Annotated in this window: 817 protein-coding genes, 9 tRNA genes, 1 other RNA gene, 8 pseudogenes and 2 riboswitches (1 of these 837 only partly in view); of the genes and pseudogenes, 432 read left to right on the forward strand and 403 right to left on the reverse strand. The window is 63.7% G+C overall.

Annotated features, from left to right (window positions below):
- Nucleotides 1–1,558 carry the 5' portion of a sensor histidine kinase gene (locus tag KIT02_RS13385; protein ID WP_297578483.1) on the reverse strand. 158 nt of this gene lie to the left of the window's left edge, so only the first 1,558 of its 1,716 coding nucleotides appear in the window; it begins with the start codon at nt 1,556–1,558; its stop codon lies off the left edge, out of view.
- A 242-nt stretch (nt 1,559–1,800) separates the two neighbouring features.
- Here KIT02_RS13385 and miaB point away from each other — a divergent pair, with 242 nt between their 5' ends.
- The gene (gene miaB, locus KIT02_RS13390) at nt 1,801–3,210 is read left to right on the forward strand and encodes a tRNA (N6-isopentenyl adenosine(37)-C2)-methylthiotransferase MiaB (RefSeq protein ID WP_297578485.1); all 1,410 of its coding nucleotides are present in this window, start codon (nt 1,801–1,803) and stop codon (nt 3,208–3,210) included.
- On the opposite strand, the gene KIT02_RS13395 is transcribed toward miaB, so the two are convergent.
- Nucleotides 3,192–4,010: a hypothetical protein gene (locus KIT02_RS13395; RefSeq protein ID WP_297578486.1), complete on the reverse strand. Its 819-nt coding sequence runs from the start codon at nt 4,008–4,010 to the stop codon at nt 3,192–3,194. The genes miaB and KIT02_RS13395 overlap by 19 nt on opposite strands.
- 244 nt (nt 4,011–4,254) lie before the next feature.
- On the opposite strand from KIT02_RS13395, the gene KIT02_RS13400 reads away from it, so the two are divergent.
- From KIT02_RS13400 to KIT02_RS13410, 3 genes are all read left to right on the forward strand, one after another.
- A complete protein-coding gene (locus tag KIT02_RS13400) occupies nt 4,255–5,319 on the forward strand; it encodes a PhoH family protein (protein ID WP_297578488.1) in 1,065 nt (354 codons plus the stop codon).
- 138 nt (nt 5,320–5,457) lie between these two features.
- A complete protein-coding gene (ybeY, locus tag KIT02_RS13405; protein WP_297578489.1) occupies nt 5,458–5,937 on the forward strand; it encodes an rRNA maturation RNase YbeY in 480 nt (159 codons plus the stop codon).
- 199 nt (nt 5,938–6,136) lie between these two features.
- Complete coding sequence (locus KIT02_RS13410) at nt 6,137–7,057, forward strand: hemolysin family protein (protein ID WP_297578491.1); 921 nt, start codon at nt 6,137–6,139, stop codon at nt 7,055–7,057.
- Between the two features lie 46 nt (nt 7,058–7,103).
- Here the strand turns inward: KIT02_RS13410 and KIT02_RS13415 are convergent, their stop codons facing one another.
- Both KIT02_RS13415 and KIT02_RS13420 read right to left on the reverse strand, forming a co-directional pair.
- Complete coding sequence (locus KIT02_RS13415) at nt 7,104–10,019, reverse strand: FAD-binding and (Fe-S)-binding domain-containing protein (protein WP_297578493.1); 2,916 nt, start codon at nt 10,017–10,019, stop codon at nt 7,104–7,106.
- A gap of 17 nt (nt 10,020–10,036) precedes the next feature.
- Nucleotides 10,037–11,014 (reverse strand): LysR family transcriptional regulator, encoded by a 978-nt coding sequence (locus KIT02_RS13420; protein ID WP_297578495.1) that lies wholly within the window; start codon nt 11,012–11,014, stop codon nt 10,037–10,039.
- 422 nt (nt 11,015–11,436) lie between these two features.
- Between KIT02_RS13420 and KIT02_RS13425 the strand changes: the two genes are divergently transcribed.
- The 17 genes from KIT02_RS13425 (at nt 11,437) to KIT02_RS13505 (ending at nt 32,682) form a co-directional block, all read left to right on the forward strand.
- Nucleotides 11,437–12,723, forward strand: coding sequence for an extracellular solute-binding protein (locus KIT02_RS13425; protein WP_297578497.1), 1,287 nt, complete (start codon nt 11,437–11,439; stop codon nt 12,721–12,723).
- Between the two features lie 3 nt (nt 12,724–12,726).
- Nucleotides 12,727–13,668, forward strand: coding sequence for a sugar ABC transporter permease (locus KIT02_RS13430; protein WP_297578499.1), 942 nt, complete (start codon nt 12,727–12,729; stop codon nt 13,666–13,668).
- Between the two features lie 112 nt (nt 13,669–13,780).
- Nucleotides 13,781–14,554, forward strand: coding sequence for a carbohydrate ABC transporter permease (locus tag KIT02_RS13435; protein WP_297585289.1), 774 nt, complete (start codon nt 13,781–13,783; stop codon nt 14,552–14,554).
- 4 nt (nt 14,555–14,558) lie between these two features.
- Nucleotides 14,559–15,578, forward strand: coding sequence for a Gfo/Idh/MocA family oxidoreductase (locus tag KIT02_RS13440; RefSeq protein ID WP_297578501.1), 1,020 nt, complete (start codon nt 14,559–14,561; stop codon nt 15,576–15,578).
- Complete coding sequence (locus tag KIT02_RS13445; protein ID WP_297578503.1) at nt 15,575–16,654, forward strand: Gfo/Idh/MocA family oxidoreductase; 1,080 nt, start codon at nt 15,575–15,577, stop codon at nt 16,652–16,654. Before KIT02_RS13440 ends, KIT02_RS13445 begins: the two co-directional genes overlap by 4 nt.
- A gap of 19 nt (nt 16,655–16,673) precedes the next feature.
- Nucleotides 16,674–17,729 carry a sn-glycerol-3-phosphate ABC transporter ATP-binding protein UgpC gene (ugpC, locus tag KIT02_RS13450; protein WP_297578504.1) on the forward strand — a complete coding sequence of 352 codons (1,056 nt, stop codon included), beginning with the start codon at nt 16,674–16,676 and terminating at the stop codon, nt 17,727–17,729.
- Nucleotides 17,730–17,806: 77 nt separating this feature from the next.
- The gene (locus KIT02_RS13455; RefSeq protein ID WP_297578506.1) at nt 17,807–19,207 is read left to right on the forward strand and encodes an L-serine ammonia-lyase; all 1,401 of its coding nucleotides are present in this window, start codon (nt 17,807–17,809) and stop codon (nt 19,205–19,207) included.
- 117 nt (nt 19,208–19,324) lie between these two features.
- Nucleotides 19,325–20,344 carry a LacI family DNA-binding transcriptional regulator gene (locus tag KIT02_RS13460; protein ID WP_297578508.1) on the forward strand — a complete coding sequence of 340 codons (1,020 nt, stop codon included), beginning with the start codon at nt 19,325–19,327 and terminating at the stop codon, nt 20,342–20,344.
- 445 nt (nt 20,345–20,789) lie between these two features.
- A complete protein-coding gene (locus tag KIT02_RS13465; RefSeq protein WP_297578510.1) occupies nt 20,790–22,697 on the forward strand; it encodes an ABC transporter substrate-binding protein in 1,908 nt (635 codons plus the stop codon).
- 228 nt (nt 22,698–22,925) lie between these two features.
- On the forward strand, nt 22,926–23,918 hold the full coding sequence (locus KIT02_RS13470; protein ID WP_297578512.1) for an ABC transporter permease: 993 nt from the start codon (nt 22,926–22,928) through the stop codon (nt 23,916–23,918).
- 1 nt (nt 23,919) lies between these two features.
- Complete coding sequence (locus KIT02_RS13475; RefSeq protein ID WP_297578514.1) at nt 23,920–25,053, forward strand: ABC transporter permease; 1,134 nt, start codon at nt 23,920–23,922, stop codon at nt 25,051–25,053.
- Between the two features lie 171 nt (nt 25,054–25,224).
- Nucleotides 25,225–26,241, forward strand: a complete 1,017-nt coding sequence (locus KIT02_RS13480; protein WP_297578516.1) for an ABC transporter ATP-binding protein — start codon at nt 25,225–25,227, stop codon at nt 26,239–26,241.
- Entirely contained in the window at nt 26,238–27,269 is a 1,032-nt protein-coding gene (locus tag KIT02_RS13485; protein WP_297578518.1) for an oligopeptide/dipeptide ABC transporter ATP-binding protein, read from the forward strand. The genes KIT02_RS13480 and KIT02_RS13485 overlap by 4 nt, the downstream gene beginning before the upstream one ends.
- Nucleotides 27,270–29,123: a DUF2264 domain-containing protein gene (locus KIT02_RS13490; RefSeq protein ID WP_297578519.1), complete on the forward strand. Its 1,854-nt coding sequence runs from the start codon at nt 27,270–27,272 to the stop codon at nt 29,121–29,123.
- On the forward strand, nt 29,120–30,130 hold the full coding sequence (locus KIT02_RS13495) for a hydroxyacid dehydrogenase (protein WP_297585291.1): 1,011 nt from the start codon (nt 29,120–29,122) through the stop codon (nt 30,128–30,130). The genes KIT02_RS13490 and KIT02_RS13495 overlap by 4 nt, the downstream gene beginning before the upstream one ends.
- 155 nt (nt 30,131–30,285) lie before the next feature.
- On the forward strand, nt 30,286–31,917 hold the full coding sequence (locus tag KIT02_RS13500) for an acyltransferase (RefSeq protein WP_297578521.1): 1,632 nt from the start codon (nt 30,286–30,288) through the stop codon (nt 31,915–31,917).
- Between the two features lie 117 nt (nt 31,918–32,034).
- Nucleotides 32,035–32,682: a ThuA domain-containing protein gene (locus KIT02_RS13505; RefSeq protein WP_297578523.1), complete on the forward strand. Its 648-nt coding sequence runs from the start codon at nt 32,035–32,037 to the stop codon at nt 32,680–32,682.
- Nucleotides 32,683–32,742: 60 nt separating this feature from the next.
- On the opposite strand, the gene KIT02_RS13510 is transcribed toward KIT02_RS13505, so the two are convergent.
- The 8 genes from KIT02_RS13510 to KIT02_RS13545 all read right to left on the reverse strand — a co-directional run bounded on the left by KIT02_RS13510 (nt 32,743) and on the right by KIT02_RS13545 (nt 42,776).
- A complete protein-coding gene (locus KIT02_RS13510) occupies nt 32,743–33,453 on the reverse strand; it encodes a class I SAM-dependent methyltransferase (protein ID WP_297578525.1) in 711 nt (236 codons plus the stop codon).
- Nucleotides 33,454–33,533: 80 nt separating this feature from the next.
- Nucleotides 33,534–35,165: a hypothetical protein gene (locus KIT02_RS13515; protein ID WP_297578526.1), complete on the reverse strand. Its 1,632-nt coding sequence runs from the start codon at nt 35,163–35,165 to the stop codon at nt 33,534–33,536.
- On the reverse strand, nt 35,162–36,220 hold the full coding sequence (gene ugpC / locus KIT02_RS13520; protein ID WP_297578528.1) for a sn-glycerol-3-phosphate ABC transporter ATP-binding protein UgpC: 1,059 nt from the start codon (nt 36,218–36,220) through the stop codon (nt 35,162–35,164). The genes KIT02_RS13515 and ugpC (KIT02_RS13520) overlap by 4 nt, the downstream gene beginning before the upstream one ends.
- Nucleotides 36,221–36,235: 15 nt before the next feature.
- Nucleotides 36,236–37,120 (reverse strand): carbohydrate ABC transporter permease, encoded by an 885-nt coding sequence (locus KIT02_RS13525; protein WP_297585294.1) that lies wholly within the window; start codon nt 37,118–37,120, stop codon nt 36,236–36,238.
- A gap of 226 nt (nt 37,121–37,346) precedes the next feature.
- The gene (locus KIT02_RS13530; protein ID WP_297578530.1) at nt 37,347–38,240 is read right to left on the reverse strand and encodes a sugar ABC transporter permease; all 894 of its coding nucleotides are present in this window, start codon (nt 38,238–38,240) and stop codon (nt 37,347–37,349) included.
- Between the two features lie 130 nt (nt 38,241–38,370).
- A complete protein-coding gene (locus KIT02_RS13535; protein ID WP_297578532.1) occupies nt 38,371–39,660 on the reverse strand; it encodes an ABC transporter substrate-binding protein in 1,290 nt (429 codons plus the stop codon).
- A 453-nt stretch (nt 39,661–40,113) separates the two neighbouring features.
- Nucleotides 40,114–41,415, reverse strand: coding sequence for an FAD-binding oxidoreductase (locus KIT02_RS13540; protein WP_297578534.1), 1,302 nt, complete (start codon nt 41,413–41,415; stop codon nt 40,114–40,116).
- On the reverse strand, nt 41,415–42,776 hold the full coding sequence (locus KIT02_RS13545) for a glutamine synthetase family protein (RefSeq protein WP_297578536.1): 1,362 nt from the start codon (nt 42,774–42,776) through the stop codon (nt 41,415–41,417). The genes KIT02_RS13540 and KIT02_RS13545 overlap by 1 nt, the downstream gene beginning before the upstream one ends.
- A gap of 101 nt (nt 42,777–42,877) precedes the next feature.
- Here KIT02_RS13545 and KIT02_RS13550 point away from each other — a divergent pair, with 101 nt between their 5' ends.
- Nucleotides 42,878–43,648 (forward strand): gamma-glutamyl-gamma-aminobutyrate hydrolase family protein, encoded by a 771-nt coding sequence (locus tag KIT02_RS13550; protein ID WP_297578538.1) that lies wholly within the window; start codon nt 42,878–42,880, stop codon nt 43,646–43,648.
- Nucleotides 43,645–45,072, forward strand: coding sequence for an aminobutyraldehyde dehydrogenase (locus KIT02_RS13555; protein WP_297578540.1), 1,428 nt, complete (start codon nt 43,645–43,647; stop codon nt 45,070–45,072). Before KIT02_RS13550 ends, KIT02_RS13555 begins: the two co-directional genes overlap by 4 nt.
- A gap of 54 nt (nt 45,073–45,126) precedes the next feature.
- Here KIT02_RS13555 and KIT02_RS13560 read toward each other — a convergent pair whose 3' ends face one another.
- Genes KIT02_RS13560 through KIT02_RS13570 form a run of 3 tightly spaced genes read right to left on the reverse strand, consistent with a single transcriptional unit; the run spans nt 45,127 to nt 48,615 of the window.
- Complete coding sequence (locus tag KIT02_RS13560; RefSeq protein ID WP_297578542.1) at nt 45,127–46,674, reverse strand: extracellular solute-binding protein; 1,548 nt, start codon at nt 46,672–46,674, stop codon at nt 45,127–45,129.
- A 37-nt stretch (nt 46,675–46,711) separates the two neighbouring features.
- Nucleotides 46,712–47,671, reverse strand: a complete 960-nt coding sequence (locus KIT02_RS13565) for a carbohydrate ABC transporter permease (RefSeq protein WP_297578545.1) — start codon at nt 47,669–47,671, stop codon at nt 46,712–46,714.
- On the reverse strand, nt 47,668–48,615 hold the full coding sequence (locus KIT02_RS13570; RefSeq protein WP_297578546.1) for an ABC transporter permease subunit: 948 nt from the start codon (nt 48,613–48,615) through the stop codon (nt 47,668–47,670). The genes KIT02_RS13565 and KIT02_RS13570 overlap by 4 nt, the downstream gene beginning before the upstream one ends.
- A gap of 157 nt (nt 48,616–48,772) precedes the next feature.
- Here KIT02_RS13570 and KIT02_RS13575 point away from each other — a divergent pair, with 157 nt between their 5' ends.
- The 4 genes from KIT02_RS13575 (at nt 48,773) to ugpC (KIT02_RS13590) (ending at nt 52,861) form a co-directional block, all read left to right on the forward strand.
- Nucleotides 48,773–49,789 (forward strand): LacI family DNA-binding transcriptional regulator, encoded by a 1,017-nt coding sequence (locus tag KIT02_RS13575; RefSeq protein WP_297578548.1) that lies wholly within the window; start codon nt 48,773–48,775, stop codon nt 49,787–49,789.
- Between the two features lie 71 nt (nt 49,790–49,860).
- Nucleotides 49,861–50,904 carry a hydroxyacid dehydrogenase gene (locus KIT02_RS13580; protein ID WP_297578550.1) on the forward strand — a complete coding sequence of 348 codons (1,044 nt, stop codon included), beginning with the start codon at nt 49,861–49,863 and terminating at the stop codon, nt 50,902–50,904.
- A complete protein-coding gene (locus KIT02_RS13585; protein ID WP_297578552.1) occupies nt 50,901–51,833 on the forward strand; it encodes an alpha/beta fold hydrolase in 933 nt (310 codons plus the stop codon). The genes KIT02_RS13580 and KIT02_RS13585 overlap by 4 nt, the downstream gene beginning before the upstream one ends.
- Nucleotides 51,821–52,861 carry a sn-glycerol-3-phosphate ABC transporter ATP-binding protein UgpC gene (gene ugpC, locus KIT02_RS13590; protein ID WP_297578554.1) on the forward strand — a complete coding sequence of 347 codons (1,041 nt, stop codon included), beginning with the start codon at nt 51,821–51,823 and terminating at the stop codon, nt 52,859–52,861. Before KIT02_RS13585 ends, ugpC (KIT02_RS13590) begins: the two co-directional genes overlap by 13 nt.
- 16 nt (nt 52,862–52,877) lie before the next feature.
- On the opposite strand, the gene ugpC (KIT02_RS13595) is transcribed toward ugpC (KIT02_RS13590), so the two are convergent.
- The 11 genes from ugpC (KIT02_RS13595) to KIT02_RS13645 all read right to left on the reverse strand — a co-directional run bounded on the left by ugpC (KIT02_RS13595) (nt 52,878) and on the right by KIT02_RS13645 (nt 63,766).
- Nucleotides 52,878–53,876, reverse strand: a complete 999-nt coding sequence (gene ugpC / locus KIT02_RS13595) for a sn-glycerol-3-phosphate ABC transporter ATP-binding protein UgpC (RefSeq protein ID WP_297578556.1) — start codon at nt 53,874–53,876, stop codon at nt 52,878–52,880.
- 4 nt (nt 53,877–53,880) lie between these two features.
- Nucleotides 53,881–54,252, reverse strand: a complete 372-nt coding sequence (locus KIT02_RS13600; protein ID WP_297578558.1) for a hypothetical protein — start codon at nt 54,250–54,252, stop codon at nt 53,881–53,883.
- A complete protein-coding gene (locus KIT02_RS13605) occupies nt 54,194–55,252 on the reverse strand; it encodes a hypothetical protein (RefSeq protein WP_297578560.1) in 1,059 nt (352 codons plus the stop codon). The genes KIT02_RS13600 and KIT02_RS13605 overlap by 59 nt, the downstream gene beginning before the upstream one ends.
- Complete coding sequence (locus KIT02_RS13610; protein ID WP_297578562.1) at nt 55,245–56,573, reverse strand: glycoside hydrolase family 32 protein; 1,329 nt, start codon at nt 56,571–56,573, stop codon at nt 55,245–55,247. Before KIT02_RS13610 ends, KIT02_RS13605 begins: the two co-directional genes overlap by 8 nt.
- Before the next feature lie 3 nt (nt 56,574–56,576).
- Complete coding sequence (locus tag KIT02_RS13615) at nt 56,577–57,419, reverse strand: carbohydrate ABC transporter permease (RefSeq protein ID WP_297578564.1); 843 nt, start codon at nt 57,417–57,419, stop codon at nt 56,577–56,579.
- Nucleotides 57,416–58,303 carry a sugar ABC transporter permease gene (locus KIT02_RS13620; RefSeq protein ID WP_297578566.1) on the reverse strand — a complete coding sequence of 296 codons (888 nt, stop codon included), beginning with the start codon at nt 58,301–58,303 and terminating at the stop codon, nt 57,416–57,418. The genes KIT02_RS13615 and KIT02_RS13620 overlap by 4 nt, the downstream gene beginning before the upstream one ends.
- A 71-nt stretch (nt 58,304–58,374) precedes the next feature.
- Nucleotides 58,375–59,652 (reverse strand): extracellular solute-binding protein, encoded by a 1,278-nt coding sequence (locus KIT02_RS13625; protein WP_297578568.1) that lies wholly within the window; start codon nt 59,650–59,652, stop codon nt 58,375–58,377.
- Nucleotides 59,653–59,848: 196 nt separating this feature from the next.
- Entirely contained in the window at nt 59,849–60,844 is a 996-nt protein-coding gene (locus KIT02_RS13630) for a LacI family DNA-binding transcriptional regulator (RefSeq protein ID WP_297578570.1), read from the reverse strand.
- A 111-nt stretch (nt 60,845–60,955) separates the two neighbouring features.
- On the reverse strand, nt 60,956–61,876 hold the full coding sequence (locus KIT02_RS13635; RefSeq protein WP_297578571.1) for an iron-siderophore ABC transporter substrate-binding protein: 921 nt from the start codon (nt 61,874–61,876) through the stop codon (nt 60,956–60,958).
- Between the two features lie 51 nt (nt 61,877–61,927).
- A complete protein-coding gene (locus KIT02_RS13640; protein ID WP_297578573.1) occupies nt 61,928–62,836 on the reverse strand; it encodes an iron-siderophore ABC transporter substrate-binding protein in 909 nt (302 codons plus the stop codon).
- Between the two features lie 21 nt (nt 62,837–62,857).
- Complete coding sequence (locus KIT02_RS13645) at nt 62,858–63,766, reverse strand: iron-siderophore ABC transporter substrate-binding protein (RefSeq protein WP_297578575.1); 909 nt, start codon at nt 63,764–63,766, stop codon at nt 62,858–62,860.
- 134 nt (nt 63,767–63,900) lie between these two features.
- Between KIT02_RS13645 and KIT02_RS13650 the strand changes: the two genes are divergently transcribed.
- Genes KIT02_RS13650 through KIT02_RS13660 form a run of 3 tightly spaced genes read left to right on the forward strand, consistent with a single transcriptional unit; the run spans nt 63,901 to nt 66,747 of the window.
- Nucleotides 63,901–64,914: an iron ABC transporter permease gene (locus KIT02_RS13650; protein WP_297585299.1), complete on the forward strand. Its 1,014-nt coding sequence runs from the start codon at nt 63,901–63,903 to the stop codon at nt 64,912–64,914.
- Nucleotides 64,911–65,951 carry an iron ABC transporter permease gene (locus tag KIT02_RS13655; RefSeq protein WP_297578577.1) on the forward strand — a complete coding sequence of 347 codons (1,041 nt, stop codon included), beginning with the start codon at nt 64,911–64,913 and terminating at the stop codon, nt 65,949–65,951. Before KIT02_RS13650 ends, KIT02_RS13655 begins: the two co-directional genes overlap by 4 nt.
- The gene (locus KIT02_RS13660; protein ID WP_297578579.1) at nt 65,944–66,747 is read left to right on the forward strand and encodes an ABC transporter ATP-binding protein; all 804 of its coding nucleotides are present in this window, start codon (nt 65,944–65,946) and stop codon (nt 66,745–66,747) included. The genes KIT02_RS13655 and KIT02_RS13660 overlap by 8 nt, the downstream gene beginning before the upstream one ends.
- A 126-nt stretch (nt 66,748–66,873) precedes the next feature.
- On the opposite strand, the gene KIT02_RS13665 is transcribed toward KIT02_RS13660, so the two are convergent.
- Nucleotides 66,874–66,963: transfer RNA gene (locus KIT02_RS13665), tRNA-Ser, on the reverse strand.
- Between the two features lie 217 nt (nt 66,964–67,180).
- On the opposite strand from KIT02_RS13665, the gene KIT02_RS13670 reads away from it, so the two are divergent.
- Nucleotides 67,181–67,504 (forward strand): hypothetical protein, encoded by a 324-nt coding sequence (locus KIT02_RS13670; RefSeq protein WP_297578581.1) that lies wholly within the window; start codon nt 67,181–67,183, stop codon nt 67,502–67,504.
- A 52-nt stretch (nt 67,505–67,556) separates the two neighbouring features.
- Nucleotides 67,557–68,213: a peptide-methionine (S)-S-oxide reductase MsrA gene (gene msrA / locus KIT02_RS13675; RefSeq protein ID WP_297578583.1), complete on the forward strand. Its 657-nt coding sequence runs from the start codon at nt 67,557–67,559 to the stop codon at nt 68,211–68,213.
- A gap of 92 nt (nt 68,214–68,305) precedes the next feature.
- Here the strand turns inward: msrA and KIT02_RS13680 are convergent, their stop codons facing one another.
- Entirely contained in the window at nt 68,306–70,093 is a 1,788-nt protein-coding gene (locus KIT02_RS13680) for a hypothetical protein (RefSeq protein ID WP_297578585.1), read from the reverse strand.
- A 130-nt stretch (nt 70,094–70,223) separates the two neighbouring features.
- Between KIT02_RS13680 and KIT02_RS13685 the strand changes: the two genes are divergently transcribed.
- The 3 genes from KIT02_RS13685 (at nt 70,224) to KIT02_RS13695 (ending at nt 72,407) form a co-directional block, all read left to right on the forward strand.
- Entirely contained in the window at nt 70,224–70,559 is a 336-nt protein-coding gene (locus KIT02_RS13685) for a metalloregulator ArsR/SmtB family transcription factor (protein WP_297578587.1), read from the forward strand.
- Entirely contained in the window at nt 70,556–71,041 is a 486-nt protein-coding gene (locus KIT02_RS13690) for an SRPBCC domain-containing protein (protein ID WP_297578589.1), read from the forward strand. The genes KIT02_RS13685 and KIT02_RS13690 overlap by 4 nt, the downstream gene beginning before the upstream one ends.
- A 619-nt stretch (nt 71,042–71,660) precedes the next feature.
- Nucleotides 71,661–72,407 carry a hypothetical protein gene (locus tag KIT02_RS13695; protein ID WP_297578591.1) on the forward strand — a complete coding sequence of 249 codons (747 nt, stop codon included), beginning with the start codon at nt 71,661–71,663 and terminating at the stop codon, nt 72,405–72,407.
- 161 nt (nt 72,408–72,568) lie between these two features.
- Here the strand turns inward: KIT02_RS13695 and KIT02_RS13700 are convergent, their stop codons facing one another.
- Nucleotides 72,569–73,321, reverse strand: a complete 753-nt coding sequence (locus tag KIT02_RS13700; RefSeq protein ID WP_297578593.1) for a TetR family transcriptional regulator C-terminal domain-containing protein — start codon at nt 73,319–73,321, stop codon at nt 72,569–72,571.
- Nucleotides 73,322–73,495: 174 nt separating this feature from the next.
- Between KIT02_RS13700 and KIT02_RS13705 the strand changes: the two genes are divergently transcribed.
- The 11 genes from KIT02_RS13705 to KIT02_RS13755 all read left to right on the forward strand — a co-directional run bounded on the left by KIT02_RS13705 (nt 73,496) and on the right by KIT02_RS13755 (nt 84,933).
- The gene (locus tag KIT02_RS13705; protein ID WP_297585301.1) at nt 73,496–74,776 is read left to right on the forward strand and encodes an aspartate aminotransferase family protein; all 1,281 of its coding nucleotides are present in this window, start codon (nt 73,496–73,498) and stop codon (nt 74,774–74,776) included.
- Nucleotides 74,776–76,272, forward strand: coding sequence for a CoA-acylating methylmalonate-semialdehyde dehydrogenase (locus tag KIT02_RS13710; RefSeq protein ID WP_297578595.1), 1,497 nt, complete (start codon nt 74,776–74,778; stop codon nt 76,270–76,272). Before KIT02_RS13705 ends, KIT02_RS13710 begins: the two co-directional genes overlap by 1 nt.
- A 182-nt stretch (nt 76,273–76,454) precedes the next feature.
- Nucleotides 76,455–76,841: a DUF559 domain-containing protein gene (locus KIT02_RS13715; protein ID WP_366520603.1), complete on the forward strand. Its 387-nt coding sequence runs from the start codon at nt 76,455–76,457 to the stop codon at nt 76,839–76,841.
- 5 nt (nt 76,842–76,846) lie between these two features.
- Nucleotides 76,847–78,097: a Zn-dependent hydrolase gene (locus KIT02_RS13720; RefSeq protein ID WP_297578599.1), complete on the forward strand. Its 1,251-nt coding sequence runs from the start codon at nt 76,847–76,849 to the stop codon at nt 78,095–78,097.
- A gap of 26 nt (nt 78,098–78,123) precedes the next feature.
- Entirely contained in the window at nt 78,124–79,005 is an 882-nt protein-coding gene (locus tag KIT02_RS13725; protein ID WP_297578601.1) for a hypothetical protein, read from the forward strand.
- 67 nt (nt 79,006–79,072) lie between these two features.
- Complete coding sequence (gene hydA / locus KIT02_RS13730; RefSeq protein ID WP_297578603.1) at nt 79,073–80,524, forward strand: dihydropyrimidinase; 1,452 nt, start codon at nt 79,073–79,075, stop codon at nt 80,522–80,524.
- Nucleotides 80,521–80,976 (forward strand): hypothetical protein, encoded by a 456-nt coding sequence (locus tag KIT02_RS13735; RefSeq protein WP_297578605.1) that lies wholly within the window; start codon nt 80,521–80,523, stop codon nt 80,974–80,976. Before hydA ends, KIT02_RS13735 begins: the two co-directional genes overlap by 4 nt.
- The gene (locus tag KIT02_RS13740) at nt 80,937–81,761 is read left to right on the forward strand and encodes an ABC transporter ATP-binding protein (RefSeq protein WP_297585303.1); all 825 of its coding nucleotides are present in this window, start codon (nt 80,937–80,939) and stop codon (nt 81,759–81,761) included. The genes KIT02_RS13735 and KIT02_RS13740 overlap by 40 nt, the downstream gene beginning before the upstream one ends.
- A gap of 202 nt (nt 81,762–81,963) precedes the next feature.
- Nucleotides 81,964–82,830: an ABC transporter permease gene (locus tag KIT02_RS13745; protein ID WP_297578607.1), complete on the forward strand. Its 867-nt coding sequence runs from the start codon at nt 81,964–81,966 to the stop codon at nt 82,828–82,830.
- Nucleotides 82,830–83,933, forward strand: a complete 1,104-nt coding sequence (locus tag KIT02_RS13750; protein WP_366520604.1) for an ABC transporter permease — start codon at nt 82,830–82,832, stop codon at nt 83,931–83,933. The genes KIT02_RS13745 and KIT02_RS13750 overlap by 1 nt, the downstream gene beginning before the upstream one ends.
- A 19-nt stretch (nt 83,934–83,952) precedes the next feature.
- On the forward strand, nt 83,953–84,933 hold the full coding sequence (locus tag KIT02_RS13755; RefSeq protein WP_297578609.1) for an ABC transporter substrate-binding protein: 981 nt from the start codon (nt 83,953–83,955) through the stop codon (nt 84,931–84,933).
- Nucleotides 84,934–85,156: 223 nt separating this feature from the next.
- On the opposite strand, the gene KIT02_RS13760 is transcribed toward KIT02_RS13755, so the two are convergent.
- Nucleotides 85,157–86,815 (reverse strand): MBL fold metallo-hydrolase, encoded by a 1,659-nt coding sequence (locus KIT02_RS13760; RefSeq protein ID WP_297578612.1) that lies wholly within the window; start codon nt 86,813–86,815, stop codon nt 85,157–85,159.
- 125 nt (nt 86,816–86,940) lie between these two features.
- Here KIT02_RS13760 and KIT02_RS13765 point away from each other — a divergent pair, with 125 nt between their 5' ends.
- Nucleotides 86,941–87,291, forward strand: coding sequence for a DUF1428 domain-containing protein (locus KIT02_RS13765; protein WP_297578614.1), 351 nt, complete (start codon nt 86,941–86,943; stop codon nt 87,289–87,291).
- A 183-nt stretch (nt 87,292–87,474) separates the two neighbouring features.
- Here KIT02_RS13765 and KIT02_RS13770 read toward each other — a convergent pair whose 3' ends face one another.
- Both KIT02_RS13770 and KIT02_RS13775 read right to left on the reverse strand, forming a co-directional pair.
- A complete protein-coding gene (locus tag KIT02_RS13770) occupies nt 87,475–88,026 on the reverse strand; it encodes an ActR/PrrA/RegA family redox response regulator transcription factor (protein WP_297578616.1) in 552 nt (183 codons plus the stop codon).
- Between the two features lie 27 nt (nt 88,027–88,053).
- Complete coding sequence (locus KIT02_RS13775) at nt 88,054–89,388, reverse strand: ActS/PrrB/RegB family redox-sensitive histidine kinase (protein WP_297578618.1); 1,335 nt, start codon at nt 89,386–89,388, stop codon at nt 88,054–88,056.
- A gap of 191 nt (nt 89,389–89,579) precedes the next feature.
- On the opposite strand from KIT02_RS13775, the gene KIT02_RS13780 reads away from it, so the two are divergent.
- Nucleotides 89,580–90,035 carry a DUF2852 domain-containing protein gene (locus KIT02_RS13780; protein ID WP_297578620.1) on the forward strand — a complete coding sequence of 152 codons (456 nt, stop codon included), beginning with the start codon at nt 89,580–89,582 and terminating at the stop codon, nt 90,033–90,035.
- Nucleotides 90,036–90,130: 95 nt separating this feature from the next.
- Here the strand turns inward: KIT02_RS13780 and KIT02_RS13785 are convergent, their stop codons facing one another.
- Nucleotides 90,131–90,844, reverse strand: coding sequence for an alpha/beta hydrolase (locus tag KIT02_RS13785; protein WP_297585308.1), 714 nt, complete (start codon nt 90,842–90,844; stop codon nt 90,131–90,133).
- Nucleotides 90,845–91,089: 245 nt separating this feature from the next.
- On the opposite strand from KIT02_RS13785, the gene infC reads away from it, so the two are divergent.
- Nucleotides 91,090–91,626 (forward strand): translation initiation factor IF-3, encoded by a 537-nt coding sequence (infC, locus tag KIT02_RS13790; RefSeq protein ID WP_297585310.1) that lies wholly within the window; start codon nt 91,090–91,092, stop codon nt 91,624–91,626.
- A gap of 188 nt (nt 91,627–91,814) precedes the next feature.
- Nucleotides 91,815–92,732 carry an iron-siderophore ABC transporter substrate-binding protein gene (locus KIT02_RS13795; RefSeq protein WP_297578622.1) on the forward strand — a complete coding sequence of 306 codons (918 nt, stop codon included), beginning with the start codon at nt 91,815–91,817 and terminating at the stop codon, nt 92,730–92,732.
- 46 nt (nt 92,733–92,778) lie between these two features.
- Here the strand turns inward: KIT02_RS13795 and KIT02_RS13800 are convergent, their stop codons facing one another.
- The 9 genes from KIT02_RS13800 to irrA all read right to left on the reverse strand — a co-directional run bounded on the left by KIT02_RS13800 (nt 92,779) and on the right by irrA (nt 98,937).
- A complete protein-coding gene (locus KIT02_RS13800; protein WP_297578624.1) occupies nt 92,779–93,237 on the reverse strand; it encodes a gamma-glutamylcyclotransferase family protein in 459 nt (152 codons plus the stop codon).
- A 17-nt stretch (nt 93,238–93,254) separates the two neighbouring features.
- Nucleotides 93,255–93,608, reverse strand: coding sequence for a hypothetical protein (locus KIT02_RS13805; protein ID WP_297578626.1), 354 nt, complete (start codon nt 93,606–93,608; stop codon nt 93,255–93,257).
- Nucleotides 93,609–93,661: 53 nt separating this feature from the next.
- The gene (locus tag KIT02_RS13810) at nt 93,662–94,957 is read right to left on the reverse strand and encodes a flavin-dependent oxidoreductase (RefSeq protein WP_297578629.1); all 1,296 of its coding nucleotides are present in this window, start codon (nt 94,955–94,957) and stop codon (nt 93,662–93,664) included.
- A 31-nt stretch (nt 94,958–94,988) separates the two neighbouring features.
- Nucleotides 94,989–95,456 (reverse strand): DUF3237 domain-containing protein, encoded by a 468-nt coding sequence (locus KIT02_RS13815; protein WP_297578632.1) that lies wholly within the window; start codon nt 95,454–95,456, stop codon nt 94,989–94,991.
- Between the two features lie 43 nt (nt 95,457–95,499).
- The gene (locus KIT02_RS13820) at nt 95,500–96,396 is read right to left on the reverse strand and encodes a ribokinase (protein ID WP_297578635.1); all 897 of its coding nucleotides are present in this window, start codon (nt 96,394–96,396) and stop codon (nt 95,500–95,502) included.
- Nucleotides 96,393–96,932 carry a DUF1697 domain-containing protein gene (locus KIT02_RS13825; protein WP_297578638.1) on the reverse strand — a complete coding sequence of 180 codons (540 nt, stop codon included), beginning with the start codon at nt 96,930–96,932 and terminating at the stop codon, nt 96,393–96,395. Before KIT02_RS13825 ends, KIT02_RS13820 begins: the two co-directional genes overlap by 4 nt.
- A complete protein-coding gene (locus tag KIT02_RS13830; RefSeq protein WP_297578640.1) occupies nt 96,932–97,531 on the reverse strand; it encodes a YdeI/OmpD-associated family protein in 600 nt (199 codons plus the stop codon). The genes KIT02_RS13825 and KIT02_RS13830 overlap by 1 nt, the downstream gene beginning before the upstream one ends.
- Before the next feature lie 2 nt (nt 97,532–97,533).
- On the reverse strand, nt 97,534–98,382 hold the full coding sequence (locus KIT02_RS13835) for an arylamine N-acetyltransferase (protein WP_297578643.1): 849 nt from the start codon (nt 98,380–98,382) through the stop codon (nt 97,534–97,536).
- Between the two features lie 108 nt (nt 98,383–98,490).
- The gene (gene irrA, locus KIT02_RS13840) at nt 98,491–98,937 is read right to left on the reverse strand and encodes an iron response transcriptional regulator IrrA (protein ID WP_297578645.1); all 447 of its coding nucleotides are present in this window, start codon (nt 98,935–98,937) and stop codon (nt 98,491–98,493) included.
- A 161-nt stretch (nt 98,938–99,098) separates the two neighbouring features.
- On the opposite strand from irrA, the gene fabA reads away from it, so the two are divergent.
- Nucleotides 99,099–99,605 (forward strand): 3-hydroxyacyl-[acyl-carrier-protein] dehydratase FabA, encoded by a 507-nt coding sequence (gene fabA / locus KIT02_RS13845; protein ID WP_297578648.1) that lies wholly within the window; start codon nt 99,099–99,101, stop codon nt 99,603–99,605.
- A gap of 88 nt (nt 99,606–99,693) precedes the next feature.
- A complete protein-coding gene (gene fabB / locus KIT02_RS13850) occupies nt 99,694–100,920 on the forward strand; it encodes a beta-ketoacyl-ACP synthase I (protein WP_297578651.1) in 1,227 nt (408 codons plus the stop codon).
- A gap of 35 nt (nt 100,921–100,955) precedes the next feature.
- Here the strand turns inward: fabB and moeB are convergent, their stop codons facing one another.
- The 6 genes from moeB to ubiE form a co-directional block, all read right to left on the reverse strand.
- Entirely contained in the window at nt 100,956–101,681 is a 726-nt protein-coding gene (gene moeB, locus KIT02_RS13855; protein ID WP_297578654.1) for a molybdopterin-synthase adenylyltransferase MoeB, read from the reverse strand.
- On the reverse strand, nt 101,671–102,360 hold the full coding sequence (locus KIT02_RS13860; RefSeq protein ID WP_297578657.1) for a DUF2259 domain-containing protein: 690 nt from the start codon (nt 102,358–102,360) through the stop codon (nt 101,671–101,673). The genes moeB and KIT02_RS13860 overlap by 11 nt, the downstream gene beginning before the upstream one ends.
- Nucleotides 102,361–102,394: 34 nt before the next feature.
- Nucleotides 102,395–102,862: a dUTP diphosphatase gene (gene dut, locus KIT02_RS13865; protein WP_297578659.1), complete on the reverse strand. Its 468-nt coding sequence runs from the start codon at nt 102,860–102,862 to the stop codon at nt 102,395–102,397.
- On the reverse strand, nt 102,859–103,458 hold the full coding sequence (locus KIT02_RS13870) for a hypothetical protein (protein WP_297578662.1): 600 nt from the start codon (nt 103,456–103,458) through the stop codon (nt 102,859–102,861). Before KIT02_RS13870 ends, dut begins: the two co-directional genes overlap by 4 nt.
- Before the next feature lie 83 nt (nt 103,459–103,541).
- The gene (ubiB, locus tag KIT02_RS13875) at nt 103,542–105,092 is read right to left on the reverse strand and encodes a 2-polyprenylphenol 6-hydroxylase (RefSeq protein WP_297578665.1); all 1,551 of its coding nucleotides are present in this window, start codon (nt 105,090–105,092) and stop codon (nt 103,542–103,544) included.
- 3 nt (nt 105,093–105,095) lie between these two features.
- Nucleotides 105,096–105,860, reverse strand: a complete 765-nt coding sequence (gene ubiE / locus KIT02_RS13880) for a bifunctional demethylmenaquinone methyltransferase/2-methoxy-6-polyprenyl-1,4-benzoquinol methylase UbiE (RefSeq protein ID WP_297578668.1) — start codon at nt 105,858–105,860, stop codon at nt 105,096–105,098.
- Nucleotides 105,861–105,960: 100 nt separating this feature from the next.
- Here ubiE and mutM point away from each other — a divergent pair, with 100 nt between their 5' ends.
- The 8 genes from mutM (at nt 105,961) to KIT02_RS13920 (ending at nt 117,156) form a co-directional block, all read left to right on the forward strand.
- The gene (gene mutM, locus KIT02_RS13885) at nt 105,961–106,845 is read left to right on the forward strand and encodes a bifunctional DNA-formamidopyrimidine glycosylase/DNA-(apurinic or apyrimidinic site) lyase (RefSeq protein ID WP_297578671.1); all 885 of its coding nucleotides are present in this window, start codon (nt 105,961–105,963) and stop codon (nt 106,843–106,845) included.
- Between the two features lie 263 nt (nt 106,846–107,108).
- A complete protein-coding gene (rpsT, locus tag KIT02_RS13890; RefSeq protein WP_297578674.1) occupies nt 107,109–107,375 on the forward strand; it encodes a 30S ribosomal protein S20 in 267 nt (88 codons plus the stop codon).
- 896 nt (nt 107,376–108,271) lie between these two features.
- On the forward strand, nt 108,272–109,720 hold the full coding sequence (gene dnaA / locus KIT02_RS13895; RefSeq protein WP_297578677.1) for a chromosomal replication initiator protein DnaA: 1,449 nt from the start codon (nt 108,272–108,274) through the stop codon (nt 109,718–109,720).
- A gap of 242 nt (nt 109,721–109,962) precedes the next feature.
- The gene (gene dnaN / locus KIT02_RS13900; RefSeq protein ID WP_297578681.1) at nt 109,963–111,084 is read left to right on the forward strand and encodes a DNA polymerase III subunit beta; all 1,122 of its coding nucleotides are present in this window, start codon (nt 109,963–109,965) and stop codon (nt 111,082–111,084) included.
- A gap of 348 nt (nt 111,085–111,432) precedes the next feature.
- Nucleotides 111,433–112,545 carry a DNA replication/repair protein RecF gene (gene recF, locus KIT02_RS13905; protein ID WP_297578684.1) on the forward strand — a complete coding sequence of 371 codons (1,113 nt, stop codon included), beginning with the start codon at nt 111,433–111,435 and terminating at the stop codon, nt 112,543–112,545.
- Nucleotides 112,546–112,761: 216 nt separating this feature from the next.
- Nucleotides 112,762–115,215 (forward strand): DNA topoisomerase (ATP-hydrolyzing) subunit B, encoded by a 2,454-nt coding sequence (gene gyrB / locus KIT02_RS13910; RefSeq protein WP_297578687.1) that lies wholly within the window; start codon nt 112,762–112,764, stop codon nt 115,213–115,215.
- A gap of 95 nt (nt 115,216–115,310) precedes the next feature.
- A complete protein-coding gene (locus tag KIT02_RS13915) occupies nt 115,311–115,934 on the forward strand; it encodes a hypothetical protein (RefSeq protein ID WP_297578690.1) in 624 nt (207 codons plus the stop codon).
- Between the two features lie 199 nt (nt 115,935–116,133).
- Nucleotides 116,134–117,156, forward strand: coding sequence for an LLM class flavin-dependent oxidoreductase (locus KIT02_RS13920; RefSeq protein WP_297578692.1), 1,023 nt, complete (start codon nt 116,134–116,136; stop codon nt 117,154–117,156).
- On the opposite strand, the gene KIT02_RS13925 is transcribed toward KIT02_RS13920, so the two are convergent.
- The gene (locus KIT02_RS13925) at nt 117,153–117,674 is read right to left on the reverse strand and encodes a hypothetical protein (RefSeq protein ID WP_297578695.1); all 522 of its coding nucleotides are present in this window, start codon (nt 117,672–117,674) and stop codon (nt 117,153–117,155) included. The two genes, KIT02_RS13920 and KIT02_RS13925, sit on opposite strands and share 4 nt — an antisense overlap.
- 290 nt (nt 117,675–117,964) lie before the next feature.
- On the opposite strand from KIT02_RS13925, the gene KIT02_RS13930 reads away from it, so the two are divergent.
- Nucleotides 117,965–120,526 carry a PBP1A family penicillin-binding protein gene (locus KIT02_RS13930; RefSeq protein ID WP_297578698.1) on the forward strand — a complete coding sequence of 854 codons (2,562 nt, stop codon included), beginning with the start codon at nt 117,965–117,967 and terminating at the stop codon, nt 120,524–120,526.
- 155 nt (nt 120,527–120,681) lie between these two features.
- On the opposite strand, the gene KIT02_RS13935 is transcribed toward KIT02_RS13930, so the two are convergent.
- From KIT02_RS13935 to KIT02_RS13960, 6 genes are all read right to left on the reverse strand, one after another.
- Complete coding sequence (locus tag KIT02_RS13935; RefSeq protein ID WP_297578701.1) at nt 120,682–121,368, reverse strand: L,D-transpeptidase; 687 nt, start codon at nt 121,366–121,368, stop codon at nt 120,682–120,684.
- A gap of 51 nt (nt 121,369–121,419) precedes the next feature.
- Entirely contained in the window at nt 121,420–121,758 is a 339-nt protein-coding gene (locus tag KIT02_RS13940; protein WP_297578703.1) for a hypothetical protein, read from the reverse strand.
- Between the two features lie 50 nt (nt 121,759–121,808).
- Complete coding sequence (locus KIT02_RS13945) at nt 121,809–122,561, reverse strand: SprT family zinc-dependent metalloprotease (RefSeq protein WP_297578707.1); 753 nt, start codon at nt 122,559–122,561, stop codon at nt 121,809–121,811.
- 67 nt (nt 122,562–122,628) lie between these two features.
- Entirely contained in the window at nt 122,629–123,285 is a 657-nt protein-coding gene (locus KIT02_RS13950) for a GNAT family protein (RefSeq protein ID WP_297578710.1), read from the reverse strand.
- On the reverse strand, nt 123,282–124,142 hold the full coding sequence (locus KIT02_RS13955; RefSeq protein ID WP_297578721.1) for an NAD-dependent epimerase/dehydratase family protein: 861 nt from the start codon (nt 124,140–124,142) through the stop codon (nt 123,282–123,284). The genes KIT02_RS13950 and KIT02_RS13955 overlap by 4 nt, the downstream gene beginning before the upstream one ends.
- Before the next feature lie 2 nt (nt 124,143–124,144).
- Complete coding sequence (locus tag KIT02_RS13960) at nt 124,145–124,849, reverse strand: glutathione S-transferase family protein (protein WP_297578723.1); 705 nt, start codon at nt 124,847–124,849, stop codon at nt 124,145–124,147.
- An 84-nt stretch (nt 124,850–124,933) separates the two neighbouring features.
- Here KIT02_RS13960 and KIT02_RS13965 point away from each other — a divergent pair, with 84 nt between their 5' ends.
- Nucleotides 124,934–125,746 (forward strand): undecaprenyl-diphosphate phosphatase, encoded by an 813-nt coding sequence (locus tag KIT02_RS13965; protein WP_297578726.1) that lies wholly within the window; start codon nt 124,934–124,936, stop codon nt 125,744–125,746.
- Here the strand turns inward: KIT02_RS13965 and KIT02_RS13970 are convergent.
- From KIT02_RS13970 to KIT02_RS14005, 8 genes are all read right to left on the reverse strand, one after another.
- On the reverse strand, nt 125,743–126,372 hold the full coding sequence (locus KIT02_RS13970; RefSeq protein WP_297578729.1) for an outer-membrane lipoprotein carrier protein LolA: 630 nt from the start codon (nt 126,370–126,372) through the stop codon (nt 125,743–125,745). The two genes, KIT02_RS13965 and KIT02_RS13970, sit on opposite strands and share 4 nt — an antisense overlap.
- A 78-nt stretch (nt 126,373–126,450) precedes the next feature.
- Nucleotides 126,451–126,792 carry a metalloregulator ArsR/SmtB family transcription factor gene (locus tag KIT02_RS13975; RefSeq protein WP_297578732.1) on the reverse strand — a complete coding sequence of 114 codons (342 nt, stop codon included), beginning with the start codon at nt 126,790–126,792 and terminating at the stop codon, nt 126,451–126,453.
- Complete coding sequence (locus KIT02_RS13980; protein ID WP_297578734.1) at nt 126,792–127,439, reverse strand: SRPBCC family protein; 648 nt, start codon at nt 127,437–127,439, stop codon at nt 126,792–126,794. Before KIT02_RS13980 ends, KIT02_RS13975 begins: the two co-directional genes overlap by 1 nt.
- 192 nt (nt 127,440–127,631) lie before the next feature.
- Nucleotides 127,632–130,364: a DNA translocase FtsK gene (locus KIT02_RS13985; RefSeq protein WP_297578737.1), complete on the reverse strand. Its 2,733-nt coding sequence runs from the start codon at nt 130,362–130,364 to the stop codon at nt 127,632–127,634.
- Between the two features lie 176 nt (nt 130,365–130,540).
- Complete coding sequence (locus KIT02_RS13990; protein WP_297578740.1) at nt 130,541–131,902, reverse strand: ammonium transporter; 1,362 nt, start codon at nt 131,900–131,902, stop codon at nt 130,541–130,543.
- 29 nt (nt 131,903–131,931) lie between these two features.
- Entirely contained in the window at nt 131,932–132,270 is a 339-nt protein-coding gene (locus tag KIT02_RS13995; RefSeq protein ID WP_297578744.1) for a P-II family nitrogen regulator, read from the reverse strand.
- Nucleotides 132,271–132,595: 325 nt separating this feature from the next.
- Nucleotides 132,596–133,984, reverse strand: coding sequence for an ammonium transporter (locus KIT02_RS14000; RefSeq protein ID WP_297578747.1), 1,389 nt, complete (start codon nt 133,982–133,984; stop codon nt 132,596–132,598).
- A 30-nt stretch (nt 133,985–134,014) separates the two neighbouring features.
- Complete coding sequence (locus tag KIT02_RS14005; protein WP_297578751.1) at nt 134,015–134,353, reverse strand: P-II family nitrogen regulator; 339 nt, start codon at nt 134,351–134,353, stop codon at nt 134,015–134,017.
- 276 nt (nt 134,354–134,629) lie between these two features.
- Between KIT02_RS14005 and KIT02_RS14010 the strand changes: the two genes are divergently transcribed.
- On the forward strand, nt 134,630–135,853 hold the full coding sequence (locus tag KIT02_RS14010) for an FAD-dependent monooxygenase (RefSeq protein WP_297578754.1): 1,224 nt from the start codon (nt 134,630–134,632) through the stop codon (nt 135,851–135,853).
- Between the two features lie 40 nt (nt 135,854–135,893).
- Here the strand turns inward: KIT02_RS14010 and KIT02_RS14015 are convergent, their stop codons facing one another.
- Genes KIT02_RS14015 through KIT02_RS14025 form a run of 3 tightly spaced genes read right to left on the reverse strand, consistent with a single transcriptional unit; the run spans nt 135,894 to nt 137,806 of the window.
- Nucleotides 135,894–136,115 (reverse strand): Trm112 family protein, encoded by a 222-nt coding sequence (locus KIT02_RS14015; protein ID WP_297578757.1) that lies wholly within the window; start codon nt 136,113–136,115, stop codon nt 135,894–135,896.
- Nucleotides 136,115–136,783 carry an LON peptidase substrate-binding domain-containing protein gene (locus KIT02_RS14020; RefSeq protein WP_297578760.1) on the reverse strand — a complete coding sequence of 223 codons (669 nt, stop codon included), beginning with the start codon at nt 136,781–136,783 and terminating at the stop codon, nt 136,115–136,117. Before KIT02_RS14020 ends, KIT02_RS14015 begins: the two co-directional genes overlap by 1 nt.
- A 9-nt stretch (nt 136,784–136,792) precedes the next feature.
- Nucleotides 136,793–137,806 (reverse strand): co-chaperone YbbN, encoded by a 1,014-nt coding sequence (locus tag KIT02_RS14025; RefSeq protein ID WP_366520605.1) that lies wholly within the window; start codon nt 137,804–137,806, stop codon nt 136,793–136,795.
- A gap of 126 nt (nt 137,807–137,932) precedes the next feature.
- On the opposite strand from KIT02_RS14025, the gene KIT02_RS14030 reads away from it, so the two are divergent.
- Nucleotides 137,933–138,007 (forward strand) — tRNA-Gly (locus KIT02_RS14030).
- Nucleotides 138,008–138,218: 211 nt separating this feature from the next.
- Here the strand turns inward: KIT02_RS14030 and kdgD are convergent.
- Genes kdgD through KIT02_RS14045 form a run of 3 tightly spaced genes read right to left on the reverse strand, consistent with a single transcriptional unit; the run spans nt 138,219 to nt 140,884 of the window.
- Nucleotides 138,219–139,124, reverse strand: coding sequence for a 5-dehydro-4-deoxyglucarate dehydratase (gene kdgD, locus KIT02_RS14035; RefSeq protein WP_297585313.1), 906 nt, complete (start codon nt 139,122–139,124; stop codon nt 138,219–138,221).
- 15 nt (nt 139,125–139,139) lie between these two features.
- Complete coding sequence (locus KIT02_RS14040) at nt 139,140–140,114, reverse strand: mannonate dehydratase (protein ID WP_297578765.1); 975 nt, start codon at nt 140,112–140,114, stop codon at nt 139,140–139,142.
- Nucleotides 140,115–140,173: 59 nt separating this feature from the next.
- Entirely contained in the window at nt 140,174–140,884 is a 711-nt protein-coding gene (locus KIT02_RS14045) for a FadR/GntR family transcriptional regulator (RefSeq protein WP_297578768.1), read from the reverse strand.
- A gap of 125 nt (nt 140,885–141,009) precedes the next feature.
- Between KIT02_RS14045 and KIT02_RS14050 the strand changes: the two genes are divergently transcribed.
- From KIT02_RS14050 to KIT02_RS14070, 5 genes and pseudogenes are all read left to right on the forward strand, one after another.
- The gene (locus KIT02_RS14050; RefSeq protein WP_297578771.1) at nt 141,010–142,611 is read left to right on the forward strand and encodes an ABC transporter substrate-binding protein; all 1,602 of its coding nucleotides are present in this window, start codon (nt 141,010–141,012) and stop codon (nt 142,609–142,611) included.
- A gap of 20 nt (nt 142,612–142,631) precedes the next feature.
- A complete protein-coding gene (locus tag KIT02_RS14055; RefSeq protein WP_297578774.1) occupies nt 142,632–143,660 on the forward strand; it encodes an ABC transporter permease in 1,029 nt (342 codons plus the stop codon).
- An 83-nt stretch (nt 143,661–143,743) separates the two neighbouring features.
- Nucleotides 143,744–144,559, forward strand: a pseudogene (locus tag KIT02_RS14060) (ABC transporter permease); the annotation flags it as partial.
- Complete coding sequence (locus KIT02_RS14065) at nt 144,546–145,388, forward strand: ABC transporter ATP-binding protein (RefSeq protein WP_297578777.1); 843 nt, start codon at nt 144,546–144,548, stop codon at nt 145,386–145,388. The pseudogene KIT02_RS14060 and the gene KIT02_RS14065, both read left to right, overlap by 14 nt.
- Nucleotides 145,385–146,122 (forward strand): ABC transporter ATP-binding protein, encoded by a 738-nt coding sequence (locus KIT02_RS14070; RefSeq protein WP_297578780.1) that lies wholly within the window; start codon nt 145,385–145,387, stop codon nt 146,120–146,122. The genes KIT02_RS14065 and KIT02_RS14070 overlap by 4 nt, the downstream gene beginning before the upstream one ends.
- Before the next feature lie 133 nt (nt 146,123–146,255).
- On the opposite strand, the gene KIT02_RS14075 is transcribed toward KIT02_RS14070, so the two are convergent.
- From KIT02_RS14075 to hmgA, 7 genes are all read right to left on the reverse strand, one after another.
- Nucleotides 146,256–146,726 (reverse strand): MarR family transcriptional regulator, encoded by a 471-nt coding sequence (locus KIT02_RS14075; RefSeq protein ID WP_297578783.1) that lies wholly within the window; start codon nt 146,724–146,726, stop codon nt 146,256–146,258.
- Between the two features lie 137 nt (nt 146,727–146,863).
- Nucleotides 146,864–148,180, reverse strand: a complete 1,317-nt coding sequence (locus tag KIT02_RS14080; protein ID WP_297578786.1) for a TRAP transporter large permease — start codon at nt 148,178–148,180, stop codon at nt 146,864–146,866.
- Nucleotides 148,173–148,712: a TRAP transporter small permease gene (locus KIT02_RS14085; RefSeq protein ID WP_297578789.1), complete on the reverse strand. Its 540-nt coding sequence runs from the start codon at nt 148,710–148,712 to the stop codon at nt 148,173–148,175. The genes KIT02_RS14080 and KIT02_RS14085 overlap by 8 nt, the downstream gene beginning before the upstream one ends.
- A 3-nt stretch (nt 148,713–148,715) precedes the next feature.
- Entirely contained in the window at nt 148,716–149,732 is a 1,017-nt protein-coding gene (locus tag KIT02_RS14090) for a TRAP transporter substrate-binding protein (RefSeq protein ID WP_297578792.1), read from the reverse strand.
- A 125-nt stretch (nt 149,733–149,857) separates the two neighbouring features.
- Nucleotides 149,858–150,334, reverse strand: a complete 477-nt coding sequence (locus KIT02_RS14095) for a DoxX family protein (protein WP_297578795.1) — start codon at nt 150,332–150,334, stop codon at nt 149,858–149,860.
- A 114-nt stretch (nt 150,335–150,448) separates the two neighbouring features.
- Complete coding sequence (gene fahA, locus KIT02_RS14100; RefSeq protein WP_297578798.1) at nt 150,449–151,687, reverse strand: fumarylacetoacetase; 1,239 nt, start codon at nt 151,685–151,687, stop codon at nt 150,449–150,451.
- Between the two features lie 45 nt (nt 151,688–151,732).
- Complete coding sequence (hmgA, locus tag KIT02_RS14105; protein ID WP_297585319.1) at nt 151,733–153,055, reverse strand: homogentisate 1,2-dioxygenase; 1,323 nt, start codon at nt 153,053–153,055, stop codon at nt 151,733–151,735.
- 238 nt (nt 153,056–153,293) lie between these two features.
- On the opposite strand from hmgA, the gene maiA (KIT02_RS14110) reads away from it, so the two are divergent.
- Nucleotides 153,294–153,941: a maleylacetoacetate isomerase gene (gene maiA / locus KIT02_RS14110; RefSeq protein WP_297578801.1), complete on the forward strand. Its 648-nt coding sequence runs from the start codon at nt 153,294–153,296 to the stop codon at nt 153,939–153,941.
- Nucleotides 153,942–153,968: 27 nt separating this feature from the next.
- Here the strand turns inward: maiA (KIT02_RS14110) and ligD are convergent, their stop codons facing one another.
- Both ligD and KIT02_RS14120 read right to left on the reverse strand, forming a co-directional pair.
- Nucleotides 153,969–156,506 carry a DNA ligase D gene (ligD, locus tag KIT02_RS14115; RefSeq protein WP_297578804.1) on the reverse strand — a complete coding sequence of 846 codons (2,538 nt, stop codon included), beginning with the start codon at nt 156,504–156,506 and terminating at the stop codon, nt 153,969–153,971.
- A gap of 2 nt (nt 156,507–156,508) precedes the next feature.
- Entirely contained in the window at nt 156,509–157,396 is an 888-nt protein-coding gene (locus tag KIT02_RS14120; protein WP_297578808.1) for a Ku protein, read from the reverse strand.
- Between the two features lie 330 nt (nt 157,397–157,726).
- On the opposite strand from KIT02_RS14120, the gene KIT02_RS14125 reads away from it, so the two are divergent.
- Together KIT02_RS14125 and KIT02_RS14130 are read left to right on the forward strand one after the other, a co-directional pair.
- Nucleotides 157,727–158,479: a cytochrome c oxidase assembly protein gene (locus KIT02_RS14125; protein ID WP_297578811.1), complete on the forward strand. Its 753-nt coding sequence runs from the start codon at nt 157,727–157,729 to the stop codon at nt 158,477–158,479.
- Nucleotides 158,476–158,988 (forward strand): CopD family protein, encoded by a 513-nt coding sequence (locus KIT02_RS14130; RefSeq protein WP_297578814.1) that lies wholly within the window; start codon nt 158,476–158,478, stop codon nt 158,986–158,988. The genes KIT02_RS14125 and KIT02_RS14130 overlap by 4 nt, the downstream gene beginning before the upstream one ends.
- Here KIT02_RS14130 and KIT02_RS14135 read toward each other — a convergent pair.
- Nucleotides 158,969–159,526: a DUF2231 domain-containing protein gene (locus KIT02_RS14135; protein WP_297578817.1), complete on the reverse strand. Its 558-nt coding sequence runs from the start codon at nt 159,524–159,526 to the stop codon at nt 158,969–158,971. The two genes, KIT02_RS14130 and KIT02_RS14135, sit on opposite strands and share 20 nt — an antisense overlap.
- A 51-nt stretch (nt 159,527–159,577) precedes the next feature.
- On the opposite strand from KIT02_RS14135, the gene coxB (KIT02_RS14140) reads away from it, so the two are divergent.
- From coxB (KIT02_RS14140) to KIT02_RS14150, 3 genes are read left to right on the forward strand one after another with little or no spacing between them, the layout of a single operon-like run.
- Nucleotides 159,578–160,204 (forward strand): cytochrome c oxidase subunit II, encoded by a 627-nt coding sequence (gene coxB / locus KIT02_RS14140; RefSeq protein ID WP_366520606.1) that lies wholly within the window; start codon nt 159,578–159,580, stop codon nt 160,202–160,204.
- Entirely contained in the window at nt 160,201–162,696 is a 2,496-nt protein-coding gene (gene ctaD / locus KIT02_RS14145; protein WP_297578820.1) for a cytochrome c oxidase subunit I, read from the forward strand. The genes coxB (KIT02_RS14140) and ctaD (KIT02_RS14145) overlap by 4 nt, the downstream gene beginning before the upstream one ends.
- Nucleotides 162,693–163,004: a hypothetical protein gene (locus KIT02_RS14150; RefSeq protein WP_297578823.1), complete on the forward strand. Its 312-nt coding sequence runs from the start codon at nt 162,693–162,695 to the stop codon at nt 163,002–163,004. The genes ctaD (KIT02_RS14145) and KIT02_RS14150 overlap by 4 nt, the downstream gene beginning before the upstream one ends.
- A 3-nt stretch (nt 163,005–163,007) precedes the next feature.
- Here the strand turns inward: KIT02_RS14150 and KIT02_RS14155 are convergent, their stop codons facing one another.
- From KIT02_RS14155 to KIT02_RS14185, 7 genes are all read right to left on the reverse strand, one after another.
- On the reverse strand, nt 163,008–163,739 hold the full coding sequence (locus tag KIT02_RS14155; protein WP_297578835.1) for an FCD domain-containing protein: 732 nt from the start codon (nt 163,737–163,739) through the stop codon (nt 163,008–163,010).
- A gap of 58 nt (nt 163,740–163,797) precedes the next feature.
- Nucleotides 163,798–164,997, reverse strand: a complete 1,200-nt coding sequence (locus KIT02_RS14160) for an aminotransferase class V-fold PLP-dependent enzyme (protein ID WP_297578838.1) — start codon at nt 164,995–164,997, stop codon at nt 163,798–163,800.
- 3 nt (nt 164,998–165,000) lie between these two features.
- On the reverse strand, nt 165,001–165,885 hold the full coding sequence (locus tag KIT02_RS14165; RefSeq protein WP_297578841.1) for an ABC transporter permease: 885 nt from the start codon (nt 165,883–165,885) through the stop codon (nt 165,001–165,003).
- Nucleotides 165,882–166,811, reverse strand: a complete 930-nt coding sequence (locus KIT02_RS14170; RefSeq protein ID WP_297578844.1) for an ABC transporter permease — start codon at nt 166,809–166,811, stop codon at nt 165,882–165,884. Before KIT02_RS14170 ends, KIT02_RS14165 begins: the two co-directional genes overlap by 4 nt.
- A 220-nt stretch (nt 166,812–167,031) precedes the next feature.
- Nucleotides 167,032–168,789 carry an ABC transporter ATP-binding protein gene (locus KIT02_RS14175; RefSeq protein WP_297578848.1) on the reverse strand — a complete coding sequence of 586 codons (1,758 nt, stop codon included), beginning with the start codon at nt 168,787–168,789 and terminating at the stop codon, nt 167,032–167,034.
- A 65-nt stretch (nt 168,790–168,854) separates the two neighbouring features.
- Nucleotides 168,855–170,459, reverse strand: a complete 1,605-nt coding sequence (locus KIT02_RS14180; protein ID WP_297578850.1) for a peptide ABC transporter substrate-binding protein — start codon at nt 170,457–170,459, stop codon at nt 168,855–168,857.
- A gap of 232 nt (nt 170,460–170,691) precedes the next feature.
- The gene (locus KIT02_RS14185; protein ID WP_297578853.1) at nt 170,692–173,067 is read right to left on the reverse strand and encodes a transketolase; all 2,376 of its coding nucleotides are present in this window, start codon (nt 173,065–173,067) and stop codon (nt 170,692–170,694) included.
- A 114-nt stretch (nt 173,068–173,181) separates the two neighbouring features.
- On the opposite strand from KIT02_RS14185, the gene KIT02_RS14190 reads away from it, so the two are divergent.
- A complete protein-coding gene (locus tag KIT02_RS14190; RefSeq protein WP_297578856.1) occupies nt 173,182–173,658 on the forward strand; it encodes an Lrp/AsnC family transcriptional regulator in 477 nt (158 codons plus the stop codon).
- Nucleotides 173,659–174,126: 468 nt separating this feature from the next.
- On the opposite strand, the gene KIT02_RS14195 is transcribed toward KIT02_RS14190, so the two are convergent.
- Both KIT02_RS14195 and KIT02_RS14200 read right to left on the reverse strand, forming a co-directional pair.
- On the reverse strand, nt 174,127–175,485 hold the full coding sequence (locus tag KIT02_RS14195) for a sigma-54 dependent transcriptional regulator (RefSeq protein WP_297578859.1): 1,359 nt from the start codon (nt 175,483–175,485) through the stop codon (nt 174,127–174,129).
- The gene (locus KIT02_RS14200; RefSeq protein ID WP_297578870.1) at nt 175,472–177,337 is read right to left on the reverse strand and encodes an ATP-binding protein; all 1,866 of its coding nucleotides are present in this window, start codon (nt 177,335–177,337) and stop codon (nt 175,472–175,474) included. The genes KIT02_RS14195 and KIT02_RS14200 overlap by 14 nt, the downstream gene beginning before the upstream one ends.
- 267 nt (nt 177,338–177,604) lie before the next feature.
- On the opposite strand from KIT02_RS14200, the gene KIT02_RS14205 reads away from it, so the two are divergent.
- From KIT02_RS14205 to KIT02_RS14215, 3 genes are all read left to right on the forward strand, one after another.
- A complete protein-coding gene (locus tag KIT02_RS14205; RefSeq protein ID WP_297585325.1) occupies nt 177,605–178,531 on the forward strand; it encodes a tripartite tricarboxylate transporter substrate-binding protein in 927 nt (308 codons plus the stop codon).
- A 116-nt stretch (nt 178,532–178,647) separates the two neighbouring features.
- The gene (locus KIT02_RS14210; protein WP_297578873.1) at nt 178,648–179,067 is read left to right on the forward strand and encodes a tripartite tricarboxylate transporter TctB family protein; all 420 of its coding nucleotides are present in this window, start codon (nt 178,648–178,650) and stop codon (nt 179,065–179,067) included.
- A 10-nt stretch (nt 179,068–179,077) separates the two neighbouring features.
- Nucleotides 179,078–180,583: a tripartite tricarboxylate transporter permease gene (locus KIT02_RS14215; RefSeq protein WP_297578877.1), complete on the forward strand. Its 1,506-nt coding sequence runs from the start codon at nt 179,078–179,080 to the stop codon at nt 180,581–180,583.
- Between the two features lie 306 nt (nt 180,584–180,889).
- Here KIT02_RS14215 and KIT02_RS14220 read toward each other — a convergent pair whose 3' ends face one another.
- Together KIT02_RS14220 and KIT02_RS14225 are read right to left on the reverse strand one after the other, a co-directional pair.
- Nucleotides 180,890–181,828 (reverse strand): Gfo/Idh/MocA family oxidoreductase, encoded by a 939-nt coding sequence (locus KIT02_RS14220; RefSeq protein ID WP_297578880.1) that lies wholly within the window; start codon nt 181,826–181,828, stop codon nt 180,890–180,892.
- Nucleotides 181,829–181,955: 127 nt separating this feature from the next.
- Entirely contained in the window at nt 181,956–182,315 is a 360-nt protein-coding gene (locus KIT02_RS14225) for a VOC family protein (protein ID WP_297578882.1), read from the reverse strand.
- A gap of 99 nt (nt 182,316–182,414) precedes the next feature.
- Here KIT02_RS14225 and KIT02_RS14230 point away from each other — a divergent pair, with 99 nt between their 5' ends.
- From KIT02_RS14230 to KIT02_RS14250, 5 genes are read left to right on the forward strand one after another with little or no spacing between them, the layout of a single operon-like run.
- Nucleotides 182,415–183,104, forward strand: a complete 690-nt coding sequence (locus KIT02_RS14230) for a DUF1045 domain-containing protein (RefSeq protein WP_297578884.1) — start codon at nt 182,415–182,417, stop codon at nt 183,102–183,104.
- The gene (locus KIT02_RS14235; RefSeq protein WP_297578886.1) at nt 183,101–184,240 is read left to right on the forward strand and encodes an alpha-D-ribose 1-methylphosphonate 5-triphosphate diphosphatase; all 1,140 of its coding nucleotides are present in this window, start codon (nt 183,101–183,103) and stop codon (nt 184,238–184,240) included. Before KIT02_RS14230 ends, KIT02_RS14235 begins: the two co-directional genes overlap by 4 nt.
- Nucleotides 184,237–184,803 (forward strand): phosphonate metabolism protein/1,5-bisphosphokinase (PRPP-forming) PhnN, encoded by a 567-nt coding sequence (gene phnN, locus KIT02_RS14240; protein ID WP_297578889.1) that lies wholly within the window; start codon nt 184,237–184,239, stop codon nt 184,801–184,803. The genes KIT02_RS14235 and phnN overlap by 4 nt, the downstream gene beginning before the upstream one ends.
- A gap of 54 nt (nt 184,804–184,857) precedes the next feature.
- On the forward strand, nt 184,858–185,004 hold the full coding sequence (locus tag KIT02_RS14245; protein WP_297578892.1) for a hypothetical protein: 147 nt from the start codon (nt 184,858–184,860) through the stop codon (nt 185,002–185,004).
- A complete protein-coding gene (locus KIT02_RS14250; protein ID WP_297578894.1) occupies nt 184,991–185,197 on the forward strand; it encodes a hypothetical protein in 207 nt (68 codons plus the stop codon). The genes KIT02_RS14245 and KIT02_RS14250 overlap by 14 nt, the downstream gene beginning before the upstream one ends.
- Before the next feature lie 85 nt (nt 185,198–185,282).
- Here KIT02_RS14250 and KIT02_RS14255 read toward each other — a convergent pair whose 3' ends face one another.
- Nucleotides 185,283–185,498 (reverse strand): hypothetical protein, encoded by a 216-nt coding sequence (locus KIT02_RS14255; protein WP_297578896.1) that lies wholly within the window; start codon nt 185,496–185,498, stop codon nt 185,283–185,285.
- 203 nt (nt 185,499–185,701) lie between these two features.
- On the opposite strand from KIT02_RS14255, the gene KIT02_RS14260 reads away from it, so the two are divergent.
- Entirely contained in the window at nt 185,702–185,854 is a 153-nt protein-coding gene (locus KIT02_RS14260) for a hypothetical protein (RefSeq protein WP_297578899.1), read from the forward strand.
- Between the two features lie 155 nt (nt 185,855–186,009).
- On the forward strand, nt 186,010–187,059 hold the full coding sequence (locus KIT02_RS14265; RefSeq protein ID WP_297578901.1) for a LacI family transcriptional regulator: 1,050 nt from the start codon (nt 186,010–186,012) through the stop codon (nt 187,057–187,059).
- A 121-nt stretch (nt 187,060–187,180) separates the two neighbouring features.
- Here the strand turns inward: KIT02_RS14265 and KIT02_RS14270 are convergent, their stop codons facing one another.
- Nucleotides 187,181–188,995: an ATP-binding cassette domain-containing protein gene (locus KIT02_RS14270; protein ID WP_297578903.1), complete on the reverse strand. Its 1,815-nt coding sequence runs from the start codon at nt 188,993–188,995 to the stop codon at nt 187,181–187,183.
- A 260-nt stretch (nt 188,996–189,255) separates the two neighbouring features.
- Nucleotides 189,256–189,720, reverse strand: coding sequence for an iron-responsive transcriptional regulator RirA (gene rirA, locus KIT02_RS14275; protein WP_297578906.1), 465 nt, complete (start codon nt 189,718–189,720; stop codon nt 189,256–189,258).
- A gap of 190 nt (nt 189,721–189,910) precedes the next feature.
- Between rirA and KIT02_RS14280 the strand changes: the two genes are divergently transcribed.
- Complete coding sequence (locus KIT02_RS14280; protein WP_297578913.1) at nt 189,911–190,207, forward strand: HU family DNA-binding protein; 297 nt, start codon at nt 189,911–189,913, stop codon at nt 190,205–190,207.
- A 61-nt stretch (nt 190,208–190,268) separates the two neighbouring features.
- Here the strand turns inward: KIT02_RS14280 and KIT02_RS14285 are convergent, their stop codons facing one another.
- The 4 genes from KIT02_RS14285 to KIT02_RS14300 form a co-directional block, all read right to left on the reverse strand.
- Nucleotides 190,269–191,447, reverse strand: a complete 1,179-nt coding sequence (locus KIT02_RS14285; protein ID WP_297578920.1) for an ROK family transcriptional regulator — start codon at nt 191,445–191,447, stop codon at nt 190,269–190,271.
- A gap of 161 nt (nt 191,448–191,608) precedes the next feature.
- Nucleotides 191,609–192,547, reverse strand: a complete 939-nt coding sequence (locus KIT02_RS14290) for an aldo/keto reductase (protein WP_297578923.1) — start codon at nt 192,545–192,547, stop codon at nt 191,609–191,611.
- The gene (locus KIT02_RS14295) at nt 192,544–193,077 is read right to left on the reverse strand and encodes a hypothetical protein (RefSeq protein ID WP_297578926.1); all 534 of its coding nucleotides are present in this window, start codon (nt 193,075–193,077) and stop codon (nt 192,544–192,546) included. Before KIT02_RS14295 ends, KIT02_RS14290 begins: the two co-directional genes overlap by 4 nt.
- Nucleotides 193,050–193,442, reverse strand: a complete 393-nt coding sequence (locus KIT02_RS14300) for a VOC family protein (RefSeq protein WP_297585327.1) — start codon at nt 193,440–193,442, stop codon at nt 193,050–193,052. Before KIT02_RS14300 ends, KIT02_RS14295 begins: the two co-directional genes overlap by 28 nt.
- 224 nt (nt 193,443–193,666) lie before the next feature.
- On the opposite strand from KIT02_RS14300, the gene KIT02_RS14305 reads away from it, so the two are divergent.
- From KIT02_RS14305 to KIT02_RS14325, 5 genes are all read left to right on the forward strand, one after another.
- A complete protein-coding gene (locus tag KIT02_RS14305) occupies nt 193,667–195,262 on the forward strand; it encodes an ABC transporter substrate-binding protein (protein ID WP_297578930.1) in 1,596 nt (531 codons plus the stop codon).
- A 182-nt stretch (nt 195,263–195,444) separates the two neighbouring features.
- Nucleotides 195,445–196,452 carry an ABC transporter permease subunit gene (locus tag KIT02_RS14310; protein WP_297578933.1) on the forward strand — a complete coding sequence of 336 codons (1,008 nt, stop codon included), beginning with the start codon at nt 195,445–195,447 and terminating at the stop codon, nt 196,450–196,452.
- A 1-nt stretch (nt 196,453) separates the two neighbouring features.
- On the forward strand, nt 196,454–197,350 hold the full coding sequence (locus KIT02_RS14315; protein ID WP_297578936.1) for an ABC transporter permease subunit: 897 nt from the start codon (nt 196,454–196,456) through the stop codon (nt 197,348–197,350).
- Nucleotides 197,351–197,353: 3 nt separating this feature from the next.
- Nucleotides 197,354–198,199: an ABC transporter ATP-binding protein gene (locus KIT02_RS14320; RefSeq protein WP_297578939.1), complete on the forward strand. Its 846-nt coding sequence runs from the start codon at nt 197,354–197,356 to the stop codon at nt 198,197–198,199.
- Nucleotides 198,199–199,029 carry a dipeptide ABC transporter ATP-binding protein gene (locus KIT02_RS14325; protein ID WP_297578942.1) on the forward strand — a complete coding sequence of 277 codons (831 nt, stop codon included), beginning with the start codon at nt 198,199–198,201 and terminating at the stop codon, nt 199,027–199,029. The genes KIT02_RS14320 and KIT02_RS14325 overlap by 1 nt, the downstream gene beginning before the upstream one ends.
- A 17-nt stretch (nt 199,030–199,046) precedes the next feature.
- Here the strand turns inward: KIT02_RS14325 and KIT02_RS14330 are convergent, their stop codons facing one another.
- Nucleotides 199,047–200,087, reverse strand: coding sequence for a Gfo/Idh/MocA family oxidoreductase (locus tag KIT02_RS14330; RefSeq protein WP_297578945.1), 1,041 nt, complete (start codon nt 200,085–200,087; stop codon nt 199,047–199,049).
- Between the two features lie 95 nt (nt 200,088–200,182).
- Between KIT02_RS14330 and KIT02_RS14335 the strand changes: the two genes are divergently transcribed.
- Nucleotides 200,183–200,908 (forward strand): SIMPL domain-containing protein, encoded by a 726-nt coding sequence (locus KIT02_RS14335; RefSeq protein ID WP_297578948.1) that lies wholly within the window; start codon nt 200,183–200,185, stop codon nt 200,906–200,908.
- 22 nt (nt 200,909–200,930) lie between these two features.
- On the opposite strand, the gene KIT02_RS14340 is transcribed toward KIT02_RS14335, so the two are convergent.
- The 4 genes from KIT02_RS14340 to KIT02_RS14355 form a co-directional block, all read right to left on the reverse strand.
- Nucleotides 200,931–203,591, reverse strand: a complete 2,661-nt coding sequence (locus tag KIT02_RS14340; RefSeq protein WP_297578951.1) for an EAL domain-containing protein — start codon at nt 203,589–203,591, stop codon at nt 200,931–200,933.
- Nucleotides 203,592–203,724: 133 nt separating this feature from the next.
- Complete coding sequence (gene prpB, locus KIT02_RS14345) at nt 203,725–204,627, reverse strand: methylisocitrate lyase (RefSeq protein WP_297578954.1); 903 nt, start codon at nt 204,625–204,627, stop codon at nt 203,725–203,727.
- 3 nt (nt 204,628–204,630) lie between these two features.
- Entirely contained in the window at nt 204,631–205,782 is a 1,152-nt protein-coding gene (prpC, locus tag KIT02_RS14350) for a 2-methylcitrate synthase (RefSeq protein ID WP_297578958.1), read from the reverse strand.
- A gap of 11 nt (nt 205,783–205,793) precedes the next feature.
- Nucleotides 205,794–207,293 carry an MmgE/PrpD family protein gene (locus KIT02_RS14355; RefSeq protein WP_297578961.1) on the reverse strand — a complete coding sequence of 500 codons (1,500 nt, stop codon included), beginning with the start codon at nt 207,291–207,293 and terminating at the stop codon, nt 205,794–205,796.
- Between the two features lie 124 nt (nt 207,294–207,417).
- Here KIT02_RS14355 and KIT02_RS14360 point away from each other — a divergent pair, with 124 nt between their 5' ends.
- Complete coding sequence (locus tag KIT02_RS14360; protein WP_297578964.1) at nt 207,418–208,830, forward strand: helix-turn-helix transcriptional regulator; 1,413 nt, start codon at nt 207,418–207,420, stop codon at nt 208,828–208,830.
- A gap of 12 nt (nt 208,831–208,842) precedes the next feature.
- Here KIT02_RS14360 and KIT02_RS14365 read toward each other — a convergent pair whose 3' ends face one another.
- On the reverse strand, nt 208,843–209,397 hold the full coding sequence (locus tag KIT02_RS14365) for a gamma carbonic anhydrase family protein (RefSeq protein ID WP_297578968.1): 555 nt from the start codon (nt 209,395–209,397) through the stop codon (nt 208,843–208,845).
- 10 nt (nt 209,398–209,407) lie between these two features.
- Nucleotides 209,408–210,817, reverse strand: coding sequence for a protein adenylyltransferase SelO (locus KIT02_RS14370; RefSeq protein WP_297578971.1), 1,410 nt, complete (start codon nt 210,815–210,817; stop codon nt 209,408–209,410).
- A 94-nt stretch (nt 210,818–210,911) separates the two neighbouring features.
- Here KIT02_RS14370 and KIT02_RS14375 point away from each other — a divergent pair, with 94 nt between their 5' ends.
- Together KIT02_RS14375 and KIT02_RS14380 are read left to right on the forward strand one after the other, a co-directional pair.
- Complete coding sequence (locus KIT02_RS14375; protein ID WP_297578974.1) at nt 210,912–211,589, forward strand: HAD family phosphatase; 678 nt, start codon at nt 210,912–210,914, stop codon at nt 211,587–211,589.
- A gap of 296 nt (nt 211,590–211,885) precedes the next feature.
- Complete coding sequence (locus KIT02_RS14380) at nt 211,886–212,779, forward strand: cell wall hydrolase (protein WP_297578977.1); 894 nt, start codon at nt 211,886–211,888, stop codon at nt 212,777–212,779.
- A 374-nt stretch (nt 212,780–213,153) separates the two neighbouring features.
- On the opposite strand, the gene pckA is transcribed toward KIT02_RS14380, so the two are convergent.
- Nucleotides 213,154–214,746 carry a phosphoenolpyruvate carboxykinase (ATP) gene (pckA, locus tag KIT02_RS14385; protein ID WP_297578980.1) on the reverse strand — a complete coding sequence of 531 codons (1,593 nt, stop codon included), beginning with the start codon at nt 214,744–214,746 and terminating at the stop codon, nt 213,154–213,156.
- 263 nt (nt 214,747–215,009) lie between these two features.
- Between pckA and KIT02_RS14390 the strand changes: the two genes are divergently transcribed.
- The 8 genes from KIT02_RS14390 to ahcY all read left to right on the forward strand — a co-directional run bounded on the left by KIT02_RS14390 (nt 215,010) and on the right by ahcY (nt 221,455).
- Nucleotides 215,010–215,726 (forward strand): response regulator transcription factor, encoded by a 717-nt coding sequence (locus KIT02_RS14390; RefSeq protein ID WP_297578983.1) that lies wholly within the window; start codon nt 215,010–215,012, stop codon nt 215,724–215,726.
- An 8-nt stretch (nt 215,727–215,734) separates the two neighbouring features.
- Complete coding sequence (locus KIT02_RS14395; protein WP_297578985.1) at nt 215,735–217,507, forward strand: sensor histidine kinase; 1,773 nt, start codon at nt 215,735–215,737, stop codon at nt 217,505–217,507.
- 9 nt (nt 217,508–217,516) lie between these two features.
- Complete coding sequence (locus tag KIT02_RS14400; RefSeq protein ID WP_297578988.1) at nt 217,517–217,984, forward strand: HPr kinase/phosphatase C-terminal domain-containing protein; 468 nt, start codon at nt 217,517–217,519, stop codon at nt 217,982–217,984.
- 136 nt (nt 217,985–218,120) lie between these two features.
- The gene (locus tag KIT02_RS14405; protein ID WP_297578991.1) at nt 218,121–218,522 is read left to right on the forward strand and encodes a PTS sugar transporter subunit IIA; all 402 of its coding nucleotides are present in this window, start codon (nt 218,121–218,123) and stop codon (nt 218,520–218,522) included.
- A 3-nt stretch (nt 218,523–218,525) separates the two neighbouring features.
- Nucleotides 218,526–218,825 (forward strand): HPr family phosphocarrier protein, encoded by a 300-nt coding sequence (locus tag KIT02_RS14410; RefSeq protein WP_297578995.1) that lies wholly within the window; start codon nt 218,526–218,528, stop codon nt 218,823–218,825.
- Nucleotides 218,822–219,355: a GrpB family protein gene (locus KIT02_RS14415; protein ID WP_297578998.1), complete on the forward strand. Its 534-nt coding sequence runs from the start codon at nt 218,822–218,824 to the stop codon at nt 219,353–219,355. Before KIT02_RS14410 ends, KIT02_RS14415 begins: the two co-directional genes overlap by 4 nt.
- 84 nt (nt 219,356–219,439) lie before the next feature.
- A complete protein-coding gene (locus tag KIT02_RS14420; RefSeq protein WP_297579001.1) occupies nt 219,440–219,952 on the forward strand; it encodes a DUF2937 family protein in 513 nt (170 codons plus the stop codon).
- A 99-nt stretch (nt 219,953–220,051) separates the two neighbouring features.
- The gene (gene ahcY, locus KIT02_RS14425) at nt 220,052–221,455 is read left to right on the forward strand and encodes an adenosylhomocysteinase (protein ID WP_297579006.1); all 1,404 of its coding nucleotides are present in this window, start codon (nt 220,052–220,054) and stop codon (nt 221,453–221,455) included.
- Nucleotides 221,456–221,593: 138 nt separating this feature from the next.
- Here ahcY and KIT02_RS14430 read toward each other — a convergent pair whose 3' ends face one another.
- Nucleotides 221,594–222,256: an alpha/beta fold hydrolase gene (locus tag KIT02_RS14430; RefSeq protein ID WP_297579008.1), complete on the reverse strand. Its 663-nt coding sequence runs from the start codon at nt 222,254–222,256 to the stop codon at nt 221,594–221,596.
- 67 nt (nt 222,257–222,323) lie between these two features.
- Between KIT02_RS14430 and KIT02_RS14435 the strand changes: the two genes are divergently transcribed.
- The 6 genes from KIT02_RS14435 (at nt 222,324) to KIT02_RS14460 (ending at nt 228,427) form a co-directional block, all read left to right on the forward strand.
- Entirely contained in the window at nt 222,324–222,758 is a 435-nt protein-coding gene (locus tag KIT02_RS14435) for a helix-turn-helix domain-containing protein (RefSeq protein WP_297579011.1), read from the forward strand.
- A gap of 394 nt (nt 222,759–223,152) precedes the next feature.
- Nucleotides 223,153–225,558, forward strand: coding sequence for an ATP-binding protein (locus KIT02_RS14440; protein ID WP_297579014.1), 2,406 nt, complete (start codon nt 223,153–223,155; stop codon nt 225,556–225,558).
- A 139-nt stretch (nt 225,559–225,697) separates the two neighbouring features.
- Nucleotides 225,698–226,123, forward strand: a complete 426-nt coding sequence (gene tsaE / locus KIT02_RS14445; protein WP_297579017.1) for a tRNA (adenosine(37)-N6)-threonylcarbamoyltransferase complex ATPase subunit type 1 TsaE — start codon at nt 225,698–225,700, stop codon at nt 226,121–226,123.
- A gap of 582 nt (nt 226,124–226,705) precedes the next feature.
- Nucleotides 226,706–227,002 (forward strand): hypothetical protein, encoded by a 297-nt coding sequence (locus KIT02_RS14450; RefSeq protein ID WP_297579020.1) that lies wholly within the window; start codon nt 226,706–226,708, stop codon nt 227,000–227,002.
- A gap of 196 nt (nt 227,003–227,198) precedes the next feature.
- Entirely contained in the window at nt 227,199–227,483 is a 285-nt protein-coding gene (locus KIT02_RS14455) for a GIY-YIG nuclease family protein (protein ID WP_297579023.1), read from the forward strand.
- 389 nt (nt 227,484–227,872) lie between these two features.
- A complete protein-coding gene (locus KIT02_RS14460) occupies nt 227,873–228,427 on the forward strand; it encodes a hypothetical protein (protein ID WP_297579025.1) in 555 nt (184 codons plus the stop codon).
- 407 nt (nt 228,428–228,834) lie between these two features.
- Here KIT02_RS14460 and polA read toward each other — a convergent pair whose 3' ends face one another.
- Entirely contained in the window at nt 228,835–231,756 is a 2,922-nt protein-coding gene (gene polA, locus KIT02_RS14465) for a DNA polymerase I (protein ID WP_297579029.1), read from the reverse strand.
- Between the two features lie 219 nt (nt 231,757–231,975).
- On the opposite strand from polA, the gene KIT02_RS14470 reads away from it, so the two are divergent.
- Complete coding sequence (locus KIT02_RS14470) at nt 231,976–232,353, forward strand: response regulator (protein WP_297579031.1); 378 nt, start codon at nt 231,976–231,978, stop codon at nt 232,351–232,353.
- A gap of 552 nt (nt 232,354–232,905) precedes the next feature.
- On the opposite strand, the pseudogene KIT02_RS14475 reads toward KIT02_RS14470, so the two are convergent.
- Nucleotides 232,906–233,247, reverse strand: a pseudogene (locus tag KIT02_RS14475) (lytic transglycosylase domain-containing protein); the annotation flags it as partial.
- A 442-nt stretch (nt 233,248–233,689) separates the two neighbouring features.
- On the opposite strand from KIT02_RS14475, the gene KIT02_RS14480 reads away from it, so the two are divergent.
- From KIT02_RS14480 to KIT02_RS14490, 3 genes are all read left to right on the forward strand, one after another.
- The gene (locus KIT02_RS14480) at nt 233,690–234,205 is read left to right on the forward strand and encodes a hypothetical protein (protein WP_297579035.1); all 516 of its coding nucleotides are present in this window, start codon (nt 233,690–233,692) and stop codon (nt 234,203–234,205) included.
- 14 nt (nt 234,206–234,219) lie between these two features.
- Nucleotides 234,220–235,137: an AraC family transcriptional regulator gene (locus tag KIT02_RS14485; RefSeq protein ID WP_297579048.1), complete on the forward strand. Its 918-nt coding sequence runs from the start codon at nt 234,220–234,222 to the stop codon at nt 235,135–235,137.
- A gap of 242 nt (nt 235,138–235,379) precedes the next feature.
- A complete protein-coding gene (locus KIT02_RS14490; RefSeq protein ID WP_297579051.1) occupies nt 235,380–235,817 on the forward strand; it encodes a peptidylprolyl isomerase in 438 nt (145 codons plus the stop codon).
- A 98-nt stretch (nt 235,818–235,915) separates the two neighbouring features.
- On the opposite strand, the gene KIT02_RS14495 is transcribed toward KIT02_RS14490, so the two are convergent.
- Nucleotides 235,916–236,728 carry an SDR family oxidoreductase gene (locus KIT02_RS14495; RefSeq protein ID WP_297579054.1) on the reverse strand — a complete coding sequence of 271 codons (813 nt, stop codon included), beginning with the start codon at nt 236,726–236,728 and terminating at the stop codon, nt 235,916–235,918.
- Between the two features lie 134 nt (nt 236,729–236,862).
- Between KIT02_RS14495 and KIT02_RS14500 the strand changes: the two genes are divergently transcribed.
- Entirely contained in the window at nt 236,863–237,453 is a 591-nt protein-coding gene (locus tag KIT02_RS14500; protein WP_297579057.1) for a TetR family transcriptional regulator, read from the forward strand.
- On the opposite strand, the gene KIT02_RS14505 is transcribed toward KIT02_RS14500, so the two are convergent.
- From KIT02_RS14505 to KIT02_RS14515, 3 genes are read right to left on the reverse strand one after another with little or no spacing between them, the layout of a single operon-like run.
- A complete protein-coding gene (locus KIT02_RS14505) occupies nt 237,450–238,052 on the reverse strand; it encodes a DNA-3-methyladenine glycosylase I (protein WP_297579060.1) in 603 nt (200 codons plus the stop codon). The two genes, KIT02_RS14500 and KIT02_RS14505, sit on opposite strands and share 4 nt — an antisense overlap.
- Entirely contained in the window at nt 238,049–238,354 is a 306-nt protein-coding gene (locus tag KIT02_RS14510) for a hypothetical protein (protein WP_297579064.1), read from the reverse strand. Before KIT02_RS14510 ends, KIT02_RS14505 begins: the two co-directional genes overlap by 4 nt.
- The gene (locus KIT02_RS14515; protein WP_297579067.1) at nt 238,345–238,956 is read right to left on the reverse strand and encodes a TetR/AcrR family transcriptional regulator; all 612 of its coding nucleotides are present in this window, start codon (nt 238,954–238,956) and stop codon (nt 238,345–238,347) included. The genes KIT02_RS14510 and KIT02_RS14515 overlap by 10 nt, the downstream gene beginning before the upstream one ends.
- A gap of 207 nt (nt 238,957–239,163) precedes the next feature.
- On the opposite strand from KIT02_RS14515, the gene KIT02_RS14520 reads away from it, so the two are divergent.
- The 10 genes from KIT02_RS14520 (at nt 239,164) to KIT02_RS14565 (ending at nt 249,622) form a co-directional block, all read left to right on the forward strand.
- Nucleotides 239,164–239,240 (forward strand) — tRNA-Arg (locus KIT02_RS14520).
- Between the two features lie 530 nt (nt 239,241–239,770).
- Nucleotides 239,771–240,757, forward strand: a complete 987-nt coding sequence (locus KIT02_RS14525) for a DNA cytosine methyltransferase (protein WP_297579069.1) — start codon at nt 239,771–239,773, stop codon at nt 240,755–240,757.
- Complete coding sequence (locus KIT02_RS14530; RefSeq protein ID WP_297579072.1) at nt 240,754–242,673, forward strand: hypothetical protein; 1,920 nt, start codon at nt 240,754–240,756, stop codon at nt 242,671–242,673. The genes KIT02_RS14525 and KIT02_RS14530 overlap by 4 nt, the downstream gene beginning before the upstream one ends.
- The gene (locus KIT02_RS14535) at nt 242,663–243,499 is read left to right on the forward strand and encodes a hypothetical protein (protein WP_297579075.1); all 837 of its coding nucleotides are present in this window, start codon (nt 242,663–242,665) and stop codon (nt 243,497–243,499) included. The genes KIT02_RS14530 and KIT02_RS14535 overlap by 11 nt, the downstream gene beginning before the upstream one ends.
- Nucleotides 243,496–244,245: a DUF6339 family protein gene (locus KIT02_RS14540; RefSeq protein ID WP_297579078.1), complete on the forward strand. Its 750-nt coding sequence runs from the start codon at nt 243,496–243,498 to the stop codon at nt 244,243–244,245. The genes KIT02_RS14535 and KIT02_RS14540 overlap by 4 nt, the downstream gene beginning before the upstream one ends.
- Before the next feature lie 117 nt (nt 244,246–244,362).
- The gene (dapA, locus tag KIT02_RS14545; protein ID WP_297585330.1) at nt 244,363–245,217 is read left to right on the forward strand and encodes a 4-hydroxy-tetrahydrodipicolinate synthase; all 855 of its coding nucleotides are present in this window, start codon (nt 244,363–244,365) and stop codon (nt 245,215–245,217) included.
- Between the two features lie 37 nt (nt 245,218–245,254).
- Nucleotides 245,255–246,166 (forward strand): dihydrodipicolinate synthase family protein, encoded by a 912-nt coding sequence (locus KIT02_RS14550; RefSeq protein ID WP_297579081.1) that lies wholly within the window; start codon nt 245,255–245,257, stop codon nt 246,164–246,166.
- A 13-nt stretch (nt 246,167–246,179) separates the two neighbouring features.
- Nucleotides 246,180–247,886 (forward strand): D-lactate dehydrogenase, encoded by a 1,707-nt coding sequence (gene dld / locus KIT02_RS14555; protein ID WP_297579084.1) that lies wholly within the window; start codon nt 246,180–246,182, stop codon nt 247,884–247,886.
- Nucleotides 247,887–247,939: 53 nt separating this feature from the next.
- Nucleotides 247,940–248,644 carry a hypothetical protein gene (locus tag KIT02_RS14560; protein ID WP_297579086.1) on the forward strand — a complete coding sequence of 235 codons (705 nt, stop codon included), beginning with the start codon at nt 247,940–247,942 and terminating at the stop codon, nt 248,642–248,644.
- A 102-nt stretch (nt 248,645–248,746) separates the two neighbouring features.
- Entirely contained in the window at nt 248,747–249,622 is an 876-nt protein-coding gene (locus tag KIT02_RS14565; protein WP_297579089.1) for a DMT family transporter, read from the forward strand.
- Nucleotides 249,623–249,825: 203 nt separating this feature from the next.
- On the opposite strand, the gene KIT02_RS14570 is transcribed toward KIT02_RS14565, so the two are convergent.
- Genes KIT02_RS14570 through KIT02_RS14595 form a run of 6 tightly spaced genes read right to left on the reverse strand, consistent with a single transcriptional unit; the run spans nt 249,826 to nt 255,575 of the window.
- A complete protein-coding gene (locus tag KIT02_RS14570; protein WP_297579092.1) occupies nt 249,826–250,446 on the reverse strand; it encodes an NAD(P)H-dependent oxidoreductase in 621 nt (206 codons plus the stop codon).
- An 11-nt stretch (nt 250,447–250,457) separates the two neighbouring features.
- Nucleotides 250,458–251,504, reverse strand: coding sequence for an aldo/keto reductase (locus KIT02_RS14575; RefSeq protein WP_297579095.1), 1,047 nt, complete (start codon nt 251,502–251,504; stop codon nt 250,458–250,460).
- Nucleotides 251,505–251,525: 21 nt separating this feature from the next.
- Entirely contained in the window at nt 251,526–252,890 is a 1,365-nt protein-coding gene (locus tag KIT02_RS14580) for an LLM class flavin-dependent oxidoreductase (RefSeq protein WP_297579098.1), read from the reverse strand.
- Nucleotides 252,891–252,923: 33 nt separating this feature from the next.
- Complete coding sequence (locus tag KIT02_RS14585) at nt 252,924–253,670, reverse strand: ABC transporter ATP-binding protein (RefSeq protein WP_297579101.1); 747 nt, start codon at nt 253,668–253,670, stop codon at nt 252,924–252,926.
- Nucleotides 253,646–254,515 carry an ABC transporter permease gene (locus tag KIT02_RS14590; protein WP_297579105.1) on the reverse strand — a complete coding sequence of 290 codons (870 nt, stop codon included), beginning with the start codon at nt 254,513–254,515 and terminating at the stop codon, nt 253,646–253,648. Before KIT02_RS14590 ends, KIT02_RS14585 begins: the two co-directional genes overlap by 25 nt.
- Nucleotides 254,516–254,543: 28 nt before the next feature.
- Nucleotides 254,544–255,575, reverse strand: coding sequence for an ABC transporter substrate-binding protein (locus KIT02_RS14595; protein ID WP_297579108.1), 1,032 nt, complete (start codon nt 255,573–255,575; stop codon nt 254,544–254,546).
- Nucleotides 255,576–256,096: 521 nt separating this feature from the next.
- On the opposite strand from KIT02_RS14595, the gene KIT02_RS14600 reads away from it, so the two are divergent.
- The 9 genes from KIT02_RS14600 to KIT02_RS14640 all read left to right on the forward strand — a co-directional run bounded on the left by KIT02_RS14600 (nt 256,097) and on the right by KIT02_RS14640 (nt 263,969).
- Entirely contained in the window at nt 256,097–257,071 is a 975-nt protein-coding gene (locus KIT02_RS14600) for a sulfate ABC transporter substrate-binding protein (protein WP_297585333.1), read from the forward strand.
- Nucleotides 257,072–257,144: 73 nt separating this feature from the next.
- Nucleotides 257,145–257,381 carry a hypothetical protein gene (locus tag KIT02_RS14605; RefSeq protein ID WP_297579111.1) on the forward strand — a complete coding sequence of 79 codons (237 nt, stop codon included), beginning with the start codon at nt 257,145–257,147 and terminating at the stop codon, nt 257,379–257,381.
- Nucleotides 257,363–257,956: an alpha/beta hydrolase gene (locus tag KIT02_RS14610; RefSeq protein ID WP_297579114.1), complete on the forward strand. Its 594-nt coding sequence runs from the start codon at nt 257,363–257,365 to the stop codon at nt 257,954–257,956. Before KIT02_RS14605 ends, KIT02_RS14610 begins: the two co-directional genes overlap by 19 nt.
- Nucleotides 257,957–258,030: 74 nt before the next feature.
- Complete coding sequence (locus tag KIT02_RS14615; protein ID WP_297579117.1) at nt 258,031–258,459, forward strand: Rrf2 family transcriptional regulator; 429 nt, start codon at nt 258,031–258,033, stop codon at nt 258,457–258,459.
- Nucleotides 258,460–258,496: 37 nt separating this feature from the next.
- Nucleotides 258,497–259,837, forward strand: a complete 1,341-nt coding sequence (locus KIT02_RS14620; RefSeq protein WP_297579120.1) for an FAD/NAD(P)-binding protein — start codon at nt 258,497–258,499, stop codon at nt 259,835–259,837.
- A 177-nt stretch (nt 259,838–260,014) separates the two neighbouring features.
- The gene (gene cysT / locus KIT02_RS14625) at nt 260,015–260,860 is read left to right on the forward strand and encodes a sulfate ABC transporter permease subunit CysT (protein WP_297579123.1); all 846 of its coding nucleotides are present in this window, start codon (nt 260,015–260,017) and stop codon (nt 260,858–260,860) included.
- Nucleotides 260,850–261,716, forward strand: a complete 867-nt coding sequence (gene cysW / locus KIT02_RS14630) for a sulfate ABC transporter permease subunit CysW (protein ID WP_297579126.1) — start codon at nt 260,850–260,852, stop codon at nt 261,714–261,716. The genes cysT and cysW overlap by 11 nt, the downstream gene beginning before the upstream one ends.
- Nucleotides 261,717–261,728: 12 nt before the next feature.
- On the forward strand, nt 261,729–262,763 hold the full coding sequence (locus KIT02_RS14635) for a sulfate/molybdate ABC transporter ATP-binding protein (protein ID WP_297579129.1): 1,035 nt from the start codon (nt 261,729–261,731) through the stop codon (nt 262,761–262,763).
- 63 nt (nt 262,764–262,826) lie between these two features.
- A complete protein-coding gene (locus KIT02_RS14640; RefSeq protein WP_297579132.1) occupies nt 262,827–263,969 on the forward strand; it encodes a LacI family DNA-binding transcriptional regulator in 1,143 nt (380 codons plus the stop codon).
- 9 nt (nt 263,970–263,978) lie between these two features.
- On the opposite strand, the gene KIT02_RS14645 is transcribed toward KIT02_RS14640, so the two are convergent.
- Genes KIT02_RS14645 through KIT02_RS14675 form a run of 7 tightly spaced genes read right to left on the reverse strand, consistent with a single transcriptional unit; the run spans nt 263,979 to nt 271,619 of the window.
- Entirely contained in the window at nt 263,979–264,407 is a 429-nt protein-coding gene (locus tag KIT02_RS14645) for a GNAT family N-acetyltransferase (protein WP_297579135.1), read from the reverse strand.
- Entirely contained in the window at nt 264,407–265,525 is a 1,119-nt protein-coding gene (locus tag KIT02_RS14650) for an anhydro-N-acetylmuramic acid kinase (protein ID WP_297585336.1), read from the reverse strand. The genes KIT02_RS14645 and KIT02_RS14650 overlap by 1 nt, the downstream gene beginning before the upstream one ends.
- A 10-nt stretch (nt 265,526–265,535) precedes the next feature.
- The gene (locus KIT02_RS14655; RefSeq protein WP_297579137.1) at nt 265,536–266,528 is read right to left on the reverse strand and encodes a serine hydrolase domain-containing protein; all 993 of its coding nucleotides are present in this window, start codon (nt 266,526–266,528) and stop codon (nt 265,536–265,538) included.
- On the reverse strand, nt 266,525–268,255 hold the full coding sequence (locus KIT02_RS14660) for an ABC transporter ATP-binding protein (RefSeq protein WP_297579139.1): 1,731 nt from the start codon (nt 268,253–268,255) through the stop codon (nt 266,525–266,527). Before KIT02_RS14660 ends, KIT02_RS14655 begins: the two co-directional genes overlap by 4 nt.
- Nucleotides 268,252–269,094 (reverse strand): ABC transporter permease, encoded by an 843-nt coding sequence (locus tag KIT02_RS14665; protein WP_297579143.1) that lies wholly within the window; start codon nt 269,092–269,094, stop codon nt 268,252–268,254. The genes KIT02_RS14660 and KIT02_RS14665 overlap by 4 nt, the downstream gene beginning before the upstream one ends.
- Entirely contained in the window at nt 269,094–270,053 is a 960-nt protein-coding gene (locus tag KIT02_RS14670) for an ABC transporter permease (protein WP_297579146.1), read from the reverse strand. The genes KIT02_RS14665 and KIT02_RS14670 overlap by 1 nt, the downstream gene beginning before the upstream one ends.
- Nucleotides 270,054–270,101: 48 nt before the next feature.
- Nucleotides 270,102–271,619, reverse strand: coding sequence for an ABC transporter substrate-binding protein (locus KIT02_RS14675; RefSeq protein ID WP_297579149.1), 1,518 nt, complete (start codon nt 271,617–271,619; stop codon nt 270,102–270,104).
- A gap of 257 nt (nt 271,620–271,876) precedes the next feature.
- On the opposite strand from KIT02_RS14675, the gene KIT02_RS14680 reads away from it, so the two are divergent.
- Nucleotides 271,877–272,728, forward strand: a complete 852-nt coding sequence (locus KIT02_RS14680) for a MurR/RpiR family transcriptional regulator (RefSeq protein WP_297579153.1) — start codon at nt 271,877–271,879, stop codon at nt 272,726–272,728.
- Here KIT02_RS14680 and dgcA read toward each other — a convergent pair whose 3' ends face one another.
- The 9 genes from dgcA to murQ all read right to left on the reverse strand — a co-directional run bounded on the left by dgcA (nt 272,729) and on the right by murQ (nt 281,709).
- A complete protein-coding gene (dgcA, locus tag KIT02_RS14685; RefSeq protein ID WP_297579157.1) occupies nt 272,729–273,715 on the reverse strand; it encodes an N-acetyl-D-Glu racemase DgcA in 987 nt (328 codons plus the stop codon).
- Between the two features lie 9 nt (nt 273,716–273,724).
- Nucleotides 273,725–274,630 (reverse strand): ATP-binding cassette domain-containing protein, encoded by a 906-nt coding sequence (locus KIT02_RS14690; RefSeq protein ID WP_297579160.1) that lies wholly within the window; start codon nt 274,628–274,630, stop codon nt 273,725–273,727.
- A complete protein-coding gene (locus tag KIT02_RS14695) occupies nt 274,627–275,445 on the reverse strand; it encodes an ABC transporter ATP-binding protein (protein WP_297579164.1) in 819 nt (272 codons plus the stop codon). Before KIT02_RS14695 ends, KIT02_RS14690 begins: the two co-directional genes overlap by 4 nt.
- Nucleotides 275,442–276,320: an ABC transporter permease gene (locus tag KIT02_RS14700; protein WP_297585339.1), complete on the reverse strand. Its 879-nt coding sequence runs from the start codon at nt 276,318–276,320 to the stop codon at nt 275,442–275,444. Before KIT02_RS14700 ends, KIT02_RS14695 begins: the two co-directional genes overlap by 4 nt.
- A gap of 13 nt (nt 276,321–276,333) precedes the next feature.
- Nucleotides 276,334–277,311, reverse strand: a complete 978-nt coding sequence (locus tag KIT02_RS14705) for an ABC transporter permease (protein WP_297579167.1) — start codon at nt 277,309–277,311, stop codon at nt 276,334–276,336.
- 236 nt (nt 277,312–277,547) lie between these two features.
- Entirely contained in the window at nt 277,548–279,215 is a 1,668-nt protein-coding gene (locus KIT02_RS14710) for an ABC transporter substrate-binding protein (protein WP_297579170.1), read from the reverse strand.
- Between the two features lie 32 nt (nt 279,216–279,247).
- Nucleotides 279,248–280,273: a glycoside hydrolase family 3 N-terminal domain-containing protein gene (locus tag KIT02_RS14715; RefSeq protein WP_297579175.1), complete on the reverse strand. Its 1,026-nt coding sequence runs from the start codon at nt 280,271–280,273 to the stop codon at nt 279,248–279,250.
- Nucleotides 280,270–280,761: a GNAT family N-acetyltransferase gene (locus KIT02_RS14720; protein ID WP_297579178.1), complete on the reverse strand. Its 492-nt coding sequence runs from the start codon at nt 280,759–280,761 to the stop codon at nt 280,270–280,272. The genes KIT02_RS14715 and KIT02_RS14720 overlap by 4 nt, the downstream gene beginning before the upstream one ends.
- Before the next feature lie 12 nt (nt 280,762–280,773).
- Complete coding sequence (murQ, locus tag KIT02_RS14725; protein ID WP_297579181.1) at nt 280,774–281,709, reverse strand: N-acetylmuramic acid 6-phosphate etherase; 936 nt, start codon at nt 281,707–281,709, stop codon at nt 280,774–280,776.
- Nucleotides 281,710–281,921: 212 nt separating this feature from the next.
- On the opposite strand from murQ, the gene KIT02_RS14730 reads away from it, so the two are divergent.
- The 7 genes from KIT02_RS14730 to KIT02_RS14760 all read left to right on the forward strand — a co-directional run bounded on the left by KIT02_RS14730 (nt 281,922) and on the right by KIT02_RS14760 (nt 288,865).
- A complete protein-coding gene (locus KIT02_RS14730; RefSeq protein ID WP_297579184.1) occupies nt 281,922–282,773 on the forward strand; it encodes a MurR/RpiR family transcriptional regulator in 852 nt (283 codons plus the stop codon).
- Nucleotides 282,774–282,937: 164 nt separating this feature from the next.
- Entirely contained in the window at nt 282,938–284,002 is a 1,065-nt protein-coding gene (ugpC, locus tag KIT02_RS14735) for a sn-glycerol-3-phosphate ABC transporter ATP-binding protein UgpC (protein ID WP_297579187.1), read from the forward strand.
- A 51-nt stretch (nt 284,003–284,053) separates the two neighbouring features.
- On the forward strand, nt 284,054–285,295 hold the full coding sequence (locus tag KIT02_RS14740) for an extracellular solute-binding protein (protein WP_297579190.1): 1,242 nt from the start codon (nt 284,054–284,056) through the stop codon (nt 285,293–285,295).
- A gap of 187 nt (nt 285,296–285,482) precedes the next feature.
- Complete coding sequence (locus tag KIT02_RS14745; protein WP_297579193.1) at nt 285,483–286,403, forward strand: sugar ABC transporter permease; 921 nt, start codon at nt 285,483–285,485, stop codon at nt 286,401–286,403.
- Complete coding sequence (locus KIT02_RS14750; RefSeq protein ID WP_297579196.1) at nt 286,400–287,263, forward strand: carbohydrate ABC transporter permease; 864 nt, start codon at nt 286,400–286,402, stop codon at nt 287,261–287,263. Before KIT02_RS14745 ends, KIT02_RS14750 begins: the two co-directional genes overlap by 4 nt.
- Nucleotides 287,260–287,928, forward strand: a complete 669-nt coding sequence (locus tag KIT02_RS14755; protein ID WP_297579200.1) for an N-acetylmannosamine-6-phosphate 2-epimerase — start codon at nt 287,260–287,262, stop codon at nt 287,926–287,928. The genes KIT02_RS14750 and KIT02_RS14755 overlap by 4 nt, the downstream gene beginning before the upstream one ends.
- A complete protein-coding gene (locus tag KIT02_RS14760; protein WP_297579203.1) occupies nt 287,921–288,865 on the forward strand; it encodes a BadF/BadG/BcrA/BcrD ATPase family protein in 945 nt (314 codons plus the stop codon). The genes KIT02_RS14755 and KIT02_RS14760 overlap by 8 nt, the downstream gene beginning before the upstream one ends.
- A 7-nt stretch (nt 288,866–288,872) precedes the next feature.
- Here the strand turns inward: KIT02_RS14760 and KIT02_RS14765 are convergent, their stop codons facing one another.
- The 5 genes from KIT02_RS14765 to bcsN are packed head-to-tail and all read right to left on the reverse strand — an operon-like array spanning nt 288,873 to nt 297,409.
- Nucleotides 288,873–291,056 (reverse strand): cellulose synthase, encoded by a 2,184-nt coding sequence (locus KIT02_RS14765; RefSeq protein ID WP_297579206.1) that lies wholly within the window; start codon nt 291,054–291,056, stop codon nt 288,873–288,875.
- Nucleotides 291,053–292,072: a glycosyl hydrolase family 8 gene (locus tag KIT02_RS14770; protein WP_297579209.1), complete on the reverse strand. Its 1,020-nt coding sequence runs from the start codon at nt 292,070–292,072 to the stop codon at nt 291,053–291,055. The genes KIT02_RS14765 and KIT02_RS14770 overlap by 4 nt, the downstream gene beginning before the upstream one ends.
- A 20-nt stretch (nt 292,073–292,092) precedes the next feature.
- The gene (locus KIT02_RS14775) at nt 292,093–294,333 is read right to left on the reverse strand and encodes a cellulose biosynthesis cyclic di-GMP-binding regulatory protein BcsB (RefSeq protein ID WP_297579212.1); all 2,241 of its coding nucleotides are present in this window, start codon (nt 294,331–294,333) and stop codon (nt 292,093–292,095) included.
- Nucleotides 294,326–296,494 (reverse strand): UDP-forming cellulose synthase catalytic subunit, encoded by a 2,169-nt coding sequence (bcsA, locus tag KIT02_RS14780; protein ID WP_297579215.1) that lies wholly within the window; start codon nt 296,492–296,494, stop codon nt 294,326–294,328. Before bcsA ends, KIT02_RS14775 begins: the two co-directional genes overlap by 8 nt.
- Nucleotides 296,495–296,518: 24 nt before the next feature.
- Entirely contained in the window at nt 296,519–297,409 is an 891-nt protein-coding gene (bcsN, locus tag KIT02_RS14785) for a cellulose biosynthesis protein BcsN (RefSeq protein ID WP_297579219.1), read from the reverse strand.
- Nucleotides 297,410–297,794: 385 nt separating this feature from the next.
- On the opposite strand from bcsN, the gene KIT02_RS14790 reads away from it, so the two are divergent.
- Nucleotides 297,795–298,544, forward strand: coding sequence for a sugar phosphate isomerase/epimerase (locus KIT02_RS14790; protein ID WP_297579222.1), 750 nt, complete (start codon nt 297,795–297,797; stop codon nt 298,542–298,544).
- 80 nt (nt 298,545–298,624) lie between these two features.
- Here KIT02_RS14790 and KIT02_RS14795 read toward each other — a convergent pair whose 3' ends face one another.
- Entirely contained in the window at nt 298,625–299,902 is a 1,278-nt protein-coding gene (locus KIT02_RS14795; RefSeq protein ID WP_297579225.1) for a DUF4147 domain-containing protein, read from the reverse strand.
- An 86-nt stretch (nt 299,903–299,988) separates the two neighbouring features.
- Nucleotides 299,989–300,681 carry a FadR/GntR family transcriptional regulator gene (locus tag KIT02_RS14800; RefSeq protein WP_297579228.1) on the reverse strand — a complete coding sequence of 231 codons (693 nt, stop codon included), beginning with the start codon at nt 300,679–300,681 and terminating at the stop codon, nt 299,989–299,991.
- A gap of 137 nt (nt 300,682–300,818) precedes the next feature.
- Here KIT02_RS14800 and KIT02_RS14805 point away from each other — a divergent pair, with 137 nt between their 5' ends.
- From KIT02_RS14805 to KIT02_RS14825, 5 genes are all read left to right on the forward strand, one after another.
- Nucleotides 300,819–302,369, forward strand: coding sequence for a sugar ABC transporter ATP-binding protein (locus KIT02_RS14805; RefSeq protein WP_297579231.1), 1,551 nt, complete (start codon nt 300,819–300,821; stop codon nt 302,367–302,369).
- Nucleotides 302,370–302,542: 173 nt separating this feature from the next.
- Nucleotides 302,543–303,538 (forward strand): ABC transporter permease, encoded by a 996-nt coding sequence (locus KIT02_RS14810; RefSeq protein ID WP_297579233.1) that lies wholly within the window; start codon nt 302,543–302,545, stop codon nt 303,536–303,538.
- A gap of 84 nt (nt 303,539–303,622) precedes the next feature.
- Complete coding sequence (locus KIT02_RS14815) at nt 303,623–304,567, forward strand: ABC transporter substrate-binding protein (protein WP_297579236.1); 945 nt, start codon at nt 303,623–303,625, stop codon at nt 304,565–304,567.
- Between the two features lie 171 nt (nt 304,568–304,738).
- Complete coding sequence (locus KIT02_RS14820) at nt 304,739–305,470, forward strand: SDR family oxidoreductase (protein WP_297579239.1); 732 nt, start codon at nt 304,739–304,741, stop codon at nt 305,468–305,470.
- A gap of 115 nt (nt 305,471–305,585) precedes the next feature.
- Entirely contained in the window at nt 305,586–306,860 is a 1,275-nt protein-coding gene (locus KIT02_RS14825) for an L-fuconate dehydratase (protein ID WP_297579242.1), read from the forward strand.
- A gap of 97 nt (nt 306,861–306,957) precedes the next feature.
- Here KIT02_RS14825 and KIT02_RS14830 read toward each other — a convergent pair whose 3' ends face one another.
- The 4 genes from KIT02_RS14830 to KIT02_RS14845 all read right to left on the reverse strand — a co-directional run bounded on the left by KIT02_RS14830 (nt 306,958) and on the right by KIT02_RS14845 (nt 311,241).
- Complete coding sequence (locus tag KIT02_RS14830; RefSeq protein ID WP_297579245.1) at nt 306,958–307,728, reverse strand: DeoR/GlpR family DNA-binding transcription regulator; 771 nt, start codon at nt 307,726–307,728, stop codon at nt 306,958–306,960.
- Between the two features lie 108 nt (nt 307,729–307,836).
- Nucleotides 307,837–309,273: a M81 family metallopeptidase gene (locus KIT02_RS14835; protein WP_297579247.1), complete on the reverse strand. Its 1,437-nt coding sequence runs from the start codon at nt 309,271–309,273 to the stop codon at nt 307,837–307,839.
- Nucleotides 309,274–309,340: 67 nt separating this feature from the next.
- A complete protein-coding gene (locus tag KIT02_RS14840; protein ID WP_297579250.1) occupies nt 309,341–310,510 on the reverse strand; it encodes an MFS transporter in 1,170 nt (389 codons plus the stop codon).
- Between the two features lie 236 nt (nt 310,511–310,746).
- The gene (locus KIT02_RS14845; protein ID WP_297579253.1) at nt 310,747–311,241 is read right to left on the reverse strand and encodes a hypothetical protein; all 495 of its coding nucleotides are present in this window, start codon (nt 311,239–311,241) and stop codon (nt 310,747–310,749) included.
- Nucleotides 311,242–311,609: 368 nt separating this feature from the next.
- Between KIT02_RS14845 and KIT02_RS14850 the strand changes: the two genes are divergently transcribed.
- The 7 genes from KIT02_RS14850 to KIT02_RS14880 all read left to right on the forward strand — a co-directional run bounded on the left by KIT02_RS14850 (nt 311,610) and on the right by KIT02_RS14880 (nt 320,211).
- Nucleotides 311,610–312,764 (forward strand): Gfo/Idh/MocA family oxidoreductase, encoded by a 1,155-nt coding sequence (locus KIT02_RS14850; RefSeq protein ID WP_297579256.1) that lies wholly within the window; start codon nt 311,610–311,612, stop codon nt 312,762–312,764.
- A 12-nt stretch (nt 312,765–312,776) separates the two neighbouring features.
- On the forward strand, nt 312,777–313,664 hold the full coding sequence (locus KIT02_RS14855; RefSeq protein ID WP_297579259.1) for a sugar ABC transporter permease: 888 nt from the start codon (nt 312,777–312,779) through the stop codon (nt 313,662–313,664).
- 95 nt (nt 313,665–313,759) lie between these two features.
- The gene (locus KIT02_RS14860) at nt 313,760–314,602 is read left to right on the forward strand and encodes a carbohydrate ABC transporter permease (protein WP_297585342.1); all 843 of its coding nucleotides are present in this window, start codon (nt 313,760–313,762) and stop codon (nt 314,600–314,602) included.
- A 137-nt stretch (nt 314,603–314,739) separates the two neighbouring features.
- Nucleotides 314,740–315,954, forward strand: a complete 1,215-nt coding sequence (locus KIT02_RS14865; RefSeq protein WP_297579267.1) for an extracellular solute-binding protein — start codon at nt 314,740–314,742, stop codon at nt 315,952–315,954.
- A 77-nt stretch (nt 315,955–316,031) separates the two neighbouring features.
- The gene (ugpC, locus tag KIT02_RS14870) at nt 316,032–317,108 is read left to right on the forward strand and encodes a sn-glycerol-3-phosphate ABC transporter ATP-binding protein UgpC (RefSeq protein WP_297579270.1); all 1,077 of its coding nucleotides are present in this window, start codon (nt 316,032–316,034) and stop codon (nt 317,106–317,108) included.
- Nucleotides 317,109–317,138: 30 nt separating this feature from the next.
- Nucleotides 317,139–318,005, forward strand: a complete 867-nt coding sequence (locus tag KIT02_RS14875) for a MurR/RpiR family transcriptional regulator (protein ID WP_297579273.1) — start codon at nt 317,139–317,141, stop codon at nt 318,003–318,005.
- Nucleotides 318,006–318,198: 193 nt separating this feature from the next.
- A complete protein-coding gene (locus KIT02_RS14880) occupies nt 318,199–320,211 on the forward strand; it encodes a beta-N-acetylhexosaminidase (protein WP_297579276.1) in 2,013 nt (670 codons plus the stop codon).
- A 13-nt stretch (nt 320,212–320,224) separates the two neighbouring features.
- Here KIT02_RS14880 and KIT02_RS14885 read toward each other — a convergent pair whose 3' ends face one another.
- The 6 genes from KIT02_RS14885 to KIT02_RS14910 all read right to left on the reverse strand — a co-directional run bounded on the left by KIT02_RS14885 (nt 320,225) and on the right by KIT02_RS14910 (nt 325,855).
- The gene (locus KIT02_RS14885; RefSeq protein ID WP_297579279.1) at nt 320,225–321,373 is read right to left on the reverse strand and encodes an MFS transporter; all 1,149 of its coding nucleotides are present in this window, start codon (nt 321,371–321,373) and stop codon (nt 320,225–320,227) included.
- Nucleotides 321,374–321,409: 36 nt separating this feature from the next.
- Entirely contained in the window at nt 321,410–321,877 is a 468-nt protein-coding gene (locus KIT02_RS14890; RefSeq protein WP_297579282.1) for an MmcB family DNA repair protein, read from the reverse strand.
- Nucleotides 321,870–323,060: an MFS transporter gene (locus KIT02_RS14895; protein ID WP_297579284.1), complete on the reverse strand. Its 1,191-nt coding sequence runs from the start codon at nt 323,058–323,060 to the stop codon at nt 321,870–321,872. Before KIT02_RS14895 ends, KIT02_RS14890 begins: the two co-directional genes overlap by 8 nt.
- Entirely contained in the window at nt 323,057–324,229 is a 1,173-nt protein-coding gene (locus KIT02_RS14900) for an MFS transporter (RefSeq protein ID WP_297579288.1), read from the reverse strand. Before KIT02_RS14900 ends, KIT02_RS14895 begins: the two co-directional genes overlap by 4 nt.
- 112 nt (nt 324,230–324,341) lie before the next feature.
- The gene (locus tag KIT02_RS14905; protein WP_297579291.1) at nt 324,342–324,902 is read right to left on the reverse strand and encodes a hypothetical protein; all 561 of its coding nucleotides are present in this window, start codon (nt 324,900–324,902) and stop codon (nt 324,342–324,344) included.
- A gap of 83 nt (nt 324,903–324,985) precedes the next feature.
- The gene (locus KIT02_RS14910) at nt 324,986–325,855 is read right to left on the reverse strand and encodes a LysR family transcriptional regulator (protein WP_297579294.1); all 870 of its coding nucleotides are present in this window, start codon (nt 325,853–325,855) and stop codon (nt 324,986–324,988) included.
- 174 nt (nt 325,856–326,029) lie between these two features.
- Between KIT02_RS14910 and KIT02_RS14915 the strand changes: the two genes are divergently transcribed.
- Together KIT02_RS14915 and KIT02_RS14920 are read left to right on the forward strand one after the other, a co-directional pair.
- On the forward strand, nt 326,030–326,203 hold the full coding sequence (locus tag KIT02_RS14915) for a DUF1127 domain-containing protein (protein ID WP_297579297.1): 174 nt from the start codon (nt 326,030–326,032) through the stop codon (nt 326,201–326,203).
- Nucleotides 326,194–327,192, forward strand: coding sequence for an aldo/keto reductase (locus tag KIT02_RS14920; RefSeq protein ID WP_297579299.1), 999 nt, complete (start codon nt 326,194–326,196; stop codon nt 327,190–327,192). Before KIT02_RS14915 ends, KIT02_RS14920 begins: the two co-directional genes overlap by 10 nt.
- Nucleotides 327,193–327,246: 54 nt before the next feature.
- Here the strand turns inward: KIT02_RS14920 and KIT02_RS14925 are convergent, their stop codons facing one another.
- From KIT02_RS14925 to KIT02_RS14980, 12 genes and pseudogenes are all read right to left on the reverse strand, one after another.
- On the reverse strand, nt 327,247–327,594 hold the full coding sequence (locus KIT02_RS14925) for a septal ring lytic transglycosylase RlpA family protein (RefSeq protein WP_297579302.1): 348 nt from the start codon (nt 327,592–327,594) through the stop codon (nt 327,247–327,249).
- Between the two features lie 464 nt (nt 327,595–328,058).
- The gene (locus KIT02_RS14930) at nt 328,059–328,694 is read right to left on the reverse strand and encodes a peroxiredoxin (protein ID WP_297579305.1); all 636 of its coding nucleotides are present in this window, start codon (nt 328,692–328,694) and stop codon (nt 328,059–328,061) included.
- 167 nt (nt 328,695–328,861) lie between these two features.
- Nucleotides 328,862–329,392 (reverse strand): CreA family protein, encoded by a 531-nt coding sequence (locus tag KIT02_RS14935; protein WP_297579308.1) that lies wholly within the window; start codon nt 329,390–329,392, stop codon nt 328,862–328,864.
- Nucleotides 329,393–329,450: 58 nt separating this feature from the next.
- A complete protein-coding gene (locus KIT02_RS14940; RefSeq protein ID WP_297579311.1) occupies nt 329,451–330,266 on the reverse strand; it encodes an amino acid ABC transporter permease in 816 nt (271 codons plus the stop codon).
- Between the two features lie 123 nt (nt 330,267–330,389).
- On the reverse strand, nt 330,390–331,187 hold the full coding sequence (locus tag KIT02_RS14945) for a transporter substrate-binding domain-containing protein (RefSeq protein ID WP_297579314.1): 798 nt from the start codon (nt 331,185–331,187) through the stop codon (nt 330,390–330,392).
- A 71-nt stretch (nt 331,188–331,258) separates the two neighbouring features.
- On the reverse strand, nt 331,259–331,465 hold the full coding sequence (locus KIT02_RS14950; RefSeq protein ID WP_297585345.1) for a DUF1508 domain-containing protein: 207 nt from the start codon (nt 331,463–331,465) through the stop codon (nt 331,259–331,261).
- Nucleotides 331,445–331,627 (reverse strand): annotated as a pseudogene (locus KIT02_RS14955) (DUF1508 domain-containing protein); the annotation flags it as partial. The pseudogene KIT02_RS14955 and the gene KIT02_RS14950, both read right to left, overlap by 21 nt.
- Nucleotides 331,628–331,689: 62 nt before the next feature.
- On the reverse strand, nt 331,690–331,992 hold the full coding sequence (locus KIT02_RS14960; RefSeq protein ID WP_297579317.1) for a SelT/SelW/SelH family protein: 303 nt from the start codon (nt 331,990–331,992) through the stop codon (nt 331,690–331,692).
- On the reverse strand, nt 331,989–332,447 hold the full coding sequence (locus KIT02_RS14965) for a cyclic nucleotide-binding domain-containing protein (RefSeq protein ID WP_297579320.1): 459 nt from the start codon (nt 332,445–332,447) through the stop codon (nt 331,989–331,991). Before KIT02_RS14965 ends, KIT02_RS14960 begins: the two co-directional genes overlap by 4 nt.
- 106 nt (nt 332,448–332,553) lie before the next feature.
- Nucleotides 332,554–333,186: a DUF1236 domain-containing protein gene (locus KIT02_RS14970; RefSeq protein ID WP_297579323.1), complete on the reverse strand. Its 633-nt coding sequence runs from the start codon at nt 333,184–333,186 to the stop codon at nt 332,554–332,556.
- Between the two features lie 130 nt (nt 333,187–333,316).
- Nucleotides 333,317–333,796, reverse strand: a complete 480-nt coding sequence (locus KIT02_RS14975; RefSeq protein ID WP_297579326.1) for a glutathione peroxidase — start codon at nt 333,794–333,796, stop codon at nt 333,317–333,319.
- Between the two features lie 111 nt (nt 333,797–333,907).
- Complete coding sequence (locus tag KIT02_RS14980; protein ID WP_297579328.1) at nt 333,908–334,204, reverse strand: SH3 domain-containing protein; 297 nt, start codon at nt 334,202–334,204, stop codon at nt 333,908–333,910.
- Between the two features lie 157 nt (nt 334,205–334,361).
- Here KIT02_RS14980 and KIT02_RS14985 point away from each other — a divergent pair, with 157 nt between their 5' ends.
- Both KIT02_RS14985 and KIT02_RS14990 read left to right on the forward strand, forming a co-directional pair.
- Entirely contained in the window at nt 334,362–335,066 is a 705-nt protein-coding gene (locus tag KIT02_RS14985) for a Crp/Fnr family transcriptional regulator (protein ID WP_297579331.1), read from the forward strand.
- Nucleotides 335,067–335,080: 14 nt separating this feature from the next.
- A complete protein-coding gene (locus KIT02_RS14990) occupies nt 335,081–336,913 on the forward strand; it encodes an adenylate/guanylate cyclase domain-containing protein (protein WP_297579334.1) in 1,833 nt (610 codons plus the stop codon).
- Here the strand turns inward: KIT02_RS14990 and KIT02_RS14995 are convergent.
- The 5 genes from KIT02_RS14995 to lepA form a co-directional block, all read right to left on the reverse strand.
- The gene (locus KIT02_RS14995; RefSeq protein ID WP_297579337.1) at nt 336,910–337,545 is read right to left on the reverse strand and encodes a FecR domain-containing protein; all 636 of its coding nucleotides are present in this window, start codon (nt 337,543–337,545) and stop codon (nt 336,910–336,912) included. The two genes, KIT02_RS14990 and KIT02_RS14995, sit on opposite strands and share 4 nt — an antisense overlap.
- 623 nt (nt 337,546–338,168) lie before the next feature.
- Nucleotides 338,169–338,744, reverse strand: coding sequence for a hypothetical protein (locus KIT02_RS15000; protein WP_297579346.1), 576 nt, complete (start codon nt 338,742–338,744; stop codon nt 338,169–338,171).
- A 65-nt stretch (nt 338,745–338,809) separates the two neighbouring features.
- Entirely contained in the window at nt 338,810–342,409 is a 3,600-nt protein-coding gene (locus tag KIT02_RS15005) for a DNA methyltransferase (RefSeq protein WP_297579349.1), read from the reverse strand.
- Nucleotides 342,410–342,554: 145 nt separating this feature from the next.
- The gene (locus KIT02_RS15010; protein WP_297579351.1) at nt 342,555–342,770 is read right to left on the reverse strand and encodes a cold-shock protein; all 216 of its coding nucleotides are present in this window, start codon (nt 342,768–342,770) and stop codon (nt 342,555–342,557) included.
- Between the two features lie 513 nt (nt 342,771–343,283).
- Complete coding sequence (gene lepA / locus KIT02_RS15015; protein WP_297579355.1) at nt 343,284–345,089, reverse strand: translation elongation factor 4; 1,806 nt, start codon at nt 345,087–345,089, stop codon at nt 343,284–343,286.
- A gap of 96 nt (nt 345,090–345,185) precedes the next feature.
- On the opposite strand from lepA, the gene KIT02_RS15020 reads away from it, so the two are divergent.
- Nucleotides 345,186–346,232 (forward strand): extensin family protein, encoded by a 1,047-nt coding sequence (locus KIT02_RS15020; protein ID WP_297579358.1) that lies wholly within the window; start codon nt 345,186–345,188, stop codon nt 346,230–346,232.
- A gap of 18 nt (nt 346,233–346,250) precedes the next feature.
- Here KIT02_RS15020 and KIT02_RS15025 read toward each other — a convergent pair whose 3' ends face one another.
- Nucleotides 346,251–346,379 (reverse strand): hypothetical protein, encoded by a 129-nt coding sequence (locus KIT02_RS15025; RefSeq protein WP_297579361.1) that lies wholly within the window; start codon nt 346,377–346,379, stop codon nt 346,251–346,253.
- A 95-nt stretch (nt 346,380–346,474) separates the two neighbouring features.
- Between KIT02_RS15025 and KIT02_RS15030 the strand changes: the two genes are divergently transcribed.
- The 3 genes from KIT02_RS15030 to KIT02_RS15040 all read left to right on the forward strand — a co-directional run bounded on the left by KIT02_RS15030 (nt 346,475) and on the right by KIT02_RS15040 (nt 349,093).
- Nucleotides 346,475–347,407, forward strand: coding sequence for a LysR substrate-binding domain-containing protein (locus tag KIT02_RS15030; RefSeq protein WP_297579364.1), 933 nt, complete (start codon nt 346,475–346,477; stop codon nt 347,405–347,407).
- 113 nt (nt 347,408–347,520) lie between these two features.
- Nucleotides 347,521–348,777, forward strand: a complete 1,257-nt coding sequence (locus tag KIT02_RS15035) for an FAD-binding oxidoreductase (RefSeq protein WP_297579367.1) — start codon at nt 347,521–347,523, stop codon at nt 348,775–348,777.
- 7 nt (nt 348,778–348,784) lie between these two features.
- A complete protein-coding gene (locus KIT02_RS15040) occupies nt 348,785–349,093 on the forward strand; it encodes a DUF1905 domain-containing protein (RefSeq protein ID WP_297579370.1) in 309 nt (102 codons plus the stop codon).
- On the opposite strand, the gene KIT02_RS15045 is transcribed toward KIT02_RS15040, so the two are convergent.
- Genes KIT02_RS15045 through KIT02_RS15055 form a run of 3 tightly spaced genes read right to left on the reverse strand, consistent with a single transcriptional unit; the run spans nt 349,088 to nt 351,082 of the window.
- Nucleotides 349,088–349,681 carry an SCO family protein gene (locus tag KIT02_RS15045; protein WP_297579373.1) on the reverse strand — a complete coding sequence of 198 codons (594 nt, stop codon included), beginning with the start codon at nt 349,679–349,681 and terminating at the stop codon, nt 349,088–349,090. The two genes, KIT02_RS15040 and KIT02_RS15045, sit on opposite strands and share 6 nt — an antisense overlap.
- 2 nt (nt 349,682–349,683) lie before the next feature.
- Nucleotides 349,684–350,637: a DUF1775 domain-containing protein gene (locus KIT02_RS15050; RefSeq protein WP_297579376.1), complete on the reverse strand. Its 954-nt coding sequence runs from the start codon at nt 350,635–350,637 to the stop codon at nt 349,684–349,686.
- Between the two features lie 55 nt (nt 350,638–350,692).
- Complete coding sequence (locus tag KIT02_RS15055) at nt 350,693–351,082, reverse strand: hypothetical protein (protein WP_297579379.1); 390 nt, start codon at nt 351,080–351,082, stop codon at nt 350,693–350,695.
- A 145-nt stretch (nt 351,083–351,227) separates the two neighbouring features.
- Here KIT02_RS15055 and mbfA point away from each other — a divergent pair, with 145 nt between their 5' ends.
- Nucleotides 351,228–352,208 carry an iron exporter MbfA gene (mbfA, locus tag KIT02_RS15060; RefSeq protein ID WP_297579382.1) on the forward strand — a complete coding sequence of 327 codons (981 nt, stop codon included), beginning with the start codon at nt 351,228–351,230 and terminating at the stop codon, nt 352,206–352,208.
- A gap of 96 nt (nt 352,209–352,304) precedes the next feature.
- Here mbfA and KIT02_RS15065 read toward each other — a convergent pair whose 3' ends face one another.
- Nucleotides 352,305–352,730, reverse strand: coding sequence for a hypothetical protein (locus KIT02_RS15065; protein WP_297579385.1), 426 nt, complete (start codon nt 352,728–352,730; stop codon nt 352,305–352,307).
- 104 nt (nt 352,731–352,834) lie between these two features.
- Between KIT02_RS15065 and KIT02_RS15070 the strand changes: the two genes are divergently transcribed.
- Together KIT02_RS15070 and KIT02_RS15075 are read left to right on the forward strand one after the other, a co-directional pair.
- Complete coding sequence (locus KIT02_RS15070) at nt 352,835–353,407, forward strand: TetR/AcrR family transcriptional regulator (protein WP_297579388.1); 573 nt, start codon at nt 352,835–352,837, stop codon at nt 353,405–353,407.
- A 38-nt stretch (nt 353,408–353,445) separates the two neighbouring features.
- On the forward strand, nt 353,446–354,273 hold the full coding sequence (locus KIT02_RS15075; RefSeq protein WP_297579391.1) for an alpha/beta hydrolase: 828 nt from the start codon (nt 353,446–353,448) through the stop codon (nt 354,271–354,273).
- Here the strand turns inward: KIT02_RS15075 and KIT02_RS15080 are convergent.
- Nucleotides 354,224–354,739 (reverse strand): DUF2306 domain-containing protein, encoded by a 516-nt coding sequence (locus KIT02_RS15080; RefSeq protein WP_297579394.1) that lies wholly within the window; start codon nt 354,737–354,739, stop codon nt 354,224–354,226. The two genes, KIT02_RS15075 and KIT02_RS15080, sit on opposite strands and share 50 nt — an antisense overlap.
- Before the next feature lie 91 nt (nt 354,740–354,830).
- Between KIT02_RS15080 and KIT02_RS15085 the strand changes: the two genes are divergently transcribed.
- Nucleotides 354,831–355,673 carry a LytTR family DNA-binding domain-containing protein gene (locus KIT02_RS15085; RefSeq protein WP_297579397.1) on the forward strand — a complete coding sequence of 281 codons (843 nt, stop codon included), beginning with the start codon at nt 354,831–354,833 and terminating at the stop codon, nt 355,671–355,673.
- On the opposite strand, the gene KIT02_RS15090 is transcribed toward KIT02_RS15085, so the two are convergent.
- Nucleotides 355,664–357,283, reverse strand: a complete 1,620-nt coding sequence (locus KIT02_RS15090) for a GMC family oxidoreductase N-terminal domain-containing protein (protein ID WP_297579400.1) — start codon at nt 357,281–357,283, stop codon at nt 355,664–355,666. The genes KIT02_RS15085 and KIT02_RS15090 overlap by 10 nt on opposite strands.
- A gap of 21 nt (nt 357,284–357,304) precedes the next feature.
- Nucleotides 357,305–358,234: a LysR family transcriptional regulator gene (locus KIT02_RS15095; RefSeq protein WP_297579402.1), complete on the reverse strand. Its 930-nt coding sequence runs from the start codon at nt 358,232–358,234 to the stop codon at nt 357,305–357,307.
- Nucleotides 358,235–358,354: 120 nt separating this feature from the next.
- Here KIT02_RS15095 and KIT02_RS15100 point away from each other — a divergent pair, with 120 nt between their 5' ends.
- Both KIT02_RS15100 and KIT02_RS15105 read left to right on the forward strand, forming a co-directional pair.
- Nucleotides 358,355–358,636 (forward strand): type II toxin-antitoxin system RelE/ParE family toxin, encoded by a 282-nt coding sequence (locus tag KIT02_RS15100; RefSeq protein WP_297579405.1) that lies wholly within the window; start codon nt 358,355–358,357, stop codon nt 358,634–358,636.
- Complete coding sequence (locus tag KIT02_RS15105) at nt 358,611–358,925, forward strand: HigA family addiction module antitoxin (RefSeq protein WP_297579406.1); 315 nt, start codon at nt 358,611–358,613, stop codon at nt 358,923–358,925. The genes KIT02_RS15100 and KIT02_RS15105 overlap by 26 nt, the downstream gene beginning before the upstream one ends.
- Here KIT02_RS15105 and KIT02_RS15110 read toward each other — a convergent pair.
- On the reverse strand, nt 358,922–359,935 hold the full coding sequence (locus tag KIT02_RS15110; protein ID WP_297585347.1) for a rhodanese-related sulfurtransferase: 1,014 nt from the start codon (nt 359,933–359,935) through the stop codon (nt 358,922–358,924). The genes KIT02_RS15105 and KIT02_RS15110 overlap by 4 nt on opposite strands.
- 91 nt (nt 359,936–360,026) lie before the next feature.
- Between KIT02_RS15110 and KIT02_RS15115 the strand changes: the two genes are divergently transcribed.
- Nucleotides 360,027–361,064, forward strand: a complete 1,038-nt coding sequence (locus tag KIT02_RS15115) for an aldo/keto reductase (protein WP_297579407.1) — start codon at nt 360,027–360,029, stop codon at nt 361,062–361,064.
- 280 nt (nt 361,065–361,344) lie between these two features.
- On the opposite strand, the gene KIT02_RS15120 is transcribed toward KIT02_RS15115, so the two are convergent.
- Nucleotides 361,345–362,235, reverse strand: a complete 891-nt coding sequence (locus KIT02_RS15120; RefSeq protein WP_297585350.1) for an NAD(P)/FAD-dependent oxidoreductase — start codon at nt 362,233–362,235, stop codon at nt 361,345–361,347.
- A 135-nt stretch (nt 362,236–362,370) separates the two neighbouring features.
- On the opposite strand from KIT02_RS15120, the gene KIT02_RS15125 reads away from it, so the two are divergent.
- Nucleotides 362,371–362,973, forward strand: coding sequence for a hypothetical protein (locus KIT02_RS15125; protein ID WP_297579408.1), 603 nt, complete (start codon nt 362,371–362,373; stop codon nt 362,971–362,973).
- Between the two features lie 16 nt (nt 362,974–362,989).
- On the opposite strand, the gene KIT02_RS15130 is transcribed toward KIT02_RS15125, so the two are convergent.
- Together KIT02_RS15130 and KIT02_RS15135 are read right to left on the reverse strand one after the other, a co-directional pair.
- Nucleotides 362,990–364,087: a Gfo/Idh/MocA family oxidoreductase gene (locus KIT02_RS15130; RefSeq protein ID WP_297579409.1), complete on the reverse strand. Its 1,098-nt coding sequence runs from the start codon at nt 364,085–364,087 to the stop codon at nt 362,990–362,992.
- Between the two features lie 158 nt (nt 364,088–364,245).
- Nucleotides 364,246–364,662: a VOC family protein gene (locus KIT02_RS15135; RefSeq protein ID WP_297579410.1), complete on the reverse strand. Its 417-nt coding sequence runs from the start codon at nt 364,660–364,662 to the stop codon at nt 364,246–364,248.
- A 76-nt stretch (nt 364,663–364,738) separates the two neighbouring features.
- On the opposite strand from KIT02_RS15135, the gene KIT02_RS15140 reads away from it, so the two are divergent.
- Nucleotides 364,739–365,323 (forward strand): helix-turn-helix domain-containing protein, encoded by a 585-nt coding sequence (locus KIT02_RS15140; RefSeq protein ID WP_297579411.1) that lies wholly within the window; start codon nt 364,739–364,741, stop codon nt 365,321–365,323.
- Between the two features lie 102 nt (nt 365,324–365,425).
- Here the strand turns inward: KIT02_RS15140 and KIT02_RS15145 are convergent, their stop codons facing one another.
- The 11 genes from KIT02_RS15145 to KIT02_RS15195 form a co-directional block, all read right to left on the reverse strand.
- Nucleotides 365,426–366,460: a DUF2793 domain-containing protein gene (locus KIT02_RS15145; protein WP_297579412.1), complete on the reverse strand. Its 1,035-nt coding sequence runs from the start codon at nt 366,458–366,460 to the stop codon at nt 365,426–365,428.
- Nucleotides 366,461–366,520: 60 nt separating this feature from the next.
- Nucleotides 366,521–367,351, reverse strand: a complete 831-nt coding sequence (locus tag KIT02_RS15150) for a metal ABC transporter permease (protein ID WP_297579413.1) — start codon at nt 367,349–367,351, stop codon at nt 366,521–366,523.
- On the reverse strand, nt 367,348–368,202 hold the full coding sequence (locus tag KIT02_RS15155) for a metal ABC transporter permease (RefSeq protein ID WP_297579415.1): 855 nt from the start codon (nt 368,200–368,202) through the stop codon (nt 367,348–367,350). The genes KIT02_RS15150 and KIT02_RS15155 overlap by 4 nt, the downstream gene beginning before the upstream one ends.
- Nucleotides 368,199–369,068 (reverse strand): manganese/iron ABC transporter ATP-binding protein, encoded by an 870-nt coding sequence (locus KIT02_RS15160; protein ID WP_297579417.1) that lies wholly within the window; start codon nt 369,066–369,068, stop codon nt 368,199–368,201. The genes KIT02_RS15155 and KIT02_RS15160 overlap by 4 nt, the downstream gene beginning before the upstream one ends.
- On the reverse strand, nt 369,065–369,955 hold the full coding sequence (locus tag KIT02_RS15165; RefSeq protein ID WP_297579419.1) for a metal ABC transporter substrate-binding protein: 891 nt from the start codon (nt 369,953–369,955) through the stop codon (nt 369,065–369,067). The genes KIT02_RS15160 and KIT02_RS15165 overlap by 4 nt, the downstream gene beginning before the upstream one ends.
- A gap of 97 nt (nt 369,956–370,052) precedes the next feature.
- Entirely contained in the window at nt 370,053–370,637 is a 585-nt protein-coding gene (locus KIT02_RS15170) for an NAD(P)H-dependent oxidoreductase (RefSeq protein ID WP_297579421.1), read from the reverse strand.
- 73 nt (nt 370,638–370,710) lie between these two features.
- A complete protein-coding gene (locus tag KIT02_RS15175; RefSeq protein ID WP_297579423.1) occupies nt 370,711–371,601 on the reverse strand; it encodes a hypothetical protein in 891 nt (296 codons plus the stop codon).
- Complete coding sequence (locus KIT02_RS15180) at nt 371,598–372,497, reverse strand: ABC transporter ATP-binding protein (RefSeq protein ID WP_297579425.1); 900 nt, start codon at nt 372,495–372,497, stop codon at nt 371,598–371,600. The genes KIT02_RS15175 and KIT02_RS15180 overlap by 4 nt, the downstream gene beginning before the upstream one ends.
- The gene (locus KIT02_RS15185) at nt 372,494–372,868 is read right to left on the reverse strand and encodes a GntR family transcriptional regulator (RefSeq protein ID WP_297579427.1); all 375 of its coding nucleotides are present in this window, start codon (nt 372,866–372,868) and stop codon (nt 372,494–372,496) included. Before KIT02_RS15185 ends, KIT02_RS15180 begins: the two co-directional genes overlap by 4 nt.
- A gap of 88 nt (nt 372,869–372,956) precedes the next feature.
- The gene (locus KIT02_RS15190; RefSeq protein WP_297579429.1) at nt 372,957–374,564 is read right to left on the reverse strand and encodes a TadG family pilus assembly protein; all 1,608 of its coding nucleotides are present in this window, start codon (nt 374,562–374,564) and stop codon (nt 372,957–372,959) included.
- A 35-nt stretch (nt 374,565–374,599) separates the two neighbouring features.
- The gene (locus KIT02_RS15195) at nt 374,600–375,028 is read right to left on the reverse strand and encodes a TadE/TadG family type IV pilus assembly protein (protein WP_297579431.1); all 429 of its coding nucleotides are present in this window, start codon (nt 375,026–375,028) and stop codon (nt 374,600–374,602) included.
- Nucleotides 375,029–375,213: 185 nt separating this feature from the next.
- On the opposite strand from KIT02_RS15195, the gene KIT02_RS15200 reads away from it, so the two are divergent.
- The gene (locus KIT02_RS15200) at nt 375,214–376,020 is read left to right on the forward strand and encodes a siderophore ferric iron reductase (protein ID WP_297579433.1); all 807 of its coding nucleotides are present in this window, start codon (nt 375,214–375,216) and stop codon (nt 376,018–376,020) included.
- A gap of 207 nt (nt 376,021–376,227) precedes the next feature.
- Here KIT02_RS15200 and KIT02_RS15205 read toward each other — a convergent pair whose 3' ends face one another.
- Nucleotides 376,228–376,776 (reverse strand): SH3 domain-containing protein, encoded by a 549-nt coding sequence (locus KIT02_RS15205; protein WP_297579435.1) that lies wholly within the window; start codon nt 376,774–376,776, stop codon nt 376,228–376,230.
- Between the two features lie 113 nt (nt 376,777–376,889).
- Between KIT02_RS15205 and KIT02_RS15210 the strand changes: the two genes are divergently transcribed.
- From KIT02_RS15210 to truB, 4 genes are all read left to right on the forward strand, one after another.
- Nucleotides 376,890–377,909 carry a D-glycerate dehydrogenase gene (locus KIT02_RS15210; protein WP_297579437.1) on the forward strand — a complete coding sequence of 340 codons (1,020 nt, stop codon included), beginning with the start codon at nt 376,890–376,892 and terminating at the stop codon, nt 377,907–377,909.
- Between the two features lie 151 nt (nt 377,910–378,060).
- Complete coding sequence (locus tag KIT02_RS15215; protein WP_297579438.1) at nt 378,061–378,723, forward strand: hypothetical protein; 663 nt, start codon at nt 378,061–378,063, stop codon at nt 378,721–378,723.
- Nucleotides 378,724–378,756: 33 nt separating this feature from the next.
- Nucleotides 378,757–379,161 (forward strand): 30S ribosome-binding factor RbfA, encoded by a 405-nt coding sequence (rbfA, locus tag KIT02_RS15220; protein ID WP_297579440.1) that lies wholly within the window; start codon nt 378,757–378,759, stop codon nt 379,159–379,161.
- Nucleotides 379,162–379,163: 2 nt separating this feature from the next.
- The gene (gene truB, locus KIT02_RS15225; RefSeq protein WP_366520548.1) at nt 379,164–380,072 is read left to right on the forward strand and encodes a tRNA pseudouridine(55) synthase TruB; all 909 of its coding nucleotides are present in this window, start codon (nt 379,164–379,166) and stop codon (nt 380,070–380,072) included.
- A 360-nt stretch (nt 380,073–380,432) separates the two neighbouring features.
- Here the strand turns inward: truB and KIT02_RS15230 are convergent, their stop codons facing one another.
- On the reverse strand, nt 380,433–381,320 hold the full coding sequence (locus KIT02_RS15230) for a hypothetical protein (protein WP_297579442.1): 888 nt from the start codon (nt 381,318–381,320) through the stop codon (nt 380,433–380,435).
- Between the two features lie 166 nt (nt 381,321–381,486).
- The gene (locus KIT02_RS15235; RefSeq protein WP_297579445.1) at nt 381,487–382,944 is read right to left on the reverse strand and encodes a M81 family metallopeptidase; all 1,458 of its coding nucleotides are present in this window, start codon (nt 382,942–382,944) and stop codon (nt 381,487–381,489) included.
- Between the two features lie 187 nt (nt 382,945–383,131).
- Here KIT02_RS15235 and KIT02_RS15240 point away from each other — a divergent pair, with 187 nt between their 5' ends.
- The 3 genes from KIT02_RS15240 (at nt 383,132) to KIT02_RS15250 (ending at nt 385,474) form a co-directional block, all read left to right on the forward strand.
- Complete coding sequence (locus KIT02_RS15240; protein WP_297579455.1) at nt 383,132–383,515, forward strand: RidA family protein; 384 nt, start codon at nt 383,132–383,134, stop codon at nt 383,513–383,515.
- 124 nt (nt 383,516–383,639) lie between these two features.
- Nucleotides 383,640–384,416: an SDR family oxidoreductase gene (locus tag KIT02_RS15245; RefSeq protein WP_297579458.1), complete on the forward strand. Its 777-nt coding sequence runs from the start codon at nt 383,640–383,642 to the stop codon at nt 384,414–384,416.
- On the forward strand, nt 384,416–385,474 hold the full coding sequence (locus tag KIT02_RS15250; protein ID WP_297579460.1) for a D-TA family PLP-dependent enzyme: 1,059 nt from the start codon (nt 384,416–384,418) through the stop codon (nt 385,472–385,474). Before KIT02_RS15245 ends, KIT02_RS15250 begins: the two co-directional genes overlap by 1 nt.
- Nucleotides 385,475–385,577: 103 nt before the next feature.
- Here the strand turns inward: KIT02_RS15250 and KIT02_RS15255 are convergent, their stop codons facing one another.
- Together KIT02_RS15255 and KIT02_RS15260 are read right to left on the reverse strand one after the other, a co-directional pair.
- Entirely contained in the window at nt 385,578–385,997 is a 420-nt protein-coding gene (locus KIT02_RS15255; RefSeq protein WP_297579462.1) for a type II toxin-antitoxin system VapC family toxin, read from the reverse strand.
- Nucleotides 385,997–386,566 carry a hypothetical protein gene (locus KIT02_RS15260; protein ID WP_297579465.1) on the reverse strand — a complete coding sequence of 190 codons (570 nt, stop codon included), beginning with the start codon at nt 386,564–386,566 and terminating at the stop codon, nt 385,997–385,999. Before KIT02_RS15260 ends, KIT02_RS15255 begins: the two co-directional genes overlap by 1 nt.
- A gap of 148 nt (nt 386,567–386,714) precedes the next feature.
- Here KIT02_RS15260 and KIT02_RS15265 point away from each other — a divergent pair, with 148 nt between their 5' ends.
- The 3 genes from KIT02_RS15265 to KIT02_RS15275 are packed head-to-tail and all read left to right on the forward strand — an operon-like array spanning nt 386,715 to nt 390,210.
- The gene (locus tag KIT02_RS15265) at nt 386,715–387,545 is read left to right on the forward strand and encodes an amidohydrolase (RefSeq protein WP_297579468.1); all 831 of its coding nucleotides are present in this window, start codon (nt 386,715–386,717) and stop codon (nt 387,543–387,545) included.
- 59 nt (nt 387,546–387,604) lie between these two features.
- The gene (locus tag KIT02_RS15270; RefSeq protein WP_297579471.1) at nt 387,605–388,435 is read left to right on the forward strand and encodes a TIM barrel protein; all 831 of its coding nucleotides are present in this window, start codon (nt 387,605–387,607) and stop codon (nt 388,433–388,435) included.
- Nucleotides 388,436–388,485: 50 nt separating this feature from the next.
- On the forward strand, nt 388,486–390,210 hold the full coding sequence (locus KIT02_RS15275) for a diguanylate cyclase (protein ID WP_297579473.1): 1,725 nt from the start codon (nt 388,486–388,488) through the stop codon (nt 390,208–390,210).
- Here the strand turns inward: KIT02_RS15275 and KIT02_RS15280 are convergent.
- The 6 genes from KIT02_RS15280 to KIT02_RS15305 form a co-directional block, all read right to left on the reverse strand.
- Complete coding sequence (locus tag KIT02_RS15280) at nt 390,207–390,965, reverse strand: ABC transporter ATP-binding protein (protein ID WP_297579476.1); 759 nt, start codon at nt 390,963–390,965, stop codon at nt 390,207–390,209. The genes KIT02_RS15275 and KIT02_RS15280 overlap by 4 nt on opposite strands.
- Complete coding sequence (locus KIT02_RS15285) at nt 390,962–391,918, reverse strand: iron chelate uptake ABC transporter family permease subunit (RefSeq protein WP_297579479.1); 957 nt, start codon at nt 391,916–391,918, stop codon at nt 390,962–390,964. The genes KIT02_RS15280 and KIT02_RS15285 overlap by 4 nt, the downstream gene beginning before the upstream one ends.
- 94 nt (nt 391,919–392,012) lie before the next feature.
- Nucleotides 392,013–392,975: an iron chelate uptake ABC transporter family permease subunit gene (locus KIT02_RS15290; protein WP_297579482.1), complete on the reverse strand. Its 963-nt coding sequence runs from the start codon at nt 392,973–392,975 to the stop codon at nt 392,013–392,015.
- Nucleotides 392,976–393,136: 161 nt separating this feature from the next.
- Nucleotides 393,137–394,057, reverse strand: a complete 921-nt coding sequence (locus tag KIT02_RS15295) for a siderophore ABC transporter substrate-binding protein (protein WP_297579485.1) — start codon at nt 394,055–394,057, stop codon at nt 393,137–393,139.
- Between the two features lie 130 nt (nt 394,058–394,187).
- A complete protein-coding gene (locus KIT02_RS15300; protein WP_297579488.1) occupies nt 394,188–395,099 on the reverse strand; it encodes a LysR family transcriptional regulator in 912 nt (303 codons plus the stop codon).
- A gap of 82 nt (nt 395,100–395,181) precedes the next feature.
- Nucleotides 395,182–395,928 (reverse strand): sulfite exporter TauE/SafE family protein, encoded by a 747-nt coding sequence (locus KIT02_RS15305; RefSeq protein ID WP_297579491.1) that lies wholly within the window; start codon nt 395,926–395,928, stop codon nt 395,182–395,184.
- Nucleotides 395,929–396,159: 231 nt separating this feature from the next.
- Between KIT02_RS15305 and KIT02_RS15310 the strand changes: the two genes are divergently transcribed.
- The 3 genes from KIT02_RS15310 to KIT02_RS15320 all read left to right on the forward strand — a co-directional run bounded on the left by KIT02_RS15310 (nt 396,160) and on the right by KIT02_RS15320 (nt 401,496).
- Nucleotides 396,160–398,007, forward strand: a complete 1,848-nt coding sequence (locus KIT02_RS15310) for an ABC transporter ATP-binding protein (protein ID WP_297579495.1) — start codon at nt 396,160–396,162, stop codon at nt 398,005–398,007.
- A complete protein-coding gene (locus KIT02_RS15315) occupies nt 398,004–399,899 on the forward strand; it encodes an ABC transporter ATP-binding protein (RefSeq protein WP_297579499.1) in 1,896 nt (631 codons plus the stop codon). The genes KIT02_RS15310 and KIT02_RS15315 overlap by 4 nt, the downstream gene beginning before the upstream one ends.
- Before the next feature lie 289 nt (nt 399,900–400,188).
- The gene (locus KIT02_RS15320) at nt 400,189–401,496 is read left to right on the forward strand and encodes a hypothetical protein (RefSeq protein WP_297579502.1); all 1,308 of its coding nucleotides are present in this window, start codon (nt 400,189–400,191) and stop codon (nt 401,494–401,496) included.
- A gap of 11 nt (nt 401,497–401,507) precedes the next feature.
- On the opposite strand, the gene KIT02_RS15325 is transcribed toward KIT02_RS15320, so the two are convergent.
- The 3 genes from KIT02_RS15325 to KIT02_RS15335 form a co-directional block, all read right to left on the reverse strand.
- Nucleotides 401,508–402,485, reverse strand: a complete 978-nt coding sequence (locus tag KIT02_RS15325; protein WP_297579505.1) for a heparan-alpha-glucosaminide N-acetyltransferase — start codon at nt 402,483–402,485, stop codon at nt 401,508–401,510.
- A gap of 52 nt (nt 402,486–402,537) precedes the next feature.
- Nucleotides 402,538–404,382, reverse strand: coding sequence for a DNA helicase RecQ (gene recQ / locus KIT02_RS15330; protein WP_297579508.1), 1,845 nt, complete (start codon nt 404,380–404,382; stop codon nt 402,538–402,540).
- A 68-nt stretch (nt 404,383–404,450) separates the two neighbouring features.
- Nucleotides 404,451–405,005: a DNA-3-methyladenine glycosylase gene (locus KIT02_RS15335; protein ID WP_297579511.1), complete on the reverse strand. Its 555-nt coding sequence runs from the start codon at nt 405,003–405,005 to the stop codon at nt 404,451–404,453.
- Nucleotides 405,006–405,166: 161 nt separating this feature from the next.
- On the opposite strand from KIT02_RS15335, the gene KIT02_RS15340 reads away from it, so the two are divergent.
- From KIT02_RS15340 to KIT02_RS15350, 3 genes are read left to right on the forward strand one after another with little or no spacing between them, the layout of a single operon-like run.
- A complete protein-coding gene (locus tag KIT02_RS15340; RefSeq protein WP_297579515.1) occupies nt 405,167–406,090 on the forward strand; it encodes a VOC family protein in 924 nt (307 codons plus the stop codon).
- 45 nt (nt 406,091–406,135) lie between these two features.
- A complete protein-coding gene (locus KIT02_RS15345; RefSeq protein WP_297579518.1) occupies nt 406,136–407,137 on the forward strand; it encodes a zinc-binding alcohol dehydrogenase family protein in 1,002 nt (333 codons plus the stop codon).
- A gap of 9 nt (nt 407,138–407,146) precedes the next feature.
- Complete coding sequence (locus KIT02_RS15350; protein ID WP_297579521.1) at nt 407,147–407,689, forward strand: DUF924 family protein; 543 nt, start codon at nt 407,147–407,149, stop codon at nt 407,687–407,689.
- Between the two features lie 64 nt (nt 407,690–407,753).
- Here the strand turns inward: KIT02_RS15350 and KIT02_RS15355 are convergent, their stop codons facing one another.
- Nucleotides 407,754–409,550 carry an ABC transporter ATP-binding protein gene (locus KIT02_RS15355; RefSeq protein ID WP_297579524.1) on the reverse strand — a complete coding sequence of 599 codons (1,797 nt, stop codon included), beginning with the start codon at nt 409,548–409,550 and terminating at the stop codon, nt 407,754–407,756.
- 380 nt (nt 409,551–409,930) lie between these two features.
- A complete protein-coding gene (locus KIT02_RS15360; protein ID WP_297579527.1) occupies nt 409,931–410,059 on the reverse strand; it encodes a hypothetical protein in 129 nt (42 codons plus the stop codon).
- 160 nt (nt 410,060–410,219) lie between these two features.
- Between KIT02_RS15360 and KIT02_RS15365 the strand changes: the two genes are divergently transcribed.
- Entirely contained in the window at nt 410,220–411,461 is a 1,242-nt protein-coding gene (locus KIT02_RS15365) for an aminopeptidase (RefSeq protein WP_297579530.1), read from the forward strand.
- A gap of 69 nt (nt 411,462–411,530) precedes the next feature.
- Here the strand turns inward: KIT02_RS15365 and ppk2 are convergent, their stop codons facing one another.
- Nucleotides 411,531–412,385 carry a polyphosphate kinase 2 gene (gene ppk2, locus KIT02_RS15370; RefSeq protein WP_297579533.1) on the reverse strand — a complete coding sequence of 285 codons (855 nt, stop codon included), beginning with the start codon at nt 412,383–412,385 and terminating at the stop codon, nt 411,531–411,533.
- A gap of 87 nt (nt 412,386–412,472) precedes the next feature.
- On the opposite strand from ppk2, the gene KIT02_RS15375 reads away from it, so the two are divergent.
- The gene (locus KIT02_RS15375; protein WP_297579536.1) at nt 412,473–413,762 is read left to right on the forward strand and encodes an ATP-binding protein; all 1,290 of its coding nucleotides are present in this window, start codon (nt 412,473–412,475) and stop codon (nt 413,760–413,762) included.
- Between the two features lie 107 nt (nt 413,763–413,869).
- Here the strand turns inward: KIT02_RS15375 and KIT02_RS15380 are convergent, their stop codons facing one another.
- A complete protein-coding gene (locus KIT02_RS15380; protein WP_297579539.1) occupies nt 413,870–414,409 on the reverse strand; it encodes a GcrA family cell cycle regulator in 540 nt (179 codons plus the stop codon).
- A gap of 381 nt (nt 414,410–414,790) precedes the next feature.
- Between KIT02_RS15380 and KIT02_RS15385 the strand changes: the two genes are divergently transcribed.
- The 7 genes from KIT02_RS15385 to KIT02_RS15415 all read left to right on the forward strand — a co-directional run bounded on the left by KIT02_RS15385 (nt 414,791) and on the right by KIT02_RS15415 (nt 421,105).
- Nucleotides 414,791–415,993, forward strand: coding sequence for an aspartate aminotransferase family protein (locus KIT02_RS15385; protein ID WP_297579543.1), 1,203 nt, complete (start codon nt 414,791–414,793; stop codon nt 415,991–415,993).
- 119 nt (nt 415,994–416,112) lie between these two features.
- On the forward strand, nt 416,113–417,042 hold the full coding sequence (gene argF, locus KIT02_RS15390) for an ornithine carbamoyltransferase (RefSeq protein WP_297579546.1): 930 nt from the start codon (nt 416,113–416,115) through the stop codon (nt 417,040–417,042).
- 172 nt (nt 417,043–417,214) lie between these two features.
- Nucleotides 417,215–418,216 (forward strand): Hsp33 family molecular chaperone, encoded by a 1,002-nt coding sequence (locus tag KIT02_RS15395; RefSeq protein ID WP_297579549.1) that lies wholly within the window; start codon nt 417,215–417,217, stop codon nt 418,214–418,216.
- Nucleotides 418,217–418,367: 151 nt separating this feature from the next.
- Entirely contained in the window at nt 418,368–419,072 is a 705-nt protein-coding gene (locus KIT02_RS15400; protein WP_297579559.1) for an autoinducer binding domain-containing protein, read from the forward strand.
- Nucleotides 419,073–419,174: 102 nt separating this feature from the next.
- On the forward strand, nt 419,175–419,822 hold the full coding sequence (locus tag KIT02_RS15405) for an acyl-homoserine-lactone synthase (RefSeq protein ID WP_297579563.1): 648 nt from the start codon (nt 419,175–419,177) through the stop codon (nt 419,820–419,822).
- Nucleotides 419,823–419,830: 8 nt separating this feature from the next.
- The gene (locus KIT02_RS15410) at nt 419,831–420,631 is read left to right on the forward strand and encodes a hypothetical protein (RefSeq protein WP_297579566.1); all 801 of its coding nucleotides are present in this window, start codon (nt 419,831–419,833) and stop codon (nt 420,629–420,631) included.
- A gap of 42 nt (nt 420,632–420,673) precedes the next feature.
- Nucleotides 420,674–421,105, forward strand: coding sequence for a hypothetical protein (locus tag KIT02_RS15415; protein ID WP_297579570.1), 432 nt, complete (start codon nt 420,674–420,676; stop codon nt 421,103–421,105).
- A gap of 1 nt (nt 421,106) precedes the next feature.
- On the opposite strand, the gene KIT02_RS15420 is transcribed toward KIT02_RS15415, so the two are convergent.
- From KIT02_RS15420 to KIT02_RS15430, 3 genes are all read right to left on the reverse strand, one after another.
- Nucleotides 421,107–421,712 (reverse strand): hypothetical protein, encoded by a 606-nt coding sequence (locus KIT02_RS15420; RefSeq protein ID WP_297579573.1) that lies wholly within the window; start codon nt 421,710–421,712, stop codon nt 421,107–421,109.
- Between the two features lie 56 nt (nt 421,713–421,768).
- A complete protein-coding gene (locus KIT02_RS15425) occupies nt 421,769–421,957 on the reverse strand; it encodes a hypothetical protein (RefSeq protein WP_297579576.1) in 189 nt (62 codons plus the stop codon).
- Nucleotides 421,958–422,182: 225 nt separating this feature from the next.
- Complete coding sequence (locus KIT02_RS15430) at nt 422,183–423,139, reverse strand: IS1595 family transposase (protein WP_297579579.1); 957 nt, start codon at nt 423,137–423,139, stop codon at nt 422,183–422,185.
- 109 nt (nt 423,140–423,248) lie between these two features.
- Here KIT02_RS15430 and KIT02_RS15435 point away from each other — a divergent pair, with 109 nt between their 5' ends.
- Nucleotides 423,249–423,473, forward strand: a complete 225-nt coding sequence (locus KIT02_RS15435) for a helix-turn-helix transcriptional regulator (protein WP_297579581.1) — start codon at nt 423,249–423,251, stop codon at nt 423,471–423,473.
- Between the two features lie 195 nt (nt 423,474–423,668).
- On the opposite strand, the gene KIT02_RS15440 is transcribed toward KIT02_RS15435, so the two are convergent.
- A complete protein-coding gene (locus KIT02_RS15440; protein WP_297579584.1) occupies nt 423,669–424,187 on the reverse strand; it encodes a hypothetical protein in 519 nt (172 codons plus the stop codon).
- Nucleotides 424,188–424,359: 172 nt separating this feature from the next.
- Here KIT02_RS15440 and KIT02_RS15445 point away from each other — a divergent pair, with 172 nt between their 5' ends.
- Nucleotides 424,360–425,397: a glycosyltransferase gene (locus KIT02_RS15445; protein WP_297579587.1), complete on the forward strand. Its 1,038-nt coding sequence runs from the start codon at nt 424,360–424,362 to the stop codon at nt 425,395–425,397.
- On the opposite strand, the gene KIT02_RS15450 is transcribed toward KIT02_RS15445, so the two are convergent.
- Nucleotides 425,363–425,436 (reverse strand) — tRNA-Gly (locus tag KIT02_RS15450). The two genes, KIT02_RS15445 and KIT02_RS15450, sit on opposite strands and share 35 nt — an antisense overlap.
- 312 nt (nt 425,437–425,748) lie before the next feature.
- On the opposite strand from KIT02_RS15450, the gene KIT02_RS15455 reads away from it, so the two are divergent.
- From KIT02_RS15455 to ugpC (KIT02_RS15510), 12 genes are all read left to right on the forward strand, one after another.
- Nucleotides 425,749–426,771, forward strand: coding sequence for a LacI family DNA-binding transcriptional regulator (locus tag KIT02_RS15455; protein ID WP_297579590.1), 1,023 nt, complete (start codon nt 425,749–425,751; stop codon nt 426,769–426,771).
- A gap of 113 nt (nt 426,772–426,884) precedes the next feature.
- Nucleotides 426,885–428,582: an ABC transporter substrate-binding protein gene (locus tag KIT02_RS15460; RefSeq protein WP_297579593.1), complete on the forward strand. Its 1,698-nt coding sequence runs from the start codon at nt 426,885–426,887 to the stop codon at nt 428,580–428,582.
- A gap of 127 nt (nt 428,583–428,709) precedes the next feature.
- On the forward strand, nt 428,710–429,684 hold the full coding sequence (locus tag KIT02_RS15465) for an ABC transporter permease (RefSeq protein WP_297579595.1): 975 nt from the start codon (nt 428,710–428,712) through the stop codon (nt 429,682–429,684).
- A gap of 3 nt (nt 429,685–429,687) precedes the next feature.
- Complete coding sequence (locus KIT02_RS15470; RefSeq protein ID WP_297579598.1) at nt 429,688–430,725, forward strand: ABC transporter permease; 1,038 nt, start codon at nt 429,688–429,690, stop codon at nt 430,723–430,725.
- Nucleotides 430,715–431,686, forward strand: a complete 972-nt coding sequence (locus KIT02_RS15475; protein WP_297579601.1) for an ABC transporter ATP-binding protein — start codon at nt 430,715–430,717, stop codon at nt 431,684–431,686. The genes KIT02_RS15470 and KIT02_RS15475 overlap by 11 nt, the downstream gene beginning before the upstream one ends.
- Nucleotides 431,668–432,678 carry an ABC transporter ATP-binding protein gene (locus KIT02_RS15480; RefSeq protein ID WP_297579604.1) on the forward strand — a complete coding sequence of 337 codons (1,011 nt, stop codon included), beginning with the start codon at nt 431,668–431,670 and terminating at the stop codon, nt 432,676–432,678. The genes KIT02_RS15475 and KIT02_RS15480 overlap by 19 nt, the downstream gene beginning before the upstream one ends.
- A gap of 43 nt (nt 432,679–432,721) precedes the next feature.
- On the forward strand, nt 432,722–433,714 hold the full coding sequence (locus KIT02_RS15485) for a LacI family DNA-binding transcriptional regulator (protein WP_297579607.1): 993 nt from the start codon (nt 432,722–432,724) through the stop codon (nt 433,712–433,714).
- A gap of 102 nt (nt 433,715–433,816) precedes the next feature.
- Nucleotides 433,817–435,091 carry an extracellular solute-binding protein gene (locus KIT02_RS15490; protein WP_297579610.1) on the forward strand — a complete coding sequence of 425 codons (1,275 nt, stop codon included), beginning with the start codon at nt 433,817–433,819 and terminating at the stop codon, nt 435,089–435,091.
- 183 nt (nt 435,092–435,274) lie between these two features.
- Nucleotides 435,275–436,105 carry a sugar ABC transporter permease gene (locus KIT02_RS15495; protein WP_297585358.1) on the forward strand — a complete coding sequence of 277 codons (831 nt, stop codon included), beginning with the start codon at nt 435,275–435,277 and terminating at the stop codon, nt 436,103–436,105.
- Complete coding sequence (locus KIT02_RS15500) at nt 436,102–436,920, forward strand: carbohydrate ABC transporter permease (protein WP_297579613.1); 819 nt, start codon at nt 436,102–436,104, stop codon at nt 436,918–436,920. The genes KIT02_RS15495 and KIT02_RS15500 overlap by 4 nt, the downstream gene beginning before the upstream one ends.
- Before the next feature lie 8 nt (nt 436,921–436,928).
- Nucleotides 436,929–439,130 (forward strand): glycoside hydrolase family 2 TIM barrel-domain containing protein, encoded by a 2,202-nt coding sequence (locus KIT02_RS15505; RefSeq protein ID WP_297579616.1) that lies wholly within the window; start codon nt 436,929–436,931, stop codon nt 439,128–439,130.
- 9 nt (nt 439,131–439,139) lie between these two features.
- A complete protein-coding gene (ugpC, locus tag KIT02_RS15510) occupies nt 439,140–440,198 on the forward strand; it encodes a sn-glycerol-3-phosphate ABC transporter ATP-binding protein UgpC (protein WP_297579619.1) in 1,059 nt (352 codons plus the stop codon).
- A gap of 6 nt (nt 440,199–440,204) precedes the next feature.
- Here the strand turns inward: ugpC (KIT02_RS15510) and KIT02_RS15515 are convergent, their stop codons facing one another.
- Nucleotides 440,205–441,401 carry an ROK family transcriptional regulator gene (locus KIT02_RS15515; RefSeq protein ID WP_297579622.1) on the reverse strand — a complete coding sequence of 399 codons (1,197 nt, stop codon included), beginning with the start codon at nt 441,399–441,401 and terminating at the stop codon, nt 440,205–440,207.
- Nucleotides 441,402–441,616: 215 nt separating this feature from the next.
- Here KIT02_RS15515 and KIT02_RS15520 point away from each other — a divergent pair, with 215 nt between their 5' ends.
- The 3 genes from KIT02_RS15520 to KIT02_RS15530 all read left to right on the forward strand — a co-directional run bounded on the left by KIT02_RS15520 (nt 441,617) and on the right by KIT02_RS15530 (nt 444,512).
- Nucleotides 441,617–442,603 (forward strand): sugar ABC transporter substrate-binding protein, encoded by a 987-nt coding sequence (locus tag KIT02_RS15520; RefSeq protein WP_366520607.1) that lies wholly within the window; start codon nt 441,617–441,619, stop codon nt 442,601–442,603.
- A 71-nt stretch (nt 442,604–442,674) separates the two neighbouring features.
- Nucleotides 442,675–443,733 carry an ABC transporter permease gene (locus KIT02_RS15525; protein ID WP_297579625.1) on the forward strand — a complete coding sequence of 353 codons (1,059 nt, stop codon included), beginning with the start codon at nt 442,675–442,677 and terminating at the stop codon, nt 443,731–443,733.
- Nucleotides 443,733–444,512, forward strand: a complete 780-nt coding sequence (locus tag KIT02_RS15530; RefSeq protein ID WP_297579627.1) for an ATP-binding cassette domain-containing protein — start codon at nt 443,733–443,735, stop codon at nt 444,510–444,512. Before KIT02_RS15525 ends, KIT02_RS15530 begins: the two co-directional genes overlap by 1 nt.
- A 63-nt stretch (nt 444,513–444,575) precedes the next feature.
- On the opposite strand, the gene KIT02_RS15535 is transcribed toward KIT02_RS15530, so the two are convergent.
- Complete coding sequence (locus KIT02_RS15535) at nt 444,576–445,682, reverse strand: 2'-deoxycytidine 5'-triphosphate deaminase (RefSeq protein ID WP_297579630.1); 1,107 nt, start codon at nt 445,680–445,682, stop codon at nt 444,576–444,578.
- 76 nt (nt 445,683–445,758) lie between these two features.
- Nucleotides 445,759–445,834, forward strand: a riboswitch (SAM riboswitch).
- A gap of 43 nt (nt 445,835–445,877) precedes the next feature.
- Here KIT02_RS15535 and metZ point away from each other — a divergent pair.
- From metZ to KIT02_RS15550, 3 genes are read left to right on the forward strand one after another with little or no spacing between them, the layout of a single operon-like run.
- Nucleotides 445,878–447,086, forward strand: coding sequence for an O-succinylhomoserine sulfhydrylase (gene metZ, locus KIT02_RS15540; RefSeq protein WP_297579633.1), 1,209 nt, complete (start codon nt 445,878–445,880; stop codon nt 447,084–447,086).
- A gap of 25 nt (nt 447,087–447,111) precedes the next feature.
- Nucleotides 447,112–447,936 (forward strand): transporter substrate-binding domain-containing protein, encoded by an 825-nt coding sequence (locus KIT02_RS15545; RefSeq protein ID WP_297579636.1) that lies wholly within the window; start codon nt 447,112–447,114, stop codon nt 447,934–447,936.
- Between the two features lie 10 nt (nt 447,937–447,946).
- Nucleotides 447,947–448,372 (forward strand): hypothetical protein, encoded by a 426-nt coding sequence (locus tag KIT02_RS15550; protein ID WP_297579644.1) that lies wholly within the window; start codon nt 447,947–447,949, stop codon nt 448,370–448,372.
- On the opposite strand, the gene KIT02_RS15555 is transcribed toward KIT02_RS15550, so the two are convergent.
- The gene (locus KIT02_RS15555; protein ID WP_297579647.1) at nt 448,369–448,782 is read right to left on the reverse strand and encodes a tellurite resistance TerB family protein; all 414 of its coding nucleotides are present in this window, start codon (nt 448,780–448,782) and stop codon (nt 448,369–448,371) included. The two genes, KIT02_RS15550 and KIT02_RS15555, sit on opposite strands and share 4 nt — an antisense overlap.
- A gap of 144 nt (nt 448,783–448,926) precedes the next feature.
- Here KIT02_RS15555 and KIT02_RS15560 point away from each other — a divergent pair, with 144 nt between their 5' ends.
- Together KIT02_RS15560 and KIT02_RS15565 are read left to right on the forward strand one after the other, a co-directional pair.
- Nucleotides 448,927–450,573, forward strand: a complete 1,647-nt coding sequence (locus KIT02_RS15560) for a lysine--tRNA ligase (protein ID WP_297579650.1) — start codon at nt 448,927–448,929, stop codon at nt 450,571–450,573.
- A 15-nt stretch (nt 450,574–450,588) separates the two neighbouring features.
- Nucleotides 450,589–450,984, forward strand: a complete 396-nt coding sequence (locus KIT02_RS15565; RefSeq protein ID WP_297579653.1) for a GFA family protein — start codon at nt 450,589–450,591, stop codon at nt 450,982–450,984.
- Here the strand turns inward: KIT02_RS15565 and aac(6') are convergent, their stop codons facing one another.
- Nucleotides 450,985–451,437, reverse strand: coding sequence for an aminoglycoside 6'-N-acetyltransferase (gene aac(6'), locus KIT02_RS15570; RefSeq protein ID WP_366520551.1), 453 nt, complete (start codon nt 451,435–451,437; stop codon nt 450,985–450,987).
- On the reverse strand, nt 451,434–452,081 hold the full coding sequence (locus KIT02_RS15575) for a helix-turn-helix transcriptional regulator (protein ID WP_297579656.1): 648 nt from the start codon (nt 452,079–452,081) through the stop codon (nt 451,434–451,436). The genes aac(6') and KIT02_RS15575 overlap by 4 nt, the downstream gene beginning before the upstream one ends.
- Before the next feature lie 129 nt (nt 452,082–452,210).
- On the opposite strand from KIT02_RS15575, the gene KIT02_RS15580 reads away from it, so the two are divergent.
- Together KIT02_RS15580 and KIT02_RS15585 are read left to right on the forward strand one after the other, a co-directional pair.
- Nucleotides 452,211–452,579: a DUF952 domain-containing protein gene (locus tag KIT02_RS15580; protein WP_297579660.1), complete on the forward strand. Its 369-nt coding sequence runs from the start codon at nt 452,211–452,213 to the stop codon at nt 452,577–452,579.
- On the forward strand, nt 452,576–453,685 hold the full coding sequence (locus KIT02_RS15585; protein WP_297579663.1) for a quinone-dependent dihydroorotate dehydrogenase: 1,110 nt from the start codon (nt 452,576–452,578) through the stop codon (nt 453,683–453,685). The genes KIT02_RS15580 and KIT02_RS15585 overlap by 4 nt, the downstream gene beginning before the upstream one ends.
- Here the strand turns inward: KIT02_RS15585 and KIT02_RS15590 are convergent.
- From KIT02_RS15590 to KIT02_RS15600, 3 genes are all read right to left on the reverse strand, one after another.
- Nucleotides 453,682–455,028 carry an MATE family efflux transporter gene (locus KIT02_RS15590; protein ID WP_297579666.1) on the reverse strand — a complete coding sequence of 449 codons (1,347 nt, stop codon included), beginning with the start codon at nt 455,026–455,028 and terminating at the stop codon, nt 453,682–453,684. The two genes, KIT02_RS15585 and KIT02_RS15590, sit on opposite strands and share 4 nt — an antisense overlap.
- Before the next feature lie 65 nt (nt 455,029–455,093).
- Nucleotides 455,094–455,492: a VOC family protein gene (locus tag KIT02_RS15595; RefSeq protein WP_297579669.1), complete on the reverse strand. Its 399-nt coding sequence runs from the start codon at nt 455,490–455,492 to the stop codon at nt 455,094–455,096.
- Nucleotides 455,493–455,507: 15 nt separating this feature from the next.
- Nucleotides 455,508–456,179 carry a response regulator transcription factor gene (locus KIT02_RS15600; protein ID WP_297579672.1) on the reverse strand — a complete coding sequence of 224 codons (672 nt, stop codon included), beginning with the start codon at nt 456,177–456,179 and terminating at the stop codon, nt 455,508–455,510.
- 172 nt (nt 456,180–456,351) lie between these two features.
- Between KIT02_RS15600 and KIT02_RS15605 the strand changes: the two genes are divergently transcribed.
- The 3 genes from KIT02_RS15605 to KIT02_RS15615 all read left to right on the forward strand — a co-directional run bounded on the left by KIT02_RS15605 (nt 456,352) and on the right by KIT02_RS15615 (nt 461,759).
- Nucleotides 456,352–459,942 carry a peptidoglycan-binding protein gene (locus KIT02_RS15605; protein ID WP_297579675.1) on the forward strand — a complete coding sequence of 1,197 codons (3,591 nt, stop codon included), beginning with the start codon at nt 456,352–456,354 and terminating at the stop codon, nt 459,940–459,942.
- Between the two features lie 132 nt (nt 459,943–460,074).
- Nucleotides 460,075–461,001 carry a sulfite exporter TauE/SafE family protein gene (locus KIT02_RS15610; protein WP_297579678.1) on the forward strand — a complete coding sequence of 309 codons (927 nt, stop codon included), beginning with the start codon at nt 460,075–460,077 and terminating at the stop codon, nt 460,999–461,001.
- Nucleotides 460,998–461,759, forward strand: coding sequence for a TIGR02186 family protein (locus KIT02_RS15615; protein WP_297579683.1), 762 nt, complete (start codon nt 460,998–461,000; stop codon nt 461,757–461,759). The genes KIT02_RS15610 and KIT02_RS15615 overlap by 4 nt, the downstream gene beginning before the upstream one ends.
- A gap of 7 nt (nt 461,760–461,766) precedes the next feature.
- Here KIT02_RS15615 and pdeM read toward each other — a convergent pair whose 3' ends face one another.
- Together pdeM and KIT02_RS15625 are read right to left on the reverse strand one after the other, a co-directional pair.
- Nucleotides 461,767–462,474 (reverse strand): ligase-associated DNA damage response endonuclease PdeM, encoded by a 708-nt coding sequence (gene pdeM, locus KIT02_RS15620; RefSeq protein WP_297579686.1) that lies wholly within the window; start codon nt 462,472–462,474, stop codon nt 461,767–461,769.
- An 89-nt stretch (nt 462,475–462,563) separates the two neighbouring features.
- Nucleotides 462,564–465,047: a ligase-associated DNA damage response DEXH box helicase gene (locus tag KIT02_RS15625; protein ID WP_297579689.1), complete on the reverse strand. Its 2,484-nt coding sequence runs from the start codon at nt 465,045–465,047 to the stop codon at nt 462,564–462,566.
- 202 nt (nt 465,048–465,249) lie between these two features.
- Here KIT02_RS15625 and KIT02_RS15630 point away from each other — a divergent pair, with 202 nt between their 5' ends.
- Both KIT02_RS15630 and KIT02_RS15635 read left to right on the forward strand, forming a co-directional pair.
- A complete protein-coding gene (locus KIT02_RS15630) occupies nt 465,250–465,537 on the forward strand; it encodes a DUF6460 domain-containing protein (RefSeq protein ID WP_297579692.1) in 288 nt (95 codons plus the stop codon).
- 1 nt (nt 465,538) lies between these two features.
- Nucleotides 465,539–466,210 (forward strand): nucleoside/nucleotide kinase family protein, encoded by a 672-nt coding sequence (locus tag KIT02_RS15635; RefSeq protein WP_297579694.1) that lies wholly within the window; start codon nt 465,539–465,541, stop codon nt 466,208–466,210.
- Between the two features lie 342 nt (nt 466,211–466,552).
- Here KIT02_RS15635 and KIT02_RS15640 read toward each other — a convergent pair whose 3' ends face one another.
- From KIT02_RS15640 to KIT02_RS15650, 3 genes are read right to left on the reverse strand one after another with little or no spacing between them, the layout of a single operon-like run.
- Nucleotides 466,553–468,121, reverse strand: coding sequence for a hypothetical protein (locus KIT02_RS15640; protein WP_297579697.1), 1,569 nt, complete (start codon nt 468,119–468,121; stop codon nt 466,553–466,555).
- 4 nt (nt 468,122–468,125) lie between these two features.
- Complete coding sequence (locus KIT02_RS15645) at nt 468,126–469,064, reverse strand: DUF6384 family protein (protein ID WP_297579700.1); 939 nt, start codon at nt 469,062–469,064, stop codon at nt 468,126–468,128.
- Between the two features lie 32 nt (nt 469,065–469,096).
- Nucleotides 469,097–470,323, reverse strand: a complete 1,227-nt coding sequence (locus KIT02_RS15650; RefSeq protein ID WP_297579703.1) for a cell surface protein — start codon at nt 470,321–470,323, stop codon at nt 469,097–469,099.
- 177 nt (nt 470,324–470,500) lie between these two features.
- On the opposite strand from KIT02_RS15650, the gene KIT02_RS15655 reads away from it, so the two are divergent.
- From KIT02_RS15655 to upp, 13 genes are all read left to right on the forward strand, one after another.
- The gene (locus KIT02_RS15655) at nt 470,501–470,965 is read left to right on the forward strand and encodes an SRPBCC domain-containing protein (RefSeq protein WP_297579706.1); all 465 of its coding nucleotides are present in this window, start codon (nt 470,501–470,503) and stop codon (nt 470,963–470,965) included.
- Between the two features lie 104 nt (nt 470,966–471,069).
- Entirely contained in the window at nt 471,070–471,192 is a 123-nt protein-coding gene (locus KIT02_RS15660) for a hypothetical protein (RefSeq protein WP_297579709.1), read from the forward strand.
- 434 nt (nt 471,193–471,626) lie between these two features.
- The gene (locus KIT02_RS15665) at nt 471,627–472,604 is read left to right on the forward strand and encodes a BMP family ABC transporter substrate-binding protein (RefSeq protein ID WP_297585366.1); all 978 of its coding nucleotides are present in this window, start codon (nt 471,627–471,629) and stop codon (nt 472,602–472,604) included.
- Between the two features lie 10 nt (nt 472,605–472,614).
- Nucleotides 472,615–474,240, forward strand: coding sequence for an ABC transporter ATP-binding protein (locus KIT02_RS15670; protein ID WP_297579712.1), 1,626 nt, complete (start codon nt 472,615–472,617; stop codon nt 474,238–474,240).
- Nucleotides 474,237–475,367 (forward strand): ABC transporter permease, encoded by a 1,131-nt coding sequence (locus KIT02_RS15675; protein ID WP_297579717.1) that lies wholly within the window; start codon nt 474,237–474,239, stop codon nt 475,365–475,367. Before KIT02_RS15670 ends, KIT02_RS15675 begins: the two co-directional genes overlap by 4 nt.
- 3 nt (nt 475,368–475,370) lie before the next feature.
- Entirely contained in the window at nt 475,371–476,336 is a 966-nt protein-coding gene (locus KIT02_RS15680; protein WP_297579720.1) for an ABC transporter permease, read from the forward strand.
- A gap of 157 nt (nt 476,337–476,493) precedes the next feature.
- Complete coding sequence (locus KIT02_RS15685; protein WP_297579723.1) at nt 476,494–476,904, forward strand: cytidine deaminase; 411 nt, start codon at nt 476,494–476,496, stop codon at nt 476,902–476,904.
- Nucleotides 476,901–477,695, forward strand: coding sequence for a purine-nucleoside phosphorylase (locus KIT02_RS15690; protein WP_297579726.1), 795 nt, complete (start codon nt 476,901–476,903; stop codon nt 477,693–477,695). The genes KIT02_RS15685 and KIT02_RS15690 overlap by 4 nt, the downstream gene beginning before the upstream one ends.
- Nucleotides 477,692–478,684: a deoxyribose-phosphate aldolase gene (gene deoC, locus KIT02_RS15695; RefSeq protein WP_297579736.1), complete on the forward strand. Its 993-nt coding sequence runs from the start codon at nt 477,692–477,694 to the stop codon at nt 478,682–478,684. The genes KIT02_RS15690 and deoC overlap by 4 nt, the downstream gene beginning before the upstream one ends.
- A 139-nt stretch (nt 478,685–478,823) precedes the next feature.
- Complete coding sequence (locus tag KIT02_RS15700) at nt 478,824–481,190, forward strand: aldehyde dehydrogenase family protein (RefSeq protein WP_297579739.1); 2,367 nt, start codon at nt 478,824–478,826, stop codon at nt 481,188–481,190.
- 146 nt (nt 481,191–481,336) lie between these two features.
- A complete protein-coding gene (gene deoA, locus KIT02_RS15705; RefSeq protein ID WP_297579741.1) occupies nt 481,337–482,659 on the forward strand; it encodes a thymidine phosphorylase in 1,323 nt (440 codons plus the stop codon).
- Nucleotides 482,660–482,770: 111 nt separating this feature from the next.
- Nucleotides 482,771–483,988: a phosphopentomutase gene (locus tag KIT02_RS15710; protein WP_297579744.1), complete on the forward strand. Its 1,218-nt coding sequence runs from the start codon at nt 482,771–482,773 to the stop codon at nt 483,986–483,988.
- Nucleotides 483,989–484,023: 35 nt separating this feature from the next.
- Nucleotides 484,024–484,653, forward strand: a complete 630-nt coding sequence (upp, locus tag KIT02_RS15715) for a uracil phosphoribosyltransferase (protein ID WP_297585370.1) — start codon at nt 484,024–484,026, stop codon at nt 484,651–484,653.
- Nucleotides 484,654–484,787: 134 nt separating this feature from the next.
- Here upp and KIT02_RS15720 read toward each other — a convergent pair whose 3' ends face one another.
- The 4 genes from KIT02_RS15720 to KIT02_RS15735 form a co-directional block, all read right to left on the reverse strand.
- On the reverse strand, nt 484,788–485,411 hold the full coding sequence (locus tag KIT02_RS15720; protein WP_297579747.1) for an HAD family phosphatase: 624 nt from the start codon (nt 485,409–485,411) through the stop codon (nt 484,788–484,790).
- 70 nt (nt 485,412–485,481) lie between these two features.
- Nucleotides 485,482–486,090, reverse strand: a complete 609-nt coding sequence (locus KIT02_RS15725; protein ID WP_297579749.1) for a TadE/TadG family type IV pilus assembly protein — start codon at nt 486,088–486,090, stop codon at nt 485,482–485,484.
- Nucleotides 486,087–486,650, reverse strand: a complete 564-nt coding sequence (locus KIT02_RS15730) for a TadE/TadG family type IV pilus assembly protein (protein ID WP_297579752.1) — start codon at nt 486,648–486,650, stop codon at nt 486,087–486,089. The genes KIT02_RS15725 and KIT02_RS15730 overlap by 4 nt, the downstream gene beginning before the upstream one ends.
- Nucleotides 486,651–486,763: 113 nt before the next feature.
- Nucleotides 486,764–487,213: a pilus assembly protein N-terminal domain-containing protein gene (locus KIT02_RS15735; protein ID WP_297579754.1), complete on the reverse strand. Its 450-nt coding sequence runs from the start codon at nt 487,211–487,213 to the stop codon at nt 486,764–486,766.
- Between the two features lie 367 nt (nt 487,214–487,580).
- On the opposite strand from KIT02_RS15735, the gene KIT02_RS15740 reads away from it, so the two are divergent.
- The 8 genes from KIT02_RS15740 (at nt 487,581) to KIT02_RS15775 (ending at nt 495,848) form a co-directional block, all read left to right on the forward strand.
- Complete coding sequence (locus tag KIT02_RS15740; RefSeq protein WP_297579757.1) at nt 487,581–487,787, forward strand: Flp family type IVb pilin; 207 nt, start codon at nt 487,581–487,583, stop codon at nt 487,785–487,787.
- A 123-nt stretch (nt 487,788–487,910) separates the two neighbouring features.
- The gene (locus KIT02_RS15745) at nt 487,911–488,411 is read left to right on the forward strand and encodes a prepilin peptidase (protein WP_297579760.1); all 501 of its coding nucleotides are present in this window, start codon (nt 487,911–487,913) and stop codon (nt 488,409–488,411) included.
- A 221-nt stretch (nt 488,412–488,632) separates the two neighbouring features.
- On the forward strand, nt 488,633–489,583 hold the full coding sequence (cpaB, locus tag KIT02_RS15750) for a Flp pilus assembly protein CpaB (protein WP_297579763.1): 951 nt from the start codon (nt 488,633–488,635) through the stop codon (nt 489,581–489,583).
- A gap of 11 nt (nt 489,584–489,594) precedes the next feature.
- Nucleotides 489,595–491,010 carry a type II and III secretion system protein family protein gene (locus KIT02_RS15755; RefSeq protein WP_297579766.1) on the forward strand — a complete coding sequence of 472 codons (1,416 nt, stop codon included), beginning with the start codon at nt 489,595–489,597 and terminating at the stop codon, nt 491,008–491,010.
- A gap of 27 nt (nt 491,011–491,037) precedes the next feature.
- Entirely contained in the window at nt 491,038–492,312 is a 1,275-nt protein-coding gene (locus tag KIT02_RS15760; RefSeq protein ID WP_297579769.1) for an AAA family ATPase, read from the forward strand.
- 38 nt (nt 492,313–492,350) lie between these two features.
- On the forward strand, nt 492,351–493,841 hold the full coding sequence (locus tag KIT02_RS15765; protein ID WP_297579772.1) for a CpaF family protein: 1,491 nt from the start codon (nt 492,351–492,353) through the stop codon (nt 493,839–493,841).
- 2 nt (nt 493,842–493,843) lie between these two features.
- On the forward strand, nt 493,844–494,821 hold the full coding sequence (locus KIT02_RS15770) for a type II secretion system F family protein (RefSeq protein WP_297579775.1): 978 nt from the start codon (nt 493,844–493,846) through the stop codon (nt 494,819–494,821).
- A gap of 16 nt (nt 494,822–494,837) precedes the next feature.
- Entirely contained in the window at nt 494,838–495,848 is a 1,011-nt protein-coding gene (locus KIT02_RS15775; RefSeq protein ID WP_297579779.1) for a type II secretion system F family protein, read from the forward strand.
- A gap of 285 nt (nt 495,849–496,133) precedes the next feature.
- On the opposite strand, the gene KIT02_RS15780 is transcribed toward KIT02_RS15775, so the two are convergent.
- Nucleotides 496,134–496,904, reverse strand: a complete 771-nt coding sequence (locus KIT02_RS15780; RefSeq protein WP_297579782.1) for a tetratricopeptide repeat protein — start codon at nt 496,902–496,904, stop codon at nt 496,134–496,136.
- Between the two features lie 136 nt (nt 496,905–497,040).
- Here KIT02_RS15780 and KIT02_RS15785 point away from each other — a divergent pair, with 136 nt between their 5' ends.
- Nucleotides 497,041–498,390: a M17 family metallopeptidase gene (locus KIT02_RS15785; RefSeq protein ID WP_297579786.1), complete on the forward strand. Its 1,350-nt coding sequence runs from the start codon at nt 497,041–497,043 to the stop codon at nt 498,388–498,390.
- A 64-nt stretch (nt 498,391–498,454) separates the two neighbouring features.
- Nucleotides 498,455–499,381, forward strand: a complete 927-nt coding sequence (locus KIT02_RS15790) for a helix-turn-helix domain-containing GNAT family N-acetyltransferase (protein WP_297579789.1) — start codon at nt 498,455–498,457, stop codon at nt 499,379–499,381.
- Nucleotides 499,382–499,384: 3 nt separating this feature from the next.
- Here KIT02_RS15790 and KIT02_RS15795 read toward each other — a convergent pair whose 3' ends face one another.
- The 3 genes from KIT02_RS15795 to KIT02_RS15805 form a co-directional block, all read right to left on the reverse strand.
- Nucleotides 499,385–500,059, reverse strand: coding sequence for a YqaA family protein (locus KIT02_RS15795; RefSeq protein WP_297579792.1), 675 nt, complete (start codon nt 500,057–500,059; stop codon nt 499,385–499,387).
- Between the two features lie 85 nt (nt 500,060–500,144).
- Nucleotides 500,145–501,083, reverse strand: coding sequence for a glyoxylate/hydroxypyruvate reductase A (locus tag KIT02_RS15800; RefSeq protein WP_297579802.1), 939 nt, complete (start codon nt 501,081–501,083; stop codon nt 500,145–500,147).
- 71 nt (nt 501,084–501,154) lie between these two features.
- Nucleotides 501,155–501,970 (reverse strand): cytochrome c family protein, encoded by an 816-nt coding sequence (locus tag KIT02_RS15805; RefSeq protein WP_297579805.1) that lies wholly within the window; start codon nt 501,968–501,970, stop codon nt 501,155–501,157.
- 517 nt (nt 501,971–502,487) lie between these two features.
- Here KIT02_RS15805 and KIT02_RS15810 point away from each other — a divergent pair.
- The gene (locus KIT02_RS15810) at nt 502,488–503,312 is read left to right on the forward strand and encodes a prephenate dehydratase (RefSeq protein ID WP_297579808.1); all 825 of its coding nucleotides are present in this window, start codon (nt 502,488–502,490) and stop codon (nt 503,310–503,312) included.
- Nucleotides 503,313–503,322: 10 nt separating this feature from the next.
- Here the strand turns inward: KIT02_RS15810 and KIT02_RS15815 are convergent, their stop codons facing one another.
- Together KIT02_RS15815 and KIT02_RS15820 are read right to left on the reverse strand one after the other, a co-directional pair.
- On the reverse strand, nt 503,323–504,147 hold the full coding sequence (locus tag KIT02_RS15815) for a metallophosphoesterase (protein ID WP_297579812.1): 825 nt from the start codon (nt 504,145–504,147) through the stop codon (nt 503,323–503,325).
- Entirely contained in the window at nt 504,144–505,061 is a 918-nt protein-coding gene (locus KIT02_RS15820; protein WP_297579814.1) for a diacylglycerol kinase family protein, read from the reverse strand. Before KIT02_RS15820 ends, KIT02_RS15815 begins: the two co-directional genes overlap by 4 nt.
- Nucleotides 505,062–505,219: 158 nt before the next feature.
- On the opposite strand from KIT02_RS15820, the gene dapD reads away from it, so the two are divergent.
- The 5 genes from dapD (at nt 505,220) to KIT02_RS15845 (ending at nt 508,910) form a co-directional block, all read left to right on the forward strand.
- Nucleotides 505,220–506,062 carry a 2,3,4,5-tetrahydropyridine-2,6-dicarboxylate N-succinyltransferase gene (gene dapD, locus KIT02_RS15825; protein WP_297579819.1) on the forward strand — a complete coding sequence of 281 codons (843 nt, stop codon included), beginning with the start codon at nt 505,220–505,222 and terminating at the stop codon, nt 506,060–506,062.
- An 81-nt stretch (nt 506,063–506,143) separates the two neighbouring features.
- Nucleotides 506,144–506,623, forward strand: a complete 480-nt coding sequence (locus KIT02_RS15830; protein WP_297579822.1) for a DUF805 domain-containing protein — start codon at nt 506,144–506,146, stop codon at nt 506,621–506,623.
- A 16-nt stretch (nt 506,624–506,639) separates the two neighbouring features.
- Nucleotides 506,640–507,794 carry a succinyl-diaminopimelate desuccinylase gene (gene dapE, locus KIT02_RS15835; RefSeq protein WP_297579825.1) on the forward strand — a complete coding sequence of 385 codons (1,155 nt, stop codon included), beginning with the start codon at nt 506,640–506,642 and terminating at the stop codon, nt 507,792–507,794.
- On the forward strand, nt 507,791–508,336 hold the full coding sequence (locus tag KIT02_RS15840; protein WP_297579828.1) for a hypothetical protein: 546 nt from the start codon (nt 507,791–507,793) through the stop codon (nt 508,334–508,336). Before dapE ends, KIT02_RS15840 begins: the two co-directional genes overlap by 4 nt.
- Before the next feature lie 16 nt (nt 508,337–508,352).
- Nucleotides 508,353–508,910 (forward strand): hypothetical protein, encoded by a 558-nt coding sequence (locus KIT02_RS15845; RefSeq protein WP_297579831.1) that lies wholly within the window; start codon nt 508,353–508,355, stop codon nt 508,908–508,910.
- Between the two features lie 97 nt (nt 508,911–509,007).
- Here the strand turns inward: KIT02_RS15845 and truA are convergent, their stop codons facing one another.
- From truA to def, 3 genes are all read right to left on the reverse strand, one after another.
- Nucleotides 509,008–509,745, reverse strand: a complete 738-nt coding sequence (gene truA, locus KIT02_RS15850; protein ID WP_297579834.1) for a tRNA pseudouridine(38-40) synthase TruA — start codon at nt 509,743–509,745, stop codon at nt 509,008–509,010.
- Nucleotides 509,745–510,668 (reverse strand): methionyl-tRNA formyltransferase, encoded by a 924-nt coding sequence (gene fmt / locus KIT02_RS15855; protein ID WP_297579837.1) that lies wholly within the window; start codon nt 510,666–510,668, stop codon nt 509,745–509,747. Before fmt ends, truA begins: the two co-directional genes overlap by 1 nt.
- A gap of 141 nt (nt 510,669–510,809) precedes the next feature.
- Entirely contained in the window at nt 510,810–511,325 is a 516-nt protein-coding gene (def, locus tag KIT02_RS15860) for a peptide deformylase (protein WP_297579840.1), read from the reverse strand.
- Between the two features lie 124 nt (nt 511,326–511,449).
- Between def and rmuC the strand changes: the two genes are divergently transcribed.
- Nucleotides 511,450–512,874, forward strand: a complete 1,425-nt coding sequence (rmuC, locus tag KIT02_RS15865; RefSeq protein WP_297579842.1) for a DNA recombination protein RmuC — start codon at nt 511,450–511,452, stop codon at nt 512,872–512,874.
- Nucleotides 512,875–512,944: 70 nt separating this feature from the next.
- On the opposite strand, the gene KIT02_RS15870 is transcribed toward rmuC, so the two are convergent.
- Nucleotides 512,945–514,120 carry a calcium-binding protein gene (locus tag KIT02_RS15870; RefSeq protein ID WP_297579845.1) on the reverse strand — a complete coding sequence of 392 codons (1,176 nt, stop codon included), beginning with the start codon at nt 514,118–514,120 and terminating at the stop codon, nt 512,945–512,947.
- A gap of 151 nt (nt 514,121–514,271) precedes the next feature.
- On the opposite strand from KIT02_RS15870, the gene KIT02_RS15875 reads away from it, so the two are divergent.
- Nucleotides 514,272–514,754, forward strand: a complete 483-nt coding sequence (locus tag KIT02_RS15875; RefSeq protein WP_297579848.1) for a hypothetical protein — start codon at nt 514,272–514,274, stop codon at nt 514,752–514,754.
- A gap of 12 nt (nt 514,755–514,766) precedes the next feature.
- Here KIT02_RS15875 and KIT02_RS15880 read toward each other — a convergent pair whose 3' ends face one another.
- The 4 genes from KIT02_RS15880 to KIT02_RS15895 are packed head-to-tail and all read right to left on the reverse strand — an operon-like array spanning nt 514,767 to nt 519,041.
- Nucleotides 514,767–515,552 (reverse strand): SDR family oxidoreductase, encoded by a 786-nt coding sequence (locus tag KIT02_RS15880; RefSeq protein ID WP_297579851.1) that lies wholly within the window; start codon nt 515,550–515,552, stop codon nt 514,767–514,769.
- A complete protein-coding gene (locus KIT02_RS15885; RefSeq protein ID WP_297579854.1) occupies nt 515,549–516,475 on the reverse strand; it encodes a dihydrodipicolinate synthase family protein in 927 nt (308 codons plus the stop codon). The genes KIT02_RS15880 and KIT02_RS15885 overlap by 4 nt, the downstream gene beginning before the upstream one ends.
- 21 nt (nt 516,476–516,496) lie before the next feature.
- A complete protein-coding gene (locus KIT02_RS15890) occupies nt 516,497–517,357 on the reverse strand; it encodes an amidohydrolase family protein (protein WP_297579857.1) in 861 nt (286 codons plus the stop codon).
- Entirely contained in the window at nt 517,350–519,041 is a 1,692-nt protein-coding gene (locus KIT02_RS15895) for an IlvD/Edd family dehydratase (protein ID WP_297579860.1), read from the reverse strand. The genes KIT02_RS15890 and KIT02_RS15895 overlap by 8 nt, the downstream gene beginning before the upstream one ends.
- 187 nt (nt 519,042–519,228) lie before the next feature.
- Here KIT02_RS15895 and KIT02_RS15900 point away from each other — a divergent pair, with 187 nt between their 5' ends.
- Nucleotides 519,229–520,248, forward strand: a complete 1,020-nt coding sequence (locus KIT02_RS15900; RefSeq protein ID WP_297579863.1) for a Gfo/Idh/MocA family oxidoreductase — start codon at nt 519,229–519,231, stop codon at nt 520,246–520,248.
- A 36-nt stretch (nt 520,249–520,284) separates the two neighbouring features.
- Nucleotides 520,285–520,938 carry a GntR family transcriptional regulator gene (locus tag KIT02_RS15905; protein ID WP_297579865.1) on the forward strand — a complete coding sequence of 218 codons (654 nt, stop codon included), beginning with the start codon at nt 520,285–520,287 and terminating at the stop codon, nt 520,936–520,938.
- Nucleotides 520,939–521,143: 205 nt separating this feature from the next.
- Here KIT02_RS15905 and KIT02_RS15910 read toward each other — a convergent pair whose 3' ends face one another.
- A complete protein-coding gene (locus KIT02_RS15910) occupies nt 521,144–522,745 on the reverse strand; it encodes a beta-xylosidase (protein WP_297579868.1) in 1,602 nt (533 codons plus the stop codon).
- Nucleotides 522,729–523,031, reverse strand: a complete 303-nt coding sequence (locus KIT02_RS15915; RefSeq protein ID WP_297579871.1) for a hypothetical protein — start codon at nt 523,029–523,031, stop codon at nt 522,729–522,731. The genes KIT02_RS15910 and KIT02_RS15915 overlap by 17 nt, the downstream gene beginning before the upstream one ends.
- Nucleotides 523,032–523,070: 39 nt before the next feature.
- Between KIT02_RS15915 and KIT02_RS15920 the strand changes: the two genes are divergently transcribed.
- The 5 genes from KIT02_RS15920 to KIT02_RS15940 all read left to right on the forward strand — a co-directional run bounded on the left by KIT02_RS15920 (nt 523,071) and on the right by KIT02_RS15940 (nt 528,741).
- Nucleotides 523,071–524,960 carry an ABC transporter substrate-binding protein gene (locus tag KIT02_RS15920; RefSeq protein WP_297579874.1) on the forward strand — a complete coding sequence of 630 codons (1,890 nt, stop codon included), beginning with the start codon at nt 523,071–523,073 and terminating at the stop codon, nt 524,958–524,960.
- Between the two features lie 63 nt (nt 524,961–525,023).
- A complete protein-coding gene (locus KIT02_RS15925; protein ID WP_297585372.1) occupies nt 525,024–526,028 on the forward strand; it encodes an ABC transporter permease in 1,005 nt (334 codons plus the stop codon).
- A 3-nt stretch (nt 526,029–526,031) separates the two neighbouring features.
- Complete coding sequence (locus KIT02_RS15930) at nt 526,032–526,889, forward strand: ABC transporter permease (protein WP_297579876.1); 858 nt, start codon at nt 526,032–526,034, stop codon at nt 526,887–526,889.
- Nucleotides 526,890–526,891: 2 nt separating this feature from the next.
- Nucleotides 526,892–527,908 carry an ABC transporter ATP-binding protein gene (locus KIT02_RS15935; RefSeq protein ID WP_297579879.1) on the forward strand — a complete coding sequence of 339 codons (1,017 nt, stop codon included), beginning with the start codon at nt 526,892–526,894 and terminating at the stop codon, nt 527,906–527,908.
- Entirely contained in the window at nt 527,905–528,741 is an 837-nt protein-coding gene (locus KIT02_RS15940; RefSeq protein WP_297579883.1) for an ABC transporter ATP-binding protein, read from the forward strand. Before KIT02_RS15935 ends, KIT02_RS15940 begins: the two co-directional genes overlap by 4 nt.
- Nucleotides 528,742–528,784: 43 nt before the next feature.
- Here KIT02_RS15940 and KIT02_RS15945 read toward each other — a convergent pair whose 3' ends face one another.
- From KIT02_RS15945 to KIT02_RS15955, 3 genes are read right to left on the reverse strand one after another with little or no spacing between them, the layout of a single operon-like run.
- Nucleotides 528,785–529,603, reverse strand: coding sequence for a DeoR/GlpR family DNA-binding transcription regulator (locus tag KIT02_RS15945; protein ID WP_297579886.1), 819 nt, complete (start codon nt 529,601–529,603; stop codon nt 528,785–528,787).
- On the reverse strand, nt 529,600–530,616 hold the full coding sequence (locus tag KIT02_RS15950) for a hypothetical protein (RefSeq protein ID WP_297579890.1): 1,017 nt from the start codon (nt 530,614–530,616) through the stop codon (nt 529,600–529,602). The genes KIT02_RS15945 and KIT02_RS15950 overlap by 4 nt, the downstream gene beginning before the upstream one ends.
- A 36-nt stretch (nt 530,617–530,652) precedes the next feature.
- Nucleotides 530,653–531,642 carry an extracellular solute-binding protein gene (locus tag KIT02_RS15955; RefSeq protein ID WP_297579893.1) on the reverse strand — a complete coding sequence of 330 codons (990 nt, stop codon included), beginning with the start codon at nt 531,640–531,642 and terminating at the stop codon, nt 530,653–530,655.
- A gap of 125 nt (nt 531,643–531,767) precedes the next feature.
- On the opposite strand from KIT02_RS15955, the gene KIT02_RS15960 reads away from it, so the two are divergent.
- Both KIT02_RS15960 and KIT02_RS15965 read left to right on the forward strand, forming a co-directional pair.
- Nucleotides 531,768–532,829 carry an ABC transporter ATP-binding protein gene (locus KIT02_RS15960; protein WP_297579896.1) on the forward strand — a complete coding sequence of 354 codons (1,062 nt, stop codon included), beginning with the start codon at nt 531,768–531,770 and terminating at the stop codon, nt 532,827–532,829.
- 3 nt (nt 532,830–532,832) lie between these two features.
- Nucleotides 532,833–534,476: an iron ABC transporter permease gene (locus tag KIT02_RS15965; protein WP_297579899.1), complete on the forward strand. Its 1,644-nt coding sequence runs from the start codon at nt 532,833–532,835 to the stop codon at nt 534,474–534,476.
- 43 nt (nt 534,477–534,519) lie between these two features.
- Here the strand turns inward: KIT02_RS15965 and recR are convergent, their stop codons facing one another.
- The 5 genes from recR to KIT02_RS15990 all read right to left on the reverse strand — a co-directional run bounded on the left by recR (nt 534,520) and on the right by KIT02_RS15990 (nt 538,566).
- Nucleotides 534,520–535,116 (reverse strand): recombination mediator RecR, encoded by a 597-nt coding sequence (recR, locus tag KIT02_RS15970; protein ID WP_297579902.1) that lies wholly within the window; start codon nt 535,114–535,116, stop codon nt 534,520–534,522.
- A 319-nt stretch (nt 535,117–535,435) separates the two neighbouring features.
- Nucleotides 535,436–535,759, reverse strand: a complete 324-nt coding sequence (locus KIT02_RS15975; RefSeq protein ID WP_297579905.1) for a YbaB/EbfC family nucleoid-associated protein — start codon at nt 535,757–535,759, stop codon at nt 535,436–535,438.
- Entirely contained in the window at nt 535,756–537,498 is a 1,743-nt protein-coding gene (locus tag KIT02_RS15980) for a DNA polymerase III subunit gamma/tau (RefSeq protein WP_297579908.1), read from the reverse strand. Before KIT02_RS15980 ends, KIT02_RS15975 begins: the two co-directional genes overlap by 4 nt.
- Nucleotides 537,499–537,628: 130 nt before the next feature.
- Nucleotides 537,629–537,724: signal recognition particle sRNA small type (gene ffs / locus KIT02_RS15985), an RNA gene on the reverse strand.
- Nucleotides 537,725–537,768: 44 nt separating this feature from the next.
- Nucleotides 537,769–538,566, reverse strand: a complete 798-nt coding sequence (locus KIT02_RS15990; RefSeq protein ID WP_297579911.1) for an IclR family transcriptional regulator — start codon at nt 538,564–538,566, stop codon at nt 537,769–537,771.
- Nucleotides 538,567–538,743: 177 nt separating this feature from the next.
- Here KIT02_RS15990 and KIT02_RS15995 point away from each other — a divergent pair, with 177 nt between their 5' ends.
- The 6 genes from KIT02_RS15995 to KIT02_RS16020 are packed head-to-tail and all read left to right on the forward strand — an operon-like array spanning nt 538,744 to nt 542,722.
- A complete protein-coding gene (locus KIT02_RS15995) occupies nt 538,744–539,439 on the forward strand; it encodes a fumarylacetoacetate hydrolase family protein (protein WP_297579914.1) in 696 nt (231 codons plus the stop codon).
- Nucleotides 539,436–540,083: a maleylacetoacetate isomerase gene (gene maiA, locus KIT02_RS16000; protein WP_297579917.1), complete on the forward strand. Its 648-nt coding sequence runs from the start codon at nt 539,436–539,438 to the stop codon at nt 540,081–540,083. The genes KIT02_RS15995 and maiA (KIT02_RS16000) overlap by 4 nt, the downstream gene beginning before the upstream one ends.
- A gap of 12 nt (nt 540,084–540,095) precedes the next feature.
- Complete coding sequence (locus KIT02_RS16005; RefSeq protein WP_297579919.1) at nt 540,096–541,190, forward strand: cupin domain-containing protein; 1,095 nt, start codon at nt 540,096–540,098, stop codon at nt 541,188–541,190.
- Complete coding sequence (locus tag KIT02_RS16010; RefSeq protein WP_297579922.1) at nt 541,187–541,774, forward strand: maleylpyruvate isomerase N-terminal domain-containing protein; 588 nt, start codon at nt 541,187–541,189, stop codon at nt 541,772–541,774. The genes KIT02_RS16005 and KIT02_RS16010 overlap by 4 nt, the downstream gene beginning before the upstream one ends.
- Before the next feature lie 58 nt (nt 541,775–541,832).
- A complete protein-coding gene (locus KIT02_RS16015) occupies nt 541,833–542,222 on the forward strand; it encodes a hypothetical protein (RefSeq protein ID WP_297579925.1) in 390 nt (129 codons plus the stop codon).
- A gap of 35 nt (nt 542,223–542,257) precedes the next feature.
- Complete coding sequence (locus KIT02_RS16020) at nt 542,258–542,722, forward strand: DUF305 domain-containing protein (protein WP_297579928.1); 465 nt, start codon at nt 542,258–542,260, stop codon at nt 542,720–542,722.
- Nucleotides 542,723–542,758: 36 nt separating this feature from the next.
- On the opposite strand, the gene KIT02_RS16025 is transcribed toward KIT02_RS16020, so the two are convergent.
- Nucleotides 542,759–543,679, reverse strand: a complete 921-nt coding sequence (locus KIT02_RS16025; protein ID WP_297579931.1) for a LysR family transcriptional regulator — start codon at nt 543,677–543,679, stop codon at nt 542,759–542,761.
- A 120-nt stretch (nt 543,680–543,799) separates the two neighbouring features.
- On the opposite strand from KIT02_RS16025, the gene KIT02_RS16030 reads away from it, so the two are divergent.
- Nucleotides 543,800–544,780, forward strand: coding sequence for an aldo/keto reductase (locus KIT02_RS16030; RefSeq protein WP_297579934.1), 981 nt, complete (start codon nt 543,800–543,802; stop codon nt 544,778–544,780).
- 46 nt (nt 544,781–544,826) lie between these two features.
- Nucleotides 544,827–545,711, forward strand: a complete 885-nt coding sequence (locus tag KIT02_RS16035; RefSeq protein ID WP_297579937.1) for a DMT family transporter — start codon at nt 544,827–544,829, stop codon at nt 545,709–545,711.
- Nucleotides 545,712–545,717: 6 nt separating this feature from the next.
- Here KIT02_RS16035 and KIT02_RS16040 read toward each other — a convergent pair whose 3' ends face one another.
- Together KIT02_RS16040 and KIT02_RS16045 are read right to left on the reverse strand one after the other, a co-directional pair.
- The gene (locus tag KIT02_RS16040) at nt 545,718–546,260 is read right to left on the reverse strand and encodes a pseudouridine synthase (RefSeq protein WP_297579940.1); all 543 of its coding nucleotides are present in this window, start codon (nt 546,258–546,260) and stop codon (nt 545,718–545,720) included.
- Nucleotides 546,257–547,132 carry a DUF817 domain-containing protein gene (locus KIT02_RS16045; RefSeq protein WP_297579945.1) on the reverse strand — a complete coding sequence of 292 codons (876 nt, stop codon included), beginning with the start codon at nt 547,130–547,132 and terminating at the stop codon, nt 546,257–546,259. The genes KIT02_RS16040 and KIT02_RS16045 overlap by 4 nt, the downstream gene beginning before the upstream one ends.
- A gap of 97 nt (nt 547,133–547,229) precedes the next feature.
- Between KIT02_RS16045 and KIT02_RS16050 the strand changes: the two genes are divergently transcribed.
- Together KIT02_RS16050 and sthA are read left to right on the forward strand one after the other, a co-directional pair.
- Nucleotides 547,230–548,096 (forward strand): LOG family protein, encoded by an 867-nt coding sequence (locus tag KIT02_RS16050; RefSeq protein ID WP_297579948.1) that lies wholly within the window; start codon nt 547,230–547,232, stop codon nt 548,094–548,096.
- Nucleotides 548,097–548,203: 107 nt separating this feature from the next.
- Nucleotides 548,204–549,676: a Si-specific NAD(P)(+) transhydrogenase gene (gene sthA / locus KIT02_RS16055; protein WP_297579951.1), complete on the forward strand. Its 1,473-nt coding sequence runs from the start codon at nt 548,204–548,206 to the stop codon at nt 549,674–549,676.
- Between the two features lie 57 nt (nt 549,677–549,733).
- On the opposite strand, the gene KIT02_RS16060 is transcribed toward sthA, so the two are convergent.
- Together KIT02_RS16060 and KIT02_RS16065 are read right to left on the reverse strand one after the other, a co-directional pair.
- Complete coding sequence (locus KIT02_RS16060) at nt 549,734–550,660, reverse strand: pirin family protein (protein ID WP_297579954.1); 927 nt, start codon at nt 550,658–550,660, stop codon at nt 549,734–549,736.
- Between the two features lie 95 nt (nt 550,661–550,755).
- On the reverse strand, nt 550,756–552,375 hold the full coding sequence (locus tag KIT02_RS16065; RefSeq protein WP_297579957.1) for a PAS-domain containing protein: 1,620 nt from the start codon (nt 552,373–552,375) through the stop codon (nt 550,756–550,758).
- A gap of 172 nt (nt 552,376–552,547) precedes the next feature.
- Between KIT02_RS16065 and mscL the strand changes: the two genes are divergently transcribed.
- From mscL to KIT02_RS16080, 3 genes are all read left to right on the forward strand, one after another.
- Complete coding sequence (gene mscL / locus KIT02_RS16070; RefSeq protein ID WP_297579961.1) at nt 552,548–552,994, forward strand: large conductance mechanosensitive channel protein MscL; 447 nt, start codon at nt 552,548–552,550, stop codon at nt 552,992–552,994.
- Between the two features lie 268 nt (nt 552,995–553,262).
- Nucleotides 553,263–553,895 (forward strand): LuxR C-terminal-related transcriptional regulator, encoded by a 633-nt coding sequence (locus tag KIT02_RS16075; RefSeq protein ID WP_297579987.1) that lies wholly within the window; start codon nt 553,263–553,265, stop codon nt 553,893–553,895.
- Between the two features lie 516 nt (nt 553,896–554,411).
- Nucleotides 554,412–555,863, forward strand: coding sequence for an FAD-dependent monooxygenase (locus KIT02_RS16080; RefSeq protein WP_297579997.1), 1,452 nt, complete (start codon nt 554,412–554,414; stop codon nt 555,861–555,863).
- Between the two features lie 16 nt (nt 555,864–555,879).
- On the opposite strand, the gene KIT02_RS16085 is transcribed toward KIT02_RS16080, so the two are convergent.
- On the reverse strand, nt 555,880–556,794 hold the full coding sequence (locus KIT02_RS16085; RefSeq protein ID WP_297580000.1) for an SDR family oxidoreductase: 915 nt from the start codon (nt 556,792–556,794) through the stop codon (nt 555,880–555,882).
- A gap of 82 nt (nt 556,795–556,876) precedes the next feature.
- Here KIT02_RS16085 and KIT02_RS16090 point away from each other — a divergent pair, with 82 nt between their 5' ends.
- On the forward strand, nt 556,877–557,461 hold the full coding sequence (locus KIT02_RS16090) for a TetR/AcrR family transcriptional regulator (RefSeq protein ID WP_297580003.1): 585 nt from the start codon (nt 556,877–556,879) through the stop codon (nt 557,459–557,461).
- Between the two features lie 9 nt (nt 557,462–557,470).
- Here KIT02_RS16090 and hemA read toward each other — a convergent pair whose 3' ends face one another.
- On the reverse strand, nt 557,471–558,751 hold the full coding sequence (gene hemA, locus KIT02_RS16095) for a 5-aminolevulinate synthase (RefSeq protein WP_297580006.1): 1,281 nt from the start codon (nt 558,749–558,751) through the stop codon (nt 557,471–557,473).
- Nucleotides 558,752–559,078: 327 nt separating this feature from the next.
- Between hemA and KIT02_RS16100 the strand changes: the two genes are divergently transcribed.
- The 5 genes from KIT02_RS16100 to KIT02_RS16120 all read left to right on the forward strand — a co-directional run bounded on the left by KIT02_RS16100 (nt 559,079) and on the right by KIT02_RS16120 (nt 564,466).
- Complete coding sequence (locus KIT02_RS16100; RefSeq protein ID WP_297580008.1) at nt 559,079–560,404, forward strand: hypothetical protein; 1,326 nt, start codon at nt 559,079–559,081, stop codon at nt 560,402–560,404.
- Between the two features lie 129 nt (nt 560,405–560,533).
- Complete coding sequence (locus tag KIT02_RS16105) at nt 560,534–561,301, forward strand: SDR family oxidoreductase (protein WP_297580011.1); 768 nt, start codon at nt 560,534–560,536, stop codon at nt 561,299–561,301.
- A 163-nt stretch (nt 561,302–561,464) separates the two neighbouring features.
- Complete coding sequence (locus KIT02_RS16110) at nt 561,465–562,454, forward strand: ABC transporter substrate-binding protein (protein ID WP_297580014.1); 990 nt, start codon at nt 561,465–561,467, stop codon at nt 562,452–562,454.
- Nucleotides 562,455–562,552: 98 nt separating this feature from the next.
- On the forward strand, nt 562,553–563,527 hold the full coding sequence (locus tag KIT02_RS16115; protein WP_297580017.1) for an ABC transporter substrate-binding protein: 975 nt from the start codon (nt 562,553–562,555) through the stop codon (nt 563,525–563,527).
- A 273-nt stretch (nt 563,528–563,800) separates the two neighbouring features.
- Complete coding sequence (locus KIT02_RS16120; RefSeq protein WP_297580020.1) at nt 563,801–564,466, forward strand: OmpA family protein; 666 nt, start codon at nt 563,801–563,803, stop codon at nt 564,464–564,466.
- 48 nt (nt 564,467–564,514) lie between these two features.
- Here KIT02_RS16120 and KIT02_RS16125 read toward each other — a convergent pair whose 3' ends face one another.
- Nucleotides 564,515–564,805 carry a hypothetical protein gene (locus tag KIT02_RS16125; protein WP_297580023.1) on the reverse strand — a complete coding sequence of 97 codons (291 nt, stop codon included), beginning with the start codon at nt 564,803–564,805 and terminating at the stop codon, nt 564,515–564,517.
- A complete protein-coding gene (locus KIT02_RS16130) occupies nt 564,805–565,062 on the reverse strand; it encodes a hypothetical protein (RefSeq protein ID WP_297580026.1) in 258 nt (85 codons plus the stop codon). The genes KIT02_RS16125 and KIT02_RS16130 overlap by 1 nt, the downstream gene beginning before the upstream one ends.
- Before the next feature lie 184 nt (nt 565,063–565,246).
- Here KIT02_RS16130 and KIT02_RS16135 point away from each other — a divergent pair, with 184 nt between their 5' ends.
- A complete protein-coding gene (locus KIT02_RS16135; RefSeq protein ID WP_297580029.1) occupies nt 565,247–565,636 on the forward strand; it encodes a PRC-barrel domain-containing protein in 390 nt (129 codons plus the stop codon).
- Between the two features lie 59 nt (nt 565,637–565,695).
- Here KIT02_RS16135 and KIT02_RS16140 read toward each other — a convergent pair whose 3' ends face one another.
- A complete protein-coding gene (locus KIT02_RS16140) occupies nt 565,696–566,610 on the reverse strand; it encodes an SMP-30/gluconolactonase/LRE family protein (protein WP_297580032.1) in 915 nt (304 codons plus the stop codon).
- A 117-nt stretch (nt 566,611–566,727) separates the two neighbouring features.
- Between KIT02_RS16140 and KIT02_RS16145 the strand changes: the two genes are divergently transcribed.
- The 3 genes from KIT02_RS16145 to KIT02_RS16155 are packed head-to-tail and all read left to right on the forward strand — an operon-like array spanning nt 566,728 to nt 568,899.
- Nucleotides 566,728–567,630, forward strand: a complete 903-nt coding sequence (locus tag KIT02_RS16145; RefSeq protein ID WP_297580035.1) for an ROK family protein — start codon at nt 566,728–566,730, stop codon at nt 567,628–567,630.
- Nucleotides 567,627–568,370 carry a copper homeostasis protein CutC gene (locus tag KIT02_RS16150; RefSeq protein WP_297580038.1) on the forward strand — a complete coding sequence of 248 codons (744 nt, stop codon included), beginning with the start codon at nt 567,627–567,629 and terminating at the stop codon, nt 568,368–568,370. Before KIT02_RS16145 ends, KIT02_RS16150 begins: the two co-directional genes overlap by 4 nt.
- Nucleotides 568,360–568,899 carry a cob(I)yrinic acid a,c-diamide adenosyltransferase gene (locus tag KIT02_RS16155; protein ID WP_297580040.1) on the forward strand — a complete coding sequence of 180 codons (540 nt, stop codon included), beginning with the start codon at nt 568,360–568,362 and terminating at the stop codon, nt 568,897–568,899. Before KIT02_RS16150 ends, KIT02_RS16155 begins: the two co-directional genes overlap by 11 nt.
- Here the strand turns inward: KIT02_RS16155 and metH are convergent.
- The 4 genes and pseudogenes from metH to KIT02_RS16175 form a co-directional block, all read right to left on the reverse strand.
- Nucleotides 568,880–572,562, reverse strand: a pseudogene (gene metH, locus KIT02_RS16160) (methionine synthase); the annotation flags it as partial. The gene KIT02_RS16155 and the pseudogene metH sit on opposite strands and share 20 nt — an antisense overlap.
- Nucleotides 572,563–572,705: 143 nt before the next feature.
- The gene (locus KIT02_RS16165; RefSeq protein WP_297580043.1) at nt 572,706–573,905 is read right to left on the reverse strand and encodes an ABC transporter substrate-binding protein; all 1,200 of its coding nucleotides are present in this window, start codon (nt 573,903–573,905) and stop codon (nt 572,706–572,708) included.
- Nucleotides 573,905–574,906 carry an ABC transporter ATP-binding protein gene (locus tag KIT02_RS16170; RefSeq protein WP_297580046.1) on the reverse strand — a complete coding sequence of 334 codons (1,002 nt, stop codon included), beginning with the start codon at nt 574,904–574,906 and terminating at the stop codon, nt 573,905–573,907. The genes KIT02_RS16165 and KIT02_RS16170 overlap by 1 nt, the downstream gene beginning before the upstream one ends.
- Complete coding sequence (locus tag KIT02_RS16175) at nt 574,903–575,973, reverse strand: iron ABC transporter permease (RefSeq protein ID WP_297580049.1); 1,071 nt, start codon at nt 575,971–575,973, stop codon at nt 574,903–574,905. The genes KIT02_RS16170 and KIT02_RS16175 overlap by 4 nt, the downstream gene beginning before the upstream one ends.
- 266 nt (nt 575,974–576,239) lie before the next feature.
- Here KIT02_RS16175 and KIT02_RS16180 point away from each other — a divergent pair, with 266 nt between their 5' ends.
- Nucleotides 576,240–576,500 (forward strand): hypothetical protein, encoded by a 261-nt coding sequence (locus KIT02_RS16180; protein ID WP_297580052.1) that lies wholly within the window; start codon nt 576,240–576,242, stop codon nt 576,498–576,500.
- Here the strand turns inward: KIT02_RS16180 and KIT02_RS16185 are convergent.
- Nucleotides 576,466–577,620 carry a PAN domain-containing protein gene (locus tag KIT02_RS16185; RefSeq protein WP_297580055.1) on the reverse strand — a complete coding sequence of 385 codons (1,155 nt, stop codon included), beginning with the start codon at nt 577,618–577,620 and terminating at the stop codon, nt 576,466–576,468. The genes KIT02_RS16180 and KIT02_RS16185 overlap by 35 nt on opposite strands.
- A 175-nt stretch (nt 577,621–577,795) precedes the next feature.
- Nucleotides 577,796–577,870: transfer RNA gene (locus KIT02_RS16190), tRNA-Thr, on the reverse strand.
- Nucleotides 577,871–578,286: 416 nt separating this feature from the next.
- On the opposite strand from KIT02_RS16190, the gene murA reads away from it, so the two are divergent.
- From murA to KIT02_RS16250, 12 genes and pseudogenes are all read left to right on the forward strand, one after another.
- A complete protein-coding gene (murA, locus tag KIT02_RS16195) occupies nt 578,287–579,579 on the forward strand; it encodes a UDP-N-acetylglucosamine 1-carboxyvinyltransferase (protein ID WP_297580058.1) in 1,293 nt (430 codons plus the stop codon).
- A gap of 242 nt (nt 579,580–579,821) precedes the next feature.
- On the forward strand, nt 579,822–580,256 hold the full coding sequence (locus KIT02_RS16200; protein WP_297580061.1) for a DUF2948 family protein: 435 nt from the start codon (nt 579,822–579,824) through the stop codon (nt 580,254–580,256).
- Nucleotides 580,257–580,264: 8 nt separating this feature from the next.
- On the forward strand, nt 580,265–581,557 hold the full coding sequence (gene hisD / locus KIT02_RS16205) for a histidinol dehydrogenase (RefSeq protein WP_297580064.1): 1,293 nt from the start codon (nt 580,265–580,267) through the stop codon (nt 581,555–581,557).
- Nucleotides 581,558–581,565: 8 nt separating this feature from the next.
- Nucleotides 581,566–582,039, forward strand: a pseudogene (locus KIT02_RS16210) (UPF0262 family protein); the annotation flags it as partial.
- Between the two features lie 57 nt (nt 582,040–582,096).
- On the forward strand, nt 582,097–582,525 hold the full coding sequence (locus KIT02_RS16215; protein ID WP_297585375.1) for a hypothetical protein: 429 nt from the start codon (nt 582,097–582,099) through the stop codon (nt 582,523–582,525).
- A gap of 75 nt (nt 582,526–582,600) precedes the next feature.
- Nucleotides 582,601–582,819: a translation initiation factor IF-1 gene (gene infA, locus KIT02_RS16220; protein ID WP_046103343.1), complete on the forward strand. Its 219-nt coding sequence runs from the start codon at nt 582,601–582,603 to the stop codon at nt 582,817–582,819.
- A gap of 89 nt (nt 582,820–582,908) precedes the next feature.
- The gene (locus KIT02_RS16225; protein WP_297580079.1) at nt 582,909–583,547 is read left to right on the forward strand and encodes a Maf-like protein; all 639 of its coding nucleotides are present in this window, start codon (nt 582,909–582,911) and stop codon (nt 583,545–583,547) included.
- Complete coding sequence (gene yacG / locus KIT02_RS16230; protein ID WP_297580082.1) at nt 583,547–583,723, forward strand: DNA gyrase inhibitor YacG; 177 nt, start codon at nt 583,547–583,549, stop codon at nt 583,721–583,723. Before KIT02_RS16225 ends, yacG begins: the two co-directional genes overlap by 1 nt.
- Nucleotides 583,724–583,831: 108 nt before the next feature.
- Nucleotides 583,832–583,907, forward strand: a tRNA-Phe gene (locus KIT02_RS16235).
- Between the two features lie 166 nt (nt 583,908–584,073).
- On the forward strand, nt 584,074–585,018 hold the full coding sequence (locus KIT02_RS16240) for a tripartite tricarboxylate transporter substrate binding protein (protein ID WP_297580088.1): 945 nt from the start codon (nt 584,074–584,076) through the stop codon (nt 585,016–585,018).
- Nucleotides 585,015–585,518 (forward strand): tripartite tricarboxylate transporter TctB family protein, encoded by a 504-nt coding sequence (locus KIT02_RS16245; protein ID WP_297580093.1) that lies wholly within the window; start codon nt 585,015–585,017, stop codon nt 585,516–585,518. Before KIT02_RS16240 ends, KIT02_RS16245 begins: the two co-directional genes overlap by 4 nt.
- A complete protein-coding gene (locus KIT02_RS16250; RefSeq protein WP_297580095.1) occupies nt 585,515–587,062 on the forward strand; it encodes a tripartite tricarboxylate transporter permease in 1,548 nt (515 codons plus the stop codon). The genes KIT02_RS16245 and KIT02_RS16250 overlap by 4 nt, the downstream gene beginning before the upstream one ends.
- Before the next feature lie 204 nt (nt 587,063–587,266).
- On the opposite strand, the gene KIT02_RS16255 is transcribed toward KIT02_RS16250, so the two are convergent.
- The 5 genes from KIT02_RS16255 to KIT02_RS16275 all read right to left on the reverse strand — a co-directional run bounded on the left by KIT02_RS16255 (nt 587,267) and on the right by KIT02_RS16275 (nt 591,297).
- Entirely contained in the window at nt 587,267–587,440 is a 174-nt protein-coding gene (locus KIT02_RS16255; RefSeq protein WP_297580098.1) for a hypothetical protein, read from the reverse strand.
- 152 nt (nt 587,441–587,592) lie between these two features.
- Nucleotides 587,593–587,901, reverse strand: a complete 309-nt coding sequence (locus tag KIT02_RS16260; protein WP_297580100.1) for a hypothetical protein — start codon at nt 587,899–587,901, stop codon at nt 587,593–587,595.
- A gap of 15 nt (nt 587,902–587,916) precedes the next feature.
- Nucleotides 587,917–590,385: an extracellular solute-binding protein gene (locus KIT02_RS16265; RefSeq protein ID WP_297580102.1), complete on the reverse strand. Its 2,469-nt coding sequence runs from the start codon at nt 590,383–590,385 to the stop codon at nt 587,917–587,919.
- 6 nt (nt 590,386–590,391) lie between these two features.
- The gene (locus KIT02_RS16270; RefSeq protein ID WP_297580104.1) at nt 590,392–591,060 is read right to left on the reverse strand and encodes a response regulator transcription factor; all 669 of its coding nucleotides are present in this window, start codon (nt 591,058–591,060) and stop codon (nt 590,392–590,394) included.
- Between the two features lie 78 nt (nt 591,061–591,138).
- A complete protein-coding gene (locus tag KIT02_RS16275; protein WP_297580106.1) occupies nt 591,139–591,297 on the reverse strand; it encodes a hypothetical protein in 159 nt (52 codons plus the stop codon).
- A 210-nt stretch (nt 591,298–591,507) separates the two neighbouring features.
- On the opposite strand from KIT02_RS16275, the gene uxaC reads away from it, so the two are divergent.
- From uxaC to KIT02_RS16290, 3 genes are all read left to right on the forward strand, one after another.
- On the forward strand, nt 591,508–592,926 hold the full coding sequence (gene uxaC, locus KIT02_RS16280) for a glucuronate isomerase (RefSeq protein WP_297580108.1): 1,419 nt from the start codon (nt 591,508–591,510) through the stop codon (nt 592,924–592,926).
- Between the two features lie 219 nt (nt 592,927–593,145).
- Complete coding sequence (locus KIT02_RS16285; RefSeq protein WP_297580110.1) at nt 593,146–593,997, forward strand: aminoglycoside phosphotransferase family protein; 852 nt, start codon at nt 593,146–593,148, stop codon at nt 593,995–593,997.
- A gap of 3 nt (nt 593,998–594,000) precedes the next feature.
- On the forward strand, nt 594,001–594,501 hold the full coding sequence (locus KIT02_RS16290) for a CAP domain-containing protein (protein ID WP_297580112.1): 501 nt from the start codon (nt 594,001–594,003) through the stop codon (nt 594,499–594,501).
- A 120-nt stretch (nt 594,502–594,621) separates the two neighbouring features.
- On the opposite strand, the gene KIT02_RS16295 is transcribed toward KIT02_RS16290, so the two are convergent.
- The 4 genes from KIT02_RS16295 to KIT02_RS16310 are packed head-to-tail and all read right to left on the reverse strand — an operon-like array spanning nt 594,622 to nt 597,179.
- Complete coding sequence (locus tag KIT02_RS16295; protein ID WP_297585378.1) at nt 594,622–595,350, reverse strand: TlyA family RNA methyltransferase; 729 nt, start codon at nt 595,348–595,350, stop codon at nt 594,622–594,624.
- A 20-nt stretch (nt 595,351–595,370) separates the two neighbouring features.
- Nucleotides 595,371–595,970 (reverse strand): SCO family protein, encoded by a 600-nt coding sequence (locus tag KIT02_RS16300; protein ID WP_297580114.1) that lies wholly within the window; start codon nt 595,968–595,970, stop codon nt 595,371–595,373.
- A gap of 5 nt (nt 595,971–595,975) precedes the next feature.
- On the reverse strand, nt 595,976–596,227 hold the full coding sequence (locus KIT02_RS16305; protein WP_297580116.1) for an exodeoxyribonuclease VII small subunit: 252 nt from the start codon (nt 596,225–596,227) through the stop codon (nt 595,976–595,978).
- Nucleotides 596,228–596,252: 25 nt separating this feature from the next.
- Complete coding sequence (locus KIT02_RS16310; RefSeq protein WP_297580118.1) at nt 596,253–597,179, reverse strand: histone deacetylase family protein; 927 nt, start codon at nt 597,177–597,179, stop codon at nt 596,253–596,255.
- 64 nt (nt 597,180–597,243) lie between these two features.
- On the opposite strand from KIT02_RS16310, the gene KIT02_RS16315 reads away from it, so the two are divergent.
- Complete coding sequence (locus tag KIT02_RS16315; RefSeq protein ID WP_297580119.1) at nt 597,244–598,182, forward strand: L-threonylcarbamoyladenylate synthase; 939 nt, start codon at nt 597,244–597,246, stop codon at nt 598,180–598,182.
- Between the two features lie 92 nt (nt 598,183–598,274).
- On the opposite strand, the gene KIT02_RS16320 is transcribed toward KIT02_RS16315, so the two are convergent.
- Nucleotides 598,275–599,225 carry a DnaJ C-terminal domain-containing protein gene (locus KIT02_RS16320; protein WP_297580121.1) on the reverse strand — a complete coding sequence of 317 codons (951 nt, stop codon included), beginning with the start codon at nt 599,223–599,225 and terminating at the stop codon, nt 598,275–598,277.
- Between the two features lie 113 nt (nt 599,226–599,338).
- Here KIT02_RS16320 and pdxH point away from each other — a divergent pair, with 113 nt between their 5' ends.
- The 4 genes from pdxH to KIT02_RS16340 all read left to right on the forward strand — a co-directional run bounded on the left by pdxH (nt 599,339) and on the right by KIT02_RS16340 (nt 603,277).
- On the forward strand, nt 599,339–599,968 hold the full coding sequence (gene pdxH / locus KIT02_RS16325) for a pyridoxamine 5'-phosphate oxidase (RefSeq protein WP_297580123.1): 630 nt from the start codon (nt 599,339–599,341) through the stop codon (nt 599,966–599,968).
- A 51-nt stretch (nt 599,969–600,019) separates the two neighbouring features.
- On the forward strand, nt 600,020–601,228 hold the full coding sequence (locus KIT02_RS16330) for a DUF898 family protein (RefSeq protein WP_297580125.1): 1,209 nt from the start codon (nt 600,020–600,022) through the stop codon (nt 601,226–601,228).
- On the forward strand, nt 601,228–602,343 hold the full coding sequence (locus KIT02_RS16335) for a M48 family metallopeptidase (protein ID WP_297580127.1): 1,116 nt from the start codon (nt 601,228–601,230) through the stop codon (nt 602,341–602,343). The genes KIT02_RS16330 and KIT02_RS16335 overlap by 1 nt, the downstream gene beginning before the upstream one ends.
- Before the next feature lie 91 nt (nt 602,344–602,434).
- Complete coding sequence (locus KIT02_RS16340; RefSeq protein WP_297580129.1) at nt 602,435–603,277, forward strand: DUF1499 domain-containing protein; 843 nt, start codon at nt 602,435–602,437, stop codon at nt 603,275–603,277.
- Between the two features lie 153 nt (nt 603,278–603,430).
- Here the strand turns inward: KIT02_RS16340 and glpK are convergent, their stop codons facing one another.
- Nucleotides 603,431–604,918, reverse strand: coding sequence for a glycerol kinase GlpK (gene glpK, locus KIT02_RS16345; RefSeq protein ID WP_297580131.1), 1,488 nt, complete (start codon nt 604,916–604,918; stop codon nt 603,431–603,433).
- Nucleotides 604,919–605,072: 154 nt separating this feature from the next.
- On the reverse strand, nt 605,073–606,557 hold the full coding sequence (gene glpD, locus KIT02_RS16350) for a glycerol-3-phosphate dehydrogenase (protein ID WP_297580133.1): 1,485 nt from the start codon (nt 606,555–606,557) through the stop codon (nt 605,073–605,075).
- A gap of 164 nt (nt 606,558–606,721) precedes the next feature.
- Between glpD and KIT02_RS16355 the strand changes: the two genes are divergently transcribed.
- On the forward strand, nt 606,722–607,657 hold the full coding sequence (locus KIT02_RS16355; protein ID WP_297580135.1) for an AEC family transporter: 936 nt from the start codon (nt 606,722–606,724) through the stop codon (nt 607,655–607,657).
- Between the two features lie 261 nt (nt 607,658–607,918).
- Here KIT02_RS16355 and KIT02_RS16360 read toward each other — a convergent pair whose 3' ends face one another.
- The 4 genes from KIT02_RS16360 to KIT02_RS16375 all read right to left on the reverse strand — a co-directional run bounded on the left by KIT02_RS16360 (nt 607,919) and on the right by KIT02_RS16375 (nt 612,244).
- Nucleotides 607,919–608,725, reverse strand: a complete 807-nt coding sequence (locus KIT02_RS16360; protein WP_297580137.1) for a transglutaminase domain-containing protein — start codon at nt 608,723–608,725, stop codon at nt 607,919–607,921.
- 1 nt (nt 608,726) lies between these two features.
- A complete protein-coding gene (locus tag KIT02_RS16365; protein ID WP_297580139.1) occupies nt 608,727–609,677 on the reverse strand; it encodes an alpha-E domain-containing protein in 951 nt (316 codons plus the stop codon).
- 199 nt (nt 609,678–609,876) lie between these two features.
- The gene (locus tag KIT02_RS16370) at nt 609,877–611,301 is read right to left on the reverse strand and encodes a circularly permuted type 2 ATP-grasp protein (protein ID WP_297580141.1); all 1,425 of its coding nucleotides are present in this window, start codon (nt 611,299–611,301) and stop codon (nt 609,877–609,879) included.
- A 151-nt stretch (nt 611,302–611,452) separates the two neighbouring features.
- Nucleotides 611,453–612,244, reverse strand: coding sequence for an NYN domain-containing protein (locus KIT02_RS16375; protein ID WP_297580143.1), 792 nt, complete (start codon nt 612,242–612,244; stop codon nt 611,453–611,455).
- 147 nt (nt 612,245–612,391) lie between these two features.
- Here KIT02_RS16375 and KIT02_RS16380 point away from each other — a divergent pair, with 147 nt between their 5' ends.
- On the forward strand, nt 612,392–613,321 hold the full coding sequence (locus KIT02_RS16380; protein WP_297580145.1) for a 2-hydroxyacid dehydrogenase: 930 nt from the start codon (nt 612,392–612,394) through the stop codon (nt 613,319–613,321).
- A gap of 279 nt (nt 613,322–613,600) precedes the next feature.
- Here the strand turns inward: KIT02_RS16380 and KIT02_RS16385 are convergent, their stop codons facing one another.
- Complete coding sequence (locus KIT02_RS16385; RefSeq protein WP_297580147.1) at nt 613,601–613,939, reverse strand: cupin domain-containing protein; 339 nt, start codon at nt 613,937–613,939, stop codon at nt 613,601–613,603.
- A gap of 154 nt (nt 613,940–614,093) precedes the next feature.
- Between KIT02_RS16385 and KIT02_RS16390 the strand changes: the two genes are divergently transcribed.
- A complete protein-coding gene (locus tag KIT02_RS16390; RefSeq protein ID WP_297580149.1) occupies nt 614,094–615,725 on the forward strand; it encodes an alpha-glucosidase family protein in 1,632 nt (543 codons plus the stop codon).
- Between the two features lie 54 nt (nt 615,726–615,779).
- Here the strand turns inward: KIT02_RS16390 and KIT02_RS16395 are convergent, their stop codons facing one another.
- From KIT02_RS16395 to KIT02_RS16410, 4 genes are all read right to left on the reverse strand, one after another.
- Nucleotides 615,780–616,061: a hypothetical protein gene (locus KIT02_RS16395; protein WP_297580151.1), complete on the reverse strand. Its 282-nt coding sequence runs from the start codon at nt 616,059–616,061 to the stop codon at nt 615,780–615,782.
- Nucleotides 616,062–616,197: 136 nt separating this feature from the next.
- On the reverse strand, nt 616,198–616,488 hold the full coding sequence (locus KIT02_RS16400; RefSeq protein WP_297580153.1) for a hypothetical protein: 291 nt from the start codon (nt 616,486–616,488) through the stop codon (nt 616,198–616,200).
- A 22-nt stretch (nt 616,489–616,510) separates the two neighbouring features.
- On the reverse strand, nt 616,511–617,581 hold the full coding sequence (locus tag KIT02_RS16405) for an AbrB family transcriptional regulator (RefSeq protein ID WP_297580155.1): 1,071 nt from the start codon (nt 617,579–617,581) through the stop codon (nt 616,511–616,513).
- Between the two features lie 160 nt (nt 617,582–617,741).
- On the reverse strand, nt 617,742–618,911 hold the full coding sequence (locus KIT02_RS16410; protein ID WP_297580157.1) for a M20 aminoacylase family protein: 1,170 nt from the start codon (nt 618,909–618,911) through the stop codon (nt 617,742–617,744).
- Between the two features lie 450 nt (nt 618,912–619,361).
- Here KIT02_RS16410 and KIT02_RS16415 point away from each other — a divergent pair, with 450 nt between their 5' ends.
- The 7 genes from KIT02_RS16415 (at nt 619,362) to KIT02_RS16445 (ending at nt 626,435) form a co-directional block, all read left to right on the forward strand.
- Entirely contained in the window at nt 619,362–620,120 is a 759-nt protein-coding gene (locus KIT02_RS16415) for an electron transfer flavoprotein subunit beta/FixA family protein (RefSeq protein WP_297580159.1), read from the forward strand.
- Entirely contained in the window at nt 620,120–621,043 is a 924-nt protein-coding gene (locus tag KIT02_RS16420) for an electron transfer flavoprotein subunit alpha/FixB family protein (protein WP_297580161.1), read from the forward strand. The genes KIT02_RS16415 and KIT02_RS16420 overlap by 1 nt, the downstream gene beginning before the upstream one ends.
- Nucleotides 621,044–621,213: 170 nt before the next feature.
- Nucleotides 621,214–622,398 carry an amino acid aminotransferase gene (locus tag KIT02_RS16425; RefSeq protein WP_297580163.1) on the forward strand — a complete coding sequence of 395 codons (1,185 nt, stop codon included), beginning with the start codon at nt 621,214–621,216 and terminating at the stop codon, nt 622,396–622,398.
- Between the two features lie 126 nt (nt 622,399–622,524).
- Nucleotides 622,525–623,178, forward strand: a complete 654-nt coding sequence (gene fsa, locus KIT02_RS16430; protein ID WP_297580165.1) for a fructose-6-phosphate aldolase — start codon at nt 622,525–622,527, stop codon at nt 623,176–623,178.
- Nucleotides 623,179–623,340: 162 nt separating this feature from the next.
- The gene (locus tag KIT02_RS16435; protein WP_297580167.1) at nt 623,341–624,399 is read left to right on the forward strand and encodes an Mrp/NBP35 family ATP-binding protein; all 1,059 of its coding nucleotides are present in this window, start codon (nt 623,341–623,343) and stop codon (nt 624,397–624,399) included.
- 121 nt (nt 624,400–624,520) lie between these two features.
- The gene (locus KIT02_RS16440) at nt 624,521–625,834 is read left to right on the forward strand and encodes a GH1 family beta-glucosidase (RefSeq protein ID WP_297580169.1); all 1,314 of its coding nucleotides are present in this window, start codon (nt 624,521–624,523) and stop codon (nt 625,832–625,834) included.
- A gap of 37 nt (nt 625,835–625,871) precedes the next feature.
- On the forward strand, nt 625,872–626,435 hold the full coding sequence (locus tag KIT02_RS16445) for a UPF0149 family protein (protein ID WP_297580171.1): 564 nt from the start codon (nt 625,872–625,874) through the stop codon (nt 626,433–626,435).
- Here the strand turns inward: KIT02_RS16445 and KIT02_RS16450 are convergent, their stop codons facing one another.
- The 7 genes from KIT02_RS16450 to KIT02_RS16480 form a co-directional block, all read right to left on the reverse strand.
- On the reverse strand, nt 626,436–627,995 hold the full coding sequence (locus KIT02_RS16450) for an ABC transporter ATP-binding protein (RefSeq protein ID WP_297580173.1): 1,560 nt from the start codon (nt 627,993–627,995) through the stop codon (nt 626,436–626,438). It lies immediately after the preceding gene.
- Nucleotides 627,982–628,830, reverse strand: a complete 849-nt coding sequence (locus KIT02_RS16455) for an ABC transporter permease (protein WP_297580175.1) — start codon at nt 628,828–628,830, stop codon at nt 627,982–627,984. The genes KIT02_RS16450 and KIT02_RS16455 overlap by 14 nt, the downstream gene beginning before the upstream one ends.
- Nucleotides 628,827–629,777 (reverse strand): ABC transporter permease, encoded by a 951-nt coding sequence (locus KIT02_RS16460; RefSeq protein ID WP_297580177.1) that lies wholly within the window; start codon nt 629,775–629,777, stop codon nt 628,827–628,829. The genes KIT02_RS16455 and KIT02_RS16460 overlap by 4 nt, the downstream gene beginning before the upstream one ends.
- A gap of 54 nt (nt 629,778–629,831) precedes the next feature.
- Complete coding sequence (locus KIT02_RS16465; RefSeq protein ID WP_297580179.1) at nt 629,832–631,310, reverse strand: ABC transporter substrate-binding protein; 1,479 nt, start codon at nt 631,308–631,310, stop codon at nt 629,832–629,834.
- A gap of 75 nt (nt 631,311–631,385) precedes the next feature.
- Entirely contained in the window at nt 631,386–632,957 is a 1,572-nt protein-coding gene (locus KIT02_RS16470) for an iron ABC transporter permease (protein WP_297580182.1), read from the reverse strand.
- 105 nt (nt 632,958–633,062) lie between these two features.
- Nucleotides 633,063–634,103, reverse strand: coding sequence for an extracellular solute-binding protein (locus KIT02_RS16475; RefSeq protein WP_297580187.1), 1,041 nt, complete (start codon nt 634,101–634,103; stop codon nt 633,063–633,065).
- 173 nt (nt 634,104–634,276) lie between these two features.
- On the reverse strand, nt 634,277–636,994 hold the full coding sequence (locus KIT02_RS16480; RefSeq protein ID WP_297580189.1) for a histidine kinase dimerization/phospho-acceptor domain-containing protein: 2,718 nt from the start codon (nt 636,992–636,994) through the stop codon (nt 634,277–634,279).
- A gap of 299 nt (nt 636,995–637,293) precedes the next feature.
- Here KIT02_RS16480 and KIT02_RS16485 point away from each other — a divergent pair.
- A tRNA-His gene (locus KIT02_RS16485) sits at nt 637,294–637,370 on the forward strand.
- A 6-nt stretch (nt 637,371–637,376) separates the two neighbouring features.
- On the opposite strand, the gene KIT02_RS16490 is transcribed toward KIT02_RS16485, so the two are convergent.
- Both KIT02_RS16490 and KIT02_RS16495 read right to left on the reverse strand, forming a co-directional pair.
- Nucleotides 637,377–639,374, reverse strand: a complete 1,998-nt coding sequence (locus tag KIT02_RS16490) for a pilus assembly protein (RefSeq protein ID WP_297580192.1) — start codon at nt 639,372–639,374, stop codon at nt 637,377–637,379.
- Between the two features lie 60 nt (nt 639,375–639,434).
- Nucleotides 639,435–640,061 (reverse strand): L,D-transpeptidase, encoded by a 627-nt coding sequence (locus KIT02_RS16495; protein WP_297580199.1) that lies wholly within the window; start codon nt 640,059–640,061, stop codon nt 639,435–639,437.
- Between the two features lie 448 nt (nt 640,062–640,509).
- Here KIT02_RS16495 and KIT02_RS16500 point away from each other — a divergent pair, with 448 nt between their 5' ends.
- The 7 genes from KIT02_RS16500 (at nt 640,510) to KIT02_RS16530 (ending at nt 646,465) form a co-directional block, all read left to right on the forward strand.
- The gene (locus KIT02_RS16500) at nt 640,510–640,773 is read left to right on the forward strand and encodes a hypothetical protein (protein ID WP_297580201.1); all 264 of its coding nucleotides are present in this window, start codon (nt 640,510–640,512) and stop codon (nt 640,771–640,773) included.
- Nucleotides 640,774–640,874: 101 nt separating this feature from the next.
- On the forward strand, nt 640,875–642,365 hold the full coding sequence (gene hisS / locus KIT02_RS16505; RefSeq protein WP_297580203.1) for a histidine--tRNA ligase: 1,491 nt from the start codon (nt 640,875–640,877) through the stop codon (nt 642,363–642,365).
- A 145-nt stretch (nt 642,366–642,510) separates the two neighbouring features.
- Nucleotides 642,511–643,575, forward strand: a complete 1,065-nt coding sequence (locus tag KIT02_RS16510; RefSeq protein ID WP_297580205.1) for an ATP phosphoribosyltransferase regulatory subunit — start codon at nt 642,511–642,513, stop codon at nt 643,573–643,575.
- Nucleotides 643,572–644,264 carry an ATP phosphoribosyltransferase gene (hisG, locus tag KIT02_RS16515; RefSeq protein WP_297580207.1) on the forward strand — a complete coding sequence of 231 codons (693 nt, stop codon included), beginning with the start codon at nt 643,572–643,574 and terminating at the stop codon, nt 644,262–644,264. Before KIT02_RS16510 ends, hisG begins: the two co-directional genes overlap by 4 nt.
- A gap of 1 nt (nt 644,265) precedes the next feature.
- Nucleotides 644,266–644,439, forward strand: a complete 174-nt coding sequence (locus KIT02_RS16520) for a hypothetical protein (RefSeq protein ID WP_297580208.1) — start codon at nt 644,266–644,268, stop codon at nt 644,437–644,439.
- 66 nt (nt 644,440–644,505) lie between these two features.
- A complete protein-coding gene (locus KIT02_RS16525) occupies nt 644,506–645,705 on the forward strand; it encodes a glycosyltransferase family 2 protein (RefSeq protein WP_297580210.1) in 1,200 nt (399 codons plus the stop codon).
- 13 nt (nt 645,706–645,718) lie between these two features.
- Complete coding sequence (locus KIT02_RS16530) at nt 645,719–646,465, forward strand: TSUP family transporter (RefSeq protein ID WP_297580212.1); 747 nt, start codon at nt 645,719–645,721, stop codon at nt 646,463–646,465.
- 30 nt (nt 646,466–646,495) lie between these two features.
- Here KIT02_RS16530 and KIT02_RS16535 read toward each other — a convergent pair whose 3' ends face one another.
- From KIT02_RS16535 to KIT02_RS16550, 4 genes are all read right to left on the reverse strand, one after another.
- Nucleotides 646,496–647,221: an EF-hand domain-containing protein gene (locus tag KIT02_RS16535; RefSeq protein WP_297580214.1), complete on the reverse strand. Its 726-nt coding sequence runs from the start codon at nt 647,219–647,221 to the stop codon at nt 646,496–646,498.
- A 168-nt stretch (nt 647,222–647,389) separates the two neighbouring features.
- The gene (locus KIT02_RS16540) at nt 647,390–647,626 is read right to left on the reverse strand and encodes a BrnA antitoxin family protein (RefSeq protein WP_297580216.1); all 237 of its coding nucleotides are present in this window, start codon (nt 647,624–647,626) and stop codon (nt 647,390–647,392) included.
- Between the two features lie 248 nt (nt 647,627–647,874).
- On the reverse strand, nt 647,875–649,515 hold the full coding sequence (groL, locus tag KIT02_RS16545; RefSeq protein ID WP_297580218.1) for a chaperonin GroEL: 1,641 nt from the start codon (nt 649,513–649,515) through the stop codon (nt 647,875–647,877).
- A gap of 62 nt (nt 649,516–649,577) precedes the next feature.
- Complete coding sequence (locus KIT02_RS16550) at nt 649,578–649,868, reverse strand: co-chaperone GroES (protein ID WP_046103399.1); 291 nt, start codon at nt 649,866–649,868, stop codon at nt 649,578–649,580.
- A 202-nt stretch (nt 649,869–650,070) separates the two neighbouring features.
- Between KIT02_RS16550 and KIT02_RS16555 the strand changes: the two genes are divergently transcribed.
- The 5 genes from KIT02_RS16555 (at nt 650,071) to KIT02_RS16575 (ending at nt 654,415) form a co-directional block, all read left to right on the forward strand.
- Nucleotides 650,071–651,204: a glycosyltransferase family 2 protein gene (locus KIT02_RS16555; protein ID WP_297580221.1), complete on the forward strand. Its 1,134-nt coding sequence runs from the start codon at nt 650,071–650,073 to the stop codon at nt 651,202–651,204.
- 10 nt (nt 651,205–651,214) lie between these two features.
- The gene (locus KIT02_RS16560) at nt 651,215–652,741 is read left to right on the forward strand and encodes a glycosyltransferase family 39 protein (protein WP_297580223.1); all 1,527 of its coding nucleotides are present in this window, start codon (nt 651,215–651,217) and stop codon (nt 652,739–652,741) included.
- 80 nt (nt 652,742–652,821) lie between these two features.
- Entirely contained in the window at nt 652,822–653,178 is a 357-nt protein-coding gene (locus tag KIT02_RS16565) for a DUF427 domain-containing protein (RefSeq protein WP_297580225.1), read from the forward strand.
- Between the two features lie 59 nt (nt 653,179–653,237).
- Entirely contained in the window at nt 653,238–653,429 is a 192-nt protein-coding gene (locus KIT02_RS16570) for a hypothetical protein (RefSeq protein ID WP_297580228.1), read from the forward strand.
- A 17-nt stretch (nt 653,430–653,446) separates the two neighbouring features.
- On the forward strand, nt 653,447–654,415 hold the full coding sequence (locus KIT02_RS16575) for a DMT family transporter (RefSeq protein WP_297580230.1): 969 nt from the start codon (nt 653,447–653,449) through the stop codon (nt 654,413–654,415).
- Here the strand turns inward: KIT02_RS16575 and KIT02_RS16580 are convergent.
- Entirely contained in the window at nt 654,412–654,948 is a 537-nt protein-coding gene (locus KIT02_RS16580) for a dihydrofolate reductase family protein (protein WP_297580232.1), read from the reverse strand. The genes KIT02_RS16575 and KIT02_RS16580 overlap by 4 nt on opposite strands.
- 95 nt (nt 654,949–655,043) lie before the next feature.
- The gene (locus KIT02_RS16585) at nt 655,044–656,474 is read right to left on the reverse strand and encodes a sigma-54 dependent transcriptional regulator (RefSeq protein ID WP_297580234.1); all 1,431 of its coding nucleotides are present in this window, start codon (nt 656,472–656,474) and stop codon (nt 655,044–655,046) included.
- Between the two features lie 242 nt (nt 656,475–656,716).
- Between KIT02_RS16585 and KIT02_RS16590 the strand changes: the two genes are divergently transcribed.
- From KIT02_RS16590 to rsmD, 8 genes are all read left to right on the forward strand, one after another.
- Complete coding sequence (locus KIT02_RS16590; RefSeq protein WP_297580236.1) at nt 656,717–657,982, forward strand: EAL domain-containing protein; 1,266 nt, start codon at nt 656,717–656,719, stop codon at nt 657,980–657,982.
- Nucleotides 657,983–658,072: 90 nt separating this feature from the next.
- Nucleotides 658,073–658,939, forward strand: a complete 867-nt coding sequence (locus tag KIT02_RS16595; RefSeq protein WP_297580238.1) for a TIGR01459 family HAD-type hydrolase — start codon at nt 658,073–658,075, stop codon at nt 658,937–658,939.
- Nucleotides 658,940–659,063: 124 nt separating this feature from the next.
- A complete protein-coding gene (locus KIT02_RS16600; protein WP_297580240.1) occupies nt 659,064–660,035 on the forward strand; it encodes a bifunctional riboflavin kinase/FAD synthetase in 972 nt (323 codons plus the stop codon).
- Between the two features lie 251 nt (nt 660,036–660,286).
- Nucleotides 660,287–663,274: an isoleucine--tRNA ligase gene (ileS, locus tag KIT02_RS16605; protein WP_297580242.1), complete on the forward strand. Its 2,988-nt coding sequence runs from the start codon at nt 660,287–660,289 to the stop codon at nt 663,272–663,274.
- A 219-nt stretch (nt 663,275–663,493) separates the two neighbouring features.
- Nucleotides 663,494–664,060 (forward strand): signal peptidase II, encoded by a 567-nt coding sequence (gene lspA, locus KIT02_RS16610; RefSeq protein WP_297580244.1) that lies wholly within the window; start codon nt 663,494–663,496, stop codon nt 664,058–664,060.
- Nucleotides 664,061–664,135: 75 nt separating this feature from the next.
- On the forward strand, nt 664,136–664,834 hold the full coding sequence (locus tag KIT02_RS16615; RefSeq protein WP_297580246.1) for a hypothetical protein: 699 nt from the start codon (nt 664,136–664,138) through the stop codon (nt 664,832–664,834).
- A 125-nt stretch (nt 664,835–664,959) separates the two neighbouring features.
- Complete coding sequence (locus tag KIT02_RS16620) at nt 664,960–666,630, forward strand: pseudouridine synthase (RefSeq protein ID WP_297580248.1); 1,671 nt, start codon at nt 664,960–664,962, stop codon at nt 666,628–666,630.
- Nucleotides 666,631–666,633: 3 nt separating this feature from the next.
- Nucleotides 666,634–667,188, forward strand: a complete 555-nt coding sequence (rsmD, locus tag KIT02_RS16625) for a 16S rRNA (guanine(966)-N(2))-methyltransferase RsmD (RefSeq protein ID WP_297580250.1) — start codon at nt 666,634–666,636, stop codon at nt 667,186–667,188.
- 166 nt (nt 667,189–667,354) lie between these two features.
- Here the strand turns inward: rsmD and KIT02_RS16630 are convergent, their stop codons facing one another.
- The 3 genes and pseudogenes from KIT02_RS16630 to KIT02_RS16640 all read right to left on the reverse strand — a co-directional run.
- Nucleotides 667,355–667,765: a Fur family transcriptional regulator gene (locus KIT02_RS16630; protein ID WP_297580252.1), complete on the reverse strand. Its 411-nt coding sequence runs from the start codon at nt 667,763–667,765 to the stop codon at nt 667,355–667,357.
- A complete protein-coding gene (locus KIT02_RS16635) occupies nt 667,755–668,570 on the reverse strand; it encodes a metal ABC transporter permease (protein WP_297580254.1) in 816 nt (271 codons plus the stop codon). The genes KIT02_RS16630 and KIT02_RS16635 overlap by 11 nt, the downstream gene beginning before the upstream one ends.
- Before the next feature lie 116 nt (nt 668,571–668,686).
- A pseudogene (locus KIT02_RS16640) lies at nt 668,687–669,475 on the reverse strand (metal ABC transporter ATP-binding protein); the annotation flags it as partial.
- Nucleotides 669,476–669,609: 134 nt separating this feature from the next.
- On the opposite strand from KIT02_RS16640, the gene KIT02_RS16645 reads away from it, so the two are divergent.
- Nucleotides 669,610–670,569 carry a zinc ABC transporter substrate-binding protein gene (locus tag KIT02_RS16645; RefSeq protein WP_297580256.1) on the forward strand — a complete coding sequence of 320 codons (960 nt, stop codon included), beginning with the start codon at nt 669,610–669,612 and terminating at the stop codon, nt 670,567–670,569.
- Between the two features lie 23 nt (nt 670,570–670,592).
- Here KIT02_RS16645 and KIT02_RS16650 read toward each other — a convergent pair whose 3' ends face one another.
- Nucleotides 670,593–670,949 carry a DMT family protein gene (locus KIT02_RS16650; RefSeq protein WP_297580258.1) on the reverse strand — a complete coding sequence of 119 codons (357 nt, stop codon included), beginning with the start codon at nt 670,947–670,949 and terminating at the stop codon, nt 670,593–670,595.
- 93 nt (nt 670,950–671,042) lie between these two features.
- Entirely contained in the window at nt 671,043–671,297 is a 255-nt protein-coding gene (locus KIT02_RS16655) for a DUF2164 domain-containing protein (protein WP_297580260.1), read from the reverse strand.
- A 100-nt stretch (nt 671,298–671,397) separates the two neighbouring features.
- Between KIT02_RS16655 and KIT02_RS16660 the strand changes: the two genes are divergently transcribed.
- Nucleotides 671,398–672,030 carry a hypothetical protein gene (locus KIT02_RS16660; protein WP_297580262.1) on the forward strand — a complete coding sequence of 211 codons (633 nt, stop codon included), beginning with the start codon at nt 671,398–671,400 and terminating at the stop codon, nt 672,028–672,030.
- A gap of 7 nt (nt 672,031–672,037) precedes the next feature.
- Here the strand turns inward: KIT02_RS16660 and KIT02_RS16665 are convergent, their stop codons facing one another.
- Together KIT02_RS16665 and KIT02_RS16670 are read right to left on the reverse strand one after the other, a co-directional pair.
- A complete protein-coding gene (locus KIT02_RS16665) occupies nt 672,038–672,544 on the reverse strand; it encodes a hypothetical protein (RefSeq protein WP_297580264.1) in 507 nt (168 codons plus the stop codon).
- 4 nt (nt 672,545–672,548) lie between these two features.
- A complete protein-coding gene (locus tag KIT02_RS16670; RefSeq protein ID WP_297580266.1) occupies nt 672,549–673,442 on the reverse strand; it encodes a cation diffusion facilitator family transporter in 894 nt (297 codons plus the stop codon).
- Nucleotides 673,443–673,803: 361 nt separating this feature from the next.
- Between KIT02_RS16670 and KIT02_RS16675 the strand changes: the two genes are divergently transcribed.
- The 4 genes from KIT02_RS16675 (at nt 673,804) to edd (ending at nt 678,957) form a co-directional block, all read left to right on the forward strand.
- Nucleotides 673,804–674,739: a BadF/BadG/BcrA/BcrD ATPase family protein gene (locus tag KIT02_RS16675; protein WP_297580269.1), complete on the forward strand. Its 936-nt coding sequence runs from the start codon at nt 673,804–673,806 to the stop codon at nt 674,737–674,739.
- An 11-nt stretch (nt 674,740–674,750) separates the two neighbouring features.
- Nucleotides 674,751–676,235 (forward strand): glucose-6-phosphate dehydrogenase, encoded by a 1,485-nt coding sequence (gene zwf / locus KIT02_RS16680; RefSeq protein WP_297580271.1) that lies wholly within the window; start codon nt 674,751–674,753, stop codon nt 676,233–676,235.
- Nucleotides 676,236–676,321: 86 nt separating this feature from the next.
- On the forward strand, nt 676,322–677,017 hold the full coding sequence (gene pgl, locus KIT02_RS16685; protein WP_297580273.1) for a 6-phosphogluconolactonase: 696 nt from the start codon (nt 676,322–676,324) through the stop codon (nt 677,015–677,017).
- A 125-nt stretch (nt 677,018–677,142) separates the two neighbouring features.
- Complete coding sequence (edd, locus tag KIT02_RS16690) at nt 677,143–678,957, forward strand: phosphogluconate dehydratase (protein ID WP_297580275.1); 1,815 nt, start codon at nt 677,143–677,145, stop codon at nt 678,955–678,957.
- Between the two features lie 294 nt (nt 678,958–679,251).
- Here the strand turns inward: edd and KIT02_RS16695 are convergent, their stop codons facing one another.
- Nucleotides 679,252–680,370: a citrate synthase gene (locus tag KIT02_RS16695; protein ID WP_297580277.1), complete on the reverse strand. Its 1,119-nt coding sequence runs from the start codon at nt 680,368–680,370 to the stop codon at nt 679,252–679,254.
- 84 nt (nt 680,371–680,454) lie between these two features.
- On the opposite strand from KIT02_RS16695, the gene KIT02_RS16700 reads away from it, so the two are divergent.
- Complete coding sequence (locus KIT02_RS16700) at nt 680,455–681,564, forward strand: citrate synthase (RefSeq protein ID WP_297580279.1); 1,110 nt, start codon at nt 680,455–680,457, stop codon at nt 681,562–681,564.
- Between the two features lie 60 nt (nt 681,565–681,624).
- Here the strand turns inward: KIT02_RS16700 and KIT02_RS16705 are convergent, their stop codons facing one another.
- Nucleotides 681,625–683,181 (reverse strand): VOC family protein, encoded by a 1,557-nt coding sequence (locus KIT02_RS16705; protein WP_297580281.1) that lies wholly within the window; start codon nt 683,179–683,181, stop codon nt 681,625–681,627.
- Nucleotides 683,182–683,358: 177 nt separating this feature from the next.
- Entirely contained in the window at nt 683,359–685,167 is a 1,809-nt protein-coding gene (gene mutL, locus KIT02_RS16710; protein WP_297580283.1) for a DNA mismatch repair endonuclease MutL, read from the reverse strand.
- 90 nt (nt 685,168–685,257) lie between these two features.
- On the opposite strand from mutL, the gene KIT02_RS16715 reads away from it, so the two are divergent.
- The 5 genes from KIT02_RS16715 (at nt 685,258) to KIT02_RS16735 (ending at nt 689,072) form a co-directional block, all read left to right on the forward strand.
- The gene (locus KIT02_RS16715; RefSeq protein ID WP_297580285.1) at nt 685,258–685,707 is read left to right on the forward strand and encodes a nucleoside deaminase; all 450 of its coding nucleotides are present in this window, start codon (nt 685,258–685,260) and stop codon (nt 685,705–685,707) included.
- Nucleotides 685,708–686,434: 727 nt separating this feature from the next.
- Nucleotides 686,435–686,899, forward strand: coding sequence for a hypothetical protein (locus KIT02_RS16720; protein ID WP_297580287.1), 465 nt, complete (start codon nt 686,435–686,437; stop codon nt 686,897–686,899).
- Nucleotides 686,899–687,132 carry a helix-turn-helix transcriptional regulator gene (locus tag KIT02_RS16725; RefSeq protein ID WP_366520564.1) on the forward strand — a complete coding sequence of 78 codons (234 nt, stop codon included), beginning with the start codon at nt 686,899–686,901 and terminating at the stop codon, nt 687,130–687,132. Before KIT02_RS16720 ends, KIT02_RS16725 begins: the two co-directional genes overlap by 1 nt.
- 21 nt (nt 687,133–687,153) lie before the next feature.
- On the forward strand, nt 687,154–688,125 hold the full coding sequence (locus KIT02_RS16730) for an NAD(P)-dependent alcohol dehydrogenase (protein WP_297580289.1): 972 nt from the start codon (nt 687,154–687,156) through the stop codon (nt 688,123–688,125).
- Nucleotides 688,126–688,280: 155 nt separating this feature from the next.
- Entirely contained in the window at nt 688,281–689,072 is a 792-nt protein-coding gene (locus tag KIT02_RS16735; RefSeq protein ID WP_297580291.1) for an alpha/beta hydrolase, read from the forward strand.
- Nucleotides 689,073–689,090: 18 nt separating this feature from the next.
- On the opposite strand, the gene KIT02_RS16740 is transcribed toward KIT02_RS16735, so the two are convergent.
- Both KIT02_RS16740 and purD read right to left on the reverse strand, forming a co-directional pair.
- Nucleotides 689,091–689,969, reverse strand: a complete 879-nt coding sequence (locus KIT02_RS16740; protein WP_297580293.1) for a patatin-like phospholipase family protein — start codon at nt 689,967–689,969, stop codon at nt 689,091–689,093.
- Between the two features lie 145 nt (nt 689,970–690,114).
- Nucleotides 690,115–691,389 (reverse strand): phosphoribosylamine--glycine ligase, encoded by a 1,275-nt coding sequence (purD, locus tag KIT02_RS16745; RefSeq protein WP_297580295.1) that lies wholly within the window; start codon nt 691,387–691,389, stop codon nt 690,115–690,117.
- Nucleotides 691,390–691,514: 125 nt separating this feature from the next.
- Here purD and KIT02_RS16750 point away from each other — a divergent pair, with 125 nt between their 5' ends.
- Nucleotides 691,515–691,988 carry a hypothetical protein gene (locus KIT02_RS16750; RefSeq protein ID WP_297580297.1) on the forward strand — a complete coding sequence of 158 codons (474 nt, stop codon included), beginning with the start codon at nt 691,515–691,517 and terminating at the stop codon, nt 691,986–691,988.
- 11 nt (nt 691,989–691,999) lie between these two features.
- On the opposite strand, the gene KIT02_RS16755 is transcribed toward KIT02_RS16750, so the two are convergent.
- Nucleotides 692,000–693,370, reverse strand: a complete 1,371-nt coding sequence (locus KIT02_RS16755) for a glutamate--cysteine ligase (RefSeq protein WP_297580299.1) — start codon at nt 693,368–693,370, stop codon at nt 692,000–692,002.
- A 72-nt stretch (nt 693,371–693,442) separates the two neighbouring features.
- Nucleotides 693,443–694,192, reverse strand: a complete 750-nt coding sequence (locus KIT02_RS16760; RefSeq protein ID WP_297580301.1) for a 16S rRNA (uracil(1498)-N(3))-methyltransferase — start codon at nt 694,190–694,192, stop codon at nt 693,443–693,445.
- 252 nt (nt 694,193–694,444) lie between these two features.
- On the opposite strand from KIT02_RS16760, the gene ubiA reads away from it, so the two are divergent.
- Nucleotides 694,445–695,377 carry a 4-hydroxybenzoate octaprenyltransferase gene (gene ubiA / locus KIT02_RS16765; RefSeq protein ID WP_297580303.1) on the forward strand — a complete coding sequence of 311 codons (933 nt, stop codon included), beginning with the start codon at nt 694,445–694,447 and terminating at the stop codon, nt 695,375–695,377.
- Between the two features lie 96 nt (nt 695,378–695,473).
- Here the strand turns inward: ubiA and KIT02_RS16770 are convergent, their stop codons facing one another.
- Entirely contained in the window at nt 695,474–695,989 is a 516-nt protein-coding gene (locus tag KIT02_RS16770) for a DUF6101 family protein (RefSeq protein ID WP_297580305.1), read from the reverse strand.
- A gap of 253 nt (nt 695,990–696,242) precedes the next feature.
- On the opposite strand from KIT02_RS16770, the gene KIT02_RS16775 reads away from it, so the two are divergent.
- Genes KIT02_RS16775 through KIT02_RS16785 form a run of 3 tightly spaced genes read left to right on the forward strand, consistent with a single transcriptional unit; the run spans nt 696,243 to nt 698,602 of the window.
- Nucleotides 696,243–697,082 (forward strand): 3'(2'),5'-bisphosphate nucleotidase CysQ, encoded by an 840-nt coding sequence (locus tag KIT02_RS16775; protein ID WP_297580307.1) that lies wholly within the window; start codon nt 696,243–696,245, stop codon nt 697,080–697,082.
- Between the two features lie 15 nt (nt 697,083–697,097).
- The gene (locus KIT02_RS16780) at nt 697,098–697,340 is read left to right on the forward strand and encodes a DUF4170 domain-containing protein (protein WP_297580310.1); all 243 of its coding nucleotides are present in this window, start codon (nt 697,098–697,100) and stop codon (nt 697,338–697,340) included.
- Between the two features lie 56 nt (nt 697,341–697,396).
- Nucleotides 697,397–698,602: an O-antigen ligase family protein gene (locus tag KIT02_RS16785; RefSeq protein WP_297580312.1), complete on the forward strand. Its 1,206-nt coding sequence runs from the start codon at nt 697,397–697,399 to the stop codon at nt 698,600–698,602.
- Here the strand turns inward: KIT02_RS16785 and KIT02_RS16790 are convergent.
- The 4 genes from KIT02_RS16790 to KIT02_RS16805 form a co-directional block, all read right to left on the reverse strand.
- On the reverse strand, nt 698,568–699,719 hold the full coding sequence (locus KIT02_RS16790; RefSeq protein ID WP_297580314.1) for a hypothetical protein: 1,152 nt from the start codon (nt 699,717–699,719) through the stop codon (nt 698,568–698,570). The two genes, KIT02_RS16785 and KIT02_RS16790, sit on opposite strands and share 35 nt — an antisense overlap.
- Nucleotides 699,716–699,937 carry a DUF2093 domain-containing protein gene (locus KIT02_RS16795; RefSeq protein WP_297580316.1) on the reverse strand — a complete coding sequence of 74 codons (222 nt, stop codon included), beginning with the start codon at nt 699,935–699,937 and terminating at the stop codon, nt 699,716–699,718. The genes KIT02_RS16790 and KIT02_RS16795 overlap by 4 nt, the downstream gene beginning before the upstream one ends.
- Before the next feature lie 48 nt (nt 699,938–699,985).
- Entirely contained in the window at nt 699,986–701,602 is a 1,617-nt protein-coding gene (xseA, locus tag KIT02_RS16800) for an exodeoxyribonuclease VII large subunit (RefSeq protein WP_297580318.1), read from the reverse strand.
- Between the two features lie 155 nt (nt 701,603–701,757).
- Nucleotides 701,758–702,645: a LysR family transcriptional regulator gene (locus KIT02_RS16805; protein ID WP_297580320.1), complete on the reverse strand. Its 888-nt coding sequence runs from the start codon at nt 702,643–702,645 to the stop codon at nt 701,758–701,760.
- A 147-nt stretch (nt 702,646–702,792) separates the two neighbouring features.
- Between KIT02_RS16805 and KIT02_RS16810 the strand changes: the two genes are divergently transcribed.
- Nucleotides 702,793–703,056, forward strand: a complete 264-nt coding sequence (locus KIT02_RS16810) for a hypothetical protein (RefSeq protein ID WP_297580322.1) — start codon at nt 702,793–702,795, stop codon at nt 703,054–703,056.
- Between the two features lie 186 nt (nt 703,057–703,242).
- Here KIT02_RS16810 and KIT02_RS16815 read toward each other — a convergent pair whose 3' ends face one another.
- Nucleotides 703,243–703,488, reverse strand: coding sequence for a PilZ domain-containing protein (locus KIT02_RS16815; protein ID WP_297580324.1), 246 nt, complete (start codon nt 703,486–703,488; stop codon nt 703,243–703,245).
- A 30-nt stretch (nt 703,489–703,518) separates the two neighbouring features.
- Nucleotides 703,519–704,022 (reverse strand): invasion associated locus B family protein, encoded by a 504-nt coding sequence (locus tag KIT02_RS16820; RefSeq protein WP_297580326.1) that lies wholly within the window; start codon nt 704,020–704,022, stop codon nt 703,519–703,521.
- A gap of 382 nt (nt 704,023–704,404) precedes the next feature.
- Here KIT02_RS16820 and coxB (KIT02_RS16825) point away from each other — a divergent pair, with 382 nt between their 5' ends.
- From coxB (KIT02_RS16825) to KIT02_RS16875, 11 genes are all read left to right on the forward strand, one after another.
- The gene (gene coxB, locus KIT02_RS16825; RefSeq protein WP_297580328.1) at nt 704,405–705,271 is read left to right on the forward strand and encodes a cytochrome c oxidase subunit II; all 867 of its coding nucleotides are present in this window, start codon (nt 704,405–704,407) and stop codon (nt 705,269–705,271) included.
- Between the two features lie 22 nt (nt 705,272–705,293).
- Nucleotides 705,294–706,988, forward strand: coding sequence for a cytochrome c oxidase subunit I (gene ctaD / locus KIT02_RS16830; protein WP_297580330.1), 1,695 nt, complete (start codon nt 705,294–705,296; stop codon nt 706,986–706,988).
- 111 nt (nt 706,989–707,099) lie between these two features.
- On the forward strand, nt 707,100–707,975 hold the full coding sequence (locus KIT02_RS16835) for a heme o synthase (protein ID WP_297585385.1): 876 nt from the start codon (nt 707,100–707,102) through the stop codon (nt 707,973–707,975).
- A 2-nt stretch (nt 707,976–707,977) separates the two neighbouring features.
- Nucleotides 707,978–708,163, forward strand: coding sequence for a hypothetical protein (locus KIT02_RS16840; protein WP_297580332.1), 186 nt, complete (start codon nt 707,978–707,980; stop codon nt 708,161–708,163).
- A complete protein-coding gene (locus KIT02_RS16845) occupies nt 708,163–708,726 on the forward strand; it encodes a cytochrome c oxidase assembly protein (protein ID WP_297580334.1) in 564 nt (187 codons plus the stop codon). The genes KIT02_RS16840 and KIT02_RS16845 overlap by 1 nt, the downstream gene beginning before the upstream one ends.
- 2 nt (nt 708,727–708,728) lie before the next feature.
- Nucleotides 708,729–709,565, forward strand: coding sequence for a cytochrome c oxidase subunit 3 (locus KIT02_RS16850; RefSeq protein ID WP_297580336.1), 837 nt, complete (start codon nt 708,729–708,731; stop codon nt 709,563–709,565).
- 65 nt (nt 709,566–709,630) lie between these two features.
- Nucleotides 709,631–710,410, forward strand: a complete 780-nt coding sequence (locus KIT02_RS16855; protein ID WP_297580338.1) for an SURF1 family protein — start codon at nt 709,631–709,633, stop codon at nt 710,408–710,410.
- Nucleotides 710,411–710,487: 77 nt separating this feature from the next.
- Complete coding sequence (thrC, locus tag KIT02_RS16860; protein WP_297580340.1) at nt 710,488–711,882, forward strand: threonine synthase; 1,395 nt, start codon at nt 710,488–710,490, stop codon at nt 711,880–711,882.
- A gap of 52 nt (nt 711,883–711,934) precedes the next feature.
- Nucleotides 711,935–713,197 (forward strand): pitrilysin family protein, encoded by a 1,263-nt coding sequence (locus tag KIT02_RS16865; RefSeq protein ID WP_297580342.1) that lies wholly within the window; start codon nt 711,935–711,937, stop codon nt 713,195–713,197.
- Between the two features lie 5 nt (nt 713,198–713,202).
- A complete protein-coding gene (locus KIT02_RS16870) occupies nt 713,203–713,823 on the forward strand; it encodes a GNAT family protein (RefSeq protein WP_297580344.1) in 621 nt (206 codons plus the stop codon).
- A 183-nt stretch (nt 713,824–714,006) separates the two neighbouring features.
- Complete coding sequence (locus tag KIT02_RS16875; RefSeq protein WP_297580346.1) at nt 714,007–716,886, forward strand: EAL domain-containing protein; 2,880 nt, start codon at nt 714,007–714,009, stop codon at nt 716,884–716,886.
- A gap of 67 nt (nt 716,887–716,953) precedes the next feature.
- On the opposite strand, the gene KIT02_RS16880 is transcribed toward KIT02_RS16875, so the two are convergent.
- Nucleotides 716,954–717,529, reverse strand: a complete 576-nt coding sequence (locus KIT02_RS16880; protein ID WP_297580349.1) for a YqgE/AlgH family protein — start codon at nt 717,527–717,529, stop codon at nt 716,954–716,956.
- 129 nt (nt 717,530–717,658) lie between these two features.
- Between KIT02_RS16880 and KIT02_RS16885 the strand changes: the two genes are divergently transcribed.
- The 3 genes from KIT02_RS16885 to KIT02_RS16895 all read left to right on the forward strand — a co-directional run bounded on the left by KIT02_RS16885 (nt 717,659) and on the right by KIT02_RS16895 (nt 719,685).
- A complete protein-coding gene (locus KIT02_RS16885; protein WP_297580351.1) occupies nt 717,659–718,486 on the forward strand; it encodes a protein-disulfide reductase DsbD domain-containing protein in 828 nt (275 codons plus the stop codon).
- 99 nt (nt 718,487–718,585) lie between these two features.
- A complete protein-coding gene (locus tag KIT02_RS16890; protein ID WP_297580353.1) occupies nt 718,586–719,077 on the forward strand; it encodes a peroxiredoxin in 492 nt (163 codons plus the stop codon).
- A 20-nt stretch (nt 719,078–719,097) separates the two neighbouring features.
- Nucleotides 719,098–719,685, forward strand: coding sequence for a hypothetical protein (locus tag KIT02_RS16895; RefSeq protein WP_297580360.1), 588 nt, complete (start codon nt 719,098–719,100; stop codon nt 719,683–719,685).
- Between the two features lie 133 nt (nt 719,686–719,818).
- Here the strand turns inward: KIT02_RS16895 and gcvPB are convergent, their stop codons facing one another.
- The 9 genes from gcvPB to KIT02_RS16940 form a co-directional block, all read right to left on the reverse strand.
- On the reverse strand, nt 719,819–721,363 hold the full coding sequence (gene gcvPB, locus KIT02_RS16900; RefSeq protein ID WP_297580363.1) for an aminomethyl-transferring glycine dehydrogenase subunit GcvPB: 1,545 nt from the start codon (nt 721,361–721,363) through the stop codon (nt 719,819–719,821).
- Nucleotides 721,360–722,703, reverse strand: coding sequence for an aminomethyl-transferring glycine dehydrogenase subunit GcvPA (gcvPA, locus tag KIT02_RS16905; RefSeq protein ID WP_297580365.1), 1,344 nt, complete (start codon nt 722,701–722,703; stop codon nt 721,360–721,362). The genes gcvPB and gcvPA overlap by 4 nt, the downstream gene beginning before the upstream one ends.
- 155 nt (nt 722,704–722,858) lie before the next feature.
- On the reverse strand, nt 722,859–723,224 hold the full coding sequence (gene gcvH, locus KIT02_RS16910) for a glycine cleavage system protein GcvH (protein ID WP_297580367.1): 366 nt from the start codon (nt 723,222–723,224) through the stop codon (nt 722,859–722,861).
- Nucleotides 723,225–723,234: 10 nt separating this feature from the next.
- On the reverse strand, nt 723,235–724,398 hold the full coding sequence (gene gcvT, locus KIT02_RS16915) for a glycine cleavage system aminomethyltransferase GcvT (RefSeq protein WP_297580369.1): 1,164 nt from the start codon (nt 724,396–724,398) through the stop codon (nt 723,235–723,237).
- A gap of 146 nt (nt 724,399–724,544) precedes the next feature.
- A riboswitch (glycine riboswitch) is annotated at nt 724,545–724,634 on the reverse strand.
- A gap of 239 nt (nt 724,635–724,873) precedes the next feature.
- Nucleotides 724,874–725,362 (reverse strand): ATP F0F1 synthase subunit B, encoded by a 489-nt coding sequence (locus KIT02_RS16920; RefSeq protein WP_297580371.1) that lies wholly within the window; start codon nt 725,360–725,362, stop codon nt 724,874–724,876.
- A gap of 5 nt (nt 725,363–725,367) precedes the next feature.
- Nucleotides 725,368–726,018: a F0F1 ATP synthase subunit B gene (locus tag KIT02_RS16925; protein ID WP_297580373.1), complete on the reverse strand. Its 651-nt coding sequence runs from the start codon at nt 726,016–726,018 to the stop codon at nt 725,368–725,370.
- A gap of 103 nt (nt 726,019–726,121) precedes the next feature.
- Nucleotides 726,122–726,349, reverse strand: a complete 228-nt coding sequence (locus tag KIT02_RS16930; RefSeq protein WP_067459640.1) for a F0F1 ATP synthase subunit C — start codon at nt 726,347–726,349, stop codon at nt 726,122–726,124.
- 58 nt (nt 726,350–726,407) lie between these two features.
- Nucleotides 726,408–727,187, reverse strand: a complete 780-nt coding sequence (locus tag KIT02_RS16935; RefSeq protein WP_297580376.1) for a F0F1 ATP synthase subunit A — start codon at nt 727,185–727,187, stop codon at nt 726,408–726,410.
- A 21-nt stretch (nt 727,188–727,208) separates the two neighbouring features.
- Complete coding sequence (locus tag KIT02_RS16940; RefSeq protein ID WP_297580378.1) at nt 727,209–727,601, reverse strand: AtpZ/AtpI family protein; 393 nt, start codon at nt 727,599–727,601, stop codon at nt 727,209–727,211.
- Nucleotides 727,602–727,904: 303 nt separating this feature from the next.
- Here KIT02_RS16940 and KIT02_RS16945 point away from each other — a divergent pair, with 303 nt between their 5' ends.
- Entirely contained in the window at nt 727,905–728,231 is a 327-nt protein-coding gene (locus KIT02_RS16945) for a hypothetical protein (RefSeq protein WP_297580380.1), read from the forward strand.
- Nucleotides 728,232–728,244: 13 nt separating this feature from the next.
- Here KIT02_RS16945 and KIT02_RS16950 read toward each other — a convergent pair whose 3' ends face one another.
- From KIT02_RS16950 to KIT02_RS16960, 3 genes are all read right to left on the reverse strand, one after another.
- Nucleotides 728,245–731,703 carry an AAA family ATPase gene (locus tag KIT02_RS16950; RefSeq protein ID WP_297580382.1) on the reverse strand — a complete coding sequence of 1,153 codons (3,459 nt, stop codon included), beginning with the start codon at nt 731,701–731,703 and terminating at the stop codon, nt 728,245–728,247.
- 150 nt (nt 731,704–731,853) lie between these two features.
- Nucleotides 731,854–732,624: a thioredoxin domain-containing protein gene (locus KIT02_RS16955; RefSeq protein WP_297580384.1), complete on the reverse strand. Its 771-nt coding sequence runs from the start codon at nt 732,622–732,624 to the stop codon at nt 731,854–731,856.
- Between the two features lie 91 nt (nt 732,625–732,715).
- On the reverse strand, nt 732,716–733,231 hold the full coding sequence (locus KIT02_RS16960; protein ID WP_297580386.1) for a DciA family protein: 516 nt from the start codon (nt 733,229–733,231) through the stop codon (nt 732,716–732,718).
- A 310-nt stretch (nt 733,232–733,541) separates the two neighbouring features.
- On the opposite strand from KIT02_RS16960, the gene mutY reads away from it, so the two are divergent.
- Nucleotides 733,542–734,579: an A/G-specific adenine glycosylase gene (gene mutY, locus KIT02_RS16965; RefSeq protein ID WP_297585388.1), complete on the forward strand. Its 1,038-nt coding sequence runs from the start codon at nt 733,542–733,544 to the stop codon at nt 734,577–734,579.
- 39 nt (nt 734,580–734,618) lie between these two features.
- Nucleotides 734,619–735,290 (forward strand): SLATT domain-containing protein, encoded by a 672-nt coding sequence (locus KIT02_RS16970; RefSeq protein WP_297580388.1) that lies wholly within the window; start codon nt 734,619–734,621, stop codon nt 735,288–735,290.
- 114 nt (nt 735,291–735,404) lie between these two features.
- On the opposite strand, the gene KIT02_RS16975 is transcribed toward KIT02_RS16970, so the two are convergent.
- The 3 genes from KIT02_RS16975 to KIT02_RS16985 form a co-directional block, all read right to left on the reverse strand.
- On the reverse strand, nt 735,405–736,541 hold the full coding sequence (locus KIT02_RS16975; protein ID WP_297580390.1) for a site-specific DNA-methyltransferase: 1,137 nt from the start codon (nt 736,539–736,541) through the stop codon (nt 735,405–735,407).
- Between the two features lie 289 nt (nt 736,542–736,830).
- Nucleotides 736,831–737,511, reverse strand: coding sequence for a ribonuclease HII (locus KIT02_RS16980; protein WP_297580392.1), 681 nt, complete (start codon nt 737,509–737,511; stop codon nt 736,831–736,833).
- Nucleotide 737,512: 1 nt separating this feature from the next.
- Entirely contained in the window at nt 737,513–737,878 is a 366-nt protein-coding gene (locus tag KIT02_RS16985) for a DUF4180 domain-containing protein (protein WP_297580394.1), read from the reverse strand.
- A 77-nt stretch (nt 737,879–737,955) separates the two neighbouring features.
- On the opposite strand from KIT02_RS16985, the gene KIT02_RS16990 reads away from it, so the two are divergent.
- Nucleotides 737,956–738,537, forward strand: coding sequence for a hypothetical protein (locus KIT02_RS16990; protein WP_297580396.1), 582 nt, complete (start codon nt 737,956–737,958; stop codon nt 738,535–738,537).
- A gap of 21 nt (nt 738,538–738,558) precedes the next feature.
- On the opposite strand, the gene KIT02_RS16995 is transcribed toward KIT02_RS16990, so the two are convergent.
- Complete coding sequence (locus KIT02_RS16995) at nt 738,559–739,707, reverse strand: PA0069 family radical SAM protein (protein WP_297580398.1); 1,149 nt, start codon at nt 739,705–739,707, stop codon at nt 738,559–738,561.
- A 357-nt stretch (nt 739,708–740,064) separates the two neighbouring features.
- Here KIT02_RS16995 and KIT02_RS17000 point away from each other — a divergent pair, with 357 nt between their 5' ends.
- Together KIT02_RS17000 and KIT02_RS17005 are read left to right on the forward strand one after the other, a co-directional pair.
- On the forward strand, nt 740,065–741,543 hold the full coding sequence (locus KIT02_RS17000) for an MDR family MFS transporter (protein ID WP_297580400.1): 1,479 nt from the start codon (nt 740,065–740,067) through the stop codon (nt 741,541–741,543).
- A gap of 183 nt (nt 741,544–741,726) precedes the next feature.
- Complete coding sequence (locus KIT02_RS17005) at nt 741,727–743,499, forward strand: sensor domain-containing diguanylate cyclase (RefSeq protein WP_297580402.1); 1,773 nt, start codon at nt 741,727–741,729, stop codon at nt 743,497–743,499.
- 170 nt (nt 743,500–743,669) lie between these two features.
- Here KIT02_RS17005 and moaB read toward each other — a convergent pair whose 3' ends face one another.
- The 3 genes from moaB to KIT02_RS17020 form a co-directional block, all read right to left on the reverse strand.
- Nucleotides 743,670–744,206, reverse strand: coding sequence for a molybdenum cofactor biosynthesis protein B (moaB, locus tag KIT02_RS17010; protein WP_297580404.1), 537 nt, complete (start codon nt 744,204–744,206; stop codon nt 743,670–743,672).
- The gene (locus KIT02_RS17015; protein ID WP_297580406.1) at nt 744,184–745,509 is read right to left on the reverse strand and encodes an MFS transporter; all 1,326 of its coding nucleotides are present in this window, start codon (nt 745,507–745,509) and stop codon (nt 744,184–744,186) included. The genes moaB and KIT02_RS17015 overlap by 23 nt, the downstream gene beginning before the upstream one ends.
- 281 nt (nt 745,510–745,790) lie before the next feature.
- A complete protein-coding gene (locus KIT02_RS17020; protein ID WP_297580408.1) occupies nt 745,791–746,606 on the reverse strand; it encodes a uracil-DNA glycosylase in 816 nt (271 codons plus the stop codon).
- Between the two features lie 67 nt (nt 746,607–746,673).
- Here KIT02_RS17020 and KIT02_RS17025 point away from each other — a divergent pair, with 67 nt between their 5' ends.
- From KIT02_RS17025 to KIT02_RS17040, 4 genes are all read left to right on the forward strand, one after another.
- Nucleotides 746,674–748,326 (forward strand): electron transfer flavoprotein-ubiquinone oxidoreductase, encoded by a 1,653-nt coding sequence (locus KIT02_RS17025; RefSeq protein WP_297580411.1) that lies wholly within the window; start codon nt 746,674–746,676, stop codon nt 748,324–748,326.
- A gap of 163 nt (nt 748,327–748,489) precedes the next feature.
- Nucleotides 748,490–750,190: a tetratricopeptide repeat protein gene (locus tag KIT02_RS17030; RefSeq protein WP_297580413.1), complete on the forward strand. Its 1,701-nt coding sequence runs from the start codon at nt 748,490–748,492 to the stop codon at nt 750,188–750,190.
- 5 nt (nt 750,191–750,195) lie between these two features.
- A complete protein-coding gene (locus KIT02_RS17035; protein ID WP_297580415.1) occupies nt 750,196–751,077 on the forward strand; it encodes a 4-(cytidine 5'-diphospho)-2-C-methyl-D-erythritol kinase in 882 nt (293 codons plus the stop codon).
- Between the two features lie 21 nt (nt 751,078–751,098).
- Nucleotides 751,099–751,545: a VOC family protein gene (locus KIT02_RS17040; RefSeq protein WP_297580417.1), complete on the forward strand. Its 447-nt coding sequence runs from the start codon at nt 751,099–751,101 to the stop codon at nt 751,543–751,545.
- Between the two features lie 304 nt (nt 751,546–751,849).
- Here KIT02_RS17040 and KIT02_RS17045 read toward each other — a convergent pair whose 3' ends face one another.
- Nucleotides 751,850–752,863, reverse strand: a complete 1,014-nt coding sequence (locus KIT02_RS17045) for a polyprenyl synthetase family protein (protein WP_297580419.1) — start codon at nt 752,861–752,863, stop codon at nt 751,850–751,852.
- Nucleotides 752,864–752,958: 95 nt separating this feature from the next.
- Here KIT02_RS17045 and KIT02_RS17050 point away from each other — a divergent pair, with 95 nt between their 5' ends.
- From KIT02_RS17050 to KIT02_RS17060, 3 genes are all read left to right on the forward strand, one after another.
- The gene (locus tag KIT02_RS17050) at nt 752,959–753,744 is read left to right on the forward strand and encodes a methyltransferase (protein ID WP_297580421.1); all 786 of its coding nucleotides are present in this window, start codon (nt 752,959–752,961) and stop codon (nt 753,742–753,744) included.
- A gap of 64 nt (nt 753,745–753,808) precedes the next feature.
- A complete protein-coding gene (locus tag KIT02_RS17055) occupies nt 753,809–754,042 on the forward strand; it encodes a hypothetical protein (RefSeq protein WP_297580423.1) in 234 nt (77 codons plus the stop codon).
- Between the two features lie 55 nt (nt 754,043–754,097).
- Entirely contained in the window at nt 754,098–755,021 is a 924-nt protein-coding gene (locus tag KIT02_RS17060; protein ID WP_297580425.1) for a glycine--tRNA ligase subunit alpha, read from the forward strand.
- A gap of 15 nt (nt 755,022–755,036) precedes the next feature.
- Here the strand turns inward: KIT02_RS17060 and rnk are convergent, their stop codons facing one another.
- The gene (gene rnk, locus KIT02_RS17065) at nt 755,037–755,444 is read right to left on the reverse strand and encodes a nucleoside diphosphate kinase regulator (protein ID WP_297580427.1); all 408 of its coding nucleotides are present in this window, start codon (nt 755,442–755,444) and stop codon (nt 755,037–755,039) included.
- A gap of 308 nt (nt 755,445–755,752) precedes the next feature.
- Between rnk and KIT02_RS17070 the strand changes: the two genes are divergently transcribed.
- On the forward strand, nt 755,753–756,307 hold the full coding sequence (locus KIT02_RS17070) for a LemA family protein (RefSeq protein WP_297580429.1): 555 nt from the start codon (nt 755,753–755,755) through the stop codon (nt 756,305–756,307).
- A gap of 180 nt (nt 756,308–756,487) precedes the next feature.
- Nucleotides 756,488–758,401: a DUF2207 domain-containing protein gene (locus tag KIT02_RS17075; protein ID WP_297580432.1), complete on the forward strand. Its 1,914-nt coding sequence runs from the start codon at nt 756,488–756,490 to the stop codon at nt 758,399–758,401.
- A 275-nt stretch (nt 758,402–758,676) separates the two neighbouring features.
- Here KIT02_RS17075 and KIT02_RS17080 read toward each other — a convergent pair whose 3' ends face one another.
- Nucleotides 758,677–760,005, reverse strand: coding sequence for a dihydroorotase (locus KIT02_RS17080; protein ID WP_297580434.1), 1,329 nt, complete (start codon nt 760,003–760,005; stop codon nt 758,677–758,679).
- Between the two features lie 118 nt (nt 760,006–760,123).
- On the opposite strand from KIT02_RS17080, the gene KIT02_RS17085 reads away from it, so the two are divergent.
- From KIT02_RS17085 to KIT02_RS17095, 3 genes are all read left to right on the forward strand, one after another.
- Nucleotides 760,124–760,948, forward strand: a complete 825-nt coding sequence (locus KIT02_RS17085; protein WP_297580436.1) for a folate-binding protein — start codon at nt 760,124–760,126, stop codon at nt 760,946–760,948.
- A 70-nt stretch (nt 760,949–761,018) separates the two neighbouring features.
- A complete protein-coding gene (locus KIT02_RS17090; protein ID WP_297580438.1) occupies nt 761,019–761,636 on the forward strand; it encodes an HD family hydrolase in 618 nt (205 codons plus the stop codon).
- A gap of 111 nt (nt 761,637–761,747) precedes the next feature.
- Nucleotides 761,748–762,182, forward strand: a complete 435-nt coding sequence (locus KIT02_RS17095; RefSeq protein ID WP_297580440.1) for a hypothetical protein — start codon at nt 761,748–761,750, stop codon at nt 762,180–762,182.
- Here the strand turns inward: KIT02_RS17095 and KIT02_RS17100 are convergent.
- The 4 genes and pseudogenes from KIT02_RS17100 to KIT02_RS17115 form a co-directional block, all read right to left on the reverse strand.
- Nucleotides 762,179–762,841, reverse strand: coding sequence for a DUF2306 domain-containing protein (locus tag KIT02_RS17100; protein ID WP_297580442.1), 663 nt, complete (start codon nt 762,839–762,841; stop codon nt 762,179–762,181). The two genes, KIT02_RS17095 and KIT02_RS17100, sit on opposite strands and share 4 nt — an antisense overlap.
- Before the next feature lie 95 nt (nt 762,842–762,936).
- Nucleotides 762,937–763,350 (reverse strand): annotated as a pseudogene (locus KIT02_RS17600) (cell wall hydrolase); the annotation flags it as partial.
- An 857-nt stretch (nt 763,351–764,207) separates the two neighbouring features.
- Nucleotides 764,208–764,756 carry a hypothetical protein gene (locus tag KIT02_RS17110; RefSeq protein ID WP_297580450.1) on the reverse strand — a complete coding sequence of 183 codons (549 nt, stop codon included), beginning with the start codon at nt 764,754–764,756 and terminating at the stop codon, nt 764,208–764,210.
- 76 nt (nt 764,757–764,832) lie between these two features.
- Nucleotides 764,833–767,121 (reverse strand): putative PEP-binding protein, encoded by a 2,289-nt coding sequence (locus tag KIT02_RS17115; protein ID WP_297580452.1) that lies wholly within the window; start codon nt 767,119–767,121, stop codon nt 764,833–764,835.
- A gap of 149 nt (nt 767,122–767,270) precedes the next feature.
- On the opposite strand from KIT02_RS17115, the gene ispH reads away from it, so the two are divergent.
- Nucleotides 767,271–768,245 carry a 4-hydroxy-3-methylbut-2-enyl diphosphate reductase gene (gene ispH / locus KIT02_RS17120; RefSeq protein ID WP_297580454.1) on the forward strand — a complete coding sequence of 325 codons (975 nt, stop codon included), beginning with the start codon at nt 767,271–767,273 and terminating at the stop codon, nt 768,243–768,245.
- Complete coding sequence (gene rnhA, locus KIT02_RS17125) at nt 768,238–768,708, forward strand: ribonuclease HI (protein WP_297580456.1); 471 nt, start codon at nt 768,238–768,240, stop codon at nt 768,706–768,708. Before ispH ends, rnhA begins: the two co-directional genes overlap by 8 nt.
- On the opposite strand, the gene KIT02_RS17130 is transcribed toward rnhA, so the two are convergent.
- From KIT02_RS17130 to KIT02_RS17155, 6 genes are all read right to left on the reverse strand, one after another.
- Nucleotides 768,692–769,684 (reverse strand): DUF808 domain-containing protein, encoded by a 993-nt coding sequence (locus KIT02_RS17130; protein WP_297580458.1) that lies wholly within the window; start codon nt 769,682–769,684, stop codon nt 768,692–768,694. The genes rnhA and KIT02_RS17130 overlap by 17 nt on opposite strands.
- Nucleotides 769,685–769,879: 195 nt before the next feature.
- The gene (gene glyS, locus KIT02_RS17135) at nt 769,880–771,904 is read right to left on the reverse strand and encodes a glycine--tRNA ligase subunit beta (protein WP_297580460.1); all 2,025 of its coding nucleotides are present in this window, start codon (nt 771,902–771,904) and stop codon (nt 769,880–769,882) included.
- 79 nt (nt 771,905–771,983) lie between these two features.
- Nucleotides 771,984–772,535 (reverse strand): hypothetical protein, encoded by a 552-nt coding sequence (locus KIT02_RS17140; protein WP_297580462.1) that lies wholly within the window; start codon nt 772,533–772,535, stop codon nt 771,984–771,986.
- Between the two features lie 60 nt (nt 772,536–772,595).
- Nucleotides 772,596–772,871, reverse strand: coding sequence for a hypothetical protein (locus KIT02_RS17145; RefSeq protein WP_297580464.1), 276 nt, complete (start codon nt 772,869–772,871; stop codon nt 772,596–772,598).
- A 95-nt stretch (nt 772,872–772,966) separates the two neighbouring features.
- Nucleotides 772,967–773,395: a TIGR02301 family protein gene (locus KIT02_RS17150; RefSeq protein ID WP_297580467.1), complete on the reverse strand. Its 429-nt coding sequence runs from the start codon at nt 773,393–773,395 to the stop codon at nt 772,967–772,969.
- A gap of 8 nt (nt 773,396–773,403) precedes the next feature.
- Nucleotides 773,404–773,805, reverse strand: a complete 402-nt coding sequence (locus KIT02_RS17155) for an NUDIX domain-containing protein (RefSeq protein ID WP_297580469.1) — start codon at nt 773,803–773,805, stop codon at nt 773,404–773,406.
- 66 nt (nt 773,806–773,871) lie between these two features.
- On the opposite strand from KIT02_RS17155, the gene KIT02_RS17160 reads away from it, so the two are divergent.
- Nucleotides 773,872–774,612, forward strand: coding sequence for an SOS response-associated peptidase (locus KIT02_RS17160; protein ID WP_297580471.1), 741 nt, complete (start codon nt 773,872–773,874; stop codon nt 774,610–774,612).
- A 108-nt stretch (nt 774,613–774,720) separates the two neighbouring features.
- Here KIT02_RS17160 and KIT02_RS17165 read toward each other — a convergent pair whose 3' ends face one another.
- Nucleotides 774,721–775,281, reverse strand: a complete 561-nt coding sequence (locus KIT02_RS17165) for a hemerythrin domain-containing protein (RefSeq protein ID WP_297580473.1) — start codon at nt 775,279–775,281, stop codon at nt 774,721–774,723.
- A gap of 58 nt (nt 775,282–775,339) precedes the next feature.
- Nucleotides 775,340–776,761: an FAD-binding oxidoreductase gene (locus tag KIT02_RS17170; RefSeq protein WP_297580475.1), complete on the reverse strand. Its 1,422-nt coding sequence runs from the start codon at nt 776,759–776,761 to the stop codon at nt 775,340–775,342.
- A 31-nt stretch (nt 776,762–776,792) separates the two neighbouring features.
- Here KIT02_RS17170 and KIT02_RS17175 point away from each other — a divergent pair, with 31 nt between their 5' ends.
- Nucleotides 776,793–777,500, forward strand: coding sequence for a histidine phosphatase family protein (locus tag KIT02_RS17175; RefSeq protein WP_297580477.1), 708 nt, complete (start codon nt 776,793–776,795; stop codon nt 777,498–777,500).
- A gap of 52 nt (nt 777,501–777,552) precedes the next feature.
- On the forward strand, nt 777,553–778,668 hold the full coding sequence (gene aroC / locus KIT02_RS17180; protein WP_297580479.1) for a chorismate synthase: 1,116 nt from the start codon (nt 777,553–777,555) through the stop codon (nt 778,666–778,668).
- A 214-nt stretch (nt 778,669–778,882) separates the two neighbouring features.
- On the opposite strand, the gene KIT02_RS17185 is transcribed toward aroC, so the two are convergent.
- Nucleotides 778,883–779,812 carry an MBL fold metallo-hydrolase gene (locus KIT02_RS17185; protein WP_297580481.1) on the reverse strand — a complete coding sequence of 310 codons (930 nt, stop codon included), beginning with the start codon at nt 779,810–779,812 and terminating at the stop codon, nt 778,883–778,885.
- Between the two features lie 100 nt (nt 779,813–779,912).
- On the opposite strand from KIT02_RS17185, the gene KIT02_RS17190 reads away from it, so the two are divergent.
- On the forward strand, nt 779,913–780,521 hold the full coding sequence (locus KIT02_RS17190; RefSeq protein WP_297580486.1) for a biotin transporter BioY: 609 nt from the start codon (nt 779,913–779,915) through the stop codon (nt 780,519–780,521).
- A gap of 65 nt (nt 780,522–780,586) precedes the next feature.
- Here KIT02_RS17190 and KIT02_RS17195 read toward each other — a convergent pair whose 3' ends face one another.
- From KIT02_RS17195 to KIT02_RS17250, 12 genes are all read right to left on the reverse strand, one after another.
- Nucleotides 780,587–781,279, reverse strand: a complete 693-nt coding sequence (locus KIT02_RS17195) for a hypothetical protein (protein ID WP_297580488.1) — start codon at nt 781,277–781,279, stop codon at nt 780,587–780,589.
- Nucleotides 781,276–782,319: a sn-glycerol-3-phosphate ABC transporter ATP-binding protein UgpC gene (gene ugpC, locus KIT02_RS17200; protein WP_297580490.1), complete on the reverse strand. Its 1,044-nt coding sequence runs from the start codon at nt 782,317–782,319 to the stop codon at nt 781,276–781,278. Before ugpC (KIT02_RS17200) ends, KIT02_RS17195 begins: the two co-directional genes overlap by 4 nt.
- A 4-nt stretch (nt 782,320–782,323) precedes the next feature.
- The gene (locus tag KIT02_RS17205) at nt 782,324–783,166 is read right to left on the reverse strand and encodes a carbohydrate ABC transporter permease (RefSeq protein ID WP_297580492.1); all 843 of its coding nucleotides are present in this window, start codon (nt 783,164–783,166) and stop codon (nt 782,324–782,326) included.
- Nucleotides 783,156–784,073 carry a sugar ABC transporter permease gene (locus tag KIT02_RS17210; protein ID WP_297580494.1) on the reverse strand — a complete coding sequence of 306 codons (918 nt, stop codon included), beginning with the start codon at nt 784,071–784,073 and terminating at the stop codon, nt 783,156–783,158. Before KIT02_RS17210 ends, KIT02_RS17205 begins: the two co-directional genes overlap by 11 nt.
- A 184-nt stretch (nt 784,074–784,257) precedes the next feature.
- On the reverse strand, nt 784,258–785,523 hold the full coding sequence (locus tag KIT02_RS17215) for a sugar ABC transporter substrate-binding protein (RefSeq protein WP_297580496.1): 1,266 nt from the start codon (nt 785,521–785,523) through the stop codon (nt 784,258–784,260).
- Between the two features lie 28 nt (nt 785,524–785,551).
- On the reverse strand, nt 785,552–787,165 hold the full coding sequence (locus KIT02_RS17220) for an FAD-dependent oxidoreductase (protein WP_297580498.1): 1,614 nt from the start codon (nt 787,163–787,165) through the stop codon (nt 785,552–785,554).
- Nucleotides 787,162–788,196 (reverse strand): LacI family DNA-binding transcriptional regulator, encoded by a 1,035-nt coding sequence (locus KIT02_RS17225; protein WP_297580500.1) that lies wholly within the window; start codon nt 788,194–788,196, stop codon nt 787,162–787,164. The genes KIT02_RS17220 and KIT02_RS17225 overlap by 4 nt, the downstream gene beginning before the upstream one ends.
- Before the next feature lie 116 nt (nt 788,197–788,312).
- On the reverse strand, nt 788,313–788,936 hold the full coding sequence (locus KIT02_RS17230) for an energy transducer TonB (RefSeq protein ID WP_297580501.1): 624 nt from the start codon (nt 788,934–788,936) through the stop codon (nt 788,313–788,315).
- A 398-nt stretch (nt 788,937–789,334) separates the two neighbouring features.
- On the reverse strand, nt 789,335–789,790 hold the full coding sequence (locus KIT02_RS17235) for a biopolymer transporter ExbD (protein WP_297580503.1): 456 nt from the start codon (nt 789,788–789,790) through the stop codon (nt 789,335–789,337).
- Entirely contained in the window at nt 789,790–790,686 is an 897-nt protein-coding gene (exbB, locus tag KIT02_RS17240) for a tonB-system energizer ExbB (RefSeq protein ID WP_297580505.1), read from the reverse strand. Before exbB ends, KIT02_RS17235 begins: the two co-directional genes overlap by 1 nt.
- 51 nt (nt 790,687–790,737) lie before the next feature.
- Nucleotides 790,738–792,675: a TonB-dependent receptor gene (locus KIT02_RS17245; RefSeq protein ID WP_297580507.1), complete on the reverse strand. Its 1,938-nt coding sequence runs from the start codon at nt 792,673–792,675 to the stop codon at nt 790,738–790,740.
- Between the two features lie 205 nt (nt 792,676–792,880).
- Nucleotides 792,881–792,957, reverse strand: a tRNA-Pro gene (locus KIT02_RS17250).
- A 166-nt stretch (nt 792,958–793,123) separates the two neighbouring features.
- Between KIT02_RS17250 and KIT02_RS17255 the strand changes: the two genes are divergently transcribed.
- The 4 genes from KIT02_RS17255 to KIT02_RS17270 all read left to right on the forward strand — a co-directional run bounded on the left by KIT02_RS17255 (nt 793,124) and on the right by KIT02_RS17270 (nt 796,719).
- Nucleotides 793,124–793,198: transfer RNA gene (locus KIT02_RS17255), tRNA-Gln, on the forward strand.
- A gap of 114 nt (nt 793,199–793,312) precedes the next feature.
- Nucleotides 793,313–795,757 carry an EAL domain-containing protein gene (locus KIT02_RS17260; protein WP_297580509.1) on the forward strand — a complete coding sequence of 815 codons (2,445 nt, stop codon included), beginning with the start codon at nt 793,313–793,315 and terminating at the stop codon, nt 795,755–795,757.
- A 94-nt stretch (nt 795,758–795,851) separates the two neighbouring features.
- Complete coding sequence (locus tag KIT02_RS17265) at nt 795,852–796,196, forward strand: metalloregulator ArsR/SmtB family transcription factor (protein WP_297580511.1); 345 nt, start codon at nt 795,852–795,854, stop codon at nt 796,194–796,196.
- 10 nt (nt 796,197–796,206) lie between these two features.
- On the forward strand, nt 796,207–796,719 hold the full coding sequence (locus tag KIT02_RS17270) for an SRPBCC domain-containing protein (protein ID WP_297580513.1): 513 nt from the start codon (nt 796,207–796,209) through the stop codon (nt 796,717–796,719).
- Here the strand turns inward: KIT02_RS17270 and KIT02_RS17275 are convergent.
- The gene (locus tag KIT02_RS17275) at nt 796,716–797,741 is read right to left on the reverse strand and encodes a LacI family DNA-binding transcriptional regulator (RefSeq protein WP_297580515.1); all 1,026 of its coding nucleotides are present in this window, start codon (nt 797,739–797,741) and stop codon (nt 796,716–796,718) included. The genes KIT02_RS17270 and KIT02_RS17275 overlap by 4 nt on opposite strands.
- Nucleotides 797,742–797,948: 207 nt before the next feature.
- On the opposite strand from KIT02_RS17275, the gene KIT02_RS17280 reads away from it, so the two are divergent.
- The 4 genes and pseudogenes from KIT02_RS17280 to KIT02_RS17605 all read left to right on the forward strand — a co-directional run.
- Entirely contained in the window at nt 797,949–799,490 is a 1,542-nt protein-coding gene (locus KIT02_RS17280) for a sugar ABC transporter ATP-binding protein (RefSeq protein ID WP_297580517.1), read from the forward strand.
- On the forward strand, nt 799,471–800,475 hold the full coding sequence (locus KIT02_RS17285) for an ABC transporter permease (protein WP_297580519.1): 1,005 nt from the start codon (nt 799,471–799,473) through the stop codon (nt 800,473–800,475). The genes KIT02_RS17280 and KIT02_RS17285 overlap by 20 nt, the downstream gene beginning before the upstream one ends.
- Nucleotides 800,476–800,532: 57 nt before the next feature.
- Nucleotides 800,533–801,486, forward strand: a complete 954-nt coding sequence (locus tag KIT02_RS17290; RefSeq protein ID WP_297580521.1) for a substrate-binding domain-containing protein — start codon at nt 800,533–800,535, stop codon at nt 801,484–801,486.
- Between the two features lie 79 nt (nt 801,487–801,565).
- Nucleotides 801,566–801,679: pseudogene (locus tag KIT02_RS17605) on the forward strand (ST-I family heat-stable enterotoxin); the annotation flags it as partial.
- Here the strand turns inward: KIT02_RS17605 and KIT02_RS17295 are convergent.
- Genes KIT02_RS17295 through KIT02_RS17305 form a run of 3 tightly spaced genes read right to left on the reverse strand, consistent with a single transcriptional unit; the run spans nt 801,645 to nt 804,503 of the window.
- Nucleotides 801,645–801,842, reverse strand: a complete 198-nt coding sequence (locus tag KIT02_RS17295; protein WP_297580523.1) for a heavy-metal-associated domain-containing protein — start codon at nt 801,840–801,842, stop codon at nt 801,645–801,647. The pseudogene KIT02_RS17605 and the gene KIT02_RS17295 sit on opposite strands and share 35 nt — an antisense overlap.
- A 1-nt stretch (nt 801,843) precedes the next feature.
- Nucleotides 801,844–802,251 (reverse strand): Cu(I)-responsive transcriptional regulator, encoded by a 408-nt coding sequence (cueR, locus tag KIT02_RS17300; RefSeq protein WP_297580525.1) that lies wholly within the window; start codon nt 802,249–802,251, stop codon nt 801,844–801,846.
- Nucleotides 802,248–804,503, reverse strand: a complete 2,256-nt coding sequence (locus KIT02_RS17305) for a heavy metal translocating P-type ATPase (protein ID WP_297580528.1) — start codon at nt 804,501–804,503, stop codon at nt 802,248–802,250. The genes cueR and KIT02_RS17305 overlap by 4 nt, the downstream gene beginning before the upstream one ends.
- Nucleotides 804,504–804,685: 182 nt before the next feature.
- Between KIT02_RS17305 and KIT02_RS17310 the strand changes: the two genes are divergently transcribed.
- Nucleotides 804,686–805,405: a Crp/Fnr family transcriptional regulator gene (locus tag KIT02_RS17310; protein WP_297580529.1), complete on the forward strand. Its 720-nt coding sequence runs from the start codon at nt 804,686–804,688 to the stop codon at nt 805,403–805,405.
- On the opposite strand, the gene cydC is transcribed toward KIT02_RS17310, so the two are convergent.
- Nucleotides 805,385–807,064, reverse strand: coding sequence for a thiol reductant ABC exporter subunit CydC (cydC, locus tag KIT02_RS17315; protein ID WP_297580531.1), 1,680 nt, complete (start codon nt 807,062–807,064; stop codon nt 805,385–805,387). The two genes, KIT02_RS17310 and cydC, sit on opposite strands and share 21 nt — an antisense overlap.
- Nucleotides 807,061–808,791 (reverse strand): thiol reductant ABC exporter subunit CydD, encoded by a 1,731-nt coding sequence (cydD, locus tag KIT02_RS17320; RefSeq protein ID WP_297580533.1) that lies wholly within the window; start codon nt 808,789–808,791, stop codon nt 807,061–807,063. Before cydD ends, cydC begins: the two co-directional genes overlap by 4 nt.
- 164 nt (nt 808,792–808,955) lie before the next feature.
- Between cydD and KIT02_RS17325 the strand changes: the two genes are divergently transcribed.
- From KIT02_RS17325 to KIT02_RS17340, 4 genes are all read left to right on the forward strand, one after another.
- Nucleotides 808,956–810,548: a cytochrome ubiquinol oxidase subunit I gene (locus KIT02_RS17325; RefSeq protein WP_297585391.1), complete on the forward strand. Its 1,593-nt coding sequence runs from the start codon at nt 808,956–808,958 to the stop codon at nt 810,546–810,548.
- On the forward strand, nt 810,545–811,690 hold the full coding sequence (gene cydB, locus KIT02_RS17330) for a cytochrome d ubiquinol oxidase subunit II (protein ID WP_297580535.1): 1,146 nt from the start codon (nt 810,545–810,547) through the stop codon (nt 811,688–811,690). The genes KIT02_RS17325 and cydB overlap by 4 nt, the downstream gene beginning before the upstream one ends.
- 9 nt (nt 811,691–811,699) lie before the next feature.
- Nucleotides 811,700–811,831 (forward strand): cytochrome bd-I oxidase subunit CydX, encoded by a 132-nt coding sequence (cydX, locus tag KIT02_RS17335; RefSeq protein ID WP_297580537.1) that lies wholly within the window; start codon nt 811,700–811,702, stop codon nt 811,829–811,831.
- 260 nt (nt 811,832–812,091) lie between these two features.
- Nucleotides 812,092–812,238 (forward strand): DUF1127 domain-containing protein, encoded by a 147-nt coding sequence (locus tag KIT02_RS17340; RefSeq protein ID WP_297580539.1) that lies wholly within the window; start codon nt 812,092–812,094, stop codon nt 812,236–812,238.
- Nucleotides 812,239–812,337: 99 nt separating this feature from the next.
- On the opposite strand, the gene ybaK is transcribed toward KIT02_RS17340, so the two are convergent.
- On the reverse strand, nt 812,338–812,811 hold the full coding sequence (ybaK, locus tag KIT02_RS17345; protein ID WP_297580541.1) for a Cys-tRNA(Pro) deacylase: 474 nt from the start codon (nt 812,809–812,811) through the stop codon (nt 812,338–812,340).
- A 38-nt stretch (nt 812,812–812,849) separates the two neighbouring features.
- The gene (locus KIT02_RS17350; protein WP_297580543.1) at nt 812,850–813,725 is read right to left on the reverse strand and encodes a LysR family transcriptional regulator; all 876 of its coding nucleotides are present in this window, start codon (nt 813,723–813,725) and stop codon (nt 812,850–812,852) included.
- Between the two features lie 95 nt (nt 813,726–813,820).
- On the opposite strand from KIT02_RS17350, the gene KIT02_RS17355 reads away from it, so the two are divergent.
- A complete protein-coding gene (locus KIT02_RS17355; protein ID WP_297580546.1) occupies nt 813,821–815,317 on the forward strand; it encodes a CoA-acylating methylmalonate-semialdehyde dehydrogenase in 1,497 nt (498 codons plus the stop codon).
- A gap of 205 nt (nt 815,318–815,522) precedes the next feature.
- Nucleotides 815,523–815,984: a DUF5680 domain-containing protein gene (locus KIT02_RS17360; RefSeq protein WP_297580548.1), complete on the forward strand. Its 462-nt coding sequence runs from the start codon at nt 815,523–815,525 to the stop codon at nt 815,982–815,984.
- 232 nt (nt 815,985–816,216) lie between these two features.
- On the opposite strand, the gene rhaI is transcribed toward KIT02_RS17360, so the two are convergent.
- Both rhaI and KIT02_RS17370 read right to left on the reverse strand, forming a co-directional pair.
- Nucleotides 816,217–817,506, reverse strand: a complete 1,290-nt coding sequence (gene rhaI / locus KIT02_RS17365; protein WP_297580550.1) for an L-rhamnose catabolism isomerase — start codon at nt 817,504–817,506, stop codon at nt 816,217–816,219.
- A gap of 161 nt (nt 817,507–817,667) precedes the next feature.
- Nucleotides 817,668–819,764: a bifunctional rhamnulose-1-phosphate aldolase/short-chain dehydrogenase gene (locus tag KIT02_RS17370; RefSeq protein WP_297580552.1), complete on the reverse strand. Its 2,097-nt coding sequence runs from the start codon at nt 819,762–819,764 to the stop codon at nt 817,668–817,670.
- Nucleotides 819,765–820,083: 319 nt separating this feature from the next.
- Here KIT02_RS17370 and KIT02_RS17375 point away from each other — a divergent pair, with 319 nt between their 5' ends.
- The 6 genes from KIT02_RS17375 to rhaM all read left to right on the forward strand — a co-directional run bounded on the left by KIT02_RS17375 (nt 820,084) and on the right by rhaM (nt 826,011).
- Complete coding sequence (locus tag KIT02_RS17375) at nt 820,084–820,884, forward strand: DeoR/GlpR family DNA-binding transcription regulator (RefSeq protein ID WP_297580554.1); 801 nt, start codon at nt 820,084–820,086, stop codon at nt 820,882–820,884.
- 42 nt (nt 820,885–820,926) lie between these two features.
- Nucleotides 820,927–821,913, forward strand: coding sequence for a rhamnose ABC transporter substrate-binding protein (gene rhaS / locus KIT02_RS17380; RefSeq protein ID WP_297580556.1), 987 nt, complete (start codon nt 820,927–820,929; stop codon nt 821,911–821,913).
- A gap of 157 nt (nt 821,914–822,070) precedes the next feature.
- Nucleotides 822,071–823,576 carry a sugar ABC transporter ATP-binding protein gene (locus tag KIT02_RS17385; RefSeq protein ID WP_297580558.1) on the forward strand — a complete coding sequence of 502 codons (1,506 nt, stop codon included), beginning with the start codon at nt 822,071–822,073 and terminating at the stop codon, nt 823,574–823,576.
- Nucleotides 823,573–824,553 carry an ABC transporter permease gene (locus KIT02_RS17390; protein ID WP_297580560.1) on the forward strand — a complete coding sequence of 327 codons (981 nt, stop codon included), beginning with the start codon at nt 823,573–823,575 and terminating at the stop codon, nt 824,551–824,553. Before KIT02_RS17385 ends, KIT02_RS17390 begins: the two co-directional genes overlap by 4 nt.
- 130 nt (nt 824,554–824,683) lie before the next feature.
- Nucleotides 824,684–825,682 (forward strand): ABC transporter permease, encoded by a 999-nt coding sequence (locus tag KIT02_RS17395; RefSeq protein ID WP_297580562.1) that lies wholly within the window; start codon nt 824,684–824,686, stop codon nt 825,680–825,682.
- Nucleotides 825,679–826,011 (forward strand): L-rhamnose mutarotase, encoded by a 333-nt coding sequence (gene rhaM, locus KIT02_RS17400; RefSeq protein WP_297580564.1) that lies wholly within the window; start codon nt 825,679–825,681, stop codon nt 826,009–826,011. Before KIT02_RS17395 ends, rhaM begins: the two co-directional genes overlap by 4 nt.
- 354 nt (nt 826,012–826,365) lie before the next feature.
- Here the strand turns inward: rhaM and cysG are convergent, their stop codons facing one another.
- The 11 genes from cysG to KIT02_RS17455 all read right to left on the reverse strand — a co-directional run bounded on the left by cysG (nt 826,366) and on the right by KIT02_RS17455 (nt 841,243).
- Entirely contained in the window at nt 826,366–827,958 is a 1,593-nt protein-coding gene (gene cysG, locus KIT02_RS17405; protein ID WP_297580566.1) for a siroheme synthase CysG, read from the reverse strand.
- The gene (locus tag KIT02_RS17410; RefSeq protein ID WP_297580568.1) at nt 827,930–830,545 is read right to left on the reverse strand and encodes a nitrate reductase; all 2,616 of its coding nucleotides are present in this window, start codon (nt 830,543–830,545) and stop codon (nt 827,930–827,932) included. The genes cysG and KIT02_RS17410 overlap by 29 nt, the downstream gene beginning before the upstream one ends.
- A 166-nt stretch (nt 830,546–830,711) precedes the next feature.
- Nucleotides 830,712–831,047 (reverse strand): nitrite reductase small subunit NirD, encoded by a 336-nt coding sequence (gene nirD / locus KIT02_RS17415; RefSeq protein WP_297580573.1) that lies wholly within the window; start codon nt 831,045–831,047, stop codon nt 830,712–830,714.
- A gap of 5 nt (nt 831,048–831,052) precedes the next feature.
- A complete protein-coding gene (nirB, locus tag KIT02_RS17420) occupies nt 831,053–833,497 on the reverse strand; it encodes a nitrite reductase large subunit NirB (RefSeq protein WP_297580575.1) in 2,445 nt (814 codons plus the stop codon).
- A 23-nt stretch (nt 833,498–833,520) separates the two neighbouring features.
- Entirely contained in the window at nt 833,521–834,795 is a 1,275-nt protein-coding gene (locus KIT02_RS17425; RefSeq protein ID WP_297580577.1) for a nitrate/nitrite transporter, read from the reverse strand.
- Between the two features lie 339 nt (nt 834,796–835,134).
- Complete coding sequence (locus KIT02_RS17430) at nt 835,135–835,926, reverse strand: ABC transporter ATP-binding protein (protein ID WP_297580579.1); 792 nt, start codon at nt 835,924–835,926, stop codon at nt 835,135–835,137.
- Between the two features lie 11 nt (nt 835,927–835,937).
- Nucleotides 835,938–836,831, reverse strand: coding sequence for a nitrate ABC transporter permease (gene ntrB / locus KIT02_RS17435; protein WP_297580581.1), 894 nt, complete (start codon nt 836,829–836,831; stop codon nt 835,938–835,940).
- Nucleotides 836,832–836,857: 26 nt separating this feature from the next.
- A complete protein-coding gene (locus KIT02_RS17440; protein ID WP_297580583.1) occupies nt 836,858–838,150 on the reverse strand; it encodes a CmpA/NrtA family ABC transporter substrate-binding protein in 1,293 nt (430 codons plus the stop codon).
- 327 nt (nt 838,151–838,477) lie between these two features.
- Complete coding sequence (locus KIT02_RS17445; RefSeq protein ID WP_297580586.1) at nt 838,478–839,692, reverse strand: CmpA/NrtA family ABC transporter substrate-binding protein; 1,215 nt, start codon at nt 839,690–839,692, stop codon at nt 838,478–838,480.
- Nucleotides 839,693–839,701: 9 nt separating this feature from the next.
- Nucleotides 839,702–840,292, reverse strand: a complete 591-nt coding sequence (locus tag KIT02_RS17450; protein ID WP_297580588.1) for an ANTAR domain-containing response regulator — start codon at nt 840,290–840,292, stop codon at nt 839,702–839,704.
- Nucleotides 840,293–840,382: 90 nt separating this feature from the next.
- On the reverse strand, nt 840,383–841,243 hold the full coding sequence (locus KIT02_RS17455) for an NAD(P)-dependent oxidoreductase (protein WP_297580590.1): 861 nt from the start codon (nt 841,241–841,243) through the stop codon (nt 840,383–840,385).
- Nucleotides 841,244–841,408: 165 nt separating this feature from the next.
- Between KIT02_RS17455 and KIT02_RS17460 the strand changes: the two genes are divergently transcribed.
- Nucleotides 841,409–841,738 (forward strand): hypothetical protein, encoded by a 330-nt coding sequence (locus tag KIT02_RS17460; protein WP_297580592.1) that lies wholly within the window; start codon nt 841,409–841,411, stop codon nt 841,736–841,738.
- Between the two features lie 178 nt (nt 841,739–841,916).
- Nucleotides 841,917–842,918 carry an asparaginase gene (locus KIT02_RS17465; protein WP_297580594.1) on the forward strand — a complete coding sequence of 334 codons (1,002 nt, stop codon included), beginning with the start codon at nt 841,917–841,919 and terminating at the stop codon, nt 842,916–842,918.
- A 93-nt stretch (nt 842,919–843,011) separates the two neighbouring features.
- Here KIT02_RS17465 and KIT02_RS17470 read toward each other — a convergent pair whose 3' ends face one another.
- From KIT02_RS17470 to KIT02_RS17480, 3 genes are all read right to left on the reverse strand, one after another.
- Entirely contained in the window at nt 843,012–843,704 is a 693-nt protein-coding gene (locus KIT02_RS17470) for an RES family NAD+ phosphorylase (protein WP_297580595.1), read from the reverse strand.
- A complete protein-coding gene (locus tag KIT02_RS17475) occupies nt 843,701–844,111 on the reverse strand; it encodes an MbcA/ParS/Xre antitoxin family protein (RefSeq protein WP_297580597.1) in 411 nt (136 codons plus the stop codon). The genes KIT02_RS17470 and KIT02_RS17475 overlap by 4 nt, the downstream gene beginning before the upstream one ends.
- Before the next feature lie 137 nt (nt 844,112–844,248).
- Nucleotides 844,249–845,529 carry a TIGR03808 family TAT-translocated repetitive protein gene (locus KIT02_RS17480; protein WP_297580599.1) on the reverse strand — a complete coding sequence of 427 codons (1,281 nt, stop codon included), beginning with the start codon at nt 845,527–845,529 and terminating at the stop codon, nt 844,249–844,251.
- A gap of 140 nt (nt 845,530–845,669) precedes the next feature.
- Between KIT02_RS17480 and KIT02_RS17485 the strand changes: the two genes are divergently transcribed.
- Both KIT02_RS17485 and KIT02_RS17490 read left to right on the forward strand, forming a co-directional pair.
- On the forward strand, nt 845,670–847,178 hold the full coding sequence (locus KIT02_RS17485; protein WP_297585394.1) for a helicase HerA-like domain-containing protein: 1,509 nt from the start codon (nt 845,670–845,672) through the stop codon (nt 847,176–847,178).
- A 2-nt stretch (nt 847,179–847,180) separates the two neighbouring features.
- Nucleotides 847,181–847,735: a hypothetical protein gene (locus KIT02_RS17490; protein WP_297580601.1), complete on the forward strand. Its 555-nt coding sequence runs from the start codon at nt 847,181–847,183 to the stop codon at nt 847,733–847,735.
- Between the two features lie 6 nt (nt 847,736–847,741).
- Here KIT02_RS17490 and KIT02_RS17495 read toward each other — a convergent pair whose 3' ends face one another.
- Complete coding sequence (locus tag KIT02_RS17495; RefSeq protein WP_297580602.1) at nt 847,742–848,290, reverse strand: response regulator; 549 nt, start codon at nt 848,288–848,290, stop codon at nt 847,742–847,744.
- Nucleotides 848,291–848,459: 169 nt separating this feature from the next.
- On the opposite strand from KIT02_RS17495, the gene KIT02_RS17500 reads away from it, so the two are divergent.
- Entirely contained in the window at nt 848,460–848,837 is a 378-nt protein-coding gene (locus KIT02_RS17500; RefSeq protein ID WP_297580604.1) for a YbaN family protein, read from the forward strand.
- Between the two features lie 100 nt (nt 848,838–848,937).
- Here KIT02_RS17500 and KIT02_RS17505 read toward each other — a convergent pair whose 3' ends face one another.
- A complete protein-coding gene (locus KIT02_RS17505; RefSeq protein WP_297580606.1) occupies nt 848,938–849,543 on the reverse strand; it encodes a superoxide dismutase in 606 nt (201 codons plus the stop codon).
- A 98-nt stretch (nt 849,544–849,641) separates the two neighbouring features.
- Nucleotides 849,642–851,723: a S9 family peptidase gene (locus tag KIT02_RS17510; RefSeq protein WP_297580608.1), complete on the reverse strand. Its 2,082-nt coding sequence runs from the start codon at nt 851,721–851,723 to the stop codon at nt 849,642–849,644.
- Between the two features lie 256 nt (nt 851,724–851,979).
- Here KIT02_RS17510 and mbhE point away from each other — a divergent pair, with 256 nt between their 5' ends.
- The 8 genes from mbhE to KIT02_RS17550 all read left to right on the forward strand — a co-directional run bounded on the left by mbhE (nt 851,980) and on the right by KIT02_RS17550 (nt 858,450).
- Nucleotides 851,980–854,355 carry a hydrogen gas-evolving membrane-bound hydrogenase subunit E gene (mbhE, locus tag KIT02_RS17515; RefSeq protein ID WP_297580610.1) on the forward strand — a complete coding sequence of 792 codons (2,376 nt, stop codon included), beginning with the start codon at nt 851,980–851,982 and terminating at the stop codon, nt 854,353–854,355.
- Nucleotides 854,352–854,777: an MnhB domain-containing protein gene (locus KIT02_RS17520; protein WP_297580612.1), complete on the forward strand. Its 426-nt coding sequence runs from the start codon at nt 854,352–854,354 to the stop codon at nt 854,775–854,777. The genes mbhE and KIT02_RS17520 overlap by 4 nt, the downstream gene beginning before the upstream one ends.
- A complete protein-coding gene (locus KIT02_RS17525) occupies nt 854,777–855,154 on the forward strand; it encodes a Na+/H+ antiporter subunit C (protein ID WP_297580614.1) in 378 nt (125 codons plus the stop codon). The genes KIT02_RS17520 and KIT02_RS17525 overlap by 1 nt, the downstream gene beginning before the upstream one ends.
- 4 nt (nt 855,155–855,158) lie before the next feature.
- Nucleotides 855,159–856,766: a proton-conducting transporter membrane subunit gene (locus KIT02_RS17530; RefSeq protein ID WP_297580616.1), complete on the forward strand. Its 1,608-nt coding sequence runs from the start codon at nt 855,159–855,161 to the stop codon at nt 856,764–856,766.
- A complete protein-coding gene (locus tag KIT02_RS17535) occupies nt 856,763–857,242 on the forward strand; it encodes a Na+/H+ antiporter subunit E (protein ID WP_297580618.1) in 480 nt (159 codons plus the stop codon). The genes KIT02_RS17530 and KIT02_RS17535 overlap by 4 nt, the downstream gene beginning before the upstream one ends.
- Nucleotides 857,239–857,553, forward strand: a complete 315-nt coding sequence (locus KIT02_RS17540) for a cation:proton antiporter (protein WP_297580620.1) — start codon at nt 857,239–857,241, stop codon at nt 857,551–857,553. Before KIT02_RS17535 ends, KIT02_RS17540 begins: the two co-directional genes overlap by 4 nt.
- Nucleotides 857,543–857,896: a monovalent cation/H(+) antiporter subunit G gene (gene mnhG, locus KIT02_RS17545; protein ID WP_297580622.1), complete on the forward strand. Its 354-nt coding sequence runs from the start codon at nt 857,543–857,545 to the stop codon at nt 857,894–857,896. The genes KIT02_RS17540 and mnhG overlap by 11 nt, the downstream gene beginning before the upstream one ends.
- A gap of 131 nt (nt 857,897–858,027) precedes the next feature.
- On the forward strand, nt 858,028–858,450 hold the full coding sequence (locus KIT02_RS17550) for a MucR family transcriptional regulator (RefSeq protein WP_297580624.1): 423 nt from the start codon (nt 858,028–858,030) through the stop codon (nt 858,448–858,450).
- The last annotated feature ends 78 nt before the right edge of the window (nt 858,451–858,528 follow it).

Below are 858,528 nucleotides of genomic sequence, written 5' to 3' on the forward strand. Positions count from 1 at the left end.
TGCCGAAGCCGTTGGGACCGTCTTCCACCACCGGGGTGGTTCGCACTTCCCGCCATCCCATGGCCAGCCGGTCGCCGCGGATTTCCCAGTCCAGCCGCACCGAGCCCTTGGCCTCGGCAAAGGCCCCGTGCCGCATGGCGTTGACCGCCATTTCATGCAGCGCCATGCCCAGGATCTGGGTGCCCTGCGGATTGATCCGCAGATCGGCGCCCTCGATGACCAGCCGGGCGAGGTCGCGGGGGCGGAAGGCTTCCAGTTGCAGGTCGACCAGTTCGCGCAGCGAAATACCCTGCCGGCCGCTGGCCAATAACAGGTCGGTCGACCGGGCAAGTCCCATGATCCGGCGTTCCAGCGCCTGCACATAGCTCGGCAGATCGGTCGCGCCGCGCGCGGTCTGCTTGGCCATGGCGGCAATCACCGCCATCTGGTTCTTGGAACGATGCGCCAGTTCGCGCATGAGAAAGCGGATATCGCGCTCCGCTGCCAGGCGCTGTTCGCCGGCCTCGGCCATGGCTCGGGAAACCTCGGTGATTTCAGCCACCGGGTAGGCGCGAGGATAAAGCGTTTCTCCGCGCCCCAGCCGCTGCGCGTCGAGACGAAGCCCGGTGACTGACAGGCCCACGCGCTGGGCGATGAGGAAGGCCACCACCGAAGCCAGTACCGCGATGATCAGGCCCCAGCCGGCCAATTGCACCAGCGATTGCTGGAGCGGCGCCTCTACCGTATTGGTGGCGGCCCAGGCGACGATGCGCCAGCCGGTATAGCCGCTGCGCCATTCGGCCGTGACCACTTCCGCCTCATCCAAGCGCTCCCGGTCCCAGCCATCGGGTGGAATGGCGTCGTCGGCGGTCTGGCGCAGGGGCAGCAGGCTGCCGATTGGCGCCTCGGCGTCGGCCGTGGCGGCGACCACCAGGTTGTTGGCGTCGACGAGAGCAGCGTGCCATCCATCCGGCAATTGCCGCGATTGCAGGGCCGGCATCAGGTTGCGGGCGTTCTGCACCAGGGCCAAAAGGTTGACCGAGCCGCCCTTGATCGGCAGCCACACGTAAAAGGCCGGGGCGCCGCCAATACCCTGTTGTTCGAGGCCGGAAATGGTGGCCACGCCGCGCTCGAGCGTCCGGCGGGCCGTCGCCGGATCGCTGGTCGGCACAGGTGCGGCGTCGAATGCAGTCCAGGTGTTGAGCACCACGTTGAGGTCGGCATCGACGCCCTGCAGATAGGTCCCGGTCCCGGCCAGGGCCTGAAGCGCCCGCTGGTGAAACTCTTCGAGGTCGCCATCCTGTAGGGATTGGGTGGTCGACAGCACGCGCAGCGTGGTGGCCATGCCGGCGATTTCGCGGTCGACCGAATGACCCATGGCCTGCACGGTGGCATTGGTCAGCGCCCTCAGAACATCCTGCTGGCCATCATTGGCGCGATTGAGCAGCACCAGGGCCACCGCCATGGCTGGCAGGAGGATAACGAGGACGAGCGCAAGCAGATAGACGGCGATGGGTCGTGCATGCACCTGTCCCGCCCCCGTTCTGCGCGTCCCGTCACTGGCGGCCTGTTCCGCCATTCCCCAATCCCCTCGTCAGCGCGGCAGAAGCCACTTTGTCTGTGGCGCCATCATTCCCCTGCGGGAGGAAAACTCTATCGCCGCTCTGGCTTGGTCCCCGGCGTCCCGCCATCCTGTCCGCCTCCGGCGGCCTGGCTCTGGAACGCAGCGGGACTTTACCGCTATGCCACATACAACACCCGCACACCGGTCGAGGTTGCAGAGCATGGCATCATCTTCGCGCCTCTGGTAAACACCGCCGCATGAGCAAGTCCGACATCGCCCCCTCTCCCATGGCCAAGCGCGTCTTCATCAAGACCTATGGCTGCCAGATGAACGTCTATGACAGCGATCGCATGGCCGACGCCCTGGCCCCGCAGGGCTATGTGCCGACCCATGACGTCGCCGAGGCGGATCTGGTGCTGCTCAATACCTGCCATATTCGCGAAAAGGCCAGCGAAAAGGTGTTCTCCGAACTCGGCCGCCTCAAGGAATTGCAGGGCGAGCGCCGCGCGTCGGGCGGTGACATGATGATCGGCGTGGCCGGTTGCGTTGCCCAGGCCGAAGGCGAGGAAATCGCGCGCCGGGCCCCCGTGGTCGATCTGGTCTTCGGTCCCCAGGCCTATCATCGCCTGCCGGACATGCTGGCGCGTGCCGAAGGCCAGCGTCACCTGCATCCGGCTCTTAAAAAGGCTGTGATCGACACCGATTTCCCCGAAGAAGACAAGTTCGCTCACCTGCCGGCGGCCAAGAAGGACGTCACCGTCGCCCGCGGATTGACCGCCTTCCTGACGGTTCAGGAGGGTTGCGACAAGTTCTGTTCGTTTTGCGTCGTTCCCTATACGCGCGGCGCCGAGGTCTCCCGCCCGGTCGCCCAGGTGATCGAGGAAGCGCGCCGGCTTGTCGATGCCGGGGTCAAGGAAATCACGCTGCTGGGCCAGAACGTCAATGCCTATCACGGCGTCGATGCAGCAGGGCGCGATGTTGGTCTTGGTGAACTGGCCTTCCTGCTCGCCGAGATTTCCGGCCTCGAACGCCTGCGCTACACCACGAGCCACCCGCGGGACATGGACGATGGCTTGATCGCGGCCCATCGCGACCTGCCCCTGCTCATGCCCTATCTGCACCTGCCGGTGCAGTCCGGTTCCGATCGCATTCTCAGGGCCATGAACCGCAAGCACACGGCGGCCGAATATCTGGCGCTGATCGACCGCATCAAGGCTGCCCGGCCCGACATGGCCCTGTCGGGCGATTTCATCGTCGGCTTCCCCGGTGAAACGGACCAGGATTTCGAGGATACGCTGAGCATCATCCGCCAGACCGGCTATGCCTCGGCCTATTCCTTCAAGTATTCCACCCGCCCCGGCACGCCCGGCGCCAGCCTCACCGAGCAGGTGCCCGAAGAGGTCAAGGCCGAGCGCCTGCAGCGCCTGCAGGAGCTGGTCACTGCCCAGACGACGGCCTTTCACGCATCCTGCGTCGGCCGCACCCTGCCGGTCTTGATCGAGCGCGTCGGCCGTCAGGCCGGGCAGGTGGGCGGCCGCTCTCCCTATCTCCAGGCCGTGCATCTGGATGGTCCGACCGAGTTGATCGGCAATATCCATATGGTCGAGATCGTGGGCACCAGCACCAATTCCCTGGTGGGCCGGCTCGCTCAATCAGCCGCGGCCTGACCATAGGCGAAGTCGAGAATGGCCTGGGCCAGGGGCGCGCTCAGTCCGGTCGCACATTTGCCGTTGCGCACGGCAAAACGCACCTCGCGCACGGTCGTCTGCCCCGGTCCCTGGGGGCGGCTGAAGGCAATGGTGACACTGCGGCTGTCCAGCTGCGCATAATATTGGGCCCGTGTTTCGAGCACCAGGTCGGCATGGAGAATGCAGAGTTCGATCGCCGACCGCTCCAGCGCGTCGGGATCGGCGCCCAGGAGGTCGTCATTGTAGCGATAGGTCAGGCGCAGATCGCCCGGATCGGCGCCGCGCTCGATATATTCGAGTTTTACCGGCGCGCCGCTGGGCGTGGGTGGCGCCAGGTCCGTCAGGCCAACGCCAAGCGGCATGGCGAGGCAGGTGCGGTCACGGCGGATTTCGAACACCGCTTCATAGAACCGGGTCATCGTTATGCCCGAGGCCTCCAGTTCGGGGTCGCGCTGGCTGGGCGTAAAGTCCCAGCGCACCCGCACGCCGCCAATATCCTCGGCTTCGATCTCGGCCCAGCTATTGCCGACGACATTCTCGCAGAACTGCTCCATCACCCGGGCATAGTCGTCGGAGGGAACCGGGCCATAGGGCTCGGGATCGAAATTGGGCACCGCGCGAATGACAAGGATGTTGCGCCCCTCCTGATCGGTTTCGATGACATAGTCTTCGATCGTGGCGGTGGACCCATCGCCCAGTGAGACCTCCTGCGCCAGGGCCGGAAGCAGCGGTGCCAGGCAGAGGATGGCGACGGCGGCGAGCGTATTGCGGATCGGCATGGGCATGTCCCGGCTGGTTTCGTGTACCGCCCAAGCCTAGGCGAGAGAGCCCTCCTGCCCACCCCCGAATGCGGGGGAAGCCTGCAAACGGGCCGGGCCGGGCGCAGCAGCCTCTTGCACCGACCTGGTTGTGTCACAATTTATCTACAGACAGCGAACGCAAATCAGCCTAGCGTCGTTGTTGCAACAGGGCGACGCGCTCCGCGGCGCCCCCTCCGGGAGCCGAGAAAGTTTGAGCAGGCACTTGCCACCCACCGCCGATAACGCCCTCGCATCGCAACTCGAACTCGCCTTTGAAGACAATCGCCTGGCTGCCCAGCTCTATGGCGATTTCGACCAGAACCTCGCCCTCATCGAACAGCGCCTTGCCGTCAGCGCCACGCCGCGCGGCAATCATGTGCTGCTCAAGGGCGCGGCCAGCAAGGTCGACCAGGCGCGCCGGGTGCTCGAATCGCTTTATGCCGGCCTTGAAGAGGGCCGGGCCATGGATATTGCCGATGTCGATGCAGTCATCCGCATGATCGAGACCGAGGACAGCCAGCTGACCCTGCCCACGCTCGAGCGCAAGGGCAAGGTGCGCATGGCCCAGATCGCCACGCGCAAATCCACCATCATCGCCCGCACCCCGGCCCAGGACGCCTATATGCGCGCCATGGAGCGGAGCGAGCTGGTTTTCGGCACCGGCCCGGCCGGTACCGGCAAGACCTATCTCGCCGTGGCCCATGCCGCCTCGCTGCTCGAACGCGGCGATATCAACCGCATCATCCTCAGCCGCCCGGCTGTCGAGGCCGGCGAACGCCTCGGCTTCCTGCCCGGCGACATGAAGGAGAAGGTCGATCCCTACCTCCGCCCGCTCTATGATGCCCTCTACGACATGATGAAGCCCGAAAATGTCGAGCGCTGCATCACGTCGGGCATCATTGAAGTGGCTCCGCTTGCCTTCATGCGCGGCCGCACGCTCACCAATGCGGTGGTCATCCTCGATGAGGCGCAGAACACCACCTCCATGCAGATGAAGATGTTCCTCACCCGCCTGGGCGAGAACTCCAAGATGATCGTCACCGGCGACCCGACCCAGGTCGATCTGCCGCGCGGCGAAAAATCGGGCCTGGTGGAGGCCGTCAATCTGCTCGATGGCGTGGAAGGCGTGCATGTGTCCCGCTTCGGTGACAAGGACGTGGTGCGTCACGCGCTGGTCGGGCGCATCGTGCGCGCCTATGAGCAGGATACCGCCCGCCGCCTGGCCCAGAAGGATGGGGACCGGGAAGGGCTGGCGCGGACTTTGGGCGTGACACCGCCGCGGGGCTGATTGCCGCTTTAGCCACGGTGTCATTCCGGCGCAGGCCGGAATCCATGTTGTGGATCGTTCCTAAGCTGGATGGCGTGGCAAATCTCGGATATGGATCCCGGCCTGCGCCGGGATGACATCGTGCAATTTTAGAAGCCAATGCCAAAAGCCACCCCCCCTTTGGAAGTCGCCGTCATTCGCAATGCGGAGGGCTGGCCCGATCATTTCGATACATTGGCCGAGAAAGCCGTCCTGGCCGCGCTGGCTGGCGCGGGAGCCCGTCTCAAGGGTGCGGCCGAGATTTCGGTTGTGCTGACCGATGACGAGGAGCAGCGCGCGCTCAACGCGCAATGGCGCGACAAGGACAGCACGACCAATGTCCTGAGCTTTCCCCAGATCGAGCCGTTCGGGCCGGTGACGGGCCTTTTGGGGGACATCACCCTGGCGCGCGAAACGCTGGAGCGGGAGGCGGCCGACCTCGGCAAGAGCCTGGACGATCACTTCACCCACCTAATGGTGCATGGATTTCTGCACATTCTGGGTTATGATCACATCGCGGACGACGAGGCCCTTCAAATGGAAGGGCTGGAAACCCAGATATTGGCGGGCATGGGGATCGATGATCCCTATGCGGATTGACAGCAATGCCGGGAACCCCTGATCATGCAGGGGCATTTCGTCCAAAGGACAACCAGAGCCGCAGATTTCGCGGCACGAGATAATGACCGACAGCGACAGTAACATGGCCCCGCGGGTGGCCGAAAACCCAGAACCTCCTTCTAGTCCCGCCCCCGTGCCGGCACGGGGGCCAAGCCTGTGGAACCGGATCAGAGGCCTGATGGCCCTCAGGACCGTGTCCCTGCGCGACGATCTGCAGGTCGCACTCGACGACAATGGCAGCGCCGAAACGGCCGACTTCTCCGAGAGCGAGCGCGCCATTCTGCAGAATGTGCTGAAGCTCGCAAAAGTCTCGGTCGACGACGTGATGGTCGAGCGATCCGATATCCAGGCCGTTTCCACCGAAATCAATCTTGGCACCCTGCTGGCGCGGTTCCGTCAGGTGGGGCATTCGCGCCTGCCCGTCTATGATGACGGGCTCGACGACATCAAGGGCTTCATCCACATCAAGGATGCTCTGGCCAAAATCACCGAGCCGGTCGCCGATCCGGAAAAGGAAGTGCCGGTCAAGCTCCTCTCCCCGGCCCTGCGGCAAAAGCTCGACAAGCTGGGCATCACCCGTCCGGCCATGTTCGTGCCGACCTTCATGCCCGCTGCCGACCTCCTTCAGCAGATGCGGGCCAGCCGCACCCATATGGCCATTGTCGTGGACGAATATGGTGGCACCGATGGGCTGGTCACCATCGAGGACCTGCTCGAAGCGGTCGTCGGTGAGATCGAGGACGAACATGACGTCACCGAGGCGGCCCTGATCCGCAAGGTCGGCGATGATGTCTATATCGCCAATGCCCGCGCCGAGATTGACGACGTCCGGGCCATGATCGGTCCTGACTTCGAGCCGGGCGAGCATGGCGACGACGTGGACACCATTGGCGGCCTGGTCTTCGATCTGGCCGGTCACGTGCCCAAGCGCGGCGAACGGGTTCAGGGGCTGGATGGCTTCGAATTCGAGATTCTGGCCGCCGATAGCCGGCGCATCAAGCGCCTGCGCATCCGCCGCAGCCGGCCCGAGCCGGAAATCGCCGAAATCCTGGCCATTACCGACCAGAGCAACGGGTCCGAAAAGCAGGCGGCAGAGTAGCGCGACCGGCCCCGATCGCCGCCCTCAGGCATGACCCGGGGGTGGCCTAGCGGCTCGCCCACTCCAATAGGCTCGCCAGGCTCACGAAGGGCAGGCCGGCATGTTCGGTCAGCCCTGAGGCGCAGGTCGATACGGTGGAAACCCCCAGCGTGCAATCGGCGGGAATGTCGCCGCTGACGCGCCGTGTGGCATGGGCATTGAGTTCGGGCACGAACAGGCCCTTGTCTCCGGCATAACCGCAGCAGGTGATCGAGGACAGTACCGCGACCCGCTCGGCACAGGCTGCAGCAATGGCTTCGGTCATCGGCTGTTCGGCCAGGCGCTGGGCCGAGCAATTGTGGTGCACGGCCACGACCGGCAGTTTCTGCGTCAGGGTGAGCCTGGGCAGGACCTGGTTGAGGAGGAAATGCGGGGAATCCGCCACAACGGCGTCGCCCGGAAATTCCTTGAGGTGCTTGGCACAGGTCGACGCATCGGTCACCACTGGCAACTGCCCGGCATGGCTGAGGGCGGAGAGTTCCGCCTTGAGGGCGCCACCCACCGCGCTCGCCTGTTCGGGAAAGCCCTTGGACTGGAACGGCTGGCCGCAACATTGCCCGGTCAGTCCCTCGGGGATGATCACGTCAAACCCGGCGCGCTCCAGCAGCGCGACCATGGCATCGGGCGTCGACAGTAGGCCGTGTTCCGTCTTGGGCGCGCCGAACATGCGGCTCGGGCAGGCGGGAAAATAGACGACGCCCGGGCGTCCGCTCTGGGCGATGGGAACCGGAAATCCGGTCCGCCTCGGATCCTGGCGATTATCGCGCGGCCTGGGCGCGCCGGCACCGTGATGCAGGGCTCGTGACACGCGCGGGATGCGCTTGCCGGTCAGTCGCCGTGCCGTGTCGGTCATCGCCTCGACCGCCGGGGCGGGAATGATGTTGCGCGCCGCGTCGGCGACAGCCACGCCGCCGCGCATCATGGTCTCGACTGCGCCGCGATGGTCGGCCGCAAAGCGGGCGATGGCATGAGCTGTGTTGCCGCGCCGGCGGGCCCGCTCCCCCATGATCATCGTGCCGGTCTCGATGCCGACCGGGCAGCGTAGCGAGCAGAGATTGCAGGCCGCGCAGGTATCCATGCCGGCATATTGGAAATCCGCCTCAAACCGGGCTAGCCGGTCGGGGTCTTCGCCCGAAGCCCGCATCCGCGCCCGTTCCCGGGTGACGGCAATGCGTTGGCGCGGCGTCAGCGTCATGTGGTGGCTGGGGCAGGCCGGTTCGCAGAACCCGCATTCGATGCACAGGTCCACCAGCTCGTCGGCCAGCGGCATGACCTTGAGATTTTTGACATGCACCTTGGCGTCGTCATTGAGCAGGACGCCGGGATTGAGAAGGTTCTCGGGATCGAAAATGGCCTTGATCCGGCGCATAATCTGATAGGCCTTGGCGCCCCATTCGGCCTCGACAAAGGCGGCGATGGCCCGGCCCGTGCCGTGTTCGGCCTTCAGCGAGCCGCCATAACGCACCGAGACAAGGTCCGAGAGCGCCCGGGAAAACGCGTCGAATTTCTCGGCCGTACCCGGCAGGGAGAAATCGTCGCTCATCTGGAAATGCAGGTTGCCGGCCAGGGCGTGCCCGAAAATGATCGCGTCATGATAGCCGTGGTCATCGAGCAATTGGCGCATATCGACCACGAAAGCCGCAAGCTGCTCGATCGGCGCCGCCACGTCCTCGGTCAGCATGGCCGTACCCTTGGGCCGGGCAGCCCCGCCCGAGGCGAAAAAGCCCTTGCGAATGTCCCACAGGGCGTGGTTGCGCTGCGCGTCGGTGGAAAAATCGATATGGGTGGCGCCGTGCCGCGCCAGGAGCTCGATCGCCTTGTGCGTTTCGCTGTCCAGTGTGGCCGCATCGGGGGCGGTCACGTCGATCAGCACGGCCGGCGAGGTATCGGTGAGCCAGGGCAGAAGGGGCGCCATGGGAGCCAGGTGTTCCACCGTCGCCAGCGCCCGTCGCTCGATATATTCGGCCGCCGTGACCCCGGTGGTCACCTGGATGCCGCCATTGGCCATTTCGATGATGGCCCGGCCCGCCGATTGCGGATCTGGGAAAGGCACCAGGGCGGTGGCCTTGTGCGGGTGCTCGGGGACAGTGTTGTAGGTCACCTCGGAGACGAAACCGAGAGTGCCTTCCGAGCCGACCATGAGGTGAATGAGGATATCGAGCGGGTCGTGATAGTCGACCAGCGCATTGAGCGAATATCCCACCGTGTTCTTGATGCGGTATTTCTTGCGGATCAGCGCAACGAGGTCTGCATCGGCCATGACCTCATGATGCAGGCGGTGCAGTTCGGCCAGCATTGGACCATGGCTGCCGCGAAAGGCATCCCGGCTCGCCGCATCGCCCGAATCGAGCATGGTGCCGTCGGCCAGAACGATCCGCAGCCGCGCCATGGTGTGATAGGTGTTCTGCGCCACCCCGCAGCACATGCCCGACGAATTGTTGTTGACCACACCGCCGATCTTGCAGGTGGCCTGGCTGGCCGGATCGGGCCCGATCTTTCGGTCGAACGGTTTGAGGGCCTTGTTGGCTTCGGCAACGATGATGGCGGGGCCCAGCGTGATCTGTTCGGCGCCCTCGACTATGTCGAGCTTGCGCCAGCCATCGCCCAAGACAGCCAGCACCCCGTCGGTAACGGCCTGTCCGGAGAGCGAGGTGCCGGCCGCCCGGAAGGTGACGGGCAGGCCCTCGGCGCGCGCGGCCGTGAAGACGGCACGCACCTCATCTTCGGAATTGACGAAGACCACCACCGCCGGGATCAGCCGGTAGGAACTGGCATCCCCGCTCCAGGCATAGGTCATCAGCGGGTCGGTATGGATCGCCCCGCGCACCTGCCCTTTGAGGCGCTTGGCGACGCGTTCACCGGCGGCGAGGCGGTCTGGGCTTGGGGCGTGGGGCTGCTGGGAAAAGTCTTGGGCGTGCTGCATCCGTGCAGTCTAACATGTTAGTTCTGGTCCGGGGAGATGGAGTCTGGACCGCCGGAACCGGTTTGCACATTCGCCTGCCAGGGCGGCAGGGCGCCATGACAGGCGCGCGAAATTCGGCCGATCAGTTCCTCGACCCGCTCCTCGCCGCGCCTTTTCTTGAGCACATAGATGCCGGTGACTGCGCGCCGGGGCTCATCGCGCTGCTGGACTTCGAACAGGCCGCGACGGGCAAAGTCGTCCCGCATGACATGGGTGTGGACCAGCACGGCGCCTGTCGCCAGCGCATAGTCCACGCAGGCCGCCAGCGAATTGGTTCGGAAGGCGACATTGGTGCGGTCAAACACCGTTTCCACCCGGGTTCGCCGCCGCGCCGGATCGAAGAACCGTTCATGCCGGCTTTCGGCCAGCGAACTGATGACGATGGGGTGGGTGTCGATCTCCGCCAGACCCTGCGGCCCCTGCAACAGGGGATGCCCGTCGCGGACAAAGAACGCATTATAGACGCGGGTCAGGGGAATGAAATCGGTGCCGATGGCTCCGCTCAACCCGTCGATCTCATGGGCCAGGAACATCGAAATGTCGCCCGACAGCATCTGGTCCATCAGGCGAAGCTGGTTGCCCAGGCTGATCTGTACCGGCGCGCGCGGAAACTCGCGCTGATAGGCCACCACCATGTCGCGCAGGAACATGGTCCACCACGAATAGCCCGAACCGATGGAGAGACCGCGCTCGGTGCCCCGTTTCTGGTCGGCGATCGCATTGAGGGTATTGTCGTACAAGCGCTGCATCAGCCGCGCATTCTCATAGAGCGTCTCGCCATAGCGCGTGAGTTGCACCCCCCGCGACGAGCGATCGAACAGCGTCGCCCCGACGCTTTGCTCGAGCTTCTGCATGTTGAAGCTCAGGGTTGGCTGGGTGATGAACAGGGCGGTTGCCGCGCCGCTGAAGGAGCCGGCATCGGCCACGGCGAGGAACTGGGTCAGCAGCTTGTCCAAGTCAAAATCCTCCGGCGCAGAAACTCGACCATAGATTTTTTCTATAATAATCGCGAAATTTCGTAATTTTCCTAGACCTGATTTTGCGCCAGTCTTTGTGAAGACGCAAAACGGGTCCGCAAGGAGAACGGGTCTTGCCGCGATCGCCACGACGGCACTAGGCTGTCACCGCAAGGGGCGGTTTCGTATGGCGGTCGAACTTCCATACAAGTTTGTTGCCGCGAAGGCATCTTGTATGGTAAGGCCGTAACTGGCTGGTTATTACGGATCGGATGTTCCGGTTCAAAAATGAGCAGAACCGGTGTTTGCTGAAGCAAATTCCGGCGGTTCATGGAGTAACCAGTTAGTGATTTAGCGACGGGGAGGTCGCTAAGGACAGAATTCGGTCCCGGTGGGGCCGCACTGATCATGGGAGGAAAGACATGACAATTCGACTTGGACGCCGTCAGTTCCTGATGGGCTCTTCTGCACTGCTCGCCGCTGGCGCTGCAGGCATCAATCCGGCCTGGGCCCAGAGCGCCCTGCGCCTCATCTTCTGGGGTGGTCAGGCCCGTGCCGACCGCACCTATGCCGTCACCGACCTCTATGAAGGCGCTGGCAATCCGGGCATCGAAGGTGAATTCCTGGCCTGGAACGACTACTGGCCCAAGCTTGCGACCCAGACCGCCGGCGGCACTGCCCCCGACATCATCCAGATGGATTACCGCTACATCGTCGAATATGCGACGCGTAACGCCATCGCCCCGCTCGACGACTTTGTCGGCGGCGCCCTCAATCTGGGCGAATTCGATGCCGACCAGCTCGAAGGCGGCAAGGTCGACGGCAAGCTCTATGGTATCTCGCTGGGCGCCAACTCGGTGGCCACCCTCGTCAACAAGGCGGCTTTCGAAGCCATCGGCGAAGCAACCCCGGACAATTCCTGGACCTATGCCGATCTCGAACGCCTCGGCGAGGCCTTCAATTCTGCCGGCAACGGCATGAAGGTGTTCTCCGATGGTTCGGGCACCGAACCCATGCTGGACAACTGGCTCCGCCAGCGCGGCAAGGCGCTCTATACCGCCGACGGCAAGCTCGGCTTTGATGCCGACGATGCGGTGGAATGGTTCACCATGTGGAACGGCTTCCGCGACAAGGGCTATATCGTCGATGCCGAAACCCAGGCTCTCGATACCGGCACGCCCGAATCGAGCATGGTCGCGACCAAGAAGGCGGCGATGATGCCGTCGACCTCCAACCAATTGGTGATCCACCAGTCGATCAATGATGATGAACTGACCATCGCATCCTATCCGCGCATTGCGCCGGGTGTGGGTGGCGGTCACTACCGCAAGCCGTCCATGTTCTTCTCGGTGGGTGGTGCTTCGGGCGATCCGGAAGCTGCGGCAGCCTTCATCAACTACTTCGTCACCGATCCGGAAGCGGGCAAGATCCTCGGCGTCGAGCGCGGCATTCCGTGCAATTCGGCCGTGCGTGAAGCCATCACCCCGACCCTCGACGAGCAGAGCCAGATCGCTCTGAACTTCGTGGCCAATCTGGGTGATCTCGTGGGCGCCCTGCCCCCGTCGCCGCCGGCCGCAGCTGGTGAAATCGACCTCAACCTGCTCCGCGTCATCAGCCAGGAAGTGGCCTTTGGTGCCCGTTCCGCTGAAGATGCCGGCAAGGCCTTCGTCGACGACGCAACTGCAATCCTGGCTCGGGCGAACGCATAACAAATGACTGTGCATGCGGCAGAAGCGGCTCCGCAAGACGCCGCATCAGGCACATCGAAATGGTCGAGGGCGTGGCAAAACCACGCCCCCGGCTATCTCTTCCTGTTGCCTTGGTTCATCGGGTTTTTCGGCCTCACCATCGGGCCGATCATTTCCTCGCTCTATCTCAGTTTTACTGACTTTGACCTCCTGACCTCGCCGGACTGGGTCGGCCTGGCCAATTACCAGCGCATGTTCACCAATGACCGCGCTTTCGCCCAGTCCATGCAGGTGACATTCACCTTCGTGCTGTTTTCGGTGCCTCTCAAGCTGGCCTTCGCGCTGGCCATCGCCATCCTGCTCAATCGGGGCATGAAGGGGCTGCCGCTGTATCGCGCCATGTTCTATCTGCCCAGCCTGCTGGGAGCCTCGGTGGCCATTGCCATCCTGTGGCGCCAGATCTTTGCCGGCGACGGCCTGGTCAATCAGTTCCTGGCCAATTTCGGCATTGTCGGCCCGAGCTGGATTTCCAATCCGCGCTATTCGCTGTGGACCCTGATCATCCTGTCGGTCTGGCAGTTTGGTTCGCCCATGATCATCTTCCTGGCCGGCCTGCGCCAGATTCCGCAGGACATGTATGAGGCTGCCTCTCTCGATGGCGCCAGCAAATGGCGCCAGTTCTGGAAAATCACCCTGCCCCTGCTGACCCCGGTGGTGTTCTTCAACGCCATCATCCAGACGATCGAGGCCTTCAAGAGCTTTACGCCGGCCTTCATCATCTCCAACGGTACGGGCTCGCCGATCAATTCGACGCTGTTCTACACGCTCTATCTCTACAACGAGGCGTTCAGCTATTTCCGCATGGGCTATGCATCGGCCCTGGCCTGGTTCCTGCTGTTCCTGATTGCGTGCTTCACGGCCTTCTCCTTCCTCACCAGCAAGTATTGGGTGCATTATGACGACTGATGCACACAAATTGACCGTTGTGACCGGGTCCGAGAACGACCCGGCCGCCCGCCTGCGCAAGCGCATCTTCTCTGTGCTGGCTCACGCGGTACTGATCGCCGCCTCGATCCTGATGCTCTATCCCCTGCTCTGGCTGCTGGCGGCATCGTTCAAGCCGGAAAACGAAATCTTCATGTCCGGCATCTGGCCGAGCCTGAGCTGGGACATCGAATCTTACTTCCGTGGCTGGAACGCCATGCGGGTCAGCTTCTCGGTGTTCTTCATGAACTCCTTCGTCATTGCCTTCCTCTGCGTGGTGGGCAATCTGATCGCCTGCTCCATGGCGGCCTACGCCTTTGCGCGCCTGCAGTTCAAGGGCCGCAATTTCTGGTTCGCCATGATGCTGATGACGCTGATGCTGCCCGGCCAGGTGACGCTGATTCCGCAATATGTGCTGTTCCGCGACCTGGGCTGGGTCAACACCATCTTGCCGCTCGTCGTGCCGAAATTCCTGGCCGTCGACGCCTTCTTCGTCTTCCTCATGGTGCAGTTCTTCCGCGGCATTCCGCGTGAACTCGATGAGGCCGCGATGATGGACGGGGCCGGTGCCTGGCGCATCTACTGGAAGATCATGCTGCCCCTGTCCATCCCGGTGCTGGTGACGGCGGCGATCTTTACCTTCATCTGGACCTGGGACGACTTTTTCGGGCCCCTGATCTATCTCAACCGCATGCAGGACTATACCGTCATGCTGGGCCTGCGGACCTTCGTGGACTCCACTGGCGAAAGTGACTTTGGCGGACTGTTCGCCATGAGTGTCCTGTCGATTGTGCCGATCTTTGTCTTCTTCCTTCTGTTCCAGCGCTTGCTCATCGAGGGCATCGCAACCACCGGTATGAAACGTTAGCTCTATGTCCGATATCAAGTTTGCCGCCATCGGCATCAACCACGCCCACATCTATGGCCAGGTTGAATGCCTCAAGCGTGCCGGCGCGCAGTTCGTTGCCTTCCACGCCGTCGAGGATGATCTCGCCAAGACCTTTGGCGAGCGCTTTCCGGAAGCCCGGCGGGTCTCCGATCCAGCGGCGATTCTGGAAGATGACGCCATCCAGGTCGTCGTCACCGCCGCCATTCCCGGTGACCGGGCCGATATCTGCCTGGCCGCCATGCGGCACGGCAAGGACGTTTTGACCGACAAGCCGGGCATGACCACCTTTGCCCAGCTCGAGGAAATCAGAAAAGTCCAGAAGGAAACCGGCCGCATCTTCTCGGTGCTCTATTCGGAGCATTTCGAGGTTCCGGCTGCCGTTGAGGCCGGCAATCTCATCGCCAAGGGTGCCATCGGGCAGGTGGTCAACACGGTTGGCCTGGGTCCGCACTCGCTCCGCCTGAACAATCGGCCGGACTGGTTCTTCACCCGCAAGCGCTATGGCGGCATCCTCTGCGATATTGCCAGCCACCAGTTCGAGCAGTTTCTGTTCTTTTCCGGCGCCATGGATGGCGAAGTGGTTTCCGCCAACGTTGCCAATCGCGGCCATCCCGACCGGCCTGGCCTGCAGGATGTCGGCGATGCCCATGTGCGCACCGCTTCGTCCTCCGGTTATATCCGCGTCGATTGGTTCACGCCTGAGGGCCTGCCAACCTGGGGCGATGGGCGGCTCACAATTTTGGGCACCGAGGGCTATATCGAGCTGCGCAAATATGTCGACATCGCCGGCCGGCCCGGCAAGGACCACCTGTTCCTCGTCGACAAGAAAGGCGTCCAGCATTTCGACTGCACCAATGTCGAACTGCCGTTCGGCCGTCAATTCCTCGAGGATGTGCGCAATCGTACCGAGACGGCCATGCCCCAGGAGCGGTGCTACAATGCCATGAAGCTGGCCCTCACCGCCCAGCAGATGGCCGAAGCCGGCACGGAGTGGGCGCAATGAGCCGCGTATTGAACGTTGCCGTCGTCGGCTGCGGCATCGGCCGCTCCCATATCGTTGAGGGCTACCTGCCCAATGCCGACAAGTTCAAGGTTGTCGCCCTGTGTGATCTCGATCAGCAGCGCCTCGACAAGATCGGCGATGAATTCGGCATCGAGCGCCGCATTCTCAATTTCGATGACCTGCTCACCATGGATGATGTCGATGTCATCGACGTCTGCACCCCCCCGGGCGCGCATTTCTTCATGGTCAAGGCAGCGCTCGAAGCCGGCAAGCATGTCGTCTGCGAGAAGCCGCTGGTCGGCTCCCTCAAGGATGTTGATGCGATCATGGAGGTCGAAAAGACCGCCACCGGCAAGCTCATGCCGGTCTTCCAGTACCGTTTCGGCAATGGCATCGAGCAGGCCAAGGCCATCATCGATGCCGGTCTGGCCGGCAAGCCATATTGCGGCACGGTGGAAACCATGTGGCGGCGCGAGGCGCCCTACTATGCTGTGCCCTGGCGCGGCAAGTGGAAGACCGAGCTGGGCGGCGTCCTCATGGGCCACGCCATCCATCCACATGATATCTTCACCTATCTCATGGGCGACATTGCCCGCGTCTTCGGCCGCGTCGCCACCAGGGTGAACCCGATCGAGGTAGAAGACACCATCTCCGCCTCGCTGGAGATGAAGTCGGGGGCCCTGGCCAGCCTGACGGCTACCCTGGGATCGGTCGACGAGATCACCCGCATCCGTCTGCAGTTCGAAAACGTCACCTTCGAGAGCGATCACGCGCCCTATAATCCGGGCAAGGAACTCTGGAAAATCCTGCCGCGCAACGACGCGGTCAAGGCTAGCATCGACGCCTTGCTGGCCGACTGGAAAGACGTCCCCTCGCGGTTCCAGACGCAGATGGCCCGTTTCCACGACGCGGTGTTCGACAAGGCGCCCCTGCCGGTCAGCAGCGCTGACTCGCGCCGCGCATTGGAGCTGGTCACCGCCTTCTATCATTCCTCGTCCACCCACCAAGACGTCGCATTGCCGCTCGGCCCCGAAAACCCGCTCTATACGAGCTGGGTCCCGGCCGAGTTCCGGTAAGCAGCAGGAGACTTATCCCATGGCGACAAGCATTGAACTGCGGCAGCTCCTCAAGTCCTATGGCGACGTTCAGGTCATTCACGGCGTGGACCTGACCATCGAGCCGGGCGACTTCACCGTTTTTGTCGGACCCTCCGGGTGTGGCAAGTCGACCCTGCTGCGCATGATCGCGGGCCTCGAGCCCATCACCGGTGGCGACCTGCTCATCGACGGGCAGCGCATGAACGAAGTGCCGGCCGCCCGGCGCGGCATCGCCATGGTGTTCCAGTCCTATGCGCTCTATCCGCATATGTCGGTCTATCAGAACCTGGCCTTTGGCCTTGAAACGGCGCGCATGCCCAAGCCCGAGATCGAGCAGCGCGTGCAGCGTGCGGCCGAAATCCTCAAGATCGAGCCCCTGCTCAAGCGCAAGCCCAAGCAACTGTCCGGTGGCCAGCGCCAGCGTGTCGCCATCGGCCGCGCCATCGTGCGCGAGCCCAAGATCTTCCTCTTCGACGAGCCCTTGTCCAATCTCGACGCCGAACTGCGCGTGGCCATGCGCGTCGAAATCGCCAAGCTGCACAATGATCTGGGAAACACCATGATCTATGTGACCCACGACCAGGTCGAGGCCATGACCATGGCCGACAAGATCGTGGTGCTGCGCTCCGGAATCATCGAGCAGGCCGGCGCGCCGCTCGAACTCTACAACAATCCGCGCAATCTCTTCGTCGCCGGCTTTATCGGCTCGCCCAAGATGAACTTCCTCAACGCCAGCGTCGAGAACGGCGCCCTCAGGGCGGGCGGCGAAACGCTCTCGCTGGGGCGCGATGTGACCGGTGCGACGGTTCTGGGCATTCGGCCCGAACACATCACCATCAGCGCCGGTTCGGGCGTCAAGCTGGCCGAGGTGCAGGTGGACCTGGTCGAAAACCTCGGTGGGCAGACGGTGGTTTATGCCACCACCGCAGATGGTCAGGCGATGACAATCGTGCTGGAGGGGCAGCGCAAGGTGGACCTGCAATCGGCTCTGTCCATCTATGTCGATCCGGCCAATATTCACATCTTCGACGCCGAAGGGTTAGCAATACGCTAGCGTTTAGCCTCCAATCGGTCTGGCCTATCCGGCCCTGAACGGTCTAAGTTCGCCCTTTCGCGAGGAGGGGCGAGCCTGTGTTTCTGTCCGTTTTCGATCTGTTCAAGATCGGCATTGGTCCATCGAGTTCCCATACGATGGGCCCGATGTCCGCCGGCCTGCGCTTCCTCGATGAATTGCAGTCGGGCCTTCGGCCGCGCCCTTCGGGAACGCGGATCGCAGCGCTCAGGGTCAGCCTTCATGGCTCGCTGGCCTTTACCGGCATCGGCCACGGCTCGGATCGCGCGGTGATCCTCGGGCTGGCCGGTTTCAGCCCTCAGACCGTCGACCCGGACCGGATCGATGCCATCGTGGCGGCGGTCATGGCGGACAAGCAGGTAGAGCCCGACGGGCACCCGGCCTACCGGTTCGATCCCGCGCGAGATCTCGTGCTCGACAAGGCCAACCCCTTGCCGCTCCACGCCAATGGCATGACGTTCTCGGCCTATGATGGCGATGGGGCGTTCGTCCAAAGGGCCATCTACTATTCCATCGGCGGCGGCTTCGTGCTCTCCGAAGAGGAATTGCAGGAGGCCAGATCGGGCCGCGTGGCGCGGGACGGTGTCGATGTTCCTCATCCTTTCAACAGGGCCAGTGACTTGCTGGCGATGTGCAGCCAGACCGGTAAATCCATCGCCGCCCTGCAGCGGGCCAACGAACTTGTCCTGCGCGATCCGGTGACGCTGGATCGGGAACTGGATGCCCTCTGGGAGACCATGAATGCCTGCGTCGAGCGCGGCCTGTCCCAGGACGGCGTTATGCCCGGCGGTCTCAATGTCCGGCGCCGCGCCAGGGCCCTTCATACCGAACTGGAAGCCGATGCCCGGCGCAATGTCCACAATCCGCTGCACGTCACCGACTGGCTCTCGGTCTTTGCCATGGCCGTCAACGAGGAGAATGCCGGGGGCGGGCGGGTAGTGACGGCGCCGACCAATGGTGCGGCGGGCGTCATACCGGCCGTGCTGCGCTATTGGCGCCAGTTTCATGCCGAATCTGAGCCCCGTGATCATCGGGCATTTCTGCTGACGGCGGCCGCCATCGGCGGTCTGATTAAGCGCAACGCCTCGATTTCGGGAGCCGAAGTGGGTTGCCAGGGCGAGGTCGGATCGGCGTCTGCCATGGCTGCCGCCGGCCTGGCTGCGCTGATGGGCGGCACGCCCAACCAGATTGAAAACGCAGCAGAAATCGCGCTCGAACATCACCTGGGCATGACCTGCGATCCGGTCAAGGGCCTGGTTCAGGTGCCCTGTATCGAGCGCAATGCCTTTGGCGCCGTCAAGGCCGTGACGGCCGCCTCACTGGCCCTGCGCGGCGACGGCGCCCATTTCGTGCCCCTCGATGCCGCCATCGAGACCATGCGGCAGACGGGTCAGGACATGAGCGAGAAGTACAAGGAGACCAGCCTTGGCGGGCTGGCGGTCAATACAGTCGAGTGCTGATGCTAGCATTTGGGTAGCATTTGGATAGCATTTAGGGGTTTTTGGGGGCATTTGCGGCAACGGGCTTGATTTGTGCAAGATACGCAAATATTGCGTAAAGGGCACGAGGATCAAATCATGGCCACCAGCAGACGCCCCAGCCAGGCCGACATAGCCGAGCAGCTCGGTGTTTCCGTCAGCACGGTGTCGCGCGCTTTGGCCAATGAGATCGGCATCAGCGAAACGGTCCGCCGCGACGTGCAGCGTGTGGCGCGCATGATGGGCTATCGCAGCAAACACATGCGCCATGCCGCCAATCCCGACAAGCGGGCCCTGGCGCTGGTGCCGCTCAACAGCGCCATCGGCAATCTGGCGAGCTTTTATCACGGTATTGTCGAGGGTATGCGGGCGCAGGCTGCAGAGGCCGGGCTGGCGCTGGACGTGCGGCTGGTCAATGAAGATCTCGTGACCGTGGATTTCGTGCGGCGCCACGTCGCCAAAACCGATGTGGGCGGCGTCATCCTGGCCGGTATCGACCCGGACGAGGCCATGACAAGTTGGGCCGAGGAGGCCGGCATTGCCCTGGTCCTGGCCAATGGCAGCGACACCCATATGCGCCTCAGCAGCGTTGCGCCGGCCAATTTCTACGGCGCCTATATGGCGACCAAGCACCTGCTCGACAACGGTCACCGCAAGATCCTGCACTACACCTATCATCACCGCCCCACCATCCGGCAGCGCCGGCGTGGGTTTGAGGCGGCGATTGCAGATTGCCCCGGCGCCGAAGGCACGGTGGTGATCTCCAACGAGAATTCCAGCCGCCAGCTTCTCCTCGATCTGGTGGCCGGAAAGTACGATGTCTCGGCCGTGTTCTGCTGGAATGACTCGGTGGCGGTGACGATGATCGACACGCTGCTGGGGCCGGATTCTCCCATGCCGCCGGGGTTTTCGCTGGTCGGGTTTGATGACCTGCCCATAGCCGGGATGGCCTCGCCCCGGCTCAGCACCGTGCGGGTGGACCGCGAGGCGATCGGCCGCGGCGTCATTCGCCTGATGGCGACCAAGCTCGATGGCGAGATGGCTCCATTGCAGCTCGAAGTGGGCCTGACGCTGGTCGAGGGCGAGACCGTGCATCGCTGGGAACAGGCCCAGAGCTGAGCGCTGTAGCGTGGCAGTCGGCGCCCCGCAGCACATTTTTCTTCCAGGACTTTTGCCAAAATCGGTGAAAAGTGCGCAATTTTCCGGCTTTAAGCGGCTGTCTCAACAGCGCAAAAATCCAAAACTTGCAGAAATTGCGTAATATGCGCAAATTTCTTGAGTTTACGCAAAAGTCTGCGTAGCCTTGCGCTGCATTTGTTGACTTCACTGGCCTTGCGGTTAGCAGACCGTTGGCATTTGCAGCAACCGTGACGGCTCGGCGGGTCTTTGGAGGGACTCTTCGGACACTATCCGGTCAGTCGGCGCCAAGCGCGCCGGACGGCCTCATGGCCATCACGCTCGGCGGAAGTTTGCTTCCGCGCAACAGAACCATGCCGTGCCGGCAGAGGACAGCCGGCCGACGATGTGAATGCCGGGGCAGGACCCCGGCCAAGGGAGGAAAGCAATGAGGAAAGACTTTGGTCTTGGATTGACCGGCGCGGTCGCCCTGGCAGCCCTGATGGCTGCCGGTGCTCCGGCTCTGGCGCAGCAGCAGGCGCCAATGCTGGACGCGCTGGTCGAAAGCGGCGAACTGCCACCGCTCGAGGAACGCCTTCCGGCGAGCCCGCTTGTGGTTGAGCCGGTGGACAGTGTCGGTACCTATGGCGGCACCTGGCGTAGCGCCCTGCGCGGTGGCCTCGACAATGCCTGGATCGCGCGCACCGTGGCCTATGACGGCCTGGTCCGCTACAACCGCGAGTGGAACGAGATTATTCCCAACCTCGCCGAGAGCTGGGAAGTGAGCGAAGATTCGCGCACCTATACCTTCAAGCTCCGCGAAGGCCTGAAGTGGAACAATGGCACCCCGTTCACCAGCGCCGACATTGCCTTTGCCGTCGAGCTGATGAGCGAGCCGAGCTACGGCGCTGGCACCTTCATCAAGAATCCCAACAATCCCGTCACGGTCGAGGTGATCGATGACACCACGTTCAGTTTCGTCTTCGAAAACCCGAACGGCCTGATCATGGACGATCTGGCCAGCGTCAATGGCTTTACCGTTGTCTCGCTGAACAAGGAATACTGCAGCCAGTTCTATCCCAAGTACAATCCCGATGCAGAGGCCAATGCCAAGGCCGCCGGGTTCGAGACCTGGGAACTGCACATGCAGGATCGCTGCTCCTGGGCCACCGAAACCATCCGCTGGGCCAATCCCGACCTGCCGATGATGAATGCCTGGATGATCGAAGAGCCGCTGACGGGCGATGCGACCCGCACCACCTTCGTGCGCAATCCCTACTATTGGAAGGTCGACAGCGAGGGCAATCAGCTCCCCTATATCGACCGCCTCTCCATGCGTGTTTCGGATTCGCTCGAAGAAATCACGCTGATGGCACTCAATGGCGAGATCGATTTCCAGGACCGCCATATCGCCACCGTCGCCAACCAGCCGATCTTCTTTGACGGCCAGGAAGCCGGCGACTATCGCCTCGGGTCCAACGTGCCCTCGACCAGCAATACGCTGGCCCTGCAGTTCAACATGAACCACGTGGACGAGAAGCGGCGCGAACTGTTCCAGAACAAGGACTTCCGCATCGGCGTCAGCCATCTGCTCGATCGCCAGGAAATCATCGATGTGGTCTTTACCGGCCAGGGCGAACCGTTCCAGGTCGCGCCGCGCCCGGAAAGCCCGTTCTATGATGAGGAATATGCCAAGCAGTACACCGAATATGATCCCGATGCCGCTGCTGCTGCCTTCGAGGCCGCGGGTCTCGTCAAATCGGGTGACTATTATACGTTTGCAGACGGCACGCCGCTGCAGATCACCATCGACCTGATCGCTTCGTTCCGCTCCGAATGGGTGGACATGATGGAGTTGATGCAGCTGCAGCTCGAAGCCGGTGGCCTCGATATCGAACTCAACAATATCGACCGCACGCTTTACTACGACAAGCGCCCGCTGGGTGACTATGACGCCCAGATCTGGCAGGGCGATGGCGGCCTCGATGTCGTCCAGGAACCCCGCTACTACTTCCCCGCCAATGGCGAGAGCGTCTGGGCCTTCCGCTGGCAGGCCTGGTATAACGGCGCCAACCCCGAAATCGCTGAAGAACCCGTGGCCTGGGCCAAGGAGCAGATGGATCTCTATACCCAGCTGCGCGCCGAAGGCGATCCGGACAAGCGGACCGAGCTGATGAAGCAGATCCTCGTCATCGGCAAGGAGAACTTCCCGGTGATCGGCGTCAGCCTGCCCGGCAATGGCTACTACATCGCCAAGAACAACATGCGGAACATCGCCCCGCAGATGCTGCATGCCTACCTGTTCCCGACCCCGGGGCCGTACGACACCTTCCAGTGGTACTTCGCCCAGGACTAGGGTCCTCCCCGGCCTCCCGCGGCCTTCCCATGGGCCGCGGGGTGGTTGGGAACTTTGGACGACACGCGGTCATCCATACGCACAGTCGCTTCCCGCGGGCCTGACCCGCGGGTCTCTCCAACCCGCCACCGGCCTCGGCTGTGCCGAGAGCGACCCGCGGATCAAGTCCGCGGGAAGCGCTGGTGGAGCGGTGAGCGCAAGCGCCACCAGCGAAAGCAGAAGACGCCCATGCTGCGTTTTATCGTCACCCGCCTGATTGCCATGGTCCTGACCCTGTGGGCCGTCAGCTTCGTGGCCTTCGCCATCATCCAGCTGCCGCCGGGCGATTACCTGACCACCTATGTGGCCACGCTCAATTCCAATGGCGACCGGGTCGATCCGGCAGCCATCGACGCCCTGCGCCGCCAATACGGTTTTGGCGAGCCCTACCTCGTCCAGTACTGGAAGTGGATTTCGGGCATTCTCGGGCGCGGCGATTTCGGGCAGAGCTTTGAATGGAAGGCGCCGGTCACGACCCTGATCTGGGGCCGGCTGGGCAATTCCATCCTGGTCGAAGGCCTGGCGGTGATCGCCATGTGGACCATCGCCCTGCCCATCGGCATCTATGTGGCGGTGCGCAAGTATTCCCTGGGCGACTATCTCGCCACCATCGGCGGCTTCATTGGCCTGGCCGTGCCGAACTTCCTCATGGCGCTGCTGCTCATGTATCTGAGCTATCTGTGGTTCGGCACCACGATCGGCGGGCTTTTCTCCGCCGAGTTCGAGAATGCGCGCTGGAGCCTGCCGCGCGTCATGGACTTCCTCTCCCACGCCTGGGCGCCGGTTCTGGTGCTGGCGACGGCGGGAACGGCCGAACTGATCCGCATCCTGCGCGCCAACCTGCTCGATGAGCTGAAAAAACCCTATGTGGTGACGGCCCGCGCCAAGGGCCTGCCGGAGTGGAAGGTGATCCTCAAATATCCGGTGCGGGTCGCTCTCAATCCGCTGATTTCCACCATCGGCTGGCTGCTGCCGGCGCTGGTGTCGAGTTCGGTCATCGTCTCGGTGGTGCTCAACCTGCCCACCGCCGGTCCGCTTCTGCTGCGCTCGCTCACCAGCCAGGACATGTACCTTGCCGGCGCCATCATCATGCTGCTCGGCGTGCTGACGATTGTCGGAACGCTGATCTCGGACCTGCTGCTGGCCTGGATCGATCCCCGCATCCGTTATGGGAGCAAGTAAGATGGCGCTCGACTCCGCGACTGCCGACCTGCCCGCAACGCCGACCAAGGTCCGCCGCGAATCCCAGCTGGCGCTGATGTGGCGGCGCTTCCGCCAGCACCAGCTGGCCGTTGTCAGCCTCTGGATCGTGGTTGTCTTCTACCTGATCGCTGCCCTGGCCGAGTTCCTGGCGCCGACCGATCCCAGCGCCTACAGCGCGCGCTATACCTATGCGCCGCCACAGGGCCTCAATTTCATCGTCTCGGACGAGACCGGCTGGCGCTTCGAGCCCCATGTCAACGGCTACAAGTCCGAGGTCGATCCGGCGGCCATGCGGCGAACCTTCGTCGTCGATCCGGAAGTGGTCATTCCGGTGCAGTTCTTCGCACCCTCCGAGCCCTACCTGCTCGCTGGCTTCATCCCCATGTCGGTCAAGCTCATGGGCGTCGAAAATCCGCGCGACCCGTTCTACATCCTGGGCGCCGACCGGCTCGGCCGTGACCTCCTCAGCCGGCTGATCCACGGCACGCGCATCTCGCTGTCCATCGGCCTTGCCGGGGTGACGCTCAGCCTGTTCTTCGGCATCATCATCGGCGGCTTTGCCGGCTATTATGGCGGCTGGTTCGACAGTGCCGTCATGCGCGTGGTGGAGTTCATCCGCTCCATGCCCACCATTCCGCTCTGGCTCGGGCTGGCCGCGGCGCTGCCCAAGGACTGGACGGCGCTCCAGACCTATTTTGCCATCACCATCATCCTCAGCCTCATCGGCTGGACGGAACTGGCGCGCGTGGTGCGCGGACGCTTCCTCAGCCTGCGGACCGAGGACTTCGTCACCGCGGCGCAGCTCGATGGCGCCAGCGACTGGCGGATCATTACCCGCCACATGGTGCCCAGCTTCACCAGCCACATCATCGCGGCGGCCACCCTGGCCATTCCCGGCATGATCCTGGCCGAAACGGCGCTCAGCTTCCTTGGCCTGGGCCTGCAGGCGCCCATCGTTTCCTGGGGGACCCTGCTGCAGGAAGCGCAGAACATCCGCACCCTCGCCACCGCGCCCTGGCTCCTGGCGCCCGGCGTCTGCGTGGTCGTGGTCATCCTTGCCCTCAACTTCTTTGGAGACGGCCTCCGTGACGCCGCTGATCCCCATGGCCGCTAATTCCGTTCAAGCAAACCCCTCACCCGTCTCGCGCTTTGCGCGATCCACCCTCTCCCACAAGGGGAGAGGGGTGACACTGCGCCTGTCACACCCTCGGATATCCCTTCTCCCCCCGTGGGAGAAGGTGCCCGAAGGGCGGATGAGGGGGACATGGTCCGAGGAGCGCGCACGATGACCAAACCGCTCCTCACCATCAACGACATGTCCATCGCCTTTTCCTCCCCGGACGAGGCCGATATCGAGGCCGTGCGCCAGGTCGACCTGACGCTGACCCCGGGCAAGACGCTGGCCCTTGTGGGGGAAAGCGGCTGCGGCAAGTCGGTGACGGCACGCGCCGTGCTGCGCCTGCTCGATCGCAATGCCAAGATCGGCCGGGGCGAGATCGTCTTCGACGGCGGGGCCGGCCCGGTCGACCTGGCCCGGCTCAAGCCCGACAGCCTAGACATGCGCGCCATTCGCGGCGCCCAGATTTCGATGATCTTCCAGGAGCCGATGTCCTCGCTCTCGCCGGTGCACACGATCGGCGACCAGATCGACGAGATCATCGTCCTGCATGACCGGCTGACGCCCAAGCAGGCGCGCGAGCGCACCATTTCGCTACTCGACAAGGTCGGCGTGCCGGGCGCGCGCGACCGGGCCAATGCCTATCCGTTCGAACTCTCCGGCGGCCTGCGCCAGCGCGCCATGATCGCCATGGCCCTGGCCTGCACACCCAAGCTGCTGATCGCCGACGAGCCGACGACAGCGCTGGACGTGACCACCCAGGCCCAGATCCTCGACCTCTTGCGGCAATTGCAGGAGGATTTCGGCATGGCCATGCTGTTCATCACCCATGACCTGGGCGTGGTGGCCGAAATTGCTGACGAAATCGCCGTCATGTATCTGGGCGATGTGGTAGAGCAGGGGGATGTCTATGAGGTCTTCCGGGCCCCCAAGCATCCCTATACGCAGGCCTTGATGAACTCGGTGCCGCGCCTGCAGCGCAAGGCCGAGCGGCAGCGGCTGTCCCCGATCAAGGGCAATGTGCCCTCGCCCCGCGAACGCCCGGCGGGATGTTCCTTCACCAGCCGCTGCCCGCACGCCTTCGGGCCCTGCCAGGGCACGCGGCCGGCGCGAACGCTGGTTTCCGATGGCCATGTGGCGCGCTGTCATCTGCTTGAGACCACTCTTCGGGAGGTGCCGGCATGAGCACGCTTCTCAGCGTCGAGAACCTCGACAAGGTATTTACCCTTGGCGGTGGCCTGTTCGGCAAGTCACGCGAACTTGTGGCGCTAAACGATATTTCCCTCAGCGTCGAGGCCGGAGAGACCCTGGCCATTGTCGGGGAAAGCGGCTGTGGCAAGACCACGCTCGGCCGCTGCATCATCCAGGCCCTCAAGCCCAGTTCCGGCCAGGTTCGCTATCACCCCGAAGGCGGGGAGGCGGTGGACCTCGTCGCGCTCGACAAGAAGGGGCTCAAGCGCGCGCGCCGCGACATCCGCATGATCTTCCAGGACCCGATGAGCTCGCTCAATCCCAATATGCGGGTCTTCGACATCGTGGCCGAGCCGCTGCGCGTGCATCGCATCGCCACGGGGCGCGAACTCGAGCGCCGGGTCTATGACGTTCTCGGCAAGGTCGGGATCTCGCCCGACGCCGCCGGACGCTATCCGCACGCCTTTTCTGGCGGGCAGCGCCAGCGCATCGGCATTGCCCGGGCACTGGTCCTCGACCCCAGGCTGGTGATTGCCGACGAGGCCGTCTCGGCCCTGGACGTGTCCATCCAGGCCCAGGTTCTCAACCTGCTCGACGACCTGAAGGAAGAGTTCGGCCTCACCTATATCTTCATCAGCCACGACCTGGGCGTGGTGAACTATATCGCCGATCGGGTGGTGGTTATGTATCTGGGCCATGTGGTGGAGAATGCGCCCACCGAAGCCCTGTTCGAGCGGCCGCGCCATCCCTATACCGAAATGCTGCTCGAGGCGCTGCCGATTGCCGATCCGACGCGGCGCAAGGGGCGTCGGGCCGAGCTCAAGGGGGAAATCCCCTATCTCGGCAACCGGCCCCAGGGCTGCCCATTCCATACCCGCTGCAAATATGCCGAGGACCGTTGCCGGACCGAAAAGCCGGCGCTGCGGCCCGTCAACGGCACGGCCCAGCTGGCCACCTGCCATTTTGCCGAAACCCTTGAACTTCAGGGCGCCTATGAAGCGCCACAAAAGGCCATTGCTTAGATGACTTATGATCCCGCTACCGCCAATCCGCTGTTTGGCAATCCGCTCCGCACCCGCAATGACGTCGAAAAGGGTCTGCGCGACCTGTTCACGCCGCTTCTGCCCTATTTCTCAGAGGGTGGGGCGCGGGTCCGGCTCGATGGCGCCGGCGCCCATTTCGACCGGGCTGCCGCAGACCTCGAAGGCTTTGCCCGCCCGCTCTGGGGTCTGACGCCACTGGCAGCCGGTGGCGGCGACTTCGACCACTGGGAGCTTTACCGCCAGGGCCTGGCCAATGGCACCGATCCCGAGCACCCCGAATATTGGGGCACGGTCAATGGCATCGACCAGCGGCAGGTGGAACTGGCCGCCATCGGCTTCACCATGAAGATGCTGCCGCATCTGGTGTGGGACCCGCTGCCGCAAAAGGCCAAGGACAACCTTGCCGCCTATCTCAAGCATGCCCGCAAGTTCGACTATGCCGACAACAACTGGAAGTTCTTCCGCATCCTGGTCGATCTGGGGCTCGAGCAATGCGGGGTGGATTTCGAGCGCTCCTATACCGATGCCTATTTGAGCGAGCTCGAGGGCTTCTATCTGGGCGACGGCTGGTATCGCGATGGCAATGTGCGGCGCATCGACCACTATATCCCCTTCGCCATGCACTTTTACGGGCTGATCTATTCGCGCCTCGCCAAGGGTGACGACAAGCGCGTGGCCGACTACAAGGAACGGGCGCGCCTCTTCGCCAAGGATATCCAGCACTGGTTCGACGAAGATGGCGGTACTCTGGCCTTCGGGCGCAGCCTCACCTACCGGTTTGCCTGCGGCGGCTTCTGGGGCGCGCTGGCCTTTGCCGATGTCGAGGCGCTGCCCTGGGGCGTGATCAAGGGCCACTTCCTGCGGCATCTGCGCTGGTGGAGCAAGCTGCCCATCGCCCATGGCAATGGCGTGCTCTCGATCGGCTATGGCTATCCGAACCTCTTCATGTCCGAGAGCTATAATTCGGCCGGCTCGCCCTATTGGGCCCTCAAGGCCTTCCTGCCCCTAGCACTGCCGGCCGATCATCCGTTCTGGACCGCCGAGGAGGTCGACCCGGGATTCACCGCTGACCCCGTGCCGCTCAAGCATCCGGGCATGGTCATGCAGCACACGGCGGGCAATGTCGTGGCCCTGTCGAGCGGTCAGCAGAACTGGCAGATGCGCCACGGCACCGAGAAATATTCCAAGTTCGTCTATTCGAGCCGCTACGGCTTCTCGGTCGAAGTCGACGAACGGGCCTATAGTCTGGGCGCTTTCGACGGCGCCCTGGCCCTGAGCGACGATGGCCGGCACTACCGCGTCCGCGAAACCAATGAACTGGCCCAGATTGCCGGCGAGAAGCTCCATGCACGCTGGAAACCCTGGCAGGACGTGGAGATCGATACCTGGCTGCTACCGGCCGGAAACTGGCATATCCGCGTCCATCGCATCACCACGCCCCGGCCGCTACACGGCACCGAAGGCGGCTTCGCCATTGCCCGTGCCGATCTCAATGCCGATGACTATATCGACGCCAAGGGCCGGGCCGTGGCCCGCTCCAAGACCGATCTCAGCGCCATCGTCTGCCTCGCCGGTGGCCGGGACGGGCGGGCCTTCCGCGCGCTGCCCAATTCCAACCTGATCGTGTCCAAGACCATCGTGCCGCAATTGCGCGGCGACATCGCTGCGGGAACCACAGTGCTGGTCACCGCCGCCATGGCCCTGCCGGCGGGGGCCGGTGCCGAAGCCGCGCTCGACAATCCGCCCGGCGTGCCGGACCTGGCCGAGCTCGAAGCGCTGTTTGCCCGCGAGGGCATGGATGTCAGCGCCATCCTGGTGCCGGAGCGCTTCTGATGCGACCCAAGCTCGCCTTTGCCTTCCGGGCCGATAAGACCCTGCACGTCTTTGACGATGCCGACATGGCGCGCCTGGCCGCCTGTTGCGAGGTGCTGTCGCCAAGGCCCATCGAGAGCTTTGCCGATCCGCAGGGCCTGCAACTGCTGGGCGAGGCCGAAATCCTGGTCACCGGCTGGGGCTGCCCGATGCTGACGCCCCAGGTTCTGCGGGCCGCGCCCAATCTCAAGCTGATTGCCCATGCGGCCGGTACGGTCAAATACACCATCGACCCTCTCGCCTATGAGTTGGGCATAGAGGTGACCCATGCTGCCGATGCCAATGCCGTCCCGGTGGCCGAATTTACCCTGGCCTCGATCATCTTCGCCAACAAGCGGGCTTTCGAGCTGCGCGACCTTTACCGCTCGGACCCGTCCCGGCGGAGCGCCTATGCGCTGATGGACGACCGCATCGGCAATTACCGGCGGACCATCGGCCTTGTCGGCGCCTCACGCATCGGCCGCAAGGTGGCGGCGATGCTTGCGGGCTTTGACTATTCGGTGCTGCTCTATGACCCGTTCGTTGAACAGGGCGACCCCATCACCAGGCAGGCCGAACTGGTCGATCTCGATACCCTGATGGCGCGCTCGGACGTGGTGTCCATCCACGCGCCCGCCCTGCCCTCGACCCGCGCCATGATCGGGGCGGCGCAATTGCAGCTGATGGCGGACGGGGCGACCTTCATCAACACGGCCCGCGGCGCCCTGGTCGACGAGGCGGCTCTGGTGGCTGAGTTGCAGACCGGGCGTATCCAGGGCGTGATCGACGTCACCGACCCGGAAATTCCCCCGACAGATTCGCCGCTTTTCCAGTTGCCCAATGTGTTTCTCACCCCCCATATTGCCGGGGCAATCGGGACCGAACGGGGCCGGTTGGGCCGGATGGCCGTGGATGAAGTCGAGCGTTTCGTGCGGGCGGAGCCATTGCGGTACAAGGTTGAGCCCGAATTGCTGGAGCGGCTGGCGTGAGCACGGGGCCGTTCGAAACCCCCTCACCCGTCTCGGCCTGCGGCCGATCCACCCTCTCCCACAAGGGGAGAGGGGTGCCTTGTGCAAACCCTGCCTGCATGAACGCCTTCTCCCCTTGCGGGAGAAGGTACCCGCAGGGCGGATGAGGGCTGACGATGTCGGATAACACCCAACAGGACGCGCGCTGGCACCATGACCGCCTGCAATATCTGACCTGGGACCGGACGGAGGCGGATATTGCCGATCCTGCCCATCAGGCGCGCCTGCAGCTCTTGCGGGAGAAGGCCGGGGCCAGCTTTCACCCCACCGCCTATGTGGCGGCGGAGGCGGCAATCTTCACGACGAACCTGGTGCTCGGGGCGCAGAGCTGGATCGCCGGCCATGCCCTGGTGCGCGGCGATGTCGAATTCGGGGACCATTGCACCGTCAATCCCTATGCCATGATCTCGGGCCGGGTGCGCTGTGGCCATGGCGTGCGGATTGCCAGCCACGTTTCCCTGGTCGGCTTCAATCATGGCTTCGATGATCCGGACGTGCCGATCTACCTGCAGAAACACGAAAGCCTCGGGATCACCATCGAGGACGATGTATGGATCGGCGCGGGCGCCTCGGTGGTCGATGGCGTGACCGTGGGGCGCGGCGCGGTGATTGCCGCCGGAGCGGTGGTCAGCAAGGACGTGCCGCCCATGGCCATTGTCGGCGGCGTGCCGGGCCGGGTGCTGCGCTATCGCGGCAGCGGCCGGCGTGGCCTGGCGCGGGGGCAATTGCAGGCACTCGGGGACCGGGTGGCCGCGCAATGGCGGGCCGTGCTCGCCGAAAATTTCGACGGCACCGACTATGTGTCGCGCGAGAATGACAACCAGGCCCGCCGCAGCAACCGGCATGTCTGCGATGCCATCGAGATCGCGGCTGGCTTCGACGCGATGCCGCCGGGGATGGACATGCAGGCCGAGATTGCCCGGCTGCAGGGCATACAGGATCCCAATACCGGGCTGTTCCCCGATCCGTTCCAGCCGCCGGGCCCGGACACCGCCATGCGGGACAATGGACTGGCGCTCTACAATGTGCTCTCGACCGGCTATGCGCTCGAAGTGCTGGGGAGCCGCCCCCTGCACGCCGTCTCGGCGGTGGAAATCCCGGCCGATGAGTTGCGGCTCTGGCTCGAAAGCCTGCCCTGGCGGCAGCGGGCCTGGGGCGCGGGGGCGGCCGTCGACGCCATCGGGACCGCGCTCTATTTCAACGCCCGCTATTTCAGCACCGGCACGTCGCGCGAAACACTGTTCGGCTGGCTCGCCATGCAGCAGGATCGGGCTTCCGGACTCTGGGGGTCGCCAACCGCCGGGGAGGGACTGCTGCAGCCCGTCAACGGCTTTTACCGGCTGACCCGCGGTACCTATGCCCAGTTCGGCCTTGCGGTTCCGCGCCCGGAAGCGGCGATCGACTCGGTGCTGCTCAACCATCGCAATTTTGGCGGGTTCTCGGGCCCGACCTATACCGCCTGCAACCTGCTCGACACCATCCATCCGCTGCTGCTGTGCCTGGCCCAGACCGACCATCGGCGCGCCGAGGCCGAACAGATTGCGCTTTCGGTCATTGCCCGCGCCGGCGAGCGCTGGACGGACGGCAAGGGCTTTGCCTTTGCCGATGGGCAGGCGCCGGGCCTGCAGGGCACCGAAATGTGGCTGTCCGTCGTGCATCTGGCAGCAAAGCTGCTGGGCCTCGAAGAGGCCTTTGCCTTCGTGCCGAAGGGTGTGCATCGGACCCAGGCGGTGGGATTGGGATTGTAGGGGCCATGAGTAGACCTCATCCTGAGCTTGTCGAAGGACGAGGTCGTGGCGCGGTATGGGGACGCGACCTCGTGGTTCGACAAGCTCACCACGAGGTCGACTGGAAGGGACGAAACAATGACCAAGAAGAAAGCACTCGTCGTCTGGGGCGGCATGGAATTGCACACGCCTGAGCGCGGCGCGCATGTGGTGCGCGACCTGCTCGAACAAGAGGGCTTTGCGGTCACCGTGACGCCCGACTACGACGCCCTGGGGGCCGAGGATGTAGGCAGCAATGACCTGATCGTCCCGGTCATCACCGACGGTACGCTGGCCCCGGAAAAAATGAACACTCTGGTGGACGCTATCCGGGCCGGCACGGGGCTGGCGGGCTATCACATGGGGCTGGCGACGACCTTTCGCGCCAGTGTGCCGTTCCGCTACGCCGCCAGCGTCTATTGGGTGCAGCATCCGGGAAACATCATGACCTATCGGGTCGACGTGACCCGGCCCGATCATCCGATCATGGCCGGGATCGACAGCTTCGAGCACACGTCCGAACAGTATTATCTCAACTACGATCCGGCCGTTGAAGTGCTGGCGACGACCACCTTTTCCGGGGACGTGCATCCCTGGCGCAAGGACGTGGTCATGCCGGTGGTCTTTACCACCACCCATGACCAGGGCCGCGTGTTTTATTCCTCGCTCGGGCACACCGCAGACGAGCTCGACATTCCGCAGGTGCGCACGATCCTGAAGCGCGGGCTGCTCTGGGCGGCGCGGTAGGCGCTAGAGATTTTCTCGTTCTGACTGGATCAGAACGAGAGCTCTAAGTTGTTGAACGATCTATTGCTGTTGCTGCTGCGCCTGCTGGCGCAGCACTTCGGATTCGGGCAAGGCATTGGCGTATCTGAGCTCGCGATTGGCGCGGGCCCAGAAGGCGGGATGCACGCGATCGAGCAGGGCTGGGTCAGCTGGCGCGAGGCCGAGCGCCGTGGCCGTTTCCGCGTTGAGAAACAGGATCGTGTTCTGGCGGTACCAGGCCGGGATGCTCTCGCTGGTCCAGATCCGGTCGCGCAGCACGTCATGGGCGGAAAAGCCGAGAGCGGCGAAGTGCGCGGCCCAATAGCTGGGCCATTGTTCATTGAGATGGCCGACCCCGCCCTGACCGGGAATGGCCGCCGAAAACAAAACGGCCGGCGCCATGGCGCAGAGATCGGCCACGAAACCGGCGGCCCGGCCCGGCGAGAGATGCTCGGCAACTTCCAGACTCATGACCAGGTCGACGGCGGGGCCGGCAAAACTCTGTTCGAGATCGCGGTTCTCGAAACTGATGTCGGCGGTGTCAAGCATGGCCGGGGTGACCCAATCGCCCTCGATGCCGAATTGAAACGGGGCGCCCGAGGCGGCTAGGAACGTGCCGGTGCCGCAGCCGATATCGGCAACGCGCTGCCTCGGCAGGCCCGGCGGCAGCGCGGCCAGGATCAGCTTGGCGGCCTGGGCCGTGTGGGCGCGGCGGTGCGTATAGAAATCGGCGGGGTAAAGCGCAGTCGTCACGTCACCTTCGTCCCATGATCGCGTTTTGGCGGCTCGACCATAGGCGCGCCGCGACGGCATGGAAAGCGCCGTGGCCGGGTTCAGCCGTGATTGGGCAGGACCAGAACCGGCCTCGCCGCGACGTGCCAGGCCCCGCTCTCCAGCATCTTGACCTCGTTGGGTTCGACCTCGATGGGGAGAGTCTGCCCGCCGCTTTCGATATGGCCCCGAACCGCGTTGGCCGACAGACCGACCATGCCGAGGATTGTGCCCTTCCGGTCGGTGATCAGGCGGCAGCCGGCGGGGAAAGTGTGCAGCAGCGCGCTATCCTTGTAGATGCGCGATTGCGGGCCGGCATTGACCAGCTCGAAGCGGGTGCCGTCGATGGTGCGGGCATAGGCCGTTTCGACAGGCTCCTGCCGATGGGCGATTGTTTTGGGCACGAGCCCGGAGAACCACAGTAGGCCCTCGGGCCGGGGCAGGATGCCGGACAGGCGCTCGATGAAATCGAGCATGCACAGGATGGAAGGCGAGTATTTCTCGGTGAAACCCGCGGCCCCGTTATGCGGATTGAGCGTCTGGGGGAAGCGGTCGGCCTGGGCCAGGGCCCAGAGCGCCGGCTGCATGATCCAGGTGAGCTCGACCACATGGCCATGATGCTCGAAGGCATGGGCGGCGCGGATCAGGGTCAGGAAATTGGTCGGGCCGTTCCAGGAATTCTGCCCGAATGTCGGATCGAACCGCGGATCGTCGAGGGCAATCGAGGTCAGGGGATATTTGGCGAAGAATTTCCGGGTGTTGAGCAGATAGCGGTCCAGTGCTTCGCTGAAGAGATCGGCATCGCCGATTTCTGCCGCCAGCACCCGCAGCAGCACGTCGGACTGGATGCGGACCGGGCGGTCCTGCTTGTCACGGTCATAAAAGAAGCTGTCGTCGGGGTCGTAGCACTGGCCGAACAGGGCCTCTTCGCTTTGGCGCGCCAGAACGCCCCAGTCGTCGTCGCGGCCGAGCTCCCGGGCGATGTGCCCGAGATAGCGCCGCTGGCAGGCGACATTGGCGGTGAGATCGGGCGCGATGAAGGGCACGAGGGGATTGTCCGGATCGCAGCGCGCCGGATCGTTTTCGAAGGGACTGTCGGGAACATGCCAGAAGCGCGAGGAGAGGTCGTGACCGGTGTCGTAGGCGCAAAAGGCTTCGACGGCGCCGGTGCCGCGTGTGTCGCGGTGGCGGGCCAGCCAGGCATCATTGCGCGCCATGGCGTCATAAAGGGTGGCAAGCCAGTCCTTGCCTGGGTCGGCCAGGCGATAGTGGTTCCACACCGAACGGGCGAGCGGGGTCACGAGCTGGATTTGCCCGAAGCCGGGCCCCTGGGGCGTGATCTTGTAGGGAAACAGGCCATCGGCGCGCTGGTGGCGGGCGAAGGCCGCAAAGGTGGATGTGGTGACCGAGGGCAGGAAGCGGCCCAAGAGTTCGGCATTGATCGTGCCGGTGCTTTCGAGCCAGCAGCCGTGATAGATGCCGCCTTCGTGCAGGATCGGCGGGTGACCGGCGGTGGGCGCAATGCAGGCGAAGAGTTCGGCGACCGCCTGGCGATAGCGCCCGGTCAGCCGCGCATTCGTCGAGACGAAGCGGACATCGGCCTGTTGCCATTCGGCGTGAAGGGCCGCCTGCGTACCCTCGATCCCGGCCGCGGCGCCCTCGGCGCGCAGGGCATGAAGCAGAGCCTCGCTCACGCAGGCACCGCGACGCGCAGCCCGTCGGCACCGAAAAAGTGCGCATCGGCAGCGCCAAAGCCGAGCTCGATGGTCTCGCCACGCTTGAACTGCGCACTGCCGGGCGCCTGCGCCATCAGGGCCTGACCATTGGGCAGGGTCACATGCACGAAAACCTCGCTGCCCAGATATTCGACGAGGCTGATCGTCCCCTGGGCCATAACATCGCCCTCCCCGCCAAGATGCAGGTGTTCGGGGCGGATACCGACCGTCACCGCGCCGGCGGGCAGATTTGCCGGCAGGGTGCCGAAGCCGTCGATGGCGATGCCGGAGGCGGTGGCCTGACCCCGCAGCAGGTTCATTTTTGGCGAGCCGATGAAGCTGGCGACAAACAGGTTGCGCGGCGCATTATAGAGCTCGAACGGCGTACCGACCTGTTCGAGATTGCCCTTGTTGAGCACGGCGATGCGCGTCGCCATGGTCATGGCCTCGGTCTGGTCGTGGGTCACATAGATCATGGTCGTGCCCAGCCGGTTATAGAGATTGGCCAGTTCGACCCGCATCTGCACCCGCAGTTCGGCATCGAGATTGGAAAGCGGCTCGTCGAAGAGGAACAATTGTGGTTCGCGCACGATGGCCCGGCCGATGGCGACGCGCTGCTTCTGCCCGCCCGAAAGCTGGCGCGGTTTGCGATCCATCAATTCCCCGATCTGCAGGATGCGGGCGGCTTCGGCGACGCGGCGCTCGATCTCGTCTTTGGGCATACGCAGATTGGAGAGCCCGAAGGCCAGGTTCTTGCGCACGCTCATATGCGGATAAAGCGCATAGGACTGGAATACCATGGACAGGTTGCGCTGGCTGGCCGGAAGGTCGTTGACCACCCGGTCGCCGATGGAAATCGTGCCGTCGGTGATCTCCTCGAGACCGGCGATCATGCGCAGGAGGGTGGACTTGCCGCAGCCCGACGGCCCCACCAGCACCAGGAACTCGCCGGACTGGACCTCAAGGTCGATGCCGTGGATGACCTCGAAGCCGGAATAGGCCTTGCGGACTTCGGAAAGGGTAACGGATGCCATGGGCGTAAGCCTCTTCTACTTGAGACCGCTCATCGCGATGCCGCGAATGATCAGGCGCTGGAAGATGAGAAAGAACAACAGGATAGGCACGATGGACAGGATCGACATGGCAAACATGGGTCCATATTGGCTGACCCCGTCGCTGGAGATGAAACTGCGCAGGGCCAGGGGCACGGTATAGTCGGCCATGTCGTTGAGATAGACCAAGGGGCCCAGGAAATCCTCCCAGGTCCAGATGAAGGAAAAGATCGCGGCCGTCGCCATGGCCGGGACCGACAGGGGCATGATGATGGCCCAGTAGATCTTGAACGGCGAGCAGCCATCGATCATCGCCGCTTCATCCAGTTCACGCGGCAATTGCCGGAAGAACTGTACCATGAGGAAGATGAAGAAGGCATCGCCAGCCAGGAACCGCGGCACGATCAGGGGCAGATAGGTATCCACCCAGCCCAGGTTGAGAAACAGGATATATTGGGGGATCAGCACCACATGATAGGGGATCATCAGGGTCATCATCATCAGCGCGAACCACATGGTTTTGCCGGTGAATTCGAGCCGCGCAAAGGCATAGGCGGCAAAGGAACACGAGATGACATTGCCGATGACCGAAAGCACGGTCACGACGGTGGAATTCCAGAAGAAGGTGGTAAAGCTGACCGGCAGCGCGTTCCAGCCCTCCCAGTAGTTCTGCCACTGGAACTGGCTGGGCCACAGGCCCAGATTGCCGAAGATCTGGTTGTCGGGCTTGAGCGATGAGGCCAGCATCCACACCAGCGGATAGATCATGATCAGCGAGGTGGCGATGAGGAAGATGTGCTTGAGCACGGCCGAGCGACGGGCGCGGCGAGCCTTAGCTTCGCGGTAAGCCTGGGCGATCTCGGCTGTGGTCTGGGTGGGCATGGCAGTGGTCACGATTCGGCGCCCTCCAGAGCCAGGGTTCTTTCGCCTCCCTCCCCTTGAGGGGGAGGGAATGAGGGTGGGGTGGGGTCGCAAACACGGACGTCGCGGTTAGATATCACCCCACCCAGCTTTGCTACGGCCTGACGGCCTAGCGACGCTACCCTCCCCCTCAAGGGGAGGGAGGAGACAGAGCCGAAGCGACTGGTGCCATCAGAAAGCATCATCTTCACCCTCTCTCGTTTTCGTAATGGACCCAGTATTTGCTGGTCCAGAAGGCGATGGCGGTGAAGAGGGCGATGATAACGAGCAGGACCCAGGCCAGGGCCGAGGCATAACCCATGCGCAGGAAGCTGAAGGCTTCGTTGTAGAGATAGACCGTGAAGAACAGGAGGCTATCGAGCGGCGCGCCCGAACCGCCGGAAATGATGAAGGCGCCCGAAAAGCTCTTGAAGGCCTCGATCATCTGCAGGACCAGGTTGAAGAAAATGACCGGGGCCAGGAGCGGCACGGTGATGGCGAAGAATTTGCGCACCGGTCCGGCCGCGTCGATTTCGGCGGCCTCGTAGAGTTCCTGGGGAATGGCGCGCAGGCCGGCAAGGAAGATCAGCATGGGCGAGCCGAATTGCCACATCGCGAGGACGATCAGCGTCCAGAGCGAATAGCGCGGGTCCGAGAGCCAGTAGGGCCCGTCAAGACCGAACAGGCGCAGCACCGAATTGATGACGCCGTCATAGTTGAACAATTGCCGCCACAGAATGGCGACGGCGATCGAACCGCCCAGGATCGAGGGCAGGTAGAACAGTGCCCGATACCAGCCGATGGCGCGGATGCCCTTGTCCAGGGCCATGGCGACCCCGAGCGCGAAGATCAGCTTGAGCGGCACCGAGACGAAGACGAAGGTGAAGGTCACCTGCAGCGCCTTCCAGAAGCGCTGATCGAACTGGACCATGTACATATAGTTGTCGAGCCCGATCCACTGCGGTGGCCGCACGACATTGTATTTGGTGAAGCTGAGATAGAGCGAAGCCAGGATGGGGCCGATGGCCAACAGGAAGAACCCGATCAGCCAGGGCGACAGAAAGGCATAACCGGCCAGGTTCTTGCGCAGGAATTTTTGCACACGGCACTCCAGTTCAGTCCAGTTGCCCCGAAGCGGCATTCGAAGCAGCACCTGCCGCGACCATGTGGCAGGTGCTGCATCGCCCGGGGAGGGCTGCCGCCTACGGGAGCAGGGCGGCAGTCAACAGGCCCTATGCGCGAGCCAGGATGGCGCGGGCCTGATTGAGGAAGTCGCCGGCGACTTCGGGGATCGAGCGCTCGCCCAGAAGCACGGCCACGGCCAGGCGCTCGAAGGTCTGTTCGACCTCGTTCGAGCCGCTCGGCGGCGGTGGCGGCAGGACGGCGGTCTTGCCCTGGATCTTGTCGAAAAATTCGACCGAAAGCGCTTCAACCTCGCTGAGCTTGGGTTGCAGGGCCTCGCGGACATCGCTCTGGCTGGGAATACCGCGTTCGAGGCCAAGCACGCCCGTCATGTCGAGGTCGTTGACGAAGGCGCTCATATAGGTGGTGGCCGCTTCCGGATCGACACTGTCGCGGGTGAGGCAGACGAACTGGCTGGGCTGGACGATGGAGCCCGGCACCATGTCCGGGGTATTCGGATACATGGCTGCGCCGAGCTTGTCTTCCATCAGGCTCTGCACGCCCACCAGCTGGTTGCTCCAGAGATATGTCATCGCCGATTTGCCGGTGACCACGCCCATCTGGCTGAGTTCGGAAACCCCGGCCAGGCCTGCGCTTTCCGGGCCCGGAGGGGTGCCTCCGGCATTGCGGATGCTTTCCCAGGTTGCCCAGTATTCCTCGACGATCTCCTGGGTCGGGCCATAGGAGCCGTCCTCGTTGAACAGCATGGCGCCCTTCTGGCCGACGAAGTCAGAGAAGTTCTGGTAATCGGCGGTATTGTCGTCGGTGCCCGGAACGCCGGTGGCTTCCTTGACGGCGGCGGCAAATGCGCCGAGCTCGTCATAGCTATAGCCATAGGGGTCGAAATCCTCACCCGGCACGATGCCGGCTTCTTCGAACAGGCGGGTGTTGAACATGGCCATGTGGCTGTTGGCGCCGATGGAGAGGGCATAGAACTTGCCATCCACCGTGCCCGCATCGATGGCGCTCTGGTCCATCTTGGAGATATCGAGGCTTTTGCCGACATAGTCATCGAGCGGGACGATGGCCCCGTTGGCGATGTACTCGAACAGCACGCCATAGCCCTGCTGGATCACGTCGGGCATATTGCCGCCGGCGATCTGGGTGGTGAGTTTGGTGAAATAATCGGCAAAACCGAGCGTTTCACCGGTCACGGTGATCTCGGGGTGCTTTGTGTTGAAGATGTCGATGACTTCGAATGTGCGCCGGTCGCGTTCGGGGTTGCCCCACCAGAAATGGCGAATCTGGGCGCCCTGCGCCAGGGCCGGACGGCCGAGCGCCGCCAGCGCCAGCACCGATCCCGAAGCCCCCAGGAATGTTCGTCTCGTCAGTCTGCTCATCTGGTCCTCCCTTGAGCATGCTGCCCCGGTCGGACCGGGGTCTGATTTACGTACCTCTTTTTCGCGTATGGGCGGATGGATGTGCCTCTCCACCAGCCTTCACGCCGGAATGGGCGCCGGCAATGTCGAGCAATTGCGCACACGTCCTCCCGTTTCCCCGCAAGGGGTTCAATCGGCGGTGCTGCTGGGAAGGAAAGTCCCGCCAACCGCGACCGCACGGTTGAGATCATTTTGCGGGCAACTCAGAAGGTCGATACGAGCATCTGTCCGTTGTCAGTCCGGTCAGACAGAAGACGTACCGCGTAGCTCACGCTTGACCACATACCCTGGCTGGACCCCTCGGGTCCATGACGTGTCTCCGGCCGTTCCTGAGAGGTTATCCCCACTCAGACAGGGTTTAATGTGCCCAAACTTCCATACAAGTCAATGGTCATTTGCCGCATCCGGAACGGGTCAGATGCCGAGCCGGTCCTTGAGCGCATACCACCAAGAACCCAGCGTCGAATATTGCGCGCGGAACATGCGTCCGCCGGGAAAGGGTATCCAGGGCAGGCTCGCAAAGGTGTCGAAGCGGGTGACGTCGCCGCGCACCGCTTCCGCGAGGATCCGGCCGAACAGGTGGGACCCGGTGACCCCGTGGCCGGAATAGCCATGCGCGAAATAGACATGCTTTCCGAGCCGGCCGAGCTGCGGCACGCGCGAAAACGACAGCGCGAAATTGCCGCTCCAGGCGAAGTCGATCCGCACATCCTTGAGCTGGGGAAAGACCTTGTCCATGTTCGGGCGGAGCTTGGCCACCACATCGGCCGGGTCGGTGCCGCCATAGACGACGCCGCCGCCAAAGATCAGCCGGTGATCGGCGCTGAGCCGGAAATAGTCGAGGATATAGCGCACATCCTCGACGCATTTGTCAGTGGGCAGCAGGGCCATCGCGCGCTCGGCACCCAGCGGTTCGGTGGCCATCATCTGCGTGGATACCGGCATCACCCGGGCGGTCAACTCGGGCACGACATTGCCCAGATAGGCATTGCCGCAGACCAGGGCCGTCTTGGCCTTCACGTGCCCGGCGGCGGTGTGGACTGTTGCGCCGGCACTGTCCTGCTCGACCCGCGTCACCGGAGACTGCTCAAAGATCGTACCGCCCAGCGATTCAAGCGCTGCCGCTTCGCCCAGGGTCAGGTTGAGCGGGTGCATATGGGCGCCGGAATGGTCGATCATACCCCCTTCATAGACACTCGATCCGATATGGGCGCGGATCTGGCTCTTGTCGAGCAGCTGGTGATCATCCATGCCATGGCGCCGCCACAGGTCCTGCTTGGCCTTGAGCTCTTCCATGTGCTTGGGCGTATAGGCCGCGTAGATGTTGCCACGCTTGAGGTCGCAGTCGATGCCGTAGCGCTCGACCCGGTCATAGATGATGCCGGCGCCTTCCTGGAGCAGCTTGCCGACGAAATCGGCCGTCTGCTGGCCGTAGCGGCGGGTGATGGTGCCCAGGCTCGCATTGAGACCGTTGACCACCTGACCGCCATTGCGGCCCGAGGCGCCCCAGCCGACCTCGGCCGCTTCCACCACAACGACCTTGAACCCGTGTTCGGCCAGGCTAATGGCCGCCGAGAGGCCCGAATAGCCCGCGCCCACCACGCAGATATCGGCCTCGACCGGCCCTTCGAGCACCTTGGGCGTGCGGATGATATTGCGCGAGGCCGCGTAATAGCTCGGCGGATAGGGCGAACTGGCCTGTGGCGTTTCGGACATCAGACAACCTCGAGATAGGCTGAGAATTCGAGATCGGTGACCTGGGAGGCAAAGCCGGCATTTTCCTGGCGCTTGCAGGCCACGAACATCGACTGCAGCGAACTGTCGAAGATGCGGGGCACCATGTCACCATCCTCGAAGGCATTGATGGCCGAGGCCCAGTCGGCCGGCAATTTCGGCAGGCGCTCGGAATAGGCGCGGCCCTTGAAGGGCTTGGGCGGCTTGATCTGGTCTTCGATGCCCACCAGTGCTGCCCCGAGAATGCCGGCCAGCACCAGATAGGGATTGGCATCGGCGCCCGAGACGCGATGCTCGATGCGGCGGGCCTTGGGATTGCCGCCGGGGATGCGCACGGCGGTGGTGCGGTTTTCATAACCCCAGGACACCGCGCTGGGCGCATGGGTATCGGGCCTCAGGCGCCGGTAGGAATTGAAATGCGGCGCGAACAGCAGCGTGGTTTCGGCCATGCCCGCAAGCAGCCCGCCGACGGCGTGATGCATCACTTCCGAACCGCTCTCGGTGCCATCGTCAAAGACATTGTTGCCGGCAATGTCGTTGAGGCTGAAATGCACGTGAAAGCCATTGCCGGAGCGGGCGCCATAGGGCTTGGCCATGAAGGTGGCAACGAGGTTATGCTTGCGCGCCACGCCCTTGACGATGCGCTTGAACAGGACCGCATCGTCGGCCGCCTTGAGCCCGTCGGTATGGAGCAGGTTGATCTCGAACTGGCCGATGCCGTTTTCGGCCACGGCCGTGTCGGCCGGCACGTTCTGCTGCTCGCATTGCAGGTAAACGTCGCGGAAGAATTCGCCGAAATCCTCCAATTCGTCCAGCGACAGGATGGCATCCGAATCCAGCCGCTTGCCGGTATAGGGCGAAATCGGCGGCTGAGCTGAATCGGGATCGGGGTCGACGAGGTAAAATTCGAGTTCGGTGGCAACGACCGGGCTGAGGCCATGTTCGGCATAACGGCGCAGCACATGCGCCAGGGCCTGGCGCGGATCGCCCAGGAACGGGGTGCGCGCATCCTGGAACAGCCAGAGCGGGATCATGGCGCTGGGACGGGTGGTCCAGTTGATGGGCAGGGCGCCCCGGCCGGTCGGGCTGCAGATGCCGTCGACGTCGCCGCTCGAATAGACCAGCGGATTGCCCACGATATCCTCGCCCCACACGTCCACCCCGACGATGGACAGCGGCATGCGGATGCCGCTTTCGGCGACCCGTTTTGCCTGGTCTATCGGAATGCGCTTGCCGCGCATGATGCCGTTGAGATCGCACACTGCGGTGTGCAGGACTTCGATCTGGGGATTGGCCGCAAGCCAGGACACGATGTCTTCGTTTGCGGTGGTCTCGGAACTCATGCCTGTCCGTCGCCCTTTTTGTGTGACATAGCTTCAGCCTAGCAGGTGCAGGCTCGTATCGGGAAGCGGAAGCGGCAACAATGCCAGAAATGAGTGCGCAAATGCTCAAGCATCGTCCTGTGGTCGGCGTTATCGCCTGTGGAAGAATGGTCGAGGGCGAGCCGGCGCAGGCCGTCAAGCACCGCTACCTTGAAGCCATCGAACGCCATGCCGAGGCGGTACCGCTGATCGTGCCCTCCAACCAGGACCCGGCCCATGCCGCCGATATCGTCGCGCGTCTCGATGCGGTGCTGCTGACCGGCAGCAATTCCAATATCGATCCCCGCCATTACGGCTCCACCGCCGGCGGCGCGGCCCCCGTCGATGACGGGCGGGACCTGATGAGCCAGGCCGTGATCCACGCGGCGATCACTGCGGCCAAGCCGCTTTTCGGCATTTGCCGGGGATTGCAGGAGATCAATGTCGCTCTTGGCGGGACGCTGCGCGACCTGCGGGACAGCAAGGAGCACGGTCCCCACCATGCACCGGATGATGCCGGCCTCGAAGCCATGTTCGGCTTTGGCCACACGATCAAGGTGATGGCCAATGGCATTCTCCACCGCTATGCCGGTGCCGACGAACTGGCGGTCAACAGCGTCCATTTCCAGGCCATTGACCGCCTGGCGGAGGGGCTGGTGGTCAATGCGACCGGGCCGGGCAATGTTGTCGAGGCAGTCGCGGCCACCCATACGCCGGCGCCGGTCTTTGCCGTGCAGTGGCATCCCGAATGGCGTCCGGACGGGCGCGACCATGACCTGGCCTATTGGCACTACCTGGGTGAGGCGGCGCGGGCGCGCTACATGCCGGCGCCCGGTTCGGAGACGACACAATGACTGAATTTTCCACCAGCCTCTTCATCGACGGCGCCTTCACAGCCGGCCATGGTCAGCCGGAAACCGCCTTCGAGCCCGCGCTTGGCAAACCGCTGGCGGACGTCGCTTCGGCCAGCCTCGATCAGGTGGATCGCGCCGTTCATGCGGCGCACAGGGCCTATAAGGATTGGTCCCGGCGCAGCCCCCGCGAGCGCAGCGCGGCGCTGCTCGCCATTGCCGACGCCATCGAAGCCCGTGCTGAAACGCTGGCCGTGATCGAGTCGCGTAATGCCGGCAAGCCTTTGCGTTTCGTCAAAGGCGGCGAACTGGCCAATGTGGCCGATGTGTTCCGCTTTTTCGGAACGGCAGTGCGCAATATGCCGGCCCCGGCGGCGGGTGGCTATCGCAGCGCCGAGCGCACCAGCCTGGTGCGCCGCGACCCCATCGGGGTCATCGCCCAGATCGCGCCCTGGAACTACCCCCTGCTGATGGCGGCCTGGAAGATTGCGCCGGCCATCGCCGCGGGCAATGCGGTGGTGATCAAGCCATCGGAAATGACACCGCTGAGCCTTCTGGCGCTGAGCGAAATCTTTGCCGAAATCCTGCCCGCAGGGGTGGTCAATGTGGTGACCGGCAATGGCCCGGACATTGGCCATGCCCTCATTTCGCATGACCTCGTCCGCATGATCTCTCTGACCGGCGATGTGCGCACCGGCCGGGCGGTACTGCAGGCAGCCGCAGGCCCGATGATCAAGCGCACTCATCTCGAGCTCGGCGGCAAGGCGCCGGTCATCGTCTGCGAAGATGCCGATCTCGACAAGCTCGTGGACACGCTGCGCGAAGCCAGCTTCTACAATGCCGGGCAGGATTGCACCGCCGCCTGCCGCATCTTTGCGCATGAGAGCGTGGTCCAGCCTTTGACCGACCGGCTGGAAACCATGCTGGGTTCGCTGGTCTATGGCCGGCCCGAGCGTGACGATGTCGAGTTCGGACCGGTGATCAGCGCGCGCCAGCTGGAGCGGGTCGATGGCTTCGTGTCCCGGGCCAGGAAAGAGGGCTTCGATGTCATGCAGGGCAAGGCGCTGGACGAGGACGGCTTCTTCATGACGCCGACGCTGGTCGCGGCACCTATCGAGGCCGAAATCGTGCAGAAGGAAGTGTTTGGTCCCGTGGTCAGCATCACGCCCTTTGCCGACAATCAGACGGCGCTCGAATGGGCAAATGCATCTGAGTATGGGCTGGGATCTTCGGTCTGGTCGCAAAAGACCGACACTGCGATGACAATTGCCAATGCGCTCGAATACGGCGTCACCTGGATCAATACCCATGGCGTCATGGCGACGGAAATGCCCCATGGGGGCATGAAGAATTCAGGCTATGGTTCCGATCTCTCCATGCAGTCGCTGATCGACTACACCCAGATCCGCCATCTGATGCTGGGCTGAACCGACCGGGAAACCCCACCCGGGCATGAGCCCGGGTGAGGATGTGTGGTGCGATCAGGCCCGGGCAGCGAGATAGGCGTTGGCCTGCTTCTCCATTTCGCCTTGCAACACGTCGAGACCGGCGGCATCAGCCGCACTCTTGAGCTTGTCGAGCTGCGCGTCGACATCGGCAACGCCGTAAAACAGCGGGTTGGCGTGCTGGATGATGACATTGTTCATCGCCGCAGCCGCCTCGCGCACCGGCGTCACGTCGGGAATGAAGGATGCGAACGTGTCCGCGGTGAAGTTGTCGTAGTTCTGGGCCCAGTCGAAAATGGTCTTCTCGGATTCGGTCATGAAGGATGACCGGCGTTCGAGCCCCGAGCGCCAGAGCAGCGCATAGCCCGGGAAGGCATATTGGCTGAGTTGCTTGATGCCATCATCGCCGGCGGCCTCCCAGTCCGTACCCTCGATGCCATATTCGATGAGGTCGTGGTTTTCCTTGACCGAGAGCCAGTCCTGCAGGGCCAGGGCCCGGTCGACATCGCCGCCATTGGCATTGACCACGACCATGTTGTCGGCCTGGAAGGTCTGCACCGGCTTGACGGCGGTGAGCGGCTTGCCGAAGGGCATGACCTGCCCAAGGCGCGCCTCGGGAACATTGCGCTGCAGCGCGGCCAGCTGGTTGCTGGAACTGCCATCGGTCATGGCCCAGTTGGAGGCAAAGCGCCCGGTCTGGAACTGGCTGTCGATGGTGGCGCGGTCCACGTTCATGCCATCGGCATTGACGATGCCGTCATTGTAGTACTGGCGGATCTTGCGCAGCGCGGCGATGACACCCTCGTCGTCCCAGAACGGGATGGGACCGGACGAGCCGGTCTCTGCCGCATCCTTGGCGAAGAGGAAGCGCAGGCCCGAGCCGGCGAACAGATACTGCATCGTATAGGGGTTCTCCCAGGAGTGCTGGTTGAACATGGCCGTCGGCGTGGGCACTGCGTAGATCCAGTGCGAATTGGAGACCAGCGAGTAGGGCGTGACGCCGTCTTCCTTCTCCTTGATCGTATAGAAGAAGCGCTCGAGCGTGTCGTAGTCAGTGATCTCGCCGAAGCCGTGCTTTTCAGCCAGATCCTGGCGGACGGTGAAATGTTGCACGCGGGCGGCGCTATTGACCTGCGGGATGCCCCAGAGCTTGCCGTTCCAGGTATTCGCCTCGATCAGCTTGGGGGCAATCTGCGCCTTGAGATTGGGCCACTTGTCGATCTGGCCGGTGAGATCGGCCAGGGCGCCATCCTGCTGCAACTGGGCCATGTTGAGCCAGAGGGCCTGCAATGCGGTGTCGAACTGCGCGCCGGCGGTGAACTTGAGCAGGGCCTGCTGGCCATAGCTGCCCCAGTTGATGAACTCGGCATTGAGCGTGAAGCCGTGTTCGGCCTGCAGCGCGGCATTGGCTTTTTCCAGCACGGCGGCCCAATTGGTCGGTGCCTGTGACGGCAGGACGGCGGTGGATGCGCCCGACAGGCTCTGTGCCATGGCGCGCGACATGCCTCCCGACATGGCGGCGCCGATGCCGGCAGCGCCGCTCAGAGCCAGGAAGTGACGGCGGTTCATACGAAAAGTACCCAATTCTGTTTCCTCCTCAGGCGGCTTTGATCTGGGGCCGCTATCCCTTTGTGGCGCCAAGGGTGATGCCCTTGACGAAGAAGCGCTGTGCGAACGGATAGGCGAACAGGATCGGCGCGATGGTCAGCACCGTCATGGCGAAGCGCAGCTGATAGACCGGCGCGGATGCCTGCGCCGCTGTTGCGCCCGGCAGGGCGGCGGCGTTGGTCACATTGGCAATCAGGTTCTGCAGGATGAGCTGGAGCGGATATCGGCTCGGGTCGGACAGGAACAGCAATGGCATGAACCATTCGTTCCAGTAGGTGACCGCGTAGAAGAGCCCCAGCACCGCCAGGATGGGCTTGGACAGGGGCAGCACGATCTGGAAGAAGATGCGCAATTCGCCGGCTCCGTCGATGCGGGCGGCATCGATGACCTCTTCGGGCAGGGCGCGGAAAAAGCTCACGGCAACGAGGACCAGGAACGGCGCCATCATGATGGGGAGAATGACCGCGAACCAGCTATTGGTGAGGCTCAGCACCTGAGTGACCAGCAGGTAGAGCGGCACGAGCCCGCCATGGAAGAGCATGGGGATATAGGAAAAAATCGTGAGCGGCCGGCTGACCAGGGGCAGGCGCCTGGCGATGACCCAGGCGAGCGAGGCCGTGCAGTAGATGGACAGGGCCGTCCCCACAACGGTGATGAACAGGGAGGCCGCATAGCCGCCGAACAGCGATTGCCCGCTGAACAGCAGCTCGTAGGCGCGCAGCGAAAAGGGGTGCGGGAACAGGCTATATCCGGTGCGGGCCAGCGCCGATTCATCGGTCAGCGACCCGGCGATGATCATCCAGAGCGGGATCAGGCAGAACAGCCCGAACAGGCTCACCCCGACATAGCTGACCACGGTGAAGGGCTCGAGCCGGCCCCGCAGGGACCGCCGCCGCCGGGCGGTGCGCTGGCCCGGGCCGGCGATGCTGCCGGCCGGGGAAGTCAGTTCTGGGGCGAGTTCGGACGTGCTCATAGGATGGCGCTCTCTTTCTGGAAGCGGCGCTGCACGAGCACGGCTGCGGTGACGAAGACGAACCCCACGACCGACTGGAACAGCCCGATCGCTGCGGTCGTGCCGAAATTGCCGATGGTCCGGAGGGAGCGGAACACATAGGTGTCGATGACGTCGGTGGTGGGGAACAGAATCCCATTGTCCTGGACGATGGCGTAGATCGTGGCGAAGTCGCCGAAGAAGATCCGGCCCACGCCCAGGACAACCAGGATCCCCATTGTGGGAAGCAGCAATGGGGTGGTGATCGACAGGGCCATGCGCGCGCGGCTGGCCCCGTCGATGGCTGCCGCCTCATAGACCTCTTCGGAGATAGAGGTGATGGCGGCAAGGAATATGACCGAGGTATAGCCGCCCAACTGCCAGACCTTGACCAGGGTCAGAATCCAGGGCCATGCGCCGGGCGTGGTGTACCAGGCCAATTGGGGGAGATCGAAAACGTTGAGCATGTCGTTGACGATGCCGCCGCGCCCTCCGACGCCGGACAGGATCGCCTGCAGCATGAGGCTGATGACGATGGGCGAGACGAAATAGGGAAAGAAGATCGAAGACTGCATGAAGCGGCGATAGAACTGGCCGCGGATCTCGTTGAGCATGAGCGCGAGCACCAGGCCCGCCAGCAGGGAGGCTGTGAGAAAGAGCGCGTTGAGGACCAGAGTATTGGTGACGATCGTCCAGGCGTCGCCGCTCGACAGGAAATAGCGGAAATTGGCAAAGCCATTCCACGGGCTGCCGAAGATGCCCTGGCGGATATTGAAATCCTTGAAGGCGACGACCAGCCCCACCATCGGGCCATAGGCAAAGACCGTAAACCACACGATGCCCGGGGCCGCGAGCAGCAGCAGGGCCAGGCTGTCACGCTTGGAAATACGCCTCCGGCGGCGTCTGTCTTGAGCGGCATGTTCCACGACGCCCTCCTCCGGTGCTTTCGTGTAACTAGTTTCACGTGACGCTAGATCACACGTCGACACAAGTCAAGCGAGGCTGTAGATGTCAGGAATGAGCAGTGATGAGCCCCGCACAAAACCGCCGCGCGGTACCCGTGGACCGGATCGGGTAACCCCCGTGAACCTGCGGGATGTCGCCGCCCATGCGCGGGTTTCGGTGGCGACGGCGTCCCGCGTTTTCTCTGACAATCCCAATGTGAACGCCGAGAGCCGGGAGCGCGTGCTCGCTTCGGCCCAGGAGCTGGGATATGTGGTCAATGGCCTGGCGCGCGCCATGATGGGGCGGGGCAGGCAGTCGATCGCCTTTGTCGTTCGGGCCATGATCGGGCCGACCTTTGCGGCGTTGGCAGCCGGTGTCGAAAGCGTCGCCGGCAAGAACGGACACATGGTGCTGATGTCCGCGACCGAGGGTGACGCGCAGCGCGAGCACGATCTCATCCATACCCTGAGAGAATTGCGCGTCCGCTCGGTTCTGCTGGTCGGATCGACGGAAAGCGACGCCTCGTTCGATCAGCGCGCCATGGGCTATGCGCGCGACCTGGCGCAGGTGAAGGCCTCGCTCATCCTGTGCGGCCGCCCGCCCATTGCGGCCTTTCCCGAACTGGTCAGCGTGAACTACGACCATTCGGGCGGTGTCGCTGCGGGGGTGGATGAACTGGTGCGTCTCGGCCATACCCGCATCGCCTATATCGGGGAGGGCCGTGGCATGACGACGGCTGAATTGCGCCTCGGAGGATACGAAGCCGCGCTTGCCCGGCACGGCATCCCGCTCGATCCGCAACTGGTGCGGCTGGCTGCCAACAGTGAAGCCGCCGGCGCCCAGGCCGCAACCGAGTTGCTGCAATCGGGCATTGCCGTTACCGCCATCGTGACCATGACCGACAATATCGCCATCGGGGCCTATCGCGCCGCGCGGAGCCTGGGTGTCAGCCTGCCGGATCAATTGTCCATCATCGGCTTCGACGATGCGCCGGTGGTGGCTGATCTGACCCCGGCACTGACCACCGTGCATCCGCCGTTTTTCGAGCTGGGTGTCCGCGCCGCCGAAATAGCCCTGGATCTGGCACCGGCGGCCCATGTCCTGCTGCCAACCACCTTCATGAAGCGCGGGTCAGCGGTCGAACCAAACGCCTAGGGCTTGCCAAGATCGATTTGTGTAACTAGTTTCACAACTATCGATCACCCCTGCAGTCGGGCAAAGCGTTCATGAATATCCAGGCTCGTTCCGCCTCGTCCCAGAGGCCAGATGCCGGCAAGGCAGAGCCCGCTGTCCACTTCGTGGTGGTGATGGACCCCATCCATGTTGCCGACATGCTCTATGGCCCCGGTCTCGGGGCCCTGCTGGCCACCGGTGCCGTGGCGCTGCATCCGACCGCCTTTGCCGATCTGGACTCGGAGCCGGCCCGCAGGGCCCTGGCCGCAGCGGATGTTCTGATCACCGGCTGGGGTGCACCGCACATCACCGCCGAACAGCTCGCAGCGGCACCGCGCCTAAAATACCTGCTGCATGCGGGCGGGCAGGCCGGCCATGTTTTGCCGGCCGAACTCGGTCGCGACCTGCAATTGTCCAATGCGGGCTGGATCAACGCCATCCCGGTGGCCGAATTCACCTTCGCCATGATCATACTGGCCAACAAGCAGGCTTTCAGGACCCGCAATCTCTACCGGCAACGGCGCGGTTTCGTGAACCGCGAGCTCGAATTTCCGAAGGCGGGAAACCGCGACAAGGTCATCGGCATTGTCGGGGCGTCGCGGATCGGGCGCATTGTCATGGAGCGGCTGGGGGACATCGAGGTGTCGATCAAGCTGTATGACCCCCATGTCTCATCCGCCGAGGCCGCGCGCCTGGGTGCTGAACTGGTGTCGCTCGATACGCTCATGGCCAGTAGCGACATTGTCAGCCTGCACCCGCCCCTCAATGAGACGACACAGGGCATGATCGGCGCCGGCCAGCTGGCGCTCATGCGCGACGGCGCCACCCTGATCAATACTGCCCGAGGCCTGATCGTGGATCAGGACGCGCTGGTAGCCGAACTGGCAAGGGGACGCATCGAGGCCATTCTCGACGTGACGCATCCCGAGGTCCTGCCGAAGGACCATCCCCTCTATGACATGCCCAATGTCTTTCTCACTCCGCATATTTCGGGCTCGATGGGACCGGAAATTTCGCGCATGGGTGCCCATGTCGCGAGCGAATTGAGCCGCATCGTCAATGGCCAGCCGCTGGCCTTTCCCGAGACGGCACCGTGACCGGGCTGCACACATGCTGGCTGAGGGCCTCGGGCCGCCCACGCGGCACCCTGATTGCGCTGCCGGGCCTGGCCGAATCGAGCGAGGCCATGCTGCCGACCCTGCGCCACTGGTCTGGTCGCGGCTTTGACGTGCTCGGCATCGATCCGCGCGGGCACGCAACCTCGCCGCGCTGGACCCCGGACCTGCTGTCTCGCCATGCCGGTGACGTGATCGTCGAGGACATCCTGGCTACGCTCGATGATGTCCTGGTCGCCCGCAGCGCGCCGCTGGTGCTGTTCGGGCACTCGGCCGGGGGCGCTGCAGCCGCCGCGGTGGCGGCCCGGCTGGTAACCCGCGTCGACGCCGTTCTGCTCGAGGATCCCTTCTGGCGGCTTCCGGTGACCCAGTTCCAGGATCAGCCGGTTGCCGCAGGGGCGGAAGCCGGGCTCAGGCGCATGCGGGACATGAAGCCGGCCGACCGGATCAAAGAAATTCAGGCACTCTTCCCCCTGTGGCCGGAAGACGAATTGCAGGCCTGGGCCAAGACACGGGACGACACCGACCTGTCGCTGGTCGCCGATGGCCATGTCATCCCATCGCGCGGCTGGACCACGCTGGTTGCGGACCTGACGCGGGCCGGGGTTCCGGTCCTCGTCGTCACCGGCACGATACGCACGGGAATGACGGCCAATCACCGCGCCATCCTGCGCGCGCTGGGCGCCGACGTGCATGTGGTGCGCGGTGCCACCCATTTTATCCGGCGCGATGCGCGCCCGCTCTTTCACGCCATCGCCGATGCCTTTTTCGACCGCCACGTCCCGGCCGATCCCGCTTCACCCGGCGCCGTCAGCATGACGGCCGCGTCCGAAATGCCAAAATCACCAGCTGCTTCGCCCGTGACGCCGCGCGCGCTGCTGCCCCCGGGAGGATATTCATGGCCGAAGTAAAGATAGACGCCGTCGGCAAGCACTATGGCACGGTCGAAGTGCTCAAGTCCGTCTCCGTCGACGTGCGGGACGGCGAATTTCTGGTCCTTGTCGGCCCCTCGGGCTGCGGAAAATCTACCCTGCTGCGCATGATTGCGGGGCTCGAGGATATCTCCTCGGGCGAAATGTGGATCGGCGATCGCATGGTGACCGATCTGCCTGCCAAAGAACGCGATATCGCCATGGTGTTCCAATCCTACGCGCTTTATCCGCACATGACCGTGGCCAACAATATGAGCTTCGCGCTCAAGCTCAAGGGCGCCAGCAAGCAGGAAATTGCCGCCAAGGTCGCCGATTCTGCCCGGATCCTCGGCCTTGAAAACCTGCTCGACCGCTATCCGCGCCAGCTCTCCGGCGGGCAGCGCCAGCGTGTCGCCATGGGTCGGGCCATCGTGCGCAATCCGCAGGTTTTCCTGTTCGACGAGCCGTTGTCGAACCTGGATGCGAAGCTGCGCGTCGTCATGCGCTCGGAGATCAAGGAACTCCATCAGCGTCTGGGCACGACGACCGTCTATGTGACCCACGACCAGGTCGAGGCCATGACCCTGGCCGACCGGATCGTGGTCATGCGCGATGGCCGGATCGAACAGATCGGCACCCCGCTCGAACTCTATGACCAGCCGGCCAACCGGTTTGTCGCAGGGTTCATCGGTTCCCCGGCCATGAATTTCCTTGAAGGCGCCAGCGCAGATGGGGGCTTTGTGCTGAACCAGGGGCCGGTGCTTGAAACGCTGCGGCCGCCGGCCGGCGCGACGACCTGCGGTATCCGTCCCGAGCATTTCGAGCGCACGGCCGATGGTCTCGACTGCGAAGTGGCGGTGGTGGAGCCGACCGGATCGGAGACTCTGGTCATCGCCAGAACGCGCGGGCAGCAGATCACCGCGGTCTTCAAGGATCGGCTCGACGTGCGGCCGGGCGATCGCATCGGCCTGCGCCCCGACCCGGCCAAGCTGCACTTCTTCGATGCCGAGGGCAGGCGGATGGACTAAGGTCCGCGCCGGCCGGTCAGGTGTCCAGCCGGCGTCCATCCTTGAAGCGGTGCAGATTATCCGGGCCATAGCCGACCGTGATGGCCTGCCCGGCCTGCACATCCGCATCGCCATCGGTCTTGATGGTCAGCGCGCCAACAGCGTCGGCATCGGCATAGATCAGCGTTTCGCCGCCCAGATGCTCGACATGCCGGACCGTGGCATCCCAGCCGCCCGCGTCCACCAAGCGCAGATGCTCGGGGCGCAATCCGATGAGATCGGCGCCCAGCTTGCCGGCTTCTGTCCCGCTGATGAAATTCATCCTGGGAGAACCGATGAAGCCGGCGACGAACGGAGTGGCAGGACGGCGGTAGAGGTCCATGGGAGCGCCGGCCTGTTCGATATGGCCATCCTTGAGCACCACGATGCGGTCCGCCATGGTCATGGCCTCGACCTGGTCGTGGGTCACATAGACCATGGTGGCGCCGATGCGGCTGTGAAGCTCGGCCAGTTCGACGCGCATCTGGGCGCGCAGCGCGGCATCGAGATTGGACAGCGGCTCGTCGAACAGGAAGACCTTGGGCTTGCGGACAATGGCGCGGCCGATGGCCACGCGCTGACGCTGGCCGCCGGACAATTGCCTTGGCTTGCGATCGAGCAACTGGGTCAACTGCAGCGTTGCGGCGGCCTCTGACACGCGCCGGGCGATCTCGGCCTTTGGCAGGCCGGAGAGCTTGAGCCCGAAGCCGATATTGTCGGCGACGCTCATATGCGGATAGAGGGCATAGGACTGGAACACCATGGCGATGCCCCGCTGCGACGGATCCCGCGTGGTGACGTCATCGCCCCCGATCCGGATGGTGCCAGCGGTCACCTCCTCGAGTCCGGCGATCATGCGCAGCAAGGTGGATTTGCCGCAGCCGGAGGGGCCGACCAGCACGGTGAACGAGCCGTCCGGAATGGTCAGGTCAATCCCGGGAATGACCTCGACCGCGCCAAAGCGCTTGCTCACCGAAGAAAAGACGACATCACTCATGGGGCTACTCCTCGGCCTGATCGATGCTGCGGAAGGCAACGGTGCCCGACAGGGCCCGGAAACCCGTATCGGCAACCATTGAAAGCGTCGCGCCACCGACGCGGTAATAGCGGAAGCTCAGGGCGCGAAAATCGTTGATATAGGCGACGCCCAGCCCAAGTTCGGGGTCAATGACCAGATCGATGGTGTAACTGCCGTCGACGCTGGGCGGAAAGGCCACGTGGGGCGCGTCGCTGGTCTCGCCATTGTACTGGAAGCTCGCCGAACCAAGTGCAGTATCGACGGAGATCTGGCTGAGACGGCCGGAATTGGCCGCCTTAAAGACAATGCCAAACCGGCTTCCCGGCTCCACCGAAAGGTCGGCGCGGACGCGCATGGCGGTTTCCGGATGCCCGATTTCTGCCTGATCGGGGGACAGCGTTGCGCCGGTAATGTCGAACTGGGTGGCGAGGCCCTCCGGAAGGCTGACCGCAAGCGCCGTCTGCGGTTCGCCGCAGGCCGTGAACCACAAGGTCGCCGCCCCATACCAGGCTCATGGCATCCTTGCGCAAGCTCTTGTGGGCCACCCAGCCGAACAGCAGGCGCTGCTCGCCCGCGCCCGCCGACTTTCCGGCGTAGAACGCCCGGCCATCGAGCGCATCATAGGGCCCATAGGCATAGGGTCCGCCGCTCTGGGCTGCCGTCAGATAGCGGACCTGACGGGCTTCCTCGCGCTGATCCGAATAGAGAAGAAACCAGTAATCACCCTCGGAAAACAGGTCCGGCACTTCGAGATTGAGAGGGGAAGCCTCAACGTAGAGCGGATCGGCGGGCGTCCAGACGCCGAGATCGTCCGACGTGTAGAGGCCGATGGCCGCGTCGCCCGCCTGGCGCGTCGTGAGCAGCATCCACCATGCCGCTTCGTCTTCGTTCCAGAACACATAGGGGTCGCGGAAGTCCCATTCGTCATAGGTGGGAAGGCCGGCGAAAGTCGCCGCGGGCACCTTTGTCCAAGGGCCGCCGAGCGCGGGCGCGCGCGCTTCCATGGTGACTTCCTTCGGACGGGCCTCCGGATTGTGACCCGTGTAGTAGAGCCGGTATCCGCCCGCCGGATCGGCAATGACGCTGCCGCTGCCGGTCCAGTAGTCGGGCGTGCCGGCATCTCCGGCGGGGATGGCTTCCTGGGGCGCTGACCACTGCGCAAGGCTCGAGGTCTGACTGACCCACCAGGGATGCCGGCCGCTATTGCGCAGATAGAAAACCGAATAGACCCCGTCCTCATAGTATGGATTGGGGTCGCCGACCCCCACCGTTTCTCCGGCAAAATAGAGCGGTGCGGACAGGGCCGGCGCAGAAAGCCCTGCGCAGAGGATCGGGAGCATGAGCCATCTAGGCATCGGCGCCCTCCCGGACTGTCAGCTCCATGTCCGCCTCCGGATGGGTCGGGAAGAACAGGTTGGTGATCCATACGAGGCCATGGCCGGCACTCAATTCCACCAGCCCCCGATCGACATGGAGGCTGACATCGAGGGCGCCGGTCGCGGGCCAGCCGATATCGATCGCATAGTCATGCTCAAAGCCATCCATGCCGGGCCGGGATGCGCGAATGGTCCTGATGCTCGCCCTGCCCGCGGAATGGCGCGCGATGACGAAATGGGGCCGCTCCTCGCCGAAGAGGGTGAGCTGCAAGGCCTCGCCAGGACGCAGATCGACCGCCATGTTCCGATGCCAGACACCGTCCTGCGGCGTGGAAAAGGCCGCCTCAAGCACGCCGGACGGAACGCTCGCCGCAACCCGCAGGCCCGCGTCTGTCTCGACCAGCCGGAGCTGGCGCGGCAGGCTCATTACGCCGCGAAACGCCTCGGTGTCGGTTTGATGGGCGTAGAGCCAGTTGCTGGCCCAGGCGATGGCCGTCGGCGCCCATGTGCCGCCACGTTCGAAAAAGGTCTGGGCAGCATAGTAGTCCCGCCCATAGTCGAGCCAGAGCTCGGTTGCCGGTGGATTGGCATTGCGGAAGGTGGTGCCATCGAACTGGCCGACGAAATATTGCGTGCCCGAGCCCGGTGCATAGCCACCGGGATTGAGGCCCACGATCAGCACCCAGAACGTTTCCCCACCAGGCGCCTGCAAAGGCACGAGGTCTGGGCATTCCCAGGGGCCGGGGCTGTGACGTCCGTGCTGCTCCCCAAAGCTCGACAGGTGCCTCCAGGTGCGGCGGTCGTCCGAGCCATAAAAGCCCACGCGCTGCCCCTCGGTGACGAGCATGATCCAGCGCCTGGTCGGCGCATGCCAGATGACCTTGGGATCGCGAAAGGCCGTGTAGCCGGGATTGGGCAGCACCGGATTGGTTGGGTCGGGGGTGAATACATCGAGGCCCCGGTCGGCATGGACCAGGCATTGCACCTGATGGTCCTCACCGGCTTCGGTGCGGCTGTGCGCGGTGTAGAAGAGCTCGATGCCGCCCGCGTCCGTTTCGAGGGCGCTACCGGAAAAGCAGGTACCCAGCTTGTCCGGATAGAGGGCGGTCGGCGCCTCGCTCCAATGCACCAGATCGGTGCTGGTGGCGTGGCCCCAATGCATCGGGCCATGGCGGGTGCTGTCAGGGTCGTGCTGGAAGAACAGGTGCCAGATGCCGTCGACACGCACCATGCCATTGGGGTCGTTCATCCAGCCACGGCGCGGCGAGAAATGCACTTGGGGTCGAAATTTTTCAGACATGGGTTAGCCTTTGACCCCCGACGACATCACCGAGGCGATGAACTGGCGCTGGAGGATGAGGAAGAAGAGGACAACCGGGACGGCCATGGACACGGCGAAGGCCATGATATTGCCCCAGGCGGCCTGGTTGGTGCCGAAATAGGCCGACATGGCCACCGATAGCGGCCGGAATTCGGGGCCGCGCGTCACCATGACCGGCCACAGATAGGCATTCCAGATTTCGAGGAACTGCAGCACCGCGATCGCCGAAATCACCGGTTTCGACAGCGGCATGGCAACGTGGCGGTAGATCTGGAAGAAGGAGAAGCCATCGATGCGGGCCGCCTCGATCAGCTCCTTGGGAAGGCGCGCAAAGAACTGGTAGAACAGGAAGATCGACATTGCATTGGCAACGCCGGGAACGATCTGCACCTGATAGGTGTCGACCTGTCCGAGCCAGCCAGCCATCATCAATTGCGGCAGGACCAGGCTTTCGCCCGGCACGGCCAGGGTGGCGAGGATCAGGATCATCACCGGCTTGCGGATCGGCAGCGTACCCTGCGCCAGAACGAAAGCCGCCATGGAATTGAAGAGGATCGACAGCAGCAGGGTCGAGAAGGTGATGAAGGCGGTATTGGCCAGATAGCGCCCGAAGGGATGCACCGGGTCGGTCCAGACCTCGATGTAGTTTTGCAGGCTGATGGCGTGAGGAATGAACGAGCGGACCGAGCCCATGGACACCATGATGTCCTGCTCGTTGGGGTTGAGGCTGATGGTGACCATCATCAGCAGCGGCAAGAGGACGCCAAGGGCCAGGACCAGGGCGAAGAGCGCGGGCAGGATGGCGTCGCGGGGAATGCGCATCATGCCTCTCCCTCGTTCTTGAGCACGCGGCGCTGCAACAGCGCTATGGCGGTGACAGCCAGGAAGAAAAAGACGGCGACCGCCGAGGCGTAGCCGATCTTCTGGGTCGCATAGCCCTGTTTGAACAGATAGTGGATGATGGTCGTGGTCGCCCCGTTCGGACCGCCCTTGGTCAGGATGTCCACCTGGGTGAAGAGCTTGAGCGCGCCAACCGTGGTGATGATGAGGAGGAAGATGTTGACGTTCCTCAGGCCCGGCCAGGTGATGTAGCGAAAGCGCTGCCAGCTCTTGGCCCCATCGAGGCGTGCGGCCTCGTAGAGATCCTGGGGAATGTCCTGAAGGCCGGCGAGGTAGATCAGCATCTGGTATGGGAAGGTCGCCCAGGCCGACAGCGCCACGATGGCCAGCATGGCCGTCGATGGATTGCCCAGGAAGTCGACATAGTTTCCGCTACCGGCAAACCACTGATAGATCGCGTTGAATGGTCCCGACGGAATGCGGAACAGCACCGCCCAGATCGAGACGATGACGGTCATCGGCAGCAGCAGCGGCAGGATGGCCACCGAGCGGAAGAAGCCGCGGAACGGGATGGCCGAATTGAGCACCAGCGCCGCACCCAGCGACATGGCCAGCTGCACCGGCGTGACGATCAATGCAAACAGCACCGTATTGCCGATGGCCTGCCAGAACAGGGGGTCGGCAAACATGCGCTCATAATTGGTGGTGCCGATGATCTTGGTCGGGATGGGCCGCGGCACGAGCCGCTGGTCGGTAAACGAGAACCAGACCGAGAGCAGGAATGGCACGACGATGAGAGCGGTGATGAAGATCAGAGCGGGCAGCAGCATTGCCAGTTCCTGGCCCTGCCCCTTGGTCCTGATGCGCATGAAAGTTCCTCCGGCCGTGCCGGTCTTGACGTGAAACGGGCGCGCCGCGAGGCGCCGCGCCCGCAAGTGGCCTATTGCCCGAAGGGCGGGTAGCCGTCGCTATCGGCGATATCCTGGTCAATGGTCTGTGCGGCACGATCGAGTTCGGCCTTCACATCGACATCGCCCGACAGCACGTTGACGACAGCCGTCGCCCAGGCATTGGTGATCACCGGATAGGCGGGGTGCACCGGCCGCACCACCGAACAGCAGGCGGCCAGATGGGCGAAGATTTCGCCGGCACCGCCTGCGCCATAGGTCTCGGACATGGGAATGGCCGAGGTGCGGGACGGCACATAGCCGGTGGTGTCTGCATAGGCGGCGACCTGGTCGCTCGACATGGCGAAGTTGAGGAAGGTCTTGATATCCTCAAGATTGGTCGAAGCCGTGGGCACGGCCCAGCCCCAGCCGCCATTGGCGGAAATGGGTCCGGCATCGCCGAAGGCCGGGGGCGGGATCAGCACGAGATCGTCGCCCAGGCCTTCGCGGTGCGCAGGCCACATCCAGTTGCCGACCCAGGAGAGCGCCGCGGTCTTTTCGCCATAGAACTTGTTGTCGCCGGCGCTGGCCGGAACGATGTAGCCGGCCTTGTTCCAGTCCTGGAAGGTGGTCAGCGTGTTCACATTGGCGGCGGAATTGATGGTGCCTTCGGCCGTCCAGGTCTGCCGGTCGATGATGTCGCCGCCATTGGACTGGGCAAAGGGAGAGAAACCATAGGTCATCCACTCCCCGGCGCCATAGTTCATCTTGACGTCCAGGGGCCATTCGACCTGGGGCAGGGCAGCCAGCTTTTTCAGTGCTTCGGCCATTTCATCGCGCGTCCAGGCGTCGTCGACCGAGGTCGGGATGCGCACGCCGGCCTCTTCGAGCATGGCCCGATTGCCCCACAGGATGGTGCCGGAATCGTAGGGGCTGACGAAATAGACTTCGCCCGTCGGACCATAAGTGCCCTGGGCGAGCACGGCAGGCAGCAGATCGTTGAGGATTGCCGGGTCCAGCATGGCGCCGATCGGCTGGATGGTGCCGGTCCAGGCCATGGAGGCCATGTTGGGACCATCGACCATGATCACGTCGGGCAGGTCACCCGACAGGGTCGCGGCCTGGATGGCTTCGTTGTAGCTGGGGATCGGCACGACATCGACGGTGACGCCGCCTGCGCCGAACTCGGCATTGAAGCTTTCTTCGAGCTGGGTGAAATACGGCTTCTCGCTGTCGCCATCGATCACCCATGCGGTGAGCTGGCCAGCAAGGGCATGTGAGGACATCGCACAGGCGGCCAGCGCCACCCCTGCGTAAAGGGCATGCTTCATTCTTGTCTCCTCCAAGAGTGGCGTCGCCACGTTATGACAACGTGAGACAATTGCTAGATCGAATTGTCTCACGTTGTCAACCTGTCGCCTTCAGGGTTGGGTCGGATATGCCGAGTTTGGTGCTTCCACTGTCCTGGGCCGACGCGTCCGGCCCCGGACGCAGAGCGGGCTTCAAATCCGGAAAGCGGCGCGTGAATTAGAGGGAATCGCGGTCGATAAACGTGCCCTTGAGGCGCAGCACCTGGCCATCTTCTGGCCCGTCAATCGCCAGGGTCATGGCGGCCCGCCCCATGTCATAATAGGGCAGATCCATGGTGGAGAGCCCTGGCTGGAGCAGCCCGGCGACGGGGTTGAAATTGTCAAAGCTGGCCACTGCGATATCGCGGCCGACTTTCAGCCCCAGTTCGGCCAGCTCGAAATAGACATTCATGGCCATGATGTCCTGGCCGCACAGGACCAGATCGGGCCGGTGTCCGCCAGCCATGACTGCCGACAGGATTTGGCGCGTCGCGAATTCGGTAGGGGCCCCGGCGGGCGAGATCACTGCCGTGTGCATCTGGCCGGCTGCATCATGGCCCGCCGCCCGGGCCGCATTGACGAACCCTTCCCCGCGGAGGCGACTGGCCACGATGTCCTTGCCCAGGTTGAGAAAAACCGGCCGCTTATAGCCACGTTCATAGATGATGCGGGTCAATTCGAAGGCGAGTTGATAATCGTCGGGCACAACCGCCGCGTGGCGCCCGCGCCGGTCGAAGCAGTTGAGCAGGACGTGCGGCACGCCGGTGGTGGCGATATCCACCTCCTGGTGGAAGATGGTGGCATAGATGATCGCTTCGGCACGAAAGGCGGCCAACTGGCTATCGGCCATGTCGGCGCTTTGCGTGCCCCGCTCGATATTGAACAGCATCATCTGCTTGCCGCGTTCCCAGGCCACGTCCTGCGCCCCCCGCACCAAATCGATGGAGGAGGTCGTCGTTGCCACCCCATCGGCCAGGAAGCCGATGACATTGCTGCGCTGCGACCGCATCATGCGGGCAGCCTGGGACGGTTCGTAGCCGATCTCGGCGATGATGGCCTCGATACGGGCGCGGGTCTGGGCGTTCACCAGCGGATCGCGATTGATGACGCGCGAGACGGTCTTGAGCGAGGTTTTGGCGCGCCGCGCGATTTCACGCTGGGTGGTCAAGGGCATTGGCTTTCGTCAGACAATGCCGGATAGGTGCCACAGCGATCTCGTGCAGATCAACAGCAAACCGGCCACGCAGGAGCGCGGCCGGGCAAGTTGCGGGTCGACTGGCAGCGACTAGCGGGTGCTCTCGAGGCCGTAGATGGCCTCGATATCATCGAGCATCAGGTGGGCCGCATAGATGCCGCCGGCACTGTTCCAGATGATTTCGCTGACGCGCTGGGCCTTGCCGGCCTTGACCCCATCGAGATTGATCCAGAGCGGATCGTTCAGCCAGTCGTTCAGATTGGCGGTCGACTCGTCGCTGTTGAGGTCATTGGAGAAGTAGAAGATGCGATCCCCGTCCATGTCGGGAATGCGCTCCTTGGTCACTTCCTCGGCAAATTCGTCCTTGTCCTGGGCCGGCGGACGGGCAAAACCGATCTGGTCGAGGATCAGGCCACCGAAATTGCTCTTGTAGTAGATGCGCGTGCGATTGGGCGAGAACCGGACGAAGGACAGTTCTTCGTTGACGGCTTCTCCCAGGGCATCGTGGATGGCGCTGGTGCGTGCGGCCAGCGTGGCAATGGCGGCTTCGCCCTCGGCTGGCTTGCCGATGACATCGGCGTAGAACTTGAGATTGTCCTGCCAGGTCCCGCCAATGGTTTCCGACATCACCGTCGGCGCAATGGCGGACAGTTGGGGATAGATCGCTTCCTGCCGGACCTTGGTGCCCAGGATCAGGTCCGGTTCGAGTGTCGCCAGGATCTCCAGGTTCACGGCCAGTTCGGTGCCCAGCGCAACCGTGTCGGCCAGGGGTGCCGCGATATGATCATACCACGGGTCGCCGTCCCAGCTCTGCACGGCACCCACCGGGGTGACGCCAAGATAGAGCAGGGCCTCGGTGCCCTCATTGGTCAGCATGACAATGCGCTGCGGATTGTCCGGCACATCGGTGACACCCATGGCATGGGTCACTTCGCGGGCGCTGAGCGGGGCGGCCAGGGCAAAGGCCGCGGCGATGACAAGGAAGCCGGCGGCGGCTTGGTGCTTGAGCATTTTCTCGTTCCAGAATGGTGGACGGACCGGCCCGGCGGCCGGCCGCAGTGACTAGCGGGTGCTGTCGAGCCCGTAGATGGTCTCGATATCGTCGAGCATCAGATTGGCGGCGATATAGCCGCCGGCCGTGTTCCAGATGGCATCGGAGACTTCGTGGACCTTGCCGGCCTTGACCACTGCCAGGTTCTGCCAGAGCGGGTCCGCCAGCCAGTCGCTTGCCACCGCGTCGGCCTCGCCATTGCCGGTTTCATAGGTGAAATAGATCAGCCGGTCGCCTTCGAATTCGGGAATGCGTTCCTTGGTGATTTCCTCGGCAAACTCGTCCTTGTCCTGAGCGGCAGGACGATGGAAGCCGAGCTGGGAGAGGATGAGGCCGGAAAAGCTGTCCTTGAACATGATCCGGGTCTGGGCGGCCATGAACCGCGCAATGGAGATTTCCTCTTCCAGCGATGCGCCGAGGGCAGAGCTGAGCGCACCGACCCGCACGTCAAAGGCATCGAGAGCGGCCTTGCCCTCTTCGCCCTTGCCGGCCGCGTCCGTATAAAGCGCCATGTTGACCTTCCAGTCACCGCGCAGCCTTTCGGAAATCACCGTCGGGGCAATGGCGGACAGCTGTTCATAGATGGCTTCGTGACGCTGCTTGGTGCCAAGGATCAGGTCCGGTTCCAGCGACACCAGGACTTCCAGATTGACCGCGGATTCTTCGCCGAGAACGGTGACGTCGGCCATGTCGGCGGCAATGTGGTCGTACCAGGGGTTGCCCAGCCAGGACTTGACGGCGCCCACCGGGGTGATCCCGACGGCGAGCAGAGCTTCGGTGCCCTCATTGGTCAACACCACGATGCGCTGCGGATTGTCGGGAACGTCGGAGACGCCCAGGGCATGGGTGATCTCGCGGGCCATGGCGGTGCCCGAAAGCAGCATGGCAAGGGTTGTGACGGCAATGATCTGACGGATCATGGAAGAGTCCTCTGATTGCGGTTAGCGGGTGGAGGCCAGCCCATAGGCAGCCTCGATATCGTCGAGCAGGATATTGGCGGCGAATATGCCCCCCGCCGCGACCCAGATGGCGTCATCAACGCGCTGGGCACTACCGGCCTTGACGGCATCGAGGCCGAGCCACAGCGGATCCTGCAGCCAGTCGCTGAGGTTGGCTTCGGCTTCGGCATCGTTGGGATCGGGGGAGAAATAGAAGATACGGTCCGCAGCCAGCTCAGGAATGCGCTCGCGGGTCAGGTCCTCGGCGAATTCCTGCCGGTCCTGCGTTGCCGGGCGCGCCAGGCCGACGGCATCAATGACGACCCCGGGGAAGGAATCCTTGAAATACATGCGTGTCCGTGCCGGCGAAATCCGCACCAGGGAAACCGTATCGCTGGCCTTCTCGCCCAGCGCCGTGCGGATGGCGGCAGCGCGGGTATCAAAGGCAGCGATGACTGCCTCCCCGGCTTCGGCCTGGCCGACGGCACCGGCATAGACTGCGAGATTTTCCTGCCAGACGGCGCCCAGGGTTTCGGTGAGCACGGTCGGTGCAATGGCCGAGAGCTGCTCATAGATTTTCTCCTGGCGCACCTTGCTCCCCAGGATCAGATCCGGCTCCAGCGTGGCGATGAGCTCGAGATTGGGGTCGCCCTCCGTGCCCAAAAGGGTGACCTCACCCATCTGGGGCATCAGGTAATCGTACCAGGGATTGCCCTTCCAGCTTTCAACCGCGCCGACCGGGACGACACCCACGGCCAGCAAAGCCTCGGTCCCTTCATTGGTGAGCACGACGATCCTTTGCGGATTGTCCGGCACATCGGTGACCCCCATGGCGTGGGTGATCTCGTGGGCGGCAGCTGCGCCCGAAACCAGGGTTGCGACGGCAGCGGCGGCGATGACGGTCCGGATCACGGGTGGCTCCTGATGTACTTTTCGCGCGGATTGCCCGGGCAACAAACTTGACAATCCGGCTCTGAAATCGGATGGCTTCTCAACAGAATTTAATCTGACTGTCAACATCAACAATAGGACCGGCCTTGACTGCGGTGGCGCCAACTTATGATCGCGGCATTTCGCGAGGCATGGGCCGCATCTGGGTCTATGGCATGCTGGTTGCCGGGCTCGGGGCAGCCATGCTGATGAGCCTTACCCTGGGCTACAAGGTCTATACGCTCGCCGAAGTCTGGGCGGCGCTCAGTGCCCATGATGGATCGGAAACAGCCACGGTGATTGCCGGCCTCCGTCTGCCGCGCGCCCTCATCGCGCCGCTGGCGGGGGCGGCGCTCGGCATGGCCGGCGTCCTCGTCCAGACCCTGTCGCGCAATCGCATCGCCTCGCCCGATACGCTGGGCCTCAATGCCGGGGCGTCGCTGGCCGTGGTGCTGGCAACGGTGGTGTTTGGGGTGCAGTCCCTCGTGGGCCTCTCCATGGCGGCAGCGCTCGGGGCCCTCATCACCAGCATCGTCGTTTTCGGCGTCGCGGCCGGGGCAGGCGGGCTCTCCCCGCTCAAGATCGTGCTTGTCGGCGTGACCTTTGCAAGCCTCGCCCATGCCGTGGTCGAAATCATCCTCACCAGCAATGAAGCGCAGCTGCAGCAATTGCTGTTCTGGCTTTCGGGCGCCTTTGTCGACCGGCCGATCAGTCTGTTTTTCAACGGGCTGCCGGTGGTACTGGCGGGCGCGGCACTGGCCTTTCTGCTCAGCGTGGCGCTCGACGCCATGCAGGCCGATGATTCCACGGCCGCCAGCCTCGGCGTGCCGCTGCTGGCCGTTCGCGGCCTGTCCTTTCTCGCGGTGTCGTTGCTGACCGGGGCGGCGGTTTCGATGGCCGGGCCGGTGGCCTTTGTCGGCCTAGTCGTGCCGCATATTGCCCGGCGGCTGGTGGGCCTGCGCCACCGGCACCAGCTGGCCGCTGCGGCCCTGAGCGGAGCCATCTATGCCACGCTCGCCGATGTCGCGGCGCGCTTCGTCATCTATCCGGTCGAGGCCCCGGTTGGTGCCATCACCGCCGTGGTGGGTGCGGTGGCGCTGCTCGCCCTCTTGGTGCGGAGGCTGGCATGACCACTACAACGCTTGAGCCGCGCGCCAGCCTGGCCCGTCCCTCGGCAACCGTGATCCTCGTCCTGGCTGTTTTCGTCCTGCTTGCGCTGGCCGGGATCGGCTTTGGATCGACCTGGATTGCGCTCGACACGGTCGCTCATGTCCTGCTCGGCGGCGGTGAAAAGACCGAAAAGCTGGTGGTGCTGCAATTGCGCCTGCCGCGGGTCCTGGCAGCGGCGCTGGCCGGTGGCGCCATCGCCTTTGCCGGCTATCTGCTGCAGCGCATCACGCGCAACGAGCTCGCTTCGCCCGGCGTGCTGGGTGTCGTCGATGGCGCGGCGCTGGGCGTCGTGCTGTTCATGGCGGTGTTTTCGAACGAAAGCAATTCGCTGATGGTCCCGGTCGCCTGGCAACCCCTTGCCGCGGCGATTGGCGCCATGACCGCCATCAGCCTCGTCTTCCTGCTCTCCGGGCGCCAGGCGTCATCGGCGGTGCGCCTGCTGCTCTTCGGCATTGCGGTTGCTGCCGTCTGCAAGGCGCTGACCACCATATTCATGCTGATCGGCCCGATCTACCAGGCTTCGCAAGCCGCCCGCTGGCTGGCCGGAGCTGTCAACACCATCAACTGGACCGAAATCCAGCTCATGTTGGCCGTACTGATCCCTGTGGGTTTGGTTGCTGCCCTTGCGGCGCGGCATCTGCCGCCGGCTGATCTCGACGACACCTCTTCGCGCAGCATCGGTCTCAACCTGCCTGTCTATCGCATCTTCATCTTTTTTCTCGCGGCGCTGCTGACAGCGGGCGCCGTTTCCTTTGCCGGTGGGGTGAGCTTTATCGGGCTCATGGCGCCCCATCTGGCGCGCCTGCTCGTGGGTCGTGCGCGGTTCGCAGGTATTGTGGTTTCAATCCTGTTGGGCGCAATCATACTGGTGGGTGCGGACCTGCTCATCCGCGTGGCCTTCGCGCCGCTCGAAGTGCCGGCTGGTACCGTCACCGCGGTCATCGGCGCGCCCTATTTCCTCTTCCTGCTCATGCGCAAGGACAAGACCAATGGATGACCAGCTTTCAAGCCGCATCGAGGTCAAGGCGCTGACCCTGTCCTACGGCGCAGACGTGATCCTGGATGCGTTGAGCCTGCCGATCCCCAAGGGACAGATCACGGTTCTGGCCGGTCCCAATGGCTGCGGAAAGTCGACGCTTTTGCGGGCCATCCGGCGTCTGCATGCGCCCCAATCGGGGCAGGTTCTGCTCGATGCCGAGGATATTTCCAGGCTCAACGGCAAGGCGCTGGGCCGCCGGATCGGCCTTTTGGTGCAAAGCCCGAGCGCGCCCCAGGACATGACGGTGGAAGAGCTGGTGCGGCTGGGGCGCTATCCGCACCAGGCCATGCTGCAACCCTGGAGCCCGGGTGACGATGCCGCCGTCGCCGCCGCCATGGCGGGTACGGGAGTCGATACCATGCGGCACCGCCGCATCGGATCGCTGTCCGGCGGGCAATTGCAGCGCGCCTGGATCGCCATGGTGCTCGCGCAGGAAACCGACACGATCTGCCTCGACGAGCCGGTGAACCATCTCGACATGGCCCATCAGCTCGATTGCCTTGAACTGGTCACCCAGCTCAACCGGGAAAAGGGACGGACGATCGTGCTCGTGCTGCACGACCTCAATTTGGCTGCGCGCTACGCCGATCAACTGGTCTTCGTCGCGGACGGGCGGGTCCGCGAACGTGGCGCCCCCGAAGTGATGATGCGCGCCGACCTCATTGCCGAGGTTTTCGACGTCAATGCGGAAATCATCACCGATCCGGTGCACAACCGGCCGATCTGCATTCCCCATCGCCGGCAGTCCCGGTAGCCGCAACCAGCCGCCCGCAGCACCGAGCCTTCGCAATCCGGCACATCACCTTCCGCCAGCGTAACCGCAGGTCGGCGAGCCTGTGGCGCTGTCGCATTAACAGAATGAAATCAGCAGGTTGGGGGCTGGCGGAGAGAGAGGGATTCGAACCCTCGAGACGGTTCCCCGCCTACACACTTTCCAGGCGTGCGCCTTCGACCACTCGGCCATCTCTCCGCATCGCGCAGGTCCCGGTCTGGAAGGTCCGGGATGCGGCCATGTGGGGCCGGTGCGAGCGTGGCGCAATATACCCATGATCGTTTCCGGCGCAAGGGCGGATGACGCTGTGGTCACATTGTTTTATCGAAGGCTTCCGCAACTTGTTTTGCCCCGCGCCCCTGTGCGAAAATGACGATCATGCGCGGCGTGGCGCCGAAGCGGATGGGAATAGGCTATGCGGCTGCTGTTTCGGATCATTGGAACCTGGCTTATCGGGCTGGCGCTGATCTACCTCGTGGTGGACGGCACCAGGGCCCTGGCCTCCAATAGCCTGGTGCTGACCAGTCTCGAACAGGCCTGGACCAATCTGCACGCACCAAGCCTGGCTGGCGTCAGCGAATTTCTCGACAGCCGGTTCTTTGCTGCCCTGCTGGATGGTGTGTTGCGCACCCTCTTGACCTATCCGGTATTTGCGGTGCTGGGCGTGCCCGGCATCGTGTTTGCGCTGATGGGCCGCCGGCCCCGGCGCGAGCGATTCTTGCGGCAGGAGCAGATCTGAGCCGGTAACTTTCGGCCCGCCAATGCGTATATAGGGGTAAAGGAGTTCCATCATGTTCTTCCGCCAGAAGCCACTGACCCTGCCCTCCGCTGCCGATGCCCTGCCTGGCCGCCAGGCAGAAATGTCCATTGCGCCCAATCACTTCGTCAATGGCGCACCGCTCAAAGGCCCCCATGCCGAGGGTCTTGAAACGATCTATTTTGGCCTCGGATGCTTCTGGGGTGCCGAGCGCCTGTTCTGGACATTGCCGGGTGTGGTGGTGACGGCGGTGGGTTACCAGGGTGGGACGACGCCGAACCCGACCTATGAGGAGGTGTGCTCCGGCATGACCGGGCATACCGAGGCGGTCCAGGTGGTCTATGACCCCAAAATCACTGCGCTGGACACCTTGCTCAAGCGCTTCTGGGAGGAGCATGATCCGACCCAGGGCATGCGCCAGGGCAATGATGTGGGCACGCAATACCGCTCGGCGATCTATACGACGACGTCGCAACAGGCTGAAATCGTTGAGAAAAGCCGGGCTGCGTACCAAGCCGCCCTGGCCAAGCGCGGTCTCGGGCCGATCACTACCGAGATCGGGGCGGCGGGTCCGTTCTATTATGCCGAGACCTATCACCAGCAATATCTGGCCAAGAATCCCAACGGCTATTGCGGCCTGGCGGGGACGGGCGTGAGCTGCCCGATCGGGCTGGGCGTGGCTGCCGGCTGACCGCCCGAAGGGGCGCGAACGCGTCAACACGTGCCCCAATTGGTTAACACACTGCTCGCTTTTGCCGCGCACCCGCTGCGATAAGGTGCCGATCAGGGCGCGATTGTGTAAATCTCGAGCGGTCCGGGGTCGGGGACCGGCTCCAGCCAGTCGGGTGGCGTGCCGGCCGCAAGCAGGTTGAGCAGGCTGCCTTCCGTCTTGAGGCCGCTGCCGCGCATCTCGGGCATGGCAGGGCAAGTCACCACGAGGTCGAGACCCCGCTCCTTGGCAATGGTTCGCGCCGTGTCGGCGGGAAGATTGAAGAAGCGGAAGGCATCGCGCACCCCGGCCTGGTTGCGGTGATAGGGCGCGGCGACCACGGCATGCCCTGTTTCGAGCAGGACATGGGACCCCAGATCGATGGGGCTCATGGCCCGGCCGGGTGGGAGACTGCGCAGGGTGTCGAAGGCCTCGCTCGTAAGGCAGGGGAGTTTACTGGCGCGGGTCTGGGAGGCGAACTGCGCCCGGCCCGAGGGCAGGGCTGCCATGACGAGGTTGACGGCGATGGAGATGACCACGCCGGAGACCAGGAGCCAGCTGCCGATCAGCACCAGTCCCGCCCCCAAACGTTTGCGGGCGAGATAGGCGGCGCGCGCGCGGACGATCAGCCAGGCGGCGGCCGGAACCGCCAGCGGCAGGGCAATGCGGGCGGCGCGGACCTGGGTCAGCATGACGAGGCTGACAAGAACCAGGAAGACGAGCAGCACCAGCCAGCCCAGCCGGTTTTCGGGTTCACGCCGCATGGCCAGAATTACGGCGCACAGCGCCAGCACCAGCGGCAGGGCGACAGCAATGGCATAGGCCGGCAGATCGGGCAGGGTTTCATGCCAGGGCCGGGCTTCGACGATGATATCGAGCCAGTTTTCGCGCAGCCATGGATCTAGCCCGGCATAGGGCCCGCCCAGGCATTGCGGATAAACGAGGACCAGGACGGCCAGCACGGCAGTGCCAAGGGTCGCCAAGAGCGCCAGACGCTGCCAGGCGCGGTGCGGGGCCGGCAGGACAGCGACAACCACATAGGCGCCCCCGACACCGGCCATGGCCAGCACGAAGACCGGGGAAATCATGTCGCAGGCCGCGTCCAGCCACAGCCAGGGCGGACGGGCGAGCATCAGGTGGAAGAGGGTGCCGAGAGCCAGAGCCAGACCGAAAGCCATGAGATTGGCGCGGTAGCGGGCATCGGCGACATAGACCAGCCCGAAGGCCACGATGGCGGCCGCAACCATGGGCACCGATTCAATGGCGATGGCGAGGGCGGTGGCCGCAAGGGCGCCGGCCAGCCATGCCGCGCCCGGACGGCGCAGCGCCGCTATGGTGGCCCAGAGGCAGGCCAGCGCCAGAAGGATGACGACGCCGTGGTGATCGACCCGGCCGGGGGTAAATTCGGCGAGGACTGCCGGACTGAGAATGGGCAAGGCAAGGGCGGGAAGCAGGCCGTCGCGCCCGACCAGCGCCAGGGTTGCCCCGGCACTCAGCCACAGCAGCAGGGCCAGAAGCAGCAGCGGCCAGACCGTTGCGGCAAAGCCGATGGCAAATTCCGGCCCACCAAACACCTGGCCCAGGGCCAGCAGCCCCGCCAGGGGCAGGTCGATGAGCCGGGACCAGTGAATTTCGGCGCCGAACGGGGTGTTGAGCCGGTGCTGCACCAGATCGTACCAGCCCTGGCCGCCCAGCAGGTCGCGGGCGACAACCATGCGCATGGCATCGTCGGTATCGGCGAACAGCGGTACGGGACCGGCGCCGACCTGGCCACGCAGCACCAGGGTCAGGGCCGCCACGCTCCAGAGCGCGGCCAGCCACAGCCAGTCCTTGCGGGTCAGTGTGCTCGATATGGATGGCACGGCTTCATCCAGTGTCGCGACAGGGACCGCACTCTCCTATGCGCCGGGTTAAGGAGCGGTGCAGGCTTGACAGATCACACTTTAGTTGCGTATTTACGCATGAACGCAAATATGAAACGGGAGACTGGAGATGGATCGGCTTACGACGACGTTCTCGGCCCTGGCGGACCCGACCCGGCGCGCTATCCTGGCGCGCCTGCTCGATGGGCCTGCCAGCATCAATCAGCTTGCCGAGCCCTTTGCCATGACGCTGCCGACAGTGTCGCGCCACATCAAGGTGCTGGCCGATGCCGGGCTAGTGGAAAAGGAGAAGGCCGCGCAGGCGCGCTTCTGCCGGCTGGCGCCGGATGCGCTTGCCCTGGCCGACGACTGGCTTGCGGACTACCGGCGGTATTTCGAAAGCCGTTTCGACCGGCTCGACGCCCAGTTGCGCGCCGAGGCCAGCCCCAAGGGAGACCAATCATGACCCGCCATGGCTTCACCATCACCCGGCATTTTTCCGTCCCGGTCGAGAAGGTGTTTGACGCCTTCACCCAGCCGGACAAGCTCAATTGGTTCTTCAATCCCGGGCATCGCCCGGACCTGCCGACCACGGTCGACCTGCGGGTGGGCGGCTATTGGCGCCAGGAAATGATCGTCAATGCCGACCATCGCTATGTCACCGGCGGGCAATATCTGGAAATTAAGGCGCCGCGCCTGCTGGTGCTGGCCTGGGGCGCCGTGGATGGCTGGCCGCGCCTCGACCCGGACAATCCGGGTGCCGGGCCAAGCATCAGGATTGCGCTCTCGCCCCAGGGGGGCGGCACGCACATGGATTTTGCCGTGGAACTGCCCGATGACATGTCCGAAACCGAGGCCCGCAAATGGCTCGACAGCGGCATGCATGACGGCTGGAGCATGACGCTGGACCGGCTGGTCGCGGCAATGGCGGAGGGTGGCGAGCGTTGAGGCCGGTGCGGGTGGCAGGGCGAGCGGGGTGGTTGTCTGAGGCATGTCGCTGAGATGGTTTCGACGTGCTGCGCGTTACCCAGAGACCAGCATGCAACACCACCGGCCGTCACCCTCGAGCATCCTCGGGTTTGAACCGCGGACCCGAGGGTTTTCACTTGGCGTTGTTGCCGTGGATCGCGCGATAGGCGAACCTGCCGCGGATTGGTGGTGCTTTCGGGCCCTCAAGTATAGAGCCCTCGGCTCAAGGCCGAGGGTGACGCCCGGTGGGTGCGGCGATATCTACCGCAATCCCACAGCAATCCACCGCGTCATTCCAGCGGAAGCCGGAATCCATGCGCGATCATGCCTGCGGCACCAGTGTTCGTAGATAGACCCGGACATGGACCCCGGCCTTCGCCGGGGTGACCCGGTGGAGTGTGAGCAATGGGGCAAACTAGAGGCTGAGGTCGACCCCATTTCAGACAATCACGTTAGCCAAGCCATGTCCCAAAACCTGCCATTCGTCATCATCGCCAGCCAATTTCGCTGGAGCGAGAGGCTTAAGACAGAAGGGGACTTGCTCTTGGGTGCGACAATCGACAACGTTATGTCGTGCAATCCAGTCTAGGAGTGACGCTTGAACAATCACCCTTCGATCAAAGTCTGGCTGTGCTTGCTCCTGTATGGGGGTCTACATCTGTATTCATTTGCTAGTGCGGAAGACGCAGCGCCAAACTTTTCGAGCAGTTCTTCGGCACAGATCGCAAACGAAAGCGCTGTAGCGTTTTTGGGTGGGTTAGGCTCGGCGACCAACATATACGTCAGGCCTAACCGTACGCTATTTTTTGAGGTGATCGGAGAGCGTCCCGAGGAGTTCGCGCAAGCCGTTCGAGGGTTCAATGCCGATCTTGGGGGAAGACTGGAGTTTAAGGAGTACGGGGTGTTCCCTTTGGTGTCATTCAATTTTTATCGTCGGCTCGAAGACCATATCGAAGAATTTGAGCGACGCACCCATATCGGAGCGAACTATCGCGATTATCTTGTAAAACTGGACTTCACCGTCGATCCTTGTGCCTTTGCCGTCAGCACAGATCGGGAAACCTGGGCTGCTCAGTCAGCTGTATTCATTGACCTCGACCGTGTTCCCCAAACGAGCCTATCGAACTGTCTTTCGGTTGCGATGGACTACTTCGTTGGCTTCCCTGTACCCAAGGACGTGGGGTACCAGAGCGCGCCGCCTCGATCGGTCCGACTCCCAATCCTGACCGCACTTCTGGACTGCTCTAAATCGGGTGAGACAGATAGCCCGAACCCGGAGCGATCACGGGACGGATTTACAGCTCTGCCATCTATTTCCTGTGCAATAAGGCGTCTGCAACAGTAGAGATGCGTGTCCGCGATGCCGATGCAGTCGCCCAAAAAGCCGAAAGTCCGCTACCCACCCCAATCCAGTTCTACCCGGTGCAAGTCCACGCTGGGGGGCCTGCAGCGCATGAAGTCGCTACGCCTCGCCCAGTCTGTCGGCCGAAGCAATGCCCTCCCGCCCTACTTGCCCGGTGTCAGCGGCTTGTAGTCGGGCCTGGGGCGGGGGGTCAGGCCGTGCATGAACAGGTGTTCGAGATAACGTGCGGCGTCTTCGAAGCGGCCTTCGCCATTGCGGCCCTTGCCGAGGACGGCGCGCACCTGCACGTCGAAATCGGCATAGTGCTGGGTGGTGGCCCAGATCGAAAAGATCAGGTGATAGGGATCGGCGCGGCCCAGCTTGCCCTGGTCCATCCAGGCCAGCAGCACCTTGGCCTTTTCATCGACCAGGGTCTTGAGATCGACCTCGATCATGTCGATGACATGCTCGGCGCCGCGCAGCATTTCATTGGCAAAGAGGCGGCTTTCGCGCGGAAAGTCGCGCGCCATTTCCAGCTTGCGGCGGATATAGGAGCGGATTTCGGTAAAGGGGTCGCCGTCTTCGTCCATGTCGCGCAGCGGCGCCAGCCAGGTGTCGAGCAGGGTGCCGATCAGCCGGCGGTGAATCTCTTCCTTCTTGGGGAAGTAATAGAGCAGGTTCGGCTTGCTCATGCCGGCGACCTCGGCGATCTGATCGATGGTCGCCCCCCGGAAGCCGTGCACTGAAAAGACCGCCAGCGCCGCCTCGAGGATGATGTCCTGCTTTTCCTTCTGGATGCGGGTCAGCGGCCGCGGGCGCGCCGTTCCATGGCTGGATGCGGCCTTGACATCGGCCTTGTGCTGCCGCCGGACGGGGGTGCCTGCAGGGTCGGCCGGTTTGACTTTTCGCGCTGCCATTTTCGCCTTGCGGGAATGTGTAGGGATGCTAACATTTTTCCAACTGGTCAAAATTTCTTGGGTTCGGGCGCCAACGTCAAGGCCCAAAAATATGACCTGAGCAAAATCATTGGGAGCGAGAGTTTCGTGTCCACCTCATCCACCGTTGCGCCGAACGATCTCAGCGCCTTCTGGATGCCCTTCACGGCAAACCGGCAATTCAAGAAATCCCCGCGCATGTTCGTGGGGGCCAAGGACATGCACTACACCACCTCGGACGGCCGCCAGGTGCTCGATGGCACGGCGGGCCTGTGGTGCGTCAATGCCGGCCATGCGCGGCCGAAAATCGTTGAGGCCATCGCCAGGCAGGCGGCCGAACTCGACTATGCGCCGGCCTTCCAGATGGGGCACCCCAAGGCCTTCGAGCTGGCCAACCGGCTGGTCGACATCGCGCCCGAGGGGCTCGATCATGTGCTGTTCACCAATTCGGGTTCGGAATCGGTGGAAACCGCGCTCAAGGTGGCCCTGGCCTATCAGAAGGTGAAGGGCGAAGGCTCGCGCACCCGTCTCATCGGCCGCGAGCGCGGCTATCACGGCGTCAATTTCGGCGGCATTTCGGTGGGCGGCATCGTCACCAACCGCAAGATGTTCGGCACGCTGCTGACGGGCGTCGACCACCTGCCGCATACCCATAATCTCGGCAAGAACGCCTTTTCGCGCGGCGAGCCGGAACATGGCCTGGACCTGGCCGATGAACTCGAACGCATCGTCACCCTGCATGACGCCTCGACCATTGCGGCCGTCATCGTCGAGCCGGTGGCCGGATCGACCGGCGTGCTCATTCCCCCGCCGGGCTATCTCAAGCGCCTGCGCGAGATCACCCAGAAGCACGGCATTTTGCTGATCTTCGACGAGGTGATCACCGGCTTCGGGCGCCTGGGTACGCCCTTTGCCGCCGACTATTTCGGGGTCACGCCCGATATCATGGTGACCGCCAAGGGCCTCACCAACGGGGTGATCCCCATGGGCGCAGTCATGGTCTCCAAGGCCATCCATGATGCCTTCATGGGCGGGCCGGAACACATGATCGAGTTTTTCCACGGCTATACCTATTCGGGCAATCCGGTGGCCTCGGCTGCGGGCCTCGCCACGCTCGAAACCTATAAGGACGAGGGCCTGCTGACGCGCGGGGCCGAGCTGGCCAAGGCCTGGGAAGACGGGCTGCATTCGCTCAAGGGCGAGCCGCATGTCATCGATATCCGCAATATCGGCCTGGTCGGCGCCATCGAGCTCGAGCCGATTGCCGGCCAGCCGACCAAGCGGGCTTTCTCGGCTTTCCTCCATGCCTATGAGCACGGCTTCCTGATCCGCACCACCGGCGACATCATCGCCATGAGCCCGCCGCTGATCATTTCCGAAAGCCAGATCGCCGAACTGATCGATGGCGTCCGCGCGGCGCTGAGGAGTATCGACTGATGCAGATCATCGAAAATGCCGTGGGCGGCAAACGCTATGTTTCGGCCTCGACGCGGCGCGTGCCGGTGTTCAACCCGGCCACGGGTGAACAGAGCGCCGAATTGCCGCTCTCGACCCCGGACGAGCTGAACGCCGCCGTCGCCAATGCGGTCAAGGCGCAGGTCGCCTGGGGTGCGACGCCGCCGATGAAGCGCGCCCGCGTCATGTTCAAGTTCAAGGCGCTGCTCGATCAATATGCCGACGACCTGGCGCGCGAGATTTCCAAGGAACACGGCAAGGTCCATGACGATGCCCTGGGCGAGGTTGCGCGCGGCATCGACTGCGTGGATTTCGCCTGCGGGATTCCGCACCTTTTGAAGGGCGAATTCTCCCGCAATGTCGGGCCGAACATCGACAGCTATTCGGATCGCCAGCCGCTGGGCGTGGTTGCGGGGATCACCCCGTTCAACTTCCCGGCCATGGTGCCGATGTGGATGTATCCGGCCGCCATTGCCTGCGGCAATGCCTTCATCCTCAAGCCCTCCGAACGCGATCCGTCTGCGCCCATGCTGGCCTGGAACCTGTTCATGGAAGCCGGGCTCCCCGAGGGCATTCTCAATGTGGTGCATGGCGACAAGGAAATGGTCGACGGTATTCTCGACCATCCGGACATCAAGGCCGTCTCCTTCGTCGGCTCCACGCCCATCGCCGAATATGTCTATCAGCGCGGCACCAAGGCCGGTAAGCGCGTGCAGGCGCTGGGCGGCGCGAAGAACCACATGATCATCATGCCCGATGCCGATCTCGACCAGGCGGCCGATGCGCTGATGGGCGCCGGCTACGGCTCGGCCGGCGAACGGTGCATGGCCATTTCCGTGGCCGTGCCGGTGGGCAAGGAGACCGGCGACGCGCTGGTCGCCAAGCTCAAGCCGCGCGTTGAATCGCTGAAGATCGGCCCGGCCACCGACAAGGACGCAGAAATGGGCCCGGTGGTGACCAAGGTGCACCGCGACAAGATCCTCGGCTATATCGATAGCGGCGTCGAACAGGGCGCTGACCTCGTGGTCGACGGAAGGGGCTTTTCGCTGCAGGGCTATGAGAACGGCTACTATGTCGGCGGCACGCTGTTCGACCACGTCGAGCCGGAAATGAAGATCTACAGGGAAGAGATTTTCGGGCCGGTGCTGTCGGTGGTCCGCCGCGACAGCTTCAAGGACGCTGTCGATCTGATCCATGGGCACGAATATGCCAATGGCACGGCGATCTTCACCCGCGACGGCGATGCGGCGCGCGAATTTGCCGACAAGATCGAAGTGGGCATGGTGGGCATCAATGTGCCCATCCCGGTGCCGGTGGCATACCACTCCTTCGGCGGCTGGAAGCGCAGCCTGTTCGGCGATCACTCGATCTACGGACCCGAAGGCATCCATTTCTATACGCGGCTCAAAACCGTCACCACCCGCTGGCCCGCCGGCATCAAGGGCGGCGCAGAGTTCAGCTTTCCGAGCGTGAAGTAGGCAAGATGCAATCGGCTCTCACCAGCATCGCTCCCCTCACCCCAGCCCTCTCCCCGGAGGGGCGAGGGGGCGATGGGGGTGCTGCCGGTGAAAGAGCATATACAAATGCCCCGGCTCCTGCGTCCCCTCGCCCCTTTGGGGAGAGGGCCAGGGTGAGGAGTACGAAGGCTCAGCCCGCTCAGGTGGAGAGGGCGCGCACCCTACGCAGGGCCATGACCGAGGCAGAAGCGCGCCTTTGGTATCACTTGCGGGATCGCCGCCTTCTCGGCTTCAAATTCGTCCGCCAATTTCCAATCGCATCCTATTACGCCGACTTTGTCTGCCGCGACGCCATGCTGGTGATCGAGGCCGATGGCGGGCAGCATGGTTCGGCGCGGGATGCCATCCGCGACGGCGCCATTGAGGCTGCCGGATACACAGTCCTGCGCTTCTGGAACAATGACATCCTGGGCAATACGCCCGGCGTCCTGGAGCGCATCCACGACACCCTCGCCTCCTGCGCCCCCTCGCCCCTATCGGGAGAGGGTCAGGGTGAGGGGTCTTTCGTTTCCGACCAAACACACGAGTAAGCCTCATGACCTCTCCCGGCGAAAATTTTCGGATCAATGGCGACCGGCTCTGGGAGAGTCTCATGGAGATGGCCAAGATCGGTCCCGGTATTGCCGGGGGCAACAATCGCCAGACGCTGACCGATGAGGACAAGGCGGGGCGCGAACTGTTTCAGGGCTGGTGCGACCAGGCGGGCCTCACCATGGGCGTCGACAAGATGGGCACCATGTTCATGACCCGGCCCGGCACCGACCCGGACGCCCTGCCGGTCTATGTCGGCAGCCATCTCGATACCCAGCCGACCGGCGGCAAATATGACGGCGTGCTCGGGGTCCTTGCGGCACTCGAAGTGGTGCGCTCGCTCAACGACCTCAATATCAAGACCCGCCATCCCATCGTCGTCACCAACTGGGCCAATGAGGAAGGGGCGCGTTTCGCCCCGGCCATGCTGGCCTCGGGGGTCTTTGCCGGCATGCACAGCCTCGACTATGCCTATGGCCGCAAGGACCAGGAGGGGCTGACCTATGGCGATGAGCTCAAGCGCATCGGCTGGCTCGGCGCGGAAGAAGTCGGCGCGCGAAAAATGCACGCCTATTTCGAATATCACATCGAGCAGGGGCCCATTCTCGAGGCCGAGAACAAGCAGATCGGCGTGGTGACGCACGGCCAGGGCCTGTGGTGGCTCGAATTCACCCTCACCGGCAAGGAAGCCCATACCGGCTCGACCCCTATGCAGATGCGGGTCAATGCCGGTCTCGCCATGGCGCGGATACTCGAAATGGTGCAGGCCGTCGCCATGGATCACCAGCCCGGCGCCGTCGGTGGCGTGGGCCAGATGAGGTTTGCCCCCAATTCGCGCAATGTGCTGCCCGGCTCCGTGGTGTTCACCGTCGATATCCGCTCGCCCGAACTGGCCAAGCTCACCTCGATGCGGACGCAGATCGACGAACGGGCCCAGGCCATCTGCGCCGAACTGGGTGTTGGCTATGACATGGAGGCGGTGGGCCATTTCGACCCTGTGGCGTTCGATCCGACCCTGGTTGCCCGCGTGCGCGGCGCCGCCGAAAAGCTCGGCTACAGCCACATGGACATCATTTCCGGCGCCGGGCACGACGCCTGCTGGGCCAATCGGGTGGCGCCCTCGACCATGATCATGTGTCCCTGCGTCGACGGGCTCAGCCACAACGAGGCAGAGGATATTTCCAAGGAATGGGCGACGGCCGGCGCTGACGTGCTTTTCCACGCGGTGGTCGAAACCGCCGGCATTGTCGAATAGAGGGCAGAAAAGGGGGCGGGAAACAAGTGGACGGGTTGCTGGAAAGCGTCGTCAAGTTCTCCAACTACATCACCGCCCGGCTCATTGTCGCGGGAGGCTTCTTCTATGTCATGGCCGGTTTCCTGCACCTGGGAAACCCGACAGAAGGCCTTTTGCCCAACCTCGACCTCGTCAAATCGGTGGTCGAAAACTACCAGACGATCTTTGACATCCTCGGCGTCTCCGAATTCGCCATCCTGTTGATCGCCTTCATATTTCTCACTGCCATCCACATCACTTATGTCGCCTTCGACCGTGTGGGCCACTATATCCCGCCCGCCATCGTGCCGCTGCCGGGCTGGGACGCCATCGAGGACATGACCCACTCGGCCTTCGACATCCTGCGCGAGGCGCGGGGCGAGGATCACACGGACGAGGAAAACCAGCGCCTGTTCGAATTCCGCCGCAAGCTCGAGGCCATCGACAGCGAAATCGAAGCACGGCACCTGGACGAATTGCAGGCCATCAACGCGGCCTTCGGCATCTCGAAGACATTTGTCGTCTTTTCGCTGGGTGCCTGGCTGTGGGCGGTACTGGGCGGCGATTATTCGGGCGACCCGATGCTGCTTCTGGCCATGCTCGGCATTGCCGCGCTGACCGCGGTCTATACCACCGTGGCGATCAACCGGGCCAATTACGAGCGCATCGAGGAATTGCGCACCGAGGTGAGCCACCAGTTCGTGGGCTTTGCCAGCATCTGGTGCCCGCCGAACTATCTCGACCGCATCCTGGCCGCCTGCGTGCCCTCCCCCAGCCTGCATCCGACCCGGTTCCGGGTGCTGATGCCGGTTTATGGCACCCTCGACGCCTTCCTCTCCGACCTCAACAAATGGCGCGCCGCCCGCGCCCTGCGGCGGCGGGTGATGTGATGGGGACTCGAATGGACACGATGCAGCACCTGGCCCCTTGGGGGAGAGGTGAAGAAAGGAAAAATCCATGAGCACAGTCATCAAGAACGGCACGATCGTGACCGCGGACCTCTCATACGAGGCCGATGTCAGAATCGACGGCGACGTCATTGTCGAGATCGGCAAGAACCTGTCGGGCGACACCGTGCTGGACGCAACGGGATGCCTGATCATGCCCGGCGGCATCGATCCGCATACCCATCTCGAAATGCCGTTCATGGGCACCTATTCGGCCGATGATTTCGAGAGCGGCACGCGGGCCGGGCTGGCGGGCGGCACCACCATGGTGGTCGACTTCTGCCTGCCCAATCCCGACCAGAGCCTGCTCGAAGCGCTCAAGATGTGGGATAACAAATCGGGCAAGGCCAGCGCCGACTATTCCTTCCACATGGCCATCACCTGGTGGGGCGAGCAGGTGTTCAATGAAATGGCCGAGGTGGTCGACCGGGGGATCACCAGCTTCAAGCATTTCATGGCCTATAAGGGCGCACTCATGGTCAATGACGATGAGATGTTTGCGTCCTTCCAGCGCTGCGCCGCCCTGGGTGCCCTGCCGCTGGTCCATGCCGAAAACGGCGACGTGGTGGCGGCGATGACGGCAAAGCTGCTCGCCGAGGGCAATAATGGGCCCGAAGGCCATGCCTATTCCCGCCCGCCCGAGGTCGAGGGCGAGGCCACCAACCGCGCCATCATGATCGCCGACATGGCCGGCGTGCCGCTCTATGTGGTGCACACCTCGTGCGAGCAGGCCCACGAGGCCATTCGCCGGGCGCGGCAAAAGGGCATGCGCGTTTATGGCGAGCCGCTGATTCAGCACCTGACGCTGGATGAAAGCGAATATTTCAACGCCGACTGGGACCATGCCGCACGGCGGGTCATGTCGCCGCCCTTCCGCAACAAGCAGCACCAGGACTCCCTGTGGGCCGGGCTGCAGTCCGGGTCGCTCTCCTGCGTCGCCACCGACCACTGCGCCTTTACCAGCGAGCAGAAGCGGTTCGGTGTCGGCAATTTCGCCAAAATTCCGAACGGCACGGGCGGGCTCGAAGACCGCCTGCCGGTGCTCTGGACTGCCGGGGTCAATACCGGGCGCCTGACGCCGAACGAATTCGTGGCGGTGACCTCGACCAATATCGCCAAGATCCTCAATCTCTACCCCAAAAAGGGTGCGGTCATGGTCGGCGCCGATGCCGATCTCGTGGTCTGGGACCCCAAACGGAAAAAGACCATTTCGGCCAGGAGCCAGCAGTCGGTCATCGACTACAATGTGTTCGAGGGCTTCGAGGTCACGGGCCTGCCGCGCTTCGTGCTGAGCCGGGGCAAGGTGTCCATTGTCGAGAACGAGGTCAAGGCCGAGCCCGGTCACGGCAAGTTCGTGGCCCGCGAAGCGAAAAACCCTGTGAACCGGGCGCTGAGCCAGTGGAAGGAACTGGTCGCACCGCGCAAGGTGGAACGGACGGGTATTCCGGCGACGGGGGTTTGATCAGCTTGTCAGCGACGGAGGCACACACGCGGGCCACATTCTCCATCCCGGCCTACCTGGTAGCCATGCTGGTTGCCAGTGAAGTTGTCGCAATCTTGATGTTGATTGGAATCTCGTTTGGTAGCCCAATGTTGCCGGGAATAGTCATAGTGGCAATGTTGGTCGCGCCTGTGGTGGGATTATTTGCATCGCCTTTGTTTCTGCCTGCAGCGCTGATCACGCTGTATCTCGCCAATCGCTGGAAGATTGAGAAACCTGTGGCGTATGGCTCGCTGGGAGGAGTTCTTTCCGGCATAACCTGCCTGATATTCGTACTCCCGGGCTTCCGGCCCAACTCTGACGGCCTAACGCTCGCGCAGATAGCACCGCTTTTCGCTTTGGTTGCGGGATTTTCGGGTGGATTCACTTACCGCTGCGTGGCGCGGCAGGATATGAGGAACATACTAACGTGACTGCCGTCGTTTCCGCCCAAAATCTCGGGCTGACCTTTCCCACCGGCGATGGCGATATCGTCGCGCTGAGTGATGTCAATCTCAGCATCGAGAAGGGCGACTTCGTGTCCTTTATCGGGCCATCGGGGTGCGGGAAGACGACGTTCCTGCGCACCATTGCCGATCTCGAAAAGCCGACATCGGGCATATTGACGGTCAATGGCCAGACGCCCGAAGAGGCGCGCAAGGCGCGGGCCTATGGCTATGTGTTCCAGGCCGCCGCGCTTTATCCCTGGCGCACGATCGAGAAGAACGTGGCGCTGCCGCTCGAAATCATGGGCTATTCGGCCGCCGAGCAGAAAGAGCGCATCGGGCGGACGCTGGAGCTGGTGAACCTGGCTGGCTTCGAGAAGAAATATCCCTGGCAGCTTTCGGGCGGCATGCAGCAGCGCGCCTCCATTGCCCGGGCGCTGAGCTTTGATGCTGACCTCTTGCTGATGGACGAGCCCTTCGGGGCGCTCGACGAAATCGTGCGCGACCATCTCAATTCGGAATTGCTCAAGCTCTGGGAGCGGACCGCAAAGACCATCTGTTTCGTGACTCACTCCATCCCCGAAGCGGTTTATCTCTCGACCCGGATCGTGGTCATGTCGCCGCGCCCGGGCCGGGTGACGGATGTCATCGAAAGCACCTTGCCGCGCGAACGGCCGCTCGACATCCGCGAAAGCCCCGAGTTTCTGGCGATCGCCGCGCGGGTCCGCGACGGGCTGCGGGCCGGGCACAGTTATGACGAGGAGGCGGTGTGATGGGGGCTCTCGCTCTTCACACGCACCGGCGCTCCCCTCTCCCCTTGAGGGAGAGGGTGGATCGCGCGCAGCGCGAGACGGGTGAGGGGTTCGGGCCCCTCCTCAATCTCGGATGTGCGGATGGTCCAGAACCCCTCATCCGCCCCTACGGGGCACCTTCTCCCTCAAGGGGAGAAGGGAAGGCGGTGCTGGGGATAGTTTCATGACCCGCGTCATCCCCGTTCTCACCATCGTCCTCGCCATCGTGGCCTTCTGGTATGGCATGGCCATTCACATGAATGCGCCATGGCAGGAGCGGCTCAATGAGCGGGCCGGGCTGGAAAGTGTCGCGTTCATGGATTTCGCCCAGCAGACCTGGGCGCAGGACAAGCCGGTGCTGCCGGCGCCGCATCAGGTGGTGGGTGAAATCTGGAATGCCACGGCGGCGCTGGAGCTGACCTCGCGGCGTTCGCTGGCTTATCACGGCTGGATTACGCTCTCTGCCACATTGCTCGGCTTTGTCTTCGGGACGGCCCTCGGCGTGGCGCTGGCCGTGGCCATCATCCACAACGATGCGTCCGATCGCTCGCTGATGCCCTGGATCATCGCCAGCCAGACCATTCCCATTCTCGCCGTGGCGCCCATGGTGGTCGTGGGGCTTGGCTCGGTCGGCATGACCGGGCTCGTGCCCAAGGCGTTGATTTCGATGTATCTGAGCTTTTTCCCGGTGGTTGTCGGTATGGTCAAGGGCCTGCGCTCGCCCGAAGCCATCCAGCTCGATCTCATGCGCACCTATGACGCCAATCCCTGGCAGGTGTTCTGGAAACTGCGCTGGCCCGCTGCCATGCCGTTCCTCTTCGCCTCGATGAAGGTGGGCATTGCCATTTCGCTGATCGGGGCGGTGGTGGCCGAATTGTCCAACGCCTCGGGCGGTGGCCTCGGGGTGCGGCTGCTCACCGGCTCCTACAATGGCCAGACCATCCAGATCTGGGCCGCCCTGTTCATCGCGGCGGGCCTTGCGGCGGCCCTCGTGGCGATCCTTGGCGGCGCGGAAAAGTGGGTCAACGGCCGGATGGGAGCACGGGCATGATGGCGGGCCTCTCCTATTTCCAGCTCTACCTGGCGCTGGTCGCCGCCCTCATTGGCGCGCTTGGCTTTGCCCTGGGCGTGCCAACCCTGGGCGCGGCGCCGCTGGTCACCCTGTTCTTTGCGCTGGCGGCCCTGTCGCTGCTGCGCTTCTGGCTGCCGTTCAGCCTCTGGCTCGACGGGGCTCTGGCGGTGCTGAGCGCGGTGGCTCTGATTGAAGCGCTGCCGGCCGGGCCGACGCCGATCCACCACTGGCTGGCTTTGATCGCCGGCTGGGCCTTTGCCTGGCTGTTCGTCGAGCGCCTGTCGGCCGCCATCCGGGCCGGCCGCTTGCCGGAGACCGGCACGGGCCTGCTCATCCCCATCATCTTCGGGCTGTCGCTTCTGGTGGTGTGGGAAGTGGTGACCCGCGGCGCCAATGTGCCCCCGGTGCTGCTGCCGCCGCCATCGGCCATCTGGGCGCGGCTCGTAGCCGAAGTGCCCACGCTCTGGGCCGATTTCGTCCAGACTTTCATCAAATCGGTGCTGCCCGGCTATGCCATCGGGTGTCTGGCCGGGCTTGTCGTCGCCATTGCGGTGGACCGTTCGCCCTTCCTTAAGGCCGGGGTCATGCCGATCGGCAATTTCATGTCGGCGCTGCCGATCATCGGCATCGCCCCGATCATGGTCATGTGGTTCGGCTTCGACTGGCAGAGCAAGGCCGCCGTCGTCGTCGCCATGACGTTCTTTCCCATGCTGGTCAATACCGTGGCCGGGCTCAATGCCGCCTCGGGCATGGAACGCGACCTCATGACCACCTATGCCGCCTCCTATTGGCAAACCCTTATGAAGCTCAGGCTCCCCGCTGCGGGCCCCTTCATATTCAACGCCCTCAAGATCAACTCGACTCTGGCCTTGATCGGCGCAATCGTAGCGGAATTCTTCGGGACGCCCGTCGTGGGAATGGGCTTCCGGATATCGACCGGGGTGGGGCGTCTCGCCATCGACCTGGTCTGGGCGGAGATCGCTGTTGCGGCGGTCGCGGGGTCCGTCTTCTACGCTTGTGTCGCCCTCATCGAGAGGGGCGTCACTTTCTGGCATCCGTCTGTCCGTGGTGGACGGGCGTAACAGGGAAAAGGGAACGAGAATGAAAAAGTTGATCACAGGTGTTCTGGCCGGCGCCCTGGCGCTGTCCGCTGCCCCGGCAGCCATGGCCGCCGACGCGCTGACCCTGCAGCTCAAATGGGTTACCCAGGCGCAGTTCGCCGGTTATCTGGTGGCCGAATCCAAGGGCTTCTATGACGAGGAGGACCTCGACATCACCATCCTGCCCGGCGGCCCCAATATCGCTCCGCCGCAGGTGATCGCCGGCGGCGGCGCCGACATCATTGTCGAGTGGATGGCAGCGGGCCTTGCCGCGCGCGACAATGGCGTGCCGCTGGTCAATATCGCCCAGCCGTTCAAGCGCTCGGCGCTGATGATGATCTGCCCGACCGAAACCGGCGTGACCACGGAAGCCGATTTCCCCGGCCATACGCTGGGTGTCTGGTTCTTCGGCAACGAATATCCGTTCTTTGCCTGGATGAACAAGCTGGGCCTGGCCACCGATGGTTCGGAAGGCGGCGTCACGGTGCTGCAGCAGAGCTTCGACATCCAGCCGATGATCCAGGGCCAGGCGGACTGTATCTCGGTGATGACCTATAACGAATACGGCCAGGCGCTCGATGCCGGCTACGGCCCGGACAACCTGACCATTTTCAACTATACCGAAATGGGCAATGACCTGCTCGAAGACGGCCTCTATGTCATGGAGGACACGCTCGACGATCCGGCCAAGGTGGATGCCTATACCCGCTTCGTGCGCGCCTCGATGAAGGGCTGGCAATATGCGCTGGAGAACCCCGAGGAAGCGGCCCAGATCGTCGTCGACATGGACGATTCCGGTGCTGCCACCCTCGAGCACCAGCTCTATATGGTCGGCGAAGTGTCCAAGCTGGTCGATGCCGACGATCCGGCCCTCGACATGGCCACCTATGAGCGCACGGTGCAGGCGCTGATCGACCAGTCGATCATCAAGGCACAGCCGGAAGGCGCCTATACCACGGTCGTGACCGACGCCCTCAAATAGGCCGAGATCGTCAATACGAGACGGGCGGGACGCAAGTCCCGCCCGTTTTTGTTGAATACGGCCGAGCGCGACACAGCGCCCCCTCCGAGCGTCGCTAGGCGTTTGCAGCGCCAAGCTTTGCTTGCCTCCCCCGTGAAGGGGGAGGTGAAGGAAGAGGTGCGACCGGAGACACCCTCACGCGTCTCGCACAGGGAGAGCGGGACGCGACGGGCGGCGACCTGGCCTACTCGTCATAGGCCTTGGATTCGACCGGGGTGACCGGGGTGGGCACGGCCGGGGGACTGGGCTCGGCGCCGAGGGCGGAGAGTTTCTGCTGCAGCGCGACCATCATGGCCAGTTTCTGGTCGTCGGGCAGATCATGCAGGCGCTGGCTGAGGCGAATGGTGAAATCGGAAAAGGCATTGTGCCAGTCCGAGGGCATCTGCTTTGGATCGACGCGCCGGATGGCCGGGGCCTTGACCGCGCCGATCCCGGCGGTGGTCAACTCGAAATAGTCGTCGAGCTGGGGCAGGATCACCTGGTCGCCGCCGAGCTTATTGGCAGCGGTAAGCGCGGCGCGCAGGGCCTGGCGCTCCTCGTCTTCGCCATGGGTGAGGAACAGGGCGCCATGCGCGGGCAGGCGGGCGGCGATCCAGTCCATCAATTCGGAATGGTCGGCATGGGCGGAGTAATTGCCCATGGATCGTACGGCCGCCCGCACCGGTATCTGCGTGCCGTGAATCCGCACTTCCTTGGCGCCCGAGAGGATGATCTGGCCGAGCGTGCCCGGGGCCTGATAGCCGACGAACAGCACCGTCGCATTGGAGCGGATGAGATTGTTGCGCAGGTGGTGCTTGATGCGGCCGGCATCGGCCATGCCGGAGGCCGACATGATGATGGCGCCGCCCTTGATGGCGTTGAGGGCCTTGCTGTCCTCCACCGCCTCGATGATCCGGAACCGCTCGTCGTTGAACAGTTCGTCTGCGGAAAGCTCGGTGTCCTCGAACATCTTGGAATATTTGCGATAGACGCCGGTCACCTTGCTGGCGAGGGGGCTATCAAGCACGACGAGGCGCGGATCGATCTCCCCCTGCTTGATTAGCAGGCCAATGTCATGCAGCAGTTCCTGGCTGCGCTCGACGGCAAAGGCGGGAATGACGAGATTGCCGCCACGGCTCATGGCCAGGTTGATCTCGGCCTTCAGCGCCTCGCGGCGCTGGACCAGGGTATAGTCCTCGCGGTCGCGGCCGCCATAGGTGCTTTCGCAGAGGATATAGTCGAAGCCGGCCGGGCCTTCGGGCTCGGCGTAAAACACCTTTTCGTCCGGACCGATATCGCCTGAGAACATCAGGCGCACCGGCTTGCCCTGGCCGTCGCTCACCTCGACCTCGATGGAGGCAGAGCCGATGATGTGGCCGGCATTCCAATAGCGGGCCCGCACGCCCGGACCCGGCTCGAACCATTGGTCATACTGGCAGTGCTGGCGGTGCTTGAGGGCTTCCTCGGCATCTTCCATGCGATAGAGAGGCTGCGCCGGCTCCTCCCCGCGCCGCGCCCGTTTTTTGGTTTCGCGCTCGGCTTCGCTTTCCTGGATACCGGCCCCGTCGGGCAGCAGATACTCGAGCAGGCCGGCCGTCGGGGCCGTCATCCACATCGGTCCGCGCCAGCCCTCGGCATAGAGCTTGGGCAACAGGCCCGCATGATCGATATGGGCATGGGTGAGCAGCAGGAAGTCGATGGATTTGGGGTCGAAGGGGGTGGGCTTGAGGTTGAGATCGCGAACGCTCTTGTTGCCCTGGAACAGGCCGCAATCGACGAGGAACTGGCCGCCGGGATGCACGATCCGGTAGCACGAGCCGGTGACCGTGCCGGCTGCGCCATGGAAGTGAAGGGTGACAGTCATGGCAGGCTCCTCGTTATTTTCGTTTTGGGTGTCGAGGTTAGCGCCACTCAAACGTCAAAGTCGAGGCAGGCATGGCATCCCTTTCGTGCCGCGCCCGTTCAGGAATCAAAACAAGGAGAAAACCCGTGAGCTATATCGATGGATTTGTCGCCGCCGTCCCCAGGGCCAACAAGCAGCTCTATATCGAGCATTCCCGCGCCGCGGCCGACAAGCTCAAGGCCTGGGGTGCCACGCGGGTGGTGGAGAACTGGGGCGACGACGTGCCCAGGGGCGAGGTCAATGATTTCTTCGGGGCGGTGAAGGCCAAGGACGATGAGGTCGTGGTCTTTTCCTGGATCGAATATCCCGACAAGGCGACGCGTGACCGGGTCGTGGCCAAGATGATGTCGCCCGAGGAAATGTCGGGCGTGCCGGACATGCCATTCGATGGTGCGCGGATGATCTTCGGCGGGTTCGAAACGCTGTTCGCGGTATAGGGCTGGCGCCGGACGCCGGGCCGGAAGGTGGGTTCAAACAGATGCTGCCCTCGTGCTTGACCCGAGGGCCAGACACGTCTGTGCACCACTGATAGTGGCCCTCGGATCAAGTCCGAGGGCAGCACGGAGGGCTGGGCGAGCGACGGGCCGCTACGCGCATGGCGTGGCCGGGCGCGATTGGACTTACCGAGGCGCCCGTTTGGCGAGGATGCGCTGCAGGGTGCGGCGGTGCATGTTGAGGCGGCGCGCGGTCTCCGAGACATTGCGGTCGCACAATTCATAGACGCGCTGGATATGCTCCCAGCGCACCCGGTCGGCGGACATGGGGTTTTCCGGCGGCTCGGGCTTGTCTTCGCCGGTGGCGAGCAGGGCGTTGATGACATCGTCGGCATCTGCCGGCTTGGAGAGATAGTCCATGGCGCCCAGCTTCACCGCCGTCACCGCAGTGGCGATATTGCCGTAGCCGGTAAGGACCACGGCGCGGGCATCGGCCCGCTTCTGGTGCAGGGCGGAAACCACGTCGAGGCCATTGCCATCCTCGAGGCGCAGATCGACCACCGCATAGGCCGGCGGACGCTCGGCAACGGCGGCAAGGCCGGCGGCTACGGTGCCGGCGACGCGCACCTCAAAACCCCGTCGCGCCATGGCGCGCTCAAGGCGGCTCAGAAAGGCCGCATCATCATCGACCAGCAGAAGGCTCGGGTCGGCAGCCAGGAGATCTTCGATCGTGTTCATGGCTCTTCCAATAATCCTTTGCCTTTCCTACGTCAAAACCGCACTGGTGGATTGGTCGGGCATTGTGTCGCGCGGCCAGACGATCATCACCCTGGCATGCCCGCCGGCCTCGGCATTGTCGAAGCGCAGGCGCGCCCCGGTGCGCTCGAGCAGGGTCTTGGCGATGAACACGCCAAGACCCAGCCCGCCCGGCTGGTGCGCATCGCTGCCGGCCGGATCGCGGGGCCTGGTGGTGAGATAAGGCTCGCCCAGCCGCGAAATCAGCTCGGAGGCAAAGCCGGGGCCGTCATCGGTGATGCTGACGCTGATCGCCTCCTGGTCCCAGGCGGTTTCGACCCGCACGGTCTGTTTGGCGAAATGGGTGGCATTCTCGATGAGATTGCCCAGCCCGTAGAGCAGGCCGACACTGCGCGGAAACACCGGCACGGCGCCCGCGGCCTTTTCGGAATAGAACAGGATGACCTTGCCGCGCCCCTCATGGGGCCGCGCCACTTCGTCGAGAATGTCGGTGATCGGCGCGGCGGCAAAGAGATCGGCCGGCTCGCTGCCCAGATTGCGCAGTTTGGCCAGGATCGCCCGGCAGCGCGCCGACTGGGCGATGATGAGCTCGACATCCTCGGCCATCTGGCTGCCCTCTTCGACCTCGGCGCGCATTTCCTTGGCGGCGAGGGCGATGGTGGAGAGCGGCGTGCCCAATTCATGGGCGGCAGCAGCGGCCAGCCCGTCGAGCGCCGAAAGCTGCTCGCGCCGGGCCAGGGCCAGCTCAGTGGCGGCCAGGGCATCGGCGATCTGACGGGAATCGTGGGCCACCCGATTGGTATAGGCGGAGATGAACACCACCCCGCAGATGATCGATACCCAGATGCCGATGACATAGATGCGGTTGAAGACGATCCGCTCGGCCGGGTCCCAGGGCAGGGGCAGGTGAACCACCGCCAGCACCGAGGCGAGGGTGCAGGCAAGCAGGGCGATGAGGAAGGTCTGGCGCTGCGGCAGGGTGGTGGCGGACACCGAGACCGGCGCCAGCAGCAGCAGCGAGAACGGATTTTCCAGCCCCCCGGTCAGGGCCAGCAATCCACCCAATTGGCAAAGGTCGAAGGCCAGCTGCGCGGCGGCAAAGCGGGAGGAGAGGCGCAGATTGGCCCCGAACCGCAGCACCAGCCCGACATTGAGCGCCGCCGACAGCCCGATCAGCGCCAGGCATTCGACCAGGGGCAGGGGAAACCCGAGGCCCAATTGCACGAAGAGGACACCGATGGTCTGCCCGATCACCGCCAGCCAGCGCAGCACCAAGAGGGTCTGCAGGCGCAATGGGCGCCAGCTCTGCGGCAAGGGCAGGGTCGGGGCGGTGTCATCGCTCATGCCGGGATCCAGGTCAAAAAGGGCAGGTCTCGGGCCTTCGATAGCACCTTTTGGGGGCATTTGGGCCGGTAATCGCCCTCGCCATAGGAAAGCGATGTCGCCATTTCAAGCGGAAAAATCGACAGGCACATGCTTGATCCTGCCCCGCGCAAAACCACCTATTGGTCATCGTGACTGGGAGACGAAATGACATGACAACCGCAATTATCAAACCACACTGGTCCCCGTTGACCATCGCCCTGATGGTTCTGGGCTTCGTGATTTTCTGGCCGCTGGGCCTGGCCGTCCTGGCCTACATCATCTGGGGCGAGAAATTCGGCGGCTCCGCCGAAAAGGCCCAGGCCTACTGGAACAAGGGATGCAGCTACGTGAAATCCAATTCGAAAAGCCACGGCTTCGGCCGCACCGGTTTCGCCTCTTCGGGCAATGCCGCCTTCGACGACTACCGCACCGAGCAGATGCGTCGCCTCGATGAGGAACGCGCCCGCCTCGACGCCGAGGTCGATGCCTTCCACGAGTACATGGCCAATCTGCGTAAGGCCAAGGATCGTGAGGAGTTCGATCGCTTCATGAACGAGCACCGCGGCTCCCGCCAGGGATTTGGCGAAAACAAATCCGGTGACTGGGGCAACCAGAACAACGGTTAGCCCGTTACTTATCCGACTTCCCGACCTCCTGAAGTCCGTTACCCCAACGGCAAAACTCAAGCGCCCCGAACGGGGCGCTTTTTTCTTTGGCTTGATCAGGGCCGGGCGCCAGGTAGGGCAAGGGCGAGAACGGCGCGTTCCAGCAGGGCCAGATCCTGAGGGCGGCTCAGCCGGTGATCGCCATCGGGGACCAGCGTATAGGTCACCGGATCGTGCAGGATATGGCTCAGCAAGGCCCGGCTATGGGCCGCCGGCACATCGCTGTCCTCTGCCCCCTGCAGGATGTGAACCGGGCAGCCGGTTTCGATGACGCCGCTCATGAGCAGGTGTGTGGCGCCGTCGTCGAGCAGAGCCCGCGTGTAGCGATAGGGCCCGTCGGCATAGGCACTGGGCGTCTCGAACCAGCCCTTGTGGTCGAGATCGCGCTGCTGGTCGGGGCTGATGCGGCGCGGGATCAAGGCGGCCGTGGCGTCCACGGCCGGGGCGATGAGGACGAGGCCCGCCAGTGGCCGGCCCAGTGCCAGTTGGCGACGCGCCAAAAGCAGGGCGATCCAGCCGCCCATGGACGAGCCGCAAACAACTTGCGGCCCCTCGGTCAGCGCCAGGACGGCCGCCGCCTCTTCTAGCCAACGACTGATCGTGCCATGCTCGAAGGCGCCGCCCGACAGTCCGTGTCCGGAATAATCGAAACGGGTGACGGCCAGGCCTTGCGCTGCGCCCAGCGCATCGAGATGGCTGGCCTTGCTCCCCGCCATGACCGAGCGGAAGCCGTTGAGCCAGAACAGGCCCGGCGCAGAACCCGCTCGCATGCGCACCGCAATGGGGCGGGCCGCCGCCCCGGCGCCCACCACGATATCGGCCTGTTTTTCACTCGACACGCGCGCCTCCGGTGGAACCCCCGCCGCCCCGGGGCCTTTTATCTGGGTGGGCTGTTCGTTTCCTGGCTGCAACAGGCGCAATTTAGCGTGGTCGCGCCAGTTGACTTTGGCAGCGGCTACCACGATTTTAAGGCCGAATTCACCCCCTGGCACCAATAGCACAAGGAAAGTTTGCCATTCGCCGTCCCATGAGACCCGTTGCGCCCCAGAAGGATGGGCCGCTTGCCAACGAGGATATCACCAGCCCCGACGTCCAGCTTATCGATGCCGAAGGTGAAAACCGCGGCATTGTCCGCACCCGCGAGGCTCTTGCCGAGGCGCAGGAAGCCGGGCTTGACCTGGTGCTGATCGCCGCCAATTCGAACCCGCCCGTCGCCAAGATGCTCGATCTCGGCCGGTTCAAATATGCTGCCCAGAAGAAGGCGGCCGAAGCGCGCAAGAAGCAGAAGGTCATCGAGGTCAAGGAAGTCCAGATGCGTCCGAATATCGATACGCATGACTACGAGACCAAGATGAAGGCCGTGCAGCGTTTCCTGGGCGAGGGCGACCGCGTGAAGGTGACGATGCGCTTCCGTGGCCGCGAAATGGCGCACCAGGACCTTGGCATGCAATTGCTGATCAAGGTCAAGGATCAGACCGAGGCCATTGCCAAGGTGGAAAGCCAGCCGCGCTCGGAAGGCCGGCAGATGGTCATGGTGCTGGCGCCCAAATAAGGCAGCCGGCATGTCGGATATTGGAAAGCGGGCCCTCGGGTCCGCTTTTTTGTTGGCGGAGGTATGGCTTTGCGGCGGTGCTGACTGGCGGGCCTGACCCCGGGGCGGCATCAGCGCCGCTGCTTGACATCGGGCGTGCCCGGGCGCAATTAAAAGATGACTGCTAGTGTCATATAATGGAAATTCCGATGATTACCCGCCGCCTTCTCGTCCTTGCCGGTCTGCCCCTGCTGCTGGCCCTTTCTGGCCCTGTCATGGCACGAGACATCACCCATATCATGGGTGTTACCAGCGTCCCGGACGCGCCCTTGCGCGTGGTTGCGCTGACCAATGAAGCAACGGAAGACCTCCTGGCGCTGGGTATCACCCCGGTGGGCGCGGTGCGCTCGGCCAATGCCGATCCCTGGTTCGACCATGTCGCCGCCGCGCTCTCCGAGACGATCCTGGTGGGAGAGGAACTGGCACCCAATCTCGAAGTGATCCTGTCCCTTGAGCCCGATCTCATCCTTGGCAACAAGAAGCGGCACGAGGCCATTTATGGTCAGTTGTCCGCCATTGCGCCAACGGTCTATGTCGAAAACGTCACCGGCCAGTGGCGCAACAATTTCGCCTTCTATGCCGAAACCGTGGGCCAGGCCGACGCCGCAGCGGCAGCATTGGACGCCTATGAGGGCCGCCTTGAGGCCATCAAGGCCGAACTGGGTGACCGCCTCGCCGAGACGGTTAGCCTCGTGCGATTCATTGCCGGGCAGAACTATGCCTACAACAATGACAGCTTTTCCGGCTCCATCCTCCGCGATATCGGGTTCGCTCGCCCCGCGGCCCAGGACAAGCCCGGGCTGGCCGAGCCGATCACGCTGGAGCGCATCCCTGAACTCGATGCCGATCACCTGCTGCATTTCAGCTACGAGACCGGCGATGGTGGTGCCACCAAGGAGGCCGAAACCTGGATGGCTTCCCCGCTGTGGCAGAGCCTTGAGGCGGTGCAATCCGGGCATGTCCATGCCGTGTCGGACACGGTCTGGGCCACGGCCGGCGGGATCATGGCGGCGAACCTGGCCCTCGATGATATTGAAGCCATTTTCGGACTGGCGCCGACGCGCTGATCGGCTGTCCAGAAACAAGGTCAGGCGGTCCGATGGGTCGCCTGACTCAGCCCGAGGCCAGCCGCTCCAGCAGGAGGCGGTAGTCTTCCGGCAGGCCATGATGGCGGGCGCCCTCTTGCAGGTGCCGCAGATACGCGGCGCTGGGTGAATGGACGCCATCCTGCGGGTTGGCCAGATAGGTGTGGACACGCGTCGGCACGTTGGCCATCAGCACGTCGATCTCGAGCCGGTTGTAGCTATTGAGCGCCGGGGCCCTGTCTGGCCGGTAGTCTTCATTGCCGTCCAGCCGCACAAAATCGCTCTCGGTCATGCGGTAAACCACGCCCCAGAGATTTCGCGCCGGGTCTGCCTCATAGGAGGCCGCGCCGCATTTGCGGGCGATGGAATATCGCGGGAAGCACAGGCCATGGCCCTGCAGCATGCCGATGCCGGCAAAGGCGGAGCCCGGGCACCGCTCGCGCATCTGCACCGGGTCCATATTGGAGCCATAGGCAAAATAGAGCATTGCGGTAATTCCGCGGGTTAGAGCGCCGGGCCGACCAGAAAGGGCATGATGTCGATGCCGTCGCCGGGGAAGGTGCCGATATGGGGGTGATCGGAAAACAGGGCCGCAGCGGCCTCGGCCGTTTCGGCTTCCACGATGAGATAGCCGCAGAAATCGTTGGTGGCCGGGGCAATCGTGCCATCGCGGGTGATGCGCGTGGTCTTGCCCACCATGCCACCGTGATTGACGATGGCGGTGGCGTGCCGCTTGTCCCATTCCTCCCATTCGGGCAGGCCCTTTGCATCCACGGCGTCCTGCTCGGCCTTGGGCATGGCGCGGAATTTCGCGAGGTCTTCGCGCTTCATCGTATAGACGGCCAGAAAATGCGGCATGACGGGTCCTCCTCGGCTCCGAGTCTATGCCTGTCCGGCCGGACTGTCACCGCTCAGGCGCGTTCGGACTGGCGAACCCTGGCACCTATGGGAATGGTCGGGGCGGCTGCATTGAGCTGATCCACGGCAAAGCCCGCCGCCGTCTTGTAGCGCGCCATGAAGGCGCTGCGCTCGGCCGCCGGGATGACCGTGTCGATATCGTCAAAGACGCCGCCGCAGCGGTCGTCGACGATGTTGAGCAGCCCAAACGGTCCGGCGCTGCGATTGCGCAGGATGACCTCGGAAATCGGACCGCAGAGCCTTTGGTCATAGGCGGCGAGGGCCGCCTCGGTGGCGCCGTGATCCAGCATGGCTGCGCCCAGCACACGGGCATCGACAATGGCCTGACTCGCGCCATTGGAGCCGGTCGGATACATGGCATGCGCCGCATCGCCCAGGAGCACGACCGGCCCGTCGTGCCAGGTGCCGATGGGGTCGCGGTCGATCATCGGATTTTCATAGGCGATATCGGCGCGTCCGATGAGATCGGCGACATCCAGCCAGTCATAGTGCCAGTCGGCGAAATGCGCGATGAAGTCCTTGACGTTGACCGGGCGGAACCAGCCCGCCTGCTGCCAGCCTTCCGAGCTGTCGACGGTGCGTTCGGCGATCCAGTTGATGGTGGCAAGGCCCGTATCCGGATCGGCTGGCGAGATGGGGTAGAAGACAAGCCGGTGGCGATGTGTGCCCAGGCCCACAAAGGACGACCCGGTGCGGATCGGCCGCGCCTTGGTGGTGCCCCGCCACATGATCGCGCCACCCCAGTTGATCGGCGGCTGATCGGGATGCATGCGGGCGCGAACCGCCGAATGGATACCGTCGGCGGCAATGAGCAGGGAGGCATCGTGGGTAAGCGTGGTGCCATCGGCGCGCTGGATGTCGACGCGAACGCCGTCGCCGCTTTTGGTGTAGCCGGTGACCCGATGGCCCGGCACGACGCAGTCGCTGCCGGCCCTCTCGATCAGCTTGTGATAGAGCAGCATCTGCAGCTTGCCGCGATGCATGGAATATTGCGGCCATTTGTAGCCGGCGAGCACGCCCCTGGGCTCGGAATAGATGTCATTGCCATTGAGCCCGACCAGGGCCCATTCCCTGGACGGGACCCCGATGGTGTCGAGATCCTCCGGCCCGATGCCGAGGTCGAAGAGCTCGCGCACCGCATTGGGCTGCAGGTTGATGCCGACGCCCAGCGGCGCCAGCCGGGAGGCGGATTCGAAAATGGTGAAGGGCACGCCGATCTGGTGCAGGGTGAGGCCCATGGCAAGGCCACCAATGCCGCCTCCGGCTATCACGACGCCCTGACTGTTCACGCGCATTCCCCCAGGAAGTGATGTTTGGCCGTCATGATACGGCGTAGAGATCGATCCGCACGGCCGTGGCGAGGCGCGCACCGGTACCGACGAAAATCGTCTGGTTGACCCAGGCGTAATCCTTGTGCCCGGTTTCGAGCCGGGCGGTGGTACGCATGTAATAGCTCTCCGGCGGGCAATCCTCGCCAGCGGCCAGCCTGGCGATGACCTCTGCCGGTCCATGCCGGACGCCCAGATTGCGGATTTCGATCAAGGCGCCGTCATCGGTCTCAAAGGCATAGCGGGCGTCGAGTTCGGCGGTGCTGTCATCGACGATGGTCTGCCAGTCGGCGCCGAGGTCAACAATGGTTCCGGAGATGCCAGGCCCTTCGACGCGGCCGCCCTTGATCGGAATGATACGACGCGTGCCGCTGCCGACGGCGCCCACGGCGAGCGGCTTGGACAGGGCAACATCGAGCGTGCAGAAATAGCGCAGACCCGGCATGGGCAGTGTCGGCATTGTGTCGTTCCCTGTCACTTCTGTTCGGCCTCGCCGATGCGGCTCAATGGCCGGCAATGGCGTCCACATCGGCCTTGAGCGGAATGGCCGGCTGGGCGCCGGGCTTGAGGCAGGCCAGGCTCCCCGCGACGGCAGCGCGGCGCAGGGCGGTTTCGAGACTATGCCCGGCGTCGAGCCCCGCGGCGAGAAAGCCGCAAAAGGTGTCGCCGGCCCCCACCGTATCCACTGGAATGACGCGGTGGGCGGCAACCGAAATGGGACCATCGGGCGTGCGGGCCCGGGCGCCATCCGGGCCCAAGGTCACCACAATGGTGCGGCCGGTGCGGTTGACCCAATCCTGCATGGCCGCGTCGAGCTGCTCGATCGGCCGGCCGGTCAGAAGCGAAAACTCGGTTTCATTGGCAACGACGATATCGGCCAATGGCGCGAGCTTACCGGTATCGGGCAGGAAGGGCGCGGTGTTGAGCACCGAGCGGGCCCCCTTCTCGCGGGCGATTTCGAGGGCGCGCCGGGTCGCGGCCTGCGGCACTTCCTGCTGGACCAGCAGGGTATCATTGGCGAAAAGGTCACCAAGCCCCCGCTCGGCATCCTCGGCACTGACGGTGCCATTGGCGCCCGGCAGGATGGCGATGACATTCTCGCCCTTGGCATCGACAAAGATCATGGCAATGCCGGTGGCCGTCCCGGCCTTGCGCATCCGGCTGAGATCGACGCCACCCTTGTCGAGCAGGTCGAGCGCCAGGCCGGCGAAGGCATCCTCGCCCACGGCCGAAACGTGAAGCACATCGGCACCGGCCCGGCGCGCGGCCAGCGCCTGATTGGCGCCCTTGCCGCCCGGGGCCATGGAGAAACTGCCCCCGGCCACGGTTTCGCCGGGCTTGGGCAGGCGGGTGACGGTGCCGATCTGATCGAGATTGGTGGAGCCGAATACGGTGATCATTTGAGAATCTTCTCTATCGTGTTCCAGTTGCGCATGGTGTCGAGCCCACCCTTGCCCAGGCGGGCATACAGGGGCTTGAGCACGTCCTCGACATTCTCGGTATAGCGCCCATTGGCCTGGCGGTAGCAGGCGAGATAGATTTCGCGCGCATCCACCCGCAGGATTTCCGTATCGCCCTTGCGGCTGTCAATGGAAATGCCCTTGGGCAAGGGCTTGTCGAACATCAGCACGTGCCGGGTGAGGTCGGCCTTGGGGTCGAGATCGCCGAATGGGTGCTTGTCGAGCATGGCCTGCATCTGCGCGGCAGAGCGCAGCACCACGCCGACGTCAAACCCGAACCGGGCGGCAATGGCCTTTTCGATGGCTGCCTGCACCGCCTCGGCAGAGCCTTCTGCGGCAAGGCGCACATTGCCGCTGGCCAGCACGGTCTTGACCTCGGTGCATCCGGCCTCCTCAAGGCAGGCCCGGAGTTCGGCCATCTGCATCCGCCGGTTGCCCAGATTGATCCCCCGGAGAAAAGCGCCCCAGACCGCCATCACTTCGGCTCCAGCTTTTGCGGATAGATGGTTTCCCCGCGCGCCAGCATTTCGACAAAGGTCTCGATCTTGCGGGCCCGGGCCGCGGCGGTCTTGAGGCTGGTGACGCGGAAGGTAAGGGCAAACCGGTTCTGGGCGGTGAGCTGGTCATAAAGACCTTGTGCGGCCGGATTTGCGGCAATGGCGGCAAGCAGGTCCGGCGGAGCCTCCTGGGTGGTCTTGTAGGCGGCGTCCCAGCGGCCATCTTCCTTGGCGGCGCGGACATGGATGAGACCATGTTCGGTCATCAGGCCCGCCTCTGTGAGACGCGCGACATTGTCCCTGTTGATCTGGCTCCACACCGATTTGGGCCGGCGTGGGCAATAGCGCTGCACGAAGGAGATATCGTCCCAGCTTTTCTTGATGGCATCGATCCAGCCCCAGCACAGGACCGCCTCGATCGCCTCGACCGGAGTGATGGTGGGGCGGCCGCTGGCCTTCTTGAAAATGCGGATCCAGGCCTCGTCGGCGCTGTCGTGGTGGATCGCGAGCCAGTCGTAGAAGGCCTGGAAATCGGCGAACTCGTAGAGCTTGTCCGTCGGAACGGTGACCGGAGCCACGCCTATTCGGCCTCTTCAACGGGCGGCGGCGGCAGGTCCGGCAGTAGCTTGGCCAGCGCGCCCTCCAGCCGCTCATCCTGGGGCAGGGTGAGCCCGAAATCTCCGGTCAGGACCGAGCGCAGGGTCTCCATCCGGGAGATGTCGCGCTCCTGTTTCGCCCCTTCGACCGGCTGGATGATGAAGCGTGTATTGTGCAGCTTGAGCCGCTGACCCGGGGGCGCCAGGGCCACGCGCAGTTCATGTGTGAACGGGGAGCCGGGATCGGTCGCGATCGTGGTGTTGATGGCCTCGATGGCCGCATCGCTCACCTGGTCGAGGGTGAACATGTAAACCGGCTTGAAGTCGTCACCGATCTTGACTTCCAGCGTCCAGTCCGGATCGCCACCGACCAGGCGGAAGGTCTCGTGCGGGGTCGACTGGTCGACATCGGCGCGCAGGCGCAGCGGCGTCGTCAGCGTCAGCCCGCCAAAACCCACATCGGCGATATAGCTCTGGCCATTGATCTCCACCAGGAGCAGCAGATGGCTGGGCGGCCGGTTGGCGCCCTCTGCATCGGTCCAGACCACGCGCGCCAGAAGCGGGCGCACCGTGTAGTCGAGATCGGCAAGCATGTGCATGAACATCAGATTGTGTTCGAAGCAGTAGCCGCCGCGCTTTTCGGCCAGCATCTTCCGCTCGAGGCTGGGCTGGTCGAGCGCCACCGGGTCGCCCATGAGCGGCGTCAGATTTTCGAAGGGAATGGCGGCCGGATGCAGCGCATGCAGCATTTCGAGCGTCGCCAGGGTCGGTGCGATCGACCCGGAAAAACCGATGCGCTCGAAATAGGCGTTCAGGTTGACCTTAACCGCCATCGATCACCCTTGCTGCTGTTGAAACCGGTGCCAATATGGTCAAGCCGGGTGACTTTGTCACCGCCCCGTCACGCGCTGCGGACCCCGATCGGGTCTTGACAGGCCGCCTCAGACCGGCGCCTTGCGCACGCGGATCACCACGTCGACATGGCTCACTTCCATGCCGGCCGGGGCTTTCGGCAGCGATTTGAAGGTCACCGCTTCGGCGGGAATGTCGATCATGCGTTGCTCGTCTTCGACGAAGAAATGGTGATGATCGGACGTATCGGTGTCGAAATAGGACCGCGAGGCGTCGATGGCGACCTCACGCAGCAGCCCCGCCTCGTGGAACTGATGCAGGGTGTTGTAGATGGTGGCGAGGGACACATTGACCCGGGCCTCGGCCGCTTCCCCGTGCAGCTGTTCGGCGCTGACATGCCGGTGCGGGCCGCCGAACAACAGCTCGGCCAGAGCGACACGCTGCCGGGTGGGCCGGAGGCCTGCCATGCGCAGGACTGCCGTCAGGCAAGGCTTGCGGGACGGTAGGGGCCGGGCGGCAGGGCTGCGTTCAGTCATGGGGCCAGCGATGCTCGTCAAATTGGTCAGGTTACTGGAAATGCTTATACTGGCGGCACCCCCAAGAGACAAGCGCCCCAGGGCCGGAGGCCGGCGGCCCCGCTTGACCCTCTCCACCGGCCTCTATACGACACGAGACTCGACAAGACCGGGGATGTGCCATGGCCGAGCGTCAGAATAGTTTTGGGTATGAAGAACTCTTGGCCCATGGCCGCGGCGAATTGCCGGGGCAGGGCGATGCGCGCCTGCCGGCGCCCCCGATGCTGATGTTCGACCGCATTACCGAGATCCAGGAAGCCGGCGGCACCCATGGCAAGGGCTTTGTGCGGGCCGAACTCGACGTCAATCCGGACCTGTGGTTCTTCCAGTGCCACTTCATCGGCGACCCGGTCATGCCCGGATGCCTGGGCCTCGACGCCGTCTGGCAGATGACCGGCTTTTTCCTGTCCTGGATCGGCCAGCCCGGTAAGGGCCGCGCCCTGGGCGGCGAAATCAAGTTCCAGGGCCAGGTCACCAATGACGTCAAGCTGGTGGAATATGGCATCGATCTCAAGCGCGTCATGCGCTCGCGCCTGACCCTCGGCATTGCCGATGGCTGGGTCAAGGCTGACGGCAAAGTGATCTACGAAGCCAAGGATTTGCGCGTCGGCCTGTTCACCGACGCCTGAGTGCGGCCTTAAAGCCGGACCGAAACACCCCATATAATTGCGACGCAAACCCCAAGGCGAACGCAAGCATGACCGAAGCGAGGACGAGATGAGACGAGTAGTGGTAACCGGTATGGGTATCATTTCTTCGATCGGAAATTCGCTCGATGAAGTGACAGAAAGCCTGCGCCAGGCGCGGTCCGGCACGATTTTCGCCGAGGATCAGGCCGAACTGGGATTTCGCAGCCATGTGAAGGGCGACCCGCGCCTGGACCCGTTCGAGGCGCTCGACCGGCGCATCACCCGGTTCATGGGCAAGGGCGCAGCCTGGAATTACCTGGCCATGCAGCAGGCTATCGCCGATGCAGGGCTCGAAGAGAGCGATATCTCCAACCCCATGACGGGCATCGTCATGGGTTCGGGCGGCGCCTCTACCCGCACCATTGTTGAAGCCGCCGATATCACCCGCAAGAACACCTCGCCCAAGCGGATCGGGCCCTTGGCCGTGCCCAAGGCCATGGGGTCGACGGCCTCGGCGACCCTGGCCACGTCCTTCGGCATCAAGGGCATCAACTATTCGATCAGCGCGGCCTGCGCGACCTCCAAGCACTGCATCGGCAATGCCATGGAGCAGATCATGCTGGGCAAGCAGGACGTGGTCTTTGCCGGCGGGCACGAGGACCTCGACTGGACCTTGACCGATCTCTTCGACGCCATGGGCGCGCTGAGTTCCGATTTCAATGACAATCCCACTGTGGCCTCCCGCCCCTATGACGCCAATCGCGACGGCTTCGTCATCTCGGGCGGCGCCGGCGTGCTGGTGCTCGAAGAGCTGGAGCACGCCAAGGCGCGCGGTGCCAATATCTGGGCCGAGGTCATCGGTTATGGCGCGACCTCGGATGGCCTCGACATGGTGGCGCCATCGGGCGAAGGCGCCGAGCGCTGCATGCGCATGGCCCTCGCCAACGTCAAGGCGCCCATCGACTACATCAACCCCCATGCGACATCGACCCCGGTCGGCGACGGCAAGGAAATCGAGGCCATCCGGGCGGTCTTCGGCAACGAGGACAAGTGTCCGCCCATTTCGGCGACCAAGGCGCTGACCGGGCACAGCCAGGGTGCCACCGGCGTGCATGAATCGATCTATTCGATCCTGATGATGAAGCACCGTTTCATCGCGCAAAGCGCCCATATCGAAACGCTCGACCCGGCCTTTGCGGATATGCCCATCCTGCGTCAGCGCCGCGACGACGCTGACCTCGGCTATGTGCTCTCCAATTCCTTCGGCTTCGGTGGCACCAATGCCGCCCTGGTGTTCAAGCATCCCGAGGCGTGACAGAAAGAGCTCGGGCCTGACACGATAGCGACCAGCTAGTAGGCCAGTTCCGTAAACCGCGCTTCGGTGGCGTCATAGATGAGCACGCGGCCGATCAGGGGCTGGCCGAGGCCGGTGGCCAGTTTGATCGCTTCCATGGCCATGAGCGTGCCGACAATGCCAGTGACGGGGCCGAGTATGCCATTGGCTTCGCAGGAGGGCAGGGCGTCGTCGCTGGCTTCGGGGGGATAAAGCGCATCGTGAGCCGGGCCGCCCAGATGCGGGGCAAAGACGCTGACCTGACCGGAAAACATCGAGACGGCGCCCGAGACCAATGGCTTTTCGAGCCGCGCGCAGGCCGCGGCGACCGTGCGGCGGGTCTTGAGATTGTCGGTGCCGTCCAGGACGATGTCACAGGACGAGATGAGACCGTCGGCAGTGTCGTCCGTGACCGCCTCGGCCATTAGCCTGATACCAACATGCGGGTTGAGTGCGGATGCGAAGGCGCCGGCACTCTCGACCTTGCTGCGGCCGATATCTGCGGTGGTGTGAACCACCTGCCGCTGCAGGTTTGAAAGGGAAACCCGATCGGGATCGGCAATCGTCAATTCGCCGACCCCGGCTGCCGCCAGGTAGGCGATGGTCGGGCTGCCCAGGCCTCCCGCGCCGACAATCAGCATGCGCGCAGCCTTCAACCGCCGCTGGCCCTGCCCGCCCATGCCCTTGAGCACGATGTGGCGGGCATAGCGCTGGACTTCCTCCGGCGTCAGCTCAGAGGCCAAGCGGCACCGCCAGGAACCGCCGGTCGGGGCCTTCGAACCCGCCGGGATAGACCGAGACGATGGCGACCGCATTGGTCAGCGTCGGGCTCTGGAAGGGCATGACCACGCTGTGAATGCGGTATTCCACCGGGCAGCCGCGCGAGCGCGGCAGGGCGGTGTCGCGATGCACGAGGCGCTCCACGCCGCTATCGGCGATGCGCAACTCGTAGCCGAGCGGCTCGCTGCCGAACCAGTCGGCACAGGGGCTCGCTGCCGTGGTCGCAAAGGTGGTGAGCGAAAGGGTATAGTTCCCGGACACATTTCCCGGACCGTAGCCCGGCGCCCCGAAATCCAGTGTCCGGGCATCGGTGCCCGGCGCGCCATCGCCGATCAGGGCGGCGATCTCGACCGGGACTTCTATCCTGAAGTCGGCAATGTGGCCGGCGGCGCGTATCGCAGCCTGATTGCGAATGGCCGGAAGGCTGACCGTTTCGTCTTCGGCCATGACGCGCACCGGGGTGCCGACGACCCAGCTATCAGTGCTCAGGTCGACGACGTAAATGTTGGAATAGGCAAAACCCGACCCATCCTGGATGCCGAATTCCTCAAAGACGAAATAGCGGTTGTCGGGGGAAAAGCCCTTGAAGTCGATAAGGGCGCGATCCCCGGCCAGTGCTGGAGCGGCCAAGCCGGTGGCCAACAGGCCCCCGGCCAGGGCCCATGATCTTGCCGGCCTAAAGCCGGCCGGTCGAGCCGAAGCCGCCGGCGCCGCGTTCTGTTTCATCCAGGGTCTCGCTCACCACAAAGGCCGGTTGCATGACCGGCGCCACGATCATCTGGGCGATCCGCTCGCCCCGTTCGATCCGAAAACTCTGCTGACCCATGTTGATCAGGATCACCATGACCTCGCCTCGATAGTCGGCATCCACGGTTCCGGGAGAATTGAGCACCGTCACGCCATGCTTGGCGGCCAGGCCCGAGCGCGGTCGCACCTGCGCCTCAAAGCCTGCCGGCAGGGCCATGGCGAAGCCGCAGGGCACCACCGCCCTCTGACCCGGAGCGAGTTCGAGCGGCGCGTCGGCGGGCAGGGCCGCGCGCAGGTCGGCGCCGGCAGCCTGGGCGCTGGCGAAGTGGGGCAGGTCCAGGGCCTCGCCATGCGGCAGGACTTTCAGCCGGACAACCGGCGCACTGGTTGGGTTCACGGTACGCGCACCACGGCAAACAGCTCTTCGGGCAGGTTGGCGGCGCCATTGATCAGATCCAGCATCATGATCTCCTGGCTGGCAAAGCTCTTGTCCGCCGACACCGTCATATTGGTCTCGACCACCTCGGCACCAGCGACTTTGATGTTGAGGGTCCGCCCGGCAAAGAAGGCTTCCACCATCTGTCTGGTCTCGGCATCCATGTCTTCGTCGGCACCGACTTCAGCCTGCATGTCCTTGGTCGGCAGGGTGACACGCACGAGACCCGGGCCGGCGTTCTCGAAAGTGACGCCGCCATCTTCCTTGGTCACGTCCAGGCTCGCAAAGGCGCCCTCCTGGGTCACCACGCAGATCGCGCCGCCTTCGCTGGTCTCGGTCAGGGTGCCCTCGTCGCAGAACCCTTCGCTCTCGCCCTCGGCCTCTTCGGCACTCATTTTGACCATGGCGTAGAAATCGGCGTCCATGGTCTGCGTCAGGGTGGTGCGGGCGGTATCCGAACCGGTGACGGCGATATCCACGTCCACATCGACACACCCAGCCAAACCGGCGGCCAGCAACAGGCTGGCTGTGATCTTTCCGATCCAATTGAGGTGCATGCGAGATGTCTCCAAGCCGTTCGGGCGCTGGCACTCTATGGATTCGTTCTGGCCGCCGCAAGCCGAGGCGGCGGCCTCAAAGCCTATGATGAAAGGGTCAGAAGCCGGTAGGCGGCCAGGGCAAGGACCAGGGAGCCAAGACCCAGCGCGATGATCATGGCCAGGCGCAATAGGCCGTCGCCCCGCCGCCCGCGCATCAGCGCGCGATGTTCGGCCATGGTCAATTCTGCTTGAGCCAGCAGCGTTGGTACCCGGCCCAGGGCCTCGCCCATGCGGCTCATGTGACCGGCCAGATCCTCGAGGCGCCCCTGGGGGCCTTCTTCGCGCCGCAACCATTCGCCCACGACCGGCTCGGCGACGGTCCAGATGTCGAGTTCGGGATCGAGATTGCGCGCCACCCCTTCGACCAGCACCATCGACTTCTGCAGCAGCACCAGTTCGGGCCGCGTCTGCATTTCGAACAGGTCGGTGATGGTGAAGAGCTGCCCTAGCACCCGCGCCATGGAAATGTCGGCCGCGGTACGCCCATGCAGCGGTTCGCCTATAGAGCGGATGGCCAGGGTAAAATCGTCAACCGACTGGTGTGGCGGCACATAGCCGATATCGAAATGCCGCTGCGCCACGAGGCGGTAATTGCGGGTGATAAAGCCATAGAGGATATCGGCCAGGAACCGGCGCTCGCGCTTGGAGAGGCGCCCCATGATGCCGAAATCCACGGCGATGACATCGCCGCTCCCGGGGTCGGCAAACAGATTGCCCGGATGCATGTCGGCATGGAAGAAGCCATCGCGGATGGCATGGCGCAGGAAGCCCTGCAGCAGCTTGGCCGCCAGCGCCTTGCGGTCGATGCCGGCCGCATCGATGGCGGCGTGATCGCGAATGGGAATGCCGTTCATCCAGGTGGTGGTCAGCACGTTCTGGGCGATATGGTCCCACTGCACCTGGGGGATGCGGAAGCCCGCATCGTCCTTGATATTCTCCGTCATCTCGGAAATGGCGGCCGCTTCGAGGCGCAGGTCGAGCTCGAGCCGCATGGAATGGTCGAGTGTTGCCACGACCTCGGTGGGACGCAACCGCCGGCTGGCGCGCGAAAAGGTCTCGGCGAGCCGGGCGCCGGCATAGAGCGCCTGCGTATCGGCATGGAAGCGTTCCGATACGCCGGGCCGCAGCATTTTTACGGCCACCAGTTTGGGCGCCTCGCCGGGCAGGCGCAGCCTGGCGCTATGCACCTGTGCGATGGAGGCGGCGGCGATGGGTTCGCTGATTTCCGTCAGCTGCGCCGCCTTATCGCCCAGCGCTTCGCTCAGGATGGACGGCACCAGCTTGGGGTCGAAGGGCGGCATGCGGTCCTGCAGGCCCGACAGGTCTGCGGCGGCCTGGGCCCCGACGATGTCGGGCCGCGTGGCCAGGGTCTGGCCGAACTTGACGAAGCTTGGGCCCAATTTGTGCAGGGCCGCATTGAGCCGGTCGATGCGGCCGGTCTTGCGCACCAATGGCCGTTCGACCAGCCGCGCCATGCCGATGCCGAACCGCATCATCGGCGGCAGCGACTGTTCCGGCAGCACCGAGAAGGCGCCCTCGCGCGCCAGCACCCAGCCGGCATGGATCAGGCGGAAGGTCGAACCGAGCCCCATGGATCAGATTTTCCAGCCCGAGAACAGGGTCGCGATATTGCCGGTAAAGCTCTGGTGCTTGACCCGCCGGAACCCGGCCTTGCCGAGCATGGCCGAGAAGGCCGGGGGTTCGGGGAACTTGCGGATGGACTCGATGAAATACTGGTAGGGCTGCGCGTCGCCGGTGACCAGGCGCCCCATGGGCGGAATGACCCGGTCGGAATAGAGCTTGTAGAAAGCATCGAAGCCCGGCACGTCGACCTGGCTGAATTCGAGCACGAGGATACGGCCACCGCGCTTGAGCACGCGATGCGCCTCGTTCAGCGCCGCCTGAATGCGCGGGACATTGCGGATGCCGAAGGCGATCGTGTAGGCGTCGAAGCTGTTGTCGGCAAGGTCAAGGGTCTCGGCATTGGCCTCGAGAAAGCTGACCTGGCCGGGATAGCGCCAGCTCCTGGCCCGCTCGGCGCCGACGCGCAGCATGTCGGCATTGATGTCGGCCACCACGACTTCGGCATAGCCCAGCGAGCGGTTGACGATGCGTTCGCCGATATCGCCGGTGCCGCCGGCCATGTCGAGCACGCGATAGGGCCTTGTGCCGGACTTGGGCGGCGCCAGTTCGGCCACCATGGCGTCCTTCCACAGCCGGTGCACGCCCGCGCTCATCAGGTCGTTCATCAGGTCATAGCGGTCGGCAACGTCGTGGAACACCTTGTCGACCAGCCCCTGCTTGTCTTCCAGGGCAACAGTCCGCTCGCCGAAATGGGTGGTGTGCTGGGGCTCGGTCATGGCAAGGGCCTCGATAGGCGTGTCTGGTTGGCGCGCACCATATATAAGGCGTCGGAAAATGCCCATGGCACAAAGCCGCGCAGGGTGAAGGAGTTGTCCCATGCCAGAATTGCCCGAGGTGGAAACCGTGCGGCGTGGCCTGGCGCCCTGGCTCGAGGGTGCCACGATCGAAAGCGTCCGGCTCAACCGTCAGGATCTGCGGTTCCCGTTTCCAAAAGGCCTCGTGGCGGCGCTGGAGGGGCAGGTCGTCACCCATGTCGGCCGGCGGGCGAAATATCTGCTGATGAGCGTGTCGGATGGACACACAATCCTCAGTCACCTGGGCATGACCGGGTCCTGGCGCTTTGCCGAACACCCCATCGACAAGCCGCCGCGCTACTATGAACCGGGGACGGACGCCAAGCACGATCACATGGTCTGGACCCTGTTGCACCCGCAACACGGGCGCAGCCACCTCATCTATGCCGACCCCCGCCGCTTCGGCTTCATCGATCTCTACGATCATGCGCAGCAGAGCCCGTTCCTCGTCGGTCTCGGGCCCGAACCGCTCGGCAATGACTTCAGTGCCCAGGGCATGGCCGTGGCCTTTCGGGGGAAGAAAGCGCCGATCAAGGCGGCCCTGCTCGACCAGCGGGTGGTGGCGGGCCTGGGCAATATCTATGTGGCCGAGGCCCTGCATCGCGCGCATATCCTGCCGACCGTGGAAGCCCGGAGCCTGGTCCGGGCCGACGGCGGTCCGAAAAAGGCGCTCGATGCCCTGGCGGCCGCGGTGCGCGAAGTGCTGATTGCGGCCATAGAAGTGGGCGGCTCCACGATACGCGATTTTCGCAGTGTCGAAGGGGCGGGCTATTTCCAGCACAATTTCGCGGTCTATGACCGGGAGGGCGATCCCTGTCCCACGCCAGGCTGCAAGGGCGTTGTGAAGCGGATCGTGCAATCGGGGCGGTCCACCTTTTTCTGTCCGGTTTGCCAGAAGGCGCCTTAGCCGAAATGCCCTCGCCCTTCGACGGGCTCAGGATGAGGTCAACTGATGTGCCGGGGGAGACCTCATGGCGAGCGTGCCGAACCGCGAGGTCGGGTGCGTCGAGGAAATGGCATGCCCCGAATCCAGTTGACGCTTGCGCCCTCTTCCCCTATAGACCGGCCAACTTGGCGGCAGTCGATGTGCCGCCGCTTTCATTTTATCCCGGTAGGCCCGGCCGCCCAAGGCGGCTTGCTCCTGCCGGTTGGACGATCAAGAGGACCGAAATGGCCAATACGCCGTCAGCCAAGAAGGCGACCCGCAAGATTGAGGCCCGCACCGCGATCAACAAGTCGCGTCGCAGCCGCGTGCGGACCTTCATCCGCAAGGTCGAGGAAGCAATTGCCTCGGGCGATCACACCGCCGCCTTTGCCGCTCTCAAGGCTGCCGAGCCGGAAATCAACCGTGCTGCGACCAAGGGCATTGTTCATGCCAATCTGGCCGCCCGCAAGGTCAGCCGCCTCAACAGCCGCGTGAAGGCGCTGTCGGCCTGATCCGACAGCCGGCCGTGGCGCCCCTAAGGCGCGACACGGCAATGCCAATGGGCTCCGCAAGGGGCCCATTTTTTTGTCCCCCCGGCAGGCAAGCTTTTTCGCCACACCTTTGTCACATGACGTCGCGATGACCGTGACGTGACAGTCTTCTGTCAGTCAGACAGTGGCAAAAAGTATTATCCTGCAAGGGGTTGGGTGTCTTCGAACGGGCCGTAGGGTGCCTCTGCACCCCATTGCAAAGCCGGGTGGCGGAATAAATTTTCCAAAGCTCCGGTCCGGCTAAGTGTTGGAATCTGCCTTGAGTCACAGGCCCTTGCGCGGAGTTACTTTTCGGGGCCGGGTACCCCCAATTTCAGAGCGTCCGAGTCAAGACCCTATTTCTGCGATTCACGTGTTGCGGGTCCAAAACCGTGCCTCTAATGTACTTTGGCCGGCGGGGAAAAGAGGGGTGGAACGACCCTCACAAATCGCCGGGGAGACTCGGTTTTTCGAGTCTGGGTTTGGGGCAGTTGCCGGTCTCTCGGGCCGGTATGTTGGGGCCAATGTCTGGTCGGTTTGGCATTATGTTTTGCCGGGTCATCAGGATTGGAAGCGTTCTATAGACCGACGGCCAGGTCTGGCCGGGATCATGTAACAGGTCGACGTAAAAGCGGTTCAGCCGCAACAAAACATGTGTGCCCGCCAAACGGGCGCAGGGGCGAAGCCATGTCTGCATGTCGGGAACCGATGGCAGACTGGATGGAAACAGATCGGGAGCCGGCGGCTGATGCGGACCGTCCGGCACAACAGAAATGGGGCACTCTACAATGATGCGACAGGCGACCGCGGGAAGACAGAGTTGGGCACCGGCCCAGACCCCTTCCCCCTCTTCCTCACTCCCAGCTGGTGCACCTGTTATGTCCGATAGCCCTTCCCAAGAGCAGCGCGAGCTTTGGACCCGCGTGCGGGCCCGCCTCAAAGCGGCGATGGGCGAGGATGTCTTTACTTCCTGGTTTGCGCGCCTCGAACTCGAGGAAATCGTCGATGACCTGGTGCATCTGTCCGCGCCGACGCGGTTCCTGTGCTCCTGGGTGCAGTCCAACTATGCCGACCGCATTGTCGAAACCTTCCGCAACGATCTGCCCGAAATCGGCCGCCTGACCGTCAGCATGCGGGTCAATGGCCAGGCCCGCACCCGCATCGCCCCGGTGGTCGAGACCCCGAGCGAAGCGCCCGCTGCCAGCCCCAGCACGGCCCCGGTTCCGGCCCAGACGCCGGCCATGCCGCGCCTTGTGCGCGATGGCGCCAAGAATGGCGACGCACTTTCCGGCAGCGCCATCGATCCGCGCATGACCTTCGAGACCTTCGTGGCCGGTGGCGCCAATGAAATGGCCTTCGGAGTTGCGCGCCAGATTGCCAATGCGGCCATCAACAATGCAGTGACCTTCAACCCGGTCTATATCCATTCCACCGTTGGCCTGGGCAAGTCTCATCTGCTCAATGCCATCGCCCATGCGGTATCCGAGGCCGATCCGTCCAAGAACATCGTCTATCTGACCGCCGACCACTTCATGTACCATTTCATCAATGCCGTGCAGCGCCAGTCGGCGCTCGGCTTCAAGGAATGGCTGCGCCGGGTTGACCTGCTGCTGATCGATGACATGCAGTTCCTGCAGGGCAAATCCGCCACCGAGTTCGGTCACACCCTGGGCGCGCTGCTCACCGGCGCCAAGCAGGTGGTGGTCGCCGCCGACGCCCCGCCCCGTGATCTTGAAATGCTCGACGACCGCGTGAAGTCGCGTCTGTCCGGCGGGCTGGTCGTGCCGATCTCGACCTTTGACATGGACCTGCGCCGCGCCATCGTGCAGCGCCGCGCCGATCAGGCTACGGCCCGCTTCGGCATGCATTTCCCGGTGCCGGTGCTGGACTATATCGCCCGCGCGGTGATCAGCCATGGCCGCGATCTCGACGGCGCCGTCAATCGCCTGGTGGCCGCCAACCAGCTCACCGGCGAACTCATCACCGTGCCCCTGGCCGAAAAGACCCTCGCCGATCTCATCCGTTCGCGTGATGCCAAGCGGGTGCGCATCGAGGACATCCTCAAGGCCGTCTCCCGCCACTACAAGGTGCCGCGCAACGAACTGCTTTCGGCGCGCCGTTCGCGCGACGTGGTGCGCCCGCGCCAGATCGCCATGTATCTCGCCAAGGCCCTGACGTCTCGTTCGCTGCCTGAAATTGGCCGTCGTTTTGGGGGGCGCGATCATACGACGGTTCTGCACTCTGTTCGCAAGGTCGAGCAGATGATCAAGGACGATATCGAACTCGGCCAGGAAATCGAACTGCTCAAGCGCATGCTTGAGGAGTAGCCACAGGCCGCGCCTGGCGCTCAAATCGGTCCGGTGGAACGCTTGATGACATGAGCCCCTTTTCCCCTGGGTGGAAAGGGGCTCTTGTTTTGGCGCGACCCTGCACATTCCCGTGGCAAAAGACCGCCCGCCCTTGCCAAGTCCTGCGCAAATTGCAAATGTGCTGATCCGTTGCAAAAACCCCGGTTCGCCGGGGTTTGCCGTCTCTCGGGACGGGTATTGAGTGCCAGGGAACGATAGAAATGAAAGTCACGCTCGAACGCAATCATCTGCTCAAGTCGCTGAGCCATGTGCATCGCGTGGTCGAACGCCGCAATACCTATCCGATCCTCGCCAACGTGCTGTTCAAGGCCAGTGACGACCGGGTCGAATTGCGGGCGACCGACCTCGATATCGAGGTGACCGAAAGCGTGCCGGCCATGGTCTCGACCCCCGGCACCACGACGGTTCCGGCCCACACGCTCTACGAGATCGTCCGCAAGCTCGCCGACGGCGCCGAGGTTCGCCTCGAAACCGATGGCGGCGAAAACATGGTGCTGACCTCGGGGCGCTCGCGCTTCAACCTTGCCTGCCTCAGCCCCGACAGCTTCCCCGATCTCAAGTCGGGCAGTTTCCCGCACGATTTCGACATTGCTGCCGCCTCGCTGCGCGAATTGATCGAGCGCACCCAATTTGCCATCTCCAATGAAGAGACCCGCTACTATCTCAACGGCATCTACTTCCATGCCGTCGAGAACTCGGCCGCCGGTGCGCTGTTCCGCGCCGTGGCGACCGACGGTCACCGCATGGCCCGCGCCGAGATCGCCGCGCCCACCGGCGCCGAAGGCATGAGCGGCATCATCGTGCCGAAAAAGACCGTGGGCGAAGTTCAGAAGCTCCTGGATGGCGTCGATGGCGACGTGCATGTCGAAGTGTCCGACACCAAGATCCGCTTCACCGTAGGCCCGGTCGTGCTGCTCTCCAAGCTCATCGAGGGTACCTTCCCCGATTACGACCGGGTGACGCCCAAGAACAACGACAAGCAGATGCTGGTCGATCGCGCCGGCTTTGCCGTGGCGGTGGATCGCGTCTCCACCATTGCTTCCGATCGCGGTGGCAAGGCGGTCAAGCTCTCGGCGCAGAACGGTCTGCTCGAATTGACCGTGACCAATCCCGATCACGGCACGGCCAATGAAGAAGTTGCGGTCGATTTCGACATCGACGCCTTCGAAATCGGCTTCAATGCCCGCTACCTGCTCGACATCATCAGCCAGATCCGCACCGACAATGCCATCTTCCTGTTCAACGACGCCAATTCGCCGACGCTGGTCAAGGAAGAAGGCGAGGCCAATGCGCTCTATGTGCTGATGCCGATGCGGGTCTAGGCGGCGTCCCGCAGGGGAGAGCGCTCCAGTGGAGCTATTTAAGCCGACGAGGCCCGGAGCGCTATGCGCGCAGGGCGGTGGGGCGGCTTCAAAATCCATAAGACCCCTCACCCGTCTCGGCCTGCGGTCGGTCCACCCTCTCCCACAAGGGGAGAGAGGTGAGTCGGTGGTCGCCGAAGGCGCATGTCTTCCTTCTCCCCTTGAGGGAGAAGGTGCCCGGAAGGGGCGAATGAGGGGTTCTGCGCCGTCCTTGCCAAAGTGTGTCCGGATAGGCTGGCACCCCTCACCCGTCTCGCGCTGCGCGCGATCCACCCTCTCCCTCAAGGAGACAGGGGAAGAAGGGGCGCAATGATCCGCCACATCTCCCGCCTGCGCCTCACCGCCTTTCGCAACTATGCCAGTGCAGCACTCGATCTCGATGCCCGCCATCTGGTGCTGACCGGGCCGAACGGCTCGGGCAAGACCAATCTGCTCGAGGCGGTGTCGGTGCTCTCGCCAGGCCGGGGCTTGCGCGGCGCCAGTTTCGAAACCCTGCACCAGCATGGCGCCGAAGGCGGCTGGGCCGTGGCGGCCACCGTCGAAACCGATGACGGCCCGGCCGATATCGGCACCGGATCGCTGCCGGATGGGGGGCGGCGGGTGCGGGTCAATGGCGCCAATGCCCGCTCGATCGAGGCCATGAGCGATTACCTGCGCGTGTTGTGGCTGACACCAGCCATGGATGGCCTGTTTTCCGGCCCTGCCGGGGACCGCCGCCGCTTTCTCGATCGCCTGGTGACGACGCTCATTCCCACCCATTCGGCGACTGTCGGCGACTTCGACAAGGCCATGCGCCAGCGCAACCGGCTGCTCGATGAAGGCGGCGATCCGCGTTGGCTCACGGCCATCGAGGCGCAGATGGCCGAACTGGGTGCCTCCATCCATCTCAACCGTACCGACAGTCTCGCTCATCTTCAGGCCCTGATTGCCGAGAGCCTGGAGGACGGGAGTTTTCCCGCTGCCCGCCTGGCGCTGACGCCGCTGCTCGATGATATCGCGGTGCCGCCGACCTCGGCGGAGCTCGAAACCCTTCTGGCGCAGCGCTGGCATGCGGCGCGCGGGCTTGATCGGGCAGCCGGGCGCACCACATCTGGACCACACCGGGTCGATCTTGAGGTCATTCATGCCCAAAAGGCCATGCCGGCGGCTCTGGGATCGACCGGCGAGCAGAAGGCCCTGCTGATCGGGCTCATTCTCGCCCATGCCCGGCTCGTGCGCCTGCGAACCGGAATAGTGCCATTCCTGCTGCTTGACGAGATCGCCGCCCACCTCGATCCGGACCGCCGAAGGGCTCTGTTTGCGGCCCTGGATGGGCTGGAAACCCAGTGTTTTCTGACAGGTACCGATGCGGTGCTGTTCGAGGCGCTGGAGGATCGGGCGCAGCGCATTTCGGTGCGCGACGGGCGGCTGGCTCCTGCGTGATGTCCCATTGACCTCACCCTGAGCCTGTCGAAGGACGAGGTCGCGGCCACTGCGTGTGCGACCGCATGGATCGACAGGCTCACCACGAGGTCTCTAAGAGGGCTTTTTTGGAAGTGCTTTTGCCCAGCAAAAGCCTCAAAAACCGGCAAATTTCTTGGGGTTTTACCCCCGTTCCGCTAGAACAATTCTCACGTGAAATCGACTGATTCGGACCCCATGAGCGACAGCGAAAATCCGACCCCGAACGAATATGGCGCCGACAGCATCAAGGTGCTGAAAGGTCTCGATGCGGTGCGCAAGCGCCCGGGCATGTATATCGGGGATACCGATGACGGGTCGGGCCTGCACCACATGGTCTATGAGGTTGTCGACAATGCCATCGACGAGGCCCTGGCCGGCCACGCCGATCTGGTGACCGTCACGCTCAACGCCGATGGCTCCTGCTCGGTCAACGACAATGGGCGCGGCATTCCCACCGACATTCACAAGTCCGAAGGCGTTTCGGCGGCTGAAGTCATCATGACTCAGCTCCATGCCGGGGGTAAGTTCGACCAGAATTCCTATAAGGTTTCCGGCGGCTTGCACGGCGTCGGCGTCTCAGTCGTCAATGCCCTGTCGGTGTTCCTGAAGCTCAATATTCGCCGCGATGGCAAGATTCACGAGATGAGCTTCACTCATGGCGTGGCCGATGCGCCATTGGCCGTGATCGGCTCCTATGTCGAGGCCCGGCAGCCGGGCACCTATGAGGGGCGGTCGGGTTCGGAAATCACCTTCCTGCCGAGCCCGCAGACCTTCACCATGGTCGAGTTCGACTTCAAGACGCTCGAACACCGGCTGCGCGAACTGGCTTTCCTCAATTCGGGTGTCCGCATCCTGCTGCGCGATCATCGGCATCCCGAGCCGATCGCGGTCGAGCTGTTTTATGAAGGCGGGCTCGAGGCCTTCGTCAAATATCTCGACAAGTCCAAGGCGCCGGTCATCGATACGCCGATCACCATGCGCGCCGAAAAGGACGGCATCACCGTCGAGGTGGCGTTGCAGTGGAACGACAGCTACCACGAGAACGTGCTCTGCTTCACCAACAACATTCCCCAGCGCGACGGCGGCACGCATCTGGCCGGCCTGCGCGGCGCGCTGACCCGGCAGGTCACGAGCTATGCCACGAGCTCCGGGATCGCCAAAAAGGAAAAGGTCGAGCTCAGCGGCGACGATACGCGCGAGGGGCTGACCTGCGTGCTTTCGGTCAAGGTGCCTGATCCCAAGTTTTCCAGCCAGACCAAGGACAAGCTGGTTTCCTCCGAAGTCCGGCCGGTGGTTGAAAACGTCGTCAACGAGAAGCTCGGCCAGTGGTTCGAAGAGCATCCCAACGAGGCGCGCACCATTGTCGGCAAGGTGGTGGAAGCTGCTGCGGCCCGCGAAGCCGCCCGCAAGGCGCGTGAACTGACCCGCCGCAAGGGGGCGCTGGAAATCTCCTCGCTTCCCGGCAAGCTCGCCGATTGCCAGGAACGCGACCCGGCCAAGAGCGAAATCTTCATCGTCGAGGGCGATTCGGCCGGTGGTTCCGCCAAGCAGGGCCGCGACCGCTCCAACCAGGCGGTGCTGCCGCTGCGCGGCAAGATCCTCAATGTCGAGCGCGCGCGCTTTGACCGCATGATCAGCTCCGACCAGGTCGGCACGCTGATCACGGCACTCGGCACCGGCATCGGCCGCGAGGAATTCAACGCCGACAAGCTGCGCTACCACAAGATCATCATCATGACCGACGCCGACGTCGACGGCGCCCATATCCGCACGCTGCTGTTGACCTTCTTCTATCGCCAGACGCGCGAACTGATCGAGCGCGGGCATATCTACATCGCCCAGCCGCCCCTCTACAAAGCCACGCGCGGCCGCTCGGAGCTCTATCTGAAGGACGAGCGGGCGCTGGAAGACTATCTGCTCGAAGGCGGGCTGGAAGACGCCGTGCTGCGCACGCGCGACGGTGCCGAACATGCGGGGGCCGACCTCATGGCCATCCTGCAGCAGTCGCGCGACATCGTGAACGCCATCAACAATCTCAACACCCGCTACAACCGCAACCTGGTGGAACAGGCGGCCATTGTCGGTGGTCTCGACGCCGAAGGCATGTCTGATCCGTCAAAGACCGCCGAGACGCTGAAGCGCGTCGCCAACCGGCTCGACCGCATTTCCGACGAGCTGGAACGCGGCTGGAGCGGCGCGGTGACCGACGAGGATGCGCTGGCCTTCTCGCGTACCGTACGCGGCGTGACCGAAACGCACCAGATCGACCGGGCGCTGCTGCAATCGGCCGATGCGCGCAAACTGCGCCAGCTGGCCGGCCGGCTCGACGAATTGTTCGGCGGCGTGCCGACCCTGACCCGCAAGGGCGAGACCATCAATATTTTCGGGCCCGCCTCGCTGTTCAAGGCCGTCACCGATGCCGGCCGCAAGGGCGTGAGCCTGCAGCGCTATAAAGGCCTCGGCGAAATGAATGCCGAACAGCTCTGGGAAACCACGCTCGACCCCAATGCCCGCACCCTGCTCCGGGTCGAAATTGACCAGACGGACGAAGCCGACCAGATTTTTACTGCCCTCATGGGCGATCTCGTCGAACCGCGCCGCGACTTCATCCAGGACAATGCCCTGAATGTGAGCAATCTGGACGTGTAGGTGATGCTCATGTAGCGCAACCTTCGGGAGTCTTGTCCTGGCTTGCCTCCCTCACAATTGTCCCTAACGTACGAGAGCATTACTTGGGGGCAATCATGATCGATCGCACGGCCATTGTTGGCTTGGTATTCCTAGTCGCTGGTTTGGCGGGTAGGGCCACTGGCATGGAATTCATGCAACATCCAAACGCTAGCAGCATGCCGGCGGTGACCGCCATTCTGGCAACTGGAGAGATCGAAGAAGGCGATGTGGAGCGTCTGTTCGAATTCCTATCGCAAGCAGAGATCCGAAGTAACATCGCCATCTACCTCGCCAGCCCCGGCGGTTCGCTCTACGAGGGCATGCGATTGGGCACGGTCTTCAAAGAGAGGCGAATTAAGACAGTCGTCGAGGGTGATCAGGTCTGTGCAAGCGCCTGCGCCTTGGCGTTTCTCGGTGGTCGTGACAAGGAGGGCCGCCCTTGGCGCTCTAGTTCATCCAACAGTCTCCTGGGATTTCACGCTTTCTCATGGGCCGGTACGACACCTGCGGATGCGGACACAACGCAAATGGTGGTGTCAGATGTTCTGGCGTACGGACAATTGGTCGACGCTCCACTTGAGCTTCTTATCCTAAATTTTTCAACGCCTTCCCACACGATGTATTGGCTGAACCAAGATGAGATATGTTCCCTGGGCATCAAGCTCTGGGACGTGCTTGGTGACCGCTTCATCTGCTGATCACTCTTGGATGCGCCGCGCCGAAACCAACCAGATTGTGCTTACCAAAGCAGGCACATGGGCGTGCCTTCTTGTCGGCGCGAGTCTGTTCGTCCACATGCATCAATGCGTTCGAATTGCCGGCCTGTTGGGAGGCGGAGTGAGCGCCTAACTAGACAGGCGACGCCAACCTTGGAGGCGGAGTTACGGTGAGACACACATGAAAAAGATCGGTTTTCTGTCCTTTGGCCACTGGAGCCCATCGCCCAATTCCGGCACGCGGTCGGCCGGGGATGCGCTGTTGCAGTCGATCGATCTGGCGGTGGCGGCGGAAGAGCTGGGTGCCGATGGCGCGTACTTCCGCGTGCATCACTTTGCCCGCCAATTGGCCTCGCCCTTTCCGCTGCTGGCGGCGGCCGGGGCGAAAACCACGAAAATCGAGCTCGGCACGGCCGTGATCGACATGCGCTATGAAAACCCGCTCTATATGGTCGAGGATGCAGGGGCTGCCGATCTGATTGCCGGTGGGCGGCTGCAACTGGGCATCAGCCGCGGATCGCCCGAACAGGTCATCGATGGCTGGCGCTATTTCGGCTATGAGCCGGCCGAGGGCCAGACCGACGCGGACATGGCCCGGATCAATGCCGAAATATTCCTCAAGGCTCTGGCCGGGCAGGGTTTCGCCCAGCCCAATCCGCAGCCCATGTTCCCCAATCCGCCGGGCCTGTTGCGGCTCGAACCGCATTCGCCGGGCCTGCGTGAGCGCATCTGGTGGGGCGCCGCCAGCGACGCAACCGCTGTTTGGGCGGCAAAGATGGGGATGAACCTGCAATCCTCGACGCTCAAATTCGACGAGAGCGGCAAGCCCTTTCACATCCAGCAGGCCGAACAGATCCGCGCCTATCGGGCCGCCTGGGCGGAAGCCGGTCACCCCGGTACGCCGCGCGTTTCCGTCAGCCGTTCGATCTTTGCGCTCGTCAACGATCAGGACCGCATGTACTTCGGCTCCGGGCGTCCAGAGGAAGACCAGTTCGGCTATATCGAGCCGGAAAAGCGCGCCGTCTTCGGCCGCGGCTATACCGCCGAGCCGGACAAGCTGATCGAGGAGCTCAAGCGCGACGAGGCCATTGCCGAAGCCGATACGCTGCTGCTGACGGTGCCCAACCAGCTCGGCGTCGACTATAACGCTCATGTGATCGAAGCCATTCTGACCCATGTCGCGCCGGGCCTGGGCTGGCGTTAAGGCAGGCTGAAGCGGGATCCGGCGCAGCCATTGGCCTGCCAATAGCGGGAGACATCGGTGAACTGGCCGAAGGCGGCCTGTTCAATGCGCGCCGCAAAGGCCATGGCCCGGCATTCGTCGGGACCGGCAACCACATGCACAAGTTCGTGCAGAATGGTCAGCACGCGCAGGCCATCGGTGCCGGCGCTGGAAAATTGCGGGCAGAGCACCAGGCTGATGCTGCCATTGTCCGGCGGCATGCGGACAAAGGCCGCAAACCGGCCGCATTCGCCATTGGCCGTGGTCTGGTTGACGACGGCCAGAAGCACGGTGCCACCCCAATGGTTCGAGGCGAAGCGGCGCAGGGTCAAGGCGTCGCGATAGGCCGAAAGATCCACCCCGCTCTCGGGCTGGGCCAGGCTGGGGCGCGCGCGCTCGAACGCCGCGATGGCGCCGTCAAAGGCGTCGGTCACCGCATCGGCCCGAACCTGCGCAGTCAGCAGAAGGCCAATGATGGCAAGGGCGAGGCGTCTTCTCATCCGGCCCTTGTGCCTTTCGGCGCTGCACTCCGCAAGCGCTTTGCCGGACGGGGGCAATCCGGGGGTTGTGGCCCGGGCGACACACAGGCGCCCAGACCGTCCGGACCCACATAAACCGGCCACATTTGCCGCACAGAACCGTCTCATCCGGACGCGCGGCAGATGGTGGGAGCGGCAGACCGCTCAAGGCGCCCGTCGAGCCGGACTTTAACCTCTCGCTTACCTTTTGTTTCCCTCATGGAGAGAACAGAGTAGAAGCGGTGTGACACCCCAAAGCCCAGGACCATTCGATGGACTTCCGCATTTCGGCCGATGATCGTGTTGGTGCCCCCAATGCCAAGCAGGGCAAGGCACAACCGAAAGCGGCGCGCGGCCAGCGCGTCGAGCCCAGCATGGGCCGCTCGGTCGGCGTCTTTGTCGATGACGAGCGCTCCGGCGGCGCCCCGGGCAATGGCGGTGGCGGTCGCGGCGGCAAGCCACCCAAGCCGCCGCGTTCGGAAAAGCCGCGTCGCGGCAAGGCCGTGGCGGCCAAGCCGAAAAAGCGCCGGTCGCGCTCCGGCGGCTTTCTCATGGGCCTGCTCTGGTGGGGCTTTGTCGCCTGTCTCTGGGGCGGCCTGGCCGTCATCGGCATCATCGTCTATTACGGCGCCCAACTGCCCTCGTCCAATACCTGGGCCATTCCCGAACGCCCGCCCAATATCCGCATCCTGGCCGCCGATGGCAGCCTGATTTCCAATCGCGGCCAGACCGGCGGCGAGGCCATCACCTTCCGTGAACTGCCCTATTACGTCCCGGCGGCCTTCATCGCTTCGGAAGACCGGCGCTTCATGAGCCATTTCGGTGTCGACCCGCTGGGTCTGATTTCGGTGGCAGTCGAATCGGTACAGGCGCGCGATATCACCCGCGGCGCTTCCACCATCACCCAGCAGGTCGCCAAGAACCTGTTCCTGACGCCCGACCAGACTCTGGGCCGCAAGGTGCAGGAAGCCATCCTTGCCATCTGGCTTGAGCAGAATTTCACCAAGGAAGAAATTCTCGAACTCTACATGAACCGCGTCTATTTCGGCGCCGGTGCCACCGGCATCGAGGCAGCGGCTCAGACCTATTTCGGGGTTTCGGCGCGCAATCTGTCGCTGGGCCAGGCGGCCATGCTGGTGGGCATCCTGCCCGCGCCTTCCGCCTATAATCCCAAGACCAATCCGCAGGTCGCCATCGAGCGTCAGCGCCTGGTGCTCAATGCCATGGCGCGCGAGGGCTATATCACCGAGGCCGAGGCCTCGGCCGCGCGCATCGATCCCGATGAGACCGTACGTACCCGCGTTGCCGGGTCGGAATCCTATGTGGCCGACTGGGTCGAAAGCCTGATGACCGCCTATATCGGCGACATTGAAAAGGACGTGGTGGTCCAGACCACCATCGACTACCGCATGCAGAAGGATGCCGAGTTCATCGTCAAGGAAGCGGTGGCCAATGAGGGGCCGAACCGCGGCTTCACCCAGGGTGCCCTGGTGGCCATGGACGTGGACGGCACCATCCGCGCCATGGTGGGCGGCGTCGACTACCAGCAGAGCCAGTACAACCGCGCCGTCACCGCCAAGCGCCAGCCCGGCTCGACCTTCAAGCCCTTTGTCTATCTCGCTGCCATGGAAAAGGGCTATACGCCCGACACTTTGGCCGAGGATGCCCAGTTCGACTATAACGGCTGGAGCCCGCGCAATGCCTCGGGCAAATATGCCGGAACGGTCACCCTGCGCCAGGGCCTGGCCTATTCGCTCAATACCATTGCGGCGCGCCTTGCCATCGATGTGACGCCCGAAAAGGTGATCGAGGTGGCCATGCGCATGGGCATTTCCTCCAATCTCACCCCGGTCCCCTCGATTGCCCTGGGCACGCAGGAGGTGAACCTGCTCGAGTTGACCAGCGCCTATACCCCCTTCGCCAATGGCGGCAATGGCGTCATCCCCAATGTCATCACCAAGATCGAGGATGTCGACGGCAAGCTGCTCTTCGAATCCTCGACCGCCGGTCCGGGCCGGGTGATCGACCCCAATGTGCTGGCCGAAATGAACGACATGCTGGAAACCGCCGTGGAAGTGGGCACCGGCAAGGGCGCCAATCTCGGCGGCTGGGAATTTGCCGGAAAGACCGGCACGTCCCAGGAATCGCGCGATGCCCTGTTTGTCGGCTATACCTCCGCCATGGTCACCGGCGTGTGGCTGGGCAATGACGACAACAAGGGCACCAAGCTCTCCGGCGGCAATGTCCCGGCCCAGATCTGGTCCGACTTCATGACCAAAGCGCATCAGGGCAAGAGCCCGGCCAATATTCCGGGCGGGTCCTATGCCGGCCAATTGATCGCCCAGCAGATGATCGATCCCAATACCGGCCAACCCGTCATCGACCCCGCCACCGGCCAGCCGGCGGTACAATATGTCGACGGGGGCACCGGCCAGCCCGTGCAGACCATGACCGACCCGGCAACGGGGCAGGTCTATGCCATTGATCCGGCTACTGGCCAGCCCAGCCAGACGCTGCAGCCCTATCAGGCTCAGTCGAGCAATCCGCCGATCCAGACCGGAACCATGGTCGATCCCGCGACCGGCCTGCCGATCGATGCCTCGGGCCAGGTGGTGCAATATGATGCCAATCAGGCGCCGATCGATCCGGAAACCGGCCTGCCCATGGTGCTGGTCGTTGATCCGGCCACCGGCGAGCAGGTCTGGGTGCCCAGCGCTCCGGCGCAGCAGCAGACCACGACGTTTGCGCCGCCGGCCGATTTCAGCCAGCAGCAGCCGGTCTATCAGGAACCGCAGTCCCAGCGCACGCTGATGGACCTGATCTTCGGCAATTAAGGGCGCTCATCCCCCTCATCCGTGAGGGGCGAGTGGGCGATGAAGCCGCAGGAAAGGTTCAGAGGCGAAACGCCCAGCACCGTTGAGCAAAAGAATAGCCCCCGGATCATTCCGGGGGCTTTTGCTTGCGCAGATGTGTTCGGCTGGTTTTGCGGCTACAGCACCACGATCGGCGCGCCATTGGGCACGCGGTCATGCAGGTCGATGATGTCGTGGAACAATAGGCGCACGCAGCCGCTGGACACGGCCTTGCCGATCGAGGCGACATCCATGGTGCCATGCACGCGATAGAGCGTGTCGCGATTGCCCTGATGGATGTAGAGCGCGCGGGCGCCCAGGGCGTTGAGCAGGCCCGGCGGCTGGCCACGGCGGTAGATTTCCAGTTCCGGCTGCCGCTCGATCATCTCGGCGGGCGGCGTCCAGACCGGCCATTTGCGCTTATAGGCGATATGGCCCTTGCCGCTCCATTCAAACCCGGCGCGGCCCAGGCCCACGCCATAGCGCATGGCCCGTCCATTGGGCATGGTCCAGTAGAGGAAGTAATTGGCGGTATCGACCACCACCGTGCCCTCCGGCTGGCCGGTGACATTGTCCACTTCCTGGCGCCAGAACATGGGCGGCATCATCGAAATGTCGGCGGCCGGCACAAAATAATCTTCGTTGGGCAGGGCCGCGTATTGCGCCAACACGTCCGGCGGCACGGCATTGCGTACCGGCTCGGCGGGGTTGGTGATCGGGGTGGTGCCGGTGGTCGTGCATCCGGCAAGGGCGAGGGCGCCCATGCTGGCGAGGCCCGCCAGCAGGGCGCGGCGCGACAGGGTCGCGGCAGCGATATGAGACATGATGATCCTTCGGCCCCGTCGGGGCGCTGAGCAAAGAGGGTGGAGGCGTGCTCAGGCTGCCTTGGGTGGCCGCAGGGGTGTGCGGGCAGGCCAATGGGGATCGGCTGCGGGCTCGTGCCCATAGACCGGCCGGCATTCCGGCGCCGGGGGCAATTGCGGTGCGCTGACGCCAATGGCGTGATGCGGGCCGCAGGGCATGACGATCCCCGAGCCCAGGTCGATATTGCCGCGCTGCACCTGCACCACAACCGGTATGGCGACATTGTTTTCGTCGACATGGTTCAGCACCACGATCGGCGTCGACACATAGCGATGCGCATGCGCCAGACTGGTCCCGGCGAGGGACGCAAAGGCGAAAAGGATCGCAATGAGGGGCAGGAGGCGACGCATGCCAATCTGTTAGGACAGCAAATGCGGCAGCAAAGCGGCAGGCCTGGACTTCATCCCGCCGAACCGGGCTTCTGCCAGCTCATCAGCTCGCGACCGTGTGCTTTCAGCCACGCCCGGCCGCGTTCCATATCCGGCAAGGTCCGGCGCACCACTGCCCAGAAGGCATCGGAATGGTTCATCTCGATGAGATGGGCCACTTCATGGGCGGCCACATAATCCAGTACATGCGCAGGCGCCAGGATCAACCGCCAATTGTAGTTGATGGTGCCTGTGCTCGAACAGGACCCCCAGCGGCTCGACTGGCTGCGCAGCCGCACCTGGCGCACGCTGACCCCGAGGCGCGTCGCGTGGTGGATGCTGCGCTGTTCGAGATCGGCCTGGGCTTGGCTCGTGAGCCAGTCATAGAGGCGCCGCTGCTGATGTTCGGGCGCGCCCGGCACCGCGATGAACGGGCCGTTCTCATCGTCACCCGTCTCCACCCGTCCGCGCACGCGCCCGGTGGCGCGGACCCGATGCGGAACGCCGCGCAGCGGGACAATGCCGTCGACCGCCAGGTGTTGGGCGCGACTGGCGCGCGGCAATCGCGCCGCCAGCCAGTGTCTGTGCTTGTGAAGAAACGCCTCCGCATCGCTCCAGCGCGCCTGGCTGGGCAAGGTCAGCAGGGGCCCGGTGGCGGGCAGCGACAGGCGGAGCGAGCGGGCCCGGGCGCTGACCTTGACGCGGATGTCCACCTCCACGCCATCGAGCTCGATGCGCGTGGACTTGGGGATCGGGGCCGGGCGCTGGCGCAGGAAGGAAAGCATGGAAAGCCGGTCAGAATCGATGGATCGAGTGTAGCCGATCCTGGCTGGCCTGTGATGTCACAGCAGTTCACCCGCGCGGCGTCGCGAGCCGGGTCAATTGCGCACCATCGGCGCCGAAGTTGGCTGGGTCCAGCCAGCGTTCGTATTCGGCCCGCAGGTCCGGCCATTCCGTGTCCAGGATCGAGAACCAGGCGGTGTCCCGGTTTTCGCCCTTGATGATCATGTCCTGGCGGAACACGCCCTCGAAGCGAAAGCCGAACCGGGTCGCGGCGGCTTTGGAGGGTTCATTGCGATTGTTGCATTTCCATTCGAAGCGCCGATAGCCAAGATCCTCGAACGCATGACGGGCGAACAGGAACAGGGCTTCCGTCGCCAGCCGCGACCGCGCCATGGGCAGGCCCCAATAGACCCCGCCGATCTCGATCGAACCATGCTCGGGGCGGATGCGCATCCAGCCCTGCTGGCCCAGGGCCTTGCCGCTGGCCTTGTCGATGATGGCCACATAACGGTCCGGCCCGGCATTGGTCTCGGCGATTCGCTGTTCCATGGCAGCGAGGCTGGATGGTGCCTCGCTTAACAACCAGCGATAGCGCTCGGCGCCACCTGCCATGGTGGATACGGCGAAAAGATCGGCGGCGTGGCGCCTGTCCAGGGGTTCGAGACGCACATAGCGTCCTTCGAGCACGACGCGGTCCGGGGCGGCGCGGGCAGGTTCTGGTGTCATCGTTCACTCGCAAGGATTGCAGCGAGGCCTTCTCGGTAAGTGGGGTAGAGCAGGTCCAGTCCCACGGCTCGCTTGATGGCGGCGTTGGACACGCGCTTGTTGTCCGAATAGAAACTGCGCTGCATCGGGGTAAAATCGGCCTGCTCGAAGGCAATGGCGGGCGGCGGTTCGGTGCCGATGAGGCCGGCAGCGTGGCTGACGACGTCCTGCGGGGGCGCCGGCTCGTCATCGGCGAGATTAAAGATGCCGGCCAGCTTCTGCTCCGCCGCAAGGCCGGTCACCCGCCCGATATCGTCGACATGGATGCGGTTGAACACCTGGCCGGGCTTGATCACCCGCCGCGCCGTGCCATCGGCCAGCTTGTCGAATGCGGAGCGGCCCGGGCCATAGATGCCGGCGAGGCGCAGGATCAGCAGCGGCACGCCGCGCGCCCTGGCATAGTCCTGCCATTCGGCCTCGGCCCTGACCCGCTGGCGCGAGCGCTCATTGCGCGGCTCGAGCGGCGCGGATTCGTCAATCCAGCCGCCATCGTGATCGCCATAGACCCCGACGGTCGAATAATAGCAGAGCCATTCGAGGTCCGGATTGGCATCGAGGTCCGGTCTGTGGTGCCGCAAGGCCGGGTCGCCGGATGCGTCGGGGGCGATCGAGGCCACCACATGGGAAAGCCCGTTCCTCAAGGCCGCGCCGACCGCTTCCGCCGGTGCGGCGCCATCGAAATGGAGCATGGGCACATCGCCCTCCAGCGTTGACGTGCCCCGCGTGGTGCCGGTGACATGAGGACGCGGTGTGCGGCCCGAGAGAAACTGCGCGCTGGCCTTTGCCGAATAGCCCAGCCCGAAGAAAAGGATGCGCATGCTCAGAAATCGAGATCGGCATAGCCCTTGGACGGGGGCATGGCGACCACCCGGTCATTGAGCAGTGTGCGGAAAGCCGGGCGCGACTTGAGGCGCGAATACCAGTCGCGCACCTCATTGGCCTTGGCCCAATCGAGATCGCCCATATAGTCGAGCGTCGACAAATGCGCGGCCAGGGCAAAATCAGCCAGGCTCATCTCGTCTCCGCCTAGCCAGTTGCGGCTGGCCAGGAGCCAGTTGAAATAGAGCATGTGTTCGGTGAGGTTGGTCTTGGCCGCGCGCAGCACCGAGGGCTCGGGGGTCGCGCCGCGCTGGTCGCGCTTGGCGATCTTTTCCTCGATGAGATAGCGCGTGACCTCGTCATTGAGCTTGAACAGCACCCACTCGACCAGGCGCCACATCTCGGCGCGGGCGTGGGGATCGCCCGGCATCAGGCTGCCGCCGTCGGCCGGGACATAAAAATCCTCGACGGCATGGATGACTGCGAGGATGCCGATGGCGGGCGTTTCGCTTTCGCCAAACAGAATGGGCAGCGTCGCCGCAGGATTGAGCTCCAGCAACTGCTCGTCCCGCAGCCAGGGGCGCATTTCCTCGAGATCCAGCGGCACACCATATTCGGCGCAGATCAGCCGGATGAGGCGGGAGGATGGATCGAGAGGGTAGTGCACGAGGCTCGGCATGGGACGCCCTAATTGCTTGGTGGCCATCCCGCCGTCCCCGCCTTGGCGCCTGTTGCGAACAGGACTAAGAGGTTTGGCAAAATCAGGCCCGAAAACGAGTTAGGGGATCACATGAACGGCGATCAAGGTCTTTTTGTGCCGCTGGTGCTGGGAATTCTCGAAGGGCTTACTGAATTCCTTCCGGTCAGTTCCACCGGGCACCTGCTGCTTGCGGGACATTTCTTCGGCCTCAGCCAGCCGGCGACCTTCATCGTTCTCATCCAGCTCGGCGCTATTCTGGCCGTGGTCACGGTCTATTTCGCCAAACTGGGCATGCTGATCCGCGATGCCCTGACCGGCAAGGCCTATGCCTGGCACTTTGCCCTGGCGGTCATCCTGGCCTGCCTGCCTGCAGTGGTGGTGGGGGTGCTGGCCCGCGAATACATCCAGCAGGTGCTCTATGAGACGCCGCTGGTGATCTGCATTTCGCTGCTGGTCGGTGGCGTGGTTTTGCTGCTCGTCGACGCCATGCCCAAGAAGGTTCTTTATGACGACATCTACCGGTTCCCCTGGCACCTGGCGCTGATCGTCGGCCTGTTCCAGATGCTGAGCCTGGTGCCGGGCGTGTCGCGCTCGGGCTCGACCGTGGTGGGCGCCATGCTGTTCGGGGCGTCCAAGCGCGCGGCGGCCGAGTTCACCTTCTTCATCGCCCTGCCGATCATGGTCGGCGCCTTTGGCTATGACCTCTACAAGAGCCGCGAGCTGATCGACCTGAGCCTGGGGCTCAACATCGCCATCGGCTTTGCCGCCTCATTCGTCGTGGGGGCGCTCGTGGTCAAGTATCTGCTTGATTTCGTCACGCGGCACGGCTTCGCGCCCTTCGCCTGGTGGCGCATTCTGGTCGGCGGTGCTGGCCTCGTGGCGATCCTGGCCTTCGGCTTTTAGGTGCCCGGCTCCTTGCCGCGATAGGTGGCGGGAATAGAGAAGAAGGAGCGCGGAATTTCCACGCCCTTCTGCACGTCATAGAGCGAGAAGGTCAGTTCGGCGCCCGATGGCTCGACCAGCGTCCACTGGGCCAGATCCTTGGTCTCGGTATCGAAGATCAGCGAGACCTGCACGGTGCCGGCCACGGTTTCGTCGATGACGGTGACGCTGATATAGCCGTCGCTCAGGGTGACATCGACGACATTGGCATTGAGCAGATTGATCTGGCTGCCCAGGAACTGGCGCAGCGGGATCGAATCCTGCGGATAGGCGTAATAGGTCTCTTCGCGACGATCGAGCACGTAGAACCCATTGCCGATCGAGACGATTTCCTCGCGGCTGGGCGGGGCATAGCGGAAGGCGATCTTGTCGGGGCGCTGCAGGAAGAAGGTCCCCTCGGTGCGTCCGCCATTGGTGTCGATCTGCAGGAACCGCCCGACCATGGTCGAGATGGCCGAATTATGCACGTTGATCTCGTTGATGAGCTGCTGTTCTTCGGCACTGAGGGCGCGGCCCTGCCCGAGGGCGGGCACGAAGGTGGACAGGCCAGCAGCAATACCGAGCAACAGGGCTTGACGTCGAATCATCGTCAGGTGTTCCTTGCGAAAGGGTGGTTCAACTCTACTCTAGTGAGCAATTGCGGCAACAGCTGGAAAGTTCCATTCTCACCGCGGCTCGTCCTTCGCCCGCGCCTTCCTGCCACGCGCAATTTCAGTGTCGAGAGCCTCGAGCCGCACGGGCCAGAACACGCGGAACCGCTCCAGCCAGTCGTCAATGCCCCTGAGCGGGCTGGTATCGAGCCGATAGATGCGGCGCGTGCCTTCCGGGCGCACCTGGGCAAAGCCATTGTCGCGCAACACCTTGAGGTGCTGGCTGACCCCGGCCTGTGAAATGCCGAATTCTGCTCCGATGACCGCGACTACATCACCGGAGGCCAGCTCGCGCTCGCTCAAAAGTTCGAGAATGCGGCGGCGCACAGGGTCGCCGAGGACGTCGAAGGCGTGCATCAGCTCTCCTGTGGCGGTTCGCCCGAATAGAAGCGCCGCGTGGCTTCGGCGGCTCGCCGGGCCTGCTCGGGCTCGTCGCCGCCATCGATGGAGGCGCGGCCCCAATCGGCGCTGGCCGCCCGCACCAGTTCCTTGGCTTCCTCTGACGTCTCCCAGCCATTGAGCCCCTCGGCCCGGACGTCGTCTTCCGGACGTTTCAGATGTTCGGCCAACCCCAGCAGCCCCAGTTCCCAGCCGACCCCGCCGGCGCCGGCGCCATACTGGTCCCAATGCGGATTGGGATGCGGGGCGATGTGATGGACGGCAAGCCGCGTCTCGTCACCTTTGGGTTCGAGGTAAACCTCGATCCAGCTCACATGGCCCATGAATTCCCAGGTGCCGGCGAAATAGCGCGGCGCTTCGCATGCCGTGATCGTGCCCGAGGCATTGCCTTCAACGGCGTATCGACCACCCAGCGCGAGGTCGCCCGAGACGGGCGCGAACCAGCGCTTGATGCGCTCGGGCCGGGTGACCGCCTCCCACAGATCGGCAATATCGGTGTTGTAGGTTCGCGAGGCGATGACGGCCTTGGCAGACTGGCCGTCCTTTTCCACATTGCGCACCTCGCGCTGCGTTGCGCCGAGATGGTCTGCGATATCGAAAGCCATGGCTCACTCCTTATTTCGTATTTCACTTATATAAGGAGTGGCTGATATTGTAAAGGCGCCGGAATCGTCACCGCCCGGCGTTGTAAACGGGGGTCGCCGCTTGCGCGGGAATGACACGGGGGTAGGGCAGGCCAGCCTGGTAAAAGGCCCCCCCTTGCGGCGGGGCCAATACGTGTTCAGCCCTGAAAGCGATCAGTAGCCGTCGGCATTGTTGCCGACCAGGATTTCACGCTTGCCGGCATGATTGGCCGGGCTGATGACGCCTTCCTGCTCCATGCGCTCGATGAGGGTCGCAGCCTTGTTGTAGCCGATGCCCAGACGCCGCTGCACATAGGAGGTCGAGGCCTTTTTGTCGGTGAGCACGATGTGGACGGCCTTGTCGTAGAGCTCGTCGCCCGAACCGCTGCCGCTGCCATAACTGCCGGCTTCGTCGCCGCCGAACTCACCGCCCTCTTCGTCTTCCTCGGTGATGTTGTCGAGATAGTCGGGCGTGCCCTGGCTCTTGAGGTGATTGACCACCGCCTCGACTTCACTGTCGGCCACGAAGGCGCCGTGCAGGCGCTTGGTGCGGCCGCCCGAGGCCATGTAGAGCATGTCGCCATTGCCCAGGAGCTGTTCGGCACCCTGCTCGCCCAGAATGGTGCGCGAGTCGATCTTGGAGGTCACCATGAACGAGATGCGCGTGGGGAAATTGGCCTTGATGGTGCCGGTGATGACGTCCACGGACGGGCGCTGGGTCGCGGTGACCATGTGGATGCCGGCAGCGCGGGCCATCTGCGCCAGGCGCTGGATGGCGCCTTCGATATCCTTGCCGGCCACCATCATCAGGTCGGCCATTTCGTCGACGATGATGACGATATAGGGCAAGGGTTCGAGATCGAACTCTTCGCTTTCAAAGATCGCCTCGCCGGTCTCGCGGTCGAAACCGGTCTGCACGGTGCGGGTGATGCTCTTGCCGTCTTTCTTGGCCTCGGTAACGCGCTGATTGAAGCCGTCGATGTTGCGCACACCGATCTTGCTCATCTTGCGATAGCGATCTTCCATCTCGCGCACCGCCCATTTGAGCGCCACAACCGCCTTGTGCGGATCGGTCACGACCGGCGTCAGCAGATGCGGGATGCCGTCATAGATCGAGAGTTCGAGCATTTTCGGATCGATCATGATCATGCGGCACTGCTCGGGCGTCATCTGGTAGAGCAGCGACAGGATGAAGGTGTTGATGCCCACCGACTTGCCCGAGCCGGTGGTGCCGGCGATGAGCAGGTGGGGCATACGCGCCAGGTCCGCGATCACCGGCTCGCCGCCAATGGTCTTGCCCAGGCAAATGGGGAGCTTGCCCTTCATCTTCTCGAAATCGGAAGAGGCCAGCATCTCGCGGAAGAACACCGTTTCGCGATTGTGGTTGGGCAGTTCGATGCCGATGGCATTGCGGCCCGGCACCACGGCGACACGGGCAGAAATGGCGCTCATCGAGCGGGCAATATCATCGGCCAGCGAAATCACCCGGCTCGACTTGATGCCCGGAGCCGGCTCAAGCTCGAACAGGGTCACGACCGGACCGGGGCGGACATTGATGATGTCGCCCTTGACGCCAAAATCGCCCAGAACTTCCTCGAGCCGCCGCGCCATTTCCTCGAGCCGCTCGGGGGCATGTTCCGGCGAGGGGCCTGTGCGCTTGGGCTCGGCCAAAAGGCTCAGCTCGGGCAGTTCGAACCCGGCGGGTTCGTCGAGGAACGAGCCCTGTGCTTCGCGGAAGACGCGCTGGCCCTGGGCCGGGCGCGGGGCGGGTGCCGAAACCGGCACCTGAGCGCGCGGGGCGGGCGCAGGCGCGCCATGATCGACCGGATGGAACCGCGAATCGCCACGACGGGTCTGATTGGGGACCGGCGCATCAGGCGCGAACGGGGCGTCGTCTGCCTCGATTTCCTCCGGGTAGTCTATGGCGGTGTCGTCATAGTCGCTGGCGGCACCGATGCGAGAAGCCGGGCGCGGCGCCATGCTCGGTTCGAAGGCAGGCTCGGCCGGGGCATGGATGCGCCGCTGCGGCACGGACATGCGCGGTTCATCGGCATAGTCATGGCCCGATGCCGACATGCTCGGCTCCTGGCCGGAAGCGGCAAAGTCCTGCTCTTCGGCGGCGCGGCGGGCGGCCTGTTCGGCGCGGGCCCGGCGGAAGGCGGTGCGGATCGAGTAGCCGGTGTGAACCAGGGCGCCCAGCACCACTTCGACGACCGGATTGGGTTCGGCCTCGTCGGCCTCATCGGTTGCCGATTTGCCGCGCTTTTCAGCCGCACGGGCGACCGGCACGGCCGTGCCCAGGCCCATGGCGATCCACAGCAGCGCCAGTGCCGGTGCGGCCAGGATGATGGCAAACAGCGTCGAGGTGATCGGCTGCGGGTCGGACCCGGCGATCATGCCGGCGAGATTGGTGAAACCCATGCCGGCCAGACCGCCAAGCCCGGTGGGCAGCGGCCAGCTTTCGGGCATGGCTATGAAGCTCATCATGCCGGCAAAGAGCACGGTGGTGCCGATCCAGGCGGCGGCGCGAATGCCCATCAGGGTGGGGCGGCGGCGCCGGATCATGGCCCAGCCCCAAAGGGCCAGCGGCACGATCATCACCAGGCTCGCAAGACCCAGAAACTGGAAGGCGACGTCGGCGATGACCGCGCCGGGATAGCCGAGCCAGTTGGCGGCAATCTTGTCGGTTGCGTAGGACAGGGACGGATCATCCACCGACCACGATGCCAGCGACACCAGCACAATCGTGGCCACGGCCAGAAGGATCACCCCTGCAAGACGCAACGGAATGCGTATGGCGATCGCCGGTGGCGGCGTCGGCACGGCCCGGGCACGGCCGGAGCTGGCCTTGGCGCGCGCTGGCACAGGGCGGATTTCGTCGAGTGTCGGAACGGGATGGCTGGGCATGGATACGCAAACTCGCTTGCAGGCCCAAAAGGAAGCGGGCCCGATGCCGCCATGCTAGGATGCTGTGGTTAATTGCATGCTAACCAAGCCAAACGGCCCCGGGGCAAACCACCGGGGCCGTCTGTACGTGCGTTGGACGAAGTGGCGGGGGCGGTGAAACCGGCCGCCGCTTCGGCTCAGTTGTAGGCGCGCTCGCCGTGGGTCGAGAGATCGAGACCGTCGCTTTCGGCCGATTCGGAGACCTTGGCGCCGCCGAACAGGGCCTTGACGATCAGCATGGCGATCAGTGCCACGACGCCGGACCACAGGATCGCCACGATGACGCTGGTGAGCTGGATCATGAACTGGCCGCCCATGTCATAGCCATCGAGCGGGTAGCCGCCGAAGGACGGATTGGCGACGATGGCAGTGCCCAGCGCGCCGACAATGCCGCCAACGCCATGGATACCGAACACATCGAGGCTGTCGTCATACTTGAGCAGCGGCTTGAGGTTGACCACGGCCCACAGGCACACAAAGCCGGCAATCGCGCCGAGGACGATGGCGCCGCCGACGCCGGAGAAGCCGGCGGCGGGGGTGATGGCAACCAGGCCGGCAACGGCACCAGAGACGGCACCCAGTGCAGAGGCGTGACCACGGGTGACTTTTTCACCCAGCGCCCAGGCCAGCGCGCCGGCGGCCGGAGCCAGGACCGTGTTGATCAGGGCCACAGCGGTGAGCGCATTGGCTTCCAGGTTCGATCCGGCATTGAAGCCGAACCAGCCGAACCACAGCAGGCCTGCACCGATATAGGTCAGCACCAGGTTATGGGGCGGAATGGGCTCCTTCATATAGCCCATGCGCGGCCCCAGGATCAGTGCGGCGACGAGCGCTGCAACACCGGAATTGATATGCACGACCGTGCCGCCGGCAAAGTCATAGGCGCCCATGCCGTAGAGCAGGCCGGCGCCGGACCACACCATGTGGGCCATGGGCACATAGGAGAAGGTGAACCAGATGGCCAGGAATGCCATCAGCGCCCCGAACTTCATGCGCTCGGCAATGCCGCCGACGATGAGGGTCGAGGTGATGCAGGCAAAGGTCAACTGGAAGACCACAAACACCATTTCGGGCAGTTCGAACCCGGCCGAGAAGGTGGCGGCCGTCGATTCGAGCGTCACGCCCGAGAGGAAGAACTTGGAGAAGTCACCGATGAATGCGGAAAGCCCGCCTTCGGTGGGGCCGGCAAAGGCCAGCGAATAGCCATAGGCCACCCAGAGGATGGCAATCATCGAAAAGCCGAGGAACACCTGGGTCAGCACCGACAGGATGTTCTTGGCGCGGACGAGGCCGCCATAGAACAGGGCCAGGCCCGGAATGGTCATGACGATGACCACCATGGTGGATACGAGCATCCAGGCCACGTCACCCTTGTCGACCACCGCGGCGGCTTCGGCGACGGCCTCGGCGGCCGGGGCGGCGGCATCCTGCGCAAAGGCGGGAAGCGCCATCAGAAGGGAGGCCGCGGCTGCACCCCCCAGGACATTGGACAGTTTCATCGGGAAAGTCTCCGGATTGGGGAAGCGGCTCACAGCGCGGATGCGCCGGTTTCGCCGGTGCGGATGCGGGTGACGGCCAGAAGGTCGAGAATGAAGATCTTGCCATCGCCGATACGGCCGGTCTGGGCGGCATCGCGGATGGCGGTGCTGACAGAATCGGCCAGGGCCTCGTCGACGGCGATTTCCAGCTTCAGCTTGGGCAGGAAGTGCACCGCATATTCGGTGCCGCGATAGATTTCGGAATGGCCTTTCTGCCGGCCATAGCCCTTCACTTCGGTAACGGTCATGCCGTGCACGTCGAGTGAATTGAGCGCCTGCCTGACCTCTTCGAGGCGGGACGGCTTGATGATGGCAACCACCAGTTTCATGTGACCCCCTTGGCGCCGGCATGGCGCGGTGTGGAATGCACAAAAGAGAGTCAAGTCGCGTGCCAAATGGGCGGCGCGATTTTTCTAGTTATATATCAGTGAGTTAAGGTGGTGGGGTGCAGAGGGTCGTAGAATTGTGCAGCGATTTGCACAATTGTTAGTCAATCTCGACCTGTTCCGCACAAAAATCAGGCAAAGCTTGCCGGGGGTGTGCAGTCCGCGCATTTGCGAGTGGGAAGCCTCTGTGGCGGGCCAAGAGGGGCGCGAACTGCACGCCGCCGGCAAGGCGGCAGGCGGTGGCCGGCTGTCGCCGGCCACCAGGGCGTTACTTGAACTCGGGATAGGCTTCGATACCGATCTCGGCCTTGTCGAGGCCCAGCTCTTCATCTTCGGCCGACGGGCGCAGGCCCATGACCGCCTTGAGGATGAACCAGACCACGAAGCTGACCACGAAGACGAACACGCCGACGATGACGATCGAGAGCAGCTGGCTGCCCAGATTGGCATCGGAATTGGTGAACACCACCGCGATCGTGCCCCAGATGCCGGCCAGCAGGTGAACCGGGATGGCGCCGACCACGTCGTCGATCTTGAGGCGGTCGAGCAGCGGCACCGAGAACACCACGATCAGCCCGCCAACGGCGCCGATCAATGTGGCTGTACCCAGGCCCGGCGTCAGCGGCTCGGCGGTTACCGAGACGAGGCCGGCCAGAGCGCCGTTGATCACGAAGGTCAGGTCGAACTTCTTGTAGATGATGCCGCTGAGGATCAGTGCGGCCAGGGCGCCGCCGACAGCGCCGGCATTGGTATTGGCCATGATGCGGCCAACATCGGCAACGTCACCCACCGAGCCCATGGCGAGCTGGGAAGCGCCGTTGAAGCCGAACCAGCCGAGCCACAGAATGAACATGCCCAGCGTGGCGAGCGGCATGGACGAACCCGGCATGGCATTGACTGTACCATCGGCATTGTACTTGCCCTTGCGGGCCCCGAGCAGGATGGCGCCGGCGAGAGCGGCCCAGCCGCCCACGGAGTGAACCACCGTCGAGCCGGCGAAGTCGAGGAAGCCGAACTGGCTGTCGAGGAAGCCGCCGCCCCACTTCCAGGAGGCCTGGATCGGGTAGATGAGGCCGGTCAGGACCACAACGAAGATCAGGAACGGCACCAGCTTGATGCGTTCGGCCAGCGTGCCCGAAACGATCGAGGCGGCGGTGGCGCAGAACATGACCTGGAAGAAGAAGTCCGAGCTGGTTGCGGCATAGGAGAAGTCATCGGCGGTGTCGGCGGTGATGCCGACGGCTTCGAGAATGGCAATGCCGAAGGCGCCGAGATAGCCGCCCGTTTCATCCGAGCCAATGGCCCAGTTGCCCAGCGGATACATGAGATTGTAGCCGATGAGATAGTACATGAAGCAGGCGATGCCGAAGAGCGAGATGTTCTTGAGCAGTTGCATGGAGGTGTTCTTGGTGCGCACCATGCCCGCTTCGACCATGGCAAAGCCGGCGGCCATGAAGAAGACGAGGATGCCGCCAAGCAGCATCAGCAGGGAATTGAGGATGAACACCACGTCGGCCGAAACGCCTTCGCTCACGGTCGCGGCGGCTTCAGCAGCCTCGGCCGGGGCCGCATCTTGCCCGAGGGCGGGCAGGGCGAGCAGAAGCGAAGCCAGTGCCACGCCGCCCGCGATCTTTAGGGGAGTCTTGTACCCTGTCATTGTTTTGTTTCTCCTGAAGTTCGGGTGGCGTCAGAGGGCCGACGCGCCGGTTTCACCGGTGCGGATGCGGGTGACGGCCAGAAGGTCGAGGACGAAAATCTTGCCATCGCCGATGCGGCCGGTCTGGGCGGCGTCGCGAATGGCGGCGCTCACCGAATCGGCCAGAGCGTCATCAACGGCGATTTCGACTTTGAGCTTGGGCAGGAAGTGCACCGCATATTCGGTGCCGCGATAGATTTCCGAGTGGCCCTTTTGACGGCCATAGCCCTTCACTTCGGTGACGGTCATGCCATGCACGTCGAGTGAGTTCAGCGCCTGGCGCACCTCCTCGAGCCGTGATGGTTTGATAATGGCAACCACTAGTTTCATTGCTTCCCCTTTCGTGCCTCTGCGGTGTTACGCGAGGAAAGGGACTCAACTATTGTGCCAAACTGTCCTTTGAATCTGTAAGCATCAGTAAAATAACAGCTTTTTTGGTTGAAGCCTCATTCGGGCAAGTGTGGCAGGATTGCGGCGACACCTTGTTATGATGAAAAAGCGGGCAAAATTGCAAAAATGCCTAGAAATGCACCACAAGCTGCGGCGCTTCGCACGCTTGCAACCTGGTTGGTGCGGGCAGAGAGTGCCAGCACAAGGAGTACCAAGATGACCAAAGCCTCCAGTTCCTATGATGTCGTGATTGTTGGCGGCGGTCCGGTCGGCATGACCATGGCGCTGGCGCTGGTGCGCTCGGCGCCTGGATTGAGGGTGGCCCTGGTCGACCGGCGGCCCCTCTCGGTGCCCCGCGATAACCGCGCTTCTGCCATTGCAGCAGGTGTGCGCCGGGTTTTCGAGGCGCTCGACGTGTGGCCCCAGATGGACGCAGGGGCCCAGCCTATCCTCGCCATGAACATTACCGATTCAGGGCATGGCGACATGGCGCGGCCGCTGTTCCTGCGGTTCGATGGCGAAGTCGCGCCCGGCGAGCCTTTCGCCCATATGGTCCCGAACCAGGCCAGCGCTGCCGCGCTGCTGGCCGCGATAGAGGGCGCTATTGATGTCATAGCTCCGGCCGAGATAACGGCCTGGTCGGGCGAGGGCGCCTTTTCTCGCCTCGACCTTGCTGACGGGCGGCAGGTGACGGCGCCTCTGGTCATCGCGGCGGATGGCGCCATGTCGGCCCTGCGCGGCTGGGCCGGTATCGGCACAATCGGCCATGACTATCGGCAGACCGGTCTGGTCGCCACCATCGCCCACGAATTGCCCCATGATGGCGTGGCCTACGAACATTTCCGCCCCTCCGGGCCCTTTGCCAGCCTGCCACTGCCCGGCAATCGCTCGTCGCTGGTCTGGACCGAGAGCAACGAGGATGCAAAACGCCTTCTATCCCTGCCGGCCGAGGCGCAGGTGGAGGCCATTGAAGAGGCGATGGGGTCGGTGCTGGGCGGCGTGACGCTCGAGGACAAGCTGGCCGGCTTCCCGCTGCGGCTGCAACTGGCCAGGAGTTTTGTCGGGCCGCGCCTGGCCCTGATCGGCGACGCCGCCCATGTCGTGCACCCGATTGCCGGGCAGGGGCTCAATCTCGGGCTCAAGGACGTGGCAGCGCTTGCCGAAGTCATTGTCGAGGCCATGCGATTGGGTCTCGATCATGGCAGTGTCGATGTCATCGAACGCTACCAGGCCTGGCGGCGGCTCGACACGGCCGCGATGGCCATGGTGACCGACACCATGAATCGCCTGTTCTCCAACGACATTGCCCCGGTGCGAGCCCTGCGCGATTTTGGCCTCGGCCTGGTCGACCGGGCCGGGCCGGTGAAGTCTGCCCTGATCCGCGCCGCCTCCGGCGTCGGCGGCGGTGCCCCTCGGCTCCTGAGCGGCCTGCCTATCTGAGCGCCCTTTGCTGGATGAATGCGTTTCGACCATGAACGCCCTAACTGTGGCGGTGCAATTCTTCGGGGTCGAGATTGCGGGCCTCTTCGAGGCTGAGCAGCGGCACGCCGCGCAGGATGGGGAAGGCGAGGCGCGCGGCGACCGAGATCAGTTCGGTCTTGTCGGCCGAAAGCATCAGCCGCGTCTTGGTCAGCGGGCAGACCAGCATTTCGAGCGCGCGGGGATCGACAACATGCCGGCTATCGGGCGCGGTCTCCGCCATCAGTTGAGAGGCGCGGCCCCGTCCGAGCCGCCTCGCGCCATCTCATATTCGGTCATGGCAATCAGCGTCTCGGCGCGCGCTTCAAGGGTTGGCGCCTCAAGCAGGACCTGTTTTTCCGCCGCGCCATAGGGCGAGACCATGCAGCAGAAATTGACGAGGTCGGCCGTTCCGGTGGATTCGATCTCTTCCCAGTTGAGCTCGATATTGGCGTATTCGGCATAGTCACGCATCATCTTGACGAAGCGCGGGCGGTCCACCCGGTCTTCTCCGAAGTCACGCGTGAAGTCGCTGGAAAATTCCTCGGCGCTGATGGCGCATTGCCGATAGGCGGTCATCACCGTCAATTCGTGCACGATGCGAAACCGCGTCACCCCTTCGAGGATGATGAAATAGCGGCCATCCCCGCTTTCCTCGAAATGCGTCAGGCGCCCAAGACATCCGATCCGCTGTAGCGGCGCCCGTCCCTTGGGACTTTCCTCGCTCGTGTCCTCGGGCTGGATCAACCCGATCAGCCGGTCGCCGCGCAGGGCCGCGTCCACCATTTCGACATAGCGCGGCTCGAAAACATTGAGCGGGCGATGCGAAAAGGGCAGCAGCAATGCGCCGCTCAGCGGAAACACGGGGACCGACTTGGGCAGATCAGCGGGACTGGCAGGACGCTTTGGCATGACGCTGGCTCAGGCGAACAGGGCGGCCGACAGCAGGCGCCGGCCCTTGAGTGTTGCCGGATCCTTGGGCCCCCAGGCCTCGAAGAATTCGAGCAGCTTCTTGCGGGCGGCATCCTCGTTCCAGTCCCGATCCTTCTTGAAGATGGTGACCAGTTCCTGCGCCGCCTCAAGGTGCTGCCCGGCAGCGTTGTACACCAGAGCCAGGTCGAACCGGGCCTGATGATCGTCCGGATTGGCGGCAAGCGCTGCTTGCAGCGTTGCGGCCTCCGAGAGGTCAGCCGCCTCATCCTGGAGCTTTATGGCATTGGCGACGGCAAGGTAGGCCTCGTCCGAGCGCTTGTCTTCGGGCACCATGTCGAGCGTGACCCGGGCCTGCTCGGTTTCGCCGGCCGAAAGATAAATGGAGGCGAGCCCCGTCAGGGCTTCGACATTGTCCGGGGCGTGCTGCAGCACCATGCCGAAAATCTGTGCCGCCTGGCCCAGATCGCCGGCATCGCGGGCCTGCCCGGCAACCTTGAGCGCCTCGGCGATCTGGCTTTCGAGCGTTTCGCCCTCGGCGCCTTCACCAGCCGGGGCACCGGCGATCACGCGCTCGGCAAAGCGGCGCACTTCGCCCTCGGGCATGGCACCCATGAACCCATCCACGGGACGCCCGCCGGAGAAGGCAAAGACGGCAGGAATGGACTGGACGCCCAGTTGGCCGGCAATCTGGGGGTGCTCGTCGATATTGATCTTGACCAGCTTGATCTGTCCGGCCTTCTCGGTCACGACCTTTTCGATGGCCGGCCCGAGCTGGCGGCAGGGGCCGCACCAGGGCGCCCAGAAATCCACCAATACCGGCACGTCCTGGGATGCATCGATCACATCGGTCTTGAAGCCGGCATCGCTGCCATCCTTGACGAGGCTGGCCGGGTTCGGAGCGGCGCCCGGGGCGCCGTTGAAGGATAGGGACATGGCAATGTGCTCTTCGGCTTGCGAATAGATGAAGCTTTCCGGCCCTTTTTGCGCCTGCCATCGCTTCACTGGCAAGCCCGTTTCCCACAGCATTGCGACAAGATGACGTTCGCGCGAAAATCTGGGTTGCAATCAGCCGGTCGATTGGGCATATAGGCCCGCGTCGCCGCACTTCCAAGTGCAGCTGACTGGAGCGCGGGTGTAGCTCAGGGGTAGAGCATAACCTTGCCAAGGTTAGGGTCGTGGGTTCGAATCCCATCGCCCGCTCCAATTTCCAAGGTATCGCAAGCCTTGGTGCAAAGGGTCCTTCGGGACCCTTTTTGTTTTCCGCTCGCATCAATGTCGTTGGCCAAGGCTCCCGCGCGGTGCAAACTCGTGGCGGGTCATGCCCAGTGCCCCGGGACGGCTGAGCAGAAAAGACAAGGGCCCGCCCGGCGCATGCCGGACAGGCCCGTTGCGGCAAGGGAGGTGCCGGAGGCGTTCAGGCGATGGTCTCGACCAGCGCCCTGAGTTCGGTCATTTCATCAGCGGTGAGATTGGTCAGGGGCGGACGCACCGGGCCGGCCTGCCGTCCGCGCGCCTCAAGCCCCGCCTTGATGATCGAGACGGCGTAACCCTTCTTGCGGTTGCGCAGGGCGACGAGCGGGAAGAAGAAGTCCTTGAGGATACGATCGGTTGTGTCCTTCTCGCCGGCCCGCAGGGCCGAGTAGAAGGTTTGCGCCAACTCGGGCACGAAGTTGAAGACGGCAGACGAATAGGTGGTCACGCCGGCCGAAAAATAGGCTTGTGCATAGAGCTCATGGGTCGGCATGCCGCCGATATAGACGAGGCGATCCCTAAGCCGTGTGGTGATCTCGATGACACGGTCAACTTCGCCATGGCCGTCCTTGAAGCCGATCAGGTTCGGGCAAGTGTCGGTCAGCCGCTGCAAACTGTCTGCGGTCAAAAGGCAATTGTCGCGATTATAGACAACCACCCCAATGCCGACCGAGTCGCAGACAGCCTTGACATGCGCCACCAGTCCTTCCTGCTCGGCATACATCAGGTAGGGCGGCAGCAGCAGGATGCCGTCGGCGCCGGCGCTCTCCGCGGCCCGGGCCATCTCAATGGCGAGCGCGGTGCCATAGGCGGCGCCGCCAACAATGGGCGTGCGGCCGGCGCTGGCCTTGGCAACCCTGGTCGCATGGGCCACTTCCTGCGGCGTCAGTGAAAAAATCTCGCCCGTGCCGCCGGGTGCGAACAGGACGGCGGCGCCGAACCCATCCAGCCAGTCGATATGGGCCCGATAGGCGTCTTCGTCGAAGCTCAGATCCGGCTTGAAGGTGGTGATGGGGAAAGAAAGCAGGCCGCTGCCAAGGGCAGCCTTGAGCTCATTGGGGGTCATCAGACTAGTCCTGGGCAATTAGTAGGTGTTGAGGGCCTGCAGCAGCGCTGCGGTGTAGCCATAGCAGAACGCGAACGCGACACCCTGCGGATCGCGGCCGGAAATCGTGGGCACATGATCGGGCATGATCATGTATTTGTAGCCCACTTCCTTATAGACCTTGAGCGAAGCGGCCATGTCCATGTCGCCTTCATCCGGGAAGGTCTCGGTGAAGGACAGTTTCCCGCCGCGAATATTGCGGAAATGCAGGTTGAAGATCTTGTCGCGGCTGCCAAACCAGCGGATGACGTCTTCAATTTCAGCACGGGGATTGTCGAGCATTTCCCCGACCGTGCCCTGGCAGAAATTGAGGCCGTGATAGGGGTTTTCGCGCATCTGCACGAATTTTTTCAATCCCTCGACGGTGCCGAGGACGCGGGTGACCCCCTTGTAGCCGGGCGGGGTATAGGGATCGTGCGGGTGACAGGCCAGGCGAACCTTGTTGCTTTCGGCAACCGGAATCACGCGCTCGAGGAAATAGTCGATGCGCTCCCAGTTCTCGTCCTCCGACAGCACACCGGCAAGGCCTGGCGCGGCGTTCTGGTCGGTCTGGTCCCAGCGGAAGGAGGCATTGAGCGAACCGCCGCGCCCGCGTTCATCAGGCGTCCGGGGAATGCCAATGAGGTTGAGATTGTACTTGGCGGCGGGAATGCCGGCGGCGGCGCAGTTCTCGATCAGCGTGCAGATCGCATCAATCTGCCGGTCGCGATCAGGTCCGGCCAGCAGGATGTCGGGATAAGTGGCCGTTTCAATGGGGCTCGAGGGCAGGGGCAGCTGGATCATGTCGAGGACGAGGCCGAAGCTCTCGACCTTGTCCCGCAGTGCCTTGAGGTCATCGAGCGTCCAGGTGCCGAGCCTGGTATAGGGATCCTGGCAGATATGCTTGATGCCAAGCTGCGACCAGACGCGATAATCGTCGTCCTCGCGCGCCTGAAGTTGGGTCCCTACATACATGTCGTCCTCCGAAGTTGAGATATGACATAATATGATTTTGGGGTGGTGTCGAGATATTGTTAGCGAGCGAGGCGTCGATAGCGCTTCTGGCTGCCGGTGAGATGATCGCGCATGGCCTGGCGCGCCGCATCCGGATCCTGTTCTGAAATGGCGTCGAGGATGCGCTCGTGCTCGTTGAGAACTTTTTGCAGATAGTCCCGGCTTTCCGCATCCGGCAGCGTCGGAAACTGGCCGCGAGGGATGGATCGGGAGCCGAACCGATGCAGGGTATCGAGGAAATGCCGGTTGTTGGCGGCCTTGGCGACGGCCTCGTGAAAGCTGAAATCGGCATCGACCGTGGGTTCGCCCGCCTCGACACGGGTGGCCAGCAACTGGTTGGCGCTGCGGATATCGGCCTCCTGCTGGGCTGACCTGCGATAGGCGGCAATGGCGGCGGCTTCGGTCTCGACGGCGATACGAAATTCAATCATTTCAAGAGTTTGCGGGATACTCTGGACCTCGATGGGGGTAAGCGCGCGGACCGGGTCGAGGCCGGCCGAATCGGTGACGAACATGCCCTTGCCCTGCACCGGCGTAACCAGTCCGGCTGCGCGCAGCTCGGCGATCGCCTCGCGCACCACGGTTCGGCTGACTTCGAACTGTGCCTCGAGCTGGGGTTCGGTCGGCAGGCGACCGCCCACCTCAATGGCCCCGCTTTCGATCTGGCTTTTCAGCTCGTCGATCACGGTCTGGGCCAGGCGCTGGCGACGGCGGGTGGGTAACTGTTCCATGGTTTCGACCTGCTTTCCGCATCAGGAATGCCAACCCTATTGCATTCGGGCTGGAAAACTCATAGTCATATTACGACATACCAAGGACATCGCATGTCCTCATGGTAGCGTGTGGAGGAATTTTTATGAAGCATGTTTCGAAGGCGCTGCTGATCGGCGCTGCACTGGCCGCGATGACGGCAATGGCGCCGGCCACATTCGCCGCCACGCCCAACGACCAGTTGATCATCGGTACGTCTCTGGCCCAGGTGCTTTCGCTCGATCCGCAGCAGGGTACAGAGGTCAAGACTCAGGAAATCCTGGCCAATACCTATGATCGCCTGGTTTCCTGGAGCGAAGCCGACGGCAATGCGATCAAGGGCGAGCTCGCAGAAAGCTGGGATATCGACGACACCGGCATCACCTTCCATCTGCGCGATGCCACCTTTGCCTCGGGCAATCCGGTGACCGCGGCCGACGTGGTCTTCTCGCTCACGCGCCTGCTCAAGCTCGACCAATCGGCCGCTGCCGGTTTCAAGACTTTCGGCTATAATGGCGATACGATCGAGAGCCTCGTTTCGGCAGTGGACGACAAGACGTTCCGGATCGAATTGACCGATGCCGTCACCGCGCAATCGCTGCTCTACCGTCTGTCGAACGGTGTCGCCAGCGTGGTCGACAGCGTCGAAGTGCAGAAGCATGTGGTCAACAATGACTACGGCAATGAATGGCTGCGCACCAATACGGCCGGTTCGGGCCCCTATGTGCTCAGCCGCTGGACGCCCAACGATATTGTTATCCTCGAAGCCAATGCCCAGTTCTGGGGCGGCGAGCCGGCCATGCGCCGCGTCGTCTTCCGCCATGCGCCCGAAAGCCAGGCTGCGCGCCTGATGCTCGAGCGCGGTGATATCGATATCGCCAATGCGCTGACGGCGCCGGATGTGCGCACCTTTGACGGCAAGGACGGTTTTGCCATCGACCAGGTCAAGACCGGCGGCTTCTACGTACTGGCGATGAATGCCGGCCATGAGGCACTGGCCAATCCACTGGTGCGCGAGGCGATTGCCTATTCCATTGATTACCAGGGGATCGCCGAAACGGTTCTCGGTCCCTATGGGCGGGCGCGCAATGTGCCGGTGCCTGAGGACTGGGAGGGCGCCATTGCCAATCCGGATTGGTCATTCCAGCCGGAAAAGGCAAAGGAACTGCTCTCCGAAGCTGGTTATCCCGATGGATTTGCGCTGACCATCAAGACCATCGCCCAGGCGCCGCGCGTGGATCTGGCAACCGCCATCCAGGCCAATCTTGCCGAGGTCGGTATCGATGTGAGCATCCAGCAGGGCAATGGTGCCGATATCGTGGCCGCTCACCGCGCGCGTGATTTCGACCTGCTGCTGCCCCAGAATGGTGCGGCCGAGCCCACGGCCCTTGGGGCGCTCGACAACTTCACCAACAATCCCGACAACTCACTCGAAGCCAACAATGCCGGCAACTTCGTCTGGCGTTCGGCTTGGGACATTACCGAGCTCAACAGCCTGCGGGCCGCAGCCAACCAGGAACGCGACCCGGCGAAGCGTCTCGAGATGGCGGTCGAATTGCAGGAAAAGTTCATCGCGGCCGTACCGGCGGTGCTGCCCATGTTCGAGCGGTTCGAGCCGGTGGTGGTCAGTGCGCGCGTGCAGGGCTATGACGGCCACCCCTGGTCCCTGACGCGACTGGACCAGATTACCAAGACCGACGGTAACTAAACCGGACCGAGTGACCGATCATGAAGGAATTCACTTTCGTTGAGCTGGGCAAGCGTATCGGGCAATTGCTCGTCAGCCTGTTCTTCCTGCTCGTCGTCACCTTTGTGATCGGTCGCGTTCTGCCCACGGATCCGGTTGGCGCCATCGTCGGTGAGCTTGCCGACCCGGCAACTTACCAGGCGATGCGCCAGCGGCTTGGGCTAGACCTGCCCGTCTATCAGCAGTTCTGGGTCTATCTGACCTCATTGCTGCAGGGGGACCTGGGCACGGCCATCCTCACCGGGAACCCGGTGATCAAGGATCTCAGCACGGCCTTCCCGGCCACGCTTGAACTGGCCACTCTCGCCATCATCCTCTCGACCGTGATCGGCGTGCCGCTGGGCATGACTGCGGCCTTCTTCCGCGACACCTGGTTCGACCAGTTTGCGCGGGTGATTTCCCTTGTCGGCCACTCCATCCCGGTGTTCTGGTTCGGCATTGTGGGCCTCGTGATTTTCTATGCCACGCTCAACTGGGTCGGCGGCCCGGGCCGGGTCGATATCTATCTCGAAGGCCTGGTCGAGCCCCGCACCGGGATGCTGCTGATCGACAGCCTGTTGGCCGGGGACACGGAAGTGTTCTGGAACGCGGTCAGCCACATCATCCTGCCGGCCTGCATCCTGGCCTACTCTGCCATGGCCTATATCACCCGCATGACCCGCAGCTTCACGCTGGAGCAGCTCAACCAGGACTATGTGGTGGCCGCACGCGCCAAGGGCGCGTCCAACTGGCGGATCGTCAGCGGGCACCTGTTGCCCAATATCGCGGTGCAACTCGTTACCGTCCTGGCCATTTCCTATGGCGGGCTGCTCGAAGGCGCGGTTGTCACCGAAGTGGTCTTCTCCTGGCCCGGCATCGGTCAGTACATGACCAATGCACTGATGATCGGCGACATGAATGCTGTCGTGGCCGGCACTCTCATCATCGGCTTTATCTTCATGCTGCTCAATTTCCTGTCGGACCTGGCCTATCTCGTGCTGGACCCGCGCACCCGCGAGGTGACCGCATGAGCCTCCAGCAGTCCACAAGTCCGCGCGCCAATCCGGCACTGATGCTGTCCCGCGCCCGCCGCAGCCTCAATGGCGCGCTCGCCAAACTGGCGCGGGAGCCGGTCGGCATGTTCGGCCTTCTGGTGCTGAGCCTATTGGTCGTCGTGGCCATCTTCGCGCCGCTGATTGCTCCCTATAATCCCGTGTCGCAGAACCTGAGCCAGGCGCTGCAGCCACCGAGCTGGGCGCATTGGGCGGGTACGGACGAGTTCGGTCGCGATATTCTCTCGCGCCTTATCTATGGCACCCGCATTACCATCCAGACGGTGCTGGCCGTTACCCTGATCGTCGGTCCCATCGGCATGCTGATCGGCATCGTTGCCGGCTTTGTCGGCGGGCGCACCGACGCCATCCTGATGCGGTTTACCGATATCGTGCTGTCCTTCCCCTCCCTGATCCTCGCCCTGGCCTTTGCCGCGGCGATGGGCGCGGGGCTCCAGACGGCCATCATCGCCATCTCGTTGACGGGTTGGCCGCCAATTGCCCGCCTGGCGCGTGCCGAAACGCTGATCGTGCGCAATACCGACTACGTTGCGGCCGCCCGGCTCTACGGCGCATCCCCCTTGCGCCTGCTGTTCCTCTATATCGCCCCAATGTGCATTCCCTCGGTCGTCGTCCGCCTGACGCTGAACATGGCCGGGATCATCCTTACGGCGGCCGCGCTGGGATTTCTCGGCCTGGGCGCGCAGCCGCCAACGCCCGAATGGGGGGCCATGATCTCGAGCGGGCGCCAGTTCATGCTCGACAACTGGTGGGTCGCGGTCATGCCTGGCATCGCCATCCTGCTCACCAGCCTGGCCTTCAACCTGGTCGGCGACGCCTTGCGCGACATTCTGGATCCACGCCATGCCCGCTCCTGAGACCGTTCTGACCGTTCGCAACCTCTCGGTCCGCTTCGGGCGCTCCGCCCTCCGCGCCGTCGACGGCGTCAGCCTGGATCTGGGCACCGAGCGACTTGGCATTGTCGGGGAGTCAGGGTCGGGCAAATCCACGCTGGGCCGGGCCATCATGCGCCTGTTGCCGGCCGCTGCCACAGTCGCGGCCGATCAACTCGATTTCGACGGCGTGCCGTTGCTCTCCCGGTCGGAGCGCGACATGCGCGGCCTGCGCGGCAATCGCATGGCGCTGATCATGCAGGACCCGCGCTATTCGCTGAACCCGGTGCTGCCGGTGGGCAAGCAGGTGGCCGAGGCGGCCCTGTTGCACCAGAAGGTGGACCGCAAGCAGGCCCATGTCCTGGCGGCCGACATGCTGGCGCGGGTGCGCATTGCCGATGTCGAGCGGGTCATGCGCCTCTATCCGCATCAGATTTCCGGCGGCATGGGCCAGCGGGTGATGATTGCCATGATGCTGCTGGCCAAGCCCCGCCTGGTTGTTGCAGACGAACCCACCTCGGCGCTCGATGTCAGCGTGCGCGGCGAAGTGCTGCGGCTGCTCGACGGGCTGGTGCGCGAGAACAATTCGGGGCTGATGCTGATCAGCCATGACATAAGAATGGTCGCCGCCTTCTGTCAGCGCATTCTGGTCATGTACAAGGGCCGCGTGGTCGAGACGCTCACCCGGCTGGATGAGGCACAACACCCCTATACCCGCGGACTGATCGCGGCCATGCCCGACCCGCGCAATCCCGTGCAGCGCCTGCAGACGCTCGATCGGGCCGTGATCGATGCGGCGGAGGTGCGGGCATGATCGAAGTCAGCGCGCTTTCGGTATCCTTTGGCAGCGGCGAAGCCCGCCGTCAGGTGGTCAAGGGTGTCTCCTTCTCCGTCGACAAGGGTGAGACCCTCGGCATCGTCGGCGAGTCAGGCTGCGGCAAATCGACGGTCCTGCGCTCGCTGGCGGGGCTGGATCGCCATTGGGAAGGGACAATCAGCCTCGGCGGAACTCCGGTCGATCGCGAACGCAGCCGCGAGCAATTGAAGCGGGCGCAGATGGTGTTTCAGGATCCCTATGGCTCCATCCATCCCCGTCACCGCATCGAACGTGTGCTTGCCGAACCGGCTCGCGCCATGAAGACCGGGGATGGCTGGGGACAGGTTGCCTCCGCACTCGAACAGGTCGGCCTTCCTGCCGGCTTTGCCGAGCGCTTTCCGCACGAGCTGTCAGGCGGCCAGCGCCAGCGTGTCGCCATCGCCCGTGCGCTCATGCTGCAGCCCGAAATCCTGCTGCTCGACGAGCCGACCTCCGCCCTCGATGTGTCGGTCCAGGCAGAGGTGCTGAACCTGCTTTCCGATCTGCGTGATGCCCGAAATCTCACCTATGTCCTGGTGAGCCATGACCTGGCCGTGATCGCCCATATGTGCGACCGGGTGCTGGTGATGAAGGATGGGGTCTTTGTCGACGAACTGACCCGTCAGGACCTTCAGGAGGCCCGGACGCATCACGACTATTCCAGGCAGCTGTTCGAGGCGAGTTTCCTCTAGGGCGCTTCACGTTCTGACGGAATCTGAACGAGCGCTCTCGGTGTTTGATTAGTCACGTTTTCGACCCTCGGGTCGATGCCCGAGGAGAAAAGTGGTGCCCACTTTTCTGGAAAACGCTCCAGCCAGCCGTCGCTCAGACAGCGTCGTCCTGCCGCGGTTCGCGAACCCGCTGCACCGCCTGGGTCAGGGCGGCCAACCCGGTGCGCAGCGCCTCGTGCTCGTGCTCGGACAATTCGGCCAGGATCAGCTTGGCGCGGGCATTGACCTCGGGCAGGGCCTCGGCAAACAGGCTCCGGCCGCGTTTGGTGCATTTGTAGACGCGTAGCCGGCGATCTTCGGCGGGTACCGAACGGGTGATCAGGCCCTTGTCCTGCAGGCGCTGCGAGGCACGGCTCACCTGGACGGCGTCCAGTGTCGTGCGGCGCGACAGCTCGGACGACGACACTTCCTTTTCCTCGGCCAGGAGGAACAGCAGGCGCCATTCTTCCCGGCTCAGGCCATATTGCCGCCCATAGACCTCGACCAGCAGCCTGGAGAAGCCCTCTGCGGCTACGGCCAGCTGATAGGGGAAGAAGTCGTCCAATGTTACGGCATCGTCATTCATGCCGCGATCTCCCGTCATCAAGGGGTGGGCCGCTCGCTTTCGGCCCACGCCACCATATCCACGACCATTTCACTTGCAATCAAACAAATGCGTGCGGAACCGATTTGTTGCATCGATTTCGATGGGCATTTGGGCCGTTACATGGCGCTGACCAGCCAGAGCGACAGCCAGGGGATGGCAATGAGCAGCCCCAGCCGCACGATATCGGCAAGCCAGAATGGCAGCACGCCCCTGAAAATAGTGGCGAGGCTCACATCGCGCAGCACCCCCCGAAGGACAAAGACGTTCATGCCAACCGGCGGCGTGATCAGGCTGATCTCGGTCACCACCACGACGACAATGGCAAACCAGATGAGGACGCTTTCGGGGTCCTGCAGCATCTCATTGGCAAAGTGCAGCTCATACATCAGCGGGTAGAATACCGGCACAGTGAGCAGGATCATCGAGAGGCTCTCGAGGACGCAGCCCAGAACGATGTAGATCCCAACGATGACCAGGATCACCGCCCAGGCCGGAACTTCGAGGTCCATCACCAGGTCGACCAGGGCATAGGGCAGGCCGGCAAAGTTGATGAAGTTGGAAAAGATCTCGGCGCCAATCACCACCATGAAGATCATGGCCGTGGCGCGCACGCTGTCCATGGTTGCGGCAAGGAAGTGACGCCAGGTCATGGTGCGCATGCCAAGGGCAACGACGATGGAAGCGGCGGCGCCGATGCCCGCGGCCTCGGTGGGGGTGAAAAGCCCCGCATAGATCCCCACCATGATGAAGCCGAACAGGCCCAAGACGCTGATGACGCCCTGAATATCTTTGCGGGTCAGCTTCTCTTGCTGCACCGTATCCGGCGCCAGCGTTGGCTTGTGCCAGACGGCCACCTTGATCGCCACCAGATAGAGCACGATCCCCAGGATGCCGGGGATGATGCCGGCGACGAAGAGCTTGGCAATATTGGTTTCGGTCAGAAGACCGTAGATGATCAGGACCACCGAAGGCGGGATGAGAATGCCCAGCGTGCCCCCGGCAGCAATGGAGCCGGTCGCAAGCCGGTCGTCATAGCCGAACTTGCGCATCGAGGGCATGGCGACCTTGGTCATGGTCGCGGCCGTCGCCAGGGACGAGCCGCAGACCGCCGAAAAGCCACCGCTGGACAGGACCGAGGCCAGGGCCAGCCCGCCCTTGGTGCGGCCCAGGAAACGATTGGCCACGGCAAACAGGCCATGGGCGATGCCCGAAGCGGCCAGCACATTGCCCATGAAGATGAAAAGCGGAATGACCGAAAGGCCGTAGGACAGGGAACTGTCGAAGGCGATCTGGCCGGTCATGGCGAAAGCCGGGCCCCAGCCGCGCATCAGGGCGAAGCCGATGCCACCGACGGCGACCATGGCGAAAGCGATGGGAACCCGGGCAAGGATCAGCGCCAGCAGGACGCCGATGCCGATAAGTGACTCAATCAATTCGGGCCTCCCCGGATGCCGGTGGGTTGCGCGTGGTCCATGTGGTGCCAACCTGGACGAGCATGATGATGGCGCTTGCGGCGCAGGACAGGGCGGCCAGATAGCCAAAGGGTGCCAGGGGCAGCGACAGAGCATTGGTCACCGACGCCTTGCTGGCGGCGCCGAGCGCATGAACGCCCAGACGCCAGGCGAGGACGGCAAGAACCAGCGCCGAGACCACCTGGGTAGCGGCCAGAAGCAATGTGCGCAGCCCGCCTGGCAGCATGGATTCGATGAGATCGACCTCGATATGCTCGCGGCGGGCCGTGGTCAGGGGCAGGGCAAGGAAGACCAGGGCGCAGACCAGAAGCTGGGTCAACTCGAAGGCCCCCGCCAGGGGCCGATGCAGGAAGTAGCGGCCGACCACGTCGACACAGGTAACGGCCACGAGGCAAAACAGGGCGACCGCCGCCGCAAGCCCCAGAGCCTGGCTGGGCAGGGGGTCGCGTGGCGACCCCCTGCCTTCGCCGGACGGGGAGGATTCGTCCGTCACTGATCAGAACTCCACACGGGTCTCGGCGCGCAGCGCGGCCAGGGCCGCCGTGCCATCGAAGCCATCTTCGGCAATGGAGTCCGCCCATTCCTGTTCGAAGACTGCGGCATTGGCCTTGATCTCGGCGAGGAAGTCGGCGGGCGCATCGTAGATCTCGATGCCCGAGGCGAGGATTTCGGCAATGGCGTTGGAGTCGGCGCCGTTCCAGGCTTCACCCACCAGTTCGGCAAAGGCCGGTCCGGAAATGGCGTCGATAGCCGCCCGGTCGGCCTCGGAAATACCCTCCCAGGCGCCCTCGTTCATCACCATGAACCAGGTCGTGTTGTAGAGCCCGCCCGGTACGCGCATACCATAGGAGAGGTCATTGATGACGTTGAACGCGGTGAGCGCTTCATAGGTGAAGGCCACCCCGTCGATGACGCCGCGCGACAGTTTTTCGTAGACCTCGTCCGAGGACATGAACAGGGTTTCGGCACCGAGCCCACCGAGGAGTTCGGAGACGTAGCCGCCCGGAACCCGGATCTTGAGACCGGCCAGATCGTCCTGGCTCTCGATCTTGAGCTTGTTGTTGTAGAGTACCCCCGGGCCATGCACGAACAGGCCGAGCAGGTGAACACCTTCATGTTCGGATTGGGCATCGAGCTGGCCTGAATAGACGTTCCAGAAAGCTGTCGATGCGGTTCGCGCGTCATCGCCGATGAACGAGAACTGGCCGATGCGCGAGCGCTCGAAGCGGTCGTCGGTGGTGAAGGAATGCAGGCCATAGGTGATGTCGGCAATGCCATCGGCAGCCATGTCGAAGTGCGCCGGCGGAGCGCCGAGAGCCTTGGCCAGAACCCGCACGGTCACCCGTCCCTCGGTCACGTCGGCAACGCGTTCCGACCAGGGAATGATGGCATTGACCACGATCGGATGGCGTGGCGGCAGCCAGCTCGACAGGGTCAGTTCCTGGGCCAGCGTGCCCGGCATTGCCGAAAGCAATGCGGTGGTGCCCATGAGCAGTCCAAGTGCAATTTTCATTTCAGTCTCCTCCTAGATGGCTGCGGGTGGCTCTTGTCTGGCCGGTATTGGGGTCCGCACGCATCGGTCCGTTGTCTTTGGGCGCCAGTGGTTCAGAGCCAGTCCGGCGCCCGTTGATTGTGTTGCTAGAATTCCCGGCCGAGCTTGTGGTCGAGCGAATAGGCCCCGCCGCCGCGCACCAGGAAGAACAAGGCCGCCACGCCCCAGAACAGCGGATATTCGTAGCCTGCGGCCGTCCAGAAGAAGCCGTTCTTGAGGTGGAACAGCACGGCATTGAGCATGAAAACCAGCACGGCCAGCGCCACGGGACGCGTGAAAATGCCGGCGGCCAGGCATAGACCGCCGAAGAACTCGACGACCCCGATCAAGACGGCAAGGAATGTCCCATTCGAATAGCCGACGCTTTCGAGGAACGTGGCGGTTCCGGCTACGCCGCCGCCGCCCAGCGCCCCGAAGAGCTTTTGCGCGCCATGCGGCACCAGCAACAAGCCGGTGGCAACCCTCAGGGCCAGCCAGGCCACGCCGTCCAGGCGTGCATACAATCCGGCCAGGCCGGGCAGGAAATAGCGGCTCGCCTGCAGGGACGAACTTTGATCTGTCATCTCTCCTCCTTTTCCCGGCCCCCTCGCCGGATGTGGTGATGGTTCTCCTGCCATCGCTGCCATATTTCATTGCAAATGAAATGAAGTCAAGTTTTTTGTTGCAAGTGAAATGAACTATCGTCCGGTGGAAACTGCCGGCCGCGCCGGCAGGATCGTGCCGCTGCAGGCGCCGAACCCGATCCGGTAACCGTCGCCAATGGCAGCGCCGCGCAGGGTCAGCGTGTCGCCGTCTTCAAGGAAGCTGCGGTACTGGCCGGGGGCAATTTCCAATGGCTCGGCACCGCCCCAGCTCAGCTCCAGCAGCGATCCGCGACTGTCCTTTGTTGGTCCAGAAATTGTCCCAGACCCGATCAGGTCCGCCACCCGCATGGGGCAACCGGAGCTGGTGTGGTGCGCCAGCTGCTGGGCTGCCGAATAATACTGTTCGCGGTAGTTGGTGCGGGAAATGATGGTCTCCGAGCCGCCATCCGGGGTCAGGCCGACCTCGAGGGCGATGTCGTAGAGCATGGGACCCTTTTCCTCGAGATAGGGGAGCAGCGGCCGGGTTCGCTGGGGTGTCGGGACGCGAAACGGCTCCAGGGCGGCGCGGGTCACGATCCAGGGCGAAATGCTGGTCGCGGTGGCCTTGGCCTGGAAGGGGCCGAGCGGCTGATATTCCCAAGCCTGGATATCGCGCGCCGACCAGTCGTTGAGCAACACATAGCCAAAGATCATCGCATCGGCATCGGCGACGCTGACCGGCCCCGCCGATGGCTGCCCGACGATGGCCCCCAGTTCAAGTTCGAGGTCGAACCGGGTCGAGGGCGCAAAGCGGGGTAGCTCGTCATTGGGTGACTTGACCTGGCCCCAGGGCCGGGTCACCGGCGTGCCCGAAACCACCACCGAGGAGGCGCGGCCACTATAGCCGATGGGAATGGACAGCCAGTTCGGCGGCAGGGCATTTTCTGCACCGCGAAACATGGTGCCCACGTTTTCGGCGTGGTGCCGGCTGGCATAGAAATCGGTAAACTCGGTGACCGTGAAGGGCATGAGCATCCGCACGTCGGACTGCGCCACAAGGAATGGCTCGACCGCGCTGCGATTGCAGTCCTCTGACAGAAGTTCGGTCAGCCTGGCGCGCAGGGCAGCCCAGCTGCCGGCCCCGGCGGCCATGACCCTGTTCCAGCTCGGTTCGGCAAACAGCGCCGGATCGAGCCCGTGGTCGATGGCGCCGACGTCTAGGATGAAGGCACCGATGGCGACGCCCATGCGTGGCCCCCGGCCGTCCTCGAACACGCCATAGGGCAGGTTCTGGATCGGGAAGTCGCAGCCCGTTTCATTGGCGCTGGAAACCCAGGAGCGCAGCTGTGTCATGATGGTCTTCCTGTTGATCTGCAGCGGTCCGCGTCGCGCCCCGGCTCACTTGAGGCCAGGTCTGCCGTCGAATTTCTTCTCAAGCGAAGTCCAGCAGTCGATGTAGTCGTCCTGCAGCGGCGCCTCGGTGGCGGCAAACTCGGTCAGATGCTGGGGGAACCGCGTCTCGAACATGAAGGACATGGTGTTGTCGAGCTTTTCGGGCGCCAGTTCCGCATTGGAAGCGCCCTCGAAGGCGTTCCGGTCGGGGCCGTGCGGCAGCATCATGTTGTGCAGGCTCATTCCGCCCGGCACGAAGCCCTGCGGTTTGGCATCGTACTGGCCATAGATATTGCCCATCAGCTCGGACATGACGTTCTTGTGGTACCAGGGCGGGCGGAACGTGTGTTCCATCACCATCCAGCGTTCGCGGAACAGGACGAAGTCGATATTGGCCGTGCCATCGACGCCCGATGGGGCGGTCAGCACCGTAAAGATCGAGGGATCCGGGTGGTCGAACAGGATCGATCCGACCGGGCAATAGGCCGTGAGGTCATATTTGACCGGTGCGTAGTTGCCATGCCAGGCCACGACATCGAGCGGTGAATGGTCGATGCTGGTCTGGTGGAACTGGCCACACCATTTGATGGTGAGCGTCGAGGGGGCATCGCGGTCCTCGAATGCGGCGACCGGCGTCTTGAAATCACGACGATTGGCCAGGCAATTGGCGCCAATCGGTCCCCGGCCCGGCAGTTCGAACTTCTGCCCGTAATTTTCGCAGACAAAGCCCCGGCAGGGCCCCTCGAGTACCTCGACGCGATAGACCAGGCCGCGCGGCAGGATAGCGATTTCCTTGGGCTCGAGGTCGATCACTCCCAGTTCCGTACAGAAGCGCAACCGGCCTTCCTGCGGCACCACGAGCAATTCGCTGTCGGCCGAATAGAAGTAGGCGTCGACCATGCTGGAGGTGACCAGATAGACATGGCTTGCCATGCCGATCTGGGTGTTGACATCTCCGGCCGTGGTCATGGTGCGCATGCCCGTAATCCAGGTAAGGTCCGCTCCCGAATGGGGGACGGGATCCCAGCGATACTGCCCGAGGCTGGTGACCGCATCGACCACATGCGGCGCCGTCTTCCAATAGGGGATTTCGATCCGCTCATAGCGGCCCGAATGCTTGACGCTGGGCCGGATGCGGTAGCACCAGGTCCGCTCGTTTTGATGCGAAGGCGCGGTAAAGGCCGTGCCCGAGAGCTGTTCCCCATAGAGCCCATAGGCGCATCTTTGCGGCGAATTCTGACCGATGGGCAGGGCGCCGGGCAGGGCCTCGGTTTCGAAGTCATTGCCGAACCCCGACATGTATTCGGGCACAAGGCCCGACGATGTCATGGCGCGGGTCAGTCCGCTCGGGCCTGCAATCCTGGTCATCAAATCCTCCATCCGCCGGTTCGGTTCTTCTTCCTGCGAGCTAACGTTGCATCCGCAACAATGTCAAGTTTCATTTCATATGCAATGAAATGTCTTGCGTTGAAACTGCAACAATGGTCTATGGGGGCGGCGGGCCGTTTCGCCGGGCCGCGCGCACACGGCGTACCGGCCGGAGCTCTATCCGCAGGGAGGACCAAACTTGATCCAGCTCTACGACTACTGGCGCTCGAGTGCGAGCTATCGCGTCCGCATCGCCCTGTCGCTGGCCGGTCTGGAATGGACCTCAGTCCCTGTCGACCTTCTGGCCGGCGACAACCGGTCCAGCGAGCACCTGGCGCGCAATCCGCAGGGGCTGGTTCCGGTCCTCGACATCGGCAATGTGCGGCTGACCCAGTCCCTGGCCATCATCGAATATCTCAACGAGGTGCACGGCCTCGGCCTGTTGCCCGCCGATCCGGTGGCCAGGGCACGGACCAGAGCCATTGCCTATGCCGTGGCGGTGGACATCCACCCGGTCTGCAATATCAGCGTCGTCCAGTATGCGGCCGAGCACAGCGGCGATCCCACGCTCAATCGGACCTGGATGCAGCACTTTATCGGCAAGGGGCTCGCGGCCGTCGAGGAGATGATCGATGGGGGGGCCTTCTGCATCGGCGAGAGCATCTCGATGGCCGATGTGTGCCTCTATCCGCAGCTCTACAATGCCCAAAGATGGTCGGTCTCACTGGGGCGGTTCCCCAGAATCCGGGCCGTCATGGAAACGCTGAGCGAGATCGGGGCTTTTGCCCAGCAGCATCCCGATCAGGCAAAGGCACCGCTGCGCCGGACCGCCGCCCAATTGCGATAACCGAACCAGGTTCAGGGTTCGGCACTGCTATTCCAGCGCTGCCTTGAGGACCTGCCGTTTCCGGAAATAGTTTGCCCAGACCTTGTCCTGCGCCCGTTCAATGGCCGCAGCGAGGGAAAAGCCATTGGCCCGTTTGAGGCGCGGCACTTCGTCCCATTCGACCGGCGTGGCCACGGGCGCGCCTTCCCGTGAGCGGACTGACCAAGGACAAATGGCGGTGGAGCCGCGCTCATTGCGCAGATAGTCGATGAACAGCCGGCCCTTGCGGCTGGCCTTGGACAGATTTGCCGTGAACCGTTCAGGCTCGTCCTCGGCCATGGATTGCGCGAAACTCTTGCAGAACGCCTTGACCGCCGGCCATTCCGCCTCCGGCCGCAGCGGCACGATGACGTGAATGCCCTTGCCGCCTGACACCATGGGAAAACTGGCCAGGCCCCGATCAGCCAGCCGGTCTCGAATATCGGTCGCGGCGCTGGTGATGGCTGAAAAATCGAGGCCTTCATCCGGGTCGATGTCGAACACCAGCCGGTCCGGTTTCTCCACATCGGAAAAGCGCGAGCCCCAGATATGCCACTCAAGCACGTTCATCTGCGTACCGGCCACTAGGCCCGCCAGATCATCCACGTGAAAGTAGTTTTGCGTTTCGCCATCCTTCTCGGTGAGCGGCGTGGTGCCAATCTGTTCGGGAAAGCCGCCCGTATCGTGCTTTTGGAAGAAGCAGTGTTTTGCCCGTCCCTGCGGACACCGCACCAGGCTCAACGGCCGGTCCTTGATGTGCGGCAGCATGACCTTGGCAACGCCCTCGTAATAGGCAACCAATTGCCCCTTGGTGATGCCCTGTCCGGGAAAGACAACACGATCCGGGGAGGTGAGCCGCACGCCGAGCTTTTCGGCCAGAGCCGCGCCGCCTTCGGGTAGAGTTTCGGCTTTTTCCATGCGCACGTCCTCGCTTGTCTTGTCGTCGCGCAGGCCGATGAAACTGGCATGGCGCAGGATGCCGTCCTCGGTCATTTCGGCATAGGCGATTTCGGCCACCAGGTCCGGGCGCACCCAGTTGGCGTCGCGGGCAGGGTCCTTGGGCACGGCAGCAAACGGACTGGTCTTGCGGGCCAGGCGCTTGAGCTGCGCGTCGAGTTCGGCCAGCAGGTCCTGCGTGAACCCGGTGCCGACCCGTCCGCGATAGACCAGCTCGCCATTTTCCCAACTGCCGACGAGCAAAGACGCAAATCCGTGGCGCCGGCTCGAGGGCGACCAACCGCCAATGACGAATTCCTGCCGCTTGAGGCACTTGATCTTGAGCCAGGTTCGCGTTCGTTCGCCGCGATAGGGCGCGTCCGCCTTCTTGGCGATGACGCCCTCGTGGCCGTCTTTGCACAGCGCATCGAGCACCTTCTGGCCATGCCCCGCGACATGGGAGGAAAATTGGATGGGCGCATCGCGTCCTGACCGCGCCAGCAGATTTTCGAGCTTGGCCTTCCGCTCCACCAGAGGCAGCCGGGTCAGGCTCTTGCCATTGGCCTCGAGGAGATCGAAGGCAAAGAATTCGAGCCGCCCGCCCTCGGTCAGGACGCGCTTGAGGGTTGAGAAGTCGGTACGCCCCCGGCTGTCGAAGGCGCAGACTTCGCCATCGATCAGGGCCGAGCCGATCTTGAGCTGCTGCAATGGAGCGACAAGCGCACCGAATTGTTCGGTCCAGTCGAGCCCGTTGCGCGTAAAGAGGCGCACGGCGTCCCCTGCCACTGATGCGAGGCACCGGTAGCCGTCATACTTCATCTCGAACAGCCAATTGTCGCCTGCAGGGACGGTATTAACCAGACTGGCCAACTGCACCGGGCGGAAATCCGGCGTTTTCCCACGAGTGGCATTTGCAGTGCTCTGCGTTTTTTGCCCGGCTGCCCTCGCCTCGTCCGGGTCGGAATGCCAAACCGCCCTGGTTGGGACACGGGTGCGTTTCTTAGGTGCGGCGCCCGAGGCAATTTCCTTAAAGCTTCGGCCGCTGGCGACCGAGCGGGTAAAGCGGGTGGTGAGGGTGTCCCTGTCCTTTTCCGTGCCGTCGCGGTGCTTGATGAGCAACCAGTTCTGGCGATCGGGACCCGACCTGCGCTTGGTGTCGCGGCCCTTCATGTGCACCAGAACCCATTCGCCCTTCATGCGTTCGCCGGACAGGCGCAGCTTGAGATCACCCTTGTCCAGGCCCACCTGCGGGTCACCGATCGGCTCCCAGGTGCCACGGTCCCAGAGCATCACTGTGCCCCCGCCGTATTCATTCTCGGGGATGGTGCCTTCAAAGCCGCCATATTCGAGCGGGTGGTCCTCGACGCGCACCGCCAGGCGTTTGTCGTCCGGATTGTTGGAGGGTCCTCTGGTGATGGCCCAGCTCTTGAGGACGCCGTCGAGTTCGATGCGGAAATCATAATGCAGGCGGGTCGCGTCATGCTTCTGCACGACGAACCGCCCGCCCCTGTTCCCGCCGCGCCGGGGCGCGGTCCCGGCCGGTTCCTGCGTCTTGGCGAAATTGCGCTTGGCCTTGTAGTCCTTGAGCAGATCCCGGGCCTTGCTCGCCATGATTAGCCAGCCTTCTTCCGGCTGGTGCTGGATGTTTTTTGCGCAGGCTTTTTGGCTGCCGGTTTGGCCGGACTTGCCTTCCGGGATGACGTCTTGCCGCCCTCGAGGCTCTCCTTGAGCGCCGCCATGAGATCGACCACATTCGATCCGCTCGGGCGCTCCGGCGCCGGATCATCCTTTGCGGTGATCTTGCGACCCTTGGCCTTCATCTTGCGGCCGATCAACTCGCGCAGGGCCGTCTGGTAGTGATCCTTGAAGGCACTGGCATCGAACGGCGCGGTCTTCTTTTCGATCAGGGCCGTGGCCACGTCCAGAAGGTCGGCTTCCGCCTTCTTGTTGGAAATCTGGCTGAAAAACGGGTCCGCCTTTCGGATCTCATCCTCATAGTGCAGCGTTTCGAGCATCAGCCCGGTGCCGCTGGGCTTGATGGCGGCCAGGTATTCCTTGCCGCGCATCGACAATTGGCCGAGGCCCACCTTTTCAGTCTTGCGCAAAGCGTCGCGAATGACGCGGAAAGCGTCTTCGGCCAATTCATCGGTGGGCACGACGAAATAGGACTTGTCGTAATAGATGGGGTCGATCTCGCAGGCGCCGACGAACTGGGTCAGCTCCAGCGTCTTGCGCGTTTCGAGCTTGACCGCGTCGATCTCATCGTCGGTGAGCAGCACATAGTCGCCCTTCTCATACTCGAACCCCTTGATGATCTCGTCCTTGTCCACGGGGCCGACGCCGGCTACCACTTTTTCATAGTGGATCGGCTTGCCGGTTGGCTCGTGGATCTGCCGGAAGCTGGGCTTGGCGCTGGTGCGGGCGGCGCTGAACATTTCGACGGGGATGGACACCAGCGAGAGGCGCAGCTGGCCTTTCCAGATCGGACGGGTGGCGGGCATGACAATTCCTGCGGGTCGCTTCGATGCCGATTCAACGCCCATTGCCCCACCCCGTTCCGCCTGGGTCGCTCTGCGACCTGCGCCACAGGCCAATCGTCCGTAATTCCGGCGTTTCCAGGTAGGGTCAGGGCGGTGGAACCGTGGCCGCGCGGCGGCGTTGCACATCAGATGGCTTTGGGAAGGCCTGGCCCGACCGCGGACTATTTCGTTGCCTGAGTGCTGCCCGCGGGCGAAGCTGAGGGCAAGATCGGTAGCGCCCGCGTCCTGATCGCCGCCGAATTGCAGAGGATGCCGTCAGAAAGCATCACGTGTCTCTAGCCTGGAATGGAAATGGACCCAGCGTCAGCCTTTTCCTTCGACATGAGTTATTGCGGCTCCCCGCCGGTTCCGGACACTCTTCTGGGCCGGTGGAATTTCGATCCCGTCCTGCTTGCCGCGCTGGCCCTGGCCGGGGTGCTGGGGTGGGCCCTGCTGCGCGGACAGAACCCGCAACGCCGCATGGCCTTTGTCGCGGCCTGGGGCGCGGCACTGGTGGTTTTCGTATCGCCCCTTTGCGCGCTGACGGTGGCCCTGTTTTCGGCGCGTGTCACCCATCATGCTCTCCTGACCATGGTGGTGGCGCCGCTTCTTGCTTATGCCCTGCCCAGCCGCTGGGGCCGATCCGTACCGCTGCTCTTGCCGCTGTCGGTATCCACCATGGCTCTGTGGTTCTGGCATGCGCCGGACCCCTATGCCATGGCCTTCAGCCATCCGGCCCTCTACTGGGCGATGCAGGCCAGCCTGCTCGCGTCCTTCACATGGTTGTGGCTGGGTCTGCTGCGGGCACGATCACCGCTGGCCGCCGGCGTGGCGGCGCTGGCCAGTGCCATTCAGATGGGCCTTTTGGGGGCTTTGCTGGTCTTTGCTCCACAGCCGCTTTATCTGCCGCATATCGCGACGACCCTGGGCTTCGGCCTGTCGCCGCTCGATGACCAGCAATTGGGTGGGCTGATCATGTGGGTGCCGGCCAACCTGCCGCTATTGGCCTTGGTGCTCCACAGGCTGATGGCCGCGCTCAGGCCGGATCGGATGGTGGCCGAATGAGCTGGGCCTTCCTGATCGCCTGGGTGAAGATTGTCCATATTGCCGGCATAGCCCTGTGGTCCGCAGGCCTCCTCGCCCTGCCGATCCTCTATGCGCAGCGCCGGGGGCTGGAGGGTGCGCCGTTGCACCGGCTGCATGCGTTTACGCGCATGCTCTATGTGGCGCTGGTGTCTCCCGCCGCCTTCATCGCCATCGGAAGCGGCACGGCCCTGATCATCGCCATGGGCACTTATGAGAACTGGTTCTCGGCCAAGCTGGTGGGCGTCTCGGTGATGACTGGCCTCCATATCTTTTCCGGCCTCGTCATCCTGCGCCTGTTTGAGCCCGGGCGATCCTATCCGGCCTGGCGGTTGGGTCTCGTCATGCCGCTGACGATTTTCACCATCGCGGCGATCCTGGTGCTGGTTCTGGGTAAGCCGCGCATGGAATGGCCGCAGCCACTGGCCGATCTGTTCGCGCCCGGCGCGCTTTCGCAGCTGATCGGTCCACTCATTGGCGTGGGGAAATGATGAGGCCGACGCCGTGATCGAACACCAGTTTCCCGCCATGCCAGCCGGCAAAAGCCGTGGCCATGCTGGCCAGGACCGACAGCATCAGCCCGCTGGGCAGGACGGTTTCCGGCCAAGAGATGCGCAGGCCGGCATTGCAGGCGGTGATCGCCAGCAGCACCATGGCGGCAATGGCGTGGTTCCAGCTGGCCACGCGCACCCGGATGCCGGGTACCGCCAGCAGTTCCAGCGTGCCGATGATGGCCGCAAGCACGCCGAAGACGAAAGCCGCCCCGGCCGACCACTGTCCCACCGATACCCAGAACGGGTCTGCCGTCCACCAGTAGAAGATGTCGACGCCCAGTGTTGCGATGACGAAGGCGATCGGGAAATGCACCAGCATGGCGTGGATGGGATGCCCGGCCACCGCAACGGCGGAACCGATATCCTTGCTGGCGACCTCGCGGATCGCCGGATTGGGATGGTTGGTACGGGCCTCGGGCGGCGTTTCCTCGTCGCGGATTTCGCTTTCTTCGGAATCGCGCGGACTATCGCTCATCGCCTTTTCCCCCGGCTCAGATCAATTGCACTCTGTGCAACGCCGCTGCTGCTGGCCGGTTGCACCGGTGAACTATCCACCCTTGATCCGGCCGGGCCAAGAGCGGCGAACCTGGCGATGCTCTGGTGGGTGATGTTCTGGGGTTCGGTGGTTCTGTTCGGGCTGGTCATGGTGCTGTTCGGGCTGGCCTATCTCCGGACCGGATGGGTGTCGCGGATCACCCCTGCGCAGTGGATCATCGGTGGTGGCCTAGTGCTGCCCATCCCTGTGCTGGTGCTGCTGACCGGCACGGCCCTCGTCCTGGGCGAGCAATTGCTGCCCCGGGGCGAGGCGCCTCTGCGCCTCGAGGCTGAGGCGAGCCGCTGGACCTGGTCCTTCACCTATCCAAACGGGGTCACGATCCCCGAACCGGTCCTGCATCTGCCGGCCGGCCAGCCGGTGGATATCGTGGTCACGGCCAAAGACGTCATTCATTCCTTCTGGGTCCCACGCCTCGGCGGCAAGATCGACGCCATCCCCGGCCACACCAATGTCATTCGCCTCGAGGCGGATGAGCCCGGGGTCTATTGGGGACAATGTGCCGAATATTGCGGGGAGGGCCACGATACGATGTTCTTCCGCGTGGAGGCCCATGCGCCCGAAGCCTTCGAGGCCATGCTGGCAGGGCGGGTGCCATGACCGCGCGGCCCTCTCCCATTGCCCTGCACAAGGCCCTCGACGCCATCTGGCGCACACCATCGGGTATCGGGCGGCTCTCAAGCGTCAATCACACGGTTCTGGGCAAGCGCTTCATGGTCCTGGCGCTGGTGTTCTTCACCATTGGCGGCCTGCTCTCCATGCTGATCCGGGCGCAGCTGGCGACCCCCGGCAGCGCCTTTGTCGGCCCGGAAATCTACAATCAGATTTTCACCATGCATGGCACGGTGATGATGTTCCTCTTCGCCATTCCCATGTTCGAGGGCTTTGCCATCTACATGCTGCCCAAGATGCTGGGTGCCCGGGACATGGCCTTTCCGCGCCTCACGGCCTATGGCTTCTGGTGCTACCTGTTCGGTGGCTCCATTCTCATCATCGCCATGTTGGCCGGCGTGGCGCCCAATGGCGGCTGGTTCATGTACACGCCATTGAGTTCGCGCCCCTATACGCCCGGGATCAATGCCGATGTCTGGCTCCTGGGCATAACATTCGTCGAGATTTCCGCCGTTACTGCAGCGGTCGAGCTCTTTGTCTCCATTCTCAAGATGCGGGCGCCCGGCATGGCGCTGACGCGCATGCCGCTCTTTGCCTGGTACATGCTGGTGACCTCAGGCATGATGATCATCGGCTTTCCGCCGTTGATCCTGGGATCGATCCTTCTGGAAATGGAACGGGCCTTCGGCCTGCCCTTCTTCGATCCGACCCGCGGCGGCGACCCGCTACTCTGGCAGCACCTGTTCTGGCTCTTCGGGCATCCGGAAGTTTACATCATCTTCCTGCCCGCGGCGGGGGCCCTCTCGACCATCATTCCCGTCTTCGCGCAAAGACCGATCCTGGGCTATCGCGCCCTGATCGCCGCGATTGTCGCCATGGCCTTTCTCAGCTTCGGGCTTTGGGTACACCACATGTTCACGGTGGGCATCCCGCATCTGGCGCTGGCCTTCTTTTCGGCGGCCAGCGCTCTGGTTGCCGTGCCTACGGCGGTCCAGATTTTTGCCTGGATCGGCACGCTGGCCTCGGGCCGGCCGCGTTGGGACATTCCCATGCTCTATGTGCTGGGCTTCTTCATCGTCTTCGTCATGGGCGGGCTGACCGGGGTCATGCTCGCCATGGTGCCGTTCAACAGCCAGGCCCATGACAGCTATTTCGTCGTAGCGCATCTGCACTATGTGCTGGTCGGCGGCTTCGTCTTCCCCATGCTCGCCGCCATCTACTACTGGTTGCCGCATGTGACCGGGCGGCAGAGCCTCTATCGCCTGTCGGTCCCGGCCTTCTGGCTGATCCTTGTTGGCTTCAACCTCACCTTCTTCCTCATGCATCTGACCGGTCTGATGGGTATGCCGCGTCGCATCTCGACCTATCCGTCCAACTGGGGTTGGGACTGGCTCAACCTCTTGTCATCGGTGGGAGGGTTCGTTCTCACCATGGGCTTTGCGCTGGTCTTGATCGACATCGTCCTGCAATTCCGTTTCGGGCGCTGGTTCCGCCGCGATCCCTGGGCCGCCGCGACACTCGAATGGGCAACCGCAACCCCGCCGCCCAGTTACACCTTTGCGTCCCTGCCCCGCATCGAGGCGCGGGCCGATCAATTGCAGCCGGGGCCAATAGGCGGGCGCCTGGCCGGTGGCGAGGGCTATCTCGGCTTTGCCCGCAACGGCGAACAGGAAACGCTGGGCGTCGACATGGTCTCGGGCGAGGTCGAACACCTCATCATCCTGCCGCAGCGCACCTACCTGCCGCTGTGGACGGCACTCGCAACTGCGAGCTTTTTTCTGGCCCTGTTGTTCCGGCTCTACTGGCTCGCCCCATTCGGGGCGCTGCTCACCCTGGCGCTGTTTCTGTCCTGGCCCGCCAGCCTGGGTGGAAAGAAGGATCGCGGGCCGGTCGATATCGGCATGGGCGCAGCGGTGCCTCTTGATCGCGAGGTGACCGGCAGCGTCACCATTCTCGCCAGTCGCGCGGCTTTGGCGATGAATGGGACCCTCTTTGCGTCCCTGTTGTTCGGTGGGCTCTTCCTTTTGGTGGTTGCGCCCAATTGGCAGGGCGTGATGCAGGTTGATCTACCCCTCTGGCCAAGGGTCGGCGCACTTGTCGCAGTGGTTTTCGGCGCGGGCCTGGCCCGACTGGCACAGACGCGCAATGCTGCCGGCGGTGAACCGGGGGCGGTGCTCCTCGCGACAGCGGGCCTGCAGGCGATCGGTATGGCGCTGCTCATCGCAAGCCTGGTAATGGTTCCCGATCCCACGGCCCATGCGCGCGAAGCCGTACTCTTCGTTGTCCTGGCCTATGCGGCGCTCCATAGCGGGCTCGCGGGATTGCTGGCCGGCTTTGCAGCCTGGCGGTTGGCCCAGGGCTATGTCTCGGCGCGCCGGCAGACCGAGGTGATCGTCGCCGGGCTGTGGAATGGCTATGCGGCGCTGGTGGCGGTTCTGGCGCTGGGGCTGACCCTGCTGCTTGGGGGACTGGGCGCATGACGCAGGCAGATCGCCATAGCCTCATTCGACTTGTTGCCGGCTTTGTCCTGTGGAGCCTTGCCTTCGTCCTGCTCTACGGCGTCCAGGCGCTTGGCTGCGCCTATGACTGGGGCATGGCGCATCGCCCCGTTCTCATCGGCCTCTACCTGGCCTTCATCGCCGCGCATGTGGTCGTGCTGCGCTGGCCGGCCACGCGCGCGGAAGCAGTGCCGGCGCTGCATCAGATCGGGCGATGGGCCAATATGGCTGCGCTCGCTGCCGCGGTCCTGGTCTTCCTGCCGGTGACCTTTGCCAGCATGTGCGTGTGACCGCTAGCCGTCCTTGCGGCGGCCGGCGATGATCTCGGACACTTCCTTTTCCACCGTGTCGAGCAGGCGATTGATGGCATCGAGCGCCTGATCCACGTCGGCCGCGAGGATAGCATCGGCGAGTTCGCGGTGGATGGGGAAGGAGGCCAGCCCGAATGCGTCGGCAGAAAACGGCGAAGTGCCGCCCCGTTCCAGCGCGTGATCGAGATTGAGCAGCAACTGGCCATACATGGGATTGCCGGTGGCATCGCAGATGGCCTGGTGAAAGGCGTGATCGGCCTTGCGCCACGGCCGCCCCGCATCCACCTCGACCAAGAGAAGCGTGCACAGGCGGGAAATGTCCTCGCGCTGCCGCTGGCTGGCCTTGAGCGTGGCCTTGCGCACCACGTCGGTTTCGAGCGTGCGACGGATTTCGATCAATCGGAGCAGGGCTTCGCCTTCGAGCCGCACCATGGTGGGCACCAGACCGCGCGAGGTCTGCACGCGGGCGGCAAGATAGGTGCCGTCACCGCGCCGCCTGCGGATGATGCCCAGGCCTTCCCAGCGATTGAGCGCTTCCCTTATGGTCGAACGGCCGACGCCCAGCGAGGCCGCGAGAGACACTTCGGGGGGCAGGCGGTCGCCCGTGCGCAGCCCGGCGCGCTCGACCATCTCGGCCAGCGCGTCCAGCACCGCAACATTGCGGGATCGGCTTTCCAGTGGTTCGAGAAAGCTCAATGCGGCGTTCTGCGTCACGATGTGCGGCTCCTCCGATGCGGCTGCGGTTCACTCACACCACATCCCGGGCGATTTGTCAGCCTTGTGCCAGCCGGGCCGGCACCTCCAGCTTCAGCAATTCGGACAGGGCCGCGACCAGGCGGTCCATCTGCGGCGCCGAATTGTAACCCTGTACGGACAGCCGGGCGATGCAGGTATCCCGCCAGCGAAACACCGGGATTTCGATGCCATAATCATCGAACAAACGCCGGTGAATTTCGGCCGTGTCGCATTCGGGAATGGGCATGGCCACCATCTGTGGTGCTGAAAATTCCGGGCTGCTGAGCGGGGCGAGGCCGGTCAGAGCGGCCATGCGCCGCGCCGTCGCCTGCGCCAGGTGCCGGCAATGATCGGAAATGGCCCACCAGTCCTGTTCTTCCCGGAAGGCCAGGGCGTCCGGCACGGTCAGCCAGGGGGCCGGGTCGCGCGTGCCCTGGATTTCGATTTCGTCGATGAACGGCGAATTGCCGAAGGCGCCGCGCGCATCCGGTAGTCTGGATTGTGCCGTCCAGCCATGGCTGATCACCAGGGGGTTGAGCCGTCCCTGCATTTCCGGCCGGGCATGGAGGAAAGCCGAACCCTTGGGCGCCATCATCCACTTGTGGCAATTGCCCGAATAGTAGTCCGCGCCGAGGCTATCCAGGTCGAGCCGGATATGGCCCGGCGTGTGGGCGCCGTCGATGACACTGACAATGCCGCGTTTCCTGGCCTCGGCTATGCTGGCCGCGATGGGAAAGAGCAGGGCAGTCGGCGAGGTGATATGGCTGAGGAACAAAACCTTCGTCCGCTCCGTCATGCCCGCGACGATCGCCCCGGTAAAGGCGGCTTCGCTGGTGAGCGGCAACGGCACCTCGATCACCACGATTTCTGCGCCGGTCTTCTGGCAAACATAGGCCCAGGTCTTTTCGAGCGCCGAATATTCGTGATCGGTCGTCAGGATCTGGTCGCCCGGCTTGAGGTCGAGCGATTGCGCCACGATGTTGAGGCCGGTGGTGGCATTGAGGACCCCGACAATATCTTCTGATCCGCAGCCAAGCTCGGCCGCCAATGCCTGGCGCGGCACGCGCAGTAAGTCATGGAGCCGCCGGCCCAGAAACTCGACCGGCTCGCGCTCCAGTTCGAGCTGCCAGCCCTGATAGGCCGCAAAGACCGGCCGGGGGCAGGCGCCGAAGGAGCCGTGGTTGAGAAACACCACGTCGTCACGCAACAGGAAGTGGTGTGCAAGATTGTCGGACACCGTTTATCGGCCTTTCAGGGTCGGATCGAGGGCATCGCGCAGGCCGTCCCCGAACAGCGTCGTCGCCAGGACCGTGATGGCAAGCGCGGCGGTGGGGAACACGGCCATGTGCCAGTAGAAGAACATGAAATTGATGCCCTCATTGATCATCTGGCCCCAGGTGGGGGTCGGTGGCGGCACGCCGATGCCGAGAAAACTGAGGCTGGCCTCGAGCATCATCGCCAGGGGAATGGCGAGGACGAAACCGACAATGATCGGGGAGATTGAATTGGGAATGAGATGGCGGCGGATGATGTACCAGGGCGAGGCGCCGAGCGCCTTGGCGGCACGCACGAACTCCTTTTCCCGCACGGCTTTGACCTGGGCGCGGACCAATAGGCAGACCTGGACCCAGCCGAACAGCGCCGCGATCAGGATGATGGTGAAATAGCCGCCACGCGTGAGGGCACCGAGCAGCATGGCCGCCAGAAGTGGTGGCACCACCGAGAACAGTTCGATCACGCGCATGATGACCCAGTCGGTCTTGCCGCCGAAATAGCCCGCCAGGGCACCAAGCGGAATACCGATGATGACACTGAACACGGCAGCGGCAAAGCCGATGGTGAGCGAAACGCGGGCGCCATAGACGATACGGGTAAAGAAATCCCGGCCCAGCCCGTCCACGCCGAACCAGTGTTGTGCGGAGGGGAAGGCGAGGCTTTCCGTCAGGAACAATTGCGCCTCGGGCGGCACGGGCGTGATCCAGGGCGCCAGGAGCGCCATCAGGATCAGGATGGCGAGAACGATGCCGGCCAGGATGGCAGCCTTGTTGCCGCTGAAGCGGCGCATGGCGAACCACAGGGGGCTGCGCTGGCGATAGGGCTGCGTAGCAACGGTTTCGACGCTCATTGTCCGCCTCCGACGCGAATACGGGGATTGATCAGGGCATAGACGATGTCGCTGAGCAGATAGGCGATGCAGTACATGAAGGTAATCATCAGCATCAGCGCCATTTCGAGCGGATAATCCCGGTTCTCGATGGAGGAGACGAAATAGGCGCCGAGGCCGGGGACGCGGAACATGGCTTCAACAAAAATCGAACCGGTGGCCGTGCCGATGAACATGGGCAGGAAGACCGTGACCAGCGGGATCGCCGAATTGCGCAGGACATGTTCGAAGACGATCCGGCGCTCGCTCAGCCCCTTGGCCCGCAGGACGGTGACGAAGGGGCGGTTGAGTGTGTCGAGCATGGCCGAGCGCGTGTAGCGGGCATAGGTCGCCAGCGGGATCAGCGCATAGGCGGTGATCGGCAAAATCCAGCGTTCCGGCTTGCCCCAGCCGCTGGCCGGAAGCCATTGCAGCCAGACCGCAAAGACCAGGATCAGCAGCATCGAGCTGACAAAGACGGGGATGGTCAGGCCGAGTGTCGCCAGGGTCGAGGCCAGGTAGTCGATCCAGCTGTTGCAATTGAGTGCCGCTGCCATGCCCAGCAGGATGCCCAGCGGCGCCCCGATGACGACACCGAGCCCCCCCAGCACCAGGCTCGGCACCCAGGCACGGGACAGAAGCTGGACCACGGTTTCACCCGGGCTCTGATAGGGTACGCCGAAGTCGAAATGCAGCACGCCCCACATATAGCGGAAATATTGCACATGCAGGGGCTGGTCGAGCCCAAGCTGCGCCATGAGTTTGGCGCGCACCGCTTCGGACACCGGCATGTCATTGGCGTCGAACGGACCGCCGGGAATGGCGTGCATCATGAAGAAGATGATCAGCGACACGACAATGAAGGTGACGGCAACCGAGACGAGGCGGCGCAGGATGTAAAGGATCATGTGCATTCCTTCCAGGCTGCCAGAAGCACTGCGCTCCCCTTCTCCCCTTGAGGGAGAAGGTGCCCCGAAGGGGCGGATGAGGGGTCTCTTCCGTTGTGCTCGGCATGGGCGGGCGCAGCACCCCTCACCCTGAAAATCCGCTGGACGCGGATTTTCTGTCCCTCTCCCTCAAGGGGAGAGGGGTGGGCCGGTGGAATGGGGACCTGCATCTCGACCTCCCTCATGTCGTCACCACGGCTTCGACCCGGTGGCCCGGCGCGATAGTCACCAGTTGTGGGGTGGCGTTGGGCGCGGCGCCCGTCTGGATGACGGTGTAGCGCGGCGTTGCTGCCTCAATTTCTGCGGCGCCGAGAAACCGGCGCTCGCGCCTGTCGCGGGGATTGGTCGCCGGAATGGCATCGAGCAGAGCACGCGTATAGGGATGCTGCGGATCCGAGAAAATGCGTTCCGTAGGGGCTTCCTCAACCACCCGGCCGCGATACATGACCACCACTGTGTCCGTCAGCGATTTGACCGTCGACAGGTCGTGGCTGATGAACAGGATGGACAACCCCATCTCGGCCTGCAGTTTCTTGAGCAGCCCAATGACCTGGGCCTTTACGGTCACATCGAGGGCCGATGTCGGCTCGTCGGCGACGAGCACCGAGGGCTCCAGGATCAGCGCGCGGGCAATGGCGACGCGCTGGCGCTGCCCGCCCGAAAGCTCGTGCGAATAGCGTGAGCCGAAATTGCGGGGCATGCCCACGCGTTCCAGCCAGTCCAGGGCCTTTTCCGTCTGCTCGCGTTTGCTGCCAAGGCCGTGCACATGCAGGGGCTCGGCAATGATTTCGGCCAGCGTCATCATGGGGTCGAGGGCGGAATAGCTGTCCTGGAAGACGATCTGCATATGGCGGCGAAACGACTTGAGGTCGGCGGGGCCGAGGCCTGAAATGTCGGTGCCATCGACCAGGATCTGCCCGGCTGTCGGCTCGGTCAGGCGCATTGCCATCATGCCGGTTGTGGTCTTGCCCGAACCGGATTCCCCAACAATGGCGACAATCTTGTTGCGCGGCAGGACGATGTCGACGGCGCGGACCGCCTGGAAGTCACCATAGGTGTTGAACAGGCCAGAGCGCTTGCGAACACGGTAGGACTTGGCAAGGCCGCGCAATTCGAGCGCCGGCGCCAATGTGGCGTCGCTGTCCCGGGAGGGCTCGAAACGCGAATGCAGGCTGGCGAGGAGCGCCTTGGTGTAGTCGTGTTTCGGCGCGTCGAAAATCTGCTGCACCGGGCCCTCTTCCATCACCTCGCCGCCATACATGACCAGCACCCGGTCGACCGTCTCGGCGATCACGCCGAGATCATGGGTGATCATGACAAGAGCCATGCCGAACTCGGCCTGAACGTTCTTGATGAGCTGGAGAATCTGCGCCTGGATAGTGACATCGAGCGCCGTTGTCGGTTCATCGGCGATCAGCACTTTAGGGCGGCAGGACAGGGCCATGGCGATCATGGCGCGCTGCAACATGCCGCCGGACAATTGATGCGGATAGTAGCCGAGGATGTCGGCGGCATTCTTGATCTCGACACGGAGCAGCAGGTTTTCGGCTTCTGCGAGCGCTTCGCGCTTGCTGACCCGGCGATGGGAAATGATGGTTTCGGCAATCTGGTGGCCGATGGTGAAGACCGGATCGAAGGCGGTCATCGGGTCCTGAAAGATCATCGCGGCGGCCCGGCCCCTGAGGCGCGCCAGGTCTTCCTTGCCGGCCCGCGTCACATCGATGCCATCCAGTTCGAGCCGGGCCGCGGAGATATCGGCGGTGGCCGGCAGGAGCCGGAGCAGGGCGCTGCAGCTCACCGATTTGCCGGAGCCCGATTCCCCGACAATGCCGAGACTTTCGCCCGCCTCGAGCGAGAAGCTGACGCCGCAAACCGCATCGACACGCCCGCCATATTGGCTGAAGCTCACCTTGAGGTCCTGGATGTCGATGAGGGGCATGTACGGGCCTTGCAGTCGAGGGGAGGGCGCTCCCCGGACGATCCGGGAAGCGCTTGGTTGGCAGATTACTGCTTGGTCAGGTGCGTAAAGAAGTAGTGGCCAAGCCGGTCGAGCGGCGTAAAGCCGAGCGAGTTTGGCTTGGCGGCATCGCCGCCGAGGTTGTCCGAAATAACCGCCGTGGTGATCGGGTGGACCAGCGGCACGATCAGACCCTGGTCGATCATCACCTGCTCAGCCTCGGCATAGAGATTGTAGCGGGTGTCCCAATCGCTCTCGGAGTCGGCTTCGGCAACCAGGGCGTCATATTCGGGTACGAAATAGCCGTGGCGGCCGCCATTGTAGAAGATGCCGTAAAAATTCGACGGATCGAGATAGTCGTACTCGTAGGGCGCGATGAAGATGTTGTTGGTCTTGTTGCGCAAGCCGTCCATCCAGTCCGCACCCGGCAGCTGGCGGATATTGACGGTGACGCCGAGCACATCCTTGAACTCGGCCTGCAGATATTGCGCCATTGCCGGAACGATAGCGCCGTTATAGCCGCCTTCGTCGCGGATCCAGATTTCGATTTCCGGGAAACCTTCGCCGTTGGGGAAACCGGCATCGGCCAGGAACTGCTTGGCCTTTTCCGGATCGAAAGTGGCCTGGGCCACGACGTCGGGATTGTATCCGGGATAGCCGGGCGGCAGGATCGAGCCCGCCGGGATGGCAATGTCCTTGAGGACGGTCGAGGTCAGTTCTTCACGGTCTATGGCATAGTAGAAGGCCCGGCGCACATTGACGTCGTTGAAGGGCTCGGATTCGAGGTCGTACGACAGGTAGGAGGTCGCAAAGACCGCATTCTTGCGAATGCCGTCGGGATCGGCAGCCATGGCTACCGGTACCTGTCCGGTATTGAGGAAAGAATAGTCGGCGTCGCCGGCCAGATAAGCGGGCAGCCCGACTTCCGGCGCGCCCAGGCTGGGGTCGACTTCAAGCCGGTCGATCTGGGCCTGCCAGGGGCCGGTATAGGTTTCGGATTTGGTGAACACGACCGAGTTGTTGGACTTTTCCCAACTCTCGATCGAGAACGGGCCCGAGGACACGATGCTGTCGACATTGACCGCCCAGTCGTCGCCCAGTTCATCCACCTTGTGCTTGGGCACCGGGTACCAGAGGCTGGTGACCGAAGGCAGATAGGGTTTTGGCGCGACCGTGGTGACCTCGATCGTCAGATCATCGACGGCCTTGAGGCCGAGAGTGGAAACGTCGGCGGTGCCTTCGGTGACTTCCTTCCAGCCCTTGATGCCGCCGGCAAAATCCCAATACCAGGCGAAGTCATAGCCCGACGTGGCGGCGCGCTGCAGGGCGAAGACATAGTCCTCGGCCGTCAGGGGTTCGCCATCGGACCAGACGAGCCCGGGACGCAGTTTGAAGGTCCAGGTCAGGCCGTCTTCGGACTGGCTCCAGCTCTCGGCTGCCATCGGCGTCAGCTCGAATTCCTTGTCGAAGGTGGCAATCGGCACCTGCAGGAGTTCGGCAAAGGTGGCGCGGTCATAGACCGTCTTCATGTAGTCCATATAGGTGCCGGTGGTGGATTGGCCCGGCGCCAGAATAGTGGACTGGGCGCTCGCCGGCAGCGTCAGTGCTGTGGCGACGGCCAGCGCACCGACGATTTTCGGTAGGATATGCATGTGCTCCCTCCTTGTGCAGAGCAGGTGGACGTTCCCTGGATTTCCGGACCTGGCTGTTGCCTGTCCGCTTCTTCTTGCCCCCGTGCCGGAGCGCGGCGGGTCGGCAGATCGTTCCCTCTGATCTGCCAGATGACATATGTCTGACAAATAATGGCCGTGGAGACAAGGCGTGGGGCCTGAAATCTCGACCGGCCATTGCTGAGCCGGGTGCTGCCGGCGCGTCTCTCCTTCCCTAAAGGTTTGAATTGTTGAGTGATTTCGCGGCGCGGACGATCGATGCCGCGTCGATGCCAAAATGGCGGTAAAGGTCGTGGACGGTGCCGGTCTGGCCGAAATGTTCGACACCAAGGGCGACGGTGCGATGGCCCAGCACCGAACCGAGCCAGCTCAGCGTCGCCGGATGCGCGTCGATGGCCGTCACGATACCGGCGCTGGCAGGGGCCTGCCGGAGCAGGGTTTCGATATGGCTGGGGATCGGTTGGTCGCCATGCAGGCGGCTGCGCTGGGTGGCCTGCCAGCCCGCATTGAGCCGGTCTGCCGAGGTGATGGCGAGGATTGCGATATTGCGGCGGTCGCCGCCGAGCCGGGCTGCCGCCTCGATTGCCTCGCTGGCGAGGACCCCCTGATAGGCGATGATGGTGTCGCATTCGGGCGTTGGCGGCTTGAGCCAATAGGCACCACCAATGATGCCATTGGTTAGCACATTGTTCACCTTTCGCGGCACCTGATCGATGTTGCGGGTGGATAAGCGCAGATAAACTGACCCGCCGGTGACATCGCGCGGCCAATCGGCGAGATCCGGCCGGGCATCGCCACTTCGCTGCATGTAGTCGAAGGCCCAATCCATGATGATCGAGAGTTCGTCGGCGAAGGCCGGCTCGAAACTGGCGAGCCCGTCCTGGGCCATGCCGATCAGTGGCGAGGCGATCGATTGGTGCGCGCCGCCCTCTCCGGCCAGCGACACGCCCGATGGCGTCGCCACGAGCAGGAAGCGGGCATCCTGGTAGCAGGCATAGTTGAGGGCATCGAGACCGCGGGCGATGAAGGGATCGTAGAGCGTGCCGATGGGCAACAGCCGTTCCCCGAACAGCGAATGGCTCAGCCCGGCAGCGCCCAGCATCAGGAACAGGTTCATCTCGGCAATGCCCAGCTCCATGTGCTGGCCATCCGGGGTGAAGCGCCATTTCTGCGTCGAGGGAATGGCTTCCTTCTGGAAGGTGTCAGCTTTTTCGGCCGGCGCGAACAGGTTGCGCCGGTTGACCCAGGCGCCGAGATTTGTCGAGACGGTGACATCGGGCGACGTGGTGACGATCCGCTTCGCCAACTCGCTGTCGGTCCTGGCGATGGCGTCGAGGATCTTGCCGAATGCGGCCTGGGTCGAGGTGGCGCCCTCGCCGATGAATTGCGGCCCGATGGTCGGCACGGCGGGCGAGGTCAGGCGGCGCGATGACCTTGTGTTGAACGGCACGGCGTCCAAAAAGCGCTCGAGCGCCCCGGCCTTTTCGAGGCCCTCGAAGCGCTCCCACTCGTGGCCCTGGCGCACCCCGTGGGCCTGCCGCAGTTGCTCGATCTGCGCCGAGGTCATCTGCCCGGCATGGTTGTCCTTGTGCCCGGCCAGGGGCGTGCCCCAGCCCTTGACCGTATAGGCGATGAAAACGGTGGGGTCGTCGCTGCCTGCGGCCTCGAACTGTTCGAGCAGGCTTTCGACGCAATGGCCGCCGAGATTGCCCATCAGCGCCGCAAGTTCGTCGTCGGATCGGCGCGCCAGGAGGGCGGACACCGCGCCCTGGTCGCCGATCTCGTCGCTGAGGCGCTCGCGCCAGGCAGCGCCGCCGCGGAACATCAGCGCCGAATAGACGTCATTGGGACAGGCGTCGATAAAGGCCTTGAGTTTCTCACCGCCCGGCTCGGCAAAGGCCGCCCGCTGCAGGGCGCCATATTTGAGCGTGACCACAGTCCAGCCGAACGAGCGGAAAACCGCTTCGATGCGGTCATAGAGGCCCTCGCGCACCACGCCATCAAGGCTCTGCCGGTTGTAGTCGATGATCCACCAGCAATTGCGCAGCCCGTGCTTCCAGCCTTCGAGCAGGCATTCATAGATATTGCCTTCGTCCAGTTCGGCGTCACCGGCCAGCGCGATCATGCGGCCCTCGGCGATGTCGCTGCGGGCCCAATCCTTGGCGCGCACATAATCCTGGATCAGCGAGGCAAAGGCGGAAAAGGCGACACCAAGCCCCACCGAGCCGGTGGAGAAATCGACATCGTCGGTATCCTTGGTGCGTGAAGGATAGGACTGGGCGCCGCCAAAGGCGCGGAAATCGATGAGCTTCTGCTGGCTCTGCCGGCCCATGAGATATTGAATGGCATGAAAGACCGGGGAGGCATGAGGCTTGACCGCGACGCGATCCTCGGGGCGCAGCACGCCGAAATAGAGCGTGGACAACAGGGTCGCCATGGAGGCTGAGCTGGCCTGGTGGCCGCCCACTTTTACGCCGTCGACATTGGGGCGGATGTGATTGGCGTGATGCACCATCCAGCTGGCCAGCCACAGGGACTTCCTGGTCAGGGCCTCGATCGCCTCAATCCGTCCGGTGGTCGCAGCCGCCATATCGCTCTCCCCTTCGATATGTCAGACATTGCCGCTTGCCGCGCGGTGTTTTCCGTCTATTTTTGTCCCGGATAGCGCAGCTATCGCAGGAAACGCACAGTTTGGGATCAAAAAATGGCAGAATCAACCAGCGCGGTGCTCAGCCCTATGGATCGGCGCATTCTGCGGGCGCTGCAGGATGATGGCCGCATGACCATCCAGGCGCTGGCCGACAAGGTGGGCCTGTCCGCCTCGCCCTGCCTCCGGCGCGTGCGCCAGCTTGAGGCGGATGGCTTCATTTCCGGCTACAGCGCCAATATCGACCAGAAGGCCGTCGGCCTGCCGGTGTCGGTCTTCATCTCCATCAAGCTGGAGCGCCAGCGGGCGGCCAATCTCGACGGCTTTGGCGCCGCCATCAGCCGCTGGCCGGAAGTGATGGAATGCTACCTCATGACCGGGCAGTTCGACTTCCTGCTGCGCGTGGTCTGCGCCGATCTCGAAACCTATGAGCATTTCCTGCGCGAGCGGCTGACCCAGCTTGAAGGGGTGGCCTCGATCGAGAGCAGTTTTTCGCTCGGCGCGGTCAAATTCTCGCGGGTTTTGCCTTTGTAGGACAAGGTTGCTTCACCTCTCGTTGGCATGGGTTGTCCTATGCACCAGAACACACCTCCCCCTTTGAAGGGGGAGGCCGGGAGGGGGTGACGAGAGCCCCCGATTTGCGGGCTCTCGCCCCCTCCCTTGATCCCTCCCCTCAAGGGGGAGGGTGTCGACTGAGGCTTCATGGCAAGAACAATATGGTCAGCTGCGATTGCTCGGCCTGCTCCGGGATGACATTGTGGCGGGCGATGGGCTTGGGCATGAGTTTTCCTATGCACCAGACTGCACCTCCCCCTTGAAGGGGGAGGCCGGGAGGGGGTGGTGAGAGCCGCGATTTACGGGCTCTCGCCCCCTCCCTTGATCCCTCCCCTCGAGGGGGAGGGTGTCGACTGGGGCTTCATGGCAAGAACAATTTGGTCAGCTGCGATGGCTCGGCCTGCGCCGCGATGACATTGTGGCGCTGCGATAGCATTGGTGGCTGCCCTAGCGCCGGACGCCGAGGCGGGTCATTTTTTCGCTGAGGGTGCGGCGGGGCAATTGCAGGGCTTCGGCGGTGGCGGCGATGGAATTGTCGTGGCGCGACAGTTCCGCCTCGATCAGGTGGCGCTCGAACGCCGCCATCTGGTCGGCGAGGCTTCCCGAGGGGGCGATACCCTCGGCTTCGGCAGCCCCCAGCATGGTTTCGAGCGAGCGCCCATTGCTGGTCAGCCCGATGGCAAAGCGTTCAGCCGTGGCCTTGAGTTCGCGCACATTGCCGGGCCAGCGATGCCGCAGCAGCGCCTGGATATCGGCTGGGTGCAGTTGCGGTGGCGTGCGATTGAAACGTCGTGCCGCCTCGCCCAGGAAATGATGGAACAGCAGCACGCAATCGTCGCCGCGCTGGCGCAGCGGCGGCAGGTCAATGGTGGCCAGATTCAGCCGGTAATAGAGATCGGCCCGGAACCGGCCGGCTTCGCTTTCGGCGGCAAGGTCCACCTTGGAAGCAGCGATGATGCGCAGATCGAGCGGGATCTGCCGGTTGGAGCCGACGCGCTCCACTACCCGTTCCTGAATGACGCGCAGCACCTTGGCCTGGGCCAGGAGCGGCATGGATTCGATCTCGTCGAGAAAGAGCGTTCCCCCATGGGCAAATTCGAACTTGCCGATGCGTTGTGCGCCAGCCCCGGTAAAGGCTCCGGCCTCGTGCCCGAACAATTCGCTCTCGATGAGTTCCGAGGGGATGGCGGCGCAATTGACGGCGACGAAGGGTTTTTCGGCGCGCGGCGAAAAATCGTGCAGGCAGCGCGCCACCACTTCCTTGCCGGTGCCGGTTTCACCCAGGATGATGACATCGGTGGGAATATGGGCAAGCTCGCGCACAGTCTGGCGCAGATGCCCGATGGCGGGGGAATTGCCGACGATGCGGGCGGCCAGCTGGGCCTCCCCGCCATCGAGCCGCCGCCTGAGCTCGGCGATTTCGCGCTTGAGGGATACCTGCTCCATGGCCCGCCGTAGGGTGGCGACCAGCTCGTCCGGCACATAGGGTTTTTGCAGGAAATCGAAGGCGCCCTGGCGCATGGCTTCGACCGCCATGGGCACGTCGCCATGGCCGGTGATCAGAATGATCTCCACCTCCATGCCGCTTTCGCGCACCTGCCGCAACAGGTCGAGGCCGGAGAGACCCGGCATGCGCACATCCGAGAGGATCACATGAGGATGGATGTCGTCGATGCGGTCGAGCGCGGTGGTGGCATCTGCGGCCACCTCGACGGCAAAGCCGGACAGGCGCAGCCATTGTTCGAGCGCGGTACGGATCATCTCCTCATCATCGACGACGAGGACTTTGGCTTCAGGCAATGACATTTTCGGTCCTGGCCGGTTCGGTCTGGGCAAGGGGCAGGGTGAGGGTGAAGGTGGCGCCGTGTCCGGGCGGGCTCATGGCGCTGATCTGTCCGCCCATGTCCCGCACCAGGCCATAGGAAATCGACAGGCCGAGCCCCAGCCCTTCGCCCGGTCCCTTGGTGGAATAGAAGGGGTCGAAAATGCTGGGCAATGCCTCGGGGGCAATGCCGGTGCCGGTGTCGCTGACGGTGACGACGGCGGTGTCGCCGCTGGCCTTGACCCCGATGGACAATACACGCAGCGGCTTATCCGCCATGGCATCGGCCGCATTTGTGAAGAGGTTGATCAGCACCTGCTCGATATGCACCGGATTGCCGCTGACCCAGATGGTGCGGTGGCGGCGATATTCGACATCGACACCGCGCTGCCGCAGGTTGTGATCGGCCAGGTCAAGCGCATTGGCGATGGCGGCGCCGATCTCGGTGGTCATGGGCGCCGCACTCTGCTTGCGGGCGAAAGTCTTGAGATGGCTGGTGAGGGCGGAGAGCCGGTCCACCACCTTGCCCATGGTGTCGAGCACCGGGCTGATGCGGGCATCCTTGTCCTGCGCGGCGAGGATGCGGGCGCTGGCCAGGTGCGTGGTGAGCGCGGCGACGGGCTGGCTGACCTCATGGGCGACCCCGGCCAGGGCCTGGCCCAGGCTGGCGAGCCGGGCGGCCTGGGCCAGATGCGCCTGGGCCTCGCGCTCCGCCGTTTCGGCGCGGATGCGCTCGGCGATCTCGCCGCGCAACTGCTCGTTCATGGTGTGGAGATCCTCGGTGCGCTCGGCCACCCGCAATTCAAGGCGATCGTGATCGGCCAGGCGCTGCGCCACCAGCCGCCGCCGCTGCTCGAACAGCACCACGATCAAAAGCAGGGCCGCGCAGGCAAGGGCCGCGGCGCTCGCCAGGGTCAGGGCGCTGCCATAGAGCGGGGCGAGGGGGGAGAAGGACAGCAGCATCCAGCCATGCTTGGGCAGGCGCAGTTCCTCGAGCACGAAACAGCCTTCGGTTTCGGGATCGCTGCCGGACAACAGCGCAAACTCGGCGCCGCGCGAAAACCAGCGATCGGTGATGATGCCGGAATTTTCGACGCCATTGTCGCCATAGCGCTGCTGGCTGGAAATGCTCTCGAGGCGCGTGCGCAAGATGGTCTGCAGGGGCCGGTAGCGCCAGTCCGGGCGGGTGGAGAGGATCACCACGTCATTGACATCGACGATGGCGATCAATTCGCCCGATCGCCACCAGGTGGCTTCGATCTCGCCCAGATTGATCTTGGTCACGGCGACGCCCAGCGGACCATCGGGCCCGTCGACCCGCTGCGACAGGAACAGGCCGGGCACGCTTGTGCTCATGCCGAAGGCATAATATTCGGCGCGGCCGCGGGCCATGGCATCGGCGAAATAGGGGCGGAACGAATAATTGGTGCCCACAAGGCTGGTCAGCGTCCACCAATTGCTGGCCGCGACCACGCTGCCATTGTCCTCCATGAGGAAGATTTCGTTGGCTCCGGCGGTTTCGTTGAGCTTGCTGAGGAAGCCATTGGCGGCTTCGATGGTGGCCCGGTCGTCCGGCCGGTCGAGCGCCGCCCGGGTTTCGGGGGCCTGGGAAATGGCCACCGGCAGATAGTGGAAGCGCTCGATGATGGCCTCGATGGTGCGATCAAAAAGGGCCAGCCGCCGCTGCGCCTGTATTTCGGCCTCGCGCACGGTGGCGTTGAGCGTCAACTCGAAGGCGATCCAGAAGACCAGCGTCACGATGGCCAGACCCGCCCCGGCGGCCAGGAGGTGCCGACGGCCGAATAGGCGCAGGATCGTGGAGCCAAAACCCGCCATCGGATCTCCCAGTTGGCAAGATTTTGCCGACACATTCGCAAGTTCGCGGCAAAATCTTGCCACATTGTCTAACACGACGCGCGGCAATTGCATATCTGCCTTGCATTTTGGCTTTGGCACGCGCCTTGCAAGGTGTGCGGCAACCCTGGAGACCCGGGGTAACCCCGAACCAGAATTCGGGGGCATGTAAAATGGGAGGAAAACCAGAACATGAAGACCATTTTCAAGACGCTCGTTGCCGGTCTTGTGGCCACCTCGGCCCTGGGCATGGTCGCCGTCTCGGCGCAGGACTACCCGACCCAGCCGGTGACCATCGTTGTGCCCTTCTCGGCCGGTGGTCCCACCGATACCGTGACGCGCCTGGTCGCTGCGGCCATGAGCGAAGACCTCGGCCAGCAGGTCGTGGTGCAGAATGTCGGCGGTGCCGGCGGTACGCTGGGCGCCGGCCAGGTGGCCGCGGCCGCCAATGACGGCTACACGCTGCTGCTGCACCACATCGGCATGTCCACGGCGCCGGCGCTCTATGCGAGCCTGCCCTATGACCCGATGACCGACTTCGCTCCTATCGGCCTCGTCACCGAAGTGCCGATGACCCTGGTGGCCCGCAAGGATTTCGAGCCGGCAACGCTCGAAGACCTCATCGCCTTCATCAAGGAAAACGGCGAAAACGTCACCTATGCCAATGCCGGCATCGGCGCCGCCAGCCAGCTCTGCGGCCTCCTGGTCATGGATGCCCTGGGCACCAAGATGACCGAAGTGCCCTATCAGGGTACGGGCCCGGCGCTGACCGACCTGCTCGGCGGCCAGATCGACATGATGTGCGACCAGACCACCAATACGACCAACCAGATCCTGGCTGGCGAGATCAAGGCCTATGCCGTGACCACGCCCGAGCGCATCGCCGTTCTGCCCGATCTGCCGACCCTCGCCGAAGGCGGTCTCGAAAACTTCAACCTCGCCATCTGGCACGGCCTCTATGCGCCGGCCGGTACCGACCAGGCCATCATCGACCGGCTGAGCCAGTCGCTGCAGAAGGCCCTGGCCGATGAAATGGTGGGCAACAGCTTTGCCGAGCTGGGCACCTATCCGGTGCCGGCTGACCAGGCCACGCCTGCCGCCCTGGCGCAGAAGCTCGAAGGCCAGATTGGCCTCTGGGCTGAAGTGATCGCTGCCGCCGGCGTCTCGGCCCAGTAAGCCAATCGGGGGCGCCGCATCCGTGCGGCGCCCTTTCCGCCTCCTGGCGGCAATAATCAGAACTGGGGGAGAAATTGGCACTCAACGCGTCGCGAAATGACCTGGCAGCGGGAGCAATGTTTGTCGCTTTCGGCGGCTATTTTGCTCTGGAAGCCAGCCGCTACGACTTTGGAACGCCGTTCCGCATGGGGCCCGGCTTCATGCCCATCGTGCTCGGCGCCGTCCTGATCGCCCTCGGCATCGCCGTGGCCGCCAAGGGGTTCGGCAAGCCGGACGAGGAAGCCGCGCCCCCCTGGCCCTGGCGGGGACTGGTCCTGGTCCTGGGCACGGTCATCTTCTTTGCCGCGACCATCCGTGGCCTGGGCTTTGTCCCGGTCGTGCTGATTTCGGGCTTTGCCACGGCGATGTCATCGAGCCGAAACAACGTGTTGCAGGCCCTGGTCATCTCGATTGGACTGTGCCTGCTCTGCTATCTGGTTTTCGTGGTCGGCCTGGGCCTTCTGGTCCCCCCGGTCGGTCCCTGGCTGCGTTTCTAGGAGCGGCGAAATGGATCTGTTCTCTTCCCTGTCGCTGGGCTTTTCGGTCGCTCTCGATCCGTTCAACGTCCTATATTGTTTCGTCGGTGTGCTGCTTGGCACCCTGGTCGGCGTCCTGCCCGGCATCGGGCCCACCGCCACCATCGCCATGCTGCTGCCGATCACCTTCTCGCTCAATGCCGAGACGGCGCTGATCATGCTGGCGGGCATCTATTACGGTGCCCAGTATGGCGGCTCGACCACCGCGATCCTCATCAACCTGCCCGGCGAATCCTCGGCGGCGGTGACGGCGATCGATGGTTATCAGATGGCCCGCAAGGGCCGTGCGGGCCCGGCGCTCGCGGCGGCGGCGCTCGGCTCCTTCTTTGCCGGTTCGGTGGCGACATTCCTCCTCGCCGCCTTCGCCCCGCCGCTGGCGCGGGCAGCGCTGAATTTCGGCGCGCCCGAATATTTCTCGCTGATCGTGCTCGGCCTGCTCGTCTCCATCGCCCTGGCGCATGGCTCCATCCTCAAGGCCCTGGCCATGATCGTGCTCGGTCTCTTGCTCGGCATGGTGGGCCAGGACATCTATACCGGCACGCCCCGCTTTACCTTCGGGCTGCGAGAATTGTTCGGCGGGCTCAATTTCGTGGCGGTGGCCGTGGGTGTGTTCGGCGTGGCCGAAATCCTGCGCAATCTCGAGAATGAGAAAGAGCGCGAAGTCGGGGTCAAGGAGGTCAAGAACCTCTGGCTGACCAAAGACGATTTGCGCCGCATCGTTGCGCCGGTCCTGCGCGGCACCGGCATTGGCTCCATTCTCGGCATCCTGCCGGGTGGCGGGCATATCCTGTCGGCTTTCGCGTCATACTCGGCGGAAAAGCGCCTGTCGAAAAATCCGGGCGAGTTCGGCAAGGGTGCCATCGAGGGCGTCGCGGGGCCGGAATCGGCCAATAATGCGGCCGCGCAGACCTCGTTCATCCCGCTGATGACGCTGGGCATTCCCGCTCACCCGGTGATGGCCCTGATGATCGGCGCCTTCATCCTGCAGGGCATCACGCCCGGCCCCAATGTCATCAACGAACAGCCGGCGCTGTTCTGGGGCATCATCGCCTCGATGTGGATCGGCAATCTGCTGCTGGTCATCCTCAACCTGCCGCTGATCGGGCTATGGGTGAAGATGCTGTCCATTCCCTATCGGGTGCTGTTCCCGGCCATCGTGCTGTTCGCCTGTATCGGCACCTTCTCGATCAACCAGAACATCTACGATGTCTATGCCATCGCCTTCTTCGGCATTGTCGGCTACCTGCTGATCCGCTTCGGCTGCGAGCCGGCGCCATTGCTGCTCGGCTTCGTCCTCGGACCGCTGCTCGAAGAGCATTTGCGGCGCGCCATGATCATCTCGCGCGGCGATCCGATGATCTTTGTCACCCGCCCCATCTCGGCGACGCTGCTGGTGCTGGCCCTGGCCGCGGTGCTGATCGCCGTCTTGCCGGCGATCCGCAAGAAACGCCAGGAAGTCTTTGTCGAAGACGACTGAGACTGGAGTCAGAGACATGAAAAAGGGCCGGCCGATGTTTCATCGGCCGGTCTTTTTCTTTGAAAGATGTGACGGTGGAACTGACCGGCGCTCTTGCTGAACTTGGGTCAGAAACACCCCCACCTAGCTTCGCTAGGCCTTTCGGCCAAGCTGCGCTATTTGCCATTCGAGCGCAACTCTCATGGCCTTTTTCGCTAAGATCGCTCCACTGGAGCGATCTTGCCTTCGGCCGCTTCAAAGCCCCATCAAGGGGGAGGTGAGGGATTCCTGAGGGGCGGGGGGATCACCGCTCCACTCTCTGGTCTTCTACCAGTTGAAGTCGGGGCCGTTTTCGCGTGCGCCGAGCAGGAAGACGTCGCCCATCAGGCGGAACGGCCGGACGTCGACATCGGATTCGCGTGCCTCGAGGAGGTCGGCGAAGCGATCATACATGCGGGCATATTCTTCATCGCCATGTTCGAGCACCACCTCGCCATTGACGCGCAACGTCCGGCCGCCCCGCTCGAGCTTGACCTCGTTGCCGGCGCCGGTCTTGAACGCGATGGTCCAGATCTCGCCGCTCTCTTCCAGCCAGTTGAAGCCACAGGACAGGTCCGGGCGGTGCGGCTGGCTCGACTTGAAGGCGATATCGACATCGATCGGGGTTTGCCGGTTGGCCGGGAAGATCAGCCGGGCGCTATCGACGAAGACGGGAAAGGGCATGACCTTGGTGAAGATCGAAAAGGCATTGATGCCCGGATCGCAGACACCGAAGCCGCCCGGCTCCCATACCCAATCCTGACCCGGATGCCACTTGCGCACGCTTTCACGCCAGTCGATGCGCGCGGCGCTGACCCCTTCTTCGGAGAGGATCACCTTGGCCCGGTCGACCGCCGCATTGTACTGGCTGTGCCAGGTCTGGAAAATGACCCGGTCCAGCCGGCCGGCATGGGCGATCAGATCGTCCAGTTCGGAAATCGTGGTCGTTGGCGGCTTTTCGAGCATGACATCCTTGCCCGCGTCGAGCGCCTCGCGGACATAGGCATGACGCACCCCGGGGGGCGTGCAGATCGACACCAGACCGATCTCGGGCATGGCGGCATAGAGCTCGGCCGGGCTGCGGAACACCGGCAGGTCACCATGGCCAATGCCACGGGTCGACACGGTCGCCGCCAGCTCGAAATCTTCCGAGGCGTCAATGACCGGCAGATGCTGGTCCTGGGCGATCTTGCCAACACCGATCACCGCAATCTTGCGCTTGCTCATGCCCAATTCCTCTGCGCCTGTTGCACCCGCACCGACAGAGCCGGACCACGAGCGCTATGTTTCTGCCGCCGCTATAGAGCAGAGAGCGCGGTGGCCGCCAAGCTCTAAAGCCACAAAAGTATGATTTTTATTGTGCCGGGGAATCGGCGGGTTCCCACAGCTCGATCTGGTTGCCCTCGGGATCGTGGATGCGGGCGAAGCGGCCGGTTTCCGGGCTGTCCCATTCATCCGGGCGGGTTTCGATGGCGATCCCGGCGTCCCGCAACTGCGCCATGATGGTATCGAGATCGTCGACGCGGAAATTGATCATCCACTGCTTGTCGGCGGGGAAATAGGTGGTGGCCTGCTTGAACGGGGCAAAGACGGTCATGCCCGCCTCCTGGTTCCACATTTCGGTCACACCAAGATGAGTTTCATACCAATTCGCCAGCGCCTTGGTGTCCGCCGAGCGGAAGAAAACGCCGCCGATACCTGTCACTTTTGCCATTCTCGCCTCCCAGCACATCGCCTCGACATTGGAAGATGACCAATCCGGCTTGTCAAATCCGTGACACACCGATCCATTAGCGCGGCACCAGGAGAAACCATGCCGACCAGATTCGCGATCTACTACGCCCCCTCCGCATCCGATCCGCTCTGGGAACGGGCCGCGGTCTGGCTGGGCCGCGACGCCGCCACCGGTGAACTGATCGACGGGGCGGTCGCCGGGATCGACCGGCCGCGCCTGCTCAACCTGACCCAATCGGCCGGGCGCTATGGCTTTCACGCGACGCTGAAGCCGCCCATGGCCCTGGCCGATGGATATAGCCCCGAGCAATTGCGGGACAGAATGCGCGCCTTTGCCGATGAGACGCCCTCTGTGCCGCTCGGCCGCCTGGTGCTGGCCCGGCTGGGCGGATTTCTGGCGCTGGTCCCGGAAACGTCTTCGGAAGACCTGCAATTCCTGGCCGGGCAGGTCGTCGAGCAGTTCGAGGATTTCCGGCGCCCGCCCAGCCTGCGTGAAATGGCGGACCGGGCCGCTGGCGGGTTGACCGAACGGCAGTCCGAATTGCTGGCGGCCTATGGCTATCCCTATGTCTTCGATCAGTTCCAGTTTCACATGACCCTGACCGACAGGCTCGCCGAGGCCGACATGGACGAGATCGAAGAGGCCGCCCGCACCTGGTTCGGGCCCCTGCTCGATACGCCCCTCGTGCTGGACCGCCTGTCGCTGTTCGTCGAGCCGGACACCGGCAAGCTGTTCCGGCGCCATGACGATTTCGGTCTGCGCCCATGACAGAGACCCTGATCCTCTCCAATGCCCGGATCGTACTGGCCGACGAGATCGTGCACGGCTCCGTCGTTGTCGGCGATGGCCGCATCATCGCCATCGACAGCGGCGCCAGCACCATTGGCGACGATATGGGTGGCGATCACCTGATCCCGGGCCTTGTCGAACTGCATACCGATCATCTCGAAACCCATTACCGGCCGCGCCCTGGCGTGTTCTGGGACCCTATGGCGGCGCTGCACGCCCATGACGTGCAGGTGGTGGGCTCGGGCATCACCACGGTCTTCGACGCGGTCCGCATCGGGTCCGACCAGGACCTGCCGGACATGCTCAAACATGCCTCGGCCATGGTCGGCGCCATCGCCAGGGGCCGCGTGGCCGGCTGGCTGCGTGCCGAACATTTCCTGCACCTGCGCTGCGAATTGCCCAGCCATGACGTGGTCGAGCAATTCGAGGCGCTGGCGGGGACCGGCTTTACGCGGCTGGCATCGGTGATGGACCATACGCCGGGCCAGCGCCAGTTCCCCAGCCTTGAGCAGTACAAGACCTATTATTCCAAATATATGGGAGGGAGCGACGCGGACCTCGCGGCCTATCTCGCGGCCCGCCAGGCCGATCACGACACCTGGTCGGGGCCCAATCGGCGAACACTGGTGGCCCGCGCCCGTCAAATCGGACTGCCGCTGGCCAGCCATGATGATTCCACCCTCGCCCATGTCGAGGAGGCTGCCGAAGACGGCGTGGCCATTTCCGAATTTCCGACCACGCTGGAAGCGGCGTCTGCGGCCAAGGATGCCGGCATCGCCATTCTGATGGGCGCGCCCAATGTGGTGCGCGGCGGCTCCCATTCGGGCAATGTGTCGGCCGTTGATCTCTACCGGGCGGGCCTCCTGGATATCCTCAGCTCCGACTATGTGCCCTATGCCCTGTTGCAAGCCGCATTCGTGCTGCCGCAGCGCATTGACGGTCTTGACCTGCCGCAGGCGCTGGCTACCGTGACCTCAAACCCCGCGCGGGCCGTCGGGCTGACCGACCGCGGCGAGATTGCCGTAGGCCGGCGCGCGGACCTGGTGCGGGTCGCGGCCGACGGACCGTTGCCGGTGGTGCGTGGCGTTTGGCGGGAAGGACAGAGGATCAGTTGAGCGAGAGGCCCCCTGGCGTTCTGGTCCTGGTCGTCGGCCCTTCTGGGGTCGGCAAGGACACCCTGATCGGCGGCGCGCGCAAGGCGCTCGAGGCCGATACGCGGTTCAGTTTCGTGCGGCGCCTGGTGACAAGGCCAACGGACATGGATCTCGAGGACCATGTGAGCCTCGACCGCGAGGCCTTTGCCCGTGCCAAAGCCGGGGGGCGGTTCGCCCTCGTCTGGCAGGCGCATAATCTCGACTATGCCCTACCCATCAGCGTCGACACCGACCTGGCCTTGGGCCGGGTGGTGGTTGCCAATATTTCCCGCCATGCGGTGCCGGCGGCCATCGGCAAATATCCGCTGTGCCGGGTGGTGCAGATTTCGGCCGAAATTTCCCTGCGCGCCGAACGGCTGGCCCGGCGCGGCCGCGAGAACCGCGATCAGATCGCCGCGCGCCTGGCGCGGGAAGGCGCTGCCCTGCCGGCCGATGTCGCTCCCATCGTCATCGACAATTCGAGTTCAGTGGGCATTGGCGTCACCGCGTTCGTCATGGCCCTGCGCCAGATTGCCGAGGATTGAACCGGAACGCCGCTCCGTGCGTTGAGCCCTACTCAACAAGCGTCAGGAGTTCTCATGTCCAGAAATGGTCTTTATGCGCTGGTCGTCATCCTCTTGGTGGCACTGGTCGGCTTTGGCATCTACACCTATCAGCAGCAATCCCAGCCGAGCCTGGAAGTGCGCGTCGACGAGCAGGGGATTTCGATCGATGGAAATGGGTGATCCGACCAGTCCGCATCGCCATCAGGCGATCGTCGTGGCGCTGACCGCCGAACTCGAACGGCAGGCGCAGGCCGGTGCCTCGCGCATCGATGTCGAAGCGCTGGCGGGGGCGGTGGAAACCGCGATCGATCCGGCGCCGCCGCTCTCGGAAGGCCGCAGCCCCGACGAACTGAACGCGACCAATGATGATTGAACAGGGACCGGCCAGACAGGCTGTCCTCAGCGCAGAAATGTGAGCAGAAATGTAATAAGGCCGGTGGCGAAACCACCGGCCTTATTCATGCCGCGTCGCCACCGAGCACCGCCTGTGCGACGGCCTCATGGGCGATTTCGATCGAATCGAAGTGGTGGCCATCGACGCCGAAGGCCGGAAGCTTGACCGCCACGAAGCGGTAGCCCTCGGTATCCTGGACGACGACGCCCTGCGGTTCTCCGCCCACTTCTATGACGATCGGCCTGAGCCTTTCGGCCCTTGAAATACTGTTTTCCTGCATGGTGGAATCTCCACTTGCGCGTCTGGTCGAACGAGGACGCTTCCCTCATCGGGGAGGGGCGCCATCGGGCCAGCAACGCGGGTACTATCGGTTTTCTGAGACGGGGATGTGACGGAAATCACATTCGTTTGGAGCGACAGGACCCTTGCCAGCGTTTGGCGCCATGCATTCGGAGTACTACGGTCGAACACGCGGCATGGAGAGTGAAGGTCGTCGATGTCGTCATCGTCATTCCTTTCCTTGCGGTGTTGGACGGTGAAGCTTTGACCACGCCATTGCGGCGCAGCAATGGCAAGATAAGGCGGGTGTGCGATTTTTTCCAGACCACCATTATGCGTTTGCGGGACAAAAAGTGAAAATAGGTGCTCGACTTTCGTTCAATTTCAATAATATGATCACAATACTCATATTATGCGACTGAGGTTGAGCTTGCCTCACTAGGCGCATCTGGTGTTTTCTTGCGCACTTGATTTTGCCGCCGGTCCGTCCGGCGGCCCGCAGGAGAAGCGTCGTGTCCGCCGATCAGCCACCCCCGCCCAGCCGCGCCAAGCGCGGGGCCAAACCTTCTGGCAAGCCGACCCTCAAAACCATTGCGCAAATGACGGGGCTGGCCGTCACCACCATTTCGCGCGCCCTCAACAATGCGCCCGAACTGGCACAGGACACGCGCGACCGGGTGCAGAAGATCGCTGCCGAGATCGGCTATATGCCCGATCGCGCCGCATTGCGCCTCAAGACCGGGCGGACCAATGTGATTTCGCTCATCCTGCAGCCGGATGAGCAGATCTATGGTTTCGGCACGAGCCTGGTGACCGGCATCACCGAGGCGCTGCGCGATACCAGCTACCACCTCGTGATCACGCCGCTGTTCCGCAATGTCGAGCCGATCGAGCCCATCCGCCATATCGTGCGCAACCGCATGGCCGATGGCGTCATCTTCTCCAAGGCCGAGAGTTTCGACGAGCGCATCCGCTATCTTCTCGACAATGACTTTCCCTTTGTCAGCCACGGCCGCAGCAACTGGCCCGATACCCATCCCTATGTCGACTTCGACAACGACGCCTATGCCTATGGCGCCACGAAAAGGCTGGCTGAACGTGGCTGCAAGAAGGTGTCGATCATCCTGCCGGACAGCGCCCTGACCTATACCGAACATCTCAAGACCGGCATGGAGCGCGCCGCGCGCGAGGCCGGCATCGCCTTCGAGTTCGCCGCCGACGTCAATCTCGACAGCCCCACCGATGCCATCCGCAATTATGTCATCCGCCGCTCCAAGCGCCCGGACGGGCCGGATGGCTATGTCTGTGCCTCCGAAGTTTCGGCGCTGGCGGTTCTGGGCGGGCTTGCGGAAGCCGGACATGTGGTGGGCAGCACCGCCCATGTGGTGGCCAAACAGGCTTCGAGCCTGTTCATGCAGTTCCAGCCCATGGCTGAAACGGTCGCGGAGGATTTTGTCGGCGCCGGTCGCAATCTGGGCCAGGCCATGCTCCGGCGCATTGCGGGGGAGACCGAGGGGCTGGGCTATCTCGAAAAGCCCGTCTTCGATTTCAAGCCGCTCTAGCGGTTTTCCGGGTACACCCCCACCCAGCTCTGCTACGGCCCTGCGGGCCGAGCGGCGCTACCTCCCCCATCAAGGGGGAGGTGAAGGGCGGCGGACGGGTGGATCAGGTTACGGGCTAAGCTTAACCTTCGAGTTCCTCGCGCAGCATTTCCAGTTCGAGCCATTGATCCTCGGCCGCGCCCTTGCGGGCCTGCGCGTCGGTCAAGGCCTTGGACTTGCTGGCAAAGGCGCCCGGATCGCGGGCATAGAGGCCGGCATCGGCGAGTTCGGTTGTGAGGGTGTCGATCAGGGCGTCCAGCGTCTCGATTTCCCGGGGCAGGGTTTCAAGCGCGTGCTTTTCCTTGAAGCTGAGCTTGCGCCGCGCCGGGCTGGGCGGTGGCGGCGGTGCGCTGCGGGTGCGTTCGGCCTTGGGCGCCGGAGCCGGCGTGGCGCGCGCCAGAACGCCGCTGCCGCGCTGGTTGACCATGTCGGAATAGCCACCGGCATATTCGGTCCAGCGGCCATCACCCTCCGCCATGATCACCGAGGTTGCCACCCGGTCGAGAAAGTCGCGGTCATGGCTGACCACGACCACGGTGCCGGAATAGTCCGAAACCATTTCCTCAAGCAGGTCGAGCGTTTCGAGGTCGAGGTCATTGGTCGGCTCGTCCAGCACCAGGAAATTGGAGGGCAGGGCGAGGGCGCGGGCCAGGGCCACGCGGGCCCTCTCGCCGCCGGACAGCTTGCCGATCGGGGTATTGGCCTGTTCGGGGGTGAACAGGAAATCCTTCATGTAGCCGACCACATGCTTGGATTCGCCATTGATGATCAGCGTATCGCTGCCACCCCCGGTCAGGGCATCGCGCAGCCGCGTGTCCGGATCGAGGCGCGCCCGGCCCTGGTCGAGCATGGCCATTTCGATGGCGGCGCCCAGTTTGACCGTGCCGCTATCGGGCTCGATGAGCCCGGTCAGCAGCTTGATCAGCGTCGTTTTGCCGGCACCATTGGGCCCGACAATGCCCACGCGATCGCCGCGCAAGATGCGGGTCGAGAAATCGGTAACGATGGGGCGGTCGCCATAGCGCTTGGAGATCGTTTCGGCTTCGGCGACGAGCGCACCCGAGACGCGCCCTTCGCTCACCGCCATGGCCACATTGCCGGTCACGCGGCGCTGGTCGCGGCGCTCCTGGCGCAGATTGGACAGCCGCTCGAGGCGCCCGACATTGCGCTTGCGGCGCGCCGTCACCCCATAGCGCAGCCAATGTTCTTCGCGCACGATCTGGCGGTCGAGCTTGTGCCGGTCGCGTTCTTCCTGTTCGAGCACCTCGTCGCGCCAGCTTTCGAAGGCGGAAAAGCCCTTTTCGATCCGGCGGGTCAGGCCGCGATCGAGCCAGACGGTGGAGCGGGAGAGGTCGGAGAGGAAGCGGCGGTCGTGGCTGATCAGCACCATGGCCGAGCGCATCTGGCTCAATTCGTCCTGCAGCCATTCGATGACCGGCAGATCGAGATGATTGGTGGGCTCATCGAGCAGCAGCACGTCGGGCTGCGGCGCCAGAACCCGCGCCAGGGCGGCGCGGCGCGCCTCCCCGCCCGAGAGCCGGGCCGGGTCTTCCTCGCCCCCGAGCCCCAGGGCATTGAGCAGATATTGCGCGCGATAGACATCGTCGCCGGGCGCCAGGCCCGCCTCGACATAGGCGAGCACCGTGCTGAAGCCGGCAAGGTCCGGTTCCTGCGGCAGATAGCGGATGGTGGCGCCCGGTTCGGCGAAGCGGACGCCGTCATCATGCTGGATGAGCCCGGCTGCGATCTTGAGCAGCGTCGACTTGCCCGAGCCGTTGCGGCCGACCAGGGCGATGCGCTGGCCCGGCGAAACGATGAGTTCGGCAGCCTCGAGCAGGCGCGTGCCGCCAAAGGTCAGGGCAATGTTCTGCAGGGAAAGAAGGGGTGGGGCAGCCATGAAAATTCCGAGATGATCCGGCCCGGATAGAGCACAGCACTGCTGGCAGATCAATTGCGCGAAAAGCAAGGGGCCGGACAGGACGTTGAGGATCCTGGCCGGCCCGGGGGAGACGGTAGCAGCAAGCCCCGTCAGGTATCTGGCGTGCGACCCACAGGCCCCAAGGGGTCGCCGTCGCCACGGCCTCTATCAATCATGCTCAAACATGATTGTCAAACTCATATTTATACGGACGGCAAGTTTTTTGCCGGTCGCGACGATCAGGCGGCGGCGCCGCCCGACACGACCTTCTCGTCCAGCAGGCCGAGCCGCTCGCGAATCGAGCGCTTCTTGCTGGCCAGATCGGCAATGGTGTAGCCGTTGAGCACCTCGAAGAACGCCCCAAGCGCCTCGCGCAGCGCGCCGTTGAGGTCGCATTCCCCGATTAGCGGACAATCGGCGCCATCCTCGAAACATTCGGCCAACGCAAAATTTTCCTCGGTCAGCCGGATTGTTTCGAGGAGCGTGATCTGGTCGGCCGGCTTGCCCAGCTTGATCCCGCCATGGCGGCCGCGCACGGTCTGCAGCAAGCCATTTTCGACCAGCGGCTTGATCAGCTTGAACAGGAAGAGCTCGGAAATGCCATAGGCCTCGGCGATTTCGGCGACGCGGCTGAGACCGGGCTCATTGACGGCACAATAGACCAGGGCGCGGATGGCATAATTGGATTGGCGGGTGAGTCTCACGGGCAGCTTTCCGGTTTGGGAGACGAGCAAACAGGCTCTCGGCTCCTTATGTCACAGCGCCCAGCTTATAACCATTCTAAAAGAAGTCAACTAAAGATGATTAGGTTCATCAGGTTTTTGGTGGAGATTTTTCGGGCTGGACAGGCATTTAAGTTCTTCCTATGAACTTAAGTTGTGTGGAGGATGTCGCGTGGTCAAGACCGTTACCAGAGCCGTGCTTGGCGAGGCCGCCTGCGCCGCTTCGGAGCTTTCCCGCAGCGACGTGAACACGCTTTGCGAACAGATGCTGGAATTGATCGGCGACCGGCTGGCGGCGGGTGAAACGGTGAAGCTGACCGGCTTTGGCACGCTTGAAGTGCGCAGCCGCGCCGAGCGGGTCGGGCGCAATCCGCGCACCGGTACCGAGCACGCCATCGCCCCGCACCGCACGGTGGTGTTCATCCCCAGCGCAAAGCTCAAGACGCAACTGCAGGCAGCCAAGCCCTGAGTTTTGAGCGGACCCGAGAACCGAATCGCCGGTTCATCAGTCAAACGTCCACGCCACTGTTCTAGAAGTATCGCCTGAACAGCGGCAGTTCGGCGGCGCCGATGGCCGGGGCCAGCCGGCCATGGCGGCCCGGCACGATCCGGGGCGGGGTGAAATTGCCGACGCCCAGGGCATAGAGTTCCCCGGTCAGACGCTCGACGAAAAGCCTCGTGATCGAGGGCGCGAGCACGGTGTCGAGCACCACCAGCGGCGCTTCGATGACTGTGGTGGTATTGAACACGACGCGCGACATGACGCGGGCACCGGCCTCGATCCAGGCCCGCACCTGTGGCGCCGCATCGCTCTCCACCCAATTGTCCGACTGCAATTGGCCGGGCGCAATGCCGGTGCGCGCAAAAAGCGCGGAGAGGGATGCCGCGTCATGGGCAAAGAGTTCGCCGGCACTGCCGTCATGCACCATCATCGAGCCCAGATTGGCGGCATTGCCCGTCGGGCCTTCCCACAGCGCGCCATTGGCGATGACCCCGGCCGCCAGGAAATGCGAGATGAGGAAGTAGAGAATATTGGTCGGCCGGGGGCGGTCGAGCGCGATCAACTCGGCCCAGCAGGCGGCATTGCCGTCGTTGAAGACATGGGCCACGAGCCCGGTGCGGGCCGCAAGTTCGGCCGAAAGGTCGAAGTCGCGCCAGTCCGCGACATCGGCAGAGCTCGCCCCCAGCCGCTCCAGATTGTGCTCGAGATGGCCGGGCATGGCGACGCCGATATCCTGCAGCCGCGCCCGCTCCGTGCCGGGCAGGGCTTCGGTGAGTTCGCCGGCAAAGCGGGCAATCGCGTCCACGACCACGTCGCGACGGGGAAAGGCATAGTCCTGCCGGCGTTGGGCAAGGACCTGCGCGTGCATGTTGAGCAGCACCAGATCGAGATGCTTCCAGCCCAGCTCGACGCCAATGGCGAAGGCGCCGTCGGCCCGGATGAAGATCGGCGTGGCCGGCTGCCCGCGCCGTCCGCGCAGCACCGGCCCGCGTTCCACCAGGCCCGACTGCTCCAGTTCCATGACGATGGCCGAAACCGTCTGCGGGGCCAGGCCCGAAAACCGGGAAATGTCGGCATTGGACACGCCCCAGTTGAAGCCGACCACTGTCAGCACGGCTTTCTGATTGGTGCGGCGCAGGCCGTGATGCTGCATGCCGCGGCCGCCGGCATCGAACACGTCAGTGGAAGGCGAGGCGGAATCGGGCATGGCGGACCGGTAGCGGGGATGGGCCCAACCAACCGGAATATGGTTAAAGCCGGAACAGTGGCCGGCCAGTCAGGCAGAATGATTCGCTTAAACGCATACAATCTTCTCAAAACTGCCTGATGACGGCCAGTGGGATTTCTCCGCATTGGCTCCGGGCAGGATTACGAACCGGCCCGGTTCAGCCGGTCCAGGGCAGTATCCGGCAAGGCGAGCCGCGCCCCGCGGGCCAGGCTTTCCACCTGCTTGACCGACGTGGCCGAGGCGATGGGGGCGCTGACGCCCTTCTGGGCGATCAGCCAGGCCAGCGCCACCTCAGCCGGGGTGGCATCGGCCTCGGCGGCAACCGCATCCAGCGCGCCGAGGATCGCCAGACCCTTGTCGTTGAGATATTGCCCGACCCCGCCGCCACGGGCCGACTGGCCGAGATCGGCACTGTCGCGGTACTTGCCGGTGAGGAAGCCCGAGGCGAGGCTGTAATAGACAATGGCGCCGACGTCGTTCTCGACGAGATAGGGCGCGAGGGCCTCGAACTCGGCGCGATCGTAGAGATTGTAGCGGTTCTGCGTGACCTCATAGCGCTGCAGTGACTTGATCACCGCCGTTTCCTGCGCCTCTTTCATCATGGCCGCGGTGTAATTGGAGGCTCCGATCACCCGCACCTTGCCGGCTCGGATCAGCGTGTCATAGGCGCTGAGCGTCTCCTCATGGGTGGCGCCGGCATCGGGCCAGTGGCTGAAATAGAGGTCGAGATAATCGGTCTGCAGGCGCTTGAGCGATGCCTCGATCGAAGCCTGGATGGCCTCGGCCTTGAGCCCGCCTTCCTTCTTGCCCGAATTGACCTTGGAGATGATGTGGACGCTCTCGCGATTGCCGCGCGCCTTAAGCCACTTGCCGATTATGGTCTCACTCATGCCCGGCGGATTGCCGGGCACCCAGTTCGGATAGCCCTCGGCCGTGTCGATGGCGGTAAAGCCTTCGGCGACGAACGCGTCGAGAATGTCGAACCCCCTGGCTTCGTCGACGGTCCAGCCGAAGACATTGCCGCCCAGAACGAGCGGTTCGATGACCAGTTCACTGCGACCCAGGGGACGGCGATTCATTGCGGCTCTCCTTGTTGGCTTTCGGGGTCAACGCCCGGCGGTGCATTTTGTTCGCCCCGGGGAACGCGCGGCGCGCACCAGTAGAGCGCTTCGCCGATGGCGCGGAAGGATCCTTCCAGGGTGATCTGCTGATAGGGGCCGTCTATGTCCTCGGCATGGCGCAGATAGACAAATGTGCCATGCAAGAGCCCATCCAGGAGCCAGCCGTCGCCATCCACCAGCCGGGCGGAATAGGGGCCAGCATCGGCAATCGCGGCAATGGTCCGGTCCTCCCGGTCCAGCGTCAGATGCCAGTTGCCTTCCGCTCCAGGCCAGCGCCCCGACTGGATATGGATGCCGGTCGAATAGTCGTCTTCGCAGCGCACGATGATGCAGGCCTGCTCCACGCCCTCGGCAGCCGCGGGGCAACCCATGCTGGCCCGGTCGCCTTCGCCAGCAAGTGGGGACGGGTGCCAACCGGGCTCGAAGGCCAGGGCCGGCGACGCCGCCAGCGTCAGCATGATCAGGATTTTGGCGCGATCAAATCCCATTTGTTTCCATAAAGGTCAGCAAACACCACGACCGAACCATAGGGCTCGTGCCGTGGGGTTTCGAGGAATGTCACGCCACGGTCGCGGAAGCTTGCATAGTCGCGGTCGAAATCATCGGTCTGCAGGAACAGCATGACCCGCCCGCCGCCTTGACGGCCGATCATCGCGGCCTGCTCGGCGCCATCCGCCTTGGCCAGCAGGAGCCTTGCTCCCATGCCGCCGGCGGGTGCGACGACCACCCAGCGCTTGTCAGGACCCAGCGGCGTGTCTTCCAGCAATTCAAAGCCGAGCCGGTCGACATAAAAGGCGATGGCGGCATCGTAGTCATCGACGATGAGCGAAATGGTGGCGATGGCAAGGGTCATGCCGTCATGGTGCGCCGCGCCCGGCGGGACGGTCAAGCGTCTGACGGCAGTCGAACGCTTTTGGGCAGAACCGTCCAATCCTGTGGATAGGGCCGATCCCCGTTCGGCCGATTGACCAATTGGTCAATTTCCCATTGCGCTGCCTAAATTTCTGGGCTTTGGTAGGGCCCAAGCCCCGGTAAAAACGCCGGGAGCGCAAAAATATGTCTCGGGAGACAGCAATCATGAAATTGACCAAGACCCTGTTGGCGGCAACCGCCATGCTGGCTTTGGCCGCTGGTGCAGCGGAAGCCAAGCAGCTCGTCTATTGCTCGGAAGCCTCGCCCGCGCACTTCGATCCCGGCCCGCTGACGGGCGGCAATGACTTCGATGCGTCCTCGCAGACCATCTACAACCGTCTGGTCGAATTCGTCCCCGGAACCACCGAGGTGGCACCGGCCCTGGCCGAGAGCTGGGAAGTGTCCGAGGATGGCCTGGAATACACCTTCAAGCTGCGTCCGGGCGTCAAGTTCCACACGACCGAGTACTTCACGCCGACGCGCGATCTCAACGCCGATGACGTGATCTTCTCCTTCGAGCGCCAGTACAAGGAAGACAATCCCTGGATCAACTATCTCGAAGGCATGACCTGGGACTATTTCCAGGGCATGGACATGCCGCGCTATATCGCTTCGCTCGAAAAGGTCGATGACCTTACGGTCAAGCTGACCCTGACCGAGCCCAATGCGCCCATGCTGGCCAACCTGGCCATGGATTTCGCCTCCATCGTGTCCAAGGAATATGCCGACAAGCTCGAAGCCGACGGCAATATGGCGGCCTTCTCGACCCAGCCGGTCGGGACCGGCCCGTTCCAGCTGGTCGACTACCAGCTCGACACCGTCATCCGCTACCAGGCCTTTGCCGATTATTGGGATGGCAAGCAGCCGATCGATGACCTGATCTTCGCCATCACCACCGACGCATCGGTGCGCGCCCAGCGCCTGATGGCTGGTGAATGCGATATCATGCCTTACCCGGCGCCTGCCGACATCGAAATCCTCAAGGCCGACGAAAACCTGACGGTGATGGAGCAGGAAGGCCTCAATATCGGCTATATCGCCTACAACACCACCGAAGCCCCGTTCGACAACGCGGACGTGCGCAAGGCGCTGACCATGGCCATCGACAAGCAGGCCATCATCGATGCCGTCTATCAAGGTGCCGGCCAGGACGCCAAGAACCTGATCCCGCCCACCATGTGGTCCTATGACGATGCCATTCCGGCCGACGTCTACGATCCGGAAAAGGCCAAGGAGATGCTGGAAGCGGCCGGGGTTACCGACCTGACCACCGATCTCTGGGCCATTCCGGTTTCGCGTCCCTATAACCCGAACGGCCAGCGCGTCGCCGAACTGATCCAGGCCGACTGGGCCAAGGTCGGCGTCACCGCCAATATCGTGACCTATGAATGGACCGAATATCGCGAGCGCGGCAAGCAGGCCGACCGCAAGGGTCCGTTCATGATCGGCTGGACCGGCGACAATGGTGATCCGGACAACTTCTTTGCGACCCTGTTCTCCTGCTCGGCCATCGGCGTTTCCAACTATGCCAGCTGGTGCAATGACGAGTTCGAGGCGGCCATCCAGGATGCCAAGACCGTCGCCAGCCAGGAAGAGCGCGCCGCGCTCTACACCACGGCCCAGGAAATCTTCAAGGCGGAAGAACCGGCCATCACCCTGGCCCATAGCCGCGTCTTCATGCCGATGAACAACAAGGTGCTCAACTACAAGATGAGCCCGCTCGGCACCCATATCTTCAAGGGCGTCGATATCGCCGAATAAGGCGAAGGACACGTCATCAAACAGGAGCCTCGATCCGGATAGAACCGGAACGAGGCTCCGCTTTTAATCACGAGCCCGCTCGCCACGCCCAACTCGAGGCGGGAAAGAGCAGGCCATCCAGGAAACGGGCTGGCGTCGCGACACGATGCGCGGCGGTGGCGCCCAGGGGCGACGACCCGACCATGCTGAGTTACATCCTGCGCAGAATTGCGCTTCTGGTGCCGACCATCATCGGCATCTCCATCTGCGCCTTCGCCTTCGTACGCGTGCTGCCCGGCGATCCCATCCTGGCCATGGCCGGCCAGCATGGCGTCAGCCCCGAGCGCTACGAAATCCTCAAGGAGCAGTTCGGCTACAACCTGCCGATCTGGCAGCAATATTTCAATTATCTGGGCAGCGTGCTGCAGGGTGATTTCGGCATCTCGCTGGCCACCAAGCGCCCGGTTATCAATGAATTCATGACCCTGTTTCCCGCCACGATCGAGCTGGCGCTCTGCGCCATGATCTTTGCGGTGGTCATCGGCATTCCCGCCGGCATCTTTGCCGCGGTCAAGCGCGGCTCCTGGTTCGACCAGTTCACCATGGGCGTGGCGCTGACCGGCTATTCCATGCCCATTTTCTGGTGGGGCCTGCTGCTGATCATCTTCTTTTCCGGCTATCTGGGCTGGACACCGGTCTCGGGGCGCATCGCGCTCACCTTCTTCCTCCGGCCTATCACCGGCTTCATGCTTATCGACACGCTGCTCTACGGGAACTGGGCGGCCTTTGGCTCGGCGCTCCGGCATCTCATCCTGCCGGCGGTGGTGCTGGGGACCATTCCGCTTGCCGTCATCGCCCGCCAGACGCGCTCGGCCATGCTTGAAGTGCTGGGCGAAGACTATGTCCGCACGGCCCGCGCCAAGGGCATGGCGCCCCGACGCGTGGTCAATGTCCACGCGCTGCGCAACGCCCTCATCCCGGTTGTGACCACCATCGGTCTGCAGGTCGGCCTGCTCCTGGGCGGCGCCATTCTCACCGAAACCATCTTCACCTGGCCGGGCATCGGCAAATGGATGATCGATTCCATCGCCAAGCGCGACTATGTCGTGGTGCAGTCGGGCCTATTGATCATCGCGCTGATCGTCATGGCGGTGAACCTTCTGGTCGACCTGCTCTATGCCCTCATCAATCCACGCATCCGGGTGCAGTGACATGAGCACCACCACGCCCGCCGCAAGTGCAAGACCAGCCTCCGCCCTGCGTGAATTCTGGCACTACTTCTCCGTCAACCGCGGCGCCGTCCTGGGGCTCGTGGTGTTTTCGCTTTTGTTGCTGGTCGCCATTTTCGCGCCGCTGATCGCGCCCTATGCGCCCGAGGCGCAGTTCCGCGACGCGCTGCTCAAGCCCCCCATCTGGGATGGCAATGCCGATCCCCGGTTCCTGCTCGGCACCGATCCGGTCGGTCGCGACATCCTTTCCCGCCTCATCCATGGCGCCCGCTATTCGCTGTTCATCGGCTTTTTCGTGGTGCTCGGCGCGCTGATCGTCGGGGTCATCCTGGGGGTGCTGGCCGGGTATTTCCGAGGCTGGGTCGATGTCGTCATCATGCGCGTCATGGACATCATCCTGGCCTTTCCGCCCCTGCTGCTGGCCCTGGTGCTGGTCGCCATTCTCGGTCCGGGCCTGTTCAACGCCATGATCGCCATTGCGCTGGTGCTGCAACCCCATTTCGCCCGTCTGGTGCGGGCGGCAGTGATGGCGGAAAAGAACCGCGAATATGTCACGGCCGCCAAGCTCTCCGGCGCGGGGCACCTGCGCCTCATGCTGGTGACCATCCTGCCCAATTGCCTGGGTCCGCTCATCGTGCAGGCGACGCTGAGCTTTTCCAACGCCATCCTCGAGGCCGCCGCCCTCGGCTTTCTCGGCATGGGCGCACAGCCGCCGACGCCCGAATGGGGCACCATGCTGGCTTCGGCCCGCGAGTTTATCCTCAAGGCGCCCTGGGTGGTGACCCTGCCGGGCCTGGCCATTCTCATCACGGTATTGGCGATCAATCTCATCGGCGACGGGCTGCGCGACGCGCTCGATCCCAAGCTGAAGCGGAGCTGACCCATGAGCCTGCTCGAAATCCGCAATCTGAGTGTCGCCTTCGATACCTCGGTCGGCCTGTTCAAGGCGGTGGATGGCATCGATATTGCCGTCGATCCGCGCGAAGTGCTCGCCATCGTGGGCGAGTCGGGGTCGGGAAAATCGGTGGCCATGCTCGCCACCATGGGCCTGTTGCCGCCCTCGGCGACGGTGAAGGCCGACGTCATGACCTTTGAAGGACGTGACCTGCTGTCCATGCCGGCCGCCGAAAAGCGCAGGATCATCGGCAAGGATATTGCCATGATTTTCCAGGAGCCCATCGCCAGCCTCAATCCCTGCTTTACCGTCGGCTTCCAGATCGGGGAGGTGCTCGAAAAGCACCTGGGCCTTTCAGGCCGTGCCGCGCGAAGCCGTGCGGTGGACCTGCTCGAACTGGTCGGAATCCGCGAGGCGGCGGACAAGCTCAAGGCCTTCCCGCACCAGATGTCGGGCGGCCAGTGCCAGCGTGTCATGATCGCCATGGCCATTGCCTGCAATCCCAAGCTGCTGATTGCCGACGAGCCGACCACGGCACTCGACGTCACCATCCAGAAGCAGATCCTTGATCTCCTGGTGAGCCTGCAGGCCGAGACCGGCATGGCGCTGATCATGATCACCCATGACATGGGCGTGGTGGCCGAAACCGCCGATCGCGTCATCGTCCAGTACAAGGGCCGCAAGATGGAGGAGGCCGACGTGCTCTCGCTGTTCGAAAGCCCGCAATCGAACTATACCCGCGCCCTGCTTTCGGCCCTGCCAGAAAACGCCGTTGGCGACCGCCTGCCCACGGTTTCGGACATGCTGTTCGAAGCGGCACCGGGAGTGCGCTGATGAGCGGTCCTGTTCTCGAAGTCCGCGACCTCAGGCGCGATTACGTCACCTCGGGCGGTTTCCTGCGGCCCGCCAAGGTGGTCCATGCCGTCAAGGGCGTCAGCTTTACCCTCGAAAAGGGCAAGACCCTGGCCGTGGTGGGCGAGAGCGGCTGCGGCAAGTCGACCCTGGCGCGCATGATCACGCTGATCGATGCGCCGACCAGCGGCGACATCCGCATCGATGGCATCCCGGCCAGCGCCGCGCAGGTCACCAAACAGATGCGCCAGAAGGTGCAGATCGTCTTCCAGAACCCCTATGGTTCGCTCAACCCGCGCCAGAAGATTGGCGACGTGCTCTCCGAACCGCTGCTGCTCAATACGTCGCTGTCGGGGGCGGAGCGGCGTGAACGGGCCATGGCCATGCTGACCCGGGTCGGCCTGCAACCCGAACACTTCAACCGCTATCCGCACATGTTTTCCGGCGGTCAGCGGCAGCGCATCGCCATCGCCCGGGCGCTGATGCTCAATCCGAGCTTTCTCGTGCTCGACGAGCCGGTATCGGCGCTCGACCTCTCCGTTCAGGCGCAGATATTGAACCTGCTGAAGGACCTGCAGGAAGAGTTCGGACTGACCTATGTCTTCATCAGCCACGACCTCAGCGTCGTCCGCTATATCGCCGACGAGGTCATGGTCATGTATTTCGGCGACGTGGTCGAGCATGGCAGAAGGGAAGCAGTCTTCGCCGACCCCCAGCACGCCTATACCAAGACCCTGTTCGCCGCGACGCCCAAGGCCGATGTCGAGCACATCCGGGCCCGCATCGCGGCAAAGAAGGCCTTGATCGCCTGATTTCGGGCGGGCGTTTGCTAGGCTTCGACCAGCACGCGCTGGCCCTCGCGGCCGGAGCGGACCAGGGCCTCGATCAGGCGATGCACATGCATGGCCGTGTGGCCATTGGAGAGAGGCGGGCGATCTTCGCGCACGGCGGCGATGAAATCCTCGATCTGGGCCTGATGCCAATCGAAGGGGAAGGCCATCGGGTCGGCGCCGCCGCCTGAATTGCTGGCTTCTCCCACGGTCTCGGTGCGGCCGTCCATCCAGTTGAGCGTCAGGTTGCCGCCGGTCAGCGTCGCGCCGGCCTCGGCAAAATTGAGTGTGAGGCTTTCCGCACCGCCCGGAAAATTGGCCGTCGTCGCCATCATTCCGCCCACCGCACCATTGGCAAACTCCATGCCGCCGGCGACGAAATCCTCGGTCTCCATCTGGTGCAGGCCCGTTGTGGCGCAGAGCGCAGTGACGGCCTTGACCGGCCCGGTCAGGCTCAGCATCAGGTCGAGCGAGTGAATGGCCTGGGTGATGAGGACGCCGCCGCCATCCTGAGCGACGGTGCCGCGGCCGGGCTGGTCGTAGTAGCCTTTCTGCGGCCGCCACCAGGGCACGACGAGATGCACCGCCTGCAGCGCTCCCAATGCGCCACTGGCCACATGCGCCGCTAGGGCCTTGGACGCGGCGCGGAACCGGTGCTGGAAGATGATGCCGAGCTTGACGCCGGCCTGGTCGCAAAGCTGCACAATGGCCCTGGCCGCCTCGGTGGTGCGCTCCACCGGCTTTTCCATCAGCACGTGCTTGCCGGCCCGGGCCGCCGCCGCGACCAGGTCGTGCCGCGCATTGGGCGGGGTAATGATCAGGATCGCGTCGATCCCGGGGTCGGCCAGGAGGCTGTCGAAATCGGGGGCGGCGGGAAAATCATATTCGGCACAGAAGCGTGCGAGCGCCTCGCTGTTGCGCCGCCAGACGCCGCGGACCTCGACCGTGTCGCGCAGGGCATTGAGGGCCAGGGCATGTGGCTTGGCTCCCATGCCGGTGCCAACGATCCCGATCCCGAACCGTCTCTGTTCATTACTCATTCAGCCGCATCCTCCTATGCCACAAACCTATGCCACAAACGCGCCATGTTCGCGGCGCGCTACTATCGTTCGGGGCGAATGAGAGGGGACCTAGCATGAAAATTGTCGGTATTGTTGCAGCACTTTGCGTGGCTGCCGGAATTGCCTTGGCCGGCTGGTTTGTCGGCACCTCGCTGGTGGAAAGCCGCCAGCCGCTGCGGACCGTCACCGTCAAGGGCCTGTCCGAGCGGGCGGTGCAGGCCGATCTTGGCTTCTGGCCCATCCGGTTCGTCGCCACCGGCCCGACGCTGCAGGCGGCACGCGCCAGCCTTGAAACCTCGGAAGCGTCGGTGCGCAGCTTCCTTTCGGACCGCGGCTTTGCCGAAGACGAAATCCAGGTTCAGAACGTGCTCGTCGAAGACCGGGCGGCCGGCTACAACGCCTCATCGATGAACGACGAATATCGCTTCGTCCTGACCGAGGACATGTTGGTCACCACCGACAGGGTCAGCGAACTGGCCGATGCCAGCCGTTCGGTCGCCGACCTCCTGCGGCAGGGCGTGGTGTTTTCCTCCGACAGTTACAGCGCCGGAGCCTCCTTCGTCTTCACCAATATCAACGACCTCAAGAGCGAAATGCTGACCGAGGCAACCACCCGCGCCAAGGAAACCGCGGCCCAGTTCGCCACCGAGTCGGGGGCGCAGGTCGGTGACATCCAGACTGCCAATCAGGGCGTGTTCGAAATCCTGCCGGCGGTGGATATTCCCAATGACCGGCCGGAAAAGCAGATCGACAAGAAGGTGCGGGTGGTGACCACCATCACCTATTTCCTCACCGATTAAGACCGGGGAGACGGGCGGGCGGTCAGCCCGCCTTTTTCCGGCTTTTCTCGCCCAGGAAGGTTTCAAGGGCCTGCCGGCTCATGGGCCGGGCAAAGGCATATCCCTGCAGGATATCGCAGCCCAGATCGCGCAATATGGTAGCGTGCTCCATGGTCTCGACGCCCTCGGCGACGATCTCGATATCCATGGATTTGCCAATGTCCACGATCGAGGCGACCAGCCGCCGCTGCGCCGGCTGGTCGAGAATGGGCATGACCAGCTGCCGGTCGATCTTGAGGCGTTTCGGATGCAGTTTCTGCAGGGAAACGATGGAGGCATAGCCGGTGCCGAAATCGTCGATCTCGACGTCGATGCCCATCTCCTTGATCTTGTCGATATTCCAGGCGACGGCACCATCGCTTTCATCGAGATAGATGGATTCGACCAGCTCGAACGCCACGCGACCAGCCGGCAGGTGCAGGGCCGACAGACCTGCCACCAGGCCTTCGTCGGTCAGCCGGCGCAGCGACACATTGACCGAAACGCGGGGAACCTTGAGCCCCATCTCGTCCCAGCGCTTGAGGTCGCTCAGGCTCTGTTCGAGCACGATCTGGTCGATCTGGGCCATGACATTGAGCTCTTCGGCAATGTCGAGGAAACTGTCGGGGCCCTTGATCCCCTGCTCGGGATGCTGCCAGCGCACAAGCGCTTCGACCCCGACCAGATCGAGTGTCGTGGCGTCGAACTGCGGTTGATAATGTGCAAGGAAGCTCCTGGCCTCGAGGCCCTTGAGCACTTCGTCCGCCACGCGCTTGGTATGGATGACCTCGGCCTGCAGCGCCTCGGAGAACAGTTCATGCCGATTGCGGCCCATGGCCTTGGCGCGATAGAGCGCGATATCGGCATTGACCAGCAGCTGCCGCACATCGATGTCGGAGGCCCGCCGGGTTGCGACCCCGATGCTGACGCCGAAGCGGATTTCGTGGCCCTCGTGCAGGGTCGGCTTACGCATTTCGCGCACGATGCGCTCGGCCATCAGCTCCAGCCGCCGGTTATTGGCACCGGCCGTCGAAACGATGAGGAATTCGTCGCCGCCGATCCGGGCCACGAAATCGGTCTCCCGGCAATTGGCGCGCAGGATGCGGCTGGCGTGGATCAGCATGGCATCGCCCGCCGCGTGGCCCAACGTGTCGTTGATCTGCTTGAAGCGGTCGAGATCGATATGCAGCAGGGCGATGGACCCGCTGCCGTGATAGCCATCGGCGGCGTGGCGGCGCAGCACCTCGTCGAGATAACGCCGGTTGGGCAGGCCGGTCAGGCTGTCGTGGAGTGCATTGTGCTCGATGCTGACGCGGGCCGCCTCGAGGTCACTGGCGCGGGCTTCGGCCTGAAGCTTGGCCAGGCGCAGGTCGTCGCGCAGCAGGACGTCATTGGAAACGTCCCAGTTGACGCCCAGGATGCGCGGGTGCTGCCCGTCATCGGCAAAGACGGCCCCCATGGCTCGCACATGCCGCACGGACCCGTCCGGATGGCGCGCCCGGAATTCGGACTGGTAGTGGCCCGTCTTGATGCCGTGCGTGAAGTCGATCTCGGCCTGGGCCAGGTCGTCGGGGTGCAGCGCTGTGCGCCAATGGGTGTAGTCGCGCGCGCCACCATCGGCTGGCAGGCCGTAGAGCTCGTTCATGCGATCGTCCCAGACCAGGTGGTCGGTGACCAGATCCAGCTCCCACACACCCACCTTTGACACATCGATGGCGAGGTTCAGGCGCCGGGTCAGGCGCCGGAGTTCGGCTTCGCGCGAGCCGAGCTCGCGAATATGATCCTGGCGCTGGGCAATCATGCCGGCCGTCACCACGATGGGCAGCAGGATCAGTCCGCCGCCCAGGGCGATCAGGGCACGGGTGGCCCACAGATAAACAGGGTTGGCGCCCCAGCCGGCCTTGGGTGCCGCGGCCAGTTGCCAGGTGCCCGAGGGCAAGGCCACTTCCGCCAGAACCGGGTTGTCCGCGCTCAGGTCGGGTCCGAAGAAGCGCCCGCCGATGCTGCCGGCGCCATCCTTGCCGCTGATGGAGACTTCGATGTCGAGGTCCGGGTCGCGCAGCCCGCTATCGACATAGAGGCGCTCCACATCGACCACGGCAGCAATGATGCCCCAGAACTGATTGCCTTCGCCGCGATTGGCATAGACCGGAAAGCGGCCGACAAAACCCTGTCCACCCTGCACCAGATCGACGGGTCCGGCGATGTTGAGCTTGCCCGACTCCAGCACCCAGCGCACCGATTGCCACTGGGCCGGCGTCGAGCGGTAGTCGAGACCGATGGCGGCCTCGTTGCCCTTGAGCGGATAGGTCATGGAGATGACCAGATCGGGCGCGGCGGCGATGGAACGGAGCTGGCTGTCTTCCTGGAAAATATTGGAGACCAGGGCCTCGAAGCGCGCCTGGTCCATGTCCGGCTCGGTGGAAATGGTCGCCACCAGGCCCCGCACCAGCTGGATATTGCTGGTGACATTGCCCTCGAGCTTGGCGCGCAGCACGGAGAGTTCCGACAGCACATGCGCGCGCTGCTGGCCATCGGTGATTTCGGCATTCTGCCGGTCGAGCAGGAAGCCCACGATCAGCACCACGGTGGCGGCAAGCAGCGTCGGGATCACGATGATCCCGCGCCAGAACTTTCGGTGCCCGTCGGTAAGGCCCTCCGCCATTGTCCGCGCTATCCTGTTGCTGCCGTCCCCAATTCAGAACCGATCCTAGAGCCGGAGCATTGATGAGTGGCTTACAGGTGAAACGAACTTGCCGATTGGTAAATGGAAGGCAAATCGCGGCCCCGAGAACATACTAGGGAACGACGGTCTTGATGATGGAGGCGTCGAGCGCCTCGTAGTCGTGCAGGCCGATCGTATCGTAGAGTTCCTGGCGTGTCTGCATCTCGTCCAGCATGGCCTTGGTGCCGCCATCGCGCTTGATGGTGGCATAGAGCTTTTCCTGGGCCTTGTTGGCGACGCGCAGGGACGACACCGGCCAGATCACCATCGAATAACCCAGAGCCTCGAACTCGGCGGCGGTGAGATAGGGCGTCCGGCCGAACTCGGTCATGTTGGCGAGCAGTTTTACCCCCGGCATGGCCTTGGCGAAGTCGCGGAACATGTCGACCGTCGTCAGCGCTTCGGGGAAAATGGCGTCGGCGCCGGCCTGCACATAGAGCCTGGCGCGCGCCACGGCACCGTCGAGGCCTTCGCTGGCGGCGGCATCGGTGCGGGCGATGATGACGAGATCGCGCCGGGCCTTGGCCGCAGCCGCGACCTTGGCCGCCATGTCATGGGCATCGGCGAGCTTCTTGTCGTTGAGATGGCCGCACTTCTTGGGCAGCAACTGGTCTTCCAGATGCACCGCGCCGGCACCGGCATCCTCGAAGGTGCGCACCATGTGCATGACATTGAGCGCCTCGCCATAGCCGGTGTCACCGTCCACGAGCAGAGGCAGGCCCGAGGCCCGGGCGATCTGGCGGATGAAGAAGCTGACTTCGTCCACGGTGATTATGCCCAGGTCCGGGATACCCATGGAGGCGGTCATGGCCGCGCCCGACAGGTACAGCGCCTCAAAGCCGGCCCTGCGGGCCTGGATCGACGCCTGACCGTTATGCGCGCCCGGCAGTTGCAGGATCTGCGGCCGCTCGAGCAGGGCGCGGAAGCGGCGGCCGGCGGTTTCGCGCGGCAGATCGTCGGCGACGAGATAGGGCATGGGTCAGTCCTTGCGGTCCTTGAGGGGCACGAAGGCGAGGTCTTCGGGCCCGGTATAATTGGCGGAGGGGCGGATGATCTTGCCGTCCTCGCGCTGCTCGATCACATGCGCCGACCAGCCGGAGGTGCGGGCGATGACGAAGAGCGGTGTGAACATGGCGGTCGGAACGCCCATCAGATTGTAGGAAACGGCGCTGAACCAGTCGAGATTGGGGAACATGCGCTTGATCTCCATCATGGTGGATTCAATGCGCTCGGCAATTGCATATTGGCGCTGGGCCCCTGCCGTGTCGGCAAGGGATTTGGCGACGCGCTTGATCACCACATTGCGCGGGTCCGAAACGGTATAGACCGGGTGCCCGAAGCCGATGATGACTTCCTTGTTCTCGACGCGGCGGCGGATATCGGCCTCGGCCGCGTCCGGGGTGGCGTAACGCTCCTGGATCTGGAAGGCGACCTCGTTGGCGCCGCCATGCTTGGGCCCGCGCAACGCACCAATGGCGCCGGCAATGGCCGAATACATGTCCGATCCCGTTCCGGCGATGACGCGGGCGGTGAAGGTCGATGCGTTGAACTCGTGCTCGGCATAGAGGATGAGCGAGGTGTGCATGGCCCGCACCCAATCCTGGCTCGGGGCCTTGCCGTGCAGCAGGTGCAGGAAATGCCCGCCAATGCTGTCATCGTCGGTTTCGACCACGATGCGGCGGCCATTATGGGCAAAGTGGTACCAATAGAGCAGCATTGAACCGAGGTTCGCCATCAGCCGGTCGGCAATGGTGCGCGCATCGGGGCCATTGTGGTCGTGGCTTTCCGGCAGCACGCAGCCCAGGGCCGAGACGCCGGTGCGCATGACGTCCATGGGATGGGCCGCCGCCGGCAAGGCTTCGAGCGCGGCCTTGACGGCCTGCGGCAGGCCGCGCAGCGCCTTGAGCTTGCCCTTGTAGGCGGCAAGCTGGGACGCGGTGGGCAGGCTGCCATGCACCAGAAGATGCGCAACCTCCTCAAACTCGCTGGTTTCCGCGAGATCGAGAATGTCATAGCCGCGATAATGCAGGTCATTGCCGGTGCGGCCGACAGTGCACAGCGCGGTATTGCCGGCGGTGACGCCCGAAAGCGCCACCGATTTCTTGGGCTTGAAGCCTGGTGCCTCGGTCATGCTGTCCTCCTTCAGAAGATGCCGGCAGGGGCGTCCGGACCCAGCCGGTCGGCCGTCACGACGAAATTGAGCGCCATGACCTCGGCGGCAGAAAGGGTCGGCAGGCGTTCGACCAGAGCGAGGAACCGGTCCTGTTCGTCCTTGCTGACAATGCCCTCGGCCAGGGTGCGGAACTTCTCGATGTAATTTGCGCGCTTGAACGGACGGGCGCCATTGGGATGGGCATCGGCCACGCCAAGCTCGTCGGTGATGGTCGTGCCGTCCTCGAGCGTGACGATCACCTGGCCGCCATAGGCCATGTCCTCGCCCTTGGCGTGGTAGCGCTGGGTCCAGACCGGGTCCTCCTCGGTGGTGATCTTGTGCCAGAGCGCCACGGTTTCCGGGCGACGGGCGCGTTCGGGCGCATAGCTCTTTTCGTGGTGCCAGCCGCCATCCTCGAGCGCTACCGCAAAGATATACATGATCGAGTGATCCAGCGTTTCGCGCGATGCGTTCGGATCCATCTTCTGCGGGTCATTGGCGCCGGTGCCGATGACATAGTGCGTGTGATGGCTGGTGCGGATCAGGATCGACTTGATCTTGCTAAGGTCGCCGATCTTGGGGCCCATGCGACGGGCCAGGTCGATCAGCGCCTGGCTCTGATATTCGGCCGAATATTCCTTGGTATAGGTATCAAGGATGGCGCGCTTGGCCTCGCCCTTTTCCGGCAGCGGCACGTGATAGCGCGCGGACGGGCCAGAGAGCAGCCAGGCGATGAAACCGTCCTCGCCCTCATAGGCCGGGGAGGGTGCACCCTCGCCACGCATGGCGCGGTCCACCGCCTCGATGGCCATCTTGCCGGCAAAGGCTGGGGCATAGGCCTTCCAGGTGGAAATCTCGCCCTTGCGCGACTGGCGCGTCGTCGTGGTCGTGTGCAGGGCCTGCTGGATGGCCTGATAGGTCACTTCGGTGGAAAGACCCAACAGGGCGCCGATACCGCCTGCAGCCGAGGGGCCGAGATGGGCGATGTGGTCGATCTTGTGCTCATGCAGGCAGATGCCCTTGACCAGATCGACCTGGATTTCGTAGCCGGCGGCGAGCCCGCGCACCAGCGCCGCGCCATCGAGCCCCTTGGCCTGAGCAACGGCCAGAATGGGCGGGATATTGTCGCCGGGGTGGCTGTAATCGGCGGCCAGGAACGTGTCGTGGAAGTCGAGCTCGCGCACCGCGACACCATTGGCCCAGGCGGCCCATTCGGGTGACACCAGCGTGTCGGCAGCCAGGCCAAAGACGGCGGCGCCGCGCGGCGAGGGATGGCCCAGCGCCTGCGCCCGGGCCGAACGGATGGGGCCGCGGGCGATGGAGGCGGCGGCCACCGCAGCATTGTCGATGATGCGGTTGCCGATCATTTCGATCACGTCGTCCTCGACCGGCACCGGGTCGGTCGCCACGGCGGCGAGCTTCCAGGCCAATTGGTCTTCGCGCGCCAGCGGCTCGGCGGACTTGTAGGTGCGGACGTCGTGAATCTTCATAGCTGGCTCCATGCGGCTGATTGGGGCGGACACTATCCCCAAGGTTTGGCGAACCCAAGACAGGAAAGCGCGGGTGTGTTACAAACACACAAAGCTCACTTTGTAATTTTGTGGATTTGTGAACATGGCGGGCAGGAAGGTTTTCGCGGGGGCCCGATTGCGCGCTCTCAGGACGCAACTGAAACTGACCCAGGCCGAACTGGCGGCGCGGCTCGATATCTCCGCGTCCTACGTCAATCAGCTCGAATCCAATCAGCGGCCCCTGACCGCGGCGGTGATGCTGGCGCTGTCCGAACAGTTCAATCTGGACCTGGCTTCGCTCTCGACCGACGCCTCCGACCGCCTGGTGGTGGACCTGCGCGAAGCCCTGGCCGATCCGGTGTTCGGCGATGCGGCGCCGAACTTGCAGGACGTCAAGACCGTCGCCACCAATGCGCCAGATATCGGCCGTGCCGTGCTGCAACTCTACGAGGCCTATCGCAAGACCAATGAGCGCCTGGCCAATATGGACGCAGCCCTGGCCCGAGACCCGCAGGCCAGCGTGCAGACGGCCTATGAGGAGGTGCGCGACTTCTTCCACTATGCCGACAACTATATCGACCCGCTCGATCGCGCCGCCGAGGCCCTCTCCGCGCGCCTGGGCCAACCCGGCTCGGACCGGTTGCGGGCGCTGATCGCCCATTGTGGCGACCGGCACGGCATTTCCGTGGAGCTCGACCCCCGCCAGGCCGATGAAACACTCTCGCGTTTCGATCGCGCCGCGCGCAGCCTGACCCTCAATGGCCATCTCGAACCGGCCAGCCAGTTTTTCCGCATCGCGGCACTTCTGTGCGAATTCGAACAGGGCGCGGTGCTCGATAGCCTGCTCGACCAGGCCAGTTTCAAGGCCCCGGAGGCGCGGGCCGTGGCCCGGATGGGGCTGGCCAACTATTTCGCGGGGGCCCTGCAGATGCCCTATGGGTCATTCCTCGCCGCCGCCGACGCCCTGCGCTACGATATCGAGGACCTGGCGCGCCTGTTCGGCGCCAGCCTCGAACAGGTCGCTCATCGCCTTTCGACCATGCAGCGCCCGCGCGAGCGCGGCATTCCCTTCTTCTTTGCGCGCGTCGATGCGGCCGGCACCATTACCAAGCGCCACTCGGCAACGGCGCTGCAATTTGCCCGCTTCGGCGGCGCCTGTCCGCTCTGGAACGTGCATCGGGCCTTCGAGGCGCATGGGCAGATCATCCGCCAACTGGCCGAAACCCCGGACGGCAACCGCTATCTCTGCCTGGCCTGGTCGACGGAAAAACGCATGGGCGGCTATCGCGGCACCACTCGGCGCTATGCCTATGCCCTGGGCTGTGAAGTCAGCCATGCGAGCAGGCTGGTCTATGCCGACGATCTCGACCTGATGCGCACCGCCTTCGATCCCATCGGCATCTCCTGCCGCATCTGCGAGCGGCGCAATTGCCCGCAGCGCTCGGTGCCGCCGCTGGCCGCCGGCATCATCGTGCCGCCCGACCGGCGCGGCGTTGTTCCCTACGAGATCGGGTAGGCTTCCAACGATCTAGCCCGGGTCGAAGTCGAGGCCCGGCCGGCCGACCGGCTTCAGTCCCGCGGCAAACCGGCGTGCATTGCGGACATAGCGTTCGGCGGAAGCCGAGAGGGCTTTGATGCCCTCGGCGTCGATTTCCCGCACCACCTTGCCGGGCGCCCCCATGACCAGGGAATTGTCCGGAATGATCTTGTTCTCGGTGATCAGCGCATTGGCGCCGATCAGGCAGTTTTTCCCAATCCGGGCTCCGTTGAGCACCGTGGCTCCCATGCCAACAAGGCTGTTGTCGCCGATGGTGCAGCCATGAACGATGGCCGCATGTCCGATGGTCACATCGCGCCCGATGACCAGCGGAAAATCCGCGTCGGTGTGCAGCACGGCATTTTCCTGCACATTGGTCCGTGCGCCAATACTGATGCGCTCGATGTCGCCGCGAATGACGACGCCGAACCAAATCCCCGCTTCGGCACCGATCACCACATCGCCGATGATCGTGGCATTGGGGGCAATGAACCCGACATCGGGGTCGATCTGGGGCGCTATCTCGTCCAGGGCGAAGATCGGCATGGTGTCCTCCTCAAACCGTTATGCCATAGGCATCGCGCATCTCGGCGATTTCCGAAAGTGTGCTTTCGAACTGGCTCCAGTCATCCCGCTCGGCAATGGGCGCCCATATGGCCTCGACCTCGTCGATAAGCATGGTGCGCGGCTGGGCCCGTGCAAAATAGGGGTGGTCGAGATTGACCCCGTCGATGGGCGCATAGGCCTCCATGGCATCGGCCACCGGCCGGAAGGCTTCGGATGCATAAAAATCGGCACTGGGGCTTGATGCGGCGCGCCCGGCGCTGAGCGCCCCGCCGCGCCAATCGAAAAAGAACTGCTCGTAAGGCGCCCGGCTGGGGCCCAGAAAGCCGAACAGCGCGGAGACAAGGGCATTGTCCTCGTCGGCACTGCGCGGCTTGAGACCCAGGCGGCGCAGCATCTGTGCCGGCAATTGCGCGCGGAACTGCGGCCAGATGGTGTTGAGCGCCGGCTCCAGCCGTTCGATGCTGGAAAGCGGCACCAGGCACTCGGCCAGCCGCGTCAGGTTCCAGGCCAGTGTGTCGGGCTGGCGGCCGAAGCTGTAGAGCCCGGTCTCGTCGAAATAGGCGGCGGTGAAATCGGGATCGTAGGTGGGCACGAAGCGCCAGGGGCCGTAGTCGAAACTCTCGCCGGTGATGTTGATATTGTCGGTGTTCAGCACGCCGTGCACGAAGCCGGCGGCAATCCACTGCGCGCCCAGCCGGGCCACTTCCGCCACGACGGCCTCGAGCAGCGCGGCCGCACGATCATCGGCACCGGCTAGGCCTGGATAATAGTTGGCGATGCAGTAATCGACGAGATTGGCAAGCGCGGCGTGGTTGTCGAGATAGGCCTGTCGCTGAAAGCTGCCGATGCGGATATGGCTGTGGCTGAGCCGCACCAGCACCGAGGAGCGGGTGGGAGAGGGCTCGTCACCGCGATAGAGTTGCTCGCCGGTTTCGACCAGCGAGAAGGATTTCGATGTATAGACGCCCAGCGCTTCCAGCATCTCGGTCGCCAGCACCTCGCGCACGCCGCCCTTGAGCGTCAGCCGTCCGTCGCCGCCGCGCGAAAACGGGGTCTTGCCCGAACCCTTGGTGCCGAAATCGAGCAGCCGCCCGTCAACCGGATCGATGCATTGCGCCAGAAGGAATCCCCGGCCGTCGCCCAGTTCCGGATTGTAGCTGCGGAACTGGTGGCCATGATACTTGAGCGCCAGGGGCTGCGGGAATGCGCCGGGCAGGGGATCGAGGCGGCCGAAATGGGAGAGCCATTCCGCCTCGGTGAACTGCCCCAGGCCCAGACGCTCCGCCCAGCGCAGGTCGCGATGGCGCAGCCTCGTCATGGGAAAATCGGCCGGTGCCACCGGGTCGAAGAAGTCCCGGCCCAGATCCTCGTGGCGGCGCGTCGGAGCAAAGCTGGGCACGTCTTCTTCTTTCCTCTTCCAAAGCGGGCGCAGGCCGGCCCTGCAATCTGGTCTCTGGCGGTTGCCGCCAAATCGGCCTATAGGCAGAACCATGATGCCACAAGCCGAACGCCAGCGCCTCGATCCGTTCGAGGCGGCCATCTTCGATATGGATGGCACCCTTCTCGATACCGAGGCCGTCTTCCGCGATATCGTGTTCGATGTCTGCACCGAATTGGGTTTCGAAATGACCCATGACGTGCACCGGTCCATGGTCGGTTCCAGCCACGAGCGCACCAGCCAATTGCTGATCGAGGCCTATGGCGTCGCCTTTCCCTATGCGCTGTTCGACGAAAAGTGCCGCTTCACCATGCGCGAGCGCAGCCATCTCGGCGTGCCGGTCAAGCCCGGCGCGCTCGACTTCATCACCGAACTGCGCCAGAGGGGCATCCCCACCGCAGTGGCGACCTCATCGCGCAATCCCCACGCATCGCATCACCTGGGGGCCGCCGGCCTGCTCGAGCTGTTCGACACGGTGGTGACCCGCGACGACGTGGTCAATCCCAAGCCGCATCCCGAGCCCTATCTGACCGCTGCCGCCCGGCTCAAGGTCGATCCGCTGCGCTGCCTGGCGCTGGAGGACAGCCATGCCGGTGTGCGCGCGGCTCATGCTGCCGGCATGCAGACCATCATGGTCCCGGATCTCGTCCATCCCGATGCGGACCTCGAGGCGCTTGGCATCACCGTCATGGGGAGCCTGGTGGACGTACACCTGGCCGCCTTCAGCCGCTAGGGCGTGTTCCCGGCGCCACAACTGTTAACAAAACAAAGCCGCTAAAACTTTATCCGTTCGGGTAAAGAGCCATTCAGCACGTCCAAAGTCGAACAAAAACAAGGGTTTCCTTTTTCCGGAGGCGCCATTAACCGTAACTTAAGTCGCTAAGCGCTATGGTTAACCAGCCGTAAATTTCGACTTCCATAACGGTTCCGGCTTGGCTAGTGTGCGGCCGGGAAGTGCTGAACCCGCCCAGGGTTCGACCAAGAAGGCCTGCCGGGAGACCGGACAGGCTCAGGGGTAAGGACGGGGCATTGAAATCTGGCTGGCAGAAAAAGGCCGCGCGGATCGTTTCACCAGTGCTGGCGCTGGGTGCGGCTGCCTTCGCGCTGTTCATCACGCTGTCGCCTGCGCATGCGCTCGACCTGCCGGACATGCCCAATGCCATTCCCGATGCGATCGCCGAATTGCGCCTGCAGCCGGCCCTCGGCTTCCAGCAGATGCCGCTTGAAGCGGGCCAGCAGCCACTGACCTCGGCCCTTCTGTCCAATTACATTGCGCGCCAGCAGGCGCTGCGCTCGGTTGACGTCACCCCGTCCGGGCCGCAGCCGGAGCTGAACACCGACCTGTTGATGGGCTATATCGCCCGCGGCTCGCTGGGCGGTAACAATACGGCGCTGTCCGCCATTGCCAGCTTCACCGATATGGGGCCGCGCAGCCAGCCATCGGTGACCAGCGACCTGCTCGCCAGCTACGTCGCCAATGGCTACCAGACCACCGGCCAGCGCCTCGCCCACGCCAATTCCGAACGCGAATGCCTGGCGCAGGCGATCTATCACGAAGCGCGCGGGGAAAGCGCCTCGGGCCAGATGGCGGTGGCCAATGTCATCGTCAACCGCGCCCGCTCGGCCAAGTTCCCGTCCTCGCTCTGCGGCGTCATCTACCAGAACGCCGACAAGGGCCGCTACAAGTGCCAGTTCACCTTTGCCTGTGATGGTCGCGACGACACGCCGGGCGAACGCCGGGCCTGGGCGACGTCGGTCGATCTGGCCAGCCGCGTGTACAAGACCTTTGCCACCGGCAAGGATGTTGGCGTGCTTCCCGGCTCGGTTCTCTACTACCACACCACGGCGGTGCGCCCGAACTGGGCCAATACCTTCAGCCGCGTCGCGGCCGTCGATTCCCACATCTTCTATTCGCCCAACTGATACCGCCTCGCTGTTGCTGCTGCCGGCGCGCAGCGCGGCACCAGAGCTTTCTCTTTCTGATTGAATCAGGGGGAGCGCCCCAGAGCATTTCACCCATAAACTGAACCATGGCCTTCATCGCCCCTCGCCCCTCAGGGGAGAGGGATGGGGTGAGGGGTGCAAGCCTCTCGGCAAGAACGCGAGTGTGAACCCCTTATCCGGCGCTATGGGCCACCCCGGATCAAGTTCGGGGCAGGCTCTTCTCCCCTCAGGGGAGAAGGGAAAGGCTCCGTCGTTTCAGTCCTATCGTGAAGTGGTCTATTCGCGCATGGCGTGAAAATCAGCGCATGAAAAAGGGCGCCGCGCGGCGCCCTTTGTGGTTTCGGCTGGCCGCTTTACTCAGCGGCCATTTGTAGCCTCGGGCCCGCCTCGGCATTGGCCTCGGGCCCGAACTTGGTGAAGTTCTGCCGGAACAGGTCCACCAGCTTTGTCGCCTGGGCGTCATAGGCATCGCCATCGGCCCAGGTCTGGCGGGGATCGAGCAGGCGGGCATCGACGCCTGGAACGGCGACCGGCACCTCGAAGCCGAAGAGCGGATCGATGCGGGTCTCGATGTCATCGAGGGCTCCATCCAGCGCCGCGGTCAGCAGGCGGCGGGTCGAGGCGATATCGATGCGCTTGCCCACGCCATGCCCGCCGCCGGTCCAGCCGGTATTGAGCAGCCAGGCCTGGGCGCCGCTCTGGCGCAGCCGCTCGGCCAGCATGTCGCCGTAAACCGTTGGATGCAAAGGCATGAAGGGGGCGCCGAAGCAGGCCGAGAAGGTTGCCTGCGGCTCGGTGACGCCACGTTCGGTGCCGGCAACCTTGGCGGTGTAGCCGGAGAGGAAGTGATAGACGGCCTGTTCCGGGGTGAGCCGGGCAAGCGGCGGCAGGACGCCAAAGGCGTCGGCGGTGAGGAAGACCACGGTCTTGGGCGTGCCGCCGGTGCTGCCCCTGGCCACCGAGGGCAGGACATGGATCGGGTAGGCCGCACGGGTGTTTTCCGTCAGCGTCACGTCGTCAAACGCTGGCACATTGTCAGCGTCCAGAACGACATTTTCCAGCACAGTGCCAAAACGGCGGGTCGCGGCGAAGATTTCCGGCTCGGCGCTGGCGCTGAGCTTGACGGTCTTGGCGTAGCATCCGCCTTCGAGGTTGAAGACCCCATTCTCGCCCCAGCCATGTTCGTCATCGCCGATCAGGGGGCGGTTGGGGTCGTTGGAGAGCGTGGTCTTGCCGGTACCCGAGAGGCCAAAGAACAATGCCGCCTCGCCTTCCGGACCCAGATTGGCCGAGCAGTGCATGGGCAGCACATTGGCGGCGGGGGCGTGGAAGTTGAAGAGGCTGAACACCGATTTCTTGATTTCGCCGGCATAGAGCGTCCCGGCGATCAGCACCAGGTTGCGGCTCATGTCGAGCGCGATGACCGTGTCGGTGCGGCTGCCATGGCGGGCCGGGTCGGCCTTGAAATGCGGCGCATGGACGATGGTCACCGGGCGGGCATTGGCGGCCTCGGCAATGCCCTCGCCCTTGCGGATGAGCAGGTTGCGGATGAACAGGGCATGCCAGGCGCTGGGGGTGATGACGGTGACGCCATACTGGTGGCCGGTATCGGCGCCGGCCAGGAGATCCTGCCGGTAGATGGCCTGTCCGCCGAGATGCTTTTCGACATCGGCCAAGAGGAGATCGAACTTGTCGGGAGCGAGCGCCCCGGCATTGTCCCACCAGACCGTGTCGGCGGTGAGCGCGTCGCGGACGATGAATTTGTCCTTGGGCGAGCGGCCGGTAAATGCGCCGGTAGTGACCGAAAGGGCCCCGTCTGCGGTCAGCACCGCGCCGCCATCAGCAAGAGCCCGGGAAACCAGTTGCGGGACATTGGCGTTGTCGACCAGCAAGGCTGCCGCCTCGACCAGTCGGTTTCTGAGAGTGTGATGATCGAACGCCGTCATTATACCGTCTCCGTGTGCCGCCGGCAGGGGCGGGGATGGCGGCAAAATAGGAGGAGGGGGCCGGTGCCAGCCATCCCGAAAAGGGTCGTAAGACGGAAGTCGGAGGCATGGGAAGGGCTGCGCTATACTGGCACAGGACTTGGCCCCGCCTTATTTAATGCGTAATTGTCGCCTGCAACACCGCCTGAAGGCCAAAACCCCGGCAGGGGCCGCCAAACAAACACAACGAACAAAGCTCAGCGTCACGAAGAGAAAGGCAGCTCATGCCAAAGATCGCCCTGGTGGATGACGACCGCAATATTCTGACCTCGGTCTCCCTGACCCTGGAAGCCGAAGGCTATCAGGTGGCCACCTATACCGATGGCGCCTCGGGCCTCGAAGGGCTCACCGCTGACCGCCCGGATCTGGCCATCCTCGATATCAAGATGCCGCGCATGGATGGCATGGAACTGCTCCGCCGCCTGCGCCAGAAATCGGACGTGCCGGTCATCTTCCTCACCTCCAAGGACGAAGAGATCGACGAATTGTTCGGCCTCAAGATGGGTGCCGACGACTTCATCACCAAGCCGTTCAGCCAGCGCCTCTTGGTCGAGCGGGTCAAGGCCATCCTGCGCCGTTCCGCTCCGCGCGACCCGGCAACCGGCGGTGTCGGCGGCGCCGAGCCCGCACCGGGCAAGGCCCTGATCGAGCGCGGCTCGCTGGTCATGGACGAGGAGCGCCACACCTGCACCTGGAAGGGTCAGCGCGTGACCCTGACCGTCACCGAATTCCTGATCCTGCAGGCGCTGGCGCTGCGCCCGGGCGTGGTCAAATCGCGCAATGCGCTGATGGACGCGGCCTATGACGACCAGGTCTATGTCGACGACCGCACCATCGACAGCCACATCAAGCGGCTGCGCAAGAAGTTCAAGGCAACCGATGACGATTTCGAAATGATCGAAACGCTCTATGGTGTTGGCTATCGCTTCAAGGAGCAATAGGGGCGGAGGTGGCTATCCTCGACCCGCATCTGGACCGCAAGGCCGGCGATGAAGCCGAAACCGAACCTGCCGCGCGCAAGCGCGGCGGGCGGTTGTTTCTCGTGCCACTGGCCAAGCTGGTCCGGGGTTTCCAGCGCTTCGTCGATTTCACCATCTTTTCCAGCCTCACCCGCCGGATCGTCGTGCTCAACATGGCGGGCCTTCTGGTGCTGGTGGTGGGCATTCTCTACCTCAACCAGTGGCGCGCCGGGCTGATCGATGCGCGGGTGCAGTCGTTGCGCGTGCAGGGCGAAATCATCGCCGCCGCCATCGCCGCCTCGGCCACGGTGGATAGCGACATCATCACCGTCAATCCCGACCGGCTGCTGGAAGCCCAGGGCGCCAATGTCTCGCCTCTGTCCTATTTCGATCCGTCGCTGGAATTTCCGATCAATCCGGAGCGCATTGCCCCGCTCCTGCGCAACCTGATCACGCCGACCCGGACACGGGCCCGCATCTATGACCAGCAGGGCCTGCTGATCCTCGACAGCGACAATCTCTATGCGCGCGGCGAAGTGCTGCGCCAGGCCATCGATACCAGCCAGAACGACTTCTTCCTGCTCGATTGGTGGAATGCCGTCGTCTCCTGGGCGCCGGGCGACAATTACCCGACCTATCAGGAATATCAGGCCGACGAAGGCAACCGGTACCCCGAGGTCGCCTCGGCCCTGCAGGGCGCGCCGGCCGATTTCGTGCGCGTCGATGGCCAGCGCCAGCTTGTCGTTTCAGTGGCCGTGCCGGTGCAGCGCCTGCGCGCCATTGTCGGGGCCATCCTGCTCTCGACCGCGCCGGGCGATATCGACTCGGTGGTGGCCCAGGAGCGCTGGAGCATATTGCGCATCGCCCTGATCGCCGCCGGGGTTCAGATCGCGCTGTCGCTGCTCCTGGCCGGCACGATTGCCGGCCCCATGCGGCGCCTGTCGGCTGCGGCCGAACGGGTACAGACGGCCGGCGACGCGCGCGCCGAAATTCCCGACCTCACCGACCGCCCCGACGAAATCGGCCACCTCTCCGGCGCCCTCCGCCGCATGACCGATGCGCTCTATAATCGCATCGAGGCCATCGAGCGCTTCGCCGCCGACGTCGCCCATGAACTCAAGAACCCCCTGACCTCGCTGCGCTCGGCAGTCGAAACCCTGCCCCTGGCCAAGAAGCCCGAGGACCGGGTGCGGCTCAATGAAATCATCCAGCATGACGTCAAGCGCCTCGACCGGCTGATCACCGACATCTCCAGTGCCAGCCGGCTCGATGCCGAACTGGCGCGCGAAAGCGCCGACATGGTGGATGTCGAAAAGCTCGCCGAGGCCATGGTCGCCATCCAGAAGGACGTGGCCGCCGGACGCGACGTCATCGTGGCCATGGGCAAGCGACAGGGCCGGGGATCGACCACCATCAACGGCCATGAGAGCCGCCTGGCCCAGGTCTTTGCCAATCTCATCGACAATGCCGTCTCCTTCTCCCCGCCGGGGGGGCGGGTGACGGTGGGCGTAGCGACCGAGGGCGATCTGATCACCATCAGTGTCACCGACGAGGGGCCAGGCATTACCGGGGATGTCAGCCGCATCTTCCAGCGCTTTTATACCGACCGGCCGGAGACCGAGAGCTTTGGCAATCATTCGGGCCTCGGCCTGTCGATTTCCAAGCAGATCGTCGACGCCCACAAGGGCACGATCAAGGCCCAGAACCGTACCGACCGGAGCGGGGCGGTTTTCACCATTGTGCTGCCAAGAGGGCGCAAATAAACTCACCCCATGAGTAAGCCAGTCAATGTGCATGGCACCGGTCTCGTGCTGGGCGATTCGGGCGTTTTGCTGCGCGGGCCTTCGGGCGCCGGAAAATCGGTGCTGGCGCTGGCGCTGCTCGATCGCTGGGAAATGCGCGGGCAGACCGCGCTGCTCGTCTCCGATGACCGGGTGGACCTGCGCGAGAGCGCGGCCGGACTGACGATGGTGGCGCCCCCGAGCCTGGCCGGGATGATCGAGTTGCGCGGCCGCGGCATCATTCACCGCCGCCACGCCGAGGCGGCACGGCTGGACCTGGTCATTGATCTCGTGCCCGACCTCATCCGGCTGGTGGAGGAGGACGACCTGCAGACCGAGATCATGGGTCACCTGCTGCCGCGTGCGCCCGTGCCCGTAGGTGGGGTCGTCAGCCTTGGCCATCAATTGCTGCTGGTGGCAGAGGCCGTGCGCGCAAGCCTGGACCTGACTGAACCGTGACAATTTACCCCTTGCAACCGGACGGCCCTGAGACAAGACTGGCCGCCGTTTTCGGACCGGCACCAGGCGGGGCCGAATGCGGGGGCTTTTGGTGCCCGCCGGCAGGGCCGGCGTGGCGACCGACTGGGGAAAGTGCATGATCGGATTGGTTCTGGTGACCCACGGCGCGCTGGCTGACGAGTTCAAGCTGGCCATGGAACACGTCGTTGGCCCGCAGGAAAACGTGGAAACCATAGCCATTGGTCCCGAAGACAATGCCGAAACCCGGCGCGACGACATCCTGGCCGCCATCGACCGAGTCGAGACCGGCGCCGGCGTCATCATCCTCACCGACATGTTCGGCGGCACTCCGTCCAATCTCGCCATTTCGGTGATGCAGAACCGCCAGGTCGAGGTCATTGCCGGGGTCAACCTGCCCATGCTGGTGAAGCTCGGCCGGGTGCGCGGCGAGATGGGCATGGAAGAGGCCGTCGCCATTGCCCAGGAGGCGGGCAAGAAATACATCACCGTCGCCAATTCGATCCTCGGCGGGGCCTGATCCATGGACGCCGGCAGGGCGCTCGCCCAGCAATTGACCATCGTCAACCGCAAGGGCCTGCACGCCCGCGCCTCGGCGCGCTTCGTGCGCACGGCCGAATGCTTCGACGCCACGCTCTCGGTGGTCAAGGACGGGACATCCGTCGCCGGCAATTCCATCATGGGGCTGATGATGCTGGGCGCTGGACCCGGCTCGACCATCCTGGTCCAGGCCACTGGCAAACAGGCACGCGAGGCCCTCGAAGCCATTGTCGAACTGGTCAACAATGGCTTTGACGAGGACGTGGACGGGGCCGAGGCTTGAGCGACGAAATCGCGCTCAGCCCGTATGATCCGGCCTGGGCCAGGTCCTTCGCTGCCGAATATTCCAACTTACTGGCCTGTTTCGAGAAGCCGCCATTGGCAATCGAGCATATCGGCTCGACCTCGGTGCCCGGCCTCCCCTCCAAACCGATTATCGACATCCTGATCCATGTCGAAGACCGCACGCGGGCCGTAGCGTCCATCCCTGCACTTGAGGCCCTGGGCTATGCCAATGTGCCGAACTATATCGACCCAAACCGGCTGGTCCTGATAAAGCGACGGTCCGATGGCGAACGCAGCCATCATGTGCATGTGCATAGCGATGCCGATGAGGTTCGGCGGCACCTGATGTTCCGGGATCGGCTGCGCAGCGACAAGGCGGTGCGCGACGACTATGCGGCGCTGAAGGCCGAACTCGCCCAGCGTTTCCAGGAAGACCGTGCCGCCTACTCCAAGCACAAGACGGCCTTTATCGACGCGATCGTGCTGGGCATGGGCGGGCCAGCGCGCAAGACGCCCTGGAACCCCTAAGCCTCCTAGGCGGCCAAAACAGGACTTTTTCCTGCCTTTTCCCTGCGCCATAGTGAGCCGGTGCGAACGGGGAGCCGGGATGTGTTGAGGCAGCTTATTGCAGGGGTCGGCGGCATCGGGCTGGCCGTAACCCTCAGCCAGTTCCCCGAATATGCCCAACAATATACCCAGCGTCTTGGCGGCGCGGTGGATGAATTGCGCGTCATCACCGAAGATTTCGACCGGGCGGCCGAGGCCGGCGGCATGGACCGGACTGCAGCGCTCGGGCGCTACAATGCCTCGAGCGACAGCTTTCTCGCCGGTCGCGGCGAGAGCATGACGCAGACCTTTGCCCGCTACGAGGAATTGCAGACGCGGCTGGCGCGCATCGAAGGCGCCGGGCCGCTCGAGCGCCTGCAGGCGCTGCCGGCCTATCTCGACACCGATATCGGCCAGCGCACGCTCGAGGCCTACAAGCCCGCCGTGCCGGTGACCATGGAGGGCGTGCTCTATGCCGGGGGCGGCTTCATTCTCGGATATCTGGTGCTGTCCGGGCTCGTCCGCTTCCTTGCGCTGCCATTCCGGCGCCGCGGCCGCATGACCGTGCGGCGGACCTGAACCTGGGTCATATAAACGTATCTTTATATCCCGCATTGATCGGTTCGGCCCCCTCCCGTATAGGAGGGGCAAGACACAAAGAAATGCCCGGAGACTCCCATGACCAGTGCCCCGACCGACTACGCGGTCAAGGACATCACCCTTGCCGATTTCGGCCGCAAGGAAATCACCATTGCCGAAATCGAAATGCCGGGCCTGATGGCCATCCGCCAGGAAAATGCGCAGAGCCAGCCGCTCAAGGGCGCCCGCATTGCCGGCTCGCTGCACATGACCGTGCAGACCGCCGTGCTGATCGAGACGCTGGTGGCCCTGGGCGCCGATGTGCGCTGGGTTTCCTGCAATATCTTCTCGACCCAGGATCATGCCGCCGCCGCCATTGCCGCCGCCGGCATCCCGGTCTTCGCGCATAAGGGGGAGAGCCTGGAAGAATACTGGGCTTTCACCGACCGCATGATGGAATGGGGCGATGGCGGCACGCCAAACCTCATTCTCGACGACGGCGGCGATGCCACCATGCTGGTGCTGACCGGCGCCAAGGCCGAGACCGACCCGTCCATTCTCGACAAGCCCGGCAATGAGGAAGAGGAAATCTTCTTTGCCACCATCAGGAAGCGGCTGGCGACCCACCCCAATTTCTACTCGACCATCCGCGCCGCCATCCGCGGTGTTTCGGAGGAAACCACCACGGGCGTGATGCGGCTCTATCAGCTGCATGCCAAGGGCGAACTGCCGTTCCCGGCCATCAACGTCAATGACAGCGTCACCAAGTCCAAGTTCGACAACAAATACGGCACCCGCGAGAGCCTGGTGGATGCGATCCGCCGCGGCACCGACGTGATGCTGGCCGGCAAGGTGGCGGTGGTCTGCGGCTATGGTGACGTGGGCAAGGGCTCGGCCGAAAGCCTGCGCGGCGCCGGTGCCCGCGTGCTGGTGACCGAGGTCGATCCCATCTGCGCGCTGCAGGCGGCCATGGAAGGCTATGAGGTCGTGACGCTTGAAGAGGCCGCGCCGCGCGCCGACATCGTGGTCACCGCCACGGGCAACAAGGATGTGCTGACGCTCGACGACATGCGCAAGCTCAAGGACATGGCCATCGTCTGCAATATCGGCCATTTCGACAACGAGATTCAGATCTCGGCGCTGCGCAACTACAAATGGACCAATGTGAAGCCGCAGGTGGACCTGGTTGAAAAGCCCGATGGCAGCCGGTTGATCGTGCTGTCCGAGGGGCGCCTGGTCAATCTGGGCAATGCCACCGGCCATCCCAGCTTCGTCATGTCCGCCAGCTTTTCCAACCAGACCCTGGCGCAGATCGAACTCTGGACCAATGGCAAGTCCCTTGAGAACAAGGTCTATGTGCTGCCCAAGCACCTCGACGAAAAAGTCGCCGAATTGCATCTGGCCAAGCTTGGCGCCAAGCTCACCAAGCTGACCAGGGAACAGGCCGACTATATCGGGGTCAGCCAGAACGGCCCCTTCAAATCCGGCGAATACCGCTACTGATGAAAACCCCGGACTTCGGTCCGGGGTTTTTTGTTTAGAGCGTTTTCAGGAAAAGTGGACACCACATTTCTGGTTCGAAAACGTGACAAATCAAAAACCTAGAGCACTCGATCTGAACCAATCAGAACGAGAGATGCGCTAGGCCTGGAGCAGGAGGGCGCTGAGTTCGCCTGGCATCAGCAGGGGCACGTCGTGGCCGCAATTGAGGTCGTGGACGCTCCAGGCCTGATCGTGTCGCAGCGGCTTGGCATAGGCGCCAAAGCCATCCCAGCCGCTGGCCAGGATGTAACTCTTGCGGGGCACCTTGAGATAAGCGCCGCTGACGGCAAGCGCTTCGGTGAAGGAGCCGGATGGTTGCGGTGTGGCCAGCCGGGTGACCTGCTCGGTCAAGGCGGCGGTCGGATAGTCGTCCTTGCCGATTTCCGGAACCGGGGCCAAGGGGCCTTCCGGCGCCCCGAAAAAGTCGGCAAAGGCCTGCCCGTCCTGCGGGATGAACGCGTCGAGATAAACAATGGCGGCGAGGCGCTCCAGCGCCCGCTCGGCGACACCGGTGATGACGAAGCCGGCATAGGAATGCCCCACCAGCACGACATCGCGCAGATCGTGCCAGACCATCTCGTTGACGATGTCGTCGATATGGGTGGTGAGCGTGATCGGGAACTGCGCCAGATGCGATCGCTCGCCCAACCCGCTCAGGGTCGGGACGTGAACTCGGTGGCCGGCCTGGCGCAATTGCGCTGCAACCAGATCCCAGTTCCAGGCACCGGCCCAGGCTCCATGCACGAGAACAAAGGTCTTCATGGCTTCCTCCTATGCTTGCAAAAAGCAAGTGATTGTGTTTTACAAGCATATGCCTTAGAGTCAACCCATGACGTCAACATCTTTCCGCTCCGGCTGCCCGATCAATCTCGGTCTCGAGGTCTTTGGCGACAAATGGACCCTGCTGATCATTCGCGACCTGATGTTCGCCGGCAAACGCCGCTACCGCGAATTTCTGGCGTCCGACGAAGCGATATCGAGCAATATCCTGGCCGACCGGCTGGCACGGCTGGTTGAGATGGGCATCCTGACGCGGGCCGACGACCCGGGCCATCGTCTCAAGGCCATTTACTCCCTGACCGAGAAGGGTATCGATCTTCTGCCCATCCTGGCCCAGATCAGCCGCTGGAGCCGCACCTATATGCCAGTGGACCCGGCACTGGCGGCAACAGGCGAGGCCCGTGACCGGGCCGGACCGGGCGCCGAAGCAGCCCAGATGGCAGAACTGCGCGCCCTCCACCTGCCACGCGGCGAGGGGGCCTGAACGCGCTTTACTCCCCCCGCAACCAGATGAAGTTGTACCGAATAGGCACAAAACCTGTGTATTGGCCAAATCCGCATCGATGGTGTTTACGCTTCGTTAGGGTTTCTGTTTCGTTCTCAGGTCAAGGCCTTTCCTGACGCTTTGCCCGCAACGCACAGGCACGAAGACTCTTTTTCGCGATTCCAGCGCCCGCTATGGTCACAATGATTCGGGTGGCGGGGGACACGTCGACCGGGTTGGGGGCAGCCAGGATCGCAGTGAGCGATCCGGCGGGGCAGCCCTGTTTTTCGAGTGCAAGCGTACCGGCCCATGGCCGGATTGGCAGCGCAACCCAGTGAAAGAGGGCAGTCATATGGCGCCGGATCACCTCCGGAAACGTCGCGGATTCGCAGCCTTGGCTGCCGCGCCTCTGGCCCTTCTGAGCGCTGCCCCCGCTCTGGCCCAGGGCCTGGTGCCGGCCAATCTGGGCGGTGTGGCGCCCATTGCCGTTGCCATCGGCGCCGGCGGCTTTGCCCTTTTGTCCATGGCCGTGGTGCGCAGCCTGATGCGCGATGGGCGCATGGCCCGTCGCCGCGCCGCCGAACAGATCGCCGGGCTTCGCGCCATGGTCGACGAATACGAGAATCTCATCGCCGCCGGGCACGAACTGACCGTTCTGTGGACCGAGCAGGATGGCGGCCGCCCCCGCTTTCTCGGCCAGGCCGCTGCTGTATTGCCACCCGGCCGGCCGGCAGAGAGCATTCTCAATCTGCACAGCTGGCTCGGCGCCGCAGATGCCAATCGCCTTGCCACCCAGATCGAAAACCTGCGCATGCATGGCCACAGCTTTTCGGCCAGCGTGAAGACGCTCGAAAATCGGCTGATGCGGGTCACCGGCTGGGTCCTGGGCGGCGCAGCGGCCCTGCGCCTGCGCCCGGCCTTTGTCGATCCAAGCGCCACCGGTCTTGCGACCAGCGAAGCCGACAGCGTCCGCGCCATCCTGCATCTGCTCAGCAAGCCCGCCTTCCTGCGCGACGACAACGACCGGCTGGTCTATGCCAATCCGGCCTACCTGGCCCTGGCGCAGCAATGCGGCAAGCCGGTCGGCCAGGGCGTGCCGGAACTGCTCGATGCGCGCAGCCTTGCCAACCATCTGGCAGCCTGCCGCGGCAGCGAGACCCCGGTGAGCCTGCCCGTCGATTTCGGCCGCCAGGGCCGGTTCGAGCTGGTCGAGTTCGGCCTGGCCGAAGGCCGCGCCGGCTATCTGCGCCCGGCCGACGAAGCCGCGCCGGCCCCGCAGGCGGAAACCCCGCTCGCCCATATCGGGGGTATCGTCGATGCATTGGCGACGCCGATCGCCATCTTCAATGCCCGGCGCGAGCTGGTGCAGTTCAACGCCGCCTATGCCGGGCTCTGGAAACTCAACCGCAAATTCCTCGCCTTGGGCGTCGACGAGCGCGCCATTCTCGACAAGCTGCGCACCGAGGGCATGCTGCCCAGCCAGGTCGACTACCATACCTGGCGCGCCAAGCACCTCGAGAGCTATACCCGCAAGGAGCCGTTCGAGGCCGAGCCCTGGCATCTGCCCGACGGGCGCACCATCAAGGTGATCTCGGCGCCGGCGGGTCCGGATGGCGGCGTCATCTATGTCTTCGAAGACCTGACCGAGCGGCTGGAGCTGGAAAGCACCAACAAGGCCTTCACCAATGTGCTGCGCGAGACCATCAACGGTCTCTCCGAAGCCGTGGCGGTGTTCGGCACCAATGGCCGGCTGACCCTCTCCAATCCGCAGCTGTCCAAATTGTGGAAGCTGCCGATGAACGAGCTCGGCACCAATCCCCATATCGACCAGCTTGCCGAAGCCTCGGGCCGCGCCATTCCCGAAGACGGCACCTCGATCTGGCGCGATCTCAAGCGCGGCATCATCGACCTCAACCCCACCCGCACCGACCAGACCGGCCGCATCAACCGCTCCGACAATCGCCTCATCGATTATGCCATCACCCGCCTGCCGGATGGGCAGACGATGATGAGCTTCCTCGATGTCACCGAAAGCGCCGCCTATTCCAAGGTGCTCAAGGAGCGCAACGACGCCCTGGTGGCCGCCGACCGGCTCAAGGACGCCTTTGTCGAGAACGTCTCCTACGAACTGCGCTCGCCGCTGACCAACATCATCGGCTTTGCCGACCTGCTGGCGGGCACCGAGGGCTCGACCCTCACCGAGCGGCAGGGCGAATATATCGACTATATCCGCGCCTCCTCGGTGACCCTGGGCGTCCTCATCGACAACATTCTCGACCTCGCCTCGGTCGATGCCGGCATTGCCGAACTCAAGCCCGAAGTGCTCGACGTACCCGCTCTGGTCGACAAGGCCAAGGCCGGGATCATGGCGACCTTCCCCGACGTTCTGGGCGACCAGCCGAACCTGGTGGTCTCCATAGCCGATGAGCTGCCTGAATTCGTCGGCGACGGCACGCGGCTGGTGCAGGTGCTCTACAATCTCCTTTCCAACGCGGCGCGCTTCTCACCGCCGGGCGGCGAAATCCGCCTCTCGGCCAGCCATCGCGGCGACCGCATGCTGTTCGTCATCGACGACGAGGGCCCGGGGCTGACCGAGGAAATGAAATCGGCCATCCTCACCCGGCTCGACAATCCCGCCAGCGGCGGCCGCCAGCGCGGCGCGGGCCTGGGGCTCTCCATCGTGCGCACCTTCGTCAACATGCATGGCGGCACCATTTCGGCCGAAAAGCGCGAGCCCAAGGGCAGCCGCATCATCGTCAACCTGCCCCTCAACGGCGCCATGGCCGGCGTGGCCGAATAGGCTCCCCTTCTCCCTCCCCCTTGTGGGCCATTTGACCGTAGCCTAGACCGGTGGGGTGATCCGGAGCATTGCGCTCTTTGCTCCACCCCACCCTCTATCCCTCCCCCTCAAGGGGAGGGAGGCGATGGAGCCGAAAACATTGACCGAAACCTTCCTTTCCGATGATGCCGCCACGGCCCGGTTCGGTGCCCAGCTTGCCACGCAGCTGGTGGCCGGGGATATCGTCAGCCTCGAAGGCGACCTGGGTGCCGGCAAGACCGCCATGGCCCGCGCCATCATCCGGGCGCTGGCGGACGATCCGACGCTCGAGGTGCCCTCGCCGACCTTTGCCATTGTCCAGCCCTATGACACGCCGCGCGGACCGGTCTGGCACGCCGATCTCTACCGGCTCGCCGACGCCGCCGAAGTGGACGAACTGGGCCTGTTCGACGACCCCGAAGCCATTATCCTGGTCGAATGGGCGGCACGCGTGCCCGAAGTTGAAACGGCGGCGAGCCTGGTGGTCGCGCTCGATATTCCGCCCGGCGGCATGGGCCGGACTGTGCGGGTGACGCGGCGCGGTTAGATCACTTCACGATAGGACTGAAACGAGGGAGCCTTTCCCTTCTCCCCTGAGGGGAGAAGGTGGCGCGAAGCGCCGGATGAGGGGTTCACTTTCGCGTTCTTGCCGAGAGGATTTCACCCCTCACCCCATCCCTCTCCCCTGAGGGGCGAGGGGGCGATGGATGCGAAGGGTCGGTTTACAAGTGAAGTGCTTTAGGCCAGTGCCAGTCGGGCGCGCCGGGGCGCCCGCCGGCCGGATGGGCAGCGGGGTGCATTGGGCGGTATTCCGAGGCGGCTCTGCCCCTGAATGATAAAACGAGACAGACCCGCCTCGGAATCCGGTTTTTGGGACAGCATCGCGTAGCGCCCGTTGAACGCTCGTCGCGGGGCGGCCGATGCCCGAACCTGTGGTGAAGCGCCACCACGCCGGACCCTTCGCCACTGTTCGCCTGCAGGCCGCCCATGCGGAGGGTGGGGCGAGTATGGGGCCACTGGCCAGGCCGGGGATAAGTTTGCCGTTAAGGCTTTGTTGACCATAGGGAAGGGTTTCGGGAGCCGGTGGCGCGGCCATGCATTGCATTTGTATCAAATGCGAGGCAGCCCCATGGTCTATCCCCAATCCACAACCGACGCCCTCAGTGACGACGCCGTCGCCGAATTCCTCGACCTGGCCCGCTCGGCCAATGTCAGCTTCGATCTGGTCCACGACCGGCTGCATATGCGCATGGTCAACCCCATCTGGTCGATGTGGGCGCCCATCCGCCACCTGCTCGACGAAATCGGCACCGCCCGGATCGAAGCCTTCGTGCGGCGGGAAGCCAGGGCGCGGGATACGGTGGAAAGCTGGAACGCGGCAAGCGTAGAGCGGCTGAAGGGTGCGGTTGAGGTGATGCGGGGGTGAGGGGATGCGCCTGAACGTGCCCGACACGGCAAGTAGGCCACGCCCGGCATGTCACCCCGGCGCAGGCCGGGGCCCATCTCCAATGCGCTCGACAAACCCAATGGCTCTTGCGGTGCCATCTCAGGTTGGGCCCCGGCCTGCGCCGGGGTGACATCCGGTTTGTGTTGAAGCAGTGTGCGTCCCCGGGGGACGGCGCATGTATTTCATCTACATGATGGCCAATCGCAAACATGGCACGCTCTACACAGGCGTGACCAATGACCTTGTTCGCCGTTGCCACGAGCATCGTGAGGGGCTGGTCGCGGGATTCACCAAAAAGCATGGCTGCACCCTGCTCGTCTGGTTCGAGCCGCACGACGCCATCGAATTTGCCATCGCCCACGAAAAGCGCCTCAAGAAATGGCATCGAGCGTGGAAAGAGCGTTTGATCGCGGAGCGCAATCCCGATTGGCGGGACTTGTGGTGGAAGATCAGCGGCTAAGCCAGCGGTGCTGTTGTTGTGCCGGGACATCACCCTTCCACTGCACGTCACGCCAGCACCCGCTGTCACCCCGGCGCAGGCCGGGGCCCATCTCCAATCGGATCAACAAACCCGGTGGATATTGTGGCGATATCTCAGGATGGGCCCCGGCCTGCGCCGGGGTGACAGCTGGTGGGTTTCTAGCGCATCCAAACAGGACGTCAGAGCGTGTTCCAATTCACGCACCCCTGCGCAAGAGGATGGTCAAGTGGCAGCCTTGTCGTCAAGTCCCTGCACAAGACTGTCAATAAACAGTCAGATCGTCCAAAAATGTCTATCAGACAAAAGTGACATCTATCTTGACTTTGCTGGCGGTATCGGCAAGGGTTCTACCAGAAAGGGGAATCGCCATGCCCGACCAGACGCGTGCTGACCTGCTGGACTTTTTGGAGTACCTCGCAAAAAAGGGCCTGATGAACCCTACTACTGCACGTTCTCGCAAAGCAGCAGCCAGCGCCGTACTTGGCATTCTGTCGGATGAAGAGGCCGCAGATCTTAGCTCCTTGAACCTTGATGACGTCATGCATCGGTTCCACAATTTAAACGGGACAAAATTTACGCCGGATAGTTTGGCTACTTATAAAAGTCGAACTAAGTCGGCTATTGACGATTTCCTTAGGTACAAGAAGAACCCGTTGGCCTTTCGAGTTGCTACTCCCGCTGGTACGCGCGCGGCCCGGGCGAAGGCAGCGAACAATGTTCCAGATAACAAGCAGGTGGCTGCGCCATTACCCGCTGCTATCGAGAATAGGTCATCATCACCTGTGGTAGACAACATACTGCCGATCCAGATACGGGCAGATTTGGCCGTGTACATTCAGGGGTTGCCATTCGACCTAACAAAAGCCGAGGCCAACAAAATTGCCAAGGTTGTGATGGCGATGGCATTGGAGGTTTCAGAATGAGGAGAGTCTAGAGCCTCGACGATAGTCGACCGGCGTCGGGGCAAGGACAAATAGGAAAGGCCGCTACACCAGCCCGTGGAAAGGAAGGTAGCGGCCTTGAATCGGAAGCAAATGCACCCGAGGCGGACGACATAAAGTCGCCCGTCTCACAGGTAACTCACACTCGCGAGTGTGTCCAATCAAACCAAACGTGAGACTTAAAACATGGCTATCAAGCAATCTTCCAACAAGACTGCCTCTTTGGCATCCAAGGTACTCTCAGGGTCCATCAAGCCCACTGCAGCGCAGACCAAGTCGCTAGCAGCGTCAGTGCTGAGTCAGGATGAAGTCAAAGGCAAGCGCCGCTAATGCGCTGGCAGGGCCGATTGTTCGGTCCTGCCAAACGTCCCGCGAGCGTAGATTTCTCGTCAGTGCGCCTCATCCCAGTTCTTCGCCGCATGGGCATCGACCTGGATCGGCACCGTCAGCCGAACGGCCGGTTCTGCCGCGCCTTCCATCACCCGTTTGATCACCGGGATCGCCTGATCTTCCGTGCCTTCGGGCACTTCAAAGATCAGTTCGTCATGGACCTGCAGCAGCATGTCGGCTTCGACGCCCGCTTTTTTCAGTTCCGGCTCCATGCGGATCATGGCGCGGCGGATGATGTCGGCGGCTGAGCCCTGGATGGGGGCGTTGATCGAGGCGCGTTCGACGAAGGCGCGTTCGCTCGGATTGCCGGAATTGGCATTGGGGAACTGGATCTTGCGGCCGAACAGGGTGGTGACATGGCCATCGGCCTTCACCTTCACCTTCTGGGCGTCCATATAGTCCTTGATGCCCGGGAAGCGCTCGAAATAGGTCTTGATATAGTCCCCGGCAACGCCGCGCTCGATGCCCAATTGGTTGGCGAGGCCGAAGGCGGAAATGCCATAGATGATGCCGAAATTGATGGCCTTGGCCCGGCGGCGCACGTCCGAGGGCATGCCTTCGACCGGCACGTTGAACATTTCGCTCGCCGTCATGGCGTGAATGTCGAGGCCTTCCTCGAAGGCATCCTTGAGCGCCCCGATATCGGCGATATGGGCGAGGACGCGCAACTCGATCTGCGAATAGTCGGCCGAAATCAGCACCTTGCCCTCGGGCGCGACGAAGGCCGAGCGGATCTTGCGGCCATCCTCGGTGCGGACCGGGATGTTCTGCAGGTTCGGATCGTTTGACGAGAGGCGCCCGGTCAGCACCGAAGCCTGGCTATAGGAGGTGTGAACCCGGCCGGTGCGGGCGTTGATATAGGTGGGCAGGGCATCGGTATAGGTGCCCTTGAGTTTGGTGAGCTGGCGCCAATCGACAATGGTGCGGGCGAGTGGAATACCCTTCAGGGCCAGGTCTTCGAGCACGTCGGCTCCGGTGGACCAGGCGCCGGTCTTGGTCTTGGTGCCGCCTTCGAGCCCCATCTTGTCGAAGAGGATTTCGCCCAGTTGCTTGGGCGAGCCGAGATTGAAACTCTGCCCGGCCAGTTCATGCGCCTCGGCCTCGAAAGCGGCGGCGCGCTGGGCGAAATCGCCCGAAAGGCGGGCGAGAATCTGCCGGTCGACGGTGATGCCGCGCGCTTCCATGCGGGCGAGCACGGGGGCCAGCGGCCGCTCGATGGTTTCATAGAGCGTGGTGGCATTTTCCGCCGCCAGCCGGGGCTTCAGCACATGCCAGAGGCGCAGGGTAATATCGGCATCCTCGGCGGCATATCGGGCGGCCGCATCGATCTCGAGCTGGTCGAAACTCTTCTGGTTCTTGCCGGTGCCGGCAAGCTCGGCAAAGGTGATGGTCTTGTGGTCGAGCCAGTGATCGGCGAGCACGTCCATGCCATTGTAGCGCGGGCCATCCAGCGCATAGGAGATGAGCATGGTGTCATCGATCGGCGCCATTGCGACGCCGTAGCGCGCCAGCACTTCCATGTCATATTTGACGTTCTGGCCGATCTTGAGGATGGCCGGATCGGGCAGCACGCGCTTGAGGGCTTCGAGCACGAAACCGATGGGCAATTGCCCCTCGACCAGCCCGCCCCCGTTGAGGAGGTCGCCGGGCTTGGCGTGGCCGACCGGAATATAGCAGCCTTCCCCGATTTCGGTTGACAGGCAGACGCCGACGAGATCGGCGGTCTGCGGATCGAGCCCGGTGGTCTCGGTGTCGATGGCGACCAGGCCCTTGTCCACGATCTTGCCGATCCAGCGCTCGAGCTGGTCGGGCGTGGTGACGATTTCATAGGCGTCGTAATTGACCGGGATGGCCTTGACGCGGGCATGTTCCTCGGCGGCGTGGCGGGCCGGGCCGGTGCCGGGCAAAACGCCGGCGGCGAGCTTGGCCTTGGCGACGGAGAGCGAGGTGGACTTTTCCGGCGCGCCGGGAACGGGCTTGTCCTTGTTGGCGGCCAGCTCCGCATCGGGCTCGAAATCATCCGGATTGGCTTCAAGCAGGGTGGCAAGGCGCTTGGTGATGGTGGCAAATTCCATCGCCTTCAGGAACGGGAACAGCGCCGAAGGGCTCATCGGCTGGCGCACGAGGCCATCGAGATCGATCTCGACCGGCACCTTTTGCGACAGGGTGACCAATTGCTTGGAAATGCGGGCCAGATCGGCATTGTCGATCAGCTTCTGCCGGCGCGCGGGCTGCTTGATCTCCTCGGCATGGGCGAGCAGGTTTTCGAGATCCCCATAGGTATTGATGAGCTCGGCCGCCGTCTTGACGCCAATGCCCGGCACGCCCGGGACATTGTCGACGCTGTCGCCGCACAGGGCCTGCACGTCGATGACCTTGTCGGGGGTGACGCCGAACTTGGTGAACACCTCATCGGGCCCGATCCAGCGCAGCGGCGGCTGGCCGGGGCGGGGGATGGTATCGAGCAGGCGGATCGAGCCATCCGGCTCGACCAATTGCATCAGGTCCTTGTCGGAGGAGGCAATGGTGACCTTGAAGCCGGCGTCGCGCGCCATGACCGCATAGGTGGCCATGATGTCGTCGGCCTCCCAGCCCTCCATTTCGATGGAGGGGATGGAAAAGGCGCGGGTGGCCGAGCGGGTCAGGGGGAACTGCGGCACCAACTCTTCGGGCGCGGGCGGGCGCTGGGCCTTGTATTGGGGATAGAGGTCGTCGCGGAAGGTCTTGCCCTTGGCGTCGAAAATCACCGCCATATGGGTGGGGGCCTCGTCCGCGTCCATGTCCTGGGTCAGCTTGAACAGCATGTTGCAGAACCCCTGCACACAGCCCACCGGCAGCCCGTCCGATTTCCGGCTCAGCGGGGGCAGGGCGTGGAAGGCGCGGAAAATATAGCCCGAGCCATCGACGAGCAGCAGGTGCATGGGACGATTCCTCTTGTATCTTGGCGGCAAGTCTATCGGTTCGGGGCCCAGGATGGCACCCAAAATTGCGCTTATGTGTCAGTAGGATTGTTCGCGCGCAGAGGGGCGAGAAATGTGTATGGACCCAAACTCGCCACTTTCGTAGGCTAGGGCATAGACTTGCTCAAGAACGTGGCTTGGCGCGTTCTCCAACCGGCTGCGGCAGCCGAAAGGGTCCCCGTGATCACCCCCGGACGTTCACCTGCAACCATTCTGGTGGTTGATGACGACGCGCTGATTACGCTCGACACCGTCGCCCTGCTCGGCGAGATGGGGCACGAGGCGATCGAGGCCTATTCGGGCCGCGAAGCGCTGGACATCCTGAGCAAGCGCGATGGCATCAACCTGATGATCACCGACTATTCCATGCCCGACATGACCGGCCTGCAACTGGTCGCAGCGGCGCGCCAGACCCATCCCTGTCTGCGCGTACTGCTGGCCACCGGCTATGCCGAATTGCCCGAAGGCGAGGACGTGGACCTGCCGCGGCTGGAAAAGCCCTATCGCGAGGACGATCTGGCCCGCCAGATCAACGAGCTGCTGACTGCGGCTGGTTAAATCGCTTCACGGTTGAACTGAAACGACGGGGCTTCTCCCTTCTCCGTTGAGGGGTTCACGCTCGCGTTCCTGCCGAGAGGCTTCACCCCTCACCCCACCCCTCTCCCCTGAGGGGCGAGGGGGCGATGGAGGCGATGGTTCAGATCACAGGTGAAACTCTCTAGGACGTCTTGCCGCCGGGGTGGCGGGGCGAAGCGTAGGCTTCTCCCCCGACCTCGTGGTTCGACAAGCTCACCATGAGGTCTCCCTAGGTTCGCCTGTGTGACTCCACCATATTTTTTTTGCAAAGGCGGGAATCCGCCCACAATGTCATTCCCGCGAAAGCGGGAACCTCCGTTTCAGAAACAGGGCCTCATCGGGGGCGAAGCCTAGACCTCACTCTGAACCTGTCGAGGGACGCGGGTTTGGCGCTGATGCCTCAGCGCGCTCGACCTCGTGGTTCGACAAGCGCACCATGAGGTCTCCTCTGCCCGTCGGCAATAGGATCCCGGCCTGCGCCGGGCTGACATGGGGCGGGGCGGCATGGTGCTGGCCGCCCATCGGGAGAGGCCGTCAGCGCAGGCCGCTTTTTTCCAAGAGGCCGAGGCGCTTGGCGTCGTAATAGTAGCCGCGGGCATAGAACTGCACGGCGCGGTCGTCATTGCCGCCGGCGGTCATATAGGCGCCTGCGAGATACCGCACGGCAAAGCGCAGATTGGTCTCGGCATCGAGCAGGCCATTGGCATCGCCCGAATAGCCCATGCCGCGCGCGGTGGCGTGGCTGATCTGCATCAGGCCCCAATAGGGACCGTTGCGGGCGGCCGGATTGTAGTTGCTTTCCCGCACGATGACGCGGCGCACCAGATGCTCGGGCACGCTGTATTGCGCCGAATAGTGGGCAATGAGCCCATCGAGCGTCCCGCGCTCGGAGCCGGTATAGCCCATGAGCAGGCCGGTGGGCGCCTGCGGCACGGCGGCCGCCTTGGGGACATAACCGGCCGGAGTGGCGGCAACAGGCGCGAAGGAGGCAATGGCCGTGGTCGCAACTTCGGCGGAGCGATTGCCCGGAAGCGGTTTGACGCCGGCCATGGAGCATCCCGCCAGCACCAGAGCCAAGGCGGCAGTGCCCGCCAGCGTCACGGAACGGTCTGTCATCCACGGGTGCCTTTCAGCCGGATAGAAGGGTGATGATCGGCCACTAGGCCACAATCACGGCGGCTTGATGGCGAAAGCGCGGCGCCGCGTCAATTGCCGCTTGAGCAAAACTGTGACCCGCCAGCCAGCAAGATTGAACCGATTTCGACAGGACTCCGCGCGTGTGCGCCGCTAGGCTTTCCCCCAGATGGGAGACCGAGACATGCAGACCCGCACCAGGATTGCCGCCACCCTTGCCACGATCGTGGCTGGCCTTGCGATATCGGCCATGCCGGTCCTGGCCGAGATGACGATCCGCATCGGCGCGCCCTGGGACGGCAAGACCGTTCCCGCCGATCAGGTCTGTGGGCTGCAGGGCGGGGACGGCAGCACGCCACCCTTCTCGATCAGCGGCCTGCCCGCCCAGACCACCGCGATCCAGATCGAATATAATGACATTTCCTATGTGCCCATGGCCTTCAACGGCGGCCATGGGGTCATCGAATATGCGGTGAGCGGCGAGGGCGCCGACCTGCCGGTGCTGCCGGCCATGACGGCCGACCTGCCCCCGGGCGCCAGTCTGGTCTCGGCCGGCCGGGGCAGCGGCCAATATGCCTCGGACGGCTATATGCCACCCTGTTCCGGCGGGCGCGGGCACCGCTATCAGGCGCTGGTCAAGGCCATGGGCGCCGATGGGGCGGTTCTGGAGTCCCAACGCGTCGAAATGGGCCTATACTGAACAGAGCCCGAGCCATGAACGCCATTTTGCCCATTGAACCCGACAGTGTCTGTCTTCCCGATATCCTGACCGGCCAGGCGGGGCTGGTGGACGTTCTCGTCTATGACCATTGCGGCGGGGCGACCGGCGCCCGCAGCCGCGTGCGCTTTTCTACCCATGCGCTGGCGCTGGTGCTGAGCGGCAGCAAGGTTTTGATCGACGGGGAGCGGGTGGAGCATCTGGTGGCAGGCGACCTCATCGCCTATGCGCCGGGCAATGTGCTGTCCACCGCGCTCAACGAGAAGGCGGCGCCCTATCGCAGTGTCATCCTGTTTTTTAACCAAGCCGAACTGGCCGCGTTCCTGGCCAAATATGTGGTGACACCCGCAAGGCCGGGCCGCGGCAGCTTTGCCAATCTGGGCCCGGTTCCCGATGCGGCCCGGCGGGCCATGGTCGCGGCGGCTGGACGCGACGGCGGCCATGAACTGTCCCCGGCTATGGCGCGCCTCACCCTCGAACAGGTGCTGCTGGCGCTTCTGGAGCACTATGGACCGCGGGCCTTCGCCCTGTTCCATCGCCCCAAGGGACGCGCCATCGAGCGGCTGAAACGGGTGGTCGAGGCCCATTGGCAGGCCAATCTGACATTGCCGGAACTGGCATTTCTGTGCGGAATGAGCCTGTCCACTTTCAAGCGCAGTTTTGTGCTCGCCTATGGGCAAGCGCCGGGCCGCTGGCTGACGGGGCGCAAGCTGGACCGCGCCATGCGCCTGATGGTCGAGGGGCGCCGGGCCTCGGAAGTCTATGACCTTGTGGGTTACTCCAACCATTCGGTGTTTTCGCAGAGCTTTCGCAAGCATTTCGGGGTGACCCCCAGCCAGGTCCAGGCTCGGTCCGGCCCTGTGCCGGGGGGCGAACCGGGCGTCCGGCGCCGGCGGGAAAACGCCGCCGGCTAAGGCACCTCCGCCGATGGTGCTTTGGGCCAATCGGGCAGGCCCTTGCCATCAAATCGCCCCGGCGCAGGTTTACATGGCGCCCCCATGCCCTACATTGGGTATTCGCCGTCGCGCGCCTGCTGGTGCTGTCCTTCAGTATCCGGCGCCCCTGCAGCCACCCCCATTGGTGCGCCTGCTGCGCGGCCCTTGCTGAGAGCCTTCCCCACGCGAAGGCGCAGAAAAAATTCCGAAAGGACACGCCCATGACCATCGCCCAGCCCGGCGACCTCGTGCGCATCAACTATGCCGGCCGCCTCGTTGACGGCACTCAGTTCGACAGTTCCGAGGGCCGCGCGCCGCTCGAATTCACCCTTGGCCAGGGCCAGGTGATCAAGGGGCTCGAGCAGCATGTCACCGGCATGGAAACCGGCCAGAAGAGCACCGTGACCATCCCCGCCGCCGCCGCCTATGGCCCGCGCCGCGACGAGGCCATCCAGACGCTCGACCGGGCCAAGGTGCCCAATGGCGTCGATCTCAAGGTCGGCACCCAGCTGCAGGCCCGCACCGCCGATGGCGGCATGTTGCCCATCACCGTGGTGGGCATGGACGAGGCCAGCGTCACCGTGGATGCCAACCATCCCCTGGCCGGGCAGGACCTGGTCTTTGACGTCGAGGTGGTCGAGGTCGTCAAGGCCGCCTGACCGCCCAGCCATTATGCCGGTCCCGGCCGGACTGTCCCTGCGGCGGTCCTGGCTCGGATCGGCCCGGAAAAGGGGTGCCCACCTTTCCCGAAAGTGCTTCAGTGCCCGCGCGCCGCGCTGCGCCGGGCCATCTGCTTTTGAATGAAGCGGATCGAGCGTGTGGGCATGAGTCGCCAGAGCTTCCAGAGCATGCCGGCATCCTTGCCCACCAGGATATGCAGCCGCCCGGCCTCAATGCCATCGAGAATGATGCGCGCGGCCTCGGGCGCTGGCAGGGTCTGGCTGGCCGCTTCGGGACTATCCGCCATGGCCCGGTCGCCCGCGCCCGAATTGGCCATGATCTGGGTGCGGATGGCGCCCGGCATGATGACGCTGACGCCCACACGGGTTTCCGCCAGTTCGGCATAGAGCGCCTCGGTGAGCAGTTTCACCCCGGCCTTGGCGGCTCCATACATGCTCTGGCCCGGAAAGGGCATGAAGCCGCCCATGCTCGCGACATTGGCCAGGTGCGCCTCGGGGCGCGCCAAAAGTTCGGGCAGGAATGCCTTGGTCATGTTGATCGTGCCCATGAGATTGACCGACACCATGCGGTCGATGGCGGCAAAATCGAGCGCGTTGAACGGCACGAACTGCTGGATGATGCCGGCATTGTTGATGAGCCCGTCGACCTGCCCATGGCTGGCCAGAACCTGCCCGGGCAGGGCCATGATCATGTCGCGCTGGCTGATATCGGCCTGATGAAGGCTGAGCCGGTCGCCCGCCTCCGCCAGCCTGGCGGTCTCCTCCAGCCCCTCAGGACGCAGATCCACCGCGGCCACCCGCGCGCCGCGCGCCAGAAGCCCCAGGACCAGTTCGCGGCCGATACCGCTGCCGCCGCCGGTCACCACCAGCACCTTGCCGTCAAGTTTCATCTCATGTCTCCACGGCCCCGGAACCGGCGGCCATCATGACCTTAATTTGGCAACACATTGTTGCCATTTCAAGTGTGGACATGCGAGCGCTCCTGCAGCAGGGTTTGCCCAGTCCAAAAGCGGGGAAAAGGTGCATGGCAGACGAGGCGGTACAACGGCGGACCCGCAACCTGCAGTCCGGCCCCCGCAGCCGCGCGGTGATCGAAGCCGTGCGGGCCGCCGTGGCCGCCGAACTCGATCGCCTCGGCTTTGCCGGCATGACCATGGATGGGGTGGCGCGCACCGCCGGCATCAATCGCACCACGCTCTACCGGCGCTGGCCCACCAAGGTGGCGCTGCTGGCCGAACTGCTCGAAGCCGAGATCGACAGGCTTGAACATGCAGAACTGCCCGAAGGCCTCGATCCGGCCCTGCGCGAGGTGGTGGCGGGGCTGGCCGAAAACCTGTCACGGCGCGAAGGGGTTGCCCTGGCGCGTGCCTTCACCGCGCCCGAGCCGGAATTGCGCGGCCTGGCCGAAACGGCCCGCCTCCGCGCCCTGATGCGCCTGCGCGTGCCCTTTGCCCGCGCCCGCGCCAATGGCGAAATCGCTGCCGATGCCGATATCGACATGCTGGCGCACATGCTCTTTTCAGGTGCCGTCCTCTGGGCCCTGGATGCACCTCTCGATGGTGCGGCCCAGCAGCGCCTGGTGACCCTGGCCCTGCGCGCCGCTGGACAGGCCTAGCGGCCCGGCACGGCAAAGCCGGCGCGCTGCCGGCTGGCCTCGTCGCGGCAATGGCAGCCTTCGGCGTGGTCGTTGACCAGGCCCATGGCCTGCATGAAGGCAAAGACCGTGGTTGGGCCGACAAATTTCCAGCCCCGCTTCTTGAGCGCCTTGGAGAGGGCAATGGATTCGGCCGAGGTGGTCTGGCTCTGCGGCGGCGCCGGGGTCTTGGCCTCATAGCGCCAGACAAAGGCGGCGATGGAGCCGGCCTCTGCGATGAGCTCGCGCGCCCGCCCGGCATTGTTGATGGCCGCCTCGATCTTGCCGCGATGGCGCACGATCCCCTTGTCGGCCAGGAGCCGCTCGACATCCTGCGCGGTAAAGCGGGCGACCGTTTCGATATCGAAGCCGGCAAAGGCCGCCCGGAACGCTTCGCGCTTGTTGAGGATGGTGCGCCAGCTCAGCCCTGACTGAAATCCCTCAAGGCACAGTTTTTCGAACAGGCGGGTGTCATCGCCAACCGGAAAGCCCCATTCGTTATCGTGATAGGGCCCGAATTCCGGCGCCCCCCCGGCCCAGCCGCAACGCAACTTGCTATCCGAACCTTCGTGCAGGGTCATGGGGCGCTGGCCTCCGGTGTCTCGAGAAGAAATTCCAATCCGGACCGGGTGCGCGCCGGCGCCAGTTCGATGATTTCGGGCGTGACGACGCCGAAGCTGACAAAGGGGTCCCCGGCGACCAGCTGGTCCACCGCCGCACGGTCGAGGCCACGGGCGAGCACGGCGCCACCCCCGGCGCTGAGGCTGTCCCAGAGCACGAATTTGCCATCGGCCAATCCCCGTTCGAGCCAGGCCTTGTGGCCCTCCAGATGCTGCCCCGCCGCCGCACGATTGCCGGCCGGCCTCAACAGAATTATATACACGTCCGGTTGTCCTCCCCGATTTGGCATGACGGCTCGCCACTGACGGCCCCGTCGATCCAGCGTTCCATTGCCGCCATCTCGCGCGCGAGCAGCGCCTTGTCACGATAGGCGGTGAACAGCGTCGCCACGCCCTGACTGCGCATCAGCAGGTGCAGCGCCAGGGCCTCGGCGTCTTCAGCGCGGCCAAGGGCGCTGAACTGGCTGGCAAGCCAGTCGCGAAACAGGCTGAACACCGCCACGGCATCCTCGCGGGACTCGTGCATCAGCTTGGCCAGCTCGGTCGCCAGCGAGCCGACCGGGCAGCCATGGAGCATGATCTGCTCGCCATTGTCGGACAGGATGCGCACGAAGGCCGAGAGCCGGTCCCTGGCGGCCGGATGCGCGTGATCCCAGGCCGCCAGCAGCGCCCTCGTGCTGTCCTGCCGGTGCGCGATCACCGCCCGCAGGATCTCGTCCTTGCTCTTGAAATGATAATAGAAATTGCCGCGCGAGATGTGAACCGAGCTGGCGATATCGGCAAAGGAGGTATGGGCGAAACCGGCCTCGTAGAACAGCCGGTCCGCCGCCCCGACGATTTCCCTGCGCGTCTGCGGTCCCCGCATCCTCATGTCCCGTCATTCGATCCCGCCAGGCGTCAAGGGCCCGGCGACGCTTGCGATGATGAATTAGGACAGTTGACCTAAAAAGTCAATGCAAGTGCATGGCGCTGGAATCGCGCGATCGGCGCCCGCATTTGAGCGGTTGCGTAACGGCTGACCATGCACTAGTTTGCCGCCCGTTCCGTCGGGTCCAGAACCCGATTCCGGCCTGCACCCGTAGCTCAGCTGGATAGAGCGCTGCCCTCCGAAGGCAGAGGTCGTGAGTTCGAATCTCGCCGGGTGCGCCAACAAAATCAAGGACTTAGCAGGTTCTTGAAATTGGCCGAAAAAGAAAACTCACCAATGTGCTCGGCCTGAACAGCAGGCTTGGAATCGGTTGTGGGCGGGAGTCCCTGGCAAGGATTCGTCAAAAAGCCGCGCCCCTCACGGAGGGGCTCTCGACTGTTAATCGAACGGCTAATTCGGAGTCGACACCGGATTGTCGGCTTCTAGGTTTGAAGCAACCAGAGTTCCCTTTCCAGGCAACCCATCACAGGTAGGCTCCTCTACAACCGTCGCGGCCATCTTCTGCTACTGTGGTCCCGTCCAGAAAGAGGGACCAGAAGCGCGCCAGAACCTTACAGCCGTAATTTCGGCTCCTGGCTCCATTCTGCACGGGCGTACCCCGGATTGTTCTGGGCTATTGGGGGAGAGAACACCTTACTACGATCTCATAAACCGACACGCCCACGGCTGCACACATCTTGACAGGCGTGTTATGTCTCACTTTGGGGTGAACGAGTCGCCCCTCTAATGTGACTAGAACGAGTTTGGTTTTATGAAGTGCGGGGCATTATTTTCAGGCATCGGCGGATTTTGCCTTGGTTTTGAAGAAGCTGGGTTCGAAACAGCTTGGGCCGTTGAGTTGGATAACCCGGCGGCCGAGACCTATCGAAGGAACCTTCCACACGTCCGCCTGCTGAACAAGAGCGTGAAAGACGTAACTGTCAGTGGAGATAGCCTGGAGCCCGTTGATGTTCTGCATGCCGGCTTTCCTTGCCAAAGTTTTTCTCAGGCGGGAGAAAAGCGGGGGTTCGAGGACGATCGAGGCAAGCTGTTCTACGAGATACTCCGCTTAGTGCGAGAGTTCGGTCCGAATAAGCCGAAGGTACTGGTGTTGGAAAACGCTCCTTTCCTACGATATGGCGAGGGTGGCGCATGGTTCCTCGAACTGCAACGCGCGATTCAGAAAGAAGGGTATTGGTTTCGGCCGAGCAACAGTCAGGAACTAAGCGCCTTTGATCTTACACATCTTCCGCAACAGCGTGTGCGGTTGTTTATGGTAGCGCTATCAATCGACCACTTCTCCAGTGGTCGATTTGAGTTCCCCTCGCAGGCGTCCACAGAACCAAAGAATCTACGCAATTACATAGATTACGATGCGTCAGTTGATTCGGAATATTATCTGAATAATGAGAACAGATATTATAAGATGATAACCGATGCAATCACCGACCGAGAGTGCCTTTACCAGCTCCGCAAGTATGAAGTTAGAGCAAAAGAACCGGGTGTCTGCCCAACACTGACAGCAAACATGGGTCTCGGTGGGCACAATGTTCCCTTTATCATGAATGGAAAGGGGTTGCGAAAACTCACTGAGCAGGAGTGTCTTCGTCTGCAAGGATTTCCTGAAGGCTTTCAGTTTCCAGACAGTGTTCCCCGCGCAAAGCGGTATACCCAGGTCGGAAACGCTATTGCCGTCCCTGTGGCGAAGCTGCTAGCGGAACATGTTAGGGACAGGCTTAGTGAGGGGGGCATGGCTTGACTGTGTACGGTTTCGAATTTCCGTTGGACTACGCCGGTCAGTGGGACGGCTTCAACGATCCGGCGATGGAGCACTTCACCGGAAACCCGTTTCAGCACCTTGGTAGGGAGGTGCCACAGAACACACTAGATGCAATACTGTCTCATCCTGCTAAATTGCGTATCAAGCTGGTGCAAGTTCCCGTTTCGGACATTCCCGACGTGGAAGGACTAAGAGACGTCGTTCAGCGTTGTGTAATATCTGCGGCCAAAGACGATGGCGATAAGTCGTCCAAGTTCTTTGCTGAGGCCGAACGACTTCTATCTCGCCCAGAGATTACCGTTCTGCAGATTGAGGACTATAATACAGCCGGCGTAGCTGGCCCCTGTGAAAATGGCTATCCTTTCTTTGCCCTGCTCAAAGCAACAGGACAGAGCAAGAAGAGCGAGACTTCTACTGGCTCATACGGCATCGGAAAGTTCGCACCGTTCACCGTATCAGCATTGCGGACGGTCTTTGTCTCTACCGTTTGGCAAGACAGTTCTGAAAAGCAGCACCACTACGTTCAGGGTAAGTCGGTGCTGATGTCGCATTTGGACGATGCAGGTAAAACCCGTCGAGGCACCGGCTTCTGGGGCGTTAGGGACGGTTGCATGCCAGTCGAAGGGCACTTGCCGAAGGTTCCGGCCTGGCTCCGCCGGACCAACAATGAACGAGGGACTACGATCAGCATCCTCGGTTTTGTGCCCTCTAAGGGATGGCAGGGGGTTCTTGCTGCCAACGTCGTAGAAAACTTCTTCGGCGCGATAGCAGCTGGGGAGTTGGAGGTTGAAATTGGCGAGACCGAGGCCATTACCGCAGCCACGCTACCCAGCAGATTTTCCAGCGCAAGCGTCATTGACTCGATAAGCGATCAGGAGGGGGAGCCCGAGCGATTTCAGAACGCGAGCAGCTACCTAGCCGCTCTGTCGGACGGCGGTGAGGTGATAACCTGTGAAACCGAGAACTTGCATCTTGGCCGTTGCGAGTTGCGCATCCTGGTTGGCGAGAACCTCCCGAAACGCGTAGCTGTGCTACGCAATGGCATGATGATTACCGAGAGCATGCAGGGTCTGAAGCGATTCGGCGACTTCAAGGAGTTCGTGGGGGTGTTGGAGTGCAAGAGCACCAAAGGGCTTGCTCTCCTGCGTGGAATGGAGCCGCCAAGACATGACGCTTTCGAACCCGATCGCCTACCTCCTGACAAGCGGCAACAGGGACGGACGGCACTTCGTGAACTCTCAAAATGGGTACGTGAGATGCTACAACGGCATGCTCAAGACCCGGTCTCTGAGGTAACCAATATCGACGAGCTCGCCGACTTCTTTGCGGACGAAGCCGAAGAAGGCTCTGGCAAGAAGAAGGACGAAAACCCGGCGGGAACCGTAATTGTGCGGGCGCGAGCCGTGAAAGCCAAGCAGCCAAGACTAATGGCTGTCGCAGTTGGTGGTGCCGAGGTCGAAGACGATTCCGAGACAGATGAGGGCCAAGATTCTCAGGGAGACGGACCGGGATTGGGGGGCGGCGATGGGGGCAGTGAAGGCGGGGGCAAGAATGATGCTGACGGCGGCGATAGTAGTTCGACGGGTGGTGCTAAGACCAACGGTCCAGCGCAGAGTGCCATTCTCGGCCTTAGGGATGTCAGGGCGGTAGTTCTGAGCCCGACGAGGCGGCGCATCGCTTTCACGTCACCGGAGACGGGTATCTTCAAGTTGCAGTTGCAGGACTCGGGTGCTGACAGCAATCATCCGCTGACCATTGTCTCGTCATCACAGGGCACCGTGAAGGCGGGCCGTGTAGAGTACCTGGGGGTGCTAGCCAACTCACGTTGCACTATCGAGGTTGAGTTGGCTTCCCCATTCGAAGGGACAGTGCGGGTGGTCGCCGATGCAGTTTGATAGCCTAAGAGCGTTCCCATATCCGGTGCTTCGTCCCGGCGTGGACGACTACACCGATGGCGACATTCAGGCGACCATCGATTTTTCTCAGTCCATCGACGGTCTCGAAATCCAAGTGGAGGTTTCGTTCGTCGTGAGCGTGCCCCAGATTGTCGAGCTAATCACGGCCGGCAATGCGGAGTATGCCGTCGTCTTTGCCTGTCGTGACACATACTTTCGGCAGGCGATACGTAGCCAGGTATCCCACTTTACTCACAACTTCCCGAGTGGCTCGCTACGGGGCGAAGTGCTGATCTACCCCTACGTATTGGCAACATCACCGATTGAAGGTTTCGTATGCAATTGGATAAACCCCGAATTCGGAGAAGGTCCATTCAATTTTGATAAGGGCGCGGCGCTTGCTGTCGATCAACCCCAATCTGTCTACATTGACCGAGACTCTTTCAAACCGATCAGCTCTGTCTTCAACTTAGTTAAAAATGACAATCTACAGTACGGTGAGTGGCGTGTTGAGGCAGGGCAGGAGAAGGTCCTGATCTCTGTCCACCCCGCCCTGAAAGAGCGCCTTGACCTCGCCAGAAACGACAACAAAAATAAGGCTATACTTCTAAATTCAATCTATTTTGGGGCCGTTATGCAGTGCATCGCATATCTTAAAAGAGGCGACGGTGCATACGATGAATTTCGGTGGGCCAACATATTTCGAATAAGATGCGAAGAGTTAGCAATTGATCTGTCCAAGCATGATGAGTTCTATATTGCCCAACAACTCATGAAGTCACCGTTCCGCGTGATCGATGGCTACTTTTTTGGCGAGTCGGAATGAAGACGCGATTCTTACGGTCTGCCGCACTTGAAGACCTTCGGGCACAGGTGTCCATCAACCTGCCTCTTTATCGAACTGGGGCGTTCGATGCTCTGTCGCTCGACGCGTCGCTTTGGTTTGAACACACAACGGAAGTTGATGAGCAACGACTGCAGGAGATAAGACTCCCCAATGGGCCGGATATGTACGAGACCGACAATTGTCTCGTGATCTACGATGCATTCGCCAAGCTCAGTCCTTACGAAGCCAGAGACGAGCGACTCTGGACTTACTACTCGCACACCCACCTCTTAGAATACGCTCGAATGCGTTGGCCATTGCCTGCAGATGATGCCGTGGCAGTGGGCCATGTTCTTCGCCACTTCTTTGCTAGGGACAAACGCCAGCTTGAACGAGACAATGCAATCTCGCGATTGTGGTGGATGGCGCATCTGTGCGTTCGAGTGCCTGAACTATCCCGCGAAGAGGCTCTTGCCGCTTTCCTCTTTAAGACGGATGTCCGAGCCAACTTGATTGAACGGCCTACCACTTCGCAGTCCACCGAATTGTTCGGCGCAGTGTTGCGAAAATTAATCAGCTCCTACCAAGGAGAGAAACGGCTGTTCGAGAGACGAACGTTCCGGCGACTGATGTCGGAGATAAACTCCGTGGGTGGCTTCAAACTGATAGATTGTATGGACGCCGACCAGTCAGATGCTTTGGTCAGCGAACTCGTTCGAGACAAGCTCAGCCTTGAAACGATCTAATTACCGTATACGACAGCTCCAGAGGTGGCTTAGCCACTATAAAAAGTCCCATCGGATGCCCAGGTTAGAGGCACGCTCTTCTAAACAGGTACCGATCTTACATCGACTTCGGCTGACCTGACCCCCTTCCGAGATGACCGGCTTGACCTCGATGCTTTTGGCCATTTTGTCGAGTGGCAGTTGTCCGAGGGCACACAGGGTGTCGTTCCCGTCGGTACGACCGGTGAAACGCCAACGGTCTCCCATCAGGAACATCATGCCCTTGTCGAGGCTGCGGTGAGGATAGTAGCTGGGCGCGCCCCGGTAATTGCCGGTGCCGGATCGAATTCCACGGCCGAGGCCATTGAGTTGACCCGTTTTGCCGAAAAGGCCGGGGCGGATGGCATCCTCAGCACCGTTCCCTACTACAACAAGCCGAACCAAGCCGGCATTTTCGAGCATTTCCGGCGCATCGCAGAGGCGACTGCGTTGCCAGTCGTGCTGTACACGGTGCCGGGCCGCACCGTTGTAGACATTGACGTCGAGACTGTTTGCCGCTTGCGCGATGCCTGTCCCAATATCGTGGGGGTCAAGGATGCGACCGGCGACATGGAAAAGGTCTCATTCGAGCGGCTGCTTCTGGACGAGGATTTTGCGTTGCTTTCCGGCGACGACACTTCGGCCCTGGGATTCAATGCGTATGGCGGCGACGGCGCAATTTCGGTCACCTCGAATGTGGCGCCAAGACTTTGCGCCCAGATGCAAGCGGCTTGTGCCGCTGGAGAATTCGCCTTGGCACTGCAGATCGAACGTAAGCTCACCAGACTGCACAAGTCACTGTTCGTCGAGCCGAACCCCGCAGGCGTGAAATACGCCGCTTCGCGTCTCGGGCTAATGCGCAACGAATTGCGATCGCCTCTGGTGCCTGTGTCTCAGGCCACCGCAGCACTCATTGACGCCGCAATGGAAGCGGCAGGGCTCACGACAGTCTAGCTGTCGCGTCTGCCTGTTATTTCCGGAGGGAGTAAAGATGTCTACATTCGAGGAACGGAAAGAAAAACTCTTCGGCAATCATGTTCTTCTAGTGACGCCGATGCAGCCTGACGGCACCATCGACCGCGATTCCACGCGCGCGCTTGTCAACTTCGTGATCGGCAAGGGTGTGCATGGAATACTTGCTCTTGGCAGCACGGGCGAGTGTTTTGCACTAACCGACGATGAGCGCCGCGAATTTGTGACCTTGGTGACCGAAGCCGCGGGGGGTCGGGTGCCGATCGGCGTGGGAGTCAACCACTCCTCGGCGGACGCGAGTGCGGATCTCGCCCGACATGCAGCGGCGAATGGGGCCGATTACATATTCACCACGGGCCCCTACTATCATCCGCATCAGGCCGAAGGGGTATTCCAGCACATACGCCACATCGGAGCGTCCACTGACCTGCCGCTTATGGTTTATGATGGCGGCGCGGGGATCGAGTTCCCGCTGGCTCTACTGAAGCGAATGGCGGACGAGATACCGACGGTATTTGCATCAAAGCTGTTTCTGCCCTATCCGGCCAAAATTGCCCAGTACAGCGCGGCGACGCAGGGCCGGTTGCAAGCCTGGGCAGGTCAAGACCAATTGAATTTCCTCATGCTGCTCTACGGCGCGCTTGGCATGACTTCGGCTGCAAGCTGCGTCGTGCCGGCCGAGCAGACCCGTATTTTTGAGGCTGTGCGTGCCGGCCGCAGAGACGAGGCGCGCGACCTATTTCACGGTTGCGTTGGCCCGCTGAACAGCATTGCCTTCGCAAATGTCCTGCAATACCCGCAATGCTACAAGACCCTGCTAAAATGGATGGGCGTGATCGAGTACGCCACCTGCAAGTCCGTGATGGAGCCAATTGACGATGTGCGCACCGAAGAATTGCGTGCCGTCGCTCTCCGTCTGGGTCTGATTTGAGGGAGCCTCGGGGATGAGCCTGCTAAAGGATCTGCGCGATGTGGTGGGCGTCCGCCATGTTTTGACGGGTGACGGCCCGACGCGCCGCTACCGCAAGGGGTTCCGCGTCGGCGGCGGCGCGGTGATCGCAGTGGTTCGGCCTGGTACCCTGGTGGAACAGTGGAAGGTTTTGGAACTGGCAGTGGCAGCCGATGTCATCATCATCATGCAGGCAGCCAATACCGGCCTAACGGGAGGCTCCACCCCCTTTGGCAGCTATGACCGTCCGGTTCTGATAGTGAACGCGATGCGCATCAAGCGCCTGGACCTGCTGGGCGAGGGCTCGGAAGTCGTATGTTTGCCAGGCGTAACTCTGGATGAGTTGGAAAAGAGTTTGCGCCAGATCGGCCGCGAGCCGCATTCGGTGATCGGGTCCTCCTGCATCGGCGCGTCGGTTACGGGCGGTGTTTGCAACAACTCGGGTGGGTCGCTGATCCAGCGGGGTCCTGCCTATACGCAGTTTGCAGTGTTCGCACGGGTGGATGCCGAAGGCCGGTTGCAACTGGTCAATCATCTCGGAATCGAGTTGGGAGACAACCCCGAAGACATTCTGGGGCGGCTGGACCGGGGTGAATATGGTCCGGCCGAGGTGCAGCCTCAGGGAAATCAGTGGGCTTCCGACCGAGAGTATCAGGCTCATTTACGCGATGTCGCGGCTGAAACGCCGGCTCGATACAATGCCGATCCGCGCCGCCACTACGAGGCCTCCGGTAGCGCGGGCAAGTTGGCGGTCTTTGCGTTGAGGCTGGACACGTTCGCCGCAGATGGCGAGACCCGGTCCTTCTATGTGGGCAGCAACGATGTGCGAGAGCTGGAGACGATCCGCCAACGCATTCTGACGGAATTTGCGGTTCTGCCGATCTCGGGCGAGTACCTCGACAAAGCATTCCATGATCTCACCCGCCGCCATGGCAAGGATCTGTTTTTGCTCATCAAACACTTCGGAACCGACAACGTTCCCCGCGCCTTTGCATGGAAAAGCCGCTTCGATGGGTTCACCGACCGGCTGGGCCTTGGCAGTACGATCTCGGATCGCGTGATTCAGGCTCTAGTGGACCTATTGCCCAACCATCTACCCAAGCGCATCGAAACTTTCGGCCGTCAATTTCAGCACCATCTAGTCCTGCGCTGCGGAGAACGCAGCATCGCTGAGACACGCGCACTTCTGAGCGCCATCTTCCCATCGGCCAACGGCGATTTCTTCGAGTGTGATGCGCGCGAAGCCGAAGCTGCCTATCTGCACCGCTTTGCTGCGGGGGCAGCCTCGATCCGCTATGCGGCACTGAACCGTCGGACGGTCGAGGGGTTGTTGGGACTGGATGTCGCCTTTCCGCGCAATGACATTGATGTGGTTTCGCAGCTTCCGCCGGATCTGGCCGCCAAGATTGCGGTGACAGCCGTATGTGGGCATTTCTTCTGCCATGTCATGCACAATGATTATCTTGTCGCCAAAGGCCATGACGTTACCGCGCTGAAGGACGAGATCCTTCACCATTTGCGTCTGCGTGGCGCAAAATACCCAGCGGAGCACAATGTTGGCCACCAGTATGAAGCTGGGCCGGAACAGGCGGCCTTCTTTCGCGAGCTGGACCCAACCAATGCCTTCAATCCTGGTATTGGCAAGACGCCTCGCGGCAAACATTGGCAGGATGACGGCGCGCATTGCGGACACCGGCATTGATCTGTGGATCGGAGAGGAACCTCTTCGATCCTTGCGACCAAAAGGATAATCTCGTGAAGGTGGAAGTCCTCTACATTACGGACATCTATTGTGTCTGGTGCTTCGGATTTGCCGGTGTCATCGACCGCTTGGCGAGCGAACGGGCCGACGAGGTTAGCGTGACGGTCCTGAACGGCGGCATGATCCCCCGCGACGTGACACTGGCTGGTATGTTTGGTCGATTTCCCGACCCTGTCGGCCTGCACCAGAATGTCACCAGAATGACCGGCAGCCGGTTTGGCGACAACTACATGAACGAATTGCGCAACATGCGGACTTCTTCCCGAGTGCTCAATTCGAGCAGGCCGACACGCGCCATAGCAGCACTCAGATCTTTCGGCACCGCGGGCGACCTGGAGATCGCGCAGAAGATTCAGCGGGTCTGGTACGTCGAGGGAGGGGACCTTCAGAGCACAGCGAGTTATGCCCCGGTAGCTCATGAACTGGGCGTCGACTTCCGGGATTTTTGTCTACGCTATGAATCGGTTGAGACCGCTGACGAGGTGCAGAGCCAATGGGATTGGGTCGGCTCGATGGGAGTTGAGGGCTATCCGGCGGTTCTTACAAGGACGGGGGAGAACTCGTTTTCTATGCTGGCACGTGGCTATCTGCCCTATGATCAGCTTTCGGCGCGGGTGGACGCGGCGCTTGCATTGCTGGAAAACGATATGGCCGCAAATGGAGCTGTTTGCGCGCTGGACGGCTCGGGGTGTGATTGATGGCAGGTGAGGGAGCGCAGCTAGGCCAGCTTCTTGCGCCCGTTTCAGGCCAACCGGGGAAATCGGATTGAGGTCCGCTTTTCTCTGTTTAGGGTGACATTCGTGCAGCAGGTTGGCAGCCGGCAGTATCCCGGCCCTAGAACACTGATACTCACTGTGGTGGCGATGCTGGCCTTCGCGGGAAATTCGATTTTCTGTCGCCTGGCCCTGGCAGGTGGTGGAATTGATCCGGGCTCATTTACGCTGCTCCGGCTGATCAGCGGTAGTGCGATGTTGGCACTTATCGTTGCCATGACGAGGTCACGTCCATGGGCAAGGGCGGGGTCGTGGCGTTCGGCTCTTGCGCTTGCCGTCTATGCCTCGGCTTTTTCCTTTGCATATGTACATCTTCAAGCAGGAACAGGTGCATTTTTGCTGTTTGCCTCTGTCCAGGTGACGATGGTGCTTGCAGGTTTCGCAAGAGGAAGTCGTCTGGCGCCACTACAATGGCTGGGTCTCATTGTGGCGCTGGGGGGACTGGCGGCCCTAGTTGCTCCAGGCGTCAGTGCCCCTGATCCAGCCAGTGCCGCATTGATGATAGTCGCAGGCGTCGCCTGGGGGGGCTATTCGCTGCTTGGACGTGGTGAGACCGATGCTCTCCTGGCGACTGCCGGCAATTTCATGCGTGGGCAGGTTCTGGTGGCGCTGATGTTGGTTCCTGTGCTTTTGTACGGGGTAGAAATTTCAGCCCAGGGCCTGCTCTTCGCCGTGCTTTCGGGCGCGCTTGCCTCTGGGGCTGGCTATGCGATTTGGTACTCGGCGCTGGCCGACCTCGCTCCCGTGGAAGGGGCCTCGGTGCAGCTCAGCGTCCCGGTGCTGACAGCCCTGCTCGGTGCAGTCCTGCTGTCCGAGCCACTGACTCTGCGGTTTTCGTTGTCGTCGGTGGTCATCGTGGCCGGCATTCTGCTGGTCATTTTTGCGCAGCGCGGAATGAAGTGATCCAAAGAGCCCTGTTTCACCTGATCGGCAGGTTCGAGGGGGCCGACATCGGAGCGGTTCGGGATTGTGGGGGCCAATGCGTTCTCCCCATGAGCGAACCTTCGTCCGGGCCCTCCGGGTCATTCGCCATCCGGAGGTCCGTTACGATTATCAGCTAAGGACGGTTGCTTACGGAAGGCCCCCGGAGGGGCGCAGGGCCGGTCTCAGGCATTGGCGGCAGCCAGTCCGACCTGATCGCGCCCCTTTGTGGCGTAGTGGATCTTGCCGGCCTGACGGGCCTCGATCAGCGCGGCGAACTGCTCGATGCCGGTCGCGAGGCGGCCGAGCACCTGGGGATGAGACGGCTCGCCCTCGCTGAACTCGGCGTCGGAGACATAGAGGCTGGTTGGATTGACGAGGGCGGAGAAGAAGCCGAAGAGCGGACGCAACTGGTGTTCGACCACCAGAGCGTGGCGCTGACCGCCGCCGGTGGCGCCAATAAAGACTGGAACATTGGCCAGCGCCTCGATGTCGAGCAGGTCGATCAGGTGCTTGAACAGGCCCGGATACGACCCCTTGTAAACCGGCGTGGTCACGATGAGCGCATCGGCCCGCTCGATGGTTTCCACCACCGCCAGGGCCTCGGGGCTGAGCTGGGTCCTGAAATAGGCGGCACCCAGATGTGGACCGGCATCCAGCAGGTCGAGCTGCGTCAGACGCACCTCGGTCCGCTCGGACAGCCGTTGACCCAGCGTGGCCGCCAGGGCGCGCGACTTCGACGGACGATGCGTATTGCCCGAGAGCAGCACGACATGGGGAGTGTGCGTGGGCAGAGAAATAGTCATGGTCTGATCCTTCAGGTGAAACTGCGATTGAGAAGCGGCGAGCCGCCGGAGGCAGCGGGCGGACGGCCTTCGAGTGGATGGCCGGGGTCGGTGAAGCCGTGGGTCGATGCATGACCGGCCGGCACCAGGACATCGATCAGCGCCTCGTCATCGGGCGAGATTTTCGCATCGAGCGCCCGCAGATAGCTCTGCCACTGATCCTCGGTGCGGGGCCCGGCAATGGCCGCGGTGACATAGGGATTGGCGAGCACCCAGGCCACGGCGAACTCCGCCGGGCTGAGGCCGCGACCGGCCAGGTGCGCCTTGATCTTCTGGGCGGCAGCAATGGATTCGGGGCGCCACTCGGTTTCCGCGATGCGCTTGTCGCCCCGTCCGGCGCGGCTGTCGGCCGCCGGCGCCGCATCGGCTGCGTATTTTGCCGTCAGCACCCCCCGGGCCAATGGGCTATAGGGCACGACGCCAAGCCCATAGGCCGCGGCGGCAGGGATCTGCTCCACTTCGGCCGTACGGTTGACGATGTTGTAGAGCGGCTGGCTGACAACCGGCCGGTCGATGCCGAGCTGGTCGGCCAGATGCGAAATCTGGGCGATGCGCCAGCCCCGGAAATTGGAGACGCCGAAATAACGCAGCTTGCCCTGGGCGATCAGGTCGGCAATGGCGCGCAGCGGTTCTTCGGGGCGGGCCGTGAAGATGGCGCGGTGGAAATAGATGATGTCGACATAGTCCGTGTCCAGCCGGCGCAGGCTGGCCTCGACCGCCTGGTGCACCCACTTGCGTGAATAGCCGCCGGCATTGGGACCGGCGCCGGCCGGATTGACGAATTTTGTCGCAATGACCCAGTCGTCCCGGTCGGTCTTGACCGAGCGGCCGACGATCTCCTCGGAGACACCCTTGTTGTACACGTCGGCCGTGTCGATGAAATTGATGCCGTGGTCGCGTGCTGCATCGATAATGCGGCGCGAGGTCGGCTCGTCGGTCGGTCCTCCGAACATCATCGTGCCCAGAGACAGGCGGGAAACCTTGAGGGCGCTGGCGCCCAGGGTGCGGTATTCGGTCATGCGATCACTCCGGAAAATGGGTCAGCTGGCAGACAGGGCGTTCTGTCTGGCCGCCAGCCGGTTGGCCGGCCGGGATAGCCCGAGATTTTCGCGCAGTGTCGTGCCCTCGTATTCCTCCCGGAACAGCCCGCGCCGGCGCAGGATGGGAACGACCTGGTCCACGAAGTCGGTCAACCCGGTGGGCAGGACAGGCGGCATGATATTGAAGGCGTCGGCGGCGCCATTGTCGAACCATTCCTGCATGGCATCGGCAATCTGTTCGGGCGTGCCCACGACTTCGCGATGCCCACGGGCCCCGGCGACGGCCAGATAGAGCTGGCGCAGTGTCAGCCCATTGCGCTCCACCAGATCGGTCACCAGCTTCAGCCGGCTCTTGTTGAGCTCGGTGTCGCGCGGCAGGGGCGGGGCCTTGTCATCGAGCGAATAGCCGGTGAGGTCGACGTCCTTGTAGTGCCGTTGCAGGATGGTCCAGGCGATCGAGGGATGGATCAGGGACTGGATATAGTCCGCGTTTTCCCGTGCCTGCTTTTCCGTGCCGCCCAGAACCGGGAATATTCCGGGACTGATCAGCAGGTCTTCAGGGCGGCGGCCAAAGCGCGCGAGGCGGCCTTTGACGTCGCTGTAGAAGGCCTGGGCGTCTTCGAGGGTCTGGTTGGCGGTGAAGATCATTTCGGCCGTGCGCGCGGCCAGGTCACGGCCCGGCTCGGAGGCGCCGGCCTGCACGATGACCGGATAGCCCTGGGGCGGCCGGGCGACGTTGAGCGGACCACTGACGCTAAAGTGGGCGCCGCGATGATTGACCTGGTGAACCTTGTCGGGATCGAGATAGATGCCGCTCTGCTTGTCGCGGATAAAGGCGTCGTCCTCGTAGGAATCCCAAAGTCCCTGGACCAGATCGACGAACTCTTCGGCGCGCCGGTAACGGTCGGCATGCGCGGGGTGGCCGGGAATGGTGAAGTTCCTGGAGACGTCCGAGCCCGTCGTCACCACGTTCCATGCCGCGCGACCCTTGCTGATGTGATCGAGCGAGGCAAAGCGCCGGGCCAGCAGATAGGGGTCTTCATAAGTGGTCGAAGCCGTTGCCACGAAACCGAGGTGGCTGGTCACCTGCGACAGGGCCGCCCAAAGGGTAACCGGCTCGAAATGGGCACCCTGGCTCGAACGGCGAAGGGCTTCGGGATCCTTGGCGCGATCCCAGCCGGCCGGGCTGTCGGCCACGAAGATCAGGTCGAACTTGCCGCGTTCGGCCGTCCGGGCCAGGTCGATGTAGTGATCAATATTGTGGCCGGCATCGGCCTGTGATTCAGGGTGCCGCCAGGCGGACACGTGATGTCCGGTGGCCATCACGAAGGCCCCGAGCTTGATCTGACGTTTGGCTGTATTCATTTGATTGTGCTCCAGAACAATGAACGGCGCGGTTCAGGCGGCCCGGGTGTCGGTGGCGCCGATCCCGAGGCGGGAAAGAAGGTGTTTGCGCAATCGTGCGAATGCCCGGTCGCCGTGATCGCGGGGGACGGAGAGGTCGACTGCGATGTCCTCGACGAACTGGCCGTCGTCGAGCACGAGGACGCGATCGGCCAGGGTGATGGCCTCGTCGACATCATGCGTGATCAGCAGCACGCCGGGCCGGTGCCGGGCACAGAGTTCGCGCAGCAGGTCGTGCATCTTGATCCGCGTCAGGGCGTCGAGAGCCCCGAAGGGTTCGTCGGCCAGAAGCAGGGCCGGTTCGCGCACCAGGGACCGGGCCAGGGCGACGCGCTGCTGCTCGCCGCCCGAAAGCTCGATCGGCCAGGCATTTTCCCGTCCGGCGAGGCCCACTTCGGCCAGAGCCTGGCGGCCCGCATCCTGCCCCTGCGGGCCGGACAGGCCGAGCGTCACGTTCTGCAGGACCGTGTGCCAGGGCAGGAGCCGGGCATCCTGAAAGACGACCGAGATGCGCTCCGGCTTATGGATGGTGCCCGCGCCGGCGACGTCATAGTCGAGCCCGGCAATGGCCTTGAGGACCGTGGATTTGCCTGAGCCGCTCTTGCCCAGAAGGGCGACGAACTCGCCCGGCCGGATATCGAGGTTCACTCCGTTGAGGACGGTGCGCTGGCCGAACCGGCGCGTCAGCCCGCGGACACGCGCCGTGTTGGCTTGTGTCAGTGATCCAGCGTGCGACGCCATGACAGCAGCCTCCCCTGCAAGAGGCGCACGGCTCCGTCGGAGACCACGCCGAGGATCGCATAGACCACGAGGCCCACGAAGATGATTCCGGTCTGTCCATAGGTGCGGGCCAATTCGATCATGTAGCCCAGCCCGCTGGTCGCATTGATCTGCTCGACCACCACCAGCGAGGTCCAGCACAGGGTGACGGCGAAGCGCAGGCCCAGCAGGAAGCCGGGCAGGGCGCCTGGGAGCACCACCTGCAGGATGAAGTCCTTCTGGCTCATGCGCAGGGTTTCGGCGAGCTCGACATATTTGCTGTCGATGCTGCGCAGGCCGTTATGCGTGTGGATGTAGATCGGGATGATCACCGACAGGGCGATGGTCGTGACCTTCATGAACTCCCCGATCCCGAACCAGAGGATGAAGAGCGGGATCAGGGCCAGGGTCGGCACGGCGCGCTTGATCTGCACCGGCCCGTCGATCAGGGCTTCCCCCAATCTGGAGAGGCCGGCCGCGACTGCCAGGGCCAGGCCGATGGCCGTGCCGATGGAAAAACCCAGTCCCGCCCGCACCGATGAGGTCAGGAAATGGTCCTGCAACTTGCCCTGCTGAACCAGGCTCACGAAACTTTCACCCACGGTCCAGGGGGCTGGCAGGATGCGTGGATCGATCAGCCCCAGGCCCGATCCGGCGATCCAGGCAAGGACCAGCAGAACCGGTCCTAGGGCCAGCGATCCCGGCACTTTCGTGCCCGGGCCGAGCCGCCTGCGGGCCCGGTCGGGCGTGCGGTTGCCGATCCCGGCCCGCAAGGCTGTGAGCCTGCGGGCCGTTCTTACGTCATGGTCGGAAATATATGCTGTCATCGGTCAGGTTCCCTGATGAAAGATATGGCTAGCTGCCGGCGGCGAGCGCGTCGGCGGCCACGGTTTCGAAGCGGTTGTCGAACAGCAGCTCGACGTCATAGGGCTGGTAGCCGAGCTCTGCGGCGAGCAGGTCGATGGTGGCCTGGTGGCGGGTCTTGACCTCGTCCCAGCTGCCCGGAACGGCATAGGTGCCGGTGGCCTCGCTCAGATACTCGGCGTCTTCGCGCGAGAGCCCCTGATCGCGGATGAGGTATTCGTCGATCCAGAGCTGTGGATTTTCGTCGACCCACTGACGGGCCCGGGCCCAAAGCCCGACATATTCGCGGATGGCAGCCGCCTTTGCCGGATCGTCCAGCACCCATTGCGGGGCATAGAGGTGACCGGGATCGTCGCGCAGGCCGTGGGAGATGACGGTGGCGCCATCCTTGCCATACTGGGTCAGGTAACGCGGCGTGCTGGTGCCCCCGAGGGGCGCGATGTCAACCTGGTTGCTCGCGAGCGCGACGGGATAGACGTCTCCCGTGCTTGGCAATTCCACCAGGGTCACGTCGGCAGTCGTCAGGCCGGCGGCCTTGAGCGCGCGCAGGACCAGGGCGCCCTGGGCCTGCCCGGGGCTGAAGGCGATCCGCTTGCCGGCAAAGTCCTTGAGACTGGCCACGCCCCTGGCACCGGGCGCGATGCCGAAGACATAGATGGGGTGCCCGATCGGATCGGTCTTCTCGCGATAGGCGACGAAACGAACCGGTAGATTGTTCCAGTTTGCGAAGATGCCGGGAATTTCGGCGACCGATCCAAGATCAAGCGCACGGGCCCGGAACGCCTCCGACGTCTGAGGCCCGCCGCTGATATTGGCCCACTCGACGTCGAAGCTGAGTTCATCGATGAGACCGGACAGTTGCAGCGCGAACTGGGTTTGCGGATCCCCGATCACCAGCCTGGTGCCGGGCGGTACCTGTTCGGGAATGGGGGCGTCGCCCTGGGCGCGGACCGGGCCAGCCACGGCCAGGGCGGCCAGGCCGCTGGCGATGAACAGGCGACGGGATAGGATGGGATGAGACATGAACTGTTCCACTGGTGGGGTGCCGATGAAACAACGTTAGTTCAGTTAGTCTATGGATTCGATAGACTAAAAGAAACTATTCGTCCCTTGGGCCGGGGTGGAGACGAAACAATGTGCCCGCACGGGCCGCGACCTTGGCATGGTGGCGTGGTTCTGGGCTGAGCGCAGATTGGCTCCGGCCGCTGCCCCCTGCGATGCTGTTTCACCGTGCAAATCGGCCGGATATCAAGATCGCGTATGCGCGCGCGCGCGGCCAGCAGCCCGCCGTTGGCGGATCGGCGCAGTTATTCTGACGGCAATTGTTTTTGGGCGGAGTGCGGAAATCTGAACTGCCGTTGCGCGCGTGGCACAGACTGCCACGCTTCAGGGCAAAATTTTCTCTTTCTCGGGCTGGGCGGGCAAGTGCGAACCTTTTCAAACACGACTGAATTGATAGGGTTTATGCATTAAACCAAGGGGAGGTTCTGATGAACCGCACAGCCAAACTCTTTGCCTACACCGCCCTGGCCGCCTCGCTGGCCATGGGCTTCTCGGTCACTGCGCACGCGCAGGACAAAACGCTGATCAACGTTTCCTATGACCCCACGCGTGAACTCTATCGGGAGTTCAACGAGGCTTTCGTGAGCCACTGGCAGGAAACCAAGGGCGAGACTGTCGCCATCCAGGTGACCCATGGTGGCTCCGGCTCACAGGCCCGCACCGTCATCGATGGCCTCGAGGCCGATGTGGTGACCCTGGCCCTCGAAAGCGACATCAACGCCATTGCCGACGCCGTACCGGGTCTGATCCGGGAAGACTGGCGCGGCACGCTCGACAACAACAACGCGCCCTACACCTCGACCATCGTGTTCCTTGTGCGCAAGGGCAATCCCAAGAACATCAAGGACTGGGGCGACCTGGTTCAGGATGGCGTCGAGGTGATTACACCCAATCCGAAAACGTCCGGCGGCGCACGCTGGAACTTCCTTGCCGCCTGGGGCTGGGCTCTCGCCCAGGACGGCGGCAGCGAGGAAACGGCCACCCAGTTCGTGACCGATCTCTACAAGCACGTGCCCGTGCTCGACAGCGGTGCCCGCGGCTCGACCACCACCTTCGTCCAGCGCGGGATCGGCGACGTGCTGCTGGCCTGGGAGAACGAGGCCTATCTCGCCCTTGAGGAGCTGGGGCCCGATGCCTTTGACATCGTGACGCCAACCCTGTCCATCCTGGCAGAGCCGCCGGTGGCCATCGTCGATGGCAATGTCGACAAGAAGGGTTCTCGCGAACTGGCCGAAGCCTATCTCGGCTACCTCTATTCCGATGTCGGCCAGGCCATTGCAGCCAAGCACTATTATCGTCCGTTCAATGCCGCGGCTGCGGCGCCGGAGGACATTGCCCGCTTCGGCGAACTCAATCTTGTGACCATCGACGATTTTGGCGGGTGGCGCGAAGCGCAGCCGCGCTTCTTCGGTGACGGCGGCGTCTTCGACCAGATCTATTCCGGTCCGACCCAGTAATTGAGCCTCGCGGCCGGCCCTCGGGCTGGCCGCATCCGTTCCGGCCCCGCAAATCCGGCTTTCGGAGGATGGCATGGTGCATTTCTTCGGTGTTTTCGGCCCCGAACGGGGCCCGTCGCGATCGGCGCAGGATGCGCCCCGCAAAACCAGTTTCTTCGGCGGCCTGCCGGATGCTGCCTTGTGGGCGGTGCCCCTCAGCCGGGCCGAACAGGACGCCTGTTACCTCAATGGCAAGGCGCCAGAGCCGGACGCACGCGATCGATATGACGATTGTAAGCCGGGAGGCGAGCGATGGCGCGCCCGGTTCTGATCGTGCCCGGCCTGAACGGTTCAGGGGACGGGCATTGGCAGCAATTCTGGCTGGCGGACGACGACCAGGCGAAGCTTGTGGATCAGGCCGACTGGGCCAATCCGCAGGCCGGGCGCTGGCTGCACCGGCTGGAGCGGGCGGTCATCGCCAATCCGGGGGCGCTGGTTGTTGCGCATAGCCTCGGCTCCATCCTGGCGGCGCGGCTCGCAACCAGCTCGGTGGCGCCCCTGGTCGGCGGTGCCCTGCTGGTGGCGCCAGCCGATATCGAGCGGACATCGGTCCTTCATGCAAGAACCTACGAGTTCGGCACCATCCCCATCGAGCCGCTGCCATTCCCGGCCCTGGTGGTGGCCAGCCGCGACGACATCTACATGTCGCTCGACAAGGCACGCGGGCTGGCCGCGCAGTGGCGCTGCCCGCTGGTCGATATCGGTCTTGCCGGACACATCAATGTCGCAAGCGGCTTTGGACGCTGGACGGCCGGCCACGACCTGGCGGCCCTGGTTCAGGAACGGGCCGACCGTCGCCGCAGACCTGCCGAGCCCCGCCCGCAGGCCGATCAGGGTCTTGTCTAGAATGTCTATGGAATTTATATGCGCTGTGTCGGAAATGTCCGGGGCCACGCGCCCCGGAGCAGGGAAAAGCGCCAGTGCTCACCAAGAAAGGCAAATACGGTCTCAAGGCCCTGGCAGCGCTGTCGCGCCTGCCAGAGGGTCAATTGACCGGTGTTGCCGAACTGGCGGGCGAGAACGCCATCCCCAAGAAGTTTCTCGACGCCATCCTGGCGGAGTTGCGCAATGCCGGCTTCGTGCGGAGCAAGAAGGGCAAGCAGGGTGGCTATGGCCTCGCCCGCTCGCCCGAGGACATCATGATCGGGCACGTGGTCCGCGTCCTCGATGGTCCTCTGGCGCCCATTCCCTGTGCCAGCCGCACCCGCTTCGTGCCCTGCGAGGATTGCGACCTCGAAACCTGCCAGGTCAGGCACTTGATGTTCGCGGTGCGCAACGCCATCGCCGACGTGCTGGACAAGACCAGCCTCGTGCAGATGGCGGCCATGGGTGGCGCGGAGAAACTGTAACGTTCGCTCAGCGCCTGATCCGGGCGGGAGGCGCTTCGTGAGCGCCGGCAAGACAGGCATAATCATTGGTGGCGGTGCCAGCGGCGTGCTGCTGGCCGCACATCTCCTGCGCAATCCCGACCCCGATCTGCGGGTCGTGCTGATCGAGCGGCAGGGACGATTTGGTCCGGGCCTCGCCTATTCGGCCCTGGGACGTGATCATCGCGTCAACGTTCCGGCCCGTGGCATGAGCGCCTTTGCCGACGAACCAGAGCATTTCTGGCACTGGCTGCAAAGGCGCGATCCCGCGACTTACGCCAATTCATGGACCTTTGTGCCGCGGCGGCTCTATGGCGCCTATCTGGAGGACGTTCTGCGTCAGGCCGGCGCGCGACAGCCGGGGCGGTTGCGGGTTCTGTCGGAAGAAGCAGAAGCCGTGCGTCAGACCGCGGCCGGTGTCGAGGTGGCGCTGGCCAATGGCACAAGCCTGGCCGGACACTGGGCCGCTCTGGCCGTGGGCCACGAAACCCAGCCGGCCCGGGGCAAGGGCATCGCGGTCCGCGCCGGTTCGGACCGGGATACGCCGCTCGATGCGGACGACCCGGTCATGATCCTGGGGTCCGGGCTGAGCATGGTCGACGCCTGGGTTTCCCTGTCCATGGCGCAGCATCGCGGTCCGATCATCGTCGTGTCGCGCAATGGCCAATTGCCCCAGGCCCACGAGGACGTGCCGCCCCTGGCGATCGACAGCGCCGATGTTCCGCTCGGGACAAGCCTCACCTACCTGATGGGGTGGCTACGCGAACTGGTGCGCGAAACTCGAGCCAGCGGTGGCGACTGGCGCAGCGTGATTGATGGCCTGCGGCCCTACAATCAGCGCCTGTGGCAAAGTTGGCCGGCGCGTGAAAAACGCCAGTTCCTGCGCCATGTCCGCCCTTGGTGGAACATCCACCGCCATCGCCTGCCGCCGGACCTGCATGCGGGCCTGCAACGCGCGGTCAATGCGGGGCAGGTGACGCTGATCGCGGCCGAATTCGTCGGAATCGAGCGATCCGGCGGTGGCGTCCGCGCCACCATCCGCCCACGCGGCACGGATCGGCGCGACCGCATCGATGTGGCCCGGGTCTATGATTGCGGCGGTGTCAGCGTCGATGTCCGCGCCAGCGGCAATCCGGTCGTGCGGCATCTGATCCAGACGGGCGCGGCGCGCCCGGATGACATGCATATCGGGCTGGACGTCGACGAAAACTGTGCGCTCATTGGTGCGGGCGGGGCTGTCTCCTCCCGGATCCGGGTGGTCGGCCCGCTCACCCGCGGCCGCTATTTCGAGATCGAAGCGGTGCCCGACATCCGGGTGCAATGCGCCCGGATCGCTGACTCCCTACAGGCCATGCGTTGATGCGCTCCGAGCAATAGCGTGCGCACCAGGCGCCCTCAAAGAGAATGACTTTCTAGAAATGGCGCGGCGACCGCCGGCCGCACGCCTTGAGAAACACGACTAACAAGATAGAGTTAGTATGATATTGCAGGTGCTTGCGTCGAACCCAGCACCCCAACCAGAGGAGGTGCGACAGACATGGCACGCCAAGGCCGCTTTCGCCGGCCCAGCGTCCTGCCCGGTTTCGGGATGACGCTCGGCTTCACGATCACCTACTTTTCGCTGATCATCCTGATCCCGATGGTGGCGCTTGTGATCCGCTCGACCGGGCTGGGCTGGGACGGATTCTGGGCCGCCGCGCTCGATCCGCGCGTCCTGGCTTCCCTGCGCACCAGTTTCGTGACCGCTTTGATCGCCGCGCTGATCAATGTGGTGTTCGGCACCCTGATCGCCTGGGTGCTGGTGCGCTATCGCTTTCCGGGACGCCGGATTTTCGACGCCATGGTCGATCTGCCCTTTGCCCTGCCGACCGCAGTTGCCGGTGTGGCGCTGACGGCCATCTACGCCCCCAACGGCCTGGTCGGGCAGGTCTTCGCACCCCTTGGGTGGCGAATTGCCTATACGCCCGTGGGCATTACCATCGCCATGATCTTCATCGGACTGCCCTTCGTGGTCCGCACCATCCAACCAATTCTCGAGGAAACCAGCAAAGAGGTGGAAGAAGCGTCGGCGACGCTTGGCGCCAACCGGTTCCAGACAATCTCGCGCGTGCTTCTGCCCAGCCTGACCCCAGCAATCCTCACCGGATTTACCCTCGCCTTCGCCCGGGCGGTGGGTGAATACGGCTCGGTGATCTTCATTGCCGGAAACATCCCCTTCGTGTCCGAGATCGCGCCCCTGTTGATCGTCATCCGTCTGGAGGAGTTCAACTATTCAGGGGCTGCGGTGATCGCCACGGTCATGCTCGGCATCTCCTTCCTGATGCTCTTCGTCATCAATCTGATCCAGGCCTGGAGCCGGAAGAGGTATGGCTATGGCAACTGATCTGTCCGCGCGCCGCCATCCGTCCCCGACAAACGAACCCGCCTGGGTACGGTGGTTGCTCATCCTGACCGGCCTGGGCTTCATGGGCCTGTTCCTGGTCCTGCCCCTGGTGGCGGTTTTCTCCGAAGCGCTGCGCCAGGGCGTCGGAACCTATCTGCAGTCGCTGCAAACGCCCGATGCCCTGTCGGCCATCAGGCTGACCGTCCTGGTTGCTGCCATTGCGGTGCCGCTCAACGTCGTTTTCGGTATCTGCGCATCCTGGGCCATCGCCAAGTTCGAATTCCGGGGCAAGGCGTTCCTGATCACCCTGATCGACCTGCCATTCTCGGTCTCGCCGGTGATTTCCGGCCTGGTCTATGTCTTGCTGTTCGGCACCGGGAGCGTGCTTGGACACTGGCTCAAATCCTATGGCATCGAGATCCTGTTCGCCGTTCCGGGCATCGTGCTCGCCACGATTTTCGTGACCTTCCCCTTTGTCGCCCGCGAACTGATCCCGCTGATGCAGGACCAGGGTACCGGCGACGAGGAGGCCGCCCTGTCGCTGGGCGCGTCCGGGTGGCAGACGTTCTGGCGCGTGACGCTGCCCAATATCAAATGGGGCCTGCTCTATGGCGTGCTGCTCTGCAACGCCCGCGCCATGGGCGAATTCGGCGCCGTAGCCGTGGTTTCGGGAAAAATCCGCGGCCAGACCACGACTATGCCGCTGCAGGTCGAGATGTTTTACAATGAATACCAGGCCACGGCAGCGTTTGCGCTGGCCTCCATCCTGGCCCTATTGGCACTGGTGACCCTGGTTCTCAAGACTGCGCTGGAATGGCGGTTCGGGGATGAACTCGCTGCGGCCAAGGGCCACTGACAAGGACGATCAATGGAAGTTCGCGTAGAAAATGTCCGCAAGGAATTCGACCGGTTCCCGGCCCTCAACGATGTCTCGCTGGACATTCGCTCCGGTGAACTGATTGCGCTGCTCGGACCCTCTGGTTCGGGCAAGACCACCCTGTTGCGGCTGATCGCCGGGCTCGAACGCCCCACTGCCGGCCGGATCCATTTTGGCGACGAGGATGCCTCCGAGCTCAGCGTGCAAGATCGCAATATCGGCTTCGTCTTCCAGCACTATGCCCTGTTCCGGCACATGACCATTCTGGAAAACGTCTCGTTTGGACTCAAGGTGCGGCCGCGCTCGACGCGCCCGCCGGCGGGCGAAATCCGCAAGAGGGCTCTCGAACTGCTCGATCTGGTGCAGCTTGCCGGGCTTGAAAAGCGCTATCCCAGCCAGCTTTCGGGCGGGCAACGGCAGCGCGTCGCCCTGGCCCGGGCGCTCGCCATCGAGCCCCGCGTGCTCCTGCTCGACGAGCCCTTCGGGGCGCTGGACGCCCAGGTTCGCCGCGAATTGCGCAAATGGCTGCGCGAAATTCATGACCGCACCGGCCATACCACGGTCTTCGTCACCCACGATCAGGAAGAAGCGCTGGAACTGGCGGATCGCCTCTGCGTGATGAGCCAGGGTGCCATCGAGCAGGTCGGTACGCCCGACAGCGTCTATGACGAGCCCAGTTCGCCCTTCGTCTTCGGCTTTATCGGCGAGTCGAGCCAATTGCCCGTGTCCATCGAGAAGGACGGGCTCTGGCTAGGTGACCGGCCCATCGGCATTTCCGGTTCGGGTGCCGCCGGCCCCGCGCGCCTGTTTTTCCGCCCGCATGACATCGAGCTGGTCGAAGGTGATGCAGCCCTGTCCGGCGTGGTCGCGGGCACGAGGCGCGTGGGTGGAACGCGCCGCGTGGAACTTGATATTGGCGGCGCTGCCCATCGGGTCGAGATCGATCTGCCATTCGATCATCCCGCCGCCGACCAATCCCGGATCGCATTCCGCCCCAAGCGGTGGAAACTGTTCCCGGCCGTATAAGGCAGAGCTCTGCAGCGGGCCCGGTTTCTGGCCTGCGTTCTCATGGCGGAGCGGTTCGCAGGCGTGACGCGTGCGGACGCTGGTCCGGCATTGCTCGAGCCAAACGCTGCTGTGCCGCATCTGAACCCGCCCCATTCCGGCTTTTCTGTCGTCAAGGCAGTGGTTTCAGGCTATGGAGCGGCCATGAGCAGGCGGCGGCAGAGAACCATCGGGATCCGGGAAGTGGCCCAGGGGGCGATGGTTTCGGTCGCGACGGCCTCCCGCGTCCTGTCCAAGTCCGACTATCCGGTGGCCGAAGAGACCCGGCTGCGGGTGGAGCGGGTGGCGAGGGACCTCGGATTTGTGCCCAATGCCATGGCCCGCGGGCTGGCCCGGGCCCGTTCCGACAGTATCGGGGTCATCGTTCCGGTCACCAATGCCTATTACGACAACATGATCACCGGTATCGAGACGGCGGCGCGGGATCGCGGCCTGACCATGCTGCTGGGATTGACCCAGGCAGACGAGGCCCGGCGCGAGGCGCTGGTGACCCAGTTTCTCGAGCGTCGGGTGGATGGCATCGTGGTCTGTGCCGCTTCCCATGACCAGCGCCTCGGCCGCCTACCGGCACAGATGCCGGTGCCCATGGTCCTGGTCGGCCAGCAGCCCAATGCCGGCTATCCGATGGTGCGCTCGGACAATGTGCAAGCCGGGGTGGCAGCCGCGCGGCATCTCTATGAAAGAGGCCACCGGCGCTTCGCCTACATGACGCCGCAGGCCGACTGGTATGATTTCAACGATCGCTACAAAGGCCTCAAAGCCTATCTCGATGCCGCCGGGGAACCGGTGAGCATTGCGCTGATGGATGGCGTCGCGGGCGAAACCGGCGCCTATGAGCGCATCCGCAGCGCCTGTGCGAGCGGACTGGACGCCACCGCCATCATCGCTTCGACCGACCGGCACGCCATCGGCACGCTGGCGGCGCTGGCCGATGCCGGCGTGAGCGTGCCGGACGAGGTGGCGGTCATGGGCTTCGACAATTATCTCACCAGCGCCTATCTCCGGCCCTCGCTGACCTCCGTCAGCATGCCCGCGGCCGAAATGGGCCGGCTGGGCGTCGAGCACCTGTGGTCCATGCTCAACGGAGGGGACGTGCCTGAGGATACCGAATTGCAGGCCAGGCTGATCGTCCGGCAGTCGACGGGCGGAACGGCGCCCCGCAACTGACAGGTAAGGTCAGGACAGGGCCTTGGACAGGAAGCTGCGCGTCCGGCCCATGGGAAAGTCACGCAATTGACCAAACACCCCGTAGCCGGCGCGCTGATAGACCTTGAGGGCGGTGGGGTTGAAGGTGTCGATATAGGCGCCGTGGCAGCCGCGGGCTCGCGCTTCGGTTTCCGCCGCCGCGAGCATCTGCGCGGCGAGGCCGAGGCCGCGCTGGTTCTCGCCGACCCATAGCCATTGCACATAGAGCCAGCCCCAGGCGGTGTAGCCCGAAAGGCCCGCCACCATCTGCGATGCGGAATTCCGCACGAACACCGCCAGCGCGCGGCGGTTCGAAGGCCCGGCATCGGCGGCGTTGAAATCGCCCAGGTGCTGGCTGAGCCGGTCGAGATCGGCCGCCTCGGGATGTTCGGTGACCGCGAATGCGAGGCCGTCCGCCATCACGCCGCCAGCTGCCCCCCGGTGAGGGGGCGGGGTGCGCCGGTGGTGGTCGGGAAACTGATGGGCAGGCCGGCTTGTACGCGAACGGCCAGGAAGGCGAAGCATTCGGCCTCGATGGCATCGCCGCGCCAGGCCACGGTCTCGGCCGGCACGGCCTCGACGCCGGCCCGGCTTGCCAGCATGGCCATGATGGCCGGATTGTGCCGCCCGCCGCCGCAGACGATGAGGCGATCGGGGCGCTGCGGCAAGAGGTCGAGCGCCCTGCCGACAGCGCCGGTGGTAAAGGCTGTCAGGGTCGCCGCGCCGTCTTCGGCGCCCAACCCCTCGGCCATTGAGGCGAGGAAATCGAAGCGGTCCAGGGATTTTGGATAGGGTGCGGAAAGGTAGGGATGGGTGAGGAGTTGCGCGAGGCGCGCTTCGTCCACCTGCCCCCGCAATGCCATGCTGCCGTCGCGATCCATCTCGCCCAGTCCCAGTCCCTTGACGAAGTCATTGATGGGGGCATTGGCCGGGCCGGCATCGAAGGCGATGAGCTGGTCGGCGCCATCCCACCAGGTGACATTGGCGACGCCGCCCAGGTTGAGCACGGCGGTTTTTCCATCCACGGCACCGATCCGGCGCAATAGCGCCCGGTGATAGAGCGCCGCCAGCGGCGCGCCCTGGCCGCCGGCGCGCACATCGGCCGAACGGAAATCATAGGCGGTGGGAATGCCGGTCAATTGATGCATCAGGGCGCCATTGCCCAATTGCCGCGTCGCCCCGATGCGGCCCGGCTGCGGGGCGCGATGCAGCACCGACTGGCCATGGAAACCGATGACGCCGATGTCGCTGGGCAAAAGGCCGGCCTGTGTGATGAGGTCCAATACCGCAGCCGATTGGGCGCGGGTGATCGCCTCCTCGGCTTCCGCGAAAATGGCCGGCTCGGGCCCCTCGAAATTCCAGGTTCGCGCCTGGGCCAGGGTCTCTTCCAAGAGGTCACGGATGGATCGGGGATAGGGCGCCAGGGTATAGGCGCCGAAATCCGCAATGGTTTCGCCATCGGTGCGCAACAGCGCCACGTCGATATTGCCGTCCAGCACGGTGCCCGTCATCAGTCCAATAGCCCAGACCGGCTTCATCTTCACGTTCTCACCTGGCATTGATGCAGTCTCCCACGGTCCGTCGCAGCGCCACGATGCCGCTGTCGAAATGCCGGGTCGGATGAACCCGGTTGGTCAGCAGCGTCCAGGCGTGTCCGCGCTCGAAGTCGAGCCACAGGCCGGTGCCGGTGAACCCGGTATGGCCGATGGTGGCGGCCGAACAGGCCTCGCCGCCCGACCAGCCTTCATAAGGACGTTCCCAGCCATGAGTGCGGCGGCCCGACAGCGGGGTGCGGATCAGGGCTTCCGGCCCCGCGGTGGCGAGCTTTGCCTGGCCGAAATCGAGCAGGGCCGAGGCGGTGCCGAACAGGCCGGCATGACCGGCGCCCTGCAGGGCCGAACAATTGTCGTCATGGACCTCGCCCACCAGCACCCGGTGGCGCCAGTAGCAGTCCTCGGTGGCTGCGGCGGCCTCGGCCGGGGCCGACCAGGCGAAGCCGGCGCCGGGATCGATCTCGCGAATCCAGGTCCCGGCGAGCCGTTCGAGCGCGAAGCCCAGGAGCATGAAATTGATGTCGGAATAGACGGCCGGACCGGCGGCAAATTCATGCTGCAGCAGAAAGGTGCGCAACAGATCCGGATCGCGGCCATAGGTATAGAGCGGAAAGACGGCGGGGAACGGCGTCTGGTGGCCAAGGCACTGGCGGAAGGTGACCTTGCGTTCCCAATTGTCGGGATTGTAGTGCCGGAAGTCCGGCAGGACGCTGGTGAGGGGCGCATCGAGATCGATGGTTCCGGCTTCGGCATGGGCCAAGATGCGTTCGGTGGTGAACAGCACCTTGGTGAGCGAGGCGAGGTCGAACCAGGTATCGTCCCGCATGGGGCGCGACAGGGGCACAGTCTGCGCCGCGCCGAGCGAACGGATGATGCGGTTGCCATCGGCATCGACGTGGCCGAGTACGCCTCCGGGAATGCGGCCGCTTTCGACGCTTGCGGCGAGGGTTGAAAAGGCCGCATCGAACCGTGCTGAAGACTTGCTCATGGGTGATCCTCCAGCCGCACGCGATGATCGGGGCCCGCCTCGCGCCATTGCGGCGGCGGGGGCTCATAACCGGGCGGGCGCACCAGGGATGGGACCTGCGTCATATCCACCGAAAAGCGCTGCCGCCGCCGCTCGACCGCCGGAACCGCGGCGATGAGGCGCCTGGTATAGCTGTGCCGCGGATCGCCGAGCACCGACCGCGCAGCGCCGATTTCCACGATCTGGCCGGCAAACATCACCGCGATGCGATGGGCGATGCGTTCCACCACCGCCATGTCATGAGAGATGAAGAGATAGGCCAGGCCGAATTCGCGCTGCAGATCGACCAGAAGATCGAGCACCTTGGCCTGTACCGACACATCGAGAGCCGACACCGCTTCGTCGAGCACCACCACGTCGGGGTTGAGCATCAGGGCGCGCGCGATGCAGAGGCGCTGTCGCTGTCCGCCGGAAAACTGGTGCGGATAGCGCTCGAGCACGTCGCCGGGCAGGCCGACCCGCTCCAGGAGGAAGACCATGCGGTCCCGCAGCGCCGCATCACGCTTGCGGCCGCTGGCGATCGCCGGTTCGGCCAGCAGGGCCTCGACGGTGAGCCGCGGATTGAGCGAGGCAAAGGGATCCTGAAACACCATCTGCACCGGGCGTCCGGAGCGGGTCGAAGCGATGTGAATGGCGCCACGGGTTGTGCTGTTGAGCGCCAGCAGCGCCCGCGCCGTGGTGGACTTGCCGCAACCGCTTTCGCCGACAATGGCCAGGGTTTCGCCGGGCACGAGATCGAAACTGACCCCATCGACGGCGTGGATGGCGCCCCGGGGCCGCAGCCAGGAGCGACCCACCGGAAAGCGGACCACGAGGTCATCAACCTTGACGATGGTGTCCGGCTTGGTGTCGCGGGTCCCGTCGGTTCGCACGGCCGCGCCGGAGGTGAAATGGGGCACGGCGCGCAACAGGTGCCGCGTATAATCGTGCTGGGGATTGTCGAGGATGGCGTCGGCATCGCCCTGTTCCACCGCCACCCCGTTCTGCATCACCATGATACGGTCGGCAATGCCGGCGACGAGGCCGATATCGTGGGTGATGAAAATCATCGCCATGCCGGTTTCCGCCCGCAATTCGGCCAACAGGGCCATGATCTGCGCCTGTACCGTCACATCGAGGGCCGTGGTCGGCTCGTCGGCGATGAGCAGGCGCGGACTGGCGGCCAGGGCCATGGCGATCATGATGCGCTGGCGCATGCCGCCGGACAGCTGGTGCGGATAATAGCCGAGGCGCGAGCGGGCATCGGGAATGCGCACCCGTTCGAGGACGTCCAGCGTCGCCTTGTCGGCTTCTGCGCCGGTAAGTCCCTTGGAGAGGCGAAAGGCTTCCGCTATCTGGGCGCCGACCGTGTGGACGGGGTTGAGCGAGGTCATCGGCTCCTGAAAGATCATGCCCACGTCGCGGCCGCGAATGCCAAGCAGGGTCTTTTCATCGGCACTCGAAACATCAACGACCGTGCCATCGGCGCGATTGAGGGCAATGGTGCCGCCGGTGATGCGGCCGCCGCCGAAATCGACAAGGCGATTGACCGAGAGAGCCGTCACCGACTTGCCCGAGCCTGACTCGCCGACAATGGCCAGGGTCTGGCCGGCATCGAGGTCGAAGCTGACGCCCCGCACCACTTCATTGGTCCTGGGATCGCGGCCGAAGCCGACATGCAAGTCGCGGACGGAAAGCAATGGCGTCATGTCTGCCGCCTTTGGGTGCGTGGATCGAGGATGTCGCGCAGCGCATCGCCCGTGAGGTTAAAGCCAAGAATGCCCAGCATGATGGTCAGCGCCGGGAAGATCATCAGCCAGGGCGCCCGCTGCATGAGGTTGCGGCTTTCCGAGAGCATGAGGCCGAGGGACGGCGTCGGGGGCTGTGTGCCCAGGCCGAGAAAGCTCAGACCCGCCTCGGTCAGCAAGGCCCAGGCCAGCGCCAGTGTCACCTGCACCGCCAGCGGCGCGACGAGATTGAGCAGGAGGTGATGGCTCAGCACATAGGGTTGCGAGCTGCCGAAGGTGCGCGCGGCGTCGACAAAGTCACGCTGCTTGAGCGAGAGAGCCGGACCGCGCACCACGCGGGCGAAGATCGGGGTATAGACAATGGCGATGGCGACCACGCTGGTCATGGTGCCCGGCCCGACAATGGCGATGATCAGCAGCGCCAAGAGGATCGCCGGAAAGGCCAGCAGCACATCCATGATGCGCATGAAAATGCCGTCCCACAACCCGCCCCACCAGGCGGCCAACAGCCCGATGACGGTGCCGGCCAGCGTGGCGATGGCCACCGCGGCAAAGGCGATGAGCATAGACTGCCGGATCCCCACCATGAGGCGGCTGAAGGCATCGCGGCCCAACAGGTCCGTACCGAACCAATAGGTGCCGCTGGGCGGCTTCAGCCGATCGATGGTGAACTGCTTGAGCGGATCATGCGGCATGAACCCGAAGGCGCCCAGGAGCGCGGCGAGCAGATAGACCGAGATGATGGCAAGCCCGATGCGGCCGGATGGATGGCGCAGGAGCGCGGCGAGGAGCCTTTTCATCAGCGCCCCCCGATGCGGATGCGCGGATCGAGCGCCACATAGGCAAGATCGACCAGCAAATTGACCACGAGGAAGTTGAAGGCGATGAACAGCACCGTGCCCTGGACCAGCGCATAGTCGCGCTGGGTGATGGCATCGAGCACCAGCCGCCCCAGGCCCGGCAGGGCAAAGATCTGCTCGACGATCACGGCACCCCCGAGCAGATAGCCGAACTCAACACCCGACAGGGTCACGACCGGGATAAGGGCATTGGGCAGCGCGTGGCGCCAGATGACACTGGCGGCAGTCGCACCCTTGGAGCGCGCGGTGCGCACATAATCGTCGCTGAGCACATCGAGCATGGCGGACCGGGTAATGCGGGTGACCGAGGCCGCAAAGGCAAAGCCCAGGGTAATGGCGGGAAAGATCAACTGCCCGATGCTGGCAACCGGATCGGCCAGAAGCGGGGTAAACGTGCCCATGGCCGGCACGAAGCCGAAGAACACCGACAGTACGTAAATGATGAGGATGCCGATGACGAAACTGGGCGTCGACTGGCCCAGCATGGCCAGGACCCGTACGACGAGGTCGCTGGGCCGTTCATTGCGCGAGGCGGCGAGAACGCCAAGCGGTACGCCGATGCCCAAGGCGATCACCATCGACATGAGCGAGAGCTGCAGGGTCAGCGGGAAGCGCTCGAGAATGACCGTCAGCACCGGCTTGCCATAGATCGAGGATATGCCCAGATCCCCCTGCACGAGCCCGGTCAGCCAGCGCAGATACTGGCTCCACACCGGTTGGTCGATACCGAAATAGGCGGCCAGCGCCTCTCTCTGGGCCGGGGTCAGCAGACCCGCTTCGGTGCCCAACATGGCCGTGATGGCATCGCCCGGCACCAGCCGGATCGACACGAAGACCAGGACGGAGACGCCCAGCAGGATCAGCGGAAAGGTCAGCAGGCGCTGAACCACATAACTCATGGGATAAGTCCGAAAAGGGGCCGGCGCTGTGGCCGGCCCCGCAGCTTACTATTCGACGGAGACCTTGGTGAGACCAAACAGCGTGCCGGTCGGCGACGGCTCGAAGCCGGAGACGGTGTTGAGCTGGGCCGTGTAGCTATAGCCCGTCGACAGCCACAGCCAGGGGGCCTGCTCGGCCAGGTGGCTTTCGAACTGGTGGAAGATCTCGGCCCGCTTGGCCGGGTCGGTTTCGGCCTGGCCCTGCTTCATCAGGCTGTCCAGCGTGTCGTCCACGAAGTTGGACACATGGGCCAGGTTGCCTTCCTTGGTGAAGTAGCGGTTGTACATCGGATAGGGGTCGGGACGGCCGCCATTCTGGGCCACGGCCATGTCGAAATCGCCCTTGAGCCAGGCGTCGACATAAACATTGAGTTCCATCATCTCGATTTCGAGATTGACCCCGATTTCGGCCAATTGGGCCTGCAGGACCTGCGCTTCCGAAGCAGCGACCGGCGGCTCACCGGTGGCGGCAATCACCTTGGCCGAGAACCCGTCCACACCGGATTCCTCCATCAGCTGCCGGGCCATGTCCAGGTCCTGTTCATAGCAGAACAGTCCGGCAGGGTCCTGCGCGAAGGCCGGCATGGTCAGCGGGCCCGTGACCTTGCCTTCGCCGGCCAGGGCCGCATCGATGATGGCCTGGCGGTCGATGGCGCAGCTCATGGCCTGGCGCACCTTGAGATTGTCCATCGGCGGACGCGCCGGATTGAGCTGGAGCACGTTATAGGCCAGCACGCCGACGCGGTTGAGCTCGAGATTGGGCTCGTCGGGCACGAGCGTGGCCACGAGCGGATCGTTGAGCAGGGCGAAATCGGTCTGCCCGGCGCGCAGCGAGGCCAGGATGGCCATCTCATCGGGCAGCACGGAAATGGTGATGCCATCGATGGCCAGGTCACCGCCGGCCCAGTCGGCATTGGCGCTGAGGACCTCGCGGGAATTGGGCTCCCAGCTGTCGAGCTTGAAGGGGCCCGAGCCGATGGCCTCGGTGCCGATGGTGCCGGCCTCGATCTCGGAGGCGGGCACAACGGCGGCATTGATGGTTGCCATGGCCACGAGAATGGGGACGTCGGCCGTGCTGAGATTGAAGACGACGGTCGCATCGTCCGGCGTATCGATGCTTTCGATGGAGAGGAAGTTCGACCGGGCAGCGGCGGAGGTGGCTTCATCCAGGAGCCGCTCGAACGACGCCTTGACGTCGGCGGAGGTGACCTGGGCACCGTTGGAGAACTTGGCATTGGTATCGAGCGTAAAGGTCAGCGTCTTGGCGTCTTCGGCAAATTCCCAGCTCGAGGCCACGGCCGGCACCACATTGAGATCGGCATCCAGGCGCACCAGCGGCTCATAGATCAATTCGAGCAGGCGCAGCGAGGAGAATGCGGTCTGCTTGTGCGGGTCGAGGCCGGTGGCGTCCTGTGACCAGGCCATGCGCAGGCTTGCCGCCTGAACGGGCAGCGCGACGGTGAGCGAGGTCAAGGCGGTGGCAATGGCCAGCCCGGCGATCAGATGTCTCGGCAATAGACGGTTCATGGTGTTCCCTCGTGTTGGGCCGGCTTGTGGAGCATGCCGTGCCAAAGTCGTCGGATGGTCCTCGGTACCGGGTCCCTCGTCCCGGCCGCACCAACCTCTGACCAGAGCCTATGAACTCCCGGCGGGCTCTGTCAATAATTTCCACGCTTGATGTGAACTATGAATTTTTGTTTCAATGGGCCGGCATCGCGCCTGTGCTATAGGGACGCGCCGGTCTGGCGCCAGACAGGCAAATCGCGCGGAGGAAGGGGGAGCCTTTGGGGATTCAATCGACGATCGAGGCATCGACCGGCAAGTTCACGCCCGCCATGCAGCGCGTGGCCGACGTGATCCGCGACCAGCCCCGGATCGTGCTCGATCAGACCATTTCCGAACTGGCCGACAGTTGCGGCACTTCGGTTGCCTCCATCGTCCGCTTTTGTCGGACGCTGGGGCTCTCTGGCTATGCGCAATTGCGCATGTCGCTGGCCACCGAACTGGGCCGGGAAGCCGCGCAGTTCGGCACGGACCTGACCCTGGGCGCGGAAATCGCCCAATCCGACACGCTTCAGGAAATGGCTGCCAAGGTCGCGTCGCTCGAAATTCTGGCCATTGATGAAACCGTGTCGGGCCTCGATTACGGGACGCTGGAGCGGGTGGTGGCCGCCCTCGACCGGGCCGAGCGCATCCTGCTCTTCGGCATCGGCGCGAGCCAGTTCGTGGCGCAGGACCTCCATCACAAGCTGTTCCGCGTCGGCCGCAATGCCTTCCTTCTGGCCGATCCGCACGAAGCCTGGACCGCGGCCCTGCTGTCGCCAAAGGGCACGGTGGCCGTGGGCTTTTCCCATTCCGGCAGTACCGCGGATACGGTCCGCTTTCTCGACATCGCCCGCGGGGCCGGTGCGCTCACCGTCGCCGTGACAGGTTCCCCCGATTCCGCGCTGGCCCGGGCCGGTGACGAATGCCTCGTCAGCCGGGCGCGCGAAAGCCGGCTGCGCGCCGGCGCCATGGTCAGCCGCATCGCCCAGCTTGCCATTGTCGATTGCCTGTTCCTCGGCGTCGCCAGCCAGCGCTATGAGCAGACGGTGGATGCGCTGAAGCGCACAAGGGACGTCACCCATCCGCGCTGATCAGCCACCCCAGAGCGCGGAGGGGCCGGGATCGATCAAGCCGTCGCGATAGACGAGCCCGCCCGGGCGGTCCGCAGCCAATAGCAGCGGTCCATCGAGATCGACCCAGCGCGCACGGCCGGCCAGCAGCCGCGCCGGCAGCATGGACAGCGAGGTGCTGACCATGCAGCCCACCATGATCGACAGCCCCAGGGATTCGGCGCGGTCCGCCACCGCCAGAGCCTCGGTCAGGCCGCCAGTCTTGTCGAGCTTGATATTGACGGCATCGTAGCGCCCGACGAGGGCCTCCAACCCGTCGAGGGCGTGGATGCTCTCGTCAGCGCAGATAGGCACCGTATGCTCGATCTCTGCCAGCAGGTCATCGGCCCCGGCAGGCAGGGGCTGCTCCACCAGGTCAACGCCGAAATGGCGGCAGATGTCGAGCATGAGAGGCAGTTCATCGCCGTGCCAACCCTCGTTCGCATCGACCACGAGGCGGCTGCGGGGCGCGGCGGCACGCACCGCGCCCAGGCGTTCGGCATCGCCGGGCGCGCCCAGCTTGATCTTGAGCAGGGGCAGGTGGGCCGCCATGCCGGCCGCCTCGGCCATGGCATCCGGCGAGCCCAGACTGATGGTGAAGGCCGTTTCGATGCGGTGGGGCAGCGTGATGCCGGCGAGAGTCGAGACCGAGGTGGAGCCCGTGCGGGCCTCGAGGTCCCAGAAGGCACAATCGAGCGCATTGCGGGCCGCGCCCGGCGGCAGGGCCTGTTGCAGGTCTGACCGGCTGAGCCCTGCCGCCACAGCCGGGGTCATGGATTGTATGGCGGCCAGCACCGCCTCCGGCGTTTCTCCATAGCGCGCATAAGGCGTGCACTCGCCCCACCCTGTCAGGCCGTCGCGATCAAGGCGCGCCGTCACCACGACGGCTTCGGTCTTGCTGCCACGGGCAATGGTGAACCGGCCAGCAATGGGGAAGGGCTCGATGGCCGCAGAAAGGGTCGTGGTCATTTGTCGGGATCAGGCGGGTACGGGACGGAAGAAGTGGTTGTCGGCAACCTGAGTCACCTGGTCCTGCGGCCGGGCCGCCTCGCGACGGATATCCTCGATGCGGCCCAGTTCATCGGCGAAACGCACATCGTCGAAGCGCCGGTCGGGGTCGGGCACGGCAGACAGCAGCAGTCGCGTATAGGGATGGCGCGGGTTTTCGAGGACGCTATCGACATCGCCCCATTCGACGATCTGGCCGGCATACATGACCATGATGTCGTCGGCGACATAGCGGGCGGTGGCGATGTCATGGGTGATGTAGAGCAGAGCCAGCTTGAGTTCGGCTTTCATCTCGTTGAGCAGGTTCAAAATGCCCTGGCGCACCGACACATCCAGCATCGAGGTCGGCTCGTCGGCCACGATGACCTCCGGATTAACCGCCAGGGCGCGGGCAATGGAAATGCGCTGGCGTTGCCCCCCGGACAGCTCGTGCGGAAACTTCTTGAGGATCAGGTCCGGGTCGAGTTTGACGCGCTCTAAGAGCTCGGTCATGGCCGCCTGCCGCTGGACTGCGGTGAGCCCCTTCTGGTGCAGCTTGAGCGGACGCTCGAGATGATAGCGGATGGTGTGGGTGGGGTTGAGGGACGAAAAGGGGTCCTGGAACACCATCTGCACCGAGGATCGATAGGCTTTGAGCGCCTTGCGGTCGGCGCGGCCCATCGGCTCGCCGCGAAACAGCAATTGCCCGGCATCGGGCGTGTATTCGCGCATGATCAGGCGCGCCGCCGTGGTCTTGCCGGACCCCGATTCACCGACCAGCGCCAGGGTGCGCCCTGCATGGAGGGCAAAGGACACCGAGCGGGCCGCATAGACGGGATTGTCGCTGCGACCGAAAATCTTGGAGACCTTGTCGAGAGCGAGGATCGGTGTGGTCATGGATTTGCCTCGCGGCCCGGCCGGTCGCCATGCAGCCTGGGCATGGAGGCCCAGAGCTGGCGGGTATAGTCGTGCCTGGGCTGGCGATAGATGGTCTGCGCGTCATTGACCTCCACCAGTTCGCCTTCCAGCATGATGCCGATGCGGTCGCTGACCTGCACCATCAGGCCCAGGTCATGGGTGATGAACAGCACCGAAAATCCGAGCTTCTTTCGCAGCACGTCGATGCGTTGCAGGATTTCGCGCTGCACAACGACATCGAGCGCGGTGGTGGGTTCGTCCATGATCAGTAGCTTGGGATCGAGGGCGAGGCATATGGCGATGACGATGCGCTGGCGCATGCCGCCCGAGCATTGATGCGGATAGGCATCGAGCCGTTCGGGCGCGATATCGACCAGCCTGAGCAGTTCGGTGGCGCGTTGGCGGGCCTCGGCGCGGGTGATCGGGCCATGGGCCCGGAGCACGTCATAGAATTGCGTGTCGATGGTGAGCACCGGATTGAGCGAGTTCATGGCGCTCTGAAACACCATGGCCACCTCGCGCCAACGGAAGGCGCGCAGCTCTGCCTCGTCGAGATCGAGCACGTTGCGGCCGTTGACGAGGATTTCGCTGCCGGTGCGGATGAGGGCGGGCGGGCGATGTAACCTGCTGATTGCAAAGGCAATTGTTGACTTTCCGCAGCCTGATTCACCGGCCAGGCCGAAGAATTCGCCGGGGGCGATGTCGAAGCTGACATCCTTGACGGCGTGAAAATCGGCGGTGTCGCCGACATAGTCGATATTGAGATTGCGGATGGAGAGGACCGGGGTGCTCACAGCTTGCCCTCCCCGATGCGGACCATGCGGGTCCAGCGGTTCAGCATGCCGCCGGTCCGCAGCCGCGGATTGGCGATCTCGTCGATGGCAAAATTGATGAGCGCCAGGCCAAGGCCAAGGAATGCCAAGGCAAAACAAGGTGCTAGCAGATCCCACCAGGCCCCGACCGAGAGCGCCGCAGCGTTCTGTGCATTGTAGAGCATGATGCCCCAGGACACGGTATTTGGATCACCGAGCCCCAGGAATTCCAGGGTCGCCTCGGTGATGACGGCGAAAATCACCGAACCGATGAAGTTGATGCCGACGATGGAAATCAGGTTCGGGAAGATCTCGAACACCATGATCCGCCAGCCCGGCTCGCCCAGCATTTCTGCGCTTTTGACGTAGTCGCGTTGCCGTATTGATAGCGTTTCCGACCGCGTGACGCGCACGCCCCAGGCCCAGGATGTGAAGCCCAGGATGATGGCGATGACCAGCGGGCTCGCCTGCCCGATGAAGGCGGCGAGCACCAGCAGCAGCGGCAGGTTGGGAACGACCAGCACCATATTGGTGAAAAAGTTGATGACCTCGTCGACGACCCCGCCCTTGTAGCCGGCGATGATGCCGAGGACGGTGCCGATGAGGGTGATGAGCAGCCCGGCGCCGAACCCGACCGCGAGCGAAACGCGGGCGCCGTGGACCAGCCGCGAGAACACGTCGTGCCCGAGGCGCGTGGTGCCCATCCAGTGATCCCAGCTGGGTGGCTGGTGCGGCCGGCCGACGCGCTTGACCGGGCTGTATTCGGTGAGCCAGGGAGCCAGGATCGCCACCGCCACGATGATGGCGAGGATGATGAGGCCAACCATGGCCTTCTTGTTGTGCAGGAGCTGGGACAGCAGGGTCATCGCCTCAGGCCTTCTTGAGACGCGGGTCGAGCAGCACATAGCTCAGATCGACGGCGAAATTGGAGACCAGCATGGCGCCGGTCATGATCAGCAATTGACCCTGGATGACCGGATAATCGCGGGCGATGATGGCCTGGTAGAGCGTATTGCCCAGGCCCGGATAGTTGAACACCACCTCGGTGACCAGCGAGCCGCCCAGAATGGTGCCGATGGCTATGGCCAGGCTCGATACGGTCGGCAGCAGCGCGTTGCGCGCCGCGTACCAAAGCATGACATTGTTGTCGGTGAGGCCCTTGGCGCGGGCCATGACGATATAGTCCTCGCCCAGGAGGTTGATCATGTTGTTGCGCATGGTCACGGCAAAACCGCCCGACAGCACGAAGACCAGCGTCAGCATGGGCAGGGTCCCGTGATAGAGGACGCTGGAAATATATTGCCAGTTCCAGGCCGGATCGATCAGCGGATTGGCGGCATAGCCATTGGGAAACCAGCCCAGGGTATAGCCGAAGATGAACAGCATGATCAGCGACACGACGACCGCCGGCACCGAGCTCGAAAAGATGGCGGTGAGCGAGATGATTGAATCGGACAACCGTCCGCGCCGCCAGGCCGCCAGCACCCCGAGCAAGCTCCCCAGGGTGAAGCTGACCACGGTGGCAATGCCCATCAGGCCCACGGTCCAGATCAGCGCGCGGCCCAGCAGTTCGGTCACCGGCAGCGGAAAATACTTGATCGACCGGCCCAGATCGCCGGTGAACACGCTCTGCAGGTAGGCCAGATACTGTTCGTGCAGCGGCGCGTCGATAAAGCCGAAGGTGAGTTTCAGGGCATTGAGGTTTTCAAGGCTGAGCTCTGATCCGGCGCTGGCGAACATGATCTGGATCGGATCGCCCGGCATCAGCCGGGGCAGGAAGAAATTGATGGTCGCGGCAACCAGAAATGCCGCGAGGTAAAAGGCGAGACGCCGGAGCAGGAAGGTCATCGGTGCTTGTGTTCTCCCTGAGGCGGGTATGCTCGCCGCGCGTCGCCTTGCTCTCGGTTGTCATCCCGGCGAAGGCCGGGATCCATCTCGAAATCTCAGGATGGGCCCCGGCCTTCGCCGGGGTGACATTCAGTGGCGATGTTGTCAGCAAGGTTCCCGCTTTCGCGGGAATGACGCTGTGCGAGTGACGGGGTAGATGGCGGGAGTGCAAGGCTACGCTCCCGCCTTTGGCGCGTTTACTCAGCGACCGGCACCAGATCGAGCAGTTGCAGGACGCGGGCCGGGTTGGCGTTGGAGACGACCGGGGAGTATTTCGGATCGTCGGCATTGGCCCAGCCGGTGAAGCGGCTGGTATTGTACTGGTAGAAGGACGGGCTGTTATAGACCGGGATGACCGGCATGTTCTCGGCCACGATCAGCTGGATCTGATCCATGATGTCCTTGGCTTCGGTGGGGTCCTTGATCTGGGTGTACTGGCCCAGAAGGTCCATGACCTCGGTATTTTCCCAATGCGGCGCGGTGAAGCGGCTCTTGCCGAAATCGCTCGGATTGAACGAGCGGATATAGGGGAAGTAGGGATTGGCCGCCGAGGCCAGGGCATTGAGGGTCATGGAATAGTCGCCGGCAATGAGCCCGGAGGTCCACACGGCCGCTTCCGGCGTCGACATCTTCACATTGATGCCGGCCTCGGTCAGGCTCTCCATGGCGATCTGCACCGCATCGATCCAGTCGGTCCAGCCATTGGGCACCATGATGTCGATGGCGATCGGCGTGCCGTCGGGATTGTCGCGGAAACCATCGCCATCGGCGTCGACATAGCCGCTCTCATCGAGCAGGGCGACGCCGGCTTCGAGGTCGAACTTGCCATATTGACCATATTCGGTGGCGACCGCCGGATTGGCGAAGCTCTTGTAGAGTTCGCCCAGCATGGCGGGGTCTTCGTTGATCAGCGGATAGCCATAACCGGCAATGTCGATAATGGTCTGCCGGTCGATCAGCATGGACAGGGCCCGGCGGAAATTGACGTCGGTGAAGGCCTTGCGGTTGTTTTCGTCCGGCGTCGTCATCGACAGCTGGAACGAGACCAGGCTCGAAGGCGTGAACCAGTAGTGGTGATGCTCGGGATCCTTGGCGACGAAGGTATTGTCGATATCGGGAATGAAGCTGGTCGCCCAATCCAGCGTCCCATCGGCAAGGGCAGCGAGCACCTGCGGGTTGTCGGCAAGTTGCGGCATGCGCAGGCAATCGACTTCGAGATTGTCAGCGTCCCAATAATTGGGATTGCGGCACTGCTCGTAAACCTGCGGGGTGAAGCGGGTGATCTCGGTCATCGGACCCGATCCGACCGGCTCTTCATTGGCGAAGGTCACCGGGTCTTCGATCTCGGCCCAGATGTGCTCGGGCACGATGGGCATGCCGACAATGGTGTTGGCGATGAGCGAATTGGCTTCCTTGAGGTTGAACGTGACCGTGCGGTCATCGACCTTTTCGACCGACTCCAGCAGCGCCGACACCGAGATGAAGTCCAGCGCCGGGAACTTGGTGATGTAATCATAGGTGAAGACGACGTCGTCGGCCGTCAGCGGCTCGCCGTCCGACCATTTGAGGCCCTCGCGCAGCACGAAGGTGATCGACATCAGATCGTCGGCCAGTTCATAGCTTTCGGCCAGGCGGAAGGTTGGCTCATTGCTCTTGAGCCGGTTGAACACGACCAGAGGCTCATACATGAAATCGAGCGTGGTATAGCGCGCCGAAGTCTGCCCGAACGGGTTGAAATTGCGCACGAAGGTGGTGGTCTGCTCGGCGCTGAGCGTCAGCACATTGCCGCTGTCCTGGGCCTGGGCGGGCACGGCCGCCAGAAGGGCCAGTGCCGATGCAGTGGCGATCCATGAAAGTCTTGGCATCTCGTTCTCTCCTTGTTGGCTGGATGACCCCCTCAGGCCATTCCATACTCCCTGAAAATGTCTTCGGCCCGTTGATGCAGATCCGCGACGTCGAAGCGGGCATTGCCGAGCTGCTGCTGCGCCCGCGCGATGCGCGCGAGGCTTTTTTCGCCAAGCGGGCGGGCCGCCCTGGCGGCGGCCTGGCTGGCCGCCAGATCGCCCTGGCTGTGCAGGGCAATGTCGTATCCGGCATCGAGCGCGGCCCGGACCCGGTCCGGCCAGGGGCCCGACAGGGCCTCCATGGTCAGGCAATCGGTGACCAGCACGCCGTCATAGCCGAGCCCGGTCCTGATCAATTCGCAGACCTTGGGCGATATCGAGGCAGGCCGGTCCGGATCGATCTGGGTGAAGATGAGATGGGCCACCATGGCCCATGGCGCCTCGCGCAGAGCGATGAACGGACGAAAATCGCTGCCGGACATGTCGGTGATGCTGGCATCGACCACCGGGCAGTCGAAATGCGGATCGACGCTGACCCGGCCATAGCCGGGGATGTGCTTGATGATGGGCATGGCGCCCACTTCCAGCATGGCCTCGACCACCACCTGGCCGAGCAGGCTGACGAGATCGGGATCATCCCCGAAGGCACGATTGCCGATGACATTGTGGGTGCCGGGCCGGGCCAGATCGAGCACCGGCGTCGTGCCGCTGCCCAGGTTGAGCGCGGCCATCATGCTGCCCATGGCCAGGCTCGACAGCCGCAGCGCCTGTGCGCCGGCGTCCCGGTCCTTGCGGGCGAGGGCGCCGAAATCGCCCAGGGGACGGAACAGCGGCCAATTGCCATTGTCGAGCCGCTGCACGCGGCCGCCTTCCTGATCGATATAGACCGGCGCATCGGCGCGCCCCACCGCGTCGCGGAACTGGGACACGAGGCGCCGGATCTGATCGGGATTGTCGAGATTGCGCTTGAACAGGAAAAGGCCGAACGGATTGGCCTCGCGGAAAAAGGCGATCTCGGAGGCCGAGAGCGTGTGGCCGGGCATGCCGACGAAGAGGGCCAGCGGGGCGGGTTCGGTCATGGAGCCTCCTCCGCCCTGGGCTTGAGGCGCAGCAGACCCTGATAGATGTCCTCGTTGTCGGAAGGGATGGGCAGGGCGCCGGCGGCACTGACATAGAAATCGACCGGACCGGCGGAGCCGACAACGGCATAGGCATAGCCCTGTGCCTTCATGGCCATGAGGGTGGCGTGGAACAACGCCAGGCCAATACCCTTGCCGCGCTGGTCCTCGCTGACCCCGGTGGGGCCGAAAAAGCCCCGGGCCGTGGCGTCGTAGCAGGCAAAGCCGACCAGTGCGCCATCGACCACGGCAATGAGGCAGCCGGGCGGCTGATGCGCCATGGCGGCAGCAACCTCGCTCACCCAATAGTCGCTGAAATGCCGGCGCACCCAGTCCTTGATAATGTGCTGTTCGGGCGGCAGCGCCACGCGGATGGTGGCGGCAACCCCTGTGGCGCGGGCAGCCAGGTCATCCATGCGGCGGCTATAGAGATTGACGAGCAGGTCCATCCCGGCCTCCGCCTACCCGGCCGCACGGGGCTGATGCTGGGCCGCGGCGCGGCGCAGGAAGCCATCGGACTGACCCAGGGCCTGTGTGCCGGCGGCGGCATCAAGGCCGGTGAGCGCCATCAGGATGGCCAGTTTGACATTGTTGCCGCTGGCAACAAGGAAGCCCTCGGCCTGCTCGGGCGTGCAGCCGGTCACCTCGACCAGGATGCGGGTGGCGCGGGCGGCTAGCTTTTCATTGCTGACCGAGACGTCGACCATGAGATTTTCATAGGACTTGCCGATGCGGATCATACTGGCCGTGGTCAGCATGTTGAGCACCAGTTTCTGCGCGGTGCCCGATTTGAGCCGCGTCGAGCCGGTCAGCGCCTCGGGCCCGACCACCGGCGAAATGGCGATGTCGGCCATGCGGGCAATGGCCGAATCGGGATTGCAGGACAGCGCCGCGGTGACCGCGCCAGTGCTTCTGGCATGGTCGAGGGCGCCGATGACATAGGGCGTGCGGCCGCTGACGGCGATGCCCACCACCACGTCCCGGGCTGACAGATTGATCTTTTCGAGGTCGCGCCGGCCCTCTTCGCGGGAATCTTCGGCGCCTTCGATCGGATGGCGCAGGGCCCGGTCGCCGCCGGCAATAAGGCCGATGACCATGCCTTCGGGTACGCCGAAGGTCGGCGGGCATTCGGAGGCGTCGAGCACGCCCAGGCGCCCCGACGTGCCCGCGCCCATATAGATGAGGCGGCCGCCGGCCTTGAAGGCATCGACGATGCGGTCGACCGTCATGGCAATGGCGGGCAGGACCTGGCGGACCGCCTCGGCGACCTTGGCATCTTCGCGGTTCATGGCGGACAGGATTTCGCCGGTCGACATCAGGTCGATCTGCATCGTGTCCGGATTGCGGGCTTCGGAAACGAGCTTGTCCAGCTCGGCCATCAGGGTGGTTCTTGCCATGGTGCCTATGCTCAAATTCCGCTGCGATGCTAGAAGTGAATATTCCGGGTGTCAACGCAACATGGAATATTGTATTCCTATTGTGATGGCGCCTGCAGACGGTCGTGGAGGACCCGGCCGGGCGGCGCGCCACAAGGCGGTTGCATTGCAGCGGGGGACGGCCTTAGTCGTCGCAAAAGGCCCGGGGGCGGGCGGAGGTCGATAGAGCCAGCATGTCCATCCTCAAAGTTCTCAGTGCCAAGCTCGACACCATGACCCAGGCCGATCGCCAGATCGCCCAGTTCATCATCGACCACCCCGAGCAGATGCTGACCCTGTCTTCCGCAGCCCTGGCCGACGCCACGGGGCGCAGCCAGTCCAGCGTCGTCAAGTTCAGCCAGAAGCTCGGCTATGCCGGCTACCAGCAGCTCAAGCTGGCGGTGAACAAGGCCAAGGCGCTGGAATGGCACGCGCCGGGCGGGGTCATCCACGGCACCATCGATGCCAGCGACAGCTATGTCACGATCCTCCAGAAGCTGATCGGCAGCAAGCTGCTGTCGATGCGCGAAACCCTGGCCGCCAACAATGAGCAGACCATCGACCTGGCGCTCGATTCCCTGGTCAAGGCCCGGAAAATCCAGCTTGCCGGCGTTGGCGCCTCGTCACTGGTGGCCAAGGATTTCTCCTACAAGCTGCTCAAGCTCGGGCGCATGGCGCTGATCGACAGCGACAGCCATATCCAGATTTCCAATGCTTCGGCGCTCAATGAGAACGACGTGCTGCTGGCCCTGTCCCATTCCGGGCGGAGCGTGGAAACGCTGCGCATTGCCGAAATCGCCAAGCAGCGCGGTGCCGCGGTCATCTCGATGACCGGCCTGCAACCCAATCCGCTGCTCGACCTGGCCGATATCCATCTGTTCACGGTGGCCGACGAGGAAAGGGTGCGCTCCTCGGCCATCACCTCGCGCGATGCGCAGCTGATGCTGATGGACATGCTGTTCATCCTGATGATCCGCCGCCAGGCCGACGCACACGACTTCATCCACAACAGCGAATCCGCCGTCACCGTGCTCAAGGCGCGATAGGCCGGAGGGGGCCGGCGGACGGGTTTTCCAGTGCCGGATGACTGTAACGCAGTCGTAATTTTATATTCTTGACACCGCAATTTGACGGAATTTAGTATTCCAAAGGCCGGGCGATCTGCGTCCGGCCCGCAAGGGGGCCCAAACGGGTCGAACGGAGGGAGCGCTTGGCTCAGCTTTCACTGCGCGGCATCAAGAAGCGGTTCCGGGAAACCGAGGTTCTGCACGGCATCGACCTCGAGATCGGCGACCGCGAATTCGTGGTGTTCGTCGGCCCTTCCGGCTGCGGAAAATCCACCCTGCTGCGCCTGATCGCCGGGCTCGATCCGATCACCGATGGCGAATTCGTGCTCAATGGCAGAAGCATGAACGATGTGGCGCCCTCCCGGCGCGGCATTGCCATGGTGTTCCAGTCCTACGCGCTTTATCCGCATATGGACGTCTATGAGAACATGGCCTTCGGTGCCCGGCTGATGGGGCTCGACAAGGCCCATGTCGAGCGCCGCATCGCCGAGGCCGCGCGCATGTTGCGGCTCGAGGACCTGCTCAAGCGCCGCCCGCGCGAGCTCTCCGGGGGGCAGCGCCAGCGCGTCGCCATCGGTCGCGCCCTGGTACGGAAGCCCGACGTGTTCCTCCTCGACGAGCCGCTCTCCAACCTCGACGCAGCGCTGCGCAGCGAGGTGCGGCTGGAAATCGCCCGGCTGCACCGGGAAATCGGCGGCACCATGATCTATGTGACCCATGATCAGGTCGAGGCCATGACCCTGGCCGACAAGATCGTGGTGATGAACAATGGCCGCATCGAGCAGGTCGGCTCGCCCCGCGACCTCTACGAAACGCCGGCCAATACGTTTGTCGCCGCCTTTATCGGCTCGCCGCGCATGACCCTGATCCCCGTCACCTCCGATGGCCAGCGCCTCGCCATCGCCGATGGCGGCGCGGTGCCGCTCGCCAATTTGCCCGAGGCCGGCACGCTGACGCTTGGCCTGCGCTCGGATGCCGTGCGGTTGCAGCGCGGCACGGGCGTGGACGGATTTGCTGCCCAGGTGGTCTATACCGAATATCTGGGCGACAACGCCTTTGTCTATGCGCGGCTGGCCAACGGAACCCTCTTGGCCGCCCGCACCACCCCCAATGATCTCTTCGTACCCGACGAGGCCGTGACCGTCACGGTCGAGCCCGGCGCTGCGCATTTGTTTTCCGCCGAGGATGGCCGGCGGCTGGCGCCCTGAGGGCGCCGGGACAGGACCATGCCAACAGAACTTGCAAGGAGAGGGAACTCCATGACCACCAATCTGATACGCATCGGCGCGGCATTGGGAGCCGTGCTTTTCGCCGCGCCCGTCATGGCGCAGGACCTGACCATGTGGAGCTGGCGCCAGGAAGACCGCGCCGCCTATGAGCAGTTCATCGAGACATTCGAGGCTGCCAATCCCGGCATCACGGTCAAGTTCGAGACCTTCGAGGCCACCAATTACAACACCATCCTGTCGACCGCCCTGGCCGGTGGCACCGGGCCCGACGTGATGATGGTGCGCGCCTATGGCGGGCTCGAAAACGTCGCTTCCGCCGGCTATCTCGAAGCGCTCAGCACCGAAACGGTGCCGGCCCTGGCCGATTTCGCCGCGCCGGCCCTGGCCGCCGAAAGCATGCGCTCCGACGGCCAGATCTATGCCGTGCCCTTTGCCAGCCAGACGCAGCTGGTGATCTACAACAAGGCCATTTTCGACGCCAATGGCCTTGAAGAGCCGCAGACCTGGGCCGATCTCGAAGCGCTGAGCCAGACGCTCAAGGATGCCGGTGTCATTCCATTCGCCAACGGCACGGCAACGGCATGGCAGAACGAGACCGTGACATTCGGGCTCGGCTCGACGCTGATGGGCAAGGACTTCTACGAAGCGCTGATCGCCGGCGAGGCCGACTTTACCGATGAACGCTTCACCTCGGCCCTGGGCGCGGTGGCAGACCTGGCCGCCGACTACTTCCCCGATGGCTTTATCGGCCTCGACTATCCTTCTGCCCAGCAGCTGTTCTCCTCGGGCATGGCGGCTATGTTCGTTGGCGGCTCGTATGAGCTGGCGACCTTCAAGGCGCAGAACCCGGACATCGAGCTGGGCATGTTCGCCTCGCCGGGCGTTGCTGCCGAGGACGAAAAGCTGGTCGGGCTCTATTTTGATGGCGGTTATGCGGTCAATGCCGCCGGCGCCAACAAGGACGCGGCCATCACCTTCGTCAATTACCTGGCCAGCCTCGACTTCGGACAGGCCTTTGCCAATACGCTCAACAATATCTCGACCGTGCCGGGCGTCACCTTCGACAACCCGCTCCTGGCCGAGGTCGCCGAGCTCAACCAGTCCTCGATCCCCTATCTGATGCTGGCCCATTTCCGCTATGGCGAGCCGTCGGGTTCGGTGCTGATCCAGGGCGAAATGCAGAAGCTGTTCGCCGGCGAAACCACGCCCGAGGCGATCGGCGAGGTGCTGACCACCGGCCTTGCCGCCTGGTACGAGCCGTTCAAGCAGTAAGGCGGCCACTCCCTCCGCCCGCATCTCCTCACACCCCCACCTAACCTCCCCCTAGTAGGGGGAGGGACGGCGCGGCGGGTGTGAGGAGATCATTTCAAAAGCGCAGAACTCCTCCTCCCCCTCTTTCAGGGGGAGGTCGGGAGGGGGGTGGCGGCGGACGCCTGCCCTCGAACCTAGCGAGCCACAGATGCCCCAACTCAGGATGACAGGCCGCGGCCTCTGGATCACGATCCTGATCGTGCCGCCCATGGCCTTCGTGGCCCTGTTCATCGTCTATCCGATCATCTCGGCTTTCGCCTATGCCTTCTTCGACTGGCAGGGGCTGCGGCGGCTGGATTTCGTGGGGCTGGAAAACTTCCATACGGTGCTGTTCGTCGAGCCCTACCGCAGCTGGACGCTCAATGCCTTCAAGAACAATGTTATCGTCTTCTTCGCGCTGATGGTGCTGCAGAACGGGCTGGGCTTCATCCTCGCCTATGCGCTGTGGCGCGAATTGCCCGGCGCGCGCTTTCACCGCATCGCGGTGTTCCTGCCGGTGGTGCTCTCGACCATCATCGTCGCCTATCTCTTCAAGCTCTTCTACCATCCGCTGTTCGGGGTGGTGAATATCAGCCTCAAGGCCATCGGCCTGGGCGGGCTGGCGCAGCCCTGGCTGGGCCAGAGCGGCACGGCGCTGTGGAGCATCATCGTGGCGCAGGCCTGGCACATGGTGGGCTTTCCCACCCTGGTGTTCCTCGCCGGCATGCAGCGTATTCCGGGGGAAATCCTCGATGCCGTGCGCATGGAAACCGAGAGCGAATGGGTCAAGATCACCAAGGTGGTCTGGCCTCTGGTGGCGCCGAGCGCCACCATCGTCTTCACGCTCCTGTTCGTGGGCGCGTTCAACTGGTTCGAATTGCCCTATATCATGGGCGGCCTGGACGGCTCGCCCTTCGGCTCCACCGACGTGCTCGGGCTTTATTTCTATCGCACGGCCTTCGGCAATGTGTCGGCCGGGCAGCAGGACTTCGGGCTCGGCAGCGCCCTGGCAGTGCTGATCTTCATCTTCATCGCGCTGGTGGCGACGGTCGTCACCGTGCGGCTGCGGGCCCGGGAGATCCAGATATGAGCACCGCCAGCCAGAGCTATTATGACCGCAAGGGCCTGCTCGCGACGCTGGGCCGCGACGGGCTTTTGCAGATCATCCTGATCGCCAACACCATCATCATGCTGGCGCCCATCGTCATCATGGTGTTCTCGGCCTTCAAGACGACGCCGCAGATTTTCCAGTCGCCATTCGGGCTGCCCGACTTCACCCAGATCGGCAATTTCATCAAGATCTGGAGCGAGACCAATTTCCTGCGCTACCTGGTCAATTCCTTCGTGGTGACCGGCGCCTCCATGGTGCTGATCCTGACGCTGGGGACCATGGCCGCCTATGCCATCGGCCGCTATGCCTTTACCGGGGCGAACTTCATCCTGATGTTCTTCCTCGCCGGGCTCACCCTGCCGTTGAAACTGGCCATCATCCCGCTGTTCATGCTGATGCGGGACCTGTCCATTCTCAACAATCAGCTCAGTCTCATCTTCGTCTATACGGCCATGGGCCTGCCGACGACGGTGTTCATCATGACCGGGTTTATCCGCACCCTGCCCAGCGAGCTCGAGGACGCGGCGCGCATGGACGGGGCTTCGGAAGCGCGGATCATGTGGTCGATCATGCTGCCGCTGGTGCGCCCGGCCATGGTCATCGCCGGCATCCAGAACGTGGTGCCGATCTGGAACGACTTCTTCTTCCCGCTGGTCTTCATCCAGAATGACGATCTCAAGACCCTTCCGCAGGGGCTGACCACCTTCATGGGCGAATATACCACCGACTGGGGCGTGCTGTTCTCGGGCCTGACGCTTTCGGCGGCGCCGATCATCATCATCTATATCGTCTTGTCCAAGCAGTTCATCGCCGGCATGACCTCGGGCGCGGTCAAATGATCCTGCCAAAAGGTCTCGTGGTCTCCTGCCAGGCGCGGGCCGACAATCCCCTGCACGGGCCGCAGTTCATGGGCGCCATGGCCCTGGCGGCGCGCGACGGCGGGGCGGTGGCCATTCGCGCCAATGGGCCGGACGACATCGCGGCGGTGCAGGCGGCCGGTCTGCCGGTCATCGGCATCCACAAGGTGTTTTCGACCGAACACCCGGTTTATATCACCCCCGATTTTGCGGCGGCGGCGGCCATCGTTGCGGCCGGTGCCCGGGTCGTGGCGCTCGATTGCACTTTGCGGCCGCGCGACGGCGAGCGTCCAGAAGTGCTGGTGCGGCGCATTCGCGAAGAGCTGGGCGCCGAGGTCTTTGCCGATATCTCCACCCTGGACGAGGGACTGGCCGCCGCCGATTGGGGCGCCGACTATGTCGCCACAACGCTTTCCGGCTATACCGAGGCGACGGAGCCCAAGCCGCAGCATCCGGACCTCGATCTGCTGGAAAGTCTGGCGCAGCGGCTTTCGGTTCCCGTGGTCGCCGAGGGCCGCTACAATACGCCCCAATGGGTCAGACGCGGTTTCGAGGCCGGGGCCCATGCCGTCGTCGTGGGGACCATGATCACCAATCCAAGAGAGATCACCGCCAGCTTCGTGCGCCAGGGCATGCCTCGTGACTGAGGCCCATATCGGGCTCGATGTCGGCGGCACCGCCGGGCGCTGGGTGGCCTGCGCCGGCGACGGAACGGTGCTGGCGCGCGGTCGGGTGGCAGGCGCCACTGGCCATGTGTTCAACCCGGCCGAACGCCAGCGCTTGTCGGACTGCTTCGCGCAGCTGGGGGCCGGCCTCGATCAGGCGGGGCTCTCGGCGCGGGGTCTTGTCGCCGGCATTACCGGGTTCGGCACCGCCGCTGCAGGTGACATTCGCGCGCTGGCGAGTTCGGCGCTGGCCATTGCGCCGGGCGCCATTGCGGTGATGGATGACATCATTCTCGCCTATGCCGCCCATTTCCGGCCCGGGGAAGGGCACCTGATTTCAGCCGGAACCGGCTCGATCGGCATTCATGTGACGGCGGCAGGCGCGGTGATCCGCGTGGGCGGGCGCGGCATCCTGATCGACGATGCGGGTTCGGGCAGCTGGATCGCCCTTGCGGCGCTCGACCGCATCTATCGGGCCATTGACGAGACCGGCGCGCCAACAGGTGTCGAGATCCTGGCCAGCGAAGTCTTTGCCCTGGTTGGCGGGGCCAGCTGGCATGACGTCCGTCAATATGTCTATGCCGGCGACCGTGGGCGGATCGGGGCGCTGGCCGTCGGGGTCGGGCGCGCGGCGGCACAGGGGGACGCGGTGGCCATCGCGATCCTGGAGCAGGCGGGGCGCGAACTGGCGCGGCTGGCTGAAGCGCTTATCGCGCGCGGCGGCAGGCATGAGGTGGCGCTGGTGGGTGGCGTTTTGACCCTGGATGACCGGATTGTCGCGGCAGTGCGCGCGGCCCTGCCGGGGGTGAGCCTGTCGACGCCCGTCCTGGACGTGGCGCTGGCTGCGGCGCAACTGCCGACGCGGGCGGATGGCGGGGCATGGCGGGACATCGTCGACCGCCAGCCGGCATTGGGTTAGCCGAACGTTATTGCGTCGAAGCGCGGATGGCCAGGGCGGAGCGGCTGGCTTCGAGCCCGCTGACCGCATCGCCATAGCCGGTGGCGGCGACGGCTTCGAAAATGCGCTCGGCTTCGGCAAAGCGGCGCAGATGATAATAGCTCCACGCGCGCAGGGTGAGCAGGTCATTGCGTTCCGGCGCGAACCGGGCCCGATGATTGAGCAGATCGATGGCCCGGGCATAGTCGCCGATGCCATAGGCGCTGGTCGCCTTCTGGGTGAGTATGGCGATTTCCAGTTCGACGATCCGCGCCTGGCTCAGGGGCGCGGCGGCAGCGGCAACGGCGGCCTCATCGCCCAGGCCAAGGCGGATAAAGGCCAGCGACTGCCCATAGGCGGCATCGCTGCGCGTCCGTTCCGAGCTTGACTGCAGGGCGCGGGCAAAGTGGTCGACGGCCTGGGCAGGCCGGTTGAGACCCATGAGGCACCAGGCATGGTTGAGCGCGCCGCCGGGGGAGAGGCTCGTGGCCGGCACGTAGTTCTGGCAGGACCGGCCGCCTGAACTGGCAGAGCCGCCCGATCCGCTGGACGGGGCAGCCTGGGCGACGCTCGCCTGAGCCGGCTTGCGGAATTCGGAAGCAGGCGGTGCGCGGCTGGTATCGCCGGGCCGCACCGGGCGTGGACGCGGCAAGGGCAGGGCGCCCGAGGCCGACGTGGCCGGGGCCGCCGAGGTTGCGTTGGCCTGACCGAACTGGGCGATGCGGGCCGAGCGACCGCCCCATTGCGCCCGGATGGATTCGACCGTGGCGCTGTTGCCCAGCGCATTGGCCGATACCATCAGCCCATAGGCGGCTGGTTCGAGATCGGCCTGCCAGCCGAGCGACAGGGTGAACCATTCGAAGGCCGTCTGGGGCTGCTGGTATTCATAGGCATACCAGCCCAGTTCCTGTGCAACATTGGCGCTGCGGGCCGACATGGCGGCGTCGACGATCCGGCCCAGCACGGTCTGCCCGACATCGGGGCGGCCCTCCACCGACAGCACAGCGGCAGCCACATCGAGGTAGAGTTCCGCCAGCGTCTCGGTATCGGCCCGATAATCGGCGATGGCCGCCTCGGCCGCGCGCGGATCGCGCAATTGCAGCAGGGTGACGCCCAGCCCCTCGGCCGAGGCTGCCGAGCTATCGGCCGCCATGGCCCTCTCGAACATGCGGCGCGCTTCGTTGGGGCGGCTCTGGTCCAGTTCGTAATAGCCGAGCAGGCGGAAATCTTCGGCATTTCCAGCTGCCTCGGCCTCGGTTTCGAGACGGGCCAGATCGGTGGCGAGCGGCTGTTCGTCGCCCTCTTCGAGGCTTGCAGCGACGGCGCTGCGCGCCAGGTCCAGGCGAATACTGGCAAATTCACCGAGACCCGCAGCATCCTGGCGCTCCAGTGCCAACAGGGCATCGAGCGCGGTGCGGTCGAGCAATTCGCTCGCCTTCTGAACCGTGGCGAGGCGTTCGGGGCCATTTTCGCAATTGTCGAGGACATAGCGGTAGGCGTCACTGGCCCGGGCCGCGGCACCGGTGCGGGCAAAAGCCTCTGCCACGCGCCAGAGATTGTCGACGCTTTCGCAGATCAGCAGTTGCGGATTGTTGGCGGCGACGGAAATCACGGCCTCATATTCGCCTGCATCGGAGGCATTGCGTAGCCTTTGCGTGGCCTCGCCCAGCGCCAGGCTTTGCAGCAGGTCTGCCGATGGTTGGTAATTGGGGTCCTTTTCCTGCAGCGCGGCAATGGCGGCACGCGTGCCGGCATAGTCCCCGGCGCTGAACAACTCCCAGATGGTGATGATGTCCTGATTGGGAGAAACGTCCTCGGCCAGCGGATCGGCCGGCGGCTGCCAGCCTGGATGGAGGATGCGAAGCCGGTCGATTTCCCGCTGCATGCGCTCAAGATCACCCTGGCGGGCAAAGTAGCGCAGCGCCGTCTCGTCGACCTCCGAGCTTCCCGCCTGCGCGGTTGCGGCAGGAGCCGCAGCGGGCGGCGTCGTATTGCCGGCAGGGGCCTCCGATGCCGGCTCGATGGTTGTCTGCACATCGAGCGGGGCCTGCGCCATCAGCCGGAACGGCTCGACCTTGGCCTGGGCACTGGCCGGGCCGAACTGGGCGGTCGTGAGGGTGAAGGATGCGCCCCCGATCAGGAGCAGGGGCAGGGCAATATAAAGGACTTTCACGATCCGGCCTCCACCAGGCAAGCCGGACTGTTGCGGCGCAGATGATCCAGCAACAGCAATTGCAGCGTTGCGGCGTAATAGCTGGTGGCCGACAGGCTGCGCAGGTCCTGGGGAACCGGCTTGCCGTCCAGCACACAATCCATCGCCGCCACGATCAGGCGATAGCCCGGCTCACCAATGGGTTCGAGCATCTGTCCGGAGACCACGTCGACCTTTCCCATTCCGAAGCTGCCGGCATTCTTGCGGAATGCCCTGATCGCTTCTGCGTCCAGTCCGGCCCGCATCAGGTAGAGCGGAACGCGGATGCCATTATAGCCGAACTCGGGCGGGAAATCTTCAGCCGGCTTCTGGCGGCCATCCTCCAACTGCACCCAGTCGGCGGGCACACCGGCGGTCGTCTGGCGCGCCCGGCGCAGGATTTCGAGGCCCGCGTCACTGACGCCCTGCCAGTTGATGGTCGGGCTGACCTCGGCAAAGACGGGAAAGGTCTCGTAGATCCAGTAAGAGGGGTTGAGCACCGGCCCGCCTTCGCCGGCGTCACGGTCGAAGCCCTCGGCCCCCGGCAGGATGACCGGAAGCCCATCCGCCGTCACCAGCATGGTTTCGCCAATGGTCTGGACGATCGGCAGGGCCAGGTCCAGGTAGGACTGTTCGCTCCAGGCGCGCGACGCCAGGATGAGGCCATAGGCGATCAGCATGTCGCCGTCGGTGGCATTGTTGATATCGGTGATATGCGGGCTGGCCTCTGGCTCCCAGCGCCAGGCGGCAAGCCCGTCGTCCCGTACCAGCAATTCGGTGCTGGTAAAGCTCCAGATACGCTCGAAACTGGCGCGGTCATCGGCGAGGGCTGAAAGGATCAGCCCATAGCCCTGACTTTCGCTGTGGCTGATGCCGCCATTGGCCGTATCGATGACCCGCCCTTCCGGGGAAACATAGGCGGAAAGGTAATCCTGCCATTCGGTTTCGGTGAACACCGTGCTGGCCGCGGCACTGCCGCCGAGGAGCGTCATGGACATGATGAGTGCGCTCAAAGCCTTCATTTGCGACGCCCCAATTGTGTCAGCACCAGCGACGAGGTGAAGGTGAGAATGACTGCCGCCAGAACCACGGCCGCAGCAAAGTAGAGCAGGTTGCCGGAAAACCAGTTGGCGGCGATCAGGCGCAGGTTGGTCAGCGAGAAGGGCTGCGTTTCAACCAGGACCGGTTGGGTGGCCTCAAGTGTTTCCACCCGGCCATCCTCGATCGAGATTGCCGCCAGCCGGCCGGAAACCTCGCGCCAGCGATCGGTGACGATCATCTGCTCGGTGCCGCTGCGCAGCGTGGCATTGTCCGACGCCGTCAGGACCGTCCAGAGCCCGCCTTCGCCGTGCCGGACCTGTGTCAGCACCGCCTCGTCGGACTTGGGCACATAAAGGCTGTCGCGAGGCCTGATGATCATCAGGTCGGCGAGTTGCAGCCCCACCTGGTCGAGCGCCCATTGCACCGGTTCGGGCAGGGTGCGCTGCTGTCCGGCCGTATCGAACTGATTGAGCGCGTCGTCTTCGGCGGAGGGCCTGAGGGCACTTGGAGCAATGCCGGTGCGCCCCACCACCGGAGACGGCATTTCGGTGAGGGGCATGACGATCAGCGCGTCGTCTCCGGGACCGACACTGGCGGCATCGGTTACCTCGAACGCGATGACATCGTCGGACGAGGCGGCAATGCGGGCGGCCAGCATCATGGCCGACAGGACCGCGTCCTCGGTATTGCCCAGCACGGCGGGCACGGATTCGCGCTCGGTATAGGGCCAGCCGGTGCCGGCCAGAACCAGCAGGTCCGGCACCACGCCGATGCGCGCATAGTCGGGAAAGCGGAGTTCGGAACTGTTGGACAAGACGAACCGCACCGGCGCCTGGCCGGTCCAGCCGGCGCTGCACACGCTATCGGTGGCCGATTGCACATTGACGGCAATGACCGCCTCGTTGCGCCCCGGCCGCAGGCTGGTCATGGGAATGCGGATCACAGACTTGCGCAGCTGGCCGCCATCGGTGCGCAGCAGCGGCGTCGCCGAGGCGATCTGCCCGTTGGTATAGACGTCGATCTCGCTGCCGGGCAGGACGTCTGCCGAATAGGCGGCATCGAGCACCAGGTCGAGCTCGCCATAGCGATAGGCGTAGAAATCGTAGGGCAGGTTGAATTGGACTTCCGTGGTCAGCCGCCGGCCGGTGAATTCGGCGGTGGGCATGGCCAGATCGGACAGGACAACCGATTGTCCGCTAAGGATCATGGGATGGGGGTCGGCAAGATCGATGCGCGGCAGCGAACCATCGCCGGCGCTGGCCAGAACCGCCTCCCCGGCGCGGGCCACAGATGCCCAATCGGGTCCGCTGACCACCAGGGTCGTGGCACCACTGGCAAGCGGCACAAGCGCTGCCAGCGGCGCTGCCTCGGCCTGGCTGCGGATGGCTGCGAGACTTTCCGGCAGATCGGCTGCGGGCATCACGACGAGGTCGAGTACCCCCGCCGCATAGCGCTCCGAGAGGGCATCGGCCACCTCGATATGCATCTGCGGCACGTGCAGCGCCAGCGCCAGCGCCTGACTGAGGCCCAGGAGGGTGGTGGCGGTCTGGCGTGAGGTCAGTTCGCGCGTGAGAAGGCGCACGCGGGTGGCGCCAGTTTCATCGACCCCCACAGCGGCGAGATCGGTCAGCTGCGTCAGCTGCCCCACGCCGTCCCCATCCAGAACCAGCTTCAGGTTCTGCGCGGGCAATTCGGTCCAGAGTTCATAGGTCGAGGCCACCGAACAATCGGTGCGGTGGCGCGCGACACTGGAAAATTCCACGACATTGGGCCCGGCGCGGAGGATGCCGGACGGCAGATCGATGGCGCGCGCGGCCGGAGCGCTGGAGGCACCAAGCGGCACGCTGGCAATCTCGGTCTGGTTGACGCGGACCCGCAGGTTGGAAATTTCGGGGGCGACGACGAGCGAATTGAGAAAGCCGAATTCGAGCCGTGCCGCGGCGCTGGCCTGGGCCTCGGTCAGATAGACGACCATGGAGGTGCGGCTTTCCTCGCCGGTCAGCAGCATGGACTGCTGGGGGAGGAGATAACGCGCGAACGGTTCGGCAAGCGCCGCGACCGGCGGCGGCGTGACCGCGCCCCCGGCTGGATCGCCTGGGGCGGTCTCGGGCGTCACACGGTCACTTTCGGGCGACATGTCGAACGGGGTGACCTGCGCCAGGGCGGGTATTGCGGCGGCAAGCATTGCGGCAAGCGAGAGGGTGGCCAATCTAGTCATTGGCGGCCTTCCCCGACCCGAAGCGCAGGAAATAGGTGAGGCCACGTCCGGTCTGGTAGAGCGCGATGCCAAGGAACCGGATGGTGCCGCGGATAATGCCGATATTGATCTGCCGGCTCCGCTGCCGGGCCTGCCAGGTGGCCGAATTGGCGAACAGCAGATCGGCGATCAGGCGGTAATCGAGGCCGCGCTCGGGCATGTAGCGGCAACCGAGGACAGCGCCCTTGCCCTGGGCCAGCACCGAGCGGATGAAGACCGATAGTTCGGTGACGCCGGCATCGGAAAGCGGAGTGAACTTGACCACGGTCGGCGCGCCGCGGGCGAGACCGGCGGCCCCGCCGGGCAGGCGGACCGCAAGCCCCCCGCTCGACACGTTGATGATCGCGCCCTTGACCCAGCTGCCATCGGCGGCCTGCACCTCGCAACGGCGCTCGATGGCCACGCGGCGGCTGGCGCGGATCTCCCGGCGTTCGGAAACCACGCCCAGCGCGCAACCCGCCAGGATCAGGTTGAAGATATTCCAGCCGCCCACCACCATGGTGACCTCGGCGCGATAGGGTTCGGCGCCGATCTTGAAGATGGTCATGCTGACCGCGACCAGCAGCAGCAGGAAGATGATGTAGAAGGGCCGCGCGAGCTCAGATAGCCGCGCCTTGTCGACGCTTTCGTCCTTGGCCGTGACATTGAATGTGGGCCGGCGCGGATTGCGGATCACCGAGAACAGCGCCCCCAACAGGTGCACCGACTGCACATATTCATAGAGCTCGGAAATCCATGGCCAGCGCCAGCGGCCAAACAGGGAGTTCTGCATGACCAGGTTCACCAGCACATAGGTGAGCGTATAGGCGGCAAAATCCCCGCCCGAGGCGGTGAAGATCTGCAGGTCGAAGAACAGGTAGCAGAACGGGGCGAACAGGAAGATCATGCGCGGCAGCGGAAACAGCCAGAACATGGTGCTGGAGAGGTAACTCAGCCGCTGCACCAGCTTGAGCCCGCGCTTGAACAGCGGAAAGCTGAACAGCATGATCTGCATCATGCCCTGGGCCCAGCGCGTCCGCTGGCCGATGAAGCTGGCAAAGGTCGCCGGCTGCAGTCCGGCCACCAGCGGCTTGTCGACATAGATCGAATTCCAGCCCCGGCTGTGCAGCTCGATGGCGGTTTCGCAATCCTCGGTGATCGAGCGCCCGGCAAAGCCATTGGTCGCCTGCAGCGCCTCGCGCCGCAACAGGGCCGCCGAACCGCAGAAGAAGGCAGCGTTCCAGCGGTCGAGCCCGCGCTGGATGATGCCGTAGAACATCTCGTTTTCCGACGGCATCACCTCGAAGGTGCGCAAGTTGCGCTCGACGGGGTCCGGATTGAGGAAGAAGTGCGGCGTCTGCACCAGGAACAGGCGCTCGTCCCGCGCGAAATAGGGTACGGTTTCCTGCAGGAAATCGCGGGCCGGGGCGTGGTCCGCGTCGAAAACGGCGACATACTCGCCGGCGGAATTGGCCAGGCCATTGTTGAGATTGCCGGCCTTGGCGTGCTCATTGGCCTCGCGCGTCAGATAGCGGCAATCGAGCTCGTCGCACAATTGGCGCAGAAGCTCGTAGCGATCCTGGGCGGCGCCGGCCACTTCGGGATCGGGATGGTTGCGCTTGGCATCGGTGCCGCCATCGTCGAGCAGCCAGACGGTGAAACGGTCGGTCGGATAGTCCATGGCCTTGGCGGCCGCCAGGGTGCCGGCCAGGAGCTCGTAGTCTTCGTTGTAGGTGGGGATGAATACATCCACCAGGGGCGCCGCCTCGCCTTCGGCCAGCCGCACCGATGGCCGGGAGGGAATGGGCTTGATGACCACGAACAGGCTGAGGAACAGCATGAGGATGCAGTACATCTCGGCCAGATACAGCAGCAGGCCGGGGATGAAGTCGGCGAGGTTGTCGACGGAAGGGATGGTGCTGGTGGTGCGCCAATAGGCGTAGCGCAGCACGATGATGGTGCCCAGCGCCAGCAGCAGCAGGCGCCAGTTGCCCTCGAACCCCAGAAGCTTGATCACCGCCATCAGCAGGATCAGCACCACGGCCATGACCAGGTGCACCTGCAGGCTCACCGGAATGGTCAGAAGCACCAGCGTGGCCGCTGCCGCCAGAAGCCAGATCAGGATGGTCAGCGCTTTGGACATGAGAACTCCGAAACCAGGCGCTGGTCAGTTCTGTCCGCCCGGCGGGGGCGGCACGATGACGGTATTGGTCGGCGGCAGGGGCACGGTGGGACCTGTAACCCCGCTGCCGGGTGGAGTGGGCACAACGGGCGTGCCCGTTGGTGTCGGCACGATGGGCGTGCCGGGTGGCGGGGTCACCACGACCGGCGTCTGCACGACCGGCACGGTCCTGACCGTGGGCGGCGTCGGGCGCGGCTGGGCCGGCGGGCGGCTGGTCGGGATCACCTCGGCAAAGCCCTGCGCGCCGACCGGCACGATCGGCGCCGACAAAGCCCCGATCCTGGCCGGGGCGCGGCCCGGTGGAAAGACGCTGACATCGAGCCGCAGCTGGTACATGACCGCGAGCAGTTCCTGCTCGGTGGCGCGCTGCTTGCACAATTGCAGGCGAATGAAGATGGTGCCGCGGCCCACCGAGCCCGAAGGGCGCGTGGTCGGTTCGATGCGCTGCCAGGCATAGATGCAGGTATCGCCATTGGCCGGCTTGCCGATGGCATAGCCGAACGGGCCATAGGCGTTCTGCACGTAATAGGGCGAAACCGCCATGCCGGTATCGGGCCAGGCTGCCAGTGCCTCCTCGGTCAGATTGACCTGGGTGAACGGCACGTCCTTGAGCCGGGCATCGGAGCCGTCACCGCCCGCGCCTTCGAACAGGATCACCGATATCTTGTTCTCGCCCGGCGTGCGCGCCTGGGTGACGAGGGAAATGTCCTGCTTGAGCGCATTGGGATAGGTGGTCGAGACGACCTTGGAAATGGCCGGACCGCCCACGGGCGGCATGATCATGGCATCGGCCGGGGTAACGATGCGCGCTTCCTGAGGCGGCAGTTCGCGCGTCGTCGAACAACCGGCCAGGCCGGCGACCAGCAGACTCAGCATAAGAAGCCGTGTCGCGGATTTGGAGAACGCTGTCACCCGCCGTGTCCTGACATGCCTGTTCAGAGGTTCAATTCTAACGCGTAATAACCCGAACAGGTGTGCCGCACGCGCAATACTGACCCAAGTGTGAAAAAATAAGGTAAACCAACAGCTAACGCCAGTGCAACTTTGCATCACCCGGCCACAGTTCGCGATAGACTTGGCATGTCTTTGCGCCCGGGTGGCAAGACTGGCACGGCGATTCGCTAAGGCTAGACCACCCGCAACAGGCTGGCATTTGCAACGATTTCATTGACGCTGTTATCGCCGGTTGCTAGAGCGCAGTAAACGGTTTCTGTCCTGCCGCGCAGGAGATGCCGACCCGCCCATTCGAGGAGAAAACGACATGGTTGAACTGTCCTTCCAGCTCTATAGCGCGCGCAATGTTCCGTCCTGGCCCGACTTCTATGCCAAGCTGGCCGCGCTCGGTTATCGCCAGGTCGAGGGCTTTGGCGGGCTCTATGACGATGCCGCAGGCCTCGCGGCTCTTCTCAAGAACAATGGCCTCGCCATGCCGACCGGCCATTTCGGGCTCGATCAGCTCGAAGACCGCGACACGGCGCTCAAGGCTGCCGAAACCCTGGGGATGAAGAAGATCATCTGCCCCTTCATCATGCCCGACCAGGACAGCAAGGACGAGTCGCAATGGCTGGCGCTGGCCGAGAAGCTGGCAGGCTTTCACGACATCTATTCTGCCGAAGGCTATGGCTTTGGCTGGCACAATCACCACTTCGAGTTTTTCCCGACCTCGACCGGCCGCACGCCAATGGAAGTGATCCTGGAAACGGCGCCGAAGATCGAGTGGGAATGCGACGTGGCCTGGGTGATTCGCGGCAAGGCCGATCCGGTGGCCTGGTTTGACCGCTATGGCGATCGCATCACCGCCGTTCACGTCAAGGATATCGCCCCCGAGGGCGAGAATGCCGATGAAGACGGCTGGGCCGATGTCGGCCATGGCGTGGTCGGCTGGTCCGATCTGATCAAGACCGTGCAGCAGAAGACCAAGGCCCAGTATTTCGTGGCCGAGCACGACAAGCCATCGGACGAGGTGCGCTTTGCCACCCGCTCGATCGAAACCGCGAAAAGCTGGAACTAGCCCACACGCAGGGCCCGCCCTGGCCTGATGGTGCCCACACAAATATGCGGCCGTCCGGACTTCCGGGCGGCCGCTTTCGTTCAGCCGAGCAGGAGCACCTGCAGGTCGGCCACATTGGTGCCGGTGGCGCCGGTCATCAGCAGGGCATTGGCGGCCTTTAGGGCGTGATAGGCATCGTTGTCAGCGAGGAAGGTCGCCGGATCGAGACCCTTGGCCGCAAGGGCCGGAACGGCGTGCGGATCGACCAGTCCACCGGCGGCATCGGTCGGGCCATCGCGGCCGTCGGTGCCGCCGGAAAGGAAAACCCAGGGCCGGGGGAGGGGGTGTTCGGAACACAGGGCAGCAAAGCGCAGGGCAAGCTCCTGATTGCGGCCGCCCTTGCCCTTGCCGGTCACCCGCACGCTGGTCTCTCCACCCGCCAGGATCGCCACCCTCTTGCCATTTCCGGCGCGGCCTGCGGCGGCGTGAAAGGCTTCGGCCGCCGCCTGCACATCGCCCTCGAGCCAGCGGGACAGCACCATGGTGCCATAGCCGGCGGCGCCGGCCGCCGCTTCCATGGCCGAGAGGCTGATGCTGTTGGCGCCGACCAGAACATTGTCGATGCCGGACGGCGCCGGGGCAGGCGCCATGGCAGCGCGCGCCTCAAGATGGGCACGCACCGGACGGGGGAGGCGATCGAGCAGGCCGAGCTCGCGGACGACCGCCAAAGCCGCGCCGGGCGCGGCGCTATCGGCAACGGTTGGGCCCGAGGCAATGATCGAAAGGTCGTCGCCAGGCACGTCGGACAGGATCAGGGCAAGGCCTTGCGCCGGGGCGATGGCGCGGGCCAGCCCGCCACCCTTGAGGCGCGACAGCGCCTTGCGCACGGTGTTCATGGCGACGATATCGGCGCCCGATTTCAGCAGCAGGTCGTTGGTCGCGATCTTGTCGGCAAGGCTGACGCCGGCAACCGGCGCCGGGAGCAGGGCCGAAGCGCCGCCCGAAATGAGGCACAGGACCATTTCGCCTGGCCCTGCAGCACCGGCGATCCGTTCGATTTCATTGGCGGCAGCCTCGCCCTTGTCGTCGGGCAGGGGGTGGGAGGCGCCCAAGACCCTCGCACCGTCAACGGCCCGGACATTCTCGTAATTGGTAACGGCGAGCACCGCGCCGCGCCTGTTCGGTGCGACATGGTCGAGAGCCGCCTCCACCATGGGCAGGGCACCCTTGCCCGCGGCGATGATGTGGATGCGGCTAGCCGAAGACAGCTTGGCAGCGTGCCGGACGAGATAATCGGCCACCGCATGATGGGGATCGGCCGCTTTGACACCCGCCATGAACAGCGCCGAAGCGTCGGCTTTCATGTGCTCCAAGTCCATGGTTCCGGCCTCCATTTCCCTGGAAGCGGGTATGCATGGTCCGGCCGGGGATGAAAAGCCCAAACCCGGACAATGCGTCCACAGGCCTATTCCCAGGTGTCCAGCATCGAGGCGGCCACGAAATCGAGGTGGCGGGCCATGGCGGCGCGTGCGGCCTCCGCATTGCCACTGACCACGGCGGCCACGATGGCCTCGTGATCGGCCAGGATGTGTTCGCGTGTGTCCCCGATATCGGAGAGGTGCTGGTGAAAACGGGTGTCCACTTCACCCCGGCGCGAGGTCCACAAGGAATCGAGGGTTTCCCGCAGCACCGCATTGCCGCAGGCGTCGGCCAGGGTCATGTGCAGAGTGCGATCGCTTTCCGAGGACCATTCCCCGGCCGCGGTTTCGGCGCGCATCCGGCGCAGGGTTTCGGCCAGACGCACCGTGCCTTCCGGCGACATCTGCTGGCTGGCCAGCGCCGCAGCTTCCGGCTCGAGCAGGCGCCGCACGGCCATGATTTCGAGCGGCGAAGGGCTGAGCTCGGGCAGGCTGACCGCGCCGCCCATGCGCTCGCGCACAAAGGCCCCGACGCCGACGCGGACCTCGACGAGCCCGGCCACTTCCAGCGCAATCAGCGCCTCGCGCACCGTGGGTCTTGAAACCCCCAGATTATTGGCGAGATCGCGTTCGGAGGGCAGTTGATGGCCGGGCGCGACGGCGCCGCCGAGGATCTGATCGCGGATCTGATCGGCAATCTGAATATAGAGTTTTCGGTTCGAGACGGCCTGCAGCTTCATTGCCCCTCCATGACTCTCTCATAGCGCTGCCGATGTCGCCTGTCCACTGGTCAGACCACTTGACAGCCTGGCAGATATCGTCTTTCCTCCGAGCCCAGTAAGCACCTGCGGCACAAGCAGGGCTGCGGGAGGACAGCATGGACCACAAGAGCGAGGATCACGCCGCCGCGGCTGTCGTGCCGCTCGTGGCCATGGAAGGGATCGACAAGTCCTTTCCGGGCGTCCGCGCGCTGTCCCAGGTCCGGTTCGAGCTGCTGCCCGGCGAGGTCCATGCCTTGATGGGCGAGAACGGCGCGGGCAAGTCCACGCTGATGAAAATCCTCTCGGGCGTCTATTCCCGCGATGGCGGACAGGTTCGCCTCAATGGCAAGCCGGTCGAGATCACCTCGCCGCGCCAGGCCCAGGACATGGGCGTCAGCATCATCCATCAGGAACTGGCGCTGATGCGGGACCTGACCGCCGCGCAGAATATCTTTATCGGCCGCGAGCCGCGCCGCTTCGGCATTCTCGACGAGGGGCAGCTCAACCGGGACGCGGCGGCAATCTTTGCCTCGATGAACCTCAAGCTCGATCCGACGGTCAAGGTCGAGACCCTGACCATCGCCAAGCAGCAGATGGTGGAAATCGCCAAGGCCCTGTCATACCGGGCGCGCATCCTGATCATGGACGAGCCGACCGCGGCGCTGAACGACGCGGAAATCGCCGAACTGTTCACCATCATCAACCGGCTCAAGGCCGAGGGTGTGGGCGTGGTCTATATCTCGCACAAGATGGACGAGATCAAACGCATTTCGGACCGGGTCACGGTGATGCGCGACGGCGAATATGTCGGCACGGTCGCGGCCGCCGACACCCCCATCGAGACCATCATTTCGATGATGGTGGGGCGCACCCTGAGCCAGCAGGAGCCGGTAGTGCCCGGGTCTGCGGATGCCGAAATCGCGCTCGAAGTGCGCAACCTGCGCCGGGGCCGCGAAATCCGCGATGTCAGTTTTTCCGTGCGCAAGGGCGAAATCCTGGGCTTTGCCGGCCTGATGGGCGCCGGGCGCACCGAGGTGGCGCGGGCCATATTTGGTGCCGACCGTCGCGAGGGCGGAGAAATCTGGGTGCATGGGACGCGGCGGGGGATTTCGTCCCCGCGCGACGCGGTGGCGGCAGGCATCGGTTATCTCTCGGAGGACCGCAAGCTCTTCGGTCTCGCGACCGGACTCGATGTGCGCAACAATATTGCCCTGGCGAGCCTCGAACGCTTTACTGGTCCCGCGGGCATTCTCGACGAGGCCGGCATGGAAACGGCCGCCAAGGATCATATCCGCCAGCTTGCCATCAAGACCCCCAGCGATACCCAGGAAGCCCGGCTGCTCTCGGGCGGCAACCAGCAGAAGGTGGTCATCGCCAAATGGCTGCTGCGGGACTGCGATATCCTGATTTTCGACGAACCGACGCGCGGCATCGATGTCGGGGCCAAGTCGGAAATCTACAAGCTGCTCAACAATCTCGCCGCCCAGGGCAAGGCCATTGTGGTGATCTCCTCGGAGCTGCCCGAAGTGCTGCGCCTCAGCCACCGCATTGCGGTGATGTGCGAGGGGCGCCTGACTGGTGTCTTGCCCGGCGGGTCCAGCCAGCAGGAGATCATGCGCCTTGCCACCCTGCGCGAACCGGCAATGGAGGTTCGCCATGCGGGGTGATCTTGCGCCGATCTTGCAGTCGACACCCTCCTCTTTGTGGGGAGGGGATAGTTTAGCCCCGAGATCGGGGCTCTCTCACCCCCTCCCAGCCTCCCCCTTCAAGGGGGAGGTGCCGTCTGGTGATTGTGACGGTCATCCTGCTCCACACCCGACAAGCACGCCGGAGAAAACTCATGACTGACACCGCCGTCGCCCCAGCCAAGCCGGGCATTCGCATTTCCGGCGCCTTTCACCGGCTCCTGGCCTTTTCCGGGCTGATCGCGCTGGTCGTGGTGTTCTCGCTGGCTTCGCCCAATTTCATGCAGACCCAGAACATCCTGGCCATCCTGCAGGCGACTTCGGTCAATGGCGTGCTGGCGATCGCCGCGACCCTGGTCATCATCACCGGCGGGATTGATCTGTCGGTCGGGACGCTGATGACCTTTTGCGCCGTCATTACCGGCGTCGTCCTGACTTTTCTGGGCATGCCGCTGCCGCTGGGCATTGCCGCCGCGATCCTGGCGGGCATGACCTGCGGCCTGATCTCGGGCTTCATCGTCGCCAAGCTCAAGGTGCCGCCCTTCATCGCCACCCTGGGCATGATGCTGATCCTCAAGGGCCTGTCTCTGGTCATTTCCGGCACCAAGCCGATCTATTTCAACAATACGCCCGGCTTCACGCAGATTTCCCAGGGCTCGATCGTCGGCGCCGTCATTCCGGCCCTGCCCATTCCCAATGGCGTCTTGATCCTGTTCGGCGTGGCGGCTCTCGCGGCCTTCGTGCTCGGCAAGACGGCTCTGGGCCGCTACACCTTTGCGCTCGGTTCCAATGAAGAGGCCGTGCGCCTTTCGGGCGTCAATGTCGATGGCTGGAAGATCGCCGTCTATGCCACGGCCGGCGCCATCTGCGGCGTAGCCGGCCTGCTCATCGCCAGCCGTCTCAATTCGGCCCAGCCGGCACTGGGGCAAGGCTATGAACTCGACGCCATCGCGGCGGTGGTCATCGGCGGCACCTCGTTGTCGGGTGGCCGCGGCACTGTGCTCGGCACGCTGATCGGCGCGCTCATCATTTCCGTGCTGGCCAATGGCCTGCGCATCCTATCGGTGGCCCAGGAATGGCAGACGGTCGTGACCGGCACCATCATCATCCTGGCCGTCTATGCCGACATACTGCGGCGCCGCACCCTTTAGGCACCGAACCCAACCGCGCCCACCGCGCCAAAAAGAAGAAGAACAATGCCAACTCCATTCAAAGCAGCATCCGGGAGGAAAACCATGCTCAACCGCCGCACCCTGCTCGGCGCCCTCAGCGCCATCGCCATGCTCGCCGCAAGCGGCCCCGCCATGGCGCAGGACAACTACGATATCGCCCTGATTTCCAAGGGCTTCCAGCACCAGTTCTGGCAGGCCGTGAAGGCCGGTGCCGACCAGGCCGCCGCCGACCTCGGTGTCACCGTGACCTTTGAAGGTCCGGAAACCGAAAGCCAGGTCGACCGCCAGATGGACATGCTGGCCGCAGCCCTCTCGCGTGGTCCCGACGCCATCGGCTTTGCCGCGCTCGACAGTCAGGCCGCCATCCCCCTGCTGCAGCAGGCCAAGGATGCGGGTATCCCGGTCATCGCCTTCGACTCCGGCGTCGACAGCGACATTCCGCTCTCGACGGCAACCACCGATAACGTTGCGGCGGCCGCGCTCGCTGCCGACGTGATGGCCGAACTGATCGGCGGCGAAGGCAAGGTCGCCATTGTCGCGCATGACCAGACCAGCCGCACCGGCATCGACCGCGTCGACGGGTTCTCCAACCGCATCAAGGAAGCCTATCCCAATATCGAGATCGTCTCGGTGCAGTATGGGGCTGGCGACCAATTGCAGTCGACCGAGATCACCAAGTCGATCCTGCTGGCCAATCCGGACCTCAAGGGCATTTTCGGTGCCAATGAAGGGTCGGCCCTGGGCGTTGCCAATGGCAAGCAGGAACTGGGCAGCGATATCGTCGTCATCGGCTACGATTCCGGCGCCGCCCAGAAGGCCTTCATCGAAAGCGGCGTGATGAACGGCGCGATCACCCAGAACCCGGTGGGCATCGGCTACCAGACCGTGCAGGCTGCAGTCAGCGCGCTCAAGGGCGAAACCCTGCCGCCGGTCATCGACACCGGGTTCTTCTACTACGACAAGGACAACATGGCCGATCCCGAAATCGCGGCCGTGCTGTACGACTAAGACCCACTGGCTCGGATCACCTCTCCCCTGAGGGGAGAGGTCGATGCGCAGCATCGGGTGAGGGGTTCAGTGCCGCATATCGCGCAGTGGCTCCAACGGGCCCTGAACCCCTCACCCCCACCCTCTCCCCTCAGGGGAGAGGGAGTCCTAGACCCGGATTCGGAACAAGCAATGGCTGATCTCACAGGAAAGATCGTTCTCATCACCGCTGCCGCCCAGGGCATCGGCAGGGCCTCGGCCGAGGCCTTTGCCAGGGCGGGTGCCAGGGTGATCGCGACCGATATCAATGCGGAGCGGCTCGGCGACCTTTCCGGCACGCCGGGGGTGACGACGCGGGTTCTCGACGTGCTGTCGGATACTGAGGTGAACCGGGCCGTTGCCGAGATCGGCCATATCGATGTGCTCTTCAACTGCGCCGGCGTGGTGCATTCCGGCACCGTGCTGGAGATGAGCGACAGGGACCTCGACTTCGCGCTCGACCTCAATGTGAAGGCGCAGATCCGCACCATCAGAGCCGTGCTGCCGCAGATGATGGCGCGCAAGGATGGCGCCATCATCAACATGGCAACGGTGGCCTCATCGGTGAAGGGCGTGCCCAACCGGGCGGCCTATTCGATTTCCAAGGCGGCGGTGATCGGGCTGACCAAGTCGGTGGCATCGGATTTTGTCACCAGCAATATCCGTATCAACGCCATCTGTCCGGGCACGGTGGAAAGCCCGAGCCTGCACGAGCGCTGGCACGCCACTGGCGATTTCGAGGGCGCAAGAAAGGCCTTCATCGCCCGCCAGCCCATCGGCCGCATCGCGCGGCCGGACGAGGTTGCGGACCTGGCGGTCTATCTGGCCGGCGCGACCTATACGACAGGGCAGATCCACGTCATCGACGGCGGCTGGACGGGATAGGGCTTCCGTCGCACGACCTCGTCCTTCGACAGGCTCAGGATGAGGTCTACTGAGATTTTTGAGCAGACCTCATGGTGAGCTTGTCGAACCACGAGGTCGGGGCACCGAGTACACAATGACCAGGATCACCTCCCTTTCCACCCACGACCTCCGGTTTCCCACCTCGGCCTCGCTCGACGGGTCGGATGCGATGAACCCCGATCCGGATTATTCGGCTGCCTATGTGGTTCTGGGCACCGACGGTGCGCATGAGGGGCACGGGATGACCTTCACCATCGGGCGCGGCAATGAAGTGGTGGTGGCGGCCATCCGGGCGCTCGAAAGCCGTGTGATCGGCCTGGAGCTGGACTGGATCGCCGAAAATCCCGGCCGCTTCTGGCGCCATGTCACCGGCGACAGCCAGCTGCGCTGGATCGGCCCCGATAAGGGCGCCATGCATCTGGCAACCGGGGCCGTGGTCAACGCGGTCTGGGACCTGCTCGCCAAGGCGGCCAACAAGCCTGTCTGGCGCTATGTCGCCGACATGAGCCCGGAACAGCTTGTCTCCATTGTCGACTTCCGCTACCTGACCGACGCCATTACACCGGACGAGGCCCTCAGCATTTTCCGCAAGGCGGAGGCCGGCAAGGCCGAGCGCATCGCCACTTTGGAGGCCGAGGGCTACAAATGCTACACCACATCCGCGGGTTGGCTGGGCTATTCCAATGAGAAGCTGACGCGGCTGGCGACAGAGGCAGTCGAAGCCGGTTTCAGCCATATCAAGATGAAGGTCGGCCGCGACCTCGATGACGATATCCGCCGGCTCGAAATCGTCCGCGCCATCATGGGGCCGGATCGCTATCTGATGATCGATGCCAACCAGGTCTGGGAAGTCGGCCAGGCTATCGACTGGGTCGGGGCCCTGAGCCGGTTCAACCCCTATTTCATCGAAGAGCCGACCAGCCCGGACGATGTTTCGGGGCATCGCGCCATCCGCCAGGCCATTTCCCCCGTGAAAGTGGCAACAGGGGAGATGTGCCAGAACCGCATCCTGTTCAAGCAGTTCATCAAGGACGAGGCCATCGACATCGTCCAGATCGACGCCTGCCGTATCGGTGGGCTCAACGAGGTGCTGAGCGTGCTGCTGATGGCGGCCAAATACGGCAAGCCGGTCTGGCCACATGCGGGCGGCGTGGGCCTGTGCGAATATGTGCAGCATCTCTCGATGATCGACTATCTGGTGGTGTCCGGATCCAAGGAGGGACGGGTGATCGAATATGTCGACCACCTGCATGAACACTTCATCGATCCCTGCGTGATCCGCAACGCCGCCTATATGCCGCCCAGCCTGCCGGGCTTCTCCATCGAGATGAAGCCGGAGTCCATCCGCGACAACACGTTTGCCGGTTAGAGCTGTCGTTCTGATTGAATCAGAACGACAGCTCTAACTCTTTATTCGGTCGCGCTTTCGAACCAGAAAAGTGGTGTCCACTTTTCTTGAAAACGCTCTAAGTGGTCTTGTCCGTCTCGATCAGGCGCACATCCGCCTCCTTGCAGACGCGGCGGATCGAGTCCAAAGGGCACTGGTCGGTGATGAAGTAATCGGCCTGGTCAAGATGGCCGATGCGCACCGGGGCGGTGCGGGTGAACTTGGTCGCATCGGACACGACGATCACCTGCCTGGCATTGGCGATGATCGCCTGGGCGACTTTGACCTCGCGATAGTCGAAATCGAGCAGGGCCCCGTCGGGATCGATGGCAGACACGCCGATGACGGCGATATCGACCTTGAACTGGCGGATGAAATCGACCGCCGCTTCCCCGACAATGCCGCCATCGGATGGCCGGACCACGCCGCCGGCGATCACCACTTCCGTGCCCGGCGCGGTGCGCAGGTGATTGGCGACATTGATATTGTTGGTGATGACCATGAGGCCGCGATGCCCGGTCAGCGCCTGGCTGACGGCCTCGGTGGTGGTGCCGATATTGATAAAGAGCGAGGCATGGTCGGGAATGATGGTGGCCGCAGCCTGCCCGATGGCGCGCTTGGCCGAAGGGGCGATCTGCCGGCGCGCCTCATATTCGACATTCTCGACCCCGGAGGGATGCATGGCGCCGCCATGGGTGCGCTTGAGCGCACCGCGGTCGCACAGGGCGTTGAGATCCTTGCGGATGGTCTGGGGGGTAACGGCAAAGGCGGCAACCAGGGTCTCGACCGTCACTTCGCCGGCCTGCCGGGCCAGTTCGACGATCTTGGACTGCCGCATGGACGGGTTCATTTCCGTTCCTCCGCTTTCGCTTTGTGCATAAACGAAAGCGGAGAGAGGGGGAAGGTGGTCCGGCAGGTCGTCACCCTCCCCCTCGAGGGGAGGGTGAAGGTGAGGGAGTTAGTGGCCGGCCCGTTTCGACCATTTCACCTGCGGGACGAAGTCGAAATCCGTGTCGAATGGATAGGTTGGCCGCGGCATGTGCCTGCGCTCGGTGCGTTCCACGAACTGATCCACCACGCCGGGCGACAGGGCCATGATGCCCGGATTGGCCAGGGGGCCAAGCTCGGGCGAGAGATAGCCGGATTTGACCGCGATGATGCGGGCGGCATCGGGGTCGAGGCCCAGCCGGGTCAAGTCGGCAATATTGTGGAAGGGGCGCCGGCGCGCCGTCAGCACGAGGTCCACGCCGCCGACGCGCACCACCGCCTCACGCAGGCGCGGCTCGCCGGTTTCGAGGAGAAACAGCACTTCGGCCTCGGCATCGACCGGTGTGCTCGCCGGATCAAGGCTGGCGCCGATATGCAGCCTGAGCTTTGCCCCGATCCCGGCGGCATAGGCAGCCTCGGTTGCGGCCTTGTCGGCAATGCCGGCGAAGATGACACCGGTGGCGCCCTTTTCGATCAGCGCGGCCAAAACTTCCGCGCGGTCGCCCACGCCGCCCCCGGTGGGGTTGTCGCCGGATTCGGCGAGCACGACCGGGTGTGTCGGGCTGGCAATGGCGCGTTCGACGCATTCGGCAATCGAGCCGGTCTGCATGCCGAAGACGAAGCCTTCGCGGATGGCCCAGTAGTCCTGGGCGAGATGGGTGGCGGCCGTTTCAATCGCCCTACGATCAGTGCCCGTGACGACGGCACAGGCCGTGGCGCGCGGCTCGTCGGCCCAGACATAGCCCACCTGGAAACTGGCGTCCCAGACGCCGGACGGCTCTTCGACCTGGTGGAGCTGGGTATAGAAGCTGCGGGCCGGTTCGTCCTGGGTTGAGGTGCGCTCGCCCGGCAGCAGCACCGGCACCGGAGCCCAGGCCAGAATGGGCCGCTCGCCATTGCGCAGGGCCCGCACCAGCATGGTGACGGCGCGGCGCATGGTGTCCTGCACGTCGATATGGGGCGCGGTGCGATAGGTGGAGAACATGTCCAGCCCATCGATGATCGCCTGGCTGATATTGCCATGCAGGTCGTAGGAGGCCGAAATCAGCACGTCCGGGCCAACTGTTTCGCGCACGGCAGAAATGAAATCGCCCTCGGCATCGAACAGGCCATCGACGAACATGGCGCCATGCATGGGCAGATAGACGCCATCGAGCGGCATGGCGCCGCGCAGGCCATCGAGGATCTCGGCTTTCCAGGTCTCGTAGGTGTCGCGGGCCACCGGGCCGCCGGCAATGGCCCTGGCGTGCAGGATGGTGACGAACTCCGCCGGAAAATGCGTCAGGAAGTCGAAATACTGGTCCTTGAGCATGGCCGGGCCACGCAGCACCCGGAAATCCTCGGCGCGATTGAGAACGGGATTATAGGTGCTGCATTCAATATGCAGCCCGGCAACGGCAATGCGCATCTTCGAAATCACTCCGTAAGGCAAATCGCTCCGGTGGAGCGATTTGAGGTTGAGAGGGCCATGAGGGCTACGCCCGAATGGCTTGATGGGTCGCGACCTTGCGGGGCGTGAGGCGGCCGGTCAGTAACAGGCTGAGCAGCAGGACGGGGATGACACAGGCGACGCCGAGCCGGATATCGCTGTGCTCGGCGACAAAGCCAATCAGCGGCGGCCCGATGAGAAAACCGGTCAGGGCCACGAAGGACAGAACGGCGACATTGGCTGAAGCGGCGCGGTCGCCAATGCCGGCGGCGGCCGTAACGGCCAGCGGGAAGCCGACCGAGACACCGACCCCGACAATGCCGAAGCCGACCACGGCGATCTCGATGCCCGGCGCGAGGTAAAGCAGGATGCCGCCCAGGACAGCCAGGGAGCCGCAGAGCCGCGCCGTGCCCACAGCGCCAAACCGGCGCTTGAGCAGATCACCGCCGAACCGGCCGGTGGCGACCATCAGGGCAAAGATGGAATAGCCCAGGCCAACCACACCGCCTTCTCCGCCCAGCGCGTCGCGCAGGAAAATCGCCGACCAGTCGGCCATGGCGCCCTCGGTCATGGTGATGCCGAAGACGAAGAGGCAGATGCCGATCAGCGCCGGGCTGGGCAGCGACCAGGCCGACCGCTGCGGCGTGCCGGTTTCGGCGGCATCGGTGAGCCGGGGCAGGGCCGTGCCTGCGAGAAGTGCGATGGGCAGGACCAGCGCGGCCAAGAGCGGCACGGCCAGGCCGGGCGTGACGCCGAGCGCCGCAAAGCCCGAACCGATGAGGCTGCCCGTCATGATACCCAGCGACCAGCAGCCGTGGGCGGTGTTCATGATCAGTTTGCCGGACTGCTTCTCGACCAGGTCCGCCTGCACGTTGAGCCCGAGCTCGACAAAGGAAATGGCCGAGCCCGCCAGCATCAGGGCGATGAACAGCAGCACCGGATCGGGCGCCAGAACCGGCAGGCTGGTGGCCAGAGAATAGAACACAAAACCGGAAATGATGGCCGCGCGCGCCCCGATCCGTCCGACCAGCGGGCCGGCAAAGGGCAGGGTCAGGAGCGTGCCGACCGGCATGCCCAGAAGCGCCAGGGCCAGCGCCGCCGGTCCCAGGCCCAGGTTGGCCTGCACCTCGGGAATGCGCGGCAGCCATGAGCCGAAGGCCACCGGCTGCAGGAAGAAGACCAGCATGACGAGGCGCTGAGGGGTGAGCAAGGGCATGGTGCGAACCATTCAATACAGTGACCTTAATAACCCCCCTCACCCGTCTCGGCCTTTGGCCGATCCACCCTCTCCCACGAGGGGAGAGGGGTGCGTTGGTGGTCGCTCAACCTCGGTGCTGCCTTCTCCCCTCGTGGGAGAAGGTGCCCGAAGGGCGGATGAGGGGGCCTCCCAGCCATTCGAGCGTAGCTCTCATGGCCTCGTCATCTCAAATCGCTCCACCGGAGCGATTTGCCCTATCGGGACGATGCCGAGCCCATCGGATAGGGCAGGTATCCCACGAAGCCGGTCAGCTTCCATTGGCCGGCGACCTTGCGGCAGAAGTAGAGCGTCTGCCAGTTGAGCCGGTCGACGCCGCCATTGGCCAGCTTGATCTCGCCATCGAACTTCTTGTGCGCGATGGCGCGTTCGCCGGTGATCTCGATTTCGGTGAGGCTGGTGGCGCGGTGAATGCCGGATTCGACGTCTTCGGCATAGTCGACCGCCTGCCCTTCGCGGGCCTGGCGCAGCCATTCGTCGCGATAGGCATCAAGCGTCGGAAAACTGATGGTCCAGCCATCGGGATTGCCGGTCTTGTTACCGTGAACACCCATGAAGTCACCGGCCACGAAGTCACCCTCGACCATGGACCAGTCTGCCTGCACATAGGCGGCGATATCGCGCGGTACCAGCATGGTCCAGATCGCCGAGCGGTCCGCGTCATCGGGGAAGGGGTTTTGTGAAAGTGCCATCCGAGCTCTCTTGTCGCGACTGACCCTCGATCCTGAGGGGCGTACGCCATTCTGTTTCAAATTTTCAATTCTGTCATCCGTCGCGTAATGCGAGGATGAGGCCACATGGATACCAATTTGAACATGCTGCGCCTTTGGACGGCGATTGTCCACACCCTGAGCGCGCTTTTCGCTCTACCAACAGCCTAGAAAATCAGCAAAATGATGCCAAGTTGGGCAAATTTCCAGGGTGGCTTAAATTGGTATTGTATTGGCGTCAAAACTGTGTTGACATGACGTCAATAAGGCGCCTAGTCTTGAAAATCGTTTACACAAACGTCACCGATCCGCAGAGATCGGCGGTCTAATAAACAGGGTACGGCATCGTCATGCGGGTTGGCATAATTGGCCTTGGCTATCGACTTGGTTACCTGGCGCGGGTGTTTTCCGCGGCCCGGGACGATTTCGAGATTGTCGGCTATGTCGACCCCGAGCCTGCTGGCCTGCCCTATGCCAGGCAGCACGGCGTTTCCGTTGGCCAGTCTTTCGGCAGCCTCGACGAACTGATCGACAAGGGTGGTCTCGATCTGCTGATGGTGGGCTCGCCCAACCACATGCATCTCGAGCACATCCGCACCGGGCTGGCGCGCGGCATGAAGATCTTTGCGGAAAAGCCGGTGGTGACCTCGATTGAGGACACGATGGCGCTGGCCGAACTGATCGGGCAATACGGGTCAGACCGGGTCATGGTTGGCCTCGTTCTGCGCTATGCCCCGCTTTATGTCGAGCTGCGCAAGGCCCAGGCCGAAGGCAAGCTGGGCGATATTGCCTCCATCGAGGCTTCCGAGCACATCCCGCCCTATCACGGCGCCTTTTTCATGCGCGACTGGCGGCGGTACGAAAAGTATTCGGGCAGCTTCATGCTCGAAAAGTGCTGCCACGATCTCGACCTCTATAATGGCGTCATGGGCTGCCGCCCGCGCTATGTCGCCAGCTTCGGCGGCCGCCGAAGCTTCATTCCTGCCAATGCGCCGCAGGAGACCGGGGTCAATGACCTTGAGGTCTATCACCGCAAGCCGTCAGGCTGGCAGGGATCGGACAAGGTGTTCGACAGCGATGGCGACATCATCGATTTCCAGACCGCCATCGTTCAATACGACAATGGCGCGGCGCTGACCTTCCACACCAATCTCAATGTCCCCGACGATTTCCGGCGGTTTGCGGTGATCGGCGCCAAGGGCATGGCGGAGGGGGATTTCATCCGCAACTATTTCCGCGTCACCGATAGCCGCACCTCCGAGCGCCTCGAAGACAAGACCTTCAAGACCTCCGAGCTCAGCCAGCACTACGGCGCCGACGAGCAGATGGCCGAGGATATCCTGCGTCACCTGATCGAAGGCGTGCCGTTGCCGGTATCGGTTACCGACGCGCTTGAGGCGGGCCTATTGGCCCTGTCGATGGACGAAGCCATGGCCAATCGCTCCGTGGTCGACATGACCCCGATCTGGCAGCGCTTCGATGCTGCCCTTGGCCGCGGCAATTAAGGAGAAACGCCGATGACCAGCACCAGAAGCGCCACCCTGTTTGCCCTCGCCCTGCTGGCACCGGCCCTCATCTACATCCTGACCATCGTGGCCTATCCACTGGTCGACACGATCCTGCTCAGCTTTACCAATGCCTCGCTGCGGGCCGATTACGACTTTGTCGGCTGGGCCAATTACCAGCGTATTTTCGGCGCCGGCAATTTCACCGAAGTCATCATCCGCACCTTCATCTGGACCTTCTTCTCGGTCTCCATGAAAATGATCATTGGCATGTGCGGCGCTGTGCTGCTCAATGCCGCCATCCCCGGTCAGGCCCTGTTCCGCATTCTCACCATGCCGCCCTGGATCGTGCCCATGGCCATCGGCATCTTCATGTGGGGCTGGATGTATAACGGCCAGTTCGGGATGATTTCCGGCCTGTTGCAGAATTTCGGGCTGATCGGCGGGCCCATTGCCTTCCTCGCCTACGGCGACACCGCCTTTTGGGCGACCATCGTCACCGACGTGTGGATCGGCGTGCCCATGGTCACCATCTATTTCCTGGCCGCCATGCAGTCGATCCCGCGGGATTTGCACGAAGCTGCCTGGACCGATGGCGCTGGGCGCTTCTACCGGTTCCGCCGCATCACGCTGCCGCTGATGGTGCCCGCCATCATCACCATGAGCCTGCTTTCGCTCATCGCCACCTTCAATTCCTTCGACATCATCTGGATCCTGACCCAGGGCGGTCCGTCCGGCTCGACCACCACGATGATCATCGACACCTACAAGACCGCCATGGGCTCCCGCAAATATGGCGAAGGCGCCGCCCGCGCCGTGGTCATCTCGCTCTTCGTCACCATATTCTGCATCGTCTACTTCCGCGCGGTCCGCCGGCTCCAGCAGGGAGAAGCCAAATGAGCGACGTCGCACGCACCACCGAAGTGGCTGCCGCCGACAGCCCGGCCAGCGTCAAGCCAAAGGCCCGCCGCGGCCTGTGGTCCGCCTCCCGGCCGATGATCGATCGCTACCGGTGGCAGGAGGTCCTGGGCCTCTATGCCGGCATCGCGGTGTTCCTGTTCTTCGTCCTTGCGCCTTTCATCGAAGGGTTCCTGGTCTCGCTGAAGCCCTTGGCGCAGCTGTTTTCGACGCCCTACAGCTTCATCCCCAAGAACGGCTCGTTCGATGCCTATTTCACCATGTGGCAATCGGTGCCGGCATTGGGCATGCACATCTTCAATTCGTTCTTCATCTCGTCGGTGGTGACGCTGATCGTCATCGTCATCGTGGTGCCGGCCGCCTACGCCTTTGCCCGCTTCAATTTCACGGGCGCCGGCCTGATGCTGGGCGGGTTCCTCGCGGTCAACATGTTCTCGGGCGCTGTGCTGCTGATCCCGCTGTTCCGGCTGATGCGGACCATGGGCCTGCTCAACACCTATTGGGCAATGATCGTGCCGGGCGCCGCCTTCCTCATTCCCTCGTCCATCTGGCTATTGCGCACCTACATGCTGCGCATTCCGCGCGAGCTTGACGAGGCAGCCTGGGTCGATGGGGCAACCCGGCTCTATACGCTGCGCCGGGTCATCCTGCCGCTGGCCATGCCGGGCATCGTCGTGGTCGCGATCATGACCTTCATCGGCGCCTATGCCCAGCAATTCATCTTCGCGCTGACCTTCAATTCCAAGACCGAGTTCATGCCGCTGCCGATCGGGCTCTTCGCCTTCTTCGGCAAGCAGGAAGTGATCTGGAACGAGCTGATGGCAGCCTCTTTCGTCGGAATCCTGCCGGTCATGATCGTCATCGTGTTCCTGCAGCGCTATCTCGTCGCCGGTCTCACCGCCGGAGCCGTGAAGCAGTAACTGGAGCGTATCCAGGACAAGTGGCCGCCACTTTTCCGGTTCGGATACGCGACAATCAAGGGTTTGGAGATCGCTTGGCCCATCGGGCTGAACGACTCCAGAAGGGCCGAGGGGCCCACATCAAGGGAGACTACAAAATGCAGAAGACTATCGGTTTGGTGGCCGTTTCGATGCTGGCTCTGGCCAGCGCGACTCCGGCGGCCTTTGCCCAGGACAAGGAAATCACCTTCATCAACTGCGGCGACGAGCTCACCGCAGGCTATGCGGAAAGCTTCGCCGAGTGGGAAGCTGCCAATCCGGGCTTCAAGGTCGTTCCCGAGATCGTGGGCTGGGGCCAATGCCAGGACAAGGTGACGACGCTCGCCGCCGCCGGTACCCCGGTTGCCCTGGCCTATGTCGGCTCGCGTACCCTCAAGCAGTTCGCCCAGAACGACCTGATCGTTCCGGTGCCGATGACCGATGAGGAAAAGGCCGCTTACTACAATTACGTGCCCGATACCGTCACCTTCGACGGCACCCAGTGGGGCGTGCCGGTGGCCTTCTCCACCAAGGCTCTCTACTGGAACAAGGACCTGTTTGAAGAAGCCGGTCTCGATCCGGAAGTGCCGCCCGCGACCTGGGAAGAAAAGATCGCTTTCGCCAAGCAGATCACCGAGAACACCGATGCCGCCGGCTACGGCGCCGTCGCCAAGACCTTCGACAACACCATGCACCAGTTCCTGCATTGGGTTTACACCAATGACGGCCTGGTCATCGATGCCGATGGCAATATCACGCTGAACTCGCCGCAGGTGCTAGCCGCCCTGACCGCGCTCCGCGACATCATCCCGTTCTCCGAAGAAGGCCCGACGGCCTACGAGCAGAACGAAGTCCGCGCCATCTGGCTGGACGGCGGCGTCGCCATGATCGAGGCGTCTCCGGGTGCTGCCATCCGCGCCGAAGAAGCCGGCATGAACTGGGGTGTCGCCAACCTGCCGCTCGGCCCCGATGCCAAGGGCCCCGGCACGCTGCTGATCACCGACGCGCTGGCCGTGTTCAAGGGCACTGGTGTTGAAGACCAGGCCATCAGCCTCGCCAAGTTCCTGACCGACGGCGACCGTCAGTGGGATGCGGAAATGGCCCAGGGCCTGACCCCGCTGCGTCCGCTGCACTCCGATGACCTCGTGGCAGAGAAGCCCTATTGGAAGCCGTTCCTCGACGGTATCGAATATGGTGGTCCCGAGCCGCTGTTCACTGACTATATCGGTCTGCAGAACGTCATGATCGAAATGGTCCAGTCGGTCGTGACCGGCGCCGCCGAGCCCGAAGCTGCCCTTGAAAAGGCCGCCGGCGAACTCGAGCAGTACAAGTAAGGTCCTCCCAGACCAAGGTTGCCGCCCGGTCACGGGCGGCAACCGACCCGACACCATTCCCGCCGGAGATGCGAACCATGTCGCAGCTGAGCCTCAAGCGCCTCGAAAAATCGTTCAACGAAGCCCGCATCATCAAGGGGATCGACCTTGATGTGAGCGAGGGCGAGTTCGTGGTCTTTGTCGGCCCGTCCGGCTGTGGCAAGTCCACCCTGTTGCGCATGATCGCCGGGCTCGAGGATGTCAGCGCTGGCGAGATCGAAATCGGCGGCAATGTCGTCAACGACCTGCCGCCCGTGCAGCGCGGCATCGCCATGGTGTTCCAGTCCTATGCGCTCTATCCGCATATGAGCGTTTACGAAAATATCGCTTTCCCGCTGCGCGTCGAAAAGCTGCCACAAGCTGAAGTCGACAAGCGCGTTTCGGCGGCCGCCAAGGTGTTGCAGCTCGAAAGTCGCCTGCAGCATCGCCCCGGCCAGCTTTCGGGCGGCCAGCGCCAGCGCGTCGCCATCGGCCGCGCCATCGTGCGCCAGCCCAAGATCTTCCTGTTCGATGAGCCGCTCAGCAATCTCGACGCCGCTCTGCGCTCGGAAATGCGTATCGAGTTGATGGAACTGCACAAGCGCCTGGGCTCGACCATGGTCTATGTGACCCATGACCAGGTCGAGGCCATGACCATGGCCGACAAGATCGTGGTGCTCGATGCCGGCACCATCGCCCAGGTCGGCTCGCCGCTTGAGCTCTACCACCGGCCCGACAATCTGTTCGTCGCCGGTTTCATCGGCTCGCCGAAGATGAACTTCATCTCGGGCAAGGTCCGCGCGGCCGATGGCACCAAGGCTACCATCGACCTGGGCACGCTTGGCACGATCCAGTTGCCGCGCACCAGCACCTCCATTGCCGGGCAGGATGTGACCCTGGGCATCCGGCCCGAGCACCTCAATCTCGGCGCCGGCGATTTCACCATCGAGACCGTGCCCAATATCGTCGAGCAGCTGGGCATCCACACCATCACCTATTCCACCCTGCCGGCCGGAGAATCCTTTACCGGCCTGTTCGAGGGCAACCCCGACGTCGTCGACGGCAAACCCGTGACCCTGGGTTTCAACACCGACAAGGTGCATTTGTTCGACGCCAAGGGCCTGGCCGTGTACTGATCCCCGGCCAGGGGCAGGAGGGTGCACGGAATGCTGGACATTGTGGGCTTGTTGCAGACGGAAAAGGACGCCTTTACCCGCTCGGAACGCGCCCTGACCGAGATCGTGCTGGCCGATGTCGACAGCGTGCTCAAGATGAGCATCGTGGACCTGGCCGAACAGGGCGGGGTTTCACCCCCGACGGTAACCCGTTTCTGCCGCCGGCTCGGCTGCGACTCCTACGCCGATTTCAAGGTGCGCCTGGCCCAGTCCCGCTTCGTCGGCCAGCGCTATCTGGCGCCCGCGGAAGGTCCGACCTCCCCGCACGAGATCGCCCAGGGCGTCGTCAACGGCATCCAGTCGATCATCTACGAGACCTTCGACAATCTCGATTTCGACGCCGTCGAGCGCGCAGCCATTGGCATCGCCAAGTCCAGTTTCGTGCTCGCCTTTGGCTCGGGCGGTGCCTCATCGATGATGGCCGGGGAAATCGAAACCCGCCTGTTCCGGCTGGGGCTGAAGGTGGCGTCCACCGACGACCATCAACTGCAGTTGATGCGGGTCGCGGCCGCGCCGGCCGGCACCGTGGTGGTGGCCTTTTCCATGTCGGGCAACAATGCGCAACTTGCCAAGACGCTGACCGTGGCCGGGGAATATGGCCTGACCCGCGTGGTCGCGACACGCTCCGGCTCCATGGTCTCGGCCCAATCCGATATTCTCCTGCCGGTCAACTGGCACGAGAATGCCGATATCCTGCGGCCCACCCCCGGCCGCTACGCATTCCTGGCCACCGTCGACGTCTTGGCCCAGACCGTGGCGACCCGCATGGGGCCGACGGCGGTGGCCAGCATGCGCCGCATCAAGCACCAGCTCGTCGTCAATCGCGACGGCGACGACGCCCAGCCCCTGGGGGACTGACCTGTGGTTCCCACCAGCACCGCGCTCGTGGCCCCACCCCACCCTCAATCCCTCCCCATCAAGGGGAGGGAGGCGCAGGTTGCGATGCCAGTGTTCATCGCTTCCCTCCCCCCTGTGGGGAGGGACTGAGGGTGGGGGTACTCCGCCTACCACCCGCGCAGTGTTTCGATCGATTTCAACGACAGAGTTCCCTATGACCACATCCTTTTCCCTCGTCACCACCTGGTCACCGGCCACCGATAGCGAACCTTTGGGCTATGGTCTCGAATTGACCAATACTGGCGATCAGCCGGTCGCCAGTTTCCAGCTTGGATTTTCGGGGCCCGCCCGCATCGACCCGCACGCGACGCTCGACAACGGCAAGCTCCTCAAGCGTCTTTCCAATCACACCCTGATTGCGCCACCCGACGGGTTTGTGCTGCAGCCGGGCGAAACCTGGACCGCCACGGCCCGCGGCCTGTCCTATGGCCTGCGTCACTGGAGCGATGGCGCCAATTCGGCCTATGCGGTGCTCGAGGATGGCGGCATCATTGCCATTCCCACCGCGCCAACCCAGGGCAAGGGACACAATTCGCCCCTGCTCAAGGGCGCGGCGCGCTTTCCGGTGCCAGCCAAAGCCCCGGTTGCCCATTCCATCGTGCCCTGGCCAAACCATGTGGCAACCACCGGAGCCCGCGTGGCGCCCGTGGGCCTGGACCTGGTCCCCGAGGGTGATCTCGCCATCCGCGCTGCCGATGCCTTCGCGGACCTCACGGCCGAGCTTTTTCCGGTCGAAGCCATCGTGCGTCCGGCCTCCGAGGGCGGCATGAGCGTTCACGTCACCGAAAAGCCGGGCATGGGCGCCGAAGCCTATGAAATCGCTTTTGCCGAAAACAGCGCCGGCGTCTCCGCCTCGACCCATGCTGGACTCTTTTATGGCCTGGTGACCCTGGGACACATGTTGCGTGGCGCGCGGCTACATCCGACGACGTTCACCTGGCCAGTTGGCGGCACCATCAATGACGAACCCGGATTTTCCTTCCGGGGCAGCCATCTGGACGTGGCGCGGCAGTTCTATACCGGCGCCGAGGTCAGCCGGCTGATCCGCATCATGGCCTGGAACAAGATGAACCGGTTCCACTGGCACCTGACCGAGGACGAGGCCTGGCGCCTGGAAATCGACGCCTACCCGCAATTGACCGAAATCGCTGCCTGGCGCGGGCATGGCAAGGCGCTGCCGCCGCTGCTCGGGTCGGGTCCGCAGCCCAGCGGCGGCTATTACAGCAAGAAGGTGGTGCGCGAGATCGTCGCCCTGGCCGATGACCTGGCCATTGCCGTCATCCCCGAAATCGACATGCCCGGCCACTTCTATGCGGCCCTGCAGGCGCTGCCTGAATTGCGCGATCCGGCCGAAGAGGGCGAATATCAATCGGTCCAGGGCTTTCCAAACAACAGCCTCAACCCGGCCCACGAGCCGGTCTATCGCTTCATCGAAACGGTAATCGATGAAACCCTGGAGCTGTTTCCGGCCGGTATCTTCCACCTGGGCGCCGACGAGGTGCCACTGGCAGCCTGGTCGGGCTCGCCGCTGGCGCTCGACATGCTGGAAAAGCTCGCCGGCCCGGCCATGCGCCAGAAGCACGAAGCCCAGTTCAATCAATTGGGCAATCACCACGGAGCCGACGAGATCGAAGGTTCGCCCACCGCGATTCTGCAGGCCGAATTCATCAAGCGCGTCCATCAGTACATCGCCTCCAAGGGCGCCATAACCGGCGGCTGGGAAGAGGCGGCGCATGGGGACGCGGTGGCCAAGGACAAGGCCTATGTCATCGGCTGGCGCAATGTCGAGATCAATGCCGCGCTGGCCGAACGCGGCTTCGACATCGTCGTTTCCCCTGGTCAGCGTTATTATCTCGACATGGCCAATGGCGTCTCCTGGGCCGAACCCGGTGCCGGCTGGGCCGGCTGGTCAGGCCCGCAGGAAACCTATGAATTCGAGGCGCGTGCGGGCTTCTCCGAGGCCGGGCTCAAGCATCTTCTCGGCATCCAGAGCTGCATCTGGTCCGAGAGCATGACCGATCGGGCCATCTTCGACCGGCTGGTCTTTCCACGCCTTTCGGCCATTGCCGAAGCCGGCTGGACCCTGCCCGAGCGCAAGAGCTGGGATCGCTTCAAATCCATGGTTGGCCTGATGCCGATCATGTACGGCCACTGGGCCGCCGAATAGACCCGATGGGCGGTCAGGGCGTTGTCCTGGCCGCCCCCTTTGGCTGCAACTGACCCGCGGTGACCACGGTCATCACCAGAAGCGGGATCAGGATGGTGAAGGCGAAGCGCACCCCAAAGCCCTGCGCCACGGCACCGATCAGGGCCGGCGCTCCCAGATTGACCAGTTGAAACACCAGCGTCACCGCCGCCACGTTCTGTGACGCCGGGCGGTCGCCGATGCGCGCGGCGGCCGAGAGCATGAGCGGGTAGAGGACGCAGATCCCGAGCCCAACCATTACGAAGCCCATTAGCGCCAATCCGGCATTGGGCGCGAGGCCGACGGTGATCAGGCCGGCAATTGCCAGTGAGGCGAGCCAGCGCGCCATGGGGACCGTGCCGACCCGATCGAGCACGCGATCCGCCATGAGCCGGCCAGCGGCCATCGCCGCCACAAGCGCGGGCAGGGCGAGCGACTGTATCCAGGGCGCAACCTCGAAACTGTCGCGCAGATAGATGATCGACCAGGCCCGGGCCGCGCCTTCGGTCAGGCCGGCCCCGAGGCCAAAGGCCACGAGCCCCATGGTCGCCAATGTCGGCAGGGCCAGGCGCCTTTTGGTTTGCGCCGTGTGCGGCCGCTCCGGTGTGATGGCCATGGGCAGCGCCACGACAAACAAGGCGCCAATCAGCACCGGGGCCATCAGGCCCAGATGCCAGGCCGGCGACACGCCGACGCCGCGCATGAGCGCACCGACCAGCGCAGTCACCAAAAAGCCGATGCTCCACACACCGTGGCAGGTGTTCATGATGCGCGCGCCGGTGGCCGCCTCGACGCGGTCTGCCTCGACATTGATGGCAATATTGGTCAGCGAGAAGCCCACGCCATTGGCCGCCAGCAGCAGGAACATGGCAACCGGATGCAGCAGCAGCCCAATGAGCGCCGTGGTGCAGATCACCACCGGCAGCATGACCATCAGGACACGCCGCGGTCCGAACCGCTCGATGATGCTGCTCGAAATCAGGAACATCGGCAGCCCGCCCGCCGGCTGGCCCACGAGGATGAGGCCGAGCTGGGCTTCGCTCAGCCCCATCATCTCCTGCAGGTCGGGAATGCGGGTATGCACCGCGCCGACGGCCAGGGCGTGAATGAAGAAGAGCGCGATAATGCGCCAATGCGCAACCATGAGGGTCTCGGACGTTCGAGTTGGCAGGGGCCAGCGCTATGCGCGCGGGCCGGGATCCATGAGCACATGGATCCGATCGGCACCCATGCGGGCGAGTTTGAGCATCAGTGTCTTGCGCCTCGCCGGGGCGAGGGGCGTATCTGGGCTGTCGCGCAGAATGGCCCCATCATGGCCGTCAGCCACGATCAGGCCCTCGCTTTGGGGGAAGATATCGGCATCGAGCTCCGGCGGCTTGGCGAAAAAGAACCGGTCCGAGAATTCCCGATACTCGGGCCATTTGCGGTCGACCTGGAAATCGATGAGGCTCGACTTGATCTCGATGATCCAGATTTCCCCCTTGGGCCCCACCGCCAGCACATCGGCGCGCCGGCCATTGGCCAGCGGCACTTCGGCATAGCAGGCCATGTCGTGCCGCTCGCGCAGCATCCGCATGACGCCCCTTTGCACCCGCAGCGCCGTCGCCGATTGGCGCAGGTCGACAATGGGCGGCAGGTCCTCAGCCATTGGGCGGCAGCGGTTCGGGCGCCACGCCCTGCGGCAGGTCGAGCTTGCGGTGCCCCAGGGCAAAGCTCGATGCCCAGAGGCCGGCCAGAAGCAGCGGCAGGCAGACGAGATAGGATGCGCGGATATTGATGTATTCGGCGACAAAGCCCAGCAGCGGCGGGGCGAGGAAGAACACCACGAAACTGACCTGGCCCAAGGCGGCCACATTGACGGCAGCCGGGCGGTCCGTGCGCTGCGCGGCAGCGGAAACGGCCAGTGGATAGACCGCCGAACAGCCCGCACCCATCAGCGCGAAACCCGCCAGGGCCAGTTCTGGCATGGGCGCGGTGCCGACCAGCAGCGCCCCGATGCTGGCGCAGGTCAGCATGACCATGGCGACATTGCGCGGGCCATAACGGGCAACGATCGGGTCGGCGGTCAGGCGCATCACGGCCATGAAAAAGGCAAACAGGGTCAGGCCCATGCCGCCCAAAAGGGGCTCCACGGCGAACACGTCGCGCATGTAGATGGCGGACCAGTCGATCCCGGCGCCCTCGACCAGGAAGGCGGCAAAACCGATGAGGCACAGCGGCAACAGACCGAGATTGGGGAAGGCGATCCTGTGCCCGCCATCCTCGGCCCGGCCGCGATTGGGCTTTGGCGTATTGGTGGCCCCGAAGATGAGATAGCCGCCGATGACCACGATGATCGTCGCCATGATCAAAAGGTGCAGACCCGCCGACAGGCCGGACTGGCGGATCATGGCGCCGAAGAGGGCGGTGATGAAGAAGCCGACGCTCCAGAAACCATGCGCCCGGTTCATGAAGCGCTTGCCGGTCATGGCTTCGAGGCGGTCGATCTCGACATTGAGGTTGATCTCGAGCGCCCCCGACATCAATCCCACGATCAGCAGCACGCCGAACACAGCCGGCGCGTTCGGCAGCCACGGCACGGTAGCGAACAGGATGGCCGGCCCCAGCGTGGTGATGAAGGCGGTGGTGCGGAAACCCAGGCGTTCGATCACCGGGGCACCGAAGGTCAGCGAGATCAGCGAGCCGATGGCCATGCCGATCATGGTGAGGCCGAGTTGACCCTCGGTAACACCCAGATGCGTCTGGATGTCCGGCAGGCGCGACATCAGCGCGCCGGTGATGACGGCAAAGAAAAAGAAGCAGGCATAGATGCGGTGCTGCGCAGCGATCACGGCGTCACCACGCGGCTGACCGGCTTGGGCGCCAGGACATGAGCGGTCGCCAGGCCCAGAAGCACCAGCGGCAGGCCGACCCCGAAGGTCCACTGGATGCCGTAGTGTTCGGCAATGAAGCCGAGGAGCGGCGGCCCCAGCAGGAAGGCGGTGAAGGAGAACTGCGCCAATGCCGCCACGTTGATGGCGGCAGGGCGATCGGTCTGTTGCGCCGCTGCCGACATGGCCAGGGGGAACAGCGCGCTCGAGCCGATGCCGATCAGCGCGAAACCAAGATAGGCCATGAAGGCCGAGGGCATCAGGAAGACGATGACCACGCCAATGCCGAGCACGCTCAGCAGCGTGCGCGCCACCACGACCGGGCTGAAGCGGTCGACGAAGCCATCGGCGAAGAAGCGCGCGAAGGCCTGCGAGCCGGCGACCACGGCGACGGCGAAACCGGCCCAGAACGGCTCGGCGCCGAACACGTCACGCATATAGATGGCCGACCAGTCGATGCCCGCGCCCTCCATCAGCATGGCGGACAGGCACACCGCAACAAGCATCATGATGGCCAGGGTCGGCTTGGCGAGGCGCGGTGTTTCTTCCGTGCTCGACCCGGTGCGGTGGGCCGCGGGTTGGAACTGGCCGAGCACGACAAGCGTCGCAACAAGGATCACCGGGATCATGATCATCAGGTGCCATTGCGGGGCAAGGCCCGTCTGGGCGACGAAGGAGCCGACCACGCCGGCGCCGAAAAAGCCGAGGCTCCAGAACGCATGGGCGCGGCTCATGATCCGGCGGCCGATGGCGTGCTCGACGCGGTCGGCTTCGATATTGATGATGATCTCGATGGCCCCGATGGTCAGGCCCACCGGGACAAGGGCGAGGAAGAACAGCACCGGATCCTGCGCCCACATGGCCAGGGCGTAGAGCACCGAGAGCAGCGGGATGGCGCAGAGCAGGACCCGCCGGTAGCCGATGGCCTCGATGATGCGCCCGGCAAAGGTGAGCGAGATCAGCGTGCCGACGGCCGAGCCGATCAGCGACAGCCCGAGCAGTCCTTCAGCGACACCCATGGCGCGCTGGATATCGGGCAGGCGCGGGAACATCGAGCCCATGCAGAATGAATAAACGAAGAACGCCCCATAGACCTTGATCTGGGGCGGCGCGGAAATGCCGAATCGCATGTCAGGAAATGCTCAAATGGTCAGTACCGCCGGACGCTATGACATTTTTGCACCAGTGAGAATAGCGACCCGCAAGGGAACGGGACTTGCAATTTGCAACGATGCAAATTCGTCACACGGTTTCCACATGGCGGCTATCGCTGAGTACGCTGACCCCGGTCGAAATGTGGCGCACGATCTCGATCCGCCGGTGCTGGCCGCCCATGCTCAGCCGCGTATCGGCTCCCCGGTCCGGCAACTGGCCGCGTCCACGCCGGTCCGGCCCGAAATAGCTGGCGGTTTCATAATAGGTGAGCGGCGTCCCGATCTGGCGGGCGAGCCGGTCGATAACCCGCTGGCGGCTGAAGGGCATGGTGATGATATCGTCAAAGCCCATATTGATGCAGGCGCCGATCTCCTCGGCCGAGGCGGCATCGGTGAAATAGATCATCGGTGAGAACCGCAGGCGCCGATTGGCGCTGAAGCGAATGGAATCGGCGACCTGGCGGTAGGGGGACAGGTTTTTCGTGGCCGCAAACAGGAAGAAGCAGATCGGGGTGTGGGCGAGCTGGTGCGCGGCCTGCGAGAGGCCGGAAAACGGCGCCGTGCCCTCAAAGCCAACGCTGCGCGCCACGTCCGACAGGGCGTCGCCCGGCCGGTTGGCCGTTTCAACGATATAGGCGTAAGCGCGCATTCCCAGCTGCCACTTTTTTGCGTCCGGTCAGTATTTTAGCCGCAAGCTGCTAAAATCCGGCTAATGCACGGTCAGGGCCTGCATCAGGGAGCAGCCCCTTCGCCACGCATCAGGGCGCCATGTTCACGCATCAGGCTGGCAATGCGTTCGGTCACTGCCCGCACGGCCGGAGTGTGGCGTTCCTCGTGGTGGCAGACCAGCCAGAGTTCGGTCTCGAGTTCGGGAACCGGCCCAGCCATGCGGCTGAGCCGGGGGTCGCTATCGCCCACGAAACAGGGAAAGACCGAGATACCGGCGCCCGCTGCCACCAGTTCGAGCACCGACATGACATCATTGCCGCGGGTCGCGATGCGATCGCCATGCCGCGCGTGGAGCCAGCGGGCCGAGCGGGTCTGGGCCCCGTCGCCCGCCAGGCCGACGAAGTAGCCGGCGGCCACGCCGCTTGTCAGTTCGGGCCGGGCATAGAGGCCATAGGCCACCTTGCCGATAAGCCTGCCGGCCAGCCACTGCTCGCTCGGCCGTTCGTTGCGGATGCCGATATCGGCATGGCGCCGGCCGATATCCACCTTCTGGCTGCCGGTGACGAGCTCGACACCGAAGCGGTCGCCGGCGGTCCATATCTGTGCGACGTGGCGGGCGAGAAAGGCCGAGGTCCAGGCACCGGCCGAAATGCGCACCATACGTTCGCCGATGGTCCCGTCTTTCCAGCGTTTCAGTGCCATCATCGCCGCCTCGACCTCTTCGGCGCGCAGAAGCAGGTCCTCGCCGGACGGGGTCAGGCGATAGCCGGTCTGGCTGCGCACGAACAGCGGCTCGCCCACCTGCCGTTCGAGGGCCGTTACCCGCCGGCCCAGCGTCGCGGCTGAAAGCCCGGTGGTCTGGGTAGCCGCGCTCAGCCCGCCGAGCCGGGCGACGTCCAGAAACAGTCTCAGATCGTCCCAGGAGAAGTCCATTTTTCAATTCTGAAATGGATGTTGCAATGCTGATTGTAGCGAAAATACCTGAATTTGCGCAAGTATCTGCTCAGCGACATTGATCGCCGGACCTAATTTCAGACCAAAATCCGCATTTTTGAAAAATGCAAAACCACGTGCCGTCCCGGCTTGGGCGGGCACAAGGAGACAGACATGTTTGATCCCATCACGAGACGTTTTGCCCGGTGGCGGCTGCGGGCCGAAACCCGGCGCAAGCTGGCCATGCTCGACAATCGGCTGTTGGCCGATATTGGCACCGAGCGGTCGGCTATCGGCGATTTCGTCACCCGGAAGCTTGACGAAGAGGAGTGCGGACAATGCCTTTGATGCGAGAACTCGGCCGGACCGGACGCATGGCCGGCGCGGTGGGCATGGGCTGCTGGGCCATTGGTGGGCACTTCACGCTCCATGGTCTCAATGACGGCTGGGGGGACGTTGACGACGCCCAGTCGGTCAGGGCCATCCACACCGGGCTCGATCTGGGCGCCACCCTGTTTGACACGGCCGATGCCTATGGCACCGGACATAGCGAGGACATTCTGGGCATAGCCCTGCGTCAACGGCGCCATGAGGTGGTGATCGCCACCAAGTTTGGCTTCACCTATGACCGCAGCACCAGGGCGCTGGGAGACATCGATGTGTCGCCCGCCTATATCGAAACGGCCAATGCGCGCTCGCTCGAGCGGCTCGGAATCGACTGCATAGACCTCTACCAGATCCACCCGGGCGAGTTGACCGACGATCAGGCCGACGCAGCTGCCGAGGCGCTGGAGGGTCTGGTGGAGCGGGGGCGCATCGCCGCCTGGGGATGGAGCACGGACAATGCCGAAGCCGCTCGGCGCATGCTGGTCTATCCGCATTTCGCGGCCATTCAGCAGGAACTCAATGTGCTCCATGATGGCCCGGACATGCTGGCCCTATGCGCCGAAACTGGCCTCGCGAGCCTCAATCGCTCGCCGCTGGCCATGGGGCTGTTGTCGGGAAAATTCTCGGTCAAGACGCAGTTCAAAACGGACGACGTCCGCGGCGCCGGTCATGCCTGGGTCCGGCACTTCCACAATGGCCGGCCCGCTCCGGAAGTGCTCGCACGGCTCTCGGACCTGCGAGACCTGTTGACCAGCAATGGCCGCACACCGGCACAGGGGGCGCTGGCCTGGCTGCTGGCGCGCTCGCCCCACACCTTCCCCATCCCCGGATTCAAGACCGAGGCTCAGGTCCGCGACAATCTGGGGGCACTGGATAAGGGACCGCTGCCGGCGGCGATCATGGCCGATATCGACAGGGTCCTGTCCCGGCCGCTGGCGGCAGCCGAATGAAAAAGGGCCGCCCGGCATCCCGGGCGGCCCAAAAATCCAAAGAGGCGAACCGGCCTATTGCAGGCAGACGGTGGTGACGCCGCGATTGCGGAAGCCGAGCGCGGTGGCCGCGGCCTTGGACAGGTCGATAATGCGCTTGCCGTGGAAGGGACCACGATCGTTGATGGTGACTTCAACGCTGTTGCCGGTCGACTGGTCGGTGACCTGAACCTTGGTGCCGAATGGCAGGGTGCGGTGGGCTGCCGTCATGGCATTTTCGTTGAAGATTTCTCCCGAGGCGGCCCGCTTCCCGTTGAAGCCCGGGCCATACCAGGAGGCGCCGCCACATTGGGCATAGGCTGCACTGGAAAAGGTCAAAACACTGGCAGCACAAATGGCGGCGATTACGGCTTTCTTAGTCAATGATCCTGAGCTCGCAGAAGTTGTCGATGGCGGGTGAGTATCGAGCGCCAACGGCCGGATTATGGGCGGATCTGCCCCAATGCCGCCAAGACCGGCCTTTGTTGCCTCCGCGCCGCAGGTAAATCAGGTCTTGCCGCGGCCCGACTGCGTTAGGACTTCCGAAATACTAAAATCTGAATCCGCCAATCCGGGTGTTATTTGCCATCACCAGGCCTCGATTGCCGGATTGGCAGAATGAGTTTGCGCGGTGTGGCCATGGTGCAACGGTTCCGTCAAACCTGACCCGGCGGGCCATTTTGTGCGGTTCCGGGCCAGGAAACCGGGTGCAGTCCACGCCTTGGCAGGGGCTTTTGGGCCGGAATGTGGCGGCAAACGGGCGTTTGAGAGCGCCTGGCCCGCGAGTTCACGCAATAAAAAAGGCGGTGGTTGTGCCACCGCCTCCAGTTGCTGTCAGGGAGACAGGATTAGTTCTGCGGCTGCGGAACGATGCGCAGATAGGGCTTCAGCTCCGTCCAGCCTTCGGGATACTTGGTCTTGGCCTGTTCATTGCTCACGGCAGGAACGATGATGACGTCCTCGCCGCTCTTCCAGTTGACCGGCGTCGCCACCTGGTGCTTGGCCGTCAATTGCAGGCTGTCGATGACCCGCAGCACTTCATTGAAGTTGCGGCCGGTCGAGGCAGGATATTCGATCTTGAGCTTGACCTTCTTGTCCGGCCCGATGACGAAGACCGACCGCACGGTGAGCGTGTTGTCGGCATTGGGGTGGATCATGTCATAAAGGCGCGCCACCTTGCCTTCGGTATCGGCCAGGAGCGGGAAGTTGAGCGCCGCACCCTGGGTTTCCTCGATGTCCTTGGCCCAGCCGCCATGATCTTCGAGCTTGTCGACCGACAGGCCCAGCACCTTTACGCCGCGCTTTTCGAATTCCGGCTTCAGCTTGGCGGTATAGCCCAGCTCGGTCGTGCAGACCGGCGTGAAATTCTTGGGATGGCTGAACAGGACCGCCCAGGAGCCGTCGATGTAATCGTGGAAATGGACGGTGCCTTCGGTCGATTCAAGGGTGAAGTCGGGGGCGGTGTCGCCGATCAGGATAGCCATGATATTTGTCCTTCATCTGCCGGGGGCGGTCTGAAATGCCGTTGATTGAGAATATCGTACCCCAGGTCGCCATATGAAACGGCCTGAGGTAGAATGCTTTTGCATTATCGGGCGCGGCCTGGACACACAATTGCGGTTCGCCGCCAGCCGCTGGAAAAGTGCGAAAACTACTCGCCGGTGACCATGACCGAGCCCTGCATGGGCTGGGCCTGCGGCGCGCCATTGGTCCAGGTGACGTCGATGCCGTTGAGCGGCACCACGGAAAGGCTCATCTTGCCCGAGCCCTGCTGGATTTCGCGGGCATGGGCCAGGTAGATCAGCGAATTGTTGGCGGCGTCGTAAACGCGGGTCACCCGCAGCGATTTCCAGATCAGCGACCGCCCCTGCTGGAAGATTTCCTCTCCACCGGCGCTGGTGCGAATATCGCCCACGGTCACCGGCCCGTTCGCCGAGCAATCGAGCGCCGAATAGGATGGGTCCTCGAACCAGTTGCCCTGGCTCATCCGGTCGATGAACGAGCGATTGAAAAACGCCAGATGGCAGACCACGCCATCGACTTCGGGATCGGCCACGGCCTCGATGGAAATGTCATTGCCGGTCCAGTCGACCCCGACATTGCCCACCTCGCCGCTCCGCCCGCAGGCGGCAAGGGCAACTAGCGCGGTGGCAGCTACGGCGAACTTGGCAATGGCATGCATAGAGAACCTCCAGATGATGCGCCAAACATGGTGCCCATGGCGCGCTGGTGCAAGGTGGCTAGCGCCGAACCCTGTTCTCCATGACGCGCTCCAGCCAGCGTACCAGCAGCGAGAGCGAGATGGTCATGGTCAGATAGAGGAAGGCGACCACATTGTAGGTTTCAAAGAACAGAAAGCTCGAGGAGGCCGAGAGCTTGCCCAATTGGGTTATGTCCTGGACGCCAAGGGCCGAGACCAGAGCGCTGTCCTTGACCATGGAGACAAAGTCATTGCCCAGCGGCGGCAGGATGGTGCGCAGGGCCTGCGGAAAGACGATGAAGCGGAAGCAATGCCAGCGGCTGAGGCCCAGCGAGCGGGCCGCTTCCACCTGTCCGCGCCCCACCGCCTCTATGCCCGCCCGGAAAATTTCGGCGATGAAGGCGGAGTAGCAGATGGTCAGGGCAAAAATAGCCCGCCAGACGAAATCGAAGCCGCGCACCGTGGCCGGCGTCAGCCACCCCCATTCGATCGGCAGCGACAGCGCCCAGTTATAGGCGCCGACCAGAGCCGGCGCGGCGACAAAGGCGATGTAAAACAGAAACACCAGGATGGGTACGCCGCGGATGATCTCGACATAGAATGTCGCCACCTCGCGCAACACGCGGATGCCCGAAGTGCGCGCCAGCGCAACCAGCAGCCCCAGGAGAGTGGCAGCCGAAAAGGCGACCAGTGTCACCCACAGCGTCGTCTGCACGCCGCCCGCAAGGGTGCGGAAGATCGAGGCGTATGTCGCGTTGCTGGTGATCGCCCACAGCCCGAGCACGAACAGCAGCAGGATGGCCAGCAACCAATAGGGCAGGCGGGAAAAGAGCGTGGGACGTCGGGATGCTGTCATGGGTGACGGTAGGACACGATTTGCAACAGAAGCCCTACGGACCTCATCCTCGGCCGGGCGAAGGACGAGGCCGTGATCGGCCTCGCGCGTTCGACAGGATGTGAGGTCCTGGGGCAGTAGGCCTTAGTCAGCCGCGTATTCGAAGAACCAGTAGTTGATCCGTTCGTCGAGCCAGCCCTCTTCGCGCAATTGATCCAGCGCTGCATTGAACGGCTCAACAAGATCCGAGCCAGGGGTCAGGATGAAACCCAGCGGATCGGACTTGATGCTCTCGCCCACCTGTTTGAACGAACCCGGATCGGCGCCAATATAGCCGGTGGCGGCCGCCTGATCGGCGATGATTGCATCCACGTCGCCCACCTTCACAGCCTGAACCGCGGCCCCGAAGCTGTCGAAGGTCTTGACCCGCGGATTGGCCTCGTCGCCATCGAGAACATCATAGATTGCCGTATAGAAGGACGAGGTGCCCGCCTGCGCGCCGAACAGCAGATCGGCGTTTTCGGCAAAACTCTCGGGGCCGGTGATCCGATCTTCGTCGGCACGCACCAGGAAATACTGTTCCACGGTGATGAACGGGTCGGTGAAGTCGATCTGCTCTTCGCGCTCGGCGGTGATGGTGATGCCATCGGCGCCGACGTCGAACTGACCGCTGCGCACGCTCTCGATCATCACGTCCCAGGCCGTCAGGTCCCACTCGACGCTGGCGTTGAGACGCTTTGCGACTTCGTTGATGACGTCATATTCCAGGCCGATTCCCTTGCCCTCGGCGTCGGCAAAGTTCAGCGGATAATAAGCGTTTTCGGTCACCGCATGGATGACGCGACCCTCAAGGTCCGGCAGGTCCTGCGCAAAGGCGGGGCCGACCAGGAGCGCGAGGGCCGTGCTGGCGAAAATGGCGATGGACTTGGTCATCTTGATCATGGTCTCCCGACGAGGTTTCGCCCGAGACTAGACCAAGCCCATGACCTTTGGAAATGGGCAAGCGTTACGGCTCAGGCCTGGTCGCTGACCTCGGCACCTGGCCCGTTCTTCTTCAGCGAGGCAATGGCATTCTTGGCGCTCGACTTGGACTTGTAGGTTTCGGTGCGCACCATGGTTTCGCCATTGGCGGCGACGAAGCGCACGAAATGCTGGCCGTCCTTGGAGGCGACAATCTCGAAGCGATAGCCGGAGCCGGTCTCGTCCTTGGAGAGGTCCACCGTGGCTGCATCGGGGGCATTCTTCTTCAGCGAGTCGATGGCGTTCTTGGCGGACGCCTTCTGCTTGTAATTTTCCGACCAGAAGATTTTCTCCGCATTGTAGGAGAAATCGAACTTGAACTGCTCGTTTGCTGCCGCTGTGACGTTGAACTTGTGTGCCATGACGCTGACCTCCCTCAAAGTAGTCGCAACAAAGACTAGCCGAATGGCAAAAATTGAAAACCCTAGTTTTTGACCTCAACCCGATCGACATGGCCCAGGTCCCGGTCGGGGTCGATGCGATCGCGCACCATCTGCTTGAGCACCCGGCTGTCCGGAAAACCGCCGTCCCGCTTGCGCTCCCAGATCAACTCCTCGTCCAGGTGAATTTCGAAGATGCCGCCGGTGCCGGGAACCAGCGTCACGGCGCCCAACTCGAGTGAGAATGTGGACAAGAGCTCCTGCGCCATCCAGGCCGCGCGCAACATCCAGTTGCATTGCGTGCAATAGACGATGGTGACGGCCGGCTTGCCGGATGGCTCGCTCACTTGCGCTTCCTGGCTGCATCCTTGGGGTCGACAAGGCTGGCCAGGATTTCATCGACCAGGTCGAGATCCTGCCGCTTGCCGGCCGCCTGCTGCTGCAGGTCAACCAGATAGGATGTGGTGTAGTAGAGCCGCCGCGCCAGCATGATGGCGATCTGCAGCGAAAACTCGGGGTGACCGTCGAGAAAGGTCAGGGCATCGGGGATTTCATAGGCGGTGACGTCGGACAGCGCCTTGACGGTGGCCGAATGCTGCATGTCGAGCAGCACAGCCATTTCGCCGAAAATCGAGCCCGGCTCGTCGACATGGGTCACCTGGGTTCGCTCGCGAATGACCTCGACCTGGCCTTCGACCAGCACCAGCAATTTGCCGAGCCGCTCGCCCTCGGGCAGCATGATCTGGCCCGACTTGAACCGGACCGTCTTGAGGCCGCTGCAATAGTCCAGAATGTCCGCCATGATCCGCTCTTTCACCCCGCCGTGAGCGGCAATCTAAAGCATTGATCGGGCAAAGCAAAGCCGCCCGGCGTGAACCGGGCGGCTGGCAATAGGCAGCGTCAGGTGACTAGTTGATCCAGACCACGGTGCGGGTCGAGGCATCGACCACGGCCGGGCGGCCATCGATATAGACATAGCCGTAGAACTGGTCATCGGGCAGCGGGGTGATGGTGGCGCCTTCCGGCAGCACATAACCCACGACCACATCACCTTCCGCCTCGATCGGATCGACCGGATTGGCGATGGCGAAATCGGCGGAGGACTGGCTCACCAGGTAACCCGGCGACTGCACCAGGGTGCGGTTGTTGAGGTCAACGATCCACACGCGGCCATTGGCATAGATATAGCCGTAGTTTTCGTCACCATCGACCGGATAGATGGTGACCGCTTCCGGCACGGTGTAGCCGACATCGAGCGCGCCCTCGATCAGCACCGGCTCGACCGGATTGGCCCCGGCATATTCGATGGTGGAGGTGGCAACGCCGGCTTCGGCACCAATGACGGCACCGGCAAAACCGCCGATCACGGCACCAATGGGACCACCGATCAGGCCGCCGACAACGGCACCGGTCGTGCCGCCACCGGTCGCGCCGATTACGGCACCGGCATCGGCATCAACTGTCCCGGCATCCTGCGCAAAGGCGGGCATGGAGATGGCGAGCGAAAGTGCGGCCACGGAGGCCATGAGAGTCTTCTTCATTTTCGTTTTCCTTTCGGGTCACGGGCAGAGCCCTTTTGGGCTTCTTTGTGAGCGCCCGGTGGTCGCCCCTTGCTCAACAAACGAGAAGCGCCCGACTAGGTTCCGATGCCGCAGGAAATCGAAAATGGCCTCAGAGCAGCTTTTCGATATCGGGCGCGATGTCGGCCGGCTCGGTGGTGGGGGCGTAGCGCTCGACCACGGTCCCGGCGCGATCCATGAGGAATTTGGTGAAATTCCACTTGATCGCCTCGCTGCCGAAAATGCCCGGCGCCTCGGATTTGAGCCATTCATAGAGCGGGGATGCGCCCTCGCCATTGACCTCGATCCTGGCAAAGAGCGGAAAGCTGACCCCGTAATTGACCGCGCAGAACCGGGCGATCTCGTCGGCGCTGCCCGGCTCCTGCTCGGCGAACTGGTTGCAGGGAAATCCGAGCACGACCAGACCCCGGTCCCGATATTGCCGGTATAGCGCCTCGAGCCCCTCATATTGCGGGGTGAGCCCGCACTGGGAGGCGACATTGACCACCAGCACCACCTGGCCGGCATAGTCTGCAAGCGCCTGCGGCGTGCCATCGAGGCGGGGGAGGGTAAAGTCTGAAAAACGGGTCATGGCTCAAATTCAGTTTTGGACTGGTGTCCCAGAGGTAGTGACGAACACCGCAGTCCGCAACGGCGAACGGCCGCCATTGGCGGCCGCTCCCTAGCGTGATTGGTGGCTGTCTCAGTAGCCACGGGAATAGCTAGGTGCCTTGTAGGTGGTGCAGTAGTCCGCGTCGTAGGAGACGTAGCGGGATGCCACCCAGCCCCAGCGGCCGGACCACTGGACCTTGTACCAGCCATTCTGGCTTTCGGTGATGCTGACCTTGGTGCAGGCCGGGATGGTGCCGAGCTTGTAGTAGCTGGTGCCTGGGCCTTCGCGGAAATTGATCCCGCCGGTGGTCCAGCCCCAGTCGGCAGCCATGGCGCCGGAGGCGGTGGCCAGAACGAGTGCGGCGGCGATAAGGGTCTTCTTGAACATCGATCTTCTCCATCTGTGTTGCTCGGGCCCTGTCGTCCGCCCGATGAGGAGAGATTGCCCCAGAGCAGCGGGCCGGGCAGTTCCCCAGGGAACAGGCCTTGCCACCTGCGCTATTTTCCGACACATCTGGAGCCCGAGGCAGCCCAGCGAGACAACCATGACCGATGGCAAGCCGGGACTGGCCTTCTGGCGGTCCTTCCCCATTTTCGAGGATTTTTCGGCTGAAGCCATCGCCGAACTCAATGCCGCGGCCATCCCGCGCAAATGGGGCATGGGAGAGGTGATCTTTCAGCGCGGCGACCACGGCGACCATCTTGTGGCCGTCGCCGAAGGGCGCATCCGGGTGGCCCTGCTGACGCCCTCCGGCCGCGAGCTGACCCTGCGCCATGCCGGTCCGGGGGAAATCCTGGGTGAAATGAGCCTGCTCGACGACGCCCCAAGGTCTGCCGATGCCGTTGCTGCCATTGCCAGCGCCGGGTTCGTGGTGCTGCGCGAGCAATTCGAGCGATTGATGCGCACGCATCCCGAACTGCAGCAACCCCTGATCCGCTATCTCAGCCGCCGGTTGCGGGAAACTACCGATCAGCTTGAATCCATCGCCCTGTTCGATGTGCGCCTGCGCCTTGCCCGCTTCCTGCTGCTCAGTCTCAACCAGGCCTTCGACAATGACGTGCCCGACACGCCGCGTCTGCGGCTCGATCTCAGCCAGGGCGAGATCGCAAGCATGCTCGGGGCCAGCCGTCCGAAGGTGAACCGCGCCATCCTGGCGCTTGAAGAAGACGGGGCCATTGCCAGGGACGGTCATGTGCTGACCTGCGACCCGGCCATTCTCCACGACATCGTCGCCGCGGACGGCGAATGAGGCGCCACAGATCCATGCGCAGCCTTCTGCCCCTGGCCGCCGGATTGCTGATTGCCGGTCTCGGGACGATCCTTGTGCTCCATGCACCACCCTCGGTCGCGCTTCTGCGCGAGAAAGGGCTCGACTGGCTGGTTCTGGCCATGCCGGTGCCGCAGGCCGAAGCCCTGGTCGTGGTCGATATCGGACTTGAAAACGAAGCGGGAAATCCCTGGTCACGGGACGATACCGCCCGGTTGATCGGGGCCGTTTCGGCGGCGTCCCCAACGGCCATCGGCCTCGACATGGTGCTGTCGGGGGAGTGCGATGCCGGCGCCGCCGCAAACCAGACGCTGGCCGAAGCCATGGCCGGAACGCCGGTGGTGCTGGGTTTTCTGCTGACCGCCACGCCAAGCGCTGCCCCGGTGCCTCAGCCGGCGCTGGCCCTCATGGCCGATCTGTCGCTGCCGCGCATCCTTTACGCCGACGGCGCCGAGACTGCCTGTGCCGGATTTTCCGACATGGCCGCCAGCGCGGCCGGGCTGCCGCTGTTGGGCGACGGCGACGGGCTGGTGCGTCAGGTTCCTGCCGTGATGGCGATTGGCGGCCGTCCCTTCCTCGGGCTTGCCTTCGACATGGCGCGACAGGCTCACCCCGACGCGCCGCCGGTCTTGGCGGGCAATCCGGCCTGGTTGCGGCTGGGCAGCCGCGTCTGGCCGCTGAGCCCGGCCGGGTCCGTGCGGTTCCGCCCCAGCGCCCCGGATCATTGGGCCACGCGCACAATTGCCGCCGCCGACCTGCTGGACGGCTCCGCCGATGCCGCGCGTCTTGGCGATGCGCTCGTCCTGGTCGGCAGTAGCGCTCCCCGGGCCGGCGCGCTGCGCGCCACGGCTGCCAGCCCGATCACGCCATCGGTGCAGATCCACGCCGACCTGCTGTCCGGCCTGCTCGGCGGCCGCCTGCCGATCCGGGCCGAACTATCGCCGCGCCTAGAGGCCGCCGCTGCCGGGCTGGGCGGCGTTACGGCCGCGCTGGCGGGAGCAGTGCTGGCCCCGGCCCTGGCGGGCGCGGTGACGCTGGCATTGGCCGCCCTGGGCATCGGCACCGCCTTCGGCCTGGCCATCTTCAGTGGCCTTCTGCTCGATCCCTTCATCCCCGCCCTTGTTATTCTCGCCGCCGGGATCGTCACCACCATCGCCCAGGCGGTTCGCACCAGGGCCGCCGAACAGGCGCTGCGCCGGCGCATCGGCCAATTGCTGCCCGCCGAAGTGGTTCGCCGCTTCGTCGCCGATCCCAGCCTGTTCCGGATGGAAGGCGAGGTGCGGCAGGTGACCGCCCTGTTCACGGATATCGAAGGGTTCTCCGCCGCCACCCAGGGCATGGAACCCAAGAAACTCGTATCCCTCATGGACGCCTATTTCTCCGGCATGACCGGCATCATACTCGCCCATGGGGGGATGGTGGAGAAACTGGTGGGGGACGCCATTCACGCGCTGTTCAATGCCCCGGCAGACCTCGATGGCCATGTGGACCGTGCCATTGCCTGCGCACTGGCCCTGCAGGCTCATGCCGACGCCTTCCGGCAGCGTGCGGACATGGCGCCGATCGGGCTCGGCCGCACCCGTATCGGGGTCGAGACCGGCGAGGCTATCCTCGGCGATGTCGGCTCGGGCGACAAGATCGACTACACCGCCTATGGCGATGCCGTGAACATGGCCGCCCGGCTCGAAGAGGCCTGCAAGCAACTTGGTGCGGGCATCTGCATCGGTCCCAATGCGGCGCACCTGGCCAGTGTGACGCTGGTCGAACTGGGCGAGATCGACCTGCGCAGCTTTGGCCACGTGCGGGTATTCGGGCCGCGCAGGCCCTAGCGGCTGACCCCGACGCTGGCAAAGGCCTCGGCAATGCGGCCCTCGCCCCAAGCGACGACCGGGCCCGGCGGGCCGCCCTGGGTCTCGAACTCGACACCGTCCCCGGCCTCGAGGATGCGCTTGACCCCGGCAGCCAGGACCGAAACCGAACCGCGATCGACAAAGACCGAATACTTGCCCTTGGTCGGCCCGGCAAAGAAGCGGGTGCCGCGCACGCCGATCTGGGCGAAGGCGGAGCGGATGGTGATATCGGTGGGCGAGAGGTCCTCGGGACGATTGAACAGCATCGGCCCGCCCACGCTCATGACGCCGCGCTGATTGGCGATGAAGGCATCGATGAGGATTTCCGCCTCCGAGCCGAGATGGATCTCGCTTCGGTCCTCGAGCATCAGCATGGCCAGGCCATCCCGGCGGGTGACGATCCGGTCATTGAGCTCGATGGCCGCGCCGGGCACCAGCGGCACCACGGTATCGGCCCGCGCCACGTCCACCCGTCCGGTGACCGTGACCGCCTCACCAACCGGCACGGCGGCCCAGGCGGGCGCAATCAGCATGGTCGCTCCCAGCGCCGGTATCCCGGCGAGAACCTGCCTCCGGCCAAGCGGCGGCAGCGCAAGCGTATCATTTGGCATTTTCGGCATCCCTCCAAGGTCTGGTGGACCTCACCAATGCCAGATGATCACGCGCATGGCTGTGACGCAAGGAACAGGCGGGCGCCATACCGTGCTCCGGGGGCAAAACGGGCGTGCACAAGCGGCCATCGTCGCAGATGGCGCCGCCACGGGCGCGTGGCTTGGGGGAAGGCAGGGCCGGAGACAGATTATGCCTCTGGATGATTTTTGTGAGACCTAACCTGTCTCCGGCGCCGGATTTTTGGACAGCACAGGCACCGCCGGTTGAACGCTCGTCGCGCGGCGGCCTATGCCCGAACCCACGCGCCATGCGAACAGCGCGCGACCGGCACACCCCGCTCAGTTCGCATGCAGACCTGCCCGCGCGAGGTGATGGCCTATTCTATGACTGGCCAGCAAAGCGGGGATAAGTTTGCCTGGACCGCTTCAGACTGAACGGAGCTTTCCCTTCTCCCCTGAGGGGAGAAGAGCCTGCCCCGGACTTGATCCCGGGTGGCGCGAAGCGCCGGATGAGGGGTTCATACTCACGTATTTTCCGAAAGGCTTTCACCCCTCACCCCAACCCTCTCCCCAAAGGGGCGAGGGGGCGATGGAGGCGATGGTTCCGCTTACAGGTGAAACGCTTACATCTTGAAACTCGTCTCGCCATTGCTGCCGGTAGGCCGGGGCGCAGCGGGTGGCCACGGATCGGCTGGCGGCGGGCCGGTGCGGGCGGCGCGGCCGGCGGCAAACCCTTCTTCGAACATGCGCGCATCCTTGGCCTGCATGAGCTTGACCAGCGCCTGGCGCGCATCGCCGCCCTTGTGCGTCTTGGGCTCGGTGTCGGCCAGTGCCTGGCGCAGGCGCATGACCGGCACGGGCGCGCCCCCGGTCCGCCACATGCGGCCCTGGCGCCGGCTATCCCAAAAGGCATGGCGGTTCTCGAAATCCTCAAGCCGCGCCAAAAACTGGCCGAGCTGCACCGCAAGCCCGGCAAAGCTCAGCGCGGCGACCGGCAGGGCCTGGATGGGTTTAGCCAAGAATGGCCGGCAATCGTGGATCAATCCCTCGGCCACGATCCGCGCGCTCTCGCCCACCAGCGCATCGGGCTTCTTGGCGGCAATGGCGCCAATATCCCTGTGCACCGCGTGGAGCCGCAACCACAGCGCCTCATGGCGCTCGGCAAGGGGAATGGTGATGACGGCTGGCTCGGGTCGCATGGTGAAAAACTCCTGTCCGCGGATGAAAGGAGAGGATGCGGGAGGATTTGGGGGCGGGGATTAGTTTAGCGGGGGATGAAGTAGCGGCTTTCGCCCTCGACGCGGCCCGAACGGGCCAGACCAATGGTGGTGAGGGTTTCGAGCAGCGAGGCGACGCGGTCGCGGCGCTTTGGTGTATTGCGGCCATCGAAAGTGGCGGCGAGGGTTTCCGGGGGCACCGGGGCGGGGGCCTTGCGGAGCAGGTCGACGAGGATGTTGATCTGCTCGGTGTCGCTGGCGGGCCATTTCGGCTTGTCACTGACCGGCAGGATGGCGAGATCGGCTTCCTGCTGGACGCCATCGGGGCGGGCGACTTTGTGGCCGAGTTTGGGTTCCTGATAATCGGGGCGCAGCCAGCGGACGAGGCCGCGGGCCTCCTCGGCAGCGCGCTCCTGATTGAGGGCGACCAGGCGGGTCAGCAGCTCTTCCTCGGCTTCGAGCTGGTCATCGGTCTTGTATGGGCTGGGCGTGGTGGCGCCGGGGCGGCCAACCAGGCGCGGGGTGAGGTCGGACCAGCCATAGGCAGCGAAGACCAGGGTGTCGATCTCGTCGTGAATGTCCTTGAGGATGGCGATGTGGCCGGCGTCGTAGATGTCGCGTTCCTTGTCGGTCAGCGGTTCGATCTGCGCGGCGCTTTCGCCGTGGCGGCCGGGGCCGGCTTTCCAGTCGAGCTCGCGCACGCGTTCGAGCACGTTGTAGAGCCCGGTCATGGTCAGGAAATCGTGGGCAGCGAGGCGTTCCTTGCGGAAGGCGTCGAGGCGTTCACCGAGCTCGGCGAGGCGGGACTGGATGGTGGGGTTGGTGGAGAAGTCGGGGAAGGGAAAGGGATTGAATATATTGTTATTCTGATACCTAGGTCGGTCTTCAAGCCTTCCGCCAAGTGCCAGCGACCAAGCTACGTGTGTCTTGGACGAAAGAATGCTGGCAATTGCAAAATCACTTACTGCAATGACAATGGCAGAGCCGTCTAGCAGTGTGTCTGGCCACTGCATCGCCGAGAATACGCGATGGTGCGAGACCTCACTAGTTGCAAAATATCTGGTCAAATTCTTCAGGGCTTCCCGCATTGCTGGGCGAGGCTCACCAAAAATCCACCATCGGTCACGATGTCCGTCACGTCTGACTTCGTCTCTCTCCGGCTTTACCATCGTAAGCAGTCTCTGCTCGATGATGGGATATTCAATTAAATCACTTCTACTGAGACCAAAGGTGTCGATGACGAACTCATCGCGATCTCGCCTCAGGAGGTCAAGACCACCCACATATTTAGGGAGCCTTGACCTTGGAAATGCGCCGACGTGGAGTAGTTCCTCACGCTCGGCCCTAGATACTTTAAAGCCGCTGCCGACTAGTTTACATCCTTGAAAGGCGATCGTCTCGCAGGCGATCAATGGCCTCGCGTCCGAAACGTCGATGCCGAGTTCTAGCTTTGCGTTAATTCGGCCCTGACCTTGGGTAACCTCGATGAAAGGCGTGTCTGTTTCTAGGCCGACCTCTCTTTTCACCTTTACTAGAATCCCATCCGCTTTTCCCCTGGCTGCGACAGTCATGGAAATCCGAACAGCTGCCTTATCGCTTGCTTTCATCCATGGATGATCGGCAACGGCAAACACGATTGAGACTGGCGTTCTTGCCGAGGTCCATCTTTCCAAAACTCGACGGGAGAAAATTTGGGTGATGGAGTTGGTGGTGATGAAGCCAAAGCGTCGGAGACCTCTGTATGCGGACCTTGTTGGGTTTCTCGTCAAGCGCTGGGCTGCCGCGTCCCAAAAGTGCATTACGAAGTCTGCGCCCATACCAACGTTGGGTCGCGCAACTGCTATGGCTTCGACATAGCCATCTCCCAACTCATCCCGCATCGCGCGACTTCCAATGAACGGCGGATTGCCGACGATGAATTCGACCTCGGGCCATTCAGCGGGGCGCGGGTTCTTGTATGAATAGAGCTCGATGCGGGCTTCGGGATCGGGCACCAGTTCGCCGGTAATGGGATTGACCATGCGGGTGACGCCGTCCCAGCGGGTGACCGGTTTTCCATCATCGTCACGGACCAGCTCGGCGCCGTCATGGGCGAGGATGGCGTCCTGCTGGCGGATGGTGCCATAGGCATGGAGCACCGGCTCGGAAATGGAGCTGAGGCCCGATGTGCGGAGCTGCCATTTGAGATAGCCGATCCACAGGACCAGATCGGCAATGGGCACGGCGCGGGGATTGAGTTCGAGCCCGTAGAACTGGCGCGGCGAGACGGTCTCGCCTTCCATCATCAGGCGGGACTGGTCTTCACCCAGGCTGTCGATGGCGGCCAGAACTTCGCCTTCAAGCTTCTTGAGCAGTTCGAGCGAAACATAGAGGAAATTGCCGGTGCCGCAGGCTGGGTCGAGCACGCGGATGGTGCAGAGCTCGTGATGGAAGGCCTTCGCGCGAGCGAGGGCGGCGGCGGGGTCGCCATTCTTGAGGGCTTCTTCGATGGTGGCCTGCACCTTGTCCCAATCGGCGCGCAGGGGCTCGATAATAGTGGGGACGACGAGGCGTTCGACATAGGCGCGGGGCGTGTAATGGGCGCCGAGCTTACTGCGTTCGCGCGGATCGAGGGCGCGTTCGAGCAGGGTGCCAAAAATGGCGGGTTCGACATCGCGCCAATCCATGCGGGCGGCGACGAGCAGTTCGTGAATATCCTCGGGCGCGAGGGGCAGGGCGGTGGGATTGGCAAAGAGGCCGCCATTGAACCGCTTGATGGATTTAAAGGTGCGCTGATCGAAGCCACCGGCATTCATGGTCGCCCATAAGGTTTCCATGGCGCGCGGAAAGGCGGCGGGGTCATCAACCAGCTTTTCCAGCATCTCGACCATGATGTTTTCGGGCAGGAGCCCGACATCCTCGGCGAACATGGTGAAAAGGCAGCGCATGAGAAATTCGGCGACATCCCTTGCATCGTGCTTGCCTTCGAGCCGCTTGGCGATGATGGAGAGGCGCCCGGCAATGTCGCGGGTGACTTCGGCGGATTTCTTCGCCGGATCGAGACTGTGCGGATCGGTCCAGACCGCCTTGAGGCGCGCCTGAATGGCTGGATCGCGCAGGTCTTCCATCTCGATGCGGAAGCCCTGAGCATCGGGGAACTGGGCGTAATTCTTGCCCTGGCCGGAAAAATCGGCATAGAGCTCGATGACGTGACCGACATCGACGAGGATGACGAAGGGCGGATAGCCGTGTTCGACGGGCAAGTGGCGGGTGTAGTCGACGGCCTGGGTATAGGCGGCGCGCATGACCCGGTCCCAGCCGCGTGAGCCGCGCTTGGCGTGGCCCAGCTTGCGGCTGCTGGCTTCCGAGCCAAACAGGCTCGCCTGGCGCTCGTCCTCGGCCTGGCGGCGGGCGGATTGCTTGGCTTCGAGCACGAAAGCGCCGCGCTTGTAGCAATCGACATAGAGCTTGGTGGTCGTGCCATCGGGGTGGCGATAGTCGAGGCTGCGCTCGAAGACGTAGTCGTTGCGGGCGTTGGCCTCCTGGCTCATGACCGGACGAGGGACGCCCAGCACGTCGCACAGGCCGGAAATGAAAAGCTGATAATTGGCACGCTCGGAGCCGCCCGAAGCTGTTGCCTCCGCTATCAGTTCTTCAAGCGGTTCCACGCCCGACCTCACCGGTATTCCCCCAAAACCACGCTGCCTTCTGGGTGGTTAACGTAATGCTAACCCTGAAAAAAGGCATGTCGTAGTGTTGAAACAAAAAAGCCGCCTTGCGGCGGCTTTTTCGAAGATCAGCGATTGGGATCGCTCACTTCACCAGCGACAGGTTGACGGCGGATTCACGGCCGTCGCGGCCGGTTTCGACTTCGTAGGAAACCTTGTCGTTTTCATACAGGCCATCAATGCCCGAACGCTGCACGGCGGAGATGTGGACGAAGTGGTCCTTGCCGCCGGTCTCGGGGGTGATGAAGCCGAAGCCCTTGGTGGTGTTGAAGAATTTCACGGTGCCAGTGATGGTGGCCATGATTGTGTTCCTATTTTTAAGCTCGAAGCCGAAGCAGGACGAGCGTTTCCCTACGCGACATGCAAAAGGGCCGACGAACGTTCGCAAGTTGCATCAGTGAGCCAGGAACCGGAAATGACCGGCAGAGGCAGCCGACTTAGGCTGAAAACGTATGGGGGCCTTGTGCCAGACAATGGTGTCCAGAGCAAGGCGGGATTTTTCCGGGGCGGCGGATTCCCGCTGTCGCGGGAATGACATGGTGGGGCGGGGTGGGGACCGGCGTCGGATGTCGCCGAATTGGTCTTGCCGGGGAGAGAGCCCGAAGATCGGGGCGCTCGTCACCCCCTCCCGGCCTCCCCCTTCAAGGGGGAGGTGTGGTCTTGTGCGTGGGCGTGTTTCTGCCCCATGCGGAGGCGATGCCGCTGCCTGCCAACTCGCCCCTGCGCGCCAACCTCGCCCTGCGAGCGTAGCTCTCCGGGCCTGACAGCCTAAAATCGCTCCACTCGAGCGATTTTGCGCCACAGGCGCCGGCTGTCAGTCATCACCCATCTTCAGCGCCTTGATGAAGGCTTCCTGGGGGATTTCGACGCTGCCGAACTGGCGCATGCGGGCCTTGCCCTTTTTCTGCTTTTCCAGGAGCTTGCGCTTGCGCGTGGCGTCGCCGCCATAGCATTTGGCGGTCACGTCCTTGCGCATGGCGCGCACCGTCTCGCGGGCGATGATCTTGCCGCCAATGGCCGCCTGGATGGGAATGACGAAGAGGTGCGGCGGGATCAGCTCCTTGAGCTTTTCGCACATGACGCGGCCGCGCGTTTCCGCCACCGAGCGATGCACGAGCATGGAGAGCGCGTCGACCGGCTCGGCATTGACCAGGATCGAGAGTTTGACAAGGTCTCCCTCGCGGTGCTCGGCGAGCTGGTAGTCGAAGCTGGCATAGCCCTTGGAAATCGACTTGAGGCGATCGTAGAAATCGAACACCACCTCGTTGAGCGGCAATTCGTATTCCACCATGGCGCGCTGGCCGACATAGGAGAGGTTCTTCTGGATGCCGCGGCGGTCCTGGCAGAGTTTGAGGATCGCGCCGAGATATTCGTCGGGCGTCAGAATCGTCGCCTTGATCCACGGCTCGCGGATCTCTTCGATCTTCATCACATCCGGCAGGTCGGCCGGATTGTGCAGGTGCATGGTCTCGCCATTGGTGAGCGCGACCTCATAGACCACCGATGGCGCAGTGGCGATGAGATCGAGATCGAATTCGCGGGAGAGCCGCTCCTGGATGATTTCGAGATGCAGGAGGCCCAGGAAGCCGCAGCGGAAGCCGAAGCCGAGGGCGGCGCTGGTTTCCATCTCGAAGGAGAAGCTGGCATCGTTCAGCCGCAGCTTGCCCATGGCGGCGCGCAGCTCGTCGAAGTCAGAGGCATCGACCGGGAAGAGGCCGCAGAACACCACAGGCTGGGCCGGGCGGAAGCCGGGCAGCGCGGTGGCGGTGGGCTTCTTGTCCTCGGTGATGGTGTCGCCGACATTGGTATCGGCCACTTCCTTGATCGAGGCGGTGAAGACGCCCAGTTCGCCCGGCGTCAGTTCCTTGACCTCGACCAGCTTGGGGGTCTGCACGGCAACGCGATCGAGCTCATAGACGGCGCCCGAGGCCATCATGCGGATTTTCTGGCCGCGTCTCATCACCCCGTCGATGATGCGCACAAGCACGACGACGCCGAGATAGGTGTCGTACCAGCTGTCGACCAGCAGCGCCTTGAGTGGCGCGGTGATGTCGCCCTGGGGCGCGGGCAGGCGGGTGACGATGGCTTCGAGCACATTGTCGATCCCCAGGCCCGTCTTGGCCGAAATTTCCACCGCCTCGGACGCATCGATGCCGATGACGTCCTCGATCTGCGCCTTGACGCGCGGAATATCGGCGGCGGGCAGATCGACCTTGTTGAGGACCGGGACGATCTCGTGATTGGCGTCGAGCGCGTGATAGACATTGGCCAGGGTCTGCGCCTCGACACCCTGGGAGGCATCGACGACGAGCAGAGAGCCTTCCACGGCCGACATCGAGCGGCTGACCTCATAGGCGAAGTCGACATGGCCGGGCGTGTCGATGAGGTTGAGCAGATAGTCCTGCCCATCCTTGGCGGTATATTTGAGGCGCACGGTCTGCGCCTTGATGGTGATGCCGCGCTCGCGCTCGATATCCATCGAGTCGAGGACCTGTTCCTTCATCTCGCGCAGGTCGAGCCCGCCCGTCATCTGGATCAGGCGATCGGCGAGCGTGGATTTGCCATGGTCGATATGGGCGACGATGGAGAAATTGCGGATATTGGCGAGAGGCGTTGTCATGGCGCGCTGATAGCAGAAGCCGCGGAGCCGAGAAAGATGGTTTCCCGCTCCTTAACAGCGGCATTTGGCAACGGATGGCAGCGAATGGGCGTTGTCATGGCTATGCGTACCCTTCTGCCGGCCCTGACCGCCCTGTTCCTCGTCACCACGCCCGTCGCGGCGCAGGACTTTTTCGGATCCTTCGAGGACTTCGTCGAAGAGCTTTTGCCCCAGCGGCAGGCGCCCGAACGGCCGCGCCCGGCTCCGGTGCCCGCAGCGCCTGACCCGGCCGATGAGGCGGGAGCAGAGGACGCCGATCCCCCGCCCATGCCCCGGCCGCGGCCCGTGGGACTGGGCGAGGATGGCGATGCCGCCGAAATGCCCGAGGACGAGCCGAATCCGCCCCCGCCTGTAGCGGAACCGCCACCGCCGATACCGGACCCGCCGGGCGAGGCGCTGGACGACGCGGACGCGGGCGTTGACGGCGATATTCCATTGCCGCAGGAGCGGCCGGACGTTTCCCCCGAGCCACCGGCCAGCCCGGCGGCGGAGGAAGCCGAGGCAGAGCCCGCCGCGCCATCCGGACCCACAGCAGTGCCCGGCCGCATCTACCAGACGGCCTGTCCGGCGCTGCTCAGCGGCACGGTTGTGGGTGAAATGGTCGCGCCCATTGCCGAGGGCATCTGCGGCGAACGCTCGCCACTGGTGATCACGGCAGTGCGGGTCAATGGCCACGAAATCGGCTTCTCAAGCCCGGTGACCACCAATTGCGCCATGGCCGGGGCCCTGGCCGACTGGGTTGGTGAGGTCGATGCCTATGCCAATGCGGTGCTCGACAGCCCGGTCGCGAGCCTTGGCACCGGCACCTCGATGATGTGCCGCAATCGCTACAGCGCCGCCGATGGCTTCGTGTCCGAGCACGGCTTTGCCAATGCGCTGGACGTTGTGGGGTTTACCCTGGCGGATGGCAGCAGCATCAATGTCGAAAGCGACTGGCTGCCCGCGGCCGCGCCGGAGGGACGCCTGCTGCGCCAGGCGCATGGCGCTGCCTGCGGGCGCTTCACCACGGTGCTGGGCCCGGAAGCCAATGCCGATCACGAGGATCATTTCCACGTCGATCTCGGCTGTCACGGCCAGACCTGCACGGCGCAGATCTGCGAATAGGTGCCCGGCGCGGAGGCGTCAGGAACAGCGCGGGTGGTGGGTCGGCAGATCGGCCCATTCGCGCAGGCTGAGGCAATCGGGATGCGGGGTGTGCCGGCTCGGCGCCGAAAGGCGCAGCCAGCCCAGAAGGCGGGTCAGCAAAGACATTTTCTGTCTCCTATCGGGATGAATTGGCCTTAGTTTGCGCGCCCAGGCGGCACTCCGCAATGGACAAGGCTTGAGAATCGCTATAGAAAATCTATATGAGCAATCCCTTTCCCATCCCCCTCAATGCGCTGCGGGCGATCGAGATCGTGGCCCGGCGCGGGGCGCTGGCGCCGGCGGCTGAAGAGCTGGGCGTGACCATCGGTGCGGTCAGCCAGCACCTGAGGCGGGCCGAGGACCGGTTGGGCATGGAATTGTTTGCCCGCACTGCACAGGGCCTGAAACCGCTGCCGGCGCTGGCACAGGTGCTGCCGCAACTTTCTGCCGGGTTTGCGCAATTGCAGGATGGGCTGGCCGGGCTGACCGGCGCCCATGAGGGCGTGCTCAATGTGACGGTGGGCAGCGTCTTCGCCTCGCGCTGGCTGATCTGGCGGGTCAACAAGTTCTCCACCCTGCATCCGGGCCTCGAAGTGCGGTTGACGGTGACGGCCGCCATGCTCGACCTGGGCCGGCCCGATATCGATTGCGGCATTCGCTATGGCGACGGGGATTGGCCCGGCACGGCGGTGACGCTGATCGGCGGACGGCAGTTTCAGCCGGTTTGCTCGCCGCTCCTGCTCGACCGGGTCAAAAGCCCGGCCGACCTGGCCAGGGTCCCGGTGATCGAGGATCGCACCTCCATGCTCGACTGGCCGGCCTGGCTGGCCAAGGCCGGGCTCGATCCGGCAATGGCCCTGCATGGGCCGCTTTATTCGGATGCCTCGCTGGCCTTCGACGCGGCAATTGCCGGGCAGGGCGTGCTGCTGGCCGCCGACATGATGACCGCCGATGCCGTCAGCGACGGCCGGCTGGTCCGCCCCTTCGATTGCCCGGTAGAGGGCGCGCACGGCTATTTCCTCGCCACCGCGCGGGGACGGCGCGAGGCCAGGAAGCTGACCCTGTTCCGTCAGTGGCTGGCCGAGGAGGTGCCGGCAAGCGTGCTGGGCTATGTGCATCAAAACAGCCTGATCGCGGCCGGGTCCCAGACCTGATCCAAGACCTGGTCCGGGCGAGGGGGCGGCGGCAATGACGGATCGGCCCCTTTCCCAAAGGGTGCAAAGCCTTTAGCTTCTGACCAAATGGTAAAAATTCGCGGGGGTGCGCCATGAACCATGATGCCATAGTCCTTGGAGCCGGAATCGTCGGCATCGCGACGGGTATTCACCTGCTGCGGCGCGGCCGTACCGTGCTGCTGGTGGACAAGAGCGAACCCGGACGCGAGACCAGCTTCGGCAATGCCGGCATCATCCAGCGCGAGGGGGTCCGCCCGCACCCGTTTCCGCGCGACCTGCACACCCTGATCCAGGTGGGGCTGCATCTGTCCACCGCCGCCCGCTACGAGCCGCTGGCCCTGCCACGGCTGGCGCCGCCGCTGCTGCGCTATTGGTGGGAATCATCCCCCGACCATTACCGCAAAGTGGTGCAGAACTATGCGCCGCTGATCGGGCGCTCGATCATCACCCATGACGACCTGATCAAGGCTTCGGGGCCCGAAGCTGAGGCCCTGATCTCCCGCTATGGCTGGCACCTGGCCTTTCGCACGCCCGAAAAGCTGGAGCACGAAATCGCCAAGGCCAAGGGCGACCACGACCAGTTCGGCATCGGCTTTGAAGTGCTGGACTGGCCGGCGCTGAAAGCGGTGGAGCCTGCCCTGCTGGGTGGATTGGCCGGCGCCATCCACTGGACCGATCCCTGGACGGTGCGCGACCCGGGGGCTCTCGTGACCCAGTATTTCCGCCTGTTCGAGAAACTGGGCGGGCAATTCCTGCGCGGCGCGGCCAGCGGGCTGACGCCGGACGGGCAGGGCTGGTCTGTGAGCGTCGACGGCCAAAGCCATGCAGCGCGTCAGGCGGTTATCGCGCTCGGGCCCTGGGCCCCGGACGTGCTGGAGCCGCTGGGCTATCGTCTGCCGCTTTTCGTCAAACGCGGCTATCACATGCATTACCACAAGGCCGAAGCCGCGGCGCTCAACCATCTGCTGCTCGACCCGGAAGTGGGCTATGCCATGGCCCCAATGGAGCGCGGCATCCGCATCACCACCGGGGCCGAATTTGCCGAACGCGATGCCGCGCCGACGCCGATCCAGTTGGGCAAGGCCGAGGACGCCGCGCGCCAGCTGTTCCCGCTGGGCGAGCGGGTCGACCCCGAGCCTTGGAAGGGAGCGCGGCCCTGCACGCCCGATATGATGCCGATCATCTCCAAGGCCCCCCGGCATGACGGACTGTTCGTCGGCATTGGCCACGCCCATCATGGCTTTACGCTTGGCCCGGCCACCGGGGAACTCCTGGCGCAGGCCATGACCGGCGAGGCGACCGCCATCGACATCAAGCCGTTCCGGATGGAGCGGTTCATGGGCGGTTAGAACAGGGATGGGGCCCTTTTCGTTCGCGGCGAAGGTTGTTTACTGGCGCGGGCCGGCCCCGTTTATTTTCGCGGCGGTGCCATCCGATATCGGCGCACAAATCCAGGCGGTGTCCAATACGGTCAGCTATGGCTGGGGCTGCATAGCGGTCGAGGCGCAAATCGGCGGGCACGGTTTTACGACGGCGCTGATCCCCAGGGATGGGAGCTACCTGCTGCCGCTCAAGGTTGCCGTGCGGCAGAAACTGCCGCCGATCGAGATCGGCGACAGCGTCGATGTGGTCATGCAGTTCGCGGCCAAAATGCCTCCGCTATGAGGCCAGCAGCCGCCGGAGCTTGGCGATCGCGGTGTCGGATGACTCGCGATAGGCGATGGTGCCTTCGAATTCCCCCTCGGCATTGATCAGGAAGACCGAGGCGGTGTGGTCCATGGTGTAGTCGCCGTCTTCGAGCGGAACTTTCGCATAATAGGCACCCCAGGACTGCGCTGTCTTGGCGACCTCTTCCTCACTGCCGGTGACGCCGGTGACCCGGCCGGTCCAGCTGACATAATCGCCGATGACCTCAGCTGTGTCGCGGCTCGGATCGACCGAGATGAACCAGGCGTTGAGATCCCTGGCCTCATCGCCCAGGGCCTCGTACCACGAGGCCATTTCGGCCAGCGAAGTGGGGCACACTTCCGGGCAATGGGTGAAGCCGAAGAACAGCATCGAGGGTTTGCCCTTAAGGCTGTCGTGGCTGAACGGTTCACCTTCGGCCGTGACCAATTGGTAGTCGCCCTGACCCAGCGCGGCGACCTCGCCGGGGCGGGTCATGGTCGTATAGACGTAAAGCCCGGTGGCGCCGACGGCCGCGACGGCCACCAGCGCCCAGAGCACCACGCGCAGGCCCTTGAGGCTGGCCATGCTCAATGCCCTTCGTGGCCGGTCGCCGCATCGGCGGCGCTGCCGGCGGCCGGCAGCTCGATCGTGATCTCGCCGGCCTTCTCGAAGGTAAGGGTGACGCTGATCGCCTCGCCCTCGACGATGGGCGCGGTTAGGCCCAGGAACATGATGTGATAGCCGCCCGGCTCCAGAACGACGCTGCCCCCGGCCGGGATCACCAGGCCATCGGTCAACTGGCGCATCTTCATCACCTCGCCGTCCATGGCCATTTCGTGGATTTGCGTGTCCTTGGCGATGGCGGATGTGACCGAAACCAGGCGGTCGTCCGCGCTGCCGGCATTGGCAATGGTGAGATAGCCGCCGCCAACCGGTGCATTGGGCAGGGTGGCGCGGGTGAAGGGGGCCGAAATGGTGAGATCGCCCAGGGTGATTTCGACGGGCTGGGCTGCGTGATGATGGGCATGTGCGTCGGCTGCGCCGGCGGTCAGGGTGACGCTTGGCGCGGGCATGTCGCCGGCCTCGTTGGTGTCGATCCAGGCTTCCTCGCCATTGGCGCATTCCTGAACAGCGGGGAAGTAGATCTTCCCGGGCTGCAGGGAACCGGCAAAGGTGCCGCGGAAGACGAACTCGTCATACCATTCGTTGGGCAGATTGCCGCCAGACCAAATGATTTCCCTGACGCCTTCGCTCACTTCCGTACCGTGATCGAGATAGGTGTTTTCGTAAGGGCCGGTGACGGTTTCCAGCGTCCAGCCCGCCTTGGGCATGGGCTTGACTGAATAGAACCCCTCGGGAATCTGCACGCGAACGGTGTGGGTGGCCTCGGTGCCGCAGCCATGGGGCACGCGCAGGATGGCCTTGTAGGCCGCGCCGATATTGGCGTCCTGCACCTCGAAGGTGGAATGGGCAAAGCTTGTAGAGGCGAGCGCAATCAGCGTAGTGGCGGCCAGGCTGGCACGAACGAATGAGCGGATCATGATGATCTCCGGACTTGAAACTGTCTGATGAGGCGGCGAACCGCCGGGGTCGGGATCAGACGGAGACCGGAGGCGCGCGCGATTGCCCGACATGATCGGGGCGGATGGCGGCAAGGGGTGCCTGCGCTTCGGGCGGGGTCAGGACATCGGCGGCCGACACCGGCGCGATGGTGATGGCGGGGGGCACAATGGCGGCAAGCTGATGCTTGGACACGCCGGTGGCCGGGCATTTGACCGCGGTCGCCTCGACCGGTTGGCCATCTTCGTCCTGGGCCAGCGGCTGACAGACCGACCAGCTTTCGAGCGTCGAATAGCCCATGGCATTGAGGTCGCGCTGCAGGCCCGCCGCCTGGTGCAGCGGCAAGAGCAGGGTGAGCACATAGATGGCCAGCACCGCAAACGCGGCGCCGGTTTCGCGCATCATCCTGGTCCAGGGCAAGGCCATTGCATGTCCTCTCACATGTCTGGATTAGCGCGCCTTGCCGGTCCGCTCAAGCGGTGGCAGCACATCCACGATGTCGCAGGGCTTGCCTACAGATTAGAATGGTTCTAATCATAGTTTGGAATCATTCCAAACTGATGGATATGTCATGTTTCGTCTCTGGCCCGACAATCGCCGCGAATTTTCCACCCTGTCCGAGCGCGAAATCCTTTCCCTCGCCATAGCCGCCGAGGAAGAGGATGGGCGCATCTATTCGGAATTCGCGGCGCGGCTGGGCGAGACCTATCCGGGCAGCGGCGCGCTGTTCGAAGGCATGGCGGCGGAGGAAGACGAGCACCGCCGGAGGCTGCTCGATCTCTATGTCGCGCGCTTCGGCATGCGGCTGGTGCCGATCCGGCGCGAACATGTGCGCGGCTTTCTCGGGCGCAAGCCGATCTGGCTGCAGAAAACCCTGACCCTCGAACAGGCCCGCCAGCAGATATGGGAAATGGAAGAGGGCGCCTACCACTTCTATCTGGCCGCCGCCGAACAGGTGACCGATGCCGGCATCCGCAAGCTCCTGGGTGACCTCGCGGCTGCCGAAAAGGGTCATGCCAAACGCGCCGACCAGATCGAGGAGCGGGTTCTGGGGGCGGCCGAACGCGAAGCGGAAAGCCACCAGGCGCATCGCCAGTTCGTCTTGACCTATGTGCAGCCGGGGCTGGCGGGGCTGATGGATGGATCGGTATCGACGCTGGCCCCGGTCTTTGCGGCCGCCTTTGCCACCGGGGACACGCACCAGACCTTTCTGGTGGGCCTCGCTGCGGCGGTCGGCGCCGGCATCTCCATGGGCTTTACCGAAGCGGCCTCCGACGATGGCAAACTGACCGGGCGCGGATCGCCGATCAAGCGCGGCCTGGCCGCCGGGGTGATGACGGCCTTGGGCGGGCTCGGTCACGCGCTGCCCTATCTCATCGCCAATTTCCACTTCGCGACGACGGTCGCCATCGTGGTGGTGCTGATCGAGCTCTGGGCCATCGCCTATATCCAGAAGCGGCATATGCAGACCCCGTTCTGGCGGGCGGTGATGCAGGTGGTCCTGGGCGGTTCGCTGGTCTTTGCCGCCGGTATCCTGATCGGCAGCGCCTGACGAGGCGGGCAGCCTGGCGTTGACCGCGAAGCCTTCGCCCCTCACCCCCGCCCTCTCCCCAAGGGGGCGAGGGGGCGATGGAGGCGATGGTTCAGTTCACGGTGAAATGCTTTGGGCAACGGCGTTGCGGCCGCGGGCGCCCATGGCCATCAGGCCGAGCATGGCGGCAAACAGCACCCATTGCGGCATGGGCCAGAGGCTGGCGAACCAGTTGAGCCCCAGGACAATGAACAGGAGGGCAATCAGCAGGAACTGTCCGCCCACGACCATGAGGACCGGCAGCCTCCAGCCGGGGTGCCGGGCGGCCCAGAAGCAGGCCAGAGCCGCCAGCAGCAGGAGGCCGGTCACGTGGTGCCAGAGCACATCGACGACGCCCTTGACCATGACCGGAACGGCGCTGGAAAGCAGCGGCGCCATGATCTCCGGCGCGCCGGCCAGGACATGAATGGCCGCGGTGGCGAGGCTGAGCGTGGCTGCGGCGACGAACCACCAATTGGTGGCGGCAGGCTTTGGTTCGGGCATGACGGTTCCTTTCCATACGGTGCCGTATGTTTACGTCTGAGCTTGCTAAGAGTCCATACGGCAGCGTATGGCTGTGACGCCCTGACGCAGCAAAGGACATGGCCGTGGCCAAGCGCCCGTTGACCCGCACCGACTGGATCCTCGCCGGTCTTTCGGCCCTGGCCGAAAGTGGGGTCGAGGCCGTGCGCGTCGAGCCCCTGGCGCGGCGGCTCAAGACATCCAAGGGTTCCTTCTACTGGCACTTTGCCGACCGGCCGGCCCTGCTCGCGGCCATGCTCGAGCTGTGGGAAAGCGAGGGCACCGGGGCGGTGATTGCGGCCATCGATCCGGACCTGCCCGCGGCCGGCAAACTGCGTGAACTCGTCCGCCTGGCGCTGTTGCCGGTCGATCAGGGCATCGACGTCGCCCCCACCGAGGCGGCGCTCAGGGCCTGGGCGTCCGAAGACAGCGCCATCGCGCCCCGGGTCGCCAATGTGGACGCCCAGCGTGTCGCCTATCTTGAAGGCCTTGCCGGGCAATTGGGCTATGACGCGGGAACTGCCGCCGCGCTTGCCCGGGGACTCTACATGGCCCTGCTGGGCCTTTATGCGACACGCCGCTACGCCCCGTCGCTGGCTGTGGATTCCGCCCTCATCATCCTGGCCGAGCAGATGATCGCTGCCGCCCCAGACGGGTGATCTGGTCCGGCGGCGCAGTTGCCGCTATATCCGCGCCCATGGACACACACACCTTTCACGCCAGTGACGGGACAAGGCTGGTCTATGCCGATTGTGGCAAGCCGGACGGCCCGGCCGTGGTGCTGTGCCATGGCCTGGGCGCGGGCGCGGCGCAGTTTGGTGCCGATGCGGCCTGGCTGTCGGAGCGGGGCTATCGCGTTCTGGTGCCCGATCTGCGCGGGCATGGCGCCTCCGGAACGCCGCCCGAGCCGGAACAGCTGTCCTATTCGCTCGACCGTCTGGCCCGCGACCAGATCGAGATGCTCGACCATGCCGGGATGGGCCGCGTGCATTGGGCCGGCAATTCGCTGGGCGGCATTATCGGCCTGGTGCTGGCGGCGCACCATCCGGAACGGCTGGCCTCGCTCGCCACCTTCGGCACCGCCCTCAGCCTCGACCTGCCCGCCTGGACCGGCCGCATGGTGACCCTGTTCGATGCGGTGCCGGGGCGGGCAATCACGGCCAGAATGACCGCCTGGTCAACGACCCGCAACCGCACAGCGCGGCCTTTGGTGGAACACCTGCTCGGCCAATATGATGGACGGGCGGTGGCGGCCATAACCGACACGGTGCGCCGATACGACCTAACAAGTGCCGCGACGGGATGGGCCGGACCCGGCCTCGTCCTGGTCGGGGGGCGGGACGCGGCGGTGAACCGGGCGCTGCGCCCGCAACTGGCCGCCTTGCGGGACCGCCGCAACTGGCGGGTTGCCGAACTGCCCGAGGGTGGCCATTGCGCCAATCTCGATGCCACCGAGGATTGGCGCGCGGCGCTGGTCAGCTTCTGGCGGGAAGCGGCCGCGTCATCGCCCGCTGGCGCATCCTGAACCAGGCAAAGGCCGAAATGCCCAGCACGAGACTGATCGCGATGCCCGATTGCAGCCAGCCGGCATCGGGACCGAACAGGACCTCATGCATCCGCCGCCCCGGCAGCAGGGTGAAGGCCCCGGCCAGCATCAGCGCGCCGGTATAAAGGCCCTGCATTTCGGCGCGATGACGGCGAATATCGTGATCGACCAGAATGGCGCGCAGGCCGTTGAACACGCTGACATAGGTGAACAGCGAAAACAGGTGGATGGGGCTGAAGGGGCCGATCAGGCGGATTTCGGTGATGAACAGGGCACTGGTGGCGGTGACCAGCATGAGGCCGATCCACACCCGCCCCAACGCCCGATGCAGAAGCGTGCCCTTGCGGCGCCAGAGCACAAGGGCCCCGAGAACGGTGGCGGCGATGGCGGAGAAGGCGTGAATCTGGATGGCGAGGCTGGCCTCGAGCAGGGGGTGCAGGCTCATCTGTGATTTTCCGGGGTTCAACTTGCCCCGCCGTCATCAACCGCTATCATGATGGCCGCAAATCGCTTTTCCCGAACGACCGGCCCGCTTCGTGAACGACAGACCGCTGCATTCCACGCTTCGCGAAATGCGCGACATTTCGCGCGATGGCCGCGTCTGGGTGGCGCTGTTGCTGCTGGGGCTGGTGGCAGGCCTCGTCGGACCATTCGGTACATTCGAGAACATGGCGCCGCTGCCGCGCATCGCCTACTGGATCGCCATCGTCACCGGCACCGGGGCCATTGGCACCCTGATCGCCGGCTGGGTCGAGCGGGCATTGGCAGACCGCCTGCCGCCGCTGCCTGCCGCTGGCCTGGCCGGGGCCATTGCCGGGCCGCCCATCGCCCTGGCCGTGGTGCTGCTCAACATGGCCATGTTCGGCACCGAGGTGACGGTCATTGGGTTGGCGCCGCTGATCTTCTACTGCACGCTGATTTCCGCGGCGGTGACGGTGCTGGGCGCCGTCTTTGCCCGGAAAGAGCCGGTGCCGGTTTCAGGCGCGGAAGGCGGAGTCGCGGAGGCGCCCGCACCTGCGCTGCTCGAGCGCCTGCCGCGGCCGCAGCGCGGACGCCTGCTCCACATTGCCGTCTCGGACCACTATGTCGATGTCACCACAGACAAGGGGACGGTGCTGGTACTGATGCGCCTCTCCGATGCCATTCGCGAAACCAGCCCCACCGCAGGCCTGCAAGTGCATCGCTCGCACTGGGTGGCGCTCGACGCCATAAGGCGCGCATTGCGCAGCAGCGGCAAGCCGATGCTTGAACTGGAAAACGGCGTCCTCGTTCCGGTCAGCCGCACCTTCATGCCGGCGGCGAAAGCGGCGGGCCTGTTCGGCGCCGGCGGGTCTGGGCCAGCCCGGACGGGGCCAATGGAAAACGGCGATCAGGCGTAACTGGCGGCGATGAGGCTGGCGGCCTTGCTGCCGATGGCCATGGCCGGGGCATTGGTATTGCCCGAGACGATCTGCGGCATGATCGAGCAATCGATGACCCGCAGGCCCTCGACACCGCGCACCTTGAGGTCGCCGCCGACAACGGCGGTCGGATCGTCAGCCCGGCCCATGCGCAGTGTACCGACCGGGTGATAGTTGGTCTTGACGGTCTGGCCGCAATAACTGGCCAGCGCCGCCGGATCGTCCATGACGGCCTGGCCGGGCAGCAATTCGGTGGCGATCTTTTCGGCCAGCGGCGCAGCGCCAAGGAGGCGCCGGGCTTCGCCCAGCGCGCCGATGGTGAGGCGCAGATCATCCGCATCGCCGAAGAAATTGCAGTCGACCAGCGGCTGGTCGTCCGGATTGGCCGAGCGCAGGCGCACGCTGCCCCGCGCCTTGGGGCGCAACAGGCATGAGGTGAAGGTCACGCCCCAGGTCGGCTCGGCCGCCGAAACATCGCGGTCGAGATAGACGATGGGCGCGCAATAGAGCTGGATGGTCGGCCGCTCGCCGCCGTCGGGGTCGAAGAACAGGCAGGCCTCGATGCCGGTCGTGGTCACCGGGCCGGTATTGGTGAGCAGATATTGCAGCCCGTTGCGCACCATGTTCCAGCCCTTGTCCTGGCCGAAATAGCCCGAGGGCTCACGGGTGGTGGCAATGACCGGGACTTCGTGGTGATCCTGCAGATTGGCGCCGACCCCGGCGATATCGGCAATGACCGCAATGCCGTGCTGGCGCAGATGATCGGCAGGGCCGACGCCGGACAGCATCATCAGCTTGGCGCTATTATAGGTGCCGGCGCCCACCAGCACCTCGCGACCGGCCCGCACGGTGACGGTTTCGCCGTTTCGCCGATAGGTGACGCCGACGGCGCGGTGGTTTTCGATCAGGATGCGATCAACCCGCGCCTCGGTGACGATGGTGAGCCGCGGATCGCCGGCCAGGGGGGCGAGAAAGGCGCGCACGACATCGGAACGTTCGCGATAGCGGCCCCATTGGCCATAGGTGTGCTGCATGATGCCGACGCCGCGCTGGTCGGCGCCGTTGAAATCGGCATTGGCCCTGTGGCCCAGCCCCTGGGCAGCGGCGATGAAATCGTGGGTGGTCTGTGTGGTGTAACCGGGATCATCAACCTTGAGCGGACCGCCGCGTCCATGGAAGCCGTCGCTGAGCCGTGCATTGTCCTCGATTCCGGTGAAATGCGGCAACAGGTCCGCATAGGACCAGTCGTGGTTGGAACCGAGCGTTTTGGCCCAGCCGTCATAGTCTTCGGCCTGGCCGCGCATATAGACCATGGCATTGACCGAGGAGCCGCCGCCCAGAACCTTGGCCACCGGGACGATGGGGGCTCGGCCGCCCAGCTGCGGCTGGGCTACGGTCTGGTGCATTTCCAGAAACGTGTCCTGCGCCAGGTATTTCATGTAACCGGCGGGCATGGCCATGATGCGATTGGTGTGGGCCCGGCCGCGCTCGATCATCAGCACCGAATAGCCGAACTCCCGAACCAGCCGATGGGCGGCAACCGAAGCCGCCGAGCCGCCGCCGACAATGATGAAATCGGGTTCTGCCATGCTCATCCTCCGGCGACGAGATTAGGCGGCGGCTATGGATTCGGCGAGCCGGTGATCGATGATTTCGCCGACCTTGGCGCATTCGCGGGCGATCTCGCGCACGAAATCGGCCAGCATCGGGCGCTCGAGCGCGGAAAGATTGCGGACCACCATGGCGGTGTCGCGGTGCAGCGGCTCGAAATCGGCCGGGGCGATCTCGACCAGCCGCCCGGCGGCGACGTCTTCGGCAATGGCCGAATTGACGAAAAAGCCCAGCCCCTCGCCCTTCATGGCAAGACGCCGCGCCGGGCCGGTCGGCAGTTCGACGCTGGTCTGGGCCAGCCGCACCAGGGCGGCGGCGGTTTCGGGATCGGCCTGCCACCAGCGCAGGGAAATCACCCGCGGCACCAGCGCCAGAACTTCGTCAATGGTGGGCGCGGACGACAGCCGCGCCGCAATTTCCGGCGACACCACCAGCGGCACGCGTTCGCGCATGACGACGAGCGGTTCGAGATCGACCACCAGCGGATCGATATTGGGCCAGCACAGGATGCCCATTTCCACTTCCCGCTCATGCAGCATGGCGGCGATCTGGGCCTGCCGGCCCTCGCGCACCACGACATCGACAGACGGGTATTTCTCCTGGAAGCGGAGCAGGCTTTCGGTGATCAGCGGAGACACCAGCGTGCGCAGTGAGGCAACCGAGACCCGGCCGCGCTCGACCCGGCGCAGCGCCTCGCGGCCTTCCTGGGCGGTGCCGATAATGCGGCGCGCATAGGGCAGGAAGGTCATGCCCTGGTCGGTCAACCTCACCTGGCGGCCCCTGACGAACAGGCTCACCCCGAGCAACTGTTCGAGGGCGCGAATGCGCATCGAGGCCGTGGCCTGGGTAATGTTGAGATAGGCCGCCGCGCGGGTAAAGCTCTGCTCGCGAACGATGCGGTCGAAAGTGCGGAGTTGGTCGAGGTCCATTGGAATGGCTTATGCGAAAGACGGCGTTACGCCTCTTATGGGCTTTGCGATTGAAAGAGTCGATGCGTTGTTTGGCTTATAACGGATTGCGTTATATAACGTAATGCGTTATGATTTTGCATGATCCAGAGTTTCGGCGATGCGGAAACACGATTGATCTGGGAAGGCCGGCGGAGTCGTAAACTGCCGTCCGATATTCAGGCCATTGCCTTGCGTAAACTGCGCCTTTTGCACGCGGCGCGCGTTGTCGGTGACCTGCGGGTGCCGCCTGGCAATCGGCTGGAAAGCCTGAAAGGCAACAGATCGGGTCAATGGAGCATCCGCATCAATGACCAATGGCGCATATGTTTCACCTGGGAAGACGGAGGGCCGCGCGATGTCAGCATCCTCGACTATCACTGAAGACCTGCTGCCCAACCCGCATCCGGGGGAAATCCTGCTCGCCGAATTCCTCGAGCCGATGGGGCTGAGTCAGAATGGTCTGGCTCGGGCGATTCATGTGCCGCCACGGCGCATCAACGAGATCGTTCTGGGCCAGCGCGGTGTCTCTGCCGATACCGACCTGCGGCTGGCGCGCTATTTTGGCCTCTCCGAAGGGTTCTTCCTGTCGCTTCAGGCCGAATATGACCTGATGCAGCGGCGGCGGGAAATCGGCGAGGATCTCAAGGCCATCGCCCCCCGCGCCGCTTAGCCCTTGTTCCCCAACCGCGAGCGTTCGGCCTGATCGGCCTTGCGGGCCCTGGCTTTGGCGGCGTGGTCGGCGGCGCCGTCACCCAGATGCGCGCGGCCGCTTCGGGCAGCGAGGTCCATCTGCCGCTGGCGTTCGGCGGCGGCGGCGTGCTTGGCGGTTTCCCCGACGCAGTGCGGACAGCTGACGCCCTCGTGATAATCGGGATGTGCGCGATCCGCTTCGGTCAGCGGGTGGCGGCAGGCGCGGCACAGGGTGGCGCTGCCCGGCATAAGCCCGTGACCGACCGAGACGCGCTCGTCAAAGACAAAGCATTCGCCGGAAAACCGGCTTTCCGCCTCGGGGACCACCTCGAGATATTTGAGGATGCCACCCTTGAGGTGAAACACTTCCTCAAACCCCTGGCTCAACAGGTAGGACGAGGCCTTTTCGCAGCGGATGCCGCCGGTGCAGAACATGGCGACCTTCTTGTCGCGCGCCGGATCGAGATGGTTGGCGACATAGTCCTTGAACTCGGTGAAATTGGCCGTGTGCGGATCGAGCGCGCGCTGAAAGGTGCCAAGGCCCACTTCGTAATCGTTGCGGGTATCGACGAGCACGACGTCATTGCGCGCGATCAACCCGTTCCAGTCCTCGGGTTCGACATAGGTGCCAACCTGCCGGTTGGGATCGGCCTGGGGCGCGCGCAGGGTGACGATTTCCGGCTTCAAGCGCACTTTCATGCGGAGGAAGGGCGCGGCGTCGGCGAAGGAATATTTGACCTCGGCGCCGATGAGACGCGCAGCGAACGGCCCTGACGCAAAGAGATAACCGGCCAGGGCCTCGATAGCATCGGGCGTGCCGGCGACCGTGCCATTGATGCCTTCCGGCGCCAGGATCAGCGTGCCCTTGATGCCGCGCGAACAGCAGAATGCCGCCAGGGGCGCCTTGAGCGTTTCGGCATCGGGGAGGGCGGCGAATTTATAGAGCGCCATCACCTTGTATGGATGATGGTCCTGGGGCAGATTGGTCATGGCAGAGCGTTGCGCGGTCATGGCGCCGCTCATATCAAAGGCCGGGCCCGGCGTCACGGGCGGGCTTAAGCAAGACATCGGGAGCAAGACAATGACCTATCGGGCCGATCCGGCACGCTATGACAGCATGCAATACCGCCGCTCGGGCAATTCGGGCCTGAAACTGCCGGTGGTGAGCCTTGGCCTGTGGCAGAATTTCGGCGGCACCCGCGACTATCCTTCGGCCATGGAAATCCTCGGCTATGCCTTTGACCAGGGCATCACCCATTTCGACCTTGCCAATAATTACGGCCCCCCGGCGGGATCGTCGGAAGAGCTGTTCGGGCAGGTCATGGCCCGCGACTTCCGCCCCTATCGCGACGAGATGATCATCTCGACCAAGGCCGGCTACAATATGTGGCCGGGCCCCTATGGCGAATGGGGGAGCCGCAAGAACCTGCTGGCCAGCCTCGATCAATCGCTGGCCCGCATGGGGCTCGATTATGTCGATATCTTCTATTCCCACCGCTTCGACCCCGATACGCCGCTGGAGGAAACCATGGGCGCGCTGGCCCATGCGGTGAAATCCGGCAAGGCGCTCTATGTCGGCATCTCGTCCTATCCCGAGGCACAGACGCGCGAGGCGCACCGGATCCTCAAGGACATGGGGGTGGCAACGACCATCCACCAGCCGAGCTATTCGATGATCAACCGCTGGATCGAAAACGACCAAACGATCGATGCCTGTGGCGAACTGGGCATCGGCATCATCGCCTTTTCGCCGCTGGCCCAGGGCGTGCTGTCGGGCAAGTACAATTCGGGCAGCAAGACCGGCACGCGCGGCGACAATCCCAATGGCACCCTGCGCGCCAGCCATATCGAACCGCGCGTGCTCGAGGCGGTCGACAAGGTGGGCGAGATTGCCCGCTCGCGCGGGCAGACCATGGTGCAGCTGGCCCTGAGCTGGGTGCTGCGCCGCAAGGAAATGACCTCGGCCCTGATCGGCGTGCGCACGCTCGACCAGCTCAAGGATAATCTGGGTGTTCTGGATAATCTCGATTTGAGTGAGGAGGAAATTGCTGCGATCGACGAGGCCACCAAAGGCGGCCAGATGGAACTCCATCCCCGTCCGCAGGGCTGGTTGCGGTAGCATCTACATGGGCTTCGGGGCCCTCATCACCCCACCCTCACCAACGCAAGGGGTGAGGTGCACTTGGTGGGATGATTTTCAACCGGGTCATTCCCGCGAAAGCGGGAACCCCTGTTGCGAGAAAACGGAGGTCCCCGCTTTCGCGGGGATGACACCGTGGCGGGTCATGCGTGCGTGTGCTGAGGCGAAGTTGCCTCCCGGGGGCAGGCGAGCGGTGGCTGTTCCCTCACGACCCGGCTGCGCCGGGCCACCTCTCCCCGAGGGGAGAGGATAGGGCGGATCACACCATCATCGACTGCAGCGCCCCCATGGCGGCGAGGGACCCTGAATTGGTGGCGAAGGTCACCGAATGCATGGGGGTGGTGAGGTCGCCGGCGGCGAAAATGCCGGGGCGGGAAGTCGCCTGCATGTCGCCCACCGCCACCATGGTGCCGGTCGGGGTGTCCTTCATGTCGAGGCCGAGCTGGCCGTGCAGGCCGGCCGATGGCCGGTTGCGCGGATGGGCGAAAAGGGCGGAGAGCTCTACCGAGCGCCCATCCGCGAGGGTGACGGCGCGCAGCACGCCCGAAGTCTCTTCGATTGCTGCGAGCTTTTCCGCGATGATCCGCACGCCGCGCTGCTCGAGCCTGGCGCGCTCGTCATCGGGAATGGCGTGGCCATCGAGGATGAGGGTGATGTCGTCGGTCCAGTTGGCGTAGAGCACCGGCCCATGCAGCGACATGGGCGATGAATAGAGCACGCCCCAGGGTTTTCCCGCGACTTCATAGCCATGGCAGAACGGGCAGTGGACCACGGTCTTGCCCCAGCTTTCGGCGAAGCCGGGAATGGCCGGCATTTCATCGGTAATGCCATAGCTGAGGATGATGCGGCGCCCGGACAGGCTGTCGCCAGTGGCGGTGGCGACGGAAAAGGCATCGGGCGCGCCGGAAAGGGCGGTGGCCGCCTCGTTGATCAGGGTGACGCTCGGATAGGCAGCGACCTGCTGGCGGGCCCTTTCCAGCAAGGCGCCCGGCGGGGTGCCGTCATGCCCGAAGATATTGTGCGCGTGCCCGGCAAAGCGATTGCGATTGAGGCCGGTATCGAGAACCGTCACCTTCCGCCGCGCGCGCCCCAATTGCATGGCGGCAGTCAATCCGGCGAACGATCCTCCGATGATGATCACATCCTCTATGGCCGCCATTTGTCCTCACATCCTTCCGTCTCACAAGCATGTAACTATAGATGTTACTTGAATGTGGTTTCGTCAAGCCCCGTTCCGTTGCCGCGCATCCTGCGATAGGGTGCGCGGGCATTTTGGGAGGAAGTCATGCGTCGTCTCGTCAGCCTGTTCGCACTTGGCCTTGTCACCACCAGCCCGGCCCTCGGCATCGATGAGCAGAGCCAGGCGGTGATCGACCGCCTCAAGACCGGCAAGATGGTGCATATCGCCGATGTCGGCGTGCTGATGATGGGCGCGGAGAAGTGGTGCTATGCCGAAGACGACGGCAATTGCTCCTGGTCGGACATCTATCTCGAGGTGACCGCCGATGGCGCCCGCTACGAAATCAGCAATGCCTGGAACGAGAACATCAATATTGCCTCCACCGACCAGGGGGAGTTCCGCAATGACCGCTATATCTGCGAGACCGATTATGACTGGGTGGCGACGGTCCACGCCACCAGCCGCACCGACGGATCGGTGATCAGCGGGCGGGCGCTCGACGGGCTGCGCCAAGAAATCCGCGCCGGGATCACCAATGGCAGGGACGACTGCTTCGACTATATTTTCCGCGGTTCAGACGCGGCGGCCGAAACCGTGACCCTGCTGCAGCGCCAATATGCCGGGGGCGAATATCTGCCGGCCAATGATGTCGAGGTCACGCTGCATTTCAATGCCGAGGACGCTGCCGCCCTCGGCTGGTACTGGTAGGCACGCGGCCCGGCGATCACAGCGGCGCGGGGCGCTCCACCGGGGTCTTGATCTCGACCGTGCGGCCGTCGCGGGCGGCGTGCTCGAAGGCTTCCATGACCTCGAGGACATGCAGGGCCAGATCGCCATTGGCGCGGTGCGGGCGATTTTCGAGAATGCCGGCGGCCATGTCGGCAACGCCCAGCGAGCGGTAATTGCCATCGGCATAGGGCTTTTCAACCGGCACGCTCGACCATTCAGCGTCGCGGCCGCGCGGACGCAGTTCAACCTCACCGCCAAAGTGATTGGGATCGGGCACCAGCAGGGTCTGCTCGGTGCCATAGATTTCGAGCGGCACGTGGCGATGGGCGGCGACGTCGAAACTCATGGCAATCTGCACGATGGCGCCATTGGCAAAGCCGAGCGAGCCGGTGACATGGGTGTCGATCCTGACCGGCATGACCTGGCCCTTCTTGGGCTCGGAGGTGATCGGCCTTTCGGTGCGCAGGCGCGACGACATGGCCGAAACGCGGGCCACCGGACCAAGGAGATTGACGAGATCGGTGATGTAATAGGGACCCATGTCGAGCATGGGGCCGCCGCCCAGGTCGTAGTAGAAGGCCGGATCGGGATGCCAGCTTTCGTGGCCGGGGCATTGCATGAAGGCGGTGCCGCCGATGAGCTGGCCCAGGGCACCGCTATCGACCACGGCACGTGCCTGCTGGTGCGCGCCGCCCAGGAACGTGTCCGGCGCCGAACCGATGCGCAGGTTTGCGGCCCTGGCGGCGTCGAGCAGGGTCTTGCCCTCGGCAAAGGTGATGCCGAGCGGCTTTTCGGAATAGACATGCTTGCCCGCGGCGAGACAGCGGAGGCCGACATCGACATGGGCGCGCGGAATGGTGAGATTGACCACGAGGTCGATCCCGGGATCGGCCAGCAGCGCCTCGACGCTCATGGCTTTGAGCCCGAATTCGGCGGCGCGGGCCGAGGCCGCCTCCTCGCGCATATCGGCCAGGGCCTTGACGTCGAGCACGGAAAAGCCCGGCAGGCCATCCTTGCCCAGAATAGCCTTGAGATAAGCCGATGAAATATTGCCGGTACCGATAAAGCCGATACCGAGGCGCTTGTCGGTCATTGCCGCGCTCCTCCCGGATGTACGTGCATCAAACTAGCGGGGGGCGGACGAAGCCGAAAGGGGATTTGTGTGATTTTTGATGCCCACCGGTGTTTTTCGCGCGGGCGAGGGCCGAAGGCGCCCGGATCGATCCGGAACGCCTTCGGGTTTTGAGAGGATCAGCGATCAGCCACCTGGGCCTTGAGCCATTCCGGATCGGGCTCGATGGGCGTGATGATGTCGATGAGAATGCCATTGGGATCGGCGACGATGACATGGCGCTGGCCGAAGACTTCGTCGCGCAGCGCCTGGGCGATGGTGACGCCGGCCTGTTCGAGCCGGGCCGCCTCGGCAGCCGCGTCATCGACGTAAAAGCTCAGGATCAACCCGCTTGTCGGCTTCTGCCCCACGGGCGGGATCGAGTCGTGATCGTGGCCGATCACGGCCATTTCGAACAGGGCGTCGCTGTCGCCGCGCAGATGCACATACCAGTCGCTCTCGAACACCGGCGTAAAGCCGAAATGCTGGCGATAAAAGGCGACGGTGCCGGCAATGTCGCGCACCTGGATCAGGGGGAAAAGGCTGTTGAATTTCATCTCGGCTCTCCTTGCATTGGTGTTCAGTTAGATACAGACTGCATGTATCTGATGAATTAACATACAGGCTGTATGTATGCAAGTGGCAAACAGGCGATCGCAGGCAGAGCGGCGGGAAGAAACGCGGGGCCAGCTGCTGGCTGCCGCCCGGAAGCTCTTTGCGGAAAAGGGATTTGCCGACACCAGCACGCCCGAAATCGTCGCGGCGGCCGGGGTGACGCGCGGCGCGCTCTATCACCATTTCGCCGACAAGACGGCGCTGTTCGCCGCCGTGGTCGAGCAGGAACATCAGGATCGGGCCGCCGCCATTGAAGCGGCGGGCGACACCATGCCGGCCGATCCGCTGGCGGCTCTGCTCGCGGGCAGCGACGCCTTTTTCGCGGCCATGGCCGATCCGGGACGCCGCCGCATCCTCCTGGTCGATGCCCCCGCGGTCCTCGGCCGGGACATGCTGGACGACATCGACGCGCGCACCGGTCTCGAAACGCTGGTCTGCGGTCTGCGCGACGCCATGGAGGCCGGCTTCATCCGGCCCCTGCCGGTCCTGCCCCTGGCCCAACTGTTCGGCGCCCTCTACGACCGCGCCGCGCTGGCCCCAATCGAGCAGCAGGACGATTTCCGCACCGCCATGGCCGCTATGCTGGAGGGCCTGCGGGCCTAGCGGCTTTCATATCAGATAGCGCCTCCTCATCCCATGATGGGCCCCGGCCTTCGCCGGGGTGACATTGGCGTGTGCGGAACAGGTTCTGCCAATTCGGACGCGCTATTCCTCGGCCTCAAGCACTGCGACGCGGGCCGCCAGGGTCTGCACGGCGGCGATGAGGGGGGCGATGAACTGGTCATAGCGCAGGGCCTGGGGGCTTTCGGCATCGCCCGGCCTGCCCAGTACATGGCCGCCGAAACCGGCAGCCCCGGCGTGGCCTGCAGCCACGGCCACCTCCTGGGCGATGAGGCCGTAATGGACCTGACCATCATCCTTGAGCCAGCGGAAGCGTACCGGGTTCAGCGACAGGATGAAGTCGAGCCCGAGATCGGTCGGCGCAATCTCGGTCTTGAGGCGGGCATCGGAGGTCTGGATGGTGCCGGTGGCCGACCACACGGCCGACCAGCGGGCGCCGCTGGCACCGAGCGTATGGGCATTGTCGGAGGCTGGCCGGGTCGAGCCGCCCATGGTCACGACCCCGGTCGCGGCGGTGATGGTGATGGCGTCGGTCCAGGCAGAGCCGTCCGGGCTGGTCTTGATGCGCCAGTTCCGGTCGCCCATCAGCCCCATTTCGGCATAGCCGGTCCAGTTCGACTGGAACAGCACGCTGCCGCTGTCGCTGTCGCCGGACTTGTTGATCTTGAGCTGATGCCCGGACCCGGCATGGGTGAACAGGCTCGCACCCGAGGCCAGCGCCAGCCGATTGGTGTCGTCGGCCGAGGTATTGATACCAAGCTGGCCAAGACCGGAGCCGGGCGCGGCGATGCTGATCCAGGCGCTGCCGTCGAACAGCTTGAGCGCGGCGGCGCCGCGATCATAGACCAGCCAGCCCTGGGCCGGGTCGTAGAAGCGCCAGCCCCCGGACTGGAAGGCCGCAATCTCCCCAGTGTGGCCCGACCAGGCCCCGGTAGCGCCCCCGGGCACGATATGGGCGTCGCCTTCCATGGGGCTCGGCGGCGGGGTGGTCGTGCCTGACGTTTCCACCACCGGCTGCACAAGCGCATCCAGCATCAGGAGGGCTTCGTTGTGGGTGATATGCTTGAGGGCCTGATTGGCGGCGATGAAGGGCAGGGTGAGGCGGGCGGTTTCGTCCATGATGGGCTCCAGAATATGTCTGGGCCCAGTGTGACGCTGCCGGCGCCGACGGGGATTAGTTCATACTGCGGCGACAGTCTTGCGCTGCGTGGCGATGAGCGCGACCACGAAGCTGGCGCTCATCAGCAGCACGATGGTCGGGGCCGGGGCACTGTCGAGGAAGAAGCTGAGATAGATGCCCACGAGGCTGCACCCCACCGAGATCGCAGTGGCGATCACCAGCATCTGTCCGAATTGCCGGGTCACGAGAAAGGCGATGGCGCCGGGCGCGATCAACAGGGCAATGACCAGCACGATGCCCACGGCCTGCAGCGCCCCCACAATGGTCAGCGAGATCAGCGCCAGAAGGCCATAGTGCAGCAACCGCACCGGCAGGCCGATGGCCCCGGCCTGCTGCGGATCGAAGATGAACAGCATGAGGTCGCGCCACTTGGCGACGACGAGCGCCGTCACCACCAGCGCGATGATGCCGGCAGTGATGAGATCGCCCTGGCCGACGCCGAGCATGTTGCCGAACAGGATGTGATCGAGATGCACATCGGTGCGGATGGCGGTGTAGAGCACGATGCCGAGGCCGAACAGGCCGGCAAAGACCACGCCCATGACCGTATCTTCCTTGATGCGGCTGTTTTCCTTGAGAAAGCCGACCGAGAGCGCGCAGAGCATGCCGGCGGCGAAGGCGCCGACGCCCAGCGGCAGCCCGACAATATAGGCGATGACCACGCCCGGCAGCACCGCATGGGAAATGGCATCGCCCATCAGCGACCAGCCCTTGAGCACGAGGAAGCAGGAGAGCAGGGCCGTGGGCACCGCCACCAGCACGCCGATGGCCATGGCCTGCAGCATGAAGGGCAATTGGAACGGCCAGAGGGCCATGTCGAACCAGGTCATTGGCCGATCTCCCTGGCAACGCGGCGGCGCTGGGCGATGAGCCCATGCTTGGGGGCGAGCACGAAGGCGATGAGGAAGACCAGGGTCTGCAGCACCACGATCACCCCGCCGGTGGCACCATCGAGGAAGAAGGAGATATAGGCGCCGAAGAACGAGGAGAGCACGCCCACGAGGATGGCGATGCCGATCAGCCGGTGAAAGCGGTCGGTCAGCAGATAAGCCGTGGCGCCGGGGGTCACCACCATGGCGATGACGAGAAAGGCGCCCACGGTCTGCATGGCCGCCACGGTGGCGGCGCTGAGCAGGGTGAAGAACACCCCCTTGAGCAGCGTGGTCCTGAGGCCGATGGAGCGGGCATGGCTCTCATCGAAGAAGGTGACCATGAGGTCTTTCCAGATGACGGCCATGACCAGAAGGGTGACGGCCGAGATGATGACCAGCTGCAGGGTCTCATTGGGCGTGATGGCGAGGATATTGCCCAGGACGATGGATTGCACATCCACCGAGACCGGCGAGACCGAGACCATGAACAGGCCCAGCCCGAAAAAGCTGGTGAAGATCAGCCCGATCACCGCATCCTCGCGCAGCCGCGTGCGCTGCGACAGGAACAGCATGGCCGCGGCCGCCAGACCCCCCGAAATGAAGGCGCCGATGGAAAAGGGCAGGCCCAGCATATAGGCGCCGGCGACGCCCGGCACGATGGAATGGCTCAGGGCGTCGCCGATCAGCGACCAGCCCTTGAGCATGAGATAGGCCGACAGGATGGCGCAGACGCCCCCGACCAGCGCCGAAACCCACATGGCATTGACCATGTAATCATAGGCAAACGGCTCGAGCAGATAGTCGATCATTTCTCGCCGCTCGACTGCTGATGGGTCTGCTGCCCCTGGGCGCCATAAAAGACCAGCGGCCTTTCGTCATCGGTCAAGACCGACAGGTGACGCGGATCGTCGTCGTCATGCAGGCCCGCGCCGGACAGCACGAAATGGCGCAGCACGCCGCCAAAGGCTTCTTCGAGGCGTTCGCGCGTGAACACTTCGCTGGTTGGCCCATGGGCCAGGACCGTGCCCTTGACCAGGACGGTGCGGTCGCAGAATTCGGGCACCGAACCCAGATTGTGGGTGGAGACGAGGATGACCTTGCCTTCGTCGCGCAGGGCGCGGAGCAGGGCGATGATGGCATCCTCGGTCTTGACGTCGACCCCGGTAAAGGGCTCGTCGAGGAGGATCACCTCACCCTCCTGCGCCAGGGCGCGGGCGAGAAAGACGCGCTTCTTCTGCCCGCCCGAAAGTTCGCCGATCTGCCGCTTGGCATATTCGGTCATGTCGACGCGGGCCAGGGCCGCCGCCACCTTCTGCCGGTCGATCGGGCGGGGGATACGGAACATGTTCATGTGGCCGAACCGGCCCATCATCACCACGTCCTCGACCAGAACCGGAAAATTCCAGTCCACTTCCTCGGATTGCGGCACATAGGCGACCAGGTTCTGCCGCTGCGCCTTGCGGCCGTCGCGGCCGAGGATGGAGATTTCGCCCGCCGCCAGCGGCACAAAGCCCATGATGGCCTTGAAAATGGTCGACTTGCCTGCGCCATTGACCCCCACCAGCGCGGTTATCGAACCGCGTGGCGAGAAGAAGCTGGCATGGCGCAGGGCGGTCGTGCCGTTCCGATAGGCGACCGTCGCGTCAGCGACCGAAATCCCCTGTTCCTGGGTCACTGGCTGAGGCCCTTGACGATGGTCTCGGTCGTGACCTTGAGCAGATCGAGATAGGTTGGGACGGGTCCATCGGGCTCGGAGAGCGAGTCGACATAGAGCACCCCGCCATAGGCAATGCCGGTTTCGCGCGCCACCTGCTCGGCCGGACGCGGCGAAATGGTGGATTCCGAGAAGATCACCGGAATGCTGTGCTCGCGCACCGCGTCGATGACGTCCCGGACCTGGCGCGGCGTACCCTGCTGGTCGGCATTGATCGGCCAGAGATAGAGCTCCTTGAGGCCGAAATCGCGCGCCAGGTAGGAAAAGGCACCTTCCGAGGTCACGAGCCACCGCCTGTCCTCGGGAATGGCGGCGATGGCGGTGCGGATGGGGTCAACCGTGGCCCGGATCTTTTCCGAATAGGCGGCGGCATTGGCGGCATAGATTTCGGCATTGGCCGGATCGACCGTGCTCAGCGCCTTTTCGATATTGGCGACATAGATCAGCGCGTCATCCGGGCTCATCCAGGCATGCGGATTGGGCTTGCCCTCATAGGGGCCCTCGCCGATGCCGATGGGCTCGATGCCTTCGGTGACGATGAAATCGGGCACGTCGGGCAGGTTGTCGAGAAACTGGGCGAACCACTGTTCGAGATTGAGCCCATTCCACAGCACCAGATCGGCATCCTGGGCGGCGAGCAGGTCGCCCGGGGTCGGCTGGTAATTGTGGATCTCGGCGCCCGGCTTGGTCAGCGACACGACATCGGCCGCATCACCGGCCACATTGGCCGCCATGTCGGCCAGGATGGTGAAGCTGGTGACCGCCTTGATGCGCTCCTGGGCGCTGATTGGGGCAATGGCGAACAGGGGAAGTGTGGCAACAAGGGCGGTAAACAGGCGACGGCGCATCACGAACTCCGGACATCAATGCATCAAGCTATAATGCTTCTGCAAATCATTCGCAACTAAAATGCGAATGGTTCGCAACAGAGTTGAACACGGACGCTCAGTCGAGATGCTGAAGCGCTGCGGCTATCCTGGCTTCGAAGCGCTCAAGCCGCTCAGGCGGCAGCTCTTCGGCGCCATAGAGCGACAGCATGGTGAACCGGGCCTGGGGCGCGCAGGCGCCGATCAGGGCGGTCTTGAGCACACGGCGCAGCGGGCGGCGCATGACGAGGAGGTCGATCCAGGCGGGCGAGCCGAGCGTCGTCACCACGAGGACGGATTTGAGATGGGTGAGCCGGGGGACGATCGGCGTCCCCTGATCGAAGGCGAAGCCCGGGCTCCAGACCCGGTCGAACCAGCCCTTGAGGATGGCGGGCAGCGAAAACCACCAGGTCGGAAACACCAGGATCAGATGCTCGGCCGCCGCAAGGCGCTGTTGCAGCGCCAGTACATCGCCAGCCGGTTGCGGCTGGTCATAATGGTGGGCGCGCTCATTGGTGGTGAGCGCGGGCTGAAAATTGCCGGCATAGAGATCGAGCCGGTCGACCGCCACGCCCCGCTTGGTCAGCCCGGTTTCGATGCCGCGCGCCAGATGCGCATTGAGGCTGTCGGCGAGGGGATGGGCCAGAACGAGATGGACGGTCATAAAAAGCCTCGGAACAAAAAACGCCGCGCCCGTGAGGGGGCGCGGCGACAATGCAGGCCGATGGCCTATCGGGTCAATTGACCGCGGCGCGGCGACGATATTCGCTGGCGAGGTAGAGCACGACGAGGGCAAAGATCGCGCCGATCCCGACCTGCAGCCAGTCGAACTTCTGCAGGAAATCGGTGACGAAGACGATCGGCTCGAACGGCTGCTGCCCCTCCCAGACCTGATCGAGATGATCGAGGGCTATGGGCATCTGGCTGCGATAGTCGAGATAGGCCCAGGTATGGGTGGCAAAGGGATGCGCGCCTCCCAGGGTGACCCATTCGAGCGCCGACACCACCGTGGGCAGCAGCAGGGCCAGGGGAATGGCCCAGCGGCCCACCGCGCTCCCCATGGCGCCGACCAGCGCCATATAGGGCAAATACCAGAGCAGGCCGCAGACCATGACCACGAGAAACACCATGGCCATCTGCCCATAGATCGCGATGATGCTGCCCAGAAGGTCCGCCCCGGCCAGCCCGCCGAAAAGGGTGGTGACATAGGCGACGCCGAACATGCCCACGAGGCTGAGGAGGGCCACGCCGAAGACGGCGCCGGGCAGGACCGTCACCGCGGCGGTGAACTTGCTCAGCAATACCGTGAAATCGGAAACCGGCATGGACTTCCAGAACAGCATGGCATTGTTGCGCTTGTCCGCCGCAAAGCCGTCGGCGCAGTAGAAGAACAAGACGAAGCCGAGATAGATCAACCATGCGGCGGCGAGGCCGGCAAAGCCGGCTTCGAATACCCAGGTGGGCACCACCGTCAGCAATTGCCCGGAAAAGCGGGTGTCGAGGCGGTTGACGCTGAAGGCCAGGATGGTGAGGCCGAAGACGATCCCCACCAGCACCAGCGGCGCGATGAAGAAGGCGCCGCGATGTTCGATGAACTCGCGGTGGACGAGGGCAAGAAAGGCCTTCATCGGGCGGTCTCCGGATTGGCTGTGGGTCGCTGCATCAGCGCCACGAAAAGGTCGGACATGGTGGGCGTCGAGACCCGGCCGAGCGGCTCGAGCTTGTCGCGCTCGACCCCGTCGAAGATCATGACCGTCTGCCCGAAGCGGGTTTCCTCATAGACCGGGCCAAGCGCCCGTGCGGCCTCCTGGCTTTCGGCTGAATCGACCACCAGCTGGGAGAATTTCTCGCTCACCGTCTCCATCTGCATATGCAGGATCAACTCGCCATCGCGGATGAACATGATGTCGGAGAGCATGAACTCGATCTCGTCCACCTGGTGGGTGGTGATGATCAGGGTCCGCTCCTCGGTCATGTAGTCTTCCAGGAGCCGCCGGTAGAAGCGCTTGCGATAGGTGATGTCGAGGCCCAGCGTCGGCTCGTCCAGCACCAGGAGCTTGGCGTCGATGGCCATGACCACGGCCAGGTGCAGTTGCGCCATCATGCCCTTGGAAAGGGTCCGGATCTTCATTTCCGGCTTGATGTCGGTGCCTTCAAGGAAGCTGCGCGCCTTGTCGGTCGAAAAATTGGGATGAATGTTGGAGAGCAGCGCGAACAGTTCCCGGACGCGCAGGAAGCGCGGCAGGCTCGCCACGTCGGAGATGAAGGCGACATTCTCCATCAACTGGGCGCGCCGGGCGAAGGGGTCTTCGCCAAGCACCCTTATGGTGCCTTCATAGCTGGTCAGCCCCAGCATGGCGTTGAGCGTCGTGGTCTTGCCCGCGCCATTGTGGCCGATCAGGCCATAGATGCGGCCGGCGGGGATGTCGAAATCCAGCCCGTGCAGGATTTCCTTGCCGCCGAATTTCTTGCGCAACCCGCGTGCGGTAACGATGGGTTCGCTTTGGAGGGACGTGTCGGTCATTCGCTCTTGCCCTTGTCTTCGGCCTTACCGGCGTTCAGCAATGTCGTCATATCCAGTTCAAGCGCGCGGATCTGTGCGGCGATCCGCGGCCAGTCTTCCTTGAGGAATTTGTCGCGCTCATGGGACAGCAAGGCTGCCCGCGCTCCGCTCGTCACAAACATGCCCAGTCCCCTGCGCTTTTCCACCACCCCGATATCGACCAGCGCCTCGAAGGCTTTGGTCACCGTCAACGGATTGACCGAGAGGTCGCTGGCAATCTGGCGAATGGAGGGCAAGGCCTCCCCTTCGCCAACCTGATTGCGCAGCACCATCTCGATCAGCCGCTGGCGGATCTGGACGAAGATCGGTTGGCTTGCGTTGAAATCGTCCATAGGTCTCACACTCGTCTAGTGTGCTACATTACTAGCACACTAAAACGAGGAGTCAAGCGGACGTTTGAAAGGGCCTTTTGCCGGCCTCTTAACCCACGAGAACGGGGGAGGTGCAGCGCACGCCATAGACCCGCACATCGGCTTCGCCGATTCCGAGGCCCAAGGTGTCGAGGACGGCGTCGAGCGTGAGATCGAGCACCGGAGCCAGAGGCGTCACCAGCCCGCGCACGGCTTGCGCGATCACGGCGGGGGAGGCCAGGCCCAGGCCCAGCACATTGACCCCCAGATTGAGATCGCCCAACAGGCTGGTCATGATCGAGGTGGCAATGCCGCTTGTGCCCACCGTCTTGAGACGACCCTCGGCAATATCGGCCGAGGTGAAGGTCACCGCCACCGGTTCGGGCCGGGCGACTTCGACCTGTGCCGAGGCTGTCACGCGCAATAGCAGCACATCGATCAGCCGCACCGGCTGCGCCGGCGGCAGCCAGCCGAAGCTCTTGAGCTGTTCGGCGCTCATCTCTCCGATCGCCGCATGAACGGCACCGGGCCGCACGGCGATGACCGCGCTGCCCCGGTCGGTGCCGCCCTCGGGACAGGTGGCACTGATCACCTGGGCCTCGGCATGGGCCAGGTCGAGCCAGATCGGCAGCCGCACTCCGGCATTGAGCAGGATGGCCCCGCCCAGCAATTGCGCGGTGATGCGCAGCCGCGTCTGGGCCGTGCGCACCATGGTGCCGGCCGGTCCCACGGTGAACCAACCCCCGCCCTGCGGTGGCTCGCCAATGGCAAGATCGAGCTTCAGGCTGGCCAGCCCGGGCAGGCTGGCCCCCAGATTGAGCGAGACCTGCCTTTCGCCATCGGCCAGGGCTGCGGCCGCGCTCAGGATTTCGAGAACCGACAGCGACATGCCCAGGGCAGCGTCGCTGCTGCCGATCTCGAGCCCGCCCAACTGCCCGAGGCCGATGAGTTTGCCGAGGTCGAGGCTGGAGCCGCTTCGATCCAGGGCCAGCGCCGACAGCGCCGAATTGGCGGTGCCGCCGGTCAGGGACTTGAGCGCCGCCGCAATCGGGCCGGGCCCGGCCTGCATGGACAGCAGATCGTCATAGGTACCCGCATCGAGGCCCAGTTGCAGCGCCAGCGCATCGAGAAAGTCCAGGGCCTCGACCCGGGCCGAAGCCAGGGCGTTGTAATCCATGACACTGAGCGACAGGCCCGTGCCCAGCAATTGCCCGAGCACCGCATTGGCAATGCCGCCATCAAGGCTCGCCAGGCGCGACCCGAGCGAAAACGACACTTCCGGGGTGACGCTGGCAATGCCCGAGGCGGCGATGGTCGGTTCGGTGGAAAAGGCGCTGGCAAAGTAGAGCGTCCCCGGCTTTTCGAAGTGCACCCGCACCGCATTGACCGGCCCCGCTCCGGGCGCGAACCGTTGATCGGCCGCCAGCGTCGGATCGGCGGCATAGTGTCCCGGCGTCACGATGAGGCCCGTCTTGTCCGTGCCGGCCAGGAGCCCGGCATCAACCAGAACGGTCTGGGCAATGTCCAGCGCCCGGCCCGGATCGCGCGCCGCCGTTAGCGCCGCCAGGTCCACCACCGATTGCACCACGCGGCGCTCGTGATACAGCGCGGCCGCATCGACGGCGAGGGCCGAAACCGCCGCCGACAGGGCAAAACCGGCGGCGAACAGGATGGCCATATTGCCGCCTTCATCGCCTATGAACCCCCGGATAGTCACAGGCCGCCCCTGCGAATGGTGGCGCCGATGACGATGTTCTGGTCGGGCAGCGGCAGGGGCGGATAAAGGTTCCAGATCGGCAAGTCGGACGCGTCATAGCGCAGCACCAGGCGATACTGGTCTGCATCATCGGGATGGGCGCCCAGTTCGTGCCGCAGGCGGGCCGGGTCGATCAGCAGATAGACCCCGGCATGACGATCGAGATAGGCGCCGACGAGGCCATCGCGCTCGGCACTGCTGAGGCCCGAGATCGACACCCGCACCGCATCGGCCGCCAGCTGCTGCAGGGAATGGGCGGCACCGAAATAGATGCCATAGGCCAGCATCCCGGTGATCATCAAAAGGAAGACCGGGGTGAGAATGGCAAATTCGATGACTGCCGTGCCACGGCAATCGCTGCCAAAGGTTTGAGGGCGCTGGACCATGACGGGCTCCGGCCGTGAACAAGCCTGTGGCCAGTGTGCCGGTGCCGAACGGGAAAAGAGTCAAAGCCGCCCCTGGGGGCAATGCGCACCCCCATCGGGACTATCCCTAGGAGCGGTTTCGGGAAAAGCGCTGCTGTTCAGGGCGCGCGGATTTGGTTAGGAAGGGCACAATTCGAGGCGAAGCGGTGACCCAGCGCGACTATCTGTTTGCCGGCGACAATGGCGATGTGGCCCTCACGCGCCTGATCGCGACCCTGGCCCGGGCCACCGGCTTTCTCAAGGGCGCGCCGGGCGGTCCCTTGCCGGGCTGGCACCTGGCGGGCGCGGACAATTCGGCTTTCCTCGCCGATTGGCTGGCCCGCATCCGCTTGGCTTTTCCCGATGCCGGGGAGGCCTATTACGCCGCGCGGCTCTGGAACAACCTGACCTGGCAGCCGGCTTACCTCGCGGTACTGTCGGTGCATCTGCATGGTGCCGTGCCCGATCTCACCCGGCTGGCGCAGGCCCGGCAGAATTTCGATGTGGATGGCTACCGCCTGCCCGCCGGGCCGCAATTCCGGGACGATTTTCCCGCCATGATTACCCATGCCGGAGCGGGTCTGAGGCGCGTTGCCGATGCTCTGCTGGATGAAGTGAATGACCATGTCCCGCTCAAGCCCTTGCCGGCCCGGCGCCTGCTGGCCGACCGGCTGCTGATGATCATCCTGCGCCTGCCGGACTACCGTCCCGGCACCACCATGGCCGAGCAACACGAGCTCGCATCCGCCTGGCTCGAGGCGGCAGGACTGGCCGGCTTGGGGCGGCTGGAGACGGTCGAGGTGCCCGGCTGTGAGCCCGTCGTCATCCTTGACCGCAAGGGGTGCTGCCTCGACTATCTCGCCATGCCCGACGCCTATTGCGCCTCATGCCCGCGCCAGGACAGGCAAACGCGGATCGAGCGCCAGCGCGACCAGGCTCTGGCCGAGCGCGAGATGCAAAACCTGCATGGATAGGGGATAGTCCCGGTCACTTCCATGTTCGAATAGATCCGGCGAGAGTCGCTCTTCCCTTCTCCCCTGAGGGAGAAGGTGGCGCGAAGCGCCGGATGAGGGGTTCACATTTGCGTTCTTGCCGAAGGGCTTTCACCCCTCACCCCATCCCACTCCCCTGAGGGGCGAGGGGGCGATGGAGCCGCTGGATCAGTTCACGGGTGACAGGTATTAGTCGAACGTTTCGTCCGGATAGACGCCCCAGAGCTCTTCCTGGCGGACCCAGCCGGAAAAATTGGCGTGTTCGCCCGGCTGGCCGGCCGATATGCGGCACCAGCTCTTCTCGCATTCGCTGATGGCGACGCGCACCCCGGCGGCGAGGCGGGCGCGGACGATGGAGTCCTCGGCGGCGTTGACATGCATCGCCACCTCGCCATTGGCGGTGATCGGGGTGGCATAGCCGGCGCGGTTGCCTACCAAGAGGCTCTGATGCACCCAGCCTTCATCGCCCTCGACATCGCGGATTTTCCGCCAGGTGTCGAACTCCTGGATGATCTCGACCGGCACGCCCGACACCAGGAAATTCCAGGCGATCTCGTAGCGCGTGCCGGGTCCGACACGCACATTGATGGGGCTCGACCGTGTCGACACGAATCGGGGCAGCGGCAGCCCGCTGGGATTGTCCTGGGCCAGCACCGGGGCAGGCACGCTCGCGCCAGCCAGAACCAGGGCCAGCAGCGGCAGGAGGACAAGGCGGCGAAGGCCCCGTGAATTGGGCAAGAACAACATCACTTTGCAGACAGAACCGATTTGCCCTATCACTAGCCCACGATCCTTAATGGTCGCTGAAAGTCTGGTTCCGGCCGGGCAGAAGCGGGCTTTCTCAGGTACGCATGACTTCCAGCAAACCCAAGATATTGGTCACCCGGCGCCTGCCTGCGAGCATCGAAGCCCGCATGGCCACCCTGTTCGAAACCGATATCAATGAAGCCGACATGGCCCTGACCGGCGAGGACATTCTGTCCGGCCTAACCGGCAAGGATGTGCTGGTCTCCACCATAACCGACCGCATCGATGCGGAGCTCATCGGCAGGTTGCCCCCGAGCGTGCGCCTCATCGCCCAGTTCGGTAATGGCGTCGACAATATCGACCTCGATGCGGCCTGGAAGGCCGGGCTCACCGTCACCAATACGCCCTCGGTGCTGACCGAAGACACGGCCGACATGGCCATGGCGCTGATGCTGGCCTTGCCGCGGCGCCTCGTGGAAGGCACGCAGATGCTGCTGGCCGATCGCGCCTGGGCCGGCTGGTCGCCCACCTCCATGCTCGGCCATCGCCTGCGCGGCAAGGCGCTCGGCATTGTGGGCATGGGCCGTATCGGCACGGCCGTGGCGCAGCGGGCGCGGGTCTTTGGCCTCGACATCCACTATTTTTCTCGCAATCGCCGCCCGCCGGCCATCGAAAATCCGCTCGAAGCCACCTACTGGTCCGATCTCGACGCCATGCTGGCCCAGGTCGATATCGTCTCCCTGCACACCCCGCTTACCCGCGACACGCACCACATCCTCGATGCAAGGCGCATCGCCGCGCTGAAACCCCATGCCTATGTGGTCAATGTGAGCCGGCCGGAGCTTCTCGATGAAGCCGCGCTGATCGACCGGCTGGAAACCGGCGGCATTGCCGGGGCGGCGCTCGATGTGTTCGAAAACCGCCAGGGGATCAATCCGCGCCTCCTGGATCTGGCCGAAGCCAATCGTGTGGTCCTGACCGCGCATATGGCCTCGGCGACGCTGGAGGCCCGCGTCGAAATGGGGGAGGCGGTGATCGTCAACATCCGCGCCTTCATGGATGGCCATCAGCCCCCGCACCGTCTCCTGCCCGAGACGCCGCTGCCGCGCGCCGCCCGGGGCTGAAGCCCGCCGGACTGTTGCAATCCGTCCGCACACGGCCAGATACGCACCGCCTGAGGGCGCGAACCCTTGCACCGGCGCACCGTCCCCCCTAATCGTCGGCATGCGGCTGGGGGGCTTGCCGCATACTGGATTCGGGTCGAGGAGAGCCCTGTTGCGCCTGACGACACTATTGCCCTTTGTCCTGGCGGCGCTGGCCGCCCTGCCGCTGCCGGCAGCAGCGCAGGCCTCCGCACCCCTGGCCGTGAGCGACGGCGCGCTGGTCGTCGACGCGCTGGGTCATCGCCTCGCCCTGCCCATGCCCGATTGGGTGGTGGCCCCGGTTGCCGATACCGCTCAACTGACCGAACAGATTTCCTCCACCTATTTCGCCGATGACCTGCAGGCCAGCATCGAGCTGTTTCCGCGCGGCGAGAGCGAAGCCTTCTGGACCACGCTCTATGGCATCAGGCTCAACCAGGGCGAGGATATGAGCCTCGTCCAGTTGCGCCAGGCCGTGGTCAATGTCTATGCCCGCGCCTGCCAGCCGCAAAGCGTGGCCCTGTTCCAGTTCGAGGCCGACAATGGCGATGACATTCCCCCGCTGGGCTTTGTCTGCGGCGCCTATCTCAACGAAATTCCCGCCTATGCCGGGCGCGGCGAGATCATGGTGATCGGCTTCTACCGCACCCCGACCGGGGTGGGCATGGTCTATCAGGAATGGCGGGGCGCCGCCTTCGACCCGGAAGATCCGGCCACCTGGCCGGTCGGGTCCGAGGTCATCGAGGCCCGCATGGCGCAGCTGCGCAGCGATGTGCGGGTCTCCGCTGCGGATTGACGCGCGGGTGCGGAAGGCCTAAGCCGCTTGCCCATGAAAAAAGACCACAAGCCCACTGGGCCCAGCCAGCGGATGCTGCGCGTGGGCGAATTGGTGCGCCACGCCCTGGCGGCGCTGTTCGCACGCGGTGAAATCGAGGACGAGGCCCTGCGCGACACGGTGGTGACCGTGCCCGAGGTGCGCATGACCCCCGATCTCAAGCTCGCCAATGCCTATGTCATGCCGCTGGGCGGCGCCCATGCCGACGAAATCGTCGCCGCGCTGAACCGGCACCGCAAGTTCATCCGCGGCCGGGTTGCCCCCCAGATCGATCTCAAATACGCGCCCGAATTCCGCTTCTTCGTCGATGAAACCTTCGAGGAAGCCGGACGGATCGATGCGCTGCTGCGCTCCGATCGTGTGCGCCGCGATCTCGAGAACGACGACGAGCAAGACTGACCTTGAGCCAGCAGAAGTCAAAAAAGCGCCCCATCTCCGGATGGGTGGTGCTCAACAAGCCCTATGATTTCACCTCCACCCAGGCGGTGGGCAAGGTGCGCTGGCTGTTTGCGGCTGCCAAGGCCGGCCATGCCGGGACGCTCGATCCGCTGGCCACCGGCATCCTGCCCATCGCGCTGGGCGAAGCCACCAAGGCAGTGCCGCAAATCCAGGATGGCACCAAGATCTATCGGTTTGGCCTCAGCTGGGGACGATCCACCACCACCGACGATGCCGAGGGCGAGACGCTCGCGACTTCCGGCATTCGGCCGGATCGGGCCGCCGTCGAGGCCATCCTGCCGCGCTTCACCGGCACCATAATGCAGCGGCCACCGGCCTATTCCGCCATCAAGGTCGATGGCGAGCGCGCCTATGACCTGGCCCGCGCCGGCGAGAGCGTCGAGCTGGCCGAGCGGCCCATCGATGTCGATGCCATCGTGCTCAAGGACCATGGGCCCGAGATCAGCATCTTCGAGGTGACCTGCGGCAAGGGCACCTATGTGCGCTCGCTGGCGCGGGACATGGCGCTGGCCCTGGGCACGGTGGGGCACGTGGCGAGCCTCCACCGGGCTGCGGTGGGGCCATTTTCCGATGCCGATGCGGTGACGCTCGAGCAGATCGAGGCGGCCGCGGAGGGGGATGCGCGCGATGGCCTGATCACCCCGGTTGCCGCCGGTCTCGCCGGCCTGCCCGAAATCCGGCTCGATGCCGGCCAGGCAACGGCGGTGTCGCACGGCAATGCGGTGCTGCTGACCGGGGCTGGCGCGCCCCTCCGCGAAGACGAGTGCTGGGCCAGCTTCAAGGGCAAGGTGCTGGCCACCGGCGCCGTCGAGTTCGGCCAGTTCAAACCCCGGCGCGTTTTCAATCTCTAGTCCGTGCCGCTTATGAACGGCAGTATCGCTTCCGTCGCCCCCTCGCCCCTCAGGGGAGAGGGTTGGGGTGAGGGGTGAAGACCTCTGGGCAAGAACGCGAGTGTGAACCCCTCATCCGGCGCTATGCGCCACCCCGGATCACGTCCGGGGCAGGCTCTTCTCCCCTCAGGGGAGAAGGGAGGGACTCCGGCGCTTCTGTTTTTAAGGAAAGAGTTCCAGGCAAAGAAAAAGGGCGGAGAAAACTCCGCCCTTTTGCCCTGGTCAGGTGACCAGGAAGATGATGATGATCAGCCAGATCGGTACGCCCAGTAGCCACAGGGCAAGACCTTTAAACATGGTGTTCTCCTTTCCCTGTCAGCACTAGAAGCGGCGGAACACGTCGGAGAAGACGGTGTTCTTGTCGCGGTGATTGCCACCCTTCTGGGCCGCCCAATAGGCGCCGATGGCCGAAACCAGCGACGAGGCGGCGAGCAGGAAGGCGGCGATGATGGCCGTGTTGCGGGCAATGCGGGCCGCTTCGAGCGCATCCTGGCGGGCCGCCTCGACATTGGTGATCACCTGGTCGACGCGGGCCTGGGCTTCTTCCGGAGCCAGGCCGGTATTGGCTGCGACGACAGCGGCGAGATAGGCGCGGTCGTCATCATTGACCGTCCCGTCGCCAAGCGCCGCCTGGGCGAAGATGCGCCCGGCTTCACCGCGGGCCGCGCCCGGATCGGCCGGGGTTTCCGAGCGGAACAGGGTGTCGATGAAATAGGCATTGGGGTCCATGGCCTCGCCATCGGCGACATTGGACGCGGCCACCGTGGCTGTCGCCACTGCCTGGCCGGCGGAACTGGCAATGGCCCCGATGCCGCCAACGGCCAGCACGGCACCGACAATCATCGCACCGCCCCAGACGAGCAGGCCATGGGCGCCATCGCGCACATCGCTTTCGTCTTCGGTCGCATCGAAATTGCGGCGGCGCAGGCGCCCGGTGATATAGCCGCCGGCCATGAAGCTGGAAATCTGTACCCAGAGGAACCAGCTGGCCGCGCCGATGCCCACCAGAATGGCGGGCGCGCCTTCGCGGGAGTTGAAATCAAGGAAATTGAGGCCGATGGCCGAGCCGAAGGAAATCAGCACCAGCGAAATCGCCGAAGCGAACACCACGCCGGCAATAATGGCGGGCCAATCGACATAGCTCGCCGCATCGCGACCCGCATCGGCGGTTTCGACGACGGCGACACCTGTTGGAGCATCAATGGTCATATGAAAATCTCCTGCTCAACGGGACTCAGGCGAGGCCGATGAAGGACAGGATGGCCATGACGATAACGACCAGGCCGACGAGATAAATAATGCTGTTCATGAAACGAGCCCTTTTGTTGAAACGCTGTGACCAATCAACTGCGCTCAACCGGGTTTCGTTCCAGTGCTATCCCCAGGGGTCTTCAACCATGGGCCAGATGGTGCGCCGGGCCTTGCGGTAGTCGGTTTCGGCCGGCCGGTTGGGATAGGGTTTTCCGGCCGAGCAATAGACGATTTCCGAGGCAATGCGGGAAAACGAATCGTAGAAATGGTTGGTCGACTTGATCAGCAAAACCTTGCGGTCCCTGGGGTCGATGCCCATGGTCGAAAACAGGCTGGGGTCGAAACCTTGCGCCCGGGTGGAATTGAGGATCACGTCGATCCCATCGAACGTGATCCATGCGGCGTCGCCAAACGGGGCAAGGCTGTCGCCGAACTTCATTTCCGCATTGCGCTTGAGCGCCACGACCCGGACCCGCCGGTCGATCGGCTCGCCCGTATGGGGTGCGGACTTGGCCCCGAACCGCAGCGGGATTTCCGCGCCTTCACCGGCGGCGAAACAGATCTGCACCGCGATCGGGTCCCAGATCGTGCCGACGGCGGCGTGGGTGACGCCGCGCGCGATCATCTCCGCCAGGATGATGGTCGCATCCCCGGCCGTGCCCCCACCCGGATTGTCCCAGACATCGGCGATCACCACCGGCCCGCGCGGCGCGGCCATGGCCGCTTCCACCGCCACGGCCTCGTCGACCTGGCTCACCATGAAGGTGCCGCGCATGGCGAAAAGCTCGCGCCCCAGTCTTTCGGCCAGTTCGGCCCCCAGCTCTGGCTGGTCATCGGTGACCGCAACCACTTTTGTGCCCATTTCGGGCACGTCACCGGCCATGAAGCCATGCACGACCGAAAGGCTGAGCAGCCCGGGCTCGGACTTTTCGAGCGCCATCATCCGGTCGACAAAGCCCCGCATGGGTTGCTTGGAAGTGGGAAAGACATCGATCATCCGGCAATCGAAAATGCTCATCACCGGCTTGATCTCGCCCTTGAGCCGCCGCCCCGCCAGCGCCCAGAGGTCGCGGGCCCGGTCAACGAAATCGGTATGGGGAAATTCCTTGAAATAGACGAAAAAATCCGCCGCCGCGGCGCGCTGTTCCGTCAGGTGGCTATGCGGATCGAGCTCGGCGCAGACCAGGATATCAGGGCCCACAATGGCCCTTATGCGGCTCAAGAGATCGCCCTCGGGATCGTCATAGCCCTGCGCCACCATGGCCCCGTGCAACCCCAGCACCACGCCATCCACCGGCATGGCGGCATGGAGCTGGCCGATGATTTCGTCGCGCAGTTCCTCATAGGTGGCGCGCGCCACGATGCCGGCGGGATCGGCCCAGCTGGCCGTGCCTTCGATCAGCGTCCAGCCCTCGGCCGCACAGACGTCCCGCCCTATGGTGATCGGCGCCGTGCACAGGGTCGGGGTGGCCGGATGCTGGCCCGGCTTGGCATGGAGCGACGCTTCGAACGCCCGCTTGTCGATGGCGATGGGCGAGAAGGTATTGGTCTCGGTGGCAAGGGCAGCGGTAAAGATACGCAAGGCGAAACCGTCCGATAGCGGGCGTTGGCATGAGGATCAGCCGACAGGCTACACCAGGACTTCGCCGCGATCACGTAAGAAATTTACAGAACTTGCTGCGTTTTGTCCGACATTTCCGAGAATTTCGGGTTAGAACCGGGTCCAGAAGAAATTCAATTTCAGAAATTCCCCCAACACGGAGACCGAAATGCCGATCAAGCGCTATGGAGCAGACAAGTCCGGAGCCGGTGGCCAGAACCTGCCCTTTGCCCGTGCCGTGGAAGCCGGCGGCTGGCTGCATGTCTCGGGCCAGGTCGCCATGAAAGACGGTGAAATTGTCGGCAATGGCATCATCGAACAGACACACCTGACCATCAAGAATGTGATCGCCATTCTCGAAGAGGCCGGCTACGGGCTCGAACATGTGGTGCGCTGCGGCGTGTGGCTGGACGATCCGCGCGATTTCTGGAGCTTCAACGCAGTCTACAAGAGCTATTTCGGCGACCACCCGCCCGCCCGGGCATGCGTACAAAGCCATATGATGGTCGATTGCAAGGTCGAGATCGACTGCATCGCCTATAAGGGGCCGTGACCGGATGACACGATGGGTCATTCCCGCGAAAGCGGGAACCCCTGTTGCACCGGACACGGAGGTCCCCGTTTTCACGGGGATGACACAGCGCATCAGACGCGCGCGGCTGAGGATGAGTGAGTAAATGACCAGTTCCCCCTTCCGCCTCGATGGCAAGACAGTCCTGATCTCCGGTGCCGGTGGCGGCATCGGCCGCGTCCTGGTCGAGACCTTTGCTGCTTCCGGCGCGCGCGTTATCGGCGCGGATCGGACTACGGGCGATCTCGATGGCCTGCCGCTGGCCGGCCATGTGCTGTTCGACCAGGCCGATGCAGGCGCGACGCGTGCGGCCGTCACCGCCGGCATGAGCCGGTTCGGCGTGCCGGATGCGCTCATCGCCAATGCCGGTTTCACGCGGGCCGAGCATCTTGACCATCTCGATGACGCTGTTTGGGCCAGCGAGATGGCCATCAATCTCAACGGCGCCTATGCTCTGGCCGATCCCGTTGTTGCCGCCATGGCCGGGCGCGGTTGGGGGAGCCTGGTTTTCGTCTCCTCGGTCAATGCGCTGGCCCATTTCGGCAATCCGGCCTATGCCGCCGCCAAGGCGGGCCTCATTGCCTATGCCAAGGCCATCGCGGTGGAGCGTGGCGCCAGAGGGGTGCGCGCCAATGTGATCGCGCCGGGCTCGGTGCGCACGCCAGCCTGGGACCATCGCCTTGCCGCCGATCCGGGCCTGCTCGACAAGGTGCTGCCCCATTATCCGCTCGGCCGGCTGGTCGATCCGCGCGAGGTGGCCAATGCCGCCCTGTTCCTGGCGTCCGACGCCGCTTCGGGCATTACCGGGGTGACGCTGGCCGTCGATGCGGGGCTGACCGCTGGCAATCTGCGTTTCGTCAACGACGTGCTGAAGGCAAACTGATGCGATATACAGCAATTGATACGCCGGCGGTTCTGATCGACCTCGACAAGGCCGAGGCCAATCTGGCCAAGGCGCAGGCCTTTGCCGACGCCGCCGGCATCGCCCTGCGTCCGCATATCAAGACCCACAAGCTGCCCTATTTCGCTCGCCGCCAGGTCGAGCTTGGCGCCGTGGGCATCACCGTCCAGAAACTGGGCGAAGCCGAAGTCATGGCCGAGGCCGGGCTGACCGACATCCTGCTCACCTTCAACATCATCGGCGCCGCCAAGCTTTCCCGCCTCAAGGCGCTGCACCAGCGCATCACCATCAGTGTTGTGGCCGATAGCCTTGAATGCATCGAAGGCCTGGCCATGACCTTCACCGATCCTTCGAGACCTCTTGGCGTCTTCGTTGAATGCGATACCGGCATGGGCCGTTGTGGCGTCCAATTGCCCGATGATGCCCTGGTGCTGGCGCGGGCCATAGCAGGATCGCGCGGCCTCTTCTTTGCCGGGCTGATGACCTATCCCGCCGCCGGCAAGCCCAAACTGGCCGCCGAATGGCTCGCCCAGGCCAAGGCGCTGCTGGAGCGCAATGGCATTGCCGTCCCGGCCATCACCACTGGCGGTACGCCCGATATCTGGAAGATGAAGGACGCTGGCGTCGCGACTGAATACCGCCCCGGCACCTATATCTATATGGACCGCTCGCAGGTCGTTTCGGGCGCCGCCCGCTTCGAGGATTGCGCGCTCACAGTCCTTGCCACCGTCGTCTCCCGCCCCACGCCGGGCAAAGCCATTGCCGATGCCGGTTCAAAAGCGCTCACCAGCGATCTGTTGGGCCTGCAGGGGCATGGTTATGTGGTCGAATATCCGGACGCCCGCATCACCGGGCTCAGCGAAGAGCACGGCACCATCGATGTCTCCGCCTGCCCGGTCGCGCCAGCCATCGGCGAGGTGATCCGCATCGTCCCCAATCACTGCTGCCCGGTCACCAATCTCTTCGACGACGTCCACCTCATCCGCAATGACGAGCTGATCGAAACCCTCCCCGTCGCCGCGCGCGGCAAGGTGCGGTGAGGGTTGGAGCGTTTTCAAGAAAAGTGGACACCACTTTTCTTGAAAACGCGACCACTCAAAGACTTAGAGTTCTCGTTCTGAATCAATCAGAACGAGAAATGCTTTAGCAGGCCAAGGCCTTTACGTGTCCCAGAGCTGCGTAGCGCAGAATGGCCCTGTCACGGGTGATGATCGTGAGGTCCAGGGTTCTGGCTGTCGTGATCAGGATGCGATCGGCCGGATCGTTGTGGACCGGCAGGGGGAGAAATGACGAGTCGGTCAGTATCCCTGGAGTCAGGTCTGCCAAGGCAATCTCCTTCATGGCCACAACTCTGTCGAACCATAGCCCGGGGGCGATGGGCGAGGTGATGCGGCCCTTGGCGATCAACAACCCGCGTTCCCATGCAGAGATCGGCGACACAAATATCTGCTGATCGTTCGCCGCGGCCGCATTGATGGCCTCAATCGCTGCGGCCGCCATGTCCACGCCTTCCACGGCCCAGATCAGGGCGTGCGTATCCAACAGGTAGCGCATGGCAGCCATCAGCCGGCCTTCTTCAAGTCACGTTCCAGCACATTGCGAACATGCTGATAGCGCTTGCCCAGAAGACGGGCGATTTGCGCCCTGGAAACCCCCTTGCCGTCCAGTTCCCTGATTTTGTCCGCAACACTGAGGGTAGTGTCGTCCACAATTTCCTGGGTACCAAACGGTACGAAGTCATTGTCGTACACCTTGCCCCAGCTGGGGTCGGCGGGCTGGGTCAGATCGACACCAACGGCAACGAACGTGGTGCCTTTCATCGACCCCAGTAGCGGACTGCGCGCAATCCTTGATGACGTCGTTGCAGGCTGGGCCGCCTCAGGTCGCCGGTTTTCTTCGCGCACAAAGCTGACGGCCTCCCCCGCCACATCGACCTCGGCGGATTTGTACCCAGCTTCCCGCCAGGCCTTGGTCATCACGCTGTTGTCGGTATTGTTGCTCCACCATGCCGGATACTGCTTGGATGCCGGCAGGGCCTGCCCGATAATCTTCTCGATATCCGCAAAGGACAGGCGCAGCCGGCGCCCGTTCGCATTTTCCAGAAACTCTCGAAATTTGTCATACTTTGCCATGGCAGCCTCCGGGGATAGGAGCATACAGTGTAGATATGTATGTATCTACTAGTAGTGTACTTGTCAATGCCCGGCAAGTGGTGCATGCAGGCGCGTCATTCGTGCCCGAGCGGCCGCAGCGGCGAGACGACTTGAGGGGTTTGCCATCATGCGCATCATCGATACCCACCTGCATCTGATCTACCCGGATCGACTGACCTATCCCTGGATCGGCCCCGGTCATCCGCTCAACCGGGCCTGGACGCTTGAGCAGTATTTTGCCGAGGCACGGGGCCTGGGGGTTGAGGGCGCTGTGCATATGGAGGTTGATGTCGCCGAGGCCGACATGGCGGCCGAGACGGCGATGGTCACCGGGTTCGAGGGCATAGTCGGGGCCATTGCCGCCTGCCGGCCCGAGCATGATGGCTTCGAGGCCCATATCGAGCGCGTGCTGGAACGCGGGGAGGGGCGCGTCAAGGGGTTCCGGCGCATCCTTCACGAGGGGCCCGATGATCTGAGCCTGTCCGACCGGTTCGCGGAGAACCTGCGGCGGCTCGTTCCGCACAATGTGACGTTCGATCTCTGCCTGCGCGCCGATCAATTGCATCTTGGCGTCCGCCTGGCGCGGCTGGTCCCGGACCTCACCTTCGTGCTCGATCACTGTGGCAATCCCGACATCAATGGCCTGGGTCTCGACCCATGGCGCGGCGCCCTGTCGGCCATTGCCGGGCTGCCCAATGTCGTGGGCAAGGTGTCCGGCATCGTCAATCACTGCGATCCGGGCTGGACCGCCGAGACGCTGCGACCCTATGTCGAACATGTCATCGGCGCGTTCGGCTGGGACCGGGTGGTCTGGGGCTCCGACCATCCCGTTGCGACGCTGACCGGCGGCACCCTGACCGACTGGGTCACGGCGGCGCGGACCATTGTCGCCGACGCCAGCGTCGCCGAACAGTCGGCCCTGTTCCACGCCAATGCCGAGCGCGTCTATCGGCTCTGACACGCGCGCTTGTCAGGACCGGACCGGCGTGAAATCCTTGATGCGAAAAGGAGAAGATCATGACCGATCCGCAAAGCCGCATCGCCGTTTCCACCTGGTCGCTGCACCGGTTGCTGGGCACCACCTATCCGCATGATCTCTCGACCAATGCCATTGGTCCCGAGCAGGAAACCTATGGCGAGGGCGAGGAATCCCTGCTTGGCCTGCCCTCGGTTCTGGCCAATCACGGCTACCACCGGATCGAAATCGTCTCCTTCCACCTGCGCAGCCGCGATCCGGTCTATCTCGATGAACTGAGCGACCAGCTCAAGGTCTCGGGCGTCACCCTGCAGACGCTGCTGATCGATGCCGGCGACATGACCGACCCGGTGCATGGGGAACGGGATACGCGCTGGATTGCCGGCTGGCTGGAGGTTGCCAACCGGCTCGGGGCGGAAAATGCCCGCATCATCGCGGGCAAGCAGAAGCCGTCGGCGGAGGCCCTCAAGCGGTCAGTGGCCGGGTTCAGGCACCTGCTCTCCGCCAATGCCGGCTCGTCGGTGCGCCTCGTCACCGAAAACTGGTTCGATCTGCTCTCGACGTCCGAAATGGTCCATGGCCTGCTCGATCAGCTGGACGGCCAGGTGGGGCTTCTGGCGGATCTTGGAAATTGGGCGGCGCCGGAAAAATATGACGGATTGCGATCGATTTTCCCGCGCGCCGAACTGTGCCATGCCAAGGCCAGCTTTGCCGAAGGTCAAATCGATGAACTCGACTATGGCGAGTGCATAGGCATTGCCGAGCAGGCCGGTTATACTGGGCCCTACACGCTGATTTTCGATGCCGAGCATCCCCACGAATGGTCCGGCCTGGGCATCGAGCGCGATTTCATTCTCAGTCGGCTGGGATAACGGACCTGCAGTGAAGGGCATTGTTAAGGGCCCTGTCGGATGATCTGACCATGTCACCTTCCAGGCCTGCATCGACGCATTCCAGGACGGCGCGGCCGTCCCGGCCGGCGCTGGAGCAGGGCCGCATTTTCGAGGCGTCGCCGGTCGGCCTGATCGTCACCGACGCATCCGGGCGCATCGAACTGTCCAATCCGGCCGCCGAGGCCATGCTGACCGACGGCAAGCAAAGCGGCGGGGAGCACTCGCTCGCGGCCCTGCTCAAGGCCTGCGACGCCTATGGCCTGTGGTTGAAATGCGAGCGCCTGATCCGCGGCGAGGCCAGCCAGTTTCGCGGCGAACACCTGCTGCAACGGGGCGAACGCGGCGCACTCTGGGTCCAGGCGGAGGCTCGGCGCCTCGATGGGGATGCGGCCCAGCTTGTCCTGCAATTGACCGATATTGATCGCCTCAAGACCGCCGAGGAAGCCCTGATCTATACCGAGCAGCGCTGGAACTCGGCGCTCGAAAGCGCCCGGCAGGGTGTCTGGGACTATGACCAGCGCAAGGACCGCATGTTCTATTCGCGCATGTGGCGGCGCCTGCGCGGCATGGACGATGACGAAGAGATCGGCGAGAACCACCACAGCGAATGGTTGTCCCGCATCCACCCCGATGACCTGGAACATCTCCAGTCAGTCGAGCGCAAGCAGGGACAGGGCGAGATCGGGCACGACACGCTCGAATATCGCGAACGCACCCGCGATGGCGACTATATCTGGATATTGAGCCGCGGCGGGCCCATCGAATGGGGCGAGGACGGCGAAGTGCTGCGCAGCGTCGGCACCGATACCGACATCACCGCGCTCAAGACTATCGAGCATGCGCTGGCGGCCGAGAAGGAACGGCTGCGCGTCACCCTCGAATCGATCGCCGACGGCATGATTTCGACCGATGCCGAAGGCCGGATCACCTTCATGAATGCGGCGGCTGAAAGCCTGACCGGACTTGCCGCCACCAGCGCCATCGGCCGGCCCGTGGCCGAGGTGTTCTGCCTGCGCAGCGAACGCAGCGGGGAAGCGATCGATTGCCCGGTGGACACCTGTTTCCGCCAGCAAAAGCCGGTGCGCATCGACGATGACGGCGTGCTGATCGGCTGGGACGGGGCCCAGCGCGATATCCGCTGCACCGCCGCTCCGGTGCTCACGCAGGACGGAACCCTCGAGGGTGCCGTGCTGGTATTCCAGGATGTGACCCAGAGCCGGGATCTGCAACGCCAGCTCACCCATTCGGCAACCCATGATGCGCTGACCGGCCTCAGCAACCGCACGGCCTTCGAACAGGCGCTGGGGCGGACCATCGCCGCGGCCCGCAGCGATCGCGAGGCCTGCCTCATCTATGTCGATCTCGACCACTTCAAGCCGGTCAATGACAGTGCCGGACACGCGGCCGGCGATGCCTTGCTGCGCCAGATTGCCAAGACCATTCGCGAAACCTGCCGGACCCATGACACGGTGGCCCGCATCGGCGGCGACGAATTTGCCGTGATCCTCGAGGCCTGCCCGCCGGAGGCGGGGCGGCGCGTCGCGGAAGCCATTGTGCGGGCGATCGGTGCGCTGGTCTTTTCGTGGGCCGGTCGGGACTATCGCGTCGGTGCCAGCGCCGGGCTGACGCGGATCGGTGGTGATCCGGCATCCCCCCTCGGCTTTGTCGGCGAGGCCGATGCGGCCTGCTATGCCGCCAAGGCCGCCGGACGCGGACGGGTCGTGGCCTTCATGGACATGATCGATCCCACCTAGCCGTAATAGACGCTGATTCGCTGTCCGCCGATCTCGTGGACCTTGATCTCCATTTCGTAGATGCCCGAGAGCACTTCGGGGCGGATCATGGCATCGGCGCTGCCTTGCGCCGCCACCTTGCCGTCCTTCATGGCCACGATGTGATCGGAATACCAGGAGGCGAAATTGATGTCGTGCAGCACCAGCACGACCGTCTTGCCCAATTCGTCCGCAGCCTGGCGCAGCAGCTTCATCATGCCCATGGCATGTTTCATGTCGAGATTGTTGAGCGGCTCGTCGAGCAGCACATAGTCGGTGTCCTGGGCCAGAACCATGGCAACGAAGGCGCGCTGGCGCTGCCCGCCGGAGAGTTCATCGAGAAAGCGGGCGGAAAGGGCGCCGAGGTCGAGATAGCCGATAGCGCGCTCGATATGCTCGCGGTCGTTTTCGTTGAGCCGCCCCTTGGTATGGGGATACCGGCCGAAGGAAACGAGGTCATGGACGGTGAGGCGCGCGGTCATGTGATTGTCCTGCCGCAGGATCGACAGGCGCCGCGCCAGTTCGTCGCTCGGCGCCTTGGTGACATCGAGGCCGCCGACGCTCACCGTGCCCTTGTCCATGGCCATGAGCGGGCTGACCATGGAGAGCAAGGTGGACTTGCCCGCTCCGTTCGGCCCGATGATCGAGGTGATGCCGCCCTGGGGCAATTCGAGAGACACATCATCGACCACGCAGGTCGGGCCATAATTCTTGGTAACGCCGGCGGTAACGATCAACGGGCCGATCTCCTCAGGACCAGGGCGATAAAGACCACGCCGCCCAGAAATTCGATGATGATGGACAAGGCCGTGTCGAAGGCAAAGACCCGTTCGAGCAGAGTCTGGCCGCCGACCAGGGCGATAATCCCCAGCAGTATCGCTGCCGGCAGCACATAGCGGTGCTTGGAATTGCCGATCAGCGAATGGGCGAGCGTTGCCACCAATAGGCCGAAGAAGGTCACCGGCCCCACCAGTGCCGTGGACACCGAAACCAGAATGGCCACCAGCGACAGGATGATGACCACGGTGCGCTTGTAGTCGACCCCCAGATTGATGGCCTGGGCGCGGCCCAGCGACAGCACGTCATAGGTGTGCATGAGGCGCAGGCCCACCACGCTCACCGCCACCACGATGACGCAGGAAATGCCCAGAAGCGTGGGGTCCGTGGTGGCAAAGCTGGCAAACATGGTGTCCTGCAGCACATTGAACGCGCCCGGATCGAGCATGCGCTGCATGAGCTGGCTGAGCGAGCGGAACAGCACGCCAAAAATGATGCCGACCAGGACAAGCAGGTGCAGGCTGCGCTCTTCGCCCAGGAACAGCCAGCGGAACAGGAGGCCCGAAAAGGCCACCATGACCAGGACTTCGACCAGGAACTGGATCTGGCTGTCGATGGCGACCAGGGCGCCCACGCCGAGAAAGAACACGACGCTGGTCTTGATCAGCACATAAAGCGCGTCGAACCCCATGATCGAAGGGGTGAGGATGCGATTATTGGTGACCGTCTGGAACAGCAGGGTGGAGACCGCCACCGCATAGGCGACCAGCACCAGGCCCAGGAGCTTCTTGCCGCGAAAGCCGAGCACAAACCCCCAATTGCCCTTGGCGCCCAGGGTCATGAACAGAACCACGGAGACAAGCGCCAACAGGGCCAGCCCGATGAGCACCACGGCCGGGCGCGAAGACCTCATGGTGAGCGTGTCGAACCACGAGGTCTTCTGCGCTGGCGCCTGCGTGCCATGGCCTCGTCCTTCGACAGGCTCAGGATGAGGCCGACTGCCGAGCTCAGGTTGCATGGCGCGGTGTCCTCAGCAGCAGATAGAGGAACAGGGCGCTGCCCACCACGCCCATCACCACGGCAATGGGGATTTCATAGGGGAAGCGGATCAGCCGCCCGGCAATGTCGCAGATGAGCACCATCAGGGCGCCGCCCAGCGCCACCCAGGGCACGGTGCGGCGCATGTTGTCGCCGATGACCAGGCTCACCAGGTTGGGCACGATCAGCCCGAGAAACGGGATGGAGCCGACCGAGACCAGCACGACGGCGCTGACCACCGAAACGATGATGAGGCCCAGCACCATGACATGGTTGTGGTTGAGGCCCAGATTGGTGGTAAAATCCTTGCCCATGCCGGCCACGGTGAAGCGGTCGGCGGCAATATAGGCCAGCACGCCACAGACCAGCCCCAGCCACAGCAATTCGTAGCGGCCACGGATGACGCCGGAAAAATCGCCCATGTTCCAGGCCAGCAGCGACGCCATGAGATTGGCCCGATAGGCGATGAAGGCGGTGAGCGCCCCGATGATGCCGCCGAGCATGATGCCGACCAGCGGTACCAGCAGCACATCGCGCAGCGGCACTGCCCGCAGCACCCGCAGGAACAGCGCCGTGCCGCCCAGCGCGAACAGGGCCGACACGCCCATCTTGGCCATCAGCGGCCAGCCCGGCACCAGGAGGGTTACGACCAGAAAGCCCAGCGCCGCCGATTCGCTGGTGCCGGTGGTCGAGGGTTCGACGAACCGGTTGCGCACCACCATCTGCATGACCAGCCCGGCAATGGCCATGGAGGCCCCGGCCAGGATCAGCGCCAAGGTGCGCGGCACCCGGCTGATCATCAGCACTTCCATGGCGCGGCTATCGGCCGTGCCGGTCAGCACTGCAAGCGGGGAGACATCGCTGACGCCGACGAAGACGCTGATGGTGGCCAGCGCCAGAACGGCGATGAGGGCAAGGATAAGTGCGCGCAATTGGGGGGCCTATTCGCACCGTGACCGGATATGACCCCCACAGTCATCCCCGCGAAAGCGGGGATCCCGGGGGCCGGAAACAGAGATTCCCGCTTTCGCGGGAATGACACCGTAATCGGCAAGCGGCCTTCCCTTTTGGGGAAGGCCGCTTGCCGTTCAGCTTACCCGTTGAGGCCGGCCAGGACCTGGTCCAGCAGCAGCATCACGCCCTGGTAGCCGTGCATGGAAATGTAGGCAGCCTGCGGGTCGAGATAGACGACGTGGCCCTCGGTGGCGGCCTTGGTCTGGTTGAACAGTTCGTTGTCCAGCAGCGCTTCGGCAGCGCCGGCGTTTTCGCCGGTTCCGGCGTCACGATCGACGACGAAGACCCAGTCCGGGTTCACTTCGAGCAGGAACTCGAAGGAAACGGCGTCGCCGCCATGATCGCCGTCGGCGACATCGGCCAGGGCCGAGGGCATGCCGACATTGTTGTAAACCCAGGATACGCGCGAATCGGGACCATAGACGCCCAGCTTGCCGGCATTGGTGACCAGCACCAGGGCCGTGCCCTTGCCTTCGGCGGCGGCGGTGACTTCGGCGACCTTGGCGTCGAGCGCGGCGTTGAGTTCACCGGCCTTGTCCTGCAGGTCGAAGACCTCGCCAAGCGTGGTGATATTCGCCTTCACGCCAGCCACGATGTCGGCATTGTCGACGCTGAGGTCCACGGTCGGCACGATGTCCTTGGAGGTCTCAAGGGCGGCAGCCGAACGGGCCGCGACGAAATAGACATCGGCTTCGGCAGCGGCAATGCCCTCGAAATCGGGCTCGAAGAGCGAGCCGATCTGCAGCGCGTCGGCGGGGATCTTGTCGGCAAGGTAGCTCGGGGCATTGGACGAGGGCACGCCGGCCACGGTGACGCCCAGCGCATTGAGGTTGTCAAAGGCAGCCCAATCCTGGGTCAGCACCTTGGCGGGCACGCCCGACAGGGTCGTCTCGCCCTGGGCATGGGCAATGACCTTGTCCTGGGCGATGGCGGCCGGCGCCAGCGACAGGGCGGATGCAAAGGCGGCGACAATGGCCGTGGAACGGAAGAGCGAGTTCACAGGAACAGTCCTTTGAGGAAGTTGAACACCGGGCGCCTAAAAATATGATGACGCTTATCCGGTTTCCTAGACTCGCAGTTCCGGCACTGTCAAAGGAAAATATGACGCAGTCTATCAGAAAATAAAACTGTCACGCTGACGGCAGATAAGTTTCACCAGCCAGGGCGATGAAGCTCTTCATGGCCGCGGACAGCGGGCTGGACTTGCGGCGGGCGACCAGCAATTGCCGCATGGCCCAGGGTTCGGCCAGCGGCGCGCAGACGAGATCGGTCCCGGCGAGCAGATGCAGGCTCGTCGAGCGCAAAAAGCCGATGCCGAAACCGGCCTCGACCATGCGCACCAGCGCCGGAAAACTCTCGACCCGCAGGCTTTCCTTGAGCGCGCCACCACTCTTGCCGGCCGCTTCCGACAGGAGGCGGTCGAGCGAGCCGGTCTGGTGCACGCCCACGATGGGGTGGGGCAACAGGGATTGAAAGGAAATGGCCTTGCGCGGCTCGATGCTCTCGGCCAGCGGGTGCTCGGGCGGCACCAGGACCCAGATGCGCTCATCCTCGAAGGGTTTGATGTCGAACCGGTTGAAGTCGTAATTGTCCGAGACGATGGCGATATCGGCCCGGCCCTCGTCGAGCGCCAGGAGCGCCTTGGCCGCGCCCATTTCGCCGATGGCAATCTCGATGCCGGGATATTTTTCGGCAAACCTGGCCAGCAGTTCGGGAAGCCGCCCCGTCAGGGCCGAGCTGGTGCAGGCCAGCCGCAGGCTGCCCCTCTGCCCGGAGCCGAACTCGGCCATGATGGCATCGAGATCGGCGATCGAGCGCAAGACGGTCCGGCACCCCTCGGCATAGGCTTCGCCCGCCTTGGTCAGGCGCACGCCATGGGCGGAGCGATCGAAGAGCACGACGCCGAGGCGCCCCTCGAGGTCGGATATGCGCCGGCTGACCGCCGAGGAGGCTATGCCTTCGCGCTCGGCCGCGCGCCCGATAGAGCCGGTTTCGGCCAGAAGTAGAATAAGGCGCGCCGTAACGCTGTCGAATGGTGCCATGTCGTCTCCCCGAGGCACCATAGAGCATCCGCTTTCCCGCTGGGAACCGGTTTTCGGGGCCGGACGCGTTTTGCCGGGGATTTCAGCCGCCATAGAGCAGCAACAGGCCGCGCGCCAGATAGAAGGCGCCAATGGCGGTGACGACCCAGCGCGTCCATTTGCGGAAACCGTCATCGGTCATCCTTTGCAGGATGTGATAGCCCAGATTGGTCCCGGCAATGGCCAGCGGCGCGGCGATCAGCACCAGCAGCCAGTCACCGGCGCCGATGGCGGCAGCGGTCGTGCCATAGAACAGGATCTTGGCCAGGTGCGAAATCACCTGCGTGGCCGCCTTGGTGGCAATCACCTTGCGCCGGTCCATCGGTGTGCGGATGAAGAAGATGTCGACGCTGGGCCCGGCAACGCCGACGGCCAGGTTGAGCGATCCGCTCAACACGCCGCAGCAATAGGCGTGAAGGGGTTTGCTGGCATCGAGCGCCAGCCATTTGCGCGGAATCCAGACGAGGATCGGCATCAGCCCGATGCCGATGCAGACGGTCGCCAGGTCGGGTGTATAGCGCAGGATGAACAGGATGACGGCCGCCGTCAGCACCCCCGAACAGATGATGCCCAGGATCGGCCAGTCGATATGCTCCCGGCTGAACCAGGCGCGCGAGCCATTGGCCACGACCTGGATGGCGCCCTGCACGGCAATGGCGGTGGCCACCGGCATGACGGCCAAAAGCAGCGCGAGAAGGATAAGGCCTCCCGCCATGCCGAATATGCCGGACAGGGTAGAGGTGAAAAAGACCGAGAGGGCCACAAGCAGGGCGAGGAGCGGAAACGACATGGAACTATCCTTTCCCGATCCTTGGCGCAGCCGGGGCCGTAGCGCCATGCCTGCATCGGCAAGGGGTCATGCTGTACCTGTCACAAAACTTGCAAAATTTGCGCAGATTGCACCTTGAATGGTAGCGCCAATGCGCCTTTTATAGTTCGGCGAGTCTGATTTGCTCCGGGCAAGGCCACTCTCCCTCTGCCGCGCCACGGGCTTCAATTAATTTAAGTCTGGATTGCTCCCTTGAATACGCTCAAGGCTGGCCGCGACCGTTCACGCGGCGACGCACGGGCCCACGTTGCGGCGGCCCATGCCGGGAAGGGCCAGGGCCCGCTCCTGCGCATTGCCCTGTTTTCCCTGCGGCACCCCTGGCAGGCCAGCATTGCCATCGGTGCCACCATTGTGGCGGCCACGCTGCAATTGATGATCCCGCGCCTTCTTGGGCAGGCGGTCGACCAGGCCCAGAATGTGCTCAGCGTCGCCGAAGCGGGCGCCGAGCAGGCCCTGTGGCTGACTGCCATGACCCTGTTGGGGGTCTCGGTGGCGCGCGGCGTCTTCACGCTCCTGCAGAACTATTTCTCGGAAAGCGTCGGCCACCATGTCGGCTATGAACTGCGCCTGGCCTTCTACGACAAGGTCCAGCGCCTCTCCTACGCCTATCACGACCGCGTCCATTCGGGTGATCTCATCACCATGGGCCTGCTCGACCTCGACGGCGTGCGCATGTTCTTTTCCACCGGCCTCATCCGGGTGGTGCTGCTGTCCGTCCTCATCGGTGTCGGCGCCTGGATGCTGTTCACCACCGATGTACTGCTCGCCTTCCTGGCGCTGAGCTTCGTGCCCTTCGTCGCCTGGCGGTCTTCGGTGGCACAGCTGACCCTGCGCAATACCTGGCTGGTGCTGCAGCAGAAGCTGTCGGTGCTGACCCGCGTCATGGAGGAAAACCTGGGCGGCATCCGCGTGGTGCGCGCTTTTGCCGGCCAGAAATTCGAGATGGGCAAGTTCGAGACCGCCTCACACGATGCGCTGGACCTGGCTCATGAGCGGGTCAATGTGCGCGTGCGCAACACCTCGATGATGACCTTTTCCTTCTTCGCCGCCATGGGCCTGGTGCTCTGGGTCGGTGGCTCCAAGGTCATTGCCGGCGAGATGAGCGTCGGCACGCTGGCGAGCTTCCTCACCTTCATGACCATCCTGCAGATGCCGGTGCGCCAGCTCGGCCTCATGGTCAATTCCTTTGCCCGCGCCTCCATCTGCGGGGATCGCTTCTATGCGTTCCTCGATCAGGCGGTGGATATCGAGGACAGGCCCGGCGCCGTGCCGCTCAAGGTCTCCGAAGGCACACTGCGCTTCGAGGATGTGCACTTCACCTATCCCGGCGCCTCGGTGCCGACGCTCAATGGCGTGACGTTCGAGGGCCGCGTCGGCCAGACCATCGGCATTGTCGGGGCTCCCGGTTCGGGCAAATCGACGCTCGCCCACCTCATTCCCCGCTTTTATGACGTGACCTCGGGCCGCATCACCCTCGATGGCCAGGATGTGAGCGCGGTGACGCTCGAAAGCCTGCGCCGCTCCGTGGCCGTGGTGCAGCAGGATACATTCCTGTTCACGACCACGATCGAAAACAACATCGCCTATGGCGATCCCTGGGCCAAGGACCGCAAGATCGAGCGCGCCGCCGAAAGCGCGCAATTGCACAATTACATCATGGGCCTGCCCGGCGATTACGACACCGTGGTCGGCGAGCGCGGCGTGTCGCTGTCCGGTGGCCAGCGCCAGCGCCTGTCCATTGCCCGTTCGCTGGTGCTCAAGCCGGCGGTCATGGTCTTTGACGACTCGACGGCCGCCATCGATGCGGGCACCGAACACCGCATCCGCTCGGCGATCCGCCGCTTTGCCAAGGACAGGGTGACCATCATCATCGCCCACCGCCTGTCCTCGCTCATGCATGCCGACATGATCCTCTTCCTCGAGGACGGCCGCGTGGTCGAGCGCGGCACCCATGCGCAATTGCTGGAGCAGAATGGCCGCTACCGTGCCCTCTATGATCTGCAGACCCGGCCCGGCGATGATCTGGAGGCAGCCGAATGAGCGTGGTGGACGACGATCGTGAAGTGGCGGCCTTTCCCGGCCAGCGCCCGCCCCGCGCCTCGGTGGGCAGTCACCGCATCGAGGAAGAAGTCTTCGGCAAGGCCTATGACCCGCGCACCGTGCGGCGCATCTGGGCTTTTGTGCGGCCCTATCGCCTGAAGATCTTTCTGTCGGTGCTGGCCGTGCTGGTCTTTACCGGCACGCAATTGGCCATTCCGCTGATCATCGGCAATGCCATCGACACCGGCATGGTCGCCGGCGGCAGCCTCGATAGCCTCATGCTGGCGGTCGGCCTTTTCGCCATTGCCGTCCTGCTCAATTTCGGCGCGTCCTTCGTGCAGGAAACCCAAGTCGGGAAGGTGGCCGAAAACGTGCTGTTCGACATGCGCCGCGCCATGTTCGGTCGCCTGCAGGCGGTGTCGCTCTCCTATATGGACAAGACCGAGGTCGGCCGGCTGATGAGCCGGTTGCAGGGCGACGTCAACTCCATGCAGGAATTCCTCGAAACCTCGGTCATCTCGGTGGGCGACGTTGTGCTCCTGGGCGGCATCATCGTCGTGCTGCTCAGCCTCGATCCCTGGCTGGGCATGCTGACCATGCTGACCATGCCGATCCTGTTCATCGTCCGCATCTTCTGGCTGCCGCCGGCCAAGCGCGCCTTCTGGGCTGCCCACGAAACCAATTCGCTGACGGCCGGCGCCATGGCCGAGGGCATCAATGGCGTGCGCACCGTGCAGAACCTGGATCGTCAGAAGGTCAATTTCGACCTCTATGACGACAAGGCCTATCACAATCTGCGTACCCAGCTGACCGGCTCGAAATTCGCCCAGGTCATGGTGCCCATCGTCGATTCCCTCACCGGCATTTCCATGGCCACGGTGGTGGTGCTCGGCGGCGCCCTGGTGCTCAATGGGAGCCTGCAACTGGGCGTCATCGTCGCCTTCCTGTTCTATATCCAGCGCTTCTTCGACCCGATCCGCTCGCTCACCATGCAATATTCGATCATGCAGCGCGCCATGACCTCGGGCCGCCGCATCATCGAAGTGCTCGACCTGCCGGTGACCATCGCCGACAAGCCAGATGCCGTGGCGCTCACCGGCGACATGAGCGGCTCGGTCGAGTTCCGCAACGTGGTCTTCGGCTACGACCCCAAGCGGCCGGTGCTCAAGAACGTGTCCTTCAAGGTCAATCCGGGCGAGACGGTTGCCGTGGTCGGGCCGACGGGCTCGGGCAAGACCAGTGCCATGGCCCTGGTCCACCGCTTCTATGAAGTGGAGGACGGCGCCGTGCTGGTCGGCGGGCATGACGTGCGCGATGTGACCCAGGAATCGCTGGGCGCGGAAGTCGCCATGGTGCTGCAGGAGCCCTTCCTGTTCACCGGCACCATCTTCGAGAACATCCGCTACAACAAGGCGTCTGCCACCCGCGAGGACGTGATTGCCGCCGCCAAGGCCGTCGGTGCGCACGAATTCATCGCCCGCTTCAAGGATGGTTACGATACCATGCTCGAGCAGCGCGGCTCCAATCTGTCGCTGGGCCAGCGACAGCTTCTCAGCTTCGCCCGGGCGCTAGTGGCCGATGCCAAGATCCTGGTGCTCGACGAAGCCACCGCCAATATCGATAGCTATACCGAACGCCAGATTCAGAAGGCGCTGGAAATCCTGCTCAAGGGCCGTACCGGCATGGTCATCGCCCATCGTCTGGCCACCATTCGCGGTGCCGATCGCATCATCGTGTTGCAGAATGGCGAGAAGATCGAAGAGGGCAATCATGACCAGCTCATGGAACTGGGCGGGCTCTATTCGCGCCTCTACAACATGAACTATGCCAGCTTCGACGATATTCCGGACGAACTCGTGGCCCAGGCAAACGCCAAGGCCGCCAGCACCTAGAGCACTTCGCGACAGGACTGAAACGACGGAGCCTTTCCCTTCTCCCCTGAGGGGAGAAGAGCCTGCCCCGGACTTGATCCGGGGTGGCGCGAAGCGCCGGATGAGGGGTTCACACTCACGGTTTTGCCGAGAGGCTTTCACCCCTCACCCCATCCCTCTCCCCTGAGGGGAGAGGGGACGATGGAGCCGATAGTTCAGTTCAAGGGGGAAACGCTCTAGAGCAGCGCGCTTGCCGCGTGCCGGGCGTTGCCGGCCATGCTATCACCATGGGCAAACCGGAGCGTTCGCCATGCGCCTTGCCCTTGTTGCCCTGTTTTCGCTTTTCGCCCCGCCCGCCTTTGCCGATGTTCTGACCCTTGTGGGAAAACTGGGCGATCGCGACATCCAGGTCGAGCTGACACAACCGGTTCATGGGGCCGTCGCCGGGCGCTACACCTTTAGCGATACGGGCGGGGATATTCCCCTGGTGCCGGTTTCGCACGCCAACAATCTGTGGGTGCTGCACGAGGAAGCCATTTGCGGCGATGACGATTGCCTCCTCGGCGATAGCGGGGAGGTGCTCGAAGCGCCCATCGCTGCAGTGTGGGAACTGCGCTACGATCCCAAGACCTATCTCGCCCGCGGCACCAGAACCGCCGAGGGCAGCAAATCCAAGCGGCAGCCGCTCGATCTCATGGTCATGGCCTGGCGCAGCTTTGGCGAGAGCGAGACACCTACTGCCGCCGGACTGCATGATCGTTCGGCCATTTTTGGCTACCGGCCGGATATGCCGCTCGACTGGAGCACCGCGCCCTATGAGATGAACCTGTTGGACGTGCCGCTCGAAGCCGGCCCGGCCCAGGCCTTGGGCAGTGCCAGCGTGCATGCGGTCACCGATCCGCGCACGCGCTTCGCCTTCCCCCGCGTCCTTTCCTTTGACGATGGCAGTCCGGTCGAACCCGCCAATGCCATTCTGGCCGACGCCCATTTCCGCATGAGCCTGTCAGCGCTCGATTGCCTGGCCCTGCAATATGCGAGCTATGGCGTGAACAGCACCTACAGCATTCGCGGCGGATTTCTGGGTGACTACGACAGCGAACAGGTCGAGCTCAGTTATGCCTCGCCGCAGGTCTTGTCCTGGACTGAGTCAGGGAGCCTGTGGTGCACCGGGGCCCATCCCTATAATCACATCGACAGTTATTCCTACGACCTCAAGACCGGCCAGCGCCTGGACCTGGGCAGGCTGTTCACCGACTGGGTGCCGCGGGAATGGGGCGCGGCGCCGGACGAGATCGTCGATCGGGAAACGGTGGCGCAGGCGCCTGACAATTACAGCTGGGGTCCGGGCCCCGACCTCATCGCCTATGTTCGCGACAACTTCCCGCCGGGCCTGCTTTATGACGACGCCGAAATCGATGAGGCCTGCTATTCCGATCAGGCGCTTGCCGATCAGCTGGACATAAGGCTGGCGCCCGGCCCGTCAGTGGTTTTTACCGCCAACGGGTTCCCGCATGTCATTTCCATGTGCAACGGCGATCTGTTCACCAAGCCGCTGGCCGAGGTGGCGCATCTGCTGACCCCGGAAGCGGCGAACTATCTGCCCGAATTACGAAAATAGCGGTGGCCGCGCTACTGGCCGTCGAGCTCGGGATAGATCAGCGCCGAGCATTGCCGGTTGTTTTCGTCCAGCTGCGCCTGCTGTTCGGTGGAAATCACGCCGCTGAACACCGGCTCCCACAGCCCGTCACGATGCAGCCCCTCCATGCCGCACTGGCAATAGGTGGTGCACAGGCCCGCTTCGGTGCCTGTTGCTTCGCAGGTCGACTGGCACGAGGCGAGGAAATCGGCTTCCCTTCCGGCCTCCTGACTGCCCATGGCCATGCCGATCGGGGCAACCACGGCCAGAAGGACGGGCTGGTGAACCAGGTATATGACGAGGCTCCACCGCCCCAGCCAGCCCAGAATGCGCCAGAGGCGGGCGCGTGGCTTGACCGCGGCCAGCCGCTGTTCGGCCGGTGAGCCGCGCAGTAGCCGCATGGCCACGGCGCCGAGCAGCACTACGCCGAACCAGGGAAAGACCGGGACCAGGTCATTGGTCAGCGGCGGCACCTGCCAGAAGCCGATCCAGGACAGGGGAACCTGGTTGAAGGCGGGGTCGGAATAGACAAAGGGCAGCCCGACAAAGATCGCCGCCACCAGCGCCGTCAGCCAGACCGGCGTGAACAGGAATGGCAGCGCCAGCACGCTGCACAGCGCAATGGCGTGCAGCACGCCGAAATAGACAAAACTGTCGGGAAAGGTGAACAAGGTGGACACCGTGATGATCAGCGCGCCACCCGCCACAAAGGCCCAGCGCCGCCAGAACCGCGCCCAGCGCACGCCATCGCCATGTCCCAGAACCAGACCAACACCAACCATGGCCATGAAGGCAAAAAGGATGGAGCGCGCAAAGACCACCCAGCCCGGATCATATCCGACATCCACCGGAATGATGCGGAAATAAGACAGATCCCAGCACAGGTGGTAGATCACCATGGCCACAATGGCCACGCCGCGGACGATGTCGATAACAGGCAGGCGGGGGCGGTTCATATTGGTGTCTGTCATTCCGTTACCCCCGCCCGGCAGGGCCTTGGTCCAGGGTCGGGGTGCCGGACTATCACGCAAATCCCCGCACCACAGCCAGGAAATCCTCGCCATAGCGATCAAGCTTGCCCTGGCCGACGCCGGGCAGGTTGAGCATGTCGTGCGGGTGGCGGGGCTGGGCCAGGGCCATGGCCTTGAGCGTGGCGTCGTGGAAAATGACATAGGGCGGCACGCCCTGTTCCCTGGCAAGACGCAGGCGTTCCTCGCGCAGGGCCTCGAAAAGCGGCTTGGCGTGTTCGGGCACATCGACCGATCGCGCCAGCGACCGTCTGACCTCTACCGATTTCTTCGGTCGGTCCTTGCGCAGGGTAACAGTCTGCTGACGTTTGAACACCGAATGCGACGCTTCTGCTAACGTCAGTGCGCCGTGATTGGCGTGGTCGACCACGATCAGCCCCATGGCCGTCAACTGGCGCAGGACCGACTGCCAGGCCTTGGCGTCGAGCTCCTGACCCTGGCCGAACACTTTCTGGTGCTGATGGCCAAAGCGTTGAACTTTCTCGGTTTCCTTGCCGACCAGCACATCGATGACATGGGCCGCGCCGAACCGCATGCCGGTGCGATAGATGGCGGCCATGGCCTTGATCGCCGCCTCGGTGCCGTCCCAGCTTTCCACCGGCGACCGGCAGGTATCGCAATTGCCGCACTGGCCCGGATGGGACTCGCCGAAATGGCCCAGAATGGCCTGGCGGCGGCAGGACGCGGTCTCGCAGACACCCAGCAAGGCATTGAGTTTGCTGTGTTCCAGCCGCTTGATCTCGTCGGGCGCATTGCCCTCGTCGATCATGCGCCGCCGCTGCACCACATCGGCTAGGCCATAACTCATCCAGGCGTCTGCCGGCTGCCCGTCGCGCCCGGCACGCCCGGTTTCCTGGTAATAGGCCTCGATGGATGCCGGCAGATCGAGATGGGCGACATAGCGCACATCTGGCTTGTCGATGCCCATGCCGAAGGCGACCGTGGCCACGAGACACAGGCCTTCTTCCTTCAAGAACGCATCCTGATTGGCGCTGCGCATCTGTGCATTCATGCCGGCATGGTAGGGCAGGGCCCGGATACCCTTGCCGCTGAGCCATTCGGCGACGTCTTCGACCTTGGCGCGCGACAGGCAATAGACAATGCCGCTCTCGCCCTTGTGGCTGCCGAGGAAGTCCAGCAACTGCTCGCGCGGCCGGTCACGCTCAAGGATGGAATAGGAAATGTTGGGCCGGTCGAAACTGGTGGTGAACACCTCGGCCTGTTCGAGCCCCAGCCGCTCGATGATGTCTTCCCGCGTCGTCGGGTCGGCAGTGGCGGTCAGTGCCACGCGCGGGACGCCGGGAAACAGCTCAACCAGATGGATGAGCTCACGATATTCGGGCCGGAAATCATGGCCCCATTGGCTGACGCAATGGGCCTCGTCGATGGCGAACAGCGCGATGTCGCAGCCCGAGAGCATATTGGCAAAGCCCGGCGTCGCCACGCGCTCGGGCGCCACATAGAGCAAATCAAGCTCGCCGCGCCGCAATTGCCGCCGGACCTCGGCCGCTTCGTCCTGCGACAGCGACGAATTGAGGGCCGCAGCCGCAATGCCGGCCTGCCGCAGCGCCTCGACCTGGTCGCGCATCAGGGCGATCAGGGGGGAGACGACAATCCCCACGCCCGGCCGGCAGATGGCCGGAATCTGGTAGCACATGGACTTGCCGGCGCCGGTGGGGAAGAGCACCACGGCATCGCCGCCACCCACGACATGGTCGATGACATCACCCTGCTGGCCGCGAAACTGGCGGTGGCCAAACATGTCGCGCAAGACCGCAAGCGGACTGGGCCGCTCCTGGCGGTGAGGCGAAAACAGTTCGGGCGACTCAATGGCTTCCACGCCCCCTTTGAATCATGGCCACCCGCCCGGGGCAATCGCGATGGCGGGCATTTGCACGCCCGATCGCTTCACCGCATCGGGCGGCTGAGGAAGCGTGAGCCGCGGAGCACGAACCGCCAGGGTGTCTCGACGCCCTTAGTGATGCCCATGCGCGGCCCGGCAGCGACGTCCGGATTGCCTATGCCCGCCGTCACCGAGAAGGGCGGGGCATCGAGCGGCAGGCCATTTTGATCAAGGTCGATGGCGAGGGCCTGGGCCAGCTTGCCCGGTCCCGAGCACAATTGCCTGTCGCCCACGATCCCGCGCCGGGCGCGCATTTGCTCAAGCCCATGCATGGGCTCCAGCGCGCGGATCAGGACCGCGCTGCCGGGCCGGCAGACGAAGTTGAGGCAATAGTGGATACCGTAGATCTTATAGACATAGGCATGACCTGGCGGGCCGAACATGGCGCGGTTGCGCGGCGTCGGGCCGCGAAAACTGTGCGAGGCCGGATCGGTTTCGTCATAGGCTTCGACCTCCACGATGAGCCCGCCAACGCCCTCATGGGTCAGCGTGGCGCCGATCAGGCCCGGCGCAACCGCGACCGCCGGACGATCAAAGAAGTCTTGGCTGAGGCCGGGCATGGTCACAATTGTCCTTTGCCGCGTTTCGGGTGGCCGGCACATTGTGCATGACGATTGGGCCCGCACTGGAGCCGATCGTCGAACAAAGCCTTCGCCATTGTCCGCTTTTTACTGGAGACCGGCCCGACTACATCTCAGCCATCACTTATCAGGAGGTCGACATGATCGATACATCCGTCCAGACCAATGTGCGTTCCGCGCCCGTCCTGCCGCTGACCACGACGCTAGGTCCGGTTCACCTCGCGGTGACGGACCGCAGCAAGGCCCTGGCCATCTGGCAGGACGTCGTCGGTCTCGATCTCATTGCCGAGGCCGGCAACGTCCTGACGCTGGGCGCCGGGGGCAGGGCGCTGATCGTGCTGGAAACCGGTGCCGCGCGGCCAGTCGTGCCGCGGACAATCGGGCTCTACCATGTCGCCATCCACGTGCCAAAGCGCGCCGATCTGGCGCAGATGGCGGTGCGGGCCCTGCAGCGCAATATCCGCATCTCGCCGACCGATCATCTGGTGTCCGAGGCCATTTACCTTTGGGACCTCGACGGCAATGGCATTGAAATCACCTTCGAGACGCCCTGGCGGGGTACGCTGGGCGATCCGGACAAGGGCGAAACCTATGCGGTGACCGCCGAGGGCCGCCCCCATTCCGGGCGCGATCCCATCGACCTGGATGGGCTGCTGGCCGAACTTGGACCCAACCCGCAACTGGCCGCGCGGATGCCGGCCGGGACGCGTATCGGACATGTTCATGTGCATGTGAGCGACCTCAACATCGCCATGGACTACTACCGCGATGTGCTGGGCTTTGGCGGTCTGATGCTGATCCAGTCCTTCGGCATGGGCGATGTCGGCCTCGACTACATGCCCCATACCATTGCCTTCAATGTCTGGTCCGGCCCCAATGCGGCCTTGCCGCCGGCGGGCGCGGCAGGCCTGCGCTGGTTCACGATCGGGCTTCCCGATGCCGATAGCCTGGCCGCACTCAAGGCGCGCCTTGAGGCGGCGAGTGCCCCGCTGGCGGTGAGCGGCAACGACCTCGAAACCCGCGATCCGTTCGGCAACCGCATCAAACTGGTGGTCACTGGCTAACTAACATGTTAGTTCGATCCCATCACGCGATGGGGAGATCGGCCAATGCGCGCCATTCGTTGCAACGCGCCCGGTGAACTGGAACTGGTGGACATCGACCGGCCGGAGCTACAGCCCGGCCGGGTGCGCGTGGCCATCAGCCATGTGGGCATCTGCGGCACCGATTACCACATCTATGAAGGCAAGCATCCCTTCCTCCAATATCCCCGCATCATGGGCCATGAGCTTTCGGGCCGCGTGATCGATGCCAATGGGGCAGCGGATTTTGCAGCGGGGGATGCGGTGGTCATCAACCCCTATCTCGCCTGTCACGCCTGCCCGGCCTGCCGGGAAGGCAAGACCAATTGCTGCGAGACGCTGACCGTGCTCGGGGTGCATGGCGATGGCGGCATGGCCGAGGAAATCGTGCTGCCGGCCGAAAACCTCTATCGGGCAGACGGCCTCAGCCTGCGCGATGCGGCCATGGTCGAATTCCTGGCCATTGGCGCCCATGCGGTTCGCCGGACCGAACTCCAGCCGGGCTGGCGCGTGCTGGTGGTCGGCGGCGGCCCCATCGGGCTGGGCGTCGCCTTTTTCGCCCGGATTGAGGGTGCAGAGGTGACCATTCTTGATGCGGCACAGGACAAGCTCGAAGCGGCGGAGCAGTTCGGCTTTGCCGGGGTGCTGGTCGGGGATCGTGATGGAGACGCGTTCAGGCAGGCGATGGGAAGCGGTTTCGACGCCGTTTTCGATGCCACCGGGTCGATTGCGGCCATGAACGGGGCCGTCGCCTATTGCCGCAATGGCGGAGCGCTGACGCTGGTCGGCGTGGTCAAGGGGACGCTCAACTGGGAAGACCCGGAAATCCACCGGCGCGAACTGACCATCCGGGCCTCGCGCAATGCCACGCGGCAGGATTTCGAGCATGTGATGGACGCCATTCGAGCGGGCAAAATTCCCACCGATGAACTGGCAACCCATGCCACGGGCTTCGATGCCGTTCCAGCCAAACTGCCCGAATGGGCGAAAGCGCGTCAGGGGCTGATCAAGGCGATCATTTCCCTATAGGGTTGCGCCATGAACAATGCACAGGACGTAATTCAATTCTGGTTCGTCGACCACGGCGCCGACGACTGGTTCAGCGGCGCGGCCGCCTTTGACGACAAATGCCACCGCTTCGCGGACCTGCATGCCCAGGTGGCGCGGGGCGAGGCCTGGACCTGGCGCGACAGCCCCGAGGGCCGGCTGGCCGAGATCATCCTGCTCGACCAGTTTTCGCGCCAGTTGCACCGCAATAGCCCCGTCGCCTTCGCGCAGGACAAGATGGCCCTGGCCCTGGCGCAGGAAGCCGTCGCGGGCGGTTGCGACATGGCGGTCGCGCATGACTGGGCCATGTTCTTCTACATGCCCTATATGCATGCCGAATCCCTGGTCATCCAGGACGAGGGTGTGCGCCTGTTCAAGGCCTATGGCGATGACAACGCGCTCGAATTCATGCGCAAGCATCGCGAGACCGTCGCCCGCTTCGGCCGCTTCCCCTTCCGCAACAAGGCGCTGGGCCGCACCAGCACGCCGGAAGAAGTCGCCTATATGCAGGAGCAGGGCGACCGGGCGTTTTAGGCTTTGCCGGATACGCTGATCCGGCCTCCCCTTGCACAGGGGAAGGCCGGTTTTCGGGGCCGTCTCAGGCCACCAGACCCTTGGTCAGTTCCAGTGCCTGGCGCTCGAACAGGCGGCGATAGATGCCGCCATGGAGGCGGATCAAGGCATCGTGGTCGCCTTCCTCGGCAATGCGCCCCTTGTCGAAGACGAGGAGCCGGTCGAGCGCCCGCACGGTCGAGAGACGGTGGGCGATGACCAGCGTGGTCCGGCCTTCCATGAGCCGTTCCATGGCCTGCTGGATCATTACCTCGCTCTCGCTGTCGAGGCTCGAGGTCGCCTCATCAAGGATGAGGATCGGGGCATCGGCGAGGAACGCCCGGGCGATAGCCACGCGCTGGCGCTCCCCACCCGACAGCTTCACCCCGCGCTCGCCCACCAGTGTCTCATACTGCTTGGGCAGGCTCATGATGAAGTCATGCGCATTGGCCTGCTTGGCGGCTTCGACAATGGCATGGCGTGTCGCGCCCGGCCGTGCATAGGCGATGTTCTCGGCCAGGGTCCGGTGGAACAGGATGGGCTCCTGCTGCACGATGGCGATCTGGCTGCGCAGGCTGGCCTGCTGCACCTCGGCAATGTTCTGCCCATCGATGGTGATGGCGCCGTCATTGACGTCATAGAGGCGCTGGATCAGCTTGACGAACGTGGTCTTTCCCGAGCCGGAGTGACCCACCAGCCCGACCCGTTCCCCGGGCTGGATGCGCACCGAGAAATCGCGATAGAGCGGGGTCGGGTGCGCCCCATACTGGAATGTCACGCCGTTAAAATCGATGGCGCCTTCGCCGATGCGGATCGGTTCCGATCCGGCCCGGTCGTCGATGCCCAGCGGCATGGAGTCGAGAACAACGAGCTCTTCCATGTCGTTGACCGAACGCTGCAGGTTGCGGATATGCATGCCCACCTCGCGCAGGTTGCCCTGCAGGGTGAAATACATGGCCAGCACGAAGGTGATATCGCCGGCGCTGGCAAAGCCCTGGCTCCACATATAGAGCCCGGTGCCCAGGATGCCGGCCTGCATCCCGACCATCATGAAACCCTGGATGGCGCCGCTGAAATTGCCGCGATTCCAGGTGCGGCGGGTGCGCTGATCCCACTTGCGCAGGACGTGGCGCAACCGGCCCTCCTCACGGGTTTCGGCGCCGAAGGCCTTGACCACGGAGTTGCAACTGACCGCATCGGCCAGCGCGCCGCCCAGGCGCGTGTCCCAGGCATTGGCCAGCGTTGCCGCCGGCGAGACAAACCCCATGGAGAGCGACACGGTGACGCCGATATAGATCAGCGAACCGATGCCGACGACGGCACCCATGACCGGCCAGAAGGCGCCCAGGATGATGGTAGCGCCCCCCAGCATGACCACCGAAGGGAGCAGCGCCACCAGCAGGGTGTCGTTGAGTGCATCCAGGGCCCACATGCCGCGGGTGATCTTGCGCACGGTCGATCCGGCAAAGCTGTTGGCATGCCAGTCGGTCGAGAACCGCTGTACCCGGTGAAAACCGTCATTGGCGATATCGGCCATCATCTTGAGCGTCAGCGAGATGATGTTGCGGAAGGTGAACCAGCGCACGAAGATGGCAAAGGCACCCAGTGCCACGACGATGCCGAAGGCATCGAACGCGCTCGATGCGGCATTGCTGCCGCCGGTGGCGATGGCATCGACGATGCGGCCGGAAAAGAACGGCACGGTCACCAGAGCCAGCGTGTCGGTGATGACGAACAGGCAGATCAGTGCGATCCGCCCGGGCTGGTTGGCCCAGTGCCGGAACGTGAAGCCGAGCACGTTGCGGTAGGCGTCAGCGCGAAAATCGAACTTCTTGCGACTCATTTGGCGTGTCCGGTGCCGTTTTCCGGTCACCGGTTCCTCGAAAAGGACTTGGACGAGGCAGCGCCGGTTTCAAATGGAGCGGACGGATTTCCGGCCGGGGCGCTGCTGGGGTAGTGGAGAGAAAACCGCGGGCGGCTGGCCTATTCGGCGGGCCGCGGGGAGACCGGAGGTGTTAACCTCGGGACCCGCACATCGGGGGCGCGATGATGAATGCTGGCATGCACGCCTCCCTGGTTCGAAATTGAAGCGGTTGTCGTTTCTAGCCAAGACTTTCGATTTTGCCAATGGCGGAAAATCAGCCTCGCGCCAGATGATGCGCAAGTGCCACAGGTGGCAGGCCGAGGCGGCCCGGCCTGCCGTTGCTGACGGGATGCCTGAGGTCAGTCGAGCGGTCGGGCGCCCGGCGCGACCATGCCGGCCGTGCGGACCTGCGCATAGGCCAGGGCAAGCATGAAAACGGCAAAGAGGGCAAGGACGGCGACGAGGACGGGCAGGGTTGATAGCGGCATGACGGGCTCCAGGAATGGTGACGCTTCCCAATTGCCACGCGTCGGTCAGGTCCGGCTTGATCAGGATCAAGCCGGTGCTGCCACCCCGGGCTGGCGCTGTGCCCATGGGGACGATAGGCTCCGCCCAACCGATTCAAGAGCAAGAAGGCTATTTGCCCAGATGAGCAATTCTCCCATCGATCCGGTCAAACTCGACAAGCTCGGCGAAGTCGCAATCAAGGTTGGATTGCAGCTGGCCGAGGGCCAGGACCTCGTCATCACCGCGCCGATCGTCGCCGCGCCCCTGGTCCGTCGCATCACCGAGCACGCCTACAAGGCCGGTGCGGGGCTGGTGACCACCATCTATTCGGACGAGGAGACGACGCTCGCCCGCTTTCGCAATGCCAAGGATTTCAGCTTCGATCGTGCCGCCGGCTGGCTCTATTCGGGCATGGCAGAGGCCTTCAAGGGCAATGCAGCGCGCCTGGCCATTGCCGGCGACAACCCGATGATGCTGGCCGAGCAGGACCCCGACAAGGTCTCGCGCGCCAATCGCGCCAATTCGGCGGCCTACCGTCCGGCGCTGGAGCTGATCACCGGCTTCGACATCAACTGGAACATCGTCTCCTATCCCAGCCCCAACTGGGCCAAGCTGGTCTTCCCTAACGACCCCGAAGAGGTGGCGGTAGCCAAGCTCGCCGATGCCATTTTCAAGGCGTCGCGCGTCGATCGCGACGATCCGATCGCGGCCTGGAAGGAGCACAATGCCAATCTCAAGGCACGCTGGACCTGGCTCAACGGCAAGAATTTTTCCGCGCTCAAATATCGGGGGCCGGGCACCGACCTGACGGTTGGGCTGGCTGACGGCCATCGCTGGAAGGGCGGTGCCTCCGAGGCCAAGAATGGGGTGACCTGCAACCCCAACATCCCGACCGAGGAAGTGTTCACCACCCCACACCGGCTGCGCGTCGAGGGCACGGTGGCGGCCACCAAGCCGCTCAGCCACAACGGCACGCTGATCGAGAATATCCAGGCCCGCTTCGAAGACGGCCGCATGGTCGAACTCAAGGCGACCAAGGGCCAGGATGTGTTCAACAAGGTGCTCGATACCGACGAGGGCGCGCGCCGCCTGGGCGAAGTGGCGCTGGTGCCCCACTCCTCGCCGATCTCGGCCTCGGGCATCCTGTTCTACAACACGCTCTACGACGAGAACGCCTCGTGCCACATCGCCATGGGGCAGTGCTATGCCGACTGCTTCGACGGCGGCAAGACGCTGACGCCGGACCAGATCTTCGCCCAGGGCGGCAACAAGAGCCTCATCCACATCGATTGGATGATCGGTTCGGACCAGGTCGATATCGACGGCGTCCATGCCGATGGCACGACGGAACCGGTCATGCGCAAGGGCGAATGGGCCTTCTGATCGGCCGCGATCCCGCGTCTTCCTTCTCCCCTTGTGGGAGAAGGTGCCCGAAGGGCGGATGAGGGGAGCCTACTCGCCCTTGATGGCCAGAAAATCCTCTGCGCTGAGCACGACCTTCTTGTCGATCCGGCCGATCTCGCCCTCGTCCTTTCCGTCGTAGTCGGCGCCGAGCAGGACGGTGCGGATGGCGTTGAGGCGCAGGCGGTTCTTGTCATTGGCCCGGATCACCGTCCAGGGCGCGTGTTTGCTGTCGGTGCGCTTGAGCATGCGGTCGCGGGCCTGCGAATACTCATCCCACTTGTTGAGGGCTTCGAGGTCGACCGGCGACAATTTCCAGGTCTTGAGCGGGTCGTGGCGGCGGTCGTGAAACCGCTTGAGCTGCATTTCCCGCCCGATGGACAGCCAGAATTTGACGAGGCGAATACCGTCGCGGGTCAGGCGCTTTTCGAACTCCGGCGCCTCGTCGAGAAACACATCCGTCTGTTCGGGGGTGCAGAAACCCATAACCGGCTCGACCACGGCGCGATTGTACCAGGAGCGGTCGAACAGCACCATTTCGCCCGCCGCCGGCAGCCAGTCGACATAGCGCTGGAAATACCACTGGGTGCGTTCGCGATCATTGGGCTTGGGCAGGGCGGCGATAATGTTGTAGCGCGGATTGAGATTTTCGAGGAACCGCTTGATCGTCCCGCCCTTGCCGGCCGCGTCGCGCCCCTCGAACACCACCACCGTGCGTGCCCCGGCCTTTTGCATATGCGCCTGATGCAGCACCAACTGCTTTTGCAGCGCATACATCTGCGTGTCATAATCGTCATCGTCGAGCTTTTCGTCGTAAGGATAGTCGCCCGAAGCATAGGCGGCTTTCTTGATGGCCTTGGGAAGCTCGGGATTGTCGATGTCGAAGGTCTCGTTGGGGTCGGTCACGCTGTCTCTCCAGTGTCATATTGAGCGTGCTATGAAGTCCGCCCCCGCGCAAGAGGCGGGATCACAACCGTGAGTCGGCGGCCCGATATGGACGATTCTTCCCCGTCCCCTCCCATTTCTCTCGTCCGGTCCGCCCTCGAGCGGATCGCCGCCAATGCGCCACTGCTGCTCGCCGTGGCGGTCCTCGTCACCGGCTTCGTGATCTTTGGTGGATTGCGTCTCGAACTGGCCATTGCGGGCATGGTCGCCATTACCGGACTCCTCTCCGTGCTGTCGCCCGGTGGTGAACAGGCCGCGGGCACCCGGACCCTGCCGGCCGAACCGGGCCCGGGCGTGACCGGCGATATCGCCGCCTTCATCGAAGCCCTCAGCGATCCGGCTCTGGTCATCGACCGGCGTGGCGAGGTGAGTTGCCGCAACGCGGCCGCGACCCGGCAATATCCGTCGCTGCAGCCGGGGCGGGTCCTGACGCTGGTGCTGCGCAATCCCGAATTGATGGCGGCGGTCGAGGCCACGGTACGGACGGGCGAGGTTCGCAGCTTCCAACTGCACGAGACCCTGCCATCCGAAACCTGGGATCGGGTGACGGTGTCGCCCCTGCGCCTGCCGGGCCGGGACTGGGTGGGCGACAATAACCGGCAACTGCTCATCACCTTTCAGAGCCTCACCGAGTTCAAGCGCGTTGAATCCATGCGGTCCGATTTCATCGCCAATGCCAGCCACGAACTGCGCACGCCCCTGGCCTCGCTCATGGGCTTCATCGATACCCTGCTCGGGCCCGCCGCCAAGGACAGTGCGGCGCGCGACAAGTTTCTCGGCATCATGCGCGGTCAGGCCGACCGCATGAGCCGGCTGATCGACGACATGCTGAGCCTTTCGCGCATCGAGATGCACCAGCATGTCCGGCCTACCGGCTCGGTCGACCTGTCAGCGCTGCTGCGCGAGGTCAGGGAGGGCCTGCAGACCCAAGCCCAGGCGGCCGAGATCGAGGTGATCCTCAACCTGCCGGAAGGGCAGGCGGTGGTCTCGGGCGATCGCGGGCAGCTCTACGAGGTGTTCGAGAACCTGCTCGACAATGCGATGAAATACGGCGCTACCGGCCAATCGGTCGAAATCACGCTGACGCCGGTGCAGCGGGCGGGCTTTGCCCACCTGGTCAGCGTCGTCGATCATGGGCCGGGCGTCGAGCCCGAGCATGTTCCGCGCATGACCGAGCGCTTCTATCGCATCGACGCTGAATCCAGCCGGAAGAAGAAGGGCACGGGCCTGGGCCTCGCCATCGTCAAGCACATCATCCAGAGGCATCGCGGGCAGATGGTCATCCGCTCCCGCGCCAATCCGGGCGAGGGCCTGCGCGTCGAGGTTCTGCTGCCTTGAAAGCGGCGGCAGCGGGCAGACGGTGTTGTTCGCCTTGCGGTGTCTTTGCTGACGCCAAATAAAAAAGGGCGCCGCGATGGGCGCCCTGAACTTCATGTCGAAGCGGCTTAGCGCTTCTTCTTTTCCAATTGGTGATAGGCGCGGCGCGAGTGGAATTCGCAATAGGGGCCGCTTTCCAGGCTGTGCTGGCCGCAGAAATAGAAATCCTTGGTTAGCGGATCGCCGATCGGCCACTTGCAGGTGTGCTCGTTGAGCTGCAGCAGGTTGAGGCGCTTGTCTTCGGGAATGAACAGCTCGGCGCTGGCCGGGGCCACGTAGAGTTCTGCTTCCATGTCCGGGCTGGCCGCCAGCGCGGTGGCACCCATCACCTGCGGACGCGGCATGCTGGCCGGACGCGGCTTGGCGCTGATATGGCCCATGCCGCCCGAGGGGCTGGCCACGCGGCGCTGTGCCGGGCGCGCTGCCGGCCGGGCACGCGGTGCGGTATTGGTGGGCTTGGCCCGCGCCGAGAGCTTGAGGCGATGCACCTTGCCGATCACGGCATTGCGCGTCACCCCTTCGCCCAGCTCGGCCGCAATCTGGCTGGCGCTGAGGCCTTCCGCCCAGAGTTTCTTCAAAAGTTCGACGCGCTCGTCAGTCCAGCCCATCGGTTGTGCCCCTGAAACCATCGTCAAAACAGAATCCTTCACTGCGCTGCCAAAACAGGACGGCAGCCCTTCGACTCTACAGCTCGTATGTTGAGTGGGTCCGCCGCACGAGATGTCGTGCTCCCAACGCCTTGGAGACTACGACAGGGCTGGAATCGGGATCAAGAGTCGGGGGCGATTTTCCCCGGTTATTCAGTGGTTAAAATTGCCCTAACAAAGTTTGAGTCAAATCAGGCACTTGCCTCTGGCTCATTGACTTGGCGGAGAAATTTCGCCTAATTCTGCGGGCCAAACGCGCTGCCGAAACGGCGCGTTTTTGTCTTTTGTGGCAGCTTTGCCACGCTCACTGTCAACGCGCTGCCCAGCAACGAGGAACAAGCCATGTCTGCGCTCTACGGCACATATGCCCGGTCCGATCTCGCCTTCGAGCGGGGCGAGGGCATGCGCCTGTACGACCAGCATGGCCGCGAATATCTCGACTTTCATTCCGGCGTCGCCGTCAATGCCCTGGGCCATGGCGATCCGCATCTGGTCGGGGCGCTGAAAGCGGCCGCCGACAAGGTCTGGCACACGGCCAATACCTTTACCATTCCCGAGCAGGAGCGGCTGGGTCAGCGGCTCGTCGACGCGACTTTTGCCGATGCGGTGTTCTTCACCAATTCGGGCGCCGAGGCGCTCGAATGCGCGATCAAGACGGCACGGCACTATTTCTGGGCCAAGGGCCAGGAAGACCGCTATGAGGTCATCGCCTTTACCGGGTCTTTCCACGGCCGCACGCTCGGCACCATCGCTGCCGGCGGCAATCCTGACTATCTGCAGGGCTTTGGCCCGGCCACGCCGGGGTTCAGGCATGCCACGCCCGGCGATCTGGACTCGGTCAAGGCGCTGATCACGCCCCAGACCTGCGCCATTCTCATCGAGCCGGTGCAGGGCGAGGGCGGCGTTACCGCCATGAGCGCCGAATTCATGCAGGGCCTGCGCACCCTGTGCGACGCCAACGACATGCTGCTCATTCTCGATGAAGTGCAGTGCGGCTTCGGCCGGACGGGCCGGTTCTTCGCCTATGAGTGGTCCGGTATCACGCCCGACATCGTTGCGGTCGCCAAGGCCATTGGCGGCGGCTTCCCGCTTGGTGCCTGTCTTGCACGCGGTGATGTCGCGGCCTCCATGGTGCCGGGCACGCATGGCTCCACCTATGGCGGCAATCCACTGGCCACCGCGATCGGCAATGCCGTGCTCGATCGCATCCTGGCCCCCGGTTTTCTCGACACCGTCAATGCCATGGGCCAGAAACTGACCTGGCACCTGCAGCAACTGGCGCAGAAATATCCCGACCACGTGCTCGAGCTGCGCGGCAAGGGCCTGCTCACCGGCATCAAGATTGCGACGCCCGTGCGCGACATGGTCACCCGCCTGCGCGACGACCACCAGCTTCTGGCCATGAGTGCCGGGGACAATGTGTTGCGGCTTTTGCCACCGCTCATCGTGTCGGAGGCCGACATCGAAGAGGCCATTGGCAAGATCAGTGCCGCTCTCGATGCGCTCGATGCCGAAACGGCGGCAGCGGCAGGGGCGGGCTCCTGATGCGCATGACCTTCTATCATTTCGGACGCCGCCGAGGTCGCTGCCCGGCCTAGTTGGCCAATGCCGGACCGGCACTGGCCGCCCCACCTCTATAGCGTCCAACATAAGGAATCCGGCCCATGACGACCGGCACCCCGAGACATTTTCTTTCCATCGACGATTTTTCCTATGCCGAACTGCGCGGCATGCTCAACCAGGCCGGGGCGCTCAAGGCCCGCCTCAAGGACGGCGATCGGCCCCAGCTCCTCAAGGACAAGGTGCTGGCCATGATTTTTGAGCGCCAGTCCACCCGCACCCGTGTCTCCTTCGACGTCGGCATGCGCCAGCTCGGCGGCGAGACCATCATGCTTTCCGGCCAGGAAATGCAGCTTTCCCGCGAGGAAACGCTTTCGGACACTGCCAAGGTGCTGAGCCGCTACGTCGATGCGATCATGATCCGCATCCTCAGCCATGCCGATCTTCTTGAGCTGTCGGAAGCCGCCACCGTGCCGGTGATCAACGGCCTGACGCGCCGTGCGCATCCGTGCCAGATCATGGCCGATCTCATGACCTTCGAGGAGCACCGCGGCCCCATCAAGGGCGCCAAGGTTGCCTGGGTGGGTGACAGCAACAATGTGCTGCACTCCTGGGTCAACGCGGCCGAGCTCTTCGAATGCGAACTGACCATTGCGGTTCCGGACGAATACAGCCCGGAAAAGGACCTGATGCAGGACATCAATCGCGCCGGAAAATTCGTCAAGCTGACCGAGGATCCGCGCGAAGCCGTGGCCGGGGCCGATCTCGTCATCACCGATACCTGGGTATCGATGGGCGACGTTGACGTGGCCGAGCGCCGCCGGGTCTTGAAACCCTATCAGGTGAACACCAATTTGATGGCCTTGGCGGACAAGAACGCCTTGTTCATGCACGACCTGCCGGCCCATCGCGGCGACGAGGTGACCGACGAGGTCATCGACGGGCCGCAGTCGGTCGTGTGGGACGAAGCCGAAAACCGCCTGCATGCCCAGAAAGCCATTCTGTGCTGGGCCTTCGGAGTCGAGACGAACTAGACGGAACCATCCGTCGTCTCAACGCCCCAAACCGCCGCCCCCGCGAAAGCGGGGGCCTTTGTTTGTACCGGGAAATCGCCGCCGCGCGGCTGTCCCGGTGGCGGATTGCTGGCGCATCGCGACCCGAAGGCGTAGCCTAAGGAAAGACCGAAATATGACCCCGGAAACGACCATGACCGACAATCTGCTCTCTTCGCTGGGGCTCGATCGCCCCGAGTCGGGCGACGATGCCGTGGTGCCCTTCACCCTTGATGAACTCGATACCCGCGGCCGCGTGGTCCGGCTTGGCGCCGCGCTCGACACCATTCTGAGCCGGCACGACTATCCGCTTCCGGTCGCGCGGCTACTGGGAGAGGCCGTCGTGCTGGCAGCGCTCATCGGCTCTTCGCTGAAGTTCGAAGGGCGTTTCATCCTCCAAACTCAGACCGACGGGCCGGTTAATCTGATCGTTGTCGATTTCGACGCGCCCGACGGTATGCGCGGCTATGCCCGCTTCGACCAGGACGCGGTGGTCAAGGCCGCCGAGGAGGGGCGGATCACGCCGGCCGACCTGCTCGGCAACGGCCATCTGGCCATGACCATCGACCAGGGGCAGCACATGGAGCGCTATCAGGGCATTGTCGCGCTGAACGGCAATTCGCTCGAGGAAGTGGCTCACACCTATTTCATGCAGTCCGAGCAGATCCCGACCCAGGTGCGGATCGCGGTGGCGCAGATGACCACCAAGGGCGATCATCGCGCGCGCTGGCGGGCGGGCGGCATGCTGGTGCAGCACCTGCCTGCCCATGGTGGATCGGTGATGGCCGATTTGCCGGGCAATGGCGATTTCGATGATCCCGCCATGGCCGATCCCGACTTCGTGGAGGCTGACGGCTGGGCCGAGGCCAAGGCCATGCTGGCGACAGTTGGTGATCTCGAACTGGCCGATCCTGACCTCTCGCCCGAGCGGCTGCTGTTCCGGCTCTACCACGAAACCGGCGTCCGGGTGTTCCCGCCGCAGGATCTGGTGGAACGCTGCACCTGTTCGCCCGAGCGGATCGAAGACATGCTGGCCACGAACTTTTCCGCCGAAGAGCGGGAAGACATGACCGTGGATGGCGAGATCGAAGTCGTCTGTGAATTCTGCTCGGCCGCCTACCGGTTCAATCCGCACCAGTTCAACTCGGACGAGTGATCTGAAACCGGTCCGGCGGGTCATGTATCGACCTGCCGGACCGTGCCTCCCTAGAGTTTGACCGCGCTCCTGCTTGCCAAGGGCGCGGCACTCCGTAAAATTGCGTACAAAATGCACCAGAGGCGGGGGCACTCTGATGAATGCCGACTTGATGTCGACAATTGAAAACCTGCAGAGCCAGACGCGGGCAGATGTCATTCTCGACATCATGAACGGGGCCATACAATCCTATGGCTTTGAGAAATTTATCATTTCCGGACTTCCAGATCGCGGCCAGGACGTGCGGCCCTTTGTGCTGTTGTCCGGATGGAATGCGGAATGGTTCGACCGCTATACGGGCCTCGGCTATGTGCATCTTGATCCGGTGGCACGCCACTGTTTCTCGACGGCTTTGCCGTTTGAATGGGCCGATGCACCCTATGATGCCGAAGCGGACCTGCCGGCACGCCGGGTGATGGAGGAGGCTCGCGACTTCGGGATGCATGAGGGCTTTTGTGTGCCCGTGCACATGGAGGGGGGCATGCAGGGCGTGGTTTCGCTGGTCGGCGGCCAGCCTGACCTGACCGAAAAGACCCGGCTGGAACTGCACATGCTGGCGCTCTACGCCCATGGGCGGATGCGCTTTCTCAACACCACAATCCCCGAGGGCGGCAGGCGGCGGGCCATTACCGCGCGCGAGGCCGAAATTCTCAAATGGGCCGCCGGGGGCAAGACCGCATCCGACATTGCCGATATTACGGGCCTCACGGTCCGCACCATCAACCAGCACTGCGAGAATGCCCAGAAGCGGCTGGGCACCAGCAATCGCCTGCACACCGTGGTCGAGGCCATCCGGCACAAACTCATCAGGCTTTGATTGTCTCACATTTGAGACAACTTGTGATTTCTACCAATTTCGCCCCGGGTCCCGCCCGTGTCTAGCTAGCCCGCACATGGAGTGGCTTGGGGGGCAGGCCGGATGCTGGTTCATATCTTGCGCACACCCGCCGACGCGGCGGGACAGGCGCTGCTGGAAGAGCACTACCGGATGCGGCACCGGGTCTTCGTTGACCAGCAGGGCTGGGAAGCCCTGCGCCGCCCCGATAGTCGCGATGTCGATGCCTTCGACAATGACGACGCCACCCATATCCTGATTACCAGCCAGAGCATTCTGGTTGGCGGGTCGCGGCTGACCCCGCTCGACCGACCGAACTTGCTGCAGACTGTATTTAACGGACTTGTGCTCGGAAATCTCCCCGCTGCACCTTGGCTTGGGGCTGATTGGACGCGCTTTTACGTGCGGCCCGATCGACGCCAGGGCCGGCGGCGCACTCCCGAGTCTGCAGCCCTTTTCTGCGCGGTGATGGAACATGCCCTGTGTGAGGGGCTGGCCTATATCACCTTTGTTTCGTCCATCTACATGCTGGAGCATGGCACCAGCGTGGGCTGGAAGATCACCCCGCTTGGCCCGCCCGCCATGATCGACGGCAAACCGACGATTGCGGCCTGGATCGAGGTGTCGGAAGCGGCCCTTTACAATGTCCGCAAGGCGACCGGCATGCAGCGCATTCTGGTCCTGGGCCATCGCTGCATGGCGCCCGGCGCCGAGCATCCACCAGTTCACTAGGCCAGGCCATGCAGCAGGCGGTGGCATTGATCACGGCCGTGTTGGGCAGCGCGCAAAACGCCGACCAGGTGTTGCACGAGGCCCTGTGCGCCGAGGTCGACCCGCTGCACTGGTGCGCCATGCGCTTCGGCGTGGATGAGGCCGAAGTGATGCGCCGCGCTGCGCTCCATGCGGGGCTCGCGTTTCACGACGCCATTCCCCATGATCTGGCGGAGGCGTTTCGTCCCGAAATCGTGGATCATCTCCATGATATCCGCATGGTCCGCCCGGCACCGCCGCATCACCGGCTCGGTTATGCCGCCCCCGACTTCTATGGCGTCCTGCGCCTCGCCCGGGCGCGACATGCCGACCCCGATCTGGCCAATCGGATATGCCTGGTTCCGCCGCGTGCCTTGCGCGCATTCCTGCTCACGGCCACCGAAGACCAGCTTCTCGATGAGGCCCGGCAGCGGCTGGCGCGGCGCTGGCCGGGCGCGGTGGCTCAACTGGAACTGACGCGCACCCTGCGCTGGTGCGTCGCCCTATGCCTGTTCGCCTTTGCCATGCTCATGGTGTTGGCGCCGCTGATTGAACTCTATTGGCTCATGCCGGTCTGGGCTGTCCTGGTCGTGACCCCGTCCCTGGTACGGATGCAGGCCCTGTTGGAGCCCGCGCCGAAACACGAGGGGCCGCCATCGGATATCGCCGATGCCGAGCTGCCGCACTACACCATTCTCGTTCCCATGCACGACGAAGCCAATATGGTGGACCAGATCTGCCAGTCCCTGCGGCGATTGAATTATCCGGTATTATGTAGCAGTCACACCTAAAAAGGCCAAGGCCAACGAATAGCGTTGGGGTATGATATTCCCATGTCAGACCCTCAAGTTATCAATACCCTCAGAGCCAAGGCTAACCAGCTAGAGGCATTCATTGCCAAGGCCGAGCGCGACATAGACCGGGCTCGTGCGGACCTGGCCCATGTCCGCGCAACCATGACGCTGTTTGAAGCGCCACGCGAAAACGGCCAGCCGTCCTACATGAACGTCAATGCGCTGTTCCGGCGGCGTGAACTGGCCACGCTATGCAAAGAGGCGTTGGCCAGTGGCCCGATGAATACGCGGGAGCTTGCGGCATGGGTGATCCAGCATAAGGGGCTGGATGGTGATGACCGCTATTTGCGTACGGCTGTAGCGCTTCGGATTGTTCAGGCGCTTACCATGCAGGCGAAGCGAGGCGCGGGCGTAGAGCGGGCGGGTAAGGTGAGCAATGTGGTGTTGTGGGCCCTACCGCCGTCTGGATAACCTACGCAACGCCCTTTTTCATAAGAAGTTCGAATGCCTCATCATAGTAGTCATCCATGATAAACCCAATAACCCACTCCGGGATTTGGAAAATCTCGGAGAGCTCGAAATCCTCAATCTTATTTGCCCAATAATCGGGATAGTATTTATCCCGCAAATATTTGGGGCAAAGGATGATCGCGGCCATCCATCGCGTGTCCAATTCTGAATTGAACATAGCGCTCGCGTGAGCAGCGAGAGGCTGGTTCTGTATTTCTTTGAGGAGCTTGATGAATTTTTCTCGGGTATCCGTCTTTTCAGCGTCGGTGTCAAAGACGTGCATCAATTCTTTCGTAAGCGCGTAGCGGCGCTCGAAAGGGTCGCCATCCAAAGCATCGCAATATCGGATTTCGGCAACGTCGAATTCGTCATCGTACCCACTAGTACGATCGGTATAGAGTAGGACGTAATGCGCCTGATGATTGGGGACCGGATATGTTATCGCCCAGATTTTGATTTCGCCGACGCCCGCGTGTCCTTTGTTGACCGTAGAGCGTAGGAAATCGAAGCTCACAGGTGCTTCCGTGAACTCCTGTTCAACAATTTTGTAGAGATCGCGGAAAAGCATAGATCGGCAATCCTCCTTGGATCGCCGATCTCATAAATGCGAAACCGTGTCAATGACTAGCGGTCGATGCTCTCAACGAGACGTGCAGAACCTGCGCGAATCTGAGATTCCGCCCGCACGATTTGCTCTGCAAGTTCGACTGCAGAGATGTTGTCTTCGCCGCCGCAAAAGAACTTTACGTTGCGCGTCCGCTGTTCCCCCGCAGGGAACAGCAGGTCGGCGGCGCGCTCTATAAGAGTCGTCATTATGCTCCCTCCTTCAAAGGTTGTTGCAGACAGTGGGCTTGTCACCATGCGATATATGCCCATGCATCATGTCTATATCAAGACGCGGGGCCCATATCGGCGAAATAAGCCAGTGTCAACCCTTAGTCTGCGCTAGTTCAGGTTAGCGGCACCTTAACGGGCCATTCATATGGTCGTAAAGGGGTAGCGCATTGAAAGTTCCCCCTTGGGGTAAATTTCCCACTATCAGCGCTGCCAATAGCCAGCCCAATTGCGGCTAACCGGATGGGTGAGGGATGCGCGGGCCGTCGCAAGGTACTGATGCCCGTTGCTGATGCGACGGTTATCCTCGCGCCAAGCCATTTCGGCTGCGTAGGCGTGTAGGTACTTGCCGCTGATATGGTGGTGGGTGCCAATCTCAGCGCGACGGAGACGCGAGAAGAAGCTCTCGGCTTGATTGGTATGAACGCCTTCTTCCGAATAGCTTTCCTGATGGTTGATCCGCTTGGTCAGGAACTTGGCGTGTAGCACGTCCCAATGAGCGGCTTCGTCGGCATAGACAGTGGCATCGGGGCTGATGCGGCTGGCGACGAACGCAACGCCGTCGCCTTCGCGCTTGAATACCTGGGTGAGCGTATTGCCGTCGCGTTCGCGGGCAGCAACCACGACCATGCGCTTGCCGGTCTGGTTGCGGGCAAGGCGACGGTCAACACGATCCTCTTTGCGGTTGGCCGGGCGGACGTGGCCGCCGAAGTAAGCGCCATCAACGGCGACATGACCGGACAGGCTTTCTGTCGTGTTCTGCTCAGCCTCAAGAGCCTCGCGGAGCTTGTGCGCAAGAACGAAGGCCGTCTTGTACTGAACGTTGAGGTCACGGCTCAGGTGGAGCGCCGCATAGCCCTTAGCGCCGTTGACGAAGATCGCAATGGCCAGCAGGTAGTCCCGGATAGCGAGCTTGCGGTTGGCGAAGATCGTGCCGGACGTTACCGAGAACTGATGGTTGCAGCCCTTGCACTTCCATATCTTGCGAGCCTTGAACGTGTAGCACTCGACGCTACCGCAACGGGGGCAAACTGCCTCGCCGTTGTTCTCAGCCCAACGGATATGACGGAAGGTTTCATGGGCCTTTTCATCCGACATACGGGCAACGGTCGCTAGCGAGAGCGTCCTTGCAGCCGATGTTAGAAGAAAGTGTTGCGTCATTTCCGGGCCAACGATTTTCGTTGACCTCATTCATATTAGTTGAAATGAGCGAGGTCAACACTTTTCGTTGGGGTTGACGCAAAAACGTTAGGTCGCTAAGTGTCATTGCATGACGCCAGAACAATGCCGTGCCGCTCGCGGATGGTTGGACCTGTCGCAGTCGGAGCTTGCCGACGCGGCAAAGGTTTCACTTTCCACGGTGCGGGACTTTGAGAAGGGGCGCAGAACGCCCATTGGGAACAACCTGACCGCCATGGTTGGCGCGCTCACAGCGCGCGGAATCGGCTTTCAGGAAAGCGGATTGACCGGCCCGTCTAGAGACGAGCCGGTTTGACGGAATCCCTAGTTTTTGCTAGGGAGCTATTGGTGGAGGCGACGGGAGTCGAACCCGCTGGCCGCTGGGTGGAAAGCCGCAGCCAGTACCACACCGCCCCCGCAAGGGGATGGCCCCGCCCGCAAGGGCGGAGCCGGGTTAATCAGGCTATGGCGGGCGCATAAGCGTTCTCCGTGGTTGTGTTCAGGGCGACGGTCAAAGCTCGCGAGGCTCCGTCGCCCTATCCTTTTCAGGATTCCGTAATTCGTTGAGGTCGTAATAGTCGCCGCCGAGTTTTAGCTCGGGCGGCACACGCCAACGCCCATCCTCATTGATATAAATCATCCCCTTCTGGCGGTTGAGTTCGTTATGAATGCCGCCAGCGCTGATTGACGGGTCGATCTCTTGAGCCTGCGTCACAACTTCCGACGCAGTAAGGCCGTCAGGCTTGGGTAGCAGCACTGTCAGCACTGCCCTTCGGATTGAGCCACGCGGAGCGCGTCCATCTTTGCCCGGCGCTCCAGGCGTTTGCGTCTCTGGAGGGCTAACCGGGAGAACGGGATGCAAGGGCGTGGACATCGAGTGCATGGCTTGCTGCAAGGCGGCTGCGTACGCAGCGCCACCAGCATCGAACAGGTCGGCCATGACTTGCGGCAGCGCTGCATCCAAAGCTTTGCGCACAGCCTTTTCAATGGTCGCAATGGCTGTTTGAACGGCTCGCTCTTTCGGGCTCATGGGACTCACCTTAGCAATTTGAGTGATCCCATTTGATCCGCAACTTACCCAAAGTCAACCCCAACCGCTCCCATTTGAACAGAATGGGAACAAAGAGGGGGTATAAAGTTCGTTTGGGTTAGGTGTGACTGCTACATAATACCGGAATTATCCGCCGGAGCGGCTCGACATCATGTTCGTGGTCGAGCGAAAGTCCGCAGCGACGCTGCGCGCCTTCGAGCGTCATCTGGGCGACATGCGCTTTTCCCTTGTATCGGTGCCCGACTGTCTGCCGCGAACCAAGCCCAAGGCGCTCAATTACGCGCTACCCCTCTGCCGGGGAGAACTTCTGGTGGTCTTCGATGCCGAGGACCGCCCGGAACCCGAACATCTGCGCCAGGCCGTGGCGTGTTTCCGGTCCAACCCTCAGGTGGAGTGCGTGCAGGCGCGGCTGTTGATCACCAATGGTCACAAGGGCTGCCTACCGGCTCTATTTGCCGGAGAATATGCGGCCCTGTTCACGGTATGGCTGCCGGCGCTGGCGGACTGGAACCTGGTGGCCCCCCTGGGCGGCACATCGAACCATTTCAGGCTCGATACACTGCGCGAGATCGGCGGCTGGGATTCCTACAATGTCACCGAGGACGCCGATCTGGGGGTGCGGCTGGCGCGCATGAAGTGTCGTACCATGGTGTGTCCGGCGGTGACCTGGGAGGATGCGCCGCGCGATCTCAATGTCTGGATGCGGCAGCGCACGCGCTGGATGAAGGGTTGGATCCAGACCATGGTGGTCCACAATCGCCGCTTTCCCGAACTGGTGGCGGATCTCGGCTGGATGCGCACACTGCTGTTCCAGATCGTGGTCATCGGCATGATCTTCTCGCCTGTGCTCCATGCCGGGTTCCTCGTCTGCATGGGCATCAAACTGGCGCTCGAAATTCCCCTGCTGCCCGCCTTCGGCGTCTGGTCGGCCGCCTGCGGTGTCGTGCTCGCCTTCGGCTATGGAGTCGCGTTCATTCACACGATCCTTGGCCTTCGCCGCACGGGCCAATTGGCGCTGCTGCGCTACCAATTGTTGCTGCCGGTCTATTGGCTGCTCATCGGCTGGGCGACGCTGCGCGCCCTGTTTGAGTTCGCGCACAATCCCTTCCACTGGCACAAGACGCCGCATCAGGTGAGTGTCGACAGGAAGGGGATGGAGCGGGTGAAGGGAATCGAACCCTCGTCGTAAGCTTGGGAAGCTTCTGCTCTACCATTGAGCTACACCCGCCGAGGCGCCGAGATAGATGCTGGATTTCCGCGCAGGCGTCAAGGTGGCCCGGAATGGTGGCCGTGCCTGCCGTACCTACCTCAGCTCGCTGCCTGAGAAGGAAAATTATTTCGCGGCCCCTGCGGGGGTCGCGTGCATATTGAGCGCGGTTCTCTACAAGCCACGGAAATAAATAGAGAAATCTCGCTCCCGGCCAAGGTCTCTTCACGTTTTTGCTGGCGGGGCGTCTACCGCTTGACAGCTGCCTGAAATCGATTTCATCATATGTGGGATCGGTCCCATAAGAGGCCGACGGGAGGAACCGGATCCGGCATGGCGACCATTACGGACGTATCCAAACGCGCGGGCGTCTCTCGCTCCACCGTCTCCAGGGTGGTGGCGGGAAACGGATATGTTTCGGAAGCCAATCGCAAGGCCATCGAGGCCGCGATTGCCGAACTGGGCTATCGGCCCAATACCCTGGCCCAGGCTCTGCGCTCCAACCGGTCCAATGTCATCGGCGCCGTATTCGTTGACGTCGGTACGCCCTATTTTGCCAACATGACCTATGGCGTGCAGCGCGCCATCCGGCCGGCCGGCAAGTCCCTGATGGTGTCTTCCGGCTTTGCCGACCAGGACGAGGAAGCGCGTGCCATCATCGAGTTGATCGATCGGTCCTGCGACGGGCTCATCCTTTATCTCGAACATCCCATGCGGAACGACGTGGCCGAAATGTTGCGCCGCGCCGATGTCCCGGTCGTCTCGATCGGCCACAAGCCCAGCCCCGTCTCGCGCGGTCAGGTCATGCTCGACAATTATGGCGGCGCGCGCGCGGCCATGCGCCACCTGCTCGAACGGGATCATCGGCAAATCGTCTATCTCTCCGGTCAGGCCGAGTTCGGTGACACCATTGCCCGCCGCGACGGCATGATCGCGGCGCTGGCCGAATACGGCATGGACATGTCGGACATCCATGTCGTCGCCGGTGAATTTCACCAGAGGTTCGGATACGCAGCAACGCTCGAACTCCTGGACGAGGACCGCGCGTTCACCGCGATTTGTGCCGGAGACGACGATATCGCCGGCGGCGTGCTGCTGGCGCTGCGCGAGCGGGGCGTGCGGGTGCCCGACGACATTTCCGTCATCGGCTTTGACGATGCCTTTCATGCCCAGCACATGTGGCCTCCGCTGACAACGGTGCGCCAGTGCATGGATGCGCTCGGCGAAGCTGCCGGCAATCTGCTGCTCACGCTGCTGGCGGAGCCGGAAACCGACCGCCTCAAAACGGTGGTCAATACCGAACTGGTCGTGCGGTCCAGCGTCGCCGCACCGGCCATGCATAGGGAGGGCGCTTAGAACACTGGTGCTTAGGAGGGTGAGGAGTTCCCTCCAGTCATCGTGCCGTCAGGAGGACGAGTCCACAACGATATGGGATCGTTCTCACATTCATCCACAAGGAGGAGTTTAACGTGGACAACAAGAAGATGAAGACCCTGAAAAGCCTCGCCATGGCGACAGTGGGCGTGGCCGCACTGGCGCTGTCCGCGCCTGCCATGGCGCAGGACGACAGGGTGGTGCTGACCCTGCATCCGATCGACAGCGACGCGCTGATCGAAAACTTCAATCCCAACAATCCGACCGGACCCCAGCAGATGGTCCGCGACTTCGCCTATGAACCGCTGTGGATCGACAATATCTGGAACCCGGAAGAGGACTTCCCGGCGCTCGCGACGTCTTTCGAGATTGCCGAAGACCTGATGTCGATCACCTACACACTGCGCGAAGGCGTCAAGTGGAACGACGGCGAGGATTTCAACGCCGACGACGTGGTGTTCACCTTCGAATACGCCAAGGCCAATGTCGATTACCCGATGGGCATCGACGTCTATGTCGAAGAAACCGACACGGGCACGGTGGTGAGCGCTGAAAAGATCGACGACTACACGGTCAAGTTCAATCTCAAGCACCCCGACGCCCTGGCGCGCTATGCACTGGGCGGCATTTATCCGCTTCCAGAGCACATCTGGGCCGAAATTGAGGACCCGAAGAACTTCGCCAACATCGACCCGGTCGCTACCGGCCCCTGGACGGAAATCGAAAACTTCTCGCGCTCCTCGGTCGAACTCTGCCGCAACGAAACCAGCCGCTACAACGAGGAAAATGCCATCGATTGCCTGCGCTTCCTGCAGCTCAACGGCAACGAACAGATCATTGCCGCAATGTCCGCAGGCGAAGTGGACTGGCTCGGCACCGGTCTGACCGATCCCGAAATCACCTTCACCCCGCAGAGTGAGTTCAATAACTACTGGCTGCCCGCCGGCGGCGATGTGAACCTGCAGATCAACACCACAAAGGCCCCGTTCAACGACCTCGAGTTCCGCAAGGCGCTCTCGGTCGCGATCGACCGCGATACGCTGGTGGATATCTCGACATTCGGCCTCACCACCCATACCCGCTTCCCGGTGGGCACGGGCGAGGCCTATGCGACATGGCTCGATGAAGCTGCGCTGGAGCCGTACACCTGGCTGATGCAGTACGATCCGGACCGCGCTATGGAACTGCTCGATGCTGCCGGTTTTGTGGATGCTGATGGCGACGGGTTCCGCGACAATCCGGATGGGACGCCGATCGCGTTCGAGATCAACATTCCCAATGGCTGGACCGACTGGATCAATTCGGGCCAGACGATCTCGGAAAACCTGCAGGATGTCGGCGTCAATGCCGTCGTCCGGACCATGGACCAGGGTGCCTGGAACGATAAGGCCCGCACCGGCGATTTCGACAGCTACATCATGTGGACCAATGGCGGGCCGACGCCGTACAACACCTACAATCCCATGTTCAATCCGCGCAACATGGAAGCCGGCCGCGTCGACTATCAGGCCATGCACCAGATGCGCCTGCCCGAAGTCGAGGAAGCCCTCCAGGCCTTCCGCAGCACTGCAGACCGCGACGCCCAGCAGGAACAGATGACGGCGATCCACATCGCCGTGGCCGAAAACCTGCCGATCATCGGGCTCTTCGCCAACCCCACCTGGTACGAATATTCCACCCGGAATTTCGAAGGCTGGGTCACCGAAGAAAACCCCTATGTGCGTCCGGTCGTGTTCGAGGGCACGCGTGAGCGCGTGATCCACGCTCTCTCGCTGAAGCCGATCAGCCGCTGACCCACGCGTTGCTCCCCGCCCGGGGCGGGGAGATGCCCACATTGTCCGGGACCCATGGTTCCGGACAATCAGGGGTCGTGGCGGGGCTCTTCTCCCGGCCCCGCCCGGCCATTCGAGGATTGGACCGATGTTATATATCCTGCGGCGCGTCGCCTTCTATCTGGCTGCGTTCTTCGTTGCGGTGACGCTCAATTTCTTCATTCCGCGCATCATGCCCGGTGATCCGTCGGCGCGGATCATCGCCTCGTTCCAGGGTCGCCTCAACGAGGCCCAGGTCGAGGCCATCCGCGCCTCCTATGGGACGACAGGATCCCTGTGGGAGCAGTATGTCGGCTATGTCGGGCAGGTGCTGCGCATGGATTTCGGCATCTCGACGGTCCAGTTCCCCGAGCCCACTTCGTCGCTGCTCTTTTATGGCGCCACCTGGACTCTCGTCCTCGTGGGCATAGCCATCACCCTTGCCTTCCTCATCGGCACAATGATGGGCATCCACGCCGCCTGGAACCGCGGCGGCTTCTTTGACAGCGTCTTTACGCCGATCAATGTTATGCTCAACGCCTTCACCCCGGCAGTGGTGGCCTTGCTGCTGTTCTATGCCTTTTCGCTGCAATTGCAGTGGTTTCCACTGGGCCGGGCCCATTCCACCGGCCTGATGCCGGGCTGGAACCTGCAATTTGTCGGCAACGTGCTCTACCACGCCACCCTGCCGGTGCTCTCCATCCTGATTGTCAGCTTTGGCGGCTGGCACCTGGGCATGCGCAATGTGATGATCAATCTGCTCAACGAGGATTTCGTGATCCTGGCGCGCGCCAAGGGCCTGAGCGACCGCCGCGTGCGCTACCGCTATGTGGCCCGCAATGCCATCCTGCCGCAGATTACTTCGCTGGCACTGTCGGTCGGTTTCCTGCTCGGCGGGGCCCTGGTGACCGAGCAGGTGTTCAACTATCCCGGCCTTGGCAAGTTCACTGTCACGGCCATCGAAAGCCGCGACTATTCCTTCATCCAGGCGCAGTTGCTGCTGCTCACCATGTCGGTTCTGGTCGCCAATTTCCTCTCCGACATTGCCAATGTCATTCTCGATCCGCGCTTGAGAAAGGGCTGACCCATGGCTGACATCACCCAGACCACATCCGGCTCGATGCTGGACCGTCTCGATGAAGCGGCGCTGGCCAGTGCCGCGCCGAGCCAGGCCGAACTGATGCAGGAATTGCGCATCCGGCCCAAACCGGGCTGGACCAGCAAACTGTCGCCGTCTCTGGCGGCCTTTGTGACCAATCCCAAGGGCATGGCAGGGGTCATCATCCTGCTCGGCATGATCCTGTTTTCGATCCTGGCGCCCATGTTCAGTGACTACAATCCCCATCGGCGGGCAGGCAAACCGCATGTGGCGCCCGGTTACGAGCATGTGTTGGGTACTACCCGCATGGGCAAGGACGTCTTCACCCAGGTCGCCTATGGCGGTCGCATCAGCCTCGCTGTCGGCTTTGGCGCTGGCATTGCCGCCGCCGCCATCGGCCTGGCCATCGGCATTTCGGCCGGTTATTTCGGCGGCCGGGTCGATGACATCCTGACCTTTTTCGTCAATGTGGTGCTGGTCCTGCCGGGCCTGCCGCTCATCATCGTCATCGCAAGCCTGGTGGAAAGTGCGGGGCCCCTTGTCATCGGCATTGTCCTGGCCCTGACCGGCTGGGGTTGGCCGGCGCGCACCATCAGGACGCAGACGCTGTCCCTGCGCACCCGAGAATTCGTGCTCTCGGCGGAGCTCATGGGTGAAAAGAAGTGGCGCATCATCCTCAAGGAGATTTTTCCCAATATGCTGAGCTTCTTTATGGGCGGGCTGGTGCTGGGCACGATCGCCGCCATCCTGGCAGAGGCCGCGCTCAGCTTTATCGGTCTGGGTGATCCCAATGCGGTGACCTGGGGCACAATGCTCTATTGGGCGCAGAACAACATGGCCCTGCAGACCGGCGCCTGGTGGGAAATCTGGCCGCCGGCAATCGCCATCATGCTGACCGGCGCCGCGCTGGTCATGGTCAACTTCGCCGTCGATGAAATTACCAATCCACAGCTCAAGGCCTCTCGCGGCATCGGCCGCATCAGACGGTTCCTCAAGCGCCGGGGGAGAAGCGCCGATGTCTTCTGATCGCGCCATGATCGAGGTGCGCAACCTCACGGTCGACTATGTCGGCGAAAACTCAGTCGCCCGCGCCGTCAACGGCATCGACTTCGAAATCCGCGAGGGCGAAGCGTTTGGCCTGGCAGGGGAGAGCGGGTGTGGCAAATCCACGGTCGCCTTTGCCTTGGCGCGGCTCACGCGCCTGCCCGGGCTCGTTTCCGGCGGCCAGGTGCGGCTCAATGGCGAGGACGTGCTCAAGTTCGACAAGGCGCGGCTCAAAGCCTATCGCTGGAACGAGGTCAGCTTTGTCTTCCAGTCGGCCATGAACGCGCTCAATCCGGTCATTCCGGTGAGCGAGCAGATCATGGACGTCATCGAGACCCATGAACCCACGCTGGGCAAGGACGGCGCCCGTGCCCGCGCTGTGAGCCTGTTCGAACTGGTTGGCATCCCACCCTCGCGGCTCGACGATTTTCCCCATCAGTTCTCGGGTGGCATGCGCCAGCGCATCTGCATCGCCATCGCCCTGGCCCTCAACCCCAAGCTGATCATCATGGACGAGCCGACTACCGCGCTGGACGTGGTGGTGCAGCGCGACATCATCGAGCAGATTGTCGAGCTCAAGAACCGCATGGGTTTTTCGGTCCTGTTCATTACCCATGACCTGGGGCTGATGATCGAGTTCTGCGACCGGATCGGGGTTATGTATTCCGGGGAACTGGTCGAGGTAGCGCCAGCCGAGTCTATTCTGACCCACCCGCTGCATCCCTATACGCGCGCCCTGGGCAATAGTTTTCCGCCACTCACCGGGCCACGGCAGCGGCTCGAAGGCATTGCCGGCACGCCGCCCGACCTGCGTGACCTGCCTCAGGGTTGCCGGTTTGCGCCCCGCTGTCCGCACGCCATGGATCTGTGCCGCAAGACTGATCCCGAACTGCGCTACTACCCCGAACATCGAAGCGAGGCCGCATGTCACTTGCTGAACTAGAGGCGTCGCCGCCCGCACCGGCCACCGACGCGCCCATCATCGAAATGGACAATGTCGACAAGGAATTCGTCCTTGGCGGGGCTTTTCTCAATCAGACATTTCTCAGGGCGCTTTCCGGCGTCTCGCTCAAACTGGTGCGGGGCAGGGCGCTGGCGCTGGTCGGTGAATCCGGTTCGGGCAAATCCACCTGCGCACGGATGCTGGCCCGCGCCTATGAGCCGAGCGCCGGCGCCATCCGCTTTCGCGGCGAGGATACGGGCGGCTTTCACGGTGCAAGGCTGCAGCGCTACCGCTCGGAAGTGCAGATGGTGTTCCAGGATCCCTTTGGGTCGCTCAATCCGACCCAGAGCATCGGTTATCACCTGGAGCGGCCGATCCGCCTGCACCGGCCCGACCTAAAGGGAAAGCAGATCGAGGCCGAAATGCTGGGCCTGCTCGAAAGCGTTGGCCTCAAGCCGGCGGCGGATTACCTCAAGCGCCGCCCGCACGAGCTCTCCGGCGGCCAGCGCCAGCGCGTGGCCATTGCCCGGGCGCTGTCGGTACAGCCCGAAGTGCTGCTGGCTGATGAGCCCACCTCGATGCTCGATGTTTCGGTACGGCTGGGTATTCTCAATCTGCTCGAGGACCTCAAGCAGCAGCGGCAACTGGCGGCCCTTTACATTACCCACGACATCGCCACGGCGCGCTATTTCGCCGAGGAGACGGCGGTGATGTATGCCGGCCACCTGGTCGAGCAGGGCCCCAGCCAGGACATCACCGACAATCCGCGCCACCCCTATACGCAATTGCTGATCGAGTCGGTGCCCAATCCGGCGCGCAAGATTGCCACCGGACGGGCCCGCCGGGCGGTCGATATTCCGCTCTGGACCCGCAATAGCCGGGGCTGCCCCTTCGTTTCCCGCTGCCCCAAGGCCAGCGCCGTCTGCAGCGAAACCATGCCCGAGCCCACCCAACTCGGCGCCGGCCACATGGTGCGATGCCACAGTCTGTGATCCCGGATTGACCGCCTCCGCAGTCCGGCGCTAGCGTATCTGCATGGTTACGATCAAAGAAATCGCAGCGGCCGTGGGCGTTTCCAACGCCACGGTGTCGCGCGTGCTCAACTACGACGCGACGCTGTCGATCTCCAAGCGCAAGCGCCAGGCGATCATCGAGACGGCCGAGGCGATGAATTATGCAACGCCGCGCAACCGCAACAGGGCCCATCAACAGGGCCTGTCGAAACTGGCCCTGGTGCATTTCCAGCGGCCCGAACAGGAACTGGCCGACCCCTACTATGTCGCCTTGCGCCTTGGCATCGAGAGCCGTTGCGCCGCCCTCAAGATCGAGACGGTCAAGGTCTATCAGACCGATTCAAAACCCGATGCCGGACTGTTGCAGGGCGCGTCGGGGGTGATCGCCATCGGCCGGCAGGACGATGACGGTATTGACTGGTTGCAGCGTCACTCGCGTCACCTGGTCATGGCCGACTTTGTCGCCTTCGACGAGCAGGTCGATAGCGTCCAGGCCGATCTGCGTGTGGCCATGGAGCGGCTGTTGCAGTCGCTGGCCGATCTCGGTTATCGCCGCATGGCCTATATCGGCGTCTATGACCGCCGTGCCCAGGCCTTCGTGGAATGGCTGACCAAGGCAGGCTGGTTCGACGACCGGCTTTTCCGCTCCGGCGGCAAGACCGAGCAGGGCGGCTACAATCTGGCGCGCGAAATCCTCTCGGAAGACCGCCCGCCCGAAGTCATCGTCACCTTCAACGATTCCATGGCGATCGGGGTCTATCGCGCCGCCGCCGAGATGGGGCTGTCCATTCCGGGCGACGTCAGCGTGGCGAGCTTCAACGACAATTCCGTGGCCCAGTTTCTCAATCCGCCACTCACCACCGTGCATCTGCCCGCCGAGGAGATCGGCGAGACCGCGGTGGAAATGCTGCTCGAGCGGGCTGCAGGGCGCGAACTGGCCAAGCAAATCACCCTGGCCTCGCGCATTGTTTGGCGGGAAAGTACGCGCGCTCCGCTCGCCTCGGAAGCACGGTGAAAACGGCGTAGTAAAAATTTACTGAAATTCTTGCTTGCGCCCAAAAGTCATACTAGGCTGCGCTCAGGGTGATGAGGAAACACCCATATGGGAGGAATTTCAATGACTCGCTTTTCAAATGGCATGAAGCGTTCGCTGGCCGTTGCTCTGGCCGGCATCTCCATGTTCAGCGTAACTGCCGCTTCCGCGGCCCAGATCACCGTCTGGTGCTGGGATCCCAACTTCAATGGCGCCACCATGGAAGAGGCATTTTCGCGCTATCAGGCCGCGCACCCTGACGCGACCATCGATATCCAGGTCTTCGACAAGGCGGCCATGGAGCAGAAGCTGCAGGCCCAGCTCGCTTCGGGTACGACCGAAGGTCTGCCCGACATCGTGCTGGTCGAAGACTACCGCGCCCAGAAGTACCTGCTGTCCTTCCCCGGCGCCTTCGAGCCGCTGACCGACAAGATCGATTACTCGGCCTTCGCCCCCTACAAGGTGGAAGTGTCCACTGTCGACGGGCAGACCTATTCCATGCCCTTCGACTCCGGCGTGACCGGGCTCTTCTACCGGGCCGACAAGCTTGAGGAAGCCGGCTACAGCGCCGCCGATCTCGAAAACATCACCTGGGATCAGCTCATCGAAATCGGCAAGGCGGTCAAGGAAAAGACCGGCGATACCCTGCTGCCGATCGACCCGAACGCTTCCGATCTGTTCCGCATCATGATGCAGTCCGCCGGCACCTGGTATTTCGATGCCAGCGGCAACGTGACCATCGCCGACAACCCGGCCTTCAAGAGCACGATCGAGACCTACCAGCGCCTGCTGACCGCCGGGATCACCAAGCCGGTCGCCGGCTGGACCGAATATACCGGCAGCTTCACCTCCGGCGACACGCTGGCCACCCCGACCGGCGTGTGGATGACCGCCACCATCAAGGCCAATCCCGATCAGTCCGGCATGTGGGCCGTCGCCCCGGTGCCGCGCCTCGGCGACGTGGAAACCTCGGTCAATGCGTCGAACCTGGGCGGGTCGAGCTGGTATGTGCTGTCCTCGGCACCCGAGAAGGACACTGCCATCGACTTCCTCGCCACGATCTGGGGTCAGGATGTCGACTTCTACCAGAAAATCCTGGTGAACCAGGGCGCCCTCGGCTCGCTTCTGGCGGCTCGTGATGGCGAGGCCTACCAGGCCTCGGACGAGTTCTTCGGCGGCACCCCGGTCTGGCAGAACTTCTCCGCATGGCTGGCCGAAATTCCGCCGGTCAACTACGGCATCTTCACCGAAGAAGCGGACTCGGCCGTCGTGGCCCAGATCCCGGCCATCACCGGCGGCGGCAATGTGGACGAGATCATCGCCCAGATCGACGCCCAGGTCCGCCAGCAGACCCAGTAACATCGGTATCCCGGGGGCGGCCTGCCGTCCCCGGACTCCCCGAGACCCTCGCCGGTGGCGGGGGTCATCGCAACCGGGTTCGGCCATGCGGTGATGGGGACTTGATCAGGGCCGCAGAGGGAGGATCGCGTGGCGGTATCGCAATTGGCGCGGAACGAGCGGATCAACGGCTGGGCATTTGTCATGCCCGCCCTGGTGCTTCTCGGCATCTTCATGATCTATCCGATCATCTGGTCGCTCTGGATGAGTTTCCAGGTCGGGCGGGGCATGCAGTTCAGTTTTGGCGGCCTGACCAACATCATCCGCCTGACACAAGACCCGATCTTTATCCGGGCCCTGACCAATACGCTGATCTTCCTGGCGGTGCAGGTTCCGATCATGCTGGTCCTGGCCCTGCTGTTCGCCAATGCGCTCAACAATCCCAATATCTGGGGTCGCGGCATTTTCCGCACGGCGATCTTTCTGCCCTGCGTCACTTCGCTGGTCGCCTATTCGGTGACCTTCAAGTCCATGTTCGCGTCCGACGGCGTCATCAACCAGATGCTGCTGGGCCTGCACGTCATCTCCTCGCCCATTCCGTGGCTGGCCGACCCGTTCTGGGCCAAGGTGGTGGTCATCTCCGCCATTACCTGGCGCTGGACCGGCTACAACATGATCTTCTATCTCGCCGCCATGCAGAACATCGACAAGTCGATCTATGAGGCGGCCAAGATCGACGGCGTCCCGGCCTGGGCGCGCTTCTGGTACATTACGGTCCCGATGCTGAAACCGGTGATCCTGTTCACCGCCGTGATTTCCACGATCGGCACGCTGCAGCTCTTCGACGAGCCGAACCTGCTGACCTCGGGCGGTCCATCAGATTCCACGCTGACGCTGTCGATGTATATCTACAATCTCAGCTTCCGCTTCATGCCCAGCTTCGGCTATGCGGCCACGGTGTCCTACGTCATCGTGGTGCTGGTTGCGATCCTGAGCTTCCTGCAGTTCCTGGCCGCAAGGGATCGCCGCGCATGAGCAATCCCCTCGCCCTCATTGGCCGGACCGCGACCTATCTGGCGCTCAGCCTTGCCGCCTTCGTTTCAGTCTTTCCCTTCTTCTGGATGATCATCGGATCGACCAATACCAATGCCGACCTGATCCGCGGCAAGTCCACCTTCGGGGATGCGCTGTGGCGCAATATCGAAGTGTTCTTCGCCTCCGCCGACATGCCGCGCGTGTTCTTCAACTCCATCTTCATCGCCGGCGTTGGCACCATCCTGACGCTGCTCGTGTCATCCCTCGCCGGCTATGGCTTCGAGATGTTCCGCAGCCGGTTTCGCGAAAAGCTGTTCGGCGGCCTGCTGCTGATGCTGTCCATCCCCTTTGCCGCCCTGATGATCCCGCTCTTCATCCTGATGGCGAACCTCAAGCTGATGAACACCTACCAGGCCATCATCCTGCCCTCGGTGGCGTCCATCTTCATCGTGTTCTACTTCCGGCAGGCGACAAAGGCCTTCCCGCATGAACTGCGCGACGCGGCCCGGATCGACGGGCTCAAGGAATGGCAGATCTTTCTCTACGTCTATATGCCGGTCATGCGCTCGACCTATGCCGCGGCGACCATCATCGTGTTCATGAGCCACTGGAACAATTACCTTTGGCCGCTGATCGTGTTGCAGACCAATGACATGAAGACCCTGCCATTGGTGGTTGCGACACTCAGCCAGGGTTACTCGCCCGATTTTGCGGTGGTCATGGTCGGGTCGATCTTTGCCACCCTGCCAACGCTCATCATCTTCTTCCTGCTCCAGCGCCAGTTCGTCCAAGGCATGCTGGGCGCCGTCAAATAGAGTTTTCTATGCGTCCCCTGATCGACTTCAATTCCGGCTGGCTGTTCGAAGGCAAGGAGAGCGTGCGTCTGCCGCACAATGCGGTGGACCTGCCCTTCAGCTATTTCGACGAAAAGGCCTATCAGCGGCCCTTTACCTACGAAAAGCGCTTTGCCGCGGACCCCGCCTGGCAAGGTCAGGAAATCGCGGTGGTGTTTGATGGCGCCATGGCCAATGCCAAGGTTAGCCTCAATGGCGAACTTCTGGTGGCCCACAAGGACGGCTACACGCCTTTCGAGGCGCGCCTGACGGACAAACTCAAGCCGGGCGAAAACATCCTGTCGGTCGTGATCGATGGCAGCGAGAATCCCGAGATTCCGCCATTTGGCGGCCAGATCGACTACCTGACCTATGCCGGCATCTATCGCGAGGCCTGGTTGCGCGTCACTGCACCGGTCTTTGTCGGCAATGCCAAGATCGAAACCCCCGATGCCCTTTCGGACAGCAAGTCGGTCAGCGCCCGGATCGAGCTGGCCAATCCGCGTGGGCTGCAACTGGCCGGATCGCTGAAGGCCGTGCTCAAGGACGGCGCCGGCAAGCCCATCGCTGCCACTGAAGCCGCGATTGCCGGCGAGAGCGTTGCGGTCCGGTTCGACCAGCTGACGGACATCGCGCTTTGGGATATCGACAATCCGGCGCTCTATACGCTCGATATCACCCTGGATGGTCCACACGGCGAGGACCGGGCCAGTTTCCGGTTCGGGTTCCGTACGGCTGAGTTCACCATCGAAGGGTTCCGCCTCAACGGCCGGCCGCTCAAGCTTCGTGGCCTCAACCGGCACCAGTCCTTCCCCTATAGCGGCTATGCCATGGGCAAGTCGGCGCAGGTGCGGGATGCCGAAATCCTCAAGCATGAGCTCAAGCTCAACATGGTGCGCACCTCGCACTATCCGCAGAGCCACTATTTTCTCGACCGCTGCGACGAGCTCGGCCTTCTGGTGTTCGAGGAAATCCCCGGCTGGCAGCATATCGGCGGGGCGGCCTGGAAAGATGAGGCGGTGGAAAATGTCCGCCGCATGATCACCCGGGACTGGAACCATCCCGCCATCGTCATCTGGGGCGTGCGCATCAACGAAAGCCAGGACGATCACGATTTTTACGTGCGCACCAATGCCCTGGCGCATGAGCTCGACACGACCCGTCCGACGGGCGGCGTTCGCTTCATCACCGATAGCGAACTGCTCGAAGACGTTTACACCATGAACGACTTCATTCTCGGCAATGAGGAACTGGGCGGCAATCGCCCGCGCACGCCGCTCCGGCCGCAGCAGGAAGTGACCGGCCTCTCCAAGGTCGTGCCCTATATGATCACCGAATATGGTGGCCACATGTATCCCACCAAGAGCTGGGATCAGGAACAGCGTCAGGCCGAGCATGTGCTGCGCCACCTAGAAGTGCTCAACGCCGCCTATGGCGATCCGCAGATCGCCGGCTGCATCGGCTGGTGCGCCTTTGACTACAACACCCACAAGGATTTCGGTTCCGGTGACCGCATCTGTCACCACGGGGTCATGGACATGTTCCGCGAGCCCAAATTCGCGGCCTTTGCCTATACCAGCCAGTGCGATCCTGCCGATGAGGTGGTTCTGAAACCCGTGACCTTCTGGGCGCGCGGTGAACGCAATATCGGAGGCGTCCTGCCGCTGATCGTGCTTACCAATTGCGACGAGGTGGAACTGGTCTATGGCAAGAACGGCGCCAAGCGCTTCCGCCCGGACCGCAAGAGCTTTCCGCACCTGCCCCATGCCCCTGTCGTCATCCGGCGGGAAGACCTGACCGAGGAAGAACTCGGTCTGTGGGGCATGTCCTGGGAGGATGCGGTCATCACCGGCTATATCGGCGGCAAGGCGGTCAGGAGCGAAAAGTTCATTTCCGATCCCATCGCCACCTCCCTTGAGGTCGACCCGGACAGCACCGAAATTGCCGCCGATGGAGACACCGTCCGCGTCATGATCCGGGCGCTCGATCAATCGGGTCGGAAACTGCCCTTTTTCCCGGAGCCGGTGGCCATCGAAGTGTCCGGTGCCGCCGAGCGGCTGGGGCCGGCGCTAGTGCCATTGCGCGCCGGTTCGACCGGCTTCTGGCTGCGCTCGACCGGGGCCGGGCCCATCACTGTTACCGTCACCAGCGAGCGGCTTGGCCGCGCTGTCACAACCCTGTCTGCAAGCTGAGGAACGCCCATGTCCGGTTTGAAGCTGACCAATGTGAAAAAGTCCTTTGGTGCGGTCGAGGTCATCAAGGGGGTCGACCTCGACATTGCCGACAAGGAATTCGTTGTCTTTGTCGGACCTTCAGGCTGCGGCAAGTCCACCCTCTTGCGCATGATCGCCGGCCTCGAGCAGATCTCGGACGGCGACCTGTTCATCGGCAATGACCGCATGAACGATGTCGATCCCTCCCGGCGCGGCATTGCCATGGTGTTCCAGACCTATGCGCTCTACCCCCACATGACCGTGCGCGAGAACATGGGCTTTGCGCTGCGCTTTGCCGGGGCACCCAAATCCGAGATCGAGGCGCGGGTCGCCGAGGCGGCGCGCATCCTGGAACTGGGGCCGCTGCTGGAGCGGCGCCCGGGCCAGTTGTCGGGTGGCCAGCGCCAGCGCGTCGCCATCGGTCGCGCCATCGTCCGGCACCCCGACGTGTTCCTGTTCGACGAGCCGCTGTCCAACCTCGATGCGGAACTGCGCGTGCATATGCGCATCGAACTGGCCCGCCTGCACAAAGAGCTCAACACGACCATCATCTACGTGACCCACGATCAGGTCGAGGCCATGACCCTGGCCGACAAGATCGTGGTGCTGCGGGACGGCCGTATCGAGCAGGTCGGTTCCCCACTCGAACTCTATGACGACCCCGATAACCTGTTCGTCGCCGGCTTCATCGGTTCGCCCAAGATGAATTTCCTCAAGGGAACCGTGGAGGCCGATGGCATCCGTCTCGCCGATTTTCCGGGGCAGGTGATTCCGAGCCCTGTCACGCTCGCTTCCGGATCCGATGTGACCGTCGGCATCCGGCCTGAGCACTTCAGCCGCGATGGCGCCGCGGCGCTTGAGGTCAATGTCGAGATTATCGAGCATCTGGGCGGGGAGACCTATGCCTATGCCCGCGACAAAGGCACCGAACTGATCACCATTGCCACCGGTAACGATCGTGCGCTCAAGACCGGGGACCGCTATGCGGCCCATTTCGATCCGGCTGCACTCCTCGTCTTCGATACGGCAGGCAAGCGCATCCGCTAGGGCCAGTTATCCCTGCAGGCGCAGATTGCCGTTCATGAAATAGCGCTCGAACAGCGGGCTCGTGGCGGCGCCGATGGCGCGGGCAGTGAAGCCGACCACGGCCGCCTCGACACGCGGGGCGATAAGGCCGCGCATGTCCTGATTGACCAGGTATCGCCGCGTACGCTCGACCAGCTCCTGCTTGACCATGTCGGGAAAGGCGCCATCGATCAGGATGGCCTCGAAATCGATCACGGCGCAGACCGACAGGCTTGCCTTGGCGAGTTCCTGCGCCGTCCGGCCGATCCAGGGTTCGACAAAGCGGCCGAATGGCGTCCAGTCCTGTGGCTGATCCCAGAGACGCTGAGGGTCCTGCCCATTTTCGGAAAGCCGTGATTCGAGCAGGTGGATCGACGCCGTGTCGATCAGTTGCTGGCTCTCGCCCTGCGGCCCAAAGCTGCGCAGCGAGCCCAGCGCCCCGGCATTGCCCTGATGGCCCTGATAGACGGTATGGTTGAGCACGATGCCGCCGCCGACAAAGGCGCCGATGAAGAAATAGGCGTAGTCGCGAAATTCCTTGCCCCGCCCATAGATGTGCTCGGCCTGGCAACCGGCGGTGGCATCGTTGACCACATGGACGGGCAGGTCGGTAAACTGGGCCAGTTCGGCGCTGAAATCGACCTCGCGCCAGGATGCGAACTGCTCGGCGGGGGCGCCGACAAGCTCTGACCATTTCCACAATTCGAACGGCACACCGATGCCGATACCGCATATTCGTGCGCGTTCCGACGCGCTGCACTGCCCCAGGATCGTGTCCAATCCCTCGCGCAGGAATGAGAAGATCGGCCGGGGCAGGGGATATTGGTAGGTGAGGCGCAGTTCCTGACGCACCGTGCCGCGAAAGTCCGTCAGGAGCAGCACGGCACTGCGTCGTCCGATCTTGCAGCCGATGGACAGCACCCCGCCTTCGGCCAGCCGCATGGGGATCGAAGGCTTGCCGACCCGGCCCTTGACCGGCTCGCCGCGGGCCAGAAGACCTTCCCCCTCCATTTCGCGCAGAATGATGGAGACAGTCTGTGGGGAGAGGTTTGACAGCCGCGCCAGATCGCTGCCGGCGGTGGGGCCGTGCCGCTGCAGAAGCGTCAGCAGCAGCCGCTCATTGTGGTCGCGAACCCCGCTCTGGTTCACGCCCCGGCTGACAGTTCTGATGATCGGCTCTCCCATGGGCGGCACCATAGAGTGGGGTTTTGAGAAGCGAAAGATGGGCGGCGCAGAATAAATAAATAAATTAGAGTTATATATTGACGAGGGCATGAAACCTCTTCACGATGGCTTCGTCAAGACATGCGGACCAGGAGGTGGCGACGGGGGAGGAGCCCTGTCGTGACGGGTCCGCCACGGGAGAGAGACAAGTGAAGAAGCTGCTGATTGGCACCGCGCTGTGCCTTGCCGCGTTGACGCCTGCCGCCATGGCGCAGGACGTTTCCGCCTGCCTGATTACCAAGACCGATACCAACCCCTTCTTCGTCAAGATGAAGGAAGGCGCCGAAGCCAAGGCGGCCGAATTGGGCGTGACGCTCAAGTCGTTTGCCGGCCGCGTGGATGGCGATCACGAGACCCAGGTTGCCGCAATCGAAACCTGCATCGCCGACGGCGCCAGCGGCATCCTGCTCGCCGCTTCCGATACTTCGGCCATCGTGCAGTCGGTGCAGCAGGCTCGCGATGCGGGCCTCTTGGTTATTGCCCTCGACACCCCGCTCAACCCGATCGATGCGGCTGACGCAACTTTTGCCACCGACAACTTCCTGGCCGGCGAACTGATCGGCAAATGGGCGGCCGGAACCCTCGGCGACGAGGCTGCCAATGCCAAGATCGCCCTGCTCAATCTGGGCATCAGCCAGCCTACCGTCGACGTGCTGCGCAACCAGGGCTTTCTGCAGGGCTTTGGCATCGACCTGGGTGACCCCGCCAAGTGGGGTGACGAAACCGATCCGCGCATTGTCGGTCACGACGTGACCGCCGGCAACGAGGAAGGGGGCCGCAAGGCCATGGAAAACCTTCTGGCCAAGGACCCCGCCATCAATGTGGTGCACACCATCAACGAGCCTTCTGCGGCCGGTGCCTATGAAGCGCTGAAGTCGTTCGGCCGTGAAAACGACGTGCTGATCGTTTCCGTCGACGGCGGCTGCCCGGGCGTTGCCAATGTGCGCGATGGGGTCATCGGTGCGACCTCCCAGCAATATCCGCTGCAGATGGCGGCGCTGGGCGTCGAGGCCATCAAGGCCTGGGCTGATAGCGGCGTGAAGCCGGAACCCACCGAGGGCAAGGACTTCTTCGACACCGGCGTGAGCCTTGTCACCGACGCTCCGGTGGAAGGCGTGGAATCCATCGACACCGCCGAAGGCGAAGCGCTCTGCTGGGGCTGAGCCGCATTTCGGCGCTATAATGGGTCGGGGCCAACAGGCCCCGGCCTGCTTGGGAATTGGGAGGATGACCCATGTCGAACCAGACTGAGGCCGATACCAGCCTCGTCAACCGTGCCGAAACCGTTGCCAGTTTCGAACACCAGCACACGCTGCTGTCGCGCCTTCAGCACGCACTGCATTCCAATCCGGCGCTCGTGCCGCTGATCGTTCTGGTGCTCAGCATTGTGGTTTTCGGGGCGCTATTGGGGACGAAGTTCTTTTCCTCCTTCGCGCTGACCCTGATCCTGCAGCAGGTTGCGATTGTCGGCATCGTCGGTGCAGCGCAATCGCTGGTCATCATGACTGCCGGGATCGACCTGTCGGTGGGCGCCATCATGGTGCTGAGCTCGGTGATCATGGGGCAGTTCACCTTCCGCCTGGGCCTGCCACCTGCAGTGGCTATAGCCTGCGGCCTTGCCGTGGGCACCTTCATCGGCTTCATCAATGGCTGGCTCATCGCCCGCATCAAGCTGCCGCCCTTCATCGTCACCCTGGGCATGTGGCAGATCGCGCTGGCCACCAATTTCCTCTATTCGGGCAACGAGACCATAAGGGCTCAGGATATCGAGGCCAACGCGCCGCTTTTGCAGTTCTTCGGCACGTCCTTCAACGTCGGCGGCGCGGTGTTCACCTACGGCGTCATATTCTTCATCCTGCTGGTGTTGGTGCTCGCCTATGCCCTGCGCCATACCGCCTGGGGGCGCCATGTCTATGCCGTAGGGGATGATCCCGAGGCCGCGGCGCTCTCGGGGGTCAACACCAAGGGCATCCTCATTTCCGTCTACATGCTCTCCGGCGTCATCTGCGCCTTTGCCGGCTGGGTGCTGATCGGCCGCATCGGATCTGTGTCGCCGACCTCGGGCCAGTCCGCCAATATCGAGTCGATTACGGCCGTGGTGATCGGGGGTATTTCCCTGTTTGGCGGTCGCGGATCGATCCTGGGCATGTTCTTCGGGGCGCTGATCGTCGGCGTCTTCTCGCTCGGCCTGCGCCTGCTCGGAGCCGATGCGCAATGGACATATCTGTTGATCGGCGCCCTCATCATTGGCGCTGTCGCCGTGGACCAGTGGATCAGAAAGGTCTCAACCTGATGGAACCCATTCTTTCGGCTCGCAGCCTTACCAAGCGCTATGGCCGCGTGACTGCCCTCGACAATTGCGATTTCGAGCTCATGCCCGGCGAAATCCTCGCGGTCATCGGCGACAATGGCGCCGGCAAGTCATCGCTGATCAAGGCTCTGTCCGGGGCAATTAGGCCCGATAGCGGCGATATTTTCCTCGATGGCAACAAGGTTCAGTTCGCCTCGCCCATCGAGGCCCGCCACGCCGGGGTTGAAACCGTCTATCAGACCCTGGCTATGTCACCGGCCCTGTCGATCGCCGACAACATGTTCATGGGGCGCGAAATCCGCAAATCCGGCTTCATGGGCAAGGTGCTGCGCCAGCTCGACCGGCCGGCCATGGAACGCATCGCGCGTGAAAAGCTGTCCGATCTGGGCCTGATGACCATTCAGAACATCAACCAGGCGGTCGAAACGCTGTCCGGCGGCCAGCGCCAGGGCGTCGCGGTGGCCCGCGCCGCGGCCTTCGGCTCGAAGGTCATCATTCTCGACGAGCCCACCGCAGCCCTGGGCGTCAAGGAATCGCGGCGTGTGCTCGATCTCATCCTCGACGTCCGCGCGCGTGGCATTCCGATCATCCTGATCAGCCACAACATGCCGCACGTATTCGAGGTTGCCGACCGTATCCACGTGCATCGGCTGGGCCGCCGGCTCACCGTCATCGACCCCAAGGACTATACCATGTCCGATGCCGTCGCCTTCATGACGGGCGCCAAGGCCGCGCCGGGAGCAGCGGCCAACGCGGCCTGATCATCCCGGCCACGTCCTCCAGCCGGGCAATGGGGGCCGGTGCATCAGAACGATGCGCCGGCCTCAGCCCGCAAATGGCTTGAAGTGCTTGGAGAGCTTGAGGGTCTGCGCCTGGTAGTTTGAACCAAAGGCGGTGCCATAGAGCCGGTCAGGCGGCTCGGCGAGGTCCTCATAGATCAGCCGCCCGATGATCTGGCCATGGCCCAGCAGGAAGGGCACTTCCCGGCTGCGCACTTCCAGCACCGCCCGGCTTCCGGTTCCACCGGCGGCCGAGTGGCCAAAGCCGGGGTCGAAAAAGCCGGCATAGTGAACACGGAACTCGCCCACCAGCGGATCGAACGGCACCATTTCGGCGGCATGTGTGGGCGGCACATGCACAGCTTCGAGACTGACGAGAATATAGAATTCGTCGGGATCCAGGATCAATTCGCTGCGGCCGCGGCTATAGAGCGGATCCCAGAAATCGAGCACATCCAGCGCCGCTTTCTTGTCGACATCGACGACGGCCGTATGGCGCTTGGACCTGAAACCGATCAATCCGTCGCGGCCTTCGCCCAGAAGGTCGATGGAGAGAGCCACGCCATTGTCGACCGGCTGCTGGCCGTCGATGACCAGCGTGTCGGACGCATGCAGCGCCTGATGCTGCGCGACCGACAGGCGCGTATCGCCGTGACGGAACCGCATCTGGCTGAGACGTGAGCCGGTCCGGACGAGGACGGGGAAAGTGCGCGGGCTGATCTCGAGATAGAGCGGCCCCTTGTAGCCTGGGGGAAGTTGATCGAAGCCGCGCGCGCGGTCGCCGATCACCCGTGTGAAGACATCGAGACGCCCGGTCGAACTTTTCGGATTGGCCGAGGCGCCGACCTCTTCCGGGAGGTCGAGGCTTTCCTCAAGCGGTACGAGATAGACGCAGCCGCGTTCAAGCACGGCCCCGCGCGTCAGGTCGATTTCGTGCAGTTTGAGCGCTTCGATGCGTTCGGCCACCGAATGAGAAGGCCCCGGCAGGAAGCTCGAGCGCACCCGGAAGGCCTTGGTGCCAAGGCGCAGATCGAGACTGGCCGGCTGGATCTGATCGCTATCGAAGGGTCGCGTGGTGGCAATCGCGCCCTCGGCATGCAGCTTTTCGATCAACCGCGCCGGAAAGACGCCCCTGGGCCAGTTCTCAGCCATATGTCCGATCCATCCCCCGCCGATAGCTCTCCCTACCAATCCCGGCAATTGACGCCAACTGCCAATTGGCCTTACATCACAGCCCAGTGGTGATTTGGCCGGTCGCTTGCAGCCACTTTAAACAAGTTGCTAAAGACCGTTTTGGAACCGGCCGCCCCTTGCGTGCCGGTTTTTTTGTCTGAAGGTTTTACGAGCATGTCCAGGAAGAACAATCCCCTCGCCGATCCCAGGAAACTGTCTGCGGCCACGCAAATGGTTCATGGCGGCAACAAGCGATCCAACTTCCTGGAAACCAGTGAGGCCCTGTTCCTCAATTCCGGTTTCTCCTATCCCAGCTCCGAACATGCCGAATTGCTGTTTCAGGGCAAGGTGCCGGGTGGCCACAATTATTCGCGCTTCGCCAACCCGAACTACGACATGTTCCAGGACCGCATGGCGCTGATTGAAGGGGCCGAGGCGGCGCGCTGCTTTGCCACCGGCATGTCGGCTGTCACCAATGCGGTTATGAGCCAGGTGCGGGCAGGGGACCATATCGTCGCTTCCCAGGCGCTGTTCGGGGGGTGCCGCTACGTGGTGGAGGATTTCGCGCCGCGCTTCGGTGTCGCCTCGACCCTGGTCGATGGACGCGACCCGGCCAATTTCGCTGCCGCCATGCAGCCCAATACCAAGGTCGTGTTCATCGAGACACCGACCAACCCGACGCTCGAACTTGTCGACATCGCGGCGGTGGCCGAGATCGCCCATGCCCATGGCGCCAAGCTGATTGTCGACAATGTCTTTGCCACCGCTCTCTACCAGAAGCCGCTGGCCCTGGGCGCGGACCTCGTCACCTATTCGGCCACCAAGCATATCGACGGCCAGGGCCGGGCGATGGGTGGCATCGTGCTGGGATCAAAGGCACTGATCGAAGGCGACATTCACACCTTCCTGCGCCATACCGGCGCGACGCTGTCGCCGTTCAATGCATGGGTGCTGACCAAGGGCCTCGAGACATTCGCGCTGCGCGTCGAGCAGATGACCAACAGCGCCGAAAAGGTCGCCGCTGCTCTGGCCGGTCATCCCAAGGTCAACCGGGTCATTTACCCGCACAGCCCCGACCATCCGCAATATGAGCTGGCGAAGCGGCAGATGAAGCGCGGCTCGACCCTGCTGGCCATCGACGTCAAGGGTGGACAGGAGGGCGCATTCACGCTGTCCGATAGTCTGGCCATCATCCTGATTTCCAACAATCTGGGGGATGCCAAATCGCTGATCACGCATCCGCGCACCACCACCCATGCGCGTCTCACGGAAGAAGTGCGCCTGGAAACGGGCGTTACTCCTGGCCTGTTGCGGCTGTCGGTGGGCCTTGAGGATCCCGACGATCTGATCGCGGACCTGACGTACGGTCTGGATCAGGTATAGGCGCCATGAGCCGAGGCGGGGCCCCATGCGGACCATGACCATGCGTATCGCCCAGGCAATGATGGTGACCCTGGTCTTGCTCGCGCCAGCCGCGGCGCAGCCGCTGCCCTATCATGCCGATCCCGATGCGCGCGAAATCCTGCCCAATCTGCGGCCGGTGCCGGCGATCCGGTTTCTGACCACCGCCGATTTTCCGCCGTTCAACTTCCGGGACGCCAATGGCGACCTGATCGGCTTCAACATTGACCTGGCCAAGCGCATCTGCACCGAGGTCAATGTCGCCTGCACCATTCAGGCCTGGCCCTGGGCCCAGGCGGCCGACGCCCTTGCGGACAGCCAGGGCGATGCGCTGATCGCCGGCCTGTCGATGGATGGCGAGGCCGCCGGCCGCTTTGACTATTCGGCGACCTACCTGTCCCTGCCGGGGCGGTTCGTGACGCGGCGCAACCAGGTCGACGGATTTACCCCGGACGCGCTTGAGGGGGGCAAGGTTGCCGTGCGGGACGGTGGCGCGCATCAGCAGTTTCTGGCCCGCTACCTGCCCGAGATCGAGCAACTGCCGTTTGCCGGCGAGATCGAGGCGCTGGAGGCGGTCAAGACCGGTGAAGCCGACGCCTATTTCGGCGATGCCATGCGGGCCTCATTCTGGCTGAACGACAACCTCGATTGCTGCAGCTTTGCCGGCGGCGCCTATTTTCGCCCCGCCCTGTTCGGTCAGGGCATGACCATTGCGACATCGACCGGAAATGACCCGGTGCGCCATGCCATCGACTGGGCACTGGTGCGCCTTAAGGACAATGGCACGCTGGACGAGCTCTATCTGCGCTGGTTCCCGGTCGGGTTCTATTGAGGAGGCGGTGATGACGCTGCGCGAGGCGATAATCGTGCCGGTCGGCTATCTGGTTGCCGTCTGCGTGTCCGCCATCTCGGTGCTGGTCCTGTTCTCCATGACGGAGTTGGTCGAAGGGACCGGAGGCGGGTTCACGACGGTCTTTCGCTATGATGGCGAGACGGTGATGGCGGCCTTGGCCATTACAGCCGCAACCGCTCTCGTCCCGTTTCTCATCGCCCTCGTCATCCTGCACTTTACCGGGCGCACAGGCTGGCTCGGGCATGTCATTGCCGGCATGTGCGTCAGCCTGTTCGCCCAGTTCGCCGTCTGGTTTGGGGCAATGCCCCGGGTGTCGGACGTGATCGACTCCTGGCCACTGACCGCAGGTGGCGCCATTGCCGGGTTCAGCTATTGGGCCACCCGGCAAGTCATATTGAGGCTATTGCCGGCCTAACTGGGCATCCGCCGGTGGCGCGCGCGGGCGGCCACTTCAATGGCGGCGGTGGTCAGCCGGTCGAGGCTCAACTTGTCGCGCAGCAACTCGAGGAACCGCAATTCTTCCTGTTCGAGGAACAGATCGACAGCCGTGACCTCGATGGAAAGCGCATAGGCGGTGTCCTGCAGCTTGACCGGAATGGCGGCGATGGCGTCGTCCATCACCCGATCCAGTCCGTCCGGCCCGTTGAGGACATCGGCGCATTGATTGGCGACCGCTTCGAGCCGGCTTTTGTCAAAGCCCTCGAAGACCGGCAGCCGGTCGATCAGCGCCTTGATCCGCACCAGTTCCTTCTCGGTTATGGCGCTGTCCGAAGTAGCGGCAACGATCATCAGGTGGATCAGGGCGTCATGGGCGGCGGTGTTCATCATCGGTCCCGGTGTTGAAAGCGTTCCAAACAACTAGGCACTGTCCCGGCCCGGTGCAACCACCTGCGACATTGACGTCTGCCCGGTTCCGGTGCATTGACCGGGCTCCGTCTTTTTCCTTCCTTGCCGAAAGGCCGCAAACCCGTGTCGTCTGCCGCTTTGCCCGCCCTTGACCCCTCCTTTTTCGAGCCCGCACAGAACGCGCGGGCCTGGCCGTTCGAGGAAGCGCGCAAGATCGTCAAACGGCTGGAAAAGTCGGGCAAGGGCGAGGCGCTGTTCGAAACCGGCTATGGCCCCTCGGGCCTGCCCCATATAGGCACCTTTGGCGAGGTGGCCCGCACAACCATGGTGCGCACGGCCTTTCGCCTGCTCACCCGCGACCAGATCCCGACCCGGCTCATCTGTTTTTCCGATGATCTCGACGGTATGCGCAAGATCCCGGACACGGTGCCCTCCAAGGCCGCGATGGAGCCGCATCTGCAGAAGCCGCTGACCTCGGTGCCCGACCCCTGGACCAATGAATATTCCAGCTTCGGCGAGCACAACAACGCCATGCTGCGCCGGTTCCTGGATACGTTCGGCTTCGATTATGAGTTTGCCAGCGCTACCGACTATTACCGCTCCGGCCGGTTCGACGAGGTCCTGCTGCGCGCTGCCGAGCGCTATGACGACATCATGAAGGTCATGCTGCCCACACTGGGCGCCGAGCGGCAGGCCACCTATTCGCCCTTCCTGCCGATTTCGCCGATTTCCGGCCGCGTGCTCTATGTGCCGATGAAGGAAGTCAATGCCAAGGACGGCACGGTCACCTTTGCCGACGAAGACGGCAGTGACACCACCGTTCCGGTGACTGGCGGCCATGTGAAGATGCAGTGGAAGCCCGATTTCGGCATGCGCTGGGCCGCGCTCGACGTCGACTTTGAAATGTTCGGCAAGGACCACCAGACCAATCAGCATATCTATGACAAGATCTGCTCGATCCTCGGCGGCACGCCGCCCGAGCACTATGTGTTCGAACTGTTCCTGGATGGCGAAGGCCAGAAGATCTCCAAGTCCAAGGGCAATGGTCTCACCATCGACGAATGGCTGACCTATGCGCCGACGGAAAGCCTGGGTCTTTACATGTTCCAGAAGCCGCGGGTCGCCAAGCGCCTGCACTTCGATGTCATCCCGCGCGCCGTCGATGAATATGCAGCCCATGTCGCCGCCTTCGAGCGACAGGACGCCGCCGGCCGCCTCGAGAATCCGGCCTTCCATGTCCATTTCGGCAATGTGCCCAAGATCGACATGCCGGTTACCTTCGCGCTGCTGCTGAACCTGGCCACCGCGTCCAATCCGGAAACGCCGGAAGTCATGTGGGGCTATATTTCGGCCTATGCGCCGGGCGTTTCGGCAAAGACCCATCCGCATCTTGATGCCCTGGTCGGTTACGCCATGCGCTACTTCCACGACTTCGTGGAAAAGTCCTATCGGGCGCCCGACGACACCGAGCGCGCGGCGCTTGAGGCCCTGTCGGAGGCCTTTGCCCAACTGCCGTCCGACGCCAGCAACGAAACCATCCAGAATACCGCCCTCGACGTGGCCCGAACCATCGAACGATACCAGGATCACACCAAGAAGGGCCCCACCGGCGGCCCCGGCGTATCCGGCGAGTTTTTCCAGATGCTCTACCAGGTGCTGATCGGACAGGAACGCGGACCCCGCTTCGGTTCGTTCGCTGCCCTCTATGGCATCGACAACACCCGCAAGCTGATCGACAGGGCGCTGGCCGGGGAAATGCTGAAGGCCTGAGGGCAGGAGAGTGATGTGCACAGGGGCTCATGCGCCTGCGGGGCGGTCCAGTTCGAGGTCAGTGGCGACCTGCCCGAGGCGAGCGCCTGCCATTGCACGAAATGCCGCAAGCATACCGGTCACTTCGAGGCGGGTGTCGATGTGGCCAGGTCGCGTCTTGCCGTGTCCGGCGGCGACGCCATCACCTGGTATTTTTCCTCGGAGGCAGTCCGCCGGGGATTTTGCGCGACCTGCGGCACGCCCCTGTTCTTCGACCCGCCAGCGGCCGACTGGATCGGTATCAATCTGGGCGCTTTCGACGCCCCGACCGGTACACGCCTGGTGCGCCACATATTCGTAGCCGACAAGGGCGATTACTACGACATCGCCGACGGCTTGCCGCAATACGCAACCGTTCCCGGTGCGGAGTAGCTACGAAGTCCCCACGAGTTTTCTGAAGAACACCACGCGCTGGGACTCTTCGAAACCAAGGGCACGATGCATCTCGTGACTGGCGTGATTTTCCACCGATGCGTCCGAGGCAAATTCGGTGCAGCCCTGCGCCCGTGCCCAATCCTCCACGGCCTCTACGAGGGCCCGCGCAACGCCCCGGCCGCGAAACGCGGGCAAAACGAAGATCCCCTCCAGGAACGCCACCGGCGATGTCTTGCAGCCATTGACATAGTCATGCCGCAGGGCCGCCTCGGCAAAGCCGAGCGCCAGACCGTCCACGTCGCGGGCGACAAGATTGATGGTCTTTCCGGGGTCGGCAAGCAGGCGGGCGATGTCCGCCGCATGTGCCTCAGCGCCGCCGCGCGGCCAGAGCGCTGTGCGCATCTGCACCCAGTCCGGGGCATCGACCGGTGTTGCCTTGGCGATTTTCACTGGCTGGCCCAGATGATCCGCGCCACCCATTCGATATCGCGAATGTCGAGGATGCGGGGCTCATAGGCCGGGTTGAGCGAATGCAGTTCGAGCTGGCGGGCGGATTGACGAAACAGGATCTTGGCCATGACTTCGCCGTCGCGGGTTTTCACCACCACGCGGTCGCCCCTTCGGACCTGTTCGGTGGGGGAAACCACGATCCGATCGCCCTCGCGATAGAGTGGCTCCATGCTGTCCCCGGACACTTCCAGAGCGTAGATGCCATTGTCGCCCGGCGAGGGCAGCAGAATTTCATCCCAACCCTGACCGGCGGGAAAACCGGCGCTGTCGAAGAAGCCGCCCGAGCCGGCCTGAGCGAGCCCAATCAGGGGCACAGTGCGCTCCGCGGGCTCGGCGAGGCCGGAGGTCTGCATGTAAAGGCCGGTGCCATGCAGGAAGCTGTCGAAGGTCTCCCCCGTGGCCTCAAGTATCTTGGAGATGCTCTCGGTCGAGGGCCAGCGCTCGCGGCCGGTATTGCTCACGCGCTTTGAGACATTGAATGCCGTCGCATCCAGCCCGGCGAGCTTGGCGAGGGCAGACACCGAGACCCCCTGCCGACGGGCAAGGGCATCAATACCGTCCCAAATGGCCCTGTGCGAGAGCATGATCCAGCCTGAAGAGGAATGATGTCATAGTTTGGAATACAGTCCTATCGTATGGCCCGCCAAGCGACTTGTAAAGGGAACCTTTACGATTTAACCCCTGCCGCAACAGTCTCGATCCGGAGCCCCGCCATGAACCAGCCCGCCCAAAATCCGGACCTCATCTACAAGATCGCGACGCGGCAAAGCCTGGACGCCGCCCGCCACACGGGCCGCTATGCCGGCATGCCGGTTGATGCCGCTGATGGCTACATGCATTTTTCGACGGCCAGCCAACTCGCCGAAACCCTGCGCCTGCACTTTAGGGGTCAACGGGACCTGATCCTGCTTGCCGTGCGAACGGCCGATCTGGGCGATGACCTGGTCTGGGAAGCCTCCCGCGGTGGGGCGCTTTTTCCCCATCTCTACAATGGTCCGCTGGTTCTCGATGCGGTGGCCTGGGAAGAACATATTTCTGTTTCGGAAACGGGTGAGTGCATTTTGCCGGAAGCTGTCCAATGATCTTTTCCCCCCTGTCGCCATTGCTGCGGCACGCCGGCATTGCCAAGCTCACCAGCGATACGCTGCTGCGCATGGATCCCGAAACCGCCCATCGCGCCACGATTGCAGCTCTGAGGCTGGGCCTCGCGCCGGTGCAGCAGGAACCGGATGCACCCGAATTGCGCACCAGCCTCTGCGGCCTCGATCTCAGCAATCCGGTCGGCATGGCGGCAGGCTTTGACAAGAATGCAGAAGTGCCGAAACCCCTGGCGCAAGTGGGTTTTGGCATGGTGGAGATCGGCACCGTTACCCCCCGTCCGCAGGCGGGAAACGAAAAGCCGCGCCTCTTTCGCATTGGACCTGCCGAGGGCGTGGTCAACCGCATGGGGTTCAACAATGAGGGTCACGAAGCCGCATTCGCGCGTCTCAAGGGCCTGCGCGTACCGGCTGCCCTTGGGGTCAATATCGGCGCCAACAAGGACAGTGCCGATTTCGTCGCCGACTATGTGCAAGGGGTCAGCCGCTTTGCCGACCTCGCCGACTACCTGACCGTCAATATTTCCTCGCCCAACACGCCAGGCCTGCGCAATCTTCAGGCGGACGAGGCCCTGCGCCGACTGCTCGGGGAGGTGCTCACGGCCCGCGCTAAGGCCCGCACCCGCGTGCCGGTTCTGCTCAAGATTGCGCCGGATCTGGACGAAGCAGGGCTCGATGTCATCGCTTCCGTGATCGCCGCGACCGACCTCGACGGATTGATTGTGTCCAATACGACCCTGTCCCGTGACGGCGTCGGGGGGCTGGAGAATGCCTCAGAGACTGGCGGCCTTTCGGGTCGGCCCCTGTTCGACCTGTCGACCCGCCGCCTCGCGCAGATGCGCCAGCGGGTCGGCACGCTGCCGATCGTCGGCGTGGGCGGCATTCACTCGCCGCAATCGGCGATTGCGAAGATCGAGGCCGGCGCCGACGCCATCCAGCTCTATTCGGCCCTGGTGTTCGGCGGCTTTGACCTGCTCGACCGGATCAAGCGTGGTCTCGTCGCCGGCATTCGCGCGCGTGGCGGCAAGTCTGTTGCCGATATTCGCGGTACCCGGACCGATGACTGGGCCGCCGGGCGCGGCACAATCTAGGCTTGGGCGAACAGGTGCGGCCGGCGCCGCTCTAGCCCCAGCCAATAGATCATGCCACGGCCCAGGAACCAGCAATGCAGGGCCAGCCACAACCCGGCATTGCCAAGTGGCTGCAATGACAGGGCAGCGACCGCGAAGATCAGCAGGGATATGAGCATGCCATTGCGCATCAGCACGTTCTGCGTGGTGCCGATGAGAATGCCGTCATAGACAACCGCCGGCATGAAGGTCAGCGCACAAAGTGCTGCCAGCGGCAGATAGTCCAGCGCGTGGGCCCGTACGGCCTCATTGGTGGTCATGAAACCGATCAGCCAGGGCCCGGTCAGGTACCAGACGAGCCCCAGGCTCGAGGCGATGATGAGGCCCCAGATCATCGACAGGCCATAGGCCTTGTCGAATGCGGGTCGCCAATTGGCTCCTATGGCCTTGCCGGTCAATTGCTCGGCGGCCTGGGCAATGCCGTCGAGGAAGAAACCGACCACCATGAGCAGGTTCAGCAGCACCGCATTGGCGGCCAGCGGCACTTCGCCCATGCGGGACCCCTGTGCTGCAAACCAGGCATAGGCGCTCATCAGGGCGATCGAGCGGATCATCAGGTCGCGGCTGAGCCCGAACATGCGCCGGACCGCCGTCGCGTCCAGCATGTCGGCGAGGCTCAGCCGGGCGAGCATGGCCCGCGCGCCGCCATAATGCCGCACGAGGATGAAAAGCCCGGCCAGCGCCGCAACGATCTGGCCAAGCACAGTGCCGGCCGCGGCCCCGGCTACGCCCCATCCCAGCCCATAGACCAGCGCGACGCTGGCCAGGATGTTGATGCCATGCAGCATGATCTGCAACATCATGCCGGTGCGGGCCGCCGCTCGCCCATAGAACCAGCCCAGGAGCGCGTAGTTGATGAGCGAGAAGGGTGCGGAGGCTATGCGCACGAAGAAATAGGCGGAAAGCGCGCTTGCAACGCCAGGCTCCGGCGCCAGCAAAGCTTCAGAGCCCCAGAGGATCGGCTGCGCTAGGACAATCATCAAAAGGCTGATGCCAAAGCCGAGCACGAGCGCCCGTGACACATGCAGCAGGCCATCGCTCGGATCGCGCGCGCCCACAGCCTGCGCCACGAGGCCCGCCGTGCCGATCCTGAGAAAATAGGCCAGCGAGAACAGCACGTCGAAAACCAATGCGCCCAGAACCAGCCCGCCAAGAAGGCCCGCATCGCCCAGCCGGCCGATCACGGCGATGTCGACAATGCCGACCAGCGGTTCGGTGATGAAGGCCACAGAGGCCGGCAGGGCAATCTTCCAGACATCGGCGTGGCGCACGTCGAAGGGATATTGGGGGCGCTGGATGGACATGGCGGAAAAGATTCTCAGGTGGGCCGCATAGACTAACCGCGGCAGCCTGCGGCGTCATCCCGATCCTAGTTGGCTGGCGGCGTGGCCATCACTTCCCAGATATTGCCTTCGCTGTCAGCAAAATAGGCCGAATAGCCCCACTCGGACTCCGTGCCAGGCGTCACGACCGCGCCGCCTGCGACCAGAACGCGATCCAGGATCGCATCGACTGCCGCTGCGGTCTCGGCGCGGTGGCTGAGAACAAATCCGGGCGTTCCGGCAACGGCGTCCGGCTTGCCGGCGGTCTGGGCAATCTGGTCGCGGGGAAACAGCACGAAGGACAGTCCCGAAGAAAAGAAGAAGGCAACGTGATCTTCGCCCGCGCCGATCTGGCTGTCCTCGATGTCGAACAGTGTGCGGTAGAATTCGAAGGCCCGTTCGAGGTCGTCGACGCCGATGGTGATGATGGAGATATCTGGCTTCATGTGGCGGCTTCGGGCTCAGGTCTTATCGGCGCCGGTCGAGAACAGGGCCTCGAACTGCCCCTCTTCGATACGGGCCGCGGCGATCACCGCCTGGGTGCGGCTATCCACATCAAGCTTCTGCAGGATCGCCGAGACATGGGCTTTGACCGTGGCTTCCGAGATCGACAGTTCATAGGCGATCTGCTTGTTCATCAGCCCGTCGCTGAGCATCATCAGCACGCGCACCTGTTGCGGCGTCAGGCTGCCGAGCCGTTTCATCAGCGCCGTCTGGTCGTCCTCGCCGCCCAGCGTCGTTCCGGAGGGGACGAAGACCTCGCCGGACAGCACCGTCTCGATGGCGCGGCGAATTTCGGTCGGGCCCTCGGATTTGTGGAGATAGCCCGCGGCGCCAAGCTCGAAGGCCCGCCGGACAACGGTCGCATCTTCCACCGCCGAAATGATCATCACCGGAATGTCGGGATATTGGGCACGCAGCAGCAACAGGCCCGAAAATCCGCGTACGCCCGGCATGTTGAGGTCGAGGAGGACCAGGTCACAGTCGCGATCGGCATCAAGGGCCGCGCTGAGCGAGGCCAGGTCTCCCGATTCTTCGACCGTTACCGTCGCGTCACCCCCCGACAGGGTCTGCCGCAATGCGGCGCGGAACAGGGGATGATCGTCGACGATGATAATGCGGCGGCGCGTCATGAACGGTCCGGCCTCCCTCTATGTACAAACCCATAAAGCACCGATTTCCGGCGCTCGCCCTTGCATATTGCGACAATACTTAACGGCTTCTTTACCATGTTTTCCCAAGAGTAACCGTCACACCTTCGTATTGAATCGCGAGGGGTTCGTCTTTCTGTGACAGGGACTTGCCATGGCCCGCGCCTATAACGAAACGGACTATTCCGACCGCAGGGGCCAGGCAGGCGCCGGCGAGTGGCAGGCCTTGCGCGGTGAGCTGGTCGCACTCCTCGACAAGGTCGAGAGCCGTTATTCGCCCGCGGATCAGGCCACTGGCAGCATCCAGCGCCGCGTTCAGCACTTGCGTGAACAGGTCGAAGTCCCCGAGCCCGCCAATCGGCGCCGCGAGGCCCTGCGCTCAGTCAAGCGCGCTGTCGATCGCTTCAGCGAGCGCGACATGGCCTATCCCGAAGAGGCCCAGGATGACCTCGTGGCCGCCATTTCCGAGATTCGCAGCCGCCAGGGTGCGATGCCGTCGCGGCGCGCCAGCGATATGCCGGAATTGCGCGAACTCGGTGCACTGGTCGGTGGCATGAGCCAGCGCCTCGAAACCCTGGAAGGTGAACTCAAGGGCCAGCGCAACGGCGTCGGACAGATCCGCGAAGTCGCCGGGCAGGTCGAGCAGCTGACCCAGGTTGTCGAAATGCTGGCTGGTGCCGTTGGCGAAACCGGCCAGGTAAAACGCCTCGAATCCCAGATGGCCGCACTGGCCGTGATGATCGAGGATGCACCAAAGGTCGATCTCGGCGCCGTAAACGCCCGGCTCGACGACGTCTCGGCCACGGTCGCAAAACTGGCCGACCTGCAGGCCCAGCAGATGGAGCGCGAGATCGCGCGCGACAAGCGCAGCCAGTCGGAAGCCAAAAATGGCGGGGTTGAGCGCCTGGCACCCGCCATGGAGGCGATCGAATCCAGCGTTCGCAACGTCTATGACCGCATCGACGCCATCGAACGCAATGTGACCCTGTCGGCCGGTGACTTCGAGCGCGTGACCACCGAAATGGCCGATATCACCAAGGCCATGAAATCCCTGGCGACCAATCCGGATGGACTCATCGAACGGCTGAACGCACTGGCTGGGCAGTTGGAGTCGATCGACAGCGTCGACAACAATGTCGCCGGGCTCCGGAACGATGTGGCCGATCTGCGTGAGGCCGTCGTCAAGAGCATGGAGCCGCGGTTCCTGCGCATCGAAAGCCAGATCGAAGCGCTTAGCGACAAGGTCGCACCAGCCGATACCGGTGCCGTGCAGGACCAGCTGCGCGCCCTCATGCAGCGCATGGACGATGCCGGTGCCCAGCTTGATGAACTCTCGCGCCTCTATTCAGGCGGCGAGGATCGTCCTGATCTCGAATCGCTGGCATCGATGGTGGCCGAGCGCACCAGTGAAGCCATGGCCAAGAAGGCCCCGGCACCGGTCGCCATGTTTGGGCCCGACAGTCTCAAGAGCATCGAGGATCGGATTGGCGGCCTGATCAAGTCGGCCGGCAAGACGCCCGATTATGACAAGCTGGCCGATCTGGTCGCCAGCCGCGCCTCCGAGGCATTCGCCAAGGCCCCGGCCGGCGCATCCGCAATGGATGGTGAGGGCATGTCCGCGCTCGAGCAGCGCATGACGGCCCTGTTCAACACCGCAGGCAAGGAAACGGCCGAGCGGCTGGCCCGCCTTGAAGCCACCCTGGCCGAACGCGACCGGCCCGCCATGGCCGAGGCTAAGCCCGCATCCCCCGAGGCGGAAATGGCGCAGCCCCCGGCCCGTAACCAGGCGGTCCCATCAGCCGACAGCGCGGCCGAGGTGGCAAAGGCCCTTGACAATACGTATCGGGCGGAAAGCGACACGCGCCTCGATTCAATCCTTGCCAGTCTTGGCGCCAAGCGCAGCGACTCCATGCCCGCCAATCCGGCAGACGATGCGCCGCTGGTCGACAAGGGCGTTGCCAAAGACATGCCGGCAAGTTCGCCCCTCTCGGCGCGGACAGCCAGCGCCCGTCCCGCAAAGCCGGAAATGCCAGCAAGGGCTGAAGCGCCCGCATCCGCCGCGCCGGCCTTCGATCCGACCAAGGTAGATCGTCCGCCGCGCCCGGTGTCGAGCTTCGCCGCCGATGGCGCCGATCCGTTCGCCCAACCGCCTGCGCCGCGGCCCAGTTCGGAGCCGCAGCCCGCGCAGTCGAGCACCAATACCTTTGTCGCCGCTGCCCGGCGGGCACAGCGCGCCAAGCAGGAGCCTGTGGCCAAGGAAGAAAGCAATTCACTCTTTGGCCGGGCCGTGGCCCGCGTGCGGTCCCGGCGCCGGGACGGTACTGAGCAGGCCGCTCCGACAGAAGCGCCGGTCGCGCCCGTTGCTGCGGCGCTGGTCGCGCCGATCCCCGCCATTGCCGAGCCATCCAGTGTTGCGCCGGAAGCGCGGCAGGAAAAACCGGCCAAGCGCGCCAAGGCCGAAAAGCCCACCCGGCGCCAGGCAGCACCCAAGGCCCCTGCCGAGGAAAGTTTCCTCACGCGCCACCGGCGACCGCTCCTCCTGGCGGCGACGCTGGTCGCGGTATCGATGCTGGCACTCAACCTGGTCCTGCAGCGTTCGGCCCAGCAGGTCGCGGCGCCAACAGCCAGCGCCTCGGCCCCGGCAACACAAACCAGCAATCCGCCGCCTTCTGACGATCAGTCCTCGGTTGTTCCGCCGCGCGTCATCGATCTGGTCGACACGGTCGCCACCGGTACCATCAATCCCGGCGAGCCGATGAGCTTCACCAAGTCCGCGCTGGCCACGCCGATGCCCTCAAAGCTGCAGCCGGTCACGGCCGCCGCGGCCGAGGGTGCAGACACGCCCGACACCGCCGACGCGATCAATACCGGGGCCATCGAGGTCCAGTCACTGCCACTGCCGCCCGAAGCCCTTGGCCCCGAAGCTTTCCGGCAGGCGGCCGCTGATGGTGACGCGCGGGCCCAGTTTGAGCTTGCCGCCATCTATACCGAAGGCCAGGTGGTGCCGCAGGACTATGCGGAAGCCGCGGTCTGGTACGAACGGGCCGCAGCCCAGGGCTTTGCACCGGCACAATATCGGCTCGGCAACCTCTTCGAGATGGGAACCGGGGTCGAGCAGGATCTCGACCAGGCGCGCCTGTGGTATCAGCGCGCTGCCGAAGCGGGCAATCGCATGGCCATGCATAACCTGGCGGCCCTTTATGCCGGTGGACAGATGGGCGACCAGCAGTTCGAAATGGCGGCGGAATGGTTCGAGCGGGCCGCAGCGCGCGGCATGACCGACAGCCAGTTCAATCTCGGCATGCTCTATGCCCGCGGCCTGGGCGTCGATCAGGATTTCGAGCAATCCTACAAATGGTTCTCGTTGGCGGCCCGGAGCGGTGACGCTGATGCCGGGCGCGCCCGCGACGACATCGCAAAGTCCCTCACGGCCGATGCGGTCGGCCGGCTCAATGGTCAGGTCGAGGCCTGGACGGCCGAACCGATCGACCTTGCCGCCAACTTTGCGCCCATCGGCACCTGGACCGAAGATTTCGTGCCCGGAGAAACGATCGCCACCAAGGACGTGGTGCTCAAGGTGCAGCAGGCCCTGACGCGCCTCGGCTTCGATGTGGGCACGCCCGATGGCGTTGCCGGGCCCAAGACCGCCCAGGCCGTTCGCGCCTTCGAGCGCGGCGTCGGCATGAGCGAAATTGGCCAGATCAATCCGCGGTTCCTTGCAGTACTGGGCAGCCAGCCCGTCTAGACGTGACGCGGGTCAGCATTTTCATGCCGGGCCGCCTGTGCCCGGCATTGTTTTTTCGGTCCGGCGCCACTTTGACCTCTTGTTGACGGACCGCTGTGTAAGATGGGTGTCCAAACAGCTGGACCGTAAGCCGTGCAGATCTATCTGCCCATTGCCGAGCTTTCCGTAAACCTCTTCTTCCTCGTGGGAATTGGCGGGGCAGTGGGCTTTTTGTCCGGGCTGTTCGGAGTTGGTGGCGGGTTCCTGCTTACTCCTCTCCTGATCTTTTCCGGCGTGCCAACCGCCGTTGCCGTAGCCTCGGTGACGGGTCAGGTGGTGGCTGCCTCGACATCGGGGGCGCTCAGTCACTACCGGCGCGGCGGTATCGACCTGCATCTGGCCATGTATCTGGTGCTATCCGGCATTCTCGGGGCTTTTGGAGGCGTGGCTGCCTTTGCCCTCCTGCGCGATGCCGGCCAGCTCGACCTCGTCATTTCGCTCGGCTTCCTCGTGCTGCTCGGCTCGGTCGGAATTTTGATGCTGCAGGAATCCATCCGGGCGCTGCTCAAGCGCCGGCAGGGCGTGGTCGTGCGTGAACGCCTGCCGCACCAGCACAGCTGGATTCACGGGCTTCCTATGCGCGTGCGCTTCAAGAAAAGCCGGCTCTATATCAGCGTCCTGCCGGTCCTGGTCATCGGTCTGTTCATCGGCTTCGTCGGCTCGCTGCTGGGTATCGGTGGCGGTTTCATCATGGTGCCGGCTCTAGTCTATCTGCTGCGCGTGCCCGGCAATGTGGTGATCGGAACGTCCTTGGCCCAGGTCGTCGCCATGATGGCCGCGACCACTATTCTTCATGCCGTGCAAAGCCAGAGCGTCGATATCCTGCTCGCCTTCTGTCTCATGGTCGGCGGGGTGGCGGGCGCCCAGTTTGGTGCTGCTGCCGGTCGCAACCTCCGGGGCGAGCAATTGCGCGGGCTTCTGGCCCTGCTGATCCTCGCCGTAGCCATCCGCTTCGGCCTGTCGCTGGTGCTCACCCCAGCCGATCCGTTCACCATGGCCGTGATGGGGCCGGTGCGATGAGGCGGCTCTGGCTATCGCTTCTGGTCATGATCGCGCTGGCGACCCCGGCGCTGGGCGAGCGGCTGATCTCGACGCTTTCCAATGAAAATGTCGACATCACCTCGAGCTTTGATGGCGAGCGGATGACCTTTTACGGGACCGTGGCGCCCGACGTCGGATCAGGACAGCGCTTCGTTGATGGGCCATTCCATGTGATCATCGCCATTGTCGGTCCGGCGCAGGACCGGGTTGCCCGTGAAAAGGCCAATGTCTTCGGTGTCTGGCTCAATACCGATGAAATGCGTTTCCGGCATTTTCCCAGCTATTTCCACGTCCTGGCCAGCGACCGGCTGACCAATATCACCGACCTGTCGACGCTGGCGACCAACTATATCCTGCCTGAGGCCCATGCCACCGCGCCCAATGAGGCCGGTTGGGCCAAGACGTTGAAATTCGGTCGTGAACTGGTGCGGCTGATGACCCAGCAGCGCCTGTTCGGCGTGCAGGAGAATGCGGTTAACTTCTTGTCGGACAACTTTTATTCGGCCCAGTTGACCCTGCCCAGCCATGCGCCGCCTGGTCCCTATCTGGCCCTGACCTATGTGTTCAAGAACGGCGAGATCATTGCCCGGAAGTCGGAAGGATTTGCGGTGCGCAAGATCGGATTCGAGCGGTTTCTGGCGCAATCGGCGGTGCAGAGCCCATTCTTCTATGGCCTGGCCTGCGTTGTCCTGGCGCTATTCACCGGCTGGCTGGGTGGCCTGATCTTCAAGCGATAACAGGCATTTAGCCGCCGATCAGCCGACGCGCCGGGACCGGATAGGTGCGGTCGCGGCCCAGCATGACGACCTCCAGAGCCGAAAAATTGAAGAGACCGGCAAAGGCGGGGGAGAGGATGTTGAGGGCGCCGGTGGAGCTGCCATAGGCCGGCAGGATCATCAGCCGGTTGTCATGCACGAAACAGGGTTTGCGGACCGAGCGGCCGTCCATGGCGAGGCGGGCCGCCGGGTGCAAGTGCCCGCAGATCAAGCCTTTTTTGCCGCGCTGCGGCTCGTGGGCAAGCGCCAGTCCGTCCAGTTCAAGTTCCGGAAGGCAAGTGCCACCGAGACTGGTGGGCGCCGGGTCGTGATTGCCTGAAAGCCAGGTGCAGGAGACGCTGTCGGTGATAGCATCGAGGCGCATCCGGTCCGAATGCGTTAGCAGACTGTGCGCATCTGCACGATGAAACGTGTCACCGAGGGCAATTAGGTGACGCGCGCCGGTGCGCCGCAGATCCAATTCCAGACGCGTCAGCGTCATGCCCGTATCGTAGGGCGGCAGCATCTGGCCGCGACGGGCAAAACTGGCCATCTTTTCGAAATGCAGGTCGGCGACGAGCAGGGTCTCGCGGGCACGCCAAAAAAGGGCGCCGGAGGGCAGAGGCTCGAAATTGTGGCCGGCGAAACGGAGCACGGAAACGTCCGGATTTGGATGAGCAAAGGCGAGGTTGGTCATATGGTCTTTTCGCGTGTCCTGCGGAAGCCCCCTTCACCCGTCTCGACCTGCGGTCAATCCACCCTCTCCCCTGTGGGGAGCGGAACGGGTCAGCGATTGCCAAGAGCTTCGCGCAACAGTTCCTCGGCTGCATCAGCCATAGCTGATTCCCGCGCTTCCCCGAAAATGGGTTCCTTGCCGATATCGAGCATGACCGGGACGGCGAGCGGGGAAATCTGCGGCAGGGGCTTGTGGACGATGTGGTGGCGGATGCGGGCCAGCATCTGGCCCAGGCGCTCGATGTCGAGCAGGCCGCGCGCCGCGTCGTGCCGGGTGGCCTGAATCAGGATGTGGTCCGGCTCGTGCTGGTAGAGCACGTCATAGATGAGATCAGAACTCATGGTGATCTGGCGGCCGGTCTTTTCCTTGCCGGGATGGCGGCGTTCGATGAGCCCGGCAATGATCGCGCAATTGCGGAAGGTGCGCTTCATCAGCGCCGATTCATCGAGCCAGGCCTCGAGATCGTCGCCCAGCATGTCCTCGGAGAACAATTCGTCGAGCGATAGCCGGCCGGTTCGGATGAGGGCGGAAAGATCGCTCAACCCCCAGATGCCCAGCGAATATTCGCTGGCGACGAAACCGAGGGGCCGGGCGCGCATACGCTCAAGCCTGCGGGTGAGCAACATGCCCAGTGTCTGATGCGCCAGCCGGCCCTCGAACGGGTAGCAGACGAGGAAATTGTTGGTGCCGCGGGGAAAGGTTTCCACGAGCAGGCTGTCGCGGCGCGGCAGCACCGAGACGTCGCGCTGCAGGCGCAGCCAGTCGCTGACCTGACCGGGCAGCTTGTGCCAGCTCTCGGGCGTGTCCATGATGCGCCGGACGCGCTCGGCGAGATAGGTCGAGAGCGGAAACTTGCCGCCCATATAGGAGGGAATTTTCGGGTCCTTCGAGAAGGCGCGCGAGACAAAGGCCTCATTGTCCTTCATGCCTTCGAAGGCGACAATCTCGCCGCCGAAAATGAAGGTGTCGCCCAAGGTCAGGGTGCCGAAGAAATATTCTTCCATTTCCCCCAGGACACGCCCGCCGGCGCCGATCGGGCCGGTGGTCCGGCCCTGCTTCTGGCCGCGTCCGCGCACCAGCCGCACCCGCACCATGGGCTCTTCGATGATGGTGCCGATATTGAGCCGGTATTGCTGGGCCACCTGCGGATTGGCCAGCCGCCAGAGTCCGTCGGGGGTGAGGCGCAGACGCGCATAACGTTCATAGGCCCGCAGGGCATAGCCGCCGGTGGCGACGAAATCGAGCACGCGGTCGAACTGGCTGCGGGAGAGGTCACGATAGGGCCAGGCGTGACTGACCTCGGCGAACAGGTCATCGGCGCTGAACGGGGCGGCGCAGGCCATGCCCAGGACATGCTGGGCGAGGACGTCATAGCCGCCCGGATGGGGGTCTTCGCTGTCCTGATGGCCTTCGGCCACGGCCTCGACTGCGGCCTCGCATTCGAGCACTTCGAAGCGATTGGAGGGCACGAGGACGGCGCGTGACGGATCGTCGAGCCGGTGATTGGCGCGACCGATGCGCTGGAGCATGCGCGAGGAGCCCTTGGGCGCGCCTACCTGCACCACCAGATCCACATCGCCCCAGTCGATGCCGAGATCGAGGGTGGAGGTGCAGACCACGGCCTTGAGCCTGCCGCCGGCCATGGCCGCCTCGACTTTGCGGCGCTGCTCGACCGATAGCGAACCGTGATGCAGGGCAATGGGCAGCATGTCCTCGTTGATATCCCAGAGCCCCTGGAACAGCATCTCCGCCTGGGAGCGGGTATTGACGAACAACAGGCTGGTGCGATGGCGCTTGATGGTCTCGTAGAGATCGTGATGCGCGTAGCTGGCGGAGTGTCCGGCCCAGGGCAGGCGCGCCTCGGTTTCCAGAATGGTGAGTTCGGGCGCCGCGCCTCCGGCCATGCGCAACAGGTCGGTGCGGCGGTGGGGCAGGGGCTGTGCAATCCAGTCCCGCAACAGGTCCGGCCGCGCCACCGTGGCCGAGAGGGCGGTGATGTGCAGCTCGGGCGCAAGATGCGCCAGCCGGGCGAGGCCCAGGGACAAGAGGTCCCCGCGCTTGGAGGTGACGAGGGCATGAAGCTCGTCGAGCACGACGCGCTTGAGGCTGCCGAACATCAGCTCGGCATGAGGATGGGAGATCAGGAGCGCCAATTGCTCGGGCGTCGTCAGCATGACCTGCGGCGGTCGTATCCTCTGGCGCGCCCGCTTGGCGGCGGAGGTGTCGCCCGTCCGGGCCTCGACGCGGATCGGCAGGCCCATTTCGGCAATCGGCGCAGAGAGGTTGCGCTGCACATCCACCGCCAGGGCCTTGAGCGGCGAGATATAGAGCGTGTGCAGACCCTCGAAGCCGCCCTCGACCAGATCCGCCAGGGTCGGCAGGAACCCGGCCAGCGTCTTGCCCGCGCCGGTCGGGGCAATGAGCAACTGGCTGGCGCCGGATTGATAGGATGAGAGGACATCGAGCTGGTGCTGGCGCGGGGACCAACCGCGCGTGGTGAACCAGGCCTCGATAATGGGGGGGAGGGTGGTCATGGCGATGGCGACGCCAGTGGCGCGCGCACCTTCACGGCGGTTGTACCATCCGCCGGCACGTCACCATGCGCAGCGCGCGGGCCGCCTCCCCAAGAGGAGCGGTGAAGGAGAGACTGTGACCCGCTTTGCGACACATGGCACCTAATACAAATCAGTCGCGAGCCTATATGATGGTCCTGACCCTGCCAAACGGAGTGGACCGATGACAGAAGACTATCGCCCTGAGCCGCGTTCGGGATTGGCCCGCTTCATGGGCGGCAGCCCGGTTTCGGTGGTGATCAAGCTGGTGCTGATCTCGCTTTTCGTGGGTTTCGTGATGTCGGTCTTCGGTTTCAACGCTGCCGATCTGGTGCGCGGAGCCGTGGACATGGTGCGCGAGGCGTTGCGCGATGGCGCCGGGGTTTTCCGGCAACTGCTGAACTATGTGCTGGCGGGCGCGGCCATCGTCGTGCCGGTCTGGCTGCTGCTGCGGCTGACGCGAGGACGCTGACATGGCCGACACCACTCGGCTGACCCCGCAGGCGGCCCTGGCCCATCTCGTCGCCCATGGCCTGCAGATGGAGAGTGATGCCAAGGGCCGGCGTATCGCCATCGGCCTGGCGGGTGGGCCCGGCACCGGCAAATCGACGCTGGCCGTCGAACTCGTCGCCATGCTCAATGCGGCGCGGCCGGGCAGCGCCGCCTATGTGCCCATGGATGGCTTTCATATGAAGCACGCCAAGATCGAGGCCATGGGGCAGACCGACTACAAGGGCGCGCCTCACACCTTTGAGGGCGCGGAATTTTTCAATTTTCTCAGCCGGCTGAAAGCCGCGCAGGGCGCGGTGAGCGGACCCGGATACAGCCGCAAGATCGAGGACACGGTGGACGATGCTTTCACCGTTGATGGCGACGTGCGCATCCTGGTGGTGGAAGGCAATTACCTGCTGCAGACCGATGGCCCCTGGGCGGGGATCAGGCCGCTCCTGGACTATGCGGTCTTCATCCACGTGCCGCGCGAACTGGTGCGCGCCCGGCTGATGAAGCGGCATGGCGAGGAAGGCCTGTTTTCCGAGGACCGCAATCGCGCCCATATCGAGCGCAATGACCTGCCCAATTACGACCGCGTGGAAGCCTCAAGGGACCGGGCGGACCTGGTGATCGAGATCGAGACGGTGGTTTGAGCGGCTTCCGGGTCATTCCCGCGAACGCGGGAAGCTTTGGTTTGGCGGGGTGAAACGGGGGCTCCCGCTTTCGCGGGAGTGACCTTGTGGGTGGTTGTGGTAGCGCAAGGCGGTGCGCAGGCGGATGGTCCGGTCACCCCACCCTCGGTCCCTCCCCCTCTAGGGGAGGGAGGCGCAGGGGCTAGCGCTCGGCTCCCGGGCGATTTTCAGTGTGATTTGCATTTCCACCGGGTCATTCCCGCGAAAGCGGGAAGCTTTGGTTTGGTGGGGTGAAACGGAGGCTCCCGCTTTCGCGGGAGTGACATTGTGCCGGGCTGCACACTTGTGAGCGTACGCCTTCGGCTAAAAGCCGCCGCCGGTTTTGAAGCCGCCATGTTTGCGGGTGCCGGAGGAGCCGGTGCGGGGGCGGGAGAAGCCGCCGCCCGATCCGCCGCCGGTTGATCCGCCCCAGCCGCCGCCGAAACCACCGCCAAAACCGCCGCGACCGGGTTTGCTCTTGCCGCCCGACGGGCTGCCGCCAAAGCTGCTGTCGGGCCACTGGAACCCGCCGCCGCCGTCGGACCATGGCCCGGAATTGCTGTTGCGATTGGAGCGCGTGGGCTGATAGCCCGAGCCCCATTCCGAGCCCTTGGCCCAGTTCTGGCTGCGCTGCCACTGGTCCCAATAGGACGCGGCGGTGATGGTGCCGCGCAGGAAGTCGTTGAGCATGTCGCCGACCAGCCGGTCTTCCTTGAAGCTCGAGCGGGGATCGTCGAAGCGCTGCTTCTTGAACTCCCACTGGATGTCTTCGAGCTCGCGGCGGCGCGCGGCGAGGGTCTTGAGGCGATCGCGTTGCTCGCGGCTGTCCTCGTCTTCTTCGCGGACGCGGGTGCGGGCTTCGTCGATCTGGGCGACGATGGTGTCGTCCTGCCCGGTGCGGGTGCGCCGGGCCTCGGCGAGCAGGGTCTGGATATCCTCGCGGCCCAGGGCGGCGGCGAGGGCCGAAGTGGCCGTCTCGAAGGCCGGATCCTTGCCCTCGGCGAGTGCGTGGAGCGATTTGGCGGCCGTGTCGCGCTGGTCCTCGGCTTCCACGATATGGGCGTCGACCTCTTCGATTTCAGCCTGGGCGGCGGCGATGGCCTGTCGGACCGGGGCACCCCCGGCGCGGTCGACGGCGGCGGCCTCCATGGCCTGCAGCTTCTGTTCGGCCTCGGAAACGGCCGCTTCCTGGCGGTCGGCATGCTCGCGCAGGCGCAACGGAATTTCGTTGAGCATCGCGTAGTTGGGCCGGGCCTTGAGGAACCCGATCAGATTGGCGACAAGGCCGTCGAAATAGCGGACGAGGTTGTTGGCGCGATAGCCGGAGGTGCCGTAGCCAGCGTCCCACAGATACATGAACAGCGGATCGTCGCGATAGGGTCGGCCCTTGTCCTCGCGGTCCTTCTCGGCCTGTTCGGTCTTGCGCAGCGACTGCTCGGCAATGCGGTCGAGCTCTTCGGTTTCGGCGCGCTGCGCCGTGTAGGCGGGTTCGCTGGCGAGGAGCGCCGCCTGCTGGTCGGTCAGGCGCTTGAGTTCGGCCTGTTGTTCCTCGAGACGCGCAACGGCGGCACTGCGCCGCTCGACCAGCCTTGAGCGGGCCTCGTCGAAATCGCCGATGGTCTTTTCGGCCTTGGCGACATCCTTGGCATGGGACTTGAGCATGTCCCGCGCCTGCCGCTCGGCCGTGGAAATGGTGCCGTCGAGTTCGCCCTGGATGGCGGGGTCGAGGCGGAACTGCGCCAATTGGCGGAACAGCTCGGCTTCGCTTTCCTTGATCTTGGTGATGCGTTCGGCCGTGCGGGCGAGGCGGCGGGAGATTTCGTCTTCCTCGCGCCGGATGTCGCGCATCGCCTCTTCGAGGCTGGCCAGGGCCTGGGGTCCGCCTATGCTCATCGCCTCACCACCGGGTCACAGCGCCGCCCATGACGGGCATGAGATATTCGACGTCAAGGAAGCCATCCTGCTTGCGGCCCACTTCATTGCCCTGGATGATGCCGTCGTCGCGCTTGTCGGCGGCCACGGCCGTGTAGATGGATTCGGGAACGCGCACGCCCCACATCGACACGACTTCTGTTTCCCCGTTCTCCTCGTTGAGGATGGGCAGCGACAAGACATCGCCATTGGCCTCGATGGCCTCGACCACGAGGTAGTAATTGGTGGCGTCGGTATTGATTTCGGGGAAGGTCCAGAAGCCCGAATCCACCCCTTCGCGATTGACGACGCGCAGCGAATAGGCCTGGCGCAGCTGGTCGCGCAGGGCCGTGAGGCTGGCCACCGCCTCCTCGGCGCCCTCGCGATTGCCTTCGCTGGCAAAGGCCTTGCCGCGCTGCACGATGGCTTCGGCCTGAACCACGGCGGACTGCACCTTGGTTTCCTCGAAGATGGTCTGGTAGAGCCCGTCCATCTGGGCCGGCAGGCCCTCGACCAGTTCGAGGCGCGCCTGTTCGGCCTGCCCGGCCTGATAGGGCTGCCAGATGCCGAAATAGCCCACCGAGAGCAAGAGGACGGCGCCCAGCGCAATCAGCGCCGGCCGGCCCCAGCTCTTGCGGCCGACATAGAGCCGGGCGAGGGTGGTGCCCAGGCCCGGCGCCGGCGGTTCATAGGTGAACCGGCTTTCAGCCAGGGCTGCCACGCCTTCCTTGAGGATGTGGTCGGGAACCTCGATGCCCTGGTCGTGATAGACCGAGCGCAGGCGCTCGATGAGCTGCTTCTCGCGGGCGGCGCCATCGAGTTCGCGCGTCACCAGATCCTGCCGGTGACGGAGCGTGTCGACCACGTCCATCGCCAGCATGACCTCGTCGAGCGGAGCGCCGGGCTTGGCTGTTGCGTCACTCATGGGCTGAAGATACCCGTCCGGTCAAAGAGCCCTCAGTTCCTGGTTTCGAGCAGAAGCGCATTGCCTTCGGCGGCGAGGGTGGCGAGGCGCCGCTTGCCGTCCTCCACCGCGTCGCGGATTTCTGCCGAGTTCTTGGTCGAGGCCACGCGCATCTCGTTGATGATGGTGCGGCTCTTCTCCTGGAAGTTGACGACGGAATCGACCAGCTTCTTGACGGCGTCGGCGCGCACGGTGGGGCCATAACCGGCCTTGACCGCCTCTTCCTGCACCTTGTCGCCAATCTCGGAAAGCGTCTCCAGCGACTTGGACATGCCTTCCTTCATGGCATTGAGGGTTTCGGTCGATTCATGCAGGCCGAACATGCCGGTAAAGGAGGCGCTGAGCGCGGTCAGGACGGTCTCGTTGGTCGAGAAGAACGAAATCGACTGCTGATAGACGCGCTCCTTGGCATTGGTGGTCTGCATCAGACGCGCCATGACGACTTCGGACGTATTGTAGGAAATGGTCAGATTGTCCGAGAGGTCCTTGGCGATCTGGTAGCGCTTTTCCTCGTTCTGCATTTCGCGCAGGCGCTCGTCGCGCGCCATTTCGAGGCGGGCGCGGTCGGCCGGTACGGTACCGGAAAAGGCGGCCAGTTCATCGGCCGACTTCTGCAGGATGTTTTTCTTTTCCTCGAGGCGCTTCTCGGCGGTCTGCAGCACTTCGAGCGCCATGACTTCGGACTGTTTCAGCGCGCCGCGGAAATCCCGATAGGCCTCGAGAATGGTCTGCTCGCGGTCGATCTGGTCCTTGGTGTCGCGCGTCACATCCAGATAAGTGTCGCGGATCTTGTTGAAGCGGGTGGCGATGTCGCCACGGCTCACCTTCATCCAGACATTGGAGGCGCGCTCGAACAGATCGAGCTTGTTGTCGGCAAGCTGGTCGACCATGCCCTTGGCATCGTCGCGGATGGAGTCGAAGCCCTTTGTGATGTCTTCGTAGCGCTCGCCGATCTTCATGGCGGCGACCTGTTCGCGCACCACTTCGTTGAAGGCGCTGGCCTGGCTGAGGGTACGGCCGATCAGGATGACGCGGGTTTCATCCAGTTCGGTGATCTGGGCAAGCAGCCCGGTAATGGGAGCCTCAGCCTGGTTTTCCGGCCAGATGCCGAGGTCGCGAATGGCGTTCACGGCCTTGTCGAGATACTGCAGCGGCTTTTCCGCAATGGCGGGCATCGCCGTCTGGGCCTCTGTGGTGGCGGTGTTCACTGGATCGGTCATGACTGGCTCCCTTTGGTGGCCGGACCGTCGTCTGCGGCCCTGACTCTAGATTGCGTCTATGGGCCCCCCTGACAATTGCATGTTGACCGGGCGACAACTATTTACACCATATTGGTGCGAAAAAGCCGCACGTAAAGAAGGGTTGGGCCAACGAGCCCTCCGGACCTGGGAGGCTCGATGCAATTCGGCGGACGCTATCAGATCGCAGCACCCAGACTTGCCGTCTGGGAAGCCCTCAACGACCCTGAGACGCTCAAGGCCGCCATTCCCGGTTGCAGCCGCATCGCCTGGACCGGCCCGGCCAGCCTCGATCTAGACATTACCGTCAATCTGGGGGTGATGAAGCCCGTGTTCAAAGGCGAGCTGCTGCTGACCGATGTCGAGCCGGCGGAGCGTTACCGGCTGGCCGGCAAGGGCAAGGGTGGCCTGCTGGGCCTGGCGGAAGGCGCCGCCAATATCGCGCTCGAAGACAATGAAGGGGGAACCCTTCTGGCCTTTACGGCGGAGGGTGGCGCATCGGGTCAGATCATGAAACTGGGCAAGGCCATTGTCGGCAATTCGGCCCAGAAGATCATCGACGGCTTCTTCGAACGATTCGCGACGGCCATGGGCGCCGAGATCATTCCCCTAGGCCCTGCTTAAGGGTTTGCTCACCATGCCGGAAGGCGCCTTGGAGCGGCCATCATTCCGCCGCCGGCGATGCCGTAGAGACAGGGCGGTCTCTACAATTTGTGTCGAATTGCATCATGTCCATGTCCGCCCGCGACAGTATTGCCCTCTATTTCATCGCCAGCCTGGCGGTTCTCGTCACGCTCTATGCCGATGCCGACCTGGGAAAACTGTTCACGATGATCCTGGCCCGGCTTTAGGGGGTGTTACCCTTCGGCTGGTTCGAGATGGTGCTCCGGCCCCCGGGGTCGCTTTGCATCAGTGGCTAGACCTCTGCCGGGGTTAAATTGCAAAATCTCAGGATGGGCCCCGGCCTTCGCCGGGGTGACAGCAGAGATCTTGGAGCAACAATCCCGTGTACGGACGGTCAGGTGCCAGCCCGCCAGTGTGCGGATGGTTCCCGGCGGCGTTGGATTGCCTCAACATCGAAGTGCCAGTTCGCGCCTGTTCAATACTGGAGCGTCCTGCGCGAATTTTGACCAATCGGAAAAAATTTGTCGCTTCCCTCTTGCAGGCGCGATGATTGCACGATTTTATCCCTTTTCAGCGCATTGAGATTGTCCGTCGGTTTTCCCGGCGCTCGGTGCGAGACAGGGAGACACCATCAATGAAAATTTCGATCCTCACCAAGGCCATGGCTGGCGGCGTTGCGCTTTCCGCCGTTCTGACCGGGGCGGCCCTGGCCGATCCGGCGCTGATCTACGATCTGGGCGGCAAGTTCGACAAGTCGTTCAACGAGTCGGCCTATAACGGTGCCGAAGCCTGGAAGACCGAGACCGGCGGCGCGTACGTCGACCTCGAACTGCAGAACGACGCGCAGCGCGAGCAGGCCCTTCGCCGCTTTGCTTCGCAGGGCTCCAACCCAATCGTGGTGATGAGCTTCATGTGGGAATCGGTGCTGGGTGCCCTGGCTGCCGAATTCCCCGACACCAACTTCGTGGTGATCGACTCGGTCGTCGACGGCCCGAACGTGCAGTCGCTGCTGTTCGACGAGCATACCGGCTCGTACCTGGTTGGCGCGCTGGCCGCTCTCAAGTCCGAAACCGGCACTGTCGGCTTCGTCGGCGGCATGGACGTGCCCCTGATCCACAAGTTCTATTGCGGCTATGCCCAGGGCGCCAAGGCGGTCAATCCTGATGCGACCGTGATCGAATCCTATACCGGTACCACCCCGGCTGCCTGGAACGATCCGGTCACCGCTGGCGAATTGGCCAAGGCTGCCATGGACCAGGGTGCGGACGTCGTCTTCGCCGCTGCCGGTGGCTCGGGCCTCGGCGTGCTGCAGGCCATGGCCGATGCCGGCAAGTACTCGATCGGCGTCGATAGCAACCAGAACTACCTGCACCCCGGTTCGGTCCTGACCTCGATGCTCAAGCGCGTCGACAATGCCGTGGGCCTGGCCTTCACCGAAGCCGGTGACGACGCCACCTTCAAGCCCGGCCTGACGACCCTGGGCCTCGAAGGCGACTTTGTCGGCTATGCCCTCGACGAGCATAACCAGGACCTGATCACCGAAGACATGATCACTGCGGTCGAAGACCTCAAGGCCAAGATCATGTCGGGTGAAATCGTGGTTCACGACTACACCACCGACTCCACCTGCCCGGCCTAAGCGGTCAGTCATGAACGGCGAAAACGCCAATACGCAGCGGCCGGAAACGGCCGCTGCTCCCACACCGGCCAATGGCTGGGCGATCGAGCTTGAGAACATCAACAAGAGCTTCGGGCCCGTCCATGCCAACAAGGACATCGACCTCAAGGTCGCGCGCGGCACCATCCACGGCATCGTGGGGGAGAACGGCGCGGGCAAATCGACCCTGATGTCCATCCTCTATGGATTTTACACCGCCGACAGCGGCACCATCCGCGTCAATGGCGCCATTGCCGATATCAGCGACAGCCGTCATGCGCTGGCGCTCGGCATTGGCATGGTGCACCAGCACTTCATGCTGGTCGACAATTTCTCGGTCCTCGAAAACGTCGTACTCGGCGCCGAGGACTCCGGCTTCATCAAGCCCAGTCTCGACCGGGCGCGGCGCGAACTCGACCGGCTCGAAAAGGAATACGAGCTCGAAGTCGATCCCGATGCCATCATCGAAGACATTTCGGTGGGCCAGCAGCAGCGCGTGGAAATCCTCAAGGCGCTCTATCGCGGTGCCGAGACGCTGATCCTCGACGAGCCGACCGGGGTGTTGACCCCCAAGGAGGCCGATGACCTGTTCCGCGTGCTGCGGACGCTGCGCGAACAGGGCAAGACGGTGATCCTGATCACCCACAAGCTGCGCGAGATCATGGCCATCACCGACAGTGTATCGGTGATGCGCCAGGGTGAAATGGTGGCCACGGTCCAGACCGCCGAGACCAGTCCGGAAGAGTTGGCCGAACTCATGGTTGGCCGCCGCGTGCTGCTGCGCGTGGAAAAGGGCGCTGCCAATCCCGGCAAGGACCTGCTCGAGGTCAACAATCTCGTGGTGGCCGACGACATGGGCGTCGTTCGCGTCAAGGATGTGAGCTTTACCGTGCGCGCCGGGGAAATCGTCGGCATTGCCGGCGTTTCTGGCAATGGCCAATCGGAACTGCTCGAGGCCATTACCGGCATGCGCGACCAGAAATCGGGCACCGTGTCGATCAAGGGCAATCAACTGCACCTGCGGGGCGACGACGGCGCGGCGCGGGCGCGCGCGGGCGGTTTGGCGCATGTGCCCGAAGACCGTCAGCGCATGGGCCTCGTCACCGGCTTCCAGGAATGGGAAAACGCCATCCTCGGCTATTCGGACAGCCCGGAATACCGCAAGGGCCTGCTGCTCGATATCGGCATGGCCAAGGAAAAGGCGGCCGAACACGTCAAGACTTTTGACGTGCGCCCGGCCGATATCAACCTCAAGACCTCGCTGTTTTCCGGTGGCAACCAGCAGAAAATCGTGTTGGCGCGCGAGATGGATCGGGACCCCGATGTGCTCGTTGTCGGCCAGCCGACGCGCGGCGTCGATATCGGCGCCATCGAATTCATCCATAACCAGATCATCAAGATGCGGGACGAGGGCAAGGCCATCCTATTGGTATCGGTCGAGCTCGACGAAATCCGCTCGCTCGCCGACCGTATCCTCGTCATGTTCGACGGCGTGATCGTGGGCGAGGCCGATCCGGCGACCGCCACCGAGGGCGACCTCGGCCTGATGATGGCCGGCATCAACCAGAAGGCCAGCCCGCGCGGCCTCGGCATTGCCGAACAGGGACCGCTGCCATGAGTGCGCTGAAGCCTCTTCCCCGCTGGGCCGACGTGGCCCTTCTGCCGCTGCTCAACCTGCTCCTGGCCTTCGTGGTCTCGGGCATCGTGGTGCTGGCGATCGGGCACAACCCGTTCACCGCCATCTGGGCCATCATCACCGGCGCCTTCGGCAATGGCTACAATATCGGCTATACGCTCTACTACGCGACCAACTTCGTCTTTGCCGGCCTCGCCGTCGCCATCGCGGCGCATGGCGGGCTGTTCAATATCGGCGGCAATGGCCAGGCCTATATTGCGGGATTGGGCGTGATCGTGGTCGCCCTGGCGCTGCAGGATACGCACTGGCTGCTGATCGCGCCGGTCGCCATCCTCGCCGCGGCGCTGTTCGGTGGCGTCTGGGCCTTCATCCCGGGCTATCTGCAGGCCAAGCGCGGCAGCCATGTGGTGATCACCACCATCATGTTCAATTTCATCGCCTCGGCGGTGATGATCTACATGCTCAATCGGGTGCTGAAGCCCGCCGGCGTATCGGGGCCGGAATCGGCCATGCTGGCGGAAGGCGCGCGCATGCCCAAGCTGGGCACGTTCTTTGCCCCGTTCAACTATACCCCGGTCAATTTCTCGATCTTCCTGGCCATTGCGGCCCTGATCGGCGTCTATGTGCTCATCTGGCATACGCGCTTCGGCTATGCGCTGCGGGTCATGGGGCAGAACCCGACGGCCTCGCGCTATGCCGGTATTTCCAACTCCAAGATGATCATGGTGACCATGACGCTTTCGGGCGCGCTGGCCGGCATGGTGGCGTTCAACGAGGTGTTCGGCGTGCAGCACCGGCTGGTGCTCGACTTCGTCGCCGACGCCGGCTTCGTCGGCATCGCCGTGGCGCTGATGGGCCGCAACCACCCGATCGGCATTGCCTTTGCGGCATTGTTGTTCGGAGCGCTCTACCAGGGCGGCAACGAGCTGCAATATGTGATTTCCGGGCTCGACCGCACCGTGGTGGTGATCATCCAGGCCCTGGTGATCCTGTTTACCGGCGCCATGGAAGGGCTATTCCGCCCGGGTCTGCAACGCACGATGATGCTGTTCTCGCCCGAGCAGAAGGCCGAGGCCATTGCCCGCGAAACCGTGAAGTCGGAGAGCTGATCGATGGACTATTCAGCTCTTCTGTCGCTGCTCGACGCCACCATCCGCCTCTCGACGCCGCTGCTGCTGGCGTGTCTGGCCGGCATGTATTCCGAACGCGCCGGGGTCTTCGATATCGGCCTCGAAGGCAAGATGCTGATGGCGGCCTTCGCCGCCGGGGCGATTGCCGCGGTTACCGGGTCGGCCTGGCTCGGGCTGGGCGCGGCCCTCATCATCTCCATCATGACGGCGTTGCTCCAGGGTGCCGCCGCCATCTCGCTCAAGGGCAATCAGCTGATCGCCGGCGTCGCCATCAACATGCTGGCGGCGGGGCTGACGACATTTCTCGGCCAGCAGCTGTTCCGCCAGGGCGGCCGCACGCCGCAACTCTCCGGTGATGGCCGTTTCGGGACCATCGATTTGCCGCTGGCCAACGAAATCGGACAGATTCCTGTCATCGGACCGATCTATTCCGAGCTGATTTCCGGGCACTATATCCTGGTCTATGTGGCTTTCCTTGCCGTGCCGATCACCGCCTATGTGCTCTACCGCACCCGCTTCGGGCTGCGCCTGCGCGCCGTGGGTGAAAACCCCAAGGCGGTGGATACGGCCGGTATTTCGGTGATCAAGCTGCGCTACCAGGCGGTGCTGATCACCGGCCTGCTCTGCGGTTTTGCGGGCGCCTATTTCTCCATTGCCCAGGGCTCGGGCTTCGGCAACAACATGACGGCCGGCAAGGGCTTCATTGCCCTCGCGGCGCTGATCTTTGCCAAGTGGAAGCCGGTGCCGGCCATGTTCACCTGTCTGCTGTTCGGGTTCCTCGATGCCCTGCAGATCCGCCTTCAGGGCGCCTCGTTCGGCGGTATCGAAATTCCGGTCCAGGCCATCCAGGCGCTGCCCTATGTGCTGACCGTGGTGCTGCTGGCCGGCTTTATCGGCAAGGCCGTCGGCCCCAAGGCCGGTGGCGTGCCCTATACCAAGGAGCGGTAGCGCCGGGATCGGCGCTCCAAGCTATCCAAGACCTCATCCTGAGCTTGTCGAAGGACGAGGTCGAGCGAGTGGAGACACCCTGCCACGACCTCGTGGTTCGACAGGCTCACCATGAGGTCTACTCCGGCGCAATATGAGGTCTATTGAGGACAAATGAATGTCTGAGCATTCGCACGACAAGGCCCTTTTCGCTGCCGCCGAGGCCGTGCGCGCCAGGGCCTATGCGCCCTATTCCAATTTTCAGGTCGGTGCGGCCATCCTTGCGGATGACGGAAACATCTATGCCGGCTGCAATGTCGAGAACGCCGCCTATCCGGTGGGCAATTGCGCCGAACCCAGCGCCATTGCCGCCATGCTGGCCGGTGGGGCAAAGCGCATCAAGCGCATCTATGTGACCGGACCGGGCACGGCGCCCGTCACCCCCTGCGGTGGTTGCCGGCAACGCATCCGCGAATTTGCCGATGCCGATGTCACGGTGATCTCTCATGGCGTCGATGGCGTGCCGCTGGTGCAGACGCTGGAGCAATTGCTGCCGCATTCCTTCGGGCCGGAGTATCTGGGCAGATGAGCAAGGCCGCAAAGACCATCGCAAAAATTGCCGGCAAGGCGCGGATTGATGCCGCGCTGGTGCTGGGCTCTGGCCTGTCCGCCATCGGCGGCCTGCTCGAGGACTGCATCACCATTCCCTATTCCGAGCTCAAGGGTTTTCCCGGCTCCGGTGTGTCCGGCCATGGCCGCGACCTGCTGATCGGCCAGATGGGCAACAAGCGCCTCGCCATCCTCACAGGGCGTGAGCACTATTACGAACATGGCAATGCCGCCGCCATGCGACCGGCATTGGAGGCCCTGGCGGACCTCGGCGCAGAGACGCTGATGCTGACCAATTCGGCCGGCTCTGTGGACGAGCGGTTCCGCCCCGGCGACCTCATGCTGATCGCCGACCACATCAATTATGCGGGCATGAACCCGCTGATCGGCGAGCCGACCGACCGTCGTTTTGTCAACATGGTCGATTGCTACAATGCGGACCTGCGCGGCAAGGCCAAGGCCGTGGGCGACCGCCTCGGCATCCCGCTCGGGGAGGGGGTTTACCTGTGGTATTCCGGCCCCAGTTTCGAGACGGTAGCCGAAATTCAGATGGCCATTCGCCTGGGCGCCAATGCCGTGGGCATGTCCACGGCACCCGAAGTCATTCTCGGGCGTTATCTGGGCATGAAAGTGTGGGCCTGCTCGTCCGTGACCAATATGGGCGCGGGCCTGTCGAGCGAAAATATCAGCCATGAACACACCAAGACCATGGCTGTGCAGGGGGCTGAAAAACTCAAAAGGCTGATCCCCGCATTGGTGGAGGAACTATGAGTCTCAAGGTCGTCGATACCGCACCACCCCATGAGGTGGACCACAAGCGCAATCCCGGTTTCCCGCTCGATCTCGACTGGGTCGGCCGGGTGCGGATGAACCGCTCGGCTCTGGAGCGCCGCGCCGGCACCATCGGCGCGCGCCGCACGGTCAAGAAGGACTATCAGCTGGCCTGGCTGCTCAAGGCGATCACCATGATCGACCTGACCACGCTCAATTCCGACGATACGCCCGGCCGGGTCGAGCGGCTTTGCGCCAAGGCACGCAATCCGCTGCGCAGCGACATTCGCGAACGGCTCGGCATCGGCAACCTGCGCGTGCTGCCGGGTGCGGTCTGCGTCTATCACAGCTTCGTCGGGACGGCGGTCGATGCCCTGGAGGGCAGCGGCATTCCGGTGGCAGCCGTTTCCACCGGCTTCCCGCATGGCCTGGCGCCGGTCGAGACCAAGCTGGCCGAGATCGAAGCCTCGGTAAAGGACGGCGCCAAGGAGATCGACATCGTCATCGAGCGCGGCATGGTGCTGCGCGGCGACTGGCAGGCGCTTTACGACCAGGTCAAGGCCTTCCGCAAGGCCTGCGGCGACGCCCATATCAAGACCATTCTGGGCACCGGCGAACTGGCGACCCAGACTAATGTCGCCAAGGCGAGCCTGGTCTGCATGATGGCCGGGGCCGATTTCATCAAGACGTCCACGGGCAAGGAAAAGGTCAATGCCAATCTCGTCACCTCGCTGACCATGATCCGCATGATCCGCTGGTTCGCCGAGGAGACCGGCATCGAGATCGGCTACAAGCCGGCCGGTGGGATCGCCACGGCGGGCGACGCGACCAAGTATATGGCGCTGATGAAGGAAGAACTCGGCACCCATTGGCTGCAGCCGCACCTGTTCCGCTTCGGCGCGTCAAGCCTGCTGACCGATATCGAGCGGCAATTGGAGCATGGGCTGACCGGCCACTACGCAGCCGATTATCGCCAGCCCATGGTTTGACAAAATGAGCGCCGCGCCCACCCTCGGTGTCATCCCCGCGAAAGCGGGGACCCCCGTTTCGGGCTGGACAGGCAAACAGAGGTTCCCGCTTTCGCGGGAATGACGCGGTGGTTTGAATTGCCCCGCGGGAGGATCTGAAATGAACAAGATCGCGCAAATCTTCGATAGCCTCGATTATGGACCGGCACCCGAGGCGCCGGATCAGGCGATTGCCTGGCTGGATGGCCATGGCCGCAAGTTCGGTCATTTCATCGATGGCAAGTGGACCAAGCCGGGCAAGACCTTCAACGCCGACAACCCGGCCACCGGTGCCTCGCTCGCCGCCATCACCGATGGCAGCGCCGAGGATGTCGACAAGGCGGTCAAGGCGGCGCGGGCGGCGTTCAAGGGCTGGTCGGCCCTGTCCGGCTATGAGCGCGGCAAGTATCTCTACGCCATCGCCCGCCTGATCCAGAAACACTCGCGCCTGTTCGCCGTCCTCGAAACCATGGACAATGGCAAGCCCATTCGCGAGAGCCGCGATGCCGATATTCCGCTGGCGGCGCGCCATTTCTACCATCACGCCGGCTGGGCCACGCATCTGGAACGCGCCTTCCCCGACCATGTGCCCTACGGCGTCTGCGGGCAGATCATTCCGTGGAACTTTCCACTGCTGATGCTGGCCTGGAAGATTGCCCCGGCCCTGGCTGCCGGCAATACGGTGGTGCTGAAGCCCGCCGAATTCACCTCGCTGACGGCGCTGCTCTTTGCTGAAATCTGCGAGCGCGCAGGCCTGCCCAAGGGCGTCGTCAATATCGTCACCGGCGAGGGCGACACTGGCGCTGCCATCGTCAATCACCCCGGCATCGACAAGATCGCCTTCACCGGCTCGACCGAGGTCGGCAAGATCATCCGCGCCGCGACGGCCGGAACCGGCAAGGGGCTGAGCCTCGAGCTGGGCGGCAAATCGCCTTACGTGGTGTTCGAGGACGCCGACCTCGACTCCGCCGTAGAGGGCCTGGTGGAAGCCATCTGGTTCAACCAGGGCCAGGTGTGTTGCGCCGGATCGCGCCTGCTTGTGCAGGAGAGCATCGAAGCCCGCTTTATCGCCAAGATCAAGGCGCGCATGGCCAAGCTCAGGGTCGGTGACCCGCTCGACAAGTCCGTCGATATCGGCGCGCTGGTTGCCCCGGTGCAGGTTGAACGCATCAAGGACCTGATGAAAAAGGGCGCTGCCGAAGGCGCCGAAATCTATGAACCCGATGGGACGCTGCCGGCCAAGGGTTGTTTCCTCAAGCCGGCTCTGGTGACCAATGTCTCGCCAGCCAATACACTGGTGGCCGAGGAAATCTTCGGGCCCGTGCTGGTGGCCATGAGCTTCCGCACGCCCGAGGAGGCGGTCGCCCTGGCCAACAATACCCGCTACGGGCTGGCCGCCACCATCTGGAGTGAGAATATCAACCTGGCGCTCGACATCGCGCCCAAGATCAAGGCCGGCGTGGTCTGGATCAACGGCACCAATAATTTCGACGCCGCGGTCGGTTTCGGCGGTTACAAGGAAAGCGGTTTCGGGCGCGAAGGCGGCCGCGAAGGCATGGCGAGTTATCTCAAGCCAAGCTGGGAAAAGGCGCTGAAAGCGGCTCCCGCCAGCGCGGCGCCCGCCAAGGCCGCGAACAACCCGCTCGATGCCGGCGGTCTCGACCAGACGGCCAAGATGTATATCGGCGGCAAGCAGGCGCGGCCCGACAGCGGCTACAATCGCCCGGTGCTCAATGGCAAGGGCGACCTGGTGGGCGAGGTCGGCGAGGGCAATCGCAAGGATATCCGCAATGCCGTGGAAGCGGCGCGCGGCGCTCTCGGCTGGGGCTCGACGGCGGCCCATGCCCGGGCGCAGATCCTTTATTTCCTCGCTGAAAATCTCGATTATCGCCGCGACGAATTTGCCGCGCGCATCAAGGCGCAGACAGGCCAGGATGGCGGTGCCGAAGTCGCCCAGGCCGTCGAGCGGCTCTTCGCCTTTGCCGGCTGGGCAGACAAATATGACGGTGCGGTGCATAACCCGCCCATGCGCGCCGTGGCTGCGGCCATGGTCGAACCGCTGGGCGTTCTGGGCGTGGTGGCACCCGAGAACCGGCCGCTGCTCGGGTCCATTGCGCTGATCGCGCCGGCCTTGGCCATGGGCAATACGGTGGTGCTGGTGCCATCCGAGCGTGCGCCGCTGTCGATTACCGATCTCTATCAGGTGCTCGAAACCTCGGACGTGCCCAATGGCGTGGTCAATATCGTGACCGGCGATGCAGTGAGTCTGGCCAAGACCCTGGCCGAGCACGATGGCGTCGACGGACTCTGGTATGCCGGATCGGCCGAGGGGTCGACCATGGTCGAGAAGGCCTCGGTCGGCAATCTCAAGCAGACCTGGACCAGCCGAGGGCTGGATTTCGACCTGTCCGATCCGCGCTTTGCCGGGGACTATTTCCTGGCCCGGGCGACGCAGGTCAAGAATGTCTGGATTCCGTACGGGGCTTAGAACCCCTCATCCGGCGCTGCGCGCCACCTTCTCCCACAAGGGGAGAAGGGTCTGACTGAGACCTCACCGCGCTTACCTTCTCCCCTCGCGGGAGAAGGTGCCCGAAGGGCGGATGAGGGGGAAGTCGCAACAGCCGAAAGCCATCCATGGTCTTCCTTCCCCAAGAAGTCATCATCAGAAAACGCAATGGCGAGGCGCTTGCGGCTTCCGAGATCGCGGACTTCATCGCCGGATTTGCCGGCGGCAGCGTCTCCCATGCCCAGGCGGCGGCTTTCGCCATGGCGGTCTATTTCAACGACATGGGCATGGACGAGCGGGTGGCGCTGACGCTGGCCATGCGCGACAGCGGCACGGTGCTCGACTGGTCGGACCTGGATGGCCCGGTTGCCGACAAGCACTCGACCGGCGGCGTGGGTGACAATGTGAGCCTGATGCTGGCGCCGATCCTGGCGGCGCTGGGCATTTATGTGCCGATGATCTCCGGGCGTGGGCTCGGCCATACCGGCGGCACGCTCGACAAGTTCGATGCCATTCCCGGCTATCAGACCAGCCCGGACAATGCCCTGTTCCGCAAGGTGGTGCGCGAGACCGGCTGCGCCATTATCGGCCAGACGGCGGACCTCGCGCCCGCCGACAAGACGCTTTACGCCATTCGCGACGTGACCGGCACGGTGGAATCCATTGCGCTGATCACGGCGTCCATCCTGTCCAAGAAACTGGCTGCCGGGCTCGGCGCTCTGATCCTCGACGTCAAGACCGGTTCCGGCGCCTTCATGCCGACGTTGGAGGCATCGCGAAACCTGGCCGAGAGCCTGGTGACGGTGGCCAATGGCGCCGGCCTCAAGACCGGGGCGCTGATCACCGACATGAATGAACCGCTGGCTACGGCCGCCGGCAATGGGCTGGAAGTGCGCAATGCCGTCGATTTCCTGACCGGGGCCCACCAGGACCCGCGGTTGAAGCAGGTGACGCTGGCGCTGTGCGCCGAACTGGTGCTCATGACCGACAAGGCCGCATCACTGGAGGCGGCGCAGGACGCCGTCGCCGGGGCGCTGGATTCCGGCCGGGCGGCGGAGCATTTCGAACGGATGGTTGCCGGGCTCGGTGGGCCAGCCGATTTCGTCGAGCGGATGGATAGCCACCTGGCACCAGCGCCCATTGTGCGCGACGTGTTTGCCGAGGGGCAGGGCACGGTTGCGGCCGTGGATACACGCGGCGTCGGCATGGCGGTCGTGGCGCTCGGGGGCGGGCGGGCTACGCCCACGGACACAATCGATCACCGTGTCGGGTTCGACCGGCTGGCCGGTCTCGGCACCGTGCTCGATGGCAGGACGCCGATCGCGCGTATTCACGCCAAGGACGAGGCCAGTGCGGCAGAGGCAGAAAAGCGGTTGAAGGCCGCCTATCGCCTTGGTGAGCGGGCGGAGAAACATGCGCTGATTGCCGACTCCGTCCCGCCGACCCAGTAACCACCCACGGAGGCACCCCCGCGAAAGCGGGAGCCTCCGTCATAGCCTGCCATCGCAACAGAGGTTCCCCCTTTCGCGGGAACGATCCGATGGATATTCAAGGAGTTGCCCATGCCCCGCGCCATTGTCTGCCTGCTCGATAGCGTCGGAATTGGCGGTGCGCCGGATGCTGCGTCCTATGGCGATACCGGGGCCAATACGGTTGGCCACATCGCCGAATGGGCGGCCACGGGCAAGGCTGACCGGGCGGGCCTGCGCGAGGGGCCTTTGCGCGTGCCCAATATGGATGCAATGGGGCTGGGTGCCGCCGTAAAGCTGTCCAGCGGCAGCCTGCCGCCGGGGCTCTCCGAAACGCCTAGGGGCGGCCGCTTCGGGGTCGGCCGGGAGGTCAGCAAGGGCAAGGATACGCCATCCGGCCACTGGGAAATCGCCGGGGTGCCGGTGCCTTTCGAATGGGGTTACTTCCCCCAGACAGTGCCGACTTTCCCGCCCGACCTGATTGCCGAATTCATCCGCCGTGCTGAGCTGCCGGGAATTTTGGGCGACAAGCACGCCTCGGGCACCGATATCATCGCCGAACTGGGCGAAGAGCATATCCGCACCGGCAAGCCGATCTGCTACACCTCGGTGGACTCGGTCTTTCAGATCGCCGCGCATGAAAGCCATTTCGGCCTTGAGCGACTGTATGACATCTGCCGCATCGCCTTCGAGCTGACTGAGCCGCTGAAAATCGGCCGCGTCATTGCCCGGCCATTTGTCGGCGAGGACCAAAAAACGTTCAAGCGCACCGGCAACAGGCGGGACTTTGCCATCTCGCCGCCGGAGCCGACCCTGCTCGACCGCAACGCCGTGGCCGGCAACCAGGTCATCGCCATCGGCAAGATTTCCGACATCTATGCCGGGTCTGGGGTGACCCACAAGCTCAAGGGCACGGGTATTCCGCAGCTGTTCGACCGGACGCTCGAAGCCATGGAAATGGCGGCCGACCGCGCCTTCATCATGACCAATTTCGTCGATTTCGACAGCGAATACGGCCACCGCCGGGACGTGCCGGGCTATGCGGCAGCGCTGGAGCTGTTCGATGCGCGCCTGCCCGAGATCATCGCCGCCATGCGGCACGACGATCTTTTGGTGCTGACCGCCGATCACGGCAATGATCCGACCTGGCCGGGCACCGACCATACCCGCGAACAGGTGCCCATCCTGGTCTTTTCCCCAGCCCTCACGCCGGGGGAGATTGGCATTCGCTCCACCTTCGCCGATATTGGCGAAAGCATTGCCGCCTGGCTCGGTCTCGCACCTGGCCGCCACGGCAAGTCATTCCTTTAGGCCAACAGCAAATGGGTGTTTCGATGAGCAAGATCGTGGGCAATGTGACGGTCATCGATCATCCGCTGATCCAGCACAAGCTGACCATCATGCGCAACAAGGAGACTTCCATTGCGGGGTTCCGGCGGCTGCTGCGCGAGATTGCACATCTCATGTGTTACGAGGTGACGCGTGACCTGGAGCTGGAACTGATCGATATCGACACCCCGATGTCGCCAATGAAGTCGCCGGCCATCAAGGGCAAGAAACTGGTGTTTGCGTCCATCCTGCGCGCCGGCAATGGCCTTCTGGACGGCATGCTGGACCTGGTGCCCGCCGCGCGCGTCGCCCATATCGGCATGTATCGCGACCATGAGACGCTCGAGCCAGTGGAATATTACTTCAAGGCGCCCTCGAGCCTCGAGGACCGGTTGATCATCGTGGTCGACCCGATGCTGGCCACCGCCAATTCGGCGACGGCCGCCATCGAAAAGCTCAAGGAACGCGGCGCCAATAATATCCGCTTCCTCTGCCTTTTGGCCGCGCCAGAAGGTATCAAGCGTTTCGAGGAAGCCCATCCCGACGTGCCGGTCTATACCGCCTCGATCGACAGCCATCTCAACGAGAAGGGCTATATCGTGCCGGGCCTGGGTGATGCGGGCGACCGCATGTACGGCACGAAATAGGTTCGTGCCACGACCTTGTCCTTCGACAGGCTCAGGACGAGGTCTGTTGAAAGCTCAGGAAGAGATCTAAGGAAACACCAAGCGCGTGGCAGACCTCATGGTGAGCGTGTCGAACCACGAGGTCGTCGCCAGATCTACTTCGCCTTGAGCGGCAGGCCCAGGGCAATGAGATCGGCGCGCAGGTGCTTGGGATCCTTGAAATGGATGCCATGCATGCCGAACTTGCGGGCGGCGACGATATTGGGTTCGCTGTCATCGATGAAGACGCAGCTTTCCGGCGCCATGCCATAGCGCTCGCAGAAGACGCGGTAGAGGCGCGGGTCGGGTTTGACCAGGCCCTCGAGCCCCGAAACGATGACGCCATCGAATTTTTCGAGGAAGGGCCACTCGCCCAGCCGGGTCATCCATTTCTCCCAGGAGAAATTGGTGATGGCGAAGGTGGGAATGTCCTGATCGATCAACTCGTTGTGGATGTCGATCGTGCCCTGGATGAACGGGCCGAAGGTCTCGGTCCAGCGCTCGTCGAAAGCCTTGATCTCGCGCCAGTATTTCGGGAAACGCGTCACCAGCTTCGCCACGCCCTCGGAATAGAGCTCGCCGGCATCGAATTCCAGGTTCCAGTCGCCCGTGCAGATGTTCTGGTGGAACCAGACGGCCTCTTCTTCGGTCTCGAACAGTTTCCGGAACAGGTAGAGCGGGTTCCAGTCGACGAAAACGCCGCCCAGGTCGAATACGGGAATGATGGTGTCGTCGTGCATGGCCCCAACCGGATAACGGAAAGATGGCTGGCTTGTGCCACGGGCACATTGCCGCCGCAAGGCGCCGCGATCAGTTGAGGGCGATGGAGCCGCCGAACCGGGGCATGAAGTAGCTGGAGCGGTGCAGGTTGACCGCCTGGTCGATGACGATGCCGAAGAGCGGCGTATAGGAATAGGAGGCTTGGGCCGCAATCACCGTGCTGTCCAGGGCGATGGCGATCATCTCTTCGGGCAGCGGATAGCTGTCGCCGGGACTATATTCCTCGCCGACTTCGTAGGTGCCTTCCACGAATACTCCGTCCTCATATTCGCCGCCATGATACTGGCGCGACCACAGAACCGAGGTTTCGCCATCGGAGCTGACGGAAATGGCCGTCACCACTTGCTCGACCGGCGCCGATGAATAGGGGGTCATGATGCCGCCGGCGGCGCGGAAGTAATCGCGCATCTGGCTCGAGGTCAGCGACACTTCCGACCGCGCGACCAGATCGCCGATGGCGCCGGACACCGACTGCACCTTGCGGTCCATGGAGATGAGTGCGCTGGCCTCCAGCGTGCCCACATAGATGAACAGCAAGACCGGCAGGATGAGCGCAAACTCCACCGCCGCCGCGCCCCGTTCGGAGAGGGCAAGCCGGTGCAGCAGGCCAAGCATGGCAGCCAGGGGACGCGCGCTCATGTAAAGGGCTCGTTCTGGAACACGGTCGCCGTGCCGAGCAGGCGCGACCCGTCGGGCAGGTTGCCAACGCCAAGCGCGCCAAACTGCAGCACGATGGGATATTTGTAATAGACCTGAACCAGCATGACGCTCTTGCCGGCGCCGGAGGTCCAGGCTTCATCGACATTCCAGGCGCATTCACCCTCGCAATCGGCGTCAATCGGGCTGGCAACGCCGGCGGAGGCGAAATTATTCACCTCGGTCACCCGGATATGCATGGCGCTGCAATCGGGAAACATGCCGAACAGCCGGCCACAGACCTGGCTGCGGAAAGTGGCGAGAGAATTGCCCATGTCGCGCACCTCGCCGGTGCGGATGATGCGCGAGGCGTCATAGACGGCGCTTTCCAGCACCTGGCCGGCGAGAAAAACCACCGAGGTCTGAAGGATAGCGGCGACGAGGGTGAAGAACGGCAGGGCCAGGAGGCCGAACTCGACGGCCGTGGCGCCGCGCTCGTCGCGCGCCAGTGCTCCGGCTCTGCCGAATAGACCCGTCTTTCGCCTGTTGGTGTGCTTGCCCATGGTCCGTGCCGCTTGATCCGGCCCGAGACTAGGCGTTGCATGGCTAACCGATGGTTAGAGGCAAGCGCGCAACCGCGCCTGTCTGCGCTTTCGGTAAAGGCGGGGTTAACGGCCTAGTTTGCAGCCGATTGCATCAATTGCGAGGACGCCAGCGCCTGGTTGGAGAAGACCCCGTCGTCGCCCATCATCAGGACGGGCTGGCAGGTGGGCGCGCAGGCCAAAGTGGTGCGGCTTTGCCCCTGATAGACCGTCATGACGCCGGCCTGCATCTGTGCCACTTCCACCAGCGTATCGGCAATCGGCTCGCCGACGCTGTCGAGCACGATGAGATTGGTCTGCCCATAGCTCTTGCCGGTCAGGATGAGTGTGGTCGGATCCTGGATGGTCACATCGGCGATGCCGGGATTGCCGATGATCACCGTTGCCGCCGGAGCGCTGATGCGCAGCACGCGGGCCATGTTGACATTGACCGTGATCGGGATGCCGTCCTGTGCCAGGGCCGGCAAGGGCGCCATGGGCGCAATGGCGGCGAGGACGAAGAGGGATGCGGCAAAGCGGGACATGGCTCGATCCGGATACTGATACGCTGCCGCCAGCTTCCACTGGAATGGTAAATACTTGGCAAATTTTGCCACGAACCCGCCTTGGCGGCCCGGCTTTCAGTATTGGGAGTGGCGGGGTCGAGTGGGTCGGGTCCGGCGCTCTACTATAGAAGATAAGGGGAAGTGCATAGCGGGCTGCACATTCCTAAACATTTAACGATGCAAGTAATACATTGATCACCAAAAGAAAACTGCTTGCCCTGCAGCGGTTTGGCGGCATCCGGATTAACGCTATCTCAAGAAGTGCCCGATAGCTTTTGGCCATGTTCATTGTGTGACGTGTCCGACAAAAGGCGTCACTCGAGAACGTGTAAAAAGGAGCCTGGGAATGAACATTTTCGCACGTTTCGCGCAGGACGAGTCGGGCGCGACCGCAATCGAGTACGGCCTGATCGCCGCACTTATCTCCGTTGGTATCATCCTGGCCGCACAGGCCCTGGGTGGCAACCTCGGCACTCTGTTCAATAACATCTCCGGTGTTATTGGCGACAATATGGACGTGGGCGGTGAAGCTGCGGTAGATCCGGACGCATGATCGCCATCTAATTGGTGAGTTGTTGCAAGGGGAGGATCGCAAGGTCCTCCCCTTGTCACATTTGAGCTTTCTTAACAGGGTTGCGCCACAGTGAGGCGACTGATCCGAACGAGGAGATGGCCCATGTCCATGCTCGCCCTGCTGTTTTTTCCGCTGATGCTGGCCATTGCGGCATTCTCCGATCTGTTCACGATGAAGATCTCCAACAAGCTGGTGCTGCTGCTGACCGTCGGGTTCCTCGTGGTGTCGCTGGTGGTGGAAATGCCGCTGCAACAGTTTGCAATGCATGTGCTGTGCGCTCTGGTGGTGCTGGTTGTCGGCTTCGGCCTGTTCGCGCTGCGCTGGATCGGCGGTGGCGATGCCAAGCTCGCCGCGGCCACCACGCTCTGGCTCGGTTTTGGCCTCACCTTACCCTATGTAGTCTATGCGGCGCTGTTCGGCGGCGTGCTGACCATTCTCTTTCTGGTCTTCCGTGGCCTGCCCATGCCGGTGCCGGCCGGCCGCTATGCCTGGTTCGATCGCCTGCGCGACCGCAAGAGCGGCATTCCCTATGGTGTCGCGCTCGCCTTGGCCGGTCTCATGATCTACACCAATACGGGTATTTACGAACGCCTGATTGCCTGACCGGTAGTCGATCAACAGTCAAACGGGTGCCGGCATTAGTGCTGGCGCCCGTTTTGCTTTGAATTTGGCGATGGCGAGGCCGGGGATTCGCAAAAAGCGAGCATTCATAGATTGTTAACGCAATCCCGCAAGCCCTGATTAACTAAACTTTGACCCTTTGACTGCATAGTCGGCACCGTGGAATTGGGCCCTGACGCCCATGGTGTATCCGGAGTGTGGTCATGAAACCGGCGCGTATCATCCTGTTGTTGGTCGCCCTGCTGGCAGGGGGCCTCGCAGCATTTCTGGCAACGCGCGGCGGCCAGGCACCGGCCCCCAGCCGCCAGGTCGTCACCGAAGTCGTCCAGGAAGCCAAAACGCAGATCCTGGTGGCCAAAGGCCCCATCGGCATCGGCGAGCGCCTGACGGCGCCGGGTGTCGAGTGGCAGGATTGGCCGGAAGGGGCGCTGCGCCCTGAATATGTCACCATTTCCGCCATGCCCGACGCTCCGGCACAGCTGACCGGGGCCGTGGCCCGTTTCGAATTCTTCCCCGGCGAACCCATCCGCGAGGCCAAGCTGGTCCGCGCCGACCAGGGTTATCTCTCTGCGGTCCTGGCCGAAGGCATGCGTGGCGTGTCGGTAGGCGTCGCGGCGGTGTCCAGCGCCGGCGGTTTCGTGGTGCCCAATGACCATGTCGACGTGGTGCTGACCACGGCAACCAGCTCCGGGCAGCGCTCGGAAGTCATTCTCTCCAATGTGCGGGTGCTCGCCATCGGCAAGCGCCTGGGCGAAATGGGCGCCAGCGGCGGGGACGCCGAGGGCGCGAAAGATAGTCCGACCCCGGTGACCTTCGACAAGAGCACCATTGCCACGCTCGAACTGGACCCGGTTCAGGCCGAAACCCTGATCAACGCCTCGATGCGCGGCCAGCTCACGCTGACCCTGCGCTCAGTGGTCGATTTCAACAAGGCCGAAGTCGAACGGCCCACCACCGCCAACCAGGCCGTCCGCCTCATCCGCTACGGCAAGGAACAGAGCGTGATGGCCGGCAATGCGGCCATGCCCGGAAGCACGGTCACGCCGGCGGCCAATTTCGACGACAGCGCCATGGACGAGCCCATGGTGACGACCGAAGAACCCACGGCCGAGATGGCGCCGCCGCCCGCTCTGCCCCAGGTCCTGCCGCAATAGGGGCGAGAAACATGACCATAAAGACCACAAGGGCCTCATCCATGCTTTCCCGCTTCACACGGGCTGCGTTCCTGGCCGGTGTGCTGGGCGGGGCTGCGCCAATGGCGCCGGCCCTGGCGCAGCAGACCGCCGCGCAGGTTGCCATTCCCGCCACCGCTTATGGCGCGACCCGGGCGCTCGATATCGAGCTCAATAAATCCATGCTGGTCGACCTTCCGGCCGGCGTCGCCGAGGTCATCGTGTCCCAGCCCAATGTCGCGGCCGCCATCATGCGGACGCGCACAAGGGCCATTCTGCAGGGCATTACCGGAGGCAATACCAATGTCTTCTTCCTCGATGACAATGGCCGCACCATTCAGGTGCTCGATCTCAATGTCATCGAGGAGCCCTCGCAGGTCGGCAATGCGCTCGAGGCGGCGCTGGCCCGCGTCATCCCCGGGTCACGCATCCGGGTTGAATCGGTCACCCTGGGCGGCGGCACCAATCGCGTGGTGCTGACCGGAACGGTGCTGTCCTCCGAGGATCGCGACCGCGCCATGGCCGTGGCCGTGCAGTTTGCCGGGGCGCCCGAAAACGTCGCCAGCATCCTCGATGTCGCCGGGGCCCAGCAGGTCATGCTCCAGGTCACGGTTTCCGAAGTCAAGCGCGACGTCGCCAAGCAGTTCGGCATCAATCTGGGCGCCGCGTTCAGCGTCGGTACCACCTCGCTCGGCTTCAACAGCGAGCCGATGAACAACACCTTCACCAATTCGGGTGCCTCGGCCAGCTTCAGTCTCGGTGGCGTGGACATCACCGCCGCCATCCGCGCGCTTGAGGCGCGGGGCGCGCTGCGCGTCCTGGCGCAGCCGGTGCTGACGGCGCTGTCCGGCGAGCCGGCCAATTTCCTGGCCGGTGGCGAACTGCCCTACACGACCTATGATCCGGCCAACCAACAGCAGACCGTGCAGTTCAAACCTTATGGCGTCGAGCTGAAGTTCACCCCTGTGGTGCGCTCGAACGGCTCGATCTCGCTCAAGGTCGATACGGCCGTCTCGGAACCGCAGGCCGATTTCTCCATCACCAAGCGGCAGGCGGCGACTTCGGTCGAATTGCCATCGGGCACGACCCTGGCGATTGGCGGCCTGCTGCAGGAAACCTCGCGCCAGCAGATCAACCAGATGCCGGTTCTGGGCAATATTCCGATCCTGGGCGCGCTGTTCCGCTCCCGCGATTTCCAGACCGAGCAGACCGAGCTGGTCATCCTGGTTACGCCCTATCTGGTCAATCCAAGCCCGGCCGGGACCATCGCCGTGCCCACCGACAATTCCTTCGTGCCCAGCGATGCCGAGACGGTTTTCCTGGGGGCCATCGAGAAGCGGTACGGCGTGTCCAGCACCGGCGAAATGCGTGGCGGTTTCGGCGGGTCGGTCGGCTTCGTGCTCGACTGACCGGCTGCCAAAAGGAGTTTTGTGTAAATGAGTTTCCTGACCCCTGAGCAGCCCGAAAAGGTTGAAGAGGCCGCAGCCGAGATCGCCTCGGGTGCCCGGCTGGTGCCGCGCATCACCATCCAGGCCTTCTGCGAGAACTCCCAGACGGCGCAGCTGATCGAAACGGCCATGTATGACCGGCGCATGTCCAAGGCGGCGCTGACCACCCACAATGGCGGGCTCGATGGCGCGGTGGAAACCTACAAGGCCAATCCCACCCCCAATCTCATCATCGTCGAAACCACCCTGCAGCCCGATGAAATCATCGCCTCGCTGCAGCGGCTGGCCGAGGTCTGCGATGCTTCCACCCGGGTCATCGTCATCGGCCATGTCAACGATGTGCAGCTCTATCGCGAGCTGATCCGCTCGGGCATTTCCGAATATCTGGTTCTGCCAGCCACGGCCCAGACCATCGTCACCGCCATTACCGAGCTCTATGCCTCCGAAGGCGCCAGCCCGATCGGCCGCACCATTGGCTTCGTATCCGCCAAGGGCGGCGCCGGCGGCTCGACCATCGCGCACAATGTCGCCTGGTCGATTGCCACCATGTTGCGGCAGGACTGCCTGATCATGGACATGGACCTGCCCTTCGGCACGGCCGGCCTCAATTTCAACCAGGACCCGCCGCACGGCCTGGCCGACGCGGTGCTTGCCAGCCAGAAGGTCGACCAGACCATGCTGGACCGGCTGATGAGCAAGGCGGCCAGCCACATCAATCTGCTGACGGCACCGGCGACGCTGGATTCGACCTGGGACTTCGAGGAGCGCGATTTCGAGCAGATCATCGAACTGTGCCAGAAATCGGTGCCGGTCATCATTCTCGACATTCCACACGCCTGGAACGCCTGGACGCGCCAGACCATCGCCGCGCTCGACGAACTGGTCATCGTGGCCGAACCGGACCTGGCCAGCCTGCGCAATGCCAAGAACCTGGCCGATGCGGTCAAGTCGATGCGGCCGGCCGAAAAGGCGCCGAGCCTGGTTATCAACAAGCTGGGCGTACCGCGCCGGCCCGAGATCAATGCAAGCGAGTTTGCCGGCTCGGTGGAATGCAATCTGATCGGGCAGGTGGGCTTTGACGCTGCCCTGTTCGGTACGGCCGCCAATAACGGCCAGATGATCGCCGAAGTCTCCTCCAGCAACAAGGTGCTGGATGTGTTCGGGGCTATCGGCATGCATGTCACGGGGCGCAACAGCACACATTCCGGCGGCAAGTCCGCCAGCCTTCTCAAGCTGCCCTCGCTCTTCAAGAAGCGGGCCTAGCGGCACCGGGAGCGGGATAGACCAGGGATATCGGGACCATGTTCGGCAAGCGCACCACATTCGGCGGCAATACACCTGGAGTTGCAGAAGCACCCCGGCCGGTGCCCAGCGGCGCGCCGGCGACGCCACCCGCACAGCAGCGCCGCTCCAGTGATCGCGACGATATCGGCGCGCGCATGCGCACCACAGACGAGGTGCTCGACGTGCGTGCGCCCGCCGATGCGCAGCGCGCCAAGGAATATTTCCAGACCAAGTCGGCCATTTTCAACGCGCTGATCGACTCGATCGATCTCAGCCAACTGGCTACCATGGAGAGCCAGGCGGCGCGCGAGGAAATCCGCGACATCGTCTCGGAAATCATCGCGCTGAAATCCATCGTCATGTCGATCTCCGAGCAGGAAGACCTGCTCGAGGACATCTGCAACGACGTGCTCGGTTATGGCCCGCTGGAGCCCCTGCTGGCCCGCGACGACATCGCCGACATCATGGTGAACGGCAGCCAGAAGTGCTATATCGAAGTGGGCGGCAAGGTGAAGCTCACCAATGTCCGCTTCCGCGACGACGCCCATCTGATGAATGTCTGCCAGCGCATCGTCAGCCAGGTCGGCCGCCGTGTCGACGAAGGCTCGCCCATATGCGACGCGCGCCTGCCCGACGGTTCGCGTGTGAACGTCATTGCCCCGCCCCTGGCCATCGATGGCGCCGCGCTCACCATCCGTAAGTTCAAGAAGGACAAGCTGACCCTCCAGCAGCTGGTCAAATATAATTCGATCTCGCCCGAAGGCGCCGAGGTGCTGCGCATCCTGGGCCGGGTGCGCGCCAATGTGCTGATTTCGGGCGGTACCGGCTCGGGCAAGACCACGCTGCTCAATTGTCTGACCGCCTTCATCGAGAAGGACGAGCGCGTCATCACCTGCGAGGACTCGGCGGAACTGCAATTGCAACAGCCGCACGTGGTGCGCCTTGAAACAAGGCCGCCCAATCTCGAGGGCGAAGGCGAGATCACCATGCGTGATCTCATCAAGAACTGCCTGCGCATGCGCCCCGAACGCATCATCGTCGGCGAGGTGCGCGGACCCGAGAGCTTCGACCTGTTGCAGGCCATGAATACCGGCCACGATGGCTCCATGGGCACGCTGCACGCCAACTCGCCGCGCGAAGCCCTCAGCCGTCTCGAATCCATGATCACCATGGGCGGCTATTCGCTGCCCAGCCGTACCATCCGCGAAATGGTGGTGTCCTCGATCGACGTGATCGTCCAGGCCGCCCGCCTGCGCGATGGCTCGCGCCGCATCACCCACATTTCCGAAGTGCTGGGCATGGAAGGCGATGTCATCGTCACCCAGGACATCTTCGTCTATGACATCATGGGCGAAGACGCCAATGGCATGCTGATCGGGCGGCACCGCTCGACCGGCATCACCAAGCCCAACTTCACCGAACGCGCCCGCTACTTCAACGAAGAAGCCAACCTGGTCGAGGCCCTCGAAAAGGCCAATATCGAGCAGCACGAAATTCTGGGCCGCTGAAGATGGGCACCACGCTTCTCCTGGCAATCCTGGCCATGGTCACCGTCGGCGCCGCCGGCTTTGCACTGGTGCCCTCGGCACTGGGCAACAAGCGCGCCGAGCAGCGCAAGAAGGCCTTTCAGGGCGATATCCGGGCCAATCGCCAGGCCGCGGACGTCAACCGCACCCGCGAAAGCCGTCGCAAGACGGTGCAGCAGGCGCTCAAGGCCCAGACGCAGGAGCTCAATGCCAAAAAGCGCCTCACCGTCTCGGACATGATCTTCCAGGCTGGCATGAAGATCACGCCGGCCGTCTATCTGCGCAACTCGATCATCTTCGGGGTGGTGCTGTTCGTGGTGCTGTTCGTGGCGCAGGTGCCCTATTACTTCGCCGCCGTCTTCGGCGTCGCGGGTGGCTATCTGCTGCCGCGCATGTATGTGATGAACCGCCGCAAGCGCTACCAGAACAAGTTCCTGGACGAATTGCCCAACGCCATCGAAGCCATCGTGCGCGGCGTCAAGACCGGCCTGCCGCTCAACGATTCCATGCGCGTGGTGGCCAAGGACACCAAAGAACCGGTGAAATCCGAATTCGGCCGCGTGCTCGACCAGCAGAGTTTCGGATTTTCGATGACCGAAGCGGTGCAGGTGCTCCTCGAACGGGTGCCGCTGCCGGAAGTGAACTTCTTCGTCGTCGTGATCTCGGTGCAGCAGCAATCGGGCGGCAATCTCAGCGAAGCTCTGGGCAACCTGGCGCGCGTGCTGCGCAATCGCAAGCAGATGAAGGCCAAGGTCAAGGCCATGTCCTCCGAAGCCAAGGCTTCGGCAGGCATTATCGGCTCGCTGCCGATCGTGGTGGCCATCCTGGTATCGATCGTCTCGCCGAGTTACCTCGCGCCGCTGTTCACCACCAATATCGGCCTGGTCTGCCTGGGTGGCGCGGTAGTGATGATGTCGGCGGGCATTTTCATCATGTATCGCATGGTTCAGTTCGAGATCTAGGGCGGGGCACCTCGGCATGAATATCGTCGATCAACTCGTGCAGCGCGATTTCCTGATTGCGGTCCTGGCTGCAGTGTCGGCCGCGGCCGTGGTGTTCACCTTCGGCTCGTCCTTCCTCGGCCGCCGCGACATGAATGACCGCATCAAGCGCGTGGCGCTCGATCGCGAACGGATGCGGGCCGAGGAAATGGCGCGCCTGCGCGGCAATACCAACCAGGACCCGCGCGCCAATATCCGGCGCAATGCCGAGGCCAAGTCCTATATGAAGCGCGCCGTCGAGCGCTTCGATCTCAAAAAGGCCTTCCAGGACGAAAACACCGTCGACAAGCTCGCCATGGCCGGGCTGCGCGGGCAGGGGGCGCTGACCACGTTCCTGTTCCAGCGCTTCGTCACCCCGATTGCCGTGTTCGCGATCGCCGCCGTCTATCTGCTGGTGCTCGCCCCGGGCGACCGGCCGACCTATATCAACCTGGTTTATGCCATCGGTGCAGGCCTGCTTGGCGCTTATCTGCCGCTGGTCCTGCTCAAGAACAAGACGCAGAAGCGCCAGGCCTCGATCCGCCGCGCCTGGCCGGATTGCCTGGACCTCATGCTGCTCTGCGTGGAATCGGGCATGTCGATGGAACATGCGTTCAAGCGCGTGGGCAAGGAAATCGGCTCGCAAAGCCCCGAACTCTCCGAAGAGCTGACCCTCACCACGGCCGAACTGAGTTTTCTCGAGGACCGCACCCGCGCCTATGACAATCTGGGCCGCCGCACCGGGCTCGATAACGTCAAGGCCGTGATGACCGCCCTGATCCAGGCGGATCGCTACGGTACATCCGTGGGCCAGGCCCTGCGCGTCATGGCCGAGGAAGGCCGCGAGGCCCGCATGATGGAAGCCGAAAAGAAAGCCGCCTCGCTGCCGCCCAAGCTCACCGTGCCGCTGATCGTCTTCCTTTTGCCGGTACTGTTCATCGTCATCCTCTCGCCGGCCATGATCAAGGTGTTCACCGGCTCTGTGGCCTCGACGATCGGTGGCGGTTGAGGGCATTGGGGCGCGATTGCCCCCGCTCCACTGCGTCACCCCGGCGAAGGCCGGGGTCCATGTCCGAGCCCGTCCACGAACACTCGAGCCGCTGGCATGACCCCGCATGGATTCCGGCCGTCGCCGGAATGACGCAGTGTGTTGTCGTTGGATTGCGGCAAGAAAGACGCACCTTCGACGCCGATCTGAACGTCAAGTTTTGGGCAATTGCGCGGGGAAGCTCTATGATCGCAACGACGTCCGTTGCAGACCGACGACTCAGGTCGCCCTATGCCGAGGTCTGCTTCAGCTCTTTTCGATCAGATCCCAGCGGTTCTGCTGGGTGAGCAGGGCGCGGACATAGGCCATGTTGGACTCGACCTGTTCGGGCGGCAGTTCGGCTGAGTAGAGGGCGCGGGACTCGCTGAAGCGGCCCTGGAGGCCCACGATAAGCGCCAGGTTCTGCCGTGTCTGGGTATTGGCGCCGCGCATCTGTACGGCCCGGCGCAGGTGCTTTTCGGCGCTGGCAAGGTCATTGGTCATTGCGAAGGACAGGCCGAGATTGGTCTCGATCGAGGCTTCGCCCGGTGCCAGCACGGCGGCCTGCGCATAAATGGCCCGGGCCTCGCCATTGCGGCCCATCTGGTCGAGCGTGGCGCCCTTGACCAGAAGCGCATTCCAATCGGGCGCATCGGGCCGGATGACGGTTTCGAGCACGCCCAGCGACTGGTCGAAATGCCCGGCCGCTGTCAGGGCCTTGGCATAGGCCACGGCCAGGGCGACGCTGTTGGGATTGTGCGCCATGGATTGTTCGAGCGCTGCCATGGCCTGCTGCGGCTGGCCGGCGGCGCGCAGGGCGGCTGCGTAGTGGACAACGACATTGGCATCGCGGGGATTGGCCTTGTAACGGGCGGTCAGTTCCGCCAGCGAGGCCGCGCTCTGCCCGGCCGGGAGCCCCGAATAATCGGCATTGCCCAGATCGCCGCGATTGGACGCACAGGCGCTGAGGGCAAGGGCCGCGACACCTGCCAGAAGCAGGCCGCGCAGGGGCTTGGCAAACCGGACAATGGCGGACAAGGGACGAACTCCGGCCAGCGGGACGAGACGATCCAGCAATAGTTCATTAACCCTAACGGGGGGTTAAGCCGGACGCGGCCGCATTGCCCGGGACGGCGGGCGCGGCTAGAACCATGGGGTCAATGGAGTAGCCCACATGCCCAATCCGTCCGCCCTGCCAGTCGTCTTTGTCGCCGAGAACGGTCTCGATCAATCGGGCCTGTCGGACCGTGACCTGGTCTGGGCCAAGGCCAATGGCTTCCAGGGTCAGCGCGGCAGGCTCCTGCCGCTGCCCGATGCAGCAGGCGGGCTGGATGGCTGGGCCTTTGGCACCGGTGCCAAGGATACGCGGCCTGTCTTCGTCGCCGGGCTGGCCGGTGCCGGCTTGCCGGAAGGTCGCTACCGGCTCGAGGGTGAGGTGGGCGATGCCACGCTCAGCGCCATAGCCTTCCGGCTCGGGGCCTATCGGTTCGAACAGTACAAGAAGAGCGTTGCGGGACCGGAACTGGAGCTGTTCGGCCTCGCCGACGCGGCCGAGGTCAATCGCCAGGTCGAAGGCGCCACGCTGGCGCGCGACCTCATCAACATGCCGGCCAATGATCTCGGCCCCGATGCGCTGGAAAAGCGCATTCGCGAATTTGCCGCCGGACACAAGATGAAGGTCAAGGTGATCGCCGGCGATGACCTGATCAAGCAGCGCTTCCCGATGATACACGCGGTTGGCCGGGCCAGCGCCCAGGCGCCCCGGCTGATCGATCTGACTTGGGGCAAGGCCGCCGATCCCAAGGTGACCCTGGTGGGCAAGGGCGTCACCTTCGATACCGGCGGGCTCGACATCAAGTCGCCGACCGGTATGTTGCTGATGAAGAAGGACATGGGCGGGGCGGCCAATGTGCTGGGCCTGGCCCATGCCATCATGTCGGCCAAGCTGCCGGTGCGGCTGCGGGTGCTGATCCCGGTGGTCGAGAATGCCATTTCCGGATCGGCGTTCCGGCCCGGCGACGTTCTGGCCTCGCGCAAGGGGTTTACCGTCGAGATCGGCAATACCGATGCCGAGGGCCGTCTGATCCTCGCCGATGCGCTGGCGCTGGCCGATGAGGAGGCGCCGGATTTCCTGCTCGACATGGCAACGCTGACCGGCGCGGCACGGGTGGCCCTGGGGCCCGAACTTTCTCCGCTCTATTGTACCGACGACCGGGTGGCCGCGACGATTGTCGAGGCCGGCCGCGCCGCCGAGGACCCGTTCTGGACCATGCCGCTCTGGCCGGGCTATGACGCCCAGCTCAATTCGCGCATTGCCGACATGAACAATACCGGGTCCGGTGGCCATTCAGGATCCATCGTCGCCGCGCTGTTCCTGCGCCGCTTCGTGACCAATGCGGCGGTCTGGACGCATCTCGACATTTTTGGCTGGACCAATGAGGCCCGCCCCGGGCGTCCCGTCGGTGGCACCGACCAGGGCATTCGGGCGATCTATGGATTGCTGCGCCAGCGCTATCCCAGTTGAGCGAGGATATGATTGACAAAGTCAATTAGTTGCTTGATATCGTCAAGCAACCAGGAGACCTGTCATGGCCGATCCCGCTGACGTGGCGCAAATCCGCAGCTTCAATCGATTTTATACCGGTGTCATCGGCCTGCTGGACGAGGGCATGCATGAAACCATGCACAGCCTGGCCGAGGCCCGCGTCATCTATGAATTGGGCAAGGCCGGTGTGACCACCGGCGCCCAGGTGGCAGCGGCTTTGGACATGGACCGGGGCCAGATGAGCCGGCTGATGACCCGGCTGATCGGGCAAGGCCTCGTGGCGCAATTGCCGCGCGGCGGTGACGGACGGGCCTCGCCTGTCGGGCTGACGCCAGAGGGCAGGGCCGTGGCCGCCCGCTTCGACGCCATGAGCGATGAGGTTGCCGCGCGCACTCTGCTCGATCCGCTCACCCCCTTCGAGCAGGCCGATATGATCGGGTCGATGCGGCGCATTCTGGCCATGCTGGCCGAGCCCGATGACGCCCCCATGATCCTGCGGCCCCATCGCGTGGGCGAACTGGGCTGGCTCATCCATCGTCAAGGCCTGCTCTATCATCTCGAACAAGGCTGGACCGGCGAATTCGAGGCGCTGATCGCCAAGATCTATGCCGAGTTCGAGCAGACCCCGCCCAGCCCGCGCAAATCGCTTTGGGTGGCCGATATCGGCGGAGTCGTCGCCGGCTCGGTCTTCGTGGTCCCGGCCAGTGACGCGCCCGAGCGCACCGCACAGTTGCGGGCGCTCTATGTCGAACCGATGTTCCGGGGGCGCGGCGTCGGCAAGCAGCTGGTGCGCCAGGCGGTCAGCTTCGCCAAGGGTGCCGGCCATCACCGGATCATGCTGTGGACCCAGAGTTGCCTCGTTTCGGCCCGCCGCATCTACGAAACCGCCGGCTTCAAACTCACCAGCACCGAGCCGCACCATTCCTTTGGCGCCGACCTGGTCGGTGAGCACTGGCTGCTGGAGCTTTAGCCGTCAACTCCCGGACGGAGTGCCGGCATCGGTTGATTGTTCAATCGTGGTGTCGGGGATGGGCGAGGGCTGCTTGGGGAAGAGCAGCGGCGCGGCGGCGAAACCGCCGATGACGGCGATGATCATCACCCAGCCGGCCCATTTCTTGTGCTTTTCGATGAACTCGCCGGCAACCGGGCCAAAGAAGTAGAAGAGGCCGCAGGGCACGAAGAAGCGCAGGCCACGGCCGATCAGGCCGAAGAAGATGAAGGTCCAGAGGTCAACACCGGCCACGCCACTGGTGATGGTGATGATCTTGTAGGGAATGGGGGTGACCGCGCCCACCATGATCATGAAGGCGCCATTGGCCGCAAAGCTCTCGCGCAATTGCTCGAACCCGGCGCCGGCACCATAGAATTCGACTATGCCCTTGCCGATCGTATCGAACAGGAAATAGCCGATGGCGTAGCCGAAAAGGCCACCCACGACCGAAGATACCGTGCAGATCAGTGCCAGGCGCCAGGCCCGCCGCCGATCGGCGAGGATCATCGGGGCCAGCATGACCTCGGGAAAGACCGGAACGATCATCGCCTCCAGAAAGCAGATCAGCGCCAGGATGGGCTCGGCGAGCGGGTGCCCGGTGGCCGATTTCAACCGCTCGTAGAGGCCCGGCTTGGCCTGGGAAGTCGTGTCTGTCATTCCGCCCTGATCCGTCATTCTTGCCCCTGATCTTCGCGCGGTATCATGGACTTAACCAATGAATTTTGCGTGTCGGCATGACGCCTCAATAGCCGCGGGTGCGATCCACGACATTGACCAGGCCCAGGCCGGCCTCGTTGTCGCGCAGGATCTTGCTGAAATAGCGAACGCCGCTTTTTTCGTCGGAGATTGCGGCGATATGGGGGGTCACATAGCAGTTGTCGATGGCCCAGAGGGGACTGTCCTGGGGGAGCGGCTCGACCTCGAACACGTCCAGGCTTGCCGCACCCAGCGTGCCATCGCCCAGGGCCCGCACGATGTCCGCCTCTTTCTGATGCCCGCCCCGGGCGGCATTGACGATGACCGGCCCGCCGGCAAGATGCGTCCGCCGCAGCTTGCCGAAGGTTTCGTAGTTGAGGATGCCCGTGGTTTCCGGCGTCAGGGGCAGCAGATTGACCAGGATATCGGTGCCCGCGAGGAAATCATCGAAGCCCTGATCGCCCGAAAAAGTCTCGACCCCGTCCATGGTTCGCGGGGTGCGGCTCCAGCTGCGCAGCGCAAAGCCGAGCGGCTTGAGGCGCCGGGCTGCGTCCTGGCCCAGAACGCCCATGCCCATGATGCCGACATTGGTCTCGCTGGCCGACGGCGGATAGAACTGGCTCCAGCGCCGCGCGGCCTGATCGGCCCGAAAGCGGGTGAACTGGCGGTGGTGCATGCTGACCTGCGCCACGACATAGTCGCTCATGCGCTGGCTGAGATCGTCGTCGACGAACCGGACAATGGGAGCGTCGGGCAGTCCCGGGTGACGCATCAGGGCATCGACCCCGGCGCCGAGCGAGAGCACGGCCTTGAGATTATCGAGCCCGTCAAAGGCGTCGGGCTTGGGTTTCCACACGAAGATGTAGTGAACCTGGGCTGGATCGAAGCTGTCGCTGCGCCGCACGACCGGATAGGGGGCAAGGGCCTCGGCAAAAGCCTTGGCCCAGCTGGCCTCGTCGACGTCGGAAAGATGCAGCAGCAGCATGGCGCGGTCCTCGAAGAAAAAAGGGCCGCGCCTAAGAAGCGCGGCCCTGTCATTGTCAGTCCAAACCGGCCTTACTGGCCGGTGGTCGTGGCCGGAGCCTCGGTTGTCGTCTCCTGCACCGGCGTGCCTTCGACATTGGTGTCGGTCTGGGTCTCGGTGGGGGTCTCGACCGCGCTTTCCGGCGCGGTGGTCTCGACGGCCTCGCCTTCACCAGCTTCGGGCGCGACGACTTCCTCGGGCACGGCGGTGCCTTCGGCTGCCTCGGCAGCAGGTGCCGCCTCATCGCTCGCAGCAGCGTCTTCGGCCGGCGCGGCGGCATCCTCGGCGGGTGCGGCTTCCTCGGGGGCCGGGAACGGCACCGGATCGGGCGACAGGGTCTGCAGGTAAGCCAGGATGTCGGCACGTTCTTCGGGCGAGCGGACGCCGGCAAAGTTCATCTTGGTGCCGGGCGCATAGGCCTTCGGATTGGTCAGGAAGGCATTGAGGTTCTCATAGGACCAGACCTGACCCTCGGCCTTCTGCTGCAGCAGAATGTCGGAATAGGCAAAGCCGTCCATATGCGCCTTGGGGGCCTCGACGATGTGGTAGAGATTGGGGCCCTGTTTGGCTGGCTCACCCTCGCCAAAGGTATGGCAGGACTGGCACTTGCGGGCGGCCGCGGTGCCACGATCGGCACTGGCGCTGGCCAGGAGAACACCGAGCGGCACTTCGGGAGCAGCTTCGGCCGGACCGCCGCCTTCAGCGACTTCAGGCTCGGGAAGCGCATAGCCGGGGCCGCGGTTCTCAATCGGGTGGTAGATGGCTTCGGCCAGAAAGCCGACACCCATGACAAACATCAGCGTGCCGAGGACGGCGCCTAGAATCTTGTTTAGCTCGAACGAATCCATTTGGTCTCTCTGCCAGTCCATCCCCTGCGGACATAAAGCGTAACCAGCCCAAATACTGATTCCCAAGCGGAAATCTGCCTCAACCGGCCGGCACGACGCGCGCGGAAGATAGTATCAAGCCCCCATCGGCGCAACAGGTCAAAGCCATGTGCGACACTTCGAACCGGCGGCCCTGCCACAAAAGCGCGCCGGTGGCGCGGTTTTAGGTGAGAAGGCCTTGAGGGCTATGCCCGAAAGGCAGGAACCGGCGGCCCTGCCGCAAAAGCGCGCCAGTGGCGCGGTTTTAGGTGAGAAGGCCTTGAGGGCTGTGCCCGAAAGGCAGGAACCGGCGGCCCTGCCGCAAAAGCGCGCCAGTGGCGCGGTTTTAGGTGAGAAGGCCTTGAGGGTCAGTCGGAAAGGCGCGGGCCGGCCTATAAATTCGCCAGGCGAGAATGACGGCGCGACCGGCCTAGGTCCAGATTGACTCCGGCCTGCCTAAGCGCCAAAACGCGGCTGCCAATCGTGGACGGACATTCTCATGACTCAAAAGATTGCCTTTCAAGGCGAACTCGGCGCCTTCAGCCATGCTGCGGCCCTGAATGTGTTTCCCGATGGCAGTTTCCTGCCCAACGTCACCTTCGAGGAGGCCATGGCTGCGGTGCAGTCCGGCGAAGCCCAGAGGGCGGTGCTGCCGGTGGAAAATTCGCTCTATGGCCGGATCACCGACATCCACCACCTGCTCCCCGAAAGCGGGCTTTTCATCGTCGGCGAAACCTTTCTCCGCATCGAGATGAATCTCCTGGCGGTGCCGGGCGCTAGTCTGGACGAAATCAAGGCCGTGCAATCGCAGCCGCCCGCCCTGGGCCAATGCCGCAAATTCATTGCCGCGAACAATCTGCGCACCATAAACGGCTCCGATACGGCCGGATCGGTGCGCGAGGTGGCGGCGCGCGGCGACCGCTCGGTTGCTGCCATCGGCTCGCGGCTGGCCGGGGACATTTATGGCCTCAACCTGTTGCAGGCCAATATCGAAGACGAGGGGCACAACACTACCCGCTTCCTCGTCATGTCGCGCGACAAGGACGAGGCGCCGCAAAGCGCGCAGAAGCTCAAGACCACCTTCGTGTTCCGGGTCCGCAACGTGCCGGCGGCGCTCTACAAGGCCATGGGCGGCTTCGCCACCAATGGCATCAACATGACCAAGCTGGAAAGCTACATGGTCGGCGGCGCTTTCACCGCTACCCAGTTCTATGCCGACATCGAGGGCCATCCCGACGATATCGGCGTCCAGCACGCCTTTGACGAGCTCAAGTTCTTCACCGACTATTTCCGCATTCTGGGCGTCTATCCGGCGGCCGACTGACGGCCTCGGATCAGACCGGCTCGGTGGCGCGGTCGCGGGTCTGCCAGGTCCCGTCGCGCCATTCGCGCACGGTCACGGTGATCGTGTCGCCGATATCGATGAGATTATAGGCATTGGCTTCCCCGCGCAGGCGCGTGGAAATCGCCGATGCGGCCTGGGCAATCAGAATGGGTGCGCGCGCCGACTGGCTGATGCCCATGGGTTGACCCTCACGCGCGGCGTCCCGGGTCTCGTGCTTGCGCACATAGGACAGGTGGAAGTGCCCGGAAAGCACCAGCCGCACCCCGAGGCTGGCAAAGGTTTCGAGCGCATCGTCGGCGCGTTTCACCCTTTTGGTCTTCTGCATCATCGGTTCGGTGGGGAAGAGCAGCGGATGGTGCGCCACGATCACGCGCACGGCGTCGGGCGAGGCCTGCGCGAAGCGCTCGGCTAGATCGTCGAGCTGGCTGCGCGAGATGGTGCCGTGGCCCCAGTTCCACTCCAGCCGGGCCCGGCGCGAGGTGCGCATGCCCAGTAGCGCCACCCCGTTCATTTCAAGGAAGGGTTCGAGATCGGGCGAGATATAGCGGCGATAGAGCCCATAGGGATCGAAGAACCGGCGGAAAATGTTGACGGCGGGAACATCGTGGTTGCCCGGAACAGCAAAGACCGGGGCGGCAAGTGTATCGAGGAAGGCGCGCGCCTGCTCGAACTCTTCCTTGGTGCCGATCTGGGTGAAATCGCCGCTGGCCACGACGAGGTCAGGATGCTGGGCATTGATGTCGGCGGCAAAACCGGCCGCAAGTTCGGGATCGTGATGGCCGAAATGCAGGTCGGATATGTGCAGGATTTTCATGCCGCCTCCACGGTCTGGGAAATGTCCGCCGGAACGATAACCGACAGGGCCCTGGGCCGGATGGAAAAGCGCAGCGGCGTTTCAAAGGTCTCGACCTCGCCGTCGAACATGACCTTGATCAGCTCCCTGTGGGCGTCGATCGTCACCGCCGAGACGCTTTCCATGCTGAGGGCTTCGTCGTCCTGCCAGCGCCCGAGCAACATGCCGGTGGTCAGCCGGAAAAAGTCCCGGGCGGTGAAATGGTGCAGGACATAGAGAGTAAGAACGCCGCGATCGAGACTTTGGCGGGCGAAGAAGCGGCCAAGGCCCTCGTCATAGGCGTTGCAGGCCACGGCCATGGCCTGGACGCGTTCGATGCGCCGGGCGCCCGCGTCGGTCTCGATGGCCAGGGCCATGCGACGTTGCCGGGCAAGGCGGCGAAAGAAATATTGCAGGAAGCCGATCTTGGTCATCAGGGTTTCCCGGCCCCTTATGTGCTCGCGCCCCGCAGCCAGGCCTGGGATGAGCCCGATCACCACCTTCTGCAGGAAGATGCGGCCATTGACCTCGGCAACGTCTATGGGCTGGGCGGTGCCGGAGGCGAGGGCTGCGACAGCCGCGTCGAGATCGAGCGGCAGGTTGAGATCCTTGGCCACGGCATTGAAGGTGCCGAGCGGCAGGATGGCCAGATGCTTGCCGCCATCCACCAGGGCGCCGGCCATGGCGGTGATGGTGCCGTCGCCACCGGCGGCCACCAGGACCTCCGCCGGCCCCTCGACGGCTTCGGCAATCCGGTCCAGCAGCGGGCGGCTGTCATCGTCGTCGACGACGGCGTCGAGCCCGTGGGTGGCAAACAGGCGCGCCAGCGCCTCGGCGGTGATCCCCAGGGCGCGCGCGGTCCCGGAATTGGGATTGAGAATGACGTGGTAGAGCATGGAATCGCGGTCCAGTGGGTTCGGAGGGCGTCAGGGGCCTAACGCATCGGACCAAAGGGCGTTGCCTCACAGCTTCAGGCGCGAAAACGGCAGAGCCATTTTCGTTGACAGACGAGGCGCCCCGGCTATGGTCCGCGCGACATCAACGAGGAGCCGCCATGTCGCACGCCCAGCTCGCCCAGATCATCGAAGCTGCCTTCGAGAACCGCGCCGAAGTGAACTTGCAGACGCAGGGCGAAATTCGCGATGCCGTCGATACCGCCCTCAACCTGCTCGATAGCGGCCAGGCGCGCGTGGCCGAAAAGGTGGATGGGTTCTGGCAGGTCAACCAGTGGCTGAAAAAGGCGGTGCTGCTCTCCTTCCGCCTCAATGACAATGTCCCTATGGCTGGCGGCCCGCAGCAGTCGACCTGGTGGGACAAGGTGCCGACCAAGTTCGAAGGCTGGGGCGAAAACCGCTGGCGCGAGGCTGGGTTCCGCGCGGTGCCGGGCGCGGTGGTGCGCAAGTCCGCCTATATCGGCAAGAACGCTATCCTCATGCCCAGCTTCGTCAATCTGGGCGCCTATGTCGACGACGCGACCATGGTAGATACCTGGGTGACCGTCGGCTCCTGCGCGCAGATCGGCAAGAATGTGCACCTCTCTGGTGGTGTCGGCATTGGCGGCGTGCTCGAACCGCTGCAGGCCAATCCGACCATCATCGAGGACAATTGCTTCATCGGCGCCCGTTCGGAAATCGTCGAGGGCGTGGTGGTCGGCGAGGGTTCGGTCATTTCCATGGGTGTGTTCATCGGTGCCTCCACCAAGGTGGTGAACCGCCAGACCGGCGAAATCCACATGGGCAAAGTGCCGCCCTATTCGGTGGTGGTGTCCGGCTCGCTTCCCGGCAAGCCGTTCCCGGACGGTTCGCCCGGCCCGAGCCTTTATTGCGCGGTCATCGTCAAGACGGTCGACGCCCAGACGCGCTCCAAGACCGGCATCAACGAACTGCTACGCGACTGAGGACCAGTGCGGGCGCTGGCACGCGAGGCGCTGGCGTCCTATCCTGATCGCGCCGGGTGATTCCGGCCATTGGGGGACATCATGGACACAATCGTTGCTCTACTGACCACGACCGAGGGACGCATCGGCCGCCAGCAATGGTGGATCGGCGTGGTCGCCCTGATCGCGGTGTCGATCGTCGCGTCGATCATCCTGGGGATTCTCAGCTTCGGCAACGCCACCGTGCTCGCCTGGCTGGCAGTGCTGCTCAACATCGCGCTGATCTTTCCCAGCTATTGCATCGGCATCAAGCGGCGCCATGATCGCGACAATGATGGGACGGACCTCAAGATTCTGATTGCCGGGTCGCTCATCGTCAACGTGCTGCAGGCCACGGGCATCGGCACCACGCCCATGGATATCGGCAACGGCATGGTCGTGCCCATGCCCTCGATCTGGATGAGCGCCATCAATCTGATCTTTGCCGTCTTCGCCATCTACATGCTGATCCAACTCGGCTTCCTCAAGGGAACCGCCGGTTCCAATAGCTATGGCCGCGATCCGCTGGACGGCGCCGCCTGATCCGTCCGGAGCATTCGTGACCATCGACCCGCAAGACCTGCTCACCCGCCTCATCGCCTGTCCCTCGGTGACACCGGACGAGGCCGGGGCGCTCGACGTGCTCGAAACGGCGCTGGGTGGCCTCGGCTTTGCGGTGACCCGGCTGCGCTTTGAGGGCGATGGCTCCTATCCGGTCGACAATCTCTTTGCCACACGGGGCGTGGGCGGACGCCGCCTGCTCTTTGGTGGGCATACCGATGTTGTGCCGCCCGGCGATTCCGCCTTCTGGACTACCGACCCCTTTACGCCGCGGGTCGCCGATGGCCGTCTCTACGGGCGCGGCGCCGCCGACATGAAATCCGGCATCGCTGCTTTCGTTGCCGCCTGCGCCGCGATCCCGGCGGAGGCCGGGACGATCCAGCTGGCCATTACCAATGACGAAGAGGCCGATGCCATCAACGGCACCGAGAAGCTGGTGCGCTGGATGGCGGAAAACGGGCATGGCTTTGATTTCGCCATTGTCGGCGAGCCGAGCTCCGCCGAACTGCTGGGCGACAGCATCAAGATCGGCCGGCGCGGGTCTCTCTCCGGCAAGGTGACGGTGACCGGCACGCAGGGTCATGTCGCCTATCCGCACAAGGCCAACAATCCCCTGCCGGTGCTTGCCGCCGTTGCCACGGCCCTGTCGTCTCAAAAGCTCGATGATGGTACGGCGCATTTTCCGGCCAGCAATCTCGAACTGACCAGCGTGGATGTCGGCAATACGGTGTCAAATGTCATTCCCATGAGCGGCACGCTGCGGTTCAATGTGCGCTACAACGATGTCTGGACGCCGCAGACCCTCGCAGCGTGGATCGGCGAATGCGTCGCCTCGGTTGATGCGAAGGGGACGCATGTCGCATTCGAAGTCTCGGGGGTGCCCTCGAAATCCTTCCTGTCGCCGCTCGGTGCCGATATCGATACGCTTTCGGACGCCATCGAGGCCACGACCGGCCGGCGGCCGGGGCTCTCGACCGGCGGGGGCACGTCCGATGCCAGGTTCATCGCTCAATATGGGCCGGTGGTCGAGTGCGGATTGGTCGGCCAGACCATGCACAAGGCGGACGAGCATATTACCCTCTCCGATCTCACCGGCCTCACAGAGATTTATCGCGCCTTCATGACGCGCTTCTTTGCTGGTGCCTCTTCATGAAGCTCTGGGCGGAATTGCGCGAGGCCGGCCTGGGCTGGCTTGCCCTGCTGCGCGGCGAGGCCAGCTGGCTCGGCCATTTCGCGCCGACCCTTGGCGGCCTGGTCCGGGCCCTCGCGATCTATCTGCTCCTGGCCTTTCTCGTGGTCACCCTGGCGGCAATGAGCGTTGGCGTGCCGACCGTGTGGGGCTTTGCCGCGTCCATGATCGTCCTGTCTCTGGCCGTTCTGGCGCTGCTCGTGTCCGATTGGCTGACCCGGCGCATCGTGCCGACCACCGAGCCGCCATTGCGCCTTTTGGTGCCGGGCATTTACGCGCTCTGTGCCTACCTGATCGCTGGCGGACTGGTGTCTCTGATCAGCGGGGCGCTATTGCCGCTGCTCTGGCTGGCACTGGCCGTGCTGCTCTACTTTCTCGGCCGCCGCGCCGCCCACTGGTCGCACGGCGTCGCCGCGGGTTTCGCGGTTTTGACCGTGGTGCTCCTTGTCGGCACGCCTGTGACCATCTACATGCTACTCGGCCTGCCGGCCGCAGCCATTTCCTGAGACGAGACAAACAGACTTGCCCCAGTCCCAGACATTTTTCGAGGAAGCCTCCCAGGCCATGCGCGGCTGCTGGGCCCTGATCACGGGGCAGCGCGACGTGGCGAACTGGTTCGACTTCTCCCAGCGCGGTCTGGTCGGCAGCCTCATTGCCGTGGTTCTGGCCCTGCTGTTGGCGGGTTTCGGCCCGCTCCTGCTGGGCCTGCAGGCGCCGGCGGGGGCCGCTTCGCAATCGGTGATCATGAATGCGGCTTTGTTCCTGGCGCAGGCCGGCATGGCCTGGATCGTGCTGCGCCAGATGGGCCGGCAGGATGGCTTCGTGCCCTATCTCGTCGCGACCAATTGGGTGACGCTGCTCTCCGGCGCCCTGCTGCTGATTTCCCTATTGTTCGGGGAAGCCGGCATGATCATGCTGATGGTCATCGTCATCGTGGCGCTGCTGACCTTTATCAATATCGGCCGCTTCATCGTGACGCTCAAGCCCATCCAGATCGGCCTGTTATTCGTTTCGCAGGCGGTGGGGGTGTTCCTGGCGCTGGCGGTGCTGGCCGTGCTCCTGCCGATGCCGCCGGTTTAAAGCTGTCGTTCCCATTGAATCAGAACGACAGTTCTACGTCTTTGATTGGTCACGTTTTCGAACCAGAAAAGTGGTGTCCACTTTTCTTGAAAACGCTCTAGTAATCGACGCCGGTGAGATAGAGCCCGCTGGCCGGTGCCATGGCACCGCAGCGCCGGCGGTCGGCCGCATCGAGCGCGGCCCGGAAATCCTGGGGGCTCCATTTGCCTTCCCCCACCAGCTTCAGCGACCCCACCATTGAGCGCACCTGGTGATGCAGGAAACTGCGCGCCGAGGCGGTAATGGCGATCACCTCGCCGTCACCGGCGACATCGAAGGCGTCCAGCGTGCGCATCGGCGACTTGGCCTGACATTCAGATGACCTGAAGGTGGTAAAATCGTGCAGGCCGAGGATCATCTGTGCGGCCTCATGCATGCGCGCGGCATCGAGCGCCATGGGCACATGCCAGACCTGGTTGCGCTCGATGGCGGCCGGAGCCCGGCGATTGAGAATGCGGTATTCATAGTGCCGGGCGGTGGCGGAAAACCGGGCTTCGAACGTCTCGCCGACGGCCTGGCAATCGATGATGACCACCGGATGGGGGCGCAGGTGGTAGTTGAGCGCCTCACGCACCCGGAACGGGTCCCAGTCTTTCGACAGGTCGAAATGGGCAACCTGGCCCAGGGCATGAACGCCGGCATCGGTGCGGCCGGCGGCCTGGGTCGTGACCGTTTCCCCGGAAAACCGCAGGATCGCCTCTTCCAGCGCCTGCTGCACACTCATCCGGTCCACCTGCCGCTGCCAGCCGCAGAAGGGGGTTCCGTCATATTCGATGGTGAGTTTCAGGCGCGCCATCAGCTGACTTGGGCGGGCAGGGGGCCGGCCCCGCGCAGGAAGGTTGCCGCATCCATGGCGCCCTTGCCTTCGCGCTGCACCTGGATCAGGCGCACGGCACCCGTGCCGCAGGCAATGATCAGATCGCCGTCCACAAGCTGCCCGGGCGTGCCGGTCGCTTCGGACATTTCCGAGCGCAGCGCCTTGACCCGAACCGGCTTGCCACCCAGGTCCAGCGAAAACCAGGCGCCCGGAAAAGGCGAAAGCCCGCGGATCAGATTGTGGACGTCCTGCGCCGGCAATGAAAAATCGATCCGGGCCTCGGCCTTTTCGATCTTTTTCGCATAGGTCGCGCCCGCTTCAGGCTGCGGTGTGAAGTCGAGACTGCCCCGTTCAAGCGCCGCAAGGGCCCGGCCCATGAGGTCGGCCCCGAGCCGCATCATCTGGTCGTGCAATTCGCCTGCCGTCATGCCCGGCTCGATGGTGATGATCTCGGTGGGGCCCATGGCGCCGGTATCAAGCCCTTCATCCATCTGCATCACCACGATGCCGGTCTGGTTGTCGCCCGCCATGATGGCGCGCTGGATCGGCGCCGCGCCGCGCCAGCGCGGCAGGAGTGAACCGTGCAGGTTGAGGCAGCCATATTCGGGCGCATCGAGGATCGGCTTGGGAAGCAACAGGCCATAGGCGACAACCACCGCGACCTCGGCGCCGAGCGAAGCGAAAACGGCCTGCTCTTCTTCGCCCCTGAGCGAGCGCGGGGTGAAGACCGGAATGCCAAAACTCTCGGCCGCCTCATGCACCGGGCTCTTGCGCTCGGCCTGACCGCGACCGGCCGGCTTGGGTGCGCGCGTATAGACGGCGACGACCTCGTGGCCCGCTGAAACGATCTCGGTCAGCGTGGGAACGGAAAACTCGGGCGTACCCATGAAGACGACGCGCATGGTGGCTCCTGTCTTCCTTCTCCCCTTGTGGGAGAAGGTGCCCGAAGGGCGGATGAGGGGTCTGGTACAGCGATCGCGGATCCCTCATCCGTCTCGCTGCGCGAGCCACCTTCTCCCACAAGGGGAGAAGGGAAAAGGGTATCAACCAGCCGCGCGCTTGGCCTGCTTGTCGAATTTCTTGATCACGCGGTCGCGCTTGAGGCGGCTGAGATAGTCGATATAGAGCACGCCATCGAGGTGATCGAGCTCGTGCTGGATGCAAACGGCCAGCTTGCCCGAGGCCTCCTTGCTGACCTGCTTGCCGTCGAGATCGGTATAGCTGACCGTGACGTCATTGGGCCGCTCGACCTCGTAATAGAGTTCGGGAATGGATAGGCAGCCCTCTTCAGTCACCTGCATCTGGTCGCCGAAATGGGTGATCTCGGGATTGATCATCACCAGCGGCGCGGCCGGTTCGTCCTCGCCGGCCAGGTCCATGACCACGATGCGCTTCATCACCCCGATCTGGGGCGCGGCCAGGCCAATGCCGGGCGCGTCGTACATGGTGTCGAGCATGTCCTTGGCCAGCGCCTTGATCTCGTCATCGACCTCGATGATCGGGTCGGCGACGGCACGCAGGCGTGCATCAGGAATGATCAGAATGGGGCGAATGGCCATGGCAACAAGTCCGGCAAGGAGTGGATTGCCCCCGATATGGCCATTTCCGGCCCGGCGGTCAACAGCCGGACAGCGGAGGAACAAGAACATTTTGCGAACAAAGGAATCGCGGTAAGCTCACGCGATGAACGATCTCGACCGCACGCTTTTTCTCCTCGGCGATGTGCCGATCAGTCTCGGCCTTGCCCTTCTGGCAGGTGGCGCGCTGGTTCTGGCCGCCATAATCGTGAGCCTGGTGCTTTCGGCGCGGGCCAATGCCTTGCGGGCCGATGCCGCCGCCCGCGAGGCGGCGGAGGGACTGCGCGCCAATTTCCAGGAGCAGATTGCCGGGCGCGACAGCCGCATCCGCGATCTTGAGGCCCAGCTTGAGCGCGACCGCGAACGGGCCGGCGACAGTCTTGATGCCGAACGCGACAAGTCCTCCGGCCTGCAATCGGAACTGGCTGCCATGCGCACGCGGCTCGACGAACAGGCCCGGCAGAACGAGGCCAATCTGAAGCGCTTCGCCGAAGCCCGCCAGCAGATGACCGACGAGTTCAAGGCCATTGCCGGAGAGGTTCTGGCCAGCCACAGCGAGACCTTTACCAGGCAGAACCGCGAGCAGGTCGACGTGCTGCTCAAACCCCTGCAGGACAAGATCACCGAATTCCACAAGAACCTGGTGGAAGACCGCTCGGCCATGGGTGAGCGAATCCGGGCGCTGGCCGAGAGCAATCTGCAGATCACCACCGAAGCGCAGAACCTGACGCGCGCCCTCAAGGGCTCATCCCAGACCCAGGGGGCCTGGGGCGAAATGATCCTCTCGACCATTCTCGAACAGTCGGGGCTGCGCGAGGGCGAACAGTATTTCACCCAGCAGAGCCATGTCGGGGAAGACCACCAGCGGGTGCGCACCGATGTCGAAATCCTCATGCCCAATGGCGACCGGCTGGTCATCGATTCAAAGGTGTCGCTGACCGCCTTCGAGGCCTTCGTGAACAGCGAAGAGCCCGATCGGGGCCAGCACCTGCGCGCCCACATCACCTCGGTGCGCGGCCATATCACGACGCTGGGCGACAAGAGCTATCAGCGCGCTGCCCGCTCAAGCCTCGACTATGTGATGATGTTCGTGCCGATTGAATCGGCGCTGGCCACGGCCATCCAGAACGATACGAAACTTGTCGAATTCGGCATGAACAAGGGCGTCATGCTGACGACACCCACCACGCTGATGACCGTGCTGCGCACCGTGCGCAATGTATGGGACATCGAAAAGCGCCACCAGAATGCCGAGGAAATCGCCGAGCGGGCGGGGCAGCTTTACGACAAGGTGGCCGGCTTCCTCGACTCCATGGACAAGCTGGGTGGGCATCTGAACAAGGCGCAGACCAGTTTTGAGCAGGCCCGGGGGCAGCTGTCCTCCGGCCGTGGCAATGTCATCCGCCAGGTCGAGATGCTGCGCGAACTTGGCGCCAAGTCGACCAAACCCCTGCCCGCCGGCTGGGAAGGCAGCAATGACGAAGGCCCCTCCCTACGCCTTGTCGGGGAGGAGCCTGGCGACCTGAACTAGGGGGTCAAGGTCGGCTAAGGCGTGTTCATGAAAAACGGCTCGTTCTGATTCAATCAGAACGAGAGAGGCGCTAGAGGATGAAATCGCTGGCGCTGAGATCGATATGGCCGGTGAGTTCGATCTGGAAATCGGCCACCTTGTCGCCGTTGATGTCGCCCTGGATGATGGTGCGAGCGGTGCTGCCCGAGCCGAACTGATCCCAGATGAGCTGGCCCTTGGCACCCGTGAAGTCTGCGCCTTCGGCCGAACGGAAGGAAAAGGCCTGGTTGCCGCTGCTGACACTGTTGGCGTCGATCGCCGACAGATCGATCTTGTCCTGACCGGAGGTGAAGTCGGTGATGACGTCGCGGGCACTGGCCTTGGGGCTGGAGGACGCTTCGGCCACCGACTTGAAGACAAAGGTGTCACGACCGGTGCCCCCGGTGAGCAGGTCCTTCCCCGTGCCGCCGCGCAGGATGTCGTTGTTGCTCCCGCCGTTGAGAACGTCTTGACCGCTGCCGCCATAGAGGTTGTCGACATTGGTGCCGCCGAAGAGCTGGTCCTTGCCGCTGCCGCCCTTGAGAATGTCCTTGCTGGAGCCGCCATCGAGGATGTCATCGCCCGCACCCCCATCCAGGATATCTGCCCCGCCGCCCCCGGAAATCACGTCATTGCCGCCCAGGCCCTCGAGCGTGTTGGCGCCGCCCGTGCCCACAATGGTGTCGGCATTGGCAGAGCCGCGGGCATTTTCGATGCTGACAAGGGTTTCAAAACGGCTGGCGCCTGTGAACACCTTGCCTTCGTTGAGGCGGATATCGACGCCCGTATTGCCGATGGTCGGGTCATCGCTGCGCGCTTCATAGCTGATGGTGTCGATACCGCTGCCGCCATTGAAGCCGTTGCGAAAGCCGACGGAAACGAAAGTGTCGTTGCCGCTGTCGCCGAAATAGGCGCTGTGCAGGGTCGTGACGGCCAAAAGGTCGTCACCCGATCCGGCGCGCACGATGTCCCCGGTGCCGCCCAAGCCAAATCCCAGACCCACATAGGTGTCGTTGCCGGTGCCGAGAAAAATTTCGTTGCCGCCTTCGAACATGTTCACGACCCCGTCCTTGCCCGATCCGGCATCGACGAAGTTGTTGCCGCCCAGATCGCCCTGGGTGACGAGGCGGATGATGTCATCGCCGCCAAAGCCGAAAACGTCGTTGAAGCCTCGGCTGACAGTCATCGTATCGCTGCCATTGGTGCCGTTGATGCGTGTGCGGGCCATTCTGTTTCTCCTGGGTTCGGTGCAAGCCGGTTTCGATGAACCCAATAGGCCAGCTTTATCGCCCCCACGCTGTTCCGCAAGGAACAAGTGTGATCGAACTTGCGGCGTGTTCGGGCGTTTTCCGGGTGCAACTGCATTTGGGAGACCGACAATGGCTCAGCATCACGACCATCCCGGCAGCCTGGTGCCGCAGGAAACCAATTTCGACAATTCAGACACGCCCGGAATAGCCCAGCCTTACAGCCAGTCCGAGATCGAGGACCTGCTCTATGGCGATGACCGCCCGACCGAGGATCGTATCGCCCGCCTCCATGAAATGCGCGGCGAACTTGCCGCCCGCGAGAGCGGAGATTTCGGTGATGAAGACCCTGCGGCATTGCTCGACGAGATCGACCGGGCGATCGAGGAACTGCAGGGCGATGCGGATAATCTGGAAGAGACCGGCGACGCTGCTGCGTTCATGACCAACGATCCTGCCGATCATATGGAAACGCTGGCGCCCGACGATGTCGATGCGCGCGAAGCCCTGACCGGCGCGGATGACGACAGCTTCTACGAAGATGGCGAGGATGGTCCGGCGGACGATGATAATGCCTGGCACGGCAGTGACGAGTTTCGCCACGACACGCACTGACGTGGGCGCAGGTCAGATCGACTTGATCATGCCCCCGTCGATGCGGATCAGGCTGCCGGTGGTGTAGGCGGCACGTTCGCTGGCGAGGAAGGCGACATAGCTGGCCAGTTCCTCGGCCTTGCCGTAGCGGCCGGCCGGGATGGTGGCCAGCGATTGCGTCCGTACCTCTTCGATGCTCTTGCCGAGGCGCCTGGCGGCAGCGGCGTCGAGTTCGTCGACCCGGTCGGTCTGGATGCGGCCCTGGACCACGACATTGACAGTGACATTGTCCGCCGCCACTTCGCTGGCAAGGGTCTTGCTCCAGCCGACCAGGGATTGCCGCAGGGCGTTCGAAATGGCCAGTCGCGGAATGGGCGCTTCCACCCCGGACGAGGTCAGGGTGACGATGCGTCCCCACTTTCTCCCCCTCATGCCCGGCAGGACCGACTGGGTGATCGCCATGAGCGGCGCAACCATGGTGGCGAAGGCTTTGGCATAGTCCTGGGCGGGCAGCGTGGCGGCTTCGCCCGGTGGCGGCCCACCGGAATTGTTGACCAGAATATCGCAGCCATCGCGAGCCGCGATCGTGGCGATCAGGGCTTCCACCGAAGCTGGATCGGCAAGATCGAGCGGCAGGGCCTCGATAGTGCCGCCCAGTGCCGGTTCGACCTGCCCAATGAGCGCAGCAATTGCCTCCACCGACCGGGCAGCGCCGATGACGCGTGCGCCCTCATTGGCGAGGGCCACGGCGATCGCGGCGCCCAGCCCCTTGCTCGCACCCAGGACCAGGGCGCGCTTGCCATCCAGCCCCAGGTTCATGCGCCGATCTCCGACAGACGCCTGGCCTGGCGGGACAGCAGGCGCTCCACATCCTTTATGTCGGCCGCAGAAAGGCTTGGCCCGGGTTTGCGCAGGGCCGGCGAGGCGATGACGCCACGTTTGGCGAGCACATATTTGCGCGCTGCCAGGCCCAGGCCCTGCTGTTGCTCATAGCGGGCCAGCGGCAGATAGGCGTCGAACAGGTCATGGGCGCGCTCGACATCGCCGCCACCATAGGCATCGACGACGCCGACCATCATTTCCGGATAGCAGAAGCCGGTCATGGCGCCATCGGCGCCACGGCCCATCTCCTCGGGCAGGAACAGCCCGCCATTGCCGCAAAGGATTGAAATCCTTCGGGTTTCACCCCTGTCCGAGGATGCCCTGAGGGCGCTGATCTTGCCCAGGCCGGGCCAGTCCTCGTGCTTGAGCATGACGCAATTGGGGACATCGCGAATGATGCGGTCGATCACCTTGGGCACAATGGTGACATTGGTGGTCAGGGGGTAATCCTGCAGCACGAAGGGGGTCTGGCCCAGGGCCTCGCCGACGACGGCGTAAAAGGCGTAGGCCTGATCGTCCGTGCGGGTGGTCCATGGTGGTGCGACCATGACGCCGGCGGCGCCCATTTCCATAACGGAATCAGCGAGTTCGCGCATCGGAGCGAGGCCGGGTGCGGTGACGCCGACGACAACGGGCACGTTTGCCCGGGCGATGACGCGACGGGCGATTTCCCGCGATTCCTCGGCCGTGAGCTTGGGCGCCTCGCCAAGCTGGCCGAGGATGGTGAGGCCGGTCACCCCCTTGTCCTGATAGAAGTCGACCATGCGGTCGACGCTGGTCCAGTCGACGTCACCATTGTCAGAAAAGGGTGTCACCGCAATGACATAGACGCCTTTTGCGGCTTCGGTCAGCAGGGGCATAGGGCGTCTCCGAACTCGGTTTCAGTGCTGGAAATAGAGGGTCTGGGCATTGCCTGCAAAGATTGCATCATGGCTGCCGGTGGGCACGACGTCGAGGCTGAGGGCTATGAGATCGTCGTCTTCGGGCACGGTTTCGAAGAGCTCGCTATGGGGCCAATCACTGCCCCACAACAGTCGATCCGGGTAACACACAGTCAGCGTTTCGAGCGCCTTTCGATAGAATTGGTGAGCTGGCGTGTCACCGAGCCGATAGGGCGCGGAAATCTTGGTATAGATGCGTCCGCCGGCAAGGCAGCGGACCAGATCGTCGAGTGGCGTGCCGGGCGTATCCGGCCCGATGAAGGCAAGGTGATCGATGACCCCGGTGATGTCATGCCGGGCGGTCAACGCGCCGACGGTCGCGATGGCCTCAGGGCCGATCTGGAACTGGGCGTGCCAGCCCAGCGTCCGGATGCGTGGCGCCAGGGCGGAGAAGGCATCGAAACCGATGCCTGACTTGTTGCGCAGGTTGAAGCGAACGCCGCGGACGCCAAGCGCGTCGAGGCGTTCAAGTTCAGCATCACTGGTTTCGGGCGGGATGACGACGACACCCCGCAGGCAATCCGGCGCCTGCGCCATGGCCGCCAGCAGCACATGATTGTCGAGGCCATAGACGCTGGGTTGCACCAGTACGCCGCGCGCCACTCCGAAACTCTCGGCGAGTGCCAGCCAGTCCGAAATCGGTGCGGTCCAGGGGGTGTAGCTGCGCGGAGAAGCGAGCGTTGCATCGGGCGCGAAGACATGAAAATGGCTGTCGCAGCTCAGCGCGGGCAGGCGCAGATTGTTCCGGTTGCGCAGCGGGCGCGGCGGCAGGCAGAGCGGCGCATCGAGAGTCTCAGTCATGGCCCGCCGCCATGAGGAAATCGAAATCGAGCCCGTCATCGGCCTGAGTAACGTGTTGATGGTAGAGCCGCGCATAACCGCGCTCGGGTGCCGGAGCCGGAGCCGGCAGGCCGGACATGCGCTCGGCCAGTTCCTCGGAACTGACCAGAAGGTCCAACCGGCGTTGCCGCACATCCAGCCGGATTCTGTCGCCAGTCCTGACGGCGGCCAATGGTCCCCCATCGGCCGCTTCTGGGGTGATGTGCAGCACGATGGTGCCGAAGGCGGTGCCGCTCATGCGCGCGTCGGAGAGGCGCACCATGTCCTTGACCCCCTGCCGGGCCAGGTGACGCGGAATGGGAATGTAGCCGGCCTCAGGCATGCCGGGCGCCCCCTTGGGTCCGGCATTGCGCAACACCAGAACATCGCCCGCGGCAATGTTGGGATCCTCGATGCGCTTGGTCATGTCCTCGACCGAGTCGAAGACGACGGCGCGGCCCTCATGGACCTGCAGGTTCGGATCGGCAGCGGAATGCTTGATGACGGCGCCGCGCGGGGCGAGGTTGCCGGAGAGCACAGCAATGGCACCGGCATTGGAAATGGGATTGTGACGCGGCCGGATGATCTGCTCTTCGTGGCGCGCCGGCAGACCGGTGACAGCATCGGCCAGAGTGCCGCCAAAGGCGCGCGGGGCAGTCAGGTCGATGAGGCCGGTCAGTTCCGAAAGCAGGCGCGGAACGCCGCCGGCGGCGTGGAACTCGCCCATATAGCCGCTGCCGGAGGGCTTGAGGTCGACGAGAACCGGGACCTGTTTGCCGATGGCGTCGAACTCGGCCATGTCGAGTCTTTTGCCCAGGCGGGCATGGATGGCGGCCATGTGAACGACGGCATTCGTCGAGCCTCCGAGGGCCTGCAGGGTAATCAGGCCGTTGCGCAGGGCCTGGGGGGTCAGCACCTGGGAGGCCGTGAGGCCGCTTTCGGCCATGGTCACGGCGGCGCGGCCGGTTTCCTCGGCAAGCCGGAACCGCTCCGAGGAAGTGGCGGGGGCGGAGCCCGACATGGGCAGGGCCAGGCCCATGGCCTCGACCAGGGCGGCCATGGTCGAGGCCGTGCCCATGACGGTGCAGGTGCCCACCGAACTGGCCAGGCGCCCGTTGATCTCGTTGATCTCGGCCTCGTCGATGGTGTCGGCCCTGAACTGGGCCCAGAGGCGCCGGCAATCGGTGCAGGCGCCCAGCCGTTCGCCGCGATGATTGCCGGTATCCATGGGGCCAGTGGGCAGCACGATGGCCGGCACCTCCCCGGATGCGGCGGCCATGACCTGAGCCGGAATGGTCTTGTCGCAGCCACCGATCAGGATGACAGAATCCATGGGCTGGGCCCGCACCATTTCCTCGGTTTCCATGGCCATCAGGTTGCGCAGAAACATCGAGGTGGGCGCGGCAAAGCTCTCATGGATGGACATGGTCGGGAAAACCATGGGCATGCCGCCCGCCAGCATGACGCCGCGCTTGGCGGCTTCAATCAATTGCGGGACATTGCCGTGGCACGGATTATAGTCCGAATAGGTATTGGCAATGCCCACGATGGGGCGATCCAATGCATCGTCCGAATAGCCCATGGCCTTGATGAAGGCCTTGCGGAGAAACAGGGAAAAGTCCTGGTCGCCATAGCTCGTCAAACGTTTGCGAAGCCCGCGCGTCACCCTTGTCCTCCCGGCCGCCTTATCCTGCGGCGTTCTGAGGCCATTCCTACAGCCATTTGCATTATTGTCAATAATACGTGGGCATGAAATGCGTGCCACGGCTGTACGATCGGCTAAAACACGCGTAAAGTCAGGCAAATCTTCACAATTGCCGGAAATCAGGCTTGAGCCGGTTCTGGTGATATTATTGACAAGAGGGCGTGTGGTGCGAGTCGGTCTGGTGGGAGCAGGGTGGGTGACGCAATATCATCTGCCGGCTTGGGCGAAGGTGGACGGCGCCGAGGTGGTGGCGATATGCGATCCTGATCCGGTAGCGATGACGGCGCGGGCGGATGGTTTTGGGATTGCCGGGCGCTATGCCAGTCTCGAGGCCATGCTGGCGGGCGAAAAACTCGATGCGCTCGACATTGCTACCCCGCGCCGGTTTCATGCGGCCAATGTGCGGGCCGGGGCCGCCGCGGGCCTGCCGATGCTGTGCCAGAAGCCGCTCGGGGTTGATCTCGCAGAGGCTGAGGCGCTGGTGGCCGATGTCGGCGGCCGCGTGCCACTGATGGTGCATGAGAACTGGCGGTTCAGGCCCTATTATCGCCTTTTGCAAGACTGGATCGCCGAGGGTGTTCTCGGCACGCTCGTGGCCGCGCGGCTCGATTTTCAATCCAGCGGCATGATTGCGGGCGCCGACGGGCAGAGGCCCGCGCTGGTGCGGCAACCCTTTTTCCGAGATGAAGCCAGATTGCTGGTCATGGAGGTACTGATCCATCACCTCGACAGCCTGCGCTTCCTTCTGGGCGGGTTCGACATGCAGTCTGCCCGCCTGGCGCGCAGCAATGACGACATCGTCGGGGAGGACAGCGCGATGTTGACTCTGTCACGCCGTGCCGACGGAATGCCGCTGACGGTCTTTGGCAATCTGGCCGCCCATGGCGCCCCGCCGGCCCCCAGTGACCAATTGTGGATTTGGGGGCGCAATGGCACCATCCATCTCGATGGCCCGGTGCTGCGGCTCATGGGGCCGAGCCCGCGCGAGCAGCGCTTCGATGCGACCGAGAGTTATCAGGCGGCCTATGACGGGGCGATCGGCCATTTCGCCAGTGCCCTGCGGGCTGGAGAGGGTTTTGAAACCGATGCCGCCGACAATCTCGAAACGCTCGCGCTGGTCGAGGCGGCTTATCGGATGAGTGGATTTAAACCTCGCGGAGCATTCTGATAGAGAACAGAGCCAGAGGTGTGCAGGGGAGTCGGCATGTCCGATCTGAACGCGGATATCGAGCTTGACGATGAGCGGATTGTCCGGGCGCTGGAAGAAGACATTATTTTCGGCCGCCTGGCACCGGGTGCGCGGCTGACCGAGGATTCGCTGCTGTCGCGCTTTCCGGTGACCCGGCATTTCGTTCGTCAGGCCCTGGTGCAACTTGAGCAAATGGGCATCGTCGTACGCGAGCGCAACAAGGGCGCCATGGTGCGCACGCTGACCCCCGATGAGGTGCGCCAGATCTATGCCGTGCGCGAACTGGTGCAGCGCCAGGCGGCGCTGCTGATCCCGCTGCCGGCGCCCCAAGCGCTGATCGATGAATTGCTCGAAATCCATGAGGAGCACGGCGAGCATATCGAGAGCGGCTATCTGCGCGGCGTACACGAGACCAATGACCGCTTTCACCTGACGCTGTTCGGCGCCTGCGGCAACAAATACCTGGTGCAGACCATCGAGCTCTACATGCGCTACAGCTTGCCGGTGCGTGCCAATTCCATGGCGGATCGGGCGGCGCTGGATATTGCCCACAGCCAGCATCGGCTGATGATCGAAATGCTGAGCGGCCGGGACAATTGGCTTCTAGCACAGCTGTGCGTGGATCACCTGCAGCCGTCGAAGCGGCGGTATATTGGTCTGGTGGGCTAGGGCGGGATTGTAGCGACCCGAGGGCCGGCTGGATTTGGTGACATCGCTCCAGCGAGGGCCAAATCTCTTTGTGTGCCTCTAACGGAGGTCCCCGCTTTCGCGGGGATGACGTTATCGACTTGGGACGGTCCCCGGCCAAGCCCAAAGAAGGAGAAAGCACCCCGCCATTCGGGAGGATTGACGGGGTGCTAGCGCATCGACTCGGTTAGTAGTCGATGCGGAGGAGGGAGACGCCCTGGCGGGGGAGGTGGGTGGAGAGCGTGGCAGCGCCAGAGGTGGCGTCGGCGGTGCCGGATTCGAGGACGGCGAGTTGGCCTGCGGCTTCCAGCTTTTTGTAGTCGTCGCCGGTGATCGTCTGGGGTGACCCCATGGCTTTCCACACGCCGAAGGAATTGGAGTGGTCCTTGTCCATGCGGTAGTGGGTGAGTTTGTGATTGCCCGGCTTGATATTGTTCAGGGCCAGGGTGACGTTGGCGGCACCATCCTCAACGTCGTCATCGTGATAATTCCAGACCAGAATCGAGACGCCGGTCTCATCGCTGGTGGCCACGGCATTGACGTCGGGCTGATCGCGGACGCCATGCTCCATAATGGTATCGATGGAAATGGCGTGGTCGGACTTGGCCTCGATCCATTCGCCCTTGAGCTTGCCGAGCATGCGGAAGCCGTTGAGCACCGCCTTGTCGACGCCATTGGTCGCCAGATCGCGGAAGCCGTCATACCAGGGCTGGTCCTCGAACAGGAAGGCCCAGGTCACCGCGCCTTCAATCTCGACGCCGGCGCGCTGGCTGAGTTCATAGGTGCGGATCATGCTTTCAACCACATAAGCGCCGTAGAGCGGGCCGTTGCGATAGCCGTTCTGCGGGTGGACGCGCGCCGAGCAGGCGGCGCAGCCTTCGGGGTCGGACTCGCCGATGACTGTGGGCAGGTGGCGCAGGGTCGGGAACTCGTTGACGATGGCGAGGTTCGCTTCGATATCGCGCAACTGCTTGTGCAGGCCCATGCGCACATGGTCCTTCCAGATCACCGGATTGCCCTTGGCATGGAAGGCGATGAAGTCGATCGGCGAATTGTTGTCGACGACGTGCTGCAGGAATTCGCGCAGGAATTTCTGTGCCTTGGGATTGTTGAAGGCGCCGCAGGTGTGCGGGCCGCCGACGCGGGCGCCGGGCAGGGCCGATTTGATGGCCTTGGCGGTGACGTCGTACATCTGGCAGAATTCGGGAATGGTGCCTTTCCAATAGAGCCCGTCCGGTTCGTTCCAGACCTCCCAGGGCCAGGCGAGCACCGTGCTCTCGCCATAGCGGTCCGCCAGATGCCGGGCCCAGGCGTGGACCAGATCGCCCCATTTCTTGAGATCGTTAGGCGGATTGGCCCAGCCAGTCATGATCGTGGCGTATTTGTCCTCCGGGGCCCAGTGGTGCTTGTAGGGACCGGGATCGTCTGACAGGGCTTCGGGCATGAAGCCCACCTGGATCAGCGGAATATTTCCGGCCTCGACATAGGCGTCGAAGATCTGGTCCATGATGGTCCAGTCATAGACGGGATTGCCGGCCTCGTCCTCGGTATAGGCATTGGTCGAGCCCCATTTCAGCGCATATTTGCCATCGCCCGAAGTCAGCAGGTTATGCGTGCGGATGCGGGGCGGCTCCGGGCTCAGTTCCGTCAGCGCCTTGAGCAGCTTCTTGCCATTGTCCGTGTTCGTATAGTTGGGCTCGTCATAGCCGAACCAGTTCCACAACGGCCGGTAAGCGCCGCGGCTCACGCCTGCATCGACCGCGATGCGGACGTCATAAGTCGCTTTCATCGGAATTCTCCACTTTGAACATGGACAGGCCCGCCGCTTCGGTCGGGCGATCATCGATATCTAGACTAACTTTACGCCCAAGGTTGTCAATAATATACCTGTGAAATTGCAGCCAGTTGGCGAGAAACTGCCAAAAAATGGCGCTTCGAGTGCCATTTTGTCGATAATCCAGTTGCCCTGCGGACAGAAATTGTCGATAAAGAGGCTGGATCGGGGTTGCAGGAGGAGACTGCGCGCCCTGCGCCGGATCGAGGGAAGGCGACAAAGCCGGGGCCTTGGCCCCCATGGGTCGCTGTCCGCAAAGCGGGCTTCAGGAGGAACGACAATGCTAATGAAGAAGCTGGCCGCAGCCGCACTTGTCATCGCCGCGTCGGTGATGCCGGTTGCTGCCCAGGATTTTATCGCGGGCATCCCCCGCCAGGAGGCTCTGATCATCCAGGGACCGGCCGCGCAGAATGCCGAATGGTTCAACCTGTGGGCGCCGGGCGGCGGGGCCAGCAATAATGGATTGCAGCAGCTGACCGCCGACACATTCTGGTTCATCAATCCCGACGGCACCGGGGAGGCGGCCTGGACCAATGCCCTGGCAGCGGATCGGCCGGTCTATAATGAGGACTTCACCCAGATGACGGTGACGCTCAAGGAGGGTATCTTCTGGAGCGATGGGGTCGAATTCACCGCAGATGACGTCGTCTATACCGTCGAGACCCAGATTGCCAATCCGGGCATGGGCTGGAGCGCGCCGTTCACGGTCAATGTCGACAGCGTCGAGTCACCCGACCGCAATACGGTCATCTTCAATCTCAAGGCGCCCAATTCGCGCTTCCATACGCTCTTCACGGTGCGCTGGAATGCTGCCTGGATCATGCCCAAGCATGTGTTCGAAGGGGTCGAGGACCCGCTGACCTTCAACAACAACCCGCCGGTCTCGCTTTCGGCCTATCAGCTGCACAGTTACGACACGGCCGGCAACTGGGTGATCTGGAAGCTGCGTGAGGACTGGCAGCGCACATCGATCGGCATGGAACTGAGCGAGGCGCCCGAGGTCAAATACGTGGTCTATCGCAATGCCGGCAATCCGGATGCGCGCGTCATCGAGCAGATGAACCACAATCTCGACGTGATCAACGACATTGCCCCCGAGGGCATGTTCACAATCGCCCGGGACGCTGCCGATACGACCGCCTACTGGTTCCCTGGTTTCCCCTTTGCCCATCCCGACCCGACATTGCCATCCGTGCTGTTCAATCATCAGCGCGAGCCCTTTGCCGACAAGGACGTGCGTTGGGCGCTGGCGCTGTTGATCGATATCCGCTCGGTGTCCATGGGCTCCTATCGTGGCGCGGCCAATCTGGCAGCGCTTTCGACCCCGCCCACAGGTACGGCGATCACCGACTATTATGTGCCGATGCAGGACTGGCTCGCCAATTTCGAACTCGACACCGGCAATGGCATGATCAAGCCCTATGATCCGACCGTTTCCGAGCAGATTGCGGCGCTGGTGAAACCGCAATGGGGCGACAGCATTCCCGAGGACACCGAACAGCTCAAGCGCATGTTCGGCTTCGGCTGGTGGAAGCAGGATACAGCGGCGGCCGCCGCGCTGCTGCAGAAGGCCGGCTTCACCAAGAACGGCAACCAGTGGCTGAAGCCCGACGGCACCCCGTTCACCATCAAGCTCATGGTCGAGGGTGACAATATCCCGACCCTGGCTCGCGCCGGCACCATCATCGCCCAGCAATGGTCGATGGAAGGCATCCAGACAACGGTCGATGTCGCCGGTCCCACCAATGGCCAGCGCCTGGGCGGCGGTGACTACGACGTCGCCATCTACTGGACGGTCGAGACCTGGGGTGGTCATCCCGATCTCTCGTTCTTCCTCGAGAGCTATCACTCCGACTTCATCAAGCCGGCCGGAGAAATCCAGCCGCCGCGCAACCTGACGCGCTGGCAGGATGAACGCCTCGACGAGATCATCGAAGCCAACCGCACGGTGAACTTCGACTCGCCCGAAGTGGCGGAGCTCGGCATGGACTATCTCAAGCTGGCGGTCGAGGAGATGCCGTTCATTCCGCTGATGGCCTACAACAAGTTCGCGCCGTTCGACACGACATACTGGACCGGCTACCCGAGCGCCGCCGACCCGTATTCGGCTTCGGGACCGTTCTGGTCGAACCTGCGCTACATGGTTGTTGCGCTCAAGTCTGCCAACTAGCACCGGCGGGCGGGGCTTTCGGCCCCGCCCGTTCCCGAGCAAACCCACGTGAGCGGACCACCGATGGACGGCTTTGCCAAATATCTCGGCCGGCGCCTCTTCCAGTTTTTCCTCGTGATCTTCCTGGGCGTGTCGCTGGCGTTTCTGATCACCAACCTGTCGCCGGTTGATCCGGTGGAACAGTCGGTGGCGCTGATGACCAATTTCGGCGCGACCGATCCAAGGTCGGTCGAACTCATGCGCCAGGCCCTGCAGGAACTCTATGGCCTGGAGGGGTCGATGCTGGATCAGTACCTGGCCTTCTGGGGGCGCGTGCTTCGCGGCGATTTCGGTCCTTCGCTCTCGGCCTTTCCCACCCCGGTCATGTCCTTGATCATGGGCGCTCTGCCCTGGACAATCGGTCTGCTCTCCCTGTCGCTGGTGATCACCTGGTGCCTGGGCAACCTGCTCGGGGCCCTGGCCGGCTATTACCGCTCCAACCTCTTGCTGAAACTGTCCGGCGCCGCCGTCATGGCGCTGCATCCGGTGCCGGCCTATATCATCGGGCTCTGCCTGCTGCTCGGCTTCGGCTTCATCTGGCCAATCCTGCCCATATCGGGCGGCGCGCAGATGAACCTGCAGCCCGGACTGACCCTCGAGTACCTGCGCTCGCTGATCGTGCACGGCACCTTGCCGGCCCTGACCCTGGTCCTGGTCGGCCTGGGCAGCTGGTTCATCTCGATGCGCTCTCTGGTGTCCAACATCGTCACCGACGACCACGTCGTCTATGCCGAGCTCGGGGGCGTCTCATCGGGCAAGATCTTCTCGCAATATGTGGCGCGCAACGCCCTGCTGCCGCAGTTGACCGGCCTTGCGCTCAGCCTGGGCAATGTCTTCGGCGGCGCGGTGATCACCGAATTCCTGTTCAACTATCCGGGCGTCGGGCGGCTGATGATCCAGGGCATCTACCGGGGCGATTATGCGCTGGTGCTCGGGGTGACCACCATCTCGATCATCGCCGTCGCCGTTGCCGTGTTCATCATCGATCTTGTCTATCCGCTGATCGATCCACGCGTGAGGCTGGGCTGAACCATGTTCAAGATTTTACGCGACCTGCTGCGCTACAATATCGAGTTCGCCATCGGCTTTGCGCTGACCCTGGCCATATTCCTGTTCGCGCTTGCCCATTTCTGGGCGCCATTGCCCGATACGGCCATTTACCTGTTGCCGCCCGACATGCCGCCATCGGCCCAATACTGGTTCGGGACCACCTCGCGCGGCCAGGACGTGCTCTGGCAGATGAGTTCGGCCATCTGGAATACCATGCTGTTCGGCCTCACCGTCACGGTGCTCAGCCGCCTTCTGGCGGTCGCGGTGGGCATGCTCTCGGGCTATCTCGGCGGCCGCTGGGACCAGGCGCTGATGACCCTCAACGATACCATGATCGCCCTGCCCAATATTCCCATCCTGTTGCTGGTCTATTTCGTCATGCGCGACTCGATGAGCTGGCCGGTCCTGGCGGCGACGGCGGCGCTTTTGGGCTGGAACTATGATGCGCGTCTCATCCGCTCGGTTACCCTCAGCCTGCGCAACCGCGAGTTCACCCGCCACGCCGTCTTTGCCGGCATGAGCGTGCCGCAAATCCTGCTGCGCCAGCACCTGCCCTATGTGATGCCGGTGATCTTCTTCACGGCGATGAACAACCTCATCTGGGCGATCGGCCTCGAAGTCACGCTCTCGGTCCTCGGCTTTTCCGACATCAACCGCCCCTCGATCGGCGGCATGATCTACTGGGCCAACCAGCACCAGGCCATCATTGCCGGCATCTGGTGGTGGATCGCCTTTCCGATCATCGCCATCGTGCTGCTGTTTCTCGGCCTCTTCCTGCTCGCCATGTCGGTCAATGAATATATCGACCCCCGCAGCCGCCTCAGCCGGATGGGAGCGTGATCATGCTTGATAGTATTGCGGCTCCAGCGACGACGGCACCGGTGCTCCGGGTCGAGGGCCTCAAGGCCTATTACCAGATGAACTATTTTGGTGTGCGCCGCGAAGTGCGGGCGGTCGACGATGTGAGCCTGACCATCAACCGCAATGAAATCTACGGCATTGCTGGGGAATCGTCCTCGGGCAAGTCGACGCTGATCAAGACCATTGCCGGCGCTATTGCCCCGCCGCTGCGGGTGGTGGAGGGCTCGGTCAAGTTCGACTTCGAGAGAAGGGAACTGGACGTCTATGCCGATCCGTCCGCCATGAAGGCCGCGCGCTGGCAGAACCTGAGCTATATCATGCAGGGCTCGATGAACGTGCTCAATCCGGTACGCCGGGTGAAGCACGCCTTTCACGATTTCGCCTTCCGCCATATGGGATTGTCGGAGGCCGATTTCCGGGCGCGTGTGGAAAAGCACCTGCAACGCATCGGACTGGACCCTAGGGTGCTCGAGTCGTTTCCGCACCAGCTCTCGGGCGGCATGCGCCAGCGGCTGACCATTGCCTTGGCCACGGTGTGTGAGCCAGACTTCATCATTGCCGACGAGCCGACCACGGCGCTCGACGTCTTGGTGCAGCAGGATGTGCTGGCGCTCATCAAGGATGTGCAGCAGCGCATGGGTGCCTCGATCATCTTTGTGACCCATGACATGACCGTTCATGCCGCCATCGCCGACCGGATCGGCATCGTCTATGCGGGCCGGCTGGTGGAGGAGGGGCCGACACTGGACGTGTTCCAGCGCCCACAGCATCCCTATACCGCCCACCTGATTTCGAGCCTGCCGCGCATTGGCGACAGCAAGAAGCGCAGCGCCCTGCCGGGCAAGCCGCCCAACCTCGCCGAGCCGCCCCCCGGCTGTCGTTTCCACCCGCGCTGCTCGCTGGCCATCGACAAATGCCGCACAGAAAACCCCACATTGGTGGCGCGCCAGACCGGTCGCGTCGCCTGCTGGCGGGCCGGCGAGGTGGAGGCAGCATGAGCGCGCTCCTCGAACTCAAGAACGTCAACAAGGACTACCGGATCGGCGGCCTGTTCGATGGTGCGACCCTGCATGCGGTCAAGAATGTCAGCTTTACCATCGACGACGCGCGGCCCGAGATCTTCACCATTGTCGGGGAGTCGGGAAGCGGCAAGACGACCACGGCGCGCATGATCCTGGGCAATGAAACCCCAACCAGCGGCACACTGCGCTTCATGGGGCAGGACGTCGCCGCCATTCGCGGCCGCGCCAACACGCTCAAATTCATGGCCAAGGCGCAGCCGATTTTCCAGAACCCGTTCGAAGCGTTCAATCCGCTGACCACGATCGACTATTTCCTGTTCTCGACCGCCCGGCGCTTTCTTGGCCTCAAGGACAAGGCTGCGGTGGATGCGGCAACCGACAAGGCGCTCAACCATGTCGGCCTGTCGCTTGCCGAGGTGCGCGGCCGCTATTCGCACGAACTGTCAGGCGGGCAATTGCAGCGCATCGCGGTGGCGCGGGCCCTGATCCCCGAACCCAGGCTCATCGTCGCCGACGAGCCGGTGTCGATGGTCGATGCCTCCCTGCGCATGTCGATCGTCAACCTGTTCCGTGACCTGCGCGACCGCCTGGGGGTGTCGATCATCTACATCACCCATGACCTGTCGACCGCTTACTACATCTCCGACCGCGTGATCATCATGCACAAGGGTGACGTGGTGGAGGCCGGCGTGGCGCAGGAGGTGCTGGGCAATCCTCAGCATGCCTATTCGCGGGCGCTCAGCGAGGCTGTCTTGCCGCCCGATCCGGAAAAGGCGCGTCGGATCATCATGGCCAGGATGGCGCAGTAGGGCGATTTTCGCCGTTTGCAGCGCCCCAAAGGTCTGGTGCGGCTCAGGAGGTCAGGACCTCAAGGGAGGCCAGGGTGTCCGGGTCGTCGAAATGGCCTGCGGGATTGACGTTCGTGACCAGGTAGTCGACCTGGCGCAGGTGGGTGACCAGGTGCGGCGCCTTGCGGTCGAACTTGCCCTCGTGAACCACGAGCGCGACCTTGCGGCTCTGTTCGAGGATTTCCCGGGTCAACTCGACCTCCATGGGGTCGAATTCCAGGACGGCGCCGTCCCGGTCCACCGCGCTGGCGCCGATAATGGCGAGGTCGAACTTGAATTTCTGGCGCGCGCCGCCCGCCAGGGTCAGGATGGACGTGTCCTTGTTGCGGACATAGCCGCCGAAAACATAGACGGTGGCATCGGTGTGCAGGGCGCAGTTGTAGATGACTTCGAGATTGGGCGAGGCGATGAGGGTGCCGGGGAAGTCGGCGATCACCGAATGCAGGGCATGGAACGTGGTGCCCAGGCCGACAAAGATGGTCGCGCCGTTGAAGAGAAGGGGGCGCAGGGCCTCGACCAGGCCGCGCTTGATCTCGATCTCGGTGCTGTGCCGTTCGCTATAGGTATAGCGCGCCACGCCCGGCGAGGCGAAGGCGCCGCCAAAGCCCTTGACCAAGAGGCCCCGCTCGCCCAGCACCTTGAGATCGCGGCGGATGGTCTGGGTGGTGACGTCGAACTGGCCGGCGAGCTCGGACACGGCCACCGCGCCATTGGCGCGGACGGCCTCCAGAATCTGGGCCTGGCGCTGATTGAGATCGCCCAGCCCACTCGCGCCGGCCGGCGGCGGCGAATAGGGCGAATCCACACCCGCCCGTCCGCTCATCTGACGCGAATACCCAGATAGCTGCGATCATCGGTGAGCGCGATGCTGGTGGTGCCCTTGGTGCTCATATAACGGCCGATCTTGTGATAATCCTCGGCCTCGACCGCCTCGAATGCCCGTTCCCAGGCCGCGACGCCAAAGCCTTCTCCCAGCTTGAAATAGCCGTCGGAAAATAACTCGATCGTATCGATGTCGGCCAGAGCGTAGGAGCGTGTCTCCACATGTTGGTCGGGCACGGCAAAGCCGTCGAGCCCGCCATAGGCCAGAGCCGGGCCGGTGACATTCTGGAAATCGCCCTGGGCATGGCAGATGCCGCCATGGACCAGCGCTTCGATTTCTGCAGCCGGAACGTCCGGCAGGTGCTGCCGGCAGGCCTTGAGCGCGCCGCTCTCGATCTCGGCGAGAACGCCAGGATCGGCAGTTTCCGCGCCGGCCTTCTGATGCCGCGTCCCCTGCCAGGTGACATCCCCCGCCAGCCGGTCGCAGGTGGCGATGTCCTGCCCCCTGGCCTCGAAAAAGCGAAAGGTCTCCCGGCGGAGGATGGCGGTGACATCGTCGAGCGGCTTGAGGACCTGCAGCACATCGGCTTCGTTGAGGCGCAGGCCGCTATCGCCCACCGCGACGATCTCGAGGCGGTCGCCAATGACCAGGGCGGCCATGACCGTGCAGCCGCCCCGCTGCTTCCAGTCCGCCGTGACGCGATCAAGCGCGTCATTGGCGACGTAGCGGTCGAGAATGGCTTTGCCGAGATAGTCGATGAAGTGCCGGCCGCCGGAAAACTGCAGGTCGGGCTGGCTGGCATCGCCCTGGGCCAGGATGAATTTTTCGATGGCGGCCTGGACGGTGCGGGAGGCGAACTGCCCGGACAGCATGCCGTCATAACGGGTGCCATTGCGATCGGTTACGCCGTCGATGACGGCGTAACCGCGATTGGGAATGATGACGAGACTGTCCTCATTGGCTTCTGGAGCGCTGAACTTCTTGCCCAGCGAAAAGGCTTCCAAGTGCTTCATTCGGATTATGGTCCCGTCATCGTTCAGTGTTTTTTCTTATTCGCCGATGGCCGTGCGCCACTGGCCGAGTACCGTTTCGGCACCGCCCAACTCGCTCAGCGGCTTGATCGAGATGACATTGACGTCGGCCAGGTTCGGAGTGCCCGGAGGCGATGCCACGTCGGTGCGCACAGAACGCCGGCCGATATCATTGGCGAGGACTTCCTGGGTCGACTTGGACATGGCCCAGTCGATGAAGGCCTTGCCGCCATCCGGGTTCGGCCCGCCTTTGACGAGGGCAACACCATCGGGCGTCGCCACCGTGCCATCGCTGAGCAGAACGACCCCGACCGGGGCGCCGCCCTGGACATATTCAAGGGCATTGTCTTCCAGCGTCAGGCCCATGGAGGTCTCGCCATCGGCAACGAAGCGCGGCACGGCGCCCGAGCTATCGGTGAACACGAAGTTCTTGGCGATCTCGGCATAGGTGTCCCAGCCTTCGTCACCGAAAATGGTCAGCACCGCCTGCAACTGCTGCATGGCCGAACCCGAACCATCGGCCCGCGCCGAGGCGATCTGGCCCTGCCATTGCGGATCGGCCAGCTCGGCCCAGCTCTTGGGGGCGTCTTCGAGCGAGAGCAGGTCGGTATTGACCGCAAGCACATAGACAACGGCGGTGTAGGGGGTCCAGGCATCATTGGCCACGAATTGCGGGTCGATCGTGTCGAATTCGGGCGGGGTATAGGGTTCGAGAATGTCGGCCAGCTCGGTCAGCTGACTTCCCGAAATCGACCAGATCACGTCGGCGGCCGGCGCCTCGGCCTCGGCGCGAGCGCGCCGGGCAATGTCGCCCGAACCCAGCTGCACGACCTCGGCCTTGAGCCCGGTTTCGGACTCGAACAGCGGCAGCAGCCGGTCGACGATGGACGATTTGTGCGCCGTATAGATGACGACCGCGCCTTCCTGGGCCTGCAGGGCCGGGCTTAACGCGGTGGTGGCGGCAAGCGCCAGGGCCATGCCCAGAAATGTTCTTTTTGCAACAATCATAGGTATCTCCTGTTCTCCCTTGATCAAACTATGATCGAGATTGATCATGGTGCAACATTTGGCTTGTTGCAAGACGAATATTATGTTTACGATTTGCGCCTTGGGCAAAGCGAGGGAGGGCGCGCATGGCTTATTTGACGGTTCGGGACGGCGTGAAGCAGTTCACCAATTTTCGGGCGCTGAACGCGGTTTCGATCTCGGTCGAGCGCGGGGAATTCTTTACGCTTCTGGGCCCGTCAGGCTGCGGCAAGACAACCCTGCTGCGGGCGATTGCCGGCTTCAATGACCTGACCAGCGGAGACATCACGCTCGATGGCCAGAACCTGCGCGCCATCCCCCCGCACAAGCGCGATATCGGAATGGTCTTTCAGGACTATGCGGTCTTTCCTCATCTCAGTGTCTTCGACAATGTCGCCTTCGGTCTCAAGCCAAGAAAGGTGCCGGCCGAACAGATCAGGACACGGGTCGCCGAAGCCCTGTCCGCGGTGCATCTGCAGGCCCTGGCGGAACGCCTGCCAGCGGCCATGTCGGGCGGCCAGCAACAGCGCATCGGCCTGGCGCGGGCCATGGTCATCAACCCGCAACTGCTGTTGATGGATGAGCCGCTCTCGAACCTCGATGCCAAGCTGCGCATCGAATTGCGCGAAGAAATCCGGGACATCCAGAAGCGTGTGGATATCGCCACCATCTATGTGACGCACGATCAGGAAGAGGCCCTGGCCATTTCCGACCGCATCTGCGTGATGAGCGCCGGCCAGATCGAGCAGATCGGCACCCCGCAGGAAATTTACGGGGACCCGCAGACCCTGTTCGTCGCCAATTTCGTCGGCACGCTCAACACCCTCGCCGACAGCGAAGGCCGGGCGGCATTGCTGTCGGCGCTGGGCCTGTCCGAACCCCGGGCCGCACACTGGACCGTGCGCCCCGAAAGGCTGTTTCTGGCCGAGAGCGGCCAAGCTGCGCCGCAGGGCGCGAGCGCTATCAAAGGTACGGTTCGAAAATTCACCTATCTTGGTCGCGAGGCCCATGTGCTGGTCGAGACACCGGCGGGCGGCGTGGTGGTGCAGGTCGCCAACCCGGCGCTGGGCGGCGTGCGGGAGCCGGGTGAGCCGGTGCAGGTGCTGTTCGAACGCGGCGCGCTGATGGCATTTGATGCCGACGGCAAGCGCCTCACCCTGGAGGGCTGAGCCATGCTGCGGCGTTTCGATTTCTGGACCCTGGTGATGGTGGCCACCTGGGCCATCCTCCTGGTGCTTCTGTTCATTCCCGTCGGTTCGGTGCTGTTGTCGAGCTTTTTCGACACCACCGGCAATGCCACGATCGACAATTATGTCCGGTTCTTTGCCGAGCCGCGCTTTCAGCGGGCCTTTGTCAATACGCTGGTGGTTGGTTTCGGCGGGCTGGCCGGGGCGCTGCTGCTGGGCTCGATCATGGCCTTCTGCATTTCGCGCTTCAAGATTGCGGGCAGCCGCTTCGTCTCGCTGCTGGCCATCCTGGCGCTGGTCTCGCCCCCCTTTATCGGCGCCTATTCCTGGATCGTGCTGTTCGGCGCCGGCGGCGTGGTTCGGGGTTTCCTGCGCGACTTCGGCATCACCATGCCGCCCATCTACGGCGTCGGTGGCATCCTCATCGTCTTCGCGCTGAAATTCTATCCCTTCGTCTATCTCATGGTCTCGGGCGCGCTCTCCAATGTGAACCGCTCGCTCGAGGAGGCTGCGGAAGGCCTTGGCCTGACGCCGCTGCAGCGCACGTTCAAGATTTCATTCCCGATGGTTTTCCCCGCCCTCACCGCCGGCGGGCTTCTGGCGCTGATCCAGTCGATTGCCGATTTCGGCACGCCGCGCCTGCTCGGGCGGGGCTATAACGTGCTGGCCACCGAAGCCTATACGCTCTACTCGGCCGAAGTCGGCTCGAACATGTCCATGGCCACCACGATCAGCGTGGTGCTGATCGCCGTGTCGATGATCTTCGTGCTGCTGCAGCGCTTCATGTCGCGCCGCAATGTCTATCATGGCAACCTGATCAACAAGCCGGCCAAGATCCAGCTCAAGGGCTGGCGCAATGTGCTGGCGCATTGCGCCGTCTATTTCATCGGCCTGTGCGGGGCCATGCCGGTGATCATCTCGATCATCTATTCCTTCCGCCGCACCAGTGGCCCGGTCTTCCAGGATGGCTTTGCGCTACAGAGCTATGAACGCATCCTGTTCAACCTCGGCGACGTGGTCCGCAATTCGCTGACCTTCTCGGCCTCCGCGGTGGTGATGATCGTCATCGTCGGCACCATTGTCGGCGTGCTGGTGGCCCGCCGCACGACGCTCAATACTTCGCTGCTCGATGGCGCCTTCATGATCCCCTATGTCATGCCCGGCATCGTCATCGGTATCGCCTATATCGCCGCCTTCAATACCGGTCCGCTGGTGCTGACCGGCACCGCCTCGATCATCGTGTTGTCCATCTTCATCCGCCGTCTGCCCTATACGGTGCGGACCACATCCTCGGCCCTGCGGCAGATTTCGCCCTCGCTGGAAGAAGCGGCGGTTTCCCTGGGCTACAGTCCGTTCCAGGCCTTCCTGCGCATCACCGTGCCGCTCATCGTGCCGGGCATCATCGCGGGCGGGATGCTCAGTTTCGTGACGGCCATCAATGAGTTGTCCTCGTCGCTGGTGCTCTATGTGGGCTCGACGATCACCATGCCGGTCCGCATTTACCTGCTGATCCTGGATGGCGATTTCGGTACGGCAGCGGCCATGTCCACCATTCTGCTGGTGCTCAGCGGCATCGCCGTCTACATCGCCTTCCGCCTCATGGGCCGCAACGAACAGGCCCTGCTCTGAACCATATCAGGCGGGCCTTGTGCCCGCCTGAAGGGGTTTGGCGCTAGATGGAGGTGCGGGCCTTGAGGGCCTGGCTCAATGTGCCTTCGTCCAGATAGTCCAACTCGCCCCCCACCGGCACGCCGTGGGCGAGGCGGGTGACTTTTGTCGCGGTTCCGGCCAGGCGGTCGGTGATGTAATGGGCGGTGGTCTGGCCTTCCACCGTGGCATTCATGGCAAGGACGATTTCGGCATAGTCGCCGGCGCGGGAAATCAGGCCTTCGAGATTGAGCTCGTCCGGCCCGACGCCATCGAGTGGCGACAGCACGCCGCCCAGCACGTGATAGCGCACGGCCCCGACCCCGGCGCGTTCGAGCGCCCAGAGATCAGCAACATCCTCCACCACGATCAGCAGGCCCGATTCACCGCGGCGCGGATCGGCGCAGATGGAGCAGGGGGACATGGTGTCGACATTGCCGCAGACCTCGCAACTGCGCACCGCGGCCACCGCCCGGTCAAGGGCGGCCGATAGCGGCAGCATCAACTGCTCCTTCTTCTTGATCAGATGCAGCACCGCCCGGCGCGCCGAGCGCGGGCCGAGGCCCGGCAGGCGGGCCAGGAGCTGGATCAACTGTTCAATTTCGGGTCCGCCGGAGGGCATGTGAGGTCACCGGGTTTCCTTCTCCCCTTGTGGGAAAAGGTGGCGCGTAGCGCCGGATGAGGGGCTTTTTGACGATGAGAAACAGCTTCAGTGAAGCTGTTTCCGGCGAAAAGGCCACGAGAGCTACGCTCGAATGGCAAGATGTGTCCAACAAACCCCTCACCCGCCCTTCGGGCACCCTCTCCCACAAGGGGAGAGGGGTAAGAGGCTTTCGTTCACCAGAGCGTTTTCAGGAAAAGTGGACACCACTTTTCTGGTGCGAAAACGTGACAAATCAAAAACCTGGAGCACTCTTTCTGATTGCATCAGAAAGAGTGCTCTAAAACGGAAACTTCATGCCGGGCGGGATGGGCAGGCCGGCGGTTACTTCGCTCATCTTGCGCTGCATTTCCGCTTCGCTCTTGCCCTTGGCATCGTTGAAGGCGGCGACGATCAGGTCTTCGACCATTTCGGCGTCTTCGGGCTTGAGCAGACCGGGATCGATCTTGAGACCCTTCATCTCGCCCTTGCCCGAAAGCGCCACAGTGACCATGCCGCCGCCCGAGCGGCCCTCGACGACCAGTTCGGCAAGCTCGGCCTGCATGGCCTCCATCTTGCCCTTCATCTCGCTGGCGGCCTTCATCATGCCCATGATGTCTTTCATTCGTCGTCCTCTTCGGGTGGGGGCGGGGGCAGGTCGGGAACGATGGCGGCTTCCTCGCGCACCGTCACATTGACCAGTTTGGCCCCTGGAAATGTTTCTAATATGGCCTTGACCAGCGGATCGTCATGCGCGGCCGCGGTGGCGGCCTGCTGCTTCTGCTCGGCCTCCTGGCGGATGGTCAGGCCCTCGGGTGGCCGTGTCGACACCATGACCAGCCAGCGGGCGCCGGTCCAGGCCTGCAGCCGCGCCGACAGGGTCGCGATAATCCCCGGATCGGTGCCTTCCGACAGGGCGACCTCGATCCGGCCCTCTTCGAAGCTGATGGGGCGCATCTGGCTTTCAAGGGCCAGCTTGACCAGAACGTCGCGCTTGGCGGTGGCCAGCGCGATCAGGTCCTTGTAGCTGCCGATCTGGGCCAGGGCCGGCTTGGCCACCGGCTGCGGTTCGCTGGCCGGAGGGACCGGGCTTGCAACCATGGCCGGGCCGGACTGGGCGACCTGGCGCAGGGCGGTCGGGCCGCCGCCGCCGGAGGGGCGGGGGGCGATAGCCGGTTGGGCGGGCGAGCTGGGGAGATTGCCCTGCTGGGTCAGCTTGGAAATGACCTCGTCGGGGCTCGGCAGGTCGGCGGCATAGGCCAGCCGGATCAGCGTCATCTCGGCGGCCTGCAGACCATTGCCGGCGCGGGCGGTTTCCTCATTGCCCTTGAACAGGATCTGCCAGGCCCGCGTCAGCGCCCGCATCGGCAGGCGATTGGCGAGATCGCGGCCCCGGCTGCGCTCGTCGGGCGTCAGGGCCGCATCGTCGGCAGCGGCCGGCACCACCTTGATGCGGGTGACGAGATGGGTGAATTCGCTGAGATCGGCGAGCAGGGTCTGCGGATCGGCGCCCAGATCGTAGAGCTCCCTGAGCGCCGTCAGGGCCTCGGCAACGCGCCCGGCCATGACATCCTCGAACAGGTCAATGACCTTGGCCCGGTCGCCCAGCCCCAGCATAGCCTTGACGGTTGAGGCTGAAACCGTGCCATTGCCATGGGCGATCGCCTGATCCAGCAGGCTCAGGCTATCGCGCGCCGAGCCTTCGCCGGCCCGCACGATCATGGCCAGGGCGTCGGGTTCGAAGCCGATGCCTTCCTGCGCCAGGATGGTCTCGAGATAGTTCGACATGATCTCGGCCGGAATGCGCCGGAGATCGAAGCGCTGACACCGCGACAGGATGGTGATCGGCACCTTGCGGATCTCGGTGGTCGCGAAGATGAACTTCACATAGGGCGGCGGCTCTTCCAGGGTTTTCAGCAGCCCGTTGAAGGCGGCCGTGGAGAGCATGTGCACCTCGTCGATCACATAGACCTTGTAGGGGGCCGAGACCGGGCCGTATTTGACCGAGTCGATGATCTCGCGGATATCGCCGATACCGGTATTGCTGGCGGCGTCCATTTCCACCACGTCGACATGCCGCCCCTCGATGATGGCGCGGCAATGCGTGCCCTCCTGGGAGAGGTCCAGCGTCGGGTGCGGACCGCTTTCGTCTTCGTAGTTGAAGGCGCGCGCCAGAATGCGGGCTGTCGTGGTTTTGCCCACGCCGCGCACGCCGGTGAGGATAAAGGCATGGTGGATGCGGTTCTGGGCAAAGGCATTGCCCAGCGTCTGCACCATGGCGTCCTGGCCGACCAGGGTCGAGAAATCGCGCGGGCGATATTTGCGCGCCAGCACCAGATAGGGGCTGGAAGCTGCCTCAGCCATACCGGACATCCCTCTGCGGGAAATGGGGGAATCTGCCTTGCTTCATGCCCGGACCTTAGGGCAAGCCGCGTCCGACCGCAAAAGCCAAGAGCCAATTCGCGGGGCCACAATGCCCAGTTGTGAACAGATGAGTAGGAGGCTGGCATCGACCCGTGAGGATCTCGTTGGGGCTGCTTCCTTCCGGACCTGACCCGGTTGGCGAGGAACACGTCCGCGCCAACCTCCCGGCGCCTATATGCGGATTATTGGTTTGGGATGCAAGAGGTGTGGTCAGCGTCCCGGACTGTCCACGGGTTGGCGCTGGCTTGAAAATTCGCGGCCGAAGGCTTCGAGTTCAAGCATGGGCGCGGAGCCCGGCGCGATACTGGCCGGATCGGTACCGACGATGCTGACCACCGCCTGCGCCTCGCCCTGCCAATCGAGGATCGGGACGGCGGCGGAGACCAGGCCCGGCATGAAGCGCCCGTCGACATGGGCATATCCTTGCTGGCGAATGGCCTGGATCAACCCCTCGATTCCATCCCGGGTTGGTTTGGCATCCGGCAAAAGGCCCGGATTCCGGCGCGCCAGCTTCAACTCCTCCTCGAGGTTCCGCTCGAGACCCGCGCGTGGATACCAGGCGAGAAATGCCCGACCCGACGCCGAGTTCAACAACGGCAATGAGGTGCCCAGGCCCATCGAGGTCACGGCGGGGACGGCGCCGCGCTCCCAGCGGACGACGGTGGCGCCGCCATTGCCCCAGACGGTCAGCAGCGCCGTCATCCCGGTCCGCAGCGACAGGGCACCAAGCCCGTCGGCGGTGCGGTTTACAAAGTCGTGGCGGGCGATGGCGGCAAGGCCCAACTGCATCGCGGCCGGACCGATGTCATATTGTCCGGAGCGCCCCTCCTGCCGGACGAGGCCCGTGGAAACGAAGGTCGTCAGGTAGCGATGCACCTTGCTCGGGGGCATACCGCATTCCCGTGCGATTTCGGTGAGCGTGGTGGCCCCGTTCAGGCCGGCCAGGTGCAGCAGGACCTTGAGCGCCGCTTCCAGTGATTTCGTGCCCTGCGCGCCGCTGCCGTTCATTGCCATCCCCAATTCCGTGCTCGCCATAGGCCATGGATTGTACCGAACCGCAAGCCGGGCCAAGAGTTGCATTTCTACATATTAGAATGAATTGCATAATATAGAAATTAGCTCTAGGGTCGCCCCAACCCGAAATGGCCGCGCATCACCGCGCCGATCAATGCCCAGGAGGTCCCGATGGCGTTTGTTTTCCCCCCGGCAGCCCAGCCCAGTGTCGCCGTGTTCGAAAGCGACCTGCGGTTTCCGGTGCGGCGCATTTTCTGCGTGGGTCGCAACTACGCCGCCCATGCACGCGAAATGGGCAAGGATCCTGACCGCGACCCGCCCTTCTTCTTCACCAAGCCAGCCGACGCCGTGGTCGACAGCGCCGAAGTGGTGGCCTATCCGCCCGAGACCGGCAATTTCCACTACGAAGCCGAACTCGTGGTCGCCATCGGCAAGGCCGGCTCCGACATCGCCGAGGCGCAGGCGCTGGATCACGTCTGGGGCTATGCGGTGGGCAATGACCTGACCCGCCGCGACCTGCAACTGGCGGCCCGGGAACAGGGGCGGCCATGGGACTGGGGCAAGGCCTTCGATCGCTCGGCCGTAATCGGACCGGTTCGTCCGGTGGCGCGCCACGGGCATTTTTCGAGCGGCGCCATCTCGCTGAGCGTGAACGGGCAGTCCCGCCAGCGCTCGGATATCGACCAGCTCATCTGGTCGGTCGAGGAGATCATCGCCATTCTCTCGCGGTCGATGACCCTGCAGCCGGGCGACCTGATCATGACCGGCACGCCCGAAGGCGTTGGCCAGCTTGTCCCCGGCGATGTCTGCGTTGTCGCCATCGAGGGGCTGGGCGAAATCTCGACGACCATCGGTCCGGCGCGATGACCCTGCGGCTGCACAATTTCTTTCGGTCTTCGACCTCGACGCGCCTGCGGGCTGCCCTCAACCTCAAGGGCCTGCCTTATGATTACGTCGGCTATTCGCTGCGGGACGGGCAAACCCGCACACCGCAATTTCTGGCCCTCAATCCGGCTGGGCTGGTCCCGGTTCTGGAACGGGACGATGGGGTGGTCCTGACCCAGTCGCTTGCAATAATCGAATGGCTGGAGGAGACAATGCCCACGCCGCCGCTGCTGCCGGCGGATGCGGACGGCCGCGCCCGCGTGCGGGCCCTCGCCTATATGCTGGCCTGTGAAATCCACCCGCTCAACAATCTGCGCGTGCTGCGCCGGCTGAACGAGCAGTTTGGCGCGGACGAGGCTGCGCAGGAGGCCTGGTTTGTTCATTGGGTCAAGGCAACATTCGATGCGTTCGAGATCAGCCTGGCATCGAGCGCCGCCACCGGCCGCTACTGCCACGGCGATGTGCCGGGCCTGGCCGATATCTGCCTCTATGCGCAGGTCTGGAACAATCGTCGCTTTGCCATAGACGGCAGCGCCTGGCCGACCATCGACCGCATTTTTGCCGCGCTCGACGCGCTCCCCGCCTTTCGTGATGCCGCACCGCCCAATCAACCCGACGCCAGCTAAGAGGAGACGGCCATGAAAGACGCGACGCCCGCCCATGCCATGCAGCCCGAAGAGACGCCGGAGCTCAAGGCGCTCTACAAAGGCTTTGAGGCCGAAAGCCTGATGCCGCTCTGGACGCAGCTGGGCGATCTCATGCCGGTTCATCCCAAGCCGCGGGCACAGGCCCATGTCTGGAAATGGGCCAATCTGCTGCCTCTGGCCGAAGCTTCTGGCCGCCTGGTGCCGGTCGGGCGGGGCGGGGAGCGGCGCGCCATCGGCCTTGCCAATCCAGGGCTGGCGCCGCACGCCTATGTCACGCCCACGCTCTGGGCCGCTATCCAGTATCTGGGGCCCAGGGAAACCGCGCCCGAACACCGCCATGCCCAGAATGCCTTCCGCTTCGTGGTCGAGGGTGAAGGCGTATGGACCGTGGTCAATGGCGATCCGGTGCGGATGAGCCGGGGCGACCTGTTGCTGACGCCGGGCTGGAATTTTCATGGCCATCACAATGATACCGACCAGCCCATGGCCTGGATCGACGGGCTCGACATTCCGTTCAGCCACCACAACGATGTCGGCTTTTTTGAGTTCGGGTCCGAGCGGGTGACCGATTATGCGACCCCGAACTTCTCGCGCGCAGAGCGGCTTTGGGGCCATCCCGGCCTGCGCCCGCTTTCGGGCCTGCGCGATGCGGTCAGTTCGCCCCTCAGCGCCTATCGCTGGGTGCATACCGACGCGGCCCTGACCGAACAGCTTCTGCTCGAGGACGAAGGCCAGCCGGCAACGCTGGAGCCGGGCCATGCCGCCATTCGCTACGTCAACCCGACCACCGGGGGCGATGTCATGCCCACCATTCGCTGCGAGTTCCACCGCCTGCGCGAGGGCGGCTCGACACCGGCGCGGCGGGAGGTCGGTTCGTCGGTCTTTCAGGTGTTTGAAGGGCAGGGCAGCGTCAGTCTCAACGGCACGGTTCACACGCTCGAAAAGGGCGATCTCTTCGTTGTGCCATCCTGGGTAAGCTGGTCGCTCGAGGCGCAGAGCCAGTTCGACCTGTTCCGTTTTTCCGATGCGCCGATCATGGAGCGGCTCAGTTTCATGCGCGTCCAGGTCGAGGGCGAAATGCCGTGAGCCTCGGAGCCGCCCAATACGCCCTGCGGCAGAGACAGGGCGCGGGTGCGCGCTATGACGCGGCCGGTGCCCCGCATGACGACCTGCTGCTGGTGCGTCGCGGCACGGCCTATTGCGCCCGCAATCTCAATGCGCTCAGCGACGACGCGCTGGCAGAACCATCACCGCGACAGGGTCTGAGCCAGGGTGCGCTGGTTGTCGGCCTTTGCCTTGAGGCGCGAAGCCTGGCGCATCATCTGCAATGGGCGCGAACCGGGCTGGCGCCGGAGGAGGACGCGATCCTGGGATACGCGCCTGCCGACCTTGAGCTGGGCAGTACCTTGCCGCCGCGCGCCATTCGCACGCTGTTCGATCACAGTTGCGTGCACCTTGATGTCGAATGGCGCGATCTCAGCGATGCCGACTGGACAAAATACCTGCCTGGCGATCCCGGCCGCCGTGTTGCCGAGACCCCGGGGCAGCGCGCCCGATCGATCTGGATCGCCGGCTTCCAGCTTGCCGCGCGGCCGCGCCTGGCGGATGTGCCGGAACGTCTGCGGGAGGCGGTGACCTTGGCCCGAGGCGGCCAGAGCATCACCCCTTGACCTTCCCACCGGTGGAAGGTTCATAGCATTTGGCGACACCGCGAAGGACGTCGCCGCCATGCCGAAATTCAACTTTTTCAGCCGCACCGGAAAGCCGCGGCGCCCATCGTCCGATCGGCGGGCGCTGGCGCGCCAGTTCGCGGTCTGGCTGGTTGCGGTTGCGGCGATCCTGAGCATGGGGCTGCATCACGCGGCCATGGCTGCACCCGCGCCGGTCCACCACGCGCCGATGGCCATGCACGCCCATGACGGCATGCCACCCGCGCCCGCGGCACCGCATACGGTCATGATCTGCTGTGGGCTCGGCATGTGCCTTTCCGGCCTGCCGGTTTCCGGGCCGATCGCGCTGGAGCGGCGGCCACTGCCAATGGGACGAGCCATTGCCGGCAGTCTCGACCGGCGCTGGACCCCCGGCCTTATCGAACGCCCGCCAAAGTTCCTGTCCTGAACCCCGACCACAAAACGCAATCAAGGATATTGGAAATGACACTGATCAATCGGGCGCTTGCCGCCTCCGTCTTCGTTCTCGCCGCCTCCCTGCCAGCCTTGGCGCAGGACGCCCATGCGGGCCATGACATGGCCGCCATGGGCGGCAAGGGTGGCGCCGACCTGCCTGACATCTGCCTTGTGGAAGAAGGCCACGACGCCATGGCCGCGGGCATGGGCATGGACCATGCGGGGATGGACGAAGCCCATACCGATCTCATGTTCGGCATGGACGAGACCAACCGGCAGATGATGCAGGCCATGCAGGTCGAGGATATCGACGTGGCCTTCGTTTGCGGCATGATCCCCCACCACCAGGCGGCGATCAACATGGCCAAGGCCGAGCTCGAACACGGTGACAATCAGTGGGCCCGCGACATGGCCCAGAAGATCATCGATGCCCAGGAGCAGGAAATCGCCGACATGTTGGCCTGGCTCGAGGGCGAAGGGACCAACGAATAGCAGTGCTGCCGGGCGCGCCTTGGGCGCGTCCGGACTTCATGCCGGCGTTTTGGGTGCCGGCGGCGTGACCGGGCCGCGATAGCGCATTGCGTCGATGAACAGTTGGAAAGCGGCCGAGTGCTGGCGATTGGGATAGTAGAGATGATAGCCCTCGAATGTGGGCATCCAGTCGCCGAGGACCTGCACGAGCGCACCTGACTGCAGCAACTCGTAGGTGACGTCTTCCGGGACGCAGCCGATTCCATGCCCGGCCAGGGCGGCTTTCAGCACGTGCGCGGAGCCATTGAAGGCCAGCTGACCATCCACCCGCACGTTGAGCCTGCGGCCGTCCTTTTCGAACTCCCAGGCGTAAAATCCGCCATAGGAAATCAGCCGCAGATTGATGCAGTTGTGCCCGGTCAACTCGTCGGGGCTGCGCGGAATGGGCCGGTCGGCAAAGTAGCTTGGGGCCGCCACGACGGCCATGCGCCAATCCGGGGCAATGCGGGTGGCAATCATGTCGCGGGCCACTTCCTCCCCCAGCCGCACGCCCGCGTCATAGCCCTTTTCGACGATATCGATCAGCCCGTTCTCGACATCGACTTCCACCCGGATTTCGGGATAGCGGGCGGCAAAGGCGTCCAACCGCGGCCAGATCGCCGTCTTGAGCGCATGATCGCTCGAATTGATGCGAATGGTGCCCGCAGGCACATCGCGCAGGTCAGACAGCGCCTGCAACTCGGCATTGATTTCATCCAGATGCGGACCGATGCCGGCCAGCAGGCGCCGCCCCGCATCGGTGGGCGTGACGCTGCGGGTGGTGCGGGTGAGCAGGCGCATGCCGATCCGCAGTTCAAGATTGCGAATGGTGCGGCTGAGCGCGGACTGCGAGGTGCCCAGCTTGGCAGCGGCCGCGGTGAAACTGCGTTCCTGCGCCACGGCAATCAGGGCGGTCAGATCATTGAGATTTTCGCGCATGGATTAATATCCCAAATGCATAAGTACAATCGAATTTGACCGGATTATCGACAAAAGGCCAGAGGCCTAAGATGCATCGTGGATCGGCCTAACGATCTCAAACGCACAAAGGAGCCCGCCATGCAGACCCGCACACTTGGCAAGAACGGATTGACGGTATCGGCCATGGGCCTCGGCTGCATGGGCATGAGCCAGTCCTATGCACCCTTTCCCGACCGGCAGACCTCCATCGACCTGATCCGCGCGGCAGTTGATCGCGGTGTGACCTTTTTCGATACCGCGGAAGTCTATGGCCCTTTTACCAATGAAGAGCTGGTGGGGGAGGCGTTGCGGCCGCTGCGCGACCGGGTGATCATCGCCACAAAATTTGGTTTTGCCTATGAGAACGGCAAGTCGATCGGCCCCGACAGCCGCCCGGAAAACATGCGCCGGGCACTCGAAGGCTCGTTGCAGCGGCTGGGCGTCGAAACCATCGACCTCTATTACCAGCATCGCGTCGATCCGAACGTGCCCATCGAAGATGTGGCCGGAGAAGTCAGCCGCTTCATCGCCGAGGGCAAGGTGCGCTATTTCGGCATGTCGGAAGCCGGGCTCGACACCATCCGGCGCGCCCACAAGGTGCAGGCCGTCACCGCGCTGCAGAACGAATATTCGCTGTGGTTCCAGCGCCCGCCCGTGCTCGACCTGTGCGAGGAACTGGGCATCGGCCTGGTGCCCTATAGCCCGCTCGGCAAGGGTTTCCTGACTGGCAAGATCGATGCAGACCGGACCTTTGCATCCACCGATATCCGCAGCACCATTCCCCGTTTCCAGCAGGAGGCGCGGGTGGCAAACCAGGCAATTGTCGAACTGCTGACCATGATCGGCGACGAGCGGTCTGCAAGTCCGGCCCAGGTGGCGCTTGCCTGGCTGATGGCCCAGAAGCCATGGATCGTGCCGATCCCCGGCACCACGAAGCTGCATCGCCTCGAGGAAAATCTGGCCGCCGTGGACCTGGTCCTGTCAGCGGACGACCTTGCCCGCATCGATGCGGCGGCGGCGGAGATCAAGATCGAAGGTGCCCGCTATTCGGAAGCTGCCGAGAAAGCCACGGGACTGTGAGCCAACCATGACCGCAAGCAGCGCGACAAAGCCCGGTGGCCCAGCCATGGCCGTCCCACAGGACATGGCGCGGCCCCTGCTCGGCATCGGGCTCGCCGTTTTGGCGACGGTGCTGTTTGCGGCCCATGACGTGGTCAATAAGCACCTCTTGGCCAGCTATGATGTGCCATTGGTCTCGGCCATGCGTTACCTGGTCCACCTGATGCTGATGGTCGCCATTCTCGGGCCGGTGCAGGGCCGCCAGCTGGTCACGACGCAAAGGACGGGCCTTGTCGTCGTGCGCGCGCTGTGCCTCGTGGTAGCGACCCTGTTCATGGGCCTGGCGCTGCAATTGATGCCATTGGCAGAGACCACGGCCATCATCTATCTCTCGCCGATCATGGTCGTGCTTCTTGCTCGCCCGATCCTGGGCGAACAGATCGGCCTGTTCGGCTGGATCGGCGCCATCGGCGGCTTTGTGGGGGTCCTGCTGATCGTCCGCCCCGGTGGCGGGCTCGATCCATTGGGCGTCGTCTTTGCCCTGTGCAATGTCGGCGTCACCGTCGCCTATTACCTGCTGTCCCGCATCCTGGCGCGCAGCGAAAAGACCCTGGCCCTGTTGTTCTATTCGGCCCTGGCAGGCGCAGTCTGCTTCGGTCTTTTGGCGCCATGGTACTGGTTCGGCACCATGCCCAGTGCTCTCGACCTGTTGCTATTTGCGAGCCTCGGCGTGCTTGCAGCGCTTGGCCATTATTGCTTCACCGCTGCCTATCGCCACGCCCCGGCCTCGGTCCTGGCACCCATCAGCTATGCCCACCTGTTGTGGGCCGGGGTTTTGGGCTGGATTGTCTTCAACCAGTTTCCCGATGCCATTGGCCTTGCCGGCATGGGGCTGATCGGAGCGGCAGGCGTTCTGGTCGCGCTGCATTCATCCCGGCGCCGCAAGGGCTGAGACGGTTTAGCGGGTGGGGCGCGGCGCATCCCGCCATTGGCCGGGGGCCAGTCCGTCCAGGGACCAGTCGCCGATGCTCCAGCGCACCAGGCGCAGGGTCGGCAGGCCGACGGCGGCCGTCATGCGGCGCACCTGCCGGTTACGCCCCTCGCTGATGGTCAGCGAAAGCCAGCTATCGGGCACGCTCTTGCGATAGCGCACCGGCGGATCGCGCGGCCAGAGGTCTGGAGCTTCGATCTGCTGGGCCTGGGCAGGGCGGGTCCGGCCATCCTTGAGGTCGACGCCAGCGCGCAATCGGTCGAGAGCCGCCGCATCGGGTTCGCCCTCCACCTGCACCAGATAGGTCTTGGGCAGCTTGAACCTGGGGTCCGAAATGCGCGCCTGCAGCTTGCCATCGTCCGTCAGCAGCAGCAGGCCTTCGCTGTCCTTGTCCAGCCGGCCGGCCGGATAGACGCCCTTGACGGCGATGTAGTCGGCCAGGGTCGCGCCCTCGCCGGTAAACTGGGTCAGCACGTTATAGGGCTTGTTGAAAACAATGAGGCGCGTCACGTCGTCCGGTCGCTGCTGGGCTGGGAGCCATGGGGGCGGGGTGGGTGTACCAGGGTCACCAGCACCACCGATATCATCATCAGCAGATACCATGAACCCAGTTTGCCCCAACTGACCAAGGTCCAGCCGTTTGCCTGCTCGGGATAGATCCAGGCGCGGCTCCAGGTGCCGATATTTTCTGCGATCCAGATGAAGAGCGCCACTAGCAGGAAAGCGAGCAGCATGGGCATGACATGGCGGAAGCGAAACACCCGGTAATGCATGACGCTGCGCCCGTAGAGGACGGCGATCGCGGCGAAGAGGAACCATCGGAAGTCGAAGATGAAATGGTGCGAGAAGAAATTGGCATAGATGGCGACGGCCAGGAGCGCCGTCGTCCAGACCGGCGGATAGCGGGTGAAGGTGATGTCGAAGATGCGCTGGATGCGGGCCATGTAGGAGCCGACACAGGCATACATGAAGCCCGAAAACAGCGGCACGCCACCGAGGCGGAAGACGGCATCCTCGGGGTAGATCCAGGACCCGGCAGCGGTCTTGAACAGTTCCATGCCGGTGCCGACAACGTGGAAGATGAGGATGACGCGCGCTTCGTCCAGGGTTTCCAGCTTGAAGATGATCATCCCGGCCTGGATCGCCAGCGCGGCAATGAACCAGAGGTCGTAGCGATTGAGACCGATCTCGGGCCAGTAGAGGCTTGTGACGAGAATCATCGCCAGCATCAGGCCGCCAAACAGGCATGCCCAGGCCTGCTTGAGCCCGAAAACCACGAACTCCACGAGGCCATCGACAACCCGCCCGCGCGGCAGGCGGGCCAATACGCCATGGGCCGCGTCGTCGATCGCCGCTTCCACACTCGTGAACCGATTGGCCATGCCCCGCCCTTGCCCGAACCACTCGGTCTGGTTATGCCCTTTTGAAAGGCGCCGAATTGTGGCGCGCCGCTTGCCGCGGCACAACCAGGAGCAGACATTGGCCAAACGCCGTCATCCAACCTCGTTGCGCACCTCGGGCGAGGACATCGCCGTCTCCCGCAAGGCTCCCGATACGCCCCAGACGCGAAGCGCGGCCTATCGCCTGGCCTTTGCCGACGATGAGTTCATGACGTCCGAGGATACGCGTGGCGTCCGCTTCCAGCTCGAATATCTCAAGCCCGAATTTCGCCTGCGCGAGCATGGCATCAATTCGACCGTCGTGCTGTTTGGCGGCGCGCGCATTCCCGAGCCCGGCAAGCCGGCCTGGGCGGCGCGCAATGAAGTGCAGAAGAAAAATCTTGAGGCCGCCTCCCGCTATTACGAGGAAGCCCGCCGCTTTGCCCAATTGGCGTCGCTGACCTCGGCGGCACTCGACTATAAGGAATTCGTGGTGGTTACCGGCGGCGGGCCGGGCGTGATGGAGGCGGGCAACCGCGGCGCCGCCGACGTCGATGCCCCCTCGATCGGCCTCAATATCGTGCTGCCGCACGAACAGGCGCCCAATCTTTATGTCACGCCGGACCTGTCGTTCAATTTCCACTATTTCGCCACCCGCAAGATCCACTTCCTGATGCGCGCCAAGGCCGTGGCCGTGTTTCCGGGCGGGTTCGGGACGCTGGACGAGTTCTTCGAGACGCTGACCCTGATCCAGACCGGCCGCATGGACCGTATTCCGCTCCTGCTGTTCGGCAAGGAATTCTGGACCCGGGTGATCAATCTCGAGGCCCTGGCCGAAGCGGGCACCATCTCCCCCGACGATCCGGACCTGTTCGCCGTGGTCGATACCGCCGAGGAAGGCTGGGACGTGGTGCGCCAATTCCACAACCTGCCGGCCGTATCGCTGCCCGAGATCAGCCCGGAATAAATGCCGGCCCGCAGGGCGGACCTGCACCGGCCCGGCTGGGCAAGCCTTAACCGCAATGCCACACTGTGCCGCTAAAGTGACCGGCAACAGACCGTGGGGATGCGCGCGTGGAACATTTTGATCTGGTGGTCATCGGTTCGGGGCCTGCCGGGCGCCGCGCGGCCATACAGGCGGCAAAGCTGGGCCGCTCGGTGCTGGTGGTCGAAAACCGGCTGCGCCTGGGCGGCGTATCGGTCCATACCGGCACCATTCCATCCAAGACCCTGCGCGAAACCGTGCTCAACCTCTCCGGCTGGCGCGAGCGCGGATTTTACGGCCTGTCCTATCGCGTCAAGAAGGACATCGAGGGCAAGGATCTCGGCGCCCGGCTGCGCAAGACGCTGGACTACGAGATCGAGGTGCTGGAGCACCAGTTTGCCCGCAATGGCGTGCGCACCTTTGGCGGCATCGCCCGCTTCCGGGACGACCACCATATCTGCGTGACCGATCATGCCGGAGAGGAACACGTCTTCGGCTTCGACTTTGCCGTCATTGCTGTCGGCACTGCGCCCTTCCGTCCGCCAACCATCGCCTTTGACGATCATACGGTGATGGATAGCGACAGCCTCGTCTCCGAACTGCGGGTGCCGCGCAGCCTGACCGTGGTCGGCGCCGGGGTGATCGGCATCGAATATGCGACGATCTTTTCGGCGCTCGACGTGCCGGTCACCATCATCGAGCCACGCGACAATTTCCTCGATTTCATCGACCGCGAGATCATCGAGGAATTTACCCATGACCTGCGTCAGCGCGGCGTCACCATCCGCCTCGGCTCCAAGGTCGAACGCGTCGAGCGCGATGGGCAGGGCTGGGCCATCGCCATCATGACCGATGGCCGGCAGGTGCGGTCTGACATGCTGCTCTATGCCGCCGGCCGGGTGGGCGCCACCGCCGATCTGGGCCTCGATTGCTGCGGGGTCGAGCCGGACGAACGTGGACGGCTCAAGGTCGATCCCGACACCTTTCAGACCCAGATCCCGCATATCTATGCCGCTGGCGATGTCATCGGCTTTCCGGCACTGGCCTCGACCTCGATGGAGCAGGGCCGTATCGCCGCGCTGCACGCTTTTGGCGCCAAGATGCCGCCGGCTCCGGATTTCTTCCCCTATGGCATCTATGCCGTGCCCGAAATTTCCACTATCGGGCTGACCGAGGCGCAAGTCCGCGTGCAGAATATTCCCTACGAATGCGGCGTGGCCCGCTTCCGCGAAACTTCGCGCGGGCACATCATGGGCCTGCAATCGGGCATGATGAAGATGATCGTGTCGCTCGAGACCCGCAAACTGCTCGGCGTGCATATCGTCGGCGAGGGCGCGACCGAGCTGATTCACATTGGCCAGGCGGTGCTGAACCTGGGCGCCACGCTCGACTATTTCGTTGAGAACACCTTCAACTACCCGACCCTGGCGGAAGCCTACAAGATCGCCGCGCTCGACGCCTGGAACCGCATGCCGCGGGTGACGCCGGTGGCCCCCGTCGCTGACAAGGCGACCGCGACGCCCGATGCCAGCGCGGAGACGCCAGCACCGGGCAAGGAATAGGCGTCCGCCTCAAGCCCTGGAACCGGCGCTGCCCTCGGACCTGACCCGGGGGACGACCTAGTAACTCTTTTCCGGCAGCGGGATGAACTCGGTCTCGTCCGGGACGGGGCCGAAGCGGGCCTGTTTCCAGTCTTCCTTGGCCTGCTCGATCCGCTCCTGGCTGGAGGAGACGAAATTCCACCAGATATAGCGCGGCCCTGCGAGCGCCGTGCCGCCGAGGAACATCATGCGCGCGGGCGATGTCGCGGTCACGGTAATGGCATCGCCGGGCCGGAAGACCAGGAGGCGCGGGCCCTCGAAACTGTCCCCGGCGATGTCGATCGTGCCGCTGACCAGGTAGATCGCCCGCTCTTCATAGTCGGGGTCGAGCGGCGCGCTCATGCCCTCGCCCAACTGCACCTCGACATAGAACCAGTCCGAAGTGGTGCGCACCGGCGCCGTCTTGCCGAAGGCACTGCCGGCAATGATGCGAGCAGCAAAGCCGGTATCGCTGACATTGGGCAGCGTATCGGCGGCAAAGTGCTGGAAGCTGGGGTCGATTTCTTCCCGCCCCTCGGGCAGCGCGATCCAGCTCTGCAGGCCCAGCAAGGTGTGGCCATCGGCGCGCTCGACATCGGGCGTGCGCTCGGAATGGGCGATGCCGCGCCCCGCCGTCATCAGGTTCATGGCGCCTGGGCGGATGTCCTGGATATTTCCCTCGCTGTCGCGATGGGTGATCTTGCCGTCGAAGAGATAACTGACCGTCGCCAGCCCGATATGAGGGTGGGGTTTGACGTCCATGCCCTGGCCGGCAAGGAACTGCACCGGCCCGAAATGGTCGAAGAAGATGAACGGGCCCACCATCTGCCGCTTGCCATGGGGCAGTGCCCGCCGCACCGGGAAGCCGCCGCCCAGATCGCGCGTACGCGGCACGACCACCAGTTCCAGCGCGTCGCAGCTTTGCTTGTCTCCGGCAATGGGATCGTAATCGGGCAACCAGGTCATGGGTGTCTCCTTTCATCCCGAGACTGACGCCGGACTGGCCCGATGTCGAGGCGGCACAGGGATGTGACCAGGGGTAAGGGGTTTGGCGTGGGCAATCAGCCCGGACGCTGCGCACCGCTGCTCTGATTGGCCAGCCCGCTGATGGCAGCCCGCAGCGCCGCCGGCTTGACCGGCTTGGTCACCACGGCAATCCCGCGGTCCTCGGCCAGGGTGCGGACTGCCGGGCTCCGGTCGGCGGTGACCAGCGCGGCCGGCAGGTGGCCACCCACATTGTGCCGCAGCCATTCGATGGCATCGAGGCCCGAGGTCTGGTCGAGATGATAGTCCATGAGCACCAGATCGGGATACCAGCCTTCGAGCAGGCGCTCCCGGTCGATCTGCTTGAGCGAGAGGGCGGTGCGCACCTCGCAGCCCCAATGGGTCAGCAGCCCCTCCATGGCTTCGAGAATGGCGCGTTCATTGTCGACGCACAGCACCTTGAGATTGAGCGTGCCGACAACCGGCTCGGCGCCTGTATTGCCGCCCGTTGCGCCGAGCCGCGCATTGCGCTGGATCGGCAGATAGAGCGAAAAGCGCGAGCCGCGGCCCTCGACGCTGTCGAGTTCCAGCGTCAGGCCAAGGGCGGCGACAAGACGTTGGACGATGGACAGGCCCAGCCCGAGGCCCTGCGCCATGCGCGCCCCGCGTTCGAGCCGCGAAAATTCGGCAAAGACCAGTCTGTGCTGGTCTCGATTGAAGCCGATGCCGGTATCGACCACGTCGAGGCGCAGCCGGTTGCCGCGCCGCCGCACGCCCACCAGCACCTTGCCGCCGGACGGCGTGTATTTGATCGCATTGGAGACCAGGTTCTGAACGATCCGGCTTACCAGGGTCCGATCTGCCAAGATGGCGCTGCGCGAAGCGACGATGCGCAGCGAAATGCTGCGTTCGCGCGCCATGGGGGCGAATTCGACCTCGATTTTCTTGAGCAGGTCCTGCGTTCCCACCACGGTCGGCGCGGGCTTGAGCGCGCCGCTGTCGATGCGGGAAATGTCGAGCAGGGCCGACATGATGTCCTCCACCGCCGTCAGCGACGCCTCGATCGAATTGGCCAGGTCGGCAAAGGCCGTGGACTTGGCGCGCTCGATCAGCGTCGAGGTGTAGAGGCGCGCCGCATTGAGCGGCTGCAGCAGGTCATGGCTGGCCGCGGCCAGAAACCGGGTCTTGTCATTGTTGGCGGCGTCGGCCTTGGCCCGGGCCTGCTCAAGCTCGGCATTGACCAGTTGCAGGGCCGCCGTGCGTTCCTCCACCCGCCGCTCCAGCGTCTGGTTGACCTGCGCGACCTGCGTTTCGGCCAGGGACCGGTCGGTGACGTCGGCAAAGCTGATGACCAGGCCCCCATTGGGTAGGCGGCTCGAATGAAATTCCAGCGTCTGGCCCACGCCGCCGCGCCTTTGGCTGATCGTCGTGGGGGCGGAGGTGAGCAGGTTGATGCGCTCGATGGCCAGCCGGGCCGCGTCTCCCTCACCGAGGTCGCCGCGCTCGGCCATGAACAGGGCCAGGTCGAACAGCGCCGTGCCCGGGCGGGTCAGGTCGGCCGGCAGGTCGAGCAGGTCATTGTAGCGGGTGTTGGAGGTCACCAGCCGCAGCCCGGCATCGAACACCGCGATCCCTTGCGGAATGTGGTTTATTGCCAGCCGTAGGGCGGTCGCCGGGTCTTCCGGATGCAATGGCATGAGCGTGTCGGTGGGGCCTTGAATTGTTGTTCTTCCGGTTATCGGCCCGGCGGCGCTGCGGCGCAAGGTGACCTTCGAACCATTGCTTTTACCGAAAACTCGGGGCAATCCTTAGGTTCGGCTGGCACCAAAGCCGAGTCAAAGGGCCAAACATCAAGCGAGAGGGCTAACAATGAGCGGCTTCGTCAAAGAATTCCGGGACTTTGCAATCAAGGGTAACATGATCGACCTGGCGATCGGTGTGATCATCGGCGCTGCCTTCGGCGCCATCGTCTCCTCGATTGTCGACGACATCTTCATGCCGCTCATCGGCCTGATCATCGGCGGGGTCGATTTCTCCAATCTCTTCGTCGTGCTCTCCAACCCCAACAACGTGGCCGTGCAGTCCGTTGCCGCCGCCAAGGAAGCCGGCGTTTCGACCCTCAATATCGGCCTGTTCATCAACGCCGTGGTCAAGTTCACCATCATTGCCTTCGTGCTGTTCCTGGTGGTCAAGGGCATCAACTCGATGAAGCGCGAAGCGGCCAAGGAGCCGGTGGAAACCGCGCCTGCGCCGACCAAGGAGGAAATCCTCCTGACCGAAATTCGCGACGCCCTGCGCGCCGGCAACAAGACCTGATCGACGTCATAGGCCGGCTCGTCCGGCCTATTTCGCGGCGACAGAGTAGGAATAAATGCAGTTGACGGCCCGCTAATAGGCAAATATACAATTTTACGTAGGTAGTGCATCCTACGGATTCATCGTATCGGACGGCGCGACCACTTAGTTCAAACTACCAAGACGGACACCCGGGCAGGGGTGTATCGGGCAGGCGCCTTGCGTCTGCACGGCAGGATTTGATCGCCCGGTGGACCGGTATTGCATGGCAACGTGAGGCACTGACACCATGAATACTCAATACTACCATTCCTATCTCAATCGCGACCGCCTGGTTCATATCGTCGATGCTGATCCGGGCACCTGCGAGGCACTCTCCATCCTGTTTCGGCTGGAAGGGTTTCAGACGACTTTCTCTGTCGAGCCGGCGCATTTCCTGTCGGCACTGGAGCGCCGCCGGCCCGACGTGGCGGTGATCAATCTGACCATCGGGGAGGAGTCCGGACTTGTCCTGCTCCGCCGGATCAAGGCGCTGCGCTCCGGCACTGCAGTGGTGATGATCGACAATGCCCCGCACATGGAGGCGGCGGTGACGGCAATGAAACTGGGCGCCAATGATGTCATCGCCAAGCCGGTGGACAGCGAATATCTGCTCTCGGTGGTGCGTGACGCGCTGCGCCGGGACGTGCATCTGGGGGCCATGCAGGATGGCCGCCGGCCGGTCGAGGTGCGCGGCTTCGGTCAACTGACCCCGCGCGAGCGCGAAGTCCTGCAACTGATCACCAATGGCCAGTCCAACAAGGAAGCGGGGCGCGAATTGGGCATTTCCCCACGCACCATCGAGGTGCACCGCGCCCGGGTGATGGAAAAGCTGGGCGCCCGCAACACCGCCGACCTCATGCGCATCGTGTTGACTTCGTAGCGTATAGAAGTCGCTCCAGTGGAGCGATTTTAGCGGAGAAGGCCATGAGAGCTATGCTCGAATGGCACGGGCGTGAAGAAATCGCTCCAGTGGAGCGATTTTAGCGGACTTCGAAGGCGGTCGCGCAGCGGGGAGCGGCTCCGGTGGAGTCGGTCCAGTCGAGAAGGCCATGAGAGCTGCGCTCGAATGGCGCGGGCGTTGGCTTGCAGGGTTGATACGCCGGGATGCTCGCCAGAACAGTGGTCTCTCGTTCGGCGGCGTGGAGGATTTGCCTGGGCAGGGGCGGCGGGATCCTGCGTCGGCGGGTTGCCGGCGGCGAGGCCCTGTGTCGAAAGTCCGTAGGCGCACGACTGCCGCGCATCGGCAGGCCATGGCGCATCACCGCCGAATGAGCAGCTCTGCCTCTCCCGCGAGAGCGGCGTTGGCATCTCGCCCATTACTATATCTGGTGCGCAAGGGGCTTGCTTCAAGACCCCGCCTCCAGGCTAATCAGTGAGCCCCAACTGGAGGCACGCCATGACCGATCATGCCGTTATCATCGCCGGCGCCGGCCCCACCGGGCTCATGCTTGGCGCCGAACTGCGTCTCGGCGGAGCCGATGTGCTCGTCATCGAAAAGCGCAGCGATGCGCTGCGCGTCCAGCCCGGGGCACTTGGCCTTCATGCGCGCACGATCGAACTCCTTGACCAGCGCGGCATAGCCGGCCGCTTCCTCGCCGAGGGCACACCCATGCAGGTCGTCGGCTTTGCCGGTGCCCGGCTGGACATCAGTGACTTTCCCACGCGCCACAACTATGGCCTGTCGCTCATCCAGAAGCACAGCGAGCGCCTGCTCGGCGACTGGGCGGAGGAACTGGGCGTGCCCATCCTGCGCGGCGTGGCGATCGAATCGCTGACCCAGGACGGCACCGGCGTTTCGGTGCAGTTGAGCGACGGCCGCGAGTTGCGCGCCGGCTTTCTCGTCGGCTGTGACGGTGGCCGGAGCCTCGTGCGCAAGGCGGCCGGTATCGGTTTTCCGGGCTCGGACGCCACCCTCAGTCACCTGCTGGCGGAGGTGGATATGGCGGTCGAACCGCCCTTCGGCCTGCGCAGTGATGCTATCGGCACCCACGCTCTGAGCCAGACCGAGACCGGCAAGGTGGGTGTGATGGTCACTGAGGGGGCCATCGGCAGCGGCCCGGTCACGCTCGATCACCTGCGCGCGGCGCTGGTGGCGCATTACGGTACCGATTTCGGTATGTCCAACCCGACCTACATGACCCGCTTCACCGACATGACGCGGCAGGCGGACCAATACCGGAAGGGGCGGGTGCTGCTGGCGGGCGACGCTGCCCATATCCACTATCCGGCCGGCGGGTTCGGCATGGGCATTGGCCTGGCCGATGCGGTCAATCTGGGCTGGAAGCTGGCACTTGTGGCGAACGGCGAGGCTCCCGGTTCGCTGCTCGACACCTATCACGCCGAGCGCCATCCGGCGGCGGCACGGCTATTGCGCTACACCATGGCCAGCGTCGCCCTGACCCGCACCGATGAGCGGTCCCGAGCCGTCGCCGCGATCATGGGCGAACTCATGGCCCTGCCGGACAGCGCCCGAATGGTGGCCGGCGACATGTCGGGTCTCAGTCTGCGCTACGATCTGGGCGAAGGGCATCCGCTGCTCGGCCGCCGCATGCCGGATCTCGAACTAAGAACCGATGCCGGAACCAGGCGGGTTTTCGACATGCTCCACGACGCGAAGCCGCTCCTGCTCAGTTTCAACCCCGGAGGCGGGGTCGAGCCCGGGCCCTGGGCGCAGCGCCTCAAACTGGTCGAGGCTCGCTATAGCGGAGCCTGGACGCTGCCGGTCATCGGCGCGGTGCCCGCGCCCGCCGCGGTCCTGGTGCGTCCGGATGGCCATGTCGCCTGGGTGGGTGACCGCCAGGGTGAAGGGCTGGACGCGGTGCTGTCGCGCTGGTTCCGCGCGGACTGATCGCGATCGCTCCGGCTCAGGCCGGAAACGTCACGCCGGCCAGTCGCTCCGATGCCGACCACAATTGCTGCGCCATGGGCACGTCATTGGCCTGCGGTGGCACCTTTGATGGGGCGGGATAGCCGCGGATTTCGTTGAGCATGTCGGGCCCGTAATAGCCGCCCGGCTGGGCCGCGGGGGCGGTGGCTGCATAGAGCGTCGGCAGGGCGCCCTGTGCCGCCGATTGCAGCAGGAAACCAAAGAGGGACCGGACTCGGCCCACCAGGCTCCCCCGTCCCGGACCATTGTGCAACAGGTCCGTGCGTGAAATGCCCGGATGGGCGGCGAGGCTGGCAATGCCCCACCCGCCGGCCGCGCTGCGCCGTTGCAGCTCGAAGGCGAACATCAGGCAGGCCAACTTGGATTGGCTATAGGCCCGCATGGGGACATAGGGGTTCGACTGCAGGTCATCGAGATCGATCCTGCCATCGCGTGCCGCCACGCTGGACAGCGACACGACCCGCGGCTGCTCGCCCTTGCGCAGCAGTGGCAGCAGGTGGGCGGTCAGCGCGAAGTGGCCGAGATAATTGGTGCCGAACTGCATTTCGAAACCATCTGCCGTTTCCTGCCGGGTCGGCGGCACCATGACGCCGGCATTGTTGATCAACAGGTCCAGCCTGTCATGGCGCTGCGCTATATTTTCGGCGAACGCCGCGACCGATGTGAGATCGGCCAGGTCCAGTTGCCCGAAACTGACCCTGGCCCCGGGCACGGCGGCTCTGATGCCGGCAATCGCGGCCGCGCCTTTTTCCGCATTTCGCCCGGCAATGATGACTTCGGCGCCCGCGCGGGACAATTCCAGCGCGTCTTCATAGCCGAGCCCACCGGTGCCGGTGACGACCGCGATGCGGCCGGTCTGCGGGGGGATTTCCGAAGCGGTCCATTTTGCCATAGATATACACCGAGGTCTTGATGTTGCACTGAGTGCAGGTTTTATATTGCACTCAGTGCAACTTTGGCAAGTGGGTATGGAAATGAGTGACGAAGCGGGCCCCGGACGGCGGGAACAGAAGCGCCAGCAGACACGCCAGCGCATTATCGACGCAGGCCTCAGCCTGTTCAGGGCCGACGGATTTGAACCCACGACCATTGACGCCATTGCGCTCGCTGCGGGCATTTCGCGCCGCAGCTTCTTTCACTATTTCAAGAGCAAGGACGAAATCGTCCTGTCGCTGCACAAAGGCTTTGCCGCGCCGCTGGCGCAGGCATTGGCACAAAGGCCAGAGGGGCAGGGTCCGTTTGCGGCGGTGCGACAGGCGAGCATTCGCATTGCCGAGGGTTATCCGCTCGAAGACCTGATCGCCATTGACCGCCTGATGCTCTCGAGCCCGGTGGTGCGCGCCAGCAAGCAGGCCGGCTATGCCCGCGACGAGGCGGAGCTTTTCGAGTCGCTCAGGTCGTGCTGGCCTGAAGCTGACGCGCTCGATCTGCGCCTTTTGGCCATGGTCACGATCGGTATTGCACGGGTGTCGCTGGATGCCTGGCGCGATGCCGGCGCAGACCGGCCGCTGGCCGAGCATGTGGCGGCCGCCTTCGACGCCATCGGCGCCTGGAGGTGACCGGCGCGGTCAGCCCCCGAGGCTTGGCAGTGTGAGATCGCCCGAGGTCAGCTTGCTGGCGGTAAGGGCCGGATCGGCCTTTTCGCGCGGCAGCTCGAGCGCTGTCCAGACGCTCACCAGGGCGTGGCGCAACTCGAAGATCATTTCGTCGCTGTGCAGCGGCGTCGGGGTGATGCGCAGCCGCTCGGTGCCCTTGGGCACTGTGGGGTAGTTGATCGGCTGGATGTAGATATTGTGCTTGTCCATCAGCATGTCGCTGGCGGCCTTGACCAGGCGCGCATCGCCCACGATCAGCGGCACGATATGGGTCGGCGTATCCATTACCGGCAGGCCGGCATCGGCCAGAATGGCCTTGGTCAGCCGCGCCTGGCGCTGGTGCATCAACCGTTCCTGGCCATTGCCCTTGAGATGTTCGATCGAGGCGCGGGCGGCCGCGCAGAGCGGCGGGGGCAGGGCGGTGGTGAAGATGAATTCGGGTGCATAGGAGCGCACGGCATCGACGATGGCGCGATTGGCGGCGATATAGCCGCCCATGGTGCCAAAGCCCTTGGCCAGCGTGCCCTCGATGATGTCGATCCGCTCCATCAGGCCTTCGCGCTCGGCAATGCCGCCGCCGCGCGGGCCATACATGCCCACGGCATGAACTTCGTCGATATAGGTCAGCGCACCGAACTCTTCGGCCAGGTCGCAGATTTCCTTGATCGGCGCGATATCGCCATCCATGGAATAGACCGACTCGAAGGCGATCAGTTTTGGCCGCTTGCGGTCGACATGGCTCAGAAGTTCGCGCAGATGCGCCACGTCATTGTGCCGGAAAATCTTCTTTTCCATGCCCGACTGGCGCACGCCCTGGATCATCGAGGCGTGATTGAGCTGGTCGGAAAAGATGATGCAGTCCGGCAGGAGGCGCGTAATGGTCGAGAGCGCCGCTTCGTTGGACACGAAGCCGGAGGTGAACACCAGGGCCGCTTCCTTGCGATGCAGGTCGGCCAGCGAGCGCTCGAGCTCGACCAACGGCCGGTTGGTGCCCGAAATATTGCGCGTGCCGCCCGCGCCGACACCCATTGCGCCCGCGGTTTCCTGCATGGCGGCGACGACCTTTTCGTGCTGGCCCATGCCCAGATAATCGTTGGAACACCAGATGGTGATCTCGCGGGCATTGCCGGTTTCGTCGCGATAGACGGCGCGGGGGAAGCGGCCGGCGATGCGTTCGAGATCGGCGAAAACGCGATAGCGCTTTTCTGCCCGCAGTGCGTCCACTGCATCCTCGAAGATACCGCGATAGTCCATGGGGCCGTTCCTTCACCTGTGGCGCAGATACGGCAGGGGCCCGTTTTCTGCGTCACCTGAGACTTACCTAAGTCCGTCGCCGCCAGCTTGACATAGGTCAATTCGACGCGCCGCCAAGTGTTTAATGCCTCCCCGGCGCCATTGCAAACATAAGAGTCATTCTAAACTGGTATCGGCCCTTCGCCTGAACTGCTTGTGATCCGATTTCGACGCCACCGCCCTTGAACGCGGGTTAACCGGCCATGGCGTAATGTGTTGATAGTGTGGCGCATGTGCGCTTAGATCACATTGCGGCCAAATTTTATCGGGGGGCAGGGGAGGTCCATCGTGAAGAGTTTTTCATCGTCCAGTTTTGCCGGGCAACAGGCGGACGCCTATGCTCTGGCCAAGGCCGCCGTGCAGCACAATCCCCAGGCCCTGTTCACAGATTTCCAGTGGTTCCTCTATGAGGGCCGCGACACGGTGTTCTTCACCGCCTTTTCGACCCAGAGCTACGACAAGGACGGGCTGGGCAATATGGTGGCCGAAATGGTCGCTCTGGCGCCGCAACTGACCCATGGCTTTGTCGGCGCCCAGCCGGGCCAACCCTTTCCCAAGCACCTGCTCGACGCCATTACCTCGGTGGAAATGGTCGACGAACTGGACGGCTATCCGGACAAGTGGCTGAGCAAGTCGGCCGATATTTTCGAGCACAAGGACCTGCCGCTGTTCCGCGTCATGGCCGTGGTGCGCCGGGGCGGCCCGGACGCCCAGGGTCGCGCCTCGGTGATCCAGGTCCGCTCCAGCCATGCCCTGATGGAAGGGTCCGATTCCGCGCTGCTGACACGCTCGTCCTCGGCCGGCCACGGCGTGCAATCGGACAAGGGGCACAAGCTGCCCTTCCGCGACCGGATGCGGAGCGCCCTGCGCGGCGGGCTCACCGCCTTCATCTATCTGGTCATGGCCAATATCCTGGCGCCCAAGGAAAAGCCCTGGGGGTTCAAGACCCTGGCCATCGAGCGCCATCGCCTGCGCCTGCTCGCCAACAAGCTGGGCGTGCGCCAGCGCTCGCTGATGTTCGCTCTGGTGACCCATGCGCTCAATGGCGAGGGCGCCGAAAAGCTGATGAGCAAGAAGGTGATCGGCGCTGCCTACACCATGCTCGACACCAAGCGAAACAATACCGACGACGACTTCTTCCGCGTCCGGGCGCTGGAAGCCAAGTTCAAGGTCATGGAAGACTTCGTGGAATATGTCCGGGCCGTCGACGACACGGTAGCCGGCATCGAACAGAAGGATATCACCTCCTTCCAGGTCGTGATCAATTCCATGTTCAAGGCCATGCGCACGCTCAACCGGTTCATTCCGGCGCTGCCCAATCGCCGCTTCTGGCGGTTCAATGGCGGCATGCACATCGTTTTGACCCTGGTGCCGCCACATCGCACCTATGGCCCGATGACCCACGGCATGGTCGAGCCGCTCTATTGCGGCGCCTGGCACACCGAGGTGAATATCTGCACCTTCTGCCCGGGCCGGGAGTATGTGACGCTCAACTTCTCCATGGAGCAGCGCCATATCGCCAATGTCGACAAGATCCTCGCGCTACTGGATGAAGTCGAAACGCGCGACGTCACCCCCCATGTCATGGCCCCATCGGTCGAGCGCCTGCGCTGATCTGCGCAGGTTGCTCTGTGCAACCGGCCTGCAATTGACACCTGATGTACGTACATCAGAATACTCTTGCCGACCGCAACCGCCTGACGGTATTGCTGGCACCATGCTTCCAAGCGGGACCAGTACGCCATGACCTTTGCCAGCTATCCAAGCCTTGCCGACCGCCCGGTGGTTATTTCCGGCGGTGCCTCCGGCATCGGTGAAGCCATGGTCCGCGCCTTTGCTGCGCAGGGGGCCAGGGTCGGCTTCGTCGATATTGCCGCCGAAGCCGGTGAGGCGCTGGCCGCCGAATTGACCGGACTGGGGCAGACAGCCCGCTTCATCCGCTGCGACGTCACCGATATCCCGGCCTATCAGGCGGCCATTGGCGATCTGGCACTGGCCCATGGCGATGCCCGTGTGCTGGTCAACAATGCCGCCCACGACCAGCGGCACCGCTGGGAAGACGTCACGCCCGATGAGTGGGACCGGCGCATGGCCGTCAATCTCAAGCATGCCTTCTTCGCCATCCAGGCCGTCGCGCCCGGCATGGCGGTCGCCGGGGGTGGCGCGGTGATCAACTACGGCTCGATCAGCTGGATGGTGATGACCCCGGGCCTGCCGCTCTACGAAACCGCCAAGGCCGCCATACACGGCCTCACCCGCTCCATGGCGCGCGAACTCGGGCCTTCCTCCATTCGGGTCAATTCGCTGGTGCCAGGCGCGGTGATGACCCAGCGCCAGCTCGATCTGTGGATTTCCGCCGAGGCGCTCGCCGACATCAAGCAGAACCAGGCCATACCCGAGGCCCTCACCCCCGAGGACTGCGCCCGCCTCGCCCTGTTCCTCGCCGCCGACGACAGCGCCATGATCACTGGCCAGCATTTTCTGGTCGATGCAGGCTGGGCGAATGGCTAGGGCGCTGGCTGCGGGCACATGCCCGGCGCAGGCTCCTTCGGGATGAACGGGCGCCGCCCCTTCTGCCCCAAAAAGTGGGCTCCGATCGCCTTGCATTTAATATGACAATGATAGTAAGGATTTCTCCCATCCGCCCCCCGGGGCAGCGCGGATGGGAGAAATCATGAAGCGCCTTCTTGTTGCATTCGCCGTCATGGCAAGCCTGACACTGGCCGCCTCGGCTCAGGACATGCGTGACTTTAGTGACGACCTCGGCCGCACCGTCTCCATCCCGGTGAACCCGCAGCGCATTGTGTCGGTTCGCGAGGAGCAATTCACCGCGCCTCTGTGGGAACTGGGCGCAAACCTGGTGGGCTCGGCCGGCCTCACCGACGCGAACAAGAACGATGGCAAGCCCTATCCGCGCGGCGCTTATGACCTCTTTCACCTGACCTTCGAGAACAGCGGCCTGACATGGATTGGCGGCCCGAACGAGCCCGATTTCGAAGCCATCGCCGCCCTTGAACCCGATCTCATCCTCGCACCGGCCTGGCAGCAGGACATTGTCGAGAAATACTCGGCGATCGCCCCCACGGTGATCTTCGACCCGACCAAGGACCGGGCTCTTGATCGCTACCGGCGAATTGCCGATGTGGCCGGCAAGCTGGATGAGTTCACCCATCGCCTGGAAGGCTACCAGAGCCGGGTCGATGTCTATCGGGCAGTGGTTGCCGACACGATCGGCGATCCTGCGGATGTCTCGGTGGTCGTCGCCCAGGCCAGCACCGAGGAAGGTGGCGGCATTGCCATCTCCAGCAACAACGAAGCGCTGGGCCAGGTCCTGCACGACCTCGGATTCGGCATGCCGCAGATAGTTCAGGACCTGGGCCTTGGCAATGACCTGATCAGCGGCGAATTGCTGGAAACCATCCAGGCCGATTTCATGATCGGCACCTACAATGTTGCCTGGGGGCAGACGCCCAGTGCCCAGAACGCGGCTTGGGACGAGGTGGCGCCGGGCTGGAAGGACTTCCTGCACGCCGCCCGGCACAACCAGCACTTCTACATCGATCGCGAGCCGATGCGGGCCCTCAGTTTCCGCACCCTTGAGGAAACCATGTCCATCATCGCGGCCAACATCGCATCCCGTGGCTTCGTGCCTCTCGAAGACTAGTCCGTGAAGGCGCCACGCACCTGCTGCCCCGCCGCATGGGCAGGAGCGTTTTCTTGGAGCGGCCGCCCGACTTTTGTTCGGGCATGGGAGTAAGATCTATGATGAAAGTGCTGTTTGCGCTGGCCACGATCGCGGCAATCGGCGCCGTGCCGGTGGTTGCACAGGAGAGTTGCGAAGCCGGGTTCCGGCTGTTCGAACATGGTGGCGGCCAGACCTGTATCCCCGAAAAAGCCGAGCGGATTGTCGGCCTGCATGATCAGTCGATCACGCTGACCCTTTTGGAAATCGGTGCTCCCGTGGTCGGCTCGCATGGGCGCGTGGCCGATGATGGCCGCGAGTTCCTGCGCTCGGTCGAAGAAATGCTGGGCTATACCTTCGAAAATTCCGGCATCGGCTTTGTCGGCTCCTATCCTCTGGATGTGGAAGCCATCGCGGCATTGTCGCCCGATTTGATCATCGCGCGCACCTATGATCTCGACCTCCGGCAGCAGTATGAGGTTATCGCCCCCACCGTTTTCATCGCCGATGATCCGCAGGACCCGATGAATTTCGCGCGCGACGTCGCCGATGCGTCGGGCGAACTGGAAGAGTGGGAACGCCTGCTGGAGGCCTACCAGCGCAATATCGAGACTGCCCGCCGCACTTTCCCGGAGCTGGTTGGCCAGAGCTATGCCAAGATACAGGCCTGGGACGGCAAGCTCACTGTCTATGCCGGATATGGCGGGCTCACCAAGGTTCTGGAAGATCTGGGACTGGTGCGTACGCCATTTGCACAGGCCATGTCCGATCGTGGCGTCGCCTGGGGCGAAGAGGTGAGCGTCGAGCTCTTGCCCGAACAGCAGGCAGACTACACCTTCGACACCTACAATATCGCCGGTGGGGATACCTATGGTGCCGCACGCCAGCGGCTGGTGGACGTGCTGCCCAATTGGTGCGATGTGCTGAAATCCTGCAGCGAAGGTCGCTATATCGTCTTGCCGCGAGAGTATTCGACCGGCTACGGCTTCTCGCAGCTCAACACGCTCATTCCGCTCATCACCACCCATGCGGCGCGCGTACCGGTGGGCGACTAATCCCTGATGCAGCCGCTCCCCGGAACGTCCAACTGTCCTGTGCCGGTTGACCGGCGCATGGCGGGAGTTCCGGGTAGCGGCGCGGTTCCGGCCTGACAGCGTCACGCCGCCCCACCTGAGGCAAAGCCGGGGACTGCCTTGTGCTGTCCAGGGTTGGCCGCCCCGGGTTTGCGGCCATTCATCCCCCATTCATCACCTTTCCCTTACCACGCTCCTGCCTTATTGAAGGGGCACCACAAGGCCACTGACACGAATCCTTCAGGGGGATAATCAATGAAGTCGAAGGTTCTCGTCGCGCTCGCCGCGACCCTGGCGCTGAGCGCCTGCACCACCACCAATCCCTATACGGGCCAGTCCCAGCTCTCCAACACCGCTGGCGGCGCGCTGATCGGCACCGGTGGCGGCGCGGTAGCCGGCGCCATTGTCGGCGCGGCTGTTGGCGGCGACCCGCGCATCGGCGCGCTGATCGGCGCCGGCGTTGGCGGCCTGACCGGCGCTGCCATCGGCAACTACATGGACCAGCAGGAAGCCGAATTGCGCGCCCAGCTTCAGGGCACCGGCGTTTCGGTGACCCGCGTCGGCGACCAGATCATCCTCAACATGCCGTCCAACATCACCTTCGCGACCGACTCTTCGACGGTGCAGCCGCAGTTCAACCAGACGCTGGTGTCGGTCGGCCTGGTGCTCAAGAAGTTCGACAAGACCATCGTCGATGTCTATGGCCACACCGACAGCCAGGGCGATGACAGCTATAACCTGTCGCTCAGCCAGCGTCGCGCCGTGGCGGTTGCCACCATCCTGGCCAACCAGGGCATCGACCAGCGCCGCTTCTATATCGAAGGCAAGGGTGAAACCGCGCCGATCGCCTCCAACGGCTCTGAATCCGGCCGGGCCCAGAACCGCCGCGTCGAAATCCAGCTTTCGCCCATTCGCGGCTGATCCTGGACATAGAGAAACGAAAAACGCGGCCTTCCGGGGCCGCGTTTTTTATTGCACCGGCTCGACCACGGGCGCCGAAGTCGGCGTGCCCGGCTGCATGTCGGTTCCCGGAGCGCCCGAGAACAGTTGCAGCACGAAGAGAATGGCCACAATGATGGCCAGGGCCACCACGCCATAGAGCCACCAATTGGTCGGCCCGGTGCCGCCGACACTGGTCTCGTGCTCGCCGGCGGGCCGGATGCCCGAATCCACCGGAACCTCGATGCGCGAACCGTTCTCATCGACCAGGCTGTCCACCTTGGCCGTTTCGGGGGCGTGGGGCTTGTTGTCCGTCGCCATCAGAAATCTCCCTTGAACACGGTTTGCGAACCCACGCCATCGGCGACGCCGGCGCGTACCTGGGCTATGGCCTCTTCGATGGCCTCGGGTTCGAAGCCGACTTCCAGGCCCTCCTGGCCGACGCTGGTCACTTCGGCCTTCAACTGATTGAGCAGGTCTAGTTTTTCCTGCGCGGTGAACAGGGGGTGATTGGCAATGCGCATGGGCTCAAGCATGTCGGTGCCGCCCATTCTGTCCTTGAGTGTGTCGAACACCATGATCGTGCTCCTGTGATTGGGCCGTCTGGCGGCCGTAACCTGTTGCAGGATCAATGCGTCGGCGGGGCGCAGGGTTCCCCGACGCGGCCGGGGCGGTGGTGCCCGATCACATTTGCATAGGTGAGGAAACCGGCGGGGTTGTGCGGCGTTGACCCTTCACATCCCAAGCAAGGAGGATTGTATCATGTCTTTTGATGACAAGCGCGTTGCCAGTGCCGACGTCAAGGAAACGCACGACCTGATCGCATCCGACAAGGTCGAGGGTACCAAGGTCTATGATCAGTCCGGCGAACATGTCGGCTCGATCGAACGGATCCTCGTCGAAAAGCGCAGCGGCAAGGTTTCTTATGCCGTGCTGAGCTTTGGCGGCTTCCTGGGCTTGGGCAATGACCACTATCCGTTGCCCTGGTCCAAGCTGGACTATGACGAAAGCCTCGGTGGCTATCGAGTCGATATCTCCAAGGAGCAGATCGAAGGCGCGCCCAAATACGAGCGCGAGGACGATGCCTTCTGGACGAGCGAGAACGGCCGTCGCGTGCACGATTACTACGGCGTCACGCCCTACTGGATCTGACGCCAGCCCATTTTCATGACCTGATGATTGCGGCCGGCGCCCTTCGGGGCGCCGGTTTTTTATGGGCGCCGGGCTGGGCCGGCGTTGACATAGAGGGAATAGAGCGACCGGGTGGCCGTGATGAACAGCCGGTTGCGCCGTGGGCCGCCGAATTCGAGATTGGCCACACGCTGCCCGATATGGATCTTGCCGGTGCGCACGCCCGCCGGGTCGAACACCTCGATCCCGATTTCGCTCGAGCACCAGACCCAGCCATCGCTGTCGACCCGAAAACCATCGGGCCGCCCATCCTCGATCACGGCGAAGACACGGCCATTGTGCAACCTGCCTTCGGCCACATCGAAAACACGCAGGGTCCGCGGCGCCTTGCCATCCGCGCCAAATCCGGACTCGGCGATGTAGAGCAGGCTCTCGTCGGGTGAAAAAGCCAGGCCGTTGGGCTGGATGAAATCACCGGCCACCAGCGTGACCTCCCCGGTCTGCCCGTCAATCCGATAAACGCCGCGGCAGGGCTGCTCCTCGGGCGAGCGGTACCCTTCGTAATCGGACAGGATGCCGTAGCTGGGATCGGTGAACCAGATCGAGCCATCGGATTTGACCACCACGTCGTTCGGCGAATTCAGCCGCTTACCGGCATATTGATCCGCCAGCACCGTGATCGTGCCGTCGAGCTCCGTGCGCGTCACCCGGCGGGGGCCATGTTCGCACGAGACCAGGCGCCCCTGGCAATCACGCGTATGGCCATTGGCGTAGTTGGAGGGCTTTAGATACAGGCTGATCGTATTGTCTTCGGGCAGATAGCGCATCACCCGTTCATTGGGAATGTCCGAGAAATACAGGCACCCATGGTCGCCGAACCACACCGGGCCCTCCGCCCAGCGGCAGCCGGAATACAGCTCGTCGAGCTGCGCATTGCCCACGATCTTGCTGGAAAATCGCGGGTCGATGATGTCGTACAGGCCCTGGGTGGTCATGGTGATGTCTCCTCGTGGCTCCAGCCATATTCTGCCCGGCGCCGGCGCTCAAGCCTCCCCTTGCCCTTCACCGGCCAGCGTCCTACCAGTGAACCTCCGACACCTGACCCGGCAGCCATGATTACCTGTTTCGATATTGGCGGCTCGACCATCAAGGCCGCCACCGCCACCAGTCCGGAAGCGCTCACCATGCTGGGCCGCGTGCCGACACCGCACCATGATTTTATGGCTTTCGCCGCCGCAATCGCAGAATGGGTCAAGATCGGCGGAGCCCCGGAGGGGGCGCCGGTGGCCATTTCGGTAACCGGTGTCGTCGATCCGGCGAGTGGCGTGGTCACCTGCGCCAATATTGCCTGCATAGACGGGCTCGACCTGGCGCAGGCGCTGTCCGCCCGGCTCGATCGCCCGGTGCTGGTGGCCAATGACGCCGATTGCTTTGTGCTGGCCGAAGCCGGGATCGGAGCGGGGCAGGGGCACCGCGTGGTGTTCGGCGTCATCCTGGGCACCGGCGTGGGCGGAGGGCTTGTGGTCAACGGTGCCATCCATCAGGGCGCCGGGGGCTTGGCGGGCGAATGGGGGCACGGTCCGGTTGCCGCAACCGAAGCCGGCTCGCCACCCATCGCGATACCGCGCCTCCCCTGCGGCTGCGGGCAGAGTGGCTGTGTCGACACGGTTGGCGGTGCGCGGGGGCTCGAACGGCTTTATGCCCATCTGGGCGGCGGTGAGGCGTCGAGCCGCGAAATCATCGCGGCCTGGCAGGCCGGCGATGCGCTGGCGGCGCGGACCCTTGAATGCCAGATCGACCTGCTCGCCGGACCCCTGGCGCTCACGGTCAATGTCGTCGGGCCCGATATCGTGCCGGTTGGGGGCGGGCTGGGCAGCGTCGCGCCCCTGGTCACGGCGCTCGACGAAGCGGTTCGCCGGCGCATCCTGCGCAGGCTCGATCGTCCCCTTGTGGTCCCGGCCGGCATTGCCGAACCCGGCCTGGTTGGCGCCGCCATTCTGGGATTGAGCCAATGACGCTGCTCGAGGTCTGCGTTGACGACGCCGAAGGGTTCGCCGCGGCCCTTGCGGGCGGTGCCGACCGGATCGAGCTGTGCTCGGCCCTTGAGCTGGGTGGGCTCACGCCTTCACCCGGATTGGTGGCCATGGCGGCCAAATCCCCGGTGCCGGTCCATGCCATGATCCGCCATCGTCCGGGCCATTTCGTCTATTCCGCTGCCGAGGCCGAGGTGCTGCTGGCCGATATCGCCGCAATGCGTGCAGCGGGTCTGGCTGGCGTCGTCCTCGGGGCGAGTTTTTCCGACGGACGTCTCGACGAGCCGCTTCTGACCCGCATGGTCGAGGCGGCAGCGGGCATGGCCATCACCCTCCATCGCGCTTTCGATATTGTGCCCGATCACCGGGCCGCAGCCGATATCGCGATGAAACTGGGCTTTGGCACCATCCTCACCTCCGGCGGGGCCGCGTCGGCCCTGGCCGGCCGCGATGTGCTGGCGAGGCTGGCGCGGCATGTGGGAGATGCCATCACCATCATGCCGGGCGCCGGCATCTCGCCCGATGTGATCCCCGACCTCAGCCGGGCGCTGCCGCTGCGCGCCGTGCATGGCTCGTGCTCAGAAGCGGACGCGTCTGCGCCAGAAAACGCCGCTCGCCTGGGCTTTTCCAGCCCGGCCCGGCGTCGCACCAGCCGCGAAAAGGTCGCGGCGCTCAAGGCCGCACTGGCCGCCGCAGAAATGGGGGCCGCAAGTGGGACATAGACTATCCAGAATTGTCACCCGGACCGGCGACGATGGCACCACGGGCCTCTCCGATGGCTCGCGCTTGCGCAAGGACGCGGCCCTGATCGAGGTGATCGGCACCGTCGATGAACTCAATAGCGTCATCGGCTTTGCCGAAAGCCAGCAAACCCTTGTGCCGTTGCGCGAAGAACTGGTGTCGATCCAGCATGATCTTTTCGATCTCGGCGGTGCCCTGTCGATGCCGGGACATGCCGTGTTGACCCAAGATCATGTCGCCGCGCTCGAAGCAGTGGTCGCCGCCTGGAATGCCGACCTGCCCCCGCTCAAGGAATTCATCCTGCCCGGCGGTTCGGCAGCAGTCGCCGCCCTGCATGTGGCCCGCACGGTCTGCCGCCGCGCCGAGCGCCGCCTGCTCTCGCTCGATGACGACCGTACGGCCACCGCCCGCGTCTATCTCAACCGCCTGTCAGATCTGCTGTTCGTTGGCGCCCGGCTCGCGGCCGAGGGTCGGGAGCGGAGCTGGCAGCCTAACCGGCGACATAGTTGAGAACCGGCGCCAGCCAGCGTTCGACCTCGCCAATGTCCATGCCCTTGCGGGTCGCGTAGTCGATCACCTGGTCGCGCTCGACCTTGGCGACGCCGAAATAATAGGCGTCCGGATGACCGATATAGATGCCCGAGACCGATGAGCCGGGCCACATGGCCATGCTCTCGGTCAATTGCACGCCGGTCTTGTTTTCGGCATCGAGCAGACGGAACAGCGTGACCTTTTCGGTGTGGTCCGGCTGAGCCGGATAGCCGGGCGCCGGGCGAATGCCGCGATAGGGCTCGCCGATCAATTCGGTCGGCGCAAAGGTTTCGTCCTTGGCATAGCCCCAATAGTCCTTGCGGACACGCTGGTGCAGCATCTCGGCCATGGCCTCGGCATAGCGATCGGCCAGTGCCTTAACCATGATCGATCCGAAATCGTCATTGGCGCGCTTGAAGCGCTCGGCGATCTCGTTTTCCTCGGGGCCGGCGGTGACGACGAAGCCGCCGACATAGTCGGCTGTACCCTTTGGCGCGACGAAATCGGCCAGCGCCACATTGGGGCTGTCGCCGCGCTTGGAGGTCTGCTGGCGCAGCGTATAGAGCGTCGCCAGTTCCTCGGTCCGCTCCTCGCCCGCGAACAGCCTGATATCGTCGCCCTCGGCATTGGCTGGCCAGAACCCGACCACGGCGCGGGGCCTGAACCAGTCTTCGGCGATAATCCGTTTCAGCATGTCCTGCGCATCGGCAAACAGCTGGCGCGCCACCTCGCCCTGCTTCTCGTCATCCAGGATGCGCGGATAAACACCCTTGAGTTCCCAGGTCTGGAAGAAGGGTGTCCAGTCGATATAGCGGGCGATTTCGGCCAGGTCCCAATCATCAATGACCCGCGTGCCGAGGAATTGCGGCGCGTTGACCTGGTAGCCGGACCAGTCGATCTTGAAGGCATTGGCGCGGGCCGATGTCAGTGGCAGCCTTTGCTTGGCCAGTTCGGCCCGCTCGTGCTTTTCGGCCACTTCGACATATTCGGCGCGGATGGACGCCACATAGTCGGCCTTGGCGGTCGGCGACAGCAATTGCCCGACCACGCCAACGGCGCGGCTGGCATCGGTGACATAAATGGCCTGGCCGCGCGTATAGCGCGGGGCGATCTTGACCGCCGTGTGCACCCGCGACGTGGTGGCGCCACCGATCAGCAAGGGCATGTCGAAACCCTCGCGCTCCATCTCGGCGGCCATATGCACCATCTCGTCGAGCGAGGGGGTGATGAGGCCGGACAGCCCGATGATGTCGACCTTTTCCGCGCGGGCGGTTTCGAGAATTTTCTGCGGCGGCACCATGACGCCGAGATCGACGATCTCGTAATTGTTGCAGGCCAGGACCACGCCGACGATGTTCTTGCCGATATCGTGCACGTCACCCTTGACCGTCGCCATCAGCACCTTGCCAGCAGACTGGCGCTGATCGCCGCCGGTCTCGGCTTTTTCCGCTTCCATATAGGGCAGCAGCACGGCAACGGCCTGCTTCATCACGCGGGCCGATTTGACCACCTGCGGCAGGAACATTTTGCCCGCGCCGAACAGATCGCCGACGACGTTCATGCCCGCCATCAGCGGGCCTTCGATCACATGCAGCGGGCGCTCGGCGGCAAGGCGGGCTTCTTCGGTATCGGCCTCGATGAACTCGGTGATGCCGTTGACCAGCGCATGTTCGAGCCGCTTTTCGACCGGCCATTCGCGCCAGGCCAGGTCGCGCACCTTTTCCTCGCGGGCGCCGCCCTTGAACCGCTCGGCGATCTCCAGCATCCGCTCGGTGGCGCTGCCTCCCGCCTTTGGCTTGCGGTTGAGAACCACGTCCTCGCAGGCTTCGCGCAATTCGGGATCGATCTGGTCATAGACGGCAAGCTGGCCGGCATTGACGATGCCCATGTCCATGCCGGCCTTGATGGCGTGGTAGAGGAACACGGCGTGCATGGCTTCGCGCACCGGCTCATTGCCGCGGAAGCTGAAGGAGAGATTGGAGACGCCGCCCGAAATGTGGGCATGGGGCAGGTTCTTGCGGATCCAGGCCGTCGCTTCGATGAAATCGACGCCGTAATTGTCATGCTCCTCGATACCCGTCGCAATGGCGAACACATTGGGGTCGAAGATGATGTCCTCGGGCGGAAAGCCCATGTCGTCGACAAGGATGGCATAGGCGCGGGCGCAGATGTCGATCTTGCGCTGATAGGTATCGGCCTGGCCCTGCTCGTCGAATGCCATGACCACAACGGCGGCCCCATAGGCCATGCACAGACCCGCATAGTGGCGGAACTGCTCTTCGCCTTCCTTGAGGGAGATCGAATTGACGATCGGCTTGCCCTGCACGCATTGCAGGCCCGCCTCGATCACCTCCCATTTGGAGCTGTCGATCATCACCGGCACCCGCGCGATTTCCGGCTCGGAGGCAATGAGGTTGAGGAACTCGACCATGGCCGCCCGGGAATCGATCAGGCCCTCGTCCATGTTGATGTCGATGATCTGGGCGCCGTTTTCTACCTGGTCGCGGGCAACGGCCAGCGCGGCGGCATAGTCGCGCGCGGTGACCAGCTTGCGGAAGCGGGCGCTGCCGGTGACGTTTGTCCGCTCGCCGATATTGACGAAGGGAATGTCGGGCGTGAGGACAAAGGGCTCGAGGCCGGACAGGCGCAGATAGCGGTTCAACTGAAAACCCTCGGGCGGTGGGCTGCCACCGTCTCGGCGATGGCGCGGATATGATCGGGCGTGGTGCCGCAGCAGCCGCCCACGACATTGACCAGGCCCTCGCGCGCAAATTCGTCGAGCTGGCCGGCGGTGTCGTCCGGGCCCTCGTCATATTGGCCGAAGGCATTGGGCAGGCCGGCATTGGGATAGGCGCAGGTAAACGTATCGGCCACCGAGGCGATTTCGGCCATGTGCGGCCGCATGGCCTCGGCGCCGAGTGCGCAGTTGAGGCCGACCGTAAAGGGCCGCGAATGGCGCACCGAGTGCCAGAATGCGGTGGGTGTCTGGCCGGTCAGCGTCCGCCCCGAAGCGTCGGTAATGGTGCCTGAAATCATCATCGGCAGCGCCACGCCGGTGCGCTCGAAGGCCTCGATGCACGCAAAGATCGCCGCCTTGGCATTGAGCGTGTCGAAAATCGTTTCGACCAGAATGACATCGGCGCCGCCTTCGATCAGGCCGTTGACCTGCTCGCTATAGGCCTTGCGCAGGTCCTCGAAGCTGACGGCACGGAAGCCGGGATTGTTCACGTCCGGGCTGATCGAGGCGGTGCGGTTGGTCGGGCCCACGGCCCCGGCGACGAACCGCGGCTTGCCATCGATGGCGGTGGCCCGGTCCAGCGCCCGGCGCACCACGCGCGCGCCCTCGACATTGAGATCATGGACGGCCGCCTCCATGCCGTAGTCGGCCTGGGCAATGGTGGTGGCCGAAAAGGTATTGGTCTCGACGATATCGGCCCCGGCCATGGCGTAGTTGAAGTGGATTTCTTCGATGGCTTCGGGCTGGGTCAGAATGAGCAGGTCGTTATTGCCCTTCTGCGGATGCTCGGAATGGTGCCGGCAGGCATGGCCGGAGCCGTGGCCGATGAAATCATCTTCGCCCAGGCCCAGCCCCTGAATCTGGGTACCCATGGCACCGTCGAGAATGAGTATGCGCTGGCGGGCAAGTGTTTCCAGGGCCTTGCGGCTGGGGGAGGGGGCGGCTGGCATGGTGACCTCGACAGTGTTGCGCGCCTTTTAGCGAGTGCGATGCGCAAAGGGAACCCGCACCCCATATGGTGGCTGCAACCCGGCTTTGAAGCGGTGGCTCAATCGCGCGCGATCGACCGGTAAAAGACGCGCTGGTGATCGGGTACGAGCTGGGGATGGACAATGGAGATGAGGTCCATCAGCACCAGGTCCGGCCGCATATTGCCCAGTTCATAGAACTGCACGCCGCCATTGGGCCCCTTGAGCGCGTCCGGCATCCAGACCTGGCCCGCCTTGGCCGCGGGCAGGGCGGCCAGGCGCGGATCATCGGCGGCGATGTCGGCCAGCGTCTGATACTGCATGGAGGCCTGCACCCAGAACGCCGCCTGGCGGGCCGGGACGACCAGTTGTTCGAGATCGTGAATCTGGAAACTGCCGGTGCTGGCATTGTCGTCAAACACATAGGCGCCACCGGCGTCGCGGATCAGCTCTGCCATGAACGAGCGGCCACCGGCAGCGTAGAAAATACCGCCAAATGCCTGGCCACTCAGCACCTGAGGGCGCTCGTCCGCGCCGATGCCTTCGGTCAAGGCGAGGGCAGTCGCATAATTGTCGGCCACCTCGGCAAAGGCCTGGTTGGCCTTGGCCTCGGCATTGAAGAACAGGCTGAGGAACTTGACCCACTCGGCCCGGCCAAGGGGCGAGCTTTCCAGCCAGTCGGCATAGGTGACGACCGCGATGCTCGTCTGTGCGACCCGCTGCATTTCCGCTTCGCCGGCCTGGGCGACCATCACCACGTCCGGCCGCGCCGCCACGACCGCCTCGACATTGGTGATTCCCGCCGGCGCATATTCGACAACGCCCTCATCAGCGGCGCGGGCCACGATTTGTGGGGTCGCAAGATAGTCGCGCTGCGCGACGCCGGTGAGAGCCGCCACCCCATCCACCGCCACCAATGCCGGATTGAGCGACGTGCTGCCGGCAAACAGCGATCGGACCGGGATGGTGACCCGTGGCACATCGGCATAGTCCGGGCCGAGGTCCGGTGCCGGCGTGCCACATTGCACCAGAACGACCGTTTCAGCCGTGCCGCCCATATCGGCGTCGGCTACGGTCACGATCTTGTAGTTTTCGAAATAGGCGACGCTGAAATTACCGGCCTGTTCCACCGCAGCCTTGTCGGCGAAGTAATCCACGCCGGGCGCATAATCGACCGCGCAGCCCGCGGCGTCGAATTGCGGCTCTGCCGCAGCAGCCGGTGCGACCATGAGGGCGAGGGCGGCAAACCCAAGACGGGAAAGACTGTAGAAGTCGGTCACTAAACCCCCTTGGCCTTGTCAGCCTTGTTCAGAAACAGCGCCAGATCGCCGTAGCTCGTGCCCCTGGCGCGATCCGGTCCGCGCGTCGCGGTCCAGCCATATGTAGAGAGCTCGACCTGGACTTCGGCCCGGTCGGCATCGGCGATAATCTCATAACCCTGCCGCTCAAGCACGGTGCGCACCAGGTCCAGCCCCTCGGGCCCGCCGCTGACACCGGCCGGCCTCTGAGCATGATTGCGCATTCGGAACGCCCTGTCGCCGGGCGAAAAGGCAATGGCGGAACTGGAGAAAACCGCTTCGATCTGTCCGCCGGCGATCAGGTCTTCCGGTGCTCCGGCCAGAACCGTACCGGCCCCGTCGAGCAGCCAGATCGTGTCCGACAGGCGCAGCGACAGTTCCAGATCATGGCTCGACAACACCACGGCGACGCCCTTGTCGCGGGCCAGTTGCCGCAGCATGGCCATCATCTGCACCCGCGCCGAGACATCGAGAAAGGCGGCCGGCTCGTCGAGCAAAAGCACATTGGTGCTCTGCGCCAGCGCCCGCGCAATCAAAATGCGCTGCCGCTCGCCATCCGAGAGCGCATTAAAATCCCGATCGATGAGCGCCGTCGCGCCCACGGCGCCAATGGCTTCGGCAATGATCCGCCGGTCCTCACCGGTGAGCAGGCCGGCCCAGCCGGTATGGGGGTAGCGCCCCAGCTCGACCACGCTTCCCGCGGGCATCGTGCCCAATGACAACCGCTCTGTCAGCAGCACCCCGACATGGCGGGCGAGCGTGTGTGCGGACATGGCCCCCGCGTCGTGCCCGGCCAGATCGACCCGCCCGGCCAGCGGCTTCTGGCTGCCGGACAGTGTGCGCAGCAGGGTGGATTTTCCAGCGCCGTTCACGCCCAGGATCGAGACGAGTTCGCCCGGCGCCACCGCGACGTCGAGCGAGTTCAGCACCGGCCGATGGCGGTACCCCGCGACAAGGCCATGGGTTTGCAGCGCCGGCGTCATCCCGAAAACACCCCGGACCGGGCCCTGAGAATGACGAGGATAACGACGGGCGCGCCGATCAGCGCGGTGATGGCATTGAGCGGCAACACGCCGAGCTGGCCTGGCAGCAGCGCCACCAGCTGCGCCACAAGCGCCACCTGCGCCCCGAGCAGGATCGTGGCCGGCACCAAGAGGCGATGATCGGACGTGCCAAGCATGGCGCGGGCCATATGCGGCACGGCAATGCCGAGAAAACCGATCGGACCGCAGAAGGCCGTCACCGCGCCCGCCAGCAGCGACGCCGTGGCCATGGTCACGAGACGCATCCTGCCGGCGGCAAGGCCCATCGAGCGTGCATAGGTTTCGCCCAGCAGCAGGGCATTGAGTGGCTTGATGGACAAGAGAGCAATCAAAAGGCCCAGGCCGACGACCGGCGCCATTATCTGCAATTGCGTCCAGGTCACGGCGCTGAACGAGCCGAATCCCCAGGCCGCCCAGCGCTCAAGTTGCAGCGGCGAGGCGCTGGCCACCAGCACCGTGACAAAGGCCGAAATGGCATAGCCGATCATCAAGCCGAAGATGAGCACGGTCGCGGCATTGCGCAACCGCGCGGCCACGGCCAGGGTGGGGACCAGCACGGCCAGGCCCCCAAGCGTTGCGGCGCCGACCATGGCGAGGCCTCCGCCCAGGCCCATGCCGCTGGACAGGAACGCCCCGATGGCGCTGCCCGAGGCCAGCACCACCAGCGCCACGCCCAGGCTGGCGCCCGAAGTCACGCCGAGAACGAAGGGATCGGCCAGCGGATTGCGCAAAAGCGTCTGCATCTGCAGCCCCGCAACACCCAGCGCCGCGCCCGCCAGTGCAGCCGTTAGGGCGCGCGGCAGGCGGATCGAGACGATGATGTCGATATCCGGATTGGAGCCGGCCGGCCGGCCCATGAGCGCGTCGAACACAGATTGCAGCGGAATGGGGGTCGAGCCGAGGCAGATCGCCGCCACGAAAGCGGCAAGGGTCAGAACGAGAAACAGGAACAGCAACAGGATGCGCCGGCTATCGACCACGATATGCGAGCCTCCCAGGCGAGCCATGTTGCGTGACGTCTGTGGGAAAACTGGTGCTGCCGGACAGGATTGAACTGTCGGCCTCTCCCCTACTGGTCAAGATAACATGGTCCTAGTTATATGAAGTTGCAGCCTAAAGTAACTCGCGTAACTGCTGTCCTTAGAGACAATTTCCCACACCAATCACCGGTTAGCCTTATCTCATCCCATCGCGTGAGCTAAAGCTAACAGATGGTAAACCTTAACGGCTAATTAACTGACTGATGAGACTATTGCGCGACCTGGAGTGAGCCATGCGCGCAAAACTAATTGTCATCGTTGGCTGCATCATAGCCGTCTCGGCGCCACTGGTTGTCGCCGAAGACTTGCCAAACCGCTTTGCGGTAGCAGCGTTGGTCCAGAAAGATGGCGCTGGCGTCTATAAGCTGGAATGGCAAAGACGTTTGCTTGCGATCCAGCATGCCTTTGCCGCGGAGTTGATCAACGACGTCGGCATTGATTATTCGGCCACCGGCTCAATCACTCCGACAAATCCAACACCTCTACAGCACTAAAGGTCATCCAACGCTTCACGCCACTGGTGACGGTGGTGGCTGTCCGGGGTTGACCGAGGCTCCCTTTCAGCCAGCATTGTTTGGGACCGCTGGCGAACGAGAAGGCCACACACTGGTCATTGTCGACACAGGCCATCCTGCACTCGCCAGGGGAATTGGCGTTGGGCCATGGCGAGGTTGAAAGGTCCCCGCCGACATAGTCCGTGCGAGGCGACACATCCGTCGTCGGGTCTATGACACCAATACGGTAGGTTGGCGCGGTGGACATGTTGGGGGGCAGGAACACGCCTGATAGGGCGTCGGCATACCCCTCCAGACGATCCGTGCCACTTTTTAGGAAACAGTTCGGACCGCGTGTCAACGACGGGTTAGCGTTGAAAGTGAATGCGAGGCATTGCTGGTTACCGAGGCAACTCGCAGCGCAGGCGACAACATCGGCTTCTCGCGCTGAAACGATATCCTGACCATAGAAATCCAGGCCCTTATAGAGCGCCAGACGCAGCGCACCGCTCTCCGTGGTCGAAGCGGGCGGTTGCGCATGTGTCGGCTCCGGCGAGGTTGGCGCAATCAAATTTACCAGTTCCGCGTATTCGGCTTTTCCTCGAAGCCCCTTTCCAACTCGATTGATTTCGAGCGTGTCGAGTTCTGACTGGGTGAAGACGTACATGTCTTCACTCGGGGTCCTGAACATCCGTGTGAACACTTCAGTGGGGGTGTCGAAACGGGTCAACACTTCAAGAATATCTGAGACAGTTGATTGAACACCTGACGGGTCGGGGGCCTCCGACCACATCTGATGAACCCCGAGCTCACCCTCCGCCAATCGCTCATTTCCAGCAAAGAAAATGAATGAGCAAGCGGAGAAGCAACGCGCGCCTGAAGGAACGACAGTGCTTAGGCCTCGCGCATGTATGTCATCGGCAATGATTAGTGCGCTAGCGACTAATCCGCCGTCGCTCGACAGCACGATGACCTTGGCATCTGGTCGGATCGCTAGCGCTCTGCGGAATTCAAGGGGCGTACTAACCCCGATTTCACCATCCAAGAGTATCGCCGACCGGTTGCTATCCGACACAACGAAGGCACCGATGCGCTCATCCGCCAATGCAGGCGTCAACATGCATAGCATGCAAAGTAGAAGCAGAGGTATGTACGGCATGACGACCCCCAAAACCTGCGAAATAGAAGCAGTAGAATGCGGATGCCGCAACTGGCGATTGCGTCCATGCTGTCGACGAGCCTGTAAGGCTTTGTCGATGCACAACGCAACCGGGCCAACCATTCTGTGGGAAAACTGGTGCTGCCGGACAGGATTGAACTGTCGGCCTCTCCCTTACCAAGGGAGTGCTCTACCACTGAGCTACGGCAGCAAATTGGGTGCGATGCGCCCGGGCGGCGCGGCAACGGAGGCTCCTTTGCCATAGTGCCTCCCTCGACGCAAGGCCAAAAACAGCCTATCAAGCGCCCATCGACTCGATAGGCCGGACGGCAATGGGCAAATCGGAACAGGCAGCTTTGCGTGAGCAAAGATTAGCCGCAAAGCTTCGCGAAAACCTCAAGCGCCGCAAGGAGCAGATGAGGTCGCGTGCCGTTCCGCGCGATTCTGCTGCCGAAACGGCCCCCGGAACGGACACGGACAAGAAACCGTAAACCATTTCCGGGCGATTCTATCGTCGTCACCCTTTCGCAGAGTGCGGCTGGTCTGGCTTACGTGGCACCGAAGACCTCGCCTACCTCCCCAATTCAGGTAGAAGGGCCAATGGGCCCCTATTGAGGAACGCCTTTTATGGATCGTATTCGTCTTGTCGGCGGCAATGAGCTTCGTGGTGAAATCCCGATCTCCGGCGCCAAGAATGCCGCTTTGCCCCTGATGATCGCCGCCCTTTTGACCGAAGAGCCGCTGGTGCTGACCAATGTACCGCGCCTGGCCGACGTCAAGCAGCTCGAGCGGATTCTCGAAAACCACGGCGTCGATATCGCCGTGCATGGCCGCCGGCGCGGCGAGGAAGAGGGCGTCGGCCAGCGCATGACCTTCCACGCCGCCGATATCGTGGACACCACCGCGCCCTATGAACTGGTCTCCAAGATGCGCGCCAGCTTCTGGGTCATCGGGCCCCTGCTGGCCCGCTGCCATGAAGCCCGGGTCTCGCTGCCTGGCGGCTGCGCCATCGGCACAAGGCCCGTCGATCTCTTCCTTCATGGCCTCAAGGCACTCGGCGCCGAAATCGACATCGACGAGGGCTATGTTGTCGCCCGCGCCCCCAAGGGCGGCCTCATCGGCGCGCATATCAACTTTCCAAAAGTGTCCGTTGGCGCCACCCATACCATCCTCATGGCCGCGACCCTGGCCCGGGGCACCACTGTGATCGAGAATGCGGCGCAGGAGCCCGAGATCACCAATGTCGCCGAATGCCTCGTTGCCATGGGCGCGAAAATTTCCGGCATCGGTACGCGCACGCTGACCATCGAAGGCGTCGAGCGCCTGCATGGCGCCACCGTCGAGGTGATCCCCGACCGCATCGAAACCGGCACCTTTGCCATGGCTGCGGCCATGACCGGCGGCGACGTGCTGCTCAAGGGCGCCCGGCCGGACCACCTGCAGGCGGCGCTCGATATCCTGGCCTCGACGGGGACGGAACTCTCGCAGGAAGCCAATGGCCTGCGCGTGCGCCGCAACGGCAATGGCATCCAGCCTGTCGATGTGGAAACCGATCCGTTCCCCGGCTTCCCAACGGATCTGCAGGCCCAGTTCATGGCGCTGATGACCATGAGCTCGGGCACCAGCCATATCCGCGAGACCATTTTCGAGAACCGCTATATGCATGTGGCCGAGCTGGCCCGCTTTGGTGCCGACATCATGGTCGATGGGCAATTGGCCACCATTCGCGGCAAATCCCAGCTCAAGGGAGCCCAGGTCATGGCCACCGATCTGCGGGCCTCGGTCTCGCTGGTCATTGCCGGTCTCGCCGCCAAGGGCGAAACCGTGGTCAACCGCATCTATCACCTCGATCGCGGTTTCGAGCGGCTGGAGGAAAAGCTCTCCCGCTGTGGCGCCGAGATTGAACGCGTAGCCGGTTGATCCCGAGAAGCCCTGTCGTGCCACGACCTCGTGGTTCGACAAGCTCCCCATGAGGTCTGCCATGCGCTCAGTGTGTCAGCAGACCTCATCCTGAGCCTGTCGACGGAAGAGGTCGTGGCCCGATCCGCGCCGGGACGGCCGCCGATACTTTCGCACGTCCGCATTGCCCCCATGGCCGCAAACTTGTAGATCGGGACGGGCGTGACCAGATACGGTGACCTCCACCCCAAAAGGGCCATTCCATGACCGATCTCAAGCTCATCGCGCTTGATCCCGAAGACCTCGAAGTTGTCTCCGCCCATGTGCAGGATGCGGTGATCCGCACGGCCGACATGGGTTATGCCCGTGCCGACCGGCGCTTTGCCATGCTGATGAACCGGTTCGACTGGTCCAGGGACGGCAACCCGCGCGACAAGGGCCTGCGCAAGCGGGCCGCGCTGCATTTCGATGGCGTGAGCCATGTGGCGTTTTCCGGCTTCGATCCGGCCGCGCCCGAAGGCGTGCTGTCTCTGCTTGCAGTCAATTTCCAGCTCGCCGACGCGCCCTCGGGTACTGTGGAGCTGCGTTTTGCCGGCGGCGGCACCATCCGGCTCACTGTCGATTATCTCGAAGCCCGGCTTGCCGACCTCGGCGCGGCCTGGGCCGCTTCGGCCAAGCCGGCCCACGATCTGGACTGAACTCGCCCATGCCTTTTCGCCTCGATACGACCGACCCCGATTTCGAACAGCGCTTTTCCGACCTGCTCGGCGGCAAGCGTGAAGCCAGCAAGGATGTGGGCGACACCGTTGCCGGCATCATTGCCGACGTGCGCGCCCGGGGCGACGTGGCCGTTGCCGAACTTACCAATGGCTTTGACCGCGCCGGTGTCACCGCCGACACGCTGGCTTTCGACCGCGCCGAGATTGCCGCTGCCGCTGCCAGCGTCCCCGGGGCGATCCGCAGCGCCTTGCAGACGGCGCATGACCGCATCAAGTCGCACCACGAAAAGCAGAAGCCTGAGGATCACGTCTATACCGATGACCTTGGGGTAACGCTGGGCTCGCGCTGGACCGCGGTCGATGCCGTCGGCATCTACGTGCCGGGCGGGCTGGCCTCCTATCCGTCATCGGTGCTGATGAATGCCGTGCCGGCCCGGGTTGCCGGCGTCAGGCGCATCGCCATGGTCGTGCCGACGCCCAATGGCGAGATCAATCCGGCCATTCTGGCCGCGGCGGAGATTGCCGGCATTACCGAAATCTACCGGATCGGCGGGGCCCAGGCCGTGGCCGCGCTGGCCTATGGCACCGCGAGCATTGCGCGCGTGGACAAGGTCGTCGGACCCGGCAATGCCTATGTGGCCGCCGCCAAGCGGCAGGTGTTCGGCCAGGTTGGCATCGACATGATCGCCGGGCCGTCCGAAGTGCTGGTAATCGCCGATCAGTCGGCCAATCCCGCCTGGATCGCCGCCGATCTTATCGCTCAGGCCGAACACGGGGCAGGGGCCCAGTCTATCCTCGTCACCACCGAACCGCGTCTTGCCGATGCTGTCGAGGCCGAGGTCGACCGCCAACTCTCGCTTCTGCCCAAGCAGGCCATTGCCCGCGAGGGTTGGGACGAGTTCGGAGCGGTGATCACCGTGGCCGACCTCGACCAGGCGGCCGGGCTGGCCAATCGTATCGCCTCCGAGCACGTGGAACTGGCGCTCGACGATCCGCAGGCGCTGCTGCCCGCCATCCGCCATGCCGGTGCGATCTTTCTCGGGCATCACACGCCCGAAGCCATCGGCGACTATGTGGGCGGTTCCAACCATGTGCTGCCGACGGCCCGCTCGGCCCGCTTCGCCTCGGGCCTGGGTGTGCTCGACTTCATGAAGCGCACCTCGCTTCTGGGCTGCACGCCCTCATCGCTGGCGGCATTGGCTGACCCCGCGGTGACCATTGCCGGTGTCGAAGGGCTCGATGGCCACGGCCGCTCGATTTCCATCAGGCTCAACCGGTGAGCCTGGCCATGGGAACGGACAAACCGGCTGCCGGCAAAGACAGGCTGGTCACCGTTACGCTCGATCCCAATACCATCACCTCGATCAATCCCGACGAGGTGCACGAATGGCGCATCGCCATCTATGACCTGCTCGAGGACAATACGTTCAAGCCGGCCAGGGTCAGCGTCGAGGGCCCCTATGCCCTGCACATTTCCATCATCGGCAATTACATCCTCCTCGATGTGCGCAATCCGGAAACCTTCCAGCCCATCGCCGCGCACTACCTGTCGCTGACCCCGTTCCGCCGGCTCATCCGCGATTATTTCCGCATTCGCGACGCCTATTACGAAGCCATCCGCTCGGCCCAGCCGTTCCAGATCGAAACCGTCGACATGGCCCGGCGCGGCATGCACAACGATGCTGCCGAACTGCTGCGCACGCGCCTCGACAACAAGATCGTCCTCGATCTCAATACCGCCCGGCGGCTGTTCACCCTCATCTGCGCTGTCCAGCCCTATGCCAGCCGCATCGACGAGGCGACCAGCGAATTGCCCACTGTGCTGTTCGTCTGCTCGATGAATTCGGTGCGCTCGCCGATTGCCGCCGCGCTGGCCCGCCAGGCCTTTCCCGGCCGGATCATCGCCCGCTCGGTGGGCGTCAATGGCGGCAAGGCCGACCAGTTCGTGCATGAAGTCATGGAAGAGGTCGGCATTGATATGAGCGTGCATACGCCCCATATCCTGGACGAACTGGTCGCCAACCATTTCGATCTCGTCATTACCCTGTCCGAGGATGCGCCCGATGCCGTGCGCAAGAAGGATCTGGAAATGGGCGCCCTCGAACAATGGACGGTCGAGGATCCCTCGCTGGTCGAGGGTAGCCGCGACGTGGTTCTCAATGCCTATCGCGACCTCAGGGACAGCCTGCGCAAGCGCGTGCGGACGCGTTTGGAGCCTTTGATCGCAAGTGGTTCACAAAACCAATGAATTGAAGTAGGTTCCGCCCGATTTTGCGGCCCCGGCCAGCCAACAATGGCGCATGGGGCCTTCTCAGGAGAAAGTATGGCCAAGGAAGAAGTGCTCGAATTTCCGGGCGTGGTCACCGAATTGCTTCCCAACGCGACCTTCCGCGTGAAGCTCGAAAATGACCATGAGATCATCGCCCACACAGCCGGCCGCATGCGCAAGAACCGCATCCGCGTTCTGGCTGGCGACAAGGTCTTGTGCGAAATGACCCCCTATGACCTGACCAAGGGTCGCATCACCTATCGCTTCAAGTGAGGTTTGGCGAAGCGGTCCGCTGGACCGTTTTGCGCGACAAACGCCCGCAGCCATGCGCAGGGCCGTTCCCTTTTTACGGAGCACGATGAATGGCCGGCCGTCCTGATCTCATCCTGGCCTCCGCTTCGCCGCGCCGCCTTGCGCTGCTGAACCAGATCGGCATCGAGCCCGAACATCTGGTGCCGGCCGATGTCGATGAAACCCCCGAAAAGGGCGAGCTGCCGCGCAAGCTGGCGCAGCGCCTTTCCGAGCTCAAGGCCATCACGGCCCGCCACAAGGCCAGCACGGCCGGTTTCGGCAACAATGCGCTGGTGCTCGCCGCCGACACGGTGGTTGCCGTGGGGCGCCGGGTGCTGCCCAAGGCCGAGACCATGGAAGAGGCGACCGACTGCCTGCGCATGCTTTCGGGCCGCGCCCACCGGGTCTATACCGGGCTGACGCTCATCACCCCGTCCGGGGCCAAGCGCCACCGCCTGGTGGAAACACGCATCCGCTTCAAGCGGCTCTCCAACAAGGAGATGGAGGCCTATCTCGCCAGCGCCGAATGGCGCGACAAGGCGGGTGGCTACGCCATCCAGGGCATTGCCGGCGCCTTCGTGGTCAAGCTTGTCGGCTCCTATTCTGCCGTTGTCGGCCTGCCTCTGCTCGAAACCACCCAGCTCCTCGCCGGCGAAAACTATCCCGTGCACTTCAACTGGCTCAATCAGTCGAGCCTGTCGGGCGTCTGATGGCCGCCGAGCCGCCGAAAAAGTGCCCGATCTGCGGCAAGCCTGCCCTCGAGGCCTTCAAGCCCTTCTGCTCGAAGCGCTGCGCCGATATCGATCTCAACCGCTGGCTCTCGGGCACCTATGTCATCCCCGCCCGGGACGACGAACCCGCCGCCGATGACGAGGATCAGGCCTGAGCGCCGCCCCGGCCATCTCTTTATCCACACGGCGTTTTCGCGCTTGCGCGGCAAAAACCGTTCCCCTATAAGGCCCGTGGCTCGCGGCCCCACCGCACCGGCCCTGATGCCCAGATAGCTCAGTTGGTAGAGCAGCGGATTGAAAATCCGCGTGTCGCTGGTTCGATTCCGGCTCTGGGCACCACTCATTTCCTCCATTTCCAGCTTCGATCAGTGCCGACCGCCTTTGCGTGCCCGATTGCACCAAAGTCGAAGCGGGCCTAACCTCGGCTGACAGGACAGTGACAGAAACCAAGCCTAAGCTTGCTGTTACGGACGCAACGTCGTTCGCCTTGTTTCTGGGAGGAACTATGAACAAGCTTTTCGTCGCCGCGCTGGTTTCCGGCGCATTTTCCGTTTCCGCCTTTGCTGCGGATTACACCATCATGGCTCCGGCATCGCCCGGCGGCGGCTGGGACCAGACAGCCCGCACCATGCAGGAAGCTTTCACCGCTGAAGGCATTTCCGGCAATGTGCAGGTGACCAATGTTCCCGGCGCCGGTGGCACGATCGGCCTTGCCCAGTTCGCCACGCAGGACAATGGCAATGCCAATGCCCTGATCGTGGGTGGCTATGTGATGGTAGGCGCCATTCTCACCAACGCATCTCCGGTGACCCTCGACAACGTCACCCCCATCGCCCGCCTCACCGGTGAAGCGGTGGCGCTGGTCGTGCCGGCCGCCTCCGACATCCAGTCGGTTGACGATCTGGTCGCCAAGCTCAAGGCCGATCCGGGCGCTGTTGCCTGGGCTGGCGGTTCCGCCGGTGGTGTCGACCACATTGCTGCCGGCCTGATCGCCAAGGCTGTCGGGGTCGATCCGACCCAGGTCAACTACATCGCCTATTCGGGCGGTGGCGAGGCGCTTGCCGCCATCCTCGGCGGTCAGGTGACCGTTGGCCTGTCGGGCGTCAGCGAATTTGCCAGCCAGATCGAAGCGGGCGAGCTGCGCCTGCTGGCAGTTTCCACCGACACCCGCGTGCCGGGCTTCGACGCCCCGACCCTGATGGAAGCCGGTGTCGATGTGGCCGTGCAGAACTGGCGCATGGTTGCCGCCGCTCCCGGCATCACCGATGAGCAGAAGGCCGCCATCACCGCCGACGTCAAGGCCATGGCCGAGTCCGCCACCTGGCAGGCTGCGCTTGAAAGCCGTGGTTGGGTCGATACCTATCTCGACGGCGATGCCTTCGCGACCCAGCTCGATGCCGACAAGGCCGCTACCGAGGCCATTCTGAAAGATATCGGCCTCGTTCAATGACAAATGGCTCCTCCACGCCAGAGCGCCGCCCCGATGGGGCGGCGCTTGTCATAGCGGCCATACTGGCGGGGCTCGCAATCATCATTTTCTGGCAGACCAGCCAGATGCGCGTGCCGCCGGTGCAGCAGCGCGTCGGCCCCACGGTCTTCCCCTATGTCGTGGCGAGCGGGCTGCTGCTCTTGGCAATCGGCACGGTTGTGTCGGCCCTGCGCAATGGCTTTCCCGTGCGTAGCCGCGATGACTACCAGCCCATTTTCTGGATCGTCGGCGGCCTCGTGGCGCAGATCCTGCTCCTGTCCACGGCCGGCTTTTCCATAGCCACCGGCGTGCTTTTTGCCCTGACGGCAAGGGGCTTTGGTCGCGGTCCGCTCTGGCAGACCATTCCCATCGGCGTCGTCTTTTCCTTCATCGTCTGGTTCATCTTCGCCAAGGGGCTGCAATTGTCCCTGCCGGCCGGACCGCTCGAAAACCTGCTGACCACCGGGAGCTTCGGCGGATGAATACGTTCGAACTCCTGGCCCAGGGCCTGCTTGCCGCCCTGCAATGGCACAATCTCATCTATGCGCTGATCGGCGTGACCCTGGGCACTGCGGTCGGCGTGCTGCCCGGCATCGGCCCGGCGCTGACCGTGGCCCTGCTGCTGCCAGTGACCTACAAGCTCGATCCGGCCGGCTCGCTGATCATGTTTGCCGGCATCTATTATGGCGGCATGTATGGCGGCTCGACCACCTCCATCCTGCTCAACACGCCGGGCGAAAGCGCTTCCATCGTCACCGCGCTCGAGGGCAACAAGATGGCCCGGAAGGGCAGGGGCGGACCGGCTTTGGCCACCGCGGCCATCGGCTCATTCGTCGCCGGGCTCCTGGCAACGCTTGGTCTCGCCTTCATCGCGCCTTTCGTGGTCAAGTTCGCCCTGTCCTTCGGGCCATGGGATTATTTCGCGCTGATGGTGCTGGCCTTTGTCACCGTCTCCGCCGCTTTTGGCGACTCTGCCCTGCGCGGGCTGACCGCGCTGTTCATCGGCCTGGGCCTGGGGCTCATCGGCATCGACCTGCAGACCGGGCAGACGCGCCTGGCCTTCGGGGTCATGGACCTGCTCGACGGCATCGAGGTCACTACTCTCGCCGTTGCCCTGTTCGCCATCGGCGAAACGCTCAAGACCGCCTCGGATCGTGAACAGGTCGCGGCCCAGGTCATGGCGGTCAAAGGCTCGGTGTGGATGACCATCGACGACTGGCGCCGCTCATGGGCCGCCTGGCTGCGTGGTACCTTCATCGGCTTCCCCATCGGCGCCATGCCGGCCGGCGGCGCCGACGTGGCCAGCTTCCTCAGCTATAGCGCCGAAAAGAGCTTTTCCAAGAAGCCGGAAGAGTTCGGCCACGGCGCCATCGAAGGTGTCGCCGGCCCCGAAGCGGCCAATAACGCGTCCGCCGCCGGTACGTTGGTGCCCCTGCTGACGCTGGGCCTGCCGACGACGGCGACGGCGGCGATCATGCTTGCCGGCTTCCAGCAATTCGGCCTGCAACCCGGCCCGCTGCTATTCGCCAACAATGCGCCTTTGGTCTGGGCCCTGATCGCCAGCCTGCTCGTTGCCAATCTGATGCTGCTGGTGCTCAACCTGCCGCTCATCGGCCTCTGGGTGAAGCTGCTGACCATCCCCAAGCATTGGCTCTATGCCGGCATCCTCGTCTTCGCCACCCTCGGCACGCTGGGGGCCAATGGCGCCATGTCCATGGGCATCGGCCCGGTGCGCATTTCCTTCGAACTGGTCCTGCTTCTTGTGTTCGGCATCCTGGGCTATCTGCTGCGCCGCTTTGGCTACCCCATTGCGCCCGTCGTGGTCGGGCTGATCCTTGGTCCCATGGCCGAACAACAATTGCGCCGGGCACTGGCGATCAGCCAGGGCGAACTGGGCATTCTGGTGTCCTCGCCCATTTCCATCGTGCTCTACATCGTCGCCATCATCGCTGTCGGCCTGCCGCTGTTCCTGCGCATGCGCGGCAAGGGCCAGGTTCTGAACCAGTTGGCCTCAGACGAGGACTGATCGCCGCGCTGCACTGCAGAATGACAAAGGGCCCCCGGAGATCGACTCCGGGGCCCTTTTTGGCAGATAAGGAAAAGCCCGGTTGCCGTGGAGGGAATCCGGCAACCGGGCTTCTCGGGTCGGCATCATCTTCAGGCGCGCGGCCGAGGGAGGGGCGGCCGTGCTGCCGTCAGCAGACTTCTAATGGGTCTGCGAGCCAGCGGCTCAGATCTTGCCGATCGAGCGGAAGCTGACGGGGTCGATACCCAGGTTCTTGAGGTGCTTGTCCTTGGGCGCCCGGCCTGCATCAACTGCCGACGACACGGCAGCAGCGCTGCCGAATACGGTGGCAAAGGTATCCAGGGTCGCAAAGAACTTGTTCTTGCGGGGGGTGCTCATCTGACAATCCTCTTTTTGGAACCCGGGGACATCCCGGCTCGCTTCCATGACACCTAGATGGGCCCATGGCTGCGCTTGCGGTAGGGGCCGATTGCTCACCCCAGCCATGCGCTCAGCGCGAAACTTGTCCTGCGGTCATCCCCTCATGCCGATTAGGCATCGCTGTAGAGCCGCGCCTCGGCAACGCATTGTGCCTTGGTATTGGTGAACCGGAGCGTCACGACGAAGCCCAGCCTCTTGCCGTCGACTTCGACATATCCCTCCGCCGCGCCGACCTTGCCGTGGCTGATGGCGGCTTGGATGGTCACGGCCACCGCCTCCGGCCATGGCCAGTCGGGCGCGCTTGCGCCCGTGTCCAGCTTGCCGGACAGATCGGCGCCCCGCGCCAGGTCCACCGCAAAGTCCTCGACAAAGGCGTTTTTCGGCGAGTTTCCGCAGGCGCCGGATCGGGTGACTTTCATGGCGATGACTTCCAGCTATTTGGGCGAGACGATTTCCTGCCAGGTGTCGAGAAACCGCTGGCGCCTCAGCGTATCGAGCGCCACCAACAGGCCCGGACCCAGCGGAATGGGCTGGATGACCCCGCGACCGCGTCCGGCAATGGCTTCGCTCGTCCACTCGCCCTCCGTTCCCGGCACCACCGCACCCAGCGCCGCCGGCCCCGCGGCGATCGCCTGGCCCGCCGGCGAAAGGGCAAAGTCGACGAATTCCCGGGCCAGGTCCGGGCTGCCGCTGTCGCGCGGGATCAGCATGGAGCGGGTCAGCACGAGCACATAATCGTCCGGCACCACGATCTCGATCGGCGCGCCCTCGGCCTGGCGAGAAAAGGCATAGGATCCCAGGACGTTGAAGCCCAGCGCCAGGCTGCCATCGGCAACCCCGTTGAGAATGGCCGGGCTGGAGCCAGAAAACTGCGCATTGACGCGGCCAAAGGCAGTCGCAAGCCGCCAGAAGGTCGAGGAAATCGTCTGGTCCTGCGCCGCCAGCAGGTAACCCACGCCCGACAGGCCGATGTCATAGGTGGCAATCTTGCCGCGAAAGCGCTCGGTCTGGGTTTCCAGCAGCTCCGCCAGCGTCAGGTGCGTGCGCGGCACCTCATCGTCGGCCACCAGGTCGCGATTGTAAATGATGACGGCCGGTTCGAACGTGAAGCCGAAGACCTCGTTGCGCCAATGCGCCCAGTCGGGCAGGGCGGGCAGGTAGGGGCTGTCATAGGCGAGGGCATGGCCATCATTGGCCAGTTTCAACTGCAGGTCCGAGGCGGAACTGATCATCAGGTCCGGCGCCACGTCCAGCGTGCCCTCGAGATAGCCGCGGTAGAGCGGCAGCGAGTCCCATTCCTCATAATGCACCGAGACATCCGGTCGTACCCGCTGGAAGGCCGCGATGAAGGGCGCAAAGAGCGGCGTATCGGTGGTGCCCAGAATGGTGAGGTCCTGGCCGGTGTCCGCCTGTGGCGCCGGAAAATCGGTGACGATCTGCGCCTGGGCATCGCCGGGCATGCCAAACATGGCGAGCGTTGCCGCCGCCGCCAGCGTGACCAGCGCAGCCGGTTGCGCGCCCGCCTGGCGCCGTAATTGCGGCAGGGCCACCTCGACACTGAGCCCGCCGCCGGGCCGGTCTTTCAGCGCCATCTCGCCGCGATGGGCGCTCACCACGCGGGCCACGATGGAGAGGCCCAGCCCCGATCCGGCCGTGCCACTGCTCTGACGGCCCCGCTTGAACCGTTCCATGACCACCGGCTTTTCCGCTGCCTCGATGCCCGGGCCCCTGTCGCTCACGGTCATCACCAGCCTTGTTGCTTGCACCGATCCTTCTATGTCCACCGGACCCTCCGAATAGACCAGCGCATTGTCGACGAGGTTGCGCACCATTTCCCGCAGCGCGACGCGGTCGCCGCGCACGGAAGGCTGCGAAAATCCTGCCGGCAGGCTGACGTGCACGCGGCTGGCCTGGTCGGGGTCGAGCCTCTGGCGGACGTCCTCGATGATCGAGCCGAGGCTCGTGGTCTCGATTTCCTGGTTGTCGAGCCGGTGCGAAATCGTGGCTTCCATGAGCAGTTGGCTGACCAATTGGCTGGCCTGCACCGCCTGCACATGGATGCGGCCGACCCGTCGCCGCAAGGCCTCGGGGTCCTGTTCGTCCATGGCCACTTCGGCCTGCGCTCGCATCGAAGCCAGGGGCGTGCGCACCTCATGGGCGGCCTCGGCCACGAGGCCACTCACCCGCTCCATGGCATTGCGCAGCCGCCCCATGAAACCGTTGAGCGCCGCGACCAGGTGATCGACCTCGGCCGGCACCGGCACACTCACCGGCGACAGATCGTCCGGGGCCCGGGCCCTCAGATCATGTTCCAGCTCCGTCAGCGGCGCGAACATGCGCGAAATGCCGAACCAGACGAGGCCAATGGCGAGCAGCGTCAGCGCCACCACCGGCAGCACGGCGTTCGAGAGGATTTCCCCGGCCAGCGCCTCGCGCTGGTTCTGCGTCTCGGCGACATGGATGGTGACCCAACCGGTATCGCTCGGGGTCGAGATCAGGCGCCCGACGCTGGCGACCCGAACCACTTCGCCGCGATAGTTGACGTCAGTGAAGCTGGGATCGCCGGAAATCGTCTCCGGCATCTGCGCCGCCAGGTCCTCATAGCCGGTCACGGTGCGCGCATCGGGGTCTTCGACGGCATAGAATACCCGGTCCTGCCCAGAAAACATGGCGAAGGCGGCAAAGGGTATTTCGACCACCACCGCCTCGTTTTCCACCTGCACGGCGCCGGCAATGGTCAAGGCCGAAGCGGCCAGCAGGCGGTCGAAGGCGCGGTCGGCGGCGCGCTCGGCATAGTCGCGGATGAACACGATCAGCACCACCGATGCTGCCAGCAACAGGGCCATGGCGAGAACGAAAATGCGGCGGCGGATCGAAAAGGACGGGCGGGCCGGAGGCGTCACGGTCTGCTACTCTTGCTCGCGCACCACATAGCCGACCCCGCGCACCGTGCCGATTTCGACATTGGAGGCTTCCAGTTTCTTGCGCAGCCGGCTGATGTGGAGTTCGAGCGCATTGATCGAGACGTTCTCGTCGAAATTGAACAGCTGGTTCATCAGCCGTTCCTTGGCCACCACCTTGCCGGCCTGAACCACCAGGATTTCGAGCAGGCGGAATTCGCGCCGGCCCAGTTCGAGCGCCTTGCCATTGACGGCCGCATTGAGGCCGGCCAGGTCGAGTTCGAGATTGCCCACCCCAACCGTGCTCGAAGCCTGCCCGCCGGTGCGGCGGAGCAGGGCCCGCAACCGCGCTTCGAGTTCACGCAGGTCGAACGGCTTGACCAGGTAGTCGTCCGCGCCCAGGTCCAGCAGGCTGACCTTGTCGTCGATTTCCGAGCGGGCTGTGATCACCAGGATCGGCGCGCTGAACTTGCGCTTGCGCAGTTCGGCGATCAGGCCGATGCCATCCCGGTTGGGCAGCATCAGATCGAGCGCCACCGCGTCGAAGGTGTCGGCAAGGGCGGTGGCAATGACATCGGTGCCATCGCGAACCCATTCCACCGAATGACCGGCGCTGCGCAGGCGTTTTTCGATCGCCTCGCCCAGGTCTTCATTGTCTTCTACCAGCAGAATGCGCATCGGCTCTCCCTCGGGCGCCGACACTAAGCCATCTGGCCTCTCAGCAAAACTGCCGGGGGGCCGGATTGAACCAAATTTCTAGAGAATGCGCGAAAGGAATGTACCGGCCACCACGATGACCCCGACGCTGGCCAGGCTCGCCGCGATCAGCATCATCTGGGCCCGCCTTACATGCGCATTGGCGCCAAGCGGGCTGGCGGCAGTCTTGTCGGGGAAGCGGAAATCGAGCAGTGCCAAGGTAACCTCCACAGCCTCCATCCTCTCGGATGGTTCGTGTCCGGGCAGCCGCCTTGACTGAGCTGTTCTCACCCTGAGACCAGCATAATCCAGCCCAATGAGAAGCCGAATGACAGCCTGTAAACGCGGTTAATTTGCATCAAATGCCATCCATTCTCATCTTGTATGGAAGATATTGAATCGGCGCGCGGAACATGGCACAAAGCCGCCATGACCCAGCCAGCCCATCTGCATCCAGAGCGTCTTTTCCCCGCATCCGAACCGGCGCGGTCCATCGCGCGCGAGCTCTATCCCCTGGTTCGCGACCTGCCCATCGTCAGCCCCCACGGCCATACCGATCCGGCCTGGTTTGCGCAGAACGAGCGGTTCTCGACGCCGACCGCCCTGTTCCTGACGCCGGACCACTACGTACTGCGCATGCTGCGCAGCCGCGGCATCAGCTACGATGCGCTGGCCATTCCCCGCAAGGATGGCGGAAAAATCGAGACCGACGGCCGCGCTGCCTGGCGCCTCTTTGCCGCCAATTACCACCTTTTTGCCGGCACCCCCTCCAAGACCTGGGTAGATCATTCGCTCCATGCCGTCTTCGGCATCACCGAGGAACTGTCGGCGGTCACCGCCGACGCCATTTACGACGCCATCGATGCCAAATTAGGCACACCCGACCTATTGCCGCGCGCCATGCTTGATCGCTTCAAGGTCGAGGTGATCACCACCACCGAATTTGCCCTCGATGCCCTGCCGCACCATCATTCCATGGAGGCCGATGGCTATCTGGGGCGCGTGCGCACCACCTATCGGCCCGATGACGTGACCAATCCCGAGCGCGCCGGCTGGATCGACCGCATCCGCGAATTTGCTGATCTGACGGGCGAGGACGTGACCCGCTGGGACGGGCTGATGAATGCCCATCGCAAGCGCCGCGAATTTTTCCGCCGTTTCGGCGCCGTCGCCACCGACCACGGCGTGCCCACCGCACAGACGGCCGACCTGGCCCCGGTCGAAAAGCAGGCCCTGCTGGACCGGCTGATGGGCGGCCAATACAGCCCCGAGGACGCCGATCTGTTCCGCGCACAGATGATGACCGAAATGGCCATGCTGGCGGTCGAGGATGGCCTGGTCATGCAGTTGCATGCCGGCGCCCGCCGCAATACCGATCCGCAGCTTCTGGCCGAGCGGGGCGCCGATCTCGGCGCCGATATTCCCAGCCGCGTCAATTATGTCGATGGCCTGCAGCCGCTGTTGGCGCGCTACGGCAATGAGCCGAACCTGCGCCTCATCATGTTCACTCTCGACGAGACCAATTATGCGCGCGAGCTGGCGCCCATGGCCGGGTTCTGGCCGAGCCTGCTCATCGGCCCGCCCTGGTGGTTCCACGATAGCCCGCAGGGCATCCGCCGCTATCTCGACCAGGTTGTCGAAACCGCCGGCTTCTACAATCTCGCCGGCTTCAACGACGATACCCGCGCACTGCTTTCCATTCCCGCCCGCCACGACGTCTGGCGGCGCGAGGTCTGTGGTTTCCTCGGCCGGTGGGTCGGCGAAAACCGGCTGAGCAGGCGTTCCGCCGAGGAAATCGCCCGGCACCTCAGCTACCAGGCCGCCAAGGACGCCTACCGAATCAAGTGAACGGATGCCGTTCCAACCGCAAATGTCACCCCGGCGAAGGCCGGGGTCCATGTCCGGCTGTCTGGTTGCGCGACGACGGAAATTGTCCCGTCAAACTGGATCGTCGCGCGGCGGCATCTGGTGTCCATAAGCGCGTGCAACACCACAGTTTCATCACCTTCTCGCGCCATTCCCCACAGAACCGTCGAATCGCTTCCCGGCTTCTGCTCTAATGGCGCCATGATGAATCAGTCTCCCGTCGAAACGGCGCTCAGCCGCGCCCTCATCCGCTGGTCGCTGACCAAGTCCACGCCGGTGGCGGAAACGCCGCGCAGCTGGATATTCCGGGTCGAGCAGAACGGCCGCAATTTTGCGGCCCTCAAGATCCTCAAGCCGGTCGTTGCCGAGGAGGAGGGCAGGGGCTCGCGCCTCCTGCAATGGTATGGCGGTGATGGCGCCGCCACCGTTTTCGACATGCACGGCGATACCATTTTCATGGAATGGCTCGATGGCGGCACCCTGGGCGATCCGGTGCGGGCCGGGCGTGACGACGAAGGCACCATCGCCCTGGCCTCGGTGATTGCGAGCCTGCATCGGCCCCGCGAGGGCGAATTGCCCGAACTGCAGCCTTTGCGCGAGCGTTTCCAGCCTCTGTTCGATACCGATGTGCGCGCCTGGCCGCATACGGCCCGCGATCTTTATGCGCGCGCCTCCGGCATTGCCCTCAAGCTCTTCGACCGCCCCACCGCGCAGGTGCCCCTGCATGGCGATCTGCATCATGACAATGTTCTGAGTTCCGATCGGGGCTGGCTGGCCATCGACCCCAAGGGCCTGCTGGGCGACCCCAGCTACGACCTGGCCAATATCTTCATCAATCCGGTCCGGGCCAACAACATGGCCGCCGATCCGCAGCGCATTGCCGCGCGCGCCGATATCCTGAGCCAGCGGCTCGGTTACCCGCGCAAGCGCATGTTGGGCTGGGCGGCCGCTCATGCCGCGCTGGCCGCCTGCTGGGAACTGGCCGACGAACAACCGATCACCGCCCTCCTGGCCTGCCTGCCCAATCTCCTCAGCGCTTACGATCAGGCCTAGTCCATGTCCCACCCTTCGCGCCGTGCCGTCCTCGTCCTCGGTGCCGCCGCGCTGCTCTCGGCCTGCTCGGCAACCATTCCGCCGCTCCCCGCCAGCGATGGCCGTCCGGAAAATCTCTCCCGCGAACAGATCGCCACCGCCATCAACGCGGTGCGCAGGGCCAATGGCGCGCCGGCCTGGTCCTATAATCCGCAGCTGGAGGCCGCCGCCCGGTCCCAGGCCCGGCTCATGGCCTCAAAGGACACCTTGAGCCACGATCTGGGCACCACCCTGCGCGAGCGGGTGACGGCGGCCGGCTATGGTGGCGCGGTGGGCGAAAACGTCGCCAAGGGCTATCAGAACCTGCCGCATGTCATCGAGGGCTGGCTCGGCTCACAGGGCCATCGCAATACGCTGCTGTCCCCGAAATTTACCGAGTTTGGCCTGGCTGTCGCCCGCACCAGCTCGGGCAAGCTCTACTGGGCGCTGATCGCCGGCGGTTCATTCCAGGCCTGGGTCAACTAGCCGCGAGCCATCACATCGCACCGCCCCGCCGGCTCCATCGCCCCCTCTCCCCTCAGGGGAGAGGGACGGGGTGAGGGGTGAAAGCCCCTCAGTCACTACAATTCTGGCCGCAAGCTCAGGTCATGCCAAACCAGAGTTCGCAACTCGCCCAAAGACCAGCACCGTTTCGACATTGCCGTCGCCCCCGGCAATAGGCGAGGTCACGGCCTTCCTGAGAGCAAATCCCTCCGCGGCCATGAAGGCGATGACATCCTCACGCGCCCGCATGCTGGCGTCGGCATCGCTGACAATACCGCCCTTGCCGACAAAGTCCCGGCCCACCTCGAATTGCGGCTTGAACAGCACCACCGCCTCCGCCGCCGGACCGCACAGCGCCAGCGGCGCTTTCAAGACCTTGGTGACCGACACGAAGCTGATATCGGACACCAGAAGGTCGACCGCTTCGGCAATGATGGCGCGATCGAGGTCTCGCGCATTGGTGCCCTCGAGGCTGATGACGCGCTCGTTCTGGCGCAGGCTCTGGTGCAATTGGTCGTGCCCGACATCCACCGCATAGACCTTGGCCGCGCCGCGCTCCAGCAGCACCTGGGTAAAGCCACCGGTCGAGGAGCCCACATCCAGGCACACCCGCCCCGCGACGTCGATGGCTCCGGCATCGAGCCCGGCAATAAGCTTCAGCGCCGCCCGCGAGACATAGCCAGCGGCAGGGTCGGCCAGTGTCAGGCTGTCCTCTGCGCTCACCATCTGGTTTGGCTTGCGCGCCGGCATGCCATTGACGCTCACCGTGCCGCGCAGGATGGCGTCGCGGGCCCGGGCGCGGCTCGGCATCAGGCCCTTTTGCTCCAGCATCAGGTCCAGCCGGATACGGCTCACCCCTCGACCAGCCTTTTGACCTTCGCCAACGCCGTCTCGCTGGCCTCTTCATAGGCGATGGTGCCCTGGAATGTGCCATCGGCTCGGATCAGGAAGGTGAGGGCGGTATGGTCGACGAGGTAGAACTCGCTGTCCACGTCACCAGACTTTTCCGAGAACACGCCGAACGCGGCCTTGGCGGCATCGGTCTGGGCCGTGTCGCCGACCAGCCCGATAATGCTGGGGTCAAACCCCTCGACATAGGCTTTGACCGCTTCGAGCGTGTCGCGCTCCGGGTCGACGGTCACGAAGATGATGCGCAGGTCCTCTGCATCCAGCCCCAGTTGCGCGCGCCAGGCCGTGGTTTCGGCCAGCGTCGTCGGGCAGACATCGGGGCAGAAGGTAAAGCCGAAGAAGATCAGGCTTGGCTTACCCACCAGGTCGCGCTGCGTAAACGTCCCGCCCTGGGTCGAGGCCAGGGCAAATTCCTGCCCGGTGACGCCCAGCGGCCGCTGCGGCGGGCGAAAGGCATAGAGCGCGGTGGCGCCGATGGCGGCCACCACCACCAGCGCCCAGAGGACGATGCGAAAATTGCGCAGGGCTTTGCTTGCGGCCATCGGGACTAGTTCGCGTCCAGCGGTTCGGTGCCGGTGGCCTTGCCGTCGCGGCTCAGCGTGATCTTTTCGATCCGGGCTTCCGCCGTCTTGAGCAGCATTTCGCAATGTGCCTTCAGCGCTTCGCCGCGCTCATAGATGGCGATGGATTCGGCCAGCGGCGCCCGCCCGCTTTCCAGCTTCTGCACGATCTGTTCGAGTTGCTCCAGCGCTGCCTCGAAGCTCAGCGATTTCACGTCATCTTGTGCAGTTTCGGCCATGCGTCGCCTCGTCCGGAATAGTGTTTCAGCCGTTGAGCAGTCTGGCCACGTGGTGCCGCGCGCCGCTCGCCAGGCCCCTGAGGTCATAGCCACCTTCGAGCAGGGACACAATGCGGTTGGCGCAACAGCGCCCGGCCACGTCCATCAACTTCCCGGTGACCCAGGCAAAGTCGGCGTCGACCCATTCCAATTGCGCCAGCGGGTCGCGATGATGGGCGTCGAACCCGGCCGAAATCAGCAGCAGATCGGGCGAAAAGCGCTCCAGCGCCGGCAGGATGAGATCGTCATAGGCCGCGCGCATGGCCTCGCCGCCGCTATGAGCGGGCAGGGCGGCGTTGACGATATTGCCGACCCCGGTCTCGCTCGGATCGCCCGTACCGGGATAAAGCGGCATCTGGTGGCTCGAGGCATAAAAAACGTTTGGATCGTCCTTGAAAATGTCCTGCGTGCCATTGCCGTGATGCACGTCGAAATCGACGATGGCCACCCGCTCGGCGCCATATTTGCGCTGGGCCTCGCGCGCCACCACCGCAATCGTATTGACCAGGCAAAAGCCCATCGGCGTGGCGGCTTCGGCATGGTGCCCCGGCGGGCGGATGGCGCAAAAGGCATTGTCCGCTTCCCCGAGCAGCACCGCATCGAGCCCGGCCAGGGCCCCGCCGAGCCCGGTGGCCACTACTTCCAGCGATCCATCGGAGATAAAGGTATCGCCGTCGATCTGTCCGATGCCCTCGGCGGGCCGGGCGTCGCGCAGACGCGCCATATAGCTGGCATCGTGGACCAGTTCGGCCAGGGTAATGTCGCCAAAAGGTGCATTGCGGCGGAGCAGGCGATCAAAATCGCCGCCACGCAATCCGTCCTCGACCGCCCGGATGCGATCGGCCCGCTCGGGGTGACCCTGCGGCGTCTGGTGATCGGCAAAATTGGTCTGGCTGACCAGGAGCGTCGTCACGGGCAGTTCTCCGCCTTCCTCGTTCCGTCTTGACGCGGGCCGGGCCTGTTGTCAAACACCGCCCATGACCGCGCCCCAAGCCATGACCATCGACGATGCCGCCACGCTGCTGCGGGCCGGCAGGCTCGTGGCCTTCCCTACCGAGACCGTTTACGGGCTGGGGGCAGACGCCACCAATCCCGATGCGGTGCTGTCGATTTACGAAACCAAGGGCCGTCCGCGCTTCAATCCGCTCATCGTCCATTGCGCCGATCTTGCCATGGCCGAACGATTGGCCGACGTTCCGGACCTGGCCCGGCGCCTGGCCGAACGCTTCTGGCCCGGCCCCCTCAGCATCGTCCTGCCGTTGCGCCCCGGCCATGGCCTTGCCGATATTGCCACCGCCGGGCTCGATACCGTGGCCCTGCGGGTGCCCGATCATCCTCTGGCTCAGGCGCTGCTGCGTGCCACCGGTCGTCCGTTGGCCGCGCCGTCGGCCAATCCATCGGGCAAACTGTCACCCACCACGGCCGAGCAGGTTCGGCGTGGATTTTCCGGCGCCGTGCCGGTGCTCGACGGGGGGCCATGCCGGGCAGGGGTGGAATCCACCATCATCGCCATCCATGGCACGCAGCTCGTCCAACTGCGCGCCGGGGCCGTGCCGCGCGAAGAAATCGCCCTTGCCATGAGCATGGATGTGGCCCAGGCCGAGGCCGATGCGGAGATCGCCGCTCCCGGCATGTTGCTGAGCCACTATGCGCCCAATGCCCGGCTGCGGCTCGATACGACGCCCATGCCGGGCGAAGCCTATCTCGCCTTCGGTACACCGGCCCCGCACAACAGCCACATGCGCAACCTGTCCGAAACCGGCGACCTGCGCGAAGCGGCCCGCAATCTCTTTGCCATGCTGCATGAGCTGGATGCCACCGACACCCCGATGATCGCCGTCGCCCCCATTCCCGAAACCGGTCTCGGCGAAGCCATCAACGACCGCCTCCGCCGCGCCGCCGCCCCGCGAACCTAGCGTGTTTCACCGCGAACCATGTTAACGGCCCCCTCGCCCCTCCGGGGAGAGGGCCGGGGTGAGGGGTGAAAGCCACAGGCTACGGCCGAAAATCAGTCCCGCACCGGATAAGGCTTCTGGTCGCGCATGAATCGCGCCAGCGCTTCGAGGTCGGCATCCCCGCCCGGTGGCAACACCACGCGGACATTGACGTAGAGATCGCCCTCGCCATAGAGGCCCTTGCCCTTGAGGCGCAGCGCCTTGGCCGTATCGACGCCGGGCGGCAGGTTCAGTTCCACCGGCCCATCGAGTGTCGGCACGCGCACCTTGGCACCCAGCACCGCCTCATAGAGGGTCACCGGCACGTCGGTGCGGATATCCTGCCCGTCGCGGCGGAAGCTTTTCGATTTCTCGAACTTCACCGTCACCAGCGCGTCGCCCGGCTCGCCGAACGGGCCCGGCGAACCCTGGCCCTTGAGCCGGATCTGCTGGCCTTCCTGCACCTTGTCGGGCAGCTTGACATTGAGCACCTTGCCGCTGGGCATCCGCACCGGCACCGAGGCGGCCTTGTGGGCGTCCTCGAGCGATACCGCGACATTGACGACGATATCCTCGCCCTTGCCCGCGCGCGCGCTGGCCCCGGCGCCACCTGCCGCGGTCCCGGCAAAGGGGTCCCATTGGGCCCCGCCAGTGCTGCGCGCACCGCCGCGTGGTTGTCCGCCAAACCCGCTCATGAATTCCTTGAGGATATCCTCGGCCGAGAACCCGCCCGCCCCGGCTCCGGGCCGCGCGCCCCGGCTCGCCCCGCCAAAGCCGCCATTGCCGAAACCGGCAAAACGCGGATTGCCCTCGGCGTCGATTTCGCCGCGGTCGAATTGCCCGCGCTTTTCGGCGTCGTTGAGCAGGTCATAGGCATGGGTCGCCTCGGCAAACTTGCCGTGCGCCGTGGGGTCGTCAGGGTTCTGGTCCGGGTGGTACTTCTTGGCCAGCTTGCGATAGGCGGACTTGATGTCCTTTTCGCTTGCGGACCGCGACACCCCGAGGACGGTGTAAGGATCGTGCATTAGGGTCCAGTCTTGGTCGTGGGGCGTTGCTCACGCCCATTTTCTGTTCCTATATGGCCACGCACCCCCGCATTGTCCAGTTTGTGGGGGAACCACACGCAGGAATATTGTTCATGCTGCAGACGCTGACCGAACGGCTTTTCGATGATGGCGACCGCACCGGGCTCGATCCCTTCGCCGTGTTCGAGGAATGGTTCGCCCTGGCGCAGGCGGCCGAGCCCAACGATCCCCATGCCATGGCGCTGGCCAGCGTCGATGAGACCGGCCTGCCCGATGTCCGCATGGTTCTGCTCAATCGCCGCGACGAACGGGGCGTCTGCTTCTTCACCAACTTCGAGAGCGACAAGGGGCGTCAGCTGCTGGCCAATCCCCAGGCGGCCATGGTCATGCACTGGAAGAGCCTGCGCCGCCAGGTGCGCATGCGAGGCCCGCTCGAACGGGTCAGCGAGGCCGAAGCCGACGCCTATTTTGCTTCCCGCGCCAAGGGCAGCCGCATTGCCTCGGCGACCTCCAGGCAATCCCGGCCACTGGCCAGCCGCCAGCAGATGATGGACGAGGTCGCGACATTGACCGCCATGGTCGGGGATGGCGACATGGCGCGGCCGCCGCATTGGTCGGGCTTCCGCATCGTGCCCACCAGTATCGAATTCTGGAAGGACGGCGAATTTCGCCTGCACGACCGCGTCCGCTTCACCCGCGCCAGCCCCACCGACGCCTGGGTGAGTACGCGGCTATACCCCTAGTCCTTCCCAAGCGCCGGGGCCTGCCCTAAAAACGAGGGCAATGGGGGCGGCATGCAGCAGGTTGGTTCCGTCGAGGATCGGGTGACGTTTTCCGGCGCGCGCTGGCAGTTCGCGGCGCTGCTGCTGCCCGGTTATGCGCTCATGGTGCCGACCCTGGGGCTCAATCGCTTCTGGCTGACCACGGCCAAGCGGCGGTTCCTGTGGGGCAATACCATCATTGGCGGCGACGCCCTGGAATATACCGGCGAGGCCCGGCAATTGCTGCTCGGCTTCCTCATGGCGCTGGCCGTCTTCATTCCGGTCTATGGCCTGTTCTTCTATCTCTCCACCCAAACCGGGGCGACGGTCGTGATCGGCTATGGCGCCGTTGCCGTCCTCGTCTGGTTCCTCCATGGCTATGCGCTCTACCGGGCGCGCGATTTCCGGCTTTCCCGCACCCTGTGGCGCGGCATTCGCTTCGATCAGGCCGGCAATGCCTGGGCCTATGCCCTACGCCGCTTCCTGTGGTCCGTGCTCAATGTGGTGACGCTTGGCCTCGCCTATCCGTTCATGGCCGCCAATTTGTGGTCTTACCGCTATCGCCACACCTGGTATGGCGATCGCAGTTTCGGCTTTACCGGCTCCTGGAAACAGCTCGCCTTGCCCTATTATCCGGTCTGGCTGGTCATGGGGATTGTCATCATTGCTGCCGCCGTCGTCGCCAACGAATACGAGCTTTACGAACGCCCGCTCGAAGCCGATCCCGCAGCCTTCATGTGGCTGGCCATACACGGCCTCTTCGGCACGATCCTCGTCACGCTCTATCGCTGCATCGAAATGACGCGCCTGTTTTCGGCAGTCACGCTCGGCGGCGCGCGACTGCGGCTTTCGGTTTCGCCATTCCACCTCTTCGGCCAGTTCCTGGCCTTTGGCCTCGCTCTCTTCTGCCTCTACCTGCTGCTGGCGCTGGGCGGTGTCCTCGTGCTGGGCCTCGTCGCCGGCGAAGCCTTTGCCGGGGGCGGCTTTGATCTCAACATTCTCATGGGCTCGATGCAGTCGAGCCTGCTGGCCCTGCTTGCCATCATCGCCGGCTACCTGTTGCTGTTCGGGGCCTTCGCCCTGGTCAATGAAGTGGTTCTCGGCTTCGGCTTCTGGACGCTCCTGGCGCGCGGCGCGACGCTGGTGGGGCTCGAAACGCTCGACAATGTCCATGCCCGCGACGAGGATCGCGCCCTGGCCGGCGAAGGCCTTGCCGATGCGCTTAATGTGGGGGGGTATTGATGACCATACCCGCCCGCTATCACGATGGCCTCGTTTCGAGCGTCCACTCCGTCGCGCTCTCCCATATCGGGCAGGGCGGTTCCGGCCTGCTTGTACTCAGCGCGCCAACCGGTGCCGAAATGGCCCGCTTCGATGATCAGTCCCTCTACCTCGTCCCCTCCCGCGCCAATGAAATGCGGCTGGGTATCACCGGCCAGTCCGACGGGGCCCGCATCGTCGTCACCGGGCGTGAGGATATCGCCCGCATTCGTGCCACCATTCCCAATCTGGCCCGGCGCCACCAGCATGAGCGTGGCCGCCAGGTGCGCCTTGCGGCCTTGTCCACAATGGCACTGGCCTCGGTGATCGCCGCCTATCTCTTCGGCATTCCGCTCATCGCCTCGCGCCTGGTGCAACTGGTGCCCCCGGCCTGGGAAAGCGCCATCGGCGCCACCGTTTCGGGCCAGCTGGAAGCCAGCCTCGGCGGGGAGACGGGCCTGCCGGCCTGTGATCCGGACCCAGATAGCCTCGCCAACCGGGCCATTGCCCGCTTCGCCGCCGAGGCCATGGCCGGCGCCGGCACGCCTTTCGCCCCGCGCGTTACCGTGGTGCGCTCCGACATTCCCAATGCCTTTGCCGTTCCCGGCGGCAATGTCTATTTCTTCTCCGCGCTTCTGGATGCAGCGGAAAGCCCGGATGAATTTGCCGGTGTGCTGGCGCATGAACTGGGTCACGTCGCTCACCGCCACGGCATGGAGCAATTGGTGTCTACCGCCGGAACCGGGGCTCTGGTGGGGTTCATTCTCGGTGACATGACCGGGATTTCGGTCGCCGCCAGCCTTGGCGCCACCATTATCGATGCCCGCTTCTCGCGCGAGGCCGAAAAGCAGGCCGACCGGTTCGCGGCTGGAGTCGCCCAGCGTCTTGATTTCGAGCCCTGGGCACTGGCCGAACTGATCGGCCGGGTGGGCGAGGATACCGACTATTCCCGCGCCATGGCGCTGCTCAGCACCCATCCGCTCACCAATGACCGGCGCGTGGCCCTGACCGATCTGGGCCAGAACCGGCCCAGCGGCCTCGAGCCGCCATTTGCGCCCGCCGAATGGGCCGCCATCCAATCCATGTGCGACATCTGACCCCGCGAAAATCCCGGCCCATGCTCCTTTGTTCAAACAAGCGAAAGACCTTGCCTCTAAGGTTCGCCAGGATTCCGGAGTTGCAAGCTTCGTGCGTGTACTGATCAAGACCTCGAAATGGGCCATTTGGGCCCGTCGCCTGGGCAGCCTGGCACTGCCTTTGGTGGTGATTCCGGTCTTCATGCACCGGCAGGGCCTGGTCGAGTCGCCGGTATTTCTCGTTCTTGCCGCCTTTGCCGCTGCCATTGCCGGCCTCTCCGTGCTCTGTGCCATGGTGGCGCTCGTGCGCCTCTGGCATACGGGCGACCAGGGCTGGGGCAGGGCGCTGCTCGGCCTTTTGCTGGGCCTCATCTGCCTCGCCCCGTTCTGCTGGTACGGCTACCTCGCCTGGCGCTATCCTCCGGTCACCGACATGGCCACGGTAGAGCGCGGAGACCTGCCGCTGGTCTTTGAGCCAGACACCATCGCCATGCCCCCGCCGCGCCTGATTGCGCCCGACGAACAGGCCGAGCAGTTTCCAAATGTGACCACCCGTACTTACCCGCTCGACGTTATCCAGCTCTTTGCGCTGGTCGATCGGCAGGTGCGCGACAATGGCTGGGATGTGCGCCTGCGCTCCGAGCCGCTCGATTATGGCCAGACCGGCCGCATCAATGCGCGCATCCTCACCCTGCCGGGCTGGCGCGAAGAGGCTGTTCTGCGGGTCGAGCCCGTGGCCGGCGGCACCAAAGTCGACATGCGCTCGGCTTCGATCAACGCACCGCACGATTTCGGCTCCAACGGCAATCGCATCAGCGATTTCCTCGTCGCCCTCGATGCCGGGGTCACCACCTTCATGCGCGACAACCCCAATATCAACGAGCCCGTGCCGGTCGAAGACGAACCAAGCCCCGAAGTCCAGACCGGAGACGGCGCCGGCACCGAAGGCGATTAGCCCGCGCCACGTGGGCGGTGACGTCAGGCCCCCGCCCCCCGAGTCATTCCCGCGAAAGCGGGAACCTCTGGTTCGACCAAAAGGCAGTCACCAGAGCTTCTCCATCACCCTCTCGATGCGTGCAAACCGGCACCCTGGCCCCCGGCGCCGACCCTACCGCGTCAACGTCCGCTGCACGGCCTCGTCCCATCCGGCAATCTTGGACTTGCGCAGCTTGGCCGCCATGTCCGGCTCAAAGCGCGTGTCGCGGGCCCACGCCTTGGCAAACCCCGCCTGTTTGGGCCACAGCCCCGCCTTCATCCCGGCCAGCCAGGCCGCGCCCAGCGCAGTGGTCTCCAGAATTGTCGGCCGGTCCACCGGCGCGTCGAGAATGTCGGCAAGAAACTGCATGGTCCAGTCCGAGGCCACCATGCCGCCATCCACGCGCAGCACCGTGTCACCGCCGCCCTTCCAGTCCTTCTGCATGGCGCTGAGCAGGTCGCGCGTCTGGTAGCATACCGCCTCCAGCGCCGCCCGGGCGATCTCTGCCGGTCCGGTATTGCGCGTCAGCCCATAAATGGCGCCGCGTGCCTCCGCATCCCACCAGGGCGCGCCGAGGCCCACAAAGGCCGGCACCATGTAAACATGCTGGCTGGGATCGGCCTTGAGCGCCAGCGGCCCGGTCTCGCTGGCCTCTTTGACCAGTTTCAGCCCGTCGCGAATCCACTGCACCGCCGCCCCGGCGATGAAGATCGAGCCCTCCAGAGCATATGTGGTCTCCCCGTTGAGCCGATAGGCAATGGTGGTGAGCAGCCGGTTCTTGGAGCGCACCATGTCGGCGCCGGTATTGAGCAGGGCAAAACACCCCGTGCCATAGGTGGATTTGAGCATGCCCGGCTCAAAACAGGCCTGGCCGATGGTCGCGGCATGCTGGTCTCCGGCGACGCCCAGAATGGGGATCGGGGCACCGAACAGGCTCTCTTCGGCCATACCGAAATCGTCGGCGCAATCCCTGACTTCGGGCAGCAGGGCCATGGGCACGTCGAGGAGGGCGCAGAGCTGCTTGTCCCACTGGTTCTTGCCGATATCGAACAGCAGGGTGCGCCCGGCATTGGTGGCATCGGTGGCGTGAACCGTGCCGCCGGTCAGCCGCCAGATGAGAAAACTGTCTATGGTGCCGAAAGCCAGCTCACCCTTTTCCGCCCGGCGGCGCGCGCCCTTGACCTTGTCGAGCAGCCACTTGACCTTGGTGCCGGAGAAATAGGGGTCGAGCAGCAATCCGGTCTTGCGCGTCACCAGCTTTTCATGGCCCGCCTTCTTGAGCTGTGCGCAGAGTGCGGCGGTCCGCCGGTCCTGCCAGACAATGGCATTGTGAATGGGTTTTCCCGTGGCGCGGTCCCAGATGACCACCGTTTCGCGCTGGTTGGTAATGCCGATGGCGGCCACGTCACTCGCTTTGGCGCCGGCCTCCTTGAGTGCCTTCCTGACCGACCAGACCACCGAGTCCCAGATTTCCTCCGGGTCATGCTCCACCCAGCCGTCCTGCGGAAAATGCTGGGTGAATTCCTTCTGTCCCACGCCCGCAATGGCCCGCTTGTCGTCGAACAGGATGGCCCGGCTCGACGTCGTGCCCTGGTCGATGGCCAGAATGAACTTGCTCATGCGTGTCTCCTCGCGAGCTCTGCGGCTCTTTCGTCTCCCTCCCCCTTGTGGGGAGCGATCAAGGGCTGGGGGCGTCACACGCACCAGGCGTTCGGCCCCACCACACCCTAACCCTCCCCATCGAGGAGAGGGAATGTCCTTTCGTGCAGGCGGGCTATTGCTTGCGGCTGTCCAAATACGCCTCCAGCCGCGCAACATCCTCCGCCCCGACGCGCAGGCCCAGCTTGGTGCGCCGCCACAAGATGTCTTGTGCCGTCCGAGCCCATTCCTCGGCAACCAGATAATCAACTTCGGCGGCATAGAGATTGGCGCCGAAATGCTGGCCGAGGTCTTCGTCGCTGCCTCGCTCGCCCAGGATAGTCCGCGCCCTGGTGCCATAAAGCCGCATCAGCCTGCGCAGCAGGCCCGCCGGCATGTCGGGGTAATCCATGCCCAGCCGGCGCAGTTCCGCGTCAAAGCTCTTCACGCCGAAATCGCCGCCGGGCAGGGTGCTCTTGGCCGTCCAGGCCGCCCCCTTCTTGCCCAGCACACCCTCGATTTTTTCCAGCACCGACTCGGCCAGGCGGCGCGACGTGGTCAGCTTGCCGCCGAATACATTGATGGCGACACCGGTGGCCACTTCCCCGTCCTGCTTGAGCACATAGTCCCGCGTTGCCTCCTGCGCAGCGCTGGCGCCGTCATCGAACAGCGGCCGCACACCCGAATAGGTCCACACGATCTCATCGCGCGTCACCGGCCGGGCGAAATATTCGCTCGCGGCCGACAGCAGATAGTCGGTTTCCTCCTCGGTGATCGCCACATCCTTGGGGTCGCCGTGATAATCGCGATCGGTGGTGCCGATCAGGGTGAAATCGTCCTGATAGGGAATGGCGAAGAAGATCCGGCCGTCACTGTTTTGGAAGAAGTAGCATCGGTCATGGTCGAACAGCTTGCGCACCACGATATGGCTGCCCTGGACCAGCCGCACATGGTGCCGCCCCCGTTCGCCCATCACGCCGTTGATCACCGCGTCCACCCAGGGCCCGCCGGCATTGACCAGCAGTTTCGCCCGCACCTCCTGCTGGCCGCCCTCGCCGTCGAGCGCAATGCGCCAGCCGCCGTCCTCGCGGCGCGCGGAAACAACCTTGGTGCGGACATGGATGCTCGCACCCCGGTCGGCGGCGTCGCGGGCATTGAGCACCACGAACCGCGCATCGTCGACCCAACAGTCCGAATATTCGAATGCCAGCCGGTATCCCGGCTTCAATGGCTGCCCGGCCGGATCGCGGGTCAGGTCCAGTGTCTTGGTCGGCGGCAGGAGGCGCCGTCCGCCCATATGGTCGTACATGGCCAGGCCCGCCCGCAGCACCATGGCCGGGCGCAAGCCCTTGTGATGCGGCAGCACGAACCGCAGCGGCCAGATGATATGGGGCGCCGCGCTCCACAGGATTTCCCGCTCGGCCAGCGCTTCGTGCACCAGGCGGAATTCATAATGTTCGAGATAGCGCAGGCCGCCATGGATCAGCTTGGTCGCGGCCGAACTCGTGCCCGAGGCCAGGTCGTTCATCTCCGCCAGCCCCACCGAATAGCCGCGCCCCGCGGCATCGCGGGCAATGCTGGCGCCGTTGATGCCGCCGCCAATGACGAAAATGTCCAGCATATGTCCCCGCTCGATGCTCGATTATGGTTCGTTTATACGACATATGGTTTCGTTTTGTAACAACCATATTTCGTTCTTGTGCAGTCCGCTGGCGCCGATTGACCCCGTAGCCCATCAGGTCTAGGTCAACGGAACAGTTCACGTGTGGCCCAGGTTCCCGGCCTATGCTCTCCATCCTTGCCGTTACGGCGCCGATCTTCGCGCTCATCGCCCTGGGCTATCTTGCGGTGCGTTTCGCGCTGTTCCCCGCCGATGGCATCAAGTCGCTGATCGCCTTCGTCAACAATTTCGCCACGCCGTGCCTGTTGTTCTATTCGATCGGCACCAGCGATTTCCGCGCCGCCTTCAACATCGCCATCATCGGCCCCTTCTATCTCGGCGCCTTCGTCTGCTTTGTGCTGGGCATCATCCTTGCCCGCAAGGTCTTCGGCAACCGGCCGGGCGAAGCGGTGTCGGTGGGCTTTGCCGGCACCTTCACCAATACCGTCCTGGTTGGCCTGCCGGTCATGGCGCGCGCCTATGGCGAGGGCGCCTTGCCGGTGACGCTTTCCATCATTGGCCTCCATGGCGCCATCCTGTTGACCCTGGGCATGGTGACCATGGAACTGACCCGCCGCGATGGGCAGCCCCTGGCTAAAACCCTGTTGCTGGCCGGCAAGCGGGTTTTTTCCAATCCCCTGATCTGGGGCATCACGGCCGGCATCGTGGCCTCGCTGGTCAATCTGCAATTGCCCGAACCGGCGCTGGCCTTCTTCCAGATGATGGGCCAGGCGGTGGTCCCGGCGGCGCTGTTCGGCATCGGCGGCGCCCTCAACGAGTTCAAGCTCAGCGAAAACTGGAAACAGGCGCTGGTGGCTTCGCTCATCAAGCTGATCCTGCACCCCTTCATCGCCTACGCGCTGATGATCTGGGTGCTGCATGTCCCCATGGACATCGCCCGCTACGGCATCCTGCTCTCGGCCATGCCGGCCGGCGTCAACATCTATGTCTTCGCCACCTATTACGACCGCGGCGTCAGCGTGGCGACCAACACCATCCTGATCGGCACGGTACTCTCCGCCCTGACCATTTCCGGCTGGCTATTCGTGCTGAGTTTGTGAAGCGCCACGCTGTCACGAGCAACCGATCCATCGGCTCCATCGCCCCCTCGCCCCTCAGGGGAGAGGGATGGGGTGAGGGGTGAATGCCCATCGTCAGGAACACGAGTGTGAACCCCTCATCCGGCGCTTCGCGCCACCTTCTCCCCTCAGGGGAGAAGGGAAACGCTCCGTCGTTTCAGTCCTATCGCGAAGTGGTCTAGAGGCGCTCGGGAGGGGGTATTGAGACCCCAGGACGACCCGGGCCTGAGGCACCTTCGCCCCCTATCCGGCCTTCACCGTCACCGTCTGCACGAGCTCCCCCACCGGCACGGTGCGTAGGGGCGTCGCGCTTTCCCCGTCGAGCCCCACCACCAGCCGCACATGCCGGTCTGTCGGGCACATCTGCAGGGCAGGGTCGAACCCGATCCAGCCGAGCCCCTCGTCATAGGCTTCGGCCCAGGCATGGAGTCCGCCGGCATGGTGCTTGTCCGGCGCCAGGTAGCCGGTGATGAAACGGGCGGGAATATCGAGCGCCCTGGCCGCGCCGACAAACAGGTGCGCATAATCGGCCGGTGGCGGCAGCGCCTCGGCCGGAGCCGCTGCCTGGCTCTGGCTCTGGGCGCCATTGGCCTGCATCTGCGTTTGCGGCTCTGCCGCTTCGGGCAGGCCCAGCGTCTCGCCGACCCGCGCCATCAAGCCGTGCAAGACGTCGAGGCGGCTTTCCTTGGCGGTACGGAACTTGCCATAGACGGTCACCGGCGCCTTGGTGAGGGCGGTGATACGCTTATAGAGCGCCGGCACCGGCTCGCGACCGGGCTTGCCCAGCACGCCATTGATGTCGCTCGTCACCACCACGCCGCGCGCTGCCAGCGTGATATCGCCCTCCGGACGCGCCTGGTTTACCAGATGCACCATATTGCCATAGGCATCGGTGAAGCGCCCGGCATTGCCGATCCCGGCGACTTCCACGCTCCAGCTTTCCACGTTCTGTCCCGGTCCGGTTCCCGGGGTCAGCAGCAGGTGCAGTACCGCCTGCGCCGTTTCCGGCGGCAGCGACAGGGTCAGCGTGTGGTCGATGGCAAGACGCATATCAGTAGAAGTTGTAGCTTTCCGAAAGGGCTTCCGTCACCCGGTTGTTGCGCGCGATGAACTCGGTGAGAAATTCATGCAGCCCGTGGCCGAAGATGGCCTCCATATCGGTGTTCTGCACCATGGACAACAGGCTGTCGGCCGCGTCCTGGCAGTCGGCCTTGCGGCCGTAAAGCCTGCCGAGATTGTCCAGGTTCTGCTTCACGAAATCGGCGCAATGGGCCAGCGAGCGCGGCATTTCGCTGCGCAGGATGAGGAAATCGGCAATGTTCTCCGACTTGTAGCGGTCGTGATAGACGTGCCGGTAGGCCCGGTGCGCAGAGGCGGCCCTGAGGATCAGCGTCCATTGCTGGATGTCGAGATCCCCGCCCACCAGCGTCGCCCGCGGCAGCAGCACGTAATATTTCATGTCGAGGATGCGCGCCGTGTTGTCGGCCCGCTCGACGAAATTGCCCGCCTGCAGGAACGAGAACCCGTCGTCGCGCAGCTTGGTGCCGAGCATGGCGCCACGGAATTCGTGGCTGCGCTGCTTGACCCATTGCAACAGGCCCAGAAGCTTGGCCCCGCGCACGTCGCGCGGCTTGATCTGGGCATAGTCCAGCCACGCCCCGTTCATGCTCTCCCACACATCTGTGGTGATGGCCGTGCGCACCGAGCGGGCATTGGTCCGCGCCGCCTCGAGGCACGAATAGACTGAACTCGGATTGTCCGGATCGAACATCATGTAGCGGGCGACGGTGTCGACATCGGCCACGTCATGCTTGGCGTCAAAGCCCTCGTCGACCTCGGCCGCCTGCATCATCGACACCAGATGCTCGCTGGCCCCGCCCTCGCGGCGGCTGGTCAGCGACATGCGGTAGCCCACCTCGAGCAGCCGCGCCATGTTTTCGGCCCGCTCGACATAGCGGGAAAGCCAGAACAGGTTCTGCGCCGTGCGCCCGAGCATTTTCATGGCGTATTGCCTCCGCTGCAATAGAGCGTGGGGCTCCACCCCACCCTCGATCCCTCCCCATCGAGGGGAGGGAGGCGACGGGGGCTATGCCCGAGCGTGCCCACAGGCTTCCGCAAGTTCGGACCAAGCTTCCCTCCCCCTTGTGGGGAGGGAGTGAGGGTGGGGGTATGTTCCCGCGAACACAGTGTGCTGGCCATCATCAATCTTCCAGCACCCAGGTGTCCTTGGTCCCGCCGCCCTGCGACGAGTTCACCACCAGCGATCCCTTCTTGAGCGCCACGCGGGTCAGGCCGCCCGGGGTGATCCGCACCTCGTCGCCCACCAGCACATAGGGCCGCAGGTCCACGTGGCGCGGCGCCACGTCGCCATTGATATGGGTGGGGCAGGTGCTTAGGTTCAGCGTCGGCTGCACGATGTAATTGTCCGGCCGCGCCTCGATCTTCTTCTTGAATTCGGCGTGCTGCGCCTTGGTCGCCGTCGGCCCCACCATCATGCCGTAGCCGCCCGAGCCATGCACTTCCTTGACCACGAGGTCGGCGATGTTTTCCAGCACCCAGGCGCGCTGGTCCTCGTCGGTGCAGTTATAGGTCGGCACGTTGTTGAGCAGCGCCTTTTCGCCCAGGTAAAACTCGATGATCTCGGGCACATAGGTATAGACCGCCTTGTCGTCGGCGATCCCGGTGCCCGGCGCATTCACCAGCGTGACATTGCCGGCGCGATAGGCGTCGAAAATGCCCGGCACGCCCAGCATGGAATCGGGGCGGAAGGTCAGCGGATCGAGATAATCGTCGTCGATGCGGCGATAGATGACATGCACCTGTTCGGGCCCGGTCGTCGTGCGCATATAGACCTTGCCGCCATCCACGAACAGGTCGGGGCCCTCGCACAATTGCGCGCCCATCTGGTCGGCCAGGAATGAGTGCTCGAAATAGGCAGAATTATAAATGCCCGGTGTCAGCACGGCGATATTGGGCGTGCCGCGAACATTTTCCGGCGCCACGCTTTCCAGCGTCCGGCGCAGGTTTTCGGGATAGGTTTCGACCGGCGCAACCTTGGATTTCTGGAACAGGTCCGGCGCCAGGATCATCATCGCTTCGCGGTCTTCCAGCATATAGCTGACCCCCGAAGGCGTGCGCAGATTGTCTTCCAGCACATAGAATTCGTCCGGACCCACCCGCACGATGTCGACGCCGATGATATGGGCATAGACCCCGCGGGCCGGTTCGAGCCCCATCATCTGCGGGCAGAAGGCCTCATTGTTGAGGATCAGTTTTTCCGGCACCCGCCCGGCCTTGAGGATTTCCTGGCGGTGGTAGATGTCATAGAGGAAGGCATTGAGCGCCTTGACGCGCTGCTCGATCCCCTTGGAGAGCCTGCGCCACTCATTGGCGGCGATGATGCGGGGAATGACATCGAAGGGAATGACCTTTTCGGTGCCTTCCTCCGAGCCATAGACGGCAAAGGTGATGCCCAGCTTGCGGAAAATGGCCTCGGCATCGGTCTGCATCAGGGCCAGCGCCTTGTCGGGCTGTTCATCCAGCCACTCGGAGAGCGCGCGGTAGGGTTCGCGGACGGACCCATCCGGATTGTACATTTCGTCAAACGGCGTTTTCTCGCCCATCATGCTCCGCTTGTCTGATACGGCCTTCCCATCGCCTTGCCATTGCTACACATCTGGCCGCCGCCGTCCAGACGCTCATGTCCTGCGATTGCCGCTTTTTCGTGCAGCTCAGGCTTGCACAGCCCCGCGCAAAAATGCTCTCATTCGCGCGCAATCAGCCCTCGATCGGCAAGACCTGCTTCTGCGGTGCCGGCTTCTTGCCCCCGTTCCCTTGTTTTGATCGGGCGACCGACTGCGTGTTGCGCACCCTCACGCGCGTACCGCCCGTCGGTGGCTGCAGGACATCGAAACTGTTGGTGTTGCGCACCAGATCGCTCAGTTTGGCAAAGCCGTAATTGCGCGAGTCGAAGTCCGGCGCCAGCTTGGCCAGCCGGCTGCCGACTTCGCCCAGGTTCACCCAGTCTTCATCGCTGTCGATCAGGGCAATAGCCTTTTTGAGCAGCGGCACGGCCTGGGTAGGCGGGCGCGTCTTGGGCACTTCCCTGGTGCCTTCGACGGCTGGCGCCCGAAGATGCTCGGTATAGATGAAGCGCTTGCACGCCTGCCGGAAACTGAGCGGCGTCTTCTGCTCACCGAAGCCGAAAACATCCAGGCCTTGCTCCCGAATGCGGGACGAGAGGCGCGTGAAATCGCTGTCCGAAGACACGAGGCAAAACCCGTCGAAACGACTGCTGTGCATCAGGTCCATTGCATCTATGACCAATGCGATGTCAGCCGAGTTCTTGCCCACCGTATGAGCCGGCTGGTGCACGGCCATAATGGCGTGCTCGGCCAGCACCGAGACCCACTTCCTGGATTGCGGGCTGGAAACGTCCCCATAGATCCGGCGCACGCTCGCTTCCCCGATTTTAGCGATCTCCTCGAACAGGCCACGGGCAATATCGGCCGAGGTGTTGTCCGCGTCGATCAGGACCGCGAGCTTGAGCGTCGGAGATGTCTTGGACATGGCTGGTCCCCCAAAATGCTGGACATAGACTTGGGGTCATTGCCCCCCTTGGGCAATAATTCGGCTCGTCTTAGGGTAAATCGCTTCTTGCCCTTGGCCCGGCGCAACCCGGCCGCTAGACTCCGCCCATCAGAGGGAACCCATTTCATGACCATCGAAATTTTGCAGACCCATCCCCTTCTGGCCTCCTGCGAAGCCGCGCTGGCCGCGCGCTATACCGTGCACAAGCTGCATGAGCAGGCGGACAAGTCCGCCTGGCTGGCCGCCAATGGTGCGCGTATCCGCGCCCATGCCGGCTCGGGCGTCCAGGCCGGCCTCATGGACGCGCTCCCCAATCTGGAAATCATCGCCAGTTTCGGCGTCGGTTACGACAATATCGACACTGCCGCTGCCAAGGCGCGCAATGTGCGCGTCACCAATACGCCGGATGTGCTCAATGACGCCGTGGCCGAACTGACCATTGGTCTGATGATCGCGCTGGCGCGGCGAATTCCGCAATCGGACCAGTTCGTCCGCCAGGGCAAGTGGCCCAATGCCAGTTTCGGCCTCTTCTCCGAACTGACCGGCAAGACCGTCGGCATTCTTGGCCTTGGCCGCATCGGCAAGGAAATCGCCACCCGCCTTCAGGCCATGAAGATGCGCGTCGTCTATCACGGCCGCCGCCAGCAGCCGAACACGCCCTATATCTACTACGATGATCTCAAGGACATGGCCCGCGACAGCGACTGGCTGGTGGTCATCGCGCCCGGCGGCAAGGGTACGGAGGGGATCGTCAATCGCGCCGTGCTCGAAGCCCTCGGTCCCAGGGGTCACATCGTCAATGTGGCCCGGGGCACGCTGATCGATGAAGCCGCCATGGTCGACCTGTTGGTGTCAGGCGGCCTGGGCGGCGCCGCGCTCGATGTTTTCGTCGAGGAACCAAAGGTGCCCGAGGCGCTGCTCGGCCTCGACAATGTCGTGCTCTCGCCCCATCAGGGCAGCGCCACCCACCAGACCCGCGACGCCATGGGCGCGCTTCTGGTCGCCAATCTCGAACGCCACTTCGCCGGCGAACCGCTGATTTCGGCCGTGGTGTAGCCCCTCATCCGCCCTTCGGGCACCCCCGTTCGAGCCGGGGGCAAGCTCTTCTCCCACAAGGGGGGAAGGAAGACCAGTTGGGCCACCGGCTTACCCCTCTCCCCTTGTGGGAGAGGCTTGCAAGCGCCCGGAAATCGCTCCGGGGGAGCGATTTCAGCGAGCAAGGCCCGGAAGGGCTGGATCGGCCGCAGGCCGAGACGGGTGAGGGGGGCTCCCCCCACGCACCATGTCATTCCCGCGAAAGCGGGAACCTCTGGTTTGCTGCACCCAGCGCCGCCCCTATTCCAGATCTACCTGCACCATCTGCCCCGCCGCATGGATGCACACGATATCGAGCCGCCCCGGACCCAGATTGGTGAACTTGTGCGGCGTATGGGCGGGCGCCACGGCAATATCGCCGGGCCCGACCTCGAACCGCTCCTCGCCGATCACCACTTCGGCGCGTCCGCTGCGCACCACCCAGGTTTCGGCATAGGGATGGGTGTGCAGCCTCGGCCCCTGTCCGGGATCATTATCCACGGCAAAGAACGATATGGGCGTCTCATAGGCTACCCCTTCGAAGCGGATGGTGCGGCTCGGCGATTTGGGCCGGTCGGCGGCGCGCAGGATATGGGCCATGTCAGCTCTCCTCTTATGCCACCATGACGATTTGGCCGGACCGGCTTCGACAGGCCGTCATGGGACCTCTGCAATCGGCCCCGATTAACAGCGACCCACTTACCCGATAGTGTCAGCAGCGAATCCGGCCCCAAGGCCTTCAAGGAGCATACCGATGACCGAATGGTGGCGCGGCGGAGTGATCTATCAGGTCTATCCCCGCTCGTTTCAGGACAGCAATGGCGATGGCATCGGCGACCTGCCGGGCATTATCGATCGCCTCGACTATATTGCCGGCCTGGGCGTGGACTGCATCTGGCTCAGCCCCATCACCCAGTCGCCACAGGCCGATATGGGCTATGATGTCTCCGACTATATGGAAGTCGACCGCCTTTTCGGCTCGCTCCAGGATTTCGATCTCCTGATCGAAAAGGCCCATGCGCTGGGCCTCAAGGTCATCATGGACAAGGTGGTCAGCCACACCTCGGATGAACATCCCTGGTTCCAGGAATCCAGCCTCAATCGCGATAATTCCAAGGCCGACTGGTATGTCTGGGCCGATGCCCACCCCGATGGCACCCCGCCGAACAATTGGCTGTCGGTCTTTGGCGGCTCGGCCTGGGAATGGCATACCGGACGGCGCCAGTATTACCTCCACAACTTCCTCACCTCGCAGCCCGATCTCAACTTCCACAATCCCGCCGTGCAGGATGCCGTGCTCGATGTCATGCGCTTCTGGCTCGATCGCGGCCTCGATGGCTTCCGGCTCGATACCGTCAATTACTATTTCCACGACGCCAGGCTGCGCTCCAATCCGCCGCTGAAATCCCTCAAGGGCCAGCCGGCGATCAATCCCTATGACATGCAGAGCCACAAATATTCCAAGAGCCAGCCGGAAAATGTCGACTGGCTCCGCCGCGTGCGGGCGCTGCTCGATACCTATCCCGGCACCACCAGCGTCGGTGAAGTGGGCGACGACGAGCGTGGCCTGGAACTGATGAAGCAATACACCTCCGGCAGCGAACTGCTGCACATGTGCTATTCCTTCGACTTCCTCGGCCCGAAATTTTCGGCCGAACACTTCCGCAGCAAGGTCGAGGCCTTTTTCTCCAAGGACGAATTCGGCTGGCCCTGCTGGAGCTTTTCCAACCACGACGTCATCCGCCACATGACACGCTGGGCTCCCTTCAGCTCCAATCCGGCCGATCTGTCGCGCCAGGCTGCTGCGCTGGTCCTGACCCTCAAGGGTTCGGCCGGCCTCTATCAGGGCGAAGAGCTGGGCTTGCAGGAAGCCGATATTCTCTATGAGGAACTGACCGATCCGCGCGGCATCCGCTTCTGGCCGGCCGACAAGGGCCGCGATGGCTGCCGCACGCCCATGCCCTGGCAGTCGAGCCTGCCCCATGCCGGTTTTTCGACCGAAAAACCCTGGCTGCCGGTCAAGCCGGCCCAGATGGCGCTGGCCGTCGATCGCCAGACTGACGATCCGGAGTCCACGCTCAATTACTACCGCAAGATCCTGGCCTGGCGGAAATCCCACCCGGCCCTGGTCACCGGCGATATCGCCTTCTTCAAGGTTGCCGAGCCGGTCCTGGCCTTCCGCCGCAGCGCCGGCAACAAGGATCTCATTTGCGTTTTCAACCTCTCGGGCGAAGCGCGCACGATAACCCTTTCGGGCGTCGAGCTGGCGCTGGAGCCGGTCAGCAACCGCGCCGAATTGTCGGGCAATACCCTGGCGCTCGGCCCCAATGGTTTTGCCGTGCTGCCCGCGCCGGCGGGCGAGGGCAAGGTCGTCTATAAAGGATGACCGGCCTGCGCCGCGGCCGCGAAACAATTTCGAGGGCCGCGGCGCAGAGGCGCGTTACACCGAAACGCCGGCCAGCTGCTGCATGGTTTCCGGGTTGAAATAGGCAAAGCCCGTGCTGCCGTCGGCGGCGGTGATGGTGATGCGGGCGCACCCGCCCCAGTCATCCACCTGGTCAACCACGATGCCCTGGGAGGCAAACTTGGCGATCAGCGTGTCCTGGTTGGCGGCGATGTCGTAGCTGGCGTCGCACACCATGGCCGAAGCGGCCTGCGCGGGCATCGAAACGCCTGCCAGCGCCAGCGTGGTGAGGGCGGCAGCGATAAGGGTCGATTTCATTTTTGAAGTCCTTTCCGTGGGAGGAGATAACGGAAAGGAGCATGCGCCCTTGCGGCTGATGCAGCCAGTTAAAGCCCTGTAAGGCTTATGAATTTTTGGAAAATGGCGGTAAGGAACCGTCCATGTTGGGCTGCGGCTATTGCACCCGCTCCAATGTGCTCGGGTCGAAATACTGCATTTCCTCGCCGCCACCCGGCTTGCGCACGAAGACCTGCAGGCATTCGCCCCAGGTCCGCACATCGGTGGCGTCGACGCCGCGCTGCTTGAGCCGCATCAGGTAGAATTCGTTCCGCTCGCTTTCGGAAAACTCCCCGATACTGATGCCGAACGAGATATGCGCGCCGCCGCGTCCGAGGCACAAGGGGCCGGCCATGGCCGGAACCGAAGCCAGGAAAACCAGGGCCGAGGCGAGAACTAATCTGTGCATGGCGCGAACTCCGTTTGCCCCCTCATGCGTCACCTTTGTGGCGCTCCTGCGACCGTTTCTCGCGCCAGCGGATCAGCACCACCACGGCCGGTATGGCAAAGCTGAGCATCAACAGGCGGATCACGTGATGGGCAGCAATGAACGCCGTATCGTAGCCCAGCGCAATCCCCAATGCGCCCATGCCTTCGAGCGCCCCGGGAGACAGGCCCAGCCAGATCTGGCCGAAAGGCATGTCGACCAGTTGCGCCACCCCCAGCGCCATCAGTGTCACGATGCCCAGCGTCATCGCCGTGGCGATCAGGCCGCCGGTCGCCGCCGCCGCGAACTCCCGTCGCGTGATGCCCAGAAACCGTGAACCGATCAGCGCCCCGGTGGCAATGAAAGTCACTGTCACCAGTTCGGGCGGCATGGCCTCGGTATAGAGCCCGCCCAGCTTCGCCCCGGTCGCTGCCGCCATGGCGCCCAGAACCAGACCAGCGGGGATTTTCAACCGCTCGAAGACAAGGCCCAGGGCAACGCATCCCAGGGCCAGCAGCACCAGTTGAAGCGGGCTCAAAATCGCCTGTCCGGCGCCGGCGGGCGTAAAATGCTCGATGGGCAGCACCGTGGCGCCGATGGGCACGGCTATGGTCAGCATCAGGATGCGAATGACCTGGATGATGACGATCTGCCGCGAATTGCCGACCCCGGTCGCCGCAATGCCCATGACGAAGGACAGGTGCCCGGGAAACGAGCTGAGATAGGCGGTGCCCGGATCGAGTTTGAAGAACCGCGTCAGCATCCAGCCGGTCGCCGCCACGATGATCACCAGTTCAATGGCCAGCGCCGCCAGGCTGATCGGCCAGGTGCCGAGCAGGTTGAGGCTGTCCGGCGCCACGCTGGCGCCCATCGACATGCCGATCAACACGAAGACGACGTTGCGCAGCCCGTTCGGCATGGCCACCGGCGCCCCCGCCATGGCCGCCACGGTCACGGCCAGCGCCCCGCCCATCAGCCAGCCTGCCGGCAACCCGATCAGCATGGCGAGCCCCCCGCCGAGCGCGGAAATGGCAAGAGTGAGCAGAACGGGGAAGAGCGTCGTCAGGCTGGGCATCACCCAGATGCCTTACCCCAAGTCCCTCCGGCGCAAAAGGTTGATCGACACCATCAACATCTACGGCGCCCGTTCAGCCTCCCCTTGAGGGGAGGGCAAACGCAGCTTAGCCGCAGGCTTAGCGGAGCTCGGGAGGGGCTTTCTCCCCTAAAGATACACGCTACCCCGCCGGCAGCGCCCGTTCCACCAGACGTACCCAATAGCTGGCGCCCACCGGAATGGCTTCGTCGTTGAAGTCATAGGTGTCGGTATGAAGCTCGGTGGAGTCGCCATTGCCGAGGAAAATATAGGCGCCGGGCCGCTCGTTGAGCATGAAGGAAAAATCCTCGCCCCCCATCGAGGGTGCGACATCGGCGTCGACCCGCTCGCCTCCGACGATTTCCCGGGCTACCTCGGCGGCAAAGGCGGTCTGGCGCTCGGAATTGACCGTCACCGGATAACCCCGCGAATAACGCACGCTGGCTTCGGCGCCAAAACTCTGGGCAAAGCTGGGCACGAACTCGCCCAGCTTGGCCTCGATGAAATCCTGCACGGCGCCGTCAAGCGTGCGCACGGTGCCGGTGATCTTGGCGGTGCGCGAAATGACGTTGTCGGCCTCGCCCGCTTCGATCATGGTGACGCTGAGCACGGCGCTGTCCAGCGGGTCGAGATTGCGCGAGACGATGGTCTGCAGCGCCGTCACCATCTGCGCGGCGACGATGATCGGGTCGATCGTCTGCTGCGGCCGCGCCGCGTGGCCGCCCTGGCCCTCGATGTCGATATAGAAGCGGTCAGTGGCCGCCATGATGCCCCCGGCGCGAATGCCGAACGCACCGACCGGCATGCCCGGCCAGTTGTGCATTCCATAGACTTCGTCGATGCCGACGCGCTCGAACAGGCCGTCCTCGATCATCACCTTGCCGCCGCCACCGCCCTCTTCGGCCGGCTGGAAGATCAGGGCCACGCGTCCATCGAAATTGCGCGTCTCGGCCAGATATTTGGCAGCGCCCAGGAGCATGGCGGTATGACCGTCATGGCCGCAGGCATGCATCATGCCGGGCACGGTGGAGGCATAGTCGGCTGCCGTCTGCTCGGTCACGGGCAGGGCATCCATGTCGGCCCTGAGGCCAATGGTCCGGCCGCTGGAATTGCGCTGCCCGTTGATGATGGCGACAACCCCGGTGCGCCCCAGCCCGGTGATCACCTCGTCACAGCCAAAAGCCCGCAGCTTCTCCGCCACGATCCCCGCCGTCCGATGCACCTCGAACAGCAATTCGGGATGCGCATGAAAGTCCCGTCGCCACGCGGCGATTTCGGGCTGAAACTCGGCAATACGGTTGAGGATAGGCATAAACTGTCCGAAGCAGGGGAAGTGCGCGCAGTGTCTCCGCCCGCACGCACCGCGTCAACTCCGCCCCATGCCGCAGGCCAAATTGCCCTACCTGACGCCCGGTGCTTGCTGGGAGCGCGCAACCACTCGATGTCATTCCCGCGAAAGCGGGAACCTCTGTTTGGTAGGCCAGCGGCTAGGCTTTCAGTTGGGATGAACGGAGGTCCCCGCTTTCGCGGGGATGACCCTGATAAAGGTGCGCCCGTGCAGTGCGTCAACTTGATCGGTCATCGCATCCTGGACTTGCGCGATGTCATTCCCGCGAAAGCGGGAACCTCTGCTCCCCCAATTCCCGCCCCCCTCAAAACCGCTTTCCAACAATTCGCCTGCCATCGAACCGATATTCCCCTCCCGCGCCTTGCCCGTTCCCGGCCTTTTTGCCATTGAAGCGCCAACCTGACGGAGCTGCTCATGAAAATCCTCGTCGCGATCAAGCGCGTGGTCGATCACAATGTCCGTATCCGGGTCCGGCCCGATGGCTCGGGCGTCGAGACCAATGGCGTGCGCATGTCGATGAACCCGTTCTGCAAGCACGCCGTCGAGGCTGCGGTGCAACTGGCCGAGGCCGGGCAGGCCGACGAGATCGTCATCGTGTCCATCGGCCCCAAGGCCAGCAACGATGTCATCCTCACCGCCCTGGCCATGGGCGCCCATCGCGGCATTCTGATCGAAACCGACGCGGCGCTCGAAACGCTCGCCATCGCCAAACTGCTGGCCAAGGTCGTTGCGGAAGAACAGCCTGATCTGGTCCTGCTCGGCAAGCAGGCTGTCGATGACGACAGCAACCATGTCGGCCAGATGCTGGCCGCGCTCACCGAACGGCCCCAGGCCACCTTCGCCTCGGAGATCAAGCTGTCCGGCACGGAACTCGAAGTCACCCGCGAGGTCGATTCCGGCCGCGAGACCATTGCCCTGCCGCTTCCGGCTATCGCCACTGCCGATCTGCGTCTCAACACCCCGCGCAATGCCGCGCTGCCCATGGTGATGAAGGCGCGCTCCAAGCCGCTTGCCGTGCGCCCCGCCGCCGAATTCGGTGTCGACCTCACCCCGCGCCTCCGGGTTGAAAAAGTATCCCCGCCGCCCGAACGTGTGGCAGGCTCCACGGTTGGCTCTGCCGCCGAACTTGCCGCGATCATCGTCACCGATGTCAACGCGATGGAGGCGATCTGATGAGCGTCCTGGTTCTCGCCGATATCGATAACGGCGTGCTCTCGCCCGCCACGGCCCGCATCGTCAATGCCGCCAGCCAGCTTGGTCCTGTTGATCTTCTCGTGCCCGGTCCCGCCGCGGCCGCCGAAACGGCCGCCGCCATTTCCGGTGTCACAAAAGTGCTGGTCAGCGCTAACAGTCTGCTAGCGGATTCCCTGGTTGCGTTACTGTCAGAGTTGGCAGTCCGTTACCCCTATGTGGTCTCGAGCGCATCCACCCTGGGCAAGGATGTGATGCCGCGGCTCGCCGCCAGGCTCGACATCCAGCCGGTGACTGACATTGTCACCATCGAGGGAGAAAATCGGTTTACGAGGCCCATTTACGCCGGAAACGCGCTCGAAACCGTCACCGACAGCCAGGCCCGGCATGTCCTCACCTTCCGCGCTTCCGCCTTCCGGCCCGCCGCCTCCGGCAACGCGGCGCCACTCGAAGTCATTGAAAACACGGTGCAATCCGCCGCCCGTCTGGTTGCCGCACACCGCACCGAGAGCGATGTGCCCGATCTCTCAACGGCCCAGATCGTTGTCGGCGGTGGTGTTTCGGTCGGCTCCGCCGAAGGCTTCCAACTGATTGAAAAGCTTGGCAAAACTCTCGGCGCCGCCGTGGGTGCCACCCGCGCCGCCGTCGATGCCGGCTACGCACCCAATGACTGGCAGGTCGGCCAGACCGGCAAGATCATCGCCCCCGATCTTTACATCGCCATCGGCATTTCCGGCGCCCTTCAGCACCTCGCCGGCATCCAGGGCGCCAAGAAAATCATCGCCATCAACACCGACGCCGAAGCGCCCATCGTCAAGATCGCCGACGTGGCGCTGATCGGCGATCTTTTTGAAATCATTCCGCAATTGACCGCAGAACTGGAAAAATCGGGCATGAAACGGTAGCCAACCTCTCTCGATGTCACCCCGGCGAAGGCCGGGGTCCATCCTGAGATGTCACCTTGTCTCCCGGCCTTCGCTGCGATGACATGAACCGGCTGCCGAGGTCGTACTTCCAATTGCAAAAATCCCCTGCCGTCCTATAAAGACGGCGCCTTCCCACCGGACCTCCGACAATGTTCGAAAACCTGACCAAGGCCCCTGGCGACAAGATTCTGGCGCTCATGGGGGAATATGCTGCCGACTCCCGCCCCACCAAGATCGACCTCGGTGTCGGTGTCTATAAGGACGAGAAAGGCGTCACCCCGGTGATGTCCTCGGTCCGCAAGGCCGAAGAGCGCATACTTTCGAACGAAAAAACAAAGACTTATCTCGGCATCGCCGGCAACAAGGGCTATGGCGCCGCTGTGCTCGACCTGGTGTTGGCCGATAGTGTCGACCGCGCCCGCGTGCGCATCGCCCAGGCCCCGGGCGGCACCGGTTCGCTCTGGGTGCTGATGCAGCTCATCAACCGGGCCCGGCCCGGTGCGACCGTCCATGTCTCCGATCCGACCTGGGCAAACCACAATCCGATCGCGATTGGCGCGGGCCTCAAGGTCGCGACCTATCCCTATTTCGACCCGGAGACCCGGGGTGTAAAATTCGAGCAAATGCTTGCAGCGCTTGATCAATTGGGCGCCGGTGATGTCGTGCTTCTGCACGGCTGCTGCCACAATCCGACGGGTGCGAACCTCAGCGATGCGCAGTGGGATCAGGTCGCCAGGAGCCTCGCCCGCACCGGCGCGCTGCCCTTCATCGATCTGGCCTATCTCGGTTTCGGCGATGGCATCGAGGCCGATGCCTATGGCACCCGCAAGATTCTATCCTCGGTCCCCGAAGCTCTGATAGCATTCTCGGGCTCGAAGAATTTCGGCCTTTATCGCGAACGTGTCGGCGCCGCCATCCTGGTCGCCCGCACCGCCGAGGAAGCCGAAGTCACCAATTCGCAGCTGCTCAACATCATTCGCGGCGCCTATTCCCAGCCCCCCGACCATGGCGCGGAGATCATCCGCACCATCCTCGAGGACGCGAGCTTGCGCGCCGAGTGGGAAGAGGAGCTTGGAATCATGCGTAACCGTATGATTTCATTGCGTAAAAAGTTGTCGGAGGCCATTCGCGAGCGGTCCAATTCCACCGATTTTGACTTTGTGGCCGATCACCGGGGCATGTTTTCCCTGCTCGGTCTCAGCAATGATGCGGTCGAACATCTCAAAGCCGCAAACGGGGTCTATATGACCGGGGATAGCCGCATCAATGTCGCCGGTATTCCCGAAGATCGCGTCGGCGATCTGGCGGAAGCGTTTTTGAGCGCCGTTCGCTGATCGCACGCCTTGCGGCCCCGCGCCGCCATGGCTACATCTGGATAAACGGTCCGCTGAAAGCGTTTCCAGCAAATGTGCACCGCGATTTTGCGGTTCGGAAACGCGACAAGTTACTAGGAGGGAACGATGAAGTTCTTCGTCGACACTGCAGACACCGCCGCCATCAAGGAACTCAACGACGCTGGTCTCATCAACGGCGTGACCACCAATCCGTCGCTGATCGCCAAGTCCGGCCGTGACTTCAAGGAAGTCATCAAGGAAATCTGTGCCATCACGCCCGATCCGGTCTCGGCCGAAGTCGCGAGCCTTGAATATGACGGCATGGTCGCCGAAGGCGAGCACCTGGCCAAGATCGCCAAGAATGTCGTCATCAAGCTGCCGCTGACGCTCAATGGCCTCAAGGCCACCAAGTACTTCAAGGACAAGGGTATTCCGACCAACGTTACCCTGTGCTTCTCGGCCAATCAGGCCCTGCTCGCCGCCAAGGCCGGCGCGACCTATATCTCGCCCTTTATCGGCCGCCTCGACGATATCAATCTCGATGGCATGGAGCTGATCGAGAACATCCGTCAGATCTACGACAACTACCAGTTCGAAACCCAGATCCTGGCCGCTTCGATCCGCTCGCCCAACCACGTCACCCAGGCCGCCCTGGCCGGTGCCGATGTGGCCACCATCCCGCCCGACGTGATCAAGAAGCTGGCCAGCCACCCGCTGACCGACAAGGGCATCGAAGGCTTCCTCAAGGATTGGGCCGGCACTGGCCAGTCGATCCTTTAGGGTCCATGCTCTTCCTTCTCCCCTTGTGGGAGAAGGTGGCGCGAAGCGCCGGATGAGGGGCGCTGCGTGAAATCGGGAGACCCCTCACCCGTCTCGGCCTCCGGCCGATCCACCCTGTCCCACAAGGGGAGAGGGGCCGGCCGCTGACGAGGGAAAAGACCCATGGCCGATACCGACCTCGCATCGCAGATCAAAGCCGCGCTCGTTGACGTCGAAATCCCCGGCGGAGCCGATCTCGCTGGTTATGCAGGGCTCTCCGAGATCATCGTCACGCCTGGCGCCGTGGCCTTTGCCATTTCGGTGGCGCCCGGCATGGAGGCTGCCTTCGGCCCGGCCCGCGACGCCGCAAAAGCGGTGGCGGAACGCCTTGGTGGTGCGCGCAAGGTCATGGTCTCGCTGACCGCCGAGAAAACCAACACGCCCAAGTTCAGCCACGGCAAGGCAACGCCGCCGGGCAAGACCCGCGTTCCGGGCATCAAGCGCATCATCGCGGTGGGGTCCGGCAAGGGCGGGGTCGGCAAGTCCACCACTTCGGTCAATCTCGCGCTGTCGCTGGCCAGCGAAGGCCTCAAGGTCGGTATTCTCGATGCCGATCTCTACGGGCCTTCGGTGCCAAAACTGCTGGGCCTCGAAGGCCGGCCCGCCATGCGGGACGACGGCATTTTCACCCCGCATGAGGCGTTCGGGCTGAAGGTCATCTCGATCGGCTCCATGCTTGTGCCCGGCCAGGCGGTGGTCTGGCGCGGCCCCATGGCGACCTCGGCCCTGCGCCAATTGTTGCGCGAAACCGCATGGGGCGATCTCGACGCGCTGGTGATCGACCTGCCGCCGGGCACGGGTGACATCCACATCGCATTGTTTCAGCAAACCATTGTCGAAGGCGTGGTCATCGTCTCGACGCCGCAGGACCTGGCGCTCATCGATGCCCAGAAGGCGGTGGATATGCTGCGCCGCATGTCTGTGCCGGTCCTCGGCCTCGTCGAAAACATGAGCTATTTCATCGCCCCCGATACCGGCAACCGCTACGATATTTTCGGCAGCGGCGGCGCCGAAAGGGCCGCCGGCCGGCTGGACATTCCATTCCTGGGCGCCATCCCGCTGGTCATGTCCATTCGCGAAAATTCCGACGCCGGTGTGCCCCCGGTCGCTGCTATGCCCGAGGGCGCGGAGGCGCAGGCCTATCGCCTCATCGCCCGGCGGCTGATTTCCAGCGTGCCGTGACGACCCGGTTCGGGCCACGTGCTTTCGCCATTTAAATCGATTGCGGAAATCGATTGCATCGCTTCCCGCCCAGATGGTATTCCGCTTGCCCACAAGGGTGCAAAGCCCGTCTGGAGGGACCATGTTTTCATTTGAGCGTCGCGATTTCGGGCCGGACTTCACCTTTGGCGTCGCTACGGCCGCCTATCAGATCGAGGGTGGGCAAGGCCATGGTCGCGGCTCTTCGATCTGGGACACCTTCTCGTCCACGCCCGGCAATGTGCACAATGGCGATACCGGGCTCAACGCCTGCAATCACTACGACCTCTGGCCGCAGGATCTCGACCTGATCGGCGAAGGCGGGTTCGACGCCTATCGCTTCTCATTCGCCTGGCCGCGCCTCATTCCCGAGGGCACCGGCGCCGTCAACCAGGAAGGCGTCGACTTCTACGACCGCCTGATCGATGGCATGCTCGAACGCGGCATCAAGCCCTATGCCACGCTCTATCATTGGGACCTGCCCTCGACCCTGCAGGATCGGGGCGGCTGGATGAACCGCGATATCGCCGGCTGGTTCGCCGATTATGCGGCGCTGATCGCCGACAAGTTCGGCAGCCGGCTCCATGCCACGGCCACCATCAACGAGCCCTGGTGCGTAGCCTTCCTCAGCCATTTCCTCGGCATCCATGCGCCCGGCTATCGCGACCTGCGCGCCGCCGCCCGCGCTATGCACCACGTGCTCTTTGCCCATGGCACGGCAATAGACGCGCTGCGCGCCAATGGCGTCAACAATCTGGGCATTGTGCTGAACCTGGAAAAGTCCGAGCCGGCCACCGATAGCGAAGCCGATAAGGCCGCGTGCAATTTCGGCGATGCCCTGTTCAACCGCTGGTATCTCGGCGGCGTTTTCAAGGGCCAGTATCCGGCCGAGATGACCGAGTGGCTCGCCCCCTATCTGCCCGTCAATTATCAGGACGACATGGCGGTGGTGTCCCGGCCGCTCGACTGGCTCGGGATCAACTACTATACGCGCGGCCTCTACAAGGCTTCGAGTGAGCCCGGTCGCCCGGTCGAGCAGGTCAAGGGGCCGCTCGAAAAGACCGATATCGGTTGGGAGATTTACCCCAAGGGTCTGTCGGACCTGCTGGTTCGCGTTTCCAGCGACTACACCAAGCTGCCGATCTACGTGACCGAGAACGGCATGGCCGAGGCCGAAGGCGACGACGATCCGCGCCGCGTCAAATATTACGACGATCACCTCAAGGCGGTGCTGGCAGCAAAGGCCGAAGGGGCCGATGTGCGCGGCTATTTTGCCTGGTCGCTGCTCGACAATTACGAATGGGCCGAGGGCTACAACAAGCGTTTCGGCCTGGTCCATGTCGATTACGACACGCAGAAGCGTACGCCCAAGGCCAGCTATCGATCGTTCCAGGGACTGCTCCACAACACGCGCTGATCGGTGTATCCGGGATGTGAACCATCCCGGAGCCCACATGACCCAGGCGAGCACTGACCTGCCCGAAAGCCTGCAGCGGCTGGAATATCTACTCACCCAGGCGGTGGGTGGCGCCGAATCCCTTTCGGCTCTCGACGGCTATCTGGCCGGCGTCCTGGCCAGTCCCGATCCCATTTCCCGGCGCGAATGGTGGCCGGGCTGGCTGGTCGATGCCGGTGATGCCGAGCTCGACCGGGCCGTCGCGGCGCGATTTGCCGAGATCGAGGCTGAACTGGCGGCCGGCCGATACGCCCCGCTCTATGATGTCGACGACCAGACCGGCGAAATCGATTGGCCCCAGTGGCTCGCCGGGTTCGAGCAGGCCATGCAATTGCGCTTCGCGCTTTGGGACGAGCTGCTGCGGCATCCATTCCAGGATGTGTTGGGTGAGGCAGCGACGCGCCTTGCGACCGCATTGCTGATGGCCCAGCCGGGCTTTGGCCCCGATGACAGCGCCAGCGAAGCCGATTGGGCCGCGTTCGATGCCGAGCGGCAGCAGGTGCCGCGCAATCTGGCCATCGCCACCATGCTGCTCTATCAGGCCGCGCACCGGCGCTCTTGATTACGCCACGTCAGGCAGGCGTGCGGCCATCAGCGCTTTCGTCAGCTTGTGCTGCGGCCGGGCGAAGAGGGCATCGGGCGTACCCTGTTCGACGATGCGCCCCGCTTCCATGACCAGCACCCGGTCGGCAATGGTCGAGACCATGTCGAGATCGTGGGTGATCACCAGATAGGTGAGCCCATGCTCGTCCTGCAGCCGCGCCAGCAGGGTCAGCACATCGGTGCGCACGGACACGTCCAGCGCCGAAACCGGCTCGTCCAGCACCACCAGCCGGGGTCGTGTCACCATGGCCCGGGCAATGGCCAGGCGTTGCCGCTGCCCGCCCGAGAAGGCGTGTGGATAGCGTGCGAGCATGGCGGCGTCGAGCCCGACTGAGGTGATGGCTTCGACCAGCCGTGCCTCGCGTTCGGCAGCCGCCATCGGGCCGAGCAGGTGCAGCGGTTCGGCGAACGAGTCGGCGATGGTCATGCGCGGATCGAAGCTGCTGAACGGATCCTGGAACACCAGAGACATATTGGCGCGCAACCGGCCCGGCAGGTCCTTTCCGCGATAGCGTGTGCCGTCCAGACGCATCTGGCCTTCGCTGGCGCTGTCGAGGCCCACGATCATCCGGGCCAGCGTGGTCTTGCCGCAACCCGATGGACCCACAAGCGCGACGCATTCGCCTTGGTGCAGGGTCAGGTCGACCCTGTCGACAGCCCGCAACAGGCCTTCGCCCCAGAACCAGAAGCCGCCTTGCCGATAGTCGCGGGAAATGCCCTCGACCTCGAGGAGTGGGCCCCCGATGGCCCTGCGCGCGCCCGCTGGCGGCTGCCCACGGGCGGCGCGGACCAGTTCTGCCGTATAGGGCGATTGTGGCTTTCGGAATACCCGCGATGCCTCCCCGGTCTCGACCAGGCGGCCGGCCCGCATCACCCCGACATGGGTGCACAAAGCTGCGACGGCTCTGATATCGTGGCTTATGAACAACAGGGTCATGTTGCGGCGGTTGCAGACTTCCCCGATCAGGTCGAGCACCTTGCGCTGGGTGATGACGTCCAGCGCCGAAGTCGGCTCGTCGGCAATCATCAGTTCGGGCTCGCTGGCCAGCGCCATGGCGATCATGGCGCGCTGCCGCTGCCCGCCCGAAAGCTGGTGCGGATAGCGGGCGCCATGGTTCGGCTCCAGGCCCACTTCCCGCAACAGGTCCGGCACCACCAGTTGCGGCGCGGCGGTGGTTTCCGCCAGGCGGATCGCCTCCTCGATCTGGTCGGCGACCAGCATCAGCGGATTGAGCGCCGTCATCGGTTCCTGAAACACCATGCCGACCCGCTTGCCGCGCATCCGGGCCATGGTGCGTTCGTCGCGGGGCAGGGGCGTGCCGTCAAAGCGGATCGTGCCGCGCGCATCGGCGGTCTCCGGCAGCAATCCGCTGATGGCGAGGGCCGTCAGCGATTTGCCGGAGCCGCTCTCCCCGATCAGCCCGAACCGGTCGCCCCGCTCGATGCGCAACGTCAGATCCTGCAGCACGTCCCGGCCGTCAAAACCGATGTTGAAGCCGTCGATCTCAACCAGCGCCATGGTTCAACCCCTCCCGCTTGAGCCTGGGGTCGAGGGCATCGCGCAATCCGTCGCCGGCGATATTGAGCCCGATCACCATGATCACGATGGTGAGGCCCGGCACCACGCTGAGCCAGGGATGAATCAGAAACAGGCTCTGCACGTCGCGCAGCATGAGGCCGAGGCTGGTGGCTGGGGGCTGGGTGCCCAGCCCGATATAGGAGAGACCTGCTTCGGCGAGAATGCCCAGTGACAGTTGGATCGTCCCCTGCACGATGATCAGGCTCATGATATTGGGCAACAGGTGCCGTGCGGCAATCGCCGTATTGCCCAGCCCGGCCACCCGCGCTGCCGCCACGTAATCCTGGGTGCCGATCGCCAGGGCGCCGCCACGCGCCACTCGGGCAAAGACGGGGATATTGAACACGCCGATGGCGACAATGGCGTTGATTTCGCCCGGACCGAGCAGCGCCGCGATCAAAATGGCGACGACCACGGCCGGGAAGGCGAAGGTGACATCGGAGATGCGCAGCACCACCCACTCCACCGCCCCGCCCCAGGCGGCCGCCGCCAGCCCCATGGGCACGCCGACACCCATGCCGATGCCGACAGCCGTGGCCGCGACGATCAGGCTGGTCAGGGTGCCGCTCATGGCCAGGGACAGCATGTCCCTGCCCAGATGGTCCGTGCCCAGCCAGTGGGCCGCGCTCGGCCCCTGAAAGCGCCGACCAATGACAATCTGCTCGATGGGGTAGGGGCTCCACCACAGCGACACGATTGCGAGCAGCAGGAAGACCAGGCTGATGACCAGCCCAGTCGCGAGGCTCGGATGCCGGAGGAGCTGCCGAATGCTCATGCCGAGCGCCCCCGCAGGCGGGGATCGACCAGCGCATAGGCCAGGTCGGTCAGGAGCATGGTGGCGCTCACCACCAGGACCAGGATGATCGTCGCGCTGCGCACCAGCACAAGGTCGCGCTCGGAAATCGCGGTAAAGATCAGCCGGCCGATGCCAGGCAGGTAAAAGACGTTCTCGACGATGATGGTGCCAGCAATGAGATAGGCAAATTGCAGGCCGAGAATGGTCAGCACCGGCAGCATGGCATTGCGTAATCCATGCCGCCACACCGCCTCACCCAGTGTCAGCCCCTTGGCCCGTGCAGTGCGGATGAAATCCTGCCCCGTCACGTCCACGAGGGCGGTGCGCATGACCCGCGCCAGGATGGAGGCCTGCGGCAGCGCCAGCGCGAGGCCGGGGAGCACGAGGCCGCGCAATGCGGCGCCCGGATCCTCATGCCAGGGTACGAATCCGCCCGTCGGCAGCCATTTGAGGCTCACCGCAAAGACCAGGGTCAAAAGCATCCCAAACCAGAAATTGGGGATCGCCACGCCGATCTGCGCCAGAACCATGAGCACGGTGTCGGTCGCCTTGCCACGGCGCCGGGCCGCCAGGATACCAATGGGCAGGCCCACCACGACGGATACGATCATGGCGATGACAGCCAGCGGCAGCGTCACGCTCAGGCGTTCCAGCATCAGGGTAGAGACGGCCACCCGCTGGGTCTGCGACACACCGAAGTCGCCGCCCATCATGCCGAAAAGCCAGGCGAAGAACCGTTCATGCGCCGGCGCATCGAGGCCCATCTGGGTGCGGAGCGCCGCAACGGCGGCATCGCTGGCATTGATCCCCAGGATAAACCGCGCCGGATCGCCCGGCAGCAGGTCGAGCAGGACGAAAATCACCAGCGCCGCGAAAAACAGCGTCGCGGCGAAACCGAGTAGCCGGCCAAGCAGATATCGTGTCACCGCGTGGCCACCGGCGGTGCCATCATGCCGGGTGCCGCCGGGCCCACGCGGCCCTTACTCCATCCAGTGGATGTCGCGCAGCACCAGCCCCTCGACGGGCGCGTTCTGCCACATGCCCTCGAGCTTGGCATTCCAGACACCTGTCTGGGCCAGCTCGAACAGATAGCCGTTGACCGCATCCTGGGCGATGATGGTCTGGAATTCCTGCGCCAGGCGCTTGCGTTCGGCCTCGTCGGTCGTGGCATTGAGCGTCTCGTTCAAGCTCTGAACTTCGGCATTGTCATAGCCGAAATAGTAGTCAGGATTGGCATAGATACCAATGTCGAACGGCTCGACATGGCTGACGATCGTCAGGTCGAAGTCCTTGTTCGTCAAGACATCTTCGAGCCATTGGGCCCATTCCACATTGATCAGTTCGACCCTGATGCCAACCTCGGCAAGTTGGCTGGCAACGATCTGGCCGGACAGCCGCGCATAGGCCACGGGCGGCAGCTTCAGTGTCGCAGCGAAACCATCGGCGAGCCCGGCCTCCGCCAGCAGGGCCCGCGCGGCATCGGGGTCATAGGCATAGGTGCCCGTCAGATCGAGATAATACGGGTGGTGCGGGGCAAAGTGGCTGCCGATCGGCACGCCATAGCCATAGGTTGCGCCGTCGATGATGTCCTGGCGGTTGAGCGCATGGGCAATGGCCTGGCGCACCTTGAGGTCATCGAAGGGCGCCTTGCGATTATTGGTCGCGAGAATCGTTTCGCCTTCGGTAGAGCCGACCAGAACCTTGAACTGCGGATTGCCCTCGAACACCGCCAGCGCTTCGGGCGCGAAATTGTTGGTGCCGTCGACATCGCCGGCCAGGAGCGCATTGGTCAGGGTGGCGGTGTCGGAAATGAACAGGAAACTCGCGCGCGTCAGCGCCGGCAGGTCACCCCAATAGGGACCATATTGCTCCAGCACCACGCGGCTGCCCCTGTCCCATTGCACAAAGGCGAAGGGGCCGGTGCCAATGGGTTCGGCGCTGTTATTGGCGGCGGTTTCCGGCGCCACGATCACTGCGTCGCCCCGACCCATGTTGAACAGGAACATGCCGTCCGGCCGGCTCAGCGTGAATTCCACCGTCATGGAGTCGATCACCGTCACGGCGCTGATGGGCTCGTAGAGCGCCTTCTGCGCATTGACGCTGTCTTCGGCCAAAAGCCGGTCGAAGGTGAACTTGACGTCTTCGGCGTCGAAGGCGGTGCCGTCATGGAAGGTCACGCCGTCCTGCAATGCGAACTGGTAGGTGAGGCTGTCTTCGCTGATGGTCCAGCTTGCGGCCAGGCCGGGCTGCACGGCGCCGGTCTGGTCGATGCGGACCAGGCCTTCAAAGACGTTTTGATAGACCACGATATCGATGGCTTCGGCAGCGCCCGCGGTCGGATCGAGGCTGGGCGGTTCCAGCGCCACGCCGATGCGGATTTCGGTGGGCTGCGCCAAGGCGGCCGTTCCCGCCAGCATCACGCTTGCAGCGGCAAGGGCGAGGGACTTGAACAGCGTCATCGAATATCCTCCAGATCGGGTGAGCACCTAAGGTCTATCTATAGGCAAGATCGGGCCGAAGCGCACCTGCGGCAATCATACTTTCCGGCGGTCGGCGGCCCAGGTGGCCAATATCACCGGGATTGTGCCCACCAGCACGATGCACAATGCCGGCAGCGCCGCCTGGGTGAACAGGCCCACACTGGCGCGCGAATAAATCAGAGTGGCCAGGGTCTCGACGCCCAACGGGCGCAGCAGCAGCGTCGCCGGCAATTCCTTGACGATCTCGACAAAGACCAGCATTCCGGCCGAGAGCAGCGCCGGTGCCAGCGTCGGCAGGTCGACCCGCAGCAGCAGCCGCCAGCGCCCGGCGCCCAGAACCCGTCCGGCATCGAGCATGGCCGCGCCACGCTTTTTCATCGCCGCGTCCAGCGTCGAGTGGCTCACGGCCAGAAAGCGGATGGCATAGACATAGACGAGGGCAACCATGGATCCCGACAGGATCAGGCCCGGCCGCCAGTCGAACACCGCCATGGTGCCGCGATTGATCCAGAGATCGGCCTGTCCCAGCGGCTGCAACAGGCCCAGGGCCAGCACGGTGCCCGGGATCGCGTAACCCAGTGTGGAAATGCGGATCAGGCCGCGTGTGGCCCGGTCGCTGCGCTCACCCATGCGCGCGACCCATAGGCCGATGATGACCGTGGCCAGGGCGCCGGACAGGGCCAGGGTAACCGTCGGGACCAGCGCCCTAAAGGTCAGTGCCACCACGTCGGGGTGAACGAGCCGTATGGTGAGATAGAGCATCTCGCCTGCCGGCAGTCCAAACCCGGCCACCAGCAACAGGGTGCAGAACCCGGCCGCGCACCAGGCGCCAAAGCCGGACAGAACCGCGCGGGGCGGCGGCACGCGGCTGTCGCGATGGGCCGAAAACATCCGATCCCGCCGCGCCCTCTGCTCGGCAAGGATGAGGAACGCAATGACCAGTACGACCGTCACCGCCAGCTGTGCGGCCCCACCCAGGTCACCGCGATTGATCCAGGTGGAATAGATGACGGCGGTAATGGCGTTGACGCCGAAATACTGCACTGCGCCCAGGTCGTTGACGACCTCCATCATGGCCAGCGACATGCCCACGACGAGCGCAGGGCGGGCTGTGGGCAGGACCACGGCAAAGAAAGTGCGGGCCCCGGTCGCGCCCAGCGTGCGGGCGGCGATGCTGAGGCTGGTCGACTGCATGAGGAAGAATGCCCGGCAGGCGACATAGACATAGGGGTAGAGCACCGCCGACAGCACCAGCGTTGCTCCCCAATTGCTGCGGATATCGGGGAACCAGTAGTCGCGGATATTCTGGGCTCCCGTCAGCCCCCGCAGCGCGGTCTGGAACGGGCCGGTAAAGCCCAAAACTTCGACATAGGCATAGGCGGCGAGATAGGTTGGAACCGCCAGCGGCAGGATCAGCGCCCAGTCGAACAGCCGCCGCAGCGGGAACTCGAAATGGGTCACGAGCCAGGCCGCCACGAGGCCCGCAATGCCGGTCAGCACGCCGACCGAAAGCATCAGCAGCCCGGTTTCGCGCAGGGCCGTCGGCAACATGGCCGCGCCTAGCCCATTGCTGCTGCCCAGACCGGACAAGGCGGCAATGCTCAGCCACAGGATCGGCAGCCCCATGACCAGGACCAGCACAAGCGGCAGGACCGGCAGCGGTCGCCCGCTGCCGGTCCTGGAGGTCTGTGTCTGGCTGGCGCTCGCGGCTATGCCGGCCTCCGTCCCCGCTTAGTTCTGCGGACCTTCGTTGAACTTGAGTTCGTCGACCAGCGCCGCAGCTTCGGCGCGATGCGCGGCCACTTCGGTCAGCGGAACTTCGGAGGCCTTGAGTTCACCCCAGCTCAGCACCAGCTCATTGATCGGCGCGCCCGGCACGACCGGGAACTCGTAGTTGGTGTCGGCATAGATCGACTGGGCCGAGTCCGACAGCAGGTATTCGATCAGGGCATTGGCGTTTTCGGCATTGGGAGCGTGCTTGGCGATGAAGGCGCCGGCTACGTTGACCTGGGTGCCTGCGCCTTCGGCATCGGGATAGATGATGCGCGCGGCATTGGCCCAGTCCTTCTGCTCCGGCTCGGCATCGTTGTTGAGCATCGCACCCATGTAGTAGGTGTTGACGATGGCCAGGTCGCACGAGCCTTCCAGGATGTTCTTGACCTGCCCACGGTCATTGCCATTGGGGGCGAAGGCCAGGTTGTCGCGCACCTTGGTCAGCCATTCGCGGGCCTTTTCCTCGCCATTGACGGCGATGTAGTGGGCGATGAGGCCGATATTGTAGGGGTGCTCGCCCGGACGGGTGCAGATACGGCCCTTCCATTCGTCAGAGGCCAGGTCTTCATAGGTGAGGGCCGTGGCATCGACCCGGTCCTTGGAGACGTAGAACACGCGGCTGCGCAGCGACAGGGCCGTCCAGTTGCCATCGTCATCGCGGAAGGCGGCAGGCACGCGCTCGGTCAGGCCGGCTGAGGTGATCGGCTGGGTCAGGCCCTGTTCCTCGGCGCCCACCAGATTGCCGATATCGACGGTCAGCACCACGTCGGCGGGCGACAGTTCGCCCTCGGCGGCAACGCGGTCGAGCAGGCCGTCACCGGCATAGAGCACATTGGCGGTGATGCCGGTCTCGGCGGTGAATTCGTCCAGCAGCGGCTGCAACAGGCTCTGTTCGCGATAGCTGTAGATATTGACTTCGCCGCTCTGGGCGAAAGCGGGCATGGCCGACATCATGGTGGTGGCGAGAAGGGCGCCGAACATCGTGGCGGTCTTGGTCATCTGCATCTCCTGTTGCATTCGGGGGTCAAGGGCCCGTTGACGAAGCGGTATTGGAGTGCTCATCCGGTAATGTCAATAAAGCAAACAAAAACAAACGCTTATAGGTTGGAATGATTCAAAACCAGCGGGCGTTTTCCGTGTGCTTTCAGTGCGCTAGCGTGCGAAGAAAAATCTCACTCCCGCGGTGAGGGCGGGGTCGCATCGACCAGATCTGCGGGAATGCGCAGCGAGAACAACAGACCTTCGGCACCCGCCGGATCAACCGAAAGCGACACGGTGTTGACCGCAAGCAGCGAGCGCGTCAGCGCCAGGCCGACGCTCGAGCGCACCGGTGCCAGCACCTTGCCCTTGGTGTCGACCCCGTCCCGGAACACCACGAAGCGCTCGCCCATGTCCACCGCATGGGCCGAGCTGTCCCGGACATGAATGGCAATGGCCCCGTCGTCGAGGCGCTGCGCCGAAATGATGACCGAACTGCCCTCGGGCGTCTGGTCGATGGCGCTGGCCAGAAGGTTCAACACCGCCTGCGTCAGCGATGCCTCGTCGGCTGTCACTCTCGGCAGGGTCTCCGATATGGCATTGCGCACGATCACCCGTGCGGCATTGGCCTGCGCGCGGATGCGGATGACGCAGCTTTCCAGAAGCCCGCTGAGGTCGAGTCTCGCGCGCTGCGCCAGATAGCGGCCCTCGCGCAGGCGGGCATATTCTTCGAGTTCCCCAACCAGTGCGGATATATCCTGGCCGGCGCGCGCAATGTCGTCGGAATATCCCTTGAGCTTGTCCTGGTCGGGCGACGCGAGGCTCGTCGTGCCGATAACCTCGGCAAAGCCCAGAATGCTGCTCAATGGCCGGCGAATGCCGCGACCGATCCGCGCCAGCAGCGCCGGATCGACATCACCGCCCGTCGCGATCTGCGCCAGGGCCGATTGGCGGCGGCGCACAAAGCCGAAGTAGCCGGAAAGAATGCCCGCCTGCCCAAGAGCGAAGAGCAGGATATCGGATCGCCCGTCACCGGCCCGCAGCGTCAGCACCGGCCGTTCGCTCTCGGCAAACCGCGCCGGCCGCTCGAGGAAGGCGCGCAGGGCCACGCCATCATCCTCTCCCACCAGCGAAATCAGGGTGCGGCCGACCAGGGGGCGGCCAGCCGCCAACAAGGTGCTGGCCTCGGCATTGGCCGCGCTGACCATGCCGGACCGGCTGGTTTCGATAAAGCCATCGCCACAGATTTCGGCAAAGCTGCCCGCAAAGGCCCGTACTGCGTCTTCATGCCCGGTCCGCACCTCGGTGGCGCTGGCCGACAGCAGCAGGGCAGGGCGGCCCTGCCACGACACTGACTGCAGGCGCGCCGTGACCGGGATCAGGGTGCCATCGCGCTGCACCAGATGATTGACCGGTCCGGCCTCCTGGCCCTCGGGGCCGACGACCGGAAACACCGCCGCCAGCCCGGCCTGCCGCAAGGCATCGGCCGAGTCATAGCCGATCATCTCGGTGATCGAGCGGTTGGCAAACAGGATCTGCTGGTCACGGAACACCAGGATACCCAGAGGCAGCCGGTTGAGGACCAGCGTTTCCCCGCCCAGATTGATCAGCGCCCCCGTGCCTTGCGGGGTGCTCGCGGGAGCCGGTGCCGTCACCGCCGGTGGCGGGCTGCGATCCCCGACGCGATCGGTCAGGATGCGCGACAACTCATCGAAATTGTAGCGCGAGACGCGCTCCACCGCCTCAGAGTCGGGCTGTTCCGCCTCAAGACGGCCCGTCCCGCCATCAACCAGGCCGGCCGCTGGCTCCGTTTCGGGCGGTTCGGGCATATGCACACCCGCGTCAGCCACTTCATCCGCAGGCGCCTCGTCGCGCGCAGTCGGCGTAAAGCCACGGCCGATAATCTTGTAGAGCGTCGCAGGCGCTTCGGCATCATCGGCTTCCGGCGCGGCACCGGAAACGGCGTCGGGTGTTTCCCCGGACACCCATGGCTCCAGTCCCTGGTCCGCCGTCTGATAACCGACGTCATCGTCAGGCGCGGATGGGTTGTCGACGGCAGGCGTAGCGTCCGCCGGGTCCAGCGGGTCGTCCTCGGCACTGAGCGGGGTGAACAGGGCATCGTCTGCCGCCAGCCGGTCGAACAATGCGCTCAGCCGCCCTGCTTCCGTGTCGGCGCCGCCGTCGTCCTGCGCCCCGTCCGTGCTGTCCGATGGCAATTCCGCCTGTTCGGGCTCTGCTGGCTCACCCGTGCCGGGCTGGTCGTCCGACAGCGCGTCCTGCCAGCTCTCTGCGGTATCGGTTGCTTCTGCGTCCGCAATGAACGGGGCCGGCTCGGCGGCGGTTTCATAGGCCTGTTCGGCATCCGGCGCCTGCCAGCTTTCGAGCTCCCGCTGATAGCTGTCATCGGCATCTGCGGCGTGCGAAACCGGCTCCGCAGCACCTTCGAAGGTCTCGGTGGCGGTCGGGGTGGTGTCCACCGCCGCACTGTGCACCGCAGGCTCCGTGTCTTCGGGCCCATCCGTGCGCGCCTGGCGGGCCACCAGCAGAATGTCCTCGCCGATCGCGTCAACGCCGACAATCAGCAGCACCGGCTCGTCGCCGCTCCATTTGAGCGGCGTCGTGGCACAGGTGGCCGAAACCGGCTTTTCGCCGGCCAGAAACTGAATGCGGGCGAGGCTGCTGCGGCCGGAGGAGCCGAGCCGGATAATGCGCGCCACCTGGCCCTTGATCGGGATGGCGGGCGGCGCCAGCTTCAATCCGTGCTTCTTGTTTTTGGCCATGAACAGGCCCGCGGCGTCGTTCTGCCAGATCAGGCGCTGGCCATCCTGCGACCACAGCCAGGCCGGACGTGCGTCGTCGGCGTGCTGCAGCACGCGCGGCGCATTCGGCAGGGTGGACCACAGTTCATTCATCGACTGCCTTTTCGCTTGATCGTCCGGACTGTGCCATTTCGAAACAAACGCGTCAGGTTCATTAAGTGTTCTTCAATATCGTGCAGGCCGGACCGAATCCAGCCTGAGCGCGGCGCTTGGGCCATTCTTCGGCCGGAATGGTTAAGCTCCATCCCTCATCCCGCGCAGTGTTAAGGGTCGAAATTGTGGTCAGGCCGGGCCCTGTCCACAGGTGTGAAATCCATGCTTGTCAATCCGGCCATCTCGACCTATGTTCCGCCCGTTTTCGGGACCGGGCTTTGCCGTCCCCAGACGAACATGCCGCCTTAGCTCAGTTGGTTAGAGCGCTAGATTGTGGATCTAGAGGTCCTCCGTTCAATCCGGAGAGGCGGTACCACTCCCCCTACCGAGCCAGACGCAGCGCCGACAGATCGTTGGCGATGGCAGCAAAAGTTGCCTTGAGATCGCTGGCGGCATTGGGGAACCGAGCCCGGTCGGCAGTGGAGGCACATGTGGTCAGCATGCTCCGAACCACTTCTTCGGTGCTCTGAGTCACGGTGTTGGTGGCCAACCCGATTGTATAGAGCGTTATGCCTTCCGCCTTGGCGTTGGCGCAGGTCTGCAGGGTCCGTGTATTCATGTCCGCAACGATTTGGGCATTGCTCGAGGCCGTACTGCCCTGATTGCTGCTGATGTTGCCCAGCCGCTCTATGTTGCCACCGCTCGATGAGTTGGAGTTGGTGTTGCGCGAATTGTAGGGATAGCCATAGGCGGAATAATAGTACGTGCCGTTCATGTTCCCGGTGCGGTAGGCGGTATTCTCACCATCGGTCATGACGATCATGACTTTGGAGGTGGCCTCGTCATATTCGCTGCCTTCCTCGAATGGTGCCGTAGGCGATAGCACCCGGAACCCCCAGGCTGTCCCCTCGTGAATGTTCGTGCCTCCGAGCGCCACCATGTTGTCGATGGCGTCCAGCACGTCATCGGGATCTGCCGACAGAGGCAGAACCGGTTGCGTCGGGCAGTCCGCATTCGGACCCTTCTGGCCGGTATTGTGTGTGAACTCGCCCGTATATTTGCACAAGCGTTCTTGATACTCGCGGGCCGTAAGGTTCGTCGGTACATAGCCGCCGCCTACACAGGAGCGCTCCCGTCGAAATGTTCTGTTGTTGCCTGAGCCACTAAATTGGGACCAGGAAGAGTAGTTGCTCCAGTTCCGGCAAGTGCAGCCGTCCGAGTGTGCGCCGTAGCGACCTCCGGAGTAGATCGCATCGCTGGAAAAGTTCTCCGGTCCAATGGGGAAAATTTCCGTATATTGGCCTGAGCAATTTGAGTTACTTGAATTGCAGCCCGTGCGGTACTGCTGCTGCATACACGTAGTGTTTCCCTGGGGCGGACGATCGCAACGGGCAGGCGAGTCCGTTACATAGTTGTTGTAATTGCTGTAATACGAGAGGCCCACCATGGTCTCGGGAAGGTCCGGAGCAAACAGCGGCACAAAAAACGTGTTCGGCTGGCCGGCAGTCGCTGGCGTGTCGTCTGTGTCCAGATATTCTTGAGGACGGGAGCCGGACTTGATATGCGGGCGGGCTTCGACGCAGCCGCGCCAACTATCATTGTCAATTTGATCGTAGAGAGCGAGCCTGTCCACTGGCGCGTTGAATGGCGTGTTCTCGTCGTCATCATCGTCAAAATTGTCGTTCGCAATCGCCGACTGCCCCAACCGATCGATCCAGGACTGATTGGCATTTTCCGGGCCGATGTTGACGTACATGGTGAATGGAACGATCGAGACGCGTACATTCTCGACCAGTGCGGCCCCCGGCGCGGCTGTACAGGTGTTCCCGGAATCCACCACATCGGTGTACATCAGGATATTGGTCGCGCACTTGGCCGCAGCGACCAGATTGGTCATGCGGCTCTCGTTCTGCATCGAACCCGAATTGTCGAGCACCATGACCACTTCCAGCGCCAGCTTCTTGCGCGTGGCTTCCGATTCGATCGCTGCACTGAGCTGGGGCACGCCGACCAGCGACACGAAAATCGTTGGCATGGTGAAGCTGGCGCGGAAATAGAGTGAGCCGTCTTCGACCGACGTCACAACCTGGTCGATGCCGGCGTCGATCCGGTTATCGCCGATGCGCTCAAGCATGATGGCCTCGGCCTGGAGGCGCACATCCTCTTCGTCATAGTCATCTTCAAAGATCTGCGGTTGCAGGGCCAGCGCCGCGGCGTCCAGCGCCACCTGAGCGCGCGATTTGGTCTGTTCCAGCCACACATAGTCAACCACCGCGCCCCCGAGCGCGATGAGAACAATGGCCATGACCCCGAAGAGCACGGCGAAGACGCCGCTTTCATCTCTGAAAAATCGGCCGACGAGCCTGGAAAATCCGTTCATGCGACGCTTCCTGCCGCGCCCCTTGGTCGGACGCGGCACCAGTCTCGGTAAAAATCCTTATTAAAGGACCACCACTTTGCTGTTTATTTGCACCCTGGCGTAGAGATCGATCACATCATCGTTGGTCATGCGGATGCAGCCCGAAGAGACATTCTGGCCGATGGACCAGGGTTCATTGGTGCCGTGGATGCGATAGAGCGTCGATCCCAGATAGAGCGCGCGGGCGCCCAGCGGGTTGCTTGGGCCGCCCTCCATGCGCACCGGCAGGCCGGGCTGGCGCTTGCGCATTTCGGCGGGCGGCGTCCAACTTGGCCACTCGGCCTTGCGAGTCACGCGATGGGTGCCGGCCCATTCAAAGCCGCTGCGCGCAACGCCGATGCCGTAGCGCAGGGCGCGGCCATCGCCGAGCACGAAATAGAGGAAATGGGCGCGCGTATCGACCACGACGGTGCCACTGCGCTCACTGGTGGGATAGGACACGATCTGCCGCAGATAGACCGGATGCACCTGCGCATTGGCCTGCAGGGCCAGTCCATGGCGCGGCTGCCCGGAGCTGACCGTGACGCCGGGCGGCGGTGCAAAGCGCCACCCCGGCGCAAAGGTTTCGGCCTGACTCCGCGGCGCCAGTATCAACAGGGGCAGCGCGGCAAGAATGGCCAGAAGGCGGGACGCCGGTTTCGTGGTCATGGGTGATGATCCAGAGCTGAACAGGCCTCCATTGTGGCGCCAACTCACCAATGGCCGGTCAAGCAGCGTGGTTAACAATCCGCTTCGTGCCGGTGGCCGGCTGGGCGGCAGTAGTTGCCGTCATGCAACACTCTCGATGGCTGCGACATGCTGACACAGTTCGCGCTTGCTGCTCACGATATTGCGAGCTAAGAGGCCTGTGTTCGCAAAGCCAACCGAGGGAGACGTTCCATGATTGCATCGACGTTCCGCCACTCGGGGCCAAACCTCCATCATTGCACCCGAGGCTGACCTCGGTCCTGTGATGGGTCTTCGGTCGCATAGCGACCCGCGGACACCCCACCTCCACCCCTGAAGTTCTGATCCCCGGCCGCATTGCGCCCGGAATCCGGCTTCTCCCCCTTGTGTACTCAACAGAGGCCGGTGGCGTGTGCTGCCGGATTCCCAAATGTCGTCCAACGTTCTCAGCGAGCGCAGCGTGGTGCTGCGACTCGAATTCTCCATCGCCGACGCCGTGCGTCAGCGCGGTCTCGTCTCCGTCATCGGCGCGGCTGTCCGCGCCTGGTGGTCGCAGCGGCCGGTAAACTACTCGGCCGTGCCCGAATACCTGCGGGACGATGTCGGCCTGCCGCCTGCAGAAGAAGCCCCGCATTGGACGGGCATCGATCTGCATGCCCATCGGCTGCATCCGCCCTCGCGGAGCGGTCCGTGATTGACAAAGGCGGCCGGGCACCCCCCGGCCGCCGCCCAACACATGTTGTTTCATCCCGGCCAATCGTCTAGGAACGGCCCGACTTTCCCTTAGGTACAGCAATGTCCGAAAAGACCAAGCTCATCACCCCGCGCCTGCCGCGCGGCTTCGAAGACCGTACGCCCGGCGAAATCGCCGCCGTTGGCGCCATGATCGACAAGATCAGGAAAGTCTATGAGCGCTATGGTTTCGACCCGGTCGAAACCCCGCTGTTCGAATATACCGAGACGCTGGGAAAATTCCTGCCCGATACCGACCGGCCCAATGCCGGCGTGTTTTCGCTGCAGGATGATGACGAGCAATGGATGAGCCTGCGCTACGACCTGACGGCGCCGCTCGCCCGCTACTTCGCCGAAAATTTCGAGACCCTGCCAAAACCCTACCGTTCCTATCGGCAGGGCTATGTCTTCCGCAACGAAAAGCCCGGTCCCGGCCGCTTCCGCCAGTTCATGCAGTTCGACGCCGACACCGTTGGCGCCCCCGGCCCAGAAGCCGATGCCGAAATGTGCATGATGATGGCCGACGTCATGGATGCGCTGGGCTTGCAGGGCAAATACGTCGTCCGCGTCAATGATCGCAAAATCCTAGATGGAGTTCTCTCCGCAGTTGATGTCACGGATGAAGATCAGAAGCTGACTGTGCTGCGCGCGGTCGACAAACTCGACAAATTTGGAGTGGACGGGGTCAAGCAGCTACTCGGCGCTGGCCGTAAGGATGAGAGCGGGGACTTTACGAAGGGTGCAGGGCTGAACGAGAGCCAAGTTTCTGGCGTCTTGAACATGTTCGACTTTAAGATTGATGTCACTCGATCTGCAGAAGGCACCGGCTACAATTTAAGCGGCGTCGGGCACCCAAACCTGTTGATGACCGACGCGATATATGATGCGGCTGCTTCGCTTGGACAGATGAAGGTCCTCTTCGACGCCGCCGGTTACGGCCCGGACCGCATCAAAATTGACCCCTCCGTCGTCCGTGGCCTCGAATATTACACCGGCCCGGTCTTCGAGATCGAACTCACCTTCAAGGTGCAGAACGAAAAGGGCCAGGACGTCGTGTTCGGTTCCGTTGGTGGCGGTGGCCGTTATGATGGTCTCGTCTCCCGCTTCCGCCGCGAACCGGTGCCGGCCACCGGCTTTTCCATCGGCGTCTCGCGGCTTGCCAATGCGCTGAAACTCACCGGCAATCTTGGCGCCACCGAACCGGCCGGCCCGGTCGTGGTCCTGGTCATGGACAAGGCCGAAACTGCCCGCTACCAGGCCATGGTCTCCGAGTTGCGCCAGGCCGGCATCCGCGCCGAAATGTTTCTCGGCTCCACCAAGAATTTCGGCAAGCAGGTCGCCTATGCCGACAAGCGTAACTCGCCCATCGTCATCATCGAGGGCAGCCAGGAGCGCGAGCAGGGTATCCTGCAGGTGAAAGACCTGATCGCCGGAAAACAGGCGGCCCAGGCCATCACCGACAACGCCGAATGGAAAGCCGCCCGCCCGGGCCAGTTCGAGATCAGGCGCGAAGACCTGGTTTCGGCGGTGCAGAAGCTGTTGAGCGAGCAATGACAAGACGGGCTGTCCATGCACACGATGTCATCCCGGCGGAGGCCGGGATCCAGGTCCGGAATACGTCCTGGACACTGGCCTCGCGGATAGTCACGTGCATGGATTCCGGCCTGCGCCGGAATGACACTGGGGATAATAGCGCGCCATGACCAACGCTGCCTATCGCCGTGCGCAGCTCGAGGCGCTTGTCGAGGCCCAGGGGGGATGCCGGGCGACGCCGCCACTCCTGCTCAAGGCCGATCCCTATTTCGATCTGGCCGGCGAGGAATTTGGCCGCCGCCTGCTGCTGACCACCGATGCCACCGGCGCCGAATACTGCCTGCGCCCGGATTTCACCCTACCCATCGTCGCCGATTACATCGCCCAGGGCGCGCGCGAGCCTGCGGCCTTTTCCTATCTTGGGCCGATCTTCCGTCAGCGGGAAACCGGCCCGGCAGAGTTCGACCAGGCCGGCATCGAGCTCCTCGCCCAGCCCGATGGCGACGTCGCGCTCGATCAGGTGCTGACCTTTGCTCGCGCCGCGCTGTCGCTCTACAGTGTCACCCCGCAGGTGCGCCTGGGTGGCGTGGGTCTCTTCGAGGCCCTGCTGGCCCAGGCCGACATGCCGGACGCCTGGCGGCCGCGTATTCGCCACCGCTTCGGTCATCCCGAGGCCATGGAGCGGTTGCTGACCCGCCTCGAACAGGCGCCCGATGTGCCCCGTAGCGAGCAGCCGTCGCACGCGGATCTCGTGGAAGATGTCACCGCCCGCATGGTGTCGGCCGGTCTCAGCCTGTCGGACGGTCGCTCGCCCGAGGAGATCGCAGACCGTTTTACCGAGCAGCAGGCGCTCGACGCGGCCCATGTGCCACCGGCAACGCTGAAGCTGTTGCGCGATTATCTCGCCATCAAGGGCGACGTGCTTTCTGCGCTCCGTCAGCTCGAGGCTTTGGCCGAAACCAATCGCCTCATGCTGGGCGCCCCCATCCGCGCCATTCGCCGCCATCTCGACCAGTTGGGCGAGGCCAGGGTGAGTTTTGACGCCAGTTTTTCCCCGCGCCTCGACTATTATACCGGCATTGTTTTTGAGATGCGGGGGCAGGGCGGCGCCATTCTCGTCTCCGGCGGCCAGTACGACCGGTTGCTTGAACGCCTGGGCGCCACCGCGCCGATCGCCGCTTCCGGCTGTGCGCTCTGGGTCGACCGCCTCGAAGCGGAGGGTGTTCGATGACCATTACGCTCGCAGTACCCTCAAAGGGGCGCCTCGAAGAACTCACGCGCGAGTGGTTTTCCCGGCGGGGCCTGACCATCACGCGTCCAGGCGGCGCGCGCTCCTATCTCGGAGCCATCGAGGGCGTGCCCGAAGTCACCGTGCGCTTTTATCCGGCGTCCGAAATTGCCCGCGAACTCATTCGCGGCAATATCGACCTGGGCGTCACCGGACGTGACCTGATCCACGAAACCAGCGAGTCCGGCCCCGCTGCGGTGGATTTTGCCCGCAATCTCGATTTCGGCCATGCGGATGTTGTCGTCGCCGTGCCCGAAGCCTGGATCGATGTCACGCATATGCACGATCTGGCCGATGTGGCCTCCGATTTCCGCTCCCGCCATGGCCGGTGGATGCGCATCGCCACCAAATACATCACCATCACCCGCCAGCATTTCGCGGGCGCCGGCATTGCCGAGTACCGCATCGTCGAGAGCCTGGGTGCCACCGAGGCGGCGCCTGCGGCCGGCGTGGCCGATATCGTGGTCGATATCACCTCCACCGGCTCGACGCTCGCCGCCAATGGTTTGCGCGTGCTCGAAGACGGGGTGATGCTGAAGAGCGAAGCCAATCTGATCGTCTCACGGACTGCCGATTGGCAGGGTCAGCGGGCGGCCGAGCGCGACGCCTTCCTCGCTCGCCTGGGAGATTGAGATGGATCTGGTCCTTGTCCTGCTGCTCGTGCTGATCGGTGTCGGCGCCATCGTCTATGCCGGGTTGCGCCAGCCGGCGCGGCCCGCCGAACCAGTAGTCGATGGCGGTAGCGCCTCAGGCGAAGATCATGGTGCAGGGGCCGAGGCGCCCAAGGGCGACGGCGATCCGGCGTGAGCCGGGTCGGCTTGCCAGCCCGGGCGATTCACGCCACAAGCTGTTGCTGCTGGCGCGGGGGATTGCGTGGCGGACGAGCTTGAACTCACCATTCTGATGCCGTGCTTGAATGAGGCAGAGACCCTGGCCGTCTGCATCGGCAAGGCGCGCGCGTTTATCGAGCGAACCGGCATCGCCGGGGAAATCCTCATTGCCGACAACGGCTCCACCGATGGCTCGCCGGCTATTGCCCGCGCCGAGGGTGCCAGGGTCGTCCAAGCCTCCCAGCGCGGTTATGGGGCGGCGCTGGCTACGGGCATCAGTGCCGCGCGGGGCCGGTTCGTCATTATGGGCGATGCCGATGACAGTTATGATTTTTCCCGGCTCGATGCCTTTGTCGATGCGTTGCGCGCCGGGGCCGATCTGGTGATGGGCAATCGCTTCAAGGGCGGCATCGCGCCGGGAGCCATGCCCTGGCACCACCGACTGATCGGCAACCCGATCCTGAGCGCGGTCGGCCGCCTGTTCTTTCGCACGCCAATCCGCGATTTCCATTGCGGCCTGCGCGGGTTCCGGCGCCAGGCGATCATCGAGCTCAATCTGCGCACCACGGGCATGGAGTTTGCCTCCGAAATGGTGGTCAAGGCCACTTTGGCGCGGTGCGATGTGCGCGAAGTGCCCACCACGCTCAGCCCCGACGGACGCAGCCGGCGGCCCCACCTGCGGTCCTTCCGCGATGGCTGGCGGCATCTGCGGTTCCTCCTGGTGTTCTCGCCGCGCTGGCTGTTCCTTTATCCCGGAATTGGCCTGCTGATCTTCGGCCTTGTCGTCGGTGCCGCACTCGTGGGTGGTCCCCTGCGCATCGGCAGCGTGGTGTTTTCCACGCACACATTCCTCGTCGCAGCCCTCTGCGTCATCATGGGCACCCAGTCCATCGCCTTCGCCCTGATCGGCCGCCGCTTTGCCTCGCGCTATGGCTTCATTCCACGCTCAAGCACCTATGACCGGCTGCTGGAAAGCCTGACGCTGGAGCGTATCCTGCTGGTGGCCCTGCTGCTGATGCTGGGTGGCCTGGGCGCGCTGGGCTGGGGGTTGTGGGAATGGGCGCGGCGCGACTTTGGCCCTCTCACGTCAGCGGCCACGCTGCGCGCCATCATTCTGGCCATGACCGCGCTGGTCACCGGCTTTCAACTGATGATGAGCGGCTTCATGTCGTCCATCATCAACATCCCCATTTATGAGCGCCGGATCAGCGATGCGACCGGCGAACAGCGCCCTTCATCCTGAGCAGGCAATTTCCATGGACCCCCTCGTTCTACTCGCCCTCATGGGTGTCGGCATGCTGGCCGGTTTTGTCGATGCCATTGCCGGCGGCGGTGGCATGATCACGGTTCCGGCGCTGCTTTCGGCCGGCCTGCCTCCGGTTTCGGCCCTGGCCACCAACAAGATGCAGTCGGTGGTCGGTACCACCATGGCGGTCATCACCTATTGGCGGCGCGGCTTCGTGGTGCTGAAGGATCTGGTGCCGGCCGTTGTCCTGACCTTTGCCGGCTCGGCGCTGGGCGCCTTCGTGGTCAGCCGTATCGATGTGACCCTGCTCAATATCGCCGTGCCGATCGCCCTGATCGCCATCGCCCTCTATTTCCTTTTCGCCCCGAAACTGTCCGATGCCGATCGGGCCTCGCGCCTGCCGTTTCACCTCTTCGTGCCGGTACTGGGCTTTGCCATCGGGTTTTACGACGGCATCTTCGGGCCGGGGACCGGCGCCTTCTTTACCATCGGTTTCGTGGCGCTGTTCGGTTTCGGCCTGACCCGCGCCACGGGCAATACCAAGGCCCTCAACCTCATTTCCAATTCCGCCGCCCTGGTGATCTTCATTCCCGGCGGCCACGTGGTCTGGCCCGTCGCCCTGGTCATGGCCCTCGGGCAGATCATCGGCGGCTATGTCGGCGCCCGCACCGGCATCCGCTACGGCGTCCGCATCATCCGCCCCCTGGTGGTGGTGGTCTCCATCGCCATGGCGGTAAAGTTGCTGTTCTTCCCGTAGGAGGCGAGGGCGCGAACGCCCTCACCGGGGTCACGCGGCTTCGTTGAAGATCGAGGCCAGCTGATCGAGGAGGCTGGTGCTCTGGCTGGCGCCATAGGCGGCTTGGGCCATGGTGAGCAGCGAGACGCTGGACGTGCTCTCGTCCTCGTCGTCTTCGCTTTCGCCCGTGGCGCTGGCTTCAGCGCCACCTCCAGGCGGTGGGCCGCCCGGGGGAGGGCCACCAGGAGGCGGGCCACCGGCGCCGCGCGCCGAGTCCATTTCGCCCTTCAGCGTTTCAAGAAAAGACACGCCCTCCGCTTCGCTGATGGTGCCGTCGCCGTCACCATCGATCAGGTCGAAGAGCTTTTGCAGCGTTTCGCTGCTTTGCTCGGTAGCTTCTGCACCGAACTCTTCCAGCGACACCGAACCGTCCTGGTCGGCATCGGTCTGGGCAAAGATATCTGCGGCGCTGGGTGCCTGCATCTGCTGCGCCATGAAGGCCATGGAGCCGACCCGCTCCGCCATCTGGCTGTCAAAGGCGTCCTTCTCGGCGCTGGAAACGCTGCCATCGGCATCGCTGTCCATGGCCGAGAACAGGGCTTCTGCCCGCTTCTGTGCCTGGCTGTCCGAGGTGCCCTTGGGCGCGCCGGCTTTCAACTCGTCCAGCGAGAGCGCGCCATTCTTGTCGCTGTCGAGGCTGTCGAGTGTTGGTGGCTGGAAGTTGGGCCGCGTGTATTGAGTCGCCGAATAACCCCCTACGCCGCCGATCATTGACATGGTCGTGGTTCCTTCTCACGTCTCCGGATGATCCCGGATTTGTGATCAGAGGCGTTGGCAGGGTTAACCGGGCCTTAACATATGCCTGCCGCCCTGGGTCGGCCGCGAGATTTAACGGCGCAGAAAGGTTGCCGTAATGCTTTGGAAAGGTAGCCAGTCCTGCCCGGTTCAGGCATCCAGCCCGGCAGCGGCGCGCAGCGCGGCATTGATGCGGTCCTGCCAGCCAGGGCCGTCATCCTGAAAATACTCGAGCACCGCACGGTCGAGGCGCAGGGACACCAGTTCCTTGCCCTCGGGTGGCCCATTGGCCGTCCTGGCCGCAGGCTTGGTCTCGGGCTTGCTGGTCGCGGCCTTGAAGACGGCCTCGGCCTGATCGATTGCGCTGCCGCGCCGGGGTGTTCGCATTTCTGTCCTCGCAGGTATTGGTGCATCCTAACCGCCGCCAACGAAAAAAGCCCCGGTGTTTCCACCGGGGCTTTCCACAAGGATCGTGACTGGGAAGAAACGATCCTTGAAGCTCGTGCGCTGGGCGAGATGGACATGCGGCAAGGCCGCCCGACCGTCGGTCGCCCCCGCGGAGGGCCAGCGACCGGCATTTTTGCCGATCGCGATACGGCCCGTGAGCGAAGGAAGTGCTAGTTCGCTTTCGCGAACTAGAAATCCATGCCGCCCATGCCGCCCATACCGCCGCCAGCCGGCATTGCCGGAGCGTCGGGCTTGGGGGCTTCGACAATGGTGGCCTCGGTGGTCACCAGGAGCGAAGCAACCGAAGCGGCGTCTTCGAGAGCGGTACGGACAACCTTGACCGGGTCGATAACGCCCAGGGCAACAAGGTCACCATATTCGCCGGTCGCGGCATTGTAGCCGTAGGACGCAGCCGAGTTCTCGAGGATCTTGTCGACAACCACGGAGCCTTCGGCACCGGCATTGTTGGCAATGCAACGGACCGGCGACTGCAGGGCGCGGCGCACGATGGCGATACCGGCTTCCTGGTCGGCATTGGCGCCCTTGGCCTTGATGGCAGCCGAAGCGCGGAGCAGGGCAACGCCACCGCCCGGAACGATGCCTTCTTCGACAGCGGCGCGGGTCGCGTTGAGCGCGTCATCGACGCGGTCCTTACGCTCCTTGACTTCCACTTCCGTGGAACCGCCGACGCGGATCACGGCAACACCGCCGGCGAGCTTGGCCAGACGTTCCTGCAGCTTTTCGCGGTCGTAGTCCGAGGTGGTTTCCTCGATCTGGGCCTTGATCTGGCCAACGCGGGCCTGGATCTCGTCCTGGGTGCCGGCACCATCGACGATGGTGGTGTTTTCCTTGGTGATCTCGACGCGCTTGGCGGTGCCGAGCATGTCCAGGGTCACGTTTTCGAGCTTGATGCCGAGGTCTTCGGAGATCACCTGGCCGCCGGTGAGGACGGCGATGTCTTCGAGCATGGCCTTGCGGCGGTCACCGAAGCCCGGAGCCTTGACGGCAGCGACCTTGAGGCCGGCGCGCAGACGGTTGACGACCAGGGTCGGCAGAGCCTCGCCATCAACGTCCTCGGCGATGATCAGCAGCGGACGCTGGGACTGAACAACGGCTTCCAGGATCGGCAGGATGGCCTGCAGGTTGGAAAGCTTCTTTTCGTGCAGCAGGATGTAGGGGTCTTCGAGCTGTGCCGTCATCTTTTCGGCATTGGTCACGAAGTAGGGCGAGAGGTAGCCGCGGTCGAACTGCATGCCTTCGACGACATCGAGTTCGGTCTCGGCGGTCTTGGCTTCCTCGACGGTGATGACACCCTCGTTGCCGACCTTCTGCATCGCCTCGGCGATCATGTCACCGATGGACGATTCGCCATTGGCCGAAATGGTGCCGACCTGGGCAACTTCGGAAGACGAGGTGATCTTCTTGGCAGAGCCCTTGAGGCTTTCCACGACGTCGGCGACAGCCAGGTCGATACCGCGCTTGAGATCCATCGGGTTGAAGCCGGCGGCCACAGCCTTGACGCCTTCGACGACAATCGCCTGGCCGAGAACGGTTGCGGTGGTCGTGCCGTCACCGGCAACATCGTTGGTCTTGGACGCGACCGAACGCAGCAGCTGCGCACCCAGGTTCTCGAACTTGTCTTCCAGTTCGATTTCCTTGGCGACCGAGACGCCGTCCTTGGTGATGCGCGGGGCACCGAACGACTTTTCGATAACGACGTTACGACCCTTGGGGCCGAGGGTGACCTTCACCGCATTGGCGAGGATGTTGACGCCGCGCAGCATCTTTTCGCGGGCGTCGGTGGAGAATTTGACTTCCTTGGCGGCCATTTATGGCTCCTTGAAAAATGTCGGTTGATGGGGAACGACAAAAAAGGCGGTGAGAGAGCCGATTAGGCCTCGATCACGCCCATGATGTCGCTTTCCTTCATGATGATCAGGTCTTCGCCGTTGAGCTTGACCTCGGTGCCGCTCCACTTGCCGAAGAGCACGCGATCGCCGGCCTTGACGTCCAGCGCATTGATCTTGCCGTTTTCGTCGCGGGCGCCGGGGCCCACGGAAACGATCACACCCTCGGAGGGCTTTTCCTTGGCGGTATCGGGGATGATGATCCCGCCCTTGGTCTTTTCTTCACTGTCGACGCGACGGACGACCACTCGGTCATGCAGGGGACGGAAGCCCATGACTTGCTCCTCTTGGCATCATTGCTAATGCAAATTTCAGGACCTGTTAGCACTCGCCATTCGTGAGTGCTAACAAGCTGCCGGGATATAGGGATGGCCCGGGCGGGGAGTCAAGGCGCGCCTCCCGAAAATTCTTTCGTCCCCGGTCGAGGCTTGCTATTGGGCGCTGCACGCCCAATTCCAATCCGGACCTTTCAGCGCCATGACCAGCCCCGCCTCCATGCCCGCTGAACCGCAGTGGCGCCCGCCAAGGCTCTCGGTTGTCGTGCCGACTTACAAGGAGCGCGACAACGTCCTGCCGCTGCTCGAAAAGCTCGACCTGGCCCTGGCGGGAATAGCGTTCGAGGTTATCTTCGTCGACGACAACAGCCCCGACGGCACGGCCGAAGCCGTCAAACAGGCCGCCCGCACCCGCCCCAATGTGCGCTGTATTCACCGTATCGGGCGGCGTGGCCTGTCGTCGGCGTGTATCGAGGGCATGGCCCTGTCCGCCGCAGAATTCGTCGCGGTGATCGACGGCGACCTCCAGCATGACGAATCCATCCTGCCGCAACTGCTGGCGCGGGTGGAAGAGGGGGCCGATATTGCAGTCGGCTCTCGCTATGTCGGCGAGGGCCGGTCCGAGGAAGGCCTGTCGGCCGGACGGCAGGCCGGGTCGCGCCTGGCCACCCGCCTTTCCGGTATCCTGACCGGCAAGGCGCTGGCCGATCCCATGAGCGGCTTTTTCCTTCTGCGCCGCGCGCTCGTGATGGAAGTGGCGCCGCACCTCTCCCAGGAAGGCTTCAAGATACTGCTCGACCTGGTGGCCACTGCCGGGCGCCGCCGTGGCGGCCGTCTCACCATTGCTGAAGTGCCCTACAGTTTCCGCCCCCGCCATGCGGGCGAAAGCAAGATGAGCCCGCTGATCGTCGCCCAGTTCCTGGGGCTCATCGTCTCGCAGTTGACGCGTGGCCTCGTGCCGACAAGTTTTCTCCTGTTCGGCCTTGTGGGCGTTTCGGGTGTCTTCGTGCACCTTGCGGTGCTCAGCCTCGCCTTTGAAGTATTTGGCATTGGCTTTGCCGTCAGTCAGTTCATCGCCACCATGGTCGCCATGACCACCAATTTCGTGCTCAACAACGAACTGACCTATGCCGACAAGCGCCTGACCGGGCGGCGCTTCTTCACGGGCCTGTTGAGTTTTTACGCGGTGTGCAGTTTCGGCACCTTCGCCAATATCTCGGTCGCGAGCCTCCTGTTCACTGCCGAAATGGCCAATTTCGTCTTTGCCGGCATAGCCGGGGCGGTCATGAGCGCGGTGTTCAACTATGCCGTGACCCGCATCTTCACCTGGCGCTGAGGAGCCAAACATGAGCGAGACCCGGCGCATTGGCCCGCTGACACCCGTTCAGGCGACGCTGGCGCTCATTATCGTCACCCTGGTGTTGCGCACCATTGGCGCCTGGGCCGTGGGCTGGGGCACGGGCGAAGCCTATTACCTGGCCTCGGCGCGCCAGTTCCATCTCAGCTACTATGACCAGCCACCGCTCTTCCTGTGGATGATCTGGGGTATCGTGACGGCAACCGGATCGGACGCCATCCTTCTGGTGCGCCTGCCATTCCTCCTGATGTTCGCCGGCTCGACCTGGCTGGTCTTCGACATCATGCGGCGGCTGCATTCGCCCCTGGCCGGTTTCTATGCCGCGCTGATCGTCAACGCCTGCGTGCTGTTTTCGCTCTCCATCGGGTCCTGGGCGCAGCCCGATGCGCCCATGCTGCTCTTCTGGCTGGCGACGGTCCGGGTGCTGATCGAAATCTTTTTCGGGGCCGGTCGCGAGCGCCCCTATTTCTATTGGGGCCTGGCCGGGTTGTTCCTTGGTCTCACCTTTCTGTCGAAATACCACGCCCTGTTCCTCGTCTTGGGCACCGGGCTCTACATTCTCGTCGATCCGGCCCAGCGCCATTGGCTGCTGCACAAGGCTCCCTGGCTGGCGCTGGTGATCGCGCTGGCGATCTTTTCGCCGGTCATCATCTGGAATGCCCAGAACCAATGGGCCTCTTTCGGCTTCCAGGGCGGGCGGGCGCTCGCCGAATCCGATCTGCGCTGGGGCGGCCTCATCCGCATGATCATCGGCCAATTGGTCTATATGGTGCCGTGGCTGGCCATACCGGCGCTCTATATTGGCGTCAGGGCCCTGTTCGCGGGCCTCGAGCGCTCGGCCATTGCCGGGGTCGCGCCGGGAGTGGCAGTGCTCTTTGCCTATATTGCCTGGCCGCCGATCCTGTTCTTCACCATCGTCGCCCTCTGGTCCGATACGCAGTTCCACTTTCACTGGCAGGCGCCGGGCTACATCATGCTCTTCATGCTCATGGGGGCCTGGGCCGCCAATCGCAATGGACGGGCGATCAAGGCCTGGCTCTGGGGCAGTGCCGCCGTCACGCTGGTGATCCTCGCACCTCTGGTCAGCCATTGCGCCACCGGCTGGGCCCGCCAGGTCTTTCCCGGCGATTGGGAAGACCCCACTTATTCGCAACTGCCCTGGACCGAAGTCGGCGCGGCCTTGGTCGAGGCCGGCGTCTTCACCGGCGAAAACCAGTTCGTCGCCGGCATGAACTGGATCGATTGCGGCTATATCGACACCCAGGTCGGCGGGCGTGTGCCGCTGGCCTGCTTCGGCTCGGACCCGCGCAACCTGCACTACAATTTCGATCCGGCCACCCATGCGGGATGGGATGCAATTGTCGTGGTCCAGACCGGCAATATCGAGCGGGCGGCCGAGCGGATCGGACGCCAGTTCGACGCCGTGACCCATCTCGAAACGCTCGACATCACCCGCAATGGCTATCCGGAGTTGCGCAATATCCAGGTGTTTGAGGCGACGAGCTTTCAGCCCTGATTGCGCCGGGCCGGGTGAACCCAATCGCGTGCCGGAACGTTGTGTTTCCGACCCGGATATCTCGGGCCAGGAGATCGCAAATGACCGACCGCCAGGACACGAAAACCGCAATCGTCCCCGTTTCCGGCCGCGTGCACATCTTTTTTGACGACGCCGAAATTGCCAGTTCCACGCGCGCCATGCGCCTGAACGGTTCGGCCGCTCCCCAGGTGTTCTTGCCGCTCGAGGATGTGCATCCGCAGATTCTCGAAGCCTCCGACACGACGCGCGAGGATGCCGGACCCGGCACCGCTCACTTCTACACCGTCAAGACCCTCACAGCCGATGGCAGCGACGAGGCATGGTACTATCCCTATGCCGAGGGTGCCTACGCACCCATTCGCGACATGCTGACCTTTGGTGGCGATCGCATCCGCGTCGAGGTGACGGAAGTCTGACGCTCGTTCAGAGCGTATTCCCACTTCCCCCCGCCGCAAGACTGGGCCATAAGGCAAGCATGAGCGAACAATCTTCTTTCCAGATCAAGCTACGCCGGACCGGCGGAGTCGGCGCCAATGCAAACTGGCATTGGGAAATTCAGGATGCGGACGGCAAAGTCGTCAAGACCGGTAGCGCCGTGGGCGAGGAGCACAAGGCTTTCGCCACTGCGCGCATCGCCAAGGAAAAGCTGGAAGCCGCGGGCAAGTAAGCCCCGATAGGATTGCCGTGACCGCGCCCGCCGCCGAGCCTGAACCCGCGCCCGTATCGCCCGGTTTCACAGGTCCGCTGCGCGGCATCGCCCTCAAGGTCGCGTCAGTTTGCTGCTTCGTGGTCATGGCCACCATGCTCAAGGCCACCCAGACCGTGCCCTCCGGGCAGATGGTGTTCTTCCGCTCGTTCTTTGCGCTGCTGCCGGTGTTGGCCTATCTCGCCTGGCGCGGCCATCTGGCCCATGCCTTTGCCACAAAGCGGCCGGTGGGCCACGTGGTGCGGGGCCTGATCGGCGTCGGCGCCATGAGCCTGGGATTTTTTGCGCTGAGCCGGCTGCCACTGCCCGAAGCGACAGTGCTCCAATACGCGGCTCCCCTGCTCATTGTCGTATTGTCGGCCGTGCTGCTGCATGAACGGGTCCAGGTCTTCCGCTGGACCACGGTCATCATCGGGCTGGTTGGCGTGCTGATCGTGCTCTGGCCCCGCCTGACCCTGTTCACGGACCCGGACGGCATGGGCGACGGACAAGCGCTCGGCGCCATTGCCGGGATCACCGGTGCGCTGCTGTCTGCCTTTGCCATGTTGCAGGTGCGCACCCTGGTGCAGACCGAGCGCACCGAGGCCATCGTCACCTATTTCTTCATCAGCGCCAGCGTGCTGAGCCTTCTGACCATTCCCTTCGGTTGGGTCATGCCGACGCCCGAACAGGCGGCGCTGCTGATCGGTGCCGGCTTTTTTGGCGGCATCGGACAACTGTTCCTCACCTCATGCTACCGCTATGCGGACATGTCCGTGATCGCGCCGTTCGAATATGTGTCGCTGATCCTGACCATCGCCATCGGCTTCGTTATCTTTGCCGACATCCCCACCGCATCCATGCTCGTCGGCAGCGTCATCATCGTCGCCTCGGGCATCGCGGTGATCCTGCGCGAACGCTGGCTCGGCCTCGACCGCGCCAAGGCCCGCGAGGCCAATACGCCCTAGCGCCTGACGCGATAGAACGACTGCACAAGCCCGGATGGAAAGGGTTGCGTTCTCACGTGTTCAAGCACGAGGTCATGATCCAGCGCCCCGAACAGCGGTATGCCGGTGCCGATCAATACGGGTATCCGGCTGATCACAAGATCATCGATCAGGCCGGCGCGCAGGAACGACTGGATAACCGAACCACCATCGACATAGACGGCCCGCCAGCCCCGCTCGGCAAAGTTCGCCATGGCCTGCTCTGGCGTTGCCGCCAGCACCTCCACCCGGTCCGAGATTTCTGCCGGAATATCGGTGGGCCTCAGCGAATGACTCAACACCACGACGGGCTTGGAGTAGTACCAGGGGCGCATGTCCTTGATGGCTTCATAGGTTCCGCGCCCCATCACCACGGCATCGACCCGTTCCATATGGGCATTGAACCCGTGATCCTCGCCGTGCGTGGGAAATTCAGTCAACCAGCCGATGCCGTGGTTCTGCCGCGCGATGAAGCCGTCCAGGCTGGTTCCGATGAAAACGTGCCCCGTAGTCATGATGTTGCTCCCTATCCACGCCACCTGACGCAGGTGCCGTGACAAGGAATGACAGCAGGCTTCGATGCGGGACGTCTAGTGTCGCTTCCGCCTATCTAGCCAGTCGCCGCCATTTCGGACCAGCTCTGGCGCTTGCGATAGATGGTGGAGGGGCTGATTTCGAGCGCTGCCGCGGCGAGAGATATGTTGCCCCCAAAGGCAGCGACAGCATCTTCGATGATCCGCTGCTCCTGCTGCCACATCGGCAGCACCAGCCTGCGGGTTTCGGGGCGAACGGTTTCCACCGCAATCGGCGCCGCCACCTGTGCCTCGATATCGGCGGCTCCCAGCATCGCTGCCGAGATTTCTCCGCCATCGAACATGACGACGAGGCGCCGCACCAGGTTCTGCAATTGCCGCACATTGCCCGGCCAGTCGGCTGCGGTCAGGTGCTGGGCAGCGTCCGCGGCAAAACCGGCAAACCGCTTGCGCTCCTCGAGCGAATAGCAATCGAGGAAATGCCGGGCCAGGACCATGATGTCGCTCGGCCGCTGCCGCAATGGCGGCAGATGGATGGGCAGCACGTGCAGGCGATAGAACAGGTCTTCGCGGAACTGGCGCTGGGCAATCATCTGCATCGGATTGCGATTGGTCGCGCAGATGACCCGCACATCCACCTTGCGCACCGCCGTCTCGCCGACGCGTGAAATCGTGCCCGTCTGCAGGAAGCGGAGTAGCTTGGACTGCAGCGACAGGTCCATTTCCCCGATCTCGTCGAGAAACAGCGTGCCGCCATCGGCCAGTTCGGCCGCGCCCTTGCGGTCTTCGGTCGCGCCGGTAAAGGCGCCGCGCGCCACGCCGAACAATTCGCTTTCCATCAGGTCGCGCGGTATGGCGGCGCAATTGATGGCGACGAACCGCCGATCGGCCCGCGGGCCCTTGGCGTGCAGCGCTTCGGCGCAGACATCCTTGCCCGTGCCGCTCTCGCCGGTGATGAACACCGGTGCCGAGGACGAGGCGACGCGCCCGATCTGCTCGTAGAGAAACTGCATGGCGCTGGATGCACCGACAAAGCCGGCATAATCGGCAATGTGCGAAGCCTGTCCCGCCTCCGCGCCCAGGCATCTGGGGCGTCCGTGACGCTGGGCCAGTTCGCCGATGCGGTTGGCCAGGGCCGGGCCGTTGACCGGCTTGGCGACATAGTCGTGGGCTCCGGCGCGCATGGCGGCCAGCGTGGAGCTGACCGAGGCCCCATCGGCCATGACAATGATCAGCGCGCCTTCAGATATCCGCACCAGCCGGGCAACCGCGTCTTCAGGCGTGGCGCCCAGGTCGCCTATCGAACCAAGATCGGCCAGAACCACGTCGGGACGGGCCTTGCGCAACAGGTCACCCGCCGCACGGCCGCAATCGGCAACACTGAGCACCGGAGCGACCAGCATCGCCTCTGCCAGAGCGGCTCCAAGATGGCGCGCGCCGTCCAGATCGCTGTCGATCAACAGCACCTGGCCGCTCAATGTGGCATCGCCGATCGTGGCTGACGTCATGGGCGATCTATCCCTTTTCAGGCACTTGTTCTCGTTGGTCCGATTGTTGGCGATTAGGGTAAATTTTCCGTTCCCGCCGCTGCAGATTGCATGGTCTGGCCCAGTGCCCGCATGGAACAGCACCCGGCGGTCCGGCTCAAATAGGCTGGGACATCGGCGCCTCACGCCTTTTGCCCGCGGGTCTCTAATGTTAATAAAATTGCGCCGAGTCCCGGCCGTCAGGAAATGTTGCGGAAGAGCCTGTGCAGGCACTGGTCTATCTTTTCATCGCACTAGCGGGTGCCGGTTTCGGTGCGCTGGCCTATTTCGGCCTGGCTTTCACCCCGGCAACGGCGATTCTGGTTGGCCTGGTCTTTTCTGCCATCGGCGTCATCTTCATGGAGCGCGTGCTGCGCCAGCGCGCCGAGAATCGCCTGGAAAAGGCCATTCAGGATCTGTCGCGCCTATTGGCCACCGATGCCCAGGCCGGCGCCGTGCTCGGCCAGCGCATCAACGCTCTGACCGATCTCAATCCCGGCCAGCGCCTCGAGACCGTGGAGGCCGATATTTCCGTTCTGGGTACGGTCATTCGTCAGGTCGCGGAGGCCGTGGCCGAAATGGAAGACAAGGCGGCCCGCAACAGTGCTGCCCCGGCCGCCATGTCCGTGCCGCGCGCCGTCGAGCCGACCGCCCTGCGCCCGCCGCCGGCGGCGCCGGCCGAAGAACCCGGGCCCGCCATTCCGCTCGAAATGCTGCGCCAGGCGCTCGAGGAAAATCGCCTGGTCTTTCACATCCAGCCCATCGTGCGGCTGCCGCAAAGGCGGCCGGTGGCCTATGAACTGGTGCCGCGCCTGATGCTCGAAGATGGCGAACTGGCCGGCGCAGTCGATTTCATGCCGCGCCGCAAGGGTGGCGATCTTGTGGTGCGTATCGAGGCGGCGGCACTGGTCGAGGCCATTGCCATCGCCCGCCGCTCGCGCACCGGCGGCCAGCCGGTCACGCTCTATCTGCCACTGTCCGGAGCCAGCCTCGACGACGAAGACGCCGCCGAGCAACTGCTGGCCGTGCTTGATGCCAATCGCAGCGTGGCGCCGGGCCTGGTGTTTCTCGTCACCGAAAGCGACTGGTCCGCCATGTCGCCGCGCCAGAAGTCGGTCGCGGCCGGCATTGCCCGCAAGGGCGCCGGGTTTTCCATTGCCGCGATGCGTTCGCTGCGGGCCGACATGGCCGATCTGGCGGCCTCGGGCGTGCGCTCGCTGCGCGTCGACGGCGCCCGCTTCATCGAAACGCCCGAAACCTATACAGATTTCCACGTCTCCGATATTTCCGGCTATCTCAAGCGCTTCGAGATCCAGCTGATCGTCACCAATATTGCCGGCGAGCGGCAGATCGTCGAACTGCTCGACAGCGACATAACCCTGGTGCAGGGCGATTATCTCGCGCCGCCCGGGCCTGTCCGGCCCGATCTCAGTTTCGACAGCCAGCGCAGCGTCGGCGCTCAGCCCGCTCGCCGTGCCGAAAGCTTGTAGCGCCGGGGTCCATTGCGGTTTTCCCTTGATCCCCCCGCCCAAAGTGCCACATAGGGCCAGCATCCGTTTCACCGCACCAAAGGCATAGCCATGACATCGCCCCTGCCGGCCATTTCGGGATTGTCCGACCTCTCCGGCCGCTACGATGCGGTCCTGAGCGATGTCTGGGGTGTCATTCACAATGGTGTCGCCGCCTTCCCCGAAGCCGTCGAAGCCCTCCGCTCCTTCCGTCAGGCCGGTGGCCGGGCAGTGCTCATCACCAATGCGCCGCGCCCCTCGGCGCCAATTGTTGCCATGCTGGACCGGCTGGGCGTGCCGCGCGACGCCTATGACGCCATTGTCTCCTCCGGCGACGCCACCCGCGCCATGATCGAGAAATATCGCGGCAAGGCCATCCATCACGTCGGCCCGCCCACCGAGGACGATGCCCTTTACGAGGGGCTTAACCTGCGCCGCACCGGGCCCGAAGAGGCCGAAGTCGTTGTCGTCACCGATCTAGACACCGATGACGACACGCCCGAAATGTATCGCGAGCGCGCCAAATTCTGGCTTAGCCGCAAGCTGCCCATGATCTGTGCCAATCCCGATCGTGTGGTCGAGCATGGCGACAAGATCATCTATTGCGGCGGGGCGCTGGGCGATCTCTATTCGGCCATGGGCGGCATGGTCCACATGGCCGGAAAACCCTATCCGCCGATCTACGAGCAGGCATTCGGCCTCGCCGAGAAAGCCGCCGGCAAGGGGCTCGACAAGTCCCGCGTTCTCGCCATCGGCGACAGCGTCCGCACCGATGCGGCCGGTGCCGCACAGTTCGGCATCGATCTGCTGTTCATCACCGGCTCCATCCACGCCGCCGAACTCGACGCTTTCGGCAAGCCCGATCCGCAGGCCATTGCCGATCTCATCGCCCCCAGCCGCGCCCGCGTCGCCGGCTATCTGCCGCGTCTGTCGTGGTAAGCTTTGCGCCGACGTTTCGGCTCCATCCCACCCTCCCCCTTGAGGGGAGGGTAGCGCAGCTAGGCCGTTTGGCCGTAGCGACGCTGGGGAGGGGGTCTTTCGATCAGTCCCCAGGTGTCCGCCCTTGACCTTCATCCGCCTCTCCAGCCTCGCCGATCTGCCAGCAAACCTGCGCGGCGCCTTTGTTGCCATCGGCAATTTCGATGGCCTGCATCGCGGCCACCAGTCGATCATCGCCGCCCTGCGCGCCCGGGCCCAGGCGGCCGGCGTGCCCGCCCTCATGCTGACCTTCGAGCCGCATCCGCGCGACGTCTTTGCCCCGGCGCCCTTCATGTTCCGCCTGACCCAGGGAGACGCCAAGGCCAAGCTGGCCGAAGCCATGGGCCTCGATGGCGTCATCATCCTCAATTTCGACCGCGATTTTTCCCAGACCGAAGCCGAAGACTTCGTCCAGACCATCCTGATGGACCAATTGGCGGTGCGCGGGGTGATCACCGGCGCCGATTTTCACTTTGGCCGCCAGCGGCGCGGCACGCCCCTGTTTCTCAAGGGCGAAGGCGACCGTCTTGGCTTTGCGGTCGAAACCCTCAACCTGATGGATGAGGGGGACGAGCCCATTTCGTCCTCGCGCATCCGCGCAGCTCTGTCGGAAGGCGCAGTCGCTGCCGCCAACCGGCTTCTGGGCTATCACTGGTTCTTCGAAGGCTGCGTGGTCAAGGGCGATCAGCGGGGCAGGGAACTCGGCTACCCCACAGCCAACACCATGACCCCAACCGGTTTTCAGCTGGCCCAGGGCGTTTACGCCGTGCGGGCGCGGCTGGGCGAACGGCTTCTCGACGGGGTCGCGGCCTATGGCAAGCCGATGTTCGACAATCAGCGCCCGCCCTTTGAGACGCACCTGTTCGATTTCGATGAGGACATCTACGGCCAGACCCTGCATGTGGCGCTGATCGGCCACATCCGCGGCCAGGAAGTGTTCAACGGCCTCGACGAACTCATCGCCGCCATGGATCGGGATTCCAACAAGGCCCGCGCCCTGATCGCCGCGTGCAAGCCGATTAGCGAACTCGATGTGCGGTTGGGGTTTGTGGGCTGACACTGGGCCTTCCCCTCTCCCCTTGAGGGAGAGGGAGAGAAAATCTGCGTCCAGCGGATTTTCGAGGGTGAGGGGTTCCGGCCCATCCCATGCTTCCATGCCTGTAGATGGCTCGACCCCTCATCCGCCCCTTCGGGGCACCTTCTCCCTCAAGGGGAGAAGGGAAGGCAGCCTCCCACAAATTCACCTTTGCCCCATGCGCTTCGCCTTGCTAAAAGGCGGCCGACTTCTTCCAAACCGATTGCCGATCCATGAACGACACCGCTCCTGGCGCGACCGAGAAAGACTATTCGGCCACGCTGTTCCTGCCGGAAACCAATTTCCCCATGCGCGCCGGCTTGCCGCAGCGCGAGCCTGACTGGCTCAAGCGTTGGGAAGACATGGACATTTACGCCATGCAGCGCGAGCAGGCCAAGGATCGCCCGCTCTTCACCCTGCATGATGGCCCGCCCTATGCCAATGGCAACATCCATATCGGCCACGCACTCAACAAGACGCTCAAGGACCTCGTGTCCCGGTCCATGCAGATGCTGGGCTACAACTCGGCCTATGTGCCGGGCTGGGATTGTCACGGCCTGCCCATCGAATGGAAGATCGAGGAGCAGTACCGCGCCAAGGGCAAGGACAAGAACGAGGTTCCGGTGGTCGAATTCCGCCAGGAATGCCGCGCATTTGCCGAGCAATGGGTCGATGTCCAGCGCGAAGAATTCAAGCGCCTCGGCATCCTGGGCGAATGGGACAATCCCTATCTCACCATGAGCTTCGACGCCGAAGCCCAGATCGCCCGCGAATTGATGAAAGTCTCGATGAGCGGCCAGCTCTATCGCGGCTCTAAGCCGGTCATGTGGTCGGTCGTGGAACGCACCGCGCTCGCCGAAGCCGAGATCGAATATGCCGACTACGAAAGCGACACCATCTGGGTGAAGTTCCCGGTCCGGTTGGGCGACGAGGTGCTTCCCGACGGCGACGGCAACTCGGTTGTTATCTGGACGACCACACCCTGGACCATCCCGGCCAACCGGGCCGTCAGCTTTTCAAATCGGATCGCGTACGGCCTCTACAAGGTAACCGATGCCCCGGAAGGCAATTGGGCAACGGTTGGCGAGAGCTATGTTCTCGCAGACAAGCTCGCAAGCGAAGTTTTCGCGAAAGCCAAGGTTCAAGCCTATGAACGTGTTCGGGGGGTACCCGCGGACACCCTTGCGCGAGTGCAACTATCGCACCCCCTGCGCGGTCTCGCCGGCGGCTACAATTTCGATGTGCCACTGCTCGATGGCGAGCACGTCACCGACGATGCCGGTACCGGCTTCGTCCACACCGCGCCGGGCCATGGTCTTGATGACTTCGGCATCTGGATGGAATCGACCCGCCTCCTGCAGGAACGCGGCATCGACCCCGCCATCCCCTATGCCGTCGATGATGGCGGCTTCTACACCAAGGACGCCCCCGGCTTCGATGGCGCCCGCGTCATCGACGACAACGGCAAGAAAGGCGATGCCAATAGCCGCGTAATCACGGCATTGGCCGAGCACGGCAACATCATCGCCCGCGGCCGCGTCAAGCACCAGTACCCCCACTCCTGGCGCTCCAAGAAGCCGGTGATCTTCCGCAACACGCCGCAATGGTTCGTCTATATGGACAAGCCTATCGGCTCTTCCCCTTCTCCCCTTGTGGGAGAAGGTGCCCGAAGGGCGGATGAGGGGTCTCTTCCCGACACCCTGCGCACCCGCGCCCTAAACGCCATCGACGCCACAAAATTCTACCCCGCCGCGGGGCAGAACCGACTGCGCGCCATGATCGCCGACCGTCCCGATTGGGTGCTGAGCCGTCAGCGCGCCTGGGGCGTGCCGATCACGGTTTTCGTCAACAAGCAGACGAACGAGATCCTCAAGGACGAGGCGGTCAATCACCGCATCGGGCAGAGCTTTGAGGAAGAGGGTGCCGACGCCTGGTACAAGCCCGGTGCCGCCGAGCGCTTCCTGGGTACCGAACACAGGGTCGAGGACTACGAGATGGTCACCGACGTGCTCGACGTCTGGTTTGACTCGGGCTCGACCCACTCTTTCGTGCTGCGCAACAAGCAGAAGTGGCCGCACCTCAAGTTCCCGGCTTCGATGTATCTCGAAGGCTCGGACCAGCACCGCGGCTGGTTCCATTCGAGCCTCTTGGAAAGCTGCGCCACCAATGGCCATGCGCCCTATGACAGCGTCCTGACCCATGGTTTCACCATGGATGGCGAAGGCCGCAAGATGAGTAAATCGCTGGGCAATGTCGTGGCCCCGCAGGAGATCATCAAGCAGTTCGGCGCCGATATCCTGCGCCTGTGGGTTGCCTCTTCCGACTATTCGGAAGACCTGCGCCTGGGCAAGGAAATCATCCAGACCACGGTCGACAGCTATCGCAAGCTGCGCAACACCCTGCGCTGGCTGCTCGGCAACCTGGCGCATTTCCAGGCCGGGGACGTCGTCGATCCCAAGGACATGCCCGAGCTCGAACGGCTGATACTGCACCGGCTGGCCCAGCTCGATTCCGGCGTCCGCGCTGCCTACAAGGAATACGACTACCGCAAGGTCGTGACCCTGCTCTCGAACTTCATGAATATCGAGCTCAGCGCCTTCTATTTCGACATCCGCAAGGACACGCTCTATTGCGATCCGATCTCCTCGATCAAGCGCCGCTCGGCGCTGACCGTGCTCGATCACCTGTTCAATGCCCTCACCGCCTGGCTGGCACCCATCCTGGTCTTTACCATGGAAGAATGCTGGCTTGAGCGGCATCCGGAAGCGGGCTCGTCCGTTCACCTGCGTCTCTTCCCCGAGATTCCGGCTGACTGGATCGACACCGATCTGGCCGCCAAGTGGCAGCTGATCCGTGCGGTGCGCCGCGTGGTCACCGGGGCGCTCGAAATCGAACGCCGCGAAAAGCGCATCGGCTCGTCCCTCGAGGCCGCGCCGAAGGTGTTCGTTGCCGATGCCCGCTACATCGTGGCGCTCGAAGGACAGGACCTGGCCGAAATCGCCATCACCTCGGCGATCTCGATCAAGCAGAACGAGGGCCCCGGCGAGGCCTTTAGGCTCGACGACGTGCCCGGCGTTTCGGTGGTGCCCGGCCTGGCCGAAGGCCAGCGTTGCGCGCGGTCCTGGAAAGTCCTGCCCGAAGTCGGCTCGGATCCGGACTATCCCGATGTCAGCCCGCGCGACGCCCAGGCCCTGCGCGAACGCGCTGCGGCGGGGCTGTAGCGCCCAGGCTTGGTGCCTTCCCCCTCTCCCCTTGCGGGAGAGGGTGCCCGAAGGGCGGGTGAGGGGTGTCCTGCTACCCCAAGCCATTCGAGCGAAGCTCTCATGGCCTCTTCGCCCAATATCGCTCCACAGGAGCGATTTTCTTGGGGGTCAGAGCCCCTCATCCGGCGCCGCGCGCCACCTTCTCCCGGAGTGGGAGAAGGAAAGACGGAGTAGGCCATGAATACCCACACCCTGCGCAATCCCACCATTCTCGCTTCCCTCATGGCGGCGATCATCGCCTTTGGCGTGGACAGGGCGCAGAAGGGCTATCACATCGCCGCCGAATGCTATGCCATCGGCCAGGCTGCCTGCGTCGAGGTGTTTTCCGCCTATCACCCCCTGGTCATGACCGGCTGGCGCGGTGGCGAAGTCCTGCCTGTCGCCGGTTTCTTCGATTACGTGCTGGTCTGGAATACCGGTATTTCTTATGGCCTGCTCGATGGGCTGCCGGTCTGGGCGCTGGGCGCCATCATGGTCGTGGCGATCATTGCGCTGTCGATCTGGTGGTGGCGTGCCGAGGAAATGCTGATCCGGCTCGGCCTGGCCCTGTGCGTTGGCGGAGCGCTTTCCAATGCGCTCGATCGGCTGATCTATGGCGCGGTCGCCGACTTCTTCCATTTCCACTGGGGAAGCTGGTCGTTCTACATTTTCAACCTCGCCGATGTGGCCATCACCCTGGGCGTTGTGCTGCTGGCGCTGGACCTGCTTGGCGTGGGCCGCAAGAAGCCGGTTCGGCGCTCGTGACCACCGTCCTGCCAGAATCTGGTCTTAATGCGGGGAATGCGCTATAAGCGCGGCCGAACCTTTAGGGAAATTTGCATGCGTATTGGATTGACCGGGCAGGTTGCTGCTCATTCGGCCACATCCCGGCTGGGTCTTGCCGCCCTCGGACTGCTCGCAGTGATCTCGCTGGGTGCCTGCACCACCGTCGAAGGCACCAATGCCATGACGGATTTCGGCACGTTTGAACGCGAAGTGATGAACACCACGGCGCGCGGCATCGGTCTTATTCCGGGCGAGACGCCCAAGGAAGACCTGACCAGCGCGCGCGCGCCGCTGGTCCTGCCCAAGAGCACCAACAATCTGCCTGCGCCCACCACGCAGACGGCCGCGGCGCAACTGCCTGCCGACAGCAATACCGTGCGCATCGACACGACCAATCTGTCCGAGGCCGACATCGCCCGGCTGCGCAATGCGCGTGTCGTCGACCTGCGCTCGCTCTCCGGCCGTCCGCTGACCGAAGCCGAAGCGCGCCAGCTGACCGCCCGGATGCAGAATGCCAATATGGCCGTGACCACGTCCAATGCCAGCCGCCCGCTCTATCTGCCGCCGGATGAATATTTCACCCGCGTCGGCGATGCGCAGCTGGTCTGCCGCGCCGCATCGGGCGAACTGGTCTCGCTGCGCGATTCACGTTGCCCCGAAGAAGTGCGCCGCGCACTCTCGACGCCGGCCATGACCGGCGCGTCCAGTGCCTCGCGTGACGGGGCCCTGACCGAGGCCGAAACCCAGCTCTAGGCGTTTCGGACTGCTCACACTATTCAGGCGGCCGGGTTTTCCCGGCCGTTTGCAGTTTTTTCAACCGCGCCGCCCGCCATGTCGCTGCCATGGCATTTGGGTCCCGCATGTCAGAAAGTCCGCTCATGAGCGACACTCCCAAACAGCCCGAAATCGCCGACCGCCTGGCCAAGGTCATTGCCCGTGCCGGGCTCTGCTCCCGTCGCGATGCCGAGGGCTGGATTGCCGATGGCCGTGTGGCCGTCAACGGCAAGAAGGTGCTTACCCCCGCCTTCAACGTCACCAGCCGTGACAAGATCGAGGTCGATGGCCTGCCGCTTGCCGCCCGCCAGGGCACCCGTGTCTGGCTTTATCACAAGCCAGCGGGCCTCGTGGTCACCGAGAAGGATCCCGAGGGGCGTCCCACCATTTTCGAGGAACTGGACAAGAAGGGCTTGCCGCGCGTCCTGACCGTCGGACGCCTCGACATCAACACCGAGGGCCTGCTGCTGCTCACCAATGATGGCGGGCTCAAGCGTGTGCTCGAACTGCCCTCGACCGGCTGGCTGCGCCGCTATCGCGTGCGCGCTTTCGGACAGGTCACCCAGGCCCAGCTCGATGCCCTCAAGAACGGCATTTCCGTCGATGGTGTCCAGTATGGGCCGATCACCGCCACGCTCGAGCGCGAGCAGGGCTCAAATGTCTGGCTGCTCCTGGGCCTGCGCGAGGGCAAGAACCGCGAGGTCAAGAATGTGCTCGGCTCGCTCGGGCTCGAGGTCAACCGGCTGATCCGCGTGTCCTATGGCCCGTTCCAGCTCGGCGATCTGGCCGAGGGTGGGGTGGAAGTGGTCAAGTCGCGCATGCTGCGCGATCAGCTCGGCAAGAAGCTCGCCGAGTCGGCGGGTGTCGATTTCGAAAGCGAAATGCCCGACCTGCCGCAGGCGCCGCGCGACGAAACCTATCGTGTGCGTTCCCCGCGCGACCGCGACCATGCCCGTCCCAATCCGCCGCGCGGTGAACGGGGCGCCCGCCCGGCTGGCCGTGACGCCGGCCCGCGCGGCCGCTTCGGCGATGCCGAGGAGGGACGTCCGGTCCGCACCCGCCGTGTGCACTTTGCCGATGATGATGGTCGCGCGCCCGAGGCCTATGAGCCCAAGGGGCCGGGCCGCCAGCGTCCAGACCGCGACGACCAGCCGGCCCGCTCGTTCGGCAAGCCGGCAGCCCGCGCACCGCGTTCGGATCGCGACGAACGTCCGGCCGGCCGCAAGGACTTTGGCGATCGCCCGCCCCGTCGTGACGGCGACAAGCCCGCGCGTGGTGGTTTCGGTGACCGCCCCAAGCGCGATTTCTCCGATAGGCCGAAGCGCGATTTCGGTGACCGTCCGGCCCGCGGGCCGCGTCCCGAAGGCCGCTTCGAAGATCGCCCCAAGCGCAGCTTTGGTGACAAGCCTGCCCGTGGCGGTTTTGGCGACCGGCCCAAGAAGGATTTTGGCGATCGGCCCCAGGGTGGGCGTCCCGGCGGCAAGTCCTTTGGTGACCGTCCGGCCCGCGGGCCACGTCCCGAAGGCCGCTTCGAGGATCGCCCCAAGCGCAGTTTTGGTGACAAGCCCGCCCGTGGCGGTTTCGGCGACCGGCCCAAGAAGGATTTTGGTGACCGCCCGCAGGGGGGCCGCCCCGCCGGCAAGTCCTTCGGGGGCAAACCCGCTGGCGGCAAACCCTTTGCTGGCAAGCCGGGCGCCGCCCGCCCCGGTGGTCCGCGTCCCGGCGGTGCCCGCCCCGGCGGCCGTCCATCCGGTCCGCGCAAGCCGCGCGGCTAGGCCATGCGCATCGTTGCCGGCAAATTCCGGGGCAAGCCATTGTCCTCGCCCTCGGATGACAGCATTCGCCCGACTTCTGACCGGGTCCGCGAATCCATGTTCAACATCCTGGGCTCGCGCCTCGGCCCGGTGCTGACCGGCAAGCGTGTGCTTGATCTGTTTGCCGGCACCGGCGCGTTGGGGCTCGAGGCCCTGTCGCGGGGGGCTGCCCATGTCACCTTTGTTGACATGGGCGCCGAGGCGAGAGGTCTCATCCGTGACCATATCGAGGCGTTCGGCGCCGCCGGCATCACCAAGCTGCTGCGCCGCGATGCCACGGCGCTGGGCAAGCCGGGCTCATTCGGTCAGTTCGATCTGATTTTCCTCGATCCGCCCTATGGCCAGGGCCTGGGCGAAAAGGCCCTGGGCGAACTGGCCGCCAATGGCTGGATCGCGCCCGGCGCCACCATTGTCTGGGAAGAATCGGCCGCAGTGGACGTAATCATCCCGGATGACTTCGCGCTGGACGACACCCGCGAATACGGCGCTGCCGCCGTCCGGTTCTTATCCTTCGGCTAAAGCGTTTCACCCTGTGAACTGAACCCGCGCCTTCATCGCCCCCTCGCCCCTCAGGGGAGAGGGTTGGGGTGAGGGGTGAAAGCCTCTCGGTAAGAACGCGGGTGCGAACCCCTCATCCGGCGCCTCGCGCCACCCCGGAACAAGTCCGGGGCGGGTTCTTCTCCCTTCAGGCCGCCAGGCACATCGCGCACTTGCCGCGGATTTCCATCGTGGTCCGCTCGACCTTGAACCCGGTCTGCTGTGCCCAGCCGCCCAGCCGGTCCTCGATGACCGCGTCGGCAAACTCATCGACCTTGCCGCAACCCTCGCAGATGGCGAAGGCGATCAGTCCCTTGCGGTGGCAATGTTCGTCGGCGCAGGCGACGAAGGCATTGAGCGATTCCAGGCGATGGGCCAGACCGCGCTCCACCAGCTTGTCGAGCGCGCGGTAGATCTGCAGCGGCGCCCGCAATCCGTCGCCGCGGAGCCGGTCGAGCAGGTCATAGGCCGAAAGCGGGGCGGGAGCTCCGGTCAGAGCGCCCAGGACCAGTTCCTGATTGCGTGTCAGGTCTGCTGGCCTTCCATGGTCATGCGCCATTGTGTTGCCTCCCGAAAAGCCGGCCTGCCGGTACTGCGAGCGAAATCAGAAACAGGGCCAGTGCCATCACCACGATGGATGGGCCCGATGCCGTGTCCCATGTGCGCGACCCGAACAGGCCGCCCACCACCGATAGCCCGCCCAGAACGCCTGCGACAATGGCCATGGTCTCGGGTGTGGCACTGAGACGCCGCGCCGTGGCGGCGGGAATGATCAGCAGCGAGGTGATCAGCAACACGCCCACCAGCTTCATGGCGATGGCAATGACCGACGCCATCAGGAGCATCAGGATGATGCGGCTGGCTTCGGGCCGCAGGCCCTCGGCCTCGGCCAGCTCGGTGCTGACTGTCGCCGCCAGCAGCGGCCGCCAGTTGAAGGCCAGAATGGCCAAAATTCCCAGGCCACCGCCATAGATGATGGCGATATCTTCGACCGACACCGCCAGGATATCCCCGAACAGAAATCCCATGAGGTCGAAGCGCACCTGCGTCAGGAAGCCGACGATCACCAGCCCCACCGCCAGGCTCGAATGGCTGAGAATGCCGAGCAGAGCATCGGTCGACAGCGTATTCTGCCGCTGCAACAGCAGAAGCGCCCCGGCCACCAGCGCCGCCACGGCGAAGACGCCGAGCACCATATTGACCGAGAGCAGAATGGATAGCGCCACGCCCAATAGCGCCGAATGGGCCATGGTGTCCCCAAAATAGGCCATGCGCCGCCAGACCACGAAACAGCCCAGCGGTCCGGTCACGGCGGCCAGTCCCAAACCGGCAATCAGGGCGCGGGAAAAGTAGTCACCGAACATGCACGGTCTCCCGATTTCTCCGCTGACGCAGTGAAGGCTCAAGCACCATCGCCATCCGTTCCTCCCCCTCCTTCAGGGGAAGGTCAGGAGGCGGTGCCGACAATGCAATCCCGTCAGTGCTCATGCCGGTGCCCCGCATGCTCGTGTCCGTGTTCGGCGCCCACCACGCAGCCATCGTCATGGTGCTCGTGGTCATGGTGGTGCTCATAGATCGCCAAAGCCCCCGCCCGATCCCCGAACAGGCTGAGATATTCAGGACTGGTCTTGACGGCGCCCGGCGTGCCGCGACAGCACACATGGCCGTTGAGGCAGAGCACAGTGTCGGTTTCCGCCATCACCACATGCAGGTCATGGCTGATCATCAGGATACCGGCCTGTGTCTGGTCGCGAATCTGGCGAACCAGCCCGTAAAGCGCCGCCTCGCCCGAATAGTCGACCCCTTGCACCGGCTCGTCGAGCACCAGGAGGTCGGGCTTGCGGATCATGGCGCGCGCGAACAGCACCCGCTGAAACTCACCCCCGGACAATTCCTGCACCGCCGCCCGGCGCAGGTGCGCCGCACCCACCGCTTCCAACGCCGCTGAAATCTCGTCGGGCGAATATCGTCCGGTCAACGTCATCAGCCGTTCCACCGTCAGCGGCAGGGTCCAGTCGACGCTCAGCTTTTGCGGCACATAGCCAATGGTCAGCCCCGGCTTGCGTTCGACGCTGCCCATGGTCGGGCGGAGCACCCCGGTGGCCATCTTGGCCGTCGTCGATTTCCCCGACCCATTGGGCCCGATCAGGGTCACGATCTCCCCACGGGCAATGGTCAGGTCCACCCCTTCCACCAGCGTGCGGCCATTGCGGCGCACTCCGGCCTTGTTGAGGGTGATCAGGACGTCGCGGGGCGGGATGGCGTTCATGGGCCTGGTCGGGTTCGGTCGCAGAAAGTGAAAAGCCGGCTTGACGGCTATCAATACGTTATAGCATAACACCGCCGCAAGCGTAATAACATAACATATCGCTTGCCGATCTCCCTTTGCCAAGAGGCCACTCGATGCAGAAATTCACCCTGTCCCTCGCCGCCCTGTCGACGCTGCTGCTCACCGGCACCGCCATGGCCGCGCCTAGCGTCGTCGCCTCGACAAAGCCGGTGCACGCGCTGGTGGCCGCGGTGATGGGCGATGTCGGCGCGCCTGGTCTTATCGTCAAGGGTGCAGCCTCCCCACACAGCTATTCGCTCCGCCCGTCCGACGCCGCTACCCTTGAGGCGGCCGACATCGTGTTCTGGACCGGCCATGGCATGGAACTGTTCCTGGCCGATGCGCTCGAAACCCTGCCCATCAATGCCGAAGTGGTGGAACTGGCCGATTCTCCCGGCATCGAATTGCTGCCCGTCCGCGAGGGCGGCGCCTTTGAGCCCCATATGCACGAGGGCGAAGACGGCCACGATCATGGCCACGATCATGGTGATCACGCCGATCACGACCATCACCATGAGGGCGAGGGCGACATGCATTTCTGGCTCGATCCGGAAAATGCCAAACTGATGGTCACCCAGATTGCCACCGTCCTGTCCGAGGCCGATCCGGAAAATGCGTCGACTTACCAGGCGAATGCCGAGGCCGAACAGGTGCGGCTGGATGCTTTGACCGAGGATCTGCGCGAAACGCTGGCACCGATCGCCGGCAAGCCCTTCATCGTCTTCCACGATGCCTACCAGTATTTCGAGAACCGCTTTGGTCTCGAGGTCGCCGGTTCGATCACCGTGTCGCCCGAAGCCATGCCCGGCGCTGCCCGCATCGACGAATTGCGGGCCAAGGTTTCCGAATTGGGCGCCACCTGCGTCTTTGCCGAACCCAATTTCCAGCCGGCCATCGTCAATACCATCATCGAAGGCACCGAGGCCAAGGCCGGCACGCTCGATCCGGAAGGCGCGGCGCTGACCGAAGGCCCCGAGCTCTATTCCAACCTGCTGCATGGCCTCGCCAACGGCCTTCTGGAGTGCCTCGGCTAGCTTGGCCTTGCTCTATGGGGTCGCTACTTCAGCGGCCCCTTGAAGATGAAGAAGGCGCCCAGCCCGATCAGGGCAAAGCCGATGCCGTGGTTCCAGGTGAGCTTTTCTCCCAGGTAGAACACGGCGAACAGCGCAAAGGCGCTGAGCGAAATCACCTCCTGGATCGTCTTCAGCTCTGCCGCTGAATAGACCTGATAGCCGATGCGATTGGCCGGAATGGCCAGCCAATACTCGAAAAAGGCTATGCCCCAGCTGATCAGCACCACCATCCACAGCGCCGCGCCGTGGAATTTCAGGTGCCAGTACCAGGCAAAAGTCATGAATATGTTGGAGGCGATCAAAAGCCCGATCGGGGCGAGGGTAGGGACGTTGAGGCCCAAGGCTTGCTCCTGCTCAAACCGGAACGCAGTCCGGCCGTGCCTTGTATCACTCCCATGGCGGCAAAATAGTGGGATTGCGCAATAACAACCGCATCAACGCAGGTGCTTGGTGGGCTGTTCGAGCGAGAAGATCTCGTCGCTGACATCGTCGATTTTCTTGCGCACCAGGGTCTGCGCGTCATAGAGCCCGCGATTGTAGAAATAGGCCCCCATTTTCTCGGCGAAAAATCCCATCAGCATCTCGGCGGGTATGGCGCCGATGGATTGGTCGAGTTCCTCGCGGAAATAGTCCTGGATCTCGCCGACAATGGCCTTGGTTTCCTCGCGGCTAAAGGTGATGGGCTTCATGGCTCATGGTCTCCTTTCAGGCTGTGTTCATATCGCGAGTCGCCAATTGCAGGGCGACAAAGCCTGCGACAGAATAATTCCGCATCGAGGAGAACCCGCCATGTATGCCCGCCTGTCTCTTCTAGCTCTGGCCCTCGCGCTGCCGGTATCCGCCCCGGCCCTGGCCAAGGAAAAGTTCAAGCCCGCTCCCACAGACGAAATCGCTTGCGAAGGCGCCTTTGCCATCGACAGTTCGGAACAGCGTCTGATCGAGATCTACGGCGCCGACAATGTCTGGACCGGCACCGTGCCCGGCCCGGAAGGCATTGAAATGCTCGCCACCCGCGTCTTCGATGGTGATCCGGACAAGCAGATCGAATTTGTCTGGTGGGATGAGGACAAGCGCGAAGGCCCCAGTTACATCGAACTGAACCCTTCCATGACGGGCCCGGGTGGCGTTCGGGTCGGCCAGAGCATGGACGAGGTTGAGGCCATCAATGGCGAACCCTTCACCCTTTCCGGCTTCGGCTGGGACTATGGTGGATCGACCAGCCCGCAATCGGGCGCGCTGTCAGACTTTCCGGGCGACTGCATTCTCTCGCTGCGCTTTTCGCCGCAGGACTATCCCGCCGATGTGGACACCGACTCGGTCATGGGCGATCGCGAAGTATCATCGGACAATCCGATCCTGGATGCCATGGACGTGCGCGTCGACATCGTCTCGATCGGCTATCCGCACCCCGATTTTCGCTGATCGGTCGTCAGCAGGCGGTGGGAACGAAGGAGCGCACGAGGCCCTCGATGGTCTCGTGCATGTCCGACAGGTCCTGCGCCGGATAAACTGCGCGGAACGCGGCATAGCTGTCGCCATCGCACAGGGTGATCATCCGCTGGTACATGATGAACCGTCCCCTGGTTGCCGACCAGGTTGCCCATTGCGGCGTCGAGGCCTGGTAGGACAATAGCCAGCCTTCAATGAGGTCCTGCGACAACCGGTTGGCGACTTCGCCCTCGAAATTGTCCGCGGTGACGGTCGACCACCCGCCCCAGACGCGCAATTCATGCTGCCGGTTGGGCAGGTAGAAAAGCTGCCCATCGCCATTGTCGCTTTCCCCCTGGCCTTCATAGCCGGGCGGAATGTCCAGCGCATAGCCGAAGCGGGCATTGGTGTAGCTGGTCCAGAACTGGGCCTGGACGGGCAGGGCCGCCAGCGCGAACAGGCAGACAGCAGTGATATGCGCGATAATTCGGGCCGGTCTCGATCTCATGGCGCTACAATACCACGATCCCGGCATGCTTGGCCTTGTTTTCCGGCTCCACGTGAATGGTGATCTGCGCCTTGTCCACGGCGTCGCGCAATTTGGCCTCGATGGCGTCGCATATGGTGTGGGCCGCATCGACGCTCATGGCGCCCGGCACCACCAGGTGAAAGTCGATGAAAATCAGCGCGCCGGCCTGGCGCGTGCGAATGTCATGGGCCTCGATGGCGCCATCGGCATTGGTGGCAATGGTCTCGCGGATCAGCTTTTGCGTCTCGGGCGGCACGGCCACGTCCATGAGCCCGCCAACGCTGTCGCGAATGACGCCCCAGCCCGACCACAGGATGTTGAGTGCCACCAGCCCCGCCAGCACGGCGTCGAGCACCACCCATCCGGTGAGGTAAACCAGGGCAAGCCCGACCAGAACCCCACCGGTCGAGACGACATCGGTCATCAGGTGCTTGCCATCCGCCTCGACGGCGGGCGAGCGCACCTGCCGTCCATGCCGGATCAGGATGCGCGCCCAGACCAGATTGATCGCCGTGGCCCCGACGCTGATGGCCATGCCGGGGCCAGGATTTTCCGGCATTTCGGGGGCCATGAGGCCCATGGCTGCCTCGCGCAGGATCAAGAGCGCCGCTACGATGATCATCACCCCGACAATGACCGCCGAGAAATATTCGGCCTTGTGGTAGCCATAGGGCAGGCTGGCATCGGCCGGCCGCTGCGCCAGGCGCACCGCGATCAGGGTGGTGATGGCCGTGACCACATTGACGATTGATTCCAGCGCGTCGGAGAAAAGCGCAATCGAGCCGGTGATCCACCAGGCTGCACCCTTAAGCGCCAGCACCGTCAGTCCCACCGCAAGGCTGGCCAGGGCAATCTTGAGAGTCTTGCTGGCTTCCATGGCGGGTCTCCGGGTGTCAAAGCGGCCATACCTGCTCACGGCGTCGGGCACAACCCATTGTTTTTGCAAACGATTTTCACAATCATTCCAAACTTCCGGCTTTGTCGCCGCCCCCTTGGGGTAAGTGCTTGAAATGTCACGGGAGACGCCTGGCGGCCGAGGGCTTGTGCACGGATCACGCGAGCCATGCATTCTGCACGCTTCCGGCGTACAATTTCTGGCCTATGCTACTTTCGTCTTATCGCCTTTCGCATTATGGTCCGCGCCGAAATCAGACCTAGTGTAGGGCATCGCCCGGGGATTCTGGCAGCCGGCAGGCGCCCGCCCCGCTTTGCCCATACCAGAGACGGAGTTGCATTTCGTGCCACGATATTTTCTTGGCGTTGATGGCGGCGGCACCAATTGCCGCGTGAGGCTGGCCGACGAGAACCTGCAGACGCTGGCCGAGGTTCGCAATGGCCGGTCCAATCTGCAGATCGATGGTGGCGACCCCGCCTATCGGGCCATCATGGACGGGACCCGCGACGCTTTCGAAAAAGCCGGCATCGATTATTCCGAAACCGCCAATACCTACGCCTGTTTCGGCATGGCCGGCGGCCGCATGGATTCGGCCCGTGATGCCTTCGCCGCCCGCAAGTGGCCCTTTGCCGGCGTCAAAGTCTATGACGACATCGACATTGCCCATGCCGGCGCCCTGGGTGGCGAAGAAGGTGGCGTCGCCATCATCGGCACCGGTTCGGCCGCCATGTCGATCGTCGATGGCAAGCGCTACCAGGCCGGCGGCTGGGGCTTTCACATCGGCGACCAGATGAGCGGCGCCATCCTGGGCCGCGAGCTTGCGCGCTACGCTGTTGAAGCCGAAGATGGGCTGGTCGAGGCGTCGCCCCTGACTAGGGCGGTCATCGCTGCGCTTGGCGGCAATAATCAGGGCGCCATGACCTGGTCCTTCGCCACCGAACTGGGTTTGAGCCTGACCGGCAATGAGGGCGCCGAAGACGACGCCCTGATCGGCCGCGCGCCCGGCGAGTTCGGCAAACTCATGCCGCTCTTGTTCGACTACCTGGAAAAGGACGACCCGGTCGCCCTCAAGATGCTCGATATCGAGTTGGGCTATATCGCCACCTATGTCGCCTGGTTCAAAAGCCACGGCGCCAAGGTACTGGCGATCGTCGGCGGTCTCGGACAACGCCTCTTCCCGGTGCTGCAACAACAATATGGTGACTTTGTCGCCCTGCCGAAATACGAACCGCTGCACGGGGCGATCATCCTCGCCCGCCAGCACGCGACGTCAAACTAAGGACCTGCCCATTGTCCAGCCGCATCATTCCCGTTCAGCCATTCGACTATGTGGTGTTTGGCGCAACCGGTGACCTGACCAAGCGCAAGCTCATTCCGGCGCTGTTCCATCGCTTCCTCGATGGCCAGTTCGACGAATCCAGCCGCATCATCGGGGTGTCCCGCTCCAAGCTCAGCGACGCCGATTTCCAGAAACTGGCCAGCGACGCCATCGCCCAGTTTGTCGAGGCGCCCTATCAGGACGCCGCCGCCATCAAGCGCTTCATCTCGATCTTTTCCTATGTCGTCAACGACGTCTCCGACGAAGCCGGCTGGGGCGACCTCAAGAAGGCCCTGCGCGACGATCCAAAGGTCGTGCGTGCCTTCTATCTGGCCGTGGCGCCTGATCTGTTCGAGCCCATTGCCGAGCAATTGTCCAAGACCAAGGTCTATCGGCGCGATGCCCGTGTGGTCATCGAGAAGCCGCTGGGTCACGATCTGGCCTCCAGCCAGGAGATCAATGACGGCGTGGCCAAGATCTTCAAGGAAGATCAGGTCTATCGCATCGATCATTATCTCGGCAAAGAAACCGTCCAGAACCTGCTGGCCCTGCGCTTTGCCAATACGCTGTTCGAGCCGGTCTGGAATTCGGCTCATATCGATCACGTGCAACTGACCGTGGCCGAAAGCGTCGGCGCCGGCACGCGCGGCTATTACGACGAATCTGGCGCCCTGCGCGACATGATCCAGAACCACATGCTGCAGCTGCTCTGCCTTGTGGCCATGGAGCCGCCAGCCAATGACGATGCCAATGCCCTGCGCGATGAAAAGCTCAAGGTGCTGCGTGCCCTCCGGCCCATTTCCAATGGCGAAGTCGCCACGAAAACTGTGCGCGGCCAATATCGCGGCGTGAAGTCCGAAACCGCCTCGGTGGCCTCCTATCAGGATGAGTTGCCCGAGGAAAAGAAGGGCAGCCGTACCGAGACATTCGTGGCGCTCAAGGCCGAGATCGAAAACTGGCGCTGGGCCGGCGTGCCCTTCTATCTGCGCACCGGCAAGCGCATGGCCGAGCGCGTCTCGGAAATCTGCATCCAGTTCAAGCCCATTCCGCATTCGATCTTCGATCACGCCGAAGGCGCGCCAAAGCCCAATAAGCTCATCATCCGCCTGCAGCCCGACGAGGGCGTCAAGATGATGCTGATGATCAAGGATCCCGGTCCCGGCGGCATGCGCCTGCGGGAAGTGCCGCTCAACCTCTCCTTCGCCGAAACCTTCGCCGAACGCACCCCCGAGGCCTATGAGCGCCTGCTCATGGACGTCATTCGCGGCAGCCAGACCCTGTTCATGCGCCGCGACGAATTGGAAGCCGCCTGGAACTGGGTCGATCCGATCCGCGAAGCCTGGGATCGCGCCGCCGAGCCGCCGCAGACCTACACTGCCGGCACCTGGGGCCCGAGCGGCGCCGTGGCCCTCATCGAACGCGACGGCCGCACCTGGTATGAAGGGCCCCATTCGTGAGGCCAGCACGATCTGTTCCTCCCCCTTCCAAGGGGGAGGTTAGGTGGGGGTTGCTCCCACACTCTCTGGACTGAAAGCCAAGCCCAATGACCATCGATCGCCGCAGCTTCGCCGACAAGCCGACCCTGGCCAGGGAACTCGCCGAGTCCGTTGCCGATCGCATCCGCAATGCCATTGCCGCGCGCGGCAGCGCTGCCATCGCCGTCAGCGGCGGTTCGACCCCCGGAAAGTTCTTCCAGGCGCTGGGCAAGACCAAGGATATAGACTGGTCCAGGGCTGTCGTGACGCTGGTGGACGAACGCTGGGTCGATGAAACGTCCGACCGCTCCAACGCTCTGCTGGTCAACGAGAAGATGCTGCAGGGCCCTGCGGCCACGGCCCGCTTCTTTCCGCTCTATTCCGGCGGCGACGAGCCCGATGCCACCCATATCGCCAAGACCAATGCCCTCATGGCCGAACTGCCCAAACCCTTCGCCGCCGTCATTCTCGGCATGGGCAATGATGGCCATACCGCATCCTTTTTTCCCGGCGGCGACACGCTCGATGCCGCGCTGACTGCCGAGGGCCCGACCCTGGCCATTCGCGCGCCCGGCGCTGGTGAGCCGCGCATCACCTTTACCCTGCCGCGCCTGCTTGAGACCGATGGTCTCTACCTTCACATCGAAGGCGCCGAAAAGGCCGAGGTGCTGGACAAGGCGCTGGGCGATGGCCCGGTCGAAGACATGCCCATTCGGGCCGTGCTGCGCTCCGGCGCGCCGCTATCAGTTTACTGGTGTCCCTGAGGGCTCCTGGAGCGATCCCCAATCGATCGCTCTGGCCGTCCCCGGAATGCCGGTGTCACAGGCAGGGCTGAATCCGCGCCAGCGGCCCCCCTTTGGCGCGCCCTTGCGAGCTATGGAGACTAAGCATGACTGTCCGCCAGGCCATCCAGGACGTGACCGACCGTATCGCCGCGCGTAGCCGCGATACCCGTCGCGACTATCTCAACCGTCTCGATGCCGCGAGGGAACAGGGCGTTTATCGTGCCGCGCTCTCCTGCGGCAATCTCGCCCATGGCTTTGCCGCCTGTTCCCCCTCCGAAAAGGCGGCCCTGGCCGGAAACAAGACCCTCAACCTGGGTATTGTGACTTCGTACAACGACATGCTGAGCGCTCATCAGCCCTATCAATTCTACCCCGATATCATCAAGGAAGCGGCCCGCGAGATCGGCGCCACTGCTCAGGTGGCCGGGGGCGTGCCCGCCATGTGCGATGGTGTCACCCAGGGTCAGCCGGGCATGGACCTGTCGCTGTTCAGCCGCGATGTCATCGCCATGGCCACCGCCATTTCCCTCAGCCACAACATGTTCGATGCCGCGGTCTATCTCGGCATCTGCGACAAGATCGTGCCGGGTCTCGTCATCGGCGCCTTGACCTTCGGTCACCTCCCGGCGGTGTTCGTGCCGGCCGGCCCCATGCCTTCGGGCCTGCCCAATGACGAAAAGTCCAAGGTCCGCCAGCTCTATATGGAGGGCAAGGTCGGCCGCGCCGAACTGCTCGAAGCCGAGAGCAAGTCCTACCACTCCGCCGGCACCTGCACCTTCTACGGCACCGCCAATTCCAACCAGATGCTCATGGAAATCATGGGCCTGCACCTGCCGGGCGCCAGCTTCGTCAATCCGGGCACGCCCCTGCGCGACGCCCTGACCCGCGAAGCCACAAGGCGCGCGCTGTCGCTCACCAGCCTGGGCAACAATTATACGCCCATTGGTCACGTCATCGACGAAAAGGCCATCGTCAATGGTCTCGTGGGCCTGCACGCCACCGGCGGCTCCACCAATCACACCATGCATCTGATCGCCATGGCCGCGGCAGCCGGGCTCCAGGTCACTTGGGACGACATGAGCGATCTCAGCGACGCCACCCCGCTCCTGGCCCGCGTCTATCCCAATGGCGTGGCCGATGTGAACCACTTCCACGCCGCCGGCGGCATGGGCTTTCTCATCAAGGAACTGCTGGAAAGCGGTCACCTGCATGAGGACGTCAAGACGGTGTGGGGCGATGGGCTGTCCAACTACACCGTGGAAGCCAAGCTCATCGAGGACAAACTCTCCTTCGAGCCGTCCCCGGACGAAAGCGCGCTGCCCAAAGTTCTTACGGGCACCAAGACCCCGTTCCAGCCCACGGGCGGCCTCAAGCTGCTCAAGGGCAATCTCGGCCGTTCGGTCATCAAGGTGTCGGCGGTCAAGCCCGAGCACCGCGTGGTCGAGGCGCCGGCCCGCGTCTTTCACGGCCAGGAAGGTCTGCAGGCCGCCTTCAAGGCGGGCGAATTGACCGGCGACATGATCGCCGTGGTCCGGTTCTCCGGCCCCAAGGCGCTTGGCATGCCCGAATTGCACAAGCTCACCCCGGCCCTGGGCGTGATGCAGGATCGCGGCTTCAAGGTGGCGCTGCTCACCGATGGCCGCATGTCCGGCGCCTCCGGCAAGGTGCCGGCTGCCATCCACATGACCCCCGAGGCAGTCGATGGCGGCCCGATCAGCAAGATCCGCGACGGCGACATGATCCGGCTCGATGCCAATGAAGGCACGCTCACCTTCCTCGGCGACGAACGCGAATTCTTCTCCCGCACCCCCGCCAGCGAAGACCTGCGTCCCCAGCACTTCGGCATGGGCCGTGAACTCTTCGCCGGCTTCCGCAGCCTCGTCGGCGTCGCCGACAAGGGCGCCAGCGTGTTTGGGTAGTTTTGCACCGGCCCCACCTCCCGACTATGGTGAGAGCGCCAGGGTGAGGGGTGCAGACCTCGTGACTAAATCTCTCTTCACCTCCCCCTGAAAGGGGCTTTGAAGCGGCCGAAGGCAAGATCGCTCCGGTGGAGCGATCTTAGCGGAAAAGGCCATGAGAGCTGCGCTCGAATGGCAAGCAAGCGTAGCTTGGCCCAAAGGGCCTTAGCGAAGCTCGGAGGGGGTGATTGCGCGCTCGGCGTTCCAGTCCCTAAGCCCGGCACCGCCGCCTCGCAACGCCCCGGCCTTCGCCCCTCACACCCCGACATACCGGGCCCGCGGCCTGATCAGCGTGCCCATCTCTACCTGTTCCAGTGCATGGGCGATCCAGCCGACGCTGCGTGCCAGCGCAAAGATTTGCAGCGGCGCATCGGCCGGCAAATCGAACGCCATCACCAGCGCCGATAGCGCAAAATCGACATTGGGTTTTTCGCCTGTTAGCCGTTCCCCAACCTCCGCTATGTCCCCAAACAGCGCCGGCACCGCGAAGCCCGCCATCAGCGTGCTCGCGCGCATGTCCCCGCCGGCATAGAGCTTGTGCCCGAAACAGGGCAGGGCGGCCCCCTGCCGCACCTGCGCGGTGATCGCCGCAGTGACGCCCACCCTCTGCGCCTGCTCGATCAATCCCGCCATGCTCTGGCTGGCATTGCCATGCAGCGGCCCGCTGAGGGTGGCGAGCCCGGACAGCACCGCCGCCGCCAGCGGCGCCCCGGTCGAGGCCGTCACCCGCGCAGCAAAGGTGGACGCATTGAGTTCGTGCTCGGCCAACAGGACCAGCGCAATGCGGATCGGCTCGGCCGCCTCGGGTCTTTGCCACTGCCGCGCCAGGCGCAAATGCACGGGGTCGGTGCCGGGCGCGGCAATCGCTCCGGCGAGAAAGGCAACAACACGCGCCGCATCAGCCAACAGCACGGCCCGTTGGCGTCCGGCCGATGGCATGTCCGTTGCCGCCAGTTCGGCAATGGCCTGATAGGCGGCCGCGATCCCGGGCTGCCGGGCCCGGGCGCGATTGGCAAAATCCGGCCGCGTGTCCGACGCCCAGAGCAATTGCGCCACCGCCCCCAGCGTTCCCGTCTCGGCCAGTTGGGCAGCATCCCTGCCGCGATAGAGCAGCCGGTCATCGACAATGGTGGAAATCGCCGTGTCCAGCACCGGTTCGCCCCAGGCGATCGACTCCGCCGCGACCGTCTGGGCAGGTCGGCGCCCCTTTTGCCTGCCGGCCAGCCGCTCGACGTCGTCAAGCCGGTAGAGGCTTTTGCGCGGATCGTCAGGGTCGGGCCTGGCGGTGATGCGGCCGCGGCTGACATTGGCATAAAGGGTCTGCGGCTTGGTGCCCAGCCGGGCCAGGGCCTGTTCCGCGGTCAACCAGCTCATCGCGCCTCACATTGATCAAAACGATCAAGATTGACGTCAATCTTGATCTTCGGAATCTAGGGCCAAACTGCAAGGAGATGCAATATGTCCGGTCTCGATGATGTGATCGCCGCCGAAACCCGCCTGAGCGATGTCGATGGCGCCAATGGGCGTCTGGTCATTTGCGGGCGTACCCTGGATGACCTGGCCGGACGCACCAGCTTCGAGGACATTCTGGCCCTGTTGCTCGGTGAGGCCATTGGTCTGGATGCGGGCGCGATCCGCAGCCGCCTCGCTGCAGCCCGGCAGCGCGCCTTTGCCGAAATTGCCCATATCGATGCCGGCATTCTCGCCCTCTCGATCACCGAAGGCCTGCGTGCACTGATGGCCCGGCTGACCGATGGCGAAAGCGCTGATACGGCGCTGCTGCTCGCCGCCGCACCCGCCGTTTTCGTGCCCGCTCTCATCCGCCGCAAGGCCGGCGAGGCCGTCATCGCGCCCGATCTCAAGCGCGGGCAGGCGGCCGACATGCTGTTCATGCTGACCGGCGCCGAACCGCTCCCGGCGGCGATTTCTGGGCTTGATACCTATCTCGTGACCGTCTCCGATCATGGTCTCAACGCCTCCACTTTCGCCGCCCGCGTCGTGGCCTCGACCCGCGCCGGCTATACTTCGGCCGTTCTAGCGGCCCTCGGCGCCCTCAAGGGGCCGCTGCATGGCGGTGCGCCCGGTCCGGTGCTCGACATGCTCGATGCCATTGCCACCCCGGCCAATGCCGCCACCTGGATCACGGCTGAACTGGATCGCGGCGAACGGCTCATGGGCTTTGGCCATCGCATCTATCGCGTCCGCGATCCGCGCGCCGATGCACTTAAGGGCGCGCTCAATCGTCTGGGCGAAGCCGGTGGCATGGACGCAGATCGCCTGGCCCTGGCCGAAGCCATCGAGAGGGACGCGCTCGTTGCCCTCCGCGCCGCCAAGCCGGATCGGGTGCTCGACACCAATGTGGAATATTTCACCGCCTTGTTGCTTGAAGCGCTGGGTTTCCCGCGCGATGCCTTTACCGGCGTATTTGCCGCCGGCCGCGTCGGCGGCTGGCTCGCCCATGCGCACGAGCAGGTCGCCAATGGCCGCCTGATCCGCCCGCGATCGCGCTATGTTGGCTTGCGGCCTCAAATCGCTCCAGTGGAGCGATTTGAGGCCGCAAGGCCATAAGGCTGTGCCGAATGGCTGGGGCGGCCTGACCAACGAAGGCGCTAAGGCACGCGGTCTTGTTCAGCCGGCACGCGAAGTGCTCTCATCGAGCCACTGGGCGATGGCGGCCGGATCGCCGTCGCCCAGGCCATGCCCTGCCTCCAGCGTCTCGACACGGACATTCGCCCCCGCATCCGCCAGAATTCCCGCCAGCCGTTCGCCTTCACTGCGATAGGCATCGCTTTCACCCAGCGCGATCAGCACTGAAATCCCATGGAGGTCCGCCTCCGGCACGGGGTCCAGCACCATGACCGGCCGCAGCAGCACGGCGCGGCGAACCAGCGCCGGATGCAAAAGCATCGCCGCCGCCAGAAAGTTGGCGCCATTGGAATAGCCCAGCGCCACCGTCGCCTCGGGCTTGAGCCCATAGGCGGTGCGCGCTTCCGCGAAAAACGCCTCCAGCGCTCCGGCCTCGAAGCGCACATCCTTCTGGTCGAAAATCCCCGGCCCAAAGCCCCGGAACCAGCGCTGCACGCCGCTTTCCGTGCTGCGTCCGCGCAGGCCCAGCAGAGTGGCATGCGGCGCCGCGCGATGCGCAAGCGGCATCAGGTCCATCTCATTGCCGCCCGTGCCATGCAGCAAGACCATAGTCGCGCCATCGGGTTGGTCAGGCGTGTGGAAGCGGTGCTTGTAGATGAGATCGCGATAAACCACCCGCTCTTCCCCGGGCAGTCCGAATTGCGGCAGCATGACCTTCATCGCCTCGGGGTCAGCCGTGTCCGGCGGCATGAACAGGGTCATGCCCAGCGTTTCCAGCGTTTCGTCCTTGGCAAAGCCGGGCCCATCGCTGGCCATTTCGAGCAAAACCCCGCCCGGCTCCCGCACATAGAGCGAGGTGAAATAGTTGCGGTCGTGCAGAGTGGTGAGGCTCGAATTGCGCTGCCGCAGCGCACTTTCCACCCGCTCGACCTCTGCCGCGTCCACGGCGCGCAGAGCCACATGGTCCACCGTGCCACCCCCCGGCGCCCCTGGCCAGAAGCCCGCCGCGTCGCGCACATCCAGCACATCGCCGATGTCGGACAGCAGCCGCTGGATGGGCCCCTCCGCCGGGCCCTTGCGAAAGCCGAAATGGCGGGTGAGGAAATCGGTGGTTTCCTCCTGCACTTCGGTCAGTAGCGTCACCCCGAAAATCCGCCGGATCCGGTGAAGCGCGGGAATATCGCCCTCGGGCATGTCCAATACCGGCAGGTCCGTGCTCACCAGCTTGATCACCACCCCATCCGGGTCGCGCAGCCGCAGCACCGTCTCGCCGAATTCCTGCGATGTGCCATCGCTGCGCACCCCCATGCGCAGCGCCCGTTCGATCCAGAAGCCGATCGAGCCCGGCGCGACGGCCAGCGCCACCTCGCTGACCTGCCCCGCGCCGGCCCCGCCCGACGATCCGCCCTGCCAGACAAGGAAGGTGATCAGCGATCCCGGCGTCGCCGCGCGATCGCCATAGAACAGATGCAACTGCCGCGCATCCTCATAGCCCCCCGTGCGCTTGACGAGCTTGAGGCCCAGGAAGCCGGTATAAAAATCCACATTGGCCTGCACCTCATTGGTGATCAGCGTGACGTGGTGAATGCCTGAAGTCATGCGTTGAGTGCCTTTCTTCCCCTCTCCCCTTGTGGGAGAGGGTGGATCGCGCAAAGCGCGAGACGGGTGAGGGGTCTGCTTGTTAAGACGCACATCCTCGACCAAGAAGAAGACCCCCTCATCCGCCCTTCGGGCACCTTCTCCCTCAAGGGGAGAAGGGAAGAGCGCCACGACGCCTCACCGGCTCCGCCCGAACAACCGCTCGATATCGCCCTTCTTGAGCTCGACATAGGTCGGCCGCCCGTGAATGCACTGGCCCGAATGGGGCGTCGCTTCCATGTCGCGCAAGAGCGCATTCATCTCGTCGACCCGCAGCCGCCGCCCCGAGCGCACCGAGCCATGACAGGCCATGCGCCCGATAATGGCCTCCATGCGCCCACTCAGCGCCGCCGTGCTATCCCACTCGGCCAGGCCATCCGCCAGGTCATGGACGAGCCCCGAAATATCGGTATTGCCGAGCAGGGCAGGGGTCTCCCGCACGGCAATGGCGCGTGGGCCGAATCGGTCGAGATAGAGCCCGAACCTTTCAAGCTCCGCCGCTGCCTCCTCCAGCCGCCCGCAATCTTCCTCCGGCATCTCGATGATCACCGGAATGAGCTGCGCCTGGCTGGCAACCGGTCCTGCCGCCATCTGCGCCTTGAAGCGCTCATAGACCAGCCGCTCATGGGCCGCGTGCTGGTCCACCAGCAGCAGGCCGCCTTCGTTCTGCGCAATGATGTAATTGTCGAACATCTGCGCCCGCGCCGTGCCCAGCGGATAGTCCGCAACCCCGTTCGGCTCTGCCGTGGCTTCCACCCGGGCGCTGGGCTCGGTGAAGCCGGCAAACCGGCCCGGCTCCCGGTCAAAGTTGAGCGGCGCCCGCTGGGTGCTGCCCCAGCCATGGGGCTGGAGGTCTTCCGCAATGCCGGCAGCAACCGGGGCAGGGGATGCGGCCCCCTCCGGCGCCGAAAAAGCGCCCAGAATATCCTCGGCCACGCTGGTGGAGGCCTTGAACCCCGCCGCCGCCAGGGCCTGGCCGATGGCGCGGATCACTGCGCCGCGCACCGCCCCCTGGTCGCGAAAGCGCAGTTCCGCCTTGGCGGGGTGAACATTGACATCCACCTCCGCCGGATCGATGGCGATATAGAGCGAAACCACCGGAAACCGGTCGCGAAACACATAGTCGGCATAGGCCGCGCGCACCGCGCCCACCAGCACCTTGTCCTTCACCGAGCGGCCATTGACGAAATAGAACTGGCTGAGCGAATTGGCCCGCGTATAGGTCGGCAGGCCCGCCATTCCGGCCACCACCACGCCGTGGCGGGCCGTCGCCAGCACCACGGCATTGTCGATGAAGTCGGCGCCCATCACCTGGCCCAGCCGCGCCGCCAGCGCACCCTCGCCGGAAACCGCTGGCCAGTTGCTCGCCGTCCGGTCGGTGCCGTCGAGAACGAAGTGGATTTCGGGATTGGCCATGGCCAGGCGCTTGACCACGTCGGTGATGGCCGCCGTCTCGGCCCGCGCGCTTTTGAGGAATTTGCGCCGGGCCGGCACCTGCGCAAAGAGGTCTTTAACCTCGATGACGGTGCCCCGGTTCATCGCCTGCGGCATCGGGCCTTTGCGCCGGCCATTGTCGACCACCAGCACCAGCCCGCTTTCGGCGCCTTTCGGCCGCGAGGCAACTGACAGGCGGGCCACCGAGCCGATCGAGGCCAGCGCTTCCCCGCGAAAGCCCAGCGTGCGGATATTGTCCAGGTCGTCGGCGGAGAGCTTTGAGGTCGCGTGCCGTTCCACCGACAGCTTGAGGTCCGCCTCGTCCATGCCGTGGCCGTCATCGGTAATGCGGATCAGGTCCATGCCGCCATTGCCGGTCGTCACCACGATCCGGCTGGCCCCGGCGTCGATGGCGTTTTCGACCAGTTCCTTGACCACGCTGGCCGGCCGCTCCACCACTTCGCCGGCGGCGATGCGGTTGATCAGGTCTTCGGGCAGTTGGCGGATAGGCAAGGGCGATTCTCCTGTGCGTCCAATATAGGCGAGCCGTCACCGCTTTCCGACCCGTTTGCGCAAGAGCCCACAAGAGGCTAGGGAATTGCCATGTCCGCCACCGCGCCCATGGATATCGCTCTCAGCCTCGCCGAAGAGGCCGCCGCCGCCGGCGAGGCGCCGATTGGTGCCGTCATTGTCGAGGGCGACACCATTCTTGCGGCCGAGCGCAACCGCATGCAGGCCCTGCGCGATCCCACCGCTCACGCCGAAATGCTGGCCATCCGCACCGCCCTCGCGGCGCGCGGCACGGGCCGCCTCGATGGTTGCGACCTCTACGTCACCCTCGAACCCTGCGCCATGTGCGCCGGCGCTATCGCCCATGTGCGGCTCCGCCGGGTCTATTTCGCCGCCGAGGACATCAAGGCCGGCGCCGTCGAAAACGGCGTCCGCCTCTTCGACCAGCCGACCTGCCACCACCATCCCGAAGTGATTTCAGGCCTGTCCTCCGCCCGCGCCGAGTCGCTCCTCCAGGACTTCTTCCGCAAACTGCGCGACTGATCCCACGCGGGTGCCGGGTGTGCCCGCGCACTCGCATCGGGCCACCCACAATGTCATTCCCGCGAAAGCGGGAACCTCCGTTTCAGAACCACCCCCGCATTGGAGACCAACAGCAGACTCTGCCCTGGAGTAGACCTCATCCTGAGCCCGTCGAAGGACGAGGTCGTGGTACCGAGCCCCCGCTCTCGACCTCGTGGTTCGACAAGCTCACCATGAGGTCTCCCCAACTTTGCCGCCTTGCCCAGCGGGCACCCCACCGGACCACTCCACACCCACACTGGGTCACAGCAGCCCACTGGGCTATTCCCCCCCCCCCACCGCGTCATTCTCGCGAAAGCGGGAACCTCCGTTTCAGAACCACCCCCGCATTGGAGACCAACAGCAGACTCTGCCCTGGAGTAGACCTCATCCCCCGCCTTCGCGGGGGCAGGCTCTGAGCCTGTCGAAGGACGAGGTCGTGGCACCAAAGCCTCCACCCGCTCGACCTCGTGGTTCGACAAGCTCACCATGAGGTCTCCTCTGATTGGCCCTTTGACCCTCCCGCCACACCCACCGGCCATGCCACCCCCACAATGTCATTCCCGCGAAAGCGGGAACCTCCGTTTCAAACCCACCCCGCACCGGCAACTACGAGCACACCCCACGCTGCCCCAATATGTTAAAAATATTTGACTCAATGCAAATTATGTATCACATAGAGCGCAATATTCTTTCCATGGAGTGCGCCATGACCATGCGCGAAAAGGTGGCCTGGATTGCCGTCGTCACGTCCCTCGTGATCTTCGGCTGGTATTTCTGGAGTGTCTGGACCGATTATGCAGCCGGGCTGCTGGATGGCGATGACTTGTTCTGGCGGTTCCTCAAATGCCTCGGCCTCGCCATCGCCATCATGCTGCCGGCCGCCCTCATTTCCGCAAAGCTGGGCGGGCAGGCTTTCGATCCGCCACCCGACGAGCTCGAAACCCGCATCGAGGCCATATCCAATCGCGTCGGGCTGGCCGTGCTCGAAGTGGCACTTGTAGGAGTGGTCCTGCTCAGCAAGGCCATCACCGATATCGCCCGCACCGATTTTGCCGCGGATCCCGCCGGGGCAACGGCCATCATGCTGATCAACCTCATTCTCTTCGTCACCGCCGCGGCCGCCGTGCTGCGCGAGATTCTGGTGATCGTCCAATACCGGCGCTACGCCTGATGCCGGCGCCGCCCCCCATCAGCAACACCATCCGCCGCCTGCGGTTCGACCATGGCGAGATGACCCAGCAGCAACTGGCCGACGCCATCGGCATGACCCGCCAGACCGTCGCTGCCATCGAGCAGAACAAATATTCGCCCTCCCTCGAAGCCGCCTTTCGCATCGCCGAAGTGTTTGGCGTCGAGATCGGCGAGGTCTTCCAATGGAAGGCCGGAGCACAGCCGGACCGCTAAAGGTCATTTGGAGCAAGAACGATGAAAGCCTGGATTGCTCGCCACTATGGCGGCCCTGAAGTGCTGCGCCTCGAAGAGGTGCCCACGCCATCGCCAAAACAAGGCGAGGTTCTGATCCGCGTCCATGCCACCACGGTCAATTCCGGTGACGTGCGGGTGCGCGGCCTGGATATGCCGCCCGGCATGACCCTTATGGGACGGCTGGCCCTGGGCTGGAACGGCCCGCGCCAGCCCGTTCTGGGCACCGAACTGGCCGGGGTCGTCGAGGCGGTAGGGCAGGATGTGACCCGTTATCGGTCCGGCGATTGCGTCATCGCCTTTTTTGGCGGCGCCATGGGGGCCCATGCCGAATACGCCACGATCCCTGAAATCGGCCGCATCGCGCTCATGCCCGGCCGGCTCGATTTCACTTCCGCTGCCGGCCTCTGTTTCGGCGGCACCACCGCGCTGCATTACCTGCGCCAGGCAGGTCTGCAACCGGGCCAGTCCATCCTGGTGCTGGGCGGCTCGGGCGCCGTTGGTCTGTCACTGGTGCAATTGGCGCGCCATCAGGGTGCCGATGTCACGGCCACCACCAGCGCACCCAATCGCGATCTGCTCACCCGCTTTGGTTCCCATCAGGTCATCGATTACACGGCCACCAATCCGCTTGCCGGTCCCGCGCGCTACGACATCGTCGCCGATTGCGTCGCCGCCACCGATTTTGCCCGGGCCCAGAAAGCGCTCAAGCCCGGCGGGCGCTATCTCGCCATTGCCGGCGGCATTCGGGAAATGCTGGGGAGCCTGCGCAAGGGTGCCGATGGCACGCGCATGATTGCCGGTCCGGCTGCCGAGCGGGCCGAGGACATTGTCGAACTGGCCCGGCTGGCCGAGGCCGGAACCTATGTCAGCCATGTCGACAGGGTCTTTTCCTTTTCCGACCTGCCGGCGGCCCACGCCTATGTGGATACCGGCCGCAAGCGCGGCAGCGTTGTGGTGACCGTCGCTGATTGAGATGAGGTGTTGACAACCACTTGGTTATGGAATACCCATTGGGTATATAACCAAATGGAGATACACAAATGTTGCGCCGAACCTTTGTTGCCCTTGCTGCCACCGCCACTTTGGCTTCGAGCCTCATCTCACCCCTCGCACAGGAGAACACCACCATGACCAACGCCCCCAAAACCGGATTCGCCCCCGTCAACGGCCTCGATCTCTACTATGAAATCCATGGCTCCGGCGAACCGCTGCTGGTCCTGCATGGCGGCATTGGTGCCACCGAACAGTTCGGTCCCAACATTGCCCTCTGGGCCCAGGACCGGCAGGTCATCGTCGCACACATGCAGGGCCATGGGTTCACCCGCGATATCGATCGGGCCTATGGCTACGAGCAATTTGCCGACGATGTTGCGGGCCTGCTCGATCATCTCAAGCTGCCCGCCGCCGATATTCTGGGCTATTCCATGGGCGCGGGCGTCGCCACGCGCCTGGCCATCCAGCATCCAGAAAAGGTCACCCGCCTGGTATTGGTCAGCGGCAACATGGACAATGCCGGCCAATATCCCGAAGTGCGCGGCACCTTCCCGGCCATGGTCGACAATGCCGCCCAGATCGGCGCCGGCATGGCCGCCTCGCCCCTCGCCTCATTCTATCCCGACATCGATTGGGAAACCGCCTTCCGCAAGATGGGCGAACTGCAGAGTCAGCACCACGACTGGAGCGCCGATTTTGCCGGTATCACCGTCCCGACCCTGCTGCTGTTTGCCGATGCCGATTGCGTCACGGCCGAGCAGATCGTCGCCATGTACCGTGCCCTGGGCGGGTTCGCGCGCGATGCCGGCCTCGACGGGTCGCTGCGCCCGCTGGCACAACTGGCCGTGGTGCCCGGTCGCACCCACTACAATATTCTTGAAACCACCCAGGCTGGCGAAGTCGCCGCCCGCTTCCTGGCCCAATAGGGGCCAAACCGCGCGAGGTCAGTCCGGATTGCTGTCGATCACCGGGATGCGGTTCTGGATATAGTCCTCGACCTTGGTGTGAAGGATGCGCTTGAAGCGCTCCTTCTCCACCTCGGCATGTTTGATGATCTCCCGCACCCGCCAGAACTCCATGGCGCCAAACTGGGAGACGCGCGGCCGGATGTAGATGTCCGGCGGATAGGCCGCCATCATATGCGCCGTCAGCGAGTGCATCATGATCTGGGCCGAGCCGAACCAGATGTCGATGGCCTTGTGGTCGGTCTTGGTCAGGTTCGCCGAAGGATCGCCCGCCACATCGATGCCGATGAGGAAATCGGTATCGATATCGGCCTGGTCGAGCGGCAGCGGATTGACCACGCCCCCATCCACCAGGATGTGGTTTTCATAGACGACCGGGCGGAAGAAGCTGGGAATGGCCAGCGACCCGGCAATGGCCGGTTTCAGCAACCCGGCATTGAACACCACCTGGTGCCAGCTCTGGAAATCGGTGGCCACCACATAGAGCGGCACCTTGAGGTCGCGGAATTCGCGTGGAAAGTGCGGCGGCGTGAACGCATCCACGATGCTCATGGCGTCGAGCTGCACGGAAATGCCGTTCTTGAGCAGGCCGCCGATGCCGCGCACCTGCGTGGCCCAGAGCTTTCCCGCGATCGTGCGCAATGTGCCCAGCACTTCGAACGAATGCGCCCGCAATTCCTTGCCGCTCATGCCCGATGCCCAGCCGGCGCCGATCAGCGCGCCGATCGAGGTGCCCGAGATCACCGAGGGTTTGAGCCCCAGCTCATCCATGGCCTCGATATAGGGAATATGCGTCAGCCCGCGCGCCGAGCCGCCGCCCAGCGCCACCCCGATCCGTGGTCCCCCTCCGAAATCCATGCCTGCGCGCTCCCCATGTCTGGCACGCAGCCGCTCCACCAGCGCCATGCCGCGCCGTTGCAATGGCGTTGGCTGGCGTTGCGGCGGGGCCGCAGCCGAGACGGTTTCGAGAGATGAGGCTAGCGCGCCAAGATTGAGAAAGGGTTCAATCCTGCTCGCGGGCGATTTCGCGCCAGCCGATGTCGCTGCGGGCAAATCCGTCCGGCCAGTCAATCTGGTCCACGCCTGTGTAAGCACGCTCCTGTGCCTCTTTGACCGATGCCCCGAGCGCGGTGATGTTCAGCACCCGCCCGCCATTGGCCAGTAAACGCTCCCCATCCCGCTTCGTTCCGGCGTGAAACACGGTCAGCGTGTCGTCGTCGAGCCCGTCGGCGCCCTTGATTTCGCTACCCTTGCCGTAGTCGCCGGGATAGCCCTTGGTCGCCATGATGACGGTCAGCGCAAACGCGTCCTTCCAGGCGACGTCATGGCCCTTGAGCGTGCCCGTGGCCACCGCGTGCAGCAGGGGAACCACGTCGCTCTCCATGCGCATCATCATCACCTGGCATTCCGGGTCGCCGAACCGGGCATTGTATTCGACCAGCTTGGGTCCATCTTCGGTCAGCATCAGCCCGGCATAGAGCACGCCGGCATAGGGGGTGCCGCGCTGCGCCATGCCGCGCACCGTGGGTTCGATGATTTCGGCCATGGCGCGGTCATAGAGGTCCCGGCTCAGCACCGGCGCGGGCGAATAGGCGCCCATGCCGCCGGTATTGGGCCCGAGATCGGCATCGAAGGCGCGCTTGTGGTCCTGCGCCGTGGTCAGCGGCAGGATGGTTTCGCCGTCGCTCAGCACGAACAGGCTCACCTCTTCGCCTTCCATGAATTCCTCGATCACCACCGAAGCTCCCGAGGCGCCGAACAGGCCCGAGAAACAATCGATGATTGCCTCTTCGGCTTCCTCGATGCTCATCGCCACGGTCACGCCCTTGCCGGCGGCAAGGCCATCTGCCTTCACCACGATCGGGGCCGGCTGGGTGTAGAGATAGGCAAGCGCGGCGTCTTCGCTTTCAAAGCGGGCATAACCGGCGGTGGGAATGTCGAACTGGTCGCACAGCGCCTTGGTAAAGCTCTTGCTGCCCTCGAGCTGCCCCGCGGCCTTGGACGGACAGAAGCAGGTAATACCCGCCGCCCGCACATCGTCGCCGAGCCCGGCGACCACCTGGGCATCGGGCCCGACCACCACGAAGTCCACGTCATGCTCGCGGGCCGCGGCGATCACGGCCGCGTGGTCGGTGATATCGACCGCCACATTGGTCGCAACCTTCTCGCTGCCGCCATTCCCCGGCGCCACGAACAGCGCCTCGACCAGCGGAGACTGCGCGATCTTCCAGGCCAGAGCATGTTCCCGCCCACCCGATCCGATCACCATCACCCGCATGTCACGCCTCCGTGTCTGTTGGTCGGGTGATGCACGAGACCGGCCGGGGAGGCAAGCGCTTCGCCCCATTTTTGGCGGCTTTGTTGCGCTTAAGCTCGCCCGGCGACCTCAGGAGACACGCGCAGATGGATTGGACGCTTTTCGGCTTGATCCCGATGATCTTTGGCGGGGCGCCGCCGGATTCCCCGCGGGCCGTGCTCGACGCCATCTATGAACCGCTGCAAAGTGGTGAGGCGATCAACCTCGAGGAGCACTATACCGACAGGCTTCAGGATCTGGTCGCGACCAATCTGCAGATGAATGTCGTCGACCAGAGCGGCAATCGCATCGATCCCGAGGCGGCCGACATTGTCGAGTTCAATCCCTTCCTCAATGGCACCGGCACCGCCGTGCAGAATCTCGGCGTCAGCGAGCCGGTGATCCAGGGCGACACGGCCGTGGCCCTGGTCAGCTTCGAGGCCGAGGGCCAGCCCACCATTCTCACCATTTCCATGCAGCGCCAGGGCGAGTGGAAAATCGACGATGTCGCCTCGGTCGGCAGCGGCGAAAAATGGCTCTATTCCTGGCTCTTGCAGTTCGACCCCTATAACCAGCAATAAGCGGCGCCGCCCTAAATCTCCGCCGCGCGGAAGATCGGCGTCACATCACCATTCCATTCGCCGTGGAACTTTTCGAGCCAGCGTTCCGCCGGCGACTTGCCGGTGCGGATGGTCTGCTCCAGCGGGGCGAGGTAGATGGTTTCGTCCTGCCCCTTGGCATTGAGCCGGTTGCGGCGCACCAGGCCTGCCTCGGCAATGCCGACGGCCTGTGCCGCGATATCGAAGATAGAGGAGCGGTCGAACGGTGTCGCCAGGCCCAGTCGCGGCACTTCGCGGCGCAGTTCCTCGCGTTCTTCGGCAGTCCAGTCCTTCACCAGTTCCCAGGCCGCCTCGAGCGAAATGTCGTCATAGAGCAGGCCGGTCCAGAAGGCGGACAGGGCCACCACATGATCGCGGTCGCCCATGTCGGCGCCACGCATTTCCAGGAACTGCTTGAGCCGCACTTCCGGGAACAGGGTCGAGAGGTGATCCTCCCAATCCTTGACCGTCGGCTTCTCGCCCGGCAGTTGCGGCAGCTTGCCCTCAAGGAAGGCGCGAAAGCTCTCGCCCGCGACGTTGATATATTGCTTGTCGCGGATGACGAAATACATCGGCACGTCAAGCGCATGATCGGCATAGCGCTCGAAGCCGAACCCGTCTTCGAACACGAAAGGCAACATGCCGGTGCGGGCGTCGTCGGTATTGCGCCAGATTTCGCTGCGGAAACTCAGATAGCCGGTGTCCCGGCCATTGGCGAAGGGCGAATTGGCAAATAGCGCCGTGGCCACCGGCTGCAGGGCCAGCGACACGCGCAGCTTCTTGACCATGTCGGCTTCGTCGGCAAAGTCGAGATTGGTCTGCACCGTGGCAGAGCGGTACATCATCGATGTGCCCAGCGTGCCGGTCTCGGCCATATAGGCGGTCATGATCTTGTAGCGCGATTTGGGCATGGCCCGGATTTCGTCCACCGCCCAGAGCGGGGTCACGCCCAGCCCGAGGAAGTGAATATCGAGCGGCGCGGCAACCTTCTTGGCGACGCGCAGGTGTTCGTCCAGTTCTTCGGCGGTTCCATGCAGGTCCGCCATGGGCGACCCCGACAATTCGAATTGCCCGCCGGGCTCCAGCGAAATGCCCCCCGCAATTTCGTCATTGCGCAGCCCGATCGGATTGTCCCCATCATAGAAGGGGTGCCAGCTGGTCTCCTTCTCGATGCCGGCGATCAGCGCGCGAATGCCGTTTTCGCCCTCATAGGCGACCGGCCGCAGCGGGTCGGTGTGGAACACGTGTTTTTCGTGTTCGGTGCCGATACGCCACTGGTCCGCCGGCTTGCCGCCGCGCTCCATTGCCTCGATCAGGTCCGCCCGCGATTCGATGAGGGGCGATGGTGTGTCGGCGCCGGCCATAGGGTCCTCTCGGCTGAGGCATAGTCATTGCGGCGGCAAAATAGCGACAGCAAGGCGGAAAGCAATCGCCTTTTATCGCCAATCACCGATGATCGACTGGATGACGGCCAGGGCCGCCACGGCCGCAGTATCGGCTCTGAGGATTCTGGGGCCAAGGCTGATCGGCACGACGAAGGGCAGGGCGCGCAGTTTTTCCCGCTCCGTGTCCGAAAAGCCGCCCTCGGGGCCGACCAGCAGCCCGATCCGCGCCCCGCGCAGCGGCTCCAGCGCCGAAATCGGCGAAGACGAGGCTTCGCCCTCGTCGGCCAGGATCAGTTTCCGGTCGCCATGCGCCGCGTCCCAGTCGCTCAAAAGCCGGTCGAGCGTGATCTCCGGCGCAATCTCGGGCACGCTCAGCACCTCGCATTGCTCGGCAGCCTCCATCGCATTGGCCGCAAGGCGCTCTGTCTTCAGCCGATGAACCTGGGTAAACTGGGTCATCACCGGCTGGATCACGCCCGCGCCCATCTCGACGGCCTTTTGCACGACATAGTCGAGGCGTTCGCTCTTGAGCGGCGCAAAGCCGTACCAGAGGTCCGAAGCGGGCGTTTGCGCAGCGATCTGCTCCACCACTTCAAGGTCCACCGACTTTTTCGAATCGCTGGTGAGGCGACACAGCCAGGCGCCGTCCCGGCCATTGAACAGCACAACCGCGTCCCCCACCGCCTTGCGCAATACGGCCGCAAGATAGAGTGACTGATCCTTGCCCAGGGTCAGCCTGGTGCCGCTGCCCAGGTCCGGTTCGACGAAAAGGCGCGGAAGCTGGGCGTGGCTGCGAGGCATCGAGAGTCCACCGATTCCCTTCTCCCCTTGAGGGAGAAGGTGCCCGAAGGGCGGATGAGGGGCTTTTCGCCGCAAAGAATTCGCTCCCGCGGAGCGAATTTAGGCGAGAAGGCCATGAGAGCTATGCGCGAATGGCTTCGCCAGCATAAACGCTGTAAGCGTGGAAAGAACCCCTCACACTGATTTTCTGCCAGAGGCAGAAGGTCTTCTACTTTCCCCGCAAAGGGACATGGCGACACGACGAGGTACCCTATGACAACCACGCCCCCCACCGGCACCGTCGCCGATGCCCAGAAAGACAATTGGCTCGATCGCTTCGCCCCCGACTGGCTGAAGCCCTATGGCCGCCTGGCGCGCTGGGATCGGCCCATCGGCTTCTACCTTCTGTTCTGGCCCTGCGCTTGGGGGGTGGGCCTCGCCGCGCTGGCCCAGCCGCAGTTCGGATTCGGGTTCTGGGCCGTCGCCCTGATGTTCGTCGGCGCCATCCTCATGCGCGGTGCCGGGTGCACCTTTAACGACATCGTTGACCGCGACATCGACATGCAGGTCGCCCGCACCCGGTCGCGCCCCATTCCGTCGGGGCAGGTCACGGCGCGCGAGGCGCTCTATTTTCTCATCGCCCAGGCGCTTCTGGCCTCTGTCGTGCTGTTCCAGTTCAACCGCTTCACCGTCTGGGCCGGCGTCGCCTCCCTTGGCCTCGTCGCCATCTACCCCTTCATGAAGCGCGTGACCTGGTGGCCGCAATTCTTCCTCGGCCTGGCCTTCTCCTGGGGCGCCATCGTCGGCTGGACCAGCCAGACCGGCGGCCTAGGCTGGGCCCCGGTCCTGCTTTATGCCGGCACCATCCTCTGGGTCATCGGCTACGACACCATCTATGCGCTGCAGGATATCGAGGACGATGCCCTTGTGGGGGTCAAGTCCACCGCACGCCTCTTCGGCGCCAATGTCCGCCCGGCCGTGGCCGTCCTCTATTCGGGTGCCTTTGTGCTGTGGAACGGTGCTGCGGTGGCTGCTGGCGGCGGATCGGTCTTTGCCGTTCTGTCGCTCGTCGCGGCGGGGTTGATGGCCTGGCAGCTCTGGACGCTAGACGCCGATGTGCCGAAAAATCCGTATGACCGCTTCTACAACAACCACTATGTCGGCATTGTGCTCACCCTGGCCTTCCTTGCCGACTGGGTGTGGTAGCAAATGCTAGCAATGCGCTAACGTCTGGACCCCCAAACGCGAAAGGGCCAACCGCACCACCGGTTGGCCCTTCTTGCTGCTTTGGAGGCAGGTAATTCAGTGCGTTTCGGCCTGGCCGGGCTTGCGGCGATTGAGGAAGCGCGGGCGGCGGGAAGCCTCGGCAGCCAGCTTCCGGCGCGGCGTCGGCGAGCCGAGCATGACCCCGTCAACCTGCTGGCTATAGGGCAGGTAAGACCCGTCGCCGGCCTTGATAAACAGCGGCAAACGAAGCTTTTTGCCCCAGTTCTGCCACTCGGCGACAACGTTGTGATTGCCCTCTTCTTCGAAGACCTTGTAGTTCAGTTCCGCGTCGGAATGGACCAGTTCGATGGAACTGGTCAGCATCCCTTCCTCGGAAATACTGGTGGCCACCGCGACCCCGATGAACTCGGTAACCGGCACCTTGATCTTGATCGCGACGCCACTTTGTTCAAGCTGCTTGCGAACCGTAACGGTCTTGACGGGATCCTTGGGGCCATTGTCGTTCGCCGCCACGAACCGGCGCTCGGCCAGTGCCGGCCGGCCGAAAGCCAGCACGACCGACGAACCCTCCATTGCAACGCCATGAACCATTTTGATGCCTTCCTGTAACTTCGAGAGCTGGTTTTTCCGCTCCGTTTGTGAGGACCAATCTAGCGCGTCCCCTTACCTGCCCCCTTAATCGGTTCGGTTAAGTTTATCTTGTTTTCCCGAAGGGTTAGCGGGGTATTGCACCCAGTCAGAAGCGGTTAACCGCGTGCCTTGCGACCGCGTTTACCCTGCCATATTTGCCAAATCCGCGGCCGCCCTTGTCCAAACGCGCGGCCAAGCCTAAAAGCCGGGCACCATGCCGGCTTTCGCCCCGCTCTATTCCGATGATCTCGAACTGCTCCGCTCCACCGCGGTGGCAGCCGGCATCATTGCCAGCAGTTATTTTCGCCGCGACGTAAAATCCTGGACAAAGGACAATTCGTCCCCGGTCAGCGAGGCCGACATCATGGTCGACCGTTTCCTCGCCGCCAATCTGCTGCAGGCCAGGCCGACCTATGGCTGGCTCAGCGAGGAGACCGTCGACAATCCCAGTCGTCTCAGCTGTGAACGCACCTTTGTCGTCGATCCCATCGATGGTACCCGCGCCTTCCTGCGCGGCGAGGAATACTGGACCATATCCCTCGCCGTCGTCGAAAACGGCGTCTCGGTGGCGGGCGTGGTCTATGCGCCGGCGCTTGATGAGTTTTATGAGGCCTCGCGCGGGGACGGCGCGCGCCTGAATGGCCGGGAACTGGTACGCCAGCGCCGTCCTGGCACGCCTCCACTCATCCCCGCGCCCGGTGCGGTTCATCAGGAAATGCAGGCGTCCGGGCTCAATTATACGCGCGGCCCCGCCTATCCTTCGCTCGCCTACCGGCTGGTGCAGGTGGCGACGGGAAGGCTTGATGCAGCAGTCGCCAGGCGCGGCTCGCAGGACTGGGATATTGCTGGCGCCGCCGTCATTCTCACCGAATGCGGCCTCGACTTTGCCGATGTGTGTTCCGGCCCCCCCGCATTCAACAAACGAGATGTGCGTCACGGAGCGCTTGCAGCCCTGGGCGACATCAGCCTAAAACCGCTCATCCACGCGGCATTGATCAAGGTCTATGGCTGTCCTGCCGATGGCCAGGACCTTGCCGAAACACTGACATCCTGAAGTCCGGAAAGAACGATGGCTGAAACGACCGAAAAACAACTTCTCCACCTGGTGATCGGCGGCGAAATGTCGAGCCTGGACGGCGTGACCTTCGCCAACCTGGACGAGGTCGACATCGTCGGCGTCTATCCCAACTATGCGGCCGCCGAGAAAGTCTGGCGAGCCAAGGCGCAGATGACGGTCGACAGCGCCCAGACCCGCTATTTCATCGTGCACCTTCACCGCCTGCTTGATCCCGAAGGCGGAGCTGCAAGCTGATCCGGGATTTTCTCGGCCTTGTGGTCGCCCTCGCGCTGGTCGCGGGGGTGGCCTTCATGGCCACCGCGCCCTATTACGTATCCTATGTCGTGCTGGTGGCTGGGGTCATCGGCCTGCTTTATGCCTTGGCCAAGCGGGACCGGGCACTGGTGGATCCGGCGACCATCTTGATCATCCTCGGGCTCCTGCTTCAAGGCCTGAGCCTGGTCTTCGTCTATCGCCAGGATATCGACGCCCTGCCACTTCTCTCCTGCCTGCCGCTTCTGGTGGCGCCAAGTCTGGCTGCCCTGCTTACACGCCCCGCGAGCCGGTTCTGGCTTGGACCCCATGCCGTGCCAGCCCTGTTCCTCTTCGGCGCCGTGACGGCCGCCGGTGCTGGCCTTGTCGACCTCATGGTCTTCGAGCCCCGCCGGGTCGGGGTGGGCAACAATCCCATCCACTATGCCGGCCTCACCACCATCCTGGGATTCATGGCCCTGATGGGCATGGTGTCCAATACCTCGCGCTGGCGGGTCATTTATCTTCTGGGGCCAGCTGCAGCGATTGTTGCGGTGGTGCTCTCAGGCTCACGGGGGCCGCTCCTGGCCTGCGCGGCGCTCGTTGTCGTGGCGCTGCCCTTCCTGTTGATCGCGCTGCGCAGCCGCGTCGCGATCCTTGCAACCCTGGCGGCCGTGGTTGGTGGTGGCGTCGCCTTCATGATCCTGGCCGATTCCAGCCTTCTGATCGACCGCATCCTCGGCAATCTCGAGGATATGACCGTGGCCAGAGGCGGGGCGCCGGTCGAAAATGCGGTACGGACGCTGATGTCGGCCATCCTGGCGCAGGACGAAGCGCGCGCCGCCATGTACGAAGCTGGCTGGCACGCTCTGCAATCATCGCCGATCTTCGGGGTCGGCTATACCAGCGTCATGCCTTTGGCCCGCGAATTGTTCCCCGATCTGCGTATCCTGACGCGGCTCGAAAACCTGCACAGCGATCTGGCCAATTTTGCCGCTGTCTCCGGCGGGTTGGGTCTGGCGGCCTTCGGCTGTCTCTTGCTCGCGCCTCTGGCTGCTCTGCGCGGCATCAAATGGCGCCGGAACCCGGCCCTTGTTCTCGGGGTCATCACCCTTGTGGTCGCATTTGCAACTCTGGGTCTGACCAACGCCATGTTCGGCGTGCTGCCGCAGACCGTCTTGTTTGCGACGATCCTGGCCTATCTGATGGCCTTGTCGGATGCGGCAAGGTTCAGCGATCCAGCTCGCTCAAAACCGCCTCAATAGCCCCGGGCCCGCCGATCCTCTCCCGGCCGATGGCCCCAAGGCGTTCACGGGCTTGGGGATTTGCAAGCAGATCGGACAGCGCGCCAGCGACCTGGCCAGCATCGGCCGGAAGCGCCAGCCTTGCTGCGCCAAACAGGGCCTGTTCATCGCGAAACCGCGATTGCCGGTCCTTGGGACTGGTCATGTGAATGACCGGCTTTCCAAGGCCGAGCGCTTGAACCGTTGCAGTTCCGGCCTGCGAAAGAACGAGGTCAGCCTCGCTGAGGGCATTGCCCATGGCGCGGCCGCGCAGCAGGTTGAATGTGATCCGGCCATCCGACAGGGTGCCGAGATCGTCACCCTCGGTGCTCAGCAGGCTGGTGCGGCTCAGCCCTGCTGCCTCAGCCAGGTCATTGGTGGTGAAATCGCCAGCCACGGCCACGAAAATGTCGGGTACGCCGTCGGCCGGCAATTGCTGCAGCGCCTCGACTTGCCTCGCAAAATTCGTTGTTGTTTCGCCACGGCTGCCCGGCAACAGCAAGACGGCAGTGCCCTGCCGGCGACGGCTCTTGGCGTCGTAGTCGCCAAACGGGATGGTATCCATCATCAGGTTGCCGGGCGCCGACGCCTTGATGCCGGCCCGCCGGAGAACGGCAGCCAGATTGTCGGCACGGCAAAAGGCCGTTTCGCAGGTGCGCGCCAGGATAAATGTCTCGGAAGCCGAATAAAGGCGCGCGGCCCCGGTCTTGTAGCAGTCGATATAGACCAGGTCCTTGATCCCGGTCAGCAGCGCCAGCAGCGGTACCATAACATCGCCGACGACGAGAATGCGGTCATACTTGCCCTTTAGCGAGCGCATGAATTTGAGGGCAGGCGGCACCATGGCAAGCCCGCCCTTGGCGAGATCACGCCGCAGCGAGCCCTTGGCGGTCCGAGCGCCGCCCGAGTTGAGACTCGCGCGCGGCCCTACGATCGGACATATCCCGACATAGGCATTGCCGCTGCCGATCACCGGATAGGCATCGAGGCTGTGCACCGGCGCCAGGCGCTCGGCAATGGCGGCGGCAATCCAGTCTTCGCCATGGCCGTTGGAAATGATCAGCAGCCGCCGGCGGTCGCCGGTCGTGCCGGGGTTCAATTGCCCCGTCCGAAGCGCTCGAAGGCGGTGTGGGCGGCCACGGCATCGGCATAGGCTTCCTGCCTGTCCACACTCCAATAGAACAATTCGTCGAGCGGGATGGGCTTGCCGGTAATGGCACACCGCACGAACGTGCCCTGCTTGAGCACGTCATAATCCCCGTCGCGATAGCGCAAACTCGCTTCAGCGGGGGAGAAGCCCTTGTCGAAAATGTTCATGGCCGGCTCCGTACATTTCCTGAGGCATATAGCGAACGGGAAGGGGCGTCAAAAGAGGCTTTCTTGCGAACCGCTCTCATCAGTTGGTCGGGGCGGCTTGCGCCGTGGGGCGGGGGCTCCGGCCACATTGGCATCCACGCTTCCCTCGGCCAGCGTGATTTTCAGCAGGTCGCCGGGCTTGAGGCCGCCCGCCTGGCTGACCACCTTGCCTTCGGCGTCCTGCACCAGTGCATAGCCGCGGGCCAGCACATTCCGATAGCTCAGGGTTTCAAGCAGCTTGCCCAGTTGCTGCACCCTTTGCGCTCGCTCGGCGGTGATAGCGGCCGGCATCTGGGACAGGCGCTGGACGAGCTGCGCAAGGTTCGATTTAGCCTGGCGCAGTTCGGCCCGCAGCGGCCGCGGTGACAAGCGGGGTGCTAGGCGGCCAAGCAGGGTGCGCTTTCGTTCCAGGGACTGGCCGATTCCCAAGTCAATCCGCTGGGCGCGGGGGTCAAAGGTCAGTCTGGCGCGCTCCACGGTCTTGTTGAGGCCGGCAAGGGCGCGATGATCCAGATTGTCCAGCTTGTTGCGCAGGTCGGCATGGCGCTGGCGCACGAGGCGCGGCTGGATGGCCCCGGCCAGCCGCGACAGCGTCAGCCGCTTGTCCTGAACGAAGTGGCGCAGCCCGGCGGTCAAACGCGTCGTGGCGAGGTCCAGGCTTTGGCGCTGGGTCGAGACCAGATCGGCGGCGCGCGGCATGCCGGCTCCGGCGGCCCTGAGGCGATCCCTGAGGCTTGAAAGGCTGCGGCGTGCCGCCTGCCGCTGCCGGGCGCCCTGGTCATCGACATAGGCGATCAGCTCCGCGCGGACCGGCACCGCCGCTTCCGCAGCAGCTGTCGGCGTGGGCGCGCGCATGTCGGATGCGTAGTCGATGAGTGTGGTGTCGGTCTCGTGCCCAACAGCAGAAATGACCGGAATGCCCGACGCTGCCACGGCGCGCACCACGGCTTCCTCGTTGAAACCCCAGAGATCCTCGATCGAGCCGCCACCACGGGCGACGATCAGCAGGTCCGGGCGGGGAATGGCGCCGTCGGGCGCCAGGGCATTGAACCCCTCGATGGCGTTGACCACTTCGGGCGCACAGGTGTCGCCCTGGACCCGCACCGGCCAGACCAGCACGTGGCTCGGAAAGCGATCGCCGAGCCGGTGCAGGATATCGCGGATGACCGCCCCGGTGGGCGAGGTGATGACGCCAATGACCCGCGGCAGATAGGGCAGGGGGCGCTTGCGCTCCCGGGCAAACAACCCCTCGGCCAGGAGCTTCTTGCGCCGCTCCTCGAGCAGCGCCATGAGCGCTCCGGCGCCGGCCGGCTCGATATTGTCGATGACGATCTGATATTTGGAGGAGCGCGGAAATGTCGTCAGCCGTCCGGTGGCGATGACTTCCAGTCCTTCTTCGGGCTTGAAGGTCAGCCGGGCATAGTTGCCCTTCCAGACAACGGCGTCGATCGAGGCGGCGTCGTCCTTGAGCGTGAAATAGGCATGGCCCGAGGAATGCTGCCCGCGAAAACCGGAGATTTCACCGCGCACGCGTACATGGCCGAATTCGTCCTCCACCATGCGTTTGACGGCATGGGATATCTCGCTGACGGTGAATTCGGCGGCGTTTGTCGGGGCTTCGGCCATGCCTTCTGGTGCGGCAAATGCTGAGTCAGGTCAAGGTGTGGTGGCGCGCTCTTGTGGCTCGACGGCCTCACCTTGAGCGCTACGGAGAAAGCGGTGCTCGAACGATCTCATCCTGATCTAGCCGAAGGATGGGGGTCGTGACCGGGGTTTAGTCGCTACTCAGCCGCGTCAGCTAGGTCGCCTTGGTCGAGGTTGCCCATGGATTGCACGATATGGTTGGCCAGGGCGTCGAAAATGCCGCCATAGGCATGGCTGGCGCGCATCAGCGCGATCTGCGCATCGGCCAGGCGCGGCAGGCCCAGTTCATCACCGATGACCCGCATGCCGGGCTGCAGCGCACTTTCCGGCAGGAAGCCAACTGCAAGATCGGACAGCACCGCCGAGGAGATGGCGGTGGCGTTGGAAGACGTATAGGCGATCCGATAGTCCTTGTTGGCGCGCTCCAGCCCCTCGACCGCGTCCTTGCGCCAGATGCAGCATTGCGGCCCGCAGGCGATGGCCAGCGGCTCGGTGGCTAGCGCCCGGCCGCCATGGCTCGACACCCAGAACATGCGTTCATTGCGAAACAATTCGCCGAAATTCTGCTCGGTCCCCTGGGTGAAGACGATGAGATCGTAGCGCCCGGCCCGCATGCCGGCCAGCAACTGCTCCGAGGCCATGCACGACACATCAACGGCAATCTTGGGGTGGGTGCGCTGGAAGCTCGACAGAATCACCGGCAACAGACGTACCGCGTAATCATCGGGCACGCCGAAGCGGATCGAGCCGGCCAGGTCGCCGTCGTTGAACTGGTCGAGGATTTCGGCGTTGGTCCGCAACATCTTGCGGGCCCGCTCGTAAAGCACCTCGCCATGATGGGTCAGCGTCACGCTGCGGCCGTCGCGCGCCAATAGGGAGTGGCCCAGACGTTCCTCCAGGCGCTTGATCTGCATGGAGACTGCCGATTGCGTCTTGTTCACCCGCCGGGCTGCCTCGGTGAAACTGCCGCAATCGGCAATGGCGCAAAAACTCTGCAACTGGTCGAGATCGAGTGGCGCGGTCATTTCCATCACCCAAATTGATCAATGGAATGAAATCTATTTGTTGGACGAATGGAAGTCCAGAACGTTATCTTCTCACCATCGGTACAGCGTCGTGCCGGTCCGCCGGCCTCCCTCCGGCGACATCCCTTTGGTACATGGAGATTTGAAATGGCTCTCTCGCTTCCCGGCGAGCGGTCAGTTGCGGCTGGCTCGCATGCCCATCCCGTACGTGCGCTTTTTGACTGGCTTGCCCAGGTGAAGACCAATCGTGCTCGCCGCACCGCCCTGCAGGGCCTTCTCGATATGGATACCGCTCGCTTGCGCGATCTGGGTATCGACCGGTCCGACATCGCCGATGCCATGCTGGCGCGCAATGCCCGCACGCCCGGCATGGTGTTGAACGCGGCCCGTTCCCGCAACGCACTGACCTGATCTGCACAAAGTTTCGCGGCCGCGTCTCGTGGCTGCGCCATCCGTTGGTTCGAACACGATGAGTGCTCGTGCCATCTCCCGGGCCGGATTTGCCTCCGGTCCCGTTTCCTGACAACTTGCCGGGCCGTGACCACACGGACCCGGCTTTTTTCTGCTTGAATGTGAGAAGCGCGAAGGGTCGGCTCGTCAGGTGAAGCTGACGCCGATCTCCGTTGCCTTGCGCCAGGCAACCATGCAGTCAAAGCGCCTGCCGTCATCGAGAGCCAACTGAAACCGGTCGGGTATGCCGATAATGCCGCCGACACTCAGCTTGGCGCCGGTCTCCGACAGGTTCCGCACGGTACAGTCGAAGGTTGAAAAGCCATCGTTGATGACGATCTTGGCGCCTTTCAGCGTGCGCTGACGGGGTGCTGACCTGTTGTCTTCAGCCATGGTCCGGCCTCGTAGATAGCTGCCGCAAATCTAGGGCAGGGCGGCAAAGCCTTCGGCGAAGCCGTCCAGCGAAACGGGAATGCCCACGCCTTCCTCGGGTGTGCGGAACACCACGAAAATCGCGTCGGTCCCCTCCGAGAGCACCGAGATCAGCTCATCGTCCAGTTCGACCTCGGCGATGCAACCATTGGGCAGGCAACGCACGAAGGCGACCCGGCCGAGATCGGTGCCGTCCACATTCAGCCCGAGCCCATTGGGCAACAACACGCCCAGGGGCGCAAGCACGCGCAGCAGGCGCGCCTCGCGGTCGGCCGTGCGCAGCACGATCACCGACAGCCCGACATTCGGCTGGTCTTCGGCAAGCACGTTCTGGATGATCGCGCATTGTTCGCCGCTGGCTCCGGGAGGCGTGTCGCAGCTCATCTGCCAATCGCCATATTCGGCCCGGACTGTGCCCTGGGCCATTGCGGGTCCGCTTGCCAGGGCCAGTATCGTCGCGCCGAGGAGACAAATCCGACGTGCCAACAGCTTCATCAATCAATTCTCCCGCCGAATCGGCGTCGTCTGCGTGCTCGTGCCTGTTTCTGACAAGGGTATCGGCCTGTCAACCAAACCCCCTGAATTTGGCCCGTTCTGGCGCGCAAGTGCGGCGGCCATGAGGCGAGGGGGCCGCGTGCGGCAGCAATTTGCCGCAGCTTGCGCGCCCATGGCTGCGATAGACTCGGCCTGCGCAATATGATTTAGGTCAGCCAAAGCATTTTGCGCTCCGAGGTTGAGTCGGGGCGGCGTTAGCTATGCAGCTATTTGCCCCCTCCTCGCCTGTTGTGCACCGCCAGAACATGTCGATAGGGGGTATATGGTGACCGGGCAGTTCTTCAGGAAGTTGGGAGCCGTCTCTGCGGGTGCCCTCGCGCTCATGCCGGCCCTTGCGGTCGCTCAGGAAAGCGCGGCAGGACATGCGGGGCATCCCGAGCCCGGCCAGATCCACCTGCAGCCTTCAGTGACCCCGATCATGGACTCCATCGTGGCCTTCCACGACGGCATCCTGATGTGGACGATTTCGCTGATCGTGCTCTTCGTTCTGGCCCTTCTGGTCATCATCGTGGTGCGCTTCAACGCCAAGGCCAATCCGGTTCCGGCCCGCTTTACGCACAATACCCTGGTTGAGGTGATCTGGACGGTTGCGCCGATCCTGATTCTGGTGGTCATCGCCATCCCATCCTTCGGTGTACTTTCCGACCAGCTGACCGTGCCGGATGGCGAGCGCAAGTATCTGGGCTCCAACATCTTCTCGTTCGGCGAAGTCGAAGTTCCCGCGGCGTCCATCACCGTCAAGGCCACCGGCGAACAGTGGTACTGGAACTACGAATACGTCGACGAAGAAGTCGCCTTCGACTCCAACATCCTCAGCGAAGCCGAGATCGCCGAACGCAAGCCGGGTCAGCCGCGGCTGCTGGCGGTGGACAATGAACTCGTCGTGCCGGTCAACACCACTGTCCGCCTCGAAGTGACGGCCAGCCCCACCGGCGTGATCCATGCCTTTGCCGTACCCTCCTTCGGTATCAAGATCGACGCCGTTCCGGGCCGCCTGAACGAGACCTGGTTCAATGCGCGTGAAACCGGCATCTATTACGGCCAGTGTTCGGAACTGTGCGGCAAGGACCATGCCTATATGCCGATCGCCGTGCGCGTCGTGACCACCGAAGAATACGAGGCCTTCATTGCGGCCTATAAGGAAAGCCGTGACTATGCCGCTGCCGCCGCAGCGCTGCCGGCGCTGTAAGTAAGGGTCAGGGGAAAAGACTATGGCAAATACCGCTCACCTCGAGGCCCAGGCCACCGGTCACGACCACGCCGGCCACGATCATCACACCCCGACCGGCTGGCGCCGTTGGGTCTATTCGACAAATCACAAAGACATCGGGATCATGTACCTGGTGTTCTCGATCTTTGCCGGCATCGTCGGCGGCCTGCTCTCCGGCGCCATGCGCATGGAGCTGCAGGAGCCCGGCATCCAGATTTTCCACGGCCTGGCTGCCATCGCCTATGGTCTGGAAGGTGACTCGGCGATTGACGCCGGAAAGCACATGTTCAACGTGTTCGTCTCTGCGCACGCGCTGATCATGGTGTTCTTCACCGTCATGCCGGCCACCATGGGTGGCTTTGCCAACTACTTTGCCCCGCTGATGGTGGGTGCACCCGATACCGCCTTCCCGCGCATCAACAATATCGCCTTCTGGCTGCTGCCTCCGGCGCTGCTGCTGACGGTGCTGTCGATGTTCTTCGAAGGCCCTGCCGGCGCGCTGGGCTTTGGTGGCGGCTGGACGGCTTACCCGCCGCTGTCGACCTCCGGTCATCCCGGCCCGGCGACGGACTTCGTCATCCTGTCGCTGCACGTTGCCGGTGTGAGCTCGATCCTGGGGGCGATCAATCTGATCACCACTATCCTCAACATGCGCGCTCCGGGCATGACGCTGCACAAGATGCCGCTCTTCGTCTGGTCGGTGCTGGTCACTGCCTTCCTGCTGCTGCTGGCTCTGCCTGTTCTGGCTGGCGCCATCACCATGATGCTGACCGACCGCAATTTCGGCACCTCGTTCTTCGCCCCCGAGGGCGGCGGCGATCCGGTGCTCTACCAGCATCTGTTCTGGTTCTTCGGCCACCCCGAAGTGTACATCATGATCCTGCCGGGCTTCGGTCTGATCAGCCATATCGTGGCGACCTTCAGCCGCAAGCCGGTCTTCGGCTACATGGCCATGGCCTATGCCATGGTCGCCATCGGCTTCGTCGGCTTCGTCGTGTGGGCGCACCACATGTACACCACCGGCCTCAGCCTCGACGTCCAGCGCTACTTCGTCTTCGCCACCATGGTGATCGCGGTGCCGACGGGCGTGAAGATCTTCTCCTGGATCGCCACCATGTGGGGCGGCTCGATCACCTTCCGCACGCCCATGCTGTGGGCCATCGGCTTCATCTTCCTGTTCACCGTTGGCGGTGTGACGGGCGTGGTGCTGGCCAATGCGGGTGCCGACCGTGCCCTGCACGACACCTATTACGTGGTCGCCCACTTCCACTACGTGCTGTCGCTGGGTGCCGTGTTCTCGATCTTCGCGGGCTGGTACTACTGGTTCCCGAAAATGTTCGGCTACATGTATTCCGAGTTCCTCGGCAAGCTGCACTTCTGGGTCATGTTCATCGGTGTGAACCTGATCTTCTTCCCGCAGCACTTCCTGGGTCTGGCCGGCATGCCGCGCCGCTATGTCGACTACCCGGATGCCTTCGCGCTGTGGAACCGCGTGTCCTCGATCGGCTACTACATCACCTTCGTTGCGATGATCATCTTCTTCTACGCAACCTGGGAAGCCTTCCGGAAGAAGCGCCTGGCTGGCGACAATCCCTGGGGTGATGGCGCCACGACGCTGGAATGGACCCTGAGCTCGCCTCCGCCGTTCCACCAGTTCTCGACGCTGCCCAAGATCGACTCCAAGGACGCGCACTAAGAGGCGCCCATGACTTCGGGATCGCGTCCGCGCGGTCCCGCCAACAGGAAAGACGCCGTGGCTTTTGTGCATGACAGCAGCGATGCGCCCGCCTTTGCGGGGCAGGCGAGGGTGGGGGACTATATCGCCCTGCTCAAGCCGCGTGTCATGTCGCTTGTCGTCTTCACGGCCCTGGTCGGCATCATCGTCGCTCCCGGCGGCGTCAATCCGGTCGTCGGCTTCATCGCCATCCTGTGCATCGCCATCGGTGCCGGCGCCTCGGGTGCGCTGAACATGTGGTACGATGCCGATATCGACGCGGTGATGAGCCGCACGATCAACCGGCCCATTCCCTCCGGCCGCGTTACCCGCGAAGAAGCCCTGGCCTTCGGCCTGACGCTTTCGGCCTTTTCGGTTGCGCTGCTGGGCCTCGCGACAAACTGGGTCGCGGGGGCATTTCTGGCCTTCACCATCTTCTTCTACGCCGTCGTCTATACGATGTGGCTGAAGCGCTCGACCCCGCAGAATATCGTCATCGGCGGTGCCGCCGGCGCCTTCCCGCCCATGGTCGGCTGGGCCGCTGTCACCGGCACATCGAGCTGGGAGAGCTTTGCCCTCTTCCTCATCATCTTCCTGTGGACCCCGCCCCATTTCTGGGCGCTGGCGCTCTACAAGCAGGGCGATTACGGCGCTGCCGGCATTCCCATGATGCCCAATGTGGTCGGCGAAGCCTCGACGCGCCGCCAGATTTTTGCCTATTCGGGTATTTTGGGCCTGTCGAGCCTGCTGCCTGTCGCACTCGGATTTTCCGGCTGGATCTACGGGGTGGTGGCCGTGGCCCTGTCGGGCTATTTCGTCTGGTCGGCATACCGGCTCTGGCGGGCCGATGCCGGAACGGCCATGCGCCAGGCCGCGCGGCGCCTGTTCACCATTTCGCTGAGCTATCTCTTCGTGCTTTTCCTGGCCCTGCTGATCGACAATCTTGTCTTCCGGATGGGGTGGCTGTGATCATGTCTGAACCCGTACCCACCAAACTGACCGACAACGGCATGACGCCCGAACAGGATGCTGCGTTCCGCAAGCAGCGCCGCCGCCGCTCGCTGGCGCTTGCCGGTGCGCTGATCCTGTTCGCGCTCACATTCTACGTGCTGACCATCATCAAGATGGGCCCGGCGCTCTTTGACAGGGCGCTCTGATGGCCGATCTCACCCATTCCGCCCTGCATGGCTCGAGCCAGCGCAACAAGCGCACCGGCATGACGCTCGGGCTGCTTGTGGCCGGCATGGTCGGCCTGGCATTTGCCTCCGTGCCGCTCTACCAGCTGTTCTGCCAGGTCACCGGCTTCGGTGGCACCACGCAGGTCGCCTCGGCCAATCCCAAGGGTGTCATCGCCCGCGAGATGAAGGTGCGGTTTGACGTCAATGTCGACCGGGCACTGCCCTGGACGGTCAAGCCTGCCGCCGCCATCACCGACCGCATCGGCAAGGTCGATACCGTCAATTACATCGCCACCAATAATTCCGACCGTCCCATGACCGGCCAGGCGATCTTCAATGTCACGCCGGACCAGGCGGGCATCTATTTCAACAAGATCGAGTGCTTCTGCTTCACCGAGCAGACCCTGCAGCCCGGCGAGTCGGTGGAAATGCCCATCGTGTTCTTCGTCGATCCCGATCTTGACGAGAATCCGGAACTGCGCACGATCAAAGAGATCACGCTCTCATATACCTTCTACGCTTCAGACAGTGAGGGAAGCTGAACATGGCCGCCATCGAAAAGAACCATGACTACCACATGGTCGAACCCAGCCCCTGGCCCTTTGTCATGTCGGTCGCCGTCCTGACCCTGGCTCTGGGCGCCATTGCCTGGATGCAGGACTGGACCCCGTGGCTGTTCTTCATCGGCCTCGCCGGCGTCATCTACGGCTTCTATGCCTGGTGGGCCGACGTGGTGAAGGAAGCCAATAACGGCGTCGATCACACCCCGGTCGTGCAGATGCATCACCGCTACGGCATGATGCTGTTCATTGCCTCCGAAGTCATGTTCTTCGTGGCCTGGTTCTGGGCCTATTTCGACGGCTTCTTCCGCTTCGACGATGTCGAGCAATATGCCCGCGTGGCCTTTACCGGCGGTCACTGGCCTCCGGCCGGCATCGAGCTGTTCGACCCCTGGCACCTGCCGCTGTTCAACACCCTGATCCTGCTGACGTCCGGCACCACCGTCACCTGGGCCCACCATGCGCTGCTCGAAAACGACCGCCAGGGCCTGCGCTGGGGCCTTGCCCTCACCGTGGCGCTCGGCGTGCTGTTTTCATTCGTGCAGTATCTCGAATACACCCATGCCGGCTTCACCTTCGACGGCAACCTCTATGGCGCCACCTTCTTCATGGCGACCGGCTTCCACGGTTTCCACGTCATTGTCGGCACCATTTTCCTCGCCGTCTGCCTGATCCGTGCCGAACGCGGTGATTTCACCCCGCAGCGCCATCTCGGCTTCGAGTTCGCCGCCTGGTACTGGCACTTCGTGGACGTGGTGTGGTTGTTCCTGTTTGCCTCGATCTATGTCTGGGGCAGCTGGGGCGTGGCCTTGAGCCACTAGGCCGGGTCAAGAGGAAATTCCGGGGCGCGGCGCAAGCCGCGCCCTTTGCTTTTGAGGACTGTTCCATGGGCGCCGCCGCCAATCCTAAACCACATCGTGGCCTGAAATGGACCGATTGGGTCTTTGCCGCGCTGATGATTGCGCTGGCGGTGGTCTGCCTGCTGCTGGGCAATTGGCAGATGCAGCGCCTCGCGGAAAAGGACCGGCTGATCGCCGCTGTCGATGCCCGGCTGAGTGCCGAAGCCATTGCCGTGCCGCCGGTCGATCAGTGGACAGGGCTTGATACCGAAGCGCTCGTCTATCAGCCGGTGACCCTGACCGGCCGGCTGCGCTACACCCAGACGATCACCGTCTTCACCAGCCTGTCCGATCCTCAGGGGCAATATGGCGGTCCCGGCTACTGGGTCATGACCCCACTCGAACTTGCCCAGGGCGGCACAGTCTTCGTCAATCGCGGTTTCGTACCGGAACAATATCAGGAAGCCGCCATCATGGGTGACCTGCATGGCGACGACCCCGAGGTGATCACACTGACAGGTTTGCTGCGACCCAGTGAAGTTGCCGGCTTCATGACACCAGAGCCCAACATGTCCGACCGGATCGAATGGGTGAGGGACACCGCTCGCATGGCCGGCATGGTCGACCCGACATTGGCGCCGATCGCCCCATTCTATGTGGACCTGCCTGCCGCTGCGCCCGGGCAGCTGCCGCAGGGCGGAGAGACGGTCATCAGCTTTCCCAATAACCACCTGAGCTACGCCTTTACCTGGTATGGCTTTGCGGTGGTGGCCGTGGTCATGCTGGTCTTCTGGCTGTGGCGCCAGGCCCGCCGGCCTGCATCTTGAGCAATTTTGGTCCAAACCTTGCGGCGCAAGCTGGCTTTGACTAGTTTGCGACAATTCTAGAAGGGCCTCTCCCCCCTATGCAGTTTGTCTCTACGCGCGGCCAGGCGCCCGTGCTCGGTTTCTCCGACGCCATCCTGGCGGGCCTTGCTTCCGATGGCGGCCTCTATGTCCCCAGCACCTGGCCCCAGGTCAGCCGCGACGAGATTGCCGCCTTTGCCGGTCGCCCCTATGCCGATGTCGCCTTCGATATCATTTCCCGCTTCACCGGCGACGAAATCCCCGCTCAGGTGCTGCGCCGGATCATCGAGGAGGCCTATGCCAGTTTCCGTCATCGCTCGGTCACGCCCCTCATCGATATCGAGCCCGGCCATTTCGTGCTGGAGCTGTTCCATGGTCCCACGCTTGCCTTCAAGGACGTGGCCATGCAGTTCCTCTCTAGGGTCATGGACCATGTGCTGTCCGAGCGCGGCCTGCGCGCCACCATTGTCGGCGCAACTTCGGGGGACACCGGTTCGGCAGCGATCGAAGCCTTTCGCGGCCGCGACACCACCGATATTTTCATCCTCCATCCCCAGGGCCGCACCTCCGAGGTGCAGCGCCGGCAGATGACCACCGTGCTCGACGCCAACGTGCACAACATCGCCCTCGAAGGCACGTTCGATGATTGCCAGGACGCGGTGAAGGCCATGTTCAACCACCACGCCTTCCGCGAGCGGGTGCGCCTGAGTGGTGTCAATTCCATCAACTGGGGCCGTATCGTTGCGCAGATCGTCTATTATTTCACGGCGGCCGCCTCGTTGGGTTCGCCGCACCGCAAGGTCAGCTTCACCGTGCCCACGGGCAATTTCGGCGATATCTTCGCCGGCTATTGCGCCATGCGCATGGGCCTGCCCATCGACCGGCTGATCATTGCAACCAATGCCAATGACATCCTGCGCCGCACGCTGGAAACGGGCGCTTACCAGATGGAGGGCGTTGCCCCAACCATCAGCCCGTCCATGGATATCCAGATCTCGTCCAATTTCGAGCGGCTGCTGTTCGAATCGGCGGATCGCGACGCCGGCGCGGTGTCCCGCATGATGGCGGCGCTCAAGCAGTCGCGCGGCTTTGAACTGCCGGAAAACGCCCTGGCCGCAATCCGCCGCGATTTTGCCGCCGGCACGACCGACGAAGCGGCCACTGCGGCCGTCATTGCCGACACCTTTGCCGAGAGCGGCTACCTGCTCGACCCGCACACGGCCGTGGCCGTCGGGGTGGCGCGGGTGCATGTCACGCCAGGTACGCCGATGATCACCCTCGCCACCGCCCATCCGGCAAAATTCCCAGCGGCAGTGGCGCGGGCGTCCGGCATCGAGCCGCCGCTGCCGGCCTGGCTGGCGGACCTTTACGAGCGCGAAGAGCGCGTGACCGTGCTGGCCAACGACCAGCGTATTGTGGAAGAGTTCATCGAGGCGCGCAGCTGCGCGGCCTGATCGACACGGCAGAGCCGGGGGTCGATGAGGCCGCCGGTTCGGGAGGACCAGTGTGAGCGTAAGATCGACAACCCTGGATAACGGCATGGTGGTGCTCACCGACGACATGCCGCATCTGGAAAGTGCGTCCCTGGGCGTCTGGGTCAAGGCCGGCGCCCGGTCGGAGCGCAAGGCCGAACACGGCATCTCGCACTTGCTCGAGCACATGGCCTTCAAGGGCACCCGCACGCGCAGTGCCCTGCAGATCGCCGAGACCATCGAAAATGTCGGCGGTGACCTCAATGCCGCGACATCCATCGAACACACCGGCTATTTCGCCCGCGTGCTCAAGGACGATGTCGTGCTTGCAGCCGATATTCTGGCCGATATCCTTCAGAACTCTTCGTTCGAAGAGGATGAACTGGCCCGCGAACAGCAGGTGATCGTCCAGGAGATTGGCGCTGCCCGCGACAATCCCGATGACCATGTGTTCGACCTCTTCCAGCAGGCCGCTTATCCCACCCAGCCCATCGGCCGCACCATTCTCGGTACAGTGGACTCGGTGCGCGCCTTTACCCCCGAGACCATCCGCAAATACATGCGCCGCAACTATGTCGGCGATCACATGGTGATTGCGGCCGCCGGCAATGTCGATCACGACGGGTTGGTGCGGGTCGCTCAGGACCGCTTCTCCGATCTCGTGCCCAACGGTGCTCCCGATCCGCAACGGGCGGAATATCGTGGTGGCCAGGAGCGGCTGATTTCCGACCACGAACAGGCCCATATCGTCCTTGGCTTCGAGGGGCGGGCCTATAATTCCGACGGGTTCTACGCCGCACAGGTGCTGGCTTCGATCCTTGGCGGCGGCATGAGTTCGCGCCTGTTCCAGGAAGTGCGCGAGAAGCGGGGCCTTTGCTACTCGGTCTATGCCTTCCACTGGGCCTTCGCCGATAGCGGTGTATTCGGTGTCGCCGCTGCCACCGGCGAGGATGAGGTCAGCGAATTGGTTCCGGTGGTTCTCGACGAATTGCGCCGCGCCACCCAGACCATCACCGACGAGGAAGTGGTCCGGGTCCGCAATCAGATCCGCGCCGGCCTCTTGATGTCGCTGGAAAGCCCTTCGGCCCGCGCCGGTCAGCTGGCGCGCCAGCAAATCCTGTGGGGCCGTCCGATCCCCATGCAGGAAACGGTCGAGCGGATCAATCGCATCACCGCCCAGCGCGTGCAGGAAGTTGCCGAACAGATTTTCACCGCCGGGTCCGCGACCCTGGCCGGTATCGGGCCGATTGCCAATCTCGCCGATGTGGAAACCATCGGCGAGACGCTGCGGCGCTGATAGCCATGTTCTGGCCCTGGTCGTCCCCGGCGGCTTTGGTGAGCATTTCGGGTCCAGGGCTGACGCTGCGCCTTCCGCATATGCGCGATTATTCCGAATGGTACGCATTGCGGCGCGCCAGCCAGGATTTCCTGCGCCCGTTCGAGCCGCGTTGGACCGAAGCCGATCTGGGCCGGCAGGCGTATGGGTACCGCGTACGCCGCGCCCGGCAGGAGGCCGAAGAGGGCACCGACTACACCTTTTTCCTGTTTCAGCAGCAGGGCAGCAAACAGGTTCTCGTGGGCGGGGTGACCTTGTCCAATATCCGCCGTCGCGCCGCCCAGTTCGTCAATCTCGGCTACTGGATGGGCCAGAAATTTGCCGGCCAGGGCCTGATGAGCGAAGCGGTCGGGATTGTCGTGCCCTTCGTCTTCGAATCCCTCGAACTGCACCGCATCCACGCGGCCTTTCTGCCAACCAACATGGCGTCGCGCCGCGTGCTGGAAAAGAATGGCTTTGTGGAAGAGGGCTATGCCCGCAGTTATCTGCAGATCAATGGCCGCTGGGAAGACCATGTGCTGATGGGCCTGACACGGGAGCATTGGGACCAGTTGCGCCTGACCGCCAGGCGCCCGCGCGTCGCCTGACAATTCGGGGTGGACAAGCCAATGTTGCTTCTGGGCAACAGGAAACCAAGCTTGTCGCAAGCGTCAATCTCCCGTACCAAGTTACCGCCCTCCGGGAGGCTAACCACAAAAAGGCTGTTTCGCTCTGCTTGGCATCGGGATGGCCGCCATAAAGAAGTCCAGCGCGGGATGTAGCTGCCCCTGATGCGTCACTTGTATGCCTTCGCGATCTGTCTTCTGCTCGCGCTCACCATCTCCATGCCGGCGCGGGCATTCGAAGTCATTTCGATCCCCGACGACGTCAATGCCGTCAACCTGTCCGAGGCCATCGAAGTGGTGCCGGGCCAGGGTGGGCGCGTTCAGCTTTCGACCGCTCCGGACGCCGATGGCATTATCCGCCGCATCGAGGTTTTGGCGAGCGAGCGCGGCACCGATCCCTATTTCGCGCTCATCGCCCTGCGCAACGACAGCGACCAGCAGATCGAACGGCTGCTGGTCGCGCCATTCTTCCGGCTGCCCGGGTCAGGCGTATTCCAGCCCGACCTGGGCGAGGCCCGTATCAGCGCCGTCACCCCGAGCGCCGGCATTCGTCCGGTGCGGGTAGCTGATCCGGAAGCCGACGTCTTCGAGGTCACGCTCGATCCGGGGAGCACGGTCACCATCGTGGCCGAACTGGCCAACCAGACCTTGCCCGAGCTTTATCTGTGGGAGCCCGGCGCCTATCGCGACTACATCAATGCCTTCACCCTGTTCCGCGGCGTGGTCCTGGGCGTCGCCTCGCTGGCGGCCGTGTTCCTGACCATCATGTTCGTGGTCAAGGGCAGGGGGGTGTTCCCGGCCACAGCGGCCTTTGCCTGGGCGGTACTGGCCTATCTGCTCATCGACTTTGGCCTCATGGGCCGTCTGCTCGGTTTCTCGGCCAATGGCATGCAGCCCATTCGCGCGGCGGCCGAGGCGGGCCTGGCCACCACATTGGCGGGCTTCCTGTTCATCTACCTCAATCTGCATCGCTGGCATCTGCGTTTCATTCATCTGGCGCTGGGCCTGGCCGCCTTGTTCCTGGCGCTCTTTGCCTTTGCCTTTTTCCAGCCGGCTATTGCCGCTTCGGTGGCGCGCCTGGTTCTGGCCCTGCTCGGGGTCTCCGGCTTCCTGCTCATCCTGTTGCTTGCCCTGCGCGGCTATGACCGGGCGGTGCTTCTGGTGCCGACCTGGATCATTCTGATCGCCTGGCTCATCTATGCCTGGATGGTCGTTTCCGGCCGCGTGTCCAACGACATTGCCCAGCCCGCCGTGGCCGGCGGCCTGGTGCTTATCGTCATGCTCCTGGGCTTTACGGCGGTGCAGCACGCCTTCTCGGAAGGCCAGGTGACTATCGGCACCCTGAGCGAGGTGGAGCGGCGCGCGCTGGCTTTGACCGGCTCGGGTGATTTCGTCTTCGACTGGAACATCGAGCGCGACCGCGTCACCGTCAGCGATGAATTGGCCACGCGCCTCGGCGAAAGCCGCGGCGCCCTGCGCGGCGCCATCAAGCGCTGGCTGGATCGGGTTCATCCCGATGACCGCGACCGGTTCCGCACGGCCTTTGACACCTTGGTCGAACTGCGCCGCGGCAAGGTCTCTGCCGATCTGCGCGTCGCCAGCCACGATGGCAGCTACCGCACCTTCCGGATGCGGGTGAAACCGGTGCTGGGTGGCGATGGCCAGGTCAATCGCATCGTCGGCACGCTTCAGGACGTCACCGAAGATCGCGCCTCGCGCGAGCGCCTCTTGCATGACGCCGTGCATGACAGCCTGACGGGCCTGCCCAATCGCCAATTGTTCCTCGACCGGCTGGAACGGGCCCTGGTGCGGGCGCGCACGCCCGGCGGGTCGAAACCGGCCGTCTTCCTCATCGATATCGACCGCTTTGTCGAGCTTGAAGAGCGCATCGGCCACTCGGCCTCAGACTCGGTTCTGCTGGCCATCGCCCGCCGCATCTCCCGCATCATGCGCCCACTCGATACGGTGGCGCGTGTCGGCAGCGACCAGTTCGCGGTCATCCTGTCCTCAGAACAGGCAGCGGCCAAGATTGCCGAAACCGCCGAGCAGATCCGCAAGACGCTCAAGGCCCCCTTCAACTTTGGCGACCGCGACCTGGTGCTGTCGGCGTCCATCGGCGTCACCATCTATGACAGCAACCCGGCCGAGGCTGCCGACGTGCTGCGCGATGCCGAACTGGCCATGTATTACGCCAAGCGGCTGGGTGGCGACCGGATCGAGGCCTATCGCGCCTCGGCGCGCTCGATAGCCGCCTATAATCGCGCCAGCGAAGAAGATCTCGAGCGCGGCCTGAAGCAGGGCGAATTGCATGTGCAGTTCCAGCCGGTGATGGATATGACCGGCGGGCGCATTGTCGGCGCAGAAGCGCTGATGCGCTGGACCCATCCGACCCGTGGCGTGGTCACCCCGGACGAATTCGTGCCCCTGGCCGAGCGGTCCGGGCAGATCGAGAAGCTGGGGCGGCTGGCCTTCGAGCAATCCGCCGCCCAGGTGCGCGACTGGATGGCCACGATCGGCCTGCCCGAGGAATTCTTCATTTCGGTCAACCTGTCGCCCACGCAACTCGCGACCGAGGCCTTCCTTGGTGATATTCGCAACCTGCTTTCGCAGGATCGGGAACTGGCGAGCCGCATCAAGCTGGAAATCACCGAAAGCCAGGTGATGACCAATCCCGAGCACTCCGCCTATATGCTGCAGACCCTGCGCGACATGGGGCTGGGGTTGGCGCTGGACGATTTCGGCACCGGCCATTCCTCCTTGAGCTACCTGCACCGCTTCCCATTCGACACCATCAAGATTCCGGCGCCCTTTGTGCGCCTGGGTGCCGACAGCGGCATTTCCCACACCCAGTCGCCCATCATCCGATCGGTCATGGCCCTGGCTTCTGATCTCGATCTCATGGTGATCGCCGAAGGCGTCGAAACCCAGGACGAGGCGGATCGCCTCAAGTCGCTCGAATGCCGCTATGCGCAGGGGTTCATCTTCGGCGCGGCCATTACCGGCGCCGAACTGGGGCGCAAGCTCGCCGCACAGATGGGCAAGTAACCTCTGGGGTTTTCGGAGACCCGATCAACCGGCCCCCTCACCCACCGGCGAGGGCGCAAGAAAGGCCTTATCCGTGCCCGGCGTCGAGGCTCAGGGACGCGCGGGTGATATTCATGCTGGATAGCGCCTGCTGATAACGCTCCTCGACCGGCACGTCGAAGACCAGGCCCGGGTCGAAGGGCGCCGTGAGCCAGCCATTGGCGCCGATCTCGTCCTCCAACTGCCCTGCGCTCCAGCCGCAGCATCCCAACGCGAACAGCGCCCGTCGTGGTGCGGGCCCGAAGGCCATGGCCTTGAGGATATCCAGGGTCGCCGTCAGACCGAGCTCGTCGTGCACCTTGTAGGTATTGCTGCTGTGATAGTCGGCGCTGTGCAACACGAAGCCGCGCCCTTTTTCCACCGGTCCGCCGCGCATGACCGAGCGCTCCCGGATCGTGTCCGGCAGGCGGATGACCGCATCGGGGTCGCCCAGGTCGAGCTCGTCCAGAATGTCGGCAAAGCGGAGATTGGCGATCTCCTGATTGACGACCAGGCCCATTGACCCATCGGCCCCGTGCCCCACCACCAGGATCACGCTTTGTGCAAAGCGGTCATCCTCCATGTCGGGCATGGCGACGAGAAATTGTCCTTCGAGGCTGTTCATGGGCTCATTCTAGGGGGCAGCCACCCCCCTGCCAAGCTTGGCCGGTTCAAATGAGACATGCGCGAACATCACGAAGCCCTGAACGCCCGCTATCTGTTCGTTGAGGATTTGGTGGGCTAATGCCCTACCATGCGCCCTTTCGTTCTCGCCCTGTCCGCCCTGTTGCCTCTGTTGACGCCCGCAATGGGCGGCGAGACGCCCTGGCAGGAATTGGCTCCCGATGTTCATCTGCGCCTGATCAGTTCCGGCACCGTGGCCGACGGCAAGACCATGGTCGCGCTCGAACTCGATATGCCCGAGTCCATCAAGACCTATTGGCGTGTGCCCGGAGAGGCGGGTCTGCCCACCGAGCTTGATTTGTCCGCGTCCTCCGGCGCTGGGGACTACACCCAGCTCTGGCCATATCCGGAACGATACCTGGCCAATGGCTATCTCGACTACGTCTATCGCGGCCACACCATTCTGCCGGTCGAAGTCGCGGTCACCGATCCCGCGGGCACCCTTACAGTCGGCGCCGTGCTGGGCGTCTGCTCCGATGTCTGCGTCCCCGCACAGGCCAGTTTTTCGCTCGCCCTGAGCGACGCCGCCCCCGATCGCGCCAACGGCTTGCGCATTCGCCAGGCGCTTGCGGAAGTGCCGCTGGCATGGTCCGGATCGCAACAACCGGTTGGCGCCGTCGAGGCGGGTGATGGCGCTATCCTGGTCGCCGTTGACCCGGCCCTGATGGACCCCGAAAGCCTCATTGCGGCGACGGCGGATGGTCAGCCAGTGTTCGGGGCGCCGCAAAAAAGCCCTCAACCCGACCTAGTCGTGCTTCCCATACTGGGTAAAACCGACGATATTGCCCTGGACGGACTGAATGTGGAGCTCACATTCCTGACTGAAAGCGGCGCCTACGCGGTCAATCGCGTCGTGGGAGAGACATCTGGGGGCGCCGGAGCGCAAGGCAGCGAATAGGCAAAGCGGGCTTGTCCGCAACGCCGTTTCCGCCTAACGCAGAACGTGAAAAGTGACGGCGGCGATCAACGTTGCCAAAGTATGGGGCAATTCTCAGTTATGATCGAACGCGGCAACACGATCCCCGCAATTGGGGTCAAGTTGGTGACTTCTGCCGGTAACGCCGACGCCAATAGCGCAGAAGTGCTGAATTCGGGTGTAACAGTCCTGTTCACCGTCCCCGGTGCCTTTACCCCGACCTGTCACGTCAATCATCTGCCCGGCTTTGTGGCAAACGCAACCAAGCTGCGGACCGCTGGCGTCACGCGCATCGTCTGTGCATCGGTCAATGACCAGCATGTGGTCAGGGCCTGGGCCGAGGCCTCTGGCGCGCTCGACAGCGTCGACTTTATCGCCGACGGCAATGGTGAACTGGCCAGGGCCCTCGGGCTCGACAAGGATTTTTCCGGCGCCGGAATGGGCAGCCGTTTTGCCCGTTCCGCCATGATCATTCGCGACGGTGTCGTCGACGCCGTCTTTGTCGAAGATGCACCGGGCGTCGGGGCCAGTGGCGCGCCGGCAATTCTGATGGCTCTGGAGGCGTCGGCGTGACGCGCGGGGAGAACGAGGCAATGAACATGAACCCCAGGTCTGCACTGCGCATCGCGACCCTATCCGGCCTTGCCATGCTTTTGGCTGGCTGCTCCATGGGCGGGCTGATGGGCGGCGGAACCCAGTCGCAGAACACGGCCCTGCAGAACGCCCAAATGACCCCGGCTGCGGTCGCCCAGGCGCAGACGAACGCCTTGCCGGTCATCGCCACCGAATGCCCGCCGATCAAGGTGCGGACGGGCGGGGAAGCCATGTACTTCTATGGCGGTGGGCGTGTCGGGGATGCGCAGTCGCTGCAATATCAGGGCGTCATCGACGAAGTGACCCGCAATTGTGTGGTGTCCAACGGACAGATCACCGTCAATATGGGCGTAGCCGGTCGCGTGCTGCTGGGCCCGGCGGGCAAGCAGTCCTCCGTCAACGCGCCTGTCCGTTTTGCCGTCGAGCGTGATGGGCAGGCGATTTTCTCCGAAAAGTACACCCTTCCCGTGGCCATCGCGGCCCCGGCGCAGAGCGCCGAATTTGTAAAGGTCGTCGAAAACGTCTCCATCCCCTATCTCGGTGGCGAGACGATCACGATCTGGGTCGGTTTCGATACCAGAGGCTGAGAGCTGTCCCGATAGGGCAAATCCTTCCGGTGGAGGGATTTGAGGCGAGCAGGCCATGAGCGCTATGCGCGAATGGCGGGATAGTTCTGGTCCCAGAAATTGAAAAGGCCCGGATAGCTCCGGGCCTTTTTTGTTACTCGGCTGCCTGGGGCAGGTCCCCTGGCCGTTCCCATTTGAGGATGGGCTGGCGCGCAGCGCGGGTTTCATCGAGACGGCGGCGCGGCGCCTTCATCGGCGCGGCGCTGAACCGCTCGCCATTGCCCGCCTTGGCGTCATTGGCGAGTTCGGCCATGACGTCACAGAACCGGTCCAGCGTCTGCTTGCTCTCGCTTTCGGTGGGCTCGATGAGCATGGCGCCATGCACGACCAGCGGGAAATACATGGTCATGGGGTGGAAACCCTCATCGATCATTGCCTTGGCAAAGTCGAGCGTGGTGACCCCCGTGCCCTTGAGGAAGCTGTCGTCGAACAGCGCCTCGTGCATCGTCGGATAGTCGGGGAAGGGCACCGAGAACAGGTGTTGCAGCCGTGCCTTGACATAGTTGGCATTGAGCACGGCGTCTTCCGCCGCCTGGGCGAGACCATCGGCGCCGTGGCTCAGCATATAGGTCAGGGCGCGCACATACATGCCCATCTGGCCATGGAAAGCGGTGACGCGGCCCAGTGCCTGGCCTTCGATATGCTCGACCATGTCGAGCCCACCTTCGCCCTTGCGGACGAAGGGCACCGGTGCAAACGGCGCCAGCGCTTCCGACAGCACCACCGGACCCGCGCCCGGCCCGCCGCCGCCATGGGGCGTCGAAAAAGTCTTGTGCAGGTTGATATGCATGGCGTCGATGCCCAGGTCACCCGGCCGCACCACGCCCATGATGGCGTTGAAATTGGCGCCATCGCAGTAGAAGAACGCTCCCGCCTCATGCACGGCCTGCGCAATCTCGATGACCTGCGGCTCGAAAAGCCCGCAGGTATTGGGATTGGTCAGCATGATCGCCGCCACATCGGGTGAGAGCGCCGCCTTGACCGCCGCCACGTCCACGGTGCCATCGTCGCGGGCCGGCACGGCCCGGACAGTGTAGCCGAGGAAAGCCGCCGTCGCCGGATTGGTGCCATGTGCGCTCTCGGGCACCAGCACGACCGAGCGATGCGCTTCGCCCTTGGCTTCCTGCGCCGCCTTGATCGCCATCATGCCCAGCAGTTCGCCATGCGCACCGGCCTTGGGCGAGAGCGCCACGGCTGCCGTATTGGTGAGGGTCATCAGCCAATGGCTGAGCTGGTTCATCAACTCCAGCGCGCCTTGCACGGTGGAGACCGGCTGCAGCGGATGAATGTCGCTGAAGCCGGGCAGGCGGGCCATTTTCTCGTTGAGGCGCGGATTGTGCTTCATCGTGCACGAACCGAGCGGATACATGCCCGAATCGATCGAATGATTGAGCCGGGAAAGCCGCACATAGTGCCGCATCGCCTCCGGCTCGGTCAGCCCGGCCAGGTCGAGCGCGCTCTTGCGGGCAAAGCCACCAAGGCGGCCACTGCCGATATCGACGTCCGGCAGGTCGACGCCGGAATGTTCGGTATCGCCGATCTCGAACAGCAGCGGTTCGTCCGGCAGCAGCGCCGACCCCGATGCTGCAGTGCCGACAGTGCCCACGCCTGTGGGGCGGCCTTGCGTGTTCATGCTCATGCCAGTTCCTCCGTCAGCGCGGCGACAAGGGCGGAAATATCGGCCTCGGTCGTCAGTTCGGTAGCCGCGAGAATGATCAGGTGGTCGACATCCGGATCACCCGGCAGCAACCGGCTGGCCGGCACCCCGGCCAGAATGCCGCGCCGCGCCAGCTGTTCGACCAGGGCTGCGGCCGGCTGGGATACGCGGATGGTCATTTCATTGAAGAAGGTCTGGTTGAGCACCTCGACCCCGGGCACAGCGGCGAGCGCGTCGGCCAGCAGGATCGCATTGGCATGGTTGAGCCGGGCCAGGCGCACAAATCCGGCTTCCCCGAGCAGCGCCATGTGAATGGAGAAGGCCAGCGCGCAGAGACCAGAATTGGTGCAGATATTGCTCGTCGCCTTCTCGCGGCGGATATGCTGCTCGCGGGTCGAAAGCGTCAGCACAAAGCCCCGATTGCCATCTGCATCCACCGTTTCGCCGCAGAGCCGGCCCGGCATCTGCCGGATGAATTCCTTTTTGCAGGCCATCAGCCCCAGATAGGGACCACCGAAATTCAGCGCATTGCCGATCGACTGGCCCTCGGCCACGACGATGTCGGCGCCCAAGGCGCCCGGCGCTTCCAGCAGGCCCAGCGAAACGACCTCGGTGATCACGACGATCAGCAAGGCGCCCTGGGCGTGTGCAGCATCGGCCGCCGTCCTGAGATCGCGCAGGTGCCCGTAAAAATCCGGCGTCTGGATGACGATGGCGGCGGTGTTGCCGTCGATCTGTTCCAGGATGTCGCCCTGGCCCGTAGGCGACGGCGACAGGCACACCAGATCCGCATCGTCCTTGAGATAGGCTTTGACCACATCGCGGTAATGCGGGTGCAGGCCGCCCGACAGCACGATCTTGCTCTTGCGGGTAATCCGGCGCGCCATCAGCACGGCTTCGGCCGTGCCGGTGGAGCCGTCATAAAGGCTGGCATTGGCCACATCCATGCCAGTGATCTTGGCCACCTGGGTCTGGAATTCGAAGAGCATCTGCAACGTGCCCTGCGAAATCTCCGGCTGGTAGGGCGTATAGGCCGTCAGCCATTCCGACCGCTGGATCAGGTGATCGACCGTCGCAGGGACATGGTGCCGATAGGCGCCCGCACCCACGAAGAAGGGCCCGTCGCCGGCAGCATGGTTCTTCTTGGCGAGGGCCCGCATATGCGCCTCCACCAGAAATTCCGGGCTGTGAGCGGGCAGGTCCAGCGTGAAAGACTTGAGCGCGGATTGCGGCACGGCACTGAACAGCGCCTCGACATCGGCAGCACCGATGACACCGAGCATATCGGCGCGCTCATGGTCTGAATGGGGAAGATAGCGCATGGGTCTCTCAAACTTCCAGTTTGCGGCCAGAACCTCCGCCCTTGATCCCTCCCCACAAAAAGGGGAGGGAGACGACTGCCGGGTTGGGTTCTGAATGCACAGCGTGCACGGAACAGGCTTCCCTCCCCCCTGTGGGGAGGGAGTGCGGGTGGGGGCTACTTCGTCAAATCGGCATAGCCGGCATCATCGAGCAGGGCGTCGATCTCTGCCGCGTCCGCGATCTTCAGCTTGAAGATCCAGCCGCCATCCTCGGGGTCGGTGTTGAGCTTGCCCGGTTCGGCCGAGAGCGCGTCGTTGACGGCGATGACTTCGCCGGAAACCGGTGCATAGATTTCCGAGGCGGCCTTGACCGACTCGACCACCGCAGCCTCATCGCCTTTCTTCAGCACCTTGCCGATGGCGGGCAGTTCGACAAAGACGATGTCGCCCAACTGCTCCTGGGCGTAATTGGTGATACCGACAGTGCCGGTTTCGCCATCGACGCGGATATATTCGTGGTCGGGGGTGAACTTGGTCGTCATGGTTGGGGCCTCAGGCTGACTTGCGGAAATAGCGGTGGGGAACGAATGGAGCGGTGACGGTCTCGGCGGCCTGCGCGCGGCCGCGCACGGAAACCTGCAGTTTCGTGCCGGGAACGGCCAGGGCGGGGGGCACGAAGCCCAGTGCAATGGCCTTGCCGAGCGAAGGGGCAAAGCCGCCGCTGGTCACGACGCCCACAATATTGCCGTCAGTATCGAGAATGTCCGCTCCTTCGCGGGCGGGCGCGCCGTCAACGATCAGGGCCACCCGCTTGCGGGTAAGCTGCCCGTCGCGCTCGGCCAGGATGCGTTCTGCACCCGGAAAATCGGCAGCCTCGCGGCGGCGTTTGGAGACGGCGAAGCCCAGGTCGGCCTCGATCGGCGAGACCGTGTCGTTGAGGTCATGACCGTAAAGCGGCAACCCGGCCTCGAGGCGCAGGCTGTCGCGGGCGCCGAGGCCCACGGGTTTGACCCGGGTGTCGGTCAGGAGGGCGTCCCATAGGGCCAGGGCGTCATGCTTGTGGACAAGGATTTCGAACCCGTCTTCACCGGTATAGCCGGAGCGTGCCACAAAAACCGTGTCCTGGCCCCAGCTGAACGCGCCGTAATTCATGAAGCCGAGGTCGGCGGCCTTCGGAATTTCATTGGCGATCACGTTGACGGCTTCCGGTCCCTGCAAGGCCAGGAGGGCATGGTCGCCATCGGCGCGGATCAGCCTCGCCTTGTCGCCTGCGGCAGCTTCGATCAGCGCAAAGTCATTGTCCTTGGTGCCGGCGTTGACGACGATATAGAGCCCACCGGGCGTGTTCGGGGAACGGGCAACCATCAGGTCATCGATGATGCCGCCCTGAGCGTTGAGCAGCAGCGTATAGCGGACCTGGCCGGGCTTGAGGCCGGCAATGTCCCCGCAGATCAGCGGCTCGATAATGGCCGCGATTGCCGCGTGATCGGCATCGGCAACGCCCGTGGGATTATTGAGCACGAGAAAGCTCGGGCCCATATGGCTGACGTCAAACAGGCCCGCCTGTTCGCGGGTCCATTTGTGCTCGGTCATGATGCCCGTCGGATACTGCACCGGTAGTGCATATCCGCCGAACGGCACGATCCGGCCACCGGCGGCCTGGTGACGTTCGAAAAGCGGTGTCTGCTTGAGGTCTGCGATCTGCGCTTCGGCCATGGACTCTCTCTGATACAAAGGCGACACGACAAGGCTCCGCCTGTGGCGGATATGCGTGCCCCCTCTGTCCTTGCCCTGAGAGATTTCCCGGCTGAGCGCCGGTTGCTCCTTCGGAGAGGCCGAAAGGCCTGCTTTCCAGAGTTCCTGACCTGACTGCGGTCCTTTGGCCTGAGAGTTTCCGGGGCGGTTGCTCCTTCGGCGCTGGTGCAAGGACCAGTCTCTCCCGCAGTCGGGCGCACCATGGGGGAGAATCTGTGAGGCGTCAATTGCGGTTTCTTCCTTCTCCCCTTGTGGGAGAAGGTGGATCGCGCGCAGCGCGAGACGGATGAGGGGGCTAATGTCCAGACGTCGCTCTGTGCACGCGGAGAGAACACCCTCACCCTGCAATTCTCCCACAAGGGAGGGAGGAAAGGCGCCGGCAACGAAAAAGGCGGGCATCGCTGCCCGCCTTGATTGTGTGAGACCAGATCGCCGCTTAGTTCAGCTTGCTGCCGACATCGGCGATGGCGGCGTCGATGACCTTGCCACCTTGCTTGTTCATCTCGTCAGCCAGCACCACGCGAGCCGCCTCGATGGCGACATCGGCAGAGCGGGCGCGGACTTCGGCAATCGCCTGGGCCTCGGCCTGGGCGATCTTGTCCTCGACGGCCTTGGTGCGGCGGGTCACGAGTTCTGCAAGCGATGCCTGGGCTTCGGCGGTGAGGCGGGTGGCCTCTTCCTTGGCGGCGGCAACGATGCCCTCGGCTTCCTGCTCGGCGGCGACGCGCTTCTGCTCATACTCGGTGAGCAGGGCGGCCGCTTCCTCGCGCAGGCGCTTGGCATCGGCAATGTCGGTTTCGATCTGCTTGATCTTGTCGTCGAGCATCTTGCCGATGATCCGGGGGACCCCGAAATACACCATCAGGCCGAGAAAGATGACCAGGCCAACCGTGGCAAAGAAGCTGTTATCCAACCATTCTGGCATGGCGCTTACCCCTTGACCTTGGCAACGGCAGCGCGAACGCTGTCTGCGGAAACGTCACCGACGAGCTGGCCGACAACGGCGCGTGCCGTTTCGCCGGCGATCTCGTCGACATGGGTCAGGGCCTCGGCCTTGGTCTGGGCAATGCGGCCTTCGGCTTCGCTCACCTTGGCGGCGAGGTCACCCTCTACGGCGGCGCGCTTGCTGGCCAGGTCCGCCTGGATGGCGTCGCGGGTTTCGCTGGCAATGCCCTGGGCCTTGGCCTTGGCTTCCGCCAGGGCCTTTTCATAGGCGGCGATGGCCGCATCGGTCTTCTGGCGGTCCGCATCGGCCGCGGCAAGATCGGCGTCGATCAGAGCCTTGCGGTTTTCAACGATGCCGCCGAGGCGGGGCAGGGCCACCTTGCTCAGCAGCAGATAGAGCACGCCAAAGGTAATGGCGAGCCACAGCAGCTGGCTGGGGAAGGTTGCGGGGTCGAAGGGCGGGAAAACGTCCGAACCATGGTCACCGCCATGCGCTTCGGTCGTCGCATGTGTATCGGCCGTCGGATCGCCATGGGCGTCGTCGGTCGCGTGCGCAGCGTCGGTGGTGCCAGCGGCTTCGGTGCCGTGATCCTCCGCCGGAATTTCCGCTTCTTGAGCGTAGGCTTGCGTTACCATCTGGTCGAGGTCCCGTTAAATCCGGTCACCCGGCCGAAAGGCCGGAACAGGGAGGCAGCCGGACGGAATGGCCCGGCCGCTTCAATCTTGGCGTTGTCGCGAATTAGGCGACGAACAGCAGGATCAGGGCAACCAGGAACGAGAAGATGCCCAGAGCTTCGGTCACGGCGAAGCCGAAGATCAGGTTACCGAACTGGCTCGGAGCAGCCGACGGGTTGCGCAGGGCACCCGACAGGAAGTTGCCGAAGATGTTGGCCACGCCCAGGGCAGCACCGGCCATACCGAAGGTGGCAATACCGGCACCGATGAACTTTGCGGCTTCAGCTTCCATTTTAATGTCCTTTCAAGCGACTTTTGGGGTCCGGCGGGTCATCCACCGGAAATGGGGGTTAGTGGGACGGGTGGATCGCGTCGTTGAGATACATGCAGGTCAGGACCGCGAAGACATAGGCCTGGACTGCACCGACGAGAAACTCGAGGCCGGTCAGCGCGATGGCCATCAGGACCGGCAGGATGGCTGCAAACCAGCCAAAGGCACCGAGACCCGCGATCATCATCACGGCGAAGCCGGTGAACACCTTGAGGGTAATGTGGCCGGCAAGGATGTTGCCGAACAGACGAACCGACAGCGAGATCGGACGCGACAGGAAGGAAATGACTTCGATCGGCGTCACGATGGGCAGGATATAGCCCGGCACGCCTGCCGGCACGAACAGCTTGAGGAACTTCGGGCCGTTCTTGATGAAGCCGTAGAGGATGACGGTCAGGAAGACCAGCATCGACAGCGCGAAGGTGACGATGATGTGGCTGGTGACGGTGAAGAAATACGGCACCATGCCGAACATGTTGGCCACGAAAATGAAGGTGAAGAGGCTGAACACCAGCGGCATGAACTTCATGCCTTCCTTGCCGGCCGAACTTCGCACCATTCCGGCTACGAACTCGTAGAGCAGCTCGGCCACCAGCTGCAGACGGTTGGGAACCAGGCGCTTGCCGGCAGTGGCCCACAGCAGGAAGGCCACGATCACCGCCACGGTCAGGACCATGAACAGCGACGAATTGGTAAAGGCAAAGGTGGTGCCCGAACCTTCGGTGCCATCTCCACCAATGGTGAAGAGCTTGGCAATGTCATAGATGACAAACTGGTGGATCGGGTCAGTACCGGCCATGGAGCCCTCTAAGTGTCATCACTATTCGTCCCGCTCTTCGTCTTCCGCGTCGGGTCCGAGATCGGACCCCGGCGGGGCAGGCGATGCGGCATTCATTTCCGCCACCACTCGGATGACGTTTAGGATTCCAGCGGCAAAGCCCATCATCAGAAGGATGAGCAAGCCCCAGGGGCTGGTTCCCAGGCCAAGGTCGATCAGGTAGCCAATACCGGCTCCCACCATGACCGCGGCGACGAATTCAGTACCGATGCGCAAGCCGCGCGCCAGACCACTCATCTCCGGGGAAGCATCGCGCGAGGCTCTGTTGTCCTCCCGTTCCCGCTCCCGCTTGGCGGAGGCGATGCGCGATGCGAGATCGTGCGTCACCCCTTGAGCGCTGCCTGGCTTGCCTTGGTCGTCCGGCGGTTTGGTCATCCGCAGCTCCCCTTGGCCGGCCAGTTTCCCGGTTCTCCGGGCGCCCTTATCAAGTCGCGCGCAACATAGTGGTGGCCCCTATTGGTGTCAAGGCGGCTGGCTTTGAGGTAAGCTTATGTTTTTTAAGACATATTTGGTTTGCAAAAGGGGTGCGGCATGCTGTCCACACCCAGTTCGTGGCGGAGTCGTGGCAACCGGGAGGGATTCTGGGCGCGCTTGGCGCCCTGCGGCATTGCTCCAGTTGTCCTCAGGCCCTGAATAGGGCATGGCAGAACGCTGTGGATGAAATGAACGAGGCTCCAAATGAATCTGCCCGATGTCGAACGCCTGGTCTCCGAGCTGCTGGCCAGGGGAGACATGACCTCAGATACCATTGAGGATCTCGAACGCATCCAGGCTGAGGCCCGCGCCGGCCAGTCCTATCCCGATGATCTCGATTATCTGCGGGCCCTGCATGCCCGCGTCACGACCGGCACCAGCGAGGTAGCGCCCGTGTCCGCCGAAGCACAGGGCGGGACCATCGTGGAAAACCTGCAGCGCGAAATTGCCGATCTCCGCGCCGAGCTCGACGCAGCCCACCGCACCGTCGCCGACCTGCGCGAACAGCTGGCAGTTTCGACCGAGCAATAGGCTACGCAGTAGTCTAACTCGCTTCGCGGTAACTTTCGGCCGTCGTCAGGTCCACCGACACCAGTTGGCTGACGCCGCGCTCGGCCATGGTTACGCCGAACAGGCGGTCCATGCGGCTCATGGTGATCGGATTGTGCGTGATCACCATGAAACGGGTCTGTGTGCGCTGGCGCATGGAATCGAGCAGGTTGCAGAAGCGCTCGACATTGGCGTCGTCCAGCGGCGCATCGACCTCGTCGAGCACGCAGATCGGCGCCGGATTGGTCAGGAACACTGCAAAGATCAGGCTCATGGCGGTGAGCGCCTGCTCGCCGCCCGACAGGAGGGTCATTGTCTGCGGCTTCTTGCCCGGCGGGCGGGCGATGATCTCGAGACCCGCCTCGAGCGGATCATCGCTTTCCACAAAGCTCAGCTCGGCCGTGCCACCGCCAAAGAGCGTGGTGAAGAGCTCCTGGAAATGGGCGTTGACCTTGCCGAAAGCCTCGTTGAGCCGGGCCCGGCCTTCCCGGTTCAGGGCTGAAATGCCGCCGCGCAGCTTGGCAATGGCTTCGATAATGTCGTCGCGGTCACGGACCATGGTGTCCAGTTTTTCCTGGACCTCCTCGGCTTCCTTTTCGGCCGACAGGTTGACGCCGCCCAACCGTTCGCGTTCCGACTTGAGGCGCTCGAGCCTTTGTTCAGTTGGGTGCTCGGCCGGCAGGGCCTCCTCCGGACGGATGCCCGACACTTCCAATGTCTTGCTGGCCGGAATACCCAGCGTTTCCTCGGTCTGGCGCTCGATCTGCTGCCGCTGGGCCATGCTGCCCCGAAGGCGCTCCTCGATCCGGGTCAGCTCGATGCGTACGGCGTTTTGAGCATCATGGGCGGTCTTGTGTGCCTTGTCCGCCTCGCGCCAGGCCGTCTGGGCGGCATTGAAACGGTCACCGGCGATCTGGTGCTCTGAGCGTGCCGTCTCGATCTGGTCATCCAGTTGCGCCCTTTTGCTGGAAAACCCGTCGGGTGCTTCCGCCAAGGCGGTCAGTTGGGCCGCCACATCGGCGCTGCGCTGATCCAGCGTCGCCAGTTGCGCCTGGGCCCCATCGTGGCGCCTTTGCCAGGCCGCCCCGTCCCGCGCCAGTTGGTCGAGCCTGCCGGCGCGGATTCGTGCCGCCGATTCGACAGTGCCGAGAGCCAGCCGGGCCTGGTCGGCCTGGTCCCGCAGGGCAGCCAGTTGGCGCTGTCCGGCCTCGACTTCCGCGGCGATAGCGCTTTCATCGCTGGCGTCATGCATGGCCGCTTCTGCCTCAACCTGCATGGTTTCGGCCTCGCTCAAGCTAGCGGCAAGGCGTGTGCGTGCTTCCTCGAGCGCCGTCCGGCGGGTGGCGAGATCACCGATGGCCCGCTGGGCCCGGTCGACCTCTGTCTGCGCCGAACCGATGGCGTGTTGAGCAACGCGCCAGGCTTCCCGGCTTGCTTTCTCGGCCTGCCGGGCTTCGGTCACGGCACTGGCCAGAGCCTCGACATCGCGTTTCCAGCCGTTGCGCTCGCCCTTGGCGCGCGTCACTTCCTCGTCCAGTTCGGCCAGGCGGTTGCGCTGAGCCAGGCGCTGTGCGGCGGCGCTGGGCGCGTCGGCAGCGGCCACGAAACCATCCCAGCGCCACAGGGCGCCCTCCAGCGTCACCAGGCGCTGGCCCGGTTTCAGCGCTCGCATCAGCGCGGGCCCGTCGATGGCGTCCACGAGCCCGATCTGATCCAGCCGGCGTTTGAGCAGCGGTGTGCCCGAGACATGGCGCGACAGCGGTTCTGCGCCCTGCGGCAGCGCCGGGTCGTCATAGCCGTCTATCGCCACCGACCAGTGGATCGGCGCCCCAAGGTCCGAGGAGGCCTCCAGGTCATCGCCCAGCGCTGCGCCGAGCGCCGTCTCATAGCCGGGTGCCACGGCCAGTTCGTCGACCACCGCCGGCCAGAGCCCGCCATCGCCTGAATTGAGCATTCGCGCCAGGGTCGAGGCTTCTGCCTCAAGGCGCGTTACCAAGGCGTCGAGCTCGGCAAGCCTGGGGCGTGCCGTGTCGAGCCTAGCTTGAGCGGCACTCGCCGCCTCCTCGGCCGACAGGGCCTGTTGTTCGGCAGTTGCAGCGCTTGCCTGTGCCGATTCCAGCGCCGCCCGGCGCGCCGACAGGGTTTCGTCGGCGTCCAGTACCGAAATCACCTTGGCCAGGTCCGTTTCCACCTCGGCCACCTGCTGCGCCAGCCGGCCATGGCGGGTCCTGGCCTCTGCAAGGTTGCGCTCCGCCTGCGTCCGGCGCGCCCGCAATTGCGCGAGGGTATCGGCGGCGCTCCGGTTCGCCTGTTCGGCTTCTGCAACCGCCGACCGCGCCAGCTCGGCCCGGCCCTTTGCGGCTTCGAAATCGGATTGGGCGGCGTCCTGTTCCGCCGTCAGGCGCTGCTGTTCCTCAGCATAGCCGGCCAGTGTCGCCTGGCTTTCGCTGACCAGGTCACGCTCGCGCTGGCCGTCGGCCGCGATCTGACGCAAGCGGTCTTCGAGTTCGACCCGGCGCTGGCCGATCCGGCGCGCCTCTTCGGCCAGCTGTTCGGCCAGAATGGTATAGCGCTGCAGAACCGCACCAGTCACCGCCTCGCGCTCGCGCAACGGCGCAAGCGCCGCCTCGGCCGCCTCGGCCGCCTTCTGTGCGGCAAGCTCGGCATGATTGGCATCGGCCAATTGGCGGATCAAAACCGCTTGGGCGGCCTCGGTTTCCTTTTCGGCGACCCGGCTCGCAACCCAGCGGATATGAAACAGGGTCGCCTCTGCCCGGCGAATGTCACCGGAAAGCCCGCGATAGCGATTGGCCAGCCGGGCCTGTCGCTTCAGCGTTTCAAGCTGGCTCTCGACCTGGGCGATGATGTCGTCGACGCGCTCGAGATTGCTCTCGGCAGCGCGCAGCCGCAATTCCGCTTCGTGGCGCCGGGAATGAAGGCCCGAAATACCAGCTGCTTCTTCCAGAAGCGCGCGTCGCGCCGTCGGCTTGGCCGCGATCAGTTCGCCGATCTGGCCCTGGCGGACCATGGCCGGCGAATGGGCGCCGGTCGAAGCGTCGGCAAACAGCAGTTGCACGTCGCGCGCACGCACTTCCTTGCCATTGACGCGATAGACCGAACCCGCCTCGCGCTCGATGCGGCGGGTCACCTCAAGCACATCGGCCGTGTTGAGCACAGCGGGTGCCGATCGATCGGAATTGTCGAGGATGAGCGTGACTTCGGCCGTGTTGCGGGCCGGGCGGTTTCCCGAGCCCGAAAAGATGACGTCATCCATGCCCGAGGCCCGCATGGCCTTGTACGAGCTTTCGCCCATCACCCAGCGCATGGCCTCGACCAGGTTCGACTTGCCGCAACCATTGGGTCCGACAATACCGGTCAGGCCCGGCTCCATGACCAGCACCGTCTCGTCGCTGAAACTCTTGAAGCCGTGGAGGCGGAGGCGGGAGAATTTCATGCCCCATGCCCCAATGATGTATTTTCCCTCTCCCCTTGTGGGAGAGGGTGCCCGAAGGGCGGGCGAGGGGTTCCAGCCGGGAACGCGAACCCCTCATCCGGCGCGAAGCGCGGCCTTCTCCCGCAGTGGGAGAAGGCAGAAGTCGTCTGCTTACTGCGCGGTGGTGGTGTCAGTTGCCGGCGTTTCGGTGGCAGGGGCCATTGCGTCAGCAGCTGGGGCCATGGCGTCTTCTGCCGGTGCGACGTCCGCGCCGGCGGCCGGAGCCACGAAATCGGCAGGCACAAGCGGGTCGATTTCGGCAGCGAGCTGCTCCAAAGTCTTGCCACCCGAAAGCGTCTTGCCATTGACATAGAAGGTCGGTGTTCCCGAGAGCCCGAATTCATCCAGCGCCTGCTCGCGCTGGGCTTCCATCGCGGTGAACAGGTCCTGATTCGTCAAGGCAGCGTTGAAGCTTTCCTCTGTAAAACCGAGCTGCTGGGCAATGGTGTAGAGGGCGTCACGCGGCTTTTCCGAGGCGGCCCAGGTCGTCTGGGTCTTGAAATAGGTCTCGATGACCGAGTGATAGTTCTCGGGGCCGGCGGCCTCGGCCAGCATGAACACGGCCGCGTCGAGCGCATTGCGCACGAAGGGGCGCAGGATGAAGTTCACCTTGCCGGTCTCGATATAGGCGGTCTTGAACTCGGGATAGACCGTGTTGTGGAAGGTCGCGCAGTGCGGGCAGGTGGGCGAAGCATATTCGATCACGGTGACCGGCGCATCGGCATTGCCCTCGGCATGGTCGGCCAGGCCCCCGGCAGGCGCCATCAACTTGGCCACATCGATCATGTCGCCTTCCGCGGCCTGGGTGCCGGAAATGCCGGCCACGCTCAGGGCAGAGGCGGCAGCGGCAAGAATGATTGTATCACGGCGGTTGATCAGCACGGGTATTGGCTCCTGGTATTGATTTTGCGCGACACTACACTTGGGGAAGGTGTCGGCAAGTGGGCATGACTATCACTTGGGGGTGAACAGTCTATCCGTCTTTCCGTTCCGATCTGCCGGAGAGCGCCAGGCCCAATGCCCGCAACGCTTCCCGCAGATCCCTGTCTTCGACCTTTTCGGTCGCTTTGCCGACCTTTGCAATCGTGCTCTGGCTCGGTTGGCTGGGTTTATGACCCCCACCGGCTGAACCGGGGGTGAACGGTTCGGCAGACAATCTGACATCGGCCACCAGCACATAGCCGAAATAGCGGTTCACCGCAGCGGCAATGGCCGGCGCCTCGTGCTGGGCGAACAGCGCCTGACCGGGTGCGCAGCGCAGATAGAGCACGGCGCCTTCGCCGTCCCGGTCGCCGCGCGGCCAGACCAGCTTGTCCGGCTGGGTGGTCTTTTCAAAGGGCGGGGGCGCGATCACCGCCCATTGGTTGATCACATCGCGGCTGGCAAATCCGCGCTTGCGCAGCGCAGGATCGAGCGCACTGCCCAGCGCATCGGCTACGGACAGCGTCTTGTTTCGGCGTTTGGGTTCGGGCAGGTCGTCTTTTGCCATGAAATTTGAGTAGCGCGGGCGCACCGCAGGGCACAAGGCCGATATGGCATCGGCACCCGCATGGCGTGCCCCGAAAAGACGGCTACCTGCGCTTCCGCCTCAACCGCCGCATCCCCCACGCGCGTTGACCTCCCCCACCACACACAAGGTCATTCCCGCGAAAGCGGGAACCTCTGGTTTGATGCACTTGAAACGCCCCTCTCTGGGCCCGAAGCAAGTTTCAGCACCAATCCGGCCGAGGTCATTCCTCTTGCGAGGCGCGCGGACAAACCGCTATCCCTCGGCCATGCCCCTTGCCCATGCGCATCCGATCGATTCAGCCGCCGTTCTGGCCTGGTACGACGCCCACGCCCGCGACCTGCCCTGGCGCGTTTCGCCGTCCGACCGGTGCGCGGGTCTGCGGCCTGATCCCTATCGCGTGTGGCTGAGCGAGATCATGCTGCAGCAGACCACGGTCGCTGCGGTGAAATCCTATTTCGTGCGCTTCACCACGCTCTGGCCGACGGTCGCCGATCTTGCTGCCGCCCCCCTCGACAGCGTTCTGCGCGAATGGGCCGGGCTCGGCTACTATGCCCGGGCCCGCAACTTGCATGCCTGCGCCCAGGTTGTGCATCGCGATCACGGCGGCATTTTTCCCCAAACCGCCGCGGCCTTGCAGGGGCTTCCGGGCGTCGGCGCCTATACCAGCGCGGCCATTGCCGCCATCTGCTTCGATGAGCCGGTCGCCGTGCTCGACGGTAATCTCGACCGGGTCCTGGCGCGCTACTACGCGCTCGATGTGCCGGTGCGCGAGGCCAAGCCGGAGCTGCGGGCTGCCCTTCAGGCCTGTGTGCCCGAGCGGGCCGGCGATTTCGCCCAGGCGATGATGGACCTCGGCGCCACCATTTGTGCGCCGCGCAACGCGTCTTGCCTCGTCTGTCCGCTCCAGCCGGGATGCATCGCCGCGCGCCAGAGCAATCCGCTGGCCTACCCCGTCAAACCTGCCAAGGCCGAAAGACCGGTGCGGCGTGGCCATGCCTATGTGATGCGCGACGGGTCCGGCGACGTCTATTTGCAGAGCCGGCCGGCAAAAGGCCTGCTTGCCGGCATGACCGAGGTGCCCGGCTCGGACTGGGCCGCTGAGCTCGCAAGCCCTCTCTATCCCGTCCAGGCCAAGTGGCGCCATCACGGACAGGTCGTCCACATCTTCACCCATTTCCGGCTGGAACTCGAAGTCTGGTCGGCCGAAGTGGCGTCCGATGACCTCGACGGGGGCTGGTGGTCCCCGCCTGCGGCCCTTAAGGGTGAGGCATTGCCGACGCTGTACAGGAAGGTATTGGCGGAAGCTGGAATTGCTTCAGTTGCATGATATATTTTTTGGGGTTGTCCATAAATATTGGGGGTTTTGATGGCATTGGAAGTTGTTGCTGCGGTCAGCGCGCCAGTTAATCTAGAGCCATTTAACGATCTAAAGCGCCGAGTAGAGATTACGCGAGATGCAAGATTTCAGGCCAATCTTCGACTAGAAAGGCGGAATAAATGGTCATACTTGGTCATATCTGTTCTTTCATTGTTTGTAATTATACTGTCACTTGTTCCAAATATATTTCAGCTTAGTCAACCTGCTTCGCAGGCGTTGTTAGCGCTTACCATAATAAATTCAGTGTTTATTATTATTACTACGTTTTTGGAGGCTTCAGGAAATTTTGTTCACAAAGGTGAGCAGTTGCATAGAAGTGCCAGAAAAATTGCTACCGTCTTCAATAAGTTAATGCTGCTGACAGTCGAAGAAAGGGAGGATAAGGAGAAAATACATGACCTGCAAAAAGAGTATCAGGCGTCCTTGGATGATTGTTCATTCAACCACGAAAATATGGATTATGATCTCATAAAAGCGACGAAGCCAAAGTTGTTCAAAGATAGGATCTATCAGGGTCGATTTTTGTGGGTTGTTAGTTCAATACGAATGTTTGCATACAAGATTGTCGAATATAGTTGGACGATTCCTCATATGCTTGTTGTTTTGCTAACACTCGCTTGTTTGTACTTAATTTTGATAGAAGGTTATCTTGGTGCGTAGCTGCGCTTGTGGCGTAGTGGCGGTTATTGCGTCGCGATGGCATCAGCAAAAAAGGCCGCCGGGGCAAACCGGCGGCCAGTTATTAGAGCCTGATGAGCTGATTGGAGGTCAAGATCAGGCAGAAATCAAATCAAGTTTTTGGCGAATGTCAGACCGAAGGCTATCGATCGGCTCGACACTGCCGGAGCGTTCGTGGTGCCAGAAGGTCCACCCGTTGCATGACTCGGCCCCCTGAACCAGCGCGCCGACCTTGTGGATCGACCCCTGGTGTGGACCCGAGACGAGCGAGCCGTCTGCACGAACCATGGCAAAGTAACGCCGCTGGGTGTCAAAGAGTTGCGCGCCGGGTTCGATCAATCCCTGTTCGAGCAGCGAACCAAAGGGAATCCGGGCTTCCTTGCGCTTTGGCGTGACCGATTGCAGGGCCTCGAATACGCCGGGGCGAATGCTGGCAATGCGTTCGCGCGCGCCTTCGATATAGCTGGCCTCGCGCTCGATGCCGATAAAGTGCCGGCCCAGTTTCCGGGCGACGGCCCCGGTCGTGCCTGTGCCGAAGAACGGGTCGAGCACGACGTCGCCGGGCTTCGTAGTCGCATTGAGAATGCGGAACAGCAGCGCTTCGGGCTTCTGGGTCGGATGCAGCTTGCTGTCATCCTCGCCTTTGAGCCGCTCGGCGCCGGTGCAGATGGGGAACAGCCAGTCGCTGCGCATCTGCGTGTCGTCATTGGCGAGCTTCATCGCCTCATAGTTGAAGGTGACGCGGCTTTTCTGGCTCTTTGCCGCCCAGATCAGCGTTTCATGCGCATTGGTGAAGCGGGTGCCGCGAAAATTCGGCATCGGGTTGGCCTTGCGCCACACCACGTCATTGAGCATCCAGAACCCGAGGTCCTGCAGGGCCGTGCCGACGCGGAAAATATTGTGATAGGAGCCGATGACCCACATGGCGCCATCGGGTTTGAGCAGGCGCTTGGCCGCGCTCATCCAGGCCTTGGTGAAGGCATCGTAGTGGGCAAAGCTGTCGAACTTGTCCCAGTCGTCATCGACCGCATCGACCTTGGATTGGTCGGGGCGGGTGAGACCCTGCTCGAGTTGCAGATTATAGGGAGGATCTGCGAAAATGAGATCGATGGAGCCGGCCGGCAAACTATTCATGTGGTCGATGCAATCGCCCACCAGGATAGTATCGATCGGAAGGCGTGGAGCCCCCCATTCCGCATCGGCCTTGCGGGCCGTACGCGCGGTACTCAACATACACTTAACCCTAACGCAGTACTAACAAGACCGTTATAGAACGTTGAGGTTAATGGAGCGTTCGCAAGGGGTTAGCGGGGCGTTAATCCGCGCTCTAGACCTCGACACGTTCGGTCTGAAACGTTGGAGCCTTTCCCTTCTCCCCTGAGGGGAGAAGGTGGCGCGAAGCGCCGGATGAGGGGTTCACACTCGCGTTCTTGCCGAGGGGCTTTCACCCCTCACCCCATCCCTCTCCCCTGAGGGGCGAGGGGGCGATGAAGGCGATGGTTCAGTTTAAGGGTGAAACGCTCTAGGTCACCGTAGCCCGTTGCAACAGCATGGCCACCGGCGCAAATTCGGCCCGGTGGTGGCGGCAGGGTCCGTGCCGGTCGAGGGCTGCCAGGTGCGCGGCGGTGCCATAGCCCTTGTGGCCCGAAAAGCCGAAGCCTGGCGCATCGCAATCCATGATTGCGCACATGCGATCCCGCGTCACCTTTGCGACGATGGAAGCCGCCGCGATCGACAGGCTCCGCCCGTCCCCACCGACGAGGGCGATACCGGGACAGGGCAGGGCGGGGGGAACGTCTCGTCCGTCGATCAGGGCGCGGTCGGCGGCCTGCGGCAGGGCACGCACCGCCCGAGCCATTGCCGCCAGGGTCGCGCCGCGAATATTTTTGCTGACGATCTCGTCCGGCGGCGCCGTGGCAATGGCGACATCGGCATGGCCCATAATGGCCTCGTACAAGTGGTCGCGACGCTCGGCATTGAGCTTTTTGGAATCATCGAGACCCGATGGAATATGGTTCGGGTCGAGCCGCACCGCGGCGACCACCACAGGTCCCGCCAGCGGCCCGCGACCAGCTTCGTCGACACCCGCCACATAGCGGGCCCCACGCGCCATCAACATGGTTTCATGGCTGAAGTCTGGGCCGTCGGCCTCACCGGCGAAAAGCGCCGGTGCTGGATCGGTGGTTGGCCTGCGTCGGCCCATGTCAGGCCGCTCCGCCCAGAGCGTTCTCGAGCGCGGCGGAGTCGGTCACGAACAGGTGATGGCCGATACGGTTGGTCTCGCCGACAAAATCCCGCAGCGCCTTGCTGGTGGACAAGGCCCCGACAAGATCACCGATGATCGCCAGACGCATCTGGTAATTCTGCAGCTTCTGGAAGAAGTGCCCGGCCTGCCTGGAACTGAGGTCGAAAAACGCCGGTCCGAAGCGCTCCGCCGGCACGGCAATCATGTCGGCCCCGGTGCCATAGGTTTCCCCCAGAATGTCGAGCGCATCCTGTTCGCTGGCCAGTGCCGGGCCAGTTTTGGCAACGAAATAGACGGTGACACCATTGATGGTTTGAACGGTCATCGGCGACTCGGCATTTCAAAATCCTGACCGTGCTGATATAGCACAGGCGCCGGGGGGCAAAGGCGAGAGAGACTTACATGCGCATTGCAGGCCTGCTAGCGGCTTTGCCTCTGCTTGCGGCACCCGTCGCTGCGGAACCCTTCCATCATCCTTATGGCGAATGGCGCGAATACCATCGCGACTGGCTCGCCGCCTGTCCCGATGCCATCAACGAGGACGCCGCCGATTATTACGGCTATTCCTGCTTTGCCAGCACCGGCAGCCAGGAGCTCAACGGCGCCAACTTGCCGGCCTATAAGCTGACTTTGATCCGCAACCGGCTGGACGGCACGCTCGACGTGGCGATAACCGTGTCTCCCGATAAGGGTGAATATGATCCGGCACGCCCGATGGTTCTGCATTTCGGCGGCGAGGCCCCGATCAGCCTGGCGATGAATTCCGATATCGAAACCCGCTTCAACACGGTCAATCAGTTCTTCATTGCCGATCCGGCTCTGCGGGAAAAGGTCATCGAGCGCATGAGCGAACGCGTCGCCGTCACGCTCTCGGTCCCGCTCACGGGTGTCGAACAGCCGGTTTCGACGCGCCTCTCCATGCAGGGCGTTCTGGCATCGCTGGATTTCATGGCGACCTATGCCCGCAAGGTCGCGCAATACTGATCTGCCAAGCGGCGGTTAAGATCAGAACAGGCTCATCTGCGGGCTGTCCACCTTGGGCGGCTCGAACAGGTCGGAGCGCAGCGGCGGCAGTTTCGCGTCCAGTCCGTAGCGATCGCGTGCCTTTTCGAAGCGCTGGCGCAGCAGTGTTGCATAAGGCCCTTCACCGACCATGCGGCTGCCGAAACGCGGGTCGTTGTCGCGTCCGCCCCGTGTGTCGCGCACCAGCGACAGAACATGCCGCACCCGGTCGGGAAAATGGCGCAGCAGCCACTCGCGGAACACGTCGCGCACCTCGCCCGGCAGGCGCAGCAGGATCATCTGCGCGCTGATCGCGCCCTGGGCCTTGCCGGCATCGAGAATGCGCTCGAGTTCCATGTCGTTGATGGCCGGGATCATCGGCGAGGCAAAGATGGCGGTCGGAACGCCCGCTTCGCTGAGCAGCCGGATTGCTTCCAGCCGCCGTGCCGGCGAGGAGGCGCGCGGCTCCATCTTGCGGCTGAGCTTGTGATCCATCGAAGTCACCGACAGGGCCACTTTGACCAGATTGAGTTCAGCCAGTTCCGTGAGCAGGTCCAGATCGCGCACGATCAGCGCCGATTTGGTGGTGATCATCACCGGGTGGCGGGTTTCCAGCATCACCTCGAGAATGCCGCGCGTCAGCTTATGCGTGCGTTCGGCCGGCTGATAGGGATCGGTATTGGTGCCCATGGCAATGGGTTTGGGCCGGTAGGATTTTGCCGAAAGTTCCGCTCGCAAGGCCTCGACTGCATTGGTCTTCACATAGATGTCGCGCTCGAAATCGATCCCGGCGGAGTGCCCGAGATAGGCGTGGCTTGGCCGGGCAAAGCAGTAGGAACAGCCATGCTCGCAACCACGATAGGCGTTGATCGACCGCTCGAAGCCGACATCGGGGCTGTCATTGGTGGTGATGATGGTCTTTGCGCGCTCGACATGTTCGATCGTCTCGAACAGGGGCAGGGTTTCCACGCTCCCCCAGCCGTCGTCGAATCCGCTGCGCTGATGGGTTTCGAACCGGCCGGCGCGGTTCGATTGTGCGCCGCGTCCGCGCGCCCGGTCCGGCTGCACCAGTTCACGCCGCGCCAGATCGGCATCGCGGCTGCGGCTGAGCCGCTCGAGCGCTTCAAATGAGGGGGCCTGGTAAAGGGCCATGTCTGTTCTCCTGCCGGCGCAAGGAAGAATCGCTACTTCCCTAACGCAGGAACAGGCTATCAGGTTGATGAGAACATAACAAGAACATGAAGCGGTGCCGCATCACCGCCCCCATGCATATCGGTCTGCCTGTCATGCATTACAAGACTGGACGGGCAGGGGTGTTGGGAGTAGAGAGCGCCCCTCTGCCCGGTCCACTCAGCCCCACCCATTTTCGCGCGTATCCGCCCCTGGGCGAAACGCGTTGTGCGTCTGGCTGCTGACACAGACCGTCGCAAAAATTTGAAACACCGTGTCGAAGAATGCGCGGACCACCCGTCATGGTGGCGTAGCGACAGGCCCCGGAAGGACATGATGATGACAATGGACGCAACAATGGACGCCGCCCCGGAGGTCACGGAAGGCGAGCCCGACAACGCCGCGCGCAATCGCCTGGTGATCGGCATCCTCCTGGTGTCCACCTTCGTGGTGTTTCTCAATGAAACCATCATGAGCGTGGCCATTCCCCACCTGATGAATGATCTCGGCGTGGCCGCCAGTGCCGCTCAATGGCTGACCACGGCCTTCCTGTTGACCATGGCCGTTGTCATTCCGGTGACCGGTTTCCTGCTGCAGCGGCTCAATACCCGCCCGATCTTCATGCTGGCCATGGCGATCTTCTCGCTTGGCACCCTGGTCTGCGCGCTGGCGCCGGGTCTCGAACTGCTCGTCGCCGGGCGCGTGGTCCAGGCCGTCGGCACCGCCATCATGATGCCGCTCCTGATGACTACGGTCATGACCCTTGTTCCCCCAGAGGGCCGCGGCAAGACCATGGGCAATATTTCCATCGTCATGTCAGTGGCGCCGGCCATCGGGCCGACCATTGGCGGGTTCATCCTCGCACATTTCGACTGGCGCTTCATGTTCTACTTCACCCTGCCCATCGCCATTGGCGCGCTGGTGCTGGGCGCCTCGCGCATCCGCAATGTGTCCACGCCCCGCTATGCGCCGCTCGATATCCTGTCGGTGATCCTCTCCGCATTCGCCTTCGGGGGCCTCGTCTATGGCCTTTCGAGCCTGGGCGAAGGCGCCGAGCATGGTTCGGCCATTCCGGCCTGGGTGCCGGTTCTGGTGGGTCTGGTTGCTATGGCGGTGTTCATCTGGCGTCAGGTGAACCTGTCGCACCAGGACAAGGCCCTGCTCGATCTGCGCACCCTGCAGCACCGCAACTACACCTTCGCGCTCGTCGTCATGGCCATCGCCATGGTTGCCTTGCTCGGCAGCTCGATCCTGCTGCCGATCTATACGCAGAACGTGCTGGGTCTCGATACGCTGCAGACCGGCATGATCCTGCTTCCCGGCGGCCTGCTGATGGGCCTGATGGGCCCCATCGTCGGCCGGCTCTATGACCGCGTCGGCCCGCAGCCGTTGCTGGTTCCCGGCGTCATCCTTGTATCGCTGGTAATGTGGTCCCTGACCTTGGTCAGCCAATACACCCCGATCTGGGCGGTGGTCGCCGGACACATAACCCTGAGCTTCGGCCTGGCGTTGACCTTCACGCCGCTTTTCACCGCCTCCATGGGGTCGGTGCCCATGCCGCTCTATTCCCATGCGAGCGCCATCCTGGGTTCGGTCCAGCAGGTCGCCGGCGCGGCGGGCATTGCCCTGTTCGTGGCGGTCATGAGCCTGCGCACCGCCGCCGCAGCCAGCGAGGGGCTGACCGGTGTCGATGCCCTGGCGGCCGGTATCCGCTCCGGCTTCCTGTGCGGCGCCATCATTTCGGTGCTGATGGTGATTGCCGCCATGTTCGTGCGCAAGCCCGAGGCGGCGCCCGGCGGCATGCCAGCCGGGCACTGACAGTCCGCAACCAAACGGAAAGCGCCGGAGCAATCCGGCGCTTTTCTCGTTTTGGGACCCCTTGCGCGCGTTTTTTCCGCCCGCGGTTAATGACTATTTACCTTTTCCGGCAATGTGATCAGCGGGGAAAGGTCTTGGATACGCAATGCCTTCACCGTGGCCGCACCAGCCGTGAGGACTGCTATGCCAAATCTTGTTGAACTGACCTTCCGCCGCACCTGGGACCGGCTTTCGCTCGGCGAACAGGTTGCCATCGTTGCCACGCTTCTGTGTCTGGTGCTGGTCGGCGCTATGACGCTGGTGACCGCGCAGGTGGGATCCGAACAGGCGCGATTGCGCGCCGAAGCGGGCATGGTCAGCCTCGCGCATGGCATGTCCGACAGGCTCGAGGCGCGGATGGGCGAGCGTTATCGCGAGATCGCCAATATCGCTGCCATGTCCCCGCTCGCGCCCATCTGGGAGAGCACCCCGGGCGATATTCGCGGGCTGCTCGAACAATTGGCGGAAAGCGACAGCGATTACACCTGGATCGGGTTTGCCGGTGCCGATGGCACCGTCATTGCCGCGACCGGCGGCATGCTCGAAGGCGCTTCGGTGGCCGAGCGGCCCTGGTTTGTGGCCGGTCTTTCAGGTCCCACGGTCCAGGATGTTCACGAGGCCAAACTCCTGGCCGGCCTGCTCGAACCTCTGGCATCGGGCGAGCCGATCCGCTTCGTCGACGTCGCCGCTCCGGTGCGCGACGCGACCGGGCAGGTCATCGGCGTGCTCGGCGCCCACATGAGCTGGGAATGGGCCGCGCGGATGCGCAACAACCTGGTGGGTTTCTCCGGTAGCCAGCAGGGCTCGGACGTCTGGGTTCTCGACCGCGACGGCAAGGCCCTCTTGGGCACGGATTACGGCACGCAGGTGCTGACGCCAGAGCAGGTCGCGTCGGTCCAAGGTGCTGGTCAGGCGACCGTCACGGATACGGCACAAGGTGATCTGGTCGGCATCGTTTCCAGCCATGCCGAGGCCAACGACTATCCGGGCCTTGGATGGATGGTTCTGGCCCGCCGCCCCATTGCCCTGGCCATGGCGCCGGCCAACCAGCTGACCATGACCATCGCCCTGATCGGCCTCGGCTGTGCCAGCCTTGGCGTATTGGGCGCCATCGCCATGGGACGGCGGCTGACCCGCCCCTTCACCGACCTGGCCGACAGCATTGACAGCATTGGCCGCGAACCGGGGGCCAGCATGGTGGTGCGCCGGCATTCGTCCCGCGACGTTTACCAGCTGTCGCTTGCCGTCCGCTCGCTGCTGCGCCGTCTGGGCGTGGCCGAGACCGCCCAGGAGGCGGCCGGCCGCGAGGCCGAGCTGGCGCGCCAGCAACTGGCCGAAAAGACCCAGCGCATGGGTGAAGACCTCAATGCCCTGCAGGTCCTGGCCGATACCGATCCCCTGACGGGCCTGCTCAATCGCCGGGCCTTCAAGGTCTTCGGCACCGACGCCATCAACTATTTCCGCCGCCACCGCCGCGACGTTGGCGTGCTGGTTATCGACATCGACTATTTCAAGCGCGTCAACGACACCTTTGGCCATGCCAGGGGCGATGACGTCATTCGCGCCGTGGGCCGCGCCATCGAGGCCGAGGCGCGGACCATCGACAAGGTCGCCCGCTTCGGCGGCGAGGAATTCGTGGTGCTGATGCGCGAAACCGAGCTCGACGGCCCCGCCATCCTGGGCGAGCGCATCCGCTCGGTCATTGCCGGTAGCCTGATTGGCGACGATGACCATGATCCCATCCACGTCACCGTATCGGTCGGCGCCGCCCTGGCCATCGATGATGACCGCGATATCGACGACGTCATCGAGCGCGCCGATGAGGCCCTCTATGAGGCCAAATCCAGGGGCCGGGATTGCGTGGTCGTCGCCGGTGCCGAAGGCGAAGTCACCGAAGTGGTCGACCAGGCTGCCTAGCGTGGCTCACCGATGCAGTGATCCGTCGGCCAAAGCCAACCCCCTTCACCTCCCCCTTGAAGGGGGAGGTAGCGCCGCTCGGCCCATAGGGCCGTAGCAGAGCTAGGTGGGGGTGTTTCGGCCCCAGGATCAGTATAATCTGTTTTCAAGCACTCGCACTGCGAAGTGACTTAGCGCTCACTCAATCTCGGCATGAGCTCGACGAAATTGCAGGGCTTGTGCCGGTAGTCGAGCTGATGGGTCAGGATGCCTTCCCAGGCGTCCCGGCAGGCGCCGCGCGAGCCGGGCAGGCAGAACACGAATGTGGTTCCGATCAGCCCGGCCGTGGCCCGCGACTGCAGCGAAGACGTTCCCACCGTCGTCGCCGAATACTGGTGGAACAACACTGAAAAGCCTTCCATGCGCTTGTCGAACAAGGGCTCGATGGCTTCCGGCGTCACATCGCGGCCGGAAAAGCCGGTGCCGCCGGTGGTGAGAATGACGTCGACTGCCGGGTTGGCGACATAGGCCTGAACGGCGGCACGGATGAGCTGGATGTCATCGCGCACCACCTGCCGCTCGAAACAGAGGTGACCATCGGCCTCGAGCAGCGACCGCAGCAGGGCGCCCCCGGTGTCCGTTTCCATCGTGCGCGTGTCCGACACGGCGATGACGGCAATCGAGAGCGGCTTGAACGCCCGATCCTCAAACCGGCTTGTCTTGAACATCGTTATTGGGCTCCACCGTCTCGATCAGTTCATCGGGCACAGCCGCTTCGCGGTGCACCGGCATGTCGTCCTCATCGCTTTCGCCGCGTGGGTCAAGCGCAAAGGTTTCGGGCGTGACCTGGCGATCGCTCATCGGCTGGAACGGGGCCCTTTCATTGGCGTCGACGCTGTTGCGCACCCGCATGCGCAGGTAGGCCGCCCCGGCAAGGGCGCCATGGAATGTGGTTGTGACCACGAACAGGCCCACCGGATTCCAGGCCCCCATGATCAGCGAGGCGACGGCCGGGCCGATGGCCAGGCCGACACCGCAGATCATCAGCATGCCGCCGGCGATCTTGGCGAATTCGCCGTCCTTGGCAAAGTCGTTGGCATGGGCCACGGCCACCGCATAGATGGGATTGGCGGCAAATCCATAGGCGGCAAACAGCACATACATGCCCCAGCCAGCCTCGGGATTGATTACCACCATCAGCGCGCCGATGATGGCCGCAAAGCCCGCCAGCCCGATCAGTACCAGCCGCCGGTCGATCCGGTCGGAGAGGCGCCCGAAGGGCACCTGCGCCACCGCACCGAGAATGGCGGCGAGCGCGAAGAGCAGGGCAATGCCGCTGGCATCGAGGCCGCGCTCATAGCCATAGACCGGCGCCAAAGTGCCGAAGGCGCCATTGGCCATGCCGACTGAAAACGAGGCGATCGCAGCAATGGGCGAGGTTCGATAGAGCAGTCCAATGTCGATCTTGGCCGATTGCAGCGGCTTGGGCTGTGGGCTCGATGTCAGGGCCGTTGGCAGGACCGCGCAGATAAAGCTGATGGCACCGATCACAAACGGCAGGTAGCCCGCCGTTCCCGTCACCGACATGGCGATCTGGCCGATGGTCGAGGCCGCCATGTTGATGGTGACATAGATCGAAAAGATCGTGCCACGGCTCTTGTTTTCGGCCACCTCGTTGAGCCAGCTCTCCACGATCATCGCCGCCCCGGCGAAGCAGAAGCCAGACAGCGCGCGCAGCACGATCCAGCTCACATCGTTGATCCAGAGCAGGTTGAGCAGAATGGTGATCGTGCCGATTGCGGCCATGACCGAGAAGGCCCGGATATGGCCGACCTTGCGCACCACCAGCGGCACGAACAGCGAGCCGGCCACGAAGCCGATCGACCATCCGGTGCCGATGAGGCCCAGCGCAACAAGGGAGAAACCCTCCTCGGCGCCGCGAACGGAAAGCAGCAGGCCTTGCAGCCCGCCGCCGAACATCAACAGCGCGGAGCCGAGAAACAGGGCATAAATTTTGATGACGGAAGCCATGACGCGATGCGGCCTTCGTTGTGGTCGTCGGAACGTTGCAAATCACTCGAACGCGACCATAGCGTGACCAGTTGCGAAGGGGAGCCCAGAAATCTCTCTGATGAGCGGATTAGGCATGTTCATGCCGCGGCGAAATGCGCGCGCTGAAAGACCTCATGGTGAGCCTGTCGAACCACGAGGTCGGGCACGCCGAAATCTGAATGGTCAAACGTCACCCTGCTGAGGTGGGGGGATAAGGCTTGTCGGCCGTTCGCCAGAGAAGGCCCCATGCGAACATACTGTCAGCCGGGGCCCAGCCCGTCGATCTTCTGCTTGAGACTCAGCAGATCCCGCCAGGCCATCTGCTTTGCCGCCGGGTTGCGCAGCAAATAGGCCGGGTGAAGCGTCGGCAAAGCATCCACGTCATGATTGCCGATGCTGACCTTTTCCCACTTGCCGCGCATCTTGATGATGCCACTGCTGGTCTTGAAAACGGTCTGCATGGCCGGCCCGCCCAGCGTCATCACCAGTTTCGGCGCCACCAGTTCCACCTGACGGTTGAGGAAGGGCAGGCAGATTTCCATTTCTTCTGGCGTCGGCGTCCGGTTGCCCGGCGGCCGCCAGGGCACGGTATTGACGATATAGACCGAGCTCCGGTCCAGCCCGATAGCGCCCAGCATCCGGTCGAGCAACTGTCCCGATCGGCCCACGAAGGGCTTGCCCTGACGATCTTCTTCGGCACCCGGTGCTTCCCCGATCAACATGATCCTGGCCTCGGGATTGCCGTCGGCGAACACCAGTTGCGTGGCGCGGAATTTGAGGCTGCAGCCCTCATAGCCCTCGAGAATGGTGCGCAACTGGTCCAGCGTCGCCGCCGAGGCAGCCAGTTTCCGCGCCTCGCCTGGGTCGCCTCCCATGGCACGACCGGCGGCCGGCGCCGCTGTCTGGCCCGGCTCCTGCATTGCCTTGGCGCGTTGGGGCAGGGTTGCCGGAGCCGGTGGTATCTGTGCGAACCGGTCGATCGGTTCTTCGCCCACGGCCAGGTCCACTCCGGCGGCCCGATACCAATCGAGCACCGAGAGCAGTTCGGCATTGTTGAGCTGACGATCTTGAGACATCGGGCCTGTTATGTCACACCGCGTTCGGTGCGGCCAGCCGCACACCTTGCCCCAAAGGATATTTCCCATGGCCGAAGCCGGAAACCGCGAAACCCTCAGCACCGACGTTCTGATCGTCGGAGCGGGTCCGGCCGGTCTGTCGGCCGCCATCCGCCTCAAGCAACGCCATCCCGAACTCGCTGTAACCGTGGTCGAAAAGGCCGCCGAAGTTGGCGGGCACATCCTGTCCGGGGCCGTCATGGACCCGGCGGGGCTCGACGCCCTTATCCCCGACTGGCGCCTGAGGAACGCGCCGGTTGGTCCAGAGGTGACGCGCGATACCTATCACTACCTGACCAGGTCCGGCGATTTCGCCTTCCCGCACCTGCTTCTGCCGCCGCAGATGCGCACTGCCAACGGCGTCATTGTCAGCCTGGGCGATCTGGTGCGCTGGCTGGGCGAGGAAGCGGCGGGCCTTGGCGTCGACATCTTCCCCATGACCGCCGCCGTTGATGTGCTGCGCGATGGCGATGGTCCGGTGCGCGGCATCATCACCGGCGATCTCGGCCTCGACCACGAAGGGGCGCCAAAGCCCGGTTTTGCCCAGGGTATTGCGCTTGAGGCCAAATACACGTTGATCGCTGAAGGCGCGCGCGGCTCGCTGGCCAAGGCGATCATCGGGGATTTCGGCCTCGACCGCGCCTCTGCGCCGCAGAAATACGGCCTCGGCATCAAGGAGGTTTGGGAAATACCCGCAGACCGTCACCAGCCGGGTCGCGTCGATCACTATCTGGGCTTCCCCCTGGATACGGCAACAGGCGGTGGTGGCTTCGCCTATCACGCCCAGGATCGCAAACTCTATCTCGGGCTCGTCGTGCATCTCGACTATGCCGATCCGACCCTGTCACCCTTCGGCGAATTTCAGCGCTTCAAGACCCATCGCTCCATTGCCCGCCTGCTCGATGGGGCGACCCGCATTTCCTATGGCGCCCGCGCCTTGACGGCCGGCGGCCTGCAGGCCGTGCCGCAACTGGCCTTTGCCGGTGGCGGTCTCATCGGCTGCGCCGCCGGGTTCATGAACGCCCCGCGCCTCAAGGCCATTCACAATGCCATCCTGTCCGGCATTGGCGCGGCCGATGCGGTGGGTGCCGCCATCGCCGAAGGTCGCCAGCACGATGTCATTGCCGACCTCGAACAGCGCGTCATGCAGACCGGCATCGAGCGCGAGCTGGCGGGCGTCCGGAACCTCAAGCCGCTCTGGGCCAGTTTCGGCACCCTGACTGGTGCCTTTCTCGGCGGCGTCGACATGTGGTGCCAGACAGTTCTGCGCTTTTCCCCCTTTGGAACCCTGCGCTGGAGCAAGTCCGACGCCGCTTCGCTCAGGCCCGTTTCGGCCGTCACTCCGCGCGATTATGCCCGCCCCGATGGCAAGACGACCTTCGACCGGGCCGCATCGGTCTATCTGGCCAACCTGGCCCATGACGAAGATCAGCCGGTGCACCTGCGTCTTGCCGACCCGGCAGTGCCGGTGCGAGACAACCTGCCGAAATATGGCGAGCCCGCGCCACTCTATTGTCCGGCTGGTGTTTACGAGCTGGCCGAAGAGGGGGGTGCGCCGGTCTTTCGCATTCACGCCGCCAACTGCGTCCACTGCAAGACATGCGATATCAAGGACCCGGCGGGCAATATCACCTGGGTGCCGCCGGAAGGCGGCAGCGGCCCCAACTACAGCGGAATGTGAAGCCGTCGGCGCCCGGCGGCCTTGCGGCTCAGCCGCAAAACGGACAAACATGACGCCAAATTGGCTGCGGTGACGTTTCGGCAAGGCCGCTTCTGTCATTCTGGTCCTGCAAACAGGCATGTCCGCCATGCCGGCGCATGTGAATTTTAGGGAAACCGTCCGCGTGATCCGCTTTACCAACCGCCTGGCGCTTGCCGCAGTTCTTGCCATGACTATGATTGCGCCCGGACTGGCCCAATCCGGCACGCTCGATCTGATGGGGCTGTTCAGGCCCAGCGTCACCGGCAACTACATGGCCGGCCAGCAGGCGCTCAAGGAATTGCGGACCAAGGAAGCGGCCAATTACCTTTCATCCGCCGCCCGCGCCGATTGGGAAAATCCCATCATGGTGGAACGGGCCTTCGTCGCCCTGGCCGCCGACGGACAGATCGGCGAGTCGGCGACCATGGCCCGCCATCTCCTCGAGCTCGAGCCGAACAATGAGCTGGCCCAGCTCGTCATTGCCACCGAAGCCTTCAAGGAGCGCCGCTACGGCGCGGCCGAGCGTATCCTCAAGACTTTCTCGCAGGACACGTTCAGCGGCATCACCGCCAGCATCCTGCATGCCTGGGCATTGGTCGGCGACAAGCGCGTCACCGAAGCCAATCGCCTGCTCGACAAGCTCAGCCAGTCCGGCCTCGAAGACTTCCTGGTCTTCCACCGCGCCCTGATGGCCGAATCCTCCGGCCAGACCGAGCGCGCCATCGAACTGGCAGCCCAGGCCTTCGAGACCGAGCCCTATGTCACCCGCATCGTGGAAGTCTATGCGCGCCTGCTCGCCAATGCCGGGCGGTTCGATGAAGCCATGGACGTCATTGCCAGCTTTGAAGCGCGCGGCGTGGCCCATCCGGTGATTGCGCTGGTCAAGGCGGAGATCGAGGCCGGTCGGCGGCCCGGCATGTTCACCACCAGCCCCCAGGTCGGCGCTGCCGAAATGTTCCACGGCATCGGCGTGGCGCTGTCGCGTGATGGCACGGCCGACCTCTCGCTCGTCTTTCTGCGCCTGGGCACCTATCTCGACCCCTCGGCCGATGTCGTCTCGCTGGCCATCGGCCAATTGCTCGACCTCAATGGACAGCACGAGGCCGCCAATGCCGTCTATGATGGCATCAAGGCGTCCTCGCCGATGAAGCCGACAGCCGTTGTGCGGATCGCGCAGAATCTCGATTCCATGGGCGATCGCGAGGCCGCACTGCGCCGCCTGCGCAATATCGTCGCCACCACGCCCAATGACCTCGACGCGGTTTCCGTTCTCGGCGACCTATTGCGCTATGACGAGCAATATCTCGAATCCGCCGATGCCTATACCAAGGCGCTGGAGATTTCCGGCGGCGAGGCACCCGCCGATTGGCGCTTCTATTATGTCCGCGGCATTTCCTATGAACGCGCCCAGGAATGGCCCAAGGCCGAGGCCGATTTCCTGCGCGCCCTCGAGCTCAATCCGAACCAGCCGCAGGTGCTGAACTATCTTGGCTATAGCTGGATCGACATGGACATGCATCTCGAGCGCGCCCTCGGCATGATCGAGAAGGCCGTCGAAGCGCAGCCGCAGGATGGCTACATCATCGATTCCCTGGGCTGGGCCTTCTACAAGCTGGGCCGGATCGACGAAGCGGTGGCCACGCTGGAGCGCGCCGTGCTGCTCCTGCCCAATGATCCCGAGATCAATGACCATCTGGGCGACGCATATTGGGTTGCCGGACGGCGCCTCGAAGCCAATTTCCAGTGGAACGTGGCAAGGTCCGTTGATCCTGTGGGCAATGTTGCCGAGCGGGTTGCTCCCAAGCTGATCGAAGGCCTCACGCCGCAGAACCGCACCGAATAGCCACCATGGCCAGCCCAGTCACGGTCGCGGCACCGGCCAAGATCAACCTTGCGCTGCATGTCACGCGACGCCGCGAAGATGGCTATCACGACCTCGAAAGCCTCGTGGTCTTTGCCGACCTTGCCGATGAATTGGTCGCCGAGGTGGCCGAGGCGGATTCCCTCGTCGTCGAAGGGCCCTTCGCCCATGGCATCAGCGCCGGCCCGACCAATCTGGTGCTGCGCGCCGTTGCGGCATTTCGTGATCGCTGGCCGGAGATCGCGCCGCCCGGCCTGGCGCTGCGCCTGACCAAGTCCCTCCCGGTTTCGGCCGGCATCGGCGGTGGATCGGCGGATGCCGCAGCGGCCCTGCGGATCATGGCGGCGCTGTCCGGCGCCCCCGTGCCGGTGAGTGAGCTCATCGATCTCAGCACCACGGTTGGTGCCGACGTGCCGTCCTGCCTCCTGTCCCGCCCGCTCGTGGCGCGCGGGGTCGGAGAAATCCTCTCGCCGCTGCCCGAGTTTCCGGCACTCTTCATTGTTCTCGTCAATCCGCTGATCCCGGTCGTCACCGCAGACGTGTTTCGAAGGCTGCGGGCGCATGACAACTACCCCTTGCCCGCTCTGCCCAGCCCGCTCACCCGCCCGGCGCAACTCGGCCTCTGGCTGTCCGAAACCCGCAATGACCTGCAGCCGCCGGCCGTCAAACTGGTGCCCGAAATCGGTGTTCTGATCGAGGAAATGGCGGAGCGTCCCGGCTGTATGCTGGGTCGCATGTCGGGGTCCGGCGCCACGGTGTTCGGCCTGTTCGGTTCGGAAGCTCAGGCCCACGACGCGGCGAGCGAAATGCGGCGCCTGCACCCGCATTATTGGGTCGGTACCGCGCCTCTATTGGGCGTTGAGACCTGACAATCCGACAAGGAGATTTTCATGACCGTCAAGCGCATGGACAATGTCGGCATCGTCGTCGAAGACTTCGGACCCGTAATCGAATTCTTCGAGGCTCTGGGCCTTGAGTTGGAAGGCCGGGCGATGGTTGAGGGCGAGTGGGCTGGCCAGGTCACCGGGCTCGGAGACCAGAAGGTCGAGATCGCCATGATGCGTACGCCTGACGGTCACAGCCGCCTCGAACTCTCGCGCTTTCTTGAGCCAGCCGTCATCGCCGATCATCGCCGCGCGCCGGTCAATGCCCTGGGCTACCTTCGCGTCATGTTCACGGTGGAAGACCTGGATGCCACGCTGACCCGGCTCAAGCCCCATGGAGCCCAGCTGGTCGGAGACGTCGTCAACTACCAGAACGCCTATCGCCTCTGCTACATCCGTGGTCCCGAGGGTCTGCTGATCGGGCTGGCCGAGGAAGTCAGTTCACTGAACTGAAACGTCCCAAACTGTCACCTCTGCCGGACTGAAACTGTCCCCGCGCAAGATGTCATCCCGGCGCGGGCCGGGATCCATCTCCGAATCTCAGAACCGCCCCCGGCCGCAAGTTCCCATGCTCTGTCGCCTCTTTACCTCCCCCACGAAAGGGGGAGGTAGCGACGCTAGGCCCGAATGGGCCATAGCAAAGCTAGGTGGGGGTGTTTCCGGCCCAAGTCCTGCGCAACTACTGCCAACACATGCTCCCCTTCGCCACGAGCAAAGGAAGAGTTGTCGGCCCTGGGCTCACTCAAACTTGAAAGACTCAGCTCGCCCGGCCGACGCTGTGCTCAACCACATCGGCCAAAATGGTCTTCATCTCGCTGTCCGGCAGGCCGGCCAGCGCCGCAATGGCAGCAGCCGCGTGTTCATGGGCCTTGGCCAGGGTGCGATTGAGCGTGTCGTACTTGCCAAAAATGGCGACCACCTGATGCACTTCGAGGTCCGTCGCGTCCGCCTTGCCCAGCGCGGCGGCGATGATGGCCTTTTCGCTGTCGCTGGCAGCTTGCAGCGCCAGGATGACCGGTAGGGTCATCTTGCCCTCGCGCAGGTCGTCGCCGACATTCTTGCCCAGGGTGCCGGACTGCCCGCCATAGTCGAGTGCGTCGTCCACCAGCTGGAAGGCGTTGCCCAACTCGAGCCCGTAGCGGCCGAGCGCATCGCAACCGGAGGCGTCAGCACCGCCCGACATCGCGCCGACCCGGCAGGCTGCCTCGAACAGCACAGCAGTCTTGGCGCGGATCACTTCCGCATAATCCTCGGCGCTGGTGTTAAGGTCACCGGTCTTGGCCAGTTGGAACACCTCGCCTTCGGCCATGACCGCCGATGCTGAGGACAGCACGCCCAGCGCCGCGACATTTCCGGTTTCCACCATCATCATGAAGGCCTGGCCGAGCAGGAAATCGCCCACCAGGATGGACGCCTTGTTGCCCCAGACCATGCGCGCCGCCGGCTTGCCGCGCCGCATGTCGCTCTCGTCGACCACGTCGTCATGCAGCAGTGTCGCATTGTGCATGAACTCCACCGCGGCGGCGAAGTTGACGGCATGGCCCTGACTCTGGCCGAAAAGCTGGGCCGCAGCCACCGTCAGCATCGGCCGCAGGCGCTTGCCGCCGCTGTCGATCAGGTAGCGCGCCAGCTCGGGCACCATGTCCACATGCGAGCGGGCCCGGTCAAGGATCAGCGCATTGACGCGCGCCATGTCTTCGGCCGTTGCGGCCATGAGCCGTTCAACCGGGTTGACCGAGGGTGCTGGCTTTATCTGGTGCAGAACTGACACCGCAATATTCGTCCTTGTTGCCCAGTCGGCAAATCGGGTTGAGGCCGGCGCGCCGCACCATATAGGATCGCGCGAAACCAGCCTTTGGGAGTGCGATGTCCCTAGACCAGCCGACCCAGTTTGTAAAACATCAAACGATCTCGCGCGACGCCTTTTTGGGCGGACGCCTTCGACTGTCGCAACCGCGCAACGGGTTCCGGGCCGGACAGGACAGCGTGTTGCTCGGCGCGGCCGTGCCGAAGGGTACGGATCGCCTGCTCGATCTCGGCGCCGGCGTGGGGACTGCGGGGCTCGTCGCGCTGGAACTGGGGCTCGCGGCAGGTGTCGATCTGGCCGAGCGCGACCGGCCGACGCTGGCTTTGGCCGAGACCAATGTCGCCGACAACGGGTTTTCCGGCCGCGCGCATGTGCTGTCCGTCGATATCGGCGCCCCCGCCGGGGAGCGGCGTGCCGCCGGCCTCCTCGACAATGGCTATGATTGTGTCATCGCCAATCCACCGTACTTTCGGGAAGGGCAGGGCACTTTGGCGCCGCAAGAGGCCCGGGCCGGGGCCCGCCACATGCAGGCGGAGGGACTGGCACTCTGGACGCGCCGCGCCGCCGGCTGCGCCGCCGCCTCGGGTCAGGTAATCTTCATCTATCCCGCCGAAGGGCTCGCAGCGCTGCTCTCGGCCATGCAGAACCGTTTCGGTGCCCTCACCATCCTGCCGCTGGCCAGCCGCCCCGGCCAGGCGGCGAACCGCATCCTAATGCGCGGCATCAAGGGTGCGCGTTCGCCGCTGACGCTTTTGGCCCCGCGCGCCCTGCATGGCGATGACGGCCATGGCTTTGCCCCCGAATTCGACGCGATTTTTCGCGGCAAGGCGGCACTCGACTGGTAATTCGTCCGCCCCTTGGCTAAATCTGCCATCGACCTCGTTCGTCCAACCGCCAGACCGGACCGCCATGCTGCTGCGCATCCTGCTTTTCGTCGGCCTTGCCGTGCTCATCTATTTCGGTGTCCGCCGCATCTGGCTCGACTGGTCCGGAAAATTCAAGTCCGATGACGAACAGGCCCGCATCGCCCGGCGCGAGCGTGATCTGGCCGAACGCCAGCGTCCCGACGTCATCGATCTCAAGCAGGACAAGGACGGCACCTATCGTCCGCGCGACAAGAACGAAGGCGACAACCGGCATTGACCGTGGCCCATGGCCAAACTAGTGGTTTGTCCCGCACGTTTGCAGGACCGACGACATGACCTCTCGCCCCGACCACATGGACCCGAAGAACTCGTTCCAGGGTCTCATTCTGACTCTGCAGAACTATTGGGCCGAGCAGGGCTGCGTCATCCTGCAGCCCTTTGACATGCAGATGGGCGCCGGCACCTTCCACACGGCCACCACCCTGCGGGCCCTGGGCCCGAAATCCTGGAATGCCGCCTATGTGCAGCCCAGCCGCCGTCCCAAGGATGGGCGCTATGGCGAAAACCCCAACCGGCTCCAGCACTATTACCAGTTCCAGGTCATCCTGAAGCCCTCTCCGGACAATATCCAGCAGCTCTATCTCGACTCGCTCTCCGCCATCGGCCTCGACCGCTCCGTCCACGACATCCGCTTTGTCGAAGACGACTGGGAAAGTCCGACGCTCGGCGCCTGGGGGCTGGGCTGGGAATGCTGGTGCGACGGCATGGAAGTCAGCCAGTTCACCTATTTCCAGCAGGTCGCCGGTTTCGAATGCGCGCCCGTTCCGGGTGAAATCACCTATGGCCTCGAACGCCTCGCCATGTATGTGCAAGGGGTCGAGAACGTCTATGACCTCAATTTCAACGGCCGCCAGGGCGATGAAAAGGTCACCTATGGCGACGTCTTCCTGCAGAACGAGCAGGAGAGCAGCAAGTACAATTTCGAGGCTGCTGACACGGAAATCCTGTTCCGCCACTTCGCCGATGCCGAAAAGGAATGCCGCGCCATCCTGGCCAAGGGCGCCGATGGCAATCGGCAGACCATGGCCATCCCCGCCTATGAGCAGGTGGTCAAGGCCTCGCATAATTTCAACATGCTCGACGCGCGCGGCGTCATCTCGGTGACCGAGCGGCAGAGCTATATCCTGCGCATTCGCGAATTGGCAAAGGCCTGCGGCGAGGCCTGGCTGCAAACCGCCGGTGGTGGCGCGGACTGATCCGCGCCATCAGGTTCAGGCCGCCACGGGCGCCTCGACAGACTCGATCGTCAGCTTGTGCCGCTTGTCGGCGCGGTCGCGCCAGGTGATCGACTGGCCGGCCTTGAGGCCGATCAGCGCCACCCCGATCGGGGTCATCACCGAAATGCGCCCCTTTTCGATATCGGCATCCACCGGATAGACCAGCGTCACCGTCTGCGCCTGGCCGGCATTGGTCTGGTAGGTGACGCGCGAACCCATGCGCACCACGCCCTCGGCCAGCTTGCCGTCGGCCACAACCTTGGCGCGGTCCAACTCGGTCAGCAGCACCTCGGCGAGGTCCGGGTTGCGGTCGAGGCCGGCTTCGCCCAGCGCATAGAGCTTGGCGTGATCGGTCTTGCCCAGGGTGAGCGGCGGGGTGAGGTCGCGTCTGATTTCAGACATCTTGTTTTTCCTTGCGATTGGGCCCAAAGCACGCCGAAAGGCTGCCGCGAGGCCGGTAAGTAGGTATGAGGGAGAACATGCGCCGGGGTCGCGATGCGACCAGTCTGGAGCCCTAAACAGGCTCCGGCGTGAGCGTGCCTAGGGCTTCTGGCCTTCGAGGTCGAAGTGGTGGCGATGGCTCGTTTGCGTGTTCATGCCATAAAAGCTAGGCGATGGCCCGCAGAAGTCAAGCCCGCCCCATTCGCGCATTGCCAATTCGGGTCCGAACTGCCAGTCTCCGCCGCACTTGCGTCAGGGAGAAACCGCAGATGGAATGGGTCATTCTAGCGCTGGTCGTCGGCGTCGTCGGCTATGCGATCATCATCTACAACAGCCTCGTTTCCAACCGGCAGATGGTGCGCGAAGGCTGGTCGGGCATCGACGTGCAGCTCAAGCGCCGCACCGATCTCATTCCCAACCTGATGGAGACCGTGAAGGGCTATATGGCCCATGAGCGTGAGACGCTCGACGCCGTGGTCAACGCCCGCGCCAAGGCCACGAGCGCAGCAGCCGCCGGGCCCGAAGCCCGCGCCAAGGCCGAAGGCGAGCTGTCCGCCGCCCTGGGCCGCCTGCTGGCCATTGCCGAGGCCTATCCCGACCTCAAGGCCAACACCACCTTTCTCGAATTCCAGAATGCCCTGCAAAGCGTCGAGGACGAAATCCAGATGGCCCGCCGCTACTACAATGGCGCCGTGCGCAATCTCAACATTCAGGTCGAGAGCTTCCCGTCCAACCTGGTTGCCAATGCCTTCAAGTTCACCCAGGAAGAATATTTCGAACTGGAGAACGAGGCCGAGCGCGCGGTGCCGCAGGTCAAGTTCTAGGTCCATCAATAGTCTTCCGGGCCAAACGCTGTCCGTCCCGCCCCAATCGGGGCGAGCCCGTCGATGGCTCACTGAGAATGCCGCAAATGCGATCTGTTCCTCCCCCTTCTTTAGGGGGAGGCTAGGTGGGGGTCCCTGTGTATTAGGCGGGCCCCAAGGCACAAAGGCGAAGGAATAGATATGGTCTCCCCGTTAAAGCCCGCCCGCCTAGTCGCCATCATCGCCCTGTTTTTCGCCCTCGCTCTGCCCGCAGTGGCCAGAGAGGACATCCGCGCCTTTGCCTCCGACATTACCCTGGATGTCGACGGCGCCGTCGAGGTCTATGAAACCATCGACGTCAACGCCGAGGGCAATCAGATCCGGCGCGGCATTTATCGCGATATCCCCGTGACCATGCTGGGTGCGTCCGGCAACAAGATCAGGATCGAGCTCGATGTGCTTGCGGTCACCCGCGAGGGCCAGCCTGAAATGTTCCGGGTGGAGCGCATGGGCGATTTCCAGCGCATCTGGATTGGCGATCCGGATCGTCTGCTAAAGCCCGGGCTGCATCGCTACACCATCAACTACACCATGGAACGCATGGCGCGGCCCAGCGCCACGGGTGGTGATGAACTCTATTGGAATGCCACCGGCAATTACTGGGATTTCCCCATACTGACAGCTGTGGCGCGGATACGCCTGCCCGCCGGCGCCATCATCGAGGACATTGCGGCCTATACCGGTCCGGCCGGGTCCACGGAAAGCGCGGTCACGATCGACCGCAATTCCGACGACATCGTCACCTTCCGCACCCAGCGCGCCCTCGGTGCGGGTGAAGGCCTCACCGTCGCTGCCTCGTTCCAGAAAGGCATCATCACCTATCCCGAGGGCGCCGATGCGCTGATGCAGGCCCTGTCCGACCAGCGGGAGACCTGGCTGCCGGCGCTCGCGGTGGTGCTGCTCCTGCTCTATAATTTTACCGCCTGGCTGCGTGTGGGCCGCGATCCGCCCAAGGGCACGATCATTCCCCTGTTTCATCCGCCGCGCGATTTTTCGCCCGCCCTGACCCACTATGTGAACAAGTGGGGTTTTGGCCATTCCGGCTGGACCGCCATGACCGCCGCAATTTTCAATCTCGGCGTCAAGGGGCTGGTCAAGGTCGACAATGCCGGAAAGACCCTCAAGGTCAGCACCACAGGCAAGAAGCCGGAGGACAAACTGCCGGTCGGCGAGCAGGTGCTGTTCAGCTATTTCGAGGGGCGCGGCAGCGTCACCTTCGACAAGGCCAATGGCAAGGATCTGGGAACCAAGCGGACTGAATTCACCTCGGCCATCACCAGCGAGAACCGCAATGTCTGGTTCAAGCACAATGCCGGCTTTGCCATCGGTAGTTTTGTTCTCGCTGCGGCAATGATCGGGCTCATGGTCCTGTTCGGGGTTCTCGAGCCCGTCTGGCTGTTCATTGCTGTGTTCGGCGGCGTCTTTGTCGGCGTCATCGGTTCGGTGATCTTTTCGACCATCAGCAGCGGGTCATGGATCAGTCGCCTGTTCGTCCTGGTCTGGGTGCTCGGCTTCGGCATCAATATGGGTGGCGCGGCCCTGGATACCTTTACCGGCCTGCCCATCAACAATGCCGCCATTGGCGCTGCCTCCCTCATCCTGATCAGCGTTGTTTTCACTGTGCTCATGCGTGCGCCCACGGTGCAGGGTCGCAAGGTCATGGATGAAATCGAGGGTTTCCGGCTCTACCTGGACACGGCCGAAAAGAACCGCCTCAACATCTCGGGCGAGCCGCCCATGAGCATCGAGCGGTTTGAACGCATCCTGCCCTATGCCATCGCGCTGGGCGTCGAACGGCCATGGTCCGAGCATTTTGAGGGCGAACTCAGCCGCAATGCCGTCAGCGACGCCGATACGGGCGGCTACAATCCCCACTGGTATTCGGGCAGCCGTTCCTTCTCGACAGGCGGCATATCCCAGGCCGTTGCCACCGCCTCATCCGGAATGGCAGCCGCCATGGTCGCAGCCCAGCCCGTACAGGCGTCCTCATCCGGCTCCGGCGGCGGCGGCTTCTCCGGCGGTGGTGGCGGTGGCGGCGGCGGTGGCGGCTGGTAGGCCTGTCACCGGCCGCGGACCACGACGTTTTTTCAACGGGATCGGTTCACCGGTGACCTGATTCAGTGGCGCCATCGCCCCTCTGGGGAGAGGGGCAAAACCCTCCGTCGTTGCGCATCAGAACCTTCATCTTTCGCTGCGCCTGGTCAGAGGATCACGCCCGGATTTCCACCATGTCATTCCCGCGAAAGCGGGAACCTCTGTTTGACCCCAGCCGGTCACCGACATTTCCGGTCGATGCGCGCAGGCGCTGGTGTGGCCCAACCATCGCCCCCTCACCCCTGTGGCAGAGACTCCAGAAACCGCATCGGCTGCCCCTGGCTCGGCGTCAGCAGTTCGCCCTGCCACATGACCCTGTGGCCGCGCACAATCGTGCCTACCGGCCAGCCCGTTACCGTCACACCATCATAAGGCGTCCAGCCCGCGCGGCTCCTGATCCAGTCATTGGTGATGGTCTCGCGCCGTTTCATGTCCACGATGGTCAGGTCGGCATCATAGCCCACCGCGATCCGCCCCTTGCCGGCAATGCCGAACAGGCGATTGGGGCCGTGGCTGGTCATGTCGACGAAGCGCTGCAGGCTCAGCCGGCCGGCATTCACATGGTCCAGCATGGTCGGCACCAGCGTCTGCACGCCGGTCATGCCCGAATGGCTGGCAGGGTAGGGGTGGTCCTTTTCTTCGCGCGTATGCGGGGCATGATCGGAGCCAAGAATGTCGGCGACCCCGTTCTCGACACCCTTCCAGATGCCCTCGCGATGGTCCTTGTCCCGCACCGGCGGGTTCATCTGCGCATAGGTCCCGAGCCGCGTATAAGCCGTTTCGTCCAGCGTCAGGTGGTGCGGCGTCACCTCCACCGAGGCCACGTCCTTGTGGTCGGCGAGATAGACGATCTCTTCCTTGGTCGAAATGTGCAGCACGTGGATGCGCTTGCCGGTCTTGCGGGCCAGGTTCACCAGACGCGTGGTGCAGCTCATCGCCACTTCCGGCGAGCGCCACACCGGGTGGCTCGATGGATCGCCCTCCACGCGCAGGTGCTTGCGGTCTTCCAGCATGTATTCGTCTTCCGAATGGAAGGCGGCGCGGCGCGAAATCGCCCTCAGAATGGCCTCCACCCCGTCATCGTCCTGCACCAGCAACGAGCCGGTCGAGGAGCCCATGAACACCTTTACGCCTGCACAGCCCGGCAGTTTCTCGAGCACCGCCAGTTCCCCGACATTCTCGTGCGTGCCGCCGATATAGAAGGCGAAGTCGCAGTGCATGCGATTGGTGCCGGCAGCGATCTTGGCGTCGAAGGTTTCCCGCGTGGTTGTCAGCGGGTTGGTGTTCGGCATTTCGAAAACGCCGGTCACCCCGCCCATGACAGCGCCGAGCGATCCCGATTCCAGGTCTTCCTTATGCGTCAGGCCGGGTTCGCGGAAATGAACCTGCGTATCGATGACGCCGGGCAGGATATGCAGCCCATTGCAATCCACGGTTTCGGCGGCACTGCCTGAGATCGTGCCCAGCGCAGCGATCTTGCCGTCCTTGACAGCGATATCGGCGAGGCCCTCGCCATCCTGATTGACCACGGTGGCGTTCTTGAAAATCGTGTCGTACTGCGCCATGTCTGAATTCCCGCCGATGGTTGATCGCGTTCGGTTCTAGAAGCTCGCGCCCTTGCCTGTCCATCCCATCGCCGAGCCATTCCCGCATAAGCGGGAGCCTTTGTTTGTGGAGCGCCAAATGGCCATCGTCCTGCGCAGCGACCGCGCCCTGTTCCGTTTCTCGGGCGCCGATGCCCATCGCCTGCTCAATGATGTCGTCACCGGCCACGTACCGGAGCAGGGCGACGTCGCCGCGGCCTGGGCGCTGCTTTCGCCCCAGGGCAAAATCCTCGCCGAGGGCCTTGCCGGCCATGCCGAGGACGCGCTCTGGCTCGATGTGCATCAGTCAGTGGCGGACGACTTCTTCAAGCGCATGCGCATGTACCGCCTGCGCGCCAAGGTTGAGATCGACGACCTGCGCGAAACCCACGGCGTCGGCTTTGCCACCGAGCCCGCTCACCTGTCGCACAGGGACCGGCTCGGTCCGGTTGCGCTTGGCTATCGGATCATCGCGCCGCGCGAAGCCGCCGCCGACTGGGTCGCGGACGACACCGCCTACCAGGCCACGCGCATTGCCAGCGGAATTCTCCATCAGGGCAACGATTTTCCCGCCAACGACACCTTCGCCCACGATATCGGCTTCGACCTGCTGGACGGCATCGACTTCGTCAAGGGTTGCTATGTCGGCCAGGAGGTCGTCTCCCGCATGAAGCATCGCGGCACCGCCCGCCGCCGCCCGGTCCTGGTTTCGGACATTACCGCCCCCTCCGGCACTCCGGTCATCGCCGGTACCCGCGAAGCCGGTGTCATCGGCCAGGTCGTGGACGGCAAGGCGGTGGCCATTGTCCGGCTCGACCGCATTACCGACCCAACTGCCGTGACGGTCGGGGGCAAGCCGGCGGAGGTCAGCCTGCCTGTATGGGCGACCTATCAGTTCGGTGGCCCGGCCTCCGAGGAGGAGTGACGCGAATATTCTCGAATCGGCCGCATCTGCTACTGTCAGCGCTCACAGTCTGCTAGCCATTCGGGTCCAAATGTCACGCCAAAGCACTCGTGCCTGGCAGCGTATGCTGTCCGGCCGCCGTCTCGATATTCTGGACCCCTCGCCGGTCGACGTCGAGCTTTCGGACATCGCCCATGGCCTCGCTCGCGTTGCCCGCTGGAATGGCCAAACCATTGGCGATTATCCATTTTCCGTCGCCCAGCATTCGGTTCTGGTGCTCGAACTGTTCCGTGCCGCCAATGCCGGCGCTGCGCCGGTCGAGCAGATGCAGGCCCTGCTGCACGATGCCCCGGAATATGTCATGGGCGACATCATCTCGCCCTTCAAGGCGGTGATGGGCGGCAATTACAAGGAGGTCGAAAAAGGCCTCTTAGCCGCTGTTTTTCTTAGGTTTTCGCTGCCCGCGACCATGCCTGCCGGGGTGCGCAAACTGATCAAGAAAGCCGATCAGGAAGCCGCCTATTTCGAGGCCACCCACCTCGCCGGCTTCGATCCCGCCGAAGCCCGCCGCCTGTTCGGCGTCCCCGCCCAACCGGCCTTTGATGTCGAGGCTTTTGACCGGCTGATCCGGCCCTGGCCGACCCATCAGGCCCATGCGAATTTCATCGAGGCCTTCGAAACCATTAGCACTTCCATGGCTAAACGTTAGCACACTGTTAACATTAACCCTAAGCGCACTTGGCAGTCGCCGACCGCATCCGTGATGGTTACTGATCCGTTAAGGCACCTGTGCCGAACTGGAACAGAATCGGAAGCTGTCATGTTCTTACCGGATCGAAAGACCCTGACCGGAATGGTCCTGGGCGCCCTGAGTGCGACCGCGCTCGCCACCATCGGGCCGGGCTATGTGCTTGACGTCTTCGCCGACGAAATGCCGCTCGGGTTCGACACGGACAATCTCGTCCGCTTCGAAGGCAATCAGCACGAGGTGAGTTACGCCGATTGGGTTTCGACCGATCCGGTGTCAACGGCCACGGTTACCAAGATCGAGGGCGGCCGGGTGACCCAGGTGATCATCACCACGACGGCAACCGGCACCTATTCGACTGATGGGCTGACTTCGCAACATGTGCTCTATCCCGGGATCGACGTGACGCGCCGGGATCGCCCCAGGAACAGCTTCGCATCCTGGTCTGGCGGGCAGTGGAAGCCCTTCGCACCCCGTCCCGCCAATTCCTATTACGATCTGCCTTAGGTCGAGACGCGCGCCAAGCCTGGACCCGGCGAACGCCGGTGCAGGGTCCACTGTGCCACGGCCAGATTGATGGCCCAGCTCGCGCCCAGCAAGAGGTCCGAAGTCACCGGGTCTGGCTGACCCGCGACCAGGACCCAGGGAATACCAATGAGCATTTGTGTACTTGGGCCCAACCCGAGGGCATAGGCCCGTGTCATGTTGGCCCGGTGCTGGTCGAACCGGCGGTTGCGGGCCATTCGAAAACCGACGGCCAGAGACCAGACCAGACCAAGGCCGGCGGCCCAGCGAAACCAGTACAAGAATGGTCCGTCACTGGGCAGCGGTGGATAGAACTGCGTTAGCGCCAGGCTGGAGACGCCCGCCAGAAGCCCGGCAACAACCATCACGCGGCCTGAAATCCGGTGCCATGGACCGCGCCGCAAGCCAGAAGAAAATTGTAATGCGCCGATCAAGGTGAACAGGCACCCGCCGATCACGTGCATGATGACGACGGTCGGCATGGCAAAGAAACGGGAACTGTCGGCGACCAAATCGGCGGGCGCGCCGACATCGCCGAACCGCACGATCATCCGCCCGATGGTGGCCAAGACCGGCAGGAAACCAAGCAGTACCAGTGCAGACAGTATTAGGGTGGATCCAAAATTCCTGGTCTTGGGCATGTTCACCTCTCATCCTTCGCGGACGAGGTGGACCATGAATAGCCCTAAAACAGAATTGTAGATCGTCGTTCAGTGTATATGCATTTGTGCATATATTAGCCGAACAGCCACCCGCGCTTGAACTGGTAGAAGACGTGCAGGCCGATCTGGGTCAGCTTTTCCATGCGCGGCGCCCAGGCAGGGCGGACATAGGTGGCGTGATAATGCGTCGCCTTGCCGACTTCGGTCAGGTAGAGCTCGCCGCTCGTCACCTTCTTTGAAATGTCTTCGGCCTGAACCCAGGGCTGGCGTTCGCTGACGACCTCGGGGATGCCATCACAGGCGAAGGAGAACTGGCAGGCATTGCGCCGGTGCTGGTTCTGGAACACGACGCCACAGATGGTATCGGGATAGCGATGATCCTTGACGCGGTTGAGCACCACCTGGGCAACCGCGACCTGGCCGCGATAGCTCTCGCCGCGGGCTTCGAAGTAAATGGCGGTCGCCAGACACCACAATTCGCGGTCCGACACCGTCATGGCATCCCCGGTCGCCATGCCACCAGTAGCCGGCGTATTGGCGCGCGCATAGGCGAGTTGGGTCGAGGGCGTATCCGGCATGATCGTGTCCGGCAGGCCGGCCACTGGCGGAGCCTCGGAGCGCGGCGCAATGCCGGCGATGGCGTCGAGTGCGGCGGCGGCATTGGGATGAAGCGCAGCGACCGACATGCGCGGACCCTCGTCCTCCTCGCCGGCCCCCATGTCTTCGGCGGCCGCAAAGCGGCTCTGGCCAAGATCGGTCGGGTCGGGCGGGGGGGCGCGCAGCGCGGCAAGCCGCAGCCGCACTTCCTCGAAACTGCGTGAAATGGCCACCGGATCGGCGGCCGGCCGTACGCGGTCGGTCTTGGCGGCGCGGTTCGGGCCAGTAAAGCTGGCAGTTTCGAACAGGTGATTGATCGAGCCGGTAATGATCGGGTCGACGCCGGAATAGCTGAGCGAGGCCTTGGCAACGGGCAAGCCCATGTCGCCGATGCCGTCGGAAGACGGGCCGAATGCACTATTGGCGAGCCCGACATAGGCAATGGATGCGAGAACACCCGCCGCCACCGTCCTGACGAAGGGAACACTCCGGCGAACCGCTCTGCCCCGGTGCGACTGCACCCGGGGCCGGTGGGACAAGGCCATAAACGCTACTCAACGCTACTAAACACAACTCAAAGCCGACAATTGTGACGCTCAAATGCCGACAGTTGTGATCATCTCTTATTAGGGTTAGCGGCGAGTAAATGCCCTTCGCGGCGGGCAAGAGGCCATGGTTTGGCGCAGGCAAGGCAATAGTGCGGCCCTTGAGGGAAACCGCCCGAAAAGCCGGAAAATCGGGCCTTTGGTCAGGAACAGGCGGAAAGCACCGGCTCGGCGGTCACGGCAAATTCATCGACACGGAACCGCACGGACAGGGTCCTGGTGCTGGTCGGGGTGACCCGGACTGTCAGATTGGTGACCCCGGCCAGGGCGTTCACGAAGGTGAGCGCATCCCGGGTATTGTCGAACAGGATGGCGGTGTTGTCCTCGTTCACCGGCAGGGTGCTGGAGCGGCGCTGCAGATCGTATTGCAGGGTGATGCCGGCATCATTGCCCAGGGCCGACAGGGTGTTGCCGGCAAAGCCAAAGGCGACCTGCAGATTTCCCGCGGTGCAGGAGAGGGTGATGGTTGCGGGAGCCCGTCCGCTTGGCCGGGCCGGGATCAGCTGCTCGGATTCAAAGACGACCGATACGTCTTCGCCTGTGCCGTTGGACTGGAACAAGGCGTCGTAGCAGGCCAGCCGCTCGCCATCATCGCCAATCTGGGCGCATTGGCCGCCAGTCTGGGCAAAACCGGGGATGGAATAAGTCGCAGGCACCAGGGCCAGTGCCAGAACGGCCAGAACTCTAATCACGAACGCGTCGCCTCCCGCTTGTCATGCCGGTCTTTGCCGGGCGCCTGCTCCTATATGGAGTGGACGAGGCGCGATGTTAAGCCGAAGCCTGTGCCAAGGTCAGCCGGGCGACCGGAACACGATAGGGTGAACAGCTGACATAGTCGACGCCGAGGCCGGCAAAGAAGTGCAGCGAGGCCGGGTCGCCGGCATGTTCGCCGCATATGCCCACCTTGAGGCGCGGATTGGCTGCGCGGCCGCGCTCAATGGCCATGGCAATCATTTCGCCCACGCCCTTTTCGTCAATGGTGACGAAGGGATCCCGCTCATAGACACCCTTGCGCTGGTAGGCGGCAAGGAAGGTCGGCGCATCGTCGCGGGAAATGCCGAAAGTGGTCTGCGTCAGGTCATTGGTGCCGAAGGAGATGAAATCGACCATGGAAGCGATGTCGCCCGCCCGGAGGCATGCGCGGGGCAGTTCCATCATGGCGCCAAAGGAGAACCGGATGCGATCGGAGCGTCCGAAGCCGGAATTGGCGAAAATGGTCATGGCTCGTTCGCGCACCCAGGCGATCTCGGTGGCGGTGGAGACGAAGGGCACCATGACCTCGACGACGACAGGCTTGTCCTGGTTTTCCCCGGCTGCCCTTGCGCCGGCCATCACGGCCTGCATCTGCATCTGCAGGATTTCGGGATAGGTGATGGCAAGGCGCACGCCGCGATGGCCCAGCATCGGATTGACCTCGGCGATACGATCAAGGCGCAGGCGCAGCGCCCGTACCGCCAGGCCGAGGGAACTGGCCGTTTCCTCGATTTCCTCGTCGGTTCGCGGCAAGAATTCGTGCAGCGGCGGATCGAACAGGCGCACGGTGACCGGCATGCCGTTCATGGCTGAGAACAGCGCCGAATAGTCTCCGGTCTGGTAATCCACCAGCCCGGCAATGGCGCGGGAGCGGGCCTCTTCATCTTCCGACAGGATCATGCGGCGCAGCGCCACCATGCGCTCGGGCGAGAAGAACATGTGCTCGGACCGGGCCAGGCCAATGCCTTCGGCTCCAAAGCTGAGCGCGGTCTGGGCCGATTCGACCGTTTCCACATTGGTGCGGACGGCGATGGTGCGGCTGGCATCGGACCAATCAAGCAGGGTGCCGATGGCGCCACCGATCTGGGGCTGGGCCAGGGGCAGGGTGCCGAGATAGACCGCGCCGTCCGAGCCATCGATGGTCAGCCGGTCTCCCTGGCGGAATTCACGATCGCCGATCCGGCAGACCATTTCCACCGAATCGACACTGAGGCTGCGCACGCCAGCGACGCAGGGCTTGCCGGTGATGCGGGCAATGACGCCGGCATGGCTGGACATGCCACCGCGCGCGGTGAGGATGCCGGTGGCCGCCTTCATGCCCTCGATATCGGCCGGGCCGGTTTCGTTGACCACCAGAATGCAATGCTTGCCCCGCGCCCGCAGGCGCGCCGCGTCTTCGGCGCTGAAGGTGATGATGCCGCTGGCAGCCCCCGGGGAGACGCCAAGGCCCATGGCGATGGGGCTGACATCATCGGGCGACTTGAGGCGCGGATGCAGCATCTGCGCCAGCCGGGTTGCATCGATTCGGGAGACGGCATTGTGCGGAGTCCACACCTTGCGCTCGACGCGATCAACAGCGGCTTCGAGCTCGGCACCGGCCGAGACCTGGATGGGGCGTGCGGACAGAAACTGGATGCGCCCGCGATCCACGCTGACCAGGCACGCCATGTGGCGCCCGGCCTTGGCATCGAGCAGCCCGATCAGGGCATCGACATCCTTGGGCAGGCGTGGCGGTGGATGGCCATTGAGCGGTGCCGGCCCCAGGGCGCCGGTTGTGGCATTGCGGGTCAGGAAATGTTCGATTTCCCCGCCGGCGACGGCCTGGACCAGCACGATCTGGCGGGCACGATCACCCTCCTGGCCCTTGCCGTTCCAGCCCCTCTCGGAGAACCCGTAACTCTCGAAGGCCTGCTTGATGGCGCGCGCCAGCGGGCGGGCGGGATCGACGGCATCCTCGGGCGCATTGGGGGCCGCAATGCCGGTGCGGGCCGGCATGAGGCCACCATTGTGGCTGGACGCGGAGGTGCGCACGACGAGAAGGGGCGGCTTGCCGTCCTTGTCGACCAGCTTGAACAGGCAGGCGACCCAATGGGTGCGCAGGCGAGTGTCCCGCCGGGCGCGCTCGGCCTGCAATTCATCCCAGGCCGCGCGGGTAATGGCGATGGTGGGAACGGTGGGAAAACCGGCCTCGCACACGCGAAAAATCCAGCGCGCCTTGCCGGCGAGCATCTTGAGCTGGCTGGCACTCAGGTTCGCCTTGCCGTCGGCTGGGGCGATCGCAAACATTTCCTGAGCCAGACTCACTTACCGATGCTCTCCAACTTTCTGGCGGCGCTGCCAGTGGGAAAAGGGGAACACATGCCCCGCTTTCCGCTTCCAACACATATTGCCCATGCCCGGTGCGGCTGCAACAGCACTTGACTTGCCCGAGCGCGGAAAGCATCTGATCTGACATGGAAAAAAGGCCGCACCTCGACATTCTGCTCTGCGCCCCGCGCGGATTCTGCGCCGGCGTCGACCGCGCTATCCAGATCGTGGAACTGGCGCTGCAGAAATATGGCGCACCGGTCTATGTGCGCCACGCCATCGTGCATAACAAATATGTGGTGGAGGGACTCAAGGCCAAGGGCGCGATCTTCGTCGAGGAGCTCGACGAGATTCCGGAGACCGAAGCGCCGGTGGTGTTCTCGGCCCATGGCGTGCCCAAGAGCGTGCCCGCCGACGCCAAATCACGGAACATGTTCTTCCTCGATGCCACCTGCCCATTGGTGAGCAAGGTACATGTCGAGGCCTCGCGCCATTTCGAGGAGGGTCACGAAATCGTGCTGATCGGCCATGCGGGGCATCCCGAAGTCATCGGCACGATGGGACAATTGCCCGAGGGCGCCGTGACGCTGATCGAGACGGTGGAGGACGCCAATGCCTTCACGCCGCGCGATCCGGAAACCCTGGCCTTCGTGACGCAGACGACGCTGTCGGTGGACGATACGCGGGAAATCGTGTCGGCGCTCAAGGCCCGCTTCCCGGCCATAAACGGCCCGCACAAGGAAGACATCTGCTACGCGACCACCAATCGGCAGGAATCGATCAAAGCGGTTGCCCCGCAGGTCGATGCGATGATCGTCGTCGGGTCGCCGCACTCATCCAATTCGCAGCGCCTCGTGGAAGTGGCCCTGCGCAATGGCTGCAAGGTCGCGACCCTGGTCGACCGCGCCAGCGAGATCGACTGGTCGGTCTATGGCGATATTCGCACCCTGGGCGTCAGCGCCGGCGCGTCGGCGCCCGAAAGCCTCGTGGAAGAGGTGATCGACGCCTTCGCTGAGCGCTACGACATCACGGTCGAAACCAAGACAACGGCCGAAGAGCATATCGCCTTCAACATTCCAAAAATCCTGCGGAACCTGGAAGTGGCCTCGGGGCGTGGCTGATACGGTCATCATCCATACCGACGGCGCCTGTTCGGGCAATCCTGGGCCGGGCGGCTGGGGGGCTATCCTGCAGTTCGGGCGCCATTCCAAGGAGCTCAAGGGCGGCGAGGCGCAAACGACCAATAACCGCATGGAGCTGACGGCGGCCATTGAGGCGCTCAATGCGCTGACCCGGCCCTGCACGGTCGAACTGCATACGGACAGCCAGTATGTGAAGAACGGCGTGCAAAGCTGGATTCACGGCTGGAAGCGCAATGGCTGGCGCACCGCGGACAAGAAGCCGGTGAAAAATGCCGAACTCTGGCAGGCACTCGATGCGGCCACGCAGCGCCATCAGGTCGAGTGGCACTGGGTCAAGGGACATGCCGGGCACGACCTCAACGAGCGTGCGGACGAATTGGCGCGCGAAGGCATGGCGCCGTTCAAGCCGGCAAAGGCCGCCGGACTTACGCCGCCGGTTTAGTCCGCGCCGGAAGCAGCTTCTTGATGGCGCCCCATAGGGGGCTGATCACATAGCCGGCGACGGGGATCAGCAGGGCACCCAGGGCCAGGCCAATGATGAAATCGACAAACGCCGTGGCGAGCCAGCCGGCCAGCCCGGCAATGGCGGGGAAGGTGGCCTCGGCCCAATGCGCTGCCGCCTCGATGACGTGTTCGGGGCCGGTGATGCCGAACTCGTAGAGACCATGGGCGATGATGGAGCCGCCGACCCAGGTCATGGCGGCCGTTCCCACCAGGCTCAGAACCTGCATGAAAATGGGCATGGTCTGGACGATGCCGCGGCCAAAGGCGCGCCCCAGGCCGGTGCGGCCGGACTTGGCCAGCCAGAGGCCGACATCGTCGGCTTTGACGATCAGGGCCACGGCGCCATAGACGATGACGGTAATCCCGATGCCGGCGACGGCAAGTATGCCGGCGCGGGTCCAGAAGTCGGGCACTTCGATAGCGGCGAGGATGATGGTCATGATCTCGGCCGAGAGGATGAAATCGGTCTTGATCGCCCCGGCCACTTTCTGGTCTTCGAGCGAGGCGGGCGCGATGGCCGTATGCTCGATGCTGGCCTCGTGCTGCTCGGCCTGGTGCGGCGCAAACAGGTGAAAGACCTTTTCGGCACCCTCATAGCAGAGGTAAGCGCCCCCGATCATCAGCAGCGGCGTGACCAGCCAGGGCAGGAAGAGCGAGAGCAGCAATGCCGCCGGTAGCAGGAACATGAGCTTGTTTTTGACCGAACCCCAGGCGATGCGGGCGATCATCGGCAATTCGCGATCGGCCGAAAAGCCGGAGACGTAGCTCGGAGTGACTGCCGCATCGTCGATGACGGCGCCTGCCGCCTTGACGCCGGCCCGCGCGGCCTGGCTGGCGATGTCGTCGAGCGAAGCCGCGGCCACCTTTGCAAGGCTGACAACGTCATCCAGCAGCGCGATCAATCCAACGGCCATTTACATCACTCCACCAAGTTCCTGTCGTCGCCGAGTTCATCGACCTCTTGGTTCGACAGGCTCACCATGAGGTCTCCGCTAACTCACCAGCCTGTCAGACCTCATCCTGAGCCTGTCGAAGGAGGAGGTTGTGGCATCCACATCTCTGTGCCTGACCTCGTGGTTCGACGGGCTCACCGTGAGGTCTCCGCTGGTTCAGCCGGCGACTTTGCCGAAATCGGCCACAAGATGCATGGTGTCGCGCAGCCTGGCCAGGAGGTTGAGCCGGTTGGTCCGGACCGCCGGATCACTGTCGTTGACGAGGACAGCCGTGAAAAAGGCGTCGACCGGAGCGCGCAGCCTGGCCAGTTCGGCCATGGCGCCCTTGTAGTCGTTTTGTCCGACACAGCCGGCCACGGCTGCATTCACGATGTCCACGGCGGCGGCGAGGGCGATTTCTTCCGGCAGCTTCAGGGCAGCCTGATCAACAGCGCCGGCATAGGTCTTGCCGTCCTTCTTCTCCTCGGCCGCAAGGATGTTCGCGGCGCGGCGGTAGCCGGCGAGCAGGTTGGCGCCATCATCGGTGGCCAACAGGGTGGAGAGCGCTTCGGCACGCTGGGTGATTTGCAGCATGTCATTGCTGTCAGCCGAAATGACGGCGTCGACCAGATCGTGGCGGGCGCCGGCGTCGCGCAGGGAAACCTTGAGGCGATCATGGAAGAAAGCCAAGAGGTCCGGCTCGACCACCAGCGGGAACTTCAGATTGTTCTCGGTGATGATGCGGATGACGCCAAGGGCTGCGCGGCGCAGCGCGAAGGGATCGCGCGAGCCGGTCGGCTTTTCATCGATCGACCAGAAACCCGAGAGCACATTGAGCTTGTCGGCCAGGGCCACGGCAATGGAGACCGGTTCGGTCGGCACGCGGTCGGACGGGCCGACCGGCTTGTAGTGCATTTCCATGGCCTGGGCGATTTCAGGCTTCTCGCCCTGTGCCGTGGCGTAATAGCGGCCCATCAGGCCCTGCAATTCCGGAAATTCGCCTACCATGCCGGTGACCAGGTCGGCCTTGGCCAGCATGGCGGCACGCTTGGTGGTCTCGACATCGGCGCCGACCTGCGGCGCGATTGTCGCGGCAAGCTCGACCAGGCGCTGCACCATGGCAAACTGGGTCCCCAGCTTGGCATGGAAAACCATGTCTTCGAGCTTGGGCAGTCCATGCTCCAGCGGAATGGCCAGGTCGCCCTGGTAGAAGAAGGCAGCGTCGCTGAGGCGGGCTCGGATGACGCGCTCATTGCCGGCAACCACCACGGCCCCGCCATCGGCAGGCACGGTGTTGGAGGTGATGATGAAATTGGGGGCCAGCTTGCCCGAGGCATCGCGCAGGCAGAAGCACTTCTGGTTGGCGCGGATGGTGGCGATGATCACTTCCTCGGGGAGCTTGAGGAATTCGGGATCGAACGACCCCATCATCACCACGGGCCATTCGACCAGCCCGGCAACTTCTTCGAGAAGCCCCTCATCCTGGATGACGGAAAGGCCCTGTGCAAAGGCAAGATTGTCCGCATCGGCGCGGATGATGTCCTTGCGGCGGTCTGCGTCCAGCACCACTTTGGCGCGCTCCAGCGCCGTCACATAATCGTCGAAGCGTTTGACGCGAATGGCGTCGGGCGACAGAAACCGGTGTCCGAACGTGGTCTGGCCAGATTGCAGGCCCGCGGCCGCGAAAGGCACGACGACCGGTTCGTCATTCTCGGTGCCGAACGTGGCCGTGATGGCGCGCAGCGGGCGGACCCAGCTGAAGTTGCCCGAGCCCCAGCGCATCGACTTGGGCCATGGGAAATCGGCCAAGACTTTCGGCAGGATGCCCGAGAGCAGGTCGACGGCGTCGGCGCCCGGCTTTTCGATCAGGGCCACATAGAAGTCGCCCTTCTTGGGGTCGCTTTCGACCTTGGCCTGGTCGATGGAGGCGAGGCCGGCGGCGCGCAGAAATCCGTCAACCGCCTGTTGTGGTGCGCCGACCTTGGGGCCCTTCTTTTCCTCGCGCGTGTCGGGCGAGCGGACCGGCAGGCCCGAGATCGTCAGGGCCAGGCGGCGGGGTGTGGCAAATGCCCTGGCGCCCTCATAGACCAGACCCGCATCGACCAATGCATTGGTGACGGCTTTCTTGAGGTCTTCGGCAGCGCGCCGCTGAAAGCGGGCGGGAATTTCCTCGGAGAACAGTTCGAGCAGAAGTTCGGGCATAGGAGGCAACCGGGTTGGAACGCGGTGGTCTGATTAACTTGGGGGAGAAGGGATGTCCAGAAATGGGTGAGGCGCGAAGCTAGTCACCGGCCACGAAGGCCTGCCATTCGCCATCGGCGCCGATATAGACGCGCCACCAGAACCATCCGCCAAAGTCATGCATGTCATCCAGCTGCTCCGGGGTTATCAGCCGATAGGCGTCGACAACCTGACCCGGTTCGAGCGCGGCAATGTCGATGACGGCGAGATAGGGCCAGACATAGCTGGGCGTTTCGCTGCCGGCTCCGAGCACGGCATAGGGCATTTCGAGGAGATTGCGCAGCAGGGCCAGTATCTGGCGGCCCTCCGGGTCGGCCGACTGGTCCTTGAGATAGGCGAGCGCATCGTCCGGACCGCCGAAACTGACATTGGGCGGATAGTCCTGCGCATCCATGACGGCACCCAGGGCCTCGATGTCGCCGCTCATCGTCGCCGCAATCAGGGCCTGCCGCTTGGCAGCAACCGCCTCGGGCAGGGCGCTCGCATCATCGCTCACCACGATATCGGAGAACGGATCGTAGGGCGCTTCCTCCTGCGCCAGGAGCGGCGTAGCCAGGAGCAGAGCGACAGCAGCGATGTGGGCAATGCGCATGAAAATGGTCTCCGTTTGGGCGGAGCCTAGCCGAAAAACCGGCCGATGGTCACGATGGCCTTACTGCAGGATGCGCTCGAGATTGTATTCGCCACTGCGGATGCGATCGGGCAATTGCGCGACCAGGTCAGCGGCGGCATCGTCGCCATGCAGGCGCACGAAGGTTGCCAGCGCGGCAAAGAGCGAGGCGTGGGCGAGCGAAGCACTTTCCAGTCCGTCTTCCTCGGCGCTGTTCCAGGCCTCGGCCAGATATTCGAGCGCCAGCTGGCGTTCGGCCTGGCCGCGTTCAAAGGGGCCAAGACCCGATGCCGGCGAGAAAATGGACTTGTTGCTCATAGGGGCGGAATAGCATGGTCTTTGCGTCACGCGCATCGTCCAAGTAACCCGAAGGTTAACGTGGCGTAGGCAATTGCGCGGACCTCGTGCCGGGCCTATTCGGCGAAACGCGTATGAATTTCGCGGGCCAGCCGCTGGGCCTCTCCCAGAAGGCGCACCAGGGCCTCGCGCGACGAGGGCGTGCAGGACTTGTGAAACCGGGAAAAGGCGGTGTAGCCGCCATTGAAGGCCCCGGCGAGACGCTGGCGACGGTCTTCATCCGGCTCGTCGAGGGCAATCAGTTCGGCCATCTGGACGCGCCAGTCTTCATTGCCGGCCTGGCACAGGGGCTGCAGGTAATAGAGGCTACCCATGATCTCGGATAGCCGCTCCATCTGGCGCTGATAGAGCGGATCGATAGCGAAAGACGGCGTGGCGAAAAAGATGGGCAGGAGCAGGAGGCCGCATAGGCGCAAGGCGGCGCCCGTGCGCATCTGCACAGGTCGGGTCAGGGAAGGCTGCGCTTTGTGGTCGGTCGACACCATGCCGCTTCTTACCAGCTTTGGCCCAGAACCTTGAAGCATTCTCTGATGACATCATCGAGCCGTGATGTGGTGCGCAGCGCCGGCAACATGCCCGGATCGGCCCATTTGTGGTCGACGATCTCGTCGGAGGCGCGGATGGTGCCGACATAATCGGTGGTGGTGAACACGGCCAGCCGATAGGTGCCGTCACGGCCCAGTTCCTGGGTAACGACATGTCGCGGATTGCGAATGGTGAGGCCCAGCTCCTCCTGAACCTCGCGGACGGCGCATTGTTCGATGGTCTCTCCATCGTCCATGCGGCCGCCGGGAAAGGTCCACAGGTTCTGGTAGGGTGCGAAGGCCCGCTTGATCAGAAGGATCTTGCCGTGGCGCACGATGCCGACGCTGGCAGCATTGGGAAGGTCGGTCATGGGTCCGGGCCGGTTTGCGATTCGTTAGCGGAGAGATTACCTCTCCAGAGGTAAAGGAGACACGTCATGTGCGGACGCTATGCATCGACATTGCCACCGGAAATGATGGTGGAACTGTTCAAGCTGCTGAACAGCGTCGACATGGTGCCGCGCTACAATATCGCGCCCACCCAGCCGATCGTCGCGATCTGGGAGGCGCATGGGCAGCGCGAAGCCCATTTCGCCCGCTGGGGCCTGGTACCCGGTTGGGTCAAGGATCCGCGCGACTTTCCGCTGCTGGTCAATGCAAGGGCCGAAAGCATGGCCGACAAGCCGGCCTTTCGCGATCGGGTCAAGCATGGCCGCTGCATCGTGCCGGCGAGTGGATATTATGAGTGGCATACCGGCCCCGACAAGAAGAAGCAGCCCTATTACATCACCCGCGCCGACGGCGCGCCGATGGCGCTGGCCGGGCTCTATGCGTCATGGATGGGCCCCAATGGCGAGGAAGTCGACAGCGTGGCGACCATAACGGTGGCCGCCAATGCGCAATTGTCGGTGGTGCATGACCGGATGCCGGCGATCCTGATGAGCGAAAGCGCGCAGGACGACTGGCTCAATGTGCGCGATATCCGTGGCCCGGAAGCGGCGCAACTGGCCTTGCCGCTGGACGACGGTGTGCTCAGGTTTCATCCGGTATCCACGCGGGTCAACTCGGCCCGCGATGACGATCCCGGCCTGATTGAGCCGGTCAGCCTCGACAGGCCCGAGCCGCTCCAGGCCAAGCCGAAAAAGGCGGCCGGTGGCGGTCAGATGGACCTGTTCTAGAGCTTTTCTGGTTCTGATTGAATCAGACGAGAAAGGCTCTAAGTTGTTGAGAGGTCACGTTTTCGAACCAGAAAAGTGGTATCCACTTTTCTTGAAAACGCTCTAAGCTCACATGATATCGAAATAGCCCAGAGCGTCGCCGATGGCTTCCTCCTCGTAATGGAGGTGGGAAAGCAGCACCTTTTCGAGGGCGCGATAGACTTCGACGGCATCGTCGAAATTCTCCCGCCCCGGCGCGTCGGCCAGCTTGATGAGGGTGTCGATCAGCCTCTCGAGCAGCGTGTGGACGACGACATGCTCGGCTTGCAGGCGATCGGCAATGGCCTTGAAGGCCGGACTCTGCGCGGCGATGACCGGAAACAGCGCCCGGTCTTCGATGGAGTGATGGCCATGCACGAACTGGCAATATTGCCCGCAAAGCGTGCCGAAGCGGCGATAGTTCGAGACCATCACCAGGTCCTGCGTTTCAGCCCTGACGTCCTCGGCACTGGCCTTGCCCTCGGCCGCGCGTTCGATCAGGCGGCCGAGCACGGTCATGTTCTCGCGCAGATGATCGTGGATCATCTTGAGGTGTTCGCCGGGATGCTTCTGCGCCTCGGTGAGGCCCGGAAGCTCGGGAATGGCGGGACGGGTGGCGTCGTCGAGGAATTGGATGTCTTTGAGCAGCATGGGGCAGACATGGGACCGTGCCGGCCCATGCGCAAGAAGGCACAGCGGGGTGACCGGGTTACACGGGGCCCAGCATTTTTCCCGGATTGAGGATGCCCCTGGGATCGAGCGCAGTCTTGATCGCGCGCATCATCTCGAGTGCGACCGGGTCCTTGACCTGGCGCAGCAGGTCGACCTTGAGCTGGCCGATGCCATGTTCGGCAGAAACCGAGCCCCCCAGTTTCAGCACGACCTCGTAGATGACCCCGTGCATGGCCTCGTCATACTGGGCCATGAAGGCCTTGGGATCAGCGCCGACCGGCATCGAAAAGTTGAAGTGAATATTGCCATCGCCCATATGGCCGAACGGCACGGGGCGGATGCCGGGGACCAGTTTCTCTGCGGCTGCGCTGCCCTCGGCGATCAGGCGCGGCACAGCGGCAATGGGCACCGAAACGTCGTGCTTGATCGAGGCGCCCTCGCGCGACTGGCATTCGCTCATCTGCTCGCGAAAGGCCCACATGCGGGTGCGGTCGGCCAGACTCTCGGCGAGGACGGCATCGGCGACAAGCTCTTCCTCGAACGCCGCCTCAAGGCCCGATTGCAGCGCGCCTGGTGCAGTGCCGGGCATGCGGGTCAATTCGATCAGCGCATACCAGGGTGAGGCGCTGGCGGTGGGATCGGCATCGAGCATGCCGTGGCGAAGCTGGATATCGAGGCCGATCCGGGGGATGAGCTCGAAGGCATTGAGACGGGCGCCGAAGCGCTGGCGCATGAGCTGAAACAGGTCCAGCGCCGCGTCGGGCGAAGCCACATTGACCAGGGCCGTTTCATGATCTTCCGGCAGCGGAAAGAGTTTGAGGCTGGCGGCGGTGATGATGCCCAGCGTCCCCTCGGCGCCGACCAGCAGGTCCTTGAGATCGTAACCGGTATTGTCTTTCTTGAGGGCGTTGAGGCCGCGATAGAGGCGGCCATCGGCGAGCACCGCTTCCACCCCCATGGTGAGCTCGCGGGCATTGCCATAGGCCAGGACATTGACGCCGCCGGCGTTTGAGGACAGCACACCACCAATGCGCGCCGAACCCTGCGAGGCCAGCCAGAGCGGGAACATCATACCGGCCTCTTCGGCGGCCTTGTGGGCGTTTTCGAGAATGACACCAGCCTCTGCCACCATGACGCCGGCGGCGGCATCGACGGAGCGGACGCGGTCCAGCTTTTGCAGGCTGAGGATAATTTCGTCGCCGCGAAGGGGCACCTGGGCGCCGACGAGCCCGGTATTGCCGCCCTGGGCGATGATGCCGACGCGCGCATCGTTGGCCCAGCGCAAGACGGCCTGGACGGCCTCAATATCGGGTGGCGTGACGACGGCCACGGCGGTCTTGTGAAAGCGTTTCCGGGGCTCGTTGAGCCATGCACCCATGCGTCCGCTATCGCCGATGACATTGGCCCCGCCGACAAGGCCGGTCAAAGCGGAAACGATCTCGGAAGCGGTCAGGGACATGTCTTTGCTCGGTCAATGGACAGCTATGCGGATGGCGGCCTTGTCCGCCCCCGATCCCATGTGCCACAAGCGGGCCATCGACTCCAGCTTGAGGACGCGCCGCCCGGCGCGGGATGACATGACTGCCCTGGTCTGGCCGGAAATCTACTTCATTCGGCATGGTGAAACACCCTGGAACGCCGAGCGCCGTTATCAGGGGCGCCGGGACATTCCGCTCAACGAAAAGGGCAAGGGTCAGGCCAGCCTCAACGGCAAGACGCTGGCGCGGCTGTTTGCAAGCCGCGGCCTCGATCCGACGCAGTTCGAATGGCACGCTTCGCCGCTGGGCCGCACGCGGGAAACCATGGAGCGCGTGCGCATGGGGTTCACCCAGCACCTGCCCGAAGTGAAATTCGACGTACGCCTGATGGAAATCAGCTTCGGCGTGCTCGAGGGCAGCCTGCACGAGGAACTGCCGGCCAATATGGCCGTGGCCCCCGGCCAGCGCGATGAGACCTATTGGGACTTTCGTCCGGAGAACGGCGAAAACTATCGCGATGTCGAAGCGCGCCTCACCGAATTTGCCGGCGTGCTCAATGGTCCCTCAGTGGTCGTCGCCCATGGCGGCATCGCCCGCACCCTGCGGGTGCTGATCGAGCGGGCGCCGATCCTGGATGTGATCAATTGGCCGCCTCCGCAGGACACGATCATGCATTTCACGCCGGGCAAGATGGAACTGATCCGGGCCAGCGACCTGTGATTGACCTTGGCACGGCCTCTGCCTAAAACCGCCCCAGCAACAGGGTCGCGCCATGTCTTTCAATACATTCGGACATCTCTTTCGTTTCACCACCTGGGGTGAAAGCCATGGCCCGGCGCTGGGCGTCGTCGTCGACGGGTGCCCGCCGGGCATCGAACTGACGCCCGAGATGATCCAGCGCGATCTCGATCGCCGCAAGCCGGGCCAGTCCAAATATACGACGCAGCGCCGGGAAGCCGACGAAGTGAAGATCCTCTCGGGTGTGTTCGAGGACGAACGCACCCACGGGCCGCGGACCACCGGCACGCCCATTTCGCTGCTGATCGAAAATACCGACCAACGGTCCAAGGACTATTCGGATATCCGCGACAAATATCGTCCCGGCCATGCCGATTACACCTACGACCAGAAATACGGCATCCGCGATTATCGTGGTGGCGGCCGGACCTCGGCGCGGGAAACCGCAGCACGCGTCGCTGCCGGCGCCATAGCGCGGCAGGTGCTGGCAGGCGTGACCATTCGCGCCAGCCTGGTGCAGGTTGGCCCGCACAAGATCGACTATGACAATTTCGACTGGGCGCAGGTCGGCGAGAACCCGTTCTTTTGCGCCGACGCGAAGGCCGCCACGCTTTGGGCCGACTATCTCGACGGCATCCGCAAGGATGGCAATTCGGTGGGCGCCGTGATCGAGGTGGTGGCCGAAGGCGTTCCGGCCGGGTGGGGTGCGCCCATCTATGGCAAGCTCAGTGCCGATCTGGCCTCGGCCATGATGAGCATCAACGCCGTCAAGGGCGTCGAAATCGGCGCCGGTTTCGACGCGGCCAGCCTGACGGGTGTCGATAATGCCGACCAGATGCGCGCCGGGGCCGACCGTCCCTATTTCCTCGCCAATCATGCCGGCGGTATCCTGGGAGGCGTGTCCAATGGCGATCCGGTAGTGTGCCGCTTCGCCGTCAAGCCGACCTCCTCAATCCTGACGCCACGCCAGACCGTAACCACGGCCAACGAGGATACCGACATCATCACCAAGGGGCGGCACGACCCCTGCGTCGGCATTCGCGCCGTGCCGGTTGGCGAAGCGATGATGGCACTGGTCCTGGCCGACCACATGCTGCGCCATCGCGGGCAAACCGGCCGCGAGGGTGCCGTGGGGTTCCAGCGGAACTAGACTACTTCACGATAGGACTGAAACGACGGAGCCTTTTCCTTCTCTCCTGAGGGGAGAAGAGCCTGCCCTGGACTTGATCCGGGGTGGCGCGAAGCGCCGGATGAGGGGTTCACACTCGCGTTCCTGCCGAGAAGCTTTCACCCCTCACCCAACCCTCTCCCCTGAGGGGCGAGGGCGCGATGAAGGCGATGGTTCAGATCACGGGTGAAATTCCCTAGGCAGGCGCGTCGCCGAGGGACAGCCGCAAGCCGAACGGGCCGCGCGTCACGCGGAGTTGGCCGAGGGCTTCCAGATATTCGACATGCGCCATCATGGTCATGCGCGCAGCAAACCGCACCCGAGCGGGTTGTTCGGGATAGATTTGCGCAATGACCGCCCCGAGCGTGGTGGCGCCCTGGCGGACCGCCTCGATGAGCCGGTCATTGCGCATCTGCCGGTGCGTCCTGAGGGCCGCGGCATGAGCCGGTCCATCTTCTATCGGGCCGCCATGCGCGGGGACGTAGCGGCGGTAGGGCAGCGCGATGAGCTTGTCCAGCGCGGCGAAGTAGTCAGACATCGAACCATCCGGGACGGAAACCAGGGTGGAGTTCCACCCCATGACATGATCGCCGCTGAGCAGAATTTCGGTGCCGGCCAACCCGAAAGCCAGATGGTTGGCGCAGTGGCCGGGCGTTGTGTGCACGACAACGCTCATATCGCCCGCTTCGATTGTCTCGCCATCGATCAGCGTCCGATCGGGTAGCAGGGCCCAATCGCATGAGCCGCGAATCGGGTTGCGCTCAAAGCGCCTCAATGGCCGCGATAGCCTGTGCTGGCCACCGAACCACAAGGGCGCTCCAAGTTTTTCCCGCCAGACGGCCGCCGAGGCGCTGTGATCCTTGTGTGTATGGGTCAAAAGGATGGTCGTGACCACGCGGCCCGCGATGGCGCTCAGGAGGGCAGAATCGTGCCTGTGGTCGACTGGCCCCGGATCGATCAGCGCCAGGCGCTCGTGCCCCAGAAGAAAGCTGTTTGTGCCGGTAAAGGTATAGGCAGAGGCATTGGGCGCCGTGACCCTGACGAGGCCCGGCGCAACCACGACCGGCATGCCGGTATCGGGCTGGAAATCCCTGTCAAAGTGGAGCGTGGAAGAAGCTGATGCCATTGCGCGTCTGATGCCAAGAAAGTAAGAAGCCTTAGGAACGGTGATCCTGTTCATTCAGCACCACCATGACTAGTCCAAGCCTGGAAGGTAAGAAATGGCCGTGACCCTGACTACGCCCAATACGCTGCTCGGCACCTATCAGCCCAAGAGCGACGTCGCCAAGCTGGCAACCAATGCCGCAATCGTCGTACTGGGCACCTTGCTCATCACCGCCGCTGCCAAGATCAACGTGCCGGTGTGGCCGGTGCCGGTGACCCTGCAGAGCTTTGCCATTGCAGCGCTCGCCGCTGGTTTCGGCATGCGTATCGGCGTGGCCACCGTGGCGCTCTACCTGCTCGAAGGCGCGTTCGGCCTTCCCGTCTTCGCCACCGGCGGCGGCCTTGCCTATCTTGCCGGCCCGACGGGCGGCTTCCTGATCGGCTTCCTGGTCATGGCCGGCATTATCGGGTTCTTCGCCGACCGTGGCGCTTCAAGCCGTCCGGTGACCCTGTTTGCGGGCATGATGGTGGGCAACGCCGTCATGTTCGCCCTGGGCTTCGCCTGGCTGTTGGCCATGGCTGGCGCGGCGCAGTGGCTGGACCAGTCCAACGTGGTCGCCGACGCCTTCGCCAAGGCCGTGCAGCCGTTCATCGTCTGGGACATTCTCAAAATGGCCCTGGCCGCACTGACCGTGACCGGCCTCTGGAGCCTGTTCGGCCGCAAGGGCTGAGCCCGGCTAACACCCATGAATGCGAAGGGCCGGTGCAATGCACCGGCCCTTTTTCTTGCGCACCCTCACACCGCTTCAAGCCGCCGGGTAAATTGCGAGACGGCCGAGAACATGGATTGCGGCGTGTCGCCGGTGACGATGGCGCCGAGCAGGGGCGCGGCCACGCCCGCGGCCCGCAGCGCGATACTGTCAGCGGGGGTCAGGGCGAGTTGGCTCGGTACGATGACCGGGACATCGACGGCTTTCACCACCTCGGTGTAGCGCGCCAGGTCAGTCTCGGTCATGGCCGTGCGATAGCGCTCGAAGGGCATGATCGAGGCTTCGATGATGCAGCCGGGCAAAGCGGCGATTCCGGCGAGGGTTTCGGGCATGCTGGTCGAGGAAAGGGCCGGCATGGGGCGCAGGCGTGACTGCAGCAGGTGAGGCTGCATGTGGTCGATATAGACGTTGAAGCCTTCGAAGCCGAGATCGGCGAGGGCATTCATCTCAGATGCGGTGGGCACAGTTTCCTGGCCAGCCATGACAAGTAGCGGGCAACCAAGCCCGGCGAGTTCCTCGAAGAAGGGACGTTCCTGCGCGAAGGTGCCGAAGGTGGTGCCGGTGGCGCGGTGATAGGCGTTGAGATGGGTCTTGAGCGCAAAGGCGCCGCCATCCAGGGCCGCCTTGGCAAGGTCGAGATCGTGACGGGCGAGCGAAACGGCGACCGGAAACGCACCCGAAGTCAGCGCAGCGTGGAAGCGGGAGCTGGAATAGGTCATGCGATGCGCAGACCCCCGGCATCAAACAGGTGGATGGCCTCGAGGTCGGGGCGGATATGGATGGTTTCGCCGGGCCGTGCGGCGATGCGCTCGCGGAAAACGCCGGTGATGGTGTGCTCGCCCAGGGTCATGGTGACCTGGGTTTCCGAGCCCATGGGCTCGATGAGCGAGACCGTTGCGGGGAGACCATCGGCGGTGAGAGACAGGTGTTCGGGGCGGAAGCCGTAACTGGCCTGTCCACGGGCGGAAACCGAGGCAGGCAAGGGCAGGGTTACTCCTGCGGCTTCAAACCCCTTTTCGGTGATGGTGCCGCCCAGAATGTTCATTTCGGGCGAGCCGATGAAACCGGCGACGAAGAGATTGGCCGGGCGGTCGTAGAGCTCGAGCGGCGCGCCGACCTGCTCCACCTTGCCGCCATTCATGACCACGATGCGATCGGCCATGGTCATGGCTTCGACCTGATCGTGGGTGACGTAGACGGTGGTGACGCCAAGGCGCTGGTGCAGGCCCTTGATCTCGCCGCGCATGACGACGCGGAGCTTGGCGTCGAGATTGGACAAGGGTTCATCGAAGAGGAAGACCTGCGGGTTGCGCACGATGGCGCGGCCCATGGCGACGCGCTGGCGCTGGCCGCCTGAGAGCTGGCGGGGATAGCGGTCGAGCAGGTGGGAAAGGCCGAGAATGCCGGCGGCCCACTGGACGCGCTCGGCGATTTCGGCTTTCGAGGCGCCACGATGTTCGAGCGAGAAACCCATATTCGTCGCGACGGTCATGTGGGGGTAGAGCGCGTAGTTCTGAAAGACCATGGCGATGTCGCGGTCCTTGGGCTCGAGGTCATTGACCACGCGTCCGCCGATTTCGATGGCGCCGCCGGTGATGGTCTCGAGGCCCGCGATCATCCGCAACAGGGTGGACTTGCCGCAGCCGGAGGGGCCGACGAGGACGACGAATTCACCGTCCGCAATATCGATGTCCACGCCATGCAGCACTTGTGTGGCACCATAGCTCTTGGTGACGGATTTGAGGGTAACGGGAGCCATGGGGTCAGCCTTTCAGCCCGGTATGGGCGAGCCCTTCGACGAACTGCTTCTGCGCCACGATGAAGACCAGCAAGACGGGGATGGCGGTCATGGTGGCAGCGGCGAGCTGGATGTTCCACATGGCCCCGCCATAGGCATCGGTGAACTGGGTCAGCGCCTGGGGTAGGGTGAACATCTGGGTCGAAGACAGGAATACGATGGGTTCGAGATAAAGGTTCCAGGAGTGGAGGAAGGTGAAGATGGCCACGGCGCCCAGGGCAGGCTTTGCCAGCGGCAGGGCGATGGTCCAGAAGATCTTGAACCGGCCGAGGCCATCGACGCGGGCAGCTTCTTCCAGTTCGGTGGGGAGCGCGATGAAGAACTGGCGCATGACGAAGGTGGCAAAGACCGAGGGCGCGCCGAAGATGGGCACGAGGATCAGCGGCCAATGCGTATTGATCATGCCCCAGCCCAGGAACATCTGGAACAACGGCACGATGGTGACTTCGGAGGGGATGAGCAGGCCCAGCAGCACGACCATGAAGATGGCATTGCTGAAGGGAAATTTTATGCGCGCAAAGGCGTAACCGGCCATGGAGGAGATGACCATGGTGCCGCCGGTGACGAGGGCGGCGATATAGGCCGAATTCCAGTATTGCCGGGCAAAGGGCTGCAATTCGAAGACCTGGGCATAGGTCGAGAAATCGAAGCGGCGCGGCCACAGGTCGGGCGGGAAGGCGAAGATATCGCTGATCGGTTTCACCGATGAGGTGATCATCCACCAGGTGGGGAAAACGAAAGGGATGAGCAGGACGCACATCAGCCCATAGAGGGCAGTTTTCATGCGGGGGCTGAGATCAGTTTTCATAGAAGACCACCCGCTTGCGGAGCTGCCACTGAACGAAGGTCAGGACCGCAACGATGACGAAGAGCAGGATCGAAAGGGTCGAGCCATAGCCAAAGAAGTGGAACTGGAAGGCCTGCTGGTAGAGGTAATAGACCAGAACGGTAGTGGTCATGCCGGGACCGCCCTGGGTGAGAACGGCAATCTGGGCGAAGACCTGGAGTGAGCCGACAATGGTGATGATCGATGTGAGCAGGATCGTGGGCGAGATCAGCGGCAGGGTGATGCGGCGGAACTGCTTGAACGCTCCCGCGCCATCGACCCGCGCCGCCTCGTAGAGCTCCTTGGGCACACCCTGAAGGGCGGCGAGGAACAGGATCATGTTGAGGCCGACATTCTTGAAGACCTGCACGACGATGACCGAAATCATCGCCGTGGTGGGCGTGCGGAGCCAGTTGGGGCCCTCGATGCCGAGCATGGAGAGGAGGCCGTTGATGCCGCCATTGTTCTGAAGGAGGAAGCTCCAGACGATGGTCCAGGCGACCAGAGATACGACGACCGGTGAGAAGAACAGGGTGCGGAAGACGACAATGCCCCTAAGCTTCTGGTCGAGGAGGACGGCGAGAAGCAGCGCCAGGGTCATGTTGAGGACGACGAGGCCGGCCGAGAAAATGGCGGAGGCGAGGAGCACCTGGGACAGGTTCGGATCGGCCAGTAGCATCTGGTAATTGGCGGCGCCGACGAAATTGAAGCTCGACGCCAGCACGTTCCATTCGTGGAGCGAGTACCAGAAGACCAGGCCAAGCGGCACGAGCACGAAGGTGATGATGCCGATGAGCTGGGGCGCGATGAAGACATAGCCTGCCGCCGCGTCGCGCCGGGCGATGGTCCAGAACGGGGGCTTATGCGGCGCTTGTAGAGGCTGAGACATTGAGGTTCCTGCGTCTCCCTCCCCCTTGTGGGGAGGGATCAAGGGTGGGGGTGAGCCACACGCACCGAGTTCGCGGGGGCATACCCCCCACCCTGCTTCACGACGGACTTGGCAAGCCAAGTCCTGTTCAGCTTCCCTCCCCACAAGGGGGAGGGAGGAAGGAGCCGAAGCCCTGGCGTGTGCCTTAGCGTGCCAGCAGCGGGTTGACGCTGGAACACACGTTTTCGAGCACGGACGCCACGTCAGCGTCAGGCACCCAGAGGGCGTCGAGGCCGGCACGGATGGTCTGCTGGATCTGGGCGAAGTTGGTGTGACCCGGCAGAACCGTGCCGTTGGAGATACCCGCGATCACGACGTTTTCAATCTGCTCGGCGGAGAGCAGCGGATTGGTCGAGGCGAGAGTTTCGGCGTTGAGCAGGCTCGCGCGGGCCGGCGGGAAGAACTGTGCCAGTTTCTTGGAATTCTCGGCATTGGTCATATAGCCGAGGAACTCGACGGCGACGTCCTTGTTGGCGCTCTTGGCGAAGACACCCACACCGGCCTGGCCGACAACCGCGTACTCACCGGCAGGGCCGGCCGGGAGCGGCACGAGATCCCAATCGAACGGGTTCTCCTTGGGCAGCAACGAAGCGCGGCTGATCTGGGTGATGGTCATGCCGGTTTCGCCAGCGAAGAAGTCGATGTCCTCACCGGGGCCGGGCATGGCCTTGTCGGTGAAGATCGCCGTGTGGATGGCAGTCAATGCGTCGACCATGGCCGGTTCGGTGAAGGTGCAGGTCTTGCCGTCCTCGCTCCACGGCGTTGCGCCCCAACCGTTCCAGATCGAGGCGAGGTTCTGCCAGACCTGGTATTTGAAGTCGCGGACGACGAGACCGGTCTTGCCGGACTGACCGACAGTGGCGGCGGCTGCAAAGGCATTGTCCCAGGTCCATTCGCCGGCAGCGATCAACTCGGCCGGGGTCTTGGCACCTGCCGCTTTCAAGACGTCGTTGTTGGCGAAGATGGCGAAGGGCGAGGTGGAGAAGGGGTAGGCGTAAAGCTGGCCGTCCTTGGTCCACAGGGCCGTGGCCTGTTCCGAAACGTCGGCCAAGTCATAACCGTCCATGCCGTTGAAGGCGTCGGTGAGCGGGGCGAGGGCGCCGGAATTGACGAAGTCAGCGGCGGTGGTTTCCAAGATCCACGCCAAATCGGGCGGATTGCCACCGGCGATCTGGGTGGTCAGGGTCGTGGTGTAGCTGTCGAAGGGCAGCGGCTCGAAGCTCACCGAAACGTTGGGATGGGTGGCCTTAAAACCCTCGGCGATCTCGTTGAACATGGCCAGATGGGCTTCATTGGCACTCCAGATGGTCATGCGCAGATTGACCGCGTCCTGCGCCCAGGCCGTGCTGGCGCCGAGGCCCAGGATGATGCCGGCTGAAGCGACCGTCGCTTTGAGCAGATGCTTGTTCATTTTATCCTCCCTGGATGATTGATTTTGGTCAGTAGCCACGCACGTCAGGCCAGCGGATTTCGATGCCTTCCGCATAGAGCCGTGCCTGGAAATCTGTGAGCTTGGCGTCGTCTGCCTGCACCTGATGCGGGCTGAGGCCGTTGTTGAGGCAATGCGCGGCAAGCAGGCCAGCGACTTCGCCGACATTCCACTCGACCGGATGCAGCCGGTAGCAGCCATTGGTGATGTGGGTCGTGCCCATGTTCTTGCCGCCGGCAAGCAGGTTCTTCACCCGGCGTGGCAGCAGCGAGCCGAGCGGGATTTCGAAGGGCGCGGACTCGACGTCGACATAATTGTCGCCGCCCGTCGAGGGGTGAAGGTCGATGCGGTACATGCCGATGCCGACGCTGTCGCGATAGTGCTTCGAGAGCGCATTGCCGTGGATCGTCATCGAGACGTCCTGTTCGACAATGCGGGTGACCGGCAGGATGCGCCGGCTCTCGCGGATATAGGGCGCCATGGCGAGGCCATGGCCGGTGCCGGTGATGTCACCGCGCAGGCGCAGACCAGGGAAACCCTGGCCGCCATCGAGACGGGGCGCCTCGGTCTGGAGCCAATAGAACACCGAATAGGAGAGGTCGGCGGCCGATTTCAGGTGCGCGGCCTTTTCTTCCTCGGAAACATCGATGATGGAGCCGAGCATGTAGTCGATCATCGGCCAGTTCACGAGGCAGATGTCGGAGCCATAGGCGCCGGGCACGAAATTGCGGCGCGCGGCGATCCGGCGAAAGGTCCAGAGATTGCCGTCGCCGGGATTGCGGCGCTGGTCGGCGTCGACCAGAAGCGGATCGTCATCCGGATTCGGGGTAAAGCTGCGCTCGGTGATTTCGAGGGTGCGCGGATGTGGTGCCTTGAAGCCGAGCAAGGGGCCACCCCAGAAATCGGGCTGATACTGGCGCCAGAAATCGTAATTGGCCGGTTTGTCGATCACCTGGTTGCCCTCGACGTGGTCGATGGCAAAGCAGACGGAGACGGCCTGAACATTGTCGGGCTGGGTAGTTTCGGGTGCGCTGGGTTCACCGGTGTCGGACTGGGCCTCAAAGCCCTTGGCATATTCGGTGCCGGTCAGAGGCAGCAGATCGCCGAGTTCGGTGGCGTCCACGACATAGGCGGCCGAGACTGTGATCTCGGCGCCGGTGTCGCGGTGGCGGAGCGTGATGGCGCGGACCGTGTCGCCCACCACATCGGCCGCGATCGGCAGGTAGGGCCGCAGGACGCGAAGCTGGCCACCCCCGCGCCAGGGGGCCAACATGCCCTCGATGACAGCGAGGCCAACGCGCGGCTCGGCACAAAGGCGGCTGACCCAGCCAGCGCCGGGATTGAGATCGCCCCAGGCGCGGCTTTCGGCAGTCAGGGGATAGTGATCGCGGTAATATTGGCGGATGCCATTGCGCAACTGACGATAGGAGCGGGTGACGCCAAACTGCTCGACCCAGGAATGCTCATCAGGCGGCACGGCCTGGCTGGTGAGCTGGCCGCCGAGCCAGTCGAACTCTTCAGTGAGAATGACGGTGCGGCCCGAGCGCAGGGCGCCAAGAGCGGCGGCGACGCCACCCAGGCCTCCACCAACGACGAGCAGATCAGCGGAGAGTTCTTTGGTCATTTGGTCTTCTTGGTCTTGGAGGGAGGAGCGCCAAGGGTGTCGCCCTCAAGCGGCTCGCAATGGAGGAGAAGCTGTTCGACCGGCGCATCGTGTTCGACGCGGCGGACCAGCATTTCCGTAGCGGCGCGGGCCATGGCCTCGCGCGGGATGGCGAATGAGGTGAAGCGGCGTCCAGGCTCCTCGGCGCGGATATGATTGCCGAGCACGACGATGGAGAGATCGTCTGGGATGGAGAGGCCGCGGGTGCGGGCGGCGTGCTCGATGGCGATGGCGTCGGCCAGTTCGGTGACGAAAACGCAGGTGGCGCCGGCCGACAACAGGATATCGAGGACTTCGTTGGGGGGGCGTCCAACCGCAAAGATCGAGGTGACGAGTTCGGCTTCACCGACGGAGCGCGAAAAGCCGTACCAGCGATCGACCGTGGATTCGGCGCCCTCATTGAGGCCGACATAGGCGATGCGGCGATGCCCGAGGGCCTTGGCGCGCTCGACGAGCGCCGCCGTGGCTGGCGCGTAGTCGCCACCGACATAGGGAACGGGACCGCCGGCATCGTCGCGGCGGCCGACGGCGACGAAGGGGAAGTCGCCGGCAACCAGGCGAGCCAACTCGGTATTGTCGAACTTGCGGCCGAGGATGACGCAACCATCGGCGAGGCGCAGGCGGACATTGTCGCCGAAAATCTTGCGCTGCTGACCGGCGCCGGTGAGCAGGAGCAGGTCATAACCGAGAGATTGCGCGGCTTCTTCGATACCGAAGAGGAAGGGCGTGAAGAAGTCGGCCTGGCCGGAAGGGAAGGCGGGCTCGTAGGTGAAGACGCCGAGGATACGGTTGAGGCCTTTGACCATGCGGCGCGCCACCGGATCGGCAACATATCCCGTGTCGCGGATCACCTTTTCCACGCGCTCCCTTGTGTCCATGGGGATGCGATTGCGGCTGTCGGGCGTGCCATTGAGCACCAGCGACACGGTCGCCTGACTGACGCCCGCCAGTTGCGCAATGTCCTTCTGCGTGAGCCGCTTTGAAGGTGACAAGATCGTCCTCCCGATTGCTAATGCGTATTAGCATTGATACGTATTAGCAAGCTTCAATCGGGAAGGCAAGGCGTGATGTTTGCGTTGGACTGACGCGGTTGTGAGCAGGCTGGCGCTCAGCGCAGGGCAAACTCGATGGGGACGACCAGGGTGAGCTTGTCGCCCGCCAGGCCCTGGGGCGGGGCAGGGACGGGCGAGGCCCGGGCGATCATGGACATGACCGCCTCATCCAGCACGCCGTGTCCGGACGAGCGGGCAATTTGGGCGGAGAGAACGCGACCGCTGGCATCGATGCGGAACCGCAGGGTTGCTGTGCCCTGCAACCGGCTGCGCTGCGCCGAGGCGGGATAGTCCCGCCGGCGATAGAGGTGCGCGATCACGCGTCCCTGCCATGCCTGTTCGGCGGAGGCCGAAACCTGCGGCGCCGCCTCCCGGGCAGGCGCCGCCGTTGCGCTCGCCGTCGGTGCTGTGGCGGCGGCCGGCGAGGCGGCGGGAGAGGGCGGTGGGGTGGACGGGCGTTGATGCACTGTCGCGGGCGTGGCAGTTCGCGAAGCCTGCAATTGCGGCGACGGCGCCATGGGCAGCGGGACGGCCTTGGGCGGGGGCGCGATCTCGTCCGGTCGAACCGGTCGCGGCATGGGGAGCGGCACGCCCGGCGGCGCGGACGCAATCGCCGCTTCGGGCGACGAGACCTGCGGGTTCGTCAGCAGCGCTGCGGCGGAAGGCGGTTCCGGAGCCATCGGCGCAGCTTCTGAAAATTGCTCGCTCGCCTGGACCTTCGACACGGAACTATCCGGCTCCGGGGCAGGTTCCGGCAATTCGGATTGCGGCTCGGCGGTGCTGTCTGCGATTGGGGTTGGAGCGGCTTCAACCGGGTTGGCGCGCGGCGGTTCCGTTGCCGGCTGAGGCGGCGCGGGTTGCTCCGTGGCAGCCGGGGGCGCCTGCTCCGATGCGAGGACGACTTCGACAGCAATCGCCTCGGCGCGTCCGGAACCTGCGCCGCCCAATTCGCCGCTTGTCCAGATCCAGTGGGCCGCCGCACCCGCCGTGAGGCCGGTCACCAGGACGGCAAATGCCCACCGGCCAAGCTCGGCACCAATGTGGCCCGCGGCGGTATCAGAGCCAACCGGCCCGCGTCTCACGGCGACGGCGCCGCCTCGGGCGCGGCATCCCTGCTCTCCATGCCGACCAGCGCGATCTGCCAATAGCCGGCGTCACGGATGCGTTGGAGAAGTTCGGCCACATGGCCATAGGCCACGCTGCGATCGGCCTGGATAAATATCCGGCGATCCCGATCGCCTTGTGTGAGGACATTGAGCGCGGCCGCAAGCTGGGCCAGCTCAATGTCCTCGGCTCCCAGTGTCATCGTTAGGTCCGCATCCAGCGTCAGCTGGATCGGATCGTCATCGGGCGGTGGCGTGGTTGCGCCCAAAGCCGGCAGGTTGACCGGCAAGGTCACGGTTGCCAGTGGCGCGGCCACCATGAAGACGATCAGGAGCACGAGCATCACATCGATGAACGGGGTGACGTTGATCTCGTGCAATTCGTCAGCGTCGTCATCGGGCTCCTCGGCCCAGCGGGGGCGTGCGGCCATCACCTGGCCTCCCCGGCATTGCCCGAACGCCGGTCCAGGTCACGAGAAACGAGCCGTTCGATCGCGGCGGCGATATCGGCAAGGCCATGACGGTAGCCGGCATTGGCCCGCGAAAAGATGTTGTAGAAAATGACAGCGGGAATAGCGGCGATGAGCCCCATGGCCGTCGCCAGCAGGGCCTCTGCAATGCCCGGCGCGACAACTGCCAGATTGGTGGTCTGGGCTTCCGAAATGCCAATAAAGGCGTTCATGATGCCCCAGACGGTCCCGAACAGACCGACAAATGGCGCCGTTGCACCAATGCTCGCCAGAATGCCGGTGCCGCGCGCCAGTTTTCGCGCTGCGCCGGCGCGCAACCGGGCGAGCCGGGAATGCACCCGATCCAGAAGGCCAGCGCCGCCCGATGGCCCGGCCGCTGTGATGGATGCCTCGACTTCGTCCCGGGCCGCGGCAACCAGGTGGGCAGGGTGATCCCTGAGGCGGGCCAAGGCGGATGCGGCATCATCGAGGCTACGCGCATCCTTCAGTTTTGTGAGGACGCGCCGCGCGGCTGCGGTGGCGCCGATGGTTTCGATGCCCTTCGCGACCAGGATGACCCAGGTCACAAAGGCACAGAAAGCCAGCCAGGCCATGACGGCTTTGACCACGATATCGGCCTGCTCGATCATGCCTCTCAGGGAAAGATCGTGCGGGCGCGCCACCTGGTCCTGGGCCAGAGAAGGCGCGCCAGGTGCCGTGCTATCGGGCACAGCATCGGCATCATCCTGAACCGCGGTAGGCTGTGGCGCGCTATCCTGCGCGAAGGCCACCGGAGTGACGCAGGCCATCACCAGCACCATCAGGCCGATTGGCAGCAGCAGCCGTGTCAGATGCGAGAAACGGCTGTTCATGGCCATGGCTTGATCCGGTGTACGCGCCCGGATCGCTGGTTACATGTCCAGCCCGGACTAGAAGCTGGCCTTGGCACCCAGGTAGAAGGTGCGGCCGGCCGTGTTGATGTCGAGTTGTTCGTTGTATTGGGCGTCGAACAGATTTTCAACGCGACCATAGACTTCCAGCTGGTCGCTGACCTCGTAGCTCAGTCCGGCATTGACGACCGTATAGGCCGGCAGCGTGACATTGGCGTAGGGGAAGCTGGAAAAATCGGTATCCAGCATGTCGCCATTGAAAATGGCTTCGGCATGGAGCGTCAGTGGCACTTCGACAAATCCATAGCTCAGATTGACCGCCCCCATATGACGCGGCCGGCGGATTTCCTGGCTGCCATCGGCATTGCGGGCATCGGTATAGGTATAGCTGGCGCCGAGCGTCAGCCCCTCGATGAGCGCGAGGCTCGCCGAAAGTTCCACGCCTTGCCGCGTACTGATGCCCGGGTCGTTGGTCACCGTGGTGACCGGGAAATAGAGCGCGGTAATCTCGTTTTCGAGGTTCTGGTTGAAATAGGTGGCATCGAGCACGACCAGACCATCGAGCAGCGTCTGTTCGACGCCGATGTCCCAGCCAAAACTGGTTTCCGGCAGCAGATTTGGGTTCCCCACAAAGGTCCCCGGAGTGTAGCCGAACTGCTCGTAAAAGGTCGGATTGGTCGATCCGGTGCCGACCGATGCATGGAGCTTGGTGTCGCTTGACGGCACCTGCCAGGCGCCGCTGACGCTATAGGTGGTGGCATCGCCGAAATCGTCGTTGAAGTCGTGGCGCAGTGCAGCCGTGAGATAGAACTGGTCAGCAAAGCGCCCGCGATACTCCCCGATCAGGGAATGGGTGGTGCGATCCTGCGGCGTGAGCTGACTGGGGTCGAATATGCCGGCGGAGGGCAGTTGCCGGAATGTCTCGTGCACCAGGTCATAGCCCAGCGTGATCGTGTGCTCGCTGCCCGCCAGTTCGGGCGTCTCGAACGTGCGGCCGATTTGGTAGGAGCCCTTGTAGCGCTCACCGGCCAGTGCGGCATCGAGGATGCCTGCATCGTTGATATTGTCGCGGGTAATGCCACCGGCGCTGAACCGGCCCTTCTGCGTCCACAACCCGTCCTCGCTGATCCAGTCTGCGCCGAGCGCGCCGAACAGTTCCTCGACCTCGGTCCTGTCGAGCGTGTCGACCACGCGTCCATAGGTGGGGCTGCCGAAGACGTAGTCGGTGCCATCGAAGTCGGCATTGGTTTTGCCGTAGCGCAGCGTACCGTCGAGGGTGAGATAGGGCGTGACATCGGCCGTGAACCGCGCGCCGGCATTGATATGGGTGGCGCCATCAAGCTCGGAGCCAAAGCTCGAGATGTTGAAGCCCTCGGTGTGCCGCACGGTGAGGGACACCGCGCCGTCAAAATTGTCCTGCCCTGCCTGGACAAGCGCGCTGCCCATGACCGTGCCATCGCTGCCGACTTCGCTGCCCAGTGATACGCGCGGACCGGCCCGGTCGCCGCCCTTGGTCACGATATTGACGACGCCTGCCATGGCATTTGCGCCCCAGAACGCGCTCTGCGGGCCGCGCAGCACCTCGATGCGCTCGACATGGTCGATCTGCAGGCGCCCGAAATCCACCTCTCCCGTCGAGGTCTCGCTGACGGGCACGCCATCGATGAGCACCAGCACATGATTCGCTTCCGAGCCGCGCACCCGCACCTGCGTGATGCCGCCGGGGGAGCCGCTCTGCGAGACCGCCAGCCCCGGAACCTGGCGCAGGATATCGGCCAGATAAGCTGGCTTGCCTGTATCAAGCGTATCGGAGCCGATGACGGTATAGGACCGGCCGAGTTCGGTTTCTTCCATCGGCGACAATCCGCCGACAATGACGATGGGCCCCAGCACCGTTTCCTGGGCCAGTAGCGTCCCGCTCGCCAGGCCCGCCAGCACAGCCGCTGCCGTTGTCGTCAACAGTGCGGTCAATTTCATGTCGTCGGCCCCCGATGGTGAGCGCCAGCCTGCGGCGCCTCAGCGCTTCTGCTTTAGCCAGATGAGCCCGCCCGGCCAAGCACCCGCGGCCACTTTCCCCATGGAGCTTTTACCGGAGGGCAGAGCGCCGCGATCTCATTCGGGCAATCGGCCAGTTCCCTCGGCGAAACGAAAAACCCCGGCCTCTTGCGAGACCGGGGTTGATTGGTCGGAGTAGAGTGATTCGAACACTCGACCCCCTGCTCCCGAAGCAGGTGCGCTACCAGGCTGCGCTATACTCCGTCAAAATCGAGACGTTCGGGATGCTGCCAGGCGCTGGCCGGGCCGTCTTGATGTGGCGGCGTTATAGCCGCGCGGCCCTTTGTGTTCAAGCGGCTCCGACAACCTTTTCTTGGAAGGCATCGCCGTGTTGCGGACCACGGGCAAACCGTGTAGGAACCGCGCCGGATGGGGCGTCGCCAAGTGGTAAGGCAGCGGTTTTTGGTACCGCCATTCCCAGGTTCGAATCCTGGCGCCCCAGCCAGAACCCTGCCAGCTCAATCCCCCATCGCCTTCACCCCGCAGGCGCCCACCGCTTCTCCGTAACCCAACGGTAAGGAGAAGTCCTTAGATTGCGCCGGGGAAGTAGGCGGGTTGTATGGCGTCGTTGGTCCATTTCTTTCTCAATGTGCACGATGTGCGGTTCGTGGCGCTGGCGGCTTTGGTGTGCCTGGTGTCGGCCTATGCCTGCGTCAGCCTGATGCGGCATGCCCATCGCCTTACGGGCCGGCTGCGCTGGGTGTGGCACGCTGTTTCGGCGCTGTCAGTCGGGTTCGGTATTTGGGCGACGCATTTTGTCGCGGTGCTCGCCTTCCGCCCCGGATTTGAGTTTTCCTACGACATTGGCCTCACGGCCGTATCCCTCTTGATCGCCGTTCTCATCTGCGGGGCCGGACTGACCCTGGTCATTTTCGGCTCCGGCCGGCGCGATCACCTATTGGGCGGGGCGGTGGTCGGTGTCGGCATTTCCTCCATGCACTATGTCGGCATCGCCGCGCTGGTCATGGGTGGCACGCTGCGCTGGGACCCGAGCATGGTGACGGCCTCGGTGCTGGCCGGGATCATCCTGTCTGCGCTGGCCGTTATGGCGGCCATGGGCCGTGGCTGGCGCGGGGTGACGCTCGGCGCACTGCTTCTGACCCTGGCGATCTGCGCCATGCATTTCACCGCCATGGGCGCGGCCGATTTCAGTCTTTGCTTCCCGCTCATGTTCGGGAACAGCCAGATCAATGGCGGCATCCTGGCGGTGGTGGTGGCGGTCATATCGCTTTTGCTGCTGGCGGCCGCTCTTGGTGCCATGGTCCTGGATGAAGCCGACCGGCGGCGCACGGCGCGCGAGCAGGCCCGCGAGCTTGCCGATGCCGAGCGCCTCAACGAAATGGCCAGCAAGCTGCAACTGGCCATTACCAATATCGGACACGGCCTCGCCCTGTTCGGTGCCGATGGTCGCCTGCAGATCAGCAACCGGAAGCTGCTCGATATTCTGTCCTTGCCGGCAGACCTTGATCTCACCGGCCTGCATCTTGAGCGCATCTGCGAACTGGCGCTGGCCACGCAGGATCGGCCGTCATCGGACACGAAGCTGTTGGCGCATGAACTGGCAGAGCGCCATTTGGACCTCTCGCGTCGTGGTGGCGGCGAGGCGATCGAGGCCCTGGGTGCCAACATAGTCCTGCGGATCCGGCACAGCGCTATCGATGGCGGCGCCTGGGTGACGACCGTCGAAGACATTTCCGAGGACCGTCGGCGCGAGGCCGCCATTACTCATATGGCCCAGCACGATGCCCTGACCGGCCTGCCCAATCGGGCCCGTTTCGACCAATTGCTGGATGTGGCGCTGAGAGATGCCGAGGGTGGCGACGACAATCTTGCGGTGATCGCCATCGATCTCGACGGCTTCAAGGAGATCAACGACACTTATGGCCACGAGGCCGGCGACCATGTGCTCATCAACCTGGCCGAAGGACTAACCAGAATTCTGCGCGAGGGTGAAGTGGTCGGCCGCGTCGGCGGCGACGAGTTTTCCGCCTTCAAGCCATTCACCAACATGGACGCATTGCGCGACTTCCTGCAACGCATCGAAAGCACCGTTTCTGGCCGGGTCCCTTATGGCGATGTGGAACTGGCCACCGGCGGCAGTATCGGCGTCGCCATCTATCCCGATGATGGTGCCGACCGCTCAAAGCTGCTGAGCAATGCCGACCTGGCCATGTATCGTGCCAAGGCCGATTTCGATCAGCGCGTCTGCTACTATGAAAGCGAGATGGACGAATATGCGCGCCAGCGCCGGGCAATGGCCCGCGATATCTGGACGGCGCTGGAGGAGGACGCATTCACGCTGGTCTATCAGGTGCAGCGTTCGGTCTCGACGTCGGAGGTCACCGGCTATGAAGTGCTGATCCGCTGGGACCGCCCCGGATTCGGCCCCGTCTCCCCGGCGGATTTCATACCCGTTGCCGAAGAATGCGGCGCCATTGCCGCCATTGGCGCCTGGGTGTTGAAGACGGCATGCCGCGAGGCCGCTGCCTGGCCGGAGCCCCACAAGATCGCCGTCAATGTTTCGGGATTGCAACTGGCCCAGCTCGAACTCGTGGACATGGTGCGCATGGTGCTGTTCCAATCCGGCCTGGCGCCCGAGCGGCTGGAACTGGAAGTCACCGAAACGGCAATCATTGCCGACAAGAAGCGCGCACTGCACATCCTGCGGCTGATAAAGACCCTTGGCGTTTCCATCGCCATCGATGATTTCGGCACCGGCTATTCCTCGCTCGATACGCTGCGCAGCTTCCCCTTCGACAAGATCAAGCTCGATCGTTCCTTCATGTCTGAAGTGGAAACAAACGAGCAGTCGAAGGCCATTGTCAGGGCGATCCTGGCGCTGGGCCGGAGCCTGTCCGTGCCGGTGCTCGCCGAGGGCGTCGAGACATCAGCCCAGTTCGACGTGCTGCGCGAGGAAGGCTGCAACGAAGCCCAGGGCTTCCTGCTCGGCCGGCCGGGCCGCATCGATTGGTCCGACTATATGGACGTTTCCCTGCGGGCCTGACGGCCTATCGCCCCCATTTTCATGTGTCCCCGCCTTGACGACGCTTTGCACATCCTGTATTTAACTGAATAGTATAATACTAAATGGTTGAATTATGACGGATGACCCGCTCTCACAGACGCTCAATGCCCTGGCCGATCCTACGCGGCGAGCAATCCTGGCGCGCTTGAGCCGGGGTGAGGCCAGTGTCAACGACCTGGCGGAGCCGTTTCCAATGACGCTCGCGGCGGTGTCCAAACACATCAAGGTACTGGAAAGCGCCGGCCTCGTGTCGCGCGGCCGCAATGCGCAATACCGCCCCTGCAAACTGGAGGCCGCGCCCATGCGTCAGGTCGTGACCTATCTCGAGTTCTACCGCAGGTTCTGGGATCAGAACCTCGACCAACTCGATGCCTATCTCACCAAATTGCAAACCCCCGAAAACGACAGCAGGAACTGAGGTTACAACCATGAATGACCAGGCCTTTCCCAACCCGTTCAAGACCGAATTGCCGACCGACGCGCCGCTCATCATCATGTCGCGGACGTTCGCGGCCCCGTTGGCGCTGGTGTGGAAGGTGTGGACCGAAAAGGAACACGTCGCCCACTGGTGGGGGTTCGGCAACAACGAGGTCGTCGAGTATGACGTGCGCACCGGCGGCAAGTGGCGCATTGTCGGCCTGTCGCCCGATGGCACGCGGTGGGTGATGTTCGGCACCTACCTTGCGGTTGAGCCCAAGCATCTGATCCGCAATACATTTGTCGTCGAAGGCGCCTTCGAGGAAGACGAGCGCTATTACGAGGAGCACCATTTCGAGGAAAGGGACGGCAAGACCTACTACCGGTCCATCTCGAATTTCCCCGACTTCGAAATGCGCGACGCGACCGTCGATACCGGCATGGAGTGGGGCGCCAATGTCTCCATGGTCCAGTTCGATGCGATCCTTGATCGCCTCATGGGCAAGGACGGGGGCGCGGCCTAGCCGTGTTCGGGCCGGGTGACCGAGTTTCGGACGATCAACTCGGCCCTGAGCAGCACTTCGCGCGACTTCGGCTGCTCACCGGCCAATAGGGTGAGCAGCAGTTCCATGGCCGCCTCTCCCATCCGGTGACGCGGCTGCTTCATCGTCGTCAGCGACGGGGTGAGGAAGCTGGCAAAGGAAATGTCGTCAAAGCCCATGATCGAAAACTGCCGGGGCAGGTCGTAGCGCCGTGCATTGAGGGCGATCATCACCCCCATGGCCGTGGCATCATTGACGCAAAAGAAGGCGGTGGGCAGCGCATCGCGCACAAACATCAGTTCCGCGGCGGCGCGCCCGCTCTCGGTGGTGCCCTCACCATCGATCACCAGCCGCGGCTCGACGGCGATACCGGCTCCGGCAAGCGCGGCGCGATACCCCTCTTCACGCAGGCGGCTGACTTCGCGATGGGGCGCGCGCCCGACATAGGCGATGCGGCGGTGCCCCTGGGAGATGAGGTGCTCGGTGGCGACGCGGGCCCCTTCGAAATTGTCCACGCCGACAAACGGCACACCCTGGCCGATCACCGGCTCATTGACCGCGACCATGGGCGGCAGGCGCGCCTCTGCAGGGCTCTGGCCGAGACCAAAGGGCAGGTGGCCGGTAAACAGGATCAGCCCATCGGCCTGGTTCGAGCTGATAAAGCGCAGATAGTCGGTTTCGCGGCTCGGATCGTTCTGGGTATTGCCGATCAGGAGCCCATAGCCGCGCTTGCTGGCCTCGGTTTCCAATCCGACGAGGATGTTGGTGAAGTTCGGGTCGCCAACGTCCGGCGCCAGTATGAGGATCATATTGCTGCGGCGCATCCGCAGTGAGCGCGCCATGGCATTGGTGGTGTAGCCGGTACGCGCAATGGCGTCGGAGACCCGGCGCCGCGTGGCATCGGCAACCTTTGTCGGCTCGTTGATGGCGCGGCTGACCGTGGCGATGGAGACGCCAGCCATGGCCGCGACATCTTCAATGGTGGCCAGCTTTTGTTGCTGCACTTGGCGCTCCGCCCTCCACGCCGGACCTCCACAAATCCAGCGCGCTCCAGCCCTTAGCAGATCAATCCGGCGCCGCCAGCGCGATCCGAAAGGTTCCTCACAATTCGATCACTGTAAACCTTTACATCATTCATGAAAACCTTTACATCATCGGTTGAGCAGAGAGCGTCGCAGCAAGCGGGCCCGGCTCGGGGGAGGGGTTCTGGCATGGTTGAAGAGCAGGCAAAGTCCGCCCAGCCGATTCTGTCGGCCAACCGCATCTCCAAGTCATTCGGCGAAATTCCGGTGCTGTTCAGCATCGACTACGACATTGCGCCCGGCGAAGTGCATGCCATCATCGGCGAAAACGGCGCCGGCAAGTCGACGCTGATCAAAATTCTATCGGGCATCGAGCAGCCGACTTCGGGTTCGATCGCTTTCGATGGCGAGACTGTTGTGCTGCCGCCGGACGGCAAGGCCGAAGCCCTGGGCATCGTACTCATCCACCAGGAACTCAACCTGGCCGAGCACCTCACGGTCGCCGACTCCATCTTTCTGGGTCGCGAACTGAAGCGCGGACCATTTCTCGATGTTGGCGAAATGCGCCGGCGGGCAGCGGCCATCATGGAAACGCTGCATGTGACGGTGGATCCCGACGCCCGGATTTCGAGCCTGTCCGTCGCCGACAAGCAAATGGTCGAGATCGCCAAGGCCATCAGCCGGGATGCGCGTGTCCTGATCATGGATGAGCCCACGGCAGTGCTTTCGGTGGGCGAAACCCAGACGCTGTTCGAGCAAATCCGCCGCCTGACGGCGCGGGGCGTGGCCGTGGTGTTCATTTCCCACAAGCTCGACGAAATCATGGAACTGGCCAATCGGGTCACGGTGCTGCGCGACGGTCAATTAATCGCTACTGTCGGCACCGAGGCCCTGACCCCGGACAGCATCGCGCAGATGATGGTGGGACGCGAACTGTCCAACCTCTATCCGCCCAAGCATGAACCGGACGTGGATGCGCCGGTGGTTCTGCGCGTTGCCGGGCTGCAGACCAAGTCGGTGACAGACATTTCCTTCGAGTTGCGGCGCGGCGAAATACTCGGCTTTGCCGGTTTGATCGGGTCCGGGCGAACGGCGGTCGCCGAAGCCGTAGTCGGCCTGACGCACCGGCTAGCCGGAGAGGTCGCGCTCGACGACCAGGCCGTGAACTTCACCCGCGTGGCGCAATCGGTGGATGCCGGGCTCGCCTATATGACCAAGGATCGCAAGGGCAAGGGTCTGCTGCTCAACATGGGTCTGCGGCCGAATTTGACGCTGCTGACGCTCAGCAAACACCTGCGGGCAGGATTTCTCGATACGTCCAGCGAGCAGCGCGCGCTTGACAGGGCTGTCCGGCGCTTCGACATCCGCGCTCGCGACGCCTCGGTGGCGGTCGGGCGCCTTTCAGGCGGCAATCAGCAGAAGCTGATGCTGGGCAAGACCATGGAAAGCGAGCCCGACATCATCATCATGGATGAGCCGACCCGCGGCATCGATGTCGGCACCAAGCAGCAGATTTATCACATCATCGCGGCGCTGGCCGCCGAGGGCAAATCGGTGATCGTCATCTCCTCCGAATTGCAGGAAGTGATTGGGCTCAGCCACCGCGTCGTGGTGATGCGCCAGGGCCGGATCGCGGGCGTGCTCGAAGGCGCCGAGATCACCGAAGAAGAAATCATGCGGTACGCCGCGGGCATCAAGCAGAGTGGACACGATGAGCGTATCAGCGCCTGAAATAGCGCCCAAGGCGCGCACCGGCCTCAAGCTGGATCTGAAGACCGTTGGTCCCCTTGTCGCGCTGGCCCTGCTGGTGCTCCTGGGCATCGGGCTGAACGAGAATTTCCTCAGCTACAACAACCTCACCAATGTTCTGGCCAGATCCAGCTTCATCGGCATCATCGCCATTGGCGCGACCTTCGTCATCACTTCGGGCGGGCTCGACCTGTCGGTCGGCTCGATGGCGGCGGTGATTGCCGGGGTCATGATCATGGTGATGAACTGGCTGATCCCCACCTTCGGCATCGGCTGGGGCGTGATCCTTGCCGGCATGGCCGCCGGTATTCTGCTCGGTGGTGTTGCCGGTGTTGGCAATGGCCTGATGATCACACGCGGCCGCATCGAGGCTTTCATCGTTACCTTGGGCACGATGGGCATATTCCGCTCGCTGGTGACCTTCCTCGCCGATGGCGGCACGCTGTCGCTCAATTTCCAGGTCGCCGACGTCTATCGCCCCGTCTATTACGACGGCCTGCTGGGCATTCCTTACCCCATACTTGTCTTCGCGCTGGTGGCGATCGGCGGCGAGATCGTCATGCGCCGCACCGCCTTCGGCCGGCATTGCGCTGCCATCGGCTCCAACGAGCAGGTGGCCCGCTATTCCTCGATCAATGTCGATAATGTCCGGCTGATCACATACATCCTGCAGGGCGTGCTGGTCGCCGTGGCCGTGCTGCTCTACGTGCCGCGCCTGGGGTCGGCCTCGAGCACCACCGGTGTGCTTTGGGAACTCGAAGCCATCGCGGCAGTGATCATCGGCGGCACTACCCTCAAGGGCGGCTATGGCCGCGTCTGGGGCACTGTCGTGGGTGTCATCATCCTGGGGTTGATCGGCAATATCCTCAACCTGCAGAGCTTTATCAGCCCGTATCTCAACGGGGCTTTCCAGGGCGTCATCATCATTCTGGCCGTGCTGCTGCAACGCCCACGCCGCGCAAGCTGAACGGCCGCGAAACGGATTTCATATCGCCCGCAAATGGGCATTTTGGGAGGACTGACAATGAAACTGGCAAAAACCCTTCTGGCGTCGGCGGTGCTCGCCACTGGCCTGGGCGGCGTCGCCCTGGCGCAGGACGATACCGTGACCATCGGCGTTTCGGTTCCGGCCGCAACCCATGGCTGGACCGGCGGCGTCAACTACTTCGCCCAGCAGGCGATTGAGCGCCTGGGCGCCACCTACCCCAATGTCGAATACGTCTTTGCCTCTTCACCCGACTCGCCCAAGCAGATCGCCGACATCGAAGACATGGTCTCGACCCGCGGCATTGATGCCCTGGTGATCCTGCCGGGCGATCCGGACGCGATGACCTCGGCCATCAAGCAGGTCAAGGATGCCGGCAAGTTCGTCACCGTGGTCGACCGCCAGCTGTCCATCGACGGCGTGGAAAACCTCTACGTGGCCGGCGACAATCCGGGCCTTGGCGCCAATTCGGCTGAATACTTCAAGGAAGCCATGCCGGATGGCGGCAATATCGTCATCCTGCGCGGCCTGCCGATCCCGATCGACCAGCAGCGTTTCGACGCCTTCATGGCCGGCATCGAAGGCTCCAACATCACCGTTCTCGACGATGAGTTCGCCAACTGGAACCGCGATGACGGCTTCAAGGTGATGCAGGACTTCCTGACCCGCTTTCCCGACATCAAGGGCGTCTGGGCTCAGGATGACGACATTGCGCTCGGCGCGATCGAAGCCATTCGCCAGGCCGGCCGCGAAAGCGAAATGTTCATCGTCGGCGGCGCCGGGATGCAGCAGATGCTGCAGCGCGTGCAGGCCGGTGACGCACTGGTGCCGGTGGATGTGAGCTACAGCCCGGCCATGATCGCGACGGCCATCGAGCTGACGACCTCGCACTTCACGGGCGGCATCCAGGTTGCGGGCCGCTACATCCTCGACTCGACCCTGATCACGCAGGACAATGTCGAAGGCTTCCTTGACGCAGAAAGCCCGTTCTGAGGCTTGCAACGCGCGAAAAAAGGGGGCGTCCGGTCAACCGGGCGCCCCTTTTTCCTGGTGACAAGCTGTCGCAGGAACTTCATCGGAATCAACGCATTACTGCTGCGAGCTCCGGGCGGCGCCTGCCTGTTTCGGCGCCGCTGGAGCTCACCAGACAACTACGGCTCCGGCGTATATCCGGCATCGCGAATAGCCGCTTCGCCCTTGGCCTTGTCGCCCGTGAAGCTCACCTTGTGGGTTGCAAGATCGATCTCGATGCGGGCACCGGGCAGGGCCTCTTCGAGGGCCCCGCGCACGGTGCCGACGCAATGGCCGCACGTCATGTCATTGACGGTGACTGTCGTTTTTGGGTCCATCTCAGTTTCCCTTCTGTTTTCCGTGTCCGGCCAGATCATCCAGGATCGGACAGTCCGGTCGGTCGTCGCCATTGCAGCAATGCACCAGGTGCTTGAGCGTGTTGACCATGCCTTCGAGCTCGGCGATCTTGGTCTCCAGCCCTGAAATATGACCGCTGGCAATTTCCCTGACGTCGGCGCTGGCGCGGCTCCGGTCCTGCCAGAGAGCCAGCAGCGCCGATGTCTCATCCACTGAAAAGCCGAGCGTGCGGGCGCGCTTGATGAAGCGCAGGACATGCACGTCGTCGCCGCCATAGACGCGATAATTGCTGTCTGTGCGGCCAGCCGGTGAAATCAGTCCGATCTGCTCGTAGTAGCGGATCATCTTGGCCGAGACGCCGGAGCGCTCGGCCGCCTGCCCGATATTCATAGGCGTACTCCTTCTATGGCGCGCAGGCGTTGTGCATTGCCCACGACGAAGACTGATGACAGGGCCATGGCTCCTGCGCCGATCATCGGCGAGAGCAGGATACCGAAGGCGGGGAACAGGACGCCGGCCGCGACCGGGATCAGCAGTGCATTGTACCCAAAGGCCCAGAACAGGTTCTCGCGAATGTTCCTGAGGGTCGCGCGGCTGATGCGGATGGCATTGAGCACCCCCTTGAGGTCTCCGCCCAACAAAACCACGTCGGCGCTTTCGATGGCGGCATCCGTGCCGCTGCCAACGGCAATGCCGATATCGGCCTCGGCCAAAGCAGGAGCATCGTTGATGCCGTCGCCGACATAGGCCACCAGCCCGTGACCGGACCGCAGCGACTTGATGGCCGCGACCTTGTCCGCAGGCAGGACTTCGGCACGCACTTCGTCAATCCCGAGCTTGGCGGCGATGGCCCGGGCCGTCCGCGCATTGTCGCCGGAAATCATCGCCGTCTTGAGGCCCATCTGGTGCAGGGCGTCGATCACGGCACGGCTCGACGGCTTGATGACATCCGCGACCACAATGGCGGCAGCCGGGCGACCGTCGATTGCGGCAAATACCGGCGTCTTGCCTTCCGCCGCCAGGCGGGCAGCAGCGTCATCAAAGTCGGACAGATCGAGACCCTTGAGGAGCCTGGCGGAACCGACCTCGACCTTGCGGCCATCCACGGTTGCAGTAATGCCGTGACCGGGGTCTGAATCAAAGGCCGTTACATTGCCCAGGTCGAGGCCGGCCTTTTCGGCCGCGGCAACAATGGCCGTTGCGATCGGGTGCTCGGAGCGCGATTCAGCGGCTGCCACCAGGGCAAGGACCTCGTCGTGCTCGAAATCATCATCGAGGATGATGTCCGTGAGTTCGGGCCGCCCGGCCGTCAGCGTGCCGGTCTTGTCCAGGGCCACGACCTTGGCGTCGCGCAATTGTTGCAACGCCTCGCTCTTGCGGAACAGAACGCCCAGTTGTGCGGCCCGCCCGGTGCCGACCATGATCGACATCGGCGTGGCCAGGCCCATGGCACAGGGGCAGGCGATGATGAGGACGGCGACAGCATTCACCAGCGCATAAGTCAGTTTCGGATCAGGACCGACCACGAACCAGACCACTGCGGTCACAATGGCCAGCCCGATGACGATCGGCACGAAAATGCCGGTGATCCGATCCACCACCGCCTGAATGGGCAGCTTGCCGGCCTGCGCGTCTTCCACCATGCGGATGATCTGGGCCAGCATTGTATCCCCACCGACCTTGGTGGCCCGGAAGCTGAAGGCACCGGAGGTGTTGAGCGTACCCCCGACCACTTCTGCACCGACGCCCTTGGACACCGGCAGGGGTTCGCCCGAAATCATCGATTCATCGATATGGCTGGCGCCATCGACGATGTCGCCATCGACCGGGATTTTTTCCCCCGGCCGCACGAGGACGATATCGCCGGTCCGCACATCGCCAATGGCAATCTCGCTAACCTTGCCATCCCGCTCCACGCGCGCCGTCTTGGCCTGCTGTTCCATGAGCTGGCGGATGGCCTGGCCGGTGCGGCCCTTGCCAATTGCCTCAAGCCAGCGACCGACCAGAATAAGTGTCACGATGACCGCCGCGGCTTCGAAATAGACGAAGCGGGTTTCCGAGGGCACCAAGTGGGGCGCGAACGTGACCACGCTCGAATAGAGCCAGGCAGCGCCTGCGCCGAGGGCCACCAGTGAGTTCATCTCCGGCGCGCCGCGCAGCAGGGCTGGAATGCCGATGCGGAAAAAGCGGATGCCCGGAACGAAGAGCACGAAGGTCGCCAGCGCGAAATAGCCGATATAGAGCAAGTCCATCGGCACGACCGACATGACCCACATATGGAACGGCATATAGGCATGGCCGATCATCTCGATCAGGAAAAGGGGCAGGGTGGGGATGGCCGCAAGGATGACATCGCGCCGCAATTGCGAAGCGTCTTCATCGTGATGGTGGGAATGATCATGGGCGGGCGCATCGGCAGCGCGGGCGCGCGCTTCATATCCGGCCTTGCCGATGGCGGCGATGAGCGCATCGGTGTCGCCACCGGTCACCATGGCGCGCTCTGTCGCCAGGTTGACGGACGCTGTCTCGACGCCCGGCACTTTCAGCAGCGCCTTCTCCACGCGGTTGACGCAGGATGCGCAGGTCATGCCCGAGATATCGAGCGTGGTGGAGGGGCTGTGGTCGTGGACGTGTTGGTTCATTTTTTCACCTCGTCCGAGAGCATATAATCCTTCCCATGATGGGAAGGTCAAGGGCTGTCTGGTCGGCTTTCGCGATGGGTCGGATTTTGCCAGACAGAATGCGACCAGTTGGCACAGCGACAATGCGGCTTCTTATACAGGGACCTGTCTGCGCCTAATTCTTGAGAAGTCAGGAGCGCGACATGCAGACATCTCGCAAAGACATCCATAATTCCGACACGCCGAAATTGTGCCAGAGCTGTGAGGCCCGGCATCAGGGCATTTGCGGCGCGCTCACTCCCGATCAACTTCTCATGCTGTCGAAATCTACTCGGCGGGTATCGCGAAAGGCCGGCGAAGAACTTCTGGCCGACGCCATGCCCATTTCCAGTTTTGCCAATGTCCTGCGCGGGGTGGTGAAACTGACCAAGGTGCTCGAAGATGGCCGCCAGCAAGTGGTTGGCCTGCAATTCGCCCCCGACCTCTTGGGGCGGCCCTTTGCTGCCGAAAGCCGCGTGAGCGCGGAAGCTGCTTCCGATGTCGACCTGTGCCTCATCTCCAAGCCGGCCATGGAAGCGCTGCTGCAGCAGAGCGCGCCGCTTGAACACCGGGTCATGATGCAGGCCCTGCGCGAATTGGACGAAGCGCGGGACTGGATGGTCACACTGGGGCGGAAGACGGCGACTGAAAAGGTCGCGAGCTTTCTCTACCTGATCGCCACGCATATCGATCCGCTGGAGGCCGATGCATCCTGCTTTGAGCTGCCCCTGAGCCGGGCGGACATTGCCGACTTTCTCGGTCTCACCATCGAAACCGTGAGCCGGCAGTTCACCAGGCTCAAGTCCGATGGCGTGATCGAGATCACCAATTTCCGCCAGATCGGCATACCTGACCTGGCGCGGCTACGCGTCCATTGCGGATAGCGTTGGTTCCTCGGACAGGACGCCCGCATTAAGCGTCAGCACGCGGTCGACCGTTCCGGGCGGCACGTCGGCATGGGTCGCCATGATGATGGTCCGGCTGCTGGCCGCAAGGGTCAGGGTTTCAAAGAAGGCCAGCTCGGTATCCCGGTCCAGGGCATCTGTAGGTTCGTCCAGCAGTATGACCGGCGCATCGGAGAGCAGGGCCCGCGCGAGGCACAACCGGCGCGCCTGGCCGGCCGACAATGTCCGCCCCGCTTCGCCCAGGACTGTGTCGAGCCCACGCGGCAGGCTGCGGATGAACGCGGCCAATTGCGCTTTCTCGAGCACCGCCCAGAGCGCGGCATCATCCGATCCGGGCCGTGCAATCAGCAGATTGTCGCGCACGCTGTCGATGAAGATCGGGCTCGACTGACTGAGGATCGACATGTGGGCGTGAAGGCTTTCCGGGCGGTAAGCCGACAAGGGCAGGCCGGCCAGCGCGATGGCGCCGGTATCCGGTTCGACCAATCCAAGCAGCAGATGCAGCAGTGTGGATTTGCCCGATCCGCTCGGCCCGACCAGAGCCACCTGCTCGCCTGGATGAACGGTGAGGTTCACATCGGTGAGGACAGCCGGACCATCGTAGGAAAAGGTCACGTCCTTCAGGACAATGTCCGCATCGGACGGGACTGTGCCAATCGCATCCGGGGAGAGTATCGGCGTGGGCAGGCTGGTGATGTGATCGAGACGTTCGGCAGCCGCCAGCGCGGCTGCGGCCTTGCCGACGCTGCGCACGATGACGGCCGTGGCCTCAAAGCTCCCCAATACCGCCAGCAGCAGGCCCGCCACCGCCGGTCCATCGATGTGGCCGGCTTCCATCGCGGTGAGCCCGATCCAAAGGGTCGCGACGAGTGCGATGGCTGCTAGGGCCTGCACCGTAAAGCCGGCTACAGCCGCGTAGGCGCTGAGCCGGGTGCGCAGGCCTGCCGCGGTTTGTGCGGCATTGCCAAAGCTCAGGTCGGCTTGCCCCAGTGCGCCGAGCACATTGAGATCGACATGGCCAGCGACGCCGTCGAACACGGCCAGGCGCATGTCGGCCATGGCGGCGACGCTTTGTCTGGCGCTGGCCCGGCCAGCGGTCACCAGGGCGATAGGCACAACAAGGGTCGCGACCAGCATCGCGCCGCCATAGGGCAGGGCGGCCCCCGGCAGTAGCACTGCGAGAACGGCGGTGACAATGCCGCCAACAATGACGGCCGAGAACAGCGGGCCGATGGCGACGAGGAAGCTGGTGTCGAGCGCATCGATGTCGGCGGTCAGCCGCCCCACCAGGTCGCCGTGGCGCAGGGATCTGTCCTTGAGCGGGAGGCGCGGGAAGAGGGCGCCAAAGAGCCATCCCCGGAGGTCCGACAGGAGTTTTAGCGTTGCATCGTGGCCGACAAGGCGTTCGCCATAGCGGGCCAGGATGCGGATGAACGAAAAGGCCCGCACCGAAGCAGAGGGCACGAAAATGTTGAAGCCGAGACCCAGGGTCGTCAGTGCCGTTGCCGTAATGAACCAGCCCGACGTGCCGAGCAGCGCAATGCCTGCACCGAGGGCGACCAGCGAGAGAAGCAGGGTCAGCCCCCAGGCGCCGAGTCGCTTGTGAAAGAGGGGCAGAAACGTCAGGAGCGCTCTCATGCAATCCCCCGCAACCTGGTGCCCGCCGGTGTGCTCAACAGATCATGTCCGGCAATGCGCCATGCCTTGTCCATCTGCGCCGCCACGGCGCGCGAATGTGTAGCGACGACAAGGGTTCGTCCCCGGGCATAATTGAGGATTGCCGACATGACTTCGGCCTCAAGCTCGGCATTGAGATGGGCGGTAGGCTCGTCGAGCAGCAGCAGGCCGGCATCGCGCAGGAACAATCGCGCCAGGGCCACGCGCTGCGCCTGGCCGCCGGACAGCCCGATGCCGTTTTCGCCGATGAGCGTATCCAGCCCCTCAGCAAATGCCGCCGCGAACCCCGACACCCGTGCCTGATCGGCAGCCCGCCCGATTTCGCGGCGCGATGCGGCAGGGCGTGCCAGGGCAATGTTCTGCGCAATGGTGCCGTGAACAAGCCGGGGTTTTTGCGTGAGCAGGAAGGTGCGGCCCCGCAGCTCCGGTATGTCCCAATCAGCGAGGGCGCGACCATCAAGGGAAAGCTGCCCGGCATATTGGCGCAGGCCAATCATGGCTTCCAGCAGGCTCGATTTGCCTGAACCGCTGCTGCCCAGAATGGCCACATGCTGCCCGGCCTGAACGCGCAGGTTCGCGTCGATCAGTACGGGCCTCATCCGGTCCGGCGTGCGCAGGGTCATGGCGGCGATGTCGACGGCAATTGCGGGACTGGAGACGGGTGCAAAATCGGTCAGAACCGGCCGCGTGCCCGGTTCGAATCCTCCCAGTTGCGCCGCAATCTCGGTCAGTGCCGCGCGCGCGGCCGCACGGTCGTGATAGTGCGCGGCAAGCAGGCGAAGAGGGTTGTAGATCTCCGGCGCCATCAACAAGAGGAACATGCCGGTGTGCAGGGTCAGCGGCACGGAGCGGAGGTGCAGATAATCGATGAAGGTCAAACCCACATAAAGGGCGATCCCCGCAACGCCTAGGGCCGCGAAGAATTCGAGCACGGCGGAGGACAGAAATGCGATCCGTAAGACACGCAGGGTCCTGCGCCGTAGCGCCTCGCTGGCCAAAACGATATTCTGCGTTTCGGCCTCGGCGCGCCCGAGCAGCTTTAGCGTGAGCAGGCCGCTCAGCCGGTCGGCAAAGCGGCCGGACAAGCGGGTCAGCGCCTGCGCCTGCCGGTCTGTTGCAATCTGCGCGCCCCAGCCGACCAGCGCCATGAAAACCGGAATGAGGGGTGCCGTCACCAGGAACAGGACGCCGGCAACCCAGTCCAGCGGCAGGATGATCGCCCCGAAAATCAGGGGCAGGAGGGCCGCCTGATAGGACGCGGGAAGATAACGCGCAAAGAAACCATCCAGAGCCTCGATCTGATCGACAATGGCGTTGGCGGTGACCCCGGACTGGGGGGCATCGGGGTCCCGTGGCGCACGGGCTAGACTCTGCGCGAACAGATCGCGGCGCAGCGCCAGCTTTATGCGCTCGGCCGCCAGAGTCCCGGCCTGTTCGCCGATTGCCGAAAGCCCGGCGCGGATAAGAAGAAGGACCAGAATGGTGGCTATCGCCGGCATCAGACTTGCCGCGGGCGCGGCCATCTCGATGGCGTCGCCCAACACCCCGGCGAGAAGCCATGCCTGCCAGAGCAGCAGGCCGCCACCGGCCAGTGGCGCCGCGATGGCCAGTTTCAGCGCCCATCCGCCGCTGCTGCGCAACTCAGATAGGTGTCGATTGCCGGCTTTGATGTCGTCGGTCTTGGGCATGAAACGGGTAGGGCGCGCGGTAAGGGTCAGTCACGAAGCATCAGTCTAACCCATTGGCTGGGGGCGGCTATTGATATGAATCAAGGCGGGCGACAAAATCGCGTGGCAAGGTTGAGTCCAAGTCGGCCCCTTCCGGCCGTCGTAACCCGAGGCCCATGCCCATGATCGACATGCTTGTCGTCGATTTGTCGCGATGGCAGTTCGCTGCCACGGCGATGTATCACTTCATCTTCGTGCCCCTGACGCTCGGGCTTTCTTTCATGATGGCCATCATGGAGAGCGTCTATGTGATGACCGGCCGCGATGTGTGGCGCAAGGCGACCCTGTTCTGGGGCACGCTGTTCGGCGTCAACTTCGCCATGGGTGTCGCCACGGGTATCGTGATGGAATTCCAGTTCGGGATGAACTGGAGTTACTACAGTCACTATGTGGGTGACGTGTTCGGCGCGCCTCTCGCCATCGAGGGCCTGATGGCCTTCTTCCTCGAGGCGACATTTGTGGGTCTCTTCTTCTTTGGCTGGGATCGCCTGAGCAAGCTGGGACACCTGGTGGTCACCTGGCTGGTGGCGCTGGGCGCCAATTTCTCGGCACTCTGGATCCTGATCGCCAATGGCTGGATGCAGAATCCGGTCGGCGCCAAGTTCAATCCCGACACGATGCGCATGGAAATCACCGACTTCATGGCGGTGATCTTCAATTCCGTGGCTCAGGCCAAATTCGTGCATACGGTCAGCGCCGGCTATGTCTGCGGCGCGATCTTCGTGTTGTCGATTTCGGCGCTGTTCCTGGTCAAGGGCAAGCATGTCGAGATGGCCAAGCGTTCGGCCGTCGTCGCTGCCAGCTTCGGCCTGGCCTCGGCGCTGTCGGTCGTGGTGCTCGGCGATGAGAGCGGTTACGTCGCCACCGAGCATCAGAAGATGAAGGTCGCGGCCATCGAGGCCTCGTTCCACACCGAACCGGCCCCGGCGCCCTGGACGATCGTGGCCATACCCGGTGCCGATGGTGAGCCGATCTGGTCGCTGTCGGTTCCATGGGTCGGCGGGCTGATCACTACGCGTTCGCTCGACAAGGAACTGCCCGGCATGAATGAGCTCGTGCTTCGCGCCGAGGATCGTATCCGCACGGGCATGGTGGCCTATGATGCGCTCGAACGCATCCGCGCCGATGGCAGCGATACCGAGGCCCGCGCGGTGTTCGAGGAGCATTGGGCCGATCTTGGCTATGGGCTGCTGCTCAAGCGCTATCGCGCCGATGTGCAGAATGCCACCGACGAGGAAATCGCCATGGCGGCCGCAGACACCGTTCCCGATGTCTGGCCGCTGTTCTGGACCTTCCGCATCATGATGGGTCTGGGCTTTTTCTTCATCGCCTTCTTTGGCCTCTGGTTCTATCGGGCGTCGCGCGGTTGGATCGACACCAACAAGCCCTTGCTCTGGGTCACGGTGTTCCTGTTGCCGACCCCGTGGATTGCCATTGAAAGCGGCTGGTTCATCGCTGAGTTTGGGCGCCAGCCCTGGGTGGTCGAGGGCGTCCTGCCCACCTTCTACGCCGCTTCGAGCCTCAGCGTGCTCGACCTGGTGCTGTCGCTCAGCTTCTTCGTGCTGCTCTATACGGTGCTGCTGGTCATCATGGTCATGCTGATGGTGCGCATCGTCAAAGCCGGCCCCAAGGACAAGCTGTTCACCGCCGACGAGGAGGACGACTTCGTCATGGCCGCCCTTCCTGCCACGCCCGCAACCAAGGAGCTCGGATCGTGAGCACCATTCCTCTCGACTACGAAACGCTTCGCCTTATCTGGTGGCTGCTGCTCGGCGTGTTGCTCATCGGCTTCGCCATCATGGGTGGCCGCGACCTGGGCGTCGGTGCTCTCCTGCCTTTTGTCGCCCGCACGGACGAGGAGCGGCGCGTGCTGCTCAACCTCATCGGCCCGACCTGGGAAGGCAACCAAGTCTGGCTGGTACTGGGCGGGGGCGCTATCTTTGCCGCGTTCCCCCCGCTCTATGCGGTCAGCTTTTCCGGCTTCTACCTCGCCATGATCGTCATACTGCTGGCCCTGATCCTGCGGCCGGTAGGCTTCAAGTTCCGCGGCAAGATCGAGGATCCCCGCTGGCGCGCGGCCTGGGACTGGAGCCTGTTCGTGGGCGGTTTCGTGCCGGCGCTGATCATGGGTGTGGCGGTGGGCAATGTGCTGCTCGGAGCGCCGTTTCATTTCGATGACAGCATGCGCATCTTCTACACGGGCAACTTCTTCCAGTTGCTCATGCCCTTTGCCTTGCTGGCGGGCCTCGTCAGCCTCGGCATGATTGTCACCCATGGCGCCAGCCTTCTCATGGGCCGGACCACCGGGGCGATCGCAGATCGCGCGAGGCGCTATGGACTGCTGTCAGGGCTCGCCACCATCGTACTGTTTGCGCTGGGCGGGCTTTGGATCGCGTTCATGAACGGCTATGTGGTCAGCAGCCTGGTCGACCCGAACGCACCCATCAATCCCCTGGCCAAGTCGGTTGACCTGGTGCAGGGCGGCTGGCTGCGGAACTATGGGACTTACCCGTGGATGATTGCAGCGCCGATCATCGGCCTGGCCGGGATGGCCGTGTCGACCCTAGGTCTTCTGGTCCGCAATCGCTGGCTGGCCTATCTGGGCAGCAGCGCCGGGATCTTCGGGATCGTGTCCACGGCGGGCGTCTCGATGTTTCCGTTCCTGCTGCCGTCCTCGACCATGCCCAATGCGGGTCTGACCCTGTGGGATGCGTCCTCGAGTCACCTGACGCTGTTCATCATGCTGCTCGCGACGGCGGTCTTCCTGCCAATCATCCTGGCCTACACCGCCTTCGTCTTCCGCGTCATGCGGGGCACGGTGACGACGCAGAGCCTCAACAAGAACCCCAATGCCTATTAGGAGCTGACGATGTGGTATTTCTCCTGGATCCTGGGGCTGGGCCTGGCCTGCACCTTCGCCATTCTCAATGCGATGTGGTTCGAAATGCGCGAAGACCGGCGCATCGCGCGCGAGGAGGGGCGGGAGCCGACGGCCACCTGACGCATGGCTCCTGACCAGATGGTCAACAACCCGTAAACCGGCCCCGACCTGCTCGCGGCCGGTTTTTTATGAGCTTTCACAGGCTGTTGTGGGCCCGCGCTGGCACAGGAAGACACATAAAGGCGGCCCTGCATGGTCCGAAATGTGTCGAAATTGCCTCTTTAGAATGCACCAGATGCATAACGGATGTGCAGATTGACCACCTACTAATCACTACTGGAGTGATCTAGATAAGGGTCATCAAACGAAGGGGAACCGAAATGAACATTGCCAAGAAGATTTCTGACTTTGCCAAGTACCAGCGCACCCTGCGCGAGCTGAACAGCCTCGACAGCCGTCAGCTGAACGATCTCGGCATCACCAAGGGCGACATCAAGTCGATCGCTCGCGGCACCTACGTCGCCTAAGCGACACCGACCTCCAAGTCGATCCGATGAAGGCGTCCACACGGGCGCCTTTTGTCGTTTCAGGGCACCGCTTTTGGCCGGGGGCGCACAAGAGCGGGGTCAGCGCACGATATCGGCGGTGATGCAGCCCAGGGCTTTGACGAGGTCATCCGGTCGGATGCGGATTTGCAATCCGCGCTGCCCGCCATTGAGGAAGATCGTGTCGTAGAGCGTCGCCAGCTCATCGAGGGCCGTGGGAACTGCCTTGCGCTGGCCCAGGGGGCTGATGCCGCCCACCTTGTAGCCGGTCAGGCGCTCGGCATCGGCGGGCTTCATCATGTGGGCGGACTTGCCGCCCAGGGCTGCCGCCAGCTTTTTCATGTTCACCTCCTCGTCCGAAGGGACGATGGCGCAGACGGGCTTGCCGTCGAGTTCGGCCATCAGGGTCTTGAAGACCTCGGAGGGAGAAACGCCCATGGCCTCGGCGGCCTGCAACCCAACGCGCTCGGCGTTTGGATCATAGTCGTAATGGGCCAGGGTGAAGGCGATGCCGGCCTTGGTCAGGGTCTGCGTGGCGGGGGTGGTCTTGGACATGATCCGGTTTTAACCCATGGGCCAATGCGGGCAAGAGCCTAGAAAATGTCGCGGTCGCGGGCGACGATCTCGGTGAGAAAATCCGAGACCAGCGCGATCCGGCGCAGTGCGCGCTGATCCTCGTGCAGCACGGTCCAATAGGCGCGGCGGAGCGTGTGGGCGGAGAGGACGGGCACAAGGTCGGGATCGCGGCGCGCCATGAAGGCGTGGAGAATGCCGATGCCCGCCCCGGCCCGCACCGCTTCGGTCTGGCCCATGGCGGAGGAGACCGAAAGGCTCGACCGCCAGTCCTTGAGAAAGGCGGCGGTGTAGTCGAGCGTGGCGGTATAGAGCAGGTCCTCGACATAGCCGACGAGCGGGTGATCGGCGAGGTCCGCCAGACTGCCCGGCATGCCGCGGCGGGCCAGATAAGCCCTTGATGCGTAAAGGCCCAGGGAATAGTCGGTGAGTTTTCGCGCCACCAGCCGGCCCTCGCGCGGGCGCTCCAGGGTGACGGCAATGTCGGCCTCGCGGCGCGACAGGGAAAAGGCCCGGGGCACCGGCACGAGCTCGATCCTGAGGCCAGGATGCCGCTCAGTCAATTCGCCCAGGCGCGGCGCGAGAAAGGCGACCCCGAAACCATCCGGCGCGCCAATGCGCACCACGCCCTCGATGGCGCTGTCCGCTCCCGCCGCCTCGCTGGCGGCAAGGCTGGCGCTTTCCATGATTTCGGCCATTTCAAGAAAGCGCTCGCCCTGCACCGTCAGCTCGGTGCCGTTGGTGCGGCGGTGGAACAGGGTGCTGCCCAAAGCCGCCTCCAGCGCGGAAATCCGGCGGGCCACGGTGGCATGGTTGAGGCCGAGGGCCTTGGCTGCCCCCAGAAACTGACCCTGGCGCGCCACAGCCAGAAAAATCCGCGCATCATCCCAGTTCAATTGAATGCCTATTTTTGCACATCAGATGCAAAATCTATCACGTTGATATGCGCCGATGGTAGTGCGAATTCCATTTCGACCCATAGGAGGACATCATGCGCACAATCGGCCACTTCATCGACGGCGTCGAAACCAACGGACAGTCGACCCAGTTCCAGGACGTGTTCAACCCGGCCACGGGTGATGTGCAGGCGCGCGTGGCGCTCGCCACCGATGCCGATCTGCAGGCCGCTGTCGCCTCAGCAGCCGCTGCGCAGCCGAAATGGGCCGCGACCAACCCGCAGCGCCGCGCCCGGGTGTTCTTCAATTTCGTGGCGTTGATCAACCAGAACATCGACGAACTCGCCGAACTACTCAGTGCTGAACATGGCAAGACCATCGAGGACTCCAAGGGCGACATTCAGCGCGGTCTGGAAGTGTCCGAATTCGTCGCCGGCGCACCGCATCTGCTCAAGGGAGAATATACGGACGGAGCAGGGCCGGGGATTGATATGTATTCCATGCGCCAGCCGGTCGGCATCGGTGCAGGCATCACCCCGTTCAACTTCCCGGCGATGATCTCGCTCTGGATGCTGTCGCCGGCTATCGCCGCCGGCAATGCCTTCATCCTCAAGCCCTCCGAGCGTGATCCCTCCGTGCCTGTGCGGCTGGCGCAACTGGCGCTCGAGGCCGGCCTGCCCAAGGGCATTCTCAATGTCGTGCATGGCGGCAAGAGCGTCGTGGACGCCATCCTCGCCCATGAGAAGATCGAGGCGATCAGCTTTGTCGGGTCGACGCCCATTGCCCGCTACGTCTATGGAACGGCGGCCGCGAACGGCAAGCGCGTCCAGGCCTTTGGCGGTGCCAAGAACCACATGGTCATCATGCCCGACGCCGATATGGACAAGGCCGCCGACGCGCTGATGGGCGCCGGTTTCGGCTCGGCCGGCGAGCGCTGCATGGCGGTATCGGTTGCGGTGCCCGTGGGTGCCGAAACCGCCGATCGCATCGTTGCGGCGCTGAAGCCCCGTATCGAAAAGCTCAAGGTCGGTCCGGCCACGGACAAGGCCAGCGAAATGGGACCGGTCATCACCCAGGCGAGCAAGGACCGCATCGCTGCTCTGGTTGAATCGGGCGTGGCGCAGGGTGCGACCCTGGCCGTAGATGGCCGGGGCTTCAAGCTGCAGGGCTATGAGAATGGCTATTTCGTCGGCCCGACGCTGTTCGACAACGTCACTGCCGAGATGGATATCTACAAGGAAGAGATTTTCGGGCCGGTGCTTTGCGTGGCCCGGGCAACGACCTATGAAGATGCGCTCGATCTGGTGATCGAGAACCCCTATGGCAATGGCACCGCCATCTTCACCCGCGACGGCGATGCCGCGCGCGACTTTGCCGCCCGCGTCAATATCGGCATGGTGGGGGTCAACGTGCCGGTGCCCGTGCCGCTGGCCTATCACAGCTTTGGCGGCTGGAAAGCCAGCGCCTTCGGCGACCTCAACCAGCATGGCACCGATTCCATCAAATTCTGGACCCGCACCAAGACCGTGACGGCGCGCTGGCCCAGCGGCATCAAGGATGGCGCCGAGTTCCAGATGCCGGTGATGAAGTAGGCTCTGGCGGAAGCATCACTCCCACCCTTGATCCCTCCCCATAAGGGGAGGGAGACGACTGAGACACAGTGCCAGCAGCTTGCGCCTCCCTCCCCTCGATGGGGAGGGACCGAGGGTGGGGTGATGAGAGCCACGCATCTTCAAGGCCTGCTGACACCACCCGTCATCAGGACCGGCCATATCTGCCTCGAACCAGAGGCCCCACATGACCCTCGACGAACTCAATTCCATCATCGTCCAAGCCAAATCCGCTACCTATGTCGGGGGCGGGAACAAGGTGCCGGCGTCCCGCACGGGCGCGCATGACCTGAGCTGGCAGAGCGGCGACTGGCGCTATCTCGACAGCTATTTCGGCGGCACCGACTTTCTGGGTCAGGAAGTGGTCTGGCACCGGAACCAGCCGGTCTGGTCGATGAGCTATTACGGCTATATCACCCGCCCGGACCTGATCGACGGGGAGCGGGCGGGGGCGACGATCAAGGCGGCTTTGTCGGCGATGTATGCCGAGGGACGCTTTCTTGGCGGTTTCGACTGGCAGGGCCCGCATGGCGTCTATCGCGACCGCAGCGAAGGCATCCCAGCCCAGTTCCGCGGGCGCGAAACCATCAGCGTCGGCGGCGTGGAAGCCTATGCGCTGGACTATTTCGGCGGGCTGGTGAAGGCCTAGCAGCTCGACAGCTCGTGCGCTTACCCCTCGTCCGCCCTTCGGGCACCTTCTCCCACAAGGGGAGAAGGGGATAACCCCGATATCTCAGTCAGGTCTCCTTCTCCCCTTGAGGGAGAAGGTGGCGCGCAGCGCCGGATGAGGGGTGTGTTGAGAGTTCAGTTTGGATGCAAAAGGCCCGGTGATCGCTCAACCGGGCCTTCGCAAATTCCGCGCGGGGAGGTGCGCGGAAATCTCAAACAATACCGCTGGAACCGGCGGCGATTTCGGGCCGGATTTCGGCGACCTTGGCGCGGTAGCCGGCGGCGCGATAGGCGGCCAAGGGGTCGATGGCGCCACCCTGTTCCATGCGGGCCAGGGCAAGGATCGGCTCGACATCGGTGCGGAAAGCCTTTCGCAGTTCCTGCGTTGCCGCTAGCGCATCGTTAGCATTTTGGGCGCCTGCGAGTGACTTGCGATCGACCAGCAAAGCCTGTGCAAAGGCCCGCTGCACATCGGCTGCCGAGAGCATCAGCGACTCGATGGGGTCGGTAACATTATGGCTCTGGTCGAGCATGTGGGCCGGATGGAAATCGGCATAGCGGCTTTCCGCGTCGACCAGCTCGTTGAAGACGAGGAACAGACGGTACGGATCCACCGAGCCGGCATCCAGATCGTCGTCGCCATATTTGCTGTCATTGAAGTGGAAGCCACCCAGTTTGCCGAACTGGGCAAGGCGGGCGACGATCATCTCGATATTGACGTTGGGCGCGTGGTGGCCGAGGTCGACCAGGCAGAATGCCTTCTCGCCCAGTTCCTTGGCGATGAGGTAGTTGGTGCCCCAATCCTGCACGACGGTCGAGTAGAAGGCCGGCTCGTACATCTTGTGTTCGGTGTAGAGGCGCCAGTCGTCGGGCAGGGCGGCGTAGATGGACTTCACCGAGTCGAGATAGTGCTCGAACTGGGTGGTGAAATTGACCTGGCCCGGGAAGTTGGAGCCGTCGCCGATCCAGACAGTCAGGGCCTTGGAGCCGATGGTCTTGCCGATCTCGATACATTCGAGATTGTGCTCGATAGCCTGGTCGCGCGTGGCCTTGCCGGCGGCGGAGAGCGAGCCGAACTTGTAGGACTGCAACTGACCCTTGGCATCGGCGAAGGTGTTGGAGTTCATGGCGTCGAAGCCGAGATTGAAGCGGCTGGCAGCCTGCTTCAGCCGGTTCGGATCGGCCTTGTCCCACGGAATATGGAGTGAAACGGTCCTGGTCGCCTGGGTCAGCTGGGCGATGACGGCGCAATCCTCGATCTTGTCGAAGATGTCGCGCGGCTCGCCCTTGCCGGGGAAACGGGCAAAGCGCGTGCCGCCGGTGCCGACACCCCAGGAGGGGACGGCGACCGAAAAGGCGGCGACCTTGGCCTTGATGTCGTCGATGGCAATGCCGCGCCGGTCGAGGCGCTCGCCCAGGCTTTCATAATCATTGCGCAGGTCGGCGGCGACCCTGGCGTTCTCGGCTTCGACGACTGATGGGTCGATGATGTGTTCGGTCATTGCTTGACTCCCTAAGAACCCCTCACCCGTCTCGGCCTTCGGCCGATCCACCCTCTCCCACAAGGGGCGAGGGAGGATCGAGTTTGTCACACTCTCCGTGCCCCCTTCTCCCCTCGTGGGAGAAGGTGCCCGAAGGGCGGATGAGGGGGCTCTGCCCTATGTTACCGCGGGAACGACTGGGCGTTGCCGGCGTCGACGTTGATGATGTTGCCCGTGGACTTGGCCGAGGCCTCCGAGGCGAAGAAGTAGATGGCTTCGGCGATGTCTTCGGGGAAGACGGAGCGCTTGAGCATGGAGCGCTGGCGATACATTTCTTCAAGGCCGTCCTTGTCGGTCTTGTAGGTCGAGGCACGCTGCTCGAGCCATTCGCCGGCCCAGATTTTCGAGCCGCGCAAGACGGCGTCCGGATTGACGACGTTGACGCGGATCTGGGCTTCGGCGCCTTCGAGGGCGAGGCAGCGGGCCAGGTGAATTTCAGCCGCCTTGGCGGTGCAATAGGCAGCAGCGTTGGGGGAGGCGGCCAAGCCATTCTTGGAGGCGACGAAGACGACATTGCCGCCGATCTTCTGGGCGCGGAACAGGCGGAAGGCCTCGCGGCTGACGAGGAAATAGCCCGTGGACAGGATGTCCATGTTCTTGTTCCAGAGGTCGAGCGACGTGTCTTCGATCGGCGCCGATGAGGCGAGGCCAGCATTGGAGACCAGGATGTCGAGCCCGCCGAACTCGACCACGGCATGGGCGAAACCGGAGAGAACCTGTTCTTCCCGGGTCACGTTGATGTTGACCGGGCGGACGAAGTCCTTACCGAAGACATCGCTGAGCTCGGCCGTGGCGCTGTCGAGCGCGGTCTGGTCGATATCGGCGAGGACCACGCAGGCGCCTTCGCGCAGGAGACGCGCAGCGGTGGCTTTGCCGATGCCGCCGGCGCCGCCGGTGACGAGGGCAATCTTGCCGGCGAGGGACTTTGGCTTGGGCATACGGGCGAGCTTGGCTTCTTCGAGGAGCCAGTATTCGATGTCGAAGGCTTCCTGTTCGGGCAGGCCCTGATACTCGGAAACGGTCGAGGCGCCGCGCATCACATTGATGGCGTTGACATAGAACTCACCCGAAATGCGGGCGGTGGCCTTGTCCTTGGCGAAGGTGATCATGCCGACGCCCGGGATCAGATAAACGACGGCGTTCGGATCGCGGATGGCCGGAGAATTGTCGTGCTTGCAGCGCTCGTAATAGGCGGCGTAGTCGGCGCGATAGTCGGCGATCTGACTATCGAGGCCGGCGATGACGGCTTCGACATCGGGATTGGCCGGATCGAAGGCGACAACCAGCGGCCTGATTTTGGTGCGCAGGAAATGGTCGGGGCAGGAGGTGCCCAGAGCTGCCAGCGGACGCAGATTGTTGGAATTGACGAATTCGAGGACGGCCGGAGAGTCGTCGAAGTGACCGAGCTTGTGGCTGTCTTCGGAGATGAAGCCGCGAATGCGCGGCATCAGGCGGGCAGCGACGGCGCGGCGGGCATCGGCGTCGAGCGACTGTACGGCCGCGCCGCCGAAAATGGTCTTGCCCACTGTTTGCGTCTCGAACCACTCGATCGCCTGATTGATGATGGCGATGGTGGTCTCGTAGCATTGCTTGGGCGTGTCGCCCCAGGTGAAGAGGCCGTGGGATTCAAGGACCACGCCCTTGGCATCGGGATTGTCGAGGCAGAACTTTTCCAGCCACAGGCCGAGTTCAAAGCCCGGCTTCTTCCAGGGCAGCCAGCCGATGGTGTCGCCGAAAATCTGCTGCGTCAGTTCTTTGGAGTTCTTGCTGGCGGCAATGGCGATGATGGCATCGGGATGCATGTGATCGACAAAGGGCCGGTTCACATAGGCGTGGAGCGGGGTATCGATGGAGGAGGCGCGCGGGTTGAGATTGAAGGTGGCGTGCGGGAGATAGCCCACCATCTCGTCTTCGAATTCGACGCCGCGATAGAGCCCCTTCAGAGCCCTGAGCTTGTCCATGTAGAGCGTGGCAAAGCCATCGAGCTTGATCGAAGCATTGTCGCCGCCCGAACCCTTGACCCAGAGGACTTCGACCTCCTGCCCGGTCAGGGGATCCTTCTGCATGATCTTGGACGAGGTATTGCCGCCGCCATAATTGGTGACGCGCTTGTCCGAGCCGAGCAGGTTGGAGCGATAGACGAGACGTTCCGGCTCGCTCATCGACGCCGCCTTGGCATCATCCCACTTGTTTTCAAGGCGCTTGGGCGCGGTGGACATCGGATTCCTCCAAGTTGTTCCGTTGTGCCTGTTGGGGCACCGTGCTGTTCCGACCGGGGAGTCATTCCGGCGAAGGCCGGAATCCATGCGCGACGTGCTGAACATGGACCCCGGCCTTCGCCGGGGTGACATCGTGGGTTGGAGGGCGCGTGCTCCTCAGGCCTTAAGCTGGGCCGGACATGCGCATAGAACGGTCGACACTGTCAATCAGAAACAATCATGTTTCGTCATATTTGCGCGATCATGACAGAAATTTGCCGAATGATGATTGACTCTGCCCGGAATTGATGGAAGCAAATGCGCTCAGGGAGTATCAGCTTTGCACGAAACCGAACGCCACCGCGTCATTCTCGCCGCCGCACAGTCACACCCCGTGGTGACTGTGGCCGAGCTTTGCGAGGTGACTGGATCGTCGGAAGCCACTATTCGCCGCGATATTGCGGCACTGGACGAGCAGGGGCGGCTGCGCCGGGTGCGCGGCGGCGCCGAGGCGATCAACCCGCCCGCGCAGGGCGGGCTGATGGGCCGGCCGTTTTCCGTCAACGAAACGATCAACATGACGCAAAAGCGCGCAATCGCGCGCGCCGCCGCCGAGATGTGCAATGACGGCGAGCCGATCATCATCAATGGCGGCACCACCACCTACCAGATGGTGCACCACCTGACGGGAAAGCGGCTGAGCGTGTTCACCAACAGCTTCGCCATCGCTGAGTTCCTCATCCACAACTCGCGCAACTCGGTGGTGATCCCCGGGGGCACCGTCTATCGCGAGCAGAACGTCATCCTGTCGCCCTTTGGCGGCGTGGTGGCGAGCCATTTTTACGCCAAGCGCATGTTCATCGGCTGCCAGGGCATTGGCGCCCATGGCCTGATGGAGGCCGACCCCATGGTGGTGCAGTCGGAGCTGGCGCTGATCGGGCAGGCCGACGAATTGATCGTGCTTGCCGACAGCTCGAAATTTTCGGGACGCTCGAGCCTCATATTGTGCGGGCTCGACCGAATTGCCGCCGTCGTCACAGACAGCGGTATCCGCGACGAAGACCGCCAGATGCTGGAAACAGCCGGCGTCAGGCTCGTCGTGGCGGACGCGCATACTCAGGCGGAAACGACCGCCGCCTGAGCGGACTAAAAAACCAAGAGCTAACCCCCTGGGAGGGACCAAATGAAACTCTGGAAACTGCTTGCTGCCACGGCAACTGCTGCCGTTCTCCTCGCCACCCCGGCCATGGCCCAGACCCGCATCGCGCTGGTCGTCAAATCGCTGGGCAACGGCTTCTTCGACGCCGCCAACAAGGGCGCCCAGGAAGCTGCCGCCGAACTGGGCGATGTCGAGGTGATCTATACCGGCCCGACCTCGGCCACCGCCGAGGCGCAGATCGAAGTCGTCAACTCGCTGATCGCCCAGCAGGTCGACGCCATTGCCATTTCGGCCAATGATCCCGACGCCCTGGTGCCGGCCCTGCAGCGCGCCATGGAACGCGGCATCAAGGTCATTTCCTTCGACTCCGGCGTTGCCCCCGAAGGCCGCCAGATCCACCTCAATCCGTCCGATATCGGCCTGATCGGTGAAACCATCATCAAGCTGGCGGCCGACTACCTGCCCGAGGGCGGCGACGTCGCCATCCTCTCGGCCGCCTCGACCGCGACCAACCAGAATGCCTGGATCGAAGCCGCCAAGTCCGCCATTCCGGAAAAATTCCCGAACATCAACCTGGTCTCGGTGGTCTATGGCGATGACGACTCGGTCAAGTCGACCGAAGAAGCACGCGGCCTGATCGCAGCCTATCCGGACCTCAAGGCCATCATCGCTCCGACCACGGTCGGCGTAGTTGCCGCCGCCCAGGTGGTCACCGACCAGAACCTGATCGGCCAGATCAACGTCACCGGTCTCGCCCTGCCGTCCGAGTTCAAGCAGTTCATCGACAATGGTGCGAGCCAGGCGGTGGCGCTGTGGAACCCGATCGACCTGGGCTATTCGGCCGTTTACCTGGCCAAGGCGCTGGTTGACGGCGAGGAAGCCGCGCCCGGCGCAACCTTCTCGATCGGCAAGGTGGGCGAAGTGACCCTGGACGACACCAATGCGGCCGCCATGGCTGCCCCGTTCCAGTTCGATGCGTCCAACATCGAAGAGTTCTCCAAGATCTATTGATCCAATCGGGTCCGGCGGTGAGCCGGACCCTTTCCAAATTCAATGTCATCCCCGCGAAAGCGGGGATCTCCGTTTCCTAGTGAACAGGGATTCCCGCTTTCGCGGGAATGACCCGGTGGAAATGGAATGAACTGGCGAAAGAAGCGCATTCCACTCCATGACAGACCCCATCCTCACCCTCACCGGCATATCGAAGAGCTTTCCCGGCGTGCGGGCGCTGCATCAGGTGGCTCTGGAGCTTTATCCTGGCCAGGTGACGGCGCTGATCGGGGAAAATGGTGCGGGCAAGTCGACCCTGGTCAAGACCATGACCGGCATCTACCAGCCCGATGAAGGGGAAATCCGCGTCAAGGGGCAGCTCGTGAGCCTGCCGACGGCCATTTCTGCATCCGAGGCCGGCATTACCGCCATTCACCAGGAAACCGTGCTGTTTGACGAGTTGAGCGTCGCCGAAAACATCTATCTCGGCCATGCGCCGCGCAACCGGCTGGGGCTGATCGACTGGGCCAGGATGCGCGTGGAGGCCCAGAAGACGCTGGATTCCATGGCCGCCGGCGTCGACGCCGCCATGCCGCTCAAGGAACTGGGTATTGCCAAAAAGCACCTGGTGGCGGTGGCGCGGGCGCTCAGCGTCGATGCGGCCGTCGTGATCATGGACGAGCCGACTGCGGCGCTCAGCCAGAAGGAAATCGAGGAGCTCTATGTGCTGGTCGACCTCCTGAAGCAGGACGGCAAGGCCATTTTGTTCATCTCGCACAAATTCGACGAAATCTACCGTATCGCCGACCGCTACACCGTGTTCCGCGACGGCGAAATGGTGGGCAAGGGCCTGATCAAGGATACCCCGCAATCCGAAATCGTCCGTATGATGGTGGGGCGTTCGGTGGACCAGATTTTCCCGGCGCGCGAGGCCGCAATCGGCGAAACCATGCTCGAGGTCACAGGGCTCAGCCACCCCACCGAATTCGAGAATGTGTCCTTCTCGGTGCGCAAGGGCGAGATCGTCGGGTTCTATGGGCTGGTGGGCGCGGGTCGCTCGGAGGTGATGCAGGCCGTGTTCGGCATGACCGCCACCTCGGGTGGCACCATGGTGCTCGACGGGCAGGCCATCACACCCAGATCCCCGGCCGACGCGGTGGCGGCGGGCATTGTCTATGTGCCCGAGGAACGCGGCAAGCAGGGTGTCATCACGGGCGAACCGATCTTCAAGAACGTGTCGCTGCCCAGCCTCGGCAAGACCAGCCGCAGCGGCTTTCTGCGCATGGCCGAGGAATTCAAGCTGGCGCGGACCTATACCGAACGGCTCGACCTGCGGGCCTCCTCGCTCAGTCAGAATGTCTCGACCCTGTCGGGCGGCAACCAGCAGAAGGTGGTGATCGCCAAATGGCTGGCCACGCTCCCCAAGGTGATCATTCTCGATGAACCGACCAAGGGCATCGACATCGGCTCCAAGGCCGCCGTGCATGAATTCATGGCCGAGCTGGTGGCGCAGGGCCTCAGCGTTATCATGGTGTCCTCCGAACTGCCCGAGGTGCTGGGCATGAGCGACCGGGTGGTGGTGATGCGCGAGGGCCTGGTGGTCGACACGCTCGACAATGCCGATCTCAAACCCGAAACCCTGGTGCGGCTTGCGGCCGGTATTGCCGAGGAGCAGGCAGCATGAACCGGCTGTTCAAATCCCGCGAATTTTGGCTGGCGCTGGCCATCGTCGCTCTGATCATTCTCGTGACCCTGCGCTTTCCGCGCTTCTCGCAGCCGTCCAACCTGCTGACAATTTTCAACGACACCTCCATCCTGATGATGCTGGCGCTGGGGCAGATGGCGGTGATCCTGACCCGGTCCATCGACCTTTCCATGGCCTCGAACCTGGCGCTGACCGGCATGATCGTGGCCATGGTCAATGCCGCCTTTCCGGGCGTGCCCGTGCCGCTGCTGATCGCCGGCTGCGTTGTGGTTGGAGCGGCGCTGGGGGCCTTTAACGGCATCCTCGTGTGGAAGCTCGATATTCCGCCCATCGTGGTGACGCTGGGTACGCTGACCATCTATCGGGGCCTGGTCTTCGTGATTTCCGGCGGAGCCTGGGTCAATGCGGCGCAGATGAGCGTCGAATTCATCCAGTTGCAGCGCGGCAGCTTCCTGGGCCTGCCGATCCTGTCGTGGTTCGCCATCGTCGTGGCAGGGCTGGTTTATCTGTTGATGACCCGCACCCCGCAGGGCCGGGCTTTTTATGCCATCGGCGTCAATCCGGTGGCGGCGGTCTATACCGGCATCGATGTCGGCCGCACCAAATTTGTCGCCTTCGTGCTCTCCGGCGCCATTTCGGGGCTGGCGGGTTACCTGTGGATCTCGCGCTACGTGATCGCTTCGGTCGAGGTGGCCAGCGGCTATGAGCTGACCATCGTGGCGGCCTGCGTCATCGGCGGTGTCTCGATTGCCGGGGGCATCGGCACGGTGGGCGGCGCGCTGCTGGGGGCGCTGTTCCTGGGCGTCGTCAACAATGCCCTGCCGGTGATCGGCGTCTCGCCCTTCTGGCAGATGGCCATTTCCGGCGCCGCGATCCTGCTTGCGGTCGTGCTGAATGCCCGCGGCGAGCGCAGCAAGGGGCGGATTATTCTCAAGAAGGCGGAGGGTGTGGCGTGATGAGAACATTGGCGCTGTCGTCCTCTCGCGCTTCGGACTACGCCGAGGCATCGCACCCCTCACCCGGCGCTGACGCGCCGACCTCTCCCCTGAGGGGCGAGGTGAGTCTGTGGCTCACGGATATTCAATCATGACCGATACATCCCTTGGCCGGCGTTTGCCGGACCGGCTCGACAATCCGCTAAAGTCTACGCTGATGAGCTGGGAGAGCCTGCTGGTGCTGGTGGCATTGGCGATTTTCATCGCCAACAGCTTTGCCTCGCCCTATTTCCTCAATGCCTGGAGCCTGTCCGATCTCACCTTCAATTTCACCGAAAAGGCGCTGATCGCGCTGGCCATGGCGCTGGTGATCATTTCCGGGGAAATCGACCTGTCGGTGGCCTCGATCATCGCGCTGGCTTCGACCCTGATGGGGCTGGCACTGCAATATGGAGCCGATACGCCGACGCTGGTGGCGGTGGGTGTCGGGGTGGGCATCCTCTGCGGCGCCTTCAACGGCTTTCTGGTGACAGGGCTCAAACTGCCGTCGATTGTCGTCACCATCGGCACGATGAGCCTCTTTCGGGGGGTGGCCTTCATCATTCTGGGGGACCAGAGCTACAAGGGCTATCCCAAGGATTTTTCGTGGTTCGGGCAGGGCTATGTCTGGTGGGTGATCTCGTTCGAGCTGGTGCTGTTCCTGGTGGCGGCGGCGATCTTCTATGTGCTGCTGCACCGCACCAATTTCGGCCGCCGGGTCTTTGCCATCGGCAATAATGCCACCGCCGCGCAGTTCTCCGGGGTGCGGGTGGACCGCATCAAGTTTGTGCTGTTCTGCCTGACCGGACTGATGAGCGGCATCGCCGCGGTCTTGCTCACCGCGCGGCTCGGCTCGACGCGGCCCTCGATCGCGCAGGGGTTCGAACTCGATGTCATCACCATGGTGGTGCTGGGAGGCGTGTCGATCCTGGGCGGGGCCGGCTCGATCCTGGGCGTGGTGCTGGCAGCGGTGATCATCGGGCTCGTGACCTTCGGACTCGGCCTGCTCAACGTGCCCGGCATCGTCATGAGCATTTTTACCGGGAGCCTCCTGATCGTGGTGATCGCGCTGCCGATCCTGTGGCGGATGTGGAAGGAGAAACGGGCATGATCGTGGACGGGAACTACGAAAAGCACGCCTTCAAGATGATGCTCAATCCCGGCATGGCCGAGGAATACAAGCGCCGCCACGATGCGATCTTCCCCGAACTGGTCGAGCTATTGCACGCCGCGGGCGTGAAGGACTATTCCATCCATCTCGACGAGGAAACCAATGTTCTGTTCGGCGTGCTGTGGCGGCGGGTGGATCACACCATGGCCGATCTGCCGGGCACCGAGGTCATGCAGCGCTGGTGGGCGCATATGGCCGACATCATGGCCACCAATGACAGGAACGAGCCGATCTCGGTGGACCTGCTGCCGGTGTTCTGGATGAAGTGAGGGGTAGAGCCCCCCTTCTGCATTGCTGAGCGAAGGCAAGACCGTTCTGCTCCATAGATTGAAGCAGAATACCCCCTCCCTAGCTCTGCTAGGCCTGGCGGCCAAGCGCCGCTACCCTCCCCTCAAAGGGGGAGGGTGGGGCCGGTATACTTGGCTGCATTTTGGCCGAATTGACAACATCTACGACCACGGTGACGGAAGTTTCTCCGTTTATCACCGGGTCATTCCCGCGAAAGCGGGAACCTCTGTTGCGAGAAAACGGAGATCCCCGCTTTCGCGGGGATGACACTCGCGAAAACTCTGGCATCAGAGATTGTGAACTCAACCTGCCTGACGCCCAACAGCGCCAGGGCGTCAGGCAGTGGCAGCGCTTGGGAGCGGTTGTTCGAGGTGCGAGCGCACCCGCACGGCCAGAGCATCCCCCACCGCAAAGATGGTCGGGGCCGAGAGCGGGAAGGCTTCGACGGCTGCGATCGCTTCGCTGATGGTGCCGCGCCAGATCTGTTCATCGGTGCGGCCGAGGCTGCCGGCGATGATGGCGGGGGTGGAGGGGCTCAGGCCCTTGGCGGTCAGTTCGGCGACAATGCCGGGCAGGGTGCGGCGGGACATGTAATAGACCGATGTGGTGGCCGGATCGGCCAGGGCGGCCCAGTTGAGCGTGGTGGGCAGCACGCCCTTGCGCGAATGGCCGGTGACGAAGCGCACCGACTGGGCGTGATCGCGATGGGTGAGCGAGACGCCGAGGCGGCTGGCGAGGGCGAGGCCCGCGGAGATGCCGGGGACGACGGTGACGGGGATGCCGTGGGTTTCGAGCATGTCGATTTCTTCGCCCGCCCGGCCGAAGATCATCGGATCGCCCGACTTGAGGCGGACGACATGCTTGCCCTGCCGGGCGAGGGTCAGCATCAGCTGATTGATGTCATCCTGCGCGCAGCTGTCGCGCTGGGCGCGCTTGCCCACCAGCATCCGCTTGGCCTCGCGCCGCGCCAGTTCGAGCACTTCGGCGGAGACGAGATCATCGAACAGGATCACATCGGCCGATTGGAGGGCGCGCACGGCCTTAATGGTGAGCAGGTCCGCCTCGCCGGGCCCGGCGCCGACCAGGGTGACGCGGCCGGCGGTGGCGGCCTTGGCATCGGTCAGGACTTCGTCGCCGGCATCGGGTGCGCGGTCGCCAAAAGCCTTGTCGGCCAGCCGCTCCCAGAAGGCACGGCGTTGCGGACCGGCGGCTAGGCTGTCCATGACGGTGCTGCGGATGCGGTCGGCCAACTGCGCCCAAAGGCTCAGGGTCAACGGCAGCAGTGTCTCGATGCGGCGGCGCACCGCCTGACCCAGGATCGGAGCGGCTCCCGCGGTTGAAATGCCGACGACAACCGGGGAACGGTTGACGATGGCACCGAACTGGAACTGGCAGAATTCGGGGCGGTCGATGACATTGTAGGGCACCGCGGCGGCCCTGGCGGCAGCGACGAAGGCATGGGCTTCGGCGTCGTCTTCGAGATCGGCAATGGCGAGGGCGGCGCCGGCGAGGTCGATGGGGGTCCAGGGGCGGCGGTGGAGGGTGATGCCGGTTGAAGCATACCCCTCACCCGTCTCGGCCTGCGGCCGATCCACCCTCTCCCACAAGGGGAGAGGGGGCGTCCGGTGTTCCGGGAGACGCTGACTTCCCTTCTCCCCTTGCGGGAGAAGAGCCTGCCCCCGGCTCGAACGGGGGTGCCCGGAGGGCGGATGAGGGGTGCAATTCAGGAGGCTTTGAAGCTCCTCGCAAATCTCCTCCGCAAACACCTCCACCTGCGCTCCCGCCGCGGCGAGGAGTTCGATTTTCCAGGCGGCGGGTTCGCCACCGCCGATGACGACGGCGCGCTTGCCATGGAGATCGAAGAAGACCGGCAGCACGGCCAGGGGGGCGATACGCTGGTTACTCGGCGGCGGCGAGACGGTGTGCATCGACAATGCTCCGGATTTCAGCGCGGCAGGAGCCGCAATTGGTGCCGGCGCGGGTGAGCGCGCCAACGGCTTCGACGCTTGAGCAGCCCCGGCGGGCGACGGCATCGACAATGGTGTTGATGCCCACGCCCATGCAGGAACAGACGATGGCCCCGGCATCGGGGGTATCGGCGCCGGGGCGGCCGGCCAGGACACGGGAGACCGACACGTCGCTCGCCTCAAGCAGGCTCACGGCCCATTGGCGGGAGACCAGGACCGGATCCGGCGCGGTATAGAGGGCGGCGATGAGACGGCCATCTTCCACCAGAGCAAAGGCCCGCCGCCCGTTGCGCTCGTCGCGGATGGACTGGAAGGCGGCGCCGGTGCCGAAGGTGGTGGCGAGGAATTTCGCCCAATCGTCCGGCTCGCGGGCAAAGCCGAGTTCGCCGCGCCAGCCATTGTTCGCCGGGGCAATGGCCCAGTAGTCGGTGGAGAGGCTTGGCCGGCCGGCGGCGACGAAGAAACCATGCAGACGCATCTCGGCAGGTTCGGCATGAACCTTGGCCATCTTGAGCGCCGGCTGGCCCGAAACCGGATCGGTCTTGGCGCTGACCAGGGCATCGACGCGGCCATTGGAGGCGAACTGGTCGGTCCAGTGCATGGGCACGAAAAGCTGGCCGCGCCGCTGGCGGTCGGTGACCAGGGCCCGCACGGTGGCCGAGCCATGACCATTGTAGAGGCGCACGAGGCTGGCCCGGCGGATGTTGAGAGCCTCGGCATCGGCCGGGTGGATTTCGACAAACGGCTCGGCCAGGTGCGCGGACAGCCGCGCGGCTTTGCCGGTGCGCGTCATGGTGTGCCAGTGGTCGCGGACGCGCCCGGTATTGAGCAGGAACGAGCCGGGAGCGGGGGCGAAGGGCGGCGGTGGCTGGATGGGCAGGAAGCGTGCCTTGCCATCGGGGGTGAAATAGCGGCCATCGCCGAACATGCGGGACCGCGCCCTGGTCCGGATCGGCCATTGCACCGGGGCCATGGCGTCGTAGTCGGCGCCGGCAAGGCCGGTGAGATCGAAATCGCGCTGGCCTTCATTCTCGAAGGCGGAAAGGGCGACGTGCTCGGCAAAGATCTGGCCGGGGCCGAAATAGGAAAAGGCCTGTCCATGGCCGAGGCGGCGCGCCACTTCCTTGATGATCCACCAATCCGGACGCACCTCGCCGGGAAGCGGCAGGAAGGGGCGCTGACGGGAAATGCGGCGCTCAGAATTGGTCACCGTGCCGTCCTTTTCGCCCCACCCGGCGGCCGGCAGGCGGACATGAGCCAGCTCCATCGTGTCGGTGTGCCGGTTCATGTCGGAGACGACGACGAAGGGGCAGGCCTTGAGGGCGGCGCGCACGCCATCGGCCTCGGGCATGGAATCCACCGGATTGGTGGCCATGATCCAGACGGCCTTGATCTCGCCCCGCGCCATGGCGGCGAAGAGATCGACGGCCTTGAGGCCCGGCGCGGTGGCGACCCTGTCGCTGCCCCAGAAGCGGGAGACGCGATCTATGGCTTCGGGGGTGAAATCCATGTGGGCCGCCAGCATATTGGCGAGCCCGCCGACCTCGCGGCCGCCCATGGCATTGGGCTGGCCGGTGACCGAGAACGGCCCCATGCCGGGTTGGCCGATGCGGCCGGTGGCCAGATGGCAATTGATGATGGCATTGACCTTGTCGGTGCCCGAAGCCGACTGATTGACGCCCTGGGAATAGACGGTGACGACCTTTTTGGTGCGCGCGAACAGATCGTAGAAGCGGGCAATGGCATTGGGCGCGAGGCCGGTGGCCTCGGCGACGCGGGCAATGTCCCAGTCTTCCGCCGTCAGCAGGGCCGCCTCGAAACCGCTGGTATAGGCGGAGATGTAGTCGCTGTCGGTGACGCCCAGATGATCGAGATGGGCCAGAAGGCCGACAAAGAGCGCGGTGTCGCCATCAGGTGCAATGGGCAGGTGCAGTTCGGCAATGTCATTGGTGACGGTGCGGCGCGGATCGATCAGCACGACGCGCATGTCCGGCCGGGCGGCGCGGGCGGCCACGATGCGCTGATAGAGCACCGGATGGCACCAGCCCAGATTGGAGCCGACAAGGACGATCAGGTCCGCCTGTTCGAGGTCTTCGTAATTGCCCGGCACGGTATCGGAGCCGAAGGCGCGCTTGTGACCGGCGACCGAGGAGGCCATGCAGAGGCGCGAATTGGTGTCGATATTGGCCGAGCCGACAAAGCCCTTCATCAGCTTGTTGGCGACATAGTAGTCTTCGGTCAGCAACTGGCCCGAGCCATAGATGGCGACCGATTGGGGGCCGTGTTCGGCGATGGCGGCCTTGAAGCGGGCAGCGACGAGATCGAGGGCGTCGTCCCAGCTGGCGCGCTCACCGTCGATTTCCGGATGGAGCAGGCGGCCGTCCATGGCGAGGGTTTCGCCCAAAGCCGAACCTTTGGAGCACAGGCGCCCGAAATTGGCCGGGTGGTCCGGATCGCCGGCGATCGTCACCGAGCCATCGGGCTGGGGCGTCGCCAGTACGCCGCAACCGACGCCGCAATAGGGGCAGGTGGTGCGGGTTGTGGTCATGGGCGAGCTCCTGGAAAGAGACCCCTCATCCGCCCTGCGGGCACCTTCTCCCTCAAGGGGAGAAGGGTGGCGCGGTGCATGACCGGCCCGCGCGGTTCCCCTCTCCCCTTGAGGGAGAGGGTGGATCGACCGCAGGTCGAGACGGGTGAGGGGTTTGTCGCTTGAGTCATTCCGCCGCCATGGCCATCAGCACGTCTGGTGCGATGAAGATGACACCGTCCTCGACCTTGACCGGATAGGTTCGGACGGCGCCTTCGTCGGCGCCCTGGGCCAGGCCGGTTTCGAGGTCGAACACCCAATTGTGCAGCGGGCAGGTCACCGAGGCACCATGCACAATGCCTTCGACCAGCGGGCCGCCCTTGTGGGGGCAGCGGTTGTCGAGGGCATAGACCTGGTTTTCGGCGGTACGGAACACGGCGATCTTGCCCGAGGGCGTATTGACGCAACGGGCGCCGCGAACGGGAATGGCAGTAAGATTGCCGAGCTGGATCCATTCGGTCATGACACTCACTCCGCTGCCACCGGAAGCCCGAATTCGGCCATGGCGGCGAATTCGTGGGCGTCCTTGCCGTTGACGCGCTCTTCCCAGGGATCGACCTGGGCGAACTGCTGGGAATAGACGAAGCGGTCGTAGTACTGACGGCGCTTGGCCAGGTCATCGACCACGGCGGCCTTGATGCTGTCATTGCCGACGCGCTTGGCCCATTTGTAGATGCGTTCGAGATAATGCCCCTGCTCGCGATAGAGCTGGGTCAGCGCCACGATGATCTCGAGGGCTTCGTCTTCGCTATCGGCATGGCAGAGCAGTTCGGTGCCCTTGATGTCGAGACCGGCGGCACCGGCGAAGTGGATGTCGTAGCCCGAATCCACGCAGATCACGCCGATATCCTTGCAGGTGGCCTCGGCGCAGTTACGCGGACAACCCGAGACGGCCAGCTTGAGCTTGGCCGGGGTCCAGGCGCCCCACATGAACTTTTCGATGCGCACGCCCAGGCCCGTCGAATCCTGGGTGCCGAAACGGCACCAGTCGGAGCCGACGCAGGTCTTGACCGTGCGCAGCCCCTTGGCATAGGCGGCGCCCGAAACCATGCCGGCGGCGTTGAGATCAGCCCAGACGCCGGGAAGGTCTTCCTTTTTGACGCCGAGCAGGTCGATGCGCTGGCCGCCCGTGACCTTGACCGTGGGGATGGCAAACTTGTCGGCCACATCGGCAATGGCGCGCAATTCCTTGGGATTGGTGATGCCACCCCACATGCGCGGCACGACCGAATAGGTGCCGTCCTTCTGGATATTGGCGTGGACACGCTCGTTGATGAAGCGCGACTGGCCGTCATCCTCGTATTCGCCGGGCCAATCGGCGACGAGGTAATAGTTCAGCGCCGGGCGGCACTTGGCGCAGCCGCAGGAGGTCTTCCACTCAAGCTCCTGCATCACTTCGGGGATGGACTTGAGGCCCTTGGCGACGATCAGCCGGCGCACGTCGCCATGGCTGTATTCGGTGCAGGGGCACATGGGTTTGACGGCAGCCGGATTGTAGCTGTCGCCCAGGGTGATCCCCATGAGCTTTTCGACCAGATGCGTGCAGGAGCCGCAGGAGGCCGAGGCCTTGGTGTGAGCGCGCACACCATCAAGATCGGTCAGGCCTTTGGAGACGATCGCGCCGGTGATCGCTCCCTTGCAGACGCCGTTGCAGCCACAGATTTCTGCATCATCCGGCAAGGCTGCAACGGCCGCCATAGGGTCCAGTTGGGCACCCCCCTGATAGGCCTGGCCAAAAATAAGGGTGTCGCGCATTTCGCGCGTGTCGGTGCCCTTGCGGATCATGTCGAAGAACCACGGGCCATCACCGGTTTCGCCGTAGAGTACGGCGCCGATCACCTTGTCCTGCTTGAGCACCAGGCGCTTGTAAACGCCCGAAGTGGCGTCGCGCAGCACGATCTCCTCGCGATCCTCGGCATCGGCGAAATCGCCGGCCGAATAGACCGAGACGCCGGTTACCTTGAGCTGGGTCGCGGTCTGTACCGGGCGGAAGGCCGCGTCGGTCTTGGCCAGGGTCTTGGCCAGAACCTTGGCCTGATCGTAGAGCGGGGCGACGAGGCCATAGACGATCTTTTCGTGCTCGACGCATTCGCCCAGCGCGAAAATGTCGGGGTCGGAGGTGACCATCTGGTCGTTGACGACGATACCGCGTTCGACATGGATGCCGGCATCGGTTGCGATGCGGGTCTCCGGGCGGATGCCGGCGGCCATGATGACGATATCGGCGCCATAGGTGGTGCCATCGTCCAGGGCCACGGCCTCGACGCTGTTCTGGCCGAGGATGGCCTTGGTCTGGGCCTTGCAGTGCACCTTGATGCCGCGCGCTTCGAGGTCGCGTTGCAGCAGATAGCCGGCCGCCGGATCGAGCTGGCGATCCATGACATGGCCCATCAGATGCAGCACGACCACTTCCATGCCGCGCAGGCGGAGCGCCGCGGCGGCCTCAAGCCCAAGCAGGCCGCCACCGATGACCACCGCCTTGGCATTGGGGCGCCGGGACGCCTCGACCATGCGGTTGACGTCATCAAGGTCGCGGAAGGCCATGACGCCGGGCAGGTCCTTGCCGGGCAGGGGAATGATGAAGGGGGCCGAACCGGTAGCGATGATCAGCTTGTCGTATGGGGTTTCGCCATTCTTGGAGACCACCACCTTGCGCTGGCGGTCGATGGCCGTGACCGTCTCGCCGAACCTGGTATGAATCCCGTGGGTTTCATACCAGGCCGTGTCGTGGGTCACGATCTGCTCGTATTCCTTCTCGCCGCCCAGGACGGGGGAGAGCATGAGGCGGTTGTAATTGCCTCGCGGCTCGGCGCCGAAAAGCGTGATGTCGAACCGGCCAGGGGCTTCTTCGAAGATGTGCTCCAGCGCGCGGCCAGAGGCCATGCCGGCACCAACGACGACCAGTTTTTCCATTGCGTGGTACTCCTTGGAAAGGGTCATGCCGGCTGCGCAACGAGCTGACGCTCGCGGCGGCGGACGGCGGAGTGCATCAATCCCAGCGATACGAGGATCAGGACGAGAAGCGCGGCAAAGCAGCTGGTCCAGATGCCGGTGAGATCGTTGAGAAAACCGAACAGAAGCGGCAGGACGAAGCCGCCCAGCCCGCCGATCATGCCGACGAGCCCGCCCACCGCGCCGACATTGTCGGGGTAGTAGGCCGGGATGTGCTTGAAGACGGCGGCCTTGCCCAGGCTCATAAAGAAGCCGAGCACGAAGACCAGGCCAATGAAAGCCCAGGGCGCCAACTCGAAATGGAAGCGCACGGGTCCGTGGATGCCGTCGACGACATAGTCGGCGGTGGGCAGGGACAGCAGCAGGGCGCAGAAGGCCGAGACGCCAAATGTCCAGTAAAGCACGGTCCGGGCCCCGACCTTGTCGGAGAGCGTACCGCCATAGGCCCGGAAAATGCTGGCCGGGATGGAGTAGGCGGCCGCCACGATGCCGGCGGTGGCGATGTCGAAGCCATAGACGCCGATCAGGTAGCGCGGCAGCCACAGGGTGAGGGCCACGAAGGCGCCGAAGGCGAAGAAGTAATAGAGCGCGAAACGCCAGACCTGAGCATTGCGCAGGGGGGCAAACTCGGCGGCGAGGCTGCGCTGGGGCTGACCGCTCTGGCGGCGCTGCACCGTGACCGGATCGTCCTCGGTGCCGAACCAGAAAATCGCGGCCATGACGACGAGGGCGGCGGCCCAGACCAGCGCCACCGACTGCCAGCCCCAGGCCAGCATGACGAAGGGCGCGAGGAATTTGGTGACGGCGGCCCCGACATTGCCGACCCCGAAGATGCCCAGGGCCGTGCCCTGCTTGCCGGCCGGATAGAAGCGGGACACATAGGCGACGCCGACGGCGAAGGAGCCGCCCGCCAGGCCAACGCCCAGCGCGGCCAGGAGCAATTGCTCATAGGTCTGGGCGAAGGCCAGAAGGGCCGTGGCCACGGCGGCGGCCAGCATGGTCAGCGTATAGACAAGGCGCCCGCCCCGCCGGTCGGTCCAGATACCCAGGACGATCCGCACCAGTGAACCGGTGAGCACCGGCGTGCCGATGAGGAGGCCGAACTGCGTCTCGGTCAGCCCGAGCTGATCCTTCAGCGCCACGCCGATGATGGAAAAGATGGTCCAGACGGCAAAGCAGACGGTGAAGGCGATGGTGGACAGGCCAAGCGCCCGCGTCGGGTTCGGGGTGCTGCCGGTGGATATCGTGTCTTGGGCCATCGGATGGGGCTCCGCGTGATCTTGAAACAAAAAAGACTGCCAACCGACACGCCATCGGCCCATGGGGCGATGTGAGCAGTTGGCAGCCTTGCCTTGTGACGCCCGGCTTTGGACGTCGATGGTCTGGAGCGTCTTGGGAGGAGCTCTCGCAAATATCATTGCAGGAAGCGTGCCAAACGCGGGCCGTCACCGTTTATTGTTTTATTCCAGAGTGTTACTGATCATCGTCGTCTGGGAGCGCCGGCCTGTTCAGGGGTTTCAAGGCCCAACAGGTCGGCATATTGCCTATTTTTTGATCATTTGACCAAAGTCGACTGCAAAAGCCTATAAATAGTGCAATCAGGCGGCTTCGACGAAGCGATGGCGCTCATAGAGGAATTTGAGCACCGCCTCACGACACTTGAGATAGGTCCGGTCCGAAGCGAGTTCGAGCCGGTTGCGGGGCCGTTCGAGCGGCACATCGAGGATTTCGCCGATGGTGGCGGCCGGACCATTGGTCATCATCACGATGCGATCGGACAGCAGCACGGCCTCGTCCACGTCATGGGTAATCATGATCATGGTATTGCCCAGCCGCTGGTGGATCTCCATCATCTGATCCTGCAGATGGGCGCGGGTCAGGGCGTCGAGGGCGCCGAAGGGTTCGTCCAGCAGCAAAATCTTGGGTTCCATGGCCAGGGCCCGGGCAATGCCGACGCGCTGCTTCATGCCGCCCGAAATCTCGGTGGGGCGCTTGTCCTTGGCATGGGCCATCTGCACGAGGTTCAGATTGTCCATGATCCACTCATGGCGCTCGGCCGCACTCTTGGTGCGCCCGAAGACCTTGGCGACCGCCAGGTTGACGTTTTCATAGACGGTGAGCCAGGGCAGCAGCGAATGGTTCTGGAACACCACGGCGCGATCGGGGCCGGGGGTGGTGACCTCGGCATTTTCGAGAATGATGCCGCCGGTCGTCACTTCGGTCAGCCCGGCGACCAGATTGAGCAAAGTTGACTTGCCGCAACCGGAGTGACCGATGATCGAGACATATTCGCCCCGCTCGATATTGACGCTGATGTCGCGCAGGACCTCGGTGGTGGCGGTGCCGCGGGTAAAGGTCTTGCCGACGGCGGAAATCTGCAGATAGCTCATGGTGCTGATCCCTAGTTTGCGCTGGTGCCGCGCGTGACGATGGACCCGACAAGCGCCACGAGGCGGTCGAGGATGAAGCCGACGACGCCGATATAGACGAGGGCGACGATGATGTCGGTGAGGCGGGAGCTGTTCCAGGCATCCCAGATGAAGAAGCCGATGCCGACGCCGCCGGTCAGCATTTCGGCGGCGACGATGGCCAGCCAGGAGAGGCCCACCCCGATCCTCAGGCCCGAGAAGATATAGGGCGCTGCGGCCGGCACCATGATCCGGGTGAAGAATTCCAGCTGGTTGAGGCGCAGAACCCGCGCCACATTGCGATAGTCCTGCGGAATATTGCGCACGCCCACAGCCGTGTTGATGATCACCGGCCAGATGGCGGTGATGAAGATGACGAAGATGGCCGAGGGTCCGCTATCCATGAAGGCGGCCAGCGAAATGGGCAGCCAGGCCAGCGGCGGCACGGTGCGCAAAATCTGGAAGATCGGATCGAGCCCCCGCATCATCCAGATCGACTGCCCGACCAGAGCGCCGAGCACCACCCCGACCACGGCGGCGAAGCCGAAGCCGATGGCGACGCGCTGCAGCGAGGTCAAGACGCGCAAGCCCAGCCCGATATCCTGGCTGCCATACACAAAGAACGGGTCCACGATGAGATCGTAGCTGTCCGTCCAGACCTGGCTGGGCGGGGGCAGCGACGAGCCGGGCTGGGAGAAGATCACCTGCCAGACGGCCAGGATGATGGCGAGAACCACCAGGGGCGGCACGATGGTCTTGGCCATCGCTGCGCCCAGGGCGGCAAAGTCGATACGGCGGGGTGTTTTCGGCATGGCCGTTACACTGGCGGATTTGCCCTTGAAGGGCAGGGTGGTGACATTGCTGTCTTGAGTGGCGGGCAGGGTCATGGGGCGCTCCCGTATGGAGGTTGACGTCAGGCCAGGGTCTTGATGTCGAGGCTGTCGAGATAGGCCTGCGGATCGGCCGGATCGAAGGTCTTGCCGTCGAAGAAGGTTTCGATGCCGCGGCTGTCGCCCGAGGGCAGGTCGGCGAGACCGAGCTCGGTCGCGGCCTCGAGCCAGAGATCGGACCGGTTGGTCTTGTCAATCAGCGCCTTGACGTCGGTATCGGCCGGGAAATAGCCCCAGCGGATGTTTTCGGTCATGAACCAGGTGTCGAGGCTCTTCCACGGGTAGGAGGTTTCACCCTTCTCGCCCCAGAACTTCATGTAGAGATCGGTGCCGGTCTCGACGCGGCCATTGCCGTAATTGATGTCGCCTTTGATGCGGCCGATGATGTCGGCGACCGGGACATTGTACCACTGGCGGCGGCCGATGATCTCGGCCATCTCCTGCTTGTTGTCCATGCTGTCGCACCACTGCTGGGCTTCCATCACCGCCATCATGATGGCCTTGGTGGCGATCGGATTGTCATCGACCCAATCGGCGCGCATGCCCAGGACCTTTTCGGGGTGGCGCGACCAGACCTCGCCGGTCGTGGCGGCGGTGAAGCCGATGCCCTGGTTGACCAACTGCTCGTTCCAGGGCTCGCCAACGCAGAAGCAGTCCATGGTGCCGACCTTCATATTGGCCACCATCTGCGGCGGCGGCACGACGATGACGCTGACGTCCTCATTGGGGACGATGCCGCCAGCGGCCAGCCAGTAGCGCAGCCACAGATCGTGGGTGCCGCCGGGGAAGGTCATGGCAGCGGACGGCTCCTTGCCCTCGGCCCTGGCCTTTGCGAAGGCCTCCTTGAGGGGGCTCGAATCGAGGCCGACGCCGAGATCGGCATAGCTCTGGGCAACGGAGAGGCCCTGGCAGTCCTCGTTGAGGCCCAGCAGGTTGTACATGGGCAGGGGCTGGTTGTTCTGGGTGACGGTGCCGGCGGTGTAGAGATGGACCTTGGGCCGCAGGATGTGGCCGCCATCAATGCCGCCATTGGCCGAGCCAAGCGCCATGTTGTCGCGCGTGGCGCCCCAACTGGCCTGCTTCTCGATGGCCATGTCCGGCACGCCATGCTTTTCGAATATGCCCTTCTCCTTGGCGATGATCAGGGGGGCGGAGTCAGTGAGGGCGATATAACCGAGCTTGGTGCCCGTCACCTCGGGACCGGCGCCCTGTGCAAAGGCTCCGCCGGGGAACAGGGTCTTGGCGGCCAGCAGGGTGGCGGCGGTCGCCGAAGCGCCTTTGAGGAAAGACCGGCGGGTAGTTGTCGTCGAAGTCATCGCATTCTCCGTTGCACCGAGCGAAAACAAAAAAGCTGCCAACGGGACGCGCCGGGTTCAGCCGGTCGGACCTGTTGGCAGCCTTGCCTTTGGACGCCCAGCATTGGACGTCGACTGTGAAGAGCGTCTTGGGAGGAGCCCTTTCGCAAAAGACATTGCAGGAAGCGTGCCAAATGCGATGGCGAGGCGATTATTGTTATATGTCAGGGGTTTGTGGCGCGTTAGTCCGGCGCATGGGTGAAGCTATTTTGCGCCATTTTCGACCAACGAGGCGGCAGATTGGTCAGAAAGTATGCAAAACTCACGAATGCCTAGATTGTAGGCAGATTACGCCTGATCCGGCTTTTGGCTGGCAATATAGGCATCGAGCGCATCCGGATCGAAGATGGAGCCGTCAAAGAAGCGGTTGGGTCCGAGCACGATCTCGCCATTCCGGGCGGGGGTGGCATGGCGGGCGGCGTGGTCGCCGTCCTTGCGATAATCGGCATCCGGATAGGCAACGCCAAGCGGGTCGAGCGCGGCGCGATAAAGGTCCGGGCGGAAGGTGGCGGCGGCGATGGCCGCCTGATCGGAGCTGGCCGGCAATTCGCCCCAGCGCACCATCTGGCTGTAATACCAGAGGGCATGGCTCTTCCACGGGAAGTTCGCCGCGCCATCATGCGGGATGAAGAAATCCGGGATGGTGATGCGCTGCACCCCGCCGTCGATCTCACCGGTCAGGGCACGGGACACGATGTCGACCGGCAGGTTGAGATAGGGTGCGCGCGCCATGATCTCGGCCGCCGACATGCGGTTGGCCTGGTCCTGCAGCCAGAGCCCGGTCCGATAGATGGCGCGCACGATGGCCGACACCAGATCGGGATTGCGGCTGGCCCAATCGGCCCGCATGCCGATGACCTTGTCCGGGCTCCACTGCCAGATCGAGGCCTTGGTGGTGGCAATGCGTGCCCCGTGCCGGACAATGCCAACGCTGTTCCACGGTTCGCCGACGCAATAGCCGTCCAGACCTCCCGAGCCGAGGGCTTCGGGCAGGAGAGGTGGCGGCAGGACCACGATCTCGACATCGCGATCGGGGCGGATGCCGCTCGCTGCAAGCCAGTAGCGCAATTCGTAATTGTGCGAGGAGGTCTGGTGGACGACGCCGAACCGCAGTTTGCGGCCTGTGGTGCGGACGACCTGCGCCAGGGCGCTTCCGGCCGGGCCGGCCGCGAGGTCGCCAGGTGCCCCGGCATCGGCCATGGCCGACCAGAGCGCGGCGCTGACGGTAATGGCATTATTGCCCAGGCCCGCCATGACGGGCGCGACCATGGGTGTCGCCAGGGGCGACAGGCCCAGGCTCGCGGCAATCGGCATGGGGGCCAGCATGAGGGCGATGTCGAAATGGCCGAGGGCCGCGCGGTCGCGGATATTGGCCCAGGACGTCTCACGATTGAGGGCGAGATCGAACCCCTCCTGTGCGGCAAAGCCCATTTCATGGGCCAGCACCAAAAGGACGCTATCGAGCAGGGGGAGGAAGCCGGCTGTGACAAGCGGACGGGACATGGCGATTTCCTAGGGGCCAAGCAGGTTGGCGGCGGTGATCAGGCTCTGGGCGATATCGATGATGCGGCGGTTCTGGTTCATGGCCGTGGAGCGCAGGAGTGCATAGGCGTCCGGCTCGCTGAGGCCTCGCGTCTTCATCAGGATCCCCTTGGCCTGATCGATGATCTTGCGCTCCTCCAGCGCACTGCGGGCTTCCTCCAGTTCGCGGGTGAGGCGGGAAAAGGCGTTGAAACGAGAAATGGCCATGTCGAGGATCGGCTTGACCCGTTCCTTCTTGAGGCCGTCCACGACATAGGCTGAGACGCCCGCTTCCACCGCCTTTTCGATCATGGCGCCGTCCGAGCGGTCGACGAACATGGCGATGGGCCGCCTGATGGCGCGGCTCAGCGAAAAGAAGTGCTCGAGCGTGTCGCGCTTGGGATTTTCGAGATCGATGAACACCACGTCGGGCATGGAATGCTGGATGGTGCGCCCGACCTCGTTGACGTCGTGGATGACCGCCACGCGCGAATAGCCTGCATCACGCAGGCCTTCCTCGATGATCGAGGCGCGGATGCGGTTTTCGTCGATAATCAGAATGGACAGATCGGGGCTCGGCATTGCCCCGATCTACGCCTTTGCCCGATAAAAGCGCAAGACTTTGAAATGCACAATTCCTATGCATTTTTGCCTTGCGCCGGTTCGAGGCGCCTATTGGCCGCCATTGCGCCAGCTGTATTGCGGGGAATAGCCGAGCATGTCCCGGGCCTTGTCGATGCTGAGCAGGGTGCTGTTGGTGGCGATGTTGCCGCGCTGCTCGACACCGGGGAAAACCTCGGCCATCAGCGACACGTTCGAGCGGCTCATCACCGTGTCGGCATTGGCGATAATGAAGGCTTCAAAACCCTTGAAATCGGCCTGAATGGACCGGCGAACCGCCTGGGCCCCGTCGCGGGCGTCGATATAGCCCCACAGGTTCCATTTGCGCTTGGCCGGTTCGCTGTCGAAGCCGGGGAAAGCCGCATAGTCCTGCGGATACATGACATTGGAAAAGCGCAGGCCGACAATGCGCAGGTCGGGGTCCCAGCGGCAGAACTGCGCCGCCATGGTTTCGTCAAGCAACTTGCCCAGCGAATAGGCGGATTCGGGGCGCGGGAAGTATTTCTCGTCGACCGGGACATAGGGCGGCGGGGTATCGAAGGGCAGGCCAAGGACCGTTTCGCTGGAGGCGAAGACCACGTTCTTGATCCTGGCCAGGCGGCAGGCCTCGAAGACGTTGTAGGTCGCAGTGACATTGTTGGTGATGGTGCGCGGATTGGGCGCCAGGCCCGGCGCGGGAATGGCCGCCAGATGCACCACGGCCTCGAACGGGCCACCGCGCTCGTCCACCCCGCCCAGGATGGCGGCGGCAACCTCGCCGAAATTGGACAGATCGACCCGCAGGCTGGGGCAGATGGGATCGGGCAGGGCATGCTGATCGAGGTTGAGCACGTCATAGCCGTGTTCGACCAGATCGCGCAGAACCGCGCGCCCGAGCTTGCCGGACCCGCCCGTGACCAGAACCTTACCCATTTCAACCTCCTCGTTTTGCAGTCGAATTTACCATCAGCCTATGCCGGTGCCGGTCCGCTGCCAATATCGGATGGATGAACTCATTCTGAACGGCGCTCTCAGCACGGGTTCAAACCGCAGCGCCTAACTTGTCCTCACAACGCAGCAATCACGCGGAGCAGGGACATGAAAAAGTCGCAGGAAAAAGTGTTGGTCGCCACTCTATGCGGCCTGATCGTCGCCGCAGCGGGCGCCTTTGCCGTACAGCCGGCCATGGCCGCCGGATACCAGGTGGATACCCTGGCCAAGGTGACCAGTGTTGCCGACTGGGATCAGCTCAATGTCCGCCGCTGGCCGGCCAGCTATTCCCGCAAGGTCGGCGCGCTCGACCCCGGCGTGCATGTCTGGGTGGAACGCTGCATCCAGGTGGAGAACAGCACCGACTGGTGCCTCGTCAAGCGCAACACCACCCAGGGCTGGGTCAACTCCCGTTTCCTGACCGCCGTGCCCTACTGACCAATCCGAGCCGGCAGGGGCGGAGACCCGCCACCGGGATGTTTTCCGCCGCACCAACAGCCGATTGGCTGGGTCTCCACCTCTGCCGACCCTTTAGTAAACGCGTACCTCCTTCCCATGCATGTTGACTTTTCCGGTTCTGCGCTGTTCGTGGCAGCGTCAGGACCGGAGTTTTTTCATGGACGCCAATCCCATTCTCGCAGAGGCCGTTCGCGGTAATTGGGTGGAGAACCGGCACCGCGGTGCCTATGTGATCGTCGACGCTGACGGCAGCGTCATCGCATCGGCGGGGGACGTGGATCGCCCGGTCTTTCCGCGCTCGGCGATCAAGTCCATGCAGGCGCTGGCGATCTTTGACCGCCATGCGACGGAAAAATTCCATCACACACCGCAGGAACTGGCCCTGGCCTGCGCGTCGCATCACGGCGAGGGCGACCATGTCAGCAATGTCAGCCATTTTCTCGAGCGCATGGGCCTGTCGGACGCCGATCTCGAATGCGGCGCGCATATGCCCACCAATGACAAGGCGCGCGAGGCGCTGCGCGCCGCCGGACTCGATCCGAGCCCGCTGCACAACAATTGCTCGGGCAAGCATTCGGGCATGTTGAGCGTGGCCCTGGCCATGGGCGTGCCGACGCAGGGTTACGTCACCCGCGAGCACGACGTACAGAAGGCGGTGCGGGCAGCGGTGGAATATGTGATCGGCGAGGACCTGACCGAGGATCGCTGCGGCACCGATGGCTGCTCGATTCCCACCTGGGCGGCACCGCTGCGCGCCTGGGCAAAGGGCTTTGCCCGCATGGCCACCGGGTCCGGGCTCGATGCAGGACATGCGGCGGGGGCCAGGGCGCTGTTCGACGCGGCGACCAGCCACCCGCACCTGGTTGCGGGCACCGGCCATCTCGATACCCGCGTCATGCAGGCATTTGGGGGGCGACTGATGCAGAAGGGTGGCGCCGAGGGCGTGCAATGCGGAGCCATTCGCGACAAGGGCTGGGGCTATGCGCTCAAATGCGATGACGGCAACATGACCGCCAGCCATGTGATGATCGCCGCGCTGCTGCTCAAACATGCCGATCCCGATGCCGGACAACGCGCCGTGCTGGAGCAATTCGTGCGCCAGCCGACAAAGAATGTGCGCGGCACAATCGTGGGCGAGATGCGGGCCGTCGAGGGCTGAGATAGGCGCTCGCCGAGAGGTCTTCTCCCCTCACCACGGCCCTCTCCCCGGAGGGGCGAGGGGGCGATGGAGCCGGGGGATCGGTGCACTGGTCTAAAGCGCGAAAATGGCCTGGCTGGTGCAGTTGCGGACCATGTCGACGCTATTGCCATCCCAGTGGAAATCATAGTGATCGGCCTGGACCGGGGTGGAGATGAGATCAGGCCAGAACAGGCCGACGCATTCCCCGTTTTCGCAGCGCACACTGCGATAGAGCACGCCATTGCTGCCCGCCTCGCGCAATTGGCGGCCCAATTCCTGCGGCATCGCATAATCGAGCAGGTCGTGGACGGCGGCGATGTCGCGCAGGTCGTGGAGGCTGGTATCGAGCCGGGCCACCAGCATACGGAACTGCGATGTCCAGCCCGGCGCTTCGGCGCTGGCCGCCATGAAGCGCGCATGATGATGGGCGACCTCGCGCAGGGCGACTTCCTCGCGATTGCCGGCGCTATAGACGCCATAGGTGCCGTCGGTGAACCGCCCCGGCCGGTCGGTGCTGACATGAACGAAGGGCGCCATGACCAGGCTCGCCCCCGGACCGCTGACCCGCCGCGCCGGCGGCACGAGATCGAGCCGCCCCAGATGGGCCCAGATGCGCGGATTGGTCTTGGATTCGGCCGATGCCAGGGCTTCCCAATCGTGCGGATCGGCAATGTCCTCGAAGAGATCGATGGGCGGAAAGATGGAACGGATGAGGCGCCAGGCTTTTGGCCAGCGCACAGGCACCGGAACGGGATCGGGCGTCACAGGCCGCCGCGCTCCGCATCGACATAGGCCCGGATGCGGACCAGCGAGAACATGTCGCCATCGGCCATGATGCTGGCCGGGCTACGGCCATCCAGCGCCGCATTGGGCGCCTTGACCCAGCGATAGCCCCGCTTGGGATCGGTGAAGAGATAACGCAGGCCCTTGTGGATACCCATGAGCAGCGACAAGCGGGTGGCTAGATCGCGGTCGACCCGACCGATCTCCCCCGCCTTCCAGCGGGCAAAGGTGCGGGCGGCGAGGCCGCCGAGGATTTCGCGCGCTTCGGTATCGCTCAATTGCCAATTGGCGAACAGGCGCACCACCGCACGCGCCATGGCTTCCGCTTCGGCATCGGTGATGCGCGGAATGTCCGGATTGGCCTGGGTACGGGGCAGTTCGACCAGCATGTCTTTTCTCCTATTGGCATTAAATATGTCTTTTTTTGCCAAATGGCAAGGTCTGCGTGCGATTGCGGGTACAGCGCCCCTCACCCCTCAGGGGAGAAGGGAAAGGCGCCAGCGCTTCAGTCCAATAGTCATGTGGTCTAGCTGAACGTCACGTGCGGATAGCGGCTGGCGGCGGCGCGCAGGTCGGGCTCGGCGATCTCGGTCCAGAGCATGCCGGCAATGTCATGCGTGCTGCCTTCAAGCTGGTTGGCGCCGATGGTGACGGAGCCGGCGCCGTCGGCAATGCTGACGGCGATGCCGATGGTGCTGGCGGAGACGGTATTGCCGCTGATCAGCACATTGCGCAGATAGGGGCCCCAGCCGGCGCCGATGCCGACACCGGGCACATTGTCCACCATATTGCCGGTGATCGCCGTTTCGCCCTCGGCGAAGATGCCGATGGGAATGGTGTCGGGATTGACCGGGGAGCGCTCAAGGATATTGCGCACGATATTGCCGGTGCAGACGGCAATCTTGCCGCCGGAATCGAGATTGGTGATCGATATGCCGGTGGCCGCGCCATCGACGATGTTCTGAGCGATGATCGAGCCGGAAAAGCCGAATTCGGAGAAGATCGCCACTTCGCCCGAATTGAGACACTGATTGCCCGACACCTGGACATTGCGCGTGGTGTTGAGGCGAACCGCGGTGAAGGCGCAATCGCTGATGTGATTGCCGGCGACGATGACCTCGTCGGCGCGGAAGATATTGATGCCATTGCCGTTCTGGCCATTGCCGCCGCCGACCCAGGCGATGTCCGAGATGCGGTTATTGGCGACGATGGTGCCATCTGGCCCTTCTTCTGAGCGCCAGACGCGAATGCCGGCATTGCCGCAGCGGGTGATGCGATTGCCGGTCAGCAGCAGACCGGAATTGTCGAGGGCATGGATGGCGGCGTCGCCATGGCCGGAAAAGCCGCAGTCGCGGACCACGGCTTCGGAATTGTCGATGGCGAGCCCGATGCCGGGACTGTCGCTGAACAGGCACCGCTCGAAGCTGACATTGCGGCTCTGGGAAACCGAGAACAGGCTGTCGCCGCCACTGTCTCCGGCGAAGGCGATGTCGCGCAGCGACACGTGGTACTGGCCTTCGACCGCGCCAATGCTGCCGCCATTGGCGATGAGCGCGGTGGCACCCGGCACGCCTTCGATCACCAGATTGCCCGGAATGCGCAGGCCCGACACCCAGAAATGGCCGGGCGGCAGGCGCAGATAACCGTCGCGAAAGGCGCCGTCGATGGCCGCCTGCATGGCCGCGGACTGATCCATGTCGCCATCGGGGATCAGAGAATCAGCCTGTGCCAGGGCCGGACCGGCAAGGCCCAGACCCGCCAGACCCGCCATGACCTGCCGGCGATTGGAATTTGTCATCATGCGCATGAGGCCAGTTTGCCAAGGAATAGCGGGGCTGGCGAGGCCATGTCGCGGGCGTGGTGAACGAACAGGGGTGCCTGTCAGCTTGTTTGCGCCGATGGGGCACGGCTATAACGGGGTCCGACAAGAGACCAACAGGTGTGCACATGCTCGTTGACGGCAAGATCTTTTTGGGCGTGAGCGAGCGGCCGGAATATCTCAATCTCAAATATGCCAATCGCCATGGCCTGATCACCGGCGCCACAGGCACCGGCAAGACGGTGAGCCTGCAGGTTCTGGCCGAGGGTTTTTCAGCAGCAGGCGTGCCGGTCTTTGCCGCCGATATCAAGGGCGACCTTTCGGGCGTCTCCAAGATGGGCCAGGCGCAGTCCTGGCAGAGCAAGCGGGCCGAGGATATCGGCTTTTCCGATTATGCCGACGACGTCTATCCGACGATTTTCTGGGACCTGTTCGGCAAGCAGGGGCATCCTGTCCGGGCCACGATCTCGGAAATGGGCCCGGTGCTGCTGAGCCGCATCCTCGACCTCAACGATACCCAGGAAGGGGTGCTCAACATTGCCTTCCGCCTGGCCGACGAGGAAGGCCTGTTGCTGCTCGATCTCAAGGACCTGCGGGCGCTGCTGGTCGAGATCGACGGGCGAGCCAAGGAAATCTCGGCGCGCTACGGCAATGTCACGACCGCCTCGATCGGCGCTATCCAGCGGGCCCTGCTGGTGCTCGAGCAGCAGGGGGCGGACAATTTCTTCGGCGAGCGGGCGCTGGAAATCGCCGACCTCATGCGCACCGACAGCGACGGGCGCGGGTTCGTGTCGATCCTGGCGGCGGACCAGCTGATGCAGGCGCCGCGACTATACGCGACGTTCCTGTTGTGGCTGCTCTCGGAACTGTTCGAGGAACTGCCGGAAGTCGGCGACCCGGACAAGCCCAAGCTGGTGTTCTTCTTCGATGAAGCGCACCTCTTGTTCTCGGACGCGCCCAAGGCCCTGATCGACAAGGTCGAGCAGGTGGTCAAGCTGATCCGGTCCAAGGGTGTGGGCGTCTATTTCGTCACCCAGAACCCCGTCGATATCCCCGAAAACGTGCTGGCCCAATTGTCCAACCGCGTCCAGCACGCGCTGCGCGCCTATACGCCGCGCGAACAGAAGGCGGTGAAGGTTGCCGCCGACACGTTCCGTCCCAATCCGGCCTTCTCGACCGCCGAGGCGATCACCCAACTGGGCATCGGCGAGGCGCTGGTATCGGTGCTCGAGGACAAGGGCGTGCCCTCCATGGTCGGCCGCACCTTCATCCGGCCGCCCTCGGCGCAGGTGGGGCCGATTTCGCCGGCCGAACGCGATGCCACCATGGCCAATTCGCCGCTGGGTTCGCTCTATGACGAAGTGCTCGACCGCGAGTCGGCCTTTGAAGTTCTGAACAAGCGGGCGCGCGACCATCAGCTCGAGGAAGAGCGGGCGCGGATCGAGGCCGAAGAGCAGGCGGAAGCCGAGCGCCTCGCCAAGGAACGGGAACGGGCCGCAAAGGCGGCAGCGCCGCGCCGCTCGACGCGGCAATCACCGGTCGAGGCGGCGACGACCTCGTTTGCCCGCACCGTGGCCAATACGATCGGCCGGGAGCTGGTGCGCGGCATATTCGGCAGCCTCAAGAGGCGGCGCTGAGCATGGTTCCCCCCGCCGTCTCCGGACCGTCAGTCGCCATCTTCGCCTCCGACAAGGGGCCGGGCGATCCCGAGCGCGCCAGCCTGATGAGCGAAGTGGGGCGCGTCTTCGCCCGCAAGGGTGCCCGCATGGTGTGCCTGGCAGAAGGCGGGGTCATTCCGGTGCCGCTGATCACGGCCGCGCGCACTGCCAACGGCGACGTCGAGGTTTTGGCCGATGCCAGCATCGTTTTGCCGCCGGCGCTGGCCGAGGTCCCCATCACGGTCATTCCCGACCGGGTCGAAAGGCTGGCGCGGCTGGCCGCGATGACCCAAGCTTTCATCGTGCTGCCGGGCTCGCTCGCATCGATCAGCGCGCTGTTCGATGCCTGGGCCGGCGGGCCGCCAAGGCCGGTGCTGATGTACAACCGCCATCGCGCCTTCGAGGCTGTCAGGGGCTTTGCCGTGGACGTGCTGGCGGCTTCGATTTCAGGCTATGATCGCAATATCCAGTTTGCCGACAATGCCGAGGACCTTTGGGGCAAGCTGGTCTGGGTGCTGGAGCACCGCCCGCGCTGACAAAGGTCAGCCCAGGGGCAGGTGCTGCGAGGAGGCTCCGCCTTCCGGAAACAGCGGCACCACGTTGTCGGAATAGCGACGGCCCGGATTGATGTCGGAATGCGGCATCGGCACGCGGTTGCGCCGCTCCGGACCCCGATAGCCGCTCCCCAGATGGCCGACGACGCTGCGATTGACCAGTCGCGCCTGCACCCGCTCGAGCAGATGGCGCGGCGACATGGGCTTGAGCACCACTTCATCGATGCCGGCGCTGATGGACTGCTGGCGCATGGGCGGGGTAATGGCGCGGGTCAGGGCGATGACCGGCAGGTCGCGCGACACCAGGGTTGGATCCAGCCTTATCGCCTCGACCATTTCATAGGCCGGGCGCCCGGCGCGATCGAAATCGACGACCAGAAGGTCGAGCGCTGCAATGTCCATATAGGCGAACAGTTCGGCTTCGCTGTCGAAGGGCCGGACCCGCAGGCGGGAATCGCCGGCAAGCACCATCGTCAACACGGCATTGAGGGCCGGATTGGCTGCAAGAACGGCGATGGTTTTGGTCCGAATGGTCACACGATTCCTCACGCGGTAAAGAAATCGTTAACATGGCGCGCCGCCCGGATGAAGCGCTGAGACCGGCTTCCACAGACAGATGACAATTAGGGTAAACTGCGACGCAAAGGCCGATTGCCGCGGGGCAGGCGGCCTGATTGACTGTCGGCGGCCAGATTTTGGCGCGGGAATGAAGATGCTGAGGCCGTTCTACCTGATTGCCGGGCTGGTGCTGACCGCATTGGGCATTATCGGTGCCTTCCTGCCGCTGATGCCGACGACGATCTTTCTTATCCTGGCCGCTGGCTGCTTCACCCGCTCATCGCCAAAACTGGAAAACTGGCTGCTCAACCATGCCCGGTTCGGCCCCACGCTGCGCAACTGGCGGCAACATGGCGCCATCGCGCCGCGCGCCAAGCTGCTGGCCAGCATGGGCATCACCCTTGGCGTTGTGTGCTTCTGGATTGTCGCGCGGCCCCCATTCTGGTGGTGGCTGGCCGGCGCCGGCTTCATGGGCGGAAGCCTCGCTTATGTGCTGAGCCGCCCCAATGGTCCCCGGGTGGAATAGGGGCGGATTTCCGCTTTCGCGCGGTGGGAGTGGGAATGATATGCACAAATCAAAACGGCGGGATTGCTCCCGCCGTTTGTGCATTCGCGGTGCGCCGAAATCAGGCCGTGGCTTCGGCGAAGAGCTTTTCCACGTATTCCCAGTTCACCAGGTTGTCGAACCAGGCTTCGAGATATTTCGGGCGGGCATTGCGGTAGTCGATGTAATAGGAGTGCTCCCACACATCCACGCCCAGGATCGGGGTGGCGCCATTGACCAGCGGCGATTCACCGTTCGGGGACTTGGCGATCTCGAGCTTGCCGTTCTTGACGGCGATCCAGGCCCAGCCCGAACCGAACTGGGTGGTGCCGGCGGCGATGAAATCGGTGCGCAGCTTGTCGAAGCCACCGAGATCGGAATCGACGGCCGCCTGCAGCTTGGCCGGCAGCGCCTTGCCGCCGCCATTGGGCTTCATCCAGTTCCAGAAGTGCAGGTGGTTGTAGTGCTGGCCGGCATTGTTGAACAGACCGGCATTCTTGCCGTAGCTCTGCTTGACGATCTCTTCGAGGCTGAGGTTTTCGAGGCCACTGTCCTTGAGCAGGTTGTTGCCGTTGGTCACATAGGCCTGGTGGTGCTTGTCGTGGTGAAACTCGAGCGTTTCCTTGGACATGTACGGACCCAGCGCATCATAGGCATAGGGCAGGGCGGGCAGTTCGAAAGTGGTCATTGTAGCCTCCGTTCGGGATGGATTTGACGCTGGAAGAACCGGCTATTCGAGTGGGGTTATAGGCCCCCGGCGATGTCGCAACAATGTCGCGGGAAGAACTAACCGTCCAATCCTGCTGACTTTATTGCAAAGGCATAGCACTGGGCGGTCTCCTTGAGACGGTCGAAGCGGCCGGAAGCGCCGGCATGACCGGCGCCCATATTGGTCTTGAGGTATAATGGCGCATCCCCGGTCTTGGTTGCCCGAAGTTTGGCTACCCACTTGGCCGGCTCCCAATAGGTGACGCGCGGATCGGTGAGACCGGCCAGCGCAAAGATGGGCGGATAGGCCTGGGCGCTCACCGCCTCATAGGGCGCATAGGCGGCGATGCGGTTATAGTCCTCGGCCGAGGTGATGGGATTGCCCCATTCGGGCCATTCGGGCGGGGTGAGCGGCAGGGTGTCGTCGAGCATGGTGTTGAGCACGTCCACGAACGGCACCTGCGCAATGACACCACCCCACAGGTCCGGCCGGAGATTGGCGATGGCGCCCATGAGCATGCCGCCGGCCGAGCCGCCCTGGGCAATGATCCTGCCCTTTTGCGTAAAGCCCTCGGCGATCAGCATTTCGGCGGCGGCGATGAAATCGGTGAAGGTATTGGGTTTGTGCTCGCGACGGCCCTGTCGGTACCAGCGATAGCCCTTGTCCATGCCGCCCCGAATATGGGCGATGGCATAGACGAAACCCCGGTCGACCAGCGACAGCACCGAGACGGAAAAGGCTGCCGGCATGGACATGCCGTAGGCGCCATAGCCGTAGAGCAGGGTCGGATTGGTGCCATCCCGTGCGACGCCCTTGCGATAGAGCAGGGTGACGGGCACCTGCTCGCCATCGGCCGCAGTGGCGAAGAGGCGGCGGGTTTCGTAAGCGGCGGGATCGTGGCCCGAGGGCACTTCCTGGGTCTTGAGCAGCGTGCGCTTGCCGCTGTCGAGATCGACATCGAAGACCTGGCTGGGGGTGGTCGGCGAGGAATAGGTCAGGCGGAACACAGCAGTGTCGAATTCGTAGCCGGTCGACATGCCCAGCGAATAGGCCTCCTCCTTGAAGCCGACGATCTCCTCCTTGCCGCTGCGCAGGTCGCGGACGACGATGCGGGGCAGGCCGTCCTCGCGCTCGAGGCGGAGCAGGTGGTTCCTGAGCACGGCGATGTCGAGGATGAGAACGCCGTCGCGATGCGGGACGAGATCGGTCCAGTTTTCGGCGGAGGGGTTCCCGGCCGGAGCCGTGACGACCTTGTAGTCCTCGGCGCCATCCGCATTGGTGCGGATATAGAGGGTGCCGTCGCGCTCTTCGAGCTCGTATTCGCGATCGACGAGGCGGGGGGCAACCAGGCGCGGTGCGCCGCCCTTTTCGGCATCGATGAGCCAGACTTCGCTGGTCTGGTGATCATGCGCGTCGATGACAATGAACTTGTCCGAAAGCGTCTTGCCGACGCCGACGAAGAAGCCGGGGTCCTTTTCCTCGAAGATGATCGGATCGGCATCCTGCGCGGTGCCGATATCGTGGCGGCGGATGCGGTAGGGACGGTGGTTGTCGTCATACTCGGTGTAGTAGAGCGCACGAGAATCATTGGACCAGACATAGGATCCGGCGGTCTCGCGAATGACCTCGTCGCTGTCCTTGCCGGTCTCAAGGTCGCGCAGGACGATGTCGTAATATTCCGAGCCGGCGCGGTCGGCGGCCCAGGCCAGGATCTTGTGGGACGGGTCGTGGCTGGCGCCGGCAAAGCCGAAATAACCGTCGCCGGCCTCGACATTGCAATCGAGCAGGACGGTTTCAGCGCCGCCTTCGCGCGGGGTGCGCACGATCAGCGGATATTGCTGGCCTTCGAGCATCCGCGTGTTGTAGGCGAAGGGCCCGTCGGGAGAAGGCACGCCGCTGTCATCTTCCTTGATGCGCCCGCGGATTTCCCGATAGATTTTTTCCTGCAGATCCGCGGTCGGCTTGCCGAACTCGCTCTCATACCAGGCGTTTTCCGCATCGAGATAGGCGCGGATATCGGCGTCAAGGGTCTCGGGCTTCTGCATGACCTCCTGCCAGTTTTCCGCGCGCAGCCAGGCATAGGGGTCCTCGCGCAGCACGTTGTGATGCGTGTGCGAATGCGGCACGCGCCGGGCGAGCGGTGGCTGGGCCTTGGTCATGGAAACTCCTGGATTGATGCGGCAGGTAAAGGCGCCCAGAGGACATAGGCCGCGCCGCGCCGCTTTGCCAGCCCCCGCAACCGTTGAAAAGCGCTGACCAAATGGTCGCACTTGGACCGATTTCGCTTGTCGCACGTGCCTCAATCGCTAAGGTCGCACGCCATAATTCTGTTGGAATCGCAAGACGCAGGAAGGAAGGGCAGGGTTGGGGCCGTCCTCGGAATCCGGTATCATTCTGGTCGCATTGGCGCCGTTCGTGGCTGCCGCTCTCGCGCCGCTCATCCATCGCTATCTGGGTCGCTATACGGGCTGGCTGCTGGCCGTGGTTCCGGCCGCGATTTTTGTCTTCCTGGCCGGCTTCGCCACCACGGTCAATGCCGGCAACAGCCCGGTCCAATCGATCGAATGGGTGCCCGCCTACGGGCTCAATATCAGTTTCCTGATCGACGGGCTGAGCCTTATTTTCGCGCTCACCATTTCCGGCGTCGGCACGCTGATCATCCTCTATGCCGGGGCGTATCTCGCCGGACACCACCATCAGGGGCGGTTCCTCGGCTTCATGCTGGCCTTCATGGGCGCCATGCTCGGGCTGGTGCTGGCCGATAGCCTTCTCACCCTGTTCCTGTTCTGGGAACTGACTTCGGTCACATCCTTCCTGTTGATCGGCTTCGACCATACACGCCAGGCCGCGCGACGTGGCGCCATCCAGGCGCTGGTCATCACCAATATCGGCGGCATGTGCCTGCTGGTCGGGGCGATCCTGGTCTATGCGCTGACCGGCACCTGGGAGATGAGCGCGCTGCGCGGCATGGGCGACGTGCTGCGCGACCATGCGCTCTATGGCCTCGTGCTGGCCCTGTTCCTGGGCGCGGCCTTCACCAAGTCGGCGCAGTTTCCGCTGCATTTCTGGCTGCCCAATGCCATGGAAGCACCGACACCGGTTTCGGCATTCCTGCATTCGGCGACCATGGTTCAGGCCGGTGTCTATCTGCTCTCGCGCATGACGCCGGTGCTGGGCGGCACGCAGGTCTGGATGACGATTCTGGTCGTCTTCGGCGGTATCACGCTGATCTGGGGTGCGCTGGGGGCACTCAAGCAGACCGATCTCAAGCAGATCCTGGCGCAGACCACCATCGCTTCGCTGGGCCTGCTGGTGCTGCTGATCGGGCTGGGCAGCACCTATGCCATTTCGGCCGTCATCGTCTATTTCCTGGCTCACGCCTTCTACAAGGCGGGCCTGTTCATGGTGGCCGGGGCCATCGACCACGAGGCGGGCACGCGCGAAATCACCGCGCTTGGCGGCCTTGCCGAGAAAATGCCGGTGACCTTTATCGGCGCGGCGCTGGCAGCGCTGTCGATGATCGGCCTGCCGCTCACTATCGGCTATTTCGCCAAGGAAGAAATGTATCTGGGCCTGATGAAGGCCGACCCGGCCAGTATTGCGGTGATGGCCGTTCTGGTCATCGGCAATGCCATGCTGGCCGGCGTGGCGCTATTGGTCATGATCAAGCCGTTCCTGGGCGAAGCGGTGCCGACGCCGAAATCGGCGCATGAGGCGCCCATCGCCATGCTGGCCGGACCGATTGTGCTCGGCGCGGCCGCCATAGTCACCGGCATTCTGCCGGACTGGCTGGGGCATGACGTGCTGGTGCCGGGTGCTTCGGCGATCCTGCAGAGCGACGTGGAGAGCCACCTGACGCTGGCGCTCGATTTCACCAGCCTGTTGCTGTGGCTGTCGGTGGCGACATGGTTGCTCGGGGTACTTGTCTATCGCCAGGCCGACGCCATCCGCTCGCTGCTCCGCCGCTTCGATGCGGCGCTCGGCTGGACGGCGGATACGGTGTTCGACCTGGTCATGTTCAGCCTTATCCGCTTTGCCGGTGCGGTGACGCGGGTGCTGCACAATGGCCGCCTCGAAGTCTATCTGATCGTGGTGTTCTCCGCCTTTGCGCTGGCGCTGTTCGTGCCGCTCTTCACCATGGGCGGCCTGGACTGGATCATGCCCAGTGCCGATCTGGGCAACTGGAGCGCCCGTCTCACCCCGCCGCCGCTGCAGCCCTATGAATGGGGCATCCTGGCGTTGACCGCCATCGGGCTCGTCGCGGTGCTGATCGCGGGCACGCGGCTAGTCGCCATTCTCTCGCTCGGCATCCAGGGCACGGCGCTGTCGCTGATCTTCCTCTTGTTCGGCGCACCCGACCTGGCCTTTACCCAGTTGATGGTGGAAATTCTCTCGGTCGTGGTGCTGACCTTTGTCTTCACCCGCCTGCGTCTCGATAATCGCGATCCGCGGCCATTCGAAGACCTGGCGCGCGATGGCGCCCTGGCGGTGCTGTGCGGGGTAGGGGTGAGCCTGATGCTGATGCTGGTGCTGACCGGCACGCTCGACACACGACTGTCCGATCTGTTCACCGCCACCAGCGTGCCGATCGCGCATGGCCACAACATCGTCAACGTGATCCTCGTCGACTATCGCGGCTTCGATACCCTGGGTGAGATTTCCGTCGTCATGGGCGCCGGCATTGCCGTACTGGCGCTGCTGCGGCGCCAGAAGAAGCCGGTTCCGCCGGTGCCGGAGGCCGAAGACATCAAGCCCAAGCGCCGGCGCAGCAGAAAGGCGGCCAAGGCATGAATACCGTCATCTTCCGCACCGCTGCGCCCTTGATCGTCGCCATCATGCTGGTGTTCTCGGTCTATATCTGCCTGCGCGGGCACAATGAGCCGGGCGGCGGCTTTATCGGCGGGCTGATCGCCGCCGCGTCCATCGCTGTGTTCGGCATGGCCTCGGGTGTGCGCATGGTGCGCAAGTCGCTCTATTTCGATCCGCTGTCGATCGCGGCCTTTGGCGTGGTGCTGGCCGGATTTGCGGGGCTCCTGAGCCTCTTCATCGACGCGCCCTTCATGACCAGCATCTGGTTCTACCTCGATGTCGGCAATTCGGTGGTGCCGCTCTCCACCCCGCTGTTTTTCGACCTGGGGGTCTATTGCGTGGTGTTCGGCACGCTCTCGGCCATTGCACTGGCGCTGGAAAGCGACCGCGAGGAGGAACCCTGATGGATTTCGTTCTGGCAACCCTGGTCGGGCTGTTCATCGCCGCCGGTGTCTATCTGCTCCTGTCGCGCTCGATCATAAGGATGCTGATCGGCATGACTATTTTCGGCAATGGGGTGAACCTGTTGATCTTCACCGCCGGGCGGGTGACGCGCGAGATCGCGCCCATCGTTCCGCCTGACCTCGAGGTGCCCCAAGGCGCTATCGCCAATCCGCTGCCGCAGGCGCTGATCCTCACCGCCATCGTCATCGGCTTTTCCATGTTCGCCTTCCTCTTGGTACTGGCATTTCGCGCCTATCAGAGCCTGGATGCCGACAACACCGACAATATGCGCCTGGCCGAGCCCGAAGCCCGGCCGCAGCCGCCCCTGAGCTACTGACACCATGGCCACGTCTTCTCCCAATACCGAGCTGCCGCAGGCCATGATCGAAACGGCGACCGCCGTCAGCGACTGGGTTATCGTTCTGCCCGTCCTGCTCTCGCTCATGGGCGCCGCAGGCCTGTTGATGTTCCGTCGCAGCAATGGCGCGCCGGTGATGGGCGCGGTTCTGGTGCTCATCGCCGTCATTGCCTGCGACATTTCTCTGCTCCTGCAGGTCATGGCCAATGGACCGTTGAGCATGACCATGGGCCGCTGGTTGCCGCCATTCGGCATCAGCCTCACCGCCGATGTCTTCGGCGCCAGCTTTGCGCTGGCGGCGGCCGTGGTGACGCTGATCGTCGTGCTCTATGCCGAGACCGACAGGGCCGGCGCAGACGGACGGGACAGCTTCCACTCGCTGGTGCTGTTGTTGCTGGCGGGCGTCAGCGGCTCGTTCCTCACGGGTGACCTCTTCAACCTCTATGTCTGGTTCGAGGTGATGCTCATCGCTTCCTTCGGCCTGATCGTGCAGGGCAACCGGCCGGCGCAGCTCGATGGCGCGGTCAAATATGGGTTCCTCAATTTCCTGGCCACCACACTGTTCCTGCTCTCTCTGGGCCTGCTCTATGGCCTGCTGGGCACGCTCAACATGGCCGACATCATGCGTGTCGCGCCCATGGCCAATCCGGGCGCCATGGTGGGCGTGGCGGCGCTGCTGATGCTCGCTTTCGGCATGAAGGCCGCGGCGTTCCCGGTCAATGCCTGGCTGCCGGCCTCCTATCATACGCCGCCGGTGGCCATTTCGGCCCTGTTCGCTGGCCTGCTGACCAAGGTGGGTGCCTATGCCATGCTGCGGGCGCTGGTCGCCATTCTTCCGGCCAGCCGCGACCTGCTCGAACCTGTGCTGGCGGTGCTGGCCATCGGCACGCTGCTGCTCGCGCCGCTGGGCGCAATCGCCGAAACCAATGTGCGCCGCGCCATTGGCTTCCTGGTGATCGGGGGGATCGGGGCGGTGATGGCGGGTATCGCCATGCCGACGCTCACCGGCATTGCCGGTTCGGGGCTCTATATCTTCCACGCCATACTGACCATGACCGCGCTTTATCTCGTGGCCGGGCTGGTCGAAAAACGCACCGGGGCCACCGACAGCCGGCAGATGGGCGGGCTTTATGCGGCCAGCACCCCGCTCTCGATCCTGTTCCTGGTGGCGATACTGGCCACGGCGGGCGTGCCGCCGTTCCTGGGCTTCTGGCCCAAGCTGCTGCTAATCGAGGCGGGCCTCGACCGCGCCCTCAGCGCGGGGCCAGCCACTTGGGTCGGGGTGGCGCTGACCATCGCACTGGTCGTCAATGCCGTCCTGACCCTGATCGCGGGGACAAGGCTCTGGGCGCACATCTTCTGGCGGTCCGGACCCGAGGGCGACGGCTCCGAGCATGAACGGCGCGATCTCGTGGCCTTCGATGCGCGCGGCCGTTTCGGGCTTGGCGTCGCTTCGGTGCTGGTCGCCGGCATCGTCGCCATCGGCCTCTGGCCGGCTCCGCTGATGGACAATATCCGGGCCGGGTCGAGCGACATCATCAATCCGGCGCGCTATGTTTCGGCAACCGGCCTTGCGGGAGAAACGCCATGAACACGGCTTTCCTCGTCGTGGCCCTCGCCCTGATCTGGGCCGCGATTACCGGCAGTTTCACCGGGCTCAACCTGCTCTTTGGCGGCCTCGTCGGTGGGCTTGCCGTCTTGCTGATGCGGCATTCCTTTGCCCGCCCGATGGCCCTGCGCCGCCTCAAGCGCATCGCCTCGCTGCTGGTGCTGTTTCTCTACGAACTCGTTGTCAGCGCTCTCAAGGTGGCGATGATCGTGGTCCGGCCCGATCTCAACAAGGTGGTGCAACCGGCGATCATCGCCTATCCGCTGACGGTCAAATCCGAGGCCGAGATAACCCTATTGGCCAATATGATCACCCTTACGCCGGGAACGCTCAGCATCGATGTCTCTGCCGACAAGTCCGTGCTCTATATTCATGCGCTTACACTTGAAGATCGCGATGCGGCCATCAGCAGCATCGCCAATGGCTTCGAGCGCAAAGTTGGCGAGGTCTTCGAATGAGCCCGGAACAATTCGTCGACATCGCATCGCTGATCGCGCTGGTCTTCCTGCTCCTGGCCCTGCTGATTTCCCTCGTGCGGATTGTCATCGGGCCGAGCCTGGCTGACCGGGTCCTGGCGCTGGACATGCTGACCGTGGTGGCCATGGGCTTTGTCGGTGCCGTGGCCGTGCGGACCGGGCTGACGCTCTATCTCGATATCGCCATCGCCCTGGCCCTGCTGGGGTTTCTGGCGACGGTTGCCCTCTCCCGCTACATCCTGTTGCGGGCCGCGCGCCGCGAAATGATCACGGAGGAGCGCGATGCTGTCTGACCTGACCATCTATGCCGGTGGCGTCGTCCTGCTGATTGGCGCGCTGTTTACGCTGCTGGCCAGTATTGGGGTCGTGCGCCTGCCCGATCTCTATACGCGGATGCATGCCGCTTCCAAGGCCGGTGCGGTGGGTGGCGGGCTCATCCTGATCGCCGTGGCGCTGCACAGCCAGGATACGGCCGTGACCGTCCGCGCCATCATGGGCGTGGTCTTTCTGCTGCTGACGACCCCCGTTTCCGCCCATTTGTTGGCCCGGGCCAGTTATCTGGCCGGATATAGCCCGATTGCATCGACCAAGCCCGATGAACTTGCACGCAGTCGTGAACAAAATAGCGCCACATAAGCATTCGATTACTATTTACAGGCTTAGGCGCTCGTTTTCTATTGCACCCCGTAAATGGGGCTCCTAGAAGTGCTGTCAGGCAGGTTTAGCCCCTATACCTGCCCAATAATAAATATTCGGAAGGTTGAAAAATGAACGACGACAACGGCTCGTCTGTGGGCGCTGGATCAGAATTGATCGAGCTCAGCACAGACATAGTCTCCGCTTACGTCAGTCACAATGCAGTCAGCCCTGCTGATCTGCCAAAACTTATCGCTGATGTGCATGGCGCGCTGCGTGCCCTGCAGAACAACGAAGTTCCTGCGCCTGTTGAAGAATTGAAGCCGGCTGTACCGGTTCGCAAGTCTGTCGCTGCCGACTTCATCATCTGTCTCGAGGACGGGAAGAAGTTCAAGTCGCTCAAGCGCCACCTGCGCACGCACTACAATCTCTCGCCGGAAGAATACCGCGAGAAGTGGGGCCTGCCGGCCGACTACCCCATGGTTGCCCCCAGCTATTCGGCGACCCGCTCCAAGCTCGCCAAGGACAATGGCCTGGGCCGCAAGGCCGGCTAAGTCAAAGAGACTGACCAGCGTCAATGAAAATGGCCGCCGCGAGCGGCCATTTTCATTTGAAATCAATGCCTTGGCAAA

The sequence above is a fragment of the Devosia sp. genome (genome assembly GCF_025809055.1).
Classification (GTDB): domain Bacteria; phylum Pseudomonadota; class Alphaproteobacteria; order Rhizobiales; family Devosiaceae; genus Devosia.

Excerpts from the sequence above, each read along its gene's own strand:
- KIT02_RS17245 (WP_297580507.1), bottom strand. The coding sequence starts at position 792,675 with ATGAAATTGACCGCACTGTTGACGACAACGGCAGCGGCTGTGCTGGCG.
- KIT02_RS17370 (WP_297580552.1), bottom strand. The coding sequence starts at position 819,764 with ATGTCCACCGCGCCCAAGCGCCTTGAAAACAAGTGGGATGATGCCAAG.
- nirB (WP_297580575.1), bottom strand. The coding sequence starts at position 833,497 with ATGGAAAAACTGGTCGTCGTTGGTGCCGGCATGGCCTCTGGCCGCGCG.
- KIT02_RS15455 (WP_297579590.1), top strand. The coding sequence starts at position 425,749 with ATGGCGACCATTACGGACGTATCCAAACGCGCGGGCGTCTCTCGCTCC.
- KIT02_RS13710 (WP_297578595.1), top strand. The coding sequence starts at position 74,776 with ATGCAGATCATCGAAAATGCCGTGGGCGGCAAACGCTATGTTTCGGCC.
- KIT02_RS14820 (WP_297579239.1), top strand. The coding sequence starts at position 304,739 with ATGGCTGATCTCACAGGAAAGATCGTTCTCATCACCGCTGCCGCCCAG.
- KIT02_RS14825 (WP_297579242.1), top strand. The coding sequence starts at position 305,586 with ATGACCAGGATCACCTCCCTTTCCACCCACGACCTCCGGTTTCCCACC.
- uxaC (WP_297580108.1), top strand. The coding sequence starts at position 591,508 with ATGACCCAGCCAGCCCATCTGCATCCAGAGCGTCTTTTCCCCGCATCC.
- KIT02_RS16025 (WP_297579931.1), bottom strand. The coding sequence starts at position 543,679 with ATGCGCGAAAATCTCAATGATCTGACCGCCCTGATTGCCGTGGCGCAG.
- ubiB (WP_297578665.1), bottom strand. The coding sequence starts at position 105,092 with ATGGGGCTCGGTTCGACCTTCCGCCTGATCCATGCCGGCTGGGTGCTG.
- KIT02_RS13915 (WP_297578690.1), top strand. The coding sequence starts at position 115,311 with ATGATCGATCGCACGGCCATTGTTGGCTTGGTATTCCTAGTCGCTGGT.
- KIT02_RS14065 (WP_297578777.1), top strand. The coding sequence starts at position 144,546 with ATGCCCGCTCCTGAGACCGTTCTGACCGTTCGCAACCTCTCGGTCCGC.
- KIT02_RS16700 (WP_297580279.1), top strand. The coding sequence starts at position 680,455 with ATGTCCGGTCTCGATGATGTGATCGCCGCCGAAACCCGCCTGAGCGAT.
- KIT02_RS15595 (WP_297579669.1), bottom strand. The coding sequence starts at position 455,492 with ATGAAGCCAGATATCTCCATCATCACCATCGGCGTCGACGACCTCGAA.
- pdeM (WP_297579686.1), bottom strand. The coding sequence starts at position 462,474 with ATGACCAACCTCGCCTTTGCTCATCCAAATCCGGACGTTTCCGTGCTC.
- KIT02_RS17525 (WP_297580614.1), top strand. The coding sequence starts at position 854,777 with ATGGATTTCGTTCTGGCAACCCTGGTCGGGCTGTTCATCGCCGCCGGT.
- pckA (WP_297578980.1), bottom strand. The coding sequence starts at position 214,746 with ATGACGGCGTTCGATCATCACACTCTCAGAAACCGACTGGTCGAGGCG.
- KIT02_RS15095 (WP_297579402.1), bottom strand. The coding sequence starts at position 358,234 with ATGGACCTCGACCAACTCCGCACTTTCGACCGCATCGTTCGCGAGCAG.
- nirD (WP_297580573.1), bottom strand. The coding sequence starts at position 831,047 with ATGACCGAATGGATCCAGCTCGGCAATCTTACTGCCATTCCCGTTCGC.
- KIT02_RS16980 (WP_297580392.1), bottom strand. The coding sequence starts at position 737,511 with ATGGGCCGACGCAGGCCAACCACCGATCCAGCACCGGCGCTTTTCGCC.
- irrA (WP_297578645.1), bottom strand. The coding sequence starts at position 98,937 with ATGACTGAACGCAGCCCTGCCGCCCGGCCCCTACCGTCCCGCAAGCCT.
- KIT02_RS14935 (WP_297579308.1), bottom strand. The coding sequence starts at position 329,392 with ATGCATGCCATTGCCAAGTTCGCCGTAGCTGCCACCGCGCTAGTTGCC.
- KIT02_RS14590 (WP_297579105.1), bottom strand. The coding sequence starts at position 254,515 with ATGACAGCATATATTTCCGACCATGACGTAAGAACGGCCCGCAGGCTC.
- KIT02_RS15320 (WP_297579502.1), top strand. The coding sequence starts at position 400,189 with ATGCGCCTTGCCCTTGTTGCCCTGTTTTCGCTTTTCGCCCCGCCCGCC.
- KIT02_RS13535 (WP_297578532.1), bottom strand. The coding sequence starts at position 39,660 with ATGAGCAGACTGACGAGACGAACATTCCTGGGGGCTTCGGGATCGGTG.
- KIT02_RS13940 (WP_297578703.1), bottom strand. The coding sequence starts at position 121,758 with ATGCGTCGCCTCCTGCCCCTCATTGCGATCCTTTTCGCCTTTGCGTCC.
- KIT02_RS17425 (WP_297580577.1), bottom strand. The coding sequence starts at position 834,795 with ATGGCCCAAGACACGATATCCACCGGCAGCACCCCGAACCCGACGCGG.
- KIT02_RS15380 (WP_297579539.1), bottom strand. The coding sequence starts at position 414,409 with ATGGGCTGGACTGACGAGCGCGTCGAACTTTTGAAGAAACTCTGGGCG.
- ugpC (WP_297578556.1), bottom strand. The coding sequence starts at position 53,876 with ATGAGTGATGTCGTCTTTTCTTCGGTGAGCAAGCGCTTTGGCGCGGTC.
- KIT02_RS14835 (WP_297579247.1), bottom strand. The coding sequence starts at position 309,273 with ATGCGCATTGCCGTTGCCGGGCTGCATATTGAATGCAGCACCTATAAT.
- KIT02_RS17295 (WP_297580523.1), bottom strand. The coding sequence starts at position 801,842 with ATGGACCCAAAAACGACAGTCACCGTCAATGACATGACGTGCGGCCAT.
- KIT02_RS17360 (WP_297580548.1), top strand. The coding sequence starts at position 815,523 with ATGACCCTCGACGAACTCAATTCCATCATCGTCCAAGCCAAATCCGCT.
- KIT02_RS15975 (WP_297579905.1), bottom strand. The coding sequence starts at position 535,759 with ATGAAAGACATCATGGGCATGATGAAGGCCGCCAGCGAGATGAAGGGC.
- KIT02_RS13565 (WP_297578545.1), bottom strand. The coding sequence starts at position 47,671 with ATGAGCACGTCCGAACTCGCCCCAGAACTGACTTCCCCGGCCGGCAGC.
- KIT02_RS14225 (WP_297578882.1), bottom strand. The coding sequence starts at position 182,315 with ATGGCAAAAGTGACAGGTATCGGCGGCGTTTTCTTCCGCTCGGCGGAC.
- KIT02_RS16015 (WP_297579925.1), top strand. The coding sequence starts at position 541,833 with ATGCCGAAATTCAACTTTTTCAGCCGCACCGGAAAGCCGCGGCGCCCA.
- KIT02_RS14595 (WP_297579108.1), bottom strand. The coding sequence starts at position 255,575 with ATGTCTCATCCCATCCTATCCCGTCGCCTGTTCATCGCCAGCGGCCTG.
- bcsN (WP_297579219.1), bottom strand. The coding sequence starts at position 297,409 with ATGCTGAGTCTGCTGGTCGCCGGCCTGGCCGGTTGTTCGACGACGCGC.
- KIT02_RS16620 (WP_297580248.1), top strand. The coding sequence starts at position 664,960 with ATGAGCGACACTCCCAAACAGCCCGAAATCGCCGACCGCCTGGCCAAG.
- KIT02_RS14055 (WP_297578774.1), top strand. The coding sequence starts at position 142,632 with ATGAAGGAATTCACTTTCGTTGAGCTGGGCAAGCGTATCGGGCAATTG.
- KIT02_RS15530 (WP_297579627.1), top strand. The coding sequence starts at position 443,733 with ATGGAACCCATTCTTTCGGCTCGCAGCCTTACCAAGCGCTATGGCCGC.
- KIT02_RS16645 (WP_297580256.1), top strand. The coding sequence starts at position 669,610 with ATGCAGAAATTCACCCTGTCCCTCGCCGCCCTGTCGACGCTGCTGCTC.
- ugpC (WP_297578554.1), top strand. The coding sequence starts at position 51,821 with ATGGCCGAAGTAAAGATAGACGCCGTCGGCAAGCACTATGGCACGGTC.
- hmgA (WP_297585319.1), bottom strand. The coding sequence starts at position 153,055 with ATGACATCGTCGGGCCTTGTGCCCGAATACATGTCGGGGTTCGGCAAT.
- KIT02_RS15690 (WP_297579726.1), top strand. The coding sequence starts at position 476,901 with ATGAGCAAGGCCGCAAAGACCATCGCAAAAATTGCCGGCAAGGCGCGG.
- KIT02_RS15185 (WP_297579427.1), bottom strand. The coding sequence starts at position 372,868 with ATGGACGATTTCAACGCAAGCCAACCGATCTTCGTCCAGATCCGCCAG.
- dnaA (WP_297578677.1), top strand. The coding sequence starts at position 108,272 with ATGTCCGATAGCCCTTCCCAAGAGCAGCGCGAGCTTTGGACCCGCGTG.
- KIT02_RS17530 (WP_297580616.1), top strand. The coding sequence starts at position 855,159 with ATGGCCACGTCTTCTCCCAATACCGAGCTGCCGCAGGCCATGATCGAA.
- KIT02_RS14580 (WP_297579098.1), bottom strand. The coding sequence starts at position 252,890 with ATGAATACAGCCAAACGTCAGATCAAGCTCGGGGCCTTCGTGATGGCC.
- KIT02_RS14805 (WP_297579231.1), top strand. The coding sequence starts at position 300,819 with ATGGACCACAAGAGCGAGGATCACGCCGCCGCGGCTGTCGTGCCGCTC.
- KIT02_RS13625 (WP_297578568.1), bottom strand. The coding sequence starts at position 59,652 with ATGAAGCATGCCCTTTACGCAGGGGTGGCGCTGGCCGCCTGTGCGATG.
- ugpC (WP_297579270.1), top strand. The coding sequence starts at position 316,032 with ATGTCGCAGCTGAGCCTCAAGCGCCTCGAAAAATCGTTCAACGAAGCC.
- KIT02_RS14315 (WP_297578936.1), top strand. The coding sequence starts at position 196,454 with ATGAGCACCACCACGCCCGCCGCAAGTGCAAGACCAGCCTCCGCCCTG.
- KIT02_RS16885 (WP_297580351.1), top strand. The coding sequence starts at position 717,659 with ATGCGCCCTTTCGTTCTCGCCCTGTCCGCCCTGTTGCCTCTGTTGACG.
- KIT02_RS15240 (WP_297579455.1), top strand. The coding sequence starts at position 383,132 with ATGCCGATCAAGCGCTATGGAGCAGACAAGTCCGGAGCCGGTGGCCAG.
- ligD (WP_297578804.1), bottom strand. The coding sequence starts at position 156,506 with ATGGCGAGCAAGGCCCGGGATCTGCTCAAGGACTACAAGGCCAAGCGC.
- KIT02_RS14365 (WP_297578968.1), bottom strand. The coding sequence starts at position 209,397 with ATGCCGATCTTCGCCCTGGACGAGATAGCGCCCCAGATCGACCCCGAT.
- KIT02_RS16170 (WP_297580046.1), bottom strand. The coding sequence starts at position 574,906 with ATGACGCCGGCGCTGCAAACCCATGGCCTTGTCGCGGGGTACCGCCAT.
- KIT02_RS13920 (WP_297578692.1), top strand. The coding sequence starts at position 116,134 with ATGAAAAAGATCGGTTTTCTGTCCTTTGGCCACTGGAGCCCATCGCCC.
- KIT02_RS16030 (WP_297579934.1), top strand. The coding sequence starts at position 543,800 with ATGCAGACCCGCACACTTGGCAAGAACGGATTGACGGTATCGGCCATG.
- KIT02_RS14335 (WP_297578948.1), top strand. The coding sequence starts at position 200,183 with ATGAAAATTGTCGGTATTGTTGCAGCACTTTGCGTGGCTGCCGGAATT.
- KIT02_RS17050 (WP_297580421.1), top strand. The coding sequence starts at position 752,959 with ATGTCCCTAGACCAGCCGACCCAGTTTGTAAAACATCAAACGATCTCG.
- KIT02_RS17000 (WP_297580400.1), top strand. The coding sequence starts at position 740,065 with ATGACAATGGACGCAACAATGGACGCCGCCCCGGAGGTCACGGAAGGC.
- KIT02_RS14675 (WP_297579149.1), bottom strand. The coding sequence starts at position 271,619 with ATGAACCGTCTATTGCCGAGACATCTGATCGCCGGGCTGGCCATTGCC.
- KIT02_RS13630 (WP_297578570.1), bottom strand. The coding sequence starts at position 60,844 with ATGCCCTTGACCACCCAGCGTGAAATCGCGCGGCGCGCCAAAACCTCG.
- KIT02_RS17465 (WP_297580594.1), top strand. The coding sequence starts at position 841,917 with ATGGACGCCAATCCCATTCTCGCAGAGGCCGTTCGCGGTAATTGGGTG.
- KIT02_RS15360 (WP_297579527.1), bottom strand. The coding sequence starts at position 410,059 with ATGCCGCTATCAACCCTGCCCGTCCTCGTCGCCGTCCTTGCCCTCTTT.
- KIT02_RS15830 (WP_297579822.1), top strand. The coding sequence starts at position 506,144 with ATGGACACAATCGTTGCTCTACTGACCACGACCGAGGGACGCATCGGC.
- KIT02_RS17075 (WP_297580432.1), top strand. The coding sequence starts at position 756,488 with ATGGTCTCCCCGTTAAAGCCCGCCCGCCTAGTCGCCATCATCGCCCTG.
- KIT02_RS15250 (WP_297579460.1), top strand. The coding sequence starts at position 384,416 with ATGCGATATACAGCAATTGATACGCCGGCGGTTCTGATCGACCTCGAC.
- KIT02_RS14070 (WP_297578780.1), top strand. The coding sequence starts at position 145,385 with ATGATCGAAGTCAGCGCGCTTTCGGTATCCTTTGGCAGCGGCGAAGCC.
- KIT02_RS15630 (WP_297579692.1), top strand. The coding sequence starts at position 465,250 with ATGACAGAAGACTATCGCCCTGAGCCGCGTTCGGGATTGGCCCGCTTC.
- KIT02_RS17445 (WP_297580586.1), bottom strand. The coding sequence starts at position 839,692 with ATGTCCCGTCCGCTTGTCACAGCCGGCTTCCTCCCCCTGCTCGATAGC.
- cysG (WP_297580566.1), bottom strand. The coding sequence starts at position 827,958 with ATGCACACCGTCTCGCCGCCGCCGAGTAACCAGCGTATCGCCCCCCTG.
- KIT02_RS16270 (WP_297580104.1), bottom strand. The coding sequence starts at position 591,060 with ATGCGCATTCTGCTGGTAGAAGACAATGAAGACCTGGGCGAGGCGATC.
- KIT02_RS15405 (WP_297579563.1), top strand. The coding sequence starts at position 419,175 with ATGCTGGTTCATATCTTGCGCACACCCGCCGACGCGGCGGGACAGGCG.
- KIT02_RS15325 (WP_297579505.1), bottom strand. The coding sequence starts at position 402,485 with ATGACAGACACCAATATGAACCGCCCCCGCCTGCCTGTTATCGACATC.
- KIT02_RS14130 (WP_297578814.1), top strand. The coding sequence starts at position 158,476 with ATGAGCTGGGCCTTCCTGATCGCCTGGGTGAAGATTGTCCATATTGCC.
- KIT02_RS14485 (WP_297579048.1), top strand. The coding sequence starts at position 234,220 with ATGAACGCCATTTTGCCCATTGAACCCGACAGTGTCTGTCTTCCCGAT.
- KIT02_RS15065 (WP_297579385.1), bottom strand. The coding sequence starts at position 352,730 with ATGCCCGAACCAAAGCCTGCCGCCACCAATTGGTGGTTCGTCGCCGCA.
- KIT02_RS17410 (WP_297580568.1), bottom strand. The coding sequence starts at position 830,545 with ATGACCACAACCCGCACCACCTGCCCCTATTGCGGCGTCGGTTGCGGC.
- KIT02_RS16255 (WP_297580098.1), bottom strand. The coding sequence starts at position 587,440 with ATGAGCACCCCCCGCAAGAACAAGTTCTTTGCGACCCTGGATACCTTT.
- KIT02_RS14705 (WP_297579167.1), bottom strand. The coding sequence starts at position 277,311 with ATGACCTTCCTGCTCCGGCGTCTCGCCTTTTACCTCGCGGCATTTCTG.
- KIT02_RS17395 (WP_297580562.1), top strand. The coding sequence starts at position 824,684 with ATGACCGATACATCCCTTGGCCGGCGTTTGCCGGACCGGCTCGACAAT.
- KIT02_RS16990 (WP_297580396.1), top strand. The coding sequence starts at position 737,956 with ATGCGCATTGCAGGCCTGCTAGCGGCTTTGCCTCTGCTTGCGGCACCC.
- thrC (WP_297580340.1), top strand. The coding sequence starts at position 710,488 with ATGCAGTTTGTCTCTACGCGCGGCCAGGCGCCCGTGCTCGGTTTCTCC.
- KIT02_RS14170 (WP_297578844.1), bottom strand. The coding sequence starts at position 166,811 with ATGATCCTTTACATCCTGCGCCGCCTCGTCTCGGTTGCCGTCACCTTC.
- KIT02_RS15300 (WP_297579488.1), bottom strand. The coding sequence starts at position 395,099 with ATGGCACCATTCGACAGCGTTACGGCGCGCCTTATTCTACTTCTGGCC.
- KIT02_RS16375 (WP_297580143.1), bottom strand. The coding sequence starts at position 612,244 with ATGTCCAAGACATCTCCGACGCTCAAGCTCGCGGTCCTGATCGACGCG.
- KIT02_RS14355 (WP_297578961.1), bottom strand. The coding sequence starts at position 207,293 with ATGAAGATTCACGACGTCCGCACCTACAAGTCCGCCGAGCCGCTGGCG.
- KIT02_RS17535 (WP_297580618.1), top strand. The coding sequence starts at position 856,763 with ATGAACACGGCTTTCCTCGTCGTGGCCCTCGCCCTGATCTGGGCCGCG.
- KIT02_RS13820 (WP_297578635.1), bottom strand. The coding sequence starts at position 96,396 with ATGATCACCGTATTCGGCTCCACCAATCTCGATCAGATCGGCACCGTC.
- KIT02_RS16760 (WP_297580301.1), bottom strand. The coding sequence starts at position 694,192 with ATGCCTCGCAGCCACGCCCAGCTTCCGCGCCTTTTCGTCGAACCGGAC.
- KIT02_RS16615 (WP_297580246.1), top strand. The coding sequence starts at position 664,136 with ATGCGTATTGGATTGACCGGGCAGGTTGCTGCTCATTCGGCCACATCC.
- KIT02_RS16805 (WP_297580320.1), bottom strand. The coding sequence starts at position 702,645 with ATGACCGCGCCACTCGATCTCGACCAGTTGCAGAGTTTTTGCGCCATT.
- KIT02_RS16135 (WP_297580029.1), top strand. The coding sequence starts at position 565,247 with ATGTCTTTTGATGACAAGCGCGTTGCCAGTGCCGACGTCAAGGAAACG.
- KIT02_RS15000 (WP_297579346.1), bottom strand. The coding sequence starts at position 338,744 with ATGCGACCCGAGCCAGCCGTCATCACCATTCCCCTTGCCGAGCGCCAT.
- aroC (WP_297580479.1), top strand. The coding sequence starts at position 777,553 with ATGTCTTTCAATACATTCGGACATCTCTTTCGTTTCACCACCTGGGGT.
- KIT02_RS15800 (WP_297579802.1), bottom strand. The coding sequence starts at position 501,083 with ATGCTGCTGCTGCATCTTTCCGACGTCGACGAGGCCAGCTGGGCCAAG.
- KIT02_RS15335 (WP_297579511.1), bottom strand. The coding sequence starts at position 405,005 with ATGCCCGGCCTCAGCCAAGACTTCTTTGATCGTCCGGCGGTCGCGGTT.
- KIT02_RS16775 (WP_297580307.1), top strand. The coding sequence starts at position 696,243 with ATGCCGGCTTTCGCCCCGCTCTATTCCGATGATCTCGAACTGCTCCGC.
- KIT02_RS14840 (WP_297579250.1), bottom strand. The coding sequence starts at position 310,510 with ATGCCCTTGCTCACCCCTCAGCGCCTCGTCATGCTGGTCTTCTTCCTG.
- KIT02_RS17185 (WP_297580481.1), bottom strand. The coding sequence starts at position 779,812 with ATGGCATCAGCTTCTTCCACGCTCCACTTTGACAGGGATTTCCAGCCC.
- KIT02_RS13610 (WP_297578562.1), bottom strand. The coding sequence starts at position 56,573 with ATGTCTGAAAAATTTCGACCCCAAGTGCATTTCTCGCCGCGCCGTGGC.
- KIT02_RS15880 (WP_297579851.1), bottom strand. The coding sequence starts at position 515,552 with ATGAACCTGGGGCTGGATGGCAAGCGCGCCCTGGTCCTGGGTGCGAGC.
- KIT02_RS16970 (WP_297580388.1), top strand. The coding sequence starts at position 734,619 with ATGGCATTGGAAGTTGTTGCTGCGGTCAGCGCGCCAGTTAATCTAGAG.
- KIT02_RS13985 (WP_297578737.1), bottom strand. The coding sequence starts at position 130,364 with ATGCCCAGCCATCCCGTTCCGACACTCGACGAAATCCGCCCTGTGCCA.
- KIT02_RS13480 (WP_297578516.1), top strand. The coding sequence starts at position 25,225 with ATGACCAAACCGCTCCTCACCATCAACGACATGTCCATCGCCTTTTCC.
- KIT02_RS16820 (WP_297580326.1), bottom strand. The coding sequence starts at position 704,022 with ATGAAGCTGTTGGCACGTCGGATTTGTCTCCTCGGCGCGACGATACTG.
- rhaM (WP_297580564.1), top strand. The coding sequence starts at position 825,679 with ATGATCGTGGACGGGAACTACGAAAAGCACGCCTTCAAGATGATGCTC.
- KIT02_RS15955 (WP_297579893.1), bottom strand. The coding sequence starts at position 531,642 with ATGATTGTTGCAAAAAGAACATTTCTGGGCATGGCCCTGGCGCTTGCC.
- KIT02_RS16335 (WP_297580127.1), top strand. The coding sequence starts at position 601,228 with ATGACCATACCCGCCCGCTATCACGATGGCCTCGTTTCGAGCGTCCAC.
- KIT02_RS14320 (WP_297578939.1), top strand. The coding sequence starts at position 197,354 with ATGAGCCTGCTCGAAATCCGCAATCTGAGTGTCGCCTTCGATACCTCG.
- KIT02_RS14740 (WP_297579190.1), top strand. The coding sequence starts at position 284,054 with ATGACCACCAATCTGATACGCATCGGCGCGGCATTGGGAGCCGTGCTT.
- KIT02_RS17215 (WP_297580496.1), bottom strand. The coding sequence starts at position 785,523 with ATGAACAAGCATCTGCTCAAAGCGACGGTCGCTTCAGCCGGCATCATC.
- KIT02_RS14500 (WP_297579057.1), top strand. The coding sequence starts at position 236,863 with ATGGCAGACGAGGCGGTACAACGGCGGACCCGCAACCTGCAGTCCGGC.
- KIT02_RS15285 (WP_297579479.1), bottom strand. The coding sequence starts at position 391,918 with ATGAGGTCTTCGCGCCCGGCCGTGGTGCTCATCGGGCTGGCCCTGTTG.
- KIT02_RS16850 (WP_297580336.1), top strand. The coding sequence starts at position 708,729 with ATGGCCGCCATCGAAAAGAACCATGACTACCACATGGTCGAACCCAGC.
- KIT02_RS17130 (WP_297580458.1), bottom strand. The coding sequence starts at position 769,684 with ATGGCCGTTGGATTGATCGCGCTGCTGGATGACGTTGTCAGCCTTGCA.
- KIT02_RS15760 (WP_297579769.1), top strand. The coding sequence starts at position 491,038 with ATGAGTTTCCTGACCCCTGAGCAGCCCGAAAAGGTTGAAGAGGCCGCA.
- KIT02_RS15945 (WP_297579886.1), bottom strand. The coding sequence starts at position 529,603 with ATGAGCGGACGGGCGGGTGTGGATTCGCCCTATTCGCCGCCGCCGGCC.
- KIT02_RS13960 (WP_297578723.1), bottom strand. The coding sequence starts at position 124,849 with ATGGCCACCAAGCAATTAGGGCGTCCCATGCCGAGCCTCGTGCACTAC.
- KIT02_RS15505 (WP_297579616.1), top strand. The coding sequence starts at position 436,929 with ATGCGTCCCCTGATCGACTTCAATTCCGGCTGGCTGTTCGAAGGCAAG.
- KIT02_RS14915 (WP_297579297.1), top strand. The coding sequence starts at position 326,030 with ATGTTTGATCCCATCACGAGACGTTTTGCCCGGTGGCGGCTGCGGGCC.
- KIT02_RS16465 (WP_297580179.1), bottom strand. The coding sequence starts at position 631,310 with ATGACGCTGTTCAAGTCCCTCGCCCTTGCCGCTGCAAGCGTGATGCTG.
- KIT02_RS17510 (WP_297580608.1), bottom strand. The coding sequence starts at position 851,723 with ATGACCAAGGCCCAGCCACCGCTCGCCCGGCGCGTGCCGCATTCGCAC.
- ugpC (WP_297579619.1), top strand. The coding sequence starts at position 439,140 with ATGTCCGGTTTGAAGCTGACCAATGTGAAAAAGTCCTTTGGTGCGGTC.
- KIT02_RS16475 (WP_297580187.1), bottom strand. The coding sequence starts at position 634,103 with ATGACCAAGACCGCCACGATGTTCGGCGCCCTTCTCGCCACCACCATG.
- bcsA (WP_297579215.1), bottom strand. The coding sequence starts at position 296,494 with ATGTCCAAAGCGCTGACCATCCTGATCTGGCTTCTGGCGGCAGCGGCC.
- KIT02_RS15940 (WP_297579883.1), top strand. The coding sequence starts at position 527,905 with ATGAGCGCGCTCCTCGAACTCAAGAACGTCAACAAGGACTACCGGATC.
- KIT02_RS16560 (WP_297580223.1), top strand. The coding sequence starts at position 651,215 with ATGAGCGAGACCCGGCGCATTGGCCCGCTGACACCCGTTCAGGCGACG.
- KIT02_RS17490 (WP_297580601.1), top strand. The coding sequence starts at position 847,181 with ATGGTTCCCCCCGCCGTCTCCGGACCGTCAGTCGCCATCTTCGCCTCC.
- fabA (WP_297578648.1), top strand. The coding sequence starts at position 99,099 with ATGGCCGAGCGTCAGAATAGTTTTGGGTATGAAGAACTCTTGGCCCAT.
- ubiA (WP_297580303.1), top strand. The coding sequence starts at position 694,445 with ATGACAACCACGCCCCCCACCGGCACCGTCGCCGATGCCCAGAAAGAC.
- cydD (WP_297580533.1), bottom strand. The coding sequence starts at position 808,791 with ATGCCCAAGACCGACGACATCAAAGCCGGCAATCGACACCTATCTGAG.
- KIT02_RS15270 (WP_297579471.1), top strand. The coding sequence starts at position 387,605 with ATGACCGATCCGCAAAGCCGCATCGCCGTTTCCACCTGGTCGCTGCAC.
- maiA (WP_297579917.1), top strand. The coding sequence starts at position 539,436 with ATGACCCTGCGGCTGCACAATTTCTTTCGGTCTTCGACCTCGACGCGC.
- KIT02_RS13815 (WP_297578632.1), bottom strand. The coding sequence starts at position 95,456 with ATGCCGACACTGCCCATGCCGGGTCTGCGCTATTTCTGCACGCTCGAT.
- KIT02_RS16960 (WP_297580386.1), bottom strand. The coding sequence starts at position 733,231 with ATGGCAAAAGACGACCTGCCCGAACCCAAACGCCGAAACAAGACGCTG.
- KIT02_RS15490 (WP_297579610.1), top strand. The coding sequence starts at position 433,817 with ATGACTCGCTTTTCAAATGGCATGAAGCGTTCGCTGGCCGTTGCTCTG.
- KIT02_RS14920 (WP_297579299.1), top strand. The coding sequence starts at position 326,194 with ATGCCTTTGATGCGAGAACTCGGCCGGACCGGACGCATGGCCGGCGCG.
- cydX (WP_297580537.1), top strand. The coding sequence starts at position 811,700 with ATGTGGTATTTCTCCTGGATCCTGGGGCTGGGCCTGGCCTGCACCTTC.
- KIT02_RS13825 (WP_297578638.1), bottom strand. The coding sequence starts at position 96,932 with ATGGCGGTCTGGGGCGCTTTTCTCCGGGGGATCAATCTGGGCAACCGG.
- argF (WP_297579546.1), top strand. The coding sequence starts at position 416,113 with ATGACGACCGGCACCCCGAGACATTTTCTTTCCATCGACGATTTTTCC.
- KIT02_RS13465 (WP_297578510.1), top strand. The coding sequence starts at position 20,790 with ATGAGGAAAGACTTTGGTCTTGGATTGACCGGCGCGGTCGCCCTGGCA.
- KIT02_RS17210 (WP_297580494.1), bottom strand. The coding sequence starts at position 784,073 with ATGTCTCAGCCTCTACAAGCGCCGCATAAGCCCCCGTTCTGGACCATC.
- KIT02_RS17085 (WP_297580436.1), top strand. The coding sequence starts at position 760,124 with ATGGCCATCGTCCTGCGCAGCGACCGCGCCCTGTTCCGTTTCTCGGGC.
- KIT02_RS16455 (WP_297580175.1), bottom strand. The coding sequence starts at position 628,830 with ATGAGCATTCGGCAGCTCCTCCGGCATCCGAGCCTCGCGACTGGGCTG.
- KIT02_RS14285 (WP_297578920.1), bottom strand. The coding sequence starts at position 191,447 with ATGCCCGATTCCGCCTCGCCTTCCACTGACGTGTTCGATGCCGGCGGC.
- KIT02_RS17505 (WP_297580606.1), bottom strand. The coding sequence starts at position 849,543 with ATGACCACTTTCGAACTGCCCGCCCTGCCCTATGCCTATGATGCGCTG.
- KIT02_RS15055 (WP_297579379.1), bottom strand. The coding sequence starts at position 351,082 with ATGGCCTTGCCCTGGACCAGGATGATGCGCGAAACCGGCGCCGCGTTT.
- KIT02_RS17220 (WP_297580498.1), bottom strand. The coding sequence starts at position 787,165 with ATGACCAAAGAACTCTCCGCTGATCTGCTCGTCGTTGGTGGAGGCCTG.
- KIT02_RS14270 (WP_297578903.1), bottom strand. The coding sequence starts at position 188,995 with ATGGCTGCCCCACCCCTTCTTTCCCTGCAGAACATTGCCCTGACCTTT.
- KIT02_RS13395 (WP_297578486.1), bottom strand. The coding sequence starts at position 4,010 with ATGCCGATCCGCAATACGCTCGCCGCCGTCGCCATCCTCTGCCTGGCA.
- miaB (WP_297578485.1), top strand. The coding sequence starts at position 1,801 with ATGAGCAAGTCCGACATCGCCCCCTCTCCCATGGCCAAGCGCGTCTTC.
- KIT02_RS15555 (WP_297579647.1), bottom strand. The coding sequence starts at position 448,782 with ATGAACACCGCCGCCCATGACGCCCTGATCCACCTGATGATCGTTGCC.
- KIT02_RS15040 (WP_297579370.1), top strand. The coding sequence starts at position 348,785 with ATGGGGCCCTTTTCGTTCGCGGCGAAGGTTGTTTACTGGCGCGGGCCG.
- KIT02_RS15645 (WP_297579700.1), bottom strand. The coding sequence starts at position 469,064 with ATGAGTGACGCAACAGCCAAGCCCGGCGCTCCGCTCGACGAGGTCATG.
- KIT02_RS13655 (WP_297578577.1), top strand. The coding sequence starts at position 64,911 with ATGACCACTACAACGCTTGAGCCGCGCGCCAGCCTGGCCCGTCCCTCG.
- KIT02_RS14770 (WP_297579209.1), bottom strand. The coding sequence starts at position 292,072 with ATGTCCATGACGCTCCTCGGCGGCAGTGCCGCGGCCAGCACGGTGTTC.
- fahA (WP_297578798.1), bottom strand. The coding sequence starts at position 151,687 with ATGACACAGCTGCGCTCCTGGGTTTCCAGCGCCAATGAAACGGGCTGC.
- KIT02_RS14235 (WP_297578886.1), top strand. The coding sequence starts at position 183,101 with ATGACAGAGACCCTGATCCTCTCCAATGCCCGGATCGTACTGGCCGAC.
- KIT02_RS15180 (WP_297579425.1), bottom strand. The coding sequence starts at position 372,497 with ATGACCGACACGTCCCTCCAAAGCGAACCCATCGTTACCGCACGCGGG.
- KIT02_RS14655 (WP_297579137.1), bottom strand. The coding sequence starts at position 266,528 with ATGAGCAAGTCTTCAGCACGGTTCGATGCGGCCTTTTCAACCCTCGCC.
- polA (WP_297579029.1), bottom strand. The coding sequence starts at position 231,756 with ATGCACCTGCTGCTCGTCGATGGCTCGGGCTATATTTTCCGCGCCTTC.
- mscL (WP_297579961.1), top strand. The coding sequence starts at position 552,548 with ATGAGCGGCTTCGTCAAAGAATTCCGGGACTTTGCAATCAAGGGTAAC.
- cpaB (WP_297579763.1), top strand. The coding sequence starts at position 488,633 with ATGAAACCGGCGCGTATCATCCTGTTGTTGGTCGCCCTGCTGGCAGGG.
- KIT02_RS16695 (WP_297580277.1), bottom strand. The coding sequence starts at position 680,370 with ATGAGCTGGTTGACCGCGGAACAGGCCCTGGCCCGGCTGGGCACCAAG.
- KIT02_RS14495 (WP_297579054.1), bottom strand. The coding sequence starts at position 236,728 with ATGAAACTTGACGGCAAGGTGCTGGTGGTGACCGGCGGCGGCAGCGGT.
- KIT02_RS14300 (WP_297585327.1), bottom strand. The coding sequence starts at position 193,442 with ATGACCCTTGCCATCGCCACCATTTCGCTCATCGTCGATGACTACGAT.
- KIT02_RS15950 (WP_297579890.1), bottom strand. The coding sequence starts at position 530,616 with ATGAAGCACTTGGAAGCCTTTTCGCTGGGCAAGAAGTTCAGCGCTCCA.
- glpK (WP_297580131.1), bottom strand. The coding sequence starts at position 604,918 with ATGAGCAAGTTCATTCTGGCCATCGACCAGGGCACGACGTCGAGCCGG.
- KIT02_RS14075 (WP_297578783.1), bottom strand. The coding sequence starts at position 146,726 with ATGAATGACGATGCCGTAACATTGGACGACTTCTTCCCCTATCAGCTG.
- KIT02_RS16320 (WP_297580121.1), bottom strand. The coding sequence starts at position 599,225 with ATGCACGATCCTTACACCGTCCTCGGGGTGTCGCGGTCCGCAAGCGAA.
- KIT02_RS15395 (WP_297579549.1), top strand. The coding sequence starts at position 417,215 with ATGACCGACAATCTGCTCTCTTCGCTGGGGCTCGATCGCCCCGAGTCG.
- KIT02_RS17080 (WP_297580434.1), bottom strand. The coding sequence starts at position 760,005 with ATGGCGCAGTACGACACGATTTTCAAGAACGCCACCGTGGTCAATCAG.
- KIT02_RS16090 (WP_297580003.1), top strand. The coding sequence starts at position 556,877 with ATGAGTGACGAAGCGGGCCCCGGACGGCGGGAACAGAAGCGCCAGCAG.
- KIT02_RS14410 (WP_297578995.1), top strand. The coding sequence starts at position 218,526 with ATGGACGCCGGCAGGGCGCTCGCCCAGCAATTGACCATCGTCAACCGC.
- KIT02_RS16875 (WP_297580346.1), top strand. The coding sequence starts at position 714,007 with ATGCGTCACTTGTATGCCTTCGCGATCTGTCTTCTGCTCGCGCTCACC.
- KIT02_RS14900 (WP_297579288.1), bottom strand. The coding sequence starts at position 324,229 with ATGCGATTCGGCATTTCCGCGCCGCCCCAGATCAAGGTCTATGGGGCG.
- KIT02_RS13500 (WP_297578521.1), top strand. The coding sequence starts at position 30,286 with ATGTCGGATAACACCCAACAGGACGCGCGCTGGCACCATGACCGCCTG.
- KIT02_RS13440 (WP_297578501.1), top strand. The coding sequence starts at position 14,559 with ATGTCCGATATCAAGTTTGCCGCCATCGGCATCAACCACGCCCACATC.
- KIT02_RS16705 (WP_297580281.1), bottom strand. The coding sequence starts at position 683,181 with ATGACTTCAGGCATTCACCACGTCACGCTGATCACCAATGAGGTGCAG.
- KIT02_RS14455 (WP_297579023.1), top strand. The coding sequence starts at position 227,199 with ATGTATTTCATCTACATGATGGCCAATCGCAAACATGGCACGCTCTAC.
- KIT02_RS16490 (WP_297580192.1), bottom strand. The coding sequence starts at position 639,374 with ATGAACGGATTTTCCAGGCTCGTCGGCCGATTTTTCAGAGATGAAAGC.
- KIT02_RS16080 (WP_297579997.1), top strand. The coding sequence starts at position 554,412 with ATGACCGATCATGCCGTTATCATCGCCGGCGCCGGCCCCACCGGGCTC.
- KIT02_RS16580 (WP_297580232.1), bottom strand. The coding sequence starts at position 654,948 with ATGACTACGGGGCACGTTTTCATCGGAACCAGCCTGGACGGCTTCATC.
- KIT02_RS15265 (WP_297579468.1), top strand. The coding sequence starts at position 386,715 with ATGCGCATCATCGATACCCACCTGCATCTGATCTACCCGGATCGACTG.
- KIT02_RS13410 (WP_297578491.1), top strand. The coding sequence starts at position 6,137 with ATGGCCCTCAGGACCGTGTCCCTGCGCGACGATCTGCAGGTCGCACTC.
- KIT02_RS16890 (WP_297580353.1), top strand. The coding sequence starts at position 718,586 with ATGATCGAACGCGGCAACACGATCCCCGCAATTGGGGTCAAGTTGGTG.
- KIT02_RS14220 (WP_297578880.1), bottom strand. The coding sequence starts at position 181,828 with ATGAGCAAGCGCAAGATTGCGGTGATCGGTGTTGGCAAGATCGCCCAG.
- KIT02_RS16110 (WP_297580014.1), top strand. The coding sequence starts at position 561,465 with ATGAAGCGCCTTCTTGTTGCATTCGCCGTCATGGCAAGCCTGACACTG.
- KIT02_RS13435 (WP_297585289.1), top strand. The coding sequence starts at position 13,781 with ATGCTCTATCCCCTGCTCTGGCTGCTGGCGGCATCGTTCAAGCCGGAA.
- KIT02_RS14430 (WP_297579008.1), bottom strand. The coding sequence starts at position 222,256 with ATGAAGACCTTTGTTCTCGTGCATGGAGCCTGGGCCGGTGCCTGGAAC.
- KIT02_RS14575 (WP_297579095.1), bottom strand. The coding sequence starts at position 251,504 with ATGACCGAATACCGCACCCTGGGCGCCAGCGCCCTCAAGGTTTCCCGC.
- KIT02_RS15315 (WP_297579499.1), top strand. The coding sequence starts at position 398,004 with ATGAGCGTGGTGGACGACGATCGTGAAGTGGCGGCCTTTCCCGGCCAG.
- KIT02_RS15990 (WP_297579911.1), bottom strand. The coding sequence starts at position 538,566 with ATGAACGGCAGCGGCGCGCAGGGCACGAAATCACTGGAAGCGGCGCTC.
- KIT02_RS15980 (WP_297579908.1), bottom strand. The coding sequence starts at position 537,498 with ATGGCTGAGGCAGCTTCCAGCCCCTATCTGGTGCTGGCGCGCAAATAT.
- KIT02_RS15140 (WP_297579411.1), top strand. The coding sequence starts at position 364,739 with ATGCAAGTGGCAAACAGGCGATCGCAGGCAGAGCGGCGGGAAGAAACG.
- KIT02_RS15385 (WP_297579543.1), top strand. The coding sequence starts at position 414,791 with ATGTCTGCGCTCTACGGCACATATGCCCGGTCCGATCTCGCCTTCGAG.
- KIT02_RS16295 (WP_297585378.1), bottom strand. The coding sequence starts at position 595,350 with ATGCTGGAGCAAAAGGGCCTGATGCCGAGCCGCGCCCGGGCCCGCGAC.
- gyrB (WP_297578687.1), top strand. The coding sequence starts at position 112,762 with ATGAGCGACAGCGAAAATCCGACCCCGAACGAATATGGCGCCGACAGC.
- KIT02_RS14660 (WP_297579139.1), bottom strand. The coding sequence starts at position 268,255 with ATGACGCCATTGCTTTCCGTCCGCGACTTGCATGTCGGCTTCGGCCGC.
- KIT02_RS14305 (WP_297578930.1), top strand. The coding sequence starts at position 193,667 with ATGAAATTGACCAAGACCCTGTTGGCGGCAACCGCCATGCTGGCTTTG.
- KIT02_RS16795 (WP_297580316.1), bottom strand. The coding sequence starts at position 699,937 with ATGAACATTTTCGACAAGGGCTTCTCCCCCGCTGAAGCGAGTTTGCGC.
- KIT02_RS14010 (WP_297578754.1), top strand. The coding sequence starts at position 134,630 with ATGACCAAAGCCTCCAGTTCCTATGATGTCGTGATTGTTGGCGGCGGT.
- KIT02_RS15025 (WP_297579361.1), bottom strand. The coding sequence starts at position 346,379 with ATGTCTTTGCTGACCCGCCTTCTGGGCTGGCTGCGCCTTTCGGCGCCG.
- purD (WP_297580295.1), bottom strand. The coding sequence starts at position 691,389 with ATGCGGGTGATGGTGATCGGATCGGGTGGGCGGGAACATGCTCTGGCC.
- KIT02_RS13945 (WP_297578707.1), bottom strand. The coding sequence starts at position 122,561 with ATGCTTTCCTTCCTGCGCCAGCGCCCGGCCCCGATCCCCAAGTCCACG.
- KIT02_RS14890 (WP_297579282.1), bottom strand. The coding sequence starts at position 321,877 with ATGGCTGAGGACCTGCCGCCCATTGTCGACCTGCGCCAATCGGCGACG.
- KIT02_RS14970 (WP_297579323.1), bottom strand. The coding sequence starts at position 333,186 with ATGAAGAAGACTCTCATGGCCTCCGTGGCCGCACTTTCGCTCGCCATC.
- KIT02_RS16075 (WP_297579987.1), top strand. The coding sequence starts at position 553,263 with ATGAATACTCAATACTACCATTCCTATCTCAATCGCGACCGCCTGGTT.
- KIT02_RS17340 (WP_297580539.1), top strand. The coding sequence starts at position 812,092 with ATGAACATTGCCAAGAAGATTTCTGACTTTGCCAAGTACCAGCGCACC.
- KIT02_RS17020 (WP_297580408.1), bottom strand. The coding sequence starts at position 746,606 with ATGTCTCAAGATCGTCAGCTCAACAATGCCGAACTGCTCTCGGTGCTC.
- KIT02_RS15130 (WP_297579409.1), bottom strand. The coding sequence starts at position 364,087 with ATGACCGACAAGCGCCTCGGTATCGGCTTTATCGGTACCGGCAATATT.
- KIT02_RS14245 (WP_297578892.1), top strand. The coding sequence starts at position 184,858 with ATGTCCAGAAATGGTCTTTATGCGCTGGTCGTCATCCTCTTGGTGGCA.
- KIT02_RS17205 (WP_297580492.1), bottom strand. The coding sequence starts at position 783,166 with ATGAAAACTGATCTCAGCCCCCGCATGAAAACTGCCCTCTATGGGCTG.
- KIT02_RS16670 (WP_297580266.1), bottom strand. The coding sequence starts at position 673,442 with ATGGAAGCCAGCAAGACTCTCAAGATTGCCCTGGCCAGCCTTGCGGTG.
- KIT02_RS16180 (WP_297580052.1), top strand. The coding sequence starts at position 576,240 with ATGCGCGCAAAACTAATTGTCATCGTTGGCTGCATCATAGCCGTCTCG.
- KIT02_RS14205 (WP_297585325.1), top strand. The coding sequence starts at position 177,605 with ATGGTCGCCGTCTCGGCGCAGGACTACCCGACCCAGCCGGTGACCATC.
- KIT02_RS16470 (WP_297580182.1), bottom strand. The coding sequence starts at position 632,957 with ATGGGGCTGCCGATCCTGTGGCTGAGCATTGCCGCCTTGTCCGGTCTG.
- KIT02_RS17280 (WP_297580517.1), top strand. The coding sequence starts at position 797,949 with ATGGTTGAAGAGCAGGCAAAGTCCGCCCAGCCGATTCTGTCGGCCAAC.
- KIT02_RS13525 (WP_297585294.1), bottom strand. The coding sequence starts at position 37,120 with ATGCCCACCCAGACCACAGCCGAGATCGCCCAGGCTTACCGCGAAGCT.
- KIT02_RS15765 (WP_297579772.1), top strand. The coding sequence starts at position 492,351 with ATGTTCGGCAAGCGCACCACATTCGGCGGCAATACACCTGGAGTTGCA.
- mbfA (WP_297579382.1), top strand. The coding sequence starts at position 351,228 with ATGTTTCGTCTCTGGCCCGACAATCGCCGCGAATTTTCCACCCTGTCC.
- KIT02_RS16125 (WP_297580023.1), bottom strand. The coding sequence starts at position 564,805 with ATGGCGACGGACAACAAGCCCCACGCCCCCGAAACGGCCAAGGTGGAC.
- KIT02_RS16810 (WP_297580322.1), top strand. The coding sequence starts at position 702,793 with ATGGCTCTCTCGCTTCCCGGCGAGCGGTCAGTTGCGGCTGGCTCGCAT.
- KIT02_RS14830 (WP_297579245.1), bottom strand. The coding sequence starts at position 307,728 with ATGAACCCGTCCATGCGGCAGTCCAAGATCGTCGAACTGGCCCGGCAG.
- KIT02_RS15170 (WP_297579421.1), bottom strand. The coding sequence starts at position 370,637 with ATGACCGTCCATCTCGTTCTGGCCCATCCCCTCGCCGACAGCCTCAAT.
- KIT02_RS14015 (WP_297578757.1), bottom strand. The coding sequence starts at position 136,115 with ATGGCGGAGACCGCGCCCGATAGCCGGCATGTTGTCGATCCCCGCGCG.
- KIT02_RS14715 (WP_297579175.1), bottom strand. The coding sequence starts at position 280,273 with ATGACCGAACCCGCCCCGCTGGCCCTCTTCGTCGGCATGCCCGGCCAC.
- KIT02_RS13930 (WP_297578698.1), top strand. The coding sequence starts at position 117,965 with ATGGACTTCCGCATTTCGGCCGATGATCGTGTTGGTGCCCCCAATGCC.
- msrA (WP_297578583.1), top strand. The coding sequence starts at position 67,557 with ATGTTCTTCCGCCAGAAGCCACTGACCCTGCCCTCCGCTGCCGATGCC.
- KIT02_RS16065 (WP_297579957.1), bottom strand. The coding sequence starts at position 552,375 with ATGCCATTGCATCCGGAAGACCCGGCGACCGCCCTACGGCTGGCAATA.
- KIT02_RS15785 (WP_297579786.1), top strand. The coding sequence starts at position 497,041 with ATGCCCAATCCGTCCGCCCTGCCAGTCGTCTTTGTCGCCGAGAACGGT.
- KIT02_RS13505 (WP_297578523.1), top strand. The coding sequence starts at position 32,035 with ATGACCAAGAAGAAAGCACTCGTCGTCTGGGGCGGCATGGAATTGCAC.
- KIT02_RS15930 (WP_297579876.1), top strand. The coding sequence starts at position 526,032 with ATGTTCAAGATTTTACGCGACCTGCTGCGCTACAATATCGAGTTCGCC.
- ybeY (WP_297578489.1), top strand. The coding sequence starts at position 5,458 with ATGCCAAAAGCCACCCCCCCTTTGGAAGTCGCCGTCATTCGCAATGCG.
- KIT02_RS13750 (WP_366520604.1), top strand. The coding sequence starts at position 82,830 with ATGGCGGGCCTCTCCTATTTCCAGCTCTACCTGGCGCTGGTCGCCGCC.
- KIT02_RS17100 (WP_297580442.1), bottom strand. The coding sequence starts at position 762,841 with ATGCCCAAGACCAGGAATTTTGGATCCACCCTAATACTGTCTGCACTG.
- KIT02_RS15345 (WP_297579518.1), top strand. The coding sequence starts at position 406,136 with ATGCGCGCCATTCGTTGCAACGCGCCCGGTGAACTGGAACTGGTGGAC.
- KIT02_RS17140 (WP_297580462.1), bottom strand. The coding sequence starts at position 772,535 with ATGCGCATTGCCCACATCGCTGCTGTCGCTCTGCTCCTGGCTACGCCG.
- KIT02_RS16940 (WP_297580378.1), bottom strand. The coding sequence starts at position 727,601 with ATGACCAAACCGCCGGACGACCAAGGCAAGCCAGGCAGCGCTCAAGGG.
- KIT02_RS16420 (WP_297580161.1), top strand. The coding sequence starts at position 620,120 with ATGAGCGTCCTGGTTCTCGCCGATATCGATAACGGCGTGCTCTCGCCC.
- KIT02_RS13580 (WP_297578550.1), top strand. The coding sequence starts at position 49,861 with ATGAATATCCAGGCTCGTTCCGCCTCGTCCCAGAGGCCAGATGCCGGC.
- def (WP_297579840.1), bottom strand. The coding sequence starts at position 511,325 with ATGGCCATTCGCCCCATTCTGATCATTCCTGATGCACGCCTGCGTGCC.
- KIT02_RS13685 (WP_297578587.1), top strand. The coding sequence starts at position 70,224 with ATGGATCGGCTTACGACGACGTTCTCGGCCCTGGCGGACCCGACCCGG.
- KIT02_RS14800 (WP_297579228.1), bottom strand. The coding sequence starts at position 300,681 with ATGAAGCTGCAGGCCGTCTCGAACCGAAAACTCTATATTCAGATTGCC.
- KIT02_RS15685 (WP_297579723.1), top strand. The coding sequence starts at position 476,494 with ATGTCTGAGCATTCGCACGACAAGGCCCTTTTCGCTGCCGCCGAGGCC.
- KIT02_RS15495 (WP_297585358.1), top strand. The coding sequence starts at position 435,275 with ATGCCCGCCCTGGTGCTTCTCGGCATCTTCATGATCTATCCGATCATC.
- KIT02_RS15445 (WP_297579587.1), top strand. The coding sequence starts at position 424,360 with ATGTTCGTGGTCGAGCGAAAGTCCGCAGCGACGCTGCGCGCCTTCGAG.
- deoA (WP_297579741.1), top strand. The coding sequence starts at position 481,337 with ATGGTCTTCCTTCCCCAAGAAGTCATCATCAGAAAACGCAATGGCGAG.
- KIT02_RS15590 (WP_297579666.1), bottom strand. The coding sequence starts at position 455,028 with ATGTCCATCCAGCGCCCCCAATATCCCTTCGACGTGCGCCACGCCGAT.
- KIT02_RS13785 (WP_297585308.1), bottom strand. The coding sequence starts at position 90,844 with ATGCGAGCGGGTTCTGCGCCGGGCCTGTTCTGGCTCAACGGCTTCCGC.
- KIT02_RS17160 (WP_297580471.1), top strand. The coding sequence starts at position 773,872 with ATGTGCGGACGCTATGCATCGACATTGCCACCGGAAATGATGGTGGAA.
- KIT02_RS17195 (WP_297580488.1), bottom strand. The coding sequence starts at position 781,279 with ATGACCTATTCCAGCTCCCGCTTCCACGCTGCGCTGACTTCGGGTGCG.
- gcvPB (WP_297580363.1), bottom strand. The coding sequence starts at position 721,363 with ATGAGCATGAACACGCAAGGCCGCCCCACAGGCGTGGGCACTGTCGGC.
- KIT02_RS15100 (WP_297579405.1), top strand. The coding sequence starts at position 358,355 with ATGATCCAGAGTTTCGGCGATGCGGAAACACGATTGATCTGGGAAGGC.
- KIT02_RS17150 (WP_297580467.1), bottom strand. The coding sequence starts at position 773,395 with ATGGTGTCGACCGACCACAAAGCGCAGCCTTCCCTGACCCGACCTGTG.
- KIT02_RS15255 (WP_297579462.1), bottom strand. The coding sequence starts at position 385,997 with ATGGCTGCCATGCGCTACCTGTTGGATACGCACGCCCTGATCTGGGCC.
- KIT02_RS14730 (WP_297579184.1), top strand. The coding sequence starts at position 281,922 with ATGTCCATCCTCAAAGTTCTCAGTGCCAAGCTCGACACCATGACCCAG.
- KIT02_RS16555 (WP_297580221.1), top strand. The coding sequence starts at position 650,071 with ATGACCAGCCCCGCCTCCATGCCCGCTGAACCGCAGTGGCGCCCGCCA.
- KIT02_RS14390 (WP_297578983.1), top strand. The coding sequence starts at position 215,010 with ATGCCAAAGATCGCCCTGGTGGATGACGACCGCAATATTCTGACCTCG.
- KIT02_RS15655 (WP_297579706.1), top strand. The coding sequence starts at position 470,501 with ATGCAATTCGGCGGACGCTATCAGATCGCAGCACCCAGACTTGCCGTC.
- KIT02_RS14940 (WP_297579311.1), bottom strand. The coding sequence starts at position 330,266 with ATGACAGCATCCCGACGTCCCACGCTCTTTTCCCGCCTGCCCTATTGG.
- KIT02_RS16290 (WP_297580112.1), top strand. The coding sequence starts at position 594,001 with ATGTCCCACCCTTCGCGCCGTGCCGTCCTCGTCCTCGGTGCCGCCGCG.
- KIT02_RS13995 (WP_297578744.1), bottom strand. The coding sequence starts at position 132,270 with ATGAAACTGGTGGTTGCCATCATCAAGCCGTCCCGCCTCGAAGAGGTC.
- KIT02_RS13540 (WP_297578534.1), bottom strand. The coding sequence starts at position 41,415 with ATGTCCGAAACGCCACAGGCCAGTTCGCCCTATCCGCCGAGCTATTAC.
- KIT02_RS14645 (WP_297579135.1), bottom strand. The coding sequence starts at position 264,407 with ATGGCGGACGGCCTCGCATTCGCGGTCACCGAACATCCCGAGGCGGCC.
- coxB (WP_297580328.1), top strand. The coding sequence starts at position 704,405 with ATGCCGGCCCTTGCGGTCGCTCAGGAAAGCGCGGCAGGACATGCGGGG.
- KIT02_RS15920 (WP_297579874.1), top strand. The coding sequence starts at position 523,071 with ATGCTAATGAAGAAGCTGGCCGCAGCCGCACTTGTCATCGCCGCGTCG.
- KIT02_RS13425 (WP_297578497.1), top strand. The coding sequence starts at position 11,437 with ATGACAATTCGACTTGGACGCCGTCAGTTCCTGATGGGCTCTTCTGCA.
- KIT02_RS13795 (WP_297578622.1), top strand. The coding sequence starts at position 91,815 with ATGATTACCCGCCGCCTTCTCGTCCTTGCCGGTCTGCCCCTGCTGCTG.
- ugpC (WP_297580490.1), bottom strand. The coding sequence starts at position 782,319 with ATGGCTCCCGTTACCCTCAAATCCGTCACCAAGAGCTATGGTGCCACA.
- KIT02_RS17235 (WP_297580503.1), bottom strand. The coding sequence starts at position 789,790 with ATGGCCGCACGCCCCCGCTGGGCCGAGGAGCCCGATGACGACGCTGAC.
- KIT02_RS14965 (WP_297579320.1), bottom strand. The coding sequence starts at position 332,447 with ATGGCGGACATTCTGGACTATTGCAGCGGCCTCAAGACGGTCCGGTTC.
- KIT02_RS16005 (WP_297579919.1), top strand. The coding sequence starts at position 540,096 with ATGAAAGACGCGACGCCCGCCCATGCCATGCAGCCCGAAGAGACGCCG.
- KIT02_RS16565 (WP_297580225.1), top strand. The coding sequence starts at position 652,822 with ATGACCGACCGCCAGGACACGAAAACCGCAATCGTCCCCGTTTCCGGC.
- KIT02_RS16655 (WP_297580260.1), bottom strand. The coding sequence starts at position 671,297 with ATGAAGCCCATCACCTTTAGCCGCGAGGAAACCAAGGCCATTGTCGGC.
- KIT02_RS16530 (WP_297580212.1), top strand. The coding sequence starts at position 645,719 with ATGGACCCCCTCGTTCTACTCGCCCTCATGGGTGTCGGCATGCTGGCC.
- KIT02_RS14295 (WP_297578926.1), bottom strand. The coding sequence starts at position 193,077 with ATGGGATTTGATCGCGCCAAAATCCTGATCATGCTGACGCTGGCGGCG.
- rhaS (WP_297580556.1), top strand. The coding sequence starts at position 820,927 with ATGAAACTCTGGAAACTGCTTGCTGCCACGGCAACTGCTGCCGTTCTC.
- KIT02_RS17055 (WP_297580423.1), top strand. The coding sequence starts at position 753,809 with ATGCTGCTGCGCATCCTGCTTTTCGTCGGCCTTGCCGTGCTCATCTAT.
- KIT02_RS13430 (WP_297578499.1), top strand. The coding sequence starts at position 12,727 with ATGACTGTGCATGCGGCAGAAGCGGCTCCGCAAGACGCCGCATCAGGC.
- KIT02_RS14050 (WP_297578771.1), top strand. The coding sequence starts at position 141,010 with ATGAAGCATGTTTCGAAGGCGCTGCTGATCGGCGCTGCACTGGCCGCG.
- KIT02_RS16720 (WP_297580287.1), top strand. The coding sequence starts at position 686,435 with ATGACCATGCGCGAAAAGGTGGCCTGGATTGCCGTCGTCACGTCCCTC.
- ybaK (WP_297580541.1), bottom strand. The coding sequence starts at position 812,811 with ATGTCCAAGACCACCCCCGCCACGCAGACCCTGACCAAGGCCGGCATC.
- KIT02_RS15075 (WP_297579391.1), top strand. The coding sequence starts at position 353,446 with ATGGACACACACACCTTTCACGCCAGTGACGGGACAAGGCTGGTCTAT.
- KIT02_RS17060 (WP_297580425.1), top strand. The coding sequence starts at position 754,098 with ATGACCTCTCGCCCCGACCACATGGACCCGAAGAACTCGTTCCAGGGT.
- KIT02_RS14090 (WP_297578792.1), bottom strand. The coding sequence starts at position 149,732 with ATGAAAATTGCACTTGGACTGCTCATGGGCACCACCGCATTGCTTTCG.
- KIT02_RS15585 (WP_297579663.1), top strand. The coding sequence starts at position 452,576 with ATGATCTTTTCCCCCCTGTCGCCATTGCTGCGGCACGCCGGCATTGCC.
- KIT02_RS16730 (WP_297580289.1), top strand. The coding sequence starts at position 687,154 with ATGAAAGCCTGGATTGCTCGCCACTATGGCGGCCCTGAAGTGCTGCGC.
- KIT02_RS17310 (WP_297580529.1), top strand. The coding sequence starts at position 804,686 with ATGCAGACATCTCGCAAAGACATCCATAATTCCGACACGCCGAAATTG.
- KIT02_RS16480 (WP_297580189.1), bottom strand. The coding sequence starts at position 636,994 with ATGAATGAACTGTGGTCCACCCTGCCGAATGCGCCGCGCGTGCTGCAG.
- KIT02_RS17170 (WP_297580475.1), bottom strand. The coding sequence starts at position 776,761 with ATGTCCCTGACCGCTTCCGAGATCGTTTCCGCTTTGACCGGCCTTGTC.
- KIT02_RS14020 (WP_297578760.1), bottom strand. The coding sequence starts at position 136,783 with ATGCCAAAGCGTCCTGCCAGTCCCGCTGATCTGCCCAAGTCGGTCCCC.
- KIT02_RS14525 (WP_297579069.1), top strand. The coding sequence starts at position 239,771 with ATGAAGTGCGGGGCATTATTTTCAGGCATCGGCGGATTTTGCCTTGGT.
- KIT02_RS13600 (WP_297578558.1), bottom strand. The coding sequence starts at position 54,252 with ATGCGCGTCCGCGCCGACCTTTCGGTGGAGCCGGGAAGCCGGTTTGGC.
- KIT02_RS15165 (WP_297579419.1), bottom strand. The coding sequence starts at position 369,955 with ATGCGCCGTCGCCTGTTTACCGCCCTTGTTGCCACACTTCCCCTGTTC.
- KIT02_RS15935 (WP_297579879.1), top strand. The coding sequence starts at position 526,892 with ATGCTTGATAGTATTGCGGCTCCAGCGACGACGGCACCGGTGCTCCGG.
- rbfA (WP_297579440.1), top strand. The coding sequence starts at position 378,757 with ATGAAAAAAGACCACAAGCCCACTGGGCCCAGCCAGCGGATGCTGCGC.
- KIT02_RS16175 (WP_297580049.1), bottom strand. The coding sequence starts at position 575,973 with ATGGCTCGCCTGGGAGGCTCGCATATCGTGGTCGATAGCCGGCGCATC.
- KIT02_RS14325 (WP_297578942.1), top strand. The coding sequence starts at position 198,199 with ATGAGCGGTCCTGTTCTCGAAGTCCGCGACCTCAGGCGCGATTACGTC.
- dgcA (WP_297579157.1), bottom strand. The coding sequence starts at position 273,715 with ATGACCACGACCCTTTCTGCGGCCATCGAGCCCTTCCCCATTGCTGGC.
- rpsT (WP_297578674.1), top strand. The coding sequence starts at position 107,109 with ATGGCCAATACGCCGTCAGCCAAGAAGGCGACCCGCAAGATTGAGGCC.
- rnk (WP_297580427.1), bottom strand. The coding sequence starts at position 755,444 with ATGTCTGAAATCAGACGCGACCTCACCCCGCCGCTCACCCTGGGCAAG.
- KIT02_RS16285 (WP_297580110.1), top strand. The coding sequence starts at position 593,146 with ATGATGAATCAGTCTCCCGTCGAAACGGCGCTCAGCCGCGCCCTCATC.
- KIT02_RS16510 (WP_297580205.1), top strand. The coding sequence starts at position 642,511 with ATGACCAACGCTGCCTATCGCCGTGCGCAGCTCGAGGCGCTTGTCGAG.
- KIT02_RS16035 (WP_297579937.1), top strand. The coding sequence starts at position 544,827 with ATGGCCGTCCCACAGGACATGGCGCGGCCCCTGCTCGGCATCGGGCTC.
- KIT02_RS15080 (WP_297579394.1), bottom strand. The coding sequence starts at position 354,739 with ATGAGCCTGCACCCCCTGCTCGAGGCCAGCCTCGCCATCCAGATTCAC.
- KIT02_RS13990 (WP_297578740.1), bottom strand. The coding sequence starts at position 131,902 with ATGAAACTGTCCAATGTCCTGGGGGGTGCAGCCGCGGCCTCCCTTCTG.
- KIT02_RS15465 (WP_297579595.1), top strand. The coding sequence starts at position 428,710 with ATGTTATATATCCTGCGGCGCGTCGCCTTCTATCTGGCTGCGTTCTTC.
- KIT02_RS15480 (WP_297579604.1), top strand. The coding sequence starts at position 431,668 with ATGTCACTTGCTGAACTAGAGGCGTCGCCGCCCGCACCGGCCACCGAC.
- KIT02_RS16200 (WP_297580061.1), top strand. The coding sequence starts at position 579,822 with ATGACCGATCTCAAGCTCATCGCGCTTGATCCCGAAGACCTCGAAGTT.
- KIT02_RS14910 (WP_297579294.1), bottom strand. The coding sequence starts at position 325,855 with ATGGACTTCTCCTGGGACGATCTGAGACTGTTTCTGGACGTCGCCCGG.
- KIT02_RS15355 (WP_297579524.1), bottom strand. The coding sequence starts at position 409,550 with ATGAGTCGCAAGAAGTTCGATTTTCGCGCTGACGCCTACCGCAACGTG.
- KIT02_RS16315 (WP_297580119.1), top strand. The coding sequence starts at position 597,244 with ATGACCGCGCCCCAAGCCATGACCATCGACGATGCCGCCACGCTGCTG.
- KIT02_RS15775 (WP_297579779.1), top strand. The coding sequence starts at position 494,838 with ATGAATATCGTCGATCAACTCGTGCAGCGCGATTTCCTGATTGCGGTC.
- KIT02_RS16085 (WP_297580000.1), bottom strand. The coding sequence starts at position 556,794 with ATGGCAAAATGGACCGCTTCGGAAATCCCCCCGCAGACCGGCCGCATC.
- KIT02_RS15600 (WP_297579672.1), bottom strand. The coding sequence starts at position 456,179 with ATGACGCGCCGCCGCATTATCATCGTCGACGATCATCCCCTGTTCCGC.
- KIT02_RS14460 (WP_297579025.1), top strand. The coding sequence starts at position 227,873 with ATGCCCGACCAGACGCGTGCTGACCTGCTGGACTTTTTGGAGTACCTC.
- KIT02_RS15755 (WP_297579766.1), top strand. The coding sequence starts at position 489,595 with ATGACCATAAAGACCACAAGGGCCTCATCCATGCTTTCCCGCTTCACA.
- KIT02_RS13870 (WP_297578662.1), bottom strand. The coding sequence starts at position 103,458 with ATGCACCTCAATTGGATCGGAAAGATCACAGCCAGCCTGTTGCTGGCC.
- KIT02_RS13490 (WP_297578519.1), top strand. The coding sequence starts at position 27,270 with ATGACTTATGATCCCGCTACCGCCAATCCGCTGTTTGGCAATCCGCTC.
- KIT02_RS15805 (WP_297579805.1), bottom strand. The coding sequence starts at position 501,970 with ATGGATTCGTTCGAGCTAAACAAGATTCTAGGCGCCGTCCTCGGCACG.
- KIT02_RS15815 (WP_297579812.1), bottom strand. The coding sequence starts at position 504,147 with ATGAAAATCCTGCACATATCCGACCTGCATTTCGGCCATCACGATCCC.
- KIT02_RS15410 (WP_297579566.1), top strand. The coding sequence starts at position 419,831 with ATGCAGCAGGCGGTGGCATTGATCACGGCCGTGTTGGGCAGCGCGCAA.
- KIT02_RS15700 (WP_297579739.1), top strand. The coding sequence starts at position 478,824 with ATGAACAAGATCGCGCAAATCTTCGATAGCCTCGATTATGGACCGGCA.
- KIT02_RS13620 (WP_297578566.1), bottom strand. The coding sequence starts at position 58,303 with ATGCGCATCAGGACCAAGGGGCAGGGCCAGGAACTGGCAATGCTGCTG.
- hisD (WP_297580064.1), top strand. The coding sequence starts at position 580,265 with ATGCCTTTTCGCCTCGATACGACCGACCCCGATTTCGAACAGCGCTTT.
- KIT02_RS13935 (WP_297578701.1), bottom strand. The coding sequence starts at position 121,368 with ATGTCTCATATCGCTGCCGCGACCCTGTCGCGCCGCGCCCTGCTGGCG.
- KIT02_RS14040 (WP_297578765.1), bottom strand. The coding sequence starts at position 140,114 with ATGTATGTAGGGACCCAACTTCAGGCGCGCGAGGACGACGATTATCGC.
- KIT02_RS17480 (WP_297580599.1), bottom strand. The coding sequence starts at position 845,529 with ATGCGCATGATGACAAATTCCAATCGCCGGCAGGTCATGGCGGGTCTG.
- KIT02_RS17095 (WP_297580440.1), top strand. The coding sequence starts at position 761,748 with ATGTTCTTACCGGATCGAAAGACCCTGACCGGAATGGTCCTGGGCGCC.
- KIT02_RS13720 (WP_297578599.1), top strand. The coding sequence starts at position 76,847 with ATGACCTCTCCCGGCGAAAATTTTCGGATCAATGGCGACCGGCTCTGG.
- KIT02_RS13950 (WP_297578710.1), bottom strand. The coding sequence starts at position 123,285 with ATGACACCAGAACCTGCCCGCGCCGCCCCGGACCGCGTCGTGCTCGAA.
- ctaD (WP_297580330.1), top strand. The coding sequence starts at position 705,294 with ATGGCAAATACCGCTCACCTCGAGGCCCAGGCCACCGGTCACGACCAC.
- KIT02_RS14005 (WP_297578751.1), bottom strand. The coding sequence starts at position 134,353 with ATGAAACTAGTGGTTGCCATTATCAAACCATCACGGCTCGAGGAGGTG.
- KIT02_RS15485 (WP_297579607.1), top strand. The coding sequence starts at position 432,722 with ATGGTTACGATCAAAGAAATCGCAGCGGCCGTGGGCGTTTCCAACGCC.
- KIT02_RS17285 (WP_297580519.1), top strand. The coding sequence starts at position 799,471 with ATGAGCGTATCAGCGCCTGAAATAGCGCCCAAGGCGCGCACCGGCCTC.
- KIT02_RS14635 (WP_297579129.1), top strand. The coding sequence starts at position 261,729 with ATGGAAGTTCGCGTAGAAAATGTCCGCAAGGAATTCGACCGGTTCCCG.
- KIT02_RS16725 (WP_366520564.1), top strand. The coding sequence starts at position 686,899 with ATGCCGGCGCCGCCCCCCATCAGCAACACCATCCGCCGCCTGCGGTTC.
- KIT02_RS13460 (WP_297578508.1), top strand. The coding sequence starts at position 19,325 with ATGGCCACCAGCAGACGCCCCAGCCAGGCCGACATAGCCGAGCAGCTC.
- KIT02_RS13775 (WP_297578618.1), bottom strand. The coding sequence starts at position 89,388 with ATGAGCGATGACACCGCCCCGACCCTGCCCTTGCCGCAGAGCTGGCGC.
- lepA (WP_297579355.1), bottom strand. The coding sequence starts at position 345,089 with ATGACAACGCCTCTCGCCAATATCCGCAATTTCTCCATCGTCGCCCAT.
- KIT02_RS15375 (WP_297579536.1), top strand. The coding sequence starts at position 412,473 with ATGGACGATTCTTCCCCGTCCCCTCCCATTTCTCTCGTCCGGTCCGCC.
- KIT02_RS15110 (WP_297585347.1), bottom strand. The coding sequence starts at position 359,935 with ATGACCAATCTGCCCCAGGACCATCATCCATACAAGGTGATGGCGCTC.
- KIT02_RS16300 (WP_297580114.1), bottom strand. The coding sequence starts at position 595,970 with ATGGCCGCAAGCAAAGCCCTGCGCAATTTTCGCATCGTCCTCTGGGCG.
- KIT02_RS15420 (WP_297579573.1), bottom strand. The coding sequence starts at position 421,712 with ATGCTTTTCCGCGATCTCTACAAAATTGTTGAACAGGAGTTCACGGAA.
- KIT02_RS15415 (WP_297579570.1), top strand. The coding sequence starts at position 420,674 with ATGTCAGACCCTCAAGTTATCAATACCCTCAGAGCCAAGGCTAACCAG.
- KIT02_RS16895 (WP_297580360.1), top strand. The coding sequence starts at position 719,098 with ATGAACATGAACCCCAGGTCTGCACTGCGCATCGCGACCCTATCCGGC.
- KIT02_RS16535 (WP_297580214.1), bottom strand. The coding sequence starts at position 647,221 with ATGTCAATGATCGGCGGCGTAGGGGGTTATTCGGCGACTCAATACACG.
- KIT02_RS13640 (WP_297578573.1), bottom strand. The coding sequence starts at position 62,836 with ATGATCCGTCAGATCATTGCCGTCACAACCCTTGCCATGCTGCTTTCG.
- KIT02_RS17500 (WP_297580604.1), top strand. The coding sequence starts at position 848,460 with ATGAAGATGCTGAGGCCGTTCTACCTGATTGCCGGGCTGGTGCTGACC.
- KIT02_RS16840 (WP_297580332.1), top strand. The coding sequence starts at position 707,978 with ATGTCTGAACCCGTACCCACCAAACTGACCGACAACGGCATGACGCCC.
- KIT02_RS16435 (WP_297580167.1), top strand. The coding sequence starts at position 623,341 with ATGGCCGATACCGACCTCGCATCGCAGATCAAAGCCGCGCTCGTTGAC.
- KIT02_RS16975 (WP_297580390.1), bottom strand. The coding sequence starts at position 736,541 with ATGTTGAGTACCGCGCGTACGGCCCGCAAGGCCGATGCGGAATGGGGG.
- truA (WP_297579834.1), bottom strand. The coding sequence starts at position 509,745 with ATGGCGCGCCTGAAACTCACCATCGAATATGACGGAACCCCCTTCTGC.
- KIT02_RS14775 (WP_297579212.1), bottom strand. The coding sequence starts at position 294,333 with ATGACTAGATTGGCCACCCTCTCGCTTGCCGCAATGCTTGCCGCCGCA.
- KIT02_RS16130 (WP_297580026.1), bottom strand. The coding sequence starts at position 565,062 with ATGGTGTTCGACACACTCAAGGACAGAATGGGCGGCACCGACATGCTT.
- KIT02_RS14995 (WP_297579337.1), bottom strand. The coding sequence starts at position 337,545 with ATGCCAAATGATACGCTTGCGCTGCCGCCGCTTGGCCGGAGGCAGGTT.
- KIT02_RS14515 (WP_297579067.1), bottom strand. The coding sequence starts at position 238,956 with ATGCGGGGACCGCAGACGCGCAGGGAAATCGTCGGGGCGGCGGACCGG.
- KIT02_RS15050 (WP_297579376.1), bottom strand. The coding sequence starts at position 350,637 with ATGATCCGCTCATTCGTTCGTGCCAGCCTGGCCGCCACTACGCTGATT.
- KIT02_RS15575 (WP_297579656.1), bottom strand. The coding sequence starts at position 452,081 with ATGCTCTCGCACAGGGCCATTTGGGACGGTATTGATGCCCTTGCCCGT.
- KIT02_RS14210 (WP_297578873.1), top strand. The coding sequence starts at position 178,648 with ATGTTTGTCGCTTTCGGCGGCTATTTTGCTCTGGAAGCCAGCCGCTAC.
- KIT02_RS14855 (WP_297579259.1), top strand. The coding sequence starts at position 312,777 with ATGACCAGCACCAGAAGCGCCACCCTGTTTGCCCTCGCCCTGCTGGCA.
- KIT02_RS16925 (WP_297580373.1), bottom strand. The coding sequence starts at position 726,018 with ATGGTAACGCAAGCCTACGCTCAAGAAGCGGAAATTCCGGCGGAGGAT.
- KIT02_RS16260 (WP_297580100.1), bottom strand. The coding sequence starts at position 587,901 with ATGAAAGTCACCCGATCCGGCGCCTGCGGAAACTCGCCGAAAAACGCC.
- KIT02_RS15665 (WP_297585366.1), top strand. The coding sequence starts at position 471,627 with ATGGCTGGCGGCGTTGCGCTTTCCGCCGTTCTGACCGGGGCGGCCCTG.
- KIT02_RS13475 (WP_297578514.1), top strand. The coding sequence starts at position 23,920 with ATGGCGCTCGACTCCGCGACTGCCGACCTGCCCGCAACGCCGACCAAG.
- KIT02_RS16365 (WP_297580139.1), bottom strand. The coding sequence starts at position 609,677 with ATGAAAATGCTCGGGCGCACGGCGCAGAACCTGTTCTGGCTTTCCCGC.
- KIT02_RS17460 (WP_297580592.1), top strand. The coding sequence starts at position 841,409 with ATGAAAAAGTCGCAGGAAAAAGTGTTGGTCGCCACTCTATGCGGCCTG.
- KIT02_RS14650 (WP_297585336.1), bottom strand. The coding sequence starts at position 265,525 with ATGAAGCCGGTCTGGGCTATTGGACTGATGACGGGCACCGTGCTGGAC.
- KIT02_RS13670 (WP_297578581.1), top strand. The coding sequence starts at position 67,181 with ATGCGGCTGCTGTTTCGGATCATTGGAACCTGGCTTATCGGGCTGGCG.
- KIT02_RS16370 (WP_297580141.1), bottom strand. The coding sequence starts at position 611,301 with ATGATGGGCGAGAAAACGCCGTTTGACGAAATGTACAATCCGGATGGG.
- ugpC (WP_297578528.1), bottom strand. The coding sequence starts at position 36,220 with ATGGCATCCGTTACCCTTTCCGAAGTCCGCAAGGCCTATTCCGGCTTC.
- KIT02_RS14480 (WP_297579035.1), top strand. The coding sequence starts at position 233,690 with ATGCAGACCCGCACCAGGATTGCCGCCACCCTTGCCACGATCGTGGCT.
- KIT02_RS14905 (WP_297579291.1), bottom strand. The coding sequence starts at position 324,902 with ATGCGCGCTTACGCCTATATCGTTGAAACGGCCAACCGGCCGGGCGAC.
- KIT02_RS13925 (WP_297578695.1), bottom strand. The coding sequence starts at position 117,674 with ATGAGAAGACGCCTCGCCCTTGCCATCATTGGCCTTCTGCTGACTGCG.
- KIT02_RS15580 (WP_297579660.1), top strand. The coding sequence starts at position 452,211 with ATGAACCAGCCCGCCCAAAATCCGGACCTCATCTACAAGATCGCGACG.
- KIT02_RS15115 (WP_297579407.1), top strand. The coding sequence starts at position 360,027 with ATGACCTATCGGGCCGATCCGGCACGCTATGACAGCATGCAATACCGC.
- KIT02_RS17025 (WP_297580411.1), top strand. The coding sequence starts at position 746,674 with ATGGCCGAAGCCGGAAACCGCGAAACCCTCAGCACCGACGTTCTGATC.
- KIT02_RS15925 (WP_297585372.1), top strand. The coding sequence starts at position 525,024 with ATGGACGGCTTTGCCAAATATCTCGGCCGGCGCCTCTTCCAGTTTTTC.
- KIT02_RS15680 (WP_297579720.1), top strand. The coding sequence starts at position 475,371 with ATGGACTATTCAGCTCTTCTGTCGCTGCTCGACGCCACCATCCGCCTC.
- hemA (WP_297580006.1), bottom strand. The coding sequence starts at position 558,751 with ATGGACTATCGCGGTATCTTCGAGGATGCAGTGGACGCACTGCGGGCA.
- KIT02_RS15105 (WP_297579406.1), top strand. The coding sequence starts at position 358,611 with ATGTCAGCATCCTCGACTATCACTGAAGACCTGCTGCCCAACCCGCAT.
- KIT02_RS14360 (WP_297578964.1), top strand. The coding sequence starts at position 207,418 with ATGGCGGGCAGGAAGGTTTTCGCGGGGGCCCGATTGCGCGCTCTCAGG.
- KIT02_RS13615 (WP_297578564.1), bottom strand. The coding sequence starts at position 57,419 with ATGATGCGCATTCCCCGCGACGCCATCCTGCCCGCGCTCTTCGCCCTG.
- KIT02_RS16140 (WP_297580032.1), bottom strand. The coding sequence starts at position 566,610 with ATGACCACCCAGGGCCTGTACGACATCATCGACCCGCGATTTTCCAGC.
- KIT02_RS14750 (WP_297579196.1), top strand. The coding sequence starts at position 286,400 with ATGAGCACCGCCAGCCAGAGCTATTATGACCGCAAGGGCCTGCTCGCG.
- KIT02_RS15500 (WP_297579613.1), top strand. The coding sequence starts at position 436,102 with ATGAGCAATCCCCTCGCCCTCATTGGCCGGACCGCGACCTATCTGGCG.
- KIT02_RS16855 (WP_297580338.1), top strand. The coding sequence starts at position 709,631 with ATGGGCGCCGCCGCCAATCCTAAACCACATCGTGGCCTGAAATGGACC.
- recF (WP_297578684.1), top strand. The coding sequence starts at position 111,433 with ATGATCCGCCACATCTCCCGCCTGCGCCTCACCGCCTTTCGCAACTAT.
- KIT02_RS15035 (WP_297579367.1), top strand. The coding sequence starts at position 347,521 with ATGAACCATGATGCCATAGTCCTTGGAGCCGGAATCGTCGGCATCGCG.
- KIT02_RS14505 (WP_297579060.1), bottom strand. The coding sequence starts at position 238,052 with ATGACCCTGCACGAAGGTTCGGATAGCAAGTTGCGTTGCGGCTGGGCC.
- KIT02_RS13805 (WP_297578626.1), bottom strand. The coding sequence starts at position 93,608 with ATGCCGCATTTTCTGGCCGTCTATACGATGAAGCGCGAAGACCTCGCG.
- deoC (WP_297579736.1), top strand. The coding sequence starts at position 477,692 with ATGAGTCTCAAGGTCGTCGATACCGCACCACCCCATGAGGTGGACCAC.
- KIT02_RS17260 (WP_297580509.1), top strand. The coding sequence starts at position 793,313 with ATGGCGTCGTTGGTCCATTTCTTTCTCAATGTGCACGATGTGCGGTTC.
- KIT02_RS15155 (WP_297579415.1), bottom strand. The coding sequence starts at position 368,202 with ATGATCGACTATCTGCTCGAGCCGTTTGCCTATGATTACATGGTCAAT.
- KIT02_RS17450 (WP_297580588.1), bottom strand. The coding sequence starts at position 840,292 with ATGCCGAGCCCCGATCTGTCCATTCTGATTATCGACGAAAACCGCATC.
- cueR (WP_297580525.1), bottom strand. The coding sequence starts at position 802,251 with ATGAATATCGGGCAGGCGGCCGAGCGCTCCGGCGTCTCGGCCAAGATG.
- KIT02_RS16550 (WP_046103399.1), bottom strand. The coding sequence starts at position 649,868 with ATGGGCTTCCGTCCCCTGCATGACCGAGTGGTCGTCCGTCGCGTCGAC.
- KIT02_RS15535 (WP_297579630.1), bottom strand. The coding sequence starts at position 445,682 with ATGGCTGAGAACTGGCCCAGGGGCGTCTTTCCGGCGCGGTTGATCGAA.
- KIT02_RS17270 (WP_297580513.1), top strand. The coding sequence starts at position 796,207 with ATGAATGACCAGGCCTTTCCCAACCCGTTCAAGACCGAATTGCCGACC.
- KIT02_RS16570 (WP_297580228.1), top strand. The coding sequence starts at position 653,238 with ATGAGCGAACAATCTTCTTTCCAGATCAAGCTACGCCGGACCGGCGGA.
- ubiE (WP_297578668.1), bottom strand. The coding sequence starts at position 105,860 with ATGACCGAGCCCCAGCACACCACCCATTTCGGCGAGCGGACTGTTGCC.
- KIT02_RS15730 (WP_297579752.1), bottom strand. The coding sequence starts at position 486,650 with ATGGGCAAGCACACCAACAGGCGAAAGACGGGTCTATTCGGCAGAGCC.
- KIT02_RS14990 (WP_297579334.1), top strand. The coding sequence starts at position 335,081 with ATGCGCAGCCTTCTGCCCCTGGCCGCCGGATTGCTGATTGCCGGTCTC.
- KIT02_RS17155 (WP_297580469.1), bottom strand. The coding sequence starts at position 773,805 with ATGACCGACCTTCCCAATGCTGCCAGCGTCGGCATCGTGCGCCACGGC.
- KIT02_RS14340 (WP_297578951.1), bottom strand. The coding sequence starts at position 203,591 with ATGGCGGAGGGCCTTACCGACGGGCACCGAAAGTTCTGGCGCGGGATC.
- KIT02_RS16495 (WP_297580199.1), bottom strand. The coding sequence starts at position 640,061 with ATGACCACGAAACCGGCGTCCCGCCTTCTGGCCATTCTTGCCGCGCTG.
- hisS (WP_297580203.1), top strand. The coding sequence starts at position 640,875 with ATGTCCGAAAAGACCAAGCTCATCACCCCGCGCCTGCCGCGCGGCTTC.
- KIT02_RS14120 (WP_297578808.1), bottom strand. The coding sequence starts at position 157,396 with ATGCCCGCCACCCGTCCGATCTGGAAAGGCCAGCTGCGCCTCTCGCTG.
- KIT02_RS15340 (WP_297579515.1), top strand. The coding sequence starts at position 405,167 with ATGATCGATACATCCGTCCAGACCAATGTGCGTTCCGCGCCCGTCCTG.
- KIT02_RS16660 (WP_297580262.1), top strand. The coding sequence starts at position 671,398 with ATGTATGCCCGCCTGTCTCTTCTAGCTCTGGCCCTCGCGCTGCCGGTA.
- KIT02_RS14795 (WP_297579225.1), bottom strand. The coding sequence starts at position 299,902 with ATGGACTTGGAGCACATGAAAGCCGACGCTTCGGCGCTGTTCATGGCG.
- ispH (WP_297580454.1), top strand. The coding sequence starts at position 767,271 with ATGGAAAAAAGGCCGCACCTCGACATTCTGCTCTGCGCCCCGCGCGGA.
- rhaI (WP_297580550.1), bottom strand. The coding sequence starts at position 817,506 with ATGACCGAACACATCATCGACCCATCAGTCGTCGAAGCCGAGAACGCC.
- KIT02_RS14125 (WP_297578811.1), top strand. The coding sequence starts at position 157,727 with ATGGACCCAGCGTCAGCCTTTTCCTTCGACATGAGTTATTGCGGCTCC.
- KIT02_RS15430 (WP_297579579.1), bottom strand. The coding sequence starts at position 423,139 with ATGACGCAACACTTTCTTCTAACATCGGCTGCAAGGACGCTCTCGCTA.
- dld (WP_297579084.1), top strand. The coding sequence starts at position 246,180 with ATGAGCCTGCTAAAGGATCTGCGCGATGTGGTGGGCGTCCGCCATGTT.
- ctaD (WP_297578820.1), top strand. The coding sequence starts at position 160,201 with ATGACCGCGCGGCCCTCTCCCATTGCCCTGCACAAGGCCCTCGACGCC.
- KIT02_RS17265 (WP_297580511.1), top strand. The coding sequence starts at position 795,852 with ATGACGGATGACCCGCTCTCACAGACGCTCAATGCCCTGGCCGATCCT.
- KIT02_RS15260 (WP_297579465.1), bottom strand. The coding sequence starts at position 386,566 with ATGGCAAAGTATGACAAATTTCGAGAGTTTCTGGAAAATGCGAACGGG.
- KIT02_RS17540 (WP_297580620.1), top strand. The coding sequence starts at position 857,239 with ATGAGCCCGGAACAATTCGTCGACATCGCATCGCTGATCGCGCTGGTC.
- KIT02_RS14540 (WP_297579078.1), top strand. The coding sequence starts at position 243,496 with ATGAAGACGCGATTCTTACGGTCTGCCGCACTTGAAGACCTTCGGGCA.
- KIT02_RS16920 (WP_297580371.1), bottom strand. The coding sequence starts at position 725,362 with ATGCCAGAATGGTTGGATAACAGCTTCTTTGCCACGGTTGGCCTGGTC.
- KIT02_RS15245 (WP_297579458.1), top strand. The coding sequence starts at position 383,640 with ATGACCAGTTCCCCCTTCCGCCTCGATGGCAAGACAGTCCTGATCTCC.
- mnhG (WP_297580622.1), top strand. The coding sequence starts at position 857,543 with ATGCTGTCTGACCTGACCATCTATGCCGGTGGCGTCGTCCTGCTGATT.
- KIT02_RS16020 (WP_297579928.1), top strand. The coding sequence starts at position 542,258 with ATGACACTGATCAATCGGGCGCTTGCCGCCTCCGTCTTCGTTCTCGCC.
- KIT02_RS16415 (WP_297580159.1), top strand. The coding sequence starts at position 619,362 with ATGAAAATCCTCGTCGCGATCAAGCGCGTGGTCGATCACAATGTCCGT.
- KIT02_RS14665 (WP_297579143.1), bottom strand. The coding sequence starts at position 269,094 with ATGAAAAGGCTCCTCGCCGCGCTCCTGCGCCATCCATCCGGCCGCATC.
- KIT02_RS15995 (WP_297579914.1), top strand. The coding sequence starts at position 538,744 with ATGGCGTTTGTTTTCCCCCCGGCAGCCCAGCCCAGTGTCGCCGTGTTC.
- KIT02_RS16250 (WP_297580095.1), top strand. The coding sequence starts at position 585,515 with ATGAATACGTTCGAACTCCTGGCCCAGGGCCTGCTTGCCGCCCTGCAA.
- KIT02_RS14755 (WP_297579200.1), top strand. The coding sequence starts at position 287,260 with ATGATCCTGCCAAAAGGTCTCGTGGTCTCCTGCCAGGCGCGGGCCGAC.
- KIT02_RS15650 (WP_297579703.1), bottom strand. The coding sequence starts at position 470,323 with ATGACCGATCCAGTGAACACCGCCACCACAGAGGCCCAGACGGCGATG.
- dnaN (WP_297578681.1), top strand. The coding sequence starts at position 109,963 with ATGAAAGTCACGCTCGAACGCAATCATCTGCTCAAGTCGCTGAGCCAT.
- KIT02_RS15425 (WP_297579576.1), bottom strand. The coding sequence starts at position 421,957 with ATGACGACTCTTATAGAGCGCGCCGCCGACCTGCTGTTCCCTGCGGGG.
- ahcY (WP_297579006.1), top strand. The coding sequence starts at position 220,052 with ATGACCAGTGCCCCGACCGACTACGCGGTCAAGGACATCACCCTTGCC.
- KIT02_RS13770 (WP_297578616.1), bottom strand. The coding sequence starts at position 88,026 with ATGAACACGATCGAAGATCTCCTGGCTGCCGACCCGAGCCTTCTGCTG.
- KIT02_RS16985 (WP_297580394.1), bottom strand. The coding sequence starts at position 737,878 with ATGACCGTTCAAACCATCAATGGTGTCACCGTCTATTTCGTTGCCAAA.
- KIT02_RS13660 (WP_297578579.1), top strand. The coding sequence starts at position 65,944 with ATGGATGACCAGCTTTCAAGCCGCATCGAGGTCAAGGCGCTGACCCTG.
- KIT02_RS14045 (WP_297578768.1), bottom strand. The coding sequence starts at position 140,884 with ATGGAACAGTTACCCACCCGCCGTCGCCAGCGCCTGGCCCAGACCGTG.
- KIT02_RS14200 (WP_297578870.1), bottom strand. The coding sequence starts at position 177,337 with ATGGCGGGTTTTGGCTCCACGATCCTGCGCCTATTCGGCCGTCGGCAC.
- fmt (WP_297579837.1), bottom strand. The coding sequence starts at position 510,668 with ATGCGCGTCGTCTTCATGGGTACGCCCGAGTTTTCCGTTCCCACGCTG.
- KIT02_RS17455 (WP_297580590.1), bottom strand. The coding sequence starts at position 841,243 with ATGGGTAAGGTTCTGGTCACGGGCGGGTCCGGCAAGCTCGGGCGCGCG.
- infA (WP_046103343.1), top strand. The coding sequence starts at position 582,601 with ATGGCCAAGGAAGAAGTGCTCGAATTTCCGGGCGTGGTCACCGAATTG.
- KIT02_RS14310 (WP_297578933.1), top strand. The coding sequence starts at position 195,445 with ATGCTGAGTTACATCCTGCGCAGAATTGCGCTTCTGGTGCCGACCATC.
- KIT02_RS15090 (WP_297579400.1), bottom strand. The coding sequence starts at position 357,283 with ATGGCAGAACCCGATTTCATCATTGTCGGCGGCGGCTCGGCGGCTTCG.
- gcvH (WP_297580367.1), bottom strand. The coding sequence starts at position 723,224 with ATGACGACCAAGTTCACCCCCGACCACGAATATATCCGCGTCGATGGC.
- KIT02_RS17430 (WP_297580579.1), bottom strand. The coding sequence starts at position 835,926 with ATGAGCTATCTGCAGATTTCCGCCGTCGGCAAGACCTTTACCCGCGGC.
- KIT02_RS15475 (WP_297579601.1), top strand. The coding sequence starts at position 430,715 with ATGTCTTCTGATCGCGCCATGATCGAGGTGCGCAACCTCACGGTCGAC.
- KIT02_RS15965 (WP_297579899.1), top strand. The coding sequence starts at position 532,833 with ATGCTGCGGCGTTTCGATTTCTGGACCCTGGTGATGGTGGCCACCTGG.
- KIT02_RS14930 (WP_297579305.1), bottom strand. The coding sequence starts at position 328,694 with ATGGCTATCCTGATCGGCGACACCGCCCCCGACTTCACCCTTGAATCG.
- KIT02_RS16410 (WP_297580157.1), bottom strand. The coding sequence starts at position 618,911 with ATGCCTATCCTCAACCGTATTGCCGAGTTTCAGCCCGAAATCGCCGCG.
- KIT02_RS14535 (WP_297579075.1), top strand. The coding sequence starts at position 242,663 with ATGCAGTTTGATAGCCTAAGAGCGTTCCCATATCCGGTGCTTCGTCCC.
- KIT02_RS14435 (WP_297579011.1), top strand. The coding sequence starts at position 222,324 with ATGACGTCAACATCTTTCCGCTCCGGCTGCCCGATCAATCTCGGTCTC.
- KIT02_RS14875 (WP_297579273.1), top strand. The coding sequence starts at position 317,139 with ATGCTGGACATTGTGGGCTTGTTGCAGACGGAAAAGGACGCCTTTACC.
- KIT02_RS17290 (WP_297580521.1), top strand. The coding sequence starts at position 800,533 with ATGAAACTGGCAAAAACCCTTCTGGCGTCGGCGGTGCTCGCCACTGGC.
- KIT02_RS16740 (WP_297580293.1), bottom strand. The coding sequence starts at position 689,969 with ATGGATTTCGGAGGGGGACCACGGATCGGGGTGGCGCTGGGCGGCGGC.
- KIT02_RS14215 (WP_297578877.1), top strand. The coding sequence starts at position 179,078 with ATGGATCTGTTCTCTTCCCTGTCGCTGGGCTTTTCGGTCGCTCTCGAT.
- KIT02_RS13980 (WP_297578734.1), bottom strand. The coding sequence starts at position 127,439 with ATGGCTTTCGATATCGCAGACCATCTCGGCGCAACGCAGCGCGAGGTG.
- KIT02_RS15525 (WP_297579625.1), top strand. The coding sequence starts at position 442,675 with ATGTCGAACCAGACTGAGGCCGATACCAGCCTCGTCAACCGTGCCGAA.
- KIT02_RS15350 (WP_297579521.1), top strand. The coding sequence starts at position 407,147 with ATGAACAATGCACAGGACGTAATTCAATTCTGGTTCGTCGACCACGGC.
- KIT02_RS13975 (WP_297578732.1), bottom strand. The coding sequence starts at position 126,792 with ATGCACGCCTTCGACGTCCTCGGCGACCCTGTGCGCCGCCGCATTCTC.
- KIT02_RS13470 (WP_297578512.1), top strand. The coding sequence starts at position 22,926 with ATGCTGCGTTTTATCGTCACCCGCCTGATTGCCATGGTCCTGACCCTG.
- KIT02_RS13800 (WP_297578624.1), bottom strand. The coding sequence starts at position 93,237 with ATGCTCTATTTTGCCTATGGCTCCAATATGGACCCGGTGCAGATGCGC.
- KIT02_RS17305 (WP_297580528.1), bottom strand. The coding sequence starts at position 804,503 with ATGAACCAACACGTCCACGACCACAGCCCCTCCACCACGCTCGATATC.
- KIT02_RS15810 (WP_297579808.1), top strand. The coding sequence starts at position 502,488 with ATGACTCAAAAGATTGCCTTTCAAGGCGAACTCGGCGCCTTCAGCCAT.
- KIT02_RS15615 (WP_297579683.1), top strand. The coding sequence starts at position 460,998 with ATGAGGCGGCTCTGGCTATCGCTTCTGGTCATGATCGCGCTGGCGACC.
- KIT02_RS16880 (WP_297580349.1), bottom strand. The coding sequence starts at position 717,529 with ATGAACAGCCTCGAAGGACAATTTCTCGTCGCCATGCCCGACATGGAG.
- KIT02_RS17035 (WP_297580415.1), top strand. The coding sequence starts at position 750,196 with ATGGCCAGCCCAGTCACGGTCGCGGCACCGGCCAAGATCAACCTTGCG.
- pdxH (WP_297580123.1), top strand. The coding sequence starts at position 599,339 with ATGCTGCAGACGCTGACCGAACGGCTTTTCGATGATGGCGACCGCACC.
- KIT02_RS15440 (WP_297579584.1), bottom strand. The coding sequence starts at position 424,187 with ATGAGCCCGAAAGAGCGAGCCGTTCAAACAGCCATTGCGACCATTGAA.
- KIT02_RS15230 (WP_297579442.1), bottom strand. The coding sequence starts at position 381,320 with ATGACCATTGATGCTCCAACAGGTGTCGCCGTCGTCGAAACCGCCGAT.
- KIT02_RS15890 (WP_297579857.1), bottom strand. The coding sequence starts at position 517,357 with ATGACTGAGACTCTCGATGCGCCGCTCTGCCTGCCGCCGCGCCCGCTG.
- gcvT (WP_297580369.1), bottom strand. The coding sequence starts at position 724,398 with ATGGCCGAAGCGCAGATCGCAGACCTCAAGCAGACACCGCTTTTCGAA.
- KIT02_RS16405 (WP_297580155.1), bottom strand. The coding sequence starts at position 617,581 with ATGCCCAGCCTGACGACGCTCTTCCCCGTTCTGCTCACTCTTGCCATT.
- xseA (WP_297580318.1), bottom strand. The coding sequence starts at position 701,602 with ATGGCCGAAGCCCCGACAAACGCCGCCGAATTCACCGTCAGCGAGATA.
- KIT02_RS14975 (WP_297579326.1), bottom strand. The coding sequence starts at position 333,796 with ATGACCCGTTTTTCAGACTTTACCCTCCCCCGCCTCGATGGCACGCCG.
- KIT02_RS14880 (WP_297579276.1), top strand. The coding sequence starts at position 318,199 with ATGACCACATCCTTTTCCCTCGTCACCACCTGGTCACCGGCCACCGAT.
- murQ (WP_297579181.1), bottom strand. The coding sequence starts at position 281,709 with ATGGCAAGAACCACCCTGATGGCCGAGCTGGACAAGCTCGTTTCCGAA.
- KIT02_RS17165 (WP_297580473.1), bottom strand. The coding sequence starts at position 775,281 with ATGCTGCTCAAAGACATCCAATTCCTCGACGACGCCACCCGTCCCGCC.
- KIT02_RS16390 (WP_297580149.1), top strand. The coding sequence starts at position 614,094 with ATGACCGAATGGTGGCGCGGCGGAGTGATCTATCAGGTCTATCCCCGC.
- KIT02_RS15745 (WP_297579760.1), top strand. The coding sequence starts at position 487,911 with ATGTCCATGCTCGCCCTGCTGTTTTTTCCGCTGATGCTGGCCATTGCG.
- KIT02_RS15720 (WP_297579747.1), bottom strand. The coding sequence starts at position 485,411 with ATGCACGACGACACCATCATTCCCGTATTCGACCTGGGCGGCGTTTTC.
- KIT02_RS14375 (WP_297578974.1), top strand. The coding sequence starts at position 210,912 with ATGCCACAAGCCGAACGCCAGCGCCTCGATCCGTTCGAGGCGGCCATC.
- KIT02_RS17175 (WP_297580477.1), top strand. The coding sequence starts at position 776,793 with ATGGCGGCCTTGTCCGCCCCCGATCCCATGTGCCACAAGCGGGCCATC.
- KIT02_RS16450 (WP_297580173.1), bottom strand. The coding sequence starts at position 627,995 with ATGGCGCTGGTTGAGATCGACGGCTTCAACATCGGTTTTGACGGCCGG.
- KIT02_RS15605 (WP_297579675.1), top strand. The coding sequence starts at position 456,352 with ATGGCCCGCGCCTATAACGAAACGGACTATTCCGACCGCAGGGGCCAG.
- KIT02_RS13445 (WP_297578503.1), top strand. The coding sequence starts at position 15,575 with ATGAGCCGCGTATTGAACGTTGCCGTCGTCGGCTGCGGCATCGGCCGC.
- KIT02_RS14330 (WP_297578945.1), bottom strand. The coding sequence starts at position 200,087 with ATGAGTAATGAACAGAGACGGTTCGGGATCGGGATCGTTGGCACCGGC.
- KIT02_RS13965 (WP_297578726.1), top strand. The coding sequence starts at position 124,934 with ATGAACGGCGATCAAGGTCTTTTTGTGCCGCTGGTGCTGGGAATTCTC.
- KIT02_RS16585 (WP_297580234.1), bottom strand. The coding sequence starts at position 656,474 with ATGACGTCAGCCACGATCGGCGATGCCACATTGAGCGGCCAGGTGCTG.
- rmuC (WP_297579842.1), top strand. The coding sequence starts at position 511,450 with ATGAACGATCTCGACCGCACGCTTTTTCTCCTCGGCGATGTGCCGATC.
- KIT02_RS16425 (WP_297580163.1), top strand. The coding sequence starts at position 621,214 with ATGTTCGAAAACCTGACCAAGGCCCCTGGCGACAAGATTCTGGCGCTC.
- KIT02_RS14790 (WP_297579222.1), top strand. The coding sequence starts at position 297,795 with ATGGTTGAACTGTCCTTCCAGCTCTATAGCGCGCGCAATGTTCCGTCC.
- KIT02_RS15010 (WP_297579351.1), bottom strand. The coding sequence starts at position 342,770 with ATGGCCACCATCACTGGCACCGTGAAATTCTTCAACACCACCAAGGGC.
- KIT02_RS14585 (WP_297579101.1), bottom strand. The coding sequence starts at position 253,670 with ATGGCGTCGCACGCTGGATCACTGACACAAGCCAACACGGCGCGTGTC.
- KIT02_RS16995 (WP_297580398.1), bottom strand. The coding sequence starts at position 739,707 with ATGGCCCTTTACCAGGCCCCCTCATTTGAAGCGCTCGAGCGGCTCAGC.
- KIT02_RS17475 (WP_297580597.1), bottom strand. The coding sequence starts at position 844,111 with ATGCTGGTCGAACTGCCCCGTACCCAGGCCAATCCGGACATTCCGCGC.
- exbB (WP_297580505.1), bottom strand. The coding sequence starts at position 790,686 with ATGGCCATGAACAGCCGTTTCTCGCATCTGACACGGCTGCTGCTGCCA.
- KIT02_RS13485 (WP_297578518.1), top strand. The coding sequence starts at position 26,238 with ATGAGCACGCTTCTCAGCGTCGAGAACCTCGACAAGGTATTTACCCTT.
- KIT02_RS17390 (WP_297580560.1), top strand. The coding sequence starts at position 823,573 with ATGAACCGGCTGTTCAAATCCCGCGAATTTTGGCTGGCGCTGGCCATC.
- KIT02_RS14095 (WP_297578795.1), bottom strand. The coding sequence starts at position 150,334 with ATGACAGATCAAAGTTCGTCCCTGCAGGCGAGCCGCTATTTCCTGCCC.
- KIT02_RS16150 (WP_297580038.1), top strand. The coding sequence starts at position 567,627 with ATGACGCTGCTCGAGGTCTGCGTTGACGACGCCGAAGGGTTCGCCGCG.
- KIT02_RS15135 (WP_297579410.1), bottom strand. The coding sequence starts at position 364,662 with ATGAAATTCAACAGCCTTTTCCCCCTGATCCAGGTGCGCGACATTGCC.
- KIT02_RS16870 (WP_297580344.1), top strand. The coding sequence starts at position 713,203 with ATGTTCTGGCCCTGGTCGTCCCCGGCGGCTTTGGTGAGCATTTCGGGT.
- KIT02_RS14980 (WP_297579328.1), bottom strand. The coding sequence starts at position 334,204 with ATGTTCAAGAAGACCCTTATCGCCGCCGCACTCGTTCTGGCCACCGCC.
- KIT02_RS16735 (WP_297580291.1), top strand. The coding sequence starts at position 688,281 with ATGACCAACGCCCCCAAAACCGGATTCGCCCCCGTCAACGGCCTCGAT.
- KIT02_RS16395 (WP_297580151.1), bottom strand. The coding sequence starts at position 616,061 with ATGAAATCGACCCTTATCGCTGCCGCCCTCACCACGCTGGCGCTGGCA.
- KIT02_RS16540 (WP_297580216.1), bottom strand. The coding sequence starts at position 647,626 with ATGCGAACACCCCGGCGCGGCAGCGCAATCGATCAGGCCGAGGCCGTC.
- KIT02_RS16935 (WP_297580376.1), bottom strand. The coding sequence starts at position 727,187 with ATGGCCGGTACTGACCCGATCCACCAGTTTGTCATCTATGACATTGCC.
- KIT02_RS13415 (WP_297578493.1), bottom strand. The coding sequence starts at position 10,019 with ATGCAGCACGCCCAAGACTTTTCCCAGCAGCCCCACGCCCCAAGCCCA.
- KIT02_RS15175 (WP_297579423.1), bottom strand. The coding sequence starts at position 371,601 with ATGAAGGCCTTTCTTGCCCTCGTCCACCGCGAGTTCATCGAACATCGC.
- KIT02_RS17015 (WP_297580406.1), bottom strand. The coding sequence starts at position 745,509 with ATGGCTTCCGTCATCAAAATTTATGCCCTGTTTCTCGGCTCCGCGCTG.
- glyS (WP_297580460.1), bottom strand. The coding sequence starts at position 771,904 with ATGCCCGAACTTCTGCTCGAACTGTTCTCCGAGGAAATTCCCGCCCGC.
- KIT02_RS14150 (WP_297578823.1), top strand. The coding sequence starts at position 162,693 with ATGACGCAGGCAGATCGCCATAGCCTCATTCGACTTGTTGCCGGCTTT.
- KIT02_RS15790 (WP_297579789.1), top strand. The coding sequence starts at position 498,455 with ATGGCCGATCCCGCTGACGTGGCGCAAATCCGCAGCTTCAATCGATTT.
- KIT02_RS15820 (WP_297579814.1), bottom strand. The coding sequence starts at position 505,061 with ATGCTCTACCACGTCATTCTCAATCCCAATTCCGGGACCGCGCGCGCC.
- KIT02_RS16750 (WP_297580297.1), top strand. The coding sequence starts at position 691,515 with ATGGATTGGACGCTTTTCGGCTTGATCCCGATGATCTTTGGCGGGGCG.
- KIT02_RS15150 (WP_297579413.1), bottom strand. The coding sequence starts at position 367,351 with ATGACCTGGTTCGACATGGCCCTCTGGCCGTTCCAATTGCCCTTCATG.
- KIT02_RS15020 (WP_297579358.1), top strand. The coding sequence starts at position 345,186 with ATGGCTATGCGTACCCTTCTGCCGGCCCTGACCGCCCTGTTCCTCGTC.
- KIT02_RS14190 (WP_297578856.1), top strand. The coding sequence starts at position 173,182 with ATGGCAGAATCAACCAGCGCGGTGCTCAGCCCTATGGATCGGCGCATT.
- KIT02_RS16715 (WP_297580285.1), top strand. The coding sequence starts at position 685,258 with ATGTCCGCCACCGCGCCCATGGATATCGCTCTCAGCCTCGCCGAAGAG.
- KIT02_RS13970 (WP_297578729.1), bottom strand. The coding sequence starts at position 126,372 with ATGATTCGACGTCAAGCCCTGTTGCTCGGTATTGCTGCTGGCCTGTCC.
- fsa (WP_297580165.1), top strand. The coding sequence starts at position 622,525 with ATGAAGTTCTTCGTCGACACTGCAGACACCGCCGCCATCAAGGAACTC.
- KIT02_RS14250 (WP_297578894.1), top strand. The coding sequence starts at position 184,991 with ATGGAAATGGGTGATCCGACCAGTCCGCATCGCCATCAGGCGATCGTC.
- KIT02_RS14985 (WP_297579331.1), top strand. The coding sequence starts at position 334,362 with ATGACCGATGGCAAGCCGGGACTGGCCTTCTGGCGGTCCTTCCCCATT.
- KIT02_RS15275 (WP_297579473.1), top strand. The coding sequence starts at position 388,486 with ATGTCACCTTCCAGGCCTGCATCGACGCATTCCAGGACGGCGCGGCCG.
- KIT02_RS15840 (WP_297579828.1), top strand. The coding sequence starts at position 507,791 with ATGAAGCTCTGGGCGGAATTGCGCGAGGCCGGCCTGGGCTGGCTTGCC.
- KIT02_RS16930 (WP_067459640.1), bottom strand. The coding sequence starts at position 726,349 with ATGGAAGCTGAAGCCGCAAAGTTCATCGGTGCCGGTATTGCCACCTTC.
- KIT02_RS14690 (WP_297579160.1), bottom strand. The coding sequence starts at position 274,630 with ATGACCACACCGATCCTCGCTCTCGACAAGGTCTCCAAGATTTTCGGT.
- KIT02_RS17440 (WP_297580583.1), bottom strand. The coding sequence starts at position 838,150 with ATGACTTCGACGACAACTACCCGCCGGTCTTTCCTCAAAGGCGCTTCG.
- KIT02_RS16385 (WP_297580147.1), bottom strand. The coding sequence starts at position 613,939 with ATGGCCCATATCCTGCGCGCCGCCGACCGGCCCAAATCGCCGAGCCGC.
- KIT02_RS16595 (WP_297580238.1), top strand. The coding sequence starts at position 658,073 with ATGACATCGCCCCTGCCGGCCATTTCGGGATTGTCCGACCTCTCCGGC.
- KIT02_RS17485 (WP_297585394.1), top strand. The coding sequence starts at position 845,670 with ATGCTCGTTGACGGCAAGATCTTTTTGGGCGTGAGCGAGCGGCCGGAA.
- ileS (WP_297580242.1), top strand. The coding sequence starts at position 660,287 with ATGAACGACACCGCTCCTGGCGCGACCGAGAAAGACTATTCGGCCACG.
- KIT02_RS16665 (WP_297580264.1), bottom strand. The coding sequence starts at position 672,544 with ATGAGATCGAGACCGGCCCGAATTATCGCGCATATCACTGCTGTCTGC.
- KIT02_RS13835 (WP_297578643.1), bottom strand. The coding sequence starts at position 98,382 with ATGGCGGTTAAGGTCAACCTGAACGCCTATTTCGAGCGCATCGGTTTT.
- KIT02_RS13555 (WP_297578540.1), top strand. The coding sequence starts at position 43,645 with ATGACTGAATTTTCCACCAGCCTCTTCATCGACGGCGCCTTCACAGCC.
- edd (WP_297580275.1), top strand. The coding sequence starts at position 677,143 with ATGACTGTCCGCCAGGCCATCCAGGACGTGACCGACCGTATCGCCGCG.
- KIT02_RS14175 (WP_297578848.1), bottom strand. The coding sequence starts at position 168,789 with ATGCCCCTCATCGACATCCAGGACCTCAAGGTGAGCTTCAGCCAATAT.
- KIT02_RS15030 (WP_297579364.1), top strand. The coding sequence starts at position 346,475 with ATGAGCAATCCCTTTCCCATCCCCCTCAATGCGCTGCGGGCGATCGAG.
- hisG (WP_297580207.1), top strand. The coding sequence starts at position 643,572 with ATGACCATTACGCTCGCAGTACCCTCAAAGGGGCGCCTCGAAGAACTC.
- KIT02_RS15545 (WP_297579636.1), top strand. The coding sequence starts at position 447,112 with ATGCGGACCATGACCATGCGTATCGCCCAGGCAATGATGGTGACCCTG.
- metZ (WP_297579633.1), top strand. The coding sequence starts at position 445,878 with ATGTCCAGGAAGAACAATCCCCTCGCCGATCCCAGGAAACTGTCTGCG.
- KIT02_RS15725 (WP_297579749.1), bottom strand. The coding sequence starts at position 486,090 with ATGAGCGCGCGTCCCCTGGCTGCCATGCTTGGCCTGCTGCACCGGCTT.
- KIT02_RS14610 (WP_297579114.1), top strand. The coding sequence starts at position 257,363 with ATGGCGCGCCCGGTTCTGATCGTGCCCGGCCTGAACGGTTCAGGGGAC.
- KIT02_RS13700 (WP_297578593.1), bottom strand. The coding sequence starts at position 73,321 with ATGGCAGCGCGAAAAGTCAAACCGGCCGACCCTGCAGGCACCCCCGTC.
- KIT02_RS14135 (WP_297578817.1), bottom strand. The coding sequence starts at position 159,526 with ATGAGCGATAGTCCGCGCGATTCCGAAGAAAGCGAAATCCGCGACGAG.
- KIT02_RS15740 (WP_297579757.1), top strand. The coding sequence starts at position 487,581 with ATGAACATTTTCGCACGTTTCGCGCAGGACGAGTCGGGCGCGACCGCA.
- KIT02_RS16755 (WP_297580299.1), bottom strand. The coding sequence starts at position 693,370 with ATGGCCGGCGCCGACACACCATCGCCCCTCATCGAATCGCGGGCGGAC.
- moaB (WP_297580404.1), bottom strand. The coding sequence starts at position 744,206 with ATGTTCAAGACAAGCCGGTTTGAGGATCGGGCGTTCAAGCCGCTCTCG.
- KIT02_RS16770 (WP_297580305.1), bottom strand. The coding sequence starts at position 695,989 with ATGGTTCATGGCGTTGCAATGGAGGGTTCGTCGGTCGTGCTGGCTTTC.
- KIT02_RS16105 (WP_297580011.1), top strand. The coding sequence starts at position 560,534 with ATGACCTTTGCCAGCTATCCAAGCCTTGCCGACCGCCCGGTGGTTATT.
- KIT02_RS17090 (WP_297580438.1), top strand. The coding sequence starts at position 761,019 with ATGTCACGCCAAAGCACTCGTGCCTGGCAGCGTATGCTGTCCGGCCGC.
- KIT02_RS13760 (WP_297578612.1), bottom strand. The coding sequence starts at position 86,815 with ATGACTGTCACCCTTCACTTCCATGGCGCAGCCGGCACGGTCACCGGC.
- KIT02_RS15435 (WP_297579581.1), top strand. The coding sequence starts at position 423,249 with ATGACGCCAGAACAATGCCGTGCCGCTCGCGGATGGTTGGACCTGTCG.
- KIT02_RS14845 (WP_297579253.1), bottom strand. The coding sequence starts at position 311,241 with ATGGCACTTTCACAAAACCCCTTCCCCGATGACGCGGACCGCTCGGCG.
- cydC (WP_297580531.1), bottom strand. The coding sequence starts at position 807,064 with ATGAGAGCGCTCCTGACGTTTCTGCCCCTCTTTCACAAGCGACTCGGC.
- KIT02_RS13550 (WP_297578538.1), top strand. The coding sequence starts at position 42,878 with ATGCTCAAGCATCGTCCTGTGGTCGGCGTTATCGCCTGTGGAAGAATG.
- KIT02_RS15125 (WP_297579408.1), top strand. The coding sequence starts at position 362,371 with ATGCGTCGTCTCGTCAGCCTGTTCGCACTTGGCCTTGTCACCACCAGC.
- lspA (WP_297580244.1), top strand. The coding sequence starts at position 663,494 with ATGAATACCCACACCCTGCGCAATCCCACCATTCTCGCTTCCCTCATG.
- KIT02_RS14710 (WP_297579170.1), bottom strand. The coding sequence starts at position 279,215 with ATGCCAAGACTTTCATGGATCGCCACTGCATCGGCACTGGCCCTTCTG.
- KIT02_RS15640 (WP_297579697.1), bottom strand. The coding sequence starts at position 468,121 with ATGAGCATAGGCGGACCCCAGGCCCTGGCCAGCCTCGAAGAGGCGATG.
- KIT02_RS15635 (WP_297579694.1), top strand. The coding sequence starts at position 465,539 with ATGGCCGACACCACTCGGCTGACCCCGCAGGCGGCCCTGGCCCATCTC.
- KIT02_RS15210 (WP_297579437.1), top strand. The coding sequence starts at position 376,890 with ATGACTTCCAGCAAACCCAAGATATTGGTCACCCGGCGCCTGCCTGCG.
- KIT02_RS13745 (WP_297578607.1), top strand. The coding sequence starts at position 81,964 with ATGACCCGCGTCATCCCCGTTCTCACCATCGTCCTCGCCATCGTGGCC.
- KIT02_RS15675 (WP_297579717.1), top strand. The coding sequence starts at position 474,237 with ATGAGTGCGCTGAAGCCTCTTCCCCGCTGGGCCGACGTGGCCCTTCTG.
- KIT02_RS15870 (WP_297579845.1), bottom strand. The coding sequence starts at position 514,120 with ATGGCCCGCACACGCATCAACGGCACCAATGGCAGCGATACGATGACT.
- prpC (WP_297578958.1), bottom strand. The coding sequence starts at position 205,782 with ATGACCGAGGCACCAGGCTTCAAGCCCAAGAAATCGGTGGCGCTTTCG.
- KIT02_RS15305 (WP_297579491.1), bottom strand. The coding sequence starts at position 395,928 with ATGTCGTTTCCGCTCCTCGCCCTGCTTGTGGCCCTCTCGGTCTTTTTC.
- KIT02_RS16060 (WP_297579954.1), bottom strand. The coding sequence starts at position 550,660 with ATGACCTGGTTGCCCGATTACGATCCCATTGCCGGAGACAAGCAAAGC.
- KIT02_RS15470 (WP_297579598.1), top strand. The coding sequence starts at position 429,688 with ATGGCTGACATCACCCAGACCACATCCGGCTCGATGCTGGACCGTCTC.
- KIT02_RS17145 (WP_297580464.1), bottom strand. The coding sequence starts at position 772,871 with ATGAGCAACAAGTCCATTTTCTCGCCGGCATCGGGTCTTGGCCCCTTT.
- KIT02_RS13755 (WP_297578609.1), top strand. The coding sequence starts at position 83,953 with ATGAAAAAGTTGATCACAGGTGTTCTGGCCGGCGCCCTGGCGCTGTCC.
- KIT02_RS16240 (WP_297580088.1), top strand. The coding sequence starts at position 584,074 with ATGAACAAGCTTTTCGTCGCCGCGCTGGTTTCCGGCGCATTTTCCGTT.
- hydA (WP_297578603.1), top strand. The coding sequence starts at position 79,073 with ATGAGCACAGTCATCAAGAACGGCACGATCGTGACCGCGGACCTCTCA.
- KIT02_RS15365 (WP_297579530.1), top strand. The coding sequence starts at position 410,220 with ATGAGCAATTCTCCCATCGATCCGGTCAAACTCGACAAGCTCGGCGAA.
- ntrB (WP_297580581.1), bottom strand. The coding sequence starts at position 836,831 with ATGACCCTGCCCGCCACTCAAGACAGCAATGTCACCACCCTGCCCTTC.
- KIT02_RS16945 (WP_297580380.1), top strand. The coding sequence starts at position 727,905 with ATGAATCTGCCCGATGTCGAACGCCTGGTCTCCGAGCTGCTGGCCAGG.
- ugpC (WP_297578504.1), top strand. The coding sequence starts at position 16,674 with ATGGCGACAAGCATTGAACTGCGGCAGCTCCTCAAGTCCTATGGCGAC.
- KIT02_RS14255 (WP_297578896.1), bottom strand. The coding sequence starts at position 185,498 with ATGCAGGAAAACAGTATTTCAAGGGCCGAAAGGCTCAGGCCGATCGTC.
- KIT02_RS15550 (WP_297579644.1), top strand. The coding sequence starts at position 447,947 with ATGACGCTGCGCGAGGCGATAATCGTGCCGGTCGGCTATCTGGTTGCC.
- KIT02_RS15885 (WP_297579854.1), bottom strand. The coding sequence starts at position 516,475 with ATGCCCCTGCTGACCGAAGCCGCAAAAGGCGTCTATGTCATTGCGGTG.
- KIT02_RS15045 (WP_297579373.1), bottom strand. The coding sequence starts at position 349,681 with ATGGCCAGCCTCAAGGGCCTGCGCGTGGTGCTCTGGGCGCTGGTGGCC.
- KIT02_RS15195 (WP_297579431.1), bottom strand. The coding sequence starts at position 375,028 with ATGGTCCAGCGCCCTCAAACCTTTGGCAGCGATTGCCGTGGCACGGCA.
- KIT02_RS15735 (WP_297579754.1), bottom strand. The coding sequence starts at position 487,213 with ATGTCCCGCTTTGCCGCATCCCTCTTCGTCCTCGCCGCCATTGCGCCC.
- KIT02_RS14600 (WP_297585333.1), top strand. The coding sequence starts at position 256,097 with ATGGGCTTCTCGGTCACTGCGCACGCGCAGGACAAAACGCTGATCAAC.
- KIT02_RS14865 (WP_297579267.1), top strand. The coding sequence starts at position 314,740 with ATGCAGAAGACTATCGGTTTGGTGGCCGTTTCGATGCTGGCTCTGGCC.
- recR (WP_297579902.1), bottom strand. The coding sequence starts at position 535,116 with ATGCCCTCCGGCGGACCCGAAATTGAACAGTTGATCCAGCTCCTGGCC.
- KIT02_RS17520 (WP_297580612.1), top strand. The coding sequence starts at position 854,352 with ATGAATACCGTCATCTTCCGCACCGCTGCGCCCTTGATCGTCGCCATC.
- KIT02_RS16845 (WP_297580334.1), top strand. The coding sequence starts at position 708,163 with ATGGCCGATCTCACCCATTCCGCCCTGCATGGCTCGAGCCAGCGCAAC.
- KIT02_RS16185 (WP_297580055.1), bottom strand. The coding sequence starts at position 577,620 with ATGTTGACGCCTGCATTGGCGGATGAGCGCATCGGTGCCTTCGTTGTG.
- KIT02_RS14550 (WP_297579081.1), top strand. The coding sequence starts at position 245,255 with ATGTCTACATTCGAGGAACGGAAAGAAAAACTCTTCGGCAATCATGTT.
- KIT02_RS16360 (WP_297580137.1), bottom strand. The coding sequence starts at position 608,725 with ATGCGTCTTGCCATCGACCACACGCTGACCCTGTCGCTGCCGCCGGAA.
- KIT02_RS17355 (WP_297580546.1), top strand. The coding sequence starts at position 813,821 with ATGCGCACAATCGGCCACTTCATCGACGGCGTCGAAACCAACGGACAG.
- KIT02_RS16245 (WP_297580093.1), top strand. The coding sequence starts at position 585,015 with ATGACAAATGGCTCCTCCACGCCAGAGCGCCGCCCCGATGGGGCGGCG.
- KIT02_RS16115 (WP_297580017.1), top strand. The coding sequence starts at position 562,553 with ATGATGAAAGTGCTGTTTGCGCTGGCCACGATCGCGGCAATCGGCGCC.
- KIT02_RS15400 (WP_297579559.1), top strand. The coding sequence starts at position 418,368 with ATGTCGACAATTGAAAACCTGCAGAGCCAGACGCGGGCAGATGTCATT.
- KIT02_RS16305 (WP_297580116.1), bottom strand. The coding sequence starts at position 596,227 with ATGGCCGAAACTGCACAAGATGACGTGAAATCGCTGAGCTTCGAGGCA.
- KIT02_RS14945 (WP_297579314.1), bottom strand. The coding sequence starts at position 331,187 with ATGATCAAGATGACCAAGTCCATCGCCATTTTCGCCAGCACGGCCCTC.
- KIT02_RS16400 (WP_297580153.1), bottom strand. The coding sequence starts at position 616,488 with ATGCACAGATTAGTTCTCGCCTCGGCCCTGGTTTTCCTGGCTTCGGTT.
- pgl (WP_297580273.1), top strand. The coding sequence starts at position 676,322 with ATGACCATCGATCGCCGCAGCTTCGCCGACAAGCCGACCCTGGCCAGG.
- KIT02_RS15795 (WP_297579792.1), bottom strand. The coding sequence starts at position 500,059 with ATGACAGACACGACTTCCCAGGCCAAGCCGGGCCTCTACGAGCGGTTG.
- gcvPA (WP_297580365.1), bottom strand. The coding sequence starts at position 722,703 with ATGCGCTATCTTCCCCATTCAGACCATGAGCGCGCCGATATGCTCGGT.
- KIT02_RS16045 (WP_297579945.1), bottom strand. The coding sequence starts at position 547,132 with ATGGCCAATCGGTTCACGAGTGTGGAAGCGGCGATCGACGACGCGGCC.
- KIT02_RS16380 (WP_297580145.1), top strand. The coding sequence starts at position 612,392 with ATGACCATCGAAATTTTGCAGACCCATCCCCTTCTGGCCTCCTGCGAA.
- KIT02_RS14570 (WP_297579092.1), bottom strand. The coding sequence starts at position 250,446 with ATGACTATTTCTCTGCCCACGCACACTCCCCATGTCGTGCTGCTCTCG.
- KIT02_RS16355 (WP_297580135.1), top strand. The coding sequence starts at position 606,722 with ATGCTCTCCATCCTTGCCGTTACGGCGCCGATCTTCGCGCTCATCGCC.
- KIT02_RS14810 (WP_297579233.1), top strand. The coding sequence starts at position 302,543 with ATGACTGACACCGCCGTCGCCCCAGCCAAGCCGGGCATTCGCATTTCC.
- KIT02_RS16330 (WP_297580125.1), top strand. The coding sequence starts at position 600,020 with ATGCAGCAGGTTGGTTCCGTCGAGGATCGGGTGACGTTTTCCGGCGCG.
- KIT02_RS13605 (WP_297578560.1), bottom strand. The coding sequence starts at position 55,252 with ATGCCTAGATGGCTCATGCTCCCGATCCTCTGCGCAGGGCTTTCTGCG.
- KIT02_RS14860 (WP_297585342.1), top strand. The coding sequence starts at position 313,760 with ATGATCGATCGCTACCGGTGGCAGGAGGTCCTGGGCCTCTATGCCGGC.
- KIT02_RS17040 (WP_297580417.1), top strand. The coding sequence starts at position 751,099 with ATGACCGTCAAGCGCATGGACAATGTCGGCATCGTCGTCGAAGACTTC.
- KIT02_RS13690 (WP_297578589.1), top strand. The coding sequence starts at position 70,556 with ATGACCCGCCATGGCTTCACCATCACCCGGCATTTTTCCGTCCCGGTC.
- KIT02_RS14405 (WP_297578991.1), top strand. The coding sequence starts at position 218,121 with ATGATCGGATTGGTTCTGGTGACCCACGGCGCGCTGGCTGACGAGTTC.
- cysT (WP_297579123.1), top strand. The coding sequence starts at position 260,015 with ATGGCACGCCAAGGCCGCTTTCGCCGGCCCAGCGTCCTGCCCGGTTTC.
- KIT02_RS17385 (WP_297580558.1), top strand. The coding sequence starts at position 822,071 with ATGACAGACCCCATCCTCACCCTCACCGGCATATCGAAGAGCTTTCCC.
- KIT02_RS13780 (WP_297578620.1), top strand. The coding sequence starts at position 89,580 with ATGACAACCGCAATTATCAAACCACACTGGTCCCCGTTGACCATCGCC.
- KIT02_RS16145 (WP_297580035.1), top strand. The coding sequence starts at position 566,728 with ATGATTACCTGTTTCGATATTGGCGGCTCGACCATCAAGGCCGCCACC.
- KIT02_RS14745 (WP_297579193.1), top strand. The coding sequence starts at position 285,483 with ATGCCCCAACTCAGGATGACAGGCCGCGGCCTCTGGATCACGATCCTG.
- KIT02_RS17230 (WP_297580501.1), bottom strand. The coding sequence starts at position 788,936 with ATGGCTCCGGAACCGCCTTCCGCCGCAGCGCTGCTGACGAACCCGCAG.
- KIT02_RS14885 (WP_297579279.1), bottom strand. The coding sequence starts at position 321,373 with ATGGTTGCGCATTGGCGCATTATCGCGCTCTTCTTCATTCACGCCCTG.
- KIT02_RS13635 (WP_297578571.1), bottom strand. The coding sequence starts at position 61,876 with ATGCTCAAGCACCAAGCCGCCGCCGGCTTCCTTGTCATCGCCGCGGCC.
- KIT02_RS17005 (WP_297580402.1), top strand. The coding sequence starts at position 741,727 with ATGCCAAATCTTGTTGAACTGACCTTCCGCCGCACCTGGGACCGGCTT.
- KIT02_RS16815 (WP_297580324.1), bottom strand. The coding sequence starts at position 703,488 with ATGGCTGAAGACAACAGGTCAGCACCCCGTCAGCGCACGCTGAAAGGC.
- KIT02_RS15625 (WP_297579689.1), bottom strand. The coding sequence starts at position 465,047 with ATGACCACCCTCCCCCCCATTATCGAGGCCTGGTTCACCACGCGCGGT.
- yacG (WP_297580082.1), top strand. The coding sequence starts at position 583,547 with ATGGCCGCCGAGCCGCCGAAAAAGTGCCCGATCTGCGGCAAGCCTGCC.
- fabB (WP_297578651.1), top strand. The coding sequence starts at position 99,694 with ATGAGACGAGTAGTGGTAACCGGTATGGGTATCATTTCTTCGATCGGA.
- KIT02_RS13545 (WP_297578536.1), bottom strand. The coding sequence starts at position 42,776 with ATGAGTTCCGAGACCACCGCAAACGAAGACATCGTGTCCTGGCTTGCG.
- KIT02_RS16120 (WP_297580020.1), top strand. The coding sequence starts at position 563,801 with ATGAAGTCGAAGGTTCTCGTCGCGCTCGCCGCGACCCTGGCGCTGAGC.
- KIT02_RS14195 (WP_297578859.1), bottom strand. The coding sequence starts at position 175,485 with ATGTCATTGCCTGAAGCCAAAGTCCTCGTCGTCGATGATGAGGAGATG.
- KIT02_RS15660 (WP_297579709.1), top strand. The coding sequence starts at position 471,070 with ATGTCCATGTCCGCCCGCGACAGTATTGCCCTCTATTTCATCGCCAGC.
- KIT02_RS16500 (WP_297580201.1), top strand. The coding sequence starts at position 640,510 with ATGTCGTCCAACGTTCTCAGCGAGCGCAGCGTGGTGCTGCGACTCGAA.
- KIT02_RS16780 (WP_297580310.1), top strand. The coding sequence starts at position 697,098 with ATGGCTGAAACGACCGAAAAACAACTTCTCCACCTGGTGATCGGCGGC.
- KIT02_RS15905 (WP_297579865.1), top strand. The coding sequence starts at position 520,285 with ATGTCCGATCTGAACGCGGATATCGAGCTTGACGATGAGCGGATTGTC.
- KIT02_RS14180 (WP_297578850.1), bottom strand. The coding sequence starts at position 170,459 with ATGCATATCCTACCGAAAATCGTCGGTGCGCTGGCCGTCGCCACAGCA.
- KIT02_RS15670 (WP_297579712.1), top strand. The coding sequence starts at position 472,615 with ATGAACGGCGAAAACGCCAATACGCAGCGGCCGGAAACGGCCGCTGCT.
- murA (WP_297580058.1), top strand. The coding sequence starts at position 578,287 with ATGGATCGTATTCGTCTTGTCGGCGGCAATGAGCTTCGTGGTGAAATC.
- KIT02_RS16630 (WP_297580252.1), bottom strand. The coding sequence starts at position 667,765 with ATGGCGCATGACCATGGAAGGCCAGCAGACCTGACACGCAATCAGGAA.
- rsmD (WP_297580250.1), top strand. The coding sequence starts at position 666,634 with ATGCGCATCGTTGCCGGCAAATTCCGGGGCAAGCCATTGTCCTCGCCC.
- KIT02_RS16445 (WP_297580171.1), top strand. The coding sequence starts at position 625,872 with ATGACCCAGGCGAGCACTGACCTGCCCGAAAGCCTGCAGCGGCTGGAA.
- dapD (WP_297579819.1), top strand. The coding sequence starts at position 505,220 with ATGTCGCACGCCCAGCTCGCCCAGATCATCGAAGCTGCCTTCGAGAAC.
- KIT02_RS14850 (WP_297579256.1), top strand. The coding sequence starts at position 311,610 with ATGCGGGTTGGCATAATTGGCCTTGGCTATCGACTTGGTTACCTGGCG.
- KIT02_RS15515 (WP_297579622.1), bottom strand. The coding sequence starts at position 441,401 with ATGGGAGAGCCGATCATCAGAACTGTCAGCCGGGGCGTGAACCAGAGC.
- KIT02_RS15190 (WP_297579429.1), bottom strand. The coding sequence starts at position 374,564 with ATGGCCATCCTGTTCGCCGCCGGTTTTGCCCTGTCGGCGGCGGTTTCG.
- KIT02_RS14670 (WP_297579146.1), bottom strand. The coding sequence starts at position 270,053 with ATGAGTTATGTGGTTCAGCGCCTGCTGACCTTTCCGCTGATCCTGCTG.
- KIT02_RS16225 (WP_297580079.1), top strand. The coding sequence starts at position 582,909 with ATGGCCGGCCGTCCTGATCTCATCCTGGCCTCCGCTTCGCCGCGCCGC.
- KIT02_RS17070 (WP_297580429.1), top strand. The coding sequence starts at position 755,753 with ATGGAATGGGTCATTCTAGCGCTGGTCGTCGGCGTCGTCGGCTATGCG.
- KIT02_RS15875 (WP_297579848.1), top strand. The coding sequence starts at position 514,272 with ATGGCTCAGCATCACGACCATCCCGGCAGCCTGGTGCCGCAGGAAACC.
- prpB (WP_297578954.1), bottom strand. The coding sequence starts at position 204,627 with ATGCCCTATCTCGTCGCCGACGATCTGCCGCGCGAAACCGCCGGCCGC.
- KIT02_RS14605 (WP_297579111.1), top strand. The coding sequence starts at position 257,145 with ATGGTGCATTTCTTCGGTGTTTTCGGCCCCGAACGGGGCCCGTCGCGA.
- glpD (WP_297580133.1), bottom strand. The coding sequence starts at position 606,557 with ATGCTGGACATTTTCGTCATTGGCGGCGGCATCAACGGCGCCAGCATT.
- KIT02_RS13705 (WP_297585301.1), top strand. The coding sequence starts at position 73,496 with ATGCCCTTCACGGCAAACCGGCAATTCAAGAAATCCCCGCGCATGTTC.
- KIT02_RS14230 (WP_297578884.1), top strand. The coding sequence starts at position 182,415 with ATGCCGACCAGATTCGCGATCTACTACGCCCCCTCCGCATCCGATCCG.
- KIT02_RS15910 (WP_297579868.1), bottom strand. The coding sequence starts at position 522,745 with ATGAAAGCGACTTATGACGTCCGCATCGCGGTCGATGCAGGCGTGAGC.
- KIT02_RS14490 (WP_297579051.1), top strand. The coding sequence starts at position 235,380 with ATGACCATCGCCCAGCCCGGCGACCTCGTGCGCATCAACTATGCCGGC.
- KIT02_RS15770 (WP_297579775.1), top strand. The coding sequence starts at position 493,844 with ATGGGCACCACGCTTCTCCTGGCAATCCTGGCCATGGTCACCGTCGGC.
- KIT02_RS15960 (WP_297579896.1), top strand. The coding sequence starts at position 531,768 with ATGGCTTATTTGACGGTTCGGGACGGCGTGAAGCAGTTCACCAATTTT.
- KIT02_RS16785 (WP_297580312.1), top strand. The coding sequence starts at position 697,397 with ATGGCCACCGCGCCCTATTACGTATCCTATGTCGTGCTGGTGGCTGGG.
- KIT02_RS14000 (WP_297578747.1), bottom strand. The coding sequence starts at position 133,984 with ATGACAGGGTACAAGACTCCCCTAAAGATCGCGGGCGGCGTGGCACTG.
- KIT02_RS14720 (WP_297579178.1), bottom strand. The coding sequence starts at position 280,761 with ATGGACCTGCTCGTCAATCTCTATAGCCGCCGCATGGATGACCTGGCT.
- KIT02_RS16520 (WP_297580208.1), top strand. The coding sequence starts at position 644,266 with ATGGATCTGGTCCTTGTCCTGCTGCTCGTGCTGATCGGTGTCGGCGCC.
- KIT02_RS16440 (WP_297580169.1), top strand. The coding sequence starts at position 624,521 with ATGTTTTCATTTGAGCGTCGCGATTTCGGGCCGGACTTCACCTTTGGC.
- KIT02_RS14815 (WP_297579236.1), top strand. The coding sequence starts at position 303,623 with ATGCTCAACCGCCGCACCCTGCTCGGCGCCCTCAGCGCCATCGCCATG.
- KIT02_RS14400 (WP_297578988.1), top strand. The coding sequence starts at position 217,517 with ATGAGTAAGCCAGTCAATGTGCATGGCACCGGTCTCGTGCTGGGCGAT.
- KIT02_RS13955 (WP_297578721.1), bottom strand. The coding sequence starts at position 124,142 with ATGCGCATCCTTTTCTTCGGGCTGGGCTATTCGGCAAAGGCCAGCGCG.
- KIT02_RS15915 (WP_297579871.1), bottom strand. The coding sequence starts at position 523,031 with ATGGGGGCCAAGGCCCCGGCTTTGTCGCCTTCCCTCGATCCGGCGCAG.
- KIT02_RS16950 (WP_297580382.1), bottom strand. The coding sequence starts at position 731,703 with ATGAAATTCTCCCGCCTCCGCCTCCACGGCTTCAAGAGTTTCAGCGAC.
- KIT02_RS16635 (WP_297580254.1), bottom strand. The coding sequence starts at position 668,570 with ATGTTCGGTGACTACTTTTCCCGCGCCCTGATTGCCGGTTTGGGACTG.
- KIT02_RS15710 (WP_297579744.1), top strand. The coding sequence starts at position 482,771 with ATGCCCCGCGCCATTGTCTGCCTGCTCGATAGCGTCGGAATTGGCGGT.
- KIT02_RS14290 (WP_297578923.1), bottom strand. The coding sequence starts at position 192,547 with ATGAATCGCCGTCCCCTGGGTCGCAGTGAACTGGTCATCGAACCGCTC.
- KIT02_RS14450 (WP_297579020.1), top strand. The coding sequence starts at position 226,706 with ATGGTCTATCCCCAATCCACAACCGACGCCCTCAGTGACGACGCCGTC.
- mutM (WP_297578671.1), top strand. The coding sequence starts at position 105,961 with ATGCCAGAATTGCCCGAGGTGGAAACCGTGCGGCGTGGCCTGGCGCCC.
- KIT02_RS17550 (WP_297580624.1), top strand. The coding sequence starts at position 858,028 with ATGAACGACGACAACGGCTCGTCTGTGGGCGCTGGATCAGAATTGATC.
- KIT02_RS15145 (WP_297579412.1), bottom strand. The coding sequence starts at position 366,460 with ATGGACGAAACCGCCCGCCTCACCCTGCCCTTCATCGCCGCCAATCAG.
- KIT02_RS14165 (WP_297578841.1), bottom strand. The coding sequence starts at position 165,885 with ATGAGCGTCGAAACCGTTGCTACGCAGCCCTATCGCCAGCGCAGCCCC.
- cysW (WP_297579126.1), top strand. The coding sequence starts at position 260,850 with ATGGCAACTGATCTGTCCGCGCGCCGCCATCCGTCCCCGACAAACGAA.
- KIT02_RS14185 (WP_297578853.1), bottom strand. The coding sequence starts at position 173,067 with ATGGCGGCTGCGACCACCGGACGGATTGAGGCGATCGAGGCCCTGACC.
- groL (WP_297580218.1), bottom strand. The coding sequence starts at position 649,515 with ATGGCCGCCAAGGAAGTCAAATTCTCCACCGACGCCCGCGAAAAGATG.